The organism is Rhodococcus triatomae (assembly GCF_014217785.1).
Lineage (GTDB): Bacteria > Actinomycetota > Actinomycetes > Mycobacteriales > Mycobacteriaceae > Rhodococcus_F > Rhodococcus_F triatomae.
In genome coordinates this window covers 3249568-4172313 of the sequence record NZ_CP048814.1, presented here as the reverse complement: position 1 = coordinate 4172313, position 922746 = coordinate 3249568, and the positions used below count along the sequence as shown (strand labels likewise).

Below are 922746 nucleotides of genomic sequence, written 5' to 3'. Positions count from 1 at the left end.
ACGTACGAGAATCCCGCCGCCACATCGGCCCCCCATCGGAATCGACGCGATCGCGGCGACCGCCGTGACCGCGAACACCAGGCGGAGGCCACGGACCAGTGTCCGGGCTGCGGTACCGGCTCGACTGCGCATGCGCAGATCGTGGCACAGCGGGGGCCGCAGCGGCGTTCGATACGCTGTCAGCAGCATGTCCACCACCACGCCGAGCCGCCGCGACCTGCGCGCGCAACTCTCCGACGTCTCCCTGCGCGACGAGTACCGTCTGCGCCGCCGCCTCGACCGCGCCCGCGGCGCCGAGGCCCTGGCCGCAGTCACCGGCGAGATCGAAGCCGCCGCCGCCCAGGTCCGGGCCCGGCGCGCCTCGGTCCCCACCGTGACCTACCCGGAGGCACTCCCGGTCAGCGCGCGCCGCGAGGACATCGCGGAGGCCATCGCGAACCATCAAGTCGTCATCGTCGCCGGCGAGACCGGATCCGGCAAGACCACCCAGATCCCCAAGATCTGCCTCGACCTGGGGCGCGGCGTCCGCGGCCTGATCGGGCACACCCAGCCCCGCCGCCTCGCCGCGCGCACCGTCGCCGAGCGCATCGCCGAGGAACTCGGCACCGAGATGGGGACCACCGTCGGGTACACGGTCCGGTTCACCGATCAGGCCTCCCGGAACACCCTGGTCAAGCTGATGACCGACGGAATCCTCCTGGCCGAGATCCAGCGGGACCCGATGTTGCGGCGCTATGACACGCTCATCATCGACGAGGCTCACGAACGCAGCCTCAACATCGACTTCCTGCTCGGCTACCTCAAGTCGCTACTCCCCCGCCGACCCGATCTCAAGGTCGTCATCACGTCCGCGACGATCGACCCGGAACGTTTCGCCGAGCACTTTGCCGTCGACGGTGTGCGGGCTCCCATCGTCGAGGTGTCGGGCCGGACCTACCCGGTGGAGATGCGCTACCGGCCCCTCTCGGTCGACGTGGGAGATCGGACCGTCGACCGAGATCCGGTCGAGGCGGTATGCGACGCAGTCCGCGAACTCGGCGCCGAGGGCAACGGTGACATCCTGGTGTTCCTGTCCGGCGAACGCGAGATCCGCGACACCGCCGACGCCCTACGCGACATGAACCTGCGGGCCACCGAGATCGTCCCGCTCTATGCACGGCTGTCCGCCGCCGAACAGCACCGGGTGTTCACGTCCCACACAGGCAGGCGCGTGGTGCTCGCGACCAACGTCGCGGAGACGTCGTTGACGGTTCCCGGTATCCGCTACGTCATCGACCCCGGCACCGCGCGCATCTCCCGCTACTCGGTGCGCACCAAGGTGCAGCGTCTTCCGATCGAGCCGATCTCCCAGGCCTCCGCCCGCCAGCGCGCCGGTCGGTGCGGCCGTGTCGCCGACGGCATCTGCATCCGGCTCTACTCGGAGGAGGATTTCGAATCCCGCCCTCCGTTCACCGAACCCGAGATCCTCCGCACGAACCTGGCCTCGGTCATCCTCCAGATGACCGCGCTCGGCCTCGGCGAGATCGCCGCGTTCCCGTTCGTCGAACCGCCGGACCCGCGTGCGGTACGCGACGGCATGTCCCTGCTCGAGGAACTCGGCGCCGTCGAGTCCGGGACGCGGGACGCCGCACCCCGGCTCACGCCGGTCGGACGCGAACTGGCCCGCATACCGGTCGACCCACGGATGGGGCGCATGCTCGTCGAGGCGCACCGCAGCGGCGCGCTCACCGAAGTCCTCGTCATCGTGGCCGCCATGTCCATCCAGGACGTGCGGGAACGCCCCGCCGACCACCAGCAGGCCGCCGACACCCAGCACGCCCGGTTCGACACCCCGAACTCCGATTTCCTCGCCTACCTGAAACTGTGGGAGTACCTGCGCGAACAGCGACGGGAACTGTCCTCGAGCCAGTTTCGTCGGATGTGCCGCACCGAGTTCCTGCACTGGCTGCGGATCCGGGAATGGCAGGACCTGCACGGCCAACTCCGCCAGATCACTCGCGATCTCGGCTGGAGTCCGGCGGACAGTCCGGCCGGTGAGGACGCCGTTCACCAGTCGATCCTCGCGGGTCTCCTGTCGCACATCGGGGTTCGTGAGGGTGACAAGCGCGACTTCCTCGGCGCCCGCGGCAGCCGATTCGCGGTGTTCCCCGGTTCCTCGCTCGCCAGGAAGCCGCCCCGCTGGGTGATGGCCGCCGAACTCGTCGAGACCTCACGACTGTGGGCCCGCACGGCGGCGCGGATCGAACCCGAGTGGGCCGAGAAGCTGGGCGCACACCTGGTCAAGCGGCAGTACTCCGAGCCACACTGGTCGACACGCCGCGAAGCGGCGATGGCGTACGAACGGGTGACGCTCTACGGCGTTCCCCTCGTCGTGAAGCGGCCGGTCGGCTACTCGACGATCGATCCGGAAGCCTCCCGCGAGCTGTTCATCCGGCACGCTCTGGTCCAGGGCGAATGGCAGACCCGGCACCGGTTCTTCCACGACAACCGCGCGCTGCTCGACGACGTCGAGGAACTCGAGCATCGCGCGCGCCGACGGGACATCCTCGTCGACGACGAGACGCTGTACCAGTTCTACGACGAGCGGATTCCTCCGGAAGCGGTCTCCGCGAAGCACTTCGACACCTGGTGGAAGAAGGCGCGCCACCGCGATCCGGACCTCCTCACCTTCACCGCATCGACGGTCGTCAATGCCGATGCCGGCACGGTACGGGCCGACGACTACCCGGATGCGTGGCGCCAGGGCGACATCCAGTTCCCGCTCACCTACCAGTTCGAGCCCGGCACGGAGGACGACGGCGTCACGGCACGAATTCCCGTCGCCCTCCTCGCGGAGGTTCGCCCCGTCGGCTTCGACTGGCTCGTTCCCGGGGTGCGCCGCGAGCTCGTGGTCGCGCTGGTCAAGACGCTGCCGAAGCCGAAACGCCGACAGGTCGTCCCGGCACCGGACTTCGCCGCGGCGGCCTTGGCCGCGGTCACGCCCCGGTCGGAGCCGCTGACCGTCGCGATGGCTCGCGAGCTCTCCCGGCTGGGCGGTGTGCGGATCGACCCCGGCGATTTCGATCCCGCCGGACTCCCGGATCACCTGCGGATGACGTTCGTCGCCACCGACGACTCCGGCTCGGAGGTGGGCCGCGGCAAAGACCTCCGCGCTCTCCAGCAGCGCCTGGCGCCGAAAGTACAGGCCGAGGTGTCGCGGGCCGGGGCGCAGGTGGAACGGGGCCCGGCCACCCGCTGGACGGCGGACACCCTGGGAACGTTGCCCGCGTCGGTGACCCGAGAAGTGGCCGGACAGAAGATCACCGGCTATCCGGCGCTCGCTCCGGAACCTGCCGGGGTGGCAGTGCGGGTACTCGCCGGCGAGGCGCAGGCTCGGGCGTCGACCCGCGCGGGCCTGCGGGAACTACTCCTGCTCGAAGTCCCGACGAACGTCAAGACGGTCGCGTCCGGGCTGACCACCGCGCAGCGTCTGGCGCTCGGTCAGAGCCCGGACGGGAGTCTCGACGACCTGGTACTCGACTGCAGGCGGGCGGCGGCCGCGGAGATCGTCGCCGAGCACCGCGGTCCCGTACGTTCACCCGAGGAGTTCGCGCCCCTCGTGGCCGCGGCCCGGACGGATCTCGCCCGGCGAGTCGCCGCCGCGCTGCGGGCGCTGGCCCCGGCTCTCGAGACCGACCGCCGGCTTCAGCAGTTGCTGGGCGGCATGTCCGGCGACGCCGTCGACGATGTGCGCGAACAACGCGAATCGCTGCTGTTTCCCGGATTCGTCACTGCTGTCGGCACGGCACGCCTGAAGGACCTGCCGCGCTATCTGGCCGCGGCGGTGGCTCGGCTCGAGGCGTTGCCGGGCAGCGCCGGACGCGACCGACAGGGGATGGACGCGCTGGACCGGGTGTATGCCGCGTTCGAGCAGGCGACGGCGTCGCTCGCACCGGAACGCAGGGAGAGCGCGGCGACCGACGCCATCCTGTGGATGATCGAGGAACTTCGGGTCAGCCTGTTCGCACAGTCCCTCGGGACAGCAGGCCCGATCTCGGAGAAGCGCGTGCTGGCCGCGATCGCGAAACTCTGAACGGCGTCGTCAGTGGGCCGCTTCGGCGGATTCGGGCGTCGCCTCGGGAGTGGCTCGGTGCGAGCGCAATTCCTCGATTTCACGTTCGAAGTCGTCGGCGGAGCTGAACGACCGGTACACGGACGCAAATCGGAGGTAGGCCACTTCGTCGAGGTCACGCAGCGGACCCAGGATCGCCAGACCCACTTCGTTACTCGGAATTTCGGCAGAGCCGGATGCGCGCACGGCATCTTCGACTTTCTGAGCGAGGAGGTCGAGAGCGTCGTTGTCGACCTGCCGACCCTGGCAGGCACGGCGCACGCCACGCTTGACCTTCTCCCGGCTGAACGGCTCGGTGACTCCGCTGCGCTTGACGACCGACAGCACCGCGGTTTCGACCGTGCTGAACCGGCGACCGCACTCGGGGCAGGACCGGCGCCGACGAATTGCCTGCCCGTCGTCCACCTCGCGAGAATCGACCACGCGCGAATCCGGGTGTCGGCAGTACGGGCAATGCATCGTCTGTCCTTCGTCGAGGCCGTCGTGGCCGCAACCCCCGGCTCCGTCCGAGAGCGAACCGGCGAGGACTGATTCACATCGCGGACGCACCGAACCGACGCGACCACTCGAGGTGGTATGGCTGACAGTCGTCGAGCCTACCTGCCCCTTCGATCCCGGTCTCATTCAGCGCACGTCAACGATTGGGCGCCGGCACCAGCAACTCCGCGCCGGGAGCGGGAGCACCGACGGGCAACGCATTGAGATCGCGGATCTGCCGCACCGCACGATCGACCGGGACGCCGGGCACCGCCCGCGCCGCCACCTCCGCCAGCGACTCTCCGGCCGCCACCTCGACCGACACCGTCCCGGCGGGCGTTCCCGGCCCTCCCGGCGCCACCGGGACCGCGGGGTTCGCCACCACACCCGCGATGCCGACCAGACCGAGCACGACGAGCGCCGTGGCCGCCGCACCCGCGAAGAAGGTGCGCCACCCGATGTCCGCGATTTCCCCGTGCGGGGCGTCGGACACCCACCTGGCGTGCCCGTATTGCACCCGGCCGGTGGCGGGGCGAGACCTGTCGCGGCCCGCCCGCGCCGGACGAGTCCCACTCCGGTGTAGAGCCTCTCTCCGCTGCAGAACTGCGTTGCTCATGGCTTACCTCCGCTGCCGGCGGTCCGCACCTTCTCGCTCGGGCCGCTCACGAATCGAACACGCGTTCGTGGAACGCATGTTCGATTTCTACCACGGTCGACCGACAATGTCGCGCATTCCGAGCGATTTCCTCGCTCACCCGTTCGAAGGAATGAGGTCCCTCACAGGGCTCGGACGGTCCGGCACGGATTCCCCACCGCGAGCACCCGGTCCGGAACATCCCTGGTCACGACGCTTCCGGCACCCACCACGGCGTCGTCCCCGATGCTCACGCCCGGACAGACGATCACGCCCGCGCCCAGCCACACGTTGTTCCCGATCGTCACGGGTGCCGCACTCTCCCATCGCGTCCGCCGCGCCTCGTGATCGTCGATCGGGTGCAACGCGGTGAGAAGTTGCACGCGCGGCCCGATCGACACGTCGTCACCGATGACGATCGGGGCACAGTCCAACAGGATCGCGTCGTAGTTGAGAAAGGTATTCGCTCCGATGCGAATGTTGCCGCCGTAATCGCACGCGAAGCGCGGCATGATCCACGAGTCGGCACCGAGCGCGCCGAGCAGCCGCTCGAGAACAGCGCGCCTGCGCTCGTCCTCGTCCGCAGCGGCCCCGTTGAACTCGTCGAGGAGGCGTCGACAGGCACGCCGCTCGGACACCAGTTCGACATCGTCGTCGCGATAGAGCTCGCCGGCCAGCATGCGCGCCTTGTGAGAGAGCGGTTCCGGAGATTCGTCCATGCGCCGACAGTACCCACGGGACGGTGCGCGGTCGGGTCGTCGAAGCATCCCCGCCACGCGACACGACGGTCGAACAAGTGTTTGATACTGCGAAGGAATCCGGCTACATTCATGTCATATCGACACTCGAATCCTATTCTCTCCCACGAGTCACGCCGGCGGGAGGGACGACACGGAGGCTTCCACCATGAAGGACGACAGCTCGAGCGGCCGCCCCACCACGGCGACGCTCACCGAACGGCAGCGGCGCGTCCTCGAAGTCATCCGTGAGTCGGTACAGGAGCGCGGCTATCCGCCGAGCATCAGGGAGATCGGGGACGCCGTCGGATTGACCTCGACTTCGTCTGTGGCGCACCAGCTCCGGACGCTCGAACGCAAGGGATTCCTCCGCCGCGACCCCAATCGCCCCCGAGCCGTCGATGTGCGTGGCCTCGACGACACCACCGATCGCGCCCCACAGCGGCCGGCGGCAGGTACCGCTGCCGATCTCTCCGGCACCCACCCCGAACCGACCTTCGTGCCGGTCCTCGGTCGGATCGCCGCGGGTGGGCCGATTCTCGCCGAGGAGTCCATCGAGGATGTCTTCCCCCTCCCACGCGAGTTGGTCGGGCAGGGTTCGCTGTTCCTGCTCCGGGTCGTCGGTGAATCGATGATCGACGCCGCGATCTGCGACGGCGACTGGGTGGTCGTGCGGCAGCAGAACGTCGCCGACAACGGGGACATCGTGGCCGCCATGATCGACGGTGAAGCCACCGTGAAGACCTTCAAGCGCTCGGGCAGGCAGGTCTGGCTCATGCCGCACAATCCGCACTTCGAGCCGATTCCCGGCAACGACGCGACCATTCTCGGCAAGGTCGTCACGGTGATGCGCAAGATCTGACGGCGGCCGGCATCCGGCAACGGGCCGCACGGACACGAACGAGGGGCACGGCGGTCGCCGTGCCCCTCGTTCGTCTGCCGGTCGTGCGGTGTTCGGAGATCGCGCGGTGTCAGAGATTCAGCCCGCGGCCGACGATCTCCTTCATGATCTCCGTGGTGCCCCCGTAGATCGTCTGCACTCGCGAGTCCATGTACGCCTTCGCGACGGGGTACTCCTTCATGTAGCCGTAGCCACCGTGCAGCTGCAGGCAGCGATCGATGAGCTCGACCTGCTTCTCCGTCGTCCACCACTTGGCCATCGCGGCTTCCTGGACGGTGAGCTTGCCCTCGTTGAGCAGCTCGATCGACTTGTCGACGAAGACGCGTGCGATCTCGGTCTCGGTGGCCAGTCCCGCCAGTTCGAACCGGGTGTTCTGGAACTTCCCGATGGACTTTCCGAATGCCTTGCGGTCTCGGCAGTACTGAATCGTCTGCTCGAGAACCGTCTCCATCGCGGCCACCGCGACGACGGCGATGGACAGGCGCTCCTGGGGGAGGTTCTTCATCAGGTAGAGGAAGCCCATGCCCTCCTGGCCGAGAAGATTGGCCGCGGGCACCCGCACGTCGGTGAAGCTGAGTTCGGCCGTGTCCTGGGCCTTCATCCCGATCTTGTCGAGATTGCGGCCCCGCTCGAAGCCCTCCATACCGCGCTCGACGACGAGGAGGCTGAATCCCTGGGCTCCCTTGTCGGGATCCGTCTGCGCGACGACGATCACCAGGTCCGCGTTGATGCCGTTGGTGATGAACGTCTTCGACCCGTTGAGGATCCAGTGATCCCCGTCCCGCACCGCGCGGGTCTTGATGCCCTGCAGGTCGGAACCGGTGCCGGGCTCGGTCATCGCGATGGCGGTGATGATCTCGCCGGACGCGAACCCGGGGAGCCAACGCTGCTTCTGCTCCTCGTTCGCGAGCTCGAGCAGATACGGGGCGACCACGTCGTTGTGGAGCGTGAATCCGATCCCGCTGTAGCCGCCGCGGGTGGTCTCCTCGGTGACGATCGCGTTGTAGCGGAAGTCGACGACTCCCCCGCCGCCGTACTCCTCGGGGACCGCGGTGCCGAGGAAGCCCTGCTTGCCGGCCTCGACCCACACGCTGCGGTCGACGATGTTCTGTTCTTCCCACTTCGCATGGTTCGGGGCGACATGCTGGTCCAGAAACTTGCGGTAGGACTCCCGGAACAGCTCGTGCTCCGGTTCGAACAGGGTGCGCTCCACGCCGACTCCTCTTTCGATAGCTGGATGTACCTGACTCGACGGTAAGCCCAGCGGCCGGTGTGGTGTATGACTCAGGCGATCAGGATTCGTGACCGCGAGCAGACTTGTTGCGCCATGCAGCGAGTTCTCGCAACGCCGGGTAGGCGACCAGGATGCCCACCGACCCCCACGCGATGCCCCCGAGCTCGACGGATCCGATCGTGAGGGTGAGGTCGCCGACGCCGGCGACGAGAGCCGCCGCGGCGACGGTGAGGTTCACCGGATCGGTGAAGTCGACCTTCGCGTCCGTCCAGATCCGTACCCCGAGGATGCCGATGAGTCCGTAGAGCACCAGCGTGGCGCCTCCGATCACCCCGTCGGGCACGGTGAACACCAGCGCACCGAACTTCGGTGAGAACGCGAGCACGATCGCGGTGGCTGCCGCCACCCAGTAGGCCGCGGTGGAATACACGCGCGTGGCCGCCATGACGCCGATGTTCTCGGCATAGGTGGTGGTGCCCGAGCCCCCGCCCAATCCGGCGAGAGTGGTGGCCAGTCCGTCCCCGACGAGGGCGTTTCCGGCGACGTCGTCGAGCGACTTGCCGGTCATGGCGGCGACGGCCTTGACGTGCCCGACGTTCTCCGCGACCAGCACGATCACCACCGGCAGGGTCAACGCGATGACCGACCATTCGAACGCCGGGCCGCGGAACTCGGGCAGCCCGAACCAGGCGGCGTCCCGCAGGGCCGCGACCCGCTCGTCGGCGAGGCCGCCCGTGACCGTGGCGAACACCCACCCCGCCACCACTCCGACGAGGATGCCGAGCCGTCCGATCAGGCCGGGACCGAGCACGGTGACCAGCAGGATCGACGCCAGGGTCACCGTCGCGATCAACGGCTGCGCCTCGTAGGAGCCGGCCGCCACCGGGGCGAGGTTGAGGCCGATGAGCGCCACCACGGCGCCGGTGACCACCGGAGGCATCACCACGTCGATGATGCGGGCGCCGCTCAGCCGCACGACGATGCCGACGGCCAGCAGCGCCACTCCCGCGGCGACGACGCCGCCGAGCTGCGCCGCAGGGCCGGATCCCTGGGCGGCGGTGAGCGGCGCGATGAACGCGAACGACGAGCCCAGGTAGCTCGGGACGCGGCCCCGGGTGATCAGCAGGAACAGCACGGTGCCGATACCGGAGAACAGCAGGGTGGTGGTGACCGGAAAGCCGGTGATCGTCGGGACCAGCAGCGTCGCGCCGAACATCGCGATCACGTGCTGCATGCCGATGCCGACCGTGCGCGGCCAGGTGAGTCGCTCGTGCGGGGCGACGACCTCCCCGTCGGTGATCCTGCGGCCGTCGCCGTGCAGAGTCCAGCCGAACATCGTGGTGGCGCTGCTCGCCGAGTCGGCGTCCGCTTCGTCTCTGGTCACAATCGCTAGATAGTAGGGACGCCCGCAGTCCACCGCCCGGCGAGCCCGGATTCTCGTGGAGTCCGAGCACACGCACCCGGCCACCGACCTAGGTGAGCACCTCGGCCGCCGCGGCGCGGGCCGCCGCGGGATCGGTCGTCGCGAGAACTGCCTCCGCGGCGCTTCTGCACTGCCGAGCCGAGACCGACTCCACTGCCGCGCCGACGGCGGGCAGGGCGGCAGCGGCCGCCGACAACGAGGTGACCCCGAGCCCGACCAGCACACAGGCGAGCAGCGGATCGGCTGCCGCCTCCCCGCACACCCCGACCGGCTTCCCCACGGCAGCACCCGCTTCCGCGGTACGCGCGACGAGCGAGAGCACCGCCGGCTGCCACGGATCGGTGAGCACTGCGAGTTCCGGTGACATGCGATCGGCAGCCATCGTGTACTGGGTGAGGTCGTTGGTGCCGATGGACAGGAAGTCCACGTGTTCGAGAATCCGATCGGCCTGCAGCGCCGCCGCGGGAATCTCGACCATCACCCCCGGCACGAGCCCCCGTTCCCGTACGAGTCCCGCGAACTCCTCGGCCTCGGCCGCCGTGGCAATCATCGGTGCCATCACCCAGGGAGAGGTCCGTGTCCGCTGCGCCGCCACCGCGACGGCGTCGAGCTGCCGGGTGAGCAGGCCCGGATCCGCACGGGCGATCCGGACACCACGTACCCCGAGCGCCGGATTGGCCTCGTCGGGGTGGTCGGCGAATGCGAGCGGCTTGTCGGACCCGGCGTCGAGCGTCCGGATCACCACCTTGTCCCCGGCAAACGCCTCGAGGACCTCCGCGTAGATGTCGGACTGCTCCTCGACCGACGGTTCGACGGTGCGGTCGAGGAAGGCGAGTTCGGTACGCAACAGCCCGACGCCCTCCGCCGGGGTCCGACGTGCGGCGCGTGCACCCGCGCCGTCCTGCACGTTGGCGAGAATTGCCACCCCGACCCCGTCGCTCGTGCGTCCCGGGCCGGTCCAGTTTCCGATTCTGCGCCGGGCCTCGACGTCCGCCGCGACCGCCGCCGCGGCGACGTCCGGGTCCGGGTCCACGACCAGGACGCCCCGGGAGCCGTCGAGCATCGCGGACGTTCCCGCCGGGACCGCGGCGACGCCCGCGGCGGCGACCACACACGAAATACCCAGTTGGCGGGCGATGATGGCGGTGTGACTGGTGGGTCCGCCCAGTTCGGTGACCAGGCCGACGATCCGTCCGGGGTCGAGTCCCGCGGTATCGGCCGGAGCGAGATCCCGGGCGCAGAGGATCGACGGGACGTCCGGCTCGGGCACTCCCGGCTCCGGATCACCCGCCAACTCGGCCAGCACCCGGTCACGTATGTCACGCAGGTCGGTGACCCGCTCGGCCATCATGCCGCCGATCCTGGTGAACATCTCGACGAACTGTTCGGTGGCCGCCGCCGCGGCCTCGCCGGCCGGAGCGCCTGCGGCGATCAGTTTCTCGGCGGCCGACAGCCAGCCCCGGTCGGCTGCCATCGCCGCGTTGGCCTGAAGTACCTCGGCGGCCGCTCCGGAAGCGTGCGCGGCCCGCCCGCGCAGCCGCTCCGCCACGGTCGCCGCAGCAGAGCGGAACCGCTCGGTCTCGGCGTCCCGTCCCGATTCGCCGATACGCGGCAGCCCCGCCGGGGCCAGGGGCCTGGGGCCGAGCACCACCACGGGGGCAGAGACGATGCCTGCCACGACGGGCGTGCCCGTCAGCTCCTCCGCCGTGTGGGGCGCCGCAGGCACCGTCTTCTCCTCGTCGACCTTCTCCGAATCGGCCTTCGTCGAATCGACCTCCGGGGCCATCCCGTCCTCCTCACAGCATTGGCGCAACGACGCGCGAGTGCCGGTCCGCTCGACGCAGACCCACTCGACGTCCTGTGAGGAACATTACATCCAGGTCTTGACTTGTCAACACATTCAGGCGTAAAACAACATAAACCAACACATCGTGTGATCTGGCGCATACGGCCCGCGACGGCACACACGAGACATGACGCGAACCGAGAGACGAGGACCGATGTACCCGGAGGAACGGCAGCAGGCGATGTCCTCGCTCGTCGCGCAGCGCGGACGATCGTCCGTCACCCAACTCGCCGACAGGTTCGGGGTGACGACGGAAACCGTCCGCCGGGATCTGGCCGTACTCGAACGCCAGGGGCTCGTCCGCCGCGTACACGGCGGAGCCGTCCCGGCCACGTCGCTCACCGTCACCGAGCCGGTACTCGCCGAACGGGAGAGCACCCGGACCGATCTCAAGGACCGGATCGGCAAGCGCGCGCTCGAGTTCCTTCCCGCCGCCGGGGGAAGCATCCTGCTCGACGCGGGCACCACGACGTCCCGGATGCTCCCCTCGATCCCCACCGATCGTGAACTCACCGTCATCACCAACTCGGTGCCGATCGCCGCCCGCCTGGCGGGCCTGCCTGCGATCACCCTGCAGCTACTCGGTGGACGGGTCCGCGGGGTCACCCAGGCGGCGGTGGGCGAGGACACCCTCCGGGCACTCGACGTCCTTCGCGTCGACGTCGCCTTCGTCGGAACCAACGCGCTCAGTGTGGAACACGGCCTGTCCACACCCGACCCCGAGGAGGCCGCGGTCAAACGCGCGATGGTCCGCAGTGCCAGGCAGGTCGTCGCCGTCGCCGACTCCTCGAAGCTCGGACGCGAGTATCTCGTCAGCTTCGCCCCCGCGGACGCGGTCGACGTCCTGGTCACCGACGCGGGAATCGATCCCGTGGATCGCGAGGAACTGACCCGACACGGAATCGAGGTGGTGACGGCATGATCGTCACGCTGACCGCCAACCCCAGTGTGGACCGCACCGTCGAACTGGGCGGCCCACTCGAACGCGGTGCCGTCCTGCGCGCCACGGGCTCGACCGACGACCCCGGCGGAAAGGGCGTCAACGTGGCGCGTGCGCTGGCCGCCTCCGGTGTTCCTGCGCTCGCGGTGCTCCCCGCCGCCGACGACGATCCGATCCTCGGCGGCCTGCGCGCGCACGGCATCGAGTTCGCCGCCGTCCCGATCCACGGCTGCGTCCGCACCAACATCACGGTCACCGAGCCGGACGGAACCACCACGAAGATCAACGAAGCCGGCCATCCGCTCGACGGCCGGACCGTCGAGGCCCTCCTGAGCGAGATCCGCACGCGGGCAGCGCATGCGGAATGGGTGGTGCTGTCGGGTTCGCTCCCGCCCGGTGTGCCCACCGACTGGTACGCGACCGTCGTGCTCGCACTCGCCGGGTCCGGCTGCCGGGTGGCGGTCGACACCTCGGATGCGCCGCTGCTCGCCCTCTCCGGCGGTTTCCCCGGCGCGGCGCCCGATCTCGTCAAACCGAACAGCGAGGAGCTCGCACAGCTCACCGGGGCCGACGGCGACGCACTCGAGGCCGCTGCCAGGGCCGGCGATCCCCGCCCGGCCACGATCGCCGCGCGCGGTCTGGTCGAGAAGGGGGTCGGCAGCGTCCTGGTCACGCTCGGTGCCGCGGGCGCCGTCCTCGTCGACGCCTCGGGCGCCTGGTTCGCCGCCGCCCCGCCCGTGACCGCACGCAGCACCGTCGGGGCGGGCGATTCCGCGCTCGCCGGCTACCTCGTCGCGCATCGCGCCGGTGCCGGAGCCGCCCGCTGCCTGCAATCCGCCGTGGCGTACGGCAGTGCCGCTGCCTCACTGCCGGGCACGACGCTGCCGTCGGCAAGCGACGTCGCGCTCGACCCGGTCGAGGTCCGCCCGGTCCCAGGCGGCGGCCCGGATCGCACGGGCACGACCCCAGACACACCGGTACCCGCCCACACGAAGGAGCGACCATGACCACATCCACCTCGGAGCCGGCGGAGTTGCCGGTCATCACCCCGGAACTGGTCAGCCTCGACGCCGACCTCGGTGCCACCAAGGACGCGGTCATCACCGCGCTCGCGGCGCGCCTCGCGGACGCCGGCCGTGCGTCCGACGCGGCCGCCTTGACCGAGGCGGCACTCGCGCGTGAAGGGCAATCCGCCACCGGGCTGCCCGGCGGAATCGCGATCCCGCACTGCCGCTCCGCCGCGGTGACCCACCCGTCCCTCGGTTTCGCACGACTCGGTCGCCCGGTCGACTTCGGTGCACCGGACGGACCCGCCGATCTCGTGTTCCTCATCGCTGCTCCGGAAGGAGCGGGAGCCGAGCACATGAAGGTGTTGTCCGCGTTGGCTCGTGCCCTGGTGCGGCCCGAGTTCGTGGAGGCGCTGCGGAACTCGACCACCGCAGACGACGTGGTGGCTCGGGTGAACGAGGTACTTCCCGGCACACCGACGCCTGCCGCGGCACCGCCCGCCGCCCCGGCCACCGGTTCGGGTTCGACCGGTGACGGCGGCGAGAGCGAGGCCGCGGCGAAGTACGTCGTCGCCGTGACCGCCTGCCCGACCGGAATCGCACACACGTACATGGCGGCCGACGCCCTGGTCGCCGCGGGCAAGCGCGACGGCGTGGACGTCAAGGTGGAGACGCAGGGCTCGAGCGGGAGTACTCCCCTCGACCCCGCGGTGATCGCCGGCGCCTCGGCGGTCATCTTCGCCACCGACGTCGGAGTCAAGGACCGAGAACGCTTCGCGGGCAAGCCTGTCGTCGCCTCCGGGGTCAAACGTGCCATCAACGAACCGTCGGCGATGATCGCCGAGGCCGTCCGCGCCGCGGACAATCCGGCGGCGACCACCGTGGAATCCGGGTCGCCGGGCGGAGAGCAGGAGGAAGCGGCCGGGAACGTCGGCTGGGGCACACACCTGCGGCAAGTCCTGCTCACCGGCGTGAGCTACATGATCCCGTTCGTCGCCGCGGGCGGTCTGCTCATGGCGTTGGGCTTCGCGCTCGGCGGCTGGGACATCAGCGGCCCGGCGGAATCCATCGTCCTGGACAACTCGCTCGGCGATCTCCCCGACGGAGGCCTGCGCATCTACCTGGGCGCCGTGCTCTTCCAGATCGGGACCATGGCGTTCGCCTTCCTGGTGCCCGCACTGGCCGGCTTCATCGCATACGCGATGGCGGACCGGCCCGGTATCGCACCCGGATTCACCGCAGGCGCGATCGCCGTCTTCGTCGGCGCCGGATTCATCGGCGGCCTCGTCGGTGGCCTCGTCGCCGGAGCCCTGGCCCTCTGGATCGGCCGGATTCCCGTGCCCGCGTGGCTGCGGGGACTCATGCCGGTCGTGATCATCCCGCTGTTCGCCACACTGATCGTCGGCGCATTGATGTTCCTCGTCCTCGGCCGTCCACTGGCCGCGATCACCACAGGCCTGACCGACTGGCTCAACGGGCTCTCCGGCGGCGCGGTGATCCTGCTCGGGGTCATCCTCGGCCTGATGATGTGCTTCGACCTCGGCGGCCCGGTCAACAAGGCCGCGTACGCCTTCGCCGTGGCCGGGCTGAACATCGACGACACGGCATCGCTCCGGATCATGGCCGCGGTGATGGCGGCGGGCATGGTGCCCCCGCTCGCGATGGCGCTGGCCTCCACGGTGCTGCGACCAGGCCTGTTCAGCGAGGCCGAGCGCGAGAACGGCAAGGCAGCCTGGGCGCTGGGGGCCTCGTTCATCTCCGAGGGAGCCATCCCCTTCGCCGCCGCCGACCCCCTGCGCGTCATCCCTTCGATGATGGCGGGTGGTGCCGTCACCGGCGCCCTCATCATGGCGTTCGACGTAACTCTGAGCGCACCCCACGGCGGCATATTCGTCTTCTTCGCGATCGGCAACGTGTTCTGGTTCTTCGTCGCGCTGGCCGTCGGCATGGCAGTGTCGGCCATGTGTGTCGTGGCCGCCAAGCAGTTCGCGCGGCGACCCGGCGACGCCGAACTCGACCCGGGAGCCGCCCCGGTGCCCGCCTGAAACCCATTCGCCCGATCTTCCGCACGACACCCGTCATCCACCACGACACCGCAACCCGCACAGGAGAATTCCATGCCCAGCACCACAGTCACCGTCGGATCCGCCATCGGCCTGCACGCCCGCCCGGCCGCGATCATCGCCGACGCCGTCACCGAGGCCGGGGTCCCCGTGACCCTCGCCGTCGCGGGCGGAGAACCGGTCGACGCGGGATCGGCCCTGCTGATCATGTCGCTCGGCGCCACCAAGGGCACCGACGTCGTGGTGGAGAGCGACGACGCCGACACCCTGGCGAAGATCGTCGATCTCGTCGCCGCGGACCTCGACGCCTGATCCCCTGGGTGAAGGTGGCCTTCGACCGGCCTGACGGGGCACAGGGTCCCTTCACCCCAGGGGAGGCGGGTGGTGGCGGTGGGGGGTGCCGCGATTTCGCGTATGCCGACGCCGTGTTCTCGGTAAGTTCGACAGGCGACAGCCGAATCATTCGGTGACGGCTGAACCACTCGGTCACCGGCGTCACGGACGCCGCCGACGGGGCAAGGAGTTCGATGACGGATATCGACGACCAGCACAGCGTGCCTCCGCCCCACGACGAGGCAGTCCCCGTCCGCACCGGGATCAACCGTCCCGTGTTCGTGGTGTCCTCCCTCGTCATCGTCTCGATCACGGCGTGGGCGATGGTCGATCGCGAGGGTGCGGACACGGTGATCGGGAACGTCGTCGCGTGGATCTCCGCGGCGTTCGGTTGGTGGTATTTCCTCGTGGCGACGGCGATTCTGCTGTTCGTCCTCTTCATCGCCGTGTCCCGGTACGGCAAGATCCGGTTGGGACCCGACCATTCCCGCCCCAAGTACAACGTATTCACCTGGGGCGCCATGCTGTTCGCCGCGGGTATCGGGATCGACCTGATGTTCTTCTCGGTCTCCGAGCCCGTCACGCAGTATCTCCAGCCGCCGGTCGGCCCCGGCGAGAACACCGAGGCCGCACGACAGGCCGTGGTCTGGACGCTCTTCCACTACGGCATCACCGGGTGGGCGATGTATGCCCTGATGGGAGCGTCGCTGGCCTACTTCGCGTATCGGCGCGGACTGCCCCTGTCGATCCGGTCCGCCCTGTACCCCGTCATCGGCAAGCGGGTCAACGGGCGGGTGGGCGACACGGTCGAGATCGCGGCCGTCATCGGCACCATCTTCGGAATCGCGACCTCGCTCGGAATCGGCGTGGTGCAGTTGAACTTCGGCCTCCACTTCATGTTCGGGTTGCCGGAGGGCACCGCGATGCAGATCGCCCTGATCGCCGTCGCGGTCCTGATGGCCACGATCTCGGTGGTCTCGGGCGTCGATCGCGGCATCCGGCGTCTGTCCGAGCTGAACGTGATCCTCGCGCTCGGCCTCATGCTGTTCGTACTGATCGCCGGCAAGACCCGTTTCCTCCTCGACGCCCTGGTGATGAACGTCGGCGACTACATCAGCCGCTTCCCGTCGATGACTCTCGACACCTTCGCGTTCGATGCCCCCACCGAATGGCTCAACGCCTGGACCCTGTTCTTCTGGGCCTGGTGGATCGCGTGGGCTCCGTTCGTCGGCCTGTTCCTCGCCCGCATCTCCCGCGGCCGCACTCTCCGCCAGTTCATCGCCGCCGTGTTGACGATCCCGTTCGCCTTCATCGGCATCTGGATCGCGATCTTCGGCAACGCCGCCCTCTCCATCGTCGTCGACGGCAACGGCGACTTCGGCGAGACGGCGATGACCGCTCCCGAGAGCGCCTTCTACTCGTTGCTCGACCAGTACCCGGGCGTGGTGTTCAGCGCGGGGATCGCCACCTTCACCGGGCTGCTGTTCTACGTCACCTCCGCCGACTCCGGCGCACTCGTGATGGCGAAGTTCACCTCGCACCCGCACGATCCCGAGGACGACGGACCGGCGTGGACCCGGATCTTCTGGGCCGTCGCGACCGGCCTGCTCACCCTCGCGATGCTCCTCGTCGGTGGTGTCAGCACGCTACAGAACGCCACCATCATCATGGGGTTGCCGTTCTCGTTCGTGATGGTGCTCATCATGGCCGGGCTGCATCGTGCCCTCCGCAGCGAGGGCCTGCGCGAGGACAGCATCCGGGCGACCCTGCATTCCTCACTGTCCGAGCGGGTCACCACCGAGCGAGGCGTGCAGCGGACGTGGCGCCAGCGCGTCGCGCGGAGTCTGTCCTACCCCGATCGTGACGATCTGGCCAGGTACGTCGACTCGGTGGCACGGCCGGCACTCCAGGCCGTCGTGGACGAGTTGTGCGAGCGTGACGTGGACGCCACCCTCGTCGAGAACATCGAACCGGACACCCGCGTCCCGCACATCGACCTCACCGTCACCATGGCCGGCAATCCACCCTTCCGCTATCAACTCTGGCCCGAACGCACCCCGATCCCGTCGTTCGCGATGCGTTCGTCGAGTGGCGACGCGGTGTACTACCGGCTCGAGGTCTACCTCACCGAGGGCAGCCAGGGCTACGACGTGATGGGATACGGCCGGGACCAGCTCATCGGCGACGTCCTGGACCAGTACGAACGGCACATCGAGTATCTGCGGCTGCGCAACACCCCCACGATGGAATGATCCACCGGTACGAACGCTGCACGGGAGAGAACATGACCCACCCCGACCCCACCGACACCCCGGCGTCGAGCCTCTACATCGACGGCGAATGGGCGCCCGCCGCCGACGGGGGTACCCGCGAGATCCGCTGCCCCGCAGACGGAAGCCACGTCGCCACCGTGTCCGAGGCGACCACCGACGACGTCCACCGGGCCGTCGCCGCGGCCCGCCGGGCGTTCGACGAGGGGCCCTGGCCCCGTACCGTCGCGGCCGAGCGGGGCCGGGTGCTGCGCCGGGTGGCGGACACCCTGCGGCAGCGCCGCGAAGAGTTCGCCAGGGCCGAGTCCTTCGACACCGGCAAGCGGATCGTCGAGAGCCGTATCGACATGGACGACATCGCCGCCTGTTTCGAGTACTTCGGCACGATCGCCGCGACGGACGCCGGGCGGCTGGTCGATGCCGGCGACGCGAACGTGGTCAGTCGCATCCAGTACGAGCCGGTCGGCGTGTGCGGGCTCATCTCCCCGTGGAACTACCCGCTGCTCCAGGCCGCCTGGAAGGTGGCCCCGTGTCTCGGTGCCGGGAACACCTTCGTCCTCAAGCCCAGCGAGCTCACCCCCTCGACCGCGATCCTGCTCATGGAGCTGCTCACCGAATGTGGCGTGCCCGCGGGCGCAGCCAACCTCGTGCTCGGTGCGGGCGCCGTGGCGGGTGCCCCACTGTCCGAGCATCCGGACGTGGATCTGGTGTCGTTCACCGGCGGACTGATCACCGGCAGGCGGATCGCCGCCGCCGCGAGCGCCACCGTGAAGAAGGTCGCCCTCGAGCTCGGCGGCAAGAACGCCAATGTCGTGTTCGCCGACGCCCTGTTCGACGCCGCGGTCGACAACGCGCTCAACGCCGCGTTCGTCCACTCCGGCCAGGTGTGCTCGGCCGGTGCCCGTCTCATCGTCGAGGAGTCGCTGCACGACGACTTCGTCGATGCCCTCGTCGAACGCGCCCGCGGGATCCGGCTCGGCGGCCCGTTCGACGACGCGGCGGAGACCGGCCCGCTGATCTCGGCGGCTCACCGGGACAAGGTCACCGAGTACGTACGTCGCGGTGTCGAGGAGGGTGCCGTCCTCCGGTGTGGCGGCGTGTGGGGTACCGGAGACCTCGAACAGGGCTACTACTACCTGCCCACGGTGCTGGACGGTGTGCGGCAGGGCATGTCCGTCGTCGTCGACGAGGGATTCGGTCCGGTGGTGACGGTGGAGACGTTCGCCGACGAGGACGAGGCGGTCCGGATCGCCAACGACACGCGGTACGGGTTGGCCGGCGCCGTGTGGACCCAGGACGCCGGGCGAGCCCAACGGGTCGCGAACCGGATGCGGGCCGGCACCGTGTGGATCAACGACTTCCACCCCTATCTGCCCCAGGCCGAGTGGGGTGGCTTCGGCGAGTCCGGTTTCGGCCGCGAACTGGGACCGACCGGATTCGCCGAGTACCGCGAGGCGAAACACGTCTATCACAACATCGATCCCGGCGTCAGCGGTTGGTTCCGCGGCCCCGGCGAGGAGGAGTGAGATGAGCGCGACCGGCGAGCACGAGTACGACTACGTCGTCGTGGGCGGCGGGTCCGCCGGAGCAGCGGTGGCGGCACGACTGTCCGAGGATCCGGCCGTGACCGTGGCGTTGATCGAGGCGGGACCGAGCGATGTCGGTCTCGACGAGATCCTCGTCCTCGATCGCTGGATGGCGCTGCTCGAATCCGGTTTCGACTGGGACTATCTCGTCGAGCCGCAGGAGAAGGGCAACTCGTTCATGCGGCACGCACGGGCCCGCGTGCTCGGTGGCTGTTCCTCACACAACTCGTGTATCGCATTCTGGCCGCCCCGCGAGGATCTCGACGAGTGGGCGTTCGAGTACGGCGCCACCGGCTGGGACGCCGAGTCCGTCCACCCCCTGATCCGGCGGCTCGAGACCAACAGTCGGTCCGGCGACCACCACGGCCACGACGGGCCGGTGCACATCCGCGACGTCCCGCCCGACGACCCGTGCGGGGTCGCGCTCCTGGACGCCTGTGAGCAGGCCGGAATCCCCCGGGTCCGGTTCAACGAGGGCCCCACGGTCGTCAACGGCGCCAACTTCTTCCAGATCAACGCGCGCGAGGACGGAATCCGCTCGTCGTCCTCGGTGTCCTACCTGCATCCGATCGTCCATCGCGCCAATCTCACGATCCTCACCGACCACTGGGCCCGGCGGCTGCCGATCGAGGGCGGTCGGTGCATCGGGGTCGACGTCCTGCTGCCGGACGGCATCCACTCGCGACGGATTCGCGCCCGCCGGGAGGTGGTGTGCTCCGCCGGCGCGATCGACACCCCGAAACTGCTCATGCTGTCCGGAATCGGCCCCGCGGACCATCTCCGTGAGATGGGGATCGAGGTGCTCGTGGACTCCCCCGGCGTCGGCAGCAATCTCCAGGATCACCCCGAGGGCGTCATCCAGTGGGAGGCCAAGCGCCCCATGGTCGACCGGTCCACGCAGTGGTGGGAGATCGGGATCTTCTCGCCCACCCGCGAAGGCCTCGACCGCCCGGATCTGATGTTCCACTACGGATCGGTGCCGTTCGACATGCACACCCTGCGTCAGGGCTATCCGACCTCGGAGAACGCCTTCTGCCTGACTCCCAACGTCACCAAAGCCCGATCCACGGGGACGGTACGTCTCCGCAGCATCGACTTCCGGGACAAGCCCCGTGTCGATCCGCGGTACTTCACCGACCCGTACGACATGCCGGTGATGATCGCCGGAATCCGCCGAGCCCGCGAGATCGTCGCCCGGCCGGCGATGTCCGAGTGGGCGGGGCGAGAGTTGTACCCCGGCACCGACACCGTCACCGACCAGGAGATCGAGGACTACATCACCCGCACCCACAACACCGTCTATCACCCGGTGGGAACGGTGCGGATGGGTAGCGCGGACGACCCCGCGGCCCCGCTCGACCCCGAGCTCCGGGTCAAGGGAGTCGACGGTCTTCGGGTCGCCGATGCGTCGGTGATGCAGACGATCACGGCAGTCAATCCCAACATCACCGTCATGCTCATCGGTGAACGCTGCGCCGACCTCGTCCGCGGCGCCTGACCTGCCCGTCCCTACGGATGCGCTACTTCCGGCGCAGTCCCCGGAGCAGGAGCATCCCACCGCCGAGGAGTGCGAACCCGACGGCCAGCCCGATGGCCACCAGACCTGGCGACAGGTCCGGGGACGGTGCGCCCTCCGTCTGCGGGCCCTCGGCCGGCACGCCACTGTCGCGGACCCGGTCCACGGCGTCCGGCAGGACCAGCAGCGGTGGGAGCGGACCGCCGCGCGCCTCGGAGGCGATCACCAGATCGCCGCTCTCGGTGAACGCGACCGCCTCACCCTGCGGCTGATGGGGAAGGACGAGGGACTCCGTCGGGAGCCCCGTGAGGGCCTGGCCCACACTCGTCCCGCGGACGTCGAAGAGGTGCACGTGCGAATAGCTGCGGACCGCGGCGACGCTGCCGTCGTGCGAGACGGCACCGCCGGTGAACACCGCCCGGGACAGGGACTCCGCCACGGAGACCGGAGCGTCGGGGTCGGGGTCGGGGTCGGGGTCGGGGCCCGAATCCGCCGGAAGCGCAGTGAGATCCAGCTCGCCGAGCTTCTCGAGCGGTGTGGGGCCGGGCTCGGCGAGTTCGTGCACCGTGAGTCCGCCTTCCGGGCGGTAGATTCCGCTCGGCCCCCCGAAGGTCTTGGTGACGATCACCGGCACGTCGTCCGGGCCGAGCAGTACGGTCTCGGCGTCGTGAGGTCCGTCGGGATAGGTCAGCCGGTGCAGCGATCCTCCGCCGCTGCCGTCCGTGGACATGGCGATGAGTGCCACCGTCTCGCGGCGGCGGCGGTTGTCCCCGGTATCGGACAGCCACAGCCGCCCGTCGCCACCGCGTGCCATGTCCTCGACGTCGTAGGGATCGACCGGCACCGGGATCCACTGTTGGACGGCGCAATCCGGTCCCAGTACGGCGACCGCCTCGTCGGAGCCGCTGTCGCCGACCGCGTACAGTCTGCCTCCCGCTGCCACCAGGCCGGACAGTTCGTCGAGTGCCGGGTCGGTCGGGGTACACAGCACCGAGAACTCGGTCGGCGCGGTCGGCGCGGTCGGTGAGGCCTCGGCCGGCGCGGGCGCCGCACCCGTCAGGCCGGCACCGAGCACGGCCATCACCGCCGCGGCGGCCCACCGGCCGGCTGCCTCAGACAACGACGCGATAGTCGGCCAGCGCGGAGGCGAGGGGTTCGGGAACCCGGGCCCGCACTCGCGTCCCGGACACCTCGTGCTCGGAGTCGAGGATCTGTCCGTCCGCGTGGATCCGCGCCATGAGATCACCACGCGTGTAAGGCACCAGCGCGCTGACCTCGACCTCCGGACGGATCAGGACGTCGGCGAGCGTCGCCCGGAGTGTCTCGATCCCCTCCCCGGTGCGTGCCGACACGAAGACCGCGTCCCGGAGCAACCCACGCAACTGGGTGAGCACGACCGGGTCCGCGGCGTCGATCTTGTTGACCACGATCAGTTCCGGCGGCGGTGGCGCGTCGCTCTCGCGCAGCACGTCGGTGACCACCTCACGTACCGCCTTGATCTGCTCGGTGGGCAACGGATCCGATCCGTCCACCACGTGCAGCAGCAGATCCGCGCCGGCCACCTCCTCGAGGGTCGACCGGAACGCCTCGACCAACTGGGTCGGCAGATGCCGCACGAAGCCCACGGTGTCGGTGAGGATGTACTCGCGGCCGTCGTCGAGAGCGGCGCGTCGGCTGGTCGGGTCCAGGGTCGCGAACAGCGCGTTCTGCACCAGGACGCCCGATCCGGTCAGCGCGTTGAGCAGACTCGACTTGCCGGCGTTGGTGTATCCGACGATGGCCACGGAGGGGATGGTGCTGCGCACGCGACGGGTGCGCTTGGTGTCGCGCGCCGCCTTCATGCCCCGGATCTCCCGGCGCAGCTTCGCCATCCGTTCCCGGATTCGACGACGATCGGTCTCGATCTTCGTCTCACCGGGCCCGCGCAGCCCCACGCCGCCGTTGCTGCCGGCCCGGCCGCCCGCCTGACGCGACATCGACTCACCCCAGCCACGCAGCCGCGGGAGCATGTACTCCATCTGGGCGAGGGCCACCTGCGCCTTGCCCTCGCGGGACGTCGCGTGCTGGGCGAAGATGTCGAGGATCAAGGCGGTCCGGTCGATGACCTTGACCTTGACGACCTTCTCCAGCGCGGTCAGCTGCGCAGGTGTGAGCTCGCCGTCACAGACCACCGTGTCCGCGCCCGTCGCGAGGACGACCTCGCGCAGTTCCTCGGCCTTACCCGAGCCGATGTAGGTGGCCGGGTCCGGCCGGTCGCGCCGCTGGACGAGGCCCTCGAGCACCTCCGAACCAGCGGTCTCCGCGAGGGCGGCCAGCTCGGCCATGCTCGATTCGGCCTGCTCGGCCGTGCCCTGCGTCCAGACACCCACCAGCACCACGCGCTCGAGGCGCAGCTGCCGGTACTCGACCTCGGTGACGTCGGTGAGCTCGGTGGACAGACCGGCGACGCGGCGTAGCGCGCTCCGGTCGGCGAGCTGCATCTCGCCGACCGACGGTCTGTCCTCGGCGGGCATGTCGGTGTCGGCAGCGGGGGCGGCCGCGGCGTAGGTGTCGGCAGTGTCGCTGGTCTCTGCGTCCTGATGTGTGTTCGTCATACCCGCCCATGATCCCACGGGCGGCCGCTGTCACGCACCCGCATTTGCCCGCGTGGGTGTCAGGCTCCGCCACCAGCTGTCGCTGACGACCCCGCTCGCGACCAGGACCGACGGGCCACGCAGTGTCGCGGTGCCGTCGTCGGCGATCCGCACGAGCACCTCCCCACCGGGTACCCGCACCGCCACCCGGCCCGCGTCGGCGCCGTCGTGCCGGAGAGCCGCGGCGGCCGCGGCGACCGTGCCCGTTCCGCACGAGCGGGTCTCCCCCACCCCGCGCTCGTGCACCCGCATGTCGACGGCGCCGCCGTCGAGCGCGGTGAGGATCTCCACGTTCACACCCTGCGGGAACACCCCCGGGTCGTAGCCGGGGGACGCGGTCAGATCCAGTGCCGCCAGTCCCGAAGCCGTCAGGTGCGGGTCGACACAGGCGAGGTGGGGATTGCCGACATCGATGCCGATCCCGGGGAACACCCGGCCGTCGATCGTGGCGGTGGTGGCGCCGAGCTCGCGCACGGCGCCCATGTCGACGGTCACCTCTCCCCGGTCGGCGTCGGCGCGGTGCACGACGACCGGCTTCCCCCCTGCGCGACTTCCCACCACGAACTCGTCCCTGCGCTCGAATCCGGCGGCGCGGATGTAGTGGGCGAACACTCGCACCCCGTTACCGCACATCTCCGCGACCGATCCGTCGCCGTTGCGGTAGTCCATGAACCAGTCGTCCTCGGCGACCCCGTCGGGCAGCGTTTCGAGCACGCCTGCCGCGGCCAGCGCACCGGCCTTGGCCACCCGCAGGATTCCGTCCGCGCCGACACCGCTCCTGCGATCGCAGAGCGCGGCCACCCGAGCCGGCTCCAGATCGATACGCACGTCGAGGTCGGGCAGCAGAACGAAGTCGTTCTCGGTGCCGTGCCCCTTACTGAAATCCATGTCCACCACTGTATCCACCGTGTCCACTGCACCGACGGCATCTCGACGCCGCCGGGCCGCCGGTGACCGCTCAGCGCTGCGCGCCGCCATTCCGTTGCCTGGCGATCTCGTACAGCGCGACCGCACCCGCCGACGGCGCTCCCAGTGAACTCGCCGAACCGCCGATCGGGATACGGACGACGGCATCGCACGCCGCGTGCCAGGCCGCGCTCATCCCCCGGGTCTCGTTGCCCACCACCAGCACGGTCCCACCGGTGAAATCGTGCTGCGCGATGTCCCTCGACCCGGTCTCGTCGGTGCCGACGATGTCCATCCGCCCTCCGGCCCGCGCGCAGTCGTCCCGGAAGCGCACCACGTCGTCGACCGAGGGCACGGTCGCCACCGGACGGGCGAACACGGAGCCCGTCGACGCCCGCACACTCTGCGGATCGAAGGGATCCGCACCGTGCCCGACCACCACGACCGCATCCGCGCCGAACGCGTCCGCCGAACGGATCAGGGTGCCGAGGTTGCCCGGCGACGACGGCCGGTCGAACGCCACGATCAGCGGCGACCGCTGCAACTCCAGATCGCGCAAGCGAGGCGCGCGTGTCTCTGCGACGCCGATCAGCTCGGGGACCGAGTCCTCCTTCTCCCCGAGCTCGCCGATCAGTTCGGAACTGATCCCCACCTGCCGCGCCGGATGAGCGCGCAACACCCCCCGCGCCCACTCGGAGAGCGGGGCACCGTCGATCCGGTGCAGCAACGTCTCGATCGGCCAGTCGTATTCGACGGCCATGTTCAGCGGCCGCACGCCCTGGACCAGGAACCGGCCGGCACGAGTGCGCTTGGCACGGTTGCCCAGATAGGACTGCCACTGCTGGAAACTCGCGTTCCTCGTGGTCACCACGGGTCCGTCGGCCTGCGCTCGGCCCGGGCGGTCACTCTTCGCCGGACCCCGGCGGTCACCCTGTGCCGGACCCCGGCGGTCACCCTGTGCCGGACCCCGGCGCTGCGCCCCGTGCTTCATCCCTGCCCCTCACTCTCGCTCGCACCGAGCACCGCGAGCGCGGCCCCGGCCAGATCTGGGTCCGCGCCGTCCAGCCAGTGGATCCGTGGGTCCCGGCGGAACCACGAACGCTGCCGCCGCACGTACCGGCGCGTGCCCACGAAGGTCCGTTCCCGGGCCTGGTCGAGGCCGTACTCGCCGTCCAGGTAGTCGAGAACCTGCGCGTACCCGATGGCACGGCGGGCGGTCACGCCCTCCCGCAGCCCCCGCTCGACGAGTCCCTCCACCTCCTCGACCAGCCCCTGCTCGAACATGAGATCGGTCCGCCGCGCGATCCGCTCGTCCAGTGCCTCGGTGTCCCGGTCCACGCCGAGTAGCCGTGCCGCCCACCGAGGTTCGCCGATCGTCGGGGCGGACGCCGCGAACGGTCGGCCGGTGAGTTCGACGACCTCGAGCGCCCGCACCAACCGTCGACCGTCCGTCGGGAGAATCGACTCGGCCGCGGCCGGATCCACGGCCACGAGCGCCGCGCGCACCGCGGCGACCCCCTGCTCCTCGAGCACGCTCTCCCACTTGGCCCGCACCTGCGGGTCGGTGGCGGGGAACTGCCATCGGTCGAGCAGCGCCTGTACGTACATCATCGATCCGCCGACGACGATCGGGACCAGGCCCCGCGCCATCACGTCCTCGACGTCGGCGACGGCGTCGCGCTGATAGGTCGCGACGGTGGCCGTGGCGGTGACGTCCAGGACGTCCAGCTGATGGTGCGCGATGCCGCGCCGCTCGTCGGGTGGCAATTTCGCCGTGCCGATGTCCATTCCGCGATACAGCTGCATCGCGTCGACGTTGACGATCTCGCCACCGAGCCGCTCGGCCAGATCCAGCCCCAGCGCGGACTTGCCGGTCGCGGTGGGCCCGACCACCGCGACCGGGCGGATCGACGGCGTCACGGCAGCCACGTCCCCACGTGGTAGCCGACGCCGTAGGGGGCGCCACAGTAGTCGGACGTCGTCTGCGTCGGATCGTCCATGAAGGCCCCGGCCATCGCCTGCCACGGCGCCCTCCCGCCGATACCGAGCTCGCGGCACAGGGACGGATCCAGAGCCGCCAGCAGGTCGCGGCGGCCCGACCGGAGGGCCTCGTCCAGTTCGGCCTGAACCTCCGGCGCGCGGAGGTCGAGTGCCCCCGGCGCACGTTCGGTCAACGTGATCGCTCCGTCCGCCACGACGAGCAGCGCCACGGGCTCGGTCACCGCGTCGAGCTCGCGACGCACGGCCGCGCCCGCCGCGGCCGCCGCCTCCGGGGTGCACTCCTCGTCGAGCAGGACCACGCTCGCCGTCACGTCCGGGCCCACCCGGCCACGGATCCAGCCGGCGACCAGGGCAGCCAGGGGCCATTCCGCGTCCACCTCGACGTCCGGCGGGTCCGCCGACGGCACGGGAGAGAGTCGAACGCGGACATCCGCCCCGTAACCGAGAAAGCTCCCCACCGATTCCGGTGCCGGCGGCCGTGAACCACCGTCGGCGACACCGACCACCACCCACCGCCTCGCCCGTTCCGCCAGCGCGCGCCCGGTGTCCAGCACGGCCGCGCGCACGGGGGCGAACTCGTCGTCGGTCCGGCCGCTCAACTCGGGTACCAGCAGGGGTGGTGACGGGACGAAGGCGGCGGCGGTGAACACGAACGCCACGCTAGCCGACGACACGAGATGCCTCGTCTGCCCGCTTCCTTCCTCCGGGAACACCCCGCGACCTGATTCAATGGTCCTCGGACACCGAACCGGGGTTCAATGTTCTCCAACGGGGATCACCCACCGGAGTCCGGAGAACCGGGCCCGGGTGGTCCACATGTGCACAGGCAGCCGTGACGCGCGGCAGGGAAGAGGAACCGATGACGGACAACAGTGACGCCACTCGAGATGTCGGCGCCGCCGAACCGGGCACGCCGAAGCCGACGCCCCGCCCCGCACCGCGACCCGGCCCGGTCAAGCCGGGCCCGCCGAAACCCGGCCCCGCTCCGTCCCACGCCACGATCCCTCCGGCCACCCCCGTCCCCGCCCCTCCGGCCGGCGACCCGTCGAAGTTCGGCCGCGTCGACGACGACGGCACCGCATGGGTGAAGACCGCCGACGGGGAACGACAGATCGGGTCCTGGCAGGCGGGCGACGCCGCGGAGGGCCTCGCCCACTTCGGTCGCCGCTACGACGACCTGGCCACCGAGGTCGGCCTGCTCGAGGCACGTCTGGCGTCCGGCACCGGTGACGCGAAGAAGACCCGAGCCGCCGCCGTCGCCCTCGCCGACTCCCTCCCGACCGCAGCGGTCATCGGCGACATCGATGCGCTCGCCGCCCGCCTCGACGCGATCGTCGCCGGGTCCGAGGAAGCCGCGGCGCACGCCCGCGAGGAGAAGGAGCACATCCGGCAGGAGAGCACGGCCCGCAAGGAGGCCCTCGCCGCCGAAGCCGAGACGATCGGCGCCGAGTCGACGCAGTGGAAGGTGGCCGGCGACCGGCTGCGCGAGATCCTCGACGAGTGGAAGACCATCCGTGGCGTCGACCGCAAGGTCGACGACGCGCTCTGGCGCCGGTACTCCAAGGCCCGCGAGGCCTTCAACCGCCGGCGCGGCGCCCATTTCGCCGAACTCGATCGCGAGCGCGCCGCGGCCAAGGTCCGCAAGGAAGAACTCGTCGCGCGCGCCGAGGCCCTCCGGGACGAGACGGACTGGGGGCCCACCGCGGCCGCATTCCGCGAACTGCTCGTCGAGTGGAAGGCCGCTGGCCGCGCTCCCCGCGAGGCGGACGACACTCTCTGGAAGCGGTTCAAGGGCGCCCAGGACGTGTTCTTCGCCGCCCGCAATGCCGCGGCCTCCGAGCGCGACGCCGAATTCGAGGAGAACGCGGTCGCCAAGGAAGCCCTCCTCGCCGGAGCCGAAGACATCGATCCCGGCCGCGACCTCGACGGTGCGCGGGCGGCACTGCGCGATCTGCAGGAGAAGTGGGACGCGATCGGCAAGGTTCCGCGCGAGCGGATGCACGAACTCGAGGGTCGGCTACGCGCCATCGAGAAGAGGGTGCGCGAGGCCGCCGACGACCAGTGGCGACGTACCGACCCGGAGGCGCTCGCCCGCGCCGCCCAGTTCCGCGAGCGGGTGGCCCAGTTCGAGGAACAGGCCGCCAAGGCCACCGCGGCGGGCAAGACCAAGGACGCGGAAAAGGCCCTCGCGCAGGCCGAGCAGTGGCGCGAGTGGGCCGAGGCCGCGGAAGGCGCCGTCGGCGGGTAGGCGGTCGTGACCACCCGACTCGTCTTCCTCCACGGCGCAGGAGGCTTCCTCGACGACCGCCGCATGGCGGACGATCTCGCAGGCGTCCTCGATGCGCGCCTGGACATACCCCACCTCCCCGAGGAGGACATGTCGTTCGATGCGTGGGCCGCTTCGATCCGCACGTCCCTGACGGCGATGCGGACCGGAGATCTTCTCGTCGCACACTCGTTCGGCGCCTCGATCCTGCTGCGTGTCCTGGCCGAGAGGCGATGGGAGGGTGTGCCGGAGGCCGTCCTCCTGGCGATGCCGAACTGGGGCCCGGAGGGCTGGGATGTCGAGGAGTACGCATTCGCCGGGCGGAAACCTGCCGTGGCTCTCTCGCTGCATCACTGCCGGGACGACGAGGTGGTCCCCGTCGCCCATCTGTCACTGAACTCGGCCAGCCTGCCCTCGGCACGGGTCACCGAACACGCGTCCGGCGGCCATCAGTTCGACGGGAGGGTCGCGTCGATTGCCGCGGACGCGTCCGGTCAGCGCAGACGCCAGGGGCTGTAGTCGTCCTGTTCGGCGGCGTGCTCGCGGCGCTCCTGCTCGGCAGCCAACTGGATCGCCGTGCGACTCCACACCACCTTGAGCCAGTGGAAGGTGAGGACGATGACGGTCAGCCACGCGAGGACCAGACCGATACCCGGCCCCGCGCCGGCGACGTCGGGGGTGGTCTGCCGGGACCAGATCGCGAGCATGCCGAGCACCATCGAGACGGCGGTACCGGCCAGCGCCCCCCAGGCCAGGACCCACCGACGTGTCACCAGGGCGAGCATGGAGGTGATGACGCCGAACACCAGCGCCAGCCAGACGAATATCCGCGACGGCAGGATGATCGTCTCGGCCGCGGCGTCCTCGTTGTAGGACAGGACGTCCCAGCCGTTGGCGGCACCCGCGTGCGGGAGCATGAACGACGCCAGCAGGACCACGACGGCCACGGCCACGACGAGCGCCCGGGCCCCGGGATCGATCTCGCCGGCCACCTTGCGCTCGGCCGCGTCGAAGTCCTTGCGGTAGCCCTCCATCGGGTCGGTCTTCGCGGTGCTCTCGCCCGCGTCGCTCTTGTCGTTCGGGGCGCTCATGCGCTGCATCCCATCTGTACTGGCAGGGGTTCGGGCGCGCCGATCCGCGGCAGGCCCAGACCCACACCGATCGGTGGTGTCTTGGGGGTGATCCCACGTTCGAACGAATCGCCCGCGCGGGTGCGTCGATGTGTGAGGACCGGGGTGTCGGCGACGAGGTGGTGCGGGGCCGCGCCGCTGACCACGATCGTCACCACGTCGCCGGGCCGGATCTCACCGTCGAGGTTGCCCTCGGGCCGGAAATGCACCAGCCGGCCGTCGCGCGCGCGTCCGCTGGACCGCGACGTCTCGTGGTTCTTGCGACCGTCGCCCGCCGTGACGAGCAGTTCGACCTCGGTGCCCACCAGCGCCCGGTTCGCCTCCAACGTGATCTGTTCCTGCAGCGCGATGAGCCGCTCGTACCGCTCCTGGACCACCGCCTTGGGCAGCTGCCCGTCCATCTCCGCGGCGGGGGTGCCGGGACGCTTCGAGTACTGGAAGGTGAAGGCACTGGTGAAGCGGGCCCGCCGCACGACGTCGAGCGTGTCCTGGAAGTCCTCCTCGGTCTCCCCGGGGAAGCCCACGATGATGTCGGTGGTGATCGCCGCGTGCGGCATGGCCGCACGCACCTTCTCGATGATTCCCAGGAACTTCGTCTTCCGGTAGGAGCGGCGCATCGCCTTGAGGACGCGGTCCGAACCGGATTGCAGCGGCATGTGCAACTGCGGGCACACGTTGGGGGTCTCGGCCATCGCGTCGATGACGTCGTCGGTGAACTCGGCCGGGTGGGGGGGACGTGAAACGGACCCGTTCGAGGCCCTCGATCTTCCCGCACGCGCGCAGCAGGTCGGCGAAGGCGCCGCGACTACGGGGCATCTCCGGATCGGCGAAGGACACGCCGTAGGAGTTGACGTTCTGCCCGAGCAGGGTCACCTCGGCGACACCTTCGTCGACGAGCGCCTGCACTTCCGCGAGGATGTCGCCGGGACGCCGGTCGACCTCCTTGCCGCGCAGCGAGGGAACGATGCAGAACGTGCAGGTGTTGTTGCATCCGACCGAGATCGACACCCACCCCGCGTACGCGGACTCGCGCTTGGCGGGCAGCGTCGAGGGAAATGCCTCCAGCGAGTCGAGGATCTCGACCTCGGCCCGCTGGTTGTGGCGCGCCCGGTCGAGGAGTGCGGGGAGCGCACCGATGTTGTGTGTCCCGAACACGACGTCCACGTACGGCGCCTTCTTCACGACGGTGTCGCGGTCCTTCTGTGCCAGGCATCCACCGACCGCGATCTGCAGGTCGGGGTTGCGCTCCTTGGCCGGTGCGAGATGACTGAGATTGCCGTAGAGCTTGTTGTCGGCGTTCTCCCGGACCGCGCACGTGTTGAACACGACCAGGTCCGGGTCCTCCCCCGCTGCCGCCTTCGTGTACCCGGCGTCCTCGAGCAGGCCGGACAACCGCTCGGAATCGTGCACGTTCATCTGGCAGCCGTAGGTGCGTACCTCGTAGCGGCGCACCGGGGCCTTCGTCCCGGCCTCGGCCGCGTCGCCGTGCCCTGCCTGCTGGTCGATCGTGTCCACGTAGTACAGGGTACGGCGCAGGGCAAACCGTCCGGGACCTGGCCGGGCACCGTCGCGGGCGACGACGAGATGCCTGGTTCACCCGAGCCGGCTCGCCGCCTCCTTCCGGCCCGTCGGTGACGGCGCGTGATTTCCGTAAAGTTTCCGTGACATCGCAGTATTTCGCGGACCAAATAGTCAGAATGCGGGACCACACCACATAAGGTCATCGACTATGACGCACGCCGACGACGCCGGACCCGCTGCCACGACGGGCGCGACCCCCTCGATGATCTCCATGACAGCGGTCGAGAAGACGTTCGGTCCGCTGCACGTTCTCCAGAACATCACGATCGAGGTTCCGCGCGGACAGGTCGTGATCGTGGTCGGACCTTCCGGATCCGGCAAGTCCACCCTCTGCCGGACCATCAACCGCCTCGAGCCCATCGATTCGGGAACGATCGCCGTCGACGGCAAGGTCCTTCCCGCCGAGGGCAAGGCCCTCGCCGCACTGCGAGCCGATGTGGGGATGGTGTTCCAGTCGTTCAATCTCTTCGCGCACAAGACGATCCTCGAGAACGTCATGCTCGCCCCGATGAAGGTGCGCAGGATGAAGGAGGCCGCGGCCAAGGAGTCGGCGTTCGCTCTCCTCGAACGGGTCGGGATCGCCAACCAGGCGGACAAGTACCCGGCGCAGTTGTCGGGCGGCCAGCAGCAGCGGGTCGCGATCGCACGCGCCCTGGCCATGAACCCCAAGGTGATGTTGTTCGACGAGCCGACGTCGGCACTCGATCCGGAGATGGTCCAGGAGGTGCTCGACGTCATGACGTCCCTCGCCAAGGAAGGTATGACCATGGTCGTCGTCACGCACGAGATGGGCTTCGCGCGCCGCGCGGGCGACCGCGTGCTGTTCATGGCGGACGGGCAGATCGTCGAGGACACCGAACCCGAGACGTTCTTCACGAATCCGAGGTCCGACCGGGCGAAGGACTTCCTCGGCAAGATTCTCAGCCACTGACACCGTCGCCCTGCCACGACACGGCAGGGCACTCGCCCCGGCCCGATCCGGTGGCGGACACCGAACCCAGCAGGACAGAGGAAGGAACTCGATGAGGATCAACCGTTCGATTCGTGTGGGAATCGGCGCACTCGCGGTGGCCGCGATCGCCTCGGCGTGTGGCGGCGGGGAGGAGCGCAGTGCCTCGGAGAGCGCCGCATCCGGTCAGCTCACCGTCGGTATCAAGTTCGATCAGCCCGGTCTCGGGCTCCGTAACCCGGACGGCACCTTCAGCGGCTTCGACGTCGAGGTCGCGAAGTACGTGGGCGAGAAGCTCGGTGTCGCGCCCGAGAACATCACCTTCCGGGAAGCGCCGTCGGCGCAGCGGGAGACCCTGATCCAGAACGGTGAGGTGGACTACGTCGTCGCCACGTACTCGATCACCGACGCCCGCAAGGAGAAGGTGGACTTCGCGGGACCGTACTTCATCGCCGGTCAGTCGCTCCTCGTCCGTTCGGACAGCACCGACATCACCGGCCCCGAGTCCCTGAACAACGGAAAGAAGCTGTGCTCGGTGACGGGGTCCACCCCGGCGCAGAACGTCAAGGACACCTACGCGCAGGACGTCCAGCTCCAGGAGTTCGACACCTACAGCGCCTGCGTGGAGGCACTGCGCAACGGAACCGTCGATGCGCTGACGACCGACGACATCATTCTCGCCGGCTACGCGGCGCAGTACCCGGGTGAGCTCGAGGTCGTCGGCGAGTCCTTCACGGAGGAGCAGTACGGCATCGGCCTGGCCAGGGGCGACGACGAGACTCGCACCAAGATCAACGACGCGATCGAGGAGATGATCGCGGACGGGTCGTGGGCGAACGCTTTCGAGGAGACGGTCGGCCCGTCCGGCTTCCCGCTCCCCGAGCCGCCCACCGTCGACCGCTACTAGCACCCCGCCGGGGTCCGGCCGACGTTCCGTCGACCGGACCCCGGCCCCTCTCCTTCGGGGTTGGCCCTTCTCACTCGAGGTTGGTACGTGGACCTACTGAGCAAGTACGACCAGCAGTTGCTCGACGCGTTCTGGATGACCGTCAAGCTCACCGCGCTGTCGGGCGTCGGCGCCCTCGTCATCGGCACCGTCCTCGCCGCGATGCGGGTCTCCCCCATTCCGGTCGCACGCGCGGTCGCGGCCACCTACGTGACGATCTTCCGCAACACGCCGCTCACGCTGATCATCATCTTCTGCTCGTTCGGGCTGTTCCAGACGATGGGCGTGGCGCTGGCCCAACAGGACTCGCCGACATTCTTCGTGGACAACAACTTTCGGCTCGCCGTCCTCGGCCTGAGCGTCTACACGGCGGCATTCGTCTGCGAGTCCCTCCGTTCCGGCATCAACACCGTGCACGTCGGCCAGTCCGAGGCCGGCCGGTCCCTGGGGCTGACGTTCTCCCAGAACCTGCGGCTGATCGTGCTCCCGCAGGCGTTCCGCGCCGTGACCGCTCCCCTGGGCAGCGTGCTCATCGCGCTCACCAAGAACACCACGATCGCCTCGGTGATCGGCGTCGCCGAGGCGTCACTGCTGATGAAGACGATGATCGAGAACGAGGCGGCGATCTTCGTCGTCGGCGGCATCTTCGCGCTCGGTTTCGTTCTCCTGACCCTGCCGATGGGCCTGCTCTTCGGCTACCTGAGCAAGCGATTCGAGGTCGCCCGATGAGATCTCCCGCCGCCACCGTCCTCTACGACGCCCCCGGTCCCCGCGCCCGCGCCATCTATCGGTCGTTCTCGGTGATCGTCGTGGTGCTGCTCGTCGGGCTCGGCTTCCTCGTGTATCGCGCGCTGGACGAACAGGGCCAGCTCACCGGCGACAAATGGGATCCGTTCCTCGAGTCGACGTCGTGGACCACGTATCTGCTGCCCGGTATCCGAGGCACCCTCGTCGCGGCCGCCGTGTCGATCGTGCTGGCACTGATCCTCGGTGCCGTGCTCGGCATCGCCCGGCTCTCCGAGCACCGGGTGATCCGGATCGTGTCGGGCACCATCGTGGAGCTCTTCCGGGCGATTCCGGTGCTGATCCTGATGATCTTCGCCTACCAGGTGTTCGCCGAGTACCGCGTGTTCCAGTCCCAATACCTGGCATTGGCCGCGGTGATCGTGGGCCTCACGCTCTACAACGGCTCGGTGATCGCCGAGATCGTCCGTGCGGGCATCAAGTCTCTCCCGAAGGGCCAGACCGAGGCCGCGATGGCTCTGGGCATGCGCAAGGGCCAGATCATGCGCACCATCCTGCTGCCGCAGGCGGTCACGGCGATGCTCCCGGCGATCATCTCGCAGATGGTGGTGGCGCTGAAGGACTCCGCACTCGGCTACCTCATCGGCTACGTCGAAGTGGTCCGCTCCGGCCAGCAGTTGGGTGCGTTCTACAGCAACTATCTGCCGGCTCTGATCGTGGTCGCGATCATCATGATCGTTCTCAACTCGACACTCACCTACGCCGCGACCCGCCTGGAGAAGCGCCTGCGCGCCGGGCGGCGGCGCAAGGGTGGTGCCGCCGCGGTACCTCTCGCGCTCCCCGATGCCGCGGTGCCGGGCATGGACATCACCGACAAGCGGAGCTGACCACTGGACGATCACGCCCTGCACGAGATCGTGGCGTTCGTCCGCGCGCGCCCGCCACGCGTCGGGGACACTCGCCTGGTCGCCGTGGACGGGAGGTCGGGGTCGGGCAAGAGCTCCCTCGCCGACTCGCTCGTTCCCCTGTTGGGGGCTTCGCTGATCCGGATGGACGATCTGTACGAGGGATGGTCCGGGCTGGAGACGTCGGAGCGCCGGCTACACCGGTGGGTGGTCGAGCCGCTGGCGACGGGAGCTCCCGTCCGGTGGCGGCGGTTCGACTGGGCCACAGGCGAGTACGCGGAGTGGCACGAGCAGGCCCCGTCCGGTGTCCTGATCGTGGAGGGCTGCGGCGCGGCGCGGGAATCTCTGGACTGGGCGTACTCGACGATCCTGTGGGTCGAGGCCGACGAGTCCGTCCGACGCCGGCGGCTCGAACAACGAGGCGATTGGAGTACCTACCGTGCACACGCACAACAGTGGGCCTACGACGAGCAGGCCCTGTTCGCGCGGGAACGAACCCGGGAACGGGCGAACCTGATCGTGGACAACGACTAGCTGGTGCCGCGCTCCTGGCACCCGATCCGCTAGCTCACCTCGGGGGGTCGATCTCCCCGATCCGCTCCTTGACCACCTCGTAGCACATTCCCGGAGGGAATCCGCGGCGCGCCAGCATCCCGACCAGCCGACGGGTGGCCTTCTCCCGATCGTCGAGCGAGACGGACCGCAGCTTCCTGTCCACGAGTTCACCGGCGCGGGCCCGCTCGTCCTCCCGGTCGATGAGGTCGAGCGCTTGCGCCGCATCGTCCGGGCCGATGCCCTTGCGTCGGAGCTCCACGGCGAGTGCCCGCTTACCCTTGCCCGAGTAGGTGTGCCGTGAACGAACCCATTCACGGGCGAAGTCGGCGTCGTCGATCAGACCGACCTCGGTGAGACGGTCCAGGACACGGTCCACGACGTCCGGCGCGAACTCCCGGCGACGCAGACGATCGGCCAGCTCCCCGCGGCTACGGGCACGATCGGCCAAGAGGCGCAGGCAGATCTCCTTGGCCTGCGCCTCGGTGCCACCCTCTCCCTCGGGACGCACCAGCGGCCTAGAACTCTGCCGGCGCCGCGGCCTCGTCGGACACCGTGACGTCGGCACCGATGCCCAGCTTCTCCTTGATCTTCTTCTCGATCTCGTCCCTGATGTCGGTGTTCTCGAGGAGGAACTTGCGGGCGTTCTCCTTACCCTGCCCCAGCTGGTCGCCCTCGTAGGTGTACCAGGAGCCGGACTTACGGATGAAGCCGTGCTCGACACCCATGTCGATCAGCGAGCCCTCCTTGCTGATTCCCTGACCGTAGAGGATGTCGAACTCCGCCTGCTTGAACGGCGGAGCCACCTTGTTCTTGACCACCTTGACGCGAGTGCGGTTGCCGACCGCATCGGTGCCGTCCTTGAGGGTCTCGATCCGGCGGACGTCCAGACGGACCGACGAGTAGAACTTGAGAGCCTTACCGCCCGTGGTGGTTTCCGGCGAGCCGAACATGACGCCGATCTTCTCGCGCAGCTGGTTGATGAAGATGGCGGTGGTCCCGGAGTTGCTGAGTGCACCGGTCATCTTCCGCAGCGCCTGGCTCATCAGGCGCGCCTGCAGACCCACGTGGCTGTCGCCCATCTCGCCCTCGATCTCGGCGCGAGGCACCAGGGCCGCGACCGAGTCGACCACGAGGATGTCGAGTGCACCGGAACGGATCAGCATGTCCGCGATCTCGAGTGCCTGCTCACCGGTGTCCGGCTGGGAGACCAGCAGGGCATCGGTGTCGACGCCGAGCTTCTGCGCGTAGTCCGGGTCGAGAGCGTGCTCCGCGTCGATGAACGCGGCGATGCCCCCATTGGCCTGGGCATTCGCGACCGCGTGCAGAGCGACCGTTGTCTTACCCGAGGACTCGGGGCCGTAGATCTCGATGACCCGGCCGCGGGGCAGACCCCCGATCCCGAGTGCGACGTCCAGCGCGATGGACCCGGTGGGAATGACGGCGATCGGCTGGCGGACCCCCTCGCCGAGACGCATCACCGAACCCTTGCCGAAGCTCTTGTCGATCTGCGCCAGGGCGAGGTCCAGTGCCTTGTCCCTGTCGTGCGCCTGTGCTGCCATCGTCGTCCCCATTCTCGAGTCTCACGCTCTCGTCCGCGTGTTTCGGTGTTCCGATGTTGTGCCCGTAGGTTAGATCCAGGCACCGACAACCCGGGACCAGCGAACGACCCCAGTGTAAGCGAACGTGTGTTCGATCATGGTGTTCGGGGCGGCGACACGCCGGAACGTTCTCCGGATCCACCCTCCGCGTTCCCGCCGCAGCCGGTTCCGGCGCCGCTGTCGTTCCTGGCGCCGCTGTCGTTCCTAACGCCGCTGCCGTTCCTAACGCCGCTGCGGGGGCACATCGAACTCCGCGCACAGTTCCCGCCATACCTCGCGGGGTTCGCGCCCAGCCTCGATGGCCTCCGCGGCGGTCATCCCACCCAGGCGCTGCATCACATGGTCGACCAGCAACGATTCGCCACGCAGGCGGCCGAACTCGCCCTCGACGAGTTCGTGGAATTCGGTCAGTCGCACGATCCCACGGTAGCCGACCCGTCCGCGAGCACGCTGCGGCACACCTGCACCGGATCCTGCACGTGCTCGGCCGTCGCCGCCGCTGCCCGAGCCGCCACCGCGAACGAAGGATCGCCCAGAACCTTCTCCACCGCGGCTCGCAGCGCGTCCGCCGACGCGGGTCGCACCACGACCGCGCTCCCCTGCCGCGCCGCCCGATTGGCCAGCTCCCACTGATCACCGCCGCCGGGCACGGTGACCACGGGAACCCCGTGCAGCAGCGCCTTCGCCAGCATGCCGTGCCCGCCGCCACACACCGCCACCGCCGACTCCGCGAGCATCGAGTCCTGCCGGCCCAGCCCGGCCCGCACCCAGTCCGGCACACCCGGTGGCCGGCCGTCGAGAATCGACGCGACCACCCGCACCCCGGCGCCGTCGAGCCCGCCGATCGCCGCCTCCAGCATCCCTTCCGCGCCGGTGAACGCCGTGGACGGGGCGATCATCACGAGCGGTTCCGCTCCCGGCGGGGGTTCCAGGACCTCGGTCGTCGGTTCCCACAGCAGCGGCCCCACCACATGTGCGTTCGCCGGCCAGTCGGGACGCGGCACCTCGAGTGCGGGCAGAGTCGCCAGGAGCCGGACCGACGGACCGGGGTCGCGTGCGGGCAGACCCACGCCCACACGTGCCGCGGACCGTTGCCGCAGACCCTGACGAATGGACCGGGCCGTGGCGGCGCGCATCATCGTGTCTCGCATCCGCCCACGCAGCCCCACCCCCGGCGCGAGACCGCTCCCGATCGGGGGCAGCCCCTTCGACGGCGCGTACAGGGGGTGCGGAGAGAGCTCCGCCCACGGCACACCCAACCGCTCCGCGGCCAGGCCGCCACCCGCGGTGAGAATGTCCGACACGACGAGATCAGGCGTCTCCGCGCGCAGTTCGGGCAGCAGCTCCGTCGAGATGTACGCGGCGCGGGCGTGGATTCTGGCACCGGCGTCGAGATCGTCGTCTCCCGGGCGCGGGGCCAGCCCCGGCAGGAGCCGGGTGTCCACACCGGCAGCAGTGCCACGGGCGAGCCAGCGGCCGCCGGTGAACAGCACGGGATCGTCTCCGGCGTCGAGAAAGCGCAAGGACAGCGCGATGGCAGGGATGGCATGTCCGGGATCGGGCCCGGCGACGATCACGACGCGCACGCGATCAGACTGGCACAGCGTCCCGGCGAGGACCAGAGGAGCATCCTTCCGGGATTCCGGGAGGTGGCGCCCGCGGGCTCGGATCGCGGGGCAGGTCAGCCGAAGTGGTACAGCGCGAATCCGACCGCGCGATCGGCCGGGAACCCCGGCAGGGCCTCGGTGGCCGAATCCAGTTGCGCCCGAGCCTGGTCGATCACCGGAACGTCACCGAGTGCCTCCAGGTACCGACGGTGCTCGGCGAGTGAGGCCACCGCCCGGTCCACGGTCCCGGTGACGTCGACGGCGTGACTCGGGTCGAGATTCGCCACCGCCACCCACCGGACACCCGCCCACCGAGGCTCCTCGAGGTCACGGAAGATCCACTCGTTCGCCGCGTCCGCCGTCGCGTCGAGGACACTGCGACCGAGCGCGCGATGGTCGGCGCTGTTGAGGTGGCCGGGCCCCCACGTGTCGTCGAAGTTCATCGTCACGACCATCTCGGGGCGGTGCCTGCGGATCGCGGCCGCCAGGTCCCGGCGCAACTCCGGGCCGGCGACGATGCGACCGTCCGGATGTCCGAGGAACTCGACCCGGGTGACCCCGACGACGGCAGCCGACCGGCGCTCCTCGTCCTCCCGCAGCGGACCACACTCCTCGGGCGGCACACCCTCGATCCCGGCTTCACCACTGGTGGCGAGCACGTAGCGGATGTCCTTGCCCTGATCGGTCCAGCGGGCGACTGCTGCCGCCACGCCGTACTCGATGTCGTCGGGATGGGCGACGATCACCACGCCGCGCTGCCACTGTTCGGGTACCGCGTCCATGGGAGCGAGCATCCCATCTCCCGTCACGTCACGTGTGGGTTCGCTCGCTCCCGGACATCGCCTTGAACAACAGGTACAGCCCGAACACGGCGGCACTGACGACGAGGATCCAGAACAGCCCCTTGATCAGTGCACCGACCAAGGCCAGCGCGATCCAGATCAGCGCCACTGCCAGAAGAATCTTCCAGAACATTTGTCGTCCTCCACTCGGTCGGTACCCGTCACCGTCCCCGTCGCACATCGTTCGGCTCGCGAGGACTCACCACGAGACTGTCACGCCGACGCCGCCGGGGCATCGTCGCGGAGCCGAAATGGGGGAAACATCAGGGAACACCCCGAGGCCCCGAGCCCTGCCCGCCCACCGCCACCGGAGTACGCGCTGGCGTACACTCGCCGGGTTCGAGCCCGCAACGAAGGAACACCCTCCCCGTGTCATCACCGTCTCACTCCGCACGCTTCACCTCGCGTGATCTGGCGCACGTCGCGGTGTTCGCCGCCCTCGTCATCGCACTCGGGCTGCCCGGCACCGTCAACGTCGGCACGTCGGGGGTTCCCATCACGCTGCAGTCGCTCGGCGTGATGCTCGCCGGTGCGCTCCTGGGCCCCCGCAAGGGCGTGCTGGCGATCCTCACGGTGATGGCGATCGGCCTCGTGCTCCCCGTCCTCGCCGGCGGCCGCACGACCCTGACCTCGCTCGCCGGACCCACCGCCGGATTCCTCATCGGCTGGATTCCCGCCGTGCTGGTGATCGGCTGGCTCACGATGCGCATGCTGCCGCGGTACCGGGTCGTCCCCGGCATCGCGGTGAACATCCTCGGCGGGATCGTGGTGCTCTACGCGTTCGGTCTGCCCGGGATGATGTGGCGCGCCGACCTCACCTTCTGGCAGGCGCTCACCGCCAACGCCTCCTACCTGCCCGGCGATCTCGTCAAGGCGGTCGTCGCTGCCGTGGTGGCAGCGCAGGTGCACCGCGCCTACCCCGCCCTGCTCGCGCAGGACCGCGGGCTGCCACGCGGCGCCGAGGCGGCCTGACGGGCGGGTCCGTGAACAACGTCAGCTTCCGCGCAGTCGGCCACCGCTACGGCGACCGAGTCGTCCTGCGCGACGTCGATCTCGCACTCACCGAGCACCGGATCGGAATCATCGGGTCGAACGGCGGTGGCAAGTCGACGCTGGCACGGATGATCAACGGCCTGGTGGTCCCCACCGAGGGCATGGTGACGGTCGACGGCCTCGACACCCGACGCCAGGGCCGGCAGATCCGGCGGAAGGTCGGGTTCGTCTTCACCGACCCCAACCACCAGATCATCATGCCCACCGTGGCCGAGGACATCGGATTCTCGCTGCGCCGCTCGTCGCTGTCGAAGCAGGACCGGGAGGCGAAGGTGGCGACGATCCTGGAGCGGTTCGGGCTCGCAGGTCATGCCGATCACCCGACTCACCTGCTCTCCGGCGGCCAGAAGCAGTTACTCGCTCTCGCCGCGGTCCTGGTGACCGAGCCGGACATCCTCGTCGCCGACGAGCCGACGACGCTGCTCGACCTCCGCAACACGCGCATCATCGCCGACACCTTCGCCGCGCTCGATCAGCAGCTCGTCATGGTGACCCACCAGCTCGACCTGCTCGACGGATTCGACCGGGTTCTCGTCGTCGAGGGCGGCCGCATCGTCGCCGACGGCGAGCCCGCCGAGACCGTGGCCTTCTACCGGGGCTCGGTACGGTGACGACACTCGGCATCTACCGGCCGGGGACGACGATCGTGCATCGCGTGCCGGCCGGCCCGAAGGTGGCACTGCTCGTGGTGCTCGTCGTCGCGGTCACCGCGGCGGTCCGCAGCCCCTGGCACGTGATCCCCGCCGCCGCCGTGGTCGTCGGACTGTACGCGCTCGCCCGGATCGGTCCCCGGGCGGCGCTGGACCAGTTGCGACCTCTGCTGTGGATGATGGTGATCATCGGCGCCTTCCAGTGGATCTTCACCGGGTGGCAACGCGCCGTCGTCGTGTGCGGATCGCTCCTGGTCGCCGTGGCGCTCGCGGCGCTCGTCAGTCTCACCACCAGGGTCTCCGACATGCTCGACGCCCTCACCCGCGGGCTCGCCCCGCTGGGCCGCCTCCGCCTTCCTGGCAGGACTCGCGGTGCGATCGATCCCGAGCGCGTCGCACTCGTGCTGGCGATGACGATCCGCGCGGTGCCGCTGCTCGCCGGGATAGTCCGTCAGGTGTCCGACGCCCACAAGGCGCGGGGTGCACGTTTCAGTCTGCGGGCCTTCGCCGTACCCGTCGTCGTCGGCACCCTCATGACCGCGGATGCGATGGGTGAGGCGCTCGCCGCGCGCGGCGCCGACGACTGAGCGCAGCCCCGTCAGCGGTACCGGCGGCTGATGTCGTCCACCTCGGCGAGTCCGGCTGCCAGGCCCGTGAGCCGCTCGGTCGAGCGGACCAGCTCGCGGCGCTCGTGTTCGAGACCGAGCGGGTCGACCGGTGCCGTCGTCAGCCGTGCCGCCGCGGCGGCCAGACCCTCGTAGTGCTCGACGCCGTCGGCGAGTTCGACGGCTGCCGCACCGGCCGACCCGCGCAGCGTCCCGTCGTCGAGCAAGCGGGCCGCACTCTCGAGCGAGGAGATGTCCGCAGCCACCGCAGCCAACGCCTCGGCGGCCGATCGAGCGCTCGCATCGGTGTCGGCCAGCTCCTCCGCGGAGATCCGCCCGGTGCGGGACAGCACGCCCAGTACGTGGTGAAGCGCCCGCTCGGAGCGGACCAGACGGGCCATGGGCTCGTACGCCGCCGAGGTCGACACCGGCAACGGGCGCCGTACGGCCCGTCCCGCGGGCAGCGGTTGCGCGCGCAGCCGCCGGTACCGGGCGACGCCGAATGCCGCAGGCACCGCGAGGAACCCGGCGACGCCTCCGGTGGCGAACACCGCCGCATCCGGGGCCGACGCGACAGCGAGACCCACCGCACCGGCGGCGGACGCTCCCGACGCCGCCCCGAACCGGGTCGCCCGCCACCGGGCCCTGCGGATACGACGCTGCGCCTTCTCCCGCGGATCCAGCCGACGTCGCGCCGCTTCGGCGACGGTATCGCCCCACACCCGCGCCGTCCGCTGCGCTGCGGCGATTCCGGAAACAGCTGTGGCCGACCGGGATCGGAATCCCGGTCGGCCACCACTCGTCGTACTCACGACATCTCGGCTTCTACTGGCCCGTCTGTCCCGCGGCCGGCGGCTCGTTGGCCGTCGACGGCTGCGCCGGGGAAGGCTGTGCGGGAGCGGCGGAGCTTCCACCGGACGGCAGCGCCTCGCCCTTCATCGACGCCTTGATCTGCTCGAGTCGGCTGTGGCCTGCCATCTGCACGCTCGCCTGCTGGACCTCCATCATGCGGCCCTGGACCGAGTTCTGAGCCAGTTCCGCCGACCCGAGGGCATCGGCGTAGCGGCGCTCGATCTTGTCCCGGACGGCGTCGAGGCTCGGGGTGTTGCCCGGGGCGGACAGCGTGCTGTCCATGGTGCGCAGCGACTCGCTGACCCGCTCCTGCATCTTGGCCTGCTCGAGCTGGCTGAGCAGCTTCGTGCGCTCGGCGACCTTGGCCTGCAGGGCCATGGCGTTCTGCTCGACAGCCTTCTTGGCCTGCGCGGCGGCCTGAAGCGACTGATCGTGCAGGGCCTTGAGGTCCTCGACGCCCTGCTCGGCGGTCACCAGCTGCGCCGCGAAGGCCTCCGCCGCGTTGGTGTACTGGATGGCCTTCTCGGTGTCACCGGCCGCCTGTGCCTGCTCCGCGAGAGTGACGGCCTGACGGGCGTTGGCGTTGAGCTTCTCGACCTCGTCCAGCTGACGGCTCAGCTTCATCTCGAGCTGACGCTGATTCCCGATGACGGAGGCCGCCTGCTGGGACAGCGCCTGATGCTGGCGCTGGGCATCCTCGATCGCCTGCTGAATCTGGACCTTGGGGTCGGCCTTCTCATCGATCTTGGAATTGAAGAGCGCCATCAGGTACTTCCATCCCTTGACGAAAGGATTTGCCATGGGTGTGATCCTGCCTCCATCTGTAGCGCCGCGCCCGCGCGCGACCCGATGCGCGACCGTCACGCACCGGTTAGGGCTACGCCCCCGACTGCTCGCTGACCCCGGTTCCAGATCAGTTCACTTGAAAATCTAATGGTTCCACGTCCGTGGGGCCACGCGGTGCCGTTCGGTGGGCCTCCCACACCGAACTCCTGCTCGCTCGACACCATCGGCGTCCACCCGCCCTACGCGGCCGCCAGCGCCGCCGGAGCGGGGATCACCACGCGGGTGTCGCGATCGATGCTCGCCGCGGGGACGTCCGCCGGGGCGCCGGTCCCGGCCGCCGCGCGTTCGGTGGCGGCGACGCCGTCCGCCAGCGACTCGCTGACGTCGACGAGCACCTCGGACAGCGGCACGTCGAGCGCCTCGCAGATCGCCGCGAGCAACTCGCTGCTCGCTTCCTTACGGCCGCGTTCGACCTCGGAGAGGTACCCGAGGCTCACTCGTGCACTGTGGGAGACTTCGCGAAGGGTCCGGCTCTGCGAAACGCGCGCACGCCGAAGACTGTCACCGATTGCCTCACGCAAAAGCAGCGCCATTTCGCTCCTCCTTCATCCGTCACCTGTCCACTACCCAACGTGCGAACAGGATCGATTGGTTCCCGACTCTAGCCTGCGCGTCGTGCCCGCACGCGATCGAGTAGTTCCGACACGGCGGCGTGGGCCGCCGATCGACGGATCTGCCACCTCGTCCCGCCCGACGACAAGCGGTGCACGTCCGTCCCGTCCGGACCGGCGACGGCCAGGAACACCGTGCCCACCGGATGCCCGTCCTGCGGATCGGGACCTGCCACTCCCGTCAGCCCCACCCCCCAGTCTGCCCGACAGCGATCCCGAGCACCCTCGGCGAGCTCCGCGGCGGTCGCGGCGGCGACGGGGCCGTCCCGCTCGAGTGTGGACTCGGAGACGCCCGCGAGCGTGCCCTTGAGGTCGGTGGCGTAGACGACCAGACCGCCGCGCAACACTCGGCTCGCTCCCGGTACGCCCGCAACCGTCGCCGTGAGCAGCCCGGCCGTGAGGGATTCCGCCGTGGCGACCGTCTGGCCGGAGCGCGCCAGCGCCTCGACCAGCTCCCGGGCCCGACTGCCGGGCAGGAGAGGATCGGTGTCCTGCCCCGACGGCAGATCGGTCTCCGGCACCGGCACGTCGTCGTCGTCGTCGGCCACGGTCAGGATCCGGTAGCGGATTCGGCCTCGGCCCGCCGTACTCCGGAGCGCAACCGGATCGCCTGCACCACATAGTCGAGCCCGGTCACCACGGTGAGCAGTACGGCACCGCCCATCAGCACCCATGCGACCGGGTCGAGCACGTCGGGCAGCGGGAGCAGGAAGAAGCCGATGGCGACCGCCTGGACCAGTGTCTTGAGCTTTCCTCCTCGCCCGGCCGGGATCACGGCGTGGCGCAGCACCGCGAACCGCAGCAGGGTGATGCCCAGTTCCCTGGCCGCGATCACACCGGTCACCCACCAGGGCAGATCACCCAGGATCGACAGCCCGACCAGGGCCGCGCCGATCAGTGCCTTGTCGGCGATCGGATCCGCCATCTTCCCGAAGTCGGTGACCAGGCCGTACTTGCGCGCGAGTTGCCCGTCGACCCGATCGGTGATCGCGGCCGCCACGAACACTCCGAAGGCCACCAGCCGCCAGACGGTCTCGTGGCCGTCGCCGACGAACAGCGCCACCAGGAACACCGGGACGAGGACGATGCGCAACACCGTGAGGATGTTGGCGATGTTGACCAGGGGCACCGCGTCCGCGGCCGGAGGGACCGGCGCCACCGCCCCGGGATCGGCCGGCTGGGGTGGTGTCCGGCCGCCGGCCACCGTGCGGTCCTCCCCCGTCGCGCTCATCGGCGCACCGCCGAACGCTTCCGCGACACCGCGAGCGTGGCGTGGCGGAAACGTGGGAGCGGAGGACAGGAACGCGCAGGCACGTGCCCACAATATCCGTTGATCCGGTGACTAAGGTTCACCCCATGACACCTCGGATCTCCGACGACGCGGAGAACGACCTGATCGTGCGGCGCGCACGCACCTCCGACGTTCCCGATATCAAGCGTCTCATCGACATCTACGCGGGTCGGATCCTGCTCGAGAAGAATCTCGTCACCCTGTACGAGTCGATCCAGGAGTTCTGGGTCGCCGAGGTCGGCGGGCACGTCGTCGGATGTGGTGCCATGCACGTGCTGTGGGCCGACCTCGGCGAGGTGCGCACCGTGGCCGTCGATCCGATCGTCAAGGGGCGCGGCGCCGGACACGCGATCGTCTCGCGTCTGATCGAGGCGGCCCGCGACCTCGAGCTCGAGCGCCTGTTCGTCCTCACCTTCGAGGTCGACTTCTTCACCCGCCACGGTTTCGTCGAGATCGACGGGACCCCGGTGACCGCCGAGGTGTACGCGGAGATGTGCCGGTCCTACGACACCGGTGTCGCCGAGTTCCTCGACCTGAGTTACGTCAAGCCGAACACCCTGGGAAACACCCGCATGCTGCTCACTCTGCGGCCGTGAACGGAACACCCGCCTCCAGCCCGCCGTCGCCGGCGCACCGACCGGTATCGATGTGGACGCCCGGTGACGAACAGAGGCGGACACCCCGGGAACATCCCCGTAAGCTGCTCACGCGCCGGCCGTGAACGAAACACTCCCGGGTGCTCCGGCCGGAACACCCACCAGGTCCGGACCGCGGTCGCCTCCCCGATGGCACCCACGTGTCCACGAGAGAGGAACACGCATGGCCTTGTTCGTCGTCGAGTACACCTACTCCGCCGCCACCACCGCGGGCCGGGACGAGCACCGCCCGTCCCACCGCGCCTGGCTGGCAGATCTCGTCGAGCGCCGGATCGTGCTCTCCTCCGGGCCGTTCGCCGACGGCGCCGGCGCCTTCATCGTCGTCGACGCCGCCGATCGGGACACGGTGTCCTTGCTGTTCACGCACGACCCGTTCGCCAAGGCAGGTCTGGTGGACCGGGTGCGGATCGTGGAGTGGACGCCCGTGCTGGGCCGGTTCAGCTGAACGAGCCGGGCGCGTCAGTCCCGGCGCTCGTGCACCGTCTCGTCGCGACGCTCGTCCTCGCCGCGACGCTCGTCGACCTGAGCAGCGCCCTTCGTCCGGATCAGGCTGGCGATCGTGGTGACGACCAGCACACCGACGATCACGATGAGCGAGAAGGCGGTGCCGACCTCGGGTACCGAGACGTGCTCGCCACCGTTGACGAACGACAGCGTGTTCTCGTGCAGCGCGTGCAACACCAGCTTGACGCCGATGAACGCGAGGATGATCGACAGACCATACGACAGGTACACCAGCCGCTCGAGTAGGCCGCCGATGAGGAAGTACAGCTGGCGCAGGCCCATCAGCGCGAAGGCGTTGGCCGTGAACACCAGGTAGGGCTCCTGGGTGAGTCCGTAGATCGCCGGGATCGAGTCGAGTGCGAACAGGATGTCCGTGAAGCCGATCGCGACGAGCGCGAGCAGCAGCGGCGTAACCATCCGCTTGCCGTTCACCCTGGTCACCAGTTTGTCGCCGTCGTACTCCTCGGTGGTCGGCAGCACCTTCTTGACCATCCGGATGACGGCACTGTCCCGCTGCTTCTCGACGTCCTCCTCGCCGTTGTGGTCGCGAATCAGCTTGACAGCGGTGAAGATCAGGAATGCGCCGAAGATGTAGAACACCCAGCTGTACGCGTTGATCGCCGCGGCGCCGACCGCGATGAACGCGCCGCGCATGACCAGCGCCATCACGATGCCGATGAGCAGCACCTTCTGTTGGTACTCCCGTGGCACGGAGAAGCTGGCCATGATGATCACGAAGACGAAGAGGTTGTCGACCGACAACGCCTTCTCGGTGACGTAACCGGCGAAGTACTCGCCGCCGAATCCCGTTCCCCACATCCACATGACGAAAAGACCGAAGATGATCGCGATGGTGATGTAGACGGCGGACCAGAAGCCGGATTCACGCAGTGACGGGGCGTGCGGTGTGCGAACGTGGGCGTAGAAGTCGAAGACGAACAGCGCCAGGATGACGGCGCACGTCACGACCCAGGTGAGCAGCGAAACGTTCAACGGAAACCCTCCGGTAGACCTCGAGCGGTACCGGAGGTCTCTCCCGCCGGCCCGAACAGGGCCGACCGGCAGCCCCGGATCGGCGACGGTGCCGAACGTGTTGACGATGCTGCCGCGAAAGCGGGGATACTCCCCTCCATGCGTGCTCCATTCAAGCACAACACTGCGGAGCTGCCCCGCATCCGGGCTGTTCCGTGCCGCCCGCGCCGGGCTACTCCGCGCCGTCCGCCTCGGGGTCGCCGCCTCGGATGGACCACAGGGTGGACTCGAGCTCGTCCGGCTTGACCAGCACCTCCCTGGCCTTGGAGCCCTCGCTCGGACCCACCACTCCCCGGGTCTCCATCAGGTCCATCAGGCGCCCCGCCTTGGCGAATCCGACGCGCAGCTTGCGCTGCAGCATCGAGGTGGAACCGAACTGACTCGACACCACCAGTTCGACGGCCTGCAGCAGGACGTCGAGATCGTCGCCGATGTCGGCGTCGACGTCCTTCTTCTCCCCTACCTTCGCCGCGGTGACGCCCTCGGTGTACTCCGGCTCGGCCTGGTTCTTGGTGAAGTCGACGACGGCGGAGATCTCCTCGTCGGTGATGAACGCACCCTGCATACGGGTCGGTTTGCCCGCACCCATCGGCAGGAACAGTCCGTCACCCATACCGATGAGCTTTTCCGCGCCCGGCTGATCGAGGATGACGCGCGAGTCCGTCAACGACGACGTCGCGAAGGCGAGGCGCGAGGGCACGTTCGTCTTGATCAGTCCGGTGACGACGTCGACCGACGGCCGCTGGGTCGCGAGGACCAGGTGGATACCGGCGGCCCGCGCCTTCTGGGTGATCCGCACGATGGCGTCCTCCACGTCGCGGGGGGCGGTCATCATCAGGTCGGCCAACTCGTCGACGATCGCGAGGATGTACGGATACGGCCGGTACACGCGCTCGCTGCCGAGCGGTGCGGTGATCTCCCCGGACTTGACCTTCTTGTTGAAGTCGTCGATGTGACGCACCCGGTTGGCCTGCATGTCCTGGTAGCGCTGCTCCATCTCCTCGACCAGCCATGCGAGGGCGGCGGCCGCCTTCTTCGGCTGGGTGATGATGGGCGTGATCAGGTGCGGGATGCCCTCGTACGGAGTCAACTCCACCATCTTGGGGTCGATGAGGATCATCCGCACCTCGTCGGGCGTCGCCCGCGAGAGCAGGGACACGAGCATCGAGTTCACGAAACTCGACTTACCGGAGCCGGTGGACCCCGCCACCAGCAGGTGCGGCATCTTCGCGAGGTTGGCGCTGACGAAGTCGCCCTCGATGTCCTTGCCGAGACCGATGACCAGCGGGTGGTGGTCGCGGCGGGTGCTCGCAGCGCCCAGCACGTCGGACAGCCGCACCATCTCCCGGTCGGAGTTGGGCACCTCGATCCCGACCGCGGACTTGCCGGGGATCGGCGCGAGCAGCCGCACGTTGTCGGTCGCCACGGCGTAGGCGATGTTGCGGGCCAGGGCGGTGATCTTCTCGACCTTGACTCCGGGCCCGAGTTCGACCTCGTAGCGGGTGACGGTCGGGCCTCGGGTGAAGCCGGTGACCGCGGCATCGATCTTGAACTGTTCGAGGACGGACGTGATGGACTCGATCATCGCGTCGTTGGCGGCGCTGCCCTTCTTCGGTGGATCGCCCGCCACCAGCAGGGTCGACGGGGGAAGGGTGTAGTCGCCCTCCACCACCCGGTCGGTGACGAACTTGTCCACGTCGGGCAACGGCGGCTGCTCGGGCTCCGGATCCGGCGCGGCCACCGGTTTCGGGGTGCGCTTGGTCTTGCGCGCCTTCGGCGGCGCCTCGGGCTCGGGTTCGGCCGGGGCGGAGTCGGGTGCGTGTGCGGCGGGCTCGTCGTCCCACAGGCCGATGACCTCGGTGCGGGTCTCGGCGGTACCTCGGGATCGGCGCGATCGGGTGAACTCGTCCGTCGGATAGTTCTCGTGCGGTGAACCCGAGCCGTAGTCGTCGACGGGATAGCCGTCGGCGTCGAACAGTGCGGGGTCGTAGTCGCCGTCGTGGCCGTACTCGTCGTAGTGCCCGTGGCCGAATCCGAAGTGAGCGCGCAGTTTCGCCGGAACCTCCCGCACGGTGGTCCCGGTGAGCAGCAGCACACCGAACATGCCGGCCAGGAGCAGGATCGGGACGGACACCCATACGGTGAGGCCGTCGGTGAGCGGGCCCGCGGTGCCGTAACCGACGAAGCCGGCCGCGCTCGCCCGGGCCGACGCGTCCGTGGGAGCGCCGGCGATCAGGTGCCAGAGGCCGAGAATCGGCAGGCCGAGGAGCAGGCTGCCCAGCACCAGGCGTGGCCGGATCTCCGGTTTCGGTTCCGTCCGCATGAGCACGATCGCGATCGAGGCGGCGACCAGGGGCAGCAGTGCCGACGCACTGCCGAACACCGCGCGCACGCCGGTCTCGATCCACTCCCCGACCGGCCCACCGGCCGAGAACCACACACTGCCCGCGACGACGACCGACATCGCCAGCAGACCGAGGCCGATTCCGTCTCTGCGGTGCCCCTCCTCGATGTCGGCCGCCCGGCTCACCGTCCGGGTGGTTGCCCCGACGCCCCGGGCGAGCATGCCCCAACCGGCGGCCAGGCCACGCCCCACCGACTGCAGGGGTCCACCCGGACGGCGCTTGGCCGCGGGCTTTCGACCTCGGGTATTCGCGGTCCGGGGTGCGGATTTCCGGGGAGTGGAGGTGGTCCGGGAACCACGGGCAGCGGGCTTCGCGGAGCGCGTGCTCGTCCGGGAACCCGTCGACCTGGACGTCGTCGGGTTCGAACTGCGGGCACTCGTCTTCCCTGCCATGCCCTTCACGTTAGTCGCTGAGGCACCTTCCGGACCATCTGCCACACTCGCAACACCTCGAACGTGCTGGCGAACACTCTCCAGATGTCCTCGGCCGTCACGTTGCCGACAGGCGCGTGACCGGGGCGGCGCCGCACCAGAGGACCGCCTCCAGAGGCACTGGCTCCTGTTGCTTCCGCCCGGGAGATGCTGCGACGATGGTCGGCGTGCCGACCTGCACCGTGACCGCGCCACTGACCTGCGCGCCTGTCGACCGGGCGGGCGTGACCCTCGACGGCGGGCTGCCGTGAGCGGGGCGCTCGCCCGGCTGCGCCGGGCGTGGGACGAGTTCGTGGGCCCGGAGGCGACACCCGTCAACCACGTGCTCACGGCCGCGACGACCGTGGCCGGTGCCGTCACCGCCCCGCTGGTCGCCCGGCGGCGCGGCGCGGACCGGGGCCGGGCGGCCGTCGCGTGCGTGCTGGCGACGGACCTCGCCGGCGGCGTCTACGTGAACAACACCCTGGCCTGCGCGCGGTGGTACGAGCGCCCCGGGCAGGGCAACACCACCCACCTGGCGTTCGCCGCGCTGCACGTACACCCGGCCGCCGTGGCCTGGCTGGATGTCGGTGCGGGTGCGCGGAAGGTGCCGGGCCCCGCGTGGGCGGCCGCCCACTACGCGTACCTCATGGCGGCGACCGTCGTCGTGCGGCGCTTCCCGTCCGGGCGCCGCCCCCTCGGTGTGGTCCTCACCGCGGGCGGGCTCGTGCTGGACGGGCTGCTCGGGCCGTCGCACCGCGCGCCCTGGTTCGCGTGGACGTTCTACCCGAAGCTGCTGATGGGGCACGCGGGGGGCGTCACTGTGGTCGGACGACGCCCTGCGCCTCGTGCCCGAATACACCTAGAGGCTCCCGAGGACACCTAGAGGCTTCGGTCCAGGGCCGTCACGGCTGCCACGTCATCGGGCTCACCGTCGAGGTCGAGCCGCACCTGATCGCGCCCGAACGCGTACAGCAGTTGCTCCGCGGGCTCACCCCGCACGGTCACGACGGACTCACCTGCCGTGCGCGCGACGACGCGTCGGCCGTCCGGGCGTTCGAGCACCACCGTCACCGGCGCCTTCCGATACGCCCGGCGGCCCATCCCGCTCACCAGCTTCCACAACGCGTCCTGCCGGTCGTCACCGAGTTCGCGCGGGGTCCACGCGCGGCCCTCGGCACGGCGGACGTCCTCGTGGTGGACGAACATCTCCGCGGTGTTGGCGAGGGCGTCGACCCAGCGCAGGGGCGACCACACGGGCGGCCCGGAGCGCACCTGATCGAGCAGCGTCGTCCACGGGCGCCGGGCGATTCCCGCCCGGACCCGCTCGGTGTGCCCCGCCAGCGCAGGGACGAGGATTCCCGGCGCCGAGTCGAGGCGCCGTTCGCGGGCGATCAGGTGGGCGGCCAGATCCCGGGTGGTCCACTGCCCGCACAGGGTGGGGGCGTCCGGGCCGGTCTCCACCATGGTGGCGACCAGGGCCCGGCGTTCGTCTCGCGCGAAGGTCACGCGAGGTGAACCTACGCGCCCTGAGCCGCGGAGGGAACCGCCATGACCGTCGGGACGATCATCGGGCGCCTGCGGTACTTGTCGGCCACCCAACGGCCGACGATGCGCCGGACGGACTGGGCGATCCGGTGGGTCTCGGTGACACCCTCGTTCGCCAGGCGCGCGAGCTCCGCCTCGACCAACTGCGCCGCCTCCTTGAGGGCGGTCGGGTCGTCGGAGAATCCACGGCCCGAGACCTCGGGAATGCCGACCGCTCGGCCGGTGGTCTCGTCCACCACGATCGTGATCGCGATGAATCCGCCCTCGCCGAGCACCAACCGATCCGACAGGGTGGAATCGCCCACGTCACCGACGGACAGGCCGTCGACGTAGACGTGCCCGACCGGAACCTGTCCGACGATCTCGGCCAGACCGTCCACCATGTCCACCACGACACCGTCCTCCGCGAGGACGATCCGCTCCTCGGGCACGCCGGTGGCCTTCGCCAGTGCGGCGTTGGCCCGCAGGTGCCGCCACTCGCCGTGTACGGGCATGGCGTTGGTGGGACGCACCGCGTTGTACAGGTAGAGCAGTTCGCCCGCAGAGGCGTGCCCGGAGACGTGCACCTTGGCATTCTGCTGGGTGACGACGGTGGCTCCACGCTTGGCGAGACCGTTGACCACGGCGAACACGGAGTTCTCGTTGCCCGGGATCAGCGAGGACGCGAGGACGACCAGGTCGTCCGCCCGAATGTTGATCTGCCGGTGTTCACCGCGGGCCATCCGTGAGAGCGCGGACAGCGGCTCGCCCTGCGAGCCGGTGGACACCAGGACCAGTTTGTCGTCGGGCAGGGTCGCGGCGGTGTCGATGTCCACCACCAATCCGTCCGGGACCCGCAGGTAGCCGAGGTCCTGGGCGATCTGCATGTTCCGGACCATGGAGCGGCCGACGAAGGCCACCCTGCGCCCGTAGCGGTGTGCGACGTCGACGACCTGCTGGATCCGGTGCACGTGACTGGCGAAGGAGGCGACGATGACCCGCTGCCTGGCCTTGCCGATCACCGTGTCGAGAACTCCGCCGATCTCGCGTTCGGGAGTGACGAAGCCGGGGACCTCGGCGTTGGTGGAGTCGACGAGGAACAGGTCCACGCCCTCGTCGCCCAGCCGCGAGAACCCGGCCAGGTCGGTGAGCCGGCCGTCCAGCGGCAACTGGTCGAGCTTGATGTCGCCGGTGTGCAGCACCACGCCCGCCTCGGTGCGGATCGCGACGGCGAGCGCATCGGGAATGGAGTGGTTGACGGCGAAGTACTCGCATTCGAACGGGCCGTGCGTGGTGCGCTGCCCCTCGGTGACCTCGACGAGCTTGGGGCGCTGACGGTGTTCGCGGGCCTTCGCCGCGACCAGCGCGAGCGTGAACTTGGAACCGATCACCGGGACGTCCGGCCGCAGGCGCAGCAGGAACGGGACCGCGCCGATGTGGTCCTCGTGACCGTGGGTGAGCACGATGGCCTCGACGTCGTCCATCCGGTCCTCGATGTGCCGGAAGTCCGGCAGGATCAGATCCACGCCGGGCTGCTGGTCCTCGGGGAACAGCACACCGCAGTCCACGATCAACAATCTGCCGCTGTGCTCGAAAACGGTCATGTTCCGGCCGATTTCGCCGATCCCGCCGAGTGCGACCACGCGCAGACCGTTGCGAGGGGCCTTGGGCGGGGAGCCGAGCCGGGCGACGGGATGCACCACCGCAGGCTTGCCGTCCCCTGCCCCACCCCGGCCGCCGCGACCGCCGGACCGACGGCGCGAGGACGAACCCTGCGTCGGTCCGTTCTTGGTCGACGACGACTTCACCGGACCGGACCGGGCCGGCTGCGTCGCGGTGGACGCGGGCGGGCGGGCCGGGGTCTCGGTGGCAGACGGTGCGGTGGCAGACGGTGCTGGGGCCTCCGGTGCGGAAGCCTCGGCTGCGGGAGCCTCGGGTGCGCGTTCCGGGGTCGAGGAGACGGCCTGTTCCCGGGCCTCGGGGCTGGGCGGCCCGGCCTGACGCTTGGCGGCGCGCCTACGCGGAGGACGAGTCATCACAGCACCCCCGCCGCGTGCAGGTCCGCGGCGAGCAGATCGATCTGCTCCACCGTCGGCGCCACCTGGGGGAGGCGCGGCTCGCCGACATCGATGCCGACGAGGCGCAATCCCGCCTTCGAGGCGCTGACCCCGCCGAGCCGGGACACCGACCTGATGACGGGCGTCAGACTGAGGTTGATCGCGCGGGCGGCCACGATGTCGCCCGCCTGGAACGCCGTGTGCAGATCGCGCAGCCGACCGGGCACGAGGTGCCCGATGACCGACACGAATCCGACGGCTCCTACCGCGAGCCAGGGCAGATTCAAAGGGTCGTCTCCGGAATAGAAGTGCAGATCGGTGGTGCCGATGAGTTCGGCGCCCGCGTTGAGGTCGCCCTTGGCGTCCTTGACCGCGACGATCCGCGGATGCTCGGCGAGCCGGCGAATCGTCTCGGTCTCGATCGGAACGACCGACCGAGGGGGAATGTCGTAGAGCATGACCGGCAGATCGGTGGCATCGGCGACGGCGGTGAAATGTGCGAACAGACCGGCCTGCGGTGGCCGCGAGTAGTACGGGGTGACGACGAGCAACCCGTGTGCTCCGGCCCGAGCCGCGTCGCGCGCGAGTTCGACGCTGTGTGCGGTGTCGTTGCTGCCGGCACCGGCGATGATCCTCGCCCGGTCGCCCACGGCGGCGATGACCGCGCGCAGCAGATCGAGCTTCTCGTTCTCGGTGGTGGTGGGCGACTCTCCGGTGGTGCCGGCCAGCACCAGCGCGTCGCAGCCTCCGTCGACGAGGTGGGCCGCGAGACGGACCCCGGCATCCACGTCCAGCTTCCCCTCCGCGGTGAACGGCGTCACCATGGCAGTGGACACGGTGCCGAACGGAAGGCCGGCACGGAAAGCGGGATCACCGTAGGTCATGGTCAGAAGGCTACCCGGTGACACCGCCCACGTTGCACAGCACTCACACCTCGGTGGCGAATTCGCTCCTGGCGATCTCGGTCCCGTCCGCTCGCTGCACGATCTCGAAGTCGCCGAAGACATTCGGGGCACTGCTCTGTAGGTGACGCAGGCAGGCGATCGCCACCCGACGGATCTCCGGGTCGGCGTGCTCGGTGGCACGCATCGTCACGAAATGCCGCCATGCCCGATAGTTGCCGGTCACCACCAGGCGGGTCTCGGTCGCGTTCGGCAGCACGGCCCGCGCCGCCTGCCTGGACTGCCTGGCACGCAGATGTGCACTCGGAAGGTCGGCGAAGGTCTCCTCGAGCGCGTCGAGAAGCTCGGCGTACGCGGCCCTGCTGGCCTCGGTCGCCTCGGCGAACAACGCCTCGAGCCGCGGGTCGCCCGCCACCGCGGGAGGCACGACGACGGCGGCCTCGTTCTCGCGCACGAAACGCTGCGACAACTGCGAGTAGGAGAAGTGCCGGTGCCGGATCAGTTCGTGGGTGCAGGAGCGGGAGATGCCGGAGATGTAGAAGCTCACGCTCGCGTGCTCGAGGACGGACTCGTGTCCGACGGCGAGGAGGTGGCGGAGATAGCCCGCGTTGGTCGCGGTCCGCGGGTTGGGTTTGTCCCAGCTCTGATAGCAGGCGCGGCCGGCGAACTCGGACAGCGCCTCTCCCCCGGTCGCGTCGGTGGACCAGTCGACGTCGTCGGGCGGGAAGAACTCGGTTCTCGCCACGAGCCGAACCTCGAGCTGCGCGGTCTGCGGCACCGTCTCCACCTCTCTCACCTGCACCGTGCGGTGAATCCCGACCATAGACGCCACCGGGTCGGCGCTCGCGGCCGAGGGACCGCTACCCCGGCGCGCGGGCCGCGGCCCGCGCGCCGCACCCTTGACGTGACGTCATGCATGACGTCACACTGACATCATGGAACTCCAGCGGTACACCCGCGCACTCCACGACGACTTCGCCGCCGCGGCAGCACTCGGCGACGAGCGCACCCGAGAGGTGGCCGCAGCCCTCGCCAAAGCCCTCGAACCGGCCCTGCGCCTGCAGATTCTGGCAGCCCTGGGCGAGTTCGCGGACACTGTGTCCGCGCAGCTTCCGGACCGCACGCTCGCTCTCCGCCTCGACGGCGACACCGTCGTCGTCGACGTGCGCGCCGATCGCGACGAAGCCGAGGAAGCCGCCGGTCCCGATTTCGATGACGTCGCGGCAGCTTTCGAAGACGTCACCGGTGACATCAGTCGCGTCACGCTGCGACTGGTCGAGCAGCTCAAGACCAAGGCCGAGGAGGCCGCGTCCCAGAACGGGGTCTCACTCAACTCCTGGGTCTCGCAGGCCGTCCAGGGTGCGCTGCGCGACCAGATGCGCCGCGCCGAACGCGGATACCGCCCCGACGACACCTGACCCGCGGGGAGCCCGCACGTGCTCCGGTATCCGGCTCCGCGCCGGCCGATGATGTAATACCGTCGCATCATCAGCGAACGGCGCCGAGGCGCGGAGGGGAACGACGACATGGCTGTGACGGGTACCAAGGAGTTCGAGATCAAGGCAGACCCGGAGACGGTCATGGCCGCCCTCGCCGCCGTCGAGCGGCTGCCGGAGTGGTCGTCGGCGCACAAGACGGTGGCCGTCGAGACCACCTACCCGGACGGACGGCCGCACCGCGTGCGCATGACGCTGTCGATCCTGGGCATCAACGACGAACAGGTGGTCGACTACTCGTTCGACGGTGACGACTCCATCGAGTGGTCACTGGTCGAGAGCAGCCAGCAGAACGCGCAGGACGGCAAGTACGTGCTCACCCCGAGCGACAAGGGCACGAAGGTCGAGTTCGAACTCACCGTGGACCCGAAGATCCCGCTGCCCGGTTTTCTGGTGAAGAAGGCCCAGAAGACCGCGCTCGAGACAGCGAGCAAGGGGCTGACGAAGTTCGTCGAGAGTCTGTGACGGCGAAGGCCGTTCCGGACGTGACCGGAGGCGGAAAGCTTCTCGCGCTCGTCGCGTTGGTCGGTGTCTGCACGTTCGGCGCGGCCTGCGCCTCGGCGATCCCCGGCCGCCCAGGGGCCGAATCCGACGATCCCGCTTCCATCGAGGGCATCACGATCGTCGACTACCCCCTCGCCGAACACGTGACAGCCGATCAACGGGTGAACTATCGGTTCAGTCCACCGATCGGGGGCCGGCACGACTCGGTGTGGGCGCAGTGCACCGGGACGGTCTACGACGTGCCGATCCGCTCCGAGAACGCCGTGCACTCGCTCGAACACGGCGCGGTGTGGATCACCTACGATCCGGAGCGGCTGTCCGGATCCGCTCTCGCCGATCTCGCCGCACGGGTCGACGGGTCGAGCTACCTCCTGCTCTCCCCCTATCCGGGCCTGGAGGCGCCACTGTCGCTGCAGTCGTGGGGGCACCAGTTGTTCGTCGACGATCCGGAGGACGAGCGAGTGGGCCGGTTCGTGCGGACGCTGCGACAGAATCCCGATACCCACCCCGAGCCCGGCGCGACCTGTTCGACGATCCCCGGGGCGTTCGATCCGCAGAATCCTCCGCCCTTCGTCGCGACGCCACCCGACCCGACCTCCCCCGACACCCTTCCCGAGCGCTGACGGGCGGTGGCCGCCTCGCCGGCTACCGGGCGTCGACGGTCGCTCGGCGGAACTCGTCGGCCAGTCTCGGTGCGAGGTCGCCGCGAGACTCGACCTGCACCCGCTCCAGACCGAGCCACCGTGCCATCGCGCGGAGCTGCTCGGCGAGCGCGGACGCGACCCGCGGTGTGTCCCGACCCGGCTCGGCGAACGCGGAGCGGACCATCAGCGTGGCGTTCGGCCGGTCGGACTTGAGGTCGACCCTGGCGACGAGGGCGTCGTCGAGCAGGAACGGGAACACGTAGTAGCCGTGGATCCGCTTGTGTGCGGGCGTGTAGATCTCGAGGCGGTAACGGAATCCGAAGAGGCGCTCGGTGCGATCCCGGAAGAAGATCAGCGGGTCGAACGGGCACAGCAATGCCGCGGTGCTCGCCCGTCGCGGGACGACCAGGCCCGCCGGTGCGTAGGCCGTCGGCTCCCACCCGCGTACCCCGACCTCGTCGACCGTGCCCTCCTCCACGAGTTCGCGGAGCGCCGTACGCGACTGGACGGGTGAGAGCCGGTGGTAGTCACGGATGTCGGGCTCGGTGGCCACGCCGAGCGCGCGGACGGAGTTCGCGACGAGCCGCCGAACGGCGTCGGGCTCGTCGAGTTCGACGCCGCGTACCTCGTCCGGGACCACCCGCTCGGCCAGATCGTAGCGACGAATGAAGCCGTCGCGTCGCGACACTGCCAGCGCCCCGGCCGAGAAGAGTTGCTCACACACGGTTTTCGTATCGCTGTAATCCCACCAGGGGCCCTTGCGACCGGGCCGGGGCGTGCCGAGGAGACTCTCGATGTCGCCGGCACTGCTGGCACCGTTCCCGGCGACGACATCGAGGACGTCCTGTACCAGACGAGGGTTGCGCGTCAGGGCCTCGTCACCTCCGCGCCACCGGCCGTTGCGGTACCGGTGCATCCGCCACCTCATGAGCGGCCAGTCGGAGACCGGCATGAACGCCGCCTCGTGTGCCCAGTACTCCACCAGCAGCCGGGGCCGTCGCCGAGAGTCCGTCCAGGCCGCATCGTCGAGGAGCGAGCGGTCGTAGGCGCCCACGCGGCTGAACATGGGCATGTAGTGGGCACGTACGGCGACCGAGACGGAGTCGATCTGGAACACCCGGATCCGGTCCACGACGCGTTGGACGGTCCTCCGGGTCGGGGTGCTGCCGGAGGGCCCCGACCCGAAACCCTGGGAGGCCAACGCTGCCCGTCGTGCCGCAGCGACACTCATCTCACGCATCGGACAGCATCACCGCGACGGTGCCTCCGAGTTCCCGGCACTGCTCCCGAACGGCCCCGTCGACCCGGCCGGTGATCTCGAGGACCTCGGCGACCTGTTCCAGGCCGAGCCCGGACACGATCTTGCGCACGGAGGCGACCGCACCCGCGGTGTCGTTGTTGCCGTGCACCCACAACCCGAACGGACGGCCGGCCACCGCATCCAGAGACGGGTAGTAGACCGTGTCGAAGAAGTGCTTGAGAGCTCCCGACATGTAGCCGAAATTGGCCGACGTCCCGAACAGGTAGCCGTCGGCATCCAGGACATCGGGGATCGTGGCCGACAGCGCCGGTACCGAACGCACGTCCACCCCCTCGATATCCGGATGACGGGCACCGTCGAGTACCGCTTCCAGACACTCCCGGGTGGCCGGGGACGGCGTGTGGTGCACGACCAGCAGGGTCTTCATGACCCTCACCCTAGGTGTCCCCCACGACAGGGTTCCTACGTTCCGCCTTCGTCCCGTTCGAGGGCGACCGCACGCCGCATCGTCTCGCGTGCGCGGGTGCGGTCTCCCGCGTAGTCGTAGGCGCGAGCGAGCCGGTAGGAGTGGCGCCAATTGTCCGGGTCGGCCTCCCATTCGGCCTTCACCTGCGCGAACAGCGCGTCGGCGGCGTCCCGGCGGACCCGGCCCGAAGGCATCTTGGGCAGGTCCGTGACATCCAGTTCGAGGCCTTCCTCATGAATTCGGCGGGCCAGGTGCTGGTGGGCCAGTCCGGCGCGCAGGGTCGCGACGACGATCCAGACCCCGAGGACGGGCAGGATGAGTACGCCGATTCCGAGACCGACGGCGATGGGGTCGCCGTCGCGGATCAGGGCGATGCCGCGGTGGCCGAGGGCCACGAAGTAGAACCCGAGAATCGCGACGAGTACCGCGATGACGGCGACGACCCGGGTGACCGGGTTCTTCGGGGGCCGATTCTCCACGGGCCGGTTCTTCACAGGTCGAGGAACGGGTCGAGGCCGACGGTGAGCCCGGGGCGGTCCGCGATCTCCCGCACACCGAGCAGGACGCCGGGCGCGAACGAACTGCGGTCGATCGAATCGTGCCGGATCGTGAGCGTCTCCCCCTGCGTCCCGAGCAGGACTTCCTGGTGTGCGACGAGTCCCGCCAGGCGTACGGAGTGCACTCGTACACCGTCCACGTCGGCACCACGGGCGCCGTCGAGCTCGGTGCTGGTGGCATCCGGGCTGGGCGCACATCCGGCCTCGGCGCGTGCGGCGGCGACGAGTTCCGCGGTGCGGTACGCCGTGCCCGACGGAGCGTCGGCCTTGTTCGGGTGGTGCAGCTCGATGACCTCGACGGAGTCGAAGAAGCGGGCCGCGGCCGCGGCGAACCGCATCGACAGCACGGCGCCGATGGCGAAGTTCGGAGCAATGAGGACGCCGACGGCGGGGTGCGCGTCGAGCCACGACCGGACCCTGGCCAGCCGCTCGTCGTCGAAGCCGGTGGTACCGACCACCGCATGGATCCCGTGCTCGACGAGGAACCGCAGGTTGTCCATCACCACGTCCGGGTGCGTGAAGTCCACGACGACCTCGGTACCGGTCGAGACGAAGGTTTCCAGATCGTCGCCGCGGTCGACCTCGGCCACCAGCTCCAGATCCGCGGCGGCCGACACGGCCTCGCAGATCGCCCGACCGACCTTGCCCTCGGCTCCGAGAACGCCGACCTTGATGGGTGCCGATGCACTCACGTGTTCACTCCGTCCGTCACGATTGTTCGTCCGAAAGCCTACGCACCCCCGGCCGGCCACGGTGAGCCGGTGGAGAGGTGAGTCAGTCGAACACGATCACCTGACGAATCGCGTTCCCGTCCGCGAGCGCGTCCATCCCCGCATTGACGTCGTCGAGCCGGATCCGCGAGGTGATCAGCTTGTCCACCGGCAGCGAGCCCTCGCGCCAGAGCTGTTCGTATCGGGGGATGTCGCGTGCCGGGACCGCGGACCCGAGATAGCTGCCGACGATGGTCCGGGCCTGGGCGACCAGCGCGAGCGGGGAGATGCTCGCGCGGGCTTCGGGCGCGGGCAGCCCGACGGTGACCGTGCGCCCGCCGGGGGCGGTCGCCGCGATCGCGGCCTCGAATGCGCGGGCACTGCCGACCGCCTCGATCACCACCGGGGCGGTGAGCCCCTGCTCGACCACCTGCTCCGGAGTGACCGCGACGGTGGCGCCGAGTTCGCGTGCGAGATCGAGCTTCTCGGGAACGGCGTCGACACCGATGACGTCGCCGAGACCGAGCGACACCGCGGTGAGGACCGCCGCCATCCCCACCCCTCCGAGTCCGACGACCATCACCGCGTCACCCGCACGGGGAGCGCCCGCGTTGACGACGGCACCGCCACCGGTGAGCACCGCGCACCCCAGCACCGCCGCCACCTCGGGTGGGACGTCGGAACCGACTCGCACCACCGACCTGTGGTCGACGACGGCGTGGGTGGCGAACCCGGAGACGCCGAGGTGATGGTGCACCCGGTCGCCGTCGCGTCGTAGCCGACGCCCGCCGCTCAGCAGGGAGCCGTCGTTGTTGGCCGCGCTTCCCGACGTGCAGGGGACGGCCCCGTCGGTGGCGCACCCCGCGCACTCACCGCATCGTGGCAGGAACGTCATCACGACGCGGTCGCCGACGGCGAGGTCCGGGACGTCGGGTCCGAGTTCCTCGATCCGGCCCGCGGCCTCGTGGCCGAGCAGCATCGGCGTCGGACGTACCCGGTTGCCGTCCACGACCGACAGGTCCGAATGGCACAGACCCGCCGCCTCGATTCGGACGAGGATCTCTCCGGCGCCGGGGGGATCGAGGTCGAGCTCGGACACGGTGATCGGCCGCGACGACGCATACGGTCGGGTGCGGCCGATCTCCTCGAGTACTGCGCCGCGAATCCTCATGCCCCGAACTCCTTCCGGTGAACCGTGCGCCCGCCGCTAGCGGACGATACCGCGCACCGATGCGGGCAGGTCCCGGGCGCGGCGGTACGGACCGACGACCGCCGCTGCGAACGGGCGGCGCAACAGGGTGCGCGCGACCTTGCGCACCTCGTCCGAGGTGACCGCGTCGATCCGGGCGAGCGTCTCGGACACGCTGCGGTGATCGCCGTAGTTGAGTTCGCTGCGACCGATGCGGTGCATTCGTGACGCCGGATCCTCGAGGCCGAGCACCAGCGAGCCCCGCAACGATCCCTTGGCCCGCGCGCACTCGGCATCCGTGATGCCCTGGGATGCGACGTTCGCGAGTACCTCGCGGACGACGGTGGCGACCTCGCCGAGATTCTCGGGCTGGCATCCCGCGTACACCGAGAACGCGCCCGTGTCGGCGAAGGTGTCGACCCCCGAGTACACCGAGTAGGCCAGCCCACGGATCTCCCGGACCTCTTGGAACAGACGCGAACTGAGCCCGCCACCGACCGCGGTGTTGAGCACCGACAGCGCCCAGCGCTCGTCCTGGTGCCTGCCGAACGCGCGGACGCCGAGGGACAGGTGCGCCTGCTCCCCCTCGTGTGCGGTCACGCTGAGGGCCGGACTCGCGTTCGGTCGCCACCGACCTCCGCGGCGTGGCGCCGGGACGGCGTCGCGTTCCAGGCGACCGGAGAAGGCGCGCTGGACGAGTTCGACGGTGTGCTCGTGCTCGATGTTCCCGGCGACCGCCACCACGGTCCGCGGCGGTGTGTATCGCCGGACATGGAACGAGTGGAGTTGATTGCGGGTCATCGACTCGACCGACTCCACGGAGCCGATCACCGGCCGCCCCACCGGATGGTCACCGTAGAGCGCGGTGAGGAATGCGTCACCGAGCAGGTCTTCCGGATCGTCGTCGCGCATGGCGATCTCCTCGAGCACCACCTGCCGCTCGACGTCGACGTCCTCGGGTCGGCACAGTCCGTGCAGCACCACGTCGCTGACCAGTTCGACCGCCATCGGCAGGTCGTCGTCGAGCACGTGGGCGTAGAAGCAGGTGTGTTCCTTCGCGGTGAACGCGTTCAGCTCTCCACCGACGCCGTCCATCACCTGGGCGATGTCGAGTGCACTCCGGGACGGGGTGGCCTTGAACAGGAGGTGTTCGAGAAAGTGTGCGGCGCCGGCGACGTGGGGATGCTCGTCCCGAGAGCCCACACCCACCCAGATGCCGATCGAGGCGGACCGTACGCCCGGTACGTGTTCGGTGACCACCCGCAGGCCTCCGGGGAGGACGGTGCGGCGCACACCGCTGTCCGGGCCGGGGGCCTCGGCTGGTGCGGGCTGGACTGCAGCGGTGAATCGGCGGTGTGTGTCTGCCATGGGGTGGTTCTACGGTCCTCGACGCGAGCGGAGATGCGGTGAACGGCACACATTACACCTGCCGCACCGGTCGCCCACGCGGACTACCGTCGAGGACGTGACCCCGCCGTTCGTCGCGCTGCGTGAAACCCACACGTCGGTCCTGTTCTTCGTCGGAGATCGCGTCCACAAGATGAAGAAGCCACTGGACCTGGGGTTTCTCGACAACCGGGACCGCGCCACCCGTGAGGCCGCGTGTCACCGCGAAGTCGCGCTCAATCGGCGCCTCGCACCGGACGTGTACCTCGGCGTCGCGGACGTCTCGGGACCCGACGGCCGGCCGTGCGAGCACCTGGTCGAGATGCGCAGGCTTCCCGACGAGCGCCGGCTGTCCACCGTCCTCGACCGGGCGGACCCGCCGGTCGACGTCGTCGACGCGTTGGACGACGTCGCGCGCCAGGTGGCGCGGTTGCACGCGGAGGCCGCCACCGGTGGCGAGGTCGACCGCTGCGCCGAGCGGGAAGCGTTCGCGCGCCTGTGGGACCTCTCTCTCGATCATTTGGATCGACTGGACGCACCCGACGACGGTTGCCGCCCGCTCGGCGCCGCTCGTCTGCTGGCCGCCATCCGTGACGCCGCGAGGCAGTTCCTACACGGCCGGGCAGCACTGTTCGAGGCGCGCATCGCCGCAGGGCGTGCCCGCGACGGTCACGGCGATCTCCTCGCCGACGACATCTTCTGCCTCGACGACGGCGCCCGCATCATCGACTGCCTGGAGTTCGACGACGAGTTGCGCTTCGGGGACGTGTTCCTCGACATCGCCTTTCTCGCCATGGATCTCGAACGGGCGGGCCGTCCGGACCTGGCTCGGACTCTGCTCGTGCGCTACCGAGCGCTCACGGGAGACGAGTGTCCGCCCGCGCTGATCCACCACTTCGTGGCCTATCGCGCCACGGTACGGGCGAAGGTCGCCGCGCTTCGTTTCGGGCAGGGCGACGCCGATTCCCGCGACACCGCACTCGCACTCCTCGACCAGGCACGGAACAACCTGCGGCGGGGCACGATCCGGCTCGTGACGGTCGGCGGCCTGTCCGGCTCGGGCAAGACGGTCACCGCCGCGACCATCGGCGCGTTCCTCTCCGCACCGGTCCTGCGCTCGGACGTGATCCGCAAGGAGTCGGCCGGCCTGGACCCCCTCGTCGACGCCGCCTCACCCCCCGGGGAGGGCCTCTACTCGCGGGAGCGGACGGAGGCCACGTACGCCGCGATGCTGGCGCGTGCCGAGGAGACACTCACGCTCGGACGTTCCGTGGTGCTCGATGCGAGCTGGCTGTCCGCGCGCGACCGGGCACGTGCCGCCGACCTCGCCGCCCGCGTCGGCGCGGAGTTCGTGGAGATCGAATGTGCGGCGGACCGCGACGTGCGAATCAGGCGCGTCCTCGAACGCAGAGCCGCAGGGACCGACGCCTCGGACGCGACGCCGGACGTCCTGAGCGCGCAGGAGAGCACCCGCGACGAGTGGCCGTCCGCCACTGTTCTCGACACCACCGCAGGGGGACCGGCGCCGGACCAATGGCTCGACAGGACCGTCGGGCCGGCACCGTGGCCGATCGACCCGTCGTCACCACCCTCGACGCGAGGGGCGTGACCCGACCGACTCGTCCTTCTTCGCGGCGTCCCGGCTGCGATACACGATGTACGGGCGGAACAGGTAGCCGATCGGCGCGCTGAACACGTGGACCAGCCGGGTGAACGGCCACATCGCGAACAGCACCAGCGCGATCGTGACATGGACCTGATACGACAGTCCGGACTCGGCCATGAGATCGCCGCGCGGCTGGAAGATCCAGATCGAGCGGAACCACGGGGACACGGTCTCGCGGTAGTTGCCCTCGTCGCCGAAGGCACCGAGCACAGTGGTCGCGAGGCCGGCGACGATCGCGAGGAGCAGCACCAGATACATCAGCTTGTCGTTCCAGGTCGTCGCGAGGAAGACCGGCCCCTTCGTGCGCCTGCGGTACACGAGGATGGCGGCCCCGCCGAGTGTCGCGACTCCCGCGATGGTGCCGAGGACGAGGGCCTGGACGTGATAGGCGTGCTCGTCGATCCCGAGGGCATCGGTCCAGGACTGTGGGATCAGGAGCCCGATGACGTGACCGACGATCACCACCAGGATCCCGAAGTGGAACAGCGGGCTGCCGATCCGCAGCAGCCGGTGCTCGTACAGTTGCGAGGAACGCGTGGTCCAGCCGAACTTGTCGTAGCGGTACCGCCACCAGGTGCCCACCACGACGACCGCAAGCACCACATACGGGATGACGTCCCAATAGATTTCGGCCGCGGACATCTATCGACCCACCTCCTGGCGAGACAGGTCCGCGCTGCGCGGCGGAACGGTGAGGGTGAACGGCTCGAGACCCACCGCCTCGGCGGGCGGCCCCTCTCTGGCGAGCCGTCGGGCCCGCTCCTCCGCCCCTCCGGAACGGTCCGGAACGCTCGCGCAGACCGCGCCCAGGATGGGTGCGTAGGGCGACGCGTCCTCGTCGAGAACGAGCTGCAGCATCCGGAGAGCGGCCCGGTACTCGCCGAGCAGTGCCGCGCCCGCCTCGGGATCGACGGTGGCGGCGAATTCGAGGAGAACTGCCAGGTGGTCGGCCGACTCTCCCCGCGGCGCCCGTGTTCCCGCCTCCCGGTAGGCATCGGCGAAGCGCAGGATCTCCCGGCCGCGGTTGCGGGTGTCCCCTGCGGTCCAGTAGGTGAGGTAGAGGGTGCTGCGGCGGCGCAGATCGAACGTCTCGACGTAGCCGGTCTGCACCTGTGCCGAGGTGAGGGAACTCAGTTCCTCCCAGGCACGCAGGAGCGGGCGCGCCCTCGCAGTACTCGTTCCCGCCAGTATCTGCCGGACCGTGGCCAGGCGAGTCCGCCAGTCCTCGCCCGGGTAGTCCAGGAGCAGCGAGGAGGCCTGCCACACGAGCCGATCGTCGAGGGAGCGCCCGCGCGGGCGCCGCACCCTCATCGCCGCTCTCCCGTCCCCGTCGAACTGGGGAACATCCCGTCCGGGGTGCCCTTGCCGTCCCAGTTCAACAGGTTGACCCGGGACGGGTTGTCCTCACCCACGGAGATGTCCTCGCTTCCCTGCCGTTCACGCAGGGCGTGGAAGTTCTCCACGGCGACGGGTACCGGCTCGCCGCTCGCCTCGCCGAACGGTCCCGACCCGTACATTCCGGGACCTCCGTCGAAGTCCAGGGAACACTCGGTGGCGGTCTCCTCCAGCCGGTGCCCGTCCACCGCGTACGCCGTCGGGATCACGTACCGCTCCTCGTATTTCGCCAGTGCCAACAGGCGGTACATCTGGTAGACGTCCTCCTCCGACATACCGACGGACCGGGGAATGTGCGCCTGCGGCTCCCGTCCGAGGTTGATGTCGCGCATGTAGGAACGCATCGCCGCCAGCCGCCTCAGTACGGAGGCCACGACCTCGGTGTCCCCGGCGGTGAACATTGCGGCCAGGTACTCGATCGGGATCCGGAGCGCGTCGAGCGCACCGAACAAGTTCCCCAGTTCCTCGCCGTCGTGGCCGTCCCTGCTCACCGCATCGACCACGGGCGACAACGGCGGGACGTACCAGACCATCGGCATCGTCCGGAACTCCGGATGCAGGGGCAGCGCGACCCGGAAGTCCTTGATCAGCGCGTAGACCGGCGACCGGTGTGCCGCATCGATCCACTCGTCGGAGATGCCCTGTTCCCGTGCTCGGGCAACGACCTCGGGATCACGCGGATCCAGCAGGCAGTCCATGTGCGCCTCGTACAGGTCGGTCTCGCTCTCCACCGACGCCGCGGCCAGGACTGCGTCCGCGTCGTAGAGCACCAGACCGATGTAGCGCAGCCGACCGACACAGGTCTCGGCGCAGACCGTGGGCAGTCCCACCTCCACTCTCGGATAGCAGAACGTGCACTTCTCCGCCTTGCCGGTCTTGTGGTTGAAATACACCTTCTTGTAGGGGCATCCGGACACGCACATGCGCCAACCCCGGCACTTGTCCTGGTCGACGAGGACGATGCCGTCCTCGGTGCGCTTGTACATCGCCCCCGACGGGCACGACGCGACGCACGAGGGATTGAGACAGTGCTCGCAGATCCGCGGAAGGTAGAACATGAACGTCTGCTCGAGTTCGAGCCGAACGTCCTCGCTCACCTTCTTCAGAATCGGGTCTCCGGCGACGATCTCCGGTGAGCCGCCCAGATCGTCGTCCCAGTTCGCCGACCACTCCACCTTCATCGGCTGCCCGGAGATGAGGCTCCGCGGCGTCGCCACCGGCATGTGTTCCCCGAGAGGCGCGGTGGTGAGGTTCTCGTAGTCGTAGGTCCACGGCTCGTAGTAGTCCTCGATCGAGGGCATCTTCGGGTTCGCGAAGATCTTGGCCAGCTTCGCCAGCCGTCCGCCGTCCCGTAGCCGCAGCCGGCCCTTCCGGTCCCGAACCCACCCGCCGCGCCACTTCTCCTGGTCCTCGTACGTACGCGGATATCCCTGCCCGGGGCGGGTTTCGACATTGTTGAACCACACGTACTCGGTCCCCGAACGGTTCGTCCACGCCTGCTTGCACGTCACCGAACACGTGTGGCAGCCGATGCACTTGTCGAGGTTCATCACCATCGCCATCTGCGCCATGACCCGCATCAGTACGTCACCTCCTGGGAGCGTCGGCGCACGACGGTGACCTCGTCGCGCTGGTTTCCGGTCGGGCCGAGATAGTTGAAGGCGTAGGAGGTCTGTGCATACCCACCCGCGAGATGCGACGGCTTGACCAGCAACCTGGTCAGCGAGTTGTGGATACCTCCTCGCCGTCCCGTGGTCTCGGTGAGCGGCACGTCGATCGTGCGTTCCTGCGCGTGGTAGACGTAGACCACTCCGTCCGGCATCCGGTGCGACACCACGGCGCGGCACACGACGACGCCGTTGCGATTGACCGCCTCGACCCAGTCGTTGTCGCGGACCGCGATCTTCGCGGCATCCGCAGGCGACATCCACATCGTCGGCCCGCCACGCGAGAGCGACAGCATGAACAGGTTGTCCTGGTACTCGGAATGGATGGACCATTTGCTGTGCGGGGTCAGGTAGCGGACGGTCAGACCGATTCCGTCGCGGTTCTCACCGAGTGCGGTCTCCCCGAACAGCCGGTTCATGTCCAGCGGCGGCCGGTACACGGGCAGCTGCTCACCGAGTTCCTCGATCCAATCGTGGTCGAGGTAGAAGTGCATGCGGCCCGTGAGGGTGTGGAACGGCTTGAGTTCCTCGATGTTGACCGTGAACGGCGCGTATCGGCGCCCGCCGGTCTCGCTGCCGGACCATTCGGGACTGGTGATCACGGGAACCGGGCGGGCCTGGGTGTCCGCGAACGTGATCCGTCGCTCTTCACTGCCCTCGGCGAGATGTGCCAGGTTCCGGCCGGTCCGGCGTTCGAGTTCGCGGAAGCCCTCGACCGCGAGACGTCCGTTCGACGTTCCGGACAGCGTGAGGATCGTCTCGCACATCTTGTCGGCGGTGTCGAGGGCCGGGCGTCCGGCAGCGGCGCCGCTGCTCATCACCCCGCTCTTCGCTGCCAGTTCGGCGACCTCCGGCTCCGGGTGGGTGGTGACCCCTTTCGTGGTCAGACCGGCCTGCTCCACGAGTGGCCCCAGCGCCGCCCACTTCTCGGCGATCGCACCGTAGTCCCGTTCGACGACGGTGAGCGCGCCCATCGTCTTCCCCGGGACCGGAGCCTGTCCACTCGCACGCCAATCCGCCTCGCGCCCCGAGGGGTACGCCATCGCGCCGGGAGTGTCGTGCTGGAAGACTCCGAGCACTACATCCTTGCGGACACCGAGGTGCCGTCTCGCGAGCGCGCTGAAACTGCGGGCGACCGAACCGAACGCATCGAAGTCGGACCGCGTCTCCCACGGCGGGTCGATCGCCGGGGTGAAGGCGTGCACGTACGGATGCATGTCGGTGCTCGACAGATCGTGCTTCTCGTACCACGTCGCGGCCGGCAACACGACGTCGGACAGCAGCGTCGTCGATGTCATCCGGAAGTCGATGGACATGAGCAGGTCCAGCTTTCCCTCCGGGGCGCCGTCCCGCCAGCGCACCCCGGCGGGCCGCAGCTCCGCGGAGGTCTCCTCGGCCTGGAGGTTCGAGTCGGTCCCCAACAGGTGTCGGAGGAAGTACTCGTTTCCCTTGCTCGACGATCCGAGGAGATTCGCCCGCCACACGTTCAGCACCCGCGGCCAGTTGCGTGGATCGTCCGGGTCGGTGACCGCGAGATTCAGCCGGCCCTCGGCGAGTTCGCGGGCCACGTATTCGGCCGCGTCGGCACCGGAGCGCTCAGCATCGTCGGCGACGTCGAGGCTGGACCTGTCGAACTGGGGAAAGAACGGTGTCCAGCCCATCCCCGCCGCCGAGGCGAGCACATCCATCGTGTGCTTGTCCCGGAACCTGCCCCGCCCGAGCGGACTGGCCAAGGCATCCGCCCGGTAGCCGTCGTAACGCCACTGGTCCGTGTGGACGTACCAATAGGACGTTCCGGCCATCTGGCGCGGCGGGCGGGACCAGTCGGTGGCCATCGCCATCGTGGTCCATCCCGTGACGGGCCGGCACTTCTCCTGGCCGACGTAGTGCGCCCACCCACCACCGTTGCGTCCCATCGACCCGGTGAGCAACAGCAACGCCAGTACCGCGCGATAGGTGGCGTCCCCGTGGAACCACTGGCAGATCCCGGCGCCCATGACGATCATCGATCGTCCACCGGAATCGACTGCGTTGGTGGCGAATTCTCGGGCGATCCGAATCACCTGTGCGGCCGAGACTCCGGTGATCCGCTCCTGCCACGCGGGCGTATACGGCGTGTCCGGATCGTCGTACCCGGTAGGCCAGTGGCCGGGCAGGCCCGGCCGCGCGACACCGTACTGGGCCAGCAACAGGTCGAAGACCGTGCAGACCTCACGTCCGCCGACGCGCAGCACCGGAACTCCCCGCACCACCGACTCGCCTCGACCGTCCACCGTGTCGAAGGACGGCAGGTGCACTTCACGAGTCTCGCCGCGCCCCGAGACGGTCAGCGCCGCGACGATGTCACCGAGATCGAGATTCCACTTCCCGGCACCGTCCGGCCCGAAACGGAAGCCGAGGGAGCCCGGCGGCACCACGACCTCCCCGGTGGCGCCGTCGAGCAGCACCGGCTTGAACCGGGCGTTCTCTCCCTCCTCACCGAGATCGGAGGCGGTGAGGTTCTTCCCGGCCACGAGCCGACCGTCCCGCTCCTCGAGCGCGACCAGGAACGGCAGATCCGTGAACTGCCGCACGTAGTCGACGAAGAACGCCTCCCGGCGGCGGACGAAGAACTCCGAGAGAATCACGTGTCCCATCGCCATGGCCATCGCCCCGTCGGTGCCTGCCGCGCACGGCATCCACTCGTCCGCGAACTTGGTGTTGTCGGCGTAGTCCGGACTGACCGCGACGACCTTGGTCCCGCGATAGCGGACCTCGGCCATCCAGTGCGCGTCGGGCGTCCTCGTCACCGGGACGTTCGAGCCCCACATCATCAGGTACGACGCGTCCCACCAGTCCCCTGATTCGGGAACGTCGGTCTGGTCGCCGAACACCTGGGGTGAGGCCACCGGCAGGTCGGCGTACCAGTCGTAGAACGAGGTCATCACCCCACCGATCAACTCGACGAAACGCGATCCGGCCGCGTGCGAGGCCATCGACATCGCCGGGATCGGGGAGAACCCGGCGACCCGGTCGGGACCGTACGTCGCGATGGTGTGGACGTGGGCAGCGGCGATCATCTCGGTCGCCTCCGCCCACGAGACCCGGATCAGCCCACCCTTGCCGCGTGCCCGCTGATATCTCCGACGGCGCTCGGGATCGGACTGGATGTCCGCCCAGGCGAGAACCGGATCGCCGAGCCGTCCCTTCGCCTCGCGGTACATCTCCACCAGCACCCCACGGGCGTAGGGATAGCGGACTCGCGTCGGGGAGTACGTGTACCAGGAGAACGCGGCGCCGCGCGGGCACCCGCGCGGTTCGTACTCGGGCCGGTCGGGGCCCACCGAGGGATAGTCGGTTTCCTGTGTCTCCCAGGTGATCACACCGTCCTTGACATAGATCTTCCATGAGCACGAGCCCGTGCAGTTCACCCCGTGGGTGGAGCGGACCACCTTGTCGTGGCTCCAACGGTCGCGATAGAACATGTCACCGGCGCGGCCGCCTTCCCGTTCCACGGTGCGCAGATCGTCCGAGATCCGCCCCGGCGTGAAGAACCGCCCGCTGGAGACGAGCAGATCCTCGATCGGGCCTCCGATGTGCGTATCAGCCATCTGCGCTCCTCAGGTCTTCGTCCGTGCGGGCTCGTGCGCGCCGAGTCGGAACACCGTGTACAGGAATGCCGCGAACGCCGTCGCGGCGAGCAGCAGCAATCCGAACGTGTAGTCCTCACCGACCGTGTCGTACGTCGCTCCCATCACCAGAGGTGGGAAGTAGCCCCCGACTCCGCCCGCGGCAGCGACGATTCCGGTGACCGATCCGACGCTGTTGCCAGGGGCACGGCGGGCCACCCAGGCGAACACACCGCCGGTGCCCACTCCGAGGAACAGTGCCATCGCGGTGAAGGTGACCGCCGACCAGAAGTCCGGCGGTGGTTCGAGTGTCGCGACCACGGCCATGGCGGCGGTGCCACCGAGCGACACCAGCACCACGTACTTCGGTGGGATGCGATCCGAGAGCGCGCCGCCGACAGGCCTGGCGATCACCGCCGCGAGCGCGAACGCCGCCGTACGGCTTCCGGCGTCGACGGTGGTGAAATCGTAGATCGCCTTGATGTAGGTCGGCAGGTAGTTGCTGAACGCGACGAACCCGCCGAACACGATGGCGTAGAGGAAGGACATCTCCCACGTGACCCGCAGTTTCGCTGCCGCCGCCAGTTTGGGAAGCACCGGATCGGTGTTGGGGGTGAACGCCGGCGCCTCCCGCATGACTGCCACGCACACGAGTGCGGTGACGGCGAGTGCGATCGCGACGACCACGTGGGTCGTCATCAGTCCGAACCAGTCGACGAACCGCGGCGTGAAGAAGGCCGACAACGCGGTGCCGACCATGCCCATCCCGAACACGCCGGTCGCGAAACCGCGGCGCGAGGCGTCGTACCAGTTGTTCGCGAACGGGATACCCACGGCGAAGACGGTTCCCGCGATGCCGAGGAAGAAGCCGAAGACCAGCAGCAGCACGTAGGAGTCGATCGACCCGGCGAAACCCACCGCGAGAACGGGCAGGATCGACGCGACCGAGATCGCGATGAACATCGTGCGCCCGCCGTAGCGGTCGGTCAGGGCACCGACGACGATGCGTCCGAGTGAGCCCACGAGGATCGGCATCGCCACCATCACCGAGGCCGAGGTCGCGTCGAGCGACAGACGCTCCGAGTACGGCGTGGACAACGGGCCGATCATGTTCCAGGCCCAGAAGTTGATGGCCGACACCCAGGTTGCCAGGAGTAGGTTGAGGGTCTGACCCTTACGCGTGTTCACGGCGGGCGCAGTGCTCACCTGTTCAGGGAACCACCGAACACTGTCGGCCAGGGCAGATTTCGCCGAAAACGAGCCGACCTGGGCCCGAATCACCCGTCGGAGATTCGGCGGACCGTACGGTCAGCGGATCGCGGTGACCGCTCGGACCGCACCGTCACCGTGGTCGCGGCGCTCACCCACCGCGACGAGCAACCCGACGCTGTCGAGCAATGCGCACGTGGCGTCGACGGCGTCCTCCGCCTGGACGAGGACGAACTTGCCCCGCTCGGCGAGCAGTGCCGGGACCTGGTTGCACAGGCGTTCGAGGCGCTCGGGATCCGCGGTCGGCCCGGCCAGGATCAGATCGAATTCGAGGGTTCGGACGGGTTCGGCCAGATCGCCGCACACCACGCGCACGGTCTGTCGGTTGAGTTTCGCGTTGAGCCACGTGGTCATCGCGCCACGATGCGATCGATCCACGGCAGTCACCCAGCCCGCGCCGGCAGAGCATGCCCGCACACTGAGCACACCGGTACCCCCGCAGAGGTCGAGCACCCGGGTCCCGGGCCCCAGTGATTCGGACTCGAGCAGTTCCCCGAGGAGGCGCGCAGTCGTCTCGGGCCGCCCCACGCCCGGCATACGAAGCAACATCGTCCACTCCTCTACCCCATGTGGTCATTCGTCGCCCCGACTGGATCGACGCGGCGGCTGCCTCGTCGGAGACCGCGCGCGTCCTCTACCAGGCGACCAGGGAGCGCGCCCGGATGCAAGCCCCCGCGCCCGAGTTCACCGGATGTTCGCCCACGATGCCGCGCGGAGACGTCGAGGAAATGAGACACGACACATCCCGGACGCAGAGAGACCCCGCACACACTGGGTGTGCGGGGTCTCTCTGCATGCCGACCGGCCCCGGAACGCGGGGCAGGGCAGGTTTCCTACTCGGTAGCTTCCGCAGCCTCCGCCTCGGCAGCGGGAGCCTCCGCGGTGGAATCCGCGTTCTCCTCGACCGGGACGAGGGAGATCTTGCCGCGGTTGTCGATATCGGCGATCTCCACGCGGATCTTGGATCCGACGCTCACCACGTCCTCGACCTTGGCGATGCGCTTGCCGCCGCCGAGCTTGCTGATGTGCACCAATCCGTCACGACCGGGCAGCAACGACACGAACGCACCGAACGCGGTCGTCTTGACGACCGTGCCGAGGAACCGCTCGCCCACCTTCGGCAACTGCGGGTTCGCGATGGCGTTGATCTTGTCGATCGCCGCCTGCGCGGACAGGCCGTCCGCGGCACCGACGAACACGGTGCCGTCGTCCTCGATGGAGATGCTCGCGCCGGTCTCCTCGGTGATCGAGTTGATCATCTTGCCCTTGGGGCCGATGACCTCACCGATCTTGTCGACGGGAACCTTGATCGTGGTGATCCGCGGTGCGTACGGGCTCATCTCGTCGGGTGCGTCGATGGCCTCGGCCATGACCTCGAGAATCGTGGTGCGCGCATCCTTGGCCTGCGACAACGCTCCCGCGAGCACCTGCGAGGGGATACCGTCGAGCTTGGTGTCCAACTGCAGCGCGGTGACGAAGTCCTTGGTCCCGGCGACCTTGAAGTCCATGTCCCCGAACGCGTCCTCGGCACCGAGGATGTCGGTGAGGGCCACGTAGCGGGTCTCTCCGTCGACCTCGTCGGAGACGAGTCCCATCGCGATGCCCGCGACCGGCGCCTTGAGGGGAACACCGGCGTTGTACAGCGACAGGGTCGAGGCACAGACCGAACCCATGGACGTCGAGCCGTTGGAGCTGAGCGCCTCGGACACCTGACGGATCGCGTACGGGAACTCCTCGACGCTGGGCAGCACCGGGACGAGCGCGCGCTCGGCGAGGGCACCGTGGCCGATCTCGCGCCGCTTGGGCGATCCGACGCGGCCGGTCTCACCGGTCGAGTACGGCGGGAAGTTGTAGTGGTGCATGTACCGCTTGGACTTCTCCGGCCCGAGCGAGTCGATCTGCTGCGCCATCTTGACCATGTCCAGGGTGGTGACGCCCAAGATCTGGGTCTCGCCCCGCTCGAACAGCGCGCTGCCGTGGGTACGCGGGATGACCGCGACCTCGGCGGACAGCGACCGGATATCGGTGATGCCGCGGCCGTCGATGCGGAACTGGTCACGGAGGATCCGCTGACGCACCAGCTTCTTGGTCAGCGAGCGGAACGCCGCGCCGATCTCCTTCTCGCGGCCGGCGAACTTCTCCTCGAGGGAGACGAGCACCTCGCCCTTGATCTCGTCCGTGCGGTCGTCACGCTCCTGCTTGCCCGCGATGGTGAGCGCCTCGGCCAGCTTGCCACCGGCCACCGACTCGACCGCCTCGTAGGCGTCGGCCTCGTAGGCGGGGAACACCGGGTACTCACCGGTCGGCTTGGCGGCCTTCGACGCGAGAGCCGACTGCGCCGCGCACAGACGCGCGATGAACGGCTTGGCCGCCTCGAGGCCCTCGGCCACGATCGCCTCGGTCGGCGCCTGCGCGCCACCCTCCACGAGGGAAATCACGTTGTCGGTGGCCTCGGCCTCGACCATCATGATCGCGACATCGGCGTCCGCACCCGAACCGGCGACGACTCGACCCGCGACGACCATGTCGAACACGGCGTTCTCGAGCTGCTCGACGGTCGGGAACGCAACCCACTGACCCGCCGGGTTCTCCGGGGACGTGATCAGCGCGACGCGCACACCGCCGACCGGGCCGGAGAACGGCAGGCCGGCGATCTGGGTGGATGCCGACGCGGCGTTGATCGCGACGACGTCGTAGAGATCCTGCGGATCCAGGCTCATCACCGTGACGACGACCTGGATCTCGTTGCGGAGTCCGTCGACGAACGACGGGCGCAGGGGCCGGTCGATCAGGCGACAGGTGAGGATCGCGTCGGTGGAGGGGCGGCCCTCGCGGCGGAAGAACGAACCGGGAATCCGGCCCGCGGCGTACATACGCTCCTCGACGTCCACCGTGAGGGGGAAGAAGTCGAAGTGCTCCTTGGGGTGCTTGCTGGCGCTGGTCGCCGACAGGAGCATGGTCTCGTCGTCCAGGTAGGCGACGACCGCTCCGGCAGCCTGCTGGGCCAGCCGACCGGTCTCGAACCGGAGGGTCCGGGTCCCGAAGGACCCGTTGTCGATGACGGCGGTGGCTTCGTAGACACCCTCGTCGATCTCGACTACTGCATTTTCTGTCATCTTCGTCTTTTCTCTTCGTCTCGTCTTCCGGGCCCGGCCCACGCGGGGAAACACCACTTCCGCTGCGGCGGCCATCGATCGAAGTTGCCGGGAGGCTCTACTCCCGCACCGGGGCACTGCCCTGCGATGCGAGTTTCGGCTTCCGGCAACCACTACCGAGGACCGACCAGCTGGTTGGGGCCCGAGAACTGCACATGCGCCGGAAACCGCCTTCGGAGGCGTTTCGGCGCGGGCGGGGCGATGCACCCTCTCGGCAGAGTGGCTACCACCGCTGAGGATCACCCGCAAACCCCCACGAACACTACCAGCCGAGGGACCCGGTTCCGTCCGATCCGCGCATGTCGGCTCCCCCGGATGCCGCAATGCCCGCCTCCCCTGACGGAGAGACGGGCATTGCGGAAGAACGCAGAAGCACTCAGCGACGCAGGCCGAGACGCTCGATCAGCGTGCGGTAACGCGCGATGTCGACCTTCTGGACGTACTTGAGCAGCCGGCGACGACGGCCGACCAGCAGCAGCAGACCACGACGCGAGTGGTGATCGTGCTTGTGCTCCTTGAGGTGCTCGGTGAGTCCGACGATGCGCTTGGTGAGCAGTGCCACCTGCGCCTCCGGCGAACCGGTGTCGGTCTCGTGCAGGCCGTACTCGGTGAGGACCTGCTTCTTCTCTTCGGTGGTCAGAGCCACGTGTTCACTCCTGGTGATGACGTTCGCGTGCAAGGATCGAAACTCGGCGCAGCCACCGCGAACCGCAGCACACGCCAACCGAGCATCCTACCAGCCGTGCGGCGAGCCGATTCCCCGGCGGGGGCGCTCAGCCACCGGCCTCGGACAGCGCGCGGCGGGCGTCCACCGCGTCCTCGCCCATCTGTTCCACGAGGGCGTCGACGGAATCGAACTTGGTCATCCCTCGCAGCCGAGCGACGAAGTCCACCGCCACGTGCTGGCCGTACAGGTCCGCCTCGCCGTCGAGGACGAACGCCTCGACGGTGCGGGCGCGTCCGGAGAACGTGGGATTGGTCCCCACCGACACGGCGGCCATGTACCGCTCGCCCGGGATCACCGAACCGAGTTTCTCCCCGTGCCCGAGAACGGTGAACCAGGCCGCGTAGACCCCGTCCGCGGGAATGGCCGAGTGCATGGGCGGCGCCACGTTGGCCGTCGGGAAGCCGAGTTGCTTGCCGCGACCGTCGCCGTGGACGACGACGCCCTCCACTCGATGCGGGCGGCCGAGCGCCTCGTTGGCCGCCGCCATGTCACCGGCGTCCACGCAGGCGCGGATGTAGGTCGAGGAGAACGTCACGGCGTGTTCACCGAGCAGCGTCACCCCGTCCACCGCGAAACCGAACCGGGAGCCGATCCGGCGCAGCAGGTCCACGTTTCCCGCCGCCTTCTTGCCGAACGTGAAGTTCTCCCCCACCACGACTTCCGCGACGTGCAGGCGCTCGACGAGGATCTCGTGCGCGTACCGCTCGGGGGTGAGCTTCATGAACTCGGCCGTGAACGGCATCACGCAGAACACGTCGATGCCCAGTTCCTCGGCCAGCTCGGCCCGCCTGGCCAGGGTCGTCAACTGGGCGGGGTGACTGCCCGGACGTACCACTTCCATCGGGTGCGGATCGAAAGTCATGAGCACACTGGGAATTCCGCGCTCGTGCGCCGCCTCGACCGCGCGACTGATCAGTTGCGCGTGCCCACGGTGGACACCGTCGAACACGCCGATCGTGAGCACGCACCGACCCCAGTCGGCAGGAACCTCGTCGAGACCACGCCATCTCAGCACGAGTGGAAGCCTACGGCGTGAGCGCCGGATGGTCACGTCGGGATCGCGGGTGAACCGCTCGGGTGAGCGTGCGTAGCCTAAGCTCGCTGTGTGAGTCCGCACCGTACCGACCGCTCACCGGCCGCCACGCCGGCGAGCGCAGACACCCTGACGCCGGTGGCCCAGGACTACCTGAAGGTCATCTGGACCGTCCAGGAGTGGTCCCAGGAACGGGTCTCGACCAAGCTGCTCGCCGAGAAGATCGGGGTCTCCGCCTCGACCGTGTCCGAGGCCGTCCGTAAGCTCGCCGACCAGGGCCTCGTCGACCACGCGCGGTACGGCTCGATCGAGCTCACCGAGGCAGGCCGAGTCGCCGCCGTCGGAATGGTGCGGCGGCACCGGCTGATCGAGACGTACCTGGTCAACGAACTCGGCTACGGCTGGGACGAGGTGCACGACGAGGCCGAGGTTCTCGAGCACGCGGTGTCCGACCTGATGATCGCGCGCATGGATGCCAAACTCGGGCACCCCGAACGGGACCCGCACGGCGACCCGATCCCCGCGGTCGACGGTTCGGTCCCCACTCCGCCCGCGCGTCAGCTCAGCGAGTTCGCCGGGGGCGAGAGCGGGCGGATCGCGCGGATCTCGGACTCCGACCCCGAGATGCTTCGCTACTTCGATTCGGTCGGCGTCGCCCTCGACGTGCAGGTCGAGATTCTGGAACGACGGGACTTCGCGGGCACGATCTCGGTGCGCATCGGCGATGCCGAAACAACCATCGACCTGGGAAATCCGGCGGCACAAGCCATCTGGCTGGTGTGACGGCTCGCCGTCGTCGTCGCGGCGACCGCCGCGAACGGATCCGGAACAAGCCTTGAATCGAACAGCTGTGCGAGATAATGTGTGTGTATGGGGTATCAGGGGGATCGTTTCCGGGAACGGACCACTCGTGAGTTGTTGTGTGACGCTGTCGCGTTGAGCGCGAAGATCGCGGTGTGGGAGGCGCAGCGGGTGGCTGTGGTCGCCGAGGTGGAACGTCGGTGTACGCGGGAGGATCACGGGTTCGCGTCGACGAAGGGGTGGTTGTCGTCGGTGACGGTGGTGTCGCCGGGTGCGGCGGGGCGGATCGTGGAACTCGGTGCCGGGTTGGCCGAGCATCCCGCGGTAGCGGAGGCGTTCGATGAAGGTCGGATCGCGTTCGAGCACGCGTTGCTGATCGTCCGGTTCTGCACGAAGCCCCCGAAAGGCATGCCCGCGGAGGCACTACCGGGGTGTGTGGCGGCGTTGCTGGCGGCGGCGGACGGGCCGTTGGCGCGTACCGACGGAGTCCGCATGGCGATTGCGAAGTTGGAGGCGATCTTCGAAACCGACGACCAGCCCGCCAGTGAGGACACCGACCGTAACGAGCTGTACGTGTCGAAGACGTTGAATGGTCGGGTCGCGATTCGTGGTGACGTGGACGCAGTGACCGGGGAGATGCTGCTGACCGCCCTGTCGAAATACTCGGCCCCACAGCCCGCATCTGAGGGAACGCCGGATGCTCGTGCGCCGCGGCAGCGCCGCGCGGACGGACTCACCCAGTTGTTGTCGATGCTGCTCGCGTTCGGCGATCTGGGCGTCGAGGGCGGTGAGCGTCCGCACCTGTCGGTACACGTACATGCGCGGGATCTGGGTCAGGACCGGCGGGAAGAGTATGCCCGCCGACATGCCGGCGCGGGTGCCACGGCGAACACGCGGCCCCCGCAGGACCCCCACCACCCGGACAACACGGACAGCACCGACAGCACCGACAGCACGGACGACGCGGATGACACGGACGGCTCGGATGACACGGACGACCTGACTGATCTCGCGGATCGGCGGGGTATCGCGTGGTCGCCGTGGATGGGGCCACTGACCATCAACACCGCCCGCCTCCTCGGCTGCGACGCGAACGTCACCGCGATCGTGCTCGACGAGCACGGCGCCCCACTGAGTGTGGGACGCACCCGCCGCACCGTCACCAGGGCCCAACGCACAGCGCTCGCTGCCCGCGACGGTGGCTGCGCCTTCCCCGGCTGCGGAGCCACCGCCGCCTGGTGCGAGGGCCACCACATCAGGCATTGGGCGGACGGCGGACCCACCGACCTCGACAACCTCGTGTTGCTCTGCGGCACCCACCACCGACTACTCCACACCACGGACTGGGAAGTGACGATCGGCAAGACCAGGCACCCGGTATTCACCCCACCGATCGGTGTCGGCCCCGTCGGCACTTGCGGTTCCGCACTCCGGGAAAATCGCCACCGCAGCGTCGGTCATCGGGTCAGCTCACCGGCACCGGTGCCCTGACCCCGATACCGGATCACGCACTCGGAGAGAGGATCGCGAGAGAGATCGCAGCACGAGCCGCGGCTCTGCATCTTTCCGAATCAGCAGGCCGTCAGCGCAGCGTGGCGGGACGAACCACCATCACCGAACTCGCCCGCCTGCCCTTCTCCTGGAGCAGCGCGATCGTGTGGCCGTCCGGATCGATCGCGGCGTACACACCCTTCATCCCGATCGGTTCGAGCCACCGGCCCTGACTGATCGATTCCGCCTCGGCCGCATCGATCTGCCGGTGCGGGAACGCGGTGCGGGCGGCGGCATCGATGTCGAGACTCACCCGCGGTTGGTCCGCCAATTGTTCGAGAGTGCGGGCGTGGTCGAGCGTGAACGGACCCACCCGGGTACGGCGCAGCGCCGTGAGGTGTCCACCGACGCCGAGCGCCGCGCCGAGGTCCCGGGCGAGGGCACGCACGTAGGTCCCCGACGAGCACTCCACCTCGACGTCGAGGTCGACGAAGGCGTCCACGTCCCGTCGGTCGAGCACGTCGAACCGGGACACGGTGACGGGCCGCGCGGCCAGCGCGACCTCCTCGCCCGCCCGGATCAGCGCGTGCGCTCGCTGCCCGTCCACCTTGATCGCGCTGACACTCGCGGGGATCTGGTCGATGTCGCCGGTGAGCAGAGCGACCTGCTCGGCGATCTGCGGGTCCGTGACCGCGGCGGCATCCACGTCCGCGAGCACGTCACCTTCGGCGTCGTCCGTGGTCGTGGACCGTCCCAGACGGATGGTCGCCGCGTACGCCTTGGTGGTGAGCGAGAGCAGCCCGAGCATCTTCGTCGCCCGCTCGACACCCAGGACCAGGACTCCGGTCGCCATCGGGTCCAACGTGCCCGCGTGGCCGACCTTGCGGGTGTTCAACAACTTGCGGACCCTGGCCACCACGTCGTGGCTGGTCATCCCGGCATCCTTGTCGACGATCAGTAGACCGGCGCCGACCAGGCCGGAGGAAGGCTTCTCACGTGCGGACACGTGACCCGATTCTGCCAGGCACGCTCACTGCACCGTGATCGCGGTGACGATCAGTCCGTCCGCGACCATCCACCGGCCCTCGAACGAGGTCAACGGTGGGCCGGAGCGGTTGTCTCCGGGTACGAGCAGTTCCGAGTGGAAGGTGCCGGTCCCGTCGCCGTTCTCCGCGAACGTGATGTGCGCGTCCTCGAATCCGAGCCACCGCTGTGTGAGTGGGAACCACGCCTTGTAGGTCGCTTCCTTGGCGCAGAACAGCAGTCGGTCCCAGTGCACCGTCCCGGTCGTTCCCGCGAGCCAGGCGCGTTCGGCTTCGAGGCTGACCGCGTCCAGCACTCCCTCCGGTAGCGGGGCGTGTGGCTCGGCGTCGATCCCCAGCGAGCGCACCTGCATGGTGTAGCCGAGAACCGCGGCTCGATAGCCGTCGCAGTGCGTGAGGCTGCCGATCACGCCCCGTGGCCACTGGGGTTCGCCCTTCTCGCCACGCAGGATCGGAGCCGGGTCCACGCCGAGCTTTCCCATCGCGACACGCGCGCAGTGCCGGGCACTCGTGAACTCCCGACGACGCTTCTCGACCGCCTTGGCGATGAGCGGTTCCTCCCTCGGGTGCGGGGTGAGGCCCGGCGGATCCTCGAACAGCTCCGCCGACACGACGCCGCTGTCCAGAATGCGTTCGATCATCGGCGCTTCCGCCCCGGCACGGTGCCCTCCGCCCGCATCCGCTCCACCTCGGCCTCCTGTTCGGGCGTGACGGTGAAGTGCCCACCCCACTTGTTGAGAGACCCCGGCGGATACTCCGGGGGCGGCAGGATCTGTCGCAGGAGGCGGTCCGGAAGCCCTCGCCGGGACCACTCCCGCGGGTAGCCCAGCGAAACCTCCTCGAAGCGGACCCCGTCGTAGTAGGTGGTACGCGGGATGTGAAGGTGCCCGTAGACCGAGCACACCGCGTCGTAGCGGGTGTGCCAGTCCGCCGTCTGCTCGGTGCCGCACCACAGCGCGAACTCCGGATACCACAACACCTGGGTGGGTTCGCGGACCAGCGGGAAGTGGTTGATCAACACGGTGCGGGTACCCGGTTCGAGCGCGTCGAGCCGGCTGCGGGTGTAGTCGAGGCGCGCCTGGCACCAGGCGTCGCGCGTCGCATAGGGCTCACTCGACAGCAGGAACTCGTCCGTGGCGACGACGTTCTTCTCCCGTGCGATCGCGAGACCTTCCGCCTTCGTCCGGGCGCCCTCCGGCAGGAACGTGTAGTCGTACAGCAGGAACATCGGCACCAGGGTGACCGGCCCGTCGTCGCCTCGCCACACCGGATAGGGATCTTCCGGCGTCAGGACGCCCAGCTCACGGCACATCGCGACCAGGTACTCGTAGCGGGCGACACCGTGCATCTGGACCGGGTCCTTCGCCGTCGTCCACAGCTCGTGGTTGCCGGGGACCCAGATCACCTTCTCGAACCGCCCGGACATCAGTTCCAGGGCCCACCGGATGTCGTCGGTCTTCTCCGAGACGTCTCCGGCGAGGATCAGCCAGTCGTCCGGCGAATCGGGATGGATGTCCTCGGTGACCGGCCGATTTCCGCGATGTCCCACATGGATGTCGCTGACGGCCAACAATTTGGCGCTCACCCGCTCCATCCTGCCTCATCTCCGCGCCGCGCGATCACGGGCGACGTCATTGCTGCGGGTGGAGGTCTGCGCCGCTCACGGCCCAGCGGCCGGACACCGTGCGCCACGACACCGCGATCATCCGGAGCACGATGAAGACGGTCAGCCCCGTCCAGATTCCCGGGAGCCCCCAGTCGAAGGCGAGCGAGAGCCAGATGAACGGCAGGAACCCGACCAGGGCGCACGCCAGAGTGGCGTTGCGCAGGAACTTCACGTCGCCTGCACCCAGGAGCACGCCGTCCAACGCGAAGACGATTCCGGCGATCGGCATGATCGCCACGAAGAACCACCAGGCCCCTGCCATCTCGGCGAGTACGGCGGTGTCGCCGGTGAACAATCGGGGGATCACCCGGTACCCGGCCGCGAAGACTGCCGCGAGTACCAGCGCGAAGATCGTCGACCACACGGTGATCCGCCGCGACAGCCGACGGGCGCTGTCGGGCCGGCCGGCGCCGAGCGCCGCACCGACCAGTGTCTGCGCGGCGATGGCCAGGGAATCCAGGGTCAACGTCACCAGGTTCCAGAGTTGGAGCACCACCTGATGCGCTGCCACCGAGGCGGCGCCGAAGCGCGATGCCACCGCCGCCGCGGACAGGAAACACGCCTGGAACGCGAGCGAGCGGAGCACGAGATCGCGACCCATCAGTGCCTGAACGCGCATCACCGCACCGCGGGGCCGCAGATCCACCTTCTCCCGCACGAGAGCGCCGAGGAACAGCACCGCGGACAGCGACTGCCCCACCACGTTCGCGACGGCGGACCCTTCGAGCTCCCATCGGGGTGCGCCGAACAGCCCGTGCACGAGCACTGGACACAGCACGGCGGACAACGCCAGCCCCGCCACCACGAACTTCAGGGGCCGGACCGTGTTCTGGACGCCGCGCATCCAGCCGTTGCCTGCCATCCCGACGAGGATCAGCGGCGCACCGAAGATCGCGATGCGCAACCAACTCTCCGCGGCGGCCGCGATGTCCGCTCCCCCGGCGACGAGTCCGACGATCGGTCCGGCGAGCAGCTGGACGGCCACCACCAGCGCCGTACCGACGATCAGGGCGAGCCAGGTCGCCTGCACACCCTCCCCCACCGCGCCGCGCCGATCTCCCGCACCGTGCCGGCGGGCGGCGCGGGCGGTGGTCCCGTAGGACAGGAAGGTCAGCTGCGTACTGACCAGCGCGAGGATCAGTCCCCCCACCGCGAGCCCCGCCAGAGGCAGGGCACCGAGCCGTCCGACGACGGCGATGTCGAACAGCAGGTACAGCGGTTCCGCGGCGAGCACGCCCAGCGCAGGTACGGCGAGGCCGAATACGCGGCGCGCCGGGACGTCGTCGACGGGGTCCGACTGCCCGGACGGGAGGCCCTCAGCCAAGCGCGTCGACGAGATCGGCGACGACCGTCTCGGCGCTCGTCTCCGCGGTGTAGCCGGCGGCCGCGTGGTGCCCGCCGCCGCCGAGTCGAGCGGCCACCGCGGACACGTCGATGTCCGACTTGGAGCGCAGCGACACCGACCAGGTCCCGTTCACCGACTCCTTGAGTACCGCCGCGATCTCCGCCTCGGACGTGGTCCGGACGATGTCGACGACGCTCTCGATCTCCTCCGAACGCAGGTCCCCGACGTCACGACGCCGGATGACCGCATAGACGAGTCCGCGCCCACCGGCCGCGCCGGGCACGAGCGTCGCCGATCCCAGCACCGCCGACAACATGGGGAGCCAGCCGAAGGGATGTGTGTCGAGCAGTCGGCGAGCGATCGCCGCCCCGTCGATCCCGGTGTCCAGCAGTCGCTCGGCCAGCAGGTGTGTGCCGGGGCGCACCCACCGGAACGATCCGGTGTCGGTGACCAGACCCGCATAGAGGCAGTGCGCGAGGTCCCGGTCGATCTCGACTCCCCAATGGTCGAACAGCCGGGCGAGGACCGCCGTCGTCGACTCGGCCGACTCGTCGACCAGGTTCCAGCGCCCGAACCGGGTGTTGGAGCGGTGATGGTCGATGACCACCGTCGTCCCCGCTCCCGCGAGCCGGTCGGCGAGGGCGCCCAGCCGGCCCGCGCTACCGCAGTCCACCGTCACGACGACGTCGACACCGTCCCGCACCTGCGCCGGAGGGGCCAGCAGGTGGGTGCCGGGCAGGGTGCGCATCGACTCCGGCAGGGCGGCGGGCTCGGCGAACGACACCTGGACGGGCACTCCGCGACGTTCGAGAACCAGACCGAGCGCGAGGCCGCTGCCGATGGTGTCGGCGTCGGGATGCACGTGACACAACACGGTGACGGTCGCCGCGGCGTCGAGCACCGCCAGCACATCGCTCGGCGTCGCCGCACCGCCCGCAGCGGCGTCTCCCCGGGTCTCGACCATGTCCGCGATCTCGGTCATGCCGGCCGCGTCAGCGTCCGTCGCCGAGGGCGTCGGAAGCGTCGTCACCCTCGTCGTCCTGATCGTCGCGCGGCGCCTTGTAGGGGTCGGCGTCACCGGCGTGTGCGGCGCCGGCGGCCGCCCGAGCCACGGCGTCGTCGGCAGCGCGGGTGCGGGCCAGCAACTCCTCCATGTGCCGGGCGGTGTCGGGCACCGTGTCCGCCACGAACGTCAGTGTCGGGGTGAACCGGACGCCCGTCCCGGCACCCACCTTCGAGCGCAGGACGCCCTTCGCCTTCTCCAGACCTGCTGCCGCCGACTCGAGATCTGGCGGAGTATCCAGATCCGCACCCATCACCGTGTAGTACACGGTGGCGTCGTGCAGATCGTTGGTCACCTTGGTATCCGTCACGGTGACATACGCGAGCCGCGGATCCTTGATCTCGTGGTCGATCGCGGTCGCGACGATGGTGCCGATGCGCTTGGCGAGCTTACGTGCCCGGGCGGGATCCACCATGACCGTCAGTCTCCTCTCCCTGCCCGTCCTGAAAACGTGCATATCGATGTGCTTCATTGTGCCGAACACCGCCCGCGAAGGGGCAGTGCGGCCCGGGCCGGTGGGCCCGGTCAGTCCTCCGGCCCGAACACCCGCCGGCGAACCGCCAGCAGTTGCAGCTCGGGCCGCTCGGCCACGTGCCTCTCGCAGTGATCGAGGACCTCGTGCAGATGATCGACGCCCGAGGAGGCCAGGACGACTCCGAGCATGGATCTGCGGTACCGGTCCTGCTCCCCTGTCTCGGCCGCGGACACACCGAAACGCCGAAGTTCGGCGAGCACCGGTTTGACCATCGCCCGCTTCTCCTTCAGAGACCGCACGTCACCGAGCAGAATATCCAGCTCGAGCGCACCCACGTACACCATGCCCTCCTTCGGCAGTCACGAACCGGCCCTCGCCGGAACCCTCTCCATCCGAACGTGCCCTCCCTCCGTCGATGTGCTCGACGGAGGAAGGGCACGTTACTGCAGCATCGGGCCGAAGGCCCGCGGCGACACGATCTAGTCGCGTGGCTTCTCGCGAAGCTCGTACGCCTCGATGACGTCACCGACCTTGATATCGGAGTAGGTGACCGTCAGACCGCACTCGTAGCCTTCGCGAACCTCGACCACGTCCTCCTTCTCGCGTCGGAGCGAGGAGATGGTGACGGTTTCCGCGACGACCGCGTTGTCCCGCACCAGGCGAGCCTTGGCGTTGCGACGGATCGTACCCGAGGTGACCAGGCAGCCCGCGATGTTGCCGACCTTGGACGAGCGGAACATCGCACGGATCTCCGCCTTGCCGAGCTCGACCTCTTCGTAGATGGGCTTGAGCATGCCCTTGAGGGCCTTCTCCACCTCGTCGATGGCCTGGTAGATGACCGAGTAGTACCGGATGTCGACACCCTCGCGGTTGGCCAGCTCGGTGGCCTTGCCCTCCGCGCGGACGTTGAACCCGATGATGATCGCGTTCGAGGCTGCCGCCAGGTTCACGTTCGTCTCGGTGACACCACCGACACCGCGGTCGATGACGCGCAACTGCACCTCGTCGTCGATCTGGATGCCGAGCAGCGCCTCTTCGAGGGCCTCCACCGTTCCGGAGTTGTCGCCCTTGAGGATGAGGTTGAGCTGGCTCGTCTCCTTGAGCGCCGAATCCAGATCCTCGAGGCTGATCCGCTTGCGGCTCTTCGCGGCCAGTGCGTTGCGCTTACGCGCATTGCGGCGGTCCGCGATCTGCCGGGCGATCCGGTCCTCGTCGACCACGAGCAGGTTGTCACCGGCACCGGGCACCGACGTGAAGCCGACGACCTGGACCGGACGCGACGGCAACGCCTCGAGGACGTCGTCGCCGTGCTCGTCCACCATCCGACGGACACGCCCGTAGGCGTCGCCGGCGACGATGGAATCGCCGACCCGCAGCGTTCCACGCTGGATGAGCACGGTGGCCACCGGTCCGCGGCCGCGGTCGAGGTGCGCCTCGATGGCGACACCCTGCGCGTCCATGTCCGGGTTGGCCCGCAGGTCGAGAGACGCGTCCGCGGTGAGCAGCACGGCCTCGAGCAGCTGCTCGATGTGCAGACCCTGCTTGGCGGAGATGTCGACGAACATGGTCTCGCCGCCGTACTCCTCGGCCACCAGTCCGTACTCGGTGAGCTGGCCCCGGATCTTCGCCGGGTCCGCACCCTCCTTGTCGATCTTGTTGACCGCGACCACGATCGGCACTTCCGCCGCCTGGGCGTGGTTGATCGCCTCGACCGTCTGCGGCATCACGCCGTCGTCCGCCGCGACCACGAGGATCGCGATGTCCGTCGACTTGGCGCCACGGGCACGCATGGCGGTGAACGCCTCGTGACCCGGGGTGTCGATGAAGGTGATCAGCCGGTCTTCGCCGTTGAGGTGCGTGTTCACCTGGTAGGCACCGATGTGCTGGGTGATACCGCCGGCCTCGCCCTCGCGGACGTTGGCCTTGCGGATCGTGTCCAGCAGGCGGGTCTTGCCGTGGTCGACGTGACCCATGACGGTGACCACCGGAGGACGCTGTTCGAGGTCTTCCTCGGTGCCCTCGTCCTCGCCGTAGGTGAGATCGAAGCTGTCGAGCAGCTCGCGGTCCTCGTCCTCCGGGCTGACGACCTGGACGACGTAGTTCATCTCGCTGCCGAGCAGCTCGAGGGTTTCGTCGTTGACGGACTGCGTGGCCGTCACCATCTCGCCGAGGTTGAACAGAGCCTGGACCAGCGACGCCGGGTTGGCGTCGATCTTCTCGGCGAAGTCCGACAGCGACGCGCCACGGGCGAGACGAATGGTCTCACCGTTGCCACGGGGCAACCGCACGCCGCCGACGGCGGGCGCCTGCATCGAATCGTATTCCTGGCGCTTCTGCCGCTTGGACTTGCGACCGCGACGCGGAGCGCCACCGGGACGACCGAACGCACCCGCCGCGGCACCGCGCTGACCGGGACGACCGCCGCCACCGGGACGGCCACGGAAGCCACCGCCTGCGGGAGCTCCACCGGGAGCGCCGCCGGGTGCACCGCCACCGCGGTAGCCACCGCCACCGCCGCCGCCGGGACGACCGCCCGGAGCACCGGGACGACCGGGACGACCGCCGCCGGGGGCCGGACGAGCCGACCGCTGCGGCATGGCACCGGGGCTCGGACGGGGAGGCATCGAGCCGGGGCTGGGCCGGGGACCGCCCTGACCGGGAGCCGGACGCGGACCACCCTGACCCGGGGCCGGACGGGGACCGCCCTGACCGGGAGCCGGACGCGAACCACCCTGACCCGGAGCGGGACGGGGACCGCCCTGACCGGGAGCCGGACGTGCCGCGGGGCCGGGCCTCGGGCCCGGACGCGGAGCCGGACGTTCCACCGGAGCGGCCGTCGAGTACGGGTTGTTGCCGACTCGCGGCGGCTTCGGACCCGGGCGCGGACCACCGGGCTTGGCGGAGGTGGACGGTGCCGCCTTCGCCGCCGGAGCGGACGGGGCCGCCGGCGTGGCCGGGCCGGCCTGTGCCGCGGGGGCCGCAGGCGCAGCCGGAGCGGCGGGTGCCGGGGGTTCGACCGGCGCCGGTGCCGGCGGGGCCGCGGGGGCGGCCTCGGCGGCGGGCGCTGCCGGACGAGGTCCCGGACGCGGGGCGCCCGGCTTCGGCGCGGCACCACCGGCACTGCGGGCGGGAGCGCCCGGCTTGGCCGCGGGACGCGCGGATTCCGTCGACTTCTCTGCCGCCGGCTTGTCTGTCGAGAACGACTCTCGCAGCCGTCGGGCGACCGGCGCCTCGACGGTGGAGGACGCCGACTTCACGAACTCGCCTTGCTCCTTGAGCGTTGCGAGTAGTTCCTTACTTGTGACACCGAGTTCCTTGGCCAACTCGTGCACGCGGGCTTTGCCTGCCACTGCTCTCCTCACTGCTGAGGTCGGGCAGGAGGCATCCCCGATACAGGGGCCCGCACGACCTCGGGTTATCTCCGATGGGCGCTCATCGCTGGTGCTTCACGGTGTGCTCATGACTGTGTGTGCCTTTTCTCTTCGAGAGGTTCCGTCGAGGACTCGACGTCGCGGGCAGGGGCCGAACGCTCCGCTTCCGCGGCGACCCGGAGGCCGACTGCGGAGATGTCCAGTGGTCCGGACACTCGAAGTGCTCTGCCGAATGCTCGGCGACGTTCTGCGAGGCTCAGGCATTCCGGGTCGGGGTGAATCCATGCACCTCGACCGGGCAGCCTACGCCGCAGATCGGGAGTGACGAGCGACCCTTCCGGGCCACTGCCAGCTACCACGACCCTCAACAGATCGGTGGCCAACTCTCGCTTCCGACAGCCGACACACGTCCGCACCGGAACACCGGTACGAGCGCGCGCGTCAGCGGGTAGCTCATGCTGAACCATGGACCACTGTACCGCTGACTCGCCCCGAACCCCGCATTCGCCTGTCATCTTCCCGTCGCGGCGTTTCCACCTGCGGTTTCGGGAGTGCTCGCCGCGTCGCTGCGGATGTCGATCCGCCAGCCCGTCAACCGGGCCGCGAGACGCGCGTTCTGCCCCTCCTTGCCGATGGCCAGCGACAGCTGGAAGTCCGGCACCACGACACGGGCCGCCCGCGCGTCCGGGTCGACCACGGTCACCGACACCACCTTGGACGGCGACAACGCGTTTCCGACGAACCTGGCCGGATCGTCGTCGTAGTCGATGATGTCGATCTTCTCGCCCGCCAGTTCGCTCATCACGTTCCGCACCCGCTGCCCCATCGGGCCGATGCACGCTCCCTTGGCATTGAGGCCCGACACCCTCGACTGCACCGCGATCTTCGACCGATGCCCCGCCTCCCTGGCGACCGCGACGATCTCGACGGACCCGTCGGCGATTTCGGGCACCTCCAGCGCGAACAGCTTCCGCACGAGGTTCGGGTGGGTACGCGAGAGGGTGATCTGCGGACCTCGCGCGCCGCGGGAGACACCCACGACGTAGCACTTGAGGCGCTCGCCGTGCTCGTAGTTCTCCCCGGGAACCTGTTCGGCGGGCGGAATCAGGCCCTCCGCACCGTTCGCATCGCTGCCGATTCGCACCACCACCATGCCGCGCGAGTTCGCGCGGGTGTCGCGCTGGATCACGCCGCCGACGATCTCGCCCTCGTGGGCGACGTACTCTCCGAAGCTGCGCTCGTGCTCGGCATCGCGCAGGCGCTGCAGGATGACCTGCCGGGCGGTGGTGGCGGCGATCCGACCGAAGCCCTCGGGAGTGTCGTCCCACTCCTCTCCGACGAGGTTGCCGTCCGCGTCGACCTCGTGCGCCATCACCCGCACGACGCCCGACTTGGTGTTCACGTCGATCCGAGCGTGGGGCTGATGCCCCTCGGTGTGCCGGTAGGCCGTGAGCAGAGCCGTCTGGATGGCGGTGATCACGGTCTCCGCCGAGATGCCCTTGTCCGCTTCGATGGCGCGCAACGCCGCGATATCGATATTCACTTGTCCTGCCCTTTCGTTTCCTCGCCGGGACCGTCTTCTCGATCCTCGGCGTCGTCTTCCGGCGTATCCCCGTCCGGCGCATCCACCGCCACATCCGGATCCAGGGGCGACACGCGCCCCTCGGGAATTCCGCCGGCCAACTCCAACTCGCGAGCGCTCGGCTTCGAGAACTCGACCTGGACGACGGCGTTCTCCACCTCGTCCAGCCGCACCGTACGCACGGTGGGCGAGGCACTGCCGCCCACCACCACGGCCACCTCGGGACCGTCCACGGGGCCGATTCGGCCCGTCACCGTCTCCCCGGCGAGGTCGATCCGGGCGAGGCGTCCCCGAGCCCGGCGCCAGTGCCGCTCGTGGGTGAGTGGTCGGTCGATACCGGGCGAGGTGACCTCGAGTGTGTACGGGGTCTCCCCGAAGTCCGGAGTGGCGTCGAAGAGTTCCCCGATGTCGCGGCTGAGCGCGGCGGCGGCGTCGAGCCCGAGCCCCCGATCCCCGTCCACCATGATGCGCACCGCGCTGTGCCGACCGGCCTGTGTGACGGCGACGTCCTCGAGGTCGTAGCCCTGACGACTCACCAGATCGGCGACGAGTTCGCCGATCCTCTCCTTCGACGGAATCGACATCGGGTGGCTCCTCGTTCAGTTGTCGTCGGGGGTTCGTCACGGCGGCGGACGCACACCGGCACGGCCCGGCCGGCGATGCACTCGCGCCCACAAGGGTAACGCGGGATCGCCGCCCTCATGACCAACTACGGCGGACGCGGACGTATTCGGGGCCGCCCGTCACCACGCGTGTCGTCGACCACCACTCGAGTGGTCGACACGGCGCCCCACGCCGATTCCCGGTCTCGCCGGTGCACCTGGCACGATGTACCGGTGCCCATGCCCGGTCCCACCGCCGCCACGTCGCCGTGTCCCCCACACCGCATCTCACGCCGGAGTGTCCTGCGCCTGACCGCAGTCGTCGCACTCGCAGGCGCGGCCACCTCCGCGCTCGCGGGATGCTCCTCCGGCGAGGAACTTCCCGACGTCGATCTCCTGGTGGCACAGGCGGAGTTCGCCCGCAGGGACGCGGCCGCGGCGACCGCGGCGATCGCGGTCGCCCCGGAAGCCGCGGCCGCGCTGACCACCGTGGCCACCCAGCGCACCGAACATGCGGCCGCACTGGACGACGAGATAGACCGTGCTGCGGGCGGTTCCGGCGAGGAGCCGATTCCCGGCACCGACGGGGACACCGGGACTCCTCCATCGGAAGCGGAGCCCGCCACCGTCGACGAGGTGCGCGCATTGCTCGAGCAATCACACCGTGCCGCTTCGGATCTCGCCGTCGAACTGTCCGGCCACCGTGCCGGCCTGCTGGCGTCGATCGCCGCTAGCTGCCACATCCAACGGGTGGTGTTGCTGCCGTGACCGTTTCCCCCGATTCCGAAACGGGCGCCTTCGCCGAGGCACTCTCCGTCGAACACGCGGCGGTGTTCGCCTACGGCGTCGTGGGCGCGTTCGCCAACCCGGCGCGAGCCGGCCAGATCGCCGTCGACGTGGCAGCCCATCGAGCCCGGCGCGACACCGTGATCGATCTGCTGCACCAGGCGGGCGCCGAGGCACCGGTGGCCGCTGCCGGGTACGCGCTCCCGTTCCCCGTCACCGATCCGTTCGGGGCTGCGCAACTGGCGGCACAGGTCGAATCCGACACGGCGGTGGCCTGGCGGGCCGTCGTGGAGCACTCCGACTCCGCAGACAGCAGGCGCACGGCACTCGAGGCCCTCACCGACGCGGCCACCCGGGAAGCCTTGTGGCGCAGTGCACTCGGCACTGATCCGACGACGGCCGCCTTCCCCGGACAGCCCTGACGGCTACTCGGTGATCAACGCGTAGGCGAACCCGTCCCAGCCCTTGGCACCGACCGTCTGGATCGCCGACGCGTCGAGACGCGGGTGTTCGGCGAACAACTGCAACACCTCCCGACTGGCCCGCACCGCGGCGTCGTCCAGTTCGGCATTGGTGACGCCACCACCGCGCACCACGTTGTCCACGACGATCACCGTGCCGGGCCGCCCCAGTCGCACCGCCTCGCGCACATAGTGGGTGTTGTTCTCCTTGTCCGCGTCGACGAAGACGAAGTCGAACGGACTCTCACCGGGTGTCGGCAGGACCGCCAGGCTGTCGAGGGCGGCACCGACCACGATCTCGACCCGATCGCTCACCCCGGCGCGGGCGAGATTCGCCCGCGCCGTCTCGGCGTGATGATGGTCGGCCTCGAGCGTCACCACGTTCCCGCGGTCTCCCACTGCGCGGGCCAGCCAGATCGTGCTGTATCCCCCGAGCGTGCCGATCTCGAGGACGTTCACCGCACGCGCCGTCCGGGCGAGCAGGTACAGCAACTTGCCCTGTACCGCGGACACGTCGATCGGCGGCAGGTCCGCGGCGGCGTTCGCCTCGAGCGCCTCGCTCAGTACCGAGTCCGTACCGATCAGCGTCTCGGCGAGGTAGGCGTCCACCTCGGCCCATCGAGTCTCGTCGTGTCCCATGACCCGATTGTGCCCGCCGACCGCCGCGTGCGCCGGGTCTATCCGCGAACGGCGCTCACGACGTCGGCGACGGCCGTCCCGGCGGGCACCTCGCGGCTCTCCCCGGTGAACCGGTCCCGGATCTCGACCTTTCCGTCCGCCCAGCCGCGGCCCACCACGACGACGACCGGGATGCCGAGCAGCTCGGAATCCTTGAACTTCACGCCCGGCGATGCCTTGCGGTCGTCGAGCACGATGTCCAGACCCGCCGCGTCCAGCTCCACCGCCAGGCTCTCGGCACCCTCCCGAGCGGCCTCGTCCTTGTTCGCGATCACCAGGTGTACGTCCGCGGGCGCCACCTCGGCCGGCCACCGCAAACCCTTGTCGTCGTGATGCTGTTCGGCGATCACCGCGACCAGGCGGGACACGCCGACCCCGTAGGAACCCATGGTCGGGCGAACCGGCTTGCCGTTCTCACCGAGCACGTCCACCTCGAAGGCGTCGGTGTACTTGCGGCCGAGTTGGAAGACGTGCCCGATCTCGATACCCCGCGCGGACGTCAGGGTGCCGGCCCCGTCGGGTGACGGGTCGCCGTCCCGGACCTCGGCGGCCTCGATGGTGCCGTCGGGGACGAAATCCCGGCCGGCAACCAGTCCGACGACATGCCTGCCCGGCGCATCCGCCCCGGTGATCCAGCTCGTACCGTCGACCACTCGGGGATCGACGAGATAGCGGACCCCGTTCTCCTGCAGAGCCTTCGGGCCGATGTATCCCTTGACCAGGAAGGGGTTCGCCGCGAAGTCGGCGTCCGTGAGCAGCTCGTACTCGGCGGGCTCGAGCGAGGCACCGAGTCGCTTGGGGTCCACCTCGCGGTCCCCGGGCACACCGACGGCGAGCAGTTCCCAGTCTCCGCCGGGGACACGCACCTTGACGAGCACGTTCTTCAGGGTGTCCGCGGCGGTCACGGCGCGGCCCAGATCCGCGCCGTTCGCCCAGTCCACCAGCGTCGCGATGGTCGGCGTGTCGGGGGTGTCGTGCACCTCGGCCTCCGGCAGCCCGTCGAACGCGATCGGCGCGGGCGCGACGGTCCGCACGGCCTCGACATTGGCCGCATAGCCGGATTCGATGCTGCGGACGTAGGTGTCCTCACCGATCTCGCTCTCGGCGAGGAACTCCTCGGAGGCGCTCCCGCCCATCGCACCGGACGTGGCCGAGACGATGACGTACCGGACACCCAGGCGGGTGAAGATCCGCTCGTAGGCGTCCCGGTGGGCGCGGTAGGACTCCGCCAGCCCCTCGTCGGTGAGATCGAAGGAGTACGAGTCCTTCATCACGAACTCGCGGCCGCGCAGGATTCCCGCGCGGGGGCGCTCCTCGTCGCGGTACTTGGTCTGGATCTGGTAGAGCGTGACCGGGAAGTCCTTGTAGGAGGTGAATTCACCCTTGACGGTGAGCGCGAACAGTTCCTCGTGGGTGGGCCCGAGCAGGTAGTCCGCACCCTTGCGGTCCTGCAGCCGGAAGAGACCGTCGCCGTACTCCGTCCACCGGTTCGTGGTCTCGTACGGATCGCGCGGCAACAGCGCCGGCAGCGCGATCTCCTGAGCGCCGATCGCGTTCATCTCCTCGCGCACCACGCGCTCCACCTGCCGGAGCACCCGCAGCCCCAGCGGGAGCCAGGAGTAGACACCCGGGGCGATCCGGCGGACGTAACCGGCGCGGACCAGCAGCTTGTGGCTGGGCACCTCGGCGTCGGCGGGATCGTCACGCAGCGTGCGCAGGAACAGGTGGGACAGACGGGTAATCACGGCTACCGAGGATAGCTGCAGGAAGGGCGTTCACCTGCGGCGGTAGGGTCGATGATCGTGCTGGTGCTGCTGCCTCCCTCCGAAACCAAGTCCGACGGCGGAACCGACGCCCCACTCGACCTCGGTGAGCTGTCGATGCCGCAACTGACCGAGACCCGCGAACTGCTGGTACAGACGCTGGTCGATCTCGCGGCCGACCCCGAGGAGTCCTACCGGGCGCTCGGGCTCGGCCCCACCCAGGCCGACGAGATCGCCCGCAACGCGAAGCTGTGGGTCTCCCCCACCCGCCCCGCGCTCGAGCGGTACACCGGGGTGCTCTTCGACGCCCTCGACGCGCGCGCGTTCACGAAGGCGCAGCGCTCGAAGGCGCTGGCCCGGCTGGGCATGGGTTCCGCCCTGTTCGGGGCGGTACGAGCCGGTGACCTGATCCCGGCCTACCGGCTGTCCGGAGGTTCCAAGCTCCCCGGGCTCGGCACGCTGCGCTCGGTCTGGAAGCGGGAGCTCACCCCGGCACTGACGGCGGACGCCGCCGACGGCCTCGTGGTCGACCTCCGCTCCGGCGTCTATCAGGATCTGGGGCCGGTCCCCGGGGCGGTCACCGCCACCGTGCTCACCGAACGGCCGGACGGAACCCGCACGGTCGTCAGTCACTTCAACAAGCACCACAAGGGGTTACTCGCCCGCGCTCTGACGATCTCGCGGGCCGAACCCACGGATGTGCGTGGCGTGGCCCGTGTCGCCGCGAAGGCCGGGCTGCGGGTGGAGGTTCCCTCGGCAGAGGAACTGGTGATCCTCACCGACTGACACCTCGACCACGGAGTCGGTGACATACCTCACATTCTGCTACGATCGCGCAGGTAGGGGCCCTACCGGAGGAGTGCGCGATGAACACGAGCGCGAGAAACGACAGCGTCGCCGACGCACCACGGACCGGTGCCGGCCGAACCCCCGCCGAATCGGCTCACCTCGCACCGGCGACTCCCGGCCTGGCGACCACCGACGAGGCGATCAGACACCAGACCGGGCGCGGCTGGGATCAGTGGTTCGCCGCACTCGACCGGTGGGGAGCCCGGGATCACACCCACCGCGAGATCGCCCGCTGGGTGGCACATCAGACCGATCTCGACCCGCTGGCGTGGGGTGCCCAGGCCGTTGCCGGCAGCTACGAACGGGTCCGCGGCCTCCGCGCCCCCGGGCAGCACGCCGAGACATTCACCGCGACGGCGTCACGGACCATCGAGGCCCCGGTCGCGACGTTGTACGCCGCCGTCGCGGATCCGGCGCAGCGGGCCCGCTGGATGCCGGTGGACGAACTACGCGAACGCCGGGCCGAGCCGTGGAAGACGATCGACTTCGACTGGGGAGACGGCACCACCCGCGTACACGCCGTGTTCGACGCGTGCGGCGCGTCGGCGAGCCGGGTGTCGCTCCGACACGACCTGCTCGCCGACGGCGACGCGTGCGAGGAATCCCGCCTCTTCTGGCGTGAGGGCCTGATCCGGTTGCGGGAGCTCCTCGAACACGGGTAGATCGGTCCGGTAGCTCAGGCGTCGAGCAACCAGTCGTTGGGTGAGAACAGCTCGAAGTGGACCTTCTCCGCCGGGACCCCGGCCGCACGGAGCTGCTCCCGCACCGCGTGGAGGAACCCGTTTCCCCCACACAGGTAGACGTCCGCCTCCTCCGGTAGTTCGACCTGGGACAGATCCATCCTTCCCGCGCGCGCGTCGCCCGCATCGGTCTCGTACCAGACGTCGAGGGAACCGTTCTCCAGACTGCCCACCAGCGAGTGCATGTCGGTGCGCAGCGGATGTGTGGCCGGGGACCGATCCGCGTGCAGCACCAGCGTCGGTCGAGCCGGAGAGTGCGTCGCCAGATGGTCGAGGATGCCGATCATCGGGGTGTCGCCGATGCCCGCGGAGATCAGTACGAGCGGAGTGGTCGCCTCGGTGTCGATCGTGAGGTCACCGAAAGGCAGGGTCACATCGATCTCGTCACCGATCTGGACGTTGCGGTGCAGCCACGTGGAGACCTCTCCGGCGGGATGGTCGCCCACCGGATCGACGCGGCGGACCGCGAACGACAGTCGGCCGGCCGCGGGCGCCCCGACGAGGCTGTACTGGCGCAGTTGCCGGGCCCCGTCGCCCAGCACCACGCCGACGGACACGTACTGCCCCGGGCGGAACGCGGGGAGCGGCGCGCCGGGGTCGGTGGATTCGACGACGAAGACCACGACATCCGCGCCGTCGACCCGCCCCACCACAGTATTTTCGACCCGCCCCACCACTGTGTCATCGACCCGCCCCACCACCCGGTCATCGACCCGCCCCACCACCCGGTCATCGACCCGCCCCACCACCCGGTCATCGACCCGCCCCACCACCCGGGCCCGGCGGAAGACGTCCCCGTCCGGCACCCCCGCCTCCTCGTACAGCCCCCTCTCGAACGCCACCAGAGTCTGCGCCATCAACCAGTAGACGCGGTCCCAGGCTGCGGCGACATCCGCGGTGACGACGTCGGCGCCCAGGACTTCGACGATGGCCGAGAAGAGAGTGTCGTGCACGACCTGGTACTGGTCCTCGGTGATGCCGAGGGAAGCGTGCTTGTGGCCGATCCGGGACAGCAGATCCGCGGGGTTCGGGAGGTCCGGATCCACCAGATGTGTCGCGAACGTCGCGATCGACGCGGCGAGGGCACGCTGCTGCGCGCCCTGCGCCTGATTGCCGCGGTTGAACAGATCCCGGATGAGACTCGGGTGGTGGGCGAAGAGTGTCCGGTAGAAGACCCGGGTGATCTCGTCGACGTTCGCGCCGACGAGGGGCAGCGTGGCCCGCACGATCTCGGCGTGCTCGGGTTCGAGTTCCGGCTTGACGGTGAGAACTGTGGTGGCTGTGGCGCTCATGACTGTCCTTCGTGTGTGGGCTGTGTTCAGGACTGGACTGGGTTCAGGACCGGACTGGGTCGGGACCGGGCCGGGATCAGGTCGCCGCTCGCCGGGAATCGGCGAACAGATGCAGCAGATCGACAGTCGACGAGGTGACGAGTTCCGCGAGTGTGTAGCGGTCGAGTTCGCGATGGAACGCCTCCTGCGCGTCGGCCAGCGCGCGGCGGAGCCGGCACGCACCCGCCAGCGGGCAGGGATGCTCGCCCTCGCAGCGGACGACCTCCCGGTCGCCTTCCAGGCGTCGCACGAGCCATCCGACGGAGACGGTGCGGCCGGCCTCGGTGATGAACAAGCCCCCGCCCCGCCCCCGGTGGGATTCGACGAGACCGAGTTCGACGAGCCGGGTCACCGCCTTCGCGACGTGATGCTCGGAGGCATTGACCTGCCTGGAGATCAGGCGGGTCGTCACGCGCGCGTCGGCCTCGGCGCTGACGGCCAGGCGCATCAACGCCCGCAGTCCGAGATCGGTGAACCGTGAAAGCTGCATGGCGCCGAAGCTACTTATTCCGCACCGCGGATGCGCCTTTCCCGGGAGTGCTCTCGATTACGCTCCGACGTGCGGTTTTTCCACCTGCAGTGATGCCTGAACGTCCCTTGGGAAAGGGACTTTCGACCCACGTCCGGGCGGGCTCGAATCGGTGCCCCGGACGACGGCCGCCGTCAGAGTCCACAGACGACCGCCGTCGTCAGAGTCCACAGACGACCGCCGTCGTCAGAGTCCACAGACGACCGCCGTCGTCAGAGTCCACGGACGACCGCCGTCGTCAGAGTTGCTGGGCAGCCTTCTCGGCGGCCTGAGCCTGCGCCACCTGCTCCGGGGTGAACCGGATGAAGAGCGCCGCGACACCCGCGATCACCGCGCAGACCGCACACCCGACGAGCGCGAACGTGTAGCCCTCGCCGAGGGCGACGATCTGCGCCGCCGTCATGTCCACCGTCGCGCCCGACGTCCCCCCGAGCGACAGGGTCCGCGACGTGGCCATGGCACCGATCACGGCGAGCGCGAGCGGCCCGCCGAGGGTCTGGGCCACCTGGGCGATCGCCGCGAGCGGCCCGATCTCCGTCTCCGGAACACCGGCGATCGCGCACAGCGGCAGCGGGACCACCGCGAGGCCGACACCGAATCCGATGCCGATGATCGGCACGAACAGGTTCGCGAGGTAGGTGGCCGAGCCGTCGAGCGTCGAACCGTACAGCAGGCCCACGATCATGATGATCGCCCCGGCAACCACCAGCCAGCGCGGCTGGATCCGCACCACCAGTTTCGAGGCCACCGCAGCCGCGGTCCCCAGACCGAACGCGAAGGGCACGAACGCGAGACCGGCATTGAGCGGTGAGTATCCGAGGATGTCCTGCACGAAGAGGGCGACGAACGCAGCGAGCGAGAACATCACCGCCCCGGCGAAGAAGATCGACACGAACGTCGCCACCCGGTTCTTGTCGGTGAACAACGAGAACGGCAGCAGCGGATTCTCCGCTCCGCGCTCGACGATCAGGAAGGCCGCGAACAGCACGAGGCCGACGACGAAGGAGCCGATGACGAAGGGGCTCGTCCACCCGAGTTCCGGCCCCTCGCTGAGGCCGAACACCACCAGGGTCGCCGCGCCGGTGGCCAGGATCGCGCCCGGCACGTCGAGGACGAGACGCTGCGCCGAGGTCTCCCGCAACGCCCGGACCGCCATCGCCACGATCGCGATACCGATCGGCACGTTGATGAGGAAGATCAGTCGCCAGGAGACCTCCGTGAGGGCACCGCCGAGAATCAGGCCCGCGATCGATCCCACGCCCGTCATCGCGGCGAAGATCGCGATGGCCTGGTTGCGTGCCGGTCCCGCGGCGAACGTGGTCGCCACCAGCGCGAGCGCGGTCGGCGACGCCACCGCGGCGCCCACACCCTGCAGGAAACGCGCAGCCACCAGGGTGAACTCGTTGATTGCGAGACCGCACAGCAGAGAGGCGACGGTGAACAGCGCGACCCCGCCGATGAACATCTTCTTCCGCCCGAAGGCGTCGCCGAGCCGGCCGCCGAGCAGCATCAGGCCACCGAAGGCCAGGGCATAGGAGGTCAGCACCCAGTTCCGGCCGGCGTCGCTGAGGCCCAGGTCGGACTGCAGGGGCGCCAGCGCGAGGTTCGCCACGGTCCCGTCGAGGACCACCATCAACTGGAGGCCGCTGAGGACGATGATCGCCAGGCCGATCACACTCGTGGCGGCAGCCCGGGCGGGCGAGACAGCGCTCTCGGTGGCCGCGTCCGCGGCTCGGGAATCAGACACGAGAGTTCACGTTACCCATCGTCTCGGGAAAATCCCGCGACGGTACCGACGACGACGATCGCCGGAGGACGGATCGCCTCGTCACGCACGCGCTGCGCCACGGTCGCCAGATCGGCGCGGACGGTGCGCTGTGTGCGCAGGGTGCCCTCCTGCACGACGGTCACCGGGGTCTCGGGAGGCCGCCCTCCGGCCACCAGGGCGTCGGCGAACAGGCCGATGCGTTCGACGGCCATGAGCAACACGAGAGTTCCCCGGAGCCGAGCCAGCGCAGGCCAGTCCACGAGAGAATCCGGATGGTCCGGCGCGACGTGGCCACTGACCACCACGAACTCGTGCGTGACGCCGCGGTGGGTGACCGGGATCCCGGCCGCGGACGGCACCGAGATCGCGCTGGTGATACCCGGCACGACCGTGACCGGGACACCGGCCGCGGCGCAGGCCTCGAGTTCCTCGTAGCCGCGACCGAACACGTACGGGTCACCGCCCTTGAGCCGGACGACGAACTTTCCGGCCCGGGCGCCCTCGATCAGCGCGGTGTTGATGGCCTCCTGGGCCATTGCCCGCCCGTACGGGATCTTCGCGGCATCGATCACCTCGACGTCGGGTCCGAGTTCGGCGAGCAGTTCCGGCGGGGCCAGCCGGTCGGCGACGACCACGTCGGCGCGGGCGAGCAGTCGCCTGCCGCGCACGGTGATCAGGTCGGGATCGCCGGGACCGCCGCCGACGAGCGCGACACCCGGCGCGGGAGGCTCGTCGGTGTCGCTGAGGGCCCCGGACTGCAGTGCCTCGAGTACCGCGGTGCGGACGGCCGCGGAGCGGCGGTGGGCTCCCCCGGCGAGGATGCCGATGCTCAGGCCGTCGTAGCTCGCGCTCGCAGGGGTCACCGCGGTGCCTTCGCGCGCGTTGTCGGCGCGAACGCAGAAGACGTGCCGCTCCTCGGCCTCGGCCACGACGGCGGCGTTGGTCTCCGGTTCGTCGGTGCACGCGATCGCGTACCAGGCACCGTCCAGGTCACCGGGCCGGTAGTCGCGGACCTCGACGGTGATCTGGCCGGACGTGGCCATGCCCTCGACCGCCGGCGTCACCTCGCGGCTCACGACGTGCACGCGCGCGCCCGAGGCCACCAGCAGGCCCAGGCGGCGCTGCGCGACGGAGCCGCCGCCGACCACGACGACACGTCGGCCGTTCAGGTCGAGACCGACCAGATAATTCGACTCCCCTGAGGCAGCGCTCACGTGCTCTCCCGTTCCCACTCCACGACCGTCACGAACTCAGGAAACTTTACGGGCCGCCGCAACGGTCACCGAACGGTACGACCGTTTCGGAACGACGAGCGGCCCCCCGCCCGCGGCGAGGATCGCCGCGGCTTCGGCCACGGCGGGCGATCCGACGGCATCGCGTACCCGTTCGGACGGTGTCGGAACGGCCACCGCGGCCAGGTCGGTGGCGGCGAAACCGCGGATCGGCACGCTCCGGCGCCGCGCCACCTCGACCAGGGCCGGGTGGTCGACCCGGCGGTCGAGGGTGGCGATGCCGAGCACCTCGTCGGTGCCGTCGAGGATGCCGAGCGCCGCCTCGATCTCGTCGGCACTCGCCTCGGGACGTATTCCGACCCCCACCCAGATTCCCTCCGGCACCTTGCCGACTCCCGGCGCCTTCCTCACTCCCGGTCGCTCCCGGCCGCCCAGGCGCGGGCTGCGTCGACGAATCGCCGAATCCCTTCCGGATGGCCCGCAGGATGGGTGTGCAGGTACGACGCGTGCACGCCCGCGTGCCCGGACCCACCGACGAACCCCTCGAGCACCGGGGCGCCGTCCACGCCGCGCCAGCCCCACGCCGCGTCGAATCCCACGGCGGACGGGGAGTCGAGAGCGGTGCGGTGGAACTCGTGGCCCACCACCCGGGTGCCCGCGGGAAACACCGACGAGTCGGCCACCGCCACCGCGTCGCGGTAGCCGAGTGTCAGCGGAGACGCGAAACGCGCGGCGACGTCGATGACGCCACTCATGGCGTGACCGTCCAGCATCGCGGTGAGGTAGAGCAGGCCCGCGCATTCGGCGTGGATCGGCCCTCCGGCCGCGGCATGGGCCCGGAGTTGACCGCGGAGGGTGTCGTTGGCGGCGAGGTCGGCGGCGTGCTCCTCGGGGAAACCTCCGGGCAGGACCACCCCGGAGGTGCCGGGTGGAAGCCGGTCGTGCACCGGATCGAATACGACCACCTCGGCACCCGCCGCTTCCAGCAGCTCCCGGTGCTCGACATAGCCGAACGTGAATGCGCGTCCGCCCGCGACGGCGACGACCGGGCGGGTCGTGTGCCCGCCGGTCGCCGCCCGCGCCGGGTGGGCGGCCACCTCGACGGCGGGGTCCCAGACCGGCCCGTCCGGGCCGGCGGAGGCGATCGCGCGGATCGCGGGGATGTCGAGCGTGCGGGTCGCGAGGTCGGTCATCGCGGCCACCGCCCGAGTGGCGGACAGACCGTGCTCGGCGGCGGGGATCAGCCCCAGATGACGTGAGGGCACCTCGAGTTCCGCCAGCCGGGGCACCACGCCGAGCACCGGGAGCCCGACGCGTTCGCACGCCTGGCGCAGCACCTGCTCGTGTCGTGCACTCCCCACCCGGTTGAGCACGACACCGGCCAGCCGCACGCTCGCGTCGAACGTGGCGAATCCGTGCAACAGCGCCGCCAGCGACTGGCTGTGGCCGCGGGCGTCCACGACGAGCACCACCGGCGCGCCGAGCAGGGTCGCGACGTGCGCCGTCGAGCCGTGCGCCACCGGAGCCGTCGCCTCGGCGTCGATCCGTCCGTCGAACAGCCCCATCACGCCTTCGACCACGGCGAGATCGGACCCGGAGGCCCCGTGGCGGAACAGCGGCCCGATGCGTTCCGGGCCCACCATGACGGGATCGAGATTTCGGCCGGGCCGACCCGCCGCGAGGGTGTGATAGCCGGGATCGATGTAGTCGGGACCGACCTTGAAGGGCGCCACGACGACGCCGGTGGCCCGAAGCGCTCCCATCAGCCCCGTCGCGATCGTGGTCTTCCCGCTGCCCGAGGCGGGCGCCGCGATCACGACAGCGGGAACCGAACCGCTCGGACTCGGCCCCGCTGTCACCACTCGATGCCCCTCTGGCCTTTCCGGCCCGCATCCATCGGGTGCTTGATCTTGGTCATCTCGGTGACGAGGTCGGCGACCTCGAGAAGCTCGGGTGGTGCGTCCCTACCGGTGACGACGACGTGCTGTTTTCCGGGACGCTCACTCAGCACCCGCACGACGTCCGCGACGTCGACCCACCCCCACTTCAGCGGGTAGGTGAACTCGTCGAGCACATAGAAGCGGTGCCGCTCCTGCTCGATCCGGCGCGCGATCTCGTTCCATCCCTCTGCCGCCGCGGCCGCATGGTCGTCCTCGGTGCCCGCCTTGCGGCTCCAGGACCAGCCCTCGCCCATCTTGTGCCACTCGACGGCGCCGCCCTCACCCGTCTCCTCGTGCAGCCGTCCGAGGGCGCGGAACGCGGCCTCCTCCCCGACCTTCCATTTCGCGCTCTTCACGAACTGGAACACTCCGATGTCGAACCCCTGATTCCAGGCTCGCAACGCCATCCCGAACGCCGCGGTGGACTTGCCCTTTCCCGGACCGGTGTGCACGGCGAGAACCGGAGCGTTGCGGCGCTGCCGCGTGGTCAAACCGTCGTCGGGTACCGTCACGGGGATACCTCTGGGCACGTCGACTCCTTCACTCTGCGAGGGAACTGGGGGCCAGGCTGTGGGGTCAGGCTGCGGCGCGAACGACGCCCGCGACCTGCTGAGCGGACATCTCGGTGAGGCGGACGTAGCCACCGCGCTGGGCGCGGGCCAGGTCCACGGCGAGCCCGAGGCGCACCATGCCGGTCTCGCAGTCGACGGTCACCGACGCCGCACCGGATTCGCCGAGCAGGCGGGCCGCCGCCCTGGCCTTCTCCACGGCGTCGCGGGCACCGGTCGCGCGGCCGTCCGTCAAGGTCACCACCAGCGCCCGGCGTGCGGGGTCACGCAGACGCTCCCGGGCCACCACCTCGCGGGCCCGCAGAAATCCTTGCGCGAGGGGCGATTTCCCGCCCGTACGCATCGAGCGGAGGCGGCGCACGGCAATGTCGACGGACGACGTCGGCGGCAGCACCACGTCCGCTGCACTACCGCGGACCACGATCACCGCGACCTTGTCCCGCCGCTGGTAGGCATCGCGAAGCAGGGAGACGACGGCCCCGGTGACAGCCGAGATCCTCTCTCGCGCCGCCATCGACCCGGAAGCGTCGACCACGAAGATCACCAGGTTGCCCTCGCGGCCCTCGCGCTGCGCCCCGCGCAGGTCCCGCGCTTCCAGGCGCAGCCGTCCGGAGGCTCGGCCACGTTCCCCCTGGTGCGGCACTGCCGCGAGCACTGTACCCACGAGATGAATTCCGCCGGAAGGGCTCTCGATGGCATGGACCGCGCGGCCGCGGTTCGACCGGGATCGGGAACGGCGGCCGGGAGCCCCGTCGCCGACCCCGGGAACCTCGAGCAGCCGCGTCCGGAACTCACTTCCCGGAGGAGCGGCAGGACGTTCGCCCGGTTCCGGGGCTCCCCCGCCGTCCGGACCGTCGGGGTCCGGGTCCGGCTCGCCCTCGGGTGACGGAGAATCGTCCGCCCCGTCGGCCTCGGGAGGCCGCGGTGCGGCGTCCGGGTCGGTGTCGGGGTCGGGGTCGGAACGGGGCGGTTCCTCCTCCCGGGCCGCGTCGTCGGCGCGGTCGAGAGCGTCGTCGAGTTGTCGGGGGTCCAGGCCCGGTTCGTCGAAGGGGTCGCGGCGACGACGGTGCGGAAGTGCGAGCTCGGCGGCCACACGCACGTCGTCCGCCTCCACCCGGGTACCGCCGCGCCAGGCCGCGTGCGCCACGGCGGTGCGCGCGATGACCAGATCGGCGCGCATCCCGTCCACGTCGAACGCGGCACACAGCGCGGCGATCCGGCGCAGTTCGGTGTCCGGCAGGTCCACGCCGGTGAGCCGGCCCCGCGCGGTGGCGATCTCGGCGGCCAGCGCGGCGTCTTCCGGCGCGTATCGAGCGGCGAACGCGGCCGGGTCGCGTTCGTACGCCATCCGGCGGCGCACCACCTCCACCCTCTCGTCGACGTCCCGGGACGCGGCGACGTCGACGGTGAGCCCGAACCGGTCCAGCAGTTGCGGACGCAGTTCTCCCTCCTCCGGGTTCATGGTGCCGACCAGCACGAAGCGTGCCGGATACGACAGCGAGATCCCGTCCCGCTCGACGTGCACACGGCCCATGGCGGCAGCGTCCAGGAGCACGTCCACGAGGTGATCGTGCAGCAGGTTCACCTCGTCGACGTACAGCACGCCGTCATGGGCTCCGGCGAGCAGGCCGGGAGCGAACGCCTTCTCGCCGTCCCGCAGGACTCGCTCGAGATCGATCGAACCGACGACGCGATCCTCGGTGGCACCGACCGGAAGCTCCACCAGCCGCGCGGGCCGCTCCCGTCCCTCCGTGACGACGGGCGGGAGGAGTGTCGTGAGAGCGCGGACCACGGTCGACTTGGCCGTCCCCTTCTCGCCGCGCACCAGCACACCGCCGATACCCGGATGGACGGCACACAGGATCAGCGCGAGCCGGAGTCGATCCTGACCGACGACGGCGCTGAACGGGTAGGTCGCGTCCGGGCCGGCCGCGTCGGCGGCGATCTCCACCGGCCCGCGGGGCGGGGCTGCGGGCACGGGCACTTCTGACGACACGGTGACATCCCTTCACCTCCCGGTGTCCTCGCCGGGAGCTCGGCTGGTGCGGACGTCGCAGCGATCTGGCTCGGACCGTCCGGCCTGCGGCCGGAACGGACGTCACAGTGGCGGGACCGCGCCTGATTCGAACAGGACTTCCCTGCGAGGCATCCACTCAGCACAGTAGTCGCCGTGCGGGCTCATCCCGCCGCGGGTGCACCTCCACGGCGCATCGGCACGTGCGGGATGCCGTCTTCGACGAACTCCTCGCCGTCGCGTGCGAAACCGTACTTGGCGTACATGTCGACGAGGTAGGTCTGCGCGTTGATCCGGCACACGTCCTCGCCCACCTCCGCCAGCGCGGCGCGCAGCAACCGGGTCGTGTGACCCTCGCCCCGGAACTCGCGCGCCGTGCACAGGCGCCCGATGCGGTAGGACGTGACACCGTCACCGTGTTCCTCGAGCAGACGCAGGGTGCAGATCACCCGGCCGTCCTGTTCCAGCCAGAAATGGCGTGTCTGGGCCAGCAGGTCGCGACCGTCGAGTTCCGGATAGGCGCAGGACTGCTCGACGACGAAGACCTCGACCCGCAGTTTGAGCAGCTCGTAGAGGGTCTTCGTGTCGAGATCGAGTGCCCAGGAACGTTTCAGCGCCGCGGTTGCCGTCATGGGCAGCCACTATGACACATGGCGGCAGCCCGTGCGGTACGACCGGACGGCATCACACCGGTGCCCCGTCGTCAGACCGCGGCGCGCTCGCGCACCCGATCGAGTTCGAGTTCCTTGGTGCTCCAGTCCCAGACCTGACGGAACAGGTCCGGGTTGTCGGAGAGCTTGACGCCCAGCGACGGGACCATCTCCTGGAGCTTCGGCTTCCATGCCTCGTACTCGCGCGGGAAGCACCGCTGCAGGACGTCCAGCATCGCGGGCACGGCAGTGGAGGCACCGGGCGAGGCACCGAGCAGGCCCGCGATGGTTCCGTCCTCGGCGTTGACGACGGCCGTGCCGAACTCGAGCACCCCGCCCTTGCCCTTCGCCCTGCGGATGACCTGCACTCGCTGACCGGCGACGATCAGCTCCCAGTCCTTGCCCAGCGCCTTCGGGACGAACTCGCGCAGAGTCTCGATGCGGCCGTTCTCGGTCTTGGCGAGCTCGCTGACGAGGTACTTGACCAGACCCAGCTCACTGACACCGACACCGAGCATCGACAGCAGGTTGTTCGGCTTGACCGAACCGGGCAGGTCGGTGACGCGGCCTTCCTTGAGGAACTTCGGCGACCATCCGGCGTACGGTCCGAACAGCAGGCCGGGGCGGTGTCCGATGACGCGGGTGTCCAGGTGCGGTACGGACATCGGGGGCGCGCCGACCGCGGCCTTGCCGTACACCTTCGCGTGGTGCTCGCCGATGAGTTCGGGGTTGGTGCAGCGCAGGAAGGCGCCGCTGACGGGGAACCCGCCGAAGCCCTTCGCCTCGGAGATCCCCGACTTCTGCAACAGGTGCAGCGCCCCGCCACCCGCGCCGACGAACACGAACTTGGCACGGATCTTCTTCTTCGCACCGGTCCGCCGGTTGACGACCTTGACCGTCCAGCTGCCGTCGGATTCCTTGCTCAGACCCTTGACCTCGTGACCGAAGTGGACGCTCGCCCCGGACGCGCCGACATATCCGAGGAGTTGCTTGGTGAGGGCGCCGAAGTCGACGTCGGTGCCGTCCTGGCTCCAGTTGAGGGCGACCGGATCCGAGAAGTCACGGCCCTTCGCCATCAGGGGAAGCCGACGGGAGAACTCGGCGGCGTCGTCGATGTACTCCATACCGGCGAACAGGGGGTGTCCGGCCAGCGCGTCGTAGCGGGCGCGCAGGTACTTCACGTCGGCTGCGCCGTGCACGAAGCTCACGTGCGGGATGGGGTTGACGAACTCCTTCGGCTCGGTGAGCACGCCGTTCTCGACCGCGTACGACCAGAACTGGCGCGAGACCTGGAACTGTTCGTTGACATTGACCGCCTTCGCGATCTCGACGGACCCGTCCGGGTTCTCCGGGGTGTAGTTGAGTTCGCAGAGCGCCGAGTGGCCGGTCCCGGCGTTGTTCCACGGGTCGCTGCTCTCGGCGGCGACGGCGTCGAGACGCTCGAAGACCGTGATGGACCAGTCCGGCTGCACCTGGCGCAGGATCGCTCCCAGCGTGGCGCTCATGATGCCCGCGCCGACGAGCACTACGTCGGTCTTCGTCTCTACCGCGTTCTTGTCAGACACTGGAGAATCGACTTCCTGTCCCTTTGCCGTGCGCAGTCACCTGCCGTATTCGACAGACAGGTTACCCGTGCGTTCACCCGTGATCGTTCTCCCCCAATTGTGCCCTCGACGGCGGCCCCGGAATACAGCGATGACCGTGTGATTGTGGCTACTGTGTGCTGGTGAGCAACTGGGAGCCCGACGTCCTCGGCGACGGATACGAACAACTGACCATTCCGCTCGGAACCGACCCGGACGACGAGGGCGACGTCGCCGCCACCCTGGTCCGCTACCAGCCCGAGGCGGTCACGGAACGGACCGGTCGCGCCGTGCTGTACGTGCACGGGTTCACCGACTACTTCTTCCAGAAGCACCTGGCGGAGCATTTCGCCGCGCAGGGATATGCCTTCTTCGCTCTCGACCTGCGTAAATGCGGTCGCTCGCTGCGGCAGGGACAGACCGCGCACTACGTCTCCGATCTGTCTCTCTACGACACCGAACTCGATGAGGCGGTCCGCCTCGTGCGCGAGGACACCGGCAACGGAGACGTCCTGCTGGTGGCGCATTCGACCGGCGGGCTCGTATTGCCACTGTGGCTCGACAGTCGCCGTCGTCGCGGCACTCCGGTGCCCGGTGTCGCCGGAGTGATCCTCAACAGCCCCTGGTTCGATCTCCAGGGACCGTCCTACTTCCGCAGCGTCGGCACCGTCGCGGTCGACGCCGTCGGCCGGGTACGCAGCAGGTCCGTCGTCCCCACGGGCCTGTCGGAGGCATACGGCGCCAGCCTGCACGCCGACCGTGGCGGCGAGTGGCACTACAACCTGGACTGGAAGCCGCTCGGCGGCTTCCCCGTGACGTTCGGGTGGCTGCGGGCCGTGCGGCGCGGTCACGCGCAGTTGCACCGCGGCCTCGACATCGGCGTGCCCGCGTTGATCCTGCGATCGAAGAAGACCTACTTCTCGCCGGGGTACGACCCGCGGGTCGACACCGCCGATGCCGTTCTCGACGTCAAGCAGATCGCCCGCTGGGCCGGCTGCCTGGGCGACCGCACCACGATCGTGCCGATCGAGGGCGCCCGCCACGACGTGTTCCTGTCGTCGGAGGAGCCGCGCGCGAAAGCGTTCGACGAGGTGGACATGTGGCTCGAGTGGCTGCACGCCCACGCCACCGCGGCAGCGGACTGACTCCGGAAGATGTGGCGGCAGTGACACACTTCGACATCGCGGTCATCGGATCGGGTTCCGGTAACACCATGCTGGACAAGCGGTTCCGCGACACGAAGACCGCGATCCTCGAGGAGGGCACGTTCGGCGGGACGTGCCTGAACGTCGGGTGCATCCCGACGAAGATGTTCGTCTACGGCGCGGACGTCGCGCGCACGATCGAGTCGGCGGCCACGTTCGGGGTCGACGCCAGGCGGGACGGCGTGCGCTGGCCCGACATCGTCTCCCGGGTGTTCGGGCGCGTCGATCCACTGTCGGAGGCGGGGGAACACCAGCGGGACGTGCTGCACTCGAACGTCGCCCTGTTCCGCGGTCATGCACGATTCGTCGGCCCCCGGCGCCTCGATACCGGAACCGGCGAGGTGATCACCGCGGACCAGGTCGTGGTGGCCGCCGGCTCCCGGCCGATCGTGCCCGAGGTGGTCCGGTCCGCCGGTGTGCGCTACTACACGAACGACGACATCATGCGGATTCCCGAGTTGCCCGGGCACCTGGTGATCCTCGGGGGCGGATTCGTCGCCGCCGAGTTCGCCCACGTGTTCTCCGCGCTGGGCTGCCGGGTGACAGTCGTCGTCCGCGGCGAGAAGTTGCTGCGCCACCTCGACCGCGACGTGTCCGCGCGGTTCACCGAGATCGCCCGGGAACGATGGGACGTGCGCACCTCCCGCACCGTCGCTGCGGTACGGGAGGACGCGGGCGGGGTCGCGCTCACGCTCGACGACGGCGCGCAGGTGACCGGCGACGCCCTGCTCGTGGCGACGGGCCGGGTGCCCAACGGGGACCGCCTCGACGCCGCGGCCGGCGGCATCGAGCTGGCACCGGACGGCCGGATCGTCGTCGACGAATATCAGCGCACCACCGCGGAAGGGGTGTACGCACTCGGTGACGTGTCGTCCGCCTACCAACTCAAACACGTCTCGAACCACGAGGCGCGCGTCGTCGCCCTCAATCTGCTGCAGCATGCGTGGGCGGACCCGTCCGTCCTCACCGCGGCCGATCACCGGTTCGTTCCTGCCGCCGTCTTCACCGCTCCCCAGATCGCGTCGGTCGGCATGACCGAGACCCAGGCCCGCGCATCCGGTCTCGATGTGGCAGTACATATTCGGCAGTACTCCGACGTCGCCTACGGATGGGCGATGGAGGACACCGAGGGGTTCTGCAAGGTGATCGCCGAGCGCGGCACCGGCCGCCTTCTGGGCGCCCACGTTCTGGGTGCCCAGGCATCGACGGTGATCCAGCCTCTCGTCCAGGCGATGTCGTTCGGTCTGGACGCGCGCACGATGGCCACCGGCCAGTACTGGATCCATCCGGCACTGACCGAGGTGGTCGAGAACGCACTGCTCGGCCTCGACCTCTGAGCCCCTCCCCGCTGTCGGCACGGTAGCGGGATCAGGTGAGGAGAATCACCAGGGGCTGGTGCGCAGGACGATCTCGGTAGCGAACTCGGCGGCCGCGTCACGGGGGATGTCGGCGACGTCGTCCAGGTGCACGGCGCGATAGTCCGAGTAGACGCGGCGGGCGGTGCCGCCGTCGTCGTCGGCAGCACGGCCGAAGACCACGGTGGTCGGAACCTCCACGGCGGGACAATCGGGCACCCGGGCCACCCCGTCCGCCCCCGGTACAGCGGGATGCGGCCGGTCCGCGACCACCAGGCTCGCGAACCGACCGAACCGGCGGGCCGCGAGCAGCCACGCGAGATCGGCGCCCTCACCAGTGCCGACGAGGTTGACCCAGGCGACTTTCAACTCATCGAGGAGAGCGAGCACCGACTCCTCACTCAGCCCCGTCACCGACTCCGGAACCACCGTGCGCAGATCGGAACTGTGCAGTCGTTCGCACACCGCGTCGAACACCCCGGGGTCGTCGCCGGCGGACGGCAGCAGCAGCACGACGTGCCGGCTGTCCGGCCCGTCCAGGCGTACCGGGCAGGTCGAATCGCCGACTGCGATCTGGGTGATCTCCATGCGTCGAAAATACGCGACGGGACTCGGCTTGCGCCGCCTCCCGCTCGGCTCTATGGTTAGTTACATGAGTAATGAACCACCCAACCAGGGAGGGTGAGAGCGTGATCGAGGACGGCAAGCCGCTGTTCCTGCAGATCGCGGAGATGATCGAGAACTCGATCATCGACGGCTCACTGCCCGAGGAGGCCCAGGCTCCCTCGTCGAACGAGTTGGCGGCGTTCCACCGGATCAACCCGGCCACGGCCGCGAAAGGCCTGAACCAACTGGCTGCCGACGGGATCCTCTACAAGAAGCGGGGAATCGGCATGTTCGTGACGTCTGGTGCACGCGACGCATTGAGGTTCCGTCGCAGAGAGCGCTTCGCCCGCCAGTACATCGATCCACTCGTCGCCGAGGCAGACAAGCTGGGCCTGGGAATCGACGAACTCAAATCCATGCTCGACCAACGAGAGGGGGCGCGATGAGCGCCGCAACCATCGACCCGACTCGCCTCGACACCGAGATCGTCGCGTCGACGCGCGGGCTGACCAAGAAGTTCGGGTCGGTCACGGCACTCGACGATGTCACGCTCGACCTGCGGGAGAACAAGATCTACGGCCTGCTCGGCCGCAACGGCGCGGGCAAGACCACCCTGATGCAGATCATGACGGGCCAGGCGTTCCAGACCTCGGGTGAAGTCCACGTGTTCGGGAGAACCCCGCACGAGAACACCGAGGTCCTGCGGGGTGTGTCCTTCATCAAGGAGAGCCAGGCGTATCCGACCGACTACAAGGTCGCACACGTCCTCGCAGCGGCCCGGCACCTGCTCCGCGACTGGGACGAGCAATTCGCGCAGGAGTTGTTGCGCGACTTCGACCTTCCGACGGATCGTAAGGTCAAGAAGCTCTCCCGCGGCATGACCTCGGCGCTGGGCGTGATTCTCGGACTCGCCTCCCGCGCGCCACTGACGTTCTTCGACGAGCCGTATCTGGGACTCGATGCCGTTGCGCGCCAGTTGTTCTACGATCGTCTGCTCGCCGACTACGCCGAGCACCCCCGCACCGTGGTGCTGTCCACCCACCTCATCGACGAGGTCGCCGACCTCCTCGAGCACGTCGTGCTCATCGACCGCGGCCGGATCGTCGCCGACGCGGACGCGGAGGAGATGCGCGAATCCGCGGTGACGGTGTCCGGGTCGGTCGAGGACGTCGACTCCTTCGTCGGTGCCCGACCGGAACTTCGGCGCGAGTCCATCGGCAGCCACACCAGAGTGCTGATGCGGACGACCGATCACACCGAGGACGTCGCGCACGCGAAGGCCCTCGGGCTGACGATCGAGCCGGTCTCACTGCAGCAACTCATCGTCGAAACCACCAGCCTTCAGGGAAAGGACCCCCGATGATCAGCCGAGCCGTATCCGTCTCACGCATCCACACGGTGGCGTGGCCGCTGCTGCTCGCGTGGCCGCTGGGAATCCTTGCCGTCGCCTTCGCCATTCCGTGGGCGATCTTCGCCATCATCGACACCGGCCAGACGAGCAATTTCACGGGCAGCGTGTCGGCGCTACTGGGCGTGTGCCTCGCCTTCTACCTCAGTGCGATGACCCAGACGTTCCCGTTCGCGCTCGGAATGAGTGTCACCCGGCGCGACTATTTCTCCGCGACCCTGCTCGTCTCCCTCGTCCAGGTGATCGGCTTCGGCGGGCTCCTCTGGGTCCTGTCGCTGGTCGAGGACGCCACGGGCGGCTGGGGCGTCGACCTCCTCATGTTCGGCATTCCCGGAGTCTTCACCGACAGCCAGATCATCCAGCTGGCAACCTATCTGGCGATCATGGCGCTGGTCGCAGGGATCGGCCTGCTCGTCGGCGCCATCCAGCAACGCTGGCGCGTCACCGGGCTCTACTCGGTCGGTGCCGCCGTGCTCGTCCTCGGTGGTGCGGCGGCGGTCCTGGTGACCTGGATGGAATGGTGGCCGGCCGTCGGCAGCTGGTTCGCCGACAGCTCGCGCGCGGTGCCGATGGTGGCACTGCCCTCCGCACTCGCCGCGGCCTGTCTGGCGGGCGCGTGGGTGGTCATCCGGCGCGCGACCCCCTAGCACCCGGAGCGCAGCGCCGCTAGCACCCGGAGCGCAGCTCCGACGTGACCACGGGAAGCCCCCGTGGAACACCCTGATCGAGTAGCGCCAGGACGGCATCGACGTCCAGGTGCTGCTCGATCAGGTCGGCGAGCAGATCCAACTGCGCGGCGCGCACCGCCGCGACATCGGTGTCGCCGGCGGGAACGAACCCCGCCCGGCGAGAGTGTTCCGCGACGTCCTCGAGCAGGATCCGGCGGAAGCTGTCGTTCTCGAGCAACCCGTGCCAGTGCGTGCCGTACACGGCCCCGCGGACGCTTCCCTCCTGCACTCCGCCCGCGGTCTGTACCAGTGGCGCATCGCCGGAGTGCCGGACCTGACCGTGGTGGATCTCGTAGCCCGACACCGGGATTCCGTACGCATCTCCCGTCACCCGGGCGAGTGTCTTCGACTCGGCGTACTCGATCTCGAGGTCGAGGAGCCCGAGGCCGCGCACCCGTCCCCGCCCCGATTCGACGGAGTCGTCGAGGATCGTCCCCAGCATCTGGTATCCGCCGCAGATGCCCAGGACCGCCTTGTCCCGACGGGCGTGGGCGACCACGGCCTCCCCGATCCCGGTGCGCCGCAGCCACTCCAGATCGTCCACGGTCGCCTTCGTACCCGGCAGCACGATCAGGTCGACGTCCTCGAGCCGGGACGCGTCGTCCACCCAACGCACCGCCACACCCGGCTCACACGCGAGGGCCTCGACATCGGTGGAGTTCGAGATCCGGGGCAGACGCACCGCCGCGACCCGCAACCACTGCTCTCCCACCGGAGGTCCCGGGCGTCCCACCTGGGTGTCGGCGACTACTCCCAGCGAGTCCTCGGCGTCGAGCCACAATTCGTCCGTGTAGGGCAGCACGCCGAGTGTCGGTCGGCCCGTGAGGGTCGCGAGCTGTTCGAGCCCGGGCTGCAACAACGAGAGATCGCCACGGAACTTGTTGACCACGAACCCGGCGATCAGGCGCTGATCCTCGGGTGCGAGAACCGCGAGCGTTCCGAACAGATGCGCCAGCACTCCCCCGCGGTCGATGTCTCCGACCACTACCACCGGTAGGTCCGCGGCGCGAGCCAGGCCCATGTTCGCCAGATCCGTGCGGCGCAGGTTGATCTCGGCGGGCGAGCCGGCACCCTCGCAGATCACCGCATCGAAATCGGCGCGCAGGGAGGCGAGCTCCTCGGCGACGACGGCCCGCAGCCCGTCCCGGTGATCGATGTAGTCACGCGCACCCACCGTGGTCACCGCCCGCCCCCGCACCACCAACTGGGATCGCCGGTCACTGCCGGGCTTGAGCAGCACCGGGTTGAACCGCACACTGGGCTCGAGGCCACATGCACGGGCCTGCAGCGCCTGGGCCCGGCCGATCTCGCCGCCGTCCACCGTGACCACCGAGTTGTTGGACATGTTCTGCGCCTTGAACGGCGCCACCCGGACTCCCCGGCGAGCGAGAAGCCGGCACAGTCCCGCCACGACGACGCTCTTGCCGGCGTCGGAGGTCGCGCCGGCAACGAGCAGTGCGCCGCCCTGCCGGGATCCGGTCAAGGCAACGTGAGGATCTCGGCGCCGGTGTCGGTCACCACGATGGTGTGCTCGAACTGGGCACTCCACTTGCGGTCCTTGGTCACCACCGTCCAGCCGTCGTCCCAGATCTCGTAGTCCGCGGTACCCAGGTCGATCATCGGCTCGATCGTGAACACCATGCCCGGTTCGATGATCGTCTCGACGTTCGGCTCGTCGTAGTGCAGGATGACCAGTCCGTTGTGGAACGTCGTCCCGATCCCGTGGCCGGTGAAATCGCGCACCACCCCGTACTCGAAGCGGTTGGCATACGACTCGATCACCCGGCCGATCACGTTGAGGGCACGGCCCGGACGGACGGCCTTGATCGCCCGCATGGTGGCCTCACGAGTGCGCTCGACCAGCAGACGTGCCTCCTCCGACACGTCTCCGGCCAGGAACGTGGCATTGGTGTCGCCGTGGACCCCGCCGATGTAGGCGGTGACGTCGATGTTCACGATGTCGCCGTCCTGGATGACCGTCGAATCCGGGATGCCGTGGCAGATCACCTCGTTGAGCGAGGTGCAGCAGGACTTCCGGAAGCCCTTGTAGCCCAGCGTCGACGGATAGGCACCGTGATCGATCATGTACTCGTGGGCGATCCGGTCGAGTTCGTCGGTGGTGACCCCGGGAGCCACCGCCTTGCCCGCCTCGGCGAGCGCCTGCGCCGCGATGCGGCTCGCGACCCGCATCGCGGCGATGGTCTCCGGGGTCTGCACCCACGGTTCGTTGCCCTCCTGCGCGGTGGGCTTCCACGCGTATTCGGGTGCCTCGATACTCGAAGGCACCGAACGGACCGGAGAAAGGGTGCCGGGGGTCAGAGCGGTACGCACAGCCATGACCCCAGACTATGCGATAGCCTGCCAGGTCAGCGCGACCGGAGGACGAACCTCTGCACCTTGCCGCTCGGCGTCTTCGGCAGGGACGGCACGAAGTGCACGGTGCGCGGGTAGGCGTGCGCGGCGTACTTCTTCTTCACCAGCTGCTGGAGTTCCGCCTCGAGTTCGTCGGTGCCGTGCACACCCTCACGTAGCACGACGAATGCCTCGAGGACCTCGCCGCGCAGGTCGTCGGGGCGTCCGACCACGGCGGCCTCCACGATCGCCTCGTGCATCACCAGCACGCTCTCGATGTCGAAGGGCCCGATCCGGTAGCCGGCCATGATGATCACGTCGTCGTCACGGGCGGAGAAGTAGTAGTGCCCGTCCGCGTCGACGGAGCCGGCATCGCCGGTGAGGTAGTACCGGCCGTCGGCCGTGTACCGGCTCGCCGTCTTCTCCGGGGCGTCGACGTACCCGGAGAACCACAGCAACGGGCTGCGGCGGGTGTCGATGGCGACCCGTCCCGGGGTGCCCACCGGGGCAGGCTCGTCGGAGTCCTCCGCGAGGACGGTGCAGGCCCACCCGGGAAGCGGCCTGCCCATCGACCCGGCACGCACCTCCTCACGCAGACCGTCGGCCCATCCGTTCGCGACGAACATCCCGTGCTCGGTCTGACCGTAGTGATCACGGACCTCCACGCCGAGGTTCGCCCTCGACCACGCGACGACGTCGGGAGTGAGCGGCTCCCCCGCCGACGATGCCCGACGCAGCCGGATCGAGGCAGGGACTCCCGCCGGATCGGCAGCCAGGGAGCGATAGACGGTGGGAGCGGCCGCGAAGTTGGTGACGCCGAGCCGTTCGATCACCGTCCACGTCGTCGCTGCCGAGAATCCGGCATGCAGCAGGATGCTTCGTCGGCCCGCGGCCAGCGGTCCGAGAATCGCGTAGTAGAGCCCGTACGCCCACCCGGGGTCCGCGGCGTTCCAGAACACGTCGTCGGGCCGCACGTCCAGGCCGAACTCCAGATAGGCGTGGAACGAGGCGAGTGCACCGACCGGCACCGGCACTCCCTTGGGGGTGCCCGTGGTGCCGCTGGTGAACAACTGGACCAGCGGAGCGGAGCCGCCGGTGCGGACGGCGGCGGCGCGTGGGTCGTCGGCGCGGTGGGAGGCGAGCAGTCCCTCGAACGAGAGAGCGTCGTCGGCGAGCGCGCCGGCGACCAGGACCTGCCACGGCCGCCGCGCCGGCATGTCGTCACCGGGGGCGAGCTTGTGCCGCTGATCGGCGTCGACGACGACGACCTTGGTGGCGCTCGCCTCGAGCCGGAACGAGATCGCGGGCGGGGCGAAGGCGGTGAACAGCGGGACGTGCACCGCGCCCCGCCGCCAGATTCCCAGCAGAGCCACGACCAGATCCGCGGACTTGCCCATCAGGGTCGCGACCCGATCCCCCGGTTCGACCGACAGCGCAGCGAGCGCGGCAGCGAATCGGGCGGACCGCTCGCGCAGCTCCCCGAACGTGAGGTCGGTGGACGACAGATCGTCCTCCACCACCGTGAATGCCACGGCGTCTGCCGGATGACGGTCGCAGAGCAACTCGGCCGCGCACGCGTCCGGGGTGTCGTACTCGTCCAACAGCTCGCGGACGCGGGTACCTGCATCGGTGACCATTCGCCACTCCTCTTTCTGTTACCGAAGTCACCGCTATGCTCTGGCTCACAGACACTTCACCGCTACCCCCGGAAAGGGGTGATCCAGGTGGCCGGCCACTCGACACCGCTGCTGAGACCCCGCGACGCCGACGCTCTCCGCGGCGAGATCCGCCGCATCGCCGCTGCTCAGGTGGCGCCGGTCGTGTTCGGCGGATCGGTCGCCGACGGCGCGCTGCAACTGACCGAGTTCGCCGGCACCCGCACGAACGGCCTCCGCGGACTGCTCGTGCCACCCCGGACCGGGCTGGGCGGATGCGTCGTCGAGTCCCTCGCACCCGCCGCGGTACCCGACTACGGGCGGTCCGCGTCGATCACCCACCAGTACGACGGCCCCGTCCTCGGCGAGGGACTGCGTTCGGTGCTCGCCGTGCCCGTCGTCGTGCAGGGCACGCCCCGCGCGGTGCTGTACGCGGCTCTGCGCCGCACCGGTCCGGTCGGAGACCGTGCCGGCGACGCGATGCTCGCCGCCTGCCGGCGTCTCGCCGCCGAGATCGAGGTGCGCGACGAGGTCGATCGACGCCTGATCATGCTGGGGTCGCTCACGCCGAGCTCGGCCGAAGGCATGAGCCTCGAGGAAGTCCGCGACATCCATGCCGAACTCCGGTCCGTCGCCGACCGGGTGTCCGACACCGCGCTCCGCGACACCCTGCGGGCGCTCTCGAGGCGCCTGGCCGACGTGGTCCGCGGGGCCGGACCGGCACCGCTCGACGAGGCCCCGCCCATGTCGCCCCGCGAGTTGGACGTGCTGTCCCACGTCGCGCTCGGCTGCACGAACAGCGAAGTCGCCCAGCGGCTCTCACTCGGTCCCGAGACCGTCAAGAGCTACCTGCGCACGGCGATGCGCAAACTCGACGCGTCCACCCGGCACGAGGCCGTCGTGGCTGCGCGCCGTCTCGGCCTGCTGCCCTGACCCCGGCGTCGGTCAGTAGCCCTCCGGCAGGGCCGCGAACATGTCGCGCGTCACCGCGACGGCATTGTCCGAGCTCCCGCCCCGCACCACGAGCGTGGCGAAGGCCAGATCGCCGCGATAGCCGACGAACCAGGCGTGCGACCCGCCGTCGACCTCGGCCTCACCGGTCTTGCCGTAGACGTCGCCCTGATCGGCGATCCGGTCCGCGGTGCCGCTGGTGATGACCAACCGCATCATCGAACGGAGCCCGTCGACCATCTCCGGGCTGATCGCCGGATCGTCACCGTCGATCTCCGTCTCACGTCCGATCAGCAGTCGCGGAACGGGGGTCTCGCCGTGAGCGACTGTCGCGGCGGCGAGGGCCATGCCGAACGGGCTCACCAGCACCCTGCCCTGACCGAATCCGTCCTCGGTACGCTGCACCAGGTCCGATGCGGGGGGCACCGAGCCGGAATCCGTGGGCAGACCGACCACCTCGTAGTCGGGGCCGATCCCGAACTGGGCCGCCGCGACGGTCAGTGCATCGTCGTCCATCTCACTGGCGAGCTTGGCGAACGACGTGTTGCACGAGCGCGCGAACGCGGTCGCCATCGACACCGTGCCCAGCGCGAAACCGTTGTAGTTGGGGATGCTGCGCTCGCCGATGGTGATGCTGCCCGGGCAGGGCACCATCGTCTCGGGCGTCGCGAGTCCGCCGGAGATCGCCGCTCCCGCCGTGATCATCTTGAACGTCGACCCGGGCGGGTACAGTCCGGTCGATGCGACCGGCCCGTCCCGGTCCGCCGCCTCGTTCTGCGCAACGGCGAGGATGTCTCCGGTCGACGGCGCGATCACGACCATCATCGCCTGATCGTCACGAGCGTCGACGGCCGCCTGCGCAGCCACCTGGATCGGCCGGTCCAGACTGATCGAGAAGGACGGAACCGGCTGTGCTGCAGTCTCGGTCAGCACGTCGATGTCGACGCCGTTCTGGTTGACCGTGACGACGCTCCAGCCCGCCTTGCCGTCCACCTCGTCGATCACGGTCTTCTTGATCTGCGCCACCAGGTCCGGGGCGAACGTCCGGTCCGTGGCCACCAGGTCCGCTTCGTCGGAGATCGAGACGCCGGGGATCGATCCGAGTGTCGACGCGACGCGTTCGTAGTCGTCCTCGCGCAGTCGGGTGACGAGATAGTCACCGTCGATGCCGGTCGCGGATTCGGCGATCGACTGTGCGGTGAGCGAGCCGTCGAACTCGCGCAGGGCGGCGACGAGGGACTCGGCGCTGCGCCGGACGTTGTCGGCGGAGCGGGCGTCGAACCGCACCCGGTAGACGATCCCGGGCACCAGCACATCGGACCCGGCGTGCTCGTTCACCCGGGCGCGCTCGGCGGGCGTGGACCGCAGTGACATCGTCTGCCGGTCGCCGAGCCGGGGATGGATGTCCGTCGAGCTCCACCGGACCATCCACTCGCCGTCGCGTCGGCCCATCTGGAGTTCACCCGAATAGGTCCACACCCGTTCCTTCGGAAGATGCCATTCGTACGTGTACTCGACCCGCGCGGTGTCACCGTCGATCCGCACGTCCCCGGTGGTCGCGGTCAGCGACTCCGCCTGCAGCGACTGCCAGGCGGACTCGAGAGCAGCGGCCGCGGCATCGGGCCGGTCCGAGAGTCGCGCCGCGGCATCGATCTCCCGCGCGGCGAATGCGGTGAGGAACTGCTGCGCCGCGGGTTCCGGACCGGCCGGGCGCGGCGTGCATCCGGCGAGAACGGTGAGCGCGGCCAAGACGGCACACAGCATCGTCGCCAGTGCTCGGCACCTGTGTCCCACCCGCCCGCGAATCCTCATCGGCGCAATACTAGGACGGCCACCCGCCGGTCCCGTGGAAGCCGGGCCGGTACCGGACGGACAGGTGCGGTCAGTCGAGCAGAATCGTCGCGAACGTCGCGACCTGCTCGAATCCCACCCGCGCGTACGCGCCTCGCGCCGCCTGGTTGTAGTCGTTGACGTAGAGGCTCGCGGTACGCCCGGCGGCCGTCACGGCCTCGGCGACCGTGGCGGTGCCCGCCGCGCCGTACCCGTGCCCCCGGTACGCGGGGTCGACCCACACGCCCTGGATCTGTCCGACCTTCGACGACATCGAACCGACCTCGGCCTTGAAAACGACCTCACCGTCCTCGAACCGGGCCCAGGCCCGGCCCGCCGAGATCAGGCCCGCGACGCGGCGACGGTACGCACGCCCCCCGTCGTGCATGCGCGGGTCCACACCGACTTCCTCGAGGAACATCGAGACGGCGGCGGGAAAGTAGGCTTCGAGTTCGCTCATCCGCACCTTGCGCACCGACCGGTCCGGCCGACACCGCGGCGAGCCCGTGAGCGCGAGCAGCGGCTGCTCGGAGCGCACCTCGCGGGCCGGGCCCCAGTCCAGCGACAGCATCTCCCACAGCGGGAGGGTCAGCTCGGCGCGGCCGACCAGCGACGAGCACATCCGGGGGCCGCGACAGGCGCGATCGGCGAAGGCCCGCAGGTCGTCGACCGTGCCGCGGAGCGGAACGAGGTTGGCGCCGGAGAACACGAGCGATTCGAGCGGTCCGCCGCGACTCCACAGTTCGCCGTGGAGCATCCGGGGATCGAGTCCGGAATCCTCCACGCGCGCGGCGACCATGCATGCCGCCACGGGGTCGGCGTCGAGGACCCGGAGAACGTCGGACACGTCCTTGCTGCCCAACTGTCGTGCACCGAGAAGCTTGAGCATCTACCCAACCTGTCAGCTGGTGGCGTTTTCTGCGTCCACAGTGCCACGAACCTGTCCCGAACCGGGCCCCTTTGGCCAGAGCGTACCCGCTCGGAGTGGTGTCCGACAGAGCCGTTTCCCACCGCCCGGCCCGGGCCGTTTCCCACCGCCCGGCCCGGGCCGTTCCCACCGCCCGGCCCGGCGCGCCGAGAACGGCGCGACGCACCCGGATTCGGAAGGAGCGCGGTCAGCTGACCGTGACCACGGGAGCACCCTCGGAGCCTTCGCCGTCCATCTCCTCGGCGATCCGCATGGCTTCTTCGATGAGGGTCTCCACGATCTGTGCCTCGGGGACGGTCTTGATGACCTTCCCCTTCACGAAGATCTGGCCCTTGCCGTTGCCGGAGGCGACACCCAGGTCCGCTTCGCGGGCCTCGCCGGGGCCGTTCACGACGCAGCCCATGACCGCGACTCGCAGCGGGATCTCCATGCCTTCGAGCCCCGCGGTGACCTCGTCGGCGAGGGTGTAGACATCCACCTGCGCGCGACCACACGACGGGCAGGACACGATCTCGAGCTTGCGCGGGCGCAGGTTCAACGACTGCAGGATCTGCGTGCCGACCTTGATCTCCTCGGCGGGCGGTGCCGACAGCGACACCCGGATGGTGTCGCCGATACCCTCGGACAGCAGTGCACCGAAGGCGACTGCCGACTTGATCGTGCCCTGGAACGCCGGTCCGGCCTCGGTGACGCCGAGGTGCAACGGATAATCGCACTGCGCGGCGAGCTGGCGGTACGCCTCGACCATGACGACCGGATCGTTGTGCTTGACCGAGATCTTGATGTCGCCGAAGCCGTGCTCCTCGAACAGGCCCGCCTCCCACAGCGCGGACTCCACGAGCGCTTCCGGGGTGGCCTTGCCGTACTTGACCATCAGCCGTGGGTCCAGAGACCCGGCGTTGACGCCGATCCGGATGGGGATGCCGGCGTCACCGGCGGCCTTGGCCACCTCCTTGACCCGGCCGTCGAACTCCTTGATGTTGCCGGGGTTCACCCGCACCGCCGCGCAGCCGGCATCGATGGCGGCGAAGATGTAGCGGGGCTGGAAGTGGATGTCGGCGATCACCGGGATCTGGCTCTTGCGCGCGATGGTCGCCAGCGCGTCGGCGTCCTCCTGACGCGGGCACGCTACCCGGACGAGGTCGCACCCGGAGGCGGTGAGTTCGGCGATCTGCTGGAGCGTGGCATTGACGTCGTGGGTCTTGGTGGTGCACATCGACTGCACCGACACCGGATGGTCGCTGCCGACACCGACCGACCCGACCTGCAGTTGACGGGTCTGACGGCGCGGGGCCAGCACCGCAGCGGGGCCGGCGGGCATACCCAGTCCGACGGGGGTACTCACGTGATCTGCCTTCTTTCGTTGCTCAGTGCCCGAGTTTACCGGGCTCAGAACAGCTGAATCGGATTGACGATGTCGGCGGTGAGGGTGAGCAGCATGAACGCACCACCGATGACGATCGCCACATAGGTGAGTGGGAGCAGTTTCATGTAGTTCGCCGGTGCGCCCGCGGGCAGACCGCGCAGCCCCCGGATCCAGTTTCGGACCTTCTCGTAGATCGCGACCGCCATGTGGCCGCCGTCGAGCGGGAGCAGCGGCAGCAGGTTGAACACGCCGAGGAAGAAGTTGAGCTGCGCCAGGAGCAGCACGAACGACTGCCAGATACCGCGTTCGGCCATCTGCCCGCCGATCACGGACGCGCCGACGACGCTGACCGGCGTCTCGATGTCGCGCTCCCCGCCGGTGACCGCGGTCCACAGATCGGACACCTTGCTGGGAAGGTCGAACAGCGCCTGCACCGTGAGGACGCCGAGTTCACCGGTGAACACGAGAGTTCCCGGCACCGCGGTGAGCGCGTTGTACTGCTGCGGACCGATCGGTGCCGCGCCGACGCCGATCGCCCCGACGGTCTGCGACGAGATCTCTCCGGTATCGGGGTTCTGCACGTACCGCTGAACCTGTTCGACCCGTACGGGGAGCGTGAGGGTCTGATCGCCCCGTTCGACCGTGAAGTCGACCGTCCCCGTGGCCGAGCGGGTGGCCTCGACGAGCCCGCCGAAACCGCCCTCGATCTCCACGCCGTCGACGGCGGTGACGACGTCGCCGGGCTGGATGCCGGCCTCACCCGCCGGACCCACTCCGGTGCACTCGGACAACTCGAAGTCGCCCGCCTCGCCGGCCTGTGTCGGTGCCACGCAGGTGACCCGCTCGACCGTCGCCTTCGGGTGCAGGTCCGGCAGCCCCCAGCTCACGGCGAGGCCGTAGAGCAGCACCATGCCGAGGAGGAAGTTCATCGCGATGCCACCGGACATGACGACGAGACGCTTCCACGTCTTCTGCTTGTACATCGCCCGGTCGACCTCGTCGGGAGCGAGTTCGTCGAGGGCCGTCATCCCCGCGATGTCGCAGAATCCGCCCGCCGGAATGGCCTTGAGCCCGTACTCGGTCTCCCCTCGCCGGAACGAGAAGATCCGGGGCCCGAATCCGATGTAGTAGCGGCGGACCTTCATACCCAGCTTCTGGGCGGTCCACATGTGCCCCGCCTCGTGGAGCGCGATGGAGATCGCGATACCGAGGGCGAACAGAAACACGCCCAACGCGAACAGCAACGTCTCTACCGGCCTTCCTGCTTCACGAGCTCACTCGCCCGCGTCCGAGCCCAGCCGTCGGCGGCCAGGACGTCCTCCACGGTAGCGGGCGGTGCGGACCACTCGTCCGCACCGCCGAGCACGGCGGCGACGGTGCGCACGATGGAGGGGAACCTGATCTGTCCGTCGAGGAAGGCCTCGGCGGCGACCTCGTTGGCGGCGTTGTACACGGCCGTGAGACACCCACCACTCGCGCCCGCCGCGCGAGCGAGCGCGACGGCGGGGAACACCTCGTCGTCGAGAGGCTCGAACTCCCAGGTGGACGCCGTGGCGAAATCGCATGCGGGCGCTGCGCCCGGAATCCGGTGCGGCCATCCGAGGGCCAGCGCGATCGGCAGCTTCATGTCCGGCGGGCTCGCCTGGGCCAGCGTCGAACCGTCGACGAAGGTGACCATCGAGTGCACGATCGACTGGGGATGCACCGTGACGTCGATGCGGTCGTAGTCGATGCCGAACAACAGGTGCGTCTCGATGAGTTCGAGCCCCTTGTTGACGAGCGTCGCCGAGTTCAGGGTGTTCATCGGCCCCATCGACCAGGTGGGATGAGCCTTGGCCTCGGCCGGGCCGACCGATTCCAGGTCCTCCGCCGACCAGCCCCGGAAGGGTCCGCCGGAGGCGGTGAGGACGAGGCGCTCCACCTCGTCCGCCGCACCACCGCGCAGGCACTGGGCGAGCGCGGAGTGTTCGGAGTCCACCGGAACGATCTGGCCGGGCGCGGCGGCCGCCGTCACCAGTGATCCCCCCGCGACCAGGGACTCCTTGTTCGCGAGCGCGAGGCGCGCCCCGGATTCGAGTGCGGCGAGGGTCGGTGCCAGGCCGAGCGAGCCGACGAGCGCGTTGAGCACCACGTCCGCCTCGACCTCGCGCACCAGCTCGGTGACGGCCTCGGGACCACTGCGCACTCCGGGACGATCGAGTCGGTCCGCGGCCAGCGGGTCGGCGACAGCGACCTCGGTGACACCGGTACGGGTGATCTGCTGTTCGAGCAGTTCGACGTTGCCCCCGCCCGCTGCCAGGCCGACCACGGTGAACCTGTCGGGGTTGTCCGCGATCACCTCGAGTGCCTGGGTACCGATCGATCCGGTGCTGCCGAGCAGCAGTACGCGCGTCGGGTTCGTCTCGTCCACGCGCCCATTGTCCCTGACGTCACCTGAGAGAACGCTGACAGGCTCGGTGCGGCACACTCGGCGACGGCCTCAGTCCGACTCCGTGTTGTCGGCGAGGAACTCCGCCGAGTGGGCGGCGGCCCACTCCACGACATCGGTCGCCGGAGCGCCCGTCACCTCGGCCACCGTTCCGGTCGCGGCCTGCGGTGCGTCCCGCAGCGAGCCGATCGCCTCCTCGACATACCAGCGTGCGGAGTCGCCCATCGTCGGTTCCAGCCTCGCCACGGCCTCGTCCAGTGACTCCGGCACGACGTCGATCGCGACTCCGATCGCGACTCCGACCGCGTGAAGACGCTCCGCGCGCGACAGCGCCCGGGGCCCGGTCAGCTCGTAGGTCCTTCCCTCGTGTCCGTCCCCGAGGAGGCACGCGGCCGCGACGCGCGCGATGTCGTCCATCGCGATCGGCGCGCTCACCACGTCCGGGAACGGGTCTCGCACCCGGCCCGTGCGGCGGATCTGCTCGGCCCAGACGAGATCGTTCTCCAGGAACTCCCCGGCCCAGAGGTGGGTCCAGGCGATTCCGGACTGCTCCACCGCCCGGGTGACGTCCCCCCACCACGACTCGTGTTCCCCGGAGAGGTCGACGACGTGCCGGATGCCCGCGGCACGTGCGATCCGCATCGTCTCGGCTGCCGTCTCCGGCGCCGGCGCCAGGTACATCCGGTCGACGCCTGCGAAGGCGGGCGGCAGACTCTCCGGACGGCGGAGATAGCCGTCGACGACCTCCACCCCGGCGGGAAGGGCCGCCCGCCGACGATCGTTCGTGAGCGCGCGGACGTCCTCCGCTCCGGCGTCGAGTAGCCGGTCGACGACCAGTCGTCCGACACTTCCAGTGGCTCCGGTCACGAGAATCTTCACGGCCTGCTCCTTCGGCGACGCGCGGGGCCTACCCCGGTGGGTACGACAGAGGGTCGTATGTCACGATATCGAGCAAGAACGCGCAATTCGTACGAGCAGGAGGACCGATCGTGGCCGGTACCCAGTTGGAGCCCTCGTCCAGCGACCCCGTCGTGGCGGGGAAAGTCGATACCGCCGACGTCCCGTCCGCAGCCTGGGGCTGGAGCGGTGAGGCTCCCCGGTTCTTCCGCTTCCTGGGCTGGTTCTTCGCCGGATTCCTGCTGCTGATGATCATCGGCAACCACGAGGGCAAGGTCGAGGACCTGTGGCTCATCGGCTTCGCTGCCCTGATGATCATCGCGCTCGTCCGCGACCTGATCGTGCGTCGCAAGCCGCGGTAGCAACCTGATCCACGAAATCCCCCGATTCGCGACAGCGGATCGGGGGATTTCGCATTCGAGCGTCGTTGCGCCTCGCGCCCTCAGTTCTCGGCGGCCAGCTGACCGCACGCCGCGGCGATCTCCTGCCCACGGGTGTCCCGGACGGTGCAGGAGACGCCCTGAGCCAGGACGCGGCGCACGAACTCGCGCTCCACATCCTTGGGGCTGGCATCCCATTTGCTTCCCGGCGTGGGATTGAGCGGGATGAGGTTCACGTGCACGAGCGGACCGAGCGCCTTGCGCAGCTTCTTGCCCAGCATGTCCGCGCGCCACGGCTGGTCGTTGATCTCGCGGATGAGGGCGTACTCGATGGACACGCGCCGGCCGGTCTTGTCGGCGTAGTAGCGCGCCGCGTCCAGCACTTCGGCCACCGACCAGCGGTTGTTCACCGGAACCAGTGTGTCGCGCAGCTCGTCGTCCGGAGTGTGCAGCGAGACCGCCAGGGTGACGCTGAGCCCCTCGTCGGCGAGCTTACGGATTGCCGGCGCGAGCCCGACCGTCGACACCGTCACCGAGCGCTGGGACAGCCCGAGCCCTTCCGGGGCGGGCGAGGTGATCCGGCGCACCGCCGCCACCACCCGCTTGTAGTTGGCGAGGGGCTCCCCCATGCCCATGAACACGACGTTCGACAACCGGCCGGCACCGCCCTCCACCGCGCCGTCACGCAGGTCCGCTGCCGCCGAACGAACCTGGTCGACGATCTCGGCGGTCGACAGGTTGCGGTCCAGTCCGCCCTGTCCGGTGGCACAGAACGGGCAGGCCATGCCGCAGCCTGCCTGACTCGAGATGCACAGGGTCGCGCGGTCGGGATACCGCATCAGCACACTCTCGAGCAGGGTGCCGTCGTTCGCCTTCCAGAGTGTCTTGCGGGTGTCCCCGCCGTCGCAGGCCAGATGCTTGACCGGGGTGAGTAACGTCGGGAACAGAGCCGCCCCGACCTGTTCACGGACCGCGGCGGGCAGATCCGTCATCTTGTCGACATCGGATTCGAACCGGCCGTAGTAGTGGCGCGCCAGTTGATCGGCGCGAAAAGCCGGCAAACCCAGCTCCTTCACCGCCGTCCGGCGCTCGTCGGCATCGAGGTCGGCGAGGTGGCGCGGCGGCATGCCACGCTTGGGCGCAGTGAAAACGAGGGGTACGGGCACAGCCATAATGGATTCCATTCTTCCACGTGATCGACAGTGACCGAGCACACCGCGATTCCCGCGACGCGATGTCGGTGCAAACACGCACCGGATGGGTCAAGATCAACTCATGTCCACAACACCGGACGACCCGTCCTCCATTCCGGATCCGCCGGACCCCGGCACCACCGAACATCCGGATCGAGCAGCCGAGACCGCGGGCGAGCGAACCCCCGAGCCCTCTCGCAGGTCCGAATGGACCCGCATCACGCACACTCGCGCCGCCTACACCTGGACCGGGCTGGTGATCGGGATTCTCGTCCTGATCCTGCTGCTGGTGTTCATCCTGCAGAACCTCGACCGAGTGACGCTGAAAGTCTTCGCGTGGGACTTCAGCGTCCCGCTGGGGATCACCCTACTGCTCGCCGCCATCGCGGGCGCGTTGATCATGGGCCTGGCCGGAGGTGTGCGGATCGTGCAGATCCGTCGAGCGATCAAGCGGAAGTAGCCCGGTGGGTCCCGCACACGATCCGTCGGCGCACGAGCCTTCGGCTGCCGAGCCGACCGCGCGGATCGATCCACGGCATGCCCGGTCGTGGCTGTTGCTGTCTGCGGCCGCCCCCGAACAGTTCGACGACGCCGTCTCCGGCCCGGCGGATGCGGTGATCCTCGACCTCGAGGACGCGGTTCCCGATGCGGGCAAGGCGAAGGCCCGGTCCGATGTCGTCGAGTGGCTGTCCTCCGGCGGTCGCGCGTGGGTCCGCATCAACGACGCGACCACCGGCTTCTGGCACGAGGACCTCGACGCGCTGGCCGGGGCCATCGGCCTCGAAGGTGTCGTACTCGCCAAGACCGAGAGCGGGCAGCAGGTCGATGCGACGACGGGACGCATTCCCGGGGCCGCCCGCGTGATCGCCCTCGTCGAATCCGCGATGGGCCTGGAGGCGGCACCCGAGATCGCCCGCGCGGACGCGACGTTCCGACTCGCGTTCGGCACCGGGGACTTCCGCCGGGACACCGGCACGGACGACTCCCCGCTCGCGATGGCCTACCCGCGGGCCCGGCTGACGATCACCAGCCGCGCGGCGCGGCTTCCCGGGCCCATCGACGGACCGACCGTCACGTCGGGCCGCGAGGACGTCGCCCGCGACGCCCGGGTGACCGTGTCGCTGGGCATGACCGGGAAGTTGTGCATGAACTCCGCCCAGGCACCACCGGTCAACGAGGCACTGAGCCCGAGTGTCGCGGACACGCTGTGGGCCCACGAGGTCATTGCCCGGCTCGGCGACGACGGACGCAACATCACGCAGGGCAGCGACCGTCCCGCGCTCGCCGAGGCGAAGAAGATCAGTGCCCGCGCCCGGATGTTCGGTATCGGCTAGCTCCCGGGCAGGAGCAGCCCGGGCGCCGGTTTGGCCCGGACGTGAACCCGGTAGCGGACCTCCAGCGCGGTGCCCCGGGTTTCCTCGAACGCCCGCGTCGCGGTCCGGGCGGTGAACTCGATGCCGAGCACCGCTCGGAGCGCGGCCCGGTCCCCGAACTCCCACCGGGTGTCGATCCGGGTCATCGCGAAACCCTGGGCATCGAAGAAGGTCTCGACCGCGGCCGGGTCGTATTGCGGCAGATCGGCCCGCATCCAGGCCCCGTAGGGGTGGGCGGTGGCGTCGAGATCCACCACGACGAGGCGTCCCCCGGGCCGCAGCACGCGCATCGCCTCGAGGATTCCCGGCCCACAGCCGGGTCCGAAGAAGTACGCGGTCCTGGCGTGCACGAGGTCGACGCTCGCATCCGCCACGGGGAGCTTCTCGGCTCCGCCCTCGAGGACCCGCACCTGCGGGAGCACCGCAGTGCGCGTGCGCGCTGCCGCCACGAGGGGTGGGTGCGGCTCGACCCCGGTCACCGACCGTGCGGCCGCGGCGAACATCGGGAGGTGGAAACCCGCCCCGCATCCGACGTCGACCACGTCCGCGTCCGTCCAGTCCACGGCGGTCCGCAGATGGGCGAAGACCGCACCGTCCACGTCCTGGGCCCGATTCTCGACTTCGTACACCTGTGGCCAGTGCCAGATGTTGGGGCTCGGGATTGCCGTTCCGGACGCGCCGGTGACCGCCGAGCGCCGCCTCACAACAGCGCGGTGAGGACGAGCCACGTGGCGAACGCCGAGGGCAGCAGTGAGTCCAGCCGGTCCATGAGACCGCCGTGGCCCGGCAGCAGCGTGCCCATGTCCTTGATCTTCAGATCCCTCTTGACCTGGGATTCGATCAGATCGCCGATCGTTCCGGTGAGGACCAGCATGATGCCGACCAGGACACCCACCCACGGGTTTCCGTCCAGGATCAACGTGACGGTGAGGACACTGCCGATGATCGCGAAGACGAGGGACCCACCGAGGCCCTCCCACGACTTCTTCGGGCTGATCCGCGGAACCATCGGATGCTTGCCGAACAGCACCCCGGCCACGTACCCGCCGATGTCGGAGCAGACGACGCCGATCATGAGCACGAACACCCGCCCCGCGCCGTCCTCCTGCTGCACCATCAGGGTCGCGAACGACGCCAGCAGCGGGATCCACGCCGCGACGAAGAGAGTGACCGCGGTGTCCCGCAGATAGTTGCGCGGCGTGGCCGCCAGCCCGTGGTCGAAGAGCCGCCACACCATGCACACGAGGGCCGTACCCGCGAAGGCACCGAGGCCCCCGGTGGCGCCGTACGGCCAGCCCAGCCAGATGATCGCCTGACCACCGAGCAGGAGCGGGATGCGCGGCACCGCGATCCCCGCCTCGCCGAGACGTTTGGTGACCTCCCACGTGGCGATCGCGATGGCGGCGGCGACGACGCCCACCCACACCATCGGCGCGTACACGAGCACCAGGATCACCCCGAGCCCGAGAGCCGACCCGACGCCGATGGCAGCCGGGAGATTGCGGCCCGCCTTCGACGCCGCCGGCTGCTCCGGAGTCGGCTCCGGGGATGCCGCGGACGCCGGTACCTCGTGTGCTGGCACTGTCAACTGTCCTCGATCCGATCGTGTGGGCGCGTGCGTCAGACTTCCAGCAGCTCTGCTTCCTTGTGCTTCACCAGGTCCTCGATCTGCCCGACGTAGCGTGCCGTCGTCTTGTCGAGTTCCTTCTCCGCGCGACCCACCTCGTCCTCGCCCGCCTCGCCGTCCTTCTGGATGCGGCCGAGTTCCTCCATCGCCTTGCGACGCACGCTCCGCACCGACACCTTGGCGTCCTCGCCCTTCGACTTGGCCTGCTTGACCAGCTCGCGGCGACGTTCCTCGGTGAGCTGGGGAACGGAGATGCGGATGATGTTGCCGTCGTTGGTGGGGTTGACGCCGAGATCCGAGTTCCTGATGGCGGTCTCGATCGCGCCGAGCTGCGAGGCCTCGTACGGCTTGACGACGACGAGCCGAGCCTCCGGGACGTTGATGCTCGCGAGCTGGGTGATCGGGGTGATCGCACCGTAGTAGTCGATGGCGATCCGCGAGAACATGCCGGGATTGGCGCGACCGGTCCGAATGGATCCGAGGTCGTCCTTCGCGACCGACACAGCCTTCTCCATCTTCTCCTCGGCCTCGAAGAGCGCTTCATCAATCACGGCTGGGTCCTCCATGTCGTCGGCATCGGGCACTGCAAGATCTGTGGTCGCGATCGTCGGCCGGGCGTCACGATCGCACGAGCGTTCCGATCTTCTCACCCGCGACCGCCCGGGCGATATTGCCCTCGGTCAACAGGTTGAAGACCATGATCGGCATGTCGTTGTCCATGCAGAGGCTGAACGCGGTGGCATCGGCGACCTTGAGTCCCTGCTCGATCACCTCACGATGCGTGATCTGGGTGTACAGGGTCGCGTCCGGATCCAGCCGCGGATCCGCGGAGTAGACCCCGTCGACCGCCTTGGCCATGAGCACCACCTCGGCACCGATCTCGAGCGCACGCTGAGCGGCCGTGGTGTCGGTGGAGAAGTACGGCATGCCCATACCGGCACCGAAGATCACCACCCGTCCCTTCTCCAGGTGACGGCGGGCGCGCAGCGGGATGTAGGGCTCGGCGACCTGTCCCATCGTGATCGCCGTCTGTACCCGGGTGTCGATGCCCTGCTTCTCGAGGAAGTCCTGCAGTGCGAGCGAGTTCATGACGGTGCCGAGCATGCCCATGTAATCGGAGCGAGCGCGGTCGAGACCGCGCTGCTGCAGTTCCGCGCCGCGGAAGAAGTTGCCGCCACCGATGACGACGGCGACCTGGACGCCGGAGCGGGCGATCTCGGCGATCTGCTCGGCGACCTTCGTCACCACGTCCGGGTCGAGTCCGACCTTGCCGTCACCGAACATCTCACCACCGAGCTTGAGCAGGACCCGGGTGAATCCGGGGCGATCGTCGGCTGCTTCGGACATCGTTCTCCTCGCTTCGACGGGCCGCGCGTTCCGCGCGCACCCGACAGTGTCGAAATTCGTACCGGCTGCGGCGTGGCCACGACTCGCACGGGTACGTCCCGGACCCCACCGGCGGCTTTCATCCTGCCTCATCGGGCACGGCGACATGGGTGGACCCCGCCGAACGAGTTCGACGGGGTCCACGGGGTGATGCCTAGTTGGAGGCGCCGACCTCGAACCGCACGAAGCGCTTCACGGTGGCACCGGCCTCGTCCAGAAGAGCCTTGACGGTCTTCTTGGAGTCCTGCACGGACGGCTGCTCGAGCAGCACGACGTCCTTGAAGTACCCGTTGACGCGGCCTTCGACGATCTTGGGCAGAGCCTGCTCCGGCTTGCCCTCGGCCTTGGCGGTCTCCTCGGCGATACGACGCTCGTTCGCGACGATGTCCTCGGGCACCTCGTCGCGCGTGGTGTACTTCGCCTTGAGCGCCGCCACCTGCATGGCGGCTCCGCGCGCGGCCTCGGCCGCTGCATCGCCGTCACCGGTGTACTCGACCAGCACACCCACGGCCGGCGGCAGGTCCGCGGCACGCTTGTGCAGGTAGACCGCGACCGGGCCGTCGAACGAGGCGTACTTGCTGACCTCGAGCTTCTCGCCGATCTTCGCGGACTGCTCCTGGATCAGCTGGTCGACGGTCTTGCCCTCGATGTCGAGAGCCTTCAGCGCCTCGACATCGGCCGGCTTCGCCGCCGCGGCCGCAGCGACGATCTTCTCCGCGAGCGCGATGAAATCCTCGTTCTTCGCCACGAAGTCGGTCTCGCAGTCGATCTCCACGAGCACGCCGTCCTTGGCGACGACCAGGCCCTCGCCCGTGGTGCGTTCGGCGCGCTTGCCCACGTCCTTGGCACCCTTGATGCGCAGCTGCTCGACCGCCTTGTCGAAATCTCCGTCGGTGTCGGCCAGCGCGTTCTTGCAGGCCATCATGCCGGAGCCGGTCAGCTCACGGAGCCGCTTGACGTCAGCGGCGGTGTAGTTCGCCATTGTGGCGATCCCTCCTCAAAGAGATGGTCGGAAAGGGTGAGCTCAGGCCTGCTTCTCGGCCTCGGCGACGTCCGCGGGGGCCTCGGCCAGCTTCGAGTCGGCCTCGGCAACGGCTTCGCGCGTGTTCTCGGGGCCACCCTCGGTGATGCCGTCGGCGGTCGCGGACTGCGACAGCAGCTCCTGCTCCCACTCGGCGAGCGGCTCGCCGGCGCCGGCCTCGGGCTTGGCGTCCTTGTCGGCGCTCAGGCCCGCACGGGCCTGCACGCCCTCGGCGACGGCCGACGCGACCACGCGGGTCAGGAGCGCGGCGCTGCGGATGGCGTCGTCGTTGCCCGGGATCGGGTAGTCGACGAGGTCGGGATCGCAGTTGGTGTCGAGGATCGCGATGACCGGGATGTTGAGCTTGCGCGCCTCGGCGACGGCGAGGTGCTCCTTGTTGGTGTCGACGATCCACACCGCGGACGGCACCTTGGCCATGTCGCGGATACCACCGAGGGTGCGGTCCAGCTTGGTCATCTCACGCGTGAGCATGAGGATTTCCTTCTTGGTGCGACCCTCGAAGCCACCGGTCTGCTCCATCGCCTCGAGCTCCTTGAGACGCAGGAGACGCTTGTGGACGGTGGTGAAGTTGGTGAGCATGCCGCCGAGCCAGCGCTGGTTCACGTAGGGCATCCCGACCCGGGTCGCCTCGCCTGCGATGGACTCCTGGGCCTGCTTCTTGGTGCCGACGAACAGGATGGTGCCGCCGTGGGCGACGGTCTCCTTGACGAATTCGTACGCCTTGTCGATGTACGTGAGCGTCTGCTGCAGGTCGATGATGTAGATGCCGTTGCGGTCCGTGAGGATGAACCGCTTCATCTTCGGGTTCCAGCGACGGGTCTGGTGCCCGAAGTGGGTTCCACTGTCGAGCATCTGCTTCATGGTGACGACAGCCATGGCTGTGTACCTCTTTCATGTGCCGGTTGTCGCAGGTGGTCGGGTGACCCCTGCCCTGGCGCCCGCCGACCCTCGGACCTGCGTGAGCAGGACCAGCCGAAGGCCGTTCGATGGTGCGCGGACGCGCGAAGTCGGGCTGTGCGAGCACAGACCGCTGATCCAGTGTACGGCGTACCTCGCGTTTGCCCCAATCCACGGTCCGTGCACCCCGACCCACGACGAGGCACATCGCCGGCGGACGGGCAAGGTCCGTCCGCGATCTGTGGATGGATTTCCTGCTTCTCCACAGATGTGCGCGAGGCCCCCGAACACAGGCACCGGGCGGCAGGCTCGATCCGTGACCGTGCCAACCCTCCGCTCGACAGCCCCCGTCCGCTCGATCCACCGCCGATCGGCTGCGGCACTGCTCGCCGCCGCGCTGGTCACCACGCTCGCCGCCCTGACACCGTCACCTGCCGCCGCGGCGCCGGACCGGTTCGAGTGGCCGCTCGCACCGCGTCCGCAGGTCGTCCGTGCATTCGACAAACCGGAACGCAACTGGCTGCCGGGGCATCGCGGCGTGGACCTCGCCGGCCGGGAAGGCCAGGCGGTGGTGGCGGCGGGCGCGGGGGTCGTGGTCTTCGCGGGCTCGGTGGCGGGCAAGCCGGTGGTGTCGGTGGATCACCCCGGCGGTCTGCGCACGACGTACGAGCCGGTCCACGCCCGGGTGGCCGCGGGCACCCGGGTCGGACGCGGGACGGTTCTGGGCTACCTCGAGAGCGGACATCCCGGGTGTCCGGCCGCATCGGGCACCTGCCTGCACTGGGGTCTACGCCGGGATCGGGAATACCTCGATCCGACGCTGCTGGTGCGCGCGGTGCCGATCCGCCTGCTCCCCGTCCGGACGCCGTGACGGATCAGGCGCCCGTCGTCCGCCGGGACGATCAAGCCCGTGGATGGGCCTGATCGTGCACGGCACGCAGCCGCGCCACCGAGACGTGGGTGTAGAGCTGGGTGGTCGCCATGCTCGCGTGCCCGAGGAGTTCCTGGACGACCCGGAGGTCTGCGCCTCCCTCGAGCAGGTGGGTGGCAGCCGTGTGCCGGAAGCCGTGCGGCCCGAGATCCGGCGCCCCCGGCACCGCCTCGAGCACCTCGTGCACCACGGCACGGGCCTGCCGCTGATCGAGCCGGCCGCCCCGTCGGCCGAGCAGGAAGGCGGCACCGGACCTCGCGTTCGCGAGCGCGGGGCGCCCGATCCGGAGCCAGGCGCCGATGGCGTCGGCTCCCGGGACACCGAAGGGGACGGCGCGTTCCTTGTCTCCCTTGCCGATCACCCGGAGCAGCCGACGCTCGTGGTCGACGGAATCGAGATCGAGCCCGCACAGCTCGCCGACCCGGATCCCCGTGGAGTACAGCAACTCCACGATCAACCGGTCCCGCAACGCAACCGGGTCCTGTTGGGCAGCACCCGATTCCGCAGCCTTCATCGCCGCCTCCGCCTGCGGCTGCCGCAGCACGGTCGGTAGCGTGCGGCGCGACTTGGGCGCCACCAGCCGCACGGCCGGATCGGCACCGATACGACGGGTCCGCACCAGCCACGCGGTGAAGTTCCGCGCCGCCGACGTGCGCCGGGACAGGGTGCTGCGGGCGACGCCGGCCGCAGACTGCCCGGCCAGCCAGGCACGCAGCACGTGCACGTCCAGGTCACCGAGGGTGGATTGCTCGTCCAGGCCTGCCAGGAAGGTCAACAGACTCCGGGTATCGGCGAGATAGGCGCGGATGGTGTGCTCGGAGCGTCCCCTGCCGAGGCGCAGGTCGTCGGCATACTCGGCGAGCAGCTGCTCGAAGGCCGACGGCAGGTTTTCCATGACTGTCACAGTTGCGACCGCGGCACCCGAACACAAGCAGCCGCGCCGAGTCGCCCGTCAGGCGGTGGATTCGGCAGCGGCGAGCTCGGACTTCCAGACCCGGAAACCCTCCTCGGTGCGCCCGCGGCGCCAGTACCCGGAGATCGACGCCCGCTGGGCTGGCACCTGCTTCTCCCGACGGATGTAGGGGCGCAGATTGTGCATGACGGCCTGTGCCTCGCCGTGGATGAACACGTGCGGCTCGCCCGGCAGCCACTCGAGCGCCTTGACCGCCTCGACGAGCGGTGCGTTGTCGCCGGCGCGATCGTCGCCGACTCGATCGGAGGAATCTCCCCGGTGCACCCAGATCACCCGGACGCCGGCGGGGGTGGACACGGCGATCTCGTCGTCGGGACCGGCCACCTCGAGCACCACGTACCCCACCGCCTCCGCGGGCAGCGCCTCCGCGGCAGCCGAGATCGCCGGGATCGCGGTCTCGTCGCCGGCCAGCAGGTGCCAGTCCGCAGCGATATCGGGCGCATAGGCTCCGCCGGGCCCGCGCAGGGTCACCGTGTCGCCGGCACGGGCGCGAGCCGCCCACGGGCCGGCCACACCCTGGTCTCCGTGCACGACGAAGTCGATCGCGATCTCCCGAGCATCGGGGTCGACCGAGCGGATCGTGTAGGTGCGCAGGTACGTCTGTCCCTGGTCGGGCAGTTCGAGCTTGACGTACGCATCGGTGAACGCGTTCGGCGTGAACGAGTCGAATCCCGGGTCACCGAAATGGACGCGGACCATGTGCGGGCTCAACTGCTCGGAACGCAGGACGGTCAATGTCGCGGTGGGCTTGGACACGCAGGCAGCCTTTCGACGAAATTAGCATTACCTAAGACAACGTACCCGAGCGTTCCACGACGGGGGTGTCACCGGCGTCCGGCGCCAGGTCCGAACCGAAAGCGGGAGCCCGGTCGTAGGGCACCAGACGGAGCTTCGGTGCGGGCTGCGGGCCATCTGTGCAGAACAGCCGCGTGCCCTGGGCCGCCCAGGTCCGGGCGAGGTCCGCAAGTTCGTCTACGCGTGTCCCGGCGAGCGGCCGGCTCGACGCCGGGATCGGATACGAGGGCGGCGAAACGTCCGGGGCGAGCATGCCACTGTATGGCGTCTGCCAGGGCATTTCGGCGTCGTACGCCACAGCGAAGGAGTCGAACCATTCGCCGACGCCGCATGTCGCCGTCCGCAAGCGGATCCATCGATGGTTTTCCCACCCCCACGCCGGCGTCTCACCCGGTCGCGGACCTGCGAAGGAGGACACCAGCTTGGCCGCGCCCATTTGTCCGCGCTGCCCCAGCGCGGTGAGCAGGGCCGGATCCATGTCCAGATTCATTCCGCCCTCATCCTTCGTGTGGAAGATGGTCACGACCCGGTCCCGGTAGCCGGGCATCACCAACTGAGCTTCGTCCACCCACGATCTCGCCGCGGCGAGTATCGCCCCACCGAATCCGCCGAGCGCACCGAACCCGGAGGTCCCCCATCGCGACCATCGCCTCATCCTCCCGGCCGCATTGGCACTCCCGGCCGCATCGACACCGGGCAGGTAGCTGTTGAGGGCCTCGTCCTCCCTTCTGAATCGTCCCAGAGGAAAGAGGGAGAGGTTGATCGCGAACGTCGGACGGCGGGGCAACGCGCTGTCGAAGAAGTGCAGCGGCAGATTCACGCAGATGCCTCCGTCGGAGAACCAGTTCACCTCGAACTCCGGGGGTTCGAGGTGAGCGACCGCCTCGTCCACGGTGCCGCCCGGGTGCTCTCGGCGCCACGCGGCGAGCTGCGCCGAATACCGCACAGCCGAAGGGGCCGAGTAGTCCACGGCGTGGAGGGGAATCGCCGAGATGAGAAGCGGGAAGCTCAGACTCATCCGCACCGCGACGAGCACCGGGAGATCGCCCGGGTCCGGCAGCGGCCGCAGCGGTAGCGCCTGGCGACGACGCACCTCCGTCTTCCACTGTTCCTCGGGCGATCCGACAGGCCTGGGCGGGTGCTCCTCCATCCACCGCACCACGTGCTCGGGGAACAGTTGCCGCCACCGCTCGGGATCGAAGTAGTAGCCCGACTCGCACCACGGCATCGAGATCGGTTGTCGGCAAGTGAGGTTGGTCGTCATCAACTGGAGGGTGACGCCACCAGCCCCGAGCGTTCCGAAAGTCACCGGCGGGGCCGAGGGATCGTGTAGGCCTGCGAGTGTCTGGAACTGTTCGTCGAGCCAGGGGGTGAGCGCGTGTGCCTCGCCTCGGCCGCCGGGCATTCCCGAGCACAGACCGTAGCCGTTCTCCGGCACCTTCTTCAGTGCGCGCACCAGCGACCAGACGAGAACAACCGCGGTCACGATCAGTGCCGCCACTGCCCCACCGATCGACGCGGCCACGAGATGGGCACTGCTGGCGAGTAGCCCCGTCACCGTCGCCACGACCGCGAGGATCGCGCACACCGCTACCCGCGCCCGGTACACCCACAGGATAGTTCCGAGAATCCGCCACCTGGGGTTTCCGCGACCGGCTGCCGTCGCTGACCGGAGAATCCGAAAGAGGGGCGCCGTCGATGCTTCCGGCTGGAACAAGCCCTCGAGCACCGTTCCACCGTCTCCGGACGGGTCCGCGAGATGATCGACCATTTTCTCGAGCTCGTCGAACCCTCCGCTGCGCCTACCGATCTCGGCGGCCGCTGCGGCAGCTGCGGCAATCGCGCCCGCGGACGACCCGCCGATCGAGCGCAGCCGGTAGGTCCGCGCCAGTTCGCATACCGCGTGCGGGTACAGAACGCCGCTGGTGATCCCACCCTTCATCACGATGTCGCATTCGAGTGGCGGATCGTGCGGATACCCCACCCCGGGTGCCGAAGTCGATGGATTCACCATGGCGATCACCTCGCTGTGCCGACACGTCCAGCGTAGCCGCCTGACCGCCCTCGACCTGGCACAATGGCACATCGGTTCGATCTGACCGAACCGGTGCGTCATCGTGCCGGAGCGGAATCGGTACCATCCGGCAGATGAGGACCCCTCGCGTCGCAGGACGAGCCGTTGCGCTCGTCGCCGTGTCCCTCGTGCTGCTCGGCGGGTGCAGCAACGAGCCCGAGTTCGGCTCGGATTCGCCCTCCCCGGGCGGTGCGGTCGCCGACCGCGCGCAGTCCCCGGGCTTCGCCCCCTCCCCCGCGCAGGCGGAATCGGTGACGACGGAGCGCTCCGAGGTCGTCACCGGCCGACTCGCGCTCGCCGCCGACGATCCGATCGAGACCTCCCGCGCGGTGACCACGGTCGTGGAAAGCTACGACGGCCGCGTCGACCAGCGGTCCGAGCAACCGGGCACGGACGATTCCGATCCGTCCGCCTCGCTCACCGTCCGAATCCCGGCAGATCGCATCGATCCGGCGCTGGACGAGATATCCGCTACCGGGGAGGTCGTCGACGTGAGCATCAGCCGCGAGGACGTGACCTTGCAGGTGCAGGATCTCGAGGCGCGCATCGCCGCCCTCCAGGCCACGGTCGACCGGCTTCGCGAGTTGATCGGTCAGGCCACGTCGACGCAGGACCTGATCACCGCCGAGACGGCACTGTCCGAACGCCAGGGCGAGCTGGACAGCCTTCTCGCCCGGCAGCGTTACCTCGGCGATCAGGTGGCGATGGCGTCGATCACGGTGTCGATTTCCACCCCGGACGACGCCCCGCGCGACGACCGGGGCTTCGTCGCCGGGCTGAAATCCGGGTGGGACGCCTTGCTCGGCGCGGGAGCGGCGCTCGTCACGTTCGCCGGGGCAGTGATCCCGTGGGTGGTGTTCTTCGCCGTTGCCGGCGCAGTGGGGTACGGGGCTGTTCGCCTCGTCCGGGTGGCGCGCCGGGACCGTCGCGCAGAGAGCTGACGCGGAGCAGACAGTCACTTCTGGCCCGGGTTTCTGCAGAGTGCGCCCGATCACGAAGATGAACGGTTGAGCAACGTTGACGCCACCTTGCATGAATGCAGAGTGAACGTCGGGTTCCGGTTCGATCGGCCCTGAACTCGCATGCAGGGCGTTGACCGAATTCCCTTCGAGACATGCTGATGACACCGTGACAACTCGCCACTGACGGCCTCTGCGTTACCTCACTTCTCCCCGCCGTTCCGCGGCCCAAGTCTGCTAACTTCGCCGCCACAGCTACCTTCTGGCAATCTTGCGCCGACCCGGACGTGGCTGTGCGTTCGACAATGCCGGACAGCGCGAGGAGAACCGAATGACCACGACGACATCCGCGGCAACGACATCCGCGGCAACACTGCCTCGCGATTCCCGAATCGACGACACTGCCGCCGAACTGTGGGAGCTTGACTCGCCCGTCCCGGGCGCCTTTCCTGCGCTGGTGGCCGTCGCGAACCTGACCGCCGGACTGACGCTGTTGGCGATCGTGTTCGCGAACCTGTCCCGCCTCACCGGTTGGGCCGACCAATACGGCACCGTCTGGGTATACCTCGGCTTCTTCCTCGTCATCTCCATCGCGGGCCGGGTGTTCTGGAAAGGCGCCGACACCCTCATCGCCCGCCTCATCCGCGGCAGCCACTGATGCGTGGCCACACCCTCCGCCGATGGGCCGCCACCGCACTGACCGGCGCCGCACTGACCATCACCACCACCGGCACCCTCGCCCTCGCCGCCCCATCGACCGCGGCAGCGGCAGCGGAAACCCCCGCGCAGCGCTGCCAACGCGAAACCGCGCAATGGAACACCGCCTACGAAACAGCCTGGCGAGCCGCCAACCCCGGAAACCCCGGACCACCCCCACCCAACCCCGCCCCCTACGTGTGCATCGACCCAGGCGAACAACCCACCACCACACCGCCACCGATCCCCACCCTCGGACCCGCCCCCACCGGCGAGAACAACGGCACCGGCATCGCAGTACACGCCGGCACCGCCGGCGACGTCGGCACCGGCGAAGACCTCGTCCCCACGACACCACCCGGCGTGCAGGCTCCCGCGAGTACACCCGCCGACATACCGGCCGTTCTTCCCCTCCCGATCGCACCGCCACCACTGGCAGCACCCCCTACCGGCGAGCACCCACTCACCGACCCAACACCGGTAACCAACGATCCGGTGGCCGCACCCGATGCCGCACCACCTCCCGGGGTCGTCACCCCGGTACCCCCGCCGGTGCGCGAGTCCACCACCACGAACGAGGACCATGCGCTCGGCGAACCCGGTCGCGACCGGAAACCCGAACTACTCCTCATCGCCGCCGCCGCACTCGGACTCGCCGCCCGCCCACGACAGCACCGCACCCCCGAATCGCTCCTGTCCCAGACCGTCGGCACACTCGCACGCCCGATCATGGCCTACGCCCCCGGCGACACCAGCCGACTCGTCATCCCCGAAGAACTCGGCGGCCTACGCACCTTCTTCCTCATCCACGACCCCACCTCCCCCCACGAAGCAGAAATCGCCACACCCCCCATCCCCCACGGCGGAACACTCCGCATCAACCCCGACGGCACCGCCTCCATCCTCGACGCACACGGCACCGAAACCGACCGCATGGCCGCCCCCTGGGCCTACGACACCCACGGCAACCCCATCCCCACCCACTACATCGTCCGCAACGGAAAACTCATCCAACAAGTCCACGCCGACCACAACACCGCATACCCCATCCTCGCCGACCCGGACAAGACGGTTGTCGAGGCGGACGGGTCCGTCACCGAGGAGTACGCCGACGGCGCGTGGATCAATCGCAAACCCCTCGAGGGCGGGGACGTCCTCGTCACCACCCCGGAGGGGATGCCGTATGTCGAGCATCCGGACGGCTCACACACCACTACCGGCTACGACCTGAACACCGGAGCACCCACGACGACGACCTATGACTCCGGGGGTGGTTTCGATCAGGCCTACACCGAGTACCCGGACGGCGCCTGGACGGCCACCGTCGGCGGTGATGACGGGTCACGGACCACCTACTACCCGGATTCGACACCGGAGACGGTCTACCCCGACGGATCGAAGGCGACGATCACCTACGGCGACGACGGCAGCGAAACGCTGCGCGGGTTCAACCCCGATCAGACCCGTTCTTTCGAGGAAACCACCTACCCGGACGGGGCGTGGGTTCGTAAGGACTACCTGCCCGACGGTGGGTTCGACATGCACTACCCGGACGCTCCCAGCGAGCGTTTCGATCCGGATGGCACCCGCACGGCCCGTATCGACGGGAACTTCGTCCGCTTCAACGAGGCCGGTGAGGTGGTCTCCAGTCAATCCGCCGCCGAAAAGGCAACCGCGGACTGGTTCGACCAGGCCGGGGCCGCGGTCGCAGGCTCGGCGCGATTGATGTCGAACCTGCAGGGGCACGGCGGGATCGACGGCTATCGAGATGCCGCCGCTCAGATCGGAGACGCGGGACTGACTGTCGGGCAAGCACTGGTCTCGTACCGACGCGACCCGGCGGGCGCGCTCACCGAGACCGGGCGTGTGGTCCTGCGGATCGACGAACTCGTCGAGTACGGACCCGCCTACTGGCGACAGATGCTCGCCCTGGACGGGGCGGCGGCACTCGCAGGCGGCGGCACAGGTGGTGCCTCTGCCCGCAGCACTCTCATCGCCGACCGCGCCGCACGGATCGCGCAGCAGCAGGCCGCCCGGGCTGCCGCCCCCACGACCGCGGCAGCGGAGGCGGCAGCGGCCGAGGCCGTGGCCCGTGCCGCGGCCGAGCGGGCACTCGTGCTCGGCGCCGGCACCACCGACGCCACCGCGTTCGCCGCCCAGGCCGCCCGTATCAGCCTTACCGCGGAACAAGCCGAAGCCGCACTCCAGGCGGGGCGTGAACTCGTCGGATCCCCACGCGCACTACCGAACTCGAGGTACGCCGGCGACTACTACCCCCTCGCCGAGAAGGACCCCCCACTCGCCGCCAAATACCCCAACGGCGTCTACATCACCCCCCAGGGCTTTCCGGACTTCTCCCCGTACGCTGTTGCCACGGTCCGGCTCGACCAGATCGGACCCACCCGCCCTGGCGACTTCGCCCGCGCCAACGCACAGGCCGGAATCCCCCGAACACCACGAGGCTGGGTATGGCATCACGTCGAAGACGCCCATACCCTCCACCTCATACCCCGAGACCTCCACATAGAAGTGAGTCATCATGGCGGATGGTCCAGGATGATCAACGTCCTTATGAAGGGAACCACGTGATGGACTTCGTCGAGATCGACGGCCCCGTACCCGAATCCGACGTCATTGCCGCCGAGGACAAAATCGGACATCCCCTGCCCGAGCCGTACCGCACCTGGCTCCTCCACCACGGCGGAGTCCAAGTCGATGACATGGCTATGCCCACCCCCGACGGCAACGGCGTCCTACTCACCTTCGACCGGCCCTACGACCTCGCGCACTTATACCGACGCGGATTCAACACCTGGATACCCCCGGAGTACCTAGCCATCAGCGGCGGAGCGGGAGGCGCAGTCTGCATCAGACTCGTCGGACCCGACACCGGCGCCATCTACTGGGCCGACTACGACATCACACTCGAACTGGGACTCGACGAAGACGAATACTCCGAAGACATCATGACCCACCTCACCGACGACTGGAACACCTTCCTCGACACCTACTGACACACCCCGTTGGGACAGCGGAGTCCGTCTCCACCCCAAGAACGATGAGCCACCACAGTCGAGTCCAAGCCGATCCGCGTCCACAGGAAGACCGGACACATGAAATACACCCCGGGAAAACCCGCCACCGAACCCGACATCGCCGCAGTCGAAAACAAAATCGGACATCGCCTCCCCGAGCCCTACCGCACCTGGCTCCTCCAGCATGGCGGAGCCCAGGTCGACGACATGGCTATGCCCACCCCTGACGGCCACGGAGCTCTCCTCGAGTTCGACCGGCCCTACGACCTCGCGTACTTCTACAGGCACGGCGCCAACGCCTGGATACCCCCGGAGTACCTAGCCGTCGGCGGCGGTGCCGGAGGCGCAGTCTGCATCAGACTCGTCGGACCCGACACCGGCGCCATCTACTGGGCCGACTACGACATCACACTCGAACTGGGACTCGACGAAGACGAATACTCCGAAGACATCATGACCCGACTCACCGACAACTGGAACACCTTCCTCGACACCTACTGACACACCCCATTGGGACAACGGAGTCCGTCTCCACCCCAAGAACGATGAGCCACCACAGTCGAGTCCAAGCCGATCCGCGTCCACAGGAAGACCGGACACATGAAATACACCCCAGGAAAACCCGCCACCGAACCCGACATCGCCGCAGTCGAAAACAAAATCGGACACCCTCTGCCCGAGCCCTACCGCACCTGACTCCTCCACACCGGAGGAGCAAAAGTCGACGACATGCCCATGCCCACCCCCGACGGCAACGGCGTCCTACTCACCTTCACCCGACCACAAGAACTCGCCGGCCGATACCGAACCAGGTTCAACGAGTGGGTTCCGCCGGAGTACCTAGCCATCAGCGGCGGAGCGGGAGGCGCAGTCTGCATCAGACTCGTCGGACCCGACACCGGCGCCATCTACTGGGCCGACTACGACATCACACTCGAACTGGGACTCGACGAAGACGAATACTCCGAAGACATCATGACCCACCTCACCGACGACTGGAACACCTTCCTCGACACCTACTGAACCCTTCTATGGACATGCTCGATATGTCGTCCGCGCTCGGTCACCGACTACGTGCGGCGGAACCACCCGGTGTCGCCCAGTCCGACGAAACCCTCCAGTTCGAGCAACGGCAAGCTGGCACGTACCCGCTCGATCGGTACGCCCGACTCCACCGACAACTCCCCGGTCCCGCGGGTGCCCGACGCGGGCAAGGCCTCGTACACGAGGAGGACGTCGCCGGTGAGCACGTCCGTATCCCGTGACGCCACCATCGGCAGCTCGTCACGGAGCTCGATGGGACCGGCGACCTCGACGACATCCCCGGCACAGGTCACCAGCGCCGCTTCACCTTCCCGGATCATCCTGTTGCACCCGGTCGACGAAGCCGCCGTGACCGGTCCCGGCACCGCCATCACCGGGCGCCCCAGCTTGCGCGCCCACGCCGCGGTGTTGCGCGCACCGCTGCGCCATCCCGCCTCGACAACGACCACGCCGTCCGACATCGCCGCCACCAGACGGTTCCGAGCGAGAAACCGGTAGCGGGCCGGCGACGTTCCGGGTGGGTACTCGCTGACCACGGCTCCCTCCCTGGCGATCTGGCGGAGCAACCGCGCATGCCCGGCCGGATACGCGCGATCTATCCCGCACGCGAGTACCGCGATCGTCGTCCCACCGACACCGAGAGCCGCACGGTGCGCGGCGCCGTCGATTCCGAACGCCGCGCCCGACACCACCGTCCAGCCGTCGACGGCCAGGTCGCCGGCGATCTCACCGGTCACGTGCTCGCCGTAGCTGCTCGCCGCCCGGGTACCGACGATCCCGACGGCACGATCGGTGAGCTCGGCCAGCGGGCGAGAGCCGACGACCCACAACGCGAACGGCTCCCCCGCCCCTGCCTCACGCTCCACACCGGCGAAGGCGAGGAACCGCCACTGCGGCCACTCGTCATCCTCCGGAGTCACCAGTCGACCGCCGAGAGCAGCCACGACGTCGAGGTCGCTCGCCGCAGTGTCCACCTGCGCACGAGCGGCGGTCCTGGCGACCAGCTCGTCCGGGAGGGCCCCTGCGCGTACCGCCCGAGCCACCTCCTCCGGGCCGTTGTCGGCGACCAGACGCGCCAACTGCGGTGACGGCCCCTGGACGACCCGCGCCAGATAGGCCCACGCCAACCGTCGGGGATCATGATTCACCGGCACCGCCTGTGCCTCTTCCGTCTCTCCTGCCATCGACACTCCCCCTCGTACGACACCCGCCGACACGCGGGCTGCTGATACTCACTGGTGAAACCCCTTGTCCCGGAATCCCAGTGCGGTGACGACCTGTTCCGGGCCTGGCCGGTCGAGCCCTGCCAGGTCTCCGACAGACCACGCGACCCGCAGCGCACGGTCCGCCCCGCGAGCGGTGACCACCCCTCGACGCAACGCCCGCTCGATCGGCGCCAACGCCTGCGCGGGCAACCGGAACCGCTGGCGTAGCGCCGGTCCCGGCACCTCCGCGTTCGTGCGCCAGCCGTGTTCGCGCCACCGCTCCACCGCCGCACTGCGCGCCCGGGCAACCCGATCGCGGACGACGTCAGTGCTCTCCCCGACCTCGTTGATCAGCGCACCCGTGGACACCGCCTGCATCCGCACACGCAGGTCCACCCGGTCGAGGAGCGGCCCGGACAGTTTGCCCAGGTATCGACGCCGAGCGGCGGGTGGACACACGCAGTCCACCTCGCGCGCGGGAGCGCACGGGCACGGATTCGCGGCCAGGACGAGCTGGAATCGCGCGGGATACCGCGCCACACCGTCGCGACGGGCGATCCGTACCTCGCCGTCCTCGAGCGGCGTCCGCAGAGCCTCGAGCGTCTTGGCGCCGATCTCCGCACACTCGTCGAGGAACAGCACGCCGCGGTGCGCGCGACTCACCGCACCAGGTTTCGCCGTTCCGCTGCCACCGCCGACGAGCGCGCTCACCGATGCCGTGTGGTGCGGGGCGATGAACGGCGGGACGTCCACCAGTGGACGGTCGGCGGGCAAGGTCCCGGCGACCGAGTGGATCGCGGTGACCTCGAGCGATTCCGCCTCGGTCAGCCGGGGCAGCACTCCGGGAAGCCGGTGGGCGAGCATCGTCTTCCCGATTCCCGGTGGGCCGGTGAGCATCAGATGGTGGCCGCCGGCGGCCGCGACCTCCATCGCCCATCGGGCATCCGTCTGGCCGACCACCTCGCTGAGGTCGACACGCGGGTCGACGTCGAGATGCTCGAGGGGAGCCGGAACCTCGAGTTCCCCCTCGCCGCGCATCCACGCGAGAGCGGCGCGGAGGTCACGCGCGCCGAGCACCTCGAGATCGCGGACGAGTCCCGCCTCGGGAAGCGCCTGCACCGGAACCACCACCGTGGCGTAGCCTGCCCGCTTGGCTGCGAGCACAGCAGGGAGCACACCCCGCACCGATCTCAGCCGCCCGTCGAGGGCGAGTTCGCCGAGGAGCACCGTCTCGTGGACCCGCTCACGACGCACCTTTCCCGCCGCGTCGGCGACCGCCGCGACCAGGGCGAGGTCGTAGACGGACCCGACCTTCGGCAGCGTCGCGGGCGAGAGGGCCAGGATCACCTTCTGATCGGGCCATCCCTCTCCCGAATTGACCGCCGCGGCCCGGATCCGGTCCCGTGCCTCCTGCAGCGCCGTATCGGGGAGACCCACCAGGTGGACAGCGGGCAGTCCGCGGCCCACGTCCGCCTCGATCTCCACCAACTGGCCGTCGACACCCGTGACCGCCACCGAGTAGGCACGCCCGAGTGCCATCAGAAGGCGTCTTCCAGGTGATCGACCCGAGGATCGCGGCCGCGCTCGAGCAGCACCGACACGACGTCGAAACGCAAGCGCGGCCAGCCCCGGCCCGAGGCGCGCATCCACTCCACCGCCAGCAGCCGGATCCGGCGCTGTTTGACCGCGGTCACCGCCTCCGCCGGGAGCCCGAAGCCGACGCCGGTACGCGTCTTGACCTCGACGAACACCAACGCGCCTCGGTCGGTGGCGATCAGGTCGATCTCGCCGTGCCTGCTCCGCCAGTTCCGCTCGAGAATCGACAGCCCCTGTGCCGTCAGGTACTCGGCCGCAATCCGCTCCCCCTCGGCTCCCAACGCCACGTTGTCCCCCACGTCCGCCCCCTCAGTCGCCCGCACCCGATCGTGCTGGCCCCATGCTGCCCCCGCCCTCGCTCCCGAGGTACCGCCCGCGCCCCGCGAGAAGCGGCCTGTGGATGGGCGAGACCTGTGGACAACTCGACATCACTGGGTCGACACCCCCCGGACGAGTGGTGGGTCACGTCACCGATCGTCGAACACCGAGTTACTCGGCTGCGCCTCCACGACCCACCGCACCGCCGTGACGAGCGGCTCCGCACTGAGCCGACTGACCGCGCTCTCGAGGAGCCGGTCGTCCCGCTCGAGTGCGGTCAACTCGGCCACCACACACACCTGGCCGGTGCCCTCCTGATCGAACGACTGCATCGACCGGAGCCGGAACTCCGGGCGGCACACCGACGAGACGGTGAGCGCCCGGACGTGCGGTTCGGCATCCTCACGGCAGGTGACCTCGAAACGGTAGTCCGCAGAGGGCTCTTCCCTGCCGGTCCGGGTGGGATGCCGATCCATCATCCGCCCGACCGGACGGAGCACCGTGTTGGTGACCATGATTCCCACCGCGCCCACCACCGCGGGAAGGTACATGCCGCTCCCGGACAGTGCCCCCACCGCCGCAGCAGCCCACAGCGTCGCCGCGGTGTTCAGCCCCGACACCGAGGCGCCCTGCTTCATGATCACGCCGGCTCCGAGAAACCCGATCCCCGAGACGATCTGGGCGGCCACCCGGGTGGGATCGGCGTCCGCCCCGTCGAAGCTGTACGCCCCCATCACCACGAACATCGCCGATCCGAGGCTCACCAGCGCATTGGTCCGCAATCCCGCTGTGCGCGAGCGCCACTGGCGCTCCCCGCCGACGAGCGCACCGAGAAGCAGGGCCAGGCCGGCGCGCGCCAGCACCACCGTCAACTCCATCACTCCTCCTCACAGCCAGGTCCCGAACCTGCGGATGAACAGGTGCTTCGCCCACAGCGTCACCGCGCAGTAGGCGACGAGCGTGACGATCAACCACGGGAAGTACGTCCAGGGCAGGGGCACCAGGCCGAACGACTGCCCGAGCCCGGTGAACGGGAACACCAGCGCGAAGAGACAGGCCGAACCGGTGGTGAGAAGCACCGGCCACGATGCCCGGGACTGCACGAACGGGATCCGCTGCGTCCGGATCATGTGCACGATCAGTGTCTGCGAGATCAGGGATTCGATGAACCACCCGGACTGGAACAGGGCGGCGTGCTCGGGCGAGTTCGCCGAGAAGACGAACCACATGAGCGCGAACGTCGTCATGTCGAAGATCGAACTGATCGGGCCGATGAAGAGGATGAACCGACGCAGGCTCCCGGTCTCCCAGGTGCGCGGCTTCTCGGTGAACTCACGGTCCACCCGATCCCACGGAATCGCGAGCATCGACAGGTCGTAGATCAGGTTCTGGATCAGCGCCACCATCGCGATCATCGGGAGGAAGGGCAGCACGGCACTCGCGACGAGCATCGAGAAGACGTTGCCGAACTGCGAGCTCGTCGTCATCTTGATGTACTTCATGATGTTGCCGAAGGTGCGCCGCCCCTCCACGACACCGTGCTCGAGCACCCCGAGGTCCTTCTCCAGCAGGATGATGTCCGCGGACTCGCGCGCGATGTCTGCAGCCGTGTCGACCGAGATCCCCACGTCCGCGGCCCGCAGTGCGGGCGCGTCGTTGACGCCGTCACCGAGGAAGCCCACGGTGTGGCCCCTCCGCTGCAGCGACTCCACGATACGGGCCTTCTGCAGCGGGTCGACCCGCGCGAACACCGCGGTCGCGTCGACCAGTGCATCGAGCGCGTCGTCGTCGAGACCGTCCAGTTGCGTGCCGGACACCACCGTCTCGGTGGCCAATCCGACCTGCGCGCTCACCGTCACCGCGACCAGTTCGTTGTCGCCGGTGACGACCTTGACCGCGGTTCCCCCCGCCTGCAGCGCGGCGACGGCCGGAGCGGCCGACTCCTTCGGAGCGTCGAGGAAGGTGAGGAAGCCGACCAGCGTCATCCCGGTCTCGTCCGCGACGGTGCACTCCCGAACGTCGCCGGGGCTCGCGGCGAACCGCCGTGTGGCGACGGCGAGTACGCGCCGTCCCCGCCCGTTCTCCGCCGCGACCAGGCGTTCGATCCCGGCGACGGTGCCGACGTCGAGTTCCGTCCGGCGACCCTCGAGGAGGACCTCGGTGCAACACCCGATGACCTCGTCGACCGCGCCCTTGGTGACCACCAGGTCCGTACCGTCGTGGACCCCCTGCTCGCCCACGACCACGGACATCCTGCGCCGCCGGAAATCGAACGGCATCTCGTCGCGCACCGCATAGCGGTCCGCGACGACCTCGGCTTCCCTGTCGCCCAGCGCATCGAGAATCGCGGTGTCGAGGGGGTTGCGCAGGCCGGTCTGGAACGCGGAGTTCACCGCGGCGAGCTCCAGGACCGACAGATCGTCGGCGCCGCGGACGTCCAGCTGAGCATGCAGAGCCATTCGGTCCTCGGTGAGCGTGCCCGTCTTGTCGGTGCACAGGACATCCATCGCGCCGAAGTTCTGAATGGCGTTGAGGTTCTTGACGATCACCTTCCGCTTCGCCATGTGCACCGCGCCTTTGGCGAGGTTGGCGGTGACGATGAGTGGCAGCATCTCCGGCGTGAGACCGACGGCGACGACCACCCCGAAGAGGAAGGCCTCGCCCCAGTCCTTCGTGAGACCGTTGATGACGAAGATCGCCGGTACCAGGATCGCCATGAACCTGATGAGCAGGAAGGTCACCTTCCTGACACCGATGTCGAAGCCGGTCTCCGGACGCTCCGTCGCCAGGCCCGCGGTCATCGCGCCGAAGTAGGTGTTCGCCCCGGTCGCGACGACGACCGCTGTTCCCGAACCGGACACCACGGACGTGCCCAGGAATGCGAGGTTGTCCACATCGAGGATGTTCCGGTCGTCCAGGTCCGACTGCGCCTCCCGCACCGTCGCGGTCTTCTCCGCGGGCGCCGACTCGCCGCTGAGCATCGACTGGTCCACTTGCAGGTCCTTGGCCCGAACCACTCGCACGTCGGCAGGAATCATGTCGCCCGCAGCGAGCTGGACCACGTCGCCGGGAACGATCCGATCGATCGGCAGTTCGGTCGTGACGGTGCTCGTGCCCACCGTGCGTGTGACGGTGGCCGTGGTCGACACCATCGACTTCAGGGTCTCCGCGGCGCGTCCCGACCGATACTCCTGCCAGAAGCGCAGCGCGACACTGACAGTCACCATCACGCCGATGGTGATCACGCCCTCGTACGAGGGACCGTCCGCGGGATCGGCCCACACGATGTCCGTGATCGCCATGACGGCAAGGAGACCGAGGAGAATGAGGACGAACGGATTCCGGAACATCCGGAGCAACTGCAGGAGCGCGGGCGCCGGCTTGTCGTGACGAACCTCGTTCGGCCCGTGTCGATCCCACCTCTCCTCCACCTGATTCGGTCGCAGTCCGGTCTCACTCGTCCCCAGACGGCTGTACACGCCGGCCCGACGAACCGTCGAGTAGGCACGGAGATCACGGATCTGACTGTCGTCGAGTAGTTTTCGACTCGTGTGCTTGTTCTTCCGGCGTTCCGGCGCACGGAATCGCACCGTGGATGTGGACATGGCCAATCCTTTCGGGAGCCCGGAGCACATCCGGGCAGGGGTGAACACGACCGGAGGCACGGTGGCCACGTGGTCGAGCGCGGATGCGGTCCGCGAGCCGATACACAGGCGCGGGGCTGATCAGCGGCGAGCGCGCCAGGTGAGGAGGGTGAGGTAGGTCGGGCGATACCTACTGGGGGGGTTCGTCCACGGCTCTCACCTCCTGCTCGTACCGCGGGCACCGCTCGGTGACCGCGTCGCGTGATCATTGTGCGGCCGGTGCCGCGATGTGCGCAGGACTCGTCGAAGACGAACACTGCCGGGGTGCATCTCCACGTAAAAGCTTCGACACTGCACGACGTGTCCCTCGCGGGAAGCCACTTGGGATCACCCCTTAATCCGGGAAGATCTGTCCTGACCTTGGGCGTCTCTCGACGTCGTGAGGTCAGTGGCCTGTATTCGTGCAGGAGCCTCGCCTAACGAGATGCTGCCCGGCCAGCCTGCCAGCAGGTTGGACACATGTCAAGAAGCCCCCGCGACGACATCGACCCGATTCGGTCGATATGCCGTATTTTCCTGCGGCACTGGCACTTGCACGGCTGCGCTACCCTCGGATCGTGCCCGCCCACCATCGAACCGAGCCGATCAGACACGGCATACATCGCCGCAGGCCGCCACCGCGTCGTCGCCACTGGAGCCGAACACTGGTGGCGGTCGGGTCCGTCGCCGCGCTTGCCGTCACCGGGACGGGGTGGTTCGTCGGCGAGCAGCTCACCGGGACCTTCTCCACCTCCGACGCGCTCGCCGGTCTCGATGGCGGCCGTGCCGCCGACGGTGCCGCGCTGAACATTCTTCTCATCGGGCTCGACAGCCGGAAAGCCATGGACGGCAGTGACTTACCTGCCGAGTTCGTCACCGATGCCCTCCATGCCGGCGACAGCGACGTGGGGGGCTACAACACGAACACCCTCATCCTGTTGCATGTCCCGGAGCACGACGGCAGGCCCGTCGCCGTATCGATTCCCCGGGACGACTACGTCGAGGTCCCCGGATACGGGCATCGGAAGATCAAGGAGGCCTACGGCTTGGCCAAGGCCGACGAGGACGCCCGGCTCACCGGGAGCGGAACACTCCCGCTCGCCGAGCGGGAGTCCCGTGCCCGCGACGCGGGGCGGCGCTCCACCGTCGAGACAGTGCAGAATCTGCTGGATGTCCACATCGACCACTTCGCCGAGGTCAACCTGCTCGGCTTCTACAACGTCGCCTCCGCGATCGGCCCGCTCGAGGTCTGCCTCAATGCCCCGGTGGACGACGAGGAGTACTCGGGTGCCCGCTTCCCGGCGGGGCGACAGCTGCTCGACGCGTCCCAGTCACTGGCATTCGTTCGGCAGCGTCACGGACTACCCCACGGTGACCTCGATCGCACGCGGCGTCAACAGGCGTTCCTGTGGGCCGTGGCGCGGGTATTCCAGTCCAAAGGCGCGTTCGAACAGCTCACCACGCTGCGCGATCTCACCGAGTCCCTGAAGGACGACGTCGTCGTCGATTCTGCGATGGACCCGATCGCGTTGGCGCGCCGACTCGAAGGCGCCGCCGCGGGCGGAATCGAGTTCCACACCCTGCCGATCTCCGGCTTCGACGAGATCGACGGCCAGTCCGTCAACCTGGTCGATCCCGCCGAGATGCGCGACGTCGTCGCCACCCTCCTGGACACCTCTCCGGACCGCGGCCACCGGTCGCCGACAGCGACCGGGGACGGCCCCGAGATCGAGGTCCGCAACGGCACCGGAGTGGACGGGCTGGCCGCCTCGGTCGCGGCGTCACTCCGCCGTGCGGGGCATCGAACCGCCGAGCCGGGCAACGGCCTACCGGCCACGATCACCTCGGTCGACTACGGCGCCGACGCCGATCGACCGGCCGCCGAGGAGCTCGCGGCACGATTGGGCGTCGCCGCACGCCGGGTGTCGGGCGTCGATTCCGGTCGGATGGTGCTGATGCTCGGTACCGACATCGCCGCGACCGTGGAACAGTCGGTGGCCGGCCCACTCCCGTCGACGATCCCGGCGGTACCGGACACGCCCGGTCCGGCCACGGACGCACCCGCCGACGTCCTCTGCGTGGACTGAGCACCGGGAGATCCTTCTCGGTCGCTCAGTCGGCAGCCGAGGCGAACTCGCCTGCACGCACCATGTTCCGGTACAACTCGTCGGTCACGAGGAGCTCGTCGTGCGATCCCGAGGCACGGACCCTGCCGTCCTCCATCACCACGATCACGTCGGCGTGCCGGACCGTCGACAACCGGTGGGCGATCGTCACCACGACACCGGTACGCGCACGCTCGGAGACGGCGGCGACGATCGCCGCCTCGGTGAGTGTGTCCACCTGTGCGGTCGCCTCGTCCAGGAGGAGGAGTTCGCTCCGCGTCAGCATCGCCCGTGCCATCGCGATGCGCTGACGTTGCCCGCCGGACAGAGAATTCTCGGTCAGCGGTGTGTCGATCCCCTGCGGCAGGCGATCGACAGCTCCGTCGAGGTCCAGCAACCGTAGTACGTCGCGGATCTCGTCGTCGGTGGCATCGGGCGCACCGAACACCACGTTCTCCCGGATCGTCCCAGGCACGACGGGTGTCTCCTGCTCGACGTAGGACATCCTGCCGCGCAGATCGTCCAATCCGATGTGGCGATACCCCACGCCGTTCAGCGACAACTCGCCGTCGCGCGGTTCGAGGAAGCGCAGGATCGTCGAGAACAGCGTCGTCTTCCCGGCCCCGGAAGGCCCGACCACCGCGACGTGGCCGCGCCGCGGAATCGTGAGATCCACGCAATCGAGTGCGGGCGTGGTCGTTCCGTCGTGGACGACCGTGACGGCGCGCAGCGTGATCAACCCGGGTCCGCCGGTCTCGGCGGGCAGTGGTGCGGTCTCGACGACGTCCTCTTCCACCGGCAGGCTCTGTAGCTGCCGGATACGCGACGCGGCAGCGAATCCCGATTGCAGCGCGGTGACGTTCTGCGCCAGTTCCTGTACCGGCCCCATCAGGGTGAATGCGTAGAGCAGGAACGCGATCAGGGTGGACACCTGCAACAGGCCCTGATCCACACGGAACGCCCCGAACGCCAGAATCGCGATGATCGCGCCCTGCACTCCGGCCCACGCCACCGTCCATGCCACGGCCTGGACCCGTACCGCCGTCACGGCGTGGGTCCGTGCCTCCGATGCCTCGTTCTCGACGCGGCCACCGACCCTCGCTTCGGCTCGGGCGACCTTGACGGTCCGCACGGCCCGCAGGCTTCCTTCGAGGAGCCCACCCAGACGCCCGAGGGACTCCTGGGTTCTCGCCTCCGCCTTGGCGATTCGGGGCATGAGCACACCGAACAGCGCACCGACGATCACGAACGCCACGAGGGTGACACCCAGCAGTGGAAGATCGAGCACGCCCATGAGGATGACGGTGCCCACCGCGAGAACGGCCGCGTTGACGATGCCCACGACGGCGGACGACGCCGCCTCTCGCAACAGCAGTGTGTCGGACGTGACACGGGTGACGAGTTCGCCGGCCGGGCGCTTCTGCACGGCCGGTACGGTGGCGCGCAACAGCCTGCGCACCAACGACGTCCGGGCGTCGTAGACGACCTCCTCGGCAGCGGTGCCGAGGATGATCCACTGCGCGCACCCGAGTACCGAGCCCACGATCAGCAGCGCGACCAGCGCCACGACTGGCCCGGTGAGTGAGGCATCCGTCCCCAGTGAGTCCAGCACCCACTTGGTCACCAGAGGGGTGACCAGTTGGGCAGCGGACCCGCCGAGAGCGAAGACGAGCCCGAGAACCAGAACCGGCAGGTGCGGCCTCGCGAACTCGAGGAGGATGCGCATGTTTCCGGACGTGTCGGGTGTCGGTGTGTCGGTGGCGGTCGAGTCGGGAGCGGAGGAGGGATCCGGGCGGAGAGTGTCGATCGACATGCTTCAATGGAACACCAATGTTCCATTCCGGTCAATTCATTTCCTATACAGTTGCAGTGCGTTCCCTTACGGGAGGGTTCTACACTGTGCCTGTGTCCCTCGAGATCTCCTCCGGGCAGCCCCGCCCGACCGAAGAAACCGCGGCCCGCGAACGCACTCGGTCCGCGATCCTCGCCGCGGCGGTCAACGTCCTCGCGACCAAACCGACTGCATCGCTCGGCGACATCGCGGCTGCGGCACGAGTGGGGCGCACGACGTTGCACCGGTACTTCGCAGAACGACAGGAGCTCGTCGACGAGATCGGGCGTCTGGCCGCACGCTCACGCCGCGAGGCGGCCGAGCGGGCGCGACTCGACGAGGGCACCGGACTGGACGCGGTGGCACGGTTGTGCCGCGAATACTACGAACTGGCCGACCTGCTCGCGGTCATGTTCTCCACCCCGGGCGTGCTCGAGGTCGCGGATACGTGCATCGGCGACGAGGACGACGTGAACGCCGCGATCGAACGCGGCCACCGCGACGGGTCGATTCGGCCGGACCTCACCGTGGACTGGGTCCAGAATCTGGTCTGGACCTTCCTGTACACCGCCGTCGACTACGTCGCCCGGGGACAGGGAACCCGGATGGAAGTACTGCGCCTGACGGTGGAGAGCCTGCGAGGTGCCATCGGGACCTTCGGGACGCGGGACACCCCACCACACCGGTAGGAACTCGTCCCGGCACGAGCTCGGCCTCCCGACCTCGGGTCAGGACAGCCCGTTGTCCGGCAGTCGCAGGTCCGGCTTGTCGAGTTCCTCGATGTTGACGTCCTTGAACGTGATCACCCGCACGTACTTCACGAACCGGGCCGGCCGGTACATGTCCCACACCCAGGCATCCGACATCCGTAGTTCGAAGTAGATCTCACCGTCGGCGTTGTGCGGGAGCAGTTCCACCGAGTTCGCGAGGTAGAAGCGCCGCTCGGTTTCGACGACATAGGAGAACTGCCCGACGATGTCCCGGTACTCGCGATAGAGCGACAGCTCCATCTCGGTTTCGTACTTCTCGAGATCTTCGGCACTCATCGGTTCCGCGGTCCTCCTGCTCCAGTGTGAACGTCCGTACTCCGAACGCCCATCATCGCGCACCCTCGCGGACGGCATCGACACCGACACCTGCCACGTTCGAATACGACATCCGATGCTCCTCGCTCGGCCCCAGGCGCGCGAGCGCTGCCATGTGCCGGGCCGTGCTGTATCCCTTGTGGATCGCGAAATCGTAACCGGGGATCCGGCGGCCCATCTCCACCATCACCCGGTCACGCGTGACCTTCGCGAGAATGCTCGCGGCAGCGATGCAGGCCGAGGCGCCGTCTCCCCCGATCACCGGCAGCGAAGGCGCCGCCAGCCCCGGTACCCGGAAACCATCGGTGAGAACGTACCCGGGTGCCACGTCCAGCCCTGCCACCGCCCGGCGCATGCCTTCGATGTTCGCCACGTGCACTCCGATCGCGTCGACCTCCCATGCCGGAATCTGCACGACGCTCCACGCCAAGGCGGACCGGCGGATGATCGGGAACAGTTCCTCGCGGGCTCGCTCGGTGAGTTTCTTGGAGTCGTCGAGCCGGGCGAGAGACGAGTGCGGCCTGGACGGAAGGACGCACGCCGCCACCACCAGAGGACCCGCGCATGCTCCCCGTCCTGCCTCGTCCACGCCGGCCACCGGACCGAGACCACAGCGCGCCAGCGCGGACTCCATCGTCCGTAGGCCGGCCGACCTGCGGATCACCGTTCGTGGGGGCCAGGAACCCATGCGCCGCTTCTCGCTCACCGCCGCTGTTCACTCACCCTGTATGTCGGGTGAACCGATCGTCCCCATCCGGCCCGGCGGGAGCACGATGAACTGCGCCTTGCCCACGACGTTCTCGATCGGGACGGTTCCCTGCAACTCGTCGCCCGCGTGGTAGCGGGAGTCCGCGGAGTTGCTGCGGTTGTCGCCCATCATCCACAGGTTGCCCTCGGGCACGGTGACCGGACCGAAGCACCGCGGCGACCGCGTGTCCGTCTCGCACGTCCGGATACCCGGTTCGAACGGGAAGTCCATCACCACGTAGGGCTCGTCGATCGGCTTTCCGTCGACCAGGATGCGTCCCTCGTCGTCGCAGCATTCGACGGTCTGCCCGCCGGTGGCGATCACGCGCTTGACCAGATCGTTCTCGTCCGGTGCGACGAGACCGACCATGGATCCCGCCTCCTGCAGTCCGCGGAGCACGACATTGTCCGAGCGAGTCGACGTGAAATCGGACGACCAGGATTCCGGCCCCCGGAAGACCAGCACATCTCCCGGCCGGGGGTCGTGGAAGCGATAACCGATCTTCTCGACGACGATGCGATCCCCGGTGCACCCGGGACAGCCGTGCAGCGTCGGCTCCATCGACTCGGAGGGAATGAGGTAGACGCGGGCGACGAACGTCTGCAACAGGAAGCTCAACACGAGTGCCACGAGAATGAGGATGGGCAACTCACGGAGGAAGGACCGCTGCTTCTTGCCGGAGTCGACCGTGGCGAACTCCGCGGCCGGATTGTCGTCACCATTCGGTGAACCCTGCGAGGATCCGGAATTCGACGACCCCGACACCGGCTGCTCCTTCGAAGAATCCGTCACGAAAACAGACTAGCCCGGCGCCGCGAGTACGCGGCGCCGGGCTGGTAAGTCAGATCAGCGCTTTTCCTTGATCTTCGCGGCCTTGCCACGCAGATCGCGGAGGTAGTACAGCTTCGCGCGACGCACGTCACCGCGGGTGACGACCTCGATCTGCGCGAGGTTGGGGCTGTGCACCGGGAAGGTGCGCTCGACGCCGACGCCGAACGAGACCTTCCGGACGGTGAAGGTCTCGCGGACGCCGCCGCCCTGACGGCGGATCACGACGCCCTTGAAGACCTGCACGCGCTCCTTCGAGCCTTCGATGACCTTCACGTGCACGTTCAGCGTGTCACCGGCGCGGAAGTCCGGGACGTCGTCGCGGAGGGACTTGGCGTCCAGGAAGTCGAGGGTCTGCATCGGTTGTTTCCATCCTTGCGTTCGCGTGAGTAGAGGAACCGAGCGGCGCCCCGGCAGGATCCGGAGGGCTCGAACTGGTTCGTACCCAGGTCAGGTATGCGTGCCTGGTCCAGGCAACCCGTCCATTGTGCCAGATCCGGCAGCCGCAGACGAAATCGGAACCGAATCCGGGGGCGGAGGCGCCGGGTGGACGATCTGCTCGACCTGTTCACGGGCAACCTTGCGCGCGTGCTCCGGGTCGGGAGTGCCGGCGATCAGATCCTGGACGTAGATCTTCGCCTGGATCACCGGCCGACGCCACCTCTTCTCACGCTCGACGGCCCTGGCCATCTTCTTGGGCTTGGCGGTGTAGCGCCACCGCGCCCACGGCGCGCCGGGTCTGCTGATGCGCACCGCGCCGATCAACAGGAGCGGGAAGACGAACAGACCCACCAGCCCGGTCCAGATCTTGCCCTTCGCGAGAACCACGCCGGCGACAGCCAGGTTCGCGAGTGCGACGGCCGCCAGACCGACGCGCGCCCACGGATTGGACGTCTGCTGGAATTCGGTGACGTCGAGGAACTCGAGGGGGCGCAGGCCCAGCAGTACGAGCCCCGTGACGGCAACCGCCACGAAGACCGCATCCACCGAAGCCCGACCCTGGTCCGCCCAGTAGACGTCCTTGAGGTAGAAGATCAGGGCGAATTCATCGAGCACGAGCGCCGCACCGATACCGAAGAAGGTCGCCAGAACCGCCCCGGTCACCTGGGTGCCGTCCTCGTATACGGCGATGATCGCCCCGCCGGAGACCACCATCGCGACCACACCGAAGACGACGTGGTGGATGTGGTGGCCGCCGGGAGTGACGTTCCCGGGCCACCACCGCACCTGCGCCCGGATCAGTCGGACACTGATCCGGATGAACACGAATGCCGAGATGAATCCCAGAAGGAAGAACAGCAACGGCAGGCGGCCGCGAGCGACGATCTCGTGCTCCAACCATTCCGCCACGTCGACCTCCCTCACGACTCGAGGTCAATCCAGCCTAGTGAGTGCACACGCGCCGCGGGCTCGGGTTCGCCGAAACCCGGATGCAGCACCGCCGAGCGAGCCGGCACCGCGTGCACCTGCACCTCCACCCTGCGGTCACGAAGCGGTAACACAATCGGCGATCACCGCGATGCGTCGTGACCTGGAGCACATGATCTGCCCGGAAACTGTTTCCGCTCCTCCCTTCACCATTTCCGTTCGACGGGCCGCCTACCGGCGGGCCGTCATCCGTGTGCCGTGCCCAGGCGGGGCCGGTTTCGAGGAAGGTACGACGAGTATGGGACGTGTGAGAAATTTGGGGCGCGCCGCGATCGGCGGCAGCGTCCTGGCGCTCGGATTGTTCGGTGCCGCACCGACTGCCAGTGCGGACACGAACTTCTATGCCTGCCAGGTAATCCTCACCGGGTACCTGGAGCAGATCAGGATCGGCTCACCACCTACCTGCGCACCGCTGGTGTCCACCCTGGTGACCTGGACGATCTTCGATCCGATTCCCGGACCTCCCGGTCCCGAAGGCCCCGCAGGGCCGGCCGGACCCGAAGGACCTCAAGGACCAGGTGGTGCTGACGGACCGCAGGGGCCTGCCGGACCCGAAGGACCACAGGGACCCGCCGGACCCGAAGGACCACAGGGGCCCTCCGGACCTGACGGACCTCAAGGACCCGCCGGACCCGAAGGACCCGAAGGACCCGAAGGACCCGAAGGTGCAGACGGACCTCAAGGCCCCGCCGGACCCGAAGGACCACAGGGGCCCGAGGGACCCGCCGGACCGGAAGGACCCGAAGGACCCGAAGGACCCGAAGGACCCGAAGGACCCGAAGGACCGGAAGGACCTCCCGGGGGGAGCAGTACCGGGAGCAGCCTGATCGACTGGCTCTTCTTCGGTTCGTGACCTATCCGTCCCGGTGCCTCGCTGCGGCGAGGCACCGGGACGGCGCCGTCACCGACCGAACCCGGCCTTGCGCAATGCATCTGCCATCGAGCCCGCCGGGGCCGGGCGCGACTCCTTGCGGTCGCGGCCCTGTGGCCGTCCCCCGTTGCCACCCTGGCCGGCACCGCCGCGCCGGCCACCGGATCCGCCGCGCCGACCGTCCCCGTCGGGACGCGGACCACCCGTGCTCTTGTCCCGCTCGCCGCGGGCCCGGGTCGCACCCACCTCGTCGTCGAGGCGCAAGGTCAGGCTGATCCGCTGACGCTGCAGATCTACCTCGAGCACCTTCACCTTCACCACGTCGCCGGACTTGACCACCTCACGCGGGTCGCTGACGAACTTGCGGGACATCGCCGACACGTGGACAAGCCCGTCCTGGTGGACGCCGACGTCGACGAAGGCACCGAATGCGGCCACGTTGGTGACCACGCCTTCGAGCACCATTCCGGGCTGCAGATCCGCCACCTTCTCGATACCGGCGGCGAAGGTCGCCGTCGTGAACTCGGGCCGCGGGTCCCGTCCCGGCTTCTCGAGTTCGCCGATGATGTCGGTGACGGTGGGGAGCCCGAACCGATCGTCCGCGAACGTCGCCGGATCGAGCGCGCGCAGAGTCGAGGAATTGCCGATCACTTCCCGGATGTCTCCACCCGTGGCATCGACGATGCGTCGGACCACCGGATACGCCTCGGGGTGCACGGCGGAGGCATCGAGCGGATCGTCACCCGCCGGGATCCGCAGAAAGCCCGCACACTGTTCGAAAGCCTTGGGGCCCAGACGCGGCACGTCCGCGAGGGCCGAGCGCGTACGGAACGGCCCGTTCTCGTCCCGGTGGGCGACGATGCTCTCGGCGAGGGACGACGTCACGCCCGACACTCGGGACAGCAAGGGCACCGACGCGGTGTTCACGTCCACCCCGACCGCGTTGACGGCGTCTTCGACGACGGCTCCGAGCGAGCGGGCGAGCAGTGTCTCCGACACGTCGTGCTGGTACTGGCCGACGCCGATCGACTTCGGGTCGATCTTCACCAGCTCGGCCAACGGATCCTGTAGCCGTCGGGCGATGGACACCGCGCCGCGGATCGACACGTCCAGGTCCGGCAGTTCCCGCGTCGCGTACTCGGATGCCGAGTAGACCGATGCCCCGGCCTCCGACACCACGATCTTCGTGAGACCGTCGGCGCTGCTCTTCGTGATGAGTTCGGTTGCCAGTGCGTCGGTCTCGCGCGAGGCGGTCCCGTTGCCGATCGCGACGAGCTCCACGCCGTGCCGGGCGACCAGGGTTGCCAGCGTCGCGAGGGCTGCGTCCCACTTGTTGTGGGGCTGGTGCGGGTAGATCGTCTCGTGCGCCACCACCTTGCCGGTGCCGTCGACGACGGCGACCTTGGTGCCCGTGCGGAAGCCGGGATCGAGCCCCATCGTCGTCCGAGCGCCGGCCGGGGCAGCCAACAGCAGATCCCGCAGGTTGTTCGCGAACACCTCCACGGCGTCCTGCTCCGCTGCCTTCCGCAGTCGCATCCGCACGTCGAGCCCCAGCGACACCAGCAGTTTCGTGCGCCAGGCCCAGCGCACCGTATCGAGGAGCCAGCGGTCCGCGGCACGGCCGCGGTCGGCGATGTCGAAGCGTGCGGCGATGCGCCCCTCGAACACCGTCGGCTCCCCCGGTACGGGATCGTCGGCGTCCGGCGCGAGCGCCACCGAGAGAACCTCCTCCTTCTCGCCGCGGAACACCGCGAGGATGCGGTGCGACGGCAACGAAGTGAAGGGTTCGGAGAACTCGAAGTAGTCGGAGAACTTCGCTCCGTCGGTCTGCTTGCCGTCGCGAACCGAGGAGACGAGCCGGCCCCTGCTCCACATCAGCTCACGCAGCTCGCCGACGAGGTCACCGTCCTCGGCGATGCGCTCGACCAGGATGGCCCGCGCCCCGTCGAGCTGTTCGGAGGTGTACTGCGCGGGATCGGTGTCCGGGTTCCCGATCAGCGCGTCGGCAACCGGCTCGTGCCCCGCCTCGCGCGCGATCTGAGCCTTCGTCCGCCGCTTGGGTTTGAACGGCAGATAGATGTCCTCGAGTCGCGCCTTGGTATCGGCGAGCATGATCTGGGCGCGCAGCGGATCGTCCAGCTTTCCCTGCTCCGCGATGGACGCGAGCACTGCATCCCGGCGTTCGTCCAGCTCACGCAGGTAGCGCAGCCGTTCCTCGAGCAATCGCAACTGCGCGTCGTCGAGGCCGCCGGTCACTTCCTTGCGGTAGCGCGCGACGAAGGGCACCGTGGAGCCTCCGTCGAGCAGGTCCACCGCGGCTGCGACCTGTCTCTCCCGGACGTCGAGTTCCTCGGCAATGCGCTGGTTCACGGTCTTGGCAGTCACGGTCTGCGACCCTACCGGTATCCTGGAGTGCATCCGGTCAGGGCCGTTGCGCGTTCCACGAGGAGTCACTCACCATGTTCGGCGATGCCGGGCGCCGTTTCGTCGGAGTCCTCGTTCCCACGCTGGCGGTCATCTGTGTGACGGCCTCGTGCGCCGTCGGCGAGTCTCCTTCGCCCCCCGGGCCGCAGGCCGCGGACACGCTGGCGATCGCCTCCGACCTGACCGACCGTCTCGACGCCGTGGAGACGTGGGCCAACACTCGGCACGCGCGCGTGTCCCTGGTCCTGCTCGACCGCGAGACCGGTGACCGCGTCGGCTATCACGAGAAGGACCCCATCCTCACCGCGTCCCTCGCGAAACTGTTCGTGGCGGCGGAACTCTCCCATCTGGATGCCACGGGTGAACGCGGATTCTCGACCGACGACGGCGAGTTGCTCGCCCGCATGCTCTCGTCGTCGGACGATTTCGCCGCGGACGTGCTGTGGGACGAACTCGACGGACCCGATCTGGTGGCCGCGGTCGCGGACCGGTATCACCTCGACGACACCCACGAACCGTGGGACGGGATGTGGTGGAACACGCAGACGACCGTCACCGACCTCGCGACGTTCTACGACCTGCTCCTCGCCGACCGCGACGGGCTGGGTCCGGTGCGCACGAACCGCATCCTCGGCTACCTCCGAGCCTGGACGCCGCTGGCCGCAGACGGGTACGACCAGCGATTCGGGGTCCCCGCGGTCCTCGGTGGCTCCGACATCGCCGTCAAGCAGGGATGGATGTGCTGTATCGACGAGCAGTGGATCCATCTGTCTACGGGAGTCGTCGGCCCCGGCGGCCGGTACGTCGTGGTCGTCGAAGTCGCCGAGGACGTCCAGTACGAGGACGGGGTGCCCGGTCTTCCGGACACCTCGTACGTCGACGCCACGGACGACGAGAGCGCCGCGCACGCACGCGAGACCGTCACCGGGGTGATCGAGGCATTGTTTCCCACAGGCTCCGTCGACGACTGGGGCCGCCCGTAGCCGGATCAGGCCGGGTCGGAGCCGTCGAGCAGGTCCGGACGCCGTTGCGTGGTGCGGAGCAGCGACTGCTCCCGGCGCCACTGCGCGATCTTCGCGTGGTCGCCGGACAGCAGAACCGGTGGCACGTCCCGTCCGCGCCAGGTGGCCGGACGCGTGTAGCTCGGTCCCTCGAGGAGCCCGTCGGAGAACGAATCCTCCTGGTGGGACTGCTGATTGCCGAGAACTCCGGGAAGTAGGCGGACGACGGCCTCGGCCATGACGAGAACGGCCGCCTCGCCACCGATCAGGACGTAGTCGCCGATGCTCACCTCTTCGACCCGCACCCGGGTGGCGGCATCGTCGAACACGCGTTGGTCGATGCCCTCGTAGCGCCCGCACGCGAACACCAGCCGCTTCTCCCCGGCCCACCGGTGCGCGGTGGACTGGGTGAACGGGACACCGGCCGGGGTCGGAACGACCAACAGCGGGTCCTCTCCCGCATCCGGCCGGGCGTCGGCCACGGCGAGGACGTCGTCGAGGGCCGGGCCCCACACGGACGGCTTCATGACCATGCCCGGGCCACCGCCGTAGGGAGAGTCGTCCACCGCCTTGTGGACGTCGTGAGTCCAGTCCCGGAGATCGTGCACCGCGACGGAGATGAGTCCCTTGTCGATGGCCTTGCCCAGCAAGGCAACTCGCAACGGCTCGAGATACTCGGGGAAGATGGTGACGACGTCGATACGCATCGGCCGTCGCCTCAACGTCCGCTCTCGCCGAAATCGGGATCGAGCAGCCCCTCGGGCGGCTCGATGACGACGGTGCCGTCGGTGGTCGACACGGACGTCACGATCGCGGACACGAACGGCACCAGCAGCTCGTGGGTGTCGTCGCCGACACGGCGCACGGACAGCAGTTCGCCTGCCGCGGAGTGCAATACCTCCGTGACGGTGCCGACCTCGGTGCCGTCGGCCAACCGGACCGTCAAACCCTCGAGTTCGTGATCGTAGAACTCGTCCGGATCGTCCGTGGGTTCGAGTTCCCCGGAGTCGATGACGAACAGCACTCCCCGCAGGGCATCGGCGGCCGTGCGGTCGTCGATTCCGCGCAGACGCAGCAGAAGCCGCCCGGAGTGTTCCCGGACGGCCTCCACCGTGTACGACTCGGTGCGCTCGTCGCGCGGCCTGCGCCCTCGCAGCACGCTGCCGACGGCGAAACGGTCCTCCGGCTCGTCGGTACGTACCTCGACGACCAGTTCACCGCGAATACCGTGCGACTTCGCGACACGGCCGACGACGAGATCCATCCCGGCGCGCTTACTGATCCGTGTCGACCACGTCGACACGGATACCGCGGCCACCGATGCCGGTGACCAGCGTGCGCAGCGCCGTCGCGGTGCGTCCGCCACGGCCGATGACCTTGCCGAGATCGTCGGGGTGCACGTGCACCTCGACGGTGCGCCCGCGGCGTCCGGTGATCAGCTCCACCCGGACCTCGTCGGGACTGCCGACGATGCCGCGAACGAGGTGTTCGACGGCATCGGCAACGACGGCACTCACTTGTCAGCAGCCTCGGAGGACTCGGCGTCCGCAGCAGGCGCCTCGGCGGCCGACTCGGTCTCGGCCTTGGCCTTCTTCTTCTTGGGGGTGACGGCCTCGGCGACGGGCTCGCTCTCGGCCTGCGCGAGCGCGGCCTGGAACAGCTCCAGCTTCGTGGGGCCCTGCTCCTTCTTCTTCAGGGTGCCCTCGGCGCCGGGCAGGCCCTTGAACTTCTGCCAGTCACCGGTGATCTTCAGGAGCGCCTCGACGGGCTCGGTGGGCTGCGCGCCCACACCGAGCCAGTACTGAGCGCGCTCGGAATCGATGTCGATCAGCGACGGCTCTTCCTTGGGGTGGTACTTGCCGATGGTCTCGATCGCACGACCGTTGCGACGGGTGCGAGAGTCCGCGACGACGATCCGGTACTGGGGGTTGCGGATCTTGCCGAGCCGGGTGAGCTTGATCTTGACAGCCACTGCTGTGTCTCCTTCTGGGCGCGCAGGAACCTGCGCATGTCACGTGCAATTCAGCGAAGTGCCCGGATGGCACGACCGGTTTTGCCTCTTTCCTGTGACCGCCGCGCGGTACGGAACCGGATGCGACGACAGCCGTTCATTCTGCCAGACGCGCCCCGGTTCCGGAAAACCGCCCGCCCCTCCCCTCTGGGTGAAGGGACCATTCGACCGGTCTGAGAGTGCATAGGGCACTTTCACCCCGGCGCGACGGAGATGTCCGGGCGGGGGCGCGACCTGGCGAGCTCGTAGCTCGCCCGCAGGTCGGCGATGATCTCCGCAGGAGAGCTGCGGAGCCGCGCCGGCTGGGTCGCGAGGACGATGATCCCGTGGCGCTGCATCCGAGCCCGTCGCTGCATCGTGCAGGCGTAGTCGCCCGGTGAGAGGTGCCAGCCGACCGAATCGATCTCCCACGCCAGGGCGACGTCGTCGAACCACCCGTCGGGCCGCGCGACGAAGGCTCCTCGACCGTCGACGATGTCGGGGTTGAAGATCATCTCCGGCAGTCCGCTCTCGCGCCACAACGCCCGAGCCTCCGCTTCTGCGACCGAGTGCACGTCGGCCCGGACCGCGTCGAGCGCTCGACGTGGAATCGCGGTACCTCGACGACTCCCGTGATCGAGTTCGACGAGGAGCTGTGCCGGATCGACATCCCCGCGCTGCACCACCGAGGCGAGCAGGTCGGTTGCCGCACGTATCGACGAGCAGCGTCGCGCCGCATCCGTCACGGCGCGCACCAACGGCGCACACGCGAGCCCCTCCCGGTGCACCGGTGTCGGGAGAGCGGTCGTCCGTTCGACCGTCACGAAACTCCTCGACGCGATACGCCGCGTGTGCGGAATCAGCAGGTGGACGACACTCGACTCCGTCGCCTCGTATCCGTGCTCGGACATCGCCGACCGGCCCGTGAGCATCGCCCCGGACCGTCCGTACGACACCGCGGCAGCTCGGCGTTGCCGACCCGTCGGCACGCCGTTGTGCAGGAGTATCAATCCGGGGAGGATCCGCTGCCACGGTCCGCCCGGGGCGCAGCGGCGGTCGATCGCCGAGCCTGACATTCCCTCGGCGCGCAGATCCGCGACACGCACGATGCCGTGCCGGCTCCACCGCCACAGTTCACCCGGATCCACCCGCCCCCACTCGCCTCTACGCATGCGGTGAGCATGTCCTGGTCCGGGGCGGGGCATCGTCGAGAACGCGCACTCACGACATGTCTGTGGACGGCGGGAACCTGGGGACAGAGGACCCATCCTCGGGCCCCATCCGCGGGCGAAGGGACCATCTGACCGGTCAGATCAGCCGAAGGCCACCTTCACCCAGGGGATCAGGGGCGGACGACGACGTCACCGCGCAGGACGACCAGGTCCGGGGCACCCAGGACGGCGGGGCCGCTGCGCGGGTCGTCGGCGAAGACGACGAGATCGGCCGGGGCGCCGTCCTCGAGATTCGGGTGGCCCAACCAGGTACGGGCGTCCCACGCCGCCGCACCCAGCGCGTCCGTCGGACTCGCCCCCGCCGTGACGAGCTCGGCGACCTCGTCGGCGATCCGGCCGTGCACGATCGATCCCCCGGCATCGGTCCCGGCGAAGATCCGTATCCCGGCCTCGCGGGCGGCACCGATCGTCGCGTAGCGGCGTCGATGCAGGTCCCGCATGTGTGCGGCGTACCGCGGGAAGCGGGAAGCCGAGTCGGCGATGTCCGGAAAGGTCGCGATGTTGACCAACGTCGGCACCAGCGCCACGTCGCGCTCGGCCATCGTCTCGATGGTGTCGGCAGTCAGACCCGTGCCGTGCTCGATGCAGTCGATACCGGCGGCGAGCAACCCGGGAAGGGCGTCCTCGCCGAACACGTGCGCCGTCACGCGCGCACCTTCGCGATGCGCCGTCGCGATCGCCTCGACCAGTATCTCGTCACTCCACAGCGGAGTGAGGTCGCCGACGGACCGGTCGATCCAGTCCCCGACGAGCTTGACCCATCCGTCGCCGGCCCGGGCCTGCCGCGCCACCTCGTCGGGAAGCTGCGACTCGTCCTCGAGGTCGACCGGCAGTCCGCGGATGTAGCGCTTCGGTGCCGCGATGTGCTGCCCGGCCCGAATGATTCGCGGGAGATCCCGACGACCGTCGACGAACCGGGTGTCCACCGGCGACCCGGCGTCGCGGATCAGCAGTACGCCCTTGTCCCGTTCGGTCTCGGCCTGGGCGACGAGGCCGTCGACGCTCTCGCCGCCGCCCCCGCCGAAGCGAATCCCGACATGGCAGTGCGCGTCGACCAGGCCGGGAACGATCCACCCCGAGTCACGGAGAGTCTGCGCCCCGGCGATCTCGGTGCGGGAGATCCGGTCTCCGTCGATCCACAGGTCGACCGGTTCACCCCCGGGCAGCTCCGTACCCCGCAGGTGCCACGCGGCCACGGTTACTTCTTGGGCAGCTTGAGCTGGGACAGGTCGAGGCCCTCGAGCCCCGGCGGCAGCTCGTCCAGCCCCTTCGGCATCTTCGACAGGTCCGGCATACCGGCAGGCATTCCACCGGGCATACCGCCCGGGAACCCTCCGGGGAAACCACCCTTGACCTTCGGCGGAGTCGGACCGCGCCCGCCCTTCTTGCCCTTCTTGCCCTTCTTGGACCGCTGCTGCTTGCGCGATCCGGGCATTCCCATCCGGCCGGCCATGGCCGCCATCATCTTGCGGGCCTCGAAGAAGCGGTCCACCAGCTGGTTGACGTCGGAGACCTTCACCCCGGAGCCGTTCGCGATACGCAACCGCCGGGAGGCGTTGATGATCTTGGGGTTGGCACGTTCGTCCGGCGTCATTCCGCGGATGATCGCCTGCACCCGGTCGAGCTGCTTCTCGTCGACGCCTGCGAGCGCATCCTTCATCTGACCGGCACCCGGCAGCATCCCCAGCAGATTGCCGATCGGGCCCATCTTGCGCACGGCCATCATCTGCTCGAGGAAATCCTCGAGGGTGAGGTCGCCGGAACCGATCTTCTGTGCGGTCGCCTCGGCCTGCTGCTGGTCGAAGACCTGTTCGGCCTGTTCGATGAGGCTGAGCACATCGCCCATGCCGAGGATGCGGCTGGCCATCCGGTCCGGGTGGAAGACGTCGAAGTCCTCGAGCTTCTCGCCGGTGGAGGCGAACAGGATCGGCTCACCGGTGATCTCGCGGACACTCAGCGCGGCGCCACCGCGGGCGTCGCCGTCGAGCTTGGTGAGCACGACGCCCGTGAAGCCCACACCCGCACGGAAGGCCTCCGCCGTGCTGACGGCGTCCTGACCGATCATGGCGTCGAGAACGAAGATCGTCTCGTCCGGCTGCACCGCATCGCGGATGCCCGCCGCCTGCGCCATGAGCTCGCTGTCGATACCGAGCCGACCGGCGGTATCGACGATGACGACGTCGTACTGCTTGCTCCGCGCTTCGTCGACACCCGCCCGTGCGACGTCCACCGGATCGGCCGCCGAGACGCCGAGCGCGTTGTCGCCGCCGCCGACCGACGTCCCCGGATGCGGGGCGAACACCGCCGCTCCCGCACGTTCGCCGACGATCTGCAGCTGCTGCACGGCACCGGGCCGCTGCAGGTCACACGCCACCAGCAGAGGAGTGTGGCCCTGGTCCTTCAGCCATTTGGCGAGCTTGCCCGCGAGCGTCGTCTTACCGGAGCCCTGGAGGCCGGCGAGCATGATCACCGTCGGCGGGGTCTTCGCGAACTGCAGCCGTCGGGTTTCGCCACCGAGAATGCCGACGAGCTCTTCGTTGACGATCTTGACGACCTGCTGGGCGGGGTTGAGTGCCGCGGACACCTCGGCGCCCTTGGCGCGTTCCTTGATCCGGGCGATGAAGGAACGCACCACGGGCAGTGCCACGTCCGCCTCGAGCAGTGCGAGCCGGATCTCCCTGGCGGTGGCGTCGATGTCGGCTCCGGACAGCCGCCCCTTGCCACGCAGGTCCTTGAGGGCACCTGTCAACCTGTCGGAAAGGGATTCGAACACCGAAAGCGCTCCTCGGGGTCTGCAGTGGAGGTGAAGTCTCGAGACCAGCGTAGCGGCTCCGCCGGCCCCGGGACTCACGCAGCCCCGGTGGCCTCCGGCTTCGCGGGTTCGGGCTTCGGTACCACGTCGAGAACGCCCCGCTCGATCTGTTCACGGAGCTCCCGGCTGTCGCTGTCCCCGAGATCGAGACAGAACGAGTCGATGACCGAGGATCCGAGGGTCGACACCCGTGCCCAGCGCACGTCGGCACGGCTGCGCTCGAGCGCCGCGGCCAGCCGGGACAGCAACCCCAGCCGGTCCTGGGCTCGAAGCTCGAGCACGACCTGGTGCGGAACCGCCGTGTCGAACCACAGGATCCGCGGCGGCGCCTGTGCATACAGGACCGGGACCGCCTCCACACGTTCGTCGCCGACGGCGAGCCGCTGCACCTCCCGCGCCTCGGCCTCCTTCGCGTCCAGCAGGTCGAGAAGGTCGAGTTCACCTCCGAGCGCTCGGACCAGTTCCTGCCGGAGCAGCCCGGCCTCCGGCGGGGTGCCGAACCGCGGGGAGACGACGAACGAGTTGATCGCCGACGATTCGTGGTTGCCCAGGGACGCCGAGTACACGCGCAGCGCATGCAACGCGAGGACGCCGGCGGCCTTGGACAACAGGCCCGGCTGGTCCGGGGCGATGACGGTGACGGTCCAGGTGTGCGGGTTCTCGGCAGGCTCGATGGCGACGTGGATCCCGCCGTCCGCCGCGAGCTCCACGTGCGCCGGGTCGATCGGATCCGGGCTGGGCAGCGTCTCCCCCGCCATCAGCAACCGGCATCGGCGAACCAGTTCACCGATGAGGGATGCCTTCCATTCGCCCCACACCCCCGGGCCCGTGGCGAGGGAATCCGCTTCCGCGAGGGCGTGGAGGAGTTCGAGCAGGCCACCGTCGCCACCCAACGCGTCGACGACGGCCTGCACGGTGTCGGGGTCGTCCAGATCCCGCCGAGTCGCGGTATCGGGAAGCAGCAGGTGGTGCCGGACGATCGCGGAGAGCGTCGCCACGTCCGACGGCCACAGTCCCATCCGCCGACCGATCTGCGTGGCGAGGTCTGCGCCGACCACGCTGTGGTCTCCACCGCGTCCCTTGCCGATGTCGTGGACCAGCGCGCCCAGCATGAGCAGATCCGGGCGGGACACCCGGGTGGTGAGCGCGCTCGCGTACGACGCGGTCTCGACGAGGTGCCGGTCCACCGTCCACGTGTGCACGGCATCCCTCGGCGGCAGGTCCCGGATCGCACCCCATTCCGGCAGGAGCCGCCCCCACAGCCCCGTCCGATCGAGTGCCTCGACCACTGCGACGGCGCGGTGCCCCGATCCGAGCAGCACCAGGAGATTGTTCAATGCCTCCTTCGGCCACGGCTCGCGCAACTCCGGAGCGTGATCGGCGAGGCGTCCGAGCGTCGACGCGGAGATCGGCAGCCCGGATGCGGCGGATGCTGCCGCAACCCGGGTGACCAGAGCCGGGTCCTTGGCCGGACGGGCATCCCGGGCGAGCACCACCTCGCCGGCGTGCTCGACGACACCTTCGTCGATCGGATGCCGGACGGGTGGGCGCCGGAGCCGGGAGAGACCACGACGCGGCAACGCGTTGCCCGCCGTCCGGATCCCCACCTCGACGGCATAGCTGATGGTGCGTGCCGAGTCGCTGAGGGTGCGAGCGAGATCGAAGCGGTCCCCGATCCGCAACGCCGCGCCGATCTCGTCGGCATCCTGGGCCCGGAGCTGATCGCGGCCGCGACCGGCGACCCGGTGCAGTTCGGTCCGGACGTCGAGCAACCGGCGATGTGCAGCCGCGAGTCCGCCTCCCGGCGATTCCGGCACCAGGCCCGGCACACCGTCGGTGAGCTGCGCGACCGACAGCGCGTTGAGCAGCTGTACGTCCCGCAGTCCACCGCGGCCGCTCTTGAGGTCCGGCTCGGCGCGGTGCGCGATCTCGCCGCTACGCGACCACCGATCCTCCGTCTGGGCGATCAGATCGTCGAAGCGGTTGCGGATGTCGGTCCGCCACTGGCGGCGGACTCCGCTGATCAGCAGGTTGCTCAACTCCATGTCGCCCGCGATGTGCCGGGCCTCGAGCATCCCCAGAGCTGCGGGAATGTCCGCCGCCGCGACCTGGAGGGCCTGGGCGATGGTTCGCACACTGTGGTCGAGCTTGACGTGCGAATCCCACAGCGGATACCAGAGTTGGTCGGCCACCTCGGCCACGACTGCGGGATCCATGTCGTCGTGGAGCAGGACCAGGTCGAGGTCCGAGTACGGGAGCAGCTCCCGTCGGCCGAGGCCGCCGACCGCGACCAACGCGAACCCGCAGTCGGGTTTGACGCCCAGTTCGGCGGCCTTGGTGGTCAACCAGAATTCGTGCAGGTCGACCAGCGCCTGCCGCAGCGCAGGAGCATCGAGTCGCCGCGCGGGGGTGCCGCCCCCGCGGCGTGCCCCGCCGAGCAGCTGAGCGCGTGCGCGGGTGAGGTCGGCGGCATCGTCGTGAGTGGAGTTCGACGCAAGCGGCCCCGACCCCTCCCCGCGAGGGGAAGGGTCAGGGCCGAGCTTGCCGGACCCGTTCGGGTCAGAGTGCATCCGCACCGCGTTCCCCGGTGCGGACACGGACCACGGCCTCGACCGGGGACACCCACACCTTGCCGTCACCGATCTTTCCGGTACGGGCAGCCTCCACAATGACCTCGACGACCTTGTCGACCGCAGCATCGTCGACGACGACCTCGACACGAACCTTCGGCACGAAATCGACCGAGTACTCGGCGCCGCGGTACACCTCGGTGTGCCCCTTCTGGCGGCCGTAGCCCTGGACCTCGCTGACGGTCATGCCAAGCACGCCCGCCTGCTCGAGACCCGTCTTCACGTCCTCGAGAGTGAACGGTTTGACAATTGCCGTGATCAGCTTCATTATTCCTGCCCCTTCCAAAACTCTCAGTGTCTTCAAGTACCCGATGGCCCTCAGTACCCGATGTTGGCAGTACTCGGTGTCAGTCGGTATCCGATACGGACTTTTCTACCTTGCTGATCACACCAGGTCGTACGCGGTCTCCGCGTGTTCGACCTCGTCGATGCCGCGGGCCTCGTCCTCGTCGGACACCCTCCAGCCGAGCGGCTTGATGGCGAAAGCGATGATCGCGGTGAGGATTGCGGTAAACAGGACCGCGAACAGTGCGATGGCGATCTGGACCACGAGGAGCTTGAAGTCGCCGCCGTAGAAGAGTCCGCCGTCGGTGGCCAGGGCGCCGATCGCGACCGTGCCCCACAGGCCGGCGACGAGGTGGACGCCCACGACGTCCATCGAGTCGTCGTAACCGAACTTGTACTTCAGTCCGACCGCGAGAGCAGCGAGGATGCCGGCGACGGCGCCGAGAGCGAGCGAGCCCACCGGGCTCAGCGATCCCGCAGCCGGGGTGATGGCGACCAGACCCGCAACCGTGCCGGACGCGGCACCGAGGCTGGTGGCCTTGCCGTCGCGGATCCGCTCGGTGAGCAGCCAGCCGAGGATCGCGGCGGCCGTGGCGGAGGTGGTGTTGACCCAGGCCAGGCCCGCCTCGCCGTTGGCGCCGTAGGCGGAGCCGGCGTTGAACCCGAACCAGCCGAACCACAGCAGCGCAGCGCCCAGCATGACGAAGGGCAGGTTGTGCGGACGGAAGGCCGTCTTACCGAAGCCGGCGCGCTTGCCGATGATCAGTGCGAGCACGAGGGCAGCCATACCGGCGTTGATGTGGACGACCGTGCCACCGGCGAAGTCGACGGGCTCGACCGCAGCCATCAGGCCGCCTTCACCGTCGTCGACGGTGCCGAAGATCCACGACGCGAGGCTGTTCTCGGCACCCGAGAGGAAGCCGCCACCCCACACCATGTGGGCGAGGGGGAAGTAGACCAGGGTGACCCAGACGCCCGCGAACAGCAGCCAGGAACCGAACTTGACCCGCTCCGCGAGTGCACCACTGATCAGTGCCGTCGTGATGATGGCGAAGGTGACCTGGAATCCGATGTCGACGACGACGGGCAGACCGTCGCTCAGGATGAACTCACCCGACTCGTCGTACATCGCGCCCTGCAGCCCGAACATCTCGAACGGGTTCGCGAAGATTCCGCCGACGCTCTCGGTGCCGTAGGACATCGACCAGCCCCACAGCACGTAGATCACGCCGATGACGGCCATCGCGCCGAACGACATCATCATCATGTTCAGCACGGACTTCTGGCGGGACATCCCGCCGTAGAAGAACGCAAGTCCCGGAGTCATGAGCAACACCAGGGATGCCGACATCAGCATCCACGCGGTATTGCCGGTGTCCAAATCCAACACGAACAACCTCCCTGATAGGCCGCGCCACTCAGCGCGTCGTCGGGGAACAGCCTCGTTGGACGATGTTTCGGCTGCGACTCAGCTTTGTTGCATCGGCGTGAACGGGCTTCCGCTGGTTGTTGCGATCGCGTTACCGGACACCCGGCAGCCGGTCTCGGGACGAATATCCGCCGCGGGAGCGGTGCCTAACCGAGGAGAGCGTCGACGAACGCACCCGGCTCGAACGGTGCCAGATCGTCCGCACCCTCGCCGAGACCGACGAGCTTCACCGGTACGCCGAGCTCGTGCTGCACCTGGAAGACGATGCCGCCCTTCGCCGTCCCGTCGAGCTTGGTGAGCACGACGCCGGTGATGTCGACGACCTCGGAGAACACCCGAGCCTGGGCGAGACCGTTCTGGCCGATCGTCGCGTCGAGAACCAGCAGGACGTCGTCCACCGACGCCTTCTTCTCGACGACCCGCTTGACCTTGCCGAGTTCGTCCATGAGGCCGGTCTTGGTGTGCAGACGCCCGGCCGTGTCGATGAGCACCACGTCGACGCCCTCGTCGATGCCGCGCGCCACGGAGTCGAACGCCACCGCGGCAGGGTCCGCGCCTTCCTTGCCGCGGACCACCTCGGCACCGACGCGCTCGGCCCACGTCTGCAGCTGATCGGCCGCCGCGGCGCGGAAGGTGTCGGCCGCACCGAGCACGACCCGGCGTCCGTCGGCGACGAGCACGCGCGCGAGCTTGCCCGTCGTGGTGGTCTTTCCCGTCCCGTTGACGCCGACGACGAGGAGCACGGCGGGGTGATCGTCATGTGGGAGCGCCCGCACGGACCGGTCGAGATCCGGCTTCAGTTCGTCCACGAGGACCTCACGCAGCAGGGCACGGGCGTCGGCCTCCGAGCGCACGCTGCGCGCCGCCATCTCCTGACGCAGACGTTCGACGACCTTCGTGGTCGTCGCCGTGCCCAGGTCCGCGATGAGCAGCGTGTCCTCGATCTCCTCCCAGGAATCCTCGTCGAGGTCGCCGCCGCCGAGCAGTCCCAGCACGCTCTTGCCGATGGCGCTCTGCGACCGCGACAGGCGTCCGCGCAGACGCTCGAGCCGTCCGCTCGTCGGGGCGATCTCGTCCAGGACCGGGCGGTCCGACTCGGGCGCCAGTGGCTCCACCTCGACCAACTCGGTCGTGGGGGCTGTCGGCTCGGTGGGCGTGACCTCCGTGGGTGTGACCTCGGTGGGTGTGACGTCGGTGGGCGCAACGTCCGCCAGCGGCACCTCCGTGGGGGTCTCCTCGACGGGAGCGGGTGTCTCGGGAACTTCTTCCGGAGCCTCCGGCGCCGGCGTCGGGGCCGCCGGAGGAACCGGTGGCGCCGCGCTGACCGGGGGTGCCGAAGGTGCCGGGGGTGCCGGCGGCTCGGCCGTCGCGGTCGGCCCCTGACTGAAGTTGAACCCACCGCCCGCCTGATAGCCGCCGGAGCGATCGATCTCGGGCGCACCGGCCGACGGTTTCTCCGTGGCCGTCAGCGAGATGCGCCGCCTCCGGTACAGCACGAGGCCGACGACGAGGACGACGAGGAGGACGGCCAATGCGGCCGCGAGGGCGATCCAAGCTCCGGTAGTCACCGCGCCATTGTTTCAGGCCCGGGCACGCGCGGACGAACGCCCACCTCAGGGCGATGTCGCCGAGTCAGGACTCGGCAGCCACGCCCGCACCGACCTGCAGGTCCTGCCCCCGCAGACGCTGTGAGATCACGGTGGTGATGCCGTCGCCGCGCATACTCACCCCGTACAAGGCGTCGGCGACCTCCATCGTCGGCTTCTGGTGCGTGATGACGATCAGCTGCGATTTCTCCCGCAGCTGCTCGAACAACCCGATCAGGCGACGCAGATTCGTGTCGTCCAGTGCTGCCTCGACCTCGTCCATCACATAGAACGGCGACGGCCGTGCCCGGAAGATCGCGACCAGCATGGCGACCGCGGTGAGCGATTTCTCCCCGCCCGACAGCAGTGACAGTCGCTTGACCTTCTTGCCGGGAGGTCGTGCCTCCACCTCGATACCGGTCGTGAGCATGTCCGACGGGTCGGTGAGCACCAGACGCCCCTCGCCGCCGGGGAACAGCTTCGCGAACACCTGCACGAACTCGCGCTCGACGTCCTCGTAGGCCTCGGTGAAGACCTGCAGGATGCGGGCGTCGACGTCGGCCACCACGTCCAGTAGGTCCTTGCGGGCGGTCTTGACGTCCTCGAGCTGGGTCGACAGGAAGTTGTAGCGCTCCTCGAGCGCCGCGAACTCCTCGAGGGCGAGGGGGTTGACCTTGCCGAGTGTCGCCAGATCTTTCTCGGCGCGCTTGGCGCGGCGTTCCTGCGCGGCGCGCTCGTAGGGCACCGGAGCGGGCACGGTGACCTGCTCGCCGCGCTCCTTCGCCTGCTCGTACTCGGCCATCTCGAGTGCGGACGGAGGAAGCGGCACGTCGGGGCCGTATTCGGCGACCAGATCGTCCGGACCGATTCCGTGTTGCTCGGTGATCGACTCCTCGAGCTGTTCGATCCGCAGCGCGACCTGTGCTCGCGCGACCTCGTCCCGGTGCACCGTGTCGGTCAGGGACGACAGTTGCGCGGTCAGGTCGCGGACCCGTCCGCGCACGTCGTCGAGCTGAGCCGACCTCTCGGAGCGGGCCCGGGCCAGTTCGTCCCGGTGCGCCATCGCGGTCTCGACCACCGTGCCGAGATGGTCGGCGACCTTGCGGCCTGCCTCGGCCACCGCCGCCGCGACCGCGGCGGCGTTCCGGCGGGCGAGCCGGGCCCGCTCGGCACGGGCCCGCGCGTCCCGCTCGGCCTGTGCGGCGCGGCGCAGCGAATCGGCTTTTCCTCGCACGGACTCGGCGCGCTCCTCCGCGGTACGGACCGCCAGCCGCGCCTCCACCTCCATCGCACGCAGCTCCGTCAACGCCGCGGCTGCGGCCTCACGCTCGCCGCGCGTGGTGTCCGGCCCGGCCGTGTCCTCCTCGAGTCCGCCGCCGTCCTGCTCGGCGAGGCGCAGACGTTCCTCGAGTTCGGCGAGTTGTTCCGCGGTGTCCTCGAGTCCGTGCTCGGCACGTTCGCGTTGCGCCGCGAGCCGATCGGACTCGGCGTGTGCGGCCTTCGCCGCCTGGCCGAGCCGGCCGAGCTGCTCGTAGATCGCGGAGATCGCGGCATCGGACTCGTTGAGCGCCGCCAGCGCCTGCTCGGCGCTCTCCTGCCGCGCCTCCTTCTCGGCGAGCGCTCCGGACAGTGCCGCCGACAACTCCTCGGCCTGCCTCTCCGCACGTTCGAGGTCCCGACGCGAGTTGTCGACCGCGGCCTGCACCTCGAGCGTGCTCGGTGCCCGGTCGGAGCCGCCACTGACCCAACCGGTGCCGTACAGGTCACCGGCCCGGGTGACGGCCCGCAGTTCCGGATGTCGGGCGACCACCGTCACGGCCGCGTCCGCGTCCTCCACCACCACGACCGCGCCCAGCAGCGCGGCCAGACCCGACCGCAACGATTCCGGGCATTCGACGACGTCGATCGCCCACGTCCCGCCGCTCACCGGGGCCGGCGTCGCCGGTGCCACGACCCCGCCGACCACCACGGCGGCCCTGCCGCCGTCCTGCGTCCGCAGTGCCTCGACGGCCCCGCGTGCGGCGTCGACGGACTCGGCGATCACCGCCTCGGCTGCCGGACCCATCGCCGCGGCCACCGCCACCTCGTACCCGGGATGCACCCGCAGCGCGTCGGCCAGAGTCCCGGTGATGCCGGCACCGCCGCGATGCTCGAGGAGCCACCCGGCACCGTCGCGCCGCTCGAGTCCCATCGACAGGGCGTCGATCCGCGCGCGCAACGAGGCCACTTCCTGGCCTGCAGCCCGCTCCTGCTGCTGGAGCTCGGTGACTCGATCGGTCACCAGCTTCAGTGCTTCGACGGCCCGCTCGTGGTGGGTGTCCAATCCGAGCTCGCCCGCGTCGAGTTCCCCGATCCTCTCCTGGACCGTCTCGAACTCGGCCTGGGCCTCGTGTCCGCGGGCCCGCGCCTCGTCGATCGCCACGGTCAGCCGCGCGACCTCCGCCTGCACCGATTCCGTCCGGGTACGCAGTGTCTCCACCTGCCCGGTGAGCCGCACCAGGCCCTCTCGCCGGTCGGCCACGGCGCGCACCGCGGCCATGTGTGCGTGCTCGGCGGCCGCAGCCGCCTCCTCACCGTCGGCGAGCTGTTCCCGGGCGGCGTCGAGCGTCGCCCGCGCCATCTCGACGGCCTCGCGCAGCTCGGCCTCCTCCTGGGCGATGCGATCCGCCCGCGCTTCCATGGCGTCCGGGTCGTCGCCGCGACCACTGTCCGGCTGCTCGTCGAGGTGGCGCGCGCGTTCGGCGGCGATCCGCACGGTGGCGTTGACCCGCTCGGCCAGAGCCGACGCCTGAAACCACGTCTGCGCCGCCGCGTCGGCACCGGGAGTGAGCTCGGCCAGTGCCCGTTCGTGGGCGGCGAGCTCGAGATTCGCCGCGTCGAGCGCCTCGGTGACGGTGTCGTGCTGCTCGCGTGCGAGCTGCTCACGCTGCTTCTGATCGGCGAGTTCGGTCCGGCGGGTCACCAGATCGTCGGCGGCGAGACGCAGCTTGGCGTCACGCAGATCGGCCTGCACCGTCTGGGCGCGCCGTGCCACCTCGGCCTGGCGCCCGAGTGGCTTGAGCTGGCGGCGCAGCTCGGCGGTGAGGTCGTTCAGCCGGGCGAGGTTGGCCTGCATCGCATCGAGCTTGCGGACGGCCTTTTCCTTGCGCTTGCGGTGCTTGAGGACGCCTGCCGCCTCCTCGATGAAGGAGCGCCGGTCCTCGGGGCGCGATTCGAGGATGGCGGCCAGCCGGCCCTGCCCGACGATGACGTGCATCTCGCGACCGATTCCGGAGTCGCTGAGCAGTTCCTGTACGTCCATCAGGCGGCAGGAACTGCCGTTGATCTCGTACTCACCCGCGCCGTCACGGAACATTCTCCGCGTGATCGAGACCTCGGAATACTCGATCGGGAGGGCGCCGTCGGAGTTGTCGATGGTGAGGGTGACCTCGGCACGGCCGAGCGCGGCGCGGCCCGCGGTGCCGGCGAAGATGACGTCCTCCATCTTGCCGCCACGCAGCGCCTTCGCGCCCTGCTCCCCCATGACCCAGGTCAGCGCGTCGACGACGTTGGACTTGCCGGATCCGTTGGGACCGACGACACAGGTGATGCCTGGTTCGAACCGGAGAGTCGTTGCGGACGCGAAGGACTTGAAACCCTTGAGCGTCAGACTCTTCAAGTGCATGACGGTCGAGCTTACCTGCGGTGGTGTCCGAGATTGACCAAGCGGCCGGATCGGCCGGTCATCTCTCGACGAAGCCCGTCAGATCGCCCCGCGGCGGATCCCAGCTCTCGACCACCAGGTCCACCGATCCCGGGGTGTTTCCCGAGCGGAGCGCCTCCAGCAGTCGGTCGAGTTGTGCGCGGGGGCCCTCGGCCACCACGAGCACCCGGCCGTCCCGCTGGTTGGCGGCGTACCCGACGAGCCCCAGCTCGAGGGCACGCGAGCGCGTCCACCAGCGGAACCCCACACCCTGCACGAACCCGTGTACCCATGCGGTGAGCCGCGCGGGGTCCGCCGTCTCGCCGGACCCGCCCGCACCGTGTGCGGTCACGCGTCCTTCTCGATGGTCAGTGTCACCTCGGTACCAGCCTTCAGGGTCCGGCCGACGGTGCAGACCTTGTCGACGGAGCGCTGGACGAGGGTGAGCAACCGCTCCTGGGCATCGGCGTCGAGTTCGCTGAGGTCGAGCTGCAGCACCTCGTCGAGCTTCGGGTACACCTCGCGTTCCCGGTCTGCGGCACCGGAGACGCGGATGGTCGCGTCGTAGTTGTCCCCGAGCCGACGGGAGAGCGGGAAATCCGAGCTCATTCCGGTGCACGCCGCGAGCGCGATCTTGAGCAACTCGCCGGGGGTGAACACACCCTGCACGTCCTCCGAGCCGATCAGGACCTCTGCGCCCCGCGAGCTGCGCCCGGTGTAGCGACGAGTTCCGGTGCGCTCCACCCACAGCGAGGTGGGGGCCTGGTTCTGATCCTGCGAGGTGGGAGTCTGCTCAGCCATGCCCGCAATCTTGCCACCCGCCCGTTCGCGGCCACATCGCGGACGCGGACGGCAGTACGGTCCGTGGCTGCGAGATTCAACCCCGCTTCTGGCACTTCGGGCAGAAGTACGACGAGCGGTTCATGAACTTCACCCGGCGGATCGCCGCGCCGCAACGCCTGCACGGCTCCTCTTCCCGGCCGTAGGCATTCAGTGAACGTTCGAAGTACCCCCACTCCAGATGTTTTCGACATTGCTGTTTCGCCTTCGGGACACTGCTCTCCGCTGGTAACGCCGAAACTCTGGCAGGCTGCCCGGTCTCGCCGACGCGCGACGAGTCGCTCGCGCTGCACTCACGCCGTGGTCGATATACCAGTCACAGCCTCCAAGCGAGGTTCGATCGAGTCGGCCATCATCGCGATCTCCCGCTCCCGGATGCCGTTCGAGCGCGCTTGTTCCTTCCAGGTCGCCAGTGCAGTTGCGATCGAGCGCATCCGTGCCCGGGCTCGATCGGGCGTCAGACCGCATTCCTCGGCGAAGGCGAGCAGAGCGTCGACCTCATCCGGCAAGCCGTCTGCGCCCATGATCGACGTCGACCGAGTCAGCCACGAGTCCGGATTGGGGTTCACGTCGAAGGCCGGACTCAGCGTCCAGGAACGGCGATCGGCGAGGAAGCCGTGGTTTCGAAGATGGTCGTCCGTGTTTCCCAGGGCAACTGATGCGACGACGCGGGCGAAGAGCTCATGATGGTCCGCCTTGGGCGAGAGTGAGAGGTCTCGCACGGCTCCGGCGATTTCGGCATAGTCGCGGTGGTCACCGTCCGAAGCGCCCAACGCGGTCATGGCGCTGATGTAGCCGACCCGGTGCCCTTCGTCCGTGCGGTCGAACCGCCGCAGGATGAGCACGCCACGCTCCCCTACTCGAGTGAGCCGCCGACGAGGCGTCCTGATTCCCGCGGCTTCCAACAGATCCAACGCCGTCGCCTCCCACCCCATGACGTCCCATCGGTCGCCGGAGTGCGGGAACTTGGCGATCGCCAGCGCGCCATCGTCGAGGCGCACCGACGCCTTGGGACGCGCGCCGCCCAGGCCGGTCGTACCCGTGTCGAGCAACTGCTTGACGGCGGCAGCGGGGTCCTCGTCCGAGGCGAGCTCGTCGGAGGCACGCAGCAGGGCCGGGAGCGAGACCAGCTGCGGGACATGCGACGGCTCGCCGACGAACGCCGTGCCGCCGACGAGCCGATACCGCAGGGCTCCCTGGCGCGTGTCGTCGCTGACGCCCAGGAGGAAATCGAGGTCGTCCAACTGCCGCGGCGCTCGATGCGCCTCACGGGCGCGAGCGCGTTCCGCCTTCACGACAAGGTTCCGGCCCCATCGGTCGGGCGCACTGTCCGCGAAGGCCCGCACCAGCCCGGACTGGTGCTGTGCGCCCGTGACCAGCGGCAGCGCGGGGTCGATACTCGTCCCGTCGTTTGCCAGGTAGCCCGGGTCATAGAGGAACGTCGTGGAGATCTGTCTGCGCTGTCTGGTGAAATGCGCCTGACCCACCAGGACGGGCCCACTCGCCCGGTCGACGAAGACCTCGACGGTGGTCATCGCGCCCGCTTCTTCGCGAGGTTGCCGGCACGCAGGCGACCGATGTCGCTGCCGAGGGGGTCGACCGCCTCGACGGCCTGGTCGAGCACGCCGAGGGCGCGCAGCACCTGCGCGACGTTCCCGAAGCCCACGCCCGCGTCTCCGGACTCGATCTTGCGCAGGGTATCGCGGGTGATGCCGGCGCGCTCAGCCACCTGCTGCGCCGTGAGCCCCAGGACCATGCGCCAGCCACGCACGTGCTTGCCGAATTCGGTGAGTTCTCGGTCGATCCGGTATCCAGCCATGACACGCTCCCTCTTCAATAAGACGAGGATACCAGTCATAACCAGATGATGCGGCGACAATACTAGGCATAACAACCACCGTGATCGGGCGGGTGACCATCCCGAGAAGCCTTCGCTCACCATTCGAGCGACCATGCCGAAACCCGACGCTCGAAGTGGTCGTCAAGGCGATAGGGGCTCGAGCGCTTCCGGGATTAGCGTCTTTTCTGGCAGACCGGGCAGAAGAAGCTCGAGCGGTTCATGAACTTCACCCGGCGGATCGCCGTGCCACAGCGCCGGCACGGCTCCTCTTCCCGGCCGTAGGCATTCAGTGAACGCTCGAAGTACCCCGACTTCCCACGATAGATGCATTCACCTCTTTTGGAAGTGCAAGGAAGGCGTTTTCGCCGGTCACAGGCCGCTTTTGCGCTACAAGTCTAGCGGCGGGGAACGAGTACTCCGGACCAGCGGACGGCCTGAAAACGGAAGAGCCGGTACTCCCTGGCGAAGGGCGAGTTCAGGCGTCGGTGCGATGCCCGTCTCTGCTACGCGGCCCCGGGGCCTCCGTCACCTCTTCGTTTGGCATCGCGTTCCCGGATGTGGTCCAGGAAGACCTTGCGGATCGCTGCCGCTTGCTCCTCGGTGAACGGTGGCGCAGCCTCACGGATAGCGCGGACGTGCGCGTCGCGAGCGGTCCAGCCGAACACGTCGTTCAGGTCAGAGACGCGGATCAACGTCTTGATGACCGGGCGTCCGTCGCGTCCTTTCACTTCATCTTTACCGCGCGGGCAGATTCCCCTGCCTGATGCGTCGCCAGATCGTCTGGGTGCTGCAGTGGTGCCGTTTGGCCGCGGCGACCACGTCGATCAACTCATCTTCGAACATCGGTCTCCTCCAGATCCCCGAGCACCCAGAGACGGGCTCGATCGCTGACGCCATCCCGAGCACGCCGATGTGAGTTATAGTCCGCGGACTAATGATCAGCGTACCGAGAGCGTTGAAGCATGACTAGATCGGCGCATCGCATCGCGTTTGGACAACGTCTTCGCGATCTGCGCCAGGAGCACGACTGGGCCTCCCAGGAAGCCTTCGCTCACCACGTGGGACTCGACCGCACCTACGTCAGCGGGCTGGAACGAGGAACTCGCAACCCGACCCTGGATGTGCTCGTCAAGCTCGCCCACGGGCTCGACGTGACGCCATCGGAGCTGCTGTCAACGGTCAAGTGACCGCTGCGTCAGCGCATCCCCCTGGATCACCTTCTTCCCCAGACTTCCGCACCACCGCCCGACCAAGGCGCTGATCATCTCATCACGTGCTTTCAGTCGAAAGCCTCGGACCCAGTGGCAGGTCCCCGATAGTCGGTCCGGTCGGTTCTAGAGCCGACCGGACCGACTATCGGGGACCTGCCATCCGGACTCATTTCCTAGTGCACGACGCGAATGGCTCCCCTGCTGTCGAACAGCTCGCGGGTGCCATGGCCGATGCGGCTGTGGACTTTTGCATTCCGCGTCAGAAGGTCGAGCGGGCATTGGCCAAGTGTGCTCGGACCGGTTCAGCGGCACCGATCGAGACGACCAGGTCGAACGTACGAAGAGCACCGTCGTTCGAGACCTCGCCGCGGTTCTCCAGCACCGACCAGAGGCGGGCCCTGTCGCCATCTTCGCGGACCAAAGCCACCCAGATCGAGGGCGGTTCGACCGGAAAGATCCACGGCTTGGCCGACTGCTGGCTCGTGTAGGCGAGGAGCTCCTCGTCGGTGGAATCGGCATGGATGCCGGGTAGGCCGGAGTCCTCGTACTCACCCACGAATGCGTGGCGCATGGCCTGGGCGTTCGCGGGGTCAATCCCAGCGCTGCGGAGGATCGCGCCAAGAGTCAGCGTCATTCCAGCACCAACGCGCCGAACACGTCCCGGAACCTCTCCAGGTCGTCCTGCAGTTCGCTCTCCGGCCCGTACTGGTAGCTGACCATCCGCACGCTCGCTCCATCGGTGCGATTGTAGAAGTACGTGGTGAACTGGGCGCTGCTCGGGGCGGCACGGAGCTGCACGAAGTGCCCGAGGCGTAGCGGAGACTGCGATCCATCCCGGACGAGGTAAAGCTCGTCGTCGTACATGTGCTCCCCCACGACGAACTCCCGAGCTGCGAAGGGCGTCCGAGTCCCGGTTGCAACCTCTGCCGTCTGGACAAGGCCTTCACGACGGCGTTTGGCGCTGCCGGGGCGGACCAGCAGGAGCTGGGACCAGACGTTCCCGAGGAGCCCGCGGAGCTCTCTGAGGTCCGATACGAGCGAGTCGACCTGAGTTCTTAGCTTCTGCTCTGAGGTGTACCCCGTGTGGCCGGACCACCGGTTTCGCTTGCCGTTCAGCTCGTTGAACTTCTTGACGACGTCCTTCGAAACCAGCCGCTCAATGCCGGCGTGGCCGAGGTCCGCGAACGCGCGGCGGACGCGGGCCACCTCATCAGCGTCACCGTCCTTGAGCGCGCTGCGCAGATCCTTCGCCGTCCTCTCGACGATGACCACCCAGGTGCCGAACGAAGCGTTCTCGATGCCAAGGCGCTGTTCATGCAACGTCTGACGGATCGCGGCCTCGGTCTCGGTGCTGCTCCCCGGATCGCTGCGGCTCGCCGAAAGCAGGACCGTAGCGTGGAACGTCACGATCGCCTCCCAAGCGTGGAGGTAGGCGCGCTGCTTCTCCCCCACCGTTTGAGCCGACTCGGCAGTCCACAGGGCTGAGGCGATCGGATACGGCAACTGGTCCAGCCAGGCGGTGAGGGAGTCATCGAAGGCACCCGCGATCTTGGTCACGACGTTGTCGGCGATCTCTGGGGCTGACCAGATGCTGGCTCGCTGGCTGCTGAGTTCGGCCTGGAACGAACCGAGGCGCTCGTCGGCCGACGCAAGGGCGAGCTGGACGCCGAGATCCGGGACCGGCACGAGGAGTTCGTCGGCCCACCTCACCAGCGAGTTCGCGTCTAACCGCAGAGCCTTGATGTGATGGCCAGAGCTGCCGTTCTCGATCGCACGGTTCCTACTGGCGATACCCTGCTCCGAGTTGAGCCACGCGGCGATGAAGGGCAGGTAGATCGAGTTGTCGTCGAATTGCACGGACAGGACCCGTCCACTGGCATTCGTCTCGTGCAGCTCGGTGGCAGCTCTGCCACCCCCGGTCGCAGGGAGGAACAACTGACGATCGCATTGTGCGTCAGCCGAATCCTTCACCGCTCCGGGCTCTCGAGCGAGAAGACTGCTTAGACGCCTACTCGGCCAGCCCTTCGCAGCCATGTCTCGAAGCAGCTCGCGCGAGTCGTCACCGAGTACGCGGCTCGGATCGAGGTCGACCGTCTCGCGAGGCTCATCGGCCAACGACACACCGGAGTCCGGGCCGTAACGGGCCTCCAGGAACCCATCGTCGATCGCAGTGGCGTTGTACGCGGTGACGCGCCACGACAGCTGAATGCCTTCACTCGTGGTGCGCGACAACCGTGCGTCTCTGCGCGTGAACTGGCGGGTGCTAATGGTGCGATTGCGCGGGCCCGACTTTCGCGTCCTCAGTCCGGACTCGAGTTCGTGGAATGCGTCGACCGGGATCGACCTCCGACGGCGCTCGGTGGTGAACATCGTTTGCAGGTCCGCGATCATCGCCTTACCCCGACGGACGTCGTCGGCTTTGTTCGAGAAAGTCAGGAGGTAGAGGGGGATCTCGGTATTAGGTGCAAGCCCGTCGGGGAGCCGGGTAACCGACTCCAGAAGCCCGGCGTCAATGATCCGCTGCCGCACTGCAGCGGTTGCGCCGCCAGAGCTTAGCGCGCCCGGGTTCACCAATGCCGCGACACGCCCCCCGCCTTGCTCCGCCGAACGCAGCTTCTCGAGCGCCAAAGAGATGAACAGCCACGTGCTGTCGGAGTGCTGCGGAAGGCCGAACCTGAACTCGCCGTTGGACTGCCGCGCTTCCACAGCCGCAACCGAGCCCCGCCAGTCCATCCCCCAGGGTGCGTCGACAATCACCAGATCGGCGCTGAAGTCCTCGAAGGCGTCGTGCGCCAGCGTGTCCGCCTGGGCTATCTCGGCGTCGTGGATCGCTTCGAATCGACGAACGCTCGCGGACACCGCGGCTTCATCGATGTCCTGGCCGCGGTATCGCACCTCCAGTCCTGACAACTGAAGCGCTTCGACCAAGAGGAAACCGGCGAACCCCAAGCCGGCCGCGGGATCCCAGATGTCTACGGTCCTGCGACGCGGGTCAAGGCGACTGAGGCCGCCGACAGCAAGAGCCCGGGCCAACGACACGCTCGTCGCGTGCTCCAGTCCTACCGTGCCACGGTCGAGATCTGTGTAGGGCGCGCCTTCGGAGTCTCGGAAAACTGCCTGAACCGCGGGATGCTGTGTCCTCATAGTGTCAGTAGTTCTCCCGCACGTATTGGTAGATCCGGTCGAACAGATCGCCCTTGACCGGTAGCCCGTAGTTCTTCAGGACAGCGCGCAGCTCTCGACGAACTGACTTGTCGCCGGAGTCGCTCGTCGTCCAGCCTGTGTATGCGACTTCGTGCACGATCGCGTCGATGCGGTCGACGATCTCTGGCACGATTTGGTGCAGGCCGGGTGGGGTGTTCTCTTCCACGATCTGCGTGAGCACGCCGCGCTTCGGGTCGGAGAGGCGTTCAAGCGTCTCTTCGTCTCCGGCCTCTGCTGCCCGGTCGGCGGCCACGACGTCCTGTGCGATCCTCAATGCCTCCTCGAGGAACGCGAGCGAGTCCTCAACGTTCTCAATCGCCTTCGCACGTAACTTCTCGATCCGCTCCGCGAGTGAGGTGTACACCGGGCTGTCGCTATCTGCGAGCCGGCGCTTGAGCCGAGCCTCGATCGAGTCGAGGACCTGCTGGTAGACGTCGTCCTGCGGATCTCCCGACGGATCGCTCGCTGGCAGGCGCAACTGCTCCGCGATTCGCTTCACCAGCGCAAGACCCGCGGCGTCGAGGGTGACGGTCCTGGACGCCATCGTCTTTACGACGACTGAGTTCATGTGCCCGTGGATGAGTTCGGTTGTCTTTGCTCCGAGGCGAGCCCAGAGAAACGCCTTGGACACGTCTTTTGGTCGGATGGATTCGTAGACCTTCGCGAGCCAGAAGTACTGCTGTTTGAAAGGCAGCAGCATCGGATGAGGGTCGAGGAACTCCCACACAGTCTGAAGCGCCACGTAGCCCTCTATAAACTCGGTGCGCTGCGCGCTGCCTTCGGGGACGCGCTCATGCGCGATCGCGCGGGACTCGAAGGATGTGTCGGTGGTGTCGATGCCGGAGAAAAGGTGGAGGAGCTTGGTGAGGTCCGAGACGAACTTGCCTGCCAGCTTGGAAGCATCGACCACGTTGAGGTCATCGTCGTCGCTGTCAGGCTTGGGCCCGGCGATCGCCACGCCGATGGCCTTGGCGAGGCCGATGTAGTCAACGACGCGCCCGTAGTCCTTGCGCTGTCCGGTGATCGGGTTCTTCCATGGACGGTTCGGTCGGGTGATCGTCTGAAAGAGGTTCGCTTCCTTGGCCGGTTTGTCGAGGTAGAGCACGCCCTCGATCGGCGCGTTGAAACCCGTCATCCACTTGGCCGTGACCACGACAAACGACATCGGGTCATCGACCTTTTTGAACCGCCGTTTCAACGCCTCTTCCTGCTCCGAGGTCAGCAGGTATCGGCCGTACTCCTTGGGGGTGTCCTTACTGTCGGCGACATGCATAACGACGCCGACCTCGCGCGGCTGCCCGTCGGGCATCACCGCACTGCGTCGTTCAAGCTCCTCCTCGATAGCACGGGCGTAGGCGACGACGAGACTCTGGTTGTACGCGACCACCTGCGCCTTCTGGCCCAGCGGGGCCACGTAGGTGATGAAGTGATCGACGATGTCTGCGCAGACTGCGTGGATGCGGTCAGGGTTCGACAGGATCGTCTCGATGTGGGAAGCCTTGCCGGAGAGGTAGACCTTCTCGTCCTCGTCGAGGTGCTCGTCATCGGCCAGTTCATCGAAGGCCTCGTCCAGTGCTTCCTTGTCAAGGCTGAAACCGACCGACCGGCCTTCGACGATCACCGGCTTAGTGAAGCCGTCGGCGATGGACTGCTCCGGCGTGTAGCGAGACATCACGAAGCCGGGGTCGGAAGGGTCGCCGAAGAGCTTGAACGTCGAGCGGTCCTTGTCCTGAATTGCGGTGCCCGTCGCGCCGAAGAACTTCGCGTTCGGCACCGCCGCACGCCAGGCATCGCCGAACTTGCCCTCTTGTGAGCGGTGAGCCTCGTCGACGAGGACGACGATGTTCGACCGGTCGTTCAGGTGCCCAGCCTCGGAGAACTTATGGACTGTCGTGATCACGACTCCCGGTTCACCGCTTCGGAGCAGATCGTGCAGCTCTCGCCTGTTGCGAGGCACCGTCATTCGAGGCATGCCGGCCGTCTCGAACATCTCGGCTGTCTGACGCACCAGGTCTTTGCGATCGGCGATCACGATCACCGTTGGCGGGGCACCGAACCTCTCGGTCACCGTGGTGTCGCGCAGCAGCCGAGCCGCGGCGAAGGCCATCAGCTCCGTCTTGCCCGAGCCTTGGTGGTGCCAGATCAACCCGCCCTGCCGATCGGCGAGGACCCTGTCGTGGATCGCGAGAGCCGCTTCGAACTGCGGATAGCGGGGCAGCAGCTTCACGTCAGTCTCGGAGGCGTCCCTCGCGTGCCGGAACATCACGAGGTCCTTCAGGATCGGGAGAATCGTCTCCGGACGCAACACCAACCGCGCGGCACGCTCGACTCGGGCCGGACCCGTGATCGCCTTCGGATCATCCTGTGTCGAGCCCCACGGTGCCCAGATCTCGGAGTCGGGATCGGGAACCGCACGGATCGGAGCCATTCGGAATTCGAGCCCCTCAGTGGCGACGTTGAAGACATTAGTCGCGAAGAAGCCCGGGTACTCCTCCTCATAGACGTCGTAGATGTCTTTCGCCGCGTTCACCCACGAGACCTGATGTTTGACCGGGGTCTTCGTCTCCACGAGCACCAGCGGGAACCCGTTCACGTAATACACGACGTCGAAGCGCCGCGGCATGACCGCACCGGCGATCCGCACCTCATCCGCCACAGTGAAACGGTTGTCGTCTGGTCTCTCGAAGTCGATCAATCGGCGAGGCACATGATGGCCTTCGATCGTCGTGAACGAGTGGTCTCCGCGCAACATCACAGTGAGACTCTCGTTTGCGGAGACGAGCCCGTTCTGGGCATCGAGGACAGCCTGATTGATCTCGTGCATGACGAGGTCCGTCGACTCCAGGTCGTCGACCAGGTCTGGATTCAACGCCAGGAGCGCGGCCCGCGCCCACTCTTCGATGATGACGTCGTGCTCATCTCGGGGCAGCTCGTCGCCACTCCGGCGTTCCCAACCTGCTTCCTCGGCCCACTCGAGCAGCGACCGCTGAATTGTGGACGACTCTGTCCAGCTCATGTCACGTAGCCTCCTCGAGCAGCGCTTCGTAGGGCTCGGGGATCTCAATCTCTTGATTCAGGAGCGAGATCAAGAGAGCGGATCTGAACGTTCGAAGGCCGGCGAGTTCATTCTTGATCGCGGTAATATTCGCGTCCACGATATCTGCAGCTTCGACAAGAGCCTTCTGGTCCTCGCGGCTGGGTACCGACACACGACGCGCGATGTATTCCTTGACGGAGAGGTTCGTAATCCCAGTCGTACGTCGACTGAAGGCCCGCGTCAGACCTGTGCTCCAGTCGTGCCGGAGTCTCCAGAACAAGTACCGAGGTTCAACTTTCTCGGGGTCAGGTCTCATGAGTCGCTGAAAGTCGGTGGGGATGCATGGGCTCAGCCCCTCTCCCGCGATAACCACTCTCCCAACAGGCTGTTCCGGTGAGCCGCCGGACCGCTCCAGGATGATGTCGTTTAGCCGCACTCGACGCCGTTTCACCTGCTTGAGAGAAAATGATCGCATCGGCGAACCATCGGTCACAAATCCAGTGGTTCCGGCTGCGTAGATCCTTGGACCTAGAGCGAGAAGGTCGACCTCACCTTCGCCTGGCGGTGATCCCCAGATCCCGCCAATCACATCAGAACAAAGATCGACAACAGAATGCTGGTTGCCTGTAGCGACCACGAAGTGGTCTGTGAGTACACAATGCAGGACACGTCTCGCGCTAGCGATTTCACGTCCCAAAATATCGACCAGCGCGTCCACCGATTCGATGATGTCAACGATGCGGCGCTGCTCAGGTAAGGCAGGAGACGGTACTGGAATGGCCCTGAAACTCACATCGCTTATGGTCTTGCGTCGCAACACGCTACCGGTAGCACGTTGCTGCATCTCCCGCCAAAGCAGCGGGGTTTGGAAGAAGAGTCGCAGATACCCAGGCAACATGCTTGGGCCTACCTCGTACGTCAAGAAGACCCCAGAGACATGAGTTCCAGCGTGCTCGGGCTGAGCGATACCGACAGGACTCTCAAATGCCGTGATTGCGCGGAGGACGACATCACCTGCTTGTACTCGATAGAGGGAATCGTAGTTCGTGAGGCCACCAATGAAAGGCTCCTTGTCCCCCAGTCCTTGACCGTCCTTGGTGACCGAAACGGCGGCGTACTTGACGCCATCCTTGAGTGACACCTTGCGCTTTACTCGCGTGAGATGATCCCCCAACCTTGCCGGCATCCACTCACTCATCGGCCACCTCGAACATGCTCAGATCAATGCCGGCCGCGGTGAGCTGCTTGAACATGATGGCTTCGGCTTCGATGCGATGCTGGCGAGCGTCGGCATAGGCGACAAGCGCCGCGCCAAGGTCTGCAGTGTCTTCTGCGGCGACCTTTATGTATCGACCAATGTTCAGATCAAAACCGTTGCGATTAATCTCATCAGCCGACGCCAGACGGACACTCGTTCTGCTCTCGTCACGGGGTTCTTCGCCAGTGCGATACGCGTCGATGAGACTGTTGACGTCGCCTGCGGACATGACGTTCTGGTTTTTACCCTTGTTGAACCTTGCCGACCCATCGATGAAGAGGACGTGGTCTCTGCGCTCCGCAGATTTCTGGTATCGGAAGATCAAGAGGCAGGCGGGGATCGACGTCGAATAGAAAAGGTTCGGTGGCAGTCCAACCACCGCCTCGAGCAGGTCCTCCTCAATGAGCCTCTGTCGGATCTTGGCCTCCGCTCCACCGCGGAACAGGACGCCATGAGGCATAACGACACCCACTCGACCGTTACCTGGCTTCATCGATGCGATCATGTGTTGGATGAAGGCGTAGTCGCCATTCTTCGCCGGTGGCACGCCGAACCTCGCCCGTGGGTCGGTTGCCCAACGGTCTGCGCCCCAGTTCGTCAGTGAAAACGGCGGGTTGGCAATGACCGCGTCGAACTGACGGACAGTGCCTCGGGCGTCCTTGAACGCTGGGGCGCGGAGTGTGTCGCCGCGCTTGATCTCGAAGTCCTCGATCTCATGGAGGAAGAGGTTCATCCGTGCGATCGAAGAGGTCGTGAGGTTGATCTCCTGGCCGTAGAGACGCAACGTACGGTGATCCAGACCCGACTCTCGGACCTGGTTGATCGTCGCTACCAACATCCCGCCCGAGCCGCAGGCGGGGTCGTAGACCGTCTCGCCTGGATTCGGCTCGAGGATGCCGACGAGCAAGTTGACGACTTCTCGCGGCGTGAAGAACTCCCCTGCTTTGCTCCCAGACTCGTCGGCAAAGTTCTTCAGGAGGTACTCGTAGCCGGCACCGAGCAGGTCGTGCGAGACCGTGGTCGGGTCGAGCTTGATCCGGTTGAAGGCCTTGATCAGTCCGAGGAGTGTTGCCTCCGGGAGCCGTTCTTTGTTGCCCCAGGCTGCGTCACCGAAGACGCCAGCGAGCGAGCAAGGGTTGGCTTTTTCGATTCGTTGGAACGTCTTGGCGATCTCGGAGCCGAGGTTCTTGACCTTGGTCGTGACCTCTGACCACAGGGTGCCTTTTGGCATCTCGAAGCGGTGGAACTCTGACTCGACCTCGTCGTCAAGCTCGTCGCCGTACGTATGTAGGGCCTCGTCGTGCTCGTGGACCCAGGTGTCGGAGATCCACTTCCAAAAGAGCATCGGGAAGACGTAAGTCTTGAAGTCCGCGGGATCGACGGGGCCGCGCAAGGCGTTGGCCGCGTCCCATAAGCGGGACTCGAGCTCTTGCTGGGTGATCGTCATAGAGTGTGCGTGCCCCTTCGTAGCAGTCTGCTCCATTATCCCTGCAGCCGGTACTCGCAGTCACGTTTACGGCACCACGGCGTGGCTCCCGCATCGTCGTCGCTGTGCAGAGTCACGAGCATCACAAATCCCTATCGGCGAGAGTGAACTTATGACCGCTCCGCTGGCAGCAGACGACGAGTCGCAGCGAGTGTCTCTTTGAAGCCGGTGACGACCAAGGAATCAGAACCGCGTTCTCCTGCTCGATCCACAGAGTGCACAACATCGTCTGGCAGGTCCCCGATAGTCGGTCCGGTCGGTTCTAGAGCCGGTTCCTACGTGCAGTCGATCAGTCGATCTCGCACGCCACGGGCTGGTGCTGGTGGGTGCATCCGGCAGCGTACTCGGCGGGGGTCTTGTAACCCAGTGCCGAATGCCGGTGTCGGTGATTGTGGTCGTCCTTGAAATCCTCGATCACCACGCGGGCCTCGAGCAAGGTGGGCCAATAGTTGCGATTGAGGCACTCGTCGCGCAGCCGGTTGTTGAAGGACTCGATGAACCCGTTGTTCCATGGCGTGCCCGGCGGAATGTAGGACACCCCCACCGACCCAGCACAGAAGGCTCGCAGGGCTTCTGAGATGAACTCAGGCCCATTGTCCATGCGAAGCACGAGCGGGGGCCCACCCCACATCGCGAACACCTTCTCCAAGCCCTCGATCAATCGATCTGCAGTGATCGAGCGGTCCACAATGTCCAACAACGACATCCGGGTGTGTTCGTCGACCATCGACGCGATCTTCACCGCCTTGCCGTCGACGGTCGAATCGAACTGGAAGTCCAATGCCCACACAACATTCGGAGCATCCGCGTCGACGACCGGAACGGAGGACCGGCCGGCACGCTTGCGGCGTGGAGCACGCCGCACCTGTAGTCCCTCCACCTTCCACAGGCGGTGCACCTTCTTCTTGTTCACCGCGACGCCCTGGTCGTAGCACAGCCACGCCCACGCCCGACGGAACCCGTGCCGTGGATGCTTGCAGGAATACCTGCGCAACTCTGCGCGCAGATCGGCATCCGGGTCGTCCGGTGTCTGCGCCAACGGCAGCCGTCGGTAAACCGATCGGGAGAGCCCAACAACCTTGCACGCGAACCGCTCCGACATCTGCAGGGTGCCGGTGAGCATGGTGATCGCGGCGCGTTTGGCGGTCGGGCTCAGAATTTTCCCTTGGCGATCTCCCGCAGCGCGTCCTTCTCCAACTCGGCATCGGCGAGCAACCGCTTGAGCCGGCTGTTCTGCTCCCGCAGTTCCTTGAGTTCTTTCGCGGCATCGGCGTCACTACCGGAGTACTGGCGACGCCAGTTGTACAGCGTTGCCGCCGACACCTCGAGCGCGGCGGCGATCTCCTCGCCGTTCTTGCCTTCCGCTGCCAACTCGTCGGCTCGGCGCAGCTTGCGCACGATGTCCTCTGCCGAGTGACGTTTGCGTCCCGCCATGATCTCTATCGTCCCTTCTTCGCCCTCACCAGGGCAATTAGGACTCTAGAACAACCCGGACCTACTCACAGGGGACACGCCACCCCCTTCTCGTCGTAATGGCGGAGCGCCTTCACGCTCAGCCCGGTCAAAGCTGCGAACTCACTGATTCCTAACATGACTCCAGCTTCTCGCCCCCCCGCAGGAGGGGCAACCCACTGAGAAATAAGCTCCGCCAGATGGTCGAGGTCGCACCGATAAGACAACATTCGTCTCCCATGCCTGAGATCCGGCACAGTGAAGATGGGCGATACCGAGGAGTAGTCAGCCTTCGACTTTCAGTACGTGAACGTGAATAGGACGAGCAGTTGAGCAGGGCCACGCGCGGGCCATCAGCTGTGATGACGAAACCTTCGCTTCATCGTGTGTCGCCCGTTAGGTGCCGCCCGAGTCGATCTAACGTTTTCGCTGGCAGACCGGGCAGAAGAAGCTCGAGCGGTTCATGAACTTCACCCGGCGGATCGCCGTGCCACAGCGCCGGCACGGCTCCTCTTCCCGACCGTAGGCATTCAGTGAACGCTCGAAGTACCCCGATTCGCCGTTCACGTTGACGTACAGCGAGTCGAACGACGTCCCGCCCTCGGAGAGTGCCTGCGTCATCACCTCGGTCGCGGAATCCAGCAGGCCACGCAGCGCCGGGCGGGACAGTCGATCACAGGGCTGATTGCCGTGGATTCGGCTGCGCCACAACGCCTCGTCGGCATAGATGTTGCCGATTCCCGAGACCACGGTCTGATCGAGCAGCGCACGTTTGATCTCGGTGTGCTTGCCCCGCAGAACCTGCGCCGCCGCACCGAGATCGAATCGCGGGTCCAGCGGGTCGCGGGCGATGTGCGCGACGGAATCGGGCACCTCGTCGCCGTCGACATCGACCAGGGGTGCCAGCGCCCATCCACCGAAGGTGCGTTGATCGATGAACCGGAGTTCCGATCCCGACGACAGTCGCGCACGGATGCGCAGGTGCTTCTCGTCGGTCGCGTCGAGGGGTTGCACCAGCATCTGCCCACTCATCCCGAGGTGCACGACGAGTGCGAGCGGATCGGCCTCCCCCACACCGACGTCGGAGACGACGAGCCAGAGGTATTTTCCGCGGCGACGCGCCTCGGTGACGGTCCTGCCGACGAGCTGTCCGCTCAGGTCGGAGGCACCGGGCAGATGCCGGCGCACCGCTCGCGGATGCAGGACGTCGAGTGCGTCGATGGTCGTGCCGACGAGATGCCGTTCGAGCCCGCGACGGACGACCTCGATCTCGGGAAGTTCAGGCACTGACGTCGTCGGTGACCGAACCCGCCGTTCCGGGTGGGACGTCGCCGGGCACCACGCCGTCCCCGGACAGGGTGTTCCAGGCGGTACTCGCGGCCTTCTGCTCGGCTTCCTTCTTCGACCTGCCGATACCGACACCCAAGGCGTTGCCACCGACGAGCACTGTCGCGGTGAACTCCTTGTCGTGGTCCGGGCCGGTCGCGGTGATCTCGTAGGCCGGGACGCCGATGCCGCGCTCGGCGGTCAACTCCTGCAGGCTGGTCTTCCAGTCCAGGCCAGCGCCCAGCCGAGGGGCGGTCTGGAGCAGATCGCTGAACAGGTCGAGCACCACACGGCGAGCGGTGTCGATTCCGTGCTCGAGGTGGATCGCGCCGAGGAGGGACTCCATCCCGTCGGCGAGAATGCTCGGCTTGTCGCGGCCGCCGGTCATCTCCTCGCCCTTGCCGAGCAGGAGGTGAGCACCCAGGCCGCCGTCGCCGAGGGTGCGAGCGACACCGGCGAGGGCGTGCATGTTCACGATCGACGCCCGGATCTTCGCGAGGTCACCCTCGGAACGCTCCGGATGCGCCAGGTACAGCTTCTCGGTGACCGTCAGCCCGAGGACCGAGTCGCCGAGGAATTCGAGTCGTTCGTTGGTGGGCAGGCCACCGTGCTCGTACGCGTACGAGCGATGGGTGAGCGCCAGCGTCAGTAGCGACGGCTCGAGGTCCACACCGAGAGCGGCGAGGAGGGTCGAATGATCCTCCCCGCCGTCGGGGGTCGTGCTGGTCTCGCTCGTCACTGCGCGAATCCGTCCGAATCGATCAGACTGCTGCAGTGACCTGGCGGCCCCGGTAGGTGCCGCAGGACGGGCAGGCGACGTGCGGGAGGGTCTTCTCGCCGCAGCCACGGTTCGGGCAGGTGACGAGGGTGGGCGCAGTGGTCTTCCACTGGCTGCGACGCGACCGGGTGTTCGACCGCGACATTCTGCGCTTCGGGACAGCCACTTCTACTTCTCCTCGAACTCTGTGCCAGTACTGGCTTCGGTGTTCTCACGATTGGTGCCGGGACTCGGGTCCATGCCGAATTTGGCTGCAAGACCAGCCCAGCGAGGGTCAAGTATGTCATGACTGTGCTCGGAACCGGCAATCGCCAGGCGAATGCCACATTCGGAACACAGTCCGGGGCAGTTCTCACTGCAGAGCGGCTGCAGCGGGAGTGCCAAGCCCACGGCGTCGACGACCGCCGGCTCGAGGTCGACGTGATCGTCCTCGACGATGTACACCTCGCCCTCGTCGGTGGTCGCCTCCGTGGTGCTGTCGGGATAGGCGAACAACTCGGTGAGGAAGATCTCCACGCCGTCGGTGAACGGTTCGAGGCAGCGGGAGCACTCCCCGGACACGGGCGCAGACACCGGGCCGGTCACGAGGACACCCTCGGACACGGCTTCGAGCCTCAGGTCCATGTCCACGTCGGCGCCCTCGTCGACGGCGATCATGTCCAAGCCGATGCGCCTGGGCGCGGTGACGACTCGGTGCACCGCGCGCATCGAACCGGGACGACGGCCGACGGATGCCGTGTCCAGCACGAAGCCGGCGTCCCCGACGGGACGCGACGGACTGTGGTGACGGTGGGACAAATTTCTCACTCTCGGATCGCGGAGGACGGCACGCTGTTCGTGCCGTGGTCAACCACACCACGATACGCGATGTCGGGAACGGTGGCCAAGCGGGACGGCGAGAAGCGTCGCCCCTCACTCCGGTCCGATCGGCAGGCCCGGTGAGGCCGGCCGCTCAGCGCCGCCGGTCGGCGCGGTACGTCTCGTCGTAGTCGACGCCGTAGTCGGGCACCCCGGAACCGGTACGCAGTTGTTGACGGCCCCGGCCGACCGAGCGGATCGTCCCCGTGAGGAACTCCTCGAACTCGGCGAGCTTGGTGTCCACGTACAGATCGCACTCGGAACGGAGACGGTCGGACTCCGCGTGGGCGGAGTCGATGACTCGGGCCGATTCCGCGTGGGCGGCCTTGACCACTTCGGTCTCGGCGACCAGCCGCTGCTGCTCGGCGGTGCCGTCGGCGACCGACCGCTCGTAGGAAGCCTTGCCGGATTCGACCATCCGGTCGGCCTCGGCGCGGGCCCGACCGGTCACGCTCTCGTACTCACGCTGCGCGTCGGCGCGCAACCGCTCGGCCGCCTCGTCGGCGTCGGTCACCAGTTCGTCCGCGTGTGCTCGCGCCTCGGAGACCATCCGGTCCGCCTGCGCCTTCGCGTCCGCGAGCATCCTGTCCGCGTCCTCGCGAGCGTTCTCGATCGTGTCCTGAGCCTGGTTGTCCGCGCCCGTGATCGTCTTCTCCGCGGTCGCCCGCGCGTCGCCGACCAGCTTGTCGCGGTGGTCCAGTACGTCCTGAGCGTCGTCGAGTTCACCGGGGATGGCGTCTCGCACGTCGTCGAGGAGTTCGAGCACGTCACCGCGAGGTACGACGCACCCCGCCGTCATGGGGACTCCGCGCGCCTCCTCCACGATCGCGACGAGTTCGTCCAGCGCCTCGAATACCCGGTACACAACCAACCCCATTCCTCGTGCCGTCGACCCGGTGATGCCGTGACCTCGCACGCGTGGACATCACACACGTTGCGACGTCGAGGGCTCACCTGGGCCGCATCCGACCTACCCGATCAAGTGTGCAGCACATCCGCGGATACCGGGTGCGGCCGAGCCGGTGTGTCGGCCATCGGCCCGGTGACGCGGACGTCACAGTCCGGCCGCCCGGGAAGCCGGGTCAGGCCGACTCCGCGGCCCGCTCGGCGATCCGGTCCAACAGCCGCGTGTGCACTTCGGTGGGAAGCATGCCGGCGACATCGCCACCGAATGTGGCGACCTCCTTCACCAGCGAGCTCGACAGGTAGCTGTACGCGGGGTTGGTGGGGATGAAGAACGTGTCCACACCGCTGAGTTTCTGATTCATCTGCGCCATCTGGAGTTCGTAGTCGAAGTCGTTGGCGCCACGCAGGCCCTTGACGATCGCGGTGATCCCCTGCTGCTTCGCGTAGTCCACGAGCAGGCCGTGCCAGGAGGCGACCCGCACGCCCGGCAGATGAGCCGTCGCCTCCTCGAGCATCCCGATCCGCTCGTCGACCGTGAACAGCCCCTTCTTGCTCTTGTTCACCATCACGGTGACGACGACGTCGTCGAACTGCGCAGCGGCCCTGGAGATCACGTCCAGATGGCCATTGGTGACGGGGTCGAACGATCCGGGGCAGAGGGCGCCTGTCATGGCTGAAGACCGTAGCAGGTGGCCAGGTCGATCCGAGTCTCTCCGTACTTCTTGCTCTTGACCGCTTCGAAGTGCTCCGGCCATTGCGTCTCGGGCGATCTCGAGGATCGCTCGACGACCACGACGGTGCCCTCCCCCACCCAGCGACCGACCACGAGATCGTCGAGGACGGCCCGCACGGCGTCGTCGGACACCGCGTAGGGCGGATCGGCGAGGACCACGTCGTACTCGCGGTCCGCGGCGCCGCCGACCACGGTGGCCACCGGCGCCTGGCGAACCTCCACACCGGGAAGTCCCACGGTGGTCACGTTCTCACGGATCACCGCGCATGCCTTCGCATCGGACTCGACGAGCAGCACGTGTCCGGCGCCGCGCGACAGAGCCTCGAGCCCCAGCGCACCGGAACCCGCATACAGGTCCAGCACCGCGGCACCCTCCAGGTCCAGCCGGCTCTCCAGGGAACTGAACAGCGCCTCACGCACGCGGTCGGACGTGGGCCGGGTGCCGCTCGGCGGGACGCGCAGGCGGCGTCCTCCCGCGCGTCCGGCGACGATCCGGGTCATGCGGCCACCTCAGCCGAGGACGGCGAGGAGGTCTCCGCCTTCGACCTGGGAGGTCGCGGCGACGGCCAGGCGGGTGACGGTGCCGGCGACGGGGGCGGTGATCGCTGCCTCCATCTTCATGGCCTCGATGGTGGCGACGGTGTCGCCGGCCTCGACCCGGTCTCCTTCGCCGACGACGAGGGTGACCGCGCCCGCGAACGGTGCCGCGACGTGGCCGGGGGTGTTCTTGTCGGCCTTCTCCGCGGCCGGTACTTCCGAGGCGACGGAGCGGTCACGGACCGCGACCGGGCGTAGCTGCCCGTTGAGGATGCACATCACGGTGCGGTAGCCGCGTTCGTCCGGCTCGGAGATCGCCTCGAGACCGATGAGCAACTCGACGCCCTTGCCGAGGCGCACCCGGTGTTCCTCCCCGCGCCGGAGCCCGTAGAAGAACTGGTTCGCCGACAGCTCGGAGGTGTCGCCGTACGTGTCGCGGTGCGCGAGGAACTCGCGGGTCGGTGCGGGGAACAGCAGCCGGTTGAGCGCGCCGCGTCGCTGCGCGGACGTTCCGGCCAGTTCCTTCTCGTCCTCGGGGGTGAGTTCGGTTTCGGGCTTGGGTGCGCCACGGCCTTCGAGGGCGCGGGTGCGGAACGGTTCCGGCCAGCCTCCCGGCGGGGTACCCAACTCGCCACGCAGGAACCCGATCACCGAATCCGGGATATCGAAACGCGCCGGATCAGCCGCGAAATCACCCGGATCGGTCCCGGTACCCACCAGAGACAACGCGAGATCACCGACCACCTTGCTCGACGGGGTCACCTTCACCAACCGACCCAACATCCGGTCCGCCGCCGCATAATTGGCCTCGACCGTCTCGAACCGATCCCCCAACCCCAACGCGATCGCCTGCTGCCGCAAATTCGACAACTGACCACCCGGAATCTCATGCGTGTACACCCGCCCCGTCGGAGCCGGCAACCCCGACTCGAACGGCGCATACACCTTCCGCAACGCCTCCCAATACGGCTCCAGATCACACACCGCCTGCACATCCAGACCCGTGTCGAATTCACTGTGCGCCGCCGCCGCCACGATCGCCGACAACGCCGGCTGACTCGTCGTCCCCGCCAACGGAGCCGACGCACCGTCCACCGCATCCGCCCCCGCCTGCCACGCCGCCAGATACGTCGCCAACTGACCACCCGGAGTGTCATGGGTATGCACATGCACCGGCACATCGAAATTGGCGCGCAGCGCCGTCACCAACGTCGCCGCCGCCGGAGCCCGCAACAACCCCGCCATGTCCTTGATGGCCAGCACATGCGCACCCGCATCGACGATCCGCTCCGCCAGACGCAGGTAGTAGTCGAGGGTGTACAGATCCTCCGCCGGGTTCGACAGATCCCCCGTATACGACAGCGCCACCTCCGCCAGCGCCGTCCCCGTCTCCCGCACCGCATCGATCGCCGGACGCATCTGATCCACGTTGTTGAGCGCATCGAAAATCCGGAAGATATCGATCCCCGACGCCGTCGCCTCCCGCACGAACGCAGCCGTCACCGCCTCCGGATACGGCGTGTACCCCACCGTGTTCCGACCACGAAGCAGCATTTGCAGGTTGATGTTCGGGACAGCCTCGCGCAGTGCGGCGAGCCGTTCCCACGGATCTTCATGGAGGAACCGCAGCGCCACATCGTAGGTCGCTCCGCCCCAGGCTTCGATCGACAGCAGTTGTGGTGTCATCCGGGCGACGTGCCCGGCGACGGTGAGCAGATCCTTGCTGCGCACTCGGGTGGCGAGCAGTGACTGGTGCGCGTCACGGAACGTCGTGTCGGTGACGGCCAGAGCCTTCTGCTCCCGCAATGCCGTGGCGAAGCCTTCCGGCCCGAGCGCCAGCAGCCGCTGGCGGGACCCGTCCGGCGCGGGCGCGGACAGATCGATGTCCGGCAGCTTGTCGTGCGGGTAGACGGTGGTGGGGCGGTTGCCATGTGGCTTGTTGACCGTGACGTCCGCGAGATAATTCAGGATCTTCGTCCCCCGATCCCCGGACGAACGCGCCGTGAGCAACCCCGGCCGCTCCTCGATGAACGAGGTCGTCACCCGCCCCGCCCGGAAATCCGGATCATCGAGCACCGCTTGCAGGAACGGGATATTCGTCGACACACCGCGAATACGAAACTCCGTCACCGCACGCCGCGCGCGGGCGGCCGCCGCGTCGAGGTCACGGCCCCGGCAGGTGAGCTTGACCAACATCGAATCGAAGTGCCCCGACACCTCGGCGCCGACAGAGGTGCCGCCGTCCAGACGCACGCCCGCACCACCCGGAGTGCGATACCCCGTGATTCGCCCCGTATCCGGGCGGAATCCGTTGGCGGGATCCTCGGTGGTGATGCGGCACTGCAACGCCGCACCATGGAGCCGGATCGAGTCCTGGCTCAACCCCAACTCGTCCAGACGCGCCCCCGCCGCGATCTGAAGCTGCGCCTGCACCACATCCACATCGGTGATCTCCTCGGTCACCGTGTGCTCGACCTGCACCCGTGGATTCATCTCGATGAACACATGGTTTCCGCGCTCGTCGACGAGGAACTCCACCGTTCCCGCGCACTGGTAGCCGATCTCCCGCGCGAACGCCACCGCATCCGCACACATCCGCTCCCGCAACACCGGATCCAGATTCGGAGCCGGCGCCAACTCGATCACCTTCTGATGCCGCCGCTGCACCGAACAATCCCGCTCGAACAAATGAATCACGTTCCCGTGAGTATCCGCCAGGATCTGCACCTCGATATGCCGAGGATTGACCACCGCCTGCTCCAGAAACACCGTCGGGTCACCGAACGCCGCGTCCGCCTCCCGTGACGCGGCTTCGATCGCCTCCCGCAACAACCCCGGCTCGGCCACCCGCCGCATCCCGCGGCCACCGCCGCCGGCGACCGCCTTCACGAACACCGGGAACTGCATCGACGCCGACGCCGCCACCAACTCGTCCACATCCGCCGACGGCTCGCTCGACGCCAACACCGGCAGGCCGGCGGCGCGTGCGGCGGCGATCGCTCGCGCCTTGTTCCCCGTCAACTCCAAAATCTGCGCGGACGGACCCACGAACGTGATCCCCGCCTCCGCACAGGCGGCCGCCAGGTCCGGGTTCTCCGACAGGAACCCATACCCCGGATACACCGCGTCGGCACCGGCCGATTTCGCGGCGTCGACGATCTCCGCCACCGACAGATACGCCCGAACCGGATGCCCCTCCACCCCGATCTGGTACGCCTCGTCCGCCTTCAACCTGTGCAGAGAGTTGCGGTCCTCAAACGGAAACACCGCGACCGTTCCGGCGCCCAACTCATAGGCAGCACGAAACGCGCGAATAGCGATCTCACCACGATTGGCAACAAGAACCTTGGAGAACATTTGAGCAACGTACCTTGCTGCCTGTCCCGATCCGGAAACACCGTCCCAGCATGCAAGACGTCCTATCGACGCTCACAATCGGCTCTGACCTGCGGTGCGATGATCGAAACGGCCGCGCAATCTCACCGTGCGAGGCTGCCTCGGAGCGTCGACGGTCTGGACCGATACAGCACCTTCTCCCTCCCGCGACCCCGCCGGTCGGCCGACGTGGAGAGGCCGGATCAGGTCTTCTCGAGGTACTCGATCCGGTCCGTGTCCAGAGCGGCGGAGACCATACCCGCGAGCCCGGGATGCGCACTCAGATTCGGGTCCGCGGAGACGACGCGGTCGGCGTACTCGGCGGCCGCCGCGATGACGTCCTCGTGCGCGAGCAGCGACAGCAGCCGCAGCGTGGTGCTGGTCCCGGACTGGGCGGCGCCGAGGATGTCGCCTTCGCGGCGGGTGGCCAAGTCCAGTTGGGCGAGCTCGAACCCGTCGTTGGTCGAGGCGACGTTCGACAGACGCGTGTACGCCGGACTGCCGGGATTCATCTGGGTGACGAGGATGCACAGCCCCTGGTGCGCGCCGCGACCCACCCGTCCGCGCAGCTGGTGCAGCTGACTGACACCGAACCGGTCCGCGTCGACGATGACCATGACGGTCGCGTTGGGGACGTCCACGCCGACTTCCACCACCGTCGTGCAGACCAGGACGTCGATGTCTCCCGCGGTGAACTCCCCCATCACCGCGTCCTTCTCGTCGGCGGGGAGCCGCCCGTGCAGCAGACCCACCCTCAGGTCCGGGAGCAGTTCGGTACGCAGCTGCTCGTGCAGATCGACAGCGGAGACGGTGTTCTGCTCCGGAGTCTGCTCGGTGCCCGCCCCCGGCGCCGCGTCGTCACCGTCGCCCTTCTCTCCGTCGCCGATCCGCGAGCACACCACATAGGCCTGGCGGCCGTCGGCGACCTCCTCGCGGATCCGCTCCCACGCCCGGGCCACCCACCCCGGCTTCTGACTCGCCGGAACGACGCTGCTCTTGATCGGGCTGCGCCCGCGTGGCAGTTGGCGGAGTGTCGAGACGTCGAGATCACCGAGAACGGTCATCGCGATGGTGCGGGGAATGGGCGTGGCCGTCATGACCAGCAGGTGCGGGCTCACTCCCGGTCGTGCCCGCGACCGCAGCCGGTCTCGCTGTTCGACCCCGAACCGGTGCTGTTCGTCCACGACGACCATGCCCAGATCGAAGAACTCGACGTTGTCCTGGATGAGCGCGTGGGTACCGATCACGATGCCCGCCTCCCCACTGACGATCTCGAGCATCGCGGCACGTTTGGCGGGGACGGACATGGAACCGGTGAGCAGGGTCAGCCGCGTGGCGTTCTCGTCGGCGCCCAATTCTCCCGCCGTCGCCAGGTCACCGAGCATCGCCCGCAGCGACCGCGCGTGCTGTGTCGCCAGCACCTCGGTGGGGGCGAGCAGTGCGCACTGGTGACCGGCATCGACGACCTGCAGCATGGCGCGGAGAGCGACGATGGTCTTACCGGAGCCGACCTCGCCCTGCAGCAGCCGGCTCATGGGGTGTGCCACGGACAGATCGCCCGAGATCTCGCCCGCCACCTCGAGCTGGCCGTCGGTGAGATCGAACGGCAGTCGCGCGTCGAATGCCTCGGCGATCCCCCCGGTGCGTGGCGCGCACACCGGCGCGACCCGCGCATCGTTGTCCCGGCGCCGCCGGGCGAGAACAAGTTGCAGGGCGAGAGCCTCGTCGAACCGCAGCCGTTCCTCGGCCTCGGCGACGTCCTCGCGGCTGCTCGGCAGGTGGATCTTGCGCAGCGCCTCGCCCAGTCCCACAGATCCGCGCTCGGCTCGGAAGTCGTCGGGCAGCGGATCGTCGATCTCGTCGAGACGATCGAGTACGGCGCCGACGCACCCCATGATCGTCCAGCTCTCGACGGCGCGGGTCGCCGGGTAGATCGGGATGAGCGGACGATCGAACACGGACAGGTCGACGTCGGCGCCGGCACGGTGAGCGGCCCGGGCGATTCCCGCCAGATCTCCGGCACCACGCAGCCGGCCGGCCTCGAGGAACTTGTCCTCACTTCCCGCACCGGGCTCGGGCAGCACGAGATAGCTCGGATGAGTCAGACTCCACTTGCCGCGAAAGTACTTGACCGTTCCCGAGAACATCGCCCGCACACCGGGTTTGATGACATGGCCGACCTTCTGCGCGTTGAAGAAGGTGACGTCGACGGGTTGCACGTCGGTCGACAGCACCACTTTGAGCATGCTCCCGCGCCGACTCTTCATCCGCACGGTGTCGGCCTTCGTGACCCGGCCGATGATCGTGACGTGCTCGCCTTCCGGAGGCTCCTTCTCGGCGAGATCGCGTCCCTGTGAGGCATAGCGGTGCGGGTAGTGCCGAAGCAGGTCCTCGACCGTGTGCAGGTCGAGCACTTCCGCCAGCACCTCCGCCGTCGCCGAGTCGAAAACCTGTCCGAGAGGATCCGCGAGCGTGACCATCGTCGGTGTCCGTCCCTTCACTCCACGCCGAGCTGCAGGAGGTCGCCCGGCTGACCGCCTTCGTACACCATGACCTCGACACCGGGATGGCCGTGCTCGATGTACTCGGTGAGTTCGCCGCCGATACCCGCAGGCGCGTCGGCACCCAGGAGGATCGTCACGAGTTCGCCACCGGTCCCGAGCAGGAGGTCCACGAGCCGGCGCACCGCGCGGCGCGGATCGGGGTCGATCACGATCACCTCGTGCCCGACGAGACCCAGACCGTCGCCGGGTTCGCACGTCCCCACATAGGTCAGGGCCCGCTCGGCAGCGATCCGCAGCGAACCCCACCGCGTCGCCGCCGCGGCTTCCGACATCGTGAAGGCGTCGTCGCCCGCATCCCGGGAGACGTCGTGCACGGCGAGAGCGGCCAGCCCCTGCACCATCGACGACGACGCGAGCAACAGCACCTCGTGATCGGAGTCGCGGGCCGCCGCGCTGACCGCGACGAGTTCCTGCGCCGGTAACGCCCCGTTGGGCAGCACCAGCACCTCGCTGCGCTCCATCTTGCGGATCGCGCCCAGCAACTGACCGCGGGTGATCGGCTCGTCACACCGCAGCACCGTGGCGCCCTCGCCGGTGAAGAGCTCCGCCGCCCCGTCTCCTGCGGCGACAGCCATCACGCCGCGGCGACGCCGTTCCGGGCGGGTGTGCGCGCGGGACAGATCCTCGGGACTCGGCAACACCGGCGACGACCGCCCGGCTTCGCCGGAACGGTGTGAGACGCGCCCGGCTTCGCCGGAACGGTGTGACTCCAGGAGAAAACTGGTCACCCTGATCCCCCGGACGTCGCCGGCACCGAGACCGGCCTCAACGGCTGCCCCCGCGTCCCGGCAGTGCACGTGGACCGACCACGAACCGCGGCCGTCGCCGACGATGACGACCGAGTCGCCGAGGGCATCGAGGCGCTCGCGCAGGTCCGCGATACCGGTGTCGTCGGTACGGGAAACGAGGTACATCACCTCGAAGTCCATCCCCTGGGCGTCCCCGCCGGCATGATCGTGCCCCGCGTGGTCGTGTGCGTGGGCCCCGTCGCCGGGTGCGTGGTCGCCGGGAGTGGAGTCGCCACGTCGCGCCACCGCAGCCGGGAGGTTCCCACGCGGCCGGAAACGCGCGAAGTCACGATCGGGGGCATGCCCCGACAGCGCCTTCACCAGCGCATCGAGTACCACGACGAGGCCGAGACCGCCCGCGTCGACGACTCCGGCGCGGCCGAGTACCTCGAGTTGCATCGGTGTGCGCACCAGCGCCTCGGCCGCGGCGTCCGCGGCAACCGCTGCGGTCCGGGCGACCGGCGTCCCGGGGTCGATACCCGCGATCGCGTCCGCAGCGCAACGCAACACGGTCACGATCGTGCCCTCGACGAGATAGCTCACCGCGTCGCTGACCAGATTGGTTGCCATGCGCAGGGCCGTCCCGAGACCGGCACTGTCCATGTGCTCACCGACCGCCGCCTCGGCCAACCCTCGCAGGACCTGGGAGAGGATCACCCCGGAGTTTCCGCGCGCCCCGACAACCGACCCCCGAGCCAGCACGACCGCGATCTGGTGTACCCCGGGCGCTTCCCCCACCGGACCGGAAGCGACCAGATCGTCGAGCGCGGACACCGCGGCACGCATCGTGAACACGAGGTTGGTGCCCGTGTCGGAATCCGGAATGGGGAAGACGTTGAGCGCATTGATCTCGTCGCGGTGACTCTCCAGCGCCCGCACACTCTCGCGCGCCCAGTCCATGAGGGCGCGCCCGTCCATCCGGGCGTCGTCCTCAGGGGCCACTGCTGTCCTTCCGGCGGTCTGCGTGCGAGTGTGAGTCAGCGTAACGGGGCGGTACCGTCGGCGCCGCGACGGCGGCCCATCCCCGGTGTACCGCAGGCTGCACCGCAGCGCGTGGTCGGCCCGGTTTGGCCAATCACCGCACGACCGGCTACTCTTAGACGGTTGCCTCGCACGGGTCGCTCGTTTCGTTGCGCTCCGAAGAGGTCAGCAATGCACAGTTCCTCATCACAGCACTATCTCTAAGGAGTTCGCGACTATGGCTGCCGTCTGCGACGTATGCGCCAAGGGCCCCGGCTTCGGGAAGTCGGTCTCGCACTCGCACCGGCGTACCAATCGTCGCTGGAACCCGAACATCCAGTCCGTTCGCGCGGAGGTCGCACCGGGTAACACCCGCAAGATCAACGTGTGCACCTCCTGCCTCAAGGCAGGTAAGGTCGCGCGCGGCTGACGCGAGCCCACCAGCGTTTCTCGGCAGTGCCCGGCACCGATTCAGGTGCCGGGCACTGTTGCGTTCACCACCGTGTATTCCCCCGCACTCCCCCGGAGACCCGTCTCCCCTGACACCGATCGTCCACGCTAGTGTGCAGACCGTGACTGCCGAATACAGCAAGGTCCGGCTCGAGGACGGCGTCCTGAGCATCACCATCTCCACCGCCGACCACGGTGCGTCGCTCGACTCCGAGGGAGTGGCGCAGGGCACCCGGGCGCTCACCGAACTGGGCGACCGGATCGGCAGCATCCTCCTCCGCGGTACCGGCCCGAACTTCTGTGCGGGTGGCAACGTGCGTGGCTTCGCCGCGGCTCCCGACCGGGGCGCGCACGTCGCGGACGTCGCCGAGAACTTCCACGGGCTGGTACGCGCCCTCGACGCCGCGCGCGTACCCATCGTCGCCGGAGTCCAGGGCTGGGCGGCCGGAGCCGGGATGAGCCTGGTCTGCCTGGCCGACATCGCCCTCGGCGGTCCCGCGACGAAGTTGCGTCCCGCCTACCCGACCATCGGGTTCACTCCCGACGGCGGCATGTCCTGGACGTTGCCGCGCATCGTCGGCAGCGGCCGGGCTCGTGAGATCCTGCTCACCGATTCCGTCCTCGGAGCGGACGAGGCCGCCCGGTTGGGCATCCTGAGCCGCCTGGTCGGCGACGACCTCGTCCAGGACGAGGCACTACGGCTGGCCCGAGCTATCGCAGTCGGACCGACCAGCGCATACGAGGGCATCAAGACCCTGCTCGCCGAATCCCGCACGAATTCGCTGGACCGGCAGCTCGATGCCGAAGCCGCCTCGATCGCCCGCGCGGCGAACAGCCCGGCCGGCCGCGAAGGCGTCGATGCGTTCGTGGAGAAGCGTCGAGCCGACTTCGCCCCGCTCCACAGTCACTGAGCCGGAGGCGAGCCAGGTCACTGAGCCGGAGGCGAGCCAGATTCAGGGCAGGCGCCAGTCCACCGGTTGCGCCCCGAGTCCTTCGAGCAGTGCGTTGGCGCGGCTGAAAGGCCGCGACCCGAAGAATCCGCGTGAGGCCGACAGCGGCGACGGGTGTACCGATTCGACGACCGGGGTGTCACCGAGCATCGGCTTCAACGTCGCGGCGTCGCGCCCCCACAGAATCGCCACGAGCGGCTCCGGTCGCGCCACGAGTGCCCGGATCGCCTGTTCGGTCACTGCTTCCCACCCCTTGCGCCGGTGTGACGCCGGCGTTCCCGGGGTGACGGTGAGCACCCGGTTCAGGAGGAGAACTCCCTGCTCCGCCCACGGAGTCAGGTCGCCCGTCGACGGGGTCGGAAAACCGAGATCCGAACTGTACTCGGCGAAGATGTTCGCAAGGCTCCGCGGCACGGGGCGTACGTCCGGGGCCACCGAAAAGCTCAGGCCCACCGCGTGTCCCGGCGTCGGGTAGGGATCCTGACCGACGATCAGCACCCGCACCCGGGAGAATTCGTGGGTGAAAGCGCGCAGCACGTTCTGTCCCGACGGGAGGTAGCCACGGCCGGACGAGTTCTCCTCGCGCAGGAAGGCGCCCATCTCGGTGATCCGATCCGCGACCGGGTCGAGGGCGGTGGCCCATCCGGCATCGACGATCTCGGCGAGTGCTGCTGGCATCGAGTCGATCCTCCGTTGCGATTCGGGTTCCGCGGGACAACTTATACCGCCTTCGGCCGCGGTGAGAAGCCCGGTCGCCTACGGCGAAAAGCTCTGCCAGCCGCCGCCGTCCTCGGTGTCCACGTCGTGCGGCTCCGCGCCGGTCACCGTCACACCGCCGCTTCCCGCCCGGACGTACCCGATCCTCGTCCAGCCGGGCGGGAGCGGGTCGGTCGCGGCGAAGGTCGCGGCGAACGCGTGGTCCTCGCCGCCGCCGAGGACCCACGACGCCGGGTCCACGCCCAGCGACCGCGCCGGTTCGACCAGGGCCTGCGGGGCGGGGACGGCGTCGATCACGATCGACACCCCGGATGCGACGGCGATGTGACGCAGGTCCGCGACCAGCCCGTCGGAGACATCCGTCATCGCATGCACGCCGGCCCGGGCAGCTGCCTCGGCAGCTCGATACGGCGGCGTCGGAATCCGGTGCGCTCGTACCAGTTCGGGGTAGAGCTCCGTGGCTCGTTCCACACCGAGGGTGCCGAGCAGGGCCAGTCCCGCCGCCGAGGCCCCGAGTTCTCCGGCCACCGCCACCACATCCCCTTCGCGCGCGCCACCACGCCGCACCGGAGGACGTCCGCCGAGATCTCCGAGTACGGTGACCGAGACGACGATCTGCTCGGCCTGCACGAGATCGCCACCGACAACGCCCGCGCCGAGTTCCTCCGCAGCGCGGCCGATACCGTCCGAGAGCGCGTCGAGCACCCGCGCCGGTGTTCGCGGCGGGCATCCCAACGCCACGAGGAATGCCGTAGGCCTCGCTCCGACCGCAGCGACATCCGCCGCGTTCTGAGCGATCGCCTTGCGGCCGACATCCTCCGGAGCCGACCAATCCCATCGAAAGTGCCTGCCCTCCACCAACATGTCGGTGGACACCGCGACTCGACCGTCGGGGGCACGGACCACCGCGGCATCGTCACCGGGACCCACGAGCGTCGTGTCGGGTTGAACGCGGCCGGTGACCGCACGGCCGATGACGCCGAACTCGCCGACCTCCGCAACCGTCGGGCCGGTGTCGGAAGCCGCGGGACCGGAACCGGTGTCGTCGACACCGGCGCGGTGGGGATCAGTGATGACTACCTCCTGCTGTGGCCGGATCCCGGCGCGAGTCGGCCGGTCCGGTACGTTGGGCTCTGATCGACACGTTACCGAGCACCCACTGCGGGCGTGACAGCACCGAGGACAGACGATTCCCATGCCGGACAGCGACGACAGCACGAACGACGAGCGCTCGGGCGCACCCGCCGAGGGCACCGCGGACGAGCCCGAAACTCCCGCGCCTGCCCCGGCCGACAGCCCGCCCCGGCGGCATCCGGCCGTGATCGCCACGGCGACAGCCCTTCCGGTGGCTCTCGTGATCGGGCTGATCGTCGCCGCGGTCCTCGCCAACCGCGATCCCGACCTCGGGCCGGTGGCGCTGGGAACGGTCCCGGCCCCCCAGGCGGACTCCCCCGAATGCACCGCGGTGATCGACTCGCTTCCCGACGAGGTCGGTGACTTCCGCCGGGCCGAACTGGTCGATCCCGCCCCGGACGCGGCCGCCGCCTGGCAGCGGGAGGACAGCGAGCCCATCGTGCTCCGCTGCGGACTCGACAGGCCACTCGAATTCGACCAGGCCTCGCCCCTGCAGGTCGTCGACGGCGTGCAGTGGTTCGAGGTGTCCGGAGCTGCACAGGGAATCGAAGCGAGCAGCTGGTTCGCCGTCGACCGAGGCGTGTACGTCGGTGTCACCATTCCCGGCGGCGCCGGGCCGACACCGATTCAGGAACTGTCGTCGGTGGTGCAGCGGTCGCTCCCTGCTCAGCCACTCGATCCGGCTCCGGTCGCCGGCCCCTGACGTTGCGGCACGCCGGACCCGATCGGGGTCGGCGTCAACGCAGCCCGGTCCCCCTCGCGAGGGCGGTGTCGACGAGTGTGGTGAGCAGACTGCGGTAGTCGACGCCTGCCGCCTCCCACATCCGTGGATACATCGAGATCGCGGTGAACCCGGGCATCGTGTTGATCTCGTTGACGACCGGCCCGTTCTCGGTGACGAAGAAGTCCACACGGGACAGGCCCTGGCAGTCGAGAGCACGGAAAGCGCGCACCGCCAGGTCCCGGATCCGATCGCTCACCGCGTCGTCGAGGACCGCGGGAACGTCGAACTCGCAGACGTCGTCGAGGTACTTGGTGTCGAAGTCGTAGAACGCTTCACCGTCCGCCTCCGCATCCGGCATCCGGATCTCGGCGACGACGCTGGCCCGTACGTCGCCGTCCGGGAATTCGAGGACACCGCACTCGACCTCGCGGCCGGCGATGCCGCTCTCGACGATCACCTTGGGATCGTGCTCGCGAGCCTTGGCCACGGCGGCATCCAGCCCGGACCAGTCGGTGACCCGGGAGATCCCGATCGACGACCCACCGCGGGCAGGCTTCACGAAGACCGGCAGGGTCAGGCGCGCGCGCTGGTCGTCGGTCAGGGTGGCCACGCCCGGTCGCAGGACCACCTGGAAGCCCACGGGGATCCCCTCTGCCGCGAGGAGCTTCTTCGTGAATTCCTTGTCCATCCCCGCCGCGCTGGCGAGGACTCCGGGACCGACGTACGGGATGCCTGCGAGTTCGAGCAGCCCCTGGATCGTGCCGTCCTCGCCGTACGCACCGTGGAGTACCGGGAACGCGACGTCCACCGAGGCGAGGACCTCGCCCACCCGACCCTCGCCGATCGCCAGCAGGTCACCCCCGCGGGTGGGATCGGCGGTGAGGGCGAGCGCGGCGCCCCCGGCGTCGACTCGCGGCAGTTCTCGGCCCGCGAATGTCAGTGCGGCATGATCCTCCGGCCCGAGCACCCACCGGCCGTCGGGGGTGATCCCCACCGGAACCGCCTCGTACCGCTCGGGGTCGAGGTGATCGAGGATGCTGCCTGCGGACACACAGGACACGGAATGTTCGTTGCTGCGGCCGCCGAAGATGACGGCCACCCGGGTGCGGGGGGTGCTCACGCCCTGAACCGTACCGTCGGTGCACCGTCGGCTCCACCGCGGGACGTGGCAGTGAGGTCAGAGCGCGGTGAGGAGGTCAGAGCGCGGTGAGTGCCCGATCGAGGTCGGCGAGTACGTCGTCGGTGTCCTCGATCCCGCAGGACAGCCGGACGAACCCCTCGGAGACGTCGTCACCCCACCGGGCCCTCCGGTCCACCGTGGTGTGGAGGCCGCCGAAACTCGTCGCCGGGACGAGGAGGTCCCCCGCCGCGACGAACCGGTTCACCTCGTCGGCCGAGCCGAGCCGAAAGCTGACCAGCGGACCGAACCGTCGCATCTGCCGGGACGCGACGGCGTGTGACGGATCGTCCACCAGGCCGGGATATCGGACACCGGTGACCTCCGGCCGATGCACCAGCATCCCGGCCACGGCGGCCGCGGTCGCACACTGACGCTCGATCCGCAGCCCCGCGGATCCGAGACTGCGCATGGCGAGCCAGGTCTCGAACGGCCCCAGAACGGCCCCCGAATGCAGCCGCTCGCGTTCCACCGCGGCCAGGATGTCCGGGTCCGAGGACGCGATGTACCCCATGAGCAGATCGCTGTGGCCGCTCAGTGATTTGGTGCCACTCGCGATCACCACGTGCGCCCCGAGTTCCAGCGGCCTCTGTCCCAGCGGCGTCGCCGTCGTGTTGTCGACGACGAGGACGGCACCGGATGCGGCGCACCGGGAGGCAAGCCTCCGGAGATCGACCACGTCGAGCTGCGGGTTGGACGGGGTCTCGGCGAGGATCACGGTGCGGCCCGGGGTCTCCGCGAGCAGGTCGTCGATCTCCGGACCTTCCATCGCCGTGGTGGCCACTTCGCGGACGCGAATCCCCGACCGGGCCGCGAGATCGGCGGCGAGCGCCCGCACCTGGTAGTACCCGTCGAGCGGCACCACGAGGGTGTCGCCGGCGGAGACCAGCGACCGGAGTACGACCGCCGCGGCGGACATCCCCGAACCGACGACCCGCACGCCCGCTGCCCCTTCGAGCAGGGCCAGCGCTCGTTCGAGATCACGCCACCCGGGATGGGAGGCACGCGCATAGGTGTCGGTCTGCGGCGCGTCCTCGGGGCCGAGTCGGTACGGAGCGGCCGGCACCGGACCACGGAGCATCGGCTCCCCCGGACCATGATCCCCGGCCACGGCTTTCACGCATCGGGTCGAGTCTCCGAGTGCCGCGTCACCAGTCATGGTGCACCTCGGGTTTCGTTCTGCGGCCGAGCAGGAGGCCGATCGCGTCCTGCACGGCGAGTCCTTCGTGACACACCCGGTCGACGGACTCGGTCAGGGGCATCTCCACGCCGTGACGTTCGGCGAGAGCCCGGATGGACGTGCAGGACTTGACACCCTCCGCAACCTGCCCGTTCGTGGCGGCCTGCGCCGACTCGAGTGACCCGCCCTGTCCCAGCCGGGCCCCGAAGGAACGATTGCGCGACAGAGGGGAGGCGCACGTCGCCACCAGATCCCCGACCCCGGCCAGGCCCGCGAGCGTCGCCGGTTTGGCCCCCATCGCCACACCGAGCCGCGTGACCTCGGCCAGACCGCGGGTGATGATCGTCGCAATCGTGTTCTCCCCCAGCCCGATTCCCGATGCCATCCCGCAGGCGAGTGCGATGACGTTCTTGCACGCGCCGCCGATCTCGCATCCGACGACGTCCGTGTTCGTGTACGGCCGGAAGTACCCCGTCGCGGTCACCTTCTGCAACTGCTCCGCGCGGGCCGAGTCCGTGCAGCCGATCACGGTCGCGGCCGGCTGACACAGCGCGATCTCCCGGGCGAGGTTCGGCCCGGACAGCACGGCCACCCGCCCTTCGTCGGCGCCGGTCACCTCGCGGACCACCTCGCTCATCCGCTTCAACGTTCCCGTCTCGATGCCCTTGGCGAGGCTGAGCAGCGTGGCATCCGGGCCGATCACCGGCGCCCAGGCCGTGAGGTTTGCGCGCAAGGACTGCGACGGGACGGCGAGGACGACGATGTCCGCGCCCTCGATGGCGGCGGTCGCGTCGTGCGTGGCGCGCAGTTCGGACGGCAGCGCGACGCCGTCCAGGTAGTCCGGATTGACGTGATCGCGGTCGATCGACGACGCCAGTTCACTGCGTCGTGCCCACAGCGTGACGTCGTTTCCCGCCTCCGCGAGCACCTTGGCGAACGCCGTCCCCCACGACCCGGCGCCCAATACCGCTGCCCTGCTCACGCGAGCCCCCGTTTCTCCACCCGAGGTGGTCCTGATGATCGACATCTCGGTTCGCCGTCTGCCGGCGAACCAGACATCCTCCGTCTCGGGCCCAGACTATCGCCAGCGACGACGGTCCGCCCCGGCGCGACTTCAGCGGGGCCGCCGGACGACGCGAACGCCTCGCGCTGGCAAGATTGCGGAGATGAGCCCGCTCGGACCCGCGTCTCCTCACGTCGGCGGCCGCCGACGTGAGGCACACGTCCTCGTCGCGGTGAAGGACCTGCAACTGGCGAAGTCCCGCCTGGCCGCGGAACTGGGGGCGACGGACCGCCGGCGACTGGTGCTCGCGATGCTCGCGGACACCCTGCGCGCCGCCGGTGAGGTACCCGGCGTGGGTGCGATGACGGTCGTGACTCCCGACGCCGAGGTCGGGCGCGCGGCCGCGGCGGCGGGAGCCGCGGTGTTCGCCGATCCGCACCGCTTTCCGCGGGAGGCGACGGAGGGCGGGGGCGAAGCCGGTCTGAACGCTGCCCTCGCCGCCGCGGCCGCGGACGCCCGTCGCGTCGATCGCGGGATCACCGTGGTGGCTCTGCAGGCGGACCTGCCGGCGCTACGGACCGCCGAGTTGTCCGCGGCAATCGGTGCTGCTGCCGGAGCCGGGCCGGGCCGGGCCGTCGTCGTGGACCGGCACGGGACCGGTACGGCGGCGCTGGTCTGCGTGGACCCGGACCGGGACCTGGACCCGGGCTTCGGCCCCGACAGTGCCCGCCGGCACATAGACGGTGGCGCGCAATCGCTGCACGGCCACTGGCCCGGGTTGCGCACCGACGTGGACACCATCGACGACCTCCGGGTCGCGACGGCGCTCGGCGTCGGACCACACACCGGTGCGGTACTCGCGGACTGGCTCGCTCCGCCGGCCCTCTTCGCACACAGCGACGAACATCACGACTCCAGGTGAATTTTCCGTCATCGATTGTCGGTCCGTGAAACATTCGTGGATGATCGAGGAGTGAGCGATCGCGAAACCCTCGACCAGCAGTCCACGTCCGACGCCGACCGCAGTGGTTCCGGACGCGACCACATCCGGATCGACGGCTCCTCGGTCGCCATTCCCACGCCGCTGCCCGCCGCGCTCCCGGCCGGTGCCGCACTGGACGGCCTACCCGAAGATCGCTACCTCAACCGCGAATTGAGTTGGCTGGACTTCAATGCGCGAGTGCTGGCACTGGCAGAGGACCCGTCGATGCCGCTGCTCGAGCGCGCGAAGTTCCTCGCGATCTTCGCTTCCAACCTGGACGAATTCTTCATGGTCCGGGTCGCGGGCCTCAAGCGACGCGACGAGACCGGCCTGTCGGTACGGTCCGCGGACGGTTTGACTCCCCGTGAGCAGTTGGCGCTGATCGCACTTCGTACCCAGGAGATCTCGGAGAAGCACGCCCGGGTGTTCCTCGACTCGGTGCGCCCGGCACTGGATGCCGAGGGGATCTCGATCATCGGATGGTCCGACCTCGCCGACGACGACCGCACCCGCCTGTCCGTGTATTTCCAGGAGCAGGTGTTCCCGGTACTCACCCCGCTGGCCGTCGACCACGCGCACCCGTTCCCGTACATCAGTGGCCTGAGTCTGAACCTCGCCGTGACGGTCAAGGACTCGGCGACCGGCGCAGAGCATTTCGCGCGAGTGAAGGTCCCCGACAACGTCGATCGATTCGTGCGTGTGCGCCAGTCGGAATCGCCCACCGCGATCGATGCCTTCCTCCCGATGGAAGACCTCATCTCGGCGCACCTGGATGTGCTGTTTCCCGGCATGGAGATCGCGGAACACCACGTGTTCCGCATCACCCGCAACGCGGATTTCGAGGTCGAAGAGGATCGGGACGAGGATCTGCTGCAGGCGCTCGAGCGTGAACTCGCCCGCCGCCGCTTCGGTTCACCGGTTCGACTCGAGGTCGCCGACGACATGACGGACCACATGCTCGAACTGTTGCTGCGGGAACTCGACGTCGATCCCGGCGACGTGATCCAGGTGCCGGGCCTGCTCGATCTCACCTGCCTCATGCAGGTGTACGGGGTCGACCGTCCCGGTCTCAAGGACGCACCGTTCGTTCCTGCCACCCACCCCGCTTTCGGTGAGCGGGAGACTCCCAAGAGCGTGTTCGCCACCCTCCGCGAGGGGGATGTCCTCGTGCACCACCCCTACGATTCGTTCTCCACCAGCGTGCAGCGGTTCATCGAGCAAGCCGCCGACGACCCCCAGGTACTCGCGATCAAGCAGACCCTCTACCGCACGTCGGGTGATTCCCCGATCGTGGACGCACTCATCGACGCCGCCGAGGCCGGCAAGCAGGTCGTCGCCCTGGTCGAGATCAAGGCCCGGTTCGACGAGCAGGCGAACATCCGGTGGGCACGCAAACTCGAGCAGGCCGGGGTCCACGTGGTCTACGGGCTCGTCGGCCTGAAGACGCACTGCAAGACGTGCCTCGTGGTGCGCAGGGAAGGATCCGCGATCCGGCGTTACTGTCACATCGGCACCGGAAACTACAATCCGAAGACGGCCCGGCTGTACGAGGACGTGGGCCTGTTCACCGCTGCGCCCGAGCTCGGCGCCGATCTCACCGACCTGTTCAACTCACTGACCGGCTACTCCCGGAAATCGCAGTACCGCAACCTGCTCGTCGCGCCCTACGGGATCCGCAAGGGGATCGTCGAACGGATCGAGGGCGAGATCGAGCGCGCCGCGGCCGGAGCCACCGCCGGAGTCCGGATGAAGGCGAACGCCCTCGTCGACGAGCAGGTCATCGATGCTCTCTACCGCGCGTCCCAGGCCGGTGTCCCGGTCCAGATCGTCGTTCGCGGGATCTGCGCGCTCAAGCCGGGAGTCCCCGGGCTCAGCGAGAACATCGAAGTGCGATCGATACTCGGACGATTCCTCGAGCATTCCCGCATCTTCCATTTCCGGGGCGCCGACGAGTTCTGGATCGGTAGCGCAGACATGATGCACCGCAACCTCGACCGTCGGGTCGAGGTCATGGCTCAGGTAAAGGACGCCCGGCTGGCGGGCCAACTCGGTGACCTCTTCGATTCCGCGCTCGACCAGCGCACCCGGTGCTGGGTCCTGCAACCCGACGGTGGCTGGGCCGCGTCACCCGCGGACGACGGCGATGTCCGGGACCATCAGGTCGCGTTGATGCGCAGCCGTTCGTCCACGGGCTCCTGAGGCGACTGCTGCCGAGAACCGTACGACGCACGTCGCTCCGCAGACCGAGGAAGGAATGGAGCCCGGTGGGAAGCTCGAGCGGAAAACAGGTCAAAGCCAACATCTTCGCGGCCGGAGCGGTGATCTGGCGACGGCCACCCGACTCACCGCACGGTGTCGAGGTCGCACTGATCCACCGGCCCAAGTACGACGACTGGTCCTTCCCCAAGGGCAAACTCGATCCCGGCGAGACGTCCGTGGTCGCCGCGGTTCGTGAAGTGCGCGAAGAAACCGGCTTCGAGATCCGGCTGGGCCGGTACCTGCGTGCGGAGACATATCCGATTCCCGGGCATCGCAAGCTCAAACGCGTCGAGTACTGGGCAGCGCAGATCACCGAGGGGCACTTTCGCGCCAACGACGAGGTGGACGAACTCCGTTGGCTGACACCGGAGCATGCGGCCGATCAGCTCTCGTATCCGATGGACCGGAAAATCCTGCGGCGCTTCCTGGCAATGGATCCGGACACCGACACACTGCTGCTCGTCCGCCATGCCAAGGCAGGAAGCCGGAAGAGGTACCGCGGGGACGACGCCGAGCGGCCGCTCGATGCCGAGGGTACGCGGCAGGCGGAGGCTCTGGTGGCGCAATTGCGTGCGTTCGACGCCACCGAGGTGTCCGCCGCGGACCGCGTCCGTTGCGTCCGGACCGTCGAACCCCTGGCCGAGTCCCTGGCGACGCCGGTCCATCTCGAACCCGCGCTCACCGAGGAGTCCTACACCGCCGATCCGGCCGTGGGCCGCGAGCGGATGCTCGAGATCGCGTCCCGCAACGGAGTGCAGGTGGTGTGTAGCCAGGGCGGGGTGATTCCGGATCTGATGCAGTGGTGGGCGGACCGGGACGGACTCGTGCTTCCCCCGGCGCGCAACCGGAAGGCCAGCACCTGGGTCCTGTCGCTACGCGAGGGCCGATTGGTGGCCGCGGATCATCTGGACAGCCCGCTACCCCGGAACTGAACGCCTCTCACGCTCAGTGGCGCCGGCTCTGTGCAGAGCCGGCGCCACTGGATGTCGGCCGCGGCGGAACGGGAGTCCCGCCGGGCGTGATCGAACCTGACCTAGCGTGAACGCTTGGCAGGGGCCTTCTTCGCCGCCGTCTTCTTGGCGGTGGTCTTCTTGGCCGCGGTCTTCTTGGCCGGCGCCTTGGTGGCGGTGGTCTTCTTGGCCGCGGTCTTCTTGGCCGGCGCCTTGGTGGCGGTGGTCTTCTTCGCCGCGGTCTTCTTGGCCGGCGCCTTGGTGGCGGTGGTCTTCTTCGCCGCGGTCTTCTTGGCCGGCGCCTTGGTGGCGGTGGTCTTCTTCGCCGCGGTCTTCTTGGCCGGCGCCTTGGTGGCGGTGGTCTTCTTCGCCGCGGTCTTCTTGGCCGGCGCCTTGGTGGCGGTGGTCTTCTTCGCCGCCGTCTTCTTGGCTGCCGCCTTCTTGGCCGCGGTCTTCTTCGCCGCTGCCTTCTTGACCGGGACGCCCGCGCCGCGCTTGACGGCCGGACCACTGGCCGGGAGCTTCTGGCCGCCGGCGATCACGGCCTTGAACTGCGCACCGGGCCGGAACGCCGGAACGGAAGTCGGTTTGACCTTGACGGTCTCGCCCGTGCGCGGGTTACGCGCCACTCGGGCCGCGCGACGACGCTGCTCGAAGACACCGAAACCTGTGATCGTGACGCTCTCCCCGCGGTGTACAGCGCGAACAATCGTATCGACGATGTTCTCGACTGCCTCGGTGGCCGTGCGCCTGTCCGACCCAAGTTTCTCGGTCAGAACATCGATGAGCTCTGCCTTGTTCATTGAAATTCCTCCGCAAACTGATGGCCCACCTTTGGACCGACTACGAACCACGGTAAACCCAGAATACGGCAAGAGTCTATGTGCCACGCCAATTCTCGTTGGCGTGGCACCGGTCGACGAGGAATATTCGGTCGAGAAGAGGGCCGTTGCGGGCTCAGGAAGTACTCGATTCGGGCTCTTCGATCGTCACAGGTTTCCATGAAGGCCTTGACTTTTCGAACTCCGAAATCGCTTCTACCTGCCGCAACGTCAATCCGATGTCGTCGAGACCCTCGAGCAGACGCCACCGCGTGTAGTCGTCAATGTTAAAGCCCACCACGGTTGTTCCGGCCGTCACAGTTCGGTTCTCCAGATCGACGACCAATTCCAGACCGGGCTGCTCCTCGATCAGTTTCCAGAGCAGTTCGACGTCCGACTGCTCCACCTGAGCCGCCAGGAGACCCGCCTTGCCGGCGTTGCCGCGGAAGATGTCGGCGAACCGCGAGGCGATCACGACCCGAAATCCATAGTCCGATAGAGCCCATACCGCGTGCTCGCGGGAGGACCCGGTACCGAAGTCCGGTCCGGCGACGAGCACGGATCCACGATCGTACGGTGCGATGTTGAGGACGAAATTCGGGTCACCACGCCATGCCGCGAACAGCCCGTCCTCGAAACCGGTGCGAGTCACCCGCTTCAGGTAGACCGCCGGAATGATCTGGTCGGTGTCGACATTGGAGCGTCGCAGCGGGACGCCGATACCTTTGTGCGTTGTAAAGGATTCCATCGAAACTTCTCCTGATTTACTCGGGTCCTAGACCAGATCTGACGGTGCGGACAGGGTGCCCCGCACTGCGGTGGCAGCTGCGACAGGCGGTGAGACCAGGTGGGTTCGCCCCCCTTTGCCTTGGCGGCCTTCGAAGTTCCGGTTGGACGTGGACGCCGACCGCTCACCCGGCGACAGCTGGTCCGGGTTCATTCCCAGGCACATCGAGCAGCCCGCCTGTCGCCATTCGGCGCCCGCGGCCGTGAAGATCTCGCCGAGGCCTTCCTCCTCCGCCTGGGCCCGAACACGCATGGAGCCGGGGACGATCAACATCCGTACGCCGTCCGCGACCTTGCGGCCGCGCAGCACCTCGGCGACGGATCGCAGGTCCTCGATCCGTCCGTTGGTGCAGGACCCGACGAAGACCGTGTCGATCGTTACCTCCCGCAACGGAGTTCCGGGCTCGAGGGCCATGTAGGTCAACGCCTTCTCCGCTGCCACCCGGTCCGATTCGTCGACGAAGTCCTCGGGGTCCGGAACCGCCGTCCCGAGAGGAGCACCCTGCCCCGGGTTCGTGCCCCACGTGACGAACGGGGTCAACGATGCCGCGTCGATGTGCACCTCGTGGTCGAACACCGCACCCTCGTCGGTCTTCAGCTGCTCCCACGCCGCCACGGCGTCGTCCCAGTCCGCGCCCTTCGGCGCGTGGGGACGCCCGGCGAGGAACTCGTACGTGATCGCATCGGGTGCGATCATTCCGGCGCGAGCGCCCGCCTCGATCGACATGTTGCAGATCGTCATCCGGGCTTCCATCGACAGCTTCTCGATGGCCGAGCCGCGGTATTCCAGGACATAGCCCTGCCCGCCACCGGTTCCGATCTTCGCGATGACGGCCAGGATCAGGTCCTTGCTCGTCACTCCCGGTGGCAGGTCGCCGTCCACCGTCACCGCCATCGTCTTGAACGGCCGCAGCGACAGCGTCTGTGTTGCCATCACGTGTTCGACCTCGCTGGTTCCGATTCCCATTGCGAGAGCGCCGAAAGCACCGTGGGTCGACGTGTGCGAGTCTCCGCAGACCACCGTCATCCCCGGCTGAGTGAGCCCGAGTTGCGGCCCCACGACGTGCACGATGCCCTGGTCGATGTCTCCCATCGGGTACAGCCGGACGCCGAATTCCTCACAGTTACGACGCAGGGTCTCGACCTGGGTGCGCGACACCGGGTCGGCGATCGGCTTGTCGATGTCGATGGTCGGGACGTTGTGGTCCTCGGTCGCGATGGTGAGATCCCGCCGGCGCAGTGGCCGATTCGCCAGGCGGAGGCCGTCGAACGCCTGCGGGCTGGTCACCTCGTGGACCAGGTGCAGGTCGATGTAGATGAGGTCGGGGCTACCGCCTTCGCCGCGCACGACGACGTGGTCGTCCCACACCTTCTCGGCGAGGGTACGTGCTTTCTCTGCCATCTTCTCCACCTCGTGTATGCCGTCTCGTGACGTGATCCTGTGTGCGCGCCGGGGGCTGGCCGGCGGGCACGGTGCGGACGCACCACCTGTCTCCGGTCGCCCGCTTCTCGAAAGGCGATGTCGCGTTCCCTACCACGGAACATTGCGCTACTATCCCAACATGCGAGATACGGGTATCGACCTATGAGACAGCATAGCGGCATCGGAGTGCTGGACAAAGCAATGGGCGTGCTACACGCGGTCGCCGAGCAGCCGTGCAGCCTCTCCGAACTGTGCGTGCGGACCGGTCTGCCTCGCGCGACTGCCCACCGGCTGGCCGTGGGACTGGAAGTGCACCGGCTCCTCGCCCGTGACTCCGACGGGCTGTGGTGCCCCGGGCCCGGGCTCGCCGAACTCGCCGCGAGTGCCAACGATCCGCTCCTGTCCGCTGCCTCGATGGTACTTCCACGGCTGCGGGAGATCACCGGTGAGAGCGTCCAGCTCTACCGCCGCGAAGGGACCCAACGGGTGTGCGTCGCATCGATGGAACCTCCCACCGGGCTGCGAGACACCGTCCTCGTCGGCGCCCGCCTGCCGATGACGGCCGGGTCCGGTGCGAAGGTGCTTCTGGCGTGGGCAGATCCGCAGATCCAGCGCGCCATCCTCCCCGAGGCCGCCTTCGGGGAACGCATCCTGCTCGACGTGCGCCGGCGCGGCTGGGCACAGAGCGCGGCCGAGCGCGAGCCCGGCGTCGCCAGTGTGGCCGCTCCGGTGCGGGACGCCGGCGGCGCCGTCGTCGCCGCCGTCTCCGTGTCCGGCCCCATCGATCGGATGGGCCGGCGTCCGGGCGCGCGATGGGCTGCCGACCTCCTCGCCGCCGCCGAGGCACTGCACAAACGCCTGTGATCCCGTGAACGGCCGGAACTCTCGCATACCGGACCACCCTCACGCATGCTGTACGGATGCCGGTCGAGATCCGGTCGGCCCGACGGAGGAGGACAACCCGTGAGCACCCATCGCCGAGCGGAGATCGCCATGACGAGCTCCGAGATCGAGGACTTCGTGGAGCGGAGCAGAGTCGCCACGCTCGCCACCCTCGGCCCCGCGGGTACGCCGCACCTGACAGCCATGTGGTTCGCGGTGATCGGGTCCGAGATCTGGTTCGAAACCAAGGCGAAATCCCAGAAGGCGGTCAATCTCGCCCGCGACGACCGGGTCAGCGTGCTGATCGAGGACGGCGACACCTACGACACACTGCGCGGTGTGTCGATCGAGGGGCGCGCCGAGGTGTACGACGATCCGGAATCGCTGTTCCTCGTCGGCGTCGGCGTCTGGGAGCGGTACACCGGGCCCTACGACGACAGCCTGCGCCCGGCCGTCGAGGCGATGCTGCACAAGCGAGTCGCCGTACGCGTGGTCGCCGACCGGACGCGGTCGTGGGACCACCGCAAGCTCGGGCTGCCTCCGATGCCGGTGGGCGGGAGCACCGCACCGGCTGCCGATCGCTCCGGTGACCCCTCCGCCGGCAACTGACCGGCACCACGGTCCCGCCTCGAAAAATGAGAGGCATCGCACATTCGGTCGGCGTATGTTCACGGAAGGGAACCGTCGAATCGAGGGAGTTCTACCGTGACCGAACCGAGCGAAGAAACCAAGCGCAAGTTCCTGGAGGCGCTCGAACGCAAGAATCGCCACGCGGCGGGCGGAACCGATCACCTGGACAGCAAGGCGAAAGTCGATCATCCACACGGCCCCGCGGACCACAAACGCGAATTCCGGCGCAAGAGCGGATGAGACGTCCGGGAACGGACAGATCACCAAACGAAAGAAGTCCCCTCCGGTCGATGACCGGAGGGGACTTCTCGTTGTAGCCCCGACGGGATTCGAACCCGCGCTACCGCCTTGAGAGGGCGGCGTCCTAGGCCGCTAGACGACGGGGCCAGGAACTTTGTTCTCTGCTCTGGAAGCTCGGCAAGCTTAACCTGCCGCAGTCCGGTGACAAAATCGACCGAACTTCCGCTGGGGTACCAGGACTCGAACCTAGAATGGCGGTACCAGAAACCGCTGTGTTGCCAATTACACCATACCCCAATGGCCTGGTCCGACCTGCGCAGCAACTGGGCTTCGCGGACCGTCTCGGGCCGAAGAAGAGATTACCAGCCCCCTAGCGGGATTTACCAAATCGTATGGTCAGACGCTGTTTTCTGGGTCTCTTCCCGCCCGGGACGGTCCGACGGCGCAATCAGGCCTCAGCAGGGACCAGGGAGCGCGCGCTGCGCAACCGCGCCGACGACACGTCCCGCCCCAACAGTTCCATCGACTCGTACAGCGGTGGGCTGATGTGCGAGCCGGTGACACCCACCCGCACCGGCGCGAACGCCTTCCTGGGCTTGAGACCCAGGCCGTCGATCAACGCCGACTTCAGCGCCTCCTCGATCGAGGAGGCGGTCCACGTGTCGACCGATTCGAGCGAGGCGATGGCCGCGTCGAGGACGGGCCCCGCGTCGGCACCGAGATTCTTCGCGGCCGCGGCGGGATCGACGGTGAACTCGGACTCGTCGACGAACAGGAACTTCAGGAGATCCCAGGCGTCGGAGAGCACGACGATGCGGGTCTGCACGAGGTCCGCGGCCGTCGCGAAGAGTGCATCGTCGACCGCACCGAGGCCGTGGTACTCGGTGAGGAAGGCACGGAGCCGGGCGGCGAACTCGGCCGGATCGAGCTGACGAATGTGTTCGGCATTGATCGCATCCGCCTTCTTCTGGTCGAAGCGGGCGGGGTTCGAGTTCACCGTGGAGATGTCGAAGGCCGACACCATCTCGTCGAGCGAGAAGACGTCGCGATCGTCGGTGAGGCTCCACCCGAGCAGGGCCAGGTAGTTGAGAAGCCCCTCCGGGACGAAGCCGCGCTCGCGGTGGATGAAGAGATCGGCCTCCGGATCCCTCTTGGAGAGCTTCTTGTTGCCCTGCCCCATGACGAACGGCAGATGCCCGAACTCCGGAGTGAGATCGGCGACACCGATGCGTTCGAGTGCCTCGTACAGTGCGAGCTGCCGCGGGGTCGAGGACAGCAGATCCTCCCCGCGCAGGACGTGGGTGATCTTCATCGTCGCATCGTCGACCGGGTTGACCAGCGTGTAGAGCGGGATCCCGTTGCCGCGGGTGAGTGCGAAGTCGGGCACCGTCCCCGACTTGAACGTGGTCTCCCCCCGTACCAGATCGTTCCAGGTGAGATCGTGGTCGGGCATCCGCAGGCGCACCACCGGCTTCCGGCCCTCGTCGAGGTACGCCTGGCGCTGTTCCGCCGTGAGATCACGATCGAAGTTGTCGTATCCCAGCTTCGGGTCGCGGCCGGCGGCACGGTGCCTGGCCTCGACCTCCTCGGGGGTGGAGAACGATTCGTACGCCTCCCCCGCCGCGAGCAGCTTCGCCACCACCTCGAGATGCAGCTCGCGGCGCTGCGACTGCCGATACGGCTCGTACGGCCCACCGACCTCCGGCCCCTCGTCCCAGTTGAGCCCCAGCCAGCGCAGCGCATCCAGCAGGGCCTGGTAGGACTCCTCGCTGTCCCGGGCGGCGTCGGTGTCCTCGATGCGGAACACGAACGCGCCACCGTGGTGGCGGGCGAACGCCCAGTTGAACAGCGCGGTACGGATCAGCCCGACGTGCGGGGTTCCGGTGGGCGACGGGCAGAAACGGACGCGAACTTCGCTTGTGGTCATGGCTCACTCGAGTCGGCGGTACACGGTCCCCTACAGGCTAGTCGGCCATGTACGTGCAGATGCGCGGGCTTCGGGATGCGCGGGCTCCGACATCGCGCGACCCGAGTACGCCGCAGTGGCCCGCGGTCAGCGCTTGGCCGCCACCGAGTTGGTGAGTGTGCCGATGCCCGACACCGTCACCGAGACGGTCTGACCGTCGGTGATCGGGCCCACGCCCTCGGGGGTTCCGGTGAGGATCACATCTCCCGGCAGCAGCGTCATCACCGCGGAGACCCACTCGATGATCTTCGGAATGTCGTGCAGGAGAAGCGAAGTGTTACTGCTCTGCTTGACCTCGCCGTCGACCTCGGTGGTGATGTCCAGATCGGTCGGATCGAGCGTCGTCTCGATCCACGGACCCAACGGGCAGAAGGTGTCGTAGCCCTTGGCCCGAGTCCACTGACCGTCGTGGCGTTGCTGATCGCGGGCGGTGACGTCGTTGGCGACGGTGTAGCCGAGCACGACGTCGAGTGCTTTCGCCGCGGGAACGTCCTTGCAGGGCCGTCCGATCACGACCGCGAGTTCACCCTCGTAGTGCACCTCGGCAGAGTTCTTCGGCAAGGCGATCGCGGCGTCGGGACCCACGATGGAGGTGGACGGCTTGAGGAAGATCACCGGGTCCGCAGGCGCCTCGCCACCCATCTCGGCCGCATGCGCGGCATAGTTCTTGCCGATCGCGATGATCTTGGTGGCGAGGATGGGGGCCAGCAGCCGGACGTCGGCCAGCGGCCAACTACGTCCGGTGAACGTGGGCGAGCCGAACGGGTGCTCGGCGATCTCCCGGGCCGTCAGCCCCGCACTCGAGTTCCCCTCCCCCTCGATACTCACGAACGCAACACCATCGGGACTCGCTACTCGACCAAGACGCATGCCCCGAAGTCTATCGCCGGGACGGCCCCACTCACGGCGGAGTCACCGTCCGCCGGTATAGACTGCTGGCGAAATCATACTGTGAGACGTAATTCTCATTATCTGAGAACTACGACTTCTGCGCGGAGGTGACGGCACGTGTCGACGACGGCCACGGACATCGGCACGGCTCGACGCTGGTCGATGCTCGCGCTCGGGATGTTCGCCCAGGCCGCACAGGCGGTGTTCGTCAACGGAGTCGCCTTCCTCATTCCCGAACTCCAGGCCACCCACGGCCTCGACCTCGCACGGAGTGGGCTGATCGTCGCGGCGCCGACCCTCGGAGTGGTCGTCACCCTCGTCGCGTGGGGTGCTGCCGCAGACCGGTTCGGCGAGCGACGGGTACTCACCCTGGGAATGGCGGCGTGTACGGCAACCGGCGTCGGGGCCGCGCTGGCTCCCTCCCTCGTCCTGGTCTGGTGCCTGCTCTTCGTGGGTGGGATGGCGGCCGCGTCCGCCAACGCCGCGAGTGGTCGGGTGGTGGTCGGGTGGTTCCCGCCGCACCGGCGTGGGCTCGCGATGGGCATGCGCCAGATGTCGCTGCCACTGGGCATCGCGGTCGCCGCACTGACCATGCCCGGCATCGGTCACGAGTACGGTCTCGGCGCGGCCTTCGCCGTTCCGACCGTGCTGTGCGCTCTCGCCGCGCTCGCGTGCGGATGCGGAGTGCTCGATCCGCCACGGCCGGATCGCGCCGCCGCGGCCGAGTCGGGACTGCTCGCCAATCCATATCGTTCCGCAACATCCCCGTCTCGTACCGCAGCATCACTGTGGCGCATCCATGCCGCCTCGGCCCTCCTCGTGGTCCCGCAGTACACGGTGTGGACGTTCGCGCTGGTCTGGCTCATCGCGGACGAGGGCTGGTCCGCGACCTCGGCGGGAGTGGTCGTCACCGTCGCACAGATCCTCGGTGCCGCCGGCCGCATGGGGGTCGGCTACTGGTCGGACCGGGTCGGCAGCCGAATGACACCGCTTCGGACCGTGGCGATCACGGGGGCAGGGTGCATGACCGTTCTCGCACTCGCCGACGGGTGGGGTACCGGCACGGCGGGTACGGCCGTTGCGGTGGCCGCGCTCGTGGCAGCCTCGGTCGTCACCGTTGCGCCCAACGGGCTCGCCTTCACCGCCGTCGCCGAGATCGCCGGACCGTATTGGGGCGGGCGGGCACTCGGCATTCAGAACACCGGCCAGTTCGTCGTCGCGGCCACGGTACCGCCGGTGATCGGGGCTGTGATCGCGGTCGTCGGATATCCCGCGGCTTTCGCAGTGTCTGCCCTGTTCCCGGCGCTGGCGGCACCACTGGTACCGAGCGACGGTGCATCTCGTACCGGTGCGGACGAGACTCCGCCGCCGTCCCGTTGAGCGGAGACGGCGGCGGAGTCGGTCCGGTGTGCGGGCGACCGCTCAGAGCGCGGCGGTGATCCGGTCTCCGACTTCCGAAGTCACGATCGCCTGGTCGCCGCGTGCAGCCAGGTCGGCCTCGACCGCGCGTTCGATCCGCGCTGCGTCCTCGTCGCGTCCGAGGTGTCGCAGCAACAGCGCCGCCGAGAGGATCGCGGCCGTGGGATCGGCGATTCCCTTACCCGCGATGTCCGGAGCACTGCCGTGGACCGGTTCGAACATCGACGGGTTCGTGCGTGAGGCATCGATGTTCCCCGAGGCGGCCAGGCCGATTCCCCCGGTCACCGCCCCGGCGAGATCGGTGATGATGTCGCCGAACAGATTGTCCGTCACGATCACGTCGAAACGCGAAGGGTCGCTGACCAGATAGATGGTGGCGGCGTCGATGTGGCAGTACGCGGTCTCGACGTCGGGGTACTCGGCGGCCACGGTCTCGACGGCGCGGGTCCAGATCGCGCCGGCATACGAGAGCACGTTGGTCTTGTGGATGAGTGTCAGATGCTTGCGGCGCGTCTGCGCGAGCGCAAATGCGTAGCGCACCACCCGTTCCGCACCGAAGTACGTGTTGATCGAGACCTCGGTGGCGATCTCGTGCGGGGTACCGACGCGGATCGAACCACCGTTTCCGGTGTAGGGGCCCTCGGTGCCTTCCCGAACGACCACGAAATCGATGTCGGGCTGTGCAGCCAGCGGCGAGGCGACGCCCGGATACAGCTGTGCGGGACGCAGATTCACGTGATGATCGAGCGCGAATCGCATGTTGAGCAGAAGCCCCCGCTCGAGCACTCCCGGCGTGACCGACGGATCACCGATCGCGCCGAGGAGGATCGCGTCGTGGGCGCGGATCGCCTCGAGATCCGCGGCGGGAAGCAGCTCACCGGTGGCGTTGTAGCGCCGGGCACCGAGGTCGTACTCGGTGGTCTCGAGGTCGGGGACGAGCGCACGCAGGACCTTCAGCGCCTCCGCCGTCACCTCGACGCCGATGCCGTCTCCGGGAATGACCGCAAGTTTCATCTGTTCACTCACTCTCCACCGCGGCGAACCGCGATTCGACTCCGCGGCGAACCGCGTCCTGTAACGGTGAGGGCCACCGTCGCCGTGTGGCGGCAGCGGCCCTCACCGAGGCGTAACGGGTGGACGTCAGGACAGGTCGACCTGCTCGACACGAGCGTCGAGCTGTCCGACGATCGCGGCGACCTGGTCGTCCGCGACGACCTGGCTGACCCGCAGGATGACGGTCGCGCCCTCGCCCTCGGCGTCCTGGCTCAACGCAGCGGCCTGAATGTCGATACCGGCATCGCCGAGCACGGTACCGAGCGTGCCGAGGACACCGGGACGATCCGAGTAGTGGACCACGAGGTTGTGGCCCTCGGCCCGCAGGTCGAAGCTGCGGGCGTTGATGTTCACGATCTTCTCCACCTGCTGCAGCCCGGTGAGTGCGCCGGTGACCGAGGTGACCACCCCGTCCGCCGCGACGGCGCGAACCTCGACCGCACTGCGGTGCGTCGACGCCTCCGAGTGCGTGTCGACGACAACCGATACACCGCGCTGCTCCGCGATCTGCGGCGCGTTGACGAACGTCACGGCCTCGTCACTGCTCGCCGAGAAGATGCCGCGCAGCGCTGCGAGACCGAGGATCTCGACGTTGTAGGCGGAGAGCTCACCGCTCGCGACGACCTGGACGGTCTGGGTGGCCTCGGGGGCGAGGGTGCCCGCGAGCAGACCGAGCTTGCGCACCAGATCGAGCCAGGGTGCCACTTCCTCGCCCACGGGACCGCCGGTCACGTTCACCGCGTCCGGCACGAACTCGCCCGCGAGCGCGAGCAGAACCGACTTCGCGACGTCGATTCCCGCACGGTCCTGAGCCTCCGAGGTCGAGGCGCCGAGGTGCGGCGTGACGACGGTGTTCTCGAGGTCGAACAGCGTGGAATCGGTGCACGGCTCGGACTCGAACACGTCGAGACCGGCACCACGGACCTTGCCCGAGACGAGGGCGTCGTACAGCGCACCCTCGTCGATGAGTCCGCCTCGGGCGGCATTGACGATGATGACGCCGTCCTTGGCCTTCGCCAGGCGCTCGGCGTTGATCAGTCCGGCCGTCTCCTTCGTCTTCGGCAGGTGCACCGAGATGAAGTCGGCCCGCTCGACCAGCTCGTCGATGTCGACCAGCTCGATGCCGAGCTGCGCCGCACGTGCGGCGGGGAGGTAGGGGTCGTACGCGATGATCGAGGTCTCGAACGCGGCGAGACGCTGCGCGAACAGCTGGCCGATGCGGCCGAGCCCGACCACGCCGACAGTCTTGCCGAGGATCTCGGTGCCGTTGAAGCTCGACCGCTTCCAGGTGTGCTCGCGCAGCGTGCGATCGGCCGCGGGAATCTGGCGTGCGGTGGCCATGAGCAGGGCCACCGCGTGCTCCGCCGCGGAATGGATGTTCGACGTCGGCGCATTGACGACCATGACACCGCGCTCGGTGGCGGCCGGGATGTCGACGTTGTCGAGGCCGACACCGGCGCGGCCGACGATCTTCAGCCTGGTGGCCGCGGCGAGGACCTCGGCGTCGACGGTGGTGGCGGAGCGGACGAGCAGCGCGTCCGCCTCGGGCACGGCCGCGAGCAGAGCCGGCCGGTCGGGACCGTCGACCCAACGCACCTCGACGCCGTCGCCGAGGGCATCGACGGTCGACTGTGCCAGCTTGTCGGCGATCAGGACTACGGGACGGCCGTTCTGGCTCACGTGCAAACTCCCCTGGGTTGGTGGTGGTGCTGACAGATGGTGCGGATGGCGGGCCGTGACCCGACCGGCATCGACACGGGCGAGTTTAGTGCGTCCTCACTCCGAACAGGCACACCGGTCGGAAATCGCCTTCCCGCACCACGGCCCGACGTCATGCCGGTTCGCTCCGAACGAACCGGCATGACGTCGGGCCGGGTAGAACAGGTGGAGACTCAGGCCGTCTCGGTGATCGGCCGGTCGACCCAGCTCATCAGGTCACGCAGCTTCTTGCCGGTGACCTCGATCGGGTGCTCGGCGTTCTCCTTGCGCAGCCCCTCGAGCTCGGTGTTGCCGTTCTCGACGTTGGCGACCAGCCGCCGGGTGAACTCGCCGCTCTGGATGTCGGCCAGGATCGCCTTCATCCGCTCCTTGGTGCCGGCGTCGATGACGCGCGGACCCGAGAGGTAGCCACCGAACTCGGCGGTGTCGGAGACCGAGTAGTTCATGCGGGCGATGCCGCCTTCGTACATCAGGTCGACGATCAGCTTGAGCTCGTGCAGCACCTCGAAGTACGCCATCTCGGGCGCGTAGCCGGCCTCGACCATGACCTCGAAGCCGGTCTTGACCAGTTCCTCGGTGCCGCCGCAGAGCACGGCTTGCTCGCCGAAGAGGTCCGTCTCGGTCTCTTCCTTGAACGTGGTCTTGATGACGCCTGCGCGGGTTCCGCCGATCGCCTTGGCGTAGGACAGGGCGAGAGCCTGGCCTTCACCCTTGGGATCCTGGTCGATGGCGATGAGCGCGGGAACGCCCTTGCCGTCCACGAACTGACGACGCACCAGGTGGCCGGGGCCCTTGGGGGCGACCATGCCGACGGTGACGAACTCCGGAGCCTCGATCAGGTCGAAGTGGATGTTCAGGCCGTGGCCGAAGAACAGCGCGTCGCCGTCCTTCAGGTTCGGCTCGATGTCGTTCTTGAAGATGCTCGCCTGAGCGGTGTCCGGTGCGAGCACCATGATGACGTCGGCCCACTCGGCGACCTCGGCCGGCGTGCCGACGGTCAGGCCCTGCTCCTCGGCCTTGGCGCGAGACTTCGAGCCCTCCTTGAGACCGATGCGCACGTCGACGCCGGAATCACGCAGGCTCAGCGAATGCGCGTGGCCCTGGCTTCCGTAGCCGATCACGGCGACCTTGCGGCCCTGGATGATCGACAGGTCGGCATCGTCGTCGTAGAACATCTCGACTGCCACAGTTGTTACCTCTCCTCGAAATATTGGGAATCTGAAGTACTAGCGGGTCGCGGTGATGGACTTCGGGCCTCGCCCGACGGCCACGACACCGGACTGGACGATCTCGCGGACGCCATAGGGGTCGAGCATCCGCAACAGGGCGTCGAGCTTCGACCGGGTACCGGTCGCCTCGACCGTCACCGACTCGGGCGCCACGTCGATCACCTTGGCACGGAACAGGTTCACGGTTTCGATCACCTGGGTCCGCACGCTCGCGTCGGCACGCACCTTGATCAGGATCAGCTCACGGGCGACGGATGCGTCACCCTCCTGCTCGACGATCTTGATGACGTTGACGAGCTTGTTGAGCTGCTTGGTCACCTGCTCGAGCGGGAACTCGTCGACGGTGACGACGATGGTCATGCGGGAGATCTCGGGGATCTCCGTACCCCCCACGGCGAGGGACTCGATGTTGAAACCACGACGCGAGAACAGCGCCGCGACCCTGGCCAGCACGCCTGGTTTGTCTTCGACAAGCACACTGAGGGTGTGGCTCGTGCTCACTGATCGTCCTCTCCTGCAGCGGCGGCCGCCTGCTGCTCGCGTTCCATCGCCTCGTGGATGACGGCCGGCTCCGCCGCCGCCTCGTCGTCGTCGAACAACGGCCGGATTCCCCGCGCCGCCATGATCTGGTCGTTACTGGTGCCCGCAGCCACCATGGGCCACACCTGGGCGTCGGCACCGACGATGAAGTCGATGACCACCGGGCGGTCGTTGATCGACTGCGCCTCGCGGATCGCCGCCTCGACGTCCTCCTCGCGTTCGACGCGGATGCCGTGGCAGCCGAGAGCCTCGGCGAGCTTCACGAAGTCCGGGATGCGGATCGCACCGTGTGTGCCGAGGTTCGTGTTGGAGTACCGCTCGTCGTAGAACAGGGTCTGCCACTGCCGGACCATGCCGAGGTTGCCGTTGTTGATGAGCGCGACCTTGATCGGCACACCCTCGACGGCGCACGTCGCGAGCTCCTGGTTGGTCATCTGGAAGCAGCCGTCGCCGTCGATTGCCCACACCTCGGAGTCCGGCATACCCATCTTGGCGCCCATGGCCGCGGGAACCGCGTAACCCATGGTTCCCAGACCACCCGAGTTGAGCCAGGTCCGTGGCTTCTCGTACTCGACGAACTGCGCGGCCCACATCTGGTGCTGACCGACACCCGCGCAGTAGATCGCGTCGGGACCGGCCAGCTTGCCGACCGACTGGATCACGTACTCCGGCGACAGCGACCCGTCCGAGGGGCGGTCGTAGCTGAGCGGGTAGGTACGGCGGATGTCGTCCAGGTAGGACCACCACTCGGTGAGGACGAGCTCGCTGCCGGTGGCGCGGTCCGCCTTGATCGCCTCGACCAGTTCGGAGATGACCTCCTTGCAGTCGCCGACGATCGGGACATCCGCGTAGCGGTTCTTGCCGATCTCGGCCGGGTCGATGTCCGCATGGATGACCTTGGCATCGGGCGCGAACGAGTCCAGCTGACCGGTGACCCGGTCGTCGAACCGCGCGCCCAGCGTGACCAGCAGGTCGCTGCGCTGCAGGGCGGCGACCGCGGCGACGGTGCCGTGCATACCGGGCATGCCGCAGTTGAGGTTGTGGGTGTCGGGGAACGCGCCGCGTGCCATCAGGGTGGTCACGACCGGGATCCCGGTGAGTTCGGCGAGCTCGAGCAGTTCCGCGGACGCTTCCGCCTTGATGACGCCGCCGCCGACGTACAGCACGGGCCGACTCGACTCGGCGATCAGGCGGGCCGCCTCGCGGACCTGCTTGCCGTGCGGCCGGGTGACCGGCCGGTAGCCGGGCAGGTGCATCTCCGGCGGCCACGAGAAGCTGGTCTGGGCCTGCAGGACGTCCTTGGGGATGTCGACGAGGACCGCGCCCGGACGGCCGCTCGAGGCGAGGTAGAACGCCTCGGCGAGCACACGCGGGATGTCGGCGCCGTCCGTGACCAGGAAGTTGTGCTTGGTGATCGGCATGGTGATGCCGGAGATGTCCGCTTCCTGGAAGGCGTCGGTGCCGATCAGGCCGCGGCCGACCTGGCCGGTGATCGCGACCACCGGGACCGAGTCCATCTGGGCGTCGGCGAGGGGCGTCACCAGGTTGGTCGCACCGGGACCGGACGTCGCCATACAGACGCCGACCTTGCCGGTGGCCTGCGCGTATCCGGTGGCGGCGTGGCCGGCTCCCTGTTCGTGACGCACCAGCACGTGGCGCACCTTCTTCGAGTCGAAGAGCGGGTCGTAGACAGGGAGCACGGCACCGCCCGGAATGCCGAATACCGTGTCGACCTCGAGCTCCTCGAGGGCTCGAACGACGGACTGGGCGCCGGTGACTCGCTCGGGGGCGAGGGGACGGCGGCTACCGGTCTGCGCGGCGGTGCCGGGCGTGGGGCCCGACTTCCCCGCGGCGCCGGGCTGTGAACCCGACTGCGTCGACTTGCGCGGCGTGGGCTGAGGCCGTGCGGTGGGTGCGCTCACTGGAATTCCTTCGGGCGTTCGGGCATGCGTTCTGACTCCGGGCAACAAAAAACCCCCGTCAGCAGCAGCTGTACGAGGGTGGCGCGTCGATCTGGCGAGTTGAAGGTATCGACTCAGGCGACGACGCGCCGGCCGATTACGAGCAACCCATTCTGTTTCACGCGCTCGACGGTAGGCGCGTGGATAGCGAACAGTCAACTTGGTGAGTTGGCCGTCCCAGAATATGAGATGCGTCGGCTGCAATGCGAAGATGGAGAGGTGTCCACTTCGCAGCAGCCCGTGCCACCACAGTCATCATCCCACACCGCCCTGTCGTCGCGGCAGGTCATCCGGATATCGCCGCTCTCGTACATCGGATGCGCGTTTCTGCTGTTCGCGGTGACCTTTCCGGTGTTCGCCGCACCCGCCGTCTGGGGATGGCTGCTGCTCGCACCGATCGTCGCGGTGATCTGGGTGGCGCGCGTACGCACCACCGTCGGACCCGACGGAGTGGACACCCGCCGCCTGTTCGGATCCACCCACCTCGACTGGGACCGCATCAAGGGTGTGCGTTTCACGAACCGCGGGTGGGCACGCGCGGAACTCACCGACGGCGGCGAGACGGTGCTCCCGGTCGTCACCTTCGCCCACCTTCCGGTGCTGTCCCTCGCCAGCGACGGGCGGATCCCGGACCCCTACGCGGCGGCGGCCGAGGCGGAGGAGCACCAGCCCGCCGAAGACGACCGCTGACACGCGAGTAGCGTGAGATAAGCAGTCCCACCAGCCCATCAAGGAAGCCATCCATGCCCCCGTTGAGGTCACGCACCACCACCGCCGGCCGCAATGCCGCCGGCGCCCGCGCGCTCTGGCGCGCAACCGGAATGACCGACTCCGACTTCGGGAAGCCGATCGTCGCCATCGCGAACTCCTACACCCAGTTCGTACCCGGCCACGTCCACCTGAAGAACGTCGGCGACATCGTCGCGGACGCGGTTCGTGCAGCCGGCGGTGTCCCCCGCGAGTTCCACACCATCGCGGTCGACGACGGCATCGCGATGGGCCACGGCGGCATGCTCTACTCACTGCCCAGCCGCGAGATCATCGCGGACTCGGTGGAATACATGGCCAACGCCCATACGGCGGATGCCCTGGTGTGCATCTCGAACTGCGACAAGATCACGCCCGGAATGCTCAACGCCGCCATGCGCCTGAACATCCCGGCCGTCTTCGTCTCGGGTGGCCCGATGGAAGCCGGGAAGGCCGTGGTGGTGGGCGGCGTGGCCCAGGCTCCCACCGACCTCGTCACCGCGATCTCGGCCAGCGCGAACGACGCGGTCAGCGATGCGGGACTCGACGAGGTCGAGCGCAGCGCCTGTCCGACCTGTGGATCGTGCTCGGGCATGTTCACCGCGAACTCGATGAACTGCCTCACCGAGGCACTCGGACTGTCGCTGCCCGGCAACGGCTCCACGCTCGCCACCCACGAGGCCCGGCGCGCCCTGTTCACCCGCGCGGGCACGACCGTGGTGGACGCCGCGCTGCGCTACTACCGCGACGAGGACGAGTCCGTCCTCCCCCGCAACATCGCGTCCGCCAAGGCTTTCCGGAACGCGATGGCACTCGACGTCGCGATGGGCGGGTCCACCAACACCGTCCTGCACACCCTCGCCGCCGCCCAGGAGGGCGAGGTGGACTTCGATCTCGAGACCATCGACGAGATCAGCCGGCGCGTCCCGTGCCTGTCCAAGGTCTCCCCCAACTCGGACTACCACATGGAGGACGTGCACCGGGCCGGCGGAATCCCCGCCATCCTCGGTGAGCTGCGCCGTGCGGGCCTACTCGAGGAGGACGTGCACACGGTGCACACCAAGGACTTCGGCGAGTGGCTCGACACCTGGGACATCCGTTCCGGCAAGGCATCCGAGGAGGCGTTCGAGCTCTTCCATGCTGCGCCGGGAGGGGTGCGCACCACCGAGCCGTTCTCCACGGAGAATCGATGGTCGTCCCTGGACACCGACGCCGAGGGCGGATGCATCCGCGACCTCGAGCACGCGTACACGGTGGAGGGTGGCCTGTGCGTGCTGCGTGGCAACATCGCACCCGACGGCGCGATCCTCAAGACGGCCGGAATCGACGAGGACCTGTTCTCCTTCCAGGGTCCGGCGCTGGTCGTCGAATCCCAGGAAGAGGCGGTCTCGGTCATCCTCGGCAAGAAGGTGCAGGCCGGTGACGTCGTCGTCGTCCGCTACGAGGGCCCGTCGGGTGGCCCGGGCATGCAGGAGATGCTCCATCCCACCGCATTCCTCAAGGGTGCCGGGCTGGGCAAGAAGTGCGCGCTCGTCACCGACGGCCGGTTCTCCGGCGGCACGTCCGGATTGTCGATCGGCCACGTCTCGCCCGAGGCGGCGAGTGGCGGCGTGATCGGCCTGATCGAGAACGGCGACCAGATCCGCATCGATGTCGCGACGCGCACTCTCGAGGTCCTCGTCGACGACGCCGTCCTCGCCGAGCGCCGCGCGAAGATGGAGGCGTCGGAGCGTCCGTGGCAGCCGGTGGACCGCCAGCGCACGGTGACCACGGCCCTGCGTGCCTACGCCGCCCTCGCGACATCCGCCGACAAGGGCGCCGTCCGCTACGTCCCCTGACGACACCCGCTCTCGTTCCGCCCGCCAATCCCCAGGGAGCGCGGTCAGCGGACGAGCGGGTTCGTCCCGTTGAGGAAGATCCAGACACAGACGCCTGCCGCGATTCCCAGCAGGAGGACGACGAGGGAACCGACTCGCGGTCTGGTCGCCCATCCACGGCGACCGTCGATCGCGATACGTCCGGGGCCGGTGAGCACGATCACCGCGGCACACACCCCGAGGAGCGTCTCGTACTCGACGCCGTCGGGAGCGAAATACGCGAGTCCGGGCTCGGCAGCCTGACGAAATGCCCACGCGTTGATCATGATCGCGAGTGCGGCGGCCGCGGCCCACGGAGTCAGCAGCCCGAGTACCAGCAGCGACCCGGCCGCGACCTCGCCGACCGCGCCCAGGATCGCCAACAGCCGGGCCTGGTCGAAACCTGCCTCGACCAGGGTGTCCTCGAATCCGCCGAGGCCGGGCCCGTTCCAGACGCCGGTGAGTTTCTGCAGACCGTGGACCAGGAGCGTCACCCCGACGACCACCCGGAGCACGAGCAGCCCGAGGTCGAGAGTGCCGCGCCGCGCACGCGGCTCCTCCACCGGCGCCGCAGCCGGCGGCTCCTGGGCCGCGACGGGAGGCACGACCGGTGGGGGCGCGATCTGGTCGTACGTCGAGATCCGTTCGGTGGGCGCGGCCAGATCGTCGGCCGTGGGCCCCGGGTCGGCCAGAGGGCGGGTCAGGTCGTCGGTGTAACCGGCGGACAGGTTCTCCGTCGGCTGATCGTCGAAGGGACTGAGCCCGGGCTCCGGGCTGTTCGGCCGTTCGTTCCGCTCGTCACTCACCTCCTCAGGGTAGGCCTCCGCCGGGTGCTACCTCGTCAAATACGCCCGGCGTGGCGGTGACGACGAATCGTTACGTAACGTCTGCACCATGAAAGCGGTCGGGAAACGGTGGGCGCCCCTGGTGGCGGTGTGCGCAGCGGCGGTGCTGGTCGCGGGGTGTGCCCGGTTCGACGATTCGACGTCCTCTCCCTTCACTCCCGAGCCGTCCCCGCAGTCCGGAGCGGACGTCCGTCCCGAGGCGCCCACGCCGGACACGTCGGCACCACCGCCTCCGCCGGGTCCGCTGGGTCCCTGCGACGACCCGGACCCGAGTGTCGTGGCGACGTGCCTCGACACCACCGGTGGCCTGGTCGTCCTGCCCGACGCCCAGAGCGCGCTCGTCGCCGAACGGCGCACCGGCCGCATCCTCGAAGTGCGGCCCGAGCAGGAACCCCGTGAGATCGCACGAGTGGACGTCGACGGCGGCTCGGACGGCGGACTACTCGACATCGCGCTCTCGCCGAGCTTCGTCGAGGACAATCTGCTCTACGCCTACGTCACCACCGGCTCGGACAATCGCGTGGTGCGCATCGCCCCCGGCGACACCCCCAAGGTCGTACTCGGCGGAATACCCAAGGGCGCCAACGGAAACCGTGGAGCCCTCGAGTTCGCCTCCCCGCACGAGCTGATGGTGCTGACCGGCGACACCGGTAATCCGGCGGCGGCGGCCGACCCGGGGTCGCTCGCGGGAAAACTGCTGCGTCTGCGCTCGTTCGATCCGGGAGGCGCCCCCGCACCCGAGGTCGTCGCATCCGGCATCGGCAACGCGGGCGGACTCTGTGTCGATCCCGGGATCGCGGTGTGGATGACCGATCGCACGGCGCTCGAGGACCGGCTGCAGCGGATACCGGCCGAGGGCGGCCTGCCCGCCACGGTGTGGACCTGGCAGGACCGGCCCGGCGTCGGTGGGTGCGTGGCGGCCGAGGACGTCGTCGCCGTGTCCCTGTCCGCCGGCCAGGCCATGACCGCGCTCACCGCCGATCCGGGGTCGGGAGCGGTGACCGCCGCACCGGCGCAGCTCGCACAGGATCGCTACGGACGCCTCGAGGGCGCCGCGATCGCCCCCGACGGCCACGTCTGGGCGAGCACCGCGAACAAGACCGACGGTGCGCCCACGCCCACCGACGACAGGGTCGTCAAGATGCCCATGCCCGCCGGCGGAGGCAGCGCGGACTGACCGCCGCGGCCCGGCCGGCTCCCCCTCACGCGGAGCCGGGCGGGCCGTCTCAGCTGCAGGCCTGCAGGACGAGTTCCTTGACCCGGGCCGGGTCCGCCTGACCGCGCGTCGCCTTCATCACGTCACCGACGATCTTGCCCGCCGCCGCGACCTTGCCGGACCGGATCTTCTCGGCGATGTCCGGATTGGCTTCGAGTGCCTTGTCGACCTCTGCCTGAAGCTTGGAGTCGTCCCGCTCGACGACCATCTCGCGCGCGACGACGATCTCCTCCGGCTCCCCCTCGCCCGCGAGCACGTGATCGACCAGTTGGCGCGCCACCTTGTTGTTCAGCGTGCCGTTCTCGACGAACTCGATCACCTTGGCCACCTGGGCCGGGGTGATGGGCAGATCGGCGAGTTCGACGCCGCGGGTGTTCGCCTGCTGGGCGAGGTAGGACACCCACCACGAGCGAGCGGCGGCGGACGGTGCACCGGCGTCGACGGTCGCGATGACGAGGTCGAGGGCGCCGGCGTTGACCAGATCCCGCATGACCTCGTCGGAGACCTCCCACTCGGCCTGGATCCTGGCGCGACGCAGCCACGGGAGTTCCGGGAGAGTCCCCCGGAGCCGTTCGACGAGTTCCTCACTCGGTGCCACGGGCTCCAGATCGGGCTCCGGGAAGTACCGGTAGTCCTCCGCGGTCTCCTTGCGGCGGCCCGGGGACGTCGTGCCGTCCGACTCGTGGAAGTGCCGGGTCTCCTGCACGATCTCGCCACCGGCCTCGAGCACCGCGCCCTGCCGGCACATCTCGTAGCGGACGGCGACCTCCACGCTCTTGAGCGAGTTGACGTTCTTCGTCTCGGTCCGGGTACCGAACACGTCGGCGCCGATCGGCATGAGCGAGACGTTCGCGTCACAGCGCAGCGAGCCCTGGTCCATCCGCACATCGGACACGTCGAGCGCCTTCAGCAGGTCGCGCAGGGCCGTCACGTAGGCGCGGGCCACCTCGGGAGCGCGGGCACCGGCACCGGTGATCGGCCGGGTGACGATCTCCACCAGCGGTACCCCGGCCCGGTTGTAGTCGAGCAGCGAGTGACTCGCGCCGTGGATCCGTCCGGTGGCGCCACCGACGTGCAGCGACTTTCCGGTGTCCTCTTCCATGTGGGCGCGCTCGATCTCCACCCGCCAGGTGGTGCCGTCGTCTAGAACCACGTCGAGGTGGCCGTCGGTGGCGATCGGCTCGTCGTACTGCGAGATCTGGTAGTTCTTCGGCTGGTCGGGGTAGAAGTAGTTCTTGCGCGCGAACCTGCCCCACGGGGTGATCGAACAGTTCAGCGCGAGCCCGATCCGGATCGCCGACTCCACGGCAGCCTCGTTGACCACCGGCAGCGAGCCGGGGAGACCGAGGCACACCGGGCACACCTGCGTGTTGGGCTCGGCGCCGAACGCCGTCGGGCATCCGCAGAACATCTTGGTGCCAGTGCCCAGTTCGACGTGCACCTCCATGCCGAGTACCGGCTCGTATGTGGCGAGCACATCGTCGTAGGCGAGGAGGGCCGGTGCATCCAGGGCAGTCATGTCGATGATTTTAGGCGGTCCCGTCGGGCGCGGTCGGTGCGGTCTTCGACCGGACGCTCAGCCGAAGAACGCAGCGGCCTCGGCGTATCGCTCCGGCGGCACCGTCTTGAGACGGCGGGTGGCGTCCGCGAGGGAGACCAGCTCGATCGCCGTCCCGTGCAGGGCCACCATCTGACCGAAGTCGCCCCGGTGAACGGCGTCCGCGGCATGCACCCCGAACCGCGTCGCCAGCACCCGGTCGTGCGGGGTGGGTGTGCCGCCGCGCTGCACGTGCCCGAGCACAGTCGTCCGGGTTTCCTTGCCGATCCGCCGCGCGATCTCCTCGCCGAGTTGCTGGGCGACGCCGGTGAAGATCTTGTGACCGAACTCGTCGATGCCGCCCTCACGCAGCGTCATGGATTCGGGGATCGGAGTCGCGCCCTCGGCGACGACGCAGATGAAGTGGGAATCGCCGCGCTGGAACCGCTTCTTGATCATGTCGCAGACCTCGCCGACATCGAACGGGACCTCGGGCACCAACGTCAGGTGCGCGCCCGTTGCGAGCCCGGAACCCAGCGCGATCCACCCGGCGTGCCGCCCCATCACCTCCACCAGCATCACGCGCTGGTGCGACTCCGCGGTGGTGTGCAACCGGTCGATCGCGTCGGAGGCCACCGACAGTGCGGTGTCGAATCCGAACGTCACGTCGGTGCAGTCGATGTCGTTGTCGATCGTCTTCGGGACACCGACCACCGGGACCCCGGCTTCGGACAGCCAGTTCGCCGCGGTCAGGGTCCCCTCGCCGCCGATCGGGACGAGTGCCTCGATCCCGTTGTCGTCGAGCGTCCGACGGATCTGATCGAGCCCGGCGCGCAGCTTGTCGGGGTTGACCCGCGCCGTGCCGAGGATCGTGCCGCCACGGGTGAGGATCCGATCGGTGCGCTCGTCGTCGGCGAGTTTGATCTTGCGATCCTCGAGCAGACCGCGCCAGCCGTCGCGGAAGCCGACGACCGTGCTTCCGTACCGCCCCTCCGCGGTCCGCACCACCGCGCGGATCACCGCGTTCAGGCCCGGGCAGTCGCCGCCACCGGTGAGGATTCCTATACGCATTCGGGTACCCGCCGTCCGCACGTCGTGTCCAGTTGCCGCGACCCGACCCGGCCGCTGTCTCGAACGTATCGCCTGGCGGCCGTTCCCGCCGCGCGACGAGCTCGACGGTCTACCCGGGCGTGACGACACCCGACTCGTACGCCAGCACGACCGCCTGTGCCCGATCGCGCAGTCCGAGTTTCGACAACACCTTGCCCACGTGAGTCTTCACCGTCTGCTCGGCGACGAACAGATGTTCGGCGATCTCGGTGTTCGACAGCCCCCGCGCGATCAGCTCGAGCACTTCCCGTTCCCGGGGCGTCAGGGCGCCCAGCGCCGCGGGCTCGCGCCGTGCCGGCGTCCGCCGCGCCGTGACCTGCGCGATCAGACGGCGCGTGACCGTCGGCGCGAGCAGAGCCTCCCCGTCCGCGACGACGTGCACCGCCCGGATCAGTTCCTCCGCAGGCGCATCCTTGAGCATGAACCCGCTGGCACCGATCGACAGCGCCTCGTACACGTAGTCGTCGATGTCGAAGGTGGTGAGCATCAGGACCCGTACCGGTGGATCGAACCGGGAGGCGAGGATCTCCCGAGCGGCATCGAGCCCGTTGAGCTCCGGCATCCGCACATCCATGAGGACGACATCCGGGCGCAACCGCTCGACCTCGCGGACCGCGCTCCGGCCGTCCGGCGCGTCCCCGATGACGGTGATGTCCGGCTGCGCGGCCAGCAGGGCCCCGAAGCCCTGCCGGACCATCGCCTGGTCGTCTGCGATGAAAACGGTGATCGCCACCGCCCCAGCCTAGGCGGAGAGTCCGGGAAACTCTGCGCGGACCATGAAGCCCCCCTTGCCGTCCGGACCGGCGGAGAACAGCGCACCGACGGCGCGAGCGCGCTCGCGCATACCGACGATGCCGTGTCCGCCCGCAGACTCCGGATGCGCCGGCGGATGCGAACTCGGCGACGGACCGTTCGCGACGATGACGGACACCGGGTCCGTGTAGGAGACGTCGACGACGATCTGCGCACCCGGCGCATGACGGGCGGCATTGGCCAGAGATTCCTGCAGGATCCGGTACACCACCAGACCGGTCGCCTCCGAGAGGCCGACGGGATCACCGGTGACGCTGACCTGCAACGGTATCCCGGCTCTGCGGGTCGCCTCGAACAGTTCGTCGACCTGCCCGAGTCCGGGCTGCGGTGCATGCTCCGCGAGCTGACCGTCGCTGCGCAGCACACCGAGCATTCCGCGAATCTCGTTGAGCGCGGCACGGCCCGACGCACCGATCGATTCGAACTCGGCACGGACCTCGTCGGACACGTCGGGAATCCGGTACGGCGCGCTCTGGGCCTGCACCACGACCATCGACATGTGATGGGCGACCACGTCGTGCAGGTCGCGAGCGATGCGGGTGCGCTCCTCGAGAATCGTCCTGCGCGCTCGCTCGAGTTCGTTCTCCTCCTCCTTGCGGGCGAGCTGACGCCGCGAGAGCACCAGCCACCGGATCAGCAGACAGAACGCGACCAGGGCGGTGAGTCCCACGGCCCATCCCCGCCCGTCCTCACCCGGCGTGTCCGCGAAGAAGAGCAACACGGTCGACGCCCATGCCACCGCGACGATCGGGACGGCGGCGCGCAACGCGACGGCCGCCAGCAGGCACATGATCACGATGATGTGCACGACCTGCCACGGGTAGTGATAGTCGGATCCGGGGACGTGCTCGAACACTCGTGGGATCACCAGCGCGGCCACCGCCGATATCGCCCACCCGAGAGCCGGATTCGCGCGGATGAGGATGAACGGCCACGCCGCCAGCGCGCCGACGATCGGCTGCACCGGCGCGGGAACCTCGTGGGTGACGTGCAGGGTCGGCCACGCCACCGCGTACAGGATCGCGGTGACGAGCAGGATGACGATGTTGACCCACTGCGACACCGACAGTGACCGCGCGGCGCTTCGCACATACTTCTTCACGCCTCGACCCTAGGAAGTCCAGCCGCTGCGCGTCCTCATACCCACGGGTGAACTTGCCCTGCCACCCAGGTATCAGAGACCCGTCCGCCTGCCCCCGGCACGGTGCCGCGGAACCGCTCCCGCGGGTGATGTGGGGAGGTACCGGGCGTTTCTAGCGTCGAATCCATGACAACGGGGAGAGTGTGGAGAAGAGCAGCGACGGCGCTTGCGGTACTCGGAGCGGCAACGGTCGTCGCCGGCGGAACGGCGGCGGGTGCGGACACCGGGGCCGGAGCTGCAGCCGGAGAAGGGGAAAACCCGGCCGCTGCCCAGGCAGTGCAGGCGCTCGCGGCCGGGGACAGCCGTGCCGCCGACGCGGTGCCCGGCGACTTCGCCGCGGTGATGGGTTATCGCCCCCGCACCGTGGACGGCACGCTCGCCAACCCGTACGGCGACTGCTCCTCTCCGGTACCGCTTCCCGGCGAGTTCGACACGGCCTGCAAGGTCCACGACCTCGGCTACGACCTGCTGCGCTATGCGCGCGAATCCGGCGGCGAACTCGGCCCGTGGGCGAGGCGCAGCCTGGACGAGCGGCTCGACGCCGACATGCACGCTGCCTGCGAGGTCCGCGCCGATCCACGATCACGGGCCTTCTGCTCGGCGATGGCGGACGTCGCGATCACCGCGGTCGGTGGCAACTCGTGGCGGCAGGGTTACGTCACCCCGGTCGACGAGACCGGCACGGCGGTCGTGCTCGGCGGTGGAGCGGCCGCTCTCGGGGTGATCGCCCTCCGAGGCGCTCTCGGGCGACGGCGTCCGCAGGCCGTTCCCGCGTCCTACTCCGCAGCGGCGGTGACGGCGTGACCGCGCAGCCGGCCGCGCGACTTCCGCACAGCGCTGCCGCGTCCGTACGACTGCCGCGCGCCGGGACGACCGTCGTCGTGCTCCTCGCCGTCGCCGCCTCCCTCGCTCCCGGACTGCTGCCGCGCGGACCGGTCCTGCAGGGATTGTTCACCGGGGCTCTCGCCGCGCTGGTGCTGCTTCCGTTGGCCGCCACCCGGCCGGTGACCCGGCGGATCGGGTGGCTGCCACGCTCGCGGCAGTCCACGCGGGTGCTGGCTCTGCTCGCCGCGGCTGCGGGTGTCGGTCCGATACTCCTCGCCGCCGATCACTGGCAGGACGGCATCCGGCAGGCGATGGGCCTGCCGGTCACCGGGCCGGCGCACTGGCTCACCGTGACGGCGGTCGCCGCCACGACGTTCGTGGCGCTGCGTGCGACGGGACTGGGGGTCGCCCGGGTCGCCCGGCACCTCGGACCGCTGGGCTCCGCGAGCGCTCTCGCCGTCTCCGCGGTGACGATCCAACTGTTCGTCGGCCCGATGGTGTGGGACCAGTTCACCCGCTCCTACGGTGCCGCGAACTCGGTCGTCGACCTCTCACTGCCGCGGCCGGCGTCGGCAACCCTGTCCGGCGCGTCGGAATCCCGGGTCAGCTGGGAATCGCTCGGCACCCAGGGCCGCCGATTCGTCAGCGACGGCGATACCGCGGTACGCACCTATGTCGGTCTCGAATCGGCACCCGACGTCGACGAACGCGCCGCGCTCGCCGTGGCGGAACTGAGTCGCGCAGGCGGGTTCGATCGCTCTGCCGTGGTGGTGGCCGTACCGACCGGATCCGGCTGGATCGACGCGAACGCCGCGTCCGGGTTCGAGGAGCGCTTCGCCGGGGACGTCGCGATCGTCGGCATGCAGTACTCGGTGGCACCGAGCTGGGTCACCTTCCTGTTCGACCGCTCCGCGGCCGACACCTCGGCGCGAGCCCTGTTCCATGCCGTGGCCACACACATCGGAACCCTGCCCGCGGGCGACCGGCCGGACCTGTACGTGTACGGCCAGAGCCTCGGAGCCGTCGGCGGCAACGCCGTCTTCGACGGCTCGGCGGACGACGCCGTCTTCGACGGCTCGGCGGACGATGCCGTCTCCGACGGCCGGGACGTGAACGAACTGGTCTGTGGCGCACTGTGGGCCGGTCCGCCGGCCGGATCCGTCCGCACGCCGGACGCGACGGTACTCGCCAACTCTTCCGACCCCGTGGTGCACTGGTCGCCCCAGCTCCTCTGGCGCGCACCGGATCTCACGGGAACCCGGACGGACGCGCCCCGGCCCTCCTGGATCCCCGGGATCAGTTTCCTCCAGACCAGCCTCGACCTGGCGACCGCGCTGTCGGTGCCCGCCGGCCACGGGCACCGGTACGGCAGCGACCAGGGCACCGAGCTCCCCGTCTGCGCCGACACGAATCCCGCAGCGGCTCCGGGCGGAGCCGAGGTTCAGGCAGGCAACCCGATCGGTCCGCGGGCGGCCTCGAACGCCGCACCCACCCGGTAGAGCCGCTCGTCGGCCAGGGCCGGAGCGAGGATCTGCAGTCCCACCGGCAGGCCGTCGTCCTCGGACAGCCCCGAGGGCACCGACATCGCGCAGTGGCCGGCGAGGTTCGTCGGCAGCGTGCAGAGATCGGACAGGTACATCGCCAGCGGATCGTCGACCTTCTCCCCGAGCTTCCAGGGCGTGAACGGGCTGGTCGGCGACACCAGGACGTCGACCTGTTCGTAGGCGCGGTCGAAGTCCTGCGCGATCAGGCTGCGCACCTTGAGCGCCTGGCCGTAGTACGCGTCGTAGTATCCGGCGGACAGCGCGTACGTGCCGATCATGATGCGGCGCTTGACCTCCGGTCCGAATCCCGCTTCGCGGGTGGCCGCCATGACCTGGTCGGCGCTCATGCCCGGCTCGTCGACCCGTAGTCCGTACCGCATCGCATCGAAACGAGCGAGGTTCGACGACACCTCGCTCGGCAGGATCAGGTAGTACGAGGCGAGCGCGTAATCGAAGCTCGGGCACGAGACCTCGACGACCTCCGCCCCCAGCTCGGTGAGCTGAGCGACAGCGGCATCGAACGACGACAGGACCCCGGCCTGGTACTTGTCGGAGTGCAATTCCTTGACGACACCGACGCGCACCCCCTTCAGGTCCCCGGTCGCGCCCTGACGGGCGGCCTCGACCACCGGTCGCACCGGCACGTCGATGGAGGTCGAGTCCCGTGGGTCGTGGCCGGCGATGACCTCGTGCAGCAACGCGGTGTCCAGCACCGTGCGGGCACACGGACCACCCTGATCCAGCGACGACGCGCAGGCCACCAGCCCGAAGCGCGACACCGTCCCGTAGGTGGGCTTGGTACCGACCGTCGCGGTGACCGCCGCGGGCTGCCGGATGGACCCGCCCGTGTCGGTGCCGATCGCGAGCGGGGCCTGGTGCGAGGCGAGCGCCGCGGCGCTGCCACCGCCGGAGCCGCCCGGAATCCGGGTGGTGTCCCACGGGTTGCGGGTCGGGCCGTACGCCGAGTTCTCCGTGGACGATCCCATCGCGAACTCGTCGAGGTTGGTCTTCCCGAGGATCGGGATACCGGCCTCGCGCAGCTTCACGGTGAGCGTCGCGTCGTACGGGGCGACCCATCCTTCGAGAATCTTCGAGGCACACGTCGTCGGCATGTCCGTGGTGGTGAAGATGTCCTTGAGCGCGAGCGGCACCCCGGCCAGCGCCGAGGCCGGTGCGTTCCCGGCATCGAGCGAGCTGTCGACCTCCTTGGCCGTGACGAGCGCCGACTCGCCCGCCACGTGCAGGAATGCGTTGAGCGCTCCGTCGACCTCGGCGATGCGCTGCACGTGGGCCTCGGTGACCTCGACCGCGGAGACCTCGCGACTGTGGATCTTCTCAGCCAGGACGGCCGCGTCGAGACGGGTCAGATCGGTGCTCATTCGGCCTCTCCCAGGATCTGCGGGACCGCGAACCGGTCCTGCTCGACGGCAGGCGCCCCGGACAGGGCCTGCTCGGGAGTCAGGCCCGGCACGACGACGTCCGGACGCGTGACGTTGGTGACGGCGTTCGGGTTCGCCATCGGGGTCACGTCGCCGGTGGCGACCTCGGTGACCACCTTCACGTGGCTCAGGATCGAATCGAGCTGACCGGCGAACTCGTCGAGCTCGGCATCGGTCAGCGCCAGGCGAGACAGCCGCGCGAGGTGCGCGACCTCGTCACGGGAGATGGCAGGCACCGGGCTGCCCCTTTCGCATCGGTGGGAGGAAAACGTCCGCTCCAGCCTAGAACGTCGCGGCGGCACCCGTGCAGTCGCGGTCCGGCTCGCCGCGCAGCCCGGGTCTCGAGGGTGTAAGTATGGTCGCTGAGGACGGGGGCACAGTCGGGTCTCCCCGTGTGCTGGTGAAAGGGACGACGTGTCGTATCTGCTTCGCGTCCAGCTACCGGACCGCCCGGGCAGTCTCGGCTCTCTCGCCGTGGCGCTCGGATCGGTCGGTGCGGACATCCTGTCGCTCGACGTCGTGGAGCGGGGCGCAGGGTTCGCGATCGACGACCTGGTCGTGGACGTCGAACCGGGTTCGCTTCCGGACACGTTGATCACCGCTGCGGAGAATCTCCCGGACGTCCGCGTCGATTCGATCCGCCCGTACGCCGGAATCCTCGACACCCATCGCGAACTCGAACTCATCGACCAGGTCGCCACCGCCGCGGACGACCGTCTGCAGGTCCTCGTCGACGGCGCACCCCGTGTCCTGCGCGTGGGATGGTCGACGATCGTCGCCCTCGGTGGCCGCGGGGCGTACCGCGTGGTGGGCAGTGCCGGCGCCCCGGAGACCCACGCCACGCACGTGCCGTGGATGCCGCTCGAGAAGGCCACGGCCCTCGACGGGGACGCCGACTGGGTTCCGCAGGTGTGGCAGGACATGAACACCACGCTCGCGGCCGCTCCCGTCGGCTCCTCGGGGCAGGTCCTGATGCTGGGCCGGCCCGGCGGGCCGGAGTTCCGGCCGTCCGAGATCGCCCGCCTCGGCTATCTGGCCGGGATCGTGGGAACCGTCCTGGGGTGACCGGGGCCGCTCACACGATCTCGCGGACCAGCACGGTCAATTCCTCGCCGGACGGCGGAGACCAGTTCCGTTCCGGTGCCGGGACGAACCCGTTCCGCTCGTAGATCCGACGGGCATCGGCCATATCCGCCTGGGTGGACATGACGACCGCACGGCAGCCCTGGTCGTACGCGATGTCGAGGACGTCGCGCACCAGCGCCGAACCGACCCCGCAGCCCCGGGCGTCCGGGGTCACGGCCAGCATCCGGAACTCGAGCTCGCCGTCCTGCGCCACGTCTGCATACGGCGTGGCGGGTTCGGCGAGCGTCACCGACCCGACGACCTCGCCGTTCATCTCCGCCACCCGCACCCGCGCCTTCTCCGCGCGGGAGGCGGTGTCACGTAGTCGCACCGCGTACGGGCTGTGCGCGTCGACGAAGCCGCCGCCGATGTAGGCGATCACGGTCAGGTCCGCGACCGTCTCGTAGTCCTCCGGCACGGCGTCCCGAATATCGATCATGACGTGCATGATGACAGGACGAGTTCACCACGGACAAAATCGTGCCGTGAGGGGAATGTCACACGGTGCGTGGGCTACTCGGCCGCCCCCGCGTCATCGTGTGCGGTGTCGTCCGGCACCGCGACCGCCTCGGGCCCCTGCTCGAGGAGCAGCCGGAATCCGGCCTCGTCGAGCACGGGCACACCCAATTGGACTGCCTTGTCGTGCTTGGAACCCGGGGATTCGCCGACGACGACGAACGCCGTCTTCTTCGACACCGAGGACGCGGCCTTGCCGCCGCGGGCGAGGATCGATTCCTTCGCACCGTCCCGCGAGAATCCCTCCAACGTCCCGGTGACCACGATCGACAGACCTTCGAGATTCCGTGGAATCGATTCGTCGCGTTCGTCTTCCATCCGCACGCCGGCGGCGGCCCACTTGTCGACGATGGCACGGTGCCAGTCGACACCGAACCACTCGACCACCGCGGCCGCGATGGTGCCGCCGACGCCGTCCACCGCTGCGAGTTCCTCGACGGTCGCGTCCCGGATCCGATCGAGAGAGCCGAACTCGCCGGCCAGAGCCCGGGCCGCGGTGGGGCCCACGTGCCGGATCGAGAGGCCGACCAGGACCCGCCACAGCGGCTTGTCCTTCGCCACGTCGAGGTTCGCGAGGAGCCGGGCCCCGTTCTGGGAGAGGACGCCCTTGTCGGTACGGAAGATCGACGTCTTCAGCAGGTCCTCTTCGGTGAGGGAGAACACGTCACCCTCATCGGCGATCGCGCCCGATTCGAGCAGTCCGGTAGCCGCCTCGTACCCGAGTACCTCGATGTCGAACGCCCCACGGCCGGCCATGTGGAACACGCGCTCCCGCAGCTGTGCCGGACAGTGCTGTTGATTGGGGCAGCGGATGTCCGCGTCGCCGTCCTTGGCGGGCGCCAGTTCGGTGCCGCATTCGGGACAGTGGGTGGGCATCACGAACTCCGTCTCGTCGCCGGTGCGCACGTCGACGACGGGGCCGAGCACCTCGGGAATGACGTCGCCGGCCTTGCGGATGACCACCGTGTCGCCGATCAGCACACCCTTGCGGGTGACCTCGGAGGCGTTGTGCAAGGTGGCTCGGGAGACGGTGGACCCCGCGACCGTGACCGGCTCCATGAACGCGAACGGCGTCACCCGGCCCGTCCGGCCCACGCCCACCCGGATGTCGAGGAGCTTGGTGGTGGCCTCCTCCGGCGGGTACTTGTAGGCGATCGCCCACCTCGGTGCCCGCGAGGTGGATCCGAGCCGCCGGTGCAGCGACATCTCGTCGACCTTGACCACGAGACCGTCGATCTCGTGTTCGACGTCGTGGCGATGCTCGCCCCAGTACTGCACTCTCTCGACGACGGCGTCCGCGCCGTGGACCCGAGCCGTGTGCGAGGACACGGGCAGACCCCAGGCAGCCAGGGCGACGTACGCCTCGTACTGCGAGGAGGGCTCGAAACCCTCGACCCGGCCGAGGCCGTGGCAGATCATCCCGAGCCGTCGCCGCGCGGTGACCGCGGGGTTCTTCTGGCGGAGCGAGCCCGCAGCGGAGTTCCGCGGGTTGGCGAACGGCGGCTTGCCCTCCTCGACCAGCGAGGCGTTGAGGGCTGCGAAGTCCTCGAGCCGGAAGAACACCTCGCCGCGCACCTCGAGGACGGTGGGGACCGGGTAGTCGTCGGTGCCGGTCAGTGTCTGCGGGATGTCCTCGATGGTGAGTGCGTTGAGTGTGACGTCCTCGCCTGTCCGGCCGTCTCCGCGAGTCGCGGCGCGCGCCAGCCGCCCGTTCTCGTACACCAGGTCCAGGGCGACCCCGTCGATCTTCACCTCGCACAGGTAGTGCAGGTCCGGGCCGGTTTCCTGCTCGACCCGGCTGATCCACGTGCGCAGATCGTCGAGGTCGAACACGTTGTCCAGGCTGAGCATCCGTTCCAGATGGTCGACCGGAGTGAAGTCGGTCGCGAAGCCGCCGCCGACCAACTGCGTCGGCGAATCGGGAACCCGCAGGTCCGGGTACTGCTCCTCGAGACCGTTGAGCTCACCGAGCAGCAGGTCGAAGGCTCCGTCCGAGATGATCGGCGCGTCGCGCACGTAATACCGGAACTGGTGCAGGCGAACCTCGTCGGCGAGCTCGTTCCACCGCTGGTGCACCTCCGGTGGCGCCGGTGCGGGCGCCTCACCGGCCCCTCCGGCGACGTCGGCGGTGTCGGCGGGCGCGTTGCGGGGCGATTCACTCACCATCGCAGATTATCGGGTCGGACCGACGCCCCGACACCACCGCCGCCACATCCCCGCCGGTCTCCCGCGCGCGCTCCCCGTCCTCTCCCCTCCCCTCCCTTCCTCCCCTCCCTCCCCTCCCCGTGGGTGAAGGTGGCCTTCGACCGGTCTGTCCGGTCGAAGGCCACCTTCACCCACAACGGTGGGGGCGCGGGACGGTGATCGGGAGGGTCAGGTGAGGCGACTCAGAGAGCTTCGGGGTCGTCGCGGAACGCACGGCCGACGTCCGAGGCCAGGCGCAGCGCCTGGCGCGCCCACGACTCACTCGCGCCCGCCAGCCCGCATGCCGGGCTCACCCCGACCTGTGTACGCAGCACGGTGCGCGGGAAGCCGAGCCGGTCGACGAGCGCCACGACCGGATCCGCACAGTCACGCCAGGTCGGGGACGTCCCCGGCACCGACGTCGGCACCACGCCGAGGACCAGATCCTTGCCCGCGTCGAGAAGTTCCCCGATCCCGTCGAGGTCATGGCTGGACACGGTCGACAGGTCGAACGACACCGCCCGCGCGCCGCTGCGGCGCAGCAGATCGGCGGGCAGGTTTTCGGCACAGCAGTGGACCACGACGTCGGGCCCCGCTCCGGCGATGGCCGCGTCGAGCACGGCCAGCGCCTCCGGTTCCGGCACCGCCGGAACCGTCTCGAAACGGCTTCGGCCGGAAAGGGATCCGGCGAGAACGGCGGGCAGGGACGGCTCGTCGAACTGCACGAGTACCGGAGCGCCCAGTCGCCGGGCCACCTCGGCGGCATGACGCGACACGCCCTCGGTGAGCGACTCCGCGAAATCGCGCACCGCGCCGGAATCGGTGAGCACCCTGCGTCCGGTGGACAGTTCGATGTTCGCGGCGAGTGTCAGCGGACCGACGGACTGGACCTTGACCAGACGTCCCGACCCGCGCAATCCGGCGGATTCCCACGTCTCCTCGAGTGCATCGAGATCCTGGTTCAGCAGATCCGAAGCGCGTCGTGCGACCGAACCCCGATGCGAGGCAACCTGATACGCCGTCGTCGAGACGTCCAGCGGTAGGTCCACCAACAGCGCGGCGGCCCGCCCGATCATGTCCGCGCCCAACCCGCGGGCGGGCAGCTCGACGAGATGGGGTAGCGAATCGAGCTCGCCGGTCACGACATTCGCTGCTTCGCGGGCATCCGTCCCCGGCCAGGATCCGATGCCGGTCACCCGGCCCGCGGGCGACTGCGGGGTGGTCACGAGTCGACGCGCGACGAGGTACCGGCGATCGTGCCGCTGCCCAGGACCACGTCCCCGTCGGCGTCCGGTCGGAACAGCACGGCGGCCTGCCCCTTGGCGACTCCGGTGAGCGGGGCACGCAGGGTGATCGCGATGCCGGATCCGTTCGGCTCCGCGACAGCGGGGGCGATACCGCCGTGCGCACGCACCTGGACGATGCACTCGATCGGACCGTCCGGAGCGGACCCGGACGTCCACACGGCGTCCCGTGCCTCGATCGACCACACGTCGAGGTCGGCGGCCGAACCCACCTTCACCGTGCCGGACTCGGGCTCGATCTCGGTGACGTAGCGCGGCTGCCCGTCCGGACCGGGTCCCGGCACGCCGAGACCCTTGCGCTGCCCCACCGTGAAGCCGTGGACGCCTTCGTGTTCGGCCAGAACCTCACCGGATCGCGCGTCGACGACGGCTCCGGGCCGGATCCCGATCTTCGCGCCGAGAAATGCCCGGGTGTCCCCGGACGGAATGAAGCAGATGTCGTGACTGTCGGGCTTGTCCGCGACCGCGAGGCCGCGCTCGGCGGCTTCCGCCCGGATCCGGTCCTTGGGTGTGTCTCCCACCGGGAACATGGCGCGGGACAACTGCTCCCGGGTGAGTACCGCGAGCACGTACGACTGGTCCTTGTCCTCGTCGACGGCACGGCGGAGCACCCCGTCCACGAGCCGGGCGTAGTGCCCGGTGGCCACCGCGTCGAACCCGAGCGCGATCGCACGATCGGCGAGTGCGGAGAACTTGATCTTCTCGTTGCATCGCAGGCACGGGTTCGGCGTCTCGCCCGCGGCGTACGCGGCGACGAAGTCGTCGATCACGTCCTCCTTGAAGCGGTCCGCGAAATCCCAGACGTAGAAGGGGATTCCGAGCACGTCGGCGGCGCGCCGGGCGTCGTCCGCATCCTCACGTGAACAGCATCCGCGCGAACCGGTCCGCAACGTCCCCGGCGAGGTCGACAACGCCAGGTGCACACCGACCACGTCGTGACCGGCGGCGACGGCGCGGGCCGCGGCGACCGCAGAATCGACACCACCACTCATGGCTGCCAGTACTCGCATCAGTGACTTCCTCCACGCGTTCCGGCGCTCGCCAGGCCGGCGGCGCGCGCCCGCTCGACCACCTGGGGCAGCGCCTCGATGAGTGCCCGCACATCCTGTTCGGTCGAGCTGTGCCCGAGCGAGAATCTCAGGGATCCGCGAGCTGTCTGCGGATCAGCGCCGGTGGCCACGAGGACGTGGCTGGGGCGCGCCACACCGGCCGTGCACGCCGAGCCCGTGGAGCACTCGATTCCGGCGGCGTCCAGCAACATCAGCAGCGAGTCACCTTCGCATCCGGGGAAGGTGAAGTGCACGTTGCCCGCGAGTCTGCCGTGTCCACGCGGTCCGTTGAGCACCGCATCCGGCACCAGACGCTCGACTTCCTGGATCAGGAGATCACGCAGCTTCGCCAATCCTTCGGAGCGCTCGTCCAGAGTCGCGGTCGCCTCGGCGAGCGCGGCGGCCATCCCCACCACCCCGGCCGTGTCGTGTGTGCCCGACCGAAGATCCCGTTCGTGCCCGCCGCCGTGCACGAGCGGGACGCACGACACCTCGCGGCCGAGCAGCAGCGCGCCGACGCCCTGCGGCCCACCGAACTTGTGTGCGGCGATGCTCAGCGCGGACAGCCCGCTCGCGGCGAAGTCGACGTCGAGATGCGCGACCGCCTGGACCGCGTCGCTGTGGATGGGCACACCGAACTCGGCGGCGACACCGGCGAGTGCGGCGACGGGCATCACGGTGCCGATCTCGTTGTTGGCCCACATGATCGTGACCAGGGCCACCTCGTCGCCCACCCGGGTCAGCTCGTCCCGCAGCACCTGCGGGTCGACGACGCCGTCCCGATCGACGGGAAGCCACGTCACCCGCGCACCCTCGTGACGTTCGAGCCACTCCACCGCGTCGAGCACGGCATGGTGCTCGACCGCACTGGCCAGAATCCGGGTACGGCGGGGGTCGGCGTCGCGTCGAGCCCAGTAGATACCCTTGACCGCGAGGTTGTCGCTCTCCGTCCCTCCGGAGGTGAAGACGACCTCCGAGGGGCGAGCACCGAGATCGCGGGCGATGGACTCGCGGGCTTCCTCCACCCGGCGACGCGCCGCGCGGCCCGAGCCGTGCAGCGACGACGCATTGCCCACCGTCGCGAAGATCCCGGTCATCGCCTCGATCGCAGCGGGAACCAGAGGAGTGGTGGCGGCGTGGTCGAGGTAGACGGGAAGAGCGGAGCTCCGGGCAGAGGTCATGACCCGACCAGGATAACCTAGGCGGCTTCTGCCCCGACCACCTCGATCGACGGATCCAGGATGTCGTGCGCGGCCAGGTCGATCGATCCGCCCCGAACCGCCTGCGCGCACCGCCCGGCCAGTTCGCGGCGGCACAGGCCCGGGTGTTCGAGCGGCTCGACACGGACGCGGGCGCGAATGTCGCGCAGCCGCACCATCCTGGCGATCGACTGCCCGATCGTCTCGTCGCCGACGAAGCAGGGCCCCGTCGTCAGCGTCCCGTCGCCGAGTTCGTATCGCAGGCCGATCGGCCGGACCGGCCGGCCGGCGTCGATCGCGGCCTGGAACATGGCCGGACGGAACGACCCGTACGCCCGTCCGCACCAGGTGGTGCCTTCCGGAAACACCACGATCCGGTCCCCGTCGCGCAATCGCTCCGTGACCTCGGCGACGACGCCGGGAAGCGCGCGCAGTCGTTCCCGGTCGAGTGGGATGACGCGCATCCTGCGTGCCACCGTGCCGAGTAGCCGCCACTCGAGCAGATCGCCCCGAGCAACGAAGGCCGCGGGTGTCACCGCGGCGAGCACCAGCACGTCCACCCAGGACACGTGTCCGGCCACGACCAGTTCACCGCCCGACTCGTCGGGGCCCCCCGGTCCGTCCGGGCTGCCGGTCGAGACGAGCCGGATACCGAGTGCCCGCAGAAGCGTGCGGGCACCGATCCGAACCACCGCCGCCTTGCGCCGTCGGGGAAGTACCCGGACGAGAACCAGTGCCGGCGACGCGAGCACCGCCGCGAGCACCGCGACCCATCGCAGCGACCTGCGCGCCACGGACGCACTCGGCAGCGTCGTGGGCAGACAGCCGTCGCCACAGGGGCTGACGGGCATCCACGCGTGGGCGCTCACGCCGGTACACCCTCCGATTCGAGCGTCGCCGCCGCCGAGCGCAGCCGCTCCAGATACCGCCGGTTCGCGTCACGCAGGCTCTGCACCGCCACGAAATCCGCGACACCGAAGTCCGGATCGTGCGCGGGCTCCCCGGCGATCCGGGCCCCGAGCCGCAGGTACCCACGCAGCAGCGGCGGCAGGACGGGCCGGGCCGGTGCAGGAAGTGCCTCGAGCCCCAGTCCGTCGACGCTCACCGGCCGACGGGGCCGCACGCGGCGATCCGGCTCGGTGGCGTACCGGGCCAGGAGCAGGTCACGCACCCCGCGGACGTTGACGCCGGGTGCTTCCTCCGGGGAGGCCTGCATCGGCACCGAGACGCACCCCATGACCGTCTCGAACCCGGTGAGCTCGAGATAGTGCAGGATGCCCGCCCACATCAGGCTGAGCACCGATCCGGAGCGGTGCGGAGCGTCCACACACGCACGCCCCATCTCGACCACCCGGTTGCGGTACGGCTCGAGGGCGTCGATGTCGAACTCGCTCGCGGTGTAGTAGCCACCCGCGGCGACGGCCCCGTCCGGCGGCAGCATCCGGTAGCAGCCCACGAATTCACCGGTCGGGTCGTGACGGACGAGGAGATGGTCGCAGTACTCGTCGAAGCGGTCGGCATCGAGGCCGTCCGGCCTGGCCGGGATCCGGAACCCCGGCTCGGCGCCGAACACCCGGTAGCGGAGTCGCTGCGCGGCGACCCGATGTTCGCGGTCGGAGGAGACGAGGAGGGAGTAGGTGGGGGCGGACGTGACCGTACGGGGTGCTCCGAGCACCGACGGAGTTGTCATGAGGCAGGTGTATCGACCCAGAGCAGCGGTGAGGCAACCCCGAGGTGACGTGTCGATGCAGGAAACGTGAACGACCCCGCACCCTCGGGGGTGCGGGGTCGTTCGACGGAGCTGATTCAGCCCTTGTGCTTCTTGACTGCCTCGGTGAGCTGCGGCGCCACGTTGAACAGGTCGCCGACGATGCCGTAGTCCGCGATCTCGAAGATCGGGGCTTCCTCGTCCTTGTTCACGGCGACGATGGTCTTCGAGGTCTGCATGCCGGCCCGGTGCTGGATGGCACCGGAGATGCCGAGCGCGACGTACAGCTGCGGCGACACGGTCTTGCCGGTCTGCCCGACCTGGAACTGGCCCGGGTAGTAGCCGGAGTCGACGGCGGCGCGGGACGCACCGACGGCGGCACCGAGCGAGTCGGCGAGCGGCTCGACGACCTCGTGGAACTTGTCCTCGGAACCGACGCCACGGCCACCGGAGACCACGATGGTGGCCTCGGTGAGCTCCGGACGGTCGCCACCGACGATGGGCTCACGCGAGGTGACCTTGACGGCGCCGTCTTCCTGCGCGGGCACCTCGACGGTCACCTTCTCGCCGGCACCGGCCTGCGGCTGCGCCTCGACGGCACCCGGGCGAACCGAGATGACCGGGACGTCGCCGTTGGCCTTGGCGTCGACCGTGTAGGCGCCACCGAAGATCGAGTGGACGACGGAGGCGTCCGGCTTGACCTCGACGACGTCGACGAGCAGGCCCGAACCGATGCGGGCGGCGAGGCGGCCCGACACCTCCTTGCCCTCGATGCTCGCGGCGGTGAGGACGGCGGCCGGGGACACCGACTCGACGAGTCCGGCGAGGACGTCGACCTTCGGGGTCACGAGGAAGCCCTCGATCTCGTCGCCCTCGGCGACGTAGATCTTCTCGGCGCCCGCAGCAGCGAGCGCGTCGGCGAGCTTGTCGGCGGTGCCGGCCGGCCCGGTGACCACTGCGGACGGCTCACCGAGAGTCCGTGCCGCGGTGAGGAGTTCGGTGCTGACCTTCTTGAGCGCACCCTCTGCGTGCTCGACGAGCACCAGTACTTCTGCCATGTCTAACTCTCCCTGTATCTGCTCTGCTGATTGGTGGCGGGGTGCGGTCAGATGACCTTCTGGCCCACGAGGTACTCGGCGATCTTGTTGCCGCCGTCGCCCTCGTCGACGATGCGCTCACCAGCGGTGCGGGGAGGCTTGGGCGTGGATGCCGTCACGGAGGTGGCGGCGTTCGCGACACCCACGGTCTCCGGATCGACGCCGAGGTCGGCGAGGGTGAGAACCTTCACTTCCTTCTTCTTCGCGGCCATGATGCCCTTGAAGGAGGGGAAGCGCGGCTCGTTGATCTTCTCGGTGACGCTCACGATGGCCGGAAGTGCGGCCTCGAGGCCGAAGACGCCCTCGTCGGTCTCGCGCTCACCGGTGATCGCACCGTCCGCGACGGTCAGCTTCCGCAGCTGGGTGAGCTGCGGCAGGCCCAGGTACTCGGCGACGATCGCGGGCACGGCGCCCACGCGGCCGTCGGTGGCCTCGTTGCCGGCGATGACCAACTCGGCAGCCTCGCCGTTGTCGAACTCGATCTGGCCGAGGGCCGCTGCCAGCGTCCACGCGGTCTGGATTCCGTCGGAACCGTGCAGGGCCGGGTCGTTGACGTGGACGGCCTTGTCGGCACCCATGGACAGCGCCTTACGGATCGCATCGGTCGCGCGGTCGGGGCCGACGGACAGCACGATGACCTCGCCGCCCTGCGCTTCCTTGATCAGCAGCGCTTCCTCGACGGCGCGCTCGTTGATCTCGTCGAGCACCGCGTCGGCCGCTTCGCGGTCGAGCGTGAAGTCACCGTCGGTGAGCTTGCGCTCCGACCACGTGTCGGGAACCTGCTTGATCAAAACAACGATGTTCGTCATGGGTCTACGTCGACCTCCTGTGTGGTGTACCTGATGTCGTGAGTGCCCGGCACCCGGCTGAGCTCTCGTTTTACAGTCGTTATACCGGCTGTGCGTTAGATTACCCCACGTTAAGTTACCCGCGGGTAACTTGCGGGACAAGCGTGCTCACCATATAAGCCGAAAGGCAGATCAGGGCTGTGATGTGGAACACCCCGTATGCCCTGGACTGCCGGGGCACTAACCTCGCTGCGGTGAGCGATTCATTTGTCGGCGACCACGCGACCCGGGCCGTGTCCACGGACGCGCCCCTCCCCCTGACCGGTGAGCGCACCGTTCCGGGCATCCCCGAGGAGAACTACTGGTTCCGCCGGCACGAGGTCGTCTACCGCGACCTGCGGGAACGCTGCACCGGTCGCCGTGTCCTCGAGGCCGGGTCCGGCGAGGGCTACGGAGCGGACATGATCGCCGACGTCGCCGCCCACGTGACGTGCGTCGACTACGACACCTCGGCGGTCGAACACGTGCGCGCCCGCTACCCGCGGGTGGAGATGATCCACGGAAATCTCGCGGAACTCCCGCTCCCCGACGCCTCGGTCGACACCGTCGTCAACTTCCAGGTCATCGAGCACCTGTGGGATCAGGCACAGTTCCTGCGTGAGTGCTTCCGGGTGCTGCGGCCGGGTGGCGAGTTGCTCGTGAGCACCCCGAACCGCATCACGTTCTCCCCCGGCCGCGACACCCCGCTCAACCCGTTCCACACCCGCGAGCTGAACGCCGACGAACTCACCGAACTACTCGTCGACGCCGGGTTCGACGTGGCGGTCATGACCGGCGTCCACCACGGCGAGCGGCTGCGCGCCCTCGACGCCAAGCACGGCGGCTCGTTCATCGACGCGCAGATCGAACGTGCACTCGCCGGACAGCCGTGGCCCGCGGACCTGTCCAGGGACGTCGAAGGCATCACCGCGGACGACTTCACGCTGCGGGAGCAGGACATCGACGCGAGTCTCGATCTCGTGGCCGTCGCGGTCAGGGCGCACCGGTTCGAGACGGGCGAGTTCGGGGCGCAGGCACCGTGACCGAACATCGAACCGAGGGCATGTTCGCCCTGGTACTGCACTCGCACCTACCCTGGCTCGCCAACCACGGGCGATGGCCCGTGGGCGAGGAGTGGCTCTATCAGTCGTGGGCGGCCTCCTACCTGCCCCTCGTCCGGGTGCTGAAGCGGTTGTCCGCCGAGGGCCGCTCCCATCTGCTCACCCTGGGCATCACGCCGGTCCTCGCCGCCCAGCTCGACGACCCGCACTGTCTCGACGGTATGCATCACTGGCTGGGCAACTGGCAGATCCGTGCCCACGAGGCCGCCGGGATGCCCGACGACGCGCACCGTGCGCTCGGGGCCCGCGAGCACCGCGCCGCCGCCGACGCGCTGACCGACTTCGAGGCGAACTGGCGCCACGGCGCCTCCCCGGTGCTGCGCGAGTTGCTCGACGCCGACGCCTTCGAGTTGCTCGGCGGCCCGCTCGCCCACCCGTTCCAGCCGCTCCTCGATCCGCGGCTGCGCGAGTACTCCCTCACCGAGGGCCTCGCCGACGCGAAGGCCCGCTGGAATCACCGGCCCACCGGAATCTGGGCACCCGAATGCGGCTACACGCCGGGCCTGGAACACATGTACTCACGCGCGGGTGTCAGCCACTTCATGGTGGACGGTCCCGCTCTGCGTGGCGACACGTCGGCCGGCCGGCCGGTCCGCGAGAGCGACGTACTCGCCTTCGGCCGGGACCTGCAGGTCAGCTATCGCGTGTGGTCACCGAAATCGGGCTATCCGGGGCACGCGGCCTACCGCGACTTCCACACCTACGACCACGCGACCGGGTTGAAGCCCGCACGGGTCACCGGCCGGACGGTCGATTCGGCGGACAAGGCACCCTACGATCCCGAACTCGCCGCCGCCGCCGTCGACCGGCACGTCGCGGACTTCGTGGAGACCGTGCGGACGCGGATCCGTGACGAGTCGGCGCGTACCGGCCGCCCCGCCCTCGTCGTCGCGGCGTTCGACACGGAACTGTTCGGCCACTGGTGGTTCGAGGGCCCGCAGTGGCTGGAGAAGGTACTGCGGGCGCTTCCCGAGGCAGGCGTGCAGGTCGGGACGCTCGCCGACGCACGGGAGCACGGCTACGTCGGCGAACCCGTCGCGCTCGAGGATTCGTCGTGGGGATCGGGCAAGGACTGGCGGGTGTGGGCCGGAGATCAGGTCGGCGACCTCGTCCAGCTGAACTCCGAGGTCGTCGCCACCGCACTCGACGTGGTCGACAAGACCCGCGAGTCCTCGATCGTTCCCGGGCTGTCGGGGCCGCGCGATCGGGTCGCGGACCAGATGCTGCGTGAGGCGCTGATGACCGTCTCCAGCGACTGGGCGTTCATGGTGAGCAAGGACTCCGCTGCCGGCTACGCCCGCGAACGGGCTCACAAGCACGCGCACGCCCTGCGCGAGATCGCGGCCGCGGCGGCCGCCGGCAGGACTGCGGTCGCGTCGCGACTGGCCGACGGGTGGAACAACGCCGACGGACTCTTCCCGGGCCTCGACGCCCGGCGCCTACCGCCACCGGACCGTGCGAGGGGAACCGACCGATGAAGATCCTGATCGTCTCCTGGGAGTATCCCCCGGTGGTGGTGGGCGGGCTCGGCCGTCACGTGCACCATCTCGCCACCTCACTGGCCGCCCGCGGCCACGAGGTGGTCGTGCTGTCGCGTCGGCCGTCCGGTACCGACGCCACCACCCACCCCACGGTGAGCCGCATCGACGAGGGAGTCCTCGTCGTCGCCGTCGCCGAGGACCCACCGCACCTGCTCTTCGGTGAGGACATGCTGGCGTGGACCCTGGCGATGGGGCACGCCATGGTGCGGGCCGGTGTCGCCCTGCAGAAGCCGGGCGTCGGCGAAGGCTGGGTCCCCGACGTGGTACACGCACACGACTGGCTGGTCGCGCATCCGGCGATCGCGCTCGCCGAGTTCTACGACGTCCCTCTCGTCTCCACCCTGCACGCGACGGAGGCCGGTCGGCACAGCGGCTGGTTGTCGGGGCGGATCAACCGTCAGGTGCATTCGGTCGAGTGGTGGCTCGCCCACGAGTCGGATGCGATCATCACGTGTTCGGCGTCGATGGAGGACGAGGTCACCGAACTGTACGGCAATGCGCTCGCCCCGATCTCGGTGATCCGCAACGGAATCGACACCACCGCATGGCATTTCCGGGAGCGGGCACCCCGGGGCGGCCCGGCCCAGTTGCTCTTCGTCGGACGGCTCGAGTACGAGAAGGGCGTCCAGGACGCGATCGCCGCGCTGCCCCGGATTCGCCGCAGCCACCCGGGCACCACACTGGCCGTGGCCGGCGAAGGCACCCAGTTCGAATGGCTGGCCCAACTCGCCCGCACTCACCGGGTGGCCCGGGCCGTGACGTTCCTCGGCAATCTCGATCACCTGGAGTTGCTCGGCTGGCTGCACGGCGCGGACGCCATCGTGCTGCCGAGCCGGTACGAGCCGTTCGGCATCATCGCGCTCGAGGCGGCAGCCGCAGGCACGCCGCTCGTCGCGTCCACGGCGGGCGGTCTGGGTGAGGCCGTCGTCGACGGGGAGACGGGCCTGTCGTTCCGGCCCGGCGACGTGGCCGGGCTGACGTCGGCCGTCCGTGAAGTCCTCGACGATCCGGCCGCGGCGCAGCAACGCGCCACCGCGGCCCGGGCGCGGCTGACCTCCGAGTTCGACTGGACGCTCGTCGCCGACGAGACCGCTCTGGTCTACTCGGGTGCCAAGAGACGCGTCCGCAACCCCCTGGCCCGCCCCGTGATCCCCGAACGCCCCCTCCCCGACCGCGACTGATCCCTCCCCTCCCCGTCATCCCCCATCTCTCCCCCCTCCCTCCCAGGGTGAAGGGACCATTCGACCGGTCTGAGAAGGCGAAGGGACCACTCACCCACGGGGCGATAGGGGCGGGGTCGGGGGTGGCGCGACGGGGCGGTCAAGCGCGCGTGGCGGGTGGCGGGGTGGCGGGTGGTGCCGAATCAGATCAGTGGGTGGCCTTCTTGCGGGCAATGTCCTCGAGGGCTGCGATGTACTCGGCCCGTGCGGCGGCGCCTGCCTCCCACTCGGCCTTGCGGTTCTTCACCGCCTTCGCCGGCGAACCGACGGCGATACTGAAGTCGGGGATGTCCCCCTTGACCACGGCGTGTGCGCCGAGCACGCAACCACGACCCACCCGCGTGTTCCGCAGCACGGTGACCTTGGCGGCCACCCAGGTGTCCGGGCCGATCCGCACCGGGCCCTTGACGATGCCCTGGTCCTTGATCGGCACGTTCACGTCGTCCATGCGATGGTCGAAGTCGCAGATGTAGCACCAGTCGGCAACCAGCGTGGACGCGCCGATCTCGATGTCGATATAGGTGTTGACGACGTTGTCCTTGCCGAACACCACCTTGTCGCCGATCCGCAGCGAACCCTCGTGGCACCGGATGGCGTTGCCGTCACCGATGTGGACCCACCGCCCGATCTCGAGCCGCGACAACTCCGGCGAGGCGTGGATCTCCACCCGCTTGCCCAGGAACACCATGCCGCGCAGGATCACGTGCGGGTTGGCGAGTTTGAACTTCGCGAGCCGGTAGTACCGCACCAGGTACCACGGCGTGTACGCCTTGTTCGCCAGAACCCAGCGCAACGACGCCACGGTCAGGAAACGTGCCTGCTCACTGTCCCGGCGTCGCGAACCACGCCACCGTGTGCGCAACGGTGCGCCCCACATGCTCGTCATAGCCTGTCAGCCTACGTACCCGGGCTCCGGGATAGTCTTGCGGGCCGAGGGTTGTGCGGACCGAGAGTTGTCGAACGACGGGAGAAACGATGCGACGGGCCCTACGGTCGTCGATGCTGGTGCTGACCGCGGCCTGCGCGGTGGTGCTCGCCGGATGCGGGGGCGACCCGGTCGACAACTCGCTCGCCTCGACGGGCTGGCCCGGGGCGCACGCGGATGCCCGCAACAGCAACACCAGTCCCGGCACCGGATCACGCGACGTGTCGTTCGCGTGGTCCCGGCCGCTCGGGGGGCCGGTGTCGACGACCCCGTCCATCGCCCCCAACGGTCAGATCTCGCTGACGGCCCGCACGGAGCGGGGATGCAATCTCTTCTCCTTCCAGTCCGACAGCGAACGCAAGCGTTGGTGCACCCGACTGTCCGACGGAGCCACCGCGTCGACTCCCGTCTCCGACTCCGTCGCCAACATCTACATCGGCGACGAGGGCGCGATGAACTCGTACAACGAGTACGGCCAGTTGCGGTGGCGGACGCCCGTCTCGGGCACCCCGCTGTCGGCCCAGTTCACCGCCGACGGAAACCTGCTGTTCGTCACCCATCTCGGCAACATCCACGTCCTCGACACCCAGAACGGACGCCCGGTGCTCCCGGCGTTCCAGATGATCCCCCCGCCGAACGTCGACGGCACCGACGGCGATCTCCTCCCGAACGACGCCGGACTGGACGAGTGCTTCCTCGGGACCGCCGCGTGCCCGGTCGCCCACACCCCCGCGATCGACCTCGCGTCGGGACGCTTCTTCGTCACGTTCTTCCGTCCCGGCTCCCCTGCGACCGAGCTCGTCGCCATCGACTACGTGGAAGGCGACTCGCCCCGGATCGCGCCGGCCTGGGCCTCCGACGTGCTGCCCGGCGGCGCCGCGTCCAGCCCGGTGGTGTCCGCCGACGGCACGCGGGTGTACGTCAACGACCGGGAAGGCCGACTCTGGGCGCTGGACGCCGAAACGGGTGCACCGCAGTGGAACTACGACCTCGGCTACGTCGCGGCCGCCGCACCGTCGGTGTCCGACGACGGCCTGCTCGTGGTCGCGGGCGGCGAAGAGGGACGGCTGCTCGCGGTCCGGGACGCGGGAGACAGCGCGGAACTCGCGTGGGAACGCGACGACGTCCTCCAACTCGGGGTCCCGGCACAATCCGCGGGCGAGACCGGCTACACGGTGATCCGGGACGGAGACGACGGCCTGGCACTGCTGACCTTCGACACCGGGGACGGAAGCACCCTCGATCAGACCGTGTTGCCGGACGCACTCGGATTCAGCACCGGGACCGCGATCGGCCCGAAGGGGGAGGTCGTCGTGCCGTCGTTCCTGGGTGAGCTCTTCGTCCTACGCTGACGACGGCCCTCCCGCAACGGTTCACACGGTGGGCGGTGCACAGACGAACGCGACACCCGCACGGCCGATCCGGGTGACGATCACGCTGTACGCACGCGTGCCCTTCAGCTTCAGCCGCGGGCGCAGGACCGCGGGATCGATGTCGACTCCGCGGACCAGGATCTCCACCGAGCCGCAGTCCAGCCGAGCGAGCTCCTGCCGTAACACCTTCTCGGAGAACTTGATCCGTTCGAGAACACGGAATCCCCGCACACCGGCGGGCACCGTGTCGCCGGTGAGGTAGGCGATCTGGGGGTCGAGCTGCCACAACCCGTGTCGGGCAGCGTACTGACGCACCAGGCCCGCCCGCACGACGGCACCGTCCGGGTCGACGATCCATTGCCCCGGAGCCCGTTCGGGGATGTCGTCCGGCTCGGCATCGGTGACGGTCCACCCCGTGCCGTCGGCGGCGAGCACGCTCGCCCTGCGCGTCACTCCCGGCTCGGCGAGGTCGCGGGACCACAGGCATGCTTCCCGCACTCCCCCGCTCAGGGAGGTGACCTCCACCTCGCCGTCCCAGGCGAGGGCGTCGAAGTCCAACCCCGGGGCGCATTTGACCACCAGATCGCGACTGCGGTACACGGACACGAGATCCGGCAGCGGCGGCTGCAACTGCGCCGGATCGAACGTGCGGCGTCCACCGGCTCGGCGGGCCGGGTCGGCCACGACGACCGTGCCCCGGCTGCACGGGGCCAACGCATCGGCGCGCGCCACCGCGACGGCGGGGACGTTGTGGGCCGCCATCCGCAACCGCACGGCGTCGAGGTCACTGCCGAGGACCACGCTCGCCGTCTCCGACAGCGCCGCCAGTTCCGCACCGACCGAACATGTCACGTCGTGCACCGAACGCCCGGCCAATCGTCTGGCCCGATGCCGCGCCACCACCGACGGGGTCGCCTGCTGGAGTGCCTCGTCGGTGAACAGCCACCCGCCGCTGCCGGGCAGCTTGCCGATCGCCTTCCTGCGCAGCAGGACCGTCTCCACCAGCATCGCCGCCCGGTCACCGAAACGGGTACGCGCCCGGCCGATGTCGGCCAGGCGCGTACGCGAAGTCAGCTCGAACCGGTCGACCTCGGCCAGGGCGAGAGCACCGTCGGGACTCAGCAGGTAGCCGACGTCCTGCGCGGTGAAGTCGTAGCCCAACTCACTTGCCGGGCTTCACACCGGTGATCATCACGTTGTAGAACAGGCCGCGCGGAACGACGTGCTTGAGCACGTTCTCGTCCACCCAGCTGAGGTTCTTCCACGCACCGAACGCGAACCTGGCCCAGCCCCAGCCGAGCTTGCCTTCCGGGACCGCCGCCTCGAACGTGCGCACCGGCCAGCCCAACAGGGCCGCAGCGAACTCCTCCGTCTCGGCGTGCACCTCGACGGCTCCGGCGGACTCGGCGATCTTCTCGAGATCGGTGGGGTCGAACGTGTGCAGGTCGACGACGGCCTCGAGCGCCGCCGCGCGGGAGGACTCGTCGAGCTCGGCCTGGGGACGCCGCCAGTCCGCGAGAGCGGGCAGCCTGGTGATCCGCGTGGTGGCCTCCCACGTCAGCCGCCCGAGCCAGCGTGCGTAGAAGTTTCCGACGGTGGTCGGCTCTCCGGCGAAGACGAACCGTCCGCCGGGCTTGAGGACACGCAGTACCTCGCGCAGCGACTGCTCGACGTCGGGAATGTGATGCAGCACGGCATGGCCGACGACGAGGTCGAACGTGTCGTCCTCGTAGGGAATGGTCTCGGCGTCGGCGACCCGGCCGTCGACCGGAAGACCGAGATTCTCCGCGTTGCGCAGCGCCACCTTCACCATGCCGGGTGAGAGATCGGTGACCGAACCCGTCTTCGCGACCCCGCCCTGCATCAGGTTGAGCAGGAAGAAACCAGTGCCGCAACCGAGCTCGAGCGCCCGCTCGTACGGCAGCGGCTGGTCACCGGCGACGGCGTCGAAGCGCCCGCGGGCGTAGTCGATGCAGCGCTCGTCGTACGAGATGGACCATTTCTCGTCATAGGTTTCCGCTTCCCAGTCGTGGTAGAGCACCTGGGCCAGCTTCGTGTCCTTCAGGGCCGCCTCGACCTCGGCCTCGGTGGCGTGCGGGTGGGGCGCTGGGTCGTCGACGGCACTGGCATCGACGGCGCGGTCGCGGGACCGATCGTCCGGGCTTGCAGTCATGCGTGAATCCTACTCACTGGTAGAAAGGAACAGGTTCTAGTTGCGTGTGGTGGGTCAGCCTACTCGCCCGTGAACTGAGCCTTACCGGGACCGTTCTCGATGAACGACTGCATACCGATCTTCCGATCCGCCGTGGCGAACAGCGCCGCGAACTGCTGCGCCTCCACCTTCAGCCCGGACTGCAGATCGACGTCCAGGCCCTGATCGATCGCCGCCTTGGCGGCCGCGATCGCCCGCGAGGCACCCTTCGTGAACTGCGCGGCCCAGCGCTTGGCGGCCTCGTACACGTCGTCCGGTGCCACCACCTCGTCGACGAGGCCGATGCGCAGGGCCTCCTCGGCGTCGACGAAGCGGCCCGTGAACACCAGGTCCTTCGCCTTCGCCGGACCGACGAGGCGGGCCAGACGCTGAGTGCCACCCCCACCCGGGATGATCCCGAGCAGGATCTCGGGGACACCGAGCTTGGCGTTGTCACCGACGATGCGCCGATCGGCGGACAGCGCCACCTCGAGGCCTCCCCCGAGCGCGTAACCCGTCACCGCGGCAACGGTCGGCTTGGGAATCTCCGACACGGCCGCAATGTCCCGCTGGAGGTCGGCGATGAGGTCGCTGGCCTCTCCGAACGACAGCTCCGCCATCTCCTTGATGTCCGCGCCCGCGGCGAACACCTTCTCGCCGCCGTACACGATGACCGCCTTGACGTCGGGGTTCACCGTCGCCTCGCGCGCCGCAGCCCGCAGTTCCTGCTGCACTTGACGGTTGAGCGCATTCATCGGCGGCCGCGCGAGCCGGATCGTGCCGATGCCTTCGGAAACCTCGAGGGTGACGAATTCAGCCATGGCGAACAGGCTACTGCGTGTTCACGCCGCCGCGGACGCCCCGTCCGGCCTCACCGTGCGTCTCCGCTTCGCTTCGACCGCCTCACACGTCTCCGCTTCGCTTCGACCGCCTCACACGTCTCCGCTTCGCTTCGCGCGTCACACGTCTCCGCTTCGCTTCGACCAGGGATGGGGTCGGGCAGCGTAGTACTCCTCCTGGTCCGGGAACTCGACCCGCAGGCCTTTCCCCTCACCGACCAGCGTCGGGAGGATCTGCGGGATGTCCGGCTCCGCGGCCAACACCTCCGCGACGGTGCCGAACCCCGCCAGCCGGGAGAGCTGCGTCCACGTCGGGGGCAGGAGCACGCTGGCACCGTCCCGCCAGTGCGCGATCGCCGCCGCCGGTGTCTGCCAGCGCACCTCCTCGGCCTCGGAGGTCGCACCGTCGGCAACCTGCCCGTCCGGTGCGGCGGCGACGAAGAAGCGGGTGTCGTAGCGTCGACCTTCACCGACGGGAGTGATCCAGTTCGCCCAGGGCCGCAGCAGATCCGTCCGGAGCACCAGGCGCTCGCTCTCGAGAAATTCCCCGAACGACAGTTCACGTTGTTCGAGCCGGGTACGTGCCCGTGCGTAGCGGGCCGTGTCGGCGACGACGCTGTCCGCCGTAGGACCGGCGAGCAGGACGCCGCACTCCTCGAACGTCTCCCGCACCGCCGCACACACCAGCGCCTTCGCCCGTGCCGCGTCGGTGGAGAACCGCCGGGCCCACCATGACACCGGCGGCCCCGACCAGCCGATGTTCGCGTCCTCGTCCGAGGGGTCCACACCGCCTCCGGGGAACACCGTCATCCCGCCGGCGAACGCCATCCCCGCGACCCGACGCAGCAGGAACACCTCGAGCTCACCCGACTGCCCGTCCCGCACGAGGATCACCGTGGAGGCGTCCTTCGGGTCGACGGCAGGCGCGGTCGACCCGGCCGCGGCAGGTTCGTGATTCGTTGCCATGTTCGGAACCTACGCCAACCGTGACGCGGCTCTCACTCCAGGGGTGAACTGACGTTCACGCCCGATGCCGTCCCGGCACCCGGGTCCTGCGCGCGAAGTACCGGCCGTCCACCCGATCGAGGGTGATGGACTGGCTGAACGCCGCGCTGAGGTTGTCTGCCGTGATCACGTCGTCGATGAGTCCCTGCGACACGATCCGGCCTTCCTTGAGCAGCATGGCGTGCGTGAACCCCGGCGGGATCTCCTCGACGTGATGGGTGATGAGCACCGTCGCGGGCGCGTCGGGATCGGCAGCCAGATCGGTGAGGCGGGCGACCAGTTCCTCCCGGCCCCCGAGGTCGAGGCCGGCTGCGGGCTCGTCGAGCAGCAGCAGCTCCGGGTCGGTCATCATCGCGCGGGCGATGAGCACCCGCTTGCGCTCCCCCTCGGACAGCGTGCCGTAGGTGCGCTGCGCGAGATGTTCGGCACCGAGGCTTTCGAGCATCTCCACCGCGCGTTCGGTGTCGAGATCCTCGTACCGTTCGCGCCACCGGCCGAGAACGGCGTATCCGGCGGAGACCACGAGGTCACTGACGAGCTCGTCGCCCGGCACCCGGTTGGCGAGGGCGGACGAGGACAGCCCGATCCGCGGACGCAGTTCGTTGATGTCGACCCGGCCGAGCCGCTCGCCCAGGAGGTGGGCGGTGCCCTCGGTCGGGTGCAGTTCGGCCGCCGCGATCCGCAGCAGCGACGTCTTGCCTGCGCCGTTGGGACCGAGCACCACCCATCTCTCGTCGAGTTCCACCTTCCAGCTCACCGGGCCGACCAGCGTGGACCCACCACGCCGGAGCAGAACGTCGTCGAATTCGATGAGGAGGTCGGGATCTGGTGAAGGCACGTCGTCCATCTTCTCGCACATTCTCCGGCGGATTGCAGCAGGATCGAATTCGTGTCCCCTCATGCGCATCCCGGCGGTGGCCCGCCCGCCCGACCGGCCACCACACACCGGCCCCGATTCCCCGGCTCGCCGTTCCCCCTCGGCGCGCACCCGACGGCACACGGAACGCAGTTCGCGGTACACGCACCCGATGCCACCGGTGTCGAGGTGTGCCTGGTCGGAGACGACGGAACCGAACAGCGGGTGGCTCTCGAGGCACCCACCTACGGCATCTGGCACGGGGTGATCCCCGACGTCGGCCCGGGGCAGCGCTACGGCTATCGCGCGCACGGCCCGTGGGACCCACGCCGCGGCCTCCGCTTCAACCCGGAGAAGCTCCTGGTCGACCCATGGGCGCGCCGGCTGAGCGGCGGCATCGACGACTACGAGGCGCTCACGTCCTCCGCGGACGGCAACCCGTTCGGCCCGCCGTCACCGATCGACTCGCTCGGCCACCTGCCCTACTCGGTGGTGACCGCGCTCACGGATCCGGTCCCGGGACCGCGAGCGGAGACCCCCTGGGAGGAGACGGTGATCTACGAGCTGCACGTCGGCTCGTACACCGCCCGGCATCCGCTGGTCCCTCCGGAGTTGCGTGGCACCTACCTGGGGTTGGCGCAGCCGTGCATCCTCGACCATCTCACCGCGCTGGGGGTCACCGCTGTCGAACTGCTGCCCGTGCACGCGTACGTCACGGAACGCTCCGTCGCCGCCCGAGGCATGCGCAACCACTGGGGATACGCCACCGCGAGCTACTTCGCGCCGCACCCCGGCTACGCGGCCCGCCCCGGCGGGGAGATCGCCGAGTTCCGGACCATGGTCGACGCACTGCACGGTGCCGGGATCGAGGTGATCCTCGACGTCGTCTACAACCACACCTGCGAGGAGGGGCTCGGCGGCATCACCCTGGGATGGCGCGGACTCGACGGGCCCGGCTACTACCTCCTCGACGACGAGGGCCGGGACATCGACGTCACCGGGTGCGGCAACACGGTGAACGCGAACTCACCGATCGCCGTGCGGATGATCACCGACAGCCTTCGGCACTGGGCACTGAACATGGGCGTGGACGGATTCCGCTTCGATCTCGCCTCGGCGCTCGGACGGGTCGACGGCGGCCCGTTCGATCCGGCTGCTCCGGTGCTGTCCGCCGTCGCCGCGGACCCGGTGCTGTCCCGCTGCAAGCTGATCGCCGAGCCGTGGGACGCCACCGCCGCCGGGTATCAGCTCGGCCGCTTCGGGCTCCAGTGGTCGGAGTGGAACGACCGCTACCGGGACGTGTTGCGCACCTTCTGGAACGGCACGAGCGGGGTCGGTGAACTCGCCTCCCGTGTCGCCGGATCGGAGGACCTGTTCCGTGGACGCAGACCGTGGGCGTCGGTCAACTTCGTCACCGCCCACGACGGGTTCACCGTCGCCGACCTCGTGTCCTATCGGCACAAGCACAACGAGGCCAACGGCGAACAGAATCGGGACGGCACCGGCCACAACCACTCGGTCGACCACGGAGTCGAAGGACCCACCGACGACCTCGAGATCCTGGCGGCGCGGGACCGGCACGTGCGGAACCTCCTCGCCTCGCTCACGCTGAGCACCGGAACTCCGATGCTGCTCGCCGGAGACGAATTCGGGCACACCCTCGGCGGCAACAACAACGCCTACTGTGTGCCCGCGGGGACGCCGCGCGAGGACGCCTGGCCACTCGACTGGGAGAGCGCGGACCCGGCCCGCACCGCCTTCGTGACACATGCACTGGCGCTGCGGCGCGCCGCACCCGCGCTGCGCCAGCCCGAGTTCTTCGAGGGACGCAGCACTCCCACCGGCCATCCGGATCTGGTCTGGTTCGGCCGCACCGGAGCCGAACTCGACGATTCCGCCTGGTTCGACGAGTCGCAACGCACGCTGCAGGCATGGATCGACTGCTCCGACGTCCGGTCGCACACCGCCGAAGGGCAGATGCTCACCGACGACAGCTGGCTCGTGATCGCCCACGCAGACGGACCCGCCGACGTGACGCTCGGCTGCCCGGAGTGGTTCTACGGCACCCTTCGCCTCGAGCTCGACACCCGCGCACCCGACGGTGTGCCCGAGCCGGGGCCACCGATCGAGCGCGGCACGCCGCTCCACCTGGACGGGCCGTCGTTCCTCGTGCTGCGAGCCACCGACTGAGCACCCTGCGTCCGCCCATTCTCCGAGTCGAATTAACTTCTCGCTGAGAGAAAACCTTCCCAAACCGGGCAATCTCGAACATGCTTCGCCTTCGGTCCTGTCACACGGGTGGGACCGGAACGAATCGGAGAGTTCGATGTTGGTCACGACCGGCCAGAATCCGGCCGACACCGCCACCGAGCCCGTCGAGGCACCGACCGCGACGACGACGTCCACGGCCTTCTACCGGCGGCCGGGATTCCTGCGTTCCCTCGCGCCCGTCGTCCTGTTGCTCGCGTGGCAGTTCGGCAGCCAGAGCGGCCTGTTGTCCGAACGCGTGCTGCCGGCACCGTCGGTGATCCTCGCCGCCGGTGTCGAGGTCTTCCAGTCGGGCGCACTCATGGACGCCCTCGCCGTGTCCACGCAACGGGTACTCATCGGTTTCGCGCTCGGCGCGGCCCTGGGCGTCGGATTCGGGATCGCGGCGGGAGTCAGCCGCCTCGGCGAGTACATCGTGGATCCGCCACTGCAGATGTTGCGGACCATCCCTCTGTTCGGGCTCATTCCGCTGTTCATCATCTGGTTCGGTATCGGTGAGCAACCCAAGGTGTACCTCATCGCCCTCGGCGTGGCCTTCCCGCTCTACCTCAACACCTTCGCCGGGATCCGACGCCTGGATCCCAAACTGCTCGAACTCGCGTCCGTGCTCCAGCTCAGCCGGACCGAGCGTCTACGGAACCTCATCCTTCCCGGTGCGCTGCCACAGATCCTCGTCGGTCTGCGGCAGAGCCTCGGAATCGCATGGCTGTCCCTCATCGTCGCCGAACAGATCAACGCGAGCGAGGGCCTCGGCTTCATCGTCAACAACGCGCGCGAGTTCCTCCGCACCGACATCGTCATCTTCGGGCTCCTGGTGTACGGGCTCCTCGGCCTGATCACCGACTCGATCGTGCGCAGTTTCGAACTGCGCGCCCTCCGGTGGCAGCCCACCGTGGTGCGCTGACTCCCGCCCTACCCGCGGGTCGGAACGACCGTTCCCGACACGCCTTCCCGACACCCCCGACCCGGATCGACCGAGGGAGCACTCGATGACCGACACCGTGCCTCGCACCGGCACACCCGCGGCCCGGCTGGCCGGCCTGCGCAAGAGCTTCGGGCCCCGAGTGGTCCTCGACGGGATCGACCTCGACATCGCCCACGGAGAGATCGTCGCACTCGTCGGCCGCAGCGGATCGGGGAAATCGACCCTGCTCCGCGTCCTCGCCGGGCTGTCCGACGATCACACCGGCACCGCGCACGTCGCGGGCCATCCGACGGTGGTGTTCCAGGAACCGCGGCTGATTCCCTGGCTGCCCGTCGTGAAGAACGTCGCCCTCGGATTGAAGGACCGCCGGTCCCGCGCCCGTGGCGAGGCGCAGGCCCGCACGGTCCTGGGCGACGTCGGCCTCGGACACCGCGCCGACGCATGGCCACTGACCCTGTCCGGGGGCGAGGCGCAGCGTGCGGCTCTGGCCCGGGCCCTGGTGGCCGAACCGACGCTGCTGCTGCTCGACGAACCGTTCGGCGCGCTCGACGCCCTCACCCGGCTGGCCGCACACGATCTGCTGCTGCGCCTGTTCGCCCGCCACGGCTTCGGGGTGCTGCTGGTCACGCACGACGTCGCCGAGGCCGTCACCCTTGCCGATCGTGTGCTCGTCCTCGACTCGGGACGCATCGCGCACGAGGTCCCGATCGATCTGCCCCGGCCCCGCAAGCACGCGTCCCCGGACGCCGCCGTCTACGCCGCCCGACTTCTCTCCCTCCTGGGAGTGGACGACCAACCCAGCCCGACACAGAAAGCAGCACAGTGAATCTCCGCTCACTCCGTTTCCGATCCGCAGGGGTCGCGCTGATCGCGGCCGCATCTCTGGTCCTCGCCTCGTGCGGCGACGACTCCGCGTCTGCCGATCCGGAACCCACCGGCCCCGTCGACCTCTCCCAGGTGACCCTCGCGGTCGGTGATCAGCGGGCGATCTCGATCGAGGTGCTGTTGACCGCCTCCGGCCAACTCGACGACCTGCCGTACGACATCGAGTTCTCCACGTTCACCGCCGGACCGCCCCTCGTCGAGGCCGCCAGTGCCGGTGGCATCGACCTGGCACAGGTGGGCAACACCCCGGCGATCTTCGGTGCGGCCGCGAAGGCGAACATCAAGATCGTCGGTGCCCTCGAGGCAAGCGGGAAGGGCGACGCCATCCTGGTCGGCCAGGACTCCACCATCGACACCGTGAACGACCTGCGGGACAAGAAGATCGCGGTCACCAAGGGCAGCTCCGCCCACGCGAACCTGCTGCTGCAGTTGAAGAAGGCAGGGCTCGGCCTCGACGACGTCGATCCCGTCTACGTCGCTCCCGCGGACGGGTACTCGGCCTTGACCAGGGGCGAGGTGGACGCCTGGGCGGTGTGGGATCCCTTCACCGCCATCGCCGAGCAGGAGGTGGGTGCGCGTTCGATCGCCACCGCCGACGAGGCCGCCAACGGATACAACTTCTGGATCGCGTCGGACAATGCCCTCGCCGACGCGGGTAAGTCCGCAGCGATCGAGGACTTCCTCACTCGCTACGCCGCGGCCACGCAGTGGTCGAGCGACAACATCGACGAGTGGTCCACCAGGTACGCCGAGCTGACGTCGATCAGTGAGGATGCCTCCCGCACCACCTGGACCCGGTCCATCAAGGAGCCGATCCCGCTGTCCGACGACGTCATCGCCTCCGAACAGGAGATCGCGGACGCGTTCACCGAGTCGAACGAGATTCCCGGAACCGTGGACTTCGCCGAGGCGGTGGACACCCGATTCGAGTAGCCGGGCCGGGGCACACAGCCCCGATCACGGGTGGGCGATCACCGTCATCGACCCCGGAGCCACTTCGGTGAACCCGGCGTCGCGGACGGTGATCGCCTTCCCGCTCGTCACCCGTCGGCCGAGCTGCGCCCAGCGGGCCGGATCCGCGTCCCGTACCGCACAGCGATAGCCGGCCCGCGCCCACTCCGCCACCGCGTCCGCGCTCATCGCGCCGGCCAGCAGCATGGAGGCGTGGCCCACCTGGGCGGCTGCCTTCCCGACGGTCATCTCGAGCGACGCGTTCAACCACAGCACCGGAACCCCCGCCGGGACGGGACCGGGATCGTCGTGTTCGAGGTCCGTCCCCCCGATCTGCAGCTTCCTGATCCGCGGATCGAGGGCGCCGACGGGTCCGGGTACCAGCGCCCGCGCCTGCGCCCCGTCGACGTCCACCGTGACGCCGTCGACGTCCTGCGCTGCCAGCCACTGGGCGCCGCGTGCCCGCCGGGACACCTTCCTGATCCGCGATCCGGTCCAGGCGAGATACGCCGCACGCCACGGACCCGGTTCCCCGGACTCGTCCACGCCCACCCGCTCGTCGAGGCACAGCGCCACCGTGGCGGAGGCGGCCGCCTCCAGCAGCGCACTGCGCGCGGGCCGGTCGGTCTTGGGGATGTGGAGAACGATCGGCATCGCGAGCACCTGCTCGGGGTCCACCGGATCCGGTCGCCCACCGTAGCCACCGGCCAGGATCGCGTGCCGCGCCGCGAAACTCCCGGGCGCACCGATCGTCATTGCAGGGGAACGCGACGGATTCCACCGTCCACCGCGTCGGCGGCCTCGACCTCGTCGCGGGTGACGCCGAGCACGAACAGCACTGCGTCGAGGAACGGGTGCGACAGGGCCGTGTCCGCCACTTCCCGCAACGCGGGCTTGGCGTTGAACGCCACGCCCAGGCCCGCGGCGTTGAGCATGTCGATGTCGTTGGCGCCGTCGCCGACCGCCACGGTCTGCTCCATCGGGACCCCGACCTGTGCCGCGAACTTGCGCAGTGCGGTGGCCTTCGCGGCGCGGTCGACGATGTCACCGACGACCCGGCCGGTGAGCTTGCCGTCGACGATCTCGAGCGTATTGGCCTGGACGAAGTCGAGTTCGAGTTCGTGGGCCAGGCCTTCGATGACCTGACGGAATCCACCCGAGACGACGCCGCAGTGGTACCCGAGACGGCGCAGCGTCCGGATCGTGGTGCGTGCTCCGGGAGTGAGAGCGAGGCCGTCGGCGACGTCGTCGATGACGGAGGCGTCGAGGCCGGCGAGGGTGGCGACCCGCTTGTGCAGGGACTCGGTGAAGTCGATCTCGCCGCGCATCGCACTCTCGGTGACCTCACGGACCTCGTCCTCCACGCCGGCACGGGCCGCGAGCATCTCGATGACCTCACCCTGGACGAGCGTCGAGTCGACATCGAAGACGATGAGCCGCTTGGCCCGCCGGGCGAGGCCACCGCGTTCGACGGCGATGTCGACGTTCTCGGCGACGGACACCTCGGCGAGCGCGGTACGTAGGCGACGATCCGATTCCTCCCCGCCGGCCGGCGCGGACACCATCAGTTCCAGTCCGGTGAGCGGGTAGTCGGCCACACCCCGGATCGTGTCGATGTTGGCGCCGAGGACGGCCAACGCGCGGGCGATGGACTGCAGCGCACGGGCACTGATCGGGCTGCCGAGCACGACCACTGCGTGGGTGGACACGGCGGGGCGTCCCTGATGCGCACCGATCTCGATGTCGACGGACATTCCCACCGTGTGCATCGCGTCCTCGAGCACTTCCTGCAGGGACTCGGGGTCACCGGGGCAGGACACGAGTACACCCAGGGTGAGACGGCCACGGATGACCACCTGCTCGACGTCGAGCAGGCTCACCTCGTGCCGGGAAAGCGCGGCGAAGAGCACCGACGTGACGCCCGGCCGGTCGGGACCGGTCACCGTGACGAGCACAGTGCTGTCGATTGCTCCCACCGAGATAACTCCGTTCATCTGCATGTTCGGGGTCGAAGGTGAACCCGATACGACCGTGCGGGGCCCATACCCCGTCGGCAGTCCATTGTGCCAAGCGAAAAGCCCCGCCCGTTGGTCGGGGCGGGGCTTTTCGGGTTCTGCGTGAGGCGCCGGGTCAGCGGATCGTGTCGGTACCCGGCCGTCCTTCGCCCTCGGTGGTCAGCGGAGCATGACGCTCCTCCTCGAGGACGGTGCTCGCGTGCTTACCGCCGTGGCCGGGACCGACGTGGGCCTCGGCCCGCATCCGTTCGACCATGTGCGGGTAGTGCAGCTCGAACGCCGGACGCTCCGAGCGGATCCGCGGCAACTCGGTGAAGTTGTGCCGCGGCGGCGGGCAACTGGTGGCCCACTCGAGCGAGTTGCCGTATCCCCACGGATCGTCGACCGTGACCACCTCGCCGTACCGGTAGCTCTTGAAGACGTTCCACACGAACGGCAGCGTCGAGGCGCCGAGGACGAACGCGAAGATCGTCGAGAACGTGTTGAGCGTGGTGAATCCGTCCGACGGCAGGTAGTCCGCGTACCGGCGCGGCATGCCCTCGGCGCCCAGCCAGTGCTGCACCAGGAAGGTGCCGTGGAAGCCGATGAAGGTCAGCCAGAAGTGCCACTTGCCGATGCGCTCGTCCAGCATGCGGCCGGTCATCTTGGGGAACCAGAAGTAGATGCCGGCGTAGGTGGCGAACACGACGGTGCCGAAGACGACGTAGTGGAAGTGGGCGACGACGAAGTAGCTGTCGGTGACGTGGAAGTCGAGCGGCGGGCTCGCCAGGATGACGCCGGACAGGCCGCCGAACAGGAACGTCACGAGGAAGCCGAGGGAGAACAGCATCGGTGTCTCGAACGTGATCTGGCCGCGCCACATGGTGCCGATCCAGTTGAATATCTTCACGCCGGTGGGCACCGCGATGAGGAACGTCATGAACGAGAAGTACGGCAGCAGGACGGCGCCGGTGGCGTACATGTGGTGCGCCCACACCGCGATGGACAGTGCCGCGATCGCCATGGTCGCGTAGACCAGGCCGCTGTAGCCGAAGATCGGCTTGCGGGAGAAGACCGGGAAGATCTCCGAGACGATGCCGAAGAACGGCAGGGCGATGATGTACACCTCGGGGTGGCCGAAGAACCAGAACAGGTGCTGCCACAGCATCACGCCGCCGTTGGCGGGATCGAAGATGTGGCCACCGAGGTGCCGGTCGACGAACAGGCCCATGAACGCCGCGGTCAGCAGCGGGAAGGCCAGCAGGATGAGGATGCTGGTGATGAGGATGTTCCACGTGAAGATGGGCATCCGGAACATCGTCATACCGGGTGCCCGCAGGCACACGATCGTGGTGATCATGTTGACGCCACCGAGGATGGTGCCGAGGCCGGCGACGGCCAGACCCAGGATCCACAGGTCGGCACCGACGCCGGGCGAGTGCAGCTCACTCGAGAGCGGCGTGTAGGCGGTCCAGCCGAAGTCGGCGGCACCACCCGGGGTGATGAAGCCGGCGGTGGTGATGAGGGCGCCGAACAGGTACAGCCAGTAGCTGAAGGAGTTCAGACGCGGGAACGCGACGTCCGGCGCACCGATCTGCAGCGGCAGGATGTAGTTGGCGAAGCCGAACACGACCGGAGTCGCGTACAGCAGCAGCATGACCGTGCCGTGCATGGTGAAGAGCTGGTTGAACTGCTCGTTCGACAGGAACTGCAGGCCCGGGACCGCGAGCTCGGCCCGCATCAGCAGCGCCATGAGGCCACCGATGAGGAAGAACGCGAACGAGGTGACCAGGTACATGATCCCCAGGACCTTGGGATCAGTGGTCGTGATCATTTTATAGATGAACGAGCCCTTTGGTCCCTGCCGCGGCGGGTACGGCCTCGCTGCAGCTATCTCCGGGACTGGCTGGGGCGCTACGGCAGTCACTGATCCTCCTGAATGTGCCCTTGGTCGCTCCGCAGGCTCCGCTCCTGCCGTCCAACCTCTGCCCCGAGGTGGACGGTCTGTGGCTTGCGCTCATCGAATCGTAGACCGTGGCATCAGGGACCACGGACTCGGTCCTACCCACTGTCGTACTTCGTCACGTGTGAGACAAGCGGACACCGTGATTACCTGCGAATTTCCTGGGTCGAACGTCCCGAACCGGCCCTCCGACGGCGTGTCGTACACGCCGCCGGCCACGGCGTCGGCAGCGTCGACACCCGCGCCCGCGGACTTGACCCCTCCATTAAGGTTTCGCTTGCCTTACCGTTTTTCGCCTCGTTGTGCCCTGATCGACAGGAGACCCCCGTGTCCACATTGCTGCGCCGCACCGCCGCGGCCGCGTTCGCGGCGACCGCCCTCGCCGTCGCCGGCTGCTCCTCCGCCGACGAGGACGCGACGGCGGCGTCCTCCACCGAGGGGTTCCCCCGCACCGTCACCCACTTCCGGGGTGTCACCGAGATCCCCGAACAGCCGCAGCGGGTCGTCGCCCTCGACACCAGCTTCACCGACGCCGTACTTCTGCTCGAGACCCCGCTCGTCGGCTACGTGGACTACCGCGAGTCCGGCTTCCCGGAGTACGTCGGGGACGCCGGCCAGGAGTTCGGCGCGGACGCGGAGCCGGTAGGGAAGGTCAGCGAGGCGAGCCTCGAGAAGGTCGTGACCCTCGAGCCCGATCTGATCCTGTCCGCGGACGTCCGCGACGGCGACCGGTACGACCAGCTGTCCGAGATCGCCCCGACCGTGTTCACCGAGACCACCGGACCGACGTGGAAGGAGAACATCCGTCTCGTCGGACAGGCGCTCGGCAAGGAGGAGCTCGCGGAGCAGAAGATCTCCGAGTACGAGGAACGGGCCCGGGCGATCGGTGACGAGATCAACGCGAAGGAGAACAACCCGACGGTGTCGGTCGTCCGATTCGCGGGCGAGCCCACCGCGCGCCTGTACCGCACCACCTCGTTCAGCGGCATCGTTCTCGAGGACGCCGGGCTCGCGCGGCCGGACAGCCAGGGCCCCGATCCCGCCGACCCGGCGAACATCATGAACTCGATCAGCCCGGAACTCATCGACCAGGCCGATGCCGACGTCATCTTCGTCAGTACCTACCAGGACGGCACCGGACAGACCTCGGACGCCGCGCGCCCGTTCCTGGAGAGCCCGCTGTGGGCGCAGCTGGACGGCCGCACCGTCGACGTCGACGACACGCTGTGGATGACCCCGGTCAGCATCCAGGGTGCGCACAAGATCCTGGACGACCTCGCGGATGCCTTCGGCGTCGACCGGCACGAGATCTGACTGGCCGCGAGATCTGACTGGCCGCGGGCCACACCTTCGCGAGGGACTAACCTGAACGCGCCCGTACACACAGGAAGTCGGTGACTTGACTCTTCGCCCGCGTTCTCAGGTTCGCCTGTCGGCCTCGGTCGCCACCGCGGCGGCCGCGCTCCTCGTCCTCGCCGGCTGCTCCGGCACACCGGAGGACGACGACGCCTCGACGATCGTCCGCACCACCACCGCCATCGCCGGCGCATCCGTCGTCGGCATCGAACGCGACACCACGACGGCCTGTCCGGCGCAGACGCCGGTCGACCCGGGCCTGGCCGCCGGCGGAACGCACCTGGTGACACACGGCGTCGGCGAGACCGACGTACCGGTGGACCCGCAGCGGATCGTCGTCCTGGACAGCACGGCGATGGACTCGGTCTGTGCGCTCGGCCTGTGGGAGCGGGTCGTCGGGGCAGGCGCGGACGAGGGACCGACCCCGCAGCCGCCGTACCTCGGCACCGGCATCTCCGAGATCCCCGGCATCGGCCCCGCCGTCGCGCCGGACGTTGCGCTCATCGCGGAGGCGCAACCGGATCTGATCCTCGGATCGAGTCCTGCCTCGGCCGATCTCTACGACCGGCTCGGGGAGATCGCGCCCACCGTGTTCACGGGGTCGGACCCGGTCGCATGGAAGGAACAGTTCGTGACCGCGGGCAGCGCGCTCGGGCGCGCCGATGCGGCGGCGGCAGCCCTTTCGGTATACGAGGAAGAGGCGCAGACGGTCGGCACCGACGTGGACGCGGCGCAGACACAGGCGTCGGTCGTGCGCTTCAGTCCCGAGACGCTGAGCATCCAGGGACCCGAGTCCTTCGCCGGGCAGGTCCTGGCCGACACCGGCGTGCGGCGCCCCAGTACCCAACGGATCAGTCCCGCCGCCACCGAGGACGTCACCGAGGACATCGCACGCGCGGAGGGTGACATCGTCTACGTCGTCATCGGCGGTGAGGCGTCGAAGAAGCACGCGGAGACGGTGATGACGACGGACGCCTGGGAGGAACTCGAGGCCGCCAAGGACCGCCGCATCTTCGTCGTCGAGGGCTCGGTCTGGAACGGCAACGGCCTGGCCGCGGCCCGCGCGATCCTCACCGATCTGCGCAACACCCTCAACGCCTACTCCGGCGGCTGATCCCCCCCTGCACACTCCCCCCTGATCACTCCCCCTTGCCCGGCACGATGTCACACGGTATTCGTTGGATCGAACCGGTGTGACATCGTCCCAGTGGGTTGGGGAGCCTCTGTGCCGCATACGCATTCGGCTCGATGTCACATGGGTTCGATCTGAACGAACCAGTGTGACATCGAGCCGAAAGCAGCGGGAAGGAACCGGATCAGAAGTCCCAGTCGTCGTCCTCGGTGTTGACGGCCTTGCCGATGACGTACGAGCTTCCCGATCCGGAGAAGAAGTCGTGGTTCTCGTCCGCATTCGGTGACAGGGCGGACAGGATGGCCGGGTTGACGTCGGTCTCGTCCTTGGGGAACAGGCCCTCGTAGCCGAGGTTCATCAGTGCCTTGTTCGCGTTGTAGCGCAGGAACTTCTTGACGTCCTCGGTGAGACCGACCTCGTCGTACAGGTCCTGGGTGTAGTCGACCTCGTTGTCGTAGAGCTCGAAGAGCAACTCGAACGTGTAGTTCTTGAGTTCCTCACGCTCGGCCTCGGTGATCTGCTCGAGGCCCTTCTGGTACTTGTAGCCGATGTAGTACCCGTGCACCGCCTCGTCGCGGATGATGAGGCGGATCATGTCGGCCGTGTTGGTGAGCTTGGCTCGCGAGGACCAGTACATCGGAAGGTAGAAGCCCGAGTAGAACAGGAAGCTCTCCAGCAGGGTGGACGCCACCTTGCGCTTGAGCGGATCGTCGCCCCGGTAGTAGTCCATGACGATCTGCGCCTTGCGTTGCAGATTCGGATTCTCCTCCGACCACCGGAACGCATCGTCGATCTCGCGGGTCGAGCACAGCGTCGAGAAGATCGAGCTGTAACTCTTGGCGTGCACCGACTCCATGAACGCGATGTTCGTGAGCACGGCTTCCTCGTGCGGGGTCACCGCATCCGGGATGAGGCTGACCGCACCGACCGTGCCCTGGATGGTGTCGAGCAGAGTGAGGCCGGTGAACACGCGCATGGTGAGCTGCTGCTCGACGGCGGTCAGCGTCGCCCAGGACTGGATGTCGTTGGACACCGGCACCTTTTCCGGCAGCCAGAAGTTGCCGGTGAGGCGATCCCACACCTCGGCATCCTTCTCGTCCGGCACCCGATTCCAGTTGATCGCCGAGACACGATCGATCAACTTGATCGGCGCGCCGTCCGCCGGCGAGTGGGAGTGCGGTGCGGCAGTCATGAGAATTCCCCTACCTGATCACTGAGTGTCGACGGTTCGTTCGGATGGGTCACAGCATGCACGAGACGCAGCCCTCGACCTCGGTGCCCTCGAGCGCCATCTGACGCAGGCGGATGTAGTACAGCGTCTTGATTCCCTTGCGCCACGCGTAGATCTGCGCACGGTTGAGATCCCGTGTGGTCGCGGTGTCCTTGAAGAACAGAGTCAACGACAGGCCCTGATCGACGTGCTGCGTCGCGGCAGCGTACGTGTCGATGATCTTCTCGTAGCCGATCTCGTACGCGTCCTGGTAGTACTCGAGGTTGTCGTTCGTCAGATACGGCGCCGGGTAGTAGACGCGACCGATCTTGCCTTCCTTGCGGATCTCGATCTTCGACGCCACCGGATGGATGGAGCTGGTGGAGTTGTTGATGTACGAGATCGACCCGGTGGGCGGGACGGCCTGCAGGTTCTGGTTGTAGATGCCGTGCTGCTGCACCGACGCCTTCAGCTCGCGCCAGTCGTCCTGGGTCGGGATCTGCACGTCCGCATCGGCGAACAGTGCCCGGACGCGCTCGGTCGCCGGTTCCCACACCTGGTCGGTGTACTTGTCGAAGAACTCACCCGACGCGTACTTCGAGTCCGGGAATCCCTTGAAGTGGGTGCCACGCTCGATGGCGAGCTTGTTCGAGGCACGCAATGCGTGGAACAGCACCGTGTAGAAGTAGATGTTGGTGAAATCGATGCCCTCGTCGGATCCGTAGTGGATCCGCTCGCGCGCCAGATACCCGTGCAGGTTCATCTGCCCCAGGCCGATCGCGTGAGAATCGTTGTTGCCCTGCTCGATCGACGGCACCGAGTAGATGTGCGTCTGATCGGAGACCGCGGTGAGCGCCCGGATCGACACCTCGATGGTCTGCGCGAAATCCGGCGAGTCCATCGTCTTCGCGATGTTCAGCGAGCCCAGATTGCACGAGATGTCCTTGCCCACATGGCTGTAGGTGAGGTCGTCGTTGTACGTCGACGGCGTCGAGACCTGGAGAATCTCCGAGCACAGATTGGAATGAGTGATCTTGCCCGCCACCGGGTTCGCCCGATTCACGGTGTCCTCGAACATGATGTACGGGTAGCCGGACTCGAACTGCAGCTCGGCGACGGTCTGGAAGAACTCACGGGCCTTGATCTTCGACTTGCGGATCCGCTTGTCGTCGACCATCTCGTAGTACTTCTCGGTGACGTCGATGTCCGCGAACGGCACACCGTAGATGCGCTCGACATCGTACGGCGAGAACAGGTACATGTCCTCGTTCTTCTTCGCCAGCTCGAACGTGATGTCCGGGATGACCACACCGAGCGAGAGGGTCTTGATCCGGATCTTCTCGTCCGCGTTCTCGCGCTTGGTGTCGAGGAACCGGTAGATGTCCGGATGGTGCGCGTGCAGATAGACGGCGCCGGCACCCTGACGCGCACCGAGCTGGTTCGCGTAGGAGAACGAGTCCTCGAGCAGCTTCATGATCGGGATGACGCCCGAGCTCTGATTCTCGATCTTCTTGATGGGCGCGCCGTGCTCACGAACATTGGTGAGCAGCAACGCAACTCCACCGCCGCGCTTGGACAGCTGCAGCGCCGAGTTGATGGCCCGGCCGATGGACTCCATGTTGTCCTCGATGCGCAGCAGGAAGCAGGAGACGGGCTCACCGCGCTGCTTCTTGCCGGAATTGAGGAACGTCGGAGTGGCGGGCTGGAACCGACCGGAGATGATCTCGTCCACCAAGTGCGTCGCGAGGATCTCGTCACCGGCGGCGAGGGTGAGGGCCACCATGCACACCCGGTCCTCGAACCGCTCGAGGTAGCGCTTGCCGTCGAATGTCTTGAGCGTGTACGAGGTGTAGTACTTGAAGGCACCGAGGAACGTCGGGAACCGGAACTTCTTCGAGTACGCGTGGTCGATGAGCTTCTTGACGAAGTCGCGCGTGTACTGGTCGAGGACCTCGGGCTCGTAGTAGTTCTCCTCGACGAGATAATCGAGCTTCTCGTCGAGGTTGTGGAAGAACACCGTGTTCTGGTTGACGTGCTGCAGGAAATACTGCCGAGCAGCGGCGACGTCCTTGTCGAACTGGATCTCGCCGTCCGGTCCGTACAGGTTGAGCATCGCGTTGAGCGCGTGATAATCGAGACCCTCGGTGGAGGTGCCCGTGCGCGCGGCCCGCTCGACGTTGCTCACGCTTGCGTCGGTGATGGTTGGTGCCATATCTCCTGCTCCCGCCCTACCTGTTGTTCCCAGAACTGCCCGAGCCCTTCCCGTACCCGCTGGACGTCCTCGGGCGTACCCATGAGTTCGAAGCGATAGAGGTACGGGACCTGGCATTTCTGCGAAATGATGTCGCCGGCCATCCCGAAGGACTCGCCGAAGTTGGTGTTCCCGGCCGCGATGACGGCGCGGATCAGTGATCGATTGTGCTCGTTGTTGAGGAATCGGACGACCTGCCTGGGCACGTAGTGCGTGTCCCTGCCCGTCGCCGTCCATCCGCCCCCGTAGGTGGGAACGACGAGGACGTACGGCTCGTGCACCTCGAAGGTGCCCTCGCGGTCGTGGAGTGGAATTCGCGTTGCACGCAGACCGAGCTTCTCGACGAATCGGTGCGTGTTCTCCGACGTGCTGGAGAAATACACCAGCGAAGTCATCGGTCTCACCATTCTCAGATTGTCACTCGCTGCCCGGAGAGTCTTCCCCAACGCTCCGGGCCGTGCCGACGGCTCCTCAAGCAGCGTTTGCCGAGAGGGCCTTGATGCGGTCCGGACGGAAGCCGGACCAGTGATCGTCACCGGCCACCACGACGGGCGCCTGGAGGTACCCGAGGGCCATCACGTAGTCGCGCGCCTCGGGGTCCTGCGAGATGTCGATGATCGAATACTCGACCCCGGCCTTGTCGAGGGCCTTGTAGGTGGCATTGCACTGAACGCAAGCGGGCTTGGTGTACACGGTGATGCTCATGAAAGTCCCTCTTTCCCCTGCCACAGCAGCTGACGAATAGTGTGCTCAGCGCACCGAGTGACCGTGAAGTTCGAGCGTGATACCGATACCGGGGCCGCATGGACTCCGTAGTGGTCTCTCAGTGCTCAAGACACTACACCTAGTGGCCGACACTTTTGACCAACCCACGATGTTGTGAGTCACATCGATGAAATTCCGGCCGCGGGATCCTCCTGAGTCGCAAAAATCCCAGCGCCGACGCGTGTCGCGCGTCACATTTTCGGTGGACGCCTCGTACTCGTCGGCGTGTCGCGACATCGCCGCTCCGGGCCACACACGTGCCCCCTCCACAACGCCACAGCACCCTATCTACAACGCCCCAGCGCCCGTGCTTCTTCCCTCGTCGCCGCGACCCGACACAGCCCTCGGACGGCGCAGGAGGCGCACCCGCCAGGCCCCGCGATCCCCGTGCAGAGGGTGGTCGCCCGAGCCCGTCCGCGGCCGGCCCGTACGTCCCGTCATCGCCGTTAGCCGGTGCGTAGCTGCCACCGGCTCGCAGCCGCATAGGCCCTCGGCATCGGCGCGCCGAATAGGGCCCGATTTCCTGTGCGAATCCCGACACGCCTCGCGGTTGGGTGCAGCTGATCGACATCGCAAGCAGCGTCGTGAGGGGGCGGAATGGACGAGGTACATGTTCACCTCCGACGCCGCACTCGCTGCCGATCTCTGTGTGTCCTGGCTTCGCGATACTCCGGGGGTGGCGGGAATCTACGAGATCAGCTGTACGGCCGAGCACCCGGACGAGCTGCCCGGTTCGTCACCGTCGTCCGTGTCCTGACGCCGGCCAGGCCGAGAGGTCGACAGCCTGCAGCCTGTACTCTGACCCGCGCATTGCCGATACATCACGACTCGGGGGAACACTTGTCGCGTCACTCGTACCGGAAGCCGCTGATCGCCGCGACGATAGCGCTTGCCGCCACGCTCACCGCATGTGGAGAGCCGTCGACCGAGAACGGAGCCGGCGGCACCCTCACCACCCCGAACAAGAACGAGGGACTCTTCGACCCCTGCAGCATCCCCGACGACGCCCTCGCCGCCGCCGGCCTCGACCCGGCCACCGAAGACGCGGGATTCTTCGGGGTTCAGCGCACGGGGTGGGAAGTCTGCGGATGGACAGGCAGCTGGTTCTTCATCGATGTCCTCTCGACCAGCCACACGTTCGACGATGTGAAGAACAACCCCGCCAACACTGATCTGGCACCCGTCGACCTTCCAGGGCGGGAGGCGGTGTCGTTCCGTCACGTATCGGACGACGATGCAGAAGTATGCGATGTCGCCTTCCCCAGTTCCAGCGGGACCATCACCGTACGTTCATACAAGAAGGGCTCCGAAGCTGCGGAGGAATCGCTGTGTGAACTCGCGCTCGACTACGCGCACACCTTCGACGAGCACCTACCGCGCTGACAGCGCCACCGACTACACCACACCAGGGGGCGACGTGACCGATTCGACAAGCACTACCCAATTCCAGGCGATGGCCGCCGCAGCAGAGAGCGGAGAACTGCGGCTCAGTGGCGATGCCGCCGAGCGTTGTGCACGCGCGTGCCGCGACTACATCGACGGACTCGACCGGTTGCGGAGGGGAGCAGATCGCCTCGTCCGCCTCGAATCCTTCGGCGATCTCGAGTCGGCGCAGCAACTCGGCAAGAAGTTCTTCGACCTTGCGGTCGGTAGCGAGGGTTCCTTCGAGGACATCGTCCAGAAGCACATCGATACAGCGATGCAGATGGAGGACATGTTCATCAAGGCCGGCGCCGCATACCGCGCCACCGAGGAATCCAACACGCAGGGCCTCGGGGCCGCAGGAAGCGCACTGTGAGAGGCCCACGGTAATCTGACTGACGCATGTGATGAGGATCTGACCAGCAGGGGGGCTGTGCCATGGGGTTTCCGATACCCGGTGAAGTGATGAATCATCTCGGTGCAACGATCTCGGGGGCGACATCGGACTTCGTCAACTCGCTGTCCGGCAAGAATCAGGCCCTGCTCGGCGTGGCCGACTCGGTCCTGGGCACCGACGTGGGAGGCTGGGCGGCCTCGCGCTCCGCCCAGGAAGCCGGCAACGATCGCCGCTCCGAGTTGTACAGCGAGGCAAACGGCCTGGCCGGTCTCGGGCTCACTCCCCTGCCTCCGGGCGTGACCTCCATGGAGAGCTTCGAGTCGATGCCACACGCCGACATCAAGGCGAAGGTCGATTCGATGCGTCCGGGTGAGATCTACGAGAGTGCGCAGTCCTGGCGCGGCGCGCAGGACATGGTCACCGAACTCGTCGACACGTTCCGCAACGCGATCGGAACCGTCACCGAATCGGATTGGACCGGAACCGCGGCGCGCGCCGCGCACGGAGCGGTCACCGCGTACGCGGCAGATACCGAAAAGTTCAGCGGTGCCGTCACTCTCGTCGCGAACAAACTCGAAGAGGCGTACACCGGGTTCGAGCAGACCAAGCACCAGCTCCCCGAACCGGACGATCGGTCGTTCGGCGACTGGGCACGCGCCGGAGTCGGTCTCCTCGCCGGAAGCGGATTCGGTCTCACCCAACTGGTCGCCGGCGGCAGCGAGGCACACCAGCAGGCGATCCAGGTGATGCGCACGGTCTACACACCCGTCGTCGTGCAATCCGACATGGGCGTCCCCGCACTTCCGCCACCGGTCAACCCGATCAACGCCCCAGGACCCAATCCCCTGTTTCCTGGCACCGGTGGTGGCGGAGGGGTCGGCGGTGGGGGCGCCTCCGTGCTCCCCGGCATCGGAGGAGGAGACCCGTTCGCCTCTCCCCCAATCGATCCGGCCTCGACCTCGGCGGCCTCTGTCGGCGCCGGTCTCCCGAGCGGTCTCACCCCGCCGGGCGGGCATCCCGGCCTCGGCGGAGCGAACGAGGTGCCGCGCACCGCGGCGGCGTCGGCGAATCCCTTCGCGCCACCGCCAGGGTGGGGCGGTAGCGGCGGCGCGGGTGGCGGCCTCGGCAGCGGCGGTGGTATCGGGAGCGGCGGCGGAGCCGGACTGATGGGTCCGGCAGCACCTCCCGCTGGCGGTCAGTCGCAACAGGCAGGCGGAGCAGCACGCGGCAACGCAGCGGCCGGCGCCGGACGCGGCGGCATGATGGGTGGCGGAATGATGGGTGGCGGCGGCGCACGCGGGCAAGGCGACCAGGACAAGGAACACAAGACCGCCGATTACCTGGTCACCGTGGAGAACGGCAACGAACTGATCGGCGACCTGCCTGCCGTCGCTCCCCCGGTGATCGGAGCCTGACGGTGTCGCCACGGACCCGCTGGCGGCTGTCTCCGCTCGAACTTCTCGTCGCCTACCAGCACATGGGCCGCGACCGACTCCCCTTCCCGCTGTCCTTTCGTGGCGACGCGCAGACCATGCAGGAATTCGCCGAGATGCGCCGCACCGCAGCACAATCAGTTCTCGCGCAGTTCGACGACAACCTGCACCGCGTGCTCGCCGTCCTGGCCGAACCCGTCGCCCAGGTCATCGCCTGCGGACTCGACGACGGGCAGCAGTTGATCCGGGTCCGAGGCGGAGTCGACCGCACCATCGGCACGGTCGCCGAACAGTTCCCCGGCCCCGACCGCGAGGCAGGCGGCGACGTTCTGCTGTCGTTGTGTCGCCGGGAACACCTCGGAAGCCGCATCGCGGACGCTCTCCCCACGGCACCACCGGGTGCGAAACGCCCACCGCCCGTGCACCGGTCGGATCTCGCCGAAGACGGAGGGGCGGTCCTGCGTTCGGCCGGGTACGTCAGTCCCCGCTCGGAGGCGCTGCGCTTCTACCGTCGCCCCCACACCGGGACCGGGGAGGTGACCGTGGCCGACGGAACGTGGATCGACGGGCGCGTCGCCGGAAAGGGCGAGATGTTCCGCTGGATCGACTTCGTGGACGACGGCCGTTACCTCGTGCGCGGGGAGGATCCGATCACGGCCGTCCCCGGATCCCCCGAGGCGCTCGCACAGCAGATCGCGACCATGGTCGACGCGGCGGAAAGATCCCTCACGCTCGGCTGAACGGCACCGATCAGCCGTCGAAGCTCGCGAACCGCACCGTCAGCATCTCGACCACGGCCTCGGCATCTGCGTCGCCTCGGTTCACCACCGCAGCCACCGCCGCGGAGTCCTCGGGCTCGACCGGCTCGAAGCCCCCGAGTAGAACGTGCTCGTCCCCCACGACCAGTGGGCGCGCTGCCACGACGGTTCCGGCCGCGCCGCCGATCCGCTCCCGTGGGTCCCGGACCTCGACCCGTTCGTCGGTGCGGATCTCGCGGAGCACGGCGCGCGCGCCGTCCCCGGATTCCACCTCGAACAGCGACCGCCGCGCACCGGACCATCCCGCGGCGAGCTGCGCCTCTTCCTCGGGGAGCAGATGTCCTCGGTGCTCGACGAACTCGTCGAACACACCGTCTTCCGCCATCATCACGTCGAGCACCGTCGCGTCCGCCATCGCGGAGAGTACGGAGGTGTACCCCGGTTCCCAGTGCGCAGCACGGATCTCCGCAAGATCGAGCAACCGATCCACTCGCCACCCCCTGCGTGTCTGTCCGATCGCCTTCTCGTACAACCACTCCGCACGCTCGGCGAGCGAGTAGTCGCCCGAACGCAGGTGGCACACCTTGTACTTTCGGCCGGACCCACACCAGCACGGCTGGTTCCGGCCCAGGTCCGTGCGCTCCGCAGGCTGGAACCGGACGAGCAGGTCGTAGAGATCGGTGTCGATGCCACCGCCCTCGGTCCGGGCGAGCAGGGAGAGACCGCGCACGGCTTCACCACGATCGGAGACGATCCCCGCCAGAGCGATGAGCGCCGGGCCGAACGACCCGTCACTCGAAATCGCCTTCTCGTAGCGCTGTTCCGCGTCGTCGACCCGCCCCGCCGTCTCGAGTGCGAAGCCCGCGAACCAATGGGCGAAGGCCGTCACCCTGCGCGAGCCGTTCCGGAGGAGGAGGTCGGCGGCCGCCACGGCGGCCTCGGGACGGAATCCCTGATGGTCCAGCACCTCCCGAGCCACCCGATGCGCCAGTTCCTGGTCGGCGAGCACGTCGAAGTGCTCGGGAACCGCGAAGATGTGCCCTTCGGCCTCGGGATCATCACGTTCGAGCGCATCCACCAGCGCCACGAGAAGGGCGGCCGCAGCGGCCGCCTCGACGCTGATTCCGAGCTGGTCGGCATAGAGCTGCAGAGACGACTCGCGCGCGAACCCGTCGAAGTCGAACCCGGCCTCCGCAACGAGATTGCCCGATCGGTCCAGACCGCTCACGTCGACGAGTTCGGTGATCGGAAGCGAAGCCTGGGCGAAGGCCGCCGGATCGTCGGCCATCAACTGCCAGACGACGTCCTCGAGAGCCACCACGGCCTCGTCCTCGAGCACCTCGGTGACGGCCGCCCGCAGCGCCGGCAGCTCGGCCGTCACCTCCACCTCGGGCAGGAAGGTCAACCGTCCCCCGGACACCGTCACGCCCACCAGATCGCCGGGGTCGCGCCCGGTCAACGCTCCCTCGGGAAGCATCAGTACCGCGTCGGACAGCCACTGCGCCGCGGCCGCGAGACGGGGATCGACGTCCCGCTCTTCGTCGGGAAACACCAGGGAGACAGCAGAATCAGGATCCGTCGGGACGACCAGGACGGCATCGAAATCGTCCCCGCTGACCAGATCGGAGGCGATCTCCGTGGCCGAGAGCCGATGGGTGAACACCCGGCCCTCGACCAGGGATGCGAGATCGACGAAGCGGCCGTCCCGCAGGGACGGAATGTCGGTGTCGTCGAGAAGATCGAGTTCGTCGACCAGGGAGTCCTCGCTTCCGTAGCCCTGCTCCGACAGGCGGTGCGCGAGCTCGTCGATGTCGAGTGGACCGTGCGTGCGCAGCAGGTCGAGTGCGGAGGTCGTCAGTTCGTCGGACACGGCCGTCAGCCTAGGCTCCTGCCCTCTATGGTGGAAACGTGTCCCGGTACACCGCCGAAGTGGCCCGCTCCCGGCGACTGACGACCAACCTGCAGCGAATCACCCTCACGGGCGGTTCGCTGGCGCATTTCGTCGGCAGCGGAATGCCCGACGAGCGAATCCTGCTGTCCCTTCCGGACGGAACGGAGCGCAGCTATACCGTCCGACGCCGGGACCCGGACAGTCACGCGATCACGCTGGATGTCGCGGCCTACATCGACGGACCGGCGTCGCGGTGGGCCCGCGAGGTCGCGCCGGGCGAGAAGACAGGCCTGTCCGCCGCGTCGGGCTGGTATGCGCCGCCACCGGACACGGACCGGATCGTCCTGCTCGCCGACATGAGTTCGCTGGCCGCAGTGGGCCGAATCCTCGAGGAGGCCGGGACGGGCATCCCGATCGACGTCGTCGCGGAGATCCTCGATCCGGACGACGCCGCTGTTCTCGCCCGCGACACCCCATCCGGCAGCCACGCACCATCCGGCGATCACCGGCACGACATCGCCTGGCGTGACACCGGGAACGGACGGACGCCGAGCACCCTGGACCGTGAGCTCTCGGCGCTCGATCTCGGGGACGACACCTACGTGTGGTGCGCCGGGGAAGCTCGGGTGGCAAGGCGCGTTCGGCACCATCTGCGACACGAGCTGGGGTGGACGTCGAACCGGTACCACGTCATGGGCTATTGGCGTGCCGACCGTGTCGATTGGGAGCGCCGCTACGACGCGGCCCGAGACCGCGTGGAGGCTGCCAGGGACCGTGCCCTGGCAGCCTCCACGGACTTCGAAGCGGTGCGCGACGCCGTCGATGCCGAGCTCGACCGCGCCGGCCTCTGAGACGCTCAGACCGAGGCGAGTTCCTTGGTGGCGTCGACGAGCGTGCGCACCACCTCGGCGACCTCGGACACGGTCTCCGCGTTCTCCCGCGGATGCTGGTCACCGAACTTGCCGATGGTGCCGCCGATGCTCAGCGTCACGTCCTCGAGGACACGACCACCGGCGATGCGGACCGCCTTGCGTGTGTCCTCGTGCGCCCAGACCGCGCCGTTCTGGCTCGGCGAAGCGCTGATGACCGCAACCGGCTTGTCCTTGACCGCACCGGCGCCGTAGGGGCGGGAGAGCCAGTCGATCGCGTTCTTGAGCACGGCCGGGATGGTGCCGTTGTATTCGGGCGTCAGCAGCAGGAGGGCGTCCGCCTCGGCTCCGGCGGCACGCAGCGCGCGCACGGCGGGGAGATCGGCACCCTCGACGTCGAGATCCTCGTTGTAGAACGGGAGGTCGGCCAGCCCTTCGTAGACGGTGACCTCGGCGCCCTCGGGAGCGGAGGCGGCGGCGAGCTCCGCGAGCTGCCGGTTGACGGAGGCGGCGCGCAGGCTGCCGACGAGGGCGAGAACGTTCGTGGACATGCTGTGAATCCTTCGGGTAGGGCGGCGGGGACTACGAGTTGTATGTATACACCCCAAACGGACCGCGGTCCACTTATGTTCCCGGGCCTGTACGATGACCGTGTGACCAGTGACCTTCTCCCCCAGATCGGCGCCGAGCAGCCGGAGCGCGGTGACGCCGCACGGAACCGGCGGCTCCTCCTGGACGCTGCCGCGCTCCTGGTCGCCGAACGGGGAGTCGACGCCGTCACGATGGATGCCGTGGCCTGTCGCGCCGGCGTCGGCAAGGGCACGGTGTTCCGCCGGTTCGGCAACCGCGCGGGCCTGATGCTCGCCCTGCTCGACCATTCCGAACGCGAACTCCAGCAGGCGTTCATGTTCGGGCCACCTCCGCTCGGTCCGGGCGCGGATCCCGTCGATCGCCTCACCGCATACGGACATGCACGCCTGGCGCTGGTGGAGGTCCAGGGCGACGTCATGCGCGCGGCGGAGAACACCCCGGAGTCGCGATTCTCGGCGCCCGCGAGGGCCGTGTCGCTCACCCATATCGCTCGTCTGCTGCACGAGGCCGGTGTCGACGGCGATCATCAGTTGCTCGCGATGTCCCTCACCGCCACTCTCGATGCGACGCTGGTACTCCACGAAACTCGTGATCTGGGCATCCCCGTCGCTCGGATCGAACAGGCCTGGACCGAACTGGTGCGTCTCATCACCCGGTGACCGCCGGCGCGGCTAGGGTGTGCGACATGCGCCGCATCGTTGCCGTCCTGGGCCTCACCTCGCTCTCGATCGCGACTCTCGCGGCGTGCTCGGACGACACCCAAGCGCAGACGTCCGACCCCTCCGGGAGAACCTTCGTCTCGACCGCGGTCGACGGCGACCGGATCCCCGGCGGCGGGCCACTCACCCTCGGGTTCCCCGAGCCCGGCCGGATCGTCGCCGACGCCGGGTGCAACCGCGCGAGCGGCACCGTGGACCTGTCCGACGGGACCCTGTCCACCGGACCGTTGGCTATGACGATGATGGCCTGCGTCGGCGAGGCCGAGACCGCCGACGCGTGGATGCAGGAACTACTCGAATCCGGGCCGCAGTGGACGCTCGACGGCGACACGTTCACCCTGAACGGCGACCGGAGCACGGTCACCCTCACCGACGAAAAGGTCGTCCGGCCCGATCGCCCGATCTCCGGCACGGAGTGGGCGGTGGCCAGCCTGGTCAGCGATCAGGCGATCACGACCTCGCGCGCTCTCGAGGAGTCCGCGCCGCACTTCACCATCGCCGAGGACGGTGCCCTCACCGGGTTCGCCGGATGCAACAGCATGACCGGATCCGCCATCGTCTCGGGCGAGACGGTGGTCTTCGAGCCGATCGCGACCACCCGGATGGCGTGCCCGCCGGACGTGATGGAGGTCGAGACCGCGGTGCTCGCGGCGCTCACCGGCGAGGCCACGGCCACGGTGGACGGCGACACGATGCGCCTGCGTCGTGCGGACGGTGTCGGGCTGGACGTGCGCGCCACCTCCTGAGCAGGGACAGCGTCAGAGCGTTCTGCGCAGCCAGTCGCCGAGTTCCCGGGCGCTGGCGTCGATCCTCGCCGGCCAGTCGAGCGCGGAGTCGTCCGCCTGATCGCTCACATGCTTGACCAGGCGGCACTCGGCTCCCATGTGTGCGCTCGCGTACGCCACGGCGTACCCCTCCATGTCGACGAGGTCGGCGCGCTGGGCGAGCAGGTCACGTACCGCGGCGTCCGAGATGAAGACGTCCCCGGTGGCGAGCACCGACCCGTCTCCGTCGGGGAGTTCGATGGCGTCGTCGACGTCGTGGCCCAGCGCGCGGATCGCGGCCGCGCTGAGATCGTGGTTGAGCACCCGGGACGGGGTGAACAAGCCGGTGTGGTGGGCGTGGAGCGCCCCGACGGTGCCGATGTCGACGACGAGGGGGAGCCGTCCGGAACCGTAGGTCGCCAGCGCACTCGCCACCGCCACGGCGGCGCTGACCTTGCCGATTCCCGTGACGAGCACCTCGAATTCGGGCGGCACGTGGGCCGCTTCCGCCTTCGTCGCGCTGACCACCAGCACATCCGCTCGCTTCATGGCCGACAGGCTACGCCTGCGCCCGGCCGGTCCACTCGCTAGAGTTCAGCCATGTCGAACTCCAGCCTCCGAGACCGGATCATCGAGGAACTCGGCGTCCGTCCCGACATCGACGCACCCGCCGAGATCCGGACCAGGGTGCAGTTCCTCAAGGACTATCTGCGGTCCACTCCGGGCCGCGGCTTCGTACTGGGTATCAGTGGTGGTCAGGACAGCACACTGACCGGACGTCTGGTGCAGCTCGCCGCCGAGGAACTGCGCGCAGAGGGTGAGGACGCCGAGTTCGTGGCGGTGCGCCTGCCGTACGGCGAGCAGGCCGACGAGTCGGACGCACAGGTCTCGTTGCGGTTCATCCAGCCGGACCGAGCGGTCGTCGTCAACGTCAAACCGGGCGCAGACGCCACCGCGGCCGAGTCGTCACAGGCATTGCGCGAGATCCTCGGCGACGGCGGCTCGCTGCGAGATTTCGTGCGCGGCAACATCAAAGCGCGGGAGCGAATGGTCATCCAGTACGCCGTCGCCGGCGAGCTCGGCTACCTGGTCGTCGGGACGGACCACGCCGCCGAGGCGGTCACCGGATTCTTCACCAAGTTCGGAGACGGCGGAGTCGACGTCACTCCACTCACCGGCCTCACCAAACGTCAAGGCGCCCAGCTCCTCAGGGAGCTCGGCGCTCCGGAAAGCACGTGGCGGAAGGTGCCCACCGCCGACCTCGAGGACGATCGCCCCGCGATTCCCGACGAGGAGGCCCTGGGCGTCACCTACGCCCAGATCGACGACTACCTCGAAGGGCGCGAGATCGACTCGTCCGCGGCGCAGCGGATCGAATCGCTGTACCTGGCCACGCGACACAAGCGGACCGTGCCGGTCACCCCCCTCGACACCTGGTGGAGGTGATCGGATGACGCGGGTCCTGGTCGCGGGCGGTACCGGCGTCGCGGGCCGTCAGGTCGTCGCGGAGTTGTTGCGCCGGGAGTATGAGGTTCGGGTACTGACCCGGCACGGCGGCGCGCCCTTCACCGAAATCGAGCACGCACTCGGCGATCTCGTCAGTGGCGAAGGACTGCCGGACGCGCTCGAGGGTGTCGACGTGGTGGTCGACACCACGGACGGCAAGACACGCAAGACCCGCGCCGTCCTGGGGGCCGGAGCCGAGAATCTCCTCGAAGCCGCTGCTGTACAAGGTGTCTCCCGAGCGATCCTGCTGTCGATCGTCAACGTCGACCGGGCGTCGTTCTCGTACTATCAGGCCAAGTACGCGCAGGAACAGATCTATGCGCGGTCGCCGCTGGACACCGTGGTGGTGCGTGCCACCCAGTTCCACGACTTCGTTCCGATGATCGTCGGGCCGAGCAGCCGTGTCGGAATCCTGCCCGCGTTCCGCGGAATCCGGTTCCAGACGATCGACACCCGGGACGTCGCACTCGCCCTGGCCGACGCGGTGAGCGACGACGAGGACGTTCCGGACGGCCCGGTGACGATCGGTGGACCGGAGATACGTACGGCCCGGAACCTGGTGGAGGCGTGGAAGCGCACCACCGGCTCGAGAGGTGTGGTGGTGCCCGCCCCGCTTCCCGGAACTCTGGGCCGCTTCTTTCGCGACGGACTCAATCTGGTTCCCGAAAACACCTACGGAACAATCACCTTCGAGGAATGGGCGCGGAGCGACCGCCGCTAGTTCACACCCGGGGCGGCCGGTGGCGACCGCACGATGCGCGCGAGCGCGGCACGATCACCACCGGCGGCGTGGATCAGGACAGGCCGCTGAGGGCGCCGAACAGCTCCAGCACTGCGGTCGCGATCTCGAGCAGATCCGTGATCGACGAGGACATGTTCTCTCCGTTCTCTCGGGAGCTTCCTCACTCGGAAGCGGCGGCCCGGTGCCGGGCCGCCACCACCGATGGTGTCAACCGAGGTGTTCACCTGTCTCCGGTTTGCCGGATCGCATCGAAATCGTCTGACCCGAACAACTTTCGAGTCAGAACCGGTAGGGTCTACCCTCCCGCGAACGGAGGCAGCACGTCGACCTGCCCGCCCGCGGGCCGCGAGCGGTCGCGGGTGAGTTCGGAGTCCACCAGAAACGCTGCCACCGACAGCACGCGCGCCATGGGCGCCCCGTGCCGCTGTTCGAGCGCCTCGGCGAGGACCGCGAGAGTGGCCCTGCCAGGCAGTTCCACCGATTCCTTCGAGCATCCGGCGGCCTCCGCCGCAGCGGCGAAGTAGCGCACCGACACGCTCGTGGACTCTCCGGTCACGCCGATCCCGTTCTCGTTCGACACTCGGTTCTCGTTCGACACGATCTCACCCACCGATTGCTCCCATACTGCGTTCCGGAGGCTCGAAGCCTTCTGCGCCGATACCGTGGCCCGCCCACTTGTTCCACATCGCCCCGCGCCACAGTCGGGCGAGTGCGGCGTCGTCCGCTCCCGAACGCAGGGGCCCGCGCAGGTCCACCTCGTGGTCGCTGAACAGGCACGATCGGACCGTTCCCTCGGCGGTGAGCCGGGTTCGGTCACAGTCGGCGCAGAACGAACGGGTGACCGACGCGATGATTCCGACCGTCTGGGGACCACCGTCGACGGACCACTCCTCGGCCGGTGCCGAAGGATCCTCACGCCCGATCTCCCGGAGCGAGAACCGCTCACCGAGGACGGCCAGCAGCCGCTCCGCGGACACCATGTGCTCCCGCGCCCAGTTGTGGTCGGCATCGAGCGGCATCTCCTCGATGAAGCGCAGCGCCACTCCCGCCTCGAGGCACCACTGCAGCAGGTCCGGCGCGCCGGGAAGCGTCTCCGGCATGAGGACGGCGTTGATCTTGAGCGGGGCGAGTCCGGCGTCGGCGGCCGCCCGGATACCCGCCAACACCGACGGGAGCCTGTCCCTGCGGGTGAGTTGCGCGAAATGCCGCCGGTCCACCGAGTCCAGCGAGACATTGACCCGGGTGAGGCCCGCCCGGGCCAATCGGCGCGCGCGATGCTCGAGTCCGATCGCGTTCGTGGTCATCGCCAGGGGAATCCCGGGAACTGCCGCGGCGCATCCGGCGATCAGTTCTTCGAGATCGGCGCGCATCAGGGGTTCGCCTCCGGTGAATCGCACCTCACGAACCCCGAGGTCGTGGACCGCGATCGTCACGAGCCGGACGATCTCGGCGGCCGTGAGGAGATTCTCGATCGGGATGGGCGGCAGACCCTCCTCCGGCATGCAGTACGTGCACCGGAGCGAACACTTCTCCGTGATCGACACGCGCAGATCACGTGCGACGCGCCCGAACCGATCGACGAGTTCGGGCGTGTCGGGACGCCCGTCGAGCGACACGCCTCGGCGGACCTGGGGAATCCCCATCGACACCGTGGTCACCGCGCGCTCCTCCGCATGTCCCCAGTATGCCGTGATCACCCGCCGCCCGTCTCGATGGTCCGCGCCGGGTCGGGCCGTCACGGCGAGCTCGCGGCCCTAGGATTGCCCTCATGGGTGTGCGATCTGTCGAGGAGTACACGGCGCACGTCGCCGAGTTGCTGAGCCCGCTGCTGTCGCCGCCACCGGTTCGGGTCGACCTCTCGGACGCCCTCGGCCGAGTTCTCGCCGAGGACGTGCACTCCCCCGTGGATCTGCCGCTGTTCCGCAATTCGCAGATGGACGGCTACGCCGTCGACGCTGCCTCGGTCGCGGCGGCACCCGTCACCCTGCCGGTGCTCGGTGTCCTCGCCGCCGGCCCCGCCGCACCGGCCCGGCACACGCCGGGTACCGCACTCCGGATCATGACCGGCGCCGCGCTTCCCGAGGGCGCGGACGCGATCGTGCCGGTCGAGGACACCGCGGGAGACCACAGGTCCGTGACCGTCCACCGGGCGAGGGAGGCCGGCGAGTTCGTTCGTGAGCGGGGCAGCGACGTCCGGGCGGGCATGCTGCTGCTGTCCTCCGGCAACCGCCTCGAACCCCGCCACCTCGCGGTCCTCGCGGCAGTCGGGCTGGGTGCCGTGGTGGTGCGTCGGCGGCCCCGAGTCGCGGTGATCACCACCGGAGCCGAGCTCGTCGATGCCGGGACCACTCCGAAGCCGGGACAGATCTTCGATTCCAACGGCCTCGCCCTCGCCTCCGGAGCCCGCGCCAACGGTGCCGACGTCGTGGTGGTGCAGCGCAGCAGCGACGACCCGGGAGTGTTCCGGGCCCTGCTCGCCCGGGCCGTGTCCGCTGCAGATCTGGTGCTCACGTCCGGCGGTGTGTCGATGGGCGATTTCGAGGTGGTCAAGGACGTTCTCGCGCCCCTCGGCGGACAGTTCGGGCACATTGCCATGCAACCCGGCGGCCCCCAGGGCGCCACCGTCGTCGACGGGGTGCCGGTACTGAGCTTTCCCGGCAATCCGGTGAGCACGCTCGTGTCCTTCGAGATGTTCGCCCGCCCCCACCTACGGGCGGCGGCGGGGCTCCCCGCCACCGAGCACTACACGCTGCCGCTCGCCGGCCCGCTGCGCTCCCCGCAGGGCAAGCGGCAGTTCCTGCGGGGCCGCGTCGCCGGTGACGCCGTCGAACTCGTGTCCGGGCCCGGCTCGCACCTCGTCGCCGCCATGGCGTGGGCGGACGTCCTCATCGACGTCCCCGCCGACGTCACCGCACTCGACACCGGAGAACTCGTGAAAGTGGTACCGCTGTGAGCGATCTGACGCACCTCGACGACGAAGGCCGTGCGCGCATGGTCGATGTGAGCGCCAAGGCGGACACGACGCGGATCGCGGTCGCCGCGGGCGAACTCGTCACCACTGCCGAGGTGATCTCCCTGGTCCGCGCGGACGACATGCCCAAGGCGGACGTCCTGGCCACCGCTCGTATCGCAGGAATCTCCGCGGCGAAGAAGACGTCGGAGCTCATTCCGCTGTGCCACCAGATCGCGTTGTCGTCCGTGCGGATCGAGTTCGGATTCACCGAGACGTCGGTGACCGTCGAGGCCAGGGTGAAGACGCGCGGCGCCACCGGGGTCGAGATGGAGGCGCTGACCGCCGTCGCGGTCGCGGGCCTGACGTTGCACGACATGGTCAAGGCCGTCGACCCCGAGGCCCGACTCGACGGCGTGCGCCTGATCAGCAAGGAGGGCGGCAAACGCGGTCACTGGACACGCGGAGGCGCGGAAGAACACACGCTCGCCCGCCCCGTCTCCGGCACCGCGACCGTCCTGGTCGCCTCCACCGGCGGCGCCCGCGGTACCCGGGAGGACACGACCGGTCCGACGATCGCGGCCTGGCTCACCGAACGCGGATTCACCGTCGGAGATCCCCTGGTCGTCGCCGACGCGGAGGTGGCGACCGGGCTCGCCGATGCCCTCGCCGCACGCCCTGCACTGATCGTCACCACCGGCGGGACCGGAGTGTCCCCGACGGACGCAACCCCCGAGGCCACCCGGGCGGTCCTCGACCGGGAACTCCCCGGAGTGGCCGACGCCATCCGGGCCCGCGGCGCCGAGGTGACCCCGCACGCATCACTCAGTCGCGGCCTGGCCGGTGTGTCCAACGGCACACTGGTGGTGAATCTGCCCGGATCACCCGGTGGCGTACGGGACGGCCTCGCCGTCCTCGAACCGATACTCGAACATCTGCTCGCACAGATCGCCGGTGGAGGACCACACGATGACTGACCTTCTCGCCCGGATCTCCGCGCAGCCGCTCGACCCGTCCGTCGTCGATGCCGCCGTCGCCGGGCCCGAACACGGCGCGGTCGTCGTGTTCACCGGAGTTGTGCGCAATCACGATGGCGGGCAGTCCGTTTCCGCCCTCGAGTACCAGGCGCACCCGGACGCCGAGCGGTTCCTCGCCGCCTGCTGCGACGAGGTGGCGTCCGCCACGGGCCTGCCGGTGGCGGCGATCCACCGGGTCGGCGACCTCCGCGTCGGCGACCTCGCACTCGTCGCCGCGGTGGCTGCTCCGCACCGGCGGGAAGCGTTCGCAGCCTGTGCCGAACTCGTCGAGCGGATCAAGCAGGAGGTACCGATCTGGAAACGCCAGCACTTCGCGGAAGGCACCTCGGAATGGGTCGGCCTCTAGCCCGCAATGTAGACTCGCTTCCATCGGGCTGCCGCCACGGCCGCCCAGCGTCGTAGATCGCGTCCAGTCCAGGCACCCAGACGGCTGCCGACTCCTGCCTTTCTCACGGCGATCCCGTATTGCCGTGACCAGAAAGGCTCACACGTGCCCGAAACGACCTTCTCCTCACTCGGCGTCCCGCGGTCCCTGGTGGAATCGCTCACCGCCCGCGGAATGACCGCGCCGTTCCCGATCCAGGCCGACACCCTGCCCGACACGCTCGCCGGACGCGACGTGCTCGGCCGCGGGAAGACCGGCAGTGGCAAGACCCTCGCCTTCTCCATCCCGATGGTGGCCCGCCTGGCCGGGTCCGGGACCCGGCGCCGTCCCAGCCGCCCCCGCGGCCTCGTGCTGGCCCCGACCCGCGAGCTCGCCACGCAGATCACGGCGACGCTCGAGCCGCTGGCTCAGGCCGAGAAGCTGACGGTGACAACGATCTTCGGCGGCGTGTCCCAGAACCGCCAGGTGTCGGCCCTGAAGTCTGGCGTCGACATCGTCGTCGCGTGCCCGGGACGGCTCGAAGACCTGATGCGCCAAGGGTTCGTGACCCTCGACGACGTGCAGGTCACCGTGCTCGACGAGGCCGATCACATGGCCGACCTCGGGTTCCTGCCCGGTGTCACCCGCATCCTCAACGCCACTCCCTCACGGGGACAACGGCTTCTGTTCTCCGCCACGCTGGACAACGGGGTCGACAAGCTGGTCAAGCGGTTCCTCACCGACCAGATCATGCATTCCGTGGACGAGGCGAACTCCCCTGTCGCCGCGATGACGCACCACGTGTTCGACGTCGACGGGGTCGAAACCAAGAAGGCACTGGTCGAGAAGCTCGCGTCCGGCACCGGACGACGAATCCTGTTCATGCGCACCAAGCACCAGGCCCGCAAGCTCGCCAAGCAGCTGACCGCTGCGGGAATCCCGTCGGTGGACCTGCACGGCAATCTGTCCCAGAACGCGCGCGACCGGAATCTGGCGGCCTTCTCCTCGGGCACTGCCCGTGTCCTCGTCGCGACCGATGTCGCCGCGCGCGGTGTCCACGTCGACGACGTGGAGCTGGTCGTGCACGTCGATCCGCCGGCCGAGCACAAGGCGTACCTGCACCGCTCGGGCCGCACTGCCCGCGCGGGCAGCGCCGGCGACGTCGTCACCGTGGTGCTGCCCGAACAGCGGCGCGACCTGTCCGTACTGATGCGCAAGGCCGCGATCAAGGTCACCCCGATTCCGAGCACCGCGAACTCCGCGCACGTCGCCGAGCTGGTCGGTGACATCGCCCCGCTCGTGACCCCCGCGCCGGTCGCCGAGGCGGCACCGGCCCGCGGTCGGCGTCCCGCCGGCACGGCCACCGGTCGGCGTGGTGGCGGCACGGCACGCGGTGGCCAATCCCGCGGCGGCCAGTCCCGCAGTGAGCAGGGCGGCGGCCGGGGCGGCCACAGCGGACGCGGCGGCGGTCAGTCGAGTGGCGGCAGCCGGACGCACAGTCAGGGCGCAGGAAACCGCCGGAATCGTTCGGGAGCACAGTCTTCCGGGCAGGGCACCCGCTCCGCGGGCAGCCGCCAGCGCTAGAACTTCTCGTGGTGCAGGGCGTCGGCCAACGGCCGGCGCCCGCGCCATCCGAACCGTTCCAGATCCGGAGTCTGCTGGAATCGGCTCACTCTGCCGACACACAGCCAGGCAACCGGCCGCACCGGCGACGGGATCTCGAGCAGCGCGGTGAGAACCGCTTCGTCGTAGAACGAGACCCATCCCACGCCGACGTCCTCGGCGACCGCCGCGAGCCACAGGTTCTCGATCGCCAGGGCGGCGGACAACAACCCGGTGTCCTCGACCGTGTGCCGACCGAGGATGTGGGTGCCGCCCCGAGCCGGGTCGTAGGTCACGACCACGCCGGTGCCGCTCTCCTCGATGCCCTCGATCTTGATGGGATCGAACGTCTCACGGCGGTCTGCCGGGAGCGATTCGGCGAACCTCGCGCGGGCTTCGGCCACGTGCGCGGCGAACGTGCCGAGCGTGTCCCGATCGCGGACGACGACGAAATCCCACGGCTGGGTGTTACCGACGCTGGGCGCCTGATGCGCTGCGGTGAGAATGCGCTCGAGCACCCTGTCCTCGACGAGTTCACCGGTGAATTCGGCACGCACGTCGCGGCGGCGACGGATCGCCTCGTACACACCCATCACCGGATCGGTGGTCTTCTCCGCATCACCCGTCGAGGGAGTCTGTCCGCTCACACCGCCACGGTATAGCGGTGCACGCCGAGCATGCTGTTGGGGTCGGCTGCGGCCTCGCCGTCCTCCGTGGCGACGCACCGCTCGAGCCCGGCGGCTACCGCCTCGCGGTCCACTCCGGCGCCGATCAGGACCAACTGGGTCCTGCGGGTCTCCCCGGGCTCCCAGCGGGAACCCGTGAACCGGATGTGCGGCCCGACGGCCTGCACCTCGAACTTGCGGGACTGCCCGGGCACGGCGAAGTGGACGAACCCCTTCACCCGGAACACACCCACCGGACGCTGCTCCAGAAAGGCGACGAGCTCACGGGGGTCGAGCGGCCGATCCGATTCGAATTCGATTGCCTCGTACTCGGAATGTAGATGCCGATGGCCGTGGCCCCGGTCGGCGCCGTGGTCGTGGTCGTCGCAGGGATCGGCGAGCAACTGATCCAGAGTCAGTTGCTCACCGGGAGCCGGTTCCGCCCGGCCCGGGTCGAACAGGAGTTCCGGGTCCACACGTCCGTGCGAGGTGGACACGATCGGGGCCCGATCGTTGAACTCGCGCAACAGGACTCGCACGTCTTCGCCGACCTGGTCGCCCACCTGGTCCACCTTGTTGAGGACCACCAGGTCCGCGAGACCGACGTGCTGGGCCAGCTCGGGGTGCCGGGTGAGGGTCTCACCGAACTGATCGGCGTCCACCACCGTCACGAGCCCGCCGAAGAACACCCGTGGGTTCTCGCTCCCCAGTACGAGGCGGATCATGTTGCGTGGTTCGGCCACTCCACTCGCCTCGACCACGATCACGTCGATCTCGGACGACGGGTGGGCGAGTCGATCCAGCATCTCGTCCATATCGCTGACGTCGACCGCACAGCACAGGCAGCCGTTGCTGAGCGACACCATCGAGTCGACCTGCCCGGCGACCAGCATCGAGTCGATGTTGATCGCCCCGAAATCGTTGACGATCACCCCCACCCGCACCCCGCGGTTGTTCCGGAGCAGGTGGTTGAGCAGAGTGGTCTTCCCCGACCCCAGGAATCCGGCTACCACGACGACGGGTATGCGTGTGCGGGCCACGGCGACCTCCTGTTCCCGGTGCTCGACCTGTAGAGGCGCCCATCGTAGTCCGTCTCCGCCGCAGTGCGTCTCCGCGCCCTCAGGCCCAGCGCGGCTCGTCCTTGCCCCACGGCCGCGCCGGGAAGGGATAGTCGTCGTACTCGGCGAGCGCGGGCCGTGCCGAGAGCACGTCGCCGTGGGTCACCGTCGTCGCCGGGCCCGGCACCCGGGCCGACGGAGGCGTCGACATCCGGCCGGGGGCTCCCAGCAGCCACCGCGCGGTGTGTTCGAGGACGACACCGACCGTGCACCCACGCCCGTCGACGACACGTCGGGACAGCGCGTCGATCACTGCCGCAGCGAGGAGGTACCCGCTGGCGTGGTCGAGGGCCTGGACCGGCAGCGCCCCCGGCCGATCGTCGTTGCCCTCGATCCGGGCGATTCCCGTCGCCGCCTGGACGAGGCTGTCGAAACCACGGCGGCGGCCCCAGGGGCCCGCCGGGTCCCAGGCGCTGACCCGTCCGTGGACGAGGCCGGGACGGTCGTCTGGCACGCCGAATCGGTCGAGAGCTCCCGGACGGTACCCGGTGAGAAGCACGTCCGCGTCCTCGAGAAGCGCGGCGAACTGCCGCCGACCTCCCCCGGACGCCAGGTCGATCAGCGTGCTGCGCTTGCCCTGCCCGGTGTCGCGGTGCTGCCACAGGACTTCCGCGAGATGCGGCGGGTCGACGCGGAGCACGTCGGCGCCGAGCAGCGCGAGCGAACGGCCGGCGACGGGACCGGCGAGGACGCGGGTCAGGTCGAGAACCTTCACCCCGCGCAGGGGCCGGGCCCGGTCCGTGAACGGTATCTCCGGCGCCCCACCGGCCGCGCCGTCTTCCGAGGTCACCAGTGGAGCCCGCTCCGGATGCTGCTCCTCCTGCCAAACCTGTTCGGTCCGCACCCGCACGGCGAGTGCTCCGACCTCGGCCGCGTCGTCCTCGAGCTGCGCTGCGCCACGCCGCGAGATGCGCTCGGCCAGCGCGTCTACCCCCGCGTCGGTGGGCAGGTCGAGAACGGCGAGCAGGCGATCACGGTGGTGCGGATAGTTGGCGTGGGTGCGTACCCAGCCGTCCGCCGCCGCGAAGAACCCGGACAGCGCGGAGAACCCGGCCACGGGCTCGCCGCCGACCCGCATCATCGCGTCGCCGGCGTACGACGCGGCGATTCGCTCGGGATCGAGATGCCAGGTGCGCGGTTCCAGCCCAACCGCCTCCAGGAGGCGATTCACCGACGCAGCGAACGCCGCAACGGCGCCGATCGCCAGGTCCGGCACCGGCAGGCCCGCACAGAGAAATCCGTCGTTCGGCCGACAGGAGATCGCGCCGGGGGCCGGGGCGACGAACGACCCGAACTCGTAATCCCGCAGCAGCTCGCCGCCACTCATGGAGTCGGCGGCCTCGAATGCGTCGATGTGGTCACCCTTCGAGGGTAATCCGCACGTCGCGCGGGCGCACGAAGTCCGAAATTCGCAGTGGAGAAGCGTCGACCCAAGTCAATGTATGTGCGGTCTTCAATCACAGTGCGACAATGTCTTTCGATTCGATCCTTCGATCACGAGGCATACTTCCGGCCGAGGACAACTCACTGCTAGTCTTCGCCGGGTTCGCGTGTCGCCACGATGGGTGGGGACGTACGCGAAGGGGGGCTCCGGGGCAACCGAACTCGGGCCGAAGTGCTGCGTTCTCGGACGCCGGACAGGGGACCATGATCACCACTCGCTCGACACGAACCGGCAACACGCTGCTCGACGGCCTGTTGCACCACGCACTGGAGACACCGGGGGCCGCAGTAGCGGTGGAAGGCGCGAGCGGTCGCACGGTGACCGCACGGGAAATGGTGCAGTCGGCCGTCGCAGCTGCCGGCCACCTCGGCGAATCAGGAGTACGGAACGGCGACTACGTCGTGATCACCGTCCCCACGGGAGTCAACTTTCTCGCCTACGCTTTCGGCGCGATGATCGCCGGTGCGGCGCCCGCTCTCCTCGACGCGCGCAGCGCACCCGGAGCGCTCGCCCAGTGCCTCGACGAGCTGGAAGCGCCGGCGTGGGTGATGCCGTCCGGCGCGGTCCCCCCGCCCTCCTTCGGCGGCGCAACCCTCCACCCCAGGGATCCGTGGAGTGCCGCGGATCCAGAGAGCGTCGACGACGACGCGTGTCCCGACGTCAGGGAATGGGACGTCCTCGATACCGTCTTGATGCTGTACACCAGTGGCACCACCGGGATCCCGAAGGGCGTGCCCTGGACCAGCCGGGAGCTCGCATCCCAGATCCGCGCGTACCGGGATCCCGACATCCGGACGGAGTTCTGCTTCTTCCCCCATCTCGCGATGGTGGCGGTCGCGATGGGTCGCACCGCGGTGCTGCCACAGCTCGACGACTACTCCCCCGCCGGCCTCGACATCGAGCAGACCAGAGCACAGATGGATCGACACGGATGCGACTACGTCTTCGCGTCGCCGCTCGTGTGGCACAGGTTGGCGAATCACCTCGATGCGGGCGCGGAGCCGCCGCCGGTGCGGCGGGCCGCGACGGCAGGCTCGGCAGTCGGCTCCCGAATGCTCGAGACGCTGCGCCGGGTGATGCCCGAGACCCGATTCCGCGTTCCCTACGCGAGCACCGAGGCGTTGATGCCGGTCACCTCGATCGACGCCGACGACTACGTGCACAGATCGAAACTCGGCACCTGGACCGGCCGTGGAGTTCCACTCGGCGCCGCCTCGGCGGAGACGGACGTCGCGATCATCGCGACGACGACCGGCGACGGCGACTCGTTCTCCGTCGCGACCGAACGGCTCGCCCCCGGTGTCGCCGGGGAGATCATCGTGTCCGGATCACGGGTGACCCGGACCTACTTCAAGCGACCGGAGGTCGAGAAGCACGCGAAGCTCCGCGACGCGCACACCGACCGGATCTGGCACCGCACTGCGGATATCGGCTATCTCGACGACTCCGGCGACCTCTGGTATCTGTGCCGGAAGAAGGACGTCGTCGAGACCCCGCACGGCACGCTGCATCCCGATGCGGTCGAGGAGATGTTCGATCTCGTGACCGGCGCGTCCCTGAGCGCGGTCGTCTACGAGAAGCAGACGGACACGCTCTATTACGTCCTCGGGACAACGCCGCACCCCACCGGCGTGATCGATACCGGTACCCTCGCCGTCTTGGCGGAGCGGATCGGCTTTCCCGCCCCGGTCGTCGTCACCCTCGACTCGCCGCTGCCGTCGGACCCACGGCACAACAGCAAGATCGATCGGGCACGAACGCTGGATCTGGCGCGCCTGCGACAGCCCTGAGCTGCGCGGGAAGACCGCCGGCGACCGCATTCGTGCACCCTGCTCAGCGGCGTGCACCCCCAGTGGTTGACCACTGGGGGAGCACGAAGCGCAGGGAGGTGCACGAATTTCCTGCGCGACGTATCCGGGGCTGGACGAAGTGGCGGGTGGCCGACCCGCGATCCGTCAGCGTGAGACGGCAGACCGTCCCGAGGTGGAGGCGATACCGAGCCAGGTGTGGCGGTTGCGCCACCAGCACCAGCCGACTTTCGGGGCGTTGCGGCGTTCGCGGCCGTCTCTGCCCGTACCGTTGCTGATCCACAGGGCCGGAGTTCGAGAGTCGTAGCTGCCGTTGGCCTTACGCAGCCGCGAGCCGATGGTCATGAAGCAGTGGTTGCGTTCGAGCACGTCCGGGTGCTGGAGAACCCAGTGGACTCCCTCGGTGAGCAGCAGGGGGCTTCGCCCTTCCTCCGTGATCGCCGACAGCGCCTCCTCGGGACTCCAGTTGGCCATCGCGTCGCCACGATCGAGCCCACCGACGAGGTACAGCGGAGCATCGGGAACGTCGCTCACGGTGGGAGCGAAGTGGTCGACGTCGGGCATGTCCTCGACCACGAAACCCGTCTTGTCCGCCCGGCAAAGCAGTGGCGTGAGGGCGGAGGCGGGTGCCAGTTCTCGATGGATCGCCAGCAGCGTGTCGCTGCGTTCGCTGCCCTCCTCCACAGCGAAGGCACGCAGCGTGTCTGCCGGCAGCCCCGCGAGTTCGTGTGCCCCGAGCTCGATCAGGCGTTCCGCCTGCGCCGCGAGCGGCGGCAGTGTGGACATCGCATCGGCGGAAAGGCTGTGGGACAAGACGTCTCCTGGGGTTCGTGGTCCGACGTGGCGAGGCCGCGGGTCGCACTCCGGCCGAGAATGGATGTCGTGCACTCCTGTCGACACCGATGCACGTATGAGATTATTATAGCGACACTATTTTTACGCGCAAGGTATTTTTCTATCGGAGGAATGTGCATGAGCGACGGATGGGTTTCCAGCAACGCCGGCCCGGGCCTCCGCGAGGCCAAGAAGCAGGAAACTCGGCAGCAGATCTCCGATCACGCGACCCGCCTCTTCCTCGCGCAGGGATTCGACGTCACGACCATCGCGGAGATCGCGGCGGCGGCCCGCGTCTCGACGAAGACCGTGACCAACTACTTTGCCCGCAAGGAAGACCTGGCCTTCGACCACCAGGACGAGTTCGTCGCCACCCTCGCCGACGCCGTGTCGTCGCGGCTGCCGGATGAGTCCGCGTTGGCATCACTTCGCCGAGCGTTCGAAGCCGCTGTTGCAGTGCAGGATCCGGTCGCCGGATTCGCCGGGCAGGCATTCACCCGGATGATTTCCGACAGTCCGACTCTCTCGGCCGCGCTGCGGCGACTGCACGACCGACGCGAAGAGGCTCTCGCCGACGCCCTCGGGGAAGCCATCGGCCTGCCGCGGACCCACATCGAGGTCCGCACCGCCGCGGCGCTCCTCGGCGCGGTCCACCACGTCCTGTTCCAGCGGATCCAGGAGCTCACTCTCCAGGGGCTGCCCGGTGAGGCGATCGCCGAGACGGTCGCCGCCGAATCGGCCCGGGCATTCGGCCTGCTCGAGCCCGCCCTCGAGGATTTCGCCGTCGCGGAGTGCGACATCGCACCGCAGGAGGCCGAGGACCGATGACGGCGGACCCCTCCGCGGTGCGCGTGTGTGTCGTGGTGACGGCCCCTGCGCCCGCTGAGCTGCTGATGGCCCTGCACCGCACGCTGGGAATCGGACTCTCCGAGGTACTCCGCCGTATCGACACCGGCGAGCCGATGGTCGATGTCGAACTGTTCGGCAACGACCATCGTCAGGTGACCAGGTTGCTGGAATCCGTACTGGAATCTGTTGCGGCAATCAGGCATTCGGTACACGAATGCATCGGTGACGAGACGCCCGCCGAGGCGAATCGAATCGCCGCGAACAGGCTCGCGAACATCCTCGCCGGCGACCCGGAATCTGCCCCGGCGGTCCGTCCGGTACCGGACGCCGAGCTGAGCCGCGCCGTCGCCGGTGCCACTCGTGCCGCGATCACCGACCTGCGAGCTGCCCACCGTGACCGCTTCTACACGTTCGCCCTCGTGGCCAGCGGAGAATTGCGGGCGCCGTACCTGTCGGCCTGCTCGGTCGAGGCCGATAACCGGGACGGCATCGGCCCGTGGGATCTGGCCGCCGGACCGTACGCGGTGTGGGGATACGACGAGCACTTCGGCCAGGTCGCGCGGGCCTTCGAGAGCCGCGGACACCTACACGAACTGACGAACGCAGCGGAGTTCGAGCGTGAGGCCGGTGTCCGGCTCGCCTCCCTCGAGCACGCCTTGCGTCTACTCGATTCCGAGGGGTTCTTCGGCAACGGCGCCGCGCGGGCAGGGGTGCTGGTGACGGTTGCGACGATGCCCCCGGACGAGACGGACGCCGGGTTCGTCCGTCGCCTCAATCCGGCCTCCGAGCTGTACGCACGGTGGGTGCAGATGTGCGCGGAGCAACCGCAGCCGACCCGCGACCCGGCGACCTCGGCCGAGCTCGCCGCCCACGAGGGTCCCCTCTCCGACCCGCCGAACCCGGCGATGGCCGAACTGTGGTCGGCGACTCCCGGGTTGTATCGGCCCGACGGCGTCGCGATCTACGGACCGCACTCCCTGGCCGAGCGGAACACGACGTTCGAGATCGCCGAGTACGCGCCGGGGTGGGCACTCGTCGGAGACGACGGTGGCGGCCGCGGCCTGTTCATGCGTGCGCCGGGGCCGGGTTTCGACCCCGATACCGGCCGTACGTCGGCAGAGGTGTTCCGGTGCGACCTCGGCGGGATCGGCCCGGACCTCGCCGCCGAGTCCGAGTTCGTCACCGACGACCTCATCGGATGGCTCACAGGAAGCTCCCAGCCGGGATACAGGTAGTTCGCCGTTCCGGGGCGCAGAGTCGAAGTCATCGGTAATCGACCAGCCCCAGGAGGAACCACCGATGAACCACATTCCCGATCCGGAAGAGAGCCCTGACGGCCCGGTGTTCGAGGGACGCCTGCTCGTGCGGCCCGGTGACGAGATCGTCGATCAGGGAGCAGGTTTCGACATCGCGACCCTGGTCACCCGTCGCCGGGTGCTGAGCGTCCTCGGCGTGGGGGCCGGCGCGCTGGCGCTCGCCGCCTGCTCGGGCGGGCAGGCGCGAACTTCGAGCACCACCACGACCAGCGCGTCGAGTACCGCGAGTGAGGAAATCCCGGAGGAGACCAACGGTCCCTACCCTGCCGACGGCACGAACGGTGTCAACGTCCTCGAAGAATCGGGGCTGGTCCGCCGAGACCTCACCTCGAGCCTCGACGGCGGGACCACCGTCGACGGAACACCCCTGTCGTTCACGTTCACGGTCACCGACATGGCGAACGACAACGTCCCGTTCGAGGGAGTCGCCGTGTACGCGTGGCAGTGCGACGCCGCCGGGTTGTACTCGATGTACTCGGAAGGGGTCGAGGACGAAACCTACCTGCGCGGGATTCAGATCGCCGACGCCGAGGGCCAGGTGACGCTCGAGACGATCGTTCCCGGCTGCTATACGGGCCGATGGACGCACATCCACTTCGAGATCTACCCCGACGGCGACTCGGCGACCGACGTCGAGAATGCCATCGCCACTTCGCAAGTGGCGTTCCCGCAGGACATGCTCGACGAGGTGTATCAGCTCGAGACCTACGCGGGCTCCGCGAGGAACCTGGCCGCGATCGGTGGACTGGAGAACGACAACGTCTTCGGCGACGGCTACGAGCTCCAGATGGGCACCTTCTCCGGTGACCCGGACTCCGGCTACGTCGGATCACTCCCGGTGGCTGTCGACACGACCACGGAGCCGGCGGCCACCGGTGCCCCGCCCGGCGGTCCCGGTGGAGGGGCAGGACCCGGCGGCGGTCGGCCTCCGGGTGACGGCGGGCCGCCCCCGGGCGCACCTCCGAACTGACCGATCCCCCACACCTCACCTCACCTCACCCCAGGAGAACCCTCATGTTGCACAATCTCACCGGCTGGCACGCCCTCGTCATCCTGGCGATCGTCGTACTCGTATTCGGGTCGACCAAACTGCCCGCGCTCGCCAGGAGCGTCGGCCAATCCGTCCGGATCCTCAAGGACGAGGTCCACGACGAACCCGGCTCGGCGGACGGGCAACCCACCGACCTCGCGACCGCAGCGGACCGCCGGGCGTCATGACGGCGGCGTCCGTCACGCCGGGGGCCGCCGTCACACCGGGGGCCATGCCGATCTCCGATCATCTCCGTGAAGCCAGGCGCCGCGGCACTCGTGCGGCGGGAGCGTTGATCGTCGGCGTCGTACTCGGCTTCGTCTTCGGCGATCAGGTTCTCGACGTCCTGCGCGGCCCGATCGAGGATCTCGCCCGCTCCCGCGACGCGAGCCTCAACTACGACACCGTCACCGGAGCGTTCGACCTGAAGGTGAAGATCGCCATGTTCTCCGGGGTGATTCTGGCGAGCCCCGTCTGGCTGGTGGAGCTGTTCGCCTTCGTCGCGCCGGGGCTCACCCGCCGAGAGAAGAAGCAGGCCTTCGGCTTCTCGGCGGCGGCAGTGCCGCTGTTCGTCGCCGGCTGCGCGTTCGGATTCCTGATCTTTCCGCGAATGGTGGGCATGCTCACCGGCTTGTCCTCCGATCAGGACAGCACGATCCTCAACGCCCCCTACTACGTGGACTTCGTGATGAAGATCGTGCTCGCCACCGGCATCGCCTTCGTCCTGCCGGTGCTGATGGTGATGCTGAACTTCCTCGGGATCGTGTCCGCGCAGAAGCTCCGTCGAAGCTGGCGAGTCATCGTCGTCCTCATCACGCTGTTCAGTGCGTTGGTGACGCCGGCCGCCGACGTCCTGTCGATGTTCCTGGTGGCGGTCCCGATGTCGTTGCTGTTCGGCGCCGCGCTGCTCGTCGCCCAGGTGCACGACCGTCGAGTGGCGCGCCGTACCGGCGAGGCGCACCGTCTCGATCCGACCTCGTGAGTAGGGAATTCGTATGTTCGGTCTGACCTTCGACAAGATGCTCGTCGTCGCTCTTCTCGCGGCAGTCGTGCTGGGCCCCTCGCGCCTTCCGCTCTACGCGCACCAACTGGCCCGGACGATCCGCGCCTTCCGCGACCTCGTCGAGAAGACCCGCAGCACCGCCGAAGACGAATTGGGGGTGTCCCTGGACCGCACCACCTGGGAGTCGCTCGATCTTCAGCAGTACGATCCGCGACGGATCGTGCGCGAAGCCCTCCACGACAACGACCCAGCACCGCACGCGGTGCCCGACCCGGAGGTGCTCGCCGAGGCGGAGCGCGTACGGCCCGGCCAGAAGTACCTGGTGACCGGCTCCGCCGCCCACCCGCGCCGGATTCGGCTCGATTCGCTCCCGGACGACGATCCACGTCGCGTCGCCGCGCGACGACAGGTAGTCACACGGCCGGAGAACAACGAACACGCGCGGCGTCCGTAGCGGACACGGGTCCATCTCCATGAGGCACTGGATGCGCTCATTCCTGCTGCTCTCGACGCCGGGCTGTTCTCGGTGTCGGGCCGGCGGTGTCGCTCCAGTTTGCCGACGACCGAGACGACGCGACGTGGTACGTGTCACAATTGTTCGGTAGCAGGTGGTTCCCCCGACGGATCGAAGGGTTGCCCGATGTGCACACGGCTTCTGTATCAAGGTCCCGAGGGTCGCATCCTCACCGCGCGCAGCATGGACTGGAAGTCCGAACTCGGAACCAATCTGTGGGTCTTTCCCCGGGGTCTCGCTCGTGACGGTGCCGCCGGGCCGCGATCGCTGACGTGGACGTCCCGCTACGGCAGTGTGATCGCCGGCGCGTACGACATCGCCACCACCGACGGGATCAACGAGGCAGGCCTGGTCGCCAATGTGCTGTGGCTGGTGGAGTCCAGCTACCCAGCCGATGATTCGGACAAGCCGCACCTGTCCCTGGCAGCGTGGGCTCAGTACGTGCTCGACAACTTCGCCACCGTCGCCGAGGCGGTCGCCGAACTCGAGCGCGAGAGTTTCGTGGTGTTCACCGCGGCCGTCCCGGGGGAAGATCGGCTGGCGACGATGCATTTGTCGATCTCCGATGCCTCGGGCGACAGCGCAATCCTCGAGTACATCGAGGGGCAGTTGGTCGTCCACCACGACCGGACCTACCAGGTGATGACGAACTCGCCCACCTTCGACGAGCAATTGGCGATCAGCTCGTATTGGGAGGAGATCGGCGGCACGGTGATGCTGCCGGGCACCAATCGCGCCGCGGATCGCTTCGCCCGGGCCCGGTTCTACGTCAACGCCGTGCCACAGGTCAGCGACAGGCACGAGGCTACCGCGATCGCCTTCAGCGTCATTCGCAATGTCTCCGTGCCGTATGGCATCAGCACTCCCGACCAGCCCAATATCTCGTCGACTCGCTGGCGGACGGTCGCCGACCACAAGGATCTGACCTACTTCTACGATTCCGCGATGTCACCGGGAGTGTTCTGGGTGCAGCTGAGTGAACTCGACCTGTCGGAAGGCGCGCCGGTCGGCCGTCTCGATATCGCCGATCTACACGCGTCCGGGAGAGCACGGAACGCATCGGATGCCTTCGTGCCCACCGAGCCGTTCGCGTTCGCCGGACTGCCGTCCTAGATGTAATCCCTTGGGGCGCAACCCCTAGGACCGAGCCAGGAGGTAGACCCCGGTGGGGATCGCGACAACCACCGCGGCGAACAATGCCAGCGCAACGAGTGCGACCAGATAGCAGCGATCGCGCGGAGGTCGGGTGGTCGAGCCCACCGCGCGGTACACCGCTTCCAGCGGCGCCGTGATTGCCAGCCGAATACGCATTTTGGCGATCGAGGCGCCCAGGAGAAAGGCCGTCGCGAACAACGTCAGAAAGGCGAGGCCGACGACCAGAACCACCGCGGCGACAGGCGCACTGCCGAAGGCGGGAGTGACCGCCGCACGGAGGAGACCGAACAGGCCGGACACGAAGGCGCCGCTGATCAGGAACACCGGAAGCCCGAGCTGGGTGCTGTTCATGTCCCACAACGTCTGCATCTGTGCGCGGGCCCGGCGCAGGGCCAGATGCTCCGGCGAGATCAACGCACTGTTGGCCTCCCGCAACGCGTACAGCAACCGCACGTTGCGCATCACCACGCGGGCATGGCGCAACTGAATCCAATTGGCCACCAGAGCGACCATCGGTGTCATCAGCGCGCGCAACGGTCCGAAACGGCGGGACAGAGTCGGGGCCCTCCGGGCATTGAGCAACAGCGCCTCCAGCCCGCGGGCGAGTCCACGGTGCGCTTGTACGAAGCCGTCCCGGTCGGCGAGCGGACGCTCACGCGTCGCCAAGGTCCGTAGCATCGACCGTTCCGTCGGGCCGCGTCCGCTGCGCGAATCCGTGAGGAGACCGAGCGAATCCAGGCGCTGTTCGAGGCGCTTGAACAGTTCCTCCTCGTGCTGGCCTCGCGACGTGCCCCCGGGCCCGGCTGTCATAGCCGTGAGCCTACCGCCGTGGGTGTCCCGCGCAGGTGAAACTGACCGTCCTGCTCTGCTCGGCACCCTCGGACCGGATCGCTCACGGTAGTGCCTGACGTATCGAATCGAGACTCCGGGAGATTCACAGTCCCACTCGTTCGCGGTGTGATCGGTGCCATGAGTGAGCAGACGATCCACCGCGGGCCACGGGATGCGGCAGGGCCGCGGGAATGGGTGGGGCTGGCCGTTCTGGCGCTGCCGACGCTGGTACTCGCGCTCGACATGAGCGTGCTCTACCTCGCCGCACCGGCCTTGGCCGCGGATCTGCAACCCAGCAGCACCCAGCAGTTGTGGATCATCGACATCTACGGGTTCATGATCGCCGGCTTCCTGATCACCATGGGATCGCTGGGCGACCGCATCGGTCGGCGGCGGCTGTTGATGATCGGCGCCCTCGTCTTCGTCGTCGCCTCCATCGTGGCAGCCTTCTCGACCAGCGGTGCGATGCTGATCGCAACTCGGGCGTTGCTCGGCATCGCCGGAGCCACCTTGATGCCCTCGACCCTGGCTCTGATCAGCAACATGTTCGCCCAGCCGCGTCAGCGCACCGTGGCAATCTCGATCTGGATTTCCTGCTTCATGTCCGGCATGGCTCTCGGTCCGATCGTCGGCGGCCTGCTCCTCGAAACATTCTGGTGGGGTTCGGTCTTCCTCCTCGCGGTGCCCGTCATGGCGTTGCTGCTCGTCACCGCTCCCCTGCTGCTGCCCGAGTACCGCGCCACCCGTGCCGTCCGTCTCGACCTACCCAGCGTCGTCCTGTCACTGGCCACGATCCTCCCGTTCGTCTACGGACTGAAGCAGATCGCCGCGTACGGTCCCTCGACCGTCGCGGTCGGCTCGATGGCCGCTGCGGCCGCGCTCGCCGTGATATTCGTGCGCCGCCAACGCATTCTGGACGACCCGCTGGTCGACCTCGGCCTGTTCGCGAACCGCGCATTCACTACGGCGCTGCTGGCCATCCTGATCAGCACCGCAGCCGGTGGCGGGCTCTACCTGCTCGCCACCCAGTACCTGCAACTCGTCGAAGGCCTCTCGCCCCTGGCCGCGGGCCTGTGGCTCATCCCCACCGGCGTCGCCAGCGTGGCGGGCGCACTGGCCGCTCCCCGCCTGGCGGCCCGATTCTCGGCCGCCGGTGTGGTCGCGGCGGGGCTGCTGGGCGCCGTCGCCGGCTACGTCATGCTCGCCGCGGCCCAGCCCGGTGCGGGGCTCGCACTCGTCGTCGCGGGCATCGCCCTCGTGTTTTTCGGCGGCGGCCCGATCTCGGCGCTGGGCACCGATCTGGTGGTCGGATCGGTACCGCCGGCCAAAGCCGGTTCGGCAGCCTCGATGTCGGAGACCGGCACCGAACTGGGCATCTCGCTCGGCGTGGCACTCCTGGGAAGCCTCGGCGCGGCGGTCTACCGAAGTCGGATCGACCTCCCCGACGGTCTGTCGGCCGAGGCCGCCGGCCGCGCTGACGATTCCCTCACCGGCGCAACGGAAATCGCGCGGGATCTGCCTGCTCCGACGGCCTCGGAGCTGATCGACTCGGCCCAGGACGCCCTCACCGCCGGGCTGAACCTGGCCGCGCTCGTTGCCGCCGCCGTCATCGGAATACTCGCTCTCGTCACGGCGATCATGCTGCGGGAGCGCCCGGCGCACGCCGTGGCCTCGTCCTCACACAGCGAGACGGACGACGCTCGCTGAATCGGGGCCCCACCGGTCGGCCGGTCATCGATCAGCCCCAGAAGATCGGGTCTTCGAAGCTCCCGAGGTAGTCGAGCAAGCTCTGGGCGTTCTTCGTCGGCCGACGGCGGACCACTGATCGACAAGGACTCCCTCGAACGCCGCATTCGCTGGCGGAGTTCATCGCGGGGCCGCGATGAACTCCGCCAGCGACCGCGGCGCACGGCCCGACACCTCGGCCGTATCGGGCAGGACGGGCGCAGCGTGACCCGCCGCGATCACGGCGAAGAGGCCGCTGACGGTGTCCACATAGTCCGGGTGCCAGCCCAGGCCGAGCGCCGCGCGGCGGAAGTCTTTCTCGGAGACCGGCTCATAGGCGTTCACCGGCATCGGTGAGTCCCGGCATGCCTCGGCGACCTCGGAGAACGTCAGGCTCTGCGGCCCGGTCAGCGCATACTCGCGGCCGTGATGGTCGGCGAGGAGCGCTTCGACGGCCACGGCGGCGATGTCGCGGGTGTCGATGAAACTGACCGCCGCGTCGGCGGTCGGTAGGCGCAGCGCACCGCCGTGTGCCTCGGCGAGTGTGCGCAGCGGTCCGTCGGTGAGGTTCTGGAAGAACCAGTTCGGACGCAGGATCGTCCACGCGAGTTCGCTGCGTTGGAGGTGCAGTTCCACCGCGCGCTGCTCGACCTCGGCAGGGGCGTACTCCATCCCGAGCGCGGTCATCAACACCACGCGCTCCACCCCCCGACGCTGCGCCAGGTCGAGGAACTCGACCACCGCGCCGCCGAGACCGGCAACCGAGCGGTGACCGTCGTCGCCGCCGGGCACGATCAGGAACACCCGGTCCACGCCGTCCAGCGCCGCCGGCCAAGTCGCCGGATCGCTCCAATCCAGCGGGACGTCGCTGCGCCGGGACCCCGCCCGCAGCTCCACACCGCGAGCCCGAAGCTGCGCCGCGACTTCCCGGCCGACCTTCCCACTGGCCGCTGTCACCAGGACCGTCATGCGTCGGTCCCCAGTGCGAAGGCGAGCTGTGCCAGCACCACATCGCGATAGTCCAGATCGGCCGAGGCCCGGTGATCCAGCACCAACGGGTAGAGCAGACCGTCCATGGTCGCGACCATCACATCGACGACTGCCGCGACTCCGAACCGGGGCGAGAACGATCCCGAGTCCACGCCGCGCTGCACGGACTCCAGGAACGGCTGTCGATACTGCTCGGCCAGTGCACCGGCGTGGGCGCGCAACTCGGCGTCGTGAGCGGCAGCGGTCCAGAACTCCATCAGCATCCGCCACGTCGCCACCGGCGTGGACAGTCCCCGATCGACCAGCGCGACCAACTGCTGCCACGGGTCCTCGAACCCCGCTGCCAGCTCGGCCAGGGCCTCGACCTCGCCCGATGTCGCGCCCTGGAGCGCCTCGACCAGCATGTCCTCACGCGACCCGAAGTAGCCCTGCAACGTCGACACCGCAACACCCGAAGCCTGCGACACATCGGCGAACCGGGTCGCGGCATACCCGCGCTCGGACAACACCTCCACGACCTGGGTCAGCACCTGCGCCCGCCTGGCCCCGCCCGCACGCCGTGTTCGCGGCGATCCACCTTCACTCATGTTCATACCGTATCACGATACGGTATGAACATGAGTGGTCTCCTCGTGACACTTGGGGTCCACAGGGCTCCACGGACCTGTGGTGGTGAGTGCGACGTGGCCGGTGCCGGGCCCGGTGCCCGGCCGAGCGGCCGGTCCCGCTACCCGGCAGCCGAGCCGTAATCGTTCACGGTGAACCGCGCACCGGACGGATCGGCGAGCACGGCCGAACCGGTCCCCCCGACGTCGAACGGGCCCGACAACACCTCGCCACCGAGCTCGGTGGCGCGTTCCGCGGTACGCGCGGCGTCGGCGACAGTGAACTCCACACTCCAGTCCGCGCCACCCTCGACCTCCTCGAGCCAGCCCACCGCATCGGTGAATCCTGGCGGGGATCCGCCATCGATGTGCCCCTGTTTCCAGCCCGGATTGCGGGTGTCCAGGAAGTCCCCGTACCCGGGCAGGCACCACATCGTCCCGGTGGCGAACCCGAAATCCGCGACGGTGGCCAGCCAGCCGAACACCGAACCATAGAACCGTGTCGCAACGGCAGTATCCGGGGTACGAAGAGTGTTGAAGTTCCAGGTGTTCGGGGCATTGACCCGCTCGGCCCCACGATGCCCGGCCAGTTCCCGCACACCGAACACCGCTCCAGCGGGGTCGGTGAACAGGGCGGATCTGGCCAGGCCGGGCACGTCCACGGCCGGGGTGTGTACGGCGCCACCGTTCTCTACGACGGCGGTGGTCGCTGCATCGAGATCGGCCACCCGCACGTAGGTGCGCCAGGAGCCGGCTGCGGCCTTGCCCTCGGGCTGCACCAGGCCGGCCACCTGCCCACCCTCGACCGAGCCGACCACGTAGGTCCCGCCGTCGGGCGCCGTGACCCCGGAATCGAACTGCCACCCGAACAACTCCCCGTAGAACGACGCGCCCCCGACGACATCAGGCGTGGCCACCTCGATCCAACACGGCACACCAGGCGGATACAACTGCGTTACGGACATCACATACCTCCTCCTGGCTCGACGGTAGCGCGACGGTGAGACAGGTCTTGCGAACTGATTTCCTCAGCCCGGTGAGCATTTCGCCACCGGGACCGAACCTGGACGCTCTCGTTGCGGGCTTACTCACGAAATGTTCTCCTGGTCACCGAGCCTCAGGAAACGAAAGAGGTCGTGGCTCGCCTCCGGAGTCCAGGGGTCCGATGACTGACAAGGTCGACTTCAAGAAGTCCCTCGACAGCTATCAGGCGAGGCACGGCGAATTCCGGATGGTCGACGTTCCGGTCATGCGGTACTTGACGGTCGACGGACACGGCGATCCGAACACTTCCACCGCCTACACCGACGCGCTGGCCGCCCTCTACCCCGTGGCGTACAAGCTGAAGTTCGCCAGCAAGCGCGACCTCGGTCGCGACTATGTCGTGCCCCCGCTGGAAGGTCTGTGGTGGGCGGAGGACATGGATTCCTTCACGACATCGCGCGACAAGTCCCGGTGGGACTGGACCATGATGCTCATGGTCCCCGACTGGCTCGACCAAGACGCGGTGGATACCGCCGTGGAACGGGTCGGATCCAGCAATCCGCCCGCCCGCCTCGGCGATGTGCGCCTCATCGCCCTGTCCGAGGGACGCTGCGTGCAGACGCTGCACATCGGCCCGTTCGACGACGAGGCCGCCGTCCTCGACCGGATGCACCACGAGTTCATCCCCGAGCACGGTCTGCGCCTGAGCGGCAAGCACCACGAGGTCTACTTCAGTGACTTCCGGAGGGTCGCTCCCGAGAAGCTGCGCACCCTGCTGCGACAACCTGTCGACACCGCTGTCGGAATGCAGTAGCCAGTAGTCACACGCTGACAGCGCAGTAGCGGCTGTGCGCACTACTGCGCTTGCCTGCCCGGAAGACGGAGTATCCGTCGACGTTGAGAGGGTATGAGAATCAGCGATGCCTCGAGGACGAGCTGCGTCGGCGCCCGATCGCTGAGGTACTACGAGGACGAGGGGCCGATCGTCCCCGGGCGTTTAGCGTCAACCTCTTAGGTTGCGGGGCATGGGAGATCATCGCAGCGAAAACACCCCCGGCAGGGGCGGTGCGGTCGGCCCAGCGTCGAGAACCCCTTTCCGATCGGCACTCACGTCGTCGGTACCGGACCCGGCGCCTTCTCGCAGTACATGGTGATGCCAGCCGATTCCGCACTTCCCGTCCCCTTCGGGTGGAGTGATGCCCAGGCGATCGGCTTGGTGTTGAACTGGGTCACGGCTCTGGCGGCACTGAAGCCCCTCGGCGGTACTAGAGCCGGCGAGGTGGTGCGCGTTCACGCCGCCGCGGGTGGCGTCGGGCAGGCTGCCGTGCGGCTTGCCTCCCATTACTGCGCCCAGATCGTCGCGACCGCCTCGCCCTCGAAGCACCACGTTCTCCACGCTCTCGGTGCCGGCCACGTCCTCGACAGCCGTCGCCCTGATCTTGCCGACGAGATCGCCCGCACTGCCGGTGGCGTCGATCTGGTGCTGGAATCGGTCGGCCGAGCGACCTTCCGGACCAGTCTGGTGGTGACCAGGCCATTCACCGGGCGCATCGTGGTGTTCGGTGGAGCCTCGGGCGAGACCACTGTCAGCACCCATGACCTCGCCTTCTCACACCAGGTGCAGATCAAAGGCTTACACATCGGCGCACTCGCGACCGATGCTCCATCGATCTACCAGGGTCTGTTGCTCGAACTCGAGGCACTCGTCGCCGCAGGCGTGTGCCCGCCCGGCACTCCCGAGGTCCACCCCTTGGCCGATGGGCCGAATGCTGCTGGCACAACTCGGTGCCGGCGACACCCACGGCAAACACGCCCTCGACCCGTGGCTCTGAAGAGGGACCGTCCGGGTCGCAACCGCGCATCGATGTCAGCGAAGGCGAAGGGCGGCGATCGACTCGCCGAGCCGTTCGCCGCCCTGATACCGGAACCGACATCGTCCTATGTCAAGTCTTCCAGCATGCGAAATGGGTGGAGCTAAGGGGACTCGAACCCCCGACCCCCACACTGCCGATGACGCAAGGGATGTCCAGCGGGCGGGGCTCCGTCCAGTCTGTCCACGTCAGGGGCGGTACGGCGTCCAGGCTGTACCGCCCTTTCCACTGTGTTCGCGCCTGTCTTAGCACACTGTCGGCACACTGGATACACCGCCTGACCTGGGCAATTGATGCCGATCTCGCACCGCTCCAATGCGAGCTGCTACTTCGTGCCGAGTTTCAAGGTAGCGCGCCCCATCTGGCTGTAGTCTGCCCGCTCATGGAACCCGATCAATGGTTCAGGCTGTGGATAACTCTCGGTCAGGTCCTCGGCAGCGGACTGGTCACCTTTGGCACCGTGTGGCTCGGCGCATGGTTGGCTCTCAGGAAGACCCGTAACGACAGCAACGCGAATGAACTGGACTTCTGGGTCAACGAACTCAGCGCTGTTCTCCGCCGCGTGCTGGATGCGGGTGAGTTGGCGGAGACTGACACGGACGCCGCAGAGACCGAGGTCAAGAAGATCTGGATGGACCTACTCAAGCTCTCGATGGTTCGGCCAACTCCCAGAGATTCGGCTTCAGAGGTCCTTGTACGAACGATGGAGATGGGCTTCATGGCAGGGGGCGGTGTGACCCAGTACATAGGTGAAGGCGGTTCGGTGAACCTTCCCGCCGAAGTCGAAGCAGCAGGAGTCGACCTCATCTCAGGGATACCGCTGCTGAACCGAGTGCTCACCGACACCATCGAACTCGGCCAGAAGTGGCGTCTGCGCGGAGTATCAAAGCGCGAGATTCGCCGTGCGCTGAAAACTCGCAGCAGCCAACTCGGCTTCACCATCAATCGGCCGGACGCCGGCACCGGTACTCACTCGAAGCATGGCGGCTGGATTTAGCCGGTTCGTACGCCGCCGCCGCGCAGGTTAAGCCGGGATCACGCCGACCCGTCGCGCGAGTTTCCCGAGTTCTCCGGCAGTCAGGTCGCGGCGCGCCCTGCGCATCATTTGGTCGGCATGTTCGCGAACGGAGGCAAGTGTGGATGCGCTGGGGAACCACAGTGCTCGGCCCGCAGCAACGCGTGCTGCCAGTGCGAAGGGGATGTATCGGCGTACCTAATGCGTGTCATGTGTGTTGGTGGACAACGCATTACGTGGCCTCGGGTTTAGTCCGTGTGGGTCGTGGCCGGATTCGTTCGGGTTCGACCAAGCCACCAATTCCGAATACCCGCCAGTGATCGAAGTCAGCGCCGGGTAGATCTGGAAGATCTGGGCACCGCTGCATCGTGGCGAAGATGGTGCCTGTCGGTAGAGCGACCGCGCCGACCGCGCGAAGACTCGTTCCGGGGTCTGGCGGGAGCTTGATATACGCAATATCCGGTGAGGCGTATATGGGTCGTGTGGCCATACCTCGCGCGGTCAGCTCCCTGCGTATCCACTCCAGTGAGCTCCGCTTGCGGAAATGCCGCAATGTCTCGGGAACCACAACGTACTGGAGGAGGTCGCGCGCATTCGGTTCGCGTATGACCATCGCAAAACCTGAATAGGCCGCAAAGATTCCCCGGTTGCCTTCGGCCTCGATCTGCGCGAAGGATCGATCTTCCGACCCCTCCATGTAGCCCTCGCCCCATTCGTGAACAAAGTCCAGTGCCTCCATAGCTGCCGCGGGCCTACGCACATCCAGGCCGGGGTAGTCGATCCGCAGCACTGCCTTGTCGCCGCTCACCAACATCGTCGCGTCTGAATCCTGGAACAGGGCAACCAAATAGTTGTCATCTGGGTCATCGCAGACGAGCGGGATCTCCTTGTCGGGCCGGTCATCGATCCAGTCGGCCACGACGCTCACGGCGTCGACGAAATCACGAACGTCATCAAGCGAGAGCCAACGCCGAAATTTGTCTCGTTCCAGCCGGGTCTCCAGTTCGTCGCACAGATGGTACGACATGATGAGGGAAATTCGGCCACGCCGAGCGAGTTCGATGAGCTGCGCGGAGTGGCCTTTGGGACTGAGAGCTGCGCTTATGAGAGCGTTGGTGTCCAGCACAAGGACGACGGTCAACTATCCGTTACCCTCCGACTACCGGGCGTTGCACCCTGGCGGCGTTCTCGCCGTATGCGCTCAGTTTCGGCTTCGACCTCCGTGAATGCGGCGTCCTCCGACAGCTCGCCCCGCTCGGACACATTGCGGTGCACGGCCGCGAGCGCGGCTCCAACCAGGGCTGCGTCATCGCCCTCGACTCCGTAGCGCGCAGACAACCGCCTGAGAGCATCGGCGCGCCTATTCTGCCTGCTCATGGGGTTCTCCCTCCGTGCAGTGTCCACCTAGTCTACTTGTCCGCCGGATAGGCGGAATCCGAAGACGGCAACGACTACGGACACCCGCGTAGACGGGCATAGTCCGACCCATTTCGGCCGGTCACAGCATCGGGGACGGCACGGTCAGGAACGGCTAATTTCCGCGAGTTCGCCGATTCTCTGGCCGCCGATAAGCGGGGGTTGTCGGCGGTCAGGCTGCGGTCGGCGGTGTCCACACCTTCGCCTTGATCAGGCTGCGGATAATGGGCAAATCGTCGTCAGAGGTGGCCCCGAGCGCGCGGAGCACGTCACCGTGCCCGGCGTGACCGTCGCGGAACAGGTCGGCCGCCAAGGCGCGGACGGCGGGCCACGCCGCCGACAGCAACGGCTCGATATCGCGCGCAAGGCCGCCGCCGAGTTCGGCGAGTTCGTCGCCGTCGCAGGTGCCGGACAGCGCCGCGCCAATGTCGGCGAGCGCCGGGCTGTGGCGAGCTTCGGCGAACGGCCGGCGTAGGTTGCCGCCCGTTTCCGCGTGCTCGGGTAGCTCCGCGTATTCGGTGCGCCCCGGCGCGGCCGGGTCGTCGGTCAGGACACAGCACACGATCCGCGCCCCGGACAGCGCGCCCGCGACGGCGTGCCCGGCCTCGTGGAAGGCGACGGCGATGCGCTCGCGCTCGGTCTCGGCGAACTGCATCGGTAAGCCTCTCCGGTGTCCGGGGGACGCCGGGGCGGTGCGGTGCACAGCCGGACCACCGCCCCGGCGTCCTCGGTCACGGCGGGACGAGTCGCCGACTTTGGAATCAGCTTCGGGGGTCAGCGCCGCTCGCACTTGTACCGGATCAGGCGAAGCTTGCCCTGTTCGCGAGACGGTCATAGGCGGCGGCACGGGACGCGATGCCGTCGAGGCGACGGCCCGCCGAACGGATCGCGGTCCGGCACAGGCCGATATGCCACCCGGCGTCGAATCGGCGGGCCGTGATCTCGAACGTCGGCATCCGCGTCGGCGATGTTCGGCGGGACCGAAAAGGCGGTCTGAGGCCGGCCGAGCTGGTCGAGAATCTAGAGTTCTCCCGCCCGTTGGCACATTCTTGGCACACTGGCCGTGAAACGAGAACAGGACCGGTACGAATACCGGCCCTGAACTGGGAAAACGAAGTGGAGCTAAGGGGACTCGAACCCCTGACCCCCACACTGCCAGTGTGGTGCGCTACCAGCTGCGCCATAGCCCCGTGTTCAGTTGTCCGGATGACCCGGTACGCGCACTCGGAAAACTTCTTCCTCGTGCTCGAAGAAAACTACACCATCCGCGTCACGGCCAACAAATCCGCAGGTCAGGCGGTCGACCACTCGAACAGTTGCTGAGTGGCCGACCGCCTGCAATCAGTTGATCGCCCGCCGTCAGTTGATCTCGGTGACCCATTCCGGGTTACCGAGCCCGTCGACGATCTCGCCGTTGACGATGACCGTCGGGGTGCCCTGGGCGCCGGTCTGCGCCAACGCCTGGCGACCCGCCTCGGCGGCGGTCGCTGCCTGCTCGACGCGAGTACCCGCCTCGATGCACGACGCCGCCTCGTCCGTGGCTCCGGCATCGCGGGCGAGCTGCGCGAGCTCGTCGTTGGAATGGTCGGCACTGCCGTTCTCCGCCGGCTGGAAGTCCGACCCGAACAGGCGGGCATGGAACGCGGAGTAGGCGATCGCGTCACCCGTCTCGGCAACGCACTGCGACGCTGCCGCCGCGCGGGTCGAGTAGTCGCCGCTCGACGACAACCGGTCGAGGAAGCTGAGGATGTGGTAGCGCACCTCGACGCGACCCTCGTCGACCGCCTGGGCGAGTTCCTGCCCACTGCGGTGCTCGAGTTCCGCACAGTACGGGCACATCGGGTCCTCGAAGATGTCGACGGTGTTCGGAGCGCCGGGCTGGCCCAGCGTCACCACTCCGTTCTCGCCCAGCGACACCTCGACGGCACTGTTGGTCACGGTGCCGTAGCCGTCGTTGCGGGGTGCGCTGCGGTTGTTCTGCCACAGCACACCACCGATCACCAGCAGCGCCACCACCGCAACGGCGATACCGCCCAGGATGTACGTCGACTTGCTCGACTCCGGTTGCGGGTTGTACTTGTTCTTCGCACTCACTTCGATGCCGTCCTCGGACGTCTAGGGGTTCGATCAGTTCGGGATTCTTCGGTGTATCACTGTGCCACCGTCGGCTGAGGCGCACCTGAGATTTCGGGGCGTGCCCGTGTCCGGGAGCCCGGCCCCAGCGCGAGCGGCGCGCGTGGGAACGCGGCGAGCCACAACGCCGTCGCCAGGAAACCGACGTCCCTGGCGATTTCCCTCGCATAGTCCGTGCCGCTCACCTCGGCCGCGCCGCCACCGCCGAAGCAGCCGCAGTCGATGGACATGCCGCGTGCCCACACGGAGGCGATCGCGCCGATGAGACTCACGAACAGGACGGCGGACGCCACGGCGCTGATCCGTACCGCGACGCCGACCAGCAGCAGCACGCCGAGCAACACCTCGACGACGGGCAGAGCGCTCGCGACGGGCCGGACCAGTTCCTCCGCCAGCAGGCGGTACGCCCGCACCGCGACCACCGTCTGGGTCGGGTCCCTCAGCTTGATGCTGCCCGAGACGAGCAACACCGCCGCCAACCCCAGTCGGGCGAGCAGGCTGACCGCACGAATCCACACGAGCCGAGGGTACCGAGCACCCTGTCAGGGCTGATCGGCCCGATCGGTGGTCCCGCCACGTCCGGGTACGAGGACCCACACCCCGGCGGCGGCCACCATGACAGCACCGGTGACGGCGAACGCGACCCCGTACGAGAGGTACTCGGCGAGCAGCCCCGCCGCGACCGGACCGAGCACGCCGCCGATGTCGGACACCATCTGGAACGTCGCCAGCACCGGCCCGCCCCGGGCCTTGGCGCCGAGGACGTCGGCGACCGCGGCCTGCTGTGCAGGGCTCATGATGCCCGAGCCGATCCCGGCCGTCGCGGACAGCACGAAGAAGGCGACCAGGTTGTCGGTCAGGCCCATCGCGACGGTACTGACCCCACAGATCACCAGGCCGGTGATCACGAACGGCTTCCGCCCGTACCGATCGGAGAGTCGGCCGGAGAAGACCAGCACCGCGGCGTTCCCCACCGCGAACACCGTCAGGGCGATTCCGGCGAGCGCCACGTCCTGACCCAGCGCCTCGACGACGAACAGCGGGACCATCGCCACCCGCACCCCGAACACGACACCACCGAACGCGAAGTTCGACGCCAGCGCGGCACGATAGGACGGCGCACCCCACGCATCGCGCAGTGTCATCGCCGAATCGGCGGGGGCGAGGTCGGGCGAGGCCAGGTGGGAGCGGCGCAGGCTGAAGAACACCACTGCGGCCGCGATCACCAGGGCGACGGCGTAGATGACGAACGGCACCCGTAGCCCGAATCCGACGAGCAGACCGCCGACCAGGGGCCCGGAGATGCTGCCCATCAGGAAGCTCGAGGCATACAAGCCGGAGACCCGGCCCCGCTGCGTAGGCGGCGCGATCCGGATCAGCAGCCCCATCGCGGACACGGTGAACATGGTCGACCCGATGCCGCCGAGCGAGCGGAACAGCAACAGTTGCCAGTATTCGGTCGCCAGCGCACACGCACCGGTCGATGCCGCGACGATGAGCACTCCGGTGATGTAGACCGGCCGCTCCCCCAGTTTCTGCACCAGGCGGCCACTGGCGGGCGCGAACGCCAGGCGCATGAACGCGAAGGAGGAGATGACGACGGTGGCAGCGGTGACGCTGACGTCGAAGCTGCGGGCGAACTGCGGCAACGCCGGTGCCACGATGCCGAACCCCAGGGCGATGACGAAACTCGCCGACACCAGGATCCAGATTTCCCTGGGAAGCCGCCGTGCGGTGCCGGTATCCATGATCGACACCGATGGTATCCAGCCACCGATCGAGGGCACCGGCCGGATCGGGAAAGCTGCGGTTCAGCCCAGTGCGGCGGCCACCACGTCTCGCGCCTCGGCCTGGACCTGCGCGAGATGCTCCGTCCCACGGAATGATTCGGCGTAGATCTTGTAGACGTCTTCGGTACCCGAGGGCCGTGCGGCGAACCACGCGTTCTCGGTGACCACCTTCAGACCACCGATCGGTGCGCCGTTACCCGGAGCGGCTGTCAGGGTTGCCAGGATCGGTTCACCCGCGAGCTCGGTGGCGGTGACCTGCTCCGGCGACAGCTTGGCCAGCACGGCCTTCTGTTCCCGCGTGGCCGGGGCGTCGACTCGCGCGTAGGCCGGGTCGCCGTAGCGCTCGGCGAGTTCGCGGTAACGCACGGACGGCGTCTTTCCGGTGGCCGCAGTGATCTCGGACGCCAGCAGGGCGAGGATGATTCCGTCCTTGTCCGTCGTCCACACCCGTCCGTCGTGGCGCAGGAACGAGGCACCGGCGCTCTCCTCGCCGCCGAAGCCGACCCCACCGCCCAGCAGACCGGGTACGAACCACTTGAACCCGACCGGGACCTCGTCCAGGTTGCGGCCGAGACCGGCGACCACCCTGTCGATCATCGACGAACTCACCAGGGTCTTGCCCACCGCGACGTCGGAGGCCCATTGCGACCGTTGCGTGAACAGGTAGTCGATCGCGACGGTGAGGTAGTGGTTGGGATCGAGCAGCCCGCCGTCGGGTGTCACGATGCCGTGGCGGTCGGCGTCCGCGTCGTTTCCGGTGGCGATGTCGTAGCGGTCCCGGTTTCCGATCAGCGATGCCATCGCGTACGGCGACGAGCAGTCCATCCGGATCTTGCCGTCTCCGTCGAGGGTCATGAACCGCCAGGTGGCGTCCACGAGCGGGTTGACGACCTCGAGGTCGAGGTGATGGGTGTCGGCGATCGCCGACCAGTAGTCGACGGCGGCACCGCCGAGCGGGTCCGCACCGATCCGCAGGCCCGACCGGCGGATCGCGTCGAGATCGACGACGTTCGGGAGGTCGTCGACATAGAAGCGGAGGAAGTCGTACCGCTCGACCCGGCGGCTCGCGGAATCGAACGATATGCGCCGCACCCCGTCGAGGCCGTCGCGCAGCAGTTCGTTCGCCCGGGCGGCGATGATGCTCGTCGCGTCGCTGTCCGCGGGCCCGCCGTGCGGCGGGTTGTACTTGAACCCTCCGTCGCGGGGCGGGTTGTGCGACGGGGTGACCACGATGCCGTCCGCCCGCGCTTCCGGCTTGCTCTCGTTGTAGCGGAGCACCGCGTGGCTGACGGCCGGGGTCGGCGTGTACCGGTCACGCGAGTCGACCAGGACGGTGACGTCGTTCGCGACGAGAACCTCGATCGCCGACGTCCACGCCGGCTCGGACAGCGCGTGGGTGTCGCGGCCGAGGAACAGCGGCCCGTCGACCCCCTGCGACGCCCGGTACTCGACGATGGCCTGGGTGGTGGCGAGAATGTGCGCCTCGTTGAACGCGGTGTCCAGGCTGGACCCGCGGTGACCCGACGTACCGAACACCACCTGCTGCAACGGATCGTCGGGGTCGGGGATCCGTGAGTAGTAGGCGGTGACCAGATGGGCGAGGTCCTCGAGATCCTGCGGTTGCGCCGGTTGACCTGCTCGTTCGTGGACCACCGATCCTCCTCAATCTCGCGGACACGTCCTGGCTTCTCCCCATCCTGCCCTGCCGGACCGACGATCGCCCGGGATGCATGGGCAACGTGCTGCGCAGAAAGTGGTACCGCCGTACCATCATCCGCGTCGCGTCACGCACATCGACAGGGGGACAATCATGCTCACACGAAGTTCGTCACTGGTCCTGGCTGCGCTACTCGCCGTCGGCACCTCGATCGGAATCGCCACCTCGGCGAGCGCGCAGCCCACGAAAACCGTGCACAACGCGATGAGGCTGGCGCTGTGGCCCGACTGGACCGAGGGACAGAGCCACTGTTCCCTCGGCGCGGTCGGCACCGACAAGTACGGCAACGACGTCGGCATCACCGCCGGACATTGCTGGGTCGACGACATGATCGACCCGGCCACCGGCCAGAACCTCGACGACGCACCGATCCTCGACGACATCGTCCCGATCTGGCATGCCGACGACCTGGACTGGAATCCCGCCGTCCCCGGACCGGACCCCATCGCGTACCTGCGGTACTACAAGGACTCCGACGGATGGAGCGCAGGGCACCCCGGCAGGGACTACGCGGTGATGGAGTTCGTGGACGGGGTCGTTCTGTCCAGTCAGGGACCGCACATCACGATGACGGGAATCCACGAACTTCCGAACGGCACCATCGACTCGCCGTTCGTGGTCAATCACCCGGCCACCCCGCAGGAGAAGGTGCTCGGCTCCGGACTGAACAGCAACAACCAGCTCGTGGTGTCCGGCAAGATCGGGGTGTACTACGGGCGGATCACCAACAACAGCTTCACGGGCACCGTCGGCGTCTACCAGTCTCACGCTTATCACGTCGCCGGCGATTCCGGCGGGCCGGCGGTGGTGAAGGACCCGGGCGTGGACTACCCGTCGGCCGGGAACGGATTTCAGACCGCGGGAACCTGGGCCGGAATCACGAAGGCCGTCATTGCCTCCTGGCCGGCCTTCTCCTACACGTCGTCGGCGAACATCCTCGCCGACCTGAGGGCGCGCGACGAGGCGTCCGGGAGTGACGGCACAGTGTTCGGCGCGGGATTCCAGGTGACGAGCAATCCCTGACGCCCCACACCACGAGAAAACCCCCGGTCGGCATCTCTGCCGGCCGGGGGCCTGGGGTGGAGCTGCCGGGAATTGAACCCGGGTCCTCCGCCGCCTCATCAGGGCTTCTCCGTGTGCAGTTCGCTATGTCTCTACTTGGATCTCCCGGTCTCGCGAACAAGCCGTGATGACGATCCCAGTCGCTGTGAGATGTCCCGTGCGATTCCGCGACCGAATCGAACGGTAGAGCCCTCTAGCTGATGCCAGTACCCGGACCGAGGGCGAACCCGGACTGACAGACACGCAGTCGCTACTTAGGCAGCGAGTGCGTAGTCGCGCTGATTGGAATCGGCGCTTATATGTTTGCAGCGACGCTCACGGTGGTCTCCTGCCTGCACCGACACGCTTCCCCTGACTCAACGTACGCAGTCGAAACCGTTCAGCCCCGTACGTCCCCACGTCTTTCGTGGGGCCACCCACTATAACGCGGCCCCACCACAGAATCATCCCGATTATCGGCGGGCCCGCAGACGAGCCAGGTCGGCCGCGATATCGGCAGCCAGCACGTCGGCCACGATCGCACTCGCCGCCCGGTATCCGGCGGCCGCACTGAGGATCACCTGGGCGTGCGGGTCGACCACGTTGCCCGCTGCCCACACCCCGGTGACGCTGGTCGCCCCCATCGCGTCGACGGCGGGGAACCGGCCCGCCGGCGTCTCCTGGGTCTCGACACCGAGCTCGGCGAGCAGACCGTCCCGCGGCACCATGCGAGTGGCGACGAACACCGCGCCACGCGGCACGACGGTTCCGTCCTCGAGGCGCACACCGGTGAGCCGGTCGTCGGTGGTGTCGATCCCGGCGACGCGCCCGCGCACCACCGCGATGCCGCGCGCCTCGAACACCTCGAGTTGCTCATCGGTGGGCTCGCTCGCGGTGTGGACGAAGAAGGTCACGTCCTCGGACCACTGCCGCACCATCAGCGCCTGATGCACGCTCATCTCACTGGTGGCGACGACGCCGATCGGCTCGCCGCGAACCTCGTAGCCATGACAGAACGGACAGTGCGCGACGCCCCTTCCCCATTGCTCCGCGAGTCCGTCGATGTCCGGCAGTTCGTCCCGCAGGCCGGTGGTCACCAGCAGCCGGGGCGTCCGGACCTGCGTCCCGTCCGCCGACTCGACGACGAACGCGTCGCCGTCGCGGCGCGCACTCACCACCGAGCCGCCCAGGAACTCGACGCCGAACTCCTTCACCTCGGCCCGGCCGAGGTGAAGGAGTTCCGTGGGCGGCAGACCGTCGCGGGTGAGGAATCCGTGCAGGTGGGCGGCGGGAGCGTTGCGCGGCTCGCCCGCGTCGATCACGAGGACCTTGCGCTGCGCCTGGGCGAGCACGAGGGCGGCGTTCAGGCCGGCCGGGCCCCCGCCGACGATGACGACGTCGTGGAGGTTCTCGGTGCGGGGTGCTTCGTCGTTGCTGTTCATGGCACCAGCGTGACGGCACCGGAATCTGGTAGCAAGTATATTTGCCAGTACGGCAAAGTACCGAAGGATCGACCACCCGAAGGAAGGGACAGCGCACCCCGTGAACACGGACGACGTACTCGCCTCGGTCGCCTCCCGGCTACGCGCCCTACGTACGGAACGCGACCTGACCCTCACCGAGCTCTCCGAGTCCACCGGGATCTCGGTGAGCACGCTCTCGCGGCTGGAGAGCGGTCAGCGCAAGGCCAACCTCGAACTACTCCTGCCGATCGCCGCCACGTACGGGGTGCCGCTCGACGAACTGGTGCGGGAACAGCCGAGGGACCCTCGCATCCGCCAGGTCGAGAACCGGTCCGGACGGCGGACGTCTATTCCACTCACCCAGCAGCCCGGAAACCTCCAGGCGTACAAGATGATCATCGAACCCGGCGAGGGACCGCCGTCGCCCCGCACACACGAGGGCTACGAGTGGTTCTACGTCCTTGCCGGACGCATCCGTCTCGTCCTCGGCGAGCAGGACATCACCCTCACCGCCGGTGAGGCCGTCGAGTTCGACACCCGCATTCCGCACTGGTTCGGTACGGCGAGCAACGAACCCGCCGAGATCCTCAGCCTGTTCGGCCGCCAGGGCGAGCGCCTGCACCTGAGGACCTGAGCTGCGGGTTCGGATCAATCCTGCCGATAACCCTGGACAATCGTCCATCTTTGTCTAGTGTCCTGTTGATCCGGATCCGACACGACAGGGCGGGGCAACATGGCAGCGAAGACGGAGAAGGCAGAGGGAACCCGGCGCACCTCTCGTGCCGTCACCGCGCGCACAGCCCTCGCGCTCGGTGCCGCCCTACTGACCGTGGTCGCCGCAACCACCGTCGCCGGCTCCGCGCCGCTCTCCCCCGTCGATCAGCTCGAGGGCCCGCCCACCGACCCCGTCTTCGGGCTCGCCGGTGGCTGCTACGCGATCGCCTCCGACTCGCAGGTTTCCGACGACGGGCCCGGCCGGTTCGTCACGCGGTCCGGCGACGGCTACGCCGCGACCGCGTCGACGGTCGCGGACGCCGACCGGTTCCGGCTGCAGGCCGCGCAACTCGGCCGCTTCATGTTCTTCGGGCAGGACGGGACGCTCCCGGCGGATCGCGGCACGTCCGTCGTCGCCACGTCGTCGTTCACTCCGGACACCGACTGGCGCCTGACCTACACCGACGGCACCCACACCGCGGCCGCCACGCATTCCGGGCGGGTGTTGACCGTCGACCGCGCGAGCGGCGCACTGACCGTGACGGATCCGGGCACCGACCCCGACGCCGGTCGCCTGCGTCTGGTCCCGACCGAGGGTTGCGCCGACTTCCCGGAAGCCGAGGTGGGCGCCGTCGGCGGACCGGCCACGTCGTCGCCCGGTGGCGAGGTACGTGGTTTCATCGACACCCACGTCCACATGAACGCGGACGACTTCATCGGCGGCGACATCCATTGCGGCGCACCGGTCGATCCGCAGGGGATCACCGTCGCCCTCGCCGACTGCCCTGATCACGGCAGCGACGGCGCTCCCGCCCTCGCCGAGAACATCCTGTCGCACGGCGACCCGTTCCACACGCACGACACCACCGGATGGCCCACGTTCACGGACTTCCCGGCCCACGGCTCCCTCACCCACGAGCAGACCTACTATCGCTGGGTGGAACGGGCCTGGCGTGGCGGGCTGCGAATCTTCACCAACCTCCTGGTGTCGAACCGGGTGCTCTGCGAGATCTACTGGCACACCTCGCTTCCGTGCGACGAGATGGAGACGATCCGCATCCAGGCCCGCGCGGCGCACGCGCTGGAGGACTACGTCGATGCCCAGTACGGCGGGCCGGGTCGCGGCTGGTTCCGCATCGTCAGCTCCCCCGCCGAGGTACGCCGCGTGGCCGCCGAGGGCAAGCTCGCCGTCACCCTCGGTGTCGAGATCTCGGAGCCGTTCGGCTGCCGGGAACTGGCCGGGATCCCGCAGTGCACCGAGTCCGACATCGATCGCGACCTCGACGAGGTCTACGCACTCGGCGTGCGCCAGATGATTCTCACGCACAAGTTCGACAACGCACTCGGCGGCGTGCGTTTCGACGACGGCGTCCAGGGCGTGGCCGTCAACGTCGGCAACGCCCTGTCCACCGGCTCGTTCTGGCGTACCGGACCGTGCCCGGGCCCGATCGCCGACAACCCGGTCAGTCCCGTCGTCGGCAATCTCGGCGACCTGGCGCAATCGCTGCCACCGGGGATCTCGCTGCCGGTGTATCCCTCGGGCCCGGCGTGCAACGTGCGCGGACTCACCGGCCTCGGTCGCTACGCCGTGCACGCCATGATGGACCGCGGCATGATCATCGACATCGACCACATGAGCGTGCGCACCGCGGACGACACTCTGGCGATCCTCGAGGAGGCCGGGTACTCCGGGGTGGTGTCGAGCCACAGCTGGACGGACCCGAGCAACTACGCCCGGATCTATCGACTGGGCGGCTTCGTCGCACCGTACGCGCACGCCGCCGACACCTTCGTCGAATCGTGGCGAGAGGCGCGGGAGATGCGCAGCGACGACTACACGTTCGGGTTCGGCTACGGTGCCGACACCAACGGGTTCGGCCCCCAGGCGGCGCCCAGCCCGTACGCCGACAGTTCCCCGGTGCGGTATCCGTTCACCTCGTTCGACGGGAGCACCGACCTGGACCGGCAACGGACCGGCGAGCGCGTGTTCGACGTCAACGTCGACGGAAACGCGCACTACGGACTGATCCCCGACTGGATCGAGAGCCTGCGACTGGCCGCGGGTGAGGACGGCGACCAGATCGTCGACGACCTCAGCCGAGGCGCGGAGGCCTACCTGCAGATGTGGGAGAGAGTCGACCGGGACGGGTGATCGCAGCTCCTCAACTCGCGACGGCGATCATCGCCACCGACGCGAGAGCGAGGAGCATTCCCGCCTGCTGCAACCGGCCGACGCGTTCACCGAGCATCACCATCGCCAGCAGCACGGTGGCCGCGGGATACAGCGAACCGATGACGCTCACGAGCGAGAGCATCCCGCCCTGGAACGCGAACATCATCGCGGCATTGGCGATCACGTCGAGCACGCTGACGTACACGGCCAGACGCAGCGGGACCCCACGCGGAGCCGAGAACTGGTGGGCCGCGAGCGCGACGGCCCAGACCACCGCCGTCGCCGCCGCGCGCGACGCCGCCAGCGGCCAGAGCCCGCCCCCGTCACCGATCCGGTGCAACGCGACGAACGCCAGCGCGAAAGCGACTCCGGAGCCGACCGTGAGCAGAGCAACGTTTCGGGTGAACCTCAGGGTGCGGCCGCCGGCCACCTCGCCTGCGGTCGCGTCCGGCGACTCGCGGCTGACGAGGACGACGGCGATCAGCGCGACGGCGATCCCGGCATAGGCCATCCCGCCCGGCCGCTCCCCGAGTACCAGACCCACCGTGACCGGTAATCCGGCGACGAGCACCGCGGTGACCGGCGAGACCACCGACATCGGCCCCGAGGCGAGGGCGAGATAGAACCACCAGACGGCGACCCCCACCGCGATCCCGGAGACTGCGCCCCACACGAGCCCCGACGCCGAGACCGTGCCGCCGACGAACGGGGCGATCGCAAGGACGACGAGCAAGGACAGCGGATAGGAGACGATCACGACCCGCAGCGCCGTCACCCGGCGGGACGCGACTCCTCCGACGAAATCGCTCACCCCGTACGCGGCGGCCGCGACCAGAGCGAGCAGGACAGAGGTCAGCGCATCCCCTTGACCCGGCGGCCCAGTTCGCGCGTCACCTCACGCTCTTCGGTGCGACGCTTGATGTCCTGACGCTTGTCATAGTCCTGCTTGCCCTTGGCGAGGGCGAGTTCGACCTTGACCTTGCCGTCGGAGAAGTACATCGACAGCGGAACCAACGTCTGGTTGCCCTCCCGGGTCTTTCCGACGAGGTGCTCGATCTCCCGCTTGTGCAGCAGCAGCTTCCGGGTGCGGCGCGGCGTGTGGTTGGTCCACGATCCCTGCGTGTACTCCGGGATGTGCAGACCACGCAGCCACACCTCGCCGTCGTCGACCGTCGCGAACGCGTCCACCAGCGACGCCTTGCCGTCCCGCAGGCTCTTCACCTCGGTACCGACCAGCGCGATCCCGGCCTCGTACGTGTCGAGAATGGTGTAGTTGTGTCGCGCCTTGCGATTGGTCGCGATGACCTTGCGGCCCTTTTCCTTCACGATCCGGGCCTTTCAGTCCACGTTCGTCGTCCACTACTCGTCACCAGCATAGGAGCCGTGGCAAACCGATTACTCACGCACGTACAGGCGCAGCGTGACATAGGCGGTCACGGCCGCCATGCCGACACCGACGAGCGCCAGAATCGGGGACACGAACAGCACGTCGCTGTTGGAGATGCGGGCGACGATGTTCGCGTCGTAGACGTCGGCGAGGACGTCGTCGACGAACAGGTTCTTCGCGGTGAACAGCCCCGCGATCGCCAGCACCGCGCCGACCAGGGCGGCGACCACCGCCTCCAGGAGGAACGGCAACTGCGTATACCAGCGGGTGGCGCCGACCAACCGCATGATGGAGATCTCGGTCCGCCGGGTGAACGCCGCGATCTGCACCATGTTCGCGATCAGCAGCACCGCCGCGACCGCCTGGATCGTAGCGATCGCGAAGGCCGCGTTCCGGATGCCGCCGAGCACGCTGAACAGCCGCTCCACGAGCTCACGCTGGTTGAGGACGCTCTCGACACCCGGCCGGGCTCCGAACTGTTCCTCGATGACGCCGAAACGCTCGGGGTCGCTGAGCTTGATCTTGAACGATGCCGGGAAGCTGTCCGGGCTCACCAACTGCGCGAGTTCCGGTTGATCCTTGAACACCCGATCGGTCGCGTCCGCGACCGCGTCCTCGCGATTGAGGTACTGCACCGAGACCACGGACGGCTCGCTCTCCAGCTCCGTGCGCAGTGTGCGGCAGGTGTCGGATTCGCAGTCCGGGTCGGCGGACGAGATGTCGTCGGTGAGGAAGAGCTGCACCTCGACACGGTCGAGGAAGATCTGCTGCGTCTTCCCCGCCATCTGCACCACCAGCAGACCACTGCCGAACAAGCCGAGGGAGATGGCCGTCGTGAGGATCATCGCGATCGTCATGGTGATGTTGCGGCGTAGTCCGGTGAGGACCTCACTGAAGATGAAACTGGCACGCATGGGAGGTTCGGCGTCCTTCGAGGGTCGAGGGGGAGGTGGTGGGATGCAGCGTCAGCGTCCGACGCCGTAGACGCCGCGCGACTCGTCGCGCACCACCCTCCCCATGTCGAGTTCGACCACCCGTCGTCGCATCGAGTCGACGATGTGGTGGTCGTGTGTCGCCATCACCACGGTGGTCCCGGTCCGGTTGATCCGTTCGAGCAACATCATGATGTCCTGGCTGGTGTCCGGGTCGAGGTTGCCGGTCGGCTCGTCGCACAGCATCACCAGCGGGCGGTTGACGAATGCCCGGGCGATCGCGACCCGCTGCTGCTCGCCTCCGGAGAGCTCGTTGGGCAGCCGGTCCGCCTTACCGGACAGCCCGACCATCTCGAGCACCTCGGGGACGGTCCGGGTGATCATCGTCCGGGGCTTGCCGATCACCTCGAGAGCGAACGCGACGTTCTCGGTGACCGTCTTCTGCTGCAGCAGCCGGAAGTCCTGGAACACCACGCCCATGCTCTGCCGCAGCCGGGGTACCCGCCGGGCCGACAGCCGGTTGACGTGGAAGTCGGAGATGTGGATGTCGCCGGCGGTGGGTGACTCCTCCTTGAGCAGCAACCGCATGAACGTCGATTTCCCCGAGCCCGACGGCCCGATGAGGAAGACGAATTCGCCCTTGTCGACCTCGACGCTCACCCGGTCCAGCGCGGGCCGGGTGGAGCGCTTGTACGACTTCGACACATTCTCGACGCTGATCACGGTGACCCAGTGTAGCCACGGGGGTTGTCGGGGCCAGCCCCTCGAACGGGCGCGCTGCTCAGCCGGTCGTCCCCGGCGCCCCGGTGGAGGGCGGCGCGGTCTCTTCCGTCTCCCACGGCGGGACGAACTGCGGAAAGAGCCCACCGGGTGTCGTGGTCGTCGTGGTGCCCGTCCCCGTCTCACCCGGATTCCCGCCGGGCTCCGGCGACTGCGGAGAGGTGGTGTCCGTCGGCGTGGGAGTCGGCGTCGGCGTCGTGGTCGGGGCCGTCTCGGTCGGCTCCGGGACGTACTGCTCGGTGGTCTGCTGGGGAACGGGGCCCACTCGCGAGTCCTGTTCCGTCCCGGCGTCCGGGTTGAGATAGATGTAGAACGTGAACACCACGAGCCACAGCAAGCACAGCACGATGGTGGACGTCCGGACCTTGCCGCCGAACAGATAGGGCGGAAACAGGTGCAGGAATCGGTCGAGGCCGCGACGCTCCTCGCTCATTCGGCCCGCTCCTCACCCTGGTCGGTGGCCAGATCCGGAGTGACGGTGATCCCCTGTCTGCGCAGCGCGGCGGCCACGCGCACCCGCAGTGCCCGCCCCACCTGGAACTGCTTGCCGGGCAGTGTGCGCGCCACCACCCGCACGCTGACCTCGTCGACACCGAGGCTCTCCACGCCCATGACGGTGGGCTCGTCGAGGAGAAGTTTCTTCAGCGACCGGTCGCTGAACGCGGCGACACCGACCTGGTGCAGCACCTCGTTGACGCGGTTGATGTCCGCGGTCGCCGGCACGGGAACGTCGACGACGGCACGGGCCCAGTCCTTCGACAGGTTGACCGCCTTCACGATCTGCCCGTTGGGGACGGTGATCACCTCGCCGTCGGAGTTCCGCATCCGGGTCACCCGCAACGTGACGTCCTCGATGACACCTTCGGCGTCGTCGCCCGCTCCGGTGATCGCGATCCGCACGGTGTCGCCGAACCCGTACTGCCGTTCGGTGATGATGAAGAACCCGGCCAGGATGTCCTGCACCACCCGCTGCGCACCGAAACCGAGGGCGGCACCGAGCACGGTGGCGGGGGCGACGAGGCTACCGATCGGCAGGCCGAGACGGTCGAGGATCTGCACGATCGCGATGATCCACACGATCGTGATGACGACCCAGGTGATCACCTGGGCCACCGAATGCCGGTGCTTGCTGGCTTCGGACCGGACCAGCGCATCGCCCAACCGGTAGTTGGCGTCGATGCGGTCCGTGATCCGCCCGCCGCCCCAGTTCACGAACCGGACCACGAGCACTGCGGTGAGCACCGTCAGCGCGACGGCCAGGCCGGTGTCGGCCGCCCAGTCCAGCGCCCGCTCGACCGGTGTGAACGGGATCGCCACCGATTCCATACGCGACCGCTACGCCTGGTTCTCGCGCATCCGCCAGCGGATGCCCGCCTCGAGGAAGCCGTCGATGTCCCCGTCGAGCACGGACGACGGGTTGTTGACCTCGTACTCGGTGCGCAGGTCCTTCACCATCTGGTACGGGTGCAGCACGTACGAGCGCATCTGGTTACCCCAGGAATTGCCGCCGTCGCCCTTGAGCGCATCCATCTCGGCACGCTCTTCCTGGCGCTTGCGTTCGAGCAGCTTCGCCTGCAGCACCCGCATCGCGGACACCTTGTTCTGCAGCTGCGACTTCTCGTTCTGACAGGTCACCACGATGCCGGTGGGGGTGTGGGTGAGCCGGACCGCCGAGTCGGTGGTGTTCACCGACTGGCCGCCGGGGCCGGACGAGCGGTACACGTCCACCCGCACGTCGTTCTCGTTGACGTCGATGTGGTCGGTGGTCTCCACGACGGGCAGTACCTCGACCTCGGCGAAGGAGGTCTGCCGGCGGCCCTGGTTGTCGAAGGGGCTGATCCGCACGAGGCGGTGGGTCCCCATCTCCACGGACAGCGTGCCGTAGGTGTACGGGGCCTTGACCGCGAAGGTGGCGCTCTTGATCCCGGCTTCCTCAGCGTAGGAGGTGTCGTAGACCTCGACCCCGTAGCCGTGCTTCTCCGCCCAGCGGATGTACATGCGCATCAACATCTCGGCCCAGTCGGCGGCGTCGACGCCACCCGCACCGGAGCGGATGTTGACCAGCGCGTCACGCTGGTCGTACTCGCCGGAGAGCATCGTCTTGACTTCCATCGCCTCGATGTCGGTACGCAGCGAGATCCGCTCGGCGTCCGCATCGCCGAGGGCGTCCGCGGACCCCTCCTCCTCGGCCAGCTCGTAGAGGAGCGGCAGATCCTCGAGCCGCTGGCGCAGCTCCTCCGCCCGCCGCAGCTCGGCCTGTGCGTGCGAGAGCTCACTGGTGACGGACTGGGCGTGCTCCTGGTCGTCCCACAGGCTCGGATCGGCAGCCTGGTGCTCGAGCTCGTCGATTCTGCGGCGGAGCTCCTCGATGTCGAGCACCGACTCCACGGTGCGCAGGGTGGTGTCGAGCTCGTCGATGTCAGCGGATACGTCAGGTTGCACGATTACCAAGGTTACCGGCTCTCGCGCGGGTGCCCTCCCACGCGGGGGCGGCGGAGGAACCGTTGCGATCCCGCTGCGCCGAACCCTTCCCCGTGACCTGCGGGTGGGTTCCGATGGCAGGAGGCACCCGAATCCCGCCCGAATCCCTCGACGAACGGAGTCGCCATGACGGCGGCGTCGTCACCGACGACGACTTCAAGCGGACGATCCAGGACGAGACCGGGCTGAAGCCGCAGTGGGCGGCCGAAGCGTTCCCCGACGTCGAAGAGGACGTGCGGCAATCACTGCGCCGGATCGAGGTGAGCCCGTTCGTCACCGCCACGACGTCGCTGCGCGGGTTCGTCTTCGATGTCTCCACCGGCCGCCTGACCGAGGTCTGACCCCGGCCACCTCGGGCCTCCCGGAGCGAGCCGGTCCGCTAGCGTTGGCGTCCATGGCCTCCGATCCGCCCGCACCCAGCCCGTCCGCCGATCTGGAACTCGCGCTGCGTCTGGCCGACGACGCGGACGAGATCACGCGCGCCCGTTTCGGCGCCCTCGATCTGCACGTCGATGCCAAGCCGGACCTCACCCCGGTGTCCGATGCCGACCTCGCCGTGGAGCGCGGACTGCGGGACACTCTGCTCGCGCAGCGGCCGGACGACGCCGTCCTCGGGGAGGAGTTCGGCGGTGACGCGGTGGTCGCCGGACGGCAATGGGTGGTCGACCCCATCGACGGCACCAAGAACTTCGTGCGCGGAGTCCCCGTGTGGGCCACCCTCATCGCGCTCCTCGACGACGGCGTGCCCGTCGTGGGGGTGGTGAGCGCGCCCGCACTGTCCCGGCGCTGGTGGGCGTCGGCGGGCTCCGGCGCATGGACGGCGTTCGACGGCGGCGAACCGCGGCGGATCTCGGTCTCGTCCGTCGCCGCGCTCGATGCCGCCAGCCTGTCCTTCTCGAGCCTGTCCGGCTGGCGGGAGCTCGGCATCAGGGATCGCTTCCTGGCGCTCACCGACGAGGTGTGGCGAGTGCGTGGATACGGAGACTTCCACTCGTACTGCCTTCTCGCCGAGGGCGCCGTGGACATCGCGGCCGAACCCGAGGTGTCACTGTGGGATCTGGCGTCACTCGACATCCTGGTCCGGGAAGCCGGTGGGCGGTTCACCGATCTCGACGGCAATCCCGGTCCGCATGGTGGCAGCGCCGTCGCCAGCAACGGCCGACTCCACGACCCCGTGCTGGCGAGCCTGCGGCCCTGAGCCACCGCGGCTCGTCTACGGTGCGCGTGTGCATCAGAACGAGCCCCCTTCTGCGGGCGCCCTCGAGCCGGACCGTCCCGCCCCTCCCGGCCGTCACGACCGCGGCGCCTTCGTCGTGCTGGCCGTGGCGGCGGTTCTCGTCCTCGCGTGCGTCGCCGCGATCGTGGTGGTCGCCCTCCGTCAGGTCGACGGTCTCTCGCTGGATGCCGGGAGCACCGAGGGGACGGCCGTCGCGGCCGCGGCGGAGACCGAGGACGACCCGGACGACGTCTCTGCACTGCGGGACGTCCCGCCGGTGTCGGTCGTCGGCCCCACCTGGGATGACTGGGACGACACCTACACCATGGATTTCGACGGCTGGCCGTTCGCATTCCGCGTGGGCGGAACCTGGGGCTGCCTCGGCGGCACCGTCAGCATGTTCCCGGACGACCCGGCCCGCGGGTGCGTCGACGAGCGCGGCGGCGCCGGCCAACGAGTGAACCTCGTCCTCCAGGAGTGCCCGGACGGGTGCACCGCGGAGCTGCGCGCGGGCCGGGACGCCGAGTGGTTCGACGATCCGGGACGTGTCGTCGTGGTGGACGAGTACACGTCCTACCTGGAGACCCCGGTGAACGAGGACGGCAAGTACACGGTCGAGCTGAGCCGCTACTTCGGTGACGGCGCGGGGGGCTCGCCGACCTGGCGTGTTCTCGTGTACGTCGAGTCCCCGCCCGACACGAGAGCCGTCGTCCAGGCGGCTCTCAACGACGTCGTCACGCAGACGCAGTGACCTGCACGCGAGCGGAACTTACTCCATAGTAGACAGCAACCTTACTCCGAAGTAAGATACTTCATCGACCCTGCCCGAACACCGAGAAACAGCTGGTGATCATGAGCAAGCAAGACAGTGTTGCCCCCACCGAGCGCGATCCGCGCGACACTTCCGCCGTCGGACTGAACCCGGTCAAGCGCGACGCCATGGGTGCCGCGATGCGCGTCCTGACCAAGATCACCGGCTCCGAGCTGGCCGAGAGGTACAACCTCCGCCAGACCATCGACCGCGTGACCTACGAGGGCACCAAGACCGGATTCAAGACGCTCGGAGCCGCCACCCGCGGATTCCAGAAGGTGGCCGGCAGCGGCGCACCGAAACGACTTCCGGACAGCCCGGCCAAGAACTCCGACTTCTTCGACCTCACCCCCACCGACGACCAGCAGATGATCGTCGAGACGGTGCGCGAGTTGGCTGCCGAGATCCTGCGTCCCGCCGCGCACGACGCGGACGCGGCTGCCGCCACCCCGGCCGACCTCACCAAGCGCGCCGCCGAACTGGGCATCACGCTGATCAACGTGCCCGAGGAGCTCGACGGCGCGGCCGGCGAGCGCGGAGCGGTCACCAACACCCTCGTCGCGGAGGCCCTCGCGCACGGCGACATGGGGCTGGCGCTGCCGATCCTCGCGCCCAGCGGTGTCGCGGTCGCCCTCACCCAATGGGGCACGGACGCGCAGCAGAAGACCTACCTGCCGGCCTTCACCGGCGAGCAGGTCCCCGGTGCCGCGGTCGTCGTCGCCGAGCCCCGCGCGCTGTTCAACCCGTTCGAGCTCGAGACCAAGGCGGTCCGCTCACCCAGCGGATACAAGCTCAACGGCGTCAAGAGCCTGGTCCCTGCGGCCGCCTCCGCCGAATTGTTCATCGTCGCAGCAGAACTCGACGGCCGGCCGGCGTTCTTCATCGTCGAGTCCGACACCAAGGGCCTGGTCGTCGAGGCCGACCCGAGCATGGGCCTGCGGGCTGCGGGCATCGGCCGCATCCAGCTCACGGACGTCGCGGTGCCCGAGTCGGCGTTGCTCGGCGAGGGTGACGTCGAACAGCGCGTCAAGGAGTACGCGGACGCGGTCCGCCTCGCCCGCCTCGGCTGGGCGTCGCTCGCCGTCGGCACCGGCCAGGCAGTTCTCGACTACGTGATCCCCTACGTCAACGAGCGCGAGGCATTCGGCGAGCCGATCAGCCACCGCCAGGCGGTGGCATTCATGGTCGCCAACATCGGCATCGAGCTCGACGGCCTGCGGCTCGTCACACTGCGCGGCGCCTCGCGCGCCGAGCAGGGCCTGTCCTTCGCCCGCGAGGCGGCACTGGCTCGCAAGCTCGCCACGGACAAGGGAATGCAGATCGGCCTCGACGGCGTGCAGTTGCTCGGCGGCCACGGATTCACCAAGGAACACCCGGTGGAGCGCTGGTACCGCGATCTTCGCGCGATCGGCGTCGCCGAGGGCGTCGTCCTGATCTGAGCGGCCGGAATCGACTCGAAGGAAACAACTTCCATGTACAACCTCGAACTCCCCAAGAAGCTCAAGGCTTCCGCCAATCAGGCGCATCAGGTCGCGGCATCCATCTTCCGCCCGATCTCCCGCAAGTACGACCTCGCCGAGCACGAGTACCCCGTCGAGCTCGACACGATGGCCGCGATGGTCGAAGGCCTGAGCGACTCGGGCGGCGACGTCGGCGGCGCATCGGGTGGACGCTCGGACGCCCCGAAGGCGGAGCTGCTGGGCAATTCCAACGGCGGCAACATGGCCGCCCTCCTAAACTCCCTCGAAACCTCGTGGGGCGACGTCGGACTCATGCTGTCCATCCCCTACCAGGGCCTGGGTAACGCGGCGATCGCCGCGGTCGCCACCGACGAGCAGCTCGACCGCTTCGGCAAGGTGTGGGCCTCGATGGCCATCACCGAACCGAGCTTCGGCTCGGACTCTGCCGCGGTCACCACCACTGCCGTTCTGGACGGCGACGAGTGGGTCCTCAACGGCGAGAAGATCTTCGTCACCGCCGGTGAGCGCTCCACCCACATCGTGGTGTGGGCCACCGTCGACAAGAGCCTCGGTCGGGCGGCGATCAAGTCGTTCGTCGTTCCCCGCGATGCTCCGGGCCTGTCGGTCGCGCGGCTCGAGCACAAGCTCGGGATCAAGGCGTCCGATACCGCGGTGCTGCTTCTGCAGGACTGCCGCATCCCGAAGGACAACATCCTCGGTAGCCCCGAAGTCGATGTGAAGAAGGGCTTCGGCGGGGTCATGCAGACCTTCGACAACACCCGCCCGCTGGTGGCCGCGATGGCCGTCGGCGTCGGGCGGGCCGCGCTCGAGGAGCTGCGTCAGATCCTCTCGGACGCCGGCGTCGAGATCTCCTACGACCTGCCGGCGAACAGCCAGCATGCGGCAGCAGCGGAGTTCCTGCGGCTCGAAGCCGACTGGGAGGCCTCGTACCTGCTGTCACTGCGCGCGGCGTGGATGGCCGACAACAAGAAGCCGAACTCGCTCGAGGCGTCGATGTCGAAGGCGAAGGCCGGACGCACGGGCACCGACGTGACACTCAAGGCCGTCGAGCTCGCCGGCACCCTCGGCTACTCGCAGCACACCCTGCTGGAGAAGTGGGGCCGCGACAGCAAGATCCTCGACATCTTCGAGGGCACCCAGCAGATTCAGCAGCTCATCGTGGCACGCCGCCTCCTCGGAAAGTCGTCGGCGGAACTGAAGTAGCAGGTCGGACTGTTTTTCGTCCGCCGATCGAGACCCCCGTCGCATACCTGCGGCGGGGGTTCTCGGCGCCTACGGTGCGGACCATCGGCCACTCACCCGGGGTCCGGATCGTTCCCGCTGTCGAACTCGCGGATCCGCTCGGCGGCCGGCCGCAGCCGGTCGGCCGCCACGTCTGCAGCGTCGACGAGCTCGTCCGGTCCGATGATGCAGAACGGGGCGTCGAATCGCAGGATGTAGGAGATCAATCCGGTCCACGACCACGAGCCCGCGGTGACGCGGGAGAACCGCTCGGTGATCTCCTCGACGTACCCGTCGTGCACCCACGGGACGAGATCACGCGCGGGGAGCGAAATCTCGAACTGCCCCACACAGGGCCATGTATCCCGATCCGGTGACCCCTTGGAGCGTGCATCGACGAACGCGGCGGCCGCACGCGTGGGGATTTCCCGGGGCTCGAACCGCGGGCCTGTCGGGGTTCGGGGTCGCATGCGGTCCACCCGGTAGATGCGCCAGTCGTCGCGTTCGAGATCCCAGGCGACGAGATACCAGCGTCCGTTCCTGGAAACGAGTCCGTGTGGCTCGGTGCGGCGCGGTACCGAGCTCCGGTCGCCGTAGTCGAAGCGGAGGGTGGCGCGGTCGCGGACAGCACCGCTGACGGCCTCCAGTACTGCGGGATCGGCACGGACGGAGCTGCCGGTGCCGACGAACCGGACCCCGTCGATCCGGTGACGCAGCCGCGACGGCATCACCTGGCGCACCGTGGCCAAGGCTCGCTCGGCAGCGTCGTCGATGTCGACACCGCTCGATGCCGCGTTCCGGAGCGCGATGGCGATCGCGATTGCCTGTTCGTCGTCGAACAAGAGCGGAGGCAGCTCCGAGCCCGCCTCCAATCGGTATCCGCCGTCGGGGCCTTTGATCGCACCGATCCGATAGCCCAGTTCTCGGAGCCGATCCACGTCACGCCGCACCGTGCGCGTGGTCACCCCGAGTCGCTCGGAGAGCACGTGGCCCGGCCAGTCCCGGCGTGTCTGCAGCAACGACAGGAGCGCCAGCATCCGCGAGGAGGTTGCCGTCATGGGTTCATTGTCGCCCGAGTAGCGGACCGAAACTGTCCTGTACCGCTGTCAGGGTCGTCGCTGACGGCTCAGTCGCCGTCCTCGCACCCGATGGGCTCATATCCGATGACCCATCCGACGAAAAGGACAGATCATGGCTCTCACCACCACGACTCATCTCAACTTCCCCGGCACTGCCCGCGCCGCGCTCGACTTCTATCGGAGCGTGTTCGGCGGCCGGGTCCACACGACCACCTACGGCGAGCTCGGGATGCCGCAGGACGCGCCCGATGCGGGCAAGGTCGTGTTCGGAGAGCTCCGGGCGGACAACGGCTTCCGGGTCATGGCCTACGACATTCCCGGCCGCGATTCCGGGTTCACCGGATCGACCCGGCGTGAGCAGGGCACGACGGTCACCGATCGCCCGTTCTTCCTCTCCATCCGTGGTGACAGCCTCGACGAAGTCTCCGCGTACTGGGAGCGTCTCGCCGAGGGAGCCACCGTCGTCGAGGCTCTCGCACCGTCGGCGTGGAGCCCGGGCTTCGGCATGCTCACCGACCGCAACGGCATCACGTGGGTCGTCGACGTCCAGCCGGCGCACGAGGCCTGACGATGACCGGTGGGACCCCGTCCCCGGGGTCCCACCGTTTCGTCAGCCCTGGCCCTTCGGTCAGCCCTGATCCGGATCGTTCCTGCCCTCGAGTTCGCGGATCCGTTCGGAGGCCAGGCGCAACCGCTTCTTCCGTGCCTCGGCCTCGGACTCCTTGAGTTCCTCGTAGACTTCCTCGTCCTCGTCGCTGAAATCGAGGATCATCCGGGGAATGCTGAGTGTGAGGATCAGCGAGGGCCACACGACCCACGCGTAGTCCCAGCCGACGACGAACTGCAGTGCGAGAAAGGTCATCAGGGTGATCCCGATGATGACCCAGTCGATCGACTCGACCAGGTTGCCGCGGCGGCGCAGCGACGACAGTTCGCTCTCGGCCCCGTCGTCCGCACCGGACCGGGCCACCTTCCCCTTCTCCCGCACCGCCGGTGCGGTCTCACCGAGCTGGATCTTGCGGATGTGGCCGTCCTTCACTTCGAGCGGAAGCCCACCGGGGAGTCCACGAAATGCCTCACGAACGGTCGGGAGAGTGCGCGCAGAGGCGATCTCCCCCGACCGGTCGTAGAACTCACCCGAGTCCAGGCGTCCCGCGGCGTAGTGCTCGCTGATGACGTTCAGCGCGTGGAGCCGCTCGTCGTCGCTGAGGAACAGATCATCCGGGCCGGGCTGCTCCGTCATGTCCTGTCACCTTTCACCGAGACGTCGAGGATGCGCTACCACCGATTGTAGGAAACCCCGAACCCGCGGTGCGGCTCTCGATCGTCCGGCAACGCCACCGCCGTCTCAGTTCGGTCCGACATAGCTTCCCGCCGGGCATCCCGGGTCCTCGTTCTGCGCGCAGTATTCCGGCGACAGATGGTTGCCGGTCGAACCGTCGGCCCCGGGTCCGTCGCCGGCGCCGTGGTTCGGATTGGTGCAGATCGTGCCCTCACAGGGGACGAAGTTTCCGCTGCCGTCCGGATTGGGAATCGCACCGGGACCGACGTAGCTACCCGCCGGGCATCCCGGGTCCTCGTTCTGCGCACAGTATTCCGGCGACAGGTGATTGCCGGTCGAACCGTCGGCCCCGGTCTGTCCCCCGGGGGCCGTGGTGCCATGGGGCCCGCCGTGCTCCTCCTCCACCGTGGTCGTCGTGGTCGTCGTGGTCGTCGTGGTCGTGGTCGTGGTGTCCGAAGCATCGTCCCCACACGCGGCCAGCAGGAGCATTCCACAGCTCGCCAGCGCGAACAGCACACGTTTCATCGCCCTACCCTCTCCGTCGTCTTCCCGGACCGATCGTCCCCACCCCGTCATGTGGGCCTCGGCCTTCTCGCACGATATGGGGGCCGGTGGGACGCGGGCGGCGGAATCGGCCGAACAGAAGAATCCGGCGGTGATCCTCAGCAGGATCCGGAGGCGGCCGTCTCTGCCGCGGCGATCACGAGCGCATGCCGCTCGGGCGTGTGTTCCGGCCAATCCGGTTCCTGCTGAACGGCTTCGAGATACGCCTGGACGTCGCGGTCCCCCGCGACGGGGAACCAGGCCTCGGCCTCGTCGCACGCCGCAGCGAACACGGGACTGCCGGTGTCCACCTCCACACCGGTGATCGCGGTGGTCACCCCTGCCGCGGACACCTCGTAGGTGATGGCATCCTCGGCCGGCGACGGGAACGCCGCGGTGGTCGTTGTGGGCACCTCGGCGTCGTGCGGAGCATCCGTGTCCGCACCTCCGCCGCAACCGGACAGGACGAGGGCACTCAGCGCGACGGCCGCCGCGGTCATCTTCTTCACGCGAGGTTCCTATCAGAACGACGACCGGAGCGTGCACCGGACATCGCGGCACTGCGTCCACCTGTGCGTTTTGCCCACTTCGTCGTCATCATGGGTACAGTGACTGTGATTCGATTCACATTCGAGGCGGAGGGGCGTGCCATGGCGTTGGGAACGAAGATCAAGGACACACTGGGGGCCGTGGCGGTCATGAATCGCTCCGGTCTCGTCCCGTTCCCGAGGATCGACCACGGACTGAGTTCGATTCTCGCGGTCCGCAAGTACGGGCCGTTCGCCGGTCCCGTCCACGCCCACGCCGCAGCGGGCCTCGAGGCCGATGCACTCGTCGACGAGCGTGGGCCGCTGACGTACCGGGACCTCGAGAACCAGTCCAATGCCCTGGTGCGGGCCTGGCGCGCCGACGGCATCACGACCGGCACCGTGATGGGCGCGATGTGCCGCAACAGCCGCGGGCTCATCCTCACCATGCTCGCCGCCGCGAAAGCCGGCAACAAGCTCGTACTGATGAACACCGGCTTCGCCGGCCCGCAACTGGTCGACGTCGCTGCCAGGGAGAAAGTGGGCGCCTTCGTCTACGACGACGAGTTCTCCTCCGTCGCAGCCGCGCTCGCCGACGACGTGCTCCGCTACCGGTCGTGGCCCGAGGCCGGCACCGTCTCGGAGGTCACCACCCTCGACGAGGCGATCGAGAGCCAGTCGACGTCGTCACTCGCCGCGCCCTCGTCGCCGGGCGGCTTCGTCCTGCTCACCAGCGGCACCACCGGGACACCGAAGGGCGCGCCCCGAGAGCACACCTCGCCGCTCGCCTCTGCCCAGTTCCTCGACCGGGTTCCGCTCCGACGGGGTCAGACGATGATGATGGCGGCGCCGGCCTTCCACGGCACCGGCGTCTCCCAGCTCGCCCTGGCCCTCGCGCTCGGCCAGACCGTGGTGATGCACCGGAAGTTCGATCCGGAGAACACTGTTCGCCTGGTCGCGGAGAACCGGTGCGACTCCCTCGTCGTCGTACCGACGATGCTCCAGCGCATCGTGGACCTCGGTCCGCAGACCCTGGCGAAGTACGACACGTCGAGCCTGAAGATCATCTTCTCCGCGGGCGCGGCGATCTCGCCCGACCTGAGCAAGCGCACCGCAGAATCCTTCGGACCGGTGCTGCACAACCTCTACGGGTCCACCGAGGTGGCGGTCGCCACCGTCGCGACGCCGGAGGACCTGGCGCAGGCGCCCGGGACAGCGGGCCGGCCGCCGGTGACCTGCCACGTCCACCTCTACGACGACGAGGGTCGACGTATCAGCACTCCGGACACGGTCGGGCGCATCTTCGTCTCCAGCGGACTGAGCTTCGCCGGCTACACCGACGGCCGCGACAAGGAGCGTATCGACGGACTGCTCTCCACCGGCGACGTCGGGCACTTCGACCGGGACGGCCGGTTGTTCGTCGACGGCCGCGACGACGACATGATCGTGTCCGGCGGGGAGAACGTGTACCCACTCGAGGTCGAGAACCTGCTGATGGACCGTGAGGACGTCCTCGAGGCCGCGGTCATCGGCGTCGAGGACGCCGAGTTCGGCCATCGCCTCCGGGCGTTCGTCGTGTCCGCACCGGGGGTCGACCGCGACGCCGAGGAGATCAAGTCGCACGTGAAGGCGAATCTCGCCCGGTACAAGGTGCCTCGCGAGGTGGTGTTCATCGAGGAACTCCCTCGGAACGCCACCGGCAAGCTCCTGCGCAACGTGCTGCGCGACCACGACTGACGGAAACGGGGCGGGAATCCGACCCCATCCTTGCCAGGACACGTGATGCCGATTACGTTTCTTACTCAATAGTAAGAACCATCACGTGGTGCGCGCGAGGGTCGGTACATCGCCCGCCCACCGGCAGGAGGGGGTTCGGTGCGCACTCGGGTGAGATCGCTGTCGATGATCGCGGCGGGAATCGTCGCACTCTCGGTCCTCCCGGGTGGAGCCGTCGCGTCCGCCGACCCACAGCAGTTCCTCGACGTCGGCAGGGAATCGGTGCCGCGCGCGGAATGCGGCCCCGGGTCGCTCCCCGAGACCGGGTTGCAGGGCGACGTTCCGGCCGAGGATCGCGATTCCGGGCGCAGTCGCGACGGCTATCGCTGCAACGCGACGCTGGTCGGTCAGTACGCCGGCCACGGCGGCGGAATCACGTCGACCACTTTCGACCACTGCTCGTACACCGCGTCGTTCTTCCCGGGCAATCTCCTTCCCGGCGACGGCGGGGTGCACGTGGTCGATGCCTCGGATCCGGCGAATCCGGTCCTCTCCACCGTCCTCACCGAGCCTGCGATGCTCGGCGGCACCTGGGAGACGTTGAAGGTCAACAAGGAACGCAAGCTCCTCGCCGGGACCGCGGTGCCCGTGGGACTCGGGGCCGCCTACTTCTCCGTCTACGACATCTCCGACTGCGCACACCCCAAGCTCCTCAATCCCGGACCGGGCACCGATCTGACCATGCCCCTCCCCTTCACCTCCCACGAAGGCGGCTTCTCCCCCGACGGAAACACCTACTGGGCCTCCGGCGTCGCGCCCGGATTCCTCAGCGCCATCGACATCTCGGACCCGTCGAACCCGCACATCGTCTGGCAGGGGCTCACCGGAATCGAAGAACACGGTTTCGGGATCAGCCCGGACGGCAACCGGCTGTACCTGTCCGCTCTCGCGGGCATCACCGTCCTCGATGTCAGTGCGGTACAACGCCGCGACCCACATCCCCACGTCCCACACATCGGACGCGCGTTCTGGACCGACGGTCAGTTGACGCAGCACAGTATTCCGGTCACCTACGACGGCAAGCCGTACATCTTCACCGCAGACGAGGCCGGCTCCGGCGGAGTCAAACTCATCGACGTCTCCGACGAGGAGAATCTCGAGATCGTCGAGCGAATCAAGCTCGAGATCAACCTCCCCGAGAACATGGAGGAGAATTTCCGTTCCGCGCAGGGTGGTTCGGTCTTCGCGTACGACTCGCACTACTGCGCAGCCGACCGCCCGACGGATCCCACCGCCCTCGCCTGTGGCTGGATCTCCTCCGGAATTCGGGTGTTCGACGTCGAGGATCCGCACGACATCCGCGAGATCGCGTACTACAACCCACCGGCCCGGACCGGCGAGAACCTGCAACTCACCAACTCGCCACACGCGCTCGCGTCGATCATCGGCATTCCGGCACTGAGCTTCCTGAGTCTCGGGCGCGCGGTGATCGAGGACGGACAGAACCTGGCCAACTCGATCGGTCCGCGTTCGTTGCAGGTCGCCTTCGGCGATCTCTCCTCCGACTGGTGCTTCTCGCCTCCCGAATGGCACGGCTCCCAGTTGTGGACGACATGTAGCGACAACGGCTTCATGGTGATCCAGCTCGACAACGACGTGTACACCCCTCCACCGAACCAGAATTCGACGGTCGGATCCTGATGCTCCGTTCGATTACGGCACGGTGGGCCTTCGTATCGTGCGTGGTGGTCGGCGCACTGCTGCTGCTCGTCGTGGGAGCCGGTTTGCGCCCGGCCCTGCTGCCCGCGCCTGATACCGAGGTGGGCCGGACGTCGCTGACCCCCACCGAGATCGGCTTCGCACAGGACATGGCGACCCATCACGAGCAGGCGGTGTTCCTGGTGCAGAATCTCGGGGACGACGTCGCGCCCGAGATCGCCGAACTCGGGCGCCGGATCGCGTCCTCACAGATGGTGGAGATCGGCACGATGCGCGGGTGGCTCACCCTCGTCGACGAGCCCTGGACCTCGGCGCAGCCCATGTCCTGGATGCATCCCGGGCAGACGAGTTCCGGTCACTCCCACGGCGGCGCATCGGAGGCCGGTTCCACCACCCCGGCCGGAGCCATGCCCGGCATGGCGTCGTGGGGCGAGATCAACACGCTCGGAGCGTCCACCGGCCGCGACGCAGAGGTCCGGTTCCTCCAACTCATGGCGCGCCATCACGAGGGCGGCATCGACATGGCCACCGCCGCGCTCGAGTCGGACCTGTCCGACCCGGTTCGGCGCACCGTGCAGGCGATGGTCCAGGAACAGACGAAGGAACTCGGATACATCGGGCTGCTTCTGAGCCAGCGCGACGCGCCGCCGCTCCCGTATCCGTGACAACCGGCTCACCCGTGACAACCGGCCCACCCGTGACTACCGGCGCTGACCGCACGGACACCGACACGCGGAAGCACCCCACCGACGCGCACCACGCCATGGATTCCGCCACTACGGATTGTGGTCCCACGGGTCGAGGCGGGCGACACCGAGTGGTTCGAAGTGCCGGATATTGCGCGTGACGACGGTCATCTCAGCGGCTTCGGCAATGGCGGCGATGAGGGCGTCATCACGAACTGATCGACGACGGGGACCGATGAAGCCCAAGCCTCTACCTGCGGATTTCGGCCACGGCCCGACGGAGTCCGCGACAGCGGGACGTGCAACGACGCCAGCTGTTGCCGAGTAGAGAAGGCACTCCTGGAGGTCGGTGCCGGACCGGAAGGCACCCGAGCCCCGGAAAGCATTCAGGCCCGGGAAACCTTGGTTTCCCGGGCCTGAATCTAGTAGCGGGGACAGGATTTGAACCTGCGACCTCTGGGTTATGAGCCCAGCGAGCTACCGAGCTGCTCCACCCCGCGATGCATTAACGAAGTTACACGAGCGTGAGAACGGAACGCAAATCGCCGTCGACGGCGGGGTCACGGAACCACCGCGGCGGTCACGGAGCAACCACGGGATTGCGGATCCCCCGCGCCACAGCCGCCACTCCCCTCCCACAAGCATGGCGCTCGCGGTGACAGTTCTCACATTCGGTAACGCCGAGCGGGCCGCGGTGACGCACCCGAAACAGCGAAACCACCTGGGAATACGTGGATCTCACGGCGAGAGAATGGCACGGACGTCACAGAAATCCAGGCCGTGACCCATCCGTGATCAGCGCGTACGTTCGTGGACGGCCCGAGAACGGGCATCACCACCGGCCCCGGCGCAGCCACTGCCCCACCGGGGATCCGGATCCCCACACCCTTCACGGGGCAGGGATGTAGCCGTCGCCCCCGAGGCGACCGGAGAGAAGCCGGGTCACGCTTCGCGTTGCGGACGGGCGAATCACGCCCTCGCAGCGCAGAACACGCACCGCGGCCACACGTCACCGTTGCGGAGAGGAACTACCTGCATGACCAAGAGCATCACCACCAAGCGCGCCCTCAGCACCCTCGTCCTGGCCGGAGCGGCCGTCGCCGTCCCGCTGGGGATCGGCACCGGAACCGCATCCGCCGCGTCCGGGAACTGGGACGCCGTCGCCGAGTGCGAGAGTGGCGGCAACTGGAGCATCAACACCGGCAACGGCTACTACGGCGGCCTGCAGTTCTCGCAGAGCACCTGGGAGGCCAACGGCGGCTCCGGGTACGCCCACGACAACTCCCGCGAGGAGCAGATCCGGGTGGCCGAGAACGTGCTCGCTACCCAGGGCCCGGGGGCCTGGCCGACCTGCGGCGCGTACCTCTGACACCGAACAGCACACACGAAGGGCCTTGCATTGCAAGGCCCTTCGTCGTTTCTCACCAAAGGCACCCTCGAGTGCCACCCACGTGCGTGATCCACTTCACCGAAAGTGCGTGATCCCCCACACATCACGACGGCATAACAAACCGGCATCGGCCCCGTATACGTGAGCCCTGACCTGCAGGGACGGCAGTTCGACGGGCACGGCCCCGGGAACCCGGCTCGTCGGGCACCGGCGTGACCTGATCGTGACCTTTCGCTACCGTCGCTGACAGCCCGACCAACGGGCACACGCCGGCCCGCCGCTGCTGACACTGCCCCGCGGATCCGGAATCCCCGAACCTCGAGGGGCAGTGGCGCGGAAACAGACTTTCCAGCGCACCGAGTGCGACGCCGACGATGCGTCCTCCGTGCGCCCACCGCGTTCGGCCGGCGCGAGAGGATTCACCCCGCATGACCAATCGCATCATCAGCAAGCGTGCCCTCGGCCTGATCGCTGCCACCGGCGCGGCCGTCGTCCTCCCCCTGGGCCTGGGCACCGCCACCGCCCACGCCTCCGAGTACGACTGGGACGGCGTCGCCCAGTGCGAGAGCGGCGGAAACTGGGGCATCAACACCGGCAACGGCTACTACGGCGGCCTGCAGTTCTCCCAGAGCACCTGGTCGTCGCACGGCGGCTCCGGATACGCGCACAACGCGAGCAAGGAAGAGCAGATCCGCGTCGCCGAGCGAGTGCTCGAGACCCAGGGTGTCGGCGCGTGGCCGACCTGTGGCCAGTACCTGACCAAGAAGGCCCCGGCGCCGGCTCCCGAGGCCACTGCGCCCGCGGCCCCGGCTCCGCAGGCCGCGCCGGAATCCACCGTCCCGGCCGAGGCCCAGCCGATCGTCGACGCCGTGCGCGACGCGATCGCCACCCCGGAGGCTCAGCAGATCCGCGAGGCTGCCCGCACCGTGGCCGAGCAGAACGGCTACACCGGCGAGCTCGACCAGATCGTGGCGTTCGACGCCGCCACCGTGGGCGTCCTTCGCTGACACCCGGTACACACGAGAGAAGGCCCCGACCGGAACTCCGGTCGGGGCCTTCTCTCACGCTGTCACCGCGTCACTACCGCGGTAGGGCCTCGTAGGCGGTGACCGCCTGCTGGACCCGTTCGAGCGCCGAACCGTACGCGGCGAAGTCACCGCTCTGCTGTGCGGCCTTCAGCGCCGCCAGCGAGGCATCCAACTCGGCGACCGCAGCCGCCACGTCGACCGGCGGCGTCGCCGCGGGAGCGGGTGCCGGGGCCGGTGCGGGAGCCGGGACGGCGCCCCCGTCGGTGTCCGGAGCCGGTGTCTGCGGCTCGGTACCCTCGGTCGGCTCCGTCTCCGCACTCGGCGCGGTCGCCACCGCGCCCGTTCCGGCACCGAAGACCTGATCCAGCGCCTGGGCCAGCGTCGGAGCGTATCCAACCCGGATGTTGTTGCCCGGCGGTGGCTCACGGTAGCTGACCATCACTCGCGACAACTGCGGGAACGTCGACGTGTTCGGGCCTGCCGAGCTGCGCTCGGTGTACATCGGCTCGACGTAGAGGATGCCGCCGTTCGCGATGGGCAGTGTCAACAGGTTGCCGTACTGGATCCGGTTGGATCGCTCGAGCAGCGTCCGCTCCGATGCCACCCGAGGATCGGAGATCATCGAGTTCTGCGTCTGCTGCGGACCCTGGGTCTGGCTGTCCGTGGGCAGCTGCATGACGGTGAACTTGCCGTAGTTCTCCGGATCGGACTTCACCGTCAGGTACGCCGACAGGAACTCGCGGTTGTACCCGACCATGGCACTGGTCAGGTTGAACGAGGGATCGCCCGTCTCCGGATCACCGACCGTGACGTAGTACGGCGGCTGGTTCGCCGACGTGTCGATCGTCGGATCGCTCGGCACCGACCAGAAGGCGTTGTTCGTGAAGAACTCCTTCGGATCGTCCACGTGGTACTTCGCGAGCATCTCGCGCTGCACCTTGAACAGGTCCTCCGGGTAGCGGAAGTGCGCCCGCAACTCGTCCGAGATGGAATCCTCGGGCTGGACCGCGTCGGGGAACACGCCCATCCACGCGTCCAGAACCGGATCGTTGTCGTCCACCTGGAAGAGGGTGACGGTGCCGTCGTACGCGTCGACGGTGGCCTTCACCGAGTTGCGGATGTAGGACACCTCCTTGCGCGGGAGCAGGCGACCGGTGTTCTGGTCGATGCTGTCCTCGACGAGGCCGTCCAGCGAGCTGCGCTGTGCGTACGGGTAGTCCTGCAGGGTGGTGTACGCGTCGACGATCCAGACGATCTTGCCGTCGACCACCGCGGGATAGGTGTTGCCGTCGGCGGTGAGCCACGGCGCGACCTGGGTGACACGGCTGCGCGGATCCCGGTTGTAGATGATCTTCGACTCGGATCCGATCGCCCCCGAGAAGAGGATGTTGCGCTCGGCGTACTTCGCCGCGAAGGCGAGGCGGTTCACCCAGTTGCCGATCGGCACGCCACCGGCGCCGGTGTAGGAATAGCGCGCGATGTCGGTGTCGTACTCGCGTGGCCCCTCGCCGTCGGCACTGCCGACGATCGCGTAGTCCGCATCGGTGTCGGCGATCACCTCGCCGTAGTAGATACGCGGCTGCTCGACCGGGATGACCTGGTTGCCGCTCTCCTGCGAGGCGATGTCGCTGACCATGTACACCGGGTAGCCGCTGTTGCTGTTGGCGGCTTCCTCGACGGAGTCACCGGCCGCGGCGTTGACGCGATTGGCGGGCGCGGCGACGAGACCGTTGCCGTGGGTGTAGACGGTGTGGCGGTTGATCCAGTCCGTCTGGTTACCCGTCAGGCTCCGCGGCGAGAGTTCGCGAGCGGCGACGACGAAGTCCTGGACCTCACCGTCGATCGTGTAGCGGTCGATGTCCAGCGACGGCGGGAACCCGTAGAAGTTCTTGAGCTGCTGCTGCTGAGTGAAGGTGCGCGAGAGCACGTTCGGGTCGAGCAGTCGAGTGTTGGCGATGGTCGTGACATCGGCCGGCACGTCCCGCGGGGACGTGTCGGGCGCCGCGAATCCGGGATAGTCCTGATACTCGATGTTCTCGTCGGTGATCCCGTACGCCTGCCGCGTGGCGGCGATGTTGCGCTCGATGTACGGGCTCTCCTTCTCGGCGGCGTTGGGGCGCACCGAGAACTGCTCGACGACCAGCGGCCATGCGGCACCGACCAGAACGGACGAGAGCACCAGCAACGCCGTGGCCATGGCCGGGATCCGCAGATCCTTGAGCACGATGGCGGCGAAGAAGGCACCGGCACAGATGACCGCGATTGCCAGGAGGATCAGCTTCGCCGGAAGCACCGCGTTGATGTCGGTGAAGCTACCGCCGGTGAACGTGGGCTCCTTGCGGCTGCTGGACAGCAGCGAATATCGATCGAGCCAGTACGCGACGGCCTTGAGGAGAACGAAGGTTCCGGCGAGCACCGCCAGCTGCACCCGCGCCGCCGTGCTGAACGAGCCGCCCTCGCGGCCGCCGAGCCGGATACCACCGAAGACGTAGTGCGTGAGCAGGCTGGCGAAGAACGCCAGCAGGATCGCCACGAACAGCCAGTTGAGAACGAACCGGTAGAACGGCAGATCGAACGCGTAGAAGCCGACGTCGAGGCCGAACTCCGGGTCCTGGACACCGAAGGATCCGCCGTTGATGAACATCTGCACGGTGACCCAGCTCGACTGCGCGACCAGACCCGCGAAGATGCCGATCACGACGGGAATGCCGATGCTGAACAGCCGCATCCGGGACATCACGGTGGTCCGGTAGCGCGCCACCGGGTCGTTCGGTCCTGCAACCGGGACGAACACCGGGCGCCAGCGGTAGGCGACCAGCAGGGCCCCCCACACGATGAGCCCGACGATCACGCCGACCGCCACGAACAGCAGGACCCGCGTGAGCAGCACCGTCGTGAAGACGTTGGTGAAGCCGACCTCGCGGAACCACAGCCAATCCGTGTAGGTGCTGATCAGTCGCGGACCCATGAGCAGCAGTGCCGCGAAGATCAGGGCGATCACGAGCAGCACACGATTTCGTTTGGACAAAGACGGTAAGCCTTGCGGGGGCCGCATGCCCACGTGCCACACTCCATCACCTCGGCGACGACCCTGCGTCGCGTAAACCAGCACCGGTCTGTTGCGGTCGCGCCCCGAGTCGGGGCGCGACCGTTTCGTCCCACTCTACGTAACGTCGGCGAGTGCCCGACCGGCCGGTGTGGGCCGGGCCGGGAACGCCACGTCCTCCGCGCAGACTACGGGCGTCGCGGTCCGAGCGAAACCCGCCGAATCACACCGATACGGATCGGCTGGGAACGACACGGAGGTGCCCGCCGGGAGGGTCGCCGCGGGGTGGGACCGGGATGGGACCGGGATGGGACCGCGATGGGACACTGGCACCGTGAACGATTCGATCATCCGGCACCCCGATCAGACTCTCGCTCGCTGTGTGCGCGAGGTGATCGACCACGTCGACGCGGACGGGTGGGGCGGTCCTCCGCGCATGTTCGGGCTCGTGCCGACCGCTCTCCTCGCCGCCGCCGAGCCGACGCTGCTCGATCAGCTCGAGGACGGTGCGCAGCTGACGCCGGTGGAGCAGGAGGCGTTCCCCGACGACATCGACGGCGGCTCCCCCGCCCTCGACGAGTTCCTCGCCACCACCAGTTGGCCGGATTCGGTCGTCGGCTGTGTCCTCGTGCAGGAGATCGTCGTGCTGCCGCCGACCGCCGAGTCCGACGTGCTGGCGTCGGCGACGACCACGACCGGCGCGGACGCGGCGGCCCGTGCCGCCGCGCTGGCGCACCCGGATCGCCGGGAGGCGAGACTGATCGCCGGTGTGCTGCGTGACGGACCGTCGGTGAGTGTGCTCCAGCTGCGTCCCGACGAGGACGCGGATCCGTTCGGCGAGATGGATCTGCGTACGTCGGACGACCTGGCACCGAACCTGGTCAACGCCCTGTATGCGACCTTCGATGCCGGCCCCGAGGACGACTGGAGCTGACGACGACACCGCCGTCGTCGGTCAGCAGGACGGCGCGTCCCCACCGGCACTCAGGGAATCGAGCGCCTCGACGGCACCGGTCAACGTCTCCACCCGCACCAGCCGCAGTCCGTCCGGCGCGCCCTGACGGGCCTCGTCACAGTTCTTCGACGGGACCAGGAACGTCTCGGCCCCGGCTTCGCGTGCCGCGATCAACTTGTACCGGATGCCCCCGATCGGGCCCACGTCGCCTGCGGGATCGATCGTGCCGGTGCCGGCGACGAAGTCGCCACCGTTGAGTGCCCCCGGCGTGAGTTTGTCGATGACGGCGAGGCTGAACATCAGGCCGGCGGACGGGCCACCGATGTCGGCGAGATTGAAATCGATCGTGAACGGGACGTCGGGCACCTGCTCCGGAGTCACCCCGAGGTATCCGCGCGACTCGTCGTCCGGGCGCGCACCGAGGCGCACCTCCACCGCCAGCGGCTCGCCCTCGCGCAGCACGTCGACCACGATCGAGGTTCCCGGCCCCGCGTCCGCCACCGCCTGCTGCACGTCGACCACGGTGGTGACCGCCTGCCCCTCGACGGCGAGAATCTGATCGCCCTCCACGAGCAGCCCCGAGGAAGGCCCGTCCTCGCCGACCTGTCCGACGGTGAGGAGCACCGGCTCGCCGAGGAATCCGAGGGCCGCGAGTTCCGCGGCATCCTCCGAGCGCCGGAAGTCGGCGTCGTTCTCCTGCTGGACCTCTTCCTTGGACTTCTCCGGCGGGTAGACCTGCTCGCGCGGCACCAGGCCGTGGCGTCCACTGGCCCACATCCCGAACGCCTCGAACACGTTGAGGTTGTCCCGAACCGCGACGGTGGTCATGTTGAGGTGGCCGGACACCTCGTCCACGTCGATGCCCTGGATGTCCACCACCTCGCGATCCCCCACCGTGCCGAGGGTGTCGAACGTCGGGCCGGGGCCCAGGGCGACGAAGGGAACCTGTACGACAGTGCCCAGAACTCCGAGTACCACGATCGGTGCCAGCGCGGCGATGAGCGTCACGATCCGTCGATTCACCAGACCCAGGGTAGAGCGCGCGCCCGACGATGCCCGGACGCCCTCGTCGTACGCCTGCTCCGGCGTGTTCACCCACAGCGTGATCTCGGCACTGCATCCGCGTGGACCACCCTTGTACCGTTGGAGGTATGAGCAATCCGCCGTTCGGCTTTTCCAACTCCGACGACGACCCGGACCGGGACGGGAACCGCAAGGGTCCCGAAGGCGACCCGTTCGCGGGCGCGTTCGGCGCCGGCGGCTTCGACCCGTCCGCGCTCGGACAGATGCTGACCCAGTTCGGCCAGATGCTCAGTGGCATGGGCAGCTCGATGGGCAGCGGCGAGTCCGGGCCCGTGAACTACGACGTCGCCAAGAAGCTGGCCCGCCAGCAGATCGGCACTCCACGCCCGATCACTCGCGGCAACACCGATGCTGTCACCGAGGCCTCCCGACTCGCCGAGCTGTGGCTCGACCCCGCGACGACGCTGCCTGCGGGCGCGACCCGGGTGCAGGCGTGGACGCCGGTCGACTGGCTCGACCACACGATCGACACCTGGAAGCGGCTGTGTGATCCGGTCGCGGAGAAGGTCTCGGGCATGTGGGCGCAGGGATTGCCTCCCGAGGCCCAGCAGATGGCGGGGCCGATGCTGGGAATGATGACGCAGATGGGTGGGCTCGCGTTCGGCTCGCAGCTCGGTCAGGCGCTGGGGCAGCTGTCGAAGGAGGTCCTCACCTCCACCGACATCGGCCTGCCGCTCGGCCCGGCCGGCGTAGGCGCCCTACTTCCCGAGGCGATCGAGGAGTTCAGCAAGGGGCTCGAGCAGCCCGATCGTGAGATCCTCGTCTTCCTCGCTGCCCGTGAAGCCGCCTACCAGCGCCTCTACAGTCACGTGCCGTGGCTGCGGCAGCGGTTGCTCGCCACCGTCGAGGAGTACGCGCGCGGGATCACCATGGATTTCTCGGCGATCGAGGAACTCGCCAAGGGCCTCGATCCGTCCGCACTGTCCGACCCGTCCCAGCTCGAGGGAATCCTGCAGCAGGGTGCCTTCGAGCCACAGACCACACCCGAACAGAAGCAGGCCCTGGAACGGCTCGAAACCCTCCTCGCACTGGTCGAGGGCTGGGTCGAGGTCGTCGTGGCGGAGGCGATCGGCGACCGGCTGCCGGGCGTGGCCGCGCTGAGCGAGACGCTGCGCCGCCGACGAGCCGGCGGCGGACCGGCGGAACAGACGTTCGCCACGCTCGTCGGACTCGAACTCCGGCCCCGCAAGGTGCGGGAGGCCGCCGCCCTGTGGCGCCGGCTCACCGTCGATGCCGGGGTCGATCTGCGGGACGGCGTCTGGGCCCACCCGGACCTGCTCCCCGACTCCACCGACCTCGACAATCCGGCAGGCTTCATCGACCGGGTACGCGGAGGCGGAGACATCGGCAACTTCGACGACCCGATCGCCCAGCTCGAGGCCACCGAGGCGCGGGAGCGGGCCGGTAGGGAATCCGAGGCCGGCTCCTCCGGCGACGCCGACGGCAGTTCCGACACCGACGACGCCGGCCCCGAAGACCGCGGCCCCGACACCGGCGACACGAAGTAGCGATATCCCGGAAAACTTTGCTCGACCGGCACAATCCCAGGTCCACGAGTTGTCACCCTGTGGATAACCGGGGTCGACGGCCGCGGTCGTCGCCCCTGGTCGTGCGATCGTCGAGGCATGAACGTCACGGCGCCCACCACAGCCGGGTACAGCCTGGATCCACGCCGACCATTGCTGACCCGGCCGGACGGACGCCTGCAGATCGGCTGGGACCCGGAATCGGCCCTGATCCTGACTCCACCGCCACGCGTCACCGCACGTGCGCTGCTCGAGGTTCTGGATCTGTTCGACGGCAAGATCTCCCGCCCACAGATCATGTGGGTGGCCGCCGGGCACGACATCGCCCCCAGCGCGATGGGCGCCGTCCTCGACGAACTCGAACGAGTGGGTGTCGCCGTCCGTGCGACAGCGACACCGCCACCCGACCGGACGCCCGCCGTGCGGGTTCACGGGAGAGGACCACTGTCCGATGCGCTCGTGGCGGCGCTGCGTGGGGCGAACGCACGGATCACCCGCTCGGTGCGGTACCCGCCGGACGCCGACGCAGGACGGTGGAAGACCACCTGCGTGGTGCTCGCCGACGACCTCGTCGCCGATCCACGCCTCGTCCTCGACCTGGTGCGTTACCGGATACCGCACCTGTCGGTCCGCCTGCGCGACGGTCACGGAATCGTCGGTCCGCTGGTTCTCCCCGGGCACACGAGCTGCCTCGGCTGCGCCGACCTCTACCGCGGCGCCCGCGATCCCCAGTGGCCGCATCTGGCAGCGCAACTACTCGGCCGAGCCGGGCACGCGGACCCCGCCACCGTGATGGCCACCTCGGCCGTGGCTCTCGCCCAGCTGGACGCCGTCCTGGGAGCGCACCGTAGCGAGCTCCCCGCCTCCGTGAACCACACCCTCGAGATCGATCTCACCGGGCTGACCGTCCGCCGCCGCCGATGGCCGCGTCGTAGGGACTGCCGGTGCCGACATCTCGACACCGGTGTGGTCGGCTCGCCGAATCTTCCGCCATGATGGTGGGGTGTCCGACATCCCGCGCAAGAGTTCCGCCCGCACCGCCAAACTCGCGAGCATTCCCCTGGGAATGGCCGGTCGCGCCGCTCTCGGTTTCGGTCGCAGGCTCGCCGGCGGCGACAAGGAGGAGATCGAGGCCCAGATGAGTGCTCGGGCCGCCGAGCAACTCTTCTCCGTTCTCGGCGAGCTCAAGGGTGGCGCCATGAAGCTGGGGCAGGCCCTGAGCGTCATGGAAGCCGCGATCCCGGAGGAGTTCGCCGAGCCGTACCGTGAGTCGCTCAACAAGCTGCAGTCGGCGGCACCGCCGATGCCGACTCGTGCGGTCCACAAGGTGCTCGACCGGCAACTCGGAACCAAGTGGCGGGAGCGGTTCACCTCGTTCGACGACGAGCCGACCGCGTCCGCCAGCATCGGGCAGGTCCATCGCGGCGTGTGGGCCGACGGGCGGGAAGTCGCGGTCAAGGTGCAGTACCCCGGTGCCGACGAGGCACTCCGTGCCGACCTCAAGACCCTCGCCCGGTTCGCGGGCATGTTCGCCACGGTGATGCCGGGTGTCGACGTCAAACCGGTCATCGACGAGTTCAACGCCCGCACCGAGGAGGAACTGGACTACCGCATCGAGGCGGCCAACCAGCGGAAGTTCGCCGAGATCTTCGACGGAGACGACCGATTCGTGGTGCCGAAGGTCGTCGCCAGCGCGCCCAAGGTCGTCGTCACCGAATGGATGTCGGCCACCCCGCTGTCCCGGATCATCACGTCCGGCAGCGCCGAGGAACGCAATCGATGCGGTGCCCTCCTCGCCGAGTTCCACGTGGCTTCGCCCGCCCAGGTCGGGATGCTGCACTGCGACCCGCACCCCGGCAACTTCATGCTCCACCCGGACGGACGACTGGGCATCATCGATTTCGGTGCCGCGGCTCCGTTTCCCGAAGGGCTGCCCGAGATCCTGGGGACGATGCTCCGGCTCGCCGTCGACGAGGATTTCGATCAACTCACGAAACTGTTGCACGACAACGGATTCGTACTTCCGGGCCGTACAGTGTCCGATGCCGAGATCGCCGACTACCTGCGGCCGTTCACCGATCCGATCCGGGCCGACTCGTTCCACTTCACCCGCGACTGGATGCAGCAGGCGGCGGGAGTGGCCACCGACTTCTCCGGTACCCATTTCCGGACCGGCCGCTCCCTGAACCTTCCCGCGGAGTACCTGATGATCTTCCGGGTGCTGCTCGGATCGGTCGGCATCTGCGCCCAGCTGGATGCCAACGCCCCGTACATGGCAATTCTCACCCGGTGGCTGCCCGGATTCACCACGCCCGCCGAACTGCCCGACACCGAAGAGGTCTAGCACCGCCGAGGTGTCGGTGCCGGCACGATGACCGGCACCGACACCTCAGGCGCACAGCGGGGCAGGGTTCTTCCGCGGACGTCCCCGAGGACGCTTGCGGGCGATCACCGCGCCCTGGTCGAAGATCTCTCCGCCCCACACTCCCCACGGTTCACCTCGATCGAGGGCTGCCGCGAGACATCGCTGACGGATGGGACACGATCCGCACAGCGTCTTGGCTTCCTCGAGCTGCGCGGGAGAATCGGCGAACCAGAGATCGGGATCGCCTCCGCGGCAGGGCAGCTCCCGGCGAGAGGCAACCACCTCGATGAACGTGGTTGCAGTGGTTACTGTTTCGGATACCCCTCGGCATGTCGTCGCGGACACGTCGTCCTCCTCGGCTCTGTGGTTCGTTGTCGGAAATGTGGTGTCGGACACGAACCGCGACGACGAGCGGGGGGACACCCCCGAAACGACGAAAGCCACGGTTCGCTCTGCGCGTCCGTGGCTCGGATGGAGAAGTGAAGTACTACGGGTCGATGACCACGTGGCTCCAAGGCACGGACGAGACGGCTGCTGCTCCGGCGGCCGCGCGATCGCGAACGATCGCACCCCCGGCCGCTCGACGGGCGAGCAGGCGGGTGGTGGGTGCCGATGCATGGGCGCCGACGAATGCGTCGACGACAGCCTGGGTGCTCCAGTTCGTCATGACAGCCACCTCCCTTTCACGTCTCGATCCGGCAATGAATGCGCGCCACTACCTCGCGCGTCGGTTATCCACAGTAGGCAGTTTCGAGAAACTGCACAACCTATTTTCTACCTGCGGCGATACGACTGCGCACGAGGGACAGGACATCGCCTCCGTACGTCTCGAGCTTCTTCGCCCCGATCCCCGGGATCGCCACGAGAGCCCGGTCGTCTCCAGGGCACTGCTCGGCGATAGCCGTCAACGTGTTGTCGCTGAACACCACGTAGGCGGGCACCTTCAACTCACGAGCCTTCTCCCGACGCCACTCCTTGAGCGCGATCAGCAGGTCCTCGTCCAGGTTGGACGGGCAGCCCTCGCACCGGCCGAGCATCGTCGCCGCGGTGCCGATCAGTGACTTCCCGCACACCCGGCACCGGGGGCGCTTGCGGGTGCTCGCCGGGGGCGTGGCGATCCGCGAGGCGGGCGACTCGTCGGGGATGAGTCCGTGCAGGAATCGGGAGCGCCGACGGGACTTGCGGCCACCCTCGTTGCGGGCGAGCGCCCAGGACAGATGCAGGTGCTCGCGGGCGCGGGTGACGCCGACGTAGAGCAGCCGGCGCTCCTCCTCGATACCGGCCTCGTCCGGAGACGAGCTCGAATCGCCGAGGACGTGCTGGATCGGGAGGGTGCCGTCGGTGAGCCCGACGAGGAACACCGCGTCCCATTCGAGGCCCTTCGCGGCGTGCAGCGATGCCAGAGTGACACCCTGCACCACCGGTGGATGGCGGGACTCGGCGCGCGTCGACAGCTCTCGCAGCAGCCCGTCCAGCGTCAGCTCCGGGGTGGAGACCAGCAACTCCTCGGTGAGAGCGATCAAGGCGGTCAGCGACGCCCACCGTTCCCGCGCCTGGGCGCCGGCGGGCTCGGAGTCGGTGAGACCGAGCGGAGCAAGCACCGCGCGCACCAACGTCACAAGATCGGCACCGGCGGCATCGGGCAGATCGCCCCTGGCGCCCGCCTGCCGCAGCGCGTTCACGGCCTGGCGCACCTCGGTGCGGGTGAAGAACCCCTCGCCACCGCGTACCTGATAGGGGATCTCGAGCCGTGTCAGTGCCTCCTCGTGCACCTCCGACTGGGCATTGATCCGGTAGAGGATCGCGATCTCGGACGCCGGCACTCCCGAGGCGATCAACCTGCGCACGGACTTCGCCACGGCCGCGGCCTCCGCGGGCTCGTCGTCGTACTCCGCGAACTCCGGTTCCGGCCCGGCTTCGCGCTGACCGATCAACTGCAGGCGAGTGCCGGCGATGCGGCCGCGAGCCGCACCGATGACACGGTTCGCCAGCGACACCACCTCGGGCGTGGACCGGTAGTCGCGCTCGAGACGCACCACCGTCGCGTCGGGGAACCGGCGCGAGAAGTCCAGCAGGAAGGCGGGGGTGGCACCGGTGAACGAGTAGATCGTCTGGTTCGCGTCGCCGACCACGGTCAGATCGTCCCGGTCGCCGAGCCACGCGTCGAGCACCCGCTGTTGCAGCGGGGTGACGTCCTGGTACTCGTCGACGACGAAGCATCGGTAGCGGTCCCGGAACTCCTCGGCCACGGTGCTGTGTTCCTCGAGCGCGGCAGCGGTGTGCAGCAGGAGGTCGTCGAAGTCGAGCAACATCCCGTCCTGGCCGCGGGTCTTGAGTTGTTCGTACCCGGCGTACACCTGGGCTACCTTCTCCGCATCGAACGGCACCTCGCGATGGAGCCTGGCCGCGGCGCGCGCGTAGTCCTCCGGCGCGACCAGGGAGGCCTTCGCCCACTCGATCTCACTCGCGAGATCGCGAATCGCCTCCGTCCCGGTCGGCAGCCCGGCCCGGCCCGCGGCCGATCCCACCACGGCGAACTTGCGATCCAGCAGCTGCCATCCCGTGTCACCGACCACCTGAGGCCAGAAGTACTTGAGCTGGCGCAGCGCGGCGGCGTGGAACGTCCGGGCCTGCACCGGCGGCCCGGAACCACCGACCCCGAGGTCACGCAACCGCGCACGCATCTCTCCGGCTGCGCGCGCCGTGAACGTGACGGCCAGCACCTGCCCGGCGGAGACGTGCCCGGAATCGACCAGGTGCGCGATACGCCGGGTGATGGTACGAGTCTTGCCCGTGCCGGCCCCGGCGAGAACGCAGACCGGCCCGCGGGGAGCACGCACCGCGGCGGACTGTTGTGGATCCAATCCCGGGTGCGTCTCCTCGGCCGACATGCCGTCCATCATGACACCCGTCGCCGACAGCGGCCGGTCGGGTGCGCGGGGCCGGGGAGCCCGGCGGGAACACCTGCCCGCTCCGTGGTGTTATGTGAGCCGTGACTGCAATCGACAACACGCCGGACACCGGCACCGTGACCATGTACTCGACGCCCTGGTGCGGCTACTGCCGCCGGCTGAAGAAGCAGCTGGACGAGTCCGGCATCGGCTACGTCGAGATCGACATCGAACAGGATCCGGCGTCCGCGGAGTTCGTGGGCTCGGTCAACGGCGGCAACCACGTCGTCCCGACCCTGAAGTACCCCGACGGCAGCACCGCCACCAATCCCACCCTCGTGCAGGTCAAGCAGGCCCTCGGCCTCTAGTCTCCGTAATCTCCCCTCTCCGTCTCTCCCCTCTCCCCTCCTCCCCCTGGGTGAACGGACCCTTCGCCTCGTCAGACCGGTCGAATGGTCCCTTCACCCAGGGGAGGGCGGGCGGATCGGGGGGATCGGGGGGGGATCGGGCAGGGCGGGGGTGGTGGTCAGGAGGCGGAGACCCAGGATTCGAGCATTCCACGGGCGATGGAGATCGGCCCCGGGAGCAGGAGTGGGGCGTCGGCCCCGGACATCCAGTCACCCGCGTCGATCGCGGAGCGGACCTCGTCGCGGGTGAACCAGCGCGCCTCGGCGATCTCGCCGTCGGAGAACGCCAGCGGCGCAGCCGGGTCGGCGACCGCCGCGAATCCGATCATCACCGATCGCGGGAAGGGCCAGGGCTGGCTGCCGAGATAGCGGATTCCGCGGACGTCGAGCCCCACCTCCTCCTTGATCTCCCGTGCCACGCAGGTCTCCAGGGACTCACCGGCCTCGACGAAGCCCGCCAACACCGAGAAGCGGCGCTCCGGCCACACCCCCTGACGTGCCAACAGCACCTGCTCGCCGCCGTCGTGTACCAGGCAGATGATCGCCGGATCCGTGCGCGGGAACTCCTCGTGGCCGGTCGCCTCGGAGATCCGCGACCACCCGGACGTCGTCGGCGTGGTGGGCGAACCGTCCACGGCACTGAAGCCCGCCGACCGATGCCACGCCAGGACCGCGACCGCGCCGGTGACCAGGCCCGCGTCGGCGTCCGACAGGGCGGCCCCCGCGAGCCGCAGGTCCCCCACCGAGCCGTCGAGTTCGGTGACCGGAACGGCCCACACGTGCCGGCCGTCGCGCAGCCCCAGGAACACCGCTCCGGGAATCGGTTCGGCCGCCGCGTCGATCGCAGGCCGGAGAACGAGAGCGCCGTCCTCGATCTCCACCTGGCCACGCCGATCGACACGCAACTGCACCGCGTCGGGCCATCCCGCACGGAGCGCCTCCGTGTCACTGCGCAGCTCCTCGGCCCGCCCCACGGCGGACCGGGAGAGCAGCGGTGTCTGGTTCAGCTCGAACACGGGCCCGTCGAAGTCACTCACCGCCGCAACACTACTGGGCTCAGGACGTGACTCTGCGGATGTACAGCAGCCGGTCGTCCGCCTCGACCGCATCGACCTCCGGCGACCCGACCCGGATCAACCGCCCGTCCCGGACCACTCCCAGCACGATGTCGGACAGGTGTCGTGGCGATCCACCGACCTCGTCCCGCTCGACGGCGCGCTCCGCGATCGCGAATCCGGCCTCCGGAGTCAGCAGGTCCTCCATCATCTCCACCACGCTGGGAGTCTTGGTGGCGATCCCGAGCAGACGCCCCGCGGTTTCGGAGGACACCACGACCGAATCGGCACCCGACTGCCGCAACAGATGCGTATTGTCCGATTCCCGGATGGCCGCAACGATCTTGGCGTCCGGCGCGATCTCGCGTGCGGTCAAGGTCACCAGGACCGCGGTGTCGTCGCGGTTGGTGGCGACGATGATCGCCGCCGCGTGCTGGGCCCCGGCGAGCCGCAGGACATCCGACCGCGTCGCGGACCCCGCCACCGTCACCAGGCCCTTGGCCGCGGCGGAATCCAGCACCGCCTGCTCGGTGTCGACCACGACGATCTCGGACGGCGGGACCCCGTCGCCGAGCATGGCGTCGATGGCGGTGCGCCCCTTGGTTCCGTAGCCGACGACGACGGTGTGATTGCGCACGCGATGCCTCCAACGCTGAATCTTGAATGCCTGGCGCGAGCTCTCGGTGAGCGCGGCCAGCGTGGTGCCGACGAGGACGATGAGGAAGAAGATCCGGAGCGGGGTGATGAGCAGCGCGTTGGTGAGACGGGCCGATTGCGTGATCGGCACGATGTCGCCGTAGCCGGTGGTCGACAGCGACACCGTCGCGTAGTAGATGCAGTCCACCAGGGACAGCTCGTTGCCCTGGGCATCCTTGTATCCGTCCCGGCCCAGATAGACGATGACGACGGCCGCCGCCAGCGCCCCCAGCGCCACCAGCACCCGCCGCCAGATCGCGCTCGCCGGGCTCGACGCGTTCTGCGGAATCTTCAGGATGCCGACCAGAGCGAAATCCGGTTGATCGGTGAGCGTGTCCGATCTGCTCAATCTCGCGCGCAGCCTGCCCGCCATACCGTCCCCATGTTCGTGCGGTTCGATCCTCTCGGACGGGAGCCTAGCCCCACTGATGCACGAGGAAGCGCATTGTGCGCGGCGGCGCCGCTTCTCGGCGTTGCGCTACCACCCCATATCGGGGCAGGCTGTCGGAATGTCACGAAACGCCACATCGGCTCGGCGCTCGGCGCTGGCGCTGTCCGGGTTGCTCCTCGGCGCGGGGTCACTGCACTTCGTCGCGCCCAAGTTCTTCGACGCGATCGTCCCCCGATCGCTTCCCGGCGACGCACGCACGTACACCTACGCCTCGGGGGTTGCCGAACTCGCGGTCGGCGCCTCGCTGCTGGTTCCCCGGACCCGTCGTCTCGGCGGTACCGCCGCAGCGGCACTGTTCGTGGCGGTGTTCCCGGCGAACGTGCAGATGGCGGTCGACTGGGTACGCAGCGACAAGACCAGTTCGGCACAGAAGGCGCTCGCCGTCGGTCGACTGCCCCTTCAGGTTCCGCTCGTCATTGCCGCCCTGCGTGCCCGGCGGAGTCCTACACCGGGCCACCACGGCCACTGACGAGTTCGGCGAGAGCTTCTGCGCCGGGAAGATGACCCGGCGCCATCGTCCGCCCGGAGCGGACGTAATGGAATGCGGCACGAACCTTCTCGGGTGGCGCGCCCATCAGTTCCGCCCAGGCGAGCCGGTAGGCGGCCAGTTGCATGACCACGGCGGGCTCGTCGGGAGTGGACGGCGGTGCGCCGGTCTTCCAGTCGACGACGGTCCATCCGCCGTCCGGGTCGGCGAACACCGCATCGATTCGACCACGCAGCACGGCACCACCGACCGCGGTCTCGAACGGCACTTCCACCTCGACGGGTGTGCGGTGCGCCCACCGACTCCGCAGGAAGGCCTGCTGCAGGCCCTCGAGATCGTCATCCGACCCGTCGTCGGTGTCGGCGGCGCCGGGTAGCTCGTCGAAGTCGAGCAGCCGGACCGCACCGAACCTGGCCTCCACCCACGCGTGGAATGCGGTACCGCGCCGGGCCAGCGGGTTGGGCGGATACGGCAGTGGCCGGCGGAGCCGCGCGGCGAAGGCGTCCGGGTCGGCCTTCAGCTCGACGAGCTGACTGACCGAGAGTTGGGCGGGAAGAACAACTTCCGATTCCACACGGGACCGCTCCTGCCGCTCGCGCAGCAGTGCGTCCACGTCTGCTGCCCAGTTCTCCGGGTCATCGGCTTCCGCTGTGCCTCGAGCGCGCCCTGAATCAGCTCCGGTGACCGCGCTCAGCGCCGCGCGCACCAGCCGCGCACCCGTTTCGACGGCCTCGCGGCGGGCACCCAGGGGATCCGGCGGCCAGCTCGCCGTCACGGGGGCGGAGGTCAGCGGATTCTCCGCTCCCTCGTCCGGTGGCGGCGCCCACTCGTCCACGCGTACCGGGCAGTCCGGCGTGCGCGCGGCGTGCTCGTGCAGTTCGACGAGGAACTCGGACGGCCCCTTGGGTTCGGTGCCGGTCTCGGCCCAGTGGTGCCCGGACACGAGCAGAACCCGTTCCGTGCGGGTGAGCGCGACGTAGAACAGTCGTCGGTCCTCTTCGCGACGGCGGCCGGCGAGCGCGGCCTTGTGCCGTTCGATCGCCTGCTCGAGATCCTTGCGGTCGGCGACGTCGTCGAGGTCGAGGGTCGGGAACCCGTCGCCGTCCGCGGCGCCGGGAGGTACCCGGTCGCCGCGCAGTGCCGGAGGCAACTCGCCGAGTGCACCCAGCCACGTCCCGGATGCCGTGCCGGAGGGGAACACTCCCGCGGTCACGTGTGGGACCGCCACCACCTCCCACTCGAGCCCCTTCGCCGAGTGCACGGTGAGAATCTGCACCCGGTCCGGGTCCACCTGGACCTCGCCGGGGGCCAGCCCGTCCTCGACGGACTCCGCTGCGGCGAGGAAGGCGAGCAAGCCCGACAGCGTTGCGGTGGATCGCCCGGCGTATCCGGCCACCACGTCCGCGAACGCGTCCAGATGCTCTCGACCGGCGGCTCCGCCCCGGGCACACACCTCGACACCGACCGCGAGCACCCGCTCCACCTCTGCCACCAGTTCGGTGAGAGGTTGCCCGATACGTTCCCGTAGGGACGCCAGTTCGCTCGCGAGCGCCGTGATCCGAGCGAAGCCGGCCTGGGAGTAGCGCTCGCGCGAGCCGGGGTCGGCCAGCGCATCGGCGAGCCCCGCCTGCTCGGCGACCTCTCCGGGGAGCGCACTGCCCAGCGCCTCGGCGAGCGACTCCGGATCGGTCACGGCGCCCGATGTCCCGTACCCACGGGAGATTTCGAGTTCGCCGGCGCGGCGCGCGAGCGCCCGCAGGTCGGCGGCACCGATCTGCCACCGGGCTCCGGTCAGCAATCGCACGGCCGCACTCCCGGCCATCGGATCGGCGACGACACGGAGCATCGCCACCACGTCGGCGACTTCCGGGGTGTGCAACAGGCCGCCCAGTCCGACGACCTCGACGGGCAGCCCCCGGGCACGCAGCGCCTCCGCCATCGGCGCCGCATCCGCGTTGCGGCGCACCAGCACCGCCGCGGTCGGCATCGGCTCCGCTGCCTCCCGTGCGCGCTCGAATTCGCCGGCGACCGCGCTCGCCACCCACTGCCGCTCCCGGTCGGCGTCGGTGAGGAGGGCCAGGCGCACATCACCCGGCTCCGCTCCGGGCCGCGGCCGCAGTGTGCTGACCGCGACACCCGACCGGCGCAGGGGCGCGGACACGTGATTGGCCAGATCCAGCGCCTCGGGCGGGTTCCGCCAGCTGGTGAGGAGCTCGAGGGTGGGCGCGGGCGTACCGTCGGCCAGCGGGAAGTCCGTCGCGAATCGCGGGAGATTGGCCGCGGAGGCACCTCGCCAGCCGTAGATCGACTGCATCGGGTCTCCTACCGCCGTCACCGACAGCGCCGAGTCCGCTCCCCCGCCGAACAGTGCCGAGAGCAGAACCCGCTGCGAGTGCCCGGTGTCCTGGTATTCGTCGAGCAACACCACCCGGAACCGTTGACGCTCACTGTCTCCGACTCCGGGATGCTCGTCGGCGAGGCGGGCCGCGAGGGACATCTGGCTGCCGAAGTCGAGGGCACCCTCCCTACGCAGCGTCTCGGTCAGCCGGGCGACCAACGGAAGCAGCTCGATGCGCCTGCGCTGCGCCTCGACGACGTCGAGGAGGGACTTGCCCGGCTCGCGGCGCTGACGAGGACCGGGGGGCAGCGCGAAGACGAGCTTCTCGAGATCCGTGTGTGCCTCGCGCAGATCCTCGGGTCCGGCGAGATGCTCGGCCAGCTGGCCGTAGAGCGCGAGCACCGCCTCGGTGAGCGACGCCGGGGTGCGGTCGGTGTCGATGTCCCCGTCCCAGGAACTGACGACCCGGTGCGCGATCTGCCACAGCTCCGTCTCCGACAACAACGTCGCGGTCGGCTCGATCGGCAACAGGAGGCCGTGGTCGGCGAGCAGGCGGCCGGCGTACGCGTGATAGGTACTCACCTCGGGCTCGCTCGCGAGAATCCGGGAGCGCAGTTCGCCCCCCGGATCGACCGAGCGGAGCAGTTCGGACCCCGCCAGCCGGGCCAGCCGCTGCCGGATCCGAACGGTCAGCTGCTGCGCGGCCTTCCGGGTGAACGTCAGGCCGAGTAAGGCATCCGGGGCGACGAGCCCGTTGGCCACCAACCAGACCACGCGGGCTGCCATGGTCTCGGTCTTTCCCGCACCTGCGCCCGCGACGACGAGCGTCGGGCGCAACGGCGCCGCGATCACCGCGGCCTGCTCCGGGGTCGGCGGATGCTGCCCGAGTCCGGCGGCGAGTTCCACCGGGTCGATCCTCGGCTCGAATGCTCCCGTGCTCATTGCGCACTCACCTGCCTGCCCTCGTCGTGGACCGGGCAACTCGACCGGACCGGGCAGTGCCGGCAGCCGTCGTTGACCTGAGCGAGGAACCGTGGCCCCCGAGTGGCCGCGGCCGCCGCATGCACGGCATCGATCCACCGTTCGAGATCCGCATCGGAGAGCGGAGCCTGCACCCGTTCGGTGGCGCCGTCCTTCTTGTGCGGCTTGGCCACGAAGACCAGGCGGGCACCGCCCGGCCGGGCCGGGGGCATTCCCTCCACCGCGCCCGTCGCCGCGGCGACCTGATACGCGGCGAGCTGGGCATGCTCTTCAGCCTGGCTTCTGCTGACCGGCGTCCGGGCCGTCTTGACGTCGACGACGACGGGGCGACCCTCGGCATCCCGCTCGAGCCGGTCGATCCGCCCCCGCAGACGGACCTGTGGATCGCCGTCCGACCGCGGTTCCAGCACGCCGTCGACCGCGACCTCGACACCGATCTCGGTGAGCTCGGAACGGGACGCCCGCATCCAGGCCGCGAACGTCTCGAGCATGGTCCGGGTGCGGGTGAGCTCCCGGCGCGAATACCACGGCGATCCGAGATCCACGGCGGCCCAGGCCTCTTCGAGCGCACGATCGACGTGATCCGGCGGAATGTGCCCGGCCAGCGCCTGCACCAGAGTGTGCACGAGCGTGCCGGCCACCGCACGGGCGTTGTCGCCGTCGGTGCCACCGTTGCGTTCGAGCAGCCACCGCAGGGGGCACGTGGTGAGCTGCTCGATCGTCGACGGCGACAGCGGGACCGGGCCGTCCTCCGGGCCCCACAGCGGTTCCGCCGTACTCGGGTCCGCGAGCCCGTACCACTGGTCCGGATGCGCTCCCCGGACGCCGGCCTCGGCCAGCCGCGCCAACTGCACGGCGGCCCGGTCGCGCCGGCCCTGGTCGGCCGCGGAATCGCACACCACCGCCCGCAGCTCCGCCACCAACGCGGGCAACGCGAGTACCCGCGCCGGTGGTTCCGTCACGGGTTCGGGCAGGGCGTCCGGAGTGTCACCGTCGACGGCCAGTTCGTCGACGAAGCGGGACCGCACCAAGTCCGCGTCTCCGCCGGGTGCGTCGACGGCGGTGACCGACAGTATCCGGCGGGCGCGGCTACACGCGAGCAGGAACAACCGCCGTTCCTCGGCGAGGAGCGGTGCCGTGCGCGACAGGCGGGTGTCGCCCGCGGACCGGACGGTCCCGGACACCAGGTCGATCAGCTCGCCCGTACCGAGCAGACTCGACCGCGAGCGCAGGGAGGGCCAGGTGCCTTCCTGCACGCCGACGACCGCGACGACGTCCCATTCGCGGCCGACCGCGGCGTGGGCACTGAGCACCGTCACGGATTCGGTGAACAGCGGCGTCGTGCGGGAGAGCGTCGGGATCTCCTGCCCCTCGACGTGGTCGAGGAAGCCCGCGATGCCCGCCCGGGGCAGCCGGTCCACATAGCCTGCGGCGGCGTCGAACAGCGCCACCACCGCGTCGAGGTCGCGATCGGCCTGGGCGCCCACCGGGCCGCCGCGGAGCGAGGCCGCGGCCCAACGCTTCTCGAGGCCGGCGGCCCGCCACGCCGCCCACAGGACGTCCTCGACACCGCCACCGTCGCCGAGCACCTTCCTGGCCCGGCGCAGCACCTTGCCCACCCGTTGCAACGGCGCCGCCTCGACCTCGGTGAGCCCACGCATCGCGGGCTCGTCCGCGCCGAGCACGATGCGGCGCAGTATCTCCGAGGAATCGCGATCACCGCCGCCGGACAGCTCACTGCGCCGGAGGCCGCGACGCAGCCTGCGGAGCGCGACCGGCTCGGCGCCACCGATGGGCCCCGACAGGAGGGCGAGTGCGTCGTCGCCGGTGAACTCACGTTCGGTGACCGCCCGTAGCACCAGCAACAGCGCCGACACGCCGTGTCTGCGAGCGAGGGGCAGCTCGTCGGCCGGGGTCGTCACCGGAACACCCGCGGCCAGGAGGGCGCGCCGCAACGGTGCCAGGCTGGCCGGCACCGACCGCACGACGACGGCCATCCGGGACCAGGCTATCCCGTCCGTCAGGTGCGCGCGGCGGAGCGTGTCCGCGACGACGGCCGCCTCCTTCGCGGGTGAGGACGCGACCCGGATCGCCACCCGACCCTCGGACGTGCCCGCCTCCCACGCCCGCTGGGGGCCACTGCCCGGCAGCCGGCCGAGAATGCGGCGGGTGGCGTCGGCGATCTCGGCCGCGGCCCGATGGTTCCGTGGGAGCAACACCTGCCGCTCGTCGTGCCGCTCGGCGAGGCCGGTGAGGAACGACGGATCCGCTCCGCGGAAGGCGAACACCGACTGATCCGGATCTCCGGCGACGACCGCCGAGTCCGCACCGGTCCCCACCAGCCGAATCAGCTGTGCCGCCTGTGGATCCAGGTGCTGCGCGTCGTCGACGAGGAGGTGCCGCACCCGAGCGCGCTCGCGGCGCAACAGCTCGGGGTCGGTGGCGAACGCCTCGAGCGCCGCGCTGACCAGTTCCGCGGCGTCGAGGGCGGGGGCCGTCGCCTCCGGGGCATGCATTCCCACGGTGGCCCGCAACAGGGTGGCCTGCTCGTAGCGGGCGGCGAAACGCCCCGCAGCCACCCATTCCTCGCGGCCCTCGGCCCGGCCGAGGTCACTCAGATCCTCCGGGCCCAGGCCACGTTCGGCAGCCCGCATGATCAGGTCCCGCAGCTCGGCGGCGAAGCCCAGCGTCGCCAGCGCGGGACGCAGCCGGTCCGGCCATTCGGCCGCTCCGTCCTCGATCTCGCCACGCAGCATCTCGCGGATCGCCGAGTCCTGCTCGGCACCGGTGATCAGCCGCGGCGGCGGATTGCCGTGGGCGGCCGCCTGCAACCGCAGGACGGCGAACGCGTACGAATGGACCGTGCGCACCAAGGGCTCGCGGGAAGCCCTCGGCCGTCCGGCACCGCCGGCCGTCAGTGCGGCAGTGATCTGTTCGCGCACCGCGACCGCGGCACGCCGGGAATGGACGAGGACGAGCACCGATTCGGGATCCGCCCCGGCGAGTATCCGGCGCACGGCGGAGTCGACGACGAGCGCGGTCTTGCCGGTGCCGGGGCCGCCCAGCACCTGCCACGGGCGCCACCCGCCGCCGAGTCTCGGCCCACCCGCGCCGGTGTCCTCGAGGACCCGAAGCGCGGCGGGGTCCCACTCCCGCGGCTCCTGCACCCGCGTCTGCCTGCGCACGAGCCGCATCCCGGGGCGGTCCGGGGCGGGGCGGGGAGCGGATCGAGTCACTGCTGCATTCCACCAGAGTGCACCGACAGCTCCGCCCGGCGGTGGGTGCGAGGCGGACCTGCACCGGCTTCCGTGGTCCGGCATAGTGGCGGTCGTGCCGATTCTCCACACCTACACGTTCGGGCCCGAGTCCGGCCCGGTGGTCCTCGCCCTGCACGGCATCACCGGGCACGGCCGGCGATGGAGCGACTGGGCGACCACCCACCTGCCCACTGCCCGGGTGCTCGCGCCCGACCTGCTCGGCCACGGTCGATCCCCGTACACGCCGCCCTGGACCATCGAGGCGCACGTCGAGGCGCTCGTCGAGACCCTCGACGAGCACGCCCCCGACGCCCGGGTCACCGTGGTGGGCCACTCGTTCGGCGCCACCCTGGCGCTGCATCTGGCCCGCGCCCTCCCGGACCGGGTCCACGCGCTCGCCCTCCTCGATCCGGCGCTCGGGCTCGACGCCGGGACGATGCGCACCGTCGCCGAACAGACGGTTGCCTCCCCCGACTACACGGACGTCGCCGAGGCCCGCTCCGAGAAGGTCCACGGTGCCTGGGGCGAGGTACCCGCGCACGTCCTCGACACCGAGATCGACGAACACCTCGTCACGCTGCCGAACGGGCGGGTGAACTGGCGGATCAGCACGCCCGCGGTGATCACCGTGTGGGGCGAGCTGGCCCGGCCGTTCGTCCTTCCTCCCGACGTCGTGCCGACCGTACTGGTCCAGGCGATGAAGGTGCAGCCGCCGTACGTCACCGCTGGATTCCGCGCCGCACTGCGCGCACATCTGGGCGACTCGCTCACCGAGGTCGAACTCGACTGCGATCACATGGTCCCGCAAGCCCGTCCCGAGGAGGTCGCCGCTCTCGTCCGGGGTCTGCTCCCGTGAGCCGGACCACCGACGAGCAGGTCGAGCGAGTCCGGGAACTCGTGGCCGCCATTCCCGCGGGCCTGGTCGCCACCTACGGCGACATCGCCGCGGCCGCCGGTCTGTCCTCCGCTCGTACGGTGGGCTGGATCATGCGCACCGACTCGGCGGACCTGCCGTGGCACCGGGTTCTCGCCGCGTCTGGCCGTCCGGCGAAGCACCTCGCGGCACGGCAGCTCGGGAAGCTCGCCGAGGAGGGAGTGTCGATCGTCGGCGACAGAGTCGACCTCGGGTCGGCGCGCCACCGGTTCGGCTGACCGACCGGACACACCCCACGGCCCGGGCCACATCACACCACGAGCCCGGTCACCGCCGGAGCGACGGCGCGCACCGCGGACGTCGGGGCGGCCGTCGCCACCGATGCCAGAATCCTCACCGCAGCAAGAAGTTCCGGGACCGGACGGGTGTAGGGCAGCCGCTGGTGGTCGTCGAACAGATGCCCGGTGCCGAATCGCGGCCCGGGCGCCAGCCGGAGCCCCCGGTCGGCCGCGGAGGCGACGAGCTCGGTCGAGGACGTTCCCGCCGGAAGCCGGCACCACAGGCTCAGCCCGCCGGCCGGCACGTGGAACGACCACTCGGGCAGCTCGGCGCTGACCGCGTCCACGAGGGCATCCCGACGGCGGCGGGATTCCGACCTCCTTCGGGAGATCAGGTGATCGTAGTCACCGAGCAGGAGAACGGCGGCGAGCTGGTCCACCACCGACACCGACAGCTGGCGCCGCGCCATGATCCCGGCCAGCTGCACGATGCGCGAGGCGTCGGCGCGAATCCACCCCACCCGGATCCCGCCCCAGACCACCTTGCTCAGGCTGCCGACGGTCACCGTCGCGGTGTCCGGGACGGGCACACCGAACGGCTCCCGGTTCCCGGAGCCGTCCAGGACCAGATCGGCAGGCACCTCGTCGACCAGTGCGGTCACCCCGTGTCGCACCAGGGTGGCCGCCAGCGTTCGCCGACCGGTGTCCGTCGCCCGGGCTCCCGTAGGGTTCGAGAAGTCGGGCATGAGATACGCGACGGTCGGGGAACTCTGCCGCGCAGCACGATCCGCGTCGACAACGAACGCGTCCGGATCCGCGGCATCGAGTGGCACCGGTACACAGCGACCCCCGGCGGCCTGTACCGCTTCGACCGCGCCGGCATAGGTGGGGTGCTCGACGAGCACCCGGTCGCCCGGTTGCACGAGGCCCTCCATCGCGACGGCGATCCCGTCCCCGCCCCCGCCGGTGACGAGGATCTGATCCGCCGTGGTGGGGAGCCCTCGGCGGCGGTAGTAGTCGGCGATCGCCGCACGCAGTGCCGCGATTCCGCCGGGGTGGTAGCCGTGGTTGCCGATGTGGGCGGGCAGCAGATCGGTGGCCTCCCGATACGCGAGGATCAGTTCCGGCGGTGCCTCCGCCGCGGCGTTCACGAGGTCGATGACACCGTCGACCGGAGGCCGGGCCATCGCCGCCCAGGTCGCCCCCGCCGCGGGCCGGGCCGCGAAGGTCCCGGCGCCCTGCCGAGCGATCGCCCATCCGTCGGCACGCAGTTGCCGATATGCCGACGCCACCGTGACCCGGCTGAGCGCGAGGGCACCGGCGAGAGCCCGCTCCGGTGGGAGTTGGGCGCCTTCGGGCAGGCTGCCGTCCGCGACCCGATCGCGCAGCGCCGTCGCCAACTCGCGGTACCGCGGCGCCGTTCCCGGCAGTCGATCGGAGACGAGGGCCGCGACGACCGGCGCGGCGAGTCGTTCCACACGAGGAGGCATGCAGTCCACTTTCCCCTAATGGACCGCTCTGTGCAGTCCAATACGGGACGAGGATGGTCTCATGATCGTCCTCGGTGTAATCGGCGCCCTCGGTGTGGCGTCAGTGGCCTGGTTGAGTGTCGTCGCCCCGCGGGGCGGACGCTGCGGGCTCGCCGGCCCGCCCCGCAGCCACCGCGACTGACTCGCGGTCGAGAACTGCCTCACCCCGAGCCACCATGCCGGCCTCGCCCGACAGGGTGATCTGTGGGAGGAAGAAGGCAATCGCGAAGGCCACCAGGAAGAGTGGGACCACGTACCAGATGGCCGGGGCGAGGGCATCGGCGTACGCGGCGATCACCGACGTGTGCAACGGCTCGGGCAGCTGGTGCACGATCTCCGGAGTCATCGACGCGGGAGCGAATCCCGTCTGCGCGACCTGCGCGGCGTTCTCCCCGGCCACCCCGGTGAGATTGTCGATCAGGCGGCCGGTGAACAGGGAGCCGAACCAGGCGGTGCCGATGGCGGCGCCGATCTCCCGGAAGTAATTGTTCGAGCTGGTCGCGACGCCGACCTCGTGCGGGTCCACCGAGTTCTGCACGGCGAGCACGATGACCTGCATGACGAAGCCCAGTCCGGCACCGAAGACGAAGATCATGACCCCGATCTGCCAGATCGGCGTCGCCTCGGTCATTCCGGTGAGAAGCACCAGACCCACCGCCGCCACGAAGAGGCCGACAATGGGGTAGATCCGGTACCGCCCGGTCTTCGAGATCGCGATACCCGAACCGATCGTCGTGAGCATGAGCCCGACCATCATCGGAATCATCATGAGCCCGGACACCGCGGCGGACTGCCCGGACGACATCTGCAGGAACGAGGGCAGGAAGCCGATCGCCGCGAACATTCCCACCCCGAGCACGAACGCGATCAGCGTGGACACCAGGAAGACGCGGTTGCGGAACAGATGCAGAGGAAGGATCGGTTCGGCGGCACGGTTCTCCACGACGACCAAGCCCACGACGGCGGCGACCGTCCCGGCGATCAGCGCCACCATGCCCGGCGAGCCCCACTCGAGCTCCTTGCCGCCCAGGTCGGTGACCATCACCAGCCCGGTCGTACCGAGCACCATGAGCACGATGCCCGCGTAGTCGAGCGGCCGGTCACTGCGCCGATGCGGGAGCGTCATGTACCGATACGCGATCGCGAGCGCGATCAGGCCGACGGGCACGTTGATCCAGAAGCACCAGCGCCAATCGAGATGGTCCGTGAAGAAGCCGCCCAGCAGAGGCCCGGCCACGGCGGAGACACCGAAGACCGCGCCCATCGGGCCCATGTACTTGCCGCGGTCCTTGGCCGGCACGATGTCGGCGATGATGGCCTGGGACAGGATCATCAGACCGCCGCCGCCGATGCCCTGGACACCGCGCCACGCCACCAGTTCCCAGAAGCCGAGCGCGGATCCGCCGTCCGAGAGGAATCCCGCGAAACCCGCTCCGGCGGAGCCGATCGTGAAGATCGAGATGGCGGCGAGAAACAGTGCCCGGCGACCGTAGAGGTCACCGAACTTTCCGTACAGCGGCATCGTGACGCACACCGCGAGGATGTAGATCGTGATGAGCCAGGCCTGATGCTCGACGCCGTGGAGTTCGCCGACGATGGTCGGCATCGCCGGCCCCACGATGGACTGGTCCAGCGACGACAGGAACATGCCGGCGATCAGGGCACCGAAGATCAGCCAGATCCGCCTCTGGGTCAAGACGATCGGCGCGTCGGCGTCCGGGCCGCGAGCAGGTTCGACGGAGGTCGACATGGAGCTACTTTCGGGTCGGAGGGGCGAGCCGGGTGCTGCGGCCCCGCGTTCGGGATTCCGATCGGGCGTCAGGGCAGCCGGTGCCGGGCGAGTGCGTCGTAGTAGGCGCGGAACCGGTCACCCAGGTGTGCGTCCGCGTCGCCCTCGGCGAGGTCCTGGAAGACCAGGCGCAGCAGCGAGAAGCCCAGCGCGAGCGCTGCGGCCGCCGCCTTCGGCGGGTCGGGGTCGTCGGGGTGGCGGGCCGCGAGCACGCTCACCGCGGCCTCGCTCGTCCGGGCGACGGCGCTGTTGACCGCGACGATCAGATGCGGGTTCTTCTCGAACACGACGCGCATCTGCTGATCCCGCGCCGCGAACCCGCCCGGCTCCCCTGCCGCGGAGGCGCTCTCCCGGTCGATGAAAGCGACGAGCGCATCGTGGACGTCGAGGATCGCGCTGCCCGACGCCGGAAGTTCCTCGAGGATCCTCGCGACGCCGGCGAACCGGTCCGCGACGACCGCGATCACCGCGTCGTCCTTGCCGTCGAAGTAGTTGAAGAAGGTGCGGGGAGAGATTCCGGCCCGCTCGGCGATCATCTCCACCGTCGTCGCCTCCGCCCCGAACTCGGCGACCAGCTCGAACGCGGCCGTCGCGATCTCTTCGCGGGTACGACGCTTCTTTCGCTCGCGCAGCCCCGACGAGCCGGCGCCCGGCGCGGCGATGTCCGGGTCACCCGGCGTCGACGTGGTCACCGCTCCAGGATGCCCATATTTTGCAGTGAGTGCAAATTTGCATCTTCTGCATGCAGGGCGCGCCGTCGCTGCCATGGGGACATCCGAACCGTCATGCGGCAGCATCGTCACCATGACGTTTCCGCGCGTGTTCGCGATCATCCTGGCCGGCGGCGCGGCGACCCGAATGGGCGGAATCGACAAGCCCGCACTGATCGTCGGGGGTCGGCGCATGCTGGACACCGCCCTGGCCGCCATCGCCGTTGCCGACCGGACCGTCGTCGTCGGGCCGCACCGCGACGGCATCGCCGCGCTCCAGGTCCAGGAGGACCCGCCCGGTTCCGGTCCGGTGGCCGGAATCGCTGCCGGCCTCGCCGCCCTCGGAACCCGGCCGACGGACCGGGTACTCGTCCTGGCTTCCGACCTGCCCTGGATCGGCACCCGGACCACCGAGGACCTCCTCGGCGCCCTCGAGCGCACGGAAGGCGCGGACGCCGCCCTCGGCATCGACGAGACCGGGCGTGTCCAGTACCTGCTGTCGGCGTGGCGGGCCGAAGCACTGGCCGACGCACTCGAAGCACTCGACTCGCCGGTCAACCAGCCGATGCGTGCCCTGCACCCGCAGCACCCGGTGACCGTCGAGGTGGCGGGAGCCACCGACTGCGACACTCCCGAGGACATCGAGCGCGCCCGGACCGTCGGGCCGGGACCCCTCACCCTCGACGAGGCCCGCGAGGCCGTCCGTACCGGAGTCGCCGCCCTCGAACCCCGCGAGGGCGTGCTCGCCGAATCCCTCGGTGCCACTCTGGCTCGGACTCTCCACTCCGCCGACGCCGTACCCCGGGCCGACGTGTCCGCGATGGACGGCTACGCCGTCGCCGGGCCGGGACCGTGGCATCTACTCGACGAGGTGCGCCCCGCCGGAGACACCGGCACCTTCAGCCTCGCTGCGGGTGAGGCCGCCCGGATCGCCACCGGCGCACATCTTCCCGCGGGCGCCACCGCCGTCCTCCGAGACGAGTTCGCCGTGGTGGAGGCGCGGGTACTCGCGACACTGCCGGACTCCTCACCCCGGGACGACACCCGTCGGCGCGGCGAGGACTGGCCGGTGGGCCATCCGATCGCGCCCGCAGGAACGGCCGTCACGTCCGCACTGGTGTCGGCCGCGTCGAGCGGCGAAATCCGCATCGCGACGGTGCGTGGGCCCGTCCGCGTCCACGTGGTGACCACCGGAGACGAGATTCGTCGGGACGGGCCGCTGCGCCCGGGGCAGACCCGTGACGCCCTCGGCCCCGTCCTGGATCGTTTCGTGACCTCGACCGGTGCGGTACCGGTGACGAACGCCCACATCCGCGACACCGCAGACGGTTTCGACGAACTGCTCCGCGGCGCGACCGACGTCGACGCGATCGTGATCGTCGGGGCCACCGGCGGCGGTGCGGCGGACCAGCTGCGCTCCGCCCTGGCCCGCGCGCGGGCGCACATGCTGGTCGGCCGGGTCCTCTGCCGCCCGGGGGGCTCCCTCGTCGCCGCAGCACTCCCCGACGGACGGGCGGTACTCGGGTTGCCGGGAAATCCCTACGCTGCGATCGCCACCCTGCTCGTGACCTTGCCCGCCGTCGTCGACGCGTGCACCGGCCGCGCCCCGCAGCCGCGGTTACACGGCCGGGTGGCCAACGCATCCGAGGTCGGGACGGACCGGACCCGGATCCTGCCGGTGACCTCGCTGCCGGACGGCCGGTGGATCGCCGATCCCGGCGTGCGCACCGCTCATCTGGCGGGCCTCGTCGGCCGGCCGGCCCTGGCTCTGATCCCCCCTGGCGCCGTGAACGACACCGTCGCGGAACTGATCCCGCTGCCCGCGTGGTGACCGTCAGGACCGGGTGAGGACCGCGGCCCGGTCGTGCCGCGCGGCCACCAGGTCGACGATCCGCGGGTGCACTCCCAGCGGCTGCGTCACGCCGTCGGCACCGGCGTCGAACAGTCGTTCGTGGAACAGCCCGTGCGCCAACAGGTACGAGGCGACGAACACCCGGGACGCCCCGTCTTCCCGGGCGCCGCGCACGGCATCGCCGACCGTAGGAGTCCCGGTCGCCACGTAGCCGATACGGACGCGCTGGTCGAGCAGGCTCGCCAGCATCGCTGCGGATCGGCGCACGTCGGCAAGCGCTCGGGGATCGGAGGATCCGGCCGCCGCGAGGACGACGGCATCTCCCGGCGTCCAGCCCGCCTCCACCAGCCGCTCGCGAAGAACCTGCGCCAGTACCGGATCCGGTCCCAGCGCGGGCGTCACCACGGCACCGGGGAACTGCGCCGCGGCCCCGTGCACGTCGTGGTGCACGTGGTAACCGGACGCCAGGAACGCCGGGACCACCACGGCGGGCGCATCCAGTTCGGTGAGGACGTCCTGCGGCGATGGTCCGAGGACGTCGACGAACGCGACGCGAGTCTCACCCACCCGGGCCGAGACGGCTTCTGCCAGAGCTGCGATCATCTCGACACCCCGGGAACTCCGTGTCCCGTGGGCGACGAGCACGAGTGCCGGATCGTTCATTCTTCGTCTCCACAATCGACCGGATCCACCGCGAGGCGGTATCCACGTTTCACGACGGTCTGCACGACCTTGGCCGCGCCGAGTGACGAGCGCAGACGTGCGACGGCTGTCTCCACGGCATGCGTGTCGTCTCCACCACCGGGGAGCACGGCGAGTAACTGCTCCCGCGACACCACCCGCCCCGGCCGTGCCCCGAGCGCTCGCAACAACGACATCGATGCCGGGGCGAGCTGTTTCACCTCGCCGTCCACGACCACGCAGCCACCGCGGATACCCAGGTCGTGGCCGGCGGCGCGGATGCGGCTGGCCCGACGGGGCAACTCGTCGGCGAGGTGACGTGCCAGTGCCCCCAGCCGGAAGCGGGACGGCATGGTGGTCGGAACCTCGAGTTCCACGAACGGGGCGGCCGTCACCGGCCCGACACAGGTGACCACGACGCGCTGGCGGAGCGCGTGGATCAGCGGATCGAGCATCCCGGTCTCGCGGGCGCGGTCCAGCATCGACGCCACCGCCGGGGCACTCGTGAAGGTGATCGCGTCGAGCCCTCGGGTCGCGGCCAGCTCGATGAGTTTGTCCATCGCCGACTGATCGTCCGGCGGCACCCACCGGTAGACCGGGACCGGGATGACGTCGGCTCCCGCGCACCGGAGCACCTCGCAGAAGTCGGCGACCGGCTCCCACTCCGTCGTCGCCCCGTGTAACTGCACCGCGATACGCACCCCCTCCACCCCTTCCGCGAGGAGGTGATCGAGGACCTCGGCGGAGGACTCGCCCGCCGGCGACCACTCCTCCTTGAGGTCGGCCGCCCGGATCGCCCCCTTGGCCTTGGGCCCGCGGGCGAGTAGCCGGGCCTGCGACAGCGCCTCACCCAGTTTCTCGGCGAGGCCCCAGCCGTCGGCGGCCTCCACCCAGCCACGGAATCCGATCCCGGTGGTGGCCACCACGATCTTCGGCGGGTCCGCGACGATCTCGCGGGTGACGCGCTCGAGTTCGGTGTCGTCCGCGAGCGGGATGATGCGAATCGCCGGGGCGTGGACCACGCTCGCGCCCCGCCTGGTGAGCAGGGTGGCGAACTCCTCGGCGCGGCGCGAGGCCGTGATCCCGACGGTGAACCCCAGCAACGGCGTGGAATCGTTCACGGAGTCCCGGTTCCGTTCTCGGCCTCCGTGGCGCGCGGCAGGCGGCTGTGGATCTGCACCACTCCGCCCCACACCCGCACGTCGTACACCGGCAGGCGCACGTCCTCGTCGTCGAGGCACCGGCCGTCGATCAGTGAGAACACCTGCTTCAGGAGCGGTGAAGCGACGGTCGGTTCGCCCGACCGGTCGCCGACCAGGCCGCGGGACATGACCGCGGCCCGCCCGTAGGGATCGATGTTGCCGACGGCGTGCAACGATCCGTCCTCGAGCAGGAACAGGGCAACCTGCTCGCTCCCCCGTAGCAGCACCGCCACACCGAGCCCCGGGATCAGGCGGCTGAGCGGGCACGCAGACGTCCACTCGAGGCGATCGGAAGCGATCTTCTCGTTCAGGTCGACAATCGTCATCTGGACTCTCCTCCCGGACGGCATCCGTCCGTGGCACTCATGGTTCTGGCTCGATGTTTCCGAAGCATTAAGCAGCCATTACCCCGGCGTGGCATCGACAAATTCGCTGCGTGGCGCCACATTCACTGCGCGGTGTCGGCGAACTTCGGCATCCCCATCAACACGGGAACCTTGCGGACACCGGTGTCGTCGAACTCGACGGTCGGGTCCGCCTCGCCCGGGGCGTTGACGAAGGAGACGAACCGCGACAGCTTCTCCGGATCCTCGAGCACGCCGGCCCACTCGTCCCGGTATCCCTCGACGTGCCGGACCATCGCCGACTCGAGCTCCCCGGCGATCCCCAGGCTGTCGTCGCACACCACCGCCTGGAGATGCTCGAGTCCACCCTCGAGCGACTCGAGCCACGGCGCTGTGCGCTGCAGGCGGTCGGCGGTGCGCACGTAGAACATGAGGAACCGGTCGATGTACTTCACGAGGGTCTCGTCGTCGAGGCCGCCGGCGAGTAGTTGCGCGTGCTTGGGCGACTGGCCGCCGTTGCCACAGACGTAGAGATTCCACCCCGACTCGGTGGCGATGACACCGACGTCCTTGCCCCGCGCCTCCGCGCACTCACGGGCGCAACCCGAGACACCGAACTTCAACTTGTGCGGCGAGCGCAGGCCTCGGTACCGGAGCTCGAGGTCGACGGCCATGCCCACCGAGTCCTGGACCCCGTACCGGCACCAGGTGGACCCGACACAGCTCTTCACCGTGCGCAGGGACTTGCCGTAAGCCTGCCCGGACTCCATCCCCGCGTCCACGAGCCGCTTCCAGATGGCGGGCAGTTGCTCGACGCGGGCGCCGAACATGTCGATGCGCTGGCCACCGGTCATCTTCACGTAGAGCCCGAAGTCGCGGGCTACCTCGCCGATGACGATGAGCTGCTCCGGCGTGCACTCTCCGCCGGGCATCCGCGGCACGACCGAGTACGTGCCGTTCTTCTGGATGTTGGCCAGGAAGTGGTCGTTGGTGTCCTGCAGGCCGGCCTGCTTGGGGTGCAGGATGTGGTCGGAGTCGGTGGAGGCGAGGATCGACGCGACCACCGGCTTGCAAATGTCGCAGCCGGATCCCTTGCCGTACTTGCCGATCAGTGCCGAGAACGTACGGGTGTCCGTGGCCTGCACGATCTCGAACAGTTCGGCACGGGACTGCTCGAAGTGCTCGCACAGGGACTTGGACATCACCACGCCCGACGCGGCGAGCAGTTGCTTCACCGTCGGCAGGCACCCGCCGCAGGTGGTGCCGGCGTTGGTGCACGCCTTCACCTGCGCCAGATCACAGGCACCGTCGGCGATGGCGCCGCAGATCGTGCCCTTGGTGACCGCGTTGCACGAGCAGACCTCGGCGTCGTCGGGCAGTGAGCCGGCTCCCGGCTTCTCCCCCGCCGGCGAGATCAGCGAGGCCGGATCCCCCGGAATTTCGCGGCCGACCAGCGGACGCAGTGTCGCGTACGCGGACGCGTCGCCGACCAGAATGCCGCCGAGGAGCGTCTTGGCGTCGTCGGAGACGACGAGCTTGGCGTACGTCTTCTTCGCGGCGTCGTTGAGGACGACCTCGAGCGCGCCCGGCGACTGCGCCATCGCGTCGCCGAAGCTGGCGACGTCCACGCCCATGAGCTTGAGCTTCGTGGACATGTCCGCGCCGGGGAAGTCCGCCTCGCCGCCGAGCAGCCGGTCCGCGACGATCTCGGCGGTGGTGTAGCCGGGGGCGACCAGTCCGTAGCAACGGCCCTCGACGGCGGCACATTCACCCACCGCGTAGATGTTCTCGTCGGAGGTGCGGCAGGCCAGGTCGGTGAGGATGCCCCCGCGCTCCCCGACGTCGAGCCCGGCGTCGCGGGCGAGTGCGTCCTGCGGGCGCACCCCGGCCGAGAACACCAGCAACGCCGCGTCGATGGTGGAGCCGTCGGACAACTCGACGGTGATCCCGTCCGGGCCCTCGGTGACGGCGGCGGTACCGACACCGGTGTGCACGGTGAGCCCGAGGTCGGTGACGAGCCGAGCGAGGAGCGCGCCGCCGCCCTCGTCCACCTGCAACGGCATCAGCCGGGGCGCGAACTCCACGACGTGCGCCTTCATGCCCAGCAGCTTCAGCGCGTTCGCCGCTTCCAGGCCGAGCAGTCCGCCGCCGACGACGACACCGACCGCCCCCGGGCCTGCGGCCTCCGAGCGTGCCCGGATGCCGTCGAGATCGTCCAGCGTCCGATAGACGAAACACTCCGGACGGTCGTGGCCCGGGACCGGAGGCACGAACGGGTAGGAGCCGGTGGCCATCACCAGGGCGTCGTACTCGAGGATCTCGCCGTCGGCGGTGGTCACCCGCCGCGCGGAACGATCGATACCGACTGCCCGCGCGCCGATCCGCAGATCGACGAGATCGTCACCCGCGTAGTCGTTTCCGGCGAGAGCGAGCTCCTTCGGATCCCATGCACCGACGTACGACGACAGCCCCACGCGATCGTAGGCGGGCAGCGGCTCCTCGCAGAGGACGGTGACCGACCACTGCTCCGTCTCGTCCCGGGCACGCAATGCCTCGACGAACCTGTGGCCGACCATTCCGTGTCCGATGACGACTACGGACTTGCTCCCGCGTGGGGCCGTCGTGGCGGTCATGTCCTGCTCCTTCGTGTGAAATACCGGGTACTGCGGTGAAGCGAGTGCTGCAGCGAATCGGGCTGCGATGACGGTGAAGCTCGCCGGTCAGGCGGTGACCGTGGTGCTCTCCCGGGGTTCGGGCGCCGTGGGTGCCGCACCCCCGGTCGACCCCGCCGCCGGGCGGCGCAGGAACACGAACCAGGTGACCGCGATGCAGGCGATGTAGAAGGCCATGAAGACCCAGAACGCCATGGTCGCGGAGTTCGCCTCGCTGTTGTACGACGCCCGCAGGACGATGTTGATGCCCACGCCGCCGAGTCCGCCGATGGCACCGGCGAATCCGATCAGCGCGCCCGACATCGAGCGGGACCACGAGGCGCGCCCCTCACGGTCGAGCGGCAACGACTGGGCCTTGGCCTCGAAGACCGAGGGGATGATCTTGTACGTCGATCCGTTGCCGATGCCGGAGAGCAGGAACAGCGCGATGAACCCGAGGACGTAGGTGGTCATGATGGCGCCGGTGGGGGCGCCGTCCGCCGCGTCGTCGAGCGAGCCCGCGGTCACCAGGACGCCCGCCGCCAGTGCCATTCCCACGAACGTGTACAGGGTGACCTTGCCACCACCGATCCGGTCCGAGAGCTTGCCGCCGAGCGGACGTGCGATGGACCCGAGCAGCGGTCCGATGAAGGCGATCTGTGCCGCCTGCAGGGCCGCCTCCGCCGGCGTGGAGCCACCGGCGATGAAGTTGATCTGCAGAATCTGCCCGAACGCGAAGCTGAACCCGATGAACGAACCGAACGTGCCGATGTAGAGGAAGCTGATGATCCAGGAGTGCCGGTGGGTGAGCGCCTCGCGCATCGCCCGCATGTCCGCCTTCTGGTTGCCCAGGTTGTCCATGTACAACGCCGCACCCAGCGCCGCGACGGCGATGAACACCAGGTAGACGGCGCACACGATCCACGGCTCGGTGTTGCCGACGGTCGCGATGACCAGCAGACCCACGATCTGGATGACCGGAACACCGATGTTGCCGCCACCCGCGTTGAGCCCGAGTGCCCAGCCCTTGAGCCGCTGCGGGTAGAACGCGTTGATGTTCGCCATCGACGAGGCGAAGTTGCCGCCACCGAAGCCGGCGAAGGCGGCCACGATCAGGAACGTGGTGTACGACGCACCGGGGTTCATCATGAGGACGAGCGTGAGCACCGTGGGTATCAGCAGGACCAGGGCGCTGAAGATCGTCCAGTTACGCCCGCCGAACCGGGCCGTGGCCACGGTGTACGGAATGCGCAGCAGCGAACCGACCAGGGTCGGCACCGCGACCAGGAAGAACTTGCCCGCGGGATCGATGCCGTACACGTCGGTCGGCATGAACAGCACCATGACGGACCAGATGGACCACACGGAGAATCCGACATGCTCGGCGATGACGGACCAGATCAGGTTGCGCTTGGCGACATCCTTGCCCCCGGACTCCCAGGCCTCGACGTCCTCGGCGTCCCATTTCTCGATGTAATGACGTGTGCTGTCGCGTGTCACCGTCGGCCTCCTGAATGTGTGTGGGAGACCTAAAGGTAGAAAACGGGTGTTGCGGGGGTGATGCCCTCGGTGTCGGAGACGTCAATTGATTCTCACCCGGGGTTCACCGACCGTGTGAGGAAGCCCCGGTCTGTGTCTCGGTGTATCGACCTGCAGGGGCGCCACCGCCGGGCAGCGTGTCCCCGGACCGCAGGGTGTCCTCGAGCATCCTGGGCCGGCAGGCCTGGGATCCGGCGGCCAGGAGGACGGCGACACACGCGAACAGGTACCCGAACGACCACCACCAGTTCCCGGACGCGTCGTGCAGCACGCCGAACACCAGCGGACCCGCGCTGGCCACCAGGTAGCCCACGCCCTGGGTGAACCCGGACAGCGACGAGGATCCGGCGTGGGTGCGGGTACGCAGGTTGATCAGCGTCAGTGCCATCGGGAAGGTGCTCGGCCCGAGCCCGAGCAGCACGATCCACAGCACCGGCGCGCTCATCGGCGCCCACAACAGGCCCGCGAAGGCGAGGACGAAGCACACTGCGCAGGCCACCACCAGCGGAAACGGGTTGGCCATGCGGGCGCAGAGCGTCGGCGCACCGAACGCGGCCACCAGCCCCATCATCGAGAAGAGTCCCACCATCGTGCCGCCGAAAGCGGCGCTCGCACCGGCATCGGCGAGGATCGCGGGGATCCAGGTGAACATGGCATAGGTGATGGTGGAGGTCATTCCGAACATCAGGGCCATCGCCCAACCCACCGGCGAACGCCACGCACTGGGGCGCCGGCCCGGCTCGGCCAGCGGCTCGGCGAACGCGCCGCCGGGTGCCGCCCGGCGACGCGCGAGCACCACGATCCAGGGCAGAGCCGCCGCGAAGGCGACCGCCGCCCACACCCCGATCGACGTGCGCCATCCCGCGGCATCGGCGAGCGGAACCGCGACGAACGCCGGCACGATGGTGCCGATCTGCACGCCCACGATGTAGACCGAGCTCATCACGGCGAGGCGGTCGGAGAAATAGCGCTTGACCAGTGGTGGGATCACCACGTTGCCGATCCCCATGCCGGCCAGTGCGAGCGCGGACAGTGCCAGCAGCGACCACGTGTCCGTGACCAGGGCACGGGCCGCCATCCCGGTTCCGGCCATGAGCATGGCGACGGTGACGGTGCGCTCGAGGCCGAAGCGCGCCGCCAGGAGCGGCGTGAGCATGCCGGACACGGCGAACATCAGAGTGGGGACCATGCCGAACACGCCCACCACCGTGGTGGAGAATCCGATGTCTTCCTGAATCTGCGCCGCGAGGGGGCTGAACGAGGTGACGGCGAGCCGCAACACCAGTGCCGACATGGCGATGGCGCAGAACACGAGGAGTCGACCGTGGAAAATCTTCACCGAGAAATCATAGGATGACAGGATGACTAATGTGAAGCCGGTGCGCCGGTCCGGCCTCGTCGCGCAGGTCACCGATCAGTTGCGCACCGAGATCCGCGAGGGACGCTGGGCGGTGGGCGACCGGATACCCACCGAACCAGCCCTCGCCGAGCTGACCGGAACCGGCCGGAACACGGTGCGTGAGGCGGTCCAGGCCCTCGTCCACGCCGGGCTGCTGGAACGCCGCCAGGGGTCGGGAACCTACGTCGTCGGTACCAGCGACGTGGGAAACACACTCACCCAGTACTTCGTCGACGCGCACGAGCGGGACGTCCTCGAACTCCGCCGCGCTCTCGACGTGACGGCCGCCGAGCTGGCCGCCGAACGCCGCAGCGACACGGACGTCTCGTCGCTCACCGAGAAACTGGCACTGCGCCGACGCCTGTGGGACGCGGGCCGGACCGAGGAATCCGTCGACGCCGACATCGCGCTGCACCGGGCCATCGTCGAGGCCAGCCACAACGCCGTCTACCTCGAGTTCTACGATTCGCTGCTCCCCGCGATCCGGGAACTGGTCATCCGCCGGACCCGAGCCACCGGCGAGGGGCACCACTCCGACCACGAGGCCCTGGTCGAGGCGATCGTGGCCGCAGCGCCGCAGCGCGCCGCCGACGCAGCCCGATCACTGTTCCACGAACTCCTGACCTGACGGAGCGTGGTTCAGCGGTACGCCTGGTACCTCACCCGGGCGTTGTGGCTGTTCGCGGCGACGCACGCCCAGACCACACAGGTCAACCAGCTCAGGACGAAGGTGAGACCGAACGTGACGAACGACAGGAACACACCGAAGAACGAGACGACCAGCATGATCAGACCACCGGGAACCGAGGCGTAGAGCAGTCCGAGCGGGCCGAACAGGAAGGCCAACAGGAAGGCGACGCCCACGCTCTTCGGTGCCACCACCGCGACGTAGTGCGGGACGGGCACCTGCGCCATCGGTGGCTGATACTGCAGGGGCGGCTGATACTGGAGAGGCCCCCATTGCCGACCGTCCCACCACCGCACCAGACCGGAACCCGCGGGGTCCGGGTACCACCCGGCCGCCTGCTGATAGTGGGGCGACGAACCCTGATCGCTCACCATGCACTCCCCCCGCCCCCGGGAACTGGCCCGGGAACACCCCGCGCGAGGCCTCGGCCGGTCTCGCCTGCGGGAGACGCTACCTGCTCCGGTGCCGCGGTGGTGGACGAAGCGGTGATGGGCTGGCTGGTGGACTGACAGGGGGCTTACAGCAGCAGACGCACCACGTCCGCCGTCCGGGCGAGCCCCGGGAAGGCTTCCGCCGTCGATCGTGGGTGCAGGACGTGGACCGAGAGCCGGAACAGCACCGCCCGCAGCAGCATCTGAGGCCATTCCGGCAGTGCATCCCAGCGGCCGATGAGATCCTCGTCCGCTCCGCCCCACGAGATGGCGTCGACCACCGCGACCGCGGCCGCCCAGGGCGCGGGCCGCCAGTAGGGCGTGATGTCGGTGATCCCGGGTGCGAGGGCACCGGAGAACAGCACGGTGCCGAACAGATCGCCGTGAACGAGTTGATCCGGCGTCTGAACCGGTTTGCGCAGCGTCGCCAGCGCACTGATGAGCTCCAGGCTCCTGCGCCCGTCCGGAGTCGGGTTCTCCAACTGCTCCACGCCCTTGGCGCTGCGGAGCGGGATCTTCTCCCACGCACCCCGGTCGGCGGCGACGAACACGTCCACCTCCGCCCACGGTGGCACAGGTGGCTGCACGAGGAAGCGCGGCCGTTCGAGGGTGGACGTGGCGGCGTGCAGCCGGCCCGACATCGACACGACCTCGTCGTGCCGGGGCTCGGGGAAGCCTTCGATGTACGTGTCCGCCCGCCACCCCGAGACGACATAGCGACCGTCGGTCGAGCGGACCGGCCGGGCCAACCGGACGCCGTCCACCTCGAGCGTCTCGCGGACCTTCGCGGACCACGCGGCCCGCGCGTGATCGGCGACGGGTGACAGAACGACGTCTCCACACAGCCACCCGCCGTCCCAGTCCGCTCCCAGCGCGGTGGGTTCGACGTCCTTGAGGCCGAACGTGGAGCACACGTGCGGGGGAGGTCGACCTGTGCTCACGGCGACAACGCTACCGCCGACGACGCGGTCCGCCGTTCAGGCGCGCGGTGTCGCGCACACCGAGTCCGCTACCGGTAGGCAAATCGGCGCTAGTAGACGGGCAGCGAGGGATCGACCTGACGGGCCCAGCTGATGACCCCGCCCTGTACGTGGACGGCGTCGGCGAAGCCGGCACGTTTGATCGCGGCGAGCGCCTCGGCCGACCGGATTCCGGTCTTGCAGTAGAGGACGATCTGTCTGTTCTGCGGTAGCTCGGCGAGAGCCTCGCCGGACAGGATCCGATCCTTGGGGATCAGTACCGCGCCGGGCACCCGGACGATGTCCCACTCGACCGGCTCCCGGACGTCCACCAGTTCGATCGGCGTTCCGGAGTCGATCAGATCCCGAAGCTCCGTGGCGGTGATCGTGGATCCCGCCGCAGCCTGCTGCCCCTCGTCGGACACCACACCACAGAAGGCCTCGTAGTCGATGAGTCCGGTGATCGGCTCACGGGCCGGATCCCGGCGCAACGTGATCGTCCGATAGGACATCTCGAGCGCGTCGTAGATCATCAGCCGGCCGAGGAGGGACTCTCCGATCCCGGTGATCAATTTGATCGCCTCGGTCGCCATGATCGCACCGATCGAGGCGCACAGCACCCCGAGTACTCCGCCCTCGGCGCACGACGGCACCATTCCCGGCGGCGGCGCCTCGGGGTACAGATCCCGATAGTTCAGGCCGCGCCCGTCCGGGGCGTCCTCCCAGAACACCGAGGCCTGACCCTCGAACCGGAAGATCGAACCCCACACGTACGGCTTGTGGGCGAGGACCGCGGCGTCGTTGACGAGATACCGGGTGGCGAAGTTGTCGGTGCCGTCGAGGATCAGGTCGTACTCGGAGAACAACTCCACAGCGTTGTCCGGTTCCAGCCGGAACTCGTGCAGCCGCACGTCGACGTTCTCGTTGATCTCACGGATCGAGTCGCGGGCGCTCTCCGCTTTGGGCCGGCCCACGTCCGAGCGGCCGTGGATCACCTGCCGTTGCAGGTTGGACATGTCGACCTCGTCGAACTCCACGATGCCGATGGTGCCCACCCCCGCGGCGGCGAGATACAGCAGCGCGGGAGAGCCGAGACCGCCCGCTCCGATCACCAGCACACGGGCGTTCTTCAGACGCTTCTGACCCGCCATTCCCACGTCCGGGATGATGAGGTGGCGGCTGTAGCGCTCGACCTCCTCCCGCGACAACTCCGCGGCCGGCTCGACGAGCGGCGGCAAGGGAGCGGGACCGGAACTGTCGATCGACACGATGACTCCTCGGGAACGGGCTGCCGACGGTGTCGCCCTACCTCGACACCCGGGGTCGGCGGTGTTCTTCCGGGCGCCTCATCCCCGAGGATACGGCCACGGGTTGAACCGGCAGGTGAGATCGTTGTCGGGCACGACTCCCTCGGGATCGAGTCGGTAGATCTCGTGGTTGGCGGTACCGAACGACTGCTGCATCATCACCGGAGCCAAGCCGTCCTGCGTCTCGCAGGGCTGGTGGTCCCGATACCCGATGGCGTGGCCGACCTCGTGGTTGATGAGGTACTGACGGTAGGAACCGATGTCGCCCTGGAAGGCGATCGCGCCCCGGACCCACCGTGGCTCGTTGAGCAGGACCCGCCCGAGTCCCGGGTTGTAGCAGGACGTCTCGAGCTCGATGCTGTATCCGCAGGCCTCGCGAATGGTCATCTGCGAGGTCAGGGACACCCGGAAGTCCGGCTCCCCGGTGTCGACGCGACGGAAGGCGAATCGGTCGTCGTTCGTCCAGCTCTTCGGGTTCGCCAGCGTGGAATCGACCATCCGGGCCAGGGAATCGTCCCCGCCGAACCCGGCGGTGTCGACTCCGTCCTCGACCTCCACCGTGTAGGTGAACTCTCGTTCGGTGCCCTCACCGAACCGATCCGTCGTCCCCGGCACGACCCGCCACGTCCCTGCCCCGTCCACCGCGAACGGCCCCCCGTCCGGGAGCGCACCCGCGGGCATGGACTCGGCGAAGCTGCCGTCGGCGAGCGGCGGCACCCCGATCACGTCGGTGCCCTCACCTTCCTGCGACAGGGTGCCGATACCGGGAGCGGCGGCATCGGGTGCCGCACCGTCGCCGCCACCGGTACGTGCGGCATCGACGACGACGAACCCGGTCACCACCGCGAGCACGGGAATCGCGTAGGCGCGCCATCCGTACGTGGACACGAACCGGCCCAGCCGGCTCTGTTTCCGCGCGCTCCGATCCGGGCGGGGCGCGCGACCCCGCGGCTCGCGCGCGGTCGGATCCCACTGCGCGCGCAGCGGCTGATGGGAATGTTCACTCGACGGCCTGACCCGGACCCGACCGGGGCCCGCATAGCGATCCGCCTCGTCGCCGGCTGCCGAACGCGCACCGGACCCGTGCGGGGTGTCCCCGCCGCGCGCCCGCGATCGCCCTCGGTCAGTCACGCAGGACAGAATCTCACAGTCCGCCGCGTCCGCCCGGCTGGCGTCGTCCCTGCATCCCCGGGCGTGTCGCCCTCGGGCCGGCACGGGAGACTCCGCTATACCCGGGCAACCCTGTCCGGTCGTCCGCACCACCGTGGGCCGGTGTCACGTCGCCGTCGGCTACCGCCGGGAAAACAACGCCCGTTCACGACACCGCGGTCCTGACGGGACCCTGTGATCCGGCGAAGGTATCGTTTGCAGGGTCACTGAAGTTGTGACGCAGGATACTTGTGCAGATGGGAAGCGACATGACTGAACTCGCGGAACGGACCGACTCCGGACGCGACGGCACCACGGGCAAGGGCGCCGGCAATCGTCGCAGTACTCGTCTGCCCCGCGACGCCCGCCGCCTGCAACTGCTCGCGGCCGCCAGCGAGGTCTTCGTCTCCCGCGGCTACCACGCCGCGGGGATGGACGAGATCGCCGAATGCGCCGGGGTCAGCAAACCCGTCCTCTACCAGCACTTCCCCGGCAAGCTCGAGCTGTACGTCGCCGTACTGCAGAGCTACGTCGACACCCTCATCTCCGGTGTGCGACAGGCCTTGCGGTCCACCACCGACAACAAGCAGCGGGTGCGTGCCGCCGTGCAGGCGTTCTTCGACTTCGTCGACAACGATTCGCAGGGGTTCCGGCTGGTGTTCGAGTCCGACCTGATGGGCGAGCCCGCAGTCCAGCAGCGCGTCGAACAGGCCACCGAGGCGTGCGTCGACGCGGTGTTCGATCTGGTCAGCCACGATTCCGGACTCGATCCGTACCGGGCGAGGATCCTCGCGGTGGGCCTCGTCGGCGCCAGCCAGTTCACCGCCCGATACTGGCTGGAGGCGGCGCGCCCCATTCCCAAGGAAGAGGCCGTCGACACCACCGTGGCGCTCGCGTGGGGCGGCCTGTCGCACGTGCCGTTGCAGCACGAGCAGCGCTGACCGGTCCCCGGTCCACGATTGCACCGACCGGTCCCGGTCCACGGCCGAACCGGCCCGGCACACACGAGCAGGGCACCCCGTTCCGGGGTGCCCTGCTCGTGTGTCGTGGCGCGGTCAGGTGAGCGGCGCGAACCCGACCTTGCGTGCGTCCGCGGCACCGATCTCCGCGTAGGCGATCTTCGCGGACTGCACGAGGTACTTGCGTCCCTTGTCGTCCTCGAGCGACACGACGCCCGTACCGCTCGTCAGCCCGTCGGTGAGTACCTTCTCGACCTCGTCCCGGTCCCGGTCGGTGGCGATGACGAGCTCGTGCGGGCTGTCGATTAGACCGATCTTGACCTCCACGGTCGACCTCCGAACTCTTCGAAATGCAATAGGACTGTCCGGTCCAGGCTAATGCAGCACCTCACCCGAACACCGGTCGTGGGGCTGTGCCGAGAGCGAACACGGCACGGCTGGCGTGACACGCGAGCCCCGTCACGCGAGGCCCGTCATGCGAGACCCAGGACCGCCATCCGCTCCGAGTGCTTCTCCTGCATGCGGTCGAACAGGGCCACCACCCCGTTGAGGTCGCCGTACGACGACAGCACGAGCTCGGTGAGAGCTTCCCGGCGCGCCAACACGAACTGGGCCTGGGTGATCGCCTCCCCCAGCAGCCGGCGCCCCCACAGCATCAGCCGGTCCTTGTCCCTGCTGCTCGCCGTCACCGCCTCACGAACCTCCTGGACGACGAACTCGGAGTGCCCGGTCTGTGCCAGCACCTCCTCGACGATCTCGGCGACCTCGACCGGGAGCGAATGCCCGATCTCGCGGTAGAAGTCCGCCGCTATCCCGTCGCCCACGTAGGCCTTCACCAAGGCCTCGAGCCACGTCGACGGCGCAGTGGACGCGTGATAGTCGTCGAGCGCCCGCACGAACGGGTCCATCGCCTCGTAGACATCGAAGCCGCGCGCCGTGAGCGCCGACTCCAGCGTCTCGAAGTGCGCCATCTCGGCCGACGCCATCGATGCCAGCGCCACCTTGCCCTGGAGCGTGCGCGCCATCCGCGCATCCTCCGCCAGCCGGTAGAAGGCGGAGATCTCGCCGTACGCGAGAACCGCGAACAACTCGGGAACACCCGGGTGATCAGGAGAGATACGCGAAGGTACGGAGGAAGCCGAGGGCGGCGTCGACGTGGATTCCATGGTGTCCGACTCTAGTGCGTCGCGCGTCGGCACCGACGATTCCGGGCCATTCCCGCCCACCGGTCCGGGTGTGCCGACGCCGCCGCCCGCCGGACACGCGGGATCGCGCGGGAACAGGACGGGTGTCCCCGACCGTTACAATGGTCACGGGAGTCGCGCATCGTTCTCACGAGCGGCCGCCGCGGCACCCAGCGTTCATGTGCGCGCACCTGACCGACGGTCGGCGCCCACGCCCCGCCGGACCCGTCCGGTGCCGAGGCGTAGGCCCACCGCATCGGGAGAGGAAATCGACGAGAGTCGGCGGGTCAGACCGCCGACCCACCGATCCTGGAACGGATCGCCGACTCGTCGACAGGGACACTTTACGGTCGAACCGCGACCCGGCCCGCCACCTCGTGCGTGCGTGCTGCTACGAGGAAGGCCAGACCCCTGAGCAAGATCACGATCGACCACGAAGACGACGCCACCGAAACCACGCTGTCCGCCCAGTTGGACGACACCCACGTTCCGCCCACGTTCGGCGAACTGGGTGTCCGCGACGAGATCGTCCGTGCCCTCACCGACATCGGTATCGACCGCACCTTCGCCATCCAGGAACTCACACTGCCGCTTGCGCTCGCCGGCGACGACCTCATCGGCCAGGCCCGTACCGGCATGGGCAAGACGTTCGGATTCGGCGTCCCGCTCCTGCACCGCGTCTCGACCGCATCCACCACGGCCGCACTCGACGGCACCCCGCGGGCACTGGTCATCGTGCCGACGCGCGAGCTGTGCATCCAGGTGACGAAGGACCTGGAGAACGCGGCCAGGCATCTCGCGGGAAGCGGCGCGAAGGGCCGCCTCGAGGTGCTCTCCATCTACGGTGGCCGCCCCTACGAGGCGCAGATCGAGACCCTCCGCAGCGGTGCGGACGTGGTGGTCGGCACCCCCGGCCGCCTCCTCGACCTCGCCAAGCAGGGCCACCTGATCCTCGGAAAGATCGAGGTTCTCGTCCTCGACGAGGCCGACGAGATGCTCGACCTCGGCTTCCTCCCGGACATCGAGCGGATCCTCTCGATGGTTCCCGAGAAGCGGCAGACGATGCTGTTCTCGGCCACCATGCCCGGGCCGATCATCACCCTCGCGCGGACGTTCCTCACCCAGCCCACCCACATCCGCGCCGAGGAAGCCGCCTCGTCCGCGGTGCACGAGCTCACCACTCAGCGGATCTACCGCGCCCACGCGATGGACAAGGTCGAACTCGTCTCCCGCGTCCTGCAGGCCGAAGGCCGCGGCGCCACCATGATCTTCACCCGGACCAAGCGCACCGCGCAGAAGGTCGCCGACGACCTGGCCGAGCGCGGATTCGCCGTCGGAGCCGTTCACGGCGACCTCGGCCAGATCGCCCGCGAGAAGGCACTCAAGTCCTTCCGCACCGGCAAGATCGACGTGCTGGTCGCCACCGACGTCGCCGCCCGCGGCATCGACATCGACGACGTCACCCACGTGATCAACTACCAGTGCCCCGAGGACGAGAAGACCTACGTGCACCGGATCGGCCGCACCGGTCGCGCCGGACGCACCGGTATCGCCGTCACCCTGGTGGACTGGGACGATGTGTCGCGCTGGCAGCTGATCGACAAGGCACTCGACCTCGGAACGCCCGATCCCGTCGAGACCTACTCGAGTTCGCCGCACCTGTTCGAGGAACTCGGCATTCCCGAGGGAACCACCGGCACCGTGAAGAAGGCTCGCCCCGCGGCGGAACCTCGCGACGAGTCCGAGCCCCGCGACACGGCCGAGCGCACCGAGCGTCCGGCCCGGACCCGCTCGCGGTCGCGTCGACGCACCCGTGGTGGTCAGCCCGTCACCGGCGAGCACGCCTCGGCAGAGTCGAAGACGGCGGAATCGACGGCGGCGAACGCCTCGGCTGCGGATTCCTCCGGCACACGAGCCTCGGACTCGACCGATTCCGGTCACGAGTCGGACGGGGCGCCGCGTCGTCGCCGCCGTCGTCGCCGGCCCGCGCAGGCCGCCGCTGCTGCTGCATCGGAGTAGACACCGGCCGTGCAAGCCCCCGAGCGGCGCACCCGCGCCGACCTGTTGATCGCGGCTGCCCTCGCGCTGGCGATCATCGTCGCCACCGGCGTCGTCTGGTTGCGGAGCGACGCTCGTTCCACCGTGTCCGTCACTGCGGAGACGCCCGCCGTGACGCCGGAACCCGCCCGTGAGGTTCCCGCTACCCTGCAGGCGGTGTGGGATGCACCCAGTTCGGCGACGGCCCGCCCCGTCGTCGCGGCCGGGACAGTCGTGTCCGCGGAGGACGGCGCCGTCGTCGGCCGCGCCCCGGACACGGGTGTCGAGCTGTGGCGGTACGAACGCGACCTCGACCTGTGTGGAGTGGTCGGCGCCTGGCAGCGGGCGATCGCCGTGTACCGCGACGGCCGAGGATGCTCCCAGGTCACCGCGCTCGACGGGGCCTCCGGTGCCCGGGCCGCGCAGCGCAGCAGCGACGCCGATACGTCGATCGAGCTCGCCGCCAACGGCACCTACGTCCTCGCACGCGGGGACGAACGCCTCGAGGCATGGCGCTCGGACCTGGTGCGCACGCTCGAGTACGGGCGGGTGGGCGCCCCGGTCAACCCGGGCACACAGCCTCGTTCCGGGTGCACGCTCGTCGACGCGGCCGCGGGGAGCAGTCGGCTGTCCGTCCTCGAACGCTGCCCCGGAGAGAGCGCCGAGAGGCTCACCGTCCTCGCACCGTCACCGGAGGACGCGCAGGAGCCGGAGGAGTTCGGCTCGTCCGTCCTCGCCGAGATCGACGGCCCGGGCGCGCGCATCGTCGCGGTGGCCGGCGAACGTACGGCGGTCTACCTCCCCGGAGAAGGTGGGGAGGGCCCGCGCGTCGGGATCTACGACGGCGAAGGTCGCCTGGCCGCCGTGGTGCCGCTACCCGAGCCCGCCACCGATCATGCCGTGACGGCAACGAACGGCTCCGCCGTCACCTGGTGGACCGGATCGACCCTGGTCGCCTTCGACACCACGGACCTCGAACCGCGATGGAGTCTTCCCGACGCTCGGGGACCGGCCGCACAGATGGCCGACCGCCTTCTGGTCCCGGTGCCGACAGGCCTCGCCGTCGTCGATCCTGCCACCGGAGTGGCCGACCGCACCCTGGCGGTCACCCGGCCGCAGGGCGACGTTCCCGTGATTCCCGCGGTGATCGGCGGCGTGGTCGTCGAGCAGCGCGGCGACCTGCTGGTCGCTCTGCGCTGACCGGTTCCGGCCTCGGGTCGTCGCAGGTCGAGCGGGTCGGGTCAGGAGTCCACGGCCGGCGCGAACGTCACCAGTTCCGAACCGGCCCAGTGCTTGGCCAGGTTCTCAGCGAGGTCCCGGTAGGCCTGTGCGCCCTTGTTCTTGCGCCCGGCGAGGACCGTCGCCCCGGAGGCCGAGGCCTCCGCGAACCGCACGGTGCGGGGAATCGGCGGCCACAGCACCGGCAGATCGTAGCGATCGGACACATCCGCGAGTACGTCCCGGCTGTGCGTGGTGCGGGCGTCGTAGAGGGTGGGGACCGCGCCGAGCAACACCAGATCGGGATTGGTGATCTGCTGGACCTCGCGAACCGTCCGCAACAACTGGCCCACACCACGATGCGCCAGCGTCTCGCACTGCAGCGGAACCAGCACCGATTGCGCCGCGGTGAGCCCGTTGAGCGTGAGCACGCCGAGCGAGGGCGGGCAGTCGATGATGATCGTGTCGTACTCCGACAGCAGTGGCGAGAGCGCCCGCTTGAGGGTGAACTCCCGGCCGGGACGCATCAGCAGCATCGCCTCGGCACCGGCCAGATCGATGGTGGCCGGTAGGAGGTCCACCCCCTCACCGGTCTCGACGATCGCGTCCTGAGGACGCAGATCGGCCGTGAGTACCTCGTGTACCGATGCCTCGAGCCGGTCCGGGTTGTGCCCGAGGGAGAACGTCAGACACCCCTGCGGATCCAGATCGACCGTGAGCACTCGCTGACCGAGCGCGGCCAGTGCCGCCCCCAGCGAGGCAACGGTGGTGGTCTTGGCCACCCCACCCTTTTGATTGGCCACTGCCAGAACCGTCGTCACGGCCTCGATCTTTGCCTACTTCCGCGGCGGAGGCGAGCCTTCCCCGCAAATTCGCCCACGGCCGGACCGGATTCGCGGGCCGGGCACTGACATGATGGGGGCATGGGTGTGCCTGAACCGCGTGGCGGAGCCGAGATCGTGCACCGGATAGTGCTGCTCCGGCACGGCGACACGGAGTGGGCGAGTACCGGCAGGCACACCGGCCCCACCGACATTCCCCTCACCGACCTGGGACGTACACAGGCCCGCGCGGCCGGACGGGCCCTGGCTCACCTGGATCTGCGGGACCCGCTGGTGATCTCGAGTCCACGCATGCGGGCCCTCGACACCGCGGAGCTCGCCGGGCTCACCGTCGATCGCGCCTGGGACGCCGTCGCCGAATGGGACTACGGCGACTACGAAGGTCTCACCACCCCACAGATCCGCACCCGGGCACCCGACTGGACGGTGTGGACCCACCCGTGCCCGGGAGGCGAGCAGACGGACCACATCCTCGCTCGCGCAGATCTCGTTCTGTCCGTGGCACATTCGCAACTGACTCGACGGGACGTGGTCGTCGTGGGGCACGGCCACTTCTCGCGCGCCCTCCTGGCCCGCTGGATCGAACTACCCGTCATCGAGGGCAGGCGGTTCGCGATGGCACCGGGCGCGTACTCGACGCTGGGCTTCGAACACGGTGCCACCCAGGTGCTCGCCCACAACGTCACCGAGCACCTGCGCTCGCCCGGGCCGGCACGCGACGCCGAAGCCGAAGCCGAACAGGGCGAAGGCGCCCACCGATGATCCGCCGCGCACGGCCGGACGACACCGCGGTGATCACGGACATGATCCACCGGCTCGCCGACTACCAGCAGGCACGCGAGCACTGCACGGTGGAGCCCGGTCAGATCCAGCGTGCCCTGTTCGGTCCCGACGCCGCCGCGTTCGCCCACGTCGCCGAGTCCGACTCGGGCGAGGTGGTGGGGATCGCGGTGTGGTTCCGCAACTTCTCCACCTGGGACGGCACCCACGGGATCTATCTCGAGGACCTGTTCGTCCTGCCGTCCGCCCGCGGCGGCGGCCACGGCAAGGCGCTACTGGCCGCGCTCGCGCAGGAGTGCGTCGATCACGACTACACCCGGCTGTCCTGGTCCGTCCTGAAGTGGAACACCCCGTCGATCGAGTTCTACGAATCGCTGGGAGCGCAGCCCCAGACGGAGTGGCGCACCTACCGGCTCACCGATGGCCCGCTCCGCGACCTGGCGTCCACGTTGGGGCCCTGACCCACGCCTCAGCGTTCGACAGCCGACCCGCGACCGTCGTTCCCGCGTTCCTCGCCGTCTCCCGGCTCCTCCAGCACGTCCGGAGCACCGTACCCGGCGGCCATCCACCGCGACGTCGGCGACGCGAACAGGCAACCGAGCGCGCCGAGCACGACCACACCCAGAAGACCGCCGAACACCGGCTGATGCGAGTCGGTGAGCAGTGCCCACGCAACCGGGATCAGCAGCAATTGCGCGACGATGGCGATGGACCGCCCCCAGCGCTTGCCGAACGCCAGGCCGATTCCGGCCGCGAGGACGGCACCGCCGAGAATCGCGAACCAGGCCGCGGTCCCGTACCCGCTCGCCACGGTCTGGTCGTGCCCGAGCAGACCGCGAATCACCAGCGTGAGAGCGACACCGACGGCAACCGCACCCTCGAGCGCGACGAGGGCACCTGCCGTCCGGACAGTGGTGGGAACCTGGGTGTTCAGAGACGGCTTCGGCACCCGGCCAGCCTAGAGCACCGGCCCGGTGCACTCGCCCGGCATCCGGCTAGGCTGATGCTCCGTGCACGCGCTGCTGATCGTCAACCCCAATGCGACGTCGACGACCGCGGCCGGTCGCGACCTCCTGGCCCACGCCCTGGCCAGTCGCGTCCGCCTCACCGTGACCCACACCACGCATCGCGGCCACGCCTCGGAGCTGGCCCGGCGGGCCCGCGAGGACGCGACGGGGCTGATCATCGTGCACGGTGGCGACGGGACGGTCAACGAGGTCGTCAACGGCCTCCTCGGCGTCCCCCACCCGACTCGTCTGACCGACCTGCCCGTCGGCCCCATCCCGCCGATCGCGGTGGTTCCCGGCGGTTCGGCCAACGTCTTCGCCCGCTCCCTCGGCATCTCCCCCGACCCCGTGGAAGCCACCAACCAGGTGATCGATCTCATCGGACACCGCACGAGCCGACGCATCGGGCTCGCGCACTGCGATGAGCGGTGGTTCACGTTCAATGCCGGACTGGGCCTGGACGCGCAGGTCTGCGAGGCGGTGGAGGCGCACCGCAGTGCGGGAAAGCTCGCCACGCCGGGCCAGTACCTGCGCGCGACGGTGCGGGCGTTCTTCGCCGCCAAGGGGGCGGAGCCGTCGCTCACCGCGGAGGTTCCCGGACACGAGCCCGTCGAGGGCGTCCACTTCGCCTTCGTCTCCAACACCAGCCCCTGGACCTACCTGAACGCGCGCCCGATCCACACCAACCCCGGCACGACCTACGACGGCGGGCTGGGACTCTTCGCGATGCGCTCGACCCGACTGGGCACCACCCTGCGGGTGGCGCGCCAGCTTCTGGCTCCGGGAGCCTCGCCGCACTCGAAGTCGCTACTGCGGGTCGACGACGCCGCCCGCATTCGCCTGACCTCGTCCCGGCCGATCGGCCTCCAGATGGACGGCGACTACATCGGGCTCCGCGACCGGGTGGAGTTCGTGTCCGTGCCCGATGCCCTCGACGTGGTGGCACCGCCTGCTCGGTGAGCTCCCGCGGCGGTGCCTGCCCCGTGATCCACACCACGATCGGCCGGTACAGCCCGATACCGCGGATCGGTCGCACTACCGGCCGAGTTGCGGTAAGAAGGACGAAGCGCGAAGGGAAACCTAACAGAGTGAGTTCCCCCACGGTACAGGCTATTTCTATTGACATCGCGCCAGTTCGTGAAAGCATTCACAAGCAACAGTGCGGAAACATTCTGTACGCACAGATGAACTCAGCGAAAACGATACGGTGCACACGCATGCACCCAGGCAAGGAGTAGAAGTAATGGACTGGCGCCACAACGCTATCTGTCGCGACGAAGATCCCGAGCTGTTCTTCCCGGTGGGAAACAGCGGCCCGGCACTCGCGCAGATCGCCGATGCCAAGGTCGTGTGCAACCGCTGCCCCGTCACCGCCGAGTGCCTCTCCTGGGCCCTCGAGTCGGGCCAGGATGCCGGTGTGTGGGGTGGCATGAGCGAGGACGAGCGTCGCGCACTCAAGCGCCGTAACGCACGGACCCGGGCTCGCACCTCCGCGTAGAGACTTCGGCACGAAAAGAACTTCGGACAGACGGACAGACAGAGGACGCCCGGCACCACATGGTGTCGGGCTTTTCGCTGCCTGTCTCACGACAGGAGGCGTCCCGGAACGCTCCGGGGAGGGCCGGGCGTCAGGAGCGCTCGGGCCCGCGGGACCCGCGGCGGCCCAGCGGCACCCGCAGTACCGCATCGGTGCCCCCGCCCGGGGCGGCGTGCAGCGCGAGCGTGCCGTCCAACTCCGCCGCGACGAGCGTACGCACGATCTGCAGGCCGAGCCGGTTCGAGGCGACCAGGTCGAAGCCCTCGGGAAGCCCCTTTCCGTCGTCGTGCACGACGACGTCGAGCACGCGAGCGGATCGCGACGCCCGCAAGGTCACCGTGCCGGGTACACCCGTCTCGAAGGCGTGCTCGATGGCGTTCTGCACGAGCTCGGTGAGCACCATGACCAACGGCGTCGCCCGCTCCGCGGAGAACACCCCGAAATTGCCCTCGCGGCGCACCGTGATCGGCGTGCTCACGCTGGCCACGTCCGACAGGATCGGCACCAGGCGGTCCACGACCTCGTCCAGGTTGACTTCCTCGTCCACGGACATCGACAGGGTGTCGTGCACCAGCGCGATCGAGGTCACCCGGCGCACGGACTCGGTGAGCGCCTGCCGCGCCTCCTCGTTCTCGGTGCGCCTGGCCTGCAGCCGCAACAGCGCCGCGACGGTCTGCAGGTTGTTCTTCACCCGATGGTGGATCTCCCGGATCGTGGCGTCCTTGCTCAACAACGCCCGGTCGCGGCGTTTGACCTCGGTGACGTCACGCACGACGACGACGGCACCGACGATGCGGCCGGCCGGCTCGAGCACCAGTGCGCGCACGACCACGGTGGCACCCCGTGCCTCGATCTCCATCGAACGACCAGGCTTGTCCGCCAACGTGTCCCGGATGTACGCGGCCACGTCCCTGGACTCGAACGGATCGGTCACGAGGGCCTGGGTCACCGCGGCCAGATCCTGACCGAGCAGATCCGAGCTCGAACCCATGCGATGGTAGGCGGACAGCGCGTTGGGGCTCGCATACACCACCTTGCCCGCCGGGTCGAGACGGATGAATCCGTCGCCGGCCCGAGGGCTCGAGTTCGCGACGGTCCGCGACTGCGGCGTCGGGAACGTGCCGTCGCTGATCATCTGGCACAGGTCCTCGGCGCTGTCGAGGTAGGCCACCTCGAGCGGGCTCTGGGTGCGCTGGTGCGACAGGTTGGTGTCCCTGCTGAGAACCCCGATCACCGTCCCACCCCAACGCACCGGCCACGCCTCGCCCCGCGGCGGAACGCCGGGGTGCGCGCTGTGTCCCTCGGCGCGGACGACGGCGCCCTCCGCGAACGCCTTGCGTACCTGAGGATGCTCGGACTCCGAGGCGACGGTGCCCACGACGTCCTCGGCGAACGCGGTGGACGCCGTCGTCGGACGGCACTGGGCCACGCAGATCACCCGGCCGGCCTCCCCCTGCCCGCCCGGCGCCGTGGTCACCCACAGCAGGATGTCCGCGAAGGAGAGGTCCGCGAGCAACTGCCACTCGCCGACGACCCGCTGGAGGTGGTCGACCGCGCCGCCGGGCAGATCGGTGTGCTCGGCGAGCAGATCGCTCAGTGTGGACACGGATCAGGAGATCGTGGCGATGAGGTCGCCCTGCTGGATGACGTCGCCGACCTTCACGTCGACGGAGCTGACGGTGCCGGCTTCCTCGGCCACGACCGGGATCTCCATCTTCATGGACTCGAGGATGACCAGGGTGTCACCCTCGGCGACCTCGTCGCCCGCACTGACGACGATCTGGAACACCGTCGACACCATCTCCGCGCGCACGTCTTCCGCCATTGCGTCCTCACTCTTCCACCGCCGGCCGGGCCCAACGCCCAGCCCTGTTGTCGTCCCACCCAATCACACGTGAAAGACTGGAGTGAAACAGAAGGGAGTCCACACATGGGTAAGCGTGGCCGCAAGAAGCGCAGCCGTAAGGGCAACGCCGCAAACCACGGCAAGCGTCCCAACGCCTGACGCGCCGTCGCAACGTGATCGGGGCCGGAAAGCGATACGCTTTCCGGCCCCGATTCGTCTGTGTGCGCTTCGTCGGTGTGCGCTTCGCTGTGTGCGCTTCCTCTGGGCGGCGCTGTCACCGCTCGCTCTGCGCGGCGTCGTCCGCGGTCTGGGTCCGGGTGATCACGACGGTGCGGCGCAACTCGACGGTCAGGCGCTCACGCAGCCCGTCCGGCGCGTGCTCGCCGCCGCACTTGCGATTGACGAGGCTCTTGACCTTCTCCTCTATCCCGTAGGCCTCGAAGCACGATCCGCACTCGTCGAGGTGCCGTTCGAGGCGCGCGCGCGACGCGTCGTCACACTCCCCGTCGAGCATCAACCACACGTCCGCAATGACCGCCGAGCAGTCCAGCCGCTCGAATTCGTCCTGCTCGCTCACCGCGTTACCTCCTGCTCGGCCGACCCTGTCGATTCGGCCGCCGTCGTCGACGAATTCCGGTCGAAGCCACGTTCCCTCGCGACCTCCGCGAGCAGACCTCGCAGTTGCTTGCGGCCACGGTGCAGTCGCGACATCACGGTGCCGATCGGCGTACCCATGATCTCCGCGATCTCCTTGTACGGGAAGCCTTCGACGTCGGCGTAGTACACCGCCATCCGGAACTCCTCCGGCAACGCCTGCAGGGCGGCCTTGATGTCGTCGTCCGGCAGGGCGTCGAGCGCCTCCACCTCCGCGGACCGCAGGCCCGTGGACGAGTGCTCCGCCGTGGCGGCGAGCTGCCAGTCGGTGATCTCGTCCGTCGGGTACTGCGCGGGCTGTCGCTGCTTCTTCCGGTACGAGTTGATGTACGTGTTGGTGAGGATCCGGTACAGCCACGCCTTCAGGTTGGTGCCCTCGCGGAACGACCGGAACGCCGAATACGCCTTGACGTACGTCTCCTGCACCAGGTCCTCGGCGTCGGCGGGATTGCGGGTCATCCGCAGCGCGGCGCCGTACAGCTGGTCGAGCAACGGGAGAGCGTCACGCTCGAAGCGAGCGATCAGCGCCTCCTGCGATTCCACCGGATCCGTGGCCTCACCCGAGGCGGGCTTGTCGTCCGATGGACCGTCCTGTTCCTGCACGCTGATCCCTTCAGTCGACGTCGGGCTCAAGGGTACCGCCACCGTCGGGGCATGCCTCTCGAACACCCGAGTCCCGATCACCTCGTCCGGCTGCGGTCGCGCGCGTTCCAACACCGTGGTCACCACTGTCGCGATCACTCCTCTTCGTCGGTCGTCCGTCACGCCCGCATGTCCCGGTCGTTCGGCTTCGGGAAGCGTCTGACGATCACAACAGCGGACACCTCACGACTGTTCCCGACCGTGCGACGGACGGAGTTCGCCGGCGCGTCATGGCACAGTGGTGACCATGGCCGGAACCGCGACGCCCGCGACGACCTTGCTGGTGAAGCAGGAGGTCGAGCACCAGATCCACACCTACGAGCACGACCCGCGCGCCGAATCGTTCGGCACCGAGGCCGTCGATGCACTCGGTGGACGACTGGGGGTGACGGCCCTCCAGGTGTTCAAGACCCTGGTCGTGTCCCTCGACACCGGAAAGCTCGCCGTGGCCGTACTCCCCGTCCCGAACCGCCTCTCGCTCAAGGCGGCGGCAGCCGCCCTCGGAGCCGGGAAGGCCGCAATGGCCGAGCGCGCGGACGTCGAGCGTTCCACCGGCTACGTCTTCGGCGGAGTGTCGCCGCTCGGCCAGCGCAAGCGGCTGGCGACGGTGATCGACGCGTCCGCCCTCGAGTGGGACCGGGTGCTCTGCAGTGGTGGCCGACGCGGGCTCGAGATCGAACTCGCACCGGCGGACCTGGTACGTCTGTGCGCGGCGGTCACTGCCCCGATCAGCGCCGGATGACGCTCACAACAGGGTGAACTGCTCGCCCACCCCGGGCACCTGATCGTCGGACGACCCGGGTGATCGGGCAGTCACCAGGCCCGGGCCGTCGTTGCGCACGTCGTTGACCCGGGTGGAGACGGGCCTGATCCCGATTCGGGCGAGTGATTCGGCCGCCGGCTCGAGCAGCGCCGGATCCGCGGGAACGGACGGATCGAGCCAGCGCTCCCAGCGTTCTGCGGGCAGGATCACCGGCATCCGATCGTGTACGTCCTTCAACTCTCCGACCGCCGCCGTCGTGAGGACCGCACAACTGAACAGCCTCGACTGCCGCTGTGGATGGCGCCGGTAGGACCACAGACCGGCCACGTACAGTCGGCCACCGTCGGTGGGCGACAGGAAGCGGGGCCGGGAGACCGTTCGGCCGAAACGATCCGACTCGTTCGCCCACTCGTACCAGCCGTCCATCGGGATCAGCGCCCGCATCGACGCGAACGAATCGCGGAACGCCGGCTTCTCGTGCGCGGTCTCCGAGCGGGCGTTGAACAACGGCGGCCCGCTCAGGTCCCGCGCCCAGGACGGCACGAGACCCCACCGCATACACCGGATCCTCCGTGCGCCTCCCCCGGAGACCACCACGGGTACCCGGGTGGTGGGCGCGACGTTGTAGCTCGGGAGGTGCGGCCCCGTTCCGTCCTCGCCGGCCTGGTCCTGCCACGTCTCGTCGAGGGCGTCGATCTCGGTCGCGAGGGTGGCCGGGTCGGTGACCATCGCATACCTGCCGCACATGGCGTCCAGGCTCTCATCCCGCGGTGACATCCGCGCGGTCGACGCGCGGTGCGAGGCACTCTCGCCGCCGAGTCGGGGATGAGCGAAGATGGACCGGTGAGTTTCTGGAGTGCACCCCGTGTCTCGTCGCCGATCCATGCCACCGTCACCCTGCCCGGATCGAAGTCGATCACCAACCGGGCCCTCGTCCTGGCCGCGCTGGCGGACGGCCCGTCCACGGTGACCGGGGCACTCCGCAGCCGTGACACCGACCTGATGATCGGCGCCCTCCGTGCACTCGGCACCGCGATCAGCGGTGACGGGCCCACTCTCGAGGTCGTCCCCGGCCGGTTCCACGGCGGAGCAGTGGACTGCGGGCTCGCCGGCACCGTCATGCGGTTCGTCCCGCCGCTCGCCGCACTCGCCGACGGCGACGTCGTCTTCGACGGAGACGAGCAGGCCCGGACGCGGCCACTCGACACCCTGCTGTCCGGCCTGCGTGCCCTCGACGCGGACATCGCAGGCGACACCCTGCCGTTCACCGTGCACGGCCGCGGCGCCCTCCGTGGCGGCACCGTGACCATCGACGCCTCCGGCTCGTCCCAGTTCGTGTCCGGGCTGCTGCTGTCCGGTGCGGCGTTCGACGAGGGCGTGACCGTCCATCACGACGGCAAACCGGTGCCGTCGATGCCCCACATCGACATGACGGTGGAAATGCTGCGCACCGCCGGAGTCGACGTCACGACCCCGGCCTCGGGCGGCGAGGCGAACACCTGGCGGGTGCGGCCGGGACGGGTACACGCGATCGACTGGAACATCGAGCCCGACCTGTCCAACGCGACGGCATTCCTCGCCGCGGCCGCGGTGACCGGAGGCGAGGTCACCGTCCCGTCCTGGCCCGAGCGGACCACCCAGCCGGGCGACGCGATCCGCGGGATACTCGAGTCCATGGGCGCCGAAGTGCACAGGGAAGGAACGGATCTCACCGTGCGAGGCCCGCGTTCGCTGCGCGGGATCGACATCGATCTGCACGATCTCGGCGAGCTCACCCCCACGGTGGCCGCGCTCGCCGCCGTCGCCTCGGGGCCGTCCCACCTGCGGGGCATCGCGCACCTGCGCGGGCACGAAACCGACCGGCTGGCAGCACTCTCGACGGAGATCAACGCACTGGGCGGCCGGGTCACCGAGACTCCGGACGGTCTCGACATCGAGCCCGTTCCGCTGCACGGCGGCCACTGGCACTCGTACGCCGACCATCGGATGGCGACCGCGGGCGCGATCATCGGCCTCGTCGTCGACGGCGTGTCGGTCGACGACATCGCGACCACCTCGAAGACCCTGCCCGGCTTCGAGCGCATGTGGGACGCCATGCTGGGTAACGCGGTCGCCACCGACACGGGGGCGCGGTCCTGAGCCCGCGCCGGTACGACGAGTCCGACGTCCGTATCCGGCCCGGACGCGGCAGTCGTCCCCGCACCAAGACCCGACCCGAACACCTCGATGCACTCGAGGCGATGGTGATCTCCGTGGACCGTGGCCGATGGGGCTGCGCCATCGACGGAAACCCCGAGCACGTGGTCGTCGCGATGCGAGCACGGGAACTCGGCAGGACGCCGATCGTCGTCGGCGACCGAGTCGGGGTGGTCGGCGATCTGTCCGGGCGGCCGGACACGCTGGCCCGCATCGTGCGGGTGAGCGAGCGCGCCACCGTTCTGCGGCGGACGGCCGACGACACCGACCCCTACGAGCGCATCGTCGTCGCGAACGCGGAACAGCTGCTGATCGTGGTCGCTCTCGCCGACCCGCCGCCACGCACCGGATTCGTCGAACGCGCCCTCGTGGCGGCCTACGCGGGTGGACTGCGTCCCGTCGTGTGCCTGACCAAGAACGATCTCGCACCGTCCGAGGAGTTCGCGGCCACGTTTGCCGACCTCGACGTCCCGGTGGTGCTCGGCGGACAGGACGATCCGGTCGAGGCGGTGACCGCGATACTCGACGGGACGGTCACCGCGCTCATCGGGCACTCCGGCGTCGGGAAGTCGACCCTGGTGAACCGGCTCGTCCCCGACGCCGACCGGGCCACGGGAGTCGTGTCGGGAGTCGGGAAGGGCCGCCACACCTCCACCCAGTCGGTGGCCCTGCACCTCCCCGGCGGCGGATGGGTCGTCGACACCCCGGGGATCCGGTCCTTCGGCCTCGCCCACATCTCCCCCGAGGACGTCGTCGACGCCTTCTCCGACCTCGCCGCGGCAATCGCGGACTGCCCGAGAGGGTGCACCCACCTGGGCCCGCCCGCGGACCCGGAATGCGCCCTCGACCGGCTCGAGGGCGATTCCGCGGCGCGCGTGTCGGCGGTGCGGGGCCTGCTCGCCGCGATCGCGACCAACGAGACCTGGTAGACGCGTCACGCCCTCCCCGCGTTCGGGGAGGGCGTGACGGGCCGGCAACGTCCGACGAGCAGCTAGGCGCTGACGCGCTCGCGAACTCGACGGACCAGTCCGGTGACGCCGCGGCGACCGCGCACGTCGGCGATCGCGGTCCGCAGGCCCCGGCGACGCCCCGTGGACGGGTCGACGTCGCCGTACCGGCGTCCCTCGAAACGTCGCTCCGACGCGGTCTCGGGGGCGTCGTCCGCGGTGTCCACCAGGTACTTGTTCGGCAGCGACAGCTTGGCGATGGTGCGCCACGACTTCCCGTACTGCACCAGGAACGGCCCGGTCGTGTACGGCAGGTCGTACTTGTCGCACAGTTCCCGCACCCGCACCGCGATCTCGGCGTACCGGTTACTCGGCAGGTCCGGGAACAGGTGGTGCTCGATCTGGTGACTCAGGTTGCCGCTCATGAAGTGAATGAGCGGCCCACCGGTGATGTTCGCGCTGCCGAGCATCTGACGCAGGTACCACTCCGCCTGCGTCTCGGTGTCGATGTCCTCCTTGGTGAACTTCTCGGCGCCGTCCGGGAAGTGTCCGCAGAAGATGATCGCGTTGGTCCACACGTTGCGGATCGTGTTGGCCGCGAAGTTCGCGGTGAAGGTGCTCTTCCAGGCAGGGCCGGTCAGGGCGGGGAATATCACGTAATCCTTGACGACCTGCCGACCCATCTTGGCGCCGACCTCACGGAGCTTGCGCCGGGTCTCCTCCTTCGGCACGCGCCCCTTCGCGACCTTGCCGAGTTCGAGATGCTGGACGGCGACACCCCACTGGAAGAACCCTGCGAGCAGGGCGTTGTAGAGGATATTGCCGGCGTTGAACGGCTTCCACCGCTGGTCGCGGGTGACCCGCAGCAGCCCGTAGCCCACGTCGTCGTCCATCCCGAGGACGTTCGTGTACTTGTGGTGCAGGTAGTTGTGCGTCTGCTTCCAGTGCGCCGAGGGGCCGGTGTTGTCCCATTCCCAGGTGCTCGAGTGGACCTCGGGGTCGTTCATCCAGTCCCACTGCCCGTGCATGACGTTGTGGCCGAGTTCCATGTTCTCGATGATCTTCGAGACACCGAGCATCCCGGCACCGAGCAGCCACGCGGGTCGGCGACGGCTGGCGAAGAGCACCGCACGGCCACCGATCTCGAGCGAGCGCTGCAGTCGGATCGTGTTGCGCAGATACCGCGCATCGCGCTCGCCGCGCGTGTCCTCGATGTCACGACGGATGGCGTCGAGCTCGCGGCCCAGCGCCTCGACGTCGGCATCGGTGAGGTGCGCGTATTCCATGACGTCTGCGATAGCCATTGGCTGACCTCCTCCCTGCGGGCGTCGGAGGGCACGCCCGTCAGGGACCTACCGTACCGTAGGTTACGGTCCGGTAGGTTACGAGATCGTAGGTGTGAGAGAAGTCACGAACGCCGTCGACGCCTTCTGGTGAAACCCCTGGCGCCGGCCGTCAGCTCCTTGGCACCGGCCGTGGCGCCGGCGGTCAACTCCTTGGCACCCGCAGTGGCACCGGCCGTGAGTTCCTTGGCACCGGCCGGGATCCTGGCCTCGGCGCGGCTCTTCAACGCGGAGAGCAGACCCACCCGCCGGCCGGTGACCGGATCCGTGCGCAACGTCTCGAGTGCCGCCTCGGCCCGCTCGAACTTGCGTTCCGAGGAGGTCTCCGGGGCGTCGTCGGACGTGGCACGCAGGAAACGGTCCGGCAGCGCGAGCTTGTGGATCGTGCGCAGTGCCAGCAGGTACTGCTTCGCCAGCGATCCGGTGGTGTACGGGAGGTCGTACTTGTCGCACAGATCGCGCACCCGCGCCGAGATCTCCGGGTACCTGTTGCTCGGAAGATCCGGAAAGAGGTGGTGTTCGATCTGGTAGCTGAGGTTGCCGCTCATGAATCCCATGACGGGACCCGACGTGAAGTTCGCCGAGCCCAGCATCTGCCGCAGGTACCACTCGTGCGGAGTCTCGTTCTCGAACTCGGCGACCGTGAACTTCTCCGCGCCGTCCGGGAAGTGACCGCAGAAGATCACGACATAGGCCCACAGGTTGCGCACGACGTTCGCCGTGAGGTTGGCCGTGAGCGTGCTCTTCCACGCCGGGCCCGTCAACACCGGGAACAGGACGTAGTCCTTGCCCACCTGCCGGAAGATCTTGCGGGCGAAGTCCTTGTTGGCCTGCGAGTTGATCTTCCCCGGCGTCGCACCCTCCAGCTCGAGGGCGGCCTCGCGGTCGTGCAGCGCGATCCCCCACTCGAATGTCGCCGCCAGGACGACGTTCGCGAGCGGCTGGAGCAGGTTGATCGGCCGCCACTTCTCGTCCCGCGTCATCCGGAGGATGCCGAAGCCCACGTCGTCGTCCATCCCGACGATGTTCGTGAACGTGTGGTGCGAGTAGTTGTGTGCACGCTTCCAGTGCTCGGACGGCCCGGTCTGATCCCACTCCCAGGACATCGAGTGGATCTCGGGGTCGTTCATCCAGTCCCACTGGCCGTGCATGACGTTGTGGCCGAGTTCCATGTTCTCGATGATCTTCGACAGTGACAGCAACGCCGTGCCGGCCACCCAGGCGGGTCGGAACTTGCTGCCGAACAGCATGATCCGGCCGCCGAGTTCGAGGCCACGCTGCAACCTGATGGTGCGGCGAATGTACTTGGCGTCGCGGACCCCGCGGGAGTCCTCGACATCGCGACGAATCGCATCGAGCTCGCGGCCGAGCGATTCGATGTCCGCCTCGGTGAGGTGGGCGAACTGTTTGATGTCGGTGATGGCCACCGGCGTCCTCCGTGGTCGAGCAGTGCGTGTCGAAAACTGGCTGTGCGAGGTACCTGCCGAGCGATGTATCGATCGTTCGAGAAGGTCAGGCGTCGAGCGTGCAATCCCCTGCGGCGGCGGAAATGCACGTCTGGACCCGGTCACCTTCTGCATGATCCTTACCGGACCGCAGATCGATCGCGTGGCCTTCGACGATCGGGAGCACGCAGGTCTGACAGATGCCCATCCTGCAACCGAACGGCATGAGCACACCGGCTCGCTCCCCCGCTTCGAGCAGAGTTGTCGCACCGTCGATTGTGGTCGATTTTCCCGACTTTGCAAAGGTCACCGTTCCGCCCTCGCCCGACGTGTCGGCGCGGGAGACCGCGAAACGCTCGAGGTGGAGGAACTCGGAAATGCCCTGTTCGGACCACACGCTCTCGATCTCGTCGAGCATCGGCAACGGGCCGCACGCCCACGTCTGCCGTTCTCGCCAGTCCGGACAGAGTTCGTCGAGCGAGGCCAGCGAGAACTTGCCCTGACTGCGTGTGAGCTGGACATGTGAGCGAAACCCCGAGTGGTCGGCGTCGAGTTGCGCGATCTCCTCGGCGAACATGACGTCGTCCCGAGTGGGCGCCGAATGCACGTGCAGGACGTCGGGCACGTGACCCCGGCGTGCCATCGCCCGAAGCATCGCCATCACCGGGGTGACACCGCTGCCGGCGGTGAGGAACAACACCTTTTCCGGAGGCGGATCCGGAAGAACGAAGTTGCCGGTGGGTGCGGCCAGCCGCACGATCGTGCCGGACGGCACCCCGTTGACGAGGTGGCTCGACAACAGCCCCTCGGGCATCGCCTTCACCGCGATCGAGATCCGCTTGCCCTCCCAGTTCGGCGGGGAGGTCAGGGAGTACGACCGCCAGTGCCAGCGGCCCTCGAGATGCAGACCGATGCCGATGTACTGGCCGGGTGCGTATCCGAAGTCGAACCCCCACCCGGGCTTGATGACGATGGTGGCGGCCTCCGCCGTCTCGCGGCGCACCTCGACGATCTGGCCACGCAACTCGCGCGCCGACCACAGCGGGTTGACCAGATGCAGGTAGTCGTCCGGGAGCAGCGGGGTCGTCAATCGCGCGGCCGCACCGCGCAGCCAATTGAGTCGGGACCGCCCCGCGGGCACGACGGCCGCGGCGGGTGCCTCGATCCAATCCTTCAAGCTCATCCGTGTCACCTCTCCGATCTGCACCTACGGTACCGTAGGTGTGGTTACGGTACCGTAGGTTACTTCGAGGTAGCCACCCCTGGAGCAGCAACTCCAGGAGGGACGAGTGACAACAGCTCCGGTTACAGCAACTCCAGGAGGAACGGTAGTTCCTGGGTCGCATACCACGCCAGCGGATGGTCCTCGGCGTCACCGAGAACGAACTCGGCCTCGGGATCACCGAGATCAGCCTCGTCCACGACCGCCACCGCCCGTTCGATATCGGGCTCGGCGGCCTCCAGATCGACGTGGACCGACGCCACCTCGTCGATCGACACGGGGCCCGCGAGCCGCACGACGGCGTCGTCGAGATCCGGCCGCACGGTCACGTCAGCCACGTCGGCAGCGATGACGGCCCGCCGGAAACGGACCCCGTCCTCGCCCTCCTTCGCGGCGAGCAGCCGCAACGAGGCGCGCGCGGCCTCGGCCATCGCGACGGCCTCGAGCTCCTCGTCGTCGCCGGACGCGTAGGCCTCCCGCAGCGTAGGGGTGACGGCGAACGCCGTGCGGCTCATCGGATCGAGACGGCGATCCTCGACGAGCCGGGTCAACGATTCGATCGTCGCAGGAATGTAGACGCGGGTCACAGCGTCTCCCCCTCCGTCACCGACTGGCATCCGACAACTCCTCGAGAGATTCGTAGAGCAGAGCCGCCACCACATCCACGTCGGACATCGCATCGCGGTCTGCATTCAAACCGTAGTAGACACGGCCGTCGTAGGACGTCAACGCGATGCTCAGTGTCTGATTCTTCAGCAACGGCGAGACGGGATACATCTCGAGCATCCGCGCACCGCCGACGAACATCGGCGCCTGCGGTCCCGGGGCGTTGGTGATCATCAGGTTGAACATCCTCTGCGAGAAGCTACTCGCCGCACGTGCTCCCATCGCGTGCAAGGTCGCCGGGGCGAACCCGGACAGGCGCATCATCGTCTGCGCCGTCACCCGCTGGCTCTGCCGCTCGAACTCCGCGGTGGCGTGCGCCACGTGCGAGAGCTGCACCACGGTGTTGGGCTCGCCGACCGGCAGGTCGATGAGGAACGACGACACCCGGCCTCGTTCCTGGTCGGAATCCTCGACCGGCGGGCGTCCCCGCACCGGTCCCGACTCCGCCTCCTCGACGTCCGGGTACACCGAGATCGGGACCATCGCGCGCACCGTCGTCGCCTCGGTCACCGGCTCACCTCTCGAGAGCAGCCAGTTCCGCAGGGCCCCGGTGACCACCGCGAGGATCACGTCGTTGATCTCGCAGTCGTACCGAGCCCGGATCTTGCGGTAGTCGTCCAGTTCGGTCTTCGCCACGGCATAGCGACGGCTGCGCGAGATCGGCGCGTTCAGTGGATTCGACGGTGCCGACGAGGTGGCAGTGCGCAGGACCGCGGCCGCCTTCTCCACGACCTGGGCGGTGCCCGCGAACATCGACGCGACGTCCGACGCCGCACCGCGCACGGCGGACACCGCCTCGGCGGGACGGGCGATCATCTCCGTGAGCGCTCCCGCGACCAGCGTCGCCGTCCCCGGTTCCGCCGCGGGCATCCAGAGTTCCTCGTCGAGCCGGTCGGGGTGCTTCTCCGCGTCGATGATCACGTGCCCGATGTCCAGTGCCGATTCGCCGTCGACCAGCGCGGAGTGGGACTTGGTGAAGATCGCGAAGCGGCCACGCGAGAGACCTTCGACGAGGTACATCTCCCACAGTGGACGGGTGTTGTCGAGCGGCCGCGAGATCAGCCGCGCGACCAGGTCGTGCAGTTGCGCGTCCGACCCGGGCCGGGGAAGCGCCGAGCGACGCACGTGATACTCGATGTCGAAGTCCCGGTCGTCGACCCACACCGGCCGGGCCAGGCCGAACGCCACCTCGCGCACCTTCTGCCGGTAGCGGGGCACGAGCCGGAGCCGTTCCTCGACCAGACGGAGCAGATGCTCGTAGTCGAATCCGCCCCGGGGAGTCTGGAACACCGCGAGCGAACCCACGTGCATCGGGGTGCTGCCCGCCTCGAGGAAGTAGAACGACGCGTCCTGCGCGCTGAGCCGGTTCGTCATGTCGCCGCATCTCCCCCTGTTCGTTCCGCGCTGTCTTCTGCCGGTGTCTCGTCACCCGGCTCCCGGTCGATGAAGATACAGGCCTGCGGCTCCACGCCGAGCCGTTCGGCGACTATCCGGTAGATCCGCGGGTCCGGTTTCGCCACCCCGACGTCCCCGGACAGCACCACGACATCGACCACGGAGCCGGCGAGCGAACGCAGGGCCGACGCCTGCGGGCCACCCTGGTCGTTACTGAGAATCGCGGTACGGCAACCGTTTCCGCGAGCGTCCCCGAGGAGGCCGACCAGAACGGAGGCCTCCGGATCGGGCCCGTCGAGGACGCCGGCGTAGTCCGATATCAATGCTCGCACGCCCTCACCCTAGGACGCGGGCCTGCGTTCGGCGAGACGGACTCGGGCACCTCGGTGCCCGATTGCCGCGCGCGTTCGGCCCGAATGTGCGAGCATGGCGCGGGGCGTGCCGAGGCACGTGGGGATCGAGGGGGAACACGCGATGGACGAGGGCTACACCTATCTCTCCGGAGTGCCATGCTGCGAGCCGCCGCTGGGTGCGATCGGCGAGCCGTGTGCGCACCTGCCGGTACCCGGGACACGTCACCGACCGCTCGGCGGACGCGGCGCGGCACAGAGTTCACCCCACGACGGACGGTCGCCCACACGAGCGGCGATGCGCGAGCCGGCCGCACCACGCGACAGCAGCGCATTCGCCGAGTTGGCCATACGGCGAGCACTCGAGGTGGTCGACCGGCGACGCAACCCGAACCAGCTGCGTACATTCTTCGCGCCCGAAGTGGTCGAGCACCTGCACCGACTCGCCACCGCCGGGGCGCGCCGCGGGTCTCGGGGGACGGCGATCCTGCAGACCGTCCATCTCCGGCCGGTTCACTCCGGTCCCCCGCACCCGGCGGCCGGGGACTCCGGCCCGGCGGAGGTCGTCGAGTTCTTCGGGCGGTACGCACGCGGTGAGCGCTCGCCCGCCTTCGCCGGCCGGATGGAACAGACGGCCGGCGGGTGGCGAGTGACCTCCCTGCTGTTCGCCTAGTCGGCCGTGGGGGCCCGGTCCAGCCGTCAGCGCTTGCGCTTCGAGCGGCCGCCCTTCTTGCCGGACTTCGTCTGCTTGCGGGCCGCCTCGCGGCGCTCCCTCCTGGTGCCGACCGTGGCGCCGTCGCCGCCGCCCGCGGTCTCGCGACGCGACTGCGTGCCTCCGTCCTCGGACGGTCCGGAGAAGGTCAGTCCACGAGCGGGCTCGGCGTCGTCGAGTCCCTTCGCCCGCAGTGCGGGCGGAGCCGGCTGCGCCGTCGGCGTCGGGGCAGGCGCCGGAGCGGCCTGCCGCGGGGCGGAGCCACCGACGGCGGGCGCGGACTGGGCGCTCGCGGCGGCGCTCGCCGCGGTGACGTCCACCCCGGTCCCCGTCGTCTGCGGCGCCGCGGCCTCGACCTGCAGGTTGAACAGGAATCCGACGGACTCCTCCTTGAGGCCCTCGAGCATGCCGGTGAACATGTCGTAGCCCTCGCGCTGATACTCGACCAGCGGGTCGCGCTGTGCCATCGCGCGCAGCCCGATGCCCTCCTTGAGGTAGTCCATCTCGTAGAGGTGCTCGCGCCACTTGCGGTCGAGGACGCTGAGCAGCACTCGCCGCTCGAGCTCGCGCATGCCCCCCTCACCGGCGATCGCGTCGACCTCGGCCTCGCGGCGGGCGTACGCCGCGTGGGCGTCGTCGAGGATCAACTTCCGCAGCTCCGACGCCGAGAGATCGCTGACCACGCCGTCCTCGTCGTCTCCGACCAGTTCCTTGTAGTCCAGGCCGATCGGGTAGAGCGTCTTCAGCGCGGTCCAGAGCTGATCGAGATCCCAGTCCTCGACGTAGCCCTCGGCGGTCGCACCGTCGACGTACGCGGTGACGACGTCGTCGATCATCTGCTCGACCTGGCCCTCCATGTCCTCGCCCTCGAGGATCTGGCGCCGCTCGGCGTAGATGACGGTGCGCTGCTGGTTCATCACCTCGTCGTACTTGAGGACGTTCTTGCGGATCTCGAAGTTCTGCTGCTCGACCTGGGTCTGCGCGCTCTTGATGGCACGCGAGACCATCTTGGCCTCGATCGGCACATCGTCCGGGAGGTTGAGGCGGGTCATGATCGATTCCAGCGCGGCACCGTTGAAGCGACGCATCAATTCGTCGCCGAGCGACAGGTAGAAACGGGATTCGCCCGGGTCGCCCTGACGGCCGGAGCGGCCACGCAACTGGTTGTCGATACGACGGGACTCGTGCCGCTCGGTACCGAGCACGTAGAGGCCACCCGCCTCGCGGACCTTGTCGGCATCCGCCTTGACCTCGGCCTTGACCTGTTCGAGCTCACCGGCCCACGCCGCCTCGTACTCCTCCGGGGTGTTGACCGGATCCAGGCCCTGCCGACGCAGAGCGATGTCGGCGATGATGTCCGGGTTGCCGCCCAGCACGACGTCGGTACCACGGCCGGCCATGTTGGTCGCCACGGTGACCGCGCCGGAGCGCCCGGCCTCGGCGATGATCTGGGCTTCCTGCTCGTGGAACTTCGCGTTGAGCACGTTGTGGGGCACACCGCGCTGGGTGAACTGCTTGGACAGGTACTCCGAGCGCTCGACGCTGGTCGTACCGATGAGGACGGGCTGGCCCTTCTCGTGCCGCTCCACGACGTCGTCGACGACGGCGTCGAACTTGGACTCCTCGGTCTTGTAGATGAGATCGCCCTGGTCGGCGCGCACCATCGGCCGGTTCGTCGGAATCGGGATGACACCGAGCCCGTACGTCTGGTGCAGCTCCGCCGCCTCGGTCTCGGCGGTACCGGTCATGCCGGAGAGCTTGTCGTAGAGCCGGAAGTAGTTCTGCAGCGTGATCGTCGCGAGTGTCTGGTTCTCGGCCTTGATCTCGACCCGTTCCTTGGCCTCGATCGCCTGGTGCATGCCCTCGTTGTAGCGGCGGCCGACCAGGATGCGGCCGGTGAACTCGTCGACGATGATGACCTCGCCGTCGCGGACGATGTAATCCTTGTCGCGGGTGTAGAGCTCCTTCGCCTTGATCGCGTTGTTCAGGTAGCTCACCAGCGGCGAGTTCGCGGCCTCGTACAGGTTGTCGATCCCCAGTTGGTCCTCGACGAGCTCGACGCCGGCCTCGTGCACGCCGATGGTGCGCTTCTTGATGTCGACCTCGTAGTGCACGTCCTTCTTGAGCATCGGCGCGATCCGCGCGAACTCGGAGTACCACTTGCTCGACGCATCCGCGGGGCCGGAGATGATCAGTGGGGTGCGGGCCTCGTCGATGAGGATCGAGTCCACCTCGTCGACGACGGCGAAGTTGTGCCCACGCTGCACGAGGTCGTCGAGCGAGTGGGTCATGTTGTCACGGAGATAGTCGAAGCCGAACTCGTTGTTCGTCCCGTAGGTGACGTCCGCCGCGTAGGCCGCGCGCCGCTCCGCCGGACTCATTCCGGAGAGGATCACGCTGGTCTCGACCCCGAGGAAGCGGTGCACACGGCCCATCCACTCGGAGTCGCGGCGAGCGAGGTAGTCGTTGACGGTCACCACGTGCACGCCGTCGCCGGAGATCGCGTTGAGGTAGGCCGGGAGCACACAGGTCAGGGTCTTGCCCTCACCGGTCTTCATCTCGGCGACGTTGCCGAAGTGCAGCGCGGCGCCACCCATGATCTGCACGTTGTAGTGCTTCTGGTCGATGACCCGCCAGGACGCCTCGCGGGCGACGGCGAATGCCTCGGGAAGCAGCTCGTCCAGCGCCTCACCGTCCGTGAAGCGACGACGGAACTCGTCCGTCTTGGCCTGGAGCTCCGCATCGGTCAGTGACTCGAAGTCCGGCTCGAGGGACTCGACATGGTCTGCGATGTGCTTGAGCCGCTTGACCATGCGACCTTCACCAACACGGAGCAGCTTCGACAGCGACAGCGACGGCACGTCTCGTTCGTCCTCAATCTTCGGCGGTTGATCTTCGGTAGTTGGATCGTCGGTGGCAGGAGTGACACACGAAATCCGGCCGGGTCCGAAAACTCCGACCGGATTCCATGGTAGGCGTTCTTTCGCTCGGGTGAGTGAACCGACCTCGCGTCGGGTCCTCTCGGCGGGGCGCGCGGCGCGGCGGCCACGGCCCGCGTGCAGGTCACTCCAGGCGGATCAACCCGTAGTCGAAGGCGTGCCGACGGTAGACGACGGACGGCTGGTCCGACTCCTTGTCGTGGAAGAGGAAGAAGTCGTGGCCGACGAGTTCCATCTCGTACAGCGCGTCGTCCACGGTCATCGGCGTCGCCTTGTGCACCTTGGTGCGCACGATGCGGCCGGGAAGGTGTTCGTCGGGGTGTTCCCCGTCGAGAGAAGGTTCGGGAGTACTGGGGAGGGCATCCTCGGCGAGCGGAGCGGTGGCGCGCGCGACCGACACCGGCGTCTTCTCGCCGTAGTGGACCTTGCGGCGGTCCTTCGTCCGGCGGAGCCGGCTCTCGAGCTTGGCGGTCACCGACTCGAACGCGGCGTAGAAGCTGTCGGCACTCGCCTCCGCGCGGGCGATCGGCCCCTTGCCGCGGGCGGTGATCTCGACGCGCTGGCACACCTTGGACTGGCGGCGGTTGCGTTCGTGCTGGAGTTCGACGTCGAATCGGAAGATGGACGGATCGAAACGCTCGAGCCTGGCCAGCTTCTGGGAGACATAGATGCGGAAGTGATCGGGTATCTCGACGTTACGTCCCTTGACGACCATCTCGGCCGTGGGTTCGACGGTCGGTGTCTCACCTGGAGCAGCCTCGTCACGCGCTGCGGCGATCTCCGGAACTTGCGAAGGGGTCGTCACTCGTACCTCCCGATAACGGCCACGGCCCTCGACGGGCGGTGGCGACAAATGGAACGCAGCCGGGTGTCCGTCGACTGGGAAGGCGCCCGGCGCCAGGCTCGAAGTCCACCTCCTACCTGTACTTTCGGGTGTATCCGCGACGCTAGTACGTAACCCTGGAGAGTGCCACCGTTCGGACGAATTTCACCTCACACCCCGGCCACGACGAGGACGGCCGCAACCTGCACCCCGAACCGGCCGAGCGTCCGAACCGATTCCGCCGCAGTGGTACCGGTGGTCAACACGTCGTCGACGACGATCGCCGCGTGCTCACGGGCGCGGCAGTACGTGCTCAGGTTCGTCCCCGCGCGGGTGAGCCGGACTCGCCCGGACAGGTTCGCCTGCCGCTGCGCCGCGGTCAGTCCGACCGAGTCGCGGACACCCCGCCGCACGACGAGCGCGGGGCACACGCGGGCCCGGCCCACGGCCGCCTCCGCCATCCGGCGCACCGGGTCGCCACCGCGCCGCCGTGCGGCGCGCGCCCGGGTCGGGGCGGGCACCAGGACCAGTGGCGCCTCCGGCAGTTCCGCCCACCCTCCGAGCACCCCGAGTGCACCCGCGAGTGCGGCACCGAGAGGCTCGCAGAGGTCGCGTCTGCCGCGCTCCTTGGCGGCGACGACGGCCTGCCGGCGCGGACCGGAATAGGGACCCAGCGCCCACACCGGAACCCGTGGATCCACACGCGGATGCAGCCGTACCGGACAGTCCGTCAACTCGGCCGCGCACGCGGCACACCACCGCGTTCCCGGCCGACCGCAACCACCGCACTCGAACGGCAGGATCAGATCGGTCAGTGCCCGCACCGGAGGCAGCCTAGCCACCGGGGCCGACACGTCAGCCGGGAAGAACGGGGATCGCCTTCACACCGGTGAGCCCCGGCACCTCGCGCCAGTAGCGGTCGCCCGCGGGGTCCATGTTGTTCAGCTGGAACACCGCCCTCGAATCGGCCACGAACTCGGTGGTCGGGGTGGCATCGACGGCGACCACCGGCGCGGTGAGGTTGCGGCTCGGGAGCGCGTCCATACGGGACCCGTCCACGGTCACCTGGACCACCGGGATGTCCGAGGCCGCGCGGGCCACGACGACCGTTTCGCCGTCGCTCCAGTCGAGCGACAACGCCGGGCTGCCGAGCCCCACCGCGATCGCCCGTGGACTGGTCAGCGCGTATCCACCGCCGGGCAGTTCGGTGACGATGGCGAGGTACACCTTGCCGTCGACGATGATCGCCGCACGGACGCCGTCGCGGGAGAGCCTCAGTTCGGTGATGGTCGAGCCGAGGGCGGTGACCGCCCCCGCGTCCACATCGACCACCGACAGCCGGCCCGTGCCCGGTTCGCGCAGCACCCGCACGACGTGGTTCCCGTTGACCGTGGTCCAGATCACCGAACCGTCCGGGTTCCACGTCGGCCGGGTGATCGCACCGCTCTCGAGTGCCGGCTCCGCGTCCCCGGTCTCGTAGCCCCCGACCATCAGGGTGTTCGCCGGGTCCGGTGGCGGGCGCCCGGTATCGGCGACCGCCGCGACCAGTCGACCGTCCTGGGACAGCGACGCCGCACGCAGTCGGCCCGAGTTCCCGAAGAACCCCGGGGACGGGACGACGCCGTTCTCGGTGACCGACACGAGCGCACCGTCGCGCAGCGCGTGCAGCCCGACGGCGGCCCCCGCGGTCGCGAGCGGATTCATCGAGGCCACGTCCGCCGTGGTCCACCCGTCCGCGAAGCGCTCGTCCAGCGGTTGACCGTCCGCCAGCAGCACGTAGGGGCCCGCCACCTCCGCGTTCGCCAAAGTCCACACGAGCTGCGCCGCGAGCAGCGACTTCGACTGCGGGTCCATGCCACGCACGCCCTGCAGGTCGATCCGCACCCCGCCCAGCCCGACCCCGACCCCGGCGGAGCGCCCGTCCGCCTTGGTGATCGGGGCACGCAGCGAGACACCGTCGCCGAGTTCGTTGCGCACCGCGGGCGCCAGTGCCGACTTGGGGCCCTCGATCAGCAAGCCCACCAGCTGGGCCGCCATCTGATCGGGCTCGGCGTAGACCCACCTGGGATCCGGGACCACGGTCGCCCCGGTCGGGTCGACGAAGTAGAGCGACTTGCGCTGATAGGTGTTGAGGAACTGGGCGCGGTCCATGATCACGCCCTGTGGCAGCTCGTTGATCCGCCACTCGCCCCCGATCCGCTCGAACCCGATCCGCGCCTCGAAGTTGCCGTCCTCGGCCTCGTACAGGCCGCCCGGCTGTAGCTGACCCACCTTGTTCGCACGGATCGTGTACGTGGCCCGGTTCGTCGAGCGCGTCTCCACGAACACGTCGACCTTGTCGACGATGATCGCGCTCGCCTCGTCGTCCCACCGTCCGGAAACCTCGGGCGTGAGGAACTGCCGTGCCGCGAGATGCCGGTTCGCGGGATTGGTGCTCGCCTTGACGAAGTCGCGCAGCAACAGGTCCGGTTCGCGGCCCGCCGTGGGTTCGGGCACGCTCGACTCGGGAGCTTCACGGGAAATGGTCCCGATCGCCTGCGGTGCAGACGAGGAGGGGACGCTCGCGCACCCGGCGGCAACGGTCACCGCCGCGACGAGGACGGCGAGCACCGGCCCGGCCCGGCGACGTCCGCGGCGGACGCGAGTCGGCGACGGCACCGTCCGGTCTGCTCCCGTGAGGTTCTCTGCTGCCCGGTTCATTTTCTGGGCTCCCGGCGTGTCGGGACGGTCTGCGACTCGTCGGCCGGTGTCTCGGCGCCGTTGTCCGACACGTCGACCCGCTCGCCGCCCGGCTCACCGGAGCCGACGACGGCACCGTTCCGATCGGAACCGTCCCGCGCCGCCTCGGGAACGGGTTGTCCCTGAACGTATCTCCCGGTCCCCGGCTTGAGCGGCAGCGGGCTCGACACCACCTTGCGCCCACGGGCACGCGGCACCGTCAGGCGGAAGCACGCACCCCGACCGGGCTCGCCCCACGCCTCGAGGCGTCCGTCGTGCAGGTTCGCATCCTCGACGCTGATGGCCAGCCCGAGGCCGGTGCCGCCGGAGCGTCGCACCCGCGACGGATCCGAACGCCAGAACCGGTTGAACACCAGTTTCTCCTCACCGGGGCGCAGCCCGACACCCTGGTCACGGACGATGAACGCCACCGCGTTCTCGTCGGCACGCAACCGCAGCAGCACCGGCTTGCCTTCGCCGTGGTCGATCGCATTCGCCAGCAGGTTGCGCAGAATCCGTTCCACCCGCCGCGGATCCACCTCGGCGTTCACCGGCTCGTCCGGGAGGTCCACGATCAGCTCGGTCGCGGTCTCCCGCGCCAGATGCCGCACGGTGGAGATCGTCGCCCTGGCGCACATCCGGACATCCAATTGTTCGGCGGCCAGTTCCGCCACACCCGCGTCGTGTCTGCTGATCTCGAGCAGATCGTTGAGCAGGCCCTCGAAGCGGTCCAGTTCCGCCACCAACAGCTCCGAGGAGCGGCGCAGCACCGGATCGAGTTCGTCACTGCCGTCGTGGATGAGATCCGCCGCCATCCGCACCGTCGTCAACGGCGTCCGCAGCTCGTGGCTCACATCCGAGGTGAACCGCTTCTGCAGGTTGCCGAACTCCTCCAGCTGGGTGATCTGCTTCGACAGGCTCTCCGCCATCTCGTTGAACGACATCGCCAGACGCGCCATGTCCTCCTCGCCTCGCACCGGCATCCGTTCCTTGAGCCGGCCGTCGGCGAATCGCACCGCGATCCGCGACGCCGAACGCAGCGGCAGCACCACCTGACGCGCGACCAGCAGCGAGATCGCCGCCAGCAGCACCGCGAGCACGCCACCGCCCACGAGAAGAGTGCCGCGCATCAGCGACAGGCTGCGATCCTCGCTCTCGAGCGGGAACACCAGGTACAGCTCGAGCGCAGAGATCGGCGACATGGTCGGCGTACCGACGATCAGCGCCGGACCCGAATAGCCGGCCGGGTCGTTCACCGTCGCGTACTGGTAGCTGATCTGTCCCGCCTGCACGAAATCACGGAGCGACTGGGGAATCTGCTCCGAGGCCCCCACGGAGGTCGGTGCCCGGGGGCCGTCTCCGGACACGATGAGAACCGGGTCGAAGGTGCCTGCCGATCCGGAGGTCTCCCCCGAGTCGGGGTCACGATTCGTCAGCGCGGAGCGAGCACTCTCGAGTTGCACCTCGAGCGAGCTGGACCCGTCGGAACCGGCCAGCTGACTCTCGACCGTCATCCGCGAGCGTTCGAGCTCCTCGATGGCCGCACTGATCTTGGTCTCGAGCATCCGCTCGGTGATCTGACTGGTCAGCACCACCCCGAGGACGACGATGACGATGAGGGACAGGGAGAGCGTCGAGACGACGACTCTCAGTTGGAGCGAGCGGCGCCACGTGTGTGCCAACGTCCGGCCCAGCGCATGTCCCCAGCGCAGGATCGGGGTGATACGTCGATTGACGCGACGCCGCCATCGTGAAACACCTGTCACGGCGGTCCGGCCTTGTAGCCGACCCCCCTGACCGTGAGCACCACCTCGGGATTCTCCGGATCCTTCTCCACCTTCGCCCGGAGTCGCTGGACGTGCACGTTGACCAGCCTGGTGTCAGCAGCATGCCGGTAGCCCCACACCTGTTCGAGGAGCACCTCGCGGGTGAAGACCTGGCGCGGTTTGCGGGCGAGCGCGACCAGCAGGTCGAACTCGAGCGGCGTGAGGGAGACCAGCTCGTCACCCCGGCTGACCTTGTGCGCCGGGACGTCGATGTCGATGTCGGCGATGCTGAGGAGCTCGGCCGGCTCGTTCTCGGTGCGGCGCAGCCGCGCGCGGACCCGCGCAACCAGTTCCTTCGGCTTGAAGGGCTTGACGATGTAGTCGTCCGCACCGGACTCGAGGCCGAGAACGACGTCGACGGTGTCCGTCTTCGCCGTGAGCATGACGATCGGGACCCCGGAATCCGCGCGCAGCACGCGGCACACGTCGATGCCGTTCATGCCCGGCAACATCAGGTCCAGCAGGACCAGGTCGGGACGCGTCTCCCGGACCGCGGTGAGCGCCTGCGTACCGTCTCCGACCACGAAGGGTTCGAAACCCTCCCCGCGAAGCACGATCGTGAGCATCTCGGCCAGCGCCGTGTCGTCGTCGACCACCAGAATCCTAGGCTTCATGACCCTATCGTTACACCTTCCGAGCCGGTAACAGTGTGTTCGCCGTTCCGGCGTGCCGCCGTCACGGGTGTGTCCGCCGTTCCGGCGTGCCGCCGTCACGGGTGTGTCCGCCGATCCGGCGTGCCGCCACACCCCCGCGTGACTACCTCGTCAAGAGTGCCAGGTTTTTCGCGACCGTGACGGGATCGACGTCCGGGGTGAGTACCGTCCAGGGAGATCTCCACTGGTCACGTGCCAATTCCGCATAGAGTTCACCAGTGCGGACCTGGAGCCCGCTGTCCCGCTCGTACGCGTCGAGAACGCGTCCCTCCTGCGTCTCCCTGGCCCGGGCACGCAGCTCCGCGAGCGTCACCGGGACCTCCAGATAGAGCTGCCGATCCGGCAGAGGCAGCCCCAGGCGGTCGAACTCCAGCTCGCCGATCCACCGCACGAACTCACCGGACGCGTCCTGGTGCACCCGAGCCGCGCCGTACGCGGCGTTCGAGGCGACGTACCGGTCCAGGATCACCAGGTCGTTCCGGTCCATCAGTTCTCGCAACTCGGGCACCGCCCCGGACCGGTCGAGCGCGAACATCAGCGCCATCGCGTGCACCGAGTCCGCGAGGTCGCCGTGCTCCCCCCGCAGTGCCTCCGACGCGATGTCCGCGTGCACCGAACGCCCGTACCGCGGGAAGTCGAGCGTGGCGGTGCGCACACCGGCCGCGGCGAGGTGGGTGAGCACCTTCGCGACCAGTGTGCGCTTGCCTGCCCCGTCGAGCCCCTCGAGAGCTACCAGGATGCCCACGTGAAACTCAGTAGCGGTAGTGCTCGGGCTTGAACGGCCCCTCCACGTCCACACCGATGTACTCGGCCTGGTCCTTCGACAGCTTGGTGATCGAGCCACCGAGCGCCTCGACGTGGATCTTCGCGACCTTCTCGTCGAGGTGCTTGGGCAGCCGGTACACCTCGTTGTCGTACTCGTCCGGCTTGGTCCACAGCTCGATCTGCGCGATGACCTGGTTGGAGAAGCTGTTGCTCATCACGAACGAGGGGTGGCCGGTGGCGTTGCCCAGGTTCAGCAGGCGACCCTCGGACAGCACGATGATGGAGTGCCCGTCGGCGAACGTGAACTCGTCGACCTGCGGCTTGATGTTGACGCGGGTGACGTCGGCCGCCCGCTCGAGGCCCGCCATGTCGATCTCGTTGTCGAAGTGGCCGATGTTGCCCAGGATCGCCTGATGCTTCATCCGCTTCATGTGCTCGAAGGTGATGATGTCCTTGTTGCCCGTCGAGGTGATGACGATGTCGGCCCAGCCGATCGCCTCCTCGACCGTCTTGACCTCGAAGCCGTCCATGAGCGCCTGCAGCGCGTTGATCGGGTCGATCTCGGTGACCGCCACGCGTGCGCCCTGGCCGCGAAGGGCCTCCGCGCAGCCCTTGCCGACGTCGCCGTAACCGCACACCAACGCCGCCTTGCCGCCGATGAGGACGTCGGTGCCGCGGTTGATGCCGTCGAGCAACGAGTGCCGGGTGCCGTACTTGTTGTCGAACTTGCTCTTGGTGACGGAGTCGTTGACGTTGATCGCCGGGAAGGTGAGCTCACCGGCCGCCGCGACCTGGTAGAGCCGCAGCACGCCGGTGGTGGTCTCCTCGGTGACGCCGCGGACGGACTCGGCGATCGCCGTCCACTTGGCGGCGTCGGTCTCCAGGGAACGACGCAGCAGCGCCAGGAACACCTTGTACTCGTCGGAATCCTGGTCGTCGTCCGTGGGCGGCACGACGCCGGCCTTCTCGAACTGGGCACCCTTGAGCACCAGCATGGTGGCGTCGCCACCGTCGTCGAGGATCATGTTGGCGGGCTCGTCGGCCTTCGGCCAGGTGAGCATCTGCTCCGCGGCCCACCAGTACTCCTCCAGCGTCTCGCCCTTCCAGGCGAACACCGGTACGCCGGAGGGCTCCTCGGGAGTGCCGTGCGGGCCGACGACGACGGCCGCTGCCGCGTGGTCCTGGGTGGAGAAGATGTTGCAGGATGCCCAGCGCACCTGCGCGCCGAGGGCCACGAGTGTCTCGATGAGCACTGCGGTCTGGACGGTCATGTGCAGGGATCCCGAGATGCGGGCGCCCTTCAGTGGGAGGACCTCCGCGTACTCCCGGCGCAGCGCCATGAGCCCGGGCATCTCGTGCTCGGCGAGCCGAATCTCCTTGCGACCGAACTCGGCGAGCGCGAGGTCCGCCACCTTGAAGTCGATCCCGTTGCGCGTCTCGACCGCCGGCGTGGTGGGTACTGAGGTCGTCATCTGCCTCTCCTGATTGGCTGCTGCTGTTCGTGTTCAGGCTATCGGGTGCACCGCGCTCCCGGTGACCGGCCGTACTCACCGCTCGACCGGGTCGCAGAGCAGGCCGCGGCCCGGGCACGGCCACCGGCCGCCGGAGGCGCGCTCACCCGGTCACATCGGGTCGGTGACCACCCAGTTCAGTTCGGTCCGCAGTTCCTCGGGGTCCATGTCGGGGGACGGCTCGGTGAGATAGACCTCCCACATCACCGGTCCCGCCACGAGGCCCTGTTCCTCGATCCATCGCCCCAGCCGTTGCCAGGACTCCCCCAGCCCGTCGAAGGCTCCCCGGTGGACCAGCCGCGCGACGCGGCCCGCGGGCAACTCGCTCGCGACCACGTCGCCCGCGGGCACGACGGGCCGGTCCGCCGGGAATCCGACCTCGATGTCCGCGGTGTCGGTCGGCACTCCGTGATAGAGCCCGAATCCTGCCCCGGCGAGGGTGATCGACTGCCCGGTGAGGACGCGGTCGAGTGCCCGGAAGGCACTGTCGTAGAAGTTGGTGATCTCGGTCATCGGTACGAGCCCGTGTACCACCGCCGTGGTCGTCGCCCCGACCGTGACGAGTTCGGGTTCTCCACTCGCGGTCATCGCACGTCACCTTCGTCTCGGGGGTCGGTGGTCTCGCCGCTCTCGCGGTCGATCGTCTCACGGTCCGTTCGCACGGTCTCGGTGCGCACCGGATCCGCACCGCCGACCGGCTCGCGCCTGCGGTGGAACGAGTCCGGACGCTCGCCTCGTGCGGCGCGACCCAGGACGGAATGCCTTCTGCTGTAGACGAAGTAGACGACGACACCGAGCGCCATCCACACGAGGAACCGAATCCAGGTCTCCACGGACAGGTTCACCATCAGCCACAGGCAGGCGAGGACGGCCAGGATCGGCACCCAGGGCACGAACGGCACCCGGAATCCGCGCGGCAGGTCGGGCCTGGTGCGCCGCAACACGATCACACCGAGCGAGACGAGCACGAAGGCGAACAGGGTGCCGATGTTGACCATTTCCTCGAGCGTCCCGATCGGGAAGAAGCCGGCGAGGACGGCGACCACCGCGCCGACGATGACGGTGATACGGACGGGGGTGCCGCGAGTGCCGGTCGGCGCGAGGGCCCGCGGCATGAGACCGTCGCGCGACATCGCGAACAGCACTCGTGTCTGTCCCAGCATGAGGACCATGACCACGGTCGTCAGACCCGCGAGCGCGCCGAAGGCGATGACGTTCTTGGCCCAGGTGATCCCGTGGAGACCGAATGCCGTGGCGAGATTGGAGTCCTCGCCCGCGAGGTCGGTGTAGTTCACCATTCCGGTCAGGACCAGGGTGACGGCCACGTACAGCACCGTCACGATGGCGAGGGAACCGAGGATGCCCCGGGGCAGAGCCCGCTGCGGATTCTTCGTCTCCTCGGCGGTGGTGGCCACGACGTCGAACCCGATGAACGCGAAGAACACGAGGCTGGCGGCGGCGAGCAGGCCGTACCACCCGAAGGTGCTGCCTCCGGCGCCGGTGACGAACGAGAACAGCGACTGGTGGATACCCTCGCCGGTGTCCCCCGGCTCCGACGGCGGGATGTACGGGCTGTAGTTCGAGCCGTCGATGTAGAAGGCCCCGACCACGACGACCAGGATCACCACACCGACCTTGATCGCCGTGATGACGAGGGACACGCGTGAGGACAGCTTGGTGCCCGACACGAGGATGACGGAGATGATCGCCACGATCAGGACCGCGCCCCAGTCGAACGTGAGGGATCCGATCTCGACCCGGGCACGCAGATCCACGACCTCCAGACCGGCGAGCACCTCGCCGAGGTACAGCGACCACCCCTTGGCCACCACCGACGAGGCGAGCGCGAACTCGAGAATCAGGTCCCAGCCGATGATCCAGGCCGCGAACTCACCGAACGTCGCATAGGAGAAGGTGTACGCACTCCCGGCAACGGGGACGGTGGAGGCGAACTCCGCATAGCACAGCGCCGCGAGGCCGCACGCGATCGCCGCGATCACGAAGGCCGCGGACACGGAGGGCCCGGCGACGTTGCCCGCCGTCCGTGCGGTCAGGGTGAAGATGCCCGCGCCGATGACCACCGCGACACCGAACACCGTCAGGTCCCAGGACGTGAGGTCCTTGCGGAGTTTGGTCTCCGGCTCGTCGGTGTCCCGGATGGACTGTTCGACGGACTTGGTGCGGCGCAGGCCCGCGAGCCACGAGCCTCCCGCGGACCCGCCGCCGTTCCCCTGCTGCGAGACGGACATCTGACCTCCACTGTCGATCGGTGTAAAGACTATGCCCGGCCCGCCCGCATCAAGTCCGGTTCGAGGTAGATCCGGCGTGCCGCGGGAACGGCCGCGCGGATGCGTGCCTCGGCCTCGTCGATGGCCGTGGCGACGGTCGTGATGTCCGCGCCCGGGCCGACGGCGATCTTGGCCGCCACGAGGATCTCGTCGGGGCCCAGGTACTGGGTCTTGATGTGGATGACGTTCTCGATGGCGTCGACGCTCTCCAGCGCGGCCACGATCGCCTGTTGTTCGCCGGTCGTGGCCCCCTCACCGATGAGCAGACTCTGCATCTCGACGATGAGGATGACGGCGATGATCCCGAGCAGCACACCGATGCACAGGGTGCCGATTCCGTCCCACACCGGATCGCCGGTGAGCATGGTCAGGCCCACGCCACCGAGCGCGAGGACCAGCCCCACGAGTGCGCCGGTGTCCTCGAGCAGGACCACCGGCAGTTCGGGGCTGCGTGACGTCCGGATGAATCCCCACCACCCGGACTCGCCGACGAGCGGTCGCGACTCTCGCACCGCCGTGGTGAAGCTGAACGCCTCGAGTCCGATCGCGATCAGCAGGATCACGACGGCCACGAGTGGCGACGTCAGTTCCTCCGGGTGCCGGATCTTGTGGACGCCCTCGTAGATCGCGAACAGTGAGCCCAGGCTGAACAGGACCAGCGCGACGACGAACGCGTAGAAGTACCGGCTCCGGCCGTAGCCGAACTGGTGCAGATCGTCGGCCGCCTTCTCGGCGCGCTTCTGGCCGACCAGCAGCAGACCCTGGTTGGAGGTGTCCGCGACCGAGTGCACCGACTCGGCGAGCATCGAGGACGACCCAGTGATCAGGAATCCGCCGAACTTCGCGACCGCGATACCCGCGTTCGCTCCGAGTGCCGCGTAGATGGCCTTCTTCCCACCGTGAGCGGACACCGCGCCTCCTCCGGGTCGATGCGACGTGACGGTTCAGACTAGTTCACCCGCGAGCCCGCCCGAGCGACTCCGACACCAAACCCGTGCGGCACCAAGAGTTTCCGCTGTCCGGTTCGTCTGCTACGTCCGCAATCGTCCGGTGGACGCGCTGAACAGCTGGACCCGGCCGCCGAGCGGCGTGATCACCACCTCGGGATCCTCGGCGGCGATCCAGGCAGCCGCGCCCTGGGACAGCTCGAGCGACCTGTCCCCCGCGACGAGCGTCGCAGTGCCCGCGGTGCACAGCAGCACCCGCGGACCGTCACCGCCCAGCACGAACGAGTTCGGCCCCGTGGAGGCATCGGTGAGCTCGATCCGCGAGAGCTCGAATTCCGGTGCCGGAGTGTCATATTCGAACTTCCCGGTGCCGGGAACCTGAACCGGCTCGACGAACGGCGCCGGGGCGGAATCGAAGTCCAGCACCCGCAGCAATTCGGGGACGTCGACGTGTTTGGGCGTCAGCCCGCCCCGCAGGACGTTGTCGGAGTTCGCCATGATCTCGACCCCGACCCCGTGCAGATACGCGTGCAGGTTTCCCGCATCGAGGTAGAGCCCCTGCCCCGGTTCGAGCCGCACCCGGTTGAGCAACAGCGATGCCAGCACGCCGGTATCACCCGGATACGCCTCGCTGAGTTCGAGTGCCGTGCGAACCTCGTCGGCGAATTCGCCGTCGGGCTCGGCGGCCAGGTAGGCGACACATCCGTCGAGCACCCCCGGCATGAGAGCCGCGAGCACCGGTGGCGGAAGGGTGATCCACGTGGTGAACAGCGCTCGCAGGCCGTCCGAGTCGGGCTGCCCGGCCAGCAGCGCGACGTACGGCTCCAACTCCGGAACGCCGAGCGCCCCGAGCAACTTCACCGTCCGGTCGGGCCTGCGGAATCCCGCCAGCGCCTCGAACGTCGTCAGCGCGACGACGAGCTCCGGCTTGTGGCTGTCGTCCCGATAGTTGCGGATCGAGGAGCCGAGCGGTATGCCCGCGGCGTTCTCGCGAGCGAACCCTTCGCGCGCCTGCGCCGCGCTCGGATGAGCCTGCAGGGACAGCGGCTCCTCGGCGGCGAGCAGCTTGAGCAGGAACGGCAATCGGTCGCCGAAATCCTCCAACGACCGGGAGCCCAGCTCGCGTGCGGGGTTCTCGCGGACCACCTCGAGCAGCGAGCGCGGACCCTCGTCGGTGACCACCCGCGCCGGCCCGGCGGGGTGGGCGCCGAGCCAGAGTTCCGCCTCGGGATGGGCGGTGGGAACGGGCAGGCCGCGCAGCCGCGCTATGGCCGTGCGCGACCCCCAGGCGTAGGACCGTACGGCCCCGTCCAGTTCGTGCACTACTACCGTCCACCTGTCAACTGCAGATAGGCCGCCACCATGTCGAGGCGGCAGGCCATCATCGCGATCTGTTCGAAATCGGTCATCTCACCCGTGTCGTCGCCGTCCGCGACGAGAAGCTCGGCGTCGGCGAGGACCGCGGTACGGCGCGCGGTCACCGGCTGCTCGGCCACCGGGGTCAGTACCAGCGTCCGCACCGGCTCGGTTCCGGGCGGCCCGTCGAACTCCGGGTCGTGGAACAGCGAGTCCACGGCTCCGGCGGCCGGGGCGAGTGCGGGCGCGGCCTGCAGCACCGTCGACAGTGCCGCCGAGACGGCGACGTGTCCGGCGAACAGCACAGACTCGGCGGCATGCCCGGCGAGTTCGACGGTGGCCTCGGTCGCGCCCGTGAACACCAGCCGCCTGCCCAGCAGCCGGGTGGCGAGCGACTTCGCCGGATTGTGGAACACCTCGCTGGTGGGGCGATCGTGCAGGGCCTCGGTGTCGGCCACGTCCGCGATCCGGTCCAGAGGTGGCACCGACGCATCCCACCGCGCCGAGTCCATCGCACTCAGCACCGCGAGATAGGCGGCGACGAACCTCAGGAGGGTGTGCCGCGGAAGCGCCTGCACCCGCGGCTCGAGCATGGCGACGCGCCCGGCGGCGGCGGCCCGCAGCGGGCCCTCGTCCGGAGCCGCCAGGACCACCTCCGCACCGCGACGCACCGCACGGTCCACCGATTCGGCGAGGATCGGATCGCCGGCATCGTCACCCGCGACCACCACGACGTCGAGTGGCCCCACCCAGGCGGGTGTGCGGGAGACGCGGACGAGGGGAAAGGACGTGCGGTCCGCGAGGAGAGCGCCGACGAGCGCGGCCGCCCGGCCTGCGCGGCCGGCACCGCTCACGAACACGACGCTGCGCGGGCGGAGCCCGGCGAGGCGGTCGAGCGCCCCTTCGACGACGGCCGCTGCCGTGGCCCGCACCTGGGCTCCACCGGTGGCCGCCGAGCGCAGCAGACCGTGTCGGTCGGCCGAGACGAGGGCGTCACCGTCGTCCAGATCGAACACGGGTGTCGGTGCACTCACCTGCCCACCCCCTTTCTCTGCTGCGTGTCCGGCAGGATCCGCAGGCCGGGGCCGTCCTGTGCCGGCGCCGTCCCGCATCAACTATGTCAGTCAGGACCGCACGATGCCCAGGATCTCCGCGACGATCGCGTCGACGTCTCCGGCCGTGGGGGCTTCGACGTTCAGGCGCAGCAGCGGCTCGGTGTTGGAGGGGCGCAGGTTGAACCACGACCCGCCACCGAGGTCCACGGTGACCCCGTCGAGGGTGTCCACGGACACGGTGCGGGCGGCGAAGGCGGCGACGACCTCGTCCGTCTTCGCGGTGACGTCCGACACGGTCGAGTTGATCTCGCCGGAGGCCGCGAACCGGGCGTACTGCGCCATCAGATCCGACAGCGGCCGGTCCTGGCTCCCGAGTGCCGCGAGCACGTGCAGTGCCGCCAGCATCCCGGAGTCCGCCCCCCAGAAGTCCCGGAAGTAGTAGTGCGCGGAATGCTCGCCGCCGAACACCGCACCGGTCTCCGCCATCTTCTGTTTGATGAACGAATGGCCGACCCGGGTGCGGATCGGTTCCCCGCCGAGTTCGGTGACGATCGCGGGCACCGCACGCGAGGTGATGAGGTTGTAGATGATCGGCGCGCCGGGGTGCTCGGCCAGTTCCCGAGCGGCGACGAGAGCCGTGATGGCCGACGGCGACACCGGCTCGCCCCGTTCGTCGACGACGAAGCACCGGTCGGCGTCACCGTCGAAGGCGAGCCCGATGTCCGCGCCACTGGCGCGCACCGCGGCCTGCAGGTCGACGAGGTTCTTCGGGTCGAGCGGGTTCGCCTCGTGGTTGGGGAACGTGCCGTCCAGGTCGAAGTAGAGCGGGACGATCTCGACCGGGAGCGGACCGAAGACCGCCGGCGCCGTGTGGCCACCCATACCGTTGCCGGCGTCGACGGCGATCTTCAGCGGCCGCAGTTCGGAGAGATCCACGAGGCCACGCAGGTAACTCGCGTAGTCGTCGAGCACGTCGCGGCTGGTGACCGAACCTCGGTCGCCCTCGTACGCGGGAACCCCGTCGATGACCTCCTGGGCGATGGTCGCCAGGCCGGTGGCCTGGCCGACCGGCTTCGCCTCCGCGCGACAGAGTTTGATGCCGTTGTACTGCGCGGGATTGTGACTCGCCGTGAACATGGCACCGGGGCAGCGCAACAGCCCCGACGCGAAGTACAGCTCGTCGGTGGAGGCCAGCCCGATCAGCTGCACGTCCAGACCCTGTCCGGCCACCCCGTCCGCGAAGGACGCGGCCAGGTCCGGTGAGGAGGCACGCATGTCGTGCCCGATCACGACCGCGGTGGCGCCCTCGCCGCGAACGAGCCGGGCGAACGCCGCGCCGACGTCCCGCACGAACGCGTCGTCGAGTTGCTCGCCGACCACCCCACGCACGTCGTAGGCCTTGATCACCGAGTTGACGGACTCTGCCGATCGCACTGTTGCGGTTCTCCTTCGTGAGCAGCGTCCCGGTGGATACTGCCGGATGGGTGCCGGATTGGTTACCGGATCGGGTACTGACCGATTGTGGGCGCCGAGCGGTGCGAGCACAGCCGAAACGGGCACACAGCCGACGCATCAGCCTAGTGCGTCCGGGTTCGGTGCGGGTTCGCCAGGACCGCGGACCTCACCGATCGCTGTGCACCGCCGACCGGTCGGGCCGCCGGACGACTGTCAGCTGGAGGGATCGGGCAGGACACGCAGGTGCCCGCGCCTGCCCGTGCGGGTGGCGGTGGGCGCGGAGTCCGACTCGCCGCCGTCCCCGTCGGCATGGCGATCCGCGCGGGTTCGCTCACCGAGGCCCGCCTCGCGTACCGCCTCGGCGAGCGCGGTCAGATCGTCCTCGTCGGGCGTGCTCGAGGAGAACCCGCCCTCGTGACGGACCAGTTCCCATCCCTTGGGTGCGGTGATGCGGGAGGCGTGCGTCTCGCACAGATCCCAGGAATGCGGCTCGTCGACGGTCGCCAGCGGCCCCACCACGGCGGTGGAGTCCGAGTAGACGTAGGTCAGCGTCGCGACAGCGGGGTTCTTGCACCCGGGGCGGCAGCATCGACGCAGAGATCTCACAGCTCGCAGCCTATCCTCACGGGCACCTTCCCACCTACTCGGACACACCGTCTGTTCGGGACTGTCGTAAGGTCTCGCCCATGCCGCGAGGAGCACGCCGACGCCCGGTCACCACCCGTTCCGCGGAGCGACGCGGGCGTGGGATCCGCGGGTCCGTGTTTCCGCCGGAAGTTCCCGCGCACCGGTCCCGGGCGGAGAAGTTCGACCAACTGGTTCTGGAAGCGTTCGCACCCATCGACGAGCGTTGGCGTGAGCGTCTGGTGAAGCTGGACATCGCCGTCGACGAGGTGCCCAAGGTGCGTGCACTCGACCCCGATTCGGTGACCTGGCCGCCCGAGGTGGTGGCCGACGGTCCGGTGCCGTTGTCGCGTCTGGTTCCGGCCGGAGTCGACCGTCACGGGGCCACGACCCGCGCCCGCATCGTCCTGTTCCGGCGGCCGCTCGAACAGCGCGCCGGCGACCCGGACGACCTCACGGACCTCGTCCACGAGGTATTGGTCCAGCAGGTCGGCACCTACCTGGGTGTCGAACCCGATGTCATCGACCCGCCTCCCGGCGACGACGAATGACCGTGCCGAACGGCATCCGAGACGACGTGCCTCGGCAAGCAGACGATCTCCGGCAAGCAGTGGACGGTCAATGGACGATCAGACGATCCCCCGCTTGAGGCGCCTGCGCTCGCGTTCGGAGAGCCCACCCCAGATGCCGAAGCGTTCGTCGTTCGACAACGCGTACTCGAGGCATTCGTCGCGCACCTCGCAACCCATGCAGATGCGCTTCGCTTCCCTCGTCGATCCCCCCTTCTCCGGAAAGAACGCTTCCGGATCGGTCTGAGCGCACAGAGCACGCTCCTGCCACTGATCCTCGATGTCCTCGAACAGTTGGTCGAAACCTTTGATCAAACTCAACGTCGGGCGTGTGCCCACCCCTTCTTCATGCACACTGACGCCGTCCGCTGCGCTTGCCTCGGAATTGGCCTGCGGTTCGTCGCCTGCTGTCTGCCAGCGAGTTACCCACTCGACGTGCTCATTGCGCATCGCTCCGCCTCCTCACCTGTAATAGCGCAGAATCCTCGGTTCACTCTCATGCCCTTCCCCGTTCGGACCCGTTCCGACCGAAGTCGAACGCGCGTTCGAAAGGAAGTCAGCAGCAAGGGATCTCGCCTCGCAACTGTGGAATGACATAGTTGTGATTAGACAGGTGCGCGCGTGTCGCGGTCAAGCGAACGGAGAAATCTCCACTACTATTTCGCGCCCCGAATCTTCACTCCGGGAGCAGCCGACACCGCCCGCGGTGCCACAGCCTAGGCTCGACGCCGTGAAGGTGACTGTATTGGTAGGCGGCGTCGGTGGGGCGCGATTCCTGCAGGGCGTGCGCGCACTACTCCCCTCTGACGACCATCGCGTCACGGCCGTGGTCAACGTCGGCGACGACGTGTGGATGCACGGCCTGCGGATCTGCCCGGACCTCGACACCTGCATGTACACCCTCGGTGGCGGCATCGACCCCGACCGCGGCTGGGGGCATGCGAACGAAAGCTGGAACGCCAAGGAGGAGCTGGCCGCGTACGGTGCCAAGCCGGACTGGTTCGGGCTCGGCGACCGAGACATCGCCACGCACCTGATCCGCAGTCAGATGCTGCGTGCGGGATACCCACTCTCCGCGGTCACCGAGGCCCTGTGCAATCGATGGCAACCCGGGGTCACCCTGCTCCCGGTCACCGACGACCGTGCCGAAACACACGTGGTGATCACCGAGCCGGACAGCGGCGAGCAGAAGGCGGTGCACTTCCAGGAGTGGTGGGTTCGCTACCGCGCGAACGTTCCGACTCACAGTTTCGCCTATGTCGGTGCAGAACAGGCGAAACCGGCGCCGGGAGTGACCGAGGCCATCGAGGAGTCCGACGTGGTGCTGCTCGCGCCGTCGAATCCGGTGGTGAGCATCGGCGCGATCCTCTCCGTGCCGGGGATTCGTGGTGCCCTGCGCACGACGGCGGCGAGGGTCGTCGGGCTCTCCCCGGTCGTCGACGGAAAGCCCCTGCGCGGCATGGCGGACGAATGCCTCGACGTGATCGGTGTCGAGACCACCGCCGAGGCCGTAGGCCGGCACTATGGCGCACGGAGCGCCACCGGGATCCTCGACGGATGGATGATCCACGACAGCGACACCGCGGACGTCCCCGGCGTGGACGTGCGCGCCGTACCGCTGCTCATGACGGACCCGCAAACCACAGCCGGGATGGTGCGCACCGCGTTCGACATCGCCGGGGTGGCGCCGTGACATCTCACAGCCCCGTGACATCCCACAACCCCGTGACATCCCACAACCCCGTGACGGACCATGCGCCCGGCGGAGGAATCGAGATCCTCCCCGTCACCGGACTTCCCGAGTTCCGCCCCGGAGACGACCTCGCCGGTGCGCTCGCCGCGGCGGCGCCGTGGCTCGAGGACGACGACGTCCTCGTCGTGACCAGCAAGGTGCTGTCCAAGGTCGAGGGCCGGCTCGTCACCGCCCCCGCCGACCCCGACGAGCGGGACGCCCTGCGGCGCAGACTCGTCGACCAGGAGGCGGTACGCGTGCTCGCCCGCAAGGGCAGAACGCTCATCACCGAGAACAAGCTCGGCGTCGTCCAGGCCGCATCGGGTGTCGACGGATCCAATGTCGACGGCGGCGAACTCGCCCTGCTGCCCACCGATCCCGACGGCGGCGCTGCGGCATTGCGCGCCGATCTACTACGGCTGCTGGGTGTTTCGGTCTCCGTCGTCGTCACCGACACGATGGGCCGGGCGTGGCGCAACGGCCAGACCGACAACGCCATCGGCGCGTCGGGGCTGCCGGTCCTGCACGGGTACGCCGGCTCGGTCGACGGTCAGGGCAACGAACTGCAGGTCACCTCCGTCGCGCTCGCCGACGAACTCGCCTCCGCCGGAGACCTCGTCAAGGGCAAGCTCGGCGGCATCCCCGTCGCGGTGGTCCGCGGACTACACCTGGCCGACGACGGCTCCAGCGGACGGGACCTACTCCGTCCCGGCGAGGACGATCTGTTCTGGCTCGGCACCGAGGAGGCGCTCGCGCGCGGCCGCTCCGAGGCCCTGCGGCTGCGGCGGTCCGTACGGGAGTTCACCGGGGAACCGGTAGTTCCCGAGTCGCTCCGCGCGGCGATCGGCGAGGCTCTCACCGCGCCGGCACCCCACCACACCCGCCCGGTCCGATTCGTCTGGCTACGGACGCCGGCCGTCCGGACGGCGTTGCTGGACGGCATGCGCGAGGCCTGGACCGCCGATCTCCGATCGGACGGCCTGGACGACGGCGCGATCACCGCCCGGGTGGCCCGCGGCGACATCCTCTATGCCGCACCGGAGGTCGTCGTCCCATTCTGTGTTCCCGACGGCGCTCACGACTATCCGGACGAGCGCAGACGCGGCGCCGAACGGACCATGTTCACCGTCGCGGTGGGTGCGGCGGTGCAGGCACTGCTCGTCGCCCTCGCGACACGTGGTCTCGGAAGCTGCTGGATCGGTTCCACGATTTTCGCCCCCGACACCGTCCGTGAGGTCCTCGGGGTGCCCGCGGAGTGGGTTCCGCTCGGCGCCGTCGCGATCGGCCACCCCACCGAAGCACTGTCCCCTCGCCCGCCTCGGGAGCCAGGTGATGCCCTGTGGGAGAAGTGAACCCTCGATGACTGCCGAAACCCTCCACCGTTCCGCCGTCGGAACTCTCGAGAACTGGACCGCCCCCGACACCCACCACGAGTCCCTGCGTCAGACGATGCTGGCATTCCTGGGCGCGGCGCCGCGTGGATGCCTGCGTGAGCACGCACCGGGGCACGTCACCGCATCCTCGCTCGTGCTCGACGAAGGCCGCTGTCATGTCCTCCTCACCCTCCATCCCCGGGTGGGCCGATGGATACAGCTGGGCGGGCACTGCGAGGAGGACGACGAGACGGTGCAGGAGGCGGCGCACCGCGAGGCCACCGAGGAGTCGGGCATCCCCGACCTCGTTCTCGATCCGGAACCCCTCTCGCTGCACACTCATGCGATCACGTGCTCGCTCGGCCTTCCCACCCGTCATCTCGACGTCCAGTTCCTGGCGATCGCGCGGCCGAACGCACACATCGTCCGCAGCGTGGAATCCACCGATCTGCGCTGGTTTCCGGTCGACGATCTGCCGCCGGGCGCCGAGACCGAGACGATCGACCGCCTCGTGGAACTCGCTCGCGCACGAGCCATGGATGTTCGCCCGTAGCCCGCACGAACACTGACGGCACCCACTACCCCCGAATCCGAGTGCCTGGCCAGGGCACATCGTCTATCGTCACCGGGTGCCTTCCTCCGACCGGTCGCGGATGCTCACCGCCCACGACCCTCTCCCGGCGACGCCGGCCCGGGTTCTGGTGGCGGGCAACTCCGGCGCCGGGAAGACGACGCTCTGCGCACGGATCGCTGCACTTCTCGACCTCCCCCGCATCGAACTCGACGCCCTCCATCACGGGCCCGGCTGGACGCCCCGCCCCGAGTTCGCGGCCGATGTGGAGGCGTTCTCCACCGGACCGGAATGGGTCACCGAATGGCAGTACGGGGCGGTCCGGCCGCTTCTCGCCGAGAGGGCAGACCTGCTCGTCTGGCTCGATCTGCCCCGCACCACCGTGATGCGACGGGTCACGGCACGCACACTGCGCCGACGAATCAGACGGGAGCGGCTGTGGAACGGCAACATCGAGCCGCCGCTGCGCACCATCTTCGTCGAGCCGGACCACATCGTCCGGTTCGCGTGGCGCACCCACGGCACGTCGGCCCGCCGGGTGCGCGACCTCGCGGCCGATCCACCGGAGTCACTGCACGTCGTGCGGCTGCGCTCGCCACGCGAGGTCGACACCTGGGTCGCGGGGCCGCTCCGCGCCGTCGCACCGCACTGACCGACGAGGAGTCGGGTGAGCGCGGCGTGCGGGTGCCGGGTACTGCGTCAGTGCAGCGGTCGTGGGGGTCGGGCTCTGGACGGCCCTGGCACTGTTCGAATTCGGAGGAGGCTGGGACACCGGAGAGTGATTCGATCGACTCGTCTCAGGAGCTGTCGCCACCGCGTTCGCGGGGCGCGAGTTCGGCCTTGGACTCCTCGAGATCCGCCGCGAGGATCACTCCGTCCACCACCGACACCTCGCGCACCCGCCCTCCGTGCACGAACACGAACACCCCGTGGTCGAAATCCGTCTGCAAGTCCTTGAAGAAGATCCCTTCCAGGTCGTCGGTCTCGTCGTCGTCCTCGAAGTCGAGCACGAACGTGTCGTTCTCGTGGGGGCGCAGGTGCGCTCTGGTACCGGTCTCGTACTCCCAGTCCTCGGGGTCGCCGGACCGTTCCGCGGGGACCACGTGCAGATCGGCGGAGGGAATCTCACCGAGCATCGCGTCGATCACCGATCCACCGAGCAGGGTCGACCAGATGCTCTCGGTCCTCTGCCCGATCACGATCTGGGTCGCACCCAGCTCGAGCGCGGCACGTTTGACCGTTCCGGTGATGTCGTGGGCACGGCCTCGGATGTGCGAGAAGCTCGCCCCGGCTCCGGACGCCAGGTCGCGGAACACCGCGATGTCGACCAGGCGATCGTTCTCGAACTCCTCGTGCTGTGAGTCGAAGACGAGCACGTGCAGCGTGGCATCCGCCGATCTCGCCAGTTCGACCGCCCGCTCGACGAGCCGCGGGCCGTTGTGGCCGTAGTTGACACACACGAGAATACGTTCCGACATCGTCGTCCTCTCCTCGCCCGGAATCGCTCACCGCCGGGAGTCCTCCTGCCCGATGCTAGCTGTCTCGCCGCCCTTCGTGGAGGCTCGCGGGAGCCGGCCCCGTGCCGCGACGATGCCCACCCGGCGCAACAGCCATTCCAGCGGGCCCCGCCGCGCGACCCGTCGCCACAGCACGGCGAACACGACCGGTACGACGAGGAAGCCCAGCGCCATCGGCCACGACGGCGCGAACAGCTCCCACCGGATCAGCACGGCCAACGCCACCACGTGCCCGACGTACACCGTCAGCGGCATGGCACCGAGGGCGACGAGCGGCGACAGCCACCCCGCGCGAGCGGCGCGCGTCGTCACCGACGCCAGACACACACCGAGCACGGCGATGGCGACCCCGCCGGACCCGACGACCTCGAACGGGGTTCCACTGTGGGGCGAAGCCGTGAGAATCCACTGCCACGGATCGACGCCGAACGTACCGAATCCGCTGGAACGCAGGAGCTCGTCGAGCATCTGCGCGCCCTCTCCCGGCACGATCACCTCGAGGTGGGACACGAGAACGTCGTAGCCGCCGAACCCGTGCAGGGCCAGCCACGACCCCCCGTACCCGGCCACGGCGAGGGCGGATCCGACGACGATCAGCGTGCGTGGCGCACGGTCCCGACGCACGCCCCAGCGCCCGATCGCCAGTCCCGCCAGCACGAACGGAAGCCACGTCAGTACGGGATAGGCCCCGTCCACGAAGAGCACGGATCCGAGATGCCGGATCCCTTCACCCGAGGTGAACAGATCGAAACGCGGCGTCTCGCCGAATGTCTCGGCCGGCTCGCCTGCCGAGCGGATCCACCACGACAGGGCGGGACCGGCCACCGCCCCCACGGCCGCGGCGACAGCCAGCCGCTGCCACGACCATCGCAGGACGGGCAGCACGAGCCAGAACAGCACCGCGTAGGTCGCGAGGATCACCATGACCGGTGAGCCCAACTCCACCAGCGCCATCCCGACCACCAGCAGGACCAGCGCACGAGCCGCGATCGAGCGCCGCGCCGCCCGCAGTGGGCCGCCACGCAGTGGCGCGTCCTCCCCCGTGGTGAGCGCGAGGGACACTCCGGCCAGCAGTGCGAACAGGATGGCCGATCGACCGCTCAGCAGGAAGAACGCGGTGTCGCCGATCTGCTGGGCCGTCGCGGTGTGCACCGCGATCATGCCGAGGACGGCCAGGGCGCGCGCGATGTCGACACCGATCACCCGCGGGCCCCGTTCGGACGCTTCCGACGTGACGGAAGCGGGCAGCGAAGTTGTCATGGCACCGACGCTATGGCGTGCGCGGCCCCCGGTCGTCGCCCCGGGAAACGATTTTCACGTCCTCCCCCGGTAGGACCCCGACCCCTGTCCGGCCCGGCGACTCTCGGGCTCGACCCTCAGGAAATGGGCGCCAGCTCCGGTCGTTTCGGTGCCACACCGTCTCCTGAGGAGGTGCCGCGCACCCGTCGTCCGATCCACGGCAGCAGAAAGTCCTTCGCCCACACCAGGTTCTCGCGACGCTCATCCGACTTCGTCTGCTGCGGTGGGGCATCCAAGTGAACCGGTTCGATGTCGTGTGGGGCGCCCAGAGCGTCCAACACCCTCGTCGCCATGTTGCGGTGACCGAGCGGCGACATGTGCAGCCGGTCCCAGTCCCACATCCGCAGGTCGTCGTACTCGTCGAATCGCCAGAAGTCGACGATCCGGGCGCCGTGCCGGTCGGCGACCTCGCGGACCAGTTCGTTGTACACGGCGTTGCGGCCGCGCAGTTTGCCGAACACCGGAGACCAGCCCGCGTCGTAGGCGGTGAACATCACCACGGTCGCTCCGGTCGCCGTGAGTGCGCCGATCGCGTCGTCGTACCGACTCACCAGTGCGTCCACGTCGAACTTCGGCCGCATCATGTCGTTTCCGCCGGCGTAGATCGTCACCAGATCGGGCGCGAGCCCCACCGCCGTGTCGACCTGCTCGGACACGATGCGGTCGAGCAGCCGGCCTCGAACGGCGAGGTTCGCGTAGCGGAAATCCGTGGTCCGCGAGTCGAGTTGCTCGGCGACACGATCCGCCCAACCACGCAGACCGTTGGGACGTGAGGCGTCCGCGTCGCCGACGCCCTCGGTGAACGAATCTCCCAACGCCACATAGCGGCGGTACTCACTCATGGTCGTCCTCTCGTCTCGGGCCCGGCTGCTTCGGTCGCCGGACACGCACGTCCTTCTCAGACGTCGGTACTGAACCGGACGCCGCCGTCCGGCAAGGTCACACCCGGCCAGACCCGCGCACCGCGGAGCAACTCACAGCGAGCGCCGACGTCGGCGCCGTCACCGATCACCGCATCACGGACCAGTGCGCGCGGCCCGATCCGCGAGCCGAAACCGAGAATCGAACGCTCCACCACCGCACCCGCTTCGACCACGGCGCCCTCGAACACCACGGCGCCGTCCAGGCGGGCACCGGCGCCGATCTCCGCGCCCCGGCCCACCACGGTGCCGCCGATCAGCAAGGCCCCCGGCGCGATTCCCGCGCCCGGGTGGACGAGCGACTCGCCGCGCTCCCCCTCGAGCAGCGGCGAGGGGGCGATCCCGCGGACCAGGTCCGCGGACCCGCGGACGAAGTCCTCGGGAGTCCCCATGTCGCGCCAGTAGGTGGTGTCGACGTAGCCGTAGACCCTCGCGTCCCGGGCGAGCAGCGCCGGGAACACCTCTCGCTCCACCGACACCGCCCGGTTCGCCGGGATCTCCTCGATCACCTCACGCCGGAACACGTAGCAGCCGGCGTTGATCTGGTCGGTCGGCGGATCCTGCGTCTTCTCGAGGAATGCGGTCACCCGTCCTTCGGCGTCGGTCGGGACCGACCCGTAGGCCCGCGGGTCCCCCACCCGCACCAGGTGCAGGGTGACGTCCGCCTCCTTCTCGGTGTGCGTGTCCAGCAGCGCCGACAGGTCCGACCCGGTGAGGACGTCCCCGTTGAACACCATCACGTTCTCGCCGCGCAGCTTCGGGAGGACGTTGCGGATGCCACCACCGGTACCGAGCGGCTCCTCCTCGAACACGTACTCGATCTCGAGTCCGAGCTTCGAGCCGTCACCGAAGTACTCCTCGAACACCTCGGCCTTGAAGGAGGTGCTCAGGACGACGTGCGTGATGCCGGACTCGGCGATCCGGGCGAGCAGGTGCGACAGGAAGGGCTGACCGGCCGTCGGCAACATCGGCTTCGGAGCCGACAGCGTCAGCGGGCGTAGCCGCGTTCCCTTGCCGCCGACCAACACGACCGCATCGGTGTTCATCTCGATCCCCATCTCAGTTCCCCCTGCCCGGGTCCGGGCTGTTCGTGTCGGTGCCGTTCGTGCCGGCACCGTTCGTACCGGTGCTCCCGGTCTGTCGGCTCCCGGTCTGCGCGCTCCCGGTGTCGGACCGGCGTCGTTCGCGCACCGCCGCGGCGACCTCGATCCTCGAGCGCACCGCCAGGCCCACCTTGAGTGCACCGCGCAGCGGAGCCTGCCACCAGTGTGGATGTCGGTCGGCCTGGAATCGGTAGGCACTGGCGTGGTGGGCGGGGAGCATCAGCTCGGGATGTCGCCCCGCGGCATGGCCCTTGGCGTGGGTGACCTCGGCGCCGGGGGCGAACACGTTCAGCCATCCGGCACGGCCGAGCCGGTCCCCGAGGTCGACGTCCTCCATGTACATGAAGTAGCGCGAGTCGAATCCGTCGACCGAGTCGAATGCGACGCGGCGCAGCAGCAGGCACGATCCGGACAGCCACCCGACCGCGCGCTCGCTGAGCGTTTCGTTCTCCTGCCGGTAGCGCGTGGTCCACGGATTGGCCGGCCACACCTTCCCGAGCAGCGCGTGTCCGGCACCGGAGACCAGTCCGGGAACCTGACGCGCCGACGGATAGACACTGCCGTCCGGTTCACGCACCAAAGGGCCGACGGCGCCCGCACGTGGCCAGCGCTCGGCCGCGGCGAGGAGCGCGTCGATCGACCCCGGCGACCACCGGACGTCGGGGTTCGCGACGAGGACGAACTCGATGTCCTCGTCGATCTCCGCGACTGCTCGATTGACCGCACCGCCGTAGCCGATGTTGCCGCCCGTGCGCACCAGGCGCACGTGGTCGTGAGCGGCGGCCGCAGCTTCGGGAGCACCGTCCGTCGAGCCGTTGTCGGCAATGACGACCTGCGGATTCGCCGAGGTCGCCGCGGTTAGCGTGTTCAGGAAGTGCTCCAGATGCTCACCGGGCGAGTAGGTCACCGTCACCACGGCCAGCTTCGAACTCACGCGGGCAAGCGTAGCCGTTGCCGCACTCCCGGTTCACGGTGCGTCATCCGGTGACGGTCCGCAGCGCCTCGGCGAGCCCCTCCCGCCACGGGCGCAGCGGCGACAGGCCCGCAGTCTCCCAGGACCGCGACGACAGCACCGAGTAGGCGGGACGCGGTGCCGGCCGAACGAACTGGGCACTCGAGCAGGGACGAACCCGCTCGGGATCCGCACCGACCCCCTCGAACACTGCCCGGGCGAGTTCGAACCAGCTGGCCTGCCCGGAGTTGGTCAGGTGCAGAGTGGGAACCGTCACAGTGGCGTCGGCCGCGAGGTCCAGCAGTCCGCCCGCCAGGTCGCCCGCGTACGTCGGAGAGCCGATCTGGTCGTCCACGACGTCGACGGTGTCGCGCTCCCGCTCGAGCCGGCGCATGGTTGCCACGAAATCGCTCCCGGCGCCCGAGTACACCCAGGCCGTGCGCACCACGTGAGCGGACGGCAGGGCACGGTGCACCGCGATCTCCCCGGACCGCTTCGTCCGGCCGTACACGGTGGCAGGCGCGGTCGGCGCATCGACCTCGTACGGAGCGGTGGCGTCGCCCGCGAAGACGTAGTCGGTGGACACGTGGACGAGGCGGGCACCGGCCCGGGCGCACGCCCGTGCCACGTTCGCCGCGCCCAGCTCGTTGACCGCCGCCGCCGCGTCCTCGTCCGATTCGGCCGCGTCGACCGCCGTGTATGCCGCACAGTTCACGACGACCCACCCCGGCTCCACCACCTGCGCGACGGCGGTGCCGTCCGTGATGTCCAGCTCACCCGAGGTCACGCCCCGCACCTGCATTCCCCGGCTCCGGGCCTGTTCGACGACCCTGCTGCCGACCTGTCCGGCCGCGCCGGTCACCAATATCTTCGTCACCGCGCCAGTCTGGCACGCCGGGCCGGAGGATCCCGGCGTGCCGATCGCGGACCAGTAGCCTGGTCTGCGTGTCACACGAGCCACCGCAAGCCCCTGCCCGTCCCGCATTCGCCGGACGACGCCTGCGGGTGGCGGTTGCCGCGCTGTCGATCCTCGCTCTGGTGGTGACCGGCTTCGCGTGGCGCAGCATCGATTCGCTCCGCAGCGCGGTGGCCACGGCGGGCGGCCTGGGCCTGGGTGGCGGCGCCGACGGCGCGGTGGACATCCTCCTGGTCGGCACCGACAGCCGCACCGACGCGCACGGCAACCCGCTCACCCAGGACGAACTCGACTCGCTGCGTGCCGGGGAGGAAGTGGCGTCCAACACCGACACCATCGTGCTCGTCCGAGTCCCCAACGACGGGAGCTCGGCGACCGCGATCTCCATTCCTCGCGACTCCTATGTCTCCGTTCCCGGTGTGGGGAAGTCGAAGATCAACGCCGCCTACGGGGCGACCAAGGAAACCGAGCGACAGAAGCTGGTCGAGAACGGCACCTCGGACGCCGACGCCGAACGCCAGTCCACCGAGAAGGGACGCCAGGCCCTGATCCGCTCCGTGGCCGATCTCACCGGTATCACGGTGGATCACTACGCCGAGGTGGGACTTCTCGGCTTCGTGCTGTTGACCGACGCGGTGGGCGGCGTCGACGTGTGCCTGAACGGGCCGGTGGACGAACCCCTCTCGGGGGCACGGTTCCCCGCCGGCGAACAGACCCTGCACGGGGCGGACGCACTGAGCTTCGTGCGCCAGCGACACGATCTGCCCCGCGGTGATCTCGACCGCATCGTCCGCCAGCAGGTGTTCATGGCGTCGCTGGCCGGGAAGGTTCTCAGTGCCAAGACCCTGAGTGACCCGGGCCGGCTGAGCCAGATGATGAGCGCGGTCGAGCGTTCGGTGGTGCTCGACGACGACTGGGACATCATCGATTTCGCCACCCAGTTGCAGAACCTCACCGGCGGGCAGGTCCAGTTCGACACCATCCCGGTCCGCGATCTCAACGGCACCACCGACTACGGCGAATCGGTCGTGACCGTGGACCCGAAGGCCGTCCAGAAATTCGTCGCCGACCTGGTCGAGGACGGCGACGGCGACGAGAGCGACGAGTCGTCGGCCCCGCGGACAGCGGTGCCGAACATCGATCCGGGAACGGTGACCGTCGACGTGGCGAACGCGGGCGGTGTCGCCGGGCTTGCGAGCAGTGTCTCGGACACCCTCGCCGCCCTCGGCTATCCGGCAGGCGAGGTGGGTAACTACAACGGATCCCGCACCGTCGAGGAGACGACCGTGTTCGCCCGCTCCGCGGACGACGACGGTGCCGAGGCGGTCGCGGCAGCACTCGGCGACGTCGCCACCGCCGAGGACTCCTCGCTGCCTGCGGACACGGTGCGCGTCGTCCTCACGGACGACTTCGACGGGCCGAGCGATTCGACCGGTTCTGCTTCGACGGGGACTGCCGGGGACGGGACCGACTCGTCCGGATCTGCACCGGGCACCAGCCCGACCCCGGTCACCCCTGGACCCGCCATCACCGCCGAGGGCAACGGCCCCCGGTGTGTCAACTGAAACGAGTAGCCGTGCCCTCGACCCTCACCGACGCCCTGTTGGATCCGATCCTCGCCGCCGACCCGGCGGGCCCCCGGATCACCTACTACGACGACGCCACCGGCGAACGCGTCGAACTGTCGGCGCTGACTCTCGCCAACTGGGCCGCGAAGACCGCCAATCTCCTGCGCGACGAGCTCGGGGTCCAGCCGGGTGACCGCGTTGCCGTCCTCCTTCCCGCGCACTGGCAGACGGCCGCCGTCTTCCTCGGTATCTGGTGGGCCGGAGGGGAAGTGGCGCTCGGCGACGATCTGAGCGGCGTGGAGGTCGCACTCGTCACCGCGGACCGGCTGGACGAGGTCGATGCCGTCGGCGAGGTCGCCGCGCTCTCGCTCGACGCCTTCGGGCGACCCGTCGCCGACCTGCCGGTGGGCATCACCGACTACGCGAGCACCGTGCGGGTGCACGGCGACCAGTTCCGCAGTGCGGGTGCCGGTGCCGCGCTCGGCGGGGCGGAGGTCGACGAGGTCGTGCGCTCCGCCGCTGCCGAGGCGCAGCGCCTGGGACTGACGCCGACGGACCGGGTTCTGTCGACGGCGGCGTGGGACACCCCGGAAGCGGTGGTGACGAATCTGCTGGCCGTCCTGGCGGCGGGTGCGTCACTGGTGCAGGTGGCCCATCCTGCCGACCAGACCCGCCGGGTCGAATCCGAGAAGGTCACCCGGCAACTCGCCGGGTGACCTTTCCCGAGGCGGGTCAGCCGATGGCCGCCACCGGCGGCGTCTGCGCCGCTCTCCCGGCCGGGAGCAGGGAGGCGACGAGCCCACAGCCGCCTCCGGCAAGGACGATGGCCACCAACTGCAGCCACGGCACCGCCCCGAGTGCCACGTGCTCGGTACCGAACACCGACGCGGTACCTGCCACGCCGAACACCAGCCCGAAACCGACCCCGAGGACGGCGGCGACCGACGACACGAGGACTGCCTCCCACAGCAGCAGTGCCCGCAGGCCACCCCGGGTGAGGCCCAGGGCCCGGAGCAGTCCGGATTCGCGGCGGCGCTCCACCACCGACAGCGCCATGGTGTTGCCGACGCCGATCAGCGCGATGAGTACGGCCACCGACAGCAGCCCGCCGACCACCAGGAGCATCGTGTCGAGAATCGTCTCCATCGTGGCGCGCATCCGGAGAACTCCGGTCACCTCGCTCGCCGGAGCGAGCTCCTGCGCGAGCTCACCGATCCGGTCGACGGCGGCACCCTGCTCGCGGTCCGGCAACGACTCGTCGAGTCGGAGCCACGCGGAATCCGTCCACACCGTGTCCGCCAGCGCACGCAGGTCGGAGACCGTCAGCAGCGGCGGCTGATCGGCAGCGGCCCGCACGACCACGAGAGTGCGTTCTCCGGCGCTGCCGTGCACCGTCAGCGAGGCACCGTCGGCGGTCCCCAGCTCCGCGATGTCCGCATCGGCGAGCACCATCCGACCGGGTTCCGGGAGTGTCAGGTCGACCCGTGCGACACGAGCCAGTTCCGACGGTTCGACCCCTCGCGCTGCCACCACGGCACCGTCACCGGTGGTGACCTCCGCCGCGTCGAGCACGGCGACCGCGGCGACGCCGTCGACCTCGCCGAGATGCTCCGGCAGGTCGGCGGGCAACCCGGCGTCCCCGACACTGCTCACACCGACGTCGAAGGGGAACTGCTCGTCCAGCGCGGACGGCGCTGCCGCCTTCACGGTGCCGATGCCCACCACCAGCGTGCTGGTCAACGCGATGCCGATGAGCAGGGCGGTGGCGGTCGCCGACGTGCGGCGTGGGTGACGCCGAGAATTGCCCGCCGCCAGCGCCCCTACCGGACCGCCGATCCGCGCGAGCACGCTTCCGGTCCGGCCCAGCAGTACCGGGACGATCCGCTGGATCAGGAGAACCACCCCGAGGAACGACGCCAGCCCACCCGCACACGCGACGAGGACGTTCTCGCCTCTCACTCCGAGAATCGTCGCGCCGACACCGGCCACGAGTACCAGCACGCCGACGATCCGCCGAGCCGACGAGGTGTGTGCGGATTCGGGTGTCGATTCCGCGGGGTGCAGCGCAGCGAGTGGCGCCACCCGGGTCGCCGCCCGTCCCGGCGCGGACGCGGCGATCAGTGTCATGAGGATTCCGACGGCGACACCGGCAGCCACGGTCGCCCCGCCGACCCTCAGGGTGGACAACGGAATCGGCGCGTCGAGGGTGGTGGCGAGCACGGTGACCGCCCAGGCCAGGCCGATACCGGCCAGCACACCGAGAGCCGAGGCCACGACACCGACGACCGCCGCCTCGATCCGGAGTGACCGGCGCACCTGCGTCGCGGTCGCACCGACACACCTCAGCAGCGCCAGCTCCCGCGTGCGGGCAGCCAGCAGGACGGCGAACGTGTTGGCAATCACCAGTACCGCCACCACTGCCGCGATCGCCCCGAAGGCCAGGAGCACGTTGCGCAGGAGGTCCGCCCCGCCGAGGAATCGACCGGCCGCCGCGTCCGCGGCCTCGGTGCCGGTCGCCACCGTCGTCCCGTCCGGCACGGCAGCGCGCACGTCGTCCAGGAGCTGCGGAATCGAGCGGGAGCCGTCCCCCGCGATCCGCAGGTGTCCCGCCGCACCCCCGGACCAGTCACGGACCACGTCGACGGGCGCGTACACCGTGAGTCCGTCGAGTCGCTGGGCGGTGCCCGACAGGTCGACCACGCCGACCACACGCACGGTGCTGCCCGCGGGGTCCGCCGCGGATGCACTCGCCGGCAGCACCGTCAGCTCGGTGCCGACGGCGATGTCGTGCCCCGAACCCACGGCCACCTCACCCGCTGCAGCCGGGAACCGTCCCGACTCGAGCCGCTGCCAGCGCAGGACGTTCTCGCCCGCCAGCGACACGGCCTGCCCGTACGCCCGGTCCGCCCCCGTCCGGGCGACACGCACCGGCGCCTCGACGTCCTCGGCGACAGCAGCGACGCCGGGAAGTGCGGCCACCTCCTCGGCCCCGACGAGAGCGGCCGTGTCGTCACCGCCGACGACGACATCCGTCGCCGCGTACTGTGCCGCAAGGGATTCGGTCACACTCGCGCGGCTGGTCGCTCCGAGGACCGCCGTCGCCACCAGGAACGCCACGGCGATCACCACGGCGAGAACCGATGCCAGATAGCGCCCCGCGTGCGCCCGTACCTGGGCGATCGCGAGCCGCTTCATCGTCGCGCCCGCAGCAGATCGTCGGTTCCGAGCGCGCGCATCCGCTCGATCACCGAATCGGTGGTGGGCCGGTCGATCTCCCCGGCCAGCCGCCCGTCCGCGATGAACACCACTCGATCGGCGTAGCTCGCGGCCACCGGATCGTGCGTCACCATGACCACCGTCTGACCGGTCTCACGGACACTCGACCGCAACAACCCGAGCACCTCCGCGCCCGCGCGCGAGTCGAGATTGCCGGTGGGCTCGTCGGCGAACACCACGTCCGGCTGCGGTAGCAGTGCCCGCGCCACGGCTACGCGCTGTTGCTGTCCTCCGGACAGTTCGTGCGGGAGGTGACCGAGACGATCCGCCAGCCCGAGCCGGCCGACCACCTCCGCCATCCACCCGGCCGCCGGCTCACTGCCCGCCAGCTGCATCGGCAGCAGCATGTTCTCGCGCGCGGTGAGGACGGGAAGCAGATTGAACGCCTGGAACACGAACCCGATGCGTTCACGGCGCAGCTCGGTCAGTGCCCGGTCACCGAGGCCGGTCAGCTCGGTGTCGCCGAGGCGGACCTCGCCTCCGGAGACGGCATCGAGCCCGGCCAGGCAGTGCATCAGGGTCGACTTGCCCGACCCGGACGGCCCCATGATGGCCGTGAACGCCCCGGTCGGGAACTCGACGTCGATCCCGGCGAGGGCATGCACTGCGGTGTCGCCCGCGCCGTACGTCTTGGTCAGACCGCGGGCACGGATCGCGGTCCCTCTTCTCACATCACCGATGGTCATGATTCCGACGTTATTGCCGGTCAACGACTTTCCGCGTCGGAGGGAGGGACGATCTCGCGATGCCCGGCGTCCTCCCACGGTAGGACGCCGGGCTCCGGGTTCATCCCCCTGGCGAGTCGAGCAGATCGTTCGGTCGTACCAGGCCGACCCGGAAGGCGAACACCACTGCCTGCACCCGATCCCGCGAACCCGTCTTCGAGAGCACCCTTCCCACATGGGTTTTCACGGTCGTCTCGGAGACGGTGAACTTTCGGGCGATCTCCGTGTTGGACAACCCGTGGGCCATCGCCTCGAGCACCTCCACCTCGCGGGGAGTGAGGTCCTCCGGCAACCGGGGCACCGGACCCGAGTCCAGCATCGGACCCACGTGCCGGAGGAGCTTGCGCGTCGAACGCGGCTCGACCACGGCGTCGCCGCGGTACACCGTCCGCAGTGCCCCGAGGAGTTGTTCGGGCGGAACGTCCTTGAGCAGGAACCCGCTCGCGCCCGCACTGATCGCCGACATCACGTACTCGTCGTTCTCGAACGTGGTGAGCACGACCACCTTCGGGGCGTCCTCACGTTCGGCGAGCCGGCGGGTCGCCTCGATCCCGTCCAGCCTCGGCATCTGGATGTCCATCAGCACGACGTCCGCCGGAACCCGGGAGAGCACGTCGAGCCCCTCCCTCCCGTCGGAGGCCTCCGCGACCACGGTGAGGTCCGGTTGCGAGTCGATCACCATGCGGAACCCGGCCCGCACCAGCTGTTGGTCGTCGATGAGCACGACCCGGATCTCGTCCACGACAGCCACCCTATGCCTCGTCGTACGGAAGTCGCGCCGCGACCCGGAAGCCCCCACCGGCGGCCGGACCGGCGTGGAGCGTCCCGCCGTGCAGTCGGGCCCGCTCCGTCATCCCGATCAGGCCCTGGCCGCCCGGCGACGACTCGACCAGTGCGGCCGCACCCCGACCGTCGTCGTGGACGCTCACCTCCAGCCCGCGCCCGGTCCAGTCGAGCAGAACCCGCGCCCGCGCGCCCGGGCCGGCATGCTTGAGGACGTTGGTGAGCGATTCCTGCACGATGCGGTAGGCGGTCAGTCCGGCACCGACGGACACCGCCCGTGGCGTACCCGAGACCGCCAGCGCGACATCCGGTCCCCCGGCGCCCATCTCGTCCACGAGGGTCGGGATGTCGTCGATCCCCGGCGTGGACGCGAAGGTGCGAGCCTCGTCGTCCCGCAGCACACTGAGCAGAGCCCGCATGTCGGTCAAGGCCTGCCTGCCGGTCGCCGAGATGGTCTCGAGCGCCGCGATCGCCGCCCTCGGATCCTGGGCGGCACCGTATCTGCCACCGTCCGCCTGGGCGATGACGACGGTCAACGAATGTGCCACGATGTCGTGCATCTCGCGTGCGATCCGGGTGCGCTCGTTGACCGCGGCGAGTTCGGCTTCCTGCTCACGTTCGAGTTCGAGCAGCCGGGCGCGCTCGGTGAGCCCCTCGATCTCCTTCATCCGCACCCGCCGCAGATCTCCGAACGCCCACACCGCGACGGCGAACACGACGAGCAGTGCGATGTTGATCGCGAGCGATTCCCAGGTCCGGAACTCCGAATCGAAGGAGAGCACCGCGGCGGCCGCCGCGCCCGCGACGGCGAGCGCCAGCCCCGCATGGCTGCTCCACCGCGGACCGTAGGCGGCGAGGGCGTACAACGAGATGGGGACCGCGATCGCCGAGGGCTGCAGCATCTCCGGGATCACGATCAGGTGCGCGATCGCGAACGCCGCCACCAGTCCACCCGAGGCCACGACGTGCGAGCGCCGCCAGGCCAGAGGCACCGTCATTCCCAGCGACACGACCAGGGCGCCGACACTGCCGTCGGCGGTACTCACCGCGCAGAGCAGGGTGAGCGCCGCAGCGATCAGCCGGTCGATCCAGACGTAGTGCCGCGCACTCCACCGGTACCACCGCTCCGCAGGGGCGAACCGCTTGGACCGCCCCGCCGACAACCGCGTCACCCGATCCGCCGGGTCAGCCGAGCAGTCGTTCCCGCAGAGCGCGGTCCTTCTCCAGCACCATCTGCTCGAGCCCGCTCTGGAATGCCGTCATCCGTTCCCGCAGGGCGGGGTCCGAGGCGCCGAGGATCCGCACCGCGAGCAGACCGGCGTTGCGGGCACCGCCGATCGACACGGTCGCGACGGGCACTCCGGCGGGCATCTGCACGATCGACAGCAGGGAGTCCATGCCGTCGAGGTACTTCAGCGGCACCGGAACTCCGATCACGGGGAGTGGCGTCGCCGACGCCACCATGCCGGGGAGGTGCGCCGCGCCGCCTGCGCCGGCGATGATCACCTGGATTCCCCGGCCTGCCGCGTCACCGGCGTAGTCGAGCATGCGCTGCGGTGTGCGGTGCGCCGACACCACACCCACCTCGAACGCGACCTCGAACTCGGCCAGCGCCAGCGCGGCCGCCTCCATCGTGGGCCAGTCCGAGTCGCTCCCCATGATCAGCCCGACACGGGGCCCCTGCTGCTCACTCACCGTTGCCGTCTCCTGCATGCTCGTCCCAGCCGTCGGTCCACTCCGCGTGCGAGAGCCAGTGTGCCGCACGCTCCGCGCGTTCCCGCAATGCGGCGACGTACTCGGGGTCGTCGATCGATCCTGCTCCACCGACGAGGTTCACGTGGCCGATCTTGCGGTGCGGCCGCTCCCCTTTGTGATACAGGTGCACCTTCGCGTCCGGCATCCGGGCGAACAGGTGGTGCACCCGTTCGTCCATGCTCATCTCCGGAGCCGTCTCCGCTCCGAGGACGTTCGCCATCACCGTGAGTGGCACGAGCGCCGACGTGTCACCGAGGGGGTAGTCCAGGACCGCTCGCAGGTGCTGCTCGAACTGGGAGGTCCGCGCGCCGTCCATCGTCCAGTGCCCGGAATTGTGCGGACGCATCGCGAGCTCGTTCACCACCAGGTCGCCGTCGACGGTCTCGAACAGCTCCACCGCCATCGCGCCGACGACACCGAGCACGGACGCGATCCGCAACGCCAGTTCCTCGGCCTCCTCGGCCACCGCGGAGGACAGCTCCGGCGCCGGGGCCAGCACGACCGCACACTGTCCGTCGCGCTGCACGGTCTCGACGACCGGCCAGGTGGCGCCCTGCCCGAACGGGGACCGGGCGACCATCGCCGACAGCTCGCGCCGCATCTCCACCTTCTGCTCGACCATCAGCGCCACGCCCCGGTCGAGTTCGCGAGCCACGATCCGTTCGGCCTCCTCCGGGTCGCCGGTGATCCACACCCCACGTCCGTCGTAGCCGCCGCGCACCGCCTTGATCACGACCGGCCACCCGTGTTCGGCACCGAACTTCTGCACGTCCTCCGCCCAGGTCACCTCGGCGAACTCGGGCACAGGCGCACCCAGCTCCCGCAGCTTGCGTCGCATCGCGAGCTTGTCCTGCGCGTACACGAGCGCCTGCGGCGGCGGCTGGACGTTGACACCCTCCGCGACGAGGACGTCGAGATGCTCGGTGGGGACGTGCTCGTGGTCGAAGGTGAGCGCATGCGCGCCCACGGCGGCCCGGCGCAGTGCGTCGAGGTCGGTGTGGCTGCCGAGCACCACGTCCGGGCTCACGAGCGCGGCCGGTTCACCGGCGGTGCCCGAGAGCACCCGCAGGGACTGGCCCAGCGCGACGGCGGCCTGATGGGTCATCCGGGCGAGTTGCCCGCCGCCGATCATCGTCACCACCGGTGCGCCCGAGGGGACGTCACGGGCCGGACCGGGAGCGGATTCACGAGTGGGACGGGCGGGATCCGAAGAGCGTGTCACCGCTCCATGGTGTCATGCTCCGGCCCGCCCCAGGTCAGCGAGGTACTCCCCCGGAGTTCCTGAGATTGTGCTGATGATTTCCCCACCCGTTGGTTGAATCGCAGGTCGTTTTCGTACACTCAACTGTTGTGTCATTTGTCGAAGGGGTCATTTCCCGCGTACCCCAGCCCTTCCGGGACCTTGCGCTACGTCACGCGGAACTGGTCAAGTTTGCGATCGTGGGGGGGACCACCTTCGTCATCGACTCGGTCATCTTCTACACGCTGAAGCTGTCGATCCTCGAGTCGAAACCGGTCACCGCCAAGATCATCGCGGGGGTGGTCGCGGTTATCGCGTCGTACATCCTCAACCGCGAATGGTCGTTCAAGAACCGCGGCGGACGCGAGCGCCACCACGAGGCGTTCCTGTTCTTCGGCGTCAGCGGCATCGGCGTCGTGCTCAGCTTCGTTCCGCTCTACATCTCCAGTTACGTCTTCAACCTGCGTGTGCCCGACGTGAGCCTGACGACGGAGAACATCGCCGACTTCGTCAGCGCCTACGTGATCGGCAACCTGCTGCAGATGGCGTTCCGGTTCTGGGCGTTCCGGCGCTTCGTATTCCCCGAGGAACACGGTGCGATCGTCGAGTCCCACCTCGAGCCCGGTGCCGCTCCCCTCGGTGAGGGAGACCACGCCGACCCCCTCGGCAGAGACGACCACGCCGACCCCCTCGGCAGAGACGACCACGCCGACCCCCTCGGCAGGGGCGAACTCGACCACACCTGAGTCCCGCGGCCTACCGGGGTTCGCGCTCGCGCGAGGGTGGGGCATCGCGCACCGTCGGGAGGAACACCGCGAACAGCGCGGGCCGGCGGCGCTGGAGCTCGAGCCGTCCCCCGTCCGCCTCGATGAGCGCGCGGGCGAGCGCCAGTCCGACCCCGGTCGACCCGGCGCCGGAGAACCCCCGGTCGAAGATGTGGGGGGCCAGGTCGTTGCTCACGCCCTCGCCCTCGTCCGACACCTCGACGCACACCATCGACTCACGCGGTGACCCGTCGCGCACCACACCCTGGATCAGCCGGACCGACACGGTGCAATCGCCGCCACCGTGCACCAGGGCGTTGTCCACCAGCACCGCCACGGCCTCCCGCAACCGTGAACCGGTCGTCGACGCCTGCAGATCCGCGTCCCCGCGCAGAACGAGCTCGCGACCCGCATCCCGGAACGGCGGGTTCCAGTCCTCGATGACCCCACCGAGTTCGCTCACCACGGACACCTGAGTCTCCGTCCCGGTGTTGCGCGAGGAACGCACGAGCTCGTCGATCGCCACCGTGAGCCGATCGACCTGCGCCATCGCCTCGTTGGCCTCGAGCACCACGTCCGGGTCGGGATGCACGGACAGCTCGTCGAGGCGGAGCCGGACGGCGGTCAGCCGGGACCGGAGCTGGTGCGAGACGTCGGCGACGAGCGCCCGTTCGCGTTGCAGCCGTCCGGAGATCTCCACCGTCGCCGAATCGAGTACGTCCGAGACCCGATCCAGCTCCGGAATCCCGTGCCTTCGGGCATCGGGGCGGAAGTCTCCCTCGCCCAGCCGGGCGGCGCGGTCCGCGACGTCGAGCAACGGATCGGACAGCCTGCGCGCGGTCAGCACGGCCACAGCGGTACCCGCCGCCATCGAGGCGAGCACCACGAGAGCCACCGCCCCGACCGCCTGCCACTGCTGGGTCCGCATCGGGCCCGACGGCACTTCCAGGCGTAGCGACCCGGAGGTGCCCATGGAGAGCGACTCGACCAACGGAGCCGAGACGAACCCCTGACCGATGTCGACCCGGGCCGCAGGATCGGAGGTGGACGGGTAGACGACGACCAGGTGGCCGTCGCCGGGAGTGAGGAACCGCAGCGCCGTCGTGTCGAGCTCGCCCTCGACGACCCCGTTGACACCCTCCTGATCGACCACCTCGGACGCCATCCGCTCGAGACGGGCCTGGAGGTCGCTGCGAGTGATGTCCTCGACCCACAGCCAGGCGGTGTAGATCAACGGTGCACCGAGAACGATCCCGATGAGGATGACGACCCCGAGGATCGACTGGAGGATGCGGCGGCGCACGGCAGCGTCTAGTCGGCGTTGAAGCGGAAGCCGACTCCGCGCACGGTGGCGATCCGACGCTCGGCGACCGGGCCCTCGTCACCGATCTTGCGGCGCAACCAGGACATGTGCATGTCGAGGGTTTTCGATCCGCGCAGGTCCACGTCGCCCCAGACCTCCTGGAGGATCGTGTCCCGGGACACGACCTGCCCGGCGTGCTCGAGCAGCACCCGCAGCAACTCGTACTCCTTGTTCGCCAACGCCACCTCGGTGCCCGAGACCAGGACCCGGCGCGCCGCCGGCTCCAGCCTGATGTCGCCCACCTCCACGGTCGAGTCCTCCGTCCCGCCACGACGACGCAGCAGAGCCCGCACCCGGGCCATGAGCTCGGCCAGACGAAACGGCTTGCCGACGTAGTCGTCGGCGCCCGCGTCCAGGCCGACGACGAAGTCCACCTCGTCGGTGCGGGCGGTGAGCATCAGAACAGCCAGATCGGAGCGGTGCGCGCGCACCTGCCGGCACACCTCGAGGCCGTCCATTCCCGGCAGTCCGAGATCGAGGATGAGCAGGTCGTAGGAACCCTCGAGCGCCCGCTCGAGGGCACTCGGGCCGGTCTGCTCGACGGTGACGTCGTATCCCTCCCTCCCGAGCGCGCGGGAGAGTGGCGCAGCGATGGCTTCATCGTCCTCGGCAAGCAGTACGGCGGTCACCCACACAGGGTGTCACAGGGCGGGCGACGAGGTGGTGGGCGTGTGACCCGCTCACCACGTGTCCCCTCGCCGCTCGCCCCGCACGTCCGTCGCGTCGAACACTTGGTGGTAGAGCAATCCGTGCACCCGCTGGACCTCGGGTATGTCGTCGAACTCGAGCGGGTCGTCGGACGCGGCGACGATCACCAGCGTGCCGGTACGCAGAATCCGGTCGATCGGCCCGTGCCGGAACTGGACGTTGCTGATACGAGCGACCGGGATGTCGATTCCGGAGTGGGTGAGGACGCCTTCCCGGATCAGCACCCGCCGGTCGGTGACGATGAAGTGGGTGAACTTCCACCGCAACAGCGGCGGTACCGTGCGCCAGCACACCACGGCGAGCCACACCGCCGCGATCGCCGCGACCGCCGCCGTGTGCCCGGAGCCGTCCAGACCACCGTCGGCGAGGCCGAGCCCGAACCCCGCGAGCGCCGTGGCGAGCACGAAGGTGATCGCCGGCACGAGCAGCATCTTCCAGTGCGGATGCCGGTGGAGGATCAGTTCCTCGTCGCCGGCGAGCGCGTCTTCCGGGTATCCCATGTCTCGAGTGTGCCGCCGTCAGACCCGACCGGGAACCACCGGGGTCACACACGTCACGTGTGTCACGCCAGTTCCCCGTCCTCGCGGCGCAGGTGGGTGATGTCGCCCGCGGCCACCGCGGTGTCCACACCGTCGGCCCCACGGACGACGAGCCGACCGTCGCCGTCGATGTCGACCGCCACTCCGACGATCTCCCGGTCCCCGGGGAGTACGGCCCGCACCCGGGCACCGAGGGTGACGCACCGCTCGCGGTAGGCAGCGGCGAGTTCGGTGACGTCCCAGTCCGCGTCGTGCCACTGCTGCCACCGGTCGGCCAGCTCCCGCAACAGCGCTCGGACCAGGGTGTCGCGATCGCGGACCGCGGCGTTCTCGAGAGCCAGCGAGGTCGCCTCCGGGACCGGGAGCTCGTCCTCGGCGAGACTGACGTTGAGGCCGACGCCCACCACGACCGCGGGATCCGGGGACACCGTGGCGACCTCGGCGAGGATTCCGGCGACCTTGCGGCCGCCGACGAGCACGTCGTTGGGCCACTTCAATTCGGCGGGCACCTCGGCGACCGCGCGCAGCGCGTCCACCACCGCCACCCCGGCGAGCAGCGGCAGCCAGCCCATGTCGGACGGGCCCAGGCCCCGCATCGTGAGCAACACGGACAGGGCGATCTGCGCCTGGGCCGGGCTGACCCAGGTGCGCTGGTGCCGGCCCCGGCCGCTGCCCTGGAACTCCGCCAGCAGCACGTGTCGGTCGCAGTCCTCGGTCGCGGCGCGCGCGAGCAGATCCGCATTCGTCGACCCGGTCTCGGCCACCACGTCGAGTCGAGTCCAGAAGGCGCGAGGATCGCCGGTTTCCGGTTCACGAACCAGTGCTCGGCGCAGCGCATCGGCGTCCAACGGGGGTCGATTCAGGTCGGTCCACATTCCTCCACCCTAAGCTGCCAGCGGAAACATACTCCCGAGTAACTTGGCTCACAGGGGGCGCCGGGCGGGACCTCTCTTGGCAAGAGACCCCACCGGATCGTTAAGCTCACCTGTCATGACCACAGTTCAGGAGCCGTCGGCGCCACAGACCACCCCTGCGCCTGATATCCACACGACCGCCGGAAAACTGGCCGACCTGCGTAATCGACAGGCCCAGGCGATGGCCCCCTCGGGTGAGGCCGCGGTCGAGAAGGTGCACGCGAAGGGCAAACTGACCGCGCGGGAGCGAATCACGGCCCTGCTCGACGAGGGTTCGTTCGTCGAGCTCGACGCGCTCGCGCGGCACCGCTCCACGAACTTCGGTCTCGGCGAGAACCGGCCCGTCGGTGACGGCGTGGTGACCGGATACGGCACCGTCGACGGCCGCGAGGTCTGCGTGTTCTCGCAGGACGCGACGGTGTTCGGTGGCAGCCTCGGAGAGATCTACGGCGAGAAGATCGTCAAGGTCATGGACCTGGCGATCAAGACCGGCCGGCCGCTGATCGGCATCAACGAGGGTGCAGGCGCCCGCATCCAGGAGGGCGTCGTCTCGCTCGGCCTGTACGGGGAGATCTTCCACCGCAACGTCCGCGCATCCGGCGTGATCCCACAGATCTCACTGATCATGGGCCCCGCCGCAGGCGGACACGTGTACTCCCCCGCCCTCACCGACTTCGTCGTGATGGTCGACCAGACCTCGCAGATGTTCGTCACCGGCCCCGACGTGATCAAGACGGTCACCGGCGAGGACGTGACGATGGAGGACCTCGGTGGTGCACACACCCACATGGTCAAGTCCGGTGTCGCCCACTACGTCGCGTCCGGCGAACAGGACGCCCTGGACTACGTCAAGGATCTGCTGAGCTACCTGCCGAGCAACAACCAGGCCGCCGCACCCCGGATGCTGCCGACCGATCCGATCGACGGTGCCATCGCGGACAACCTCACCGCCGAGGACCTCGAGCTCGACACTCTCATTCCGGACAGTGCGAACCAGCCGTACGACATCCACGAGGTGATCCGCCGGATCCTCGACGACGACGAGTTCCTCGAGGTCCAGGCCGAGCGTGCCGGCAACATCGTGATCGGGTTCGGCCGGGTCGACGGCCGGTCGGTGGGAATCGTGGCGAACCAGCCCACGGTGTTCGCCGGGTGTCTCGACATCGACGCCTCGGAGAAGGCGGCCCGGTTCGTCCGTACCTGCGACGCGTTCAACGTTCCGATCATCACGCTGGTCGACGTCCCGGGGTTCCTTCCGGGCACCGATCAGGAGTACAACGGCATCATCCGGCGCGGGGCGAAACTGCTGTACGCGTACGGGGAGGCCACGGTCGGCAAGATCACCGTCATCACCAGGAAGGCGTACGGCGGCGCGTACGACGTGATGGGGTCCAAGCACATGGGCGCCGATGTGAACCTCGCCTGGCCGACGGCGCAGATCGCGGTCATGGGCGCCTCCGGGGCGGTCGGGTTCGTGTACCGCAAGCGGCTGCTCGAGGCCGCGAAGAACGGCGAGGACGTCGACGCGCTGCGGCTGGAACTGCAGAGCGAATACGAGGACACCCTCGTCAACCCGTACGTCGCCGCGGAGCGCGGATACGTCGATGCGGTCATCCCGCCGTCGCACACTCGCGGCCAGATCGTGTCCGCACTGCGTCTGCTCGAACGCAAGATGGTGTCCCTGCCCCCGAAGAAGCATGGGAACATTCCCCTGTGAGCACCTACACGGACATTCTCAGGACCGGCGAGGGTGTGGTCGTCGACGCACCCGTCGGCGACGAGGTCGCCGAGTTCGGCACGACCGTCAACGGCGCGGTCGTGGCGGACACCGACAGCGCACCCGCACCGACGGAGGGAACCGATCCCGTGGACGCGACCGCGGACGCCCCGCAGATCCGGATCGTGAAAGGCGCCCCGACCGACGCCGACGTCGCGGCGATCGTGGCGGTACTCGCGGCCGCGGCGGCCACGTCGGTTCCGGTCGTCGAGGCGGCCCGCCCACCGGAGACCTGGGGCGAACCCACCCGGCTGCACCGCGGTGCCGCCCCGTTCTCGCCCTACTCGTTCCCCCACGCGCACCGGTTCTAGGCCGGTGCCACCGCTGGTACTCGCTTCGGCCTCGCCGGCTCGTCTCGCGGTGCTCCGCAGCGCGGGGATCGAGCCGGCGGTCCTGGTCTCCGGTGTCGACGAGGACGCCCTCGTCGAGGCACTCGGTGACACCACCCCCGAACGGGTGGTGACGGAGCTGGCCCGCGCCAAGGCACGCGAGGTGATCCCGCGCCTCGATCCCGGCATCGCCGCGGACTGCGTCGTCGTCGGATGCGATTCGATGTTGTCGATCGACGGCGCGTTGCAGGGCAAACCCGGAACGGCCGGGGTCGCACGAGAGCGTTGGCGATCGATGGCCGGGCACAGCGCCGTACTCCTCACGGGCCACTGTGTGATCCGGGTGGAGGAGGGCGCCGCGGTGGCCGAGCAGGCCGACCACAGCGCGACCACCGTCCATTTCGGGAATCCGTCGCCGGACGAGCTGGAGGCGTACCTCGCCAGTGGCGAGCCGCTGCAGGTCGCCGGCGCGTTCACCCTGGACAGCCTCGGTGGATGGTTCGTCGAGCGGATCGAGGGTGATCCGTCCAGCGTGATCGGCATCGGGCTGCCGTTGGTACGCAGTCTGCTGGCGCGTCTCGGCGTCGACGTCGCCGCGCTGTGGCGGGACTCCCCCGCCCCTAGCTGAGCGGGTCCGCCGACGGCTGTCCGGAGACGGCAGGTGCGGTGGACACCGGATCGGCTTCTCCGCTCCCGGGGTCCCCGTCCTCGCCGCCCTCGACGTCCATCTCCTCGACGTTGCGGTTGCGGCGTGGCAGGGCGAACGTGGCGGCACCGACGAGCACCGCGACCACCGAGATGATCCACAGCACGCGGCGTTCGGCCTCGAGGAACGCCACTCCCGCCGCTGCCCGGGTCGATGCCGCAGCCGCGGCGATCGCCTCCTCACGGATCCGTTCCTGCGCCGGATCGGCGTCCGCGCCACCGGGGACGCCGGCGGCCAGCGCATCGGGCCGGCAGTCCTCGGGAACCTGCATCGGCGACGTCGACCCGAGCTGTGTCGTGGCGCAGTCGACGAACGTGGACTCCGCCCGCGGCACCAGGGGTGCGGGAACACCGATCGCTTCCAGCTCCGCGACCATGGCCGGGCGCTGCGATTCGACGGCGGGCGCGGCCTGCCCGGCCACCAGGTTGAAGAAGACCACGCCGATGACGGCGAGACCGATCGAGCTGCCCACCTGCTGCACGGTGGGAAGCAGCCCGGAGACGGCACCGGCGTGCCGGGGCTGCACCGTGGCGAGGATCGCGGTCTGCAGCGGCGCGACGAACAGACCCAGTCCGGCGCCGCCGAGCAGCAACGGGCCCGCCATCGCCAGCCAGCGCGGATCCGTGCCCTCCTGCTCGAGGATGTAGGACAGCGACAGCAGCGAACCGAAGAACAGAGCCATACCGGTGGGGAGCACGAGGTTGCCGACCCGCTTGTAGACGAAGGACGACGCGAGGGCGGCCAGACCCATCCCGAGCGCCCACGGAAGCGTCATCACTCCGGCGCGCAGGGGCGAGAACCCGAAACCGAACTGGAGGGTGAGCGAGATGGTGAAGATCAGGGACGCGAGGGTGCCGAAGAAGACGAAGGCGATGGCGGCGCCGAGGGCGAACGCCCGGTCCGTGAACAGTTCCAGTTTCAACACGGGATCGCCGCCGCGGCGGCCCAGCCGGTATTCGTAGACGACGAACGCCAGCAGCACCGGGACGGAACAGGCGAGCATCACCACCAGCGGAACCGGCCACCCCCGTTCCCGGCCTTCGGCGAGCGGAAAGATCAGCAGGAACAATCCGGCAGCGGACAACACCGCGCCGACGACGTCCAATGTGCGCTTTTCCTCCGATTTCGCGTCGACGAGAAAGAAGTATCCGACGACGAGCGCCGCGATACCGATCGGGAGATTGACCAGGAAGATCAGGCGCCAGCCCAGATCGAGGAGATTCCACTCGATGAGTAGGCCACCGACGAGGGGCCCGGAAATGGTGGCGAGGCCGATCGTCGCGCCGTATATCCCGAACACCCGAGGGTGCCGGGATTTGGGGAACAGCCCGGAGATGATCGCGAAAGTCTGCGCGGACATGGATCCCGCTGCCAGGCCCTGCACGGCGCGGGACACCACCAGGGTGGGCGCATCCTGCGCGATGCCGCACAGCACGGAGGCGATCACGAACGCCGCCAGTGCAGTGAGGAACACCCGGCGGCGACCGAGGATGTCACCGAGACGCGCCGCCGTGATCAGGGAACATGCGAAGGCCAGCGTGTAGACGCTGACCATGAGCAACTGCATCGACACCGGCGCGTCGAGATCGACGGCGATGCTCGGGAGCGCGACGTTCACGATCGTCGCATCGAGTAGTTGCATGAACACCGCGGTCAGGCTCGTCGCGAGCCCCAACCACGCCGCCCAGGTCGTCCGCGTCGCACTCTGCCGGTTCAGCACCGGCACCAGGGTAGAGAACCCTCGGCGTTCGTGCGGTGTGATAGAAGTCAAGTGCACTTCTGTCGTGGGCGACACAGGTCGGAGGATGACGGGATAATCGCTTCGAAACGCGGGGTCGAGGATTATCAGCTGTTACTAAGCTCATACTCAGCAGCCTTCACGCGCGGTCGCCCGGTGCCTCATCCTGAATGTGGGCGGCATCGCTCGTCACTCGACGTCACTCATCCATCTTGCCCGCCTCACATCCTCACTAGTTCCCAGGAGCCCGCTCGATGGACTTGAACTTGATCACGCATTGGGAGCCGCGACCCGGACGGGTCGTGGAGTGGAAGGTGTCGGATGCCGACGCCCGTTCCGCAGCCCAGGCGCCGATCGATCCCGCGCCACCGACAACCATGCAGGAGCGGCACCTGCGACGCGCCCAGCTGGCGGCGAACAACAACGAGGCGCAGTCCCCCTGGATCGGGATCGCGTTCGACTTTCCCGGCAAGCTCGACGCCGACGCGATGGCACGCACGCTGCGGCGGTACGTCGAACGCCACGACACGCTGCACAGTTGGTTCTCCTTCGCGGACCCGGCTGCGGATCCGACCGACAAGTCCAACGCGATACGACGCCACGTGGTGGCGCCCGAGCACTTCACCCTCACCGTCGTCGACGGCCCCGAGATGTCCACGCCGGAGCAGGTGCGCGAGTACGTGGGCGCTCGCTTCGCGAACGAGACCAGCGCCCTGGGATGGCCCGCGTTCGTCTTCGGCGCGATCGAGCATGCGGTGGCCCCCGAGGACGCCGACTCCGGGTTCCCCGACACGGCAGAGGGTTTCACGCTCTTCCACGCCGTCGATCACGCACATACCGACATGCAGTCGATGATCCTGATGTTCGCCGAGATCCGGATCGCCTACCAGGCCGAGATCGACGGAACGACTCCCGAACTCCCCGATCCCGGGAGCTACGTCGAGTACAGCGGCCGCGAGCGAGAGCGGGCGGCGGCGCTGACCCTCGAGTCGCCCGAGGTACAGGGCTGGCTGGGCTACCTGGCGCGCACCGGTGGCTCGTTCCCCGGATTCCCCCTGGATCTCGGAGTCGCGGACGGGCCCGCGCCCGCGATCGGAAGCCGCTTCGACCTGGCGGACGAGTGCGAGCAGTTCGGTGCGGTGTGCAAGGCGCACGGCTCGAACTTCATCGGCGGTGTGTTCGCCGCGCTGGCGATCACCGAACACGAGCTCGCCGGGCGCGACCGATACCTCGCGTTGTCGCCGCTCACGACTCGCGGGGAGACCAACTTCTGGTCACAGGGGTGGTTCATCAATCTCGTCCCGGTGGCCGTCGAACTGGACGGGGCCGAGACCTTCACCGATCTCGCCGCCACCGCCCAGAAGGCATACCGCGACGGCAAGACGCTCGGCGACGTCTCGGTGCAGCAGGTGATCGAGACGGTGCTGGCGCAGGCGCCCGCCGTCGCGGCCGCCGCACCGACCGCGCTGACGCCGCCGCCGATCCTGTCGTACATCGACGGGCGCAGGCTGCCGCAGACCGAGAGCTATGTGACGACCCGGGCGACGGGCCTGGTGGGCGGCAAGGACACCCAGATCGCGTCGATCTGGGTCAATCGCGTGCTGGAGGGTACCTGGATGGCCATCTCCCATCCCGATACCGAGACCGCGCACGCATCGGTCGCGGCCTACGCCGGCCGCGTTTCCGAGATCATGAGAACCGTTGCACGCGAAGGTGACTACCACATCGGATCGGCGGGATGACACAGTGCACGTAACCTCGATCGACAGGTACCTCGTCGAGCCGGGCGTGGTCACGGAATGGTCCGTCACCAGCAACTCTGTCGCGGACTCGCCGCTCCCGCCCTCGTACAACCAGAGATTCCATCTCGACACGGCACGCACGCACGGGGTCGGGCGGAGCGTGTGGATGGCCGCGGCCTTCGATCTGCCCGGCACCCTGGATCGCCCGGCGCTCGAGCGGGCACTGCGCTACTTCATCCGACGGCACGACACCCTGCAGACCGGCTTCCACGCCGATTCCGCCGGGATCCGCCGGGTCGGTCTCGACCCGGAACACGTCGAGCTGCGCTCGTCCACTCCGCTGGCCGTCGACACGGCGGCCGGGTTGCGCGATCACCTGCGGCAACGGTTCACCGAGGTCTGCGATCCGCTGACGTTCCCCGCCTACACGTTCGCGACGATCGAACGCGACTCCCACTACACCGTGGTGAGCGCGTTCGACCACACACTGGTGGACGGGTACTCGCTGGTCATTGCGCTCGGGGAGCTACGTCGCATCTACGAGTCCTGCCAGGCCGGGGTCGAGCCGGACCCGGCGTTGCACGTCGAACTCGGCGATCCCGGCAGTTTCCTGCGGTACTGCCGGCAGGAGGCCGAGGCGCCCGTCACCGACGTCGCCGACCCTCGGGTCCGCGAGTGGGCCCGCTTCTACAGCCGGTGCGGGGGTACCGCTCCCAGCTTCCCGCTGGATCTCGGCGTGGAGGCAGGTGTGCCCGCCCCGCAAGGCGCGGACGTCCGGCCGTTGCTCGACGCCGCGGGCACCGAGCGGTTCGAGCAGATCTGCCTGGATTCGGGCGGCAGCCTGTTCACCGGAGTGCTCACCGCCATGGGCTCGGCGATCCACGAGATCAGTGGCTCCCGCCGCATGCCCCTGCAGTTCCCCCTGCACACACGCCGGAATCCGCAGTGGGCCAACGCCCTCGGCTGGCTGACCACCAGCGCACCGCTCACCGTCGAGATCAGCACCGACGGTGACTTCCAGGCGTCCCTGGCCAACACGCACGCCTCGTTCCGCACCGCCCTCACCCTGGGAGGGGTGTCGATGGCCCAGGTCGGCAAGGCACTGGGAGACGGCTACCGCCGCACCCGCACCGACGTGTTCATGGTCTCCTACATCGACTACCGCCGCCTGCCGGGCACCGACGACCACGAGATGCTCAACGCTCATCACGTGAGCAACGTGACCGTCGCCGACGACGCCCAGTTCTGGATCTCCCGCACGAACCGGGGGCTGGCCCTGCGATCCCGGTTCCCGGACACACCCGTCGCCCGGGCCACCGTCGAATCGTTCCTCACCACGCTGCGCAGGTTCCTCGAGTCGATCTGCGAGCGCGGTGTGACGCCGGTGGCGGACCCGACCCGCGCGCTGCGCCTGGACGAGGCGCCGGTGGTGTGAGCGTGGCCTAGAATCGTGGGGAACCGTCACCTCGTCCTCCAGGAGCCTGCCCGTGCCCGTTGCACCAGATCCCCATCCCGCGTTCGCCGCGTACGCCCACCCCGATCGGCTCGTCTCGACGGAGTGGCTGTCGGCGAATCTGGGTGCGCCGGGCCTGAAGGTCGTGGAGTCGGACGAGGACGTCCTGCTGTACGACGTCGGCCACATCCCGGGAGCGGTCAAGGTCGACTGGCACCTCGATCTCAACGATCCGGTGACCCGCGACTACATCACCGGCGAACAGTTCGCCGAGTTGATGGACCGCAAGGGAATTCGCCGTGACGACACGGTCGTGATCTATGGGGACAAGAGCAACTGGTGGGCCGCCTACGCGTTGTGGGTGTTCACGCTCTTCGGGCACGAGGACGTCCGGCTGCTCGACGGCGGACGCGACGCGTGGATCGCCGAGAACCGCGACACCGCCTTCGACGTCCCGGAGACGACCAGCACCGGCTACCCGGTGGTCGAACGTGCCGATGCCCCGATCCGCGCGTTCAAGAACGACGTCCTCACCCATCTCGGTACCGGCCCCCTCATCGACGTGCGTTCGCCCCAGGAGTACACGGGCGAGCGCACCCACATGCCGGACTACCCGGAAGAGGGCGCACTGCGTGGGGGGCACATCCCCACCGCGGTGAGCATTCCGTGGGCCAAGGCCGCGGCGCAGGACAGCCGTTTCCGCTCCCGCGCCGAACTGGACGAGATCTACGGCGGTGTCGATGCCGCGGATTCGGTGATCGCCTACTGCCGGATCGGCGAGCGGTCCAGCCACACGTGGTTCGTGCTCACCCACCTGCTCGGCCATCCGGACGTCCGCAACTACGACGGTTCGTGGACCGAGTGGGGCAACGCGGTGCGGGTGCCCATCGCCAAGGGCGAGGAGCCGGGCAAGGTACCTGCTCGGTCATGACCGCTCTCCCCGACTCACTCGCCGAGATCGTCGACGACTTCGCCGCCGTGGACGGTCAGGACAAGCTCACGCTCCTCCTCGAGTTCAGCAGGGAGCTGCCGCCCCTGCCCGCCGATCTGGTGGAGGCATCGATGGAGCCGGTGCCCGAATGCCAGTCGCCACTGTTCCTGTCGGTCGATGCCAGCGACCGCGGCCACGTGCGCCTGCATTTCAGCGCTCCGGCCGAGGCCCCCACCACCCGTGGCTTCGCCTCGATCCTGCACCAGGGTCTGGACGGCTCCAGCGCTGCCGAGATCCTCGCGGTACCCGACGACTTCTACGCCGACCTCGGTCTGGCCGAGGCGGTGAGTCCCCTGCGGCTGCGCGGGATCTCGGCGATGCTCGCACGTATCAAGCGGCATCTACGCGACTGATGGAGTTCACCGAACTCGGCGACTACCCGGTTCCCCCGGGGATACTCACCCGATGGCATCCGTGTGCCGACGGCGAGTGGAGGGACGACCCGCGTCCCGCGTCGTACATCCACGAGGCGCATCTGCGCAGATTCCACGCCGGCCGATCGCGTCCGTCGTGGCTCGGGGCGGCATTCGAGGTCCACGACGAATGGGATGCGACCGCATTCGCCGCCGCGGTCGCGGAATGGGTTGCACGACACGAAGTTCTCCGCTCGCACACCGCCCTCGACATCGCCGGTACCCGGCGCCGCACCCTCGCCCCCGGGGCGGTCCAGGCGGCGGCACGAGTGCACGAGTGCGCGGACTCGGAAACCAACTCGATTGTCCTGCAACGCATTTTCGACGTCACCGCCTCGCCGCACACCTGGCCGTCGTATGCACTCGCGACGATCGAACACCGCATGGTGGACGAGACGGGGTGGAACGAGACGGGGCTGGACGCGACCCGGGACCGTGGCGGGTTCACGGTGCTCTTCGCCGCGGACCATTCGCTCATCGACGGATACTCCGTCGTGCTCGTCGCCCACGAACTGTCGTCGCTGTACCGGCAGGCACGCGGCGGCGGGCCGGCCGGACTCCCGGCAACGGGGAGCTACGTCGACTTCGGCGCCCGGGAACGGGAGACGGAAGTCGATCCCGCGTGCGCGGCGGTGGAGCTGTGGCGGCGCGAACTCACCGACGGTCTCGCAGAGTTCCCGCTGCCGATCGGCGCACGCACCGACGCGCCACAGCGCAGCCTCTCCGAGTGGGTTCTCGACGAGGACTCCGCCGACCGGTTCGCCGCGGCCGCGCGTGACGCGGGGGCCGGCTTCTTCGCCGGGATCCTCGCATGCGCCGGCCTGGCGGGTCGCCGGGTCGCGGACGAGCGGGAGTTCCGCACCGTCGTCCCCGTCCACACTCGCGACGACCCCGCGTGGCTATCGTCCCTGGGGTGGTTCGTCGGACTCGCGCCCGTTCGGTTCGAGGTCGGCGACGGAGGCTTCGCCGCGGTCGCGCAGCGGGCGTCCCGTGCCGTACGCGACGTCCGCCCGGCCGGTGCCGTGCCGTTCGAACGGGTGGAAGAACTGCTCGACACACCGATCCGGCCCCGGTTCGTGGTGTCCTATCTCGATCTGCGGTCGACGCCACGGTCCCGGGAGTGGCCGCGATGGAACGCCCGTGCCCTGCGCTCCCGCCAGTTCACCCACGACGTGTACGCGTGGGTCAACCGCACACCGCGTGGGGTGAATCTGGCCGTGCGGTATCCCGCGAACGCCCTCGCCGGCCCCGCCGTGGAGCAGTGGGTGGCGGCGCTGCGCGAATCGCTCGCCAGGGCTGCGGAAGGCTACCCGTCGGTAGAGTTGCGCGGCGTCGGGTGAGGCATACCGTGTAGGTGCCTATCCGGTTACAGTGGCCGCCGCAGCAGTGCTTACACTCCGATGTGACGCCCGTAACCGTCCGCAGGTCCGGCTGCTCCAGCGCACCTGCGGAGACGACCATGAGAACCACAGGAGGCTCAGTGCCTAGTCATGCCAGTGCGCACATCACGAAGGTGCTCGTTGCCAACCGCGGTGAGATCGCAGTGCGGGTCATCCGGGCAGCGAGGGACGCCGGTCTGACCAGTGTCGCTGTCTACGCGGAACCGGACGCGGACGCGCCCTTCGTGAAGCTGGCGGACGAGGCGTTCGCACTCGGCGGGCAGACGTCCGCGGAGTCCTACCTGGTGATCGACAAGATCATCGACGCCGCCGCCAAGTCCGGCGCGGACGCGATCCACCCCGGCTACGGGTTCCTGTCGGAGAACGCCGAGTTCGCCCAGGCCGTCCTGGATGCCGGCTTGATCTGGATCGGCCCGTCGCCCCAGTCGATCCGCGACCTCGGGGACAAGGTCACCGCCAGGCACATCGCGATGAAGGCCGGCGCCCCGCTCGTCCCCGGCACCCCGGACCCGGTCAAGGATGCCGACGAGGTGGTCGCGTTCGCCCGCGAGTACGGCGTGCCGATCGCGATCAAGGCCGCGTTCGGCGGCGGTGGACGCGGCATGAAGGTCGCACGGACCCTCGAGGAGATCCCCGAGCTGTTCGAGTCCGCCACGCGTGAGGCGGTCGCGGCGTTCGGTCGCGGCGAGTGTTTCGTCGAGCGCTACCTGGACAAGCCCCGCCACGTCGAGGCGCAGGTCATCGCAGACAAGCACGGCAACGTCGTGGTGGCGGGTACCCGCGACTGCTCGCTGCAGCGCCGTTTCCAGAAGCTGGTCGAGGAGGCACCGGCGCCGTTCCTCACCGACGAACAGCGCGACCAGATCCACTCCTCCGCCAAGGCCATCTGCCGCGAGGCGGGGTACTACGGTGCCGGCACCGTCGAGTACCTGGTCGGCCAGGACGGGCTGATCTCCTTCCTCGAGGTCAACACCCGCCTGCAGGTCGAGCACCCGGTCACCGAGGAGACCTCCGGCATCGATCTGGTGCTCGAACAGTTCCGGATCGCCAACGGCGAGGAACTCGACATCACCGAGGATCCGGCGCCGCGGGGCCACAGCTTCGAGTTCCGTATCAACGGAGAAGACGCCGGGCGAGGGTTCCTGCCCGCCCCCGGCCCGGTCACCACGTTCGCCCCGCCGACGGGCCCCGGTGTGCGCATGGATTCGGGTGTCGAGTCCGGCAGTGTCATCGGTGGACAGTTCGATTCGATGCTCGCCAAGCTGATCGTCACCGGCGCCACCCGCGACCAGGCTCTGGCCCGGGCGCGGCGCGCTCTCGACGAGTTCGTGGTCGAGGGCCTGGCGACGGTCATTCCGTTCCACCGCGCCGTCGTCTCGGATCCGGCCTTCATCGGTGACGGCTCGAAGTTCGACGTGCACACCCGCTGGATCGAGACCGAGTACGACAATCAGGTCCCGCCGTTCACCGGCAGCGAGCCGCTCGACGACGAGGACGGACTGCCGCGTCAGAACGTGGTCGTCGAGGTCGGTGGCCGCCGGGTCGAGGTGTCGCTGCCGGGCCAGTTCTCCCTGGGCAGCGGCGCGGGCGGCGCCGGTGTGGTGCGGAAGAAGCCGAAGCCGCGCAAGCGGGGCGGCGCACACGGTGGAGCCGCCTCCGGTGACGCGGTCACCGCGCCCATGCAGGGCACCGTCGTCAAGGTCGCCGTGGCCGAGGGTCAGGAAGTCGCCGAGGGCGATCTCATCGCGGTCCTCGAAGCGATGAAGATGGAGAACCCGGTCAACGCCCACAAGTCGGGTGTGGTGACCGGCCTGGCCGTCGAGGCCGGGGCCGCCATCACCCAGGGCACCGTCCTCACCGAGATCAAGTAGCGCGATCGAGTAGTTCGGCGGCCTGGCAGGGCGCACACGATACGGGGACGACCCGGCCAGGCGGCCGGGTCGTCCGCCTATCCGGGCACCTGGTCATCGGTGACCGCACACGAAGCTAGGGTGAACTCATGGTGGACGTCCCCGGGGTGCGAGTCGGCAACGCCGAACGAGAGCAGGCGCTCACCGCGCTCGGCGAGCACTTCGCGGCGGGGCGGCTCACCGTCCCCGAGTTCGACGAGCGCAGCCTCGCCGTCGCGCACGCGTCGACGCGTGCGGACCTCGCCGTGCTCTTCGAGGACCTTCCGGTTGCCGAGTCGACCCCCGCACTGTTCGACGATCCGGCACTGTTCGACGATCCCACGCCGGAGCCGGCCGCCTCGGGCCGCACCCGGTGGCGGATCGCGGTGATGGCGCTGATGCCGTATCTGGCGCTCGCCCTCTTCTTCCTCGTCCCGATCGATCACAGCTGGCTGTTCTTCCTGCTGATCCCGGCAACCGGCGCGGTCCTGTTCGGGAGCAGGGTGCGTGGGGACGACCATCGCGGAGACCGGAACCTCGAATCCGGCGACCCGAAGGAGGGCAACTGACCGTGGAACCGATCGAGGTCAATGCCGGGCGGGTCTATCTCCGTTCGCTGCGCGCCGACGACCGTGTCGACGACAGGCCGGCGCTCGCCGAGGGCGGGATCACCGACCCCGACTACGTGGCGACACGCATCCGCGACTGGGCCGCCGACGCCGCCTACACCTGGGCGGTGTGCGACATCACCACAGGAGAACTGCGGGCAGAGCTCGTCCTCGACCCGAGCACGGGGAGGCTCACCGGATGGGCTCGCGCGGGCGAACGAGGCCTGCTGGACGAGGGAATCGCAGCCGTACACCGGTTCGCGGAGGGCGCTCTCGGGCTCGCGGTCACCGATGCCGTCTCCCCGGGAACGGCACCGGCCGCGCCGCGATGATCGCTCGTCGCGTCCCGGTCGCGATACTCACCGCGATCGCTCTGGTCATGCTGCTGTCGCCCGCCTCCGCGACCCCGTCCGGTCCCGAACACTCCGACAAGCTGGTCCACGCCCTGCTGTTCGCCGCTCTCGCCGCCGCGTCGCTCTACGCACGGTTCGGCCCCTCGGTCACCGCCGGATGGTTGGTCGCGTTCGCCGCCGGTACGGAGTTGGCCCAGGCGGCACTACCGCTCGGTCGGCACGGATCGGTGTGGGACTTCGTCGCCGATGTGGCGGGAGTTGCGGCCGTGCTGGCCGGTCACGCCGTGATCAGGCGTTCCCGCAGCGCCGTCTGAACATCCTCCCCCAGCCCCAGGCCGGTGCCGAAGTACCCCTCGATGGAGCCGAAGTGTTCGCGAACCGTGGCCAGTGCGGCATGCAGGTACTCGGGCCGGACTCCGAGCACGGGTTCGAGCAGCTCCGGATCGCCGCCCGCGGCGGCAAACCGCTCGAACACCTCACCCAGCGCGGGCAGGAGCAGCTCGTTGGTGAGCAGGTAGTCCTGGAAGACGTCGTCCTCGTCGACTCCCAGGAGAAGCAGCAACGATGCCGTCGCCCATCCGGTGCGGTCCTTGCCCGTGGTGCAGTGCACCAGCGCGGGGCCATCGTCGGGCAGGGCGGCGAGATCACCGAACAGCGCGCGGTACGCGGACACCGCGCTCGGCAGAGTCACGAAATCCCGGTAGCTGCCCACGAAGTACTCCTCGGCGCGGCCGCCACCGAGCTCGCGATCCGCGATCGAGGGGTCGGCGATCACCGCCAGCATCTGCGCCGGGATGGCCCGAAGTCGCTTGTCCGCGAGCACGTCCAGGTCCAGCGCCCTGGTGCCGGCGGGGAGCCGGTCGGGGGCCGCGGTGCGTTCGTCCACGGTCCGCAGGTCGTATACCGTGGCGATCCTCAGCCGCGCGAACTCCTGCTCGTCCGGCTCGGTGAGCCGGCTCAGGTCCGTCGAGCGGTAGAGAACGCCGTGGCGGACCCGCCCACCTTCCGCGGATCGATAGCCTCCGATGTCACGCAGGTTCGGGACGGAGGTGAGCGGGACTGTCATACCTGCACGGTACCGCGCAACACCCTGGACACCGCATCGAGCGCCGCGTCGAGTTCGCCGGTCGACACCGTGAGCGGTGGCCGGAACCGTATGGCGCGCTTGCCGGTCGGGAGGATGAGCACATGCTCACGTTCGCGCAGTGTCGTCACCACCTCGTCGCGACGACGGGTCGACGGCAGGGTGAACGCGCACATCAGGCCCCGCCCCCTCGGTTCGGTCACCTCGGGATGCCGGGCGGCGAGTTCCTCGAGCCCGCCGAGGAGGTGCCGACCGAGCCGAGCCGCACGGTCGACGAGCCCGTCGCGCTCGATCACTTCGAGGACGCGGCGCGCCCGCACCATGTCGGTGAGATTGCCGCCCCACGTCGAGTTCAGCCGCGAACTGACGGTGAAGACGTTGTCGGCCACCTCGTCGAGACGCCCTCCGGCCATGATCCCGCACACCTGAGTCTTCTTGCCGAAGGCGACGATGTCCGGTTCGAGCCCCAGCTGGCGGTACGCCCACGTGCTCCCGGTGAGTCCGCATCCGGTCTGGACCTCGTCCAGGACGAACAGGGCGTCGTGCTCGTGGCACAGTCGCTGCATCTGCTGCAGGAACTCGGGGCGGAAATGATGATCGCCTCCCTCGCCCTGGATCGGTTCGGCGAGGAAACACGCGATGTCGCGCGGAAACTCCTCGAACGCGGCCGCCGCTCGGGCGAGCGCGTGCCGCTCGTCCGCGGCCACGTCCCTGCCGTCGGCGAGGTAGGGGGCCGGGATACGCGGCCAGTCGAACTTCGGGAACCGGTCGGTCTTGATCGGCTCGGTGTTGGTGAGCGACATCGTGTACCCGGTCCGGCCGTGGAACGCCTCGGTGAGGTGGAGGACCCGGGTGCCACAGGCAGGGCCGTGGCCGCGGTTCTCCTCGAGCCGGCTCTTCCAGTCGAACGCTGCCTTCAGCGCGTTCTCCACCGCCAGGCCCCCACCCTCGACGAAGAACAAGTGCGGCAACCGCGGGTCTCCGAGCACTCGCACGAAGGTCTCCACGAACTGTGCCATCGGCACGCTGTAGACGTCGGAGTTGCTGGGTTTGTTCACCGCGACCGCTGCCAGCTCCGCGAGGAACCTCTCCTCGGTGAGGTCGGGATGATTCATGCCCAGTGCCGAGGATGCGAAGAAGCTGAACATGTCGAGGTAGCGCGAGCCGTCCCGCAGGTCGACCAGCCAGCTGCCCCGGGATTCGTCGAGGTCGAGGACCAGGTCGAATCCGTCCGCCAGAATGCTCGCCCCCAGCACGTCGTGGACACGGTCGGCGGGAAGGCCGGGATTCTTCCCGCGCAGGTCGATCGCGGTGCTCATGCCCCCAGGATACGACCGAAGACCGTTATAGTTACGGAATCCAGGCATCGAATCCGCAACATATGCGGCGGAGTGGTCAGAGTTCGTAAAATGTATGCAGGATGATGGTGCTACGGGTATGCACGTTGGCGGTGGCCCTGATGTCCTGGAGCAGCTGCTCGAGATGTCTGGGTGTCGCGACCCGCACCAGCAGGACGTAGCTCTCGTCACCCGCGACGGAGTGGCACGCCTCGATCGCGGGCAGGTGCCGCAGGCGTGCCGGGGCGTCGTCGGGCTGCGACGGGTCGAGAGGAGTGATGGCGACGAATGCCGACAATCCGTGACCGAGAGCTTCCGGGTCCACCTTGGCGCTGTACCCGCGAATCACCTTCCGGGCCTCGAGGCGGCGGACCCGGGACTGCACCGCCGACACCGAGAGCCCCGCTTTCTCCGCGAGTACCGCGAGCGTGGCCCGGCCGTCCGCCACCAGCTCGCGCATCAGCACCCGATCGATGTCGTCGAGCGGTGCCGGATGCGTGTCGTTCCTCGCGTGTTCGCCCACCAGCGCAGGCTATCGGAGGGACGGGCCGACATGGTTGAAACGTCGGAGCTGCGCGCGCGTTTCGCGCGGGCGCTGTCCGCCATGTACGGGCACGAGGTCCCCGCCTACACCACGCTGGTCCAGGTCACGAGCGAGGTCAACGCGGATTTCGCTGCGGCACATCCCGCCCGTGCCGAACGGTGGGGCAGCCTGGCACGGGTGAGCGCCGAGCGCCACGGCGCCGTCCGGCTCGGCACCCCGGCCGAGATGTACGAGGCCGCGCAACTGTTCGCCGGATTCGGCATGCACCCGGTCGGCTTCTACGATCTCCGCGATGCGGCCTCCCCCGTGCCCGTGGTCTCGACGGCATTCCGCCCGATCGATCCCGCGGAACTGTCCCGAAATCCCTTCCGTGTCTTCACGTCACTGCTCGCCGTCGCCGACCGGCGATTCTTCGACATCGACCTCGCCGCCCGGCTGGACCGCTTCCTCGCCGCCCGGTCGCTGTTCGCACCCGAGCTACTCGCACTCGCGACCCGGGCCGAACGAGACGGTGGGCTTCCGGAGCCGGCAGCCACCGAATTCGTCGATCGGGCCACCGCCGTGTTCGCGCTGACGGACGCGCCGGTGGATCGCGCCTGGTACCGCGAGCTCGAAGCCGTCTCCCCGGTCGCCGCGGACATCGGCGGGGTCGCCGGGACCCACGTCAACCACCTCACTCCGCGCGTCCTCGACATCGACGAGCTGTACCGGCGAATGACCGACCGCGGAATCGCGATGATCGACCGGATCCAGGGTCCTCCGCGATGGTCCGGCCCCGCGGTCCTGCTCCGGCAGACTTCGTTTCGTGCCCTCGCCGAACCACGCCGGTTCCTGGAGCCGGACGGCACGATCGCCGAGGGCACGCTACGCGTACGGTTCGGCGAGGTCGAGGCGCGAGGTGTGGCGCTGACTCCGGCCGGACGCGCCCTGTACGACCGTCTCGACGGCGCGGACGCCTCGATCTGGGAGCGCGAATTCCCCGCCGACGAGGAGGATCTCGACCGTCAGGGGCTCGCCTACTTCACCTACCGACAAGGCACCGATGGCCGGGTGGTCCGGGAACCGATCGTCTACGAGGACTTCCTTCCCGCGTCGGCCGCGGGGATCTTCCGCTCGAACCTCGACGCGGACACCGTGCGGGTCCACCCGCAGACAGCTACCTCGGGCGGCTACGACGTGGACCGACTCGCCGGATTTCTCGGACGGCCGATCCACGACCCGTTCGACCTCTACCGTCGACAACAGCAGAGTTCGCGACGAACGGCCTCGCCCGGCCCACCCGCCCGGAAAGATCCCCCGTCGGAAAGGACACCATCGTGACGCCACCGGACCCCGAGGCTCTCCGGGACCGAGCTCTCCGTGCGCTGCACCGCTGCGGCGCGCAGCTACCCGGCTCAGGTGACCTCGTCGCCCGTACGCCGATCACCGACACCCCGCTGGCCGAGGTCCCGGTGAGCTGCGCCGCCGACGTCGAGGCCGCACTCGCCGCCGCGGCGCACACGTTCCGCGACTGGCGGTCCACGCCCGCGCCGGTGCGGGGTGCCACGGTCCGTCGGCTCGGCGAGCTGCTCGCCGAACACAAGAGCGATCTGGCCGAGCTGGTCACCCTCGAGGCCGGGAAGATCGAGTCCGAGGCGCTCGGCGAGGTCCAGGAGATGATCGACGTCTGTGACTTCGCGGTGGGCCTGTCCCGTCAGCTCTACGGCGTGACGATGGCGTCCGAACGGCCCGGACACCGGCTGTCGGAGACCTGGCACCCGCTCGGGGTCGTCGCCGTCGTGTCGGCATTCAACTTCCCGGTCGCCGTGTGGTCCTGGAACACCGCCATCGCGCTCGTGTGCGGCGACACGGTGCTGTGGAAGCCGTCCGAACGAACTCCGCTGACCGCCACGGCCTGTGCCGCGTTGCTCGCTCGGGCCGCGCGGGAGACCGGTGCACCGGAGGCCGTCCACCAGTTGCTGTACGGCGGCACCGACATCGGCGAGGTCCTGGTCGACGATCCGCGCGTAGCCCTGGTCAGCGCGACGGGTTCGGTGGCGATGGGCCGCGCGGTGGCGCCGCGGGTGGCCGCCCGGTTCGGACGCTGCCTGCTCGAACTCGGCGGGAACAACGGGGCCGTCGTCGCCCCGTCCGCCGACCTCGACCTGGCCGTGCGGGGCATCGTGTTCTCCGCCGCCGGGACGGCCGGCCAGCGGTGCACCACACTGCGCCGGCTGATCGTGCACTCCTCGGTGGTCGACGAGGTCGTGGACCGCATCGCGGCCGCCTACCGTTCACTGCGCGTGGGCGACCCGTTCGCACCGGGAGTCCTGGTCGGCCCGCTGATCGACGCCGGAGCCCATCGGGCGATGACCGCTGCCCTCGACACCGCGCGCGCCGACGGCGGCGAAGTCGTCTGCGGCGGGCAACGGATCGGCGAGATCGGGTACTACGTCACCCCCGCACTGGTGCGGATGCCGGAACAGACCGAGATCGTCAGAACCGAGACCTTCGCGCCGATCCTCTACGTGCTCACCTACGAGGAATTCGACGAGGCGATCGCGCTGCACAACGCGGTACCGCAGGGACTGTCCTCGTCGATCTTCACCACCGATCAGCGCGAGGCGGAACGGTTCCTGTCCGCGGACGGATCCGACTGCGGTATCGCGAACGTCAACATCGGCACCTCGGGCGCGGAGATCGGCGGCGCCTTCGGTGGCGAGAAGGAGACGGGCGGGGGCCGCGAATCCGGATCCGACTCCTGGAAGGCTTACATGCGCCGGGCGACCAACACCGTCAACTACTCCGACGAGCTTCCCCTCGCCCAGGGGGTCGAGTTCGGCTGACCTGTCCGGGCCGGCGAGATATCCGGGCCAGCGAGATATCCGGGCCACGGGCGGTGTCGGTGCCACGGGGCAGTATGGACACGTGAGTACCGCGCTCGACCGTTTCTCCGCCGCCACCCGGCAGTGGTTCGACGGCGCCTTCCCCGCCCCCACCGAGGCGCAGCTCGGTGCCTGGGAGTCGATCGCGAGCGGGACGAACACACTGGTCGTCGCCCCCACCGGCTCGGGAAAGACGCTGTCGGCGTTCCTGTGGTCGCTGGACCGCCTGGCGACGGACCGGGAAGCGATCCGAGGCGCAGGCGGTGCAGACACGGGCGGCGGGAAAGACGCGCCGCGACGCAGCACCCGGGTGCTGTACCTCTCCCCGCTCAAGGCGCTCGGTGTGGACGTCGAGCGGAACCTGCGGGCGCCGCTCGTCGGGATCACCCAGACGGCGCGCCGCCTGGGTCTCGAACCTCCCGAGATCCGTGTCGGAGTGCGCTCCGGAGACACTCCGGCGAGCGCCCGGCGTCAACTGGTGACCAACCCCCCGGACATCCTCATCACCACGCCGGAGTCACTGTTCCTCATGCTGACGTCCTCGGCCCGCGAGAGCCTCGCCGGTGTCGAGACCGTCATCGTCGACGAGGTCCATGCCGTGGCCGGCACCAAACGCGGCGCTCATCTGGCGTTGTCCCTCGAACGGCTCGACGATCTGCTGGCCCGTCCCGCCCAGCGGATCGGGCTGTCGGCGACGGTGCGTCCGCGCGAGGAGATCGGGCGGTTCCTCTCCGGCTCCGCACCGATTCGCATCGTCGCTCCCCCGTCGCCGAAGATGTTCGACCTCACCGTCCAGGTGCCGGTCGAGGACATGACCGAACTCGGGCTCGCCGAGCCGGGCGAGGACTCCGAGTCGGCGACACCACAGGCCGGATCGATCTGGCCGCACGTCGAGGAACGCATCGTCGACCTCGTCCTGAGCCACCGTTCGTCGATCGTGTTCGCCAACTCGCGGCGCCTCGCGGAGAAGCTCACGGCCCGGCTCAACGAGCTCTATACCGAGAAGCTCGGCGAATCCGTCGAACGCACCGGCAAGCCACCCGCCCAGATCGGGGCGTCCACCGACGTCAACTACGGTGCCGGGCCCCTCCTCGCGCGTGCCCACCACGGCTCCGTGAGCAAGGATCAGCGGGCCGTGATCGAGGACGATCTCAAGACCGGGCGTCTGCGGTGCGTCGTCGCCACCAGCAGCCTCGAACTCGGTATCGACATGGGCGCAGTCGATCTGGTGATCCAGGTCGAGTCCCCGCCGTCGGTCTCGAGTGGGCTACAGCGCGTCGGCCGGGCCGGGCACCAGGTCGGCGAGATATCCCGGGGCGTCGTCTTCCCCAAACACCGAACGGATCTGCTGCACTGCGCCGTCACCGTGGAGCGCATGGTCACCGGAAAGATCGAGGCTCTCGCGGTTCCGGCCAACCCGCTCGACATCCTCGCCCAGCACACGGTGGCCGCGACGTCCCTCGACACCGTCGACGTCGACGACTGGTTCGACACGGTACGTCGCAGTGGATCCTTTGCGACGCTTCCTCGTTCGGCGTACGAATCCACTCTCGACCTGCTCGCCGGCCGCTACCCCTCGGACGAGTTCGCCGAGCTGCGGCCCCGGCTGGTGTGGGACCGGGACGCCAACACCCTGACCGGACGCCCCGGCTCGCAGCGGTTGGCCGTCACCTCCGGCGGGGCAATTCCCGACCGCGGCCTGTTCGCCGTCTACATGGTGGGCGAGAAGGCTTCCCGGGTGGGCGAACTCGACGAGGAGATGGTCTACGAGTCACGCGTCGGTGACGTCTTCGCGCTCGGCGCGACCAGCTGGCGAATCGAGGAGATCACCTTCGACCGGGTCCTGGTCAGCCCTGCGTACGGGCTACCCGGCCGGTTGCCCTTCTGGCACGGCGACGGGCTGGGGCGTCCCGCCGAACTCGGTGAGGCACTGGGCGCGTTCCTCCGGGAGATCTCGCTCGGCCACGAGGAGGCCGCGGCCGAGCGTGCCCGCACCGGGGGTCTCGACGAGAACGCCACCACCAACCTGCTGCAACTGGTCGCCGAGCAGAAGGCCGCCACCGGTCAGGTGCCCACCGATCGCACTCTCGTGGTGGAGCGGTTCCGCGACGAACTCGGCGACTGGCGGCTCGTCCTGCACTCACCGTACGGGCAGCGTGTCCACGCTCCCTGGGCGCTGGGCGTGAATGCGAGACTGCGGGAGAACCTCGGAGTGGAGGCCAATGCCACCGCGTCCGACGACGGGATCATCGTCCGTCTCCCGGACACCGAGGACGCCCCGCCCGGTGCGGATCTGTTCTCGTTCGACCCCGACGACATCGAGGACCTCGTCACCGAGCAGGTCGGCGGTTCGGCGCTGTTCGCCTCCCGGTTCCGCGAATGCGCCGCCCGCGCACTGTTGTTGCCGCGCCGTACCCCGGGAAAGCGGGCGCCGCTGTGGCAGCAGCGACAGCGGTCGGCGCAGTTGCTGGACGTCGCCCGCAAGTTCCCGACGTTCCCGATCCTGCTCGAGACCGTCCGCGAATGCCTGCAGGACGTGTACGACCTCCCGGCGCTGAAGGATCTGTTCGTGCGGGTCGCCCGTCGTCAGGTACGCCTGGTCGAGGTCGAGACCGCGTCGCCGTCACCGTTCGCAGGCGCCATGCTGTTCAACTACGTCGGCGAGTTCCTGTACGAGGGCGACAGCCCACTCGCCGAGCGGCGCGCCGCCGCACTGTCACTCGACGCGACACTGCTCGCCGAGTTGCTCGGCCGGGTCGAACTGCGCGAGCTACTCGACGCCGACGTCCTCGCCGAGGCCGAACGCGAACTCCAACGTCTGGCGCCGGATCGACGGGCGCGGGACCTCGAGGGCGTGGCGGACCTGCTCCGTCTCCTCGGACCGCTCACCACCGAGGAAGTGGCCGCCCGGTCCACCACCGACCCCGGCCGATGGCTCGAGGAACTGCACGCGAGCACCCGCGCCCTCCAGGTGTCGTTCGCCGGGACGTCGTGGTGGGCGCCGATCGAGGACGCGGCGAGACTGCGCGACGGGCTGGGTGTCCCGTTGCCGATCGGGACGCCTGCGGCCTTCGTCGAACCGGTCGCGGACCCGTTGGGCGACCTGATCGGCAGGTTCGCACGTACCCACGGCCCGTTCACCACCGCCGACGCCGCGGCGAGATTCGGGCTCGGCCCGGCAGTCGTCCGTGACGTCCTCGTCCGTCTGGCCGCCGACAAGCGCGTCGTCGAGGGCGAGTTCCGCCCCGGCGGCCAGGGCTCGGAATGGTGCGACGCCTCGGTCCTGCGGCGGCTGCGGCGCCGGTCGCTCGCCGCAGCCCGGCAGGAGGTCGAGCCGGTGGGCACCGCGGCACTCGGCCGCTTCCTGCCGAACTGGCAACACGTCGGCGGCACACTGCGCGGCGTCGACGGTGTCGCCACGGTCCTCGAACAGCTCGCGGGCGTTCCGCTCCCGGCATCGGCGCTGGAATCCCTCGTACTTCCGGCCCGCGTGGCGGACTACTCCCCCGCCATGCTCGACGAGCTCACCGCCTCCGGCGAAGTGCTCTGGGCCGGCGCCGGGGCGATCTCCGGAAAGGACGGCTGGCTCACGGTGCACCCGTCGGACACCGCGCCGCTGACCCTCGTCGGCCCGGCTCCGTCGGATCCGACGGAGCTTCAGGCGCGCATCCTCGACACGCTCTCCGGGGGCGGCGCCTACTTCTTCCGGCAACTCTCGGACACGCTGCAGATGAACGACGACGCGGCGCTGGCGGCGGCGCTGTGGGACCTGGTGTGGCTCGGGTACGTGGGCAACGACACCCTCGCGCCCGTACGCGCGCTGCTGTCGGACACCTCGCGCCGGACCACCAGTCATCGTGCGCCCCGCCGCGCACCGCGCACCCGCTCGCTGCGCGCCGGAGCACTGCCGTCGCGAGGCGGCCCCCCGACCGTCGCGGGGCGGTGGTCCCTGCTCCCGGCCCCCGAACCCGACCCGACCCTGCGGGCCAGCGCGACCGCCGAGCTGCTGCTCGAGCGCTACGGGGTCGTCACCCGCGGCTCCGTGACGAGCGAGAGCGTTCCCGGGGGCTTCGCACTGATGTACAAGGTGCTCGGCACCTTCGAGGACAGCGGCCGATGCCGTCGGGGGCACTTCGTGGAGACGCTCGGCGGGGCACAGTTCTCCACCCCACACGTGGTGGATCGCCTCCGCAGCTACGCCGACTCGCTCGAGGGCAGACACCGGGCAGCGCCCGCCGTCACCCTCGCGGCCACCGATCCGGCCAACCCGTACGGCGCCGCACTGCCGTGGCCGGCCCGCTCGGACGACTCCCCCGCCCATCGCCCGGGGCGCAAGGCGGGTGGGCTCGTCGTTCTCGTCGACGGAATGCTCGCACTGTTCGTCGAGCGCGGCGGGCGTACCGTGCTCACCTTCGACGACGACCCCGGCGTCCTCCGCACCGCCGTCCAATCGCTGGCCGGAGTGGTCGAGAACCGAGGAGTGGACAAGATCGTGATCGAGAAGGTCGACGGCGCGAGTATCCACGGACACGATTTCGCTGCGATCCTCACCGAGTCCGGCTTCTCCGCGACGCCGCGGGGATTCCGACTCCGGAGCTGACCGGACAGAGCGGACCGGACACAGCCGACCGGACAGAACGGAGGAGGCGCGATGCCCGAGGGCGACACCGTGTGGCGCACCGCGAAGAGCCTGCGTGCGGTGCTGTCCGGGCGAGTGCTGCGCCGCACCGATTTCCGGGTGCCCCGGTTCGCCACCACCGACCTGGCGGGCCAGGAGGTCGACGAGGTGCTCAGCCGCGGCAAGCACCTGCTGATCCGGGTCGGCACGTCCACGATCCACACGCACCTGAAGATGGAGGGCGTGTGGCACGTCTACCGCCTGGGCGAGCGGTGGCGACGCCCCGGCCATCAGGCTCGGCTCGTCCTCGACACCGATGCTCACACCGCCGTCGGGTTCTCACTCGGAGTCACCGAGATACTGGGCCGCGACCGCGAGGACGACGTAGTCGGCCATCTCGGCCCCGACCTTCTCGGTGCGGATTGGGATGCGGCGGTCGCCGCCGCCAACCTGCGCGCTGCCGGCGACCAGCCGATCGGTCTGTCCCTGCTCGACCAGCGCAATCTCGCCGGTATCGGCAATATCTACCGCAACGAGGTGTGCTTCCTCCGAGGCGTTGACCCGTTCACTCCGTCCGCGCAGGTCCCCGACCTCCGCGGCCTCGTCACACTCGCCCAGCGAATCCTGTTCGCCGACCGCGACCGGCCGGTGCGGCACCGCCCGTGGGTGTACGGGCGAGCCGGACAGCGCTGCCGCCGTTGCGGCGCTCCACTCGAGGCGCGGGATCTCGGTGGCCGCAACGTGATCTCGTGTCCCCGATGTCAGCCCGCGTTCCGGACCTGATCGGATCCGATCCTCACGGATGCCAGCCGGGGTCGCGTCCGGCGGATCCGAGCAGCTTGTCGAACGCCGTCGCCTCGTCCGGAACCGGGACCGACGGACCGAAGGGGCCTTCGGGGTCGTCTCCGCCGCCGCCCGCTGCCACGAAGAGACGGTGGCACGCCCGTACCGCCGCGGGGGTCACCTCGAGTTCCTGGCCGGTCGCTCGCGCCAGGTCCCAGCCGTGCAGCACCAGTTCGTTGAGGGCCACGATGCCCATCAGGTCCGCGGGAAGCTCCACACCACCGGCCTCGGTCGCCCCCTCGCGGGCCCCGTCCTGCCGCCACGCGGCGACCAGCAGCCCCAACTGGTCCGGGAGGCGTTCGCGCCAATCCGGCGGTAGCCTCCCGGCATCACCGGAAGGCTCACCGCCCACCCGGATCTTCTGGGCGGCGGCGGTGAACGCCCAGCTCAGTCCGATCAGGTGATCGAGCAGCGCGGCGACGTTCCACTCCGGGCACGGCGTCGGTCCGCCGAGCCGTTCGTCCGTCACTCCCGGGAGCAACCGGCGCAGCGCGTCCGCCGCCGGTCCGAGGTCCCAGTCCTCTCGGTCCGCATACTCCGCATGGTGTCCGTGGCCGTCAGGGTCATCGTTCACAGGGTCATCGTCCATACATCGATCGACCCGCCGACCCGGCGGAACTCATCGGTCAGGTCTGGACCGGCGTACTGACCGGGACCGGTTCGAGCAGTTCGGGACGTGATTCCGGGGCCGCGGCGCGCAACGCGTCGGCTGCTTCGTCGTCGGGCTGCTGCTGTGATTCGATCTCGGCGGCGACCCGGGCGCAATAGTTCGCGACCTCGCGATCGGCCGTCGCCGCGTCCCAACCCAGTATCGGAGCCACCAGTGCCGCCACCTGCTCGGCACAGTTGACGCCCCGGTGCGCGTATTCGATCGCGATACGAGTGCGGCGGGCGAGGATGTCGTCCAGGTGCAGCGCACCCTCCGCCGCCGCGGCGTAGACGGCCTCCACCTGCAGATACGACGGCGCATCGGTGATCGGTGCCAGCAGTTCGGGTGTGCCGTCGGCGAAGGAGAGTACGTCGCCGATCAGCGAGCCGTACCGATCGAGCAGGTGCCGGATCCGATAGGAATGCAGCCCGTACTGTTCGCCCAGGCTGACCGTCTGGTTGACCAGCGCGAAGTAGCCGTCCGCCCCGACCAGCGGGACGCGTTCGGTGACCGACGAGGCGACCCGGGTGGCGATGTCGTCCACCGCCAGGTCCACGGCGTCCTGTCCCATCACCCGATAGGTGGTGTACTTGCCGCCCGCGATGGCGACCAACCCGGGGGCGACCCGGGCCACGGCGTGCTCGCGCGAGAGCTTGGAGGTCTCGTCGCTCTCGCCGGCGAGCAGTGGGCGCAGCCCGGCGTAGACGCCCTCGATGTCCTCGTGGGTGAGCGGCGTGACCAGCACCGTGTTGACGTGCCCGAGGATGTAGTCGATGTCGGCCTTCGTCGCGGCCGGATGCCCGAGGTCGAGGTTCCAGTCGGTGTCGGTGGTGCCGATGATCCAGTGGCTGCCCCACGGAATCACGAACAGTACCGACTTCTCCGTCCGCAGGATGATGGCGGCGTCGCTGACGATCCGGTCGCGGGGCACGACGATGTGCACGCCCTTGGACGAGCGGACCCGGAATCGCCCGCGAACCCGGGAGAGGGCCTGGATCTCGTCGGTCCACACGCCCGTCGCGTTGACCACGACCTGGGCGCGGACCTCGGCGGTCCGCCCGTCCTCGACGTCACGCACGCGCACCCCGGACACCCGATCGGCCTCCCGGAGGAAGCCGACCACCTGGGTGGACGTGCGGACGACGGCGCCGTAGTGCGCGGCCGTCCTGGCGACGGTCATGGTGTGCCGGGCGTCGTCCACGACGGTGTCGTAGTACTGGATACCCCCGACGAGCGAGTCCCGCTTCAGACCGGGGGCCAGCCGGAGCGCCCCGGCACGGGTGTAATGCTTCTGTGCCGGAACGGATTTTGCTCCGCCCATCCGGTCGTACAGGAAGATGCCCGCGGCGATGTACGGCCGCTCCCACAGGTGGTGGGTGATGGGGAACAGAAACCGCAGGGGCTTGACCAGATGCGGCGCCAGCCGGGTCAGCGACAACTCGCGCTCGTGGAGCGCCTCGCGCACCAGCCCGAATTCGAACTGTTCGAGATAGCGCAGCCCGCCGTGGAACATCTTCGACGACCGACTCGACGTCCCCGACGCGTAGTCCCTGGCCTCCACCAGTGCGACCTTCAGCCCCCGGGTGGCGGCATCGAGCGCGGTGCCCGCACCCACCACCCCGCCACCGATCACGACCATGTCGAACTCGTTCTTCTGCAACTGATCCCATGCCTGCTCACGCTGGATCGGGCCGAGCGAAGGTACTTCCGACTGGTTGCTCAACACGGGCCCCTGCCTGTCAGATGACGACGGATTCCACCCCAGGCTAGTAGCTTCATGCGTGTGGTTCAGTACATCGCTGCGATCGACCAGGGCACGACCTCGAGCCGGTGCATGATCTTCGATCATTCCGGCTCGGTGGTCAGCGTGTCCCAGAAGGAACACCGACAGGTCTTCCCGCGCGCCGGGTGGGTCGAGCACGATCCCATGGAATTGTGGATCAACGTGCGAGAAGTGGTCGCAACCGCGATCGCGAAGGCCGATGTCGCGGCCTCGTCGATCGCGGCGGTCGGGATCACCAACCAGCGCGAGACGACGGTGGTCTGGGACCGGAACACGGGCCTGCCGGTGCACAATGCGATCGTGTGGCAGGACACCCGCACCGACGAGTTGTGCACCGAACTCGCCGGTGACCAGGGTCCCGACCGCTTCCGCGAGGCCACCGGTCTTCCCCTCTCGACCTACTTCTCCGGCCCCAAGCTGCGCTGGATCCTCGACAACGTCGAGGGCGTCCGGGAGCGCGCCGAGGCCGGTGAACTGTGCTTCGGCACCATCGACAGCTGGGTTCTGTGGAACATCACCGCCGGAGTCCACGTGACGGATGTCACGAATGCCTCCCGGACGATGTTGATGAATCTGCGCACGCTCGACTGGGATCCGCAGATCTGTGCGGACTTCGACATCCCGATGTCGCTGCTGCCGGAGATTCGCAGTTCGTCGGAGGTGTACGGCACGGTTCGCGAGTGGGGCACCCTGCCCGGTATTCCGGTGGCCGGCATCCTCGGCGATCAGCAGGCGGCCACGTTCGGGCAGGCCTGCCTGAACGTGGGCGACGCGAAGAACACCTACGGCACGGGAAACTTCCTGCTGCTCAACACCGGGACGACGCCGGTGCGCAGCGAGCACGGACTGCTCACCACCGTGTGCTACAAGATCGGGGACGCCGAGGCCGTGTACGCCCTGGAGGGTTCGGTCGCGGTCACCGGCTCGCTGGTGCAGTGGCTGCGGGACAACCTCGGCATCATCGAGTCCGCCGCGGACATCGAGGATCTGGCCCGGACCGTCGACGACAACGGCGGCGCCTATATCGTGCCCGCCTTCTCGGGTCTGTTCGCGCCGCGCTGGCGTTCGGATGCACGTGGGGTCATCGCGGGGCTGACCCGATTCGTCGGCAAGGGGCATCTCGCGCGTGCCGCACTGGAGGCGACCGCCTACCAGACCCGGGAGGTCATCGAGGCGATGCGCGCCGATTCCGGAGTGGAGTTGACGTCGCTGAAGGTCGACGGCGGCATGGTCGTGAACCAGACGTTGATGCAGTTCCAGGCGGACATCTTGGACGTGCCCGTCATCCGTCCGGTCGTCAACGAGACGACCGCGCTCGGTGCCGCCTATGCGGCCGGGCTCGCCGTCGGATTCTGGTCCGGCGAGAAGGACATTCACGACAACTGGGCCGTCGGGCAGGAATGGACCCCACACATGGACGACGAGGAGCGGGAGCGGCTGTATGCGGGGTGGAACAAGGCCGTCGAGCGGACGTACGACTGGATGTGACAGTCGCATGTCACGGTCTGGATGTGACAGTCGCATGTCACGGTCTGGATGTGACAGTCGCATGTCACGGCCTGAAAGTTTCTACCTCACAGTATGTTTCATCCGTGACGGTCGACCGCACGCCGCAGCCGCGCCACCGCCTCGGTGAGCACGTCCTCGCCATAGGTCGCGAAGCACAGGCGCATCGACGACGACAGATCCTGCTCGCCCGTACCGAACGCCGCGCCGGGAACGAACGCGACTCCCTCGACCAGTGCGGAATCGAGCAGTCGGGCGGTGTCGGTTTCCGCCCCCGCACTACCGGCCACGCTCGCCCAGCAGAACATGCCGCCGCGCACGTCGGACAGCGTCAGGGTGTCACCGAAGGCGTCGTCGAGCGCGCCCACGAGTGCCCGTGCGCGCGATCCGTAGCCGGATCGCAGTGCGTCGACGTGCGCGGTCATCCAGGCGTCGTCGGCCAGCAGACCGGCCGCGATCCGGTGCGTCAGAGCCGATCCGCACAGGTCGGCGCCCTGCTTGAGCAACTCGACGGCGCGACAGACCTCCCTGTCGCCGTGCAGCCAGCCGACTCGCAACGCGGGAGCCAGGATCTTCGAGGCACTCGAGAGCCGCAGGACTCGGTCCGACAGCGCCGCCACCGGGGGCGGTGGCGCGGCGTCGAACCACAGGTCTCCGTAGGGGTCGTCCTCGATCACCCAGAATCCGTAGCGTTCCGCGAGGGCCGCGAGTTCGTGCCGCCGGGACTCACCGAGGACCACGCCCCGCGGATTGTGGAAGTTGCTCACGGTGTGCACCACTGCGGGACGCAAGCCGGACTCGAGGAGCCGTCGTAGTTCCTCGGTGACCATGCCCTCGTCGTCCAGCGGCACGGTGTGCACTCGCGCCTGTGCAGCCTGGAACGCCTGCAACGCCCCGGTGTACGCGGGAGCCTCGACGACCACGGTGTCGCCGGGGTCGAGCAGGACCTGGGCCGACAGACTCAGTGCCTGCTGCGATCCGTGGGTGACGACGATGTCCGCCTGGTCGACCGGCCGCCCGATCCGCCCGCTCTCGCGGTGGGCGAGGACGCCTCTCAGTTCCCGGAGGCCGGTGGTCTCGGCATACTGCACCGAGCCGGGAACCGCGAGCGCCGCACGGGCCTGCTCGGCGATCCGGTCGCCGGGGATGAACTCCGGGGCGGGCAATCCACCCGCCAGACTGATGACGTCGGACCGTGCGGTGAGTGTGAGCAGGTCACGGATGGCGGAGCCGCGCACGCCGCGCGACCTGCGCGACAGTGCCCGTGGCGTGACGGCGGAGGATGCGGAACCGGACATACGAACTCCCAGGACGAGGCGATGGAGGAAAACACCCTGGCCGTCCTGGGTCAACGGGGCGGGAGAGCGCCGAACGGCGCCGAGGTGTGTCGGCAGCCTGGCACCCGATGGTACCCACGGAGTCCACTATCCGAAACGATATTCCCACCCGATGAGACACCTGGCTTTCCACCGGATGGCGGGCTCAGTCGAGGTCGTCGTGACGCATCAGCTGGCGCGCTGCCTCGGTGATCGACCCGGTCATCGAGGGATACACCGAGAAAGTGGCGGCCAGGTCATTGACGGTGAGGTTGTTCTGGACCGCGATGGCGAGCGGCAGGATCAGCTCCGACCCGTTGGGAGCGACGACGACGCCACCGATCACCACGCCCGTCGCGGGACGACAGAAAATCTTCACGAAACCGCGGCGAACCCCCGACATCTTCGCCCTGGGATTGGTGTTGAGCGGAAGCATGACGGTGCGCGCGGGGACCTCGCCATTGTCGATGGCCACCTGACTGACACCGACCGTCGCGATCTCGGGGCGTGTGAAGACTGCGGACGCAACGGTTTTCAGTTTGATCGGGCTGACACCCTCGCCGAGCGCGTGGTACATCGCGATCCGCCCCTGCATCGCCGCGACCGAGGCGAGCGGCAGCAGGCCGGTGCAGTCACCTGCGGCATAGATTCCGGGGACCGCTGTCCGCGACACCCGGTCGACCCGCATGTAGCCACCCTTGTCCAGTTCGATCCCGACCTTGTCGAGGCCCAGCCCCGAGGTGTTGGGCACGGACCCGACCGTCATCAGTGCATGGCTGCCCTCGACGGTGCGGCCGTCGGACAGCTTCACGACGATCCCGTCGTCCGTGCGATCGACGGCATCGGCGCGAGCATGCTTGACCAGCTCCACGCCACGTTCGGCGAGCACGTCCTCGAGCACCAGCGCCGCGTCCGCGTCCTCTCCCGGCAGCACCCGGTCCCGGCTGGACACGAGGGTGACCTTCACGCCCATCTCGGTGTACGCCGAGACGAACTCGGCACCGGTGACGCCGGACCCCACCACCACGAGGTGCGTCGGCAGTTCTTCGAGGTCGTAGAGCTGACGCCAGGTGAGAATACGTTCGCCGTCGGGCATCGCGCCGGGAAGCACCCGCGGGCTGGCGCCGGTGGCGATGAGGACGACGTCGGCGTCCACCGTGCGCTGCTCGCCGTTCGCGAGCGTGGCCCGGACCTGGTGTGCCGCCATTCCGAGCAGCGGGTCGATGAGTTCCCCGGTACCGGAGAGCAGTTCGACGCCGACGGTCTGCAGACGCGCACGGATGTCGGACGACTGCGCCTTGGCCAGCGACTTGACCCGTGAATGGATCTGCGGAAGCGAGATGGTGGCCTGCGACGGATCGAGCGCGATACCCAGATCACTGGCCCGGCGCATGTCGGTACGCACACCGGTGGACGCGATGAACGTCTTCGAGGGAACGCAGTCGAACAGCACGCACGCGCCACCGATTCCATCCGCGTCGATCACCGTGACGGAGGCTCCGTGCTGGGCGGCGACGAGCGCCGCCTCGTATCCGGCTGGTCCGCCACCAATGATCACGATCCGGGTCATCTGTCCTCCATGTCGATGTCGGCCGGGGGTGCCGGCCGGTGGTCGATGTCGGCCGGGTTCGCCGGCCTGTTGTCGATATCGGGGCGGCGTCGCCGACCCGATATCCGTGCGGGGCGGCGTCGCCGACCCTGTCTCGCCGCCGGCCGGGTTCGGCCGACGTGCGCGTACCGATTGTTCCCACCGGCGCGCGCGACGAACACAGCGGGTCTCGTGCCCCACTGCGTGGATCAGATTACTCGGCACAGATTAGGCTTGCGCCGTGTCGATCTACGCCGCCTACGGGTCCAACATGCACCCGGAGCAGATGCTGCAGCGCTGTCCGCACTCGCCGACGGCGGGGACCGGCTGGCTGGAGGGCTGGCGACTGACCTTCAGCGGTGGCGACATCGGCTGGGAGGGCGCACTGGCCACGGTGGTCGAGGACCCGGACTCCCGGGTGTTCGTCGTCCTCTACGACGTCCCGGAGGAGGACGAGCGGAGCCTCGACCGCTGGGAAGGATCCGAACTGGGGATCCACCGCAAGATCCGGGTGCGCATCGACACCACGGGCGGCGGATCCGTACTCGCCTGGCTCTATGTGCTCGACGCGTACGAGGGCGGCCTTCCCTCGGCCCGGTACCTCGGGGTCATGGCCGAGGCCGCCGAGATCGCGGGAGCTCCTGCCGACTACGTGCGTGCGCTGCGGACCCGCAACAGCCGGAACGTGGGCCCCGGCACCGACTGATACCGGCCCCCGCCTGGGTGAAGGGACCATTCGACCGGTCTGACGAGCCTAAGGCCACCTTCACCCTCGAGGGGCGAAGGGCGGAGAGGGCGGCGAGGGAGTAGGACGGGCGGGACGGGGAGGGACGGCGCGGGACGAGACAGGACGGGACGGCGGTCAGATGCGCACGGTGGCCAGCGCAGAGTTCCTACGCTGGTAGATCGCCCACACCGCCACCATCATCACCAGATAGGTGACCAGGAACGCCTGGAAACCACCCTCGATACCCAGACCCGCGAACACCCGCGGAATGAAGAATCCGCCCAGCGCGCCGATCGCGCCGGCGATGCCGATACAGCCACTCGCGAGACGACGACCCACCGCCGCGCCCTCCGGGGTGTCCCTGCCCATCTGGAACACGGCAGGGATCATCCGGTACGTCGAGCCGTTGCCGACCCCTGCCGCACCGAACAGCACCAGGAACGTCGCGAGGAACAGTGCGAACGAACCCGATTCGAGCGTGCGGAGCAGGCCGACGACACCCAGTGCCATGACGGCGAACGCGAAGACCGTGACCCGCGCGCCACCGAATCGGTCGGCAGCGATCCCGCCCAGTGGGCGCAGCAGGGCCCCGGTCAGCGCACCGAGGAACACGATGTTCGCGGTGATCTCCGGGAACTCCGATTTCAGCAGCGTCGGGAAGGTGTTGGCGTAGCCGATGAACGAGCCGAACGTACCGATGTAGAGCACCGAGATGATCCAGGTGTGCGGGTTGCGTACGGCCATCATCAGACTCTTGCCGTCCGAGGTGGCGCAGCTGAGGTTGTCCATGTAGCGCCAGGCGAGAATCGCTGCGAGGACGCACAGCGGTACGAAGATCAGGCCCGCCCGGTCGAGGGCGAGCCCGGCACCCCCGACGATCACCAGCGGGACGGTGAACTGCACCCAGGCGGTACCGAGATTGCCGCCTGCCGCGTTGATCCCGAGCGCCTTGCCCTTCTCCCGCTGCGGGTAGAAGAACGAGATGTTGACCATCGAGGACGTGAAGTTTCCGCCACCGAGGCCCGCGAGGGAGGCGACCGCGAGCATCACCGGGAAGGACGTGTCCGGGTTGTTCACCGCGAACACCAGCCCCACGCTCGGCAACAGCAGCAGGAGCGCGGAGATCACCGTCCAGTTCCGTCCGCCGAAGATCGGGACGGTGAACGTGTACGCGAAACGCATGACGGCGCCGGTGAGCCCGGGGAGCGCGATCAGCCAGAACAACTGGTCGGAGGTGAAGTCGAATCCGGCACTGTTCAGCTGGGGGACGACGATGCCCCAGAGTGCGAGCATGGCGAAGCCGAGGAACTCCGTCACCATGGACAGGATCAGGTTTCGCCGGGCGATGAACTTGCCGACCGTGTGCCACTGCTTGTCGTTCTCGGGATCCCAGTGATCGATCCACCGCCCGGGCCGGAACGTCGGGGTACCGTCGGCAAGCGCCTTACGCGCCGCGAAATCGATTGCCATCGTGCTGCTTTCCCGCCCTTCCCGGTGGACCTCACCGCCGGGACGATGGTGCGCGCTCGTTGTTTCGGCGTCCGATACGCGAGGTTGCGCGCCCGTCAACCTATGCTCTCGCACACGCCGCCGACGCGGTGCGGAGGAACACGATCGGTGTCGCCGGCGCGGTGAGGAGCCTCACCCCGTGAGATGGCGGGAGGTGAGATGTCGCGACGTGAGGGTCGCGATGCGGAGCAGTGGTGGGGTTCGTGACGGAGCGTCGCTCACCCGGCGCCGAGAACGAGCGTCGTGAACACCCGGACTCCGACCGCCAGCGCGCGTTCGTCGAGATCGAAAGTGGGCTGGTGTATGTCGAGTTGCTCGCCGCGTCCCGACCACACTCCCAGCCTGGCCATTGCACCCGGCACCTCCTCGAGGTACCAGGAGAAGTCCTCTCCCCCGCCGGACTGCGGGGTGTCCGAGAGCGCGTCGGGGCCGAGGCTGCGGATGGCGTCCTCGAACATCCGCGTGGACACCTCGTCGTTGACCACCGGCGGCACACCGCGCCGGTAGTCGAGCTGGTAGCGCACGCCGGTCGGTGCGAGCAGGCCGTGCACGACTTCCCGGACCAGCGGCTCGAGCAGGCTCCACGTCTCGTGGTCACCGGTCCGCACCGTGCCCGTCATCATCCCGGTCCGCGGGATCGCGTTGGGAGCCTGGCCGGCCTGGACGGCTCCCCACACCATCACCGTCCCCGTGCGTGGGTCGATCCTGCGGCTCAACAGCCCGGGCAGACCGGTGATCACCGTACCCATCGCGTAGATGAGGTCGGTGGTCAGGTGGGGCCGGGACGTGTGCCCGCCGGGCGAATCCAGGATGACCTCCACCGTGTCGGCAGCCGAGGTGATCGCGCCGACCCGCACGCCGACCTTGCCCGCCTCGAGTCGTGGATCACAGTGCACCGCAAATATTCTGGACACGCCCTCGAGACGCCCGGCGGCCACCACGTCGAGCGCGCCGCCCGGCATGACCTCCTCGGCCGGCTGGAAGATCAGCCGGACCCCGACCGGGAGTTCGTCGACCTCGGCGAGTGCCAGGCCGGTGGCGAGGAGAATGGTCGTGTGTGCGTCGTGACCGCACGCGTGCGAGACCCCGGCAACAGTGGATCCGTAGGTGGCGCCGGTCAGTTCCTGCATGGGGAGCGCGTCCATGTCCGCCCGCAGGGCGATCCGCGGCCGGTCGGTGGGCCCGAGATCACAGGTCAGTCCGGTGCCGCCGGGCAGCAGTCGCGGCTCGAGTCCGGCCGCGGCAAGTCGGGTGGCGACGAACTCGGTGGTGGCGTACTCGTGGCGGGCCAGCTCGGGGTTGGCGTGCAGGTGACGGCGCCAGGCGATCAACTCCTCCGAATGATCACGAATCCACCTGTCGACGACGGCGTTCACCGACTCTCCACTCCTTCCAGCAGGCGGTCCCGCTGTGTCCGGTCCGCGGCGGCGCGGATCACGGTGCGCGCCATCGCCGTCGCTCCGTCGATCACTGCCCGGTCGGCCGACGCCGTGACGCATGCGGCGGCGAACTCCGGCTGGTGGGTGACCGCGCCACCCGAGTCCAGCCCGATGACGGGATGGATTCCGGGCAGTACGTTCGTGACGTTGCCCATGTCGGTGCTCCCCAGCGGACGCGCCGTCTCCCATTCCGCAGGCAACGGTTCGCGTCCCAGTTCGACGATCTCCTCGCGGTAGGCACGCACGAGCCACGGGTCCGGGGTGAGCTCGGTGTACGTCGGGGACACCGTGCGCACCCGGTGCGAGCACCCGGTGGCCAGCGCGCCCGCCGCGAAACACGCCTCCGCCCGACCACCGAGATCCGCCAACGAGGACGACGTGTTCGCCCGCAGGTAGTAGAGCATCTCCGCACGCGCCGGAACGATGTTCGGGGCGCTCCCACCGTCGCTGACGATGCCGTGGATCTGCTGCCCCGGCAGCAGATGCTGACGCAGTAGACCCACCGCCACCTGGGCGACGGTGGCGGCGTCGGCCGCGTTGCGCCCGAACTCCGGTGCCGCCGAGGCGTGCGCCTCGCGGCCGGTGAACTCGACCGCGATGTCGGCCAGCGCCAGTGACGTCGCCCCGGTGATGTCGATGGGGCCCGGATGCACCATCACCGCCGCAGCCACGGAATCGAAGACCCCGCGTTCGAGCATCAGCACCTTGCCACCGCCGGTCTCCTCCGCGGGTGTCCCGAGGACACGAACGGTCAGTCCGAGCGTGTCGGCGACCGCCGCGAGAGCGACACCGGCACCGGCCGCCGCTGCCGCGATGATGTTGTGGCCACACGCGTGGCCGATACCGGGTAGTGCGTCGTACTCGGCGAGGACGGCGATCTCGAGGTCACCGGAACCGAACCGCGCGTCGAACGCGGTGGGAAGCCCCGCGACACCGGTCTCCACCTCGAATCCGTGACCGACCAGCAGATCCGTGATCTTGGCCGCACTGCGAACCTCTTCGAAGGCCAGCTCCGGTTCGGCGTGTATCGCGTGCGACAGAGCCGTGAGATCCGACTCGATCGACGCCACGATCGACGACGCGGCGGCTGCGGGGTCCGGATTCACGAGCTCATTGTCTCACTCGAGTGTCAGCCGAATCGAAAGTTGGCCTCGTCGGTGGCCGTCGCGAGGGCTTCCAGGGTGTCGCCGTGGATACCCCGCTTGATGCCCGCGAGGTTGGGTCCTCGCGTGCTCGTCGCCGCGGCGGCACGCGCCACCGCGGCCGCGAGAACGCCGTCCCCGTCGGCGGTTTCGTCGACGATTCCGGCAGCCAGGGCGTCCCCGCCGCCGTACCGGCGGCCCGTCACCATGGCCTCCACGGCGGTCTGCTTGGGCAGTCGGCCGGTGACCAGGGCGGACATGCCCACGGTGAACGGCATGTTCAACGTCACCTCCGGCAGGCAGTAGAAGCCGCGGTCGCCACGCATGACCCGGAAGTCGTGCGCCGACGCGAGCATCGCACCGGCCCCGAACGCGTGGCCCTGTACCGCGGCGACGGTGGTCATCGGGAACGCGAGGAGCCGGCTGTAGATCGTGTGCACCGAGTCGAGGTAGCTCGGCAGCTTGTCGACGTTGGAGAACACCCACGTGGTGTCGAGCCCGTTGGTGTAGAACTTGCCGGTCGCGGTGGTCACCAGGGCCGCGGGCCCTTCGTGGGACTCCACCTCGTCGAGCAGTGCGTGCACGGCCAGGATCCAGTCGGGGTGAAAGCGGTTCTCGTTGTCCGTCTCGTCCTTGTTGCCGAGGTGGAGCACGAATACGTCGCCGTCGCGATCGAGATAGGGCATGGATGGAAGACTAACGCGTCATGGGAAAGCCAGATGCCGCGGCCGCCAGTCTGGCCGCCCTCACCGACACACCCGAGCATTCCGTCGCCGTCGTCCTCGGCTCCGGCTGGCAGGCGGCCGCGGACGCGTTCGGCGAACCACTCGCCACCGTTCCGATGAGCGACCTCCCGGGGTTCGCCCCGCCCTCGGCGCTGGGCCACGCGGGCAGTGTCCGTTCGGTCCGGGTCGGGGACGAGCGGATCCTGCTGTTCCTCGGCCGCACCCACGCCTACGAAGGCCACGACCTCGCCACGGTCGTGCACCCGATCCGTACCGCCGTCGCGTGCGGTGCACGCACGGTGATTCTCACGAACGCCGCGGGCGGAATCCGGGACGGTTACGCCGTCGGGCAGCCCGTGCTCGTCAGCGACCACCTGAACCTCACCGCTCGCTCCCCCCTCGTCGGTGCCGAGTTCGTCGATCTGGTCGACGCCTACTCACCGCGCCTGCGCGCCCTGGCCCGCTCGATCGACCCCGACCTGGACGAGGGTGTGTACGCCGGCCTGCCCGGGCCGCACTACGAGACACCCGCCGAGATCCGGATGCTCCGCACCCTCGGTGCCGATCTCGTCGGCATGTCCACGGTGCACGAGACCATCGCCGCGCGGGCGCTCGGAGCGGAAGTCCTCGCGGTGTCGCTGGTGACGAACCTGGCCGCCGGAATCACCGGCGAGCACCTCGATCACCAGGAGGTGCTCGCCGCGGGCAAGGCCTCCGCCGCGCGGATGGGGGCTCTGCTGCGCGACGTGGTGGAGTTGCTGTGACGGCCGCGGACGCGCTCGCGGCGTGGATCGCCGCCGATCCCGACCCGGTCACTCGTGCCGAACTGGCAGCACTGCCCGCCGAAGAGGTGGCCGAACGCTTCCGCGGCCCACTCACCTTCGGAACCGCCGGACTGCGCGGACCGGTCCGGGCCGGGCCGAACGGTATGAACGTCGCCGTCGTCGTCCGGGCCACCGCCGGGCTCGCCGCCTGGCTGACCGAACGGGGCCAGGGCGGAGGAACCGTAGTGGTCGGCCGCGACGCCCGGCACGGCTCGGCCGAGTTCGCGCGAGCCGCCGCCGAGGTGCTCGCCGCCGCCGGATTCCGGGTCGTGTTCCTCCCGCGGCCGCTGCCCACACCGGTGGTGGCCTTCGCCGTACGCCGTCTGGGCGCGGTCGGCGGCGTCCAGATCACGGCCTCACACAACCCGGCGCAGGACAACGGCTACAAGGTGTACCTGTCCGGTGGAGCCCAGCTCGTCTCCCCCGCCGACCGCGAGATCGAGGCGCGGATCGCCGCGGCAGCGCCTGCGGCCGACATCCCCCGGACGCCCGTCACTCCGTCCGGCGACGAACTCGTCGAGGCCTACCTCGATCGTGTCGGCGGACTGCCGACCGGGGAACGGCGCGACATCCGGATCGCGCTCACGGCGCTGCACGGGGTCGGCGGCGCCACGGCGACGGCCGCCCTCGCCCGAGCCGGCTTCAACGACGTGCACACCGTGACCGCCCAGCACGACCCGGACCCGGACTTCCCGTCCGTCTCCTTCCCGAATCCGGAGGAACCCGGCGCGACGGACGCCCTGCTCGACCTCGCCCGATCCGTGGGCGCGGATCTGGCGATCGCTCTCGACCCCGACGCCGATCGGTGCGCGCTCGGCGTGCCCACCCCCGACGGCTGGCGCATGCTCCGCGGCGACGAGACCGGCGTGCTGCTGGGCAATCAGATCCTCGCCTCGTCCCCTCCCGGAGCACTGGTCGCGACGACGATCGTGTCGTCGACACTGCTGAACGAGCTCGCTGCTGCTCGCGGCGCCCGCAGCGCCCGCACCCTCACCGGCTTCAAGTGGCTCACCCGCGCCGGTGACGGGCTCGTCTACGCGTACGAGGAAGCCATCGGCCACTGCGTCGATCCGGACCACGTCCGGGACAAGGACGGGATCTCCGCTGCGGTCGTCGCCGCTGATCTGGTGGCTCGATTGGCCGCCGACGGGCGCACCCTCCTCGACGTTCTCGACGATCTCGCCGTGGAGTTCGGCCTGCACGCGGGTGACCAGGTGTCGTTGCGGGTGACGCTCCCCGCCGACCTCACCGCACTGACCGACCGGCTACGCGCCGACCTGCCCACCGAACTCGCCGGGGAGCCGGTCACGGTGGACGACCTCCTCGACCTGCCCGAACCTCGGCGCACCGACGCGCTCGTGTTCGAAGGGCGCTCGATCCGCGTCGTGGTACGCCCGTCCGGCACCGAGCCGAAGCTCAAGTGCTATCTCGAGGTCGTCGAACCGGTGGCCGGACGCGACGACCTCGGACCTGCCCGCTCCCGGGCCCGGGAGCGCCTCGACCACCTCCGAGCCTTCGCCGAAACCCTCTGACCGTCAGCGCGGCCCGAATTGGCGATCTCCCGCATCACCGAGCCCCGGAACGATGTACGCGTCCTCGTTGAGCCCCTCGTCGATACTCGCGGTGATCAACCGGACCGGATGCCCGGACGCCCTCAGGGCCGCCACCCCCTCGGGCGCCGCGACCACGCACACGGCCGTGATGTCGGTCGCGCCGCGGGCGACGAGCAGATCGATCGTGTGCACCATCGAACCGCCCGTCGCGAGCATCGGATCGAGCACATATACGGGAAACCGGGACAGATCCTCGGGTAGCGACTCGAGGTAGGGCACGGGCTGGTGCGTCGACTCGTCCCGGGCGATGCCCACGAACCCGACCCGGGCCTGTGGGAGGAGCGCGCTCGCCTGCTCCACCATGCCCAGTCCGGCCCGCAGCACCGGCACCAGTAGCGGAGGATTTGCCAGGCGCGTACCCGCGGTGGTCGCGACGGGGGTGTCCACGTCGAAGACCTCCACCGGCGCGTCCCGCATGGCCTCGTACACCAGCATGTGGGTCAGGCTTCGCAACGCCGCGCGAAATGTGGCATTGTCGCTGCGCACGTCACGCATCGTTGTCAGCAGGGCCGCCGCGAGCGGATGATCGACCACGTTCGTGTTCATGCACGCAGAATAGTGGGGGCCCACGCGCAGTCCGACGCACCGAACCTACGGGCGGGGGAACCGGGAGGGACGCGCGCGCGTCCAATAGAGTGACCGTACGTTCAGACCCTGGGGGGACGATCATGGAACAGCTACACGCGGAGACCGCGAGCATCGCGGCGTTCGGTGCGACGACTGCGGCGATGTCGGCCGAGTTGCACGCTGCCGGGCTCGGCGCCGCGGCGTCCGGGCCGATGTTGCTGGGCCCGGTGTTCGGTCTCGTCGGGGGAGATTTCCTGGCCGCCTTCGCGGCCGCCCACGCCGCGCACCTCGCCTCGATAGAACGACTGTCCGGGGTGCTCGCCGGTATCAGCGCCGCCGCGATCGGAAGCGCGGCCGACTACGACGGCACCGAGGCCGGCAACACCGCGGCCCTGGGCTCGGCCGGAGCGGGGCTGGCCTGATGATTCCCATCGACCTGCTCGCCCGCCCGATCCTGGACCTGCTCGGCACCTTCGGCTCCGGTGTCCTTCCCGGCGGCGGCCCCACCGACGCACTGCGCGCCACCTCCACGACGATCGACTCCGTCCACGACACCGGCCGCGCCGGGATCTCGACCGTCTACAGCGACTGGCGCGGTGACGGGGGCACCGCCGCCATCGTCAAGACCGAGGAGGCCCAGCGCTCGGCCGGCCGGATCTCCGACCGCGGCAACGACATGGCCACGGTCGTCGCGGAGGCCTCCGAGATCGTCCGAGCCGGAATGGTGGAGCTCGAGGGAATCCTGCAGTCCTTCCTCTCCCTCGCGGCGGCCGCGGGGCCGGTTCTGGCCACCCCACCTGGCCTGGCGATGATCATCTCGGCGGCGGTCGACCACCTGGGCCGCGCGACGGCAGTGGTCGCCCGAGTGCGCGCGGAACTCGATCAGTACACCGCGCAGATGGTCGCACTCACTCCCGCCGAGGACACGCCGGCAGCCCCCACCGATCCCGCCGCCGCGGCAGCGACGGCACCCGCCGCGGCCACCACCGCCGCAGCGGCCGGCCCCGGCTCGGTCGCCCAGGCGGCGTCGACCGTCGCCCAGTCCGCCGGCGGATCGATGTCGAGCCTGTTCGCCCCGGCCTCCTCGATCGCCGGTGGCGGCGGCACCCGCACCGCCACCGCGGGCGGGCTCGGCACCGGGGGGACGACCTCCCCGGGCGGCCGTACCGACAGCGGATTCCAGGGCGAAGGCGTCGAGGTCGTACTCCCCGACGGCTCCACTGCCGTCGCACCGAACCAGGCCGCCGCAGACGCCGTCCGCAATGCACTCACCCAGCAGGGCGTGCCTTACGTGTGGGGCGGCACCAACCCCGGACAGGGCCTCGACTGCAGCGGCCTGACCCAGTGGGCCTACGGCGAAGCCGGAGTGGGTATTCCCCGTCTCGCGCAGGAGCAGAATGTCGGGACGGCGGTGGACCCGGACAGCCTCATGCCCGGCGATCTCGCCATCTGGGACGGCCACGTCGCCATGGTCATCGGGAACGGTCAGCTCGTCGAAGCAGGCGATCCCGTCCAGACCGGCCCCATCCGAACCTCGAACAGCGGCATGGCCTTCAAGGGCTTCTACCGTCCGACGGAATGACAGGAAGCATGTTCCCACCCACACCACCTCCCACCGCGGCGGGCGCCGCGGCAGCAGTGAGCAACCGTTCCGGCACCATCACGGTGCGCACCACCGAGCAGGGTCTGCCCCTCGATCTGCGCATCGACCAGAGTGAACTCCGCTACGGCGGGCAACGCCTGGCCGACGAGATCCTGAAACTGTGCCGTCGCTCCGCGATGGAAGCCGGTGCCCGCCGGCGAGACCAGCTCGCCAGGGACGGCATGCCCGCCGACGTGCTCGACAAGCTCGGTCTGCCGACCCGCGCGCAGGTGGCCGACGCGCAGTACGCGGAGGACGAGGAAGAAGCCGGCCCCTCGAGCTGGATGAGGCCGGTATGAGCGGCAACGAGATGGACGCGATCGTCGCTCGTGCGCAGGAGAAGATCGGGCTGCTCGAGGACGCCCTCGACGGCCTCGGTCGCCTCCGTGCCCGCGCCTCCGACGAGAAGGACACGGTCACCGCCGAGGTGGACGGCAACGGCACCCTCACCGGCCTGTGGATGGACGACTCGATCGCGACCACGGACAGTCGCGCCCTGGGGCCACTGATCGTCGCGACCGTGAGCGAGGCGGCGCGACTGGCGACGGAGCAACGGATGGAACTCATGAATCGGCTGCAGGACGGGTTCGAGTCGCCCTGATCGCGCCCGGCTCCTCGCCGGCGGGTTCCGGCCCCACCGGTCCCGGCTATAACTTTCGCCCCGGTGTCGATAGGCTTCCGCCCATGGCTGGAGACATCGTCCCGATCGAGCTCGGACTCACCGACGGCGACCTGTTCACTCTCTGGGCCCCGCGATGGCGCGAGGGCGACGACGAGTGGGAGGCGTTCCTCGGCCACGAGGACGACCTCTACGGTTTCGAGTCGGTCGCCGAACTCGCTGCGTTCGTGCGCACGAACACCGACAACGACCTCGTCGACCATCCGGCCTGGCCGACGATGGCGAAGCTCTCCGCGGTCGAACTCGAGCCCGACGAAACCTTCCAGTTCGATCTCGTCGGGGTGCCCGAGCTGGCTGCCGGGGAGCCGGAAGGCCTCGTCGTCCACGAGTTGGAGAGCACCCTGGCGATGGTCCGCAACGTCGGCGAGGTGTGCGAGCTCGACGTGGTGACCGGCTTCTTCGACGCGAACCCCGTGCTCGAGACGCTGTCGGTGGGGGCGCGCACCTTCGAAGGTCGCGACGGCGAGGAGCTGTGGGACCAGATCGGTGCTGCCATCGCCAAGCACTGGGACGACGTCCTCGACGCGATCGACGGGGTCGTCGCGACGCCGGCAGTCGACGCCGATGCCCTCGCCGTGGCGGAAGCCGAGATCGTCGCCGCGGACGAGAACACCGTCGACGTGGACGACGCGGCGGATGCCGACGACGAGGACGAGTTCGTCCCGCTCGATCTGGACCTCCACGACGCCGAGGAGGTCGACGACTCGTTCTGGGCCGAGGTCGGCGTCGATCCGATCAAGATCATCACCTCGAAGGGCACGTTCTTCACGCTCCGGTGCTACCTGGACGACGACGCGATCTTCCTGGGACGTGCCCCGGCGATCACGGCGTTCGGCTCCGAGCGGGCGCTGGCGCGGTACCTGGCGGATCATCACGAGCACGATCTGGCGCAGGTGAGCACCTACGAGCAGATCCGGATCGCTGCCGTCGACGGCTCGCTGGACGTCGAGGTCACCGACGAGAACGTCTATGTGCTGCCCGGTCTGGCCGACGACCTCGCGGACGGCCCGACAGCGGTGGACCCGGACCAGTTGGACCTCGCGGTCGAATTGTTCACCGACGCCGCGGACTACGCGGGCGAGGACATCGTCGAAGTGGCGCTCGCGCCGTCGACGCCGCTCGGCTGGTACGTGTCGTTCCTGCTCGAGCCCGACCCCACCCGACTCGCGCCGAACCCGCCCTACGACGCGGAGGCGCAGGCGTGGCGTGAGCTCGAACGCGACTTCGAGGCCCGCCTCGTCGAGGGGTGACCCACGCCGTCCGCCCCGCTCGACCCGATCGCCGGCCGGCACGATGTGACACCGGTTCGTTCAGATCGAACCGGTGTGACATCGTCCCAGGCGAGAGTGACCCACTGCCGCGGAGCAGCGGTCAGCCGAGCAGCACCGCGTAGCCCGGCTTGATCACGTCGTCGATGATCTCGAGTCGCTCGTCGAACGGGAGGAACGCGGATTTCATCGCGTTGATGGTGAAACGCTCGAGGTCGCTCCATCCGTAGCCGAACGTCTCCGCGAGTCGCTGCATCTCGCGGCTCATGGAGGTGTCGCTCATGAGCCGGTTGTCGGTGTTCACGGTGACCCGGAACCGCAGACGGGCGAGCAGGTCGAACGGGTGATTCTCCAGCGTGTCCACCGCTCCCGTCTGCACGTTGGAACTCGGGCACAGCTCCAGCGGAATCCGCTTGTCTCGCACGTAGTTCGCGAGCCGGCCGAGCGAGGCCGAGCCGTCGGCGGCCACCGTGATGTCGTCGGTGATCCGCACTCCGTGACCCAGCCGGTCCGTGCCGCAGAACGCGATCGCCTCGTGGATGGAGGGAAGTCCGAAGGCCTCCCCGGCATGGATCGTGAAGTGGGCGTTCTCGTCCCGCATGTACTCGAACGCGTCCAGATGACGGCTGGGTGGGTTGCCCGCCTCGGCTCCGGCGATGTCGAATCCGACCACGCCACGATCCCGGAACCGCACCGCCAGTTCGGCGATCTCTCGGGACCTCGCTGCGTGCCGCATCGCGGTGAGCAGGACACCGACCCGGATGTGCCGGCCCCGCGCACGCGCCTCCGACTCCCCCGCCCGCATGCCCTCGAGTACGTGGTCGACCACTCGGTCGAGGTCGAGTCCGGCGTCGAGGTGCTGCTCGGGGGCGAAGCGCACCTCCGCGTACACCACGCCGTCGTCGGCGAGGTCGACCGCGCACTCTCGGGCGACGCGCTCGAGACCGACCGGCGTCTGCATCACCGCGACGGTGTGCGCGAACGTCTCGAGATACCGCTCGAGCGAACCGCTGTCCGCGGCCGTACGGAACCAGGCCGCGAGTTCCGTGGCGTCGTCGCAGGGCAACCCCGTGTATCCGGTCTCGTGCGCCAGGTCCAGAACGGTCTCCGGGCGCAGACCACCGTCGAGGTGATCGTGCAGCAGCGCCTTGGGCGCCCGTCCCAGTTCGCCGAGAGTCGGGGGAATCGGTGCCGGTACGTTCGCTGGACCAGTCATGGCACGACGTTAGCGCTCCACCGGCCCGATCCGCTCGATGACCACGCCCCGTGCGCGGCGGGCGCTCTCGGCGGATCCGGTGAACGCCGGCTCGAGGGACCTGCGCGCGTAGTCGAACTTCTCCGGGGTGTCGGTGTGCAGCGTGGCGAGGGGCGTCCCCACCGTCACCAGGTCGCCGAGTCCGACGTGGAGTTCCACTCCTGCGGCCGCCTGGACGGACTCCCCTGCACGCGCACGCCCCGCACCGAGCCGCCACGCCGCCAACCCGACGCCGTGCGCGTCGATACCGTCCACCACGCCGTCGAACTCGGCGAGGACGACGTCCGTGTGCCGGGCACGAGGCAGCGGCGCCGCGGGATCCCCGCCCTGCGCCGCGATCATCGACCGCCACCGGTCCATCGCGCTGCCGTCACGGAGTCGGTCCGCGGGATCCACACCGTCGAGACCGACGGCAGCGAGCATCTCGCGGGCCAGCGCGAGGGTGAGCTCCACGACGTCGTCGGGGCCTCCACCGGCCAGTACCTCGACCGCCTCGCGCACCTCGAGCGCATTGCCCGCGGTCCGTCCGAGAGGGGCGTCCATGGCGGTGAGCAGTGCGACGGTGCGCACCCCCTCGTCCGCACCGAGCTCGACCATCGTCCTCGCCAGCTCCCTGGCGTCGGCCACGTCCTTCATGAACGCCCCCGCGCCCACCTTGACGTCGAGGACCAGCGCTTCGGTGCCCTCGGCGATCTTCTTGCTCATGATCGAGCTGGCGATGAGCGGGATCGACTCCACCGTCCCGGTGACGTCCCGCAGCGCGTAGAGCCTGCGGTCCGCCGGTGCCAGGTCGGCTCCCGCCGCACAGACGACGGCGCCGACCGCGGGATCGGCCAGGATCTCCGCCATCTCGGCGCGACTCAGGTCCGCCCGCCACCCCGGGACGGCCTCGAGCTTGTCGAGCGTTCCGCCGGTGTGACCGAGTCCGCGGCCGGACAGCTGGGGCACCGCGGCACCACAGGCGGCCACGAGCGGGGCCAGCGGCAGGGTGATCTTGTCGCCCACTCCTCCGGTGGAGTGTTTGTCGACGGTGGGCCGGTCCAGCCAGGTGAAGTCCATCCGCGAGCCGGAGTCGACCATGGCCGACGTCCACCGGGACACCTCGGCCCGGGTCATACCGCGGAAGTAGACGGCCATCGCGAGCGCCGCCATCTGCTCGTCCGCGACGATCCCGTGGGTGAAGGCCTCGATCACCCAGTCGATCTCGGCTCCGGAGAGCTCGCGCCCGTCCCGCTTGGCGGTGATGATCGATATCGCGTCATGCACGGCGCAGGCCCTCCGCCTGCTCCGGCCCGAAGGCGTCGGGGAGCAGGGCCGCCAGCGCACGTGGCCCGGCCGGGTGATCGACGACGAGGTCGGGACCACCGTGCTCGAGGAGTACCTGTCGGCACCGGCCGCAGGGCATGAGAATCGCGCCCTCGCCGTCACAACAGGTGAGCGCGACGAGTCGACCGCCACCGGAGCCGGCGAGGTTACCGACGAGTACACATTCGGCGCACAGGCTCAGCCCGTATGAGACATTTTCCACATTGCATCCGCTCACAACTCGACCATCGTCGGTGAGAGCTGCTGCGCCGACCGGGAATCCCGAATAGGGCGCGTACGCCAGCCGCATCACATCATGCGCCTTGGCGCGCAACAGTTTCCAATCGATCACCGTCATGGTCACCCATCCTGTCACGACACCTGAACCGATGCAGATACCGGCCTTTCCCCTGGTCTACCAGGTTGGAAAGGCAAACCTAACTACTCTCTCGCGCCCGGGTACGAACTTCCGGGCGAATTAGTTCCGCGGATTCGGATGGGTTTAGAGTTCAGAGAAGTCGGTTCAGGATCACGTCGGGTCCCAGCCCAGGTACGAGAAGGTATATGCAGATACCTACCAGGGGGCTGCACAGGCGCGACGCGTCCACCAAAGACGTTGGAGGCACAGCACTCGATGACTAGCACGACTGAAGCCGCTCCGGTCAGGGAGCGCACCCGGTCGCTCTACCGGGGCGATCCGGGTATGTGGTCCTGGGTCCTGCATCGGATCACAGGCGTATTGACGTTCTTCTTCCTCTTCGTGCACGTGCTCGACACGGCGATGGTCCGCGTCAATCCGGACACGTACGACCGCATCATCGACACGTACAAGACGCCACTCGTCGGGTTGATGGAGATCGCTCTTCTCGGCGCGGTGCTGTACCACGCACTCAACGGCATCCGGGTGATGCTGGTCGACTTCTGGTCCAAGGGCCCGCAGTACCAGCGCCTGATGCTCTGGATCATCCTCGGGCTCTGGTTCGTGATCATGATCCCGGGCGCAGGCCGCATCTTCTACAACATGTTTGCGGGGCACTGATGAGCACTGAAGCGAAGATCCTCGAGAAGAGCCACGATCGGCCCGCGTCGATCGACAACCCGCGCAGCCCGCGGATGAAGTCACGCAGCAACTTCGAGCTCTACGCCTGGCTGTTCATGCGCTTCTCCGGGCTGGCACTCATCGTCCTGGTCCTCGGCCACCTGTTCATCATGCTCATGCTCGACGACGGTGTGCACCGCATCAACTTCGCCTTCGTCGCAGGCCGATGGTCGAGCCCCTTCTGGCAGGTCTGGGACCTGTCGATGCTCTGGCTCGCACAGCTCCACGGTGGCAACGGCCTGCGGACGGTCATCGCCGACTACTCGCGCAAGGACTCCACCCGGTTCTGGCTGACCACGCTGCTGGTCGTGTCGATGATCCTCATCATGGCGCTGGGCACGTACGTCATCTTCACCTTCGACCCCAACATCACGGCGAGCTAGGGGAGCACAGACTTCATGCAGGAACATCGTTATGACGTGGTCATCGTGGGCGCCGGCGGCGCCGGCATGCGCGCCGCCATCGAGGCCGGCCCCCGGGCGCGCACCGCGGTTCTGACCAAGCTCTACCCCACTCGCAGCCACACCGGTGCCGCACAGGGCGGCATGTGCGCGGCACTCGCGAACGTGGAGGAGGACAACTGGGAGTGGCACACCTTCGACACGGTCAAGGGTGGCGACTACCTGGCGGACCAGGACGCCGTCGAGATCATGGCCAAGGAGGCCATCGACGCGGTGCTCGACCTGGAGAAGATGGGCCTGCCGTTCAACCGCACGCCCGAAGGCAAGATCGACCAGCGTCGTTTCGGTGGTCACACCCGTGACCACGGCAAGGCCCCGGTCCGCCGTGCGTGTTACGCCGCGGACCGCACCGGTCACATGATCCTGCAGACGCTCTACCAGAACTGCGTCAAGCACGACGTCGAGTTCTTCAACGAGTTCTACGCGCTCGACATCGCCATCACCGAGACCGAGGACGGCCCGGTCGCCACCGGCGTCATCGCCTACGAGCTCGCGACCGGCGAGATCCACGTCTTCCATGCCAAGTCCATCGTGTTCGCCACCGGCGGCTCGGGCCGGATGTACAAGACGACGTCCAACGCCCACACCCTCACCGGTGACGGCATGGGCATCATCTTCCGCAAGGGCCTGCCGCTCGAGGACATGGAGTTCCACCAGTTCCATCCGACGGGTCTGGCCGGGCTCGGCATCCTCATCTCCGAGGCCGTCCGCGGCGAGGGCGGCATCCTCCGCAACGCCGACGGCGAACGGTTCATGGAGCGCTACGCCCCCACGATCAAGGACCTGGCACCGCGTGACATCGTCGCCCGCTCGATGGTGCTCGAGGTGCTGGAGGGTCGCGGTGCCGGCCCGAACAAGGACTACGTCCTCATCGACGTCACGCACATCCCCGAGGAAGTCCTCGACGAGAAGCTCCCGGACATCATGGAGTTCTCCCGGACCTACCTGGGCGTGGACCCGGTCACCGAGCCGGTCCCGGTGTACCCGACCTGCCACTACGTCATGGGCGGCATCCCGACCAAGATCAACGGCGAGGTGCTTCGCAACAACGACGAGGTCGTCAAGGGTCTGTACGCCGCGGGCGAGTGCGCCTGCGTGTCCGTGCACGGCGCGAACCGGCTCGGTACCAACTCGCTGCTCGACATCAACGTCTTCGGCCGACGCGCCGGAATCGCGGCCGCCGAGTACGCCAACAGCACCTCCTTCGTCGAGATGCCCGACAAGCCCGAGGGCATGGTCGAGGAGTGGCTGGACGTCATCCTCTCCGACCACGGCAACGAGCGCGTCGCGGACATCCGCACCGAGCTCCAGCAGTCGATGGACAACAACGCATCGGTGTTCCGCACCGAGGAGCGGCTGACCCAGGCGCTGAAGGACGTGCGCGCCCTCAAGGAGCGCTACAACCACATCACCGTCCAGGACAAGGGCAAGCGCTACAACAGCGACCTGCTCGAGGCCGTCGAACTCGGGTTCCTGCTCGAGATGGCCGAGGTGACCGTCGTCGGCGCCCTCAACCGTAAGGAATCGCGTGGCGGCCACGCCCGCGAGGACTTCCCGGACCGCGACGACGCGAACTACATGAAGCACACGATGGCCTACAAGGAGGGCGAGGGCTTGCTCTCCGACATCCGTCTCGACTACAAGCCGGTGGTCCAGACCCGCTACGAGCCGATGGAGCGTAAGTACTGATGTCCGCGCCCACTCTTGAAGTAGAAGCACCCGCCCTGCCGCCCGTGCCCGAGGGTGCCGTCATGGTCACCCTGAAGATCGCCCGGTTCAACCCGGAGGACGGCCAGGGCCAGCACTGGGACAGCTTCCAGGTCCCGGCCCTGCCGACCGACCGGTTGCTGAACCTGCTCCTGTACGTGAAGGGCTATCTGGACGGGACGCTGACGTTCCGGCGCAGCTGCGCCCACGGCATCTGCGGCTCCGACGCGATGCGGATCAACGGCGTCAACCGCCTGGCCTGCAAGCTGCTGATGAAGGACATGCTCCCCGCCGACGGCAAGCCGGTGACCATCTCCGTGGAACCCATCCGCGGACTTCCGGTCGAGAAGGATCTCGTCGTCGACATGGAGCCGTTCTTCGACGCGTTCCGCGCCGTCAAGCCGTTCCTCATCACCCACGGCAACGAGCCCACCCGTGAGCGGATCCAGAGCCCGCACGATCGCGCCCGGTTCGACGACACCACCAAGTGCATCCTCTGTGCGTGCTGTACCACCTCGTGCCCCGTGTACTGGAGCGACGGCAGCTACTTCGGGCCGGCCGCGATCGTGAACGCCCACCGGTTCATCTTCGACAGCCGCGACGAGGGGGCCGCCGAGCGGCTCGACATCCTCAACGACAAGGAAGGCGTGTGGCGCTGCCGCACCACCTTCAACTGCACCGATGCGTGCCCTCGCGGCATCCAGGTGACCAAGGCCATCCAAGAGGTCAAGCGCGCCCTGATGTTCTCGCGCTGATCCTGCGTGACCACCGCTCGGTGGCCCCGTCGACTCTCGTCGACGGGGCCACTGTCGTTTCCTGGTGAGTCCACCTTCCTCGAGACGAACGAGGCCTTCCGGGACGCATGGGGCTCTCGTGGTGCCCAGGACGACGACCAGCTATTGCACTCGCCACAAAGTGGCCCATACGCTCGTCAGGTTCGCGGGTCGCCCCTACCCTCGAAATCGATATGAAATCTTTACGAGCCGCCGCGGCCACCGCGGCATGCGGTGTCCTCGTCAGCCTGACCGGAGCCGGCGCAGCCCTCGCGCAGCCCGCCCCCGCCACCCCATCGGGAGTAACCCCCGCCACCCCATCGGGAGTAACCCCCGCCACCCCACCCGCATTCACCCCGGAGACAGACCCCTGTCCGTTCCGCGTCGCACCGGCGCCCGCGGGTGACGCGACGGATCTGCCCCGTCCCGGTCAACCCGCGGTCGCACCGCTCCCCGTGTCCGAACACCCGGTGGGCGGCGACGCACTCGGGAACTGCGGGCTGGTGCTCCCCGAGGGGGCTCCCCCACTGCCGGCCGAGATCACCTCCGCCGCCTGGGTCGTCTCGGACGTCGACACCGGCGAGGTGCTCGCAGCCCAGGACGCGCACGGACGGTACCGCCCCGCAAGCACCATCAAGGTTCTGCTGGCGCTCGTGGCCCTCGAGGAACTCGACCTGAACAAGACGGTTGTCGCCTTGCAGGAAGACGAGGACATGGAAGGCAGCCGGGTCGGCGTCGGCCCGCACGGCACCTACTCCATCCACACCGTCCTGCAGGGCCTGATGATGGCATCGGGGAACGACACCGCCAACATGCTCGCGCGCGAACTCGGCGGCGTCGACGTGACCCTGGAGAAGATGAACGCGAAGGCGCGTTCGCTCGGCGCCCTCGACACCCGGGCGGCCACACCCTCCGGACTCGACGGTCCGGGCATGAGCAGCTCTCCGTACGACCTGTCGGCGATCTTCCGCGAAGCGATGAAGAATCCCACCTTCCGTGAGCTGGTCTCGGTTCCCGAGGTCTTCTTCCCCGGATATCCGAAGGACCCGGCGGACCCGCTCGACTACGACCGCCCCGGCTTCGTGCTGAAGAACGACAACACGATGCTGTACCAGTACCCGGGGGCACTCGGTGGCAAGACGGGCTTCACCAATGCCTCACGGCACACCTACATCGGTGCAGCTCAGCGCGACGGCCGCACACTCCAGGTCACACTGATGGGCGGCGAGGTGCAGCCGCTGCGCCCGTGGGCTCAGGCCGTGCGCCTACTGGACTACGGCTTCGCGCTTCCGGCGGGCACCTCGGTCGGAACGCTCGACGTGCCCGCGCCGGTCGAGCCCGTCACCGAGCTCGCCGCGGTGCCGGACACCGTCGCCGACGCCGCGCCCGGCACCTCCTCCGACATCACACCGGACGCCGCGTCCGCCGGCCCGGTCACGGCGGCAGGCGCGGGCACGTCCTCCGGGTCGACGAGCGAGCCGTTCCTGATCGGCGGTGGCGTCGGCGCTGCCGCCGCGGCAACCCTCCTGGGCGCCTGGTCGCTGCGACGGGACCGCGTCCGCCCGTGATCCCGTGATCCCGTGATCCCTGGGTCACGGACCGACGACCCGAGCGCTCAGCAGGCGCCGGCGCCGGCCGGTTCGTCCGCGAGCCGGGCCGCCACGAACTCCTCGACGTCTCCGAGGGAATCGGCGATCACGCCGCGGTGGTCGACGCCGTCGTAGGTCCGGTAGGACATCGGTGCGCCCGACTCGCACAGGCCTGCGACGGCCACCTCCGTGCCCGCCGACGCGACGAGTTGGTCGGCGGTCCCCTGCACGACCAGGGTCGGAACCTGCGGAACGACGGTGGACAGTTGCTGGGCTCGGAGGAGTTCGAGAAGCGGTCCGAGATCGGCGTCCGGCTGGAACACCTCCGTGACCGGAATCGGCGGCACCTCGCGCAATGCCGCCAGGCATCCCGAACGCGCCGTCTCGAGCAACGGCAACGCCGCATCGGACAGCAGGTCCTCCGGGACGATCCGCGGATCGGCGGCCTCCGCCCCCAGGAGCACCAGCGGGAGGAAGGGCAGGCCCGGAGCCATCCGTGGATCCCCTGCCCGGGTCAGTTCCGGTATCAGGTCGGTGTCGTTGCCCGGGGCCATCGCGACCGCCCCCCGGAGCTGCAACTCGGGGGCTCGTGCGCTACCGTGCGCCGCCGTGAATATCGCGGCCTGCCCGCCTTGACTGTGCCCCAGCACGACCCAGTCGGTGCCGACGGAATCGTCGAGCTGCCTTGCCGCCCGGACGATGTCGACCACCGAGGCGGCGGCGCTGTCACCGTGCATGTAGGGGTGGCCGCCCGGCGTGCCCAGGCCTTCGTAGTCGGTGGCGACGACGACGAAACCGGCGCGCACCCAGGCGTCGAGCGTGTCGCCGACCAGGGTGACGTAGTCGGCGATCGGACCGCCGGCGGTGGCGGCGGACGGGGCGCAGGCGTCCGCCACGCCGGTGGTTCCGTGGGCCCAGCTGACCACCGGCCACCCACCTTCCGGCGGTGATCCGGGCGGAACCGCGACGGTTCCGGACACCACGACAGGGTCGCCTTCCGCGCCGTCGGACAGATAGGTGACCAGTTCGTTGCGTGCCGCGGAGGGAAGCACCGCCGCACCCGAGAGCTCGGCCGACGTGAGCAGGGCGCCCGGCTCGAGCGATCCCGTGGGCGCCTCGGGCTCCGGATCGGCGGAGGTGCACCCGGCGACTGCCAGGGCCACGGCCACCAGCACGCCGCCCGTGCGGCCCGGCCGGAGCCGTCCGCGTCGCGACGAGTGCGACCGCCACGAGCGGAACGAGCGAGACGTAGAGTACTGCTTCACCAGATGTCCTCCATCGGTCCGACGACCCCCATGCCAACATTAAGATAGGTATCTTAAAATCGTGCCGGAAGCAAGGAATTCCAGGTCGCGACAGAGTCTCGTGCGCACCGCAGAGCGACTTGTCGCCGAACGAGGCCTGCGCGGCGCCTCCGCCCGGGAGGTCGTCAAGGCATCGGGCCACCGCAACAACTCGGCCGTCGCCTACCATTTCGGGTCCTGGGAGGGCCTCCTCGCCGCCGTCTGGGAATTGCACGCCGCACCGATCGCGGCCGATCGCGCGCGACGACTGGCGGCGCTGCCCGAGCACGCCTCGCTGCGGGAGCTCGTCGCGGCCTACATCTGCCCCATCGTCACCGAGATCGGCAGTCACACACCGAGCTGTTGGGCCCGATTCAACGAGCAGTGGATCGTCGGCGCCCGCCTCGACTTCGTCACCGACCCCGGGCTGAGTGCACAACCCGAGGAACGGGAATTGCGGGAGTCGCTCACACACGACCTTCGCGCACTGTTCGCCCGGATCGCCGACGCCCTCGTCCACCTCGACCCGCCGGACCGGCCACGCCGAGTCGCCCTCGCCGCACGATTCGTGATCTCGGCCCTCGCCGCATGGGAACGCGACAACGAGATCGACGGCGCGACAACATCACTCGATGCGCTGAGCGACGAACTGGTGACGCTGACCGTCGCCGTGCTCGAAGCGCACTGACCGGGATCGGGCCTCGATCACTCACTCGAGGCGAACGGACCGGACACCGTCGGCGATCAGCGGCGGTTCCGTTCGAGAAGTGCCGACAGGCCGAGGGCACTCAGGGCACCGACGCCGACCAGAGCGGCACCCTCCCGCAGCCGCAGCCCCTCGCCGACCTGCACGCGTGGCGCGATGACCGCGGGGTCCGGCGGTGGCACATAGGCGAGTTCGAGACTCGATCTCGTGGTCGCCGCCCACGCGGTGCAGAACAGCAGGACCCGCGAACTCATGAACACGAACACCAGCAGACCGATGATGGGGCCGAATGCGACGCCGGCCGGCCCCCCGGTGACCGCGGTCAGATAGACGGCACCGAGTTGCTTGAACACCTCGAACACGAGGGCACCGATCGCGGCCGCCGCGATCGCGCTGCGGAACGCGACCGGTTCCCTGGGCAAGCGGGCAATGACCCACGCCAGCACGGCCCACGTCGCCACGATCGAGAGAACGAGGGAGAGGAGCCGCAACGCGGTGCCCACCCCGGTGACGTCGCCGAGACCCAGCAGATCGACGACGGACCGGGCGATCGGCCCGCTACTGAGCGCGGACGCCCCGAACGTGATCACCAGCGCCGCCGCCAACCCGAGCAGCGCGGCGGCGTCCCTCAGCTTGGTCTTGACCGTCCCCGCCAGTCCACTCGGCGGCTCGCGCACGCTTTCCCACATCGCGGTGAGTGCATCGCGCACATTGGCCATCCAGCCGAGACCGGCGTAGGCGGCGCCGAGCAGGCCGAACACACCCACCGCCGACCGGGACGAGATCGCGGAATCGATCAGGCCGTTGAGCGTGTCGCCGAGACTGCCGGGGACGTTCTCGGTGACCGCGGCCTTGATGTCGTCGAGCCAGCCGGGGTTGCCCGCCAGCACGAAACCCGCGACGGCAAAGGCGACCATGAGAAGCGGGACCAGCGCGAGGACGCTGAAGTAGGTGATTCCGGCCGCGTAGTAGTCACCCTTCTGACTCTGGTACCGGTCTGCGGCCCGCATGAGGTGGTCGAACCACGGGCGGGCGGCCCGCTGCCGCTCGAGAAAGCCCGGTTCGTCCACTGTCGTCTCGTCCCGGGCCATCCACTCATCCCTTCGGGGTCAGGAATCCGACCTTCTCGTACACGGTTGCCAGTGTCTGGGACGATACCTCGCGAGCACGGTGTGCTCCGGCAGCGATGACACGATCGAGTTCGGCCTCGTCGGCGAGGTACTCGTCGACCCTGGCGCGCAGAGGTGTCACGAAACCGGCCAGGACCTCGGCGGTGTCGGCCTTGAGGTCGCCGTACCCCTTGCCGGCGTAACCGGCGACCAGAGAATCGATCGGCGAGCCGGACAGCGCTGCCTGGATCGTGAGCAGGTTGCTGACGCCGGGCTTGTTCTCCGGGTCGTAGCGGATCTCGCGCTCGTTGTCGGTCACCGCCGACTTGATCTTCTTCGCCGAGACCTTCGGATCGTCGAGCAGGTTGATCAGCCCCGCAGGGCTGGCCGCGGACTTGCTCATCTTGGAGGTCGGGTCCTGCAGGTCGTAGATCTTCGCGGTGCCCTTCACGATCTTCGGCTCGGGGATCACGAAGGCCTTGCCGAAGCGGGAATTGAACCGGCCGGCGAGGTCGCGGGCGAGTTCGAGGTGCTGCCGCTGATCCTCGCCGACCGGGACCAGCTGCGGCCGGTAGAGGAGGATGTCCGCCGCCATGAGCATCGGATAGGTGAACAGCCCCACGCTCGCGTGGTCGGCCCCCTGCTTGGCGGACTTGTCCTTGAACTGTGTCATCCGGCTGGCCTCACCGAATCCCGTGATGCACTCGAGTACCCACGCGAGCTGGGCGTGCTCGGGAACCTGGCTCTGCACGAACAAGGTCGCCCGGTCCGGGTCGATGCCGAGGGCGAGCAGCTGCGCGACGGCCACCTTCGTGCGGCGGCGCAGCTCCTTCGGGTCCTGCGGGACCGTGATCGCGTGCAGGTCCGGGATGAAGTAGAACGCGTCGTGATCGTCCTGCAGGGGGATCCACTGCTGCAGCGCGCCGATCAGGTTGCCGAGGTGGAACGAGTCGGCGGTCGGCTGGATTCCGGACAGGACCCGGGGCTTCGCGGAGGGAGCGGTCGGTGCAGGTGTCGACATGGTTTCGATCTTTTCATGCGGTCTCTTCGTGCTGCGCGGCGGCAGCGCACAGGCCCCTGCCTGCGCGTCAACGATAGTGGACGGTGACCGGGGCGTGGTCGGACCAGCGCTGATCGTAGGTGGCCGCACGTTCGACACGCGCATCCTTGGCGCGGTCGGCGAGCGCTCGCGTGGCGATCTGGTAGTCGATGCGCCAGCCCGCGTCGTTGTCGAACGCCTTGCCCCGGTAGGACCACCACGAGTACGGCCCGTCGACGTGGGGACGGAGACTGCGGACGACGTCGACCCACGCCGCGTCCGCTGCCAGCAACGCGCTCAGCCAGTCCCGCTCGTGCGGGAGGAAGCCGGAGTTCTTCCGATTCGTCTTCCAGTTCTTCAGGTCGAGTTCGGTGTGCGCGATGTTCCAGTCGCCGCAGACGACGATGTCGCGGTCGGCCGCGGCCGCCTCTGCCGCCGTGTCACCCAGATGGGCGGCGAACGATTCCATGAATCGTTCCTTCTCGTCCTGCCGGGGTGTCTGCGCTTCCCCCGAGGGCAGGTAGAGGCTCGCCACGGTCAGGTCACCGAAATCCGCCTCGAGGTAGCGGCCGGCTTCCGCGAACTCGTCGTCGCCGTGGCCGATCCGGACCGCGTCGGCCGGCTCCCTGGACAGCACGGCGACACCGTTGCGGCCCTTGGCCGCCGGCTCGGCGGACACGACGTGCCAGCCGCCGTCGAGGGACGGCGCGAGGGTGTCGCGCAGTTGCTCGTCACTGGCCCGCGTCTCCTGCAGGCACACGACGTCGGCCTCGGTGGCTCCGAGCCACTCGACGAGGCCCTTGCGGGCGGCGGCGCGGACGCCGTTGACGTTGACCGTGGAGATGATGTGCGACACGGCCGGGACCCTAGCGGATGCTGCCGACACGGGCCGAGCGGCGCTCGACGAGCACCGCTACGACGAGGACGACGAGACCTCCCGCGGCGAGCACCGCGCCGACGGCGGCCGGGGCGCGATAGCCGAAACCGGCAGCGATGACGACGCCACCGATCCAGGCCCCGAACGCGTTGGCCAGGTTCAGCGCGGCGTGGTTGAGGGACGCTGCGAGGCTCTGCGCGTCCGCGGCGACATCCATCAGCCGCGTCTGCAGCCCCGGCACCATCGACGCTCCGGCTGCGCCGATGAGGAACAACCCGAGCAGCGCGGTCACCGGGTTGCCGAGCGCGAAGACGAAGGCCACCAGGAGGCAGGTGAGGGCACCCATCGAGACGAACAACCCCGGTACGAGTGCCCGGTCGGCGAGTGCACCGCCTGCGAAGTTGCCCGCGACCATGCCGACGCCGTAGATCATCAGCGCGACGGGAATCATCGATGCCGACAGCCCGGACACGTCGGTCAAGGCTGTCGAAATATAGGTGTATACGGCGAACATTCCGCCGAACCCGACCATGCCGACCGCGAGGGTGAGCAGGACCTGGGGGCGGCGCAGCGCCCCGAGTTCGGTACGCGGCCGGGTCAGGGTCATCCCGCGGAGGGCGGGGACCCACCGCCAGATCGCGGCCATGGTGACCAGCCCGATGATCGCGACGAGCGCGAAGGCCGCGCGCCATCCGAAGTGCTGGCCGAGCCACGCCGCCACCGGAACCCCGATCACGTTGGCCACGGAAAGACCCATCATCACCAGAGCGACGGACTTCGCCCGCTTGCCCGGCTCGGCGATGTGCGCGGCCGCCAGCGCCGCGAGACCGAAGTACGCGCCGTGCGGGAACCCGGCGAGGAACCGGGCCGCGATCAGCGTCTCGTAGGTCGGGGCGATCACCGATGCCGCGTTCCCGAGCACGAAGACGGCCACCATGCCGAGAAGCAGCGGCTTGCGCGGCAGCCGCGCGCCGAGTACCGCGATCAGCGGCGCACCGACGACGACGCCGAGCGCGTACGCGGAGATGGTGTGGCCGGCGACGGGCTCGGTGACCGACAGTCCGGCCGCGATCTCCGGCAGCAATCCCATGGCCACGAACTCGGTGGTACCGATACCGAATCCGCCCATCGCGAGGGCGATCAGCGCGAGCATCCGGTGCGACGGATGCAGCGACGGGGTGCCTACGCGCCCGGCGGGCTGGGTCGTGGTCGTCACTGTCACCGTTTCTCTCGTTGCTGGTGGTTCCCGTGGGGCCGGTCTGCTGATCGACGTGCGCAGCCGACGCGCCCGGAGCAGACTCGAACCATGGCAGTCGAGATGCGCACCGAACTCGCCGGTCTCCGCAAGAGCGCGCGCTGCGAACCCACCCCGAAGCGCGTCCGGGTGCGGTCCGGTGACGCGACGATCGTCGATTCGACGAGCGCGGTCCTCGTCTGGGAACCGCAACAGCACGTGCCGTCCTATGCATTCCCGACGGGGGATATTGCGGCGGACCTCACTCCCCGGACGCACACCGCCCGGGGTATCGAGTTCGATGTCGTCGTCGGCGGGCTGCGCGTCGGCCAGGCCGTGCGCCTCGCGGACCCCGGGCTGCAGGAGTACGTGCTGCTGCACGTCGACGACGGCCGGTGGTACGAGGAGGACGACCCGATCGACGGGCACCCGCGCGATCCGTTCCATCGGATCGACGTCCGCAGTTGTTCCCGGCTGCTGACGATCGGATGCGACGGCGAGAGGATCGCCGAGTCGGCGGACCACCGGATGCTGTTCGAGACGGGCTTCCCGTTCGCCCGGTTCTATCTCCCCGTCGAGCACGTCCTGATCGAGCTCGTCCCGAGCGCCACCCGGACCTGGTGCCCGTACAAGGGCGAGGCCACCTACTTCGACGCCCACGTCGGCCGCGGGGTGCTGCGCGACGTCGCCTGGAGCTATCCCACCCCGTTCGACGAGTCGCGGGCGATCACCGGGCTCGTGGCGTTCTACCAGGAGAAACTGGACGTGCGTCTCGAACGTCGGTAGACGTCGTCGGACACGGCGAACGGGCGGCTCCGCGGGCAGCGGCATCGCCGCGCCGGGAACCGCCCGTCCGTGGTGCGCTATCGGTTCGAGAGCGCCTTCTGCAGATTGACGTCGAGTGCTCCCAGGAACTCCTCGGTGGTGAGGTAGCCCTGGTCGCCGCCGACGAGCATCGCGAGATCCTTCGTCATCTGCCCGCCCTCGACGGTCCGGATGACGACGTCCTCGAGATCCTGGGCGAACCCGCGCACCTCGGGGGTGTTGTCGAGCTTGCCGCGGTGGTCGAGGCCACGGGTCCAGGCGAAGATCGACGCGATCGGGTTGGTCGACGTCGGCTTGCCCTGCTGGTGCTGACGGAAGTGGCGAGTGACGGTGCCGTGTGCGGCCTCCGCCTCGCAGGTCTTGCCGTCCGGAGTCAGCAGCACCGATGTCATCAGACCCAGCGAACCGAAGCCCTGGGCGACGGTGTCCGACTGGACGTCGCCGTCGTAGTTCTTGCAGGCCCAGACGTAGCCACCCTCCCACTTGAGCGCAGAGGCGACCATGTCGTCGATGAGGCGGTGCTCGTAGGTGAGCCCCGCAGCATCGAACTCGGCCTTGAACTCGGTCTCGTAGATGTGCTGGAAGATGTCCTTGAACGCACCGTCGTACGCCTTGAGGATCGTGTTCTTCGTCGACAGGTAGACCGGGTAGTTCTGCTGCAGGCCGTAGTTGAGCGACGCGCGAGCGAAGTCCTCGATGGACTTGGTGAAGTTGTACTGCCCCTGGACGACGCCACCCGCCTCGGGGAAGTTCACCAATTCGTGCTCGATCGGCTCGCTGCCGTCCGCGGGGGTGTACGTGATGGTCACCGTGCCCGGTCCGGGGACCTTGAAGTCGGTGGCGCGGTACTGGTCGCCGAATGCGTGACGGCCGATGATGATCGGCTTGGTCCAGCCGGGAACCAGGCGCGGGACGTTGGAGATGATGATCGGCGCACGGAAGATCGTGCCGCCGAGGATGTTGCGGATGGTGCCGTTCGGGGACCGCCACATCTTCTTGAGGCCGAACTCCTCCACCCGGGCCTCGTCGGGGGTGATGGTCGCGCACTTGACACCCACACCGTGCTGCTTGATGGCGTTCGCGGCGTCGACCGTCACCTGGTCGTCGGTGGCGTCGCGGTACTCGATGCCGAGGTCGTAGTAGTCGAGATTCACATCCAGATACGGATGGATGAGCTTGTCTTTGATGAACTGCCAGATAATGCGTGTCATCTCGTCGCCGTCGAGTTCTACGACGGTGCCCTCAACCTTGATTTTGGACATGGGTGCTTCGCGTCCTCCTGAGTTTCCTGGGTCGCTGTAGGAAGTTTCCCTGGTTGCACGACCACGAACGCACTTTGTGGGTGAGTCCGCGAACGATTCGATTATCAAAGCTAGCCGGTCGGGGTCGACCTCGGCGAGACCGGTCCCAAACAAGACAAGCGTACTGCTATGTCCGGAAACTTCAACCGGCGGGGCATGGAACAGGTTACTACCAATGGGTAACTTTCCGCAGATGGAAGGCGTGTTCGGTGCCGGTTCGGGCGCTCGGTCGACAGCGGTTAAGATCGACGGAGGTCATGAGCGTCAGCATCGAGCCCCGGCTGGCTGGCCGGCAACCCTCCACCGCGGTGGGGTGCCCCGGGTGATGACCTGGTTCCCCGATCACAGGGTCGGGAGACAAGCGCGGATCCACGTGGAGGTGTCAGCCATGAGTTGCCCGTCGGCCCCGAATTGCCTGTCGGCACCGCATCGCCTGTCGATACCGCATCGTCTGTCGACACCGCATTGCTCGCCGTGGACGAATTGCCACTGTCGTAGGTAGTCGCCAGTCCAGACCACTGCAGGCAGCCGCACGACGCGCACCCACCCCGGAGCATTCACCATGACCGAGAACTGGTCGTTCGAGACCAAGCAGATCCACGCCGGACAGACCTCCGACGCCACCACCAAGGCCCGGGCGCTGCCGATCTACCAGACCACCTCGTACACGTTCGACAACACCGATCACGCGGCGGCGCTGTTCGGGCTGGCGGAGCCGGGCAACATCTACACCCGCATCATGAACCCCACCCAGGACGCGGTCGAACAACGCATCGCCGCCCTCGAAGGCGGAGTCGCGGCACTGTTGCTCGCGTCCGGACAGGCAGCGGAGACCTTCGCGATCCTCAACATCGCCGGATCCGGCGACCACGTCGTCTCGAGTCCGCGGCTCTACGGGGGCACCTACAACCTCTTCCACTACACGCTGCCGAAGCTCGGCATCGAGGTCTCGTTCGTCGACGATCCCGACGATCTCGACCAGTGGCGCGCGGCCGTCCGACCGAACACCAAGGCGTTCTACGGCGAAACCGTCTCGAACCCGATGAACGACGTACTCGACGTCCCCGGGATCGCGGAGGTCGCGCACGCGCACGGGCTGCCGCTCGTCGTGGACAACACCGTTCCCACGCCGTACCTGATCCGTCCGCTCGAGCTCGGTGCGGACATCGTGGTCCATTCGGCGACCAAGTACCTCGGCGGACACGGCACCGCGATCGCCGGGGTGATCGTCGACGGCGGCACCTTCGACTGGACGGTCCGGGACGAGGAAGGCCGGGACCGATTCCCCGGCTTCACCCACCCGGACCCGAGCTATCACGGAGTGGTCTTCGCCGAGCTCGGGCCTCCCGCGTTCGCGCTCAAGGCCCGCGTCCAGTTGCTGCGCGATCTCGGCTCCGCGGTCTCACCGTTCAACGCGTTCCTCATCAGCCAGGGCATCGAGACCCTCAGCCTCCGCATGGAGCGTCACATCGCCAACGCTCAGGCCGTCGCGGAGTTCCTCGAAGGGCAGGCCCAGGTCACCTCGGTGAGCTACGCCGGGCTCGAGTCGTCACCGTGGCACGCACGCGCACTCGAGCTCGCCCCGAAGGGCACCGGCGCGATCGTCGCGTTCGAACTCGCCGGCGGGCTGGAGGCAGGCAAGCGATTCGTCGACGCCTTGACGCTGCACAGCCACGTCGCCAACATCGGGGACGTGCGTTCGCTCGTCATCCACCCGGCATCCACGACACATTCGCAACTGTCCGCGCAGGAGCAACTCGCAGCAGGCGTCACCCCCGGCCTGGTGCGCCTGGCGGTCGGGATCGAGGGCATCGACGACATCCTCGCCGATCTGCGTTCCGGACTGACGGCGGTCGGATCTTGACGGCGACATCGGTGCACGAGCTGCTGCTTCCCGACGGCCGGCTGAGCACCGTCGACATCGGCCCGGTCGAACTCGAGAGCGGATCCACCGTCGAGTCCGTGTCGCTCGCGGTCCAGCGCTGGGGCGAGCTCTCCCCCACCCGCGACAACGTGGTGCTGGTCGAGCACGCGCTGACCGGCGACTCCCACGTCGTCGGACCCGCCGACGACGTCCACCCCTCCCCCGGATGGTGGGAGGGCATGATCGGCCCCGGCGCGCCGGTCGACACCGACGAGTGGTGCGTCGTGGCCGTCAACGTCCTCGGCGGCTGCCGCGGATCCACCGGCCCCGGCTCGCTCGCACCGGACGGCCGTCCCTACGGCAGCCGATTCCCGTACACGTCGATCCGCGACCAGGTCACGGCCGAGCGCATCCTCGTCGATCTCCTCGGGATCGACCGGCTCGCGGCGGTGGTCGGCGGCTCGATGGGCGGCATGCGCGCGCTCGAGTGGGCCGTCACCCACCCCGACCGGGTCTCGGCCGCGCTCGTGGTGGCCGTCGGCGCCCGGGCCACCGCGGACCAGATCGGCACCCAGACCACCCAGATCGCGGCGATCACCGGGGACCCGGACTGGCAGGGTGGCGACTACTACGGCACCGACCGCGCGCCCCGCGTCGGGCTCGGCATCGCACGCCGGATCGCGCACCTGACGTATCGCACCGAGCACGAACTGGACAGCAGGTTCGCGAATTCCGCCCAGGACGGCGAGGATCCCTGGGACGGCGGTCGCTACTCCGTGCAGAGTTACCTCGAATACCAGGCCGACAAGCTCGTGAGCCGTTTCGACCCGGGGACGTACGTCCTGTTGAGCGAGGCGATGAACCGACACGACGTCGGCCGTGGTCGCGGTGGGATCGCCGCCGCGCTGGCGCGGATCACCGCGCCCGTCATCGTCGCGGGCGTCGATTCGGATCGGCTGTATCCCCTGAGGTTGCAGGAGGAGCTCGCCGAACTGATCCCGACGAGCGGCGACCTTCGCGTGCTCGAGTCCCGGGACGGCCACGACGGCTTCCTCACCGAGGCCGAGGCGATGGCCGAGTTGCTGGGCGAGACCATGACACTCGCGCGCGCGGGACGTTAGCGCCGGGGCGAGCCCGCTGTTGCCGCGTCCGGCGAACGCCCCGCTCCCGCGATCAGCGCCCTTCGATCAGGCTCCCGGCCCTCGGCTGAACCGGCCCTTGCGACCACCGGCCTATTCGAGGCGCGAACTCGCCTCGTATCGGCGACTGGATCGGACCCGGGCACCGCATCGGGTCGTGCACCACTCCTGGTTCCGGCGACGCGGAACAAAGAACATCCCACAACTGGGCGCGTCACACAGTCGCACCGCGAACTCGTTCGTCGAGCCGATGAGCCGCAGCGTCTCGCGTGCCACTACCGCATCGGGCGGGCAGTCCGCGCGATCGACGTGACGGACCACGCCACCCTCGTCCATTTTCAGAACCACGGGAGCACCCTCCGCGAGAGCGTTGAGGCGAATCCTCACCCGCGCCGGTACGTTACCCGACTCGCCAACTACGACAAGCGACTCCCGGACGAGAGACCTCCACTCGACAAGCTGATCCGTCGGTACGTCGGCGATGCGACGGTCGACAACCGAACGCCATCGGTGCAGAAGTCGGGCATCGGTGAAGAAGTCCACGTCGGGACGAGTTCCGGCGTTGCGAACGATCGTGTTCGCGAGATCGAGTGCACAGTTCTCACCGATCCACGGCATCTCCTCCAAGTCGCGAATCACCACACTCACACTAACGGTTTCAGCCGAACGAAACCATGATACTGTCTCGCTCACGGTTTTGATGGACAAACCCGTGATAATAGAAGGAGTGCACGCGATGCCCCCAACGATCGAGTACGTCCGTTTCGACGCCTCCGACCCGGATCTCCTCCTCGCAGGGCGGGAATCTCTCATCGAGGTTCTCCGAGAGCGGTACGGCAGTGATTTCCTCGGCGCGCACCTGGCCCGCACCGACGACGGGTCCCTGATGGACTTCCTCATCTGGTCCTCACCCGAGGCTGCCGCGCGCGCAGCCGAGGAAATGCCCCGGCACGAACGAACACAGGGCTTCTTCCGCCAGATCGGCCACGTACACGAGATGCGGCACGGCGCGGTCCTGCACACCGCATAGTCGCCGACCACCGAGGAATCCGGACGCCGAAGGAGGCTGGGGGCGTGCCCACCGCAGACGAGTTGTTGAATGCACGATCAGTCTTCGCTCTGAGCACATGTCTGCGCCGAGCAGGCGGCGGGCCGACCCGCACGCTACTCGGATGCGCCTCCCGCCTCGGCGGTCTGCGGTTCTCGGAGCGTGTCACGATGACACGCGACGCGATCCTCACGGACCTACCTTCCGAGTTCCCCACTTTCGCCACTGTGCTGCGCGCGGCACTGGACCAGAACGACTTCACCGGATGGATGACTTTCCCGGTGAACGAAGCGGTGGCTGTCCGGGGAGCGGAGTCAGCCGATCGCGCACTCGAACTGCTCGCCGCCCTGACACCGCGGCTTACCGCCGAATCCGCGATTCGGCCGTTCTTGCGGGCTGACCTCGACCTCACACTTCGTACCGCGGAATCCTGGACGAGCAACCCTGATCCACATGTCCGTCGGCTCGCCAGTGAGTCGACCCGACCACGCCTGCCGTGGGCAGTGCGTGTTCCCGAATTGACCGCGAACCCCGCGAGAACCAGAAAGATCATCGACGCTCTGCGCTTCGACGACTCCGAATACGTACGCAGATCGGTGGCGAATCATCTCAACGACGTCAGCCACCACGATCGCGACCTCACGATCGACATCGCCGCGGGGTGGGCCCGCCAGCCCGACGACTTCACCCCCTCGGTTCTTCGCCGCGGCCTGCGCACTCTTGTCAAGAAGGGGGACCCCGAGGCACTCCGTCTCCTCGGATACGACGCCGACGCCCCGACACATGTCGTCGGCCCGGAACTCACCGACTCCCGCGTCACGGTCGGAGGACACCTCGAGTTCCGCTATTCCGTTGCCAACGCCGGATCCCAGACGGCAGCCTTCGCGGTCGACTACGCCATTCACTTCCGCCGCGCCGACGGCACCCATTCGGTCAAGGTGTTCACCCTGAGCCGACGGGTCCTGGCCCCGGGGGAGCAATGGTCGGCACTCCGCCGACACAGCTTCGCGCCCCTCACGACTCGGCGATACCACCCTGGCTCGCACCGTGTCGGCCTGCAGATCAACGGCAGACCCCACGGGCTGGCTCATTTCGACGTCGCCGAACCATCGCATGGCCGTCCCGCTCCGGACCGTTAGCCGGTCCCCAGCGGATCGATCGAGATGGCCAACCACACGATCGCGCCGCCGACCGCGGTGAGGGCGGTCACGTCGAATGGCTTGCCCCGCACCGCCAGCAGCCCCGCCTGCTCCTCCGAGAGCACCAGTCGCAGTACGGCAGCGACCAGTACGGCGGCACCGAACACGAGCGCTCCGCGCCGCCAGCGATCCGCTGCCACCAGCACGAGAGCTGCCACGATGACCGCGAGCACGACGAGGATCGCGAAGTTCCTCTTCACGAGCGCCCCGGCGGTCACGTCAGCTGGGTGTCGAGGCGAGGTCGGCGGCGATCCGCTCGGCGCGCTCGACGACGTTGGTGAGCAGGAAGGCGCGGGTGAGCGGGCCGACACCTCCCGGGTTCGGCGACAGCCAGCCGGCCACTTCGTCGACTCCGGGTGCCACATCGCCGCGCAGTCCGTCCTCGGTGCGGCTGACGCCGACGTCGACGACCGCTGCGCCCGGCTTGACCATCTCCGGGGTGATCAGTCCCGGCACGCCGGCGGCGGCGACGACGATGTCCGCGCGCCGCACCTCCGCGGCGAGGTCCCGGGTGCCGGTATGGCAGAGGGTGACCGTGGCGTTCTCACTCCTGCGAGTGAACAGCAGCCCGATCGACCTGCCGACGGTGATCCCGCGTCCCACGACCACCACGTTCGCTCCCGCGATCGGGACGTCGTAGCGGCGTAGCAGGTGCAGAATGCCGCGCGGGGTACACGGCAGCGGTGCCGGGGTGCCGAGGACCAGTCGGCCGAGGTTGACCGGGTGGAGTCCGTCCGCGTCCTTGGACGGGTCGATCCGTTCCAGAGCGCTGTTCTCGTCCAGCTGCTTCGGCAGTGGAAGCTGCACGATGTAGCCGGTGCATTCGGGGTTCGTGTTGAGTTCGTCGATCGTGGCGTCGAGCTCGGCCTGGCCGATGTCTCCCGGCAGCTGGCGCGCGATCGAGGTGATCCCCACCTTGGCGCAGTCGGAGTGCTTGCCGCGGACGTAGGCGGCGGAGGCGGGGTCGTCGCCGACCAGCACGGTGCCCAGTCCCGGGACGACGCCGCGCGCTGCCAGCGCACTGACACGCGTCTTCAGGTCCTCGAAGATCTCGTCACGGGTCGCCTTGCCGTCCAGGAGTGTCGCAGTCACGGCCCCCATTGTTTCATGCCGTGGTTCGGTGCCGCCGCTCCGTCTCGGGGCCCTTCTTCGTGTCCCGCCCCGGTACCCGTCGTTGCCGCGGCCCAGCGGCATCGGTGACCGGCGAATCAGTTCTCGACCAGCAGACCGTGCGCCGCGGCGTACGCGACGGCCTGGGTCAGGTCGATTCGGGCGCGGTTCAGGGACGCCGTGGTCCACAGGTCTGCCCCGACATGAGCCCCGCGCAGGTCCGCGTCGTCGAGGTTCACCCCACCGGTGCGAGCACCGAACAGGTCCGCCGAACACAGCGTCGTCTTGCGCATGTCCGTCCGCACCAGGTTGGCCTCCCGGAATCGGCAGTCCGTGAAGTCGACACCGCGGAGGTCGGCGCCCCCGAGCGAGGCGAGCGTGAAGTCCACCTCCTCGACGAGCATCGGCCTCATCCGACACTGGTCGAACTCCGACCCGAGGAAGCTGCATCCACGAAATTCGCTGTGCCACAGTGTGGTTCTGGTGAACCTGCAGGACCGGAATGCGGTGAGTGCATGCACGGAGTCGCCGAGATCCGTCCCGGTGAAGTCGCAACGGGTGAACACCACCGAGCGGGTGTGCAACTCGCCGAGATCGGCGTCCCGGAAGGTGCAGTCGGTGAAGTGCCTGTTCTCCCATCGCTGCCCGGTGAGCCGCGCCTCCGAATAGTCCTCGCCGACGACCTCGTCCACCGCATCCATTCCTTCATCATGCACCCGCACGGAGACACCCCAGGAAGGCGGGAGTCAGTCACGCACGACGAGCGTGGCAGCGAAGGTCCGGGATTCGGGTAGACGGCCGGTCCGCAGTTGTTCGACGAGCATCCGGGTGGCTGCGACCGCCTGCTGCTCACGCTTGGTGTCGACCGCGGTCAGCGGCGGGTTCGCGTGCCTGGCCAGCAGGCCCTCGGACGTCACCACCCGAATGTCCCGGCGGACCCGGCCCGGCGCCGAGGCAAGTTCCCCGATCGCCTCCGCCCCTCCGACCGCGAGTGAATCCAACGGTACGTAGACCGCGTCGACCTCGGGGTGGGCGGTGAGCAGTTCCGCCATGGCGCGTTTCCCGCTCTCCGACCGAGACACACCGGTGGGGGCAACCGCGACCTTCGGGGAGAAGCCGTGTGCCGCGCACCACGCGAGGTAGGCGCGGTGGGTGCCGGTGGCGATGTGCCGTCGGCTGCCGTCGACGACGAGCGCGGGATGCGCGCAACCGCGAGCGAGGAAGTGCGCCATCACCACCTCGACGGCGCTCGCCCGGTCCAGGGCGACCGTCGCCATCTCCGGGGACTCGTCCGCCCCGCCCACGACGACCGCGGGCAGACTCCGCTGGAGCAGAGTGGCGACGATGCCGTCACTGGGGTCGGGGTCGATCGCCAGCACGCCGTCCACCGCGAGGTTCGCGGCCCAGCTCTGCTGATCCGACGGCGGCACCAGCACCAGGGCGTACCCCTGACGGAGGCACTCGTCGGCCGCCGCGAACGCGGCGCGGGTGTACCAGTCCAGCCGCCCCTCCCGGTCGGCACCCTCGTCCGCGAGCAGGGACGCGACCAGTGCGATCGTGTTGCCCGTCCCGGTCCGCAGCGCACGAGCCCGCGGATCGGCGCGGTATCCGAGCCGGTCCGCGACTTCCCGGATGCGGGCCCGAGTGGCGTCCTCCAGCCGTCCCTTGCCGTTGAGGGCGTGCGAGACCGTGGCCACCGACACCTCGGCGGCAGCGGCCACGTCGCGGATGGTGGGTCTCCGCGCTGCCATACCCGTCCTCTCGCCGGCGACGCCGCCGGATCGTCCGATGTCCGATCAGGAGCCTACCCCCGCGCCCTGGCCGGTGGCTAAACGATTTGGCAACGTAGCTGCAACCCGGATTTACGTCCGCGCAACGCTGGTACCTCACCCTGGGTGCACACCGCTGAAAAAACGTTTAGGCACTGTCCGAGAACCTCCGAGTTCGGTCCGACCACTTCCGGGAGCCGAGTTGCCGATGAGAGTGACATCCACCCGCGCCAGAACCGTCTTCGACAACGGGATGATCTACCCGGTCCACGATCCCGGAGCCGCACCCCGGCTCGGCCACCTCGTCGTCGAGGCCGACGGCACGATCTCCCGCACCGCACCCGGCACCTTCCCCGAAGACGAGGCCGCGCCGGCCGACACGCGTGTCGATCTCGACGGCGCCCTCGTCCTCCCGGGCTTCGTCTCGGCACACAGCCACCTGTGGCAGAGCGTGTTCCGCGGCATCGCCGACGGCTGCTCCACGATGGGATGGATCGATCGCCTGCACAAGCGATTCGGCCCGCACCTCGCGGACGAGGACATGTACGCGTTCACCCGGCACGGCTACGACGACCTGCTACGGCACGGAATCACCACCGTGTGCAACCACACCCACGACTTCGGGCACGGCCCCGTCGAGCAATGGCAGGCCGCCCTCGACGTACCCGCCCGCACGGTGTACTCGTTCTCGTCGACGCGAGAGGCCTCCGCGGACGAAAGACTCGGCGACATCGACAAGTTCGCGCACCTGACCCGCGACGACCGGCACCGCGTCCTCGGGATCTCCGTCAACACCACCGGCCTGCTCCCGGTCGCGGCGATGCGCGAGGAAGCCACGCTGCTCCGCGAGCTCGGATTCGGCCTGCACGCGCACTACCTCGAGGACCCCACCGTCGCCGCGGAGCAGCAGGCGTCGTTCGACGACCTGCTCGCCGCGGGGCGAATCGGCCCCGACACGCTGTTCGCACACTTCATCCACACCACACCCCGCATCCGCGACACCTGCGCCGAGGCCGGAGCGGCGATGGTGTGGAATCCGCTGTCCAACGGTCGCCTGGGCTCCGGTATCCCGGATATCCCCGGATACCGGGACGCGGGCCTGCGGATCGGTATGGGCGTCGACGGGCAGGCGAGCGCCGACGTCGCCGACCCCTTCCAGAACATGCGCACCGGCCTGTACCTGCTGCGGGCGCTTGCCCGCGACGCCACTGTTCTCGACGCCCACGGAGTGCTGCGCATGCACACACTCGGCAGTGCCGAGATCCTCGGAATCGCAGATCGGGTCGGCAGCCTCGAGGTCGGCAAGTTCGCCGACTTCCTGGTGATCCGTCCACCGGCGCCGCTGCCGCCCGACCGGCTCGATCTGTGGGCCTTCGCGGTCCTCGCCGTGTCCGCGGCCGACATCACGGACGTCTACCTCGGCGGCACGCGCGTCGGCGGCGGACCCACCGACCGTGATCCGGACGCCGAGCACGACTGCCGGGACCGCGCCCGCCGCCTGTACCGGACCGCCTGAGCGGCTCGACTCCACCCTGTTCCACCCGACCCACTGTCCGCCTCACCGTCAGGAGCACCCGTGTCCGTCACCACCGTCGACCCCGGATCACTCGCACGACTCGCAGAGGATCTGGGGGACATCACCCATTCGTCCGAACCCCGTCTTCTGCGTGCCAAGAGCCGCGACCGCTTCGCGCAGAGCCCCATCCTGCGAGAGGTGTTGCGCGGCAAGATCGCCGACATCTACATCGCCCCCGGAAGCAAGGCGGAACTGCGTACCGTCGTCGCCGCCTGCGCCCGGCACCGCATCCCGATCACCGTCCGGGGCGGCGGCACCGCACAGTTCGGCCAGGGTGTCCCGCTGAGCGGCGGCGCCGTCGTCGACGTCACCGGGGTCACCGGGATCGTCGCGCAGCGTCTCGGCACGGTGCGAGCGCTGTGCGGCACCCTCGTCGCGGACATCGATGCGGCGATCCGTCCCACCGGCTGGGAGTTGCGCATGCACCCGTCCACCACCCGGCAGGCGACGATCGGTGGCTATCTCGCCGGCGGACACGCCGGGATCGGCAGCTGCCACTGGGGAATCCTGCGCGATCGCGGCAACATCACGGCGATCGAGGTGATGACGGTCGAGGAGGAGCCCCGTCTGGTGGAACTGGTCGGCGCCGACGTCAACACCGTGCACCACGCGTACGGCGCGAACGGCATCATCACCGAGGTCGAACTGCCCACCGCGCCGGCGTGGACGTGGCAGGAGCTCGTGATCTCGTTCCCCGACTTCGCCTCCGCCGCCCGCTTCTCGGTGGAGATCTGCCGTAGCGAGGGGGTGCTGAAGAAACTCGTGTCGCTGCACGCCGACCCACTCCCCACCTACTTTCCCGATCTGGCCGGATTCGTCCCGCCGGGGCACGCGATGGTGCTGGCGATGGCGGCCGAGCAGTCGATGCCCGACGTGGAGGATCTCGTTCGCGAGTGCGGCGGGAGCATCGGGTACCGCTGCGACGAGGGCGCCGGGGTCTACGACTGCCCGTTGTACGAATTCACCTGGGGGCATTCGATGATGCACTACCAGCGGCTCGATCGCGCGTTCATCGGATTGCTCGCGATGTTCCCCGCCGACACACTGCTCGAATCGATCATGGCGGTCCACACGGAGTTCGCCGCCGTCGGGCCGATGCATCTCGAGATGAAACGGTTCGAGGGTGGACTGTCCGCCCAGGGCTCCCCGGTCTTCGTCTTCGAGAGCCAGGAGCAGGTCGCCGAGATGACCACTCGGCTGCAGGAGGCCGGGCTGTCCATCGCGAACACGCACACACCGACGTTGCGGGCGAGTGGCATGAAGCCCTGGGCGGAGGTCGAGTCCCGGTTCAAGCGCATGACCGATCCCCACGGCCTCCTCGCGCAGGGAAAGTCGGACGACGAGAAGGAGGACGACATCAGTGCGTCCACCGCACTCCCGAATTCCGGCTGGTCCTATCGCACCGCGACACCCTCCTGATCCGTCCCTCGATCTTCCCCGATCCCGGCCGTCCCTCACCCCCAGGAGGATTCATGTCCCACTCCAGTTCCTCGCATCGCCGGCACCTCGGCGTCTCTCGCACCGGCGTCTCTCGCACCGGCGCCTGCTCACTGGCCGCGCTCACCGCCGTGGCCCTCGCCGGCTGCGGCAGCGACGCCGCTTCCGAGCCGGCCGCGTACGACGGCCCGATCGGCGCCGTCGACCTCTCGCAGGACTGCCCTGCAACCGTCGTCGTCCAGACCGGCTGGAACCCCCAGGCCGAGACCGGATTCATGTACCACCTCCTCGGCCCGGACCCGGCGATCGACGCCGACCTCAAGCGCACGAGCGGGCCCCTGTTCGCGGACGGCGAGTACACCGGTGTCGATCTGGAGATCCGGGCCGGCGGGCCGGCGATCGGGTTCCAGTCCGTCACCTCACAGCTCTATCAGGATCCGGACATCCTGCTCGGCTTCGTCGATGCCGATCACGCGGTGTCGAACTACGCGAGCACCCCGACGATCAGTGTCCTGGCACCGACCGAGAAGAGCCCGCAGATCATCATGTGGGACCCGGCGACCTATCCGCAGGCCCGCACGATCGCGGATCTGAAGTCCGAGGACGTGACCGTGCTGTACCGGCAGGACGAGCCGTACATAGACTACCTCACCGGGTCGGGAATCCTGTCTCCGGAGCAGGTGGACGGCAGCTACGACGGCACGCCGTCGTACTTCGTCACCGCGGGTGGCGCCAACGCGCAGCAGGGTTTCGCGAGTTCGGAACCCTACGTGTACGAGAACGAGGTCGAGGGCTGGAAGAAACCGGTCGCCTACGAACTCGTCCACGACGCGGGGTTCCCCACCTACAAGTCGACGATCTCGGTGCGCAGCGACCGGCTCGACGAGACGTCGGCGTGCCTCGAGAAGCTGGTGCCGGTGATCCAGCGAAGCATCGTCGGATACCTGGAGTCCCCCGACCACGCGAACACGATCATCGTCGATTCGGTCGCGGCCTACGACACCGGATGGGTGTACGACACGGGTAATGCGGCGTACGCGGTCAGCACGATGCGCGAGCTCGGGCTGGTGGACAACGGTCCCACACCCGCGCTCGGGGACTTCGACCTCGAGCGGGTGGCCGAACTCGTGGACATCCTCCGTCCGATCTACGCGGCCCAGGGCCTGACGATCCCCGAGGATCTGACACCCGAGGATCTCGTGACGAACGAGTTCGTCGATCCGTCCGTCAGCTACACCGGCTGATCGCAGGACCGTGGTGGCGGGTCGATGCCTTCGCGGCGTCTCGACCCGCCACCTTTTCCGCGTCGCTGTCTCCCTATGCTGTTGCGGTGTTCCGAGTGATGTTCCACGAACCCCGCATTCCCCCCAATACGGGGAACGCGATCCGCCTGGTCGCCGGGACGGGGTGCGAGCTGCATCTGGTGGGGCCACTGGGCTTCGACCTGTCGGAGCCGAAGCTGCGGCGTGCGGGGCTCGACTACCACGACCTCGCCTCGGTCACCGTGCACGCCGACCTCGCTGCGGCGTGGGCCGCGATCGGCGACGCACGGGTGTTCGCGTTCACCGCACATGCCGAGACGTCGTACACGGACGTGGAGTACCGCGAGGGCGACGTCCTCCTGTTCGGACCCGAGCCCACCGGACTGTCCGCGGAAGTGCTCGACGACCCACACGTCACCGCCCGTCTGCGCATCCCCATGCTGCCGGGGCGCCGCTCGCTCAACCTGTCGAACGCCGCCGCCGTCGTCACCTACGAGGCGTGGCGTCAGTTCGGGTTCCCGGGCGCCACCTGACTTCTCGCCCAGTCGTCACCCGCGCCCGTCACCCGACCGCGCTCCGTCAGGTCGTCGCACCGAGCGCGATGTCGAAGAAGTCTCTCGAAGCGCCGTGCAGTCCGCGCACCGGATCCCAGATCGCGGTCAAACGGCGCGGAAGCTGCAGACCGTCCACCCCGACCGGCACCAGCCGCCCGTCCTTGACGTCGGTCGCGACCGCCAGCGAGGACAACACCGCCGGGGCGTTGCCCGCCACGACCGCCGCCTTCACCGCGGTGCAGGAGGTCAGTTCGAGCAGCGGCGGAGCGCAGTCCGGGACGGCGTGTTCGAGGGTGATCCGCGTCCCGGACCCCGGCTCGCGCTGGATCAGCGGTGTCGCGGCCAGTTCGGCGACGGGGATCGGGTCCCGTGCCACCCAGTCGTGCCCGGGTGGCACGACGACGACGAGCCGGTCCCGGGCCACTTCCCTGGCCGCGAGGCCGGCCGGGATCTCCGGTCCCTCGACGAACCCGAGGTCGACCTCCCCGGCGAGTACCCGGGCGGCGACCTCGGTCGAGTTGTGCAGTTGCACCGAGGTGACGACATCGGGGAAGCGGTGACGCATCGTCACCGTCCAGGCGGGGAGCAGGTACTCCGCGATGGTCATGCTGGCGGCCACACGGACGCCGCCGCGGCGCTCGCCGCGCAGTGCCGCCACCCCGGAGGCCAGCTCCTCGGCGGCGTCGAGGATCCGGGTCGCCCATTCGAGGACGAGTGCGCCCTCGGCGGTCGGCCGGACGCCGGTGGCTCGCCGGTCGAAGATCTTGATGCCCAGCCGCCGCTCGGCCGAGCGAACCCTGGCACTGACCGCCTGCTGGCTGAGTCCGTGTTCGCGGCCGGCCGCACCCATGCTGCCGAGCCGCTCGACGGACAGCAACACATCGAGGGCATCGAGGTCGGGGACGCGGGGAGACAGGGGCACCGAACGAGCCTACCTGCGAAGACCTCCCCCGTCACAAATTCGAGTTGTGGGCCGCCAACAGCGTGACCTCTACCGGCGGGCACCCGTCACCGGCACCGTGAGAAGCATGACCCCGAACTGGTTCGCCTCCGTCATGGGGACCGGAATCATCGCCGTGGTGGCTGCGGCCGGCCCGCAGACCACGGCGCTGCACGTGACCGCCGAAGTGTTCTGGATACTCTCCGCGACACTGTTGCTGGTCGTCGGAACGGCCCACCTCCATCGCTGGGTGGGGCGCACCGACGACGCCCGTGCGGACGTGCACGACCCCGCGATGTTCCCGTTCTTCGGTGCCGTATCCATGGGGTTGCTCACGGTGGGGGCGGCGTCCGGGTCGGCGGGACGAGCACTCCTCGGCGACCACCCTTCGGTGGCGCTGGCTGCCGCGCTCTGGACCGCCGGGACTCTGCTCGGAGCGGTCACCTACGTGGAGATGGTGCGCCGGTTGCGGGGTGGGTACCCGGCCGATCCGGTCCCGGCGTGGCTGATGCCGGTGGTCCCGCCGATGGTCTCCGCCGCGACCGGGGCCGCACTGGTCGCGCACCTCGACGGCGCGGCACGAGTGGCGTTCCTCGCCCTCTGCTACGTCCTGTTCGCCGCGGCTCTCGCCGCTGCCGTGGCGGTGGCCGTGCCGATTGCCCGGCGGCTCCACCGCCGCGGGTTGCCCCGGGGGCCGGTGCTCCCCACACTGTGGATTCCGCTCGGGGTCGTCGGGCAGTCGGTGGCCGCGGCGAATCTCCTCGGCACGGTGTCCCACCGCGGCGGCCTGCACGCGTTCGGGATCGGATACGGAGTCGTGGTCGGCTCCGTGGGTGTCGCGGGGATCGCGGCGCTGACGGTGGTCACCCTGGCCGCATTCGTCCGCGGTCTCGACTACGCACCGACCTGGTGGAGCTTCACGTTCCCGCTCGGGACCTGCGCACTCGGCGCCACCGCACTCGGTGCCGCGCTGGGCTCGGAGGCGATTCGCGCCTTCGGACTGGTGTTGTGGGGCGTGCTGTGCCTGGTGTGGGCCGCGGTCGCCGCTGCGACGGTCCGATCCCTCCTCGCCGTGCCGGCGAACGCGGCGGGCGAGGACGGAGACGTGCCGGGCGTCAGACGCCGGTTTCGACCGGTCGCCCCGACTGCATCCAGGCGGTAGTTCCGCCGGAGACCGAGACCGCGTGGATGCCGCGAGCCTCGAGATACTGGGCGGCCTGCAGACTGCGTCCGCCGACGCCGCAGATCACATAGACGGTATCGGCATCGGGGATCTCGCAACACCGCTCGACGAACTGGCTGAGCGGGATCAGCGTCGCGCCGGGGACCCGCAGTTGTTCGTACTCGTCGGCCTCGCGGACGTCGATCACCGGAGCGCCGTCCACCATGGCGGCTTCCAAGGCACTCAAGCCCACTTCAGTCATGCCTGTTTCCTGTTCTCGGCCTCACGGCACGAGTTCTCGTCCCGTGGGTGTCCTACAAAACCCATGCGACGGTACGCCTGGACGCGGGCCGAATCCAGCCCCGCTGTTCCACGGGCCGGGAATCGTCATCGAAAATCCCTGGACTTGCTCCGAATCCTCAGGTCCATGAGTTGCAGCCGGTCCGCCACCACCGTCACCGCGCCCTCGGCGTTCTGTACCTTGCCCCGCACCAGCAGCGCCGCGGCGGTATTGGCCAGCTTCCGGTACTTCGCCCACACACCCACCGAACACACCACGTTGACCATGCCGGTCTCGTCCTCGAGATTGACGAACGTGACCCCGGCGGCCGTCGCCGGGCGCTGCCGGTGGGTGACCGCACCACCGACCAGCACCCGGTCCCCGTCCGGGACGTCGAGTAACCGGGCCGCCGGGATCACCCCGAGCGCATCGAGTTGCGGTCGCAGGAACTCGGTCGGGTAGCTGTCCGGAGACACCCCGGTGGCCCAGACGTCCGCGGCCGCCAGTTCGACGTCGCTCATCCCCGGCAGGGTGGGCGCGCGGGTGGACGCACCGAGACCCGGAAGCCGGTCGCTGCGCTCGCCCGCTGCGGCCCCGGCAGCCCACAGCGCCTCCCGGCGCCCGAGACCGACTCCCCCCAGTGCTCCTGCCGTGGCCAGGGACTCGGCCTGGGGGACGCTCAGTTCCACCCGGCCGGTGAGGTCGAGGAAGGACGTGAACGGACCGCCCCGGTCCCGGGCCTCGACGATCCGCCGGGCCAGGGGTTCGCCGATGTGGCGGACCTCGCCGAGCCCGAGTCGGACCACCGTCCCTTCCGATTCCACGGTGGCGTGGGCGAGGGAGGCGTTGACGTCCGCGCCGCGGACCGTGACCCCGTGTCGCCGCGCGTCGGCGACCAGCGACTGCGGAGTGTAGAAGCCCATCGGCTGGGCGCGCAGGAGCCCCGCGCAGAAGATCGCGGGATGGTGCAGTTTGAACCACGACGAGTAGAAGACGAGCGACGCGAAGCTCTGCGAATGGCTCTCCGGGAAACCGAAATTGGCGAATGCATAGAGCTTCTCGTAGATCCGGTCCGCCACTTCCCCCTCGATGCCGTGCAACTCGCGCATGCCTCGGTAGAGCCTGTCCCGCAATCGTTCCATCTTCTCCGTGGACCGTTTGGAACCCATCGCCCGGCGCAGCTGATCCGCCTCGGCGGGGGTGAATCCCGCGGCGTCGACGGCCATCTGCATGAGCTGCTCCTGGAAGAGCGGGACACCGTAGGTGCGTTGCAACGACGGCTCGAGACAGGGGTGGTCGTAGACGACCGGCTCGAGCTTGTTGCGGCGGCGGATGTACGGGTGCACCGATCCGCCCTGGATGGGCCCCGGGCGGATGAGCGCCACCTCGACCACCAGGTCGTAGAAGCGCCGCGGTTTGAGACGCGGAAGGGTGGCCATCTGGGCCCGCGACTCCACCTGGAACACCCCCACCGAATCGCCCCGTTGCAGCATCTCGTAGACCGCCGTCTCGGACAGGTCCAACTGCGCGAGGTCGACCTCGATCCCCTTGTGCTGCGCCGCCAGGTCGATCATGTAGTGCAGAGCGGACAGCATGCCCAGCCCGAGGAGATCGAACTTCACCAAACCTGCTGCCGCACAGTCGTCCTTGTCCCACTGCAGCACGCTCCGGTTCTCCATCCTGGCCCATTCGACCGGGCACACGTCCGCGATGGGACGGTCGCAGATCACCATGCCTCCCGAGTGGATGCCGAGATGCCTCGGATAGCCCTCGATCTGCGCGGCGAGCTCGAGCACGGCGGGTGGGATGTCGGTGCCGGTCTCCTTGTCGACCCCGGACCATCGGCCGATCTGTCTGCTCCAGGCGTCCTGCTGTCCCTGGGAGAACCCGAGTGCGCGCGCCATGTCCCGGACGGCGGACTTGCCCCGGTAGGTGATCACATTGGCGACCTGGGCCGCGTAGTCCCGCCCGTACTTGGTGTAGACGTGCTGAATGGCCTCCTCGCGCCGGTCGGATTCGATGTCGAGATCGATGTCCGGTGGCCCGTCCCGGGCCGGTGAGAGGAAGCGCTCGAACAGCAACTCGTTGCGCACCGGATCCACGTTGGTGATCCCGATCGCGAAGCACACCGCCGAGTTCGCAGCCGAACCCCTTCCCTGGCAGAGGATGTCGTTGGCCTTGCAGAACTGCACGATGTCGTGGACGACCAGGAAGTAGCCGGGGAAGTCCATGGTCTCGATGACGTCCAATTCGTGTTCGATCTGCCGGTAGGCGGCCGAGTTCTCCGCGGGCGTCCCGTAACGCCGATGCGCCCCGGTCAGTGCGAGTTCCCGCAACCATCCGGCCTCGCTGTACCCGTCCGGGACGTCGAAGGGCGGCAACTCCGGGGCGATGAGGTCCAGGTCGAAGGCGCACTCGAGGCCCAGCCGCGCGGCCTCGCGCACCGCCTCGGGGTATCGCGCGAACAGTTGCGCCATCTCCTCCCCCGACCTGAGGTGCGTTCCTCCGGTGGGCGGCAGCCTGCCGACCGCGTCGTCCAGGCTCTGCCGGCCACCGACGGCCGCCATCGCCATCGCCAGCCGGCGCTGCTCCGGACGTGCGAAATGCGCCGCGGTGGAGGCGATCGTCGACAGCCCGTGACTGCGTGCCAGGGCCGCGAGGGCCGCATTACGCTCGTCGTCGGTGGGTATCCCGTGCCGGGTGAGCTCGACCGTCACCCGGTCCGCGCCGAAACGGTCGACCAACTCTCGTAGCCGCACCGCAGCCGCGTCCGGCCCGGATTCGGCGAGGGCGTGCCGGACATGGCCCTTCCGGCAGCCGGTGAGGATCTGCCAGTGCCCACCTGCCGCCTCGGTCAGCTCGTCCAGGTTGTAGTGGAGCACCCCTTTCGCCCCGCCCGCCAGATGCGCCGCCGCGATCTGGCGGGACAGCCGGCGATAGCCCTCCTGCCCCCGCGCCAGCACCAGCAGGTGCCCGTCGTCGAGGGTCAGCTCGGACCCGAACACGGTCGGCATCCCCCATTCGCGTGCGGCCTCGGCGAACCGGACCACTCCGTAGAACCCGTCGTGATCGGTGAGGGCGAGCGCCTCGAGCCCGAGTTGCGCCGCCTCCTCCACCAGTTCTTCCGGGGAGGCGGCACCGTCGAGGAAGCTGAATGCGGAGTGCGCATGCAGTTCGGCGTAGGGCACCGCCCCGGTTCGGCGCCGCGCCGCGCCGACCCGGTATTCGCCTCTACGCCTCGACCACGCCGGGCTGTCCCCGCCATCGCCCGGGCTGTCCGGCTCCCGTCCGGGGCGACCGGACAGCACCCGCTCCATCTCCGCCCATGTCGGCGGACCGTTTCCCCAGCCCATTGCTGCCCCTCCTGCCTCGGTCACACGATTTCTCGCCACCGCTTCTCGGGCCGACCGCCGATTTCTCCGACTGCCGGGCTTCTCGACGATGCCGGAGGGGAAGGACATCTGTTCGAATGTACGTTCGATGATACGGTGCGGCTGCGTCGGGAGCAACTGTGCGAGCGCCGACGATCTCGGGGAGAGTGCAGCCTGTGAACAGATGGGCTTTTCTCGCCGGAGCCATCGCCTGCGAGGTCACCGGATCACTGTCCCTGAAGGCCGCACTCGACCATCCCGGGTGGTACGTCCTCGTCGTGCTCGGCTACGTCAGTGCCTTCGTCCTTCTCGGATTCACCCTGCGGGCGGGCATGCCGCTCGGTGTGGCCTACGGGATCTGGGGCGCGGTCGGTGTCGCCCTCACCGCGGCGGCAGCCGCCGTCCTCTTCGCCGAGCCTCTCACCCTCGTCATGGTCATCGGGATCGTGCTCGTGGGAGTGGGCGTGCTCTGCGTGGAGATCGGGTCACAGATCGCCCACCGGTCCGCCGTGTCCACCGTGTCCGCCGAGCCGGGGGCGACTCACTGATGGCCGGCGTCTTCCTGATCTGTGCCATCGTCGCCGAGGTCACCGCGACCCTGTCGCTTCGTGCCGGAGTGGGCGGCCGCCGCGCGTGGTACCTGGTCGTGGTGGTCGGCTACCTCCTGGCGTTCGGGTTCCTGTCCCTCACTCTGCGCGCGGGCCTCCCCCTCGGCGTCGCCTACGGCATCTGGGCCGCCGTCGGCGTGGCCGTGACGGCCGTCGCGAGCAGATTTCTCTTCCGGGAACCGCTCACCGTGGTGATGGGCATCGGTATCGTCCTGATCATGGGTGGGGTACTGCTGATCGAGACCGGCGGCGCGCACTGAGAGAGAAGGCACACGATGCACCAGCCCATCGACCGCGACGGCCGGGACGGCGACTACGACGAGGCCGATCTCGAGATCCGACCACCTGCCGACCACGCGGTGGGACCCACCGCCGTGGCCGTGGCGATGAAGCGCTCGCTCGAGCACATGGGCATCGTCCGCACCGCGGAGACACTCCGCGAGGTCAACCAGGTGGACGGGTTCGACTGTATGAGTTGCGCGTGGCCCGATCCGGACCCGGGACATCGGCACCCGGCCGAGTTCTGCGAGAACGGCGCGAAAGCGGTCGCCGAGGAAGCCACCCGGATGAGGGCGACGCCGGAGTTCTTCGCCCGGCACTCCATCGCCGAGCTCGACACCCACAGCGAGTACTGGCTCGGTCAGCAGGGACGGATCACCCACCCGATGATCAAACGCCCCGGTGGCAGCCACTACGAACCGCTCGGATGGGACGAGGCCTATGCGCTGATCGCCTCACACCTCACCCGGCTCGACAACCCCGACGAGGCGATCTTCTACACCTCGGGCCGCGCGTCCAACGAGGCCGCGTTCGCCTACCAACTGTTCGTGCGGGCGTTCGGGACCAACAACCTGCCCGACTGTTCCAACATGTGCCACGAGTCCACCAGCGTCGCGCTGCAGGAGTCGATCGGCATCGGCAAGGCCAGCGTCACCCTCGACGACGTCTACAACGCGCAGCTCATCATCCTGCAGGGCCAGAATCCCGGCACCAATCATCCCCGCATGCTCACCGCGCTCGAGAAGGCGAAGCGGAACGGCGCGAAGATCCTGTCGATCAATCCACTCCGCGAGGCGGGACTGATCCGCTTCAAGAACCCGCAGGCAGCCCGCGGGGTGATCGGACACGGCACCGAGTTGTCGGACCTGCATCTCCAGATCTCCGCCAACGGCGATCTCGCACTGCTCCAGGCGATCGGCTCGCTGCTGGTCGAGTGGGACGCACTCGATCACGACTTCATCGACCGGTACACCGTCGGCTTCGACGAATGGCAGCGGCATGTCCGCGACGTCGACTGGGACGTCGTGGCCACCTCGACCGGCCTGAGCCGCGACGAGATCACCGAGGCCGCGCGGATGCTCCGCGATTCCGACGCCACGGTGTTCTGCTGGGCGATGGGGCTGACCCAGCACCGCAACGCCGTCGCGACCATCAAGGAGGTCACCAATCTCGCGTTCGCCCAGGGAAATATCGGGAAGCCGGGTGCCGGGCTGCTCCCGGTGCGCGGGCACTCCAACGTCCAGGGCGATCGCACGATGGGGATCTGGGAGCGGCCGCCGCAGCACTTCCTCGATGCGATCGAGCGTGAATTCGGGTTCGACCCGCCGCGCGAGCACGGGCTCGACACCGTGGACTCCATCCGCGCCATGCGCGACGGCAAGGCACACTTCTTCCTCGGACTCGGCGGGAACTTCGTCCAGGCCGCCCCCGACACCGAGGTCACCGCGGCGGCTCTGCGGAAAACCCGGATGACCGTACACATCTCGACGAAACTGAATCGCTCGCACCTCGTCTGCGGAGACACCGCGCTGATCCTGCCCACCAAGGGACGGTCGGAACAGGACATCCAGGCCGGTGGGCCGCAGTTCGTCTCGGTGGAGGACTCGACCTGCGCGGTACACGCGTCGCGCGGGCCACTGAAACCCGCGAGTGACCAACTCGAGTCGGAAGTCGGCATCGTCTGCCACATCGCCGAGGCGACACTGGGCGATCGCTACGGCCTGGACTGGACGGGGATGCGGGAAGACTACACGAACATCCGCACCCACATCTCCAAGGTCGTGGCCGGGTGCGAAGGCTACGAGGTGAACGTACGACGACCCGGCGGCTTCATCCTGCCCCATCCGCCCCGCGATTCCCGGACTTTCGAAACTTCCTCGGGGCGTGGCGAGTTCGCCGTGTCTCCGATCGAGCTGCTCGCCGTTCCTCCCGGACACCTGATCCTCCAGACCCTGCGCAGCCACGATCAGTTCAACACCACGGTGTACGGGCTGAGTGACCGCTACCGCGGTGTCGAGGGAGGAAGGCGCGTGGTGTTCCTGCACCACGACGACATCGCCGCGCTCGGGTTCGACGACGGCGACCTCGTCGACCTGATCACCACGTGGGACGGAGACGATCGCACGCGCTGCGCCACCGCTTTCCGCATCGTCGAGTACGACATCCCTCGCGGGTCGGCAGCGGCCTACTACCCCGAGACCAATCCGCTCGTCCCCCTCGACTCGACTGCCCGCAAGAGCAACTGCCCCACGTCCAAGTCCGTCGTGATCTCCCTGGAGCGCTCCGGGACACCTCGCGAGGAGTGCCGCGTGGAAGGTACCCAGAGCGCACTCGGTGCGGACTGGTCCCACAAGTCCGAACCGGAGCCGCACTACCTGTCCTGAGAGTGCGCTGACCCGTCCCGTCCTCCTCTGCTCGACGGCGGTGAACGCTGTGGGAGACTCGGCGAATGCGGATACTCGTGGTCGGCGCGAGCAGAGGGCTCGGCCGGGCCGTGGTCGACGGGCTGGCCGGTGACGGTCACGACGTCACCGGTGTGTCGAGGACGCGCCCGGCCGTGGTCGAGGCGCAGTGGATCGAGGCGGACTTCGGCGTCCCCGGACGCGCGGCGGAGTCCATCGCCGATCAGGCACCCGACGAACTCGACGTGATCATCTACAACCTCGGTATCTGGGAGGCAACGGCGTTCACCGACGACTACAGCTTCCTCGCCCAGAGCGCCGAGGCGACCGAGGCCCTCGTCGCCGCCAACGTCACCGGCCCCCTTCTCGTCCTCCGCAGGCTGCTTCCCCGTCTCCTCGACAGTGCGCAGCCGAAGATCATCCTCACCGGTTCCACCTCCGGCCTACCTCGGAGCGGGCGTCCGGAGGTCGCCTTCGGCGCGAGCAAGAACGCACTCAACGGCATCGCCGACGCCCTCCGCGAGAATTATCGTGAGCAGCGGCTCGCGGTCACGGTGCTCCAACTCGGCTACCTCAACACCGACGATCCCCTGCACACCCCGAAAGCGCGTGCTGCAGAGGCAGGAAGGGGAACGCAGATCCCGGTACACGACGTGCTCGACGTCATCAGGATGCTCCTCGGGCTCTCCCCGGCATCGTTCGTTCGTGAACTCGTGATGCCCGCGATACTCGACGAACGTTTCTGATCACCCGAGCATCGCTCACTCTCGGGAGCGCCCCGAGTCGTCCCTCGCCCGGCTCTCGTCGATCGCGGCCTCCAGACGCTCGACTTTCCCGTCGATCTCCCCCTCGTGGCCGGGGCGGATGTCGGCCTTGACGACCAGCGAGATCCGGGATCCGAACGGCGCCACGGCTTCGGTCGCGCGCTTCACGACGTCGAAGACCTCGTCCCACGATCCTTCGATCTCCGTGAACATGCTGGTGGTCTTGTTCGGCAGGCCGGACTCCCGGACCACCGTCACCGCGGCAGCGACGGCGTCGTGCACGGAGCCGTCCGCCCGGCCGGTCCCGGACGGGGCGACGGAGAATGCAAGCAACATCGTGATTCCTCCCTGCGTCGGCGTGTGAAGCAGTGTGTCGGCGGGCGAGCCGGGCGACGCACGTCGCCATTCTTACCGGAGCAGCCCGACGGCGAGAGCCATTCCCAGGAACAGCACCAACTGATATGCGGTGTTGATCACGGTGAGCCGGGTCGGCTTCTGCTCGAAAGCATTGTGCTGCACCAGAGTCGTGAGAGAGAACCCCAACCAGGCTGCGAGCCCGACGGCCAGGTCGAGCCAGAGCGAGTCACGGTCGAAGAAGCCGGCGGCGACGGAACACGCGGCAGCGAGTACCACCGCCGTGACGAAGATCGACACCAGGAGAACCGCGAACGGGCGCTTGCCTGCCTTCTTCGAGTCTTCCTCGGTGACGCCGGTCAGTTCTCGCCAGACTCCCACCAAGGCCCAGCCGTACCAGACTCCTGCTATCGCCATCCCGACCACCGTTGCCACCACCACGGCAAGCCAGCTGATACTCATCTCCACGTGGATCCCCTCCCCTGCTCGACACCCCGCCCTCGTGATTGATAAAATCAACCACGATGGACAAAGTCAAGCACGACGCGAAGACCGCTCGCTCCTACGGGCAGTTCTGCGGCCTCGCGCGCTCCCTGGACGTCGTCGGTGACCGATGGACCCTCCTGATCGTGCGGGAGCTTCTCCCCGGCCCCATGCGCTACACCGAACTGAAGACCTCCCTCACCGGAATCGCGACCAATCTCCTGGCTGATCGGCTGAGGACCATGGAGGTGAACGGGATCGTCGAGCGCCGACTGGAAGAGTCGGGCGTCGCCTATGCACTCACTCCCCGAGGCGCGGATCTCCGCGAACCGATGGAAGCGCTCGGGCGATGGGGCACTCCGCTGCTGATGACGGGGCGCGGCGACGACACGTTCCGCCCGCGCTGGCTGACTCTCGCACTGCCCGCCCTCCTCCGCGGCGTCACCGCGACGCCCCCGGTGGAACTCGGGATCGAGATGGACGGATTCCTTATGGTTCTGCGCGTCGACGAGGACGGCCCGAGCGCATTCGTCCCGCCCGATCAGCCGGGCACGATCTTCAGCGCCGCGCCGGACATCGTCATCGGACTCGCCGCCGGCGGCATCACCATCGACCGCGCACTTGCGCTGGGGAATCTGCAGGGAGACGAGCGAATCCTTCGCGAGGCGTTCTCTCCCGATGATCGACGAGGTCACCCGCTCGGGTGATGACGAACCCGTCGTGTCAGTTCAAGACGGCGAGGAGGTCTCCGCCTTCGACCTGTGCAGAGAGTTGCGGTCCTCAAACGGAAACACCGCCACCGTCCCCGCACCCAACTCATAGGCAGCACGAAAAGCACGAATCGCGATCTCACCACGATTGGCAACAAGAACCTTGGAGAACAACGGGGGGTACCTCTCGGAACAAGTCGGGATGACGGCAGGAGAAGAGTAGGAAGCCCCGGGGCGCGGAGGCAGTGACGCCCGCAACCAGGCCCCGGGGCAGTTCGAGACGAGCTGTCAGGCGACGACGGAACGCTGTGGCACGCCGTGGTATTCGCTCAGCGGCCGGATCAAGGCGTTCGACTCGCCCTGCTCGATGATGTGTGCCGTCCATCCGGTGATCCGACTCATGACGAAGATGGGCGTGAACACCTCGATGTCGAAGCCCAGGAGGTAGTACGCCGGTCCCGTGGGGAAGTCGAGGTTCGGCTTGATCCCGGTCGCATCGTTCATCACGGATTCGAGAGTCTCGTAGATCTCGACCCACTTCTCGCCGCCCGTACGGGCGGCGACCTCGACGAACGCCTGCTTCATCGTGGGCACCCGTGAGTCGCCGTTCTTGTACACGCGGTGGCCGAAGCCCATCACCTTCTCCTTGCGGGAGAGCTTGTCCCGCATCCAGCCCTCCGCCGCGGCAGGTTCGGCAATCTCGAGCATGTCGTGCATGACGGCCTCGTTCGCGCCGCCGTGCAGCGGCCCCTTGAGCGCGCCGATCGCCGCCGTGACGGCACTGTAGATGTCGGACAGCGTCGAGGTGACAACCCGCGCCGCGAACGTCGAGGCGTTGAAACTGTGCTCGGCGTAGAGGATGAGCGAGACCTCGAACGCCTTCACCAGCTCGACGTCCGGCACCTCCCCGAACGCCATGTTCAGGAAGTTCTCCGCGAATCCGAGCTCGGCGCTCGGAGCGATGGGATCGAGCCCGCGGCGGCGGCGAAGGTCGGCGGCCACCACCGTGGGCAGAACCGCCATCATCCGCAGTGCCTTCACCCGATTCGCCTCGGGCGAGTTGTCGTCCTCGGCCGGGTCCTCGGCACCGAGGTAGCTGATCGCGGTGCGGACCACGTCCATCGGATGACAGTTGTCCGGAAGCTTCGACACGAGTGAGAGCAACGAGCGGTCCGCACCCCGGGAGGCGCGCTCCTGCTGACGGAACCGATCGAGCTGCGTTTCCGACGGCAGCTCTCCGTTCCACAGCAGGTAGGCCACCTCCTCGAAGCTGCAGTGCGCAGCCAGATCCTGGACGGCGTAACCGCGATACGTCAGCGAGTTGGTCTCGGGAACGACCTTGGAGATGGCCGTGGTGTCGACCACGACGCCGGCCAGCCCCTTGTAGATGGTGGGAATCTCGGCGGACGTGTTCGCGGACGTCGGAACGGCTGTCTCGGTCATCGCTGCTGCCCCTTACCTTGCCCCGTGTCTGCACGGAGGGTGAAGTTGAAGATGCCTGAGTCGAATTCGTTGTAGCGCTCGTAGTCGAGAAGCTCATACAGCCGGCTGCGATGTTGCATCCGGTCCAGAAGCCCTGCCTGGGTACCGGTCTCGGCGATCTCGCGTAGTCCCTGCTCGGCCGCGAACATGGCGAGCCGCAGGGTGGTGACCGGGTAGATGACGGCGTTGTAGCCGATCTGCTCGAGAGTTTTCGCAGGAACGAGCTCGGACTTGCCGAACTCGGTCATGTTCGCCAGTAGCGGCACGTCCACCGCGGCCCGGAACTTCTCGAACTCCGCCTCGGTGTGCAGGGCCTCGGTGAAGATGAGGTCCGCTCCCGCGTCGGCGTAGGCCTTCGCCCGCTCGATCGCGGCATCGACACCGTCGATCCCCGCCGCGTCGGTACGTGCGCAGATCACGAAATCCGGATCGCGGCGAGCGGACACCGCGGCCCGCAACCGGCGCACCATCTCACCGGTGGGAACGACAGCCTTGCCGTCGAGATGCCCGCAACGCTTGGGGTTGACCTGGTCCTCGAGGTGCAGCCCGGCGATGCCGGCGTCCTCCATGACCGTGACCGTGCGGGCCGCGCTCATCGGTTCACCGAAGCCGGTGTCGGCATCGATGAGAACCGGCAGATCGGTGACCCGGGCGATCTGCTGTCCGCGTCCCGACACCTCCGTCAAGGTGGTGAGCCCGATGTCGGGTAGACCCAGATCCGCCGACAGCACGGCTCCCGAGACGTAGACGCCCTCGAAGCCGATCTCCTGGATCAGCTTGGCCGTCAACGGATTGAACGCACCGGGGAACTGCTGGATCGTGCCCGAGGTCAGCCCGGCGCGAAAGGCGGCGCGCTTGGTCGACGCGGGTGTGTCGGCCGCGATCAGGCCGGACATCAGAAGAGGCCCTTCGGCAACTGCGGTGCGCGAGCCAGGACGTCGTCGGTGACGGTGAACGTGAGCTGGTCGAGCTCGCCCGCCTGCAGATCCGCGGCCCGTTGTACGACGTCGAGGAAGCGATCCTGCTCGGCCGGCGCGGTGACACCGTCGGCGAGGATCCGGAACTTCTCGATGTACTGTTCCCGCGCGAACGGACGGGCGCCGAGCGGGTGGGCATCGGCGATGGCGAGTTCGTCGACGATGACCTCGCCGCTCTTCAGGGTGATCTCCGCGCGAGCCCCGAACGCCTTCTCCGCCGGGTCGGTCGAGTGGTAGCGGCGCGTCCACTCCGGGTCCTCGGCCGTGGAGATCTTGTTCCACAGCTCGACGGTGTCGGGACGCTGCGCCCGCTCCGGGGCGTAGGAGTGTTCGTGATGCCAGGTGCCGTCCTGGAGTGCCACCGCGAAGATGTACATCACCGAGTGGTCGAGGGTCTCGCGGGACGCCTTCGGATCGAACTTCTGCGGATCGTTCGACCCGGTGCCGATCACGACATGGGTGTGGTGGCTCGTGTGCAACACGATCGACGCGATCTGGTCGAGGTCGCCGACGCGCTCCCGCATCCGCCGGGCCAGGTCGATCGGAGCCTGGCTCTGGTACTCCGCCGAATGTTCCTTGGTGTACGAGTCGAGAATTGCCCGCTTGGCCTCTCCCGGCCCGGGGAGCGGCACGGCGTACTCCGCCTTCGGGCCGCCGAGCAGCCACGCGATGACGCCGTCCTCGCCCTCCCAGATCGGCGACGGGGCACCTTCGCCGCGCAGTGCTCGATCGACTGCCTCGACGGCCATCTTTCCGGCGAAGGCCGGTGCGTAGGCCTTCCAGCTGGAGATCTCGCCCTTACGCGACTGCCGGGTCGCGGTCGTCGTGTGCAGTGCCTGGCCGATCGCCTGGTAGACGGTCTCGGTGTCGAGACCGAGCAGGGTGCCGATACCGGCAGCCGCGGACGGGCCGAGGTGCGCGACGTGGTCGATCTTGTGCTCGTGGAGGCAGATGGCACGGACCAGGTCGATCTGGATCTCGTAGCCGGTGGCCAGTCCGCGGATCAGGTCGGCGCCGGAGCGGCCGGCGTGCTGGGCGACGGCGAGGATCGGCGGAATGTTGTCGCCGGGGTGGGAGTACTCGGCGGCGAGGAACGTGTCGTGGAAGTCGAGTTCGCGGACGGCGACGCCGTTCGCCCACGCCGCCCATTCGGGGGAGAAACGCCCGCCGACTCCGAACACCGTCGCGCCGGGCCGGTACGGGTGCGCCTGCGCCTGGGCGCGGGCGTTGGACACCGGACGGCGGGTCAGCGACGCCGCCGCGACCGACGCGTTGTCGATGATGCGGTTCACCACCATGTCGGCGGTGTCGGCCGGCACGTCCACCGGATCCGTGGCGACCTCGGCGATCCGCCACGCGAGGTGCTCGTCCTTGGGGAAGTCCTCGGCGGACCGGTGGGTGCGTACGAGATGGGTCTTCACTGTCGCTTCGCCTCTTTCGCTGCTGCTCGTTCGGGAGCGGTGCACGGCCGGGACGTATCCCGAGCTCCTGTTCGCAGCGTATGCAGAGCTCTCACACATGGGAACCCACTGAATATGCGTATTTTTGCGGTGTGAGTGGGGAGAATTTGCAAATATTGCAAACGTCTATGCTCGTCGTGTTCCTGCTCCCCACCCGGTGGGGCCGACGCCCGGGAGGACGTGATGCAGAAGATCTACGGTGGCCCGCGGCTACGTCGTCTGCGCGAAGAACGCGGCATCACCCAGCTGGCGCTGGCCCGGATGCTCGACCTGTCCGCGAGCTACGTCAATCAGCTCGAGAACGACCAGCGCCCACTGACCGTGCCGGTCCTGCTCAAACTCGGCGCCACCTTCGATCTCGATCCGCAGTTCTTCGCGGCCGACACCGACGCCCGTCTCGCGGCCGACCTACAGGAAGTGCTCGCCGAGACCGGATCGACCGTCACGACCGGAACCATCGACGAACTGGTCGCTCGCATGCCGGACGTGGGCCGCACCCTGGTGTCGGTACACCGACGCCTGCATGCGGCCACCGAACAACTCGAGCAGTACAGCGCGCACATGGCCGCACCGGCGCCGCCCGATCTCACGATTCCGATGCCCTTCGAGGAAGTCCGCGACTTCTTCTACGATCGCCGCAACCACATCGCCGAACTGGACGATGCGGCCGAGCGGATGTTCTCCGATCACCGGCTCGAACTCGGCTCGCTGGACACCCAGCTGGCCGAGATACTCCTGGGCGAGCACGGCATCTCCGTCCGGATCCGCACCGATCCGCCGGATCAACCGGGCCCGAAGCGGCTGTACGACAAGGAGAACCGGGTACTCACCCTGTCCCGCCGGCTCACCCCCGGCCAGCGGGCGTTCCAGCTCGCGACGCAGTTGGCGTTCCTCACCCAGCGGGACACCATCGACACGCAGGTGGCCCGTGCCGCCGACCTCACCGCGAACTCCCGTGACCTCGCCCGGATCGGGCTGGCCAACTACTTCGCCGGTGCCCTCCTGCTGCCGTACACCCTGTTCGTCGACGCGGCCGAACGTCTGCGCTACGACATCGAACTGCTGGCAGTGCAGTTCGACGTCGGTTTCGAGACGGTCTGCCACCGGCTCTCCACCCTGCAACGGCCCACCCGTCGTGGCGTGCCTTTCTTCTTCGTGCGGACCGACCGTGCCGGGAACATCTCCAAACGACAGTCGGCCACCGCCTTCCACTTCTCCCGGGTCGGCGGCAGCTGCCCGCTCTGGGTGGTCCACGACGCGTTCGCCACCCCGGGCCGGATCCGGCGACAGATCGCACAGATGCCGGACGGCCGGACGTATCTGTGGATCGCGCGCACTACCGACGACGGCGGACAGGGCTTCCACACGCCCGAGCGGATGTTCGCGGTCGGTCTCGGCTGCGACATCACCCACGCCCGCCACCTCGTGTACTCGGACGGCCTGCAGCTCGAGGACCCGGAGGCCGCGGTACCCATCGGCGCCGGCTGCAAGGTGTGCGAGCGCACCGACTGCGCGCAGCGCGCCTTTCCGCAGATCGGCCGCGCCGTGGCGGTCGACGTCGACGTCAGCGGCCGGCTCCCCTACCCGCCGAGGTACTGACCGCCGAGGTACCAGCCAGCTGCATCGCCACACCCGCACGATCACCGGGAATACATGCAAACGCATAGGAGTTGTCCCGTACGTAACCACCCAGAGGGAGGCAACCCATGCAGTACGGAATCTTCTCCGTCAGCGACGTCACCCGCGACCCGGTGTCCGGGTACACCCCGAGCGAGGCGGAACGCATCAAGGACGTCGTGACCATCGCGGAGAAGGCCGAGGAGGTCGGCTTGGACGTGTTCGCCGTCGGCGAGCACCACAACCCGCCGTTCTTCTCCTCGTCCCCGACCACACTGCTGGCGCACATCGCCGCGCGGACCGAACGGCTGATCGTCAGCACCTCGACCACCCTGATCACCACGAACGACCCGGTCCGCCTGGCGGAGGAGTACGCCATGCTGCAGCACCTCAGTGGGGGCCGCATGGATCTGATGCTCGGCCGCGGCAACACCGCCCCGGTGTACCCGTGGTTCGGCAAGGACATCCGCGAAGGCCTCGAGCTCGCCCTCGAGAACTACAACCTGCTGCACCGGCTGTGGCGCGAGGACGTGGTGGACTGGGAAGGCAAGTTCCGCACGCCACTGCAGGGCTTCACCTCGACGCCGAGGCCACTCGACGACGTACCGCCGTTCGTCTGGCACGGCTCGATCCGCAGTCCCGAGATCGCCGAACAGGCCGCGTATTACGGCAACGGGTTCTTCGCCAACAACATCTTCTGGCCGAAGGGGCACTTCAAGCGGCTCATCGAGTTCTACCGGCAGCGATTCGAGCACTACGGCCACGGCACGAAGCAGGAGGCGATCGTCGGACTCGGCGGCCAGGCGTACATCGCCCGGAACTCGCAGGAAGCGAAGCAGCAGTTCCGGCCCTACTTCGACAATTCCCCGGTCTACGGCGGCGGCCCACCGATGGAGGAATACATGGAGGCCACCCCGCTGAGCGTGGGCAGCCCGCAGGAAATCATCGACAAGACGCTCGAGTTCCGGGAGAGCTTCGGCGACTACCAGCGGCAGCTGTTCCTCATGGACCACTCGGGACTTCCACTGAAGACCGTGCTGAACCAGCTCGATCTGCTCGGCGAGGAAGTGGTCCCCGTCCTGCGGAAGGAAACCGCGGCCCGGCAGGCACCCGACACTCCGGACGCCCCCACCCACGCCGCACTGGTACGCGCGAAGTACGGGGACGGCCCGGTCCGGGAGCCCCGGCCGAACGCGAACCGCGGCGACAACGTCACCGGGTCCTCCCCCTATCAGGACAGTGACCCGGACGTCGTCACCGAGTACCCGGAGCTGTAGGTGTCCGAGCGGGCACGGCGGACGAACGCCGCGTGGGAGGCGCTGTTGCGCGCGCAGGTCACCCTGATCCGGCAGTTCGCCGCCGACGACATCTGGGGCGAGCTGTCGATGCGGGAGTACGACGTGCTCTACACCGTGTCGAAGAACCGCGGCGGAATGCGGCTGTCCGAACTCAACCGCGCCGTCCTGCTCAGCCAACCGGCTCTGTCCAGGCTCGTGGACCGGCTGGCCGAGCGGGGCCTGCTCGAGCGCCGACCCGACCCGGCGGACGGTCGTGGCGTACTCGTCCACCTCACGGACGAGGGCAGGCGCCTGCAACGCCGGGTCGGCGGCCGCCACGCGATCGCGGTGGACACGGCCGTCGGCTCGGCACTGACCGACGAAGAACTGACGACGCTGCAGAACCTGTGCGACCGGCTCGCCGCCGGCCGCACCGACGCAGACGACACCGAACGGAGGAATCGATGAGCAACGAGACCCGACTGAAGCTCGTGGTGGTCAACGCGGGGACCAGCGACCCCTCCTCGTCCCGCATGCTCGGCAATGCGATTGCGGAGAAGACCCGCGCACTCGCCTCCTCGGCGGGCGAGGACGTCGAGGTGCACGTGATCGAACTCCGTCCGCTCGCCGGTGACATCGCGAATGCGATCGTCTCCGGGTTCCCCGGAGGCACGTTGCAGGAGGCGATCGATCTCCTCGCCGGAGCCGACGGGCTCGTGGTGACCACACCCGTCTACAAGGCGGGAGTGAGCGGACTCTTCAAGTCGTTCGTCGACGTCCTCGACAACGACCTGCTGCTCGCGGTTCCCGTGGCGCTGGCCGCGACGGCCGGAACCTCCCGGCACGCACTGGTCCCCGACGACCAGATGCGGCCGCTGTTCGCCTACATGCGAGCGTTGACGGTACCGACCTCGGTGTTCGCGGCGCCCGAGGACTGGGGGAAGTCCGCACTGTCCGAACGGATCGAGCGGGTCGCCGGCGAACTCGTCGCACTGATGCGGGCTCGGGTGCATCGCAGCATCCTCGACGAATCGTGGAACCGGTACCAGCATCAGTTCGGCGGCAACGCTTCCCGTGCGGAGAAGAACACCGACGACATCGTGCTCGACACGGACATGATGCGGCTCGCAGCCGGGGGTTGATGCACGATACGGCCACGCGCGGGCGGGGCGATGTCGGTGGACATCACCCCGCCCGTCGCGGTGGACCGCCTGCTCACGTGCACTGCCCTCTCACTGTTCGGCGGGCTCACTCACCCGGCGGTGCAGCAGTTCCAGCGTGCCTACCACGAACAGGGCCACCACCACGTGCATGACGCTCAGTGCCGCCATCGTGGCACCGTCGGTGTCCGCCGAGACGGACCCGGCGATGGTCGCCAACGCGAACACGGCACCGACCGCCTGCGCCACCCGCAGCGGCCACGCCTTCCACAGCGACAGGAGTGCCGCGAGTCCGATGCCGACGGCCATGGGCACCGCGCTCGACGAGGCCACCCCCATCGCGTCCACGGTGTGGACGGCGCCGCCGTCCTGAATCTCGAACGACGCCCCGACCAGGTGGCCGAGTGCCCACACGACGAGGTTGACGACGGTGGCGCCGACGACGGCGATCACCACGGTCTGCCACCTGCCCAGGCTCGGTGACGGTGCGGTGACCTGCTGCGATGCGGTACCGGCCGAGATTGCGTGTCCGACGGTCGCAGATGCGACCCGGTTCTCCGACATGACCTTCTCCTCTGCGACGACTCACGTGCCTCTCACGCGATGTCACCCAGCTTTCAACCTGAACAATGGTTGAGGTCAAGCCCGCAGCGAAGAAAGTTTCTCCCGCCGAATCTCGGGTGACTGCCGCGGGCAGCTGACGCACTTCCCCGAGCCGGGCGTCTCGTAGATCAGGCAACAGGAAGAACGTCTCGTGTACCGGATGCGGCCCCACCTGTCGTGGATGTCGACGAAACGGGGCATCGGCGCCGCGGCACCCGCCGCCCGCATGTCGGCGACCACCTTCTCCGCCACCTCGGACGCGCGGTCCCTGTCCCCGGGCGAGCCGTCGAACGACCGGTTCGCCACGGAGTCGGTGGTGATCGCCCACAGAGCCCGCGGCGACGCACCCGAGACCTCCGCCAACACGTCGATCAGCGGGGTCAGCGCGGCGGTGAGCCGGGCGCCCAACTCCGCGGGCGTCGTCGTCCTCGTGGTGAGCATTCCCCCCAGATAGCCGTTCTCACGCAGGAAGCACTGTGCGGGTGACATATCCGGATCAGGGATCGGGCGACCGGCGAGGACGGCGGCCAGGCGTTCCGCGACCAGGGTCGACGACGCCGAGTACCACCAGAGCGTTCCGTTGACCCGGGCGTCGTCGCTGCCCCATCGTCGCGCGGTGTCCTCGACCCGCCGTCGCATCCAGTCGGGGTCGAGCATGTCGGTGGCCGGAAACCACGAGACCTGTTCGCCTGCACTCTCACTCATCGATCAGGCTCCCGTCGTCGACCAGACCGAGCACGTCGAGGGTGCGGCGCGGCGTGGTCCGCACGTGAGCACGAATGCCGAACACCTCGGCCAGCAGTCGGTCGTCGAGCACCCGCACCGGGTCGCCCGTCCCGACGACAGTGCCGTCCGAGATCACCGCGAGCGCGTCGCAGTACTCGACGGCCAGGCGTAGATCGTGCATCGTCACGACCACGGCCATGCCGCCCGCGGCGAGGTCACGGAGCAACGCCATGATGGTGAGCTGGTGCCGCAGGTCCAGGTGATTGATCGGCTCGTCGAGCAGGAGCACCTTCGGTTCCTGAGCGAGCGCCCGGGCGATCGACACCCGCTGCCGTTCCCCACCGGACAGAGCCTGGACGTCGCGGTGAGCGAAGTCGGACAGGCCCACCTGTCTCAGGCACCGTCCGACGACGTCGTCGTCGTGCTCGCCCGGCCGGTCGAGCCAGCCACGGTGGGGCGAGCGCCCGAGCCCGACCGACTCGCGCACGGTGAGACCACCCGACGTCGGCGGCTCCTGGGTGCTGGTGCCGACGAGCCGGGCCAACTCACGGCGACCGATGCTCTCGGCGTCGCGTCCGAGGACGAGCACACCACCCGCGGTGGGTGCCAGCGCACGGTAGGCGCACCGCAGAATGGTCGTCTTGCCGGATCCGTTGGGCCCCACGAGCGCGAGCACCTGCCCCGGGCTCGCGGCCAGGTCGATGCCGTGCAGAACCTCGCGGGAGCCCAGCCTGGCGCGCACGCCGGCCAGGCGCAGCGCCACCGTGCCGACCGTCGTCGTCATGACTCCACCTTCCGATACTGCCGGAACAGCATCCACACGAAGACCGGCGCTCCGACGAGGGCCGTCACGACGCCGACCGGAACCTCGACGCTGCTCACGAGTGAACGCGCCAGGGTGTCGGCCGCGACGAGGGCGCAGGCACCGATCAGGGCCGCCACCGGCAGCAGGCGCACGGCGCGGGCCCCGACCAGGTACCCGGCGGCATGCGGTACGAGGAGCCCGATGAAACCGATACCTCCGGCCACCGACACCGCCGCCCCGGCAAGCACCGACACCCCCAGCAATTGCAGGATGCGGAACCGGCGCACGTTGAGCCCCAGGGCGGTGGCGCCGTCGTCGCCGGTGTGCAGCAGGTCCATCCGGTGCGCGGTGAGCAGGATCGCGGTCCCGATCACCAGCAGGGCGATACCCGGCACGATCGCGGTACCCCACCGGGCGTCGCCGAATCCGCCCGCCAGCCAGTGCAGGATCACCCCGATGTGCCGTTCGTCCGCCACCACCAGCAGGACGAACGTGATGAGCGCCGAGAAGATCTGGGCGAGAGCGACACCCACCAGGATCACCGCCGTCGGCTGTGGATACCGCCCCCCGATCGCGAGTGCGAGGAACAACGGGATCATCGCCCCGACGAAGGCGGCCACCGGGATCGTGAACGCACCCAGCACACCCGCACCCACGCCGAGAACACTCACCAGCACCACACCGAAACCCGCACCCGAGGAGACCCCGAGCAGATACGGGTCCGCGAGTGGATTGCGCGTGACTGCCTGGGCGACACCGCCGGCCAGCGCCAGGGCCGCACCGACCGCAGCCGCGGTGATCGCCCGGGGCAGCCGGGAATCCACCACGATCGATTCCCGGGCCGCCGACCACCACGGCTCGAACGAACCCGGCGCGATCCGGTGCGCGATGATCGCCCACACGTCCCCGATCGGGATGCGGACGGATCCGAACGACACGGCGAATCCGGTCACCACGGCCAATGCGAGGACGAGCCCCACGACCAGTCCCGCAAACCCCCATCTGCGCGGACCGGTGCCGATCTCGTCCCGTGCGGTCTCGCCGGGCGATCGTCGCTCGAGCAGCGAGGTCATCAGTCCTGCATTCGCTCGGGATGCAGGGCGGTGGCGATGGTCTCCACCGAGGTCAACAGGCGCGGGCTCTCGAAGAAGTCGTCGAGCGGCACGACCACGAACCGATCGGCCTGGACGGCAGGAGTGGTCGCCATGATCGGCTGCGTCTTCAGGAAGTCGATCTTCTGCTGCGCGGTCTCGCTGCCGTAGTCGAGGACGACGATCGCCTCGGGAGCGCGTTCCCCGATGACCTCCCACGTCGTCTTCGAGTACGGACGATCGCCCTCGGCGAAGATGTTCTCGGCACCGGCGTGGTCGGCGATCAACTGGCCGACGCCGACGCCACCGATGGTCAGCACGTCGTTCATGCCGGAGTCGAAGAAGAACGTGGGCACCGGGGTCACCCCGTCCAACCGGGTCCGGAAGTCGTCGAGGCCGGACGTGACCCGATCACTCACGGCCGTCGCCTCGTCCGGGACACCGAGGATCTCGCCCAGTTGGCGGTAGTCCTCGACCAGCAGATCGACACTGGGGAATCCGTCTCCGCAGTACTCGGAGAACAGGAACGTCGCGATGCCCTTCTCCTCGAGCGCGTCTCGGGAACGTCCGGCCTTCTCGTCGAACGCACTGCGCATTCCCCCGACCACGAGGTCCGCGTCCAGATCGAGAATCTGCTCGGCGGTGGGGTACTCCTCGGCGAGACCGGTGATCTCGTTCCACTCGTCGGCGAGCTCGGGCAGCGGTTCGGCGTCGGCGTAGCCCATGCCGACGATCCGGTCGCCCACACCCATCTCGAGGAGCACCTCGGTGACGTGGTCGTTCATCGTCACGATCCGCTGCGGCGACGCCTCGAAGGTCTGGGTGCGGTCGCAGTTGGTGACGGTGACCGGATCGTCGAACGCGGCGGTCTCGGTTCCGGCCTCGACGGCCTCGCCCCGGGAACACCCGGCGAGGGCGAGCGCGACGATCGGAAGCAGCACGGCGATCTTCCCGCGGTGCGATGCCCTGGGTGACTTCATGTGAACCTCATTGCGGCTGGGGAGCCACGAACGAGAAGACCGACAGCGCTGGGCACCACGGTCGAGCGCGGAACCGACAGCGCATGCAGGACTTCCCTCTCGTAGTCCACGACGAAAAGGATGTCGCACACCGCGGTCCGGGTGATCGGGCTCACCACCGAGCTGGATGCTGGTGGCCTACCGTTGCGGGTCAGCGCCGGATTCGGACCGGACTTCCCCCGGACGTGCGGTTGCACGTGCGTGTACGAGTATGCCGGATTCGCCGAGACGTACGTCACGGCCCCCGCCCTCCGCCCCGCGAAAGTCGTTATCGTCGGCAATCGTGCCCGCGCGTTGCGGGACCGCCCGGAGCAGAACGTAAGGAAGTCATGACACGGTGGGCCGGATTCGTCGTCGCGCGCAAATGGTGGGTTCTCGGGCTCGTCGTCCTGGTCGCCGTTCTCGCCGGGATATGGGGTAGCGGAGTCTTCGGGAAGATGAGCCAGGGCGGGTTCATCGACCCGGGAAGCGAGTCCGCCGAGGTGGCCCGGATCACCGAGGACACCCTCGGCCCACAGACTCCCGACATCATCGCCCTCTACACCCCCGAGAACGGGGAGACCCTCGACGACATCGGCCCGCGGGTGACCGCCACACTCGACGAGTTCGCCGGGAACGTGTCCACCCATTCGGTGTCGTCCTACTGGTCGGGACCACCTCAGGTCGCGCAATCGCTCCGCTCCGAGGACGGCACGACCGCGGCCGCGGCGATCATCCTCGATCACGACTCGGGCGTGACGATGGGGAACTTCAACGACCTCCTGCCCCAGCTCGAGGTGGACGGCGTCGACGTACAGTTCGCCGGAAACTCGGTGGTCGGCGTCGCGTTCACCCAGCACCTGCAGAACGATCTCATCAAGGCCGAGGCAATCGCGTTGCCGATCACCCTCGTGCTGCTGTTCTTCATCTTCGGCGGGCTCGTCGCGGCCGCCGTACCCGTGTTCGTCGGCGCGATGGCGGTGTTCTGCGCGCTGGCGATCCTGCGCCTGCTCACTCTCGTGACCGACGTCAGTTCGTTCGCCGTGAACGTCGCGTCGCTGCTCGGGCTCGGTCTCGCCATCGACTACGGACTGTTCGTGGTCGGGAGATTCCGGGAAGAACTGGCCAACGGTGCCACGCCCGCGGAGGCGACGACACGGACCGTGCTCACCGCCGGGCGCACCATCGCGTTCTCCGGTCTGCTGCTGGTGTGCGCGTTCGCCGGGATGCTCGTCTTCCCGCAGGGCGTGATCAAATCACTCGGATTCGGTGCCATGGCGGCGGTCGCCAGCGCCGCGGTGCTGTCGTTGACGCTCGTGCCGGCGCTGCTGGCGATTCTCGGGACGCGGATCAACTCCCTCACGTGGCGCAAGGGCGCCGCCGATCGCGGCGAGGCCCGCGCCCGCAGATTCTGGACGGCCGTCGTCACCAAGGTGATGCGACGGCCCGCGACGATCGCCGTCCTCATCGTCGGCGCTCTCCTGCTCATGGCGTCGCCCCTGCTGAAGGCGTCGTTCGGTGAGGTGACCTATACGGCGCTCCCCGAGGACGATCCGGCACGCGTCGCCACCGACATCTTGACCCAGGACTTCCCGACCACCGGCAACGGCGCCACACTGATCCTGCGTTCGACCGACGACACCCCACCGAGTCTCGAGGACGCGTCAGCGGTCGCTCGTCAGGCGGGCGAGGTCCCCGGGATCGGACAGGCGTCCGTCCTCGGCTCCCGGGGTGACCTCGTCGCCATCTCGGCTGTCTACGCCCAGGGCGTCGAGACGGCCGCGCAGAGCGATGCCGTGCGCGACCTCCGGGCGATATCGCCACCGGCCGGCACGGAACTGCTGGTCGGCGGCGGGCAGGCGACCGTCGACGACGGCAACGCCGCGATCACGGCGTGGCTTCCGGTGATGATCGCGATCATGGTGGTCTCCACCCTGCTGCTGCTCTTCCTCGCCTTCGGCTCGGTCGTGCTGCCGATCAAGGCCGTCGCGATGGCGGGGCTCAGCCTCGCCGCGACGTTCGGCGCGCTCACCTGGATCTTCCAGCTCGGCCACGGCGCGGAGTTGCTCGGCATCACTCCCGCCCCGCTGGAGCCCACCTTCGTCGTGCTGATCCTGGCCGTGGTCTTCGGGCTGTCCACCGACTACGAGGTGTTCCTCATGTCACGAATGGTCGAGGCCCGCGCCGCAGGCGCGAGCACCGAGGAGGCGGTGACCTTCGGGGCGGCCCGTACGGGCCGGATCGTGACCGCGGCAGCCCTCCTGTTGATCGTGGTGACCGGTGCATTCACCATCTCCGGGCTGTCGATCATGCGGTTCCTCGGTGTCGGCATGATCATCGCGCTCATCGTCGATGCGACGGTGGTGCGCATGCTGCTGGTGCCGTCACTGGTGAAGCTGATGGGCGAGGCCAACTGGTGGGCCCCGCGCTGGATGAAGCGAGTCCACGAAAAAGTCGGGATCGGCCACTAGTGCCATGACCTTACTTTGAAGTAAGTTACAGATATGTCCACCTACATCGTCACCGGCGGAACCGGGTTCCTCGGCCGCAACGTGCTGCCCCTGCTGCTCGAACGCGACGCCGACGCCGAGATCCACGTCCTGGTGCGTAGTGCATCAGTGGGCCGGCTGGACCGGCTCGCCCGCACCATCGACGGGGGTGATCGGATCCATGCGCTGGTCGGCGATCTCACCGCACCGGGGCTCGGTGTCGACAATCCCCCCGCCGCGGACCACGTCCTGCACCTGGGAGCGATCTACGACCTCACCGCGGGCGAGGACCAGGCCGCCACCAACGTCGACGGCACCCGCTCGGTGATCGCCCTCGCCCAGGAACTCGGCGCCACCCTGCACCACGTCTCGTCGATCGCCGTCGCGGGCAACCATCGCGGCACGTTCGGGGAGACGGATTTCGATCTCGGCCAGGGCTTTCCGACTCCGTACCATCGCACGAAGTTCGAAGCGGAGCGGCTGGTCCGTGAGGCCGACGGCCTGCGCTGGCGGGTGTACCGACCGTCGGCCGTGGTCGGGAACTCCGTGACCGGCGAGATGGACAAGATCGACGGGCCCTACTACCTGTTCCCGTCACTGAAGACGCTCGGCCGACTGCCGCGTGCCCTCCCGGTCGCCGTTCCCGACCTGGGTGCCACCAACGTCGTGCCGGTCGACTACGTCGCGGCCGCGATCGTCGAGCTGATGCACCAGCCGGAACGGGACGGACAGGCGTTCCACCTCGTCAATCCGCGGCCACAGCCGGTACGCGAGATCTACGCGGCCCTCGCCGAGGCGTCGGGCGCCCCGAGGCCGGTCGCCGATCTGCCGGGTGGGCTGGCCAAGCCGTTGCTTTCTCCCCTTCCGGTCCGCTCCCTCGAGGGCGGACGCAGGGCCGTCCTCGAGCGGGCCGGTATCCCGCCGGTGCTGCTCGACAATGTCACCCTGCCCACCGAGTTCGTCAACGAGGACACCCGGAAGGCACTGCACGGTACCGGGATCGACGTGCCGGCATTCGCCGAGTACGCACCTGCCCTGTGGAGCTACTGGCGCCGCAATCTCGATCCCGGACGTAAGAAGGAAACCCGTTCGGGGAGCGATCTCGGCGGGCGCGTCATCGTCATCACCGGCGGGTCCTCCGGCATCGGCCGCTACTCGGCCATTGCGGCTGCAGCCAAGGGAGCGACGGTACTGCTCCTCGCTCGCCGCTCGGAGGAACTCGACGCCGTGGTCACCGAGATCCGTGATGCCGGTGGCTCCGCGTACGGGTACACGTGCGACATCACCGACACCGAGTCGGTCGACCAGACCGTCAAGGCGATCCTGGACGAGCACGATCACGTCGACATGTTGGTCAACAATGCGGGACGGTCGATTCGTCGCGGGCTCTACTACTCCACCGATCGGCTGCACGATTTCGAACGGACCATGGCGGTCAACTACTTCGGCGCGGTCCGGATGGTGCTCGCCCTGCTCCCTCAGATGCGTGAACGCGGGTTCGGTCACATCGTCAACATCTCCACCGCGGGCGTCCAGGCGCGCACACCGCGATTCTCCGCCTACGTGGCGAGCAAGGCCGCGCTCGACGGCTTCACCGACGTCGCGGCTGCCGAGACACTCTCCGACGGAATCACTTTCACCACGATCCACATGCCTCTCGTGGAGACCCCGATGATCGCCCCGACCGGGAAGTACAACGTCGGGCCGATCACGTCCCCGGAGAAGGCGGCTGCGATGGTGGTGCGCGCGTTGACCGACCGACCCAAGCGCATCGACGTACCGTCGGGCACCCTGGGCGAACTCGGGCATGTCTTCGCGCCCGGCGTCAAGGACCGGGTGATGCACCAGTTCTACCGTGCATATCCGGACTCGCCCGCCGCGAAAGGTGAGTCACCCGCCGCCCCGGCGCAGCCGCCCACGACCTCGCCCGAGACAGCGACCACGACGTCCAGGCCCCGCCCGCACCGCTCCAGCCCGGTCGGCAAGGTGGCACGCCGCCTCGCCAGGTTGGTTCCGGGAACACACTGGTGACCTGAGAGAGGATGTTCCGCAACACCTCCGGCGGTGATTTCTCGAGCGGTGATTGCCCCGGCAGTCGCCCGCTCACACCGGGCGGAGCCGGGGTCTCGCGTTGTCGTTGCGGCATGCGCCTCTGCGACCATGCGGTTTTCGTCGACCTGCGGCTGAGGTGCGGACGGCTATCGCTTCCCGAGCCGGGTCGACGCTCGCCGGTGGGGTGAACACCGGGTGCCTGGTCTTGCCGATCGCCACTTCCCAGTCCGTGGTGTGCAGTAGCCGGTGGTGGGTGCCGCAGAGCAACACGAGGTTGTCGAGGTCGGTGGGTCCGCCGTCCGCCCAATGCCTGATGTGGTGGCCCTCGCACCAGGCGGCGGTGGCTCCGCAGCCCGGGAACGCGCAGCCACCGTCGCGGGCGGCGAGCGCTGTGCGCTGGGCCCTGGTGACAGTGCGGTGGGTACGTCCCACACTCAACGGGGCACCGTGCTCATCGAGCACGATCGCCGTCACCTGCGCGTCACACCCCAACAAGCGGGCGGTGTTGATGGTCAATGGTCCCATCCACGGCGACCACGCGATACCCCGCACATCGGCAAGACCAGAGAGGTCAGCGACATCAGCAGGATCACCAGGATCGGCGGGGTGCGCATCTGTGTTGTCGGCCGGCCGTGTTCTGCGGGCATACTCCTCGCGCCGGTCCTGGCCCAGATCCCGCGCATGCACGTGCACCGACAGATGCGGACGCTCCCCACCCTCGACCCCCAACTCGCCGAACGCGAGCAGCATCGACAACAACTGGGCGAGCCCGTCCGCGCGGCGTCGGGACGGTGTGCGCGGGTCACGTGTCCCGTCCGCTGCCGGGTGCGGCGCCGAGAATTTCGACAGGGCGGTCAACAGCATCTCCCCCGTGACCGCGTCCACGTCACCACGAATCGCGACCCGACCATTCAACGTCTTCGACACATACAGCTCGTTACGGTCGGTGTCCTCCGACGCGGGCTGGTCATCGGATTCGAAGATCGCCTCCAACTTCGCAACCGCCGCCCGCACCCCGTCGGTACGCGCCAACGGCCCGTCCGCCGCCGCCAGCAACGCCGCCACACACCCCGGCAACGCCTCCGCAGGCATGCCCTTCGGGGGCTCCGTGCAGAACCGGACGATCAGCAACGCATGCTCGAACGCGATCCGACCTGCATCGAACGCCTCCGCCACCGCGGGATGCTCGGCCAACCCGGCACCGAGTTCCACGATCCGCCCCGCCGCACCCGGCGACACCACCGTCACCGACGACAACCACCCCTTCGTCGACGCGAAACCATGATCCACCCGCGTACACCGGCGCTCGACCTCGGCGACCACAGCCACCCGCTGCGCCTCCCACACCGCGATCTTCGCGCTCAACGCGACAGCGTCACACAACAACTCACGACTGGTCCGTTTCCGGAAACGATCCCCCTGATACCCCATGCACGCACATTACCTCGAAAGAATGTTCGAATCAAGGTCCGCTCGAACCCGTAGCGACGCGCCTGTACACCGCGGACGGCCTCCCTCACGGTTGCACCGGGGGCTCGTTCTCGTACGCGTCGCGCAGCACCTTCACCAGCGCGGAGGATCCGGCGAACGGCGTCTCGCCGATTTGCCGGACCTCGATTCCGGCCGTCCAGGAGTTGATCACCGCGGCACCTTGATATGTGGAAAGTTCCTGCACACGAACAGTTTCGGTACGCTGCTCGATTCCCACGGACTCGAGTCGGCGTTGCAGGATGCCCATCCTGGTTCCGGTGAGGATCTCGGCACGCGGCCACACCACCGCCTCACCGTCCCAGAACGCGAGGTTCCAGATGGAAGCCTCGCTCACGCGTCCTTCACGATCGACGAACGCCGCATCGTCGAACCCCTCGTCCCGGGCACGGCGCATGAAGTAGGTCTTGGCGCCCTCCCCGACCTGCTTGATCTCGGGCATGAACCTCTCGTGCTCGAAGATCCCGAGAGCGAGCGGGCCCTCCGGTCCGGACGAGGGCGGCCCCGTCCGGACCATCGTCCTCAGCAGTGGCTCGACCGGCTCGTTGGTGAACTCACGGTGAGAGTCGAAGACCGTCATCGTCAACGACAGGTCCGGCGGAGCCGAGGCCAGGGCGGCCCGCAGATCGGAGCGAACCCGTTCCGGGGCGAGCTCGGCACCGAACAGTCGCCGAGACGCATCGACGACCCGATCCACGTGGAGATCGAGCCCTCGTACGGCGCCGTCCCGGACCTGCATCGCCGTGAAGTGGGCGAAGCCACCGAACGCGACCACACCGAGTGTGTCGAGATCCGTCGGCCGTCCGTCTGTCAGTACGGAATCCAGTAGGGAGTCGGTTGCACCTGTCACGATGTTCGCTGCACTCATAGGATCGAACGTAGGCCGTGACATCGGTGTCAAGGTCAAGCCCGACGGCGGATCGACGGACGTCGAGCTTCGTCACCACCAGGGGAATACATGCTCATCGGCGAACTCGCACGAAAGACCGGCACCTCACCGCGGCTGCTCCGCTACTACGAACAGCAGGGTCTACTGGACGCGAGCCGTCAGCCGAACGGCTACCGCGACTACGCCGAGGACGCGACGGAGGTCGTGCACCGAATCCGGCTCCTTCTCGATGCGGGCCTGAACACCGAGTCCATCCGGTCACTTCTTCCGTGTGTCCACGGTGACGATCCGAGCATCGAACTCTGCTCCGAGGTAGACGATCTGCTTCGCCGCGAGATCCGAGAGGTCCGGGAACAGATCGAGTTGCTCACTCGTCGGCAACGGAACCTGGAGCGTCTCGTCGAGGGGCCGTAACGCCGACCGTCGAAGCAGTCCGGACGTCGACGGCGACCAACGCCGTGACCGGTTTCGACGCCGCGCCGCAGCTCGCGGGCCGTGGCTCGAGTACCTGATCGACCATGTTCACGTCCCAGGACCTGCCGTCCGCGTGGAAGACGGTGGTACCGCGCACCGTGAGCTCCTCCGCATCTGCGGATTCCCTCCCGCGCACTGCGATCTCGGCGACCTGCCCGGCGGCGGGCCAGGTACTGCGTCCACGCAGACCCTCCGGATACACGGCGCCACGCGCAGCCCACCGCAGCACGTCGAGACTCGCCGCGGGCGCGAGCCGGCCGTAGGTGTATCCGGTCGGCAGCACGATCATCGACGGAGCGAACCGGTGTCCTCCGGTGTGCGAGCACTCCCAGACCGCGTCCCCGAACTCCCCGGCGAGGGCGGCAGCGACCGGCCGGCCGAGGACGGCGCAGCAGCGGTCGCGTTTACCGTGCGCACACACCAACGCGACGGGCGTCGTCTGCAACGCACCGATCCCGGGTGCCGGACCGCTCATCCGGTCGAGTGGAAGGTCCAGCAGGTCGGCCAGGTGGCCGATCTCGAGTCGTTCACACCAGGACGTTCCCGGCTCGGTGTTCGCGAGCAGTACCGTGCGCCGCGCACGCGTGTACTCGACCCGGCCGGCACGCCGGATGAACAGCAACCGGATCCCGGCCGCGTCGGCACGGGCGGACAGTTCAGCCGCGAGGTCCGCACCGAGTGCGGCTCCGTCGAGCACGTCGCGGCCCCACCCACTCGGCATCTCGAGGCACACCCACCGGGGCGCATGCGCGGCCGTACCGGGTAGCGGCTCGTCCGCGGAGGACAGTGCCGAACAGGTCGGCATCCCACTGCTCTCGGTCGTGACGGTCACGGCTTCATTGTGCCCACCCGGCGTCCGGTCTCCGCCCCGAGGTCGGTGTACGGAGATTACTCGGCGACCGCGGCGACGGCCTCCACCTCGACCAGTTGATCGTCGTAACCGAGGATCGTCACGCCCATCAGCGTGCTCGGCACGTCATGGTCGGCGAATGCGTCACGGACCACCTCCCACGCCGCCACGAGATCGTCCTGGGAAGTCGTCGCCACCAGCACCCGGGTGCTCACGACGTCCCGGATCGAGGCACCCGCCTCGGCGAGGGCCACACGGAGGTTCTCGACGCACTTCGCCGCCTGGGCGCGGTAGTCGCCGATGCCCGCCGTGGTGCCGTCCAGATTCAGTGGACACGAACCCGCCAGGAATATCAGGCGAGAACCCGCCGGCACGATGGCCGCGTACGCGTACTCCGCGGCGTCGGACAGGGCGTCGGTGCGGATGAGCCGGACGGCACTGCTCACGAACGATCAACTCCTCGTCGACGGCTCGGCGAGCGGTGCGGCCCGGCGGGTACGAAACGTCGGCAGTTCCATTGTGACGCCTGTGACGCCGAGCCCGGGGGCGTATCATTAACTATTCAGTCAGTTAATGATACGATGTGCGCATGGCACGCACCGTCGATCCGCAGCGCACCGCGCAACGTCGCAGCGCGATCACGCACGCCGCGGCGACCTTGTTCGCCGAACAGGGTTTCGAGCGCACATCGGCGGCCCAGATCGCCCGCGCCACCGGGCTCAGTTCGGGCAGCGTCTTCTACTACTTCCCCGACAAGGCGGCGGTGTTCCGCTCGATCTTCGAGCAGTCGATCCCCGAGCACACCGCCCTCGTCTCCGGGCACATCGATCGCACCGACTGCCTCGACGCCGTCCTCGATCTCGTCGAGACACTGGCAGGCGAGTCACTCGACCCCGTCGCGCCGGGATTGATGGTGGAGTTGCTCCGCCGGATAGATCAGGATCCCGAACTCGCACAGGTCGTCGCGGAGGACGCCCGGATCAGCACGGACGCGGTGACCACGCTTCTCGCACGCGGAATCGCACTGGGGCAGATCGACCGAGCACTGGCTCCCGAGGAGACCGCACGCTGGATCCTCTCCATCGTCGACGCCGCCTTCCTGAACGCCGACCCGGACGAACCGCACGACCCGCGCCCCCTCCTGCGCAGAACCGTGTCCCGCCTGCTGCAACCGAATCGAACGGAGAACCCGACGTGACGCACGAACCGACGTCGCACGATCCGAACCTCACCGAACCCACCGTCCTGAGGTTCCCCGCCGGATGGCTCTGGATCTTCGGAATCGTGGGCGTCGCCGCAGGATGTGGGATCGGGTTCGCGATCGGCCCGGTCGGCCGCTGGGCGGTGGACACTCTCCCGTCCCTCCCCGGTCCGCTCGAGATCGCGATGACCGTACCGGCGGTGTGGCTGGTCCCGGTCGCCTCGGTGCTCGGGTTCGTCGGCGGTCTGGCCCTGTTCGACATCGCCCGCAAGGAGTCCCTGACTCTCACCGTGGCCGCCGACCACGTGGAACTCTCCCAGGACGGGCGTGAGCAGTACGTGCCCCGCACTCGCATCGGCGCCGTGTTCCGCGAGGACGACGACCTCGTCCTCACCGACCGGAACCGGCGGCCCCTGGCACGATTCGGAGCAGGCGACCTGTCCGGCCCGCGGATGGAGACTGTCTTCCGCGAACGCGGATATCCGTGGATCGAACGGAACGATCCTCTCGCGACCGAGTACACGAAATGGATGGACGGGGCGCCGGGCATCGACGAGGCCGTTCACACGCTGCTGCGGGCTCGCCGCCGCGCACTCGCCGACAAGAAGGCGCGCGACGTCGAGGAAATCGACGAGAAGCTTGCCGAGCTGGGCGTGAGCGTGCGGGACCGCAAGGACGAACAGCAGGTCCGCGTCCTCGCCCGACGGGACTGACACCCGCCCGACAGGACCGACACCCGCGACACCGTCCGATCAGAATGTGTGGTGTACGGCTTCCACGTTGTGGCCGTTGGGATCCCGCAGGAAGACCGCGTAATAGCCGGGGTGATACTCGGGCCACACCCGGGGCGCGTGCAGAACCTCGATACCGGAGGCGACCGCCCGCTCGTGGACCCCGTCGACGGCCTCGCGGCTCGGCGCGGAAAACGCGAAGTGGAGTTCCTGCTGCACGCCCCGCGCCCCCTCGTGAAGCCAGAAGAACGGGTGGCCGGCACTTCCGAAACCCACGAGGGCACCGGACGGCGTCTGTACCCGCTGCAACTCCTCGAGCCCCACCGGGGCGAATGCGTCGAGATAGAACTCGACCGAGCGCGCGATGTCGGAAACGGGAAAACCGAAGTGATCGATCATGTCCCGACCGTAACGTCGGCCACCGCAGCTCCGAGCACGTTCTAGTGAAACCGCTCCCCACGTGCGAGTTGCGCAACGAACTTCTCGATCCGCCGGGCTCGAGCACGCCGGGAGCCGAATCGGCATTCTCCGACAACCAGTCCCGGAACGCGTCCTGGTCACCGAAGTACTCGGTGGGCAGGTCATCGGTCGGCGTCACGCCTCCACATCAACGGTCGGCATCACGCCTCCACATCAACGGCGCGTGAGCGCACGCGTCCACACCCGCAGATAGCCCTGAGCGAGGTAGCCGAGAGTTCCCAGGGCCAGTACCCATTTCGCCGTACTCACCACGGTGGTGGCCCGGACGGTCGAATCGGAAATGGCGTCCCGATGGTCCAGCAGATACAGGCCCACTGCGTTCTCGATGTAGTCCCCCGCGGCCGAGGCGACCGGGGCCACCGCGAGTGCGGTGCGAGTCGCCGGGGACAACGCGGTGAGTTCACCGAGCCTGCGCCCGCCGATGCGCAGCGCCGTGCCGTAGATCGCGGGGTGGACGAGGTCGAGGTGATAGTGCCGGCGATAGCGAGAGATACCGGCCGCGTCCATCGACCCGAGGATCTCGCGGTAGCGCCGCGCCGACCACGCCGTCTGCACCTCGAGCACCCGAGGCGCCGAAGGGCCGAGCACCTTGGCGATCAGGGCCTGCGACACGACGAACGCGGCGGACCAACCGACGAGCTTGCGATCCAGTGAAGTCACCATCCCTCGATCATGCGGCATCCCCGTGGGCGGTGAACAGATCGGCGTGGACAGATCGGCGGACGGTTCAGCCCACCACCCTGGTCAGTTCTTCGGCGTCCTCCGCACCGAACCGGTCCTCGAGCGTCTCCGGCGAGTAATCGAGATCGATCTCCTCGAGCGGGCGACCTCGCGCGGATTCGATCGCGGACAGCCGCCGCTGCGCCCGATCGGCCGCGTAGGCGACGAACTCCTGGTTGTCGAACCCGAACGGGTCCACCTCGAACTGGTCGTCGACCCACGCGATCATGCCCAAGGCCAAGGGCATGAGTTCGCCCATCCGCTCTCCCACGGCTTCCCAGTTCCGGTCGTCCGCCGCCACGTGCCTGCGGCACGTGAACGTCCCCCACGCCATGTGCCGGCGCTCGTCGTCGGCGATACGCCGCACGAGTTCCTGCATTCCCGGCAGGATGCCTCGTTGCACGCACATCTTCTGCCAGGCGTAGTAGCCGGTGAGAGCGAGCGACCCCTCGATCACGTGGTTGTAGGTGACCGACGCCCGAATCTGGTTGACCGGGCTCGGATCGGACTCGAGTACCCGTAGCGACTCGGGCAACTCCTCGTAGAACAACGTGCGGTAATAGGGGTTGTCGGCGACGAAGGGATGCAGGTCTGCGGTGAGACCGACCGCGTCCATCCACAGCCGGAACACCTGGGTGTGTTTGGCCTCCTCGAAACAGAACTGCGCCAGATACATCTCGTCACCGAATCGCCCCTCGGACGCCATTGCCGTCATGAACGGCTGGATGTCCTGGGTGACGGCTTCCTCGCCGGCGATGAACTGCGCGCACAGGTACGTGGCACTGCGCTGCTGCTCGCTGTTCAGTTCGGCCCAGTCCGCGGCGTCCTGGGTGAAGTCGATGTCGCTGGGATTCCAGAACTTCGCGTTCCCCTTCGTGAACAACCGGAGCGGAAACGAATCCCAGTTCAACCCGCCCGAGCGCAACGAGCTGAACCCTTCCCTGGCGGGCGCTTTCGGTGACGCGGTGGTCATGACGAACCTTCTTCCCGACGTGCCGTCCTCTGGTCGAGGCTCCTCCTTGACGCTAGTCCAAATCGCGCTCGATCGTGAGTCAAGTCACACGTCGATTTCGGGGATTCGTACACTCACCGATACATCGACCCTGGGCCTCGGGTTTCGCCGCCCTCCCCGCCCCTACGGCCGGCTGAGGAACGGCAGCACAGCGGAGACGAAATCACGATGGCGGTCGCGGTGGATACTGTGCCCGCATGCGAAGGGCACCACGGTGCATTCGGGGATCGCGGCGACCGCGGCGTCGAGACGGGCGGCATCGACCATGCCGGTCGGTCCGCCGCTCAGGAACAGCGTAGGTGCCGCGATCCGGGGCAGTCGCTCCCACCACTGCGGATCGGGCGTACGGAACTGCGCGAGGGCAGGCCCGGTCATCGAACGGTCGAACGCGACCACGGCGCGCGGGCTCCGGATCAGGCTGGTCGTGGCGTGCCACAACTCGACAGCCGACGGCAGCCGTCGGGTGAACGTCTGCTCCGGGTCGCCCGGCCGCAACGGCAGCGGCGCCTCCTCGATCACCAGTCGGCGCACCAGATCGGGCCGGGTCTGCGCGACCAGGGACGCGGCATGACCCCCGAGGGAATGGCCCACCAGGTCCGCGCGGGCGATGCCGAGGGTGTCGCAGAGTTCGGCGACGTCGGAGCCGAACTCTGCGAATCGATACGACGCCGCACGGGCACTGCGCCCGTGCCCACGCAGGTCCATGGTGACCACCCGGCGCCCGACGCCTGTCAGTTCCCGGGCGAAACGGTCCCACGTGCGCCCGTCACCGCCCATACCGTGCACCAGAACCACCGGCACGTCGTGCGCGGCGGGTCCGGAGTCCCGGTAGGCAGCCGGCCCGAAATCGCGATACGCGATGTCGAGTCCGGCGCGGGGCAGGGTCGTCGTGCTCGTATCCACGACAGTCGAGCATATGCCCGGCGGTGTGGTCCGTGCAGCGCGCCGCCGACTACCCGCCCGACCCGTACGGCCGCGTGATGATCTCGAGATAGTGCCCGGACGGGTCGAGGAAGTACACCCCTCGCCCGCCGTCGTTGTGGTTGATCTCGCCGGGCAGGCTCTGCCGCGGATCGGCCCAGTGCTCGAGGCCCCGGTCGAGGATGCGACCGTAGATCCGGTCGAAGTCGTCCTCCCCCACCAGGAATGCGTAGTGCTGCGGTGCAATGTCCTGGCTTCCGGGAGGCTCGGCGTAGTCGAGCGTGACTCCGCCGTCGAGTTGCACCGCCAGGAAGAAGCCGGACGGCTGCGGAGCCGGGAGTCCGAAGAGTTCGGCGAAGAAGTGCGCGGATTCCTGCTTGTCCCGCGCAGCGACGATGGTGTGATTGAAGTGAATGGCCACGGATGACCCCTATGGTTCGGCGCCTCCATGCCTGACGCTGTCCGCCACCGGCACGCGACGCTGGCGTCAGCCAATCACGAAGTGCCGCCGCGTTGCAAGTGGATTCACCTGGGTGTCGACGAGACCGCGTCGGTCCCGGACCGGTTCGGGTACCACTACCGGCACGACGCCGGGGAGACCCTCCTCGATCCGACCTCACTCGTAGATGCCCTCCACCCACCATCGACCGTGCCGGTGGATCACCAGCAACGCCCGCGAATCCTCGAGCAGAACCTGGGCGCGCACCGCCTCGTCCGCGGCCGCCGGATCCCACCATCGCTCGTCCACCGGCCACGGCCCGGCCCAACCGCACACCTCCCACTCCCGGCTGCCCCACCGCAGCCGGGCAGGGGGCGCGCTGAGACCGCCGCGCCCGGTCACCGTCACCGCCGCACCCGCGCCGTCGCCCACCCACACCTCGGGTGACCGAGCGAGCACGGCAGCCGGTGACGGCGCGGGCAGGCGCCCCGGCCACGGCTCCGCCGGATCGGAGCTCGGGACACGCTCCTCTCCCCAGGGCAGCACCGTGATCCGGTCGGCCGGGCCGCGCCCACCGCTGAGCACCCCCACCTGTACCGCCTCCCCGCCGAGTAGACCCTGCACCCGCACCAGCGCCCGCCGGGCCCGCTCCTCCTGTTCGCCCACGCCACCCCACAAGCCCAGTTGCAGGGCACCCGCCGCGACCACCTCGACCGGCTCGAGCCGCAACCGCACCACCCTCGATTCCGTCCGGGAACCGTGCCGCCGGACGAGCCAGCCGTCCAGTTGCCAGCGCACCCGGTCGGCGGTCGCCTCCGGAGTGAGCGGTTCCGCACATCGCCATGTGCGCGTGAGGGTCTCGCCGGAATCGGTGCCGGCGATCACCGCCAGACGGGTGCACGCCACCGCGGCATCCGAGAGCACCCGGTGCAACTTCTCGGCCAGGGCACGTCCCACGAACGCTGCGGCATCCACACGCTCGAGCGGTGGGTCGCAGTCGTGCTCGACGTCGAGGTCCGGTGGAAGTGCCCGACCCGACGGTGGGCGTTCCGGTTCGCCCCGCGCCGCGCGGTGCATCGACACCGCATCCGTTCCGAAGCGGGAAGCGACGTCCACCGCGGACAGAGCGGCGAAGGATCCGATCGTCCGCATCCCCAACCGTCGCAGCAGATCGACCAGATCACTGCGATCCGGCGCGGACAAGCTCGGCTCGGCCGCCAACTCCGCCATCGGCAACGGCGCCAGGAAGTCCGCGCTTCCGGACGGCGGCACCAGCATGCCGTACCGGGCGGCGACCACCGCGGCGGTCAGCTGATCGGCGACACCGACCTGACTCTCGATTCCCACCGCAGACACGGCATCGACCAGCCGCTCCGCCGCCGCCTCCTCGGAACCGAAGTACCGGCTCACTCCCCGAGCGGACAACACCACCAGGCCCGGGCGCAGTACCTCGACACCGGGGGCGACGGCATCGACGGCCGCGGCGACCGGTTCGAACAGTCGAGCATCTCGGTCGGCATCGGCGGCAGCGACGTGCACTCGGGGGCATCGTGCCTGAGCTTCCCTCCGGCGCAGCCCCCGACACACACCTTCCGCCCGCGCCGGGGCCGAGCAGGCCACGACCCGACCGGACCCCAGTACGGCGACCGGATGAGTCGGGGGCAGATCGATCTCGGCGGCCGCGGCCACCGCCGGCCAGTCCGGGCACCAGAGGGCGAGTACCCGGCTCACAGACCCACCACCCGGATCGGCGGCGCGACCGGCACATGCCCGGAATCGGAATCCGGCACCCACTCCACCCGGTCACGGACCCACCGGATGTCGAACTGGGTACTTCGCGGCTGAAAACTGCGGCCACGTGCCTGGACCGCCAACCGGAACGAACACAGCCGGCCGATACTGCGGTCCGCCCCCACCGACTCGACGCCGCGGTAACCGCCGACCCGAGCATCCAGCCGCACCTCCGCGCCGTCCCAATGACCGTCGGTGACCAGGAGCGTCGCTCCCTTGCTCCGAGCCCGTGCCACCACCGCACGAGCCCGGGACGGCGACACCGACGCGCCGGCGAGACCGAGAACCACCAGGTCCATGCCGTCGAGCAGCACGGCCGCGATCTCGACCGGATCGGCACCCGGATCCGGGATCAACGCCAGCCGCTCGAGCCGGGCACCCATCTCGACGGCCGCTGCCAGCCCCAGCCGAGGATGGCCGATCACGGCCACGTGCCCACCCGCCGCCGTCACCGAGGCCACCAGACCCAGCAACAGCGACGTCGCTCCCGACAGCGCCACGACGGAACCTCGCGCCAGCCCACGACTCGGCAACAGTCCCGCCAGCGCTCCGGGAACCGGCAGTACGTCCCGGTCTTCCCGACGTGGATCCGCCGGCTCGGCCGCATCCCGACCTCCGGGGTGACCGTGGCCGGAAGGCGACCAGCGCCGCACCGACGCCTCGCCCCGCGCCGGGACCGCGGCAATCTGCCGCCGAAGCTGCTCGAGGCGTTCCCGTCTCGACATCTCCGGCTCGGCTGTGCCCGGCTTCCACGCGGCTACATCCGTCATTGCATACCCCTGACCTCGGTATCAACAGCGGTCGGTCACCACGGGGAAGACGCGGCTCGAACACACGCTCTGTTCGAACACATTTTCGAACTAGGGTCAGTAAACCCGCTGCCGCCCGAGGCCGTCAAGTCACCTCGCCTACGGTGGCAGTGGCCGCCGACACCGCGGGAAACCGAGCACCCGGCGCCCCACGGTCATGCCGCAACGGTCATGCCGCAAAGAGGAGGAACCGATGATGAGTACACCCACCCCCGGCAACCACACGCCCAGCCGGTGGGACGAGATCACGGCCACCGACCCGGCTCACTCCACGCGGTACGTCGAGCGCTTCCGGACGATGGCGGCAGCCGGCCAGGACATCGTCGGCGAGGCCCGACTGGTCGATGCGATGCTCGGACGCGGCGGACGCGTCCTCGACGCGGGATGCGGGCCCGGCCGCCTGGGTGGTCACCTACACGAGGCCGGTCACGCCGTGGTCGGCGTCGACGGCGATCCGGTACTGATCGCCGCGGCGGAGGAGGACCACCCCGGACCGACCTGGCTCGTCGGCGACCTCGCCACACTGGACCTGCCGGCCCGCGCGATCCCCGCCGATTTCGACGTCATCGTCTGTGCGGGCAACGTGATGACCTTCCTCGCACCGTCCACCCGGGAGACGGTGCTGGCGAGATTCGCCCGCCATCTCGCTCCGGCCGGCCGTGCCGTCATCGGATTCGGGGCAGGTCGCGGCTACGAGTTCCCCCAGTTCCTCGCCGATGCCGAAGCCGGGGGCCTCACCGTGGATCTCCTGCTCTCCACCTGGGATCTCCGCCCGTTCAGTGACGACTCGGACTTCCTGGTGGCCGTCCTCTCCCGCACGTAACCGGCGCAGCGAACCGGCCCGTCACGCACGAGCCGACCGTCGCATCCGGTCGACGACGAGCACGGGAACGAGCAACAGCGAGAGCACCCCACCGGACAGAGCGAGAACCCCGAACCCGGCGCCGCTCATCACCACCCCGGACAGGGCTCCCCCGGTGGCGCCGCCGAGCGCGATGAACACGTCGACCGCGCCCTGGGTTCGCGCCCGGGTCTGCGGAGACGTGGCGTCGACGACGATGGCCGAGCCCGCGACGAGCCCGAAGTTCCATCCCAGTCCCAACAGCGCGAGCGAGACCACCAGCAGCACCGTCGAATCCGGTGGGGCCACCGCGGCGAGCACGCCCGCACCCAGTAGCGTGACGCCCGCCGCCAGCGAGACCGGCATCCGCCCCACCCGATCGACCAGGTATCCGGTGAGCGGGGACGGCAGATACATCGCCGCGACGTGGATGGCGATGACGATTCCCACCGCACCGAGACCGTGTCCGTGGTGGGCCATGTGCACCGGGGTCATGGTCATCAGTGCCACCATCGCCACCTGGGTGAGGATCATCACCGATGCCCCGACCAGCACCCCCGACGGGACACGACCGCTCTCGTCATCGGCCGAGGACGATTCCTCGGCCTCCCCGACGAGCCTGCGCGCCACCAGTGACGGATCCGGCCGCAGCCAGACGAACAGCGTCGTCCCGGCGAGCGCGTAGGCGAGCGCCGACAGCAGGAAGGGCCCGGCCAGCCGGGGCAGGCCGATCCCGACCGCGAACGCCCCGGTCACCTCCACCAGGTTCGGCCCGGCAACGGCACCCAACGTGGTCGCCACCAGCGCGACACTCACGGCCCGGGCTCGACGATCGGGCGGGGCGAGATCGGTCCCCGCATAGCGGGTCTGGAGGTTCGTCGCCGTCCCCGCTCCGTACACCAGCAGCGCCGCGAACAGGAGCGGCACACTGCCGACCACGGCGGCCGCGGCCACGGCGAGAGCACCGATCCCACCGGCCACGAATCCGACGGTGAGCCCCCACCGCCTGCCGTACCGGCCGGAGAGGCGGCCGACGAGGAACGCCGACGCCGCAGACCCCGCGGTGAACAGCGCCACCGGGATGCCCGCCCAGGTGTCCGTTCCCAGCATGTCCTGCGCCAGCAGTGCGCCCACGGTGATTCCGGCCGCGGTACCCGCACCACCGAACGCCTGCGCGACCGCGACCACCACGAGAGTTCGCCGGAACAGGCTCGTGACGTCCGGGTCCCCGATCCGGGGAGCGGGCGACACCCGGGCGTCGGGGGAAGAGGTCATGATCGGGCAACTTTCGACGGTGAGAATTAACTTGAACAACAATGTACGAGATAGCACTATCTCGTACAAGAGCGTTAAAGTTCACCCATGACCGCACCTCGCACACGAGCCGTGCGCGGCGACGCACGGCGCAACCGGGAGCGGATCCTCGTGGCCGCCCGGGATCAACTCTGCCTCGATCCACGTGCCGGGATGTCCGAGATCGCCGAGCAGGCGGGTATCGGCCGGGTCACTCTCTACGGCCACTTCGCGTCACGGAAAGACCTTGTCGCCGAGGTCTTCCGGCTACACCTGGCCGAGGCCGAGCGGATCGTCTCCGCTTCCGACCCGGGGCAGAGCCCACCCGAGCGCCTCGCCGAGATGATCCACACGTCCTGGCAGGTCATGGCCGAGGTCGACGGCCTCATCGCCGCCGCGGAAACCGAACTCGGCACCGAACACGTCCACGCCGACCACGCCCGCATCCTCGGGCACGTCGAAGAACTCATCCGATCCGGAATCGAGAGCGGCCACTTCCGCACCGCCCAGTCCCCGCGATGGCTCACGCACTGCTTCTTCGCGCTCATGCACGGAACCGCAGCGGCACTGCGCACCACCGGGGCTCCCACCGATTCCGTCGGTGACGACCTGACCGTCACGCTGTCCGCCGCACTCGGCGCGGACACGGCCTCGGACCCCGGAGCGTGAGATGAATCTCCACGACACGTACCCGCAGGTCAGCCCCGCCTCGAACGCTCCCGTCCGGCGATCCTCTACCCTGAACGCGTGAGCGAGCAGGAGCGTGCCGAGAGGGGTATCGGGCCCGAATACCTGATGGGCGGGCGGTACCGGCTGCGTTCCAAACTCGGCGGTGGCGGTATGGGTGCGGTCTGGCTCGCCCGGGACACCCTGCTGCACCGCGACGTCGCCGTGAAACAGGTCATCACCACCGCCGGCCTGGACCCCGAAGAGGCGCAGGCCACCCGGGAACGCACGATGCGCGAGGGCCGCAACGCCGCGAAACTCACTCACGCACACTCGATCGCGATGTACGACGTCGCTCTCGAAGGCGGTGAGCCCTGGCTCGTGATGGAGTACTTCCCGTCACGCAGCCTCGCCCAGGCGATGAACATCGCCGAGGCCCTCCCCGCACTCGAGGTCGCCCAGATCGGCGCTCAGGTGGCCGACGCACTCGCCACCGCCCACGAGGCGGGCATCGTCCACCGTGACGTCAAACCCGGGAACATCCTCGTCGCCGATCGGGGCCGCCCACTGGGTACCGTCAAGATCAGCGACTTCGGTATCGCCCGCGCCAAAGGTGACACCACCGACGACGACACCGGCGTCATCACCGGCACACCCGCGTACTTCTCCCCCGAGGTCGCACGCGGTCAGGACCCCACCGAGGCCAGCGACGTCTATTCACTCGGCTCCGCGCTGTACACGGTCATCGAGGGACGCCCGCCGTTCGGCGTCGACAGCGACTCGATCGCGCTGCTGCACCGGGTGGCGAAGGGCGAGATCCACGCCCCGGCGAAGACCGGGCCGGTGACCGACGCCCTCCTGCACATGCTCGAACCGGACCCGGCGCGCCGTCCGACGATGGCACAGGCTCGCGACGAACTCGCCCGGGTCGTCGTCGGCCCCGCCGGCAAGATCGACCAGATCCTCGGCGCTCCCGTGTATTCCGCCGCAGGCACGGTGCCCGCCTGGGCGCACCGCTCCACACCGGTGCCCGACTCCCGCCGTCGGCCGGCGATGTCCACCATCTCCGGACTGCCTGCGGTGCAACACAACACCCCGTTACGCAACACGCCGCGCCCGGCCGGACGAATCCAGTGGCCCCCACGGCCACAGGTCCGCCCCGGTATGCAGCCGACGCTCCGGGACCAACTCGTCGCGTGGGCGCCCGTCGCCATGGGAGTGATGGTCGCGATCCTCGTCCTGGCTGCCGTGGTGGCGCTGTTCGTCCTCATCGACCAACCCTGAGGCTCGGCCTCCTGATCGAGACCGAGGCTCCGGTCAGTCGATCCGGCGCTTGTGTGCCCAGCGGGTGAGTGCATTCCGATTGGACTGCTGCGTCTTGCGCAGCACGTTCGATGCGTGTGTCTCCACGGTCTTCACGGAGATGAACAGTTCCTCCGCGATCTCCCGGTAGGTGTACCCGCGGGCGAGCAGGCGGAGCACCTCGAGCTCGCGGGGCGTCAGCGAATCCAGCTCCGGGTCCAACGGCGGCTCGGGCGCCGCGGAACGTCCCGTGAACGAGTCCAGCACGAACCCGGCCAGCCGCGGCCCGAAGACCGCGTCCCCGCCGGCGACGCGGCGGATCCCCTCGGCCAGTTCCGATCCGGAGATCGACTTCGTGACGTATCCGCGCGCCCCGGCCCGGATCACGGCGATGACGTCCTCGGCCGCATCCGAGACGCTGAGTGCCAGACACACCGGCCCCGCATCGATCCCGCGGAGCACCGCCACACCACCACCGTCCGGCATGTGCACATCGAGGAGGACGACGTGCGGGTGCGTGGCGTTGATCCCGGCGACCGCCTCGGCGACGGTGCCCGCCTCACCGACGACCTCCATATCGGCTTCGCGGCCCAGCTCGGCCCGGACACCGGACCGGAACACAGCGTGGTCGTCGACCAGGAATACTCGGAAAGGCGGTGGGGACGACGGAGATCCGGCGGAAGATGTCACTGCGGCTGTTCCTCGGGGTGGGGTCGGCTTTCGGCGTGGATTCGCGATTCCCCATACTGTAGGTCAGTACTCTCCGGCTGTTCGGCCGCCACCTGAACCTGCTGCTCGCCGGTCCGCTCCTGCCCGGCGCCCCGCTCCTGCCCGTCGACACCGTGGTGTTCCCCGTTGCGAGGCATGTGTATCCGGATCTCGGTCCCCTTCCCCACCGAGGAACGCACGTCCACGGTCCCGCCGCGCCGCTCCACCCGTGCGGTGATCGACTTGGCCAGGCCCTGCCGGTCCGTCGCGACTGCCTCCGGATCGAACCCCTTCCCGCGGTCGCGGACGAAGATACCGACCTGATCGGCTTCCGCCTCCATGTAGAGGTTGATGTCGGTCTGCCCCGAGTGCTTCGCGGCGTTCACCAGCGCCTCGCGGGTGGCGCCGAGCACGGCGGTGAAACGTTCCCGGGACAGACCTTCGCCCGTCTTGTCGTCGTCGAGCTGGACGTCCCCCACCGTGACCGGCCGGACCGTCACCCCGTGCTGGTCCTCGACCTCGCCCGCGATGGTGCGCAGCCCCTCCGCCAGGCTCGAATGGTCGGCTTCGCCGCCCCCGAACAACCAGCGCCGCAGCTCGCGTTCCTGTCCGCGGGCCAGCCGGGCCACCTCCTGCTGGTTGTCCGACTGCTTCTGGATCAGTGCGAGCGTCTGCAGCACCGAATCGTGCAGGTGCGAGGCGATCTCCTCGCGCTCGTCGGTGCGGATTCGGGCCGCCCGCTCGGCGTTCAGTGCCCGCCACAGCCGCAACCAGAGGGGCACGGTGAGCAGCGCCGCACCGATCAGGGTCACCACCACCGCGAGCAGCGACGACCGCAGCGCCTCGATGTCCACCTGGGCCAGCACCACGACGCCGAGGCCGAGCACGATCAGCGTGGCACCGCTGACCACCCGCGCCCAGGTGAGCACGGTGGGCCGTTGTGGGAGCCCGATGACGGTGCGCGGGCCGTCGCTGTCGAACTCGCGCCACACCAGGGCGGCACCGATACCGATCACGATCACCGGACCCACGACCGACCCGGCCCGGCCGCTGAACAGCCACGACAACGCCACCGAGCCGCCCAGCCCGAGGGCGATCAGGCCGATCGCCTGCCGTCGCTCCGGTCCCGAGACCTGATCGGTGTCCGACCCCTGAGGCGTGAAGATCCACAGCAGCCCGTAGGCGACGATCCCGGAACCGGCGAGGAAGGACAGCAGTGCGAACGCCACCCGAACCTTGAGGACGTCGACGCCGAGATGATCGGCGACACCACCCGCGACACCCGCCACGATCCGGCCACCGGCCCGGCGTTCGAGACGTGGCGCGGCGAGCTCGCCGCCGCGCGGGACGACAGCGGCACCACTCGCCTGTGGATAGGGATCAGGCACAGGTTGCACAGCATCGATACTGCCCGATCCGCCGGATCGGGGCATCAGGGTTTCACCCTGAGATCCCCACCCCCGTGGGTGAAGGTGCCCTTTGCCTCGTCAGACCGGTCGAATGTGGCCTTCACCCACAGGAGGGGGGTGATCGGGAAGGAGGTGATCAGGAAGGGGGTGAAAGATCAGGGATCTTCCCGATGCGCCGACGTGCCCGCGACCGGGAACATTGGTGCCATGACCAACCGTAGCTTCCAAGATCAGATCCAGGATCTGTGGCGGACGCGCCCGGCGCGACTCCCCTCCCGCGGCCACGTCGCCGGTGTGTGCTCCGGCATCGGATACCGGTACGGCGTCGACCCGGTGCTGGTCCGCGTGGCCTTCGTCGTGTCGACCATCTTCGGTGGCGCCGGCATCCTGCTGTATCTCGCGGGCTGGTTGGTCCTGCCCAAGGAAGGGGAAACCGCCTCCCCCGCCGAGGCACTCGTCGGCAGGGGCCACAGCTCCGACTCGGGGACCAAGACGGTGGTCCTGCTCGTCGCACTCGCCATCGCGGCGAGCACCGTCGGGCCGGCCGGCGTCGGGCTCGGCGGATCGGGAGTGATCGGGCTGGCCCTCATGCTCGGCGGGCTCTGGTTGCTGTACCAGCGCCAGCCGATACCCCCCGCACAACCCGCCACCCTGGCTCCATCGGCCGCCGGCTACCCCGGTGGCGCCTACCCGACCGGGCAGTTCCCGACCACCGGGTTCCCCACCTACGGCCCGTACACCCGGCTGCCCGACCACTATGTCCCCGAACGACCTCCCGCGCCCGAGCCACCGAAGAGCCCGAACGTCCCGCCGGCGGACCCGACCGGACGGCCGGCCGGCGGCAAGGGCGAGACCTCGGCATCGCCGGAACAGCAGGAGCCCACATCGACATCCGGGCCGCGCGAGCCGGTGCCGGGGGCACGATCCACCGCCGGTCCTGCCACGACGCCGCCCGCGGCCACCGGACCGCAACCCCCGTCCTGGGACCCACTCGGAGTGGCGCCCTTCGCCTGGGACCTTCCCGAACCGAAAGCCGAACCACTGCTGCCCGTCGCCCCCAAGGGACCGCGATCCCGCCTGACCCCCGTCACGATCGGGCTGGCCATCATCGCCGCCGCCGTCGCCGGAGGGATCGCGGCCGGAACCGACGCCGACTGGCTCACCCCGGGAAGGATCGGAGCCATCGCGCTGGCCGTGATCGGCATCGGACTGATCCTCGGCGGATTCCTCCGGCGCGGATACGGGCTGCTGATCGTCACCGCCCCGCTCGCGGGCTTCGTGGTGCTCGCCTCGCTGGTCGGGCCGATCGACTTCGATCAGCGGACCATGGGCGAGCAGGTCTGGACACCGGCCAGTGCGGCCGCGCTCGACCCCGAGTACTCGATCCGTTTCGGATCGGGGACTCTCGACCTGAGAAACACGACCCTGGACGAGGACACGACCGTGGACGTCAGTAGCAGATTCGGCGAGATGATCGTCGTCGTTCCCCCCACCATGAACATCGTGGACCACTGCGAGACCCGATTCGGCAACGCCGAATGCCTCACCGACGGCACCGTCGACGGCGGCACGGACGGTACCGACGGACCGGTCCTGACCATCAACGCCGAGTCCCGTTTCGGATCCGTGGAGGTGCGTCGTGGCTGACTCCGGAAACTACGACTTCGACTCGCCCGGCCTGTCGCCGGACAGCTCCGACGAGACACCGAAGACCGGCAGGCGACGCCCCTCGGCGCTGCTGCTGCTCGCCGGGCTCGCCGCACTGGTGATCAGCAGCTGGGCCCTGGCCGGCCCCTTCGACCTCAGCCCGCTCGCCGACGTCGAGTTCCGGTGGCTGTTCGTCCTGGTGGCCGTCGTCGTCGGCCTGGTGCTGGTCTTCTCCCCGCACCATCGGAGCAAGAAGTAGCCCGGGAGGTCACTCCCACTCGATGGTGCCCGGCGGCTTGCTCGTCACGTCGAGAACGACGCGATTGACGTCGGGCACCTCGTTCGTGATCCGGGTGGAGATCCGCTCGAGCGTCTCGTAGGGCAACCGGGTCCAGTCCGCCGTCATCGCGTCCTCGCTCGAGACCGGGCGGAGCACGACGGGATGGCCGTAGGTGCGGCCGTCGCCCTGCACGCCGACACTGCGGACGTCCGCGAGCAGCACCACGGGGCACTGCCAGATCTGGCCGTCCAGCCCGGCGGCGGTCAATTCCTCTCGCGCGATGGAATCGGCCTGCCGCAGGATGTTCAGGCGCTCACGGGTGACCTCGCCGATGATCCGGATTCCGAGCCCGGGTCCGGGGAACGGCTGCCGGCCGACGATCTCCTCCGGGAGCCCCAGCTCGCGGCCGACCGCCCGCACTTCGTCCTTGAACAGCAGACGGAGCGGCTCCACCAGAGTGAACTGCAAGTCCTCTGGCAGACCACCGACATTGTGGTGGCTCTTGATGTTCGCGGTTCCCGTGCCACCACCGGACTCGACGACGTCCGGGTAGAGCGTGCCCTGGACGAGGAAGTCGACGGTCTCGCCGTGAGCGGCACGAGCGCCGAGGACGTCGGTGACCGCACCCTCGAAGCTGCGGATGAACTCGCGGCCGATGATCTTGCGCTTGGTCTCCGGATCGGAGACGCCCGCGAGCGCGGACAGGAAGGTGTCCGCGGCGTCGACCGTCACGAGAGCTGCGCCCGTGGCGGCGACGAAGTCCTGCTCGACCTGTGCCCGCTCGCCCTCGCGCATCAGTCCGTGGTCGACGAACACACACGTCAACCGGTCCCCGATCGCGCGCTGGACCAGCGCCGCCGCAACCGCGGAATCGACACCGCCGGACAGTCCGCAGATGGCCTTGCCGTCGCCGACCTGTTCACGGACCTGCTCGATGAGCCCGTCGGCGATGTTCGCCGCCGTCCACTCCGAGGGGATCCCGGCGATCTCGTGCAGGAACCTGCTGAGCACCTGCTGACCGTGCGGTGAATGCAGCACCTCGGGGTGGTACTGGACGCCCGCGAGGCGGCGGGCCCTGTTCTCGAACGCCGCGACCGGGGCACCCTCGCTGGTCGCGGTGACCTCGAAGCCTTCCGGGGCGGCGGTCACCGCGTCGCCGTGGCTCATCCACACCGGCTGGGTGCGCGGCAGGCCCTCGTGCAACAGGCCACCCTCGACCCGCAGGTCGGTACGTCCGTACTCCCGAGTGCCGGTGTGGGTGACCGTGCCGCCGAGAGCATCCGCCATCGCCTGGAATCCGTAGCAGATTCCGAACACCGGCACGCCCAGGTCGAACAATGCGGGGTCGAGTGACGGGGCACCCTCCGCGTACACGCTCGACGGACCTCCGGACAGGACCACTGCCCGCGGCTTGCGTTCGGCGATCTCGGCCACCGTCGCGGTGTGCGGGACCACCTCGGAGTAGACCTTCGCCTCGCGCACCCGCCGGGCGATCAGCTGTGCGTACTGAGCTCCGAAGTCCACCACGAGAACCGGGCCCTGCTGTTCGATTTCCGTCACCGACCCAGTCTAACGGGGCCGATCCACGCCCCCGACCGGGCCGGGCCGGGGGCGTGCGGGACGTCAGGCGACGTCGGTGGCCTTCTTGCGGGACCGGCGTCCACCCGCATTGACCTCGACGATCGGCAGGCTGAGCGCGGCAGGAGCCCCCGCGGGCACGACGGGGTTGACGGGCGCGATCGGGGACAGCTTCCGGTAACCCTCGCCCTGGGCCGGACGCAGGTCCTCCTCACCCTTGTTCGGCCACAGGGACGCGGCGCGCTCAGCCTGGGCCGAGATCGTCAGTGACGGGTTGACACCGAGGTTGGCCGACACGGCCGAGCCGTCGACGATGCTCAACGTCGGGTAACCCCACACCCGGTGATACGGATCGATGACGCCGCGGGACGGATCGGAGGCGATCGTGCACCCACCGAGGAAGTGGGCCGTGAGCGGAACGTCGAAGATCTCGCCCCAGGTGCCGCCGGACTTGCCGTCGATCTTCTGGGCGATGCGCCGGGTGGCCTCGTTGCCTGCCGGGATCCAGCTCGGGTTCGGCTCACCGTGGCCCTGCTTGCTGGTGACCTTCGGCCGACCGAACAGGCCCTTCTTCGTGTAGGTGGTGATGGAGTTGTCCAGGTTCTGCATCACCAGCGCGATGATGGTGCGCTCGCTCCACTTGTACGGGGTGAGCGCGACCAGTGCCTTCGGATCCGTCCGTGCCTGGCTCCAGAACTCCTTGATCAGCTTGACCCAACGACGGCCGCCGCCGTCCGTCATCAGCGTCTGGAGCAGGGCCATCGAGTTGGATCCCTTGCCGTAGCGAACCGGCTCCACGTGGGTGTCCGAGGTCGGGTGGAACGAGGAGGTGATCGCGACGCCCTTGGTGAGCTCGAGGTTCGGGTCCGCCTTGACCTTGGCCGCACCGAGGATGGACTCGGAGTTCGTGCGGGTGAGCACGCCGAGCTGGTCCGAGACCCGCGACAGCGCACCGGCCTCCTTCTGCTCGAACATGAGGTGCTGCGTCCCCCAGGTGCCCGCGGCGAGCACGACGTGGCCCGCGGTGTACGTCTTGCGGCCGCGGTTCTTCAGCGGCCCGGTGCGACGGGTGAGAACGTCCCAGGTGCCGTCCGCCTTCTCGCGCAGCCCGGTGACGGTGGTCATCGGGATGATCTGGGCGCCCGCCTTCTCGGCAAGGCCGAGGTAGTTCTTGAGCAGCGTGTTCTTCGCTCCGTGACGGCAGCCGGTCATACACTCGCCACACTCGATGCACCCGGTGCGATCGGGTCCGACGCCGCCGAAGTACGGGTCCGGGACGGTCTTTCCCGGCTCGCCGAAGAAGACACCGACCGGGGTCTGGATGAAAGTGTCACCGGCGCCCATGTCCTCGGCGACGGACTTGATGATCTCGTCGGCGGGAGTCATGTGCGGGTTCTGTACGACACCGAGCATCTTGCGGGCCTGCTCGTAGTGCGGGCTCAGTTCGCCGTCCCAATCGGTGATGTCCGCCCACTGACGATCCTGGAAGAACGACGACGGCGGCTTGTAGAGGGTGTTCGCGTAGTTCAGCGACCCGCCGCCGACTCCGGCACCGGCGAGGATCAGGCAGTCCCGCAGCAGGTGCACACGCTGGATTCCGAAGAACCCGAGTGCGGGCGCCCACAGGAAGTCCTTGACGTGCCAGCTGTTCTTCGCGAAGTCCTTGTCGGCGAACCGGCGTCCGGCCTCGAGAACGGCGACCTTGTATCCCTTCTCCACGAGCCGCAATGCGGTGACACTGCCACCGAATCCCGATCCGACGATCAGGACGTCGTAGTCCGTTGCTCGTTGCTTACCCATCTGGAGACCTCCACCGCGAACCGTTATTACTCGCCAGTATGCACCCTGTACGTGTGACCACAACCACAGGGTGCCCCTAACTGTAACCCGCCGTCGCATCAAACCGAACCGGCGCGACGTCACATCGGTTCGTCGAGATCGAACCGGTGTGACGTCGCGCCGGAAGAGTGCGGGAAAAGTGGAGGTCAGCCGCGGACGGTCAGGCCCACCTTCTGGAACTCCTTGAGATCGGAGTACCCGGACTTGGCCATCGACCGGCGCAGGCCGCCGACGAAGTTGAGCGACCCGAACGGGTCCGTCGACGGCCCGGTGAGCACCTCGTCGAGCGAGGGACGCTCGCCGAACGACACCGGCAGCAGCGCTCCGCGCGGAACCGACGGGTGCGCGGCAGCGGACGGCCAGTACCAGCCCCCGCCCGGAGCCTCCGCCGCCACAGCCAGTGGCGCGCCGAGCACGGCGGCGTCCGCGCCGCACGCGATCGCCTTGGCGAGATCGCCCGAGGAGGCGATGTCCCCGTCCGCGATGACGTGCACGTACCGGCCACCCGTCTCGTCCAGGTAGTCCCGCCGCGCTGCGGCCGCGTCCGCGATGGCGGTCGCCATCGGCACACCGATTCCGAGGACTTCCCCGGTGGTCGTCGCGCCCTGAGCCGAGCCGTATCCGACGATCACGCCCGCCGCACCGGTGCGCATCAGATGCAGCGCGGTCCGATGATCGATGACGCCGCCGGCCACCACCGGCACGTCGAGCTCGGAGATGAACGTCTTGAGGTTCAGCGGCTCGCTGTCACCGTGCGCGACGTGCTCGGCCGAGATGATCGTCCCGTGCACGACGAGCAGGTCGATACCGGCCTCGAGCAGCAACGGGGTCAGCGCCCGCGCGTTCTGCGGGCTCACCCGCACGGCGGTGGTGATCCCGGCGTCGCGGACCTGCGCGACCGCGGCCGCCAACAGCCCCGGCTGCAGCGGAGCGGCATGCAACTCCTGCAGCAGACGCACGGGCGCGTCGGCATCGACGTCCTCGTCCGCCAGCTCGGCGAGCTGCGCGAGCTTGACCTCGACGTCGGCGTGCCGGCCCCAGAGCCCCTCACCGTTGATCACACCCAGACCGCCGCGCTTGCCCAACTCGATCGCGAACGCCGGCGAGACCAGCGCGTCGGTGGGATGCGCGAGGACCGGGATGTCGAACCGGTAGGCATCGAGCTGCCAGGACGTGGACACCTCCTTGGAGGAACGGGTCCGCCGCGAGGGGACGATGTCGATGTCGTCCAACTCGTAGCTGCGTCGGGCCGTGCGGCCCATGCCGATTTCAACGAGGTCGCGCACGCGCGCCCCTTTCTCGTGTGACTACTCGGGTGATCTGAGGGTGCCGGGGAACGACTAGCGAGCGGCGTAGTTGGGAGCTTCCACCGTCATCGTGATGTCGTGCGGGTGGCTCTCCTTCAGTCCGGCCGCGGTGATCTGCACGAACTGGGCTTCCTGGAGGTCCTCGATGGAGGACGCACCCGTGTACCCCATTGCGGCACGCAGGCCACCGGTGAGCTGGTGTGTCACCTGGGAGAGGGGGCCACGGAACGGCACCCGGCCCTCGATGCCTTCCGGGACCAGCTTGTCCTCGGAGAGGACGTCGTCCTGGAAGTAGCGGTCCTTGGAGAACGACTTCGCGGCGCCACGGGTCTGCATCGCGCCCAACGAACCCATTCCGCGGTAGCTCTTGTACTGCTTGCCGTTGACGAGGATGAGTTCCCCCGGCGACTCGGCCGTCCCGGCGAGGAGCGAACCGAGCATCGCCGTCGACGCGCCCGCGGCCAGGGCCTTGGCGATGTCGCCGGAGAACTGCAGTCCGCCGTCGGCGATCACCGGGATACCGGCCGGGCGCGCCACCGCGGCGGCCTCGAGGATCGCGGTGACCTGCGGCGCGCCCACACCGGCGACGACACGCGTGGTGCAGATCGACCCCGGCCCCACACCCACCTTCACCGCGTCGACCCCGGCCTCGATGAGTGCGGCCGCTCCGGCGCGGGTGGCGATGTTGCCGCCGATGAGCTGGACGCGGTCACCGAACTCCGCCTTCAGTTTGGCGATCATGTCCAGCACGCCCGCGGAATGACCGTGGGCACTGTCCACGACGAGGACATCCACACCGGCGTCGGTGAGTGTCGCGGCGCGCTGCCACGCCTCGTCACCCGCGCCGACCGCGGCACCGACCAGGAGCCGGCCGTTCCGGTCCTTGGTGGCGTCCGGATGCTGTTCGGTCTTGACGAAGTCCTTCACCGTGATGAGGCCGGTGAGCTTGCCCTGGCCGTCGACGATGGGGAGCTTCTCGATCTTGTGCCGCCGCAGCAGCCCCAGAGCCACCTCCGCGGTGACGCCTTCCTGTGCGGTGACGAGTGGCGCCTTGGTCATCACCTCGGCGACCGGACGGTTCTCGTCGACCTCGAAACGCATGTCCCGGTTCGTGATGATGCCGACGAGCTGCCCGGCGTCGTCGACGACCGGAAGACCCGAGATCCGGAACCGGGCGCACTTGGCGTCGACTTCGGCGAGAGTGTCGGACGGCGAACAGGTGACCGGATCGGTGACCATGCCGGCCTCCGACCGCTTGACCGTCTCGACCTGACCGGCCTGCGCGTCGATCGACAGATTCCGGTGCAGCACACCCATGCCACCGGCGCGGGCCATGGCGATGGCCATCCGCGACTCGGTGACCGTGTCCATGGCCGAACTGACGAGCGGTACCCGTAGCCGGATGTCGCGCGTGAGCTGACTCGACGTGTCCACTGCACTCGGAACGATGTTCGATGCCGCCGGCAGGAGCAGGACGTCGTCGTACGTCAAGCCCAACATCGCAACCTTGTTCGGGTCGTCGCCGCCGGTGTGTACATGCCCTGCTGAACTCGTCATGCGGGTCGGACCCTCCCTGGGAATCGGGCGCAGCCCCGTGCTGTGCGGCCTGCGTGGACGTGAATTGGTGACACTGGATGAAGGTGCGAGCAGTGACGAATATTCCCTGCTCCCTCACCATGATATCGGCAGGTCGCAACCTGGCGGAGGCGCCTCCCACCACGGCCGACGCGCATACCGGTGGCGCAGATCGGCCCCGACTGCGTACCGTGGTGCTGTGCGCGATCAACTGCCTCCCGGACTACCGCCGGATCCCTTCGCCGGCGACCCCGCCGACCCGTCCGCCGCGCTCGACGCGATCGAGCCCGGCGAGCCGCTGGATCCTCACGAGCGTCTGGCCGTGGAAGAGGATCTGGCCGACCTCGCCGTGTACGAGGCGCTGCTGGCGCACCGAGGCATCCGTGGCCTCGTGGTCTGCTGCGAGGACTGCCAGCAGGACCACTACCACGACTGGGACATGTTGCGCGCCAACCTGCTGCAGCTACTCGCGGACGGCACGGTCCGGCCGCACGAGCCCGCCTACGATCCGCTCCCCGAGGCCTACGTCACCTGGGACTACTGCCGCGGCTACGCCGATGCGTCGATGAACGACGCGCTCCACGGGGACGGCTTCGACGTCTGACCGGGTCAGCTGACAATCCAGCCTGACCGGTCCACCGACAATCCACGAGAAGGTCCCCGCAGCCTCGAGGCTGCGGGGACCTTCTCGTTCGTCCGGGGTGAGTCCGCTGTCAGCGGGGTGCGCCCGGCGGGGTTGTCGTGGTGGTGGTCGTCGTCGTGGAGGGACGAGCCGATGTCGGCGACGTGGTCGTGGTCGTCGTCGGATCCACAGGGGCTCGCATGATGCCCGGGTTCGGCGTCGTGGTCGTCGTGGGATCGACGGTGCCCGAATCCGGACCGGGCAGTTCCGCGCCGGGGTCGCCCTCGACGTCCGGTGCCACCTCCGGCGGCGCGCCGCCCTGGTCCGGTGTCGCCGGATCGTCGGGCGTCGTTCCGGGCGCAGTCGTGCTCGGCTCCGGATCGGTCGTCTCGAGTTCGGCGGCCAGCCGGCCGCGCCAGTCCTCGAGCTCGTCGCGTTGGCCCGAATCGCGCACTCCGGTGGCACGCTCGGCAGCGGTGGCGAGCATCGAACGCGCCGCTGCACCGTTGCCCTCGGCGATGAGGCGTTCGGCCTGTTCGAGCTGCGACCGGGCGTCCATCTTGGCCATCGTGGAGTCCGCCTGGCTGCTGAAGACCACCGACTTGACGGCCCACAGCGGATCACCGGGCTCGGCGTCGTACGAGAGGATGGTGGCACCGCCCAGCGCCACGGCCACGGCGGCGGCGGCACCCGCGATCGGACGGAGCAGGCGTAGCCGGGCCGACGGCCGTGAGCGTTCGACGGCGGCGAGCGCCTCGTCGAGCGAAGGCCCGGCCGGCAACGGCTCGGACACGATCGAATTACGCCAGTCGGTGAGGAGCAGGGCGAGTTCGTACTGCTCGTGCGTGTCGGTGGGAACGACCCCACCCGCAGCGATCGAGTCGATCAGCGCATCGTCACGCCTGACGGCACCGACGTCGACCGGCTCGTTGTCTCCGGTGAAGTCGGCATCGGGATCTCGGTCCCTAGCCATCCTTCTCACCCGCTCTCATAACTTCCTTCTTCAGTTTCGCGATGGCTCGATGTTGAGCCACGCGAACAGCTCCCGCAGTGCTTCCCACGGCGGAGGCAGTCTCCTCGGCCGACAACCCGACCACCAGCCGCAGGATGAGAATTTCCCGATGCTTCTCGGGAAGCGTCCGAAGCAAGGAGTTCATCTCCCTGCTGGACTCCGCATCCAACGCCCGCTGCTCGGGGCCACTGTCGACTGCCACGACATCTGGTACTTCGGCCACCGGCTCCGATTTGTTACGTGCGGAGCTCCGATGAGCGTCAGCCACCTTGTGTGCGGCGATCCCGTAGACGAAAGCCATGAAAGGCCGGCCCTGATCTCGGTATCGAGGCAGGGCCGTCATCACGGCGAGGCACACTTCCTGCGCCACGTCGTCCGCCGAGAGCTGTCCCCTCTCCGCGGCGCCCACCCGCGCGCGGCAATAGCGGACCACGAGCGGTCGGACGTTCTCCAGGACCAGAGCTAGGGAGGCCCGGTCACCACGTACAGCTGCAGCAACAGCAGAATCCAACTCCTCGCTCGTGTCAGTCATCGGCAGTGAATATCCTGGCGTTACGTGGGCACCCCCCGACAGGGTGTGCTCCCGCTCTCAGCGGAACACACCAAGAGTAACGGGGTGGGCCGCCCGGTACGCCCCGGGCCGTCCTCGCTCGCGCGCGTCCGGTCCGGATACGCTCTCACCTGTGGAAATGCCCTCCACGGCGCCGCAGAAGCTCCTCACATCGCTGTCGCTCCACCACACCTCGTGCGCCCGAGCTCACACCTTCGATCAGGAGCGATGCCGCCCACTCGAGCGGCACCAGGCCGAGCTCGCCACACCGGCTCCGCACACTCTCGGCACACTCGAGGACCTGCCCGGGAGACGCCGTACCGGTCATCGCCGCGCACTGCAGGAGCGTGGACTTGACCTGGTGCCGGACCGACCCCCATTCCCCCGACAGCGCGACGGAACGTCCGGCATGTTCGGTGGCGTGATCGAAATCACCTCCCGCCAGCGACAGTTCGGCACTCACCCAGTGCAGGCGGACTCGCTGGCGAATCACGTCCCCTTCCGGGTACGCAGTGAGGAGGTCGGCGCAACGGCCCAGCAACCGCCAGCCCAGTGCCAGGCGTCCGCCACCGAGCGCGTCGGCGGCGAGCCCGGTCAGCGCATCGGCCAGTGCGGCTTCGGCAGGGACGGCGGCCGCGGGAACGGGCTCGGCGGTGGGCGTGTCGGCGACCGTGTTCCCGAGCGCGGCGACCGCCGCTCCGTCGAACCGGGCGGCCTCGCCGTGTCTGCCGGACTGACGCAGGAACGATGCCCGGGTGCTGGCGGCGAGTGATCCCCACACTCCCCGGCCGCCGGTCCGCCGCGTCAGCTCGGTGAGGTCGGCACGCGCCTGTGCGTAGCGGCCCTGACCGCCGAGTACCACCGCACGCAGCCAGAGTTCGTACGGATCGGTGACGGCGGGCAAAGGGCCGGCTCCGGGGCGGGCACCGAATGCGGCGTCCACCAACTGCGGGTCTGGGCGGGACATGCCGACATGATGTCAGCCGCACCGAGGGAGGCGGTCGCAGCCGTCACTCGACCAGGACCGTCACTCGACGAGCACAGCGATCTTCTCAGCGGCTTCCGCAAGTCCCGAGAACTCGGTGACGGACGGCGGAACGGCGGCGTCGGCCAGGCCGGGTCCCCCGACCGCCACCCGCAGACCGCGCCGCTGCCTGCGCAGCCAGCGCACCAACCCGGTCACATCCGGCGACGACTCGTCGAGCCAGACGGCGACGACGTCGGGCTCCGACCCCGAGATCGACCCGGCCAGTGCCGACCGCGAGGCGGGAGCCGCGACGCGGAGATTGACACGGGATCGCGCGAGCGCCGCGGCCAGGCCCCGGAACTCGGGGCCGGGATGCGCCGGTGGCGCCGCTGCCAGCAACACGCGCCGGCCCGACGGGATCGGGGCATCGACGGTGAGGGTGGCGAGCAGGCCCGACACGGTGTCGGCGAAGACCCGGACGTCGGCCACGGAGACCTGGCGTCCGTCGGCGGTGGCCACACCGCTCAACACGGGAGCGACCAGCCCTTCCCAGGTGGTCACCACACCGCGCTCGGTGACGGCTCGGAGGAGGAGGTCGCGGACCTCGAGAACGTCGTGTGCGAGCACCGCCGTCAGCAGATCCGCGAGATCCACCGGCATCCCCAGGGCTCCGTAGTTGTTGAGGCCCAGGGCCGCGACCTGCGGGTTCAGGATCTCAAGACCAGGTCGACAGCACGATGCGGGTTTACCGCGACACGTCGGCAGGCCTGGGCGATATTCGACTGCCCCGCCCGTCGATGAAGGCTGATCGCTGTATTCCGCAGCGTCGCCATCACCTGCGGTCCGTGACCGGCACGGACCGTGGAGCGGTCTTCGTCGAACGTCACGTCCCGTACCCAATGGACCCTGTTCTCGATCGACCAATGCCCGCGGATCCACCTCGCGAGCAGCTTCGGTGGCGCCTGCTCACAGGGCAACGAGCAGATCGCGTACACAACCTCGATGCTCCACCGGTCGGCACCGATCCGGCGGCGACGGCGAGTGATCTCGATCACCTGCTGCGCGTACGGGAATCGAAGACCACGGGTGACGGTGACGATCTTGTAGATCCGCGCCTCCTCACGACCGTGACCACGTTCGAGCGGGTCGGACCACACCACCGGCACCTGCTCCCACGGCAGCTCCCGGATCCGGGCGAGCAGCCCAGGCTGGTTCGCCTTGACAACCATCACGTACTCGGCCCGACACCGCTCACGCAGACACCGGGCAGTGGCCTTCTGCGTGTGCATGGCATCGACGGTGACGACCGCACCGACCAGGTCGATTCCTCGCAGCAACCTTCGGACAGCGGATATCTCGTTGGACTTGTCCGCGGTGCGGCACTGCCCGAGTACCACACCACCGGTATGGGTGACCGCCGAAACCAGGTGCGGGGCCGACTCCTCGCCGGCTCGTGCACCGCGGACAGTTTTACCGTCGACAGCCACTGCCACCCGCTCGCCGCCGCTGTCATTATCGCCGGCATCGGACAGGTAGCGGCCCAGCACCAGATCCAACCCATCCCCCTCGACCCGTCCGAGGACCTGCCGGATCGTGGCCTCGCTCGGCACACGGAACCGGATACCCAAGCGCACCAACACCTCCCGCGGAGCAGCTACGGCCCAATCCGCGATACTCGAATACGACCGAGCGCCCGCGGCAACCGCACACAGGGCAATCGCGATCAACGAGGGCAGCGAGTACCGGCGACCGCGACGATCCCGCGGATCGGGCACCACTTCGAGTGCAGTCATCAACCGCGGCACCTGCTTCTCGTCGACGACACCACCGACAAACCGGGTCAGCTGGTCAAGGCATGGGTCGATCGGGGACACTGTCCCGGCGGGCATGGGTGACTCCTTGTGGACGATCTGGATGCGTAAGACACACCCATGATCGGCCCCTGTCCCCATGCCCGCTCCACCGCCCCCACACGCTCCAACGAACCCAAACCACCAGGCCACAGCTCCGCTACTCAACAACTACGGAGCCCTGCCGGCATCCCGGGGACGGGGATCTCCGGGAATACGGGGATCGCGGCGATTGCCGTTCGCGTAACCAGAAATTCACGATCGGTTTTCGAATCCGGAAGATGTGCAACTCTTGACGGGGATGTAGCCATCACGTTAATCGCATAGCGAGCGGCCTCCGCGGGGGTGACACCACCACCGAGTGCCTGTTGCATGCATTCGAGGCGTGCAACGTCCTCCGGGGAGTATCTGCGATGGCTTCCCTGCCGATGCGCCGTCGGCCCGATCCCGTATCGACGGTCCCAGGTCCGGAGGGTCGACGGCGCCACTCCCAGGCGTCTGGCCAGCGCAGACACCGACAGCGTGAGTTCGTCTCCGGGACGGGTCACACCGCCGTCACCGGTCGGTTCCGCAGCCTTCGGCACCCACCTATCGTCACCCGAGCAGGACCGGCTTTCAACACGAACGCGAATCACGGAACGTGCGGGAAGTAAATGATCTTCAGGTTAACTTTCCATTCTGGGGATATGGAAATCACCACTGTGAACAACTATTGACGCGTTTTCCGCGCAGACCATAGCGTGAGCGCCGTGAACGGTTCGGGGGCTCGAAGCGGATTCGAGTCCATGGTCTGATCGCCGCTCGCGGCGAGATCGCAGCTAAGGAGTCAACATGCCTGCACCGCAACACCTGCCCGGCCCGAACGCCGATATCTGGGATTGGCAGATGCACGGTCTGTGTCGCGGAGTGGACTCCTCGATGTTCTTCCATCCCGACGGGGAACGTGGCCGGGCCCGAGCCCAGCGCGAAACCCGGGCGAAGGAGATGTGCCGCAAGTGCCCGGTGCTGGCGCAGTGCCGGAACCACGCGCTGAGCGTGGCCGAGCCGTACGGCATCTGGGGCGGCATGTCCGAGACCGAACGTGAGTTGTACGCACGCCGGCGTCGCGGCCGCATCGCGGTCTGAGGGCACGGCAGGGCACATCGGACGGTTCACGGCACGATCACGACAGACACCGGGCCTCCCCCGCTGACACGACGCGGCCCCCGCACGAGAGTCTCGTGCGGGGGCCGCGTCGTCGAGCCCGGCAGTGCACCCGAGGGCGCCCTGCCGGGACGGAAACCTAGTGGCTGTGGCCGTGACCGGCCGCTTCCTCGTCGGCTTCCTCCGGCTTGTCCACGATCGCGCTCTCGGTGGTCAGGATCATCCGCGCCACGGACGCCGCATTCACCACGGCCGAGTGCGTCACCTTGACCGGGTCGACGACACCGTCGGCGAGCAGGTCACCGTACGTGAGGGTGGCAGCGTTGAACCCCTGGCCCTTCGGCAACTCGGCGACCTTGCCGGTCACCACGGCACCGTCGAGTCCGGCGTTGCTCGCGATCCAGAACAGCGGGGCCGAGAGAGCATCGCGCACGACTGCCACGCCGGTGGCCTCGTCGCCCGACAGTCCGAGATCTCCGTCGAGCGCCGCGGCGGCCTGGACCAGCGCCGAGCCACCGCCGGGAACGATCCCCTCGGCGACAGCGGCCTTGGCCGAGTTGACCGCATCCTCGACCCGGAACTTGCGCTCCTTGAGGTCGGTCTCGGTGGCCGCACCGACGCGGATCACCGCGACGCCACCGGCCAGCTTCGCGAGCCGCTCCTCGAGCTTCTCCCGGTCCCAGTCGGAGTCGGTGGCCTCGATCTCGCCACGCAACTGAGCGACACGGGCCTCGATCGCGTCCTCGGTGCCGGCACCGTCGACGATCGTGGTGTCGTCCTTGGTGACCACGACGCGACGAGCGCTACCGAGCAGATCGAGCCCGGCGTCCTTGAGCGTGAGGCCGATGTCGGCATTGATCACGGTGCCACCGGTGACGACGGCGAGGTCCTCGAGGAACGCCTTGCGACGGTCGCCGAAGAACGGGGCCTTCACCGCGACGGCCTTGAGCGTCTTGCGGATGGAGTTGACAACCAGGGTCGACAGCACCTCACCCTCGACGTCCTCGGCGATGATCAGCAGCGGCTTGCCCGCCTCGGCGACCTTCTCCAGCAGGGGAAGGAAGTCCGGGAGCGAGCTGATCTTCTCGCGGTAGAGCAGGACGAAGGCGTCCTCGTAGACGGCCTTCTGGCTGTCGATGTCGGTGACGAAGTAGGGCGAGAGGTAGCCCTTGTCGAACTGCACGCCCTCGGTGACCGCGAGCTCGGTCGCGAGCGTGGACGACTCCTCCACCGTGACGACGCCGTCGGCGCCGACGCGGCTGAGCGCCTCGGCGACCATCTCGCCGATCTCCGCGTCCCGCGAGGACACGGTGGCGACCTGGGCGATCGAGGTCTTGCCCTCGACCGGCGTCGCCGCGGACTGCAGCGACTCGACGACGGCCTCCGCGGCCTTCGCGATGCCGACGCCCAGTGCCATCGGGTTGGCTCCCGCTGCGATGTTGCGCAGGCCGCCCTTGACGAGGGCCTGCGCGAGCACGGTCGCGGTGGTGGTGCCGTCACCGGCGATGTCGTTGGTCTTGGTGGCCACGCTCTTGACGAGCTGGGCACCCAGGTTTTCGAACGGGTCCTCGAGGTCGATCTCGCGAGCGATGCTGACGCCGTCGTTGGTGACGGTGGGGCCGCCGAACGCCTTGGCCAGCACCACGTGGCGGCCACGCGGACCCAAGGTCACCTTGACGGCGTCCGCGAGCTGATCGACACCGCGTTCGAGGGCCCGACGGGCCTTCTCGTTGAATTCGATTTGCTTGGACATGTGTTTGTGTCTGCTCCTGGTTTATTGGCGCACACGGCTTGTCGGCGCACAGCCACCCAACGCATTCCGCCCCGGGATCCTCATCGGACACCGGGGCGGATCACGTGTGGCTACTTGCCGACGACTGCCAGGACGTCGCGAGCCGAGAGGATCAGGTATTCCTCGCCGGCGTACTTGATCTCGGTTCCGCCGTACTTGGAGTAGATGACCGTGTCACCCTCCTTGACGTCGAGGGGAATCCGCTTCTCGCCCTCGTCGTCCCACCGGCCGGGGCCTACTGCGACGACGGTGCCCTCCTGGGGCTTTTCCTTGGCCGTGTCGGGAATGACCAGGCCGGAGGCAGTCGTCGTCTCAGCCTCGTTGGCCTGGACGAGGATCTTGTCCTCGAGCGGCTTGATGTTGACGCTCGCCACGATGAGCCCTCCACTTTGGGGTATCCGGTTCGAGGATCGTTCCTCGAACAGCTGCTGGTGTTCCGTGTACGGCACCTCACACAGCCCCGTCGTCGCGGGTGCCGGAGCTCGATCAGCGCCACTTGGCACTCTATACGTGAGAGTGCCAACGCTCAACAACGAGTACACCGGAATCGAAGTCGTCACCTGCATTCCTGCGAATCTTCGCTACGAGCGATCACGACGACGACGCGCCAGCCCCACCGTCCTGGTGAGGACCCGGAGCCCCAACCCCAGGAGCAGCAGATTACCCGCGATCTGCACCGAGACGAGCGCACGCGCGCCGTCGGTGACCGCCGCGATGTCGCCGAACCCCACGGTCGCCAGGACCGTGAGGGAGAAGTAGAGCGCACCCATGCGAGTCAACGGTTCGGTGAAGGCTCCCGGCCAGCCGTCCGCCGCCAGGTAGTACGTGACCGCGAATCCCAGGACGTAGACCGGCACGACCACCGCGAGCGCCTCGACGGCGCGAAGCGCAGGAGACTGCGACCGGACGATCCGGCGCAGGTTCCATGCGGTCGCCACCGCGAGGAACAGGCCACCGCCCACGAGCGACATCGCCACCGAATCGCCACCGAGACGCGGCCAGGGCAGTAGGAAGTAGGCGAGCAGGCACACGAGCAGCGTTGCGGACGGGCGAATCACCGCCTGCACCACGAAAACGCGTCGCCCCCGGCCGGAAATCGCCGCGGATCCTGACGAATCTGCCATTCCGTTCCTTCCCGCAACGGCGCTGGTCGGTCGGCGTGTCGCCCGTTCATGCTCACCCGGGGGCAGAAAAAGGATGCGGCGCTTCCGCGGCAAATTCGGTAACGTTCGGGTAACAGTGCGCGATGAATGTCGCAGGAAGGGGAGATCGTCCGCCATCACCCCGAAACCAGTCGAAGGAGGTGCGGAGATGACGGCGTCACTGGGAATGTCCACCGGCTCGGCCGGAATCGGCTCCGCACTCGTCTCGACCGACGTGAGCGACCGGGCCCGGCCGAACATCGAGTACCGGTTCCTCTCCGCCGACCAGGTCAACACCGACCTGGGCGACCTCATGCGCTCGGCCATCACCCTGATGACCGAGCAGGTCCCCAGCACACCGACCACACCCGACGCATTCGCCGTCACCTACCGCACCCGCAGCCAGCTGCACGACGTGCGGCGGGCAGCGCGGCGTCAGCGCCACCGGATCCACCTCGTTCCCGAGATCGCCGCCGTCCTCGCCTACCTGCGGCACACCGGGACCGTGGCCCAGTACTCGACCATCGCCGTCGTCGACCTGGGATCCTCCGGGCTCCGGGTCTCGATCGTCGACCAGGTGGACGGAACCGCCCTGTACTCCGCGGGCACCGAAGCCACCAGTGGAAAGCACATCGATGCGGCGCTGGTCGATCACGTGCTCGCCGAACTCGACGTCCCCTACTCACGGCTGCAGCTGGACCACGAACTCCTGCTCGCCCGGTCCCGATCGGCGAAGGAACTGCTCTCGCAGCAGGAAACCGCCACGATCGAGGCCGACCTGCTGTCGTCCGCGCCGGTGTCGGTCGATCGCGAACTGCTCGCCGAGATCGCGGCCCCGTACGTCCGGCAGGCCACCGAGTTCCTCACGGAGTCCCTCGCCGCCTCCCGGTCGGCCGTCTCCGATCCGAACGACCCGAACCCGTCCCTCCCGGCGCGGGCACCCGAGGCCATCGCCCTCGTCGGCGGCGGCGCCAACCTGGCCGCCCTGCGCTCGGCGATCGCCGAGCAGTACCGGATCCCCCTGGTCGAGATCGCGGACCCGGACACCGCCGCCGCGAAGGGCGCGGCGTTGCTCGCCGCCACACCGGCCGTCGCTGCCTACCCGACATCCGGCGGCGATTCGGCCGGAACCCCGTCGTCCACGGCGAAGGTCTCGACCGCGCTGCTCGGCGCCCTCGTCGTCGGCGGGCTGGTTCTGGGATACGGCGCCCGCGAACTCACGCCCCCGCCGAACCCGAGTGTGTCACCGGCCGGCTCCGACATCGTGCAGACCACCCCGCCCGACACCGGAACCGAGGAGCCCGCGTCGACCCGGATCCCGACACAGGATCCGATCGCGACGTCCACCGACCGTCCGTGGTGGGAGTACGACCCCACGACGATCGACGAGGCTCCCCTGACCACGTCACCGAACGTGCCCAACCCGGCCGAGCCCCCCACGACGACCACGACACCGAGCACGCCGCCGCCCACCACGACACCGACCCGCCCCTCCTGGCCGAGTCACGGGCTTCCGCCCATCGAGTGGCCGGACATTCCCACCTTCTGGCCGTCGGTGCCACCGGGCCAGCTCGTACCACCCGGTCCCGACACGCCGCCGGATGTCCCCGGCGAGGGCGAAGCGAGCGACGGCGAGTCCGGCGCCTCGGAGCAGCCCGGCACCGGGGATCCGGGCGACGTCGATCCCGGAGGAACGGGCCCGGAGACCGCCCCGGGCTCGGGCACCGACACGCCGGCGACGACACCCGATCAGGGCGAACCGCCCACCACCACGCCCGCTCGCTAGCGCACCTGACTCGTGCCCACCGGCAGGCCCGGGTCGCCCGCCACCGTCAGCGGCGAGGGCTCGGCCCCTCCGGCGATCACGTGGGCGCCGAGCGCCGCGATCATCACCCCGTTGTCGGTACACAACCGCGGCGCAGGTACGCGCAACGTCAACCCCGCTGCGGCGCAGCGTTCCTCGGCCAGAGTGCGCAGCCGCGAGTTGGCCGTCGCGCCGCCGCCGAGGACCAGGGTGTCCACCCCGACGTCGGTGGCCGCGCGCACGGCCTTCATCGTCAGCACGTCCGCGACCGCCTCCTGGAAGCTCGCCGCGACGTCGGCAACCGAGTACGGCTCCCCCGCCCGGTCCTTCGCCTCGACGTAGCGGGCGACCGCGGTCTTCAGACCGGAGAAGGAGAAATCGTGCCGCGCATCGCGCGGACCGGTCATCCCGCGCGGAAACGGGATCGCCGTGCGATCGCCCGAGCGCGCGGCCGCGTCCAGTGCCGGACCACCGGGATAGCCCAGGCCCAGCAGGCGGGCGACCTTGTCGAAGGCCTCGCCTGCGGCATCGTCGACGGTGGTCCCCAGCTCCACGATCGGCTTCCCCAGATCCTCGACGTGCAGGAGATGGGTGTGTCCGCCGGACACCAGCAGTGCCACGCAGGGCGGCATCGGGCCGTGCTCGAGGGTGTCCACGGCGACGTGGCCGCCGAGATGGTTGACCGCGTAGAAGGGCACGTCCCAGGCCGCGGCGTACGCCTTCGCCGCGGCGATACCGACGAGCAGCGCCCCGGCCAGACCGGGACCGATCGTCACGGCCAGCGCGTCGGGCTTGTCCACACCGGCCGCAGCCAGCGCGCGTCGCATCGTCGGCACCACGGCCTCGAGGTGCGCCCGGGAGGCGATCTCCGGGACCACTCCCCCGAACCTGGCGTGTTGGTCCACGCTCGAGGCGACCTCGTCGGCGAGCAGCTCGCAGGTACCGTCCGGCCGCAGCCGGACGATGCCGACACCGGTCTCGTCACACGAGCTCTCGATACCCATGACGATCATCGGCCGACCACATCCTCTGCTGCGATCCGGGTGGGTCGGCGCATGGTGTAGGCGTCCGCCCCGCTCGGCTGGTAATAGTTCTTCCGCGTTCCGACGATCTCGAAACCCTCGCGCCGGTACAGGGCGATCGCCGCCTCGTTGTCGGTGCGGACCTCGAGGAACACCGGGCCGCCGTGCCGGTCCGCGAGCGCCAGCAACCGGCCGAGCAGCGCCCCTCCGATTCCACGACGCTGGTACCCGGGATCGGTACCGATGGTGTGGATCTCGGACTCCGTCGACGGGGATGCGCCGAGGAGCGCGATTCCCCCGTACCCGACGAGCAGGTCGCCGTCCCGGGCCACGACGTAGTGCACGTGCGGCGAAGCGAGTTCGGAGCGGAACGCCTGCGCCGACCACGGTCCGTCACCGGCGAACAGGGCCCGTTCGAGCTCCGCACACCGCTCGGCGTCGGCAGGCAGCATCGGTTCGATACCCACGGTCATCCCCGGCGGTCCGCCGTCTCCACCGCGTCGGGACGGCGCAGATACAACGGCACGAGCGGGGCCGGCTCCGCATGCGCCAGCAGTTGTTCGGCCGCCACGGAGACCAGCCCGGCCGGCGACGGTGCCTGCACGTCGCGTCGCGGCAGATCGAACAGTCCGGCATGCACTGCCGAACCCGCGACCACGGTCGACGGTGCAGCCGGGACGTCCGCCGGCTTCGACACCGCGGGGCCTTCCACCCGGGACCGTCCCCGATACCGCGCCCAGTACACCTCGCGGCGACGTGCGTCCGTGACCACCAGTAGCTCCTCGTCGGTCCCCACCTGACGGGCGATCGCGTCGAGACCGCACACGCCGTACACGGGAATCGAGAGCGCATCGGCGAACGCGGCAGCCGTGGCCATTCCCACCCGTAGCCCGGTGAACGGGCCCGGCCCCACGCCGACGACCACGGCGTCGAGGTCGGCTGTCGACTTCCCCGTCTCCGCGATCGCATCCAGGATCTGCGGGGTCAGTACCTCGGCGTGCGCGCGGGCGTCGACCGTGACCCGGGCGGCAAGAGTATGGACGGCAAGGGTGTGGGCGGCGTCTGCCGACGCAGTGGCAGTGGCGTCTGCCGACGCGGCGACGACCCCGGCGGTCACCGCCGGGGTCGAGGTATCGATCGCAAGGACGAGCACGATGCTTCAGCGTACCCGCTGCAGGTCAGGACACCCATTCCCACTCGGCGGTGCGCACGTCCGAATCGGGTTCCCTCCGCAGCCGCACCCGCAGATGAGTCTCGGTGAGCGTCTCGACGATGCCCTCCCCCCATTCGACGACCACGACCGCCGATTCCAGGTCGGTGTCCAGATCCAGCGCGTCGAGCTCGCCGAGCGTATCGGCGCCGGCACCGAGCCGATAGGCGTCGACGTGCACCATCCCCACTCCCGGTGCGCCGTCCGGCCGTACTCCTGCACGGTGTTCCCTGGCAATCACGAACGTCGGCGACGTGACCCTCCCGTGCGCCCCCAGACCGATCGCGATGCCCTTCGTCAGCGCCGTCTTGCCCGCTCCCAGCGGGCCGTCCAGAACCACGAGATCGCCCGCGACGAGCCCACCGCCCAACCGGCGACCGAAATCGGCCGTGTCCGCCGCGGTGTCCAGGACGATTCTTCCCCGATCCGGAAACCCCCGGCTCCGGTGATCGTCAGGCATTCCGGTCGACCCCGCCCGCAGAGTGCACACCCGCCGACCCGACGTACGTACGGACCGTGCGGCCCTTGACCCCGCACACGATCTCGTAGTGGATGGTGCCGAGTGTGTCCGCCCAGGCCTGCGCGCCCGGTTCGCCGTGGTCGCCGTTCCCGAAGAAGTACGCCACGTCTCCTTCCCGTACGCCGCCGCCGTCCGGGCCGAGGTCCACCACGACCTGATCCATGCACACCCGCCCCACCGCCGGCCGCCGGCGATCGCCGATCTGTACCTCGAAGCGTCCGCTCAGCGTCCTGGGCAGTCCGTCCGCGTACCCGACCGGCAGGAGCGCGACGACGGTGTCCCGGGGGGCGGTCCAGGTGTGTCCGTACGACACACCTTCGCCTGCCGGGACCTTCTTCACGAGCGCGACCCGCGAACGCATCGTCATGACCGGGCGCAGCCCGAAATCCCCGATCTCGGGTGCCGGTGAGAGACCGTAGAGCGCGATTCCGGGACGGACCATGTCGAAACGCAGGTCCGGTCTGGTCAGCGTGGCCGCAGAATTGGACAGGTGCACCACCTCGGGGCGTACGCCCTGACGTCGCAGATCGGCCACGGCGGAGTCGAGCCGGTCACGCTGGGCGTCGATCACCTCGTGATGCGGCTCGTCCGCGTGTGCCAGGTGGGAGAAGACACCGCGCAGTCGCACCGCGCCCTCCGCGAGCGACCGCACGAGCACGGGAACGAAGTCGTCCCACTCCGTGCGTGCCACGCCGTTGCGATTCAGACCGGTGTCCACCTTCACGGTCACGGTGGCGGTGCGGCCGGTCCGGCGGGCCGCAGCGACGACGGCCTCGAGATGACGTGGCGACGACACGCCCAGCTCGACATCGGCCTCGATCGCCGGGTCGTAGTGCGCATCGACGGTGTGCAGCCAGGACAGCACGGGCACGTCGATGCCCGCCGCGCGCAACTCCAGCGCCTCCGCCACCGTCGTCACACCGAGTTCGTCCGCACCGGCGGCGATCGCCGCCCTGGCGACGGGCACGGCGCCGTGGTTGTATCCGTCGGCCTTGACGACCGCCATCAACGCACTGCCGGCGGCGTGCTCACGCAGGATGCGCACGTTGTGGGCCACCGCATCGAGATCGATCACCGCCTCGATCTGCGGAGCGACGACACTCCCAGCCTCGTACTTCGGTTCGTCGGACGGATCCGCCTCGGTCAGCGTCATAGTCCTCGATACTGCCACCGGGTACGCCCGTGGCGGGCGCGCGGGGTCGCGGGGTGCACTCATCGTGTGGCACGCACCACGCGAACGGCCTCACGCAGGTGGGAGAGCAGATCTCCCGCCGAGATCGGGGCCCGGCCGGCTCCGTCCGTGACCCCGCTCATCCCGCCGTGTGCCGCCAGGTTCGCTGCGAGCGAATGTACCCGGGCGCCCATCGCCGCGGCCCTCGCCGGTGGGATACCGGCGGCCAGCAGGGCCCCGACGACGCCGGACAGGACGTCCCCTGCACCCGCCGTCGACGACCACGACCCACCGGCCTCGTTGACGAACGTCTGCCCGGCCGGGTCGGCGATGATCGTGGCCCGTCCCTTGAGCAACAGGGTGACGCCCCATTCCCGGGCCAGGGCGCGGACGGCCCCGACTCGATCGGGCCCGGGGGCGGTGCCCGTCAGGCGCTCGAACTCTCCGGCGTGCGGGGTGAGCACGGTCGGCGCCGCCCGGCCGGTGACCAGATCCGGCCGCCGTGCCACCACGGTGAGCCCGTCCGCATCCACCAGAACGGGGACTTCACTCGACAGCACCTCGGCCAGAACGTCCTCGGCCGCGTCGTCCGTGCCTGCCCCGGGGCCGACCACCCAGGCCTGAACCCGGCCCGCCGACGCCACCTCCGGGGTGGCGATCACCTCGGGCCAGCGCGCGAGCACCTCGGCCCGGGACGGTCCGGCGTAGCGGACCAGTCCGGACGTGGCGGTGACGGCGGCTCCGGTGCACAGCACGCCCGCGCCCGGGTAGCCGTCGCTCCCGGCCACGACCCCGACCACGCCCTGCGAATACTTGTCGTCTCCCGGGCCCGGCACCGGCCACCACTGTCCGACCTCGCTCGCATCGAGTGTCACCAGATCGGCCGGGCCCAGGGAAAGTCCCAGGGGGACCAGGTCTACGCGCCCGCACCGTGGGGCGGCGAGAACGTGGACCCGTTTGCGTGCACCGAACGTCACCGTCACCGCGGCCTGCACCGCCGGACCGTCCACCGCACCGGTGTCGGGATCGACACCGCTGGGCAGATCGACCGCGACGATCGGCACCGACAGTGCGGCAACCAGTTCGGCGGCGGCCGGACGCAACGGGCCCTGTCCGGAGATTCCGACGATGCCGTCCACGGCCAGGTCGGGACGGACCCGATCGAGCAGCGCGGCGTCCACCTCCGCGACGTCGACCGCCCGTCCGCCCGCGCGGCGCAGCGCGGCCGACCCCGCCGGGTGCGTGCGGTCCGGAGCCAGGAGGACGGCGGTCACCGCCACCCCGCGACGGCGCAGAAGCGCGCCCGCCCACAGCGCATCACCACCGTTGTCGCCGGAACCGACGAGAAGGAGCACCGATCGTGCGGCGACACCACCGGTGCGCTCGTGCAGTTCGGCAGCGATCACGCGAGCCAGGCCGTGCGCGGCGCGGCGCATCAACGCTCCGTCGGGAAGTGCCTCGAGGAGCGGGGCCTCGGCGTCCCGGACCTGCTCCGCGGTGTAGTACGGACGCACCGGCACTCCCTCCTGACGCCGCCTTCGCTGGACGACAGCGTACGCGGGAGGACGGCGTCTGCGGATACGCTCGATCGATATGAAGGGTTTTCGCAGCACCGTCGTCGCCGTCGCATCCGCCACCGCACTCGTCGCCTCGGCCTGCGGAGGTGACGCCGACGACGCACCCCCGCCTCCCTCCGGGCCGGTCGTCGAGATCACGGGAATGGCGTACTCGCCGAACGTCATCACCGTCGACGTGGGCGACACGGTCACCTGGAACTTCGACGACCGCGGCCGGGCACACGACGTCGTCGGGGTCGGCGGCGAGGCGGCGTTCCTGCGCAGCCCGCTGCAGGCGACCGGCACCTGGGCCCACACCTTCACCGAGCCCGGCACGTTCGAGTACACCTGCACGCCGCACCCCGACATGCGGGGAACGGTGATCGTGCGGTAGCGACCGGCCGTTCGCCTCTATTCGACCGTGACGGACTTCGCCAGATTGCGCGGCTTGTCGACGTCGTAGCCGCGTGCCTGGGCCACCTCGGCCGCGAACACCTGCAACGGCACCGTCGACAGCAGCGGCTGCAGCAGCGTCGGGGCGGCCGGGATCTCGATGAGGTGGTCGGCGAACGGCCGCACCGCGTCGTCGCCCTCCTCGGCGATGACCACGGTCCGCGCGCCGCGGGCCTGGATCTCCCGGATGTTGCTCAGGAGTTTCGAGTGCAGCACCGCGCGTCCCTTCGGGGACGGCATCACCACGATGACGGGCAGGCCGTCCTCGATCAGAGCGATGGGACCGTGCTTGAGTTCGCCGGCCGCGAATCCCTCGGCGTGCATGTAGGCGAGTTCCTTGAGCTTCAGCGCGCCCTCGAGCGCCACCGGATAGCCCACGTGCCGGCCGAGGAAGAGCACCGTCGGCGAATCCGCCAGCTCACGTGCCAGCGCGCGCACCGGCTCGACCGTCTCGAGCACCCGGCTCACCAGGTCGGGCATCGCCTCGAGATCGGCGTACTCGCGAGCGACCTCGTCCGGGTACTTCGTGCCCCTGGCCTGGGCGAGCGCCAGCCCGACCAGGTAGTTCGCCGTGATCTGCGCGAGGAACGCCTTGGTGGAGGCGACCCCGATCTCCGGACCGGCCCGGGTGTAGAGCACCGCGTCCGCCTCGCGGGGAATCTGGGCGCCGTTGGTGTTGCACACGGCGAGGACGCGCGCCTTCTGGTCCTTCGCGTGCCGCACGGCCTCGAGGGTGTCCGCGGTCTCCCCGGACTGCGAGATGGCGACGACCAGGGTCGAACGGTCGAGGACCGGGTCGCGGTATCGGAACTCGCTGGCGAGTTCCACCTCGACCGGGAGCCGGGTCCAGTGCTCGATGGCGTACTTGGCGAGCAACCCGGAGTGATAGGCGCTCCCGCACGCGACCACGAAGACCTTGTCCACGTCGCGAAGTTCCTGATCGGACAGGCGCTGCTCGTCGAGGACGATACGACCCGCGTCGAAATGCCCGAGGAGCGTGTCCGCGACGGCGCCCGGCTGCTCCTCGATCTCCTTGAGCATGAAGTAGTCGTGGCCGCCCTTCTCCGCGGCAGCGAGATCCCAGTCGATCCGGAACGGGCGCCCGGGCACCTCCACGCCGTCGAAGTCCATGATCGTGTACCCGGCGGAGGTGATCACGACCACCTGGTCCTGACCCAGCTCCACGGCGTCACGGGTGTGCTCGATGAAGGCCGCGACGTCCGAACCGACGAACGTCTCGCCCTCTCCCACGCCCACCACCAGCGGCGTCGACCGGCGAGCCGCGACGATCGTGTCGGGGTGATCGCCGTGCGTGAAGACCAGGGTGAACGCACCCTCCAGGCGGCGCAGCACCGACAGCGCGCTCTCGACGAAGTCGCCTGCCGTCTCGCCCGACTCGTACGCGTGCGAGACGAGGTGCACCGCGACCTCGGTGTCGGTGTCGCTCGCGAAGTCGATCCCGGCCTGTTCCAGCTCGGCCCGCAGCGGGGCGAAGTTCTCGATGATGCCGTTGTGCACCACGGCGACCTTGCCGGTCACGTCCCGGTGCGGATGGGCATTGCGATCGGTGGGACGGCCGTGGGTCGCCCAGCGGGTGTGCCCCATCCCGGTGGTGCCCGTGAACCCCTCGGTACCCAGCTCGTCGAGCTCGGCCTCGAGGTTGGACAGCCGACCGGCCTTCTTCTCGACCGCGGTTCCGCCCGACCCGTCGAGGATGGCTATCCCGGCCGAGTCGTATCCGCGGTACTCCATCCGCCGCAACGCCTCGACCACGACAGGTAGAGCCTCACGGTGGCCGACATATCCCACGATCCCGCACATGGTTCACCAGCGTACTGGGAAGCACAGGGTGCACCTACCCGGACGCGCGCCCGCCGGTGTCGGCGCATGTGGAGGTCGATCCGCTAACGTCTCCTTCCGTGGCGTCGAACACTGTGAAACTGGCTCGTCAGCTCTCCAAGCGGGGGCCGAACCGCGTGCTGCGGGGTGATCTCGCTCTCGCCGGCCAGCCCGGAGTGGTCTACACGCCCGAATCCGGATTCAACCTGCCCGCGGTGGCGTTCGCACACGGCTGGCTGACCGGGACCGGAAGCTACCGCAAGACCCTCGAACACCTCGCCTCCTGGGGCGTCGTCGTCGGAGCGCCCGAGAGCGAGCGCGGTCCGGTGCCCTCCCATCTGGGGCTCGCCACCGATCTGCGGACCACGCTCGACATCTGTGTCGGGGTGCGACTGGGCCCCGGACGCATCAGCGTCCAGCCGGACCGGGTCGCGTTCGCCGGGCACGGCATGGGCGCGGGTGCCGCCGTTCTCGCCGCCGCCGAGAAGGACGTGCGAGCCGTGGCCATGCTGTTTCCCTCTCCCACGGCCCCGAAGGCAGAGACGTACGCACCCCGGATCGAGGCCCCCGGGCTCGTCGTGGCAGCGCCGGGAGAACTTGCCTCGTTGAACGCCGATGCCGCGGCGATCACCCGGGCGTGGGGCGGCGAGTGCCTGCTGCGCACCGTCGACGGGTCGTCGGGATCCGGGTTCACGGAAGGACGCAGGCTGCTCGGGGCGGTCGGCGTCGGTGGCCCCGAACGCAAGACGCAGGCGACGACCCGCGCGCTGCTCACCGGCTTCCTCCTGTTCCACCTCACAGGGGACAAGACCTACAAGGACTTCGCCGACCCGGACACGGTCATTCCGCGCACCGCTCCGGTCGCCGACGAGGACCTCAGCGATCAGACCAGCCAGCTTCTGGGGTTGTAGTACTCCTCGTCGCCTCTCCCGTTCGCCGCGGTCTCCTCCCCGGCCGTGCCGCGGCGGTCCGTGCCGCCCGTGCCGGGGCCGGTGTTCTCCCCGTCCGGCAGCCACACCGGCGGATCGGATTCCGCGCGTTCGACCACCCGTGCCATCTCGGCCTCCAGACCTGCCCGAATCTCCCGGAGACGGTCGATCCCGGGCCCGCTCACAGGGGTCCTGCCTCCGCGAGTGCCGCCCCACTGCCGTCACCGGCACCGCCGTCGGAGGAGCCCTGCGGGTCACTGGTCGCGGCCGGCGCAGGCACCACCGGCGGCGAGCCGCCGGCCTGCGCACCGGGGGCAGGAACGGCACCGGGCACAGTGTCACCGGAGACCGGGACATCAGGGGTAACGGCCGCCGGAGGTCCGTCCTCGGCCCCTGGCTCGGCTGCGGCGGGTGCCGGATCGGGCTGCGGCACAGACGTGTCCGCGGGGACGATCTGCGGCTGACCGTCGGGGCCGAGACCGACTCCGAATCGGGTGACCTCGCCGTTCTCCGACGTCATGGTGAGGACCGATCCGTCGGCATCCGTCGCCAACGTCCACTTCTGCCCGTCGAGTTCGACCACCAGCTCGGGCCCACTCGGCGCCGCATCCTCACCGGAATCCGAGTCCCGAGGACCGGCTTCGTTGTCCCCGCCGTCCGTGTCCCCGCCGTCCGTGTCCCTGTCCTCCGGGTCCCTGTCCTCCGGGTCCCTGTCCTCCGGGTCCCCATCTTCCGTGTCACTGCCGCGTTCCTCCGGGTCGACAGCGACCACGTCCTCGATCGCGGACCGCACGCCCTCGATCAGTGGTTCGACGACCGACCCGATCTGCCCCAGCACACTGCCCAGCCCGGGCCTACCCGCCGAGTCCATCGGCGCGCCCAATCCGGACAGGCTTCCGAAACCGGGGTGTGACCCGGGTGCAGGGGCGGTCCCGTGCTCGATCGGAGCGAGGAACGGGGTAGTCCCTCCCGGTGGAGACGGAGTGGGCGACTGAGAGGACGGGGGCGACTGAGAGGGTGCGGGCGACGACGGCGCTGCCGGGGCGGATACTCCACCCGACGAGCCCGCACCACCCGAAGCTCCCGCGCCTGCCGCGGACAGAGCGGCGGCGCTCGGCACCTCCGCCGGAGCCGACGGCGCCCCGGGGGCGGGCACAGGTGCGGCGAAGGCCGGGGCAGTGACCGGAGTACTCGCCGGAACCAGCGGAGGCGGATCGCCCGCGGACGGGACGACACCGCGGGCCACCTCCGCGCCGATCCGATAGGCCTCCTCGACGGCCTCACGGCACGACGCACACGCGGCGTCGAACTCTTCCCGGCGGCGCTCGTACTCCGGACGGAAATTCACTGCGAGCCACAACTGCACCCGGCCCACTGCCTCCTCGGCCGGAACGGAGGAGGCCCCTGCCAGCATCGGAAACCACGTCGAGGCCGCGTCGATCGCGCCGCCGAGCAGTCCGACCGCACCTGTCGACGCGAGCTGCACGATACGGGCCAGCTGGCCGATCCGCTCGGGCGTGTAACCCTGGACCGTCGGTGCGTACAGCGCCGCCACCGCGAGCGCCTTCGCGTTGACAGCGGTACTCAGCGTGCGAACCACCTCGGCCAGCGCCTCGGCCAGGTGGTCGAGCTGCTCGAGATTCGAGTCCTGGACCCCGAGTTGCGCGCCGACACGCTCCGCGGCCGTCGCCCCGACGTCGTCGGTCCATGCCGACCGCACCGTGTTGGCGGCCCGGCGCTGGCCCTCGAACTCCGCGGTCGCCGCCCGCATCGCTCGCTCCAGCCGGTCGACGTCGCCGGACAACGCCCGCAGGTCCATCCCGCGTTCCCAGTCGTAACGCCGGTGGTACCAACTCGACAGGTCCTCGTCCGGCCGGGTGTACCCGAGCGTGCGCGCGATCGGCAGGAACTTCTCGAAGAACTCCAGACCACACGCGCCGAGGTCGAGGATCTCGTCCACGGCCGCGTCGAACCGTCCGGCGGAATCGGCGAGAGCCTTCCGGTCGTCGAGTGCGGATTTCCACGAATTACCGACCGCGACGAGATCGGCGAGCCCCTCGGGCGAACCCGGCCGGGTCACGCCCCACTCGTCGAGACGGGGGCGCCAGACCTCCTCGGGTACGTCCGTCGAAGCGGACCAGGTGGCGGCCAGCTCGCGTCGGAATCCTGCATCCAGTCGGGTGTCGTCGAGCAACTGCTCCGCGGTGAACGTCACGACCGGACACCGCCCAGAGCCGCGGCGGTCCCGTCGTCGGTCGTGCGGTAGTCCCCCGCGGTGTTCACGAGTTGCGTACCGAGCGCGTCCATGTGCTCGGTCCACTGCCGGAACACCGACTCGACGACGGTCAGTGCCGACGCGAGATCGCCGCCCGGCCCGGCGTACTCCCGGCCCGCCGCGGCAGAGGTGAACTCGAATCCCCCCACCAACGGAATCTGGTCCGCCACGGCGGCGGCCCGTTCCACCAGGTCGCGACCGGCAGCCGCGACCGCCTCGCTGTCCATGACCACCTGATTGCTCATGTGTCCCCCCACTCTCGACCGAATCGTGTGCCGCGACGTCCTATCCCGTTGGACGCGCCGGCTCGGTCAATGGTTCCACCCGTCGCGCGGGAAGCCAACCGGTCAGACGGCGGCCACGATCGCCGCGAGTTCGTCCGCCGTCGTCTGTGCGGTCTCGGTGTCCGGCGCCTCGACCATGACCCGGACGAGCTGCTCCGTCCCGGACGGACGGAGCAGCACTCGGCCGTGGTCGCCGAGTCGACGTTCGACCGCCTCGACGGCATCGAGAACCAGGGAAGAGGCAGCCACCGCGGCCTTGTCGTCCACCCGGACGTTGACGAGAACCTGGGGAAGCGCCGTCATGACGGAGGCCAGTTCGGCAAGTGGGCGCCTGGTCTGCGCCACTCGCGCCATGAGCGCCAGCCCGGTGTGAATACCGTCGCCGGTGGTGCCGAATGCGGGAAAGACGATGTGGCCGGACTGTTCGCCGCCCAGCGAGTATCCGCCGGCGCGGAGCCCCTCGAGAACGTAGCGGTCACCGACCGCTGTCGTGACGACGGCAATCCCCGCGTCCTTCATCGCCAGGTGCAGACCCAGATTGCTCATGACCGTCGTGACCAGGGTGTCGCCCGCGAGGTCCCCGGAGTCGCGCATGGCCAGGGCGAGGATCGCCATGATCGAGTCGCCGTCGATCACCGACCCACTCGCATCGACAGCCAGGCAGCGGTCGGCGTCGCCGTCGTGCGCGAGACCGAGGTCCGCACCGTTCGAGACGACCGCTTTCTGCAGCCCTTCGAGGTGAGTGGAACCGCACCCGTCGTTGATGTCGATGCCGTCGGGCCGGTCGTTGATCGCGATCACGGTCGCGCCCGCGGCTCGGTAGGCGGCGGGGCCCGTTCCCGAGGCCGCGCCGTTCGCGCAGTCCACCACCACGGTGAGTCCGTCCAGGCGCACCGAGGATGCGGACGCCAGGTGGAGAAGGTAGCGGTTCTCGGCGTCCGGGACGGTGCGTACCCGGCCGATTCCGGCCCCGGTCGGCCCGCGGCCCGTGTCGGCGGTGGCGAGGAGATCCTCGATCCGGTCCTCGGCGTCGTCGTCGAGTTTGCGGCCGCCGGCCGCGAAGATCTTGATGCCGTTGTCCGGCATCGGATTGTGCGAGGCCGAGATCATTACACCCAGGTCGGCGCCCAGGTCGCCGGTGAGAAAGGCCACGGCGGGCGTCGGGAGCACACCCACGAGGAGCACGTCGACACCGGCCGACGCGAGACCGGCCACGACGGCGGCCTCGATCATCTCGCTGCTCGCACGCGGGTCACGCCCGACGACGGCCTTCGGACGCGACAGGTTCCCGGTGCCCGGCCCCGTTCCGGCGCTGCTCGAAGGCCCGGTGGCGAGGACCGCAGCCGACGCGCGCGCGACGCGCAACGCCAACTCGGCCGTCAACTCCACGTTGGCCAACCCACGCACGCCGTCCGTACCGAACAACCGACCCATCCGAACACTCTCCCATCACCGTCGTGACTTCTTCTCGATGTCGTGACTCTTCTCGATAACGACCGAGAGCAGGCGTCCGATGACCATGGACGCCTGCTCTCGGGAAGAACAGGTTGCCGGAACCGGTTGCCCGGTTCCGGCGACACATCAGCGCTTGGAGTACTGAGATGCCTTGCGGGCCTTCTTCAGGCCGTACTTCTTGCGCTCGACGGCGCGGGCGTCACGCGTGAGGAAGCCGGCCCGCTTGAGAGCGGGGCGATCCTCGGGGGTGACCTCGATCAACGCACGGGCGATGGCGAGGCGCAGCGCGCCGGCCTGCCCGGACGGGCCGCCTCCGTGCAGGAGGGCAGCGATGTCGAACGAGTTCTCGCGCTCGACGGTGACCAGCGGAGCCTTGATCAGCTGCTGGTGGACCTTGTTCGGGAAGTAGTCCTCGAGGGTCCGGCCGTTGAGGGTGAATCCACCGCTGCCCGGCGTCAGACGCACGCGCACGACGGCCTCCTTGCGGCGTCCGACGGTCTGGACCGGACGGTCCAGGACGACGGGGGCCTGCGGCGCGACGTCGGCGACGACCTCGTCGCCCACGTACTCCTCGACAGCGACCTCGACGGTCTCGTTGATCTCTTCGGGGTTGGACACGTTCTGCTCCTCCGGCGCCGTCACTGGGCCACCTGCTTGATCTCGAACGGCACCGGCTGCTGCGCGGCGTGGGGATGGTTCGGGCCCGCGTAGACCTTCAGCTTGCCGCTGATCGCTCGACCCAGCTTGTTCTTGGGGAGCATGCCGACGACGGCCTTCTCGACCAGACGATCGGGGTTCTTCTCGAGAACCTCACCGACCGAACGCGACTTGAGGCCGCCCGGGTGGCCGGAGTGGTGGTAGAGGAACTTGTCCTCACGCTTGTTGCCGCTGATGGCAACCTTCTCGGCGTTGATGATGACGACGAAGTCGCCGCCGTCGATGTGGGGGGCATAGGTGGGCTTGTGCTTGCCGCGGAGCAGGTTGGCCGCCTGAACGGCCAGGCGTCCGAGCACCACGTCGGTGGCGTCGATGACGTGCCACGTGCGGGTCACGTCCCCTGCCTTCGGGGTGTACGTAGACACAGAACTTCCTCGTCTTGTTCATTCGCTGCTGGCCACACGTGTCGTGATGATCCCGGCGGCCAGTTGAGACCCGGGAACCAGTGTCGGCGCACGAAGGCACCGACGCTCGACACGCCAAAGAGGAACGATACCGGCACCGGTGGCGCCGGTCAAAATCACGGCGTGGCCGACGCGCGCTCACGTACGAGCTGCGCCGGCCACGCCGGGTTGTCACGGAGCAGTGACGGACGTCACCCGCCGAACGTGCTGGCGGCGCGGGCGTCGGTGGCAGCCATGTCCTGGGCCCCCTGCTCGACAGCCTTGGCAATCTGGGCCAGGGTCTCGAGCAGCTCGGTGTTGGCGGCATCCCACTGTGCCTGGGTGGCCCGGTACGCCTCCTGGGCGTTACCGTCCCACTCGGCGACGAGGCCGTTCACGTAGCCGGTCAGCTCGCTGTGGGTCTCGGTCAGGGCCGCAGCATCCGAACGCACCTCGTCGGCGAGCTGCTGCATTGCACCGAAGTCATACTTCATGCTCATGGGATTCCTCCTGGATCTGGGATGTAGCTGGCGATGGACGGATCAGAGACCGGCGAGCGAACCGGACGCACCAGCCTGGTGAATCTGCGCCTGGTTGGCCTGCTCGGCCTCGTCGTAGCCCTTGCCGCTCTGGCGGATCTTGTCCGCGATGTCGGTGAGCGCCGCCTGGTGCTTCGCCGAAGCAGCCGAGAATCGCTCCATCAGGTCCTGGAAAGCCTTGGACGAACCGCCCTGCCAGAACGCGGTAGCGCTCTCGACACGACCCCTGAGCGAGTTCATGCGGCCCTGGATCTGGTCATTGATCTGATCGACGTGGCCCGCCGAGGCCTCCATCGCTGCAACGTCGGTCCTCACACTGGACATACCAACCCCTCCTTTGTCAGTTCAGGTGCGGCGGCCCCCGTTGGACGACGCCTGTTCACCCCTTCAGATGATTGGACGCGCGCGGCGCCCAATCGGTTCCACCGAAGTGGAAGATTCTCCCTCACCCTCACGGCTGCACTCTCGCCGAGCTGATGACGTCCTCGCAATCGGCCCGCAACTGTGGCCACTCCCCCTCGAGGTGCTGGCAGCCGATGCTCAACTGCACCTGCCCGTCGAGGAAGACCATCCACTGCACTTCGGAACCGTCACCAGGATGTTCACGGTACGACATCCCGGCGCGATTGCCACGCAGAGCCTCGGGGTCGAACTCCGCGAACTTCCCGTCGCCGTCGCTGGCCACCTTCTCGGCCAGTTCCGCAGCTACGGATCCGGCATCCGCATCCGGTAGCAATTCGTTGCGGACCACCACGATTCGACGACCGGTCGCTCCTTCCGGGGCGAGCTCGAACCGCGACATCGAGGCCTGCGCAGATCTACGCGAGGAGCGCTCGATCCACCCCGCCGGCACGTCCAACCGGACGTCGCCGACCACCAGTTCGGACGGCACGGGGACATCGGGTACCACGGTGGGCTCGGGCGGAACACCGGTGTCGGACGGAGCCCCGGAGCCGGGCGGGGTGCCGGTTTCCGTCGGCGTGGGCTCGGCGACGAGCACGTCCGAGGTCGACCCACGGTCGTGGCCCACCCAGGCGAGCACTCCACCGGCCACGAGGGCGATCGCCACCGCCGTACCGACCGCGACGGACAGCAGGGTCCGCCGGGGCCGCGGCGCGTCGGAGTCGACGGAGCGGCGGATCCAGTCGGTGCGCGTGATCTGAGGGGCCACGGTGTCGGCCCCTCCGGCGGGCACGTCCGACCCGGCCAGACCCCGCACGATGTCGTGCGCCGGCACCAGTCGAATCGACGACGGACCGATTGCCGCACCGAGCGCGTCGAGCGACGCGACGTCGCCGTCACCCAGATTCCCGACCACCAACACACCGTCGACTCTGCGGCCCCGACCGACGGCCTCGACCGTCGAGGCGATCGCGGTCGCGACCGAACCGTCACCGAGCAGGTCGCTCCCACCCGTGTTCGGATCCAGTTCCACGTCGAGCACCCGGTAGGACCGTTCGACTGCCGCGACGTAGCTCACGACCGTCGTCGTCGGCGAGAGTTCGACCACGATCCAGGCCGACCGCATCCGGCCGGCCGGTGCGGAGCCCGAGACCGCATTCGCGGCTGCCACGGCGACCGGCACGGTGGTCGCCCGACCACAGACCGGGCGCGCGGCCTCCTGCAGGCGACCGACCCGCACCGCACCCCAGTGGCTGGGGTGGCTGACCGACACGCCCTCGTGATGCCCCGGAACGGCTACCTGACGCACCGCATGGTCGACGACCGCGGTGAGCGCATCCACCGTCGGCACAGGGCGGCTTCCGGCCAGGACCAACTCGTCGTCGACGAAGTCGAGCGGGACGGTGCCGTCGGCGCCCTGCGTCGACTCGTTCGCCACCCGGAGCCCGCCACCCGCCGTCTCCTGGACGGCGGCGCTCCCGGACCAGCGTCGCTCCCCGTGCGCACTCCACGCGCCCCCCTCGGTGAGGTGTATCGCAACCATGAGCTATCCCTGCGGCATCGCTACTTGGATCAACCCGGCACCCGACCGCGTCACCAGCGTGCCCCGCCCGGCAGGCATCGCGCTGGCCCGGACCGTACCGAGGAGATTGCCTTCGTCCTTGCTACCGCTCATGATCAGCCCCGGTGAGACGAGATCGCGCATCCGCGCGATGACCGGCTCGTACAGCGCGCGCGCCGCGCCACCGGACCGTCGGGCGATCACGAGATGGAAGCCGATGTCCTTCGCGTGGGGCAGGTACTCCACGATCTGCGCGACCGGGTTGCCGCTGGAGGTGACCACGAGGTCGTAATCGTCGATGATGACGAAGATCTCGGGACCCGACCACCAGGAACGGTCCCGGAGCTGTTGCTGGCTGATGTCCGCACCCGGCATCCGGTTCTTGAGGACGTGAGCGAGGTCCGCCATGTTCTTGGTGAACAGTTCCGAGGACGGCGCGTACGCGGCGAGGTGCTCCGACTCCACGAGCCCGAGCATCGTGCGACGGTAGTCGCCCATGATGAACTTCGCCTGCTGACCGGTGTTCGAGGCCAGCACCCCCTCGACGATCGTGCGCAGCAGACTGGTCTTGCCGCACTCGCTGTCGCCGAACACCAGGAAGTGCGGGTGCTCGGCGAAATCGAGGAAGACCGGAGCGAGATTGGCTTCGTCGAGCCCCACCGGGACCCGCATGCAGGGCCGACTCCGGTCGACGTACGACGGCCAGTCGCCCGCGCTGCGTACCAGTTCGTCGTGCGTGATGAACTCCGGGAGCATCCGGACCGCGCGGGCCGGACGCCCGTAGGTCGCGGCCGAGATCTCCGAGACCGCGTGCGCCACACCCGCACCGAGGTCGGTCGGGTCCGAGCTGCCGTCGACCCGGGGCAGCCCGATGAGCAGGTGCAGGCTGTCGCGGGTCATGCCGCGGCCCGGGCGCCCCTCGGGGACGAGCGCGGCGACCTTGCGTCCGAGATCCGAGTCGGACGGATCCCCCAGGCGCAGCTCGATCCGGGTGCCCAACTGATCCTTGAGCGCGGGCCGCACCTCGCCCCAGCGCGAGGCCGAGATGACGACGTGCACGCCGTAGGACAGGCCCTGCGCGGCAAGATTGTTGATCTGCTGCTCGAGCGACTCGAAGTCCTGACGAATACTGGCGAACCCGTCGATGACCAGGAACACGTCGCCGAACGGATCGTCCGCCGCACCCTGGGCCGCGCCACCGGCACTCGCACCCGCCGCACGCAGTCGACGGAACTCGGCCATGGATTCGATTCCGAGCTCGCGGAACCGCTCCTCGCGCTCCCGCACGATGGTCGTCATCTCCGCCACGGTGCGGCGGACCCGGTCGACGTCGAGCCGGTTGGCGACCGACCCCACATGCGGGAGATTGCTCAGACCCGCCAGCGTGCCGCCGCCGAAGTCGAGACAGTAGATCTGCACCTGCTCGGCCGAATGGGTCAGCGCCAGAGACATGATCAGCGTGCGCAGTGCGGTCGACTTACCCGACTGGGGACCACCCACGACGGCCATGTTTCCGGCACCGCCGGAGAGGTCGACGTGCATGAGATCGCGTCGCTGGTCGTACGGCCGATCGACGATACCGACCGGGACGCGCAGTGAGCTGAGTGCGGCGACCGGTTCGGTGAGCGCGGAGCGCGGCAGCATCCGGTCCAGGGACGGGGCTTCCTCGAGCGGTGGCAGCCACACCTCGTGGGCCGAATTTCCGTGCCCCTGAATCCGTTCCACGACGATGTCGATCGTCGTGCGGGTCTCGGTCTCGTCCCGGACGACCACCTCGACCGGCTCGTGCACCTCGGGCACGGCGTCGAGCGCCACCGGCGCAGCGGTGAACAGCTTCGGCAGGATCTCCACCTGGTCCTCTGCCCCGGCGCCGATGTGCCGCTCGATGGCCGCGCCTTCGTAGACACCGGACACGTAGGACGCCTGGAAACGGACGATCTCGGCGGAATCGCACTTGAGGTAGCCGGCACCGGGCAGCGCCGGAAGGTGATACGCGTCGGGGACCCCGAGCACGGTGCGTGACTCGTTGGCGGAGAAGGTCTTCAAGCCGATCCGGTAGGACAGGTGGCTGTCGAGACCGCGGAGCTTGCCCTCCTCGAGACGCTGGCTGGCGAGCAGCAGATGGATGTGGAGTGACCGTCCCAGACGGCCGATGGCGACGAAGAGATCGGCGAACTCCGGCTGCTGGCTGAGGAGTTCGGAGAACTCGTCGACGACGATGAACAATGCCGGGAGCGGATCGAGGTCGGCACCGGCCTGGCGGGCCTTCTCGTAGTCGGTGACGTTCGCGAAGTTGCCCGACGAGCGGAGCAGTTCCTGCCGACGGTTCATCTCGCCGGCCAGCGCGTCCTTCATCCGGTCGACCATGGCCAGTTCCTCGGCCAGGTTCGTGATGACCGCCGCGACGTGCGGGGCCTCCTCGAGACCGAGGAAGGTTGCGCCACCCTTGAAGTCGACGAGCACGAGGTTGAGCGCATCGGGAGAATGAGTCGCGACGAGACCGAGCACCAGCGTGCGCAGGAACTCGGATTTGCCCGATCCGGTCGCGCCGATGCACAGGCCGTGTGGCCCCATGCCGTTCTCGGCGGACTCCTTCAAGTCGATCTCCACGGGCGTCCCGTCGACTCCGAGGCCGATCGGGATCCGCAGCCGGTCCCGCCCCACGCGCGGTAGCCATGCATGCTCGGGGTTGAGCCGGGTGACCTCACCGATCCCGATCATCTGTCCCCACGTCTGGACCGGCGCATCCTCGTCGACCGTGTCCGCGGTGGCCTGCGACGGCAACCGGTACGGCGCGAGACGCCGGGACAGGGTTTCGGCGCGGTGAGCGCTCATCTGGTCGGCGCGGGCGAACATCTCGACTCCGGTGCCGCTGCGGGCGCCGATCGAGGTGTCCTCGACGACCAGTTGCAGACCACGCGTCGCGGTCAGCCGGGGGCAGAATCCGCTGATGTCGAGCACGGTCACCGATTCGACTCCGCCGTCGGTGACGAGGCCCGATTCGCCTTCGAGGATGCCGCCGTCGACGACGATGACGAGCTGTGGAACACCCGCCGCGGCAGGTGCGTTCCGGGAGAACCGGCTGCGCATCGACAACAGCGGCCCGAGGGCCGACTCGAGTTCGATGATCGACCCGTAGATCATCCTGGACGTGCCGATACCGTCGACGGCCTCGGGGTGCTGGGTGTGCGGAAGCCATTTGGCCCAGTCCCACTCGGACTCGGTGTCCGGGCCGCACACGACGGCGACCAGGAACGTGTCCGGGCCCTGGAACGTGCACAGCTGCATGAGCATGGACCGCACCATCGACCGGGCTTCCCGACGGTCACCCTCGACGGCGATCGCCGCGAACCCACGCAGCGACACCGCGGTGGGCAGGTCCTGCACGACGGAGTGGGCGCGGACGAACCGGCGCAGCGACACCGCGGCCACCGGTTCGAGTTCTTCGACCGGGCCGGTCTCCGGAGCGATCAGCCGGGTGGCCAGGCGCTGGCTGCCCCGCCCGACCCGGACATGGCAGTAGTCCGGATCGGTGACCCGTCGCTCCCACATCCGCGTCGTCCCCGCGAGTGTCCACAGCAGACCGGGCTCGGGGTGGCTCCACTCCAACGACTTGCGTTGCTGGTCCGCGGTCTCCCCCACATCGCGCCGCAGCTGGTCGAGATAACGCAGGTAGTCCTTGCGGTCCTCGTTGGCCTCGGACGCCTTCGGTCCGCGTTGCCCGCCGCCGGCGAGCATGCCCAACATCGAGACCATCATCATGACCGGGAAGAGCATCGCCATCGGGCTGCGCATGCCCGACGTGAACATCAGGGCCATCATGCCGATCATCGCCACCACCATGACCAGCGGCAGGAGCTTCATCAGGAGGTTGCCGGGCACCAACCGCGGAATCTCGGGTGGGGCCTGCAGGCTCACCTCGCCGCCCGGAATCCGCGGGACCTCGCGGCGTGCCTTGCGCACGAAGCGAACGGTGCTCAACTACCCCGACCCCCCAAGTTGCTCGACCCCCGACTACTCGCCACTGCTGTCTTACTCGCCCCTGCGTCCGGCCCCGGGCGGCTTCCCCCCGTTCGGCCCCGGCGCCGTCGGTGTCACAGATTAGCCGATGTCGAAGAATACGGCATCGCTGGATCTTCCGTCGACGCCTGCCGTGGTGCCGGCCCCCGGCGGTGGCGTGGTGCCGGTCCCCGGCGGTGGCGTGGTGCCGGCCCCCGGCGGTGGCGTAAGGTGCCCCTGATCGAAGTGCACGTTCCCGGAAGAACACGGTGATCGTGCCGCGTCCGCCCGGCGCCGGTGGGGTTCTCGAGCGTCGCAGAGTTGGGGGAAGAACAAGTTGACCATCGCTCATGACGAATCGCGCCGTGCGAGCCCGTCCGTCCGGTCGAGCGCAGCAGCCGAACTGTGCCGGCTGACGGTTCTCGCCGAACGCACCCAGGTCGATCTGGCCGTGCCGAACGGGGTCCCGCTCGCGATCCTCATACCGGGCATCGTCGATACGATCCGCAATCATCGCAGTGCCAACGATTTCGACGACGCCGTCGAGCAGTACGAGCCGAGCGAGTGGGTACTCGCCAAGATCGGCCAGTCCCCCCTCTCCTCCACCTTGTCGCTGCACGAACACGGGATCCGGGACGGCGATCTCCTGGTCCTCGAGAGTGTCGACGACACGGCGCCCCCGCCACTGTTCGACGACATCATGTACAGCGTCGCCAACGCGGACGCGGAGAGCGACCGGGAGTGGTCGCCGGCGGCGGCGCGCATCGTCGGCTCGGTGGCCGCGATCGCGTTGATTCTGGTCGGCTGCTTCTCGGTGCTGTGGGCGGACGCCGGTTCCGGCGGGTACGTGGCACCGAGCCTGGCCCTGACGCTGTCGCTCCTCTTCCTCGTCGCGGGAGCCGTCACCAGTCGCGTCTACCACGACGCCGCCAGTTCACTGGTGCTCAGCGGATCCGCGATGCCCCTGGCTTTCACGGCCGGCGTGCTGTTCGTCCCCGGTGCGGTCGGGGCACCGCACCTGCTCATCGCCTCGTCCCTCACCGCCGCGGCAGCGGTGCTCGCCCTGCGGGTCGGCGGGGTCGGCCTCACCGTCTTCACCTCCGTGTCGACGACCGGGCTCTTCGTCGCCGTCGCCGCCCTGGTCGGAACCCTGACGGACGTCGACTTCCACGGGATCGCGGCCGTCCTCGTCGCCGCGGCCCTGATCCTGTTGTCCCAGTCCGCTCGACTGTCGATCCTGCTCGGGAAGCTCCCGCTCCCGCCGGTGCCCGCCCCCGGAACCTCGGTGGATCCTGCCGAGGACGACCCGGACGACCGCCGCACGATGCCGCCCTTCGAGGTTCTCGCCCAGCGCTCGGCGCGCGCCCGTAGCTATCTGACCGGTCTCGTGGCCGCCTCGACGGTCCTCACGGTGGGCGGCGCGATCGTCGCCGCACTTCCGGACGAGGACGGCGCCGTGTTCTGGCCGGGAACCGTCCTGGCGATTGCCGCCGCCGTGCTCCTGATGTTCCGAGGGCGGACGTACTCGAGTGTCGCCCAGGCCATTCCACTGGTCGCCGGTGGCGTGCTGCTGCTCGTGCTGTTGCTGTCCGCCGCGGCCCACACGGTCCCCGACCTCGCGCTCGCGTTGTTCGTCGTCGCCGTCGTCCTGGCAGTCGCGGCGCTGGTCCTCGGCATCATCTTCCCGAAGCAGAGCTTCTCCCCGGTCATGCGACGAGCCGGGGAGATCCTCGAACTCGCCGTCATCGCGTCGGTCATCCCGCTGGTGTGCTGGGTGACCGATCTGTACTCGACGATGCGCGGGCTGTGAGGCGCGCGCCGATCCGGCTCGTCCTCGTCGCCACCGTCGCGGCGCTGACCGCGACATTGGGACAGGGGCCTGCCGGCGCCGTGGAACCCGACCCCATCGTGCCCAACCTGGTCCCGCCGCCTCCGCCGAACCCGGCGGAGCAGCGCAAGCACTGCACCCGAGCCGCGGGCACGGGCGACAGTCCCACCGCGATCCGGGCCCTCGAGGACATGAACTTCCGTTCGGTCTGGCCGTTCACGCGGGGTGCCGGACAGACGGTGGCGGTCATCGACACCGGGGTGAATCCGCACCCTCGACTCCCCGACCTCGTCCCGGGCGGCGACTTCGTGGACCTCGGCGGCAACGGTCTCACCGACTGCGACGCGCACGGCACCCTCGTCGCCGGGCTCATCGCGGGGCGGGACGCGCCGGGCTCGGGATTCGCCGGGGGCGCGCCGGATTCACGGATCATCTCGATCCGGCAGTCGAGCGGCGCGTACAGCCCGAAGGGGTCCCAGGACGCGGTCGACAATGCCGGCAACACGGTCGGTGGGTACGGCGACGTCACGACGATGGCCGCCGCGATCCGCAAGGCCGCGGACATGGGTGCCACGGTCATCAACATCTCCGAAGTCGCCTGCCGCAGTGCGGCTCAGGGAATCGGAGACGCGGACCGGTTCGTCGGGTCCGCGGTCCAGTACGCCGTCGACGTCAAGGACGCCGTCGTGGTCGCCGCAGCCGGGAATGTCGGAGAGGGCAGCATCTGCCAGCAGCAGAATCCGCACACGAACCCGGTCGATCCGGCCGCCAGCCCCTGGGACCGCGTCTACACGATCGCCACACCTGCGTGGTACGACGACTACGTGCTCACGGTCGGTGCCGTCGACTCGAGCGGTGCCGCCGCAGGTTTCACCCTGGCAGGGCCGTGGGTGGACGTTGCGGCGCCCGGCGACGGCCTGGTGTCGCTCGATCCCGATTCCCCCGGGCTCACGAACACCACGTACGACTTCCACGGCAATGCGAGGCCGGTGTCGGGGACCAGTTTCGCCGCGCCGCTCGTGGCGGCGACGGCCGCCCTCGTCCGGGCACACCGGCCGGAGCTGAACGCCCGAGAAGTGATGGACCGGATCAAGGCGACGGCTCACGGAGCCGGCGAGGCACGCAGTCCACTCGTCGGCTACGGCATCGTCAACCCGCTGGCCGCCGTCACCGCGGACATCCCCCCTGCCGCACTGAGTGTCGAGCACCACCGTTCGGTGGCGGTCGACGCGCTCCCCGCTCCCGAGGAGCCGGATCTGCGGCCACGTAACACCGCGCTCGCCGGGGTGGGAATACTCGCCGCGGTGTTCACGCTCGGCGTGCTGGCATCGTTCCCGTTGCGGCGCTGGCGACGCGGGGCCCCCGACGGGGAGTGAGCGCCGAGAGCCGAATCACCTCGTAGCGAGTGCCTTACGGCCGCGAAGTCACCCTGTGGACGCTCACTTCAGTGAGATTCCCGCCGGATCCGGCGCAGGAGCGACACCGTCGTGCGCGATGAGCGCGGATTCCCGATCGAGTTGGGGCCCCGGGGCGAGGAGACCCAGAATCTGCCAGGGAGCCAGCGCGGGTACTCCGTCGAGCCCGAGGGCCTTCGCGGAATCCGCCTCGTGCGTGGCGTCGGCGATCCCGAAGCGCACACCGGTGTCGGCGACGTAGAAGCGGCTGTCCCGCCGTGTGCTACCGGCTTCGATGCCGGTGGACTGGACGAATCCGGCGCGACCCGGCTGTACGTACACGTGGTCCGCGTTGTCGCCCGAGCCGTCTGCCTGTGCCAGTTTGACCGTTCGGGCGTCGGGGGAGATCGGCAGACTTCGGCCCGCGAAGAGCGACAGTTCGGAGCCCTGCGGGTTCTCCGCGGTGGATCCTTCGAGCATCGACCAGGTCAGGCAGGAGACGAGCTTGTCCTGGGTGCCGATCACCTCGGGAGAATCGCGAGGGAAGGTGTCCACGGCGATGGGGCTCCGCGTGCTGGCGACGCCGCCGATGGCCGCCGGATTGACGCTGTCGACCTCGGTGGCGTCCGACGTCGGGTTCGAGTACATGATCAGCCGTGCGACGGCCCCGCTGATCTCCTGGATCCCGTCCTGCAACAGGACGTAGTGGGTCCAACTGTCGTCGTCCTGCCCCTTCACGCGGACCACGGAACCCACCGGCTTCCCGCCGAGGTCGTAGTCCGTGGCGCTCCCGGCGTGCGGGATGTACGGGGCCCGGATCTCGGCGACCTCGGGCACCGCGTTGAGAAGGCCGCGACTCACCGGCCGGGGGGCGATGCCCTCCAGTTCCAGGGCGCGCGTGACGCGAGGGTTGGACATGTCGATCCTGGCGCGCTTGCCGTCGTAGACCAGATACGACTCGTCCCTGGTGCCGACGAGAAGGGCTTGACCACCGTCCAATCGGGCACCGCCTTCGCCGATCACCCGGTCCCCCACGAGAACCGAGGTCGTCACCGAACGATTGCCGTCTCCGGACACGGTGTCGCACACCGACCAGGCCGCCTGCTCCCCGTTCGCGAGTGTCTGCGGGGCTCCGGGGATCCCGACGAGAGAAGCCCGGGGACGGTCGGCGATCTCCGACTCCTTGACGGTGACCGGATCGTCCGCCTTACCGAGGATCAGCCGAGCGGACGCGAGGTTGAGCACGGGCCGGAAGGTGTCCTCGTAGGCGACGTACATCGCGCCGGAGTCCTTGCCGACCACGATGGTGGCGTTACCGATCTTGTCCTGCGGCCGGAAGATGGCGAGAGCACCGCACGCGGCCAGACCGAGCGACGCGACGACGATCCCGACCACCAGGGCGCGCGACTGGGACTTCATCGGGTCGTGCAGCATTCGCACGTCGCGTCGCACCAACGCATGCTCCATGCGCCGCACCAGAAAGCGATAGCCGTTGACCTGCCACCGCGTGGTCGGTGTAGACGCCATGATCCTCCCCCTTGTTACACAACGCTCGCGGGGACACAGTACAGTTCCCCACGAAGTCACCGCTGCTCGCGGGTATCCGTCGGCAGGGTTCAGGCAGTTGGGGGAGGCGCTGTGGGCCGTTCACGAGGAGTAAGCCGGGTATTCGGGGGCCCGGCTCCGACCAGTCGCATCCCCACGTCTCGGCTCGTGGTCGCACAGCTCGTGGGCGTCGCGCTCGGCCTCCTCGCGGCGCTGAGCGGTGCCCCGGTGTGGGCGGCGGTGCTGGTCTCCGTGGCGGTCGCCGCGATCACGCTCGTCTGTGTCGGGGGTTGGCCACTCCTCGACTGGGTGCGGACGTACTGGCGATACCTGCGCAAGCCCGAGTACGCGCCGCCGCACATCGTGAACTTCCAGTCCCCCACCGGCCAGTCCGTGGGCCTGAGCTGGAGCGGCAACGGCGTGGTCGCCGTCGTCGAGGTGCTGCCGCCACCGGGAAGCCTCACCCAGATCCGCAAGGAAGGTTTCCGGTCCACTCACGAGTTGCCCACCGACGCGCTCGCCGCCTGCCTCGAGCAGCACGACATCGGTCTCAGCGGCATCGACATCGTCAGCCACGGCTACCGCGCCGCGACGGGCAGCCCGGCCACCGAGGTCTACGACCGCCTCATCGGTCCACTGCCCGCCACGGCCACCCGGATGGTGTGGTTGGCGTTGCGTCTCGAGCACGACGAGAACCTCGATGCCATCAGCCGCCGCGGCGGCGGCGAGGACGGCGCCTCGCGAGCGGCGAGCATCGCGGCCACCCGGGTCGTGCGCGCGCTCGCCGACGAGGGGTGCCGCGCCCGCATCCTCACGGCCCCGGAAATCCAGTCTGCGGCACTGCACATCAGCCGGGGCGTGGATCCGTTGACGGTCGGCGAGACCTGGAATCACGCGCCGCTTCCCGGCGTCTGCAACACCGGCTACTCCATCGACCCCCGGCATCTCACCAAGGAACTGTTGTCGGGTCTGTGGGTTCCGTCGAGCCTGGGCACGACGATCACGATCCGGGTGCGGCCGGGAAGCCTGCCCGGCCACGTCCAGGTCGGTGCCGCATGCCGAATGACCACGCGCACCATGCCTGCACCACCGAAGACTCCCGGTCTGGTGTCCATGCGCGGACGCCACCGCGATGCGCTCCTGGCGAACCTGCCGATCGCGGTTCCGGACCTCGACGACGTGATGCCGGCGGCGGATGTTCCGGTCTCACAACTGCGTGATCTGGGTCTGGTTCCGGCCGGATGCGGTCAGCTCATCGGATCCGACGACTACGGCTACGGCATCGCCGCCCGCGTCGCGGGCCCCGGAGTCGGCATGGTCTATGTGGCCGGTGAGTTGTACCTGGCGCAACAACTGGTCTTCCGTGCCATCGCCACCGGTGCACGGGTACTGATCCACACCGACCGCCCCGAGGCGTGGACGTCGCTCATCGACTCCATTGCCACCCCCGACCGTCTCCGGGTCGCCGGCGAACATCCCCAGACCGAGAACCGTTTCAACACCGTGGTTTTCGACGGGGTGAGCGCTCTTCCGCCACGTGCCGGTGTCACCGCGATCTATCTGTTCGCCGACCCGAGCCAGTGGCCGGCCACCGAACCCGATCTCTCCATCGTGCAACCGGATGCGATCGGCGACCGGATCACACTGTCCACCGGGGGCACCAGCATCTCCCTGATGCTGGTCACGATCTCCTCGGAAACGGCGTTCATCGGGCATCCGCGCTCCCCGGACGAGTTCTACCCGGAGCCCTATCAGGAGCCGTACCAGGACGAATACCGGTTCCAGGGTGAGTATCAGCAACACGACGAGTACCAGCGACACGAGTACCAGGGCCAGTATCACGGACAAGCCTGACCACAGCGCGAAAGTCTACGCCGACCGGAGATACCTGATGCCCACCAACCGTTTCCGAAGGCTCCCGGCAGGACTCGCGCTCCGTGCGGGGACGGCAGTGGGCGCCGATGGTGTCCGCGCTCCGTGACCAGGGGGCGTGCACCCTGGTGTTCCAGGGTGGAGTGATCGACGGACGTCGTCGCCCGCTCCGGCGGCACCTTCGTGGCCAACTACTACCTCGAGCTGCTCGACGGCCACGCCGATGTCGGGAAGGCCGTGTTCCTCGCCCCCGAGGCTCGCGGCTGTGACGGAGCCGGATTCCTCGCGCAGTACGGCCTGCGGGATCTCCCCGTCACCCCGGTCGACGTCCTCGAGGCGCTCCCGTTCCTGGTGCCGGTCCTCACGGCACTGTCTCCGGAGCTGAGATCGGCACTACAGCCGACTCCACCGTCCGAGGTCTATCGAGCCTTGACGACCGGACCGATCACCCAGCCCGGGGTGCGGTACTCCGTGATGTCGTCGACGAGCCGGGAGTGACGAACGTGTTCTACGAGACCGTCTTCCCCGACGCCCCTGTCATCGACCACTCGACACCGCAATCGAGCGCACCAGCCGTGCAGTGGGCCCTGGATCGGTTGTGCGGGTAGTCGCGGTCAGCCGGGGTACGGTTCCGATCCGCGGACAGCCGACGCCCACCAGTGCAGTTGGGCGAGAAGCCGAGGGGCAGAATCCTGCGCGACGGAATCGGAGGTCTGTCCGTGCGCGTCGAATGCCTTGCGAACCCGCGCGAAACTCACCGTCTGCCGCACGGACACCATGTGCAGTTCGGCCACCACCTGGCGGAGTTGCTCGGTCGCACGCAGACCGCCCGCGACTCCCCCGTACGAGACGAATCCGATCGGCTTGGCACGCCACTCGTACTTCAGACTGTCGAATGCGGTCTTCAGCGATGCCGGATAGCCGTGGTTGTACTCGGGGGTGACGACGACGAATGCGTCGGCGGCAGCAACACGTTCACGGAACTGTGCGGGGACGGCCGTCTCGTCGAGGTTCACGGGTAGCTCGACGTCGAGTAGATCGAGGGTGGCGACGTCGAACGTCGCATGCGCCCGCGCCTGCTCGGCGAACCAGTGCGCGACCACGGGCGCGATACGTCCCGACCTGGTCGATCCCACGATGATCTCGAGACGCAACGGACGGTTCTCCATGACGCCATCGTAGGGCGACTACCGCGCGATTCCCCGGGTGACGAGTGCCGCGAGTTCCCGATAGGCCTGTGCATCGTCGAATCCGGTGGCGCGCGCGACGTCCCGTTGCTGGATACGCACCATCGTGGAGGCCACCACATCCGCCACGAACTCCGCGGACACCGAACGGAATTCACCCGCGCCGACGCCCTCGGCGATCAGGGTGCGGACCCGCTCGGCCGCGATCGCCGTATTCTGCTCGTAGACCCCGCGAGCACCGGGCATCCGCGCCAGATCCTCCATGAACCGGGCCGAGGCAGGTGCGAGCTGGTCCCCCACCGCCTCCAGATACGCGGTCACCCGGTCGCCGGCCCCGGAATCGACGCGGGCGAGCGCCTCCTCGACCTCGTCCGCCGCCCGGCGGAAGAAGTGCACGGTGGCCGCCCGGACCAAGTCGTCCTTGCTCTCCGCGAGCGTGTACAGGGTCGATTTCGAGCAACGCAGACGCGCGGCCACATCGTCCAGCGTCAGGTGTGCGAATCCCTCGTCGAGGAACAACCCGACCAACTGGTCGAACAGTTCCGCTCGGCGTGCAGCCCGCTTCCCCACCACCCTTGTCATACCTGAAACCGTACTGCAGTATCGTTACCAGTACTACTCGTACCCGTCTCAGGAGTGTCCTCCGTGCCCGTACAACGCATGCTTCCCACCGAAGAGGCCCACGACCTCGTCGAGCTCACCCGTGACATCGCCGACAAGGTCCTCGCACCACAGGTGGACGAGTGCGAGAAGACCGAGACCTACCCGGAGGACGTCTTCCCCGCCCTGGGCCGGGCGGGGCTGCTGAGCCTGCCGTACCCGGAGGAGTACGGCGGGGGCGGCCAGCCGTACGAGGTCTATCTGCAGGTGCTCGAGGAGATCGCGGCCCGGTGGACGGCCGTCGCCGTCGCGGTGAGCGTGCACAGCCTCTCGTGCTTCCCGCTGTTCACCTACGGCACGGACGAGCAGAAGCAGAAATGGCTACCGGGCATGCTCGGCGGAGAGACCATCGGCGCCTACAGCCTGTCCGAGCCCCAGGCCGGTTCCGACGCGGCAGCCCTGACGTGCCGCGCGACCGAGGTGGACGGTGGCTACCGCATCGACGGGTCGAAAGCATGGATCACCCACGGTGGCCGCGCCGACTTCTACACGCTGTTCGCGCGGACCGGCGAGGGGTCGCGCGGGGTCTCGTGCTTCCTCGTCGACAAGGACACGGCCGGTCTCACCTTCGGCAAGCCGGAGGAGAAGATGGGGCTGCGCGCGGTCCCGACGACGTCCGCACACTACGACGGCGCCTTCGTCCCCGCAGAGCGCCTCCTGGGCGGTCCGGGACAGGGCCTGCCCATCGCGTTCAGCGCTCTCGACTCGGGACGCCTCGGGATCGCCGCCGTCGCCGTGGGCCTCGCGCAGCGCGCGCTGGACGACGCTGTCGCCTACGCGAAGGAGCGAAAGGCGTTCGGCAAAGCCATCATCGACCATCAGGGCCTCGGTTTCGTGCTCGCCGACATGGCCGCGGCCGTGGACTCGGCCCGGGCCACCTATCTCGACGCGGCGCGCCGCCGCGACGCGGGCCTTCCCTACTCGCGGCAAGCGTCGGCCGCCAAACTCGTCGCGACCGATGCCGCGATGAAGGTCACCACCGACGCCGTCCAGGTGTTCGGCGGATACGGCTACACCCAGGACTTCCCGGTCGAGCGGTACATGCGAGAAGCCAAGATCACCCAGATCTTCGAGGGCACCAACCAGATTCAACGACTCGTCATCGCGCGGCACCTGGCGGGTTAGGCGCCGTCCGCAGTCGGGTCTGTCGTACCCGGCACCGGATCAGCAGCAGCCGCCACCGGGAGGGGCCGTCCTCACGTCGCGTGTGACCGCGTTGCGCGCGGCCAGCTCCTCCGGCGACGGGTAGTCGACGCCGACCAGTGCCAGTCCGTGCGCGGGCGCGACGAGTATCGAGCTCGACCGCTTCGTCTCACCGAGCAGTTCGTCGATCCACTCGACGCGGCGGCGCCCCTCCCCCACGGCGAGGACCGCGCCCACGAGGCTACGCACCATGGACCAGCAGAAGGCATCGGCGCTGACCTGCGCGGTGAGAACGTCGCCCTCGCGACTCCACTCGTAGCGTTGCAGGTCACGCACCGTGGTCGCGCCTTCCCGACGCTTGCAGAACGCCGCGAAGTCGTGCAGACCGATCAGCCTCGCCGACGCCGCGCGCATACGCTCGATGTCGAGAACCTTCGGCACCGAGACGGTGTCACGCACACGCAACGGCTCGGCACCGAACGGTGCCGTGGTGATGCGGTACTCGTAATGGCGCCGCAGGGCGGAGAACCGGGCATCGAAATGCTCCGGTGCGACGGCCACCGCCAGAACCCGAACATCCTTCGGGAGGAAGCGTGCCAGCCGCCGCACCAGTCGCCCGGGGTCCTCGGGAACGACGCCCGCGGGCACATCGACGTGCGCCACCTGGGCGCGGGCGTGCACGCCCGCGTCGGTCCGGCCCGCGACCGTCAACTGCAACGGGGTGCGAAGGACCGCGCCGAGCTTCTCCTCGATCTCGCCGCACACCGTGCGCAGGCCGGTCTGGCGGGCCCATCCGGAGAAGTCGGTGCCGTCGTATGCGATGTCGAGCCGCAACCGAACGAGCCCGCCACCCTCGTGGGCGGCGGGCTCGTTCGATTCGACGTGTGCCGTGGGCTGTGCCGAAGACAAGGGAGGACTTAGTCCTTCTTGTCCTCTTCGGCGACATCGGTGGCGTCGGCCGCGGTGGCGGTCTCGTCCTCGATGCCCTCGACGACGGCGTCCGCGTTCGCGACCTCGGCGTCGGTGGCCTCGGCCTCGACGGCCTCGACCACGTTCTCCTCGGCGGGAGCCGCGGCAGCCGGTGCGTCCTGCGATGCCTTCACGCGACGAGCGCGATCGGCCTCGGAGGTGACCGTCTTCTCCTTGACGAGCTCGATGATCGCCATCGGAGCGTTGTCACCCTTGCGAGGAACGGTCTTGACGATGCGGGTGTATCCGCCGTCACGATCGGCGTAGAACGGGCCGATCTCCGCGAACAGGGTGTGCACGACATCCTTGTTGCGGATGACCTTGAGGACCTCGCGACGGTTCGCCAGGGTGCCACCCTTGGCGTGCGTCACGAGCTTCTCGGCGTACGGACGCAGGGCCTTGGCCTTGGCCTCCGTGGTGGTGATGCGACCGTGCTCGAAGAGCGCGGTGGCCAGATTGGCGAAGATCGCCTTCTGGTGCGAAGCCGACCCGCCGAAGCGGGCACCCTTCTTGGGCTTGGGCATGATGTTCTCCTAGTAAAGGACCGTGAACTGCTAGAGCTGCTCGGTCTCGGCGTAGTCCTCGTTCCCGTCGGCATCGCCGAAGGAACCGGCATCGGTGTCGCTCCACGTCCCGGTGGCGGCGTCGTAGCCGGCAACGGTGGTCGGATCGAACGATGCGGGGCTGTCCTTGAGCGAGAGGCCGAGCGAGTGCAGCTTGACCTTGACCTCGTCGATGGACTTCTGTCCGAAGTTGCGGATGTCGAGCAGATCGGACTCGGTGCGGCCCACGAGCTCACCGACGGTGTGCACGCCCTCACGCTTGAGGCAGTTGTAGGACCGGACCGTGAGGTCCAGATCCTCGATGGGCAGACCGAAGGCGGCGATGTGGTCGGCCTCGGCGGGCGAGGGTCCGATCTCGATGCCTTCTGCTTCGACGTTCAGCTCACGGGCGAGGCCGAAGAGCTCCACCAGGGTCTTGCCCGCCGAAGCGAGCGCGTCCCGAGGCGTGATCGAGTTCTTCGTCTCGACATCGAGGACCAGCCGGTCGAAGTCGGTGCGCTGCTCGACTCGGGTGGCCTCCACCTTGTAGGTGACCTTCAGCACCGGCGAGTAGATCGAGTCGACCGGGATACGGCCGATCTCGGCGCCGGACGCCTTGTTCTGGACGGCAGGGACGTAGCCGCGACCGCGCTCGACAACGAGCTCGATCTCCAGCTTTCCCTTGTCGTTCAAGGTGGCGATGTGCAGATCCGGGTTGTTCACGGTGACGCCCGCCGGCGGCACGATGTCGCCCGCGGTCACAGCGCCGGGGCCCTGCTTGCGGACATACATGGTGACCGGCTCGTCCTCTTCGGAGCTCACGACGAGACCCTTGAGGTTCAGGATGACGTCGGTGACGTCTTCCTTCACCCCGGGGACGGTCGTGAACTCGTGCAGGACTCCGTCGATACGGATGCTGGTGACAGCAGCGCCGGGGATCGACGAGAGCAGGGTGCGGCGCAGCGAGTTACCGAGGGTGTACCCGAAGCCAGGCTCCAGCGGCTCGATGACGAACTTCGAACGGTTGTCGGCGATGACCTCTTCGGTCAACGTCGGTCGCTGAGAAATGAGCATTGTTTCCTCCTGTACGGGCGCCCGCTATTTGACGCCCACGATGGAATAGGCCGATCTCGTGATCGAGAACTGCCTGTTACTTCGAGTAGTACTCGACGATCAGCTGTTCCTGGAGCGGAACATCGATCTGCGCGCGCTCGGGGAGCTGGTGGACCAGGATCCGCAGGCGCGAACCCACGACCTGCAGCCAACCCGGGATCGGGCGGTCGCCCTGGGTCTCGCGAGCGATCTGGAACGGCAGCGTCGCCAGCGACTTCTCCCGGACATCGATGATGTCGTACTGGGAGACGCGGTAGCTGGGGATGTCGACCTTCTTGTTGTTCACGAGAAGGTGCCCGTGCGTGACGAGCTGGCGTGCCTGACGCCGGGTGCGGGCGAGGCCGGCACGGTAGACGACGTTGTCCAGACGCGATTCGAGGATCCGCAGGAGGTTCTCGCCGGTCTTACCGGGACGGGTGACCGCCTCCTGGTAGTAGCGACGGAACTGCTTCTCCATGACGCCGTAGGTGAAGCGAGCCTTCTGCTTCTCCTGCAGCTGGAGCAGGTACTCGCTCTCCTTGATCCGCGCGCGGCCGTGCTGGCCGGGCGGGTAGGGGCGACGCTCGAAGGCCTGATCGCCTCCGACGAGGTCGACACGCAGACGACGCGACTTACGGGTGACGGGACCGGTATAACGAGCCATGATTCTTTACCTTCCTTTCCCGTTTAGACGCGACGCCGCTTGGGCGGACGGCAGCCGTTGTGCGGCTGGGGGGTGACATCGGAGATGGTGCCGACCTCGAGGCCGGCGGCCTGCAGTGAACGGATCGCGGTCTCGCGGCCCGAGCCGGGGCCCTTGACGAAGACGTCGACCTTCTTGACGCCGTGCTCCTGCGCCTTGCGGGCAGCGTTCTCGGCGGCCAGCTGCGCGGCGAACGGAGTCGACTTGCGCGAGCCCTTGAAGCCGACGTGTCCCGAGGATGCCCACGAGATGACGTTGCCTGCGGGATCGGTGATCGAGACGATCGTGTTGTTGAAGGTGCTCTTGATGTGAGCGGCACCGTGGGGAACGTTCTTCTTGTCCCTGCGGCGCGACTTCTGGGTCTTCTTCGGACCGGTGCTACGTGACTTGGGAGGCATTACTTCTTCTTTCCGGCGACAGTGCGCTTCGGGCCCTTACGGGTACGCGCGTTGGTCTTGGTGCGCTGGCCACGCACGGGCAGGCCACGACGGTGGCGCAGGCCCTGGTAGGACCCGATCTCGATCTTGCGACGGATGTCGGCCTGCACCTCGCGGCGCAGGTCACCTTCGACCTTGAGTTCGGAGCCCTCGATGTAGTCGCGGAGCTTCGTCAAGTCGTCGTCGCCGAGATCCTTGCTGCGCAGGTCCGGGTTGACGCCGGTGGCCTCGAGGATCTCGTGCGAGCGGGTACGGCCGATGCCGTAGATGTAGGTCAGTGCGATCTCCATGCGCTTCTCGCGCGGAAGATCGACACCCATGAGGCGTGCCATGTGGCTTTTCCTTCTCGTTGCGGAGGTCTGCTCCCAGCCCGTCCCCTGTGTCGTCTTTCAACCGAGGTGTGCGGTGAACCGCGCATCTCGGCGAGTCTGTTCAACTCAGTGGGGCCCCGGCCTCCGTTCCGGGGGTGCACCGCGATCTGCCGGTGGGTGTGAACCCGATGGCCGTGGATCACGGCTGGTGCTGGGAGGTCTTCTCGTTGCTTGTCACCAAGCAGACCCGAAGAAGTGTGAGGTGGTGACTCAGCCCTGACGCTGCTTGTGACGCAGGTTCTCGCAGATCACCATGACCCGACCGTTACGACGGATCACCTTGCACTTCTCGCAGATCGGCTTGACGCTCGGCTGAACCTTCACGTCGTTCTGATCTCCTGTTGTGTGGCGGCCGGCGACACGGGGCCGCAAGCCACTGTTCCCCTGACCTGGGTGGTCGGGAAGCTTCTACTTGTACCGGTAGACGATGCGACCGCGAGAGAGGTCGTAGGGCGAGAGCTCCACGACCACGCGATCTTCCGGGAGGATGCGAATGTAGTGCTGACGCATCTTTCCGCTGATGTGGGCGAGAACCTTGTGGCCGTTCTCGAGCTCAATGCGAAACATCGCATTGGGCAGCGGCTCGACTACTCGTCCTTCGACCTCGATGGCCCCGTCTTTCTTAGCCATATCCTCCGCGATCCGTGTTGGTGACGTGCGGGCTGCATCGTCTTCCGTTAATGTGACGCGCACCGTTTCCGCTGCCGGTCGGCAGCGCGCCGGGACGAGGGTTCTCGACCTGGACACGCGAACAACCGGAGCGCAGAGCGCACCGCCAATCAATGTTACGGGAAAACATCGCACCAGGCCAAATGAGCCCTGCGGCTCCCCCGCCTCGATACAGTCCGAACGGTGCAGGCCCTCGACGCATGGTCCGAGTTCAACGTCGCGGTGGCGGGTGCGGGCGCCGCACTCGCGGGCCTGCTCATCGTCGCGATGTCGGTGAACATCGAACGCATCCTGCAGGCGGTGACACTCCCCAGTCGGGCAGCCGCGTCGATCGGCGCACTGGTCCTCTCGGTGACCGCCTCGTGTCTGGCACTCGTACCCGGCCAGTCGGCGACACTTCTCGGGTTCGAGGTCGCGGCAGGTGTCCTCGTCCTCTGGGCGCTGGAGTACGTCGCGATCCGTTCCATCCTGCGCGAGCCCGGGCAGCCTTCCGTGCTGCGTGTCCCGAAGATCGCCGTGGGCGCCCTCGCACCCGCTGCGTTCTCGGTCGGCGCGATCGTGCTGATCACCGGAAGTCCGGACGGCTACTACTGGGTCGCGGCAGGAAGTGTGCTCGCCGTCATGTCCGGCGTGCTGTTCTCCTGGATCGCGCTCGTCGAGATCCTGCGCTGACGGCCGGGCGCCGCGGCCGATCCCGCAGCGTCACGATCGCGACTGGCAGGATCAGCGCATGCGCGCGATCGTCCAGCGAGTCACCTCCGCATCCGTCGTCGTCGACGGAGAGATCGTCGGGCGGATCGACCCGACCACCCAGGGCCTGCTCGTCCTCGTGGGGGTGACCCACTCCGACACCCCTGCGACCGCACACGAACTGGCTCGCAAGGTGTGGGCGCTGCGCATTCTCGACGACGAGAAGTCCGCCTCCGACATCGGTGCCCCGCTGCTGGTGATCAGTCAGTTCACCCTCTACGGCGACACCGTGCGGGGGCGTCGGCCGTCGTGGAGCGCCGCGGCGCCGCGGCCGGTCGCCGAACCTCTCGTGGAGGCGGTGGCCTCCCGCCTACGGGAACTGGGTGCCACGGTGGAGACCGGCAGATTCGGCGAACACATGCGTGTCGAATCCGTGGGCGACGGGCCGGTCACCGTATCGCTCGAGGTCACTGCCGGGCACTGACCCGGAACCGGCGCTCCCCTCCCCCGGCGCGGCTTTCTGATCGCCCTGAGGTTTTCCGTTGTGCCTCAACCCTTTCCCGACCATCCTGAACCGAACTCGACGTGGGTGATTTGCGTGGTTCCCGCGTTTCCACTCGTTCGTACTCGATGGGAGGTTCTCGCGTGCTGGTTTCCCGCGGGCTGTCCGGGGCCGTCCGGCGATGTCGCCGAATGCACGGCACTCGACTGCACGATTCCGTTCCGTCCGCCCAGTGACACCGTCCAGGAAGCCTCGAAAGACCATGCGAGCCCATACGACACCCATCCACGACACGACGCCGAAGCATCGGCGCGGCCGCCGACGACGAGTGGTACCGCTCCTCGGTCTGATCCTCGCCGCCACGGCCGCGGTGAGCGCGTGCTCGGGGAGCGCGCCCGCCGACACGCTCGACGCGAGTGCGCCGATCCCCACCGAGATTCCCGAGGGAACCAAGCTGGTCATCGCCGACCAGCAGGAGGCCGTGCAGACGGCTCTCGCCGCGTCCGGCGAATTGGACCGGCTCCCGTTCGAATTCGAGTTCGCCAACTTCATCGGCGGTCCGGCGATTCTCGAGGCATTTCGTGCCGAGGCCGCCGACGTCGCGATCGTCGGCGACACCCCACCGATCCACGCGCAGGTCTCCGGCGAGGACGTACCGATCATCCTGTCCCGGCAACTGAGCCAGGACACCAACTGGTGGGTGACGTCGCCGAACTCCTCGATCACCACGATCGAGGACTTGCGCGGCCAGCGAATCGCCTACGCCGAAGGCACGGCGCAACAGCCCGTGGTGCTGCGCACTCTCGAACTCGCCGGATCGACCGTCGACGACGTCGAGTTCGTACGGCTCCAGTCCGCGGAGGTGAGCGACGCGCTCGCGGCCAACCAGGTCGACGCGGCTCCTCTCGGCGAACCCAGGCTCACGCGGTACCTGAACGACTGGGAAGCCGAAGGTGCGAGCGTCATCGACCCGGCCACCATCGACGGCACCATCTCCCAGGGGTTGAGCTACATCTACGCGCGGCGGGGAGCAATCGAGGATGCGGGCAAGGCCGCGGCGTTGCGCGCGTACCTGGCCGCATACATCCGGGCGCAGCACTGGATCAACGAGAACCAGGACGAGTGGATCGAGGCCTACTACGTCGAGAGCCAGGGCGTGAGTGCGGAGGACGGCCGTCGGATACTCGACTCGATCGGCCCGATGAGCTTCCCGAGACTCGACGACGCACTCGTGGCCCGGCATCAGGAGATCATCGACGTCCTCGATCGCGCCGGTGAACTCCCGGTGAGCGTCCGGGCGGAGGACGGCTTCGATCGACGGTTCGACGAGGTCATCGAGGAGACCGTCGCCGAGGTCGGCGCCACGCACGAGCGGCAGGAGTGAGGATGGCTACCCCGTTGATCACTCCCCCGACGGCCGCCGCCACCATCGGAGCCGCCCACCCCGACTTCGGCCACCTCGAACACCGCACGGGAACCGAACGTGCACGCAGACTCGGTCCCGGCAAGGCCATTCCCGCCTCGCTGGCGATCGGGCCGGTGATCCTCGTCCTGGCATGGCTCGCCGGGTCGCACTTCGGCTTCCTCGACGCACGCACGCTGCCCCACCCTCTGGTCGTGCTGGACACGATCGGCGAGCTGTGGAGCGACGGACGGCTGCCGACGAACATCGTTGCGTCGCTGCGACTGGCGTCGATTTCTCTGGTGATCGGCGTCGTGCTGGGACTGCTGCTGGCGCTCGTCGCCGGATTGAGCCGGGTCGGAGAATCTCTCGTCGACGGGCCCGTGCAGATCAAGCGCGCCGTTCCCACCCTGGCGATCATCCCGCTGGCGATCATGTGGTTCGGCATCGGCGACACCATGAAGATCATCATCATCTCGACCAGTGTCTTCATCCCGGTGTACATCAACACGCACGCTCAACTCCGTGGGGTCGACACCCGGCACGTCGAACTCGCGGAAACCGTCGGACTGTCCCGCTGGCAGTTCATCCGCGAGGTCGCGCTCCCCGGCGCGTTGCCCGGCTTCTTCACCGGACTGCGTCTGGCCGTGACCATTTCGTGGACCGCGTTGGTCGTCGTCGAACAGGTCAACGCCACCAGCGGTATCGGCTATCTGATGAACCAGGCGCGACTGTACGGGCAACTCGAGATCGTCGTCGTGGGGCTGGTCGTCTACGCGGTCTTCGGACTGGCCGGCGACTACACGGTCCGCGTCATCGAGAGGAGGGTGCTGTCGTGGCGACGAGCACTGGGGAACTGACGGCGGCGACGCTCGACCGACCGGACACCGACGGCGCCGAATCGGTCGCCGCCGTCCGAGGGCTCACCCGGGCCTTCGGCGAGAAGACGGTACTCGATTCCGTCGATCTCACCATCCACCGGGGCGAGTTCGTCGCCCTGCTGGGGCGGAGCGGATCGGGAAAGAGCACGCTGCTGCGTGCACTCGCCGGACTCGACTACGACGTCGAGGGAGCCGGGGATCTCTATGTTCCCGCCGACGTGTCGGTGGTGTTCCAGGATTCCCGACTCCTGCCGTGGCGCCGTGTGCTCCCGAACGTCGTCCTGGGATTGCCGGGCTCAGACGCGCGCGCACGGGGACGGACGGTGCTCGCGGACGTCGGACTCGCCGGCCGCGAGAATGCTTGGCCGGTAGAGCTTTCGGGTGGTGAACAGCAACGCGTGGCCCTGGCTCGCTCCCTGGTGCGCGGCCCGGCGCTACTGCTCGCCGACGAACCTTTCGGAGCGCTCGACGCCCTCACCCGGATCAAGATGCACACGCTCCTCCAGGAGCTGTGCGCGAAGTATCGGCCCGGAGTCCTCCTCGTCACCCACGATGTCGACGAGGCAGTCACTCTCGCCGATCGTGTCCTCGTTCTCGACAGCGGAGGATTCGTCGCGGACCGACAGCTGGACCTCGGACCGGTGCGGACACACCGCGATCCGCGGTTCGTCGAACACCGCGAGGCGCTACTCGCCGCACTCGGTGTCGAGCACACCCCCGACCGTCTCACCGAAACCCCGAAAGAAGTGGACCGATGACTCGCCAGCTCCACCTCAATGCCTTCATCCATCCCGCCGGGCACCACGAGGCAGCGTGGCGGCATCCGCTCACCGAGCCCGAGCGGATCTACGACGTGGACTACTACCAGCAGATAGCCCGCACCGCCGAAGCCGCGAGGTTCGACGCGATCTTCTTCGCGGACGGCCCCGCGCTCCGCCAGAGTGCCGAGTTCAACGCCTCGGGCCGCCTCGAACCGATCGTGCTGCTCACCGCGATCGCTGCCGCGACGGAGAAGATCGGGCTCATCGCCACGGCGTCGACCACGTACCACGAGCCGTACAACCTCGCCCGTCTGTTCTCCACGCTCGACTTCGTCTCCGGCGGTCGCGCGGGGTGGAACATCGTCACCACGTCGACGGCCCTCGCCGCGGCGAACTTCGGCCTGCCGGAGCACCCGGACCCGTCGATCCGCTACGAACGTGCCCGCGAGTTCGTGGACGTGGCGATCAAGTTGTGGGACAGCTGGGAGGACGACGCCGTCGTCCTGGACCGTCCGGGCGGGCGGTACGCGGATCCGGCGAAGGTGCATCCGATCGACTTCCACGGCAAGCATCTCGAGGTACGCGGCCCCTTCAATGCACCACGGTCTCCGCAGGGCCATCCCGTACTGGTGCAGGCCGGTTCGTCCAACGACGGCCGGGACTTCGCCGGCCGGTACGCGGAAGCGATCTTCACCGCCCACCAGACACTCGACAACGCACAGGCCTTCTACACCGACATCAAGAACCGGGCCTGCCTCGCAGGGCGGGATCCCGACCATGTGAAGGTCCTCCCCGGCCTCAGCCCCTTCATCGCCGACACCGAGGAGGCCGCACACCGGCTCGAACGCGAGTTCAACGAACTCACCATCCCCCGGTACGGCCTGCGGCAGCTCACCGCTCTCGCCGGTGTGGACCTCTCGTCCTTCGATCTGGACTCCCCCGTCCCGCGGGATCTGTTCGGCGACGCCGGGGCGGTCACCGACAACAACCGGAGCCGGACCCAGGTCATCGCGGAGATCGTCGACCGGGAGAACCCGACCGTTCGCGAACTGCTGCACCGGCTCGCCGGTGCCCGGGGGCACCGGGTCTTCACCGGCACCCCGGAGCAGGTGGCCGACACCATCGAGGAATGGTTCACCGAGGGCGCCGCGGACGGCTTCAACATCATGCCCCCGCACTATCCGCGCGGGCTCGAAGCCTTCACCGACACGGTCGTCCCGATCCTGCAGCGACGCGGTCTGTTCCGGACGGAGTACACCGGAGACACGCTTCGCGACCATCTCGGACTCCCGCGCCCGGACAGTCAGTACGCGGGCCGCACCCCCGAATCCACCGAGCTGGTGAGTTGACGGGCCGGACACCGGCGGAGACCGTCCTCGGCCCCGAAGGTGCGAATTCGGCACAGCCCACAGAGCTGGGGACCGGAAAGCTCGTCGTACACGTCTTCGTGCCGAGCGCGTTCCTCGGGATCGGCACCGGAGCGTCTGCACCGGTGCTTCCGCTGTCCGCGCTCGGCCACGGCGCTTCGGTAGCCGTCGCCGGACTCGTCCTCGCCCTCGGCGGGCTCGGCATGGTGCTCGGCGATCTCCCGGCGGGCCGGTTGGTCTCCGTTCTCGGTGAACGACGTTCGGTGCTCCTCGGGACCGGGCTCGGTGTCGTCGGTGCGCTACTGTGCCTGTTCTCGTGGTCGGTCGCCTCTCTCGCGGCGGGCATCCTCGTCGTCGGGCTCGCCGGAGCACTCTGGGGTCTGGCACGACAGTCGTATCTCGCCGCCGCGGTGCCGGTGCACCGGCGTGCACGCGCGATCTCCACCATGGCCGGCATGCATCGGCTGGGCTTCTTCGCCGGTCCGTTCGCCGGCGCCGCGGCGATCCACGTGAGCGGACTGTCGGCCGCATACCTGGTGCAGTTGCTCGCGATCCTGGTCGCCGGCGTGTTGATGGGGACACTGCGCGACCTGCCCGACCCGGACCGCGACCCCGGCGCCGCCACGCGCTCGGTCCGCACCGTGCTCTCCGCCCACCGGCGGATCCTGGGCACGCTCGGTGCCGGCGCGCTCACGATGGGGATGCTGAGGGCGAGCCGCAACGTCGTGCTCCCGCTGTGGGCGAACCACGTCGGCGTCGACCCTGCGGGGATCGCATTGATCTTCGGCGCGGCCGGGGCCATCGACGTCCTCGCGTCCTATCCGGCCGGATACCTGATGGACCGGTTCGGGAGGCGGTTCATGGCCGTACCCGCCATCACGGTATTGGGTGCCGCGCACGCGGCGCTCCCCTTCACGACCACGGCAGCCGGAGTCGGCGCCGTCGCGCTGGTCCTGGGGCTGGGGAGCGGAATGAGCAACGGGGTGATCATGACGCTCGGGGCGGACGTCGCTCCGAGCGATACGCGCGCACAGTTCCTCGCCGGGTGGCGCCTCGCCCACGACACCGGGATGTGCCTGGGGCCGGCCGGAATCGGGCTCCTCGGCGGGGTCGCCACTCTCGGAGTGGCCTGTGTGACCATGGGTGGCGTCGCATTCCTCGGCGCGGGAATTCTCTGGCGCTACATTCCGCGATACGTGCCGTGGCCGCCGCCTCGACCGGCCCTGCCTACTCCGGGCGGAGCGTGAGGATCCGGGGGCCGCTGTCCGTCACGGCGACCGTGTGCTCCCAGTGCGCGGCGCGGGTTCCGTCGGTGGTGACGACCGTCCAGTCGTCGTCGAGGACGGCGGTATCGGTGGTACCGAGAGTGAGCATCGGCTCGATCGCGAGTACCGAACCGACGACGAGCTCGGGGCCCTTGCCCGGCGCGCCCTCGTTGGCGAGGAAGGGATCCATGTGCATTTCCCGACCGATGCCGTGGCCACCGTAGCCGTCCACGATGCCGTAACGGCGCCCGTGCGCCTTCTCCGCGGCGCGGGTGCCCAACTCGATCGCGTGTGAGACGTCGGTGAGCCGGTTGCCCGCGATCATCGCCGCGATACCCGCCTCCATCGACAGGCGGGTGGCCTCGCTCAGATCCTCGTCCTCCGCCGCGACGTCGTCACCGACACCGAAGGTCCAGGCCGAGTCTCCGTGCCATCCGTCGAGGATGGCGCCGCAGTCGATGGACACGAGGTCTCCTGCGGCGAGAACGTCCTCTTCCGACGGGATACCGTGCACGACCCGGTCGTTGACCGACGAGCAGATCGACCCCGGAAACCCGTGGTAGCCCTTGAACGAGGGGACGGCGCCGGCGCCGCGGATGACCGACTCCGCCACGGCGTCGAGCTCGAGAGTGCTCACACCCGGCTTCGCGGCGTCACGCACCGCGACCAGTGCACGACCGACCACGGCGCCCGCCGCGGCCATCGCATCGAGTTCACCGGCACTCCGGAACGGTACGACCTTGCGGCGACGCCCGAATCCCATCTACCTGCCCATCCCTACTTGCCCAGAGCCTTCAGGGCCCGGTCGTTGACCTCGTCGACCTCGCCGACCGCGTCCACAGTGACCAGCTGGTTCCGGTAGTGGTCGAGCAGCGGGGCGGTCTCCTCGCGGTAGACCCGGAGCCGATTGCGAATGACGTCTTCCTTGTCGTCCTCGCGTCCGCGGGCGAGCATGCGCTCGACCACGACGTCCTCGTCGACGACGAACGACAGCACCGCGTCGAGCTCGGTGTGCAGCTCGGCCAGGATCGCCTCGAGGGCCTGGGCCTGGTCCACCGTCCGCGGGAATCCGTCGAGCAGGAATCCGTTCGCGGCGTCCGGCTCGGCCACCCGCTCCTTGACCATGTTGTTGGTGATCTCGCTCGGCACGAGGTCGCCCGCGTCGAGGTACCGCTTCGCCTCGAGGCCCAGCGCCGTCTTCTGGCCGATGTTGGCGCGGAACAGGTCGCCGGTGGAGATGTGCGGGACGCCGAGCTTCTCCGAGAGGATGGCGGCCTGCGTGCCTTTACCGGCACCGGGAGGACCGAGGAGGACGAGTCTCACTTCAGGAACCCTTCGTAGTTGCGCTGCATCAGCTGGCTTTCGATCTGCTTGACGGTGTCGAGGGACACGCTGACGAGGATCAGCACGGCCGCACCACCGAAGATGCTGGTTGCCGTCTCACTGCCGGACAGGAACAGGTGCGGCAGCGTCGCGATCGCACCGAGGTAGATCGCACCGACGACGGTCAGTCGGTTGAGGACGTAGTGCAGGTAGTCGGCGGTGGGCCGACCGGGGCGGATACCCGGGATGAATCCGCCGAACTTCTTCATCTCCTCGGCGCGCTCCTCCGGGTTGAACGTGATCGACACGTAGAAGAACACGAAGAAGACGATCAGCGAGAAGTAGAGCGCGATATACACCGGGTTGTTCGGGTTCACCAGGTACTCGTTGATGAGGCGCTGCCACCAGCTGGGATCCGTGGCCGAGGTGGCACCGGTCAGCTGGCCGATGAGGTTCGGCAGGTACAGCAGCGAGGACGCGAAGATGACGGGAATGATGCCCGCCTGGTTGACCTTGAGCGGCAGGTACGTGGACGAGCCTCCGTACATGCGGCGGCCGACCATCCGCTTGGCGTACTGAACCGGGATGCGGCGCTGACCCTGCTCGACGAACACGACACCGGCGATGACACCGAGCGCGGCCACGAGCACCAGGGTGAAGACGAGGCCACCGCGGCTGCTGAGCAGCACCTGGCCCTCGGACGGCAATCCGGAGGCGATACCGGCGAAGATCAGCAGCGACATGCCGTTGCCGACGCCACGCTCGGTGATCAGCTCACCGAACCACATGACGACGGCCGCTCCCGCGGTCATCACGAGGACGATGATCACGAGGCCGAAGACGCTGTCGTCGGCGATGATCGGTTCCTGACAGCCCTGCAGCAGCTGGCCACGGGCCGCGAGGGCCACGATGCCGGTGGACTGCAGGACGGCGAGCGAGACGGCCAGGTAACGCGTGTACTGCGTCATCTTGGCCTGACCGGCCTGCCCCTCCTTGCGGAGTGCCTCGAACTTGGGGATGACGACGGTGAGGAGCTGGACGATGATGCTCGCGGTGATGTACGGCATGATGCCGATCGCGAACACGGACAGCTGCAGCAGAGCGCCACCGGAGAACAGGTTGATCAGCGAGTAGATACTCGCCGAATCCCCACCCGACAGGTCGTCGATGCACTGACGCACGTTCCCGTAGTCGACGCCGGGGGACGGCACGAGTGCGCCGATCCGGTAGAGGGCCACGAGACCGAGCGCGATGAGGATCTTCCGCCTCAGGTCCGGGGTCCTGAAGGCCGAGACGAAGGCGGAAAGCAAAGATCCTCCTGGCACGACGTGTGGGGAGCATGCCTGATGTCGGCACGCTGCACGGGATGAACTCTAGAACTCTAACAGTGGCACGAAAGACGCGAATGGCCGCAGCACGGTGTGAGACCGTGCTGCGGCCATCGAGCTAGCTCGAGCAGATCACAGCTCGGTGGCGGTGCCACCGGCAGCGGTGATCTTCTCCTTGGCGGAGCCGGTGAACTTGTCCGCGGAGACCTGGACGGAGACGGTCAGTTCGCCGTCACCGAGGATCTTCACGGGCTGGTTCTTGCGGACCGCGCCCTTGGCAACGAGATCCTCGACCGTGATCTGTCCACCCTCGGGGAACAGGCGGGCGATGTCGCCGACGTTGACGACCTGGAACTCGACGCGGTTCGGGTTCTTGAAGCCCTTGAGCTTCGGCAGACGCATGTGGATCGGCATCTGGCCACCCTCGAAGGCCACGGGCACGTTCTTACGCGCCTTGGTGCCCTTCGTACCGCGACCGGCGGTCTTGCCCTTCGAGCCCTCACCGCGACCGACGCGAGTCTTGTCGGTCTTGGAGCCGGGCGCGGGGCGCAGGTGATGCAGCTTGATGGTCATGGTTAGACCTCCTCAACTGTGACGAGGTGACGCACCACGTTGATCAGACCGCGGTTCTGCTCGTTGTCCTCGCGGACCACCGTCTTACGGATGCCCTTGAGGCCCAGCGTCCGCAGCGAGTCCCGCTGGTTCTGCTTGGTACCGATGGTGCTCTTGATCTGGGTGACCTTGAGTTGCGCCATTACTTCACGCTCCCAGCCTGTGCACGCGCGCGCAGCATGCCGGCAGGTGCGACGTCTTCGAGGGGGAGGCCACGGCGAGCCGCGACTTCCTCGGGACGCTGCAGCTGCTTGAGGGCTGCCACGGTGGCGTGCACGACGTTGATGGCGTTGTCGCTACCGAGCGACTTCGACAGGATGTCGTGGATGCCGGCGCACTCGAGCACGGCACGCACCGCGCCACCGGCGATGACACCGGTACCCGGGCTGGCCGGACGCAGCATCACGACGCCCGCAGCGGCCTCACCCTGAACGGGGTGGGTGATGGTGCTGCCGATCATGGGCACGCGGAAGAAGTTCTTGCGAGCTTCCTCGACGCCCTTCTGGATGGCCGCAGGAACTTCCTTGGCCTTGCCGTAGCCGACACCGACGAGTCCGTTGCCGTCGCCGACGATCACCAGGGCGGTGAAGCTGAAGCGACGACCACCCTTGACCACCTTGGAGACGCGGTTGATGGTGACGACGCGCTCGATGTGGTTCGACTTCTCCGCAGCGTTGTCGCGACGGTTGTCGCGGCGGTCGCGACCGCCACGGCTGTTGTTGCTGTCCCCGGTGTTGGGGCCATTCTGTCCGGCGGGTCCGCTTCCGCCGTCACGCCTTTGACGTCCCGGCATCAGGCTGTCCTTCCGTGGAGAACTGAATCATGGAGAATCTTTGTCATCAGAACTTCAACCCGCCTTCGCGAGCTGCGTCCGCAAGGGCCGCGATACGGCCGTGGTATCCGTGTCCGCCGTGATCGAAGACCACGGCCTCGACGCCGGCAGCCTTCGCCCGCTCGGCGATGAGCTGACCGACCTTGGCGCTGTGCGCCTTCTTGTCGCCGTCCACGGCACGCACGTCGGCCTCGATCGTCGACGCGGCGGCCAGGGTGTGGCCGGCCAGGTCGTCGATCAGCTGGACGTGGATGTGCCGCGAGGACCGGTTGACGACCAGCCGGGGCCGCTCGGGGGTGCCGGAGATCTTCTTGCGGAGACGGAAGTGACGACGCGTCTTGGAGAGGCGGCGCCGGGTGGCAACGTCCTTGCCGAGCGGGATCCGCTTGGCTTTCTGGTTTGCTGTCTGGCTCATATCACTTACCCGTCTTTCCGACCTTGCGGCGGATCTGCTCACCCTCGTAGCGAACGCCCTTGCCCTTGTACGGGTCCGGACGACGCAGACGACGGATGTTCGCGGAGATCTGGCCGACCTGCTGCTTGTCGATGCCGGACACCGAGAACTTGGTGGGCGACTCGACCGCGAAGGTGATGCCTTCGGGGGCCTCGATCGGGACCGGGTGGCTGTAGCCGAGGGAGAACTCGAGGTCCTTGCCCTTCAGCGCCACGCGGTAACCGACGCCGTGGATCTCCATCTTGGTGGTGTACCCCTCGGTGACACCGACGATGAGGTTCTGGACGAGGGTGCGGGACAGTCCGTGCAGGGCACGGCTGCGACGCTCGTCGTCCGGGCGGTTGACGGCCAGCGTGCCGTCCTCCGCCTTCTCGATCGTGATCGGCTCGGCGATGGTCAGCGCGAGCGTGCCCTTGGGGCCCTTGACCGTGACGTCCTGGCCGGCGATGGCGACATCGACTCCGGCGGGAACGGTGACGGGCTTCTTACCGATACGCGACATGGTGGCCTCCCTTACCAGACGTAGGCGAGGACTTCCCCGCCCACTCCTTGATTGGCCGCCTGGCGGTCGGTGAGCAGGCCGGTGGACGTGGAGATGATCGCCACGCCGAGGCCACCCAGCACCTTGGGCAGGTTGGTGGACTTCGCGTACACACGCAGGCCCGGCTTCGAGACGCGGCGCACGCCTGCGAGGCTGCGTTCCCGGCTCGGTCCGAACTTCAGGGTGACGACGAGGTTCTTACCGACCTCGGCGTCCTCCGTGCGGTAGTCCGAGATGTAGCCCTCGCGCTTGAGGATCTCGGCGATGTTCGCCTTGATCTTCGAGTGCGGTGCCGACACCTCGTCGTGGTACGCCGTGTTGGCGTTGCGCAGACGCGTCAGAAAGTCTGCGATGGGGTCAGTCATGGTCATAGTCGACCTGATACCTTTCTCGCCACGGTTCCCTCTGCCCGCCCCGAGCAGGGTGGGCGCAGGCCTATCGCGAAGACGGTGTGTCCCGATCCGAGGTTACGGACCGGGATGTTCCGGTGGGTCACCGCCGCCCGCCGGAGCGGACGGCGGTGGACGTCACCAGGAGCTCTTGTGGACGCCGGGCAGCTCGCCGGCGTGTGCCATTTCCCGGAGGCAGATTCGGCACAGGCCGAACTTGCGGAACACCGAGTGCGGGCGACCGCACTTCTGGCAGCGGGTGTAGGCGCGGACCGCGAACTTCGGCTTCTTGTTGGCCTTGTTGACCAATGCCTTCTTAGCCATGACTCAGTTCTCCTTGAACGGGAAGCCGAGCTGCTTGAGCAGGGCACGGCCTTCTTCGTTGTTGGTCGCCGTGGTCACCACGGTGATGTCCATACCGCGCGGACGGTCGATCTTGTCCACGTCGATCTCGTGGAACATCGACTGCTCGTTGAGACCGAAGGTGTAGTTGCCGTTCCCGTCGAACTGGTTGCCGTTGAGTCCGCGGAAGTCCCTGATTCGGGGCAGTGCGATGGACACCAGGCGGTCGAGGAACTCCCACATCCGGTCGCCGCGCAGCGTGACGCGCGCACCGATCGGCATGCCCTCGCGCAGCTTGAACTGCGCGATGGACTTACGAGCCTTGCGGATCTCGGGCTTCTGGCCGGTGATGAGTGCCAGGTCGCTGACGGCGCCGTTGATGAGCTTGGCGTCGCGAGCTGCGTCACCGACACCCATGTTGACGACGACCTTGACGACGCCGGGGATCTGCATCACGTTGGCGTAGTCGAACTGCTTGTTCAGCTCGTCGCGGATCTCCTCGCGGTAGCGAGTCTTGAGCCGCGGAACGATCTTGTTCTCGGTGGAGGTCATGTCAGATGTCCTTCCCGTTCTTCCGGGAAATCCGAACGCGCTTGCCGGTCTCCTCGTCGGTCCGGTAGCCCACGCGAGTGGGGTTGCCGTCCGAGTCGATGACCGCGACGTTGGAAACGTGGATCGGGGCTTCCTGCGTCACGATGCCGCCCGAGGAGGCGCCGCGCTCGTTCGCGGAAACAGCGGTGTGCTTCTTGATGCGGTTCACGCCTTCGACGAGGATCTTGTCGGTCGCCGGGAAGGCCTGGATGACCTTGCCCTTCGCGCCCTTGTCCTTGCCGGCGATGACCAGCACGGTGTCACCCTTGTGCACCTTCATCACAGCACCTCCGGAGCGAGGGAGACGATCTTCATGAACTTCTTCTCACGCAGCTCACGGCCGACGGGGCCGAAGATGCGGGTTCCACGAGGGTCGTTGTCCGGCTTGATCAGGACAGCGGCGTTCTCGTCGAACTTGATGTAGGAACCGTCCGGACGGCGACGCTCCTTGACGGTACGAACGATGACGGCCTTGACGACCTCACCCTTCTTGATGTTTCCACCAGGGATGGCGTCCTTGACGGTGGCGACGATGACGTCACCGATCCCGGCGTAGCGGCGCGAAGAGCCACCGAGAACGCGGATGCAGAGAATCTCCTTAGCACCCGTGTTGTCGGCGACGCGAAGCCGCGACTCCTGCTGAATCACTTACTTCTCCTTGACCTGGACTGTTACGTGGCGGATTTCCGACCCGACACGCGCGGTCTGTATCCACACCCCACCGGCGGGAACCGCCCCGGAGGGCGGCATCTCACCTGCGCGGGCCGCCCCTGGGGGCGACACGACGGTGGGGCTGCCGTGCGACGTGCGCAAGGCAACCCCACCATCGTACTGGATCACTGCTCATGCCTCGAAATCGGCTTACTTGGCCTTCTCGAGGACCTCGACGAGACGCCAGTGCTTCGTCGCGGACAGCGGACGGGTTTCCATCAGCTGGACGCGGTCGCCGATACCGGCGACACCGTTCTCGTCGTGGGCCTTGACCTTGCTGGTGCGCCGGATGATCTTGCCGTAGAGCGGGTGCTTGACCCGGTCCTCGAGCTCGACCACGATGGTCTTCTCCATCTTGTCGGAGACCACGTATCCGACGCGGACCTTGCGGCTGCCGCGCTCTTCTGTGCTCACTGCCTTTTCCTCACTCATGCCGCGTCACCTGCGTCCGGACCGACGGCCAGCCCGAGCTCACGCTCACGCAGAACGGTGTAGATGCGCGCGATCTCGTGGCGAACCGTACGAAGTCGGCGATTGTTGTCCATCTGGCCGGTGGCCATCTGGAAGCGAAGGTTGAACAGCTCTTCCTTCGACTCACGGAGCCGGGTGACCAGCTCTTCCTCGGTGAGCTCGCGGAGCTCGGCTGCGGGGGTTCCGGTAGCCATCAGAACTGCTCCTCCCTCGTGACGATCCGGCACTTGCACGGGAGCTTGTGCATCGCGCGGCGCAGGGCCTCGCGGGCGATCTCCTCGTTCGGGTAGCTCATCTCGAACAGAACCCGACCGGGCTTGACGTTCGCGACCCACCACTCCGGCGAACCCTTACCGGAACCCATGCGGGTCTCGGCCGGCTTCTTGGTGAGCGGGCGATCCGGGAAGATGTTGATCCAGATCTTGCCGCCACGCTTGATGTGCCGGGTCATGGCGATACGAGCGGACTCGATCTGCCGGTTGGTGATGTAAGCCGGCTCGAGAGCCTGGATGCCGTAGTCACCGAAGGTCACCCGGGTCCCACCCTTGGCGGCACCCGAACGGCTCGGATGGTGCTGCTTGCGGTGCTTGACCCGCCGTGGGATCAACATGCGTCAGCCCTCCTTCTGTTCAGTCGTGGCGGGTGCATCGGCGGTGGCGGTCGCGGCGCGGCCGGCCTCGGTGCTGGTCGCGGTCGTGCCGGCGGAACCGGAACGGCGCGGACGGCTGGGGCGCTCACGCCGCGGACGGTCGCCCGCGGGCGCTGCCACGTTGGCGGCGAGCTCGCGCTTGCCACCGACGATGTCGCCCTTGTAGATCCAGACCTTCACGCCGATGCGGCCGAAGGTGGTCTTGGCCTCGTAGAGGCCGTAGTCGATGTCCGCACGCAGCGTGTGCAGCGGAACCCGACCCTCGCGGTAGAACTCGGAGCGGCTCATCTCGGCACCGCCCAGACGGCCGGAGCACTGCACCCGGATGCCCTTGACGTTCGGCTGACGCATGGCCGACTGGATGGCCTTGCGCATGGCGCGACGGAAAGCGACACGGTTGGACAGCTGCTCGGCGACGCCCTGCGCGACTAGCTGGGCCTCGGACTCGGGGTTCTTCACCTCGAGGATGTTGAGCTGGACCTGCTTGCCCGTGAGCTTCTCGAGCTCGGCGCGGATGCGATCGGCCTCGGCGCCGCGGCGGCCGATGACGATGCCCGGACGAGCCGTGTGGATGTCCACACGAACACGGTCACGGGTGCGCTCGATCTCGACCTTCGCGATGCCCGCGCGCTCCATGCCGGTGGCGAGGAGCTTGCGGATGGCGACGTCTTCCTTGACGTACTCCGCGTACTGCTTGTCTGCGTACCAGCGGGACTTCCAGTCGGTCGTGATGCCGAGACGGAAGCCGTGCGGGTTGATTTTCTGGCCCACTATCGAGCACTTCCCTTCCGGCGATTACGGGTCGATGTTCCGGTCTTCGGCAGGCTCTCCACGATCACGGTGATGTGGCTGGTCCGCTTGCGGATCCGGAATGCACGACCCTGTGCCCGCGGCTGGAACCGCTTGAGGGTCGCGCCCTCGTCCACGTACGCGGTGGCGACGACGAGCGTGCTCGGGTCGAGGTCGAGGTTGTTCTCGGCGTTGGCGGCGGCACTGGCGATGACCTTCGCCACCGGCTCGCTCGCTGCCTGCGGCGCGAACTTCAGGATGTTCAAGGCGTCTTCGACCGAACGTCCACGAACCAGGTCCACGACGCGTCGCGCCTTCATCGGCGTGACACGCACGTGGCGCGCCACCGCCTTTGCAGTGGGATTGGTGGTTTCAGTACTCAGCTGTGCCGAGCTATTCGCGTTGCTCATCGGCGCTTGCTCTTCCGGTCGTCCTTGATGTGACCCTTGAACGTGCGGGTCGGTGCGAACTCCCCGAGCTTGTGCCCGACCATCGAGTCGGAGACGAACACGGGAACGTGCTTGCGGCCGTCGTGCACCGCGAACGTGTGGCCGATGAAGTCCGGGATGATCGTGGAACGACGGGACCAGGTCTTGATGACCTGCTTGGTTCCCTTCTCGTTCTGCACGTCCACCTTCGCAAGGAGGTGGTCATCGACGAACGGGCCCTTCTTCAGGCTGCGTGGCATCCTTCACTCCCTCCTTGACTAGCGCTTCTTGCCGGTACGGCGACGACGGACGATGAGCTTGTCGCTCGCCTTGTTCTTGCGGGTACGCCCTTCGGGCTTACCCCAGGGGCTGACGGGGTGGCGACCACCGGAGGTCTTACCCTCACCACCACCGTGCGGGTGGTCGACCGGGTTCATCACGACACCACGGACGGTGGGGCGCTTGCCCTTCCAGCGCATACGGCCGGCCTTGCCCCAGTTGATGTTGCTCTGCTCGGCGTTGCCGACCTCGCCGACGGTGGCGCGGCAGCGCACGTCGACGCGACGGATCTCGCCGGAAGGCATACGCAGCGTGGCGTACGGGCCTTCCTTACCGAGGAGCTGGATGCTCGCGCCTGCGGAACGGGCCATCTTGGCGCCACCACCCGGACGCAGCTCCACCGCGTGCACGGTGGTACCGGTCGGGATGTTGCGCAGCGGCAGGTTGTTGCCCGGCTTGATGTCGGCCGTCGGGCCCGACTCGATGGGCGAGCCCTGCACCAGGCCCTTGGGGGCGATGATGTAGCGCTTCTCACCGTCTGCGTAGTGCAGCAGAGCGATGCGAGCGGTGCGGTTGGGGTCGTACTCGATGTGAGCGACCTTGGCCGGCACGCCGTCCTTGTCGTTGCGACGGAAATCGATCAGCCGGTAGGCGCGCTTGTGTCCGCCACCCTTGTGCCGGGTGGTGATGCGACCGTGGGCGTTACGTCCACCGCGCCCGTGCAGCGGGCGAACCAGCGACTTCTCGGGGGTCGACCGCGTGATCTCGGCGAAGTCCGAGACGCTCGAGCCGCGGCGGCCCGGCGTAGTCGGCTTGTACTTACGGATTGCCATGAGTCTTCTCGTCCTCTACGTCTCTCGAGTCCCGGCGCCTAGGCGACCGGTCCCCCGAAGATCTCGATGGGCTTGCTGTCGGACGAGATGGTCACGAGCGCGCGCTTGGTGTCCTTGCGCTTGCCGTAACCGAACCGGGTCCGCTTGCGCTTGCCCTGACGGTTGGCGGTGTTGACGCTGGTCACGGTGACGCCGAAAACCTTCTCGACGGCAATCTTGATCTGCGTCTTGTTCGAGTCCGGGTGCACCAGGAAGGTGTAGGTACCTTCCTCCATCAGTCCGTAGGACTTCTCGGAGATGACCGGAGCCAGCAGGATGTCGCGGGGGTCAGCGATGGTGCTCACTTGGCCGCCTCCTTCTTCTCTTCCTGTGCACTCTCGGCGGGCCCGTGGACGAAGGCGTTGAGCGCTTCCACGCTGAACACGATGTCGTCGCTGTCGAGCACGTCGTAGGTGTTGAGCTGATCGGCAACCAGCACATGCACGTTCTGCAGGTTCTGAACGCTCTTGATCGCGGCGACGTCCTCGCGTCCGACGACGAGAAGGACCTTCTTACGATCGGTGAGCTCACCGAGGAACGCCTTCGCGTTCTTGGTGGACGGGGCCTGGCCCGACACCAGTTCGGTGATCACGTGGATACGCTCGCTGCGCGCCCGGTCGGAGAGCGCACCGCGCAGGGCGGCGAGCTTCATCTTCTTAGGCGTCCGCTGGCTGTAGTCACGCGGCTTCGGTCCGTGGACGATGCCACCGCCGGCGAACTGCGGCGCGCGGGTCGAGCCCTGACGGGCGCGGCCGGTGCCCTTCTGGCGGTACGGCTTGCGCCCACCACCGCGGACCTCGCCACGAGTCTTCGTGGAGTGCGTGCCCTGACGTGCGGCGGCGAGCTGCGCGACGACGACCTGATGCATCAGCGCGATGTTCGCGGGAGCATCGAAGATCTCGGCGGGCAGTTCCACGGTGCCGTTGGTCTTGCCACCGGGAGCCTTGACGTCGAGGGTCAACTTGGTTTCGGTGCTGGTCATGCCCGCGCACCACCCTTCACTGCGCTCTTGACGATCACGAGGCCACCCTTGCGGCCGGGGATCGCACCCTTGATCAGCAGCAGACCGTTCTCGGCGTCCACCTTGTAGACGGAGAGGTTCTGCGTCGTGATCCGGTCGCTACCCATGCGACCGGACATCCGCATGCCCTTGAAGACACGGCCGGGAGTGGCACAGCCACCGATCGAGCCGGGGCGACGGTGCACGGCCTGAGCACCGTGCGAGGCGCCCTGACCGGAGAAGCCGTGCCGCTTCATGGTTCCGGCGAAGCCCTTGCCCTTGCTGGTTCCGGTGACGTCGACGAAAGCGCCGTCCTCGAACACCTCGGCGCTGAGTTCCTGGCCGACCTCGTACTCCGAGGTGTCGGGAACGCGGAACTCGACGATGTGACGACGCGGCGTGACGCCGGCCTTGGCGAACTGGCCGGAAGTCGGCTTGTTCACCTTGCGGGGGTCGATGGCGCCGAACGCGAGCTGCACGGCGCTGTAGCCGTCGCGCTCCTCGGTGCGGATCTGGGTGACGACATTCGGACCGGCCTTGACGACGGTGACCGGAACGACCCGGTTGTTCTCGTCGAAGACCTGGGTCATGCCGAGCTTGGTGCCCAGAAGTCCCTTGATCTGGTTAGTCATGTGATATCTCCGCTGCGTCTTTCCAAGCTCACTGGATGTTTACGTCGACGCTCGCCGGAAGGTCGATACGCATGAGTGCGTCCACCGTCTTGGGCGTCGGGTCGAGGATGTCGATAAGCCGCTTGTGAGTACGCATCTCGAAGTGCTCGCGCGAGTCCTTGTACTTGTGCGGCGAGCGGATGACGCAGTACACGTTCTTTTCGGTCGGCAACGGCACCGGTCCGACGACACGGGCCCCGGTACGGGTCACCGTCTCGACGATCTTGCGCGCCGACGCGTCGATCGCCTCATGGTCGTAGGCCTTGAGCCTGATGCGGATCTTCTGTCCCGCCACGCTTAGTGTCCTTTTCTTGCCGCGGTTCGTAATCCGACTCGGGTCGAGCCGAACTACCTCGTCTGCACAGTCCCTGGTGACGACCACGACGAAGAACACTGGTTGCGTCCGGGACACACCCGGATCCGCTGCCGCTGTTCATCTGTCATGGTTCTCCGGTCCACGCGGTCGGGCGTGTCGCCCTCCTGCTTTTTCTCCGCTCCGGGACCTCGCGGTCACCTGAGCGGAGACGAAACCGGACGCGCCCGAAACCGGGCACTGGTCGGAACTGCTTCCGTCCTGCATGGCCTTGCTCGTGTCGAGATCCGCATCGGGAGCGAGCCGCACGTTTCCGAGCGACCGCGCCGCGGACGCAAAACATCGCGTCCCGAACAAGGCAACCCGAACAGTATGCAGGACCCACCGGCTGAGTTCAACTCGGGGCTCACCCGGCGTTCAACTCGGGGCTCACCCGGCGCCTCACTCCGGCCTGCGACTCGGCCCGACGAAGCACCCTCGTCGCCCGTCCGGACACCCGATCCGCTCCCCTCCCCCGCCCCGACCCGCTCCCCCGCCCGGGTGAAGGGACCCTGTGCCTGATCCAGGCTACCGAAGGCCACCTTCACCCAGGGGAGGAACAGCGGGAGGAGCGGGGAGAGGAACAACGGGGAGTGAACTTACTTTGAAGTAAGGTAGCGCCATGACGACGACCAGTCCGACCTACCGTGCCTGGACCAAGCTCCCCGACAACGGGCTGGGACACGCTCTGTTCTCCGTGGGGATGTGCGTACGCGTTCCCTACTTCGGTTCGATCCTGCCCCGGGTCATCGTGATGGAGCCGGGCCGCTGCGAGGTCCGCGCACCGAAGTGGTGGGGCATCCGCAACCACATCGGCACCTTCCACGCCATCGCGGCCTGCAACCTCGCAGAGGTGGCGATGGGCATGCTCTGTGAGGCCACCGTTCCCGGTAGCCACCGCTGGATACCCAAGGGAATGACCGTCAGGTACCTGGCCAAGGCGGAGACCGGGCTGCACGCGGTCGCCGCACTGGAGACGCTTCCCGACTTCTCGGCGATCACCGAAGGTACGGACCTGATCGTTCCGATCCGGATTCTCGACCGCGCCGGGACCGAGGTGGTGCATGCCGAGATCACCACGTGGATCACCCCCGCCTGAGGCCCCTCGGCGCGCCCGGACCGCAATTCGGCAGGTGCCCGATCGCCGGTAATCCTGCTGGTGTTACACCATTTCGGGTAGTCTCGCCGGCTCTGTGACAACCTCCCGTACGCCGCCCGGGCGTCGGTGGCCACATGCCATACTCGAGGACATGCCTGCACCCGACGCGGCCGTCCTGGTCGAAGGAATCGAGAAGTCCTTCGGGGACGTCCGGGCCCTGCGTGGAGTCAGTTTCGAGGCCCCACGAGGCAGCGTCCTCGGTGTCCTCGGACCCAACGGCGCGGGAAAGACGACGACGGTCAACGTGCTGTCGACGCTCCTGCGTCCGGACGCCGGGCGCGCCGTGGTGGCGGGACACGACGTGGTCACCGACGCCGCACAGGTCCGACGATCGATCATGATGACGGGCCAGTACGCCGCCCTCGACGAATCACTCACCGGACGTGAGAATCTCGTGCTGTTCGGGCGGCTGCTCGGCCTCACCCGCGCCAACGCCAGAGCACGCGCTGCCGAACTCCTCGAACAGTTCGATCTGGTGGACGCCGGAGATCGCAAGGTCTCCGGCTACTCCGGCGGCATGCGGCGCAGGGTGGACATCGCGTGTGGTCTGGTGACCCGGCCTTCGGTGGTGTTCCTCGACGAGCCGACCACCGGCCTCGATCCCCGTAGTCGCCAGGGGGTGTGGTCACTGGTGTCCACGCTCAAGAAGCAGGGCATCACCATCCTGCTCACGACGCAGTACCTCGAGGAAGCAGATCTGCTCAGCGACAACATCGTCGTCATCGACAAGGGCACGGTGATCGCGGAGGGCACCGCGGACCAACTCAAGGCGCGCACCGGCGGTTCCTACTGTGAGGTGGTGCCGTTGCGGCTCGGCGATCTGCCCCGGGTGCGCGAGGTACTGGTGTCGTTGTGCCCACCCGAGCGGATCATCGAGACCGGGCACGACCGGTTGTCCATCCCGGCACCGTACGGTGCGCGAACTCTCGCCGAAGTGCTCCGGCGCCTCGACGTGGCCCGCATCGAACTGGCCGACATCGCCCTGCGCCGGCCGTCGCTCGACGACGTGTTCCTCGCGCTCACCGGGCACGGTGCCGTGCTCGAGGAAGCCCCGCAGCACGAGGCTCCTCGGCGATGAGCTCGACGGCAGTGGCCACCCGGGCCAGGGCCGGGCGGCATCGCGCACCGGAGCCGACATGGCTGCGGCAGTGGAGCGCGCTGTCCGGCCGGAGCCTGCACACGATGTGGATCAGCGGGCAGTTCTTCATCGCGGTCATCGCGCCACTGATATTCACGGTCGGCTTCTACCTCCCACTGCGCCTGGTGATGCGGTTCCAGGGCATCGACTACGCGCAGTTCGTGATGCCGATCATCGTGCTGCAGGCCATGGCGTTCACGGCGATCTCCGCGGCCCACCGCGCGGCGACCGAGGCGTCGAACGGGATGAAGTCGCGATTCCAGACGATGCCCGTCGCGGTGGGTGTCCCACTGGGTGCGCGGATGACCGCCTGCTTCGTCCACTCCTCCATCTCGCTGGTCGCGGCCATCGGCTACGGACTCGTGATCGGATTCCGCTTCCAGGGCGGGCTGACGTACACGATCGGCTTCTGCGCCCTGGCCATGCTCGTCGGCTTCACCCTGACGGCAGGCGCGGATGCCCTGGGCACTCTGACGAAGAGCCCCGAGGTGACCAGCCAGGCACTGACACTCCCCCAGCTGATCCTGGGCATGTTCTCCTCCGGTTTCGTCCCGGTGGAACAGTTCCCTTCGTGGGCACAGGGATTCGTCCGGAATCAGCCGATCTCCCAGTTCGCGGGCGCGATGCGGGCAATGAGTGAGGGCGCGATCACCCTTCCCGTACTGCTGCCGTCACTGCTCTGGTGCGCAGGACTCGCGGGTGTGTTCATCCCGCTGTCGATCTGGGCGAATGTGAGGCGAGGATGACGGCGCCGAAGACGACCGGGGGGCCTGCGTCAGCAGCCTCGGGCACCTCGGGGACCCCGGTGACCTTCCCCGAGGTCACCGATCCCCGCGCGGAGAACTCGCCGGCGGCCTTCGTCTCGCACACCCTGCTGCAAACTCAGCGGCTGCTCCTGCGGTGGATCCGCGACCCCAGCACGATGGTCCAGGCCATCGTCTATCCCGCCCTCATGCTCCTGATGCTCTGGTCGGTACTCGGCATCTCGATCACGAGAGCGACCGGCACACCGAGCATCTTCGGTACCGCGCCGATGATGACGATCGTCGGTGCCATGTTCGGGTCGATCGCGAGCGGGTTGGCCTTGCGGCAGGAATGGGCCTCCGGGTTGCTGAGCAGGTTCTGGGTCCTCCCCGTGCACCGTGCGTCCGGGCTGACCAGCCGCCTGCTCGCCGAGGCGGTACGCATCATGCTGACGACGGTGCTCATCGTGGCGGTCGGCTTCGCCCTCGGGTTCCGCTTCGACCAGGGCATTCTTCCCGGGTTGCTGATGATGCTGATTCCGTTGCTGCTCGGATTGGGCTTCGCGACGATGGTGACTGCCCTGGCGGTCGCGAGTGCGAAGCTGCCTCTCGTCGAGTTGCTCTCGCTGTTCGCGACGCTCCTGTTGTTCTTCAACTCCGGGTTCGTACCCACGAACGCGTATCCCACCTGGTTACAGACCTTCGTGGAGAACCAGCCGATGTCGTGCGCGATCGACGCGATGCGGGGCCTGTCCCTCGGCGGCCCGGTGGCGGAGCCACTGATCAAGACGGTGATCTGGTCGGTCGGCGCGATCCTCCTCTTCGCCTACCCGGCCGTGCGCGGATTCCGGCGGGCGGCCGGGACACCTCCGTGAGCGGCGGACCCAGCCACCGAACTCCGCGTCCTTCGCCCGTCATCCGATCGGGTTCGTCCCCTTGCGGATCCTCCGCCGCAGGTCACGCATGAGCATGAAACTGCCACCGTGGCGGATGAACTTCGGCAGGAACCGGTTGACGAACGAGACGAAGATGAAGAGATGCTCGAATCGGCGTCGGTCGTCCTCCGTCCACTCGAACCCGAGTTGTTCGCGGAAGTAGGGTGCCAGAGTTCCGATGGTGAGGAAGCGCAGCAGGTTCCGGAACGGGGCCCGGATCGGCCGCGCGATCATCTCCAGGCCGATCAGGTCCTCGACGAACTGCTTCGTCTTCTCGTCGTAGGTGACCCGTTCGCACGCAGAGTTCCAGTACCGATCGAAGTCGGCACGGGTGGCCGGCCACATGTCCTCGGTCACCTGCAGCGTCGTACCCAACGTCGATGCGTTCCGATAGAAGTGCTCGAGGTCCTCGTCGGACATCCTGCCGTGCAACAGCTGGAAGGTGTCCTCGAACCCGAGGTACAGGCACGCCGCCACCCACATCTGCAGATCACGGTTGAAGGCGTTGTACCGGACCGGGCTGTTCTCGTCCGAACGTACGTGCCGGTGGGCGCCGTTGACGGCCTCCCGATACGCGCGCCGCTCCTCGTCGGTGCCGAGAATCGCGACCGCGAGATACTGGGTGGTCGTCCGGGCCCGCTTCCACGGATGATGCATCAGGGCGCCGGATTCGACCTTGCTCTCCATCACGCCGTACGCGACCTCCGGCCAGCCGATCTGCATGGCGACATTGGCGGCCGCACCGGCGAAGGCCCAGAAGTCGAGGGCATCGGTGATGTCGGGCGACTTCTTCGTCCATCGACGACGGTCGGTCGTGATGGGTATGCGGGTACGGGCACTGGTCAGCCGCGGCGGACTGTCCTTCTCGATGTACTCGGCAGGCATGTCGTCTCCTCGTGTTCTCCGGTATCCCGTCCGTCGCTCAGATCGTCTGGACGTCGTCGACCAGCCAGCGATCGCCGTCCCGGACGAGAGTGAGCACCATGCGGTACTTCTGCGTGTTTCCCTCCGGTGCCGTCACGTTGACGGCCTGCTGGTCCGCGAACACCAGCACGACCGCGCGACCGTCGTCGAGGCTCTCCACCGCAACATGCTCCGCGGTCGCCGTCGCCTGCCCCTGACCGTCCGTGACGATTCCGGCCAGGGCGTCCACCATCTCGTTGTACGTGTGCGCGAATGCCGGAGTGGACATCTCGGCGATCGTCTCGCGGTTCGCATCCAGGTTCTGGTAGTCGAACGACGACATCGCGACGGCATAGTCGCGGGCGACATCGACGGCCTCGGTGCGTAGTCCGTTCTCTCCGCGGCCCGAGAGGACCTGCACGGTCATCACCGCGGCGAACGCGACCAACGCGAGCACCAGCGCACCGGCGAGTATCGTTCTCGCACCGACGCGGTTCGTCCGGCGGCCGTCCCCGGCAGCGGTCGACGCCTCCGGGGGAATCGCCGGTGAGGTCAATGTCCCGGTCGCGGTGCCTGCCGATCCATCGTGTGACCCTGCTGATTCATCGTGTGGCACTGCCGAGTCCTTCCAAGAGCGATCTCCAATAGTTCAATGCATCGACGCCGGTGGGAATGAGGATCGGGTCCTCGACCACGGGCGGTCCGATCACGGAGCCGGGTGTCGTCGAACCCTGCAGGCCGAGATCGTTCGGGCGGGGCGCGTTCTGCGCTCCCCTGGTAGCCAGATCCCGCGCTGGTGGGCAGTACAGGTTCAGGTTCGGCGAGGTGGGACTCAGGTCGCCGACGGCTCGGCGCTCGGTCGGGTAGTTGCACACCGGCCCCTGCGTGGCGATGAGGGCGAAGTCCGCCCGGTCGCCCGTGACGATCGATTCGAGTCTCGCGAGGCCTGCCGGAATGTCGACCAGGCCGGACGCGAGCGCGTCGCTGCGCTCGGCGATGATCGGTTCCACGGTGGCGAGGTTGGCGAGGACACTGCCGAACGTCCCCTGGTATCGGTCGAACAGCTGCTGCGCGTTCGCCAGCGACTGCGGAGATTGGTCGGTGAGGTACACCAGTACCGGCGCATTGGCGTCGAGTTGGGTTGCCAGATCCCGTGCGGCTGCCATCCCGTCGACGAAGGAGTCGGATTCGCCCGCCATCGTGTCGACCAGACGCGCGGTCCTCGCGAGCAGCGACTGGAGAGCAGGTGCCTGATCGCGAAGCTGCACGGACAGCGAATCCCCGTCGTCGATCATCGCGGCGAGACTCGGCCCCAGTCCCTCGAACGAGGCACCCATCTCGGTGCCGAGGTCGCTGACCGACTGCGGGTCGATGCCCTGGAGGAGGGTGCTCGCCTCGAGCATGAGCCCATCCATCTGCACCGGCTGCTGATCCTCCGGCGCGGGCAGCAGATCCCCGTCCTCGAGGTACGGCCCCTCGGCGGTGTTGGGGTAGATGTCGACGTTCTGGATGCCCGCGACCGTCCCCATCGTCGCCTTGGCGACGCTGTCCGCGGGAATCGGCACGCCTCCGTCGAGGACGTACTCCACCCGGGCCCCGCCACCCGCAGGGTCGAGAGCCACGGAGTCGACCGTGCCGACAGGTATCCCGCGATAGGTGACGCTGGTTCCCGGGGTCAGACCCATCGCATTCGTCATGATCGAGTGCACGCGCAGCTGCCCCGTCAGACCGGCCGGGCCGACGACGTAATAGATCCCGTAGGGAACGACGACCGCTGCGGTGATCGCGAAGAGGACGAGTTGCACGAAGGCCAGACGTGTCATCGTGCCCCTCCCGTGAGCAGGTCCTCGAGGGTCTCCAGGGGCGGGGCGGCGTTGCTGCCCAGGAACATCCCTCCGGTCAGCAGCTTGTCGATGCCTCCGGGAATGTCCAGTGCCCCGTCGAACACCAGGTAGTCACCCCGCACCGCAGTCTGGAACGTCTCGAGGAAGGTGTTCATGTTCGTGAGAGTGCCGCCGATCCGATCGTTGAACGAGTCCAGCGCACCCACCACTGTCGAGGCATCGCTCAACATGGCATCCATTCCCGTCGGGGACTGTGCCAGAACGGAATTGGCGTTCACCGCGAGCTGAGCGGTGGAGTTCAGCAGGGAGGCGATCGCATCCTTCTGCCGAAGGAGCACGTCGATCACCGGCGGCACGACGTCGAGGTAGCCGTCGACCACCTGCTGCTGCGCCGTCAGCTGCCCGGACACTCGGGTGGCGAGCACCATGGCCCGGTCGAAATCGTCCTGGTGCCGGGACGCCGACGCCATGAGATCGGTCATCGTCCGGGTCAGCGATCGGACGTCGCCGGAGCGCCCGGCGAACGCGACGTTCAGCTCCCGCACGATCGTGTCGAGTTGGCTGATTCCGCTTCCGGTGAGCACCGTGCCGAGGGTGGCGAGTGCCGTCTCCACCTGGGGCCCGATCTCGGTACGCGATTCGGGAACGACGTCGCCGTTGCGGAGTGGCCGGGAGGAGGGGTCGTCGGGTGCCGTCAGCCGGATGAACGGGCTGCCGAGCGCGGACGGGAGTTCGACCGCAGCCTCGACGTTCTCGGGCAGCGGCACGGTCGAATCCAGGCTCAACCGCACGGCCGCCCCCACCTGGTCCGGCCGGAGTTCGGCCACTCGGCCGATCACCTTCTGGCCGTTGCGCACGTCCGCGCCGAGGACCAGGCCGTCCGCGGTGGCGAGTTGCACGGTCACGTCGTATGCCGTTGCGCTGGCCGACCGCCCCAGCGGGAGATCCTGGATGCCCGCTCCGCAGCCGGCCAGGACCACGCATCCGGCACCGGCGGCGACGATCCGGGCCCACTGGATCGACGAGGCCATTCGGTTCCCTTCCATCAGTTGCCTCCCCCTTCCGACGGGAGGGCGCCACCGGTGACGGCCGAGACGATGCCCAGCGGATCCGATGCGCTGATCGGGAACGAGATCGGATTGGTGAAGCCCGCGCCCGTGCACAGCGGAAGGGGGTGGGCGTCACACAGTGGCTTCGCGATCGCGAACTGGGTCAGCGAGGTGGACACGTTCAATCGGATGCGTCCGCGATTGTCGGGACCGATGGAGTTGCCCAGGTTCTGCATCATGAGCGGGACGAGGTCCATGAACTCGGCCAGCCCCGGTTGGTGAGCGTTCAGTGTCTGCCCCAGGACGTCGAGGTTTTCCGCTACTGCTCCCACGTCGTCGCCGTGCTGCTGCATGAAGGTGTTCATCTGATCGAGCACGATCCGGAGATCCTGCAGCGGCGCGGAGATGTCGAGGTCCTGCCGCGACCATTCGTCACCGAGCTCTCCGAGCCCCTCCACCAGAGCGTCGAGCGAGATCTGGCGCGAGTCCAGAGCCCGCATCAGGTGATCGAGATTGGCCACGAGCACCGCGATGTCCTCACTGCGAGCCCCGACCACGCCGGTTGCGGAGCTGAGATTTCTCACGGCCGCGTTGAACTGCTCGCCCTGACCCCGCCAGCTCTCCGCGCTCTGCGCGAGCAACTGCCCGATGTCGCCTCCGTCGGCACCGAGTGTCTCCGAGAGCACGCGCAGGCTGCCCATCAATCCGTCGAAGTCGATCGGCGAGTGGGCGCGCTCCTGCGGGATCTCGGCCCCGTCGGCGAGCGTCGGCCCGCCCTGATAGGCCGGGCCCAACTCGATGTGGCGGTCGCTGATGACGGAGGGGTTGAGGACGTACGCCGACGTCTGCTCGGGGAGTTCGACGTCTCCCTGGACCGACATCGCCACCCGCACGTGGGTGCCTTTCGGCTCGAGGGAGGTGACGGTTCCGACGGGCACGCCGAGCACCGTGACCCGGCTGCCGGTGTAGATCCCGTTGACGAAACCGAAGTCCGCATAGACGGTTCGGCTCGAGTCGGTCCGCCCGAACACGAACCAGCTCGCCGCACCGATCACCAGCGCGAGCACCAGAAGCGTCGCCACGACGCGGCCACGACTCCGGGGCGGAGGGGACGGCGCCTGGATCTCCGCGGTCATCTGCACCCTCCCATCACACCGATCGCGCACAGGAGATTGTCCGGAAGCACCGCGGCGGGGGCAGTCACATCCGCCCACGTCCCGTTGCCGGTCGCGTCGGTGACCTTGCGCAACGACGACGGCAGCCTGGTCAGGAGTAGATCTATCTGCTCGACATTACGTTTCAGTGTGTCGGTGACGTGGACGAGGTTGGTGACCATCTGCCCGAACACCTCCTCGTTCCGGGTGAAGGACTGCGCGAGTGTCGCGGTGATCGTGGTGAGGTGGTCGATCAACTGGGTCAGTGCCTCCTTGCGCACCGCGAGAGTCCGGACGATCGACTGCGCGTTCGCGGCGGTGGTCATCAGGGAGTCCGTCTGAGCCACCATGAGATCGGACAGGGTCCGCGACATCACCAACAGCTGATCCATCTGTTCGCCGTTCTGCGCGAAAGCCGCCGAGGCACCGCTGATTCCGGCGAGAGCGGCGCCCAACTGTTCCGAATCCTCCGGCATCACCTGGGACAGGGTGGACATCATCGCCTTCACCGAGTCGAGATCGACATTGTCGGCTGCGTCGGTCGCATCGGCACTGACTTCGTCGAGGCTGTACGGGACCGTCGTGCGCGAGCGCGGGATCAGATTCTCCCCCTCGAGCACGACCCCGGCAGGGACGACCTCCAGGTAGCGCTTCCCGAGCACCGTCTTCAGGCGCACCGTCGCCGTCGTCTGGTTGCCCAGCGGTTGACCGTTGTCGAGTCGGAAGTCGATGCGGACGTGATCGCCGGCGAGCCCGATGTTCTCGACCCGTCCGGCGGGAACACCCGCTACATACACCGGATCGCCACTCGACAGCCCGCTGGCATTCGTCATCTCGGCGACGTAGGGGCTGGTCCGCATCAGATACCACCCCTTGGGGATTCCGATCGCGATGCCGAGGCCCGCGACGAGGAGCACGATTCCGAGAGTGCCGAGAACGAGAGGGGTCGCCGAACCCGCGCGGCGTTCCCCCTTGAACAGGAACAGCATGATGCCCACGAAGACGTCGATGAGCTTGACCAGGAACATCATGAGCACACCGGCGAGTGCGTCGGGCCGAAGATGTTCGCTTCCAATTCCCCTGCTTTCAGTGTGAAGTTGCACAGGTACAAGCTGATGAAGCCGCCGTAGCTGCCGATCCGGTTGACCCCGTCGGCGAACTGCGGCAGATTCGCGACGAATCGGTCGAATTCCTCGGTGTGCGCGATCCAGGTGTCGGTGACCGACTTCAGGTCCGTCACCGAGCGGGAGAACTCTCCGTTGGTCCTGGCCATCGACCCGGCGAGTGTCGTCACGACCGAGTTCCCCTCGTCGAGAAGAGCGATGAGCTGATCGTTGTCGCCGAGCACGGTGGAACTGAGTGCGCCGAGGCCGGTGAGGAACCGTTCGAGCTCGGGCTGCCGCGAGTCCACCGAGCTCAGCAGCTGCGCCATGTTGCCCACCAGTTGGGAGAAGATCTCCTGCTGGGCGACGAGGCCGGAACTCATCTCGGCGATGTGGGCGAGCAGGTCCGCCACCGCCTGGCCCTGCCCGCTGAACGTCTCGACGAAACTCCGCGTGAGCGTGTTCACCTGGTCGGGCTCGAGCGCGTCGAAGAGCGGCCTGAAGCCGTTCATCAACGCGGTGAGGTCGGTGGGCGGTGTCGTCCGGCTGAGCGGAATCAGCGCACCGGGCTCGATCGGCTCCGCGGCGTCGCCTCCGCCGGCGAGCGAGACGAACCGGGCACCGAGCATGTCGCCGTACCTGACCGCGGCGGTGACGTCCGCGGGAAGCGGATGATCCGCCTCGACCTCGATCCCGACCAGCGCGATTGCCCGGCCGCCCTCACTTCCGGTGAACTCGATCGAATCCACCCGGCCGACGCGGACGCCGGCCATGGTGACCGGGTTGCCCGGGGTGAGGCCTTCGACGTCGGTGAACTCGAGTGCGTACCGTTCGCTGGAACCGCGAACCGGGACGGACAGCGTATTCGCCATCAGGACACCGCATCCGAGCCCGATCGCACAGAACATCGCCAACCTCACGAGTTGGCGGCGCTGGATCTTCATCGCACGGTCACCTGCTTCCCCCGAACGAGCGGACCGAGCATGACCACCGTGGCCGGGTTGGGTGCGCCCGCGTCGACCGATGCCGGTGCCGCGACGCCGTCGGGCGTCCCGATACCGGGGCTTCCGACACCGGGATTTCCGACACCGAGTTGCTCCTCGAGGAAGCGCAGCACCGGAGACTCGGCCGCGCCGTCCACGACGTCACCGATCTCGGGCTGCGCACGCTCCGGCCCACCGGCCGGAGCCGGGACGCCCGGGCTCGACCCGGCCGGTCGTGCATTCGCCGATGCCTCGCTTCCGCCGAAGGCTCCGCACATCGGGTTCGACAGTCCCCCGTAGCGGGGGCAGTCGGAGGGTCCGTACGGCAGCGGGTCGGCGAAGCTCGGCACCGCGGTGATGTCGAACCTTCCCGTCGCGAACACCCGGCCACCGGCCGCGCCGAAAGTCCTGGCCTTGTCCAGTGTCTCGACCAGGCCCTCCGGATCGGCTGCCGTGGTCGCGAGAATCTCACCCGTCGCGTCGAGAACGGTGATCAGTTGTTCGCGGTTGTCGCCGAAGAACGGCGAGAGCACGGCAGCGAAGCCGGCCGATGCCGCCAGCGTGGCCGCAAGCCCGTCCTGGTGCGCGACGATGCTGTGCGAGACCGACGTCGCCGCTGCGAGCGTGGCCACGATGTCGGGTGTCGCGCGTTCGAGCGATTCCATCACCTCCCTGAATTCCGGAGTGGACTCGAGGAACTCCTGCACCGACGGACTGAGCACGTCGGAGACCTCGCCCAGTCGCGACACGATCCGGCCCACGGTGTCGCCACGCCCGTCCAGTGCCTGTCCCAATGCAGTGAGTGCCGTCTGGACCTTCTGTGGCTGCATGCGATCGAGGACATCGACGAGCTTGGTGTAGACGTCGTACAGCGCAACGGCTTCCGGACCGGTGTCCACGGCGATCCGGTCTCCGTCCTCGAGGCTCGAACCGGACCTCGCCTGCGGATTGTCGACGAGCTGGAGATAGATGTCCCCGAAGAACGTCCGGGGGACGATGCGGGCGGACACCGTGTCCGGCACGAGGGCGAGCGATTCGGATTCGATCCGCAGCCTCACGAGGGATTCGTCGGTTCCCGAGTCGATCGCGGCGATCCGGCCGATGTTGACCCCGTGGTACCGCACCGGGGCCTCGCCGTTGACGAGCCCGGCCGCCGCGGGGATCCCCACGGTGATCTCGGCGTCCTGGCGGAGGTTCCCGGTGCCACGTAGCACCATGAGAATGGCCACCACCAAGGCCAGCACCACTGCCAGGACACCGCGGAGCCCGAGCGACAGCTGCCCCCTTCCGGTGAGCTGATCCATTCTCACACCCCCATTCCGGGGATGGACGGGACGAGGCCCCAGAGCGCGAAAGTCATGAGGACGTCGAGAATTCCGATTGCGAGGATGGCAGTGCGCAGGGCACGACCGGCCGCCTGCCCGACGCCCGCAGGGCCACCGCTGGCGAAGTAGCCGTAGGCACAGTGCACGAGGGCGACCACGATGGCGAACACCACCGCCTTTATCCCCGAGTAGAGCAGGTCCACCGGCGCGAGGGCCAGATGGAAGAAGTAGTCGTACGTGCCCGCCGACGCCCCGTTGAAGAAGACCACGACGAGCCGGGTGGACAGATAGCTCGCGAGCAGGCCGATCATGTAGATCGGGACGACGCACACCATCGCGGCGAGGACCCTGGTACCGGCGAGGAAGGGGATGGAACGGATCGCCATGGCGTCGAGCGCGTCGATCTCGTCGGAGATCCGCATGGCACCGATCTGAGCGGTGAACCCGGTACCCACCTTGGCCGCGAGCGCAATCGCGACGACGACCGGCGCGAGTTCCCGGGTGTTCGCGACCGCCGAGAGCATTCCGGACAGAGTCGTCATGCCGACGAGATCGAGTCCTCGCTGGGTTTCGACACCGAGCATCATCGCCGCGGCGAGCGACATCGCGAAGACGATGCCGATCGTGCCTCCACCGGACAGCAGTGAGTTGGTTCCGAAACTCACCTCGCTGATCTGCGCCAGCACGTGCTTGCGGTACCTGGTGAGCGCGAACGGGATGGATCCGATCGCCCGCACGTAGAACGTGACGTGACGACCGACTCCGACGAATCCGTCGGCAACGCCCTTCGCCGGACGGGCCGCCCGCTGCAGGCGCGCACGCGTGTCCACTCCGATCATCAGTAGGACCCCACTGCCGGAACCATGACCGTGTACAGGGCCGACAACGCGGTGTTCACGATGAAGACCAGCGCGAACGCGATGACCACCGCTTCGTTCACGGCGTCCGCGACTCCGCGCGGCCCGCCCTTGGCATGCAGCCCCTTGAAGGTGGCCACCAGTGTCGACGTGAGGCCGAAGATGGACGCTTTCACGAGCGCCATCACGAAGTCGGACATCCGGCCGTACTGGCTGAACGTCGCCATGAAGGTTCCGGCAGGAAGATTCTGCACGTAGATGTGGTAGAGGTAGCACGCGATCACGCCACCGAAGGTGACCATGGCGCACAAGGCGAGCGAGACGATGACGGCTCCGACGAGACGGGGCGCGACGAGGCGCTCGACCACATCGATGCCCATCACCTCCATCGCGTCGATCTCCTCGCGGATCTTTCGCGACCCGAGATCCGTGCAGATGGCCGAGCCGGCGACTCCGGCCATCATCAGGGCGCACACCAGCGCCGCTGCCTGGCCGACGATGATGAACGCGACCACTGCTCCGGAGTACCCGCCGGCCCCGATCCGCCCGGCCAGCTCACCCACGGATACCGCGATGAACACTCCGATCGGAATCATCAGGAGCAGGGACGGACCGGTGCTGACCCGGCCGATGAAGAGCGTCTGAGTCACGGTCTCGTGCAACGACAACCGGCGACGGAGAATCGCGCTGACGAGCCCGAACAGCGCCTGCACGGAGAACCCGATGAGGAAGCCACCCTGGAGCGCGACATCCCGCATCGGACCTTTCGGTGCGGGCAATTCGTACGTCATGCATGACCTCTCTCGTGGGCCGACACCGGCCCCGACGACTTCCCGTGTCGATCACGACACGTCCGGACGGATACAGGTCGAGCGATCAGAACTCCAAATGATTGTTCACATAATCAAGGCGTCTCGGACGGACACACCGTACGGCGAGCACTACGCGACCCACACCCGAAGCGGAAGGCCCCTCCTTCCGGCACCCGACCCGCTGACGTTGCAGAGAGCGCCCGAGTCACGCCCGAGCAGGCTCGCTGTGATGCATGTTACAGATCAGCCGTCACGATATCCAGCCCTTTGTTAACGCAAATTCTCCTCCTGTGAGGAATCACGAACTCGCTCGTTTAGCCTGCTCATACATCCCCTGCCGGGTATGTTCACCGATACGCATGATGATTCCGGCCGGTTCGTGCACCGGCTCCACCCCCATCCGCCACGAAAGGTACACCATGATTCCTGCCTGTCGAGGAGCTCGGGCAATGCCGCGACTCCCTGCCGCACGCAGGCGTCCGACCATCGCCCACTGCACAGACACCGACGCCGGCCGCGGCGGTGCGTCGTACCACCTGCCCGTACGCGATCCCGGCAACTCCGCACGATCTGTTTAGAATGCTTGTTCACTTCATTGCTACCGCCGAGGAGGCGTCCGCCATCGTGAGCCGAGGTATGCAGACGGGTCACCATTCCCGCCGCGCAGAGGATGCCCCGGCCCACCGGGCGCGCCCGAAGGACCGCCGCAACCAGATCGCCAGGGCCGCAGCGGAAGCGTTCAGCCGGGACGGCTACCACTCGGTGACGGTCGAGGAGATCGCATCCGCCGTCGGAATCTCCGGCGCAGCCCTCTATCGCCATTTCCCCAACAAGTACGCGCTCTTCCGGGAAGTGACGAGCAATCTCGCCGGGGCACTCGAGGTGGCCTCGACCGCGGCAGACGGCACCTCCCCACCCACGGAGTCGTCGGAGATCTTCGACGCCCAGCTCGGCGCGATCATCGGTACGACCATCGATCTCCGTCGTTCGGCCGGCCTGTACCGTTGGGAGGGAAGGTATCTCGAACCCCGGGATCGACACGAGATTCGGGCCCGGGTGTGGCTGGTCAATCGTCGTGTCGGCGCCACTCTTCGCGATCTGCGGCCGGAACTTCCCGAATTCGACAACGTCCTCCTGACGATGGCCATGTTCAGCGCCGTCGGCAGTATCACCGCCCACAGCGTCCCCATCGCACGCGGCCGTCTCGAGGAACTCCTGCTCGCCGCGTGCCGACGCCTCTCCACGGTCACATGGATCCCCGAGCCGTGTGCCGCCGCCGGGCCGCGCGGGCACACCGGTATCCCGTCGGTGAACAAGCGGGAACAGCTTCTCAGCGAGGCGATTCGGCTGTTCGACGCGCACGGCTACCACGACGTGAGCATCGAACAGATCGCCGCGTCCACAGGTTTGAACGCCTCCGGGCTGTACCGGCACTTCACGAGCAAGGCCGACCTGCTGGCCGCCGCCTTCCACCGGGCGGCCGATCGCCTGGCCGTCGGCGTGAGTTCGGCGCTCGCGGCCTCCGCCACGCCGCGCGATGCGCTGGACGCCCTCGTCGACGTCTACGTACAGCTGTCCTTCGCGCAACGGGAGCTGCTGTCGGTCTACTTCTCGGAAGGGGCCAATCTGTCACCCGGACGAAGGGCCGAACTCCGCGCCATTCAACGGCTCAACGTCGACGAATGGGCGCACATGGTCCGGTCCTGCCGAGCCGGGCTCTCGGTCGTCGAATCCCGGATCCTGGTCCACGCCGCGCTGAATCTCGTCGTGGACGTGGGGCGCTTTCTTCACTTCGAGTCCACGGGCGATGCGCAGATGCGCATCCGCCGGATGATGCTGGCCGTCATGGTCGACGGGTGAGCGACCCGGGTAGGAAGAGCCGGGACGAGACCGACACCGCGCTGGTTGCGTCGTAGCGGCAAACCGTCGGCCGCATACCCGGCACGGCCGCGTCAGTATGGTTGAGGGGTCGTTTCTGGACCATTTCACCTGCATGTTTGTGACGTACGCCGCTGCGGATCGCGATAGCCGTCCGAGTGGGTGTAGGTTCCCCCCTGTATCAGTTATCTACTGGTTACCCATCCGGAGTGGCCAGCGCAGTGATCCAGGGAAAGCGAGCCGGTCATGACGAACACGAACAAGGCGAAGTCCGTGAAGGTGCGTGCCACGACACGGATGCTGTCGCGGGTGGCCGCTGTCGGCGCGATTGCCGGCGTGGGTGCGGTGGGTGTCGGTGTCGGCACCGCCTCGGCGATCGGCGTGAACCCGTTACCCGGTGGCGTCCAGGTGGGGTTGACCTCCGACGAGGCCGGCTTCCTCCGGGATTCGGGAGCATTCGGTGTTGCCGACGTGCTGCGCCCGGACGCGCGGTTCGACGGGCAGAGCTTCACGACAACGTTGAACTGGCACGCCACGCGTGCGGTCAATCTCGGTGCGGCGGGCCACATGTATGTCGACTGGTACCCGGCAACCGACAGCATCGGCGTCGGCTCCTTCGGGCGTCCCTAGACCAGCAACCACATTCGATCGCTGCAGGGGGGAACCCACATGTTCACGAAGAAGAAGATGCACCGGTCCGCGATGGTCGCTGCGGTGGCCGCAGCCTCGGCCGCTGTAGCGGTGTCGGTCGGGGCGGGTGTGGCTGCGGCGGATGTGTCGCCGTTGCCGGACGAGGCGCGGGCGATCACCACGGTCGGGGGCTGGCACACCGAAGCGGCGTTGCGGGAGTTGACCGTGACCCAGGTCCCGAACCTGGCGCAGGCGTTCACCTCTCGCGAGGGATTCGTCTCCGCCCTGGCCACCGCGACCGTGCACCGCGGCGGCACCGGAGCCCTGCACGGCGCGGAAGTCGAGTTGTCCCTCGACACCGGCTGCGGCACCGACGTCTCCAACGGAGTGACCGTCGGACTGCAATCGAGCCTGGGGGCCTCCGCCACCGTCAACATCGGACCGATGACCTCCGTCTCCCCCGGCGTCAACGCGAACATCGGACCCTCGGTATCCGCACAACTCAAACCTGGCGCCGTCACCAACATCGCGTTGGGCACCAAAACCGTCGACCCCGGATCCGCACCCGGGCCCGACGATCCATTCCTCGCCGGCGTGCGGGTCTCGGAACTTCCTGTCGTGGTCAACAACTGCCTCGGCCCCGTCTCGGTACGCCTGGTCTCGAAGGTGACCGTCTCGACCACCACCTCCAACGAAGTCGTCTACGCCTACAGCAAACCCATGTGGCTCTGACACATCGACCAACCCAGTTGGCTCTGACACATCGACCAACCCAGTTGGCTCTGACACATCGACCAACCCAGTTGGCTCTGACACACCGAGAACCCATCAGTCGAGGGAGTGCACCGATGACACACACCTATGACCCGGCGACCGAACGCATCCAGACCCCACCACCGGCCGCGCCCCACGCCGAGCAGACCGACGCCGCAGGCGTGGACCGGGAACTGCTCGTCGCGGTCGCGAGTTTCGTAGGCGGCCTCGTCGCGCTGGCAATCGTGTTCGCGAACCTGTCCCGACTGACCGACTGGGCCGACCAGTACGGCACCGTCTGGGTATACCTCGGCTTCTTCCTCGTCCTCTCGATCGCGGGCCGCGTGTTCTGGAAAGGCGCCGACACCCTCATCGCCCGCCTCATCCGCGGCAACCACTGATGCGTGGCCACACCCTCCGCCGATGGGCCGCCTGAGGTGCCGGAACTTTCTCGGACAGCGACCCAAAGTAAGATTTGGGTGACTGAACGGAGTTGTTTGTGGCACAGAAGAAGTCGCGTCAGTTCAGCCCGGAGTTCCGGGAAACGGCGGCACGTGAGGTGTTCGAGAAGTCTCGGCCGATCGCCGATGTCGCGCGCGATTGCGGGGTAACCGATCAGACGATCCGGAACTGGGTGAAACAGCTCCAGCGCACGAACTCGGCAGCGGATACCGGGTTGTCTTTGCCGGAACGTGCCCGCTTGAAGGAATTGGAGCGGCGGGTCCGGGAACTGGAGGACGAGAACCGCTTCCTGGGAAAATCGGTGGCCTTCTTCGCGAAGAAGCACCGGTAACGGTCAAGTACGCGTTCATCGCGTCCGAAGAAGGCAATTACGCTGTGGTCGATATGTGCCGGTGGGCAGGAGTTTCCCGCTCAGGATTCTATGACTGGCGAAGCCGGAAACCCTCGGCCACCGCGCGGTGGCGGGAAATCCTCGAAGCAGAAGTCCGGTTCTGCTTCGATCATTCCGACAGCACCTACGGTTACCGCCGCGTCCACGCCCAGCTCGCCCGGTGGGGAACCCAGGTCGATCCGGACACCGTTCGGAAAATCATGCGTGAGCTGGGGTTGGTGCCGTGCCAGCCCCGGCCGTTCCGACCGGTCACCACCATCGCCGGCGACGCCGCCGACCTGCCCGACCTGGTGGCACGCGACTTCACCGCCGACGCGCCGGGACGCAAGCTCGTCGGTGACATCACCTATATCCGTACCTGGGAAGGGTGGCTTTATCTGGCCACCGTGCTCGACTGCTATTCGAAGAAGGTGATCGGGTACGCGATGGCGGACCATATGCGCACCGAATTGGTGACCGACGCCCTGCGCATGGCCATCCGGAACCTGCCCATCATGGTCGAAGGAACAATATTCCACAGCGACCGCGGCAGCCAGTACCTTTCCGCTGAATTCGCCTCAGTGGCACAAGAACTCGGCATCGTGCGATCGGTAGGCCGCACGGGAACTTGCTATGACAATGCCTGGGCGGAATCTTTCAATGGAACCCTGAAGAATGAGCGCGTGAACCGCACTCAATACCCGACCCGGGAACACGCTCGAAGGGATATCACCCGCTATATCGAGTTGCGGTACAACCAGATTCGTCTGCACTCCGGAATTGACTACCACACGCCGAACGAAGTAGAGTCCGCGTGGTTCCAGCAGAATCAGGCGGCTTGAGATAACCAAATCTCGCTGTCCGAGAACTTTCCAGCCCCTCAGCCACCGCACTGACCGGCGCTGCACTGACCATCACCGCCACCGGCACTCTCGCCCTCGCCGGCTCACCCGCCGCGGCAGCGGAAACGCCCGCCGAGCGTTGCCAACGCGAAACCGCGCAATGGAACGCCGCCTACGAAACAGCCTGGCGTGCCGCCAACCCCGGCAACCCCGGACCACCCCCACCGAACCCCGCCCCCTATGTGTGTGTCGACCCAGCCGAACAACCCACCACCACACCGCCACCGATCCCCACCCTCGGACCCGCACCCACCGGCGAGAACAACAGCACCGGCATCGCAGTACACGGCGGCACCCTCGGCGACGTCGGCACCGGCGAAGACCTCGTCCCCACAGCACCATCCGACACGCCGTCTGTTCTCCCACTACCGGCCGCACCCCCACCACCCGCTGCGCCCGCTGCCGGTGACAACACCTCGAACGCGCCGACACCACCCGCCCGCACCGCCGAGGACGCGGTCACCGACACCGACGTCGAGGCACCTCCTCGCACCGCGGACCCGTCGCCCCTGCCGGCACACCAGTCCACGAACACGAGCGAGAGCCACACCCTCGGCGAACCGGTCCGCGACCACACACCCGAACTACTCCTCATCGCCGCCGCCGCACTCGGACTCGCCGCCCGCCCCCGAACACCACGCACCCCCGAATCGCTCCTGTCCCACACCGTCGGCACCATCGCCCGCCCCATCATGACCTACGCCCCCGGCGACACCAGCCGACTCGTCATCCCCGAAGAACTCGGCGGCCTACGCACCTTCTTCCTCATCCACGACCCCACCTCCCCCCACGAAGCAGAAATCGCCACACCCCCCATCCCCCACGGCGGAACACTGCGCATCAACCCCGACGGCACCGCCTCCATCCTCGACGCCCACGGCACCGAAACCGACCGCATGGCCGCCCCCTGGGCCAACGACACCCACGGCAACCCCGTCCCCACCCACTACATCGTCCGCAACGGAAAACTCATCCAACAAGTCCACGCCGACCACAACACCGCATACCCCATCCTCGCCGACCCGCCCGAAGAGGAAATTTGCGCCGTACCCTATGACGACACTCAGCGTGCCGAGGACGAGGAGATGGCGAACTTCATCGGCCCAGGCACACCCACATTCGAAGCAGAACGCGCAGCCGCACAAGCTCGTCTGGCCGACAACGAACTCGCCAACACACACGGCCCGATGACTGCCGAGGGCGAGGCCGAGCGCGCCGCCGCCCAGGATCGACAGGACGGATACGGCGGCGACTACAACGGGTACGCCGGGCTTCCCCCCGAACAAGGCGGCTACCCCGAACCCGAATACACAACTCCCGGCAATACGGGTAAGGAATCATCGTCCGACCCGGCCGACCTTCTGATCTCGATGAATCCGGACGGGACACCGAAAGACCCTTCACGGATCAGCACGCCCGGAGGGGACGTCACGTCGGGCGACGAGCCGATGATCACCGCGATCCCGTACGGCGATACTGCGCTCGCTCGTGATCAAGCGATCGTCGCGACCGAAGGGCCGCTGAGTCCGGAAGGTGAACTCGAACGTATCGCTGCTCAGGCGCGTCTGGACGATCATGCCCTGGCACACATACAGGGGCCACTGCCCGCCGAGCTCGCCCAGGCCCGTGCCGATGCCCAAGCCCGCCAAGCGGGATACTCCGGACGCGACGCCGAGTTCAACGGATATGTCGGGCTTTCGCCGCTCGACGGCGGTTACCCGGGGCCCGAAGGCTACCTCGGCCCCGACAAGACTGGCGAGGCAGCAGTCAAGTCCGCATTGAACGCGCTCAACGCAACAGAACTGGCCGCACAAGCAGGCGCCAACGCCCAACACACACAGGGACCTCGGGCCGCCTTCACCCCCGGACAGGACTTCACCCCCACCCAGACACAAGCACTCCGGAGGATCACGGAGAGACTTGGCCCCGCCAACCTCGTCATATCAATCGGTACTGCCGCGCATGACGTCAGATACGGCGGTAAGGGTATTCCTGAGGCTGCAGGAGGCGCCGGGGGCGGAGTGGTCGGCGCAGGGTACGGCGCCACCACCGGTATGGCCTTCGGGATGATGGCGGGAGGACCAGTGGGTGCCGCGATCGGGGCGGGAGTGGGGGCCCTCGTTGGCGGATATCTCGGGTCACGAAGTGGCGAAGACGCAGCAGGTAACCTCCGCTATCTCTGGAACGACACGACGAAAGGGAAATAGGCCTCAGTGATGCTCTTCGCCGCCCTTCTCGCTGCCGCTGTTCTGTGTGCCGTGATCGACAATGTTCTACTGCACTGGGACCACCCTGACCATCACGGCCGAGCGTTGAGCGCTTACAAGATCAATTGGATCGTATGGACGCTGGTTATGGTTGTCAGTAGCGTCCTGGCCGGTGATGTCGGGATGGCGTTCTTGATGGCATTCCTCATGCTTCTCTACGGCTTGTACTTTCCTCAGTTCAAAAGAACATACTATGAAGGTAAGTTCGATGAGCCGTACTGATCTTGGCTCGACCTGGCATTGTTCCCATCCGCAGCGTGGTTTCGCCACTGCAAGGCGCCCAAATCACGGCGAATCCGAGCCATTCGCAGTTTCAGGTCAATCTCCGCGACCAGCGGTCGGTCGTGATACGCACGTCGACGCAGTCTCGGCACCGGGCTCCGCGCCCTCTGGAACTCTACGACCGGGAAGTGACCAATGGAGCCTCTTTTCGTCACTGCGTGCGTCTTTCTCGTCATCTACGCCGGGGTGGACTGGCGACTGTCCCACCTGGACCGTCCGGAGCGTCATGCGTGGACGATGCGCGCCTACACCGTCAACCGCGTTGTTTGTTGCCTCGGAATGATCATCAGCTCAGCGTTTTTCGGGAAGATCGGTTTGGGGTTCTTTTTCACACTGTTACTGGTGGTCGGCTCGATTTACCAAGTGCAGTTCAAGCGAACGTACTATGAGGGGAAGTTCGATGAGCTCTACTGACCCCACAGACCCGCGGCCCGAACTCACCTCGGTACGTCGCGCTCGGGCAACGATGAGCGTGCCCGAATACCTCGCCGCCACAGGCGCAGCACTGACACCGGAGCGCCCCACTGTCGAGACCATCCCAGAAGAATGGCTGCCCAGCGACGAAGCCCCCGCCGGATGGACCCTGCTGTATCGGCCGGATCAGGTCGGGACAGGACACTTCGGATCGAACATCATGATCGGCCGCTGGTCGACCACCACACCCCTGCACCCGACCGACGTCCTGGCGCACACCTGGGCCGACACCGTGCGACTCCCACAATTCCGGTACTACGACCACAGTCCCGTCACCGAGGACATACCTGGAACATCGTGGTCCGCAGGGTTCACCGGCACCTACCACCACGAGAACCATGTCCTGTGGTGCATACACCGATACATCCTGTCCCACAGCAGCCGAGGCTGGTCGATCCTGCAAGCCACCGGCACCATCGCCCACCACGCCGCACCACCCGACGACCTACCCACCGCGCACAGGCTCGTCCAGTCCGTCGAGCGAATCACCTACTGAACCAGCGAAACCCTCACCCACACGACACCACGACTGCATGAAGGCCAACGCGAAAGCCACTTCGATGACCACGCCCCCCTACCACGCGCCGACCACACCGGTATGCCGAGGAAGAAAACCTCATCTACGGCTACGGTCATCTCACCGACGACGAAGTCACCCAATTCACCGCCGCCGTCGCATTCCTGGGTCAAGCACTCCAACAAGGGCTCGGCAAGAACTACCACCGAGAGCCCTACTCCGGCGACAACTACGTACTCACCGAGGCCCGGTCGCCAGGCAGGTTCTACCAGGGCTATACCGGTATCCGCCGCACCGAACGCGGATACGCACTCGCCTACGGAGACGAGCGCTACCAGGAGAGCGGCCGGCCAATCGAGTTCTCCCGGTTCCACGACACACTGAACGGGTACGCCGCCCGAATTGTCAGTTCCGCACGCGGATACGGTATCGCCGCGCTGGGCCCGGTGGCGTGGATGTGGCACGGGACCGTCGGCCCCGGCGTCGCCGTGGAGAAACTCACCCGGCCAGGTGGAGGCTTCAGCGGCAAATACCGGTTCTTCCTCCGCGAGGACCCTGACACCTGGATCGAAGGGGGCATGGTCGACGCCACCCTCACCCACGGGTTCGCGATGACCTTCGCCCAATGGGTGACAGCGACCATCACCCACCCCGCAGTGGTCAGCAGCGACACCACCGCCTGGCCCCCACGCGACTGATACCCAGCCGTCGAACACACCCACACCAGTCCGGCTTCCCGCCCTATCGACGCCCCGACCGATGCACCACCGCCGATGACAACGAGCGCCACGACAGACCCTGCTTACCGCGGCCATACTTGCCGCAGCCGAGGTCGAATCCAGCTGTACCCATAGAGAATCGACGTGTCCGTGGCTTCAATCGTCGCCGCGAACCGCCAAAAACCAGGCCTTGAATCGAACATGTGTACGAGGTAGAATTCATTCATGGGGCATCAGGGGGATCGTTTCCGGCAACGCAGCAACCGCGAGTTGCTGTGTGACGCTGTCTCGTTGAGCACCCGGATCGCGTCGTTGGAGGCGCAGCGGGTCGCTGCGGTCACCGAAGTCGAGCGCCGGTGCACGCGCACCGATCACGGCTATGCGTCGACGAAGGGCTGGTTGTCGTCGGTGACGCTGGTGTCCCCGGGCGCGGCAGGGCGGATCGTGGAACTCGGTGTCGGGCTGGCGGAGCAGCCCGCAGTTGCCGAAGCGTTCGATGCTGGGCGGATCGCGCCCGAGCATGCATTGTTGATCGTCCGGTTCTGCGCTCGCCCACCGAAAGGCATGCCCGCGGAGGCACTACCGGGGTGTGTCGCTGCTTTGCTGGCGGCGGCGGACGGGCCGTTGGCGCGTACCGACGGAGTGCGCACGGCGATCGCGAAGTTGGAGGCGATCTTCGAATCGGACGAGCAGCCCGCGTCGGAAGACATCGACCGCAACGAGCTGTTCGTATCGAAGACCCTGAACGGTCGGGTCGCGATTCGCGGTGATGTGGATGCGGTGACCGGGGAGATGCTGTTGACCGCCCTGTCCAAGTTCTCGGCCCCTCGCCCAGCCGAAGACGGGGCACGTGACCTGCGCACACCGGGTCGGCGGCGCGCGGACGGGCTGACGCAGTTGTTGTCGATGCTGCTCGCATTCGGGGACCTCGGGCACGAGGGCGGTGAACGCCCCCACCTGTCGGTACACGTGCATGCGCGGGATCTCGGTCAGGACCGGCGCGAGGAATACACCCGCCGACAGGCCGGTGCCTGTGCCACGGCCACTGCGAACCCGCCGGCCTCGCACAGCACGCACGACAAGCACGGAACCGACGACACAGACGAGACGAGCAGCGACGAGACCCGGGCACCTGGCTGGGCCGATGATCTCGCCGAGGGTCGGGGTATCGCGTGGTCGCCGTGGATGGGACCACTCACGGTCAACACCGCACGCCTCCTCGGATGCGACGCGAACGTCACCGCGATCGTTCTCGACGATCACGGGGTCCCGTTGAGCGTGGGCCGTACCCACCGCACCGTCACCAGGGCCCAACGCCGAGCACTCGCCGCCCGCGACCGAGGCTGCGCCTTCCCCGGATGTGGGGCACCACCCGCCCAGTGCGAAGGCCACCACATCATCCACTGGGCCGACGGCGGACCCACCGACCTCGACAACCTCGTGCTGCTCTGCGGAGCACACCACCGGCTCCTGCACATCACGGACTGGGATGTCACCACCGGCAGAAACCGACAGCCACAGTTCACCCCGCCGGCCGGTGTCGGCCCCACTCGCACGTGCAGTGCCACACGCCGGGGAAGTCGCCGGCGAGCCGGCGAGCATCCGGGCCGGTCACCCGCACCGGCGCCCTGACCCCGATTCCCGGTCACCGCCTCGCGTCAGCGCACGGCAGCTTCGTCCACCCCGTGCTGCTTTCTCAACTCGACCTTGACCACCTTGCCACTTGCGTTGCGCGGCAACGCGTCGACGAGCACGACGTCCTTCGGGTGCTTGTACCGGGCGAGCTTGTCGTCGAGCCACGCGGACAGGTCCTCGACCGACAGTTCGCTCGCACCTTCTTCCAGTGCCACGACGGCGACCGGCACCTCGGTCCACTTGGGATCCGCGCGGCCGACCACTGCCGCCTCCCGCACCGCCGGGTGCGCGAACAGGGCGTTCTCGACCTCCGCGCAATAAATGTTCTCGCCACCGGAGATGATCATGTCCTTCTTGCGATCGACGACGTAGACGAATCCCTCCTCGTCCTGGCGGACCAGATCGCCCGAATGGAACCATCCGCCGGCGAAGGCATCCGCGGTGGCGGCGGGGTTCTGCCAGTACTCGAGCATCATCGTCGGACCGCGATAGACGATCTCTCCGACCGCACCCGGCGCGACATCGTTCATCTGATCGTCGACGATCCTGGTCTGGATGGTCGGAATCGGCTTTCCCACCGAACCCAGCTTGCGGATCGCGTCGTCACCATCGAGAACGCAGGTGATGGGCGACATCTCGGTCTGCCCGAACACCGCGACGATGAGGGCGTCGGAGAAGGTCTCGGCCATCGCGCGCAGCACCGTGTCCGACGCCGGAGCAGCCCCCCAACTGATGACCCGCAACGCCAGATCCCGCTGGGACACCGTGGGATCGGCGCACACCGCCTGCCACTGGACCGGCACCAGGAACACCGTCGTCACCCGATCCCGCTCCCAGGCGTCCAGCATCTCGCCGGGGTCGAAGGCTTTGAGCGGGTGGATCACGGTGGTGTTGCCCAGCATGAGCATCGGAGCGACCGAACCCAGCGCGGCGACGTGGAACACCGGCGAGGCGAGGAACCCGATGTCGTCACCACGGTCGTAGCGCATGGCTCGGATACAGGTCACGGCCTGACTCGCCATGTTGGTGTGCGTGAGGACCGCACCCTTCGGCGATCCCGTGGTTCCCGAGGTGTAGAGGATGAGCGCGGGAGTGTCCTCGGGAATGTCCAGGGGCTCGAAAACTTCCGCCCCTTCTTCGATCAGTTCTTCGTAGCCGAGGACGTCACCTTCCGTCGGCGCCCCCATGTTGACGACGAGGCCCAACTCCGGCACGTGCTGCCGGACAGCAGCCACCAGCGGCGCCAGCGTGGGCTCGGTGAACACCACCGTCGCACCGGAATCGCGGACGATGTACGCGACCTCCGGTGGAGTGAGGCGGAAGTTCACCGGCACTGCCAGTGCGCCGAGCGCGTTGATCGCCAGCACCGCTTCGAAGAACTCCGGCCGGTTGAGAGTGAGGAGCAGTACCCGGTCACCGAACCCGACCCCTCGACGGGACAGTGCCGCGGCCATCGACGTCGACCGCTCGTCGAGCTGTCGCCACGTGGTGTCGGCTCCGAGGAAGCGCAGGGCCGCCGCATCCGGCGTCCTCTGCGCGTGGGTGGCAACCCAGTTGTTCCAGTGGTTACGGCGCGAACGGAGAGGCTGGGTGAGGCTCTCACCCGCCGGCGATCGACGTTCCGGTGACGACTCGTGTGCTGACATAGGTCCGTGTGGTCCCTTCGGTGTGCTCGTGCCCGCGCCGACCTGCAGGTCCGCAGCCGCGCAGGCCTCGGATGTGACGAGTATTACAGATCGAACAGTCGCGGGGAAGGTCTTTAGTTAACGAATATTCGCAGCTTGCTTACGGCAGGGATCACCCGAAGCGCGGCGCACGTTTCTGCAACATCGCCGCCACCCCCTCGGCGAAGTCCGGTGCTCCGAGCAGTTCGGACTGGCCCGACTTCTCCCTTGCCAGTGCGTCATCCAGCCTGTCGAGGGTCGCCGAGGTGAGAGCGCGCTTGGTCAACTCGATCGCTCGTCGTGGACCATGTGCGAGCCGAGTGGCAACAGCATCGACGTGCCCGGCGAGCTCCGCATCGGGCACCACCTCCGTGACGAGCCCCTGCCGAACGGCCTCGTCGGACGGCAGCCTCTCCCCCAACAGCGCCAGTCGTGCGGCCCGCGCTCGGCCGATGGACGCCGCAACCAGTGCGGTCGCTCCACCGTCCGGCATGAGGCCGACGTTGACGAACGCGAGGAGCAGGTACGCTGATTCGGCCGCGTACGCCAGATCGGCAGCGACGGCGATCGATGCCCCCACTCCCGCCGCGGCGCCGTTGACCTGAGCGATCACCGGCACCGGAAGGTCGACGATCGCGCGGATGACGGCATTGGCCGTATCCATGACCTCTTCGGGCGGCGCCTCACGTCCGCCGGCAGCCGCGGCAGCGGCCAGATCGGCGCCCGTACTGAATGCCTTTCCGGTTCCGGCGATGACGACCACCCGGACCGTCGGGTCGGTGGCCGCGTCGGTGAGCACCCGCCCCAGAACTCGGAGGTGCGCCAGCGCCAGCGCGTTCATCCGGTCGGGCCGATCGATCGTCACTCGCAGGATTCCGCCGGAGTTCTCCACGAGCAGTCCGTCGACCGCCGGGGCGGTCATGCGCGTGCTCCGACAGCCTGTGCGGCGGTCGCCGACACCATCGAGGCGAGACGGCCGGTGATGATCGCCTCGGCCTCGTGGACCATCCGCGTCACCAGTTCCCCCACGGGCGGAATGTCGCGGACGAGGCCCTGGCTCTGCCCGCTGGTCCAGATTCCGGCATCGAGATCGCCCTCCTCGAAGACCTTGCGGCCACGGGCCCCGGCCACGAGGTGGGCGATGTCGTCGAACTCGCATCCTCGCGATTCGATGCCCACGACCTCGGCACTCACCGCGTTCTTCGCCACCCGCGCCGTGTTGCGCAGAGTGCGGAAGATCAGGGTGGTGTCCCGTTCCGAGTTGGCGACGATCTGTTCCTTGACCTCTTGGGCGACAGGCGATTCGACCGTGCACATGAATCGCGTGCCCATGTTGACTCCCTGCGCCCCCAGTGCGAGAGCTGCCACCAGCCCACGCGCATCGGCGATCCCACCCGAAGCGATGATGGGGATCTCGAGCTCACGTGCCGCCGCGGGGATGAGCACCAGCCCGGGCACGTCGTCCTCGCCGGGATGCCCGGCACATTCGAACCCGTCGATGCTCACCGCATCGACGCCGACGAGTTGCGCCTTGATCGCGTGCCGGACACTGGTGCACTTGTGGATGACCTTGATGCCGGCATCCTTCAGATGCGGCAGGTGGTCGACCGGGTTGGACCCGGCTGTCTCGACGATCGAGATGCCGGAATCGATGATCGCCTGGCGATACTCCTCGTAGGGAGGCGGCGAGATCGACGGCAGGATCGTCAGGTTGACTCCGAACGGCTTGTCGGTCATCTCCCTGGTCCGCGCGATCTCCTTCGCGAGAGCCTCCGGTGTCGGCTGCGTCAGGGCCGTGAGGAATCCCAACGCCCCGGAATTCGCCACGGCTGCAACCAGTTCTGCCCGACCGACCCACATCATCCCGCCTTGCACGATGGGGTGGTCGACACCGAACATCTCGGTGAACCTCGTCGTCAACATCAGATGACCTCCTCGAACGTTCCGCCGGTGCGTGCCTTGTCCACGAGGAGCTGGGGTGGCGTGAACCGCTCGCCGTAGCGTGCCGCGAGTTCCCGCGCCCGGATCAGGAATCCGGGGAGTCCGATCAGTTGCTCACCCGTGTCGGCACTGGTTCCCGTGTACTGGTCGATGTACCTGGCCACGCCGCCGGTCCACCCCGGGTAGCCGATGCCCAGGATGGAGCCCACGTTCGCGTCGGTGGTCGACTCGAGCACACCTTCCTCGAGGCAGCGAACGGTCTCCACAGCTTCGATGAAGAGCATGCGCTCCCCGAGATCCACGAACGGGATCTCGGTGTGCCGGCCATCCGCGGCGAACACACTCAGCCCCGGCCAGAGCCCCGCCCTCCGGCCGTCGGCATAGTCGTAGAACCCGGCCCCCGAGGACCGGCCCTTGCGATCGAACTCGTCGATGAGACGGTCGACCACGGCATCGGCCGGATGCGGTTCCCAGGTGCGCCCTTCGGCGAGCGCCGCCGCCTTCGTCTCCTCACGGATCTTGCGCGGCAGAGTGAGCGTCAACTCGTCCATGAGGGCGAGCACCGGTGCTGGGTATCCCGCCTGCGATGCCGCCTGCTCGATGGACGCCGGGGCGATCCCCTCGCCGAGCATCGCGATGCCCTCGTTCGTGAACGTCCCGATGACCCGGCTGGTGAAGAAGCCCCGGCTGTCGTTGACGACGATCGGTGTCTTCGAGATCTGCCGGACCACCGCCAGCGCCCGCCCGAGGGCGGCGTCGCTCGTCTTCTCCCCCTTGATGATCTCGACGAGCGGCATCTTGTCGACCGGCGAGAAGAAGTGCAGGCCGAGGAAGTCCTCCGGCCGCGACACCCCGCCGGCGAGCAGTGTGATGGGTAGCGTCGAGGTGTTCGAACAGAGCAGGGCGTCGGGGGCGATGAACGGGTCGATCTCGGCGAACACCGTGTTCTTGACCGCCGGGTCCTCGAAGACCGCCTCGATGACCAGTTCGGCACCCGAAGCGTCTTCGGGCCGATCGGTGGGATGGATCCGGGCGAGCACCTCCTCGGCCTGCTCCGTGGTGGTGCGGCCGCGCGCAACTGCCTTGTCGAGAATGGTGCGCGAGTACTGCTTCCCCCTCTCCGCCGCCTCGGTACCGACGTCCTTCAGAACGACCTCCATACCGGCGCGAGCGCACACGTAGGCGATGGCGGCGCCCATCATTCCCGCGCCCAGCACCACGACCTTGCGGACCGGCTCTCGTGCGGTGCCGCCGTACTTCTCGACCAGCGAGGCCGCCTTCTGCATGTCGAAGAAGAAGGCGCGAATCATGTTCTTCGCGATCTGCCCGGTGGCGAGTTCGGCGAAGTAGCGGGTCTCGATTCGGCGGGCCGTGTCGAAGTCGACGAGCGCACCCTCCACGGCCGCGCTCATGATCGCGATCGGAGCCGGGTACGGCGCCCCTTTCAGCTGCTTGCGCAGGTTGGCCGGCATCGCCGGGAGCAGCCGCGCGATACTTGCCGACGCCGGGGTGCCGCCGGGGATCCGGTAGCCCTCGGTGTCCCACGGCTGGGCGGCGTCCGGGTGATCGGCGATCCATGCCTTCGCGGCCGGGACCAGATCGTCCGCCGACGCCACCAGTTCGTCGATCAGGCCGAGGTCGTGTGCCTTCTGCGCCGAATGGCGTGCGCCTTCGAGCAGGACCCGGGTGAGCGCCGGCACGATTCCGAGCAGTCGCACCGTGCGGACGATTCCCCCACCCCCGGGCAGCAGTCCGAGGGTGACCTCGGGCAAGCCGATCCGCACTCCCCCGGCGTTCACGGCGATCCGGTGGTGCGTGGCGAGGGCCAGTTCGAGCCCGCCCCCGAGCGCGGCGCCACCGATGGCCGCCACCACCGGACGTCCCAGCGTCTCGAGCGCGCGCAGGGGCCGATGGAGGCGCTCGACGTCGGCCGCCACCGCCTCGGCCTGCCCCGGCTCCACGGCGAGGAGATCGCGAAGGTCACCGCCGGCGAAGAACGTCTTCTTCGCGGAGGTGATGACCACACCGGTGATCTCCTCGCGTTCGGCGACCAGGCGGTCGACGACCTCGCCGAAGGACACGAGGAACCCCTCGTTCATCGTGTTCGCCGACTGGTTCGGGTCGTCGAGGGTCAGGGTGACGATGCCGTCGTCGTCCCTGTCGTAGCGAATGGTTCTGTCTGTCATGGAAATCGGTCTCCTGTGGGAATCGTCGGTCAGATGCGCTCGATGACGGTGGCGATGCCCATGCCCGCACCGACGCACAGCGTGGCGAGGCCGTACCGCTGACCCCGACGTTCGAGTTCGTCGAGGAGGGTGCCGAGAATCATCGCCCCGGTGGCACCGAGCGGGTGCCCCATGGCGATCGCGCCGCCGTTGACATTGATCCGATCGAGTGGCAGCTCGAGGTCCTTCGCGAACTTGAGCGCTACCGAGGCGAACGCTTCGTTGATCTCGAACAGGTCGATGTCCGACACGTCGAGCCCGGCCTTCGCCAGCGCCTTGCGGGCCGCAGGTGCGGGGCCCGTGAGCATGATCGTGGGCTCCGAACCGATCACGGCGGTCGCCACGATGCGGGCCCGCGGCCGCAGACCCGCTCGCTCGCCGGCAGCTGCGGATCCGACGAGGACGAGCGACGCGCCGTCGACGATCCCCGACGAGTTTCCGGCATGGTGGACGTGTTCGATCCGCTCCACCCAGTGGTACTTCTGCAGCGCGACCGCATCGAATCCGCCCTGCTCTCCCAGGGACGCGAAGGACGGCTTCAGCCCGCCGAGGCCTTCGACGGTGGCATCGGGACGCATGTGCTCGTCGCGATCGAGCACGACGACGCCGTTCCGGTCCCGCACGGGAACGACGGATCCGTCGAATCGGCCGTCCGCCCAGGCCTTCGCCGCGAGTTCCTGGGATCGCACGGCGAACTCGTCCACTCGGGTCCGATCGAAGCCCTCCATCGTCGCGATGAGGTCTGCACCGATGCCCTGCGGCACCATGTACGTGTCGTAGTTGGTCGCCGGGTCCATGCCCCACGCGCCGCCGTCCGAGCCCATCGGCACTCTCGACATGGATTCCACTCCTCCGGCGAGGACCAGATCCTCGGCGCCCGAACCGACCTTCTGCGCAGCCAGATTCACCGCCTCGAGACCGGACGCACAGAACCGGTTGACCTGCACCCCCGCGACCGTCTCCGGAAGTCCCGCGGCCAGCGCCGCCACCCGAGGCAGGACACCGCCCTGCTCCCCGAGCGGGGAGACGATCCCGAGTACGACGTCGTCCACGGCGGCGGGATCCAGGCCCGGATTGCGGCGGACGATCTCCTGGATCAGTCCGACGGCGAGGTCGATCGGCTTGGTCCCGTGCAGGGCGCCGGACGGCTTCCCCCTGCCACGGGGAGTGCGGACGGCGTCGAAGATCAGGGCCTGACCGGCGGGCGCCGAGTGCGAGTCGCTCATGGGCGAGATACCTCCGAGGAGAAGAACCGTGCGCGGCCGTACCGCAGGTCACGGGCAGGGGCGGGTCGCGCAGTGCCGAGTCGCGGTCGATCAGGTTGCGCGAATTATGGTTAACATATTGTCGAAGCAACGCGACTGTCAATAGTTCGCTTTCGCAATCGACCCGTCTCTTACTGGATATTTCACGTAGCTCCGGAGGCCGCATCTGTGGGATGTCTCCGATCTCACGGCGCCCCGCTCGAACCCTCCGTTAAGATGGAGGCTTCATCACAGAGAACCGACGGAGGTGACCGTGGCACGGACCGGCACGGAGAAGGCGGCGGCCGGTGCGACCGCTACGGAATCGGGCGAGACGGCAGCGAAGGCCGTCCGGCGGCGTCCGAAGAACCGCAAGGCCCAGATCGCGGCCGTCGCCGCCACCGCGTTCAGCGAACGTGGGTACCACGCGGTCGGCGTCGACGAGATCGCCGCCGAGCTGGGTATCTCCGGCCCCGCCCTGTACCGGCACTTCCCGAACAAGTACGCCCTCCTGGTGCACGCCGCGACATCCGCGGCCGACGGCCTGCGCACCGCCTCGGCCGAGGCCCTCGCGGACGCGAGCTCGGATCCGCGGGATCGGCTCGAGCGCATTCTCACGGCCCTGATCGCCAACACGATCGACAACCGGCGAGTCGGCGGCATCTACCGCTGGGAGGGCAGGTATCTCGAACCCACGGATCGGCGGCGCCTCCGTGAGGCGTTCGCAACGGTCACCGAACAGGTTGCCGCGCCGATCCGGCAGTTGCGGCCCCAGCTGTCCGCGGAGGACGCCACGACACTCGCCGCAGGCGCCCTCAGCGTCGTCGGCAGTATCACCGCGCACCGCACCGCCCTGTCGAGTCGGCGTACCACGAGCCTCATCCTCGACGCCTGCTCCGCGGTCGTCGACACGGACCTGCCGCCCGTCGAAGACTCCCCGAAAGAGCCGACGCCGCGGGGGCTTCCGGTCACCTCCAAACGCGAGCTCCTCATCGCGGAGGCGGTCAAGATCTTCGACCGCCAGGGGTACCACGAGTCGAGCATCGAGGAGATCGGTGCCGCAGCGGGCATCAACGCGTCCAGCGTGTATCGCCATTTCCCCAGCAAGGCGGACCTGCTGGCGGCGGTGTTCTACCGCGCGTCGGACAGGCTGGCCGCTGCCACCGCACACGCCCTCGGGTCCTCGTCGGATCGCGCGGAAGCGCTGGAAAAGCTGGTCGACTCCTACGTGGAACTCTCGTTCCGCACTCCTGCCGTCCTGTCCGTGTACTTCGCGGAGATCGGGAATCTCCCACAGCACGAACGGACGAATCTACGGAACATTCAGCGGCTGCACGTCGAGGAGTGGGTCAGCCTGGTCACGGCCATCCGGCCGGACCTGAGCCCGCCCGAGGCGCGGTTCCTCGTGCATGCGGCCCTGGGACTGGTCCTCGACGTCGGCCGACTGGTTCGCTTCGACGTGCGCCAGCCCGATCGCCTCACGGCGATGATGCGGGCCGTCCTCTTCGAGGGCTGACGGCGGCCCGCACGCCGCGGTTCACCCCCGCGAGACGTGGAAGTCTCGATCGGTACCGAGATCGCTCGGGCGGTATCCGACCGGATATCCGGGGTAGCTGCGATTGCGCGGATCACAGGACGCCTTCGACGTGCGCCGGGGTGGCAGCCACCGCACGAGCGCCGATCGCGCCACCAGTGCCCGCTCTCCGGCCACGGTCATCCACCGTGGAGATGCCTGGAACCCGAAGGCCGACAACATCATCGGATCGAGCATCGCGTAGACCCCTTTCGCCACCAGGGGCCGCAGCGGTGCCGGAAACCACGAGCAGAACAGATCGAGCGTGTACCGCCCGACGCGGTGGTTGTCCTCGGTGTAGCGGAAGTTCTCGCGTTCGTAGTTCATCTTGAAGCGATGGAACTCGGAAAAATCCTCCGGGATGTTCTTGATCCCCATCCGGATACCGACCTCGCGATAGAAGAGAAACGTCGCGAGGCGCTCGTTGGGGGTGAGCCGACGCCACCCGAACCGGTCGATCCACTGGATCGGGTCGTAGACGAACGTCGACAGGACGTAGAGCATGTCGTCGTTGTCGATGTCGTATCGATGGTGCATGCGGTTCACCGTGCGCAGCGATTCCCGGCCCCGGTCCGAGTCGTATCCGTGCTCGACCAGTTCGGCCATCAGGAGCGCGGTGTCGTCGTAACGTTTCTGGGGGCGCTTCTCGAACTCCCCCGTCTTCTGCAACAGTTGGGAAATGGTGGGTACACAGTAGGTTCGGAAGAGCGCGAACTCGAGTGAACGCTGATAGTCCCAGGGAAACTCGAATCCCGCCGTGATGCGGTGGATCTCCTGGTGATCGCGGACGGGGTCGAGTTGCTCCGTCCGGTCCCGCCAGCCGTGGCGGCCACCGCCGACCCGCTGCGCGCCGCTCGGCCGTGTCTTTCGCATGAGCATCGTCGACACTCCCCTTCAGCGCCCGTGGCGCATCTTCAGCATCGCCGCAGCGATCTTCATGTCCCTAGCCTTGCGTTCGATCGTCAGCAGGTTCAGCGGGGCGCGGAACTTCTGCCGCGTGATCGACTTGACCCGGCTGAACTCGCGCAACCCGTCGGCGCCGTGGATACGCCCGAACCCCGAGTCGCCGACACCGCCGAAGGGCAGCGCACCCACACCGGCGAAACCGAGCACCGATCCGATGGTCACGACGCCCGTGCGCAATTCCTCGGCGAGCCGCATCGCCTTCTTCTGATCCTTGGTGAAGATCGATGCCCCCAACCCGTACGTCGTACCGTTCGCCCTCGTCACCGCCTCGTCGAGATCACGCACCCGATTGACGACGACGGTCGGACCGAACGTCTCCTCACACACCGCAGAACTGTCCTCCGGGACATCGGCGAGCACGATGGGACGGACGTACCCGTCGTCGATGGACTCCAGCCCGCCCACCACGGCTCGGCCGCCTCGATCGAGCGCGTCCTGTACGTGCTCGCGCACGACGTCCACCTGGCCCGGCAAGGTCATCGGGCCGTACACGCCGCTCACCTTGCCGACCGGCAGTGCTGACACCTTGTCGCGCAGCAGGTTCAGGAATTCGTCGTAGACCGCGTCCACGACGTAGACCCGTTCGACTCCGGCACACGTCTGACCGGCGTTGCCGAGCGCGCCGAAGACGGCGAATCCCGCCGCCGCATCCAGATCGGCGTCCGCGTCGACCAGCAACGGATCCTTGCCTCCCGCCTCGACGACGATCGGGGTGAGCGTCTCGGCGCATGCGGCCATCACCTTCTTGGCCGTCGCGGCGGATCCGGTGAACGCCATCTTGTCGACACCGGCCCGCACCAGGGCGGCGCCGGTCGTACCGTCGCCGGTGACGACCTGCAACACCGGCTGGTTGGGGACGAGTGCCTGCCATCGATCGGCCAGCCAGACCGCGACGCCGGGTGTGAGTTCGCTGGGCTTGAAGACGACCGCGTTGCCCGCAGCCAGGGCGTAGGAGATCGACCCCATCGGTGTGTAGACCGGGTAGTTCCAGGGCCCGATGACACCGACGACCCCCATCGGCTCGTATCCGACGCTGCTCGCCTGGTTCGCGCTGACCAGCCCGGACGACACCTTGCGGCGGCGCAACACCTTGCCGGCGTTCTTCGCCGCCCAGTCGAGGTGCTCGACCGCGAGCATCACCTCGAGAAGTGCGTCCTCACGTGGCTTGCCGGTTTCGGCGGAGATGATGCCGGCCAGTTCCTCGGCTCCTCGGGCAATGGACTTCTTCCAGTCCAGCAACCACTTCTTCCGGCCCTCGTGTCCGAGCGGGCCCCACCAGCGCGCCGCCTCGCGTGCCCTGCCCACCGCCCGGCCCACCTCGTCCGCGTCGTGAACCGGGTACTCGGCGAGTTCGGCACCCGTCCGGGGGTCCAACGAGGAGAACGTCGGGCGAGACATCGAGTCGTCCTCGGCCACGGTCGCCGAGCCGGGTGCCGCCCCCGCGGGAGACGAAGGTGCGTTGCGCGCCATCGTGGGTTCCTTTCGAGTAGTCACATCACATATATTTGATCTGATCTGATGTAGTGTGCCTCACACTAGGCCGCCCCGGAGCCGCCGACAACCCCCGAGCAACACCCACCCCCACGAGAGGACACCTCGGCATGAGCGTGCAGTTCACCCCCGAACAGAAGGACTTCGCCAAGACCGTCGCCGACTTCTGCAAGCGCGAGGTCGGCACCAGGGAACAGCGAGACAAGCTCACCGATCACGGCGCCCACAACCACAGCGACGAGGTCTACGCGAAGATGGCCGAACTCGGGTGGCTCGGCCTCACCGTGCCGGAGGAGTACGACGGGTCCGACGCGAGCATGGTGGACATGTGCATCCTGCTCGAGGAGGCCGCGCACGGGATGGCGCCCATCGGAGGAATCGGGCCCACGCTGATCACCGGCGGCGCCTACCGCAAGTTCGGCACCGACGCCCAGAAGGAGACCGTACTGCGCGGCATCGTCGCGGGCCGGTCGCAGTCGATCTCGATGTCCGAGCCCGAGGCCGGCTCCGACGTGGGAAATCTGAGCACCCGAGCCGAGAAGACCAGCGACGGCTGGCTGGTCAACGGACAGAAGACCTGGTGTTCGAACGCCCATTTCGCCGACAACATCCTGCTCGTGGCACGGACCGGGCGCGGCGACGGCAAGCACGAGGGGCTGACGATGTTCCACGTCCCGGCGGACACCCCGGGCCTGAAGATCAGCGGCATCGACACGATGGGCGGCAAGGAGGTCAACGATCTCTACTTCACCGACTGCGTACTCCCCGAGGAGGCGGTGATCGGCGAGGTCGGCAACGGCTGGCGGCAGCTGATGACCGGGCTGAACTTCGAGCGGCTGATCCTCGCCGCGATGATGCTCGGCACCGCCCAGCGCGCGTTCGACGACACCCTCGAATTCGTCACCCAGCGAAAGCAGTTCGGCCGACCCGTCGGCTCCTTCCAGGCGTTGCGCCACCGCATCGCGGATCTCGCCACCGAAATCGAGTGCAGCAAGTTGCTCGTCTACAGCGTCGCGGCGGAAGCGGACGCACACCCGGACAAGGTCCTCGCCCGCGAGGCGTCGATGGCGAAGCTGAAGGTCACCGAGACGGCCAAGAAGATGGCCCTCGAGGGCATGCAGATGATGGGTGGCTACGGATACGCGACCGAGTTCGACATGGAGAAGCACGTGCGCTCGACCATCGTCTCGACGATCTACGGCGGAACCAACGAGATCCAGCGTGACATCATCGGGAAGACCTACGGCCTGTAGGCCGTCCGTAGGCGAATGCCGTGAAGGAGCCGACCATGACACCGCCGTCCAGGACACCGCCGTCCGTGTCCCGCTCGGGTATCGGGGCCCCGAAGGGTGCCCCGTTGCGTCGGCGCCCCCAACTGGCGGAGGACGTCGCGGTTCACGTACGGAACATCATCATGTCCGGTGGGGTCCGCCCGGGCGACTTCATCCGGCTCGACGAGACGGCCGCGGAGTTGGGGGTGAGTGTCACGCCGGTGCGTGAAGCACTGCTGACGCTCCGCGGAGAGGGACTGGTCGAACTGGTCCCTCACCGCGGCTACGTCGTGGCGCCCCTGACCCGCGACGACATCGCGGATCTGTTCTGGCTGCAGGGCCAGATCGCCGAAGAACTGGCGCGGCGGGCAGCCGCCGCGGCGACTCCGGAGATGCTCGACGAACTCGCCGGCTACAACGACGGGCTACGCGCCGCTGTCGCGGCCGGCGACAGCGCACAGATCGAAGAGAACGAGTGGCGGTTCCACCGCGTGCTCAACCGGTACGCCGGGTCGCGCAAACTGTCCTGGTTCCTCGCCAGCGCGGTCCGGTACACCCCGGTGCAGTTCTATTCGACCGACCGGGCCTGGGGAGAGTCCGCCGTCGAGAGTCACGAGCGGCTCGTCGCCGCCTTGACGGCCGGTGACGCCGAGACAGCCGCCGCCGAGAACAAGGCGCACTTCGCCGAGGGCGCGACACTGCTGACCGCACACCTCGAGAGCATCGGTATGTGGGACTGACTTCGGCACCGTCATCGTCGCGGCGGTGAAGGCTCCAACATCGGCACGAGGAACTGCCACGCGAGCGCACCCAGCTGACTTTCGTCGTCCAGGTCGATGATGCGGCTGGGGATCGTGAGGAACGACGCCGTGACGCGCACCATCATCTCGGCCGCCAGGTCGGTGTCGAGATCATCCGAGATGCTGCCGGCGCGCTGCTCTCGGCGAAGCTGGCCGGCGACGAACTGGCGCACCGTCGCGAGAATCCTGCCGTCGCCGCCGACCGTGGAGCCGGCGAGGAGCGTCGGTTCCGTCGCGATGAGGCCGCCGATCAGGGGGTTCCCCCGGATGGCGCGCAGCGAACTCACGAACCCCAGCACCACCCGCTCCGCCGCGTCGTCGGCGTGGGCGATGTCGTCGAGGAACCGTGCGAAGTAGCGGCTGAACTCGCGCAGGATGACCTGATCGACCAACGCGTCCTTGGTGGCGAACTTCCGGTAGAGGGTGATCCGGGACAGGCCGGCCCGGCGAGCGACCTCCTCCATCGAGGAGCGCTGGATACCGCTTCGGCAGAACTGCTCGAATGCGGCGTCGAGGAGTCGCGTGCGGGTGCCGTCCCCGTCGTCGATCTGCTCGACGGCGTCCAGGTACGCGCGCTCGAGCAGGGACTTTCGGGCCGAGGCCGGGGCTGGGGCGGGCGGCACGGATTCCACGATCTCCTCCTCGATGGGGCGATCCTACACCCGCGGTACGCACACCCCGGAGACTCGAAATCCTTGTGATCTGCGCCACTTCGTGCTACTCATGCAACAATGAAACAACGTTTGTTTCATTGCTTCATCGAGTCGGGCGACGAAGGGAAGACACGGACATGGAGAACGTGAGTAGACGCAACGTGCTGAAGGCTGGTGGAGTCGCCCTGGGCGCGGCGGGCGCGTTCGCTCTCGGCGCACCCGCGAGTGCGCAGCCGTGGAGATGGTCACCGGCCGGGTCCGTCCCGGGCACAGGGAGTGGCGTGGATCCCCGCCTGGTGTGGGACACCGAGGCGGATCCCCTCGTGGCGTCACTCCTCGACCGCGGAGACGTTCCGAAGGTGAACGAACTCTTGCGGACCTGGAAGAAGAACGGTCAGCCACTGCCCGACGGCCTTCCCGCCGATCTCCGCGATTTCATGGAGCACGCGCGCCGACTTCCGGCGTGGACCGATCAGGACAAGCTCGCCGCCGCCGTCCGCTACAACGAGAAGCGGGGCCTCTACCTCGGAGTGCTGTACGGATTCGCCAGCGGAATGATGAGCACGGTGATTCCCCGAGAGGCGGTGGCGGTCTACTACTCCAAGGGCGGCGCGAACATGAAGGGCCGCATCTCGAGAACCGCGAAACTGGGCTACGACATCGGATCCCGCAACGCCTACCGGCACGACGGCGAGATGATCGTGACGAGTGTGAAGACGCGTCTCGTGCACGCCGCGGTGCGTCACCTGCTCCCGCAGTCCCCGCACTGGAACAATGCCGCACCGGAGAACACCCCGATCAGCCAGCACGACATGATGGTCACCTGGCACAGCCTCCCCACCACCGTGATGCGGACGCTGAGAGACTGGAACGTACGGGTTCCCGCCGACGAGTCCGACGGCTTTCTGCACTCGTGGCAGTTGGGCGCACACCTGCTCGGCATCGAAGACCAGTACATCCCCGCCACGTGGGATCAGGCCGACTCCCAGGCCGCCGAGGTACTCGACCCGATCCTCGCCCCGACACCGGAAGGCATCAAACTGGCGGACACGCTCCTCGATCTCGGATCGGGACTGGACGCGACCGTCCTCAGCCGACCGATCCTCGGGGCGCTGACCCGATTCATGCTCGGCGACCGGATCGCCGACTGGCTACGCATTCCCAGGGAACCCGTCTGGAGCCCACTACTGGACACCGCGTGGGGCCCGTTCGTCGCCGTCCGGGAGACGCTCCTCCCCCTGCCGCCGACACCGCAGGTGTATTGGACCTTCGACGAGATCCTCCGGCAGTTCGTCCTGCTCTACATGTCCGAGCTTCGTCCGATCAGCATCGAGATCCCCCAGCACAACAATCCCCGCTACCCCTGACGCCCCCGCTCTCCCTGACACCCCAGCTCTCCCTGACACCCCAGCTACCCTGACACACGGCCCGGTCAGCCGAGGATCATCGGGACCAGCACGGCACGCGCGAAGTCCTCCCTCGCACGTTCGGTGTCGACACGCGGGGGCCCGTCCGGCGTGAGCAGCAGGGACTGCGAGAGCCGCGAGATCGCCGCCGCCACTGCCTCGACTCGGTCGTCGCTCGGGAGTCCGGCACGGGCACGGATCTCCCGGATGCGGTCGGCGAGGTAGGACGAGGCTGCGGTCAGAATGCCACCCGCCTTGCCCGTGAGCGCGAACAGCGTCTCGTCGCGGTCGACCTCCAGCAGCTGGACGAGCAGCGGGTTCGTGTGCAACGTGGCCTGGGTGATGACGAAGAACCGAACGATGAAGTCCTCCGCGGCGACACCGTCCGGCAGCGCGTGCAACTGCCGGTCGATCTCGGCGAGCACGCGGGTCGCCTCGAACACCATCGCCCCGCCGACGATCTGGTCCTTCGTTCCGAGGCGCCGATAGAGGGTTGCCCGATTGACTCCCGCCCGTCGCGCGATGTCGTCCGTGCTGGTACGACGGACACCGGTAAGGGCGAACTGTTCGAGTGCCGCTGCCAGGATTCGCGCGTCCTCCGGCTCGAACATCGCCGCGAGCGACTCCACCGTGCTCCCTTCCGTCGGGACCGCCAAGCCGTTCACGACGTTTCGCGTTGTGAAGTAGCATGAATCGATCCGTCGATTACCCCAGCGCCACCCGTAGCCGTCGTGGTGGAGCCTACCGGTCGACGCAGTGGACCAGCGCAGACGGGACCGAGGGCATCCCCGTCACGATCGACAGGGGGCTGATGCAGATCCCGGGTGACCCGCACAGCGGACCGGACGGAACGGTCGACGACCTCGCCGGGCTGCGGGCAGCTCTCGACGAGGTCGACTTCAGGCTTCTCGACGCGGTCCGCGATCGTGTCGAACTCTGCCGTCGGGTCGGGGCCGTCAAGGCCCGCACGGACGTCCCCGTCGTCCAGCCGGGCCGGATGGACCTCGTCCACCGGCGGGCACGCGAGTACGCCGAGGACAACGGGCTCTCCACCGCGTTCGTGGACCGCCTCTTCGACCTCCTCATCGACGAGGCGTGCCGGGTCGAGGACACCGTCACCGGCACGGGATCGCGGCCACGCGAAGACGGAGGTCCGCGGTGATCACCCGCACCCTGCTGATCGACAACTACGACTCGTTCACCTACAACCTCTTCGACCTGCTGCACGGCGTCAACGGTGCCGCTCCGGTGGTCGTGCGCAACGACACCGAGTGGTCGGACATCGATCTCACCGCGTTCGACAACGTGGTGATCTCCCCCGGACCCGGTCACCCCCTGCGGCCCAGGGACTTCGGGATCAGCGCCCGGGTGATCGCCGACGCCACCCTCCCGGTACTCGGGGTCTGCCTCGGCCACCAGGGCCTGTGTGCCCTCCTCGGCGGCGAGGTCGGCCCCGCGCCGCAACCCATGCACGGGCGCCTCTCCACCGTCGAGCACGACGGATCCGAGCTCTTCCGAGGGATCCCCTCACCCTTCGCCGCCGTCCGCTACCACTCGCTGGTGGTCGATGCCCTGCCCCCCGAACTCGAGCCGACCGCGTGGACCGAGGACGGCCGGCTGATGGGGGTGCGTCACCGCGATCGACCGATGTGGGGTGTGCAGTTCCATCCGGAGTCGATCTCCACCGAGCACGGCCGGCGCCTGCTCGAGAACTTCCGCGATCTCACCCCGACCCGCGGTCCCGAACCCACCGCGGCACCGCCGTGCGACCAGGACCGGCACGGCCCGTATGTGGTCGATCACAGAATCATCGAGCGGGAGGTCGATCCCCGTAGCGCATTCGACGAGTTCTTCGGAGACGGCCACCATGCCTTCTGGCTGGACGGCACCGCCCGTGACGACAACGACGACCGGTACACCGTCCTCGGCAACTGTGCGGGCCCGCGAGCCGAGTTCGTCACCTACGACGTCGAGAGTGCGACGGTACGGATCGAGCGGCCCGGCCTGCCGATCGAGCAGGTCCACACGAGCTTCTTCGACTACCTGGACCGCCAGCTCACCACCCGAGCGGTGGCCGCCACGGCGGACATCCCCTTCGAACTCGGGTACGTCGGATACCTCGGGTACGAGCTCAAGGCCCAGACCGGCGGCAGGCGGGCACACCGCTCGCCGACTCCGGACGCCGCCCTGGTCTTCGCGGACCGCGCGATCGTCATCGATCACGCCCGCGCCCGCACCTTCGCACTGTGCCTGAGCGATCGGCACGGAGACCCCGAGAGTCGGCGCTGGCTCGACACCGTGACCACCCGGCTGCGTGCGCTCCCGGAGCGGGACACCGCGCAGCACGCACCCGTCCCGCTCCTCCGCACCGCCGAACCGGTCGGACTGTCCCTGCGCCACGACCACGACCGGTATCTCGGCAAGATCGCCGACGCCCAGCAACAGATCAGATCCGGGGAGTCCTACGAGGTCTGCCTGACCAACATGGCATCGGCCGGGCATTCGATCGACGCCGTGAGCACGTTCGAATGGCTGCGCGCCGCGAATCCGGTACCGCACGCCTCATTGTTGCGGTTCGGCGGAATCGACGTGGTCAGCGCCTCCCCGGAACGATTCCTGCGAGTCACGGCCGACCGGACGGTCGAGTCCAAGCCCATCAAGGGCACCCGTCCGCGTGCGGGAACGCCCGGGGAGGACGAGGCACTGCGGAGGGAGCTTCTCGACAGCGAGAAGGAACGTGCCGAGAACCTCATGATCGTCGATCTGACCCGCAACGACCTGTCCCGCGTGTGCGTGCCGGGAACCGTGCACGTCCCGTTCCTGTTCCAGGTGGAGACCTACCCCGCGGTCCATCAGCTGGTCTCCACGGTTCGTGGCCTGCTGGCTCCCGGTTCCTCGGCCGTGGCCGCCGTCCGCGCCGCGTTCCCGGGCGGTTCGATGACCGGGGCGCCCAAGTTGCGGACCATGGAGATCATCGATCGCCTCGAATCCGGGCCTCGAGGCGTGTACTCGGGCGCAATCGGGTACTTCTCCCTGACGGGCACCACCGACCTGTCGATCGTGATCCGGACGATGGTGGCGACCGAGGGGACGGTGAGCTTCGGTATCGGCGGCGCGATCACGGCGCTGTCGGACCCCGAGGAGGAATTCGACGAGACGATGGTGAAGGCGGCGAGCATGGTGCAGGCGCTCTCGGTGATCGCGGACCATCCGGGCGAGTACCGGCCGTGACCCGCGGTGCCCACACGGTCACGGTCGTCGGCGGCCGGGGCGCGGTGGGCACGATGCTCGCGGAGTGGGCCGCCGCCGACGGCGACGGCGACGGCGACGCGGTGATCGTCGTCGATCTCCCCGGCCGGGTGGCCGGGGATTCGACGGGCCCGTCCGGCGCCGGGATCGACGGCGCCGGAATCGACGGCGCCGGAATCGACGGCGCCGGGATCGACACAGTCGCCTCGGGCACTGTTCCTGGGGACGTCACCGCGCCGGAGGCAGCGTTGGTCTCCGTCCTCGCGCGCACCGACGTCCTGATCCTCGCCGTCCCGGAATCGGTCGCCGTCGCGTGCCTGCCGATCGTGGAGGCACTGCTCCCCGCGGGCGCGCTCGTCGTCGACACCCTGTCGGTCAAGTCACGGTATGCGGCCGCTCTCGACGAGGTCGGGTTCGGTCACCGGGCGGTGGGGGTGAACCCGATGTTCGCGCCGTCACTCTCTCCCGACGGCCGGGCCGTGGCGGTCGTCGCGTACGACGGACGTCCCGTACCGGCCGATCTCCGCGAACCGTGGACGCGCCGGGGAGCACGGGTGGTGTCCGTGAGTGCCGACGAGCACGACCGGCTGACCGCCACCACCCAGGCGCTCACCCACGCGACGGTCCTCGCCTTCGGACGAGCACTGGGCCACCTCGACGTTTCCGTCGACGACCTCCTGTCACTCGCGGCCCCACCGCATCTGGTGACCCTGGCGCTGCTGTCGCGCGTCGCCTCGGGAACGCCGGAGGTGTACCGGGAGATCCAGTCGGCGAATCCGTATGCCGAACAGGCGCGAGCCGCGCTCGCCGCCGGTGTGCGTGAGGTGGGCAAGGCCGCCCGAGCCGGAGATTCCGCTTTCGCCGACCTACTCGACCGGGCGCGAGATCCGCTGCGACACCGGACCGAAGAGCTGCGCGCGACCTGCACCGCCCTCTTCGCTGACCCCGCCCTGTTCCCCGAACCGACCGATGCGACACCGGAAGGACAGCCATGTCCGCGCACGTGAGGGCCCGTCCACCGACCATGCCCACCGCCGATCCGGACGACCGGGTCGAGAATGCGGTGGTTTCTCGTCTGACGACGACGTGGGGCCGACGGGCCACGGTCAAGAAGCCCGAACCCGACCTGGACGACCTGTTCGATCTCGAGAAACACGACTACCCCGACACCCTGCTACCGTTCGCCCGGCACGACGCGTTCCTGTCGGCGAGCGAGGACGCACGGAACCGGCTGCGTGCCTGGGCCTGGGTCGCGTTCAACAAGAACGTGATGGACATCGAGCAGTACGTGGTCAACCCCGGCTTCGACCTGCTCGCCCACGACGCGTTCGACTCCGGGCTCGGGGACACGCTGTATCTCGCGGTGCATCAGTCGATGGTCGACGAGCAGTACCACACCCTGATGCACCGCAACGCCAGTGCGGTGACGCGACGCCGACGCGGCTGGGCGTTGCCGGACCGCGTCCTGCCCGACGTGCTCACGGTGCGCCGGGTCCGGCGGGCGGCGGACGAGGCCGGCGACCGGAGGGTCGCGGCGCTGCTCACCCTGGCGTTCACCACCGTCGCCGAGATCTCCATCAGCTCCTATCTCGATCTGGTGTGCGACGACGAGGACGTGCAACCGGTGAACCGTGCGACGGTGCGCCTGCACAACCGCGACGAGTACACGCATGCCTCGATCACCTCCGAGGCGGCGGCCGCCGTGTTCGACGGACTGGACGGCAACGAGTGTCGTGTATTCCTCGAAGGCCTGGTCGCGGGGATGGACGCGTTCGGCGGCAACGATTTCGGATCCTGGAGGGCGATCGTCGACTACGAGGAGCTTCCCGGTGGGCAGGCCATGATCGACGATGCCGAACACCACCTCGGGAGCGCACGCCCCGGCCAGGACTTCAGCGGGATCCGCCGGCTGTGCGAGCAACTCGACGTGGCCGAACGACTGTCCTGGGACTGGACCTGACCCTGGCCCCCGGCCTGAAACCTCAGGCCCCAGGGCTGAAACCCCAGGAACCAGGCCCGGTCACCGGGACCTGCGCACGAACCAATCGATGAGTTCCGGGGCGTCGATCGCACTCGGATCGACGGCTCGTGACGCGTCCGCACCCTGGAGAATCCGCTTGAGCGGCACCTCCAGTTTCTTTCCTGTCCGCGTGTGCGGGATACCCGGTGCCACGATGATGTCGTCGGGCACGTGCCGCGGCGACAGCTGTTCCCGCAATGCCGTCCGGATCCGTTCCTGCAGAACCGCGTCGAGTTCGGCTCCGGGGTCGAGGACGACGAACAGCGGCATCCAGTAGCCACCGTCGTCGCGCTCGATACCGAGGACGAGTGCCTCCGCGATCTCGGGAATCCGCTCGACCACCTGGTAGATGTCGGCGCTGCCCATCCGGATTCCGTGCCGGTTCAGCGTGGAGTCGGAGCGACCGTGCATGAGCACCGACCCGCGGTCGGTGATCGTGACCCAGTCGCCGTGGCGCCACACCCCCGGGTACATGTCGAAGTAGGCGTCCCGATACCGGCGGCCGTCCGGGTCGTTCCAGAACCGGACCGGCATGGAGGGCATCGGTTCGGTGACCACGAGTTCGCCGACCTCCCCCACGACGGGATGTCCGCCCTCGTCGAGTGCCGCGAGCGCGACGCCGAGGTACGGCGCGGACAGCTCGCCCGGCCACACCGGGACGGTCCGCGCGCCGCCGACGAACGCCGACACCACGTCCGTACCTCCGGAGATCGACATCACGGGCACCGAGGCGCCGACGTGTTCGGACAGCCACAACGACGACGAGGCCGGAAGCGTCGACCCGGTGATCCCGACCGTGCGCAACGTGGACAGGTCGTGGTCCGCTGCGGGTTCGGCCCCGGCCTTGACACACGCGAGCACGTAGCCCGGGCTGGTGCCGAGCACCGTCGCCCGGGTGCGGGCCGCGAGGTCCCACAGACTGTCCGCCTCGGGGTACGACGGACTTCCGTCGTAGCAGACCACGGTGGCTCCGACCAGGAGCCCGGATGTCTGGTAGTTCCACATCATCCAGCTCGGGCTGGTGTACCAGAACAACGTGTCGTCCGCGGACAGATCCGCTTGGAGGGCCAGCGACTTGAGGTGCTCGAGCAGGACGCCCCCGTGTCCGTGGACGATGCCCTTGGGCAATCCGGTGGTTCCGGAGGAGAACACCACCCACAGTGGATGGTCGAACGGGACGGATTCCGGTGCGAGTTCGGCCAACTCGGACACCGCCTCCGCCCACGTGATCCTGGCCGGTGTCGTGGCCGGGAGTGCATCGGTATCGGCGGCCGGGTTCAGGTTGGGGACGAGCACCGTGAGCACGAGGCTGTCGAGGCCGTCACGGATCTGCGCCGACGCCTCGGTGCGATCGTGCGCCCTGCCGCCGAAACGGTATCCGTCCGCGGTGACGAGTACCTTCGGCTCGAGCTGGCCGAGCCGGTCGAGTGCGGCGGGCGCCGAGTAGTCCTGTCCGCACGCTGCCCACACCGCGCCGAGTGACGCGGTGGCGAGGAAGGCGACGACGGCCTCCGGAATGTTCGGCAGGTAGCCGACGACCCGGTCCCCGCTCCCGACGCCGTGGGCGCGCAGCGTCGCGGCGAACGCCGCCACCTGGCCCCGCAGTTCGTCCCAGGACATCTCGGTGATCTCGGTGTCCCCGACATTCTCGGTGCCCTCGTGGACCCGGAGCAGCGCCGTCTCGTCGCCCCGGGAGTGCCGGAACACGTGCTCGACATAGTTGAGCCGGGCTCCGGGAAACCAGACGGCCCCGGGCATTGTCGAATCAGCAAGGGCGGGACCCGGTTCGGTGACGGACCGGACGCCGGCCCATTCCCACACCGCCTGCCAGAAGGCACCGACGTCGGACACCGACCAACGCCACAGACTGTGGTAGTCGTCGACCTCCACGCCGTGCCGCTCGGCGACGAAGCCCGCGAAACGGGTGATCTGCGCGTCGCGCAGGTCGGTGTCGGTCGGCTCCCACTGGGGCGCCGGGCCCCGGGATGCCGGGTCGCTGCTCATCGAGGTCACTCCTGCCCTGTGGGGATGCGGCGGAGCACGTGTTCGGCGTGGTGCAGGACCGGCGAGTCCACCATCTTGCCCTCGAACGCGAAGACCCCGTTCTCGTGTTCGGCGGCCGCGAGCACGCTTCTGGCCCAGGACACGTCCTCGTCCGTGGGCGTGTACGCGGCGCGGATGACGCCGACCTGGGTCGGATGGATGGCCACCTTCACGTCGAATCCGACGGCGACGGCGTCGTCCGACTCGGCCCGCAACCCGTCGAGATCGGCGAAGTCGAGGTAGACGGAGTCGAGCGCGATGCGGTGGTATGCCTTGGCCGCCAACAAGGTCGACGAGCGGACGTGCCGGGCCACGTCTCGGTACACGCCGCGCCCGTCCCGGCTGGAGTTCCCCCCGAGCGCCGCGACGAGATCCTCGGCCCCCCACATCACCCCGATCGCGTTCGCCGCGAGCGCGATCTCCTCCACCGCCAGTGCGCCCTGCGGAGACTCCACGAGGGCGATCACCTCGCCCGGCGCCAGCGAGAGCACCTGGTCCGCGGACTCGCACTTGGGCAACATCACCCGGGTGTACTTCGTGCCGTCTATCGCGAGCAGGTCCCGCTCGTGGTCGTCGGTGCCCACGGCATTGACTCGGACCACGGTGCGGTCCGGATCGAGGGGTGTGTCGATGAGCGCGGTACGCGCCTTCTCCTTGTCCGCGGGTGCCACCGCGTCCTCGAGGTCGAGGATCACGACGTCGGCGGCCGCGGCGGCCTTGGCGTACCGGTCCGGCCGGTCCGCGGGGCAGAACAGCCACGCGGGCCCGGGTAGTTGCCAGCTCACGACGGTTCTCCCGGTCGCTTCTGCACCAGTGTCCTGCGTACCGCCACGGCGACGACGTCCCCGTGCTGGTTCCGGCCGGTGTGTTCGAGCGTCACGATGCCCTCCGTGGGTCGGCTCTTCGATTCTCGCTTCTCGGTGACGAGGGTCTCCGCATACAGAGTGTCGCCGTGGAAGAGCGGTTTCGGGAACCGAATCTCCGAGAAACCGAGATTCGCCACGATCGTTCCCTGGGTGAGCTGCGCGACGGACAGGCCCACCACCGTCGAGAGGGTGAACATCGAGTTGACCAGTCGCTCACCGAACTCGGTGCCGGCCGCGTATGCGGCGTCGAGGTGCAGCGCCTGCGTGTTCATCGTCTGCGTGGTGAACAGGACGTTGTCCGCTTCGGTGATCGTGCGGCCGGGCCGGTGCTCGTACGTCGTGCCCACCACGAACTCCTCGAACCACAGCCCGCGTTGGACGATCCGCTCGCCGGTGGGCGTCTCGTGCTCGCCGCCGCTCACAGCCCGACCTCCCGGGCGATCAGCATCAACTGCACCTCGGTCGTGCCCTCGCCGATCTCGAGGATCTTGCTGTCCCGGTAGTGGCGCGCCACGGAGTACTCGTTCATGAATCCGTACCCGCCGTGGACCTGGGTGGCGTCACGCGCGTTGTCCATCGCCGCCTCGGAGGCGACGAGCTTGGCGATCGCCGCCTGCTTCTTGAACGGCTTGCCGGACAGCATGAGCGCGGCCGCGTCGTAATACGCGGTACGTGCGGTGTGGGCGCGTGCCTCCATCCGGGCGATCTTGAAGGCGATCGCCTGATTGCGCCCGATGGGTGCGCCGAACGCCTCGCGCTCCTTCGCGTACCGCACCGACTCGTCGACGCACCCCTGCGCCGCCCCCGTGGCCAGCGCGGCGATGGCGATCCGGCCCTCGTCGAGGGTGCGCAGGAAGTTCGCGTACCCGCGGCCGCGCTCCCCGAGAAGGTTCGCGGCGGGGACCCGCGCGTCGGCGAAGGTCAACGGATGGGTGTCGGAGGCGTTCCAGCCGACCTTGTCGTAGGCCTTCTCCGCGGTGAACCCCGGCGTGTCCGCGGGGACGATGACGGTGGAGATCTCCTTCTTGCCGGCCTCGCTCGTCCCGGTGACCGCGGTGACGGTCACCAGCGCGGTGATGTCGGTTCCCGAGTTGGTGATGAACTGCTTGTTCCCGTTGATCACCCACTCGTCACCGTCGAGACGTGCGGTGGTCTTGGTGCCGCTCGCGTCGCTACCGGCGCCGGGCTCGGTCAGCCCGAACGCACCGAGTGCCCGTCCGGAGGCCAGTTGCGGTAGCCAGGTCCGCTTCTGTTCCTCGGTGCCGAATCGCAGGATCGGCATGGCCCCCAGGGACACTCCGGCCTCGAGGGTGATCGCGACGGACTGGTCGACCTTGCCCAGTTCCTCGAGGGCGAGGCACAGGGCGAAGTAGTCGCCCCCCTGCCCGCCGTACTCCTCGGGGATCGGCAGACCGAACAGGCCCAGCTCGCCCATGCCGGCGACGACCTCGTACGGAAAGGTGTGCGCCGCGTCGTGTTCGGCGGCGACAGGCGCGACCACGGTGCGTGCGAAGTCCGCGACCGTCGCGGCCAGCTGTGCGTAGTCCTCGGGAAGCTCGGAGGTGGACAGGAAGGAGCTGCCGGTCATGATGCGTCCTCTTTCTCACGGGTCTCCGCGTCGGCCGACGCAGGTAGGGGAACGACACGAGCAAGTAGTTGATCGACCTTCACCTGCTCGGCGACGCCGACCAGGATCTCGACGACGCCGTCCGCCGGTGCGGTGAGCGAGTGCTCCATCTTCATCGCCTCGACGACGAGCAGCAGGTCACCGGAACGCACCCGCGCCCCCGGCTCGGCGCCGAGTGCGATGACGGTGCCCGGCATCGGACTGGTCACCTCCGCGGACCCCGCCCCGGCGTCCTCGCCGCGAATGCGGACCTCGGGCGTCTGCCGGACCTCCCACGTGCCGTCGGTGCCCGCCAGCCACAGGTGGTCCCCCACATCGGCGATGCGATAGCTGTCGCGTCGAGTGCCGACCAGGATGTCGAGACGACGCCCGGAAGCGTCGAGTTCCGCGGCGACCGGGTACTCGTCGCCGTCTTCGACCCACGCTCGGGCGGACGACGGTGTTCCCGTGACGTACACGTGCTCGGTGCGCTCTCCTGCCGAGAGCCGGATCCGCGTCGGTGCCGGCCGTCCGGCGCGCCATCCGGTGGGCCGGGACCACGGGTCGGCGGTCGCCCGGGACCATCGGCGCATCCAGCGGTACACCGCGGCCGCCACGAGCACCGTGTCGGGCGCCTGCGGTGAGCGGTAGTCGGCGAGCCGGCGATCGAGCAGGCCGGTGTCGAGGTCACCGGAGACGACGTCGTCGTCGGCGAGCAGGAAACGCACGAAGTCGATGTTCGTGACGACCCCGAGCACGCCGGTATCGGCGAGGGCACGATCGAGGGCACGCAGTGCATCGGCACGATCGGCGCCGTGCGCGATCACCTTCGCGAGCATCGGGTCGTACTCGCTGCCCACCACCGTGCCCGGCAACAGCCCGGAGTCGATCCGCACGCCCGGCAGCTCGGGCTCGACGACGTCCCATACCTCCCCGCCCGTGGGGAGGAAGCCGCGGCCGGGGTCCTCCGCGTACACCCTGGCCTCGACGGCGTGCCCGGACAGCGTCACGTCATCCTGTCCGAAGCCGAGTTCCTCTCCCGCCGCGATACGGACCTGCCATTCGACCAGGTCGAGACCCGTCACCATCTCGGTCACCGGATGCTCCACCTGAAGTCGCGTGTTCATCTCCATGAAGAAGAACTCGTCGGGGCGGTCGGCGGAGACGATGAACTCGACCGTTCCCGCGCCGACGTAGTCCACCGATCGTGCCGTATCGCAGGCGGCCGCGCCGATCCTGGACCGGGTCGCCTCGTCCAGGAGCGGGGAAGGCGCCTCCTCGACGACCTTCTGGTGGCGTCGCTGAAGGCTGCACTCCCGTTCCCCGAGATGCACGACGTTGCCGTGGGTGTCGGCGAGGACCTGCACCTCGATGTGCCGGGGCCGGAGCACGAACCGTTCGAGGAACAGCGTGTCGTCACCGAAGGAGGCACCGGCCTCACGGCGTGCGCCGGACAGCGCATCGGGCAGCGACTCCGGATGCTCCACCAACCGCATGCCCTTCCCGCCACCGCCCGCCGACGGTTTGACGAGGACGGGAAAGCCGATCGCGTCGGCCGCGGCGATCAGCTCCGCGTCGGTGAGACCGGGGCGCGCGATGCCGGGCACGACGGGGACGTCGAACTCTGCCACGGCGTTCTTCGCGGTGATCTTGTCGCCCATCACCTCGATGGCACGGGCGGACGGCCCCAGGAACGCGAGCCCGGCCGTGGCGCATGCTCGCGCGAATTCCGCGTTCTCGGAGAGGAATCCGTAGCCGGGGTGGACGGCTTGGGCCCCGCTTCCGGTGGCTGCCGCAACGACCTTCTCGATGCACAGATAGCTCTCGCGCGCCGGGGCCGGCCCCAGGAGGACGGCGGTGTCCGCCTCGCGGACGTGACGGGCTCCCCGGTCGGCCTCGCTGAACACGGCGACCGAACGGATCCCCATCGCGCGCAGCGTGCGGATCACCCGTACGGCGATCTCCCCCCGGTTGGCGACGAGAACGGTGTGGATCGTGGTGGGCTGTTTCATGTCATCTCACATCCGGAAGACGCCGTAGGAGACCGGCTCCAGCAGCGCGTGGGCACAGGCCGACAATGCAAGCCCGAGAACGGTTCTGGTGTCCGCGGGATCGATGATCCCGTCGTCCCACAGCCGGGCCGTCGAATAGTAGGGGTTTCCCTGGGACTCGTACTGCTCGCGGATGGGCGCCTTGAACGCCTCCTCCTCTGCGGCCGTCCACGAGTCGCCGGCGATCTGCTCGGAGCGCACCGTCGCGAGCACCGACGCCGCCTGTTCCCCGCCCATCACCGAGATCCGCGCGTTCGGCCACATCCACAGGAAGCGAGGCGAATAGGCGCGTCCACACATCGAGTAGTTTCCGGCGCCGTAGGAGCCACCGATGACGACGGTGAGCTTCGGGACCCGGGCGCAGGCCACCGCGGTGACCATCTTCGCGCCGTGCTTGGCGATACCCCCGGCCTCGTAGTCGCGGCCGACCATGAAGCCGGCGATGTTCTGCAGGAACACCAGCGGGATGCTCCTCTTGTCGCACAGCTCGATGAAGTGGGCGCCCTTCACCGCCGATTCCGCGAACAGCACCCCGTTGTTCGCGACGATCCCGACCGGGTGACCGTGGATGTGCGCGAAGCCGGTCACCAGGGTCTTTCCGTACTCGGACTTGAACTCGTGGAAGCCACCACCGTCGACGATTCTGGTGATCACCTCGTGCACGTCGTACGGGGTTCGGGGGTCGACGGGCACGACGTCGTAGAGCTCGGCCTGGGGCGCGATCGGGTCGACCGGCGGGGCCGTCTCCCACGGTGTCGGAGTGCGGGGGCCGAGCGTCGAGACGATGTCGCGCACGAGAGCCAGGGCGTGCCGATCGTCCTCGGCGAGGTGGTCGGTGACCCCGGAGATCTTGGAGTGCAGGTCGCCGCCGCCGAGTTCCTCCGCGGTGACCACCTCTCCGGTCGCCGCCTTCACCAGAGGGGGCCCACCGAGGAAGATGGTGCCCTGATTCCGCACGATCACGGCCTCGTCGCTCATCGCGGGGACGTAGGCGCCACCGGCGGTGCACGACCCCATCACCGCGGCGATCTGACCGATGCCGCGGGCACTCATCGTCGCCTGGTTGTAGAAGATCCGACCGAAGTGCTCGCGGTCCGGGAAGACCTCGTCCTGGCGGGGAAGGAACGCTCCACCCGAATCCACCAGGTAGATGCACGGAAGGTGGTTCTGGAGCGCGATCTCCTGCGCCCGCAGATGCTTCTTGACCGTCATCGGATAGTAGGTGCCGCCCTTGACGGTCGCATCGTTCGCGACGATCACGCATTCGCGTCCGGCGACCCGACCGACCCCGGCGATGATGCCGGCTCCCGGGCTCTCGTCGCCGTACATGCCGTTCGCGGCGAGCGGGGCGATCTCGAGGAAGGGGCTGCCCGGGTCCAACAGACCGTCGACCCGCTCGCGCGGCAACAGCTTGCCGCGTGAGACGTGCCGCTCGCGGGCCCGCGCGCTGCCGCCGAGCGCCGTACGTTCGAGATTCGCGCGCAGCTCGTCCACGAGAGCGACGTGTGCCGCCCGGTGGGTGTCGGGTGCCGTACCTGGAGATGCCATTCCGCCGCCTTCGCGTGTGACCGCCTTCGCGAGTGATCATGTGAGTTAATGATCAATAACTGAATCCAACATAACTATGCTGCACGCAGAAGTCCATACCCGATGTCCGGCTCACCCGGTCTCCGCGGAACGGACCCCGACGAGACAGCGGAAGGGAGTGCGGCGATGGCCGAGCCCACCACCCGGCGTGAGCAGATGAAGGCCGACCGTCGGCGCCAACTTCTCATCGAGGCTGCGCGTTTGATCGCCGAGCGCGGATTCCTCGGCGTGCGCCTCGAGGATCTCGGGTCCGCGGCCGGCATCAGTGGCCCCGCCGTGTACCGCCACTTCCCCAACAAGGACGCGGTACTGGTGGAACTGCTCGTCGGCATCAGCACCCGGTTGCTCGACGGCGGGACGGCCGTCGCCGACACGGCCGAGAGTCCGGCTGCGGCCCTGTCGGGGCTGGTCGACTTCCACCTCGACTTCGCGCTCACCGAACCGGACCTGATCCGCATCCAGGATCGCGATCTCGAGAACCTGCCCCCCGAGGCCAAACGACAGGTCCGGCTCACCCAGCGGCGCTACGTCGAGGTGTGGGTGGGCGTCCTGCTCCGCGTCTCCCCGGGTACGGACGAAGAGTCCGCGCGGGTGATGGCGCACGCGACGTTCGGCCTGCTGAACTCGACCCCGCACAGCGCCGACCCCTCGTCCCCCGAGCTCACCCGCTCGGTGCTGCGCGCGATGGCATTCGGGGCACTCACAACCCTTCGATGAGAGCGACCGACCGCTCGCGCATCTCGACCTTGCGCACCTTGCCCGTCACGGTCATCGGGAACTCGTCGACGATGTGCACGTACCGGGGAATCTTGTAATGCGCCAGACGCCCCTCACAGAACGCGCGTACCGCGGCGGTGTCGAGCGGCTCGGCTCCGTCGCGCAACTGGATCCAGGCCATCAGTTCCTCGCCGTACTTGCGGTCCGGCACGCCGACGACCTGCGCATCGAGCACGTCGGGATGGGTGTAGAGGAACTCCTCGATCTCGCGGGGATAGATGTTCTCGCCACCGCGGATGACCACGTCCTTGATCCTGCCGGTGATCGCGACGTAGCCGTCGTCGTCCATCACACCGATGTCGCCGGTGTGCATCCATCGCGCGGCGTCGATGGCCTCACCCGTCTTGTCCGGCTGGTTCCAGTAGCCGAGCATCACCGAGTAGCCCCGGGTGCACAACTCGCCGGGCTCACCGCGCGGAACCGTCAGACCCGTTGCCGGATCGACGATCTTGACCTCGAGATGTGGACCCACGCGGCCCACGGTGGAGACGCGCTGGTCGATCGAGTCGTCGGAGCGGGTCTGCAGCGATACCGGGGACGTCTCGGTCATGCCGTAGCAGATCGACACCTCCGACATTCCCATGTGCTCGATCACCTGCTTCATCACCTCGACCGGGCAGGGCGATCCCGCCATGATCCCGGTGCGCAGCGAGGACAGATCGAAGGAATCGAAGTCCGGGTCGGCCAGCTCCGCGATGAACATCGTCGGCACGCCGTACAGGGACGTACACCGCTCGGCCTGGACGGCCTCGAGCGTGGCGTGTGGATCGAACGAGGGGGCCGGGATCACCATCGTCGCGCCGTGGGTGGTACTCGCGAGGTTGCCCATCACCATGCCGAAGCAGTGATAGAACGGCACCGGAATGCAGACCCGGTCCTGTTCCGTGTAGTGGCACAGCTCGCCCACGAAGTACCCGTTGTTGAGGATGTTGTGGTGACTGAGTGTCGCGCCTTTCGGGAATCCGGTGGTTCCCGACGTGTACTGGATGTTGATCGGATCGTCCGGTGAGAGTGCCGCCTGAGCGGCTGCCAGGTCGTCCGGCCGGTCGCGCCGGGCGGCGCGTCCGGCGTCGACGAGTTCGTTCCACCCCGGGGAGTCGAGCAGCGTTACCTGTTCGAGCCCGGCGCATTCCGGCCGGGCCTCCTCGATCATCCGCGCGTAGTCCGAGCCCTTGAACTCGGGCGCGGACACCAGCAACCGCACCCCGGCCTGCTCGAGCACGTAGCGCAATTCGTGTGTGCGGTACGCCGGATTGATGTTGACGAGAATCGCGCCGATCTTCGCTGTGGCGTACTGGATCAGCGTCCACTCCGGACGGTTCGGTGCCCAGATCCCCACCCGGTCACCCTTGCCGATGCCCCCGGCGAGCAGGCCGTGGGCCAGATCGTCGACGTCCGAGACCAGTTCCGCGTACGTCCATCGCCGCCCGGACGGCACGTCGACGAGTGCTTCACGCCCGCCGTGCAGCGCGGCGGTACGGTCCAGGCTGTCGCCGATCGTGTCGCCGAGGAGAGGGACGCCGGACGTCCCCGAGGTATAGCTGGGGACCCGGGGAACATCGCGCAGGCCGCCGCTGCGGGAAACATTTCCGGTCATCGTCGATCTCTCCTCGGTCGTACTCGGATACAGCTTTCGCCCCTGTTCCTTCCCACCATGGTCGACGATCGGTGGCCGCACGTGTTCGGAATCCGGACACGCTGTGGTCTCGGAACCCCGATCGGGGGAACCAGGATGTCGACGCCATGGTCGGGAAGGCATGGCGGGAAGGAATCAGGGTGTGTGGACACGAAACGTCACAGGGCTCGCTGACTGGTCTCGACGAGCGCCCGGGTGCAGACGAAGCTGAGCACGCCCAGCAGTGCGAGCATGATACCGATCGCGATGCTGCCGTAGGACGCGGCGAGGGGCGCGGCGAGCAACGGCGGAATCGCGCCACCGAGAACGCCGGCGAGGTTGTAGCCGAGACCGGCACCGGTGTAGCGGTACCGGGTGTGGAACATCTCGGGAAGCAGTGCCCCACACGGCCCGTAGGCGATGCCGAAGATCGCGAGTGTGACGACCGTGCCGACGACGAAGGCGACCGGAGATCCGGTGTCCAGCAACGGGAAGAGCACGAGCGCCCACACGACCGCGAAGCCACACGAGATCATGATGACCTTGCGTCGGCCCACCCGGTCGGAGTACAGCGCGGACACCACGACCGCGGCGCCGAAGACCACCGAGGCACAGATTCCGACGGTGAGCACGAACGGCCGCGAGAATCCCAGCTCCGTGGTGGCGTAGCTGGTGAGATACGCAGTGCCCATGTAGAAGAAGGCGAACATGATCGCGAGCGCACCCGCCGACAGCAGGATCTCCCTGGTCTGGAACCGCCAGGCGTCGAGGAACGGCAGCGTCCGCTTCTCACCCGACTCCCGGTCGGCGGCCGAACGGGCCGCGGCCTCGGCGCGGAACACCGGCGTCTCCTCGATCGCCAGCCGCATGTAGAGACCGATACCGACCAGGACGATGCTGAACAGGAACGGGATACGCCATCCGTAGGTGAGGAAGGCCTCGTTGGTGTCGCCGAGCGCCAGCCCGGTGAACAGGAACGTGCCGCTCGACAGTGCGAACGCGATGGCCGGACCGAGCTGCGGGAACATCGCGTACATCCCGCGTTTGCCCGGTGGGGCGTACTCGGCGGTGAGCAACGTCGCGCCGGCCCATTCGCCACCGACGGCGAACCCCTGGGCGAAACGCAGCAGCACCAGGATGATCGGCGCGGCGACACCGATCGTGTCGGCGCCCGGGAGCAGCCCGATCAGCAGGGTCGAGATGCCCATGAGCAGCAGGGTCGAGACCAGCGTCTTCTTGCGGCCGATTCGATCACCGAAGTGGCCGAACAGCATCGCTCCGACCGGCCGGGCGAAGAACGCGACGGCGAACGTGGCGAACGAGGCCACCGTGCCCGCGGTCGCGCCGAGCGCGGGAAAGAACACCGTGGGGAACACGAGGGCGGCGGCGGTGCCGTAGATGAAGAAGTCGTAGAACTCGATGGTGGTACCGATGCAACTGGCGATGGCGACTCGCCGGATGCCGGGCCCTCCGGTGCCCTGCTCCGGCGCGACAGCCGCAGGCGCACCGGCCCCGGACGCGCCCGTACTCGGGACTGTGGTCACGTGGTCTCCTCCGAAATGATCCGTGTCGAGCATGATGCGAGTCGAACCTGATCCGATCGACGGCGAACGCCGCCGCGCGATGAGGAAAAGGTAGTGACCCGCATCACGGAGCCACTACCCCCGAAAGTGGGGACGAGTGAGCCACCTCACATCATTCGCCGTGCGAACGACTCGAGCGGCCGGGCATCACTCCGGGGACGGGGACACTGGAAGCATGGACACCGACACCCACACCGTCACCGTCACGGTCACCGGGCACGGCGAGGCCACACGGGCGCCCGAGCAGTGCACCGTCTCCCTCGTCGTCCGCATCGAGAGTGGGGACGGCGACCGCGCCGTCGCCGCCGCGTCGGCTGCCGTTCGTGCGCTCACCGACGAGGTCACAGCCCGCCACGACGCATCGACCGGGCCGATCACCCGATGGGCACTCGATCAGGTGCGACACACCCGCCATCGCCCGCACAACAGGGACGGCAACCAGTTGCCGTACGTCCACCGGGCCGAGGCCGCCCTCGAGGTGACCTTCGAAGCGCCTCCCGGCGGCTCGGACGACACGGCCCCCGCGGAGAGGATCTTCGACACCGGGCCGTTGAGCGACTTCGTCGACACCGTCGCCGGGATCGACGGCGTCGAGGTGGGGCGATTCGAGTGGTCGCTGACGGCCGCGACACTCGACGACGTGACCGGAAGGGTTCGCGCCCGCGCAGTGGAAGATGCCCACGCCAAGGCGCGGACGTACGCGGAGACCCTGGGCTGCCGGAACATTCGCGCCACGGCTGTCGCCGATCCGGGGCTACTCGGGGCGGAGGCGTCCACTCCGCCCTCCGGGGTCGCGCTACGCGCCTACGCGGCCTCCGCGGGCGGCGAACCGATCGCGCTCCGGCCGGAGGACGTCACGGTCACCGCAGACGTGCACGCCCGATTCGAGGCGTGGTGAGCGAGGTCCGAACGGACTACGAACGCCGCAGGAGCGCTCCGAACACCCGGCGACAGCGCTCGGTCATCTCTGCCGGACTCTCGTCGGGATGGTCCGACCACCAGGAGATCACCGTGGTCACCGCAGAGAACCACAGGGCACGCAGGAGTGAGGCGTCGGCATCGTGCGGAGTTGCCGACGTCGGGGCGAGCACGGCGACGACGCCCTCGTGGCCCATGTCGTCGAGCTGCTCCCGATAGGGGCGAGCGATCTCCCAGACGGCATCGTCGCGACGGATCGTGTTGTCGTAGAGAATGTTCCATACGTACGGACGACCGTCGAGAGCCACGAACAACGCCTCGAGCGTCGCCAGTGCACGCGAACCGGCGTCACCTGACCCCTGGGCGGCGCGCACCGCGGCCACCAGCCGCTCGCCCACCTGTGCCACGCAGGCGGCGTACAGGTCCGCGCGCGATCCGAAATACGCGTACACGAGCGGTTTCGACACTCCGGCCGCCGCGGCGACGGCGGGGACGGACGCGTGCGCGTAGCCGCGCAGACCGAACTCGGCCTGAGCGGCGTCGAGGATCAGTTCCTCGCGCTGCGCGCGCGGCACACCCTTGGTCCCCGCCCGACCGCTCACCCGTCGATCACCTCGGACTGCGACGAGTGCACCTTGGTCAACTCGACGTACACCTTCGCGTTCGTCACGAGGTTGGCCCGCTCCGCCTCGCTCAGCTCCCGCCGAACCTTGCCGGGCACGCCCGCGACGAGCGACCCCGGCGGGATGTCGGTGCCCTCGGGGACGAGAGCATTCGCCGCGATCAGACTTCCCGCACCGATCGTCGCACCGTTGAGAACCGTCGAGCCCATGCCGATCAGTACGTCGTCACCGACGGTGCAACCGTGCAGCACGGCGTTGTGACCCACCGAGACTCCGCTGCCCACCACGAGTGGACGCCCGGGATCGGCGTGCAGAACCGCACCGTCCTGAATGTTGCTGTTCGCGCCGATCTCGATCGCCTCGAGATCCCCCCGCACCACGGCCGAGTAGAACACCCCGACTCCCTCGTCGATGCGGACTCGCCCGACGACCGTCGCATTCGGCGCCACCCACGCCGACTCGGCCACCTCCGGCACGTTGCCACTCACGCTCGCGATCATGTCGTCTCCTCCACCACGGTCGGATCCATCAGTGTTCTGGATCTGTCGGCACTCCCGGCCCGTCGCCGCACAGTGCACGTCAGTACACAGGGTCGATCAGTACTCCGGGGTTGAGTATCCCAGCCGGGTCCAGCGTCGACTTCGCCGCCCGCAGCGCAGCCGCGAACGGCTCGGGCCGCTGGCCGTCGTACCACGGTCGATGGTCCCGTCCGACCGCGTGGTGGTGGGTGATCGTGCCACCGGCGGCAGACAGTGCCTCGGAGACGGCGGCCTTGATGTCGTCCCACTGCGCGACCGTGCTTCCCCATCGTCCCGCCGCGTAGACGCCGAAGTACGGCGCGGGACCGTCCGGGTACACGTGGGTGAACCGGCACGTCACCACCCCGGTGACCCCGGTGTCCTCGAATGCGGCCGCTGCCGCGGCGAGTACGCCGGCGCGCAACTCGTCGAAACGGTCCCACGTGCAGGCCGTTTCGAAGGTCTCCACGATCATCGACTGCGCGGCGAGCGCGTCCCGCTGGTAGGGCATGCGCAAGAAGGAGGAGCGCCAGCGGTCGGCCGCCTCGGCCGTCGGCCGGCCCGCGGGGTCCGAACCCGGTCCGGTGACCCGAACGCGGCCCGGAACGTGCCCGCCGTGGTCACGACAGATCTCCAGCGCCCGGTCCAGCGCGTCCGAGACCGGATGGTCCGCCGATTCGAACCCCAGCACCAGGACACCTCCCGCACTGGTGGTTCCGGCGTTGAGCATCGCCTCCATCGGATCCAGCAGACGGCAGTTGGCCGGGGACAGTCCCGACTGCGCGATGAGCCTGGTGGCCTCGACCGCGGCCGAGTAGTCACCGAACTCGACCGATGCTCCGGCCCGCCATCGCGGACGTTCCTGGAGTCTCATCCACGCCTCGGTCACGACACCCAGGATTCCCTCGGACCCGAGAAACAGCCGATCGGGCGACGGCCCGGCCCCCGAGCCGGGCAGCCGGCGAGACTGCGAGATTCCGGCCGGCGTCACCACCCGCATCGACTCGACGAGGTCGTCGATGTGGGTCGGCCCCGTCGCGAAGTGTCCACCCGCGCGCGTGGCCAGCCAGCCTCCCAGAGTGGAGAACTCGAAGGACTGCGGGAAGTGACGCAGTGTGTATCCGTCTCCGCGGAGCGCATCCTCGAGCGCGGGGCCGAGGATCCCGGCCTGGATACGCGCGGCTCGACCGACCGGGTCGACCTCGAGCACCGCACTCATCTCGCCCGTGTCCAAGCTCAGCACGCCGACGTGGTCCCCGCCCGTCCGCGGCTCGACTCCACCGACGACGGATGTGCCACCGCCGTAGGGAATCACCGCGATCCCGGCGCGCGAACACCAGTCGAGGACGTCGACGACGTCGCGCTCGTTCGCCGGACGTGCCACGAGATCCGGTGCGGGCGGGATCTTCCCGAGCAGACAGCGGACGACGTCGCGGAATGCCTGCCCGTGACCGTGCCGGACCCGGTCCTCGGTGTCCGCCGACATCAGGTGCGCGAGCGCGTCCGGCGGTGCGATCCGCGGCGGGGCGATCGTGAGGGACTCGAGAGCGGGCGGCTCGTGAACTCCGAGATCGGCGCCTGGGAGCAGCGCCGCGACCCGCTCGGTGAGGGCAGTGCGCTCGGCGCCGACGACGGCGTCCTCGACCGCGCCCCACCCCCACCACGACCGTGTTCGCCCGGGCATCGCGTCCTCCGTCCTCTCTGGTCACTCCCCGTCCGAGAAGTGACCGGAAGTGAATTGACCGGACGGTAATTTACCACTGGGTCAACTGTCAACGCTTCATTCGGCGCGGGGTGACGTCCAGCCCGTGCAGTCGCTTCGCGGTGGGCGACTTCTCCACCTCGGAGGGGTCGGGTCCCGTTCCCAGCAGGCGGTCGGCCGTTCCCGAGGTGGTGACGGTGAACCAGTAGTGCTCGTTGCGGTAGTGATGGTCGCGGTGATGACGCCACGTCGCCTTGTAGAGGGCGCTCTTCGGCCTGTAATCGGTGTGGATGAGGAAATGCGTCCACTCGTAGGCCAGGCCGAGCGCAGTGATTCCGATCAGGAACGTCAGACCCCATTCGAGCCGCGGGAGCACGACCACGGTGACCGCGAGCAACAATGGCACCAGCCACACGAACACCGGCGCGGGGATGAAGTCCAGAACCGGATCACGCGGATCGTGATGGTGTGCACGATGCTTGCGCGCCAACAGCGGGTCGATGGTCAACGGACCCACGCGCCGGGGCCGCCAGTGCAGAACGAAGACGTGGATCACCCACTCCAGCAACGGAAATGTCGCGATCATCGCCAACGGAACGAGCGCGTCCGCCGGACTCCACCCACCGAGCAGTACCCGGGTGACCAGTGCGCCGAGGAACAGGGTGCCGATGATCCACGGACTGGGGTGGCGGACGAACTCTCGGCAGACTCCCCCGAGCGTCACGCCCTTGCCGAACGCCGGAGAGTCGGACGAGTCGCCCTCATCGCTCCTCCCCGAGAGCCGACGCAGCAGTGAGAACGTCGGTGAGCGCCGTTGTCGCCGGCTCGAGTAGCTGGTGCGCGCACTCGAAGGCCCGCTCGCCGTCGCGGTCGCCGATCGCCGAGACGACGGCCCGGTAGCGTCCGATCTCGTCGACCTCGGCGGACATCATCACGGCGAGCGCCTCGATCATCGGTTCGTACGAGAACCGCAGTGTGTTGAACATCAACCGAAAGGTGATCGAATCCGCCGCGTCGACGACCAGGTCCCAGAACTCCAGCGCGACGCGCTGACGTTGCACGCCGTCGGTGGCTGCAGCCAGTACATCCACCACCCCGTCGAGAACCGAGCCGAGGTCGTCCGAGCCCCGGACGGCAGCGAGTTCGGCCACCTTGGGGCCGTTCCACAGACGGGCCTCCAGAATGCTGCGGGCCACGTCGAGATCGACCTCACCTCCCCGCACGAGCAGCCGGGGTAGCAGGTCGAACCCTGCGGAGCGGCGGAGATCCTTGACGACGGTCGTCCCGCCCTGCCTGACCTCGACCAGACCCAGTGCGACGATGCGCCCCAACGCTTCTCGCACCGCAGGACGAGAGACACCGAGGCCCTCCGCCATCCGGCGCTCGCTCATCAGCGCATCCCCCGGAGACAGCCCGCCCCCGACCACCCCTTCCAGCAGTTGCTCGAACACGTCGTCGGGCACCGATCTGCGCTGCACCGGAGTGAGTTCCATACCGCTCACGCTAGGCCGCGTCCCGGAAGGTGGTCAAGTGGTAAGACCACTTTCCTTCTGCGCGGGCGGAGTCATCTCGACCCGGACACCCAGCAAACGCACCTCGCGATCGTGGTCGAGGCGCTCGAGCAGCGCGACGGCAGCATCCGCGAGGATCTCCGCATCGAACGTCGGTTCCGGCAGCGCGCGGCTCGTGGTGTGGGTCGAGAAGGGTGCGTACCGCACCTTCAGCCCAACCCGCACACCCGGTCGCCCCTCATCACGGATGTCCTCGGCGACCCGGGCCGCGAGGACCCGGGCTTGTTCGGCCACCTCGGCCCAGTCCGCCAGGTTCCGTGGGAACGTGGTCTCCCGGCTGTGCGAACGGGGAACCCACGGTTCGGCACTCACCTCTGCGGAGGCTTCTCCCCTACCGATGCTGCCGATCCACGGGCCCATCTTCGGACCGAAAACCGCGGCGAGGTCGTCGTCGGGTGTCGCCGCCAGCTGCCGCACCGTCGTGATGCCCAACGCCTCGAGCTTCTTCGCCGTCCGGGACCCGACGCCCCAGAGCGCGTCGGGCGGGCGGGCACCCATCACCAGGTACCAATTCGCCTCCGTGAGGCGGTAGATGCCCTGGGGCTTGGCGAACCCCGTCGCGATCTTGGCCCGCAGCCTGTTGTCGCCGATGCCTGTCGACGAATGCAGTTCGGTCGCGGCGTACACGGCCTGCCGGATCTCCCGAGCCCACGCCTCCGGGTCGGACGTGGGTACGCCGATGAACGCCTCGTCCCACCCCAGGACCTCGACCACGAGCGCCTCGTAGGAGCGCAGCACTCCCATCACGGCCTCGGATGCCGCGGTGTATGCCTCGGCGTCGACGGGCAGGAAGACCGCATCCGGAAGCGTGCGCCGAGCCGTCACCATCGGCATGCCGGAGCCGACCCCGAACTCGCGGGCCTCGTACGACGCAGTGGAGACGACCGCACGTTCTCCGGGAACGCCGTGACCACCCACGACGACGGGACGGCCACGCAATTCCGGCCGCCTCAGGATCTCGACCGCGGCGATGAACTGGTCGAGGTCGAGATGGAGTACCCACCGGCGGGGCGGGGCGTCGGGCATGCCCTCAGTCTGCGCGGAAGCCGCGCGCCCCGCCCCCGAATCAGGCGGCGTCGTCCTCCGTGCGCCCTGCGGCCTCGAGCAGTTCCCGGCGCAGTTCCGACCACACCGTCGCGTAGGAGTCGATGCCCGATTCGCCGATCCAGTCCGTCTGGCCGGCGCGAACCTTGCCCAGCGCCTCCGCGAGAAGATCCTGATAACGCGAGAGCCTCGGGACGAACGCCGAGAGGTCGTCGAAGACACCCGCCGCCTCGGCGTCGAGTGCGCCGAGGCGCTCGACGTCCGCGGAGGCGATCACCTCGGCGAAACGCGCCTGCAGGGGCACGAAGCTCTCGTGCACGTCGGCCAGGGAATCCTCGTCGATCGACACCCGTTCGGCGTCGAGCTGATCCTCGAGCTCGGCCAGACCGGCCGGCGTGAGCGCGATCGATCCGGGAGCCGACTCGGCCGCCTTGCCCTGCCCGACCAGTGCGTCGAACGCAGCCTGCGCCGAGGCGGGCGCGACGCCCAGATGTGTCGCGAGCAGTTCCGGCGTCACCGCTCCCTTGATGCGTACGGTCTGCAACAAGGCCAGTTCGTCCACGTTTCCGGCGAACGCCATGCCGTCACTCTCCTCGCTTCGTTCCACGGGCCGTATCCGAGGCCCCACACATGCCGGCCGGGTCGGCCGCGTGCTCACCATAGACGTCGCCCGCCGGGGGTGGGTTCGCGTCGCGAGTCACCGATTCAGCTGGGCACCGCCCAGGTCCGCGCCAGGTAGTCGTCCGCGCAGTCGACGATGTCGGTCGCGCAGGCGTGCCGCGAGTCGGGGAAGGCCTCCCACCGGGCGGCCAGGGCGCCCATCGGGCGAATGACCTGTTCCGGGTCCCCGTCCAGATGCCGTGCCGTCGCGGCGATGTCGAGCGCCCCGAGGTACGGGCGCTGAACCCGGTCGACCAGGGAGTGGGCCTGCGACACTGTCACCACCCGGCAGGCAGCCGCCCGGCGGTCCAGTCGCGGTGCGACGAATCCGGTCACCGTGTGGGAGACCCGATCGGCCAGCAGCGCGAGCCCTTCCAGCGACGAGTCCTCGAGGGCATCGGGGATGTCCGTCACCGCTGCTCGCGCCTCGGCGAGCGCGCCCTGCGCTGCCGTCTCGTAGTCGGAGTAGGTGCGGAACTGCCCCTCCTCACGCTCGAGGACGGCGGCGTCCTCGAAGGCGAGCACCAGCCGCCGGGGCCCGATGTCGGCGAGGACGTACCAGCCGCACGCCGCGAGCAAGGAGTCGAGAGCGACCCGGAACCGAAGGTGCGCGTGCTCCGCGCGGGCCGCGAGCTCGGCGCGGACCACATCGGTGTCGAGCTTCGTGCGAAAAGCCCTCACTCCGCGCCTCCCCAGGGTTTGCCGCTGATTTGCCTGCGAGTATCTCACAGGCAGACCGGAGCCACCGACTACCGGTCGAACAGCGACCAGGAGGAATGTCTGTTATTCACCGTCACGTTACCGAGCACAGCGAACGACATGGGGCGGGAGAACGTCCGGGCATCGAGGACCACGCCTCGGTCAGTACACCGCATCCCTCTGGTCCGCGATCTCGGTGCCGTCGGCGCGCACGACCGGCCCGGCCCGGCCGTCCGGCTCGGTGAACGCGGTACTCGCGCACGGGTACGGCTCCTCGGCACGTTCGTTCGGATCGAGGAACATCGGCGTGATCAGCCACTTGCCGTCGCTGTTGTCGTACGCGTGGCACATGAGTTCGGGGTTGTTCCGGTTGATCACCAGGCGCTCCCCGGTCGCGTCCGCGAGAAAGGTCACGTCCGTCACCGAGTCCCCCGCGGCGAACACGTGCCGCCGATCGGCTGGAAGGGGGTCGAAGGCGGCGGGCCCGCCGATCCCGTAGACGACCTCGTTGACCTGGCACCGCTTTCCCTCCACATAGGGGATCACGGTGTCCTCGCCGTCGGCCACGCCGCCGCAGCCGACCAGGCCACCGGTGAGTATGCCCTCGGACACCACCGGCCGAACGCCCATCGCCCGCTCGGGCGGCAGGCCCAGTTCGCGCGCCCACACCCGGACCACGGGCTCCGCCGAGGCGGAGATGATGCGCACGTCGAAACCGTTGGCGTGCAGTGTCTTCACGAGATCCTCGATCTGCGGGTAGTAGCGGACGTAGCCGTCCACGACGGTGCTCCCCACGACCTGTGTCGAGCCCTCCGGGGCAGCCAGACTCTCCTCACGCGCCGCGATCGCGAACTCTTCGACCTCGTCCATCGAACGGCCGGCCGACAATTGCACGACCCATGCGTAGGAAGCCTTGGTCCGCCGGTGGTCGTAGCCGGCGAACGCCGGGAGACCCGAGCGGGTCTCCTCGTCCATGACCGCGACGATCTCGTCCGCACAGTTCACGTCGGAGCTGGTCGGGAGGGGTGCACCCGGTGCGACCTCGGTACCGCAGGCCGCGGACAACGCCGCCGCGGCCTCCGGGGTGAGGAAGCGGCTCGTCGTCGTCCAGTCCCGATCCCTCGGCTGGAGGATCTTGTCGTTCCGGAGCATCCAGTAGGCGGTGGCGCTCCCGATGTCGTTCTTCACGACCGTGTTGTCCCAGTCGAACAACGCCAGCGGAGCGCCCTCGTCGACGTCGCCGGGATCTCCGCACTCCCCGTACTCGGCGATCATCCGGTCGAGCCGCCCCCGAATGTCGCCGTACCAGACCAGGTCCGGGTCGAGCGACGCGCACTCCGCGGCGTCGGCGGTCTCGGGTTCCGCAGCGTCGTCCGCGCCGGAGGAACAGGAGGCAGTCAGCAGCAGCACACCCGCGAAGGTGCCCGCCAGAATTGTCCGTGCAGCACGAGATATCACGATCGGTCCTCGTCTTCCGACGTCGCGAACAGGGGGACGGCACCCGGAGGTGCCGGGGAGAGCGAGGCCGCGAGGTGGGAATGTCAGGCGGCTCGCTCGAGGAAGCTCACTCGATGATCAGGGCGGTGGTCTCGCTCGCGGACAACTCGTCCGAGCGAGAGGTGTCCTTGAGATCGACTCCGGAGCGGCCGAGCCGCCGGGCACCGGAGACGAGGCCGGCGACGACCTTCGCCGCCTGCTCGTAGCCCAGCCCCTCCGGCGGGTGGATGTTGGAGATGCAGTTGCGGTCCGAGTCGGCCCGTCCGGGCCGAGGCAGATGAGTGAGGTAGATACCGAGACTGTCCGCGACGGACAGTCCCGGGCGCTCACCGATGAGCACGACGAGCGTCTGCACACCCATCGCCTCGGCGATGTGGTCGCCGAGCGCCACCCGAGCCTCGGTCGCGATCACCGGGGGCGCGATCGAGTAGCGGTCCGAGAGTTCGGCGACCAGCGCAGCCAGCAGCTCCACTCCGTGGTCCGTCAACGCCCGCGGCGACAGCCCGTCGCCGAGCACGAATCCCAACTCGGCACCACTGCGCGGGATCGCGGACAGATCGGCCGGCGCACGCCCGAGATCCGGCCGGCGCAGGTACTCCCCACGTCCGGTGGCCAGGCTCGTCACGGCTACCGGATCTCCGATGCCGACGGTGCGCACCCGCTCCGCCAGGCTCGGAACGTCGAGCGGTTCGTGTACGGCATCGCGGGCCGCGGCGTGCGCCGCACGGAACTCGAGCACCCGCCGCGTGGGCAGGGCATCACCGGCGCGGCCGAGCCCGATCCGGGACTGCGTACTGCGGCGCAGCTCCGACCAGAAGTCCTGCTGTACGGGATCGTTGCCGTTCACCGCCACCTCCGAGACCGTCATCGGGCACCCGTGAGCGCGCGCAGCGGGGAATCCGTGGCGTCGACGGGCAACACGCGCCCCTGTGCATCGACCATACCGAGACCGGCGAGCCACGCCTCGAATTCCGGGGCGGGGCGCAATCCCAGAGCGCGCCGGGCATACAGGACATCGTGAAAGCTCAGGCTCTGGTAGCCGAGCATCACGTCGTCGGCGCCGGGAACCGCGATGACGAACGCCGCGCCTGCCGCCCCGAGCAGCGTGAGCAACGTGTCCATGTCGTCCTGATCGGCCTCGGCGTGATTGGTGTAGCAGACGTCCACACCCATCGGCAGACCCAGGAGCTTGCCGCAGAAATGGTCCTCGAGCCCCGCCCGGATGATCTGCTTTCCGTCGTAGAGGTACTCCGGACCGATGAAGCCCACGACGGTGTTCACCAACAGCGGCTCGAGATCCCGGGCCACCGCATACGCCCGGGTCTCGAGAGTCTGCTGGTCCACCGGCACACCCCCGACGCCGAGGTGGGCGCCCGCACTGAGCGCGGAACCCTGCCCCGTCTCCAGGTACATCACGTTGTCGCCGACCGTTCCGCGGCGCAGCGAACGACCCGCCTCGTTGGCCTCACGCAACAGCGAGACAGTCACTCCGAAGCCGGAATTGGCGCCCTCGGTGCCTGCGATGGACTGGAACACCAGGTCCACCGGAACACCCTGCTCGATCAGCCCCATCGTCGTGGTGACGTGCGAGAGCACACAGGACTGGGTGGGGATCGCGAACCGCTGCCGGATCTCGTCGAGCAGGTGCAGCAGTTCCGAGGTCGCGTGCGGCGAGTCCGTCGCCGGGTTGATGCCCAGAACCGCGTCGCCACAGCCGAGGAGCAACCCGTCGAGGGTGGCCGCAGCGATGCCCCGGGGGTCGTCCGTCGGGTGGTTCGGTTGCAGCCGGGTACTCAGCCGACCGGGCAGTCCGACGGTGGTACGGAACCCTGCCGTCACCACGACGGCGCGGGCCACCGCGATCAGGTCCTGGTTGCGCATGATCTTGCTGACGGCGGCCACCATCTCCGGGGTCAGTCCGGGTGACACCGCGGCCAGCGTGGCCGCCGCGTCGTCGGTGGAGGACACCTCGAGCAACCAGTCCCGCAGGCCTCCGACCGTCAGGTGCGAGACCTGCCGGAACGCGTTGCGGTCGTGGGAGTCGATGATCAGCCGGGTGACCTCGTCGTCCTCGTAGGGCACCACCAGCTCGTGCAGGAACCGGTCGAGGGGTACCTCCGCGAGCGCCCACTGGGCGGCGGCGCGTTCGGCATCCGAGTGTGCCGCGCAGCCGGCCAGCTCGTCCCCACTCCTGTGTGGGGTGGCCTTGGCCATCAGCTCGACCAGCCCGTCGAAGCTGTGGGAGGTTCCGCCGAGGGCCTGTGTGTACCGGGTCATTCGAGTTCTTCCTCCGCTTTCGCCAGCACCGCGAACTCCTCGTCGGGCGAGTTCGCCACCAGATGATGTCGACTGTAGAGGCCGAAGTACGCCATGAACCCGCCGAAGGCGACGAACGTCCACAGAGCGGCCTGCGGATCCACCAGGAAGGTGGCGATCACCGCGGCAGCCGCAACCACCAGGGCGAACGACGTCGTCGCGATGCCACCGGGCGTACGGTACGGGCGCGGCATGTCCGGTTCGCGCTTCCGGAGCACGATGTGACTGATCATCATCAGCACATAGCTCAGGGCGGCACCGAACACCGCCATGTTGAGCAGCATCGCGCCCTCCCCGGTCAGCGACAGGACGAAGCCGACGACGCCGGGAACGATCAGGGCGAGCATCGGCGCCTTGCGGGAGTTGGTCACCGACAGGCTGGTCGGCAGATAGCCGGCACGCGACAGCGCGAACGTCTGCCGGGAGTACGCGTACATGATGGAGAAGAAGCTGGCCACCAGTCCGGCGAGCCCGATGTAGTTGACCGCCGTGGCCGCGCCGCTGTCGCCGAGTGCCTGGACGAGCGGGTTCCCGGACGTGGACAACTCCTCCGCGCCGAGCGCACCCGTTGCGAGGAACAGCACGCTCGCACCCGTGACGATCAGCACGAACATGCTGATGATGATGCCCTTGGGGACGTTCTTCTCCGGCTCGCGTGCCTCCTCCGCGGCGAGTGGTACGCCCTCCACCGCGAGGAAGAACCAGATCGCGAACGGAACTGCGGCCCAGATTCCCAGCACGCCGAACGGCAGGAACGAGGAACTGCCCACGGCGTCGGGGTCCGCGGGAATGTCGGTGAGGTTGCCGGATTCGAAGAGCCCCCACGCCGAGACCGCGAACACCACGAGACCGACCAGGGCGATCGCAGTGATCACGAACATCGCCTTGAGCGCCTCACCCGCTCCGGTGAGATGGATCCCGATGAATATCGCGTAGACGGCCAGGTACACCCACCAGCCGTCCGTGATACCGAAGAGGTTCAGGGATTCGACGTAGCTGCCGATGAAGGTCGCGATGGCGGCGGGAGCGATCGCGTACTCGATGAGAATCGCTGTGCCGGTGGCGAATCCGCCCCAAGGTCCGAGCGCTCGGCGGGCGAAGGTGTAGCCGCCGCCCGCGGCGGGAAGAGCCGAGGACATCTCGGCCATCCCCAGCACCATGGCCAGGTACATACCGGCGATGACGACGGCCGCGATCAGCAGGCCGCCGAAGCCGCCCTCCGCGAGGCCGTTGTTCCACCCCGCGTAATCGCCGGAGATCACGTAACTCACGCCGAGACCCGCGAGCAGGATCCACCCCGCCGACCCCGACTTGAGCGTGCGCTTCGCGAGATACTCGCTGTCCTCGTTGTGGAACTCCTCGTGCGAGGACTTCCCAGTGGTGATCGCCACGGGCGACCCTCCTTCTCGTTCCGGATGTGCACACGACACGGGTCGGACACCCGCGCTGGCGGGGCCCGGCAACAGTGTGGTGCGGTCAGATCATCGGCGGATGACTGCGATGTAACAGGGTCAGACTTCGGACGAGTTTCCGGGCACGGGGCATGCGTCGACCGCTTCGGCGACGACCTGAGGGCCCGCCGGAGGTGCCGGGCGTCGCCCTCCCTCCCATGCCTGTCCGGTGAGCGGTGGGACCGTCGCCAACACCTCGATCTCCTCGGCTGTGAACGCTCGTCCACGGCTGAGGAATCGCACGCCCTCCGGCGCCTCCAGGCTGAACCCCGAACCTCGGCCGGGCACCACGTCGAGCACCAGCTGGGTGTGCTTCCATGCCTCGAACTGCGAGCCCGAGATCCAGACCGGGACGCCGGCGTCCTGGTCGGGGAGCGACCCCGGCACCTCGCCGACGGCGAGCCGGAGATCCAACAGCCCGACCAGGACGTCCCGGTCGCCCACGACGAATTCTCCTGCGGGATAACACATCGGCGCCGAGCCGTCGCAACAGCCACCGGACTGGTGCATCATCAGTGCACCGTGGGTGTCGCGCAGCCGGCGCAGCACGGCGATCGCGTCCGCGGTGGCCACGATCCGGCCCGGCACCGGCGCCATCAGAAGAAGCCTTGCGCCTTGGTCGCGTAGCTCACCAGCAGGTTCTTGGTCTGCTGGTAGTGGTCGAGCATCATCCGGTGGTTCTCCCGTCCGATTCCGGACTGCTTGTAGCCACCGAACGCGGCGTGCGCGGGGTACTGGTGATACGTGTTGGTCCACACACGTCCGGCCTGGATGTCGCGTCCGGCACGGTAGGCGACGGAGCCGTCCCTCGACCAGACGCCGGCACCGAGCCCGTACAGCGTGTCGTTGGCGATGCGGATCGCCTCGTCGTAGTCGGAGAAGGACGTCACCGACACCACCGGACCGAAGATCTCCTCCTGGAAGATCCGCATCGAGTTGTCGCCGGTGAAGACCGTCGGCTGGACGTAGTACCCGCCGGACAGGTCACCACCCAGCTCGGCGCGCTCACCACCGGTGAGCACCTTGGCCCCTTCGCTCTTGCCGATCTCGATGTAGGAGAGGATCTTCTCGAGCTGGTCGTTGGACGCCTGGGCGCCGATCATCGTGTCGGTGTCCAACGGGTTGCCCTGCCGCACCGCCTTGGTCCGGATCGCCGCGAGGGCGAGGAACTCGTCGTAGATGTCCTGCTGGATCAGCGACCGGGACGGGCAGGTGCACACCTCACCCTGGTTGAGGGCGAACATCGTGAAGCCCTCGAGCGCCTTGTCCTGGAAGTCGTCGTTCGCGGACAGCACGTCGGAGAAGAAGATGTTGGGGCTCTTCCCGCCGAGTTCGAGAGTCACCGGAATGAGGTTCTGCGACGCGTACTGCATGATCAGGCGCCCGGTGGTCGTCTCACCGGTGAAGGCGATCTTGCGGATCCGCGGGCTCGACGCCAGAGGCTTGCCGGCCTCCACGCCGAAGCCGTTGACGATGTTGAGTACCCCGTCCGGCAACAGGTCACCGATGATGCCGATCAGGTGCAGGATCGACGCCGGCGTCTGCTCGGCCGGCTTGAGCACGACCGCGTTGCCCGCGGCGAGCGCGGGAGCGAGCTTCCACACCGCCATCAGGATCGGGAAGTTCCAGGGAATGATCTGGCCGACGACGCCGAGCGGCTCGTGGAAGTGGTAGGCGACGGTGTCGTTGTCGATCTCGGACAGGGACCCTTCCTGCGCGCGGATCGCTCCGGCGAAGTATCGGAAGTGGTCGATCGCGAGCGGGATGTCGGCATTCAGTGTCTCGCGTACCGGCTTGCCGTTGTCCCACGACTCGGCGACCGCGATGGATTCGAGGTTCTCCTCGATCCGGTCGGCGATCTTGTTCAGGATCACGGCTCGTTCGGCGACGGACGTCTTTCCCCACGCCGGGGCCGCGGCGTGCGCGGCATCGAGGGCGAGTTCGACATCGTCGGCGGTCGAACGTGCCACCTCGCAGAACACCTCACCGGTGACCGGGGTGGGGTTCTCGAAGTACTGTCCCCCGACCGGCGGCGTCCACCGTCCGCCGATCCAGTTCTCGTAGCGCGGTGCGAACGACATCACGGCGTCGGCCGCTCCCGGGCGGGCATAGACGGTCATCGATTTCTCCTCGTCTCGTTGCCGCGCGGCCACACCTCGACGGTGAGTCGTGGCACATGATGCGCGTGCTGTGACTCACGACATTAAGAGCCCGAGGGTTGCAACTACGTTGCGAGCCGACGATCCAGGACGCTCAGATGTGCCGCGATCCTTCGGTAGCGCGGACTCGCGGGGTCGAGGTGCGCGAGATACGCGGACCAGGATTCGACGTCGTCGCGCCCGTGCGGGGACTCGGTCCACCGACGGAGCGCGTCGGCGTCCGCCTCCCCCAGAACCCCGGCGCGCACGCTCGCCCACAGTTCCTCGCGGATACGGACGACGCCGGGCGCATCCGAACCCGCGAGCACCGGTCCGCGGTAGCGGTCCAGCGCCGCACGGACGTCGCCTCGGTCGAGGTCGCCGCGCACCTCGTCGATATCGGTGACCAACGGAACGAGCAGTCGGTACGGACGTGAGGCGATGTTCGCGGATCCGAATATCTTTCGCAAACGCGACATTTCGGCCCGCACGGTCACGGTGTCGAGTTCGCGGTCGTCGAGCAGGAACGACAGGTGCTCGGCTGCCAGGCCCTCGGGGTGCTCGGCCAGCAACAGGAGGATCTCCCCGTGACGGCGGGACAATCGGACCACCCGGCCGCCGTGGCGCAGCCGCGGCCGCTCCTCGGAGAGGACCTCGAGCCGGGCAGCGCCCCGGTCCGGATCGGGCCCGGCGTCCAGCCCGCGCAGGCGGAGTTCGGCTTCTGCTGCGGCAACCGTCGCGCGCACCAGTTGCAGTGCCTCGGGTGTGGCGACCCTCGGACCGCCGGTGATGTCGACGGTGCCCAACAGCTGCCCCGAGACCGGATCGTGGACCGGTGCGGCGGCGCAACTCCAGTCGTGCACGTTCCTGCTGAAATGCTCCGCGCCGAAGATCTGGACGCAGTGGTCGAGTTGCAGGGCCGTGCCCGGCGCATTGGTGCCGACCGCCGCCTCGCTCCAGTCCGTACCTTCGATGAAGCTCATCCGGTCCGCGCGATCGCGCGCCGACCGATCCCCCTCCACCCAGAGGAGCCGTCCCCGCTGATCCGAGATCGCGACGAGCAGCCCGGAATCCTCCGCACCGTCCACCAGCAGGCTCCGCACGACGGGGCGAATGGAGGAGATCGGATGCGCCGCCCGGTACTCCTCGAGATCGGCCGCCCCCAGCGCCGACCCCTCCGCACCCCGGTCCGGATCCACACCGCCGCGCAGACTCCGCTGCCAGGATTCGAGAACCACCGACCGGACCGGCACACCACCCTCGTCGGGGTTGTCCGCCGATCGGGCGACGAACCGCTCGTACGCACTCGAGACGCGCCGGGCGAGCGTGCCGGTGTCCTCACCGGGACGGACCGCAATCCACGGGTTGGATCGGGTGCTGTCAGCGGGCATCGGGCGGGCTCCTCTCGAACGTTCCCCCACTGTAACCCCGGTCACAGGTGAACGGTATCCGCTCCTGCCGGGGCGGCGAGGAAGGCGGCGATCCGCTCCGCGACCATGACCACCGTGGCATGCGGCCCGCGAGTGGGCACCACCGGAATCACGGAGCTGTCCGCCACGAACACCCCGTCCACCCCGCGCACGCGGCCCCGCTCGTCGACCACCGAATCCGCGTCCGTCCCCATCCGGCAACTCCCGCACAGGTGCGCGGCCGTCGACAACCGCGCAGCCGGCGACGCGACGTGTCCGCCGCCGGGTCGGCCACCACCGAATTGCTTGGTGGAGAGAATCTCCCGAGCCACCGTCATTCCTTCGCCGAGAGCGTCCCGGTCCCGGCCCGAACGGAGGTAGCCGTAGCGCACCGAAGGCCGGGCGGACGGGTCCGCCGACACGATCTCGACGGCACCGACACTGTCCGCCCTCATCAGCCCCACCCCGAGCTGCCACTCCGAGACACCCGAGCCGGGAACCAGGTCGCCGAACGGTGCCGTGTACGGCCTGATTTCACAGTCGCCCACGTTCAATACGACCTCGACGACCGGTGCCGACACATCGGTCGCATCCCTCCCGTCGGGAAACATGAACGGCACCAACATCTCCGGATGATCAGTGAAGTCACGTCCCACGTTCGGAGAGTCTGCCACCACCGGGATCCCCTGCCGCACCAGGACATTCACCGGACCGACACCCGACCGCTGCAACAGCGCCGGCGTCTCGACGGCCCCCGCCGCGAGAACGACCCGGTTCGTCAGCACCAGCCTCTCCCCCGCGCCTTCGGACCATACGACTCCACGAACCTTGTTGCCCTCGAACGCGATCCGATGGACCAACGCACGGGGTCGCAGCGTCAGCCCGGTTCTCCCCAACGCGGGCCGCAGGTGTGTGTGCGCCGTCGACGCCCGGCGTCCGGATGCCACGTTGAGAGGAACGGGACCCACTCCCGCGTCGCCACCGTCGTTGAGATCGGCAATCCACCCGAATCCGGCGGCGAGGGCCACGTCCGCGAATGCCGCGCCGACCCCGTCGAATCGTTCGGCATCCCGCCGCTCGACCGGCACCGGCCCGTCGGCCCCGTGCCGGGGGCCGGTGAAGTCCCGGTCGTGCTCGAGAAACCGGAACCACGGAAGTACCTCGTCCGCCGACCACGATGCGGGCCACCTCGCGAAGTCGGCATCCGGTGCGCGGACGAAATAGGCGCCGTTCACGGCGCCCGAGCCGCCCACCACCCGCCCGCGCGACACCGAGCCACGGGTGTCGGACATGAGTTCGACGGGATAGTCGATCGCCAGATCACTGCCGGGGCCGACCGGCATCCGAGTCGGGTCGAGGACCCGGGTGTCGTCGAACGCCGCCGGTCCGGCCTCGAGCACGAGCACGGTACGGGAGGGGTCCTCACTCAGCCGGGCAGCCACGACACACCCGGCCGATCCGGCGCCCACGACGACGACATCGGCGAATTCGACAGCGGCCCCGGCCGCATGGGCGGCGATGACCGTACCGCTAGGACTTCAGTCGAGGCTTGAGCGCCTCGAAGTCCCGGGCATCGACCGCACCCCGCCAGAGTCCCGTGCCGTACGCGACGTCGTCGAGTCGCTTGAAGATGGTGTGACGGACCGGGCCCAGCCCGCCCGGCTCACGGTGCGTCGCCCAGTCCGCGACCCCCTCGGCGACGGCGATCGCGACCGCGATGCGGCGGATTCTGCGCGAGAGCAGCACCGCCAGCAAGGTCACCGGCCAGTAGTGGCGACACAGGGCGGATGCCAATTGCCACGCGCCCCCCACGAACCCCCGGGCGGCGAGGACGGCAGCGATGCGCGTCGGCTGATCGAGACCGGTGAACATGGTGCGCATCCGTAGCACCGTGACCACGAATGTCGCCATCGCTGCCAGTAGGCCGAGCTTCGTGCACGTCGCGGCCGCCAGCCAGGCGAAGAGCGTCCACGGAGACATCGACACCGGTGGCACCATGCCGGAGTGCCTCGCGGCGAGCGGCGCGGCGCCCGTCCCGTAGAAGAGCTTGCGGGTGAACCACTCGGCGAAGGTCACCCGGTGGTCGTGAGCCACCTGGGCGACGGGCTCGTAGCGCAGCCGCCATCCACCGTCGCGCAGCCGCCAGCACAGATCGACGTCCTCGGCCACCTGCATCGATTCGTCGAAGCCGCCGTTGTCCTGCAGCACCTCGCGGCGGGCGATCATCGCGGCGCTCGGGACGTAGGAGACGGGGCCGCCGGGAGACACGGCGGACTCCTTGCGGCCGAGATCGAGCGAGGAGCGAGCGTGCTCGTAGCGGGCGAGCGTCCCGACGTCCGGCTCGAGCGCCACGATACGGGGCGCGACCAGCGCGACGGCCGGATCGCTGAAGTGACCGAGCATGACCTCGATCCACCCCGTTCGCGGAAGCACGTCCGAGTCCAGGAAGGCCACGAACGGCGTTGTCACGGTGGCCAGTCCGGTATTGCGTGCGGCGGCGGGGCCACGCGCGGTCTCGTGCCGCAGGACGGTGACCCGCCCGGGACCCGGGAGATCCTCCGGCAAGGCCACCGGCTCGTGCGACCCGTCGTCGACCACGACGACGTCGCACGCACGGACGGCGGCGAGCAGACGCCGCAGACCGGCCGGGTTGTCGTGCACCGGCACCACGACGGTGACATCGCGCGGCGACGGCGTACACATCGGGCGCGGATTCGCGACTCCGGAGTCGAGGAGCCGGCGTGCGACGACGGCGCTCTGCGGGTCGACGACCTCGAGATATCCGTCGCCGATCATCGCGGCCGCCGTGGGCGCGAGCTTCAGCATGCGAGTGGGAGAGCCGCCGATGAGGACGCGACCGCCTGAATAGGTACGCACCTTGGGATCGATCCTGATCCCGAATCCGTCGGGGAGCCGAGCTTGGTGCATCAGCCGATGGTATTCCGATTGACGGGCGCAGGGATAGCATCCCCGAAGAAAATCATCGGCTCTCCGCACATTCCTCCGCCGGACACTCCGGCAGTGGCGCCCGTGGCGCCCACTCGGGCCGTGGCGTCCGGTTCACCCTGTCGCATCGCGTGAGCCTCCCGTCCGGGCCCCGATCACCGTCGGGCCACTGCGCCCGCGCCGCTCCCTGCCCACCGGCCGGGACCCGCGCCTGTCCCCGGGGACCCTACCGTGTCGGGATCCGGGGTGGCACCGGTGCCGGAATCAGGGCTCGAAGACGACCCGACCGACGGTCGACCCGTCGCCGAGCCGGCCCAGCCCCTCGGGCACCTGAGCGAACGGGAGCCGCTCGCCGATCAGCGGCGCGATCGCTCCCGACTCCGCGAGGGCGGTGAGTTCGTCGTGGCACAGGCGAATGGCCGCGGCATCGTGATGTTGGTACAGACCCCAGTGCAGACCGATGATCGAATAGTTCTTGATCAGAGCATGATTGAGGCCGGGGCGCGGGATGGTGCCACCTGCGAATCCGATCACCAGGATGCGTCCCTCGAACGCGATGCACTTGGTGGACTTCTCGTAGGCCTCGCCGCCCACCGGGTCGTACACCACGTCCACACCGCGCCCTCCGGTGAACTCCTTGACGATCGGCACGAAGTCGTCGACGTGCCGATCGATCACGAGGTCGGCCCCGAGGTTGCGGCAGTACTCGGCCTTCTGCGCGCCGCCGACCACCCCGATCACCGTGGCTCCCGCAGCCTTTCCGAGCTGCACGGCCGCACTCCCGACCCCTCCTGCCGCGGCGTGGACGAGGAGGGTTTCGCCGGCCCGCAACGTGGTGCGGCGATGCAGGGCGAACCACCCTGTCTGGTATCCGATGAACAGCGCGGACGCCTCCGCGTCCGCGAGCGCCGCAGGTGCGGGGAACGCGTTCGACGCCTGCATGACCGTGCGCTCGGCGAAGGCGCCCAGCGGGAGATTCGGGCTACCGATCACCCGTTCGCCGATACCGACCGTGTCCACTCCTTCCCCGAGGGCCACGACACGACCGCACAGTTCCACCCCCGGCGTGAAGGGCAGCGGAGGCTTGACCTGGTACTCGCCTCGACAGAGAAGTACATCGGGGAAGTTGGCCGGCGCTGCGAGCACGTCGACGACGATCTGACCGGGCCCGGCGACCGGTTCCTCGACGTCGACCAGTTCGAGGACGGAACGCGGTTCACCCAACCGATCGACACGCCATGCCTGCACTGCGGACTCCTTCGTCGTCACCGGTTCTCACCGCGCTCGTTCTCACCGCGCTCGGGAACCCGGCGCGGCGCTCACCCGCCATGTATATGTGAATCCGGCCTCGAGTTCAATAGCGGAGCCGGCCGTCCGGCCCCGGATCCCATGCCTCCACCGCCGCGGCCGCCCGGCCGACCACCGCCGCCAGCAACCGGCGCCCCTCGTCCGCCGACGCCCCCGTCGGATCGCCCAACACTCCGTTGGGCGCGACCGGCGCCACTCCCCGCTCCCGCAGCACCGGCAGAAGTTCGGTCATCGGTGTGCAGTTGCCCGGCTCGGCCCGGGCCAGACGCACACGTTCCGGCGAGAGATGCAGCAACAGTGAGGTTTCCGTGCGCCCCGCATGGGCGTCCGCGCCCGGAATCGCACACGGAAACCACGCCACGTCCCGGCCCTCGTGGCGCAACAGCGTCGTCGCCGCCACCAGCGCAGGGCCGTTGCCCCCGTGGCCGTTGACCCACAGCACCCGGCGGGCCCACCGGCACACCGACCGCCCGTACTCCACCAACACCACGGTGAGTGCCTCCGTGCCCCAGGAGACGGTGCCGGGAAAGGCCTCGTGCTCCCCACTCGCTCCGTACGCCACCGGCGGCGCCAGCATGCCCGGCAACTCGCGCGCGACGGCCGTGGCGACGACCGTGTCGGTGTCGAGAGGCAGATGAGGACCGTGCTGCTCGAGCGAGCCGACGGGAACGATCACCGTCGTCGCGCCGGGCTCGACATCCGGCCACGTGCTGTCGGCGAGAACGGATGCACGGGGCGCGTCCGCGGCGCGGGCCGGGCCCTCCCCCGCCGAGCTCAGGATCGGTCCCCGGGTTCGAGCGCCGCGACCACCCGGTCCACGACGGCAGTCCAATGATCGCGCTGGGCAACCCGTTCGGCGGAACTCGCCAACCGCTCCTGATGGAAGCGCACCGTGGTCCCCCGGGCCGACGGCGTCAGTGCGACCTGGACCGTGGAATCGTGCGACCAGTGCACGGGCTTCCAGGTGAGCCGAATCCGGTCGCCGGGGCGGAAGCTGCGGAGTTCGCCCACCGTGCCGTCGCCGGACTCCCACTGCTCCCCGACCTCGCGAGGAAGCCGCGCTCCGTCACCCAGCCACACCTGTGGCCGGTCGGCGAGCAGCGCCCACACGTGGTCCGGCGCGAAGGGGATGGATCTCGACACCCCGATCTCCCAGCCGACGTCCCGGGTCCTTCCCGTGGGGCTGGATCCCATCGTCGTTCACCGTCCTTCCTGGCAACCGATCCGGCCGACCCGACTTCCGAGCCGGCTCTCGCGTTCACGGTATCGGGAATCGCGGACAGCCATCGTCCGCTTTCGCCGGCTCGGCACGGCGACGGCCCGTCACAACAGAGCCGCGATCCGCGCGCCTTCCCGGATCGCGGAGTCGATGCGTCGGGGTGCGACGGCGTCTCCGATCCGATGCACGTCGAATCGCTCTCCCTGCAGCTGCTTCCAGAGTGCGTCCACCGGCTGCTGCGCGGCCGCCACGACCACCCAGTCCACGGCGTACTCACGGCGGGTTCCGGTCGGATAGTGGGCGAGGACGACGACCTGTCGCGACCCGGCCGGTCTGTTCCGGCCACCCGGCCGGCACTGCACCGGGACCACCTCGGTGACCGTCTCCACGCCCAGATCGTGCACCCGCGCGGTCCAGCGTTCGAGATCGAGGGTCAGGCCCAGGTCCTGACCCACCACCGCGGCCGATGTGCAGACGGTGACGGCACATCCCTGTCGCGCGAGCAGTTCCGCCACGGAGGTCGCCGGATGGAACCCCGACTCGTCGACGACCAGAACCTCGCCTCGGGGTCGGGCCGTGCCGTCGAGCACGTGACATACGTCGACGACGTGGGGGCCGCTCGCCCAGGACGGACGTCCGGGCTCCGCACCGGTCGCCACCACCACGGCGTCCACGCCTGCCTGGCGGACCACGTCGGGGTCGGCCCGCGTGCCGAAGCGGATCTCGACACCGGAGTCCGCACAACGTCGTTCCAGTGAATCCACCAGATCGATGAGCTCACCCCGATGCGGTGCACCGGCCGCGAGGCGCACCTGCCCACCGGCCTGGGCGGCCTGTTCGAGGACAGTGACCTCGTGACCTCGTCCGGCGGCGTCCACCGCCGCCTGCAGGCCTGCCACGCCGGCCCCGACCACGAGTACTCGGCGCCGAACCCTCCTGCGGGGCACCGGCAGGTCGACGGACTCCCGGCCGGCGGCAGGATTCACCACGCACGCGATCGTGCGATTCATCCCCACCCGGCCGATGCACTCCTGGTTGCACGACAGACACGGAACGATCGTCTCCTCGCGCCCACCGGTCGCCTTCGCCGCGAATTCCGGGTCCGCGATCTGGCCCCGCACCACACTCACCAGGTCGCATCGGCCCTCGGCCAACGCCCGCTCCGCGACGGCGGGATCGTTCAACCGGCCCGCGCCCACCACCGGCAGGCTCACCCGCCGTCGGATCGCGTCCGAGACGTACAGGCCGTAGCCGCGCGGAGCGGCCATCGACGCCTCCACCTGATACAGCGTCGAGGTCGCCGTCCCGACGGTCGTGTTGAGATAGTCGAGCCGTCCCCCGCCGTCGAGCATCCCGGCGAGTAGGACCGCCTCCTCCGTCCCGATCCCGTCCGCCACCAGATCGTCACCCGAGAGACGCACGCCCAGCACCAGACTCGGGCCGAGTGCCTCCCGCACCGCGGCGAGCACCTCCGTGAGGAAGCGGGCGCGGTTCTCCAGGCTTCCGCCGTATCGGTCGGTGCGCAGGTTGTGCGAGGGCGCGAGGAAGGCGCGGATCAGCGAGGACTGTGAGCACTGCACCTCCACCCCGTCGAATCCGCCACGGCGGCAGCGCTCCGCCACCCGGGCGAACGAGGCCACGAGTTCGCCGATCTCGGTCGTGTCGATCGCGTGCGGCACCTCACGGAACATCGGATCGGGCACGGCGCTGGGGGCCCAGAGCGGCCGCCGCGTGTACAGACCGGTGCCCTGCGGGCCGTTGTGTCCGATCTGCGCGAGCACAGGGGTGTCGTGTGCGTGCACCGCATCGGTGAGCGCACGGTAGCCCGCCAGTACCTCGTGGCGGTGACCCTGGATGACCTTCTCGTACGGGCGATCCGACGGGTGCACCGTGTGTTCCTCGGTGACGATCAGCCCGGCCCCGCCGGCAGCACGGGCCGCATAGTAGGCCTCGTGCTGCCGGCTGGGCATCCCGTCGACCGCCGCATTCGTCAGATGCGCGGAGAACACCACCCGGTTGCGCAGGGTCAGCGGCCCCACGCGCACCGGGCTGGACAACAACGGGAAGGACGTCACACCTTGGTACTTCCCATGTCCACCGCGATGTGGCTGGCCGTGACGGTCCGAGACAGGTCGCCAGCCAACCACATCACGGTGTCACTGATGTCGTCCGTCCGGGCCAGAGGGGTATCGGTGAGGATCGTGCCGAAGCTCGACAGGTAGTGCGGATGCGCCTGCAACATCTCCAGACTGCCCTGATCCGTACCCATCGGGGTGTCTACCCCGTAGGGATGGATCGAGTTGACCCGGATCCGGAACTCACCCAGTTCCTTCGCGGCCGCCTGGGTCAGACCGACCAGACCGAACTTGGATGCAGCGTAGTTTGCTTGGCCGGGAAGCGCTTTCATACCCGCCACGGAGCTGACCACGATGATCGACCCGCCGTTACCTGCCTCGATCATCGCCGGTGTCGCCGCCTTGAGTGTCTTCCACACACCGGTGAGATTGACGTCGATCAGTGTCTCCCACTGATCGTCGGGCATCTCCCAGAACCGGCTCCAGTTGCAGATTCCGGCATTGGCGACGACGACGTCCAGGCGACCGAACTGTTCGACCCCCTTCGCCACCACCGCGGAGAGCGCCGCACCGTCGCGCACGTCGGCGCGCTCGGCATGGATCTTGCCGCCCTCCGCCTCGACGAGGCGGACCGTTTCGTCGAGGTCCTGGCTCGTTGCCGCCTCGTAGGTGTTGTACTCGGACACCGGGCCGCACACGTCGACCGCGACGACCGCCGCACCCTCGCGTGCCAGGCGCACCGCGTGGTTGCGCCCCTGTCCCCGTGCAGCTCCCGTGACGAACGCTACCTTGCCGTCGAGCAGTCCCATGTCGTCCTCCATATCGTCGATGTCGGGTCGGGTTCCCGTTCGAGTACGTGCCGGGCAGCAGCCCGGCCGTCACGTATCGCCTCGGCGACGGTCCTCGGGGCGACGCAGTCCCCGATCCGGTTCGCCCCCGGGACGTCGAGTTCGTGCCGCGACCGACCGGGAGAACAGTCGACGACGACGTCACACCTCACGAGGCGGGTCTCGCCGGTGTACCGGTCACGACATCGGATGCCGGTGCCGTCCCACCCGGCGAGGTCGCTGCGCAGCTGCCGACGGACACCGGCGCGCTGCAGTCTCTCGCCCGCCCCGGACAGGTCCCCGGTGGCGGCCAGGCGGGACCCGACCACGTCGTCGGGGGTGACGTAGGTGACGTCTCGTCCGTCTGCGGCCAGTCGGCAGGCGACAGCGACACCCAGCGGTCCACCGACCGGATCCCAGGTCACCACCGCGCCGTCCGGGACGCCGTCGAGGACCGCTGCCGCGGACATCCAGTGGGGCCCGTCGGCCGGGGGCGGCGAGGGATCCGGCGAGGGATCCGGCGAGGGATCACTGCCCTCGGCGACCAGAACCCAGGTACCGGAGCGCATCTCCCGGGTCACCTCACCGCGCGTCATCGAGGTATCGAGCGCCACGCGCACACCGAGCCGGGCGCATTCGGCACCGAGCCAGTCCACGAGCGGAAGTAGATGGGGGACGAGAGCCCCGGCGCGGGCCACCTCACCACCGAGCCGCGAGGAGCGCTCCGCGAGCCGGACCGACCACCCGCTCTCGGCCGCCGTCCGGGCGGCCTCGAGGCCAGCCGGGCCGGCGCCCACGACGAGCACCTCGCCGGGCGCGGCGGGCTTTCCGGCAGACGGCTCGCACGGTTCGGCACCGGCCTCCGGGTTCCCGATGCAGGAGACGACCGGATTTCGCGGATCGAGAACCTGGCAGGTCTGGTTGCACAGCACGCACGGACGCGGGGCGCGGCCGGCCGCCGACCGCCGCACCAGGTCAGGGTCCGCGATCTGGGCGCGGGTCATCTCGACCAGATCCGCGACACCCTCGTCCAGTGCGCGCTGTGCGTCGGCCGGGTCGACGACACTGCCCTGCAACACGACCGGTGTCGCTCCCGCAACCTCCCGCATGCGACGGCACAACTCCGTGTTGAAGTTCCGCGCGACGTGGAAGTCCGGCCGGTAGGCATGCGACGAATAGAGCCCACCTCGGACGACGGTGATCAGGTCCACGAGCGGAGCCAGCTCGCGGACGAAGCCCCGGGCGCTCTCGGGAGTGATCCCCGCCCAGGGCGCCAACTCGTCGCAACAGACCCGCACTGCCAGGATTCCGGACCGGAAAGTGTGCCGCACCGCGGTGATCACCTCGCGGGTCACTCGGGTACGGTCCCGGCCGTAGTCGTCGGTGCGATGGTTGGTCAGTCCGGAATGGAACTGCCGTAACAGCGACCGCACGCCGATGTCGATCTCCACACCGTCCGTGCCCGCATCACGCGCGCCGGCGGCTGCACGCGCGAAACCCTCGACCACCTCCGCGATCTCGGTGAGTTCCATCTCCATCGGGAGCTCGCGCGTGGCCGGTTCGGCCACGCGGGAAGGGCCCCAGAGCGCGGAGCGCGTCCACGCACTCGATCCCTCGAGACCCGCGTGGCCGAGACCGGCGAGCACCAGCGTTCCGTACGGCCGGCAGGCCCCCGCGATCGCGGCCCATCCGGCACCGTTGCCCTCCGCCAGGGGCGCGCGCTCGTACGGCTGGTCTCCGGGATGGATCGACGCCGTCTCGGTGACGACGATCCCGGCACCACCTCGGGCCCGCCGCTCGTAGTACGCGACATGCCGCCGGGAGAATCTCCTCCCGTCACCGAGATTGGTGACGTGCGGGCCGAACACGATCCGCGACGGGGCGGAGCAGCCGGCGAGCCGCACCGGACCGGTGAGTGCGGCGTCCACGGACGTCCCGCTTCCTCAGCGGGTGACGCCGAGCGCCCGGGTGAACCCGTCGGGCACCACGACATCCGACGGATCGAGATCGGTGACGGACGGCTTCCCCGTCGCCATCAGCGCTGAATCCACACCGCCCCTGAGGATGTCGAGTACGTTCTCGACACCAGCCTGACCGTTGGCGGCCAGCCCCCACAGGTATGCCCTGCCGATCATCACCGCACGCGCACCGAGGGCAACTGCCTTCACCACATCGCCGCCGCGGCGCACCCCGCCGTCGAGGACGACCTCGATGTCGCCGCCGACGGCATCCGCGATTGCCGGGAGCGCACGGATCGGAGCCGGCGTCCCGTCGAGATTGTTGCCACCGTGGTTCGACACCGAGATCGCGGTGACGCCGGCGTCCACCGCACGTTTCGCGTCGTCGACGCGCATGACGCCCTTGAGCATGAAGGGGCCGTCCCACTGTTCCCGCAGCCAGGCCACGTCCTCCCAGGTGGGCAACGGAGTCCCCATCCACTGGCCGTACGCCCCGAAGAACGTCGGCGCCGCACCGCCGTCGGCCGGTGCGAGGTTGGGCGTGGTGAGGTCCGGGATCGATCCGGACTTCGCGTAGCGGAGCAGCCATTTCGGGTGCAGCAGCCCCTGCACCGCGTTCTTGCGCATCGCCTCGAAGTTCATCGACTCCGGGATGGCCGGGCTGCCCCAGTCGCGGCCGTGGGAGAAGGACCAGTCCAGGGTCATGATCAGGCCGACCGCACCGGCCTTCTTCGCCCGCTCCATCCGGTGCAGCATCTCGTCCCGGCTGCCCACCCAGTACATCTGGAAGAAGGTCTGAGGATTCGCCGCGACGACCTCCTCCACCGGCTTACTCGCGAAGGAACTGAGCCCCATCGCAATACCCCGGTTGGCGGCCGCGCGGGCGACCGCGACCTCACCGTCCGGGTGCACGGCCTGCACCCCGGTGGGCGAGATGACGACGGGGAACGACAGCGGCTGCCCCATCACGGTGGTGGCGAGGTCCCGCTTGTCGAGAAGACCCGCCACGTGCGGGGCGAAGCCCACCTCGGAGAACGCCGCGATGTTGTCGTCGGTCGTCACTCCCTTCTCGGACCCGGCGACCAGCGCCAGGTAGACCGGCCTGGGCAGCTGCTTCTTCGCCCTCCGGTGCGCCTCGGCGACGGTTTCGAACCACGTGTTCGCCATCACTCACTCCTCGTCATGCCCGCGAGCGGGTTCTCGTCGCAGATCTTGGCGGGTGGACGCGTCATGAGCGTCAACGGCACGGGCGCGCGCGGCGTCCGGCGCTGCCCGGTCCGCGAGTGATCCACACTCGACTTCGGTACGGTCCGTTCCGATTCCAGAGCGGCTTCCCCGAATCCCTGCACACACTCCGGATCCGGGCCGTCCATCGGCAGGCCGGTGAAGAACTTGGCAGCCATGCACCCGCCGCGGCAGGCGTCGTAGTGTGCACACTTGGTGCACGCGCCCCCGGTCTGCGGGGAACGCAGGTCCGCGAACAGCTCGGAGTGCTGCCACACCTGCTGGAAACCACCGTCGGACAGGATGTTTCCGGCCAGGAACTGCTCGTGGATCGCGAACGGGCACGCGTAGACGTCGCCCACCGGATCGATGAGGCAGACCACCCGCCCCGCCCCGCACAGGTTGAGACCGGGCAGGGCGTCGCCGTATGCGGACAGGTGGAAGAAGCTGTCCCCGGTGAGGACGCCGTCGCCGTGCGCGACCAGCCAGTCGTACAGTTCGCGTTGCTGTGCACCGGTCGGATGCAACTCGTCCCAGACGTCGGCACCACGTCCGGACGGACGGAGCCTGGTGATCCGCAGCGTGGCACCGTAGCGGTCGGCGAGTGCCTTGAAGTCGTCCAGCTGGGCGACGTTGTGGCGGGTGACGACGACCGAGATCTTGGCGTCCCGGAAGCCCGCGTCCGCGAGATTCTCGAGCGCGCGCACCGCCATCGCGAACGATCCGGGCCCTCGAACCGCATCGTTGACCTCGGCCGTGGCGCCGTCGAGCGAGATCTGGACGTCGACGTAGTCCGATGCCGCGAGGCGGCGGGCGACCTTCTCGTCGATCCGTACACCGTTGGTGGAGAACTTCACCCCCACCTGGTGTGCCGTGGCGTAGTCCACCAGCTCCCAGAAGTCCGGACGGACCGTGGGTTCGCCACCGCCGATGTTGACGTAGAAGACCTGCATCCGCTGCAACTCGTCGATGATCGACTTGCACTGGTCGGTGGTGAGCTCGCGGGGATCCCGCCGACCGGACGAGGACAGGCAGTGCACGCAGGACAGGTTGCAGGCGTAGGTCAGTTCCCAGGTGAGGCAGATCGGGGCGTCGAGCCCCTTCTCGAACTGGTCGACGAGCCGACCGACGGGAGCCGGCCGCTGCAGCATGGAAGTCATTCGAAACTCGATTCGTGTGCGCCGCTTCGCTCGCCGGTCACCGCGCGAGATGCGGGACGTGCGAGGGAGAGGGCGGACGGTTCAGGCGGGGACGATCATCTGCGAGTCGGCGAGGGTGGCGAGCGCCCGGGCGTACTGCGGCGCCGCGTCGTCGCCGACACCGTGCGCCCGGAGCGCGGAGCGCACGTCCGGATGACCCGGCAGTGCCTGGACCACCGACACGATCGTCCGGTTCTTCAGGAAGGACAGCTTGCGCGTGCCGAAGTGGTAGAGCAGCGCCCCGAAAGGTTCGGGGCGCAGCGCCACCTGCGCGTGGAGCCGCCACGCACCGTCGAGATCGAACCCCGGCATCGGTGAATCAGGGACCGGTGAATCAGGGGCCGGTGAAACGGGGGCCGTCGGTGAGACAGGAGTCGACATGAGCGAAACCGGCGTCCGTCAGTACACGCCGCACATGCCGTCGATCGAGACCTCCTCGACCAGCGACTCCTCGACCAATTCGGTGCCGTTCACGGCGTCGTTCTCGTCCATGACTTTCCTCCTCGGGACTCCGGTCACATCTAGGGTGTCTGTGTGACCCTGTTCACGGACTATAATGGCATCGAGTGCAGAATGACAAGGGGCGTCGATAGAGATGGGTAGTCGCACCTCACAGCTGGGCACGTCGCGGTTGGGTCGGCGCCCCGCCACTACCCAGGACCGGATCAGCACGGTCGGCATCGACCTGTTCAGCAAGCAGGGGTTCGACGAGACCAGCGTGGACGAGGTCGCCGAAGCGTGTGGCATCGCGCGCCGCACGCTCTTCCGCTACTTCCCTTCCAAGAACGCCATCCCCTGGGGAGATTTCGACGCCCATCTCGCCACCATGCGAGAACGCCTGCACACACTGCCGCCCGACCTCACCGTCGTGGACGCGCTCACCGCGGCGCTGCTCGAGTTCAACACCTTCCCTGTCCACGAGGCGTCCAACCATCGGAAGAGGATGAAGCTGATCCTCGAGGTACCCGCACTGCAGGCATATTCGGTCGTGATGTACCAGGGCTGGCGCGACGTCGTCGCCGACTACGTGGCCGAGCGCCTGGGCACCGCGCCCACCGACCACGTGCCGCGGACGGTCGGGCACGTCCTCCTCGGTGTCGCGATGGCGGCGTACGAAACCTGGCTGACGAACGACGAGACGGCGCTTCCCGACCTACTACGCGAAGGGATGGACTGCGTGGCGGGCGGCCTGACCGCACTGACGCGCTGACCTGGTCCCCCGTGTCTGCCGAGAGATCGTGTCTGCCGACCGATCACAACTCCAGGTCGCGACGCCGGAAGAGGACTACCCCGGCCACCGCGAGAGCCGCTGCCACGACGCCGAGCACGACCAGCGACCCGAACGTCACCGATTCGGCGGGGACGGCGGGAACGTGCCGCAGCGGTGAGATGTCCATGACAGCCTCGGGCAACTGCAGGATCGGCCCGAGCATCCCGATGACGAGGCAGGCCGCGAGTGCTCCCCAGGACAGCGCGCTCGCCCAGCGGGGAAGCCCCCCGATGACCAGTACCGCGAAGCCGGCGACTGCGAGGATCGCGGGCACGTATGCCAGAGCGGCCCCCACCAGTGCGGGCAACTGCCCGGCGACGTCGCCGATCGTCATTCCGTAGGCCAGGCCCATCGCCGCCCCGCACACCAGCTGCACCAGGACCACCCCCACGGCGACGATCCCCACATGGGCGCCCATCCAGCGGGGACGGCTCAGTGCGGTCGCCAGCACCGACTCCAGACGTCCGGCCACCTCCTCGCCGCGCATCCGCAGCAGCGCCTGCACGGCATAGGCGGAGGCGGCGATCGCGGTGAAGACGAGGATCGTGGCGAAGTACGCGTCGGTGAGGCTGTCCGCGCCCCCGCCCCACTGCTCGATCATCTCCGCGGCCTGCTCGCCCTCACCGAGGAATCCCTCGATCTCGTTTCCCACGGTCCCGTACGCGACGCCCGCCACGGCGAGAGCCAGCAGCCACCACATCAACACCGACCGCTGTATCCGCCAGGCCGACCCGAACGCCGTCGGCAACAGGCGCGCCGCGCGCGCCGGCCCCGGCCGCGGCTGCATCAGCCCGGCCCCCAGATCGCGACGCTCGGTGAGCGTGTAGGCAATCACCGACGTCACCGCGACGAACACCGCGAACAGGGCGAGGATCCACCATTGATCGTCGTCGAACGGCCGCATCTGCTGCGCCCACCCGATCGGCGACAGCCAGGACATCCATCCGCTCACCACCCGGATGCCACCGTCGACGACCTCGCCGGACATGTCGCCCAAGGCACGGAGCAGGAACGCGGCGCCGAGCACCGCCCCGGCCAGGCCGTTCGCGGTACGCGCCGACCCGGTGACCTGCGCCGCCACCGCCGCGACCGCCGCGAACGCGATGCCGGCGGCTGCCATCGACGCACCGGTCACGAGCGAACCGGACATCGGTAGCCCCAGGGCCACCAGCAGTATCGCGTTGGCACCACCCAGAGCGATGTTCGCGCCCACGGCCACGATCAAGGCCGCGGTGAGCAGGGCCTGCCGTCCGACGACGGCAGCCTCGACGAGCTCGGCGCGTCCGGTCTCCTCGTTCTGCCGGGTGTGTCGCACCACGAGCAGCGTGCTCATGAGCGCCGCAGCGACCGCGAACAGCATCACCGTCTGACTCGCCAGCAGGGCGCCCAGGCTGTCGCCGGACACGATGCCGGCCGTCGCCAGCTGCACCGGCGACTGCCCGGCACTCACCGCGAGGCCGTGCAGATCCTCCGGATCGGGATACAGCTCCTCCAACGACACCAGCGAGACCGCCTGGATCGCGGCCAGCGAGAGTACCCACACCGGGATCTGCACCCGGTCACGGCGCAGGGCCAGCCGCACCAGGCGCGACGTCCCGCGCAGGCGATCGGCGATCATACCCCGTCACCTCGGTGCACCGAGCCGTGCGGGTCTGCGGCGAGGTGCTCCGCGTCCTCGCTCGCGAGTTCGTCCCCGTAGTGCCGCAGGAACAACTCCTCGAGCGTCGGCGGCGAGGAGGTCAACGAGCGGAGACCGAAGCCCATCACGTGCCGCAGCGCCGATTCCAGCGCGCTCGAGTCGACCTCGAACCGGGCGTGGACACCGTCGACCTGCACGTCGTGGACCCCGGCCAGGGCACCGAGCCCGGCGACCGCACGGTCGGTCTCGGCGGACACCGACGTCCGGGTGAGGTGGCGGAGCTGGGCCAGACTGCCCGATTCGACGGTGCGCCCTTCGCGAATGATGCTCACTCGATCGCACAGCGCTTCGACCTCGGCGAGGATGTGGCTCGACAGCAGGACGGTACGGCCCGCGTCCACGGCCTCGCGCACGCAGTCCCGGAAGACCTCCTCCATCAGTGGATCGAGTCCCGATGTCGGCTCGTCCAGGATGTAGAGCTCGACATCCGACGCGAACGCCGCCACCAGGGCCACCTTCTGACGATTGCCCTTGGAATAGGTCCGGGCCTTCTTCGTCGGATCGAGCGAGAACCGTTCGAGGAGATCTGCGCGGCGGCGCTCGTCGATCCCACCTCGCAGCCCGGCGAGCAGGTCGATCGCCTCACCACCGGACAGGTTCGGCCAGAGATTGACGTCGCCGGGAACGTAGGCGAGGCGGCGGTGCAGTGCCACGGCATCACGCCAGGGATTGCCGCCGAGCACCGTGGCCCGGCCCCGGGTCGCGCGCAGGAGCCCGAGCAGCACGCGGATGGTGGTGGACTTGCCGGATCCGTTGGGTCCGAGGAAGCCGTGCACCTCCCCGGGGGAAACCTCCAGGTCGAGCCCGTCCAGCGCGTGTACGTGCCCGAACGATTTGACCAGTCCCTCCACCGAGATTGCTGCAGTCATGTTTTTGACAGTACAGTGATTTCACAAATGTGTGAAGATTAGAAAGAGTGAATCATGCCCGACCCTTCCGGCGCCGGCGACACCTCCGGCGACGTTCGGCAGTTCATCGAACAGCTGGCGATGGTGCTCGTGTCGATGGGATTTCCACCGATGCCCGCCCGTGCGTGGGCCGCGATGATGTCGAGCGACGCCGACACCACCACCCCTGGCGAGCTCTCCGAACGGCTGGGCGTGAGCCCCGCCGCCGTCTCCGGCGCCGTGAACTACCTGCTCCAGGTCGGGCTGATCGAGCGCGTCGCGGTTCCCGGTTCACGACGACGGCACTACCGCGTGAGCGTCGAACTCTGGGCGAACGCGTTCGAGCGACGCCAGCGCGCTCTCGGCCGGTTCTCCGCCCTCGCCGGCGAGGGAATCGCCATGCTCGGCGCGGACAGCCCGTCCGGGCGGCGGATCGCCGAGGTGCGGGACTTCTTCGACTACGTCTCCGAGCGGATGCCTCGACTGCTCGCACAGTGGCGGGAGGAGCGCCGTGCCGAAGCGTGACGGTTGTTCCGGGGTGGACACCGGACTGCTATCCTCAAACTAGAACCTGTTCTAGATTTGACCACCGGTCCGGCGCGAGAGGAAAGCCCAGACGATGACGACGCTCGACGTGCCCCACAGCTCGAGGTCGGTGATCCTCACCGTATCGCAGGTGATCGAGGAGACCCCGGACTCCCGGTCGCTCGTGTTCGACGTGCCTGCCGAACTGGACGAGAAATTCGCGTACCGGCCGGGCCAGTTCCTCACCCTCCGCATCCCGAGCGACCGAACCGGCTCGGTGGCTCGGTGCTACTCCCTCGCGAGTTCTCCGTACACCGACGACGCACCGAAGGTCACCGTCAAGCGCACCGCGGACGGCTACGGCTCGAACTGGATCTGCGACAACGTCCGGGCCGGGGACACCCTCGAGGTGCTCCCCCCGTCCGGAGTGTTCAGCCCGAAGCATCTCGACGGCAACTTCCTGCTCTTCGCCGCGGGCAGCGGTATCACGCCGGTCATCTCCATCCTCGAATCCGTCCTGGTGGCCGGCAACGGCACGGTCGTCCTGTTCTACGCCAACCGGGACGAGAGCTCCGTCATCTTCGCCGACGACCTGCGCGGGCTCGCCGAGAAGTACCCCGCCCGACTGGTCGTGGTGCACTGGCTCGAACGCCTGCAGGGGTTGCCCGGCGCGGACCAGATCGCGACGTTCGCGGCGCCGTACCTGTCCGGGGAGGCGTTCATGTGCGGCCCCGGCCCGTTCATGGACACCGTGCACAAGGCCCTCGCCGACGCCGGGATGCCGCGCGAACGCGTCCATGCCGAGGTCTTCAATTCGCTTGCCGGAGATCCGTTCCGGGACGTCGAGGTCGCCGAGGTCAGCCCCGAGGAGGCGGGCGACGCGGCGACGGTGCGGGTGACGTTGGACGGCGAGACCCACGAGCTGCGCTGGCCGCGTTCCCAGACCCTCGTCGAGATCATGATGTCGAAGGGCATCGACGTCCCGTATTCCTGCCAGGAAGGTGAATGCGGTTCGTGCGCCTGCACTCTCCTGTCCGGCAAGGTCGACATGGAGAACTCCGAGATCCTCGACCCGGAGGACATCGAGAGCGGATACATCCTCGGTTGCCAGGCCAAGCCCGTCACCGACGACCTCGAAATCGAGTTCTGACTCCGAGTTGCGCGTCCCCTCCCGGGGGTAGATCAGCGCTGGGCGCGATAGTGCGCGCGCTCGTCCGCGGAGAGGTGCTCGGTCGCATAGCTCAGTGCGGTCCGGCCCATCTCGGCGGCGTGGACGTCGAGGAAATCCGTCAGCGCCTCACGATCGACCCGTGAGCCCACTTCTCGCAACATCCACCCGACGGCCTTCTGGATCAGGTCACGACGATCGCTCAGCACCTTCTCCGCCAGCTCGAGCGTCGTGGACGCGTCTGCACGCGTGAGGAACCCGAGTGTCGTGAGCAAGGCAACGCGCCTGTGCCACAGGTCCTCGTCCGCGGCGAGTACACGGACCGGGTCACGGGGGCGGTCGGCGAACCACGCGCCGAGGATGCGGGGAGCCGAAGTATCGACGAGATCCCAGTTGTTCACGTGCCCGTCGCGGACCGCTTCGAGGTAGGCGTCCACCACCTCCGCGCGGACCGACTCGTCCCGGGCCCGCTCGAACCGCTCCACGAGCAGCAGGAGTCCGGCGAGCCGATGCTCGTGCACCGGGCTCTCGAGCAACCGGCGGATCTCGGCCGGCGGAATGTCCCGATGCGCTCGGACGATCTTCCGCGTCTGCGGCACCCGGACCCCGAGGAACACGTCGCCCTCGCCGTACTCCCCCGGCCCGGTCTTGAAGAACCGCTGCAGGTGAGCCGCATCGGCGGCGTCGGCCACGAAGGCGAGGTCACGCTGGACGTCGGCGGCAGTGGAGGGCACGTCCCCGAGCCTGTCACACCGGCCGCAACAGCTCCGGGGAATTGTTCCTCGGGCTGTTGACGGCGGTGCGAACCTCGTAGGGCTCGAGTTTCGGCTCCGGCACCGAGGCGAGAAGAGCCCGGACCTGTGCGGGATCGTCGATCGCCGGATCCAGCCAGTGCTCGACGAATGTCTCCGGCAGCACCACCGGTGAGCGGTCGTGGATGTGCCCCGCGGCGTCCGTCGCCTCGGTGGTGAGGATCGTCGCCGACCACAACCATCGGTCGGGATCGTCCTCGGCCTTGTCCGGATCCCGCCACAGTTCGTACAGGCCCGCCATCGCGAGGACGCCCTCGCCGTGCAGGAAGTACGGGATCTTCTTCCCGTCACGCTTCTGCCATTCGAAGTATCCGTCGGCGGGAAGGATGCACCTGCGTCGCACCGCCGCCCGCCGGAATGCGGGCTTCTCGGTGATCGACTCCGAGCGTGCGTTGATCAACCGGTTCCCCGTCGCGACGTCCTTCGCCCAGGACGGAACCAGGCCCCAGCGGGCGGACCGCAACTGCCGCACCGGATCTGCGTCGGGCGCCTCTCGCGGAGGCCGTTCGAGGATCACCCGTACCTGCTGGGTGGGAGCCACGTTGTACGACGGCGGTAGCGCATCGTCGACGACCTCTTCCACCGCGAAGGCCGATCGCAGTTCCTTGTCGGTGGTGGTACTCGCGTAGCGCCCGCACATGTCCGCTCCCGATCCTCGAGACTCCCGTGCACCCGGTGTCCATCCAACACGAACCCCCCGGCGAGGGACATCGGGACCGATCGTTTCGCAGTCACCGCATCGAGACCTGAACCGGCCGACGGTTACCCGAATGCAATGGTCGACGGCATTGATAGGACGCCCGACCAGGCGTGTACTGGAAGTGGACACAATCCAGTTCGAGGAGGCTCGACATGAGGTCGTGGAGTCGAATTCAAGATGTCGCGGCCGTGGTACTCGGCGTGTACGCGGCACTGTCGCCGATCTGGCTCGATACCAACAACGCGGCACGCTGGTCTCTGATCGTTCTCGGTGTTCTCGTGGCACTGGCCGGCGTGGCGCACATGTACCGGCCCGAGCTGTCGTACGCCGAGTACGGGATGGCGGTACTCGGCGTACTGATGTTCATCGCTCCCTGGGCGATGAACTTCCATGCGATGAGCGGCGCAGCGTGGACCGCGTGGGTGGTCGGCGTGCTCACCGTCGTCGTCGCGGTCACCGGGCTTCCGGTGACCAACTCGCTGGCACACAGACAGGGAGGTATGGCGGCACATCACTGACAGACGAGACAGCACATCTGCACGACGAGAGCGGGGCGCGGCAGTGGCCGGGCCCCGCTCACCTGTGCGGCCACGGATTCCGGCGGGGGCTCAGGACAGCAGGCGCCCGGCCTCGAAACGGTCGGCCGACGCCGGCAGCCGACCGGGACGGCCGCTGAGGAAGACCCGCACCGTTCCGGTGCCGGGGCCCGCAGGCGCGATCGCGTCGATCCGCCGGATCGTCTGCGCAGCCACCGCCTCGGCACTGTCGAAAAGCGCCACCCCCTCGGGCAGGCGCGCCGCGATCACGTCGGCGACGAGGGGATAGTGGGTGCACCCGAGTACGACCGCCTCGGTACCGGCCGGGGTGGCCAGGGCTGCGGCCCGTACCGCGTCGTCGACTCCGTTCAGGTCGCCCCGGTCGATCGAGTCGGCCAGCCCGTGGCACGCGACCCCGGACACCGAGCTCCCGTTGCCGAACTTTCGGATGAGATCCGCTTGATAGCTGCTCGCGGTCGTCGTCGCCGTGGCCCAGATCGCCACCGACGAATAGCGCGCCGCCGCCGGTTTGATCGCCGGCACCGTCCCGATCACCGGCACCGCCGGGCCGACATGGTCGCGTACCTCGTCGAGTGCGCTGACACTGGCCGTGTTGCACGGAAGAACGATCGCCTCGGCACCGTGATCGAGGGACAGTTGCACCGCACCCAGCACCCGGTCCACCACCCACTCCCGAGGTTTCGGCCCCCAGGGCGCCTGGTCCGGGTCGAGTGCGAGGAGAAGGTCCAGGTCGGGGCGGAGCTTGCGCAGCCACGCCGACGTCGGCAGCAAGCCGAGGCCGGAATCGATGAGCGCGACGATCACCCTACGAATCTAGCGCGCCGCCTGCGCGCACCTCACGTGGAGGCGACCTCGAGCACGTCGCCGATCGGGACCGACTCGGCGATCTTTCCCCGCATCTTCATCACGGCGCCGGCCTTCCCGGCCCCGACCACCCCGGTCAATCGACCGTCCCGTTCGTAGTACGCGACGAACTTGCGGCCGTCGTCCACGACGACGTGGACCCGGTCGGTCTCCGCGACCGACCCGAGCGCCTGGATCTTCACCCCGTACTGATCACTCCAGAAATACCGGACCTGCGCGGTGTCCTCCCCGCCACTGCCGGTGAGCGCCCCGGCGAGCGACCGCGCCTGCTCGCCGCAATTGCTCCAGTGCTCCACTCGCTCGGCGACGCCTGCCTCGCCGGTCCACGAGGCGACGTCGCCGACCGCCCACACGTGCTCGACACCGGTGCGTCCCGACTCGTCACAGCGAACGCCGCCGTCGGTGTCGAGAGCGACGCCGCTACCGTGCAACCAGTCCGTGACCGGCGTCGAACCGATGCCGACGACGATCAGGTCCGCGACGATCTCGGAGCCGTCACCGAGGGTGGCACGGTACGCGCCGGACACCGACGCCACCCCGGCCAGCCCGACACCGGTGCGCAGGTCGACCCCTGCCTCGGCGTGCAGGCGCGCCACCAGCGCACCCACCGTCGGTCCCAGAGCGGCTTCCAGGGACGTCGACCGTGGCTCGACGAGGACGACGTCGACGTCCGCCGAGCGCATCGAGGCGGCCAACTCGCAGCCGACGAATCCCGCGCCGACCACGAGAGCTCGGGCGCCCGGTACGAGGCGCGTCCGCAGTCCGCGGGCGTCGTCCACCGACCGCAGTACGTGTATGCCCTCCGATTCGGGCAGGCCGGGGATCCTCCGGGGCGTCAACCCGGTCGCGACGACGAGTTCGCCGTATTCGAGTTCCTCGAACGTGTCGGGATCCGATGCTGCGGTGAGGGTCACCGTGCGCCGCTCCGGGTCGATGCCCGTTGCCACCGCGCCCAGACGGAGATCGATGCGCTCGTCGTCGAAGAACTCCCGGGGCCGCAGGGTGGTGTCGTCCACGTCGCCGCGCAGAAACTCCTTCGACAGCGGCGGGCGGTCGTACGGAAGGCAGGTCTCGGCGCCGACCAACACCAGCTCACCGTCGAATCCGGCGCGACGCAACTCCTCCGCCGTGCGCAGCCCGGCCAGACCCGCGCCGACGATCACCACTCGTTCCACCACAGCCACCCTCCTTCCGCGGCACACCCGACGCGGGTGGGCGCCCCCACAGTGTGACCCGGCAGGACACATAACTGCAACACGTTCTAATTCGTCGGCCGACGCCGCCGCGTGGCGTGGGCTCCGCGAGGCCCCTCGGGTCACTACTGTGGAAGACGACACGGCGACACGGTGAGGAGCGACCATGACCGGCGACGAAGAGGGCAAGGGGCGTAACGGGTACGGAGCGAGCGCCGGTGCGGAGCTGGTCGGCTCACAGGGCACCACCTCCATCGCCGACGCCGTCGTCGCGAAGATCGCCGGGATCGCGACCCGCGAGGTCAGCGGCGTCCACGATGTCGGTGGCGGCACCGCCCGCGCGGTCGGCGCGCTGCGTGACCGCGTCCCCGGCGCCCGCGTCAATCATGCCCAGGGCATCGCGGTCGAGGTCGGTGAGAAGCAGGCGGCACTGGACATCGGGATCGTCGCGGACTACGGCGTCGCCCTGCACGAGCTGGCGCTGGGGATCCGCCGGAACGTCATCGCAGCAGTCGAGTCCATGACCGGACTCGAGGTCACCGAGGTCAACATCACCGTCTACGACGTCGTGCTGTTCGACGACCTCGAAGCGCCCCAGGACGCGGACGCCAAGCCGAGAGTGCAGTGACGACCGAGGGTGCAGTGACCGATTCGACGACCGATTCGACGGGACACCAGACACGATGACCAACACAGCGCTGGGACTGCTCGCCGGACTGTTGCTCGCGCTCGCCGCGATCACCGGAGGCTTCACGGGATTCGTTCTCGCCGTCCTGCTCGGCGGCGTGGGGATCGCGATCGGAGCGCACCGCGACGGCCACATCGACCTCGGCGCCCTGCTGCACACCCGCGGCCGTGGTTGATCCCGAGAGTCCCCCGGTCCCGGACACCGGCGACACGCTCGCCGACGACCCGGGGCTGCGTGGCCGGCTCGTCATCAAGGAGAAGGCGATCACGAAGATCGTCACGACCGCTGCCACCCAGGTACCCGGCATCGGGAAGCCGCAGGGCGGATTCAGTCGGCTCACCGGCCGTCACCTCCCCCGCGCCGACGTCTCGGTGGGGACGGACGCGATCGCGATCAACCTCTACGTTGCCGTGACCTGGCCGAGCCGCGTCGACCGGGTGAGCCGCCGACTGCATCACGACGTCTCGGACCGGGTGCAGGAACTGACCGGTCTGCCGGTTCACGAACTCAACATCGTCGTTGCCGGCGCCACCGGAGCGGAATCCGTGGACCGGAGCAGCGACACCGGCGACCACCTTCCGGCCGAGGCGGAAACGTCCCGGGATGCCGCCGCCGCCATCCGGGCCCGGACGCCGCGAGCGCTCCCGGCCGCGGTGCCCGCCGCCGTCGCGATCGCCCTCGGCGCGCTCGCTCTGGCCGTGGTGGCTGCGCGGGAGCTGCTCATCGTCCACGAGACCGTGCACGGCGCTCCGTGGATCCGCAACACCGTCGAGTGGGCCGCACGCCTGCACTGGTCGGAGTGGATCATTCCGGTCGTCGTCGCCTGCGCGGTACTCGGCGTCGCCCTGGTCGTCGCCGCGCTCAAACCACGGCCTCCCACGCACGTCCCGCTCACCGTCTCGACTGCCGCTCCGGTGGTGTGGATGCGACCCACCGACGTCGCCCGGACCACCAGTAGCCACGCCTCCGCCGTGGCCGGGGTCGTCACCGCGCGCACCACCGTCGACCGCCGACGGGTGACCGTGCACGTCACCCGCAACGAGGTCAGTTCGGAGCAGGAGATCGAGGCCGCCGTTCGAGACGCCGTGGAACCCGGTCTCCGGCATCTCGGGACCGAGCCGCAATTACGGATCAAGGTGCGCACATGAGCCGGCGACTCGCGGCTCTCAATCGGGCGATCGTCCTCGTCCTCGGGCTCGCACTGATCGGCTGCGCCGCGTACGCGCTCGCGTGGAATCTCGGGGTCACTGCGATCCGCGACCTGGTCGCGCGGTACGACCGGGAGGCCGTCGTCGCCGTGCCGACGTGGACGTGGTGGCCGTGGCTCCTCGCCGGCGTCCTGGTCGCGGCCCTGGTCTTCGGGATCGTGCTCCTGAGCCTCGATCTCACCCGCCGCCGCCCACATCCGGTACGGATCGTCGATCCGGAGAGCGGGCTGTCGGTGGCGATCGATCTCGGCGCACTGGCCGACGGAATCGCCGGCGAACTGCGCGAGTTCCCCGAAGTGCGATCGGTGCGGGCGCGGGCGCTCGTCGACCGTGGTCTCCCCACGCTGTCCCTGGTGGTCAACGCTCACGCCGGGATCGACATTCTCGCGTTCACCGCACGAGCCGAGGAAACAGCCGCCTGGATCGCTGCGACAGTGCAGGACGCCGACGTCGCCACCCAGGTTCGCCTGCACCTCGATCCCGCCGACCACCACCCGTCACCGGCCGAGGAAGAACCGGCAACGCACTGACAGCTACCACGCACTGATGACAGCTACTACACACTGACAGCGGGCACGCCGGATCAGGGCATCAACCGGTCCGGGATCGTGAACAGCCAGGGCTGGCGCAGGAGCAGGGTGAGCCGGTGCACGCCGATCGACACCGCCACCGCGACGGCCGTGACCACCAGCGGGCCGGCCGGAATCCGCTGACCGACGGCGAGGTCGAGGCCGACCGCCATCAGACCGGCGATCACCGTCCCGAGCACGATCTCGTGCATGAGGAAGACCGGCAGCGTATTGCGGCCGAGCCGTCGCAGCGGCTCGAGGATGCGGGCCTCACCGAACCTACCCATCACCATCACTCCGGCCGCAAGACCGATGACACTGAGCGCCACGGTCGCGACCGTGTATTCACCCACGTCGCTGTCACGATAGATGAGCGAGGCCACCGCGCACAGCCCCACCGCATACATCGCCCGGGGGACCGTCGAGCCGGCGGCAACTCGGTGCGCGAACGGCGCGAGATACACACCGAGCAGGAAGAACACGAGGTACGACAGCATGCTGTGCCAGGCCCAGCTGTCGAACTCGAGCCGGGGGGAGACCACTGCCAGCGCGCCCGCCGCAGCAATCTGGGTCACCGGAGCCACATCGCGCAGCGCCCGGGCGGCGATCGTGAAGACCGCCAACGCATAGATGAACCACATTCCGCTGTCCGGGCGCACGGCTGCCTCGAGCGGCTTCCACCACGCGGCTGCCTCGGCGGTTCCGCTCGTCTCCGGGAACAGCGTGAAGTACCAAAACCGGAGGACCGTCCACAACGCGTAGATGTAGACCAGGGGCGCCACCCGCCGGCGGAGCACGTCGGTCCACGACATCGTCAACGCCTTCGTGACGAACAGACCGGAGACGAAGAAGAACAGGGGCATCCGCACCGGCTGCGCGAACGAGTTCACCTCGTGCCAGATCGGATCTGCCAGACCGCGCCCCACCATGAAGTTCGTCGTGTGCAGCAGCACCACCAGGACGATGCACACGCCCTTGGCGAGGTCGACCCACCCGTGGCGCGGCTTCGCCGCTGCCGGCGCGGCCGCCGACGCGACGCCGCCGGCGACGGCGGGGTCGCCGGCCCGGCTCGAGCCGGTGGTGGGGGTGGTGTGCACGGGAGTACTGCTCCTTCGACGCGGGCGGCTCCTTCGAGGGAGCGGCCGACAGGTCGCCCGGTACGGCCCGGCCCTCGAACGACGGTTCACGCGAAAGTGTCGCGCGCGAAGTCGACCGCGGCCATTCTACGCGATCGGACGAAAAGCCCGAACAGGACGACAGCGGCGCCCACCCCGAGGGGTGAGCGCCGCTGTCGTTCAGCATGTGATCGCGTGAGCGATCACCGATTCATGCGAGTGCAGAGATCACTTGACGATCTTGGTGACCTTGCCGGCGCCGACGGTGCGGCCACCCTCACGGATCGCGAAGCGCAGGCCCTCGTCCATGGCGACCGGCTGGATCAGCTTGACGGACATCTCGGTGTTGTCACCGGGCATGACCATCTCGGTGCCCTCGGGCAGCGTCACGACGCCCGTCACGTCCGTGGTACGGAAGTAGAACTGCGGACGGTAGTTGTTGAAGAACGGCGTGTGACGGCCACCCTCGTCCTTGGACAGGATGTACGCCTGGCCCTCGAACTCGGTGTGCGGGGTCGTGGTGCCCGGCTTGATGACGACCTGGCCGCGCTCGACGTCCTCGCGCTTGATACCACGAACCAGCAGACCGACGTTGTCGCCCGCCTGACCCGAGTCGAGCAGCTTGCGGAACATCTCGATACCGGTGACGGTGGTCTTGGTGACCGTCTCCTTGATACCGACGATCTCGACCTCTTCGTTCACGTTGACCACACCGCGCTCGATGCGGCCGGTGACGACGGTGCCACGACCGGTGATGGTGAAGACGTCCTCGACGGGCATGAGGAACGGCTTCTCGGTCTCACGAACCGGGTCCGGGATGGACTCGTCAACGGCGTTCATCAGCTCGAGAATGCTGTTGGCCCACTTCTCGTCGCCCTCGAGCGCCTTCAGGCCCGAGACGCGCACGACCGGAGCCTCCTCGTCGAAGTCCTGGCTCGCGAGCAGCTCGCGGACCTCCATCTCGACGAGCTCGAGGATTTCCTCGTCGTCGACCATGTCGGACTTGTTCAGCGCGACGAGGATGTAAGGCACGCCGACCTGACGGGCGAGCAGCACGTGCTCACGCGTCTGCGGCATCGGGCCGTCGGTGGCGGCGACCACGAGAATGGCACCGTCCATCTGGGCCGCACCGGTGATCATGTTCTTGATGTAGTCGGCGTGACCGGGAGCGTCGACGTGGGCGTAGTGGCGCTTCTCGGTCTGGTACTCGACGTGCGAGATGTTGATCGTGATGCCGCGAGCCTTCTCCTCAGGAGCCTTGTCGATCTCGTCGAACGCCGACGCCTCGTTCAGGTCCGGGTACGCATCGTGCAGAACCTTGGTGATGGCCGCGGTCAGCGTGGTCTTGCCGTGGTCGACGTGACCGATGGTGCCGATGTTCACGTGCGGCTTGGTCCGCTCGAACTTCGCCTTCGCCACTTGTGTCCTCCTGGACTGATTGGTGCTTGCGGTATGCAGCAGTGCGGTGGGTAATTACTTTGTCGTTCGGCCGACAGGCTATTCGCCGGTCGCCTTGGCGATGATTTCCTTCGAGACGTTCGAGGGAACCTCTGCGTAGGAATCGAACACCATGGAGAAGTTCGCTCGACCCTGGGTCTTCGACCGCAGGTCACCGATGTAGCCGAACATCTCCGAGAGCGGAACCAGCGCCTTGACGACACGGGCACCACTGCGTTCCTCCATGGCCTGGATCTGGCCACGGCGGGAGTTCAGGTCGCCGATCACTTCACCCATGTAGTCCTCGGGTGTGGTGACCTCGACGGCCATGAGGGGCTCGAGAATGACCGGGCCGGCCTTGCGGGCGGCTTCCTTCAGCGCCTGCGAACCGGCGACCTTGAAGGCCATTTCCGAGGAGTCGACGTCGTGGTACGCGCCGTCGACCAGGGTGAGCTTGAGGTTCACCAGCGGGTACCCGGCGAGCACGCCGTACTGCATGGCGTCCTGCGCACCGGCGTCGACCGAGGGGATGTACTCGCGCGGCACGCGGCCACCGGTGACCTTGTTCTCGAACTCGTAGCTCGCGCCGTCCTCGCCGACGAACGGCTCGAGGGCGATGATGACCTTCGCGAACTGGCCCGAACCACCGGTCTGCTTCTTGTGCGTGAACTCGAGCTTCTCGACCTTCTTGGTGATCGTCTCGCGGTACGCGACCTGCGGCTTGCCGACGTTGGCCTCGACCTTGAACTCGCGCCGCATGCGGTCGACGAGGATGTCGAGGTGCAGCTCGCCCATGCCGCCGATGACGGTCTGGCCGGTCTCGTCGTCGAGCTCGACCGAGAAGGTCGGGTCCTCTTCGGCGAGCTTCTGGATCGCGGTGCCCAGCTTCTCCTGGTCGGACTTGGTCTTCGGCTCGATGGACACCTGGATGACCGGGTCCGGGAACGTCATCGACTCGAGCACGACCGGGTTCGCCTGATCGCACAGGGTGTCGCCGGTAGTGGTGTCCTTCAGGCCGATCATCGCGTAGATGTGGCCCGCGACTGCCTCGTCGACCGGGTTCTCCTTGTTGGCGTGCATCTGGAAGAGCTTGCCGATGCGCTCCTTCTTGCCCTTGGTCGCGTTGAGGACCTGGGCCCCGGGAGCAACCTGGCCGGAGTACACCCGCACGAAGGTGAGCTTGCCGAAGAACGGGTGCGCGGCGATCTTGAACGCGAGCGCCGAGAACGGCTCGTCCTTGGACGGCCGACGGGTGATCTCTTCTTCCTCGTTGCCCACCACGTGGCCGTGGACCTCGCCGATGTCGAGCGGGTTCGGCAGGTAGTCGATGACCGCGTCGAGCATGGGCTGCACGCCCTTGTTCTTGAACGCGGACCCGCACAGCACCGGGTAGAGCTCGGAAGCGACCGTCATCTTGCGGATGGCGCCCTTGATCTCCTCGACGGTGAGTTCCTCGCCGCCGAAGTACTTCTCCATGAGCTCTTCGTCGGACTCGGCAACCGTCTCGAGCAGCTTCTCGCGGTACTCGGCAGCCTTGTCGGCCAGATCCGCGGGGATCTCCTCGAAGGTCGGCGCAGCGCCGATCTCGACGGTGCCACGCCAGGTGATGGCCTTCATCTCGACCAGGTCGACCACGCCGTCGAACTCGTCCTCTGCGCCGATGGGCAGCTGCAGGACCAGCGGCTTCGCGCCGAGACGGTCGATGATGGTCTGGACCGTGAAGTAGAAGTCCGCGCCCATCTTGTCCATCTTGTTGACGAAACAGATGCGCGGAACGTCGTACTTGGCGGCCTGACGCCACACCTGCTCCGACTGCGGCTCGACGCCTTCCTTGCCGTCGAAGACCGCGACGGCGCCGTCGAGGACGCGCAGGGACCGCTCGACCTCGACCGTGAAGTCGACGTGGCCGGGGGTGTCGATGATGTTGATCTGGTTGTCGTTCCAGAAACAGGTCACCGCGGCGGAGGTGATGGTGATGCCGCGTTCCTTCTCCTGCTCCATCCAGTCCGTCGTCGACGCACCGTCGTGGGTCTCACCGATCTTGTAGTTGACACCGGTGTAGTACAGGATGCGCTCGGTGGTCGTGGTCTTGCCGGCATCGATGTGCGCCATGATGCCGATGTTGCGGACCTTGTTCAGGTCGGTCAGCACTTCCTGTGCCACAGGATTCTTCCCCGCTCGTTGCTCGTAATTCGGGTTCGGCCGCGTCCGGTGTCCGACCGGTGGGCCACATTGTCGAGTTGTTGTCTTGCCGGCACGGACGAACCGAGCCGACCTTGCGACGGTGTCGGAGCGGCCCACGGGTGGGCCGCTCCGACACGTACGTCACCAGCGGTAGTGGGCGAACGCCTTGTTGGCTTCGGCCATCTTGTGCGTGTCCTCGCGACGCTTCACCGCGGCACCGAGGCCGTTGCTGGCGTCGAGGAGCTCGTTGGCGAGACGCTCGACCATGGTCTTCTCACGACGCTGACGCGAGAAGGTCACCAGCCAGCGCAGTGCCAGCGTGGTGGAACGGCCCGGGCGAACCTCGACGGGGACCTGGTAGGTAGCACCACCGACGCGGCGGCTACGAACCTCGAGGGCCGGCTTGACGTTGTCCAGCGCACGCTTGAGCGTGACGACCGGATCGGTGCCGGTCTTCTCGCGAGCCTGCTCGAGAGCCTGGTACACGATGCGCTCGGCGGTGGACTTCTTGCCGTCCAGCAGGATCTTGTTGACCAGCTGGGTCACCAGCGGCGAACCGTAGACCGGGTCGTTGATGAGGGGGCGCTTGGGAGCGGGACCTTTACGTGGCATCAGCCCTTCTCCTTCTTCGCTCCGTAGCGGCTGCGGGCCTGCTTGCGGCCCTTGACACCCTGGGTGTCGAGGGAGCCGCGGATGATCTTGTAGCGCACACCCGGGAGGTCCTTCACACGACCGCCGCGGACGAGCACCATCGAGTGCTCCTGCAGGTTGTGGCCCTCACCGGGGATGTAGGCGGTGACCTCGACGGAGCTGGTCAGGCGCACACGCGCGACCTTCCGCAGAGCGGAGTTCGGCTTCTTGGGCGTGGTGGTGTACACGCGGGTGCACACGCCACGACGCTGCGGGCTGCCCTTGAGGGCCGCGGTCTTGACCTTGGTGGCCTTGTCGCGGCGGCCCTTGCGGACCAGTTGGTTGATGGTTGGCATTAACCGTCTTTCTCGTTGGCGAACAGACTGCTGAACAAGCAACCTTGGCTGTTCTGAAATTAGGGATCTAGCAGTTGAGGCAAGAGAGCTGCTGCCTCTCACCCGGCCCCCGGTCGAACAATCCACTGGTGAAACACCGTTTCTCGCACCCCAGGGTCGGGCGTGTCGCATACCCCAACACAGGCAACCGGATGCGCGTTCGGAACAGGCGTCTGCACGAACGTGCGCACGGCAATACCTCGCTAGGCACACAGATCGGCCCGGACTGGCCGGACACGACCCACAACAATACCCGGCGGCGCGGCCGAAGGTCAAAGCGAGTCCGACCGCGTCGGGTTGCTGCGGAGAAGATCCGTTATGGGGCCAGGTTCGTCGGCGTCTGTCATGGGGCCGGGTGCAAGACACCATAGGCCATCGCGGCGGTGGGCGTCTCGACCGACGAGCCGCCGTTTCGCTCAACTGCTGAGATCGACGGTGAGATCGGCCAGCTTCATCGCCGCCGCACACGGGTCCGCGGCCCCGCCGCCGTACTGGACCCACCACCCCACCACTCCCACGCTGGGCGAACCGAGGGCGATCCCGCAGGAACCCGGATCGGCGGGCGGCCGCAGGAGGACCGCGCGACGGCCCTGCACCGTGGCGTTCTCGACCTCGTAACCCAGCTGCTCCGCCGTCTCCCGCTCCGTGTCGAGGGTGCCCGTCTCGAACCAGTGGAACGTCACCTTCACGGTCCCGTTCACCCCGATCGCGTCCCACCGGCAGATCGCGCCGAGGAAGCCGCGCTCGATCGCGTCGGCACCGACGGTCTCCGCGATCTGGTCCTCGGCGACGGCATTGCACTCCTGCAACAGATCGGTGAACTGCTCCGGATTCCCGGCGTACGCCCCCTCCGCGACGGGGGTGCCCTCCACACTGCGACCGCAGGACGCGACGGCGACGGCCGCGAGAGCCAGTGCCCCCGCGACCCGGACCCCGGAGCGGCGCCCCGTCATCGCTGCATCCTCGACACGCCGAGTTCGGCGAGCGTTCGGGCGACGTCACACGGATCGGCGGTGGGCCGGGAGTTGCCGTACATCACCGACCAGTGCGCGAAGTCGCCGTCGAACTGCACGCCGAGCTCGCACAGAATGCCCGACGAGGAGGCGATGAATCCCGGATTGCCGTCGATCGAGATGTCCTGGGCGGGCCTGCCGATGAGTTCGGACCCGGCCCGTTCGCGGCCGATCGGACTGCCGCGGTACCAGGAGAAGGTCACGCTGGGGCCGCCGAGACCGCCGACCTCCCACTCACAGCCCACCGAGTTGCGGGTGATCATGGTGAACGGAGGCATCGCGAAAGCCGCGGCGACCTCGTCGTCGGTCACCGAGCCGCATTCGCCGAGGAAGGGGCCGGGATCGGTCGGCTCGGAGGCCGTGGGCGCGCCGGTGGGCACCGGGGACGGCGAATCGCCGCCGTCACCGCAGGCGGCGACGAGCGTCACGGCCGACACCGCGGCCACTGCCCCCGCTCTCCTCCACACGCCGGTGACTCTACCCACGGTCGCGACGTCAGGCGCGGGACGACGCGGCGAGTGCGATGTCGAGTTGGAGGGACCACTGCCGCACGATCTCGCTCCTGCGGCGGGAGTCGTCGTTGAGGACGTCGGCCAGACCCAGCCCGCGGGCCAGGTCGAGCGTCGCCTGCACGAGGCGGTGGGTGAGCGGATCCTTGTCGTCGACCCCGAGATGCTCGACCGCGGTGCGGTGCGCGATCCGTCCGAACCGCTCCTCGAGCGGCAGGACGCGCGCCCGCAGTTCCGGGTCCGCCGCCGCCGCCGTCCATACCTGCAGTGCGGCCTTGAAGAGCGTCCCGGTGTAGTAGTCGACGAGCCGTGACACGACGGCCTCGGTGCGGCCGGCGCCCGTCGGCAGCGCGGCCGACTCCCGCCGCGCCTCCTCCATCCGGGCGTCGAACATGTACTCGAGGGCCGCGGTGATGAGATCCTCCCGGGTGGGGAAGTGGTGCTGGGTGGCGCCGCGGGAGACACCGGCCCGCTCGGCGACGACGCTCACCGTCGTCGCACCCCATCCCAACTCGGCGAGGCAGTCGATCGTCGACTCGAGCAGCCGTAGGCGCGTGACCCGACTCCGGTCCTGCTTGGGTTCACGCGTCATGTTCCGTCCTCTTCCTCGATACCTCTTCCTGGATCCACCTCGTCCTGGATCCGGCCCGGCCGCCGTCTACCCGGCCCAGGCGGGTGGGCGCTTCTGCAGGAATGCCATCATGCCCTCCCGCGCCTCGTCCGAGGAGAACAGGCGGGCCGACTCGGCGGCGAGCGTGGTCGCGGATCGATCGAAGTCGGCGAGGATCGGGCGAGTCGTGAGCGCCTTCGACGCGGCCAGCCCCTGCGGGGATCCGGCCCGGATGTCGCCGACGATCTCGGCGACGGTGCGGGCGGGATCGCCCGACGCCTCGGAGATCAGCCCGATCGCCTCGGCCTCGTGGGCGCCGAACTTCTCGCCCGTGAGGAAGTACCGGCTCGCCGCCCGGGAGGTCAGGCGAGGCAGAACGGTGAGCGAGATGATCGACGGTGCCAGCCCGAGCCGCGCCTCGGTGAGTGCGAACGTGGTCGAGTCCCCCGCCACCGCGAGATCGCACGCGGCGACCAGACCCATCCCCCCGGCCCGCACGTGCCCGTCGATCTGCGCGATCACCGGCTTGGGCAGTTCGAGGATCGCACGCAGCAGATCCGCCATCTGCATCGTCCGGGTCTCGAAGTCGGCCGACGCATCGGACAGGTCCGCGCCCGCGCAGAACGTGCCACCGGTGTGCGTGAGCACGACCACGCGAACGTCGTCGTCCGCTGCTGCGGCGGCGAGCCCCTCGTGGAGTTCGGTCACCAGGCGCTGGGAGATCGCGTTGCGGTTGTGTGGTGAGTCGAGAGTGAGCGTCGCCCGGCCCGAGTCGACGTGGTAACGCACGTACCGGTCGTCCTCCGCCGCGTCCACCCTCGTGGCCTCGCTGTCGGTCATGTCCGCTCCCTCAGTACGACTTCGGCAGACCCAGCGAGTGCTGGGACACGAAGTTCAGGATCATCTCGCGGCTCACCGGCGCCACCCGGGCGATCCGGGCCGCGCCCAGCATCGCGGCCAGCCCGTACTCCTCGGTGAGCCCGGCTCCGCCGTGCGTCTGGATGGCCTGGTCCAATGCCTTGATACTCGCCTCTGCCGCAGCGTACTTGGCCATGTTGGCAGCCTCTGCGGCACCGAAGTCGTCGCCGGAATCGTAGAGGACCGCGGCCTTGCGCATCATCAGCTTCGCGAGCTCGAGTTCGATCTTCACCTGAGCAAGCGGATGCGAAATACCCTGGTGCGCACCGATCGCCGTCTTCCAGACACTGCGCTCGTTGGCATACTTCACCGCGGCGTCGATCGCGTAGCGTCCCATGCCGACGGCCATCGCCGCGCCGAGAATCCGCTCCGGGTTGAGCCCGGCGAACAACTGCATCAGGGCCGCATCCGGTTCGCCGACGAGGGCGTCGGCGGGCAGCCGGACGTCGTCGAGGAACAGCATGAACTGGTGATCCGGCTCGATGATGTCCATGTCCATCTGCGTGCGCTGGAAGTTCTCGGCGTCCGTGGGGACGATGAACAAGGCGGGCCGTAGCTTGCCGGTCTTGGCATCTTCGGTGCGAGCGACGATCAGGACGGCATCGGCCTGGTCGACACCCGAGATGTAGATCTTGTTCCCCCGCAGGATCCAGTCGTCACCGTCGCGGCGCGCGGTGGTCGTGATCTGGTGCGAGTTGGAACCGGCGTCGGCCTCGGTGATCCCGAAGGCCATGATCTTCGAGCCGTCGGCGAGCCCGGGCAGCCACTGCTCCTTCTGCGCGGCCGTCCCGTACTTTCCGATGATGGTCCCGCAGATCGCCGGCGACACCACCACGAGCAGCAGGCCGGCCCCGTGGGCCGCGAGTTCCTCCTGCACGAGTGCCAGTTCGTAGATGCCCGCTCCCCCGCCGCCGTACTCCTCGGGCAGGTTCACCCCGAGGAAGCCGAGTTTGCCCGCCTCGTTCCACAGTTCGGTGAGCGGCTCTCCCCGGCGCGCTCTCGGGAGCACGTAGTCGACGTAGTTGTAGCGCTGGGCAAGCTTGGCCACCGATGCGCGCAGTTCCCTACGCTCCTCGCTCTCGATGAAACTGCTCTCGATGAAGCTGCTCTCGATGGAGCTGGAGGTTCCTTCGCTCATGACGCTTCCTGTTCTGTCGCTTCGGCTTCGGCTTCCACCACGGCGAGCACCGACCCGACGTCGACCTGCTGGCCGACGGTCACGGGGAGTTCGGCGAGCACGCCCGAGACGGGAGCGGTGATCGTGTGTTCCATCTTCATCGCCTCGAGCCACAGGATCGGCTGACCGGCGACCACGGTGTCCCCGGCTTCCGCTCCGAGCCGGATCACCGACCCCGGCATCGGTGCGAGCAACGAACCGGCCGCCACCTCGGAGGCCGGGTCGACGAAGCGCGGGCGGATCTCCAGCGCCACGGGACCGAGAGGAGAGTCGACGTGGACCCGTGATCCGTAGCAGGCGACGTCGAACGAACGGCGCAGACCGGCGACGTCGAGCACCACCCGCTCCGGCGTCGCCGACACGAGAGCGACCTCGTCGAATCCCTCCGCGGTCAGCCCGTACCGGCCGAGCCGGTACCGAATGTCGCGTGGGCCCGTATCGCCCTCGTAGACCTTGTGTTGCGGTAGAGACGGCAAGTTGCGCCAGCCCGAGGGCAGTCCGCCCAGGACCCTCGCGTCCGCTCGGTTCCGTGCCGCGTCGGCGAGGGCGGCGGCCAGTGCCGAGAGCGCCTCGGCGACATCGTCCGCCAGCGGTGTGGAGAGCGTGTCCAGGCCGTGCCGGGTGAAGAACGCGGTGTCGGTGTCGCCGGCCAGGAACGCCGGGTGACGCAGGATATTCACCAGCAGGTCGCGGTTCGTGCGCAACCCGTGGATGCGCGAGTGTGCGAGTGCCGTGGCGAGCATCCGGGCCGCCTGCGCCCGAGTCGGTGCGAACGAGATGACCTTTGCCAGCATCGGGTCGTAGTGCACGCCCACGACGGATCCGTCCACGACCCCGGAATCCAGCCGGACACCCGGACGTGTCAGGACCTCGAACTCGGCGGCCACACCGGGAACGTCGATGCGGTGCACCGTCCCGCTCTGCGGTTGCCAGTCCCGCGCCGGGTCCTCGGCGTAGAGCCGTACCTCGATCGAATGCCCACGCACCGAGGGCTGTTCGAGTGGAAGTCGGTCTCCCGCGGCGACCTGTAGCTGCAGATCCACCAGGTCGAGACCGGTCGTGCACTCGGTCACCGGGTGCTCCACCTGCAGCCGGGTGTTCATCTCGAGGAAGTAGAAGTTCCCCTCCTCGTCGGCGAGGAACTCGACCGTGCCTGCGCCCTCGTATCCGATGGCTCCTGCCGCCAGGCGCGACGCCTCGAACAGCCGCTCCCGCATACCGGGAGTGCGTTCGACGAGTGGGGACGGCGCCTCCTCGACCACCTTCTGGTGCCGCCGCTGGATCGAGCACTCCCGCTCGCCCACCGCCCACACTGCTCCGTGTGTGTCGGCCATGACCTGGACCTCGATGTGCCGGCCGGTCTCCAGGTACCGCTCACAGAACACCGTGGGATCACCGAACGCCGACTCGGCCTCCCGGCGAGCAGCCTCGAGTTCTCCCGCGAGCGCGGACAGTTCCCGCACGACGCGCATACCCCGGCCGCCGCCTCCTGCCGACGCCTTGATCAGGACGGGCAGGTGTTCGGCGGTGACCGACTCCGGGTCGAGTTCGGTGAGTACCGGAACCCCGGCGGCGTCCATCAGCTTCTTCGACTCGACCTTGGACCCCATCGACTCGATCGCCGCGACCGGTGGCCCGATCCAGGTCAGCCCGGCATCGGTGACGGCGCGGGCGAACTCGGCGTTCTCGGAGAGGAAGCCGTAGCCAGGGTGGACAGCGTCCGCACCGGCGGCCCGGGCGGCGTCGATCACGAGGTCCCCGCGCAGATAGGTCTCGGCCGGAGTGTTCCCCGTCAGCCGCACCGCGGCATCGGCCTCGGCGACGTGTGGGCTGTCGGCATCCGCGTCGGAGTACACCGCCACCGTGCCCAGACCGGCGGCGCGGCAACTGGCGAACACTCGGCGGGCGATCTCTCCGCGGTTGGCGACCAGAACAGTACTGAACATCTCGCGTTCCTCACATACGGAAGACACCGAAGTTGGCGGTGCCTTCGATCGGGGCGGTGGCAATGGCGGACAGGCACATTCCCAACACCGTGCGGGTGTCGCGGGGGTCGATGATGCCGTCGTCGTAGATGCGGCCGGACAGGAAGGCAGGAAGCGACTCGGCCTCGATCTGGTTCTCGATCATCGCGCGCATCCCGGCGTCGGCCTCCTCGTCGAAGGCCTGGCCACGCGCTTCCGCGGCGGCCCGGCCGACTATGGAGATGACGCCGGCTAGCTGCGCCCCGCCCATCACCGCGGACTTCGCGCTCGGCCACGCGAAGAGGAAGCGTGGGTCGAAGGCGCGGCCGCACATGCCGTAGTGACCGGCACCGTACGACGCCCCCATGAGGATCGACAGGTGCGGAACGGTCGAGTTGGAGACGGCGTTGATCATCATCGCACCGTGCTTGATGATGCCGCCCTCCTCGTACTCCCTGCCCACCATGTAGCCGGTGGTGTTGTGCAGGAACAGCAACGGGGTGTTCGAGCGATTCGCCAGCTGGATGAACTGGGTGGCCTTCTGGGACTCCTCGCTGAACAGGACGCCCCGCGCATTGGCGAGGATGCCGATGGGATAGCCGTGCAGCTGCGCCCATCCGGTCACCAGGGACGAGCCGTACAGCGGTTTGAACTCGTCGAAGTCCGAGCCGTCGACGATCCGGGCGATCACCTCGCGCGGATCGAACGGGATCTTCAGGTCGGTGGGGACGATGCCCAGCAGGTCCTCGGGATCGGCGAGCGGCTCGGCGATCTCCGCGCGCGGTGCCGGCCCCTTCTTCGTCCAGTTGAGCCGGCGCACGATCGACCGTCCGATACGGATCGCGTCCTGCTCGTCGACGGCGAAGTAGTCGGCGAGCCCGGACGTGCGGGCGTGCATCTCGGCTCCACCGAGCGCCTCGTCGTCGGATTCCTCACCGGTGGCCATCTTCACCAGGGGCGGCCCGGCGAGGAAGACCTTGGACCGTTCCTTGACCATGACGACGTGGTCGGACATCCCGGGGATGTATGCGCCGCCGGCCGTGGAGTTGCCGAACACCAGCGCGATGGTGGGGATTCCGGCCGCCGATGCCCGGGTCAGGTCCCGGAACATCTTACCGCCGGGGATGAAGACTTCCTTCTGCGTGGGCAGATCCGCACCACCGGACTCGACCAGCGAGATCACCGGAAGGCGGTTCTGCTGGGCGATCTCGTTGGCCCGGAACACTTTCCGCAGTGTCCAGGGGTTACTGGCTCCGCCGCGCACCGTCGGGTCGTTCGCGACGATCAGGCACTCGACGCCCTCGACGACCCCGATCCCGACGACGACACTCGCTCCGACCGGGAACTCGCTGCCCCAGGCCGCCAGCGCCGACAGCTCGAGGAAGGGCGAATCCGGGTCGAGCAGCAACTCGATCCGTTCCCGCGCGAGCAACTTGCCGCGCTTGTGATGGCGCTCGACGTACTTCTCGCCGCCACCACCGAGCGCCTTCGCGTAGTCGGTGTCGAGTTCGTCGAGCTTGGCCGCCATGGCCTTCGCGGCCTCGGCGTATTCGTCCGACCCGGTGTCCAGGGTCGAGTTGAGTGCGGTCATGCCTGGTACCCCAATCGTTTCGCTGCCAGCCCGGTGAGAATCTCGGTGGTTCCGCCGCCGATCCCGATGATGCGCATGTCCCGGTACTGTCGTTCGACCTCGCTCTCGCGCATGTACCCGAGCCCGCCGTACAACTGAACTGCCTGGTTCGCCACCCACTCACCGGCTTCGACGGCGGTGTTCTTGGCGAAGCAGACCTCGGCGATGAGGTCGCCCTCTCCGGCCAGGGACCGCTCGACGACGTTGCGGGTATAGACTCTCGCGACGTCGATCCGGCGTGCCATCTCGGTCACGGTCGTCTGTACCGACTGCCTGCTGATCAACGGCCGCCCGAAGGTCTCGCGATCGCGAACCCAGGACAGGGTCAGATCCAGACACCGCTGCGCACTGGCGTACGCCTGGGCGGCCAGTGCGATCCTCTCGGTGAGGAACGCCTGCGCGATCTGTGCGAATCCGGAGTTCTCCGCACCGACGAGATTGCCCACCGGCACCCGGGCATCGACGAAGGACAGCTCGGCGGTGTCGGACGCGAGCCAGCCCATCTTCTCCAGCTTGCGCGAGACCTCGAATCCCGGTGTGCCCTTCTCGATCACCAGCAGGGACACGCCGGACGCACCGGGACGGTCCGTCCCTCCGGTCCGGACGGCGGTCACCACGAAGTCGGCGCGGCAGGCGGAGGTGATGAACGTCTTGGCGCCGTTGACCACGTAGTGGTCGCCGTCGCGGACGGCGGTGGTCCGCAGGTGACCGACGTCCGATCCGCCGCCCGGCTCGGTGATCGCGAGCGATCCGATCTTCTCCCCGGCGAGAGTCGGCCGCACCCACCGGTCGATCTGGTCGGGATCCCCCGCTGCGACCAGGTGTGGAAGCGCGATTCCCGAGGTGAAGAGCGAGGCGAACAGTCCACCCGAGGCGCCCGCGTAATGCATCTCCTCGCACACGGTCACGGCGTCGGCGACGTCGCCGCCGGAACCTCCGACCTCCTCCGGGAAGCCCGCGCCGAGCAGGCCGAGTTCCGCGGCCGTACGGTGCAGGTCCCGGGGGATCTCCCCGGCCCGCTCCCACTCGTCGAGCTGCGGCAGCACATGTCGCTGCACGAATCCGTGAACGGTCTTGCGTAATTGCCCACGCTCTTCGGTGTTCCAGATACTCACGCGGAGTGTCCTTTCGGCAGAAGCGATTCCGGTATGTCGACGTGACGCGACCGCAGCCACTCACCGAGGCCCTTGGCTTGCGGGTCGAATCGGGCCTGCGAGGCGACTCCCCGGCCGAGGATTCCCTCGATCACGAAGTTGACCGCGCGCAGATGCGGCAGCAGAGAGCGGGTGACGGTCAGGGACGCCGCCTCGGGCAGCAGCTCCCGGACCGCATCCACGGTGAGGGTGTTCGCGAGCCAGGCCCACTGTTCGTCGGTGCGGACCCACACTCCGAGGTTGGCGTTGCCGCCCTTGTCTCCGCTGCGTGCCCCGGCGACACGACCCAGCGGCACCCGGACGGTGGGCCCGAACTCCCCGAGCGCAGGCGCCGCCGGCGCGGACGGGTCCTCGAGCGCACGGGTCACCGGCGCCGGAGCGATGACCACCCGGGTACCGTCCGGGAGCACCGCGACGTGCGGCACCTCGGCGGCATCGACGTACCCGGGCGTGAACACGCCGTACGGTTGCCCCGCGCCCGGTGGTGCGGTGAGAGTGAAGCCGGGATAGCTCGACAACGCCAGTTCCACGGGGATCGAGGAGAATTGGCGGCCGACGACGTTCGGGTCCGGATCCCGGACCACGCAACGCAGCAGTGCGCTCGCCGCTTCCTCCGTGTCGGCGTCGGCGTGATCGGTGCGGGCCAGCGTCCAGTCCAGGTCGGCGGGACGCTGCGCCAGCCCCGCCTCGACCTGACGCCTCACCAGATCCGCCTTGGCGTCGATGTCGAGACCGGTGAGCACGAACACCGCCTCGTTGCGGAATCCGGCGAGCGAGTTGAGCGAGACCTTGAGCGTCGGCGGCGGTGCCTCGCCTCGTACGCCGCTGATCCGTACCCGATCCGGGCCGTCCGCGGACAGCACGGCGGTGTCGATCCGCGCGGTGACGTCGGGGCCCGCGTAGCGGCCTCCGGTGATCTCGTAGAGCAACTGGGCGGTGACGGTGTCGACGCTGACCAGTCCGCCGGTTCCCGGGTGCTTGGTGATGACGGACGAGCCGTCGGGCTCGATCTCGGCGATCGGGAACCCGGGCCGGGACAGATCGGCGATCTCGGTGAAGAACGAGAAGTTGCCCCCGGTGGCCTGGGCACCGCACTCGATCACGTGGCCCGCGACCACGGCACCGGCGAGCTGGTCGACATCCTCGCGCTTCCAGCCGTAATGGGCCGCCGCCGGGCCGACGATGACCGACGCGTCGGTGACCCGCCCGGTGACGACGACGTCCGCGCCTGCCCCGAGGCACTCCACGATTCCCCACGCCCCGAGATACGCGTTGGCGGTCAGCGGTGCCGGCTGACCGGCGTCGACGAAGCCCAACTCGTCCGCCCGGGCGATGAGATCGTCGCCCTCGACGTGCGCGATCCGCGCATCCAGTCCGAGACGCCGGGCGACCTCGCGCAGTGCCTCCGCGAGACCGGCCGGGTTCAAGCCGCCGGCATTCGCGACGATCTTCACGCGCTTGTCCAGGGCGGTCCCCAGGCACTGTTCCGCCTGCCGCAGAAAGGTCTTGGCGTAGCCCCGTTCCGGGTTCTTCATCCGGTCGCGGCCGAGGATGAGCATGGTCAGTTCGGCGAGATAGTCGCCCGTGAGATAGTCCAGCTCGCCACCCTCGAGCATCTCGCTCATGGCGTCGAAACGATCGCCGTAGAAGCCGGAACAGTTGCCGATACGCACGGTCATCGCGAACCCGCCTCCCGGCCGCCGCCGCTGGGGCCGGCGAATGCCTGTGCGAGGGAGAGCCATTCGTTCGCATCGTCACCGCTCGCCACGAGATCCAGGTCGTCCCGGTGGGCGCGCTGGGTGACGAGCAGACAGAAGTGTTCGGCGTTGCCTCGCACGCTCTGCTCCGCGTCCTCGGGCCCCCAGGCCCACACCGAGCCGTCGGGCGCGGTCAACTCCACCCGGAACTCGTCGGCAGGAGCCTGCCGTCCGTTCATCAGATAGGCGAAGTTCCTGGTCCGGACCCCGAGGTGGGCGATGCTCCTGAGACGGGGACGTGGGCTCCGGTGTCACACCGAGGGCGTCGGCGACGTCGCGTCCGTGCGCCCACGTTTCCATCAGCCGGGCCGTCGCCATGGAGACCGCGCTCATCGGCGGGCCGAACCACGGGATCTTCGTGCCCTCGGGCTGTGCGAGGAGTGCCTGCGCCAGCTTCTCCCGTCCGACTCGCCATTCGTCGAGCAACTGCCCCGGCGGTAGGTGCGTCTTCTCCTCGGCGCCGTCGTCGACGAATCCGGTGGGGTTCGCCGCCGCGGCCTGCAGGCCGCGGGCGAACTCCTCGGCGTCGGTGGCCGCAACGAGGGCAGCCTCGTCCGTCCAGTTCAGATGCCCGATCTGATGCGCGATCGTCCAGCCCGCTGCGGGCGTGGCACGCGTCCAGTCCTCGGGCGCGAGCTCGGCGACCAGCGCGTCGAGCGCCTCGCTCTCGGCCCGCAGATCCTCCACGAAGGGTCCCAGCTCAACCATGAGGCCAGCATCACATCGGGACTCCAAAAAAGCAAGCTTGCTTGCTTGTATTTCACCGGATGTTCGTCCTCACCGGAGCCACTGGCGGCACTCACCAGCGGGAACGCCGGAACCCACCCTCGGAATCGATCACCTGACCGACAACCCACCGAGCCTCGTCGGACACCAGCCAGGCGATCAGCCGAGCCGGATCGTCCGGCTCGCCGGGCCGGCCCCCGGGGAACGCCGCCCGGACCGCTCGCACGATCTCGGGGCTCCGGTCGGCGGTGTCGACGGAAAGGTAGCCGGTGTCGACCGGTCCCGGGTTGACCGCGTTGAGCACGATGCCACTGTCCACGAGCTCGTCGGCGACGGTCGGCAACACTCCCGCGAGCGCGGCCTTGGCCGCGGCATAGGCCACTTCTCCGCGCAGAGGACCCAGATTCTGCCCCGAGGTCATCCACACGACCCGGCCGCCCTTCCGCCCGTCGTGCCGACGCGCGAACTCCTGGGTGAGCAGCAGGGTCGCACGCGCATCGACGTGCCAGTGACCGTCGAGCATCTGCGCGTCCAGATCCGCCAGCGCACCGTCTCCCCCGCTGCGCGCCTGGTTGCACACCAGGATGTCGAGATGCCCGAAGGCGGCGACCGCGGCATCGACGACGGCGCGCGGCGCGCCCGGATCGGCAAGATCGGCGCCCTCGTCGACCACCCTGGTGCCGGGAAACTCCGTGATCAGCGCAGCACGCAGTTCGGCCGGGTCGTCGGCTCCCCAGGGTTGCAGTTCGTCGTGGGGCCGGTAGTGGGTGAGGAACAGGTCGGCACCCATTCCGGCGAGGCGACGGGCCACCGCGAAGCCGATACCGCGGCGGCGACCGACACCCGTCACCAGGGCGACCCGCCCCGACAGCGGCGGCTGCGATTGCGGCACGGTTCCCATCGTGCCTCATTCCGGCCGATATCCACCCCGAACGGATTCCGAATTCGACCGTACCCATCCGTAACCTCGATCCGCTGGCTAGCTTTTCGGCTGTGACCACCGAGGTGGGAAGACCCGGGAGCACCCGGCAGCAGAACCGCGCACACGTTCGGCCACCGCGCCGGACCACCGTCGTCGCCGTCGTCGTGGCGGCCATACTGACAGTCATGGCTCCCGGAGGAATCGCGCAACCAGCCGCCCCCTCCGGGGTTCCCGTTCCGGTCGGCGATCTCCCCGGGTGGCGGCACATCTTCGCCGACGACTTCACCGCCGATGCACCCACCGGCTCCTGGGCGAACGAATGCTCACCCGACGACATCGTCTACACCGGTGCGCAGGGCCAGAAGTGGCGCGTCTACCCACGGTGCTACCCCGACACCTATCAGAAGCGGCCCTACCGTGCCGACCGGGTGCTCAGCGTGCACGACGGAGTCCTGGACTTCCACCTGCACCAGGTCGACGGGGTTCCGGCGGGCGCCAACCCGTCACCACTCATCGACGGTGTCGGCCAGTATCAGACCTACGGGCGTTACTCGGCGCGGATGCGGGTGGACACGCCGGGAATGGACGAGTACTACGCGGCCTGGCTGCTGTGGCCGCAGTCCGAGAGATGGCCCGAGGACGGGGAGTTCGACTTCCCCGAAGGCCACCTGTCCGGCACGGCCCTCGGCTACCACCACCATGCCGGGCAGGGCGCGTGCGTCGGCTGCCAGGAGATCTCCACCGACATCGGCGCCCGGTTCACCGACTGGCACACGTACACGATCGAGTGGACGCCCGGACGCATTCGCTACCTGCTCGACGACGTCGTGGTCCTCGACAGCACGGACTGGGTACCGTCCGGTCCGATGCGGTGGCAGCTGCAGACCGAGACCAACGGCTACGGCGACAGCGCGGGGCATCTCCTCGTCGACTGGGTCTCGGTGTGGGCGTACGACGGCCCGGGGCCGACGTCCCCGCCACCGCCACCGCCGTCACCGCCCGCCTGGACGGGTTCCGCTGCGGGCCGGTGAATTCGGCGTGACGGGACAGGGGTGAGGACAGCGCAGGACAGGCGGGGGACACTGTCGGGGTGAGCACACACGAGGACCGCGGGCAGGCACTCCCGACCGCTGCGGTACTCGTCTCCATCCTCTCGGTCCAGTTCGGCGCGGCCTTCGCCACCACACTGTTCGACCGGGTCGGGGCGAGCGGCGCGGTGTTCCTACGATTGACCATCGCGGCAATCGTCCTGGGTGTTCTCGTGCGACCGAACCCGCGACGCTGGTCCCGCACGCAACTCCACGGCGTCCTCGCACTGGGCCTGGCCCTGGCGGTGATGAACGCCGCGTTCTACGAGGCGCTGTCCCGGTTGCCGCTCGGCACTGCGGTCACCATCGAGTTCCTGGGGCCGCTGACTCTGGCAGCCGTCCTCACTCGCCGCCCGAGGGACGCGCTGTGGGTCCTGCTCGCCTTCGCGGGCGTCGCCCTCCTCGGCCTCCGGGACCAGCACGGCGGACTCGATGGGGTGGGTGTCGGGTTCGCCCTGGTCGCCGCGACTGCCTGGGCCGGCTACATCCTGGCCGGCTCGAACCTGGCCGCCACGCTGCCGAGCGCGGACGGACTCGCCGGCGCCAGCATCGTCGCCGCCGTCCTCGTTCTGCCCTTCGGCGTCGCCTCCGGAGGGGCGGTGCTCGTCGACCCCACCGTGCTCGCGGTGGGGGCGGCGGTGGCCCTGCTGTCGTCGGTCGTTCCGTACACCCTGGAACTGTGGTCCCTGAGAGTCCTGCACAAGAAGGTGTTCGCCGTCCTGATCGCACTCGAGCCCGCGGCGGCGGCACTCGCCGGGGCGCTCGTCCTCGGTCAGCTGCTCGGGGGCGTGACCCTGTTCGCCATAGCCCTCGTCGTCGTCGCCGGGATCGGCTCGGTCGTCACCGGACGCCGTTGACGCGCATGCACCCCTGCAGACCTATTGCACTTCAGGCCTAACGCCCTTCAGGCCTAACGCCGTCCACGTCCGGGCCGCTTCCCTCCCGTGAGCATCCAGCGCTGATCGAGCTCACTGGTGCTGGTACTGCGCCTGCGAATGGTGAACGACGTGATCGGGCACTGCTCGACGAGCCGCGGATCCTGCACGGGACTGCCCGCGATGCCCTGTTCCAGAAGGGAATACGCGGTGTGGTTGACCGAGCGCACCGCGAGTTCGAGTGCATCGAGTGCGCTGGGACGTGGGCCGAAGGTCGCCAACAGATGACCACCACGCGCGGTGGTCTCGACCACCGCATAGAACTGCCAGTCTGCATCCCACGTACTGCTGTCGACCACGACCTGCCTCGCTTCCGGCCATCGCTCTTCGACCAGGGTATCGGCGCGGTCCGACAATTCCGGGGAGACACGCTCGTCTGCCGCCCACACGATGCGGCCCGGGCAAATACGCTCGCGACGGACTCGTCCCCGAACTAGGTTCGGTGGGGCCACCACGCCACTGCCGGACACGAGGAGAACCATGTCGTCGATCGCCACCGAAGTTCTCGAGGCCCAGCCCTTCAGCCGGATGATGGGCGCGCGCATCACCCGGTTCCAGGACGGTGAGGCGGTGCTCGAGATCCCCGTCCGACCGGATCTGCTCCAGCAGAACGGGTACGTACACGGCGGTGTCCTGGCCTACGCCGCCGACAACGCGTTGACGTTCGCGGCCGGAAGCGTCCTCGGCCCACGGATTCTCACCGCGGGATTCGGTATCGATTACCTCCGGCCGGCAACCGGCACCCTGCTGCGCGCGGTCGCGAGCACCGTGAACTCGAGCCGCAAACAGGCCCTGTGCCGCTGCGAGATCTTCACCGTCGACGCCGAGGGCACCGAAACCCTCTGCGCGGCGGCACAGGGCTCGGCGCGGCTGGTGGACCGGCCGGATCCACCCGACTGACGGGGCAGCGCGCGACGATCTCCACCCGGGCGGCTCTCTATCCGTACACGAGTACCGCTTTGCCCAGAATGCGCCCGGCCTCGAGATCGATCAGCGCATCCGCTGCCCGCTCGATCGGGTAGCGCACGGTGACCACCGGCTCGAGCCCTTCCCCGACCAACTCCATCAGCGACTCGTGGACCTCGCGCAGCGCCTCCGGACGGGTGCGGACGAACTCTCCCCACGCCGCGCCCACGACGGAGATGTTGCGGAACAGCACACGGTTGACCTTGATCTCGGGGATCGAGCCACCGGCGAAGCCGATCACCACCAGCCGGCCCTCGGGCGCCAGCACCCGCACGGCCTCGTCGAAGCTCGGACCGCCGATCGGGTCCATCACGATGTCGGCACCTCCGTCGGCGAGTTCCCGGACCCGCTCCCCCCACCCGTCTTCGAGCCGGACGACCTCGTCCGCCCCGAGCTCGCGCAGATAGTCGTCGGCGCCCTCACGGCGAACCACCGCGATCACCCGGGCACCGTGCGCCTTCGCCAACTGGATCGACGCCGTCCCGACCCCACCCGCCGCACCCAGCACGACGACGGTCTCGTCCGGTTGCAGGCGCGCCCGGCGGGTGAGCGCGAACTCCACCGTCTGATAGTTGATGATCAGCGACGCCGCGCGATCGAACGGCAGATCCTCGGGAATCGGCAGCACCATCTCCGGGGGAACCGCCACCTTCTCGGCGTACCCGCCGATTCCCGGCGCCGCGACCACGTGCTGCCCCGGAGTGAACCCGCTGCCCTCCGGCGCCGAGACGACGACTCCGGCCACCTCGGTGCCGGGGACGAACGGCGGCTGCGGACGAAGCTGGTATTTGCCGTACGTGACGAGCAGATCCGGGAAGCAGACACCGCTGGCCTCGACGTCGATCACCACGAGCCCGTCGCCCGACGGCTCGGCGACGTCCGTCAATGTCATCGCACCCGGTCCCGACAAGCCCGACACCACCACTGCACGCATGCCCCGAGCCTAATCGGGGCGGGCACCCCGCCCGGCCGGTTCCGTCCCGGTGCTCCCGGTCCCCGCAGCCACTCCCGGGCTCGCAGCCGTACTACCGGCACTCATCGGGCGAACAGGCGCCGTCGCTTCTTCCGCGCCACGGCGATCATCTCGCGCGTGTCGGTGAGCTTGACCCGCGGCCGGGCGGTACCGGCGGCCCGTGCGGTCTCGGCGCGGTCGATCGATCGCCACCCCTCGAAGCCGATACGATCCGGCTGCCGTCGATCGAGCAGAGCGCGCACGTCCTTGCGGCTGCCGACCGAACGCGCGAGTCGGCCGGATTCGAAGTCCTCGAGCACGGCGGCGACCGTTTCCTTGGCGCACGCCTTGTTGGTGCCGATGACGCCGCTGGGGCCTCGCTTGATCCACCCCGTGACGTACACCCTGTCGGTCACCCTGCCGTGATCGTTGGGAACGATCCCGCGGCGCTCGTCGAACGCCACTCCGCCCACCGGTTCGCCCCGATACCCGATCGACCGCAGTACCAGGGACGTCTCGAGCGTGCCACCGTCGCCCGCGGACCGCGCCACGAGCCGTCCCGATTCGTCGACGTCGAGGGCGTTGCGGGTGACCCGGACGCCCTCTGCTCGGCCCGATCCCAGGATCTCGGCCGGCGAGGACAGGTAGCGGAAGACGATGCGCTTGTGACCGGGGCGAGGCGCACGGCCCGCGAACTCGCGGGCGAGTTCCATCTTCATCGCCGTCGCCGGGTCCGCGAGAGCTTCCGCGCTCGCGGCATCGAGGTCGAGATCGGCCTCGTCGATGATCACGTCGACCCCGTCGATGTCGCCGAGGGCCAGGAACTCCGGGTTCGAGTAGGCCGCCTGGGCCGGGCCGCGCCTGCCGAGGAGGACGACCTCCTCCACGTTGCTCGTCCGCAGTGCGGCAAGTGCGTGATCGGCGATGTCGGTGCGCGCGAGTTCGTCCACGTCCATCGTCAGGATGCGGGCGACGTCGAGGGCGACGTTCCCGTTGCCGACGATCACCACGCGACGTCCGGAGAAGGCGAACGAGCGGTCGGCGAAATCGGGGTGACCGTTGTACCAGGCGACGAACTCGGTGGCGGCGTGCACGCCGGGCAGGTCCTCGCCCGGCACCCCGAGCGCCCGGTCGCTGGACGCGCCGACGGCGTAGATCACGGCGTGATGGTGGGCGAGCAACTCGTCGTGCGTGACGTGCGTGCCGACCTCGACACCCAGGTGCATGGCGAAGTTCGGCCGGTCGAGATTCCATTCGAACATCCGGGTCACCTCCTTGGTGCCGGGATGGTCCGGGGCCACCCCGGCACGCACCAGACCCCACGGGGTGGGGAGCCGCTCGAACATCTCGACCTCGACGTCCGAACGTTCGAGGAGCTCGCACGCCGCATAGCAGGCCGCAGGCCCGGCGCCGACGACGGCGACCCGCAACGTCCCCAGACCGCGACGCGGCGGCGTCTGCGGCGTCAGCGGGATCCAGTCCTCCGGCATCGGGTGCGCCTGGTAGTACTCGGCGTTGATGTCCTTGTACCGCTCGAGCGATCCGAACAGCTTGTCCTCGGGGAAGATCGCGTCCACCGGGCAGGCATCGACGCAGGCACCGCAGTCGATGCAGGTCTGCGGGTCGATGTGGAGCATCTCCGACTGGGCGAACTCGCGCTCTTCCGGCGTCGGATGGATGCAGTTCACCGGGCAGGCCGAGACACAGCTCGCATCGTTACAACAAGCCTGGGTGATGACGTAAGCCATGAGAATTCCTCGCAGATCCGGCCGGTCGAAGCTGAGTGTTACATGCAGTAACAGTTACGAATGACTGTACTGAGCCCCGGCCTGCCTTACAAGGGAGGGGCTGTGATGCGACAATCTGTCGAGTCCGTTCCGAGGTGAGGACCACACGTGACCATCGAACAGCCGCTCGCCGCCGTCCCGGAGACTGCACACTTCTACGAGAACTCGTGGCCGATTCGCACCGGCGACATCGACGCCACCCAGCGCCTGCGCCTCGACGGCATCGCCCGCTACCTCCAGGACATGGGCGCCGACAACCTGGAGGCGATCGGCGCCCTCGAGACGCATCCCCTGTGGATCGTGCGCCGCACGGTCATCGACGTCCTCAAACCCACCGACGGCCCGGAGCGCATCCGCCTGCTGCGGTGGTGCTCCGGGTTCTCCACCCGCTGGGCGGACATGCGGGTCCAGATCACCGCCGGTTCCGGCGCGGTGATCGAGACATCCGGATTCTGGATCAACATCAGCCCGGAAACCGGAATGCCGACCCGCATGAGCGACAGGTTCATCGAACGACTCGCCGAGTCGACGGCCGAGCACCGGCTGAAGTGGAAACGGTGGATCACCGACGACCTCCCCGACGCCGCGGAGCCCGGAGTCACCGATGCCCCGTTCGTCCTCCGACACACCGACATCGACCCGTTCGACCACGTCAACAACGCCGTCTACTGGCAGGCCGTCGAGGAACAGCTCGCCCGGCGAGCTCCCCACCTGGTCGATGTCCCACACCGCGCGGTCGTCGAGTACCTGTCCCCCATCGTCTCCACCGACCAGATCGCGCTCCGTTCACGGGTCGACGACACCGCCCTGACCATCTGGTTCGTCGTCGACGGAGCGGTGCGCGCCACCGCGAGGATCTCGTCGCCCCCGAACACCGCCGGCCCGGACCCGGACCTGTCGTGACCAACTCGCGCACCCTGGTCCTCCTCCGGCACGGAAAGTCCGCCTACCCGGAAGGCACCCCGGACCACGAACGCCCGCTGGCCGAACGAGGTCTGCGGCAGGCAGGTCTCGCCGGCGACTGGATCCGCACGCATCTGCCGCCGATCGATGCCGTCCTCTGCTCCAGCGCGCGACGAACCCGTGAGACGCTGTCCGCCACCGGGCTCACCGCGCCGACGTCCTTCCGCGACGAACTGTACGGCGCCGGTCCGGAGGAGATCCTCGCGCAGATCGCGCACACCGCGCCCGAGGTGAGCACGCTCCTCGTCGTCGGCCACGAACCCGGAATGCCGGCCACCGCCCTCACCCTCGCCGGGAACATCGACTCGCCGGCGGCCGACGGAATCCGCAGCAGGTTTCCGACGTCCGCGCTCGCCGTCCTCTCCGTGCCGGGCGACTGGCGCGACATCGCGCCGTCGGGTTCGACACTGGTCACATTCCACATACCCCGCTGACGAGCCGGTGGAAGGCCGGGGCCCGGCGTGACAGAGTGGAATTCGTGAGCAGACGTCAGGAGAACACCGCCCGGTTGCGCGCGGAACTGCTCGACGCGGCCCGCACCGTGCTCTCGGTCCGCGGATACGTCGGTACCTCGGTCGCCGACATCGCCACCGAATCCGGGCACAGCCACGCCGAGTTCGACGAACAGTTCGACAGTATGGAAGCGGTGCTGCTCGCTCTGGCCGAGGAGATCGCGGCCGACTCCGACGCCATCGCCACTCGCACGCCCGCCGGAACCGACATCGGCCCGTATCTCCAGGTGCTGTGGCAGGTCCATTCCCGCCATCGCGCCGCACTGGACGCTCTCGACGAGGCAGCTCTCGTCGATCGCGACTTCGCTGCGGGCATGCGGGACTTCTGGGCCGTGCACCTGAAGCCGTGGTCCGTCACGCTCGAGCGTCTGGCCGAGTCGGGCGCCACGCTCCCCGGCTCCCCGTTGTTCACCACGCTGCTCCTCGACACCATCACCCGCGAGTTCGTCAGCTCCTGGGAAGGCACCGACCCCGACGGCCTCGCCGCCCTCACGCGATTCGTCGAGAGCGGCCTCCTCGGCGACTGACGTCGTCGCCCCTTTCGCCCACTGCCGACGCGGCCTGTTCGGCACGGTGACCCACAGTTTCGATCTGAGCGAACCGATGTGACATTGTGCCGGAACCGGGGGCGTGCGGCGGGTGACGTACAGGCGGTGACCGACGCACAGACAGACGAAGGCCCCGCCCCCGAAGAGAAAGGGGCGGGGCCTTCGGCCTTCAGCCGACTAGCGGTAGTCGGTACTGATGCCGACTACCCGACTAGCGGTAGTCGGTACTGATGCCGACTACCCGACTAGCGGTAGTCGGTCCCGAAACCGTAGTCGTCCAGCGGAACCGCGGCACCGGTGTTCTGGCCGAAGCCGTCCGGGCCGTAGTACTGGTCGTCGTAGGACGGCACCGCGTATGCGGCGGCACGGGCCTCTTCGGTCGGCTGAACCTGGATGTTGCGGTACCGGTTGATACCGGTACCCGCGGGGATCAGCTTTCCGATGATCACGTTCTCCTTCAGGCCGATGAGCTTGTCGCTGCGGCAGTTGATCGCCGCATCGGTGAGCACTCGGGTGGTTTCCTGGAAGGAGGCCGCCGACAGCCACGAATCGGTGGCCAGCGACGCCTTCGTGATGCCCATGAGCACCGGGCGACCCGAAGCCGGCTCGCCGCCCTCGGACACGACACGCCGGTTGGACGCCTCGAACTCGCTGCGCTCGACGAGCGATCCGGGCAGGAACTCCGTCGCGCCCGAGTCGATGATCGTCACACGGCGCAGCATCTGCCGCACGATCGTCTCGATGTGCTTGTCGTGGATCGACACACCCTGGCTCCGGTACACCTCCTGGACCTCGTTGACGAGGTGGATCTGCACCTGACGGGGGCCCATCACACGAAGCACCTCGTGCGGATCGGCAGCACCCTCCATGAGCTGCTGACCGACCTCGACGTGGTCGCCGTCCGACAGCAGACGCTCGCTGCCGTCGTCGTGCTTGAAGACACGCAGACGCTGACGCTTGGACAGCTTGTCGTAGACGACTTCCTCGCCACCGTCGTCCGGGACGATGGTGATCTTGTAGAAGCGGTCACCGTCCTCGAGCTGCACCCGTCCGGTGACATCGGCGATCGGGGCCTTGCCCTTGGGGACACGGGCCTCGAACAGCTCCTGGACGCGCGGCAGACCACCGGTGATGTCGTCTCCGGCGACACCACCCTGGTGGAAGGTACGCATCGTCAGCTGGGTGCCGGGCTCACCGATCGACTGTGCGGCGACGATACCGACAGCCTCACCGATATCGACCAGCTTGCCGGTGGCCATCGAGCGGCCGTAGCAGGTGGCGCAGACGCCGGTGCCGGTGGTGCAGGTGAGCACCGAACGAACCTTGACCTGCGTGATGCCCGCTGCGAGCAGCGCGTCGATCGCCGGGTCGCCCAGATCGTGACCACGTTCGACGACGACGTTGCCGTTCTCGTCGACCGCGTCCGCGGCCAGGGTGCGGGCGTACGTCGAGGTCTCGACGTGCGCGTCGCGGATGAGCGAACCGTCCGGCTGCTTCTCGGCGATGGTGGTGACGATGCCACGCTCGGTGCCACAGTCGGTCTCACGGACGATGACGTCCTGCGAGACGTCCACCAGACGACGGGTCAGGTAACCCGAGTCGGCGGTACGCAGCGCGGTGTCGGCCAGACCCTTACGAGCACCGTGAGTGTTGATGAAGTACTCGAGAACGGTCAGGCCCTCCTTGAAGGAGGACTTGATCGGACGCGGGATGAACTCACCCTTCGGGTTCGTCACCAGACCCTTCATGCCGGCGAGCGAGCGAACCTGAGTCATGTTTCCGGCCGCGCCGGACTTCACGATCATCGGGATCGGGTTGTCGTCGGGGAAGTGCGCCTCCATGGCCTTACCGACCTCGTCGGTGGCCTCGGACCAGATCTTGACCAGAGCACTGTTGCGCTCGGCGTGGTTGAGCGCACCACGCTGGTACTTCTTCTCGATCTGATCGGCCTGCGCCTCGAACGCCTCCATGATCTGAGCCTTCTCCGGCGGCACGAGGACGTCGGAGATCGAGACGGTCACACCCGAACGCGTGGCCCAGTAGAAGCCGGCGTCCTTGAGCTTGTCGACCGTCTGCGCGACCACGATCATCGGGTAACGCTCGGCGAGATCGTTGATGATCGTCGCCTGACGCTTCTTCGGCATGATCTCGTTGACGAACGGGTAGTCCGCCGGGAGCAGCTCGTTGAAGACGACCCGGCCGAGCGTGGTCTCGGTGATCCAGCTCTGACCCGCGGTCCAGCCCTCGGGGAAGAGCTCCTCCTCGACCTCGCGCGGCGGACGCTGCTGCGTCAGCCGCACCTTGATGTTCGCCTGCACCGACAGCGCGCCGAGGTCGACGGCCATCTGAGCCTCGGCCGGCGAGCTGTAGACGCCCTGCTCCGCCTCGTCCTCGGTCGCGGGCTGGTACTCGCCCTCGGCACCTTCGACGAGCCGGGTCAGGTGGTACAGACCCGTCACCATGTCCAGTCGCGGCATGGCGAGCGGACGGCCCGACGCCGGCGACAGGATGTTGTTCGACGACAGCATCAGGATGCGTGCCTCGGCCTGTGCCTCCGCGGACAGCGGCAGGTGCACGGCCATCTGGTCACCGTCGAAGTCGGCGTTGAACGCCTCACACACGAGCGGGTGCAGCTGGATGGCCTTGCCCTCGACGAGCTGCGGCTCGAAGGCCTGGATGCCCAGGCGGTGCAGGGTGGGTGCACGGTTGAGCAGCACCGGATGCTCGGCGATGACCTCTTCGAGCACGTCCCACACCTGCGGACGCTGACGCTCGACCATGCGCTTCGCGGACTTGATGTTCTGCGCGTGGTTGAGGTCGACCAGCCGCTTCATGACGAACGGCTTGAACAGCTCGAGCGCCATCAGCTTCGGCAGACCGCACTGGTGCAGCTTGAGCTGCGGGCCGACGACGATGACCGAACGGCCGGAGTAGTCGACGCGCTTGCCGAGCAGGTTCTGACGGAACCGGCCCTGCTTGCCCTTGAGCAGGTCGCTCAGGGACTTCAGTGGGCGGTTGCCCGGTCCCGTGACGGGACGGCCACGACGACCGTTGTCGAACAGGGCGTCGACCGACTCCTGCAGCATCCGCTTCTCGTTGTTGACGATGATCTCGGGGGCACCGAGATCGATCAGACGCTTGAGGCGGTTGTTGCGGTTGATGACGCGGCGGTACAGGTCGTTGAGATCGGAGGTCGCGAACCGGCCACCGTCGAGCTGCACCATCGGACGCAGCTCCGGCGGGATCACCGGAACGGCGTTGAGGACCATGCCCATGGGCGAGTTGCCGCTGGCCTGGAAGCCCGCGACCACCTTGAGCCGCTTGAGCGCACGGAGCTTCTTCTGCCCCTTGCCGCTACGGATGGTCTCGCGCAGCGACTCGGCCTCGGCGTCGATGTCGAAGTTCTGCATGAGGATCTGGATGGACTCCGCGCCCATCGCACCCGTGAAGTACTCGCCGTAACGATCGACGAGCTCGCGGTAGAGCACCTCGTCCACGATGAGCTGCTTGACCGACAGCTTCGTGAACGTCGTCCAGATCTCGTCGAGCCGGTCCAGCTCGCGCTGGGCGCGGTCACGGAGCTGACGCATCTCGCGCTCGCCGCCGTCCTTGACCTTGCGGCGGACGTCGGCCTTGGCGCCCTCGGCCTCGAGCTCGGCGATGTCGGCTTCGAGCTTCTGTGCCCGGGCCTCGAGGTCGGCGTCACGCTGATCGGCGACCGACTTCTTCTCGACCTCCATCTCGGCTTCGAGAGTGGAGAGCTCGTTGTGGCGCAGTTCCTCGTCGACACCGACGATGACGTAGGCGGCGAAGTAGATGATCTTCTCGAGATCCTTCGGCGCCAGGTCCAGCAGGTAACCGAGCCGGCTGGGCACACCCTTGAAGTACCAGATGTGCGTGACCGGAGCGGCCAGTTCGATGTGGCCCATGCGCTCACGACGCACCTTGGCGCGAGTCACCTCGACGCCGCAGCGCTCACAGATGATGCCCTTGAAGCGGACCCGCTTGTATTTGCCGCAGTAGCACTCCCAGTCCCGGGTGGGGCCGAAGATCTTCTCGCAGAAGAGGCCGTCCTTCTCGGGCTTGAGCGTGCGGTAGTTGATGGTCTCCGGCTTCTTGACCTCGCCGTAGGACCAGTTACGGATGTCGTCTGCACTGGCAAGGCCGATGCGGAGTTCATCGAAGAAGTTGACGTCGAGCACGTAACTTCCTTTCCCCTGTTCGGGTTGTTGCTACTAGTTGTCGCTATCACTGCCGTGGAACGGCTCGTGCACTCTGCCGGGGCCCGGCGGGGTGCAGTGCACCCCGCCGGGTCGGCTCCTAGTTCGCGAGGTCGTCGACCGTCGCCGCCTCGTTCCTGGACAGGTTGATGCCCAGGTTCGCAGCCGCGCGCTCGAGATCCTCGTCGTCTCCGTCCGCCATCGCGATGGCGGCACCGTCGCTGGACAGCACCTCCACGTTGAGGCAGAGCGACTGGAGCTCCTTGAGGAGCACCTTGAACGATTCGGGGATACCGGGCTCCGGGATGTTCTCGCCCTTGACGATGGCCTCGTACACCTTCACGCGGCCCACCACGTCGTCCGACTTGATGGTCAGCAGTTCCTGCAGCGTGTACGCCGCGCCGTAGGCCTGCATCGCCCAGCACTCCATCTCACCGAAGCGCTGGCCACCGAACTGGGCCTTACCACCGAGCGGCTGCTGCGTGATCATCGAGTACGGACCGGTCGAACGCGCGTGGATCTTGTCGTCGACCAGGTGGTGCAGCTTGATGATGTACATGTAGCCGACCGAGACCGGGTACGGGAACGGCTCGCCGGAGCGACCGTCGAACAACGTGGCCTTGCCGTCGGGCGTGACCATGAGGTCGCCGTCGCGGTTGGGCAGCGTGGACGCGAGCAGACCGGTGAGCTCGTCCTCCTTGGCACCGTCGAACACCGGGGTGGCGATGTTCGAGTCGGCCGGGGCGGACAGCATCTCCTCCGGCAGGCTCTCGGCCCAGTCCGGGCGGGAGCCGTCGGAGGCGATCTGCACGTTCCATCCGGTCTTGCCGATCCAGCCCAGGTGCGTCTCGAGCACCTGGCCGATGTTCATACGACGCGGCACACCGTGGGTGTTCAGGATGATGTCGACCGGGGTGCCGTCGGGCAGGAACGGCATGTCCTCCTGAGGAAGGATCTTGCCGATGACGCCCTTGTTGCCGTGCCGGCCGGCCAGCTTGTCGCCGTCCTGGATCTTGCGCTTCTGGGCCACGTAGACGCGGACCAGCTCGTTGACACCGGGAGGCAGGTCGTCGTCGTCCTCGCGTGAGAACACGCGAATACCGATGACCTTGCCGTTCTCGCCGTGCGGCACCTTGAGCGACGTGTCGCGGACCTCACGGGCCTTCTCACCGAAGATGGCACGCAGCAGGCGCTCCTCCGGCGTCAGCTCGGTCTCGCCCTTCGGCGTGACCTTGCCGACGAGGATGTCGCCGTCCCGGACCTCGGCACCGATGCGGATGATGCCCCGCTCGTCGAGATCGGCCAGGACCTCGTCGGAGACGTTCGGGATGTCCCGGGTGATCTCCTCGGCACCGAGCTTGGTGTCGCGGGCATCGATCTCGTGCTCCTCGATGTGGATCGAGGTGAGCACGTCCTCCTCCACGAGCCGCTGGCTCAGGATGATCGCGTCCTCGTAGTTGTGGCCTTCCCACGGCATGATCGCCACGAGCAGGTTCTTGCCGAGCGCCATCTCACCGTTCTCGGTGCAGGGGCCGTCGGCGAGGACCTGGCCGGACTCGACCCGCTGACCCTCGTCCACGATCGGACGCTGGTTGCTGCAGGTGCCCTGGTTCGACCGGGCGAACTTGCGCAGCCGGTAGGTCTTGCGGCTGCCGTCGTCGGCCATGACCGTGACGTAGTCCGCGGAGACCTCCTCCACGACGCCCGACTTCTCGTTGACGATGACGTCACCGGCGTCGACGGCGGCACGCAGCTCCATGCCGGTACCGACCAGCGGGGACTCGCTGCGGATCAGCGGCACCGCCTGACGCTGCATGTTCGCGCCCATGAGGGCACGGTTCGCGTCGTCGTGCTCGAGGAACGGAATCATCGCGGTCGCGACGGAGACCATCTGCCGCGGCGAGACGTCCATGTAGTCGACGTCGGCCGAGGAGACGAACTCGACCTCGCCGCCCTTACGGCGGACCAGGACGCGCTCCTCCGTGAAGTGCCCGTTCGTGTCGACAGCCGAGTTGGCCTGCGCGACGACGTGACGGTCCTCCTCGTCTGCGGTCAGGTAGTCGACCTGGTCGGTGACCTTGCCGTCGACGACCTTGCGGTACGGCGTCTCGATGAAGCCGAACGGGTTGACCCGCGCGTACACCGACAACGAACCGATGAGACCGATGTTCGGACCCTCGGGGGTCTCGATCGGACACATGCGGCCGTAGTGCGACGGGTGCACGTCGCGAACCTCGAGGCCGGCACGCTCACGGGACAGACCACCCGGGCCGAGAGCCGACAGGCGACGCTTGTGCGTCAGACCCGACAGCGGGTTGTTCTGGTCCATGAACTGCGACAGCTGGGACGTTCCGAAGAACTCCTTGATCGCTGCCACGACGGGACGGATGTTGATCAGCGTCTGCGGCGTGATCGCCTCCACGTCCTGCGTGGTCATGCGCTCGCGGACCACCCGCTCCATGCGGGACAGGCCCACCCGGATCTGGTTCTGGATGAGCTCGCCGACCGTACGCAGACGACGGTTGCCGAAGTGGTCGATGTCGTCGACCTCGACGGGTACCGGGGCGCCGCCGGGAGCGGTCATCGTGGTGTCACCGGCGTGCAGGCGCACCAGGTACTCGATGGTGGCGACGATGTCTTCCTCGGTGAGGGTGGACGCCTCGATCGGCTGGCCGATGTTCAGGCCCAGCTTCTTGTTGATCTTGTAGCGGCCGACCCGCGCGAGGTCGTAGCGCTTGTCCTTGAAGAACAGGTTCTCCAGCAGGGTCTGCGCGGACTCCTTGGTGGGCGGCTCACCCGGACGCAGCTTGCGGTAGATGTCGAGCAGCGCCTCGTCGGTGCCCGCGGTGTTGTCCTTCTCCAGCGTCGCCATGAGGATCTCGGAGAAGCCGAACCGCTCCGTGATCTGCTCGGTGGTCCAGCCGAGAGCCTTGAGCAGCACCGTGACGGGCTGACGGCGCTTGCGGTCGATGCGGACACCGACCGTGTCGCGCTTGTCGACGTCGAACTCGAGCCACGCACCGCGGCCGGGGATGACCTTGACGCTGTGCAGCGTCTTCTCGGTGCTCTTGTCGATCGACTCGTCGAAGTACACGCCCGGGCTGCGGACGAGCTGCGAGACGACGACACGCTCGGTGCCGTTGATGATGAACGTGCCCTTGTCGGTCATCATCGGGAAGTCACCCATGAAGACCGTCTGGCTCTTGATCTCACCGGTGTTGTTGTTGATGAACTCCGCGGTGACGAACAACGGCGCCGCGTAGGTCATGTCCTTGTCTTTGCACTCGTCGACCGAGGCCTTGACTTCCTCGAAGCGAGGGTCGGAGAAGGACAGGGACATCGAACCCGAGAAGTCCTCGATCGGAGAGAGCTCCGCGAGAACGTCCTCGAGACCGCCGGTGACCGCGGTGTCTCCGCGCGCGGCTGTACGCTCGCGCCAATTCTGACTGCCGATCAACCACTCGAACGAATCTGTTTGGAGATCGAGGAGCCCGGGGACTTCGAGGGGCTCGCGAATTTTCGCGAAGGAAACCCTCTTCGGGGCTCCGGGGATTCCGGAAACTGCCTTGGTCTGGCTAGAGACTGCCAAGATGCGTCCTTCCAGCACCTCACGCGGGCCGCTCTTGCTGTTGCGACCGCCGCTGTATCTGCTTCGAATTTCGCTGGTCACAACCCGAACGAAACTCTTCGTCAGTACTGGAAGTGAGTCACTTCGCAGGGTGCGGACGAGAGGTGGACAGGAGGCAGCCAGCGCAACGTCCAAAAGTACACCCAAACTCGAGAGATGTCGAGTCGGGTGTCGAAGAATGCCCCTCGCTCACCGCCCGGGTCGCTCGGCGGCTCGCGAGTTCACGCATCAGAGTGACGCGTGATCATCGCCCCGTCAAGATGCGCCACGCGGAAGTTGCCCGATCGTCGCCCGCCGGAACCCTCCGGGCGACGGCCGTCGCGGCTCCCGCGCCGGATATGCCGTGCGCCACTCCGACGGGGCGTCGATGCACGAAGCGGCACCCCGGCCCGGGCGTGACGCCGGCCACCCGGATGGCCGGGCGCCACGGGCCGGATGGTCGGGCGCCACGGGCCGGATGGTCGGGCGCCACGGGCCGGATGGTCGGAGGCAGCACGGTCGACGGCCCGCCCACCACCGCCCGCCAGGTGGCCGATCCCGACCGTCGCGATGCAACGAATTTCCGCATCGGCGAGCCGGGCAGCTCCCTCAGTTCACCACTTCGGTTGCCCTGCAGTCGAACTCGACGGGCTCACCCTGTCGGACCGTCAGACCGATCTTTTCGACATCCCGGCCGCCCCTACGACCGATGCGTCACGAGCTGGATCTATCCGGCGTTGTCCGAGATGTACGACAGCAGCCACTCGCCGTCGGTCTTCTCCAGTCGCACCAGGATCGGTCCGGCGACACTGCCCTGCGCGATGCCGTCACCGGTCGCACTGACGTTGAGATGTGCGAGCACCTCCGCCCGATCCGGCTCGAGCCACGAGACACCGATGTCGGTGACCATCGCCTCGGTCGCCGTTCGGGTCTGGATCGCCGCGCTCTTGGTGGTCTCGGCAGTCTGCTCGAACTCGGCGAGCTTCTCCTCGTTGAGAACGGACCGGATCCGGTCGAAGTCCTCGTCGATGCTCTCGTGGTTGTAGGACGACAACGTCTCGATCGCTTCGGTGGCGGCAGCCGTCACCTCAGAGGTGAGACCCTGGTCCACCCAGGCCAGGTTGTCGACGTCGGCGCCGGGCTTCCACGCAGCCACGGCCGCGAATGCACCGAGCGCGACAGCAACTGCGCCGACGATCGCCACGGTGCGCCAGGGGGCGTTCCCGGAATCCACTGCGGTACTGCCCGATTCGGGCGGGAGGCCTCCCGAGGCGGGCACCTCCGACGGGACGGACACGGCATCGGACGCCTTCGGCGGCGGAAGCTTCTGTACCTCGACCGGCGCGCCCGGCTCCTGGGCCTCGGCCGTGTCGGGTGTGCTCGACTCGGGCGCACCCGCCTCGGGTGCGCCCGACTCGGAAACAGCGGGAGCCTTGGATTCCTCCGCAGTCCCCTCTACCTGCTTCTCCTCCCCCTCGACCCCCACGGTGGGGTCCGAGGCGGGCGACTTCCGGGGCGGCTCATCCGCGCGAGGACGGGTGCCCGCCACATAGCGCTGCCGGCGTTTCGGCGTGCTTCCTGGCACGATCCTTCGACGCTGGGGAGGCATTACTTCACCACTTCCTACATTCGCCGGCGGGAGTACCCGCCGCGGGCCCGATCGAGACCGGGTGAGTCCTACTGTCCGCCTTCAGGATTCTGTCCTTCTCCGGAGTCACCCGGGAGCGGGACCGGGGCGAGTTCGGCCGGATCACCCGGCGCGGGGGCCGGCTGGCCACCTTCCGGAGCGGGGGCGGCACCCGGAACCTCACCGACCTCCAGCTGCGTCGGCACACCGACCGGTTCCACGGTGGACGCCTTCCAGACACCGTCCACTTCCTGCAGCCCGAGCCGCATCGTCACGCGCGTGCGTTCGAAATGATCCGGCCAGGTGGTGCGTACGGCCACCACGACCAGCGCCGTCGCGGTGCCGTCGTCCTCGTTGAACTCGGTGAGCGTGCTGTGCAGTGGCTCCGCCTCGGACCGCTCCGCCGAGATCTGGTCCTCGGCCGCCTGGGCGATCTGGGCCTCGTACATCTCGACGGTCTCGTCCAGATCGGTGTTCATCTGATCGCCGGTGATCGACGAACGCATGTTCTCGAAGGACTGATCGATCTGGGCCACGTCGAACGAGTTGAGATTGATCGCCGCCTGCCGCGCCCCGTTCATCGCGTCGTCACGGGTGTCAGCGGTGGAACGGTCCCCGAAGATCGCGGAGACCCACAGGAACCCGAACCATGCGGCCGCCACGGCGGCGATCACCGCCGCCACGACGACTGCGACGAGCGCCGCCTTCGCGGCACCTGTGCGATCGGACGCCGACTGGGGCGGCGGGCCGGGTGCGTCCTCGGGTTGCGGCTGCGATTCGGTAGTGCTCGGTTTCACATCAATACCCTACTGATTGTCACGGCACGTCGCCGTTGTCACTGCGTGGCGCCGTTTTTCACTGCATACCGCCAGTTCTCTCCGCGCTACCGCGGCGTGACACCGACCAGCGGTGCCAGCTGAGTGGCGATCGGGTTGAGATCCAGCTTGTCCGGATCGACCTTCGGTGTCATGTCCCACGGCTGCGATGTCGCCGGGTCCGCGTAGACGATGCGGTTGGCGCTCCGCACGCCCGTGACGCTCCCCTGAGGCACGTTGCAGTTGGCGTTCGTGTTGAAGGGGAAGTCCTGCTGGGTGTCGTCGAAGTTCGGGTCCTCGGCCTTCATCTGCTTCAGGATCTCGTAGGTGCCCTCGTATCCGATCGTGCACGTCGGAGGGTTGTTCGTCTCGAGCACCAGCCCCTGGTGCACGGTGCCGTCGCCCGGGGCGATCGTGGACGCACCCGCCGCGATACCCGGAAGGAAGGTGAGCAGCGGCTGCAGCGCGACGGCCTGCGGTGCCAGCGAGCTGGCCAGCGCAGCCAGGTTCTCCAGATCCTTGGTCAGCGCGGGGCCTCCCTCGGCCACCAGTGCACCGAGTTCGTCCGATGCGGGCGTGCCGTTGTCGATGATCGCGCGCAGATCGGGATCACTGCTGCGCAACTGTGCCGTCACCAGGTCCAGGTCATTGCTGAACTGCCGGATCGACGAAGCCTGGTCGGACTGGGTGTCCAGCACCGTGCGGGTGTCCCGGATGAGCGTCACCGTCTGTGGGAGCGCCTCGAGCCCCGCTTCGGTCAGCGTGGACAGGGAATCCGCCAGCCGGCCGATGTCCTCGCCCCTGCCGTCCAGTGCGGAACCGAGTTCCGTGACGACGATGCGCAACGGCTCCAACGGAACCGACTGGACGAGGCCGTCGACGGACATCAGGACGGTCTCGATCGGCACCGGGATCTCGGTGTCCGTGATGATCGACCCGTCCTCGAGGAACGGGGCATCCACGGTGTCCGGCTGCAGATCCACAAACTGCTCACCGATGGCCGAGCGGTTGGCGACAACGGCCCGCGAGGACGCCGCGATGTCCGGTCCGCCCGAGTCGAGGCGCAACTGCACGCGCACCCCGTCCTCGGTCAGTGACAGATCGCCGACACGGCCCACCGGGACGCCCCGATAGGTGACCTCGGCGTTGGTGAAGATGCCGCCCGAGTCGTCGAGATCGACGTACACCATGTACTCGCCGAACCCGAGAAGCTTGTCGAGCCGTACGTACTTCGCGCCGACGTAGACGATGCCCAGCAACGCCACGAGGGCGAAGACCACCAACTGGATGCGTACCAGACGTGAGCTCATCGTCCACCTCCGATTCCGAACTGTTCGAGAAGCCCCTCGAGGGGGTTGGGAGGCGGTGCCTCACCTGCCGCGGGCGCGGGCGGTGCTCCCAGTGCGGGAACCGGAGGCAGGATCGGCAAGAGCGACACCGTGGGCCACCCCGGACGCGCGCCGTTGCCGCCGTACCAGGGGTTGGACGGGTCGATCACCGGCTGCGGCTGGCCGTACCTCGGCGGCACGTACACCGGGTCACCCTGGCCGACGCCGAGACCGTCGAGAGTCTCGCCGATCTGCAGGTCGACCGAGAGGAAGAGGTTCACCGAACCGCCGAGGGCGATCTTCTCCACCCCGTCCGGGAACGGAACCGTGGGAAGGAACGGCAACGCGTCCGGCAGGTCCTGCCCGGCATCGGCGAGAGCCTGCAACGTCGGGCGCAGCGCGAGCAGGTCCTTGATCAGGTCGTCCTTCGACTGGTTGATCACGTCCGTACCGACCGTGCCGAGCCGATCGAGTTGCACGAGCATCTGGGTGAGCTGTGGACGCTGCTGTTCGAGTACCTCGGTCGCCACGGGCAACTGTTCGAGGATCTGCGCGATCTTCTCGTTCTGCTCGACGATCCGGCTGTTGAGGACGTCGAGGCCGTCGAGTGCGCGAGTGATGTCGTCGCGCTGCTCGTTGAGGCCGCCGATCAGATCGTTCGCATCGTGCAGCAGTTCCTTCACCCGTCCCTCGCGACCGTCGAAGGCGGTGCTGAGTTCGTGGATGACCGGCTGGAGTTGCCCGACACCGCCGCCGTTGAGCAGCAGCGAGAGGGCTCCGAGGACCTGCTCGATCTCCGTGGACTGCCGAGTGTTCTGCAACGGGATCACGTCGCCGTCGGACAGTCGGCGCGGCTGCGCCGCATCCGTCGGCGGCGAGAGCTGAATGAACTTCTCTCCCAGAAGATTCGTCTGGTCGATCGAGGCCAGCGCATTGGCCGGCAGATCCACCGTGGAATCGAGCAGGATCTCCACGTCGGCGGTCCAACCGTCGTCACCGACATCGATCGAGCGGACCCGTCCTACGGGGACGCCCTCGACCTTCACCGCGGTCTGCGGAACCAGATCCAGGACGTCGTCGAACTGGATGGTCAGGGTCATCGGATCGGACCCGACGTCGGCACCACCGGGTAGCGGCAGACTGTAGATGCCCTGAGACGAGCACGAGGTGACGGCGAACGCGACCGCGACCGCACCTGCTCCGAGTACGAGAGACTTTCTCATTCGCCGCCTCCGTAGATCCCTGGGGCATAGACGTTCGGGTCCAGCTGGTCGGACAGGCGCGGGGACACCACGCCGGGCACGGTGCCGGGCACCGGGTACCGCTGGATGTTCTCCGCACTGAGAATGCCGAACGGCAGGATCAGGTCCGGTGACCGCAGTTCCTCGTTCCGTTCGTGCATCGCGGCGTTGCACATGTCGACCGCGGGCTGGATCTGCCGGCCCAGGCGCTCGAACTCCGGATCGCCCGGCATGAGATTCGACAGGTCGACGAGCCGGCAGAGCAACGCGCCCGGTTCCTGCAGATCCTTGAAGATCAGGCGTGAATCGAGGGTTCCGGCCTCCGCGTTGTACGAGTTGGTCAGGTTGCTCACCGCGAGCGGCAGCAGCGTCAACGAGTTCACCAGCGAGGTGCGGTTGTCCGCCAGCACCTGAGTGGCGGGAACGAGGTCCTCGACGTTCTTCACCAGCATCTCGCGGTTGTCCCCGACGAACCGGGCCACGTCGCCGAGTGCGACGGCCAACTGGTTCAGGGCCGCCCCGAGATCCTGGCGCTCGCCGGCGAGGAACCCCGACAGGTCGGACAACTCGGCATTGAACTGCCGGACCTGCTGGTCGTTCTGGGCGAGCGCGCTGACGAACACCTGGAGGTTCTTCACGGTGTCGAACAGGTCGGTCCGCGAATCATTGAGCGTCCGAGCGGCATCGGACAGCTGGGTGATGCTCTGACCGAGCGCCTCGCCGTTGCCCTCGAGGTTCGCCGCGCCGGACTCCACGAAGTTCGAGAGCGCGCCTTCCTGGTTCGCTCCGTCCGGCCCGAGTGCCGAGGACAGCTCCTCGATACTCGAGTACAACTGATCGACCTCGACCGGGGTCGCCGTGCGCTCCCGCGGAATCACCGCTCCGCTCGCCATCGTCGCGCCGTCGGTATAGGCAGGCGCCAGCTGGATGTAGCGATCGGCAACCACCGACGGTGTGATCTGGGCAGCCTTGGCCTCGGCGGGAACGTCCACGCCTCGGTCCACCCGAAGATCGACCTTCACCACTTCGCCCTGTGGCTCGACGGATTCGACCGATCCCACCTTCACCCCGAGAACCCGCACATCCGAGCCCTCGTAGATTCCGATCGACTTGTCGAAGTACGCGGTGATCTTCGTGGTGCCCGCGCGGGTGAACACCCACCACAGCGCTCCGGCGAGGACCAGAGCCACGATGACGACACCCGCGACGAGCGCGATACGACCGCGAGAGACCCGGCCGGTGCCCTGTTCGACGTCCGACATCAGTTGACCCCCAGAGTACGAACGGGCTCACGGTAGCCGGGGATGTCCGGCAGGCCGGGTGGCAGAACGTTGACGACGACCTGGTCGAACCAGCGTCCGTTGCCGACGACGTTCGTGTACAGGCGGACGAAGGGTTCGTACAGTTTCATGGCCTTGTCGAGTTCGGCGTTGTTCTCGTTCAGGATCCCGACCACCCCGTTGAGCTGAGCGAGGGCGGGACCGATCTGCTCCTCGTTCTCCCGGACCAACGCGGTCAACTGCTGGGACAGCCGCTGGGTTCCGGTGAGCAGCTGATGGATCGCCTGCTGACGGGTGTTCAGCTCGTTCAGCAGCGTTCCCGCATCGCGGATCAGCCGGGTGAACTCCTCGTTCCGATCGGCCAGGATCTGCGACGTCTGCCCGGTCGCCCGGAACAACGCCTGCAACTGCTGATCGCGGCTGGCGATGGTCTCGGACAGCCGACTGACGCCGTCGAGCGACGCCCGGATGTCACCGGGAGTCTCGGAGAACGCCTCGGAGAGGGTCTGCATGCTGGCCGCGAGCTGCTCGGTGTCGATCTCGCTGACCGTTTCGGCGGCAGAAGAGAACGCCTCGATGACGTCGTACGGCGCCGTCGTGCGTTCGAGCGGGATCTGATCGCTCGGATCCAGCGTGTCGGATCCGCGGGGATCGAGCGCGAGGTACTTCTGGCCGAGGATCGTCTTGATCTGGATCGAGGCGCTGGTCTGGTCGCCGACCCACGCGTCACCGACGCGGAAGCCGACGACGACGCGGTCGCCCTCGAGGTCCACCGACGTCACGGTGCCGACCTTGACCCCGGCGATACGAACCTCGTTGCTGGGCTTGAGGCCCGCGGCTTCCGAGAACTGCGCCTTGTAGGTGGCTCCGGCACCGACGATCGGGAGCGAATCCAGTGAGAGTGCGGACAGTGTCGCCAGGACCACCACGAGGATGCCGAGCGCACCTGCCACTGCCGGGCTACGTCGTTTCGTCATTTCTGCTGCAACTCCTGTAGGCCCGCCTGCGTGCATCGTGTCGCCGAGTTGGTGTAGAGCGGCTGATTCACGGTGGGCAGTCCGGTCGGCAGATTGAGATATGGCGAGGACCCCGGTCCGGCGATGATGTCGATACCGCACAGGTAGAACTGGAACCAGGAACCGTAACTCGCGGCACGGCCGAGCTTTTCGAGCTTCACCGGGAACACCTTCAACGTGTCGTCGAGGGCGTCACGGTTCTCGTTCAGTGTCGTGGCCACGGTGTTCAGTGCCGTGATCGACTGGGTGATCGACGGCCGGGTCGGCTCGAGGAGGTCGGCGGTGGCGTCGGTCAGACCGGCCAGCGAGGTGACCGCCGAGCCGACGACGTCGCGGTCGGCGGAGAGCCCGGAGACCAGCGCCTGGGTGTTCACGATCAGCGAGTCGAACTCCTCGTCCCGCTCGTTGACCGTGGCCAGGACCGTGTTGAGATTGTCGATGACGGATCCGATCACGCGGTCCTTGTCCGCGATCGTGTTCGTCAGGCTCGCGGTGCTGCGCACCAGTTCCGCGACGGTTCCGGCCTCGCCCTGGAAGACCTGGATGATCTGGTACGACAACTTGTTGACGTCGTCCGCACTGAGCGTCTGGAACAGCGGACGGAAGCCGTTGAACAGCGTGGTCAGGTTGACCGCGGGACGGGTCTGCTCGATCGGGATGGTGTCGCCACCGTTGATCTTCCTGCCCTGTTCCCCCTCACCCTGTGCGAGCGAGATGTACCGCTGCCCCACCAGGTTCCGGAACCGGATCGTCGCCGTCGTACTGGCCGGGAGCCAGTCGCGGTCGTTCACCGTGAACTCGACCTTGGCCTGGCGCTCGTTCTCGATGGAGATCGACTGAACCTGTCCGACACGCACACCTGCGATACGGACCTCGTCCCCTTCGTTGAGGGACGTGACGTCCGAGAAGATCGCGTGGAACTTGGTGCCACCTCCGCCACCGAGGTTGGCGATCGTCGCGGCCAGCATTCCCGTGGCCAGAATCGTGACGACGGCGAAGACGATCAGCTTCACCATCGGTGCTGCGAGGCCCCTCACTGGAAGCTCACCTCCGCTCCCCTCAGAGTCGGCGCGCCGAGGCGCGTGGTCCAACTCGGTACGTCTTCCGGAGCGATACCGCCCGCTTCGCCGTACACCACGTCCAATGTGTCCTGCTCTGCCTGGGAGTTCACGTAGCTCGCCTGCAGTCCCGTCCAGGTGGGAACCTTGTCCGGGACCCCTTCGGGCGCGGGAAGGATGTCCAGGGGACGGTTCTCGCCCGGGTTACGCGTCGGTACCTGGTACGCACCGTCGTTGTAGGACGCCCAGCCCGGGTACTGCGGGAACTTCCTGCCCGGCTCCTTGAACGAGTCGTAGCAGGCCGGTCCGCGGTCGTCGATCATCCGCGGCTCGTCCTGGTTCGGCAGGTACCGGCCCTTCGGATTGACGAACTGGATGTTCGCCCGGACACCGGGGTACGGATCGTCGGCCGCCATGATGTCCTGCGCCGACGGGGCGGTGCGGGCGAAGCCGGCCAGCATGCAGCCGTACGACGGCGAGAACCGGCCCAGCAGCTGCAGCGCCTCCCGCGAGTCGGCGGCGAAGCTGATGATCGAGTCCCCGGTGACCTCCAGCAGGTCCGCGGTGCTCGCACCGGTCCCGGTGAAGGAGGCCGTGAGAGCGCTGAGCTGGTTCTGCCGCTCCACCACGGTGTTGCCGGTGACGCGGAGGTTGTCGAGCGCATTGATCAGGTCCGGGGCGGCATCCGAGTACGTCTGGGAGAAGTCCGCCAGACCGCGCAGGCCTTGCTGGAGCGCGGGCAGCTCGGTGTTGACCCCGCGGAAGATCTCCTGGAGCCGATCGAGCGTGAGGCCGAACTCGGCACCGCGCCCGCTGAAGCCCTGGGCCAGGGCGCCGAGCGTGCTCGCCAGATCCTCCGGCGGGATCGCCTGCAGCAACGGCAGCAGGCCGTCCAGTACCTGTCCGACCTCGATGGCGTTGCCGCTGACATCCTGGCGCAGCGTGTCGCCGGCCGTGATCGCCGAGGCCGGGTTCTCCGGAATGATCAGCGACACGTAGCGCTCACCGAACAGCGTCTTCGGCAGGAGACGGGCCGTGGCGTTGGACGGAATCAAGCCCGCCATCGCGGGTTCGATCGCGAGTTCCGCGGTGACCTGTCCGTTCTCCGTCGACGTCGAGCGCACCTCGCCCACGATCAGTCCGCGAACCTTGACGTCCGCGTTCATGGGCAGCGCGTTGCCGACCGAATCGGTGAGGAGATCGACCCGCACCACGTCCTTGAACGTCTTGTTGTAGGTACCGATCGTGAATCCGAGGAACAGTGCCAGGACGAGAAAGAACACCACGCCGAGCACACGGCGCCTGAGCACCGAAGTCGTGTCTGTCATCCGGCCACCCTCACTGTGGTCGTCGTGCCCCAGATGGCGAGGCTGAGGAAGAAGTCCAGCACTGCGATCGTCACGATCGCGGTACGCACCGCCCGGCCCACGGCGACACCGACGCCGGCGGGGCCGCCCGAGGCGTGGTAGCCGTAGTAGCAGTGGATGAGGATCAGGACGAACGCGAATATCAGCACTTTCGCGAACGAATAGAGCACGTCTTCCGGTGGTAGGAACAGATTGAAGTAGTGGTCGTAGGACCCTGGTGACTGACCGTTGACCACGGTCGTGATCATTCGCGAGGACAGGTAAGCCGCCAGCAGGCCGACGATGTAGAGCGGGATGACCGCGACGAATCCGGCGATCATGCGCGTCGTCACCAGGAACGGGACGCTGGGCACGGCCATGACCTCGAGCGCGTCGATCTCCTCGGAGATCCGCATGGCACCGAGCTGCGCCGTGAAACCACAGCCGACCGTGGCCGACAACGCGAGTGCGGCGACGATCGGGGCGATCTCACGGGTGTTGACATACGCGGAGAGGAAGCCGGTGAGTACCGAGCTGCCGAGTTGTTCGAGAGCGGCGAAACCCTGCATGCCCACCACGACGCCGGTGAACCCGGACATCATCACGATGACGCCGATGGTGCCACCGATGACGGCGAGCGCCCCGCTGCCGAAGGTGACCTCGGCGAGCAGACGCAGCACTTCCTTGCGGTAGTGCACGATCGTGTGCGGTATCCACGCGATCGAGCGCGAGTAGAACGACATCTGCTCGCCGGCGCGGTCCAGCACGTTGAGCGGTGCGCGACCGGCCTTGCGGACACGCATGAGCGTCCGGTCTGCGCGACCCTTGGCAATCGTCATCGGGTCACGATCCCTTCGCCGGAACGATCTGCAGGTACACCATCGTGAGGATGAGGTTCGCGAAGAACAGGAGGAGGAACGTGATGACCACCGACTGGTTCACCGCGTCTCCCACGCCCTTCGGTCCGCCCTTGGGATGGAGGCCCTTGTAGGCGGCCACGACACCGGCGATGACACCGAAGACCGCGGCCTTGAACTCGCCGATCCAGATGTCCGGCAACTGCGCGAAGGCGGAGAACGACGCCAGGTACGCACCCGGGTTTCCGCCCTGCAGAATCACGTTGAAGAAGTAGCCGCCGGCGATGCCGACGACCGAGACCAGCCCGTTGAGCAGGATCGCGATCAGCACCATGGCGAGCACACGCGGCACGACGAGACGCTGGATGGGGTTGATACCCAACACTTCCATCGCATCGATCTCTTCACGGATGGTGCGCGAACCGAGGTCCGCCGTCACCGCGGAACCGGCCGCGCCGGCAATCAGCAGGGCCGTCACCAGCGGGCTGCCCTGCTGGATCACCGCCAGCACACTCGCGGCGCCGGTGAACGACTCGGCACCGAGCTGCTTGATGAGCGAACCCGTCTGCAGCGACACGACAGCACCGAACGGGATGGCGACCATCGCCGTCGGCAGGATCGTCACGCTGGCGATGAACCAGGCCTGCTCGATGAACTCACGGAACTGGAACGGCCTCTTGAAGGTGTTCCTGACAACTTCGACGAACAGTTCGACGATGTTGCCGGCTTGCGTCAGCGCCCCATTGACCGGTTTGAGAACCGAGGCACGGGTGTCCCCCATCCGTTATGCCTACCCTCGCTCGTCAGTGATGTGTTCGTAAGCGTCTGCCTGCTCGAAGCCGGCGGTTCCGTAGGCAGGGATCACCTGTGTGTCCTGATCCGAACCGTAGAAGTCCTGGCTGTCATTGGACTCCTCGGCGAGGATCTCGGAGATCGCGGACTGAGCCTGCGGGGGAAGTGTATGCATGATGTGGCGCACGCGCTCCTGACGACGCGCCACGGCCTGCCGAACCGGCATTCCGGGGGTCGCCTTCATCTGCGGGACGATGCCCTCGACGTCGTCGACACCGCCGGCATGGTGACCCGCGTCGACGAGCGCCTGCTCGTACGCCATCTGGGCCTCGTCCTTCTCCTCGGACATGCCGATCGGGCCGATCATGGTGCCGTTGAGGAACTGCTTGACCACCGGCTCCTCGGAGGTGAGCAGGACCTCCCGCGGCCCGAACATGACCAGCTGACGACGGAACAGCATGCCGATGTTGTCCGGAACCGTGCGCGCGAGATTGATGTTGTGCGAGACGATGAGGATCGTCGCGTCGATCTCGGCGTTGATGTCGATCAGGGTCTGGCTGATGTACGTGGTGCGCACCGGGTCGAGACCCGAGTCCGGCTCGTCGACGAGGATGATCTGCGGATCGAGCACCAACGCACGCGCCAGCCCGGCACGCTTGCGCATACCGCCGGAGATCTCGCCGGGAAGCTTCTCCTCCGCACCGACCAGACCGGTGAGATCGAGCTTCTCCATCACGATCTTGCGGATCTCGGACTCGGACTTCTTCGTGTGCTCCCGCAACGGGAACGCCACGTTGTCGTACAGGTTCATCGAACCGAACAGCGCACCGTCCTGGAACAGCACCCCGAACAGCTTCCGGATCTCGTACAGCTCCTTGGACGAGCACTGCAGAATGTCCGTGCCGTCGATGACGATCGAACCGCGCTCCGGACGCAGCAGCCCGATGAGCGACTTCAAGAACACTGATTTACCGGTACCCGACGGCCCCAGCAGAGCGCTGACCTCACCTCGCGGCAACGTCAACGACACGTCCTGCCAGATATTCTGCGAACCGAACGACTTGGTCAGTCCCTCGACGGCAACCTCGACACCCACCATTACCTCCACCACGTCCGCTGCTGCACCCATTGTGGGTTGGGTCACTCTACAACATAGGACTGTTATCCGTGACACGTGATGCTACTCATGGGTAAGTAACGCAGTTCGAGGGGGGTCCGGGTCGGCCGCATCACAACTCACGGTCCCGTCCGCTGCCACCGGATTCGGGACATCTCACCACTCGCCACGAGCGGAGCCCGCCTGCCAGGGCGGCGCCGCCCCACCGCACGACCTACGACGCCACCCGCTCCGCCCCGCGCACACCGCACGGGCCCGCATTCGTCCCCCGAGGACGAGAGAAGGGCCGCCCCCTCATCGGGGACGGCCCTTCTCGGTGCGCTCGAACTCGATGCGCTCAGAGCACGCGTAGGTACGTGAGTCCTACTTGACGGAGACCTTGGCGCCGGCAGCCTCGAGCTTCTCCTTGGCGGCGTCGGCAGCGTCCTTGGCGACCTTCTCGAGGATCGGCTTCGGGGCACCCTCGACGAGGTCCTTGGCCTCCTTGAGGCCCAGGCCGGAGACGACCTCACGGACGACCTTGATGACCTGGATCTTCTTGTCGCCGGCACCCTCGAGGATGACGTCGAACTCGTCCTGCTCGGACTCGGCCTCGGCGGCACCGGCGGCCGGGGCACCGGCAGCGGCAACGGCGACCGGAGCGGCGGCGGTGACCTCGAAGGTCTCCTCGAATGCCTTCACGAACTCCGAGAGCTCGAGGAGGGTGAGCTCCTTGAACTGGTCGAGCAATTCTTCAGTGCTGAGCTTCGCCATGGTGGCGTCCTTCCTGTAAGTCCCATGTCGCTGATCCGCGACCGGGCGGGGTGTATAGCAGTGATGCGCGGGTGCGGATCAGCTTTCGACGGCCTCGGCGGGAGCCGCAGCTCCGCCCTCGGCAGCCTTCTTCTCCTGCAGCGCGGCGGCCAGACGGGCCACCTGCGAGGCGGGAGCGTTGAACAGGCCTGCGGCCTTTGCCAAGTTGCCCTTCATGGCACCGGCCAGCTTGGCCAACAGAACCTCGCGGGACTCGAGGTCCGCGATCTTGTTGACCTCTTCCACGGACAGCGCGGAGCCGTCCATGTAGCCGCCCTTGATGACGAGAGCCTTGTTGTCCTTCGCGAAGTTCTTGATCGCCTTCGCGGCGTCGACCGGCTCGCCCTTGATGAATGCAATGGCGGTCGGACCGACGAACAGCTCGTCGAGGCCTTCGATACCGGCCTCTGCGGCGGCACGCTTGACCAGGGTGTTCTTGGCGACGGAGTAGGTAGCACCTTCTCCGAGAGCGCGCCGCAGGGTGGTGATGCTGCCGACCGACAGACCGCGGTACTCCGTGATCACAGCGGCAGTCGAACCCTTGAACTGCTCGGTGATCTCCGCAACCGCGGAGACCTTCTCAGGCTTTGCCATACTTCGCCTCCTCTCGTGACAGTCGTTATCCCACGTCGGAACCGTGGCGCCGCCACGAGCGCCCAGGCGAGCGAAGCTCGCGTGGGAGAACTCGGACTGACACTGCCTGAACATGCAGAACGCCCCGGCGCAGGCGCACGGGGCGTACAGAGGAGACCTCGGCCGAGACGAACCCGGACGGGAAACCCCCTACCTCGTTCTCCTGCGTGGGCCGCCGGACAGGTCCGGGCTTTCAACTGACTCCGCTCGACGAGCGGACAGTCACCAACGGTCTCGGGTAGAACATGATTTCGGGGTGAAGCTCGAACGAGCCGAACTCCGCAGGCCACAGTACCGGACACCGGCACGTGCCGCCAAATCGGTCCCGGGCCGCGTGGGGACCCGGACACGGAAGCGGCCGGGACGGATATCCGTCCCGGCCGCTTCTCGCGATCGTGGGGTCGCTCTACGCGTCCGCATCCTCGAGGAGGTTGCGGGTACGGTTCGGGTCCACCGGGATGCCCGGTCCGGTGGTGGTCGAAACCGTGACCTTCTTGACGTAGCGGCCCTTCGCCGACGACGGCTTCGCACGCAGGATCTCGTCCAGCGCGGCACCGTAGTTCTCCACCAGCTTGGCATCGTCGAACGACGCCTTGCCGATCACGAAGTGCAGGTTCGCCTGCTTGTCGACGCGGAAGTTGATCTTGCCGCCCTTGATCTCGGTGACGGCCTTGGTCACGTCCGCCGTCACGGTGCCGGTCTTCGGGTTCGGCATGAGGCCACGCGGTCCGAGGACACGCGCGATGCGGCCGACCTTGGCCATCTGATCCGGGGTCGCGATCGCGGCGTCGAAGTCCGTCCAGCCGCCCTGGATCCGCTCGATGAGATCCTCGGCACCGACGGCGTCGGCGCCGGCGGCCTCGGCCTCTGCGGCCTTCTCGCCGACGGCGAAGACGACGACGCGGGCCGTCTTACCGGTGCCGTGCGGGAGGTTGACGGTGCCACGAACCATCTGGTCCGCCTTGCGGGGGTCGACGCCGAGACGGACGGCGACCTCGACGGTCGAGTCCATCTTGCTCGAGGAGGTCTCCTTCGCCAGCCGTGTCGCCTCCAGCGGGCTGTACAGCTTGTCGGCGTCGATCTTCTCGGCGGCGGCGAGGTATGCCTTGCTGCGCTTTGCCATGTTGTTCTGTCCTTACTTCTCACCCTGGGGTGAAGGATTCAGTAGTGGTGCGGGCCGGGCCGGCCCTGCCACGCGTTCTGTGGTGTCGATGTGGATCGACCGTCGAATGCCGGGAGGCGACGACAGGTCAGTCGTTGACCGTGATCCCCATCGAGCGAGCGGTGCCGGCGATGATCTTCGCGGCCTGCTCGATGTCGTTCGCGTTCAGGTCTTCCTGCTTGGTCTTCGCGATCTCGCGCACCTGGTCCATGGTCACGGAAGCAACCTTGGTCTTGTGCGGCTCGCCCGAGCCCTTCTGCACACCGGCAGCCTTGAGCAGCAGCTTGGCGGCAGGCGGGGTCTTGAGCTTGAAATCGAACGTGCGGTCCTCGTAGACGGAGATCTCGACCGGGATCACGTTGCCACGCTGCGACTCGGTCGCCGCGTTGTAGGCCTTGCAGAACTCCATGATGTTCACGCCGTGCTGACCGAGCGCGGGACCCACCGGCGGGGCGGGGTTCGCCTGACCGGCCTGGATCTGAAGCTTGATCAGCCCGGCGAGCTTCTTCTTCTTGGGGGGCATCTTCGTTTCCTAGTTTCTTGCTGGATGTGGTTCTTGCGTCGTGCAGTGCAAGTTTTCGGATCAGCTGGTCGTCGCGGTCAGATCTTCGCGACCTGGGTGAAGTTCAGTTCGACCGGAGTCTCGCGGCCGAAGATCGACACCAGAACCTTGAGCTTCTGCTGCTCGGCATTGACCTCACTGATGCTGGCCGGGAGCGTCGCGAACGGACCGTCCATGACTGTCACCGACTCGCCGACCTCGAAGTCGACCTCGATCAGCGGCTTGGCAGCGGTCTCGCCGGAGGACTCGCCCGCCGGCGTGGCCGCGGCTGCCGCCGCCTTCTTCTGCTCCTGTTCGGGAAGCAGGAACTTGATGACCTCGTCGAGCGTCAACGGCGACGGCCGCGAGGTGGCCCCGACGAAACCGGTCACGCCGGGCGTGTTCCGCACCGCGCCCCAGGACTCGTCGTTGAGGTCCATCCGGACGAGGATGTAGCCCGGCAGCACTTTGCGGTTGACCTGCTTGCGCTGACCGTTCTTGATCTCGGTGACCGCTTCGGTGGGGACCTCCACCTGGAAGATGTAGTCCCCCACGTCGAGGTTCTGCACACGAGTCTCGAGGTTCGCCTTCACCTTGTTCTCGTATCCGGCGTACGAGTGGATGACGTACCAGTTGCCGGGGGCGCGCCGCAGCGCAGCCTTCATCTCGGCGACCGGGTCCTCCGGCTCGGCAGCGACGTCGGCCTCTTCAGCTGCTTCGGCCTCTTCAGGTGCTTCGGTCTCTGCGCCCTCGGCAGTCGTATCGGCCTCGGTGCCCTCGGCAGTCGCATCGACCTCGGTGCCCTCGGCTGCCGCCTCGACGTCCACTTCGGCTGCCGCCTCGGCAGAGACACGCTCATCGACCGCGTCGTCGACCACGGCCTCGTTCGTGTCGTTCTCGGGGGTGCTCACTGGGGCACTCGCTTCCTCTCGTCTCACATACTTCGTTCCGCGGCACGGCGTCGCACCGCGGGCCCGGTCAGTCGAACAACCAGGTGACGCCTTGGATGACGGCCAGGTCCAACAGCCCGATGAACGTCACCATGAAGGCGAGGAACACCAGTACCACCGACGTGTAGGTGATCATCTGCTTCCGGTTCGGCCAGATGACCTTGCGGAGCTCTGCCATCACCTCACGCAGGAACCTGCGCAGGCGCTTGAAGATGTTCTCCTTGCGAGGCTTGGTGCCCTGCGTGGCCTTGCCCGCCTTACCGGCGTCGACATCCAGCTTGCCACTCGAGACTGCCTTACCGGCGGAACTCGCAGCATCCTCGCTGCGCCGCCGGGCCGGGCGCTTGCCGGTCGGCTTCCCCGAGGGAACTCCGCGGGTCGCGTCAGCAGCGTTGTCGTCGGCGCCTTTCGGATTCTTCGATCCCGATGCGCCGCCGTCGCGCCCTGCGCGCTCCTCGCTCACGTCGTTCCTCTCGGTTGCGGACAGTACAGGGCAGGGGCGACAGGACTTGAACCTGCAACCTGCGGTTTTGGAGACCGCTGCTCTGCCAATTGAGCTACGCCCCTTCGGCCGGTCGTTTCGATCTCCATCGGATCGATCCTACCGACCACTCTGCGATCACATGACACGCGCGCCGCCCGTCAGGGCAGCGCGCAGTGCCGGGTAACCCCAGAAATCTCAGTGTACTTCACAGCCCCGGAACTATCCCAATCCACCCGGCTGTCAGGCCAGACGAACCGTTGCCGTGGCGCGACCGAAGATCTTCTTGCCCTCGGACTTCGCCACGATCGCGACCACTGCGGTCTTGCTGTCCTCGTCCACCGACTTCACCTTGCCGGTGAACTCGACTGCCGCGGCCTTGTGGGCTTCCACGTAGACCGGGCTGGTGAATCGGACGTTGTACTCGGTCACGGCACCCGGGTCGCCCAGCCAGGCCGTCACGAAGCCGGCGCCGAGCCCCATCGTGAGCATTCCGTGCGCAACCACGTTGGGCAGGCCCGCCAGCTTGGCGACCTCGTCGCTCCAGTGGATCGGATTCGGATCGCCCGAGACACCGGCGTAGTTGACGAGGTTGCCACGCGTGAGCGTGATCACCTTCGACGGCAGCTCGTCCCCCACCTGGACCTGGGTGAACTCAAGAAGCGCCATGCATCATCACGTCCTTCACTGCGTGGGCGATGTTCTCGTCGACCTCGCCGCCCGTCCGTGCGACGAGGGTCGTCCAGGTGGTCTGCACCAGGTCCTCGTTCTGGTCGGTGACGACGTTCTTGGTCACGATGATGTCGCTGCCGCCCATCTGCCGGAACGAGTCGAGGTAGACGTCGCACACGAGGCGGTCGCCGGCCTGGATCGGCTTGTGGAAGACCAACCGCTGGTCGGTCTGCATGATCTGGCTCAGGTCGTATCCGGTGATGACCGTCTCGAACAACCTGCGCTGCGCGAGGATCCCGACGAGGGAGATGAAGGTCAGCGGCGCGAGCAGCCCGTCGTAGCCGAGGCCCTTGGCCGCGGCTTCGTCGTGATGCGCGGGATGGGTGTCCTGCACGGCACGCGCGTACTCGCGGACCTTCTCCCGGCCGACCTCGTAGAAGTCTTCCACGCGGTAGTGATGGCCGACCATCGACAGGGCATGGGCCGCGACGTCGAGCGGTGCGTCGCCCACCTGTGGAGTCACCTCGGTGCCGGTCACGCGATCCCCTTTCCTGCTGTCACGAATGTCGCCGGGTGGCGATCAGAACCGACCGGGCGTCGCCGCGGGGCAGATGCCTCGCGTGCGACGCCCGGATTCGGAACCGTCTTACTTGGACTCGCGATGAGCCCGGTGCGTGCCGCAGTTCGGGCAGAACTTCTTGAGTTCCAGCCGGTCAGGGTCGTTGCGCCGGTTCTTCTTCGTGATGTAGTTGCGGTGCTTGCATACCTCGCAGGCCAAAGTGATCTTGGGCCGAACGTCAGTCGAGGAGGCCACGGGATGCCTTCTTTCGCGTGATCCTGATCGAGTGTCGATCAGAGGTGGTTCATTCGTGATGTGTAGCGGTGACCGGACTTGAACCGGCGACGCAACGATTATGAGTCGTTTGCTCTACCAACTGAGCTACACCGCCTCGGTGTCGAGTGTCCCGCTATTCGCGCGACACCACAATCCAGCGAGCCCCCTAACGGAATCGAACCGTTGACCTTTTCCTTACCATGGAAACGCTCTGCCGACTGAGCTAAGGGGGCATGCCTCACCTGCGCATCGCTGCGCGCTGAAGCCTTGACGAGATTACACAGAGTTTCGGCCTCGCACCAAATTGGCTGGTCACGGCGATTCGACTTCCGAGTGCGCGCAACCTTCACGACCATACCCTGCGTCGTCACCGGCCCGGAGCAGAGCAGGCTCCGCCATCCGGGACCACCCGAACGACGGAGCCCCGGTGAGACGTCGCTCACCGGGGCTCCGGGGGTGGCAGGTGTAGGATTCGAACCTACGTAGGCATAAGCCGACGGATTTACAGTCCGCTCCCATTGGCCGCTCGGGCAACCTGCCGTGACAGCTCCGCGAACCTCGACGGGCCCTCGTTGCTGCGGATCGAAGAATACAACGAACGGCCCCCTGTTACGCAAACCGGGTGGATACGGGCGGTCACGACCCGATAGCGTCGAGCCCGGACCCGCGCGCCGGAACACCGAAACCGTCGAGGCGCCGGTCCGCCGATTTCAGAAGCAGGGTTCGATACAGAAGCAGTGTTCGACGACACGGGAGTAACCAGTGGCTGATTCGTCCTTCGACGTGGTGAGCAAGGTCGACCGGCAGGAGGTCGACAACGCGCTCCACCAGGCAGCCAAGGAGCTGTCGACGCGATTCGACTTCCGCGGCACCGGCGCGTCCATCGAGTGGTCCGGCGAGGAGGCGATCACGCTGACCGCCGAGACCGAGGAGCGCCTGAAGGCCGCGCTCGACGTCTTCAAGGAAAAGCTGATCCGCCGCGACATCTCGCTCAAGGCCTTCGACGCCGGCGAGCCGATCCAGTCCGGCAAGGTCTACAAGGTGTCCGGCAGCCTCGTACAGGGCATCACCACGGAGAACGCGAAGAAGATCTCCAAGAAGATCCGCGACGAAGGCCCCAAGGGCGTCAAGGCCCAGATCCAGGGTGACGAGCTGCGCGTGAGCAGCAAGAAGCGCGACGACCTGCAGACGGTCATCGCGCTGCTCAAGGGTGAGGACTTCGGGATCGCCCTGCAGTTCGTCAACTACCGCTAGACGGGCGGCTCCCGGCGTCGGGAGCACCTCCCCGCCCCACACCTCGGGACGATGACACACCGGATCGATCAGATCGATCCGGTGTGTCATCGTCCCGGTGCGTTCAGCAGTGGTCGGTGCGCTCAGCGGTGGTCGCCGTAGGCCATCCGCTCGAGACGCTCGATCCGCTCGGCCATGGGCGGATGCGTGGAGAACAGCCGTGCGGCCTTCTCCCCGGCACGGAACGGGTTGGCGATCATCGCGTGCGACTGGGCCTCGATCTTCGGGTCCGGCGGCAGTGGCGCGGCCTGGGCGCCCATCTCGATCTTGCGGAGTGCCGACGCCAGGCCGAGCGGATCGCCGGTCAGCTCGGCACCGGACTGGTCGGCCTGGTACTCCCGGGACCGCGAGACCGCGAGCTTGACCACCGTCGCGGCGATCGGGCCCAGCATCGACACGAGGAGCAGTGCGAGCGGGTTCGCGCCCTGGCCGCGACCGCCGAACAGGTTCGCGAACAACGCGAAGTTGGCGAGGCCGGAGATGACCGCGGCCATCGCGCCCGCGATGGACGAGATGAGGATGTCGCGGTTGTAGACGTGGGACAGCTCGTGGCCGAGGACGGCGCGCAACTCCCGCTCGTCGAGCAGTTGCAGGATCCCCGTCGTACAGCACACGGCCGCGTTGCGGGGATTACGACCGGTGGCGAACGCGTTCGGGGCGTTCGTCGGACTGATGTACAGGCGCGGCATCGGCTGATGCGCCGTGGTGGCGAGCTCGCGCACGATCCGGTACATCGCGGGCGCCTGCACCTCGGTGACCGGTTGCGCGTGCATCGACTTCAGCGCCAGCTTGTCACTGTTGAAGTAGACGTACCCGTTCATGCCGACGGCCATCAGCACCGACACCCAGAGGATCGTGCTGTTCTGGAAGAGCGACCCGATGAACACGATGAGGGCCGACATGCCCACCAACAGCGCGAAGGTCTTCGCCCCGTTCGTATACCTGTGCACGTCGCCTACCTCCTCGGATACCCGGTGATCTCGCGGATCCGTCGTCGTCATCGTCCGCCGCGGTGCGCGAGGACCCTTCGAAGGTTGAACGTTCGACCAGCACGGGAGGTTCCCGAGGTGCTAGCCCACGCGTTCGATCGTGTATTCCACCAGTCGCGCGAGCGCGTCGTTCGCGGGGCCGGCCGGTAGCTGGGCGAGCTGCTCCCGCGCCTGCCGCGCGTAGTCCTCGAGCGTGGCCTTCGCTGCCGCCATTCCGGGGGACCGCTCGAGCAGGACGATCGCCTCGTCGACCTTCTCGTCCTCGGTGACCGGGCCGTCGAGCAGCTCGCGTAGCCGGTCGGCATCCGGTCCCTCGTCGCAGAGGGCGTACAGCACCGGCAGGGTGTGCACACCCTCGCGCAGATCGGTGCCCGGCGTCTTCCCCGACTGGGCCGACACCGAGGAGATGTCGATGATGTCGTCGGAGATCTGGAAGGCGGTCCCCACGATGTCCCCGAGCTTCTCGAGCCGCTCGATGTGCGCGGGGTCGGCCCCGGAGAACGTGCCACCGAAGCGGCCGGCGGCGGCGATGAGCGAACCGGTCTTCTCCCAGACGACCTCGAGATAGTGCTCGACCGGATCCTGCTCGGGCTTGGCCCCGATCGTCTCGCGCATCTGCCCGGTGACGAGCTCGGCGAAGGTGTCGGCGATGATCCGCACGGCAGCCGGTCCCAGGGTCGACACGAGCCGGGAGGCGTGGGCGAAGAGATAGTCACCGGCGAGGATGGCGAAGCTGTTGCCCCAGCGGGCGTTGGCGCTCGGGGCCCCCCGCCTCATGGTCGCCTCGTCCATCACGTCGTCGTGATACAGGGTCGCCAGGTGGACGAGCTCGACGACGGTCGCGGCGGTGACGACGGACGGATCGTCCGGCGTCGGCCCGAGCTGGGCGGTGAGCACGGTGAACAGGGGGCGGAACCTCTTGCCGCCGGCTTTCGCCAGGTGCAGCGCCGCCTCGGTGAGGAAGTCCTCGCCGTCGGAGAGTTCGCTGACGAGGAGCTTCTCCACCCGCTCCAGCCCGTCGCGAATCGTGGCAGCGAGTTGCTCGTCACCGAGTTCGATTCCGGCGACAGCGGTGCTCGCTGATGCGTCGGCGGCCGGTCCGGCCGCCTCGTCGGTGCTCACGATGTCAGTACCCATTCTTGTCGTCAGTGACGGCTCGATTCCCACGGTAGTGAACCTAGCGCCTCGGTGACCTGTCGGCCGAGCCGGTGGTGCCGTGTCGGACCTGTCGCGTGTGCCGGACCCGTACCACCGCCGAACCGTCGACGGCCCGGAGTGACAGGATGGCAGCCGTGGACCGATCGGAACAGCCCCCCGCCACTCCCGCCCTGCCGACGACCACCGACGTGCTGGTGGTCGGCGCCGGCCCCGCGGGCGCGGCGGCCGCGGCGTGGGCGGCCCGGTCCGGCCGCGACGTCGTCCTCGCCGACGCCGCCGTGTTTCCCCGGGACAAGACCTGCGGCGACGGCCTGACGCCGCGCGCGATGGGTGAGCTCGACCGGCTCGGGCTCGGCGACTGGGTACGCGGTCGCACGACCAACCGCGGGCTACGACTCACCGGTTTCGGGCACGTCCACGAGCTCGAATGGCCGGAGGGTGCGTTTCCGCGCGTGGGCAGCGCCGTCCCGCGCAGTGAGTTCGACGACAGGATCCGGGAGACCGCCGTCGCCGCCGGGGCCCGCATGCTCGAAGGCGCCAAGGCGGTGGACGTCGTCCGGGACGGGAACCGGGTCGGCTCCGTCACGTTCACCCGGGGTTCCGGTACGCATTCCATCGGCTGTCGCACGCTCGTCGTCGCCGACGGGGTCCGCTCGACGCTCGGTAGACGGCTGGGCCGCGAATGGCACCGCGACACGGCCTACGGCGTCGCGGCGCGGGCCTACGTCCCGACGGAACGCAGTGACGACCCGTGGATCACCTCGCATCTCGAACTCCGCGACGACACGGGCGCACTGCAGGCGGGCTACGGGTGGGTGTTCCCGCTCGGGACCGGTGAGGTGAACATCGGCGTCGGCACGCTCGCCACCTCGCGACGACCCGCGCACGGCGCCCTGCGTCCGCTGCTCGAGCTGTACACCGACCAACGGCGCGGGGAGTGGAACTGGACGGGGCCGTTGCGCGCCGTGGCGTCCGCGCTGCTGCCGATGGGCGGGGCGGTGTCGAATGTCGCCGGCACGAACTGGGCGCTCATCGGCGACGCCGCCGCGTGCGTGAATCCACTGAACGGCGAGGGCATCGACTACGGCCTCGAAGGCGGGCGTCTCCTGGCCGAGCTGCTGGACGAGCCGGACCTGACCCACGTGTGGCCCACGGTGCTCCGGGACCACTACGGTCCGGCGTTCTCCGCCGCCCGCCGGCTCGCGGGTCTGCTCACGGTGCCCCGGTTCCTTCCCGCGTCGGGCCCGGTCGGTATGCGTTCACGCGCACTGATGACCGTCGCGGTACGGGTGATGGGCAACCTCGTCACGGATGCCGACACCGACGTCGTCGCGCGGGCCTGGCGGGCTGCCGGACTCGCATCGGACCGGTTCGACAGCCGCCCCCTCTTCGCCTGAGCGAGCAGCTCCCCCATCCCCCATCCGACGAGGTGAGGGTCAGCGGGTCGCGCGGTGCAGCGCCACGACGCCGCCCGTGAGGTTCTGCCACTGCACGCCGGACCAGCCGGCCTCGGCGATGGTCCGGGCCAGCTCCTCCTGCGTCGGCCAGGCCCGGATCGACTCCGCGAGGTAGACGTAGGCGTCGGGATTGCTGCTGACGGCCCGCGCGACCCGGGGCAGCGCCTTCATCAGGTACTCCATGTACACGGTGCGGAAAGGCGCCAGCACCGGCGTGGAGAACTCGCACACGACGAGGCGGCCGCCGGGCTTGGTCACCCGCGCGATCTCCCGGAGCCCGGCACGGAAATCGGAGACGTTCCGCAGACCGAACGAGATGGTCGCGGCATCGAAGACGGCGTCGGCGTACGGCAGGTGCATGGCATCGCCGGCCACCATCGGCACCCGCCGGGAGACCCCGGCCTTCAGCATGCCCTGCGAGAAGTCGGTGGCCACGCACCAGGCGCCGGAGCGGGACAGCTCCACCGTCGACACTCCGGTCCCGGCGGCGAGATCGAGCACCTTCTCCCCCGGCTGCAGGTCCAGCGCCTCACGCGTGGCCTTGCGCCAGCCCCGGTCCTGGCCGAACGAGAGCACGGTGTTCGTCAGGTCGTAGCGCTTCGCGACGCCGTCGAACATCGATGCGACCTCGTGCGGATCCTTCTCGAGAGTCGCCCGGGAGCCAGGTGTAGTTGCCACGGGACAGACGCTACCAACGCGCCGCGGCGGCGTTGCGGCGGCTGGTCGAGCCGGTCCGTCGACGCACGATCGCGCCCAGCGGTGGGGTCGCGGCCACCGCGACGGCGAGAGTCACCGAGATGCCGAGCACCGACCCGGCGAGCACGTCGTGGGGATAGTGCACCCCCTGCAGGACCCGTCCCGCCGCCACCACGGCGGCCAGTGGCAGCGCGGCCCACGCGAACCGTGGCACGAGGATCGTCACGGCCGTCGCGAGCCCGAAGGCGATGACGGCGTGGTTGCTCGGAAAGGACCAGTCCCCCGCTTCCGGACACACCGGAAGTGCGAGCTCCGCGCGGCAGGGCCGCTCCTCGGTGAGGAACATCTTCAGCAGCTCGCTCGCGGCGTACGCGACCAGGACCCCGCACGCCCCGGTCACCACCGCGGCCCGCCGCGCAGGGTGACCACGACGTACCCGCCACGCGGCGACGGCGAACAGCCCGATCAACGCGAGGACGCCCGCCTCGGCGAGGTAGCCGATGCCCGGCAGCTGCGCCGTGTGGGGAACGACTCCGCGATAGAGGGCACCGCTCGGATCGGCCAGTGCGAGGAACAGGCCGACGAGGACGAACGCGGCGACGACGAGGACCGCGGCCGCGGCGAAGGTACGGGAAAGCATGCCCCCGACAGTACGAACCTCGCCGGATCCGCCGACGCCCCCGTCTCCCGAGGGGCTGCGCCCTGCCGGCCGGTCCGGCGATCGCGCCTGGTCGGGCCGTCAGGCCACGCGCCGATACTCCTCCGGCGCCGAGGCCACCTCGCGGTAGTGCCCGAGCAGTTGTTCACACACCGCGGGCCAGGTCCGGTGGAGAACCGAGCGGCGCGCGGACTCGCCGAAGCGGGCCCTCGACCGTGGGTCGCGCAGTGCCCCGACGGCACTGGGGAGCAGCTCGGCGAATCGGTCCACCGGAAGCAGGTAGCCGTTGCGGCAGTGCGACACCAGGTCACGCGGGCCGCCCGCGTCGGGCCCGATCACCGGGACACCACTGGCGAGCGCCTCCTGAACGGCCTGGCAGAAGGTCTCGTGCTCACCGGGATGGACGAAGACGTCGAGCGATGCGTACGCCTCCGCCAGTTCGGTGCCACCGAGGTGTCCGGCGAACACCGCGTTCGGCATCATCCGTTCGAGCCGGGCGCGTTCGGGCCCGTCGCCGACGATCACCAACTGCACGTCGGCCCTGCCGTCGAGCGCGGCCAGTCGCTCGACGTGCTTTTCCGGTGCCAGCCGTCCGACGAATCCCACCACCAACCGATCCGGGTCGGCGGTCCATCGCTCCCGCAGGTAGGTGTCGCGCCGGGAGGGGGCGAAACGGAGCGCGTCGACTCCCCGGGCCCAGGTGTGCACCCGCGGGACGCCGTGACGTTCGAGAGCGTCGACGGCGGACGTCGACGGCGCGAGCGTGCGGGCACACCCCTTGTGGATCCGGCGGGTCCACGCCCACGCGGCCCGGCTCGTGACGCCCAGCCCGTAGCTCGCAGCGAATCCTGCGACGTCGGTCTGGTACACACCGATCGCGGGGACGTCGAGGCGGCGCGCCACCCCGAGGCCGCCCGCCCCGAGGAGGAACGGTGAAGCCAGGTGGACGACGTCGGGGTCGAAGTCACGCAGTTGTGCGGTCAACCGCGGCTGCGGCAGCCCGACCGGAAGCGAACTCACCTTGGGCACCATGACAGCGGGCACCCTCAGTACGGGAACACCGGCGTGCTCGATCGGGGCGGCCGGTCCGTCGACCGTGTCCGGCGCGACGACGAGCGCCTCGTGCCCGGTGCGTGCGAGATGGTCGAGGACCCGCAGAACAGAGTGGGTGACGCCGTTCATGTTGGGCAGGAACGATTCCGCGACGATCGCTACTCTCACGCTGTCAGCGTGACAGGGCCCGGGGTCGCCGGGTGGAGAACCACGTGACGGTCCGGCGAAGATCAGGCGAACGGGTGGTTGTCCCGGAGGTGCCCGCTCACGCCTGCTCCTGGCCCCTGCGCCGCAGATACCAGCAGGCCGGAGCGGCGATCAGCCAGGTCACGACGATGATCGAACCGGCAGGCACGACGGCGACGCTCGCATCGCGTCCGGCGACCCGCACCAGGTCGGGGTCGCTGCGTGCGTACTCGACGTCGATCCGCTGACCGACCGTCAGCCGGGTCGGGTAGAGCACTCCGAGTTCGGGGTTGTGGGTGACGCCGTCGGGGGTGACGAAGCTGACGGCCGAGCGCAGCGAGCCGGCCGAGAGGACCTCACCGGTGGCCACACCCATGTCCGACTCGATGGTCCGGTCGTTGCGCCAGGCCCCGAGTACGAGCAGCACCGCGAGCACGGACACACCGACGGCGACGACGAGGACCCCCCGCCGCACCCGTCGGGCGACGGTCGCGGTCACAGCTGGGCCCGCACGGACGCGTGCAGCTCGCGCAGACCGGATCGCTCGGTGGCGACCTCGAGAACGCGGATCCCGGCCGGTGCGCCGGGCACCAGCGCCGCGGCGAGACCTGCCGGGTCGACGAGTCGGTGCTCGATCCGGTACGCGGCGCAGAGAGCGGCGAGATCCATGCCGTGCGGGGTACCGAAGATCCTCTCGAAGACCCCGGAGTACTGCGGATCACCCTGCTCGAGGAGTTCGAAGATGCCGCCGCCGTCGTCGTTCGCGACGACGATGGTCAGGTCCCGCGGCCGCGGTTCCCCGGTGCCGATGAGTAGGCCCGAGGCGTCGTGCAGGAACGTCAGGTCGCCGAGGAGGGCGACGGTCCGCCCGTCGTGGGCGAGCGCGGCGCCCACCGCCGAGGACACGGTGCCGTCGATCCCGGCGACGCCCCGGTTCGAGAGCACCCGGACCTCGGGCCGCGGGTAGCCGACGAGTGCGGCGTCCCGGACCGGGTTGGATGCCCCGAGCAGCAGTTGGTCGCCCGGGCCGAGCGCGTCGGTGACGACGGCCGCCACGTGCAGGCCGGTCGGCCGCGAGTGACCCGCGAGCTGGTCGCGTACCGCCCGGTCGGCGCTGGCCGAGAGGGTGCGGCAGCGGTGCACCCACGCCGGGTCCGGTGTGCCCGACACCAGCGCGCGGGTACCGGTGGCGACGACGTTGCCGGACACGTCGGGCCAGCGGGGGCCGGTGGTGAGCGCGTACACCGCGACGGCGGGATCGGCGAGCAGCTTGGCCACCGACCGGTGCAGGGTGGGCCGCCCGGTGATGACCGCCTGCCTCGGCGCGAGCTGTGGCAGCGCCATCGGATGGACGGGTACGCCGTGCAGCGGGGCGGTGGGCTCGGCGACCGTCGGCAGGGCGGCGAGTTCCGGCCGCAACGCGGACCCGTGCCCCGAGATGACGATGGTGTCCGCGGCGACGTCGAGGTCCATCGGGACGTCGAGGGTCGCGTGCTCGGTGGTGGTCCACGCCGCGCCGTCCGGCCGACCCTCGGGCACCGGGCCCTGGGTGTGGACGTCGGGGACGAGGGGCTCCCGGAGCGGGATGTCGAACTGCACCGGTCCGGCGTTGCCGGATCGGGTACCGCGAGCGGCGGCGAGGACCCGGCACACCGCCGATCGCCACTGGCTGTTCTGCTCGATGTCGTCCTCGGCCAAGCCGAGGCTGATGGTCGCGCGCACCTGGGTCCCGAACAGACCGAACTGCTCGATCGTCTGGTTGGCTCCGGTACCGAGCAACTCGTACGGCCGGTTCGCACTGACGACGACGAGCGGCACGCGCGCATAGTTGGCTTCGAGTACCGCGGGGCCGAGATTGGCGACCGCTGTTCCCGAGGTCATCACGATCGGCACCGGCCGGCGACTCGCGACGGAAAGTCCGAGCGCGAGGAACCCGGCAGTGCGCTCGTCGATACGCATGTGCAGGCGCAACCGGCCCTCCGTGTCCGCCTTCTGCAGCGCGAAGGACAACGGCGCGTTGCGCGAGCCGGGGCAGAGGACGGCTTCCCGCACGCCGCCGCGGATCAGTTCGTCGACGACGGCGGTGGCCTGCGCTGTGGACGGGTTCACGCAGTCAAGATTGTCAGACCGCCGTGCACGGTGCCGCGCCGCCCCGCTACGGCGATGCCGCAGCGGCCGAAGCAGGTTAGGGTTGCCTACAACCCGTCCCCGACCTCGAGGAGCCCGTCCCTCTCATGGCCGCACGTACCAAGTTCGTCAAGCCACAGGCCAGGAGTGTCACCCGCGCGCGGGTGGTGGCATCGGAGCGGATCAGCCCCAGCTTCTTCCGGGTCACCGTCGCCGGTCCCGAGCTGGACTCGATCGCGCCGATGGGCGCGGATCACTGGTTCCGCTTCTTCTTCCCCGCCCCGGGACAGGCCGAGTTCCGGCTGCCGGGCAGCTCGGGGAGCCTCTGGTACGCACAGTTCAAGCTCATCCCGGCGTCGCTCCGGCCGATCCTGCGCAACTACACGATCCGCGAGCTGCGCCCGGCCGGGAGCGGAATCCACGGTGACGCGGCGGAGATCGACATCGACTTCGCCTATCACGGTGACATCGGCCCCGCGTCGGCGTGGGCCGGAGCCGCCACCGAGGGAGACGAGGTGGGCCTGCTCGACGAGGGCCTGATCTACCACCCACCCGCCGACGACCGTTGGCAGCTGCTCGTCGGCGACGAGAGCGCCCTCCCGGCCATCGCGGGCATCCTCCGGTCGGCGCCGCGAGATCTCCGCGCGGAGGTGTTCGTGGAGATCCCCGACGAGCGGGACCGGCAGGAGCTCGACGCCCCCGCCGGAGCGGCGGTGCACTGGCTGGTGCGCGAGGACGAGCAGGCTCGTCCCGGAGTCCTGGCCCTCGACGCGGTGCGGGACGCTTCCCTGCCGTCCGGCCCGTCGTACACGTACGTGGCAGGCGAATCCGAACTGGCGACCGGGCTGCGCCGACACCTGGTCAACGATCGTTCGGTGCCCAAGAGCGACATCGCCTTCACCGGCTACTGGCGGTACGGCCAGGCCGCCTACTGACGAGGGCGGGGCGCCACCGGAATCCGGTGACGCCCCGCACGAGATCTCGCTCGATCAGCCCGCGTACTTCTGCACCAGATCACCCAGGCGCGGCAGTGCTTCCGCGACGTGCTTCTGGGCGGACGGGCGCAACGAGGAATAGACCTTCTTGACGGCACCGCGGTCGGTGCCCTCGATCCGCTCGTCGGTCACCCCGAGCAGGGCGTGGGAGACGGTCTCGCCACGCGCGGTGAGGAACTGCGCGAACGAGCCCTCTCCCGACGCCGCGAACTCCTGCCAGAACGGCTCGAGCTTCTCGACGAATGCCGGCAGCAATCCTTCGATCGCGTCGGGCACGATGGACGGCCCGACCTTCTTCACCGCCGCGTAGCCACCCTTGAGGGCCAGCCCCGACGCTCCCGACTTGTCCGAAACCTCTGCGTCGATCAGAGCCTGGACGTCCGCGACGACCTCGGTCGTACGCGACTCGTCGAGCAGGGTTTCTTTCAGAGCTGCAACCACTTTCAATGCCTCCGTATCGGCTGTGAGTACCGGTCCGGCAGACACTATACGAAAAGTCCGGCTTCGCGCCCGGCCAGAACTTCGCGGCACCGCCGCACTCGGTCGAGCCACCATCGGGCACGTTCCTCCGATGCCGCCAGTTCGCGCAATCGAGCCGAGTCCGGTACGACCGTACCAGTACTCGTGGACCCGTCCCGGACGCCCTCCCCGGGCGCGACGTCGTGGTGGAACAATCGCCCGGTGGCCAGCCCGCAGGCGTACGGGAGTTCCGGAAGGGCCGCTGCGGCAGCGAGTCCCGCGGACATCCCGACGGCAGTGTCGAGTGCGCTCGACACCACGACGGGAACCCCGTACCCGCTCAGTTGTTCCGCGAGGGCCACCACGTTCCGCATTCCGCCGAGCGGGGGAACCTTGACCACCGCGACGTCCGCGGCGCCGGCACGCACCACCCGCAGCGGATCCGACACCTTCCGGATGCTCTCGTCCGCGGCGATACGCACGCCGGGGAGCCGGCGTCGGACCTCGACCAGTTCCTCCACCCGGGCGCACGGCTGTTCGGCGTATTCGAGCGGACCGTCGGCGGTGAGCGCGGTGAGCGCGTGGACCGCCTCGTCCACCGACCACCCACCGTTGGCGTCGACCCGCACGTGTGGCACGAGTTCGCGCACCGCCCGCACGCGCGCGAGGTCCCGCGCGAGGTTCTCGGCCGGATCACGGCCCGGCTCGGCCACTTTCACCTTCGCGGCGAGTGCCCCGGGGAACCGGGACAGCACCTCCGCGACGTCGTGGGCGGGGACGGCGGGGACGGTGGCGTTGACGGGGACCCGCGTGCGCACGGGTGCGGGCGGGCCGAGCCAGGCCGCTTCGAGCCCGGCCTGCAACCAGTGGGCCGCCTCGTCGTCGTCGTACTCCACGAACGGCGCGAACTCACCCCATCCCGCCGGACCTCGGAGCAGCACCGCTTCACGGGTGGTGATGCCCCGGAACCGCACCCGCATCGGCAGGCTCACGACGACGGCGTCGGCGAGGATGTCATCGACCGAGGGCAGTGCCGACACTGCCGCCGGCTCAGGCCCAGGCTCCCTCGACGGCCCGGCACCCGGTTCCGGTACCCGGCTCACGCCTGGCCGGGAAGTAGCTCGAGCATCAGGGCCTCGCAGTCCGCGAGGAGCGTGTCCCCGTGCATCAGCCGTGCCGTGACATAGGTCTTGCGGCCCTCGACGCGGTCCACCGATCCCTCGACGGTGAGTTCGGTGTCGAGCGGGGTGATCGCACGGTAGTTCACATGCAGGTAGGCGGTGCGGCTGATCGGCCGGCCGTAGGCGTGCACGATCATGCCCATCATGTCGTCGAACAGCAGCGGCAGGGTGCCGCCGTGCGCCGCGCCGTTGCCCCCGAGGTGGAATCGGCGGAACACTCCGCGGCTGCGCACTCCCTCCGGGCCGAACTTCTCGATCGTCCACGGCAACATCAACAGCGACCCACGCCCGGGCAGTTCTATCGCCCGGCCCGACGGCGACTGCCCCTCGGGGACGATATAGGGGCTGAGCGTGTCGACGAGTTCCTCGACCCGGTCCGACACCTCGGCGAGGACGTCGTCGGGCACGTTCACCGACACCGCCCGGTCCTGCAGATCCCGCATCGCGGCGACGAACCGCGGCCAGTCGGGCCCCGCCGCGACGGGAGCGAACTTGGGAAATCCACCGTGGTGTTCGTACTCGTCGTCCTCGCGTACCGTCTCACCGGCCGACTCGCCGTGCTGTGTCATACCCAGCACCGTAAACCCCCGTCCGGAGAATCCGCATCCATCGGCCACCGTGCGCCCTTGACCTCGACCGCACTCGAGGTTCGACGATGGGGATCCGACCGATCGAAGGGAGCACCGTGACCGACGACAACGAGCTCGATCGCATATCCGACTCCGGGTTCTACGACTCCGGGCTCTACTCCGTCATCGACTACGCCGTCGACGGCACGCGCACACAACGCGAGCTGATCGACGAATTCGCACGTATCCAGGAGCGCTGGGTCCGGTTCCATCCCGGGTACGTGAGCGCGACGTTGTTCGCCGACCTGGCCGGCACCCGGGTCTACAACCTCGTACAGTGGCGCAGCGCGGAGGACTTCCGTCGCTTCGAGGAGAACTCGGACACCGCCGGGAGAATCGCGGCGATCGAGGCCGCGCTCGCCGCGGTGTCCGGTACCGCCGAGCCCCGGATGACGGCGGCACCACGCTTCACCGTCGCCAGGAAGGTCGCACCGGGACCGCGGCGCACGGACTGAGACACGAGCCGAGCCGACACACGAGCCGAGACGCCGACGCACGGACCGCCGGACGGCACGCTCGAACCCCGGGGTGGGACGCCTATCCTCGGGGCGTGACCTTCAACCCTCAGCACTGGCGCCCCGTCCCGGGGTTCGAGAACCTCACCGACATCACCTATCACCGGCACGTGAGCGACGGGATCGTGCGTGTCGCCTTCGATCGCCCCGAGGTGCGCAACGCGTTCCGCCCGCACACCGTCGACGAGCTGTACCAGGCCCTCGACCACGCCCGGACGACCTCCGACGTGGGGGCGGTACTCCTCACCGGTAACGGGCCCAGCCCCAAGGACGGCGGGTGGGCGTTCTGTTCCGGAGGTGACCAGCGAATCCGTGGACGCAGCGGCTACCAGTACACCGAGCAGGACGCCGTGACCGGCCGGGCAGGCGAGACGGCGGACACGGTGGACAAGGCTCGGGCCGGCCGGCTGCACATCCTCGAGGTCCAGCGCCTCATCCGGTTCATGCCCAAGGTCGTCATCGCCCTGGTCAACGGGTGGGCCGCGGGTGGCGGGCACAGCCTGCACGTGACCTGCGATCTGACGCTGGCGAGCCGCGAGCACGCACGGTTCAAGCAGACCGATGCCGACGTGGGCAGTTTCGACGGCGGTTACGGGAGCGCATATCTCGCGAAGATGGTCGGCCAGAAGTTCGCCAGGGAGATCTTCTTCCTCGGTGACACGTACACGGCCGAGGACATGCACCACATGGGTGCGGTCAACCGGGTCGTCGACCACGCCGAACTCGAGGACGAGGGCATCGCGTGGGGGCAGAAGATCCTCGGGAAGTCGCCCCAGGCGCAGCGAATGCTCAAGTACGCGTTCAATCTCTCCGACGACGGGCTGGTGGGTCAGCAGTTGTTCGCCGGGGAGGCGACCCGGATGGCGTACATGACCGACGAGGCGGTCGAGGGCAGGGACTCGTTCCTGGAGAAGCGAGAACCGGACTGGAAGCCCTACCCCTGGTATTTCTGAGCTGTGTCTTCGCCCGAACTACGGGTCTCCTTCCGAACTAGGGCCGATCCCGACCATGCCCGGGATCGTCGCGGTACCACCCGTCCCGGGTGCGTGCCATTCCGCTCGCACCCGACGCGTCCGGGCGGACGGCGAGGACCTGGTGCACCGAGAGCCGGTACGGGTATTCGAAGCCGAGCGCGCTCGCTGCCAGATACAGCAGCCAGGTGCGGGCGCGCTCGGCACCCACCAGATCCACCGCCCGGTCGTAGGATTCGCGCAGCGACGCCACCCAGGCCCGCAGGGTGAGTGCGTAGTGCTCGCGTAGGGATTCGGTGTCCCGGATCTCGAGCCCGCCGCGTTCGAGTGCGTCGACCACGGCGCTGACCGGCAGGATCTCGCCGTCCGGGAACACGTAGCGGTCGATGAAACTCGGGGCGCGGGACGGGGTGTCGGGCAGAGGCTTCACCGAGGCGATCGCATGGTTGAGCAGGCGACCGCCCGGGCGCAGGTGATCGTGCAGGATGCCCGCATAGTCGACGAGGCGGCTCACCCCGACGTGTTCGGACATGCCGATGCTCGAGATCGCGTCGTAGGGTGCGTCGTCGAGTTCACGGTAGTCCTGCTGACGGATCTCCACCCGGTCGCTCAGGCCGGCGTCGGCGACCCGGCGCCGGGCGAGCTCCAGTTGCTCGCCGCTGAGGGTGATGCCCACCGCGTCGACTCCGTGGTGCCGGGCCGCATGGAGGACCATCGACCCCCACCCGCAGCCGACGTCGAGAAGACGCATGCCGGGCCGCAACCCGAGCTTGCGGCAGACCACTTCGTTCTTGGCGGCCTGGGCGTCCTCGAGCGTGGCGGCCCCCGGCGACCAGTAGGCGCACGAATACACCATGGTCGGACCGAGGAACAGCCGGTAGAACTCGTTGCCGACGTCGTAGTGATGGGTGACCGATGCGGCGTCGCGAGCGCGCGTGTGGCGTAGTCCGCGACGGCCACGCATCTCCACCGTGGGTGGTTTCGGGGGCGGACCGACCGCGCCCAACCGGACGAATGTGCCCCCGGCGCGGGCCAGCGTGCGGAGCCCCGTCTCTCGACTCCGATGCGCGCCGATGCGTTCGACGAGGTCCGGCACGTCCAGCAGTGCGTAGATGTCCCCGTCCACCTCGAGGTCACCCGAGACGTAGGCGCGGGCGACTCCGAGTTCGTTCGGCGACCACAGGACACGGCGCAGCGCACGGCGGTTACGGAAGGTGACACGAGCCGGGCTGTCGGTGGGGCCCGCCTGCGAGCCGTCCCAGGCCCGGACCCGCACGGGCAGTGCGATTCCGACGACGTCCTCGAACGTCGCCAGGATCTTCCCGGCCGCCCCGCCCACGTCCGACACGCTAGCAACCGGCGGTGGCTCACGGCCTCGAAACGGCACCTGGAAGCGAATCCGGAAAGCCGGTCCGGAATCGGACACGCCTGCCACGATGTACTGTCGAAACACTCGAACGGCGAGAAGGTGGACAGACGTGGAGATCCTCAGCAGTCGAACCATACTGCGGCCCGAGGACTATTCGGCGACTCTCGGCTTCTACCGCGACGTGCTCGGCCTCGCCATCGCCCGCGAGTATCCCGGCGGGACGGTGTTCTTCGCGGGACAGGGTCTGATCGAGGTGGCCGCGCACGGCGGATCGGAGCAGCAGGCCCGGTTCGACGGCGCCCTGTGGATGCAGGTGCGCGATCTCACCGCAGCCCAGACCGAGCTGGTTCTCGCCGGTGTGAAGATCGTTCGCGAGGCGCGCCAGGAGCCGTGGGGCCTGCACGAGATGTGGATCGCGGACCCGGACGGAATCCCGATCGTCCTGGTCGAGATTCCCGCCGACCATCCGATCCGCCGCGACTCCCGCACCGCCACCGACTAGTCGAGCGCCGCACGCGCGCCCGGCACTCACTCCGGGAAATATGCGAGTACGAGACGAGTGAATGCGGAAAGAAAGTCCTCCCTGCTGATCTCCGGCCGCTCGAGCGCGTAGCGGACCGTGAGGTCGCCGACTGCCCGCACCACGATCCACACCGCCGCCTCCCGCTCGGCCGCCGACCGCGAACGGTCTCCGTGCAGCAGGAGATACGCGGTGGTCAGTTCCTCGATGCGATGCTCGAACGCGGCGAGCTTGCGTCCGTACTGCAGCCGCTCGGTCTGTTCGAACGCGACCCGGACGAACTCCGGATGGACGTCGAGCGCGTCCAGCAGCGACTCGATCGTCGTGCGGACGGCCTGCGCGGGAGGCTGATCCAGGCGGGCGGCGAGATCGCGCGCGATCTGGGCGGTCAGCGCGTCGGTGAAACGGTCGATCACCGCGACGACCACCGCGTCCTTGTTGGGGAAGTACTGGTACAGCGACCCCGGGCTGATTCCCGCCGCGTCCGCGATCCGGTTGGTCGACGTGCCCTCGTACCCGTGCTCGGCGAGACAGCGCTGTCCGGCGGCGAGGATCCGCTCCACGGTCGCGCGCGACCGTTCCTGTTTCGGGCGCTTGCGCGGCGCCGTCGACGAGTCGCCCATCACCGAGTCCGAAATGCGAATTGAATGCGAATTCCGAACGGTGACAGCATCGACACATGATGACACAGATCACAACGCCGTACCCGGAACGGTTCCGCGAGGGCGAGGCCGACAACCGCAAGCGGGGGCGGGCACTGGCGTTGATCACACGGCAGTCCACCCCGGACCCGGCCGTGATCGACACGATCGGGCGTCGTCTGTTCGCGAGGGACGAGGCCGCCGCGGCTCTCGTCCGTGCGATGCGCTCGGACGGACCCGACCGGGTCTCGATGCGGCAGTTCCACCAGGCCTTACGAGCCGGAATCGACGGCGTCCCCGACGCCCCCGCACCGCTGCGCCAGTTCTTCGCCGTCGTCGACGAGGTGCCGGACTGGGTCGACCCGGATCTCCTCGAAGCCGGTGGCCGGGCGTTGCGCCGCCTCGGCCCCGCTTCCGCCGACGTGCTGCTGCAGTTGTCGCTGATCAACGGCTATCGCTACGGCGGGCCGACCGACCTGCTGGTCGAGACGGGTGGACTCACCGGGAACACGACTCGCCGACGTCTCGGCGAAACCCAGAAGTGGACGGTTGCCATCGCTCAGCCCGGGGCGATGCGCCGCGACGGCGAGGGTTTCGCCCTCACCGTGCACGTCCGGGTCATGCACGCGCTGGTCAACCACCAGTTCGAGACCAACGGTCGGTGGGACACCCGGAGGTGGGGGCTGCCGATCAACCAGTCGGACCAGGCCGCCACCCTCGGTCTCTTCAGTGGCGTACTGCTCCTGGGTGTGCGGCTGCTCGGCGTGCGAGTCCCGGCGGCGGACTCCGCGGCGATCATGCACCTGTGGAAGTACATCGGCTGGCTGATGGGGGTCGACGAGGACTGGCTGTGTGACTCCGAGTGGGAGCAGCACCGCTTCAACTACCACCAGCTGATCACCCAGAGCCGGGTGAGCGCCGCGGGGGCCGCCGCTCGCCAATTCCGTCGTCGAGATCCAGCGCGAGCTCGAGTTCGGCCGGTTCGGCCGCCTGCGCGGTGCGTACACCCGCGCCCGGCTGCTCGGCATGTTGCGGTACTTCCTCGGCCGGGCGGGAATGCGCGATCTCGAATTGCCGCGAGCGGTGCCGTGGTCGGTGCCCGGCACCGTCGCGGCGAACGTCGTCCGCTATCAGACACTCACCCGTTTCCGCGCCGGTCGCCGATACCTCGAGCGTCGCGGCGACCGCCACGCGGCGCGGATCCTCACCCGCTACTTCGGCTCCGACACACCCGACGTCGGCCCACTCGAGGCTCGGCCCCGGTCAACCGGCTCCCGCGCCCGCGGTCAGTCCCGTGTGGACAGTGCCTCGGTGAGCTGATCGGCCCGCAGCCGGCTCTCGAGCAACTGCCGCACCAGCCACAACCGAAGCACCCGGACCACTTCGGCGGCGAGATACACCGCCGCCCCGGCGACGGCCAGCGCGAGGAACGCGGTGGCCAGCAACTGGTACGACGCCAGGTCGCGCAGATCGGTCAGGGTCAGCGACGCGAGATACAGCACGAAGGCCGCGACGACCCCGACCACCAGCAGGACCAGACCGACGACGCGTGCCACCACGTCGCCGCGGGTCCGAGTGGAACCGACCTGCAGTGCAGCGACTTCGCTGCCGAACTTGTCACGGCGCTCGTCTGCGAGTGTCGTCATCGTCATCCTCCTAGGTATCCGGTCGACAGTTCTCGGTCGATCTCGAGTGGTGCACCGATCCGCGCGACCCTGCCCTGCAGGATCAGCGCCGCGGTGTCGGCGATGGGTAGGACGGCGCGGGCGAACTGCTCGGCGACCACGATCGAGAGCCCCTCTGCCGCAAGCTGTGCCACGATCTCGTACATCTCCGCGACGACGCGAGGGGCCAGCCCCATCGACAACTCGTCGAGGAGCAGAATCGTGGGATCGGTCGCCAGGGCTCGCGACAGTGCCAGCATCTGCTGCTCGCCACCGGACATCGATCCGGCCAACTGGCCACGGCGCTGTCCCAGTATCGGGAAACGCGAGTAGGCGACCGACTCGAGTCGGTCCAGTCCGGTCCCGGTCCCGGTGGCGAGCCACAGGTTCTCGCGCACGGTGAGGTTGGGGAAGATTCCCCGGCCCTCCGGAATCGAACAGATTCCGAGCCGGGCCAGCGCCCCGGGGTCCACCCCGTTGACCACCCGCCCGGCAAGCCGCAGTTCGCCTCCGGTCAGCGGCAGCAACCCCGAACAGACCTTCAAGGTGGAGGTCTTCCCGCCGCCGTTCGGGCCGAGCAGGGCGAGCACCGTCCCCGGCGTGAGCGCCAGCTCGATCCCGTGCAACACCTGGACCGGACCGTATCCGGCACGGACACCGACGAGTTCGAGGATCGGCGTGGATTCGGCTCCCCCTGTCACCGCTGCCGCTGTCGCCGCCGTCGTCACGCCGTGCCCGGTCATACCGTCTCCTCGGTGCCGATGTAGGCGGCGATCACGGCGGGGTTCTCCCGGATCTCCCGCGGTGTGCCGGAGGCGAGCACTGCGCCGTAGTCCAGGACGTGGACCCTCGAGCAGACCTTCATCACCAGCGGAATGTCGTGCTCGACCAGGCAGATCCCGAGTCCGTTCGCCGTCAGTCGGCCGAGCAGGGCCGCGAACTCCTCGGTCTCCTGCTCGGTCTGCCCGGAGGCCGGTTCGTCGAGGAGCAGCACACGTGGCTCGGTCATGAGCGCCCGCGCCACCTCGACGACGCGAGCCCGCCCGGTGGGGATGTCCGACACGTCCCGGTCCGCGACGTCGGTGAGGCCGGTGAGCTCGAGAAGCTCGTCCGTGCGCTCCCCGACGTCGAATCCTCGCCGCCGACCGGCGCGGTGGATGTCGCCGGCGACCCTGAGGTTGTCCCGCACCGACAGGGAGAGGAACAGTTCGAGGCGCTGGAAGGTGCGGGCGAGTCCACGGCCGGCCCGCTTGTACGGTGCGAGCCGGGTGACGTCCCGGCCGGCCAGGTGTACCTGGCCGGCCGTCGGCCGCCGCAGCCCGGTGATCGTGTCGAACAGCGTCGTCTTCCCGGCCCCGTTGGGGCCGATCAGGCCCGTGACCGCACCGGCCGCCACGCCGATACTCACGTCGTCGACGGCGACGTGGCCCCCGAACCGGACGGTGACCCCGCGGGTTTCGAGCAGCAGATCCTGTTCATCCGCCATGCTTCACCAACTCCTCGTTCTCACGTCGCTCGGGGATTCCGAGTTCCCGGTCCAATTGCCCACGTACCTGCTCGGAGTACGGGACCGACAGGCCGATCTGTTCGGGTGGCACGCGTACCGTCGCGGCGGAGGACGCGACCATCTCGCCCACCACGGGCAGAGCGAAGACGGTGACGATCGCGATGGTGGCGAACCACCAGTTGTCCAGCAGTCCACCGAGAGCCAGCGCGTACGCGAACGCGACGACGGCTCCGCCGGCGACGAGCACACGGCGCTGAGATCTCACCCTCCGGTAGCCCTCGATCACGTCGTGGACGATGCCACTGGGGTTCTTGCCGACGCCGATCCCGATCAGGGCGGGGCTCACCGCGGCGATGTGCCCCAACGTCGTCCACAACCCCTCGAGCTCCGGCTGGGCCCGGGCGAGGTTGGCGAACGAGGCCATGATCACCGCGAAGCCGACCCCCGCCATGATCCCGCCGAACAGTGCCCCGCTGACATATCCGATTCCCGCGACCACCGTCAGCATGAGCAACGAGAGACTCACCGTGATCGAGAAGCTCTCCAGGGAGACCGCCCCCATCGCGATCGACATGAACACCCCGCCGAGACCCGCGATCGCCGCGGACGCCATGAACACCCCGAGCTTGAGCGTCACCAGGTTCTGTCCCAGCATCGCCGAGGCGGCCGGGCTGTCCTTCATCGCCGCGAGACGCCGACCGTATCCGCTGTTGCGCACCGCGATCAGGACGACACCCAGGATCGCGAACAACACGGTGACCGTCATGAGGAACGCGGTGGGATCGGCGAGGTCGAGCGGCCCGATCCGCAGCGCCGGCAGCGAGAGCGAGCCCTGGGTGAACAACGAGAACCGCACCCCGAACAACTCTCGCTCGGTGGTGTCCCGCAGCACCATGTTGCTGAGGAACACTCCGAACGCCATCGTCGCCAAGGCGAGATAGAGCCCCCTCAGCCGAAGCGCGGGCAGCGCGACGAGCCCGCCGACGAGAGCCGTCACGACGACCGCGACCACCACGCCCCCGACACCGATCCGCGCTGCCAGCCCACTCCCGTCGATCCCCACGTGGAACGCGACCATCGTGGCGATCGCGGCGAACGAGACCGGGGCGAGGTTCATCTCACCCGCGTAGCCGGTCAGCAGGGTGAGCGAGAGCGCGATGATCGCGAAACACATCCCGATCGTGAACGTCGTGACCGCCGAGTCGACCATGAGCAACCGGATCAGGTAGACCGCCACCACCAGGACGACACCCCAGACGACCGCCTTCCGGACCGACGGGACGTGGTACCGCTCGCGAGTCCGCACCAGGGTGCCACGCAACCGGTCCTGAGGAAGGACGATGAGAACGACGAACAGCGCGATCATCGGCAGCGACACCCGCAGGTTGCTCGCCCACGTCCACGTCGTCGGGAAGTACGCCAGCACATAGGTGCCCGCGAGACCCAGGATCACGGCCCCGACGAAGGTGCGCGGAATGCTGCGCAGCCGACCGAACATCGCGGCGGCGAACGCGTCGATCACCAACAGGGTGAGCATGTTCGCCTCGAGCGTCCCGCCGCTGATCGGAGTGATCAGGATTCCTGCGAGTACCGCGAGTGTCGAGCCGAGCATCCACGACAGTGCCGCGAGCCGGTCCGGCCGGTGACCGTTGAGCCGCAACAGGTCCGGATCGTCGACCACCGCACGCATCGCCACCCCGGCGCGGGTGCGGACGAAGAGCACGCGCAGTCCGATCGCGATGGCGACGGCGGCGAGGATGCACAGGAGTTCGTGGTACCGGAGGGTCGCGCCGAACACGGACAGATGCGAGTCCCCGAAGAACATCTGCATGCTCCGCGCCTTCTCCGGATTCCAGAACCAGTGCGACGCGGAGAGCATCCCGAGGAGCACCGCGACGGTCACCACGATCTTGGTGACCTCGGCGGTGTCCCGTAGTCCGCGCATGATCACGGTGTACAGCAGCCAGCCCATTCCCGGGCCGACGATGCCCAGGACCACCACCAGGGAGACGACGAGTGGAAGTTCCCATCCGTACCGCAACTGCCAGAACAGGAATGCGCCGAGCATGGCCTGGGCACCGTGCGCGAAGTTGAAGATGCCCGACGTGTTGTAGGTGAGGACGAGCCCGGACGCGGCGATCGCGTACACCGAGCCGAGGACCAGCCCCATGAGGGTGAAGGTCACGAAGGTATCCATACTGCGCCCCTTCCTGGATTCGGTGGGCTCAGGCCTGCGGAGTGAGGACCGACGGATTCAGGTACTTGGTCGCGATCCGGTCAGGTCCCAGCTCGGTACCCCAGGTGCTCGGGTCGGTGGCCACCAGATACCGGTCGTCACACTCGAATTCGGCAGTGGTGTCGGGGAACACCTGTGAGTACTCCGCGCCGTCCAGCGCGACCATCAGCCCGCACCGTGCCGGCATGTTGGCACCGGGATCGGTCACCGCGTGCAACCCGCCGCCGTCCCATTCGTCGATCCGGGACAGCTCGGTCACCATGCACTGGCGAGTCAGATCGGACCCGCAGGTCTGCGCCGCGGTGGCCCACAGCAGGAACGAGGAGGTCGCCTGCATCCCGAGGAGTGCGGTCTTCCCGTCCGCCGCGGAGACCAGATCGACGTAGGCGCGTACCGCAGGAACCTCGTCGGCATTCTCGAGCAACTGGAACGTCATCCCGGCATTGAGCGAGTCGAGCAGCCCGCTACCGGCGTTGAACTCCGCGATCGCCTCCCCGTACCAGGTGGCTTCGCCGAAGATGATCGGGTCGATGCCGACCTGCTGAACCGCCCGATAGAAGTTCAGTTCCGCCGGAGTCGCGGATCGGGACGTCCACAAGCCCTTCGCGCCGCACTCCTTCACCTTCTCCGCGAACGGTAGGTAGCTCGCTTCACCGTCGTAGTTGAGGGTGATGCCGCAGTCCTTCAGCCGGAACCCCGCGGCCTCGGCGATCGAGGCGGTCTTCGTCAACGAGGAGATGATGGTCGGCATCGTCGACCCGACGAGCGCGAAGTCGTTCGTGAGATCGGGATGCATCTGCGCCATCTGGAACCACTGCGACCCGTTCGCGTAGTCGACGGGGAACGGCACTCCCTGAAAGGTCATCGGGCCGTTGGCGGCATCGGGCGAGACGGTGAAGCCGGGCACCGCCGCGAGATTGCAGGCGACCCGCGTCTGCTCCGAGGTCTGGTCCATCGCGAATCCGTGGCCGACCATCATGAACTCGGACGCGCACGCCTCCTGCATCACCTGATTCGCCTGCGTCATCGCCGCGTCGTAGTCGGTGCCCACGACCTTCCGCCCGTTGATGCCGCCCTGCGCGTTGCACCAGTCGATCATCACGCGGACCGCGTCGCTCATCTCGCGGTTGAGCCCGGGGCTCTTCACGTACCCACGATCGTCGCCGTAACCGATCCGGATCTCGGTGTCCGTCACGCCCTGTTCGGTGGCCCCGCCGGCATCTCCCGGCCCGCAGGGCGAGGCGAGCGTGCCGAACGAATCCTCGGCGGAGGTCGATGCGGCGGCGCCCTCCCCCGCGCCGGCTCCGAACCCGGTGACCTCCGGTCCGTCGCCACGGTCGGTGGCGCAGGCGGAGACCAGGACTGCGGCGGTCGCGCAAGCCACCACCAGTCGGGCTGTCGTGTTGCTTCTCACGGTCGGGACTCTCCTTCGGCTGGTGCACGCGCGTCGAACCCGCGCTCCGCGGCCACTGAGCGGCCGATGCGCGAGAGGTTGCCAGCACCCCGAGGGGCGAAATCCGGACATTCCCGGTGAGTGAGATCGGGCGTGAGTTGTAACACGATCACTCACCGATATGAGCTGCCTCACTCACTTTTCGCGTCGCCCGTACTCACCGCGTCGCGACCGTCGTCCGGTTGTACTTTTGCGCTCGCGGTCGTTCAGAATCACCCGAGTGACCACAGAGCTCGTCGTCCTCTCGGTAGTCGTCGTCACTGCCCTGGCATTCGATTTCACGAACGGCTTCCACGACACGGGAAACGCGATGGCGACGTCCATCGCGACGGGCGCCCTGCCTCCGAAAGTGGCCGTCGCGTTGTCCGCGGTGCTCAACCTGGTCGGTGCGTTCCTGTCCGTCGAAGTCGCGGCCACGGTCGCCAAGGGCGTCGTCAACCTGGACAACGTCGCCGGTCAGGCACTGCTCCTCATCGTGTTCGCCGGCCTCGTCGGCGGCATCATCTGGAATCTGTTCACCTGGCTGCTCGGCCTGCCGTCCAGTTCCTCCCACGCACTCTTCGGTGGGTTGATCGGCGCCGCGATCGCCTCTCTCGGGATGAGCGGGGTCGTCTGGGGAGGCGTGCTCGGCAAGGTCATCGTCCCCGCCGTCCTGGCGCCCGTCGTCGCGGCACTGGTCGCCACCGTGGGGACCTGGCTCGTGTTCCGGATCACGGCCACGATCACCTCCGCGACGCGCAACCGGGGCTTCCGGCTCGGCCAGATCGGGTCGGCGTCCCTGGTCTCGCTCGCGCACGGCACCAACGACGCCCAGAAGACGATGGGCGTGATCTTCCTGGCGCTCGTCGCGCACGGTTCGCTCACCACCGACTCCGAGATGCCGTTCTGGGTGAAGTTCACCTGCGCCGTCGCGATCGCCCTCGGCACGTATCTCGGCGGGTGGCGGATCATCCGCACCCTGGGCAAGGGACTGGTGGAGATCTCCGCGCCGCAGGGCATGGCCGCGGAGTCGTCCTCCGCCGCGATCATCCTCACCTCGAGCCACTTCGGTCTGCCGCTCTCGACGACACACGTCGCCACCGGCTCGATCCTCGGAAGCGGCCTCGGCCGCAAGGATGCGGACGTCCGGTGGAGCGTGGCGGGTCGCATGGTGGCTGCGTGGCTGATCACGCTGCCGTCGGCCGCCGTGGTCGGGGCGATCTGCTGGGCGATCGCGCACCTCGTCGGTGGTCTCGCCGGCGTCCTGGTGGTGTTCTCACTGCTCGTTCTGCTCGCCACGCTGATGTACCTGCGCTCGCGCCGGCAGCCGATCCATGCGGGCAACGTCAATGCCGAATGGATGGACGAACGCGCCCGCCCCCACGCCGACTCGTCCGGCTCCACCGAGCCGACCACGATCTGACGGAAGGATTCTCGATGACACTCCTCACCGATACCGTCAGCTCGCTCTGGCAGGTCGTGCTCGTCGGCCTGCTGTTCGGCGCCGGACTGCCCGCGGTGTTCGCACTCGGGCTACGCGCACTGGACTCCGGCGCCTCCGACCTGTCCGACACGACGGACGGCACCGAGCGCGCCCGGGTGCCCACCGTCACCGGCCGCGTCCTCGCCTGGTCGTGTTTCGCCGTCGTGCTGATCGCGATCGCGGCAGGGATACTGATGCTCATGTCCGACTTCCTCGCGAGCACGTTCGGCCTGCACTTCTTCTAGGCCGATGAGGCTTCCGATCCGACACGTCCCTCCCCGGGGCGGTCGGTGCAGGCATGACGGATCGACGGGAAGGAGTCCGCGGGATGGCGAAGTACTCGGTGCGGTCGGTGCTCGACTGGCTGCGGGCCGGTTACCCGGACGGATCGTCGACTTCGACGACGTGCGGAGCATCGTGGCCGGGGTCATTCACGAGGAGCCGACCGACGACCTGTTGCGGGTGACGGAGACCCTCACCGCGGCGGGGTGGCCGGTCGCCGCCGAATGGGACGAGCCGACGGAGCCGTGACACGCTGATCGGGTGACGACAGTGCTCGATCTGCTTCCGGTTCCCGCGGGCGGCCAGGTACTCGGCCTCCTCCCCCGCCTCGAATCCGTCCTTGCCGGCGGTGTCCCTGCGCTGGCGCCGGTTCCCGCCGACGACGCCCGCGAGACCCGGCGGCTCGCCGACGCGCTACGCCCCGGCGAGGAGGTGGACGAGTCGGTGGCACTCGTGGTGGCGACCTCGGGCACGACGGGCGTTCCCAAGGGAGCCCTGCTCACCGCCGCTGCTCTCCGTGCCAGCGGCGAGGCGACGCACGCCCGACTGGGCGGCACGGGGTCGTGGCTCCTGGCGCTTCCGGCACACCACATCGCCGGAGTGCAGGTTCTCCTGCGCAGCGTGCTCGCCGGAACCGAGCCGGTCGTGGTCGACGTCGCGACGGGCTTCGACCCGTCCACGCTCCCGAACGCCGTGGCCGCGATGAGTGGACCGCGGCGCTACACCTCGCTCGTGCCCACCCAGCTGGTGAAAGCGCTCGAGCACCCGGAAGCGGTGGCCGCGCTGGCCGACCTCGACGCCGTTCTGCTGGGTGGGGCGGCGACCCCGGCACCGGTGCTGGCCCGCGCCACGAACGCCGGCATCACCGTGGTCCGCACCTACGGGATGAGCGAGACCTGCGGTGGTTGCGTGTACGACGGCATCCCTCTCGGCGGAGCGCGGGTCCGGATCGACGACGACGGGCGGGTACTGCTCGGTGGGGCGATGCTCGCGTCCGGCTATCGGGGGCTGCCCGACCATCCGGCGTTCGCCGAACCGGGCTGGTTCCGCACCGACGACGCGGGCACCCTGACCGACGGGGTACTCGCGATCACCGGCAGGCTGGACGAGGCCGTCTCCACCGGCGGGCTCACGGTCGTCCCCCAGGTGGTGGAGGCTGCCCTCGCGGGGCATCCGGGCATCGCGGAATGTGCGGTGTTCGGTGTTCCCGATCCACGGCTCGGGCACCGCGTCGTAGTGGCCGTCGTCCCGGCCGGTCCGCAACCACCCGATCTCGAATCGATTCGTGAATTCGCCTGCCGGACGGTGGATGCCACCGCCGCCCCCCGCGAGGTGCACATCGTCGACCGGCTACCGCTGCGGGGCCCGGGGAAGGTCGATCGCGCTGCGTTACGCGACGCTCTCGGCTGACCTCGCGAAGCGACCTGTCGCGGCGCGACACATCCCCGAAACCGGACTCGTTGCGAATCAGAACAGATCGTCGATGAAGTTGTGCAGGGCTTCCTCGATGGGGGCGGTATCGACCGTGACGGTGTCCGGGAGACCGTCACCGTTCGCGTCGTCGATGAACACGTTCGGGCTGCCCGTTCCCATCGCGTCGAAGGAGATGGTGTCCGGCACACCGTTCCCGGTGGTGTCGGCCGCAGCCAGATCGACGGTCCCGTCGCTGTTCGCATCGACATGGAGGGTGTCCGGAACTCCGGTACCCGTCGTGTCGGCGAGGACGACCTCCGAGGTCCCGTCGAGGTCGACGTCGATCAGAATCGCCGGAGCAGGTTCCACCGGGTCGGGTGTGCCGGAGTCGGGCACTGCCGCAACGGTGGCGGGGGCGACCGGATCCGGCGCGCTTTCCGTCCGGTCGTCCTCGGCCGGGTCCACGCGGGCGAGGTTCGGGGTAGCGAGGTTCGGGTCCTCTGTAACGGGAGGTACCGGGATCGTCGACGTGGTCACACCGGGTTGGGTGGACACCGCCGGGGAGGGCGTCTCCGGCTCGGCGGGCGGCACCGCAGGTGTGGTGACCCCGGGCTGGCTCACCGACGAGGGTGCGGTGACCCCGGGCTGTGACGTGGGTTCGGACATGTGCGCGCTCCCTGATCGACGACGTACTGACAGTTCGATGCAGGGCGGGGCCGAAAGGTTCCCGTCCACCGGCGGGCCACGCGAGCGAACACGCACGTACACGCGGAAGGCCTGGGCCACTGCCCGACTAGTCTGGGGAGACCGTCGAGACCCGAGGAGCCCGCATGGCACGCAAGCGCTGGTCCGAATTGAGTACCCCGCAGCGGGTGGGGGTGGCCACGTTGTCCACGGTCCAGATCGGACTCGCCGTCGCCGCATGGGCGGATCTGGCGCGCCGGGACAAGGCACAGGTCAACGGACGCAAGGCAACCTGGGCCGCGATCATCTCGATCAACTTCGTCGGCCCGCTGTCCTACTTCCGCTGGGGTCGCCGCAACTGAACGAGCCCCACCCCGCGGCAGGGTGAAGGTGGCCTTCAACCCGTCAGATCGGTCGAAGGCCACCTTCACCCAGGGGGTCAGCCGGCAGCAGGCGGAACCGGTGCGCCCTCGGGCAGCGGGTTCTCCCGCAACTCGACGTTCGCCCAGAATCCGACGTTGTCCTGGAGCGGGTCGATCAGGCTCGAGTACGTGTACCCCGAGATCGACGACGGCCAGCAGCCGAACCACCGGGTGTCGATGGTGAGTCTCTCGCCCGGCTTGAGCTCCTGGGCGAACTTGTGGGCGCCGCCGAACTCCTGCAGGACGACGTTCGGCGCCACGCCCGGACCGTCGTTGACGACGTCCATCCACCTGTGCATGGACCAGAAGTTCTGCCATGGCTGGCCCGGCTGGCCGAAGCTACAGTGCACGCCGCCCTCGACGCGGAGATTGAACGGCTCCTGGGCATTTGCCGGTGCGGCCGCCATGACGCCCGCGGCCGTGAGGCCCACGGTTGCGCCCAGTGCAGCGACAGCACGTGCCACTATCCGGTTCTTCATGTCTGCGTCCTTCCGACGTCCCTTTTCGAACCCCGACTGTGAAATACCGACTGAGTACCGACGTCAGCTTTATCGGCAGACTATCGAGATCGTTAGCACCAATTCGGACGAACGCGGACTATTGCGACGGATCGTGACCTGCCCTCAATACACTCGTCACAGCCCGCACACCCGGCATGCCTCCGGGTTACGGACGGGCGCCGGCACGTTCACGCTGGTCGTGTCCGTTTCGATGGCCTCGGCGAGTACCGGCCGGCGCTCGGACGGATCACGTCCCTCATTGCGGTTCCTGTCCTTCCGGATACACGGCATCGACCTCGACCTCGACGAGCCACCCCGGCACGGGCAGACTCGCGACCTCGAGGGCGAAACGGCTGGGCCGCGCCGAGTTCCGCTCCAACGGGGCCGCGGGCTCGGCGGTCCCCATCGGCACCAGCACCGTCTCACCGCTGTCGAGGTCGGTGTTGGCGAAGAACTGCCGGTAGGCGCGGTTCCACCCTGCATAGTCGGCGATATCGGTACCGGGTGCGTTGTCCAGGAACACCCGCATGCTCACGACGTCCTCGAGCGTGAGCCCCCGCGCCTCGAGATTCTCTCGGATCTGTCCGAGCACGTTGATGCCCTGAGCCTCGGTGATGGTGACACCCTCCGGCAACGTGCCGCCGGAGAACATCTCGGTGTCGATGTAGGACTCCGGGGTACCGGATTCGGCGGCGTCGTTCCCCGCCGCGGGACCGAGTCCACTGGACTTGTAGAAGTAGGCGTTCGGACCGATGGTGACGCCCTGGGCGATCATCGGATTCGACTCACCCGCCTCCAGGACGGACTCGGAGACGAACGCCTCGGTCGCCGAATCGGCATCGGCGTCGGACGAACACGCGGCGGCGGTCAACACCAGCGCCGAACCGGCGAGAGCGGCGGCAAAGGATCGGGTACGAACGGATTTCACGGTTACTCCTCGAAACTCTTCGAATGGGGGTCAGGCGGTCTTGGCGACACGCTGGTGAATGGAGGTGACGACATCGCGCGCCGACGTCAGAGCACCGTGCTGCCAGGCGATGGCATTGGACAGATGGTCGCCGGCGAAGTAGATCCGCTCGACCGGGTCCAGGAGCTTCTCGTACTCCGGCGTCGCCTCGGTGCCGGAATACGACGCTCCCTTCCACGACGCCCACGCCGTCTCCGAGTACCTGGTGCGCCGCCAACTTCCGGAGAACGAGGAGGAGATGTCCTGGGTGTACTTCTCGCCGTGGATCTCCGCACCCTCCGCCAGCGCCTTCGCCAGACGTTGCCTGTGCGTGAGGGATTCGAACGCCTGCTGCCGCGTGCCCGAGCTGTAGTACGCGACGACGACGCCGCGGTCGGCGCCGTAGTGGTCGTACGGGAACATGATCTGCGAGATGTCGCGGTCGGTGTTCGAGGCCCCGCCGTAGATCCGCTCGTCGGTCTCCCACCATCGCCGCGAGTACTCGACGCCGAGCTTGCCCGACGACGAGGCGCGCGCCGCCTTCAGCGCATCCAGCACGTCGGCGGGAAGATTGTTGTCGAGCCTGCCGATCAGGTTCGGTGGGATGGTGCAGACGGCGTAGTCCGCGGTGATCGACTTGCGCTCGCCACCCTGCCGGTACTCGACCGTCACGCCGTCGCCGACGTTCTTCATGGCGGTGACCTCGGCGCCGAATTCGATGTTCTCCATACCGATCGCGTCGCGGAACGCGTAGTAGATCCGGTCCATACCTCCGACCGGCGTGAACATCATCATCGCCTGGTCGTAGCCGAAATCGAACGAGAAGTTGCGGCCCAGCCCACTCCTGATGACGTCCTCCATCCCGTGCGGTGCCTTCTCCGTACCGAAGTTCAGACCAGCACCGGGCTCGGAATCGTAACCGCGACGCGAGGATCCGACGTAGCGGCCGTCCGAGGACAGATCACCGAAACTGCTGAGGAACTCCGCGAGCGCGTCCTTGTCCTCCGGCGTGAGTACGTCGTCGAGGGCACCCCGGTCGGTCGCCTTCTGGAGGAGTTCGGAGACGTAGCCGAACGTGTCGGCCTTGGCGGCGCGATACGTGGTGGACTGCCCGGCGAGCGGCCCGTCGGTGTAGTTGACGACCGCGTTGGCGTTCTGATTGCCGAATCCCTGGATCTCGACGCCCAGTTCGTGGCAGTAGTCGAGAGTGATGTGGTTCTGCGGAATCCGGGTGGCGCCGAGGTTGTAGTAGTGCCCGTCGGAGAAGGTGCACTTCTGGGTCTCACCGTTGAGATCGGTCTCCTCGGTGCCGTTGCGGATCGACCACACCCGCCCGCCCGGCCTGGTCCGTGCCTCGATCACGGTGACGTCGTATCCGGCCTTGCGCATCTCGTACGCGGCACACAGCCCGGCCGGCCCGCCGCCGAGCACCACCACGGAGTGCTCGCCGGTCACCGTCCCGATCAGGTCTCCCGCGGCGAGCGGCCGGAACGACGCCGGTCCCGCCGCGGCCGGCGCCAGACCGAGCGTCGACATCGCCCCGTACGCGAGCCCGGCTCCACCGGTCACGCCGAGCCCCTTCATGAACGATCTGCGTGTGACTGCCAATTCCCTGCTCCCATGTCCAACCCCGGCGACCGGGGATCGATTCGGGTACATCGTGGAAGCCGGGTGCTTCGGGAACTTGTCGCCGGGGAAACACTCCCGAGGCGTCGAGCGAGAACGGCCGACGCGGCGTTCTCGCTCGCGGACGATCACCGGAATCACGACCGAAACCTGCGCGCAACACGTCCGCACTAGCTTGACGACGCATGTCCGCTCTGTCCGACGCCGTCGCGCGGTCGTTCGCCGCCCGCGAGGGCACCGAGCGCGCCGTGTCACCGCTGCGGGCGCTGGGCCGCCGCAGCCTGTCCGGGTACGAGATCATGGCGCAATCGGTGGCCACCACCGCCCCTGCGGCATCGATGGTGATCCTGCCGGTCACGATGCTCGCCCACTCGATGCTGCTCGGCGGAATGCTCACCATCGTCGCCGCCACCGTGGTGATCTGGCTGATCGCACTGTGCGTGTCCCAGTTCACCCGCAGGATGGCCGCCGCGGGCGGGCTCTACAGTTTCGTGGTGCAGGGGCTCGGCGCCCGTGCCGCGCTCACCGCGGGCGTCACGATGGCCGCGAAGTACCTGTTCAGCGCCTCGATGACTCTTTATCACGGCGGCCAGGCAGTCATCGCCGTCCTCGCGCACCTCGGAATCGTCCTCGGCGGCACCGGCCCTCGCGTCGCCGTCTACCTGACGATCGCCGCGGTCCTCCTCGCCACCCTGGTCCGCGGTGTGAAGTTCGCGGCCGTGGCCATCCTGGTGATCGAAGTGTGCTCTCTGCTGTTCCTCGTCGTGCTGATGCTCGCGACGGGAACCGGCCAGGAGCCCGTGGTCGCCCCCTCCGCCGCGACGACGGCGCTACTCGCGATGGTGCTCTCCACGATCTTCGCGCTGGCCGGATTCGAGAGCGCCACCTTCTTCGGGCCCGAGACCAAACGTCCACTCGTCGCCGTCACCCGCACGGTCCTGTGGACGCCGATCCTGTGCGGATCACTCTTCGTCTTCGCCGCCTGGGCCACCTGGTCGGGACGCAGCGGCACCGTGGTCAACGCGTACCTGCACGGCACCGCCACCGGGGTGAGCCCACTCGTCGTGGTCGCGCTCAATCTCGCATTGACGTTCTCCTGGCTCGGTTCGGCGATGGCGTCCTCCGGCGCCGCGTCGCGGCTGTTCTACACGATGGGGGTCGAACGGGTGCTGCCTGCCGTGTTCGCCCGCGTGCACGGGACGTACCGCACCCCGGTCGTGGCGCTCGGCGCCATCGTCGCCGCTGTGGGGCTGGTCGCGATCGGCACCACCGTCCTCGGACCGACGACGATCCACCCGCACCTGCAGCCGATGTCGCGGGTGGCGGTGATCCTCGGCTACGTCCTGGTCGCGTTCGCGTCGCTGCGTTTCCTGCACCGCATCGGTGAGCACACGCCGTTCGTCCGTGCCGCCGGGGTGGCCGGGACATCGGTCGGCACGGCGGTTCTGGCCGCCGCACTGTGGTCGTACGTCGCGGCGGGTGACCTCGCGGTGCCTGTCGCCGCGGCAGCGCTCCTGGTGTCCGGCCTGCTCTGGTACGCGTATCTGCGGCGGCGATGTCCGGCCGCCCTCGCTGCGGTGGGCGTGTTCGACACCCCGGAGACCGACGACGTCCTCCCGGGCTCCGGGGTCTTCAGCCCGGACGCGGCCGGCAACCTCGCACTGACCGCCGGCCCGCCTGTGGACGGGCCGGAGCGGCCGGACCGGGACAGCGCGGGGACCCGGCCGTGAGATCGCGCGGCACGGCGGTCGGAGGCCACGAGCCGAGAGCGGTGCAGAAGGCCCTCGCCCTGCTCGAAGCCGTCGCCGAGCTGGGTTCCGGTGCCGCCGCCAAGGACATCGCGGCACACACCGGCATCGCACCGGCCACCGCGTACCGACTCCTGAATCTGCTGGTGGCCGACGGATATCTGGTTCGGCTCGCCGACCTGTCGGGCTTCGCACTGGGTATACGCACCCGGCAACTCGCGACGGCCGCCGAACCGGACAGCGAGGACCGGGCGCAGATACTCGGCGAACTGCGCGACCAGGTCCGGTACGGGATCTTCCTCACCGCGTACACCGAGACGGGTCTGCGCTTCACCGACCGCGACCCCGACCACGAGCTCGGAGGCGAGTCGACGATCACCACCCACCTGCATGCGTCGGCAGTCGGGAAACTGCTCCTGGCCGACCGCCGCGAGCTCGTCGTCGCACCGCTGCGCCGGCTCACCGCCCACACCGTCACCGATCCGGTGGCCCTGGCCGAGGAATTGGACGTCGTCGGCGCTCTGGGGACGGCGAGGGAGGTCGACGAGACCCGGATCGGGCGCAGCGCTGTCGCCGTCGCCGTCCGTTCCGGCGGGCCGCAGATCGCCGGTGCCCTCACCGCGATCGGCCGAACGGGACGGCTCGCCGTCGACGACCCCGGGCTCGTCGACCTCCTCCGTACCTACGCCCAGCGGCTCGGAGCCGTCCGGCTCACTTCCCCTCCTACGTCCACCCCTTCCCCCGCCCCTTCCCCCACGTCCACCCAGTCCCCGTCCCCCACTCCCGCCCCTGGGTGAAGGTGGCCTTCGGCCGGACAGACCGGTCGAAGGCCACCTTCACCCAGGGAGAGGGGGGCGCGGGCGACGGCGGGCGCAGTGCGAAGATCGGGGTATGGCAACAGCAGCGCAATGGATCGAAGGTGCCCGGCCCCGCACCCTGCCGAACGCGATCGCCCCGGTGCTCGCCGGTACCGGGGCCGCGGCGGCGCTGGGGGACGCCGTGTGGTGGAAGGCTCTGCTGGCACTCGTCGTCTCCCTCGCGCTGATCGTCGGGGTGAACTTCGCCAACGACTACTCGGACGGGATCCGCGGCACCGACGACGAACGGGTCGGGCCGCTCCGCCTGGTGGGGTCGAAACTCGCGTCGCCGACCGCGGTGAAATACGCGGCCCTGGCGTGTTTCGCCGTGGCGGCGGTCGCCGGTCTGGCCCTCGCCGCCACGACCGCATGGTGGCTCGTCGCGATCGGCGTGGTCTGCATCCTGGGGGCCTGGTTCTACACGGGCGGATCGAAACCCTACGGCTACAGCGGCTTCGGCGAGATCGCCGTGTTCGTGTTCTTCGGTCTCGTCGCGGTGCTGGGCACGCAGTTCGTGCAGGCGGAGCGCATCGACGCGGTCGGTGTTCTCACGGCCGTCGCCGTCGGGGCTTTCTCGAGTGCGGTGCTCGTGGCGAACAACCTGCGGGACATCCCCACCGACACCGAATCCGGGAAGCTGACGCTCGCCGTCCGGCTCGGCGACGCACGGACCCGAGCCCTGCACCTGGGGCTGCTGGCAGTTCCCTTCGTGGTCACGTTCGCACTCACCGCACGCACCCCGTGGGCACTGCTCGGACTCCTCGCGCTGCCCCTCGCCGTGCGCGCCAACGCCCCGGTACGTTCCGGCCGCCGGGGACTCGAGTTGATTCCGGCACTGCGCGATTCGGGGCTGGCGATGCTCGTGTGGGGTGCGGCCACCGCGGTGGCCCTGTTCCTCGCCTGAGCGGGAACAGGACCACCGACGTCACCTCCGGTCGGGGACCAGCGCGCTGAGTACGAAGTTGACGATCGAGATGATCAGGGCGCCCCAGACGGCGGTCCAGAAGCCGTCGACGGTCAGTCCGTAGTCGGTGTGGGAACTGATCCACGCCGTGAGCATCAGCATCAGCGCGTTGATGACGAGTGTGAACAGGCCGAGAGTCAGGATCAGCAGCGGCAGTGACAGCAACTGGACGAGCGGCTTCACGAACGCGTTGACGACGGTGAACACCAGTGCGATGAACAGCACGACCGCGAAGTCCCAGCCCGTACCCCGGCCCGAACTCGCGATGTCGATTCCGGTGATCCACTGGGCCGCGAGCCAGATCGCGAACGCGTTGATGACGAGACGTAGCAGGAAACTCATTCCACGACTCTGGCACACCGCCGGGACGGTGACCAGATTCGCGATCGGGACGTCAGGCCGCCCGCTCGTCCATCGCGGCGAGCAGCCGTTCCCTCAGTTCGGTGACGGAAACCCGGATTTCCAGGAGTTCCCTCGTCGCGTCGTCGGGCGCACGTAGTACACCCAGCAACAGGTGTTCGGGTCCGATGGCCCTGTCCTTCCGGGCCAGCGCCTCCCGTAGCGACAGTTCGATCGCCTTCCTGGCGCCGGGAGTGAAGCCGATGTGCCCGCTCCAGCGGGCGAGGAGGCCCTTCTCGCGCCGAGGCGGTTCGCGATCGAGCGCACCTTCCCCGAAGGTGGCCTCGAGGCTCGCCCGGACGGCGTCCAGATCGATCCCGATCGAGTCGAGTGCCGCCGCGTCCTCGACTCCCAGTGCGCTCGGACCCTGCCGCGCCGTCAGCCGGCGACGGGTGGCCTCGTACGTGACGCCCGCCGTCACGAGCACCTCGGCGGGACGCGAGTCGGCGTCGGCGAGCAAGCTCAGCACGAGGTGCGGAGTGTCGATCCGGGGAGCCCTCAGCTCGCGTGCCTGTTCCTGTGCGCCGACGACGGCGTTCCGCGCCGGTGTGGAGAATTTCTCGAACATGTTCGCCTACCTCCTCTTCCGGTTGTGCTTCTGATGGACCGCCTGCTTGCTCACTTCGAGTTCGTCGGCGATGGCCTGCCAGGACCAGCCCTGCATGCGGGCGTTGTCGACCTGGATGGCCTCGAGCCGCTCGAGTAGACGGCGCAGCGCCCGAACCGCACGCAGTCCCTCACGCGGGTCCGGGCTGCCTGCTGCTGCAGCGAGTGTGGTTGCCTCGGTCATGAAGTCAATATAAGTTGACGGCCGTCAATATGTCAACTGTCATTGACACTTGCGAGTCGACCACTCCGGAAGACTCAGTACGCCGCCACCGCCGCGTCGACGGCGGACTGCAGCCGCTCACGCGCGAACCGCGCCACCTCCATGGGCTTTCCGGGAAGCGTGAGATCCGGCACCGCGACATGCACACTCGCAGAGCGAATCCGGGTCTCCGGTCCGTAGCAGATGCCGATCGCGAGCAATGCCGGGTCCGCGCCGCGCGCGACCGCCCTGGCCACGATGTGCCCGACCCCGCTGCCGATACTCTGCACACGCGCCGGGTCACCCTCGTTGCACGTCCCCTCCGGAAAGATCGCGAGACTGTCTCCCCGAGAGATCCTTTCGGCAGAGACGTCCATCATGCGACGGCCCGCGTCCGCAACCACGCGAAGACCGTGGTCCTTCCCGCGGAAGACCGGGATACCCCCCATCACGTCGATCTTGCGCCGCTGCGCCGGGTCGACGAACAGTTCGTCCTTGGCCAGCACCCGCGTGTATCCGATCACCCGGCGCAGCGGAGTCCGCCAGGCCGTCGCGGCCAGGACGTATTGATCGCTGTGTGTGAGGTGATTGGCGACCACCACCACCGGACGTCCGGACCGCACCAGGTCACGCACCGCGCGCCGCGCACCCGAGGAGAAGCGCACCCGCGGGCGGTAGCGCAGATCGAGCAGCGCGTAGGCACCCTTCGCCGCGACGACCGGTTGCCGGTGCGTCCGGTAGTACTCGTAGACCGCATCGGCGTTGTCGAGTTCCACCTCCGGCGGATCGCCCCCGGCGGCCACGTCACCCCTGTCCACTCGTTCCACGTCCACGACTCCGATCACCCCATCCGTCTCACACGATACCCAACCTACGTACGCGTAACCTACGCTCACGTAACCTACGTCATCGTAGGTAAATCGTGGCGTAGGGAACTGCGTACCGACCCCCTGGTCGGGTACAACTGATATGTGATCCGCTCGGCCGTTTCTTCGGACCTACCTGTTCTCCAGCAGATCGAGATCGCCGCGGGAGCGCCCTTCCGCGACATCGGGATGAGTTCCATCGCCGACGACCCACCCCCGACGCTCGACGAGCTCGAGGAGTTCCTGGCGTCCGGGCGCATCTTCGTCGTGGCCGACGAGCGCGACCACCCGGTGGCCTACGCCCTCGTCGCACTGGTGGACGGCTGCGCCCACGTCGAGCAGATCTCGGTCCACCCCAGTCACGCGCACCAGGGCCTGGGTGCCCGACTGCTCGACCGCATCTCGGCATGGGCCGGCGAGCACGCCCTCCCCGCCCTCACCCTCACCACCTTCGTCGAGGTGCCGTGGAATGCGCCGTACTACCGACGTCTGGGTTTCCGTCCCGTCTCGGACTCGGAGATGACACCGGGGCTGTCCGCGATCCGCAACGCCGAGGTCCGCCTCGACGCGTGGCCGCGGGTGACGATGACCCGCCCGGTCACGCCCGCCCCGCACACCGCGAGCAAGACCGGCTGACCGGACGGCGGCGCGCGCTCAGCCGGGCCAGGAGCCGGTGCGCGCAAACGTGTCGAGTATCGCCGCCGGCCCCGCGAGATCGAGCCCCTCGGCAGCGACCCACTCGTCGTCGTAGTAGGTGTCGGCGTATCGCTCCCCGCCGTCACACAGCACCGTCACTACGCTGCCTGCCCGCCCCTGCTCGAGCATCTGCGCCACGACGGCGAACGCACCCCACAGGTTCGTTCCGGTGGATCCTCCGACACGACGACCCAGCGCCCGGCTCGCGTGCCGCATCGCGGCGATCGAGGCGGCGTCCGGGACCCGCATCATGCGGTCGATGACCTGACCGACGAACGAGGGCTCGACCCGAGGTCGGCCGATCCCCTCGATGCGGGACGGCATCCCCGTCGCGTAGTCGCACGAGCCGGTGTCGTATCCACCGAAGAACGCCGAATTCTCCGGGTCGACCACGAGCAGCCGGGTCGCGTGCCGTCGATAGCGGATGAACCGGCCGAGCGTCGCGCTGGTGCCGCCCGTGCCCGCGCTCATCACGATCCACTCCGGGACCGGATGTGTCTCCTGCTCGAGCTGCCGGAAGATCGACTCCGCGATGTTGTTGTTACCGCGCCAGTCGGTGGCTCGCTCGGCGTGGGTGAACTGGTCCATGAAATGGCCGCCGGTCTCGGCCGCGAGACGGCGTGCCTCGGAGTAGATCTCCGGGGGACGGTCGATGAAGTGGCAGCGACCGCCCTGCGCCTCGATCAGCGCGATCTTCGCGTGGCTGGTGGTGCGGGGCATCACCGCGACGAAATCGAGTCCGAGAAGCTGCGCGAAGTACGCCTCACTCACCGCAGTCGATCCCGACGACGCCTCGATCACCGTGGTGCCCTCGGTGATCCAGCCGTTGCAGATCGAGTAGAGGAACAGCGATCGGGCGAGCCGGTGCTTGAGGCTGCCGGTGATGTGCGTGGACTCGTCCTTGAGATAGAGCTGGACGTCCCACTCCGGAGGCAGCGGATAGCGCAGCAGGTGGGTGTCGGCGCTGCGTTGCGTGTCCGCGTCGATCAGCCGGACGGCATTGTCCACCCAGTCCCTCGGCCCGCTCCGGTCGACGACCGAACAGCCGTCGCCCTCGCTCACGACGAGGTTCCCTCCCCGCGAAGCCGGGCACGGAGCTCCGCCTGGTCCGCCTTGCGCTGGGCGTCGAACGCCGCGATTCCCTCGTTGACCCGGCCGCGGAGCTTCCCGAAGAGGGCCAGCGACAGCGGGAGCGCGATGAGGACCGCGAAGATGGCCGCCACGAGCAGCGGCACCTCGACGCCGACGAGGGCCGCGCCGCCGAGGATGGCCACGGCGATCACCACGACCAGGAGCATCCGGGCCAGCGAGTAGATGGCGACGTCACGGGCAAGCGTGCCCTTGGTGACGCGGGCCGGCGAAGGCGGTGTCGGACGGTTCTCGGATGACTCACTCACGACCCCGAGGTTACCTGCACGCCTCCGGAACCACCCAGCCCGAGTTATCCGATATGTCCATTACCTCCACTTTACCAACATTAGATCGTTCGAGTACCTAGGGGTTCGAGTGCCACGATGGGCTCCGAGAGTCGATCTCACGAGGACGACTCGGTTGCCAGCAGTTGGTTGCGCGAGACCTGACCCGCGAAACGCAGACACCCGGAGGACGTAGATGAGCACAGCGACCCACACCTCGATTCCGACCGGCGTCCCGGGCGGAGGCGACTCCTTGATGACGCCGGGACAGGTGGCAGCACTGTTCCACGTCGACCCGAAGACCGTCACCCGGTGGGCACACGCCGGTCGGCTCGGCTCGCTGCGGACCCCCGGTGGACACCGTCGGTTCCGCGAAGCGGAGGTCATGCAGTTGCTGCGCTCGCTGACCACGGAGGCCGCGCGCCCCTGACCGGACGGCGCCGCCCGACGGCGTCATCGCACAACCGGAGAACGTACGAGACCGAGCTCCTCGAACCGATACCGATCGGACCGAGGCGCTCGGTCTTCCGTGCGTTACCCTCGAGGTGTACCGGTTACCCTCGAGGAGCAAGGAGGTGCGCCGTGCTCTATCTGTTGGCTCTCATCGGCGTGGTGACGGTCCTGGTGCTGCTGTGGAAGGCATTCGGACCCGTCACGAAGGCGCCCGTGAACGGTCGGGTGACGGGCCCCGACGACGACCCCGAGTTCCTGTGGCGAGTGAACCGCGACGTGCATCGTAAGCACACCGACGGGGACACCCCCACCGACTCCGAGTCCTGACGGGCCGCGCTCCGGCGCGCACAGCCTGCCGGGTCCGCCCGCGCCGGACGGACCGTCGGTGCCTGCCCGCGTCGGCTGGAGCGCGCTCGTGCCCCGCTGGGGTCAGTTCCACTCCTGGACGGCGGTCGAGGTGCTCGGGAAGTCGGCCGCCACCGCTGCGGCGAGTTCGAGCAGCGCCTTGCGGGTCTTGGGCCGCAGCCGGTCCAGATCGATCTCCGCGCCCTCCTCGAGGTGCGGATCGAACGGAATCGTGCGCACCGCGCGGCACCGCTGTTCGAAGTGCTCGACCACCTTCATCAGATCGACTTTCGCCGACCGTGGCCGGACGGCGTTCACCACCGCCACCGATCGCGCGACCAGATCCCGGTAGCCGTGCGCGTCGAGCCAGTCCAGCGTCGCGGAGGCGCTGCGTGCTCCGTCGACCGAACCGGAACTGACCACGATGATCGCGTCCGCCTCCTCGAGCGTCGAGCGCATCGCCGAGTGCATCAGTCCGGTGCCGCAGTCCGTGAGCACGATGCTGTAGTACTTCTCCAGCAGCGCGACGGTGCGGCTGTAGTCCTCGCCGCTGAACGCCTCGGAGACCGCGGGATCGGAGTCCGATGCCAGGACCTCGAGGCGATGCCTGCTCTGCGAGGTGTATGCGCGTACGTCGCTGTACCGCTCGATACTGTTCGTGTCCCGCAGCAGGTTCCGCACCGTGGCGGGCGTCTCCAGGGGAATCTTCTGGCTGAGGGTGCCACGGTCGGGGTTGGCGTCGACGGCGACGACCCGGTCTCCCCGCAACGACGCGAAGGTCGAACCGAGGGTCGCGGTGGTCGTGGTCTTGCCGACGCCGCCCTTGAGGCTGAGCAACGCGATCTTGTAGCAGCCCTGCAACGGCTGGTTGATCTGCCGGGTGAGCTCGAGCCGATGCCGTTCCTTGGCGTTCGGGCCGACGTTCACCCGCCGTCCGGACATCCGGTAGAGCGCCTTGCGCCACCCCGTCGTCGGTATCGGCTTGGCCTTCTTGAGAAGCAGCGACGTGGACAGGTCGCGCGACGACACGGAGTACTGCGAGTCGGCGGCCGACTCGGGGTCCGGCCCGAAATCCGCGGGGCCGGACGGCGCCGGCGCCGAGGCCTGCTGCCGCTCCGGTTGCGGGGCGGGCGGGCGCGGCGGCTGCTGCGGAGGCCCGGGATTCCGCTCGGGGGCCGGCGCGTGCTGCGTCGGCGCCTGCGGGCGGGCCTGGCCGGGCGCAGGTCCGGGTGGCGAGAAGGGGTCGGCAGGGCGCTGGGCCGGCCCAGGTGATCGGTCCGGCGCCGGCGCCTGCGGGGGCCGGCCGGCCGGAGCCGACTGGCCCGGCGCATGCTGCGGCGGCGGCGCGAACGGGTTGGGGCCCTGCGGCTGCACGTACGGCTGGCGGGTCCTGCGGGCGCGATCTGCCTCGCCTGCCGGTCGCGCGGGCTCCCAACCGCCCACGTTGTCGTCAGCCATCAGCCTTCATCCCCCTCGAAGATTCTCGGACCCGGTGGTCCGGATCAGTTCAGTCCTGCATACGAGTGCAGGCCGGACACCACCATGTTGATGATGAACAGATTGAACAGCATCGCCGCGAAGCCTGCCACGTTGATCCACGCGGCCTTCGTGTCCCGCCATCCGGACGTCGCCCGGGCATGCAGGTAGGCCGCGTAGATCACCCAGGCGATGAACGACACCGTCTCCTTGGGGTCCCAGCCCCAGAACCGGCCCCATGCCGCCTCGGCCCAGATCGCGCCGAGGATCACACCCGCGCCGAACAGCGGGAACCCGATGATGGTGGTCTTGTAGGCGAGCCGGTCCAGTGTCAGGGCGTCCGGCAGTCGTTCGGCGAGCCGACCGAAGACGCTCGCTCCCTCCGCACCCTTCGGATAGCGGATGCGCAGGAGGAACAGGAGGCTGGCGACACCGGAGATGAGGAACACGCCCGAGCCGACGCTGACGACGGTGACGTGGATCGGCAACCAGAACGACCTCAGGGCCGGGACGACGGGCGCGGCGTCCGCGTAGAGCACGGTGCCCGCGAGGAAGATCAGGATCAGGACGGGCACCAGCATGAAGACCCAGAGCACCCGGTAGGCGGGCTTCGCCATCAACACCAGGCCACCGAGCAACGTGGCCGCGCACGCCATCGCGACGAACTCGTACATGTTGCCGAGCGGGAAGCGTTCGGTCGACAGGCCCCGCAACACGATCGAGGCGATGAGCAGCACCGTGCCGACCACGAGGACCGCGTACCCCATGCCCCCGAACCGGTCGGCCAGGGTCCGGCGCGGCTGTTCGGCCACCCGCCCGGGAGTGGCGGCGGTGCCGTCGGACCCCGAGGTGCCCCCGGCGGCCACGAGTTCCTTCTCCTCGGCACCCTCACGGACCTGGACGGCGCGGGCACGCGTGGACGCGTACTGGATCACGAGCAGGACGAACGCGAGCACCAGCACCGCGAACGCGGACTCGAAGGCCCAGTCGCTGTACTGCGCCAATGTCTCGTTGATGGTCATCGATCGCTCTTCCCTTGCTCGTCCGTCAACAGCCGGTCGCACAGCTTGTCGAACTCGTCGCCCCAACCGGCCTGATCGGTGCGGGCGAGCCCACCCAGTTCTACTACGGTACGTCGTTCATCGGAACCGCCTGCGCCCGACGGGTGGATACGCGCCCACACCCGCCGCCGCTTGATCAGCAGTGACACGAGCAGGCCGGCCATCGCCGTCAGCGAGAACACGAGCACCCACTGCTGTGCCGGGTCGTGCGAGACCTGCAGGTTCACGAAGTCGACGGCACCGTCGAACTGGACACGGGTGCCGTCGGCCAAGGTCGTCGACTCGCCGGGATACAGGTTCACCCGGTCCTGCTTGATCAGTCTGCCCTGGTTGATCAGTTCCTTGTTGAGCTCGAACAGCGACTGCGGGCTGCCGGTGTCGAGCCCCGAATCGCCCTTGTAGATGTCGATCGCGACCGCCGGGTCGTTCATCGCGGGGTAGCTGGACGACAGCAGGCTCCCGTGGAAGAAGGCGGTCGGTGCGAACAGCCCCTCGATCGCGATCTGGTTCCTGCGCCTCTCGTCCGCCTCCGGGTACATCCCGCCCGGCGGGTCGAAGCGCATCGCTCCGCTGCTGAGGAACGTCGTGGCGTCGGACGGCGCCCACTGGACGGTCTCCGTCCGGGTCTCCCCGTTCGGGAACGTCACGGTGAACGTCGGGGCGTAGCCGTGGCCCTGCAGATACACGCGGTCCGCCTCGACCCGCAGCGGGTGGTTGACCCGCAGCTCGGCATCGCGCCAGGTGTCGGACTCGAGGTCGGCACCCGCCTGGTAGCGGATGTTCGAGGTGAACATCTCGGCCTGGCCGGTGTCGAGGTAGTCGGCCCGGAAGTCGTCGACCCGGATGCACATGGGGGTCATCCCGGTGCCGTCGTTGACGTTGCCGGCGATGAACGAGTCGAAGACGGCCGGCGTGGTGGTGCAGAAACCGGGTCCCCCGTTCGCGACGACGATGACGTTGCCCTCGTAGCCGAACAGCTTGCCGACCGCGATCGCCACGAGCAGTCCGACCAGCGACAGGTGGAACACCAGGTTCCCGGCCTCGCGCAGGTAGCCCTTCTCCGCGGAGACGGTGACCTCGTCGTCGTCGCCGTGTGGGCCACCGGTGCGCGACTCCACCCGCCATCCCTTCAGGTGGCCTCGGATGCGGGCCGCCAGTGCCTCCGGCGACTCCGTGACCTCGGCGCGGCGGTGGTGCGGCAGCCGCGACAGATTCCGTGGGGCGCGGACGGGACGGGTCCGCAGCGCGCGGTAGTGCTCGACGCAGCGCGGCAGGATGCAGCCGACGAGGGAGATGAACAGCAGGACGTAGATCGCGGTGAACCAGAAGCTGCCGAACACGTCGAACAGTTCCAGCCGGTCCATCCAGGGCCCCAGCGTGGGGCGCGCCCCGATGTACTCGTCGACCTTGCCCGCGTTGAGGCTGCGCTGCGGCAACAGAGCGCCGGGGATGGCGGCGAGGGCCAGCAGGAACAGCAGCATCAATGCGGTACGCATCGACGTGAGTCCCCGCCAGGTGTTACGGATCAGTGCCAGGGCACGTCCCAGCGCTCCCTGCCGCGGCGGCGGGGCGGCCTCGGGCGCCGGGGCGGTGTCGGTCTGGGTCATATCGGCAGGGTCACCTCCGAGATAAAGGCGTCCCGGACCCAGCTGACGAACAGGTCCCACGCGCCGGTGACGAGGGCGATACCCACCGCCACCAGCATGATTCCGCCGAAGATCTGAACAGTACGTGCGTTGCGCCGCAGCCAGCCGACGCCCCGCAGCGCCCGGGCCGAACCGAACGCGAGGATGACGAACGGCAGTCCGAGGCCGAGGCAGTAGGCGACGATCAGGGTCACGCCACGCGCAGCGGTGGTGCCCTCGGTTCCCGCGGCCAGGGAGATCACCCCGGCCAGCGTCGGCCCCAGGCACGGCGTCCACCCGAGTGCGAACACCGCACCCAGCAACGGCGCCCCGGCCAGCGAGGAGATCGCGCGCGGCTCCATCCGGGTGTCCCGCTGCAGCGCAGGCACCAGGCCGACGAACACCAGGCCCATCGCGATGGTGACGACACCACCCACCCGCATGAGCACCTCGCGGTTGACGGCGAGCATCGAGATCGCGCCGAACACCGAAGCGGTCGCCAGGACGAAGACCACGGTGAATCCGGCGACGAACAATGCCGCCGCCCCCGCGACGCGATAGCGACCGCGCACCTTCGTCCGGGTCGAGGCCTCCTGGGCGGTCACCGCGGGAGCGTCCGCACCCACGACCCCCGCCAGATAGGACAGGTACCCGGGTACCAGCGGCACCACGCACGGCGACGCGAAGGACACCAGACCGGCGAGCATGCAGACGCCGAGCGCGAGCACCAGCGGTCCGGACACCGCCGTCGACTGGAACGTGTCACCGACCCCGGACTGGGCCAGCACCATCTCGGCCACGGTGAACTCCGACATCAGCGGTCCTGCGTGTCTTCCGCGGCGATGCGGTCCACGACGGGCTGCAGGTCCTCGGCGAGCAGTTCCTTGAGGAACACCGCCGCGACCCGGTGCTCACGGTCGAGGACGATCGTCGTCGGCACCACCGACGTCGGGTACCCGGCGCCGAAGGCCATCAGGGTGCGCATCGGCGGGTCGTAGATCGACGGGAAGGTGATCCCGTTGTCGACCACGAAGTCCTGTGCCTTGTCCTGGAAGTTGTCGCGCACGTTGATACCGAGAAAGGCCACCCCGCGGTCCTTGCTCGCCTGGTAGACCTCCTCGAGGTCGTCCGCCTCCGACCGGCACGGGCCGCACCACTGACCCCACACGTTGAGGACCACGACCTGGCCCTCGAAGTCCTCGAGGCCGACGGTCTCGCCCTCCTCCATGAGGTCGGGTCCGGACAGCTTCCCCACCGTGCCGCGCTCGGCCGGCGGGTCGTAGAAGATCTCCGTCTGCCCACCCGGCGAGACGAAGTCGAACGTCCCGCCCTGGACGACGGCGTCGTTGCCACTCGCACACGACGCCAGCGCCAGCATCCCGGCACAGATCGCCGCGATCACCCCGGTCGATCGAGTGCGCGGCGCCGTGATGCGCCCGCCTCTCATGCTCCGGTCACCCTCGGATCCGACGCCCCCGCGGGCTCGGAGTACACGATGTCGACGAGGGTGTCGCCGCTGTAGACGAGCGAGGTCAGCGACGCGAGTGCGCACTGGCGGTGGCGCGGATCGTGCCAGAGCCGCTCACCCTGGAGGAACCGGCGCAGGGTCCACACCGGCAGCTGGTGACTCACGACGACGGCCTCGTGGCCGCGGGCCGCCGCCCTGGCGTTGCCGACCGCCGCCAGCATCCGGTGCGCGATCTGCAGGTACGGCTCACCCCACGACGGCGTGAACGGATCGCGCAGCTTCCACCAGTGCCGGGGACGGCTCAGTGCACCGTCTCCGACGGAGACCTTCAGCCCCTCGAACTCGTTGCCCGCCTCGATGAGGTTCTCGTCGGTGACGATCGGCAGGCGGTGCGCGCGGGCGATCGGGGTCGCGGTCTCCTGCGCGCGCTGCAGCGGCGAGGCCGCGACGTGCGTGACGTCGTGACCGGCCAGCACCGAGGCAACCGTCCTGGCCTGGGATTCGCCGTGCACCGACAGGCGGAACCCGGGGAGGCGCCCGTAGAGGATGCCGCGCGGGTTGTGCACCTCACCGTGGCGGAGTACGTGCACGATCGTCGTGGTCTGGGCAGACGCGTCGGTGTCGATGTCGTCCGTGGGGGGCGTGATGTCGGCGTCGGTCACGGTGCGGGTTCCTCGGGTGGCTGGGCCGGTTGAAGGCGCGGTCGGGTGGGTGATGGGTGCGGCCGGGGTGGTCGGGCGGGCGGTCACGGCCGGGCCGCCGCCGCTGCGGCGGCCGCGTGGGGCAACGCGTCCGCGATGATCGAGAAGGCGGTGTCGTCGAGGGCCGCGGAGACGAACCAGGCCTCGAACGCACTCGGCGGCGCGTACACGCCGCGGGCGAGCAGTTCGTGGAAGAAGGGCGCGAACCGCCAGGTCTCTGCGGCCCTGGCGCCCGCGTAGTCGACGACGGGTTCGGCGCCGAAGAAGACGCTGAGCAGCGACCCCGCGGTCTGCACCCGATGGACGACACCGGCGTCGGTGAGGGCGTCGGTCAGCAGGCCGGCGAGGGTCGCCGCGTTCCGGTCGAGGGCCGCGTACACCTGGTCGTCGGCAGCACGGAGGCTGGCGAGCCCGGCGGCGACGGCGACCGGGTTCCCGGACAGTGTGCCCGCCTGGTAGACGGGGCCGGACGGCGCGAGGCGGGCCATGACGTCGGCGCGCCCGCCGAACGCCGCTGCGGGCAGTCCCCCGCTCATGACCTTGCCGAACGTGTAGAGGTCACCGGGGACCGGGTCCAGCCCGTACCAGCCTGCGGCGCTGACCCGGAATCCCGTCATCACCTCGTCCATGACGAGCAGGGCACCGTGCGCGGTGGCGATCTCGCGCAGTCCGGCGTTGAATCCGGGCAGCGGTGCGATCGCGCCCATGTTCCCTGCGGCCGCCTCGGTGATGATGCAGGCGATCTGCCCCTCGTTCGCGGCGAAGGCCGCGGCCACCGCGTCGAGGTCGTTGTAGGGCAGCACGATGGTGTCCTCGGCCTGGGCGCCGGTGACGCCGGGCGAGGTCGGCAGCCCGAAGGTGGCGAGGCCGGATCCGGCGTCGGCGAGCAGTGCGTCGACGTGCCCGTGATAGCACCCGGAGAACTTGACGATCTTGCTGCGTCCGGTGAATCCGCGGGCCAGGCGCACGGCGCTCATGGTCGCCTCGGTGCCGGAGTTCACCAGCCGCACCTGCTCGACGGGAGTGACCCGCGAGACGATCTCCTCGGCGAGTGCGATCTCGCCCTCGGTCGGTGCGCCGAAGGACAGCCCCGTGGTCGCTGCCGCGCGGACCGCGTCCACCACGGCGGGGTGCGCGTGCCCGAGGATCATCGGCCCCCACGAACACACCAGGTCGACGTACGTGTTGTCGTCGACGTCGGTGAGCGTGTAGCCCGACGCCGACGCGATGAAGCGGGGGCTGCCACCGACCGAACCGAACGCGCGCACCGGAGAGTTGACTCCACCGGGGATGACTGCTTCGGCCCGTCGGAACAGTCGCTCGGACGTCGTGGCGGGTAGTGGGGATTCACCGGCTGGGACAGTCACGATCTCCAGTGTCCCAGTTCTTCTGAATTTGCCAACGACAGGGTGTAGTGGGTGGCGCGGATCACGTGCCTCGCCGCCCCCCACCAGTGGGTGAAGGGACCATTCGACCGATCTGACGAGCCCGAGGGACCAGTCACCCCGTGGATACACCGGCGGGATGCACCGGCGGGATGCGCCCGACTGCAGACCCGTGTGCGCCCGGCCACTGCTGTTTCGGGACGCCAGCGCGAACCCGCGGTGCTGGCTAGGGTCGGGTCATGGCTACCACCGAGGCGTACGAGAGCACCGACCGGACGACCGCCGAGAAGACCACCGCCGAGTACCTCACCGCCGCGCTCGACGGTCGCTGGCACGAGGTACGCGAACGCGCCCGCGCCGACCTGACGAACGACCCCGACTTCGCCCCGCACTACACCCCCGACCTCGCCGAGGCCAGGAACAAGACTCTCGCCCAGATGCGCAAGCTCGCCGGACGCGGATACGCCGCCGACGGCTTCGCGACCGAGCACGGCGGCACCGGCGACACCGGCGCCGCGGTCACCAGCATCGAGATGCTGGCCATGTCCGACCTGTCCCTGATGGTCAAGGCGGGTGTCCAGTGGGGCCTGTTCGGTGGGGCGATCGAGAACCTCGGGACCGCCCGCCACCACGAACAGTACGTCCGGCCGACCATCGACCTGGACCTGCTGGGCTGCTTCGCGATGACCGAGACCGGTCACGGCAGCGATGTCCAGGAGTTGGAGACGACGGCGACGTACGACCCGGAGACCCGCGAATTCGTGATCCACTCGCCGACCCCCTCCTCGCGCAAGGACTACATCGGTGGCGCCGCGGAACACGCCCGGACCGCGGCGGTGTTCGCGCAGCTGGTGACGGGCGGTCAGTCCCACGGCGTGCACTGTTTCGTCGTGCCGATCCGGGACGAGGACGGCAACGACCTCCCCGGGGTCAGCACCTCCGACTGCGGCTACAAGGGCGGCCTTCCCGGCGTCGACAACGGCCGCATCCTCTTCGACCGGGTGCGGATCCCCCGGGAGAACCTCCTCAACCGCTACGGCGACGTCAGCGAGGACGGCGAGTACTCGTCCCCCATCGAATCGACCGGCCGCCGGTTCTTCACCATGGTCGGCACCCTGGTCCGCGGCCGGGTCACGGTCGGCGGGTCCGCCGGCGCGGCCGCACGCGTGGCACTGTCGATCGCCACCCGATACGCATTGCAGCGCAGGCAGTTCCAGGCCCCGGGCGACGCCGAGGAGACGCTGCTCATGGACTACCTGATGCACCAGAAGCGGCTGCTGCCACTGATCGCCCGGTCCTACGCGCTGGGGTTCGCCCAGAACGAGCTGGTGTCCGCGCTGCACGACCTCCAGGCCGCAGGCGACGACGTCGACCCCACCGACCAGCGCGAACTCGAAGGCCGCGCCGCGGGACTCAAGGCCGCGACCACCTGGCACGCCACCCGCGCCATCCAGGAAGCCAGGGAGGCCTGCGGAGGTGCCGGATACATGGCCGAGAACCGGCTCACCGCGCTCAAGGCGGACACCGACGTGTTCACCACCTTCGAGGGCGACAACCACGTCCTCACCCAGTTGGTCGCGAAGGAACTGCTCACCTCCTACGCGGAGGAGGTCCGCGAGATGGGCCCCTCCGACTGGATGCGTTTCGCCGCCACCACCGTGTCGGACGTGGTCAAGAAGCGCACCGCCGCCCAGCAGATCCTCCAGACCATCCTCGACACCCGCCAGGACAACGAGGAGGACGGCAGCCTCTTCAACCGCGGCACCCAGATGTCGATGTTCGAGGACCGCGAGGAGTACCTGATCTCGACGGCCGCCCGGCGCCTGCAGGGAGCCCAGAAGCGGGAGGACAGCGCGTTCGACGCGTTCAACTTCGTGCAGGATCACGTCCTGCACGCCGCCCGCGCTCACATCGACCGCGTCGTACTGGAGGCGTTCGTCGCCGGCATCGACTCGTGCACCGACGAGGCCGCGTGCGAGCTGCTCAGCGACCTCTGCGACCTCTACGCGTTGAGTGTGATCGAGGAGGACAAGGCCTGGTTCATGTCCCACCGGCACCTGTCGGTGGAACGCTCGAAGGCGGTCCTGCGCGGAATCAACGAGCGGTGCCGCACGCTGCGTCCGCACGCGGCGACGCTGGTGGCAGGTCTCGGTGTCCCGGAGGCCCTGCTCGGTTCGGCGATGCTCGACGGACCCGGCACCGATGCGGTGCGAGACACCCTGCTGGATCGCTGACGACTCGTCACGCGCCGGGCGCGGTATGCGCCCGGATGCGTCGTACCGCGTCGACGACCAGGAGACCGGCGATCGTCGCCAGCGCGGTGGCCCCCGCAATCCACGCCCCCGAGTAGTGGCTGGATTCGAAAGCGGGGGCATCCACGACGAGGGGCTCGAACCGCGTCGTCACCGTGGCCGAACTCGCGCACCATCCGGCGAGGGCCAGGGCGACGAGCGCCGCGAGCGCCTCCGCCGTCACCACGGTCCTCCCCGAGATCACGCCCCCGCCTCCCGCACCGGGACGAGCGCGTCCAGCTGCCGACGCAGTTCCGCCGAGTCCCGGGCCCAGGCCCGGACCAGTCCGCCGCCGCGGAGCCGCAACCCGATCGCGGTACGACGGCGTGGCACGTTCGCCAGTTCCCCGAGGGCCCGAGCGGTTTCCCACTTCTCCAGCTCGTACTCGTCGGGATCGGCCGGTGGGAGGACCTCGGCGATGTCCGCGAGCGCCAGTTCCTCGGTGCCGTCGCGCAGTGTCGTCCGGGTCAGCTCGACGCTCACGTGCGTGCGGGCGGCGACCACCTGCAGGGCCACCAGCCCCGCGGTGAGGACGGCGGCGAGGAGCAGTGCGAACCAGTGCACGAGAGGGCCGGTGAACAGTTCCGCAGTGAGCACCACGAGGCAGAAGATCGGTCCGTAGGCCACGACGCGCCACTGACCGCCCGGCTCGCTGAACAGGACCTCGTCAGTCACCGGGGAACCACTCCGTCACATCGCTGGGTAGGCACATCACGCGGATGCGCATCACTGGCAAGGCTCATCGTAGGGAAGGGCCGTACGTCGGGCAGGAGCGCCGGGGGCGGCACGTCTCCGACCGCTCGTCGGCGGATCCTCGAAAACCGGTCAGCCGGCGACGATCCCGGGCACGAGAAGCATGAGGAAAGCGAGCAACATCAGGGCGGCGACGATGCCGAACAGAAGTGCTTCCTTACGTGACCCGCGAGCCCGCTCTTCAACACGCATGTACTGGATTCCTCCGGTCGCTCTGCACAATCCTCGGTGCCAACATACTGTGACGAAGTTCACGGTACAACCCCGGGCGGCAAGTTACCAACGGCCCTGATTCTCGGGCGGAGGTCCCGGCAGGAAGAACGCGTTGGACTCCTTGCGATACATCAGCACGATCGCCCCGACAGCGGTCACCGCCTGCAGGATCTGGGCGGCACCGAGGAGCATCGTGCCGGTGGCTCCGGCGGGCGCGAAGTCGTCCCCGGCACCGAACAACAGTGGGACGGTCATGACCGTCAACAGCACGCCCACCACGGTGAGCACCGTGCGCGCCCACGCCCGTCCACGCGTCATCGTCCGCACGATCAGCAGGAACAGCGCGGTGACCACGACGACGATCAGTGCCGTGACCCCGATCCCCACCGCGAACAGGGTCTCGACCGCACCCTGGTCGAGCGTGACCTCCCCGGACTGGACGGTCGGCTCCCGCAACAATTGATCCACGAACGCGTCCCGGTCCCCCGCCACCACCGCGACGGCCATGAGCCCCTGCAGCAGCCCCAGTCCGGCGACAGCCCACCACAGGTGCCGAGCCGTGTGGACATCCACCGGGGCCGGGCGGGGCGGTGTCCGCGGCGGCTGCCACTGCATCGGCGGCTGCTGCTGGTATCTGTCGTACTGCGGGGGCAGGTCACTCATGCCACCAGGGTATCGGCCGATGTCCGAATATCCCGAGCCGAGCACAGATGCGAAAGTGCTTGTCTTCGGCCCCGTCGACCGCGACGCTGTCGGTATGCCCCTCGAACGTCGTCGCGGTACCACCACCGGGTTCCTCGCATGCGCGCTCACCCTGGTGGTCGCAGCCGGATGCGCCACGGAAGAGGTCGGCGACCCGTCCCCGGAGAGCCCGACCCTCACCACCGCGCCGCCGACACCCCCACCCGAACAGGGCGGGGCACCCGGCCACCCGCTGGCCGGTTTCGACGAGGTCGTCGCCGCGTTCGACGGCTCCACCGGACTGGCGATCGCACCTGTCGGGGGTGGGCAGTCACTCGTCGCCGGCGACGTCCAGACCGGCCCGGCCTGGGCGACGATCGACGTCGCGGTCTCCCTCGCCCGCGAGCGAGGCGAACCCGACCCGACGGATCCACGCGTCGTGGAAGAGGTGCTACGCGAATACGGCGACCCCGCAACCGTCGTCGGCGCTCCCCTCGAGCAGACGGAGTGGTCACTCCCCGCCCAGGCCCAGTTCGCGTCGTTCGTGCCGTGTGACGAGCGCAGCGGGCCCGCACTCGCCGGCCCCGAGACGCCGGAATGGGGCCTGGGCGCCGTCGAGGGCGCCCAGTTCAGCTCCGGCACAGGCACCGACCCCGGCGCCGGATACTCGATACGACAGTTCGGTGTGGTGCCGTCCGGGACGGGTCAGCTCGCCGTGGCCCTCGCGGTCACTTCCGCATCCGATGCCGCGACAGCCCGAGACCAGGCGACCCGCCTCGCCGAATGGATCGCGGCCCGCGCCGCGGCGATGGGCCTGCCACCGGGATGCTGAGAGGCGTCAGCGCCGACCACTCAGCCGCCGCGCGACTTCAGCGCAGACCACTCAGCCGCCGCGCGACTTCAGCGCCGACCACTCAGCCGCTGCGCGACTTCAGCGCCGACCACTCAGCCGCTGCGCGACTTCGGTGGCCCAATAGGTGAGCACGATGTCCGCCCCCGCACGACGAATGCCGACCAGCGATTCGAGGATCGCCGCGTCACGGTCGATCCAGCCGTTCTGCGCGGCCGCGGTGATCATCGCGTACTCACCCGAAATCTGGTAAGCGGCAACAGGAACAGGCGAACGGTCCGCCGTCTCGCGCAACACGTCGAGGTACGACATGGCCGGCTTCACCATCACCATGTCCGCGCCCTCGGCGAGGTCGAGGTCCACCTCCCGGAGCGACTCCCGCCGATTCGCCGGATCCTGCTGGTAGGTCCGGCGGTCGCCGTGCAGCGACGACCCGACCGCTTCACGGAACGGGCCGTAGAAGGCGGAGGCGTACTTCGCCGCGTACGCCAACTGACCCACTTCCTGGTGCCCCGCAGCGTCGAGCGCAGCCCGGATGGCCGCGACCTGGCCATCCATCATCCCGCTCGGACCGAGCAGATGCGCGCCGGCGTCGGCCTGCGCCACCGCCATGTCCGCGTACTGCTTCAGGGTCGCGTCGTTGTCCACTCCGCCCGCGGCGTCGAGCACTCCGCAGTGGCCGTGGTCGGTGAACTCGTCCAGGCACGTGTCCGCCATGAGGACCGTCTCGTCACCGAGTTCGGTGGCCAGCGAACGCAGCGCCCGGTTGAGCACCCCTTCGGGTGCCACCCCGCACGTGCCCCGCGCATCCTTGTCCTCCGGACGCGGTACACCGAACAACATCAGCCCGCCGACGCCCGCGGCGACCGCCTCGGAGGCGGCCTCCCGCAGCGAGTCCTGCGTGTGCTGGACGACGCCCGGCATCGACGAAATGGGCCGCGGCTCGTCGATGCCGTCCGCGACGAACATCGGCAGCACGAGGTGCCGGGGCTCGAGCGACGTCTCGGCGACCAGCCTGCGCATCGCCGGGGATCGGCGCAGACGCCGGGGGCGGTGAGTCGGAAACACCTCGACACTTCCCTTCCGGGGGAGGGCGATTCGGCGGACTGGTCGGACTGTCAGCGACGCGCGCGAGACTTCTTGCGCGGCGGCGGCAGTGCGCCCTCGGCCCGCAGCCGGGCCGCGTGCTCGGCGAGCGCCTCCACCAGCGGACCCACCTGCGCGGTCTCCGGCTGCACGTCCACCCGGAGACCGAACTCCGCAGCGGTCTCGGCGGTCTTCGGGCCGATGCATGCGACGAGGGTGCGGGCGTGGGGCTTTCCGGCGATACCGACCAGATTCCGGACGGTCGAGGACGAGGTGAAGCACACGGCGTCGAACCCACCGGTCTTGATCATCTCGCGGGTCTCGGCCGGCGGCGGCGCGGCCCGAACCGTGCGGTAGGCCGTCACGTCATCGATCTCCCAGCCGCGCTCGCGCAGGCCCTCGGCGAGGGTCTCGGTGGCGATGTCGGCGCGCGGCAGGAGAACTCGGTTGACCGGATCGAACACGTCGTCGTACGGGGCGAACTCGGCGAGCAGACCCTCACTGGACTGCTCCCCCGCGGGAACCAGTTCCGGGGTGATGCCGAACGAGCGCACCTTGTCCGCCGTGGCCTCGCCGACACACGCGATCTTCACACCCGAGAACGCCCGTGCGTCGAGCCCGAACTCCTCGAACTTCTCCCACACCGCACGCACCGCGTTGGTCGAGGTGAAGACCACCCACTGGTAGCGGCCGTCGACCAAACCCTTGACGGCCCTTTCCATCTGGGCCGGGCTGCGCGGCGGCTCGACGGCAATGGTCGGTACCTCGATCGGGATGGCCCCGTGCGTGACGAGCCGATCGCTCATCTCCCGGGCCTGCTCCTTCGTGCGCGGCACCAGCACCTTCCAGCCGTACAGTGCACGCGACTCCCACCACGACATCTTGCCGCGCTGCGCGACGACCTTGCCGACGGTGACGATCAGCGAACCGACCATCTCCGAGCCGGCCTCGTTGAGTGTCGCCAGGGTGGCCTCCACGGTGCGCTGCTGGCGCGTGGTGCCGTGGACGGTGATCGCGGCCGGCGTCTGCGGCGCCAGACCGTGCTCGACGAGCGCGCTCGCCGTCTCGGCCAGATGGCCCGACGTCGCGTGCAGGACCAGGGGGCCGGGCGCAGCTGCGAGGGCAGCCCAGTCGACCTCGCTGCGCACGTCCGCCTCGGTGTGTCCGGACCCGAGTGCCATACCGGCGTACGCGGGCACCGTCGCCGCGGACGGCAGGCCGGGCAGGACCTCGAACTGCACCTGGGTACGCGCCACCGCGGTGACCTCCGCGATCACCGAATCGGTGGTCAGCGGATCCCCGGAGACGAGGCGCACGACGTCGTGGCCGTTCTTCGCCTCGTTGACCAGGGTCTTGGCCACGTCACCCGGCTCGCCCAACGCGGGGCGTACCTCGGCGACCGGCTCCCCGGTCTCCGGGTCGTCGCCGAGATCGGCACCGACGAGGGCAGACACGCCCTTGTCGACATCCGGATCGGTGAAGGCCAGGGCGGCAGAGGTGAGGACGTCCCGGGCGCGGACGGTGAGCAGGGCCGGGTCGCCCGGACCGGACCCCACGAAGAGGATTCGTCCGGGGGCGTTCTTGCGAACTCGGCTCATCGGTGATTCTCCAGTGCGGTCATGTTTCGAGAGGGGTACAGATCTCGAGAGGGGTACAGGGGGGAGGCAGGTCGGTGGGTGCGCCGGGGCGACGGCGGCCATCGCAGATCAAGCATCGGCATCACCGTCCCCGGACGCGGTCATCAACTCGCGGGCTCCCAGTTCGAGCAACTCACGGGCGACCCGACGACCCAGTGCCTCGGCATCGGCGGGCGCGCCGACGGCACCGGCACGCACGACATCGGAGCCGTCGAGCGCAGCGGCACAGCCGCGCACGGACAGCTCGTCGAACACGCGGCCGTCCTCGTCGAGCGACTCCACGACCTCGGCCACTGCTCCCACCGGCGCGGTGCATCCCGCTTCGAGCTCGGCGAGCAGGGCTCGTTCGGCGGTGACCGCCGCGTGACTGGCCGGATCGTCCAGCCCGGCGAGAATCGCCACCAGCGCCGCATCCTCCGACAGGCATTCGACGGCCAACGCGCCCTGCGCAGGGGCCGGCAGCATCTGGACCGGCTCGAGCGCCTCGGTCACCTCGTCCTGGCGTCCGATCCGGACCAACCCCGCGCGGGCGACGACGACGGCGTCGAGCTCACCGGTGGCGACACGACGCAGCCGGCTGTCGAGATTGCCGCGCAGCGGAACGACGTCCAGGCCGAGTCCGAGGGCGCGGAGCTGCGAGGCACGCCGGGGGGCGCTGGTGCCGACGCGTGATCCGGCCGGGAGCTCGCCGAGCACCAGACCGTCGCGCGCGACGAGCGCGTCCCGGGAATCTTCGCGGGGCGGGACGGCGGCGATGGTGAAGCGCTCGTCCGCCGCGGTCGGCAGATCCTTGTACGAGTGCACGGCCACGTCGACGCGGCCGTCGACGAGTGCCTCGCGCAGCTCTGCGGTGAACACGCCGACACCGATCTTCTCCACCGGGTCGGACGACTGGTCGCCCTTGGTCTTGACGACGACGAGCTCGGCGTCGTGGCCGGCTCCGATCAACGCGTCACGAACCGTTCCGGCCTGGGTGGTGGCGAGCAGGCTGCCCCGGGTGCCGATCCGGAGTGTGCGAGTGCCGACGGCGCTCATTCCTGCACGTCCTTTCCTGGGTTGGTGATGTCCTCGTCCACCTGGTCGATCACGAAGTGCCGCAGACGCGGATCCTCACCCGAGATGAAGGCGTTGGACAGATCGATGTCGGCAGCGAGCTCGGACGACTGGGCGACGGCCGCGACCGAACCGGGCGTGAGCTCGAACAACTCGCGCAGGGCGGCCGCGTAGGCGTCGCCGCCCGGTGACGACGCGAGCTGCTTGACCCGGACCGTCGGAGCGTGCAGCAGCTTGTCCACCACCCGGCGGACGGTACGAGCGACCTCGTCGCGCTGCGGGTCGTCGAGACCGGGCAACCGTGAGTCCAGTCGCAGCAACTCCCCCTCGACGACCTCCGCTGCCCGCTGCCGCAGTGCGGTGACGGTGGGGGTCACCTCGGCCATCCGCTGGCCGGTGAGATAGTTCGTGAGTTCGGCGGCGACGATCGCACGCGCGGCCTCGGCATCGGAGGCGGCAGCGCCGGTGGCCGGATCCGCCTGCAGCGATTCCATGTCGAGCACGGTGACACCGGGCAACCCCCCGACGGCGTGCTCGACGTCCCGGGGCAGACCCAGGTCGCAGATCACCAGCGGGCGATCGGCGGTGCGGCCGGCCTGGGCGAGCGCGACGTGCGCGTCGGCCAGCGTGACCACGGCGCCGACCGCCCCGGTACAGGTCACGAGGACATCCGCGTCGTGCATGGCCGTCGCGAGATCCGACAGCGGCGCGGCGGCGGCATCGACACCACCGGCGCGCGCGGTCTCGGCGAGATGCTCCGCCCGCTCGGTCGTCCGGTTGACGACGGTGATCCGGTCGATTCCGGCCCGGATCAGGTGCGCGACCGACAGCCCGCCCATGGCGCCCGCCCCGACCACGACGGCACTGCGGCCGGCGAGACCACCACCGATGATCGTGGCTGCCCGGTCCAGGGCGACCGAGACCACCGAGGCGCCCGCGGCATCGATGCCGGTCTCGGTGTGTACCCGCTTGCCCACCCGCAGCGCCTGCTGTGCCAGCTCGTGCAGAGTTCGGCCGGCGGCCTGCTGGGCGTCGGAGGACGCGTACGCGGCACGGATCTGGCCGAGGATCTGCTGCTCCCCCAGAACCATCGAGTCGAGCCCGCTGGCCACCGCGAACAGATGCTCGGCCGCGGCCTCGCTGTAGCGCACGTAGGCGTGCTGGTGTAGATCCGCGAGCGTGATCCCGGAATGCTCGGCGAGCAACTCGCCGACCTCGGTGAGGGCGCCGTGGAACGCATCGACGACGGCGTATATCTCGACCCGGTTGCAGGTGGAGACGATCATCGCCTCGGAGATGTGGGTGGAGCCCAGCAACTTGTCCGTCAGCTTCGGGCGATCCGCCTCGGTCACCGCCACGCGCTCCAGCACCGGCACGGGTGCCGTCCGGTGCGAGACCCCGACAAGCAGAACACTCACGGCGCGATCACTGATCCGTTTCTTGGCTCGGTGGACGGGACGCCACTGCTGCCGATCACCTGCGCGGACGCGGGCTGTTCGTTGTTGCGGGCGCTGCTGAAGGACAGGAGCTGCATCTCGGCGGCCAGGTCGACTCGACGGAGTTCCACGTGGTCGGGGACGTCGAGAGCGACGGGCGAGAAACTCATGACGCACCGCAGCCCGGCGGCGACGAGGGCGTCGCACACCTGCTGGGCGGCGTCGTCGGGTGTGGCGATCACGCCGATCGTGGCCTGCAGATCGGCGCAGGCGCCGTCCAGGGTGTCGATGTGGCGGACCACCAGGTCGCCCACTCGGGTTCCCACCAGATCCGGGTCGGTGTCGAAGAGGGCGACCATCGCGAAGCCGCGGCGCACGAACCCGCCGTAGCCGGCCAGCGCGCGGCCCAGGTTCCCGACACCGACGAGGACGACGCGGTGTCCCCGGTCCAGGCCCAGGGCACGCTCGATCCGCTTGCGGAGCCGGGTCACGTCGTAGCCCACGCCGCGGACGCCGTTCGGGCCGAGGAAGGACAGATCCTTACGGAGCTTCGCCGACCCCACTCCGCACGCCTTCGCCAGTTCCTCGCTCGACACGATGGTGGCGCCGTCGTCCGCGAGCATTTCCAGGACCCGCAGATACGAGGCGAGGCGGCTCACCGTAGCCTGGGGGATGTCGCGCGATTCAGCTACCGCGGCGGAAGCGGACGGTCCGACAGCGGCCGTGACGCCTGGGGCCACCGGCCCGCGCGCCTGGTGCTGTTCGGTCACGTGTTGGCTCCTCGTCCGGGAGGCAGTGCGATGCCGCCCTTCGCGATGCTCCGGGGAATTCGTTCACACCACGGTAACCGCTTGTGAACCCATGCACAAAGTCGCTGACGGCGCGGCTTATGTGCTCCCACCTGCAAAGCGTCCGAAACGGAGTGAGTTAGGCGCGCCTTACTTGCGCAAATCGGCCCGAAGGCGCTCCACGTCGACGTCCCAGTAACTGTGCTCCCTGCCGTCGAGTAGCACGACGGGTAGCCGATCGCCGAATTCAGCACGTAGATCGGGTTGCGAGGCCGCCACATCGTCCACGTCGAGCTGGGTGGGGGTCACCGCGAACTCCGCACACACCGCCACCAGTTCGGCCCACGCACCCACGCACGCACCGCACCCGGCGCGGGTGAGAAGTGTCACCTCGTGGCTGTTGCCGTCCCACTCTGTCACGTCGCGATCTCCTCACTGATCCGGCCCGGCGGCACAGCCTCCGACCAGCGCGTTCGGAGACGGCGATCACAGGTGTTCCGCGTCGCGCCGATCCGGCCGCTGTCCTCGGGATTCGAGCGATAGGCTACTGCCAGGACGCTTCGGCGATACGGGAGGTGCGAGTGCCTGCGCGACTGATACCGGACGGCTTCGGCGAGGGATGGGCGGAGTTCGTCCTGCCGGGCCGGCGCCGGTTCCGGAACCCACTGGGTCCGAGCGAAGCCGAGGTCCGCGCGAACATGGCGGGCGAGGCCAGTGCCGACGCCGCGCTCGCACTACAGGAGGCCGGGAGCGCGGACACCGACCGGATCGACGTACCACTCGATCTGACCGCCGCCGCGTTCTTCGACGTCGACAACACGATGGTGCAGGGTGCCTCGATCATCCACTTCGCGCGGGGGCTCGCCGCCCGCAAGTATCTGAAGACGTCGGACCTGGTGGACTTCGCCTGGAAACAGGTGAAGTTCCGGGTCACCGGCAAGGAGAACAGCGACGACGTCGCCGAGGGCAGGGAAAAGGCCCTGTCCTTCGTCGCCGGCCGCTCGACAGCGGAACTGGCGCGGCTCGGTGAGGAGATCTACGACGAGGTGATCGCCGACAAGATCTGGCCGGGCACCCGCGCGCTCGCGCAGATGCATCTGGATGCCGGGCAGCAGGTGTGGCTGGTGACCGCCACCCCGGTGGAACTGGCACAGGTGATCGCCAAGCGACTGGGCCTCACCGGCGCACTCGGCACGGTCGCCGAGAGCAAGGACGGCGTGTTCACCGGGCGGCTGGTCGGCGACATCCTGCACGGGCTCGGCAAGGCGCACGCCGTCCGCGCACTCGCCGTGCGTGAGGGCCTCAACCTGCGTCGATGTGCCGCCTATTCGGACAGCTACAACGACGTCCCCATGCTCTCGCTGGTGGGCACCGCGGTGGCCGTCAACCCCGACACGGACCTGCGTGAACTCGCCAAGACCCGCGGCTGGGAGATCCGTGACTTCCGCACCGGCCGCAAGGCGGCGAAGATCGGCGTGCCGACCGCCCTGGCGATCGGTGCCGTCGGCGGAGCGGTGGGTGCGGTGGCTGCTCGCCGCCGCGAACACCGCTGATCGACCTCCCGGCTGATCGACCTCCCGGCTGATCGACCTCGGCCCGGCACGATGTCACACCGTATTCGTCAGATCGAACCGATGTGACATCGTCCCAGTTGAGGGGGTAGATCACGCGCCGGACGGGCCGGGTTCAGCCCAGGAACACGTTGCGGCGACGAGCGAGGAGCCGGTACAGCGTCTGCTGGATGGTCTCGCGCACGTGGTCGGTGACCTCGAACAGTTCCATCGGATCCTCGGCCGCCGCGGCGTCGTAGTTCTCGGTGGTGATCGGGGCGCCGAACTCGATGTACCACTTGGACGGCAGCGGAACCAGGCCGAGCGGGCCGAGATGCGGGAACAGTGGGGTCACCGGGAAGTACGGCATCCCCAGCAGCCGGGCGAGAGTGCTCAGGTCCCCGATCTTCGGATAGATCTCCTCCGACCCGACGATGGAGCACGGAATGATCGGCGCGCCGGTGCGCATCGCCGCCGAGACGAACCCGCCGCGACCGAACCGCTGCAGCTTGTACCGCTCCCGGAACGGCTTGCCGATGCCCTTGAACCCCTCGGGGAAGACGGCCGCGAGCTCTCCCGAGCGCAGCAGTCGCTCGGCGTCGGGAGTACAGGCCAGGGTGTGCCCCGCCTTGCGCGCGATGTCCCCGACCACGGGCATCTCGAACGCCCGGTCCGCCGCGAGCATCCGTAGCGGACGATGCTGCGGATGACGGTCGTGCACCGCCACCGACGTCATCAGGCCGTCGATCGGCACCACACCCGCATGGTTGGCGACGACGAGGGCACCGCCACTGTCCGGAATGTTCTCGATACCGCTGACCTCGACCCGGAACCACTTGTCGAACAGTGGCCGCAGGACGGGAAGCCACACGTTCTCGGCGAAATGCGGGTCGTACCCGAAATCGTCGACGTGATAGTCGCCGGACAGGCGACGGCGCACGAACTCGGCCACGGAGACGATCTGATCGGCGAGGGCACGACGCACCCCGTCGACGACCGAATCGGGGGCGGCCTCGGACGCCTCGACCGGCGTCACCGGAGGCAGGACCCCGGACGGGTGCCGCGCCTCGCTGGCGGCGTACGCGCTCCGGTCGACGGAGCTGCGGGAGTGCAGGGGGATCACCTTTGCCACGTCGCTCACCCGGCGCTCCCCGGTGTTCCGACGAGCGTCAGCAGCCCTCGCTCGGTGGCATCCACGAAGCGGGCGGTTCCGACCGGCTGGGCACCGGTGGCGCGGGAGAAGTCGTCGAGGGCCTGCATCGTCGTCCAGCGAGGCTCGAACCGGAGTTCGGTGCGCATTCTGGTGGTGTCGATGCCGCAGCCGAAGTTGAAGTACTCGAGTTGCTCGTCGGTGTACGAACGCATCACCGGCCCCATCAGCGCCCTCCCGAGACTCCGGAACAACGGGGACGGGATCGGGACCTCGACCCGGCCCGCGCGGCGGATCGCCTGCGAGAGCATCACCACTCCGTCACCGGCCACGTTGAAGGTGCCGGCAGGGCCACCGACGACGGCCCGGTCGAGCGCGGTGAGAGCGTCCTCCTCGTGGAGCAACTGCAGTCGCGGATCGCGTCCCGCGATGGTCGGCACGATCGGGGACGTCAGGTACTGCGCCACGGTGCCGTTGAGCCGCGGACCGACCATCGGTGCCAGACGCAGGATGGACACGTCGATGTCGGGACGACGCCGTCCGAGGCCCCGCAGATAGCCTTCGATCTCGATGCTGTCGCGCGCATAGGCGCCGCCGGGCCGACGCCGGGCGCTCATCTCCTCGGTGAACTTGACCGGATCCTTCGCCGAGGACCCGTACACCGAGGTGGTCGAGCGCAGGACGACCTTGCGCACCGTGGGCGCCTTCTGGCACACCGCGAACAGCTGCATCGCCCCGATGACGTTCATGTCCTTCATGGCGGCCCGGCTCCCCGACTTGGGCGCCCGGCTGAGCGTCGATGCGTGCACCACCGTGTCCACGCCGGCATTTCGAACGACCTTGCCGATCATCGGATTTCGAATGTCGGCGCGCACGAACTCGGCGCGCCCCATCCGCCGCAGCATGTCCTTCGTCGGTGAGAGCGAATCGACCGCGATGATCCGCTCGACGGCCGGATTCTGCGCCAGCCTGGTCACCAGATAGCCGCCGAGGAACCTGCTCGCACCGGTCACCAACGCCACGCGCGGCGTCTCCACCGTGGCGCCTCCAGACCCTTCGCCGTCAACCACCCGAACCCCCGTTCCCGTAGTGAGTGGGCACCACGATACGGGGCGCCGCGCGATCTCGCTTCATGCAGGAGAAACTGAATCGATGTCCAGTTTCCCCCGGATATTCCGACCGGGCATTCAGGGCCCGGCCGTCCAGCGCGCCGGCCCCCAGGCATGAGAAACCGGGGCAGGGAACGCCGACACGACGGACCCGGAAACACTCGATGCCCGCCACCACGAGGGTGACGGGCATCGAGATGCGAAAGCCCTATCCGCCGAAGTGACGGCAGGCGCTCACTTGCCGAGTTTGCGACGCTGAACTCGCGTCCGGCGAAGCAACTTGCGGTGCTTCTTCTTCGACATGCGCTTGCGTCGCTTCTTGATCACTGAACCCATAGCGGGTGTTCCTCACGTTCTTCTCTAGCGTTCATGCGCACGCCGGTCACGTACGCCGGCGCCGCCCTTGGACGCCCGGGGCCTCGTTCACCTGGCTCGGTGCCTGGAGAGGCACCGTGCCGGTTTGGTACGACAGTCGGTAATCGTACCGGTCTTGGCTCGCCCCGGAAAACGAGGGGCAACACCACCCTACTTCGACCCCGGCCGTCAGCCGGCGTCGAAGTAGGACGTCTCCAGATAGTCGTGCACTGCTTTCGCGTGTACCCGGAACGAACGGCCTACCCGGACGGCAGGAAGTTCGCCGCTGTGCACCAGTCGGTACACAGTCATCTTCGACACTCTCATCAGTGCTGCGACCTCGGCGACGGTGAGAAATTGCGTCCCGGCCAGGCCGGATTGCCCATCGGAAGGGTTTCCCTTCGACGGTCTCTGTGCAGACGTCATCAACCACTTACCTCCGGCACGTCCCGCGCCGCCGGCTTCCCCTCCGGCGGAACAGACACGAACGTGCTGACCCGAGCTTAGCGGGACCGGTGGGGTTACTGCGACGGGTGTGGGATTCTGGAGTTCACCAAGTGGACACCGAGAGGTATCCCGCCGCTGCTCGAGCGCAACTATTCGATTCCCGAACCCAATTCCGCGGACCGGGACTTCGCGGCCTCGAGCGCCTCGAAGAACGCCTTTCGCACCCCGTGCGACTCGAGTTGACGCACCGCAGCCGCCGTGGTTCCGCCGGGAGAGGTGACCGCAGCGCGCAGTTCGGTGGGGCTCTCCCCGGAACCACCGAGCATCGCCGCCGAGCCCGCGATCGTCTGGGTCACCAGTTCGGAGGCCGTCGCCCGCGGCAGACCGAGGCCCACCGCCGCGTCGATCATCGCCTCGGCGACCAGGAACACGTAGGCCGGACCGGAGCCGGAGACCGCGGTGACCGCGTCGATCTGGCTCTCCGGGACGGTGGCGACGGAACCGACGGAACCGAGGACTCCGCGCACCAGCTCGAGATGTTCGTCCTTCACGTGGCGGCCGGGGGCGATCACGCTCATGCCCGCACCCACGAGCATCGGGGTGTTCGGCATGACCCGGACCACCGGGAAACCCGCCGGCAGCCGCTTCTCGTAGAACACGGTGGGCACGCCGGCGGCGAGGGACACGAGCATCTGCTCCCGGTCGCTGTCGAGATCAGCCTTGTCGATCTCCGCGGTGGCCTTCTCGACGTCGCCGGGCTTGACGGCGACGACGATGACATCGGCACCCTCCGCTGCGTCGCGGATGCCCGTGACCAGCACTCCGTACTCGTCGGCGATCTCCTTCGACCGCACCGGGGAATGCTCGGCCACCACGAGATCCTTGACCGCGTGCCCGGCTCGGAGCAGTCCCGCGATCAGGGCCTCACCGATCCGGCCACCACCGATTACCGCAATTCTCGTCATGGCGACAAGCCTGCCACGGTGCCTCGCCCGGGTGGGACCCGGCATCGCCCGGTCCGGAGGTGCCGGAAGGACCCGGAATTCTGTCAGCGCGGGATCATCGCGAGCTGTCGGCTCTGTACCACCACGGCTCCGGTGGAGTCGAGGACGGTGTGGTCCTCCTCGAACCACGTTCCGCCGAGTACCGCGGAACTGGCCATCACCCGCAACCATCCGGGCGTGGGCCGTCGGCGCAGGTAGGTGGTGAGCTGGACGGTCGGCGCCCACCCGAACAGGCCGCGGTTCATCGTGACCGGCGCACTGATGTCCCCGGCCATGATCGCGAACAGCGCTGCGGTGTCGGCGTCGTTCTCGTCGTCCGGGCGCGGGCGCACCCACATGCGGACCTCCGGCTCGCCCTGACTGCCGGTGAGGAAGTGCGCGGACGATCCGTCGATCCGCATGTCGCAGCCGCGGGACACGTGCACGATCCTGCCCATCGGATGGTCGTCGGTGAGCACCACCGCGTCCGACGGCGGCTCGGCGGGCAGCGCCGCCAGTGCCGTGTCGGTGGCGTAGGTGGGGACCTCCGAGTCGGGCACTCCCAGTGTCACCGACCCCCGCACCGCAACCCGGTCGCCCTGAGCGAGTTCGACGTCGACGAAGGAGACCTGCTTGCCGCGCTTGCGGATCGTGGCCGTCAGCGAGACCTCACCCGGGTCCGGGGCGGCGAGATAGTTCGCCGAGACCGCCAGCGGCTGCACGGCGCCTCCGGCGGGCGGCGCCGAACTCTCGGGCCGGTCGGTGCCGAGGAGTGCGTTGCGCGCCGCCACGGCGGCCAGGGACATCATCGATCCGCCGTGAACCTTGGGACCGATCGTCCACATGGGGTCGATCGTCGCGGTGAACCGACCGTCGCCGAGGTCGACGAGGGTCGTGAGGTCACGGAAGGGGGTGCCGGTCATGTGCTGTTCCTGTGATCGTCGGGGTCGGGGTCGGTGGTCGCGGGAGTGTGGACAGGGCCGGAGCGCAGTCTCCGCGCCGCGTGGTCGCCGTGTGCGATCCGCCGCAGCGCGGTGATCACCGGTTCGTACACGGCAGTACCCAGCACCGCGTACCGGACGGCCTCGTCGACGGCGCTCGCGGGCATGAGCGAGATGTCGAACTCGGCGATGGCACCGATGTGACGACCATAGGTGTCGAGGCGTTCGCCGGTCATGGGCAGCCCGGCGGCCTCCACCGTTGCGAGTGCCCGTTCGAGTTGCGCCACCGCCACATAGCGCGGGTCGTACTCCAGGCCCAGACGCTCGAGAGCGGCCCGGGCGCGCGGATGATCGCCGGACCGCTCGGCGGCGTCGAGGTAGGGAGGCAACTGCGCGATGGCCGCCCCGAGGTCCTCGAACAACGAGTTCTCGGGCTCGTCGACGAGCCCGAGAACTCGCCGGATCCGGGGAATCGGCAGCCCCACGCCGGCCAGCGCCTTGATCAGTGCCAGCCGCTGGACGTGCTCGTCGCCGTAGCTCGACCGGGTCGCACTGGTGGGCGTGCCCGGCATGAGCAGCCCTTCTCGCAGGTAGTACTTGATCGTGGCGAGGGGGACGCCCGAACGGTCGACCAGTTCCGAAACGCGCACTCGGCCTCCTCCGCTTGACATTGGATACTCACACTATCCACTATTGGATAGTCGCAGTATCCATTTGCTCGAGCGTACCTCGAACGGAGACCCCGCCATGAGCCCCGTCCTCACCGTCGTGACCGGAGCCACAGTGCTGACCGTCGTCGGAATCGTTTCCGGCGGCGCCTTCCTGATGAGGGTGCTCGCCGGGGGCGTGCCCGCCAACGACCTGCAGAAAACCTTCTTCCGGGCCGGTCACGCGCACGCCGGGGTCCTGGTGACGCTGGGCCTCGTCGTCGCCCTGCTCACCACCGCGGCCGGAGTGTCCGACGTGTGGGCGACGACCGGCAGCGTCCTCGTCCTCTCGTCGGCGATCCTGGTACCCGCAGGGTTCTTCCTGTCGGTACTCGGCACCGATCCGCGGCGTCCCGGCCGGATGGTCCTGTGTATCTGGGCGGGTGCAGCGGTGCTCGCCGTCGGGCTCCTCGTCGCGGGCATCGCGACCGTCGCCGCCGGAGTCGCCGCATTCTGACCTTCCCGCGCGCGGGAAGGTTCAGGGGCGGGGCGGCACCGTGACGTTCAGATGCTCGCGGGCGAACGCGAGCGCCTGCGAGAGCATCGACGAACGCTCCCGGCGCGTGCGGGCGTTCTGTGTGTTGATCTCGACGACCGCCTGCCCGTCGAACCCCGAGGCGACGAGATGCGCGCACAGTTCGGCGCACGGCTGGGTGCCGTGGCCCGGGATCAGGTGCTCGTCGAGTGACGCACCCCGCCCGTCCGCCAGATGCAGGTGTGCGAGCCCGTCTCCCATCCGCCGGGCCAGTTCCATCGCGTCGGTGCCCGCGGTCGCAGTGTGCGACAGGTCGAGGGTGTAGTGCCGGTGGTCGGAGTCGGTCGGATCGTAGGACGGACTGAACGCCGACAGCGCCGCTCCCGGCCCGCCACGCTTGCGCATCCGCTGCGCGGACTTGTCCTTGCCACCGAACAGCCCGTCCGCACGCATGGGGAACATGTTCTCGACCGCGACCACGACGTCCCCCGCCTCCTCGAGCGCCGCCACCTGATCGACGAAGCCCTCGGCGTAGCGGCGCTGCCAGCGGAACGGCGGGTGCACGACGACGCTCGTCGCGCCCAGGCTCTCCGCGGTACGCACCGACCGCTCGAGCTTCGTCACGGGATCGGAGCCCCACACCCGCTGTGAGATGAGCAGGCAGGGGGCGTGCACGGCCTGGACGGGCATCGCGTACTTGCGCATCAGCGTGCGCACCGCGGACAGGTCCTGGCTCACCGACTCGGCCCACACCATCAACTCGATGCCGTCGTACCCGAGTTCGGCCGCGTAGCGGAACGCGGCCTCGGTGTTCTCCGGATACACCGAGGCCGTCGACAATCCGACGAGGATCTTGCGCGTGCCCGGCGCCCCGTTGCCCACTGCCCCGACCACCGGTGCGCTCAGCCCGACGCGAGCATGAAGGCGAGCGGGCCGAGGGTGACGATCATCCCGACGACGACGGCGATGACGAAGCTGGTGATGTCGTCGGTGCGGCGCAGTATCCGCACCATCGCCACCAGGCCGACGATGACCAGCACGGCGAGTATCAACGCCACCCAGGGCAGGGTGTCCCAGAGCTTCTCGAAGCCCTTGAACATCAGAGCTCCCGCGATCACCGCGGCGACCCCCTGGCCGGCGAGGACGAGCCACTCGCGGGTCGAGCTGCGGGCCTCGTCCTCCGGCGCGTCGTCGTCGGCCGCGTCCTCCGCGGTGCCGGCTTCCGCCGTCGCCTCCGCCTTCGCCTCGGCCGCGCGGGCCTCCTCCTCGTCCCGCTCGGTGTGCGCGCGGCGGGACTGCCTCAGCAGGTCCCCTGCGAGTGTGGATCCGGACAGCAGGGCAGGTTCCGGCCGGAACGTCGGCTTCTCGTCCGCGGGCTCGTCCGCACCGGACCGCGGCGACGACTCGGCGGTGACGGTCTCGATCTCGACCGGGTCGGAGCCCTTCTCGTCGGTGCGCGGGACCGCTGCCCGGCCGCGAGCGGCCGAGTGACTGATCCAGGCACCCTGATTGTCCCGGGACGGGGACTTCGGGCCGGGTGCACGGAACGACGGACGGCTCGCCACCGGTTCGTCGTCGTCCTCGTCGGCAGCACCGGAGGCGGGATCGACCGGGGCCGGCGACAACGGAGCGCGCCGGGACGGCAGCGGTGGCCGTACCTGCGTCGGCGCCGAATCCAGTGCGGGGGCCGAGACCTGGGTGGCCGGCTTCGCCGGGGGTGTCGCGGGCTTCGCCTGTGGTGTCGCCGGCTTCGCCGGGGGTGTCGCCGGCTTCGCCGGGGGTGTCGCGGGCCTCGCCTGTGGTGTCGCCGGCCTCGCCGGGGAGACCGGCTCGGCGGACGCGGAAGCTGCATCGGACGAGCCCGTCGCGGGCGTCTGCGTCTGCTGCTCCGCTTCCTCCGCGCGGCGTCGCGATGCACGAGTGGACGGCCCGTCGGAGCGGGCGGCATCGGTTCCCTGGTCCGCCGGTGCCTCGACCTCGTCGTCCCGGTCCGCGGCGCGGGGGTTCTCGTCCCGGACGACCGGGATCTCACCGGTCAGCTCGGCGACCGAGATTCCGCCGGCGACACCGCGGCGACGACGACCGCCACGGCTCTCCCCTACCTGCTGCCCGTTCCGCTTCAGCAGCTCCGCGACCGATATCTGCTGGGTGTCATCGGTCATCGCGCACTCACCATCAACTCTCCGCCCATCTCCGTGTCGAGCTTGCGCAGGATCAGCCCCTCACGCAGCGCCCAGGGGCAGATCTCGATCTCCTCCACCCCCAACGCACGCATGCTGGCCTCCGCCACGAGCGCACCGGCGACCAGCTGTCGAGACCGGTCCGCGCTCACGCCCTCCAATTCTGCACGGTCGGACGCAGTCATCCGCGAAATGAAAGCTATGAGTTGCCTGAGACCGCTCGCGGTGAGGCTGCGTCGCACGCGCGTACCGGCGGTCGAGGGCGCGGCGCCGGTGAGTCGGGCCAGCGAGCGGAACGTCTTCGACGTGCCGACGGCCCGATCCCAGTCCCCGGCCGCGCGCAGTTCCTTGGCCGGGGCGGCCAGTTCCGCATCGAGCCAGTCCCGCAGGACGGCGACGCGCCGCTTGCCCGGCGGGTCCGCCTCGAGCCAGTCCCGGGTGAGCCGGCCGGCCCCGAGTTGGAGTGAGAACGCGACCTCGGGATCCTCGTCGGAGCCGCTGGTGAGCTCGAGCGAGCCTCCGCCGATGTCGAGGTTGAGGATGCGGCCGGCGCTCCAGCCGTACCAGCGGCGCACGGCGAGGAACGTCAGCCGCGCCTCGTCGACCCCGGAGAGCACTTCGAGCGTCACACCCGTCTCGGCGAGCACCCGGGCGAGGACGGAGTCGGAGTTGGTCGCGTCACGCACCGCGGAGGTCGCGAACGACATGAGCTCCTCGCACCCGGATTTCTGCGCGATCGCGGCGAACTCGGCGACCGTGCCGGTGAGTTTCGACGCGCCCGATTCCGTGATGTCACCGGCGGCGTCGATGTTCTCGGCCAGGCGCAACGTCGCCTTGGTCGAGCTCATCGGCGTCGGGTGCGCACCACGATGCGCGTCCACTACGAGCAGGTGAACGGTGTTGCTTCCGACGTCGAGTACCCCAAGGCGCACATATACACGGTACTGGGTCTACCGTCGGGCACTGTGACAGCAGGTAGCGCAGTGCGTCCGCACAAGATGACTCCGACTCCCGAGGTTCCCCCGGACTTCCCCCGCGAGTGGGTGGAGTTCGTCGATCCCGGCAACGACGAGCACCTGATCGCGGCCGACCTGACCTGGCTTCTCTCCCGCTGGACCTGCGTCTTCGGCACGCCGGCCTGCCAGGGCATCCTCGAGGACCGCCCCGACGACGGGTGCTGCTCGCACGGCGCGTTCCTCTCCGACGAGGAAGACCTCGAGAAGCTGAACGAGGCCGTGAAGATGCTCACACCGCAGACCTGGCAGTTCATGGAGAAGGGTCTCGGGAAGAAGGGCTACGTCGAGGAGGACGAACTCGACGACGAGCCCGCACTGCGCACCCGGCGCCACAAGGGCGCCTGCATCTTCCTCAACCGCCCGGGCTTCGACGGCGGCGTCGGATGCGCTCTGCACACGATGGCCCTGCAGCGCGGCATCGAGCCGCTCGAGGTCAAGCCCGAGGTGTGCTGGCAGCTGCCGATCCGCCGGGTACAGGAATGGGTCGAGCGCGCGGACGGCACGGAGATCCTCAAGACCACCCTCACCGAGTACGACCGTCGCGGCTGGGGCGAGGGCGGCGAGGACCTGCACTGGTACTGCTCGGGTTCGCCGGACGCGCACGTCGGCACCCGGCCCGTGTGGCAGTCGTACGCACCGGAGCTGACGGAGTTGCTGGGGAAGGCGGTCTACGAGGAACTCGCCCGGCTGTGCCGCAGGCGCGCCGGGCTCGGGCTGATCGCCGTGCACCCGGCAACGACCGAGGCGAACCGGCGAGCCGGCGACCACTGACTGCCGGGGCGATCAGGCGACCGGAAGCAGCGGCACCTCGGGCGCGTCGTGCACACAGTAGGTGAGTTCGGGCTGCGGATACACGAGCGCGGTCGTGCCCTCCGAGCACACCGCGGCGTCGGCGGTCTCGTCGAGCCGCTGGACGACCCGCAGTGGCTCCCCGGACCGGACGTCGACCGTGGGCGGCTCCTCCGGCCCACCGCCGGGGAACGGTTCGGGGCACACCACCTCGTCGATCGGCGACGACGCGGCACCGACGTCGGCATAGCAGCGTCCTTCGGAGAGGTTCGGTGCCAGGCACATGTAGATGCGCTTGCCCTTGGTCTCGTCGAGGATGTACGAGGCGTATCCCGGCGCCGGACACTCACTGCGCCGGTCCGGTTTCGTGGCGACGACGTAGTGGGCGTCCGGGTCGCTGCACTCGGCCTGCCGACCGCTGGCGCCCACACCGACGACACTCGCGGACACGCAGCTGCCGACGTCCGCGTACTCGACCGCGTTCTCCCGGGACCACACCGCCATCACGGCGACGACCACGAGGATCGAGGCGCCGAGCACGTACACGACGCGCTTACCGATCGTCCACAACATCGCCACCTCGTATCGACCCCCCGTCGACTGTCCCGCTCAGCCGGTGAGGCTACCCCGCGGGTGGCGGAGTCCGATTCTCAGGCGTCGAGTTTGTAGCCCAGCCCGCGCACGGTGAGGAGGTGCCGCGGCTTGGCGGGGTCCTTCTCGATCTTCGACCGCAGCCGCTTGACGTGCACGTCGAGGGTCTTGGTGTCGCCGACGTAGTCCGCGCCCCAGACCCGGTCGATGAGCTGTCCCCTGGTGAGGACCCGGCCGGCGTTGCGGAGCAGGTACTCGAGCAGATCGAACTCCTTGAGGGGCAGCGTGACGGCCTCCCCGTCGACGTTCACCACGTGACGTTCGACGTCCATCCGCACCGGCCCGGCCTCGAGGACCGCATTGTCCTGCGCGGAGTCGGCGTCCGGATCCGCTCCTCGACGCAGCACCGCCCGGATCCGGGCGATGAGTTCGCGGGCCGAGTACGGCTTGGTGACGTAGTCGTCGGCGCCGAGCTCGAGGCCGACGACCTTGTCGATCTCGCTGTCGCGCGCGGTCACCATGATGACCGGCACACCGGACCGGCTGCGTAGTTGCTTGCAGACGTCGGTGCCGCTCATCCCGGGCAGCATGAGGTCGAGCAGCACGATGTCCGCTCCGGCCCGGTCGAACTCGGCGAGCGCGGACGGGCCGTCGCCGACCACCGTCGTCTCGAACCCCTCCTTGCGGAGCAGGAAGGCCAGCGGGTCGGCCAGGGACTCCTCGTCCTCGACGATCAGCACACTCGTCATCGCCGCTCCTCCGTGCCCGGCTCCGTCAGCTGTCGATGCGTCATGCCTGTTTCCTCATCTTCCGTGGCGAACCCGACGGTGTCGGGTTCGGTTCCGTGGCGACCCGACAGTATCGGGATCGGTTCCGTCACGACCCGACCTCGTCGGGGTAGGTGGGGTCGGTGTACTCGGGAATCTGCAGGGTGAACGTGGAACCGGTCCCGGGGCGGCTCCACAGCTCGATGGATCCGTGGTGGTTGGCGGCGACGTGTTTGACGATGGCCAGCCCGAGGCCGGTACCTCCGGTGGCCCGGGCTCGCGCCTTGTCGACGCGGAAGAAGCGCTCGAACACCCGCTCCTGGTCGGCCTTCGCGATGCCGTCGCCCCGATCGGTGACCGAGATCGCGATGTTGCCTCCCCTGCGGGAGCGACTGATCGACACCGGCGACGCCTTCGGCGAGTAGGCGATGGCGTTCTGCACCAGATTGGTCAGAGCGGTCACCAGCAGGGTCCGGTCGCCGAGCACCCGGTAGCCGCTGGCCGCGTCGGTGGTGACGGTGATGTCGGCGGCCTCGGCGGAGATCTTCGACCGTTGCAGTGCCTCACCGACGACGGTGTCGACATCGACCTCTTCGAGATCGGGCAGCTTCTCCGCACCCTGGAGGCGCGAGAGCGCGATCAGTTCGGTGACCATCTTGCCGAGCCGCACCGACTCGGAGAGCAGGCGTTCGCCGAAGTGCCGGACCGACTCCGGGTCGTCGGCCGATTCGAGCAGTGCCTCGGCGAGCAGTCCCATCGCGCCGACCGGGGTCTTGAGCTCGTGGCTGACGTTCGCGACGAAGTCGCGCCGCGTGGCCTCCATCCGGACCTGCTCGGAATCGTCGTCGGCGAACACGACGACGAAGGTGTGGTCCTCCTTCGTCAGCAGGCGTGCGGTGCCGCGGACCGCGATCCGGTCGTCCCGGCGCCGCGGATGCGGACTGGAGAGGTCGACCTCCACGGTCTCCCCCGTCGCGAACACGCGCTGCGCGGCGACCCAGGCACGGTCGTCGACGAGCCGATGGCGCACGAGACCGAGTTCCTCGGCGCGCGGGTTGAACAGAACGACGTCGTGGAACCGGTCGACGACGGCGATTCCGCTCTCGGAGGCGAGCACGATCAGGTCCAGCACCTGCGACATGGTCAGGCCGGACTCTTCCTTGACACGCTGATCGTGGCGGGTGGCCAACTTGGGGACCACCACCGCACCGATCAGGTATCCCGCGAAGCCGACCACTACAGCGATCAGGACGGCTTGAACGACGCTCACGTGTGGAATCGTACGGGCGTGAACCGGGTGGGGAACGGCGGGTCGCACGGTTCGTTACCCGGTCACGATCAGTTTCCCGGGACTTCACCCGCCGTTGGCCGGATGCTCGAGGCGAGCATCCGGCCTGCGCGCCCGGAACCGGACCCGCTACCTGCCGCCCTGGTTGGCGACGGCGGCGGCCCCGGCTGCGGCGGCCTCGGGATCGAGGTAGGTTCCGCCGGGATCGAGCGGGCGCAGATTCTCGTCCAGGTCGTAGCGCAACGGGATACCGGTGGGGATGTTCAGGCCGGCGATGTCCTCGTCGGAGACACCGTCCAGATGCTTGACCAGCGCGCGCAGCGAGTTGCCGTGCGCGGCGACGAGCACGTTCCTCCCCGCGAGCAGGTCCTTCGCGATGGTGTCCTCCCAGTACGGGATCAACCGGTCGACGACGTCCTTCAGGCACTCCGTGAGCGGGACCTCGTCGAGGTTCGCGTAGCGCGGATCGCCGTCCTGGCTGTACTCGCTGCCGGGTTCGATCGGCGGCGGCGGCGTGTCGTAGCTACGGCGCCACAACATGAACTGTTCGTCGCCGTACTTGTCCTTGATCTGTGCCTTGTTCTGCCCCTGCAGCGCACCGTAGTGCCGCTCGTTGAGCCGCCAGTCCCGCACGACCGGGATCCAGTGCCGGTCGGCGGCGTCGAGCGCGATGTTCGCCGTGCTGATCGCACGGCGCAGCAGTGACGTGTAGAGGACGTCGGGCAGCACGTCGTTCTCGAGGAGCAACTCGCCGGCGCGCTTGCCCTCGGCGATGCCCTTGTCGGTGAGGTGGACGTCCACCCAGCCGGTGAACAGATTCAGCGCATTCCATTCGCTCTCGCCGTGGCGGAGCAGCACGAGGGTTCCGGTACTCATGCCGTTCATCCTGGCATGCCCCGACCGGTCGCCGCGTGGGACGGTCGAGCGAATCACCCGATTCCGCGTGCGATGGTCTCCACGGCCCCGATGTTGCCGAGAGTGCCGGGGAACATGTCCGCGCCGGGAACCGCGATCAGCCGGTTCTCCTGCACCGCCGTCATGTCCGGGAAGGTGGCGCGCAGGTACGCCAGGGTGGCCTCGCGGTGGGCATCCCCGGACACCGCGAACACGAGTGCGTCCGGGTTGCGGGCCGCGAGTTCCTCGGGCCCGACGGTCGCGGAGAAGAAGGAGTCGAACATCGACTCGTCGGGGCGGAAGACGTTCTCGCCACCCGCGCGGGCGACGATGTCCGCCTCGACACCGGCACCGATCACCGACAGCGAGGTGCCCTCGACGTACACCTGCGCGACGGTGCGTGCCGGCCGGTCCGCCCCGTCGGCCGCGACCGCATCGAGACGCCGCCGGCCGTCCTCGACGAGTTCTGTGGCGCGATCACGCTCGTCGAACACGATTCCCAGGTCGGTGATGTCGGTGAAGAGGTCGTCGACGGTCGCGGTGGTCCGGCGCTCGGCACACCCGCCGGTCGCGACATAGGCGTTCGCCCCGGCCTGCCGCAACTGGTCGATACTCGCGAACCCCTGCTCGGCGGTGAACTCGTACTCGGTGGGGGCGACGACGAAGTCGGGTGCCACCTCGAGCAGGACCTCCCGTCCCGGCGGGGAGTCGGTGCTCAGCACGGGGACGTCGGCAACCCGCTCGGCGACGTCGGCGGACAACGGGGAGGTGTCCGTCTGGGCCTGCCCCACCATCGCGTCCGCGGCGCCGAGTTGGACGAGGAGTTCGGTCTGGGAGGGGCTCAGGCTCACGACCCGTTCGGGGACGGACCCGAATTCGAGGGTGCGGCCGCAGTTGTCGACGGTGGCGATCGCGGCTGCAGGAGTGCTCGCGTCCTGCACGGAGGTTCCGCACGCGGCGGTGGTGAGGAGCAGTACGCCGACAGCGGCGGTTCGGATCTTCACGGCGGTTCGGATCTTCACGGGACGGGGGTGTCCTTTCGGTGGAGGCCGGCGATCAGCAGGTGTGATCGTCCGGTGACGGGATGACGGGTGAAGGAGGCGTCGACGCCGAACACCTCGCGCAGCACGTCCGTGGTGAGGACCTCCTCGGGTGGCCCGACCACGCGCAGTGCGCCGCCGTACAGGACGGCGATCCGGTCGCAGTACCGCACCGCGAGGTCGAGGTCGTGGATGGCGACCACCGTCGTGACGCCCAGTGACACGACGGTTTCCAACACCGCGAACCGGTGGGCGATGTCGAGGTGGTTGGTGGGCTCGTCGAGCACCAGGACCGGAGTCTGCTGGGCGATGGCGCGGGCGAGGAGCACCCGCTGCCGTTCGCCGCCGGACAGCGCGGTGAACGAGCGGGCGGCCCACTGCTCGGCGTCGACCCGCGCCAGCGCGTCCGCCGCGAGGTCGATGTCGCGGCGACTGTCCGCACCCGACCCGCGGGTGTGCGGCGTCCGGCCCAGCAACACCATGTCGAGGACGGACAGGTCGAACTCCCCGGGATTGTCCTGGGCCATCGCGGCGACCGTGCGGGCCGCCTCCCGCGCGGGCAGCGCATGCAGATCGGTGTCCCCGACGAGAACCCGGCCGTGGTCGGGGCGCGCCGCCCGGTAGGCGGTACGCAGCAGCGTCGACTTTCCGCTCCCGTTCGGCCCCACCAGTCCGAGTACGGTTCCCGGCTCGACGTCGAGGTGCACGTCGGCCAGGACGGGACGGCCACCGCGAGAAGCGGTCACGTTCTCGAACCGCAGCCGCGGCGGCTCGGGCACCGACGAGTTCACCGGTCGAGTCCTGCGCGCGCCGCGTCGTCCCGGCGCATGAGCCACAGGAAGAACGGTGCACCGACGACGGCGGTGACGATCCCGATGGGCACCTCCGTCGGCGCGGCGACGGTGCGGGCGAGCAGATCCGCGGATGCCAGGAACAGCGCGCCGCCGAGGATGCACACGGGGAGCATCCGGCGGTGGTCGGATCCGGTGAGTATCCGGGCGACGTGAGGCACGACGAGACCGACGAAGCCGATGCCTCCGCACACCGCGACCACCGACCCGGTGAGCAGCGCGGCAGCGATCAGGGCACCGGCACGCAGCCGCTGGACGTCGACTCCCAGCGACGCGGCCTGGTCGTCGCCGACGAGCAGTGCATTGAGCGAACGCACCTGCCACCAGGTCCAGGCCGTGACGGCGAGCAACGCGAGCGCGGGCAGGGTCAGGTGCGTGGTCGTCGCCGCCGAGACGGAACCGAGCAGGAAGAACATCACGCTGAACACGTTCTGCGCATCGGTCGTGATCGTGAGGTAGCTCGTCACGGCGCTGAACAGGGAGCCGAGGGCGACCCCGGCCAGGATCAGGCGGGTGGGTGCGATCCGTCCGCCGCGCCGCGCGCAGAGGTAGACCGCCACCGTCGCGACGAGGGCCCCGGCGAAGGCCGCCGAACCGATGGTCAACGCACCGGCGCCGATACCGAGCACGATGACGCTCACGGCACCGACCCCGGCGCCCGCCGAGACCCCGAGGATGTACGGCTCGGCGAGCGGGTTGTGCACGACCGCCTGGATCAGCGTGCCGGCGAGCGCGAGGCCCGCACCGGCGAGTGCGGCGAGGAGCACCCGGGGCAGCCGGAACTGCCACACCGCCTGGTCCTGCAACGGCGTGTACGTCCCGTCGGACATCCATTCGGCGCCGGGGACGAGGTGCCCGGCGACGAGCCTGAGCGCGTCGACCGGGCCGACCTGCACGGTGCCCACCGACAGGGAGGCGACGACGACGCCCGCCAGTGCCACGGCGAGTGCGGCCGCGAGGAAACGGGCACGCAGCCGCGACGTCCGGGCCAGGGTGGCCGCGTCGTGCGCGGCCCGGGTGGCGATCACGGCGTACTCCTCGGGGGCCGGGACACGACGCGGCGGGCGAAGGCCAGGAAGGCGATGCCCAACTCGCGCAGGGCGTCAGGGGTGTTCGCGCCGTGGCCGGCACGGTCGATCCGGATGTGGGACGCGTCGGCTCCTGCGCCCCTGAGGATCTCGACGAAGCGCGCCGCCTGGCCGGGCGCGACCCGGGTGTCGTCCGCGAGGCCGAGGGCGAGGAAGGCCGGTGCCGCGCCGGGCCGCGGGCGGTGCGCCCCGGCGAGAGCGGTCGGGTCGTAGCGGGCGACTGCGGCGCCGTCGTCGTCCGGGTCGCCGAACTCGGCCACCCACCGATGACCGAGCGGGTTCTCGCGCAACCGCGCGAGATCGAGCGGGGCGGCCGTGGCGACCACACCTGCGGCGACGTCGGGGTGCCGCAGCGCGCAGGCCGCGGCGACCACGCCGCCGAGCGAACCACCCGTGAGCACCGTGCCGTCCGGAGAACTCACTCCCGCCGCCGTCAGGGCACGCGCGGCGGTCGCGAGGTCGTCCACGGTGCGGAGCTTCCCGGTCCCGCGGCCGGCGCGCCGCCAGCGCTCGTCGTGTTCGCCGCCGCCACGCACCTGGGCGAGCGCCACCGCGCCACCGCAACTCGTCCACGCCGCCGTGGTCGGCTCGAACCGCGGGAGCGACGGCACGCCGAACCCGCCGTAGACGTCGAGTAGCAACGGCCGCGGGCGGGGGTCTCCCGCCGGAGCGGTGACCACGATCTGCACCTGTGCGCCGTCCTCCGTGCCGGCGGTGAGCATCCGGGTGCACAGACCGGGCGTGCTCGGCACAGTCGCGAACGGGAACCGCTGCGCGACCGGAGGTGTCGCGAAGCCCTCGACGAGTACATGGACCTCTCCCCGGGAGCTGGACAGCGCTCCGACCGAGCAGATGTCCTCACCGGGATCGCCTCCGACGGCTCGGCGTTCGCGGTCGCGGCCGGACGGATCGACGAGGGTGAGCACGTGCCGACCGTGCTCGACGGTGAGGACGACGACTCCCCGCTCTCCCACCGACGCACCCCACACGGTGCCGGGTGCCCGCCATCGCACCGGAGCCGCCGACAGCCCGCCTCGTCGGTGGAGGTCGATCCCGCTGCGGCGCACCACCACCAGGGGCGCCTCCGGCGTCTCGGCGACGACGGAGATCGTGTCGGCGGGAACCTCGCCGAGCGGGTGTCCGGACAGTGAGAACAGGGCACGGACCCCGTCCGGACGCAGAGTGAGGATTCCCGCCGGGGAGACCGAGAGACGTCTGCCCGCGGGGATTCCGAGGGGGGCGCCAGTGCCCGCCCGCGGCATCGACGACGCCGACGACGGCGCGGGACTCCGCGGTCACGACGGCGGTGCGCTCGTCCCGCCACGTCGCCTGCTCACCCCGGAATCGCGCCCCGACGACCGGCACGGGGTCGCCACCCGGACGGACGATCTCCATCCGAGCCGACTCGTCCGGCGAGACCGCGGCCACCAGCGCGGGGCCGTCGGCTCTCGCCCCGAGGACGACTGCCCGGGAACGGTATTCGCGGACGACTCGCTCGCCGGGGTGTGTCCGGACGGTGTCCCCGGACGGACCGCGCCGCACGACGTACCCGTCCTGGGGCAGCCCCGGGCGCGCCACCCGGGCCTCCCACGACGCGAATCGTTCGAGCAGGTCCCCGTCCAGCGGCCCGTATACGCGGGCGCTCACCGGCCCACCGTGTCGACGACGCGCGGAGCCGGTACCGGTATCCACAGCAGCTGCCCTCCCTCGTGGAGCGCGGTCGGGCACCGCACCCGGGTGGGCTCGTCCTCGAGGTCGGCGGTGGCCCAGATCTCGACCTGCCCGGTTCCGCCCGCGGTGACCGCGATCCGGTTCCCGTCGGAGGCGACGGCGCGCCGCTGCGCGGGGGCGTCCGCAGTGCCGTCCCATGGCGGGAAGCCGGGCCGTGGCGCGCCTGGCATCGGGAGGAGCGGTGCCGTGACGATCGTCGCGGCACCGTCCGGGCGCCACACGGTGATACGGTCGCCCGCGAGACGTCCGACGGTGGTGGCGGCCATTCCCCCGTCCACGAGCGCCGGCCGGAAGACCAGCCCGGAATCGACCTCGATCGCGCGGGTGGCGAGGGCATCGACGTCGAGTTCGAACAGCCAGTTCCGCCAGTCCTGCCACGCTCGCGGGTCGGCCGGTCCTCCGCGCAGTGCACCAGCGACGACGCGGCGATGCGGGTCGAAGCGCAGATGGTAGGCGCGTCCGGGCACCGGCCAGGCCACCGTGGGCAGGGCGTGGATCCGGCCACCGTCGACGACGAATCGTTCGAGCCCGCGTTCGGTGGCGACGAAGACGGTGCCGGTCACCGGGTCGTAGGCGTCACCGTGCCCCAGATCGCCGATGTCGGTGTGGATGTCGCCGCGGACCGTCGGGCAGTGCGGGCCCGCCCGGAGGAGATCGCGGAGTGCGATCGCCTCCAACGCGCCGGGCTCACGATGACGCACCGTCACGACCGACTCTCCGGTCGCGTGGTCGCGAGCGAGGACGACTCCGGGTTCGCCGGCCCGTACCCGGACCCGCACCGAGAACAGGTCCGCAACGTCGACGACGGTGAGCAGATCACTCCACGGCGCGTGGTTCGCACCGAGCCCGGTGGTGACGGCGAGATATCGGCCGTCGGGGGTACCGGCCAGGTGCTCACCGGGGATGGCCACCGACACGGTGAGGTCACCGGACTCCGCGTCGCCCAGCACCAGGTGACCTGCCGCGTCGTCGACGAAGGCGTAGCGGGCCGCGTGTGGCGCGCCGTCGGGCAGGGGCAGCAGCCCGGCGTGCTCGGCGGGGCAGCCGGGACCGACCGGGGACACCCGCGCCGCGGCACCGTCGGTGCGGTAGCGGATGTTCGCGCGGTGATCGGCGATCAGGAGAGTGATAGGCGACACGATGGGACACAATACTAGATACTGATAATCGTTTTCACTTATGGTGGCTCTCGTTCGCACCGCGAACCCCGCGACCGCCCGGAAACCCGGGTGGCACGGGACAATCGATGGAGAGGAATCCTCATGGAGAACGTCCGCACCGCAGATTCGGACAATGCTGTCGTCGTGACGATCGAGGACACCGACCAGCTCGCGCACCTGTCGGCGTCACACTCGAACGCCCTGGTCGAGAACCCCTTCGACTGACGATCGACGATGACGACGCCCGGCCCGTGGAGCTCTCGGTCCACGGGCCGGGCGCCCGGAGGCCATTCATGACGTTCGACGACCCGGTGATCTCCCGCCGCCCCGAGATGTTCACCGTGCCCGGCCGCGGCGCCACCGTGCGCGGCACCGACGGCACCTTCCTGCGCGTGACCGTGGCCGGGGCGGACCGCAGCGACGACGTCGCCGGGGCCGTGGCCCGGCACGACGCGGAGGTGTGGGCGGCGCGGTGGAGCCACCGGTGCCCTCCGATCCGCCTGGACGGTGCGCACCCCGTGCTCGACACGATCGCCGACGCTCTCGTCAGCGTCGGTGTGACCGTCGTCCGGAACGAGGACACCGGTCCCGCAGCGGGCCTCGTGATCCGATGCGCCACACCGCCCTACGACACACCGGCTCCCCCGCGGGAGGAGACTTCCCTACCGGTTCTCGACATCACCGTGGAGGAACGGCTCGTCCTGGTGGGCCCGCTCCGCCTCGACGCGACCGACGCGTCCCCGTCCGAGGTACGGCGGCGCAGGTATGCGGCCGCAGCCGCGGGGCCGGAACTCGAACACTGGCACCGCCACGCGTCCCCCTCCGGTACCACGCTCTCCACGGCGGCGACGGTGCTGGCGACCGGGCGGGTACTCGACGTCGTCCGTGCCTGGCGGAGTGAACCGGCGCGCGCGGCCCGGCTCCGGTACACGCTGTGGCGCCACGACGACGTGCGGCTCGAGACGAGCGAACACGTCGTCCTCGGTTTCGACGAACCGGCACCGCGCCCGTGACGGCCCCGGGCGCCCACCGGGTGAGCACGCGCGACGGCGTCCTGCTCGCCGGTCACCTGTACGAGGCCTCCGGCACGCCGCGGGGCACCGTGGTGATGCGCACGCCGTACGACGCAGCCGCACACCGCGATACGGCGCGGTGGTGGGCGCGCCGGGGTTTCCGGGTGCTCGTGCAGGACGTCCGCGGGCGGTACCGCTCGGACGGGCGCTGGGTGCCCTACGCCGGGGAGGGAGTGGACGGCGTGGACACCGCCGCGTCCCTGCCGGGCCCGATCGTCGCAGTCGGTGCGTCGTACGGGGCGCACTGCGCCGTGGAACTCGCCCGGAGTGCCGCCGGGGCCGGTGAGGTCGCGGCCGTGGTGGCGATGGTCCCGGCGCTGGGGCTGTACGAGTCCGCCCATCACTCCGGAGGCGCGGCGCAGGTGCGCGACCGCTTCTGCTGGTGGCACGAGCACGGCTTCGGGCGCTTCCGTCGCGAACCGCTGTCGGCGAACCGCGTGGACCGGCTCTGTCGACTCGCCGAATCCCTCGGCCCGGAAGGGGCCGCCCGGGCAGCGGGGTGGTCGGCGCGCCGACGAGCTTCCTGGGAACGCCTCTGGCAGGCAGCACCTCTCGACGTCGCGGACCGGTACCGGGCATGCACGGCGCCCCTGCTCGTCGTCGGAGGCGCGTACGACTTCTTCGCCGCGGATGCGCACCGGCTCGCCCGGTCCTGGCCTGCGCCGGCGCACCTCGTGGACGGCCCGTGGGGGCACCGGATGATGGCCGGGGTCGGCGACACGCGACTGCGCGCGGCACTCCGCGCTCACGGCGGGCCCGGCGGCGCAGTCGATGCCTGGCTGTCCGCCGTACTCGACGAACGCCCGGACGCGTGGCCCCTGTCGGGATCGTCGGTCCTCGATCCCGAGACGGGCTGGCACTTCTCCCCTTGGGGACGCAATCCCCACGCCGAGCACGCGACACCCGAACACGCGACACCCGAACACGCGACACCCGAACACCGAGCCCTCGTCCCCGATCAGTCCGGAGCACCCGCGTGACCGACACCGCCGTACCCGAACTCACCGCCGTACCCGAACTCACCGCCGACGACCTGGTCGACCCGCTCACCGGGATCGTCCGATCCGTGCGCGAGGTACTGCGCCCCGACGGTGCGCCCGATCGCTACCTCTCGCTCACCGCGTCGGTGGCCGATGCTCGCAGACTGGGCGAGTGGCCCGCGGATCGCGTCTCGCTCGGGACCACCTTCGGTGACCCGGCAGGAGCACGCATCGCCGCGATCGCGGAGGCCGCCGAACGCTACTGCGGCAACTGGATTCCCGGATACCCGGACGACGACCACCGGGTCGCCACCGCAACCGAACTGCGGGCCGACGGCCAGGAAGTGCTGGGCGCCACGGCGCTGCCGCGCTTCGCGCCCTGGCAACTCGATCGGCACGGATTCCCCTACGAGGACTTCACCGACGACACCCCGACCCTGTGGGTGCGGTGCCGTGAGGACGACGGCGGGCCGTTCCTCGGCGGCGGCGACATCGACGATCGGGACCTCGACGTCTGGGCGCCCGCCTCGCTGGTCCTCCTCAACTGGCGCCAGTCCCGCTACCGCCACCTGCCTCGGATCCACCACCTCAACTACGCGGGCATCGCGACCGGCCAGGGCGCGGCCGATGCGCGGGATCGCGGCATCGTCGAGGTCATCGAACGCGATGCGCTCGAAACCTGGTGGCATCTGGACGGTCCCACCGTCGGCGTCGACGTCGATTCGGTTCCCGGGCTGACGGACGATCTCCGCGGGACCCGGCTGCAGGCCTGGCTCGTCGTGATGCCCAGCGAGTTCGCCCCCTGCTTCGGAGCGCTCGTGCACGATCCCGCCACCGGGATCCGGGCGGCCGGATTCTCCGCGGCACTCGATCCGGTACGCGCCGCACGCAAGGCCGTGCTCGAGGCCGTCCACACCTGGACGTACACCCTCGGTGTCACCGCCCGGGACGGGTGGGTGTTCCGCGCCGTCGACGCCGGACTCATGGCGAAGGGGCTCTACCTGGATCATCGTTCGGACTCGCGCTATCTCGACTCCGCCGGGACGCAGTTCGAGCGGGTCGTCGATCTGGGCGCGCACGTCCAGGTGTGGCTCGATCCCCGCCTGCACCCGGAGGAGCGGCGGTTCACCGACCCGGCGTCGGGGATCGTGCCGATCGACGCCGTCCCCGCGGTGACGATGGCACAGGTCCGAACGAGGCTGGCGGAGGCCGGGCACCGCGTGATCGTCCGCGACCTCACCACCCGGGATGTGGCGCGCACACCGCTACGGGTGGTCCGCTCCCTCGTCACGGGCCTGGTCCCCAACGCGCCCGCCGCGTTCACCTATTACGGGTGCCCACGTTTCGGGGAGGCCGCACTGGCCCGGAACTGGCGGGCGACGGCCCCGGCCGGGCCGGAGGACTACACCCTCTTCCCCGCACCCCACATGTGATGGCCCCGGTGACAGCGGTACCGGGGATACCGGACCTCCTCGGCACGGCCTTCCTTCCCGGCACGCCCGGCCCCGCCCTTCCCCCGGGGCCGCGGGACAATCCCTGGCACGAGGCGGGCGCGGTGACCGTCGAGGTCCCACACGACTGGCGGAGGCTGCTCGACGCGCTGTGGCGGGCGGACGGGATGCACCCGGGGACCGACGGGCTGCCCACCACCATCGCCCGGCGCCCGGTCCCCTCGGCGGGAGCCACGTACGGGGTCCGCACCCATGTCGTGGTGCCGGCCGGTGCGGTCCGCTCGTCGCTTCCACCGGGACGGTATGCGTATCAACTCGATGCGGACATCCTGGTCCGGCGGGCCGGCCCGCCGCCGCCGCCGGGGACCACACCGGAACTGGTGTTCTGTGTGCAGCCGGGCCGGGCGTTCGGACGGTACCGGCACCGCGCCTGGCCGCTGTGGATCGCCGACACCGCCTATGCGGTGGCCGCCGCGCAGTCGCTGCTCGCCGCACCGGACGTGCGCGTCGGCCCCTTCGCCGACACCGGCCCGGTGGCACTCCCGCCCGCACACAGCACCCGTCGCTGGCTGGAGCAGGGACTCGTCCCCGAGATCGTGCTGGCCCGGATCCCGGTGTACGGACCCGGCGGGAGTCGTGGCCGACTCGAGGTGGACGAGGACACCGCCGCCGCCCTCGGGCGACGGCGGTCACCGGCCCTCACCGAGTTCCCCCTCGACCGCCGTCCCACCCCGCGCGCGGCCACGGTGGCTGCCGCGTCGGGCCAGCACTGGGTGCGGGGTGCCGACGACGTCGCGGTGTGGACGGTGCGCACCGACGTCACCGGCCCGGACCTCTGGCGCATCCACCTGAACGCGGCACGACGGGCGATCCGCACCGTCCGATCCGGTGCCGCCCGACTCCGCCCGGTGTCCGGCATGACGGCGGCGGCGCCCCCGTTTCCGGTGCACGCACTGGCACTACTGCGCAACTGACGAGAGGAGCCCACCGTGGCCATCGCCCCCGAATTGTGGCGGGCGGCGTTCGCGCACCGCCGATACGCGCTGACCCTGCTGCTCGCGCATCTGGCGGGCGCGGCGACCCACGTCCCCGCCGCGCTCGCCCTGGCCGCGACGCTCACCGGCGTCGCGCACCGGGACACGTCCCTCGTAGCCGCCGGTGCCGTCGGGGTCGTGGCTGCCGCAGTGGTGCGGCTCGCCCTGTCCGCCGCCGAGTCCCGCGCCGCGACCCGGCTGGGTACCGCCGTCACCGTCGACGTCCGGGACCGGGCGCTCGCGTCGACGCTCACGGCGAACCGATTGCACGACACCGGGACCCGGGACGGCCAGACCCTGTCGGCCCTCACCGACGGCGTGGACGGCACCGACGTGTACGTCACCCGCTACGTCCCCGCCGTGGTCACCGTGGTGGTGATCTGCCCGGCCGTGGTACTCGCTCTCGCCCTGGTGAGCCCCGCCGCGGCGGCGGCCGTCACGGTCGGGCTGATCGCCGCCGTCCTCGGCCCCGTGGCGTGGAAACGCAGCACCCGCAGGCGCGGCTCCGCGCACTGGGACAGCTACGAGGCCCTGGCCGCGGACGTCCTCGAATCACTGCGGGGGATGAAGACCGTGCGGGTGCTGGGCGCCGTCCCCGCGGTGCGCGCACGCCTGCGCGCACGATCGGACGCCCTGCACCGGGCCACCGTGTCGGTGATGCGAACCTCCCTGGCCGACACCGCGGTCACCGACCTGGCGATCCAGGGCGGAATCGCGGTCGCGATCGGGCTGGCGGTCGCCGGGTACACCGGTCCCGGCGCAGGCACCTTCGCGCTGTACGCCGTACTCCTGCTGGCATCCGAATCGTTCCGCCCCGTGCGCGATCTCGCGCGCCAATGGCACGCCGGATATCTCGGCCTGTCCGCGCTCCCCGCGCTCCGTGCGCTGCATGCCTTCGACTCCTCTCCCCCTCCCGCTGCCCAGGATGCGCCGGCACCCGCGACGACGGCTTCCGTCGCCGGCGGCGACCCGCCGGTTCTCGCCCTCGAGTCCGTCCGGTACCGGTATCCCGCGAGTGACCACGACGTCCTCGCCGGAATCGACGCCATGCTCTCGCCGGGCGCGCTCGTCGTCGTCACCGGCGAGTCCGGCGCGGGGAAGAGCACGCTGTTCGACCTGTTCCTCGGCCACCTCTCCCCGTCCTCCGGCCGAATCACGATGCGGGGCCGCACCCCCGGGCCCACCGACATCGCGGTGATCTCGCAGCGACCGGTGCTCTTCGCCGGCACGATCCGGGACAACCTCACCGTGGGCAATCCCCGTGCCGGGGACGCCGAGATCCGGTCGGCCTGCGCCGCGGCGGGTGCGGCGGGGATTCTCGCCGAGTGGGGCCTCCAGGCCCCGGTCTCGGAGGCGGGAACCTCGCTCTCCGGTGGACAACGGCAACGGCTCGCGGTCGCGCGGGCACTGCTGTCGGGACGCCCGGTCCTGCTGGCCGACGAGCCGACCAGTGCACTCGACGAGCACAACGCGGCGCAGGTCATGGACGCGCTCCGGGACGCGGCAACCGATCGTCTCGTCGTCGTGGTCACCCACCGCCTCGACGTGCTGTCTCCGCTGGATCGGGTGTTCCTGCTCCGCGGCGGCACCCTGTCGCTCCGCGAGCCGGCGGCCCAGCGATGACGGGAATCGATCCACGACAGACGATCCGGGGTACCGACCTCCGCAACCGTGCAGCGTTCCGCGACGTCGTACGACCGCTGGCGCGTCTGCTGCCCGTCCTGCGCGGCGAACGACGCGGGGTTCTCGGCACTGCCGCCGTCGCGACGATCAGCACCGCGGTCCTCGTCGCGCTCGGGGTCGCGCTCGCGGGCGCGATCGGGCACCTGGTCGTCCTCGGAGAACGACCGGGCACCCCGTTCTGGGTGGCCGTCGCGGCCGCTGTCGCCGTCCGAGCGGTACTCACCTGGTGGGAGATGGACCTGTCGCACTCCCTCGCGTACCGAGTTCTCGCGTGGCTGCGAATGGCCGTGTTCGACCGCTACACCGCGGGCATGCCCGCTCGATCTCGGGACCATTCGGGGCGCGCCGCAACCATCCTCGCCGACATCGAGAAACTGGAGTTCTTCTACGCCCACACCGTCGCCCAGTTCGCCTCGACGGCCCTCGTCTTCGTCGCGGGGAGTGTTCTCGTCGGCGTGGTGGCCCCGCCCGTCTCGCTCGTGCTCGTCGCGGCGGGAGTGCTCGTCGTCGTGGTGACCGCGGCCTCGGCCAGGAACGCGGACGTCGACGGCAGGGCGACGGTGGCGGCACAGTCCGCACTGTCCGCGCGGGTGGCCGACGTCCTCGGCGGTGTTCGGGACGTCCTCGGGTACGGGCTGCGTGGACCGCTGCGCCGGGAGATCGCGGGCCTCTCGCGTGTCGCGGCGGATGCCCGTGGCCGCCGCGAGGCACGGATCCGCCGCTCGGAGTCGCTCCGTGACCTCGTCCTCGCGCTCTCGGTGGTCGCGGTCCTCGTCACCGGCGCGACGACGGCATCCGTCCCCGTGGAGTGGACCGCCGCACTCGCCGCGCTCACGCTCGGGATCCTCGCTCCGCTCGCCGACGTCGCGGGCACCGCGGCGGCGCTGCCTCCCCTGGCAGCCTCCGCTGCCCGGATCGGGGACGAGCTCGACCGTCCTGCCGTGGTGCGAGCGGCGCCGGACCCGCGCGAGATACCCACGGGGCCACTGGGGCTTCGGGCCCGATCCCTCGAATTCGGGTACCGCACCGCTCCGGTGCTCGACGGGTTCGATCTCGACATCGAGGCCGGCGAACTCGTCGCGATCGTCGGGGATTCGGGGGTGGGCAAATCCACGCTCGCCGCCCTGCTCGCGCGCGTGTGGGATCCGGACGGCGGAACGATCGAGCTCGTCGGGCCGGATGCCGTCGTCGCACTCACCGACGTCGACGACACCGACCTGCGCGAGGTCCTCGGCTTCGTCGAACAGGATGCGGCACTGTTCCACGGAACGGTCCGGGACAACCTCGTCCTCGGGATACCTCGCCCGGTGCCGGACGAGACGCTGCACCGGGCACTGTCGCGTGTCGGTGCCGACAGGTGGATCGCGCTCGACGACGACCTCGGTGAGGGCGGCGTCCGGCTGTCCGGTGGCCAGCACGCCCGGCTGTGCCTGGCGCGGGCACTCGTCAGGAGCCCGCGCATCCTCGTCCTGGACGAGGTGACCGCCGCCCTGGACGCGGGCACCGAGGCCGAGATCCTCGGCGTCATCGCCGCACTCGACTGCACCCGAATCCTCGTCAGCCACCGCCCGGCGACGATCGCGGCCGCCGACCGCGTCGTCACCCTCACCCAGCCCGTCACCCCACCCCCACCCGACACCCCACCCCATGGATGAATGGCACGGTCTGCAGATCCGACAGGGACCGGCAGATCAGGTGTCGATGCTCGACATGTCCGGGTAGCGCTCTCCGGCGGCGGCACCGACCGGGACGGCCGCGTCGAGCTCGGCGAGGTCCGCATCGGTCAGGGACACCGCTGCCGCGCCGAGATTCTCGTCCAGGTAGGCGATGCGTTTGGTACCGGGGATCGGCACGACGTCCGGCCCCTGCGCGAGAACCCACGCGAGGGCCAGTTGGCCGGCGGTGATCCCCTTGCGCTCGGCGAGTTCGCGAACCCGGTTCACGAGGGCGAGGTTCGCGTCGAGCGCGGCACCCTGGAATCGCGGATTCGCGCGCCGGAAGTCGGCGGGATCGAGGACGTCGACCGAGGGGATCGCACCGGTGAGAAACCCTCGGCCGAGCGGCGAGTACGGCACGAGTCCGATACCGAGTTCGCGCAGCGTGGACAGTATCTCGGCCTCGAGATCACGGGTCCACAGCGAGTACTCGCTCTGCAATGCGGTGATCGGGTGGACCGCGTGCGCACGCCGGACGGTGGCGGCCGACGCCTCGGACAGGCCCAGCCGTCGGACCTTGCCGGCCTGCACCAGTTCCGCCATCGCGCCGACGGTGTCCTCGATCGGCACGGCGGGATCGACCCGGTGCTGGTAGTACAGATCGATGTGGTCCACCCCGAGACGGCGCAGGCTCGCGTCGCAGGCGGCGTGGACGTATGCGGGGCTGCCGTCGATGCGCCGGTAGGTGGGGTCCTCGGCCGAGCGTACGTTCCCGAACTTCGTGGCCAGGACGACGTCGTCGCGCCGCCCCGCGATCGCGCGCCCGACGAGCTCCTCGTTGGTGAACGGCCCGTACATGTCGGCCGTGTCGAGCAGCGTCACCCCGGAGTCGAGGGCTCGGGTGATGACGGCGATGCCGTCGCGCTCGTCGGCGGCACCGTAGAACTCGGACATCCCCATGCACCCGAGTCCGAGTCTGGAGACGGTCAACTCGGAACCGTGTTCGGCGGAACCGAGGCGGCGCGAGGCGAGAGTGGTCCGGACGGAGTCGATGTGTTCGTTCGTCATGGCTCCAGCATTCGGCTTCGAGCGCGCTCGAAGTCAAGCGCTCAGCGCTCGGGCCACCCGATCCGGTTCTCGTAGATGTCGATCTTGCGGGTGATCGCACCGAGGTGGTCGGTGACCTCCGCGAGCTGCGCCAAGACCCGCTCGCGGTGCGCGCGCAACAGTTCCAGCCGCCGGGGCTCGTTGCCCTCGCCCGCCCGGCACAGTTCGGTGTAGGCGCGGATCTCGCGGATCGGCATGCCCGTGGAGCGCAGCCGGGTGACCAGCGTGATCCATTCGAGGTCGCGGGCGCCGTATCGGCGATGGCCGGAAGTGGCGCGATCGACCGCGTCCAGCAGCAAACCGTCCCGCTCGTAGTACCGCAGGGTGTGCGTGGTCAGGCCCAGCTTCTCGGCGGCCTCGGCGATGGTCAGCGTCGCACCGGAGTCGACGCGCTGCGTGGTGGGTGTCATCGTGGCGTCCTCACCCCTCCGAAGCTACTCCCGTGCCGGGGTGCGTTCAGCGCGCCCGCGCCCTCCCCAGACGGATGAATGGCACTGTCATCGCCTCTGAGGCGATGACAGTGCCATTCATCCGGTAGTGCTCAGGCCGTGGCGGCCGCGGGGATCAGGCCTTGGCGGACGCCTCGGCCGCGCGCAGGTCCTTGCGGAGGATCTTGCCTGCCGCGGACTTGGGCACGATGTCGATGAACTCGACCTTGCGGACCTTCTTGTGCGGGGAGACCCGCTCGGAGACGAACGCGATCACCGCGTCCTCGTCGAGGTCGGCTTCGGCCTGCTTGACGACGAATGCCTTCGGCACCTCCTCGCCGTCCGCGTCCAGCACCCCGATGACCGCGGCGTCGGCGATCTGCGGATGGGTGAGCAGCAGCGCCTCGAGCTCGGCGGGCGGCACCTGGTAGCCCTTGTACTTGATGAGCTCCTTGAGGCGGTCGACGATCGTGACCACGCCGTCGGCATCGACGGTCGCGATGTCACCGGTGTGCAGGTAGCCGTCCGCGTCCAGGGTCTCCGCGGTGGCCGCGTCGTTACCGAGGTAGCCGAGCATGATGTTCGGCCCCTTGCACCACAGCTCGCCGGGCTCGCTGATCTTGCCGGAACCGGGCTCGGGGTACGCGACCTCCTCGCCGGTGCCCGGATCGACCAGCTTGCACTCCATGTTCGCGATGGTGAAGCCGACCGAATCCAGCGCGACGTCGTCGCGGTCGAACGGGATCGAATGGCTGACGGGGCTCATCTCGGACATGCCGTAGCCCTGACGCACCGCGCAGTTCAGCCGGGTCGCGACGGCCTTGCCGAGCTCGTTGTCGAGCGGAGCGGCACCGGAGAAGATCGTGTGCACCGAGGACAGGTCGTACTGGTCGACCAGCGGATGCTTGGCCAGGGCCACCGCCACCGGCGGGGCGATGAACACGTACGTGCACTTCTGGTCGGCGACGATCTTCAGGAACTCGACGAGATCGAACTTCGGCATCGTCACCAGCGAGGCACGCTGGTAGAGAGCGGCGTTCAGCAGCACCGTCATGCCGTAGATGTGGAAGAACGGCAGCACCGCGAGGAGCCTGTCGTCCGCGGCGATGCCCATCCGGGGCACGATCTGACAGACGTTCGCCACCAGGTTCCGGTGCGTGAGCATGACGCCCTTGGGGCGACCGGTGGTACCGGACGAGTAGGGCAGCACGGCGAGGTGGGTCGCCGGGTCGAAGCTCACCTGCGGGGCAGGCGCACCCTGACCGAGCAGATCCCGCAGCGACGGATGGCCCTCCGCGCCGTCGAGCACGATGACCAGATCGTCCGGAATACCGACCTGAGCAGCGGCAGCCTTGGCCTGTGGCAGCAGCGGGGAGACCGTGAACAGCGCCTTCGCCTTCGAGTCCGTGAGCTGCTTGGCGATGTCCTCGGCGGTGTACAGGGCATTGATCGTGGTCGCCGTGGCGCCCGCGCGCAGGATGCCGTGGAACACGGCGGCGAACGCGGGCACGTTCGGCGAGTGCAGTCCCACGACGTCACCGACGCCGACACCGCGTGCGGCGAGCGCGCCCGCGACGCCGTCGACCTGGGCCGCGAGCTGGCCGTAGGTGGTGGTCGTGCCCGAGGCACCGTCGGTCAGCGCCGGACGATCGCGATCCGCATCGCTCAACGATCCGAACAGGAAGTCGTAGACACTGACATCGGGGATTTCGACGTCCGGGAACGGGCTCTTGAAGCTCACGGTGGCCTCTCTTCGACGTGTTGAGCGGGTGTAGCCACATTTCTGTGACAGGGAGAAACATATACCAACCTGTGACTGATCCCACAGGCCGCGCCCGACTCTATCCGGATCACCGTCCGGCCGCACGCGGCACTGCCCGAAAGTGAACCGCAGGTTCATCGATCTGCACGCTGCTCCGCACGCCACGGCATCCGGGTCAGGAGGCTGGCCTACTCCTCGATGAGGTGCTCGAACGCCTTCAGGTTGGCGAGGGACTCGCCGCGCGAGACCCGCCACGCCCATTCCCGCTTGATCGAGGAGGCGAAGCCCAGCTCGAGCAGCACGTTGAAGTCGCCGTCGGCCGCCTCGAGCACCTGGCCGAGGATCCGGTCGATCTCGTCGGCGGTGACGGCCTGGGCGGCGAACCGCCCGACCAGGTAGATGTCGCCGATCTTGTCGATCGTGTACGCGACTCCGTAGAGCCGACGGTTGCGCCGCAACAGGTACTTGTAGACGCCCTCGAAGTTCTCGTCGGGCTTGCGGCACACGAACGCCTCGACCCGCAGCCCGTGATTGCCCACGGTCAGCAGGGTGGTGGTCTTCAGTTTCCGCTCGCCGGGCAGCTCGACGACGAAGTTGTCGTCGGCCTTGCGGCTGAACTCGAGTTCGCGCTCGGTGAGCACTCCCTCGATGAGATCGGCGAGGTGATCGGTTCCGCTCATACCCGCACTCCCCCGGCCCGGCGGAGTCGCCGCATCCCCCGTACCCGGCGGGGCAGCAAATCGGCCGGACCGTCTTCGTCGATGTCGTGGATGCCTGCACGACGGTAGCTCTCGAGCAGGCCTTCGGCCGTACGTCCCCAGGAGAAACTCTCCGCGTGCCGGGCGGCGTTGGCGGACAGGCGATCCAGCTCCCCCGAGTCCCGCAGCAACGATTCGATCGCGGATGCCCAGTCGTGCGTGCCGTGGCCGGGCACCAGCAGGCCGGTGTCGCCGTGGCGAACCGCCACGCCGAGTCCGCCGACGTCCGCGGCGACGACCGGGGTACCGCAGGCCTGCGCCTCGATCGCCACCAGCCCGAAGGATTCCGAATAGCTGGGCACGGCGACCAGATCGGAGGCGCGGTACACCTCGGCGAGCGTGTCGGGCGCCTGCGGCGGGAGGAAGCTCACCCGCGCCGAGATCCCGAGCGCCGACGACAGTTCGATGAGCGAATCCGGCCGGTCCAGGCCCGACCCGGAGGGCCCGCCCACCACGAGTACCCGCAGCCGGGAGGCAGGGTCGCGGGCGACGAGTTCGGCAGCAGCCCGCAGCAGTACATCGGGTGCCTTGAGCGGCTGGATCCTGCCGACGAACGTGACCACGTGCTCGTCCGGGGCGATCCCCAGTGCCCTGCGCGCCGAGCGCCGGTCGCCCGGCCGGTAACGGGTCAGGTCGGCACCGGGAGCGACGACGTCGACGCGGTCCGCGTCCGCGCCGTACAGCGCGACGAGTTGGTCGGCCTCCTCGGCGGTGTTCGCCACCATCCGGTCGGACTCGGTGACCACCTGCCGTTCGCCGATCTCCCTGGCCGGCGGCTCCGGGGTGTCCCCCGCGGCCAGCGAGGCGTTCTTCACCGCGGCGAGGGTGTGCGCCGTGTGCACGAGCGGCACACCCCACCGATCCCTGGCCAGCCAGCCCACCTGACCCGAGAGCCAGTAGTGCGAATGGACGAGCCCGTAGTACCCCGGTTCGTGGCGGGCTTCCTCGCGCAGCACACCAGCGGCGAACGCACACAGCTGCGTCGGCAGGTCACGCTTGTCCAGGCCCTCGAACGGCCCGGCCTCGAGGTGTCGCACCAGTACCCCCGGCGCCGCCTCGTGCACCGGGGCGTCGGCGGACGACGTCGCCCGGGTGAAGATCTCCACTTCCACACCGCGGCGAGCCAGCTCGATCGCGGTCTGCAGGACGTAGACGTTCATTCCGCCCGCATCGCCGGTGCCCGGCTGCGCCAGCGGCGAGGTGTGCACCGAGAGAACAGCCACCCGGTGCGGGCGTGCACTGCGTTGGGACGTCACTCCTCCATACTGCCTCACCCGCGCGAAGGCGCTCGCGGCCCGGGTCCGCGAGCGCGCTCGCTCACCCGAGCGAGTCGACGAACTCGCTCACCTCGGTGACGAAGCGCTTCGGGTCCTCGACGAACGGGCCGTGATCGCAGCCGTCCCAGAAGGACGTCCGCACGTCCGGGATCAGCGCTGCGGCGTGCTCCCCCGCCGACACGTCCACCACCGAATCGGCGGTGCCGTGCAGAACCAGGGCCGGAACGTCCAGGGCACGGAGGAGATCGTCGTGGTCGGCTTCCCGGGCGAACAGCGCGGCCCGCACCCGCGGCGGGGTGGAGAGGCTGGCCCCGAACAGCGCCTGGGACGTGACCCCCTTGCCTTCGGGAGGCCCGGTGAGAGCGGTACCGAACGAGCCGAGGGCCCGGATGGCCGTCCTCGGGTCCTCGGACATGGCGTCCGGAACAGCCGCACGCATCGCCGGCCCGACCTTGCCGCCCTTGCGTCCTCGCCCGATACCCGTGATCGCCCCGACCAGCACGATGCCGTCCACCGCACCGCTGCCGTGCGCGGCGAGGTAGTCGCAGATGACGAGCCCGCCGTAGGACCAGCCGAGCAGTACCGCGCCCTCGGCGATCCCCTCGGCATCGAGCACCGCACGCACGTCCCCCGCCCAGACGGCGGGATCGTCGTAACCGCTGTCGGGCGCACCCGAGTACCCGTGTCCACGCAGGTCGACCGCGACGAGCCGGTACCGGTCCGCGAGTTCGGCGAGCACGTCCTCGCCCCAGCACCGGGACGACTGCGCCCAGCCGTGCAACAGGACCAGGGTCTTCCCGGAGTCGGGTGATCCCGTCACCGAGTAGACGAGTGCGGTGCCGTCGCTGCCGGTGGTCTCACGAATAGCCATGCCGACACCATAGAGGCCAGTGCCGCCGCGACGACCGCCACGGCGAAGCCCGCCGTGGTGTCGAACCGGTCGATCATCTGTCCCGCGAGAGCGGAGCCCGCGGAGACGCCGACACCGAGTCCGGCGACCGTCCAGGTCATTCCCTCGGTGAGTGCCGATGCCGCGACGGTCCGCTCGACCAGACCCATCGTGACGATCATGGTCGGTGCCACGGCAGCTCCGGCGAAGACATAGGCGACGGCCACCGCCGGAATCGACTCCACGAACAGCAGCGGAAGCATCAGCACCGTGAGGACACCGACCGCGATCAGCAGTTGTCTGTGCAGTGGAGCCACCAGGTCGAGCGTGCCGAACACGAGTCCGGCAGTGGCGGATCCACCGGCGAACAGGGCCAGGACGAGTGTGGCCGAGCCCGGGGCACCGAGTTCACGCGTCACCGCGATCGCGCTCACGTCGATCACCCCGAAGATCGTGCCCATCGAGACCATGACGATCACCAGCATCCACATCGCCGGGTTCCGCATCACCCAGGTGGCCCGCTCCGTCCCGCGCGGATGCACCGGCGGCTCGGTGCCGCGCTGGACGACGAGTGCGGTACTGCCGACCACGAGCAGGACCATCCCGGCGAGCGGGCCCGCCTCGGGGAACACCGCCACCGACAGTCCGACCGAGATCACCGGACCGGCGATGAAGCACACCTCGTCGAGGACCGCTTCGAAGGCGAACGCGGTGCGCAGTTTTCCACTGCCCCGATAGATCTCGGTCCATCTGGCCCGCACCATCGCGCCCATGGTCGGCATGAATCCGGCGGGCAGCACGCAGACGAACAATGCCCAGTCGGGAGCGTCGAGGCGCACCGCGAGGAGCATGCTCGCGATACCGATCGCGCTCACGGCGGTGGCGACCGGCAGGACGCGGCTCTGGCCGTACCGATCGACGGCCCGCGAAACCACCGGCGTCAGTACAGCGTTCGCGAGCGCGAACACGGCGGCGAGAGCTCCCGCGAGGGCATAGTTGCCGCGGAGTTCGGACAGCATGGTGACGATTCCGATGCCGACCATCGCGATCGGCAGCCGCGCGACGAATCCGGCGGCGGAGAACGCCACCGACCCGGGCGCGGCGAAGATGACCCGGTAGTGCCCGATCACGGTGTCGCACCGCCGGTTCGCCGCCGAAGGTCGGTATGCGCGGAAAGGCCGTTATGCCGGGACAGTTCGGTTCGCCGGGAAAATCCCGGGGCCGGGTCCTCGGCCGGGTGGTGCCTCATCGGGGTGTGCTCGAATCTCTCTGCTCGTCGCCGGCGCGGGGTGGCACCGACGGTCATTGCCGAGCCTCACAGATGTGCTCGCAGCTGACAACTCGACCGGCGCATCCACCGGCCGCTCTGGCACGATGGGCGGAATGAGTGTCCTGGTGTGCTTCCACGCCCATCCCGACGACGAGGTCTTCACCACCGGCGGCATCATTCGCCGCGCCGCGGACGAGGGACACCGGGTCGTACTCGTCACCGCCACCGACGGCGCCCTCGGCGAGGTCCCCGAGGGCATTCTCCGTGACGGCGAATCCCTGGCGGAGCGGAGGCGCTCCGAGCTGGAGGCGTCGGCGGCGCTGCTCGGCGCGCAACGCGTCGTCTTCCTGCCCTACGCCGATTCGGGCATGGCGGGCACCGCCTCCAACTCCGCGTCCGCCGCCTTCTGCAACGCGGATCCGGACGAGGCCGCTCGTCGGCTCGCCGACGTCCTGCACGAGGAGTCCGCCGACGTCGTCACCGTCTACGACCCGAACGGCGGATACGGTCACCCCGACCACATCCAGGTCCACCACGTCGGTGTGCGAGCGGCGGGACTGGCCGGGGTCGACGCGGTGTACGAGGCGGCCGTCAATCGCGACCACGTACGGCGTCTGATTACGTTGCGGCCGTCCGGGCCGGAGGATGCGCAGATCCCGGACCTGGACACCTTCGGGCTGCCGGAGTCGGAGCTGACGACGTTCGTCGACGTCCGCGGGGCGATCGAGGCGAAGCGCGCCGCGATGCACGCGCACCGCACGCAGATCGGCGACTTCGGGCCGTTCCTGAATCTCTCCGACGACGAGTTGCGCGCAGCGTTCGGGCAGGAATGGTTCCGCCTGCGCGGCGCGCCCGCCGGATACCGGGAGACCGCCCTCCCGCTCTGACCCATCGGCGGTCACCGAATCAGCGAAGTGGGATCCCTTCCAGGGATCAGCGCGGTGGGACCCCTTCCAGGGATCAGCGCGGCGAGATCCCTTCCAGGAACAGGGTGATCAGGCGATCCACGCTCGGGCCGCCCTGGCACTTCCGTTGTGGGCCGGCCATCGCGATCAGGGTCGCGATGGTGAACACCTCGTCGATGTCGAGGTCCGCGCGCACCGAACCCTCGCGCTGCGCGCGGTCGAGGATGCGTCCGCCCACGACCCGCGCACCGGTACAGGTGGTGAACAGCGGCGAATCGGCGTCCTGCCCGGCCGCGATGATCGTCTCGGGCAGGCCCTTGAAGCTCCCCGAATGCCGGGCCAGCGACCGGATCCAGTTCGTCAGAGCCTCGTCCGCCGGCAGTTCCGCGGCGTCCCGTTCGGCGTCGCGCGTCAGGGTGTCCATGCTGTGCCGGAGAGCGGCGGCCACGAGCAGATCACGCGTGGGAAAGTGCCGGTACAGCGTGCCCGCGCCGACACCCGCCTTCTTCGCGATCTCGTCGAGCGACGCGTCGACCCCGCACGAGAGGAACGTCTCGGTGGCGACCTCGACGATCCGCTCGTAGTTGCGCCGGGCGTCCGCCCGCATCGGCTTGGCCGGCGCGTCCACCGATCGTGACATGGGACACCTCACCCCTTCTTGCGCAAGCGGAGACTCTCTCCGTATATTCACATCCGGAGACACTCTCCATTTGGAGACGCTCTCCGATTCCCACGATACCCCCGACCCGAGGAGCACCGCCGTGACCACCGCCCCCACTGCCGCCGCGGACACCGTGTCCCGGCGGACCTGGTTCGGGTTGGCGTTCATCGTCGCCAGCCAGCTCATGATCGTGCTCGACGGCACCATCGTCACGATCGCATTGCCCGAGATCCGGAACGATCTCGGCTTCACCCCCGTCGACCAGTCCTGGGTGATGAACGCCTATGCCCTCTCCGTGGGCGGCCTGCTCCTGCTCGGAGGCAGGATCGGCGACGTGATCGGGCGACGACGCGCACTGCTGGTGGGCACGGCGGTCTTCACGGTGGCGTCACTGCTCGGCGGATTCGCCACCGAGGGATGGATGCTGTTGGCGGCCCGCATCGCACAGGGCGTCGGCGCCGCCCTGGCAGCGCCCACCGCACTCGGGCTCATCGCACAGAACTTCCCGCCGGGGCCGGGACGCACGCGCGCGATCTCGTGGTTCTCCATCGGTGCCGCCTCGGGCGGGGCGCTGGGTCTCCTCCTCGGCGGCATCCTCACCACCCGGCTCTCCTGGCACTGGGTCATGTTCGTCAACGTGCCGATCGGACTCGCCATCCTTCTCGCCGTCCCGTTCACCGTCGCCGAAGGCGCCCGGGTACGAGGACGATTCGACGTGGCGGGCGCGGTCACATCGACGGTGGGGATGACGGCACTGGTCTACGGATTCATCCGCGCCGCCGAACACGCCTGGACCGATCCCGGTGCCCTCGTCGCGTTCGCACTCGGCGCCGCCGGACTGATCGCCTTCGTCCTCGTGGAACGACGCGCCGGGCAGCCGCTGCTACCTCCCCGCATCCTCGACAGCCGCGCCAAGCTCGCGCCCTACGTGGCGATCCTGCTCATCCCCGGCGCCATGATCGGGATGTTCACCTTCGTCGTGCTCTTCCTGCACGACGTCAAGGGCTACGACTCCCTCACCACCGGGCTGGCCTTCCTGCCGTTCATGCTCGTGAATCTCGGGCTCGTCGTCTCGGGCGTGACGGCCCGCGTCGTCGATCGGTTCGGCCCGCAGCGCACGTTGACCTCGGCGATCGCCCTGTTCGTCGTCGGGCTCGTCTGGATGTCCCTGCTCGGACCCGCGAGCTCCTACGCGGCGTCGATCCTGGGGCCGTCACTGGTGCTGGGCGTGGGAGCGGGCCTCGCGTTCGTGCCACTGAGTGCGCTCGTGGTGCAGAACGCGCCCGCGGAGGACACCGGCGCGGCGTCCGGCCTCATGCAGACGGGCATCCAGGTGGGCGGGGCGCTCGGCCTCGCCGTGCTGATGACGGTGTACGGACCGCTCCAGCGCAGCGACCCCTCCGGCACCGCGACCGGGCCGACGATCCTCGTCGCCGCCGGGTTCGCGCTGGCCGCGCTCGTCGCCCTGCTGTTCCTCGGCCGCCGACCGCGCCCCACCCACAGCTACACGCGGGTTCCGCTGCGCGAGCGTGAGTTCACGCCGGTCGACTGACCTCCCGAGACGAGCGCGGCCCCTCCCCTGAATGTGGGGAGGGGCCGCGCTCGGTGGTCGACCGGTCAGGCCGACGCCCGCCGCATGGCCGACACGGGATCGGAGAAGACGCCGCTCAGCGACACCACGGTGGATGCGTACTCCTGCACGCGGTTGCCGAACCCGGTGATCCGGATGTCCTTGCGTTCGAGCGAGGACGCCTGCGCGAAAGCGGATGCGACGTGCGGGATTCCGGCCTCGTATGCGGTGAACGCCTGCCCGCCCAGGATCACCCGATCGGGGTTGAACAGGTCACGCAGGATCGCCACCGTCCGGCCGAGGACGCGAGCCCGGTCCACGAGCAGGTCGTGTGCCGGCACCGAGCCGTCGGCAGCCGCCTTGACCAGCGCCGTCATCGACGGGGTGCCGTCGAGGATTCCGGCATCGACCGCGGCGGTGAGCACCGCCCGGTCGCTGACCGTGGCCTCGAGGCAGCCGGTGGATCCGCACGAGCACTGCGACGACGACCCGGTCGGCAGGTGCGCGATGGATCCGGGACCGTTCGACGGGGTGTGCACCCGCCCTCCGATCGTGATCGCGATGCCCGCGGTCTCCCGGGCGTAGAAGTACAGCCCGGTGTCACCGGGACCGGTGGTGGTGTCCACCTGATCGGGGGTGAGCAGCAGTTCCGAGGCCGCCATGGCCTCGACGTGGGGCGCCACGGACACCGGCAGACCGAGCCCCGCGGCGACGACGGCGCCGACCTGCGCCTCGGACCATCCCAGGCGCGGGTGATCGACCACGCCGGTGCGGGTGTCGACCCGGCCGCCGATCGCGACCCCGGCCCACAGGGGGCGACGTCGATGCCAGCGGGAGGCGAAGGCCCTGGCGCTGCGGGCGATCGAGGCCAGTGCCTCCGGTGCGGGCGACCGCGGTGTGGGCACCTCGACGGCGCCGAGCACCTTCCCTCGGATGTCGCTGGCGATGATGCTGGTCACGACGGCACCGATGTGGATTCCCACGGTCAGGTACGGGTCGTGATCGACCTCGAACGGGACACGGGGCCGGCCGACCGCCCCCGACGGGGCGAGGTCGGCGCGTTCGCGCAGGACACCGATGTCCAGCAGCGCGGACACTTGACGATTGACGGTGGCGATGCTCAACCCCGTGGCCTTGGCCGCGGCGTCCCTGGCAATGGGGCCTCGGGCACGCGCGACCCGGAACACGGCGGCCGCCGGGGTGTCACTCAGCCCCAGTTCCGGCGCGACGATGACCGGTCGCGATCGGGCACCTCGGGCGGTGCGGGAGGCCGTCCCGGGGCGTGCGGAGTTGGAGAGTGCGGGCGAAAGAGTGGGTACGGACACGGGTGTCGTCCTCGAATTGTCGATGCGGAGCGCTCCGCATCCCTACGAGACCACGTGTCGCCGGAGGCGAACTTCGGGTGGAGGGGACGGCAGCGCAGGTCAGCTGCAGAAGGTGCGGGGACAACACAGTTCCCGCGCCAAAGGCAGCCGAGAACCCAGCGCAGCAGTCACATAGGTGACGCGCAGTTGGGTGGGCCGACTCGAGGGCATGCCATGAAAATAGCAGCTTTCCCGGATGCCTCCAATCGCAGACGCCGTGCGGTGTTGGGATCGGGCTGAGCCGAACGCTTCCGGGAGCCGCCTCCTGCGTGATGCGGTGGCGGGGATCCCCACTGCCCCTTTCCGTGAAAGGCCGACGATGTCCGCATCACTCGCCGCAGCACCCGCCACGACGTCCGCCACCCCCGTGACCACCCCGAGCGTGGTCAAGCTCGGCGCGCACATCGGTGCCCGGATCGACGGAGTCCGTCTGTCCGGCAACCTCGACGAGCAGGTCGTGTCGTCGATTCGCACTGCGCTGCTCACCCACAAGGTGGTGTTCTTCCATGGTCAAGATCACCTGACCGACGACGAGCAGTACGCGTTCGCCGAGTTGCTCGGCAGCCCCACCACCGCACACCCGACCGTCACCTCCCGGGGCACCCGCGTGCTGCCGATCGACTCCGATTTCGGCAAGGCCAACAGCTGGCACACCGACGTCACCTTCGTCGACCGAATCCCGAAGGCATCGATCCTGCGCGCGATCGAGCTGCCCTCGTACGGCGGCACCACCACGTGGGCGTCCGGGGTCGCGGCCTACAACGCGCTCCCCGAGCCGCTCCGGCTGCTCGCCGAGAACCTGTGGGCCACACACACCAATGTCTACGACTACGCGGCGACGAGCGCCGAACGCGCCACGGACGCGAAGACCAGCGAGTACCGCGCCGAGTTCCAGTCCACCTACTTCGAGACCGAGCACCCCGTCGTGCGCGTGCATCCCGAGACCGGCGAGCGCACCCTGCTGCTGGGCCACTTCGTGAAGAGCCTGGTGGGCCTCAGCAGCTCACAGTCCCAGGCACTGTTCAAGGTCCTCCAGGACCATGCCGTCTCGCTCGAGTACACCACCCGGTGGAGCTGGCAGCCCGGTGACGTCGCGATCTGGGACAACCGTGCCACCCAGCACTACGCGGTCGCGGACTACGACGACCAGCACCGCCGGCTGCACCGGATCACCCTCGCCGGCGACGTCCCGGTGAGCGTGAACGGTGAGCAGAGCCGTTCGATCGCCGGCGACGCGAGCGAGTACTCGGTGATCGACGAGCCGGTAGGTGTCTGAGCCTACGATCGTCGCCATGACCATTGCACCGGACACCCGTATCGCCGTCGTCACCGGAGCCAGCTCGGGAATCGGCGAAGCCACCGCCCGCACCCTCGCCGAGCAGGGCTTCCACGTCGTGGTCGGCGCCCGCCGGCTGGACCGTCTCGAGAAGCTCGCCGACGAGATCGGCGGCACCGCCATCGAACTGGACGTCACCGACGAGGACTCGGTGGCGGCTCTCGGCGCGGTGCTGCCGCGGGTGGACGTGCTGGTGAACAACGCGGGTGGCGCCAAGGGGCTGGCCACGGTGCTCGAGGCGGACCTCGACGACTGGCGCTGGATGTGGGAGACGAACGTGCTGGGCACGCTGCGGGTCACCAAGGCCCTACTGCCCAAGTTGATCGATTCCGGAGACGGACTGATCGTCACGGTCACCTCCGTGGCGGCGTTCTCCGCCTACGACAACGGCTCCGGGTACACGTCGGCCAAGCACGCCCAGGCCGTCCTCCATCGCACCCTGCGCGGGGAGCTTCTCGGTAAGCCGGTGCGGCTCACCGAGATCGCGCCGGGCGCGGTGGAGACGGAGTTCTCCCTGGTTCGCTTCGACGGCGACCAGGATCGCGCCGACAAGGTGTACGAGGGGATCGACCCGCTGGTCGCGGACGACATCGCCGAGATCATCGGATTCGTCGCGTCCCGGCCGCCGCACGTCAACCTGGACCAGATCATCGTCAAGCCGCGCGATCAAGCCGATCCGGGCCGGTTCCACCGGCATTGAGCGACAGCCGGTTCCACCGACTCAAGACTGCTCGGCATCAGTGTCGGAGAAGAGCCGGGGACTTCCCTCGAGTGGCACGGTTCCCTCGACGACAGCGAGCCCAGGAGAACCCCTTTGCGAGCGCTCCGTCAGTGCACAAATCCCCGGGGAGCGCTCGCGCCTCGTTTCCGCAGGTAGAGAGCGCGTACGCGTCGTCCACCCCATTGTGGCCCTCGGATTTCAGCACTCGGAAGCGGAGCGCTCGCGGGAGGGGTGTTCCGCCGCTGGTCAGAGGGGGTAAATTTGAGGCGCTGTCGCAGCTCCTTCGGGAGCTGCCCTTCATTGAGGCACCTCCGTGCGGGTGGCGATGAGACATCGCACCGGGTCGAGTCGCAGCTCCTTCGGGAGCTGCCCTTCATTGAGGCCGTCGAGGGCCGCACCGAGGCCGACCACGGTGCCGAGTCGCAGCTCCTTCGGGAGCTGCCCTTCATTGAGGCCCCCAAGTCGTGCAGGGTTAAGGCCGTAGAGCCCGCACCGTCGCAGCTCCTTCGGGAGCTGCCCTTCATTGAGGCTCGGAATTTGCCCCCAGTGCTGCATGCGCGTGGAGGCCGATGTCGCAGCTCCTTCGGGAGCTGCCCTTCATTGAGGCCGACGGGGGCGGCGGCGCCGTAGCGAAACTTGTTCTCGACGTCGCAGCTCCTTCGGGAGCTGCCCTTCATTGAGGCACCGCATGGGACGTCCACAGCGACCGCTCCGGCTGGCGTGTCGCAGCTCCTTCGGGAGCTGCCCTTCATTGAGGCATCGCGCACAGGTCCAGGTTCGCGATGAACGCGATGTCGCAGCTCCTTCGGGAGCTGCCCTTCATTGAGGCACTACCAGGTGACACCCACGCAATTACGCGAACAGTCGTCGCAGCTCCTTCGGGAGCTGCCCTTCATTGAGGCATGAGTCGGGCGGTCGTGCACGCGGGCAGCAGGACCGCAGTCGCAGCTCCTTCGGGAGCTGCCCTTCATTGAGGCGCGGAAGAGCACCGGTTCCGTGATGGCGTGTGGGGTGGCCGAAGTCGCAGCTCCTTCGGGAGCTGCCCTTCATTGAGGCCGCGAGAACGCCGAGGTGATGCTCGAACAACTCGTCGTCGCAGCTCCTTCGGGAGCTGCCCTTCATTGAGGCGTCGATCCCGCCCGCCGCGGCGAAGGCTACTTCCGGTCGCAGCTCCTTCGGGAGCTGCCCTTCATTGAGGCGAGATCAGCCGGGCGCTAGGTGAGTCGCTCGTCGACCGTCGCAGCTCCTTCGGGAGCTGCCCTTCATTGAGGCGGCTGTCCGATTCGTCTGGTATGAATCCCTCATGACTGCGTCGCAGCTCCTTCGGGAGCTGCCCTTCATTGAGGCTGGAGGGCAGGCCATCCTGTCCGGCAACGGCCGAATCCGGTCGCAGCTCCTTCGGGAGCTGCCCTTCATTGAGGCCCCGCAAGCCGCGTCGCCGGTCGCCGTCTGGTGACTGGGTCGCAGCTCCTTCGGGAGCTGCCCTTCATTGAGGCTGCTTCACTTCCACCAGTCCTTCCCCAGCTTCTCGGCGGTCGCAGCTCCTTCGGGAGCTGCCCTTCATTGAGGCGCTCGAGGCGGCGCTGCCGGAGCTCCGTGCGTCGGGTCGCAGCTCCTTCGGGAGCTGCCCTTCATTGAGGCTCGGACGCGATGTTGTGGACTTGGGGGCCGGCCGGGTGTCGCAGCTCCTTCGGGAGCTGCCCTTCATTGAGGCCCGACGCGCCGAGTGAGCTACCGCAGTAGCGATCGGCGTCGCAGCTCCTTCGGGAGCTGCCCTTCATTGAGGCCGGTACGCCGACGACGACAGCGAGGTTCTCTGCCCAGGGTCGCAGCTCCTTCGGGAGCTGCCCTTCATTGAGGCGTCAACGGAGCGTACAAGAGTAACGGCCCGGTGTTCGGTCGCAGCTCCTTCGGGAGCTGCCCTTCATTGAGGCCGCCACATCGCCCACACGATGAAGCCCACTGCGATGTCGCAGCTCCTTCGGGAGCTGCCCTTCATTGAGGCAGCCACTACGGCAGCCGCGGAATCATCATCATGACGAGTGTCGCAGCTCCTTCGGGAGCTGCCCTTCATTGAGGCGAGTGGTCCGACGTCGAGGCCGAGCTCCACGCCGCCGAGTCGCAGCTCCTTCGGGAGCTGCCCTTCATTGAGGCCCGTACACCGACGCGGACGGCACACTCGTGCAGGAGGTGTCGCAGCTCCTTCGGGAGCTGCCCTTCATTGAGGCATCCTCGAGGCAGTGGACCCGTGGTCGGATCCGCAGGCCGGTCGCAGCTCCTGCCGGAGCTGCCCTTCATTGAGGCAGCATCGATCCTCGTCGGCACCAACGGCCCTCGCCCCACACAGCAGGCCTTCGCGCAGTCAATGATCCAGGCCCCTGCTGGTATGGTGCGCGCCGGGGAGTTCGGCCGACGTGCAGCGGCCGTCAGCCGTACAGGGAGGGAGCACAACCATGAGCGCAAGCGACGCACCCGCGCCGGGGAGCTGGCAGGCATTTTCCGCCGCAGCCATCGGCAGCGGCCAACTCAGCCTCGACCCGGACAAGATGCGCGAGTGCATCAACTACTGCGACGACTACATCCGCAAGCTCCAGCGATTACAGGACCGAGCGAGCGACGAGCTCTACTACGAGACCCTCGGAATCGGTGAAGCAGACATCGAGACCTCGAGGCTGATCGTGCAGAAATTCCAGCACAAAGCCCGCGGTGGCGGCCAAATCGCAGACGAGAGCTCCGCCGTCGGCTACCTCCAAGCGCACATCAAGTACGCACGCGATCTCCGCGATTCGCTCCAGGCAGTACTCGACGCCTACCTCGCCACCGACTCCCAGTCCGCCGACGGCTACCACTCGATCGGAACCAACCAGTGACCCACTCGCGCACCCTCGCCGCCGTCGGCGCACTCGGCCTCCTCACCGTCACCGCACTCACCGCCTGCGGCACCGATACCGACTCGCCCACCGCCACAACCACCAGCACGGCACCGATCCCGATCACCTACCACCCCTGCGACGACCTCTCCTTCGACGCACTCGCACAGGTCGGGTTCGACCTCGAGCACGACCGCACCGACCGACAGAACCCGATCTCACACGGGTGCACCTTCGCCCACATCGACCCCGGCTACGGCGCCACCTTCTCCGCCAGAGGAATGACCTTCGACAGCGTCCTCGCCGACGAACGACTCGTCGAATACAACCGCACCACCATCAACGGACGCGACGTGTCCATCGCCGAATTCACCGGCGGCTCCAACTGCTTCGCCACCATGGACATCGAACCCGGAATCTTCCAACTCTCCGTCACCTACTCCCCCACGTCGGATCGCCCCGACGAAGACGTCACCACACCCGAACAAGCCTGCGGTGAAGCCGAACGCATCCTCACCGCACTCGCACCCCACCTCCCCGACCGGCTCTAGCCCGCACGAACACCGACGGCACCCACTACCCCAGAATCCGCGGACATACTGCACACCGCGCCCCCGAACCTTCGAGAGCACGGTGCACACAACGTCCGCGGATCACGAACCTCGGCGGCTACCACTCGATCGGAACCAACCAGTGACCCACTCGCGCACCCTCGCTGCCGTCGGCAGACTCGGCCTCCTCGCCGCCGTCTCGCTCACCGCCTGCGGCACCGATACCGACTCGCCCACCGCCACAACCACCAGCGCGGCACCGATCCCGATCACCTACCACCCCTGCGACGACCTCCCTTTCGACGCGCTCGAAGAAGTTGGTTTCTCGGTAGCGAATCACCACCGGACCGAGCGGCAGAATCCCATCTCCAACGAATGCTCCGTTGCTCATTGGAACCCCGGCTACGGAGCAACGTTCGCGGCCAGAGGAATGACCTTCGAGAGCGTTCTCGCCGACGAACGACTCGTCGAATACAACCGCACCACCATCAACGGACGCGACGTGTCCATCGCCGAATTCACCGGCGGCTCCAACTGCTTCGCCACCATGGACATCGAACCCGGAATCTTCCAACTCTCCGTCACCTACTCCCCCACCTCAGACCGCCCCGACGAAGACGTCACCACACCCGAACAAGCCTGCAGCGAAGCCGAACGCATCCTCACCGCACTCGCACCCCACCTCCCCGACCGGCTCTAACCCGCACCAACACAGACAACGCCCCGAAACCGCGGACATACTGCACACCGCGCCCCCGAACCTTCGAGAGCACGGTGCACACAACGTCCGCGGATCGCAGATCAGCGGCTACCACTCGATCGGAACCAACCAGCGCGTCGCCGCTACAGATACTGGCCGGTCAGTTCGGCGACCTTCCACCGACCTGCCCGCACAACCTCCCGGAAACTGGCTGTGGTCAGTTCCGACCCGTGCTCGAGAACCGCACGGCTCACCATGTCCCGCAGATCCGCACCCGAAACATCACCATCGAGCCCTTCGAGCACCGCACCGCAATCGATCTCCACACCCAAGGGCCGGGTGAACACCTCGAGAATCCGCACCGCGGACTCACGACCGGGATAGCCGAGATGCACGACAGAATCGAACCGGGACGCACGCGTTGCCGCACTGTCGAGGGCACCGGGATCGTTCGTCGTCGCCAGAGTGAGAACGTCGTCGTACTTCTCGACCCCGTCCAGAACCGCGAGCAGGCCGGCCAGAGAAGGCCCGCCCGAACCTCGCGAACGGTTACCGATATAGAGATCGATGTCGTCGAGAATGACGACCGTGGGACCGAGCTTGCGTGTTTCCCGGTAGATCTCCCGTAATCGGGACGCCCCGGCATCGGCGTCGACCACGATCACGGTGAACGCGCCGAGCAACTCGGCCGCGATCGTGCGCGTCACCGCACTCTTACCGACACCGGGCGGCCCGGCCAACAAGATGCCGCGCCGGGTACCCAGCCCGAGACTGCGCATCAACTCCGCCCGTGACGTCACGGCCGCGATATTGGTGTCGAGTTCACGCCACACCTCGTCCGGGAGAACGAGACCGCAACGGTCCACCTCACAGAGACTCCCGAGTTCCAACCGAAGCACAGAACCACACGACGCCAGCAGGACGCGACCACGCAGGAAGTTGCGTTCGGTGTCGGCCCGCCGCGTGATCGTGTCGGCGACCGCCGCCGCATGACGTCGATCGTCGGCGCGCGCATAGACGCGAAGGACACTGCGATCGTGCTGGTAGGACTCGCTCACCCGCACCACGAGGTCGACCGGCGCGAGCGATCCCGCAGGAAACGCCGCGGAAATCGATGTCGGGATCGACACCGCCGAACCGCCGAGCTCGAGCTTGCGCCAGGAGGGCGGGTCGTCGAGCTCGCCCGGCCCCGTGAGCGGTCGATGACTCTCGATCAGATCGGCCAGCACGGCACCGACGGTCAGCTCGGTGGTAGCGGTGAGATCGACTTCGTGAGTAGCCAGTTCGTGTAGAGGTGCAGCCAGGCTGCGTGAGACGAACGACTCGGCGGTGTCTCGCCGACCGCCCGCACCGGTGAGGATCTGACCGATCACCTCGATGGCGCGGCGAACGGTATCGGGCTCGGAAGCGAGGTGCTCCTCGAGAGACTGTACGAAATCTGTTGTCATGTCTTCCTGCTCACTGAGATACCACGGTGAGCGCGTGGAGACTCCACCCGGCGAAGGGCGAAGAGTACGAGAGTACTCACGCCACCATCTGTGCACAAGGGAGTTCGACGACACGGACCACGCCGGAACTATTCATTCGTGTGCTGTCGCCGCCAGCGTCTCCATCTGCTCGATGACGAGCTTGATCGCTTCGGGCTGAGCATCCGGCGGGTACTTGTAGCGCGCCAGCAGGCGCCGAACCCGGGACCTCAACCGTGCCTTGACGTCTTCGCGGACGGTCCAGTCGGTGGTGGCGTCGCGTCGCATGACGAGCACGAGTTCCCTGGCGATCTGAGCGAGGATGTCTTCTCCCCTGATCTCGACCGCCGACGGATTCTGGGCGACCGCGTCGTAGAAGGCAAGCTCCTTTTCGTCGAGCGGGGGATCGAATCGCAGCCCGCGGTCCGATTCGTGCGAGACCTCGGCCGCCATCTCGACCAGCGCGGCAATCACCTCCGCCGATGTCAGCTGGCTGTTGGTGTACTTGCTCATCAAGTCCTGCAGACGATCCGAGAACGATCGCAGGCGCACCACATTGTGCCGGACAGCCTTTCGGGATTCCGCGGCGATCAGCGCCCGCAACGCCTCGATCGCCAGGTTCGGGTTGATCGCCTTCTGCGCCTTGGCCACGAAGTCGTTGTTCAATTCCGCCAGGGACGGTTTCGGCATTCCCGCCGCCTGGTAGATGTCGACGACGTCGTCCGCCTCCACCGAGGCCGCCATCAGCTGCCGCAGGGCCCGCTGCACGTCCTCCGGCACCGCTTTGCCACTGGCCTGCCGTTCCTCCGCGTCGAACTTGGCCATGTACACCCGCACCTCTTCGAAGAACTGTGCGGGCAGCACCAGCGCCTTCAACTCCGGGCGCCCACCTGCAAGCGCCCAGACCCGGGACAACTGCGACGAATAGGTGCGGTACCTCTCGGCGAGGGTTTTTTCGCCTTCAGCGACGGTGTTGGCCGGATTCTTCGGATCCCGCAAGAAGTCGACCGCCGAGAACACTGCGTCGAGGAATGCACGCCTACTCGGCGCCGCGATCTTGGTCCGCCAGTCGGTGCCGTACAGCAGTCCGTCGAGAATCGTGACGAGGTCCTTGACCGCATCCACCGCTCCTTCGACGTCCCGCCCGATCGGCTTCGATTTCTGGTCCGATTCGGTGTACTCACGCAATGCCTCGGCGAGCGGCTCCGCGATCGGCGCGTAGGCCACCAGGAGCCCGTCCTGCTTGTTGCGGAACGTGCGATTGACCCTCGCGAGTGTCTGCATCAGCAGCGCCCCCTTCAGCGGACGGTCCAGATACAGCGTGTGCAGCGGCGGACTGTCGAACCCGGTGAGCATCATGTCCTTGACGATCACGAGCTCGAGTTCGTCATCGATATCCTTGAGCCGCTTCTTGATCGACGCATTCGCCGAATCCCGGCGGACGTGATCGCTGATCGGGGCGGGATCGGCAGGTCCGCCCGAGTACACGACCTTGATACGTCCCGCATCGAGGTCCTCCGAATGCCAGTCGGGACGCAGAGCCACGATCGCGTTGTAGAGGTTCGCGCAGATCTCACGGGTGGCACCGACGATCAAAGCCTTCCCCGGCGTGAACGGATGCTCTTCCGAGTTGATGAACGGACTCATTGCCCGGCGCCGACGCTCCCAGTGCCCGACAATGTCCTCGGCCAGCAGCCGCAGACGGTCCGGCGTGCCGTAGACGGCGTTGACGACGGCGACGCTCTTCTCGATCCGGTCGCGTTCGGTGTCGTCGAGACCGAGAGTGAGTTCGTCAGCAGTGGCGTCCAGGTCGTCCTCGGTCACGCCTTCGGCGAAGACGACCTTGACCAAGCGGCTTTCGAAGACAACGGGCACCGTCGCACCGTCCTCGACAGCCCGGGTGAGGTCGTAGACGTCGATGTCGGCGCCGAACACCGCGCGGGTATCACGGTCCGCGGTGGAGACCGGTGTGCCGGTGAAGGCGATGAGGGTCGCGTGGGGCAGCGCGTCGGCCAGGTGGCGGGCGTAGCCGTCGAGGTTGTCGTAGTGACTGCGATGCGCCTCGTCGACGATGACGATGATGTTCCGGCGGTTCGACAGCAGCGGGTGCCCTTCGCCGGCCTCACGCTCGGCCTTGCTGCGTCCGAACTTCTGGAGTGTGGTGAAGTAGATCCCTCCGGTGGTACGGCCGGAGAGTTCCCGCCGAAGCTCTTCCCGCTTGCGAATCTGCTTCGACTGTTCCGGTAACAGCTGAGATCGCGCAAACGTCTCGTACAACTGCCCGTCCAATTCGTTGCGGTCCGTGATGACCACAATCGTCGGGTTGGCGAGTTTCGGGTGCCGAATCACCTTGTTGGCGTACAGCTCCATCTCCATCGACTTGCCCGACCCCTGGGTGTGCCAGACGACCCCTGCCCGACCGTGGCTGTACACCGCGGCGATGGTCGAACGGACCGCCTTGACCACGGCAAAGTACTGGTGCGGCTTGGCGATGCGTTTGACCAGCCCCTTCTCGCTCTGGTCGAACGCAGTGAAGTCCCGCTGCAGCTGCAGGAACCTCTCCTGAAAGTACAGACCGCGCAACGCAATACCCAGCGGAGTGTGGTCACCGTCGTAGGGTGCCGCGACCGGCACGCCGTGCTCGTCGACATTCCACGGCGAGAAATGGTTGTACGACGTGAAGGGCGTTCCGTATCGGGTGGTGACACCGTCGGAGAGCATCACGAAGTCGACGAACCGGAACGCCGACGGGAACTCGCGCACGTAGGTCTGCATCTGCGCGTGTGCGTCGGCCACAGTCGCATACCGGTCGCCGGCCCGCTTCAGCTCGATGATGCTCACCGGCAGTCCGTTCAGGTACAGCACGATATCGAACCGGCGCTCGTGGTCACCGCGAATCACCGTCACCTGGCTGACGGCCAGCCAGTCGTTGTCGTCCGGGACCATGGACAGCAGCCGCACCGTCGGGGTGACTTCCGCACCCCGTTCGTCCAGATAGCTGACGGTCCGCACCCCCTCGGTGAGGTGGCGATGCGCGAGCTCGTTCTCGGCGCACGCGTCACTCGACCGAGCGGCCGTGACCTCCTTGACCACGTCCTCGAGGACCGTAACCGGAAGGGCGGGATTCAAGCGGGCGAGGGCCGTCGACAGCCGGGACGGAATGACCAGTTCGGCCCAGGATTCGCGTTCTCCCTGCCCGGGAGCGATCTGGGTACCGGAGACCGGCCGCCATCCCAGCTCACCGAGCTCATCGAGAGCGAGCTGCTCCCAATCGTCCTCACCGAACCGGTTGTTCGCGCTCATCTGTATGCCTTCCTGTCCCGCACCTGCGGATAGTTCTACCGTGGCGGACGGCGTCGGCGCCCGGGACGGGTCGGGAATCCTCGGAGATTCGTGTTTCCGCTCCGCGAGTGGTCGTGCACAAAACTAGCCCTTTGATTACGGAACTATCCGGAGATCATCGATAACCCCCTTTATCGAGGTAATCGTTTCCGCAGTTTCCGCCCCCGTTGCACCATATGTCCCATCACTTCGACCGAGGAGAGTCCGATCACTCCTCTACTCATCCCCTATCGACGAATCGAGACCGTCATGACCCAGCCCCCGGGGCAGATGCCCCAGCAGCCGTGGACGCCTCAGCCGGGCGCCGTCCCGCAGCCGACTCCGTCGCGCAAACGCAAGAAGTGGCCGTGGGTGGTCGGCACGCTCGCGGCACTGGTGATCGTCTCGGCGATCGCCGGCGGCGGGGATTCCGACGACACTCCGCGCACCGCCAGCGATCCGGCTCCCGCGGACGCTGCGGCTCCTGCGGCCCCCGCGGACGCCGCTCCCGTCGTCGCCGATCCGCAGCCCGGCCCCGCCGCGCCGGGGCTGCACACCCCGGTTCGTGACGGCAAGTTCGAGTTCGTCGTCACCGATGTGCAGACGGGACTCGCGCAGGTCGGGGACAACCCGTACCTCATCGAGAAGGCGCAGGGCCAGTTCGTCGTCGTCACGATGACGGTGCACAACATCTCCGGCGAACCGAAGGGTCTGAGTCCGAGCGACCAGGACCTGTACGACGAGGCGGGACGCACGTTCACCGCCAACACGATGGCGGGCATCAGCCTCGGTTCCGACGTCGCGGTGTGGGACCGGATCAACCCCGGAAACACCGTCACGATGCAGGTCGTGTTCGACATGCCCGTCGACGCGATCCCCGCCGAAATCGAACTCCACGACTCCATGTTCTCCGGCGGAACCCGCGTCGCACTCCGCTGATCTTGTTTCTCCCCTACAACTTTCATCAGGAGACAGCTATGAACAAGTACCTCGCCGCTGCGGCCACGACGACCGCAGCAGTGTGCGCGACGATCGCCACAGTCGGATCTGCAGCGGCGTCACCCACCTTCGGTGACGGCACCTATCTCGTCGGTACGGACATCGCGCCCGGCCAGTACGCAGGTTCGGGTCAGGTCGACGAACACATGGGCTGCTATTGGGAACGGCGCTCCGGGACCAGCGGCAATTTCGACGAGATCCTCGCCAACGACTACACCCACTCCGGTCGCGTCGTGGTCACGATCCTGCCGTCCGACTACGCGTTCCGCTCCGAGGACTGCGGCACCTGGACCAGGATCGGCGACGTCCCGGCCCCCGACTTCACCGGCCCGGTCATCGGTTCCGCTGTCGTCGGGAGCGCCGTCGTCGGCAGTTCGGTCCTGCCCCTCGTGGCGGGTTTGCTCCTCACCGGTTCCGCCGCGGCGTCTTGAGCCTCTCCGGGTGTCCCGCGCAGGTGGGGCGCCCGGAGTGGTCGTCCACTTCGGTCCCTGCGGTCCAGGCCATGCGTGATGCGTTCGAAGCAGGCGGGGATGCCTACGCTGACCAGGACAGCGCGGTCAACGCCGCAATCAACGCAATCGCGGGAGAGATTTCCAGGTGAAGGTAAGAATTCGCTCTGTCCTCGTCCTGCTCCTCGCGGCCGCATTCGTGGCAGCATGTGGACAGGGCGACTCCGACCCAGCCGATCCCGCAGCGACTGGGGCCGAGTCGACCACCCGAGCACCTCGGTTCACCGATCAGAGCGACCGACCGCTGGTCACCTACGATCCATGCCTCGATATCCCCGAATCCGCAATCGAGGAAGCTGGACTCGACCCCCTGAGCAAGAGTGAGCAGGACTTTCCGGGCGACGATCGCACCTTCCTGGGGTGCACGTACATCACCCGCCGCGTGGTCGGAGTCAACATACTCTCCACGAACTCGATGCTCGACGAGTACATCGCCAAGGAAGCCGGCACCGGCCAGGTTCAGGAGCTCACTCTGGACGGCCGTCGAGCCGCCCTCCTCCCGAGTGTCAACAGCTCGCCTGCGTGCGCGCTCAATGTCGAGACCGAGTTCGGCTACATCGTTGTCACCAGGAATATCTTCGACTCCCATCCGCCCCGCGACCAGTGGTGCGACGGGATCGAGGACATGATGCGCATCTTCCTGCGCTACCTGCCCGAAGGGGCGTAGCCCGCATCGACGGCGCCTCGATACCAGCTTGCTAGAGTGACGAGCGTCGGCAATCTCTAGGGGGGGATCTCATGACGCCATTTTCTGCTGACCTGGACGAACTCACACGGCTGAGTTCGATACTGCATGATCTTGCTGCCGAGGCGTCCGCGGTGCGCACCGGCCCCGCTGCTGGGCCCTATCTGAGCACGCCGGGCGGCATGATGCCGTCCGTGCTCGAGGCGTCGAGCATCTCCGGCGACCTGGTGGACGGGGCGCTCGTGGCCGCTATCGAGGAACGGCTCGGCGAGACCGGCGAGATCATGACAAACGTCGCCGAGCAGTACCGGAACCAGGATGCGAGCAACGCCGACGCGTTGGCCGCCACCTACACCGCGGCCACCGGCGAATGGAGCGCCGAGGAGAATCGGCGATGACGCTCACCCGCAGCCAGATCAACGCCTGGAACCCCGCTACACTCTCCGACGTCGCCGACGCCTGGATACACGTGGGCACCACGGTCGAGGACCTGTTCACCCGCTACGTCGATGCAGTGACACGGGTGGGCGACTCGTATTGGGAAGGTGCCACAGCCGAGGCCGCGCAGAATCGCGCGAATGCCGATCGGAAGACCGCCGTGGTCGTCGTCGATGCACTCGAGGCCCTCGCGGACCGCGCGCGGCAGGGTTTCCACGAGGTGGAGGCGCCGTTGTCGCGTGCCCGCACCGCGATCATGGAAGCTGAGGCCGAGCAGTTCAGCGTCTCGGACGAATTGTCGGTCACGGACCTCGTCCACGGCCCCTCCCCCGAACGGGACACCGCCCGAGCCGAATGGCAGGAATACATTCGTACTGCCGCCCAGGATGCGGCGCGGGCGGACGAGGCGGTGCGTGCCGACCTGGCTGCGGCCCGGGACGGGCTCCGCGCGACGTTCACCTCGGCCGCCACTCTCGGCGCCGATCAGGGCAGGTCCGATGCCGCTGCTCTCACGAACAACCCTGGCGACCTCAGCCCGGAAGCAGTTCAACGCCTGGTCGAAGCCGGGGAATTGAGTCCCGAACAACTCAGCTCCCTCTCCGAGGGAGCCGCAACAACGGTGCCCGCCTCACACATGGAGTACCTGAACCAGATCAGCCGATCTCTCGACGGCAAGAGCCCCAGCGAGATCGAGGAGATCTTCGAACAGCTCCCGCCGGATGCCCGGACGGGATTGGCGAACTCGCTTCAACTCGTGTCCAACCCGAACATCACCGCATCGGTGGAGGGTGATGCCGAGGTCCCCACACATGGTGGAATAGAACTGCTCCCCGATCAGATTCGCCAATCGCTGGAACGTGACGATCTTGTTGTGCGCGAGATGAAGATCGGCAGCGGCTACCCACTTCCGAGTGTCGAACTCAACGGTGTGGCCGACAATCAGGCCGTCGCCCGTATCGCCGGAGCCGCGGACAGCGACTACAAGGCCGGCAGCGACCTGAATACCGGCCTGATGGAGGTGGGTCGCCAGTATCTGGATGCGCAAGTCGCGCACGAACAGAATCCCGACCACAAGTTCGAGTACTTCACCGTCGACGGCAGAGGCGGCGAGAACCCGGCCGTCACCGAGGAGATCTTCGCTGCCGTCGGGGACGACAAGATCGCCGTTCAACAGGCCTTCACCGACCCGGACCACGGGAAGGACTTCGTCTCCGATCTGTTCACCAAGAACTGGACCGACGACGGATCGGCGGCCTCCACGCTGTTCCGGTTCGACGATGCAGACGCCTTCGTGGAGAACCCCGACGATCCCCGCGACGTCGCCCGTGCCACTCGCACCGGCGAAATCATGTCCGCCGTCGCCGAATCCGTCAGCACAGACCAGGCCTGGCAGCTCATGTCGAACGTCCCGGAATCCGGTGGACAGTCCGTCGGCGATCTCAACCCCGAACTACTGCGGACTGTTTCGGAAAGCATGAGCCCCTACGCGTCCGACCTGGCCGGTGCCGATCCGGCCGACCGGCCGGGCTTCGACCTCGCACGACGAGGCGAGGACGGCGAGGTGACCCGGTGGGCCGATCCCCACAGCAACAGCACGATGGCGGGTTCCGTCCGAGTGGTCTCGCTCCTGAACACGGACGAGCAGGCCGGTGCCCTGTTCAACAGCGCGGCAATGGGCGAGATCCTGGCACAGGAAGGCATGTACGCGGCCGAGCCGGCCGGACCCAACTCCGGCAGCCACCTCGCGACGGCCGGCAAACTCATGGCCCTGGTCGACTCCGGAGCCGAGAACGCACTGCAGAGCCGATACGACAACGACGCCGATCGGGCCCAGGCCGTGTATGACCGGAAATCGAGTGCCTACGAGGCGTTGACGGGGCTGGGAACCCTCGGGATCGGCAAGCTCCCCGGCGGTGAGTACATCAACCAGATGGTCGGGCTCAGCGGCGATTCGTTGAAGGACTCCCTCATCGGCACCCGCCCCGGAGAGGCACCTACCGCGGTCGTCCAGACCCCTGACTACTCGGCGCACTATCACGCAATCCTGATGCAATCGCCGGAACTTCCGGAAAGTTACCGAGAGGCGCATCCGTGGGCCTTCGACGTGGACGGGAGCCTTCGCCAGTATCACGAAGTGCAAGATGAGTCGCTCGACAGTCTCAGTCTTGTCGGCAGTGGATACGCAACGATGTTCTCCGGCTTGGGAAACCACTCCGTGCTCACCCTGGAAAGCGAGTACAACCGTGTCCGCAATGAGCGGTAGCCGCCCCGCGCGCCACGCTGTGCAAGCCATCGCGGTGGTGGCCACGATCCTCCTCGGTGCCACCGCATGCACCAACGACACCGAGCCGCCCGCCGAACCCAACCCGCCAGAACTGGTGCACAGTCACGCCTGGTCCACAGAACCGGGCACCGACCTGTTCAGCCGCGAAGCCGAACTGGTCCGCGCCAGCATCGAAGGCGCCGAAATGACGCTGCTGTTCGGGATCGACAACTCCTTCCCCGGCTACTCCGAAGCCGTGGGAGGACCACGGGAAACCACTGACGACCGCTTCCACCGATCGGCGAGATGGAAGTATCCGGTGGATGTTGCACCGATTCCTGTCACGTTCTTCCGGCACCTCGTCGACCTCGAGGTCGTCGACAATCGCATCACGGCCAGCGTCTGCGGCTACCGACTATTCGCGGACCGGGAAGACCGCATGTTCAACCCCTTGAGCGAAGCGATTCACGTTGAGTTGGACCTTCCATCTGGCGGAAACTACGGCGCTGCGGGCCCGCCCGACGGCGATCCCGCAACCTCCGACCCGGACGCACAGAACCCTCCCGGATGGAATGTATTCGGCGACTGGAGAATCCAGACACTCCGACTCATCCCGGTAAGCCCGGACCACACCATCCCCGAATCCTGCCTGCCCTGGTGGTCCTCACGATTCCCCGAGTTCGAACGCAGAACCGAACTCAACATTCTCAACGCCCCCGACGGCTGGGCTCCACCCACCCAACCCGTCGCCCTCCAATACCCCGAGTGGATCGGACCCACGGAGAATCAGTAGGCCCTCACACGAAAGCGAGTACAACCGTGTCCGCAATGAGCGGTAGCCGCCCCGCGCACCACGCTGTGCAAGCCATCGCGGTGGTGGCCACGATTCTCCTCGTTGCCACCGCGTGCACCAACGACACCGACGAGCCGCCCGCCGAGCACAGCCCGCCCCCGCCAGAGTTGGTACACAGCCACGTCTGGTCCACAGAACCGGGCACCGACCTGTTCAGCCGCGAGGCCGAACTGATCCGCGCCAGCATCGAAGGCGCCGAAATGACCTACCGCTTCGGGATCGACAACTCCTTCCCCGGCTACTCCGAAGCCGTGGGAGGACCACGGGAAACCACTGACGATCACTTCGACAGAGGTGCTGCGTGGAATAGTCCGATAGACGTGCGTCAACGTCCAGTTACCTTGTACCGCCACCTCGTAGACCTCGAGGTCGACCATGACCGCATCACAGCCAACGTCTGCAGCTACCAACTGTTCGCCGAGGGAGACAACACCCTGTTCAACCCGCTCAGCCGAGCCACTCGCGTCGAGCTACTACTCGCACCTGGCGGAAACTACGGCGCTGCAGGCACGCCCGACAGCGATCCCGCAACCTCCGACCCGGACGCACAGAACCCTCCCGGATGGAATGTATTCGGCGACTGGAGAATCCAGACACTCCGACTCATCCCGGTAAGCCCGGACCACACCATCCCCGAATCCTGCCTGCCCTGGTGGTCCTCACGATTCCCAGAGTTCGAACACAGAACCGAACTCAACATTCTCAACGCCCCCGACGGCTGGACTCCACCCACCCAACCCGTCGCCCTCCAATACCCCGAGTGGATCGGACCCACGGAGAATCAGTAGCCTTCACCGGGTCTTCCGTCGCGAACTGCGACCGGTGTCTGCGCTGGTGGCGGAGGTCCGGGTGTCACCTCAACCAACCACACCTCACGAAACGGTGCGGCTAACCCAGCCGATCCGGGAACGCCGGCGCCAACCCTTCCGCATAGCCCGTCGCATACTCACATGCCTCTACCGCACTCGCCGCATCCTTGATCGACTCGGACGGATTCGGGGTCCAGCCCACCTGGAGGGTGATGACGCCGGGAGGAAGCTCGATCACCACGACACACGACCGCGAATTCGTGTCATCGGTCGCGATCATCCGCCGTCCCCCGAGCTCGGACTCCGCCAGCACCTCACCCTTCACCGCCTCGTCAACGGTCATCGACCACCCCGACACGGTCACATTCGGC

General features: G+C 68.6%; 882 protein-coding genes, 8 tRNA genes, 1 other RNA gene, 8 pseudogenes, 1 CRISPR repeat array and 2 riboswitches (2 of these 902 cut by a window edge). Of the genes and pseudogenes, 311 read left to right on the top strand and 588 right to left on the bottom strand.

The genetic code is table 11. From position 1 onward, the window contains the following. A protein-coding gene (locus G4H71_RS19835; RefSeq protein WP_260440800.1) for a Pr6Pr family membrane protein crosses the window boundary here: on the bottom strand, window positions 1-23 show its 5' portion. 538 nt of this gene lie to the left of the window's left edge; the window shows 23 of its 561 coding nt (coding positions 1-23); its start codon is at window positions 21-23; its stop codon lies beyond the left edge, outside the window. 164 nt (window positions 24-187) lie between these two features. Here G4H71_RS19835 and hrpA point away from each other — a divergent pair, with 164 nt between their 5' ends. Then, window positions 188-4072, top strand: a complete 3885-nt coding sequence (gene hrpA / locus G4H71_RS19830; protein WP_072738680.1) for an ATP-dependent RNA helicase HrpA — start codon at window positions 188-190, stop codon at window positions 4070-4072. 9 nt (window positions 4073-4081) lie between these two features. On the opposite strand, the gene nrdR is transcribed toward hrpA, so the two are convergent. The 3 genes from nrdR to G4H71_RS19815 form a co-directional block, all read right to left on the bottom strand. Continuing rightward, window positions 4082-4570 carry a transcriptional regulator NrdR gene (gene nrdR, locus G4H71_RS19825; protein WP_072738681.1) on the bottom strand — a complete coding sequence of 163 codons (489 nt, stop codon included), beginning with the start codon at window positions 4568-4570 and terminating at the stop codon, window positions 4082-4084. 175 nt (window positions 4571-4745) lie between these two features. Then, window positions 4746-5204, bottom strand: a complete 459-nt coding sequence (locus tag G4H71_RS19820; RefSeq protein ID WP_072738682.1) for a hypothetical protein — start codon at window positions 5202-5204, stop codon at window positions 4746-4748. 161 nt (window positions 5205-5365) lie between these two features. Beyond that, window positions 5366-5941 carry a sugar O-acetyltransferase gene (locus G4H71_RS19815; RefSeq protein ID WP_072738683.1) on the bottom strand — a complete coding sequence of 192 codons (576 nt, stop codon included), beginning with the start codon at window positions 5939-5941 and terminating at the stop codon, window positions 5366-5368. A gap of 187 nt (window positions 5942-6128) precedes the next feature. On the opposite strand from G4H71_RS19815, the gene lexA reads away from it, so the two are divergent. Further along, the gene (gene lexA, locus G4H71_RS19810) at window positions 6129-6821 is read left to right on the top strand and encodes a transcriptional repressor LexA (RefSeq protein ID WP_072738684.1); all 693 of its coding nucleotides are present in this window, start codon (window positions 6129-6131) and stop codon (window positions 6819-6821) included. Window positions 6822-6930: 109 nt separating this feature from the next. Here the strand turns inward: lexA and G4H71_RS19805 are convergent, their stop codons facing one another. From G4H71_RS19805 to G4H71_RS19795, 3 genes are all read right to left on the bottom strand, one after another. Continuing rightward, a complete protein-coding gene (locus G4H71_RS19805) occupies window positions 6931-8073 on the bottom strand; it encodes an acyl-CoA dehydrogenase family protein (RefSeq protein ID WP_072738685.1) in 1143 nt (380 codons plus the stop codon). A gap of 79 nt (window positions 8074-8152) precedes the next feature. Continuing rightward, entirely contained in the window at window positions 8153-9430 is a 1278-nt protein-coding gene (locus tag G4H71_RS19800; RefSeq protein ID WP_072738750.1) for a uracil-xanthine permease family protein, read from the bottom strand. 136 nt (window positions 9431-9566) lie between these two features. After that, the gene (locus tag G4H71_RS19795; RefSeq protein WP_072738686.1) at window positions 9567-11303 is read right to left on the bottom strand and encodes a putative PEP-binding protein; all 1737 of its coding nucleotides are present in this window, start codon (window positions 11301-11303) and stop codon (window positions 9567-9569) included. Window positions 11304-11517: 214 nt separating this feature from the next. Here G4H71_RS19795 and G4H71_RS19790 point away from each other — a divergent pair, with 214 nt between their 5' ends. The 7 genes from G4H71_RS19790 to G4H71_RS19760 all read left to right on the top strand — a co-directional run bounded on the left by G4H71_RS19790 (window position 11518) and on the right by G4H71_RS19760 (window position 21060). Further along, complete coding sequence (locus G4H71_RS19790; protein ID WP_072738687.1) at window positions 11518-12285, top strand: DeoR/GlpR family DNA-binding transcription regulator; 768 nt, start codon at window positions 11518-11520, stop codon at window positions 12283-12285. Further along, window positions 12282-13310: a 1-phosphofructokinase family hexose kinase gene (locus tag G4H71_RS19785; RefSeq protein WP_072738688.1), complete on the top strand. Its 1029-nt coding sequence runs from the start codon at window positions 12282-12284 to the stop codon at window positions 13308-13310. Before G4H71_RS19790 ends, G4H71_RS19785 begins: the two co-directional genes overlap by 4 nt. Then, window positions 13307-15355, top strand: a complete 2049-nt coding sequence (locus tag G4H71_RS19780) for a PTS fructose transporter subunit IIABC (RefSeq protein ID WP_072738689.1) — start codon at window positions 13307-13309, stop codon at window positions 15353-15355. The genes G4H71_RS19785 and G4H71_RS19780 overlap by 4 nt, the downstream gene beginning before the upstream one ends. A 72-nt stretch (window positions 15356-15427) precedes the next feature. Then, window positions 15428-15685: an HPr family phosphocarrier protein gene (locus G4H71_RS19775; protein ID WP_072738690.1), complete on the top strand. Its 258-nt coding sequence runs from the start codon at window positions 15428-15430 to the stop codon at window positions 15683-15685. 215 nt (window positions 15686-15900) lie between these two features. Then, window positions 15901-17958 (top strand): choline BCCT transporter BetT, encoded by a 2058-nt coding sequence (gene betT, locus G4H71_RS19770; RefSeq protein WP_083343196.1) that lies wholly within the window; start codon window positions 15901-15903, stop codon window positions 17956-17958. Between the two features lie 32 nt (window positions 17959-17990). Beyond that, entirely contained in the window at window positions 17991-19502 is a 1512-nt protein-coding gene (locus tag G4H71_RS19765; RefSeq protein WP_072738752.1) for an aldehyde dehydrogenase family protein, read from the top strand. A gap of 1 nt (window position 19503) precedes the next feature. Beyond that, window positions 19504-21060 carry a GMC family oxidoreductase gene (locus G4H71_RS19760; protein WP_072738691.1) on the top strand — a complete coding sequence of 519 codons (1557 nt, stop codon included), beginning with the start codon at window positions 19504-19506 and terminating at the stop codon, window positions 21058-21060. Between the two features lie 22 nt (window positions 21061-21082). On the opposite strand, the gene G4H71_RS19755 is transcribed toward G4H71_RS19760, so the two are convergent. The 6 genes from G4H71_RS19755 to G4H71_RS19730 form a co-directional block, all read right to left on the bottom strand. Continuing rightward, window positions 21083-22159: a YjiK family protein gene (locus G4H71_RS19755; protein WP_072738753.1), complete on the bottom strand. Its 1077-nt coding sequence runs from the start codon at window positions 22157-22159 to the stop codon at window positions 21083-21085. A gap of 31 nt (window positions 22160-22190) precedes the next feature. Then, a complete protein-coding gene (gene hflX / locus G4H71_RS19750; RefSeq protein WP_072738692.1) occupies window positions 22191-23672 on the bottom strand; it encodes a GTPase HflX in 1482 nt (493 codons plus the stop codon). 30 nt (window positions 23673-23702) lie between these two features. Then, a complete protein-coding gene (dapF, locus tag G4H71_RS19745; protein ID WP_072738754.1) occupies window positions 23703-24599 on the bottom strand; it encodes a diaminopimelate epimerase in 897 nt (298 codons plus the stop codon). Between the two features lie 70 nt (window positions 24600-24669). Next, a complete protein-coding gene (locus G4H71_RS19740) occupies window positions 24670-25485 on the bottom strand; it encodes a TrmH family RNA methyltransferase (RefSeq protein WP_371842602.1) in 816 nt (271 codons plus the stop codon). A 119-nt stretch (window positions 25486-25604) separates the two neighbouring features. Then, window positions 25605-26546, bottom strand: a complete 942-nt coding sequence (miaA, locus tag G4H71_RS19735) for a tRNA (adenosine(37)-N6)-dimethylallyltransferase MiaA (RefSeq protein ID WP_072738693.1) — start codon at window positions 26544-26546, stop codon at window positions 25605-25607. Next, complete coding sequence (locus G4H71_RS19730; RefSeq protein WP_246442756.1) at window positions 26534-27292, bottom strand: class III extradiol ring-cleavage dioxygenase family protein; 759 nt, start codon at window positions 27290-27292, stop codon at window positions 26534-26536. Before G4H71_RS19730 ends, miaA begins: the two co-directional genes overlap by 13 nt. Before the next feature lie 185 nt (window positions 27293-27477). Between G4H71_RS19730 and G4H71_RS19725 the strand changes: the two genes are divergently transcribed. Continuing rightward, window positions 27478-28866, top strand: a complete 1389-nt coding sequence (locus tag G4H71_RS19725; RefSeq protein WP_072738694.1) for a DUF349 domain-containing protein — start codon at window positions 27478-27480, stop codon at window positions 28864-28866. Between the two features lie 6 nt (window positions 28867-28872). After that, window positions 28873-29403 (top strand): alpha/beta fold hydrolase, encoded by a 531-nt coding sequence (locus G4H71_RS19720; protein ID WP_072738695.1) that lies wholly within the window; start codon window positions 28873-28875, stop codon window positions 29401-29403. Here the strand turns inward: G4H71_RS19720 and G4H71_RS19715 are convergent. Next, window positions 29379-29975 (bottom strand): Rv2732c family membrane protein, encoded by a 597-nt coding sequence (locus tag G4H71_RS19715; protein WP_072738758.1) that lies wholly within the window; start codon window positions 29973-29975, stop codon window positions 29379-29381. The two genes, G4H71_RS19720 and G4H71_RS19715, sit on opposite strands and share 25 nt — an antisense overlap. Next, window positions 29972-31529, bottom strand: a pseudogene (gene miaB, locus G4H71_RS19710) (tRNA (N6-isopentenyl adenosine(37)-C2)-methylthiotransferase MiaB). The gene G4H71_RS19715 and the pseudogene miaB overlap by 4 nt, the downstream one beginning before the upstream one ends. A gap of 268 nt (window positions 31530-31797) precedes the next feature. Here miaB and gluA point away from each other — a divergent pair. The 5 genes from gluA (at window position 31798) to G4H71_RS19685 (ending at window position 35673) form a co-directional block, all read left to right on the top strand. After that, window positions 31798-32526, top strand: a complete 729-nt coding sequence (gluA, locus tag G4H71_RS19705) for a glutamate ABC transporter ATP-binding protein GluA (protein WP_083343205.1) — start codon at window positions 31798-31800, stop codon at window positions 32524-32526. A 91-nt stretch (window positions 32527-32617) separates the two neighbouring features. Beyond that, the gene (locus G4H71_RS19700) at window positions 32618-33451 is read left to right on the top strand and encodes a glutamate ABC transporter substrate-binding protein (RefSeq protein ID WP_072738697.1); all 834 of its coding nucleotides are present in this window, start codon (window positions 32618-32620) and stop codon (window positions 33449-33451) included. Window positions 33452-33538: 87 nt separating this feature from the next. Further along, entirely contained in the window at window positions 33539-34219 is a 681-nt protein-coding gene (locus tag G4H71_RS19695) for an amino acid ABC transporter permease (RefSeq protein WP_072738698.1), read from the top strand. After that, a complete protein-coding gene (locus tag G4H71_RS19690; RefSeq protein ID WP_072738699.1) occupies window positions 34216-35121 on the top strand; it encodes an amino acid ABC transporter permease in 906 nt (301 codons plus the stop codon). The genes G4H71_RS19695 and G4H71_RS19690 overlap by 4 nt, the downstream gene beginning before the upstream one ends. Before the next feature lie 30 nt (window positions 35122-35151). After that, window positions 35152-35673 carry a uridine kinase family protein gene (locus tag G4H71_RS19685; protein ID WP_139183302.1) on the top strand — a complete coding sequence of 174 codons (522 nt, stop codon included), beginning with the start codon at window positions 35152-35154 and terminating at the stop codon, window positions 35671-35673. Window positions 35674-35707: 34 nt separating this feature from the next. Here G4H71_RS19685 and recX read toward each other — a convergent pair whose 3' ends face one another. The 6 genes from recX to G4H71_RS19655 form a co-directional block, all read right to left on the bottom strand. After that, window positions 35708-36202, bottom strand: a complete 495-nt coding sequence (recX, locus tag G4H71_RS19680) for a recombination regulator RecX (RefSeq protein ID WP_246442759.1) — start codon at window positions 36200-36202, stop codon at window positions 35708-35710. 7 nt (window positions 36203-36209) lie between these two features. Next, window positions 36210-37253, bottom strand: coding sequence for a recombinase RecA (recA, locus tag G4H71_RS19675; protein ID WP_072738702.1), 1044 nt, complete (start codon window positions 37251-37253; stop codon window positions 36210-36212). 261 nt (window positions 37254-37514) lie between these two features. Beyond that, window positions 37515-37709, bottom strand: coding sequence for a DUF3046 domain-containing protein (locus G4H71_RS19670; protein ID WP_072738703.1), 195 nt, complete (start codon window positions 37707-37709; stop codon window positions 37515-37517). Next, window positions 37700-38878, bottom strand: coding sequence for a glycosyltransferase (locus G4H71_RS19665; protein ID WP_072738704.1), 1179 nt, complete (start codon window positions 38876-38878; stop codon window positions 37700-37702). The genes G4H71_RS19670 and G4H71_RS19665 overlap by 10 nt, the downstream gene beginning before the upstream one ends. A gap of 95 nt (window positions 38879-38973) precedes the next feature. After that, entirely contained in the window at window positions 38974-39681 is a 708-nt protein-coding gene (locus G4H71_RS19660; protein WP_072738759.1) for a PIG-L deacetylase family protein, read from the bottom strand. Window positions 39682-39709: 28 nt separating this feature from the next. Beyond that, on the bottom strand, window positions 39710-39874 hold the full coding sequence (locus G4H71_RS19655) for a hypothetical protein (protein ID WP_169847165.1): 165 nt from the start codon (window positions 39872-39874) through the stop codon (window positions 39710-39712). Window positions 39875-40110: 236 nt separating this feature from the next. On the opposite strand from G4H71_RS19655, the gene G4H71_RS19650 reads away from it, so the two are divergent. Genes G4H71_RS19650 through G4H71_RS19640 form a run of 3 tightly spaced genes read left to right on the top strand, consistent with a single transcriptional unit; the run spans window position 40111 to window position 42031 of the window. Next, window positions 40111-40713 (top strand): biotin transporter BioY, encoded by a 603-nt coding sequence (locus tag G4H71_RS19650; RefSeq protein WP_072738705.1) that lies wholly within the window; start codon window positions 40111-40113, stop codon window positions 40711-40713. Between the two features lie 11 nt (window positions 40714-40724). Continuing rightward, window positions 40725-41405 carry an energy-coupling factor ABC transporter ATP-binding protein gene (locus tag G4H71_RS19645; protein WP_072738706.1) on the top strand — a complete coding sequence of 227 codons (681 nt, stop codon included), beginning with the start codon at window positions 40725-40727 and terminating at the stop codon, window positions 41403-41405. Beyond that, window positions 41402-42031 (top strand): energy-coupling factor transporter transmembrane component T family protein, encoded by a 630-nt coding sequence (locus tag G4H71_RS19640; protein WP_072738707.1) that lies wholly within the window; start codon window positions 41402-41404, stop codon window positions 42029-42031. The genes G4H71_RS19645 and G4H71_RS19640 overlap by 4 nt, the downstream gene beginning before the upstream one ends. Window positions 42032-42042: 11 nt before the next feature. Here G4H71_RS19640 and pspM read toward each other — a convergent pair whose 3' ends face one another. The 5 genes from pspM to pgsA form a co-directional block, all read right to left on the bottom strand. Continuing rightward, window positions 42043-42861, bottom strand: coding sequence for a phage shock envelope stress response protein PspM (pspM, locus tag G4H71_RS19635; RefSeq protein ID WP_139183303.1), 819 nt, complete (start codon window positions 42859-42861; stop codon window positions 42043-42045). Window positions 42862-42874: 13 nt separating this feature from the next. Next, window positions 42875-43702, bottom strand: coding sequence for a PspA/IM30 family protein (locus G4H71_RS19630; protein ID WP_072738708.1), 828 nt, complete (start codon window positions 43700-43702; stop codon window positions 42875-42877). Window positions 43703-43926: 224 nt separating this feature from the next. Next, entirely contained in the window at window positions 43927-44280 is a 354-nt protein-coding gene (locus G4H71_RS19625; RefSeq protein WP_072738709.1) for a helix-turn-helix domain-containing protein, read from the bottom strand. A gap of 68 nt (window positions 44281-44348) precedes the next feature. Next, on the bottom strand, window positions 44349-44864 hold the full coding sequence (locus G4H71_RS19620; protein ID WP_072738761.1) for a CinA family protein: 516 nt from the start codon (window positions 44862-44864) through the stop codon (window positions 44349-44351). A gap of 44 nt (window positions 44865-44908) precedes the next feature. After that, window positions 44909-45589, bottom strand: coding sequence for a CDP-diacylglycerol--glycerol-3-phosphate 3-phosphatidyltransferase (gene pgsA / locus G4H71_RS19615; RefSeq protein ID WP_072738710.1), 681 nt, complete (start codon window positions 45587-45589; stop codon window positions 44909-44911). Between the two features lie 125 nt (window positions 45590-45714). Here pgsA and G4H71_RS19610 point away from each other — a divergent pair, with 125 nt between their 5' ends. Further along, window positions 45715-46245, top strand: coding sequence for an amino-acid N-acetyltransferase (locus G4H71_RS19610; RefSeq protein ID WP_174561865.1), 531 nt, complete (start codon window positions 45715-45717; stop codon window positions 46243-46245). A 223-nt stretch (window positions 46246-46468) separates the two neighbouring features. Beyond that, window positions 46469-46750: a YciI family protein gene (locus G4H71_RS19605; RefSeq protein WP_072738711.1), complete on the top strand. Its 282-nt coding sequence runs from the start codon at window positions 46469-46471 to the stop codon at window positions 46748-46750. Between the two features lie 14 nt (window positions 46751-46764). Here G4H71_RS19605 and G4H71_RS19600 read toward each other — a convergent pair whose 3' ends face one another. Next, window positions 46765-47802, bottom strand: a complete 1038-nt coding sequence (locus tag G4H71_RS19600) for a TerC family protein (protein ID WP_072738712.1) — start codon at window positions 47800-47802, stop codon at window positions 46765-46767. A 211-nt stretch (window positions 47803-48013) separates the two neighbouring features. Next, entirely contained in the window at window positions 48014-50638 is a 2625-nt protein-coding gene (locus G4H71_RS19595; RefSeq protein ID WP_072738713.1) for a DNA translocase FtsK, read from the bottom strand. A gap of 286 nt (window positions 50639-50924) precedes the next feature. On the opposite strand from G4H71_RS19595, the gene G4H71_RS19590 reads away from it, so the two are divergent. Further along, window positions 50925-51542, top strand: a complete 618-nt coding sequence (locus G4H71_RS19590; RefSeq protein ID WP_185284899.1) for a hypothetical protein — start codon at window positions 50925-50927, stop codon at window positions 51540-51542. Here the strand turns inward: G4H71_RS19590 and G4H71_RS19585 are convergent. The 4 genes from G4H71_RS19585 to thyX all read right to left on the bottom strand — a co-directional run bounded on the left by G4H71_RS19585 (window position 51539) and on the right by thyX (window position 55920). Further along, window positions 51539-52165, bottom strand: coding sequence for a TIGR03085 family metal-binding protein (locus tag G4H71_RS19585; protein ID WP_072738714.1), 627 nt, complete (start codon window positions 52163-52165; stop codon window positions 51539-51541). The genes G4H71_RS19590 and G4H71_RS19585 overlap by 4 nt on opposite strands. Window positions 52166-52176: 11 nt before the next feature. Then, window positions 52177-53991: a ribonuclease J gene (locus G4H71_RS19580; protein ID WP_371842625.1), complete on the bottom strand. Its 1815-nt coding sequence runs from the start codon at window positions 53989-53991 to the stop codon at window positions 52177-52179. Between the two features lie 227 nt (window positions 53992-54218). Beyond that, window positions 54219-55124 carry a 4-hydroxy-tetrahydrodipicolinate synthase gene (gene dapA, locus G4H71_RS19575; protein WP_072738715.1) on the bottom strand — a complete coding sequence of 302 codons (906 nt, stop codon included), beginning with the start codon at window positions 55122-55124 and terminating at the stop codon, window positions 54219-54221. Between the two features lie 43 nt (window positions 55125-55167). Beyond that, entirely contained in the window at window positions 55168-55920 is a 753-nt protein-coding gene (gene thyX, locus G4H71_RS19570) for an FAD-dependent thymidylate synthase (RefSeq protein WP_072738765.1), read from the bottom strand. 157 nt (window positions 55921-56077) lie between these two features. Between thyX and G4H71_RS19565 the strand changes: the two genes are divergently transcribed. From G4H71_RS19565 to G4H71_RS19555, 3 genes are all read left to right on the top strand, one after another. Next, a complete protein-coding gene (locus tag G4H71_RS19565; protein ID WP_072738716.1) occupies window positions 56078-56560 on the top strand; it encodes a toxin-antitoxin system HicB family antitoxin in 483 nt (160 codons plus the stop codon). A 108-nt stretch (window positions 56561-56668) separates the two neighbouring features. Further along, window positions 56669-57103, top strand: coding sequence for an SRPBCC family protein (locus tag G4H71_RS19560; protein WP_072738717.1), 435 nt, complete (start codon window positions 56669-56671; stop codon window positions 57101-57103). Beyond that, the gene (locus tag G4H71_RS19555; protein WP_371842615.1) at window positions 57100-57765 is read left to right on the top strand and encodes a thioredoxin-like domain-containing protein; all 666 of its coding nucleotides are present in this window, start codon (window positions 57100-57102) and stop codon (window positions 57763-57765) included. Before G4H71_RS19560 ends, G4H71_RS19555 begins: the two co-directional genes overlap by 4 nt. Before the next feature lie 22 nt (window positions 57766-57787). On the opposite strand, the gene G4H71_RS19550 is transcribed toward G4H71_RS19555, so the two are convergent. The 6 genes from G4H71_RS19550 to G4H71_RS19525 all read right to left on the bottom strand — a co-directional run bounded on the left by G4H71_RS19550 (window position 57788) and on the right by G4H71_RS19525 (window position 63337). Beyond that, window positions 57788-59026, bottom strand: coding sequence for a winged helix-turn-helix domain-containing protein (locus G4H71_RS19550; protein ID WP_072738718.1), 1239 nt, complete (start codon window positions 59024-59026; stop codon window positions 57788-57790). Next, window positions 59019-59474 (bottom strand): flavodoxin family protein, encoded by a 456-nt coding sequence (locus tag G4H71_RS19545; protein ID WP_072738719.1) that lies wholly within the window; start codon window positions 59472-59474, stop codon window positions 59019-59021. Before G4H71_RS19545 ends, G4H71_RS19550 begins: the two co-directional genes overlap by 8 nt. A gap of 35 nt (window positions 59475-59509) precedes the next feature. Then, window positions 59510-59992 carry a hypothetical protein gene (locus tag G4H71_RS19540; RefSeq protein ID WP_072738767.1) on the bottom strand — a complete coding sequence of 161 codons (483 nt, stop codon included), beginning with the start codon at window positions 59990-59992 and terminating at the stop codon, window positions 59510-59512. Window positions 59993-60003: 11 nt separating this feature from the next. After that, the gene (gene dapB / locus G4H71_RS19535; protein ID WP_072738720.1) at window positions 60004-60762 is read right to left on the bottom strand and encodes a 4-hydroxy-tetrahydrodipicolinate reductase; all 759 of its coding nucleotides are present in this window, start codon (window positions 60760-60762) and stop codon (window positions 60004-60006) included. An 82-nt stretch (window positions 60763-60844) separates the two neighbouring features. Beyond that, complete coding sequence (locus tag G4H71_RS19530) at window positions 60845-61951, bottom strand: alcohol dehydrogenase catalytic domain-containing protein (RefSeq protein ID WP_072738721.1); 1107 nt, start codon at window positions 61949-61951, stop codon at window positions 60845-60847. A gap of 36 nt (window positions 61952-61987) precedes the next feature. Further along, complete coding sequence (locus tag G4H71_RS19525) at window positions 61988-63337, bottom strand: M16 family metallopeptidase (protein ID WP_072738722.1); 1350 nt, start codon at window positions 63335-63337, stop codon at window positions 61988-61990. Between the two features lie 97 nt (window positions 63338-63434). Here G4H71_RS19525 and G4H71_RS19520 point away from each other — a divergent pair, with 97 nt between their 5' ends. After that, entirely contained in the window at window positions 63435-64964 is a 1530-nt protein-coding gene (locus G4H71_RS19520; protein ID WP_072738723.1) for a bifunctional aminoglycoside phosphotransferase/ATP-binding protein, read from the top strand. Here G4H71_RS19520 and narI read toward each other — a convergent pair. The 9 genes from narI to G4H71_RS19475 form a co-directional block, all read right to left on the bottom strand. Then, window positions 64938-65663: a respiratory nitrate reductase subunit gamma gene (gene narI / locus G4H71_RS19515; protein ID WP_072738724.1), complete on the bottom strand. Its 726-nt coding sequence runs from the start codon at window positions 65661-65663 to the stop codon at window positions 64938-64940. The genes G4H71_RS19520 and narI overlap by 27 nt on opposite strands. Further along, window positions 65664-66332: a nitrate reductase molybdenum cofactor assembly chaperone gene (gene narJ, locus G4H71_RS19510; RefSeq protein ID WP_072738725.1), complete on the bottom strand. Its 669-nt coding sequence runs from the start codon at window positions 66330-66332 to the stop codon at window positions 65664-65666. Then, the gene (gene narH, locus G4H71_RS19505; protein ID WP_072738726.1) at window positions 66329-67996 is read right to left on the bottom strand and encodes a nitrate reductase subunit beta; all 1668 of its coding nucleotides are present in this window, start codon (window positions 67994-67996) and stop codon (window positions 66329-66331) included. Before narH ends, narJ begins: the two co-directional genes overlap by 4 nt. Continuing rightward, window positions 67996-71673, bottom strand: a complete 3678-nt coding sequence (locus tag G4H71_RS19500) for a nitrate reductase subunit alpha (protein ID WP_072738727.1) — start codon at window positions 71671-71673, stop codon at window positions 67996-67998. Before G4H71_RS19500 ends, narH begins: the two co-directional genes overlap by 1 nt. A gap of 9 nt (window positions 71674-71682) precedes the next feature. After that, window positions 71683-72897, bottom strand: a complete 1215-nt coding sequence (locus tag G4H71_RS19495; RefSeq protein ID WP_072738728.1) for a nitrate/nitrite transporter — start codon at window positions 72895-72897, stop codon at window positions 71683-71685. A 102-nt stretch (window positions 72898-72999) separates the two neighbouring features. Further along, on the bottom strand, window positions 73000-73509 hold the full coding sequence (locus G4H71_RS19490; protein WP_083343200.1) for a 50S ribosomal protein L11 methyltransferase: 510 nt from the start codon (window positions 73507-73509) through the stop codon (window positions 73000-73002). Window positions 73510-73793: 284 nt separating this feature from the next. After that, window positions 73794-76076 carry a polyribonucleotide nucleotidyltransferase gene (locus G4H71_RS19485; protein ID WP_072738730.1) on the bottom strand — a complete coding sequence of 761 codons (2283 nt, stop codon included), beginning with the start codon at window positions 76074-76076 and terminating at the stop codon, window positions 73794-73796. A gap of 415 nt (window positions 76077-76491) precedes the next feature. Continuing rightward, window positions 76492-76761 (bottom strand): 30S ribosomal protein S15, encoded by a 270-nt coding sequence (gene rpsO / locus G4H71_RS19480; RefSeq protein WP_072738768.1) that lies wholly within the window; start codon window positions 76759-76761, stop codon window positions 76492-76494. Between the two features lie 127 nt (window positions 76762-76888). After that, window positions 76889-77857: a bifunctional riboflavin kinase/FAD synthetase gene (locus G4H71_RS19475; protein ID WP_139183306.1), complete on the bottom strand. Its 969-nt coding sequence runs from the start codon at window positions 77855-77857 to the stop codon at window positions 76889-76891. A gap of 90 nt (window positions 77858-77947) precedes the next feature. Here G4H71_RS19475 and G4H71_RS19470 point away from each other — a divergent pair, with 90 nt between their 5' ends. Both G4H71_RS19470 and G4H71_RS22715 read left to right on the top strand, forming a co-directional pair. Then, the gene (locus G4H71_RS19470; protein WP_072738732.1) at window positions 77948-78658 is read left to right on the top strand and encodes a metal-dependent transcriptional regulator; all 711 of its coding nucleotides are present in this window, start codon (window positions 77948-77950) and stop codon (window positions 78656-78658) included. Window positions 78659-78745: 87 nt separating this feature from the next. Further along, window positions 78746-80167: an HNH endonuclease signature motif containing protein gene (locus G4H71_RS22715; RefSeq protein ID WP_246441962.1), complete on the top strand. Its 1422-nt coding sequence runs from the start codon at window positions 78746-78748 to the stop codon at window positions 80165-80167. A 91-nt stretch (window positions 80168-80258) separates the two neighbouring features. On the opposite strand, the gene truB is transcribed toward G4H71_RS22715, so the two are convergent. From truB to rimP, 11 genes are all read right to left on the bottom strand, one after another. Then, complete coding sequence (gene truB, locus G4H71_RS19460) at window positions 80259-81173, bottom strand: tRNA pseudouridine(55) synthase TruB (protein ID WP_072740381.1); 915 nt, start codon at window positions 81171-81173, stop codon at window positions 80259-80261. A 24-nt stretch (window positions 81174-81197) separates the two neighbouring features. Continuing rightward, on the bottom strand, window positions 81198-81851 hold the full coding sequence (npt, locus tag G4H71_RS19455) for a 4'-phosphopantetheinyl transferase Npt (protein WP_072740380.1): 654 nt from the start codon (window positions 81849-81851) through the stop codon (window positions 81198-81200). Next, complete coding sequence (locus tag G4H71_RS19450; RefSeq protein WP_072740385.1) at window positions 81848-82795, bottom strand: metallophosphoesterase family protein; 948 nt, start codon at window positions 82793-82795, stop codon at window positions 81848-81850. The genes npt and G4H71_RS19450 overlap by 4 nt, the downstream gene beginning before the upstream one ends. Window positions 82796-82841: 46 nt before the next feature. Then, complete coding sequence (locus G4H71_RS19445) at window positions 82842-84200, bottom strand: MATE family efflux transporter (protein ID WP_072740379.1); 1359 nt, start codon at window positions 84198-84200, stop codon at window positions 82842-82844. Next, entirely contained in the window at window positions 84193-85185 is a 993-nt protein-coding gene (locus G4H71_RS19440; RefSeq protein ID WP_072740384.1) for a DHH family phosphoesterase, read from the bottom strand. Before G4H71_RS19440 ends, G4H71_RS19445 begins: the two co-directional genes overlap by 8 nt. 28 nt (window positions 85186-85213) lie before the next feature. Beyond that, complete coding sequence (gene rbfA / locus G4H71_RS19435) at window positions 85214-85699, bottom strand: 30S ribosome-binding factor RbfA (protein WP_072740378.1); 486 nt, start codon at window positions 85697-85699, stop codon at window positions 85214-85216. Between the two features lie 110 nt (window positions 85700-85809). Then, window positions 85810-86100: a DUF503 domain-containing protein gene (locus tag G4H71_RS19430; protein ID WP_072740383.1), complete on the bottom strand. Its 291-nt coding sequence runs from the start codon at window positions 86098-86100 to the stop codon at window positions 85810-85812. 138 nt (window positions 86101-86238) lie between these two features. Next, window positions 86239-89109, bottom strand: coding sequence for a translation initiation factor IF-2 (infB, locus tag G4H71_RS19425; RefSeq protein ID WP_074700690.1), 2871 nt, complete (start codon window positions 89107-89109; stop codon window positions 86239-86241). 107 nt (window positions 89110-89216) lie between these two features. Next, entirely contained in the window at window positions 89217-89597 is a 381-nt protein-coding gene (locus tag G4H71_RS19420) for a YlxR family protein (protein ID WP_072739535.1), read from the bottom strand. Window positions 89598-89641: 44 nt separating this feature from the next. Then, a complete protein-coding gene (gene nusA, locus G4H71_RS19415) occupies window positions 89642-90673 on the bottom strand; it encodes a transcription termination factor NusA (RefSeq protein WP_072739537.1) in 1032 nt (343 codons plus the stop codon). After that, window positions 90670-91296, bottom strand: a complete 627-nt coding sequence (gene rimP, locus G4H71_RS19410) for a ribosome maturation factor RimP (RefSeq protein WP_072739539.1) — start codon at window positions 91294-91296, stop codon at window positions 90670-90672. Before rimP ends, nusA begins: the two co-directional genes overlap by 4 nt. Before the next feature lie 258 nt (window positions 91297-91554). Here rimP and G4H71_RS19405 point away from each other — a divergent pair, with 258 nt between their 5' ends. Both G4H71_RS19405 and G4H71_RS19400 read left to right on the top strand, forming a co-directional pair. Next, complete coding sequence (locus G4H71_RS19405) at window positions 91555-92082, top strand: hypothetical protein (RefSeq protein WP_072739540.1); 528 nt, start codon at window positions 91555-91557, stop codon at window positions 92080-92082. Further along, window positions 92079-92522, top strand: coding sequence for a ferritin-like domain-containing protein (locus tag G4H71_RS19400; protein ID WP_072739542.1), 444 nt, complete (start codon window positions 92079-92081; stop codon window positions 92520-92522). The genes G4H71_RS19405 and G4H71_RS19400 overlap by 4 nt, the downstream gene beginning before the upstream one ends. A 3-nt stretch (window positions 92523-92525) precedes the next feature. Here the strand turns inward: G4H71_RS19400 and G4H71_RS19395 are convergent, their stop codons facing one another. Beyond that, window positions 92526-93200 (bottom strand): O-methyltransferase, encoded by a 675-nt coding sequence (locus G4H71_RS19395; RefSeq protein ID WP_072739544.1) that lies wholly within the window; start codon window positions 93198-93200, stop codon window positions 92526-92528. A gap of 38 nt (window positions 93201-93238) precedes the next feature. Then, window positions 93239-94984, bottom strand: coding sequence for a proline--tRNA ligase (locus G4H71_RS19390; RefSeq protein ID WP_072739545.1), 1746 nt, complete (start codon window positions 94982-94984; stop codon window positions 93239-93241). 57 nt (window positions 94985-95041) lie between these two features. On the opposite strand from G4H71_RS19390, the gene yaaA reads away from it, so the two are divergent. Both yaaA and G4H71_RS19380 read left to right on the top strand, forming a co-directional pair. Next, window positions 95042-95788, top strand: coding sequence for a peroxide stress protein YaaA (yaaA, locus tag G4H71_RS19385; RefSeq protein WP_072739664.1), 747 nt, complete (start codon window positions 95042-95044; stop codon window positions 95786-95788). Between the two features lie 80 nt (window positions 95789-95868). Next, window positions 95869-96513, top strand: coding sequence for an SRPBCC family protein (locus tag G4H71_RS19380; protein WP_072739547.1), 645 nt, complete (start codon window positions 95869-95871; stop codon window positions 96511-96513). 14 nt (window positions 96514-96527) lie between these two features. Here G4H71_RS19380 and G4H71_RS22710 read toward each other — a convergent pair whose 3' ends face one another. The 10 genes from G4H71_RS22710 to mqo all read right to left on the bottom strand — a co-directional run bounded on the left by G4H71_RS22710 (window position 96528) and on the right by mqo (window position 108189). Beyond that, entirely contained in the window at window positions 96528-97883 is a 1356-nt protein-coding gene (locus G4H71_RS22710) for an NO-inducible flavohemoprotein (RefSeq protein WP_083343269.1), read from the bottom strand. 76 nt (window positions 97884-97959) lie between these two features. Further along, a complete protein-coding gene (locus G4H71_RS19370; RefSeq protein ID WP_072739549.1) occupies window positions 97960-98412 on the bottom strand; it encodes an RrF2 family transcriptional regulator in 453 nt (150 codons plus the stop codon). A 277-nt stretch (window positions 98413-98689) separates the two neighbouring features. Beyond that, complete coding sequence (locus G4H71_RS19365; RefSeq protein ID WP_169847186.1) at window positions 98690-100084, bottom strand: MFS transporter; 1395 nt, start codon at window positions 100082-100084, stop codon at window positions 98690-98692. 125 nt (window positions 100085-100209) lie between these two features. Continuing rightward, window positions 100210-101433 (bottom strand): uroporphyrinogen-III C-methyltransferase, encoded by a 1224-nt coding sequence (gene cobA, locus G4H71_RS19360; protein WP_072739666.1) that lies wholly within the window; start codon window positions 101431-101433, stop codon window positions 100210-100212. Between the two features lie 36 nt (window positions 101434-101469). Then, a complete protein-coding gene (locus tag G4H71_RS19355) occupies window positions 101470-101862 on the bottom strand; it encodes a cobalamin biosynthesis protein (protein WP_246441967.1) in 393 nt (130 codons plus the stop codon). Next, a complete protein-coding gene (locus tag G4H71_RS19350) occupies window positions 101859-103313 on the bottom strand; it encodes a cobyrinic acid a,c-diamide synthase CobB (RefSeq protein WP_072739552.1) in 1455 nt (484 codons plus the stop codon). The genes G4H71_RS19355 and G4H71_RS19350 overlap by 4 nt, the downstream gene beginning before the upstream one ends. Continuing rightward, window positions 103307-103921: a cob(I)yrinic acid a,c-diamide adenosyltransferase gene (gene cobO / locus G4H71_RS19345; protein ID WP_072739554.1), complete on the bottom strand. Its 615-nt coding sequence runs from the start codon at window positions 103919-103921 to the stop codon at window positions 103307-103309. Before cobO ends, G4H71_RS19350 begins: the two co-directional genes overlap by 7 nt. A 46-nt stretch (window positions 103922-103967) precedes the next feature. Next, a complete protein-coding gene (locus G4H71_RS19340) occupies window positions 103968-105911 on the bottom strand; it encodes an ATP-binding protein (protein WP_246442910.1) in 1944 nt (647 codons plus the stop codon). 227 nt (window positions 105912-106138) lie between these two features. Then, on the bottom strand, window positions 106139-106606 hold the full coding sequence (locus G4H71_RS19335; RefSeq protein ID WP_072739556.1) for a GNAT family N-acetyltransferase: 468 nt from the start codon (window positions 106604-106606) through the stop codon (window positions 106139-106141). A 71-nt stretch (window positions 106607-106677) separates the two neighbouring features. Then, on the bottom strand, window positions 106678-108189 hold the full coding sequence (mqo, locus tag G4H71_RS19330) for a malate dehydrogenase (quinone) (RefSeq protein ID WP_072739557.1): 1512 nt from the start codon (window positions 108187-108189) through the stop codon (window positions 106678-106680). Between the two features lie 161 nt (window positions 108190-108350). On the opposite strand from mqo, the gene G4H71_RS19325 reads away from it, so the two are divergent. Both G4H71_RS19325 and mtr read left to right on the top strand, forming a co-directional pair. Then, complete coding sequence (locus G4H71_RS19325; protein ID WP_072739671.1) at window positions 108351-109352, top strand: alpha/beta hydrolase; 1002 nt, start codon at window positions 108351-108353, stop codon at window positions 109350-109352. A 20-nt stretch (window positions 109353-109372) separates the two neighbouring features. Continuing rightward, a complete protein-coding gene (mtr, locus tag G4H71_RS19320) occupies window positions 109373-110749 on the top strand; it encodes a mycothione reductase (RefSeq protein ID WP_072739673.1) in 1377 nt (458 codons plus the stop codon). 45 nt (window positions 110750-110794) lie between these two features. Here the strand turns inward: mtr and G4H71_RS19315 are convergent, their stop codons facing one another. Further along, the gene (locus G4H71_RS19315; protein ID WP_072739559.1) at window positions 110795-111355 is read right to left on the bottom strand and encodes an alpha/beta fold hydrolase; all 561 of its coding nucleotides are present in this window, start codon (window positions 111353-111355) and stop codon (window positions 110795-110797) included. Between the two features lie 101 nt (window positions 111356-111456). Between G4H71_RS19315 and G4H71_RS19310 the strand changes: the two genes are divergently transcribed. Genes G4H71_RS19310 through G4H71_RS19300 form a run of 3 tightly spaced genes read left to right on the top strand, consistent with a single transcriptional unit; the run spans window position 111457 to window position 113428 of the window. Next, a complete protein-coding gene (locus G4H71_RS19310) occupies window positions 111457-111819 on the top strand; it encodes a GntR family transcriptional regulator (protein WP_072739675.1) in 363 nt (120 codons plus the stop codon). Next, complete coding sequence (locus G4H71_RS19305; RefSeq protein ID WP_072739560.1) at window positions 111816-112736, top strand: ABC transporter ATP-binding protein; 921 nt, start codon at window positions 111816-111818, stop codon at window positions 112734-112736. Before G4H71_RS19310 ends, G4H71_RS19305 begins: the two co-directional genes overlap by 4 nt. Next, the gene (locus G4H71_RS19300; protein ID WP_072739562.1) at window positions 112733-113428 is read left to right on the top strand and encodes an ABC transporter permease; all 696 of its coding nucleotides are present in this window, start codon (window positions 112733-112735) and stop codon (window positions 113426-113428) included. The genes G4H71_RS19305 and G4H71_RS19300 overlap by 4 nt, the downstream gene beginning before the upstream one ends. Before the next feature lie 19 nt (window positions 113429-113447). On the opposite strand, the gene G4H71_RS19295 is transcribed toward G4H71_RS19300, so the two are convergent. The 3 genes from G4H71_RS19295 to G4H71_RS19285 are packed head-to-tail and all read right to left on the bottom strand — an operon-like array spanning window position 113448 to window position 117498. Further along, window positions 113448-114992, bottom strand: coding sequence for a cobyric acid synthase (locus G4H71_RS19295; RefSeq protein WP_072739564.1), 1545 nt, complete (start codon window positions 114990-114992; stop codon window positions 113448-113450). Then, window positions 114989-115846: a type I methionyl aminopeptidase gene (gene map, locus G4H71_RS19290; RefSeq protein ID WP_072739566.1), complete on the bottom strand. Its 858-nt coding sequence runs from the start codon at window positions 115844-115846 to the stop codon at window positions 114989-114991. Before map (G4H71_RS19290) ends, G4H71_RS19295 begins: the two co-directional genes overlap by 4 nt. 29 nt (window positions 115847-115875) lie before the next feature. Continuing rightward, window positions 115876-117498 (bottom strand): AMP-binding protein, encoded by a 1623-nt coding sequence (locus G4H71_RS19285; protein WP_072739568.1) that lies wholly within the window; start codon window positions 117496-117498, stop codon window positions 115876-115878. Window positions 117499-117585: 87 nt separating this feature from the next. Here G4H71_RS19285 and G4H71_RS19280 point away from each other — a divergent pair, with 87 nt between their 5' ends. Continuing rightward, on the top strand, window positions 117586-118449 hold the full coding sequence (locus G4H71_RS19280) for a helix-turn-helix transcriptional regulator (protein WP_072739676.1): 864 nt from the start codon (window positions 117586-117588) through the stop codon (window positions 118447-118449). A 12-nt stretch (window positions 118450-118461) separates the two neighbouring features. On the opposite strand, the gene G4H71_RS19275 is transcribed toward G4H71_RS19280, so the two are convergent. From G4H71_RS19275 to G4H71_RS19250, 6 genes are all read right to left on the bottom strand, one after another. Further along, entirely contained in the window at window positions 118462-120231 is a 1770-nt protein-coding gene (locus G4H71_RS19275) for a penicillin-binding transpeptidase domain-containing protein (protein ID WP_072739570.1), read from the bottom strand. A 118-nt stretch (window positions 120232-120349) separates the two neighbouring features. Next, on the bottom strand, window positions 120350-121186 hold the full coding sequence (locus G4H71_RS19270; protein WP_072739572.1) for a GNAT family N-acetyltransferase: 837 nt from the start codon (window positions 121184-121186) through the stop codon (window positions 120350-120352). 226 nt (window positions 121187-121412) lie between these two features. Further along, a complete protein-coding gene (ispG, locus tag G4H71_RS19265; protein WP_072739573.1) occupies window positions 121413-122570 on the bottom strand; it encodes a flavodoxin-dependent (E)-4-hydroxy-3-methylbut-2-enyl-diphosphate synthase in 1158 nt (385 codons plus the stop codon). A 44-nt stretch (window positions 122571-122614) separates the two neighbouring features. After that, a complete protein-coding gene (locus tag G4H71_RS19260; RefSeq protein WP_072739575.1) occupies window positions 122615-123835 on the bottom strand; it encodes a M50 family metallopeptidase in 1221 nt (406 codons plus the stop codon). 5 nt (window positions 123836-123840) lie between these two features. Continuing rightward, window positions 123841-125001, bottom strand: a complete 1161-nt coding sequence (dxr, locus tag G4H71_RS19255) for a 1-deoxy-D-xylulose-5-phosphate reductoisomerase (RefSeq protein ID WP_072739577.1) — start codon at window positions 124999-125001, stop codon at window positions 123841-123843. A gap of 69 nt (window positions 125002-125070) precedes the next feature. Then, complete coding sequence (locus G4H71_RS19250; RefSeq protein WP_072739579.1) at window positions 125071-125898, bottom strand: SDR family oxidoreductase; 828 nt, start codon at window positions 125896-125898, stop codon at window positions 125071-125073. Between the two features lie 110 nt (window positions 125899-126008). On the opposite strand from G4H71_RS19250, the gene G4H71_RS19245 reads away from it, so the two are divergent. Beyond that, a complete protein-coding gene (locus G4H71_RS19245) occupies window positions 126009-126278 on the top strand; it encodes a DUF2631 domain-containing protein (RefSeq protein WP_072739580.1) in 270 nt (89 codons plus the stop codon). Between the two features lie 80 nt (window positions 126279-126358). Here the strand turns inward: G4H71_RS19245 and rlmN are convergent, their stop codons facing one another. Continuing rightward, window positions 126359-127468, bottom strand: a complete 1110-nt coding sequence (gene rlmN / locus G4H71_RS19240) for a dual-specificity RNA methyltransferase RlmN (protein WP_072739582.1) — start codon at window positions 127466-127468, stop codon at window positions 126359-126361. Window positions 127469-127571: 103 nt separating this feature from the next. Here rlmN and G4H71_RS19235 point away from each other — a divergent pair, with 103 nt between their 5' ends. Next, entirely contained in the window at window positions 127572-127949 is a 378-nt protein-coding gene (locus G4H71_RS19235; protein WP_072739584.1) for a lipopolysaccharide assembly protein LapA domain-containing protein, read from the top strand. A gap of 4 nt (window positions 127950-127953) precedes the next feature. After that, on the top strand, window positions 127954-128823 hold the full coding sequence (locus tag G4H71_RS19230) for an HpcH/HpaI aldolase/citrate lyase family protein (RefSeq protein WP_083343268.1): 870 nt from the start codon (window positions 127954-127956) through the stop codon (window positions 128821-128823). Here G4H71_RS19230 and G4H71_RS19225 read toward each other — a convergent pair. The 6 genes from G4H71_RS19225 to rpsB form a co-directional block, all read right to left on the bottom strand. Further along, window positions 128820-129566, bottom strand: coding sequence for a class I SAM-dependent methyltransferase (locus tag G4H71_RS19225; protein WP_260440799.1), 747 nt, complete (start codon window positions 129564-129566; stop codon window positions 128820-128822). The two genes, G4H71_RS19230 and G4H71_RS19225, sit on opposite strands and share 4 nt — an antisense overlap. Next, window positions 129563-130450: a phosphatidate cytidylyltransferase gene (locus G4H71_RS19220; RefSeq protein WP_083343267.1), complete on the bottom strand. Its 888-nt coding sequence runs from the start codon at window positions 130448-130450 to the stop codon at window positions 129563-129565. The genes G4H71_RS19225 and G4H71_RS19220 overlap by 4 nt, the downstream gene beginning before the upstream one ends. 32 nt (window positions 130451-130482) lie before the next feature. Next, on the bottom strand, window positions 130483-131040 hold the full coding sequence (frr, locus tag G4H71_RS19215) for a ribosome recycling factor (protein ID WP_072739679.1): 558 nt from the start codon (window positions 131038-131040) through the stop codon (window positions 130483-130485). A gap of 67 nt (window positions 131041-131107) precedes the next feature. Next, complete coding sequence (pyrH, locus tag G4H71_RS19210; RefSeq protein WP_072739588.1) at window positions 131108-131836, bottom strand: UMP kinase; 729 nt, start codon at window positions 131834-131836, stop codon at window positions 131108-131110. 193 nt (window positions 131837-132029) lie between these two features. Continuing rightward, window positions 132030-132857: a translation elongation factor Ts gene (gene tsf / locus G4H71_RS19205; protein WP_072739590.1), complete on the bottom strand. Its 828-nt coding sequence runs from the start codon at window positions 132855-132857 to the stop codon at window positions 132030-132032. Window positions 132858-132899: 42 nt separating this feature from the next. Further along, entirely contained in the window at window positions 132900-133793 is an 894-nt protein-coding gene (rpsB, locus tag G4H71_RS19200) for a 30S ribosomal protein S2 (protein ID WP_072739591.1), read from the bottom strand. A 337-nt stretch (window positions 133794-134130) separates the two neighbouring features. On the opposite strand from rpsB, the gene G4H71_RS19195 reads away from it, so the two are divergent. Further along, window positions 134131-134685, top strand: coding sequence for a M23 family metallopeptidase (locus G4H71_RS19195; RefSeq protein ID WP_371842825.1), 555 nt, complete (start codon window positions 134131-134133; stop codon window positions 134683-134685). Window positions 134686-134716: 31 nt separating this feature from the next. Here G4H71_RS19195 and G4H71_RS19190 read toward each other — a convergent pair whose 3' ends face one another. From G4H71_RS19190 to G4H71_RS19180, 3 genes are read right to left on the bottom strand one after another with little or no spacing between them, the layout of a single operon-like run. After that, the gene (locus G4H71_RS19190; RefSeq protein WP_072739593.1) at window positions 134717-135640 is read right to left on the bottom strand and encodes a tyrosine recombinase XerC; all 924 of its coding nucleotides are present in this window, start codon (window positions 135638-135640) and stop codon (window positions 134717-134719) included. Between the two features lie 57 nt (window positions 135641-135697). Next, window positions 135698-136474 (bottom strand): siderophore-interacting protein, encoded by a 777-nt coding sequence (locus G4H71_RS19185; RefSeq protein WP_072739595.1) that lies wholly within the window; start codon window positions 136472-136474, stop codon window positions 135698-135700. A 31-nt stretch (window positions 136475-136505) separates the two neighbouring features. Continuing rightward, window positions 136506-138527, bottom strand: coding sequence for a patatin-like phospholipase family protein (locus G4H71_RS19180; protein WP_169847184.1), 2022 nt, complete (start codon window positions 138525-138527; stop codon window positions 136506-136508). A 134-nt stretch (window positions 138528-138661) separates the two neighbouring features. Here G4H71_RS19180 and G4H71_RS19175 point away from each other — a divergent pair, with 134 nt between their 5' ends. The 6 genes from G4H71_RS19175 (at window position 138662) to G4H71_RS19150 (ending at window position 144300) form a co-directional block, all read left to right on the top strand. Continuing rightward, entirely contained in the window at window positions 138662-139528 is an 867-nt protein-coding gene (locus G4H71_RS19175) for a DUF4349 domain-containing protein (RefSeq protein ID WP_072739599.1), read from the top strand. A 349-nt stretch (window positions 139529-139877) separates the two neighbouring features. Next, window positions 139878-140204, top strand: coding sequence for a hypothetical protein (locus G4H71_RS19170; protein ID WP_072739600.1), 327 nt, complete (start codon window positions 139878-139880; stop codon window positions 140202-140204). After that, window positions 140204-142831, top strand: a complete 2628-nt coding sequence (locus G4H71_RS19165; RefSeq protein WP_072739602.1) for an HNH endonuclease — start codon at window positions 140204-140206, stop codon at window positions 142829-142831. The genes G4H71_RS19170 and G4H71_RS19165 overlap by 1 nt, the downstream gene beginning before the upstream one ends. Next, complete coding sequence (locus G4H71_RS19160; protein WP_072739604.1) at window positions 142831-143256, top strand: SMI1/KNR4 family protein; 426 nt, start codon at window positions 142831-142833, stop codon at window positions 143254-143256. Before G4H71_RS19165 ends, G4H71_RS19160 begins: the two co-directional genes overlap by 1 nt. 99 nt (window positions 143257-143355) lie before the next feature. Next, a complete protein-coding gene (locus G4H71_RS19155) occupies window positions 143356-143778 on the top strand; it encodes an SMI1/KNR4 family protein (protein WP_072739606.1) in 423 nt (140 codons plus the stop codon). A gap of 228 nt (window positions 143779-144006) precedes the next feature. Further along, window positions 144007-144300 (top strand): hypothetical protein, encoded by a 294-nt coding sequence (locus tag G4H71_RS19150; protein ID WP_139183333.1) that lies wholly within the window; start codon window positions 144007-144009, stop codon window positions 144298-144300. A gap of 47 nt (window positions 144301-144347) precedes the next feature. Here the strand turns inward: G4H71_RS19150 and dprA are convergent, their stop codons facing one another. From dprA to mgtA, 5 genes are all read right to left on the bottom strand, one after another. Then, on the bottom strand, window positions 144348-145505 hold the full coding sequence (gene dprA / locus G4H71_RS19145) for a DNA-processing protein DprA (protein WP_072739609.1): 1158 nt from the start codon (window positions 145503-145505) through the stop codon (window positions 144348-144350). Between the two features lie 48 nt (window positions 145506-145553). Then, window positions 145554-147065, bottom strand: coding sequence for a YifB family Mg chelatase-like AAA ATPase (locus G4H71_RS19140; protein ID WP_072739611.1), 1512 nt, complete (start codon window positions 147063-147065; stop codon window positions 145554-145556). Further along, entirely contained in the window at window positions 147065-147421 is a 357-nt protein-coding gene (locus tag G4H71_RS19135; RefSeq protein WP_072739613.1) for a YraN family protein, read from the bottom strand. The genes G4H71_RS19140 and G4H71_RS19135 overlap by 1 nt, the downstream gene beginning before the upstream one ends. Before the next feature lie 168 nt (window positions 147422-147589). Beyond that, window positions 147590-148318: an MgtC/SapB family protein gene (locus G4H71_RS19130; protein WP_072739615.1), complete on the bottom strand. Its 729-nt coding sequence runs from the start codon at window positions 148316-148318 to the stop codon at window positions 147590-147592. 9 nt (window positions 148319-148327) lie between these two features. Further along, window positions 148328-151045, bottom strand: a complete 2718-nt coding sequence (mgtA, locus tag G4H71_RS19125; protein ID WP_072739681.1) for a magnesium-translocating P-type ATPase — start codon at window positions 151043-151045, stop codon at window positions 148328-148330. Between the two features lie 302 nt (window positions 151046-151347). Then, window positions 151348-151515: riboswitch (M-box (ykoK) riboswitch) on the bottom strand. Between the two features lie 216 nt (window positions 151516-151731). Here mgtA and G4H71_RS19120 point away from each other — a divergent pair. Continuing rightward, on the top strand, window positions 151732-153150 hold the full coding sequence (locus tag G4H71_RS19120; protein ID WP_072739617.1) for an LCP family protein: 1419 nt from the start codon (window positions 151732-151734) through the stop codon (window positions 153148-153150). A 25-nt stretch (window positions 153151-153175) separates the two neighbouring features. On the opposite strand, the gene G4H71_RS19115 is transcribed toward G4H71_RS19120, so the two are convergent. Then, window positions 153176-154981 (bottom strand): ABC transporter ATP-binding protein, encoded by a 1806-nt coding sequence (locus G4H71_RS19115; RefSeq protein ID WP_217631335.1) that lies wholly within the window; start codon window positions 154979-154981, stop codon window positions 153176-153178. Window positions 154982-155073: 92 nt separating this feature from the next. Between G4H71_RS19115 and G4H71_RS19110 the strand changes: the two genes are divergently transcribed. After that, entirely contained in the window at window positions 155074-155688 is a 615-nt protein-coding gene (locus tag G4H71_RS19110) for a TetR/AcrR family transcriptional regulator (RefSeq protein ID WP_246441975.1), read from the top strand. 39 nt (window positions 155689-155727) lie between these two features. On the opposite strand, the gene G4H71_RS19105 is transcribed toward G4H71_RS19110, so the two are convergent. The 5 genes from G4H71_RS19105 to G4H71_RS19085 all read right to left on the bottom strand — a co-directional run bounded on the left by G4H71_RS19105 (window position 155728) and on the right by G4H71_RS19085 (window position 159010). Beyond that, a complete protein-coding gene (locus G4H71_RS19105; protein ID WP_005240496.1) occupies window positions 155728-156045 on the bottom strand; it encodes a DUF2469 domain-containing protein in 318 nt (105 codons plus the stop codon). 52 nt (window positions 156046-156097) lie between these two features. Further along, window positions 156098-156772, bottom strand: coding sequence for a ribonuclease HII (locus tag G4H71_RS19100; RefSeq protein WP_072739684.1), 675 nt, complete (start codon window positions 156770-156772; stop codon window positions 156098-156100). A gap of 27 nt (window positions 156773-156799) precedes the next feature. Next, window positions 156800-157624 carry a signal peptidase I gene (gene lepB, locus G4H71_RS19095; protein ID WP_083343263.1) on the bottom strand — a complete coding sequence of 275 codons (825 nt, stop codon included), beginning with the start codon at window positions 157622-157624 and terminating at the stop codon, window positions 156800-156802. 54 nt (window positions 157625-157678) lie between these two features. After that, window positions 157679-158020, bottom strand: a complete 342-nt coding sequence (gene rplS / locus G4H71_RS19090; RefSeq protein WP_072739620.1) for a 50S ribosomal protein L19 — start codon at window positions 158018-158020, stop codon at window positions 157679-157681. A gap of 90 nt (window positions 158021-158110) precedes the next feature. Next, a complete protein-coding gene (locus G4H71_RS19085; protein ID WP_072739685.1) occupies window positions 158111-159010 on the bottom strand; it encodes a hypothetical protein in 900 nt (299 codons plus the stop codon). Between the two features lie 596 nt (window positions 159011-159606). Between G4H71_RS19085 and G4H71_RS22410 the strand changes: the two genes are divergently transcribed. Continuing rightward, the gene (locus G4H71_RS22410; RefSeq protein WP_218017188.1) at window positions 159607-159915 is read left to right on the top strand and encodes a hypothetical protein; all 309 of its coding nucleotides are present in this window, start codon (window positions 159607-159609) and stop codon (window positions 159913-159915) included. A 74-nt stretch (window positions 159916-159989) separates the two neighbouring features. On the opposite strand, the gene G4H71_RS19075 is transcribed toward G4H71_RS22410, so the two are convergent. Beyond that, window positions 159990-162344 (bottom strand): Tex family protein, encoded by a 2355-nt coding sequence (locus tag G4H71_RS19075; RefSeq protein WP_174561883.1) that lies wholly within the window; start codon window positions 162342-162344, stop codon window positions 159990-159992. Window positions 162345-162418: 74 nt separating this feature from the next. Here G4H71_RS19075 and G4H71_RS19070 point away from each other — a divergent pair, with 74 nt between their 5' ends. After that, the gene (locus G4H71_RS19070; protein WP_072739625.1) at window positions 162419-163366 is read left to right on the top strand and encodes a serine hydrolase; all 948 of its coding nucleotides are present in this window, start codon (window positions 162419-162421) and stop codon (window positions 163364-163366) included. Between the two features lie 5 nt (window positions 163367-163371). Here the strand turns inward: G4H71_RS19070 and trmD are convergent, their stop codons facing one another. The 19 genes and pseudogenes from trmD to G4H71_RS18975 all read right to left on the bottom strand — a co-directional run bounded on the left by trmD (window position 163372) and on the right by G4H71_RS18975 (window position 182438). After that, entirely contained in the window at window positions 163372-164091 is a 720-nt protein-coding gene (gene trmD, locus G4H71_RS19065) for a tRNA (guanosine(37)-N1)-methyltransferase TrmD (protein ID WP_072739627.1), read from the bottom strand. Between the two features lie 11 nt (window positions 164092-164102). Next, window positions 164103-164648, bottom strand: coding sequence for a ribosome maturation factor RimM (gene rimM / locus G4H71_RS19060; RefSeq protein ID WP_072739629.1), 546 nt, complete (start codon window positions 164646-164648; stop codon window positions 164103-164105). Window positions 164649-164658: 10 nt separating this feature from the next. Continuing rightward, window positions 164659-164901 carry an RNA-binding protein gene (locus G4H71_RS19055; protein ID WP_072739630.1) on the bottom strand — a complete coding sequence of 81 codons (243 nt, stop codon included), beginning with the start codon at window positions 164899-164901 and terminating at the stop codon, window positions 164659-164661. Further along, on the bottom strand, window positions 164898-165356 hold the full coding sequence (rpsP, locus tag G4H71_RS19050; RefSeq protein WP_072739632.1) for a 30S ribosomal protein S16: 459 nt from the start codon (window positions 165354-165356) through the stop codon (window positions 164898-164900). The genes G4H71_RS19055 and rpsP overlap by 4 nt, the downstream gene beginning before the upstream one ends. Before the next feature lie 233 nt (window positions 165357-165589). Beyond that, the gene (locus tag G4H71_RS19045; protein ID WP_072739634.1) at window positions 165590-166546 is read right to left on the bottom strand and encodes a hypothetical protein; all 957 of its coding nucleotides are present in this window, start codon (window positions 166544-166546) and stop codon (window positions 165590-165592) included. 170 nt (window positions 166547-166716) lie between these two features. Beyond that, complete coding sequence (locus G4H71_RS19040; RefSeq protein ID WP_072739635.1) at window positions 166717-167802, bottom strand: amidohydrolase family protein; 1086 nt, start codon at window positions 167800-167802, stop codon at window positions 166717-166719. 2 nt (window positions 167803-167804) lie between these two features. Further along, a complete protein-coding gene (gene ffh, locus G4H71_RS19035; RefSeq protein WP_072739637.1) occupies window positions 167805-169379 on the bottom strand; it encodes a signal recognition particle protein in 1575 nt (524 codons plus the stop codon). 74 nt (window positions 169380-169453) lie between these two features. Next, window positions 169454-171988, bottom strand: a complete 2535-nt coding sequence (locus G4H71_RS19030; protein WP_072739686.1) for a [protein-PII] uridylyltransferase — start codon at window positions 171986-171988, stop codon at window positions 169454-169456. Then, window positions 171978-172316 carry a P-II family nitrogen regulator gene (locus G4H71_RS19025; protein ID WP_072739639.1) on the bottom strand — a complete coding sequence of 113 codons (339 nt, stop codon included), beginning with the start codon at window positions 172314-172316 and terminating at the stop codon, window positions 171978-171980. The genes G4H71_RS19030 and G4H71_RS19025 overlap by 11 nt, the downstream gene beginning before the upstream one ends. 117 nt (window positions 172317-172433) lie before the next feature. Then, window positions 172434-173690 carry an ammonium transporter gene (locus tag G4H71_RS19020; protein WP_072739687.1) on the bottom strand — a complete coding sequence of 419 codons (1257 nt, stop codon included), beginning with the start codon at window positions 173688-173690 and terminating at the stop codon, window positions 172434-172436. 218 nt (window positions 173691-173908) lie between these two features. Then, window positions 173909-175330: a signal recognition particle-docking protein FtsY gene (ftsY, locus tag G4H71_RS19015; RefSeq protein ID WP_072739641.1), complete on the bottom strand. Its 1422-nt coding sequence runs from the start codon at window positions 175328-175330 to the stop codon at window positions 173909-173911. 64 nt (window positions 175331-175394) lie between these two features. Beyond that, a complete protein-coding gene (gene smc / locus G4H71_RS19010; RefSeq protein WP_072739643.1) occupies window positions 175395-179012 on the bottom strand; it encodes a chromosome segregation protein SMC in 3618 nt (1205 codons plus the stop codon). Between the two features lie 58 nt (window positions 179013-179070). Further along, window positions 179071-179382: an acylphosphatase gene (locus G4H71_RS19005; RefSeq protein ID WP_072739644.1), complete on the bottom strand. Its 312-nt coding sequence runs from the start codon at window positions 179380-179382 to the stop codon at window positions 179071-179073. Continuing rightward, entirely contained in the window at window positions 179379-179831 is a 453-nt protein-coding gene (locus tag G4H71_RS19000) for an OsmC family protein (protein ID WP_072739646.1), read from the bottom strand. The genes G4H71_RS19005 and G4H71_RS19000 overlap by 4 nt, the downstream gene beginning before the upstream one ends. 76 nt (window positions 179832-179907) lie before the next feature. Further along, window positions 179908-180048, bottom strand: a pseudogene (locus G4H71_RS18995) (zinc finger domain-containing protein); the annotation flags it as partial. 115 nt (window positions 180049-180163) lie between these two features. After that, complete coding sequence (locus G4H71_RS18990) at window positions 180164-181405, bottom strand: type II toxin-antitoxin system HipA family toxin (protein ID WP_072739648.1); 1242 nt, start codon at window positions 181403-181405, stop codon at window positions 180164-180166. Continuing rightward, on the bottom strand, window positions 181402-181689 hold the full coding sequence (locus tag G4H71_RS18985) for a helix-turn-helix domain-containing protein (RefSeq protein ID WP_072739650.1): 288 nt from the start codon (window positions 181687-181689) through the stop codon (window positions 181402-181404). Before G4H71_RS18985 ends, G4H71_RS18990 begins: the two co-directional genes overlap by 4 nt. A 194-nt stretch (window positions 181690-181883) precedes the next feature. Continuing rightward, a pseudogene (locus tag G4H71_RS18980) lies at window positions 181884-182027 on the bottom strand (zinc finger domain-containing protein); the annotation flags it as partial. Window positions 182028-182213: 186 nt separating this feature from the next. Then, complete coding sequence (locus G4H71_RS18975; protein ID WP_072739652.1) at window positions 182214-182438, bottom strand: hypothetical protein; 225 nt, start codon at window positions 182436-182438, stop codon at window positions 182214-182216. A 234-nt stretch (window positions 182439-182672) separates the two neighbouring features. On the opposite strand from G4H71_RS18975, the gene G4H71_RS18970 reads away from it, so the two are divergent. Beyond that, the gene (locus G4H71_RS18970; protein WP_072739653.1) at window positions 182673-182897 is read left to right on the top strand and encodes a helix-turn-helix domain-containing protein; all 225 of its coding nucleotides are present in this window, start codon (window positions 182673-182675) and stop codon (window positions 182895-182897) included. A 283-nt stretch (window positions 182898-183180) separates the two neighbouring features. On the opposite strand, the gene G4H71_RS18965 is transcribed toward G4H71_RS18970, so the two are convergent. The 17 genes from G4H71_RS18965 to fakA all read right to left on the bottom strand — a co-directional run bounded on the left by G4H71_RS18965 (window position 183181) and on the right by fakA (window position 206141). Next, a complete protein-coding gene (locus G4H71_RS18965; protein ID WP_174561884.1) occupies window positions 183181-183555 on the bottom strand; it encodes a hypothetical protein in 375 nt (124 codons plus the stop codon). Beyond that, complete coding sequence (locus tag G4H71_RS18960) at window positions 183552-185960, bottom strand: HsdM family class I SAM-dependent methyltransferase (protein ID WP_169847185.1); 2409 nt, start codon at window positions 185958-185960, stop codon at window positions 183552-183554. Before G4H71_RS18960 ends, G4H71_RS18965 begins: the two co-directional genes overlap by 4 nt. 109 nt (window positions 185961-186069) lie before the next feature. Then, entirely contained in the window at window positions 186070-189141 is a 3072-nt protein-coding gene (locus G4H71_RS18955) for a type I restriction endonuclease subunit R (protein WP_072739656.1), read from the bottom strand. A gap of 1 nt (window position 189142) precedes the next feature. After that, window positions 189143-190360, bottom strand: coding sequence for a restriction endonuclease subunit S domain-containing protein (locus G4H71_RS18950; protein ID WP_072739658.1), 1218 nt, complete (start codon window positions 190358-190360; stop codon window positions 189143-189145). Then, a complete protein-coding gene (locus tag G4H71_RS18945) occupies window positions 190353-191867 on the bottom strand; it encodes a type I restriction-modification system subunit M (RefSeq protein ID WP_072739660.1) in 1515 nt (504 codons plus the stop codon). Before G4H71_RS18945 ends, G4H71_RS18950 begins: the two co-directional genes overlap by 8 nt. A 328-nt stretch (window positions 191868-192195) precedes the next feature. Next, window positions 192196-193340, bottom strand: a protein-coding gene (locus G4H71_RS18940) for an IS3 family transposase (RefSeq protein ID WP_139278264.1) whose coding sequence is annotated in 2 segments (ribosomal slippage) — window positions 192196-193073 and window positions 193073-193340 — 1146 coding nt in all. Because the reading frame shifts where the segments join, the coding sequence is not laid out codon by codon here. Window positions 193341-193405: 65 nt separating this feature from the next. Next, window positions 193406-193498 carry a MerR family DNA-binding transcriptional regulator gene (locus tag G4H71_RS22935; RefSeq protein ID WP_221628897.1) on the bottom strand — a complete coding sequence of 31 codons (93 nt, stop codon included), beginning with the start codon at window positions 193496-193498 and terminating at the stop codon, window positions 193406-193408. Window positions 193499-193775: 277 nt separating this feature from the next. Continuing rightward, window positions 193776-194645, bottom strand: a complete 870-nt coding sequence (gene mutM / locus G4H71_RS18935; RefSeq protein WP_072740266.1) for a bifunctional DNA-formamidopyrimidine glycosylase/DNA-(apurinic or apyrimidinic site) lyase — start codon at window positions 194643-194645, stop codon at window positions 193776-193778. Next, window positions 194638-195423, bottom strand: coding sequence for a ribonuclease III (gene rnc, locus G4H71_RS18930; protein ID WP_246441983.1), 786 nt, complete (start codon window positions 195421-195423; stop codon window positions 194638-194640). The genes mutM and rnc overlap by 8 nt, the downstream gene beginning before the upstream one ends. Before the next feature lie 22 nt (window positions 195424-195445). Further along, window positions 195446-195628 carry a 50S ribosomal protein L32 gene (gene rpmF, locus G4H71_RS18925; protein WP_072740267.1) on the bottom strand — a complete coding sequence of 61 codons (183 nt, stop codon included), beginning with the start codon at window positions 195626-195628 and terminating at the stop codon, window positions 195446-195448. A gap of 2 nt (window positions 195629-195630) precedes the next feature. Further along, window positions 195631-196209, bottom strand: a complete 579-nt coding sequence (locus G4H71_RS18920) for a YceD family protein (RefSeq protein WP_072740283.1) — start codon at window positions 196207-196209, stop codon at window positions 195631-195633. 205 nt (window positions 196210-196414) lie between these two features. Further along, window positions 196415-197185 (bottom strand): DivIVA domain-containing protein, encoded by a 771-nt coding sequence (locus G4H71_RS18915; RefSeq protein ID WP_072740268.1) that lies wholly within the window; start codon window positions 197183-197185, stop codon window positions 196415-196417. Window positions 197186-197402: 217 nt separating this feature from the next. Continuing rightward, window positions 197403-197897 (bottom strand): pantetheine-phosphate adenylyltransferase, encoded by a 495-nt coding sequence (gene coaD, locus G4H71_RS18910; RefSeq protein WP_072740269.1) that lies wholly within the window; start codon window positions 197895-197897, stop codon window positions 197403-197405. Then, window positions 197894-198460 carry a 16S rRNA (guanine(966)-N(2))-methyltransferase RsmD gene (gene rsmD / locus G4H71_RS18905; RefSeq protein WP_072740270.1) on the bottom strand — a complete coding sequence of 189 codons (567 nt, stop codon included), beginning with the start codon at window positions 198458-198460 and terminating at the stop codon, window positions 197894-197896. The genes coaD and rsmD overlap by 4 nt, the downstream gene beginning before the upstream one ends. A 9-nt stretch (window positions 198461-198469) precedes the next feature. After that, window positions 198470-201853 (bottom strand): pyruvate carboxylase, encoded by a 3384-nt coding sequence (locus G4H71_RS18900; protein ID WP_072740271.1) that lies wholly within the window; start codon window positions 201851-201853, stop codon window positions 198470-198472. Window positions 201854-202074: 221 nt separating this feature from the next. After that, a complete protein-coding gene (gene recG / locus G4H71_RS18895) occupies window positions 202075-204351 on the bottom strand; it encodes an ATP-dependent DNA helicase RecG (protein WP_072740272.1) in 2277 nt (758 codons plus the stop codon). Window positions 204352-204368: 17 nt separating this feature from the next. Further along, the gene (gene fakA, locus G4H71_RS18890; protein ID WP_072740273.1) at window positions 204369-206141 is read right to left on the bottom strand and encodes a fatty acid kinase ATP-binding subunit FakA; all 1773 of its coding nucleotides are present in this window, start codon (window positions 206139-206141) and stop codon (window positions 204369-204371) included. A gap of 280 nt (window positions 206142-206421) precedes the next feature. Between fakA and rpmB the strand changes: the two genes are divergently transcribed. Then, complete coding sequence (rpmB, locus tag G4H71_RS18885) at window positions 206422-206613, top strand: 50S ribosomal protein L28 (RefSeq protein WP_072740274.1); 192 nt, start codon at window positions 206422-206424, stop codon at window positions 206611-206613. Between the two features lie 142 nt (window positions 206614-206755). After that, complete coding sequence (locus tag G4H71_RS18880) at window positions 206756-207544, top strand: enoyl-CoA hydratase/isomerase family protein (protein ID WP_072740284.1); 789 nt, start codon at window positions 206756-206758, stop codon at window positions 207542-207544. Between the two features lie 42 nt (window positions 207545-207586). Here G4H71_RS18880 and G4H71_RS18875 read toward each other — a convergent pair whose 3' ends face one another. Together G4H71_RS18875 and G4H71_RS18870 are read right to left on the bottom strand one after the other, a co-directional pair. After that, entirely contained in the window at window positions 207587-208261 is a 675-nt protein-coding gene (locus G4H71_RS18875) for a uracil-DNA glycosylase (RefSeq protein WP_072740275.1), read from the bottom strand. 78 nt (window positions 208262-208339) lie between these two features. Then, complete coding sequence (locus tag G4H71_RS18870; protein ID WP_072740285.1) at window positions 208340-209374, bottom strand: thiamine-phosphate kinase; 1035 nt, start codon at window positions 209372-209374, stop codon at window positions 208340-208342. Between the two features lie 121 nt (window positions 209375-209495). Between G4H71_RS18870 and G4H71_RS18865 the strand changes: the two genes are divergently transcribed. Continuing rightward, window positions 209496-210137 (top strand): DUF3515 domain-containing protein, encoded by a 642-nt coding sequence (locus G4H71_RS18865; RefSeq protein ID WP_072740276.1) that lies wholly within the window; start codon window positions 209496-209498, stop codon window positions 210135-210137. 34 nt (window positions 210138-210171) lie between these two features. On the opposite strand, the gene G4H71_RS18860 is transcribed toward G4H71_RS18865, so the two are convergent. The 3 genes from G4H71_RS18860 to G4H71_RS18850 all read right to left on the bottom strand — a co-directional run bounded on the left by G4H71_RS18860 (window position 210172) and on the right by G4H71_RS18850 (window position 213497). Further along, entirely contained in the window at window positions 210172-211278 is a 1107-nt protein-coding gene (locus G4H71_RS18860) for a D-alanine--D-alanine ligase family protein (protein ID WP_072740277.1), read from the bottom strand. 76 nt (window positions 211279-211354) lie between these two features. Next, entirely contained in the window at window positions 211355-212494 is a 1140-nt protein-coding gene (locus G4H71_RS18855) for a cystathionine gamma-lyase (RefSeq protein WP_072740278.1), read from the bottom strand. Next, complete coding sequence (locus G4H71_RS18850) at window positions 212484-213497, bottom strand: NAD(P)H-dependent glycerol-3-phosphate dehydrogenase (RefSeq protein WP_072740279.1); 1014 nt, start codon at window positions 213495-213497, stop codon at window positions 212484-212486. Before G4H71_RS18850 ends, G4H71_RS18855 begins: the two co-directional genes overlap by 11 nt. 184 nt (window positions 213498-213681) lie before the next feature. Between G4H71_RS18850 and cofC the strand changes: the two genes are divergently transcribed. From cofC to G4H71_RS18835, 3 genes are all read left to right on the top strand, one after another. Then, window positions 213682-214440, top strand: a complete 759-nt coding sequence (gene cofC, locus G4H71_RS18845; RefSeq protein ID WP_072740280.1) for a 2-phospho-L-lactate guanylyltransferase — start codon at window positions 213682-213684, stop codon at window positions 214438-214440. A gap of 123 nt (window positions 214441-214563) precedes the next feature. After that, window positions 214564-216699: an RNA degradosome polyphosphate kinase gene (locus G4H71_RS18840; protein WP_371843044.1), complete on the top strand. Its 2136-nt coding sequence runs from the start codon at window positions 214564-214566 to the stop codon at window positions 216697-216699. 65 nt (window positions 216700-216764) lie between these two features. Then, complete coding sequence (locus G4H71_RS18835; RefSeq protein ID WP_072740282.1) at window positions 216765-217691, top strand: NUDIX hydrolase; 927 nt, start codon at window positions 216765-216767, stop codon at window positions 217689-217691. 101 nt (window positions 217692-217792) lie between these two features. On the opposite strand, the gene G4H71_RS18830 is transcribed toward G4H71_RS18835, so the two are convergent. From G4H71_RS18830 to leuC, 3 genes are all read right to left on the bottom strand, one after another. Then, on the bottom strand, window positions 217793-218512 hold the full coding sequence (locus G4H71_RS18830; RefSeq protein ID WP_074700617.1) for an HU family DNA-binding protein: 720 nt from the start codon (window positions 218510-218512) through the stop codon (window positions 217793-217795). A gap of 154 nt (window positions 218513-218666) precedes the next feature. Further along, window positions 218667-219278 (bottom strand): 3-isopropylmalate dehydratase small subunit, encoded by a 612-nt coding sequence (gene leuD / locus G4H71_RS18825; RefSeq protein WP_072740164.1) that lies wholly within the window; start codon window positions 219276-219278, stop codon window positions 218667-218669. Window positions 219279-219305: 27 nt separating this feature from the next. Next, entirely contained in the window at window positions 219306-220727 is a 1422-nt protein-coding gene (gene leuC, locus G4H71_RS18820; RefSeq protein WP_072740165.1) for a 3-isopropylmalate dehydratase large subunit, read from the bottom strand. Between the two features lie 174 nt (window positions 220728-220901). Here leuC and G4H71_RS18815 point away from each other — a divergent pair, with 174 nt between their 5' ends. The 3 genes from G4H71_RS18815 to G4H71_RS18805 all read left to right on the top strand — a co-directional run bounded on the left by G4H71_RS18815 (window position 220902) and on the right by G4H71_RS18805 (window position 222491). Next, the gene (locus tag G4H71_RS18815; RefSeq protein ID WP_072740166.1) at window positions 220902-221603 is read left to right on the top strand and encodes an IclR family transcriptional regulator; all 702 of its coding nucleotides are present in this window, start codon (window positions 220902-220904) and stop codon (window positions 221601-221603) included. Between the two features lie 129 nt (window positions 221604-221732). Continuing rightward, window positions 221733-222230, top strand: a complete 498-nt coding sequence (locus tag G4H71_RS18810) for a pyridoxamine 5'-phosphate oxidase family protein (protein WP_371843010.1) — start codon at window positions 221733-221735, stop codon at window positions 222228-222230. A 96-nt stretch (window positions 222231-222326) separates the two neighbouring features. Beyond that, window positions 222327-222491 (top strand): DUF5302 domain-containing protein, encoded by a 165-nt coding sequence (locus G4H71_RS18805; protein ID WP_169847199.1) that lies wholly within the window; start codon window positions 222327-222329, stop codon window positions 222489-222491. A 74-nt stretch (window positions 222492-222565) separates the two neighbouring features. Here the strand turns inward: G4H71_RS18805 and G4H71_RS18800 are convergent. The 4 genes from G4H71_RS18800 to G4H71_RS18785 form a co-directional block, all read right to left on the bottom strand. Next, window positions 222566-222638: transfer RNA gene (locus G4H71_RS18800), tRNA-Glu, on the bottom strand. A gap of 78 nt (window positions 222639-222716) precedes the next feature. Further along, window positions 222717-222788, bottom strand: a tRNA-Gln gene (locus tag G4H71_RS18795). A 151-nt stretch (window positions 222789-222939) separates the two neighbouring features. Next, the gene (gene gltX, locus G4H71_RS18790; protein ID WP_072740168.1) at window positions 222940-224418 is read right to left on the bottom strand and encodes a glutamate--tRNA ligase; all 1479 of its coding nucleotides are present in this window, start codon (window positions 224416-224418) and stop codon (window positions 222940-222942) included. Between the two features lie 126 nt (window positions 224419-224544). Continuing rightward, window positions 224545-225327 carry a fumarylacetoacetate hydrolase family protein gene (locus G4H71_RS18785; RefSeq protein WP_072740169.1) on the bottom strand — a complete coding sequence of 261 codons (783 nt, stop codon included), beginning with the start codon at window positions 225325-225327 and terminating at the stop codon, window positions 224545-224547. Window positions 225328-225510: 183 nt separating this feature from the next. Here G4H71_RS18785 and G4H71_RS18780 point away from each other — a divergent pair, with 183 nt between their 5' ends. Beyond that, window positions 225511-226728, top strand: coding sequence for an MFS transporter (locus tag G4H71_RS18780; protein WP_072740188.1), 1218 nt, complete (start codon window positions 225511-225513; stop codon window positions 226726-226728). A gap of 42 nt (window positions 226729-226770) precedes the next feature. Here G4H71_RS18780 and G4H71_RS18775 read toward each other — a convergent pair whose 3' ends face one another. The 5 genes from G4H71_RS18775 to G4H71_RS18755 form a co-directional block, all read right to left on the bottom strand. Further along, window positions 226771-227781, bottom strand: coding sequence for a 3-isopropylmalate dehydrogenase (locus tag G4H71_RS18775; protein WP_072740170.1), 1011 nt, complete (start codon window positions 227779-227781; stop codon window positions 226771-226773). A 126-nt stretch (window positions 227782-227907) separates the two neighbouring features. Further along, complete coding sequence (gene serA, locus G4H71_RS18770; RefSeq protein WP_072740171.1) at window positions 227908-229500, bottom strand: phosphoglycerate dehydrogenase; 1593 nt, start codon at window positions 229498-229500, stop codon at window positions 227908-227910. 212 nt (window positions 229501-229712) lie between these two features. Then, window positions 229713-230726: a ketol-acid reductoisomerase gene (ilvC, locus tag G4H71_RS18765; protein ID WP_072740172.1), complete on the bottom strand. Its 1014-nt coding sequence runs from the start codon at window positions 230724-230726 to the stop codon at window positions 229713-229715. Between the two features lie 39 nt (window positions 230727-230765). Beyond that, complete coding sequence (gene ilvN, locus G4H71_RS18760) at window positions 230766-231269, bottom strand: acetolactate synthase small subunit (protein ID WP_072740173.1); 504 nt, start codon at window positions 231267-231269, stop codon at window positions 230766-230768. Next, window positions 231266-233230: an acetolactate synthase large subunit gene (locus G4H71_RS18755; RefSeq protein ID WP_072740174.1), complete on the bottom strand. Its 1965-nt coding sequence runs from the start codon at window positions 233228-233230 to the stop codon at window positions 231266-231268. The genes ilvN and G4H71_RS18755 overlap by 4 nt, the downstream gene beginning before the upstream one ends. A gap of 258 nt (window positions 233231-233488) precedes the next feature. On the opposite strand from G4H71_RS18755, the gene G4H71_RS18750 reads away from it, so the two are divergent. Continuing rightward, window positions 233489-233959, top strand: coding sequence for a PH domain-containing protein (locus G4H71_RS18750; RefSeq protein WP_246441985.1), 471 nt, complete (start codon window positions 233489-233491; stop codon window positions 233957-233959). A gap of 53 nt (window positions 233960-234012) precedes the next feature. Continuing rightward, window positions 234013-235854, top strand: a complete 1842-nt coding sequence (gene ilvD / locus G4H71_RS18745) for a dihydroxy-acid dehydratase (protein ID WP_072740176.1) — start codon at window positions 234013-234015, stop codon at window positions 235852-235854. Between the two features lie 44 nt (window positions 235855-235898). Here ilvD and G4H71_RS18740 read toward each other — a convergent pair whose 3' ends face one another. Then, window positions 235899-236678 (bottom strand): DoxX family protein, encoded by a 780-nt coding sequence (locus tag G4H71_RS18740; protein WP_072740177.1) that lies wholly within the window; start codon window positions 236676-236678, stop codon window positions 235899-235901. Window positions 236679-236766: 88 nt separating this feature from the next. On the opposite strand from G4H71_RS18740, the gene G4H71_RS18735 reads away from it, so the two are divergent. Further along, the gene (locus G4H71_RS18735; RefSeq protein ID WP_072740178.1) at window positions 236767-237894 is read left to right on the top strand and encodes a PQQ-dependent sugar dehydrogenase; all 1128 of its coding nucleotides are present in this window, start codon (window positions 236767-236769) and stop codon (window positions 237892-237894) included. 49 nt (window positions 237895-237943) lie between these two features. Here the strand turns inward: G4H71_RS18735 and gatB are convergent, their stop codons facing one another. The 4 genes from gatB to G4H71_RS18715 form a co-directional block, all read right to left on the bottom strand. Beyond that, window positions 237944-239452 (bottom strand): Asp-tRNA(Asn)/Glu-tRNA(Gln) amidotransferase subunit GatB, encoded by a 1509-nt coding sequence (gatB, locus tag G4H71_RS18730; protein ID WP_072740179.1) that lies wholly within the window; start codon window positions 239450-239452, stop codon window positions 237944-237946. A 57-nt stretch (window positions 239453-239509) separates the two neighbouring features. Beyond that, window positions 239510-240541, bottom strand: a complete 1032-nt coding sequence (locus G4H71_RS18725; protein WP_072740180.1) for an ATP-dependent 6-phosphofructokinase — start codon at window positions 240539-240541, stop codon at window positions 239510-239512. 109 nt (window positions 240542-240650) lie between these two features. Beyond that, window positions 240651-241313: a response regulator gene (locus G4H71_RS18720; RefSeq protein ID WP_072740181.1), complete on the bottom strand. Its 663-nt coding sequence runs from the start codon at window positions 241311-241313 to the stop codon at window positions 240651-240653. A gap of 9 nt (window positions 241314-241322) precedes the next feature. Then, a complete protein-coding gene (locus G4H71_RS18715) occupies window positions 241323-242495 on the bottom strand; it encodes a sensor histidine kinase (protein ID WP_246442000.1) in 1173 nt (390 codons plus the stop codon). Window positions 242496-242660: 165 nt separating this feature from the next. On the opposite strand from G4H71_RS18715, the gene G4H71_RS18710 reads away from it, so the two are divergent. Then, window positions 242661-243338, top strand: coding sequence for a hypothetical protein (locus G4H71_RS18710; RefSeq protein WP_072740182.1), 678 nt, complete (start codon window positions 242661-242663; stop codon window positions 243336-243338). Next, on the top strand, window positions 243335-244858 hold the full coding sequence (locus G4H71_RS18705) for an alpha/beta-hydrolase family protein (protein ID WP_072740183.1): 1524 nt from the start codon (window positions 243335-243337) through the stop codon (window positions 244856-244858). Before G4H71_RS18710 ends, G4H71_RS18705 begins: the two co-directional genes overlap by 4 nt. Here the strand turns inward: G4H71_RS18705 and gatA are convergent. Together gatA and gatC are read right to left on the bottom strand one after the other, a co-directional pair. After that, on the bottom strand, window positions 244801-246282 hold the full coding sequence (gatA, locus tag G4H71_RS18700) for an Asp-tRNA(Asn)/Glu-tRNA(Gln) amidotransferase subunit GatA (protein ID WP_072740184.1): 1482 nt from the start codon (window positions 246280-246282) through the stop codon (window positions 244801-244803). The genes G4H71_RS18705 and gatA overlap by 58 nt on opposite strands. Continuing rightward, window positions 246279-246578 (bottom strand): Asp-tRNA(Asn)/Glu-tRNA(Gln) amidotransferase subunit GatC, encoded by a 300-nt coding sequence (gene gatC / locus G4H71_RS18695; RefSeq protein ID WP_072740185.1) that lies wholly within the window; start codon window positions 246576-246578, stop codon window positions 246279-246281. The genes gatA and gatC overlap by 4 nt, the downstream gene beginning before the upstream one ends. Window positions 246579-246756: 178 nt before the next feature. Here gatC and G4H71_RS18690 point away from each other — a divergent pair, with 178 nt between their 5' ends. Further along, window positions 246757-247407, top strand: coding sequence for an ACT domain-containing protein (locus tag G4H71_RS18690; RefSeq protein WP_072740186.1), 651 nt, complete (start codon window positions 246757-246759; stop codon window positions 247405-247407). A gap of 10 nt (window positions 247408-247417) precedes the next feature. Here the strand turns inward: G4H71_RS18690 and G4H71_RS18685 are convergent, their stop codons facing one another. From G4H71_RS18685 to G4H71_RS18645, 9 genes are all read right to left on the bottom strand, one after another. After that, the gene (locus tag G4H71_RS18685) at window positions 247418-247906 is read right to left on the bottom strand and encodes a GNAT family N-acetyltransferase (protein ID WP_072740190.1); all 489 of its coding nucleotides are present in this window, start codon (window positions 247904-247906) and stop codon (window positions 247418-247420) included. 74 nt (window positions 247907-247980) lie between these two features. Continuing rightward, the gene (ligA, locus tag G4H71_RS18680) at window positions 247981-250146 is read right to left on the bottom strand and encodes an NAD-dependent DNA ligase LigA (RefSeq protein ID WP_371843008.1); all 2166 of its coding nucleotides are present in this window, start codon (window positions 250144-250146) and stop codon (window positions 247981-247983) included. 224 nt (window positions 250147-250370) lie between these two features. Continuing rightward, complete coding sequence (locus G4H71_RS18675; RefSeq protein ID WP_072736384.1) at window positions 250371-251393, bottom strand: methionine synthase; 1023 nt, start codon at window positions 251391-251393, stop codon at window positions 250371-250373. Beyond that, window positions 251390-252481: a tRNA 2-thiouridine(34) synthase MnmA gene (mnmA, locus tag G4H71_RS18670; RefSeq protein WP_072736385.1), complete on the bottom strand. Its 1092-nt coding sequence runs from the start codon at window positions 252479-252481 to the stop codon at window positions 251390-251392. The genes G4H71_RS18675 and mnmA overlap by 4 nt, the downstream gene beginning before the upstream one ends. Further along, entirely contained in the window at window positions 252481-253701 is a 1221-nt protein-coding gene (locus tag G4H71_RS18665) for a cysteine desulfurase family protein (RefSeq protein ID WP_072736386.1), read from the bottom strand. The genes mnmA and G4H71_RS18665 overlap by 1 nt, the downstream gene beginning before the upstream one ends. Window positions 253702-253718: 17 nt before the next feature. Then, window positions 253719-254570, bottom strand: a complete 852-nt coding sequence (locus G4H71_RS18660; protein WP_072736646.1) for a lysophospholipid acyltransferase family protein — start codon at window positions 254568-254570, stop codon at window positions 253719-253721. Window positions 254571-254584: 14 nt separating this feature from the next. Further along, window positions 254585-255409 (bottom strand): GNAT family N-acetyltransferase, encoded by an 825-nt coding sequence (locus G4H71_RS18655; protein WP_072736387.1) that lies wholly within the window; start codon window positions 255407-255409, stop codon window positions 254585-254587. Window positions 255410-255525: 116 nt separating this feature from the next. After that, window positions 255526-256485, bottom strand: coding sequence for an electron transfer flavoprotein subunit alpha/FixB family protein (locus G4H71_RS18650; RefSeq protein ID WP_072736388.1), 960 nt, complete (start codon window positions 256483-256485; stop codon window positions 255526-255528). 47 nt (window positions 256486-256532) lie between these two features. Continuing rightward, on the bottom strand, window positions 256533-257333 hold the full coding sequence (locus tag G4H71_RS18645) for an electron transfer flavoprotein subunit beta/FixA family protein (RefSeq protein WP_072736389.1): 801 nt from the start codon (window positions 257331-257333) through the stop codon (window positions 256533-256535). Window positions 257334-257566: 233 nt separating this feature from the next. Here G4H71_RS18645 and G4H71_RS18640 point away from each other — a divergent pair, with 233 nt between their 5' ends. Genes G4H71_RS18640 through G4H71_RS18630 form a run of 3 tightly spaced genes read left to right on the top strand, consistent with a single transcriptional unit; the run spans window position 257567 to window position 261194 of the window. After that, the gene (locus G4H71_RS18640; RefSeq protein WP_072736647.1) at window positions 257567-258394 is read left to right on the top strand and encodes a class I SAM-dependent methyltransferase; all 828 of its coding nucleotides are present in this window, start codon (window positions 257567-257569) and stop codon (window positions 258392-258394) included. Window positions 258395-258414: 20 nt separating this feature from the next. After that, window positions 258415-259950, top strand: a complete 1536-nt coding sequence (locus tag G4H71_RS18635; protein ID WP_072736648.1) for a 1,4-alpha-glucan branching protein domain-containing protein — start codon at window positions 258415-258417, stop codon at window positions 259948-259950. Then, window positions 259947-261194, top strand: coding sequence for a glycosyltransferase family 4 protein (locus G4H71_RS18630; RefSeq protein ID WP_072736390.1), 1248 nt, complete (start codon window positions 259947-259949; stop codon window positions 261192-261194). Before G4H71_RS18635 ends, G4H71_RS18630 begins: the two co-directional genes overlap by 4 nt. 187 nt (window positions 261195-261381) lie before the next feature. On the opposite strand, the gene G4H71_RS18625 is transcribed toward G4H71_RS18630, so the two are convergent. Next, window positions 261382-262119, bottom strand: a complete 738-nt coding sequence (locus G4H71_RS18625) for an acyltransferase (RefSeq protein WP_072736391.1) — start codon at window positions 262117-262119, stop codon at window positions 261382-261384. Between the two features lie 89 nt (window positions 262120-262208). Between G4H71_RS18625 and G4H71_RS18620 the strand changes: the two genes are divergently transcribed. Beyond that, window positions 262209-263510, top strand: coding sequence for an outer membrane protein assembly factor BamB family protein (locus G4H71_RS18620; protein WP_072736392.1), 1302 nt, complete (start codon window positions 262209-262211; stop codon window positions 263508-263510). A gap of 21 nt (window positions 263511-263531) precedes the next feature. Here G4H71_RS18620 and G4H71_RS18615 read toward each other — a convergent pair whose 3' ends face one another. The 5 genes from G4H71_RS18615 to G4H71_RS18595 all read right to left on the bottom strand — a co-directional run bounded on the left by G4H71_RS18615 (window position 263532) and on the right by G4H71_RS18595 (window position 268413). Continuing rightward, the gene (locus G4H71_RS18615; protein WP_072736393.1) at window positions 263532-264692 is read right to left on the bottom strand and encodes a THUMP-like domain-containing protein; all 1161 of its coding nucleotides are present in this window, start codon (window positions 264690-264692) and stop codon (window positions 263532-263534) included. A gap of 1 nt (window position 264693) precedes the next feature. Next, entirely contained in the window at window positions 264694-265704 is a 1011-nt protein-coding gene (locus tag G4H71_RS18610; protein ID WP_072736394.1) for a class I SAM-dependent methyltransferase, read from the bottom strand. Window positions 265705-265763: 59 nt separating this feature from the next. Next, window positions 265764-266543, bottom strand: a complete 780-nt coding sequence (locus G4H71_RS18605) for an enoyl-CoA hydratase/isomerase family protein (RefSeq protein WP_072736395.1) — start codon at window positions 266541-266543, stop codon at window positions 265764-265766. A 138-nt stretch (window positions 266544-266681) separates the two neighbouring features. Continuing rightward, a complete protein-coding gene (locus G4H71_RS18600) occupies window positions 266682-267527 on the bottom strand; it encodes an NUDIX hydrolase (RefSeq protein WP_072736396.1) in 846 nt (281 codons plus the stop codon). Window positions 267528-267582: 55 nt separating this feature from the next. Next, window positions 267583-268413, bottom strand: a complete 831-nt coding sequence (locus tag G4H71_RS18595) for an ABC transporter ATP-binding protein (protein ID WP_072736649.1) — start codon at window positions 268411-268413, stop codon at window positions 267583-267585. A gap of 42 nt (window positions 268414-268455) precedes the next feature. On the opposite strand from G4H71_RS18595, the gene glgX reads away from it, so the two are divergent. From glgX to G4H71_RS18575, 4 genes are all read left to right on the top strand, one after another. Beyond that, the gene (gene glgX / locus G4H71_RS18590) at window positions 268456-270612 is read left to right on the top strand and encodes a glycogen debranching protein GlgX (protein WP_072736397.1); all 2157 of its coding nucleotides are present in this window, start codon (window positions 268456-268458) and stop codon (window positions 270610-270612) included. A 136-nt stretch (window positions 270613-270748) separates the two neighbouring features. Further along, window positions 270749-271594 (top strand): ABC transporter permease, encoded by an 846-nt coding sequence (locus G4H71_RS18585; RefSeq protein ID WP_072736398.1) that lies wholly within the window; start codon window positions 270749-270751, stop codon window positions 271592-271594. Between the two features lie 85 nt (window positions 271595-271679). Beyond that, window positions 271680-272441 (top strand): ABC transporter ATP-binding protein, encoded by a 762-nt coding sequence (locus G4H71_RS18580; RefSeq protein WP_072736399.1) that lies wholly within the window; start codon window positions 271680-271682, stop codon window positions 272439-272441. Further along, window positions 272438-273433 (top strand): ABC transporter substrate-binding protein, encoded by a 996-nt coding sequence (locus G4H71_RS18575; protein ID WP_072736400.1) that lies wholly within the window; start codon window positions 272438-272440, stop codon window positions 273431-273433. Before G4H71_RS18580 ends, G4H71_RS18575 begins: the two co-directional genes overlap by 4 nt. Before the next feature lie 24 nt (window positions 273434-273457). Here the strand turns inward: G4H71_RS18575 and G4H71_RS18570 are convergent, their stop codons facing one another. The 3 genes from G4H71_RS18570 to ctaD all read right to left on the bottom strand — a co-directional run bounded on the left by G4H71_RS18570 (window position 273458) and on the right by ctaD (window position 277372). Next, window positions 273458-274207, bottom strand: a complete 750-nt coding sequence (locus G4H71_RS18570) for a peptidyl-tRNA hydrolase (protein WP_072736401.1) — start codon at window positions 274205-274207, stop codon at window positions 273458-273460. Beyond that, a complete protein-coding gene (gene serB / locus G4H71_RS18565; protein ID WP_072736650.1) occupies window positions 274204-275427 on the bottom strand; it encodes a phosphoserine phosphatase SerB in 1224 nt (407 codons plus the stop codon). Before serB ends, G4H71_RS18570 begins: the two co-directional genes overlap by 4 nt. A 154-nt stretch (window positions 275428-275581) precedes the next feature. After that, window positions 275582-277372 carry an aa3-type cytochrome oxidase subunit I gene (gene ctaD / locus G4H71_RS18560; protein ID WP_072736402.1) on the bottom strand — a complete coding sequence of 597 codons (1791 nt, stop codon included), beginning with the start codon at window positions 277370-277372 and terminating at the stop codon, window positions 275582-275584. A 363-nt stretch (window positions 277373-277735) separates the two neighbouring features. Between ctaD and G4H71_RS18555 the strand changes: the two genes are divergently transcribed. Both G4H71_RS18555 and G4H71_RS18550 read left to right on the top strand, forming a co-directional pair. Beyond that, window positions 277736-278722, top strand: coding sequence for an ABC transporter substrate-binding protein (locus G4H71_RS18555; protein WP_072736403.1), 987 nt, complete (start codon window positions 277736-277738; stop codon window positions 278720-278722). Window positions 278723-278807: 85 nt separating this feature from the next. Further along, window positions 278808-279878: an ABC transporter substrate-binding protein gene (locus G4H71_RS18550; protein ID WP_072736404.1), complete on the top strand. Its 1071-nt coding sequence runs from the start codon at window positions 278808-278810 to the stop codon at window positions 279876-279878. A gap of 202 nt (window positions 279879-280080) precedes the next feature. On the opposite strand, the gene nrdF is transcribed toward G4H71_RS18550, so the two are convergent. The 4 genes from nrdF to G4H71_RS18530 form a co-directional block, all read right to left on the bottom strand. Further along, a complete protein-coding gene (gene nrdF / locus G4H71_RS18545) occupies window positions 280081-281088 on the bottom strand; it encodes a class 1b ribonucleoside-diphosphate reductase subunit beta (protein ID WP_072736405.1) in 1008 nt (335 codons plus the stop codon). A gap of 49 nt (window positions 281089-281137) precedes the next feature. Continuing rightward, window positions 281138-283318, bottom strand: coding sequence for a class 1b ribonucleoside-diphosphate reductase subunit alpha (nrdE, locus tag G4H71_RS18540; protein WP_072736406.1), 2181 nt, complete (start codon window positions 283316-283318; stop codon window positions 281138-281140). Continuing rightward, entirely contained in the window at window positions 283288-283752 is a 465-nt protein-coding gene (gene nrdI / locus G4H71_RS18535) for a class Ib ribonucleoside-diphosphate reductase assembly flavoprotein NrdI (RefSeq protein WP_072736407.1), read from the bottom strand. The genes nrdE and nrdI overlap by 31 nt, the downstream gene beginning before the upstream one ends. Before the next feature lie 76 nt (window positions 283753-283828). After that, window positions 283829-284062, bottom strand: coding sequence for a redoxin NrdH (locus G4H71_RS18530; RefSeq protein WP_072736408.1), 234 nt, complete (start codon window positions 284060-284062; stop codon window positions 283829-283831). Between the two features lie 670 nt (window positions 284063-284732). On the opposite strand from G4H71_RS18530, the gene G4H71_RS18525 reads away from it, so the two are divergent. From G4H71_RS18525 to G4H71_RS18505, 5 genes are all read left to right on the top strand, one after another. Next, window positions 284733-284879, top strand: a complete 147-nt coding sequence (locus tag G4H71_RS18525) for a hypothetical protein (protein WP_169847109.1) — start codon at window positions 284733-284735, stop codon at window positions 284877-284879. Between the two features lie 83 nt (window positions 284880-284962). Then, window positions 284963-285505, top strand: coding sequence for a DUF3558 domain-containing protein (locus tag G4H71_RS18520; protein ID WP_169847110.1), 543 nt, complete (start codon window positions 284963-284965; stop codon window positions 285503-285505). 34 nt (window positions 285506-285539) lie between these two features. Further along, entirely contained in the window at window positions 285540-285920 is a 381-nt protein-coding gene (locus G4H71_RS18515; protein ID WP_139183178.1) for a hypothetical protein, read from the top strand. Between the two features lie 89 nt (window positions 285921-286009). Beyond that, the gene (locus tag G4H71_RS18510; protein ID WP_072736410.1) at window positions 286010-287356 is read left to right on the top strand and encodes a WXG100 family type VII secretion target; all 1347 of its coding nucleotides are present in this window, start codon (window positions 286010-286012) and stop codon (window positions 287354-287356) included. Window positions 287357-287358: 2 nt separating this feature from the next. Next, a complete protein-coding gene (locus G4H71_RS18505) occupies window positions 287359-288114 on the top strand; it encodes an ESX secretion-associated protein EspG (RefSeq protein WP_072736411.1) in 756 nt (251 codons plus the stop codon). Between the two features lie 10 nt (window positions 288115-288124). On the opposite strand, the gene G4H71_RS18500 is transcribed toward G4H71_RS18505, so the two are convergent. After that, window positions 288125-290002 (bottom strand): SEC-C metal-binding domain-containing protein, encoded by a 1878-nt coding sequence (locus G4H71_RS18500; protein ID WP_072736412.1) that lies wholly within the window; start codon window positions 290000-290002, stop codon window positions 288125-288127. A 38-nt stretch (window positions 290003-290040) separates the two neighbouring features. On the opposite strand from G4H71_RS18500, the gene G4H71_RS18495 reads away from it, so the two are divergent. Then, on the top strand, window positions 290041-290874 hold the full coding sequence (locus G4H71_RS18495) for a siderophore-interacting protein (RefSeq protein ID WP_072736413.1): 834 nt from the start codon (window positions 290041-290043) through the stop codon (window positions 290872-290874). A gap of 5 nt (window positions 290875-290879) precedes the next feature. Here the strand turns inward: G4H71_RS18495 and G4H71_RS18490 are convergent, their stop codons facing one another. Continuing rightward, complete coding sequence (locus G4H71_RS18490) at window positions 290880-291443, bottom strand: NAD(P)H-dependent oxidoreductase (protein ID WP_072736414.1); 564 nt, start codon at window positions 291441-291443, stop codon at window positions 290880-290882. Window positions 291444-291545: 102 nt separating this feature from the next. Between G4H71_RS18490 and G4H71_RS18485 the strand changes: the two genes are divergently transcribed. Continuing rightward, window positions 291546-292142 (top strand): TetR/AcrR family transcriptional regulator, encoded by a 597-nt coding sequence (locus G4H71_RS18485; protein WP_072736652.1) that lies wholly within the window; start codon window positions 291546-291548, stop codon window positions 292140-292142. Window positions 292143-292168: 26 nt separating this feature from the next. Then, on the top strand, window positions 292169-292948 hold the full coding sequence (locus G4H71_RS18480) for an META domain-containing protein (protein WP_072736653.1): 780 nt from the start codon (window positions 292169-292171) through the stop codon (window positions 292946-292948). Between the two features lie 12 nt (window positions 292949-292960). Here the strand turns inward: G4H71_RS18480 and G4H71_RS18475 are convergent, their stop codons facing one another. Continuing rightward, window positions 292961-293515 (bottom strand): nucleosidase, encoded by a 555-nt coding sequence (locus tag G4H71_RS18475; protein ID WP_072736415.1) that lies wholly within the window; start codon window positions 293513-293515, stop codon window positions 292961-292963. Window positions 293516-293566: 51 nt separating this feature from the next. Between G4H71_RS18475 and nadE the strand changes: the two genes are divergently transcribed. Continuing rightward, a complete protein-coding gene (gene nadE / locus G4H71_RS18470; protein ID WP_072736416.1) occupies window positions 293567-294412 on the top strand; it encodes an NAD(+) synthase in 846 nt (281 codons plus the stop codon). Between the two features lie 4 nt (window positions 294413-294416). Continuing rightward, window positions 294417-295193, top strand: a complete 777-nt coding sequence (locus G4H71_RS18465; protein ID WP_072736417.1) for an SDR family oxidoreductase — start codon at window positions 294417-294419, stop codon at window positions 295191-295193. Window positions 295194-295509: 316 nt separating this feature from the next. Here G4H71_RS18465 and G4H71_RS18460 read toward each other — a convergent pair whose 3' ends face one another. Together G4H71_RS18460 and moaA are read right to left on the bottom strand one after the other, a co-directional pair. Beyond that, the gene (locus G4H71_RS18460) at window positions 295510-295770 is read right to left on the bottom strand and encodes a MoaD/ThiS family protein (RefSeq protein ID WP_072736654.1); all 261 of its coding nucleotides are present in this window, start codon (window positions 295768-295770) and stop codon (window positions 295510-295512) included. Window positions 295771-295816: 46 nt separating this feature from the next. Then, window positions 295817-296872, bottom strand: coding sequence for a GTP 3',8-cyclase MoaA (gene moaA / locus G4H71_RS18455; protein ID WP_072736655.1), 1056 nt, complete (start codon window positions 296870-296872; stop codon window positions 295817-295819). A 110-nt stretch (window positions 296873-296982) separates the two neighbouring features. Here moaA and G4H71_RS18450 point away from each other — a divergent pair, with 110 nt between their 5' ends. The 4 genes from G4H71_RS18450 to G4H71_RS18435 all read left to right on the top strand — a co-directional run bounded on the left by G4H71_RS18450 (window position 296983) and on the right by G4H71_RS18435 (window position 301149). After that, a complete protein-coding gene (locus G4H71_RS18450; RefSeq protein ID WP_072736418.1) occupies window positions 296983-298167 on the top strand; it encodes a molybdopterin molybdotransferase MoeA in 1185 nt (394 codons plus the stop codon). After that, the gene (moaCB, locus tag G4H71_RS18445) at window positions 298164-299141 is read left to right on the top strand and encodes a bifunctional molybdenum cofactor biosynthesis protein MoaC/MoaB (protein ID WP_072736419.1); all 978 of its coding nucleotides are present in this window, start codon (window positions 298164-298166) and stop codon (window positions 299139-299141) included. The genes G4H71_RS18450 and moaCB overlap by 4 nt, the downstream gene beginning before the upstream one ends. Next, window positions 299134-299547, top strand: coding sequence for a molybdenum cofactor biosynthesis protein MoaE (locus tag G4H71_RS18440; protein WP_072736420.1), 414 nt, complete (start codon window positions 299134-299136; stop codon window positions 299545-299547). The genes moaCB and G4H71_RS18440 overlap by 8 nt, the downstream gene beginning before the upstream one ends. A 213-nt stretch (window positions 299548-299760) precedes the next feature. Beyond that, window positions 299761-301149: a DEAD/DEAH box helicase gene (locus G4H71_RS18435; protein WP_371842136.1), complete on the top strand. Its 1389-nt coding sequence runs from the start codon at window positions 299761-299763 to the stop codon at window positions 301147-301149. On the opposite strand, the gene bluB is transcribed toward G4H71_RS18435, so the two are convergent. The 3 genes from bluB to G4H71_RS18420 all read right to left on the bottom strand — a co-directional run bounded on the left by bluB (window position 301146) and on the right by G4H71_RS18420 (window position 304277). Continuing rightward, complete coding sequence (gene bluB / locus G4H71_RS18430) at window positions 301146-301760, bottom strand: 5,6-dimethylbenzimidazole synthase (RefSeq protein WP_072736656.1); 615 nt, start codon at window positions 301758-301760, stop codon at window positions 301146-301148. The two genes, G4H71_RS18435 and bluB, sit on opposite strands and share 4 nt — an antisense overlap. Before the next feature lie 50 nt (window positions 301761-301810). Beyond that, window positions 301811-302872, bottom strand: coding sequence for a CobW family GTP-binding protein (locus G4H71_RS18425; protein ID WP_072736422.1), 1062 nt, complete (start codon window positions 302870-302872; stop codon window positions 301811-301813). A gap of 79 nt (window positions 302873-302951) precedes the next feature. Then, entirely contained in the window at window positions 302952-304277 is a 1326-nt protein-coding gene (locus G4H71_RS18420; protein WP_083342924.1) for a CoA transferase, read from the bottom strand. A gap of 320 nt (window positions 304278-304597) precedes the next feature. Here G4H71_RS18420 and G4H71_RS18415 point away from each other — a divergent pair, with 320 nt between their 5' ends. Continuing rightward, window positions 304598-306184 carry an AMP-binding protein gene (locus G4H71_RS18415; protein ID WP_169847111.1) on the top strand — a complete coding sequence of 529 codons (1587 nt, stop codon included), beginning with the start codon at window positions 304598-304600 and terminating at the stop codon, window positions 306182-306184. A gap of 165 nt (window positions 306185-306349) precedes the next feature. Here G4H71_RS18415 and G4H71_RS18410 read toward each other — a convergent pair whose 3' ends face one another. Beyond that, window positions 306350-307015, bottom strand: coding sequence for a DUF5701 family protein (locus G4H71_RS18410; protein ID WP_307718295.1), 666 nt, complete (start codon window positions 307013-307015; stop codon window positions 306350-306352). A gap of 159 nt (window positions 307016-307174) precedes the next feature. Here G4H71_RS18410 and G4H71_RS18405 point away from each other — a divergent pair, with 159 nt between their 5' ends. The 7 genes from G4H71_RS18405 to G4H71_RS18375 all read left to right on the top strand — a co-directional run bounded on the left by G4H71_RS18405 (window position 307175) and on the right by G4H71_RS18375 (window position 312861). After that, window positions 307175-307864: a TetR/AcrR family transcriptional regulator gene (locus G4H71_RS18405; RefSeq protein WP_072736424.1), complete on the top strand. Its 690-nt coding sequence runs from the start codon at window positions 307175-307177 to the stop codon at window positions 307862-307864. After that, complete coding sequence (locus G4H71_RS18400) at window positions 307861-309120, top strand: DUF4303 domain-containing protein (protein ID WP_072736425.1); 1260 nt, start codon at window positions 307861-307863, stop codon at window positions 309118-309120. Before G4H71_RS18405 ends, G4H71_RS18400 begins: the two co-directional genes overlap by 4 nt. Before the next feature lie 64 nt (window positions 309121-309184). Then, window positions 309185-310171: an intradiol ring-cleavage dioxygenase gene (locus G4H71_RS18395; protein WP_072736426.1), complete on the top strand. Its 987-nt coding sequence runs from the start codon at window positions 309185-309187 to the stop codon at window positions 310169-310171. Between the two features lie 44 nt (window positions 310172-310215). Then, window positions 310216-310419: a Sec-independent protein translocase subunit TatA/TatB gene (locus G4H71_RS18390; RefSeq protein ID WP_072736427.1), complete on the top strand. Its 204-nt coding sequence runs from the start codon at window positions 310216-310218 to the stop codon at window positions 310417-310419. After that, entirely contained in the window at window positions 310416-311213 is a 798-nt protein-coding gene (gene tatC, locus G4H71_RS18385) for a twin-arginine translocase subunit TatC (RefSeq protein ID WP_072736428.1), read from the top strand. The genes G4H71_RS18390 and tatC overlap by 4 nt, the downstream gene beginning before the upstream one ends. Window positions 311214-311226: 13 nt before the next feature. After that, entirely contained in the window at window positions 311227-311688 is a 462-nt protein-coding gene (locus G4H71_RS18380) for a twin-arginine translocase TatA/TatE family subunit (RefSeq protein WP_072736429.1), read from the top strand. Window positions 311689-311874: 186 nt separating this feature from the next. Continuing rightward, window positions 311875-312861 carry a linear amide C-N hydrolase gene (locus tag G4H71_RS18375; protein WP_072736430.1) on the top strand — a complete coding sequence of 329 codons (987 nt, stop codon included), beginning with the start codon at window positions 311875-311877 and terminating at the stop codon, window positions 312859-312861. A gap of 24 nt (window positions 312862-312885) precedes the next feature. Here the strand turns inward: G4H71_RS18375 and G4H71_RS18370 are convergent, their stop codons facing one another. Then, the gene (locus G4H71_RS18370; protein ID WP_072736431.1) at window positions 312886-313713 is read right to left on the bottom strand and encodes a hypothetical protein; all 828 of its coding nucleotides are present in this window, start codon (window positions 313711-313713) and stop codon (window positions 312886-312888) included. Between the two features lie 159 nt (window positions 313714-313872). Between G4H71_RS18370 and G4H71_RS18365 the strand changes: the two genes are divergently transcribed. Beyond that, window positions 313873-315441: an MFS transporter gene (locus tag G4H71_RS18365; protein ID WP_072736659.1), complete on the top strand. Its 1569-nt coding sequence runs from the start codon at window positions 313873-313875 to the stop codon at window positions 315439-315441. A gap of 159 nt (window positions 315442-315600) precedes the next feature. On the opposite strand, the gene G4H71_RS18360 is transcribed toward G4H71_RS18365, so the two are convergent. The 3 genes from G4H71_RS18360 to G4H71_RS18350 form a co-directional block, all read right to left on the bottom strand. Then, complete coding sequence (locus G4H71_RS18360) at window positions 315601-316428, bottom strand: NAD(P)H-binding protein (protein ID WP_072736432.1); 828 nt, start codon at window positions 316426-316428, stop codon at window positions 315601-315603. Further along, on the bottom strand, window positions 316425-317036 hold the full coding sequence (locus tag G4H71_RS18355) for a TetR/AcrR family transcriptional regulator (RefSeq protein ID WP_072736660.1): 612 nt from the start codon (window positions 317034-317036) through the stop codon (window positions 316425-316427). The genes G4H71_RS18360 and G4H71_RS18355 overlap by 4 nt, the downstream gene beginning before the upstream one ends. A gap of 140 nt (window positions 317037-317176) precedes the next feature. After that, window positions 317177-318019: a VOC family protein gene (locus tag G4H71_RS18350; RefSeq protein WP_072736433.1), complete on the bottom strand. Its 843-nt coding sequence runs from the start codon at window positions 318017-318019 to the stop codon at window positions 317177-317179. A gap of 200 nt (window positions 318020-318219) precedes the next feature. Between G4H71_RS18350 and G4H71_RS18345 the strand changes: the two genes are divergently transcribed. From G4H71_RS18345 to G4H71_RS18330, 4 genes are all read left to right on the top strand, one after another. Next, window positions 318220-318852, top strand: coding sequence for a GyrI-like domain-containing protein (locus tag G4H71_RS18345; protein WP_072736434.1), 633 nt, complete (start codon window positions 318220-318222; stop codon window positions 318850-318852). A 93-nt stretch (window positions 318853-318945) separates the two neighbouring features. Beyond that, entirely contained in the window at window positions 318946-319053 is a 108-nt protein-coding gene (locus tag G4H71_RS22930; RefSeq protein ID WP_072736435.1) for a MerR family transcriptional regulator, read from the top strand. 201 nt (window positions 319054-319254) lie between these two features. Continuing rightward, on the top strand, window positions 319255-320016 hold the full coding sequence (locus G4H71_RS18335) for a zinc-binding dehydrogenase (protein WP_217631304.1): 762 nt from the start codon (window positions 319255-319257) through the stop codon (window positions 320014-320016). Between the two features lie 275 nt (window positions 320017-320291). Further along, window positions 320292-320906 carry a hypothetical protein gene (locus G4H71_RS18330; protein WP_072736436.1) on the top strand — a complete coding sequence of 205 codons (615 nt, stop codon included), beginning with the start codon at window positions 320292-320294 and terminating at the stop codon, window positions 320904-320906. A gap of 250 nt (window positions 320907-321156) precedes the next feature. Here the strand turns inward: G4H71_RS18330 and G4H71_RS18325 are convergent, their stop codons facing one another. The 8 genes from G4H71_RS18325 to pgm form a co-directional block, all read right to left on the bottom strand. Continuing rightward, a complete protein-coding gene (locus G4H71_RS18325; protein ID WP_169847112.1) occupies window positions 321157-322050 on the bottom strand; it encodes a putative toxin-antitoxin system toxin component, PIN family in 894 nt (297 codons plus the stop codon). A 462-nt stretch (window positions 322051-322512) separates the two neighbouring features. Next, window positions 322513-322995 (bottom strand): hypothetical protein, encoded by a 483-nt coding sequence (locus G4H71_RS18320; protein WP_072736438.1) that lies wholly within the window; start codon window positions 322993-322995, stop codon window positions 322513-322515. 145 nt (window positions 322996-323140) lie between these two features. Beyond that, a complete protein-coding gene (locus G4H71_RS18315) occupies window positions 323141-323296 on the bottom strand; it encodes a hypothetical protein (RefSeq protein WP_185280437.1) in 156 nt (51 codons plus the stop codon). 161 nt (window positions 323297-323457) lie between these two features. Further along, window positions 323458-323530 (bottom strand) — tRNA-Ala (locus G4H71_RS18310). Between the two features lie 169 nt (window positions 323531-323699). Continuing rightward, complete coding sequence (locus tag G4H71_RS18305) at window positions 323700-324434, bottom strand: DsbA family protein (RefSeq protein ID WP_072736439.1); 735 nt, start codon at window positions 324432-324434, stop codon at window positions 323700-323702. A 56-nt stretch (window positions 324435-324490) separates the two neighbouring features. Further along, the gene (locus G4H71_RS18300; RefSeq protein WP_072736440.1) at window positions 324491-324991 is read right to left on the bottom strand and encodes a MauE/DoxX family redox-associated membrane protein; all 501 of its coding nucleotides are present in this window, start codon (window positions 324989-324991) and stop codon (window positions 324491-324493) included. Window positions 324992-325015: 24 nt separating this feature from the next. Then, window positions 325016-326221 (bottom strand): MFS transporter, encoded by a 1206-nt coding sequence (locus tag G4H71_RS18295; protein WP_072736661.1) that lies wholly within the window; start codon window positions 326219-326221, stop codon window positions 325016-325018. A 63-nt stretch (window positions 326222-326284) separates the two neighbouring features. Next, window positions 326285-327916: a phosphoglucomutase (alpha-D-glucose-1,6-bisphosphate-dependent) gene (gene pgm, locus G4H71_RS18290; protein WP_072736441.1), complete on the bottom strand. Its 1632-nt coding sequence runs from the start codon at window positions 327914-327916 to the stop codon at window positions 326285-326287. Window positions 327917-328073: 157 nt separating this feature from the next. On the opposite strand from pgm, the gene G4H71_RS18285 reads away from it, so the two are divergent. Next, entirely contained in the window at window positions 328074-329003 is a 930-nt protein-coding gene (locus G4H71_RS18285) for a hypothetical protein (RefSeq protein ID WP_072736442.1), read from the top strand. A 54-nt stretch (window positions 329004-329057) separates the two neighbouring features. On the opposite strand, the gene ssrA is transcribed toward G4H71_RS18285, so the two are convergent. Both ssrA and G4H71_RS18275 read right to left on the bottom strand, forming a co-directional pair. Next, window positions 329058-329429: a transfer-messenger RNA gene (ssrA, locus tag G4H71_RS18280) on the bottom strand. A 65-nt stretch (window positions 329430-329494) separates the two neighbouring features. Further along, entirely contained in the window at window positions 329495-330463 is a 969-nt protein-coding gene (locus tag G4H71_RS18275) for an NAD(P)/FAD-dependent oxidoreductase (protein WP_072736443.1), read from the bottom strand. Between the two features lie 100 nt (window positions 330464-330563). On the opposite strand from G4H71_RS18275, the gene G4H71_RS18270 reads away from it, so the two are divergent. Then, window positions 330564-331118, top strand: coding sequence for a helix-turn-helix domain-containing protein (locus G4H71_RS18270; protein WP_072736444.1), 555 nt, complete (start codon window positions 330564-330566; stop codon window positions 331116-331118). 99 nt (window positions 331119-331217) lie between these two features. Continuing rightward, complete coding sequence (locus tag G4H71_RS18265; protein WP_139183180.1) at window positions 331218-333350, top strand: amidohydrolase family protein; 2133 nt, start codon at window positions 331218-331220, stop codon at window positions 333348-333350. Window positions 333351-333360: 10 nt separating this feature from the next. On the opposite strand, the gene G4H71_RS18260 is transcribed toward G4H71_RS18265, so the two are convergent. The 7 genes from G4H71_RS18260 to prfB form a co-directional block, all read right to left on the bottom strand. Next, entirely contained in the window at window positions 333361-334227 is an 867-nt protein-coding gene (locus G4H71_RS18260) for an EamA family transporter (RefSeq protein ID WP_484592963.1), read from the bottom strand. Continuing rightward, window positions 334224-334697: an SsrA-binding protein SmpB gene (gene smpB, locus G4H71_RS18255; protein ID WP_072736446.1), complete on the bottom strand. Its 474-nt coding sequence runs from the start codon at window positions 334695-334697 to the stop codon at window positions 334224-334226. The genes G4H71_RS18260 and smpB overlap by 4 nt, the downstream gene beginning before the upstream one ends. A gap of 69 nt (window positions 334698-334766) precedes the next feature. After that, the gene (ftsX, locus tag G4H71_RS18250; protein WP_072736447.1) at window positions 334767-335672 is read right to left on the bottom strand and encodes a permease-like cell division protein FtsX; all 906 of its coding nucleotides are present in this window, start codon (window positions 335670-335672) and stop codon (window positions 334767-334769) included. Window positions 335673-335723: 51 nt separating this feature from the next. Beyond that, window positions 335724-336413, bottom strand: a complete 690-nt coding sequence (gene ftsE, locus G4H71_RS18245; protein WP_072736448.1) for a cell division ATP-binding protein FtsE — start codon at window positions 336411-336413, stop codon at window positions 335724-335726. Between the two features lie 58 nt (window positions 336414-336471). After that, the gene (locus tag G4H71_RS18240) at window positions 336472-336903 is read right to left on the bottom strand and encodes an Rv3103c transmembrane domain-containing protein (RefSeq protein WP_072736449.1); all 432 of its coding nucleotides are present in this window, start codon (window positions 336901-336903) and stop codon (window positions 336472-336474) included. After that, window positions 336900-337781 (bottom strand): mechanosensitive ion channel domain-containing protein, encoded by an 882-nt coding sequence (locus G4H71_RS18235; protein ID WP_496560005.1) that lies wholly within the window; start codon window positions 337779-337781, stop codon window positions 336900-336902. The genes G4H71_RS18240 and G4H71_RS18235 overlap by 4 nt, the downstream gene beginning before the upstream one ends. A 24-nt stretch (window positions 337782-337805) precedes the next feature. Next, window positions 337806-338912, bottom strand: coding sequence for a peptide chain release factor 2 (gene prfB, locus G4H71_RS18230; protein ID WP_072736451.1), 1107 nt, complete (start codon window positions 338910-338912; stop codon window positions 337806-337808). A 182-nt stretch (window positions 338913-339094) separates the two neighbouring features. On the opposite strand from prfB, the pseudogene G4H71_RS18225 reads away from it, so the two are divergent. The 5 genes and pseudogenes from G4H71_RS18225 to G4H71_RS18205 form a co-directional block, all read left to right on the top strand. Further along, window positions 339095-339292, top strand: a pseudogene (locus G4H71_RS18225) (carbonic anhydrase); the annotation flags it as partial. A gap of 53 nt (window positions 339293-339345) precedes the next feature. Beyond that, window positions 339346-340149, top strand: coding sequence for a histidinol-phosphatase (hisN, locus tag G4H71_RS18220; RefSeq protein WP_072736452.1), 804 nt, complete (start codon window positions 339346-339348; stop codon window positions 340147-340149). Between the two features lie 28 nt (window positions 340150-340177). Further along, window positions 340178-340918, top strand: a complete 741-nt coding sequence (locus G4H71_RS18215; RefSeq protein WP_139183181.1) for a hypothetical protein — start codon at window positions 340178-340180, stop codon at window positions 340916-340918. A gap of 95 nt (window positions 340919-341013) precedes the next feature. Then, window positions 341014-342417, top strand: coding sequence for an acyl-CoA dehydrogenase family protein (locus G4H71_RS18210; RefSeq protein WP_072736454.1), 1404 nt, complete (start codon window positions 341014-341016; stop codon window positions 342415-342417). Between the two features lie 33 nt (window positions 342418-342450). Further along, window positions 342451-343662, top strand: coding sequence for an acyl-CoA dehydrogenase family protein (locus G4H71_RS18205; RefSeq protein WP_072736455.1), 1212 nt, complete (start codon window positions 342451-342453; stop codon window positions 343660-343662). 92 nt (window positions 343663-343754) lie between these two features. Here G4H71_RS18205 and G4H71_RS18200 read toward each other — a convergent pair whose 3' ends face one another. After that, window positions 343755-344738, bottom strand: coding sequence for a helix-turn-helix transcriptional regulator (locus tag G4H71_RS18200; protein ID WP_072736456.1), 984 nt, complete (start codon window positions 344736-344738; stop codon window positions 343755-343757). A 133-nt stretch (window positions 344739-344871) separates the two neighbouring features. Between G4H71_RS18200 and G4H71_RS18195 the strand changes: the two genes are divergently transcribed. Beyond that, window positions 344872-345327, top strand: a complete 456-nt coding sequence (locus G4H71_RS18195) for a VOC family protein (RefSeq protein WP_072736457.1) — start codon at window positions 344872-344874, stop codon at window positions 345325-345327. 60 nt (window positions 345328-345387) lie between these two features. Here the strand turns inward: G4H71_RS18195 and G4H71_RS18190 are convergent, their stop codons facing one another. From G4H71_RS18190 to lpqV, 3 genes are all read right to left on the bottom strand, one after another. Continuing rightward, complete coding sequence (locus G4H71_RS18190) at window positions 345388-346002, bottom strand: DUF1707 SHOCT-like domain-containing protein (RefSeq protein WP_072736458.1); 615 nt, start codon at window positions 346000-346002, stop codon at window positions 345388-345390. 105 nt (window positions 346003-346107) lie between these two features. Further along, window positions 346108-346617 (bottom strand): hypothetical protein, encoded by a 510-nt coding sequence (locus G4H71_RS18185; protein WP_246442010.1) that lies wholly within the window; start codon window positions 346615-346617, stop codon window positions 346108-346110. A gap of 86 nt (window positions 346618-346703) precedes the next feature. Beyond that, complete coding sequence (gene lpqV / locus G4H71_RS18180; protein WP_246442920.1) at window positions 346704-347084, bottom strand: lipoprotein LpqV; 381 nt, start codon at window positions 347082-347084, stop codon at window positions 346704-346706. Between the two features lie 150 nt (window positions 347085-347234). Between lpqV and G4H71_RS18175 the strand changes: the two genes are divergently transcribed. The 3 genes from G4H71_RS18175 to G4H71_RS18165 all read left to right on the top strand — a co-directional run bounded on the left by G4H71_RS18175 (window position 347235) and on the right by G4H71_RS18165 (window position 351211). After that, window positions 347235-348848, top strand: coding sequence for an acyl-CoA synthetase (locus G4H71_RS18175; protein WP_072736461.1), 1614 nt, complete (start codon window positions 347235-347237; stop codon window positions 348846-348848). A gap of 165 nt (window positions 348849-349013) precedes the next feature. Next, window positions 349014-350528, top strand: coding sequence for an LVIVD repeat-containing protein (locus G4H71_RS18170; RefSeq protein ID WP_072736663.1), 1515 nt, complete (start codon window positions 349014-349016; stop codon window positions 350526-350528). Continuing rightward, window positions 350528-351211 carry a DUF305 domain-containing protein gene (locus G4H71_RS18165; protein ID WP_072736462.1) on the top strand — a complete coding sequence of 228 codons (684 nt, stop codon included), beginning with the start codon at window positions 350528-350530 and terminating at the stop codon, window positions 351209-351211. Before G4H71_RS18170 ends, G4H71_RS18165 begins: the two co-directional genes overlap by 1 nt. A 447-nt stretch (window positions 351212-351658) precedes the next feature. On the opposite strand, the gene G4H71_RS18160 is transcribed toward G4H71_RS18165, so the two are convergent. Then, a tRNA-Met gene (locus G4H71_RS18160) sits at window positions 351659-351732 on the bottom strand. A gap of 536 nt (window positions 351733-352268) precedes the next feature. Here G4H71_RS18160 and G4H71_RS18155 point away from each other — a divergent pair. Both G4H71_RS18155 and G4H71_RS18150 read left to right on the top strand, forming a co-directional pair. Then, window positions 352269-352598: pseudogene (locus G4H71_RS18155) on the top strand (transglycosylase family protein); the annotation flags it as partial. Between the two features lie 452 nt (window positions 352599-353050). Further along, window positions 353051-353629 (top strand): transglycosylase family protein, encoded by a 579-nt coding sequence (locus tag G4H71_RS18150; RefSeq protein WP_072736464.1) that lies wholly within the window; start codon window positions 353051-353053, stop codon window positions 353627-353629. A 73-nt stretch (window positions 353630-353702) separates the two neighbouring features. Here the strand turns inward: G4H71_RS18150 and G4H71_RS18145 are convergent, their stop codons facing one another. Then, complete coding sequence (locus G4H71_RS18145; protein ID WP_083342954.1) at window positions 353703-356711, bottom strand: UPF0182 family protein; 3009 nt, start codon at window positions 356709-356711, stop codon at window positions 353703-353705. Window positions 356712-357003: 292 nt separating this feature from the next. Between G4H71_RS18145 and G4H71_RS18140 the strand changes: the two genes are divergently transcribed. Then, the gene (locus tag G4H71_RS18140) at window positions 357004-357630 is read left to right on the top strand and encodes a PPA1309 family protein (RefSeq protein ID WP_371842131.1); all 627 of its coding nucleotides are present in this window, start codon (window positions 357004-357006) and stop codon (window positions 357628-357630) included. Between the two features lie 21 nt (window positions 357631-357651). Here the strand turns inward: G4H71_RS18140 and G4H71_RS18135 are convergent, their stop codons facing one another. Beyond that, window positions 357652-358674 (bottom strand): YlbL family protein, encoded by a 1023-nt coding sequence (locus G4H71_RS18135; protein ID WP_072736666.1) that lies wholly within the window; start codon window positions 358672-358674, stop codon window positions 357652-357654. A 128-nt stretch (window positions 358675-358802) separates the two neighbouring features. On the opposite strand from G4H71_RS18135, the gene G4H71_RS18130 reads away from it, so the two are divergent. From G4H71_RS18130 to G4H71_RS18120, 3 genes are all read left to right on the top strand, one after another. Next, the gene (locus G4H71_RS18130) at window positions 358803-360242 is read left to right on the top strand and encodes a zinc-dependent metalloprotease (protein WP_072736465.1); all 1440 of its coding nucleotides are present in this window, start codon (window positions 358803-358805) and stop codon (window positions 360240-360242) included. Window positions 360243-360359: 117 nt separating this feature from the next. Then, on the top strand, window positions 360360-361256 hold the full coding sequence (locus tag G4H71_RS18125; protein ID WP_072736466.1) for a bacteriocin biosynthesis cyclodehydratase domain-containing protein: 897 nt from the start codon (window positions 360360-360362) through the stop codon (window positions 361254-361256). A gap of 7 nt (window positions 361257-361263) precedes the next feature. Next, window positions 361264-362604 (top strand): ABC1 kinase family protein, encoded by a 1341-nt coding sequence (locus G4H71_RS18120; RefSeq protein WP_072736467.1) that lies wholly within the window; start codon window positions 361264-361266, stop codon window positions 362602-362604. Between the two features lie 45 nt (window positions 362605-362649). On the opposite strand, the gene G4H71_RS18115 is transcribed toward G4H71_RS18120, so the two are convergent. The 3 genes from G4H71_RS18115 to G4H71_RS18105 form a co-directional block, all read right to left on the bottom strand. Further along, on the bottom strand, window positions 362650-362970 hold the full coding sequence (locus G4H71_RS18115; RefSeq protein ID WP_072736667.1) for a WhiB family transcriptional regulator: 321 nt from the start codon (window positions 362968-362970) through the stop codon (window positions 362650-362652). Window positions 362971-363112: 142 nt separating this feature from the next. Beyond that, the gene (locus G4H71_RS18110; RefSeq protein ID WP_072736468.1) at window positions 363113-363292 is read right to left on the bottom strand and encodes a hypothetical protein; all 180 of its coding nucleotides are present in this window, start codon (window positions 363290-363292) and stop codon (window positions 363113-363115) included. A 100-nt stretch (window positions 363293-363392) separates the two neighbouring features. After that, complete coding sequence (locus tag G4H71_RS18105; RefSeq protein ID WP_072736469.1) at window positions 363393-365528, bottom strand: ATP-dependent DNA helicase UvrD2; 2136 nt, start codon at window positions 365526-365528, stop codon at window positions 363393-363395. Window positions 365529-365659: 131 nt separating this feature from the next. Between G4H71_RS18105 and G4H71_RS18100 the strand changes: the two genes are divergently transcribed. After that, on the top strand, window positions 365660-365884 hold the full coding sequence (locus tag G4H71_RS18100; RefSeq protein WP_072736668.1) for a mycoredoxin: 225 nt from the start codon (window positions 365660-365662) through the stop codon (window positions 365882-365884). A 158-nt stretch (window positions 365885-366042) separates the two neighbouring features. Here the strand turns inward: G4H71_RS18100 and nudC are convergent, their stop codons facing one another. Together nudC and G4H71_RS18090 are read right to left on the bottom strand one after the other, a co-directional pair. Next, window positions 366043-366960, bottom strand: coding sequence for an NAD(+) diphosphatase (gene nudC / locus G4H71_RS18095; protein WP_072736470.1), 918 nt, complete (start codon window positions 366958-366960; stop codon window positions 366043-366045). A 19-nt stretch (window positions 366961-366979) separates the two neighbouring features. Further along, the gene (locus G4H71_RS18090) at window positions 366980-368047 is read right to left on the bottom strand and encodes a potassium channel family protein (RefSeq protein WP_072736471.1); all 1068 of its coding nucleotides are present in this window, start codon (window positions 368045-368047) and stop codon (window positions 366980-366982) included. Between the two features lie 136 nt (window positions 368048-368183). Between G4H71_RS18090 and G4H71_RS18085 the strand changes: the two genes are divergently transcribed. Further along, window positions 368184-368594 carry a DoxX family protein gene (locus tag G4H71_RS18085; RefSeq protein WP_072736472.1) on the top strand — a complete coding sequence of 137 codons (411 nt, stop codon included), beginning with the start codon at window positions 368184-368186 and terminating at the stop codon, window positions 368592-368594. Here the strand turns inward: G4H71_RS18085 and G4H71_RS18080 are convergent. Further along, window positions 368569-371892 (bottom strand): ATP-dependent helicase, encoded by a 3324-nt coding sequence (locus G4H71_RS18080; protein WP_072736473.1) that lies wholly within the window; start codon window positions 371890-371892, stop codon window positions 368569-368571. The genes G4H71_RS18085 and G4H71_RS18080 overlap by 26 nt on opposite strands. Next, window positions 371889-375167: an ATP-dependent helicase gene (locus tag G4H71_RS18075; RefSeq protein WP_072736474.1), complete on the bottom strand. Its 3279-nt coding sequence runs from the start codon at window positions 375165-375167 to the stop codon at window positions 371889-371891. The genes G4H71_RS18080 and G4H71_RS18075 overlap by 4 nt, the downstream gene beginning before the upstream one ends. A 94-nt stretch (window positions 375168-375261) precedes the next feature. On the opposite strand from G4H71_RS18075, the gene G4H71_RS22700 reads away from it, so the two are divergent. Beyond that, complete coding sequence (locus tag G4H71_RS22700) at window positions 375262-376044, top strand: alpha/beta fold hydrolase (RefSeq protein WP_246442014.1); 783 nt, start codon at window positions 375262-375264, stop codon at window positions 376042-376044. Further along, window positions 376041-376340 (top strand): MGMT family protein, encoded by a 300-nt coding sequence (locus G4H71_RS18065; protein WP_072736476.1) that lies wholly within the window; start codon window positions 376041-376043, stop codon window positions 376338-376340. Before G4H71_RS22700 ends, G4H71_RS18065 begins: the two co-directional genes overlap by 4 nt. A gap of 32 nt (window positions 376341-376372) precedes the next feature. Here G4H71_RS18065 and G4H71_RS18060 read toward each other — a convergent pair whose 3' ends face one another. The 3 genes from G4H71_RS18060 to G4H71_RS22695 form a co-directional block, all read right to left on the bottom strand. Then, window positions 376373-377830 (bottom strand): aminotransferase-like domain-containing protein, encoded by a 1458-nt coding sequence (locus tag G4H71_RS18060; RefSeq protein ID WP_072736477.1) that lies wholly within the window; start codon window positions 377828-377830, stop codon window positions 376373-376375. A gap of 100 nt (window positions 377831-377930) precedes the next feature. After that, on the bottom strand, window positions 377931-379619 hold the full coding sequence (locus G4H71_RS18055; protein ID WP_072736478.1) for an MDR family MFS transporter: 1689 nt from the start codon (window positions 379617-379619) through the stop codon (window positions 377931-377933). A gap of 68 nt (window positions 379620-379687) precedes the next feature. Next, complete coding sequence (locus G4H71_RS22695; RefSeq protein WP_072736479.1) at window positions 379688-380350, bottom strand: TetR/AcrR family transcriptional regulator; 663 nt, start codon at window positions 380348-380350, stop codon at window positions 379688-379690. Window positions 380351-380462: 112 nt separating this feature from the next. Between G4H71_RS22695 and G4H71_RS18045 the strand changes: the two genes are divergently transcribed. After that, window positions 380463-382199 carry an NTP transferase domain-containing protein gene (locus G4H71_RS18045; protein ID WP_072736480.1) on the top strand — a complete coding sequence of 579 codons (1737 nt, stop codon included), beginning with the start codon at window positions 380463-380465 and terminating at the stop codon, window positions 382197-382199. 3 nt (window positions 382200-382202) lie between these two features. Here the strand turns inward: G4H71_RS18045 and G4H71_RS18040 are convergent, their stop codons facing one another. The 6 genes from G4H71_RS18040 to G4H71_RS18015 form a co-directional block, all read right to left on the bottom strand. Beyond that, window positions 382203-382883, bottom strand: a complete 681-nt coding sequence (locus tag G4H71_RS18040; protein ID WP_072736481.1) for a sirohydrochlorin chelatase — start codon at window positions 382881-382883, stop codon at window positions 382203-382205. Then, on the bottom strand, window positions 382880-384022 hold the full coding sequence (locus tag G4H71_RS18035; protein WP_072736482.1) for a uroporphyrinogen-III synthase: 1143 nt from the start codon (window positions 384020-384022) through the stop codon (window positions 382880-382882). The genes G4H71_RS18040 and G4H71_RS18035 overlap by 4 nt, the downstream gene beginning before the upstream one ends. Continuing rightward, window positions 384019-384429 carry a nitrite reductase small subunit NirD gene (gene nirD / locus G4H71_RS18030; protein ID WP_072736483.1) on the bottom strand — a complete coding sequence of 137 codons (411 nt, stop codon included), beginning with the start codon at window positions 384427-384429 and terminating at the stop codon, window positions 384019-384021. The genes G4H71_RS18035 and nirD overlap by 4 nt, the downstream gene beginning before the upstream one ends. 122 nt (window positions 384430-384551) lie before the next feature. Then, the gene (gene nirB, locus G4H71_RS18025; protein ID WP_072736484.1) at window positions 384552-387080 is read right to left on the bottom strand and encodes a nitrite reductase large subunit NirB; all 2529 of its coding nucleotides are present in this window, start codon (window positions 387078-387080) and stop codon (window positions 384552-384554) included. A gap of 87 nt (window positions 387081-387167) precedes the next feature. After that, the gene (locus tag G4H71_RS18020) at window positions 387168-388598 is read right to left on the bottom strand and encodes a nitrate/nitrite transporter (protein WP_072736485.1); all 1431 of its coding nucleotides are present in this window, start codon (window positions 388596-388598) and stop codon (window positions 387168-387170) included. Window positions 388599-388701: 103 nt separating this feature from the next. Next, window positions 388702-389931 carry an MFS transporter gene (locus G4H71_RS18015; RefSeq protein WP_083342957.1) on the bottom strand — a complete coding sequence of 410 codons (1230 nt, stop codon included), beginning with the start codon at window positions 389929-389931 and terminating at the stop codon, window positions 388702-388704. 67 nt (window positions 389932-389998) lie between these two features. Here G4H71_RS18015 and G4H71_RS18010 point away from each other — a divergent pair, with 67 nt between their 5' ends. After that, window positions 389999-390664 (top strand): FadR/GntR family transcriptional regulator, encoded by a 666-nt coding sequence (locus G4H71_RS18010; RefSeq protein ID WP_083342930.1) that lies wholly within the window; start codon window positions 389999-390001, stop codon window positions 390662-390664. Between the two features lie 11 nt (window positions 390665-390675). Here G4H71_RS18010 and G4H71_RS18005 read toward each other — a convergent pair whose 3' ends face one another. The 4 genes from G4H71_RS18005 to G4H71_RS17990 all read right to left on the bottom strand — a co-directional run bounded on the left by G4H71_RS18005 (window position 390676) and on the right by G4H71_RS17990 (window position 394552). After that, window positions 390676-391095: a DUF2510 domain-containing protein gene (locus G4H71_RS18005; protein ID WP_217631305.1), complete on the bottom strand. Its 420-nt coding sequence runs from the start codon at window positions 391093-391095 to the stop codon at window positions 390676-390678. Window positions 391096-391241: 146 nt separating this feature from the next. Beyond that, window positions 391242-392096, bottom strand: coding sequence for a TIGR02569 family protein (locus tag G4H71_RS18000; RefSeq protein WP_072736487.1), 855 nt, complete (start codon window positions 392094-392096; stop codon window positions 391242-391244). 89 nt (window positions 392097-392185) lie between these two features. After that, window positions 392186-393382 (bottom strand): adenylyltransferase/sulfurtransferase MoeZ, encoded by a 1197-nt coding sequence (gene moeZ / locus G4H71_RS17995; protein ID WP_072736488.1) that lies wholly within the window; start codon window positions 393380-393382, stop codon window positions 392186-392188. A gap of 78 nt (window positions 393383-393460) precedes the next feature. After that, the gene (locus tag G4H71_RS17990; protein ID WP_371842132.1) at window positions 393461-394552 is read right to left on the bottom strand and encodes a DUF3152 domain-containing protein; all 1092 of its coding nucleotides are present in this window, start codon (window positions 394550-394552) and stop codon (window positions 393461-393463) included. 287 nt (window positions 394553-394839) lie between these two features. On the opposite strand from G4H71_RS17990, the gene fasR reads away from it, so the two are divergent. Next, a complete protein-coding gene (fasR, locus tag G4H71_RS17985; RefSeq protein WP_072736671.1) occupies window positions 394840-395511 on the top strand; it encodes an HTH-type transcriptional activator FasR in 672 nt (223 codons plus the stop codon). Window positions 395512-395625: 114 nt separating this feature from the next. On the opposite strand, the gene G4H71_RS17980 is transcribed toward fasR, so the two are convergent. After that, entirely contained in the window at window positions 395626-395856 is a 231-nt protein-coding gene (locus tag G4H71_RS17980) for a DUF3107 domain-containing protein (RefSeq protein WP_072736490.1), read from the bottom strand. Between the two features lie 146 nt (window positions 395857-396002). Then, the gene (locus G4H71_RS17975) at window positions 396003-396695 is read right to left on the bottom strand and encodes a ferritin-like fold-containing protein (RefSeq protein ID WP_072736491.1); all 693 of its coding nucleotides are present in this window, start codon (window positions 396693-396695) and stop codon (window positions 396003-396005) included. A 399-nt stretch (window positions 396696-397094) separates the two neighbouring features. On the opposite strand from G4H71_RS17975, the gene G4H71_RS17970 reads away from it, so the two are divergent. Continuing rightward, complete coding sequence (locus G4H71_RS17970; protein WP_072736492.1) at window positions 397095-398732, top strand: DEAD/DEAH box helicase; 1638 nt, start codon at window positions 397095-397097, stop codon at window positions 398730-398732. A 9-nt stretch (window positions 398733-398741) separates the two neighbouring features. After that, window positions 398742-399950 carry an Rv3212 family protein gene (locus G4H71_RS17965; RefSeq protein WP_072736493.1) on the top strand — a complete coding sequence of 403 codons (1209 nt, stop codon included), beginning with the start codon at window positions 398742-398744 and terminating at the stop codon, window positions 399948-399950. 41 nt (window positions 399951-399991) lie between these two features. Here G4H71_RS17965 and G4H71_RS17960 read toward each other — a convergent pair whose 3' ends face one another. Next, on the bottom strand, window positions 399992-400789 hold the full coding sequence (locus G4H71_RS17960; protein ID WP_072736494.1) for a ParA family protein: 798 nt from the start codon (window positions 400787-400789) through the stop codon (window positions 399992-399994). A 102-nt stretch (window positions 400790-400891) separates the two neighbouring features. Here G4H71_RS17960 and G4H71_RS17955 point away from each other — a divergent pair, with 102 nt between their 5' ends. Together G4H71_RS17955 and G4H71_RS17950 are read left to right on the top strand one after the other, a co-directional pair. Beyond that, entirely contained in the window at window positions 400892-401572 is a 681-nt protein-coding gene (locus tag G4H71_RS17955; protein WP_072736495.1) for an acid phosphatase, read from the top strand. After that, complete coding sequence (locus tag G4H71_RS17950) at window positions 401569-402051, top strand: GNAT family N-acetyltransferase (RefSeq protein ID WP_072736496.1); 483 nt, start codon at window positions 401569-401571, stop codon at window positions 402049-402051. The genes G4H71_RS17955 and G4H71_RS17950 overlap by 4 nt, the downstream gene beginning before the upstream one ends. Window positions 402052-402059: 8 nt before the next feature. Here G4H71_RS17950 and G4H71_RS17945 read toward each other — a convergent pair whose 3' ends face one another. Next, complete coding sequence (locus G4H71_RS17945; RefSeq protein ID WP_072736497.1) at window positions 402060-402539, bottom strand: hypothetical protein; 480 nt, start codon at window positions 402537-402539, stop codon at window positions 402060-402062. A 61-nt stretch (window positions 402540-402600) separates the two neighbouring features. Here G4H71_RS17945 and G4H71_RS17940 point away from each other — a divergent pair, with 61 nt between their 5' ends. Both G4H71_RS17940 and G4H71_RS17935 read left to right on the top strand, forming a co-directional pair. After that, entirely contained in the window at window positions 402601-403557 is a 957-nt protein-coding gene (locus G4H71_RS17940) for a diacylglycerol/lipid kinase family protein (protein WP_072736498.1), read from the top strand. A gap of 283 nt (window positions 403558-403840) precedes the next feature. Further along, window positions 403841-404095, top strand: coding sequence for a WhiB family transcriptional regulator (locus G4H71_RS17935; protein ID WP_072736499.1), 255 nt, complete (start codon window positions 403841-403843; stop codon window positions 404093-404095). 130 nt (window positions 404096-404225) lie between these two features. Here the strand turns inward: G4H71_RS17935 and G4H71_RS17930 are convergent, their stop codons facing one another. Together G4H71_RS17930 and G4H71_RS17925 are read right to left on the bottom strand one after the other, a co-directional pair. Beyond that, window positions 404226-405740: a sensor histidine kinase gene (locus G4H71_RS17930; RefSeq protein ID WP_072736500.1), complete on the bottom strand. Its 1515-nt coding sequence runs from the start codon at window positions 405738-405740 to the stop codon at window positions 404226-404228. 3 nt (window positions 405741-405743) lie between these two features. Continuing rightward, the gene (locus G4H71_RS17925) at window positions 405744-405959 is read right to left on the bottom strand and encodes a biotin/lipoyl-binding carrier protein (protein WP_072736501.1); all 216 of its coding nucleotides are present in this window, start codon (window positions 405957-405959) and stop codon (window positions 405744-405746) included. Between the two features lie 105 nt (window positions 405960-406064). Here G4H71_RS17925 and G4H71_RS22925 point away from each other — a divergent pair, with 105 nt between their 5' ends. Beyond that, on the top strand, window positions 406065-406139 hold the full coding sequence (locus G4H71_RS22925; RefSeq protein WP_022597109.1) for a 50S ribosomal protein bL37: 75 nt from the start codon (window positions 406065-406067) through the stop codon (window positions 406137-406139). Window positions 406140-406254: 115 nt separating this feature from the next. Here the strand turns inward: G4H71_RS22925 and rsrA are convergent, their stop codons facing one another. Beyond that, entirely contained in the window at window positions 406255-406557 is a 303-nt protein-coding gene (gene rsrA / locus G4H71_RS17920) for a mycothiol system anti-sigma-R factor (RefSeq protein WP_072736502.1), read from the bottom strand. Beyond that, a complete protein-coding gene (locus G4H71_RS17915; RefSeq protein ID WP_246442927.1) occupies window positions 406554-407177 on the bottom strand; it encodes a sigma-70 family RNA polymerase sigma factor in 624 nt (207 codons plus the stop codon). The genes rsrA and G4H71_RS17915 overlap by 4 nt, the downstream gene beginning before the upstream one ends. A gap of 346 nt (window positions 407178-407523) precedes the next feature. Here G4H71_RS17915 and ybaK point away from each other — a divergent pair, with 346 nt between their 5' ends. Then, the gene (ybaK, locus tag G4H71_RS17910) at window positions 407524-408018 is read left to right on the top strand and encodes a Cys-tRNA(Pro) deacylase (protein ID WP_072736673.1); all 495 of its coding nucleotides are present in this window, start codon (window positions 407524-407526) and stop codon (window positions 408016-408018) included. A 3-nt stretch (window positions 408019-408021) separates the two neighbouring features. On the opposite strand, the gene G4H71_RS17905 is transcribed toward ybaK, so the two are convergent. Further along, a complete protein-coding gene (locus G4H71_RS17905) occupies window positions 408022-408786 on the bottom strand; it encodes an SOS response-associated peptidase (protein ID WP_072736675.1) in 765 nt (254 codons plus the stop codon). 78 nt (window positions 408787-408864) lie between these two features. On the opposite strand from G4H71_RS17905, the gene aroA reads away from it, so the two are divergent. Together aroA and rsgA are read left to right on the top strand one after the other, a co-directional pair. Continuing rightward, window positions 408865-410178 (top strand): 3-phosphoshikimate 1-carboxyvinyltransferase, encoded by a 1314-nt coding sequence (gene aroA, locus G4H71_RS17900; protein WP_072736674.1) that lies wholly within the window; start codon window positions 408865-408867, stop codon window positions 410176-410178. Beyond that, complete coding sequence (rsgA, locus tag G4H71_RS17895) at window positions 410175-411164, top strand: ribosome small subunit-dependent GTPase A (RefSeq protein ID WP_072736503.1); 990 nt, start codon at window positions 410175-410177, stop codon at window positions 411162-411164. The genes aroA and rsgA overlap by 4 nt, the downstream gene beginning before the upstream one ends. A 62-nt stretch (window positions 411165-411226) precedes the next feature. On the opposite strand, the gene G4H71_RS17890 is transcribed toward rsgA, so the two are convergent. The 6 genes from G4H71_RS17890 to G4H71_RS17865 form a co-directional block, all read right to left on the bottom strand. Continuing rightward, a complete protein-coding gene (locus tag G4H71_RS17890; RefSeq protein ID WP_072736504.1) occupies window positions 411227-412486 on the bottom strand; it encodes a fatty acid desaturase family protein in 1260 nt (419 codons plus the stop codon). A 104-nt stretch (window positions 412487-412590) separates the two neighbouring features. Further along, window positions 412591-413952, bottom strand: a complete 1362-nt coding sequence (locus tag G4H71_RS17885; protein ID WP_083342932.1) for a fatty acid desaturase family protein — start codon at window positions 413950-413952, stop codon at window positions 412591-412593. Between the two features lie 85 nt (window positions 413953-414037). Then, on the bottom strand, window positions 414038-415153 hold the full coding sequence (locus G4H71_RS17880; RefSeq protein WP_072736676.1) for a ferredoxin reductase: 1116 nt from the start codon (window positions 415151-415153) through the stop codon (window positions 414038-414040). A gap of 122 nt (window positions 415154-415275) precedes the next feature. Continuing rightward, complete coding sequence (locus G4H71_RS17875) at window positions 415276-415779, bottom strand: DUF6912 family protein (protein WP_174561820.1); 504 nt, start codon at window positions 415777-415779, stop codon at window positions 415276-415278. Between the two features lie 16 nt (window positions 415780-415795). Then, entirely contained in the window at window positions 415796-417232 is a 1437-nt protein-coding gene (locus tag G4H71_RS17870; protein ID WP_072736506.1) for a WS/DGAT/MGAT family O-acyltransferase, read from the bottom strand. Next, window positions 417229-417585 (bottom strand): HAD family hydrolase, encoded by a 357-nt coding sequence (locus G4H71_RS17865; protein ID WP_072736507.1) that lies wholly within the window; start codon window positions 417583-417585, stop codon window positions 417229-417231. Before G4H71_RS17865 ends, G4H71_RS17870 begins: the two co-directional genes overlap by 4 nt. A 94-nt stretch (window positions 417586-417679) precedes the next feature. Here G4H71_RS17865 and G4H71_RS17860 point away from each other — a divergent pair, with 94 nt between their 5' ends. Further along, the gene (locus tag G4H71_RS17860; RefSeq protein ID WP_139183184.1) at window positions 417680-418276 is read left to right on the top strand and encodes an Rv3235 family protein; all 597 of its coding nucleotides are present in this window, start codon (window positions 417680-417682) and stop codon (window positions 418274-418276) included. A 26-nt stretch (window positions 418277-418302) separates the two neighbouring features. Here the strand turns inward: G4H71_RS17860 and secA are convergent, their stop codons facing one another. The 15 genes from secA to G4H71_RS17785 form a co-directional block, all read right to left on the bottom strand. Continuing rightward, a complete protein-coding gene (secA, locus tag G4H71_RS17855) occupies window positions 418303-421176 on the bottom strand; it encodes a preprotein translocase subunit SecA (protein WP_072736508.1) in 2874 nt (957 codons plus the stop codon). 202 nt (window positions 421177-421378) lie between these two features. After that, window positions 421379-422059 (bottom strand): ribosome hibernation-promoting factor, HPF/YfiA family, encoded by a 681-nt coding sequence (gene hpf, locus G4H71_RS17850; RefSeq protein WP_072736509.1) that lies wholly within the window; start codon window positions 422057-422059, stop codon window positions 421379-421381. A 188-nt stretch (window positions 422060-422247) separates the two neighbouring features. After that, the gene (locus G4H71_RS17845) at window positions 422248-422901 is read right to left on the bottom strand and encodes a ComF family protein (RefSeq protein WP_371842133.1); all 654 of its coding nucleotides are present in this window, start codon (window positions 422899-422901) and stop codon (window positions 422248-422250) included. Between the two features lie 31 nt (window positions 422902-422932). After that, window positions 422933-424777 carry an MtrAB system accessory lipoprotein LpqB gene (gene lpqB, locus G4H71_RS17840; protein ID WP_185284898.1) on the bottom strand — a complete coding sequence of 615 codons (1845 nt, stop codon included), beginning with the start codon at window positions 424775-424777 and terminating at the stop codon, window positions 422933-422935. Continuing rightward, window positions 424774-426561 (bottom strand): MtrAB system histidine kinase MtrB, encoded by a 1788-nt coding sequence (gene mtrB, locus G4H71_RS17835; RefSeq protein ID WP_185284897.1) that lies wholly within the window; start codon window positions 426559-426561, stop codon window positions 424774-424776. The genes lpqB and mtrB overlap by 4 nt, the downstream gene beginning before the upstream one ends. Beyond that, window positions 426558-427235, bottom strand: coding sequence for an MtrAB system response regulator MtrA (gene mtrA / locus G4H71_RS17830; protein WP_072736511.1), 678 nt, complete (start codon window positions 427233-427235; stop codon window positions 426558-426560). Before mtrA ends, mtrB begins: the two co-directional genes overlap by 4 nt. Window positions 427236-427377: 142 nt before the next feature. Then, window positions 427378-428019: a dTMP kinase gene (locus G4H71_RS17825; RefSeq protein ID WP_072736512.1), complete on the bottom strand. Its 642-nt coding sequence runs from the start codon at window positions 428017-428019 to the stop codon at window positions 427378-427380. A gap of 7 nt (window positions 428020-428026) precedes the next feature. Beyond that, a complete protein-coding gene (ahcY, locus tag G4H71_RS17820; protein ID WP_072736513.1) occupies window positions 428027-429511 on the bottom strand; it encodes an adenosylhomocysteinase in 1485 nt (494 codons plus the stop codon). 150 nt (window positions 429512-429661) lie between these two features. Further along, window positions 429662-430138, bottom strand: a complete 477-nt coding sequence (locus G4H71_RS17815) for a GyrI-like domain-containing protein (protein WP_072736514.1) — start codon at window positions 430136-430138, stop codon at window positions 429662-429664. Further along, entirely contained in the window at window positions 430135-431799 is a 1665-nt protein-coding gene (locus G4H71_RS17810) for an amino acid permease (RefSeq protein ID WP_083342935.1), read from the bottom strand. Before G4H71_RS17810 ends, G4H71_RS17815 begins: the two co-directional genes overlap by 4 nt. Window positions 431800-431828: 29 nt before the next feature. Then, entirely contained in the window at window positions 431829-432749 is a 921-nt protein-coding gene (locus G4H71_RS17805; protein ID WP_072736515.1) for a cation diffusion facilitator family transporter, read from the bottom strand. Window positions 432750-432869: 120 nt separating this feature from the next. Continuing rightward, a complete protein-coding gene (manA, locus tag G4H71_RS17800) occupies window positions 432870-434108 on the bottom strand; it encodes a mannose-6-phosphate isomerase, class I (protein ID WP_072736516.1) in 1239 nt (412 codons plus the stop codon). A gap of 2 nt (window positions 434109-434110) precedes the next feature. Continuing rightward, entirely contained in the window at window positions 434111-435175 is a 1065-nt protein-coding gene (locus G4H71_RS17795) for a serine/threonine-protein kinase (RefSeq protein WP_072736517.1), read from the bottom strand. A 90-nt stretch (window positions 435176-435265) separates the two neighbouring features. Then, a complete protein-coding gene (locus G4H71_RS17790; RefSeq protein WP_072736518.1) occupies window positions 435266-436630 on the bottom strand; it encodes a phosphomannomutase/phosphoglucomutase in 1365 nt (454 codons plus the stop codon). Window positions 436631-436864: 234 nt separating this feature from the next. Continuing rightward, entirely contained in the window at window positions 436865-437257 is a 393-nt protein-coding gene (locus G4H71_RS17785; protein WP_072736519.1) for a DUF3499 domain-containing protein, read from the bottom strand. Between the two features lie 80 nt (window positions 437258-437337). Between G4H71_RS17785 and G4H71_RS17780 the strand changes: the two genes are divergently transcribed. Then, window positions 437338-437826: a metallopeptidase family protein gene (locus tag G4H71_RS17780; protein WP_072736520.1), complete on the top strand. Its 489-nt coding sequence runs from the start codon at window positions 437338-437340 to the stop codon at window positions 437824-437826. Window positions 437827-437904: 78 nt separating this feature from the next. Here G4H71_RS17780 and G4H71_RS17775 read toward each other — a convergent pair whose 3' ends face one another. Next, window positions 437905-438165, bottom strand: a complete 261-nt coding sequence (locus tag G4H71_RS17775; RefSeq protein ID WP_169847115.1) for a WhiB family transcriptional regulator — start codon at window positions 438163-438165, stop codon at window positions 437905-437907. Between the two features lie 409 nt (window positions 438166-438574). Between G4H71_RS17775 and cofD the strand changes: the two genes are divergently transcribed. From cofD to G4H71_RS17760, 4 genes are all read left to right on the top strand, one after another. Beyond that, on the top strand, window positions 438575-439537 hold the full coding sequence (gene cofD / locus G4H71_RS22690) for a 2-phospho-L-lactate transferase (RefSeq protein ID WP_072736522.1): 963 nt from the start codon (window positions 438575-438577) through the stop codon (window positions 439535-439537). Window positions 439538-439587: 50 nt separating this feature from the next. Further along, window positions 439588-440928: a coenzyme F420-0:L-glutamate ligase gene (locus G4H71_RS17770; RefSeq protein WP_246442016.1), complete on the top strand. Its 1341-nt coding sequence runs from the start codon at window positions 439588-439590 to the stop codon at window positions 440926-440928. Window positions 440929-440935: 7 nt separating this feature from the next. Continuing rightward, on the top strand, window positions 440936-441502 hold the full coding sequence (locus tag G4H71_RS17765) for an NUDIX hydrolase (RefSeq protein ID WP_072736523.1): 567 nt from the start codon (window positions 440936-440938) through the stop codon (window positions 441500-441502). A 100-nt stretch (window positions 441503-441602) separates the two neighbouring features. After that, window positions 441603-442172 (top strand): P-loop NTPase family protein, encoded by a 570-nt coding sequence (locus tag G4H71_RS17760; RefSeq protein ID WP_072736524.1) that lies wholly within the window; start codon window positions 441603-441605, stop codon window positions 442170-442172. A 145-nt stretch (window positions 442173-442317) separates the two neighbouring features. Here G4H71_RS17760 and G4H71_RS17755 read toward each other — a convergent pair whose 3' ends face one another. From G4H71_RS17755 to rfbD, 6 genes are all read right to left on the bottom strand, one after another. Next, window positions 442318-442998, bottom strand: a complete 681-nt coding sequence (locus G4H71_RS17755) for a universal stress protein (RefSeq protein ID WP_072736525.1) — start codon at window positions 442996-442998, stop codon at window positions 442318-442320. 27 nt (window positions 442999-443025) lie between these two features. Further along, entirely contained in the window at window positions 443026-444297 is a 1272-nt protein-coding gene (locus G4H71_RS17750; RefSeq protein WP_083342938.1) for a DUF418 domain-containing protein, read from the bottom strand. 116 nt (window positions 444298-444413) lie between these two features. Beyond that, a complete protein-coding gene (locus G4H71_RS17745) occupies window positions 444414-445178 on the bottom strand; it encodes an SGNH/GDSL hydrolase family protein (protein ID WP_072736527.1) in 765 nt (254 codons plus the stop codon). Window positions 445179-445234: 56 nt separating this feature from the next. Then, on the bottom strand, window positions 445235-446314 hold the full coding sequence (manB, locus tag G4H71_RS17740; RefSeq protein WP_072736528.1) for a mannose-1-phosphate guanylyltransferase ManB: 1080 nt from the start codon (window positions 446312-446314) through the stop codon (window positions 445235-445237). Between the two features lies 1 nt (window position 446315). Next, window positions 446316-447293, bottom strand: coding sequence for a glycosyltransferase family 2 protein (locus tag G4H71_RS17735; RefSeq protein ID WP_083342939.1), 978 nt, complete (start codon window positions 447291-447293; stop codon window positions 446316-446318). A gap of 43 nt (window positions 447294-447336) precedes the next feature. Further along, entirely contained in the window at window positions 447337-448188 is an 852-nt protein-coding gene (rfbD, locus tag G4H71_RS17730) for a dTDP-4-dehydrorhamnose reductase (RefSeq protein ID WP_072736529.1), read from the bottom strand. A gap of 68 nt (window positions 448189-448256) precedes the next feature. Here rfbD and G4H71_RS17725 point away from each other — a divergent pair, with 68 nt between their 5' ends. Then, window positions 448257-449792: an LCP family protein gene (locus G4H71_RS17725; RefSeq protein WP_083342940.1), complete on the top strand. Its 1536-nt coding sequence runs from the start codon at window positions 448257-448259 to the stop codon at window positions 449790-449792. 11 nt (window positions 449793-449803) lie between these two features. Next, window positions 449804-450511: a TIGR03089 family protein gene (locus tag G4H71_RS17720; RefSeq protein WP_072736530.1), complete on the top strand. Its 708-nt coding sequence runs from the start codon at window positions 449804-449806 to the stop codon at window positions 450509-450511. A 16-nt stretch (window positions 450512-450527) separates the two neighbouring features. Here G4H71_RS17720 and G4H71_RS17715 read toward each other — a convergent pair whose 3' ends face one another. From G4H71_RS17715 to G4H71_RS17690, 6 genes are all read right to left on the bottom strand, one after another. After that, on the bottom strand, window positions 450528-452990 hold the full coding sequence (locus G4H71_RS17715) for an FtsX-like permease family protein (protein WP_072736531.1): 2463 nt from the start codon (window positions 452988-452990) through the stop codon (window positions 450528-450530). Then, window positions 452987-453757 carry an ABC transporter ATP-binding protein gene (locus tag G4H71_RS17710; protein ID WP_072736532.1) on the bottom strand — a complete coding sequence of 257 codons (771 nt, stop codon included), beginning with the start codon at window positions 453755-453757 and terminating at the stop codon, window positions 452987-452989. The genes G4H71_RS17715 and G4H71_RS17710 overlap by 4 nt, the downstream gene beginning before the upstream one ends. Before the next feature lie 100 nt (window positions 453758-453857). Beyond that, window positions 453858-454547, bottom strand: a complete 690-nt coding sequence (locus tag G4H71_RS17705) for a response regulator (protein WP_139183186.1) — start codon at window positions 454545-454547, stop codon at window positions 453858-453860. A gap of 1 nt (window position 454548) precedes the next feature. After that, window positions 454549-455751 carry a sensor histidine kinase gene (locus tag G4H71_RS17700; protein ID WP_246442019.1) on the bottom strand — a complete coding sequence of 401 codons (1203 nt, stop codon included), beginning with the start codon at window positions 455749-455751 and terminating at the stop codon, window positions 454549-454551. 13 nt (window positions 455752-455764) lie between these two features. Then, window positions 455765-456292 (bottom strand): 5-(carboxyamino)imidazole ribonucleotide mutase, encoded by a 528-nt coding sequence (gene purE, locus G4H71_RS17695; protein ID WP_072736533.1) that lies wholly within the window; start codon window positions 456290-456292, stop codon window positions 455765-455767. Beyond that, window positions 456267-457466 (bottom strand): 5-(carboxyamino)imidazole ribonucleotide synthase, encoded by a 1200-nt coding sequence (locus G4H71_RS17690; protein ID WP_246442932.1) that lies wholly within the window; start codon window positions 457464-457466, stop codon window positions 456267-456269. The genes purE and G4H71_RS17690 overlap by 26 nt, the downstream gene beginning before the upstream one ends. A gap of 218 nt (window positions 457467-457684) precedes the next feature. Between G4H71_RS17690 and G4H71_RS17685 the strand changes: the two genes are divergently transcribed. Continuing rightward, entirely contained in the window at window positions 457685-458320 is a 636-nt protein-coding gene (locus tag G4H71_RS17685) for a GtrA family protein (protein ID WP_083342941.1), read from the top strand. A gap of 10 nt (window positions 458321-458330) precedes the next feature. Here the strand turns inward: G4H71_RS17685 and G4H71_RS17680 are convergent, their stop codons facing one another. The 4 genes from G4H71_RS17680 to G4H71_RS17665 all read right to left on the bottom strand — a co-directional run bounded on the left by G4H71_RS17680 (window position 458331) and on the right by G4H71_RS17665 (window position 461823). Further along, complete coding sequence (locus tag G4H71_RS17680) at window positions 458331-459641, bottom strand: sensor histidine kinase (protein WP_072736535.1); 1311 nt, start codon at window positions 459639-459641, stop codon at window positions 458331-458333. Window positions 459642-459649: 8 nt separating this feature from the next. Continuing rightward, a complete protein-coding gene (locus G4H71_RS17675) occupies window positions 459650-460330 on the bottom strand; it encodes a response regulator transcription factor (RefSeq protein ID WP_072736683.1) in 681 nt (226 codons plus the stop codon). Window positions 460331-460381: 51 nt separating this feature from the next. Further along, window positions 460382-460909 (bottom strand): PH domain-containing protein, encoded by a 528-nt coding sequence (locus G4H71_RS17670; RefSeq protein ID WP_072736536.1) that lies wholly within the window; start codon window positions 460907-460909, stop codon window positions 460382-460384. Window positions 460910-460971: 62 nt separating this feature from the next. Beyond that, window positions 460972-461823: a biotin--[acetyl-CoA-carboxylase] ligase gene (locus G4H71_RS17665; protein WP_072736537.1), complete on the bottom strand. Its 852-nt coding sequence runs from the start codon at window positions 461821-461823 to the stop codon at window positions 460972-460974. 115 nt (window positions 461824-461938) lie between these two features. On the opposite strand from G4H71_RS17665, the gene G4H71_RS17660 reads away from it, so the two are divergent. From G4H71_RS17660 to G4H71_RS17650, 3 genes are read left to right on the top strand one after another with little or no spacing between them, the layout of a single operon-like run. Beyond that, the gene (locus G4H71_RS17660) at window positions 461939-463579 is read left to right on the top strand and encodes an acyl-CoA carboxylase subunit beta (protein ID WP_072736538.1); all 1641 of its coding nucleotides are present in this window, start codon (window positions 461939-461941) and stop codon (window positions 463577-463579) included. Continuing rightward, window positions 463576-463950: an acyl-CoA carboxylase epsilon subunit gene (locus tag G4H71_RS22825; protein WP_307718296.1), complete on the top strand. Its 375-nt coding sequence runs from the start codon at window positions 463576-463578 to the stop codon at window positions 463948-463950. The genes G4H71_RS17660 and G4H71_RS22825 overlap by 4 nt, the downstream gene beginning before the upstream one ends. Before the next feature lie 4 nt (window positions 463951-463954). Then, window positions 463955-464596: a Maf family protein gene (locus G4H71_RS17650; RefSeq protein WP_072736539.1), complete on the top strand. Its 642-nt coding sequence runs from the start codon at window positions 463955-463957 to the stop codon at window positions 464594-464596. On the opposite strand, the gene G4H71_RS17645 is transcribed toward G4H71_RS17650, so the two are convergent. Continuing rightward, entirely contained in the window at window positions 464589-466400 is a 1812-nt protein-coding gene (locus tag G4H71_RS17645; RefSeq protein WP_371842135.1) for an MFS transporter, read from the bottom strand. The genes G4H71_RS17650 and G4H71_RS17645 overlap by 8 nt on opposite strands. A gap of 266 nt (window positions 466401-466666) precedes the next feature. Between G4H71_RS17645 and G4H71_RS17640 the strand changes: the two genes are divergently transcribed. From G4H71_RS17640 to G4H71_RS17600, 9 genes are all read left to right on the top strand, one after another. Next, a complete protein-coding gene (locus G4H71_RS17640) occupies window positions 466667-468154 on the top strand; it encodes a condensation domain-containing protein (protein ID WP_072736540.1) in 1488 nt (495 codons plus the stop codon). Between the two features lie 4 nt (window positions 468155-468158). Further along, entirely contained in the window at window positions 468159-469589 is a 1431-nt protein-coding gene (locus tag G4H71_RS17635; RefSeq protein ID WP_072736541.1) for a condensation domain-containing protein, read from the top strand. Window positions 469590-469641: 52 nt separating this feature from the next. Continuing rightward, window positions 469642-470538 carry a sulfurtransferase gene (locus G4H71_RS17630; RefSeq protein WP_072736542.1) on the top strand — a complete coding sequence of 299 codons (897 nt, stop codon included), beginning with the start codon at window positions 469642-469644 and terminating at the stop codon, window positions 470536-470538. Beyond that, entirely contained in the window at window positions 470535-470951 is a 417-nt protein-coding gene (locus G4H71_RS17625) for a SufE family protein (RefSeq protein ID WP_072736543.1), read from the top strand. Before G4H71_RS17630 ends, G4H71_RS17625 begins: the two co-directional genes overlap by 4 nt. Beyond that, a complete protein-coding gene (locus G4H71_RS17620; protein ID WP_072736544.1) occupies window positions 470951-472351 on the top strand; it encodes a condensation domain-containing protein in 1401 nt (466 codons plus the stop codon). The genes G4H71_RS17625 and G4H71_RS17620 overlap by 1 nt, the downstream gene beginning before the upstream one ends. A 140-nt stretch (window positions 472352-472491) precedes the next feature. Next, on the top strand, window positions 472492-474282 hold the full coding sequence (locus G4H71_RS17615; protein WP_072736545.1) for an acetyl/propionyl/methylcrotonyl-CoA carboxylase subunit alpha: 1791 nt from the start codon (window positions 472492-472494) through the stop codon (window positions 474280-474282). A 128-nt stretch (window positions 474283-474410) separates the two neighbouring features. Further along, the gene (locus G4H71_RS17610; RefSeq protein ID WP_072736546.1) at window positions 474411-474869 is read left to right on the top strand and encodes a DUF1707 SHOCT-like domain-containing protein; all 459 of its coding nucleotides are present in this window, start codon (window positions 474411-474413) and stop codon (window positions 474867-474869) included. A 2-nt stretch (window positions 474870-474871) separates the two neighbouring features. Continuing rightward, window positions 474872-475240, top strand: a complete 369-nt coding sequence (locus tag G4H71_RS17605; RefSeq protein ID WP_072736547.1) for a hypothetical protein — start codon at window positions 474872-474874, stop codon at window positions 475238-475240. After that, window positions 475237-475575 (top strand): hypothetical protein, encoded by a 339-nt coding sequence (locus G4H71_RS17600; RefSeq protein WP_072736548.1) that lies wholly within the window; start codon window positions 475237-475239, stop codon window positions 475573-475575. Before G4H71_RS17605 ends, G4H71_RS17600 begins: the two co-directional genes overlap by 4 nt. Here G4H71_RS17600 and G4H71_RS17595 read toward each other — a convergent pair. The 3 genes from G4H71_RS17595 to G4H71_RS17585 form a co-directional block, all read right to left on the bottom strand. Beyond that, window positions 475539-476327 (bottom strand): tyrosine-protein phosphatase, encoded by a 789-nt coding sequence (locus G4H71_RS17595; protein WP_072736549.1) that lies wholly within the window; start codon window positions 476325-476327, stop codon window positions 475539-475541. The genes G4H71_RS17600 and G4H71_RS17595 overlap by 37 nt on opposite strands. After that, window positions 476324-477664, bottom strand: a complete 1341-nt coding sequence (gene lat / locus G4H71_RS17590) for an L-lysine 6-transaminase (protein WP_072736550.1) — start codon at window positions 477662-477664, stop codon at window positions 476324-476326. Before lat ends, G4H71_RS17595 begins: the two co-directional genes overlap by 4 nt. 76 nt (window positions 477665-477740) lie before the next feature. Continuing rightward, a complete protein-coding gene (locus G4H71_RS17585) occupies window positions 477741-478205 on the bottom strand; it encodes an Lrp/AsnC family transcriptional regulator (RefSeq protein WP_072736551.1) in 465 nt (154 codons plus the stop codon). A 30-nt stretch (window positions 478206-478235) separates the two neighbouring features. Here G4H71_RS17585 and hglS point away from each other — a divergent pair, with 30 nt between their 5' ends. The 4 genes from hglS (at window position 478236) to G4H71_RS17565 (ending at window position 486491) form a co-directional block, all read left to right on the top strand. After that, window positions 478236-479546 (top strand): 2-oxoadipate dioxygenase/decarboxylase, encoded by a 1311-nt coding sequence (gene hglS / locus G4H71_RS17580; protein WP_072736552.1) that lies wholly within the window; start codon window positions 478236-478238, stop codon window positions 479544-479546. Further along, window positions 479543-481051, top strand: coding sequence for an L-piperidine-6-carboxylate dehydrogenase (gene amaB, locus G4H71_RS17575; protein ID WP_072736553.1), 1509 nt, complete (start codon window positions 479543-479545; stop codon window positions 481049-481051). Before hglS ends, amaB begins: the two co-directional genes overlap by 4 nt. Before the next feature lie 82 nt (window positions 481052-481133). Next, entirely contained in the window at window positions 481134-485690 is a 4557-nt protein-coding gene (locus tag G4H71_RS17570; RefSeq protein WP_072736554.1) for an ATP-dependent helicase, read from the top strand. Window positions 485691-485741: 51 nt separating this feature from the next. Beyond that, on the top strand, window positions 485742-486491 hold the full coding sequence (locus G4H71_RS17565) for a DNA-formamidopyrimidine glycosylase family protein (RefSeq protein WP_072736555.1): 750 nt from the start codon (window positions 485742-485744) through the stop codon (window positions 486489-486491). A 13-nt stretch (window positions 486492-486504) separates the two neighbouring features. On the opposite strand, the gene G4H71_RS17560 is transcribed toward G4H71_RS17565, so the two are convergent. Together G4H71_RS17560 and G4H71_RS17555 are read right to left on the bottom strand one after the other, a co-directional pair. After that, window positions 486505-487125, bottom strand: a complete 621-nt coding sequence (locus tag G4H71_RS17560; protein ID WP_072736685.1) for a TIGR03086 family metal-binding protein — start codon at window positions 487123-487125, stop codon at window positions 486505-486507. Window positions 487126-487177: 52 nt separating this feature from the next. Continuing rightward, window positions 487178-488923 (bottom strand): glycerol-3-phosphate dehydrogenase/oxidase, encoded by a 1746-nt coding sequence (locus G4H71_RS17555; RefSeq protein WP_072736686.1) that lies wholly within the window; start codon window positions 488921-488923, stop codon window positions 487178-487180. A 54-nt stretch (window positions 488924-488977) separates the two neighbouring features. Between G4H71_RS17555 and glpK the strand changes: the two genes are divergently transcribed. Next, window positions 488978-490471: a glycerol kinase GlpK gene (gene glpK / locus G4H71_RS17550; RefSeq protein ID WP_072736556.1), complete on the top strand. Its 1494-nt coding sequence runs from the start codon at window positions 488978-488980 to the stop codon at window positions 490469-490471. 98 nt (window positions 490472-490569) lie between these two features. Here the strand turns inward: glpK and G4H71_RS17545 are convergent, their stop codons facing one another. Together G4H71_RS17545 and G4H71_RS17540 are read right to left on the bottom strand one after the other, a co-directional pair. Continuing rightward, window positions 490570-491787: an aminotransferase-like domain-containing protein gene (locus G4H71_RS17545; RefSeq protein WP_072736557.1), complete on the bottom strand. Its 1218-nt coding sequence runs from the start codon at window positions 491785-491787 to the stop codon at window positions 490570-490572. Window positions 491788-491971: 184 nt separating this feature from the next. After that, window positions 491972-493375 carry an NAD(P)H-quinone dehydrogenase gene (locus G4H71_RS17540; RefSeq protein ID WP_072736558.1) on the bottom strand — a complete coding sequence of 468 codons (1404 nt, stop codon included), beginning with the start codon at window positions 493373-493375 and terminating at the stop codon, window positions 491972-491974. A gap of 259 nt (window positions 493376-493634) precedes the next feature. Between G4H71_RS17540 and G4H71_RS17535 the strand changes: the two genes are divergently transcribed. Further along, the gene (locus G4H71_RS17535; protein WP_072736559.1) at window positions 493635-494099 is read left to right on the top strand and encodes a gamma-glutamylcyclotransferase family protein; all 465 of its coding nucleotides are present in this window, start codon (window positions 493635-493637) and stop codon (window positions 494097-494099) included. Window positions 494100-494255: 156 nt separating this feature from the next. On the opposite strand, the gene G4H71_RS17530 is transcribed toward G4H71_RS17535, so the two are convergent. The 4 genes from G4H71_RS17530 to G4H71_RS17515 form a co-directional block, all read right to left on the bottom strand. Continuing rightward, window positions 494256-495590, bottom strand: coding sequence for an MFS transporter (locus G4H71_RS17530; protein WP_072736560.1), 1335 nt, complete (start codon window positions 495588-495590; stop codon window positions 494256-494258). Between the two features lie 257 nt (window positions 495591-495847). Further along, window positions 495848-497005, bottom strand: a complete 1158-nt coding sequence (locus G4H71_RS17525) for a M20 family metallopeptidase (protein WP_072736561.1) — start codon at window positions 497003-497005, stop codon at window positions 495848-495850. Further along, complete coding sequence (locus G4H71_RS17520) at window positions 497002-498174, bottom strand: M20 family metallopeptidase (protein WP_083342944.1); 1173 nt, start codon at window positions 498172-498174, stop codon at window positions 497002-497004. Before G4H71_RS17520 ends, G4H71_RS17525 begins: the two co-directional genes overlap by 4 nt. Before the next feature lie 23 nt (window positions 498175-498197). Then, window positions 498198-498896, bottom strand: a complete 699-nt coding sequence (locus G4H71_RS17515) for an enoyl-CoA hydratase/isomerase family protein (RefSeq protein WP_072736562.1) — start codon at window positions 498894-498896, stop codon at window positions 498198-498200. A gap of 20 nt (window positions 498897-498916) precedes the next feature. On the opposite strand from G4H71_RS17515, the gene G4H71_RS17510 reads away from it, so the two are divergent. Both G4H71_RS17510 and G4H71_RS17505 read left to right on the top strand, forming a co-directional pair. Beyond that, window positions 498917-499699, top strand: coding sequence for a purine-nucleoside phosphorylase (locus G4H71_RS17510; RefSeq protein ID WP_072736563.1), 783 nt, complete (start codon window positions 498917-498919; stop codon window positions 499697-499699). Further along, complete coding sequence (locus G4H71_RS17505) at window positions 499696-501291, top strand: phospho-sugar mutase (RefSeq protein WP_072736564.1); 1596 nt, start codon at window positions 499696-499698, stop codon at window positions 501289-501291. Before G4H71_RS17510 ends, G4H71_RS17505 begins: the two co-directional genes overlap by 4 nt. A gap of 3 nt (window positions 501292-501294) precedes the next feature. On the opposite strand, the gene upp is transcribed toward G4H71_RS17505, so the two are convergent. After that, on the bottom strand, window positions 501295-501918 hold the full coding sequence (upp, locus tag G4H71_RS17500) for a uracil phosphoribosyltransferase (protein ID WP_072736565.1): 624 nt from the start codon (window positions 501916-501918) through the stop codon (window positions 501295-501297). Between the two features lie 122 nt (window positions 501919-502040). Here upp and G4H71_RS17495 point away from each other — a divergent pair, with 122 nt between their 5' ends. From G4H71_RS17495 to G4H71_RS17475, 5 genes are all read left to right on the top strand, one after another. Continuing rightward, window positions 502041-502361 (top strand): type VII secretion target, encoded by a 321-nt coding sequence (locus G4H71_RS17495; protein WP_072736566.1) that lies wholly within the window; start codon window positions 502041-502043, stop codon window positions 502359-502361. Continuing rightward, entirely contained in the window at window positions 502361-503521 is a 1161-nt protein-coding gene (locus G4H71_RS17490) for a C40 family peptidase (RefSeq protein WP_072736567.1), read from the top strand. The genes G4H71_RS17495 and G4H71_RS17490 overlap by 1 nt, the downstream gene beginning before the upstream one ends. A gap of 8 nt (window positions 503522-503529) precedes the next feature. Continuing rightward, on the top strand, window positions 503530-503880 hold the full coding sequence (locus G4H71_RS17485) for a hypothetical protein (protein WP_072736568.1): 351 nt from the start codon (window positions 503530-503532) through the stop codon (window positions 503878-503880). Beyond that, window positions 503877-504182, top strand: a complete 306-nt coding sequence (locus G4H71_RS17480) for a YbaB/EbfC family nucleoid-associated protein (RefSeq protein WP_072736569.1) — start codon at window positions 503877-503879, stop codon at window positions 504180-504182. Before G4H71_RS17485 ends, G4H71_RS17480 begins: the two co-directional genes overlap by 4 nt. A gap of 83 nt (window positions 504183-504265) precedes the next feature. Next, window positions 504266-505510 (top strand): SatS C-terminal domain-containing protein, encoded by a 1245-nt coding sequence (locus G4H71_RS17475; RefSeq protein ID WP_072736570.1) that lies wholly within the window; start codon window positions 504266-504268, stop codon window positions 505508-505510. Between the two features lie 121 nt (window positions 505511-505631). Here G4H71_RS17475 and G4H71_RS17470 read toward each other — a convergent pair whose 3' ends face one another. The 3 genes from G4H71_RS17470 to G4H71_RS17460 are packed head-to-tail and all read right to left on the bottom strand — an operon-like array spanning window position 505632 to window position 508446. Continuing rightward, on the bottom strand, window positions 505632-506744 hold the full coding sequence (locus G4H71_RS17470; protein WP_072736571.1) for an adenosine deaminase: 1113 nt from the start codon (window positions 506742-506744) through the stop codon (window positions 505632-505634). Window positions 506745-506753: 9 nt separating this feature from the next. Beyond that, window positions 506754-508049, bottom strand: a complete 1296-nt coding sequence (locus tag G4H71_RS17465) for a thymidine phosphorylase (protein ID WP_072736572.1) — start codon at window positions 508047-508049, stop codon at window positions 506754-506756. Next, complete coding sequence (locus tag G4H71_RS17460; protein WP_072736573.1) at window positions 508042-508446, bottom strand: cytidine deaminase; 405 nt, start codon at window positions 508444-508446, stop codon at window positions 508042-508044. The genes G4H71_RS17465 and G4H71_RS17460 overlap by 8 nt, the downstream gene beginning before the upstream one ends. Window positions 508447-508791: 345 nt before the next feature. Between G4H71_RS17460 and sdhC the strand changes: the two genes are divergently transcribed. The 5 genes from sdhC to G4H71_RS17435 all read left to right on the top strand — a co-directional run bounded on the left by sdhC (window position 508792) and on the right by G4H71_RS17435 (window position 513696). Further along, window positions 508792-509127, top strand: coding sequence for a succinate dehydrogenase, cytochrome b556 subunit (gene sdhC, locus G4H71_RS17455; RefSeq protein WP_371842137.1), 336 nt, complete (start codon window positions 508792-508794; stop codon window positions 509125-509127). Next, window positions 509127-509570, top strand: coding sequence for a succinate dehydrogenase hydrophobic membrane anchor subunit (locus tag G4H71_RS17450; RefSeq protein WP_072736575.1), 444 nt, complete (start codon window positions 509127-509129; stop codon window positions 509568-509570). Before sdhC ends, G4H71_RS17450 begins: the two co-directional genes overlap by 1 nt. Before the next feature lie 15 nt (window positions 509571-509585). After that, complete coding sequence (sdhA, locus tag G4H71_RS17445; protein WP_072736576.1) at window positions 509586-511337, top strand: succinate dehydrogenase flavoprotein subunit; 1752 nt, start codon at window positions 509586-509588, stop codon at window positions 511335-511337. After that, entirely contained in the window at window positions 511337-512110 is a 774-nt protein-coding gene (locus G4H71_RS17440) for a succinate dehydrogenase iron-sulfur subunit (RefSeq protein WP_072736577.1), read from the top strand. Before sdhA ends, G4H71_RS17440 begins: the two co-directional genes overlap by 1 nt. Before the next feature lie 212 nt (window positions 512111-512322). Beyond that, window positions 512323-513696: a D-alanyl-D-alanine carboxypeptidase family protein gene (locus tag G4H71_RS17435; protein ID WP_072736578.1), complete on the top strand. Its 1374-nt coding sequence runs from the start codon at window positions 512323-512325 to the stop codon at window positions 513694-513696. Between the two features lie 47 nt (window positions 513697-513743). On the opposite strand, the gene G4H71_RS17430 is transcribed toward G4H71_RS17435, so the two are convergent. Next, window positions 513744-514892 carry a lipase family protein gene (locus tag G4H71_RS17430; protein ID WP_072736579.1) on the bottom strand — a complete coding sequence of 383 codons (1149 nt, stop codon included), beginning with the start codon at window positions 514890-514892 and terminating at the stop codon, window positions 513744-513746. A gap of 190 nt (window positions 514893-515082) precedes the next feature. Here G4H71_RS17430 and G4H71_RS17425 point away from each other — a divergent pair, with 190 nt between their 5' ends. Next, the gene (locus tag G4H71_RS17425; RefSeq protein WP_246442022.1) at window positions 515083-515688 is read left to right on the top strand and encodes a TetR/AcrR family transcriptional regulator; all 606 of its coding nucleotides are present in this window, start codon (window positions 515083-515085) and stop codon (window positions 515686-515688) included. 56 nt (window positions 515689-515744) lie between these two features. Here G4H71_RS17425 and G4H71_RS17420 read toward each other — a convergent pair whose 3' ends face one another. From G4H71_RS17420 to G4H71_RS17405, 4 genes are all read right to left on the bottom strand, one after another. Further along, a complete protein-coding gene (locus tag G4H71_RS17420; protein WP_072736581.1) occupies window positions 515745-516797 on the bottom strand; it encodes a YhjD/YihY/BrkB family envelope integrity protein in 1053 nt (350 codons plus the stop codon). 4 nt (window positions 516798-516801) lie between these two features. Next, window positions 516802-517836, bottom strand: a complete 1035-nt coding sequence (gene trpS, locus G4H71_RS17415) for a tryptophan--tRNA ligase (protein WP_072736582.1) — start codon at window positions 517834-517836, stop codon at window positions 516802-516804. Window positions 517837-517903: 67 nt separating this feature from the next. Then, window positions 517904-518710 carry an exodeoxyribonuclease III gene (locus G4H71_RS17410; RefSeq protein WP_072736583.1) on the bottom strand — a complete coding sequence of 269 codons (807 nt, stop codon included), beginning with the start codon at window positions 518708-518710 and terminating at the stop codon, window positions 517904-517906. A 10-nt stretch (window positions 518711-518720) separates the two neighbouring features. Continuing rightward, window positions 518721-519884, bottom strand: coding sequence for an MFS transporter (locus tag G4H71_RS17405; RefSeq protein WP_083342962.1), 1164 nt, complete (start codon window positions 519882-519884; stop codon window positions 518721-518723). Window positions 519885-520037: 153 nt separating this feature from the next. Between G4H71_RS17405 and G4H71_RS17400 the strand changes: the two genes are divergently transcribed. Then, the gene (locus G4H71_RS17400) at window positions 520038-520751 is read left to right on the top strand and encodes a DUF427 domain-containing protein (protein WP_072736585.1); all 714 of its coding nucleotides are present in this window, start codon (window positions 520038-520040) and stop codon (window positions 520749-520751) included. A gap of 77 nt (window positions 520752-520828) precedes the next feature. Here the strand turns inward: G4H71_RS17400 and G4H71_RS17395 are convergent, their stop codons facing one another. After that, window positions 520829-522052, bottom strand: coding sequence for an NADP-dependent isocitrate dehydrogenase (locus tag G4H71_RS17395; RefSeq protein WP_072736586.1), 1224 nt, complete (start codon window positions 522050-522052; stop codon window positions 520829-520831). Between the two features lie 292 nt (window positions 522053-522344). Then, window positions 522345-522461: riboswitch (SAM riboswitch) on the top strand. A gap of 192 nt (window positions 522462-522653) precedes the next feature. On the opposite strand from G4H71_RS17395, the gene G4H71_RS17390 reads away from it, so the two are divergent. After that, a complete protein-coding gene (locus G4H71_RS17390) occupies window positions 522654-523955 on the top strand; it encodes a bifunctional o-acetylhomoserine/o-acetylserine sulfhydrylase (RefSeq protein ID WP_072736587.1) in 1302 nt (433 codons plus the stop codon). After that, window positions 523952-525076 carry a homoserine O-acetyltransferase MetX gene (gene metX / locus G4H71_RS17385; RefSeq protein WP_072736588.1) on the top strand — a complete coding sequence of 375 codons (1125 nt, stop codon included), beginning with the start codon at window positions 523952-523954 and terminating at the stop codon, window positions 525074-525076. Before G4H71_RS17390 ends, metX begins: the two co-directional genes overlap by 4 nt. A gap of 111 nt (window positions 525077-525187) precedes the next feature. Here metX and G4H71_RS17380 read toward each other — a convergent pair whose 3' ends face one another. Further along, complete coding sequence (locus G4H71_RS17380; RefSeq protein ID WP_185280439.1) at window positions 525188-525802, bottom strand: CGNR zinc finger domain-containing protein; 615 nt, start codon at window positions 525800-525802, stop codon at window positions 525188-525190. A gap of 28 nt (window positions 525803-525830) precedes the next feature. Between G4H71_RS17380 and G4H71_RS17375 the strand changes: the two genes are divergently transcribed. Next, entirely contained in the window at window positions 525831-526124 is a 294-nt protein-coding gene (locus tag G4H71_RS17375; RefSeq protein ID WP_072736688.1) for a hypothetical protein, read from the top strand. 188 nt (window positions 526125-526312) lie between these two features. Next, the gene (locus tag G4H71_RS17370; protein ID WP_217631306.1) at window positions 526313-527281 is read left to right on the top strand and encodes a YhaZ family DNA alkylation repair protein; all 969 of its coding nucleotides are present in this window, start codon (window positions 526313-526315) and stop codon (window positions 527279-527281) included. On the opposite strand, the gene G4H71_RS17365 is transcribed toward G4H71_RS17370, so the two are convergent. The 4 genes from G4H71_RS17365 to G4H71_RS17350 all read right to left on the bottom strand — a co-directional run bounded on the left by G4H71_RS17365 (window position 527278) and on the right by G4H71_RS17350 (window position 530202). Further along, complete coding sequence (locus tag G4H71_RS17365; RefSeq protein ID WP_072736591.1) at window positions 527278-527559, bottom strand: DUF3017 domain-containing protein; 282 nt, start codon at window positions 527557-527559, stop codon at window positions 527278-527280. The two genes, G4H71_RS17370 and G4H71_RS17365, sit on opposite strands and share 4 nt — an antisense overlap. Window position 527560: 1 nt before the next feature. After that, on the bottom strand, window positions 527561-528433 hold the full coding sequence (locus tag G4H71_RS17360; protein ID WP_174561817.1) for a bifunctional methylenetetrahydrofolate dehydrogenase/methenyltetrahydrofolate cyclohydrolase: 873 nt from the start codon (window positions 528431-528433) through the stop codon (window positions 527561-527563). Between the two features lie 116 nt (window positions 528434-528549). Then, window positions 528550-529152, bottom strand: a complete 603-nt coding sequence (locus G4H71_RS17355) for a pentapeptide repeat-containing protein (RefSeq protein ID WP_072736593.1) — start codon at window positions 529150-529152, stop codon at window positions 528550-528552. A gap of 45 nt (window positions 529153-529197) precedes the next feature. Then, window positions 529198-530202 (bottom strand): LacI family DNA-binding transcriptional regulator, encoded by a 1005-nt coding sequence (locus G4H71_RS17350; RefSeq protein WP_072736594.1) that lies wholly within the window; start codon window positions 530200-530202, stop codon window positions 529198-529200. Between the two features lie 226 nt (window positions 530203-530428). Between G4H71_RS17350 and G4H71_RS17345 the strand changes: the two genes are divergently transcribed. The 4 genes from G4H71_RS17345 (at window position 530429) to G4H71_RS17330 (ending at window position 535028) form a co-directional block, all read left to right on the top strand. Then, a complete protein-coding gene (locus G4H71_RS17345; protein ID WP_169847114.1) occupies window positions 530429-531736 on the top strand; it encodes an amidohydrolase family protein in 1308 nt (435 codons plus the stop codon). 60 nt (window positions 531737-531796) lie between these two features. Next, window positions 531797-533215, top strand: a complete 1419-nt coding sequence (locus tag G4H71_RS17340; protein ID WP_072736596.1) for an FAD-binding oxidoreductase — start codon at window positions 531797-531799, stop codon at window positions 533213-533215. Between the two features lie 53 nt (window positions 533216-533268). Beyond that, complete coding sequence (locus G4H71_RS17335) at window positions 533269-534477, top strand: ABC transporter substrate-binding protein (RefSeq protein WP_246442025.1); 1209 nt, start codon at window positions 533269-533271, stop codon at window positions 534475-534477. An 86-nt stretch (window positions 534478-534563) separates the two neighbouring features. Continuing rightward, entirely contained in the window at window positions 534564-535028 is a 465-nt protein-coding gene (locus G4H71_RS17330) for a tRNA (cytidine(34)-2'-O)-methyltransferase (RefSeq protein WP_072736597.1), read from the top strand. A gap of 46 nt (window positions 535029-535074) precedes the next feature. Here the strand turns inward: G4H71_RS17330 and G4H71_RS17325 are convergent, their stop codons facing one another. Continuing rightward, complete coding sequence (locus G4H71_RS17325; protein WP_072736598.1) at window positions 535075-535971, bottom strand: LysR family transcriptional regulator; 897 nt, start codon at window positions 535969-535971, stop codon at window positions 535075-535077. A gap of 106 nt (window positions 535972-536077) precedes the next feature. Here G4H71_RS17325 and G4H71_RS17320 point away from each other — a divergent pair, with 106 nt between their 5' ends. Beyond that, entirely contained in the window at window positions 536078-537151 is a 1074-nt protein-coding gene (locus tag G4H71_RS17320) for an SLAC1 family transporter (RefSeq protein WP_072736690.1), read from the top strand. Here the strand turns inward: G4H71_RS17320 and G4H71_RS17315 are convergent. Further along, window positions 537105-537413: a rhodanese-like domain-containing protein gene (locus G4H71_RS17315; RefSeq protein ID WP_072736599.1), complete on the bottom strand. Its 309-nt coding sequence runs from the start codon at window positions 537411-537413 to the stop codon at window positions 537105-537107. The genes G4H71_RS17320 and G4H71_RS17315 overlap by 47 nt on opposite strands. A 125-nt stretch (window positions 537414-537538) precedes the next feature. After that, entirely contained in the window at window positions 537539-540784 is a 3246-nt protein-coding gene (locus G4H71_RS17310; protein ID WP_072736600.1) for an error-prone DNA polymerase, read from the bottom strand. Between the two features lie 194 nt (window positions 540785-540978). Here G4H71_RS17310 and G4H71_RS17305 point away from each other — a divergent pair, with 194 nt between their 5' ends. From G4H71_RS17305 to G4H71_RS17290, 4 genes are all read left to right on the top strand, one after another. Beyond that, window positions 540979-541350, top strand: a complete 372-nt coding sequence (locus G4H71_RS17305; protein WP_072736601.1) for a DMT family transporter — start codon at window positions 540979-540981, stop codon at window positions 541348-541350. Continuing rightward, entirely contained in the window at window positions 541350-541670 is a 321-nt protein-coding gene (locus G4H71_RS17300) for a DMT family transporter (RefSeq protein ID WP_072736602.1), read from the top strand. The genes G4H71_RS17305 and G4H71_RS17300 overlap by 1 nt, the downstream gene beginning before the upstream one ends. 15 nt (window positions 541671-541685) lie before the next feature. Further along, window positions 541686-544073, top strand: a complete 2388-nt coding sequence (locus G4H71_RS17295; RefSeq protein WP_072736603.1) for an FdhF/YdeP family oxidoreductase — start codon at window positions 541686-541688, stop codon at window positions 544071-544073. Window positions 544074-544138: 65 nt separating this feature from the next. After that, window positions 544139-544837 carry an SDR family NAD(P)-dependent oxidoreductase gene (locus tag G4H71_RS17290; RefSeq protein WP_072736604.1) on the top strand — a complete coding sequence of 233 codons (699 nt, stop codon included), beginning with the start codon at window positions 544139-544141 and terminating at the stop codon, window positions 544835-544837. A gap of 15 nt (window positions 544838-544852) precedes the next feature. Here the strand turns inward: G4H71_RS17290 and G4H71_RS17285 are convergent, their stop codons facing one another. After that, entirely contained in the window at window positions 544853-545191 is a 339-nt protein-coding gene (locus G4H71_RS17285; RefSeq protein ID WP_072736605.1) for a thiamine-binding protein, read from the bottom strand. Window positions 545192-545263: 72 nt separating this feature from the next. Next, a complete protein-coding gene (locus G4H71_RS17280; RefSeq protein ID WP_072736691.1) occupies window positions 545264-545671 on the bottom strand; it encodes a DUF1761 domain-containing protein in 408 nt (135 codons plus the stop codon). A gap of 62 nt (window positions 545672-545733) precedes the next feature. Between G4H71_RS17280 and G4H71_RS17275 the strand changes: the two genes are divergently transcribed. Then, window positions 545734-546399, top strand: coding sequence for a winged helix-turn-helix transcriptional regulator (locus G4H71_RS17275; RefSeq protein WP_072736606.1), 666 nt, complete (start codon window positions 545734-545736; stop codon window positions 546397-546399). Between the two features lie 33 nt (window positions 546400-546432). Here G4H71_RS17275 and G4H71_RS22920 read toward each other — a convergent pair. From G4H71_RS22920 to prpD, 4 genes and pseudogenes are all read right to left on the bottom strand, one after another. Continuing rightward, a pseudogene (locus G4H71_RS22920) lies at window positions 546433-546576 on the bottom strand (biotin carboxylase N-terminal domain-containing protein); the annotation flags it as partial. A gap of 114 nt (window positions 546577-546690) precedes the next feature. Continuing rightward, window positions 546691-547845: a bifunctional 2-methylcitrate synthase/citrate synthase gene (locus G4H71_RS17265; RefSeq protein ID WP_072736607.1), complete on the bottom strand. Its 1155-nt coding sequence runs from the start codon at window positions 547843-547845 to the stop codon at window positions 546691-546693. Further along, window positions 547842-548780, bottom strand: coding sequence for a methylisocitrate lyase (gene prpB, locus G4H71_RS17260; RefSeq protein WP_072736608.1), 939 nt, complete (start codon window positions 548778-548780; stop codon window positions 547842-547844). The genes G4H71_RS17265 and prpB overlap by 4 nt, the downstream gene beginning before the upstream one ends. Next, complete coding sequence (prpD, locus tag G4H71_RS17255) at window positions 548780-550282, bottom strand: 2-methylcitrate dehydratase PrpD (RefSeq protein ID WP_072736609.1); 1503 nt, start codon at window positions 550280-550282, stop codon at window positions 548780-548782. The genes prpB and prpD overlap by 1 nt, the downstream gene beginning before the upstream one ends. A 222-nt stretch (window positions 550283-550504) precedes the next feature. On the opposite strand from prpD, the gene G4H71_RS17250 reads away from it, so the two are divergent. From G4H71_RS17250 to G4H71_RS17235, 4 genes are all read left to right on the top strand, one after another. Then, window positions 550505-551920 (top strand): short-chain fatty acyl-CoA regulator family protein, encoded by a 1416-nt coding sequence (locus G4H71_RS17250; protein WP_072736610.1) that lies wholly within the window; start codon window positions 550505-550507, stop codon window positions 551918-551920. 107 nt (window positions 551921-552027) lie between these two features. Next, window positions 552028-553215, top strand: a complete 1188-nt coding sequence (locus G4H71_RS17245; protein ID WP_072736611.1) for an LLM class flavin-dependent oxidoreductase — start codon at window positions 552028-552030, stop codon at window positions 553213-553215. After that, the gene (locus tag G4H71_RS17240) at window positions 553216-553683 is read left to right on the top strand and encodes a MarR family winged helix-turn-helix transcriptional regulator (RefSeq protein WP_072736612.1); all 468 of its coding nucleotides are present in this window, start codon (window positions 553216-553218) and stop codon (window positions 553681-553683) included. Further along, a complete protein-coding gene (locus G4H71_RS17235) occupies window positions 553680-554357 on the top strand; it encodes a CE1759 family FMN reductase (protein ID WP_072736613.1) in 678 nt (225 codons plus the stop codon). Before G4H71_RS17240 ends, G4H71_RS17235 begins: the two co-directional genes overlap by 4 nt. Window positions 554358-554447: 90 nt before the next feature. On the opposite strand, the gene G4H71_RS17230 is transcribed toward G4H71_RS17235, so the two are convergent. The 5 genes from G4H71_RS17230 to G4H71_RS17210 all read right to left on the bottom strand — a co-directional run bounded on the left by G4H71_RS17230 (window position 554448) and on the right by G4H71_RS17210 (window position 558580). Then, the gene (locus G4H71_RS17230) at window positions 554448-554939 is read right to left on the bottom strand and encodes a DUF6069 family protein (RefSeq protein WP_072736614.1); all 492 of its coding nucleotides are present in this window, start codon (window positions 554937-554939) and stop codon (window positions 554448-554450) included. A 75-nt stretch (window positions 554940-555014) separates the two neighbouring features. Next, window positions 555015-555683, bottom strand: coding sequence for a (2Fe-2S)-binding protein (locus tag G4H71_RS17225; RefSeq protein ID WP_072736615.1), 669 nt, complete (start codon window positions 555681-555683; stop codon window positions 555015-555017). Further along, entirely contained in the window at window positions 555676-556488 is an 813-nt protein-coding gene (locus G4H71_RS17220) for an ABC transporter ATP-binding protein (RefSeq protein WP_072736616.1), read from the bottom strand. Before G4H71_RS17220 ends, G4H71_RS17225 begins: the two co-directional genes overlap by 8 nt. Then, entirely contained in the window at window positions 556485-557582 is a 1098-nt protein-coding gene (locus tag G4H71_RS17215) for a FecCD family ABC transporter permease (RefSeq protein ID WP_072736617.1), read from the bottom strand. The genes G4H71_RS17220 and G4H71_RS17215 overlap by 4 nt, the downstream gene beginning before the upstream one ends. Further along, the gene (locus G4H71_RS17210) at window positions 557582-558580 is read right to left on the bottom strand and encodes an ABC transporter substrate-binding protein (protein ID WP_072736618.1); all 999 of its coding nucleotides are present in this window, start codon (window positions 558578-558580) and stop codon (window positions 557582-557584) included. The genes G4H71_RS17215 and G4H71_RS17210 overlap by 1 nt, the downstream gene beginning before the upstream one ends. A 368-nt stretch (window positions 558581-558948) precedes the next feature. Between G4H71_RS17210 and G4H71_RS17205 the strand changes: the two genes are divergently transcribed. Together G4H71_RS17205 and G4H71_RS17200 are read left to right on the top strand one after the other, a co-directional pair. Beyond that, a complete protein-coding gene (locus G4H71_RS17205) occupies window positions 558949-561069 on the top strand; it encodes an MMPL family transporter (RefSeq protein WP_072736619.1) in 2121 nt (706 codons plus the stop codon). Window positions 561070-561102: 33 nt separating this feature from the next. Further along, window positions 561103-563118, top strand: a complete 2016-nt coding sequence (locus G4H71_RS17200) for an SDR family oxidoreductase (protein ID WP_072736620.1) — start codon at window positions 561103-561105, stop codon at window positions 563116-563118. Window positions 563119-563190: 72 nt separating this feature from the next. Here G4H71_RS17200 and G4H71_RS17195 read toward each other — a convergent pair whose 3' ends face one another. After that, window positions 563191-564504 carry an HNH endonuclease signature motif containing protein gene (locus tag G4H71_RS17195; RefSeq protein WP_246442027.1) on the bottom strand — a complete coding sequence of 438 codons (1314 nt, stop codon included), beginning with the start codon at window positions 564502-564504 and terminating at the stop codon, window positions 563191-563193. Between the two features lie 151 nt (window positions 564505-564655). Further along, window positions 564656-565495 carry an aminotransferase class IV family protein gene (locus G4H71_RS17190; RefSeq protein WP_072736622.1) on the bottom strand — a complete coding sequence of 280 codons (840 nt, stop codon included), beginning with the start codon at window positions 565493-565495 and terminating at the stop codon, window positions 564656-564658. A 90-nt stretch (window positions 565496-565585) separates the two neighbouring features. Here G4H71_RS17190 and G4H71_RS17185 point away from each other — a divergent pair, with 90 nt between their 5' ends. After that, on the top strand, window positions 565586-565930 hold the full coding sequence (locus G4H71_RS17185; RefSeq protein ID WP_072736623.1) for a MerR family transcriptional regulator: 345 nt from the start codon (window positions 565586-565588) through the stop codon (window positions 565928-565930). Here the strand turns inward: G4H71_RS17185 and G4H71_RS17180 are convergent. Together G4H71_RS17180 and G4H71_RS17175 are read right to left on the bottom strand one after the other, a co-directional pair. Continuing rightward, a complete protein-coding gene (locus G4H71_RS17180; RefSeq protein ID WP_083342966.1) occupies window positions 565884-566795 on the bottom strand; it encodes a ferredoxin family protein in 912 nt (303 codons plus the stop codon). The two genes, G4H71_RS17185 and G4H71_RS17180, sit on opposite strands and share 47 nt — an antisense overlap. 83 nt (window positions 566796-566878) lie before the next feature. Beyond that, a complete protein-coding gene (locus G4H71_RS17175; protein WP_072736625.1) occupies window positions 566879-567286 on the bottom strand; it encodes a RidA family protein in 408 nt (135 codons plus the stop codon). A 143-nt stretch (window positions 567287-567429) separates the two neighbouring features. Here G4H71_RS17175 and G4H71_RS17170 point away from each other — a divergent pair, with 143 nt between their 5' ends. Then, complete coding sequence (locus G4H71_RS17170; RefSeq protein ID WP_072736626.1) at window positions 567430-568038, top strand: TetR/AcrR family transcriptional regulator; 609 nt, start codon at window positions 567430-567432, stop codon at window positions 568036-568038. Next, a complete protein-coding gene (locus G4H71_RS17165) occupies window positions 568035-568754 on the top strand; it encodes a YqeB family protein (RefSeq protein ID WP_083342948.1) in 720 nt (239 codons plus the stop codon). The genes G4H71_RS17170 and G4H71_RS17165 overlap by 4 nt, the downstream gene beginning before the upstream one ends. A gap of 39 nt (window positions 568755-568793) precedes the next feature. Here G4H71_RS17165 and G4H71_RS17160 read toward each other — a convergent pair whose 3' ends face one another. The 7 genes from G4H71_RS17160 to imuA' form a co-directional block, all read right to left on the bottom strand. Next, on the bottom strand, window positions 568794-569171 hold the full coding sequence (locus G4H71_RS17160; protein ID WP_072736627.1) for a VOC family protein: 378 nt from the start codon (window positions 569169-569171) through the stop codon (window positions 568794-568796). A 234-nt stretch (window positions 569172-569405) separates the two neighbouring features. Then, a complete protein-coding gene (locus tag G4H71_RS17155) occupies window positions 569406-569915 on the bottom strand; it encodes a hypothetical protein (protein WP_072736629.1) in 510 nt (169 codons plus the stop codon). A 64-nt stretch (window positions 569916-569979) separates the two neighbouring features. Further along, the gene (locus G4H71_RS17150) at window positions 569980-570945 is read right to left on the bottom strand and encodes a R2-like ligand-binding oxidase (RefSeq protein ID WP_072736630.1); all 966 of its coding nucleotides are present in this window, start codon (window positions 570943-570945) and stop codon (window positions 569980-569982) included. A gap of 162 nt (window positions 570946-571107) precedes the next feature. After that, window positions 571108-571887: an alpha/beta fold hydrolase gene (locus G4H71_RS17145; protein WP_072736631.1), complete on the bottom strand. Its 780-nt coding sequence runs from the start codon at window positions 571885-571887 to the stop codon at window positions 571108-571110. A 49-nt stretch (window positions 571888-571936) separates the two neighbouring features. Further along, window positions 571937-572326 carry a VOC family protein gene (locus G4H71_RS17140; RefSeq protein WP_072736632.1) on the bottom strand — a complete coding sequence of 130 codons (390 nt, stop codon included), beginning with the start codon at window positions 572324-572326 and terminating at the stop codon, window positions 571937-571939. Window positions 572327-572521: 195 nt separating this feature from the next. Continuing rightward, window positions 572522-574075, bottom strand: coding sequence for a DNA polymerase Y family protein (locus G4H71_RS17135; protein ID WP_072736693.1), 1554 nt, complete (start codon window positions 574073-574075; stop codon window positions 572522-572524). Continuing rightward, on the bottom strand, window positions 574072-574905 hold the full coding sequence (gene imuA', locus G4H71_RS17130; RefSeq protein ID WP_072736633.1) for a DnaE2-dependent mutagenesis accessory factor ImuA': 834 nt from the start codon (window positions 574903-574905) through the stop codon (window positions 574072-574074). The genes G4H71_RS17135 and imuA' overlap by 4 nt, the downstream gene beginning before the upstream one ends. A gap of 235 nt (window positions 574906-575140) precedes the next feature. Here imuA' and G4H71_RS17125 point away from each other — a divergent pair, with 235 nt between their 5' ends. After that, window positions 575141-575767, top strand: coding sequence for a class I SAM-dependent methyltransferase (locus G4H71_RS17125; protein WP_072736694.1), 627 nt, complete (start codon window positions 575141-575143; stop codon window positions 575765-575767). 21 nt (window positions 575768-575788) lie between these two features. On the opposite strand, the gene G4H71_RS17120 is transcribed toward G4H71_RS17125, so the two are convergent. Next, window positions 575789-577060 carry an MFS transporter gene (locus tag G4H71_RS17120; protein ID WP_072736634.1) on the bottom strand — a complete coding sequence of 424 codons (1272 nt, stop codon included), beginning with the start codon at window positions 577058-577060 and terminating at the stop codon, window positions 575789-575791. Between the two features lie 87 nt (window positions 577061-577147). Here G4H71_RS17120 and G4H71_RS17115 point away from each other — a divergent pair, with 87 nt between their 5' ends. Together G4H71_RS17115 and G4H71_RS17110 are read left to right on the top strand one after the other, a co-directional pair. Further along, window positions 577148-577747, top strand: a complete 600-nt coding sequence (locus tag G4H71_RS17115; RefSeq protein ID WP_072736635.1) for a TetR/AcrR family transcriptional regulator — start codon at window positions 577148-577150, stop codon at window positions 577745-577747. 126 nt (window positions 577748-577873) lie between these two features. Then, window positions 577874-579028 (top strand): serine/threonine-protein kinase, encoded by a 1155-nt coding sequence (locus tag G4H71_RS17110; RefSeq protein ID WP_072736695.1) that lies wholly within the window; start codon window positions 577874-577876, stop codon window positions 579026-579028. A 33-nt stretch (window positions 579029-579061) separates the two neighbouring features. On the opposite strand, the gene G4H71_RS17105 is transcribed toward G4H71_RS17110, so the two are convergent. Next, complete coding sequence (locus tag G4H71_RS17105; protein ID WP_072736636.1) at window positions 579062-579736, bottom strand: response regulator; 675 nt, start codon at window positions 579734-579736, stop codon at window positions 579062-579064. Continuing rightward, a complete protein-coding gene (locus tag G4H71_RS17100; RefSeq protein WP_083342949.1) occupies window positions 579733-581187 on the bottom strand; it encodes an ATP-binding protein in 1455 nt (484 codons plus the stop codon). Before G4H71_RS17100 ends, G4H71_RS17105 begins: the two co-directional genes overlap by 4 nt. A gap of 183 nt (window positions 581188-581370) precedes the next feature. On the opposite strand from G4H71_RS17100, the gene G4H71_RS17095 reads away from it, so the two are divergent. Both G4H71_RS17095 and G4H71_RS17090 read left to right on the top strand, forming a co-directional pair. Then, window positions 581371-582810 (top strand): PspC domain-containing protein, encoded by a 1440-nt coding sequence (locus G4H71_RS17095; protein ID WP_072736696.1) that lies wholly within the window; start codon window positions 581371-581373, stop codon window positions 582808-582810. Window positions 582811-582841: 31 nt separating this feature from the next. Continuing rightward, window positions 582842-583069 (top strand): hypothetical protein, encoded by a 228-nt coding sequence (locus G4H71_RS17090; protein ID WP_072736697.1) that lies wholly within the window; start codon window positions 582842-582844, stop codon window positions 583067-583069. A 9-nt stretch (window positions 583070-583078) separates the two neighbouring features. Here the strand turns inward: G4H71_RS17090 and guaA are convergent, their stop codons facing one another. From guaA to guaB, 4 genes are all read right to left on the bottom strand, one after another. Beyond that, a complete protein-coding gene (gene guaA / locus G4H71_RS17085) occupies window positions 583079-584650 on the bottom strand; it encodes a glutamine-hydrolyzing GMP synthase (RefSeq protein ID WP_072736637.1) in 1572 nt (523 codons plus the stop codon). 63 nt (window positions 584651-584713) lie between these two features. Then, window positions 584714-586468, bottom strand: coding sequence for an FAD-dependent oxidoreductase (locus G4H71_RS17080; RefSeq protein ID WP_072736638.1), 1755 nt, complete (start codon window positions 586466-586468; stop codon window positions 584714-584716). A gap of 185 nt (window positions 586469-586653) precedes the next feature. Continuing rightward, a complete protein-coding gene (locus G4H71_RS17075; protein ID WP_072736639.1) occupies window positions 586654-587793 on the bottom strand; it encodes a GuaB3 family IMP dehydrogenase-related protein in 1140 nt (379 codons plus the stop codon). 54 nt (window positions 587794-587847) lie between these two features. After that, on the bottom strand, window positions 587848-589371 hold the full coding sequence (gene guaB / locus G4H71_RS17070) for an IMP dehydrogenase (protein WP_072736640.1): 1524 nt from the start codon (window positions 589369-589371) through the stop codon (window positions 587848-587850). A gap of 217 nt (window positions 589372-589588) precedes the next feature. On the opposite strand from guaB, the gene G4H71_RS17065 reads away from it, so the two are divergent. Continuing rightward, window positions 589589-589993 (top strand): DUF5319 domain-containing protein, encoded by a 405-nt coding sequence (locus tag G4H71_RS17065; RefSeq protein WP_072736641.1) that lies wholly within the window; start codon window positions 589589-589591, stop codon window positions 589991-589993. A 109-nt stretch (window positions 589994-590102) separates the two neighbouring features. On the opposite strand, the gene G4H71_RS17060 is transcribed toward G4H71_RS17065, so the two are convergent. The 6 genes from G4H71_RS17060 to G4H71_RS22685 form a co-directional block, all read right to left on the bottom strand. Beyond that, window positions 590103-590984, bottom strand: coding sequence for an anti-sigma-D factor RsdA (locus G4H71_RS17060; RefSeq protein WP_072736642.1), 882 nt, complete (start codon window positions 590982-590984; stop codon window positions 590103-590105). Next, window positions 590977-591555 carry a sigma-70 family RNA polymerase sigma factor gene (locus G4H71_RS17055; protein ID WP_072736643.1) on the bottom strand — a complete coding sequence of 193 codons (579 nt, stop codon included), beginning with the start codon at window positions 591553-591555 and terminating at the stop codon, window positions 590977-590979. Before G4H71_RS17055 ends, G4H71_RS17060 begins: the two co-directional genes overlap by 8 nt. Window positions 591556-591700: 145 nt before the next feature. Continuing rightward, the gene (locus tag G4H71_RS17050) at window positions 591701-592540 is read right to left on the bottom strand and encodes a hypothetical protein (RefSeq protein ID WP_072736644.1); all 840 of its coding nucleotides are present in this window, start codon (window positions 592538-592540) and stop codon (window positions 591701-591703) included. A gap of 60 nt (window positions 592541-592600) precedes the next feature. Then, the gene (locus G4H71_RS17045) at window positions 592601-593200 is read right to left on the bottom strand and encodes a hypothetical protein (RefSeq protein ID WP_072736645.1); all 600 of its coding nucleotides are present in this window, start codon (window positions 593198-593200) and stop codon (window positions 592601-592603) included. A gap of 47 nt (window positions 593201-593247) precedes the next feature. Continuing rightward, window positions 593248-594429 (bottom strand): ISAs1 family transposase, encoded by a 1182-nt coding sequence (locus G4H71_RS17040; protein WP_072740404.1) that lies wholly within the window; start codon window positions 594427-594429, stop codon window positions 593248-593250. Window positions 594430-594554: 125 nt separating this feature from the next. Then, the gene (locus tag G4H71_RS22685; protein WP_260440809.1) at window positions 594555-594905 is read right to left on the bottom strand and encodes a MerR family transcriptional regulator; all 351 of its coding nucleotides are present in this window, start codon (window positions 594903-594905) and stop codon (window positions 594555-594557) included. A 316-nt stretch (window positions 594906-595221) separates the two neighbouring features. Between G4H71_RS22685 and G4H71_RS17030 the strand changes: the two genes are divergently transcribed. Beyond that, complete coding sequence (locus G4H71_RS17030) at window positions 595222-595515, top strand: WhiB family transcriptional regulator (RefSeq protein ID WP_072739836.1); 294 nt, start codon at window positions 595222-595224, stop codon at window positions 595513-595515. A gap of 157 nt (window positions 595516-595672) precedes the next feature. Here the strand turns inward: G4H71_RS17030 and groL are convergent, their stop codons facing one another. The 3 genes from groL to G4H71_RS17015 all read right to left on the bottom strand — a co-directional run bounded on the left by groL (window position 595673) and on the right by G4H71_RS17015 (window position 598449). Continuing rightward, window positions 595673-597286: a chaperonin GroEL gene (gene groL, locus G4H71_RS17025; RefSeq protein ID WP_072739835.1), complete on the bottom strand. Its 1614-nt coding sequence runs from the start codon at window positions 597284-597286 to the stop codon at window positions 595673-595675. A gap of 110 nt (window positions 597287-597396) precedes the next feature. Next, the gene (groES, locus tag G4H71_RS17020) at window positions 597397-597699 is read right to left on the bottom strand and encodes a co-chaperone GroES (protein WP_072739846.1); all 303 of its coding nucleotides are present in this window, start codon (window positions 597697-597699) and stop codon (window positions 597397-597399) included. Window positions 597700-597906: 207 nt separating this feature from the next. Further along, window positions 597907-598449, bottom strand: coding sequence for a potassium channel family protein (locus tag G4H71_RS17015; RefSeq protein WP_072739834.1), 543 nt, complete (start codon window positions 598447-598449; stop codon window positions 597907-597909). Between the two features lie 187 nt (window positions 598450-598636). Here G4H71_RS17015 and G4H71_RS17010 point away from each other — a divergent pair, with 187 nt between their 5' ends. Continuing rightward, window positions 598637-600253, top strand: a complete 1617-nt coding sequence (locus G4H71_RS17010; RefSeq protein WP_072739833.1) for an Hsp70 family protein — start codon at window positions 598637-598639, stop codon at window positions 600251-600253. On the opposite strand, the gene tsaD is transcribed toward G4H71_RS17010, so the two are convergent. The 6 genes from tsaD to G4H71_RS16980 are packed head-to-tail and all read right to left on the bottom strand — an operon-like array spanning window position 600250 to window position 605708. Further along, the gene (gene tsaD / locus G4H71_RS17005) at window positions 600250-601284 is read right to left on the bottom strand and encodes a tRNA (adenosine(37)-N6)-threonylcarbamoyltransferase complex transferase subunit TsaD (RefSeq protein WP_072739832.1); all 1035 of its coding nucleotides are present in this window, start codon (window positions 601282-601284) and stop codon (window positions 600250-600252) included. The two genes, G4H71_RS17010 and tsaD, sit on opposite strands and share 4 nt — an antisense overlap. Next, complete coding sequence (rimI, locus tag G4H71_RS17000; RefSeq protein WP_072739831.1) at window positions 601281-601766, bottom strand: ribosomal protein S18-alanine N-acetyltransferase; 486 nt, start codon at window positions 601764-601766, stop codon at window positions 601281-601283. Before rimI ends, tsaD begins: the two co-directional genes overlap by 4 nt. Next, window positions 601763-602446 carry a tRNA (adenosine(37)-N6)-threonylcarbamoyltransferase complex dimerization subunit type 1 TsaB gene (gene tsaB / locus G4H71_RS16995; protein ID WP_072739830.1) on the bottom strand — a complete coding sequence of 228 codons (684 nt, stop codon included), beginning with the start codon at window positions 602444-602446 and terminating at the stop codon, window positions 601763-601765. The genes rimI and tsaB overlap by 4 nt, the downstream gene beginning before the upstream one ends. A 25-nt stretch (window positions 602447-602471) precedes the next feature. Beyond that, a complete protein-coding gene (gene tsaE / locus G4H71_RS16990) occupies window positions 602472-602963 on the bottom strand; it encodes a tRNA (adenosine(37)-N6)-threonylcarbamoyltransferase complex ATPase subunit type 1 TsaE (RefSeq protein ID WP_072739829.1) in 492 nt (163 codons plus the stop codon). Beyond that, a complete protein-coding gene (gene alr, locus G4H71_RS16985; RefSeq protein ID WP_072739828.1) occupies window positions 602956-604176 on the bottom strand; it encodes an alanine racemase in 1221 nt (406 codons plus the stop codon). Before alr ends, tsaE begins: the two co-directional genes overlap by 8 nt. Before the next feature lie 59 nt (window positions 604177-604235). Then, the gene (locus G4H71_RS16980; RefSeq protein ID WP_072739845.1) at window positions 604236-605708 is read right to left on the bottom strand and encodes a bifunctional ADP-dependent NAD(P)H-hydrate dehydratase/NAD(P)H-hydrate epimerase; all 1473 of its coding nucleotides are present in this window, start codon (window positions 605706-605708) and stop codon (window positions 604236-604238) included. Window positions 605709-605787: 79 nt separating this feature from the next. Here G4H71_RS16980 and G4H71_RS16975 point away from each other — a divergent pair, with 79 nt between their 5' ends. Further along, on the top strand, window positions 605788-606144 hold the full coding sequence (locus G4H71_RS16975; protein ID WP_072739827.1) for a cupredoxin domain-containing protein: 357 nt from the start codon (window positions 605788-605790) through the stop codon (window positions 606142-606144). Window positions 606145-606161: 17 nt separating this feature from the next. Here the strand turns inward: G4H71_RS16975 and glmS are convergent, their stop codons facing one another. Then, complete coding sequence (gene glmS, locus G4H71_RS16970; protein ID WP_072739826.1) at window positions 606162-608024, bottom strand: glutamine--fructose-6-phosphate transaminase (isomerizing); 1863 nt, start codon at window positions 608022-608024, stop codon at window positions 606162-606164. 98 nt (window positions 608025-608122) lie between these two features. On the opposite strand from glmS, the gene G4H71_RS16965 reads away from it, so the two are divergent. Next, window positions 608123-608953: a dienelactone hydrolase family protein gene (locus tag G4H71_RS16965; RefSeq protein ID WP_072739825.1), complete on the top strand. Its 831-nt coding sequence runs from the start codon at window positions 608123-608125 to the stop codon at window positions 608951-608953. Here G4H71_RS16965 and G4H71_RS16960 read toward each other — a convergent pair. The 10 genes from G4H71_RS16960 to eccCa form a co-directional block, all read right to left on the bottom strand. Further along, window positions 608926-609099 carry a hypothetical protein gene (locus G4H71_RS16960; protein ID WP_169847188.1) on the bottom strand — a complete coding sequence of 58 codons (174 nt, stop codon included), beginning with the start codon at window positions 609097-609099 and terminating at the stop codon, window positions 608926-608928. The genes G4H71_RS16965 and G4H71_RS16960 overlap by 28 nt on opposite strands. Before the next feature lie 53 nt (window positions 609100-609152). Next, the gene (locus G4H71_RS16955; RefSeq protein WP_072739823.1) at window positions 609153-611186 is read right to left on the bottom strand and encodes a hypothetical protein; all 2034 of its coding nucleotides are present in this window, start codon (window positions 611184-611186) and stop codon (window positions 609153-609155) included. Next, a complete protein-coding gene (locus tag G4H71_RS16950; protein ID WP_072739822.1) occupies window positions 611183-611491 on the bottom strand; it encodes a hypothetical protein in 309 nt (102 codons plus the stop codon). Before G4H71_RS16950 ends, G4H71_RS16955 begins: the two co-directional genes overlap by 4 nt. 102 nt (window positions 611492-611593) lie before the next feature. Beyond that, complete coding sequence (gene glmM, locus G4H71_RS16945; protein ID WP_072739821.1) at window positions 611594-612964, bottom strand: phosphoglucosamine mutase; 1371 nt, start codon at window positions 612962-612964, stop codon at window positions 611594-611596. Window positions 612965-613111: 147 nt separating this feature from the next. Continuing rightward, complete coding sequence (gene rpsI / locus G4H71_RS16940; RefSeq protein WP_072739820.1) at window positions 613112-613627, bottom strand: 30S ribosomal protein S9; 516 nt, start codon at window positions 613625-613627, stop codon at window positions 613112-613114. Next, entirely contained in the window at window positions 613624-614067 is a 444-nt protein-coding gene (rplM, locus tag G4H71_RS16935) for a 50S ribosomal protein L13 (protein ID WP_072739819.1), read from the bottom strand. The genes rpsI and rplM overlap by 4 nt, the downstream gene beginning before the upstream one ends. Window positions 614068-614297: 230 nt before the next feature. Beyond that, complete coding sequence (locus G4H71_RS16930) at window positions 614298-614585, bottom strand: WXG100 family type VII secretion target (protein WP_083343298.1); 288 nt, start codon at window positions 614583-614585, stop codon at window positions 614298-614300. Between the two features lie 42 nt (window positions 614586-614627). After that, window positions 614628-614948 carry a WXG100 family type VII secretion target gene (locus G4H71_RS16925; protein WP_072739818.1) on the bottom strand — a complete coding sequence of 107 codons (321 nt, stop codon included), beginning with the start codon at window positions 614946-614948 and terminating at the stop codon, window positions 614628-614630. A 127-nt stretch (window positions 614949-615075) separates the two neighbouring features. Then, window positions 615076-616569 carry a type VII secretion-associated protein gene (locus tag G4H71_RS16920; RefSeq protein WP_072739817.1) on the bottom strand — a complete coding sequence of 498 codons (1494 nt, stop codon included), beginning with the start codon at window positions 616567-616569 and terminating at the stop codon, window positions 615076-615078. Between the two features lie 3 nt (window positions 616570-616572). Beyond that, window positions 616573-620568: a type VII secretion protein EccCa gene (eccCa, locus tag G4H71_RS16915; RefSeq protein WP_072739816.1), complete on the bottom strand. Its 3996-nt coding sequence runs from the start codon at window positions 620566-620568 to the stop codon at window positions 616573-616575. 355 nt (window positions 620569-620923) lie between these two features. On the opposite strand from eccCa, the gene eccD reads away from it, so the two are divergent. Together eccD and mycP are read left to right on the top strand one after the other, a co-directional pair. Then, the gene (gene eccD, locus G4H71_RS16910) at window positions 620924-622396 is read left to right on the top strand and encodes a type VII secretion integral membrane protein EccD (RefSeq protein ID WP_072739815.1); all 1473 of its coding nucleotides are present in this window, start codon (window positions 620924-620926) and stop codon (window positions 622394-622396) included. Then, window positions 622393-623790, top strand: a complete 1398-nt coding sequence (gene mycP / locus G4H71_RS16905) for a type VII secretion-associated serine protease mycosin (RefSeq protein WP_072739814.1) — start codon at window positions 622393-622395, stop codon at window positions 623788-623790. The genes eccD and mycP overlap by 4 nt, the downstream gene beginning before the upstream one ends. Window positions 623791-623853: 63 nt before the next feature. On the opposite strand, the gene eccB is transcribed toward mycP, so the two are convergent. Further along, complete coding sequence (eccB, locus tag G4H71_RS16900) at window positions 623854-625335, bottom strand: type VII secretion protein EccB (protein ID WP_072739813.1); 1482 nt, start codon at window positions 625333-625335, stop codon at window positions 623854-623856. A 168-nt stretch (window positions 625336-625503) separates the two neighbouring features. Between eccB and eccE the strand changes: the two genes are divergently transcribed. Both eccE and G4H71_RS16890 read left to right on the top strand, forming a co-directional pair. Next, window positions 625504-627207: a type VII secretion protein EccE gene (gene eccE / locus G4H71_RS16895; RefSeq protein ID WP_371842899.1), complete on the top strand. Its 1704-nt coding sequence runs from the start codon at window positions 625504-625506 to the stop codon at window positions 627205-627207. 201 nt (window positions 627208-627408) lie between these two features. Further along, window positions 627409-627723 carry a hypothetical protein gene (locus tag G4H71_RS16890; RefSeq protein ID WP_072739812.1) on the top strand — a complete coding sequence of 105 codons (315 nt, stop codon included), beginning with the start codon at window positions 627409-627411 and terminating at the stop codon, window positions 627721-627723. 116 nt (window positions 627724-627839) lie between these two features. On the opposite strand, the gene G4H71_RS16885 is transcribed toward G4H71_RS16890, so the two are convergent. Together G4H71_RS16885 and G4H71_RS16880 are read right to left on the bottom strand one after the other, a co-directional pair. Beyond that, window positions 627840-628394: an NADPH-dependent FMN reductase gene (locus tag G4H71_RS16885; protein ID WP_072739811.1), complete on the bottom strand. Its 555-nt coding sequence runs from the start codon at window positions 628392-628394 to the stop codon at window positions 627840-627842. Window positions 628395-628412: 18 nt separating this feature from the next. Continuing rightward, window positions 628413-628994 carry a TetR/AcrR family transcriptional regulator gene (locus G4H71_RS16880; protein ID WP_072739810.1) on the bottom strand — a complete coding sequence of 194 codons (582 nt, stop codon included), beginning with the start codon at window positions 628992-628994 and terminating at the stop codon, window positions 628413-628415. 63 nt (window positions 628995-629057) lie between these two features. Between G4H71_RS16880 and G4H71_RS16875 the strand changes: the two genes are divergently transcribed. After that, window positions 629058-630197 carry an acyl-CoA dehydrogenase family protein gene (locus G4H71_RS16875; RefSeq protein ID WP_072739843.1) on the top strand — a complete coding sequence of 380 codons (1140 nt, stop codon included), beginning with the start codon at window positions 629058-629060 and terminating at the stop codon, window positions 630195-630197. A 39-nt stretch (window positions 630198-630236) separates the two neighbouring features. Here G4H71_RS16875 and truA read toward each other — a convergent pair whose 3' ends face one another. From truA to infA, 8 genes are all read right to left on the bottom strand, one after another. Next, entirely contained in the window at window positions 630237-631049 is an 813-nt protein-coding gene (truA, locus tag G4H71_RS16870; RefSeq protein WP_072739842.1) for a tRNA pseudouridine(38-40) synthase TruA, read from the bottom strand. Between the two features lie 83 nt (window positions 631050-631132). Continuing rightward, window positions 631133-631708 carry a 50S ribosomal protein L17 gene (gene rplQ, locus G4H71_RS16865; RefSeq protein ID WP_072739809.1) on the bottom strand — a complete coding sequence of 192 codons (576 nt, stop codon included), beginning with the start codon at window positions 631706-631708 and terminating at the stop codon, window positions 631133-631135. A gap of 30 nt (window positions 631709-631738) precedes the next feature. Next, entirely contained in the window at window positions 631739-632800 is a 1062-nt protein-coding gene (locus G4H71_RS16860) for a DNA-directed RNA polymerase subunit alpha (RefSeq protein ID WP_072739808.1), read from the bottom strand. Window positions 632801-632876: 76 nt separating this feature from the next. Continuing rightward, the gene (gene rpsD, locus G4H71_RS16855; RefSeq protein WP_072739807.1) at window positions 632877-633482 is read right to left on the bottom strand and encodes a 30S ribosomal protein S4; all 606 of its coding nucleotides are present in this window, start codon (window positions 633480-633482) and stop codon (window positions 632877-632879) included. Between the two features lie 23 nt (window positions 633483-633505). Further along, window positions 633506-633919: a 30S ribosomal protein S11 gene (gene rpsK, locus G4H71_RS16850; protein ID WP_072739806.1), complete on the bottom strand. Its 414-nt coding sequence runs from the start codon at window positions 633917-633919 to the stop codon at window positions 633506-633508. Continuing rightward, the gene (gene rpsM, locus G4H71_RS16845) at window positions 633919-634290 is read right to left on the bottom strand and encodes a 30S ribosomal protein S13 (RefSeq protein WP_072739805.1); all 372 of its coding nucleotides are present in this window, start codon (window positions 634288-634290) and stop codon (window positions 633919-633921) included. Before rpsM ends, rpsK begins: the two co-directional genes overlap by 1 nt. A gap of 249 nt (window positions 634291-634539) precedes the next feature. Beyond that, a complete protein-coding gene (rpmJ, locus tag G4H71_RS16840; RefSeq protein ID WP_005207978.1) occupies window positions 634540-634653 on the bottom strand; it encodes a 50S ribosomal protein L36 in 114 nt (37 codons plus the stop codon). A gap of 84 nt (window positions 634654-634737) precedes the next feature. Beyond that, complete coding sequence (gene infA, locus G4H71_RS16835) at window positions 634738-634959, bottom strand: translation initiation factor IF-1 (protein ID WP_003418601.1); 222 nt, start codon at window positions 634957-634959, stop codon at window positions 634738-634740. A 222-nt stretch (window positions 634960-635181) separates the two neighbouring features. Between infA and G4H71_RS16830 the strand changes: the two genes are divergently transcribed. The 7 genes from G4H71_RS16830 (at window position 635182) to G4H71_RS16800 (ending at window position 641848) form a co-directional block, all read left to right on the top strand. Further along, entirely contained in the window at window positions 635182-635670 is a 489-nt protein-coding gene (locus tag G4H71_RS16830; RefSeq protein WP_072739804.1) for a hypothetical protein, read from the top strand. A 58-nt stretch (window positions 635671-635728) separates the two neighbouring features. Further along, entirely contained in the window at window positions 635729-636172 is a 444-nt protein-coding gene (gene dtd, locus G4H71_RS16825) for a D-aminoacyl-tRNA deacylase (RefSeq protein WP_072739803.1), read from the top strand. Between the two features lie 280 nt (window positions 636173-636452). Further along, window positions 636453-637574, top strand: coding sequence for an ABC transporter substrate-binding protein (locus G4H71_RS16820; protein WP_083343300.1), 1122 nt, complete (start codon window positions 636453-636455; stop codon window positions 637572-637574). Window positions 637575-637576: 2 nt separating this feature from the next. Further along, window positions 637577-638452 carry an ABC transporter permease gene (locus tag G4H71_RS16815; protein WP_072739801.1) on the top strand — a complete coding sequence of 292 codons (876 nt, stop codon included), beginning with the start codon at window positions 637577-637579 and terminating at the stop codon, window positions 638450-638452. Then, window positions 638449-639231, top strand: coding sequence for an ABC transporter ATP-binding protein (locus G4H71_RS16810; RefSeq protein ID WP_072739841.1), 783 nt, complete (start codon window positions 638449-638451; stop codon window positions 639229-639231). Before G4H71_RS16815 ends, G4H71_RS16810 begins: the two co-directional genes overlap by 4 nt. After that, window positions 639228-640583, top strand: a complete 1356-nt coding sequence (locus tag G4H71_RS16805) for an LLM class flavin-dependent oxidoreductase (RefSeq protein WP_072739800.1) — start codon at window positions 639228-639230, stop codon at window positions 640581-640583. The genes G4H71_RS16810 and G4H71_RS16805 overlap by 4 nt, the downstream gene beginning before the upstream one ends. Continuing rightward, window positions 640580-641848 carry an MFS transporter gene (locus G4H71_RS16800; protein ID WP_083343302.1) on the top strand — a complete coding sequence of 423 codons (1269 nt, stop codon included), beginning with the start codon at window positions 640580-640582 and terminating at the stop codon, window positions 641846-641848. Before G4H71_RS16805 ends, G4H71_RS16800 begins: the two co-directional genes overlap by 4 nt. Here G4H71_RS16800 and map (G4H71_RS16795) read toward each other — a convergent pair. The 24 genes from map (G4H71_RS16795) to rpsJ all read right to left on the bottom strand — a co-directional run bounded on the left by map (G4H71_RS16795) (window position 641829) and on the right by rpsJ (window position 654443). Then, window positions 641829-642629, bottom strand: coding sequence for a type I methionyl aminopeptidase (gene map / locus G4H71_RS16795; protein ID WP_072739799.1), 801 nt, complete (start codon window positions 642627-642629; stop codon window positions 641829-641831). The two genes, G4H71_RS16800 and map (G4H71_RS16795), sit on opposite strands and share 20 nt — an antisense overlap. Before the next feature lie 14 nt (window positions 642630-642643). Next, window positions 642644-643189, bottom strand: a complete 546-nt coding sequence (locus G4H71_RS16790; RefSeq protein ID WP_072739798.1) for an adenylate kinase — start codon at window positions 643187-643189, stop codon at window positions 642644-642646. Continuing rightward, the gene (gene secY / locus G4H71_RS16785) at window positions 643186-644499 is read right to left on the bottom strand and encodes a preprotein translocase subunit SecY (RefSeq protein ID WP_072739797.1); all 1314 of its coding nucleotides are present in this window, start codon (window positions 644497-644499) and stop codon (window positions 643186-643188) included. Before secY ends, G4H71_RS16790 begins: the two co-directional genes overlap by 4 nt. A gap of 150 nt (window positions 644500-644649) precedes the next feature. Then, window positions 644650-645090 (bottom strand): 50S ribosomal protein L15, encoded by a 441-nt coding sequence (gene rplO, locus G4H71_RS16780; protein ID WP_072739796.1) that lies wholly within the window; start codon window positions 645088-645090, stop codon window positions 644650-644652. Between the two features lie 2 nt (window positions 645091-645092). Further along, window positions 645093-645272 carry a 50S ribosomal protein L30 gene (rpmD, locus tag G4H71_RS16775; protein WP_072739795.1) on the bottom strand — a complete coding sequence of 60 codons (180 nt, stop codon included), beginning with the start codon at window positions 645270-645272 and terminating at the stop codon, window positions 645093-645095. Then, window positions 645272-645922 (bottom strand): 30S ribosomal protein S5, encoded by a 651-nt coding sequence (gene rpsE / locus G4H71_RS16770; protein WP_072739794.1) that lies wholly within the window; start codon window positions 645920-645922, stop codon window positions 645272-645274. The genes rpmD and rpsE overlap by 1 nt, the downstream gene beginning before the upstream one ends. A gap of 46 nt (window positions 645923-645968) precedes the next feature. Beyond that, entirely contained in the window at window positions 645969-646376 is a 408-nt protein-coding gene (rplR, locus tag G4H71_RS16765) for a 50S ribosomal protein L18 (protein ID WP_072739793.1), read from the bottom strand. Window position 646377: 1 nt separating this feature from the next. Continuing rightward, window positions 646378-646917: a 50S ribosomal protein L6 gene (gene rplF, locus G4H71_RS16760; protein ID WP_072739792.1), complete on the bottom strand. Its 540-nt coding sequence runs from the start codon at window positions 646915-646917 to the stop codon at window positions 646378-646380. 11 nt (window positions 646918-646928) lie between these two features. Next, entirely contained in the window at window positions 646929-647327 is a 399-nt protein-coding gene (gene rpsH / locus G4H71_RS16755; protein WP_072739791.1) for a 30S ribosomal protein S8, read from the bottom strand. A gap of 156 nt (window positions 647328-647483) precedes the next feature. Next, window positions 647484-647669, bottom strand: coding sequence for a type Z 30S ribosomal protein S14 (locus G4H71_RS16750; protein WP_072739790.1), 186 nt, complete (start codon window positions 647667-647669; stop codon window positions 647484-647486). A gap of 3 nt (window positions 647670-647672) precedes the next feature. Next, window positions 647673-648239, bottom strand: a complete 567-nt coding sequence (gene rplE, locus G4H71_RS16745) for a 50S ribosomal protein L5 (protein ID WP_072739789.1) — start codon at window positions 648237-648239, stop codon at window positions 647673-647675. A gap of 1 nt (window position 648240) precedes the next feature. After that, window positions 648241-648558, bottom strand: coding sequence for a 50S ribosomal protein L24 (gene rplX / locus G4H71_RS16740; RefSeq protein WP_072739788.1), 318 nt, complete (start codon window positions 648556-648558; stop codon window positions 648241-648243). After that, window positions 648558-648926 carry a 50S ribosomal protein L14 gene (rplN, locus tag G4H71_RS16735; RefSeq protein ID WP_072739787.1) on the bottom strand — a complete coding sequence of 123 codons (369 nt, stop codon included), beginning with the start codon at window positions 648924-648926 and terminating at the stop codon, window positions 648558-648560. The genes rplX and rplN overlap by 1 nt, the downstream gene beginning before the upstream one ends. A gap of 213 nt (window positions 648927-649139) precedes the next feature. Further along, window positions 649140-649421, bottom strand: a complete 282-nt coding sequence (gene rpsQ, locus G4H71_RS16730) for a 30S ribosomal protein S17 (protein WP_072739785.1) — start codon at window positions 649419-649421, stop codon at window positions 649140-649142. Beyond that, on the bottom strand, window positions 649418-649654 hold the full coding sequence (gene rpmC, locus G4H71_RS16725; RefSeq protein WP_005239637.1) for a 50S ribosomal protein L29: 237 nt from the start codon (window positions 649652-649654) through the stop codon (window positions 649418-649420). The genes rpsQ and rpmC overlap by 4 nt, the downstream gene beginning before the upstream one ends. Then, entirely contained in the window at window positions 649654-650070 is a 417-nt protein-coding gene (gene rplP, locus G4H71_RS16720) for a 50S ribosomal protein L16 (protein WP_072739784.1), read from the bottom strand. The genes rpmC and rplP overlap by 1 nt, the downstream gene beginning before the upstream one ends. Before the next feature lie 3 nt (window positions 650071-650073). Beyond that, complete coding sequence (gene rpsC, locus G4H71_RS16715; protein WP_072739783.1) at window positions 650074-650880, bottom strand: 30S ribosomal protein S3; 807 nt, start codon at window positions 650878-650880, stop codon at window positions 650074-650076. Beyond that, window positions 650880-651308 (bottom strand): 50S ribosomal protein L22, encoded by a 429-nt coding sequence (rplV, locus tag G4H71_RS16710; protein ID WP_072739782.1) that lies wholly within the window; start codon window positions 651306-651308, stop codon window positions 650880-650882. Before rplV ends, rpsC begins: the two co-directional genes overlap by 1 nt. Beyond that, entirely contained in the window at window positions 651305-651586 is a 282-nt protein-coding gene (gene rpsS, locus G4H71_RS16705) for a 30S ribosomal protein S19 (RefSeq protein ID WP_005518370.1), read from the bottom strand. Before rpsS ends, rplV begins: the two co-directional genes overlap by 4 nt. An 18-nt stretch (window positions 651587-651604) precedes the next feature. Beyond that, entirely contained in the window at window positions 651605-652438 is an 834-nt protein-coding gene (gene rplB, locus G4H71_RS16700; RefSeq protein ID WP_072739781.1) for a 50S ribosomal protein L2, read from the bottom strand. Window positions 652439-652476: 38 nt separating this feature from the next. After that, window positions 652477-652782 carry a 50S ribosomal protein L23 gene (gene rplW / locus G4H71_RS16695; protein WP_072739780.1) on the bottom strand — a complete coding sequence of 102 codons (306 nt, stop codon included), beginning with the start codon at window positions 652780-652782 and terminating at the stop codon, window positions 652477-652479. Then, entirely contained in the window at window positions 652779-653459 is a 681-nt protein-coding gene (gene rplD, locus G4H71_RS16690) for a 50S ribosomal protein L4 (RefSeq protein WP_072739779.1), read from the bottom strand. The genes rplW and rplD overlap by 4 nt, the downstream gene beginning before the upstream one ends. Beyond that, complete coding sequence (gene rplC / locus G4H71_RS16685) at window positions 653456-654109, bottom strand: 50S ribosomal protein L3 (RefSeq protein WP_072739778.1); 654 nt, start codon at window positions 654107-654109, stop codon at window positions 653456-653458. The genes rplD and rplC overlap by 4 nt, the downstream gene beginning before the upstream one ends. 28 nt (window positions 654110-654137) lie before the next feature. Further along, a complete protein-coding gene (rpsJ, locus tag G4H71_RS16680; RefSeq protein WP_003938093.1) occupies window positions 654138-654443 on the bottom strand; it encodes a 30S ribosomal protein S10 in 306 nt (101 codons plus the stop codon). 679 nt (window positions 654444-655122) lie between these two features. Between rpsJ and G4H71_RS16675 the strand changes: the two genes are divergently transcribed. The 4 genes from G4H71_RS16675 to G4H71_RS16660 all read left to right on the top strand — a co-directional run bounded on the left by G4H71_RS16675 (window position 655123) and on the right by G4H71_RS16660 (window position 658415). Further along, entirely contained in the window at window positions 655123-655599 is a 477-nt protein-coding gene (locus G4H71_RS16675; protein WP_072739777.1) for a hotdog fold domain-containing protein, read from the top strand. Window positions 655600-655750: 151 nt separating this feature from the next. Further along, on the top strand, window positions 655751-656737 hold the full coding sequence (locus G4H71_RS16670; RefSeq protein WP_072739776.1) for an efflux ABC transporter ATPase subunit, DrrA-related: 987 nt from the start codon (window positions 655751-655753) through the stop codon (window positions 656735-656737). Beyond that, on the top strand, window positions 656734-657543 hold the full coding sequence (locus tag G4H71_RS16665) for an ABC transporter permease (protein WP_072739775.1): 810 nt from the start codon (window positions 656734-656736) through the stop codon (window positions 657541-657543). The genes G4H71_RS16670 and G4H71_RS16665 overlap by 4 nt, the downstream gene beginning before the upstream one ends. After that, window positions 657540-658415 (top strand): ABC transporter permease, encoded by an 876-nt coding sequence (locus G4H71_RS16660; protein ID WP_072739774.1) that lies wholly within the window; start codon window positions 657540-657542, stop codon window positions 658413-658415. The genes G4H71_RS16665 and G4H71_RS16660 overlap by 4 nt, the downstream gene beginning before the upstream one ends. 39 nt (window positions 658416-658454) lie before the next feature. On the opposite strand, the gene G4H71_RS16655 is transcribed toward G4H71_RS16660, so the two are convergent. From G4H71_RS16655 to G4H71_RS16610, 10 genes are read right to left on the bottom strand one after another with little or no spacing between them, the layout of a single operon-like run. Next, complete coding sequence (locus G4H71_RS16655; protein WP_072739773.1) at window positions 658455-659360, bottom strand: oxygenase MpaB family protein; 906 nt, start codon at window positions 659358-659360, stop codon at window positions 658455-658457. 37 nt (window positions 659361-659397) lie between these two features. Continuing rightward, a complete protein-coding gene (locus tag G4H71_RS16650; protein WP_083343303.1) occupies window positions 659398-659934 on the bottom strand; it encodes an Rv1363c family protein in 537 nt (178 codons plus the stop codon). 46 nt (window positions 659935-659980) lie between these two features. Then, the gene (locus G4H71_RS16645) at window positions 659981-661201 is read right to left on the bottom strand and encodes an MlaD family protein (RefSeq protein WP_072739771.1); all 1221 of its coding nucleotides are present in this window, start codon (window positions 661199-661201) and stop codon (window positions 659981-659983) included. Further along, on the bottom strand, window positions 661198-662268 hold the full coding sequence (locus G4H71_RS16640; protein WP_083343304.1) for an MCE family protein: 1071 nt from the start codon (window positions 662266-662268) through the stop codon (window positions 661198-661200). The genes G4H71_RS16645 and G4H71_RS16640 overlap by 4 nt, the downstream gene beginning before the upstream one ends. After that, window positions 662268-663407, bottom strand: coding sequence for an MCE family protein (locus G4H71_RS16635; RefSeq protein ID WP_072739837.1), 1140 nt, complete (start codon window positions 663405-663407; stop codon window positions 662268-662270). Before G4H71_RS16635 ends, G4H71_RS16640 begins: the two co-directional genes overlap by 1 nt. Next, window positions 663404-664453, bottom strand: coding sequence for an MCE family protein (locus G4H71_RS16630; protein WP_072739838.1), 1050 nt, complete (start codon window positions 664451-664453; stop codon window positions 663404-663406). Before G4H71_RS16630 ends, G4H71_RS16635 begins: the two co-directional genes overlap by 4 nt. Further along, a complete protein-coding gene (locus tag G4H71_RS16625) occupies window positions 664453-665472 on the bottom strand; it encodes an MCE family protein (protein WP_072739770.1) in 1020 nt (339 codons plus the stop codon). The genes G4H71_RS16630 and G4H71_RS16625 overlap by 1 nt, the downstream gene beginning before the upstream one ends. Further along, a complete protein-coding gene (locus tag G4H71_RS16620) occupies window positions 665469-666815 on the bottom strand; it encodes an MCE family protein (protein WP_072739769.1) in 1347 nt (448 codons plus the stop codon). The genes G4H71_RS16625 and G4H71_RS16620 overlap by 4 nt, the downstream gene beginning before the upstream one ends. Window positions 666816-666817: 2 nt before the next feature. Beyond that, window positions 666818-667675 (bottom strand): MlaE family ABC transporter permease, encoded by an 858-nt coding sequence (locus G4H71_RS16615; protein WP_072739768.1) that lies wholly within the window; start codon window positions 667673-667675, stop codon window positions 666818-666820. Continuing rightward, window positions 667675-668484, bottom strand: coding sequence for an MlaE family ABC transporter permease (locus G4H71_RS16610; RefSeq protein ID WP_072739767.1), 810 nt, complete (start codon window positions 668482-668484; stop codon window positions 667675-667677). Before G4H71_RS16610 ends, G4H71_RS16615 begins: the two co-directional genes overlap by 1 nt. A gap of 645 nt (window positions 668485-669129) precedes the next feature. On the opposite strand from G4H71_RS16610, the gene G4H71_RS16605 reads away from it, so the two are divergent. The 11 genes from G4H71_RS16605 (at window position 669130) to G4H71_RS16555 (ending at window position 679391) form a co-directional block, all read left to right on the top strand. Continuing rightward, window positions 669130-670365, top strand: coding sequence for a TetR/AcrR family transcriptional regulator (locus G4H71_RS16605; RefSeq protein WP_246442032.1), 1236 nt, complete (start codon window positions 669130-669132; stop codon window positions 670363-670365). Window positions 670366-670629: 264 nt separating this feature from the next. Beyond that, window positions 670630-671013, top strand: a complete 384-nt coding sequence (locus tag G4H71_RS16600; protein WP_072739765.1) for a hypothetical protein — start codon at window positions 670630-670632, stop codon at window positions 671011-671013. Window positions 671014-671052: 39 nt separating this feature from the next. Further along, window positions 671053-671745, top strand: a complete 693-nt coding sequence (locus G4H71_RS16595) for an MspA family porin (RefSeq protein WP_072739764.1) — start codon at window positions 671053-671055, stop codon at window positions 671743-671745. A 116-nt stretch (window positions 671746-671861) separates the two neighbouring features. Next, a complete protein-coding gene (locus G4H71_RS16590; RefSeq protein WP_072739763.1) occupies window positions 671862-672167 on the top strand; it encodes a hypothetical protein in 306 nt (101 codons plus the stop codon). A 98-nt stretch (window positions 672168-672265) separates the two neighbouring features. Further along, window positions 672266-673440, top strand: a protein-coding gene (locus G4H71_RS16585; RefSeq protein WP_185280442.1) for an IS3 family transposase whose coding sequence is annotated in 2 segments (ribosomal slippage) — window positions 672266-672521 and window positions 672521-673440 — 1176 coding nt in all. Because the reading frame shifts where the segments join, the coding sequence is not laid out codon by codon here. 752 nt (window positions 673441-674192) lie between these two features. Next, window positions 674193-675707 (top strand): hypothetical protein, encoded by a 1515-nt coding sequence (locus G4H71_RS16580; RefSeq protein WP_139183257.1) that lies wholly within the window; start codon window positions 674193-674195, stop codon window positions 675705-675707. A gap of 6 nt (window positions 675708-675713) precedes the next feature. Continuing rightward, a complete protein-coding gene (locus tag G4H71_RS16575) occupies window positions 675714-675989 on the top strand; it encodes a hypothetical protein (RefSeq protein WP_074700651.1) in 276 nt (91 codons plus the stop codon). 195 nt (window positions 675990-676184) lie between these two features. Next, window positions 676185-676463 (top strand): hypothetical protein, encoded by a 279-nt coding sequence (locus G4H71_RS16570; protein ID WP_072738283.1) that lies wholly within the window; start codon window positions 676185-676187, stop codon window positions 676461-676463. Then, window positions 676450-677019 carry a hypothetical protein gene (locus G4H71_RS16565; RefSeq protein WP_139183256.1) on the top strand — a complete coding sequence of 190 codons (570 nt, stop codon included), beginning with the start codon at window positions 676450-676452 and terminating at the stop codon, window positions 677017-677019. Before G4H71_RS16570 ends, G4H71_RS16565 begins: the two co-directional genes overlap by 14 nt. A gap of 476 nt (window positions 677020-677495) precedes the next feature. Further along, window positions 677496-677738 carry a hypothetical protein gene (locus G4H71_RS16560; protein ID WP_139183255.1) on the top strand — a complete coding sequence of 81 codons (243 nt, stop codon included), beginning with the start codon at window positions 677496-677498 and terminating at the stop codon, window positions 677736-677738. A 246-nt stretch (window positions 677739-677984) separates the two neighbouring features. Further along, window positions 677985-679391, top strand: coding sequence for an HNH endonuclease signature motif containing protein (locus tag G4H71_RS16555; protein WP_072738286.1), 1407 nt, complete (start codon window positions 677985-677987; stop codon window positions 679389-679391). Window positions 679392-679417: 26 nt separating this feature from the next. On the opposite strand, the gene fadD5 is transcribed toward G4H71_RS16555, so the two are convergent. The 5 genes from fadD5 to G4H71_RS16530 all read right to left on the bottom strand — a co-directional run bounded on the left by fadD5 (window position 679418) and on the right by G4H71_RS16530 (window position 686450). Then, a complete protein-coding gene (fadD5, locus tag G4H71_RS16550) occupies window positions 679418-681040 on the bottom strand; it encodes a fatty-acid--CoA ligase FadD5 (protein WP_072738287.1) in 1623 nt (540 codons plus the stop codon). Between the two features lie 151 nt (window positions 681041-681191). Then, complete coding sequence (locus G4H71_RS16545; protein ID WP_072738288.1) at window positions 681192-681980, bottom strand: enoyl-CoA hydratase-related protein; 789 nt, start codon at window positions 681978-681980, stop codon at window positions 681192-681194. Then, window positions 681977-682978 carry an NAD(P)H-dependent flavin oxidoreductase gene (locus tag G4H71_RS16540; protein ID WP_174561857.1) on the bottom strand — a complete coding sequence of 334 codons (1002 nt, stop codon included), beginning with the start codon at window positions 682976-682978 and terminating at the stop codon, window positions 681977-681979. Before G4H71_RS16540 ends, G4H71_RS16545 begins: the two co-directional genes overlap by 4 nt. A 2-nt stretch (window positions 682979-682980) precedes the next feature. Further along, window positions 682981-685185, bottom strand: a complete 2205-nt coding sequence (locus tag G4H71_RS16535) for a 3-hydroxyacyl-CoA dehydrogenase NAD-binding domain-containing protein (protein WP_072738290.1) — start codon at window positions 685183-685185, stop codon at window positions 682981-682983. Between the two features lie 29 nt (window positions 685186-685214). Then, complete coding sequence (locus G4H71_RS16530; RefSeq protein WP_072738291.1) at window positions 685215-686450, bottom strand: acetyl-CoA C-acetyltransferase; 1236 nt, start codon at window positions 686448-686450, stop codon at window positions 685215-685217. A 286-nt stretch (window positions 686451-686736) separates the two neighbouring features. On the opposite strand from G4H71_RS16530, the gene G4H71_RS16525 reads away from it, so the two are divergent. After that, window positions 686737-687984: a TetR/AcrR family transcriptional regulator gene (locus tag G4H71_RS16525; RefSeq protein ID WP_072738292.1), complete on the top strand. Its 1248-nt coding sequence runs from the start codon at window positions 686737-686739 to the stop codon at window positions 687982-687984. Window positions 687985-688005: 21 nt separating this feature from the next. Here the strand turns inward: G4H71_RS16525 and G4H71_RS16520 are convergent, their stop codons facing one another. Then, entirely contained in the window at window positions 688006-688914 is a 909-nt protein-coding gene (locus tag G4H71_RS16520) for an oxygenase MpaB family protein (protein WP_083343101.1), read from the bottom strand. A 21-nt stretch (window positions 688915-688935) separates the two neighbouring features. Next, window positions 688936-690405 carry an aldehyde dehydrogenase family protein gene (locus G4H71_RS16515; protein ID WP_217631322.1) on the bottom strand — a complete coding sequence of 490 codons (1470 nt, stop codon included), beginning with the start codon at window positions 690403-690405 and terminating at the stop codon, window positions 688936-688938. Between the two features lie 203 nt (window positions 690406-690608). On the opposite strand from G4H71_RS16515, the gene G4H71_RS16510 reads away from it, so the two are divergent. Further along, window positions 690609-691751 (top strand): acyl-CoA dehydrogenase family protein, encoded by a 1143-nt coding sequence (locus tag G4H71_RS16510; RefSeq protein ID WP_072738295.1) that lies wholly within the window; start codon window positions 690609-690611, stop codon window positions 691749-691751. A 35-nt stretch (window positions 691752-691786) separates the two neighbouring features. Beyond that, window positions 691787-692509: a GntR family transcriptional regulator gene (locus G4H71_RS16505; protein WP_072738447.1), complete on the top strand. Its 723-nt coding sequence runs from the start codon at window positions 691787-691789 to the stop codon at window positions 692507-692509. Between the two features lie 11 nt (window positions 692510-692520). Here G4H71_RS16505 and G4H71_RS16500 read toward each other — a convergent pair whose 3' ends face one another. Next, a complete protein-coding gene (locus G4H71_RS16500; protein WP_217631321.1) occupies window positions 692521-693192 on the bottom strand; it encodes a TetR/AcrR family transcriptional regulator in 672 nt (223 codons plus the stop codon). A 167-nt stretch (window positions 693193-693359) separates the two neighbouring features. On the opposite strand from G4H71_RS16500, the gene G4H71_RS16495 reads away from it, so the two are divergent. Then, window positions 693360-694589, top strand: a complete 1230-nt coding sequence (locus tag G4H71_RS16495; protein WP_072738297.1) for an oxygenase MpaB family protein — start codon at window positions 693360-693362, stop codon at window positions 694587-694589. Window positions 694590-694654: 65 nt separating this feature from the next. On the opposite strand, the gene G4H71_RS16490 is transcribed toward G4H71_RS16495, so the two are convergent. After that, window positions 694655-695293, bottom strand: coding sequence for a TetR/AcrR family transcriptional regulator (locus G4H71_RS16490; protein WP_246442036.1), 639 nt, complete (start codon window positions 695291-695293; stop codon window positions 694655-694657). Window positions 695294-695316: 23 nt separating this feature from the next. Here G4H71_RS16490 and G4H71_RS16485 point away from each other — a divergent pair, with 23 nt between their 5' ends. The 4 genes from G4H71_RS16485 to G4H71_RS16470 are packed head-to-tail and all read left to right on the top strand — an operon-like array spanning window position 695317 to window position 699837. Next, window positions 695317-695790 (top strand): chorismate mutase, encoded by a 474-nt coding sequence (locus tag G4H71_RS16485; protein ID WP_246442039.1) that lies wholly within the window; start codon window positions 695317-695319, stop codon window positions 695788-695790. Then, window positions 695787-697859 (top strand): aminodeoxychorismate synthase component I, encoded by a 2073-nt coding sequence (gene pabB, locus G4H71_RS16480; RefSeq protein ID WP_072738298.1) that lies wholly within the window; start codon window positions 695787-695789, stop codon window positions 697857-697859. Before G4H71_RS16485 ends, pabB begins: the two co-directional genes overlap by 4 nt. Further along, window positions 697856-698884 (top strand): prephenate dehydrogenase dimerization domain-containing protein, encoded by a 1029-nt coding sequence (locus tag G4H71_RS16475; protein ID WP_083343093.1) that lies wholly within the window; start codon window positions 697856-697858, stop codon window positions 698882-698884. The genes pabB and G4H71_RS16475 overlap by 4 nt, the downstream gene beginning before the upstream one ends. Continuing rightward, window positions 698869-699837, top strand: a complete 969-nt coding sequence (locus G4H71_RS16470; RefSeq protein WP_072738299.1) for a diiron oxygenase — start codon at window positions 698869-698871, stop codon at window positions 699835-699837. The genes G4H71_RS16475 and G4H71_RS16470 overlap by 16 nt, the downstream gene beginning before the upstream one ends. Window positions 699838-699897: 60 nt before the next feature. On the opposite strand, the gene G4H71_RS16465 is transcribed toward G4H71_RS16470, so the two are convergent. Genes G4H71_RS16465 through G4H71_RS16440 form a run of 6 tightly spaced genes read right to left on the bottom strand, consistent with a single transcriptional unit; the run spans window position 699898 to window position 708011 of the window. Continuing rightward, the gene (locus G4H71_RS16465; protein ID WP_072738451.1) at window positions 699898-701901 is read right to left on the bottom strand and encodes an acetoacetate--CoA ligase; all 2004 of its coding nucleotides are present in this window, start codon (window positions 701899-701901) and stop codon (window positions 699898-699900) included. A gap of 5 nt (window positions 701902-701906) precedes the next feature. Beyond that, on the bottom strand, window positions 701907-702725 hold the full coding sequence (locus G4H71_RS16460) for an HpcH/HpaI aldolase/citrate lyase family protein (RefSeq protein ID WP_072738300.1): 819 nt from the start codon (window positions 702723-702725) through the stop codon (window positions 701907-701909). After that, the gene (locus G4H71_RS16455) at window positions 702722-703228 is read right to left on the bottom strand and encodes a MaoC family dehydratase (protein WP_072738301.1); all 507 of its coding nucleotides are present in this window, start codon (window positions 703226-703228) and stop codon (window positions 702722-702724) included. Before G4H71_RS16455 ends, G4H71_RS16460 begins: the two co-directional genes overlap by 4 nt. Beyond that, window positions 703225-704394 carry an acyl-CoA dehydrogenase family protein gene (locus tag G4H71_RS16450; RefSeq protein ID WP_072738302.1) on the bottom strand — a complete coding sequence of 390 codons (1170 nt, stop codon included), beginning with the start codon at window positions 704392-704394 and terminating at the stop codon, window positions 703225-703227. Before G4H71_RS16450 ends, G4H71_RS16455 begins: the two co-directional genes overlap by 4 nt. Continuing rightward, complete coding sequence (locus tag G4H71_RS16445; RefSeq protein ID WP_072738303.1) at window positions 704391-706424, bottom strand: acetyl/propionyl/methylcrotonyl-CoA carboxylase subunit alpha; 2034 nt, start codon at window positions 706422-706424, stop codon at window positions 704391-704393. Before G4H71_RS16445 ends, G4H71_RS16450 begins: the two co-directional genes overlap by 4 nt. A gap of 6 nt (window positions 706425-706430) precedes the next feature. Continuing rightward, on the bottom strand, window positions 706431-708011 hold the full coding sequence (locus G4H71_RS16440) for a carboxyl transferase domain-containing protein (protein WP_072738304.1): 1581 nt from the start codon (window positions 708009-708011) through the stop codon (window positions 706431-706433). Between the two features lie 165 nt (window positions 708012-708176). Here G4H71_RS16440 and G4H71_RS16435 point away from each other — a divergent pair, with 165 nt between their 5' ends. Continuing rightward, on the top strand, window positions 708177-708767 hold the full coding sequence (locus tag G4H71_RS16435; RefSeq protein WP_072738305.1) for an SACE_7040 family transcriptional regulator: 591 nt from the start codon (window positions 708177-708179) through the stop codon (window positions 708765-708767). Here G4H71_RS16435 and G4H71_RS16430 read toward each other — a convergent pair. After that, window positions 708751-710424, bottom strand: a complete 1674-nt coding sequence (locus G4H71_RS16430) for an AMP-binding protein (protein ID WP_072738452.1) — start codon at window positions 710422-710424, stop codon at window positions 708751-708753. The genes G4H71_RS16435 and G4H71_RS16430 overlap by 17 nt on opposite strands. 197 nt (window positions 710425-710621) lie before the next feature. Continuing rightward, the gene (locus G4H71_RS16425) at window positions 710622-712019 is read right to left on the bottom strand and encodes an MFS transporter (RefSeq protein ID WP_371842463.1); all 1398 of its coding nucleotides are present in this window, start codon (window positions 712017-712019) and stop codon (window positions 710622-710624) included. Window positions 712020-712200: 181 nt separating this feature from the next. Here G4H71_RS16425 and G4H71_RS16420 point away from each other — a divergent pair, with 181 nt between their 5' ends. After that, entirely contained in the window at window positions 712201-712923 is a 723-nt protein-coding gene (locus tag G4H71_RS16420) for an SIMPL domain-containing protein (RefSeq protein WP_072738306.1), read from the top strand. Window positions 712924-712939: 16 nt separating this feature from the next. On the opposite strand, the gene G4H71_RS16415 is transcribed toward G4H71_RS16420, so the two are convergent. The 27 genes from G4H71_RS16415 to mftA all read right to left on the bottom strand — a co-directional run bounded on the left by G4H71_RS16415 (window position 712940) and on the right by mftA (window position 741819). Continuing rightward, a complete protein-coding gene (locus tag G4H71_RS16415; RefSeq protein ID WP_072738307.1) occupies window positions 712940-713545 on the bottom strand; it encodes a TetR/AcrR family transcriptional regulator in 606 nt (201 codons plus the stop codon). After that, a complete protein-coding gene (locus G4H71_RS16410; protein ID WP_072738454.1) occupies window positions 713542-714066 on the bottom strand; it encodes a gamma carbonic anhydrase family protein in 525 nt (174 codons plus the stop codon). Before G4H71_RS16410 ends, G4H71_RS16415 begins: the two co-directional genes overlap by 4 nt. Before the next feature lie 79 nt (window positions 714067-714145). Continuing rightward, window positions 714146-715768, bottom strand: a complete 1623-nt coding sequence (locus G4H71_RS16405) for an FAD-binding oxidoreductase (protein ID WP_072738308.1) — start codon at window positions 715766-715768, stop codon at window positions 714146-714148. An 88-nt stretch (window positions 715769-715856) separates the two neighbouring features. Continuing rightward, a complete protein-coding gene (locus tag G4H71_RS16400) occupies window positions 715857-716510 on the bottom strand; it encodes a sterol desaturase family protein (protein WP_072738309.1) in 654 nt (217 codons plus the stop codon). Between the two features lie 37 nt (window positions 716511-716547). Further along, window positions 716548-717279, bottom strand: a complete 732-nt coding sequence (locus G4H71_RS16395; RefSeq protein ID WP_072738310.1) for a FadR/GntR family transcriptional regulator — start codon at window positions 717277-717279, stop codon at window positions 716548-716550. Window positions 717280-717312: 33 nt separating this feature from the next. Next, the gene (locus tag G4H71_RS16390; RefSeq protein WP_072738311.1) at window positions 717313-718383 is read right to left on the bottom strand and encodes a DNA polymerase IV; all 1071 of its coding nucleotides are present in this window, start codon (window positions 718381-718383) and stop codon (window positions 717313-717315) included. Between the two features lie 40 nt (window positions 718384-718423). After that, window positions 718424-718981: a hypothetical protein gene (locus G4H71_RS16385; RefSeq protein WP_072738312.1), complete on the bottom strand. Its 558-nt coding sequence runs from the start codon at window positions 718979-718981 to the stop codon at window positions 718424-718426. A 125-nt stretch (window positions 718982-719106) separates the two neighbouring features. After that, entirely contained in the window at window positions 719107-719742 is a 636-nt protein-coding gene (locus G4H71_RS16380; protein ID WP_139183254.1) for a hypothetical protein, read from the bottom strand. Window positions 719743-719922: 180 nt separating this feature from the next. Next, complete coding sequence (locus G4H71_RS16375) at window positions 719923-721170, bottom strand: HAD family hydrolase (protein WP_307718304.1); 1248 nt, start codon at window positions 721168-721170, stop codon at window positions 719923-719925. Window positions 721171-721324: 154 nt separating this feature from the next. Then, window positions 721325-722125 (bottom strand): ethanolamine ammonia-lyase subunit EutC, encoded by an 801-nt coding sequence (gene eutC / locus G4H71_RS16370; protein ID WP_072738314.1) that lies wholly within the window; start codon window positions 722123-722125, stop codon window positions 721325-721327. Beyond that, window positions 722122-723534 (bottom strand): ethanolamine ammonia-lyase subunit EutB, encoded by a 1413-nt coding sequence (locus tag G4H71_RS16365; protein WP_072738315.1) that lies wholly within the window; start codon window positions 723532-723534, stop codon window positions 722122-722124. The genes eutC and G4H71_RS16365 overlap by 4 nt, the downstream gene beginning before the upstream one ends. Next, window positions 723531-724964 (bottom strand): ethanolamine permease, encoded by a 1434-nt coding sequence (eat, locus tag G4H71_RS16360; RefSeq protein WP_072738316.1) that lies wholly within the window; start codon window positions 724962-724964, stop codon window positions 723531-723533. The genes G4H71_RS16365 and eat overlap by 4 nt, the downstream gene beginning before the upstream one ends. Before the next feature lie 120 nt (window positions 724965-725084). Beyond that, window positions 725085-725621, bottom strand: a complete 537-nt coding sequence (locus G4H71_RS16355; RefSeq protein WP_072738317.1) for a DUF779 domain-containing protein — start codon at window positions 725619-725621, stop codon at window positions 725085-725087. Continuing rightward, window positions 725621-727144 carry an acetaldehyde dehydrogenase ExaC gene (gene exaC / locus G4H71_RS16350; protein ID WP_072738456.1) on the bottom strand — a complete coding sequence of 508 codons (1524 nt, stop codon included), beginning with the start codon at window positions 727142-727144 and terminating at the stop codon, window positions 725621-725623. The genes G4H71_RS16355 and exaC overlap by 1 nt, the downstream gene beginning before the upstream one ends. Window positions 727145-727248: 104 nt before the next feature. Next, complete coding sequence (locus G4H71_RS16345) at window positions 727249-728553, bottom strand: GAF domain-containing protein (protein WP_072738318.1); 1305 nt, start codon at window positions 728551-728553, stop codon at window positions 727249-727251. 41 nt (window positions 728554-728594) lie between these two features. Beyond that, on the bottom strand, window positions 728595-730091 hold the full coding sequence (gene mftG, locus G4H71_RS16340; RefSeq protein ID WP_072738319.1) for a mycofactocin dehydrogenase MftG: 1497 nt from the start codon (window positions 730089-730091) through the stop codon (window positions 728595-728597). Between the two features lie 10 nt (window positions 730092-730101). After that, window positions 730102-731499 (bottom strand): mycofactocin biosynthesis glycosyltransferase MftF, encoded by a 1398-nt coding sequence (gene mftF / locus G4H71_RS16335; RefSeq protein ID WP_072738320.1) that lies wholly within the window; start codon window positions 731497-731499, stop codon window positions 730102-730104. A 282-nt stretch (window positions 731500-731781) separates the two neighbouring features. Next, entirely contained in the window at window positions 731782-732765 is a 984-nt protein-coding gene (locus tag G4H71_RS16330; RefSeq protein ID WP_072738457.1) for an NADPH:quinone oxidoreductase family protein, read from the bottom strand. 106 nt (window positions 732766-732871) lie between these two features. After that, window positions 732872-733603 carry a mycofactocin biosynthesis peptidyl-dipeptidase MftE gene (gene mftE / locus G4H71_RS16325; protein WP_072738458.1) on the bottom strand — a complete coding sequence of 244 codons (732 nt, stop codon included), beginning with the start codon at window positions 733601-733603 and terminating at the stop codon, window positions 732872-732874. Next, window positions 733600-734019: an SRPBCC family protein gene (locus G4H71_RS16320; protein WP_072738321.1), complete on the bottom strand. Its 420-nt coding sequence runs from the start codon at window positions 734017-734019 to the stop codon at window positions 733600-733602. The genes mftE and G4H71_RS16320 overlap by 4 nt, the downstream gene beginning before the upstream one ends. Before the next feature lie 129 nt (window positions 734020-734148). Further along, window positions 734149-736119, bottom strand: a complete 1971-nt coding sequence (locus G4H71_RS16315; RefSeq protein ID WP_072738322.1) for a mycofactocin system FadH/OYE family oxidoreductase 2 — start codon at window positions 736117-736119, stop codon at window positions 734149-734151. Continuing rightward, window positions 736116-736928: a mycofactocin-coupled SDR family oxidoreductase gene (locus G4H71_RS16310; protein ID WP_072738459.1), complete on the bottom strand. Its 813-nt coding sequence runs from the start codon at window positions 736926-736928 to the stop codon at window positions 736116-736118. Before G4H71_RS16310 ends, G4H71_RS16315 begins: the two co-directional genes overlap by 4 nt. Beyond that, window positions 736904-738874 carry a mycofactocin system FadH/OYE family oxidoreductase 1 gene (locus tag G4H71_RS16305; RefSeq protein WP_072738323.1) on the bottom strand — a complete coding sequence of 657 codons (1971 nt, stop codon included), beginning with the start codon at window positions 738872-738874 and terminating at the stop codon, window positions 736904-736906. The genes G4H71_RS16310 and G4H71_RS16305 overlap by 25 nt, the downstream gene beginning before the upstream one ends. A 15-nt stretch (window positions 738875-738889) precedes the next feature. After that, a complete protein-coding gene (gene mftD, locus G4H71_RS16300; RefSeq protein WP_072738324.1) occupies window positions 738890-740071 on the bottom strand; it encodes a pre-mycofactocin synthase MftD in 1182 nt (393 codons plus the stop codon). Beyond that, window positions 740071-741288 carry a mycofactocin radical SAM maturase gene (gene mftC, locus G4H71_RS16295; RefSeq protein WP_072738325.1) on the bottom strand — a complete coding sequence of 406 codons (1218 nt, stop codon included), beginning with the start codon at window positions 741286-741288 and terminating at the stop codon, window positions 740071-740073. The genes mftD and mftC overlap by 1 nt, the downstream gene beginning before the upstream one ends. 81 nt (window positions 741289-741369) lie before the next feature. After that, window positions 741370-741639: a mycofactocin biosynthesis chaperone MftB gene (mftB, locus tag G4H71_RS16290; RefSeq protein WP_072738326.1), complete on the bottom strand. Its 270-nt coding sequence runs from the start codon at window positions 741637-741639 to the stop codon at window positions 741370-741372. Window positions 741640-741726: 87 nt separating this feature from the next. Then, window positions 741727-741819: a mycofactocin precursor MftA gene (gene mftA / locus G4H71_RS16285; protein WP_072738327.1), complete on the bottom strand. Its 93-nt coding sequence runs from the start codon at window positions 741817-741819 to the stop codon at window positions 741727-741729. Between the two features lie 103 nt (window positions 741820-741922). Between mftA and mftR the strand changes: the two genes are divergently transcribed. Beyond that, a complete protein-coding gene (mftR, locus tag G4H71_RS16280) occupies window positions 741923-742537 on the top strand; it encodes a mycofactocin system transcriptional regulator MftR (protein ID WP_072738328.1) in 615 nt (204 codons plus the stop codon). A 43-nt stretch (window positions 742538-742580) separates the two neighbouring features. On the opposite strand, the gene G4H71_RS16275 is transcribed toward mftR, so the two are convergent. Then, window positions 742581-744215, bottom strand: a complete 1635-nt coding sequence (locus G4H71_RS16275) for an ABC transporter permease (protein ID WP_072738329.1) — start codon at window positions 744213-744215, stop codon at window positions 742581-742583. Beyond that, complete coding sequence (locus G4H71_RS16270) at window positions 744212-745165, bottom strand: ABC transporter ATP-binding protein (RefSeq protein ID WP_072738330.1); 954 nt, start codon at window positions 745163-745165, stop codon at window positions 744212-744214. The genes G4H71_RS16275 and G4H71_RS16270 overlap by 4 nt, the downstream gene beginning before the upstream one ends. 54 nt (window positions 745166-745219) lie before the next feature. Between G4H71_RS16270 and G4H71_RS16265 the strand changes: the two genes are divergently transcribed. After that, a complete protein-coding gene (locus tag G4H71_RS16265; RefSeq protein ID WP_072738331.1) occupies window positions 745220-745708 on the top strand; it encodes a GbsR/MarR family transcriptional regulator in 489 nt (162 codons plus the stop codon). A 94-nt stretch (window positions 745709-745802) separates the two neighbouring features. Continuing rightward, the gene (locus tag G4H71_RS16260) at window positions 745803-746858 is read left to right on the top strand and encodes a ferredoxin--NADP reductase (RefSeq protein WP_072738332.1); all 1056 of its coding nucleotides are present in this window, start codon (window positions 745803-745805) and stop codon (window positions 746856-746858) included. Window positions 746859-746890: 32 nt separating this feature from the next. Here the strand turns inward: G4H71_RS16260 and G4H71_RS16255 are convergent, their stop codons facing one another. Together G4H71_RS16255 and G4H71_RS16250 are read right to left on the bottom strand one after the other, a co-directional pair. Next, window positions 746891-747610 (bottom strand): DNA alkylation repair protein, encoded by a 720-nt coding sequence (locus G4H71_RS16255; protein WP_072738333.1) that lies wholly within the window; start codon window positions 747608-747610, stop codon window positions 746891-746893. A gap of 13 nt (window positions 747611-747623) precedes the next feature. Continuing rightward, window positions 747624-748328, bottom strand: coding sequence for an SOS response-associated peptidase (locus G4H71_RS16250; protein ID WP_072738334.1), 705 nt, complete (start codon window positions 748326-748328; stop codon window positions 747624-747626). A gap of 212 nt (window positions 748329-748540) precedes the next feature. Between G4H71_RS16250 and G4H71_RS16245 the strand changes: the two genes are divergently transcribed. Continuing rightward, the gene (locus tag G4H71_RS16245) at window positions 748541-748906 is read left to right on the top strand and encodes an SPW repeat domain-containing protein (protein ID WP_072738335.1); all 366 of its coding nucleotides are present in this window, start codon (window positions 748541-748543) and stop codon (window positions 748904-748906) included. 90 nt (window positions 748907-748996) lie between these two features. Here G4H71_RS16245 and G4H71_RS16240 read toward each other — a convergent pair whose 3' ends face one another. Then, window positions 748997-749749 carry a glutamate racemase gene (locus G4H71_RS16240; protein ID WP_072738336.1) on the bottom strand — a complete coding sequence of 251 codons (753 nt, stop codon included), beginning with the start codon at window positions 749747-749749 and terminating at the stop codon, window positions 748997-748999. Between the two features lie 32 nt (window positions 749750-749781). Beyond that, window positions 749782-750984, bottom strand: a complete 1203-nt coding sequence (locus tag G4H71_RS16235) for an NAD(P)/FAD-dependent oxidoreductase (RefSeq protein ID WP_246442073.1) — start codon at window positions 750982-750984, stop codon at window positions 749782-749784. Between the two features lie 184 nt (window positions 750985-751168). On the opposite strand from G4H71_RS16235, the gene G4H71_RS16230 reads away from it, so the two are divergent. Genes G4H71_RS16230 through G4H71_RS16215 form a run of 4 tightly spaced genes read left to right on the top strand, consistent with a single transcriptional unit; the run spans window position 751169 to window position 753428 of the window. Then, the gene (locus G4H71_RS16230) at window positions 751169-751630 is read left to right on the top strand and encodes an Asp23/Gls24 family envelope stress response protein (protein ID WP_072738337.1); all 462 of its coding nucleotides are present in this window, start codon (window positions 751169-751171) and stop codon (window positions 751628-751630) included. 55 nt (window positions 751631-751685) lie between these two features. Further along, complete coding sequence (locus G4H71_RS16225; protein ID WP_072738338.1) at window positions 751686-751865, top strand: DUF2273 domain-containing protein; 180 nt, start codon at window positions 751686-751688, stop codon at window positions 751863-751865. Next, window positions 751858-752838 (top strand): DUF6286 domain-containing Asp23/Gls24 family envelope stress response protein, encoded by a 981-nt coding sequence (locus tag G4H71_RS16220; RefSeq protein WP_072738339.1) that lies wholly within the window; start codon window positions 751858-751860, stop codon window positions 752836-752838. The genes G4H71_RS16225 and G4H71_RS16220 overlap by 8 nt, the downstream gene beginning before the upstream one ends. Continuing rightward, window positions 752835-753428, top strand: coding sequence for an Asp23/Gls24 family envelope stress response protein (locus tag G4H71_RS16215; RefSeq protein ID WP_072738340.1), 594 nt, complete (start codon window positions 752835-752837; stop codon window positions 753426-753428). Before G4H71_RS16220 ends, G4H71_RS16215 begins: the two co-directional genes overlap by 4 nt. A gap of 53 nt (window positions 753429-753481) precedes the next feature. On the opposite strand, the gene G4H71_RS16210 is transcribed toward G4H71_RS16215, so the two are convergent. The 16 genes and pseudogenes from G4H71_RS16210 to G4H71_RS16135 all read right to left on the bottom strand — a co-directional run bounded on the left by G4H71_RS16210 (window position 753482) and on the right by G4H71_RS16135 (window position 771587). Continuing rightward, a complete protein-coding gene (locus G4H71_RS16210; RefSeq protein ID WP_083343089.1) occupies window positions 753482-754564 on the bottom strand; it encodes an acyltransferase family protein in 1083 nt (360 codons plus the stop codon). Between the two features lie 246 nt (window positions 754565-754810). After that, on the bottom strand, window positions 754811-756001 hold the full coding sequence (gene tuf, locus G4H71_RS16205; protein ID WP_072738341.1) for an elongation factor Tu: 1191 nt from the start codon (window positions 755999-756001) through the stop codon (window positions 754811-754813). Between the two features lie 78 nt (window positions 756002-756079). Further along, the gene (fusA, locus tag G4H71_RS16200) at window positions 756080-758182 is read right to left on the bottom strand and encodes an elongation factor G (RefSeq protein ID WP_072738342.1); all 2103 of its coding nucleotides are present in this window, start codon (window positions 758180-758182) and stop codon (window positions 756080-756082) included. A 162-nt stretch (window positions 758183-758344) separates the two neighbouring features. After that, window positions 758345-758815, bottom strand: coding sequence for a 30S ribosomal protein S7 (rpsG, locus tag G4H71_RS16195; RefSeq protein ID WP_072738343.1), 471 nt, complete (start codon window positions 758813-758815; stop codon window positions 758345-758347). Next, complete coding sequence (rpsL, locus tag G4H71_RS16190) at window positions 758815-759189, bottom strand: 30S ribosomal protein S12 (RefSeq protein ID WP_072738344.1); 375 nt, start codon at window positions 759187-759189, stop codon at window positions 758815-758817. Before rpsL ends, rpsG begins: the two co-directional genes overlap by 1 nt. Before the next feature lie 455 nt (window positions 759190-759644). Then, window positions 759645-760181 (bottom strand): DUF3558 domain-containing protein, encoded by a 537-nt coding sequence (locus G4H71_RS16185; protein WP_072738345.1) that lies wholly within the window; start codon window positions 760179-760181, stop codon window positions 759645-759647. Continuing rightward, on the bottom strand, window positions 760178-760708 hold the full coding sequence (locus G4H71_RS16180) for a DUF3558 domain-containing protein (RefSeq protein ID WP_072738346.1): 531 nt from the start codon (window positions 760706-760708) through the stop codon (window positions 760178-760180). Before G4H71_RS16180 ends, G4H71_RS16185 begins: the two co-directional genes overlap by 4 nt. Before the next feature lie 28 nt (window positions 760709-760736). Next, window positions 760737-761342: a TetR/AcrR family transcriptional regulator gene (locus G4H71_RS16175; protein WP_072738347.1), complete on the bottom strand. Its 606-nt coding sequence runs from the start codon at window positions 761340-761342 to the stop codon at window positions 760737-760739. A 66-nt stretch (window positions 761343-761408) separates the two neighbouring features. Continuing rightward, complete coding sequence (locus G4H71_RS16170; protein WP_072738348.1) at window positions 761409-762200, bottom strand: enoyl-CoA hydratase family protein; 792 nt, start codon at window positions 762198-762200, stop codon at window positions 761409-761411. Between the two features lie 10 nt (window positions 762201-762210). Next, window positions 762211-763416 carry an acyl-CoA dehydrogenase family protein gene (locus G4H71_RS16165; protein WP_072738349.1) on the bottom strand — a complete coding sequence of 402 codons (1206 nt, stop codon included), beginning with the start codon at window positions 763414-763416 and terminating at the stop codon, window positions 762211-762213. Next, window positions 763413-765401: an acetyl/propionyl/methylcrotonyl-CoA carboxylase subunit alpha gene (locus tag G4H71_RS16160; protein WP_072738350.1), complete on the bottom strand. Its 1989-nt coding sequence runs from the start codon at window positions 765399-765401 to the stop codon at window positions 763413-763415. The genes G4H71_RS16165 and G4H71_RS16160 overlap by 4 nt, the downstream gene beginning before the upstream one ends. Window positions 765402-765411: 10 nt before the next feature. After that, window positions 765412-767010, bottom strand: a complete 1599-nt coding sequence (locus tag G4H71_RS16155) for an acyl-CoA carboxylase subunit beta (RefSeq protein ID WP_072738351.1) — start codon at window positions 767008-767010, stop codon at window positions 765412-765414. Beyond that, a complete protein-coding gene (locus G4H71_RS16150; protein WP_072738352.1) occupies window positions 767007-768164 on the bottom strand; it encodes an acyl-CoA dehydrogenase family protein in 1158 nt (385 codons plus the stop codon). Before G4H71_RS16150 ends, G4H71_RS16155 begins: the two co-directional genes overlap by 4 nt. Beyond that, window positions 768161-769882, bottom strand: a complete 1722-nt coding sequence (locus G4H71_RS16145) for an acyclic terpene utilization AtuA family protein (protein WP_072738353.1) — start codon at window positions 769880-769882, stop codon at window positions 768161-768163. The genes G4H71_RS16150 and G4H71_RS16145 overlap by 4 nt, the downstream gene beginning before the upstream one ends. Continuing rightward, window positions 769879-770668 (bottom strand): annotated as a pseudogene (locus tag G4H71_RS16140) (TIGR03084 family metal-binding protein). Before G4H71_RS16140 ends, G4H71_RS16145 begins: the two are co-directional and overlap by 4 nt. 91 nt (window positions 770669-770759) lie before the next feature. Further along, on the bottom strand, window positions 770760-771587 hold the full coding sequence (locus tag G4H71_RS16135; RefSeq protein ID WP_072738354.1) for an SDR family oxidoreductase: 828 nt from the start codon (window positions 771585-771587) through the stop codon (window positions 770760-770762). A gap of 206 nt (window positions 771588-771793) precedes the next feature. Between G4H71_RS16135 and G4H71_RS16130 the strand changes: the two genes are divergently transcribed. After that, window positions 771794-772639, top strand: a complete 846-nt coding sequence (locus tag G4H71_RS16130; RefSeq protein ID WP_083343098.1) for a glycoside hydrolase family 16 protein — start codon at window positions 771794-771796, stop codon at window positions 772637-772639. Between the two features lie 59 nt (window positions 772640-772698). Then, the gene (locus tag G4H71_RS16125; protein ID WP_072738355.1) at window positions 772699-773553 is read left to right on the top strand and encodes an EamA family transporter; all 855 of its coding nucleotides are present in this window, start codon (window positions 772699-772701) and stop codon (window positions 773551-773553) included. Window positions 773554-773606: 53 nt separating this feature from the next. On the opposite strand, the gene G4H71_RS22680 is transcribed toward G4H71_RS16125, so the two are convergent. Beyond that, complete coding sequence (locus G4H71_RS22680) at window positions 773607-774128, bottom strand: hypothetical protein (RefSeq protein ID WP_246442076.1); 522 nt, start codon at window positions 774126-774128, stop codon at window positions 773607-773609. On the opposite strand from G4H71_RS22680, the gene G4H71_RS16115 reads away from it, so the two are divergent. After that, on the top strand, window positions 774112-774531 hold the full coding sequence (locus G4H71_RS16115; RefSeq protein WP_072738356.1) for a PaaI family thioesterase: 420 nt from the start codon (window positions 774112-774114) through the stop codon (window positions 774529-774531). The two genes, G4H71_RS22680 and G4H71_RS16115, sit on opposite strands and share 17 nt — an antisense overlap. Before the next feature lie 37 nt (window positions 774532-774568). Here the strand turns inward: G4H71_RS16115 and G4H71_RS16110 are convergent, their stop codons facing one another. Together G4H71_RS16110 and G4H71_RS16105 are read right to left on the bottom strand one after the other, a co-directional pair. Beyond that, a complete protein-coding gene (locus G4H71_RS16110) occupies window positions 774569-775531 on the bottom strand; it encodes an NADPH:quinone oxidoreductase family protein (protein WP_072738357.1) in 963 nt (320 codons plus the stop codon). Between the two features lie 101 nt (window positions 775532-775632). After that, on the bottom strand, window positions 775633-777297 hold the full coding sequence (locus G4H71_RS16105; RefSeq protein WP_072738358.1) for an FAD-dependent oxidoreductase: 1665 nt from the start codon (window positions 777295-777297) through the stop codon (window positions 775633-775635). Window positions 777298-777444: 147 nt separating this feature from the next. Between G4H71_RS16105 and G4H71_RS16100 the strand changes: the two genes are divergently transcribed. The 3 genes from G4H71_RS16100 to G4H71_RS16090 are packed head-to-tail and all read left to right on the top strand — an operon-like array spanning window position 777445 to window position 779338. Next, window positions 777445-778239 carry an acyl-[acyl-carrier-protein] thioesterase gene (locus G4H71_RS16100; protein WP_072738359.1) on the top strand — a complete coding sequence of 265 codons (795 nt, stop codon included), beginning with the start codon at window positions 777445-777447 and terminating at the stop codon, window positions 778237-778239. Next, on the top strand, window positions 778236-778733 hold the full coding sequence (locus tag G4H71_RS16095) for a SixA phosphatase family protein (RefSeq protein ID WP_072738360.1): 498 nt from the start codon (window positions 778236-778238) through the stop codon (window positions 778731-778733). The genes G4H71_RS16100 and G4H71_RS16095 overlap by 4 nt, the downstream gene beginning before the upstream one ends. 44 nt (window positions 778734-778777) lie before the next feature. Next, window positions 778778-779338, top strand: a complete 561-nt coding sequence (locus tag G4H71_RS16090; RefSeq protein WP_072738463.1) for a TetR/AcrR family transcriptional regulator — start codon at window positions 778778-778780, stop codon at window positions 779336-779338. Between the two features lie 266 nt (window positions 779339-779604). Here the strand turns inward: G4H71_RS16090 and G4H71_RS16085 are convergent, their stop codons facing one another. The 26 genes from G4H71_RS16085 to G4H71_RS15960 all read right to left on the bottom strand — a co-directional run bounded on the left by G4H71_RS16085 (window position 779605) and on the right by G4H71_RS15960 (window position 806269). Continuing rightward, on the bottom strand, window positions 779605-783561 hold the full coding sequence (locus G4H71_RS16085; protein WP_072738361.1) for a DNA-directed RNA polymerase subunit beta': 3957 nt from the start codon (window positions 783559-783561) through the stop codon (window positions 779605-779607). A gap of 118 nt (window positions 783562-783679) precedes the next feature. After that, window positions 783680-787186 (bottom strand): DNA-directed RNA polymerase subunit beta, encoded by a 3507-nt coding sequence (rpoB, locus tag G4H71_RS16080; protein WP_072738464.1) that lies wholly within the window; start codon window positions 787184-787186, stop codon window positions 783680-783682. Between the two features lie 727 nt (window positions 787187-787913). Further along, entirely contained in the window at window positions 787914-788771 is an 858-nt protein-coding gene (locus tag G4H71_RS16075; protein ID WP_246442079.1) for a hypothetical protein, read from the bottom strand. 92 nt (window positions 788772-788863) lie between these two features. Beyond that, window positions 788864-789496, bottom strand: coding sequence for a hypothetical protein (locus G4H71_RS16070; protein WP_072738465.1), 633 nt, complete (start codon window positions 789494-789496; stop codon window positions 788864-788866). A 200-nt stretch (window positions 789497-789696) separates the two neighbouring features. After that, window positions 789697-790938 carry an MCE family protein gene (locus G4H71_RS16065; protein WP_072738363.1) on the bottom strand — a complete coding sequence of 414 codons (1242 nt, stop codon included), beginning with the start codon at window positions 790936-790938 and terminating at the stop codon, window positions 789697-789699. Continuing rightward, window positions 790935-792179, bottom strand: a complete 1245-nt coding sequence (locus G4H71_RS16060) for an MCE family protein (RefSeq protein ID WP_072738364.1) — start codon at window positions 792177-792179, stop codon at window positions 790935-790937. The genes G4H71_RS16065 and G4H71_RS16060 overlap by 4 nt, the downstream gene beginning before the upstream one ends. Then, window positions 792176-793459: an MCE family protein gene (locus tag G4H71_RS16055; protein WP_072738365.1), complete on the bottom strand. Its 1284-nt coding sequence runs from the start codon at window positions 793457-793459 to the stop codon at window positions 792176-792178. The genes G4H71_RS16060 and G4H71_RS16055 overlap by 4 nt, the downstream gene beginning before the upstream one ends. Then, the gene (locus G4H71_RS16050; RefSeq protein WP_072738366.1) at window positions 793459-794454 is read right to left on the bottom strand and encodes an MCE family protein; all 996 of its coding nucleotides are present in this window, start codon (window positions 794452-794454) and stop codon (window positions 793459-793461) included. The genes G4H71_RS16055 and G4H71_RS16050 overlap by 1 nt, the downstream gene beginning before the upstream one ends. After that, on the bottom strand, window positions 794451-795530 hold the full coding sequence (locus tag G4H71_RS16045; RefSeq protein WP_072738367.1) for an MCE family protein: 1080 nt from the start codon (window positions 795528-795530) through the stop codon (window positions 794451-794453). The genes G4H71_RS16050 and G4H71_RS16045 overlap by 4 nt, the downstream gene beginning before the upstream one ends. Continuing rightward, the gene (locus G4H71_RS16040) at window positions 795527-796879 is read right to left on the bottom strand and encodes an MCE family protein (RefSeq protein ID WP_072738368.1); all 1353 of its coding nucleotides are present in this window, start codon (window positions 796877-796879) and stop codon (window positions 795527-795529) included. The genes G4H71_RS16045 and G4H71_RS16040 overlap by 4 nt, the downstream gene beginning before the upstream one ends. Beyond that, a complete protein-coding gene (locus G4H71_RS16035) occupies window positions 796876-797736 on the bottom strand; it encodes an MlaE family ABC transporter permease (protein WP_072738369.1) in 861 nt (286 codons plus the stop codon). Before G4H71_RS16035 ends, G4H71_RS16040 begins: the two co-directional genes overlap by 4 nt. A gap of 4 nt (window positions 797737-797740) precedes the next feature. Continuing rightward, on the bottom strand, window positions 797741-798535 hold the full coding sequence (locus G4H71_RS16030; RefSeq protein ID WP_072738370.1) for an MlaE family ABC transporter permease: 795 nt from the start codon (window positions 798533-798535) through the stop codon (window positions 797741-797743). 9 nt (window positions 798536-798544) lie between these two features. Next, entirely contained in the window at window positions 798545-799645 is a 1101-nt protein-coding gene (locus G4H71_RS16025; RefSeq protein WP_072738371.1) for an ABC transporter ATP-binding protein, read from the bottom strand. A gap of 381 nt (window positions 799646-800026) precedes the next feature. Further along, on the bottom strand, window positions 800027-800416 hold the full coding sequence (gene rplL / locus G4H71_RS16020) for a 50S ribosomal protein L7/L12 (RefSeq protein WP_072738372.1): 390 nt from the start codon (window positions 800414-800416) through the stop codon (window positions 800027-800029). Window positions 800417-800494: 78 nt separating this feature from the next. Further along, window positions 800495-801049, bottom strand: a complete 555-nt coding sequence (gene rplJ, locus G4H71_RS16015; RefSeq protein WP_072738373.1) for a 50S ribosomal protein L10 — start codon at window positions 801047-801049, stop codon at window positions 800495-800497. A gap of 445 nt (window positions 801050-801494) precedes the next feature. After that, a complete protein-coding gene (gene rplA, locus G4H71_RS16010; RefSeq protein ID WP_072738374.1) occupies window positions 801495-802211 on the bottom strand; it encodes a 50S ribosomal protein L1 in 717 nt (238 codons plus the stop codon). Window positions 802212-802338: 127 nt separating this feature from the next. Next, complete coding sequence (gene rplK, locus G4H71_RS16005; protein ID WP_072738375.1) at window positions 802339-802773, bottom strand: 50S ribosomal protein L11; 435 nt, start codon at window positions 802771-802773, stop codon at window positions 802339-802341. A gap of 77 nt (window positions 802774-802850) precedes the next feature. Then, window positions 802851-803702, bottom strand: coding sequence for a transcription termination/antitermination protein NusG (nusG, locus tag G4H71_RS16000; RefSeq protein ID WP_072738376.1), 852 nt, complete (start codon window positions 803700-803702; stop codon window positions 802851-802853). Window positions 803703-803769: 67 nt separating this feature from the next. After that, window positions 803770-804204: a preprotein translocase subunit SecE gene (gene secE / locus G4H71_RS15995; RefSeq protein WP_072738377.1), complete on the bottom strand. Its 435-nt coding sequence runs from the start codon at window positions 804202-804204 to the stop codon at window positions 803770-803772. 31 nt (window positions 804205-804235) lie between these two features. Continuing rightward, window positions 804236-804308, bottom strand: a tRNA-Trp gene (locus G4H71_RS15990). A 157-nt stretch (window positions 804309-804465) separates the two neighbouring features. Then, window positions 804466-804891 carry a (3R)-hydroxyacyl-ACP dehydratase subunit HadB gene (gene hadB, locus G4H71_RS15985; protein WP_072738378.1) on the bottom strand — a complete coding sequence of 142 codons (426 nt, stop codon included), beginning with the start codon at window positions 804889-804891 and terminating at the stop codon, window positions 804466-804468. Continuing rightward, entirely contained in the window at window positions 804878-805363 is a 486-nt protein-coding gene (gene hadA / locus G4H71_RS15980) for a (3R)-hydroxyacyl-ACP dehydratase subunit HadA (RefSeq protein WP_083343096.1), read from the bottom strand. The genes hadB and hadA overlap by 14 nt, the downstream gene beginning before the upstream one ends. Window positions 805364-805540: 177 nt before the next feature. After that, on the bottom strand, window positions 805541-805708 hold the full coding sequence (gene rpmG / locus G4H71_RS15975) for a 50S ribosomal protein L33 (protein ID WP_003937613.1): 168 nt from the start codon (window positions 805706-805708) through the stop codon (window positions 805541-805543). A 63-nt stretch (window positions 805709-805771) separates the two neighbouring features. Further along, a tRNA-Met gene (locus G4H71_RS15970) sits at window positions 805772-805844 on the bottom strand. A 45-nt stretch (window positions 805845-805889) separates the two neighbouring features. Continuing rightward, window positions 805890-805962: transfer RNA gene (locus G4H71_RS15965), tRNA-Thr, on the bottom strand. A gap of 224 nt (window positions 805963-806186) precedes the next feature. Continuing rightward, a tRNA-Tyr gene (locus tag G4H71_RS15960) sits at window positions 806187-806269 on the bottom strand. Window positions 806270-806491: 222 nt separating this feature from the next. Here G4H71_RS15960 and G4H71_RS15955 point away from each other — a divergent pair. Next, complete coding sequence (locus G4H71_RS15955; RefSeq protein ID WP_072738380.1) at window positions 806492-806983, top strand: YajQ family cyclic di-GMP-binding protein; 492 nt, start codon at window positions 806492-806494, stop codon at window positions 806981-806983. Window positions 806984-807105: 122 nt separating this feature from the next. On the opposite strand, the gene htpX is transcribed toward G4H71_RS15955, so the two are convergent. After that, window positions 807106-808023 carry a zinc metalloprotease HtpX gene (htpX, locus tag G4H71_RS15950; protein WP_072738381.1) on the bottom strand — a complete coding sequence of 306 codons (918 nt, stop codon included), beginning with the start codon at window positions 808021-808023 and terminating at the stop codon, window positions 807106-807108. A 69-nt stretch (window positions 808024-808092) separates the two neighbouring features. Then, window positions 808093-809148: a polyprenyl synthetase family protein gene (locus G4H71_RS15945; RefSeq protein WP_072738382.1), complete on the bottom strand. Its 1056-nt coding sequence runs from the start codon at window positions 809146-809148 to the stop codon at window positions 808093-808095. Between the two features lie 146 nt (window positions 809149-809294). On the opposite strand from G4H71_RS15945, the gene G4H71_RS15940 reads away from it, so the two are divergent. Beyond that, window positions 809295-810566, top strand: a complete 1272-nt coding sequence (locus tag G4H71_RS15940) for a geranylgeranyl reductase family protein (protein WP_072738383.1) — start codon at window positions 809295-809297, stop codon at window positions 810564-810566. 39 nt (window positions 810567-810605) lie between these two features. Here the strand turns inward: G4H71_RS15940 and G4H71_RS15935 are convergent, their stop codons facing one another. The 5 genes from G4H71_RS15935 to menD all read right to left on the bottom strand — a co-directional run bounded on the left by G4H71_RS15935 (window position 810606) and on the right by menD (window position 815328). After that, window positions 810606-811304: a demethylmenaquinone methyltransferase gene (locus G4H71_RS15935; protein ID WP_072738384.1), complete on the bottom strand. Its 699-nt coding sequence runs from the start codon at window positions 811302-811304 to the stop codon at window positions 810606-810608. A 10-nt stretch (window positions 811305-811314) separates the two neighbouring features. Continuing rightward, the gene (locus G4H71_RS15930) at window positions 811315-811962 is read right to left on the bottom strand and encodes a phosphatase PAP2 family protein (protein WP_072738385.1); all 648 of its coding nucleotides are present in this window, start codon (window positions 811960-811962) and stop codon (window positions 811315-811317) included. A 99-nt stretch (window positions 811963-812061) separates the two neighbouring features. Further along, window positions 812062-813201, bottom strand: a complete 1140-nt coding sequence (locus G4H71_RS15925) for a glycosyltransferase family 4 protein (RefSeq protein WP_217631319.1) — start codon at window positions 813199-813201, stop codon at window positions 812062-812064. A gap of 97 nt (window positions 813202-813298) precedes the next feature. After that, window positions 813299-813718, bottom strand: coding sequence for a DUF3592 domain-containing protein (locus G4H71_RS15920; RefSeq protein WP_072738387.1), 420 nt, complete (start codon window positions 813716-813718; stop codon window positions 813299-813301). Beyond that, the gene (menD, locus tag G4H71_RS15915) at window positions 813715-815328 is read right to left on the bottom strand and encodes a 2-succinyl-5-enolpyruvyl-6-hydroxy-3-cyclohexene-1-carboxylic-acid synthase (protein ID WP_072738388.1); all 1614 of its coding nucleotides are present in this window, start codon (window positions 815326-815328) and stop codon (window positions 813715-813717) included. Before menD ends, G4H71_RS15920 begins: the two co-directional genes overlap by 4 nt. 125 nt (window positions 815329-815453) lie before the next feature. On the opposite strand from menD, the gene G4H71_RS15910 reads away from it, so the two are divergent. Continuing rightward, window positions 815454-816281, top strand: a complete 828-nt coding sequence (locus tag G4H71_RS15910) for a siderophore-interacting protein (protein WP_072738389.1) — start codon at window positions 815454-815456, stop codon at window positions 816279-816281. Between the two features lie 54 nt (window positions 816282-816335). On the opposite strand, the gene G4H71_RS15905 is transcribed toward G4H71_RS15910, so the two are convergent. Genes G4H71_RS15905 through G4H71_RS15895 form a run of 3 tightly spaced genes read right to left on the bottom strand, consistent with a single transcriptional unit; the run spans window position 816336 to window position 818550 of the window. Beyond that, entirely contained in the window at window positions 816336-816782 is a 447-nt protein-coding gene (locus G4H71_RS15905) for a DUF6918 family protein (RefSeq protein WP_072738390.1), read from the bottom strand. A 44-nt stretch (window positions 816783-816826) separates the two neighbouring features. Further along, complete coding sequence (locus G4H71_RS15900) at window positions 816827-817840, bottom strand: o-succinylbenzoate synthase (RefSeq protein WP_072738391.1); 1014 nt, start codon at window positions 817838-817840, stop codon at window positions 816827-816829. Between the two features lie 59 nt (window positions 817841-817899). Further along, window positions 817900-818550 carry a PaaI family thioesterase gene (locus tag G4H71_RS15895; RefSeq protein WP_072738466.1) on the bottom strand — a complete coding sequence of 217 codons (651 nt, stop codon included), beginning with the start codon at window positions 818548-818550 and terminating at the stop codon, window positions 817900-817902. 116 nt (window positions 818551-818666) lie between these two features. Here G4H71_RS15895 and G4H71_RS15890 point away from each other — a divergent pair, with 116 nt between their 5' ends. Beyond that, window positions 818667-819065, top strand: coding sequence for an antibiotic biosynthesis monooxygenase family protein (locus G4H71_RS15890; protein WP_217631318.1), 399 nt, complete (start codon window positions 818667-818669; stop codon window positions 819063-819065). Window positions 819066-819160: 95 nt separating this feature from the next. Beyond that, window positions 819161-820078: a 1,4-dihydroxy-2-naphthoyl-CoA synthase gene (locus G4H71_RS15885; protein ID WP_072738392.1), complete on the top strand. Its 918-nt coding sequence runs from the start codon at window positions 819161-819163 to the stop codon at window positions 820076-820078. 37 nt (window positions 820079-820115) lie between these two features. On the opposite strand, the gene G4H71_RS15880 is transcribed toward G4H71_RS15885, so the two are convergent. Further along, on the bottom strand, window positions 820116-821435 hold the full coding sequence (locus tag G4H71_RS15880) for a class I SAM-dependent methyltransferase (RefSeq protein WP_072738468.1): 1320 nt from the start codon (window positions 821433-821435) through the stop codon (window positions 820116-820118). A gap of 139 nt (window positions 821436-821574) precedes the next feature. Between G4H71_RS15880 and G4H71_RS15875 the strand changes: the two genes are divergently transcribed. Beyond that, window positions 821575-821967, top strand: coding sequence for a VOC family protein (locus tag G4H71_RS15875; protein WP_072738393.1), 393 nt, complete (start codon window positions 821575-821577; stop codon window positions 821965-821967). A gap of 26 nt (window positions 821968-821993) precedes the next feature. Here G4H71_RS15875 and G4H71_RS15870 read toward each other — a convergent pair whose 3' ends face one another. Continuing rightward, a complete protein-coding gene (locus tag G4H71_RS15870) occupies window positions 821994-822608 on the bottom strand; it encodes a TetR/AcrR family transcriptional regulator (protein WP_072738394.1) in 615 nt (204 codons plus the stop codon). Window positions 822609-822898: 290 nt separating this feature from the next. Continuing rightward, window positions 822899-823267, bottom strand: coding sequence for a hypothetical protein (locus G4H71_RS22820; protein ID WP_311774403.1), 369 nt, complete (start codon window positions 823265-823267; stop codon window positions 822899-822901). Between G4H71_RS22820 and G4H71_RS22915 the strand changes: the two are divergent. Both G4H71_RS22915 and G4H71_RS22815 read left to right on the top strand, forming a co-directional pair. After that, a pseudogene (locus G4H71_RS22915) lies at window positions 823181-823600 on the top strand (oxygenase MpaB family protein); the annotation flags it as partial. The gene G4H71_RS22820 and the pseudogene G4H71_RS22915 overlap by 87 nt on opposite strands. A 52-nt stretch (window positions 823601-823652) precedes the next feature. After that, a complete protein-coding gene (locus G4H71_RS22815) occupies window positions 823653-823946 on the top strand; it encodes a hypothetical protein (RefSeq protein ID WP_185284896.1) in 294 nt (97 codons plus the stop codon). Here G4H71_RS22815 and G4H71_RS15855 read toward each other — a convergent pair. The 5 genes from G4H71_RS15855 to G4H71_RS15835 are packed head-to-tail and all read right to left on the bottom strand — an operon-like array spanning window position 823913 to window position 829447. Further along, entirely contained in the window at window positions 823913-824272 is a 360-nt protein-coding gene (locus tag G4H71_RS15855; RefSeq protein WP_072738396.1) for a hypothetical protein, read from the bottom strand. The two genes, G4H71_RS22815 and G4H71_RS15855, sit on opposite strands and share 34 nt — an antisense overlap. 2 nt (window positions 824273-824274) lie before the next feature. Next, complete coding sequence (locus tag G4H71_RS15850; RefSeq protein WP_072738397.1) at window positions 824275-825033, bottom strand: ABC transporter ATP-binding protein; 759 nt, start codon at window positions 825031-825033, stop codon at window positions 824275-824277. Next, window positions 825030-825776: an ABC transporter ATP-binding protein gene (locus tag G4H71_RS15845; protein WP_072738398.1), complete on the bottom strand. Its 747-nt coding sequence runs from the start codon at window positions 825774-825776 to the stop codon at window positions 825030-825032. Before G4H71_RS15845 ends, G4H71_RS15850 begins: the two co-directional genes overlap by 4 nt. After that, window positions 825766-827994 carry an ABC transporter permease gene (locus G4H71_RS15840; protein ID WP_072738399.1) on the bottom strand — a complete coding sequence of 743 codons (2229 nt, stop codon included), beginning with the start codon at window positions 827992-827994 and terminating at the stop codon, window positions 825766-825768. Before G4H71_RS15840 ends, G4H71_RS15845 begins: the two co-directional genes overlap by 11 nt. A gap of 28 nt (window positions 827995-828022) precedes the next feature. After that, complete coding sequence (locus G4H71_RS15835) at window positions 828023-829447, bottom strand: ABC transporter substrate-binding protein (protein WP_072738400.1); 1425 nt, start codon at window positions 829445-829447, stop codon at window positions 828023-828025. 259 nt (window positions 829448-829706) lie between these two features. Between G4H71_RS15835 and G4H71_RS15830 the strand changes: the two genes are divergently transcribed. The 4 genes from G4H71_RS15830 to menE all read left to right on the top strand — a co-directional run bounded on the left by G4H71_RS15830 (window position 829707) and on the right by menE (window position 832640). Next, complete coding sequence (locus tag G4H71_RS15830; RefSeq protein WP_072738401.1) at window positions 829707-830888, top strand: inorganic phosphate transporter; 1182 nt, start codon at window positions 829707-829709, stop codon at window positions 830886-830888. A gap of 14 nt (window positions 830889-830902) precedes the next feature. Next, a complete protein-coding gene (locus G4H71_RS15825; RefSeq protein ID WP_072738402.1) occupies window positions 830903-831193 on the top strand; it encodes a hypothetical protein in 291 nt (96 codons plus the stop codon). Window positions 831194-831353: 160 nt separating this feature from the next. Continuing rightward, window positions 831354-831479, top strand: a complete 126-nt coding sequence (locus G4H71_RS22910; protein WP_371842501.1) for a hypothetical protein — start codon at window positions 831354-831356, stop codon at window positions 831477-831479. Window positions 831480-831491: 12 nt separating this feature from the next. After that, the gene (gene menE, locus G4H71_RS15815) at window positions 831492-832640 is read left to right on the top strand and encodes an o-succinylbenzoate--CoA ligase (RefSeq protein WP_072738403.1); all 1149 of its coding nucleotides are present in this window, start codon (window positions 831492-831494) and stop codon (window positions 832638-832640) included. A 57-nt stretch (window positions 832641-832697) separates the two neighbouring features. On the opposite strand, the gene G4H71_RS15810 is transcribed toward menE, so the two are convergent. After that, a complete protein-coding gene (locus G4H71_RS15810) occupies window positions 832698-833309 on the bottom strand; it encodes a hypothetical protein (protein ID WP_072738404.1) in 612 nt (203 codons plus the stop codon). A gap of 164 nt (window positions 833310-833473) precedes the next feature. Here G4H71_RS15810 and G4H71_RS15805 point away from each other — a divergent pair, with 164 nt between their 5' ends. After that, the gene (locus G4H71_RS15805) at window positions 833474-833689 is read left to right on the top strand and encodes a PLD nuclease N-terminal domain-containing protein (protein ID WP_072738405.1); all 216 of its coding nucleotides are present in this window, start codon (window positions 833474-833476) and stop codon (window positions 833687-833689) included. A 77-nt stretch (window positions 833690-833766) separates the two neighbouring features. On the opposite strand, the gene G4H71_RS15800 is transcribed toward G4H71_RS15805, so the two are convergent. From G4H71_RS15800 to G4H71_RS15790, 3 genes are all read right to left on the bottom strand, one after another. Then, complete coding sequence (locus G4H71_RS15800; protein ID WP_072738406.1) at window positions 833767-834228, bottom strand: hypothetical protein; 462 nt, start codon at window positions 834226-834228, stop codon at window positions 833767-833769. A gap of 277 nt (window positions 834229-834505) precedes the next feature. Continuing rightward, complete coding sequence (locus G4H71_RS15795) at window positions 834506-835177, bottom strand: Rid family hydrolase (RefSeq protein WP_072738407.1); 672 nt, start codon at window positions 835175-835177, stop codon at window positions 834506-834508. Between the two features lie 30 nt (window positions 835178-835207). After that, window positions 835208-836779 (bottom strand): flavin monoamine oxidase family protein, encoded by a 1572-nt coding sequence (locus G4H71_RS15790; RefSeq protein WP_072738408.1) that lies wholly within the window; start codon window positions 836777-836779, stop codon window positions 835208-835210. A 227-nt stretch (window positions 836780-837006) separates the two neighbouring features. Between G4H71_RS15790 and G4H71_RS15785 the strand changes: the two genes are divergently transcribed. The 3 genes from G4H71_RS15785 (at window position 837007) to G4H71_RS15775 (ending at window position 840330) form a co-directional block, all read left to right on the top strand. Next, window positions 837007-838551: an APC family permease gene (locus G4H71_RS15785; protein ID WP_072738409.1), complete on the top strand. Its 1545-nt coding sequence runs from the start codon at window positions 837007-837009 to the stop codon at window positions 838549-838551. Next, on the top strand, window positions 838548-839366 hold the full coding sequence (locus G4H71_RS15780) for an IclR family transcriptional regulator (protein WP_083343085.1): 819 nt from the start codon (window positions 838548-838550) through the stop codon (window positions 839364-839366). Before G4H71_RS15785 ends, G4H71_RS15780 begins: the two co-directional genes overlap by 4 nt. A gap of 94 nt (window positions 839367-839460) precedes the next feature. Beyond that, entirely contained in the window at window positions 839461-840330 is an 870-nt protein-coding gene (locus G4H71_RS15775) for a 1,4-dihydroxy-2-naphthoate polyprenyltransferase (RefSeq protein WP_072738411.1), read from the top strand. Window positions 840331-840351: 21 nt separating this feature from the next. Here the strand turns inward: G4H71_RS15775 and G4H71_RS15770 are convergent, their stop codons facing one another. The 4 genes from G4H71_RS15770 to G4H71_RS15755 form a co-directional block, all read right to left on the bottom strand. Then, on the bottom strand, window positions 840352-840732 hold the full coding sequence (locus tag G4H71_RS15770) for a phage holin family protein (RefSeq protein WP_072738412.1): 381 nt from the start codon (window positions 840730-840732) through the stop codon (window positions 840352-840354). 52 nt (window positions 840733-840784) lie between these two features. Then, window positions 840785-841357 carry a Clp protease N-terminal domain-containing protein gene (locus tag G4H71_RS15765; RefSeq protein WP_072738413.1) on the bottom strand — a complete coding sequence of 191 codons (573 nt, stop codon included), beginning with the start codon at window positions 841355-841357 and terminating at the stop codon, window positions 840785-840787. 6 nt (window positions 841358-841363) lie between these two features. Then, window positions 841364-841579: a helix-turn-helix domain-containing protein gene (locus G4H71_RS15760; RefSeq protein ID WP_072738414.1), complete on the bottom strand. Its 216-nt coding sequence runs from the start codon at window positions 841577-841579 to the stop codon at window positions 841364-841366. 74 nt (window positions 841580-841653) lie between these two features. Beyond that, complete coding sequence (locus tag G4H71_RS15755) at window positions 841654-842424, bottom strand: lysophospholipid acyltransferase family protein (RefSeq protein ID WP_254777833.1); 771 nt, start codon at window positions 842422-842424, stop codon at window positions 841654-841656. 144 nt (window positions 842425-842568) lie between these two features. Here G4H71_RS15755 and G4H71_RS15750 point away from each other — a divergent pair, with 144 nt between their 5' ends. Continuing rightward, window positions 842569-843099: a GNAT family N-acetyltransferase gene (locus G4H71_RS15750; protein ID WP_072738415.1), complete on the top strand. Its 531-nt coding sequence runs from the start codon at window positions 842569-842571 to the stop codon at window positions 843097-843099. Between the two features lie 18 nt (window positions 843100-843117). On the opposite strand, the gene cds1 is transcribed toward G4H71_RS15750, so the two are convergent. Together cds1 and G4H71_RS15740 are read right to left on the bottom strand one after the other, a co-directional pair. Further along, on the bottom strand, window positions 843118-844221 hold the full coding sequence (gene cds1, locus G4H71_RS15745) for an L-cysteine desulfhydrase Cds1 (protein ID WP_072738416.1): 1104 nt from the start codon (window positions 844219-844221) through the stop codon (window positions 843118-843120). Further along, window positions 844218-844556, bottom strand: coding sequence for a DUF4229 domain-containing protein (locus tag G4H71_RS15740; RefSeq protein WP_072738417.1), 339 nt, complete (start codon window positions 844554-844556; stop codon window positions 844218-844220). The genes cds1 and G4H71_RS15740 overlap by 4 nt, the downstream gene beginning before the upstream one ends. Before the next feature lie 214 nt (window positions 844557-844770). On the opposite strand from G4H71_RS15740, the gene G4H71_RS15735 reads away from it, so the two are divergent. Together G4H71_RS15735 and G4H71_RS15730 are read left to right on the top strand one after the other, a co-directional pair. After that, the gene (locus G4H71_RS15735) at window positions 844771-845004 is read left to right on the top strand and encodes a BldC family transcriptional regulator (RefSeq protein WP_072738418.1); all 234 of its coding nucleotides are present in this window, start codon (window positions 844771-844773) and stop codon (window positions 845002-845004) included. A 152-nt stretch (window positions 845005-845156) separates the two neighbouring features. Next, window positions 845157-845354, top strand: a complete 198-nt coding sequence (locus tag G4H71_RS15730) for a hypothetical protein (RefSeq protein WP_072738419.1) — start codon at window positions 845157-845159, stop codon at window positions 845352-845354. Between the two features lie 102 nt (window positions 845355-845456). On the opposite strand, the gene G4H71_RS15725 is transcribed toward G4H71_RS15730, so the two are convergent. The 7 genes from G4H71_RS15725 to hemL form a co-directional block, all read right to left on the bottom strand. Next, window positions 845457-846830: a MinD/ParA family ATP-binding protein gene (locus G4H71_RS15725; protein ID WP_072738420.1), complete on the bottom strand. Its 1374-nt coding sequence runs from the start codon at window positions 846828-846830 to the stop codon at window positions 845457-845459. Window positions 846831-846874: 44 nt separating this feature from the next. After that, window positions 846875-847870: a c-type cytochrome biogenesis protein CcsB gene (ccsB, locus tag G4H71_RS15720; protein ID WP_072738421.1), complete on the bottom strand. Its 996-nt coding sequence runs from the start codon at window positions 847868-847870 to the stop codon at window positions 846875-846877. Further along, window positions 847867-849516, bottom strand: coding sequence for a cytochrome c biogenesis protein ResB (gene resB, locus G4H71_RS15715; protein ID WP_072738422.1), 1650 nt, complete (start codon window positions 849514-849516; stop codon window positions 847867-847869). The genes ccsB and resB overlap by 4 nt, the downstream gene beginning before the upstream one ends. Then, window positions 849513-850325, bottom strand: a complete 813-nt coding sequence (locus tag G4H71_RS15710; RefSeq protein ID WP_139183261.1) for a cytochrome c biogenesis CcdA family protein — start codon at window positions 850323-850325, stop codon at window positions 849513-849515. The genes resB and G4H71_RS15710 overlap by 4 nt, the downstream gene beginning before the upstream one ends. Window positions 850326-850348: 23 nt before the next feature. Then, entirely contained in the window at window positions 850349-850912 is a 564-nt protein-coding gene (locus tag G4H71_RS15705; RefSeq protein WP_072738470.1) for a TlpA disulfide reductase family protein, read from the bottom strand. Window positions 850913-850977: 65 nt separating this feature from the next. Continuing rightward, window positions 850978-851628, bottom strand: coding sequence for a histidine phosphatase family protein (locus G4H71_RS15700; protein ID WP_072738471.1), 651 nt, complete (start codon window positions 851626-851628; stop codon window positions 850978-850980). A gap of 119 nt (window positions 851629-851747) precedes the next feature. Continuing rightward, on the bottom strand, window positions 851748-853070 hold the full coding sequence (gene hemL / locus G4H71_RS15695) for a glutamate-1-semialdehyde 2,1-aminomutase (RefSeq protein ID WP_072738424.1): 1323 nt from the start codon (window positions 853068-853070) through the stop codon (window positions 851748-851750). Between the two features lie 257 nt (window positions 853071-853327). On the opposite strand from hemL, the gene G4H71_RS15690 reads away from it, so the two are divergent. Beyond that, window positions 853328-855322 (top strand): acyl-CoA dehydrogenase family protein, encoded by a 1995-nt coding sequence (locus tag G4H71_RS15690; RefSeq protein WP_072738425.1) that lies wholly within the window; start codon window positions 853328-853330, stop codon window positions 855320-855322. A gap of 7 nt (window positions 855323-855329) precedes the next feature. On the opposite strand, the gene G4H71_RS15685 is transcribed toward G4H71_RS15690, so the two are convergent. The 3 genes from G4H71_RS15685 to G4H71_RS15675 all read right to left on the bottom strand — a co-directional run bounded on the left by G4H71_RS15685 (window position 855330) and on the right by G4H71_RS15675 (window position 857008). Then, entirely contained in the window at window positions 855330-855584 is a 255-nt protein-coding gene (locus G4H71_RS15685; RefSeq protein ID WP_072738426.1) for a hypothetical protein, read from the bottom strand. After that, entirely contained in the window at window positions 855581-856054 is a 474-nt protein-coding gene (gene mce1N / locus G4H71_RS15680; protein WP_072738427.1) for a transport-regulating membrane protein Mce1N, read from the bottom strand. The genes G4H71_RS15685 and mce1N overlap by 4 nt, the downstream gene beginning before the upstream one ends. Before the next feature lie 354 nt (window positions 856055-856408). Beyond that, entirely contained in the window at window positions 856409-857008 is a 600-nt protein-coding gene (locus G4H71_RS15675) for a hypothetical protein (protein WP_246442099.1), read from the bottom strand. A 94-nt stretch (window positions 857009-857102) separates the two neighbouring features. On the opposite strand from G4H71_RS15675, the gene G4H71_RS15670 reads away from it, so the two are divergent. Further along, window positions 857103-857858: a hypothetical protein gene (locus tag G4H71_RS15670; protein ID WP_072738428.1), complete on the top strand. Its 756-nt coding sequence runs from the start codon at window positions 857103-857105 to the stop codon at window positions 857856-857858. A 99-nt stretch (window positions 857859-857957) separates the two neighbouring features. On the opposite strand, the gene hemB is transcribed toward G4H71_RS15670, so the two are convergent. The 6 genes from hemB to G4H71_RS15640 form a co-directional block, all read right to left on the bottom strand. Continuing rightward, the gene (gene hemB, locus G4H71_RS15665; protein ID WP_072738429.1) at window positions 857958-858944 is read right to left on the bottom strand and encodes a porphobilinogen synthase; all 987 of its coding nucleotides are present in this window, start codon (window positions 858942-858944) and stop codon (window positions 857958-857960) included. Between the two features lie 50 nt (window positions 858945-858994). Continuing rightward, window positions 858995-860560, bottom strand: coding sequence for a bifunctional uroporphyrinogen-III C-methyltransferase/uroporphyrinogen-III synthase (locus tag G4H71_RS15660; protein WP_072738430.1), 1566 nt, complete (start codon window positions 860558-860560; stop codon window positions 858995-858997). Between the two features lie 108 nt (window positions 860561-860668). Continuing rightward, entirely contained in the window at window positions 860669-861634 is a 966-nt protein-coding gene (hemC, locus tag G4H71_RS15655; RefSeq protein WP_072738431.1) for a hydroxymethylbilane synthase, read from the bottom strand. Further along, window positions 861631-863070, bottom strand: coding sequence for a glutamyl-tRNA reductase (locus G4H71_RS15650; protein WP_072738432.1), 1440 nt, complete (start codon window positions 863068-863070; stop codon window positions 861631-861633). The genes hemC and G4H71_RS15650 overlap by 4 nt, the downstream gene beginning before the upstream one ends. Further along, window positions 863067-863858: a redox-sensing transcriptional repressor Rex gene (locus G4H71_RS15645; protein WP_083343083.1), complete on the bottom strand. Its 792-nt coding sequence runs from the start codon at window positions 863856-863858 to the stop codon at window positions 863067-863069. Before G4H71_RS15645 ends, G4H71_RS15650 begins: the two co-directional genes overlap by 4 nt. Window positions 863859-864026: 168 nt before the next feature. Next, on the bottom strand, window positions 864027-864296 hold the full coding sequence (locus G4H71_RS15640; RefSeq protein WP_072738433.1) for a glutaredoxin family protein: 270 nt from the start codon (window positions 864294-864296) through the stop codon (window positions 864027-864029). Window positions 864297-864457: 161 nt separating this feature from the next. On the opposite strand from G4H71_RS15640, the gene G4H71_RS15635 reads away from it, so the two are divergent. Further along, on the top strand, window positions 864458-865429 hold the full coding sequence (locus G4H71_RS15635) for an HAD family hydrolase (RefSeq protein WP_072738434.1): 972 nt from the start codon (window positions 864458-864460) through the stop codon (window positions 865427-865429). 133 nt (window positions 865430-865562) lie between these two features. On the opposite strand, the gene G4H71_RS15630 is transcribed toward G4H71_RS15635, so the two are convergent. From G4H71_RS15630 to G4H71_RS15600, 7 genes are all read right to left on the bottom strand, one after another. Beyond that, a complete protein-coding gene (locus tag G4H71_RS15630; protein ID WP_072738435.1) occupies window positions 865563-866567 on the bottom strand; it encodes a lysophospholipid acyltransferase family protein in 1005 nt (334 codons plus the stop codon). After that, entirely contained in the window at window positions 866564-867613 is a 1050-nt protein-coding gene (locus G4H71_RS15625) for an NAD-dependent epimerase/dehydratase family protein (protein WP_371842510.1), read from the bottom strand. The genes G4H71_RS15630 and G4H71_RS15625 overlap by 4 nt, the downstream gene beginning before the upstream one ends. Window positions 867614-867919: 306 nt before the next feature. Next, window positions 867920-868021 (bottom strand): 30S ribosomal protein bS22, encoded by a 102-nt coding sequence (locus tag G4H71_RS15620; protein WP_003402602.1) that lies wholly within the window; start codon window positions 868019-868021, stop codon window positions 867920-867922. A gap of 207 nt (window positions 868022-868228) precedes the next feature. Next, complete coding sequence (locus G4H71_RS15615; RefSeq protein WP_072738436.1) at window positions 868229-868465, bottom strand: helix-turn-helix domain-containing protein; 237 nt, start codon at window positions 868463-868465, stop codon at window positions 868229-868231. A gap of 170 nt (window positions 868466-868635) precedes the next feature. Then, a complete protein-coding gene (proC, locus tag G4H71_RS15610) occupies window positions 868636-869451 on the bottom strand; it encodes a pyrroline-5-carboxylate reductase (protein WP_072738437.1) in 816 nt (271 codons plus the stop codon). A gap of 83 nt (window positions 869452-869534) precedes the next feature. Continuing rightward, window positions 869535-870392 carry a thioesterase family protein gene (locus G4H71_RS15605; protein ID WP_072738438.1) on the bottom strand — a complete coding sequence of 286 codons (858 nt, stop codon included), beginning with the start codon at window positions 870390-870392 and terminating at the stop codon, window positions 869535-869537. Then, the gene (locus G4H71_RS15600; protein ID WP_072738439.1) at window positions 870389-871060 is read right to left on the bottom strand and encodes a MerR family transcriptional regulator; all 672 of its coding nucleotides are present in this window, start codon (window positions 871058-871060) and stop codon (window positions 870389-870391) included. Before G4H71_RS15600 ends, G4H71_RS15605 begins: the two co-directional genes overlap by 4 nt. Before the next feature lie 97 nt (window positions 871061-871157). Between G4H71_RS15600 and G4H71_RS15595 the strand changes: the two genes are divergently transcribed. Next, window positions 871158-871574: a hypothetical protein gene (locus G4H71_RS15595; protein ID WP_072738440.1), complete on the top strand. Its 417-nt coding sequence runs from the start codon at window positions 871158-871160 to the stop codon at window positions 871572-871574. A 21-nt stretch (window positions 871575-871595) separates the two neighbouring features. Here G4H71_RS15595 and G4H71_RS15590 read toward each other — a convergent pair whose 3' ends face one another. From G4H71_RS15590 to G4H71_RS15580, 3 genes are read right to left on the bottom strand one after another with little or no spacing between them, the layout of a single operon-like run. Beyond that, window positions 871596-872486 carry a sugar phosphate isomerase/epimerase family protein gene (locus G4H71_RS15590; protein WP_072738441.1) on the bottom strand — a complete coding sequence of 297 codons (891 nt, stop codon included), beginning with the start codon at window positions 872484-872486 and terminating at the stop codon, window positions 871596-871598. Window positions 872487-872494: 8 nt separating this feature from the next. Next, complete coding sequence (locus G4H71_RS15585) at window positions 872495-873754, bottom strand: Rv0497 family membrane protein (RefSeq protein ID WP_072738442.1); 1260 nt, start codon at window positions 873752-873754, stop codon at window positions 872495-872497. Next, the gene (locus G4H71_RS15580; protein WP_072738443.1) at window positions 873751-874704 is read right to left on the bottom strand and encodes a Ppx/GppA family phosphatase; all 954 of its coding nucleotides are present in this window, start codon (window positions 874702-874704) and stop codon (window positions 873751-873753) included. The genes G4H71_RS15585 and G4H71_RS15580 overlap by 4 nt, the downstream gene beginning before the upstream one ends. Window positions 874705-874770: 66 nt before the next feature. Between G4H71_RS15580 and G4H71_RS15575 the strand changes: the two genes are divergently transcribed. After that, window positions 874771-875559: a DUF3109 family protein gene (locus G4H71_RS15575; RefSeq protein WP_072738475.1), complete on the top strand. Its 789-nt coding sequence runs from the start codon at window positions 874771-874773 to the stop codon at window positions 875557-875559. Window positions 875560-875571: 12 nt separating this feature from the next. On the opposite strand, the gene G4H71_RS15570 is transcribed toward G4H71_RS15575, so the two are convergent. The 9 genes from G4H71_RS15570 to G4H71_RS15530 all read right to left on the bottom strand — a co-directional run bounded on the left by G4H71_RS15570 (window position 875572) and on the right by G4H71_RS15530 (window position 884966). Further along, entirely contained in the window at window positions 875572-876150 is a 579-nt protein-coding gene (locus G4H71_RS15570; RefSeq protein ID WP_139183252.1) for an LppU/SCO3897 family protein, read from the bottom strand. 77 nt (window positions 876151-876227) lie between these two features. Further along, window positions 876228-876917 carry a winged helix-turn-helix domain-containing protein gene (locus G4H71_RS15565; RefSeq protein ID WP_072738445.1) on the bottom strand — a complete coding sequence of 230 codons (690 nt, stop codon included), beginning with the start codon at window positions 876915-876917 and terminating at the stop codon, window positions 876228-876230. Between the two features lie 127 nt (window positions 876918-877044). Beyond that, a complete protein-coding gene (locus G4H71_RS15560) occupies window positions 877045-878205 on the bottom strand; it encodes a sensor histidine kinase (protein WP_072738446.1) in 1161 nt (386 codons plus the stop codon). A gap of 147 nt (window positions 878206-878352) precedes the next feature. Further along, window positions 878353-879108, bottom strand: a complete 756-nt coding sequence (locus tag G4H71_RS15555) for a phosphoglyceromutase (RefSeq protein WP_175460998.1) — start codon at window positions 879106-879108, stop codon at window positions 878353-878355. Between the two features lie 44 nt (window positions 879109-879152). Next, window positions 879153-880139: an ABC transporter substrate-binding protein gene (locus tag G4H71_RS15550; protein WP_246442103.1), complete on the bottom strand. Its 987-nt coding sequence runs from the start codon at window positions 880137-880139 to the stop codon at window positions 879153-879155. Then, a complete protein-coding gene (locus G4H71_RS15545) occupies window positions 880136-880948 on the bottom strand; it encodes an ABC transporter ATP-binding protein (RefSeq protein WP_246442106.1) in 813 nt (270 codons plus the stop codon). The genes G4H71_RS15550 and G4H71_RS15545 overlap by 4 nt, the downstream gene beginning before the upstream one ends. Continuing rightward, entirely contained in the window at window positions 880945-882033 is a 1089-nt protein-coding gene (locus G4H71_RS15540) for a FecCD family ABC transporter permease (protein ID WP_083343094.1), read from the bottom strand. The genes G4H71_RS15545 and G4H71_RS15540 overlap by 4 nt, the downstream gene beginning before the upstream one ends. Further along, window positions 882033-883358 (bottom strand): prolyl oligopeptidase family serine peptidase, encoded by a 1326-nt coding sequence (locus G4H71_RS15535; RefSeq protein ID WP_185284895.1) that lies wholly within the window; start codon window positions 883356-883358, stop codon window positions 882033-882035. The genes G4H71_RS15540 and G4H71_RS15535 overlap by 1 nt, the downstream gene beginning before the upstream one ends. Before the next feature lie 381 nt (window positions 883359-883739). Further along, window positions 883740-884966, bottom strand: a complete 1227-nt coding sequence (locus G4H71_RS15530; protein ID WP_072740076.1) for a hypothetical protein — start codon at window positions 884964-884966, stop codon at window positions 883740-883742. A gap of 123 nt (window positions 884967-885089) precedes the next feature. On the opposite strand from G4H71_RS15530, the gene amiA reads away from it, so the two are divergent. The 7 genes from amiA (at window position 885090) to G4H71_RS15500 (ending at window position 892863) form a co-directional block, all read left to right on the top strand. Continuing rightward, window positions 885090-885212, top strand: coding sequence for a streptamidine family RiPP (gene amiA / locus G4H71_RS22675; protein ID WP_246442120.1), 123 nt, complete (start codon window positions 885090-885092; stop codon window positions 885210-885212). Window positions 885213-885280: 68 nt separating this feature from the next. Beyond that, complete coding sequence (locus G4H71_RS15525; RefSeq protein WP_074700647.1) at window positions 885281-886000, top strand: hypothetical protein; 720 nt, start codon at window positions 885281-885283, stop codon at window positions 885998-886000. A gap of 20 nt (window positions 886001-886020) precedes the next feature. Then, window positions 886021-887040, top strand: coding sequence for a CocE/NonD family hydrolase (locus G4H71_RS15520; RefSeq protein WP_169847194.1), 1020 nt, complete (start codon window positions 886021-886023; stop codon window positions 887038-887040). Then, entirely contained in the window at window positions 887037-888473 is a 1437-nt protein-coding gene (locus tag G4H71_RS15515) for a YcaO-like family protein (RefSeq protein ID WP_072740079.1), read from the top strand. The genes G4H71_RS15520 and G4H71_RS15515 overlap by 4 nt, the downstream gene beginning before the upstream one ends. A gap of 8 nt (window positions 888474-888481) precedes the next feature. Beyond that, window positions 888482-889465 carry a nitroreductase family protein gene (locus G4H71_RS15510; RefSeq protein ID WP_169847195.1) on the top strand — a complete coding sequence of 328 codons (984 nt, stop codon included), beginning with the start codon at window positions 888482-888484 and terminating at the stop codon, window positions 889463-889465. 15 nt (window positions 889466-889480) lie between these two features. Beyond that, entirely contained in the window at window positions 889481-891148 is a 1668-nt protein-coding gene (locus G4H71_RS15505; protein ID WP_072740081.1) for an ATP-binding cassette domain-containing protein, read from the top strand. Continuing rightward, a complete protein-coding gene (locus G4H71_RS15500; RefSeq protein ID WP_083343079.1) occupies window positions 891145-892863 on the top strand; it encodes an ABC transporter ATP-binding protein in 1719 nt (572 codons plus the stop codon). Before G4H71_RS15505 ends, G4H71_RS15500 begins: the two co-directional genes overlap by 4 nt. Window positions 892864-892899: 36 nt before the next feature. On the opposite strand, the gene G4H71_RS15495 is transcribed toward G4H71_RS15500, so the two are convergent. The 7 genes from G4H71_RS15495 to G4H71_RS15465 all read right to left on the bottom strand — a co-directional run bounded on the left by G4H71_RS15495 (window position 892900) and on the right by G4H71_RS15465 (window position 900214). Further along, window positions 892900-893931, bottom strand: a complete 1032-nt coding sequence (locus tag G4H71_RS15495; protein ID WP_072740082.1) for an aldo/keto reductase — start codon at window positions 893929-893931, stop codon at window positions 892900-892902. A gap of 41 nt (window positions 893932-893972) precedes the next feature. Continuing rightward, the gene (locus tag G4H71_RS15490; protein ID WP_072740083.1) at window positions 893973-894380 is read right to left on the bottom strand and encodes a MerR family transcriptional regulator; all 408 of its coding nucleotides are present in this window, start codon (window positions 894378-894380) and stop codon (window positions 893973-893975) included. 154 nt (window positions 894381-894534) lie between these two features. Further along, window positions 894535-896139: an AMP-binding protein gene (locus tag G4H71_RS15485; protein ID WP_072740084.1), complete on the bottom strand. Its 1605-nt coding sequence runs from the start codon at window positions 896137-896139 to the stop codon at window positions 894535-894537. Window positions 896140-896348: 209 nt separating this feature from the next. Then, complete coding sequence (locus tag G4H71_RS15480) at window positions 896349-896840, bottom strand: type III secretion system chaperone family protein (protein ID WP_072740085.1); 492 nt, start codon at window positions 896838-896840, stop codon at window positions 896349-896351. Further along, window positions 896837-898174, bottom strand: coding sequence for a D-inositol-3-phosphate glycosyltransferase (gene mshA / locus G4H71_RS15475; protein WP_072740086.1), 1338 nt, complete (start codon window positions 898172-898174; stop codon window positions 896837-896839). Before mshA ends, G4H71_RS15480 begins: the two co-directional genes overlap by 4 nt. Before the next feature lie 61 nt (window positions 898175-898235). Continuing rightward, window positions 898236-899066, bottom strand: a complete 831-nt coding sequence (locus G4H71_RS15470) for an alpha/beta fold hydrolase (protein WP_072740087.1) — start codon at window positions 899064-899066, stop codon at window positions 898236-898238. Beyond that, entirely contained in the window at window positions 899012-900214 is a 1203-nt protein-coding gene (locus tag G4H71_RS15465; protein ID WP_072740088.1) for an MFS transporter, read from the bottom strand. Before G4H71_RS15465 ends, G4H71_RS15470 begins: the two co-directional genes overlap by 55 nt. Window positions 900215-900467: 253 nt before the next feature. Between G4H71_RS15465 and G4H71_RS15460 the strand changes: the two genes are divergently transcribed. Then, window positions 900468-901241, top strand: a complete 774-nt coding sequence (locus tag G4H71_RS15460) for a PIG-L family deacetylase (protein ID WP_072740089.1) — start codon at window positions 900468-900470, stop codon at window positions 901239-901241. A 73-nt stretch (window positions 901242-901314) separates the two neighbouring features. Here the strand turns inward: G4H71_RS15460 and G4H71_RS15455 are convergent, their stop codons facing one another. Further along, window positions 901315-901899, bottom strand: coding sequence for a TetR/AcrR family transcriptional regulator (locus G4H71_RS15455; RefSeq protein WP_072740090.1), 585 nt, complete (start codon window positions 901897-901899; stop codon window positions 901315-901317). Window positions 901900-902020: 121 nt separating this feature from the next. Here G4H71_RS15455 and G4H71_RS15450 point away from each other — a divergent pair, with 121 nt between their 5' ends. After that, a complete protein-coding gene (locus G4H71_RS15450; RefSeq protein WP_246442122.1) occupies window positions 902021-903472 on the top strand; it encodes an MFS transporter in 1452 nt (483 codons plus the stop codon). A 65-nt stretch (window positions 903473-903537) separates the two neighbouring features. On the opposite strand, the gene G4H71_RS15445 is transcribed toward G4H71_RS15450, so the two are convergent. Then, window positions 903538-904815 carry an ROK family protein gene (locus tag G4H71_RS15445; protein WP_072740092.1) on the bottom strand — a complete coding sequence of 426 codons (1278 nt, stop codon included), beginning with the start codon at window positions 904813-904815 and terminating at the stop codon, window positions 903538-903540. Window positions 904816-905173: 358 nt separating this feature from the next. Here G4H71_RS15445 and G4H71_RS15440 point away from each other — a divergent pair, with 358 nt between their 5' ends. From G4H71_RS15440 to G4H71_RS15420, 5 genes are all read left to right on the top strand, one after another. Then, entirely contained in the window at window positions 905174-906130 is a 957-nt protein-coding gene (locus G4H71_RS15440) for a TauD/TfdA dioxygenase family protein (protein ID WP_072740093.1), read from the top strand. A 16-nt stretch (window positions 906131-906146) separates the two neighbouring features. Beyond that, entirely contained in the window at window positions 906147-906890 is a 744-nt protein-coding gene (locus tag G4H71_RS15435) for an SDR family NAD(P)-dependent oxidoreductase (protein WP_072740094.1), read from the top strand. Between the two features lie 292 nt (window positions 906891-907182). Continuing rightward, a CRISPR array of direct repeats spans window positions 907183-909215; the repeat unit is 36 nt; unit sequence GTCGCAGCTCCTTCGGGAGCTGCCCTTCATTGAGGC. Window positions 909216-909364: 149 nt separating this feature from the next. After that, entirely contained in the window at window positions 909365-909781 is a 417-nt protein-coding gene (locus G4H71_RS15430) for a hypothetical protein (protein ID WP_072740095.1), read from the top strand. After that, the gene (locus G4H71_RS15425) at window positions 909778-910332 is read left to right on the top strand and encodes a DUF3558 family protein (RefSeq protein WP_072740096.1); all 555 of its coding nucleotides are present in this window, start codon (window positions 909778-909780) and stop codon (window positions 910330-910332) included. The genes G4H71_RS15430 and G4H71_RS15425 overlap by 4 nt, the downstream gene beginning before the upstream one ends. A gap of 142 nt (window positions 910333-910474) precedes the next feature. Further along, window positions 910475-911032, top strand: coding sequence for a DUF3558 family protein (locus G4H71_RS15420; RefSeq protein WP_072740097.1), 558 nt, complete (start codon window positions 910475-910477; stop codon window positions 911030-911032). Window positions 911033-911175: 143 nt separating this feature from the next. Here the strand turns inward: G4H71_RS15420 and G4H71_RS15415 are convergent, their stop codons facing one another. Together G4H71_RS15415 and G4H71_RS15410 are read right to left on the bottom strand one after the other, a co-directional pair. Continuing rightward, entirely contained in the window at window positions 911176-912480 is a 1305-nt protein-coding gene (locus G4H71_RS15415; protein ID WP_072740098.1) for an AAA family ATPase, read from the bottom strand. Between the two features lie 132 nt (window positions 912481-912612). After that, window positions 912613-915801 (bottom strand): type I restriction endonuclease subunit R, encoded by a 3189-nt coding sequence (locus G4H71_RS15410; protein WP_072740099.1) that lies wholly within the window; start codon window positions 915799-915801, stop codon window positions 912613-912615. Window positions 915802-916089: 288 nt separating this feature from the next. On the opposite strand from G4H71_RS15410, the gene G4H71_RS15405 reads away from it, so the two are divergent. The 7 genes from G4H71_RS15405 to G4H71_RS15375 all read left to right on the top strand — a co-directional run bounded on the left by G4H71_RS15405 (window position 916090) and on the right by G4H71_RS15375 (window position 922354). Beyond that, complete coding sequence (locus G4H71_RS15405) at window positions 916090-916758, top strand: DUF4352 domain-containing protein (RefSeq protein WP_139183249.1); 669 nt, start codon at window positions 916090-916092, stop codon at window positions 916756-916758. Window positions 916759-916796: 38 nt separating this feature from the next. Further along, window positions 916797-917249 carry an Rv1352/Rv1906c domain-containing protein gene (locus G4H71_RS15400; protein ID WP_072740101.1) on the top strand — a complete coding sequence of 151 codons (453 nt, stop codon included), beginning with the start codon at window positions 916797-916799 and terminating at the stop codon, window positions 917247-917249. Window positions 917250-917415: 166 nt separating this feature from the next. Next, entirely contained in the window at window positions 917416-917994 is a 579-nt protein-coding gene (locus G4H71_RS15395) for a DUF3558 domain-containing protein (RefSeq protein WP_083343075.1), read from the top strand. A gap of 71 nt (window positions 917995-918065) precedes the next feature. Further along, on the top strand, window positions 918066-918410 hold the full coding sequence (locus tag G4H71_RS15390; protein WP_072740102.1) for a hypothetical protein: 345 nt from the start codon (window positions 918066-918068) through the stop codon (window positions 918408-918410). Further along, on the top strand, window positions 918407-920713 hold the full coding sequence (locus G4H71_RS15385) for a TPR repeat domain-containing protein (protein ID WP_072740103.1): 2307 nt from the start codon (window positions 918407-918409) through the stop codon (window positions 920711-920713). Before G4H71_RS15390 ends, G4H71_RS15385 begins: the two co-directional genes overlap by 4 nt. Beyond that, on the top strand, window positions 920694-921506 hold the full coding sequence (locus G4H71_RS15380) for a hypothetical protein (RefSeq protein WP_185284894.1): 813 nt from the start codon (window positions 920694-920696) through the stop codon (window positions 921504-921506). The genes G4H71_RS15385 and G4H71_RS15380 overlap by 20 nt, the downstream gene beginning before the upstream one ends. Window positions 921507-921541: 35 nt before the next feature. Beyond that, window positions 921542-922354 carry a hypothetical protein gene (locus G4H71_RS15375; protein WP_083343074.1) on the top strand — a complete coding sequence of 271 codons (813 nt, stop codon included), beginning with the start codon at window positions 921542-921544 and terminating at the stop codon, window positions 922352-922354. Between the two features lie 100 nt (window positions 922355-922454). Here G4H71_RS15375 and G4H71_RS15370 read toward each other — a convergent pair whose 3' ends face one another. Next, on the bottom strand, window positions 922455-922746 hold the 3' portion of the coding sequence (locus tag G4H71_RS15370) for a DUF3558 family protein (RefSeq protein WP_246442945.1). It continues 200 nt past the right edge of the window; 292 of the gene's 492 nt are visible here — the last part of the coding sequence; the start codon falls outside the window, past its right edge — the gene reads right to left on this strand; its stop codon occupies window positions 922455-922457.

Excerpts from the sequence above, each read along its gene's own strand:
- G4H71_RS16175 (WP_072738347.1), bottom strand. The coding sequence starts at position 761,342 with ATGACGCGTGAACCCAAGCAGGACCGGAGTCGGGTCACGCGCCTACGG.
- lat (WP_072736550.1), bottom strand. The coding sequence starts at position 477,664 with ATGAGCACCGCGATCGACCTGCGCGGGAAGAATCCCGGCCTTCCCGCC.
- G4H71_RS18605 (WP_072736395.1), bottom strand. The coding sequence starts at position 266,543 with ATGGCTGAATTCGTCACCCTCGAGGTTTCCGAAGGCATCGGCACGATC.
- G4H71_RS19800 (WP_072738750.1), bottom strand. The coding sequence starts at position 9,430 with ATGTTCGGCTGGACTCTGCACGGCGACGGCCGCAGGATCACCGACGGG.
- G4H71_RS16610 (WP_072739767.1), bottom strand. The coding sequence starts at position 668,484 with ATGACGTACGAATTGCCCGCACCGAAAGGTCCGATGCGGGATGTCGCG.
- G4H71_RS19405 (WP_072739540.1), top strand. The coding sequence starts at position 91,555 with ATGCCCGGTCCCACCGCCGCCACGTCGCCGTGTCCCCCACACCGCATC.
- purE (WP_072736533.1), bottom strand. The coding sequence starts at position 456,292 with ATGCAGGAGACGGCAACGGTGAGTGAGCAGCAGGGGCCCCGTGTCGGG.
- G4H71_RS18710 (WP_072740182.1), top strand. The coding sequence starts at position 242,661 with ATGACAACGGGGAGAGTGTGGAGAAGAGCAGCGACGGCGCTTGCGGTA.
- G4H71_RS18950 (WP_072739658.1), bottom strand. The coding sequence starts at position 190,360 with ATGAGTGAGTGGATGCCGGCAAGGTTGGGGGATCATCTCACGCGAGTA.
- G4H71_RS18965 (WP_174561884.1), bottom strand. The coding sequence starts at position 183,555 with ATGACGCTGACTCTTGGCGCGATCCTCCGCAGCGCTGGGATTGACCCC.
- rplS (WP_072739620.1), bottom strand. The coding sequence starts at position 158,020 with ATGCAGACCCTCGACTTCCTGGACGCCAAGTCCCTCCGCGACGACGTC.
- G4H71_RS17050 (WP_072736644.1), bottom strand. The coding sequence starts at position 592,540 with ATGTCCCGCCCAGACCCGCAGTTGGTGGACGCCGCATTCGGTGCCCGC.
- G4H71_RS18510 (WP_072736410.1), top strand. The coding sequence starts at position 286,010 with ATGAATCATCTCGGTGCAACGATCTCGGGGGCGACATCGGACTTCGTC.
- G4H71_RS19660 (WP_072738759.1), bottom strand. The coding sequence starts at position 39,681 with ATGGACGCGGTACCCGAACAGTGGCAGCGCGGCGTGGTGATCGTCGCC.
- G4H71_RS19300 (WP_072739562.1), top strand. The coding sequence starts at position 112,733 with ATGATCAGCCGAGCCGTATCCGTCTCACGCATCCACACGGTGGCGTGG.
- G4H71_RS18585 (WP_072736398.1), top strand. The coding sequence starts at position 270,749 with ATGTTGGTCACGACCGGCCAGAATCCGGCCGACACCGCCACCGAGCCC.
- G4H71_RS18055 (WP_072736478.1), bottom strand. The coding sequence starts at position 379,619 with ATGTCGACCTCCGTCGAACCTGCTCGCGGCCCGGACGCCGACGCGCCG.
- G4H71_RS17060 (WP_072736642.1), bottom strand. The coding sequence starts at position 590,984 with ATGGCTAGGGACCGAGATCCCGATGCCGACTTCACCGGAGACAACGAG.
- G4H71_RS19285 (WP_072739568.1), bottom strand. The coding sequence starts at position 117,498 with ATGGTCACCGATGCAGGTACCCGCGTCCGCGAGCTGTTGGACGAGTAC.
- G4H71_RS18010 (WP_083342930.1), top strand. The coding sequence starts at position 389,999 with ATGACTAATGTGAAGCCGGTGCGCCGGTCCGGCCTCGTCGCGCAGGTC.
- G4H71_RS17300 (WP_072736602.1), top strand. The coding sequence starts at position 541,350 with ATGGCCGGCGTCTTCCTGATCTGTGCCATCGTCGCCGAGGTCACCGCG.
- G4H71_RS18595 (WP_072736649.1), bottom strand. The coding sequence starts at position 268,413 with ATGGACGACGTGCCTTCACCAGATCCCGACCTCCTCATCGAATTCGAC.
- G4H71_RS19025 (WP_072739639.1), bottom strand. The coding sequence starts at position 172,316 with ATGAAGCTGATCACGGCAATTGTCAAACCGTTCACTCTCGAGGACGTG.
- G4H71_RS18395 (WP_072736426.1), top strand. The coding sequence starts at position 309,185 with ATGAACCACATTCCCGATCCGGAAGAGAGCCCTGACGGCCCGGTGTTC.
- G4H71_RS16655 (WP_072739773.1), bottom strand. The coding sequence starts at position 659,360 with ATGCCTGCCGAGTACATCGAGAAGGACAGTCCGCCGCGGCTGACCAGT.
- lpqB (WP_185284898.1), bottom strand. The coding sequence starts at position 424,777 with ATGAACCGGGCAGCAGAGAACCTCACGGGAGCAGACCGGACGGTGCCG.
- G4H71_RS18450 (WP_072736418.1), top strand. The coding sequence starts at position 296,983 with ATGGGTGTGCGATCTGTCGAGGAGTACACGGCGCACGTCGCCGAGTTG.
- G4H71_RS15660 (WP_072738430.1), bottom strand. The coding sequence starts at position 860,560 with ATGAGCCGAGTTCGCAAGAACGCCCCCGGACGAATCCTCTTCGTGGGG.
- G4H71_RS18815 (WP_072740166.1), top strand. The coding sequence starts at position 220,902 with ATGAGACAGCATAGCGGCATCGGAGTGCTGGACAAAGCAATGGGCGTG.
- G4H71_RS17715 (WP_072736531.1), bottom strand. The coding sequence starts at position 452,990 with ATGAAGCGGCTCGCGATCGCCCAGGTACGGGCGCACGCGGGGCGCTAT.
- G4H71_RS16065 (WP_072738363.1), bottom strand. The coding sequence starts at position 790,938 with ATGAGCTCACGTCTGGTACGCATCCAGTTGGTGGTCTTCGCCCTCGTG.
- G4H71_RS16555 (WP_072738286.1), top strand. The coding sequence starts at position 677,985 with ATGGGGCATCAGGGGGATCGTTTCCGGCAACGCAGCAACCGCGAGTTG.
- G4H71_RS16515 (WP_217631322.1), bottom strand. The coding sequence starts at position 690,405 with ATGTCTCGCCCGACGTTCTCCTCGTTGGACCCCCGGACGGGTGCCGAA.
- G4H71_RS18240 (WP_072736449.1), bottom strand. The coding sequence starts at position 336,903 with ATGAGCGAGGAGCGTCGCGGCCTCGACCGATTCCTGCACCTGTTTCCG.
- fasR (WP_072736671.1), top strand. The coding sequence starts at position 394,840 with ATGACTGAACTCGCGGAACGGACCGACTCCGGACGCGACGGCACCACG.
- G4H71_RS16505 (WP_072738447.1), top strand. The coding sequence starts at position 691,787 with ATGACACCGCCGTCCAGGACACCGCCGTCCGTGTCCCGCTCGGGTATC.
- G4H71_RS19030 (WP_072739686.1), bottom strand. The coding sequence starts at position 171,988 with ATGCACTCTGACCCGAACGGGTCCGGCAAGCTCGGCCCTGACCCTTCC.
- G4H71_RS17480 (WP_072736569.1), top strand. The coding sequence starts at position 503,877 with ATGAGCGGCAACGAGATGGACGCGATCGTCGCTCGTGCGCAGGAGAAG.
- G4H71_RS19725 (WP_072738694.1), top strand. The coding sequence starts at position 27,478 with ATGACGGACAACAGTGACGCCACTCGAGATGTCGGCGCCGCCGAACCG.
- G4H71_RS18040 (WP_072736481.1), bottom strand. The coding sequence starts at position 382,883 with ATGAACGATCCGGCACTCGTGCTCGTCGCCCACGGGACACGGAGTTCC.
- G4H71_RS19700 (WP_072738697.1), top strand. The coding sequence starts at position 32,618 with ATGAGGATCAACCGTTCGATTCGTGTGGGAATCGGCGCACTCGCGGTG.
- nadE (WP_072736416.1), top strand. The coding sequence starts at position 293,567 with ATGTCGAACTCCAGCCTCCGAGACCGGATCATCGAGGAACTCGGCGTC.
- G4H71_RS16660 (WP_072739774.1), top strand. The coding sequence starts at position 657,540 with ATGACGGCGCCGAAGACGACCGGGGGGCCTGCGTCAGCAGCCTCGGGC.
- G4H71_RS17610 (WP_072736546.1), top strand. The coding sequence starts at position 474,411 with ATGGTGGACGTCCCCGGGGTGCGAGTCGGCAACGCCGAACGAGAGCAG.
- G4H71_RS16420 (WP_072738306.1), top strand. The coding sequence starts at position 712,201 with ATGGACACCGACACCCACACCGTCACCGTCACGGTCACCGGGCACGGC.
- glmS (WP_072739826.1), bottom strand. The coding sequence starts at position 608,024 with ATGTGCGGGATCGTGGGATATGTCGGCCACCGTGAGGCTCTACCTGTC.
- G4H71_RS18600 (WP_072736396.1), bottom strand. The coding sequence starts at position 267,527 with ATGGCAACGAATCACGAACCTGCCGCGGCCGGGTCGACCGCGCCTGCC.
- G4H71_RS19105 (WP_005240496.1), bottom strand. The coding sequence starts at position 156,045 with ATGAGTGCCGAAGATCTCGAGAAGTACGAAACCGAGATGGAGCTGTCG.
- G4H71_RS18390 (WP_072736427.1), top strand. The coding sequence starts at position 310,216 with ATGTTGCACAATCTCACCGGCTGGCACGCCCTCGTCATCCTGGCGATC.
- nrdI (WP_072736407.1), bottom strand. The coding sequence starts at position 283,752 with ATGACTTCGCTGGTGTATTTCTCCAGCACGTCGGAGAACACGCACCGA.
- G4H71_RS17660 (WP_072736538.1), top strand. The coding sequence starts at position 461,939 with ATGACCACAGTTCAGGAGCCGTCGGCGCCACAGACCACCCCTGCGCCT.
- G4H71_RS17595 (WP_072736549.1), bottom strand. The coding sequence starts at position 476,327 with ATGACAGTCCCGCTCACCTCCGTCCCGAACCTGCGTGACATCGGAGGC.
- G4H71_RS16040 (WP_072738368.1), bottom strand. The coding sequence starts at position 796,879 with ATGACAGACACGACTTCGGTGCTCAGGCGCCGTGTGCTCGGCGTGGTG.
- G4H71_RS16510 (WP_072738295.1), top strand. The coding sequence starts at position 690,609 with ATGAGCGTGCAGTTCACCCCCGAACAGAAGGACTTCGCCAAGACCGTC.
- G4H71_RS19130 (WP_072739615.1), bottom strand. The coding sequence starts at position 148,318 with ATGGAGTTGACGGTGGTGCTGGCGCGCGCCGGCCTGGCCCTGCTTCTC.
- G4H71_RS15470 (WP_072740087.1), bottom strand. The coding sequence starts at position 899,066 with ATGGCTATTCGTGAGACCACCGGCAGCGACGGCACCGCACTCGTCTAC.
- G4H71_RS18275 (WP_072736443.1), bottom strand. The coding sequence starts at position 330,463 with ATGAACAGCAACGACGAAGCACCCCGCACCGAGAACCTCCACGACGTC.
- G4H71_RS19370 (WP_072739549.1), bottom strand. The coding sequence starts at position 98,412 with ATGCAGCTTTCACGGTTCACCGATCTCGGACTGCGGGCGTTGATGCGC.
- G4H71_RS15555 (WP_175460998.1), bottom strand. The coding sequence starts at position 879,108 with ATGAACGGCATGAGTACCGGAACCCTCGTGCTGCTCCGCCACGGCGAG.
- G4H71_RS18655 (WP_072736387.1), bottom strand. The coding sequence starts at position 255,409 with ATGACAACTCCGTCGGTGCTCGGAGCACCCCGTACGGTCACGTCCGCC.
- G4H71_RS15810 (WP_072738404.1), bottom strand. The coding sequence starts at position 833,309 with ATGTCCGAACCCACGTCACAGCCCGGGGTCACCGCACCCTCGTCGGTG.
- G4H71_RS18285 (WP_072736442.1), top strand. The coding sequence starts at position 328,074 with ATGCTCACACGAAGTTCGTCACTGGTCCTGGCTGCGCTACTCGCCGTC.
- G4H71_RS17030 (WP_072739836.1), top strand. The coding sequence starts at position 595,222 with ATGCCTGCACCGCAACACCTGCCCGGCCCGAACGCCGATATCTGGGAT.
- G4H71_RS16885 (WP_072739811.1), bottom strand. The coding sequence starts at position 628,394 with ATGGAGAACCGTCCGTTGCGTCTCGAGATCATCGTGGGATCGACCAGG.
- G4H71_RS15405 (WP_139183249.1), top strand. The coding sequence starts at position 916,090 with ATGACCCAGCCCCCGGGGCAGATGCCCCAGCAGCCGTGGACGCCTCAG.
- rplA (WP_072738374.1), bottom strand. The coding sequence starts at position 802,211 with ATGGCAAAGCGCAGCAAGGCATACCTCGCCGCCGCCGAGAAGATCGAC.
- G4H71_RS18465 (WP_072736417.1), top strand. The coding sequence starts at position 294,417 with ATGACGCGGGTCCTGGTCGCGGGCGGTACCGGCGTCGCGGGCCGTCAG.
- G4H71_RS17935 (WP_072736499.1), top strand. The coding sequence starts at position 403,841 with ATGGACTGGCGCCACAACGCTATCTGTCGCGACGAAGATCCCGAGCTG.
- htpX (WP_072738381.1), bottom strand. The coding sequence starts at position 808,023 with ATGACGACGACGGATCCGCGAGATCACCGGGTATCCGAGGAGGTAGGC.
- rpmC (WP_005239637.1), bottom strand. The coding sequence starts at position 649,654 with ATGGCTACCGGAACCCCCGCAGCCGAGCTCCGCGAGCTCACCGAGGAA.
- G4H71_RS15455 (WP_072740090.1), bottom strand. The coding sequence starts at position 901,899 with ATGTCACGATCGGTGGACGCGCCGGCCAAGCCGATGCGGGCGGACGCC.
- rpsE (WP_072739794.1), bottom strand. The coding sequence starts at position 645,922 with ATGCCGGGACGTCAAAGGCGTGACGGCGGAAGCGGACCCGCCGGACAG.
- G4H71_RS17210 (WP_072736618.1), bottom strand. The coding sequence starts at position 558,580 with ATGAAGTCACCCAGGGCATCGCACCGCGGGAAGATCGCCGTGCTGCTT.
- G4H71_RS18320 (WP_072736438.1), bottom strand. The coding sequence starts at position 322,995 with ATGCAGTTCGCCGAGACCGAGCGCGAGCGCATCGCCGTCGCCTTCCAC.
- G4H71_RS16450 (WP_072738302.1), bottom strand. The coding sequence starts at position 704,394 with ATGACCGGCAGCTCCTTCCTGTCCACCTCCGAGCTTCCCGAGGACTAC.
- G4H71_RS18110 (WP_072736468.1), bottom strand. The coding sequence starts at position 363,292 with ATGACGAACTGGAGCACCCAGGCTGTCGTCGACGCATTCGTCGGCGCC.
- G4H71_RS19785 (WP_072738688.1), top strand. The coding sequence starts at position 12,282 with ATGATCGTCACGCTGACCGCCAACCCCAGTGTGGACCGCACCGTCGAA.
- G4H71_RS19545 (WP_072738719.1), bottom strand. The coding sequence starts at position 59,474 with ATGAAGACCCTGCTGGTCGTGCACCACACGCCGTCCCCGGCCACCCGG.
- G4H71_RS19755 (WP_072738753.1), bottom strand. The coding sequence starts at position 22,159 with ATGGCCGTGCTCGGTGCCGGCCTGACGGGTGCGGCGCCCGCGCCGGCC.
- G4H71_RS19795 (WP_072738686.1), bottom strand. The coding sequence starts at position 11,303 with ATGGCCCCGGAGGTCGATTCGACGAAGGCCGATTCGGAGAAGGTCGAC.
- G4H71_RS19440 (WP_072740384.1), bottom strand. The coding sequence starts at position 85,185 with ATGGTCGAGACCCGGGGAGACGCCGCTGCGGGCGGTGCGGCGACGCCG.
- G4H71_RS18490 (WP_072736414.1), bottom strand. The coding sequence starts at position 291,443 with ATGTCCACGAACGTTCTCGCCCTCGTCGGCAGCCTGCGCGCCGCCTCC.
- amiA (WP_246442120.1), top strand. The coding sequence starts at position 885,090 with ATGGAGAACGTCCGCACCGCAGATTCGGACAATGCTGTCGTCGTGACG.
- G4H71_RS19155 (WP_072739606.1), top strand. The coding sequence starts at position 143,356 with ATGAAATACACCCCGGGAAAACCCGCCACCGAACCCGACATCGCCGCA.
- G4H71_RS19070 (WP_072739625.1), top strand. The coding sequence starts at position 162,419 with ATGTTCGGCGATGCCGGGCGCCGTTTCGTCGGAGTCCTCGTTCCCACG.
- G4H71_RS16545 (WP_072738288.1), bottom strand. The coding sequence starts at position 681,980 with ATGACCGCCCCGGCGGTCGACGGACTGCTCGTGGAGAACTCCGGCGGA.
- G4H71_RS18985 (WP_072739650.1), bottom strand. The coding sequence starts at position 181,689 with ATGGCTGGATACCGGATCGACCGAGAACTCACCGAATTCGGCAAGCAC.
- G4H71_RS16435 (WP_072738305.1), top strand. The coding sequence starts at position 708,177 with ATGGCCGAGCCCACCACCCGGCGTGAGCAGATGAAGGCCGACCGTCGG.
- gluA (WP_083343205.1), top strand. The coding sequence starts at position 31,798 with ATGATCTCCATGACAGCGGTCGAGAAGACGTTCGGTCCGCTGCACGTT.
- G4H71_RS22815 (WP_185284896.1), top strand. The coding sequence starts at position 823,653 with ATGTTGCGGTACTTCCTCGGCCGGGCGGGAATGCGCGATCTCGAATTG.
- G4H71_RS17010 (WP_072739833.1), top strand. The coding sequence starts at position 598,637 with ATGACGGCGTCACTGGGAATGTCCACCGGCTCGGCCGGAATCGGCTCC.
- G4H71_RS16110 (WP_072738357.1), bottom strand. The coding sequence starts at position 775,531 with ATGCGTGCAGTGGTGGTGTCGGGCTTGTCGGGACCGGGTGCGATGACA.
- G4H71_RS15770 (WP_072738412.1), bottom strand. The coding sequence starts at position 840,732 with ATGAGTTTCCTGCTACGTCTCGTCATCAACGCGTTCGCGATCTGGCTC.
- ybaK (WP_072736673.1), top strand. The coding sequence starts at position 407,524 with ATGGCCGGAACCGCGACGCCCGCGACGACCTTGCTGGTGAAGCAGGAG.
- G4H71_RS17515 (WP_072736562.1), bottom strand. The coding sequence starts at position 498,896 with ATGCCCTATCTCGATCGCGACGGCGACGTATTCGTGCTCCACCTCGGC.
- proC (WP_072738437.1), bottom strand. The coding sequence starts at position 869,451 with ATGACGAGAATTGCGGTAATCGGTGGTGGCCGGATCGGTGAGGCCCTG.
- G4H71_RS18685 (WP_072740190.1), bottom strand. The coding sequence starts at position 247,906 with ATGATCGATATTCGGGACGCCGTGCCGGAGGACTACGAGACGGTCGCG.
- hadB (WP_072738378.1), bottom strand. The coding sequence starts at position 804,891 with ATGGCGCTTCTTGAGTTCACCCAGGTCCAGGTGGGGGACGAGCTGCCG.
- G4H71_RS16615 (WP_072739768.1), bottom strand. The coding sequence starts at position 667,675 with ATGATCGGAGTGGACACGCGTGCGCGCCTGCAGCGGGCGGCCCGTCCG.
- G4H71_RS15945 (WP_072738382.1), bottom strand. The coding sequence starts at position 809,148 with ATGGGTACTGACATCGTGAGCACCGACGAGGCGGCCGGACCGGCCGCC.
- G4H71_RS16270 (WP_072738330.1), bottom strand. The coding sequence starts at position 745,165 with ATGACTGCAGCAATCTCGGTGGAGGGACTGGTCAAATCGTTCGGGCAC.
- G4H71_RS17420 (WP_072736581.1), bottom strand. The coding sequence starts at position 516,797 with ATGGCCCGGGACGAGACGACAGTGGACGAACCGGGCTTTCTCGAGCGG.
- G4H71_RS19380 (WP_072739547.1), top strand. The coding sequence starts at position 95,869 with ATGAACACGAGCGCGAGAAACGACAGCGTCGCCGACGCACCACGGACC.
- rplD (WP_072739779.1), bottom strand. The coding sequence starts at position 653,459 with ATGACCAGCACCGAAACCAAGTTGACCCTCGACGTCAAGGCTCCCGGT.
- G4H71_RS17040 (WP_072740404.1), bottom strand. The coding sequence starts at position 594,429 with ATGCCCGCCGGGACAGTGTCCCCGATCGACCCATGCCTTGACCAGCTG.
- G4H71_RS16275 (WP_072738329.1), bottom strand. The coding sequence starts at position 744,215 with ATGATCGCCGATCGCCTGCGCGGGACGTCGCGCCTGGTGCGGCTGGCC.
- G4H71_RS17125 (WP_072736694.1), top strand. The coding sequence starts at position 575,141 with ATGAGTACACCCACCCCCGGCAACCACACGCCCAGCCGGTGGGACGAG.
- G4H71_RS18440 (WP_072736420.1), top strand. The coding sequence starts at position 299,134 with ATGACTGACCTTCTCGCCCGGATCTCCGCGCAGCCGCTCGACCCGTCC.
- hrpA (WP_072738680.1), top strand. The coding sequence starts at position 188 with ATGTCCACCACCACGCCGAGCCGCCGCGACCTGCGCGCGCAACTCTCC.
- mftF (WP_072738320.1), bottom strand. The coding sequence starts at position 731,499 with ATGCACCAAGCTCGGCTCCCCGACGGATTCGGGATCAGGATCGATCCC.
- G4H71_RS17120 (WP_072736634.1), bottom strand. The coding sequence starts at position 577,060 with ATGACCTCTTCCCCCGACGCCCGGGTGTCGCCCGCTCCCCGGATCGGG.
- cofC (WP_072740280.1), top strand. The coding sequence starts at position 213,682 with ATGAGCCCGCTCGGACCCGCGTCTCCTCACGTCGGCGGCCGCCGACGT.
- hflX (WP_072738692.1), bottom strand. The coding sequence starts at position 23,672 with ATGACGAACACACATCAGGACGCAGAGACCAGCGACACTGCCGACACC.
- trpS (WP_072736582.1), bottom strand. The coding sequence starts at position 517,836 with ATGTCGACACCTGCACCGACCGCTCCCTCCGCGAAGCCCCGGGTCCTG.
- G4H71_RS18785 (WP_072740169.1), bottom strand. The coding sequence starts at position 225,327 with ATGCGTCTTGGTCGAGTAGCGAGTCCCGATGGTGTTGCGTTCGTGAGT.
- G4H71_RS18345 (WP_072736434.1), top strand. The coding sequence starts at position 318,220 with ATGACTGACAAGGTCGACTTCAAGAAGTCCCTCGACAGCTATCAGGCG.
- mftR (WP_072738328.1), top strand. The coding sequence starts at position 741,923 with ATGGGTAGTCGCACCTCACAGCTGGGCACGTCGCGGTTGGGTCGGCGC.
- mftC (WP_072738325.1), bottom strand. The coding sequence starts at position 741,288 with ATGACTTCCATGCTGCAGCGGCCGGCTCCCGTCGGTCGGCTCGTCGAC.
- rimM (WP_072739629.1), bottom strand. The coding sequence starts at position 164,648 with ATGGATCTCGTCGTCGGCCGTGTCGCGAAGTCGCACGGTATTCGCGGT.
- G4H71_RS17955 (WP_072736495.1), top strand. The coding sequence starts at position 400,892 with ATGGGTGTGCCTGAACCGCGTGGCGGAGCCGAGATCGTGCACCGGATA.
- G4H71_RS15570 (WP_139183252.1), bottom strand. The coding sequence starts at position 876,150 with ATGTTGTGGACGATCGGTAAGCGCGTCGTGTACGTGCTCGGCGCCTCG.
- glmM (WP_072739821.1), bottom strand. The coding sequence starts at position 612,964 with ATGGGTCGGTTGTTCGGTACGGACGGCGTGCGTGGGTTGGCCAACGTG.
- G4H71_RS17150 (WP_072736630.1), bottom strand. The coding sequence starts at position 570,945 with ATGACCACCGCGTCACCGAAAGCGCCCGCCAGGGAAGGGTTCAGCTCG.
- rplR (WP_072739793.1), bottom strand. The coding sequence starts at position 646,376 with ATGAGCCAGACAGCAAACCAGAAAGCCAAGCGGATCCCGCTCGGCAAG.
- G4H71_RS17115 (WP_072736635.1), top strand. The coding sequence starts at position 577,148 with ATGACCGCACCTCGCACACGAGCCGTGCGCGGCGACGCACGGCGCAAC.
- rpsD (WP_072739807.1), bottom strand. The coding sequence starts at position 633,482 with ATGGCTCGTTATACCGGTCCCGTCACCCGTAAGTCGCGTCGTCTGCGT.
- G4H71_RS15735 (WP_072738418.1), top strand. The coding sequence starts at position 844,771 with ATGAGCACAGCGACCCACACCTCGATTCCGACCGGCGTCCCGGGCGGA.
- G4H71_RS15435 (WP_072740094.1), top strand. The coding sequence starts at position 906,147 with ATGACCATTGCACCGGACACCCGTATCGCCGTCGTCACCGGAGCCAGC.
- guaB (WP_072736640.1), bottom strand. The coding sequence starts at position 589,371 with ATGACGAGTTCAGCAGGGCATGTACACACCGGCGGCGACGACCCGAAC.
- G4H71_RS18775 (WP_072740170.1), bottom strand. The coding sequence starts at position 227,781 with ATGAAACTTGCGGTCATTCCCGGAGACGGCATCGGCGTCGAGGTGACG.
- gatB (WP_072740179.1), bottom strand. The coding sequence starts at position 239,452 with ATGACTGCCCTGGATGCACCGGCCCTCCTCGCCTACGACGATGTGCTC.
- G4H71_RS16675 (WP_072739777.1), top strand. The coding sequence starts at position 655,123 with ATGACGACGACCAGTCCGACCTACCGTGCCTGGACCAAGCTCCCCGAC.
- G4H71_RS17780 (WP_072736520.1), top strand. The coding sequence starts at position 437,338 with ATGCCGCGAGGAGCACGCCGACGCCCGGTCACCACCCGTTCCGCGGAG.
- G4H71_RS16355 (WP_072738317.1), bottom strand. The coding sequence starts at position 725,621 with ATGGCGCCGGTGCCGGGCCGGATCGTGGCCACCGCGGACGCGATCGCC.
- G4H71_RS16050 (WP_072738366.1), bottom strand. The coding sequence starts at position 794,454 with ATGACGAAACGACGTAGCCCGGCAGTGGCAGGTGCGCTCGGCATCCTC.
- G4H71_RS18645 (WP_072736389.1), bottom strand. The coding sequence starts at position 257,333 with ATGACGAACATCGTTGTTTTGATCAAGCAGGTTCCCGACACGTGGTCG.
- G4H71_RS18295 (WP_072736661.1), bottom strand. The coding sequence starts at position 326,221 with ATGGATACCGGCACCGCACGGCGGCTTCCCAGGGAAATCTGGATCCTG.
- G4H71_RS17625 (WP_072736543.1), top strand. The coding sequence starts at position 470,535 with ATGACCGCTCTCCCCGACTCACTCGCCGAGATCGTCGACGACTTCGCC.
- G4H71_RS18105 (WP_072736469.1), bottom strand. The coding sequence starts at position 365,528 with ATGATGGACGGCATGTCGGCCGAGGAGACGCACCCGGGATTGGATCCA.
- G4H71_RS17185 (WP_072736623.1), top strand. The coding sequence starts at position 565,586 with ATGCTCATCGGCGAACTCGCACGAAAGACCGGCACCTCACCGCGGCTG.
- G4H71_RS16565 (WP_139183256.1), top strand. The coding sequence starts at position 676,450 with ATGAGCTCTACTGACCCCACAGACCCGCGGCCCGAACTCACCTCGGTA.
- G4H71_RS16530 (WP_072738291.1), bottom strand. The coding sequence starts at position 686,450 with ATGAGCGACTCGCACTCGGCGCCCGCCGGTCAGGCCCTGATCTTCGAC.
- G4H71_RS15765 (WP_072738413.1), bottom strand. The coding sequence starts at position 841,357 with ATGTTCGAGAAATTCTCCACACCGGCGCGGAACGCCGTCGTCGGCGCA.
- rimP (WP_072739539.1), bottom strand. The coding sequence starts at position 91,296 with ATGTCGATTCCGTCGAAGGAGAGGATCGGCGAACTCGTCGCCGATCTG.
- mftA (WP_072738327.1), bottom strand. The coding sequence starts at position 741,819 with ATGGACGAGAACGACGCCGTGAACGGCACCGAATTGGTCGAGGAGTCG.
- G4H71_RS17405 (WP_083342962.1), bottom strand. The coding sequence starts at position 519,884 with ATGCTCGCGCTGATCGCCCTCGCGATGGGCGGATTCGGTATCGGTACC.
- G4H71_RS16920 (WP_072739817.1), bottom strand. The coding sequence starts at position 616,569 with ATGGTTGCGATACACCTCACCGAGGGGGGCGCGTGGAGTGCGCACGGG.
- G4H71_RS18365 (WP_072736659.1), top strand. The coding sequence starts at position 313,873 with ATGAGTGAGCAGACGATCCACCGCGGGCCACGGGATGCGGCAGGGCCG.
- map (WP_072739566.1), bottom strand. The coding sequence starts at position 115,846 with ATGGCTGTGCGTACCGCTCTGACCCCCGGCACCCTTTCTCCGGTCCGT.
- G4H71_RS17545 (WP_072736557.1), bottom strand. The coding sequence starts at position 491,787 with ATGTCCGGTTCCGCATCCTCCGCCGTCACGCCACGGGCACTGTCGCGC.
- rpsS (WP_005518370.1), bottom strand. The coding sequence starts at position 651,586 with ATGCCACGCAGCCTGAAGAAGGGCCCGTTCGTCGATGACCACCTCCTT.
- G4H71_RS16385 (WP_072738312.1), bottom strand. The coding sequence starts at position 718,981 with ATGGCGTTCGCCGGAAACGTGGACGAACTGGCCTTGTTGCAGACCGTA.
- G4H71_RS18375 (WP_072736430.1), top strand. The coding sequence starts at position 311,875 with ATGTGCACACGGCTTCTGTATCAAGGTCCCGAGGGTCGCATCCTCACC.
- G4H71_RS16880 (WP_072739810.1), bottom strand. The coding sequence starts at position 628,994 with ATGACAAGGGTGGTGGGGAAGCGGGCTGCACGCCGAGCGGAACTGTTC.
- G4H71_RS16310 (WP_072738459.1), bottom strand. The coding sequence starts at position 736,928 with ATGGGACTGCTCGACGGCAAGGTAGCGTTCGTCACGGGAGCTGCACGG.
- G4H71_RS15785 (WP_072738409.1), top strand. The coding sequence starts at position 837,007 with ATGTCCGCTCTGTCCGACGCCGTCGCGCGGTCGTTCGCCGCCCGCGAG.
- dtd (WP_072739803.1), top strand. The coding sequence starts at position 635,729 with ATGCGCGCGATCGTCCAGCGAGTCACCTCCGCATCCGTCGTCGTCGAC.
- pgsA (WP_072738710.1), bottom strand. The coding sequence starts at position 45,589 with ATGAGCGCGACGGGGGAGGACCGCACGGTGGCCGGCGGCCGGACACCA.
- G4H71_RS17975 (WP_072736491.1), bottom strand. The coding sequence starts at position 396,695 with ATGGAATCCACGTCGACGCCGCCCTCGGCTTCCTCCGTACCTTCGCGT.
- G4H71_RS19175 (WP_072739599.1), top strand. The coding sequence starts at position 138,662 with ATGAGGACCCCTCGCGTCGCAGGACGAGCCGTTGCGCTCGTCGCCGTG.
- dprA (WP_072739609.1), bottom strand. The coding sequence starts at position 145,505 with ATGGCAGGAGAGACGGAAGAGGCACAGGCGGTGCCGGTGAATCATGAT.
- G4H71_RS18265 (WP_139183180.1), top strand. The coding sequence starts at position 331,218 with ATGGCAGCGAAGACGGAGAAGGCAGAGGGAACCCGGCGCACCTCTCGT.
- G4H71_RS18190 (WP_072736458.1), bottom strand. The coding sequence starts at position 346,002 with ATGACGGAGCAGCCCGGCCCGGATGATCTGTTCCTCAGCGACGACGAG.
- G4H71_RS16105 (WP_072738358.1), bottom strand. The coding sequence starts at position 777,297 with ATGGCTTACGTCATCACCCAGGCTTGTTGTAACGATGCGAGCTGTGTC.
- G4H71_RS15500 (WP_083343079.1), top strand. The coding sequence starts at position 891,145 with ATGACGGGAATCGATCCACGACAGACGATCCGGGGTACCGACCTCCGC.
- G4H71_RS19565 (WP_072738716.1), top strand. The coding sequence starts at position 56,078 with ATGGAACTCCAGCGGTACACCCGCGCACTCCACGACGACTTCGCCGCC.
- G4H71_RS17440 (WP_072736577.1), top strand. The coding sequence starts at position 511,337 with ATGTCCGCGCCCACTCTTGAAGTAGAAGCACCCGCCCTGCCGCCCGTG.
- G4H71_RS19560 (WP_072738717.1), top strand. The coding sequence starts at position 56,669 with ATGGCTGTGACGGGTACCAAGGAGTTCGAGATCAAGGCAGACCCGGAG.
- rimI (WP_072739831.1), bottom strand. The coding sequence starts at position 601,766 with ATGACCGTGGGTATCGAACCGATGCTGCCTGCCGACGCCGAGCGGTGT.
- G4H71_RS17190 (WP_072736622.1), bottom strand. The coding sequence starts at position 565,495 with ATGAGTGCAGCGAACATCGTGACAGGTGCAACCGACTCCCTACTGGAT.
- G4H71_RS15910 (WP_072738389.1), top strand. The coding sequence starts at position 815,454 with ATGGCCGCACGTACCAAGTTCGTCAAGCCACAGGCCAGGAGTGTCACC.
- rplL (WP_072738372.1), bottom strand. The coding sequence starts at position 800,416 with ATGGCGAAGCTCAGCACTGAAGAATTGCTCGACCAGTTCAAGGAGCTC.
- G4H71_RS16560 (WP_139183255.1), top strand. The coding sequence starts at position 677,496 with ATGTGGCACGGGACCGTCGGCCCCGGCGTCGCCGTGGAGAAACTCACC.
- sdhC (WP_371842137.1), top strand. The coding sequence starts at position 508,792 with ATGTGGTCCTGGGTCCTGCATCGGATCACAGGCGTATTGACGTTCTTC.
- G4H71_RS18435 (WP_371842136.1), top strand. The coding sequence starts at position 299,761 with ATGACCGCGCCGTTCCCGATCCAGGCCGACACCCTGCCCGACACGCTC.
- pyrH (WP_072739588.1), bottom strand. The coding sequence starts at position 131,836 with ATGTCCGAAGCAGCCGACGATCGCCCCGGATTCACCCGGGTCCTGCTC.
- G4H71_RS15805 (WP_072738405.1), top strand. The coding sequence starts at position 833,474 with ATGGCACGCAAGCGCTGGTCCGAATTGAGTACCCCGCAGCGGGTGGGG.
- G4H71_RS18380 (WP_072736429.1), top strand. The coding sequence starts at position 311,227 with ATGTTCGGTCTGACCTTCGACAAGATGCTCGTCGTCGCTCTTCTCGCG.
- G4H71_RS18665 (WP_072736386.1), bottom strand. The coding sequence starts at position 253,701 with ATGACCTCTGCCCGGAGCTCCGCTCTTCCCGTCTACCTCGACCACGCC.
- G4H71_RS18945 (WP_072739660.1), bottom strand. The coding sequence starts at position 191,867 with ATGACGATCACCCAGCAAGAGCTCGAGTCCCGCTTATGGGACGCGGCC.
- lpqV (WP_246442920.1), bottom strand. The coding sequence starts at position 347,084 with ATGACCGCGGCGGCCGTCGCGCTGAGTGCCCTCGTCCTGTCCGGTTGC.
- G4H71_RS18625 (WP_072736391.1), bottom strand. The coding sequence starts at position 262,119 with ATGACGAGCATGTGGGGCGCACCGTTGCGCACACGGTGGCGTGGTTCG.
- G4H71_RS18650 (WP_072736388.1), bottom strand. The coding sequence starts at position 256,485 with ATGGCAGAAGTACTGGTGCTCGTCGAGCACGCAGAGGGTGCGCTCAAG.
- G4H71_RS17015 (WP_072739834.1), bottom strand. The coding sequence starts at position 598,449 with ATGGCAGATTCGTCAGGATCCGCGGCGATTTCCGGCCGGGGGCGACGC.
- rplB (WP_072739781.1), bottom strand. The coding sequence starts at position 652,438 with ATGGCAATCCGTAAGTACAAGCCGACTACGCCGGGCCGCCGCGGCTCG.
- G4H71_RS18370 (WP_072736431.1), bottom strand. The coding sequence starts at position 313,713 with ATGACAGCCGGGCCCGGGGGCACGTCGCGAGGCCAGCACGAGGAGGAA.
- rplE (WP_072739789.1), bottom strand. The coding sequence starts at position 648,239 with ATGACCTCCACCGAGAACAAGATCGTTCCGCGGCTCAAGACTCGCTAC.
- G4H71_RS19305 (WP_072739560.1), top strand. The coding sequence starts at position 111,816 with ATGAGCGCCGCAACCATCGACCCGACTCGCCTCGACACCGAGATCGTC.
- G4H71_RS19765 (WP_072738752.1), top strand. The coding sequence starts at position 17,991 with ATGACCCACCCCGACCCCACCGACACCCCGGCGTCGAGCCTCTACATC.
- G4H71_RS19115 (WP_217631335.1), bottom strand. The coding sequence starts at position 154,981 with ATGTCGATCGACACTCTCCGCCCGGATCCCTCCTCCGCTCCCGACTCG.
- groL (WP_072739835.1), bottom strand. The coding sequence starts at position 597,286 with ATGTCCAAGCAAATCGAATTCAACGAGAAGGCCCGTCGGGCCCTCGAA.
- G4H71_RS19045 (WP_072739634.1), bottom strand. The coding sequence starts at position 166,546 with ATGCGTAGAGGCGAGTGGGGGCGGGTGGATCCGGGTGAACTGTGGCGG.
- rplV (WP_072739782.1), bottom strand. The coding sequence starts at position 651,308 with ATGAGCAACGCGAATAGCTCGGCACAGCTGAGTACTGAAACCACCAAT.
- nirB (WP_072736484.1), bottom strand. The coding sequence starts at position 387,080 with ATGACCGCCACGACGGCCCCACGCGGGAGCAAGTCCGTAGTCGTCATC.
- G4H71_RS17350 (WP_072736594.1), bottom strand. The coding sequence starts at position 530,202 with ATGGCAGCGCGGAGACCCACCATCCGCGACGTGGCCGCTGCCGCCGAG.
- G4H71_RS16600 (WP_072739765.1), top strand. The coding sequence starts at position 670,630 with ATGACGAACACGAACAAGGCGAAGTCCGTGAAGGTGCGTGCCACGACA.
- G4H71_RS17345 (WP_169847114.1), top strand. The coding sequence starts at position 530,429 with ATGAGAGTGACATCCACCCGCGCCAGAACCGTCTTCGACAACGGGATG.
- exaC (WP_072738456.1), bottom strand. The coding sequence starts at position 727,144 with ATGACCGTCTATGCCCGCCCGGGAGCGGCCGACGCCGTGATGTCGTTC.
- G4H71_RS16405 (WP_072738308.1), bottom strand. The coding sequence starts at position 715,768 with ATGCCCGGGCGAACACGGTCGTGGTGGGGGTGGGGCGCGGTCGAGGAC.
- G4H71_RS19715 (WP_072738758.1), bottom strand. The coding sequence starts at position 29,975 with ATGAGCGCCCCGAACGACAAGAGCGACGCGGGCGAGAGCACCGCGAAG.
- G4H71_RS17155 (WP_072736629.1), bottom strand. The coding sequence starts at position 569,915 with ATGGTGACTTCACTGGATCGCAAGCTCGTCGGTTGGTCCGCCGCGTTC.
- G4H71_RS22710 (WP_083343269.1), bottom strand. The coding sequence starts at position 97,883 with ATGAGCGCCACAGCCACCACAGTTCTCACCGTCAAGCCGGAACTCGAA.
- G4H71_RS16975 (WP_072739827.1), top strand. The coding sequence starts at position 605,788 with ATGAAGGGTTTTCGCAGCACCGTCGTCGCCGTCGCATCCGCCACCGCA.
- G4H71_RS19630 (WP_072738708.1), bottom strand. The coding sequence starts at position 43,702 with ATGGCAAATCCTTTCGTCAAGGGATGGAAGTACCTGATGGCGCTCTTC.
- trmD (WP_072739627.1), bottom strand. The coding sequence starts at position 164,091 with ATGCGTATCGACGTCGTCACCATCTTCCCCGAGTATCTCGAGCCGTTG.
- G4H71_RS17880 (WP_072736676.1), bottom strand. The coding sequence starts at position 415,153 with ATGAGCTTGAAGGATTGGATCGAGGCACCCGCCGCGGCCGTCGTGCCC.
- G4H71_RS15535 (WP_185284895.1), bottom strand. The coding sequence starts at position 883,358 with ATGCCGCGGGCGGGCACTGGCGCCCCCCTCGGAATCCCCGCGGGCAGA.
- G4H71_RS17765 (WP_072736523.1), top strand. The coding sequence starts at position 440,936 with ATGACTGCCGAAACCCTCCACCGTTCCGCCGTCGGAACTCTCGAGAAC.
- G4H71_RS16365 (WP_072738315.1), bottom strand. The coding sequence starts at position 723,534 with ATGACCCGGTACACACAGGCCCTCGGCGGAACCTCCCACAGCTTCGAC.
- G4H71_RS17450 (WP_072736575.1), top strand. The coding sequence starts at position 509,127 with ATGAGCACTGAAGCGAAGATCCTCGAGAAGAGCCACGATCGGCCCGCG.
- G4H71_RS16395 (WP_072738310.1), bottom strand. The coding sequence starts at position 717,279 with ATGGAACTCACTCCGGTGCAGCGCAGATCGGTGCCCGACGACGTGTTC.
- narH (WP_072738726.1), bottom strand. The coding sequence starts at position 67,996 with ATGCGGGTCATGGCGCAGATGGCGATGGTGATGAACCTCGACAAGTGC.
- G4H71_RS16860 (WP_072739808.1), bottom strand. The coding sequence starts at position 632,800 with ATGCTCATTTCTCAGCGACCGACGTTGACCGAAGAGGTCATCGCCGAC.
- G4H71_RS17245 (WP_072736611.1), top strand. The coding sequence starts at position 552,028 with ATGCAGTACGGAATCTTCTCCGTCAGCGACGTCACCCGCGACCCGGTG.
- G4H71_RS17755 (WP_072736525.1), bottom strand. The coding sequence starts at position 442,998 with ATGTCGGAACGTATTCTCGTGTGTGTCAACTACGGCCACAACGGCCCG.
- G4H71_RS16960 (WP_169847188.1), bottom strand. The coding sequence starts at position 609,099 with ATGGCACGGGTGGTCGAACGCGCGGAATCCGATCCGCCGGTGTGGCTG.
- rplF (WP_072739792.1), bottom strand. The coding sequence starts at position 646,917 with ATGTCGCGTATCGGTAAGAAGCCCGTCACCGTTCCCGCCGGAGTCGAT.
- G4H71_RS17640 (WP_072736540.1), top strand. The coding sequence starts at position 466,667 with ATGGACTTGAACTTGATCACGCATTGGGAGCCGCGACCCGGACGGGTC.
- G4H71_RS17710 (WP_072736532.1), bottom strand. The coding sequence starts at position 453,757 with ATGACCATCGGTGATGTGAGAAGAGGGACCGCGATCCGTGCCCGCGGT.
- fadD5 (WP_072738287.1), bottom strand. The coding sequence starts at position 681,040 with ATGTCAGCACACGAGTCGTCACCGGAACGTCGATCGCCGGCGGGTGAG.
- G4H71_RS15595 (WP_072738440.1), top strand. The coding sequence starts at position 871,158 with ATGAGCCCCGTCCTCACCGTCGTGACCGGAGCCACAGTGCTGACCGTC.
- eccB (WP_072739813.1), bottom strand. The coding sequence starts at position 625,335 with ATGGCGTCTACACCGACCACGCGGTGGCAGGTCAACGGCTATCGCTTT.
- G4H71_RS16815 (WP_072739801.1), top strand. The coding sequence starts at position 637,577 with ATGGCTACCCCGTTGATCACTCCCCCGACGGCCGCCGCCACCATCGGA.
- G4H71_RS18165 (WP_072736462.1), top strand. The coding sequence starts at position 350,528 with ATGCTCCGTTCGATTACGGCACGGTGGGCCTTCGTATCGTGCGTGGTG.
- G4H71_RS16640 (WP_083343304.1), bottom strand. The coding sequence starts at position 662,268 with ATGGAAGGGAACCGAATGGCCTCGTCGATCCAGTGGGCCCGGATCGTC.
- G4H71_RS17280 (WP_072736691.1), bottom strand. The coding sequence starts at position 545,671 with ATGAGTATCAGCTGGCTTGCCGTGGTGGTGGCAACGGTGGTCGGGATG.
- G4H71_RS18150 (WP_072736464.1), top strand. The coding sequence starts at position 353,051 with ATGACCAATCGCATCATCAGCAAGCGTGCCCTCGGCCTGATCGCTGCC.
- narJ (WP_072738725.1), bottom strand. The coding sequence starts at position 66,332 with ATGAGGGTGCGGCGCCCGCGCGGGCGCTCCCTCGACGATCGGCTCGTG.
- resB (WP_072738422.1), bottom strand. The coding sequence starts at position 849,516 with ATGACCCAGACCGACACCGCCCCGGCGCCCGAGGCCGCCCCGCCGCCG.
- G4H71_RS15410 (WP_072740099.1), bottom strand. The coding sequence starts at position 915,801 with ATGAGCGCGAACAACCGGTTCGGTGAGGACGATTGGGAGCAGCTCGCT.
- G4H71_RS15495 (WP_072740082.1), bottom strand. The coding sequence starts at position 893,931 with ATGACGAACGAACACATCGACTCCGTCCGGACCACTCTCGCCTCGCGC.
- G4H71_RS15390 (WP_072740102.1), top strand. The coding sequence starts at position 918,066 with ATGACGCCATTTTCTGCTGACCTGGACGAACTCACACGGCTGAGTTCG.
- tatC (WP_072736428.1), top strand. The coding sequence starts at position 310,416 with ATGACGGCGGCGTCCGTCACGCCGGGGGCCGCCGTCACACCGGGGGCC.
- G4H71_RS18175 (WP_072736461.1), top strand. The coding sequence starts at position 347,235 with ATGGCGTTGGGAACGAAGATCAAGGACACACTGGGGGCCGTGGCGGTC.
- betT (WP_083343196.1), top strand. The coding sequence starts at position 15,901 with ATGACGGATATCGACGACCAGCACAGCGTGCCTCCGCCCCACGACGAG.
- G4H71_RS17395 (WP_072736586.1), bottom strand. The coding sequence starts at position 522,052 with ATGTCCAAAATCAAGGTTGAGGGCACCGTCGTAGAACTCGACGGCGAC.
- G4H71_RS17080 (WP_072736638.1), bottom strand. The coding sequence starts at position 586,468 with ATGGGTAAGCAACGAGCAACGGACTACGACGTCCTGATCGTCGGATCG.
- G4H71_RS17215 (WP_072736617.1), bottom strand. The coding sequence starts at position 557,582 with ATGACCTCGCTGCTCGAGCGACGATCGCCCGGCGAGACCGCACGGGAC.
- G4H71_RS19020 (WP_072739687.1), bottom strand. The coding sequence starts at position 173,690 with ATGCTGATGTCGGCATCCCTGGTGTTGCTCATGACTCCGGGACTTGCG.
- G4H71_RS19235 (WP_072739584.1), top strand. The coding sequence starts at position 127,572 with ATGTCCACAACACCGGACGACCCGTCCTCCATTCCGGATCCGCCGGAC.
- G4H71_RS16425 (WP_371842463.1), bottom strand. The coding sequence starts at position 712,019 with ATGCTCGACACGGATCATTTCGGAGGAGACCACGTGACCACAGTCCCG.
- G4H71_RS19190 (WP_072739593.1), bottom strand. The coding sequence starts at position 135,640 with ATGGAAAACCTGCCGTCGGCCTTCGAGCAGCTGCTCGCCGAGTATGCC.
- G4H71_RS19530 (WP_072738721.1), bottom strand. The coding sequence starts at position 61,951 with ATGAGGATTCGCGGCGCAGTACTCGAGGAGATCGGCCGCACCCGACCG.
- G4H71_RS15825 (WP_072738402.1), top strand. The coding sequence starts at position 830,903 with ATGACACTCCTCACCGATACCGTCAGCTCGCTCTGGCAGGTCGTGCTC.
- G4H71_RS16820 (WP_083343300.1), top strand. The coding sequence starts at position 636,453 with ATGCGAGCCCATACGACACCCATCCACGACACGACGCCGAAGCATCGG.
- mtrA (WP_072736511.1), bottom strand. The coding sequence starts at position 427,235 with ATGAAGCCTAGGATTCTGGTGGTCGACGACGACACGGCGCTGGCCGAG.
- G4H71_RS18810 (WP_371843010.1), top strand. The coding sequence starts at position 221,733 with ATGACGAGCTCCGAGATCGAGGACTTCGTGGAGCGGAGCAGAGTCGCC.
- G4H71_RS17375 (WP_072736688.1), top strand. The coding sequence starts at position 525,831 with ATGCCCCCAACGATCGAGTACGTCCGTTTCGACGCCTCCGACCCGGAT.
- G4H71_RS17265 (WP_072736607.1), bottom strand. The coding sequence starts at position 547,845 with ATGACCGAGACAGCCGTTCCGACGTCCGCGAACACGTCCGCCGAGATT.
- G4H71_RS16625 (WP_072739770.1), bottom strand. The coding sequence starts at position 665,472 with ATGAAGATCCAGCGCCGCCAACTCGTGAGGTTGGCGATGTTCTGTGCG.
- mftD (WP_072738324.1), bottom strand. The coding sequence starts at position 740,071 with ATGGCGAACACGTGGTTCGAAACCGTCGCCGAGGCGCACCGGAGGGCG.
- dapF (WP_072738754.1), bottom strand. The coding sequence starts at position 24,599 with ATGGATTTCAGTAAGGGGCACGGCACCGAGAACGACTTCGTTCTGCTG.
- G4H71_RS18855 (WP_072740278.1), bottom strand. The coding sequence starts at position 212,494 with ATGACTGGTGACGCGGCACTCGGAGACTCGACCCGATGCGTGAAAGCC.
- G4H71_RS19790 (WP_072738687.1), top strand. The coding sequence starts at position 11,518 with ATGTACCCGGAGGAACGGCAGCAGGCGATGTCCTCGCTCGTCGCGCAG.
- G4H71_RS15480 (WP_072740085.1), bottom strand. The coding sequence starts at position 896,840 with ATGAGCGGAACCGATCACCTCGCCGATCTCATCGAGGGAGTGCTCACC.
- lexA (WP_072738684.1), top strand. The coding sequence starts at position 6,129 with ATGAAGGACGACAGCTCGAGCGGCCGCCCCACCACGGCGACGCTCACC.
- G4H71_RS19610 (WP_174561865.1), top strand. The coding sequence starts at position 45,715 with ATGACACCTCGGATCTCCGACGACGCGGAGAACGACCTGATCGTGCGG.
- G4H71_RS18400 (WP_072736425.1), top strand. The coding sequence starts at position 307,861 with ATGACGGCGGACCCCTCCGCGGTGCGCGTGTGTGTCGTGGTGACGGCC.
- nrdF (WP_072736405.1), bottom strand. The coding sequence starts at position 281,088 with ATGACTGCCGCACCGCACTCCCACTCGCCGGCGGACGGCGCGCCGATC.
- G4H71_RS16930 (WP_083343298.1), bottom strand. The coding sequence starts at position 614,585 with ATGAGCATGAAGTATGACTTCGGTGCAATGCAGCAGCTCGCCGACGAG.
- G4H71_RS18100 (WP_072736668.1), top strand. The coding sequence starts at position 365,660 with ATGTACTCGACGCCCTGGTGCGGCTACTGCCGCCGGCTGAAGAAGCAG.
- G4H71_RS17670 (WP_072736536.1), bottom strand. The coding sequence starts at position 460,909 with ATGGGATACCCGGAAGACGCGCTCGCCGGCGACGAGGAACTGATCCTC.
- G4H71_RS19335 (WP_072739556.1), bottom strand. The coding sequence starts at position 106,606 with ATGACGGCAACCGCGGCGCTGAAACGTTCCTGGGCACTCGATCTCGAC.
- G4H71_RS18780 (WP_072740188.1), top strand. The coding sequence starts at position 225,511 with ATGCTCGCGCTCGGGATGTTCGCCCAGGCCGCACAGGCGGTGTTCGTC.
- tsf (WP_072739590.1), bottom strand. The coding sequence starts at position 132,857 with ATGGCGAACTACACCGCCGCTGACGTCAAGCGGCTCCGTGAGCTGACC.
- G4H71_RS16805 (WP_072739800.1), top strand. The coding sequence starts at position 639,228 with ATGACTCGCCAGCTCCACCTCAATGCCTTCATCCATCCCGCCGGGCAC.
- rplX (WP_072739788.1), bottom strand. The coding sequence starts at position 648,558 with ATGAAGGTGCACAAGGGTGACACCGTGCTGGTCATCGCCGGCAAGGAC.
- G4H71_RS18990 (WP_072739648.1), bottom strand. The coding sequence starts at position 181,405 with ATGACCACCGTCGAGGTCTTCGTCGACCGGGCGAGTGGGCCCGTCCTG.
- recG (WP_072740272.1), bottom strand. The coding sequence starts at position 204,351 with ATGGTCACGCTCGCGGATCCTCTCGGACAGGTTTTCGACTCGGCGACG.
- G4H71_RS17310 (WP_072736600.1), bottom strand. The coding sequence starts at position 540,784 with ATGGGCTGGGGAAACGGTCCGCCGACATGGGCGGAGATGGAGCGGGTG.
- G4H71_RS16590 (WP_072739763.1), top strand. The coding sequence starts at position 671,862 with ATGACACACACCTATGACCCGGCGACCGAACGCATCCAGACCCCACCA.
- gltX (WP_072740168.1), bottom strand. The coding sequence starts at position 224,418 with ATGACCACAAGCGAAGTTCGCGTCCGTTTCTGCCCGTCGCCCACCGGA.
- G4H71_RS17335 (WP_246442025.1), top strand. The coding sequence starts at position 533,269 with ATGTCCCACTCCAGTTCCTCGCATCGCCGGCACCTCGGCGTCTCTCGC.
- G4H71_RS16520 (WP_083343101.1), bottom strand. The coding sequence starts at position 688,914 with ATGCGAAAGACACGGCCGAGCGGCGCGCAGCGGGTCGGCGGTGGCCGC.
- G4H71_RS16155 (WP_072738351.1), bottom strand. The coding sequence starts at position 767,010 with ATGACCGCACTCAACTCGACCCTGGACACCGGGTCGGACGAATACGCC.
- G4H71_RS16670 (WP_072739776.1), top strand. The coding sequence starts at position 655,751 with ATGCCTGCACCCGACGCGGCCGTCCTGGTCGAAGGAATCGAGAAGTCC.
- G4H71_RS17400 (WP_072736585.1), top strand. The coding sequence starts at position 520,038 with ATGGCAGTCGAGATGCGCACCGAACTCGCCGGTCTCCGCAAGAGCGCG.
- G4H71_RS16025 (WP_072738371.1), bottom strand. The coding sequence starts at position 799,645 with ATGGTGGGTGTCGAGGTTGCCGTCGAGGGACTGACCAAGTCGTTCGGT.
- G4H71_RS16925 (WP_072739818.1), bottom strand. The coding sequence starts at position 614,948 with ATGTCCAGTGTGAGGACCGACGTTGCAGCGATGGAGGCCTCGGCGGGC.
- G4H71_RS16410 (WP_072738454.1), bottom strand. The coding sequence starts at position 714,066 with ATGATCGCGAGCGTGAGTGGCAACGTGCCGGAGGTGGCCGAGTCGGCG.
- G4H71_RS18200 (WP_072736456.1), bottom strand. The coding sequence starts at position 344,738 with ATGACGGCAACCTCCTCGCGGATGCTGGCGCTCCTGTCGTTGCTGCAG.
- rpsL (WP_072738344.1), bottom strand. The coding sequence starts at position 759,189 with ATGCCAACCATCAACCAACTGGTCCGCAAGGGCCGCCGCGACAAGGCC.
- G4H71_RS22715 (WP_246441962.1), top strand. The coding sequence starts at position 78,746 with ATGGGGTATCAGGGGGATCGTTTCCGGGAACGGACCACTCGTGAGTTG.
- G4H71_RS18415 (WP_169847111.1), top strand. The coding sequence starts at position 304,598 with ATGATCACCACTCGCTCGACACGAACCGGCAACACGCTGCTCGACGGC.
- G4H71_RS16485 (WP_246442039.1), top strand. The coding sequence starts at position 695,317 with ATGAATCGATCCGTCGATTACCCCAGCGCCACCCGTAGCCGTCGTGGT.
- alr (WP_072739828.1), bottom strand. The coding sequence starts at position 604,176 with ATGACGCTGACCGAGGCGGATCCGTCCGACGAACCGAAGTACGAGGCT.
- G4H71_RS16230 (WP_072738337.1), top strand. The coding sequence starts at position 751,169 with ATGACCGGCGACGAAGAGGGCAAGGGGCGTAACGGGTACGGAGCGAGC.
- G4H71_RS17810 (WP_083342935.1), bottom strand. The coding sequence starts at position 431,799 with ATGTCCGTCTCGCAGCAGGGGAACGGCGGCGGGTCCGCGGGAGGCTCG.
- G4H71_RS15565 (WP_072738445.1), bottom strand. The coding sequence starts at position 876,917 with ATGACGAGTGTGCTGATCGTCGAGGACGAGGAGTCCCTGGCCGACCCG.
- G4H71_RS18530 (WP_072736408.1), bottom strand. The coding sequence starts at position 284,062 with ATGAGCATCACCGTGTACACCAAGCCCGCTTGCGTTCAGTGCAATGCC.
- infA (WP_003418601.1), bottom strand. The coding sequence starts at position 634,959 with ATGGCTAAGAAAGACGGGGCCATCGAGGTCGAAGGACGAGTAGTCGAG.
- nrdE (WP_072736406.1), bottom strand. The coding sequence starts at position 283,318 with ATGGCACCAACCATCACCGACGCAAGCGTGAGCAACGTCGAGCGGGCC.
- G4H71_RS15460 (WP_072740089.1), top strand. The coding sequence starts at position 900,468 with ATGAGTGTCCTGGTGTGCTTCCACGCCCATCCCGACGACGAGGTCTTC.
- G4H71_RS16470 (WP_072738299.1), top strand. The coding sequence starts at position 698,869 with ATGTCCGCGCACGTGAGGGCCCGTCCACCGACCATGCCCACCGCCGAT.
- G4H71_RS19780 (WP_072738689.1), top strand. The coding sequence starts at position 13,307 with ATGACCACATCCACCTCGGAGCCGGCGGAGTTGCCGGTCATCACCCCG.
- G4H71_RS17470 (WP_072736571.1), bottom strand. The coding sequence starts at position 506,744 with ATGACTGGTCCAGCGAACGTACCGGCACCGATTCCCCCGACTCTCGGC.
- G4H71_RS17100 (WP_083342949.1), bottom strand. The coding sequence starts at position 581,187 with ATGCCCCGATCCGGCGGATCGGGCAGTATCGATGCTGTGCAACCTGTG.
- G4H71_RS19270 (WP_072739572.1), bottom strand. The coding sequence starts at position 121,186 with ATGCTCAAGCTTCTCGGTGCACGACAGTTGGGCAGCAAGGACGTGTCC.
- G4H71_RS18865 (WP_072740276.1), top strand. The coding sequence starts at position 209,496 with ATGCCGGACAGCGACGACAGCACGAACGACGAGCGCTCGGGCGCACCC.
- G4H71_RS17095 (WP_072736696.1), top strand. The coding sequence starts at position 581,371 with ATGACCAACCGTAGCTTCCAAGATCAGATCCAGGATCTGTGGCGGACG.
- rplJ (WP_072738373.1), bottom strand. The coding sequence starts at position 801,049 with ATGGCAAAGCCTGAGAAGGTCTCCGCGGTTGCGGAGATCACCGAGCAG.
- upp (WP_072736565.1), bottom strand. The coding sequence starts at position 501,918 with ATGAACACGAACGTGGTCGATCATCCGCTCGCGGCGGCCCTGCTGACA.
- G4H71_RS16580 (WP_139183257.1), top strand. The coding sequence starts at position 674,193 with ATGACCTACGCCCCCGGCGACACCAGCCGACTCGTCATCCCCGAAGAA.
- G4H71_RS17285 (WP_072736605.1), bottom strand. The coding sequence starts at position 545,191 with ATGTTGCTTGCATTCTCCGTCGCCCCGTCCGGGACCGGCCGGGCGGAC.
- G4H71_RS18610 (WP_072736394.1), bottom strand. The coding sequence starts at position 265,704 with ATGACTGCAAGCCCGGACGATCGGTCCCGCGACCGCGCCGTCGATGCC.
- G4H71_RS17890 (WP_072736504.1), bottom strand. The coding sequence starts at position 412,486 with ATGGCTATCGCAGACGTCATGGAATACGCGCACCTCACCGATGCCGAC.
- rbfA (WP_072740378.1), bottom strand. The coding sequence starts at position 85,699 with ATGGTGGATCCCGCCCGGGCACGTAAGCTCGCCAAGCGCATCGGCACC.
- G4H71_RS18195 (WP_072736457.1), top strand. The coding sequence starts at position 344,872 with ATGGCTCTCACCACCACGACTCATCTCAACTTCCCCGGCACTGCCCGC.
- G4H71_RS16060 (WP_072738364.1), bottom strand. The coding sequence starts at position 792,179 with ATGAGAAAGTCTCTCGTACTCGGAGCAGGTGCGGTCGCGGTCGCGTTC.
- fakA (WP_072740273.1), bottom strand. The coding sequence starts at position 206,141 with ATGGACGGGCGCGCCCTCATGGACTGGGCGCGCGAGAGTGTGCGGGCG.
- G4H71_RS16145 (WP_072738353.1), bottom strand. The coding sequence starts at position 769,882 with ATGACCGTGCGTATCGGCAACTGTTCCGGCTTCTACGGCGATCGTTTC.
- G4H71_RS19170 (WP_072739600.1), top strand. The coding sequence starts at position 139,878 with ATGACCACGACGACATCCGCGGCAACGACATCCGCGGCAACACTGCCT.
- eutC (WP_072738314.1), bottom strand. The coding sequence starts at position 722,125 with ATGACGGTCTCGGAGGTGGCGGTGAACGGCAACGATCCCGTACAGCAG.
- G4H71_RS18140 (WP_371842131.1), top strand. The coding sequence starts at position 357,004 with ATGGGACCGCGATGGGACACTGGCACCGTGAACGATTCGATCATCCGG.
- G4H71_RS19160 (WP_072739604.1), top strand. The coding sequence starts at position 142,831 with ATGGACTTCGTCGAGATCGACGGCCCCGTACCCGAATCCGACGTCATT.
- G4H71_RS18630 (WP_072736390.1), top strand. The coding sequence starts at position 259,947 with ATGAAGATCCTGATCGTCTCCTGGGAGTATCCCCCGGTGGTGGTGGGC.
- recA (WP_072738702.1), bottom strand. The coding sequence starts at position 37,253 with ATGGCAGCACAGGCGCACGACAGGGACAAGGCACTGGACCTCGCCCTG.
- G4H71_RS16160 (WP_072738350.1), bottom strand. The coding sequence starts at position 765,401 with ATGTTCAGTACTGTTCTGGTCGCCAACCGCGGAGAGATCGCCCGCCGA.
- G4H71_RS17815 (WP_072736514.1), bottom strand. The coding sequence starts at position 430,138 with ATGACCGCGAGTGGAGAACCCGAACTCGTCACGGTCGGGGCGACGACC.
- G4H71_RS18125 (WP_072736466.1), top strand. The coding sequence starts at position 360,360 with ATGAACGTCACGGCGCCCACCACAGCCGGGTACAGCCTGGATCCACGC.
- G4H71_RS16055 (WP_072738365.1), bottom strand. The coding sequence starts at position 793,459 with ATGTCGGACGTCGAACAGGGCACCGGCCGGGTCTCTCGCGGTCGTATC.
- tsaD (WP_072739832.1), bottom strand. The coding sequence starts at position 601,284 with ATGATCGTCATGGGTATCGAGAGCTCGTGTGACGAGACCGGTGTCGGC.
- G4H71_RS17045 (WP_072736645.1), bottom strand. The coding sequence starts at position 593,200 with ATGCCGGTGGATCTCGCGGATCTGCTGACGGCGGTGCTCGCACACGAC.
- rpsQ (WP_072739785.1), bottom strand. The coding sequence starts at position 649,421 with ATGAGTGAGGAAAAGGCAGTGAGCACAGAAGAGCGCGGCAGCCGCAAG.
- G4H71_RS19000 (WP_072739646.1), bottom strand. The coding sequence starts at position 179,831 with ATGGCTGAGCAGACTCCCACCTCGCAGGATCAGAACCAGGCCCCCACC.
- G4H71_RS16630 (WP_072739838.1), bottom strand. The coding sequence starts at position 664,453 with ATGTTCCTGGTCAAGCTCATCGACGTCTTCGTGGGCATCATGCTGTTC.
- G4H71_RS18480 (WP_072736653.1), top strand. The coding sequence starts at position 292,169 with ATGCGCCGCATCGTTGCCGTCCTGGGCCTCACCTCGCTCTCGATCGCG.
- G4H71_RS18955 (WP_072739656.1), bottom strand. The coding sequence starts at position 189,141 with ATGAGCTGGACAGAGTCGTCCACAATTCAGCGGTCGCTGCTCGAGTGG.
- G4H71_RS16445 (WP_072738303.1), bottom strand. The coding sequence starts at position 706,424 with ATGAAACAGCCCACCACGATCCACACCGTTCTCGTCGCCAACCGGGGG.
- G4H71_RS17200 (WP_072736620.1), top strand. The coding sequence starts at position 561,103 with ATGTCCACCTACATCGTCACCGGCGGAACCGGGTTCCTCGGCCGCAAC.
- G4H71_RS19525 (WP_072738722.1), bottom strand. The coding sequence starts at position 63,337 with ATGGCAGACACACACCGCCGATTCACCGCTGCAGTCCAGCCCGCACCA.
- G4H71_RS17275 (WP_072736606.1), top strand. The coding sequence starts at position 545,734 with ATGGACAAAGTCAAGCACGACGCGAAGACCGCTCGCTCCTACGGGCAG.
- G4H71_RS19490 (WP_083343200.1), bottom strand. The coding sequence starts at position 73,509 with ATGTTGCTTCGTATGCCGGGCGTGGGGCGGCCCGAGACGACTGCGCGC.
- gatA (WP_072740184.1), bottom strand. The coding sequence starts at position 246,282 with ATGAGCACCGATCTGACCCGTCTCGACGCGGCCGTCCTGGCTGAGAAG.
- rpsB (WP_072739591.1), bottom strand. The coding sequence starts at position 133,793 with ATGGCTGTCGTCACCATGAAGCAGATGCTCGACAGTGGAACCCACTTC.
- G4H71_RS15585 (WP_072738442.1), bottom strand. The coding sequence starts at position 873,754 with ATGACCGATGACACCCAGCAGATATCGGTCGCGGAGCTGCTGAAGCGG.
- mgtA (WP_072739681.1), bottom strand. The coding sequence starts at position 151,045 with ATGTCCACATCCACGGTGCGATTCCGTGCGCCGGAACGCCGGAAGAAC.
- hglS (WP_072736552.1), top strand. The coding sequence starts at position 478,236 with ATGGTTGAAACGTCGGAGCTGCGCGCGCGTTTCGCGCGGGCGCTGTCC.
- G4H71_RS17690 (WP_246442932.1), bottom strand. The coding sequence starts at position 457,466 with ATGATCGGCGGCGGGCAACTCGCCCGGATGACCCATCAGGCCGCCGTC.
- sdhA (WP_072736576.1), top strand. The coding sequence starts at position 509,586 with ATGCAGGAACATCGTTATGACGTGGTCATCGTGGGCGCCGGCGGCGCC.
- G4H71_RS17665 (WP_072736537.1), bottom strand. The coding sequence starts at position 461,823 with ATGTGGACCGACCTGAATCGACCCCCGTTGGACGCCGATGCGCTGCGC.
- G4H71_RS19820 (WP_072738682.1), bottom strand. The coding sequence starts at position 5,204 with ATGAGCAACGCAGTTCTGCAGCGGAGAGAGGCTCTACACCGGAGTGGG.
- G4H71_RS17220 (WP_072736616.1), bottom strand. The coding sequence starts at position 556,488 with ATGACGACGACGGTCGGCACGGTGGCGCTGCGCCTGGCCGGCGTGCGC.
- G4H71_RS15775 (WP_072738411.1), top strand. The coding sequence starts at position 839,461 with ATGGCAACAGCAGCGCAATGGATCGAAGGTGCCCGGCCCCGCACCCTG.
- imuA' (WP_072736633.1), bottom strand. The coding sequence starts at position 574,905 with ATGACGGATGTAGCCGCGTGGAAGCCGGGCACAGCCGAGCCGGAGATG.
- prpB (WP_072736608.1), bottom strand. The coding sequence starts at position 548,780 with ATGTCCGGCCTGATCGCGGCCGACACACCCGCGTCGACCAAGCGCGCC.
- G4H71_RS17510 (WP_072736563.1), top strand. The coding sequence starts at position 498,917 with ATGGGAAAGCCAGATGCCGCGGCCGCCAGTCTGGCCGCCCTCACCGAC.
- G4H71_RS19775 (WP_072738690.1), top strand. The coding sequence starts at position 15,428 with ATGCCCAGCACCACAGTCACCGTCGGATCCGCCATCGGCCTGCACGCC.
- rplK (WP_072738375.1), bottom strand. The coding sequence starts at position 802,773 with ATGCCCCCCAAGAAGAAGAAGCTCGCCGGGCTGATCAAGCTTCAGATC.
- G4H71_RS15575 (WP_072738475.1), top strand. The coding sequence starts at position 874,771 with ATGACTCCGACTCCCGAGGTTCCCCCGGACTTCCCCCGCGAGTGGGTG.
- G4H71_RS18405 (WP_072736424.1), top strand. The coding sequence starts at position 307,175 with ATGAGCGACGGATGGGTTTCCAGCAACGCCGGCCCGGGCCTCCGCGAG.
- G4H71_RS17235 (WP_072736613.1), top strand. The coding sequence starts at position 553,680 with ATGAGCAACGAGACCCGACTGAAGCTCGTGGTGGTCAACGCGGGGACC.
- G4H71_RS15430 (WP_072740095.1), top strand. The coding sequence starts at position 909,365 with ATGAGCGCAAGCGACGCACCCGCGCCGGGGAGCTGGCAGGCATTTTCC.
- G4H71_RS16265 (WP_072738331.1), top strand. The coding sequence starts at position 745,220 with ATGCCCGACCCTTCCGGCGCCGGCGACACCTCCGGCGACGTTCGGCAG.
- G4H71_RS18205 (WP_072736455.1), top strand. The coding sequence starts at position 342,451 with ATGTACAACCTCGAACTCCCCAAGAAGCTCAAGGCTTCCGCCAATCAG.
- G4H71_RS16260 (WP_072738332.1), top strand. The coding sequence starts at position 745,803 with ATGACGACGCTCGACGTGCCCCACAGCTCGAGGTCGGTGATCCTCACC.
- G4H71_RS15790 (WP_072738408.1), bottom strand. The coding sequence starts at position 836,779 with ATGAAGGGGCTCGGCGTGACCGGTGGAGCCGGGCTCGCGTACGGGGCG.
- G4H71_RS17250 (WP_072736610.1), top strand. The coding sequence starts at position 550,505 with ATGCAGAAGATCTACGGTGGCCCGCGGCTACGTCGTCTGCGCGAAGAA.
- G4H71_RS15675 (WP_246442099.1), bottom strand. The coding sequence starts at position 857,008 with ATGAGTGACCTGCCCCCGCAGTACGACAGATACCAGCAGCAGCCGCCG.
- G4H71_RS18875 (WP_072740275.1), bottom strand. The coding sequence starts at position 208,261 with ATGCCAGCAGCACTCGCCGAGATCGTCGATGCCGGATGGGCCACCGCC.
- G4H71_RS15840 (WP_072738399.1), bottom strand. The coding sequence starts at position 827,994 with ATGGATACCTTCGTGACCTTCACCCTCATGGGGCTGGTCCTCGGCTCG.
- G4H71_RS19100 (WP_072739684.1), bottom strand. The coding sequence starts at position 156,772 with ATGGGTTCCTGGCCCCCACGAACGGTGATCCGCAGGTCGGCCGGCCTA.
- G4H71_RS19315 (WP_072739559.1), bottom strand. The coding sequence starts at position 111,355 with ATGGAGATCACCCAGATCGCAGTCGGCGATTCGACCTGCCCGGTACGC.
- G4H71_RS18090 (WP_072736471.1), bottom strand. The coding sequence starts at position 368,047 with ATGGCGGGCAGGCTGCGCGCGAGATTGAGCAGATCGGACACGCTCACC.
- G4H71_RS16250 (WP_072738334.1), bottom strand. The coding sequence starts at position 748,328 with ATGTGCGGGCGCTACGCGAGTACCACCACCGACAAGGAACTGCGATCG.
- G4H71_RS16225 (WP_072738338.1), top strand. The coding sequence starts at position 751,686 with ATGACCAACACAGCGCTGGGACTGCTCGCCGGACTGTTGCTCGCGCTC.
- G4H71_RS17460 (WP_072736573.1), bottom strand. The coding sequence starts at position 508,446 with ATGACGGTGATCGATTGGAAACTGTTGCGCGCCAAGGCGCATGATGTG.
- G4H71_RS18580 (WP_072736399.1), top strand. The coding sequence starts at position 271,680 with ATGACCGACACCGTGCCTCGCACCGGCACACCCGCGGCCCGGCTGGCC.
- ftsX (WP_072736447.1), bottom strand. The coding sequence starts at position 335,672 with ATGCGTGCCAGTTTCATCTTCAGTGAGGTCCTCACCGGACTACGCCGC.
- G4H71_RS22930 (WP_072736435.1), top strand. The coding sequence starts at position 318,946 with ATGAGAATCAGCGATGCCTCGAGGACGAGCTGCGTCGGCGCCCGATCG.
- G4H71_RS15375 (WP_083343074.1), top strand. The coding sequence starts at position 921,542 with ATGAGCGGTAGCCGCCCCGCGCACCACGCTGTGCAAGCCATCGCGGTG.
- G4H71_RS19690 (WP_072738699.1), top strand. The coding sequence starts at position 34,216 with ATGAGATCTCCCGCCGCCACCGTCCTCTACGACGCCCCCGGTCCCCGC.
- G4H71_RS17490 (WP_072736567.1), top strand. The coding sequence starts at position 502,361 with ATGATTCCCATCGACCTGCTCGCCCGCCCGATCCTGGACCTGCTCGGC.
- G4H71_RS17180 (WP_083342966.1), bottom strand. The coding sequence starts at position 566,795 with ATGCCGACCTGTTCGGCACTGTCCTCCGCGGACGAGCCGCTACCCGGT.
- G4H71_RS17565 (WP_072736555.1), top strand. The coding sequence starts at position 485,742 with ATGCCCGAGGGCGACACCGTGTGGCGCACCGCGAAGAGCCTGCGTGCG.
- G4H71_RS16130 (WP_083343098.1), top strand. The coding sequence starts at position 771,794 with ATGGCTCCCGGAGGAATCGCGCAACCAGCCGCCCCCTCCGGGGTTCCC.
- G4H71_RS18570 (WP_072736401.1), bottom strand. The coding sequence starts at position 274,207 with ATGACGATCGGTGCGCCCGGGAGTTTCGCGGCGCGGCACGCGATCCTG.
- bluB (WP_072736656.1), bottom strand. The coding sequence starts at position 301,760 with ATGGGTGTGTACGAGGCGATCCGTCGCCGCCGCGACGTGCGTGCCGAA.
- coaD (WP_072740269.1), bottom strand. The coding sequence starts at position 197,897 with ATGACAGGCGCCCTCTGCCCCGGATCGTTCGACCCCGTCACCAATGGC.
- G4H71_RS18130 (WP_072736465.1), top strand. The coding sequence starts at position 358,803 with ATGAGCAATCCGCCGTTCGGCTTTTCCAACTCCGACGACGACCCGGAC.
- G4H71_RS16495 (WP_072738297.1), top strand. The coding sequence starts at position 693,360 with ATGGAGAACGTGAGTAGACGCAACGTGCTGAAGGCTGGTGGAGTCGCC.
- G4H71_RS17055 (WP_072736643.1), bottom strand. The coding sequence starts at position 591,555 with ATGACTGACACGAGCGAGGAGTTGGATTCTGCTGTTGCTGCAGCTGTA.
- G4H71_RS15525 (WP_074700647.1), top strand. The coding sequence starts at position 885,281 with ATGACGTTCGACGACCCGGTGATCTCCCGCCGCCCCGAGATGTTCACC.
- G4H71_RS18635 (WP_072736648.1), top strand. The coding sequence starts at position 258,415 with ATGTTCGCCCTGGTACTGCACTCGCACCTACCCTGGCTCGCCAACCAC.
- G4H71_RS15940 (WP_072738383.1), top strand. The coding sequence starts at position 809,295 with ATGGCAGCCGTGGACCGATCGGAACAGCCCCCCGCCACTCCCGCCCTG.
- G4H71_RS17230 (WP_072736614.1), bottom strand. The coding sequence starts at position 554,939 with ATGTCGGAGAACCGGGTCGCATCTGCGACCGTCGGACACGCAATCTCG.
- rlmN (WP_072739582.1), bottom strand. The coding sequence starts at position 127,468 with ATGGCTGTGCCCGTACCCCTCGTTTTCACTGCGCCCAAGCGTGGCATG.
- G4H71_RS15415 (WP_072740098.1), bottom strand. The coding sequence starts at position 912,480 with ATGACAACAGATTTCGTACAGTCTCTCGAGGAGCACCTCGCTTCCGAG.
- G4H71_RS17475 (WP_072736570.1), top strand. The coding sequence starts at position 504,266 with ATGGCTGGAGACATCGTCCCGATCGAGCTCGGACTCACCGACGGCGAC.
- G4H71_RS15855 (WP_072738396.1), bottom strand. The coding sequence starts at position 824,272 with ATGACGACACTCGCAGACGAGCGCCGTGACAAGTTCGGCAGCGAAGTC.
- G4H71_RS17950 (WP_072736496.1), top strand. The coding sequence starts at position 401,569 with ATGATCCGCCGCGCACGGCCGGACGACACCGCGGTGATCACGGACATG.
- G4H71_RS19625 (WP_072738709.1), bottom strand. The coding sequence starts at position 44,280 with ATGGCGCTGCTTTTGCGTGAGGCAATCGGTGACAGTCTTCGGCGTGCG.
- G4H71_RS16665 (WP_072739775.1), top strand. The coding sequence starts at position 656,734 with ATGAGCTCGACGGCAGTGGCCACCCGGGCCAGGGCCGGGCGGCATCGC.
- leuD (WP_072740164.1), bottom strand. The coding sequence starts at position 219,278 with ATGGAATCCTTTACAACGCACAAAGGTATCGGCGTCCCGCTGCGACGC.
- G4H71_RS19550 (WP_072738718.1), bottom strand. The coding sequence starts at position 59,026 with ATGCGTGAGATGAGTGTCGCTGCGGCACGACGGGCAGCGTTGGCCTCC.
- G4H71_RS16170 (WP_072738348.1), bottom strand. The coding sequence starts at position 762,200 with ATGACCGACAGCGAGGCCACGAGGGTGGACGCGGCGGAGGACGACCGG.
- G4H71_RS17760 (WP_072736524.1), top strand. The coding sequence starts at position 441,603 with ATGCTCACCGCCCACGACCCTCTCCCGGCGACGCCGGCCCGGGTTCTG.
- G4H71_RS18355 (WP_072736660.1), bottom strand. The coding sequence starts at position 317,036 with ATGAGTGAAGGTGGATCGCCGCGAACACGGCGTGCGGGCGGGGCCAGG.
- G4H71_RS18830 (WP_074700617.1), bottom strand. The coding sequence starts at position 218,512 with ATGAACAAGGCAGAGCTCATCGATGTTCTGACCGAGAAACTTGGGTCG.
- G4H71_RS18080 (WP_072736473.1), bottom strand. The coding sequence starts at position 371,892 with ATGAGCACGGGAGCATTCGAGCCGAGGATCGACCCGGTGGAACTCGCC.
- G4H71_RS17905 (WP_072736675.1), bottom strand. The coding sequence starts at position 408,786 with ATGTGCGGCAGGTATGCGATGGTCACCGACCCGGCCACCCTCGCGACC.
- G4H71_RS16035 (WP_072738369.1), bottom strand. The coding sequence starts at position 797,736 with ATGACGATTGCCAAGGGTCGCGCAGACCGGACGCTCATGCGTGTCCGC.
- ahcY (WP_072736513.1), bottom strand. The coding sequence starts at position 429,511 with ATGACGACCTCAGTACCCACCACGCCGGCGGTCGAGACGCGCAACGGG.
- rpsG (WP_072738343.1), bottom strand. The coding sequence starts at position 758,815 with ATGCCACGTAAAGGTCCCGCTCCCAAGCGCCCCCTCATCAACGACCCG.
- G4H71_RS19140 (WP_072739611.1), bottom strand. The coding sequence starts at position 147,065 with ATGGCACTCGGGCGTGCCTACTCGGTGGCGGTCACGGGTGTCGACGGC.
- G4H71_RS16165 (WP_072738349.1), bottom strand. The coding sequence starts at position 763,416 with ATGAGCGAAGGAACCTCCAGCTCCATCGAGAGCAGCTTCATCGAGAGC.
- rsmD (WP_072740270.1), bottom strand. The coding sequence starts at position 198,460 with ATGACCCGGATCGTCGCCGGACGCGCGGGAGGACGCCGCCTGCGCGTC.
- G4H71_RS18185 (WP_246442010.1), bottom strand. The coding sequence starts at position 346,617 with ATGACGGGGTGGGGACGATCGGTCCGGGAAGACGACGGAGAGGGTAGG.
- rplC (WP_072739778.1), bottom strand. The coding sequence starts at position 654,109 with ATGACTAACCAGATCAAGGGACTTCTGGGCACCAAGCTCGGCATGACC.
- G4H71_RS19595 (WP_072738713.1), bottom strand. The coding sequence starts at position 50,638 with ATGGCAGGGAAGACGAGTGCCCGCAGTTCGAACCCGACGACGTCCAGG.
- hisN (WP_072736452.1), top strand. The coding sequence starts at position 339,346 with ATGGCCTCCGATCCGCCCGCACCCAGCCCGTCCGCCGATCTGGAACTC.
- G4H71_RS18085 (WP_072736472.1), top strand. The coding sequence starts at position 368,184 with ATGTCACGAAACGCCACATCGGCTCGGCGCTCGGCGCTGGCGCTGTCC.
- G4H71_RS19365 (WP_169847186.1), bottom strand. The coding sequence starts at position 100,084 with ATGGTGGTCCTCGACGGGACCGTGGCGAACCTCGCGCTGGCGCCCCTG.
- mnmA (WP_072736385.1), bottom strand. The coding sequence starts at position 252,481 with ATGCGAGTACTGGCAGCCATGAGTGGTGGTGTCGATTCTGCGGTCGCC.
- G4H71_RS17390 (WP_072736587.1), top strand. The coding sequence starts at position 522,654 with ATGACCGAGAACTGGTCGTTCGAGACCAAGCAGATCCACGCCGGACAG.
- G4H71_RS18060 (WP_072736477.1), bottom strand. The coding sequence starts at position 377,830 with ATGCCTCCTCGTGTGGAACGACTCGCCGCGCCGGTCGTCGCGGCCCTC.
- G4H71_RS15930 (WP_072738385.1), bottom strand. The coding sequence starts at position 811,962 with ATGCTTTCCCGTACCTTCGCCGCGGCCGCGGTCCTCGTCGTCGCCGCG.
- G4H71_RS15620 (WP_003402602.1), bottom strand. The coding sequence starts at position 868,021 with ATGGGTTCAGTGATCAAGAAGCGACGCAAGCGCATGTCGAAGAAGAAG.
- G4H71_RS16245 (WP_072738335.1), top strand. The coding sequence starts at position 748,541 with ATGAGGTCGTGGAGTCGAATTCAAGATGTCGCGGCCGTGGTACTCGGC.
- G4H71_RS16345 (WP_072738318.1), bottom strand. The coding sequence starts at position 728,553 with ATGCCCGCTGACAGCACCCGATCCAACCCGTGGATTGCGGTCCGTCCC.
- G4H71_RS17205 (WP_072736619.1), top strand. The coding sequence starts at position 558,949 with ATGACACGGTGGGCCGGATTCGTCGTCGCGCGCAAATGGTGGGTTCTC.
- G4H71_RS15870 (WP_072738394.1), bottom strand. The coding sequence starts at position 822,608 with ATGGGCGACTCGTCGACGGCGCCGCGCAAGCGCCCGAAACAGGAACGG.
- G4H71_RS17170 (WP_072736626.1), top strand. The coding sequence starts at position 567,430 with ATGGCACGCACCGTCGATCCGCAGCGCACCGCGCAACGTCGCAGCGCG.
- G4H71_RS17745 (WP_072736527.1), bottom strand. The coding sequence starts at position 445,178 with ATGAGTGAGTACCGCCGCTATGTGGCGTTGGGAGATTCGTTCACCGAG.
- G4H71_RS17160 (WP_072736627.1), bottom strand. The coding sequence starts at position 569,171 with ATGATCGATCACTTCGGTTTTCCCGTTTCCGACATCGCGCGCTCGGTC.
- G4H71_RS17925 (WP_072736501.1), bottom strand. The coding sequence starts at position 405,959 with ATGGCGGAAGACGTGCGCGCGGAGATGGTGTCGACGGTGTTCCAGATC.
- G4H71_RS16645 (WP_072739771.1), bottom strand. The coding sequence starts at position 661,201 with ATGACACGTCTGGCCTTCGTGCAACTCGTCCTCTTCGCGATCACCGCA.
- G4H71_RS15670 (WP_072738428.1), top strand. The coding sequence starts at position 857,103 with ATGCCCCTCGAACGTCGTCGCGGTACCACCACCGGGTTCCTCGCATGC.
- G4H71_RS17495 (WP_072736566.1), top strand. The coding sequence starts at position 502,041 with ATGGAACAGCTACACGCGGAGACCGCGAGCATCGCGGCGTTCGGTGCG.
- G4H71_RS17110 (WP_072736695.1), top strand. The coding sequence starts at position 577,874 with ATGGGCGGGCGGTACCGGCTGCGTTCCAAACTCGGCGGTGGCGGTATG.
- G4H71_RS16635 (WP_072739837.1), bottom strand. The coding sequence starts at position 663,407 with ATGACCGCGGAGATCCAGGCGCCGTCCCCTCCGCCCCGGAGTCGTGGC.
- narI (WP_072738724.1), bottom strand. The coding sequence starts at position 65,663 with ATGTCCGCGGCCGAAATCTATTGGGACGTCATCCCGTATGTGGTGCTT.
- rpsH (WP_072739791.1), bottom strand. The coding sequence starts at position 647,327 with ATGACCATGACTGACCCCATCGCAGACTTTCTGACGCGTCTGCGCAAC.
- G4H71_RS16430 (WP_072738452.1), bottom strand. The coding sequence starts at position 710,424 with ATGACCGGAAATGTTTCCCGCAGCGGCGGCCTGCGCGATGTTCCCCGG.
- G4H71_RS15400 (WP_072740101.1), top strand. The coding sequence starts at position 916,797 with ATGAACAAGTACCTCGCCGCTGCGGCCACGACGACCGCAGCAGTGTGC.
- map (WP_072739799.1), bottom strand. The coding sequence starts at position 642,629 with ATGGGATTCGGGCGTCGCCGCAAGGTCGTACCGTTCCGGAGTGCCGGT.
- rplP (WP_072739784.1), bottom strand. The coding sequence starts at position 650,070 with ATGTTGATCCCACGGCGGGTCAAGCACCGCAAGCAGCACCATCCGAGC.
- G4H71_RS16440 (WP_072738304.1), bottom strand. The coding sequence starts at position 708,011 with ATGGCATCTCCAGGTACGGCACCCGACACCCACCGGGCGGCACACGTC.
- G4H71_RS18725 (WP_072740180.1), bottom strand. The coding sequence starts at position 240,541 with ATGCGTATAGGAATCCTCACCGGTGGCGGCGACTGCCCGGGCCTGAAC.
- ilvD (WP_072740176.1), top strand. The coding sequence starts at position 234,013 with ATGCCCCCGTTGAGGTCACGCACCACCACCGCCGGCCGCAATGCCGCC.
- G4H71_RS17290 (WP_072736604.1), top strand. The coding sequence starts at position 544,139 with ATGCGGATACTCGTGGTCGGCGCGAGCAGAGGGCTCGGCCGGGCCGTG.
- G4H71_RS18315 (WP_185280437.1), bottom strand. The coding sequence starts at position 323,296 with ATGCCGACGTTCGAGATCACGGCCCGCCGATTCGACGCCGGGTGGCAT.
- G4H71_RS15615 (WP_072738436.1), bottom strand. The coding sequence starts at position 868,465 with ATGACGTCTGCACAGAGACCGTCGAAGGGAAACCCTTCCGATGGGCAA.
- G4H71_RS17540 (WP_072736558.1), bottom strand. The coding sequence starts at position 493,375 with ATGACCCGGATCGTGATCATTGGTGGCGGACCAGCCGGATACGAGGCG.
- G4H71_RS15490 (WP_072740083.1), bottom strand. The coding sequence starts at position 894,380 with ATGACACCCACCACGCAGCGCGTCGACTCCGGTGCGACGCTGACCATC.
- glpK (WP_072736556.1), top strand. The coding sequence starts at position 488,978 with ATGCGTGTGGTTCAGTACATCGCTGCGATCGACCAGGGCACGACCTCG.
- G4H71_RS18170 (WP_072736663.1), top strand. The coding sequence starts at position 349,014 with ATGATCGCGGCGGGAATCGTCGCACTCTCGGTCCTCCCGGGTGGAGCC.
- hemC (WP_072738431.1), bottom strand. The coding sequence starts at position 861,634 with ATGAGCGCCGTCGGCACTCGCACACTCCGGATCGGCACCCGGGGCAGC.
- G4H71_RS15605 (WP_072738438.1), bottom strand. The coding sequence starts at position 870,392 with ATGACCGGCACCCCCTTCCGTGACCTCACGACCCTCGTCGACCTCGGC.
- G4H71_RS17355 (WP_072736593.1), bottom strand. The coding sequence starts at position 529,152 with ATGGATGCGGTGGACGAGGTCGTCGGCGAGGACTATTCGGAGGCGCGG.
- manB (WP_072736528.1), bottom strand. The coding sequence starts at position 446,314 with ATGGGGATCGAGATGAACACCGATGCGGTCGTGTTGGTCGGCGGCAAG.
- G4H71_RS16320 (WP_072738321.1), bottom strand. The coding sequence starts at position 734,019 with ATGGGATCCAGCCCCACGGGAAGGACCCGGGACGTCGGCTGGGAGATC.
- G4H71_RS19760 (WP_072738691.1), top strand. The coding sequence starts at position 19,504 with ATGAGCGCGACCGGCGAGCACGAGTACGACTACGTCGTCGTGGGCGGC.
- G4H71_RS15760 (WP_072738414.1), bottom strand. The coding sequence starts at position 841,579 with ATGACCGAGGCAACCACACTCGCTGCAGCAGCAGGCAGCCCGGACCCG.
- G4H71_RS15690 (WP_072738425.1), top strand. The coding sequence starts at position 853,328 with ATGGCTACCACCGAGGCGTACGAGAGCACCGACCGGACGACCGCCGAG.
- G4H71_RS17435 (WP_072736578.1), top strand. The coding sequence starts at position 512,323 with ATGAAATCTTTACGAGCCGCCGCGGCCACCGCGGCATGCGGTGTCCTC.
- G4H71_RS15385 (WP_072740103.1), top strand. The coding sequence starts at position 918,407 with ATGACGCTCACCCGCAGCCAGATCAACGCCTGGAACCCCGCTACACTC.
- G4H71_RS16750 (WP_072739790.1), bottom strand. The coding sequence starts at position 647,669 with ATGGCTAAGAAGGCATTGGTCAACAAGGCCAACAAGAAGCCGAAGTTC.
- G4H71_RS18015 (WP_083342957.1), bottom strand. The coding sequence starts at position 389,931 with ATGTCGGCACTGGTGTTGCGGCTCGCCGTCACCTCGTTCAGCCCCCTC.
- dapA (WP_072738715.1), bottom strand. The coding sequence starts at position 55,124 with ATGACCTACGGTGATCCCGCTTTCCGTGCCGGCCTTCCGTTCGGCACC.
- aroA (WP_072736674.1), top strand. The coding sequence starts at position 408,865 with ATGAGCGAAGATGGACCGGTGAGTTTCTGGAGTGCACCCCGTGTCTCG.
- G4H71_RS17315 (WP_072736599.1), bottom strand. The coding sequence starts at position 537,413 with ATGACTGAAGTGGGCTTGAGTGCCTTGGAAGCCGCCATGGTGGACGGC.
- G4H71_RS17860 (WP_139183184.1), top strand. The coding sequence starts at position 417,680 with ATGGCGCGGGGCGTGCCGAGGCACGTGGGGATCGAGGGGGAACACGCG.
- G4H71_RS16390 (WP_072738311.1), bottom strand. The coding sequence starts at position 718,383 with ATGCCCGACGCCCCGCCCCGCCGGTGGGTACTCCATCTCGACCTCGAC.
- rpmD (WP_072739795.1), bottom strand. The coding sequence starts at position 645,272 with ATGGCGCAACTCAAGGTCACCCAGATCAAGAGCACCATCGGTACCAAG.
- G4H71_RS18330 (WP_072736436.1), top strand. The coding sequence starts at position 320,292 with ATGGAACCCGATCAATGGTTCAGGCTGTGGATAACTCTCGGTCAGGTC.
- G4H71_RS15725 (WP_072738420.1), bottom strand. The coding sequence starts at position 846,830 with ATGGCTGACGACAACGTGGGCGGTTGGGAGCCCGCGCGACCGGCAGGC.
- npt (WP_072740380.1), bottom strand. The coding sequence starts at position 81,851 with ATGATCGAACGCATTCTGGACAGCGGCGTCGTGTCGGCGGAGCTGTTC.
- G4H71_RS18735 (WP_072740178.1), top strand. The coding sequence starts at position 236,767 with ATGAAAGCGGTCGGGAAACGGTGGGCGCCCCTGGTGGCGGTGTGCGCA.
- G4H71_RS18360 (WP_072736432.1), bottom strand. The coding sequence starts at position 316,428 with ATGACGGTCCTGGTGACAGCGGCCAGTGGGAAGGTCGGCCGGGAAGTC.
- G4H71_RS17320 (WP_072736690.1), top strand. The coding sequence starts at position 536,078 with ATGACCCCGAACTGGTTCGCCTCCGTCATGGGGACCGGAATCATCGCC.
- hadA (WP_083343096.1), bottom strand. The coding sequence starts at position 805,363 with ATGGTCGGCCATCACTACCGCGTGGAAGACTTCTACGAGGTCGGCCGG.
- G4H71_RS19275 (WP_072739570.1), bottom strand. The coding sequence starts at position 120,231 with ATGCTGTGTGCCGTCTTGGCCGCGCTCACCGTTCTCGCCGGATGCACG.
- G4H71_RS22935 (WP_221628897.1), bottom strand. The coding sequence starts at position 193,498 with ATGTTAGGAATCAGTGAGTTCGCAGCTTTGACCGGGCTGAGCGTGAAG.
- G4H71_RS17600 (WP_072736548.1), top strand. The coding sequence starts at position 475,237 with ATGATCGCTCGTCGCGTCCCGGTCGCGATACTCACCGCGATCGCTCTG.
- G4H71_RS16620 (WP_072739769.1), bottom strand. The coding sequence starts at position 666,815 with ATGGATCAGCTCACCGGAAGGGGGCAGCTGTCGCTCGGGCTCCGCGGT.
- G4H71_RS17225 (WP_072736615.1), bottom strand. The coding sequence starts at position 555,683 with ATGAGTGAGAGTGCAGGCGAACAGGTCTCGTGGTTTCCGGCCACCGAC.
- tsaE (WP_072739829.1), bottom strand. The coding sequence starts at position 602,963 with ATGCCTGACGATCACCGGAGCCGGGGGTTTCCGGATCGGGGAAGAATC.
- G4H71_RS16595 (WP_072739764.1), top strand. The coding sequence starts at position 671,053 with ATGTTCACGAAGAAGAAGATGCACCGGTCCGCGATGGTCGCTGCGGTG.
- G4H71_RS17530 (WP_072736560.1), bottom strand. The coding sequence starts at position 495,590 with ATGGCAATCGATTTCGCGGCGCGTAAGGCGCTTGCCGACGGTACCCCG.
- G4H71_RS16030 (WP_072738370.1), bottom strand. The coding sequence starts at position 798,535 with ATGGGGGACACCCGTGCCTCGGTTCTCAAACCGGTCAATGGGGCGCTG.
- G4H71_RS19395 (WP_072739544.1), bottom strand. The coding sequence starts at position 93,200 with ATGGGACACGACGAGACTCGATGGGCCGAGGTGGACGCCTACCTCGCC.
- G4H71_RS17295 (WP_072736603.1), top strand. The coding sequence starts at position 541,686 with ATGCACCAGCCCATCGACCGCGACGGCCGGGACGGCGACTACGACGAG.
- G4H71_RS18900 (WP_072740271.1), bottom strand. The coding sequence starts at position 201,853 with ATGTTCTCCAAGGTTCTTGTTGCCAATCGTGGTGAGATCGCTATTCGC.
- G4H71_RS16215 (WP_072738340.1), top strand. The coding sequence starts at position 752,835 with ATGAGCCGGCGACTCGCGGCTCTCAATCGGGCGATCGTCCTCGTCCTC.
- G4H71_RS19500 (WP_072738727.1), bottom strand. The coding sequence starts at position 71,673 with ATGGCTGATACGCACATCGGAGGCCCGATCGAGGATCTGCTCGTCTCC.
- nrdR (WP_072738681.1), bottom strand. The coding sequence starts at position 4,570 with ATGCATTGCCCGTACTGCCGACACCCGGATTCGCGCGTGGTCGATTCT.
- G4H71_RS16950 (WP_072739822.1), bottom strand. The coding sequence starts at position 611,491 with ATGAGCAATCAGGTGGTCATGGACAGCGAGGCGGTCGCGGCTGCCGGT.
- G4H71_RS18970 (WP_072739653.1), top strand. The coding sequence starts at position 182,673 with ATGACTAGATCGGCGCATCGCATCGCGTTTGGACAACGTCTTCGCGAT.
- G4H71_RS16535 (WP_072738290.1), bottom strand. The coding sequence starts at position 685,185 with ATGACAGACAGAACCATTCGCTACGACAGGGACGACGACGGCATCGTC.
- ccsB (WP_072738421.1), bottom strand. The coding sequence starts at position 847,870 with ATGACCATCAACGAGACATTGGCGCAGTACAGCGACTGGGCCTTCGAG.
- G4H71_RS17485 (WP_072736568.1), top strand. The coding sequence starts at position 503,530 with ATGTTCCCACCCACACCACCTCCCACCGCGGCGGGCGCCGCGGCAGCA.
- G4H71_RS18620 (WP_072736392.1), top strand. The coding sequence starts at position 262,209 with ATGCGACGGGCCCTACGGTCGTCGATGCTGGTGCTGACCGCGGCCTGC.
- G4H71_RS17870 (WP_072736506.1), bottom strand. The coding sequence starts at position 417,232 with ATGACGAACCGGCTCAGCGCGCAGGACGCGTCGTTCTACTTCCTCGAG.
- G4H71_RS15800 (WP_072738406.1), bottom strand. The coding sequence starts at position 834,228 with ATGAAGAACCGGATAGTGGCACGTGCTGTCGCTGCACTGGGCGCAACC.
- G4H71_RS15845 (WP_072738398.1), bottom strand. The coding sequence starts at position 825,776 with ATGGCGGATGAACAGGATCTGCTGCTCGAAACCCGCGGGGTCACCGTC.
- G4H71_RS16185 (WP_072738345.1), bottom strand. The coding sequence starts at position 760,181 with ATGACGGGGCGCCGCTCCGGGGTCCGGGTCGCGGGGGCACTGGCTCTC.
- G4H71_RS16115 (WP_072738356.1), top strand. The coding sequence starts at position 774,112 with ATGTCGTCGATCGCCACCGAAGTTCTCGAGGCCCAGCCCTTCAGCCGG.
- nirD (WP_072736483.1), bottom strand. The coding sequence starts at position 384,429 with ATGACGATTGTCGACCTGAACGAGAAGATCGCTTCCGATCGCCTCGAG.
- G4H71_RS18045 (WP_072736480.1), top strand. The coding sequence starts at position 380,463 with ATGACGTTTCCGCGCGTGTTCGCGATCATCCTGGCCGGCGGCGCGGCG.
- mftB (WP_072738326.1), bottom strand. The coding sequence starts at position 741,639 with ATGCCGGGGTTCGATCTCGACGGTGCGTGGCGGCTCCACGCGCAGGTG.
- G4H71_RS19165 (WP_072739602.1), top strand. The coding sequence starts at position 140,204 with ATGCGTGGCCACACCCTCCGCCGATGGGCCGCCACCGCACTGACCGGC.
- G4H71_RS16570 (WP_072738283.1), top strand. The coding sequence starts at position 676,185 with ATGGAGCCTCTTTTCGTCACTGCGTGCGTCTTTCTCGTCATCTACGCC.
- G4H71_RS15440 (WP_072740093.1), top strand. The coding sequence starts at position 905,174 with ATGTCCGCATCACTCGCCGCAGCACCCGCCACGACGTCCGCCACCCCC.
- G4H71_RS18660 (WP_072736646.1), bottom strand. The coding sequence starts at position 254,570 with ATGCCCGTCAGCCCCTGTGGCGACGGCTGTCTGCCCACGACGCTGCCG.
- G4H71_RS16465 (WP_072738451.1), bottom strand. The coding sequence starts at position 701,901 with ATGAGCAGCGACCCGGCATCCCGGGGCCCGGCGCCCCAGTGGGAGCCG.
- G4H71_RS18525 (WP_169847109.1), top strand. The coding sequence starts at position 284,733 with ATGTTCACCTCCGACGCCGCACTCGCTGCCGATCTCTGTGTGTCCTGG.
- G4H71_RS18350 (WP_072736433.1), bottom strand. The coding sequence starts at position 318,019 with ATGTCCGTAACGCAGTTGTATCCGCCTGGTGTGCCGTGTTGGATCGAG.
- G4H71_RS15710 (WP_139183261.1), bottom strand. The coding sequence starts at position 850,325 with ATGGTGCTGGCCCAGTCCGGGGTCGGTGACACGTTCCAGTCGACGGCG.
- rplQ (WP_072739809.1), bottom strand. The coding sequence starts at position 631,708 with ATGCCCAAGCCCAAGAAGGGTGCCCGCTTCGGCGGGTCGGCTTCGCAC.
- G4H71_RS18420 (WP_083342924.1), bottom strand. The coding sequence starts at position 304,277 with ATGAGTGGCGGCGAGCTGCTGCGGGATTACGAGTTCGGGTCGTTCGTC.
- G4H71_RS19815 (WP_072738683.1), bottom strand. The coding sequence starts at position 5,941 with ATGGACGAATCTCCGGAACCGCTCTCTCACAAGGCGCGCATGCTGGCC.
- rpsM (WP_072739805.1), bottom strand. The coding sequence starts at position 634,290 with ATGGCACGCCTCATGGGTGTCGATCTTCCGCGCGAGAAGCGCATGGAG.
- G4H71_RS15705 (WP_072738470.1), bottom strand. The coding sequence starts at position 850,912 with ATGCTGGCGCTGGCGTCGTGTGCGAGTGGCAACGACGCCGTCGTCCAG.
- rpsK (WP_072739806.1), bottom strand. The coding sequence starts at position 633,919 with ATGCCTCCCAAGTCACGTAGCACCGGTCCGAAGAAGACCCAGAAGTCG.
- G4H71_RS19420 (WP_072739535.1), bottom strand. The coding sequence starts at position 89,597 with ATGGTTCAGCATGAGCTACCCGCTGACGCGCGCGCTCGTACCGGTGTT.
- G4H71_RS15895 (WP_072738466.1), bottom strand. The coding sequence starts at position 818,550 with ATGACACAGCACGGCGAGTCGGCCGGTGAGACGGTACGCGAGGACGAC.
- rplO (WP_072739796.1), bottom strand. The coding sequence starts at position 645,090 with ATGACCATCAAGCTGCATCACCTGCGCCCCGCGCCCGGCTCCAAGACC.
- smc (WP_072739643.1), bottom strand. The coding sequence starts at position 179,012 with ATGCACTTGAAGAGTCTGACGCTCAAGGGTTTCAAGTCCTTCGCGTCC.
- G4H71_RS19655 (WP_169847165.1), bottom strand. The coding sequence starts at position 39,874 with ATGTTCTGGAAGATTCTTCTGGCAGTGGCGCTGATCTGGATCGCGCTG.
- G4H71_RS19180 (WP_169847184.1), bottom strand. The coding sequence starts at position 138,527 with ATGGTGAATCCATCGACTTCGGCACCCGGGGTGGGGTATCCGCACGAT.
- G4H71_RS19605 (WP_072738711.1), top strand. The coding sequence starts at position 46,469 with ATGGCCTTGTTCGTCGTCGAGTACACCTACTCCGCCGCCACCACCGCG.
- G4H71_RS17750 (WP_083342938.1), bottom strand. The coding sequence starts at position 444,297 with ATGACAACTTCGCTGCCCGCTTCCGTCACGTCGGAAGCGTCCGAACGG.
- rpmB (WP_072740274.1), top strand. The coding sequence starts at position 206,422 with ATGGCTGCCGTCTGCGACGTATGCGCCAAGGGCCCCGGCTTCGGGAAG.
- G4H71_RS17620 (WP_072736544.1), top strand. The coding sequence starts at position 470,951 with ATGGAGTTCACCGAACTCGGCGACTACCCGGTTCCCCCGGGGATACTC.
- G4H71_RS17370 (WP_217631306.1), top strand. The coding sequence starts at position 526,313 with ATGACACGCGACGCGATCCTCACGGACCTACCTTCCGAGTTCCCCACT.
- G4H71_RS15850 (WP_072738397.1), bottom strand. The coding sequence starts at position 825,033 with ATGACCGGGCACGGCGTGACGACGGCGGCGACAGCGGCAGCGGTGACA.
- G4H71_RS18475 (WP_072736415.1), bottom strand. The coding sequence starts at position 293,515 with ATGAAGCGAGCGGATGTGCTGGTGGTCAGCGCGACGAAGGCGGAAGCG.
- G4H71_RS19150 (WP_139183333.1), top strand. The coding sequence starts at position 144,007 with ATGCCCATGCCCACCCCCGACGGCAACGGCGTCCTACTCACCTTCACC.
- G4H71_RS19485 (WP_072738730.1), bottom strand. The coding sequence starts at position 76,076 with ATGACAGAAAATGCAGTAGTCGAGATCGACGAGGGTGTCTACGAAGCC.
- G4H71_RS16135 (WP_072738354.1), bottom strand. The coding sequence starts at position 771,587 with ATGGGAACCGTGCCGCAATCGCAGCCGCCGCTGTCGGGGCGGGTCGCC.